General features: G+C 35.0%; 815 protein-coding genes, 18 tRNA genes and 6 pseudogenes (1 of these 839 only partly in view). 370 read left to right on the top strand and 469 right to left on the bottom strand.

Translation table 11 applies throughout. The features are described 5' to 3' along the window. The 15 genes from rpoB to rpsU all read right to left on the bottom strand — a co-directional run. Positions 1–1,899: the 5' portion of a DNA-directed RNA polymerase subunit beta gene (gene rpoB, locus E0F89_RS04135; RefSeq protein WP_131908568.1), read on the bottom strand. Its footprint begins 1,914 nt before the window's first position; only the first 1,899 of its 3,813 coding nucleotides appear in the window; its start codon is at positions 1,897–1,899; the stop codon falls past the left edge of the window. A gap of 273 nt (positions 1,900–2,172) precedes the next feature. After that, the gene (gene rplL / locus E0F89_RS04130) at positions 2,173–2,541 is read right to left on the bottom strand and encodes a 50S ribosomal protein L7/L12 (RefSeq protein WP_039109063.1); all 369 of its coding nucleotides are present in this window, start codon (positions 2,539–2,541) and stop codon (positions 2,173–2,175) included. A 90-nt stretch (positions 2,542–2,631) separates the two neighbouring features. After that, on the bottom strand, positions 2,632–3,144 hold the full coding sequence (gene rplJ, locus E0F89_RS04125; RefSeq protein ID WP_131908567.1) for a 50S ribosomal protein L10: 513 nt from the start codon (positions 3,142–3,144) through the stop codon (positions 2,632–2,634). 22 nt (positions 3,145–3,166) lie between these two features. Next, positions 3,167–3,856, bottom strand: a complete 690-nt coding sequence (gene rplA, locus E0F89_RS04120) for a 50S ribosomal protein L1 (RefSeq protein ID WP_091164772.1) — start codon at positions 3,854–3,856, stop codon at positions 3,167–3,169. Positions 3,857–3,869: 13 nt separating this feature from the next. Continuing rightward, positions 3,870–4,307, bottom strand: coding sequence for a 50S ribosomal protein L11 (gene rplK, locus E0F89_RS04115; protein WP_066082293.1), 438 nt, complete (start codon positions 4,305–4,307; stop codon positions 3,870–3,872). Between the two features lie 68 nt (positions 4,308–4,375). After that, positions 4,376–4,927 carry a transcription termination/antitermination protein NusG gene (gene nusG / locus E0F89_RS04110; RefSeq protein WP_131908566.1) on the bottom strand — a complete coding sequence of 184 codons (552 nt, stop codon included), beginning with the start codon at positions 4,925–4,927 and terminating at the stop codon, positions 4,376–4,378. A gap of 10 nt (positions 4,928–4,937) precedes the next feature. Beyond that, complete coding sequence (gene secE / locus E0F89_RS04105) at positions 4,938–5,135, bottom strand: preprotein translocase subunit SecE (RefSeq protein WP_131908565.1); 198 nt, start codon at positions 5,133–5,135, stop codon at positions 4,938–4,940. Positions 5,136–5,151: 16 nt separating this feature from the next. Then, positions 5,152–5,222, bottom strand: a tRNA-Trp gene (locus E0F89_RS04100). Positions 5,223–5,280: 58 nt separating this feature from the next. After that, positions 5,281–6,468 carry an elongation factor Tu gene (gene tuf, locus E0F89_RS04095; RefSeq protein ID WP_131908564.1) on the bottom strand — a complete coding sequence of 396 codons (1,188 nt, stop codon included), beginning with the start codon at positions 6,466–6,468 and terminating at the stop codon, positions 5,281–5,283. A 53-nt stretch (positions 6,469–6,521) separates the two neighbouring features. Then, positions 6,522–6,593, bottom strand: a tRNA-Thr gene (locus E0F89_RS04090). Positions 6,594–6,654: 61 nt separating this feature from the next. Continuing rightward, positions 6,655–6,735: transfer RNA gene (locus E0F89_RS04085), tRNA-Tyr, on the bottom strand. A gap of 33 nt (positions 6,736–6,768) precedes the next feature. Continuing rightward, positions 6,769–6,842: transfer RNA gene (locus E0F89_RS04080), tRNA-Thr, on the bottom strand. Between the two features lie 90 nt (positions 6,843–6,932). Further along, positions 6,933–7,235 (bottom strand): ribosome hibernation-promoting factor, HPF/YfiA family, encoded by a 303-nt coding sequence (gene hpf, locus E0F89_RS04075; protein ID WP_131908563.1) that lies wholly within the window; start codon positions 7,233–7,235, stop codon positions 6,933–6,935. Between the two features lie 35 nt (positions 7,236–7,270). Next, on the bottom strand, positions 7,271–8,167 hold the full coding sequence (locus E0F89_RS04070) for a tyrosine-type recombinase/integrase (RefSeq protein ID WP_131908562.1): 897 nt from the start codon (positions 8,165–8,167) through the stop codon (positions 7,271–7,273). Between the two features lie 69 nt (positions 8,168–8,236). Beyond that, positions 8,237–8,431: a 30S ribosomal protein S21 gene (rpsU, locus tag E0F89_RS04065; protein ID WP_035670421.1), complete on the bottom strand. Its 195-nt coding sequence runs from the start codon at positions 8,429–8,431 to the stop codon at positions 8,237–8,239. A 392-nt stretch (positions 8,432–8,823) separates the two neighbouring features. On the opposite strand from rpsU, the gene E0F89_RS04060 reads away from it, so the two are divergent. Next, complete coding sequence (locus E0F89_RS04060) at positions 8,824–9,603, top strand: endonuclease/exonuclease/phosphatase family protein (RefSeq protein ID WP_243699467.1); 780 nt, start codon at positions 8,824–8,826, stop codon at positions 9,601–9,603. A 159-nt stretch (positions 9,604–9,762) separates the two neighbouring features. On the opposite strand, the gene E0F89_RS04055 is transcribed toward E0F89_RS04060, so the two are convergent. Then, positions 9,763–10,932: an acyl-CoA dehydrogenase family protein gene (locus E0F89_RS04055; protein WP_131908560.1), complete on the bottom strand. Its 1,170-nt coding sequence runs from the start codon at positions 10,930–10,932 to the stop codon at positions 9,763–9,765. Between the two features lie 165 nt (positions 10,933–11,097). Further along, the gene (locus tag E0F89_RS04050) at positions 11,098–11,994 is read right to left on the bottom strand and encodes a ComEA family DNA-binding protein (RefSeq protein WP_131908559.1); all 897 of its coding nucleotides are present in this window, start codon (positions 11,992–11,994) and stop codon (positions 11,098–11,100) included. Between the two features lie 278 nt (positions 11,995–12,272). Between E0F89_RS04050 and E0F89_RS04045 the strand changes: the two genes are divergently transcribed. Continuing rightward, the gene (locus E0F89_RS04045; protein WP_131908558.1) at positions 12,273–13,724 is read left to right on the top strand and encodes an amino acid permease; all 1,452 of its coding nucleotides are present in this window, start codon (positions 12,273–12,275) and stop codon (positions 13,722–13,724) included. Positions 13,725–13,800: 76 nt separating this feature from the next. Here the strand turns inward: E0F89_RS04045 and E0F89_RS04040 are convergent, their stop codons facing one another. From E0F89_RS04040 to E0F89_RS04000, 9 genes are all read right to left on the bottom strand, one after another. Then, positions 13,801–14,028: a PspC domain-containing protein gene (locus tag E0F89_RS04040; protein WP_131908557.1), complete on the bottom strand. Its 228-nt coding sequence runs from the start codon at positions 14,026–14,028 to the stop codon at positions 13,801–13,803. 66 nt (positions 14,029–14,094) lie between these two features. Beyond that, entirely contained in the window at positions 14,095–15,363 is a 1,269-nt protein-coding gene (locus E0F89_RS04035) for a DUF2851 family protein (protein ID WP_131908556.1), read from the bottom strand. A 150-nt stretch (positions 15,364–15,513) separates the two neighbouring features. Continuing rightward, positions 15,514–15,996 carry a 3'-5' exonuclease gene (locus tag E0F89_RS04030; protein WP_131908555.1) on the bottom strand — a complete coding sequence of 161 codons (483 nt, stop codon included), beginning with the start codon at positions 15,994–15,996 and terminating at the stop codon, positions 15,514–15,516. Positions 15,997–16,234: 238 nt separating this feature from the next. Further along, a complete protein-coding gene (locus tag E0F89_RS04025) occupies positions 16,235–17,596 on the bottom strand; it encodes a pyridoxal-phosphate dependent enzyme (RefSeq protein WP_131908554.1) in 1,362 nt (453 codons plus the stop codon). A 263-nt stretch (positions 17,597–17,859) separates the two neighbouring features. Next, positions 17,860–19,782: a putative porin gene (locus E0F89_RS04020; RefSeq protein ID WP_131908553.1), complete on the bottom strand. Its 1,923-nt coding sequence runs from the start codon at positions 19,780–19,782 to the stop codon at positions 17,860–17,862. 327 nt (positions 19,783–20,109) lie between these two features. Further along, positions 20,110–21,654 carry a RagB/SusD family nutrient uptake outer membrane protein gene (locus E0F89_RS04015; protein ID WP_131908552.1) on the bottom strand — a complete coding sequence of 515 codons (1,545 nt, stop codon included), beginning with the start codon at positions 21,652–21,654 and terminating at the stop codon, positions 20,110–20,112. A gap of 12 nt (positions 21,655–21,666) precedes the next feature. Next, positions 21,667–24,714 carry a SusC/RagA family TonB-linked outer membrane protein gene (locus E0F89_RS04010; RefSeq protein ID WP_131908551.1) on the bottom strand — a complete coding sequence of 1,016 codons (3,048 nt, stop codon included), beginning with the start codon at positions 24,712–24,714 and terminating at the stop codon, positions 21,667–21,669. A gap of 462 nt (positions 24,715–25,176) precedes the next feature. Then, positions 25,177–26,730 (bottom strand): RagB/SusD family nutrient uptake outer membrane protein, encoded by a 1,554-nt coding sequence (locus E0F89_RS04005; protein ID WP_131908550.1) that lies wholly within the window; start codon positions 26,728–26,730, stop codon positions 25,177–25,179. A gap of 12 nt (positions 26,731–26,742) precedes the next feature. Next, entirely contained in the window at positions 26,743–29,814 is a 3,072-nt protein-coding gene (locus E0F89_RS04000; protein WP_131908549.1) for a SusC/RagA family TonB-linked outer membrane protein, read from the bottom strand. A 198-nt stretch (positions 29,815–30,012) separates the two neighbouring features. Between E0F89_RS04000 and E0F89_RS03995 the strand changes: the two genes are divergently transcribed. Further along, positions 30,013–30,672, top strand: a complete 660-nt coding sequence (locus E0F89_RS03995; protein WP_131908548.1) for a ribonuclease HII — start codon at positions 30,013–30,015, stop codon at positions 30,670–30,672. 57 nt (positions 30,673–30,729) lie between these two features. Here the strand turns inward: E0F89_RS03995 and lipB are convergent, their stop codons facing one another. From lipB to E0F89_RS03980, 3 genes are all read right to left on the bottom strand, one after another. Next, positions 30,730–31,434 carry a lipoyl(octanoyl) transferase LipB gene (lipB, locus tag E0F89_RS03990; protein WP_131908547.1) on the bottom strand — a complete coding sequence of 235 codons (705 nt, stop codon included), beginning with the start codon at positions 31,432–31,434 and terminating at the stop codon, positions 30,730–30,732. A 275-nt stretch (positions 31,435–31,709) separates the two neighbouring features. Next, a complete protein-coding gene (locus tag E0F89_RS03985) occupies positions 31,710–32,864 on the bottom strand; it encodes a glutathione-independent formaldehyde dehydrogenase (protein WP_131908546.1) in 1,155 nt (384 codons plus the stop codon). 517 nt (positions 32,865–33,381) lie between these two features. Beyond that, positions 33,382–34,164, bottom strand: a complete 783-nt coding sequence (locus E0F89_RS03980) for a hypothetical protein (RefSeq protein ID WP_243699466.1) — start codon at positions 34,162–34,164, stop codon at positions 33,382–33,384. Between the two features lie 192 nt (positions 34,165–34,356). Between E0F89_RS03980 and lysS the strand changes: the two genes are divergently transcribed. From lysS to E0F89_RS03965, 3 genes are all read left to right on the top strand, one after another. Further along, positions 34,357–36,066 carry a lysine--tRNA ligase gene (lysS, locus tag E0F89_RS03975; protein ID WP_131908544.1) on the top strand — a complete coding sequence of 570 codons (1,710 nt, stop codon included), beginning with the start codon at positions 34,357–34,359 and terminating at the stop codon, positions 36,064–36,066. Between the two features lie 113 nt (positions 36,067–36,179). After that, complete coding sequence (locus E0F89_RS03970) at positions 36,180–36,416, top strand: hypothetical protein (RefSeq protein WP_131908543.1); 237 nt, start codon at positions 36,180–36,182, stop codon at positions 36,414–36,416. Continuing rightward, a complete protein-coding gene (locus E0F89_RS03965) occupies positions 36,398–36,706 on the top strand; it encodes a type II toxin-antitoxin system RelE/ParE family toxin (RefSeq protein WP_131908542.1) in 309 nt (102 codons plus the stop codon). Before E0F89_RS03970 ends, E0F89_RS03965 begins: the two co-directional genes overlap by 19 nt. Before the next feature lie 60 nt (positions 36,707–36,766). Here E0F89_RS03965 and E0F89_RS03960 read toward each other — a convergent pair whose 3' ends face one another. From E0F89_RS03960 to E0F89_RS03945, 4 genes are all read right to left on the bottom strand, one after another. Next, positions 36,767–38,764, bottom strand: coding sequence for a TonB-copper family protein (locus E0F89_RS03960; protein ID WP_243699465.1), 1,998 nt, complete (start codon positions 38,762–38,764; stop codon positions 36,767–36,769). A gap of 87 nt (positions 38,765–38,851) precedes the next feature. Further along, positions 38,852–39,700, bottom strand: a complete 849-nt coding sequence (locus tag E0F89_RS03955) for a hypothetical protein (protein ID WP_131908540.1) — start codon at positions 39,698–39,700, stop codon at positions 38,852–38,854. Positions 39,701–39,834: 134 nt separating this feature from the next. Next, positions 39,835–40,209, bottom strand: a complete 375-nt coding sequence (locus E0F89_RS03950; protein ID WP_243699464.1) for a hypothetical protein — start codon at positions 40,207–40,209, stop codon at positions 39,835–39,837. Between the two features lie 95 nt (positions 40,210–40,304). After that, positions 40,305–42,119, bottom strand: coding sequence for a hypothetical protein (locus E0F89_RS03945; protein WP_131908539.1), 1,815 nt, complete (start codon positions 42,117–42,119; stop codon positions 40,305–40,307). A 230-nt stretch (positions 42,120–42,349) separates the two neighbouring features. On the opposite strand from E0F89_RS03945, the gene E0F89_RS03940 reads away from it, so the two are divergent. Continuing rightward, positions 42,350–42,814 (top strand): hypothetical protein, encoded by a 465-nt coding sequence (locus E0F89_RS03940; protein ID WP_131908538.1) that lies wholly within the window; start codon positions 42,350–42,352, stop codon positions 42,812–42,814. Positions 42,815–42,878: 64 nt separating this feature from the next. Here the strand turns inward: E0F89_RS03940 and hemL are convergent, their stop codons facing one another. The 5 genes from hemL to E0F89_RS03915 form a co-directional block, all read right to left on the bottom strand. Next, entirely contained in the window at positions 42,879–44,165 is a 1,287-nt protein-coding gene (gene hemL / locus E0F89_RS03935) for a glutamate-1-semialdehyde 2,1-aminomutase (RefSeq protein ID WP_131908537.1), read from the bottom strand. Between the two features lie 49 nt (positions 44,166–44,214). Beyond that, on the bottom strand, positions 44,215–45,141 hold the full coding sequence (locus E0F89_RS03930; protein WP_131908536.1) for a glucosaminidase domain-containing protein: 927 nt from the start codon (positions 45,139–45,141) through the stop codon (positions 44,215–44,217). Beyond that, entirely contained in the window at positions 45,134–46,048 is a 915-nt protein-coding gene (locus tag E0F89_RS03925) for a 1-aminocyclopropane-1-carboxylate deaminase/D-cysteine desulfhydrase (RefSeq protein WP_243699463.1), read from the bottom strand. Before E0F89_RS03925 ends, E0F89_RS03930 begins: the two co-directional genes overlap by 8 nt. A gap of 70 nt (positions 46,049–46,118) precedes the next feature. After that, complete coding sequence (locus E0F89_RS03920) at positions 46,119–47,957, bottom strand: T9SS type A sorting domain-containing protein (RefSeq protein WP_131908535.1); 1,839 nt, start codon at positions 47,955–47,957, stop codon at positions 46,119–46,121. Between the two features lie 461 nt (positions 47,958–48,418). Further along, positions 48,419–48,760 carry a hypothetical protein gene (locus E0F89_RS03915; RefSeq protein WP_131908534.1) on the bottom strand — a complete coding sequence of 114 codons (342 nt, stop codon included), beginning with the start codon at positions 48,758–48,760 and terminating at the stop codon, positions 48,419–48,421. Positions 48,761–49,296: 536 nt separating this feature from the next. Here E0F89_RS03915 and E0F89_RS03910 point away from each other — a divergent pair. The 8 genes from E0F89_RS03910 to E0F89_RS03875 all read left to right on the top strand — a co-directional run bounded on the left by E0F89_RS03910 (position 49,297) and on the right by E0F89_RS03875 (position 61,380). Continuing rightward, a complete protein-coding gene (locus E0F89_RS03910; RefSeq protein WP_131908533.1) occupies positions 49,297–53,973 on the top strand; it encodes a LamG-like jellyroll fold domain-containing protein in 4,677 nt (1,558 codons plus the stop codon). 241 nt (positions 53,974–54,214) lie between these two features. Further along, entirely contained in the window at positions 54,215–54,403 is a 189-nt protein-coding gene (locus tag E0F89_RS03905; RefSeq protein ID WP_131908532.1) for a DUF5522 domain-containing protein, read from the top strand. A gap of 17 nt (positions 54,404–54,420) precedes the next feature. Further along, complete coding sequence (locus E0F89_RS03900) at positions 54,421–56,457, top strand: urocanate hydratase (protein WP_131908531.1); 2,037 nt, start codon at positions 54,421–54,423, stop codon at positions 56,455–56,457. Between the two features lie 48 nt (positions 56,458–56,505). Continuing rightward, positions 56,506–57,042 carry a DUF4136 domain-containing protein gene (locus tag E0F89_RS03895; RefSeq protein WP_131908530.1) on the top strand — a complete coding sequence of 179 codons (537 nt, stop codon included), beginning with the start codon at positions 56,506–56,508 and terminating at the stop codon, positions 57,040–57,042. Positions 57,043–57,103: 61 nt separating this feature from the next. Next, entirely contained in the window at positions 57,104–57,505 is a 402-nt protein-coding gene (locus E0F89_RS03890; protein ID WP_131908529.1) for a group III truncated hemoglobin, read from the top strand. Positions 57,506–57,566: 61 nt separating this feature from the next. Then, positions 57,567–58,700 carry an esterase-like activity of phytase family protein gene (locus tag E0F89_RS03885; RefSeq protein WP_131908528.1) on the top strand — a complete coding sequence of 378 codons (1,134 nt, stop codon included), beginning with the start codon at positions 57,567–57,569 and terminating at the stop codon, positions 58,698–58,700. A gap of 102 nt (positions 58,701–58,802) precedes the next feature. Then, positions 58,803–59,300, top strand: coding sequence for a hypothetical protein (locus E0F89_RS03880; protein ID WP_131908527.1), 498 nt, complete (start codon positions 58,803–58,805; stop codon positions 59,298–59,300). Positions 59,301–59,622: 322 nt separating this feature from the next. After that, positions 59,623–61,380: an aromatic amino acid hydroxylase gene (locus E0F89_RS03875; RefSeq protein ID WP_131908526.1), complete on the top strand. Its 1,758-nt coding sequence runs from the start codon at positions 59,623–59,625 to the stop codon at positions 61,378–61,380. Between the two features lie 69 nt (positions 61,381–61,449). Here E0F89_RS03875 and E0F89_RS03870 read toward each other — a convergent pair whose 3' ends face one another. The 4 genes from E0F89_RS03870 to alaS form a co-directional block, all read right to left on the bottom strand. Then, complete coding sequence (locus E0F89_RS03870) at positions 61,450–62,070, bottom strand: DUF4230 domain-containing protein (protein ID WP_131908525.1); 621 nt, start codon at positions 62,068–62,070, stop codon at positions 61,450–61,452. A gap of 2 nt (positions 62,071–62,072) precedes the next feature. After that, complete coding sequence (locus tag E0F89_RS03865; protein WP_131908524.1) at positions 62,073–63,029, bottom strand: GSCFA domain-containing protein; 957 nt, start codon at positions 63,027–63,029, stop codon at positions 62,073–62,075. 131 nt (positions 63,030–63,160) lie between these two features. After that, the gene (locus E0F89_RS03860) at positions 63,161–63,940 is read right to left on the bottom strand and encodes a hypothetical protein (protein WP_131908523.1); all 780 of its coding nucleotides are present in this window, start codon (positions 63,938–63,940) and stop codon (positions 63,161–63,163) included. Between the two features lie 243 nt (positions 63,941–64,183). Next, positions 64,184–66,832 (bottom strand): alanine--tRNA ligase, encoded by a 2,649-nt coding sequence (alaS, locus tag E0F89_RS03855; RefSeq protein WP_131908522.1) that lies wholly within the window; start codon positions 66,830–66,832, stop codon positions 64,184–64,186. Positions 66,833–67,172: 340 nt separating this feature from the next. On the opposite strand from alaS, the gene E0F89_RS03850 reads away from it, so the two are divergent. From E0F89_RS03850 to E0F89_RS03820, 7 genes are all read left to right on the top strand, one after another. Continuing rightward, positions 67,173–68,150 (top strand): M23 family metallopeptidase, encoded by a 978-nt coding sequence (locus E0F89_RS03850; RefSeq protein ID WP_131908521.1) that lies wholly within the window; start codon positions 67,173–67,175, stop codon positions 68,148–68,150. 97 nt (positions 68,151–68,247) lie between these two features. Next, the gene (locus tag E0F89_RS03845; protein ID WP_091165014.1) at positions 68,248–68,580 is read left to right on the top strand and encodes a MerR family transcriptional regulator; all 333 of its coding nucleotides are present in this window, start codon (positions 68,248–68,250) and stop codon (positions 68,578–68,580) included. Positions 68,581–68,639: 59 nt separating this feature from the next. After that, complete coding sequence (locus E0F89_RS03840; RefSeq protein ID WP_131908520.1) at positions 68,640–69,227, top strand: LemA family protein; 588 nt, start codon at positions 68,640–68,642, stop codon at positions 69,225–69,227. A gap of 140 nt (positions 69,228–69,367) precedes the next feature. Continuing rightward, on the top strand, positions 69,368–69,805 hold the full coding sequence (locus E0F89_RS03835) for a TPM domain-containing protein (protein ID WP_131908519.1): 438 nt from the start codon (positions 69,368–69,370) through the stop codon (positions 69,803–69,805). Beyond that, positions 69,805–70,608, top strand: coding sequence for a TPM domain-containing protein (locus E0F89_RS03830; protein WP_131908518.1), 804 nt, complete (start codon positions 69,805–69,807; stop codon positions 70,606–70,608). Before E0F89_RS03835 ends, E0F89_RS03830 begins: the two co-directional genes overlap by 1 nt. Positions 70,609–70,689: 81 nt before the next feature. Beyond that, positions 70,690–71,433: a DUF2490 domain-containing protein gene (locus tag E0F89_RS03825; RefSeq protein WP_131908517.1), complete on the top strand. Its 744-nt coding sequence runs from the start codon at positions 70,690–70,692 to the stop codon at positions 71,431–71,433. A 104-nt stretch (positions 71,434–71,537) separates the two neighbouring features. After that, positions 71,538–71,774 (top strand): hypothetical protein, encoded by a 237-nt coding sequence (locus tag E0F89_RS03820; protein ID WP_131908516.1) that lies wholly within the window; start codon positions 71,538–71,540, stop codon positions 71,772–71,774. Positions 71,775–71,823: 49 nt separating this feature from the next. Here E0F89_RS03820 and der read toward each other — a convergent pair whose 3' ends face one another. The 4 genes and pseudogenes from der to E0F89_RS03800 form a co-directional block, all read right to left on the bottom strand. Then, positions 71,824–73,134, bottom strand: coding sequence for a ribosome biogenesis GTPase Der (gene der / locus E0F89_RS03815; protein ID WP_131908515.1), 1,311 nt, complete (start codon positions 73,132–73,134; stop codon positions 71,824–71,826). A gap of 171 nt (positions 73,135–73,305) precedes the next feature. Then, positions 73,306–73,515 carry a helix-turn-helix domain-containing protein gene (locus tag E0F89_RS03810; RefSeq protein WP_131908514.1) on the bottom strand — a complete coding sequence of 70 codons (210 nt, stop codon included), beginning with the start codon at positions 73,513–73,515 and terminating at the stop codon, positions 73,306–73,308. Between the two features lie 3 nt (positions 73,516–73,518). Then, positions 73,519–74,067, bottom strand: coding sequence for a DUF2975 domain-containing protein (locus tag E0F89_RS03805; RefSeq protein ID WP_131908513.1), 549 nt, complete (start codon positions 74,065–74,067; stop codon positions 73,519–73,521). A gap of 410 nt (positions 74,068–74,477) precedes the next feature. After that, a pseudogene (locus E0F89_RS03800) lies at positions 74,478–74,585 on the bottom strand (GTPase); the annotation flags it as partial. 40 nt (positions 74,586–74,625) lie between these two features. Between E0F89_RS03800 and E0F89_RS03795 the strand changes: the two are divergent. Then, positions 74,626–75,189: a hypothetical protein gene (locus tag E0F89_RS03795; protein ID WP_131908512.1), complete on the top strand. Its 564-nt coding sequence runs from the start codon at positions 74,626–74,628 to the stop codon at positions 75,187–75,189. 218 nt (positions 75,190–75,407) lie between these two features. Here E0F89_RS03795 and era read toward each other — a convergent pair whose 3' ends face one another. Continuing rightward, positions 75,408–76,289: a GTPase Era gene (gene era, locus E0F89_RS03790; protein ID WP_131908511.1), complete on the bottom strand. Its 882-nt coding sequence runs from the start codon at positions 76,287–76,289 to the stop codon at positions 75,408–75,410. A 117-nt stretch (positions 76,290–76,406) separates the two neighbouring features. On the opposite strand from era, the gene E0F89_RS03785 reads away from it, so the two are divergent. Both E0F89_RS03785 and E0F89_RS03780 read left to right on the top strand, forming a co-directional pair. Next, positions 76,407–76,479: transfer RNA gene (locus E0F89_RS03785), tRNA-Met, on the top strand. A 35-nt stretch (positions 76,480–76,514) separates the two neighbouring features. After that, a tRNA-Met gene (locus E0F89_RS03780) sits at positions 76,515–76,587 on the top strand. A gap of 426 nt (positions 76,588–77,013) precedes the next feature. Here E0F89_RS03780 and E0F89_RS03775 read toward each other — a convergent pair. Then, complete coding sequence (locus E0F89_RS03775) at positions 77,014–77,868, bottom strand: leucine-rich repeat domain-containing protein (RefSeq protein ID WP_131908510.1); 855 nt, start codon at positions 77,866–77,868, stop codon at positions 77,014–77,016. A 182-nt stretch (positions 77,869–78,050) separates the two neighbouring features. Between E0F89_RS03775 and E0F89_RS03770 the strand changes: the two genes are divergently transcribed. Then, on the top strand, positions 78,051–78,533 hold the full coding sequence (locus E0F89_RS03770; protein WP_131908509.1) for a DUF1761 domain-containing protein: 483 nt from the start codon (positions 78,051–78,053) through the stop codon (positions 78,531–78,533). Between the two features lie 63 nt (positions 78,534–78,596). On the opposite strand, the gene E0F89_RS03765 is transcribed toward E0F89_RS03770, so the two are convergent. Next, positions 78,597–78,872, bottom strand: a complete 276-nt coding sequence (locus tag E0F89_RS03765; RefSeq protein ID WP_131908508.1) for a 4a-hydroxytetrahydrobiopterin dehydratase — start codon at positions 78,870–78,872, stop codon at positions 78,597–78,599. Between the two features lie 97 nt (positions 78,873–78,969). On the opposite strand from E0F89_RS03765, the gene E0F89_RS03760 reads away from it, so the two are divergent. Continuing rightward, positions 78,970–80,118 carry a GNAT family N-acetyltransferase gene (locus tag E0F89_RS03760; protein ID WP_131908507.1) on the top strand — a complete coding sequence of 383 codons (1,149 nt, stop codon included), beginning with the start codon at positions 78,970–78,972 and terminating at the stop codon, positions 80,116–80,118. On the opposite strand, the gene E0F89_RS03755 is transcribed toward E0F89_RS03760, so the two are convergent. Next, positions 80,111–81,001, bottom strand: a complete 891-nt coding sequence (locus tag E0F89_RS03755; RefSeq protein ID WP_131908506.1) for a diacylglycerol/lipid kinase family protein — start codon at positions 80,999–81,001, stop codon at positions 80,111–80,113. The two genes, E0F89_RS03760 and E0F89_RS03755, sit on opposite strands and share 8 nt — an antisense overlap. A gap of 63 nt (positions 81,002–81,064) precedes the next feature. Between E0F89_RS03755 and E0F89_RS03750 the strand changes: the two genes are divergently transcribed. Continuing rightward, entirely contained in the window at positions 81,065–82,033 is a 969-nt protein-coding gene (locus E0F89_RS03750) for an App1 family protein (protein ID WP_131908505.1), read from the top strand. A 31-nt stretch (positions 82,034–82,064) separates the two neighbouring features. Here E0F89_RS03750 and E0F89_RS03745 read toward each other — a convergent pair whose 3' ends face one another. Next, positions 82,065–83,972, bottom strand: coding sequence for an ABC transporter ATP-binding protein (locus tag E0F89_RS03745; protein ID WP_131908504.1), 1,908 nt, complete (start codon positions 83,970–83,972; stop codon positions 82,065–82,067). A gap of 72 nt (positions 83,973–84,044) precedes the next feature. On the opposite strand from E0F89_RS03745, the gene E0F89_RS03740 reads away from it, so the two are divergent. Then, entirely contained in the window at positions 84,045–84,428 is a 384-nt protein-coding gene (locus E0F89_RS03740; protein WP_131908503.1) for a DUF983 domain-containing protein, read from the top strand. 2 nt (positions 84,429–84,430) lie between these two features. On the opposite strand, the gene E0F89_RS03735 is transcribed toward E0F89_RS03740, so the two are convergent. The 7 genes from E0F89_RS03735 to topA form a co-directional block, all read right to left on the bottom strand. Beyond that, the gene (locus tag E0F89_RS03735; protein WP_131908502.1) at positions 84,431–85,483 is read right to left on the bottom strand and encodes an NAD(P)/FAD-dependent oxidoreductase; all 1,053 of its coding nucleotides are present in this window, start codon (positions 85,481–85,483) and stop codon (positions 84,431–84,433) included. A 100-nt stretch (positions 85,484–85,583) separates the two neighbouring features. Beyond that, positions 85,584–86,474, bottom strand: a complete 891-nt coding sequence (porN, locus tag E0F89_RS03730; protein ID WP_131908501.1) for a type IX secretion system ring subunit PorN/GldN — start codon at positions 86,472–86,474, stop codon at positions 85,584–85,586. 52 nt (positions 86,475–86,526) lie between these two features. Next, positions 86,527–88,071: a type IX secretion system motor protein PorM/GldM gene (gene porM / locus E0F89_RS03725; RefSeq protein WP_131908500.1), complete on the bottom strand. Its 1,545-nt coding sequence runs from the start codon at positions 88,069–88,071 to the stop codon at positions 86,527–86,529. A 44-nt stretch (positions 88,072–88,115) separates the two neighbouring features. Continuing rightward, complete coding sequence (gene porL / locus E0F89_RS03720) at positions 88,116–88,763, bottom strand: type IX secretion system motor protein PorL/GldL (RefSeq protein ID WP_131908499.1); 648 nt, start codon at positions 88,761–88,763, stop codon at positions 88,116–88,118. A gap of 44 nt (positions 88,764–88,807) precedes the next feature. Then, entirely contained in the window at positions 88,808–90,211 is a 1,404-nt protein-coding gene (gene porK, locus E0F89_RS03715; RefSeq protein ID WP_131908498.1) for a T9SS ring complex lipoprotein PorK/GldK, read from the bottom strand. Between the two features lie 127 nt (positions 90,212–90,338). After that, positions 90,339–91,490 (bottom strand): formimidoylglutamase, encoded by a 1,152-nt coding sequence (locus tag E0F89_RS03710; RefSeq protein ID WP_131908497.1) that lies wholly within the window; start codon positions 91,488–91,490, stop codon positions 90,339–90,341. 3 nt (positions 91,491–91,493) lie between these two features. Then, complete coding sequence (gene topA, locus E0F89_RS03705) at positions 91,494–94,022, bottom strand: type I DNA topoisomerase (protein ID WP_131908496.1); 2,529 nt, start codon at positions 94,020–94,022, stop codon at positions 91,494–91,496. A gap of 230 nt (positions 94,023–94,252) precedes the next feature. Between topA and miaB the strand changes: the two genes are divergently transcribed. The 8 genes from miaB to E0F89_RS03665 all read left to right on the top strand — a co-directional run bounded on the left by miaB (position 94,253) and on the right by E0F89_RS03665 (position 103,578). Next, positions 94,253–95,698, top strand: a complete 1,446-nt coding sequence (gene miaB, locus E0F89_RS03700) for a tRNA (N6-isopentenyl adenosine(37)-C2)-methylthiotransferase MiaB (protein ID WP_131908495.1) — start codon at positions 94,253–94,255, stop codon at positions 95,696–95,698. Between the two features lie 84 nt (positions 95,699–95,782). Next, positions 95,783–97,039, top strand: coding sequence for a sigma-54 interaction domain-containing protein (locus E0F89_RS03695; protein ID WP_131908494.1), 1,257 nt, complete (start codon positions 95,783–95,785; stop codon positions 97,037–97,039). A gap of 96 nt (positions 97,040–97,135) precedes the next feature. After that, complete coding sequence (locus tag E0F89_RS03690; RefSeq protein WP_131908493.1) at positions 97,136–97,639, top strand: LptE family protein; 504 nt, start codon at positions 97,136–97,138, stop codon at positions 97,637–97,639. Between the two features lie 69 nt (positions 97,640–97,708). Next, positions 97,709–98,560 (top strand): tetratricopeptide repeat protein, encoded by an 852-nt coding sequence (locus E0F89_RS03685; protein ID WP_131908492.1) that lies wholly within the window; start codon positions 97,709–97,711, stop codon positions 98,558–98,560. Positions 98,561–98,563: 3 nt separating this feature from the next. Then, positions 98,564–98,908, top strand: coding sequence for a preprotein translocase subunit SecG (gene secG, locus E0F89_RS03680; protein ID WP_131908491.1), 345 nt, complete (start codon positions 98,564–98,566; stop codon positions 98,906–98,908). Between the two features lie 136 nt (positions 98,909–99,044). Further along, the gene (locus tag E0F89_RS03675; RefSeq protein ID WP_131908490.1) at positions 99,045–99,320 is read left to right on the top strand and encodes a co-chaperone GroES; all 276 of its coding nucleotides are present in this window, start codon (positions 99,045–99,047) and stop codon (positions 99,318–99,320) included. Between the two features lie 80 nt (positions 99,321–99,400). Next, entirely contained in the window at positions 99,401–101,029 is a 1,629-nt protein-coding gene (gene groL, locus E0F89_RS03670; protein ID WP_131908489.1) for a chaperonin GroEL, read from the top strand. Positions 101,030–101,202: 173 nt separating this feature from the next. Further along, a complete protein-coding gene (locus E0F89_RS03665; protein WP_131908488.1) occupies positions 101,203–103,578 on the top strand; it encodes a hypothetical protein in 2,376 nt (791 codons plus the stop codon). A 73-nt stretch (positions 103,579–103,651) separates the two neighbouring features. On the opposite strand, the gene E0F89_RS03660 is transcribed toward E0F89_RS03665, so the two are convergent. The 8 genes from E0F89_RS03660 to xrtF form a co-directional block, all read right to left on the bottom strand. Then, entirely contained in the window at positions 103,652–104,332 is a 681-nt protein-coding gene (locus E0F89_RS03660; RefSeq protein WP_131908487.1) for a DedA family protein, read from the bottom strand. A 228-nt stretch (positions 104,333–104,560) separates the two neighbouring features. Next, the gene (locus E0F89_RS03655; RefSeq protein WP_131908486.1) at positions 104,561–104,902 is read right to left on the bottom strand and encodes a heavy-metal-associated domain-containing protein; all 342 of its coding nucleotides are present in this window, start codon (positions 104,900–104,902) and stop codon (positions 104,561–104,563) included. 18 nt (positions 104,903–104,920) lie between these two features. Next, on the bottom strand, positions 104,921–106,933 hold the full coding sequence (locus tag E0F89_RS03650; protein ID WP_165929970.1) for a TonB-dependent receptor plug domain-containing protein: 2,013 nt from the start codon (positions 106,931–106,933) through the stop codon (positions 104,921–104,923). Between the two features lie 71 nt (positions 106,934–107,004). Further along, a complete protein-coding gene (locus E0F89_RS03645; protein ID WP_131908485.1) occupies positions 107,005–107,427 on the bottom strand; it encodes an HYC_CC_PP family protein in 423 nt (140 codons plus the stop codon). 52 nt (positions 107,428–107,479) lie between these two features. Further along, complete coding sequence (locus E0F89_RS03640) at positions 107,480–108,835, bottom strand: MBL fold metallo-hydrolase RNA specificity domain-containing protein (protein WP_131908484.1); 1,356 nt, start codon at positions 108,833–108,835, stop codon at positions 107,480–107,482. A gap of 43 nt (positions 108,836–108,878) precedes the next feature. Next, positions 108,879–109,709: an ATP cone domain-containing protein gene (locus E0F89_RS03635; RefSeq protein WP_131908483.1), complete on the bottom strand. Its 831-nt coding sequence runs from the start codon at positions 109,707–109,709 to the stop codon at positions 108,879–108,881. A gap of 52 nt (positions 109,710–109,761) precedes the next feature. After that, a complete protein-coding gene (locus E0F89_RS03630; RefSeq protein WP_131908482.1) occupies positions 109,762–110,202 on the bottom strand; it encodes an exosortase F system-associated membrane protein in 441 nt (146 codons plus the stop codon). Continuing rightward, positions 110,183–110,728 (bottom strand): exosortase family protein XrtF, encoded by a 546-nt coding sequence (gene xrtF / locus E0F89_RS03625; RefSeq protein WP_131908481.1) that lies wholly within the window; start codon positions 110,726–110,728, stop codon positions 110,183–110,185. The genes E0F89_RS03630 and xrtF overlap by 20 nt, the downstream gene beginning before the upstream one ends. Before the next feature lie 75 nt (positions 110,729–110,803). On the opposite strand from xrtF, the gene E0F89_RS03620 reads away from it, so the two are divergent. The 5 genes from E0F89_RS03620 (at position 110,804) to rpe (ending at position 116,335) form a co-directional block, all read left to right on the top strand. Then, complete coding sequence (locus E0F89_RS03620) at positions 110,804–111,259, top strand: GAF domain-containing protein (RefSeq protein ID WP_131908480.1); 456 nt, start codon at positions 110,804–110,806, stop codon at positions 111,257–111,259. 156 nt (positions 111,260–111,415) lie between these two features. Then, positions 111,416–111,682, top strand: a complete 267-nt coding sequence (gene rpsO, locus E0F89_RS03615; protein ID WP_091202563.1) for a 30S ribosomal protein S15 — start codon at positions 111,416–111,418, stop codon at positions 111,680–111,682. Between the two features lie 237 nt (positions 111,683–111,919). Then, positions 111,920–114,061: a polyribonucleotide nucleotidyltransferase gene (locus E0F89_RS03610; RefSeq protein ID WP_131908479.1), complete on the top strand. Its 2,142-nt coding sequence runs from the start codon at positions 111,920–111,922 to the stop codon at positions 114,059–114,061. 165 nt (positions 114,062–114,226) lie between these two features. Beyond that, entirely contained in the window at positions 114,227–115,090 is an 864-nt protein-coding gene (locus E0F89_RS03605; RefSeq protein ID WP_007137700.1) for a sigma-70 family RNA polymerase sigma factor, read from the top strand. A 582-nt stretch (positions 115,091–115,672) separates the two neighbouring features. Beyond that, positions 115,673–116,335 carry a ribulose-phosphate 3-epimerase gene (gene rpe, locus E0F89_RS03600; protein ID WP_131908478.1) on the top strand — a complete coding sequence of 221 codons (663 nt, stop codon included), beginning with the start codon at positions 115,673–115,675 and terminating at the stop codon, positions 116,333–116,335. A gap of 34 nt (positions 116,336–116,369) precedes the next feature. On the opposite strand, the gene E0F89_RS03595 is transcribed toward rpe, so the two are convergent. The 16 genes from E0F89_RS03595 to mraZ all read right to left on the bottom strand — a co-directional run bounded on the left by E0F89_RS03595 (position 116,370) and on the right by mraZ (position 133,900). After that, complete coding sequence (locus E0F89_RS03595) at positions 116,370–117,170, bottom strand: zinc-dependent peptidase (protein WP_131908477.1); 801 nt, start codon at positions 117,168–117,170, stop codon at positions 116,370–116,372. 82 nt (positions 117,171–117,252) lie between these two features. After that, a tRNA-Arg gene (locus E0F89_RS03590) sits at positions 117,253–117,326 on the bottom strand. A 53-nt stretch (positions 117,327–117,379) separates the two neighbouring features. Then, positions 117,380–117,829 carry a GatB/YqeY domain-containing protein gene (locus E0F89_RS03585; protein ID WP_131908476.1) on the bottom strand — a complete coding sequence of 150 codons (450 nt, stop codon included), beginning with the start codon at positions 117,827–117,829 and terminating at the stop codon, positions 117,380–117,382. 282 nt (positions 117,830–118,111) lie between these two features. Further along, positions 118,112–120,049 carry a cell division protein FtsZ gene (gene ftsZ / locus E0F89_RS03580; protein WP_131908475.1) on the bottom strand — a complete coding sequence of 646 codons (1,938 nt, stop codon included), beginning with the start codon at positions 120,047–120,049 and terminating at the stop codon, positions 118,112–118,114. Between the two features lie 55 nt (positions 120,050–120,104). Then, on the bottom strand, positions 120,105–121,487 hold the full coding sequence (gene ftsA / locus E0F89_RS03575; RefSeq protein ID WP_131908474.1) for a cell division protein FtsA: 1,383 nt from the start codon (positions 121,485–121,487) through the stop codon (positions 120,105–120,107). Positions 121,488–121,493: 6 nt separating this feature from the next. After that, a complete protein-coding gene (locus E0F89_RS03570; protein WP_131908473.1) occupies positions 121,494–122,216 on the bottom strand; it encodes a cell division protein FtsQ/DivIB in 723 nt (240 codons plus the stop codon). Further along, the gene (murC, locus tag E0F89_RS03565) at positions 122,203–123,552 is read right to left on the bottom strand and encodes a UDP-N-acetylmuramate--L-alanine ligase (protein ID WP_131908472.1); all 1,350 of its coding nucleotides are present in this window, start codon (positions 123,550–123,552) and stop codon (positions 122,203–122,205) included. Before murC ends, E0F89_RS03570 begins: the two co-directional genes overlap by 14 nt. Before the next feature lie 33 nt (positions 123,553–123,585). Beyond that, positions 123,586–124,674 (bottom strand): undecaprenyldiphospho-muramoylpentapeptide beta-N-acetylglucosaminyltransferase, encoded by a 1,089-nt coding sequence (gene murG, locus E0F89_RS03560; RefSeq protein WP_131908471.1) that lies wholly within the window; start codon positions 124,672–124,674, stop codon positions 123,586–123,588. Between the two features lie 30 nt (positions 124,675–124,704). After that, on the bottom strand, positions 124,705–125,991 hold the full coding sequence (locus E0F89_RS03555) for an FtsW/RodA/SpoVE family cell cycle protein (protein WP_131908470.1): 1,287 nt from the start codon (positions 125,989–125,991) through the stop codon (positions 124,705–124,707). 73 nt (positions 125,992–126,064) lie between these two features. Further along, positions 126,065–127,396, bottom strand: coding sequence for a UDP-N-acetylmuramoyl-L-alanine--D-glutamate ligase (murD, locus tag E0F89_RS03550; protein WP_131908469.1), 1,332 nt, complete (start codon positions 127,394–127,396; stop codon positions 126,065–126,067). A gap of 1 nt (position 127,397) precedes the next feature. Next, positions 127,398–128,627, bottom strand: a complete 1,230-nt coding sequence (gene mraY / locus E0F89_RS03545; protein WP_131908468.1) for a phospho-N-acetylmuramoyl-pentapeptide-transferase — start codon at positions 128,625–128,627, stop codon at positions 127,398–127,400. Between the two features lie 6 nt (positions 128,628–128,633). Continuing rightward, complete coding sequence (locus tag E0F89_RS03540) at positions 128,634–130,097, bottom strand: UDP-N-acetylmuramoyl-L-alanyl-D-glutamate--2,6-diaminopimelate ligase (protein WP_131908467.1); 1,464 nt, start codon at positions 130,095–130,097, stop codon at positions 128,634–128,636. Beyond that, positions 130,094–132,097: a penicillin-binding protein gene (locus tag E0F89_RS03535; protein WP_131908466.1), complete on the bottom strand. Its 2,004-nt coding sequence runs from the start codon at positions 132,095–132,097 to the stop codon at positions 130,094–130,096. The genes E0F89_RS03540 and E0F89_RS03535 overlap by 4 nt, the downstream gene beginning before the upstream one ends. After that, complete coding sequence (locus E0F89_RS03530; RefSeq protein ID WP_131908465.1) at positions 132,088–132,438, bottom strand: FtsL-like putative cell division protein; 351 nt, start codon at positions 132,436–132,438, stop codon at positions 132,088–132,090. The genes E0F89_RS03535 and E0F89_RS03530 overlap by 10 nt, the downstream gene beginning before the upstream one ends. Before the next feature lie 105 nt (positions 132,439–132,543). Continuing rightward, positions 132,544–133,452 carry a 16S rRNA (cytosine(1402)-N(4))-methyltransferase RsmH gene (rsmH, locus tag E0F89_RS03525; RefSeq protein WP_207915771.1) on the bottom strand — a complete coding sequence of 303 codons (909 nt, stop codon included), beginning with the start codon at positions 133,450–133,452 and terminating at the stop codon, positions 132,544–132,546. Continuing rightward, positions 133,427–133,900 carry a division/cell wall cluster transcriptional repressor MraZ gene (mraZ, locus tag E0F89_RS03520; RefSeq protein WP_131908463.1) on the bottom strand — a complete coding sequence of 158 codons (474 nt, stop codon included), beginning with the start codon at positions 133,898–133,900 and terminating at the stop codon, positions 133,427–133,429. The genes rsmH and mraZ overlap by 26 nt, the downstream gene beginning before the upstream one ends. Before the next feature lie 382 nt (positions 133,901–134,282). Here mraZ and E0F89_RS03515 point away from each other — a divergent pair, with 382 nt between their 5' ends. Both E0F89_RS03515 and yihA read left to right on the top strand, forming a co-directional pair. Continuing rightward, positions 134,283–135,062 carry an alpha/beta fold hydrolase gene (locus E0F89_RS03515; protein ID WP_131908462.1) on the top strand — a complete coding sequence of 260 codons (780 nt, stop codon included), beginning with the start codon at positions 134,283–134,285 and terminating at the stop codon, positions 135,060–135,062. 25 nt (positions 135,063–135,087) lie between these two features. Continuing rightward, positions 135,088–135,708 (top strand): ribosome biogenesis GTP-binding protein YihA/YsxC, encoded by a 621-nt coding sequence (yihA, locus tag E0F89_RS03510; protein WP_131908461.1) that lies wholly within the window; start codon positions 135,088–135,090, stop codon positions 135,706–135,708. 77 nt (positions 135,709–135,785) lie between these two features. Here yihA and gldC read toward each other — a convergent pair whose 3' ends face one another. After that, complete coding sequence (gene gldC, locus E0F89_RS03505; RefSeq protein ID WP_091165314.1) at positions 135,786–136,121, bottom strand: gliding motility protein GldC; 336 nt, start codon at positions 136,119–136,121, stop codon at positions 135,786–135,788. Then, on the bottom strand, positions 136,121–137,077 hold the full coding sequence (gene gldB / locus E0F89_RS03500; protein WP_131908460.1) for a gliding motility lipoprotein GldB: 957 nt from the start codon (positions 137,075–137,077) through the stop codon (positions 136,121–136,123). Before gldB ends, gldC begins: the two co-directional genes overlap by 1 nt. 100 nt (positions 137,078–137,177) lie before the next feature. Here gldB and nadE point away from each other — a divergent pair, with 100 nt between their 5' ends. Together nadE and E0F89_RS03490 are read left to right on the top strand one after the other, a co-directional pair. Beyond that, positions 137,178–137,975 carry an NAD(+) synthase gene (gene nadE / locus E0F89_RS03495; RefSeq protein ID WP_131908459.1) on the top strand — a complete coding sequence of 266 codons (798 nt, stop codon included), beginning with the start codon at positions 137,178–137,180 and terminating at the stop codon, positions 137,973–137,975. 97 nt (positions 137,976–138,072) lie between these two features. Then, positions 138,073–138,702 (top strand): response regulator transcription factor, encoded by a 630-nt coding sequence (locus tag E0F89_RS03490; protein ID WP_131908458.1) that lies wholly within the window; start codon positions 138,073–138,075, stop codon positions 138,700–138,702. 157 nt (positions 138,703–138,859) lie between these two features. Here E0F89_RS03490 and dnaG read toward each other — a convergent pair whose 3' ends face one another. The 6 genes from dnaG to rlmN form a co-directional block, all read right to left on the bottom strand. Beyond that, positions 138,860–140,842 carry a DNA primase gene (gene dnaG / locus E0F89_RS03485; RefSeq protein ID WP_131908457.1) on the bottom strand — a complete coding sequence of 661 codons (1,983 nt, stop codon included), beginning with the start codon at positions 140,840–140,842 and terminating at the stop codon, positions 138,860–138,862. A gap of 133 nt (positions 140,843–140,975) precedes the next feature. Beyond that, a complete protein-coding gene (locus tag E0F89_RS03480; protein ID WP_131908456.1) occupies positions 140,976–142,571 on the bottom strand; it encodes a hypothetical protein in 1,596 nt (531 codons plus the stop codon). Between the two features lie 34 nt (positions 142,572–142,605). Further along, entirely contained in the window at positions 142,606–143,331 is a 726-nt protein-coding gene (locus tag E0F89_RS03475; RefSeq protein WP_131908455.1) for a hypothetical protein, read from the bottom strand. Continuing rightward, positions 143,318–143,878 (bottom strand): RNA polymerase sigma factor, encoded by a 561-nt coding sequence (locus tag E0F89_RS03470; RefSeq protein ID WP_131908454.1) that lies wholly within the window; start codon positions 143,876–143,878, stop codon positions 143,318–143,320. Before E0F89_RS03470 ends, E0F89_RS03475 begins: the two co-directional genes overlap by 14 nt. Positions 143,879–144,086: 208 nt before the next feature. After that, the gene (locus E0F89_RS03465; protein WP_131908453.1) at positions 144,087–145,064 is read right to left on the bottom strand and encodes a polyprenyl synthetase family protein; all 978 of its coding nucleotides are present in this window, start codon (positions 145,062–145,064) and stop codon (positions 144,087–144,089) included. Between the two features lie 78 nt (positions 145,065–145,142). Next, positions 145,143–146,186, bottom strand: coding sequence for a 23S rRNA (adenine(2503)-C(2))-methyltransferase RlmN (rlmN, locus tag E0F89_RS03460; RefSeq protein ID WP_131908452.1), 1,044 nt, complete (start codon positions 146,184–146,186; stop codon positions 145,143–145,145). Between the two features lie 92 nt (positions 146,187–146,278). On the opposite strand from rlmN, the gene E0F89_RS03455 reads away from it, so the two are divergent. The 3 genes from E0F89_RS03455 to E0F89_RS03445 are packed head-to-tail and all read left to right on the top strand — an operon-like array spanning position 146,279 to position 147,463. Then, positions 146,279–146,530: a hypothetical protein gene (locus tag E0F89_RS03455; RefSeq protein ID WP_131908451.1), complete on the top strand. Its 252-nt coding sequence runs from the start codon at positions 146,279–146,281 to the stop codon at positions 146,528–146,530. Next, complete coding sequence (locus E0F89_RS03450) at positions 146,523–146,822, top strand: type II toxin-antitoxin system RelE/ParE family toxin (protein WP_131908450.1); 300 nt, start codon at positions 146,523–146,525, stop codon at positions 146,820–146,822. The genes E0F89_RS03455 and E0F89_RS03450 overlap by 8 nt, the downstream gene beginning before the upstream one ends. Further along, on the top strand, positions 146,822–147,463 hold the full coding sequence (locus tag E0F89_RS03445) for an O-methyltransferase (RefSeq protein WP_131908449.1): 642 nt from the start codon (positions 146,822–146,824) through the stop codon (positions 147,461–147,463). Before E0F89_RS03450 ends, E0F89_RS03445 begins: the two co-directional genes overlap by 1 nt. Positions 147,464–147,566: 103 nt before the next feature. Here E0F89_RS03445 and E0F89_RS03440 read toward each other — a convergent pair whose 3' ends face one another. From E0F89_RS03440 to E0F89_RS03410, 7 genes are all read right to left on the bottom strand, one after another. Beyond that, on the bottom strand, positions 147,567–148,136 hold the full coding sequence (locus E0F89_RS03440; protein WP_131908448.1) for a phosphatase PAP2 family protein: 570 nt from the start codon (positions 148,134–148,136) through the stop codon (positions 147,567–147,569). Beyond that, positions 148,136–148,537 carry a twin-arginine translocase TatA/TatE family subunit gene (locus E0F89_RS03435; protein ID WP_131908663.1) on the bottom strand — a complete coding sequence of 134 codons (402 nt, stop codon included), beginning with the start codon at positions 148,535–148,537 and terminating at the stop codon, positions 148,136–148,138. Before E0F89_RS03435 ends, E0F89_RS03440 begins: the two co-directional genes overlap by 1 nt. A 111-nt stretch (positions 148,538–148,648) precedes the next feature. Next, positions 148,649–150,892, bottom strand: a complete 2,244-nt coding sequence (locus E0F89_RS03430; protein WP_131908447.1) for a M1 family metallopeptidase — start codon at positions 150,890–150,892, stop codon at positions 148,649–148,651. A 64-nt stretch (positions 150,893–150,956) separates the two neighbouring features. Further along, positions 150,957–151,460 carry a DUF6702 family protein gene (locus tag E0F89_RS03425; protein ID WP_131908446.1) on the bottom strand — a complete coding sequence of 168 codons (504 nt, stop codon included), beginning with the start codon at positions 151,458–151,460 and terminating at the stop codon, positions 150,957–150,959. After that, positions 151,457–152,212: a hypothetical protein gene (locus tag E0F89_RS03420; protein ID WP_131908445.1), complete on the bottom strand. Its 756-nt coding sequence runs from the start codon at positions 152,210–152,212 to the stop codon at positions 151,457–151,459. The genes E0F89_RS03425 and E0F89_RS03420 overlap by 4 nt, the downstream gene beginning before the upstream one ends. Before the next feature lie 244 nt (positions 152,213–152,456). Then, positions 152,457–153,161 carry a carboxypeptidase-like regulatory domain-containing protein gene (locus E0F89_RS03415; RefSeq protein WP_131908444.1) on the bottom strand — a complete coding sequence of 235 codons (705 nt, stop codon included), beginning with the start codon at positions 153,159–153,161 and terminating at the stop codon, positions 152,457–152,459. A gap of 16 nt (positions 153,162–153,177) precedes the next feature. Next, positions 153,178–153,933 carry a hypothetical protein gene (locus E0F89_RS03410; protein WP_131908443.1) on the bottom strand — a complete coding sequence of 252 codons (756 nt, stop codon included), beginning with the start codon at positions 153,931–153,933 and terminating at the stop codon, positions 153,178–153,180. Positions 153,934–154,071: 138 nt separating this feature from the next. Between E0F89_RS03410 and pepE the strand changes: the two genes are divergently transcribed. Next, positions 154,072–154,779: a dipeptidase PepE gene (gene pepE, locus E0F89_RS03405; RefSeq protein ID WP_131908442.1), complete on the top strand. Its 708-nt coding sequence runs from the start codon at positions 154,072–154,074 to the stop codon at positions 154,777–154,779. Between the two features lie 38 nt (positions 154,780–154,817). Here the strand turns inward: pepE and E0F89_RS03400 are convergent. Both E0F89_RS03400 and E0F89_RS03395 read right to left on the bottom strand, forming a co-directional pair. Further along, a tRNA-Gly gene (locus E0F89_RS03400) sits at positions 154,818–154,893 on the bottom strand. A gap of 45 nt (positions 154,894–154,938) precedes the next feature. Then, a tRNA-Gly gene (locus tag E0F89_RS03395) sits at positions 154,939–155,011 on the bottom strand. 172 nt (positions 155,012–155,183) lie between these two features. On the opposite strand from E0F89_RS03395, the gene E0F89_RS03390 reads away from it, so the two are divergent. Together E0F89_RS03390 and E0F89_RS03385 are read left to right on the top strand one after the other, a co-directional pair. After that, complete coding sequence (locus E0F89_RS03390; protein WP_131908441.1) at positions 155,184–155,630, top strand: GNAT family N-acetyltransferase; 447 nt, start codon at positions 155,184–155,186, stop codon at positions 155,628–155,630. After that, positions 155,623–157,209 carry a L,D-transpeptidase family protein gene (locus tag E0F89_RS03385; protein ID WP_131908440.1) on the top strand — a complete coding sequence of 529 codons (1,587 nt, stop codon included), beginning with the start codon at positions 155,623–155,625 and terminating at the stop codon, positions 157,207–157,209. The genes E0F89_RS03390 and E0F89_RS03385 overlap by 8 nt, the downstream gene beginning before the upstream one ends. Here E0F89_RS03385 and E0F89_RS03380 read toward each other — a convergent pair. Beyond that, entirely contained in the window at positions 157,198–157,920 is a 723-nt protein-coding gene (locus tag E0F89_RS03380) for a murein L,D-transpeptidase catalytic domain family protein (protein ID WP_131908439.1), read from the bottom strand. The genes E0F89_RS03385 and E0F89_RS03380 overlap by 12 nt on opposite strands. Before the next feature lie 188 nt (positions 157,921–158,108). Between E0F89_RS03380 and E0F89_RS03375 the strand changes: the two genes are divergently transcribed. From E0F89_RS03375 to E0F89_RS03330, 10 genes are all read left to right on the top strand, one after another. Then, positions 158,109–160,502: a DUF5916 domain-containing protein gene (locus tag E0F89_RS03375; RefSeq protein ID WP_131908438.1), complete on the top strand. Its 2,394-nt coding sequence runs from the start codon at positions 158,109–158,111 to the stop codon at positions 160,500–160,502. 129 nt (positions 160,503–160,631) lie between these two features. Continuing rightward, complete coding sequence (locus tag E0F89_RS03370; protein WP_131908437.1) at positions 160,632–163,049, top strand: DUF5916 domain-containing protein; 2,418 nt, start codon at positions 160,632–160,634, stop codon at positions 163,047–163,049. Positions 163,050–163,189: 140 nt separating this feature from the next. Next, the gene (gene gpmI, locus E0F89_RS03365) at positions 163,190–164,707 is read left to right on the top strand and encodes a 2,3-bisphosphoglycerate-independent phosphoglycerate mutase (RefSeq protein WP_131908436.1); all 1,518 of its coding nucleotides are present in this window, start codon (positions 163,190–163,192) and stop codon (positions 164,705–164,707) included. A gap of 222 nt (positions 164,708–164,929) precedes the next feature. Next, on the top strand, positions 164,930–165,568 hold the full coding sequence (locus E0F89_RS03360) for a leucine-rich repeat domain-containing protein (RefSeq protein WP_131908435.1): 639 nt from the start codon (positions 164,930–164,932) through the stop codon (positions 165,566–165,568). 350 nt (positions 165,569–165,918) lie between these two features. Continuing rightward, positions 165,919–166,590 (top strand): TetR/AcrR family transcriptional regulator, encoded by a 672-nt coding sequence (locus E0F89_RS03355; protein ID WP_131908434.1) that lies wholly within the window; start codon positions 165,919–165,921, stop codon positions 166,588–166,590. Positions 166,591–166,607: 17 nt separating this feature from the next. Further along, positions 166,608–168,269, top strand: coding sequence for a peptidase domain-containing ABC transporter (locus E0F89_RS03350; protein ID WP_131908433.1), 1,662 nt, complete (start codon positions 166,608–166,610; stop codon positions 168,267–168,269). Positions 168,270–168,271: 2 nt separating this feature from the next. Then, positions 168,272–169,618, top strand: a complete 1,347-nt coding sequence (locus E0F89_RS03345; protein WP_131908432.1) for an HlyD family secretion protein — start codon at positions 168,272–168,274, stop codon at positions 169,616–169,618. Further along, on the top strand, positions 169,618–171,006 hold the full coding sequence (locus E0F89_RS03340) for a TolC family protein (RefSeq protein ID WP_131908431.1): 1,389 nt from the start codon (positions 169,618–169,620) through the stop codon (positions 171,004–171,006). The genes E0F89_RS03345 and E0F89_RS03340 overlap by 1 nt, the downstream gene beginning before the upstream one ends. Before the next feature lie 44 nt (positions 171,007–171,050). Then, the gene (gene map, locus E0F89_RS03335; RefSeq protein WP_131908430.1) at positions 171,051–171,869 is read left to right on the top strand and encodes a type I methionyl aminopeptidase; all 819 of its coding nucleotides are present in this window, start codon (positions 171,051–171,053) and stop codon (positions 171,867–171,869) included. Continuing rightward, positions 171,869–172,702, top strand: coding sequence for a class I SAM-dependent methyltransferase (locus E0F89_RS03330; protein ID WP_131908429.1), 834 nt, complete (start codon positions 171,869–171,871; stop codon positions 172,700–172,702). The genes map and E0F89_RS03330 overlap by 1 nt, the downstream gene beginning before the upstream one ends. Before the next feature lie 78 nt (positions 172,703–172,780). On the opposite strand, the gene E0F89_RS03325 is transcribed toward E0F89_RS03330, so the two are convergent. Continuing rightward, entirely contained in the window at positions 172,781–175,591 is a 2,811-nt protein-coding gene (locus tag E0F89_RS03325) for a M16 family metallopeptidase (protein ID WP_131908428.1), read from the bottom strand. Between the two features lie 168 nt (positions 175,592–175,759). Here E0F89_RS03325 and E0F89_RS03320 point away from each other — a divergent pair, with 168 nt between their 5' ends. From E0F89_RS03320 to pruA, 3 genes are all read left to right on the top strand, one after another. Next, on the top strand, positions 175,760–177,025 hold the full coding sequence (locus E0F89_RS03320; protein WP_131908427.1) for a type IX secretion system plug protein: 1,266 nt from the start codon (positions 175,760–175,762) through the stop codon (positions 177,023–177,025). Between the two features lie 80 nt (positions 177,026–177,105). Continuing rightward, positions 177,106–177,492, top strand: a complete 387-nt coding sequence (apaG, locus tag E0F89_RS03315; protein ID WP_131908426.1) for a Co2+/Mg2+ efflux protein ApaG — start codon at positions 177,106–177,108, stop codon at positions 177,490–177,492. Positions 177,493–177,786: 294 nt separating this feature from the next. Beyond that, entirely contained in the window at positions 177,787–179,415 is a 1,629-nt protein-coding gene (gene pruA / locus E0F89_RS03310) for an L-glutamate gamma-semialdehyde dehydrogenase (protein ID WP_131908425.1), read from the top strand. 163 nt (positions 179,416–179,578) lie between these two features. Here pruA and rsmG read toward each other — a convergent pair whose 3' ends face one another. Then, complete coding sequence (gene rsmG, locus E0F89_RS03305; protein ID WP_131908424.1) at positions 179,579–180,208, bottom strand: 16S rRNA (guanine(527)-N(7))-methyltransferase RsmG; 630 nt, start codon at positions 180,206–180,208, stop codon at positions 179,579–179,581. Between the two features lie 106 nt (positions 180,209–180,314). Here rsmG and E0F89_RS03300 point away from each other — a divergent pair, with 106 nt between their 5' ends. The 3 genes and pseudogenes from E0F89_RS03300 to purT form a co-directional block, all read left to right on the top strand. Continuing rightward, on the top strand, positions 180,315–181,409 hold the full coding sequence (locus E0F89_RS03300; protein WP_131908423.1) for a fatty acid desaturase family protein: 1,095 nt from the start codon (positions 180,315–180,317) through the stop codon (positions 181,407–181,409). Positions 181,410–181,478: 69 nt separating this feature from the next. Beyond that, entirely contained in the window at positions 181,479–182,666 is a 1,188-nt protein-coding gene (locus tag E0F89_RS03295) for a pyridoxal phosphate-dependent aminotransferase (RefSeq protein ID WP_131908422.1), read from the top strand. Positions 182,667–182,912: 246 nt separating this feature from the next. Then, positions 182,913–184,079: pseudogene (gene purT / locus E0F89_RS03290) on the top strand (formate-dependent phosphoribosylglycinamide formyltransferase); the annotation flags it as partial. Between the two features lie 106 nt (positions 184,080–184,185). On the opposite strand, the gene E0F89_RS03285 reads toward purT, so the two are convergent. Then, a complete protein-coding gene (locus tag E0F89_RS03285) occupies positions 184,186–185,049 on the bottom strand; it encodes an AraC family transcriptional regulator (RefSeq protein WP_131908420.1) in 864 nt (287 codons plus the stop codon). A gap of 92 nt (positions 185,050–185,141) precedes the next feature. On the opposite strand from E0F89_RS03285, the gene E0F89_RS03280 reads away from it, so the two are divergent. Together E0F89_RS03280 and E0F89_RS03275 are read left to right on the top strand one after the other, a co-directional pair. After that, the gene (locus E0F89_RS03280; RefSeq protein ID WP_131908419.1) at positions 185,142–185,504 is read left to right on the top strand and encodes a DUF983 domain-containing protein; all 363 of its coding nucleotides are present in this window, start codon (positions 185,142–185,144) and stop codon (positions 185,502–185,504) included. Between the two features lie 39 nt (positions 185,505–185,543). Further along, positions 185,544–185,861, top strand: coding sequence for a DUF6370 family protein (locus E0F89_RS03275; RefSeq protein ID WP_131908418.1), 318 nt, complete (start codon positions 185,544–185,546; stop codon positions 185,859–185,861). 39 nt (positions 185,862–185,900) lie between these two features. Here E0F89_RS03275 and E0F89_RS03270 read toward each other — a convergent pair whose 3' ends face one another. Further along, positions 185,901–187,544, bottom strand: a complete 1,644-nt coding sequence (locus tag E0F89_RS03270) for a hypothetical protein (RefSeq protein ID WP_131908417.1) — start codon at positions 187,542–187,544, stop codon at positions 185,901–185,903. Positions 187,545–187,769: 225 nt separating this feature from the next. Between E0F89_RS03270 and E0F89_RS03265 the strand changes: the two genes are divergently transcribed. The 5 genes from E0F89_RS03265 to fabD all read left to right on the top strand — a co-directional run bounded on the left by E0F89_RS03265 (position 187,770) and on the right by fabD (position 192,691). Beyond that, positions 187,770–188,444, top strand: coding sequence for a response regulator transcription factor (locus E0F89_RS03265; protein WP_131908416.1), 675 nt, complete (start codon positions 187,770–187,772; stop codon positions 188,442–188,444). Between the two features lie 2 nt (positions 188,445–188,446). Then, positions 188,447–189,835, top strand: coding sequence for a HAMP domain-containing sensor histidine kinase (locus tag E0F89_RS03260; protein WP_131908415.1), 1,389 nt, complete (start codon positions 188,447–188,449; stop codon positions 189,833–189,835). 80 nt (positions 189,836–189,915) lie between these two features. Continuing rightward, positions 189,916–190,623, top strand: a complete 708-nt coding sequence (locus E0F89_RS03255; protein ID WP_131908414.1) for a hypothetical protein — start codon at positions 189,916–189,918, stop codon at positions 190,621–190,623. Positions 190,624–190,662: 39 nt separating this feature from the next. Next, positions 190,663–191,613 carry a bestrophin family protein gene (locus E0F89_RS03250; protein ID WP_131908413.1) on the top strand — a complete coding sequence of 317 codons (951 nt, stop codon included), beginning with the start codon at positions 190,663–190,665 and terminating at the stop codon, positions 191,611–191,613. A gap of 202 nt (positions 191,614–191,815) precedes the next feature. Further along, entirely contained in the window at positions 191,816–192,691 is an 876-nt protein-coding gene (gene fabD / locus E0F89_RS03245) for an ACP S-malonyltransferase (RefSeq protein WP_131908412.1), read from the top strand. 113 nt (positions 192,692–192,804) lie between these two features. Here the strand turns inward: fabD and galE are convergent, their stop codons facing one another. Further along, the gene (gene galE / locus E0F89_RS03240) at positions 192,805–193,818 is read right to left on the bottom strand and encodes a UDP-glucose 4-epimerase GalE (protein WP_131908411.1); all 1,014 of its coding nucleotides are present in this window, start codon (positions 193,816–193,818) and stop codon (positions 192,805–192,807) included. 50 nt (positions 193,819–193,868) lie between these two features. Next, positions 193,869–194,999: a DegT/DnrJ/EryC1/StrS family aminotransferase gene (locus E0F89_RS03235; RefSeq protein ID WP_131908410.1), complete on the bottom strand. Its 1,131-nt coding sequence runs from the start codon at positions 194,997–194,999 to the stop codon at positions 193,869–193,871. 232 nt (positions 195,000–195,231) lie between these two features. On the opposite strand from E0F89_RS03235, the gene E0F89_RS03230 reads away from it, so the two are divergent. The 4 genes from E0F89_RS03230 to E0F89_RS03215 all read left to right on the top strand — a co-directional run bounded on the left by E0F89_RS03230 (position 195,232) and on the right by E0F89_RS03215 (position 199,489). Next, complete coding sequence (locus E0F89_RS03230; protein WP_131908662.1) at positions 195,232–196,467, top strand: 3-deoxy-D-manno-octulosonic acid transferase; 1,236 nt, start codon at positions 195,232–195,234, stop codon at positions 196,465–196,467. Next, on the top strand, positions 196,460–196,906 hold the full coding sequence (locus tag E0F89_RS03225; protein ID WP_131908409.1) for a GNAT family N-acetyltransferase: 447 nt from the start codon (positions 196,460–196,462) through the stop codon (positions 196,904–196,906). Before E0F89_RS03230 ends, E0F89_RS03225 begins: the two co-directional genes overlap by 8 nt. 23 nt (positions 196,907–196,929) lie before the next feature. Continuing rightward, positions 196,930–199,104, top strand: coding sequence for a S46 family peptidase (locus E0F89_RS03220; RefSeq protein WP_131908408.1), 2,175 nt, complete (start codon positions 196,930–196,932; stop codon positions 199,102–199,104). A gap of 193 nt (positions 199,105–199,297) precedes the next feature. Beyond that, positions 199,298–199,489 (top strand): hypothetical protein, encoded by a 192-nt coding sequence (locus E0F89_RS03215; protein ID WP_131908407.1) that lies wholly within the window; start codon positions 199,298–199,300, stop codon positions 199,487–199,489. Positions 199,490–199,678: 189 nt separating this feature from the next. Here the strand turns inward: E0F89_RS03215 and E0F89_RS03210 are convergent, their stop codons facing one another. From E0F89_RS03210 to mutS, 4 genes are all read right to left on the bottom strand, one after another. Further along, positions 199,679–200,026 carry a YegP family protein gene (locus E0F89_RS03210; protein ID WP_131908406.1) on the bottom strand — a complete coding sequence of 116 codons (348 nt, stop codon included), beginning with the start codon at positions 200,024–200,026 and terminating at the stop codon, positions 199,679–199,681. 138 nt (positions 200,027–200,164) lie between these two features. Continuing rightward, a tRNA-Leu gene (locus tag E0F89_RS03205) sits at positions 200,165–200,250 on the bottom strand. 12 nt (positions 200,251–200,262) lie between these two features. Beyond that, a tRNA-Gly gene (locus E0F89_RS03200) sits at positions 200,263–200,338 on the bottom strand. 148 nt (positions 200,339–200,486) lie between these two features. Next, on the bottom strand, positions 200,487–203,054 hold the full coding sequence (gene mutS / locus E0F89_RS03195; RefSeq protein WP_131908661.1) for a DNA mismatch repair protein MutS: 2,568 nt from the start codon (positions 203,052–203,054) through the stop codon (positions 200,487–200,489). 196 nt (positions 203,055–203,250) lie between these two features. Here mutS and E0F89_RS03190 point away from each other — a divergent pair, with 196 nt between their 5' ends. The 5 genes and pseudogenes from E0F89_RS03190 (at position 203,251) to E0F89_RS03170 (ending at position 208,407) form a co-directional block, all read left to right on the top strand. After that, entirely contained in the window at positions 203,251–203,697 is a 447-nt protein-coding gene (locus tag E0F89_RS03190; RefSeq protein ID WP_131908405.1) for a DUF1573 domain-containing protein, read from the top strand. A gap of 70 nt (positions 203,698–203,767) precedes the next feature. Continuing rightward, entirely contained in the window at positions 203,768–204,304 is a 537-nt protein-coding gene (locus E0F89_RS03185; protein ID WP_131908404.1) for an RNA methyltransferase, read from the top strand. A 53-nt stretch (positions 204,305–204,357) separates the two neighbouring features. Beyond that, positions 204,358–205,854 (top strand): T9SS type B sorting domain-containing protein, encoded by a 1,497-nt coding sequence (locus tag E0F89_RS03180; RefSeq protein WP_243699461.1) that lies wholly within the window; start codon positions 204,358–204,360, stop codon positions 205,852–205,854. Between the two features lie 50 nt (positions 205,855–205,904). Beyond that, positions 205,905–206,195 (top strand): annotated as a pseudogene (locus E0F89_RS03175) (TrmH family RNA methyltransferase); the annotation flags it as partial. Positions 206,196–206,226: 31 nt separating this feature from the next. Beyond that, the gene (locus E0F89_RS03170; RefSeq protein WP_131908402.1) at positions 206,227–208,407 is read left to right on the top strand and encodes an Ig-like domain-containing protein; all 2,181 of its coding nucleotides are present in this window, start codon (positions 206,227–206,229) and stop codon (positions 208,405–208,407) included. An 18-nt stretch (positions 208,408–208,425) separates the two neighbouring features. Here the strand turns inward: E0F89_RS03170 and folK are convergent, their stop codons facing one another. After that, positions 208,426–209,562, bottom strand: coding sequence for a 2-amino-4-hydroxy-6-hydroxymethyldihydropteridine diphosphokinase (gene folK / locus E0F89_RS03165; protein ID WP_131908401.1), 1,137 nt, complete (start codon positions 209,560–209,562; stop codon positions 208,426–208,428). Positions 209,563–209,700: 138 nt separating this feature from the next. On the opposite strand from folK, the gene sppA reads away from it, so the two are divergent. Both sppA and E0F89_RS03155 read left to right on the top strand, forming a co-directional pair. Then, complete coding sequence (gene sppA / locus E0F89_RS03160) at positions 209,701–211,461, top strand: signal peptide peptidase SppA (RefSeq protein ID WP_131908400.1); 1,761 nt, start codon at positions 209,701–209,703, stop codon at positions 211,459–211,461. 196 nt (positions 211,462–211,657) lie between these two features. Further along, positions 211,658–214,276 (top strand): AsmA family protein, encoded by a 2,619-nt coding sequence (locus E0F89_RS03155; protein WP_131908399.1) that lies wholly within the window; start codon positions 211,658–211,660, stop codon positions 214,274–214,276. 132 nt (positions 214,277–214,408) lie between these two features. Here E0F89_RS03155 and E0F89_RS03150 read toward each other — a convergent pair whose 3' ends face one another. Next, entirely contained in the window at positions 214,409–215,203 is a 795-nt protein-coding gene (locus tag E0F89_RS03150; RefSeq protein WP_131908398.1) for a DUF2797 domain-containing protein, read from the bottom strand. Between the two features lie 94 nt (positions 215,204–215,297). On the opposite strand from E0F89_RS03150, the gene E0F89_RS03145 reads away from it, so the two are divergent. Genes E0F89_RS03145 through E0F89_RS17055 form a run of 3 tightly spaced genes read left to right on the top strand, consistent with a single transcriptional unit; the run spans position 215,298 to position 217,273 of the window. Beyond that, a complete protein-coding gene (locus tag E0F89_RS03145) occupies positions 215,298–216,821 on the top strand; it encodes a GH3 auxin-responsive promoter family protein (RefSeq protein ID WP_131908397.1) in 1,524 nt (507 codons plus the stop codon). A gap of 11 nt (positions 216,822–216,832) precedes the next feature. After that, complete coding sequence (locus E0F89_RS03140; RefSeq protein WP_131908396.1) at positions 216,833–217,051, top strand: hypothetical protein; 219 nt, start codon at positions 216,833–216,835, stop codon at positions 217,049–217,051. Positions 217,052–217,099: 48 nt separating this feature from the next. Beyond that, the gene (locus tag E0F89_RS17055; protein ID WP_165929968.1) at positions 217,100–217,273 is read left to right on the top strand and encodes a hypothetical protein; all 174 of its coding nucleotides are present in this window, start codon (positions 217,100–217,102) and stop codon (positions 217,271–217,273) included. Between the two features lie 92 nt (positions 217,274–217,365). Here the strand turns inward: E0F89_RS17055 and serB are convergent, their stop codons facing one another. The 5 genes from serB to E0F89_RS17420 form a co-directional block, all read right to left on the bottom strand. Continuing rightward, positions 217,366–218,604, bottom strand: a complete 1,239-nt coding sequence (serB, locus tag E0F89_RS03135; protein ID WP_131908395.1) for a phosphoserine phosphatase SerB — start codon at positions 218,602–218,604, stop codon at positions 217,366–217,368. 162 nt (positions 218,605–218,766) lie between these two features. Then, positions 218,767–219,999: an ATP-dependent Clp protease ATP-binding subunit ClpX gene (gene clpX, locus E0F89_RS03130; protein ID WP_131908394.1), complete on the bottom strand. Its 1,233-nt coding sequence runs from the start codon at positions 219,997–219,999 to the stop codon at positions 218,767–218,769. 86 nt (positions 220,000–220,085) lie between these two features. Next, positions 220,086–220,760, bottom strand: a complete 675-nt coding sequence (clpP, locus tag E0F89_RS03125; RefSeq protein WP_131908393.1) for an ATP-dependent Clp endopeptidase proteolytic subunit ClpP — start codon at positions 220,758–220,760, stop codon at positions 220,086–220,088. A gap of 392 nt (positions 220,761–221,152) precedes the next feature. Then, the gene (locus E0F89_RS03120; protein ID WP_131908392.1) at positions 221,153–222,478 is read right to left on the bottom strand and encodes a trigger factor; all 1,326 of its coding nucleotides are present in this window, start codon (positions 222,476–222,478) and stop codon (positions 221,153–221,155) included. Between the two features lie 93 nt (positions 222,479–222,571). Then, positions 222,572–222,700, bottom strand: a complete 129-nt coding sequence (locus E0F89_RS17420) for a hypothetical protein (protein WP_262709509.1) — start codon at positions 222,698–222,700, stop codon at positions 222,572–222,574. Positions 222,701–222,930: 230 nt separating this feature from the next. Between E0F89_RS17420 and E0F89_RS03115 the strand changes: the two genes are divergently transcribed. The 4 genes from E0F89_RS03115 (at position 222,931) to E0F89_RS03100 (ending at position 224,778) form a co-directional block, all read left to right on the top strand. After that, on the top strand, positions 222,931–223,425 hold the full coding sequence (locus E0F89_RS03115) for a hypothetical protein (RefSeq protein WP_131908391.1): 495 nt from the start codon (positions 222,931–222,933) through the stop codon (positions 223,423–223,425). Position 223,426: 1 nt separating this feature from the next. After that, on the top strand, positions 223,427–223,618 hold the full coding sequence (locus E0F89_RS03110) for a hypothetical protein (RefSeq protein WP_131908390.1): 192 nt from the start codon (positions 223,427–223,429) through the stop codon (positions 223,616–223,618). Beyond that, complete coding sequence (locus tag E0F89_RS03105; protein WP_131908389.1) at positions 223,615–224,184, top strand: hypothetical protein; 570 nt, start codon at positions 223,615–223,617, stop codon at positions 224,182–224,184. Before E0F89_RS03110 ends, E0F89_RS03105 begins: the two co-directional genes overlap by 4 nt. Positions 224,185–224,343: 159 nt before the next feature. Further along, a complete protein-coding gene (locus E0F89_RS03100; protein WP_131908388.1) occupies positions 224,344–224,778 on the top strand; it encodes a hypothetical protein in 435 nt (144 codons plus the stop codon). 176 nt (positions 224,779–224,954) lie between these two features. Here E0F89_RS03100 and E0F89_RS03095 read toward each other — a convergent pair. Next, positions 224,955–225,026 (bottom strand) — tRNA-Glu (locus E0F89_RS03095). A gap of 267 nt (positions 225,027–225,293) precedes the next feature. Continuing rightward, positions 225,294–225,611 carry a hypothetical protein gene (locus tag E0F89_RS03090; protein ID WP_131908387.1) on the bottom strand — a complete coding sequence of 106 codons (318 nt, stop codon included), beginning with the start codon at positions 225,609–225,611 and terminating at the stop codon, positions 225,294–225,296. Between the two features lie 118 nt (positions 225,612–225,729). Between E0F89_RS03090 and E0F89_RS03085 the strand changes: the two genes are divergently transcribed. Beyond that, positions 225,730–225,936 carry a hypothetical protein gene (locus E0F89_RS03085; RefSeq protein WP_317126077.1) on the top strand — a complete coding sequence of 69 codons (207 nt, stop codon included), beginning with the start codon at positions 225,730–225,732 and terminating at the stop codon, positions 225,934–225,936. Between the two features lie 381 nt (positions 225,937–226,317). On the opposite strand, the gene E0F89_RS03080 is transcribed toward E0F89_RS03085, so the two are convergent. The 15 genes from E0F89_RS03080 to E0F89_RS03015 form a co-directional block, all read right to left on the bottom strand. Continuing rightward, complete coding sequence (locus E0F89_RS03080; RefSeq protein ID WP_131908386.1) at positions 226,318–228,960, bottom strand: multicopper oxidase domain-containing protein; 2,643 nt, start codon at positions 228,958–228,960, stop codon at positions 226,318–226,320. An 83-nt stretch (positions 228,961–229,043) separates the two neighbouring features. Continuing rightward, a complete protein-coding gene (locus E0F89_RS03075) occupies positions 229,044–229,652 on the bottom strand; it encodes a membrane or secreted protein (protein WP_131908385.1) in 609 nt (202 codons plus the stop codon). 114 nt (positions 229,653–229,766) lie between these two features. Beyond that, entirely contained in the window at positions 229,767–232,301 is a 2,535-nt protein-coding gene (locus tag E0F89_RS03070) for a heavy metal translocating P-type ATPase (RefSeq protein WP_131908384.1), read from the bottom strand. A gap of 77 nt (positions 232,302–232,378) precedes the next feature. Then, positions 232,379–232,537, bottom strand: a complete 159-nt coding sequence (locus tag E0F89_RS17050; RefSeq protein ID WP_165929967.1) for a hypothetical protein — start codon at positions 232,535–232,537, stop codon at positions 232,379–232,381. A gap of 110 nt (positions 232,538–232,647) precedes the next feature. After that, a complete protein-coding gene (locus E0F89_RS03065; RefSeq protein WP_131908383.1) occupies positions 232,648–232,968 on the bottom strand; it encodes a heavy-metal-associated domain-containing protein in 321 nt (106 codons plus the stop codon). 83 nt (positions 232,969–233,051) lie between these two features. Further along, positions 233,052–233,369, bottom strand: coding sequence for a heavy metal-binding domain-containing protein (locus E0F89_RS03060; RefSeq protein ID WP_131908382.1), 318 nt, complete (start codon positions 233,367–233,369; stop codon positions 233,052–233,054). 110 nt (positions 233,370–233,479) lie between these two features. Then, a complete protein-coding gene (locus E0F89_RS03055; protein WP_131908381.1) occupies positions 233,480–234,217 on the bottom strand; it encodes a DUF3347 domain-containing protein in 738 nt (245 codons plus the stop codon). A gap of 70 nt (positions 234,218–234,287) precedes the next feature. Next, positions 234,288–235,097 (bottom strand): hypothetical protein, encoded by an 810-nt coding sequence (locus E0F89_RS03050; protein ID WP_131908380.1) that lies wholly within the window; start codon positions 235,095–235,097, stop codon positions 234,288–234,290. After that, positions 235,097–235,627: a heavy-metal-associated domain-containing protein gene (locus E0F89_RS03045; RefSeq protein ID WP_131908379.1), complete on the bottom strand. Its 531-nt coding sequence runs from the start codon at positions 235,625–235,627 to the stop codon at positions 235,097–235,099. Before E0F89_RS03045 ends, E0F89_RS03050 begins: the two co-directional genes overlap by 1 nt. A 7-nt stretch (positions 235,628–235,634) precedes the next feature. Next, positions 235,635–236,117, bottom strand: coding sequence for a TlpA family protein disulfide reductase (locus E0F89_RS03040; protein WP_131908378.1), 483 nt, complete (start codon positions 236,115–236,117; stop codon positions 235,635–235,637). A gap of 8 nt (positions 236,118–236,125) precedes the next feature. After that, positions 236,126–237,001 carry a DUF3347 domain-containing protein gene (locus tag E0F89_RS03035; protein WP_131908377.1) on the bottom strand — a complete coding sequence of 292 codons (876 nt, stop codon included), beginning with the start codon at positions 236,999–237,001 and terminating at the stop codon, positions 236,126–236,128. A gap of 154 nt (positions 237,002–237,155) precedes the next feature. Next, positions 237,156–237,527 (bottom strand): hypothetical protein, encoded by a 372-nt coding sequence (locus E0F89_RS03030; protein WP_131908376.1) that lies wholly within the window; start codon positions 237,525–237,527, stop codon positions 237,156–237,158. Between the two features lie 86 nt (positions 237,528–237,613). Beyond that, positions 237,614–237,958, bottom strand: coding sequence for a phage holin family protein (locus E0F89_RS03025; RefSeq protein ID WP_131908375.1), 345 nt, complete (start codon positions 237,956–237,958; stop codon positions 237,614–237,616). 54 nt (positions 237,959–238,012) lie between these two features. Then, positions 238,013–238,771 carry an alpha/beta fold hydrolase gene (locus E0F89_RS03020; RefSeq protein ID WP_131908374.1) on the bottom strand — a complete coding sequence of 253 codons (759 nt, stop codon included), beginning with the start codon at positions 238,769–238,771 and terminating at the stop codon, positions 238,013–238,015. Between the two features lie 81 nt (positions 238,772–238,852). Further along, positions 238,853–239,566: a pyridoxine 5'-phosphate synthase gene (locus tag E0F89_RS03015; protein WP_131908373.1), complete on the bottom strand. Its 714-nt coding sequence runs from the start codon at positions 239,564–239,566 to the stop codon at positions 238,853–238,855. 114 nt (positions 239,567–239,680) lie between these two features. On the opposite strand from E0F89_RS03015, the gene E0F89_RS03010 reads away from it, so the two are divergent. The 8 genes from E0F89_RS03010 to murI all read left to right on the top strand — a co-directional run bounded on the left by E0F89_RS03010 (position 239,681) and on the right by murI (position 248,033). Further along, positions 239,681–240,340: a CBS domain-containing protein gene (locus E0F89_RS03010; protein ID WP_131908372.1), complete on the top strand. Its 660-nt coding sequence runs from the start codon at positions 239,681–239,683 to the stop codon at positions 240,338–240,340. A gap of 84 nt (positions 240,341–240,424) precedes the next feature. Next, positions 240,425–241,309, top strand: a complete 885-nt coding sequence (locus E0F89_RS03005) for an NAD kinase (RefSeq protein WP_131908371.1) — start codon at positions 240,425–240,427, stop codon at positions 241,307–241,309. Between the two features lie 168 nt (positions 241,310–241,477). After that, positions 241,478–242,137, top strand: a complete 660-nt coding sequence (gene porG, locus E0F89_RS03000) for a type IX secretion system protein PorG (RefSeq protein WP_131908370.1) — start codon at positions 241,478–241,480, stop codon at positions 242,135–242,137. A 3-nt stretch (positions 242,138–242,140) separates the two neighbouring features. Next, entirely contained in the window at positions 242,141–242,881 is a 741-nt protein-coding gene (locus E0F89_RS02995) for an isoprenyl transferase (protein WP_131908369.1), read from the top strand. After that, positions 242,814–245,564: a BamA/OMP85 family outer membrane protein gene (locus E0F89_RS02990; protein ID WP_131908368.1), complete on the top strand. Its 2,751-nt coding sequence runs from the start codon at positions 242,814–242,816 to the stop codon at positions 245,562–245,564. The genes E0F89_RS02995 and E0F89_RS02990 overlap by 68 nt, the downstream gene beginning before the upstream one ends. A 40-nt stretch (positions 245,565–245,604) precedes the next feature. Then, positions 245,605–246,624: an OmpH family outer membrane protein gene (locus E0F89_RS02985; RefSeq protein WP_131908367.1), complete on the top strand. Its 1,020-nt coding sequence runs from the start codon at positions 245,605–245,607 to the stop codon at positions 246,622–246,624. Positions 246,625–246,645: 21 nt separating this feature from the next. Further along, entirely contained in the window at positions 246,646–247,146 is a 501-nt protein-coding gene (locus E0F89_RS02980) for an OmpH family outer membrane protein (RefSeq protein ID WP_131908366.1), read from the top strand. Positions 247,147–247,253: 107 nt separating this feature from the next. Further along, positions 247,254–248,033 (top strand): glutamate racemase, encoded by a 780-nt coding sequence (murI, locus tag E0F89_RS02975; RefSeq protein ID WP_131908365.1) that lies wholly within the window; start codon positions 247,254–247,256, stop codon positions 248,031–248,033. Positions 248,034–248,044: 11 nt separating this feature from the next. On the opposite strand, the gene E0F89_RS02970 is transcribed toward murI, so the two are convergent. After that, on the bottom strand, positions 248,045–248,563 hold the full coding sequence (locus E0F89_RS02970) for a gamma carbonic anhydrase family protein (RefSeq protein WP_131908364.1): 519 nt from the start codon (positions 248,561–248,563) through the stop codon (positions 248,045–248,047). A gap of 18 nt (positions 248,564–248,581) precedes the next feature. After that, a complete protein-coding gene (locus E0F89_RS02965) occupies positions 248,582–249,580 on the bottom strand; it encodes a PorP/SprF family type IX secretion system membrane protein (RefSeq protein ID WP_131908363.1) in 999 nt (332 codons plus the stop codon). 170 nt (positions 249,581–249,750) lie between these two features. Here E0F89_RS02965 and E0F89_RS02960 point away from each other — a divergent pair, with 170 nt between their 5' ends. From E0F89_RS02960 to E0F89_RS02945, 4 genes are all read left to right on the top strand, one after another. Beyond that, entirely contained in the window at positions 249,751–250,650 is a 900-nt protein-coding gene (locus E0F89_RS02960; protein ID WP_131908362.1) for a NifU family protein, read from the top strand. A gap of 116 nt (positions 250,651–250,766) precedes the next feature. Then, the gene (locus E0F89_RS02955; RefSeq protein WP_131908361.1) at positions 250,767–250,967 is read left to right on the top strand and encodes a dodecin family protein; all 201 of its coding nucleotides are present in this window, start codon (positions 250,767–250,769) and stop codon (positions 250,965–250,967) included. Between the two features lie 367 nt (positions 250,968–251,334). Further along, a complete protein-coding gene (locus E0F89_RS02950; protein ID WP_131908360.1) occupies positions 251,335–252,330 on the top strand; it encodes a hypothetical protein in 996 nt (331 codons plus the stop codon). Positions 252,331–252,412: 82 nt separating this feature from the next. Next, positions 252,413–253,240, top strand: coding sequence for a mechanosensitive ion channel family protein (locus E0F89_RS02945; RefSeq protein ID WP_131908359.1), 828 nt, complete (start codon positions 252,413–252,415; stop codon positions 253,238–253,240). A gap of 9 nt (positions 253,241–253,249) precedes the next feature. On the opposite strand, the gene tsaB is transcribed toward E0F89_RS02945, so the two are convergent. The 3 genes from tsaB to E0F89_RS02930 all read right to left on the bottom strand — a co-directional run bounded on the left by tsaB (position 253,250) and on the right by E0F89_RS02930 (position 256,653). Further along, positions 253,250–253,918 carry a tRNA (adenosine(37)-N6)-threonylcarbamoyltransferase complex dimerization subunit type 1 TsaB gene (gene tsaB, locus E0F89_RS02940; protein ID WP_131908358.1) on the bottom strand — a complete coding sequence of 223 codons (669 nt, stop codon included), beginning with the start codon at positions 253,916–253,918 and terminating at the stop codon, positions 253,250–253,252. A 62-nt stretch (positions 253,919–253,980) separates the two neighbouring features. After that, complete coding sequence (locus tag E0F89_RS02935) at positions 253,981–255,276, bottom strand: efflux RND transporter periplasmic adaptor subunit (RefSeq protein WP_131908357.1); 1,296 nt, start codon at positions 255,274–255,276, stop codon at positions 253,981–253,983. Between the two features lie 6 nt (positions 255,277–255,282). After that, positions 255,283–256,653 carry a TolC family protein gene (locus E0F89_RS02930; protein WP_131908356.1) on the bottom strand — a complete coding sequence of 457 codons (1,371 nt, stop codon included), beginning with the start codon at positions 256,651–256,653 and terminating at the stop codon, positions 255,283–255,285. Positions 256,654–256,883: 230 nt separating this feature from the next. Between E0F89_RS02930 and E0F89_RS02925 the strand changes: the two genes are divergently transcribed. Then, the gene (locus E0F89_RS02925) at positions 256,884–258,284 is read left to right on the top strand and encodes a DUF4403 family protein (RefSeq protein WP_131908355.1); all 1,401 of its coding nucleotides are present in this window, start codon (positions 256,884–256,886) and stop codon (positions 258,282–258,284) included. An 85-nt stretch (positions 258,285–258,369) separates the two neighbouring features. Here the strand turns inward: E0F89_RS02925 and E0F89_RS02920 are convergent, their stop codons facing one another. The 20 genes from E0F89_RS02920 to E0F89_RS02825 form a co-directional block, all read right to left on the bottom strand. Beyond that, positions 258,370–258,636 (bottom strand): hypothetical protein, encoded by a 267-nt coding sequence (locus E0F89_RS02920; protein ID WP_394345961.1) that lies wholly within the window; start codon positions 258,634–258,636, stop codon positions 258,370–258,372. Then, positions 258,626–259,168: a DUF420 domain-containing protein gene (locus E0F89_RS02915; protein ID WP_131908354.1), complete on the bottom strand. Its 543-nt coding sequence runs from the start codon at positions 259,166–259,168 to the stop codon at positions 258,626–258,628. Before E0F89_RS02915 ends, E0F89_RS02920 begins: the two co-directional genes overlap by 11 nt. A gap of 2 nt (positions 259,169–259,170) precedes the next feature. Then, the gene (locus E0F89_RS02910; RefSeq protein WP_131908353.1) at positions 259,171–259,857 is read right to left on the bottom strand and encodes an SCO family protein; all 687 of its coding nucleotides are present in this window, start codon (positions 259,855–259,857) and stop codon (positions 259,171–259,173) included. A 12-nt stretch (positions 259,858–259,869) separates the two neighbouring features. Further along, a complete protein-coding gene (locus tag E0F89_RS02905) occupies positions 259,870–260,511 on the bottom strand; it encodes a thioredoxin domain-containing protein (protein ID WP_131908352.1) in 642 nt (213 codons plus the stop codon). A gap of 75 nt (positions 260,512–260,586) precedes the next feature. Continuing rightward, positions 260,587–260,937: a cytochrome C oxidase subunit IV family protein gene (locus tag E0F89_RS02900; RefSeq protein WP_131908351.1), complete on the bottom strand. Its 351-nt coding sequence runs from the start codon at positions 260,935–260,937 to the stop codon at positions 260,587–260,589. 18 nt (positions 260,938–260,955) lie between these two features. Then, a complete protein-coding gene (locus tag E0F89_RS02895; protein WP_131908350.1) occupies positions 260,956–261,933 on the bottom strand; it encodes a cytochrome c oxidase subunit 3 in 978 nt (325 codons plus the stop codon). Between the two features lie 42 nt (positions 261,934–261,975). After that, positions 261,976–262,563, bottom strand: a complete 588-nt coding sequence (locus E0F89_RS02890; RefSeq protein ID WP_131908349.1) for a cytochrome c oxidase subunit 3 — start codon at positions 262,561–262,563, stop codon at positions 261,976–261,978. Between the two features lie 2 nt (positions 262,564–262,565). After that, a complete protein-coding gene (gene cyoE, locus E0F89_RS02885; RefSeq protein WP_131908348.1) occupies positions 262,566–263,468 on the bottom strand; it encodes a heme o synthase in 903 nt (300 codons plus the stop codon). 102 nt (positions 263,469–263,570) lie between these two features. Continuing rightward, a complete protein-coding gene (locus E0F89_RS02880) occupies positions 263,571–265,694 on the bottom strand; it encodes an energy transducer TonB (protein ID WP_131908659.1) in 2,124 nt (707 codons plus the stop codon). A gap of 19 nt (positions 265,695–265,713) precedes the next feature. After that, the gene (gene deoC / locus E0F89_RS02875; RefSeq protein WP_131908347.1) at positions 265,714–266,457 is read right to left on the bottom strand and encodes a deoxyribose-phosphate aldolase; all 744 of its coding nucleotides are present in this window, start codon (positions 266,455–266,457) and stop codon (positions 265,714–265,716) included. 235 nt (positions 266,458–266,692) lie between these two features. Next, positions 266,693–266,983, bottom strand: a complete 291-nt coding sequence (locus tag E0F89_RS02870; RefSeq protein WP_243699459.1) for a VanZ family protein — start codon at positions 266,981–266,983, stop codon at positions 266,693–266,695. A 79-nt stretch (positions 266,984–267,062) separates the two neighbouring features. Next, on the bottom strand, positions 267,063–267,443 hold the full coding sequence (gene gcvH, locus E0F89_RS02865) for a glycine cleavage system protein GcvH (RefSeq protein ID WP_131908345.1): 381 nt from the start codon (positions 267,441–267,443) through the stop codon (positions 267,063–267,065). A gap of 94 nt (positions 267,444–267,537) precedes the next feature. After that, positions 267,538–274,680: a T9SS outer membrane translocon Sov/SprA gene (gene sov, locus E0F89_RS02860; protein WP_131908344.1), complete on the bottom strand. Its 7,143-nt coding sequence runs from the start codon at positions 274,678–274,680 to the stop codon at positions 267,538–267,540. A 20-nt stretch (positions 274,681–274,700) separates the two neighbouring features. Continuing rightward, a complete protein-coding gene (ruvA, locus tag E0F89_RS02855; RefSeq protein ID WP_131908343.1) occupies positions 274,701–275,282 on the bottom strand; it encodes a Holliday junction branch migration protein RuvA in 582 nt (193 codons plus the stop codon). 90 nt (positions 275,283–275,372) lie between these two features. Then, positions 275,373–277,661 (bottom strand): NADP-dependent malic enzyme, encoded by a 2,289-nt coding sequence (locus E0F89_RS02850; protein ID WP_131908342.1) that lies wholly within the window; start codon positions 277,659–277,661, stop codon positions 275,373–275,375. A gap of 161 nt (positions 277,662–277,822) precedes the next feature. Further along, positions 277,823–278,248 carry a CBS domain-containing protein gene (locus tag E0F89_RS02845; protein WP_131908341.1) on the bottom strand — a complete coding sequence of 142 codons (426 nt, stop codon included), beginning with the start codon at positions 278,246–278,248 and terminating at the stop codon, positions 277,823–277,825. 88 nt (positions 278,249–278,336) lie between these two features. Continuing rightward, positions 278,337–279,272 carry a carbohydrate kinase family protein gene (locus tag E0F89_RS02840; RefSeq protein WP_131908340.1) on the bottom strand — a complete coding sequence of 312 codons (936 nt, stop codon included), beginning with the start codon at positions 279,270–279,272 and terminating at the stop codon, positions 278,337–278,339. Between the two features lie 5 nt (positions 279,273–279,277). Beyond that, positions 279,278–280,456, bottom strand: coding sequence for a glycoside hydrolase 100 family protein (locus E0F89_RS02835; protein WP_243699458.1), 1,179 nt, complete (start codon positions 280,454–280,456; stop codon positions 279,278–279,280). Beyond that, positions 280,453–281,829 carry an MFS transporter gene (locus E0F89_RS02830; RefSeq protein ID WP_131908339.1) on the bottom strand — a complete coding sequence of 459 codons (1,377 nt, stop codon included), beginning with the start codon at positions 281,827–281,829 and terminating at the stop codon, positions 280,453–280,455. The genes E0F89_RS02835 and E0F89_RS02830 overlap by 4 nt, the downstream gene beginning before the upstream one ends. Before the next feature lie 91 nt (positions 281,830–281,920). Then, positions 281,921–284,545 carry a TonB-dependent receptor domain-containing protein gene (locus E0F89_RS02825; protein ID WP_131908338.1) on the bottom strand — a complete coding sequence of 875 codons (2,625 nt, stop codon included), beginning with the start codon at positions 284,543–284,545 and terminating at the stop codon, positions 281,921–281,923. 159 nt (positions 284,546–284,704) lie between these two features. On the opposite strand from E0F89_RS02825, the gene E0F89_RS02820 reads away from it, so the two are divergent. Beyond that, positions 284,705–285,736 carry a LacI family DNA-binding transcriptional regulator gene (locus tag E0F89_RS02820; RefSeq protein WP_131908337.1) on the top strand — a complete coding sequence of 344 codons (1,032 nt, stop codon included), beginning with the start codon at positions 284,705–284,707 and terminating at the stop codon, positions 285,734–285,736. 11 nt (positions 285,737–285,747) lie between these two features. Here E0F89_RS02820 and queG read toward each other — a convergent pair whose 3' ends face one another. The 10 genes from queG to E0F89_RS02770 all read right to left on the bottom strand — a co-directional run bounded on the left by queG (position 285,748) and on the right by E0F89_RS02770 (position 299,431). After that, the gene (gene queG / locus E0F89_RS02815; protein WP_131908336.1) at positions 285,748–286,671 is read right to left on the bottom strand and encodes a tRNA epoxyqueuosine(34) reductase QueG; all 924 of its coding nucleotides are present in this window, start codon (positions 286,669–286,671) and stop codon (positions 285,748–285,750) included. Between the two features lie 137 nt (positions 286,672–286,808). Then, on the bottom strand, positions 286,809–287,831 hold the full coding sequence (ruvB, locus tag E0F89_RS02810; RefSeq protein WP_131908335.1) for a Holliday junction branch migration DNA helicase RuvB: 1,023 nt from the start codon (positions 287,829–287,831) through the stop codon (positions 286,809–286,811). A gap of 156 nt (positions 287,832–287,987) precedes the next feature. After that, on the bottom strand, positions 287,988–289,784 hold the full coding sequence (locus E0F89_RS02805; RefSeq protein WP_131908334.1) for a cytochrome c oxidase subunit I: 1,797 nt from the start codon (positions 289,782–289,784) through the stop codon (positions 287,988–287,990). Between the two features lie 27 nt (positions 289,785–289,811). Next, positions 289,812–290,969 (bottom strand): cytochrome c oxidase subunit II, encoded by a 1,158-nt coding sequence (locus E0F89_RS02800; RefSeq protein ID WP_131908333.1) that lies wholly within the window; start codon positions 290,967–290,969, stop codon positions 289,812–289,814. Between the two features lie 19 nt (positions 290,970–290,988). Continuing rightward, the gene (locus E0F89_RS02795) at positions 290,989–292,470 is read right to left on the bottom strand and encodes a quinol:cytochrome C oxidoreductase (protein WP_131908332.1); all 1,482 of its coding nucleotides are present in this window, start codon (positions 292,468–292,470) and stop codon (positions 290,989–290,991) included. A gap of 27 nt (positions 292,471–292,497) precedes the next feature. Further along, positions 292,498–293,043: a c-type cytochrome gene (locus E0F89_RS02790; RefSeq protein WP_131908331.1), complete on the bottom strand. Its 546-nt coding sequence runs from the start codon at positions 293,041–293,043 to the stop codon at positions 292,498–292,500. Positions 293,044–293,051: 8 nt separating this feature from the next. Then, positions 293,052–293,576, bottom strand: coding sequence for a DUF3341 domain-containing protein (locus tag E0F89_RS02785; RefSeq protein ID WP_131908330.1), 525 nt, complete (start codon positions 293,574–293,576; stop codon positions 293,052–293,054). Next, positions 293,569–294,972 (bottom strand): NrfD/PsrC family molybdoenzyme membrane anchor subunit, encoded by a 1,404-nt coding sequence (nrfD, locus tag E0F89_RS02780; RefSeq protein WP_131908329.1) that lies wholly within the window; start codon positions 294,970–294,972, stop codon positions 293,569–293,571. The genes E0F89_RS02785 and nrfD overlap by 8 nt, the downstream gene beginning before the upstream one ends. 38 nt (positions 294,973–295,010) lie before the next feature. Next, the gene (locus E0F89_RS02775; protein ID WP_131908328.1) at positions 295,011–298,067 is read right to left on the bottom strand and encodes a TAT-variant-translocated molybdopterin oxidoreductase; all 3,057 of its coding nucleotides are present in this window, start codon (positions 298,065–298,067) and stop codon (positions 295,011–295,013) included. A gap of 29 nt (positions 298,068–298,096) precedes the next feature. Then, the gene (locus tag E0F89_RS02770; RefSeq protein ID WP_131908327.1) at positions 298,097–299,431 is read right to left on the bottom strand and encodes a c-type cytochrome; all 1,335 of its coding nucleotides are present in this window, start codon (positions 299,429–299,431) and stop codon (positions 298,097–298,099) included. Positions 299,432–299,646: 215 nt separating this feature from the next. Between E0F89_RS02770 and E0F89_RS02765 the strand changes: the two genes are divergently transcribed. Further along, entirely contained in the window at positions 299,647–300,036 is a 390-nt protein-coding gene (locus E0F89_RS02765; protein WP_131908326.1) for an SPOR domain-containing protein, read from the top strand. Between the two features lie 201 nt (positions 300,037–300,237). On the opposite strand, the gene E0F89_RS02760 is transcribed toward E0F89_RS02765, so the two are convergent. Next, positions 300,238–301,338, bottom strand: a complete 1,101-nt coding sequence (locus tag E0F89_RS02760; RefSeq protein ID WP_131908325.1) for a DUF6563 family protein — start codon at positions 301,336–301,338, stop codon at positions 300,238–300,240. Positions 301,339–301,816: 478 nt separating this feature from the next. On the opposite strand from E0F89_RS02760, the gene E0F89_RS02755 reads away from it, so the two are divergent. Beyond that, entirely contained in the window at positions 301,817–302,524 is a 708-nt protein-coding gene (locus E0F89_RS02755) for a PKD domain-containing protein (RefSeq protein ID WP_131908324.1), read from the top strand. A gap of 266 nt (positions 302,525–302,790) precedes the next feature. Here E0F89_RS02755 and infB read toward each other — a convergent pair whose 3' ends face one another. The 3 genes from infB to rimP form a co-directional block, all read right to left on the bottom strand. After that, positions 302,791–305,685, bottom strand: a complete 2,895-nt coding sequence (gene infB, locus E0F89_RS02750) for a translation initiation factor IF-2 (protein ID WP_131908323.1) — start codon at positions 305,683–305,685, stop codon at positions 302,791–302,793. A gap of 112 nt (positions 305,686–305,797) precedes the next feature. Next, a complete protein-coding gene (gene nusA, locus E0F89_RS02745) occupies positions 305,798–307,051 on the bottom strand; it encodes a transcription termination factor NusA (RefSeq protein ID WP_131908322.1) in 1,254 nt (417 codons plus the stop codon). A 13-nt stretch (positions 307,052–307,064) separates the two neighbouring features. Then, a complete protein-coding gene (gene rimP / locus E0F89_RS02740; protein ID WP_131908657.1) occupies positions 307,065–307,529 on the bottom strand; it encodes a ribosome assembly cofactor RimP in 465 nt (154 codons plus the stop codon). Between the two features lie 176 nt (positions 307,530–307,705). Between rimP and E0F89_RS02735 the strand changes: the two genes are divergently transcribed. Further along, the gene (locus E0F89_RS02735; protein ID WP_131908321.1) at positions 307,706–308,530 is read left to right on the top strand and encodes a universal stress protein; all 825 of its coding nucleotides are present in this window, start codon (positions 307,706–307,708) and stop codon (positions 308,528–308,530) included. A 225-nt stretch (positions 308,531–308,755) separates the two neighbouring features. On the opposite strand, the gene E0F89_RS02730 is transcribed toward E0F89_RS02735, so the two are convergent. From E0F89_RS02730 to E0F89_RS02715, 4 genes are all read right to left on the bottom strand, one after another. Further along, on the bottom strand, positions 308,756–310,339 hold the full coding sequence (locus tag E0F89_RS02730; RefSeq protein ID WP_131908320.1) for an efflux MFS transporter permease: 1,584 nt from the start codon (positions 310,337–310,339) through the stop codon (positions 308,756–308,758). Then, complete coding sequence (locus E0F89_RS02725; protein WP_207915769.1) at positions 310,339–311,493, bottom strand: HlyD family secretion protein; 1,155 nt, start codon at positions 311,491–311,493, stop codon at positions 310,339–310,341. The genes E0F89_RS02730 and E0F89_RS02725 overlap by 1 nt, the downstream gene beginning before the upstream one ends. Positions 311,494–311,510: 17 nt before the next feature. After that, the gene (locus E0F89_RS02720) at positions 311,511–312,821 is read right to left on the bottom strand and encodes a TolC family protein (protein WP_131908319.1); all 1,311 of its coding nucleotides are present in this window, start codon (positions 312,819–312,821) and stop codon (positions 311,511–311,513) included. A 90-nt stretch (positions 312,822–312,911) separates the two neighbouring features. After that, positions 312,912–313,745 carry a helix-turn-helix domain-containing protein gene (locus E0F89_RS02715; RefSeq protein WP_165929966.1) on the bottom strand — a complete coding sequence of 278 codons (834 nt, stop codon included), beginning with the start codon at positions 313,743–313,745 and terminating at the stop codon, positions 312,912–312,914. Positions 313,746–314,123: 378 nt separating this feature from the next. On the opposite strand from E0F89_RS02715, the gene E0F89_RS02710 reads away from it, so the two are divergent. Further along, on the top strand, positions 314,124–315,515 hold the full coding sequence (locus tag E0F89_RS02710; RefSeq protein ID WP_131908317.1) for a phage integrase SAM-like domain-containing protein: 1,392 nt from the start codon (positions 314,124–314,126) through the stop codon (positions 315,513–315,515). A gap of 801 nt (positions 315,516–316,316) precedes the next feature. Here E0F89_RS02710 and E0F89_RS02705 read toward each other — a convergent pair. Beyond that, positions 316,317–317,510: a hypothetical protein gene (locus E0F89_RS02705; protein WP_131908316.1), complete on the bottom strand. Its 1,194-nt coding sequence runs from the start codon at positions 317,508–317,510 to the stop codon at positions 316,317–316,319. A gap of 1,717 nt (positions 317,511–319,227) precedes the next feature. Here E0F89_RS02705 and E0F89_RS02700 point away from each other — a divergent pair. Genes E0F89_RS02700 through brxL form a run of 9 tightly spaced genes read left to right on the top strand, consistent with a single transcriptional unit; the run spans position 319,228 to position 335,941 of the window. Further along, positions 319,228–320,004 (top strand): BrxA family protein, encoded by a 777-nt coding sequence (locus tag E0F89_RS02700; RefSeq protein WP_165929965.1) that lies wholly within the window; start codon positions 319,228–319,230, stop codon positions 320,002–320,004. Beyond that, positions 319,982–320,539 carry a hypothetical protein gene (locus tag E0F89_RS02695; protein WP_131908314.1) on the top strand — a complete coding sequence of 186 codons (558 nt, stop codon included), beginning with the start codon at positions 319,982–319,984 and terminating at the stop codon, positions 320,537–320,539. Before E0F89_RS02700 ends, E0F89_RS02695 begins: the two co-directional genes overlap by 23 nt. Positions 320,540–320,549: 10 nt before the next feature. Further along, positions 320,550–324,161 (top strand): BREX system P-loop protein BrxC, encoded by a 3,612-nt coding sequence (gene brxC / locus E0F89_RS02690; protein ID WP_131908313.1) that lies wholly within the window; start codon positions 320,550–320,552, stop codon positions 324,159–324,161. A gap of 13 nt (positions 324,162–324,174) precedes the next feature. Then, complete coding sequence (gene pglX / locus E0F89_RS02685; RefSeq protein WP_131908312.1) at positions 324,175–327,864, top strand: BREX-1 system adenine-specific DNA-methyltransferase PglX; 3,690 nt, start codon at positions 324,175–324,177, stop codon at positions 327,862–327,864. After that, positions 327,864–329,945 (top strand): DUF262 domain-containing protein, encoded by a 2,082-nt coding sequence (locus tag E0F89_RS02680; protein WP_131908311.1) that lies wholly within the window; start codon positions 327,864–327,866, stop codon positions 329,943–329,945. The genes pglX and E0F89_RS02680 overlap by 1 nt, the downstream gene beginning before the upstream one ends. A gap of 34 nt (positions 329,946–329,979) precedes the next feature. Beyond that, on the top strand, positions 329,980–330,591 hold the full coding sequence (locus E0F89_RS02675; RefSeq protein WP_131908310.1) for a DUF6088 family protein: 612 nt from the start codon (positions 329,980–329,982) through the stop codon (positions 330,589–330,591). Further along, positions 330,584–331,609 (top strand): nucleotidyl transferase AbiEii/AbiGii toxin family protein, encoded by a 1,026-nt coding sequence (locus tag E0F89_RS02670; RefSeq protein WP_131908309.1) that lies wholly within the window; start codon positions 330,584–330,586, stop codon positions 331,607–331,609. Before E0F89_RS02675 ends, E0F89_RS02670 begins: the two co-directional genes overlap by 8 nt. 33 nt (positions 331,610–331,642) lie before the next feature. After that, positions 331,643–333,880, top strand: a complete 2,238-nt coding sequence (locus E0F89_RS02665) for a hypothetical protein (protein ID WP_131908308.1) — start codon at positions 331,643–331,645, stop codon at positions 333,878–333,880. Between the two features lie 12 nt (positions 333,881–333,892). Beyond that, a complete protein-coding gene (brxL, locus tag E0F89_RS02660; RefSeq protein WP_131908307.1) occupies positions 333,893–335,941 on the top strand; it encodes a protease Lon-related BREX system protein BrxL in 2,049 nt (682 codons plus the stop codon). A gap of 383 nt (positions 335,942–336,324) precedes the next feature. On the opposite strand, the gene E0F89_RS02655 is transcribed toward brxL, so the two are convergent. Next, on the bottom strand, positions 336,325–336,963 hold the full coding sequence (locus E0F89_RS02655; protein WP_131908306.1) for a hypothetical protein: 639 nt from the start codon (positions 336,961–336,963) through the stop codon (positions 336,325–336,327). 189 nt (positions 336,964–337,152) lie between these two features. Here E0F89_RS02655 and E0F89_RS02650 point away from each other — a divergent pair, with 189 nt between their 5' ends. The 3 genes from E0F89_RS02650 (at position 337,153) to E0F89_RS02645 (ending at position 338,645) form a co-directional block, all read left to right on the top strand. Further along, on the top strand, positions 337,153–337,392 hold the full coding sequence (locus tag E0F89_RS02650) for a hypothetical protein (protein WP_131908305.1): 240 nt from the start codon (positions 337,153–337,155) through the stop codon (positions 337,390–337,392). Between the two features lie 293 nt (positions 337,393–337,685). Further along, entirely contained in the window at positions 337,686–337,859 is a 174-nt protein-coding gene (locus E0F89_RS17045; protein WP_165929964.1) for a hypothetical protein, read from the top strand. A gap of 186 nt (positions 337,860–338,045) precedes the next feature. Beyond that, the gene (locus E0F89_RS02645) at positions 338,046–338,645 is read left to right on the top strand and encodes a recombinase family protein (protein WP_131908304.1); all 600 of its coding nucleotides are present in this window, start codon (positions 338,046–338,048) and stop codon (positions 338,643–338,645) included. A gap of 65 nt (positions 338,646–338,710) precedes the next feature. Here E0F89_RS02645 and E0F89_RS02640 read toward each other — a convergent pair whose 3' ends face one another. From E0F89_RS02640 to E0F89_RS02630, 3 genes are read right to left on the bottom strand one after another with little or no spacing between them, the layout of a single operon-like run. Further along, positions 338,711–339,325 (bottom strand): hypothetical protein, encoded by a 615-nt coding sequence (locus tag E0F89_RS02640; protein WP_131908303.1) that lies wholly within the window; start codon positions 339,323–339,325, stop codon positions 338,711–338,713. 49 nt (positions 339,326–339,374) lie between these two features. Beyond that, entirely contained in the window at positions 339,375–339,962 is a 588-nt protein-coding gene (locus tag E0F89_RS02635; RefSeq protein WP_131908302.1) for an ImmA/IrrE family metallo-endopeptidase, read from the bottom strand. A gap of 6 nt (positions 339,963–339,968) precedes the next feature. Further along, positions 339,969–340,304, bottom strand: a complete 336-nt coding sequence (locus E0F89_RS02630) for a helix-turn-helix domain-containing protein (protein WP_131908301.1) — start codon at positions 340,302–340,304, stop codon at positions 339,969–339,971. A gap of 135 nt (positions 340,305–340,439) precedes the next feature. Between E0F89_RS02630 and E0F89_RS02625 the strand changes: the two genes are divergently transcribed. The 4 genes from E0F89_RS02625 to E0F89_RS02610 are packed head-to-tail and all read left to right on the top strand — an operon-like array spanning position 340,440 to position 343,025. Further along, a complete protein-coding gene (locus E0F89_RS02625) occupies positions 340,440–340,664 on the top strand; it encodes a DUF2188 domain-containing protein (protein ID WP_131908300.1) in 225 nt (74 codons plus the stop codon). 5 nt (positions 340,665–340,669) lie between these two features. After that, the gene (locus tag E0F89_RS02620; RefSeq protein WP_131908299.1) at positions 340,670–341,476 is read left to right on the top strand and encodes an SMODS-associated NUDIX domain-containing protein; all 807 of its coding nucleotides are present in this window, start codon (positions 340,670–340,672) and stop codon (positions 341,474–341,476) included. Then, positions 341,473–342,609 (top strand): nucleotidyltransferase domain-containing protein, encoded by a 1,137-nt coding sequence (locus tag E0F89_RS02615; RefSeq protein ID WP_131908298.1) that lies wholly within the window; start codon positions 341,473–341,475, stop codon positions 342,607–342,609. The genes E0F89_RS02620 and E0F89_RS02615 overlap by 4 nt, the downstream gene beginning before the upstream one ends. Further along, a complete protein-coding gene (locus E0F89_RS02610; RefSeq protein ID WP_131908297.1) occupies positions 342,606–343,025 on the top strand; it encodes a hypothetical protein in 420 nt (139 codons plus the stop codon). Before E0F89_RS02615 ends, E0F89_RS02610 begins: the two co-directional genes overlap by 4 nt. Before the next feature lie 172 nt (positions 343,026–343,197). On the opposite strand, the gene E0F89_RS02605 is transcribed toward E0F89_RS02610, so the two are convergent. Continuing rightward, positions 343,198–343,268: transfer RNA gene (locus E0F89_RS02605), tRNA-Gln, on the bottom strand. A gap of 241 nt (positions 343,269–343,509) precedes the next feature. Between E0F89_RS02605 and E0F89_RS02600 the strand changes: the two genes are divergently transcribed. Both E0F89_RS02600 and E0F89_RS02595 read left to right on the top strand, forming a co-directional pair. Then, positions 343,510–346,791, top strand: a complete 3,282-nt coding sequence (locus E0F89_RS02600) for a glycosyltransferase family 117 protein (protein WP_131908296.1) — start codon at positions 343,510–343,512, stop codon at positions 346,789–346,791. A gap of 73 nt (positions 346,792–346,864) precedes the next feature. Further along, positions 346,865–347,506 (top strand): polysaccharide deacetylase family protein, encoded by a 642-nt coding sequence (locus E0F89_RS02595; protein WP_131908295.1) that lies wholly within the window; start codon positions 346,865–346,867, stop codon positions 347,504–347,506. A gap of 15 nt (positions 347,507–347,521) precedes the next feature. Here the strand turns inward: E0F89_RS02595 and E0F89_RS02590 are convergent, their stop codons facing one another. The 3 genes from E0F89_RS02590 to E0F89_RS02580 form a co-directional block, all read right to left on the bottom strand. After that, the gene (locus tag E0F89_RS02590; protein ID WP_131908294.1) at positions 347,522–347,818 is read right to left on the bottom strand and encodes a thioredoxin family protein; all 297 of its coding nucleotides are present in this window, start codon (positions 347,816–347,818) and stop codon (positions 347,522–347,524) included. 73 nt (positions 347,819–347,891) lie between these two features. Next, positions 347,892–349,127: a metallophosphoesterase gene (locus E0F89_RS02585; RefSeq protein WP_131908293.1), complete on the bottom strand. Its 1,236-nt coding sequence runs from the start codon at positions 349,125–349,127 to the stop codon at positions 347,892–347,894. A gap of 187 nt (positions 349,128–349,314) precedes the next feature. After that, a complete protein-coding gene (locus E0F89_RS02580) occupies positions 349,315–350,808 on the bottom strand; it encodes a hypothetical protein (protein WP_131908292.1) in 1,494 nt (497 codons plus the stop codon). Positions 350,809–351,154: 346 nt separating this feature from the next. Between E0F89_RS02580 and polA the strand changes: the two genes are divergently transcribed. Then, entirely contained in the window at positions 351,155–353,998 is a 2,844-nt protein-coding gene (gene polA / locus E0F89_RS02575) for a DNA polymerase I (RefSeq protein WP_131908291.1), read from the top strand. 83 nt (positions 353,999–354,081) lie between these two features. On the opposite strand, the gene E0F89_RS02570 is transcribed toward polA, so the two are convergent. Next, a complete protein-coding gene (locus tag E0F89_RS02570) occupies positions 354,082–355,104 on the bottom strand; it encodes a LacI family DNA-binding transcriptional regulator (protein WP_131908290.1) in 1,023 nt (340 codons plus the stop codon). A 231-nt stretch (positions 355,105–355,335) separates the two neighbouring features. On the opposite strand from E0F89_RS02570, the gene E0F89_RS02565 reads away from it, so the two are divergent. The 6 genes from E0F89_RS02565 (at position 355,336) to tsf (ending at position 359,957) form a co-directional block, all read left to right on the top strand. Continuing rightward, complete coding sequence (locus E0F89_RS02565; RefSeq protein WP_131908289.1) at positions 355,336–356,079, top strand: ferritin-like domain-containing protein; 744 nt, start codon at positions 355,336–355,338, stop codon at positions 356,077–356,079. Positions 356,080–356,098: 19 nt separating this feature from the next. Next, entirely contained in the window at positions 356,099–356,911 is an 813-nt protein-coding gene (locus E0F89_RS02560; RefSeq protein WP_131908288.1) for a ferritin-like domain-containing protein, read from the top strand. Positions 356,912–357,142: 231 nt separating this feature from the next. Beyond that, positions 357,143–357,598 carry a 50S ribosomal protein L13 gene (gene rplM / locus E0F89_RS02555; RefSeq protein ID WP_131908287.1) on the top strand — a complete coding sequence of 152 codons (456 nt, stop codon included), beginning with the start codon at positions 357,143–357,145 and terminating at the stop codon, positions 357,596–357,598. Then, on the top strand, positions 357,598–357,984 hold the full coding sequence (rpsI, locus tag E0F89_RS02550) for a 30S ribosomal protein S9 (protein WP_113634047.1): 387 nt from the start codon (positions 357,598–357,600) through the stop codon (positions 357,982–357,984). Before rplM ends, rpsI begins: the two co-directional genes overlap by 1 nt. A gap of 219 nt (positions 357,985–358,203) precedes the next feature. Then, positions 358,204–359,022, top strand: a complete 819-nt coding sequence (gene rpsB, locus E0F89_RS02545; protein ID WP_131908286.1) for a 30S ribosomal protein S2 — start codon at positions 358,204–358,206, stop codon at positions 359,020–359,022. Positions 359,023–359,132: 110 nt separating this feature from the next. Continuing rightward, positions 359,133–359,957: a translation elongation factor Ts gene (gene tsf, locus E0F89_RS02540; protein ID WP_131908285.1), complete on the top strand. Its 825-nt coding sequence runs from the start codon at positions 359,133–359,135 to the stop codon at positions 359,955–359,957. Between the two features lie 113 nt (positions 359,958–360,070). Here tsf and E0F89_RS02535 read toward each other — a convergent pair whose 3' ends face one another. From E0F89_RS02535 to E0F89_RS02520, 4 genes are read right to left on the bottom strand one after another with little or no spacing between them, the layout of a single operon-like run. Then, positions 360,071–362,650, bottom strand: a complete 2,580-nt coding sequence (locus tag E0F89_RS02535; RefSeq protein ID WP_131908284.1) for a carboxypeptidase-like regulatory domain-containing protein — start codon at positions 362,648–362,650, stop codon at positions 360,071–360,073. A 10-nt stretch (positions 362,651–362,660) separates the two neighbouring features. Further along, positions 362,661–363,308 (bottom strand): GLPGLI family protein, encoded by a 648-nt coding sequence (locus E0F89_RS02530; RefSeq protein ID WP_131908283.1) that lies wholly within the window; start codon positions 363,306–363,308, stop codon positions 362,661–362,663. 10 nt (positions 363,309–363,318) lie between these two features. Beyond that, entirely contained in the window at positions 363,319–364,089 is a 771-nt protein-coding gene (locus E0F89_RS02525; RefSeq protein ID WP_131908282.1) for a GLPGLI family protein, read from the bottom strand. 60 nt (positions 364,090–364,149) lie between these two features. Then, a complete protein-coding gene (locus E0F89_RS02520; RefSeq protein WP_131908281.1) occupies positions 364,150–364,404 on the bottom strand; it encodes a hypothetical protein in 255 nt (84 codons plus the stop codon). A gap of 385 nt (positions 364,405–364,789) precedes the next feature. Here E0F89_RS02520 and E0F89_RS02515 point away from each other — a divergent pair. The 4 genes and pseudogenes from E0F89_RS02515 to E0F89_RS02500 form a co-directional block, all read left to right on the top strand. Continuing rightward, a pseudogene (locus E0F89_RS02515) lies at positions 364,790–365,179 on the top strand (queuosine precursor transporter); the annotation flags it as partial. Positions 365,180–365,548: 369 nt separating this feature from the next. Next, complete coding sequence (locus tag E0F89_RS02510) at positions 365,549–366,922, top strand: S8 family peptidase (protein WP_131908279.1); 1,374 nt, start codon at positions 365,549–365,551, stop codon at positions 366,920–366,922. 387 nt (positions 366,923–367,309) lie between these two features. Continuing rightward, positions 367,310–367,963, top strand: coding sequence for a queuosine precursor transporter (locus E0F89_RS02505; RefSeq protein WP_131908278.1), 654 nt, complete (start codon positions 367,310–367,312; stop codon positions 367,961–367,963). Between the two features lie 4 nt (positions 367,964–367,967). Next, positions 367,968–368,528: a DNA-3-methyladenine glycosylase I gene (locus tag E0F89_RS02500; RefSeq protein WP_131908277.1), complete on the top strand. Its 561-nt coding sequence runs from the start codon at positions 367,968–367,970 to the stop codon at positions 368,526–368,528. A 62-nt stretch (positions 368,529–368,590) separates the two neighbouring features. Here E0F89_RS02500 and aat read toward each other — a convergent pair whose 3' ends face one another. The 3 genes from aat to E0F89_RS02485 form a co-directional block, all read right to left on the bottom strand. Then, the gene (aat, locus tag E0F89_RS02495) at positions 368,591–369,229 is read right to left on the bottom strand and encodes a leucyl/phenylalanyl-tRNA--protein transferase (protein WP_131908276.1); all 639 of its coding nucleotides are present in this window, start codon (positions 369,227–369,229) and stop codon (positions 368,591–368,593) included. Positions 369,230–369,481: 252 nt separating this feature from the next. Continuing rightward, a complete protein-coding gene (locus E0F89_RS02490) occupies positions 369,482–369,859 on the bottom strand; it encodes a DUF3127 domain-containing protein (protein WP_131908275.1) in 378 nt (125 codons plus the stop codon). Between the two features lie 30 nt (positions 369,860–369,889). Continuing rightward, positions 369,890–370,765: a flavin reductase family protein gene (locus tag E0F89_RS02485; protein WP_131908274.1), complete on the bottom strand. Its 876-nt coding sequence runs from the start codon at positions 370,763–370,765 to the stop codon at positions 369,890–369,892. A gap of 176 nt (positions 370,766–370,941) precedes the next feature. Between E0F89_RS02485 and E0F89_RS02480 the strand changes: the two genes are divergently transcribed. Next, a complete protein-coding gene (locus E0F89_RS02480; protein WP_131908273.1) occupies positions 370,942–372,090 on the top strand; it encodes a sensor histidine kinase in 1,149 nt (382 codons plus the stop codon). On the opposite strand, the gene E0F89_RS02475 is transcribed toward E0F89_RS02480, so the two are convergent. The 3 genes from E0F89_RS02475 to greA all read right to left on the bottom strand — a co-directional run bounded on the left by E0F89_RS02475 (position 372,087) and on the right by greA (position 374,292). Beyond that, positions 372,087–373,259 (bottom strand): transglutaminase domain-containing protein, encoded by a 1,173-nt coding sequence (locus E0F89_RS02475; RefSeq protein WP_131908272.1) that lies wholly within the window; start codon positions 373,257–373,259, stop codon positions 372,087–372,089. The two genes, E0F89_RS02480 and E0F89_RS02475, sit on opposite strands and share 4 nt — an antisense overlap. A gap of 96 nt (positions 373,260–373,355) precedes the next feature. Beyond that, positions 373,356–373,748 (bottom strand): HIT family protein, encoded by a 393-nt coding sequence (locus tag E0F89_RS02470; protein WP_131908271.1) that lies wholly within the window; start codon positions 373,746–373,748, stop codon positions 373,356–373,358. A gap of 67 nt (positions 373,749–373,815) precedes the next feature. Beyond that, the gene (greA, locus tag E0F89_RS02465; protein WP_131908270.1) at positions 373,816–374,292 is read right to left on the bottom strand and encodes a transcription elongation factor GreA; all 477 of its coding nucleotides are present in this window, start codon (positions 374,290–374,292) and stop codon (positions 373,816–373,818) included. A gap of 163 nt (positions 374,293–374,455) precedes the next feature. On the opposite strand from greA, the gene E0F89_RS02460 reads away from it, so the two are divergent. After that, the gene (locus E0F89_RS02460) at positions 374,456–374,869 is read left to right on the top strand and encodes a Rieske (2Fe-2S) protein (RefSeq protein WP_131908269.1); all 414 of its coding nucleotides are present in this window, start codon (positions 374,456–374,458) and stop codon (positions 374,867–374,869) included. A gap of 61 nt (positions 374,870–374,930) precedes the next feature. Here the strand turns inward: E0F89_RS02460 and E0F89_RS02455 are convergent, their stop codons facing one another. From E0F89_RS02455 to E0F89_RS02430, 6 genes are all read right to left on the bottom strand, one after another. Continuing rightward, a complete protein-coding gene (locus E0F89_RS02455; protein WP_131908268.1) occupies positions 374,931–377,090 on the bottom strand; it encodes a TonB-dependent receptor in 2,160 nt (719 codons plus the stop codon). A gap of 237 nt (positions 377,091–377,327) precedes the next feature. Continuing rightward, positions 377,328–377,729: an alternative ribosome rescue aminoacyl-tRNA hydrolase ArfB gene (gene arfB, locus E0F89_RS02450; protein ID WP_131908267.1), complete on the bottom strand. Its 402-nt coding sequence runs from the start codon at positions 377,727–377,729 to the stop codon at positions 377,328–377,330. Between the two features lie 15 nt (positions 377,730–377,744). After that, a complete protein-coding gene (locus E0F89_RS02445) occupies positions 377,745–379,865 on the bottom strand; it encodes a DUF4301 family protein (protein WP_131908266.1) in 2,121 nt (706 codons plus the stop codon). Then, the gene (gene pnuC / locus E0F89_RS02440; protein ID WP_131908265.1) at positions 379,820–380,449 is read right to left on the bottom strand and encodes a nicotinamide riboside transporter PnuC; all 630 of its coding nucleotides are present in this window, start codon (positions 380,447–380,449) and stop codon (positions 379,820–379,822) included. The genes E0F89_RS02445 and pnuC overlap by 46 nt, the downstream gene beginning before the upstream one ends. A 6-nt stretch (positions 380,450–380,455) precedes the next feature. Continuing rightward, a complete protein-coding gene (locus tag E0F89_RS02435; RefSeq protein WP_131908264.1) occupies positions 380,456–381,199 on the bottom strand; it encodes a geranylgeranylglyceryl/heptaprenylglyceryl phosphate synthase in 744 nt (247 codons plus the stop codon). Between the two features lie 38 nt (positions 381,200–381,237). Continuing rightward, positions 381,238–381,882 carry a 4'-phosphopantetheinyl transferase family protein gene (locus tag E0F89_RS02430; RefSeq protein ID WP_131908263.1) on the bottom strand — a complete coding sequence of 215 codons (645 nt, stop codon included), beginning with the start codon at positions 381,880–381,882 and terminating at the stop codon, positions 381,238–381,240. Between the two features lie 255 nt (positions 381,883–382,137). Here E0F89_RS02430 and ahcY point away from each other — a divergent pair, with 255 nt between their 5' ends. From ahcY to E0F89_RS02410, 4 genes are all read left to right on the top strand, one after another. Beyond that, complete coding sequence (gene ahcY, locus E0F89_RS02425; protein ID WP_131908262.1) at positions 382,138–383,454, top strand: adenosylhomocysteinase; 1,317 nt, start codon at positions 382,138–382,140, stop codon at positions 383,452–383,454. Positions 383,455–383,690: 236 nt separating this feature from the next. After that, positions 383,691–386,015 (top strand): patatin-like phospholipase family protein, encoded by a 2,325-nt coding sequence (locus E0F89_RS02420; protein WP_131908261.1) that lies wholly within the window; start codon positions 383,691–383,693, stop codon positions 386,013–386,015. 332 nt (positions 386,016–386,347) lie between these two features. Continuing rightward, positions 386,348–386,623: a DoxX family protein gene (locus tag E0F89_RS02415; RefSeq protein ID WP_131908260.1), complete on the top strand. Its 276-nt coding sequence runs from the start codon at positions 386,348–386,350 to the stop codon at positions 386,621–386,623. Positions 386,624–386,693: 70 nt separating this feature from the next. Next, entirely contained in the window at positions 386,694–387,032 is a 339-nt protein-coding gene (locus tag E0F89_RS02410) for a DoxX family protein (RefSeq protein WP_131908259.1), read from the top strand. Between the two features lie 323 nt (positions 387,033–387,355). Here E0F89_RS02410 and rpmA read toward each other — a convergent pair whose 3' ends face one another. Further along, entirely contained in the window at positions 387,356–387,622 is a 267-nt protein-coding gene (gene rpmA, locus E0F89_RS02405; RefSeq protein ID WP_086453627.1) for a 50S ribosomal protein L27, read from the bottom strand. Positions 387,623–387,655: 33 nt separating this feature from the next. Then, positions 387,656–388,291, bottom strand: a complete 636-nt coding sequence (rplU, locus tag E0F89_RS02400) for a 50S ribosomal protein L21 (protein WP_131908258.1) — start codon at positions 388,289–388,291, stop codon at positions 387,656–387,658. A gap of 238 nt (positions 388,292–388,529) precedes the next feature. Here rplU and E0F89_RS02395 point away from each other — a divergent pair, with 238 nt between their 5' ends. Both E0F89_RS02395 and E0F89_RS02390 read left to right on the top strand, forming a co-directional pair. Beyond that, positions 388,530–389,855, top strand: a complete 1,326-nt coding sequence (locus tag E0F89_RS02395; RefSeq protein WP_131908257.1) for a M16 family metallopeptidase — start codon at positions 388,530–388,532, stop codon at positions 389,853–389,855. An 11-nt stretch (positions 389,856–389,866) separates the two neighbouring features. Next, a complete protein-coding gene (locus E0F89_RS02390; RefSeq protein WP_243699456.1) occupies positions 389,867–391,915 on the top strand; it encodes a M16 family metallopeptidase in 2,049 nt (682 codons plus the stop codon). Between the two features lie 97 nt (positions 391,916–392,012). Here the strand turns inward: E0F89_RS02390 and E0F89_RS02385 are convergent, their stop codons facing one another. Beyond that, on the bottom strand, positions 392,013–392,879 hold the full coding sequence (locus E0F89_RS02385) for a DMT family transporter (protein WP_131908256.1): 867 nt from the start codon (positions 392,877–392,879) through the stop codon (positions 392,013–392,015). Positions 392,880–392,987: 108 nt separating this feature from the next. Between E0F89_RS02385 and E0F89_RS02380 the strand changes: the two genes are divergently transcribed. Next, positions 392,988–393,365 carry a heavy-metal-associated domain-containing protein gene (locus E0F89_RS02380; protein WP_131908255.1) on the top strand — a complete coding sequence of 126 codons (378 nt, stop codon included), beginning with the start codon at positions 392,988–392,990 and terminating at the stop codon, positions 393,363–393,365. Positions 393,366–393,429: 64 nt separating this feature from the next. On the opposite strand, the gene gldD is transcribed toward E0F89_RS02380, so the two are convergent. From gldD to mutY, 4 genes are all read right to left on the bottom strand, one after another. Further along, a complete protein-coding gene (gldD, locus tag E0F89_RS02375) occupies positions 393,430–393,993 on the bottom strand; it encodes a gliding motility lipoprotein GldD (protein WP_131908654.1) in 564 nt (187 codons plus the stop codon). Positions 393,994–394,083: 90 nt separating this feature from the next. Next, entirely contained in the window at positions 394,084–395,379 is a 1,296-nt protein-coding gene (locus E0F89_RS02370; protein ID WP_131908254.1) for a gliding motility-associated protein GldE, read from the bottom strand. A 23-nt stretch (positions 395,380–395,402) separates the two neighbouring features. Then, positions 395,403–395,843: a single-stranded DNA-binding protein gene (locus E0F89_RS02365; protein ID WP_131908253.1), complete on the bottom strand. Its 441-nt coding sequence runs from the start codon at positions 395,841–395,843 to the stop codon at positions 395,403–395,405. Between the two features lie 44 nt (positions 395,844–395,887). Continuing rightward, positions 395,888–396,925, bottom strand: a complete 1,038-nt coding sequence (gene mutY / locus E0F89_RS02360; protein WP_131908252.1) for an A/G-specific adenine glycosylase — start codon at positions 396,923–396,925, stop codon at positions 395,888–395,890. A 104-nt stretch (positions 396,926–397,029) separates the two neighbouring features. On the opposite strand from mutY, the gene E0F89_RS02355 reads away from it, so the two are divergent. Both E0F89_RS02355 and E0F89_RS02350 read left to right on the top strand, forming a co-directional pair. Then, entirely contained in the window at positions 397,030–397,350 is a 321-nt protein-coding gene (locus E0F89_RS02355) for an HU family DNA-binding protein (RefSeq protein WP_262709511.1), read from the top strand. Positions 397,351–397,671: 321 nt separating this feature from the next. Continuing rightward, entirely contained in the window at positions 397,672–399,216 is a 1,545-nt protein-coding gene (locus tag E0F89_RS02350) for an Rne/Rng family ribonuclease (RefSeq protein ID WP_131908251.1), read from the top strand. A gap of 165 nt (positions 399,217–399,381) precedes the next feature. Here E0F89_RS02350 and E0F89_RS02345 read toward each other — a convergent pair whose 3' ends face one another. Then, positions 399,382–399,825: a nucleoside deaminase gene (locus tag E0F89_RS02345; protein WP_131908250.1), complete on the bottom strand. Its 444-nt coding sequence runs from the start codon at positions 399,823–399,825 to the stop codon at positions 399,382–399,384. A 123-nt stretch (positions 399,826–399,948) separates the two neighbouring features. On the opposite strand from E0F89_RS02345, the gene E0F89_RS02340 reads away from it, so the two are divergent. After that, complete coding sequence (locus tag E0F89_RS02340; RefSeq protein WP_131908249.1) at positions 399,949–401,730, top strand: 1-deoxy-D-xylulose-5-phosphate synthase; 1,782 nt, start codon at positions 399,949–399,951, stop codon at positions 401,728–401,730. 37 nt (positions 401,731–401,767) lie between these two features. Further along, positions 401,768–402,796 carry a DUF3078 domain-containing protein gene (locus E0F89_RS02335; protein ID WP_131908248.1) on the top strand — a complete coding sequence of 343 codons (1,029 nt, stop codon included), beginning with the start codon at positions 401,768–401,770 and terminating at the stop codon, positions 402,794–402,796. A gap of 50 nt (positions 402,797–402,846) precedes the next feature. On the opposite strand, the gene E0F89_RS02330 is transcribed toward E0F89_RS02335, so the two are convergent. The 6 genes from E0F89_RS02330 to E0F89_RS02305 all read right to left on the bottom strand — a co-directional run bounded on the left by E0F89_RS02330 (position 402,847) and on the right by E0F89_RS02305 (position 412,713). Further along, the gene (locus tag E0F89_RS02330) at positions 402,847–405,507 is read right to left on the bottom strand and encodes a T9SS-dependent M36 family metallopeptidase (protein WP_131908247.1); all 2,661 of its coding nucleotides are present in this window, start codon (positions 405,505–405,507) and stop codon (positions 402,847–402,849) included. An 88-nt stretch (positions 405,508–405,595) separates the two neighbouring features. Beyond that, positions 405,596–406,939: a dGTP triphosphohydrolase gene (dgt, locus tag E0F89_RS02325; RefSeq protein ID WP_131908653.1), complete on the bottom strand. Its 1,344-nt coding sequence runs from the start codon at positions 406,937–406,939 to the stop codon at positions 405,596–405,598. Positions 406,940–407,043: 104 nt separating this feature from the next. Further along, positions 407,044–407,520: an RDD family protein gene (locus E0F89_RS02320; protein ID WP_131908246.1), complete on the bottom strand. Its 477-nt coding sequence runs from the start codon at positions 407,518–407,520 to the stop codon at positions 407,044–407,046. 679 nt (positions 407,521–408,199) lie between these two features. After that, a complete protein-coding gene (locus E0F89_RS02315; RefSeq protein WP_131908245.1) occupies positions 408,200–410,614 on the bottom strand; it encodes a ribonucleoside-diphosphate reductase subunit alpha in 2,415 nt (804 codons plus the stop codon). Positions 410,615–410,905: 291 nt separating this feature from the next. After that, the gene (locus tag E0F89_RS02310) at positions 410,906–411,883 is read right to left on the bottom strand and encodes a ribonucleotide-diphosphate reductase subunit beta (protein ID WP_131908244.1); all 978 of its coding nucleotides are present in this window, start codon (positions 411,881–411,883) and stop codon (positions 410,906–410,908) included. 263 nt (positions 411,884–412,146) lie between these two features. Continuing rightward, the gene (locus tag E0F89_RS02305; protein ID WP_131908243.1) at positions 412,147–412,713 is read right to left on the bottom strand and encodes a DUF3109 family protein; all 567 of its coding nucleotides are present in this window, start codon (positions 412,711–412,713) and stop codon (positions 412,147–412,149) included. A 267-nt stretch (positions 412,714–412,980) separates the two neighbouring features. Between E0F89_RS02305 and E0F89_RS02300 the strand changes: the two genes are divergently transcribed. The 3 genes from E0F89_RS02300 to E0F89_RS02290 all read left to right on the top strand — a co-directional run bounded on the left by E0F89_RS02300 (position 412,981) and on the right by E0F89_RS02290 (position 414,495). Beyond that, positions 412,981–413,559, top strand: coding sequence for a MarC family protein (locus E0F89_RS02300; RefSeq protein ID WP_131908242.1), 579 nt, complete (start codon positions 412,981–412,983; stop codon positions 413,557–413,559). Positions 413,560–413,683: 124 nt separating this feature from the next. After that, a complete protein-coding gene (locus E0F89_RS02295) occupies positions 413,684–413,878 on the top strand; it encodes a hypothetical protein (RefSeq protein ID WP_131908241.1) in 195 nt (64 codons plus the stop codon). A gap of 416 nt (positions 413,879–414,294) precedes the next feature. Next, positions 414,295–414,495 carry a hypothetical protein gene (locus E0F89_RS02290; RefSeq protein WP_131908240.1) on the top strand — a complete coding sequence of 67 codons (201 nt, stop codon included), beginning with the start codon at positions 414,295–414,297 and terminating at the stop codon, positions 414,493–414,495. Positions 414,496–414,546: 51 nt separating this feature from the next. Here E0F89_RS02290 and E0F89_RS02285 read toward each other — a convergent pair whose 3' ends face one another. From E0F89_RS02285 to E0F89_RS02275, 3 genes are read right to left on the bottom strand one after another with little or no spacing between them, the layout of a single operon-like run. Then, entirely contained in the window at positions 414,547–416,121 is a 1,575-nt protein-coding gene (locus E0F89_RS02285) for a S41 family peptidase (RefSeq protein WP_131908239.1), read from the bottom strand. Beyond that, entirely contained in the window at positions 416,122–416,553 is a 432-nt protein-coding gene (locus E0F89_RS02280) for a deoxycytidylate deaminase (protein ID WP_131908238.1), read from the bottom strand. It lies immediately after the preceding gene. A 2-nt stretch (positions 416,554–416,555) separates the two neighbouring features. Beyond that, a complete protein-coding gene (locus E0F89_RS02275) occupies positions 416,556–417,149 on the bottom strand; it encodes a HupE/UreJ family protein (protein WP_131908237.1) in 594 nt (197 codons plus the stop codon). Between the two features lie 178 nt (positions 417,150–417,327). Between E0F89_RS02275 and E0F89_RS02270 the strand changes: the two genes are divergently transcribed. Next, positions 417,328–417,759, top strand: coding sequence for a TerB family tellurite resistance protein (locus E0F89_RS02270; RefSeq protein ID WP_131908236.1), 432 nt, complete (start codon positions 417,328–417,330; stop codon positions 417,757–417,759). Positions 417,760–417,819: 60 nt separating this feature from the next. Here the strand turns inward: E0F89_RS02270 and fbp are convergent, their stop codons facing one another. Beyond that, positions 417,820–418,839, bottom strand: a complete 1,020-nt coding sequence (fbp, locus tag E0F89_RS02265) for a class 1 fructose-bisphosphatase (RefSeq protein WP_131908235.1) — start codon at positions 418,837–418,839, stop codon at positions 417,820–417,822. A 170-nt stretch (positions 418,840–419,009) separates the two neighbouring features. Between fbp and E0F89_RS02260 the strand changes: the two genes are divergently transcribed. From E0F89_RS02260 to E0F89_RS02245, 4 genes are all read left to right on the top strand, one after another. After that, a complete protein-coding gene (locus E0F89_RS02260; RefSeq protein WP_131908234.1) occupies positions 419,010–419,516 on the top strand; it encodes a GNAT family N-acetyltransferase in 507 nt (168 codons plus the stop codon). 27 nt (positions 419,517–419,543) lie between these two features. Then, positions 419,544–420,800: an aspartate kinase gene (locus E0F89_RS02255; protein WP_131908233.1), complete on the top strand. Its 1,257-nt coding sequence runs from the start codon at positions 419,544–419,546 to the stop codon at positions 420,798–420,800. Positions 420,801–420,994: 194 nt separating this feature from the next. After that, positions 420,995–424,438: a hypothetical protein gene (locus tag E0F89_RS02250; protein WP_131908232.1), complete on the top strand. Its 3,444-nt coding sequence runs from the start codon at positions 420,995–420,997 to the stop codon at positions 424,436–424,438. Positions 424,439–424,534: 96 nt separating this feature from the next. Then, entirely contained in the window at positions 424,535–425,605 is a 1,071-nt protein-coding gene (locus tag E0F89_RS02245; protein WP_131908231.1) for a glycosyltransferase, read from the top strand. A gap of 101 nt (positions 425,606–425,706) precedes the next feature. On the opposite strand, the gene E0F89_RS02240 is transcribed toward E0F89_RS02245, so the two are convergent. The 4 genes from E0F89_RS02240 to E0F89_RS02225 form a co-directional block, all read right to left on the bottom strand. Beyond that, a complete protein-coding gene (locus E0F89_RS02240; RefSeq protein ID WP_394345962.1) occupies positions 425,707–426,924 on the bottom strand; it encodes a porin in 1,218 nt (405 codons plus the stop codon). 475 nt (positions 426,925–427,399) lie between these two features. After that, positions 427,400–429,661 (bottom strand): inorganic phosphate transporter, encoded by a 2,262-nt coding sequence (locus E0F89_RS02235; RefSeq protein ID WP_131908230.1) that lies wholly within the window; start codon positions 429,659–429,661, stop codon positions 427,400–427,402. A 341-nt stretch (positions 429,662–430,002) separates the two neighbouring features. After that, a complete protein-coding gene (locus E0F89_RS02230; RefSeq protein ID WP_131908229.1) occupies positions 430,003–431,067 on the bottom strand; it encodes a sensor histidine kinase in 1,065 nt (354 codons plus the stop codon). Beyond that, positions 431,068–431,751, bottom strand: a complete 684-nt coding sequence (locus tag E0F89_RS02225; protein WP_131908228.1) for a response regulator transcription factor — start codon at positions 431,749–431,751, stop codon at positions 431,068–431,070. Between the two features lie 176 nt (positions 431,752–431,927). On the opposite strand from E0F89_RS02225, the gene E0F89_RS02220 reads away from it, so the two are divergent. The 5 genes from E0F89_RS02220 (at position 431,928) to E0F89_RS02200 (ending at position 438,483) form a co-directional block, all read left to right on the top strand. Further along, on the top strand, positions 431,928–434,732 hold the full coding sequence (locus tag E0F89_RS02220; protein WP_131908227.1) for a TonB-dependent receptor: 2,805 nt from the start codon (positions 431,928–431,930) through the stop codon (positions 434,730–434,732). A 32-nt stretch (positions 434,733–434,764) separates the two neighbouring features. Next, on the top strand, positions 434,765–436,165 hold the full coding sequence (locus tag E0F89_RS02215) for a hypothetical protein (RefSeq protein ID WP_131908226.1): 1,401 nt from the start codon (positions 434,765–434,767) through the stop codon (positions 436,163–436,165). Between the two features lie 80 nt (positions 436,166–436,245). After that, positions 436,246–436,809 carry a hypothetical protein gene (locus E0F89_RS02210; RefSeq protein ID WP_131908225.1) on the top strand — a complete coding sequence of 188 codons (564 nt, stop codon included), beginning with the start codon at positions 436,246–436,248 and terminating at the stop codon, positions 436,807–436,809. A gap of 208 nt (positions 436,810–437,017) precedes the next feature. After that, a complete protein-coding gene (locus tag E0F89_RS02205) occupies positions 437,018–437,356 on the top strand; it encodes a T9SS type A sorting domain-containing protein (RefSeq protein ID WP_131908224.1) in 339 nt (112 codons plus the stop codon). 146 nt (positions 437,357–437,502) lie between these two features. After that, positions 437,503–438,483: a LuxE/PaaK family acyltransferase gene (locus tag E0F89_RS02200; RefSeq protein ID WP_131908223.1), complete on the top strand. Its 981-nt coding sequence runs from the start codon at positions 437,503–437,505 to the stop codon at positions 438,481–438,483. On the opposite strand, the gene tyrS is transcribed toward E0F89_RS02200, so the two are convergent. Further along, positions 438,480–439,772 (bottom strand): tyrosine--tRNA ligase, encoded by a 1,293-nt coding sequence (gene tyrS, locus E0F89_RS02195; protein ID WP_131908222.1) that lies wholly within the window; start codon positions 439,770–439,772, stop codon positions 438,480–438,482. The two genes, E0F89_RS02200 and tyrS, sit on opposite strands and share 4 nt — an antisense overlap. 182 nt (positions 439,773–439,954) lie before the next feature. Here tyrS and E0F89_RS02190 point away from each other — a divergent pair, with 182 nt between their 5' ends. Beyond that, positions 439,955–440,956 (top strand): NAD-dependent epimerase/dehydratase family protein, encoded by a 1,002-nt coding sequence (locus E0F89_RS02190; RefSeq protein ID WP_131908221.1) that lies wholly within the window; start codon positions 439,955–439,957, stop codon positions 440,954–440,956. A gap of 13 nt (positions 440,957–440,969) precedes the next feature. Here the strand turns inward: E0F89_RS02190 and E0F89_RS02185 are convergent, their stop codons facing one another. Genes E0F89_RS02185 through E0F89_RS02175 form a run of 3 tightly spaced genes read right to left on the bottom strand, consistent with a single transcriptional unit; the run spans position 440,970 to position 443,483 of the window. After that, positions 440,970–441,395 carry a DUF4296 domain-containing protein gene (locus E0F89_RS02185; protein WP_131908220.1) on the bottom strand — a complete coding sequence of 142 codons (426 nt, stop codon included), beginning with the start codon at positions 441,393–441,395 and terminating at the stop codon, positions 440,970–440,972. A 9-nt stretch (positions 441,396–441,404) separates the two neighbouring features. Further along, on the bottom strand, positions 441,405–442,745 hold the full coding sequence (locus tag E0F89_RS02180; protein ID WP_131908219.1) for a dihydroorotase: 1,341 nt from the start codon (positions 442,743–442,745) through the stop codon (positions 441,405–441,407). Between the two features lie 12 nt (positions 442,746–442,757). Further along, complete coding sequence (locus E0F89_RS02175; protein WP_131908651.1) at positions 442,758–443,483, bottom strand: polyprenol monophosphomannose synthase; 726 nt, start codon at positions 443,481–443,483, stop codon at positions 442,758–442,760. Positions 443,484–443,587: 104 nt separating this feature from the next. Here E0F89_RS02175 and E0F89_RS02170 point away from each other — a divergent pair, with 104 nt between their 5' ends. The 3 genes from E0F89_RS02170 to E0F89_RS02160 all read left to right on the top strand — a co-directional run bounded on the left by E0F89_RS02170 (position 443,588) and on the right by E0F89_RS02160 (position 445,660). After that, positions 443,588–444,259, top strand: coding sequence for a DUF4271 domain-containing protein (locus E0F89_RS02170; RefSeq protein WP_131908218.1), 672 nt, complete (start codon positions 443,588–443,590; stop codon positions 444,257–444,259). Between the two features lie 13 nt (positions 444,260–444,272). Further along, positions 444,273–445,022 carry a uroporphyrinogen-III synthase gene (locus tag E0F89_RS02165; protein ID WP_131908217.1) on the top strand — a complete coding sequence of 250 codons (750 nt, stop codon included), beginning with the start codon at positions 444,273–444,275 and terminating at the stop codon, positions 445,020–445,022. Positions 445,023–445,189: 167 nt separating this feature from the next. Beyond that, positions 445,190–445,660 carry an Lrp/AsnC ligand binding domain-containing protein gene (locus E0F89_RS02160; protein ID WP_099714208.1) on the top strand — a complete coding sequence of 157 codons (471 nt, stop codon included), beginning with the start codon at positions 445,190–445,192 and terminating at the stop codon, positions 445,658–445,660. Positions 445,661–445,753: 93 nt separating this feature from the next. Here the strand turns inward: E0F89_RS02160 and E0F89_RS02155 are convergent, their stop codons facing one another. Both E0F89_RS02155 and E0F89_RS02150 read right to left on the bottom strand, forming a co-directional pair. Then, entirely contained in the window at positions 445,754–446,443 is a 690-nt protein-coding gene (locus tag E0F89_RS02155; protein ID WP_196852946.1) for a zinc metallopeptidase, read from the bottom strand. 238 nt (positions 446,444–446,681) lie between these two features. Next, positions 446,682–449,741 (bottom strand): leucine--tRNA ligase, encoded by a 3,060-nt coding sequence (locus E0F89_RS02150; RefSeq protein ID WP_131908216.1) that lies wholly within the window; start codon positions 449,739–449,741, stop codon positions 446,682–446,684. 217 nt (positions 449,742–449,958) lie between these two features. On the opposite strand from E0F89_RS02150, the gene E0F89_RS02145 reads away from it, so the two are divergent. The 5 genes from E0F89_RS02145 to E0F89_RS02125 all read left to right on the top strand — a co-directional run bounded on the left by E0F89_RS02145 (position 449,959) and on the right by E0F89_RS02125 (position 453,211). Next, positions 449,959–450,834 carry a cell division protein FtsX gene (locus tag E0F89_RS02145; RefSeq protein WP_131908215.1) on the top strand — a complete coding sequence of 292 codons (876 nt, stop codon included), beginning with the start codon at positions 449,959–449,961 and terminating at the stop codon, positions 450,832–450,834. Between the two features lie 69 nt (positions 450,835–450,903). After that, the gene (locus E0F89_RS02140) at positions 450,904–451,146 is read left to right on the top strand and encodes a DUF3098 domain-containing protein (protein ID WP_131908214.1); all 243 of its coding nucleotides are present in this window, start codon (positions 450,904–450,906) and stop codon (positions 451,144–451,146) included. Then, positions 451,147–451,968 (top strand): undecaprenyl-diphosphate phosphatase, encoded by an 822-nt coding sequence (locus tag E0F89_RS02135; protein WP_131908213.1) that lies wholly within the window; start codon positions 451,147–451,149, stop codon positions 451,966–451,968. Between the two features lie 6 nt (positions 451,969–451,974). Further along, positions 451,975–452,676: a tRNA pseudouridine(55) synthase TruB gene (truB, locus tag E0F89_RS02130; protein ID WP_131908212.1), complete on the top strand. Its 702-nt coding sequence runs from the start codon at positions 451,975–451,977 to the stop codon at positions 452,674–452,676. Positions 452,677–452,680: 4 nt separating this feature from the next. Next, positions 452,681–453,211, top strand: coding sequence for a hypothetical protein (locus E0F89_RS02125; protein WP_243699455.1), 531 nt, complete (start codon positions 452,681–452,683; stop codon positions 453,209–453,211). A gap of 422 nt (positions 453,212–453,633) precedes the next feature. On the opposite strand, the gene E0F89_RS02120 is transcribed toward E0F89_RS02125, so the two are convergent. After that, positions 453,634–454,233 carry a thioredoxin family protein gene (locus tag E0F89_RS02120; protein WP_131908211.1) on the bottom strand — a complete coding sequence of 200 codons (600 nt, stop codon included), beginning with the start codon at positions 454,231–454,233 and terminating at the stop codon, positions 453,634–453,636. Between the two features lie 105 nt (positions 454,234–454,338). Here E0F89_RS02120 and E0F89_RS02115 point away from each other — a divergent pair, with 105 nt between their 5' ends. The 13 genes and pseudogenes from E0F89_RS02115 to E0F89_RS02060 form a co-directional block, all read left to right on the top strand. Next, a complete protein-coding gene (locus tag E0F89_RS02115) occupies positions 454,339–455,118 on the top strand; it encodes a patatin-like phospholipase family protein (RefSeq protein ID WP_131908210.1) in 780 nt (259 codons plus the stop codon). A gap of 66 nt (positions 455,119–455,184) precedes the next feature. After that, positions 455,185–455,892, top strand: a complete 708-nt coding sequence (gene pyrH, locus E0F89_RS02110) for a UMP kinase (protein ID WP_131908209.1) — start codon at positions 455,185–455,187, stop codon at positions 455,890–455,892. A 135-nt stretch (positions 455,893–456,027) separates the two neighbouring features. Then, complete coding sequence (gene frr, locus E0F89_RS02105; RefSeq protein WP_131908208.1) at positions 456,028–456,591, top strand: ribosome recycling factor; 564 nt, start codon at positions 456,028–456,030, stop codon at positions 456,589–456,591. Positions 456,592–456,891: 300 nt separating this feature from the next. Beyond that, the gene (locus E0F89_RS17415; protein WP_262709508.1) at positions 456,892–457,026 is read left to right on the top strand and encodes a hypothetical protein; all 135 of its coding nucleotides are present in this window, start codon (positions 456,892–456,894) and stop codon (positions 457,024–457,026) included. Between the two features lie 35 nt (positions 457,027–457,061). Continuing rightward, positions 457,062–458,510 carry a hypothetical protein gene (locus E0F89_RS02100; RefSeq protein ID WP_131908207.1) on the top strand — a complete coding sequence of 483 codons (1,449 nt, stop codon included), beginning with the start codon at positions 457,062–457,064 and terminating at the stop codon, positions 458,508–458,510. Beyond that, positions 458,501–458,953 carry a hypothetical protein gene (locus E0F89_RS02095; RefSeq protein ID WP_131908206.1) on the top strand — a complete coding sequence of 151 codons (453 nt, stop codon included), beginning with the start codon at positions 458,501–458,503 and terminating at the stop codon, positions 458,951–458,953. The genes E0F89_RS02100 and E0F89_RS02095 overlap by 10 nt, the downstream gene beginning before the upstream one ends. A 26-nt stretch (positions 458,954–458,979) precedes the next feature. Further along, positions 458,980–459,417, top strand: coding sequence for a hypothetical protein (locus E0F89_RS02090; protein ID WP_131908205.1), 438 nt, complete (start codon positions 458,980–458,982; stop codon positions 459,415–459,417). A 207-nt stretch (positions 459,418–459,624) separates the two neighbouring features. Then, the gene (locus tag E0F89_RS02085) at positions 459,625–460,011 is read left to right on the top strand and encodes a hypothetical protein (RefSeq protein WP_131908204.1); all 387 of its coding nucleotides are present in this window, start codon (positions 459,625–459,627) and stop codon (positions 460,009–460,011) included. A gap of 6 nt (positions 460,012–460,017) precedes the next feature. Beyond that, positions 460,018–460,758 (top strand): hypothetical protein, encoded by a 741-nt coding sequence (locus E0F89_RS02080; protein ID WP_131908203.1) that lies wholly within the window; start codon positions 460,018–460,020, stop codon positions 460,756–460,758. A 2-nt stretch (positions 460,759–460,760) separates the two neighbouring features. Next, a complete protein-coding gene (locus E0F89_RS02075) occupies positions 460,761–461,213 on the top strand; it encodes a hypothetical protein (protein WP_131908202.1) in 453 nt (150 codons plus the stop codon). A gap of 394 nt (positions 461,214–461,607) precedes the next feature. Further along, positions 461,608–462,081: a hypothetical protein gene (locus E0F89_RS02070; protein WP_131908201.1), complete on the top strand. Its 474-nt coding sequence runs from the start codon at positions 461,608–461,610 to the stop codon at positions 462,079–462,081. A 73-nt stretch (positions 462,082–462,154) separates the two neighbouring features. Further along, positions 462,155–462,484 carry a hypothetical protein gene (locus E0F89_RS02065; protein WP_131908200.1) on the top strand — a complete coding sequence of 110 codons (330 nt, stop codon included), beginning with the start codon at positions 462,155–462,157 and terminating at the stop codon, positions 462,482–462,484. A gap of 193 nt (positions 462,485–462,677) precedes the next feature. Further along, positions 462,678–462,875 (top strand): annotated as a pseudogene (locus tag E0F89_RS02060) (ribosome recycling factor); the annotation flags it as partial. Positions 462,876–462,956: 81 nt separating this feature from the next. Here the strand turns inward: E0F89_RS02060 and E0F89_RS02055 are convergent. Together E0F89_RS02055 and E0F89_RS02050 are read right to left on the bottom strand one after the other, a co-directional pair. Continuing rightward, a complete protein-coding gene (locus E0F89_RS02055; protein ID WP_131908199.1) occupies positions 462,957–463,286 on the bottom strand; it encodes a DMT family transporter in 330 nt (109 codons plus the stop codon). Between the two features lies 1 nt (position 463,287). After that, the gene (locus E0F89_RS02050; protein WP_131908198.1) at positions 463,288–465,558 is read right to left on the bottom strand and encodes a cation:proton antiporter; all 2,271 of its coding nucleotides are present in this window, start codon (positions 465,556–465,558) and stop codon (positions 463,288–463,290) included. A 197-nt stretch (positions 465,559–465,755) separates the two neighbouring features. Here E0F89_RS02050 and E0F89_RS02045 point away from each other — a divergent pair, with 197 nt between their 5' ends. Beyond that, entirely contained in the window at positions 465,756–468,182 is a 2,427-nt protein-coding gene (locus tag E0F89_RS02045) for an efflux RND transporter permease subunit (protein WP_131908197.1), read from the top strand. A gap of 96 nt (positions 468,183–468,278) precedes the next feature. On the opposite strand, the gene E0F89_RS02040 is transcribed toward E0F89_RS02045, so the two are convergent. Further along, positions 468,279–468,737 (bottom strand): RNA methyltransferase, encoded by a 459-nt coding sequence (locus E0F89_RS02040; RefSeq protein WP_131908196.1) that lies wholly within the window; start codon positions 468,735–468,737, stop codon positions 468,279–468,281. A 329-nt stretch (positions 468,738–469,066) separates the two neighbouring features. Here E0F89_RS02040 and asnS point away from each other — a divergent pair, with 329 nt between their 5' ends. Both asnS and rpoN read left to right on the top strand, forming a co-directional pair. Then, entirely contained in the window at positions 469,067–470,503 is a 1,437-nt protein-coding gene (asnS, locus tag E0F89_RS02035; protein WP_131908195.1) for an asparagine--tRNA ligase, read from the top strand. Between the two features lie 83 nt (positions 470,504–470,586). Further along, the gene (gene rpoN / locus E0F89_RS02030; RefSeq protein ID WP_131908194.1) at positions 470,587–472,053 is read left to right on the top strand and encodes an RNA polymerase factor sigma-54; all 1,467 of its coding nucleotides are present in this window, start codon (positions 470,587–470,589) and stop codon (positions 472,051–472,053) included. A gap of 182 nt (positions 472,054–472,235) precedes the next feature. Here the strand turns inward: rpoN and E0F89_RS02025 are convergent, their stop codons facing one another. After that, positions 472,236–472,826 carry a thymidine kinase gene (locus E0F89_RS02025; protein ID WP_073352621.1) on the bottom strand — a complete coding sequence of 197 codons (591 nt, stop codon included), beginning with the start codon at positions 472,824–472,826 and terminating at the stop codon, positions 472,236–472,238. A 247-nt stretch (positions 472,827–473,073) separates the two neighbouring features. Between E0F89_RS02025 and E0F89_RS02020 the strand changes: the two genes are divergently transcribed. The 6 genes from E0F89_RS02020 (at position 473,074) to recJ (ending at position 479,419) form a co-directional block, all read left to right on the top strand. After that, a complete protein-coding gene (locus E0F89_RS02020; RefSeq protein WP_131908193.1) occupies positions 473,074–474,141 on the top strand; it encodes a hypothetical protein in 1,068 nt (355 codons plus the stop codon). 78 nt (positions 474,142–474,219) lie between these two features. Next, a complete protein-coding gene (rsmI, locus tag E0F89_RS02015) occupies positions 474,220–474,933 on the top strand; it encodes a 16S rRNA (cytidine(1402)-2'-O)-methyltransferase (RefSeq protein WP_131908192.1) in 714 nt (237 codons plus the stop codon). Positions 474,934–474,935: 2 nt separating this feature from the next. Beyond that, positions 474,936–475,988, top strand: a complete 1,053-nt coding sequence (locus E0F89_RS02010; RefSeq protein ID WP_131908191.1) for a flavin monoamine oxidase family protein — start codon at positions 474,936–474,938, stop codon at positions 475,986–475,988. A gap of 14 nt (positions 475,989–476,002) precedes the next feature. After that, positions 476,003–476,350 (top strand): HopJ type III effector protein, encoded by a 348-nt coding sequence (locus E0F89_RS02005; RefSeq protein ID WP_131908190.1) that lies wholly within the window; start codon positions 476,003–476,005, stop codon positions 476,348–476,350. 87 nt (positions 476,351–476,437) lie between these two features. Then, positions 476,438–477,628 carry an ATP-binding protein gene (locus E0F89_RS02000; protein ID WP_131908189.1) on the top strand — a complete coding sequence of 397 codons (1,191 nt, stop codon included), beginning with the start codon at positions 476,438–476,440 and terminating at the stop codon, positions 477,626–477,628. A 99-nt stretch (positions 477,629–477,727) separates the two neighbouring features. After that, positions 477,728–479,419, top strand: a complete 1,692-nt coding sequence (gene recJ, locus E0F89_RS01995; RefSeq protein ID WP_131908188.1) for a single-stranded-DNA-specific exonuclease RecJ — start codon at positions 477,728–477,730, stop codon at positions 479,417–479,419. Positions 479,420–479,698: 279 nt separating this feature from the next. Here the strand turns inward: recJ and E0F89_RS01990 are convergent, their stop codons facing one another. The 3 genes from E0F89_RS01990 to E0F89_RS01980 all read right to left on the bottom strand — a co-directional run bounded on the left by E0F89_RS01990 (position 479,699) and on the right by E0F89_RS01980 (position 482,004). Continuing rightward, on the bottom strand, positions 479,699–480,451 hold the full coding sequence (locus E0F89_RS01990) for a UDP-2,3-diacylglucosamine diphosphatase (RefSeq protein ID WP_131908187.1): 753 nt from the start codon (positions 480,449–480,451) through the stop codon (positions 479,699–479,701). 4 nt (positions 480,452–480,455) lie between these two features. Further along, positions 480,456–480,920, bottom strand: a complete 465-nt coding sequence (locus tag E0F89_RS01985; RefSeq protein ID WP_131908186.1) for a 6-pyruvoyl trahydropterin synthase family protein — start codon at positions 480,918–480,920, stop codon at positions 480,456–480,458. 316 nt (positions 480,921–481,236) lie between these two features. Continuing rightward, the gene (locus E0F89_RS01980; RefSeq protein ID WP_131908185.1) at positions 481,237–482,004 is read right to left on the bottom strand and encodes an enoyl-CoA hydratase/isomerase family protein; all 768 of its coding nucleotides are present in this window, start codon (positions 482,002–482,004) and stop codon (positions 481,237–481,239) included. Positions 482,005–482,217: 213 nt separating this feature from the next. On the opposite strand from E0F89_RS01980, the gene E0F89_RS01975 reads away from it, so the two are divergent. Together E0F89_RS01975 and E0F89_RS01970 are read left to right on the top strand one after the other, a co-directional pair. After that, positions 482,218–482,294 (top strand) — tRNA-Ala (locus E0F89_RS01975). 48 nt (positions 482,295–482,342) lie between these two features. Further along, complete coding sequence (locus E0F89_RS01970) at positions 482,343–482,597, top strand: GIY-YIG nuclease family protein (protein WP_131908184.1); 255 nt, start codon at positions 482,343–482,345, stop codon at positions 482,595–482,597. Positions 482,598–482,729: 132 nt separating this feature from the next. On the opposite strand, the gene mtgA is transcribed toward E0F89_RS01970, so the two are convergent. Both mtgA and E0F89_RS01960 read right to left on the bottom strand, forming a co-directional pair. Continuing rightward, positions 482,730–483,476, bottom strand: coding sequence for a monofunctional biosynthetic peptidoglycan transglycosylase (gene mtgA, locus E0F89_RS01965; protein WP_131908183.1), 747 nt, complete (start codon positions 483,474–483,476; stop codon positions 482,730–482,732). After that, positions 483,476–484,588 (bottom strand): NAD(P)/FAD-dependent oxidoreductase, encoded by a 1,113-nt coding sequence (locus E0F89_RS01960; protein ID WP_131908182.1) that lies wholly within the window; start codon positions 484,586–484,588, stop codon positions 483,476–483,478. Before E0F89_RS01960 ends, mtgA begins: the two co-directional genes overlap by 1 nt. A 236-nt stretch (positions 484,589–484,824) precedes the next feature. On the opposite strand from E0F89_RS01960, the gene E0F89_RS01955 reads away from it, so the two are divergent. Both E0F89_RS01955 and E0F89_RS01950 read left to right on the top strand, forming a co-directional pair. After that, positions 484,825–486,726 carry a S9 family peptidase gene (locus tag E0F89_RS01955; RefSeq protein ID WP_131908181.1) on the top strand — a complete coding sequence of 634 codons (1,902 nt, stop codon included), beginning with the start codon at positions 484,825–484,827 and terminating at the stop codon, positions 486,724–486,726. A 114-nt stretch (positions 486,727–486,840) separates the two neighbouring features. Then, entirely contained in the window at positions 486,841–489,273 is a 2,433-nt protein-coding gene (locus E0F89_RS01950) for an ATP-binding response regulator (RefSeq protein WP_131908180.1), read from the top strand. Here E0F89_RS01950 and E0F89_RS01945 read toward each other — a convergent pair. The 9 genes from E0F89_RS01945 to pdxA all read right to left on the bottom strand — a co-directional run bounded on the left by E0F89_RS01945 (position 489,270) and on the right by pdxA (position 496,617). Further along, entirely contained in the window at positions 489,270–490,613 is a 1,344-nt protein-coding gene (locus E0F89_RS01945; RefSeq protein ID WP_131908179.1) for a sigma-54-dependent transcriptional regulator, read from the bottom strand. The genes E0F89_RS01950 and E0F89_RS01945 overlap by 4 nt on opposite strands. Before the next feature lie 117 nt (positions 490,614–490,730). After that, entirely contained in the window at positions 490,731–491,021 is a 291-nt protein-coding gene (locus E0F89_RS01940) for a hypothetical protein (RefSeq protein WP_131908178.1), read from the bottom strand. 33 nt (positions 491,022–491,054) lie between these two features. Beyond that, on the bottom strand, positions 491,055–491,351 hold the full coding sequence (locus E0F89_RS01935) for a hypothetical protein (RefSeq protein WP_131908177.1): 297 nt from the start codon (positions 491,349–491,351) through the stop codon (positions 491,055–491,057). Positions 491,352–491,615: 264 nt separating this feature from the next. Next, positions 491,616–492,962 (bottom strand): acetyl-CoA carboxylase biotin carboxylase subunit, encoded by a 1,347-nt coding sequence (gene accC / locus E0F89_RS01930; RefSeq protein ID WP_131908176.1) that lies wholly within the window; start codon positions 492,960–492,962, stop codon positions 491,616–491,618. Between the two features lie 98 nt (positions 492,963–493,060). Next, positions 493,061–493,540: an acetyl-CoA carboxylase biotin carboxyl carrier protein gene (accB, locus tag E0F89_RS01925; protein WP_131908175.1), complete on the bottom strand. Its 480-nt coding sequence runs from the start codon at positions 493,538–493,540 to the stop codon at positions 493,061–493,063. A 23-nt stretch (positions 493,541–493,563) separates the two neighbouring features. Further along, the gene (locus E0F89_RS01920; protein WP_131908649.1) at positions 493,564–494,562 is read right to left on the bottom strand and encodes a beta-ketoacyl-ACP synthase III; all 999 of its coding nucleotides are present in this window, start codon (positions 494,560–494,562) and stop codon (positions 493,564–493,566) included. Positions 494,563–494,735: 173 nt separating this feature from the next. Next, on the bottom strand, positions 494,736–494,930 hold the full coding sequence (gene rpmF, locus E0F89_RS01915; RefSeq protein WP_007137315.1) for a 50S ribosomal protein L32: 195 nt from the start codon (positions 494,928–494,930) through the stop codon (positions 494,736–494,738). A 9-nt stretch (positions 494,931–494,939) separates the two neighbouring features. Beyond that, on the bottom strand, positions 494,940–495,482 hold the full coding sequence (locus tag E0F89_RS01910) for a YceD family protein (RefSeq protein WP_131908174.1): 543 nt from the start codon (positions 495,480–495,482) through the stop codon (positions 494,940–494,942). 85 nt (positions 495,483–495,567) lie between these two features. Continuing rightward, positions 495,568–496,617, bottom strand: a complete 1,050-nt coding sequence (pdxA, locus tag E0F89_RS01905) for a 4-hydroxythreonine-4-phosphate dehydrogenase PdxA (protein ID WP_131908173.1) — start codon at positions 496,615–496,617, stop codon at positions 495,568–495,570. Positions 496,618–496,675: 58 nt separating this feature from the next. Here pdxA and E0F89_RS01900 point away from each other — a divergent pair, with 58 nt between their 5' ends. Next, on the top strand, positions 496,676–497,266 hold the full coding sequence (locus E0F89_RS01900; RefSeq protein ID WP_131908172.1) for a riboflavin synthase: 591 nt from the start codon (positions 496,676–496,678) through the stop codon (positions 497,264–497,266). Positions 497,267–497,298: 32 nt separating this feature from the next. Here E0F89_RS01900 and E0F89_RS17040 read toward each other — a convergent pair whose 3' ends face one another. The 15 genes from E0F89_RS17040 to E0F89_RS01830 form a co-directional block, all read right to left on the bottom strand. Then, a complete protein-coding gene (locus E0F89_RS17040; RefSeq protein WP_165929963.1) occupies positions 497,299–497,436 on the bottom strand; it encodes a hypothetical protein in 138 nt (45 codons plus the stop codon). Positions 497,437–497,970: 534 nt separating this feature from the next. Beyond that, on the bottom strand, positions 497,971–500,832 hold the full coding sequence (locus E0F89_RS01895) for a type I restriction endonuclease subunit R (RefSeq protein WP_131908171.1): 2,862 nt from the start codon (positions 500,830–500,832) through the stop codon (positions 497,971–497,973). A gap of 1 nt (position 500,833) precedes the next feature. Continuing rightward, the gene (locus E0F89_RS01890) at positions 500,834–501,412 is read right to left on the bottom strand and encodes a hypothetical protein (protein ID WP_131908170.1); all 579 of its coding nucleotides are present in this window, start codon (positions 501,410–501,412) and stop codon (positions 500,834–500,836) included. A 3-nt stretch (positions 501,413–501,415) separates the two neighbouring features. Next, positions 501,416–501,832, bottom strand: coding sequence for a protein-export chaperone SecB (locus tag E0F89_RS01885; RefSeq protein ID WP_131908169.1), 417 nt, complete (start codon positions 501,830–501,832; stop codon positions 501,416–501,418). Positions 501,833–501,894: 62 nt separating this feature from the next. Next, on the bottom strand, positions 501,895–502,131 hold the full coding sequence (locus E0F89_RS01880) for a hypothetical protein (RefSeq protein WP_131908168.1): 237 nt from the start codon (positions 502,129–502,131) through the stop codon (positions 501,895–501,897). A gap of 120 nt (positions 502,132–502,251) precedes the next feature. Continuing rightward, complete coding sequence (locus E0F89_RS01875; RefSeq protein WP_131908167.1) at positions 502,252–503,436, bottom strand: restriction endonuclease subunit S; 1,185 nt, start codon at positions 503,434–503,436, stop codon at positions 502,252–502,254. Position 503,437: 1 nt separating this feature from the next. Beyond that, positions 503,438–505,009 carry a type I restriction-modification system subunit M gene (locus tag E0F89_RS01870; RefSeq protein WP_131908166.1) on the bottom strand — a complete coding sequence of 524 codons (1,572 nt, stop codon included), beginning with the start codon at positions 505,007–505,009 and terminating at the stop codon, positions 503,438–503,440. A 174-nt stretch (positions 505,010–505,183) separates the two neighbouring features. Beyond that, complete coding sequence (locus E0F89_RS01865) at positions 505,184–505,846, bottom strand: NUMOD1 domain-containing DNA-binding protein (RefSeq protein ID WP_131908165.1); 663 nt, start codon at positions 505,844–505,846, stop codon at positions 505,184–505,186. Between the two features lie 157 nt (positions 505,847–506,003). Further along, positions 506,004–507,119 (bottom strand): VapE domain-containing protein, encoded by a 1,116-nt coding sequence (locus tag E0F89_RS01860; protein ID WP_131908164.1) that lies wholly within the window; start codon positions 507,117–507,119, stop codon positions 506,004–506,006. 556 nt (positions 507,120–507,675) lie between these two features. Beyond that, positions 507,676–507,924, bottom strand: coding sequence for a hypothetical protein (locus E0F89_RS01855; protein WP_131908163.1), 249 nt, complete (start codon positions 507,922–507,924; stop codon positions 507,676–507,678). Between the two features lie 71 nt (positions 507,925–507,995). Next, on the bottom strand, positions 507,996–508,973 hold the full coding sequence (locus tag E0F89_RS01850; RefSeq protein ID WP_131908162.1) for a DUF3871 family protein: 978 nt from the start codon (positions 508,971–508,973) through the stop codon (positions 507,996–507,998). After that, entirely contained in the window at positions 508,954–509,847 is an 894-nt protein-coding gene (locus E0F89_RS01845) for an AAA family ATPase (RefSeq protein WP_131908161.1), read from the bottom strand. Before E0F89_RS01845 ends, E0F89_RS01850 begins: the two co-directional genes overlap by 20 nt. A gap of 101 nt (positions 509,848–509,948) precedes the next feature. Further along, the gene (locus tag E0F89_RS01840) at positions 509,949–510,293 is read right to left on the bottom strand and encodes a hypothetical protein (RefSeq protein ID WP_131908160.1); all 345 of its coding nucleotides are present in this window, start codon (positions 510,291–510,293) and stop codon (positions 509,949–509,951) included. A gap of 301 nt (positions 510,294–510,594) precedes the next feature. Continuing rightward, positions 510,595–510,795, bottom strand: coding sequence for a hypothetical protein (locus E0F89_RS01835; protein ID WP_131908159.1), 201 nt, complete (start codon positions 510,793–510,795; stop codon positions 510,595–510,597). 31 nt (positions 510,796–510,826) lie between these two features. Further along, a complete protein-coding gene (locus E0F89_RS01830) occupies positions 510,827–511,657 on the bottom strand; it encodes a zinc ribbon domain-containing protein (RefSeq protein WP_131908158.1) in 831 nt (276 codons plus the stop codon). A gap of 98 nt (positions 511,658–511,755) precedes the next feature. Between E0F89_RS01830 and E0F89_RS01825 the strand changes: the two genes are divergently transcribed. Beyond that, positions 511,756–511,992 carry a helix-turn-helix domain-containing protein gene (locus E0F89_RS01825; protein WP_165929962.1) on the top strand — a complete coding sequence of 79 codons (237 nt, stop codon included), beginning with the start codon at positions 511,756–511,758 and terminating at the stop codon, positions 511,990–511,992. Between the two features lie 177 nt (positions 511,993–512,169). Here the strand turns inward: E0F89_RS01825 and E0F89_RS01820 are convergent, their stop codons facing one another. The 3 genes from E0F89_RS01820 to mce form a co-directional block, all read right to left on the bottom strand. Then, entirely contained in the window at positions 512,170–513,396 is a 1,227-nt protein-coding gene (locus E0F89_RS01820) for a site-specific integrase (protein ID WP_131908156.1), read from the bottom strand. A 213-nt stretch (positions 513,397–513,609) separates the two neighbouring features. Next, positions 513,610–513,683: transfer RNA gene (locus tag E0F89_RS01815), tRNA-Ile, on the bottom strand. Between the two features lie 141 nt (positions 513,684–513,824). Beyond that, a complete protein-coding gene (gene mce, locus E0F89_RS01810; RefSeq protein ID WP_131908155.1) occupies positions 513,825–514,226 on the bottom strand; it encodes a methylmalonyl-CoA epimerase in 402 nt (133 codons plus the stop codon). 210 nt (positions 514,227–514,436) lie between these two features. Between mce and E0F89_RS01805 the strand changes: the two genes are divergently transcribed. Then, the gene (locus E0F89_RS01805) at positions 514,437–516,089 is read left to right on the top strand and encodes an Ig-like domain-containing protein (RefSeq protein ID WP_131908154.1); all 1,653 of its coding nucleotides are present in this window, start codon (positions 514,437–514,439) and stop codon (positions 516,087–516,089) included. A 4-nt stretch (positions 516,090–516,093) separates the two neighbouring features. Here E0F89_RS01805 and E0F89_RS01800 read toward each other — a convergent pair whose 3' ends face one another. Further along, positions 516,094–516,864 (bottom strand): nitrilase family protein, encoded by a 771-nt coding sequence (locus E0F89_RS01800; protein ID WP_131908153.1) that lies wholly within the window; start codon positions 516,862–516,864, stop codon positions 516,094–516,096. Between the two features lie 75 nt (positions 516,865–516,939). Here E0F89_RS01800 and E0F89_RS01795 point away from each other — a divergent pair, with 75 nt between their 5' ends. Beyond that, positions 516,940–517,503, top strand: a complete 564-nt coding sequence (locus E0F89_RS01795) for a hypothetical protein (RefSeq protein WP_131908152.1) — start codon at positions 516,940–516,942, stop codon at positions 517,501–517,503. A 119-nt stretch (positions 517,504–517,622) separates the two neighbouring features. Here the strand turns inward: E0F89_RS01795 and E0F89_RS01790 are convergent, their stop codons facing one another. The 4 genes from E0F89_RS01790 to E0F89_RS01775 form a co-directional block, all read right to left on the bottom strand. Further along, positions 517,623–518,369, bottom strand: a complete 747-nt coding sequence (locus E0F89_RS01790; protein WP_131908151.1) for a succinate dehydrogenase/fumarate reductase iron-sulfur subunit — start codon at positions 518,367–518,369, stop codon at positions 517,623–517,625. Positions 518,370–518,457: 88 nt separating this feature from the next. Continuing rightward, positions 518,458–520,458: a fumarate reductase/succinate dehydrogenase flavoprotein subunit gene (locus tag E0F89_RS01785; protein ID WP_131908150.1), complete on the bottom strand. Its 2,001-nt coding sequence runs from the start codon at positions 520,456–520,458 to the stop codon at positions 518,458–518,460. 13 nt (positions 520,459–520,471) lie between these two features. Then, positions 520,472–521,137: a succinate dehydrogenase cytochrome b subunit gene (locus E0F89_RS01780; RefSeq protein ID WP_131908149.1), complete on the bottom strand. Its 666-nt coding sequence runs from the start codon at positions 521,135–521,137 to the stop codon at positions 520,472–520,474. Between the two features lie 463 nt (positions 521,138–521,600). Then, on the bottom strand, positions 521,601–523,082 hold the full coding sequence (locus E0F89_RS01775; RefSeq protein ID WP_131908148.1) for a helix-turn-helix domain-containing protein: 1,482 nt from the start codon (positions 523,080–523,082) through the stop codon (positions 521,601–521,603). A 117-nt stretch (positions 523,083–523,199) separates the two neighbouring features. On the opposite strand from E0F89_RS01775, the gene aceB reads away from it, so the two are divergent. Both aceB and aceA read left to right on the top strand, forming a co-directional pair. After that, positions 523,200–524,801: a malate synthase A gene (gene aceB / locus E0F89_RS01770; RefSeq protein WP_131908147.1), complete on the top strand. Its 1,602-nt coding sequence runs from the start codon at positions 523,200–523,202 to the stop codon at positions 524,799–524,801. Positions 524,802–524,848: 47 nt separating this feature from the next. Then, on the top strand, positions 524,849–526,129 hold the full coding sequence (gene aceA / locus E0F89_RS01765; protein ID WP_131908146.1) for an isocitrate lyase: 1,281 nt from the start codon (positions 524,849–524,851) through the stop codon (positions 526,127–526,129). Between the two features lie 199 nt (positions 526,130–526,328). Here the strand turns inward: aceA and E0F89_RS01760 are convergent, their stop codons facing one another. Continuing rightward, entirely contained in the window at positions 526,329–529,166 is a 2,838-nt protein-coding gene (locus E0F89_RS01760; RefSeq protein WP_207915766.1) for a WD40/YVTN/BNR-like repeat-containing protein, read from the bottom strand. A 203-nt stretch (positions 529,167–529,369) separates the two neighbouring features. Here E0F89_RS01760 and E0F89_RS01755 point away from each other — a divergent pair, with 203 nt between their 5' ends. The 3 genes from E0F89_RS01755 (at position 529,370) to E0F89_RS01745 (ending at position 532,759) form a co-directional block, all read left to right on the top strand. Continuing rightward, entirely contained in the window at positions 529,370–530,662 is a 1,293-nt protein-coding gene (locus E0F89_RS01755) for an aminopeptidase P family protein (protein ID WP_131908145.1), read from the top strand. A gap of 261 nt (positions 530,663–530,923) precedes the next feature. Next, on the top strand, positions 530,924–531,724 hold the full coding sequence (locus E0F89_RS01750) for a TIGR00266 family protein (RefSeq protein ID WP_131908144.1): 801 nt from the start codon (positions 530,924–530,926) through the stop codon (positions 531,722–531,724). A 252-nt stretch (positions 531,725–531,976) separates the two neighbouring features. Then, on the top strand, positions 531,977–532,759 hold the full coding sequence (locus tag E0F89_RS01745) for an alpha/beta fold hydrolase (RefSeq protein WP_131908143.1): 783 nt from the start codon (positions 531,977–531,979) through the stop codon (positions 532,757–532,759). On the opposite strand, the gene E0F89_RS01740 is transcribed toward E0F89_RS01745, so the two are convergent. The 5 genes from E0F89_RS01740 to E0F89_RS01720 form a co-directional block, all read right to left on the bottom strand. Further along, the gene (locus E0F89_RS01740; RefSeq protein WP_131908142.1) at positions 532,756–533,427 is read right to left on the bottom strand and encodes an ATP-binding cassette domain-containing protein; all 672 of its coding nucleotides are present in this window, start codon (positions 533,425–533,427) and stop codon (positions 532,756–532,758) included. The genes E0F89_RS01745 and E0F89_RS01740 overlap by 4 nt on opposite strands. 302 nt (positions 533,428–533,729) lie before the next feature. Further along, complete coding sequence (locus tag E0F89_RS01735) at positions 533,730–536,507, bottom strand: PD-(D/E)XK nuclease family protein (protein WP_131908141.1); 2,778 nt, start codon at positions 536,505–536,507, stop codon at positions 533,730–533,732. A 64-nt stretch (positions 536,508–536,571) separates the two neighbouring features. Continuing rightward, positions 536,572–538,014, bottom strand: coding sequence for an OmpA family protein (locus E0F89_RS01730; protein ID WP_131908140.1), 1,443 nt, complete (start codon positions 538,012–538,014; stop codon positions 536,572–536,574). Positions 538,015–538,126: 112 nt separating this feature from the next. Next, the gene (kbl, locus tag E0F89_RS01725) at positions 538,127–539,320 is read right to left on the bottom strand and encodes a glycine C-acetyltransferase (RefSeq protein WP_131908139.1); all 1,194 of its coding nucleotides are present in this window, start codon (positions 539,318–539,320) and stop codon (positions 538,127–538,129) included. A gap of 48 nt (positions 539,321–539,368) precedes the next feature. Beyond that, positions 539,369–543,061, bottom strand: coding sequence for a UvrD-helicase domain-containing protein (locus tag E0F89_RS01720; protein ID WP_243699471.1), 3,693 nt, complete (start codon positions 543,059–543,061; stop codon positions 539,369–539,371). A 255-nt stretch (positions 543,062–543,316) separates the two neighbouring features. Between E0F89_RS01720 and rbfA the strand changes: the two genes are divergently transcribed. Then, on the top strand, positions 543,317–543,709 hold the full coding sequence (gene rbfA, locus E0F89_RS01715; protein WP_035669309.1) for a 30S ribosome-binding factor RbfA: 393 nt from the start codon (positions 543,317–543,319) through the stop codon (positions 543,707–543,709). Between the two features lie 3 nt (positions 543,710–543,712). Continuing rightward, complete coding sequence (locus E0F89_RS01710) at positions 543,713–544,912, top strand: ABC transporter permease (RefSeq protein ID WP_131908137.1); 1,200 nt, start codon at positions 543,713–543,715, stop codon at positions 544,910–544,912. 121 nt (positions 544,913–545,033) lie between these two features. On the opposite strand, the gene dusB is transcribed toward E0F89_RS01710, so the two are convergent. From dusB to E0F89_RS01690, 4 genes are all read right to left on the bottom strand, one after another. Continuing rightward, on the bottom strand, positions 545,034–546,029 hold the full coding sequence (gene dusB, locus E0F89_RS01705; RefSeq protein ID WP_131908136.1) for a tRNA dihydrouridine synthase DusB: 996 nt from the start codon (positions 546,027–546,029) through the stop codon (positions 545,034–545,036). Positions 546,030–546,068: 39 nt separating this feature from the next. Further along, complete coding sequence (locus E0F89_RS01700; protein WP_131908135.1) at positions 546,069–546,836, bottom strand: TIGR03915 family putative DNA repair protein; 768 nt, start codon at positions 546,834–546,836, stop codon at positions 546,069–546,071. After that, positions 546,814–548,094: a putative DNA modification/repair radical SAM protein gene (locus tag E0F89_RS01695; RefSeq protein WP_131908134.1), complete on the bottom strand. Its 1,281-nt coding sequence runs from the start codon at positions 548,092–548,094 to the stop codon at positions 546,814–546,816. Before E0F89_RS01695 ends, E0F89_RS01700 begins: the two co-directional genes overlap by 23 nt. A gap of 94 nt (positions 548,095–548,188) precedes the next feature. Beyond that, the gene (locus E0F89_RS01690) at positions 548,189–548,827 is read right to left on the bottom strand and encodes a pyridoxamine 5'-phosphate oxidase family protein (RefSeq protein WP_165929961.1); all 639 of its coding nucleotides are present in this window, start codon (positions 548,825–548,827) and stop codon (positions 548,189–548,191) included. 214 nt (positions 548,828–549,041) lie between these two features. On the opposite strand from E0F89_RS01690, the gene lepA reads away from it, so the two are divergent. Further along, positions 549,042–550,838: a translation elongation factor 4 gene (gene lepA / locus E0F89_RS01685; RefSeq protein ID WP_073209088.1), complete on the top strand. Its 1,797-nt coding sequence runs from the start codon at positions 549,042–549,044 to the stop codon at positions 550,836–550,838. Positions 550,839–551,013: 175 nt separating this feature from the next. Here lepA and E0F89_RS01680 read toward each other — a convergent pair whose 3' ends face one another. Beyond that, a complete protein-coding gene (locus E0F89_RS01680) occupies positions 551,014–551,946 on the bottom strand; it encodes a 1-phosphofructokinase family hexose kinase (RefSeq protein ID WP_131908132.1) in 933 nt (310 codons plus the stop codon). Between the two features lie 105 nt (positions 551,947–552,051). On the opposite strand from E0F89_RS01680, the gene thiL reads away from it, so the two are divergent. Beyond that, positions 552,052–553,098 (top strand): thiamine-phosphate kinase, encoded by a 1,047-nt coding sequence (gene thiL, locus E0F89_RS01675; RefSeq protein WP_131908131.1) that lies wholly within the window; start codon positions 552,052–552,054, stop codon positions 553,096–553,098. Positions 553,099–553,158: 60 nt separating this feature from the next. On the opposite strand, the gene E0F89_RS01670 is transcribed toward thiL, so the two are convergent. From E0F89_RS01670 to E0F89_RS01655, 4 genes are all read right to left on the bottom strand, one after another. Then, positions 553,159–553,854 (bottom strand): response regulator, encoded by a 696-nt coding sequence (locus E0F89_RS01670; RefSeq protein ID WP_131908130.1) that lies wholly within the window; start codon positions 553,852–553,854, stop codon positions 553,159–553,161. A gap of 2 nt (positions 553,855–553,856) precedes the next feature. After that, on the bottom strand, positions 553,857–555,842 hold the full coding sequence (locus tag E0F89_RS01665) for an ATP-binding protein (RefSeq protein WP_131908129.1): 1,986 nt from the start codon (positions 555,840–555,842) through the stop codon (positions 553,857–553,859). Positions 555,843–555,993: 151 nt separating this feature from the next. After that, positions 555,994–556,236, bottom strand: a complete 243-nt coding sequence (locus tag E0F89_RS01660; protein WP_131908128.1) for a 3-oxoacyl-ACP reductase — start codon at positions 556,234–556,236, stop codon at positions 555,994–555,996. A gap of 177 nt (positions 556,237–556,413) precedes the next feature. After that, entirely contained in the window at positions 556,414–557,226 is an 813-nt protein-coding gene (locus E0F89_RS01655) for a LytR/AlgR family response regulator transcription factor (RefSeq protein ID WP_131908127.1), read from the bottom strand. A 474-nt stretch (positions 557,227–557,700) separates the two neighbouring features. Between E0F89_RS01655 and E0F89_RS01650 the strand changes: the two genes are divergently transcribed. Beyond that, positions 557,701–558,234 carry a DUF3575 domain-containing protein gene (locus E0F89_RS01650; protein ID WP_131908126.1) on the top strand — a complete coding sequence of 178 codons (534 nt, stop codon included), beginning with the start codon at positions 557,701–557,703 and terminating at the stop codon, positions 558,232–558,234. A 53-nt stretch (positions 558,235–558,287) separates the two neighbouring features. On the opposite strand, the gene E0F89_RS01645 is transcribed toward E0F89_RS01650, so the two are convergent. Beyond that, positions 558,288–559,829 (bottom strand): glycine--tRNA ligase, encoded by a 1,542-nt coding sequence (locus E0F89_RS01645; protein ID WP_131908125.1) that lies wholly within the window; start codon positions 559,827–559,829, stop codon positions 558,288–558,290. A gap of 97 nt (positions 559,830–559,926) precedes the next feature. Between E0F89_RS01645 and E0F89_RS01640 the strand changes: the two genes are divergently transcribed. After that, positions 559,927–560,610, top strand: coding sequence for a ComF family protein (locus tag E0F89_RS01640; RefSeq protein ID WP_131908124.1), 684 nt, complete (start codon positions 559,927–559,929; stop codon positions 560,608–560,610). Between the two features lie 357 nt (positions 560,611–560,967). Next, positions 560,968–561,576 (top strand): superoxide dismutase, encoded by a 609-nt coding sequence (locus tag E0F89_RS01635; RefSeq protein ID WP_131908123.1) that lies wholly within the window; start codon positions 560,968–560,970, stop codon positions 561,574–561,576. 304 nt (positions 561,577–561,880) lie between these two features. Here E0F89_RS01635 and E0F89_RS01630 read toward each other — a convergent pair whose 3' ends face one another. The 4 genes from E0F89_RS01630 to purN form a co-directional block, all read right to left on the bottom strand. Then, entirely contained in the window at positions 561,881–563,779 is a 1,899-nt protein-coding gene (locus tag E0F89_RS01630; RefSeq protein ID WP_131908122.1) for an amidophosphoribosyltransferase, read from the bottom strand. Positions 563,780–563,914: 135 nt separating this feature from the next. Then, positions 563,915–564,838, bottom strand: coding sequence for a PfkB family carbohydrate kinase (locus E0F89_RS01625; protein ID WP_131908121.1), 924 nt, complete (start codon positions 564,836–564,838; stop codon positions 563,915–563,917). A 95-nt stretch (positions 564,839–564,933) separates the two neighbouring features. After that, on the bottom strand, positions 564,934–565,413 hold the full coding sequence (gene rnhA / locus E0F89_RS01620) for a ribonuclease HI (RefSeq protein ID WP_131908120.1): 480 nt from the start codon (positions 565,411–565,413) through the stop codon (positions 564,934–564,936). 7 nt (positions 565,414–565,420) lie between these two features. Then, positions 565,421–565,990, bottom strand: a complete 570-nt coding sequence (gene purN, locus E0F89_RS01615) for a phosphoribosylglycinamide formyltransferase (protein WP_131908119.1) — start codon at positions 565,988–565,990, stop codon at positions 565,421–565,423. Between the two features lie 176 nt (positions 565,991–566,166). On the opposite strand from purN, the gene E0F89_RS01610 reads away from it, so the two are divergent. From E0F89_RS01610 to E0F89_RS01585, 6 genes are all read left to right on the top strand, one after another. Beyond that, positions 566,167–566,403: an acyl carrier protein gene (locus tag E0F89_RS01610; RefSeq protein ID WP_007137004.1), complete on the top strand. Its 237-nt coding sequence runs from the start codon at positions 566,167–566,169 to the stop codon at positions 566,401–566,403. A 180-nt stretch (positions 566,404–566,583) separates the two neighbouring features. Further along, the gene (gene fabF / locus E0F89_RS01605) at positions 566,584–567,837 is read left to right on the top strand and encodes a beta-ketoacyl-ACP synthase II (protein WP_131908118.1); all 1,254 of its coding nucleotides are present in this window, start codon (positions 566,584–566,586) and stop codon (positions 567,835–567,837) included. 6 nt (positions 567,838–567,843) lie between these two features. Then, positions 567,844–568,584 carry a ribonuclease III family protein gene (locus E0F89_RS01600; protein ID WP_131908117.1) on the top strand — a complete coding sequence of 247 codons (741 nt, stop codon included), beginning with the start codon at positions 567,844–567,846 and terminating at the stop codon, positions 568,582–568,584. A 114-nt stretch (positions 568,585–568,698) separates the two neighbouring features. Continuing rightward, entirely contained in the window at positions 568,699–569,187 is a 489-nt protein-coding gene (locus E0F89_RS01595; protein WP_131908116.1) for an IPExxxVDY family protein, read from the top strand. Between the two features lie 5 nt (positions 569,188–569,192). Further along, entirely contained in the window at positions 569,193–570,623 is a 1,431-nt protein-coding gene (pyk, locus tag E0F89_RS01590; RefSeq protein ID WP_131908115.1) for a pyruvate kinase, read from the top strand. A 174-nt stretch (positions 570,624–570,797) separates the two neighbouring features. Then, positions 570,798–571,571 carry a Bax inhibitor-1/YccA family protein gene (locus E0F89_RS01585; RefSeq protein WP_131908114.1) on the top strand — a complete coding sequence of 258 codons (774 nt, stop codon included), beginning with the start codon at positions 570,798–570,800 and terminating at the stop codon, positions 571,569–571,571. Positions 571,572–571,625: 54 nt separating this feature from the next. Here E0F89_RS01585 and E0F89_RS01580 read toward each other — a convergent pair whose 3' ends face one another. From E0F89_RS01580 to E0F89_RS01570, 3 genes are all read right to left on the bottom strand, one after another. Next, positions 571,626–572,141 carry a PAS domain-containing protein gene (locus E0F89_RS01580; RefSeq protein WP_131908113.1) on the bottom strand — a complete coding sequence of 172 codons (516 nt, stop codon included), beginning with the start codon at positions 572,139–572,141 and terminating at the stop codon, positions 571,626–571,628. Positions 572,142–572,235: 94 nt separating this feature from the next. Further along, a complete protein-coding gene (gene dinB, locus E0F89_RS01575; protein WP_131908112.1) occupies positions 572,236–573,318 on the bottom strand; it encodes a DNA polymerase IV in 1,083 nt (360 codons plus the stop codon). 50 nt (positions 573,319–573,368) lie between these two features. Further along, the gene (locus tag E0F89_RS01570; RefSeq protein WP_131908111.1) at positions 573,369–575,459 is read right to left on the bottom strand and encodes a recombinase; all 2,091 of its coding nucleotides are present in this window, start codon (positions 575,457–575,459) and stop codon (positions 573,369–573,371) included. A gap of 397 nt (positions 575,460–575,856) precedes the next feature. Between E0F89_RS01570 and E0F89_RS01565 the strand changes: the two genes are divergently transcribed. Beyond that, the gene (locus tag E0F89_RS01565) at positions 575,857–576,324 is read left to right on the top strand and encodes a CYTH domain-containing protein (RefSeq protein ID WP_131908110.1); all 468 of its coding nucleotides are present in this window, start codon (positions 575,857–575,859) and stop codon (positions 576,322–576,324) included. Between the two features lie 2 nt (positions 576,325–576,326). Here the strand turns inward: E0F89_RS01565 and E0F89_RS01560 are convergent, their stop codons facing one another. From E0F89_RS01560 to uvrC, 12 genes are all read right to left on the bottom strand, one after another. After that, positions 576,327–576,824 carry a septal ring lytic transglycosylase RlpA family protein gene (locus E0F89_RS01560; RefSeq protein WP_131908109.1) on the bottom strand — a complete coding sequence of 166 codons (498 nt, stop codon included), beginning with the start codon at positions 576,822–576,824 and terminating at the stop codon, positions 576,327–576,329. An 82-nt stretch (positions 576,825–576,906) separates the two neighbouring features. Continuing rightward, positions 576,907–577,341, bottom strand: a complete 435-nt coding sequence (locus tag E0F89_RS01555) for a hypothetical protein (protein ID WP_131908108.1) — start codon at positions 577,339–577,341, stop codon at positions 576,907–576,909. A 96-nt stretch (positions 577,342–577,437) separates the two neighbouring features. After that, the gene (locus E0F89_RS01550; RefSeq protein WP_243699454.1) at positions 577,438–577,758 is read right to left on the bottom strand and encodes a hypothetical protein; all 321 of its coding nucleotides are present in this window, start codon (positions 577,756–577,758) and stop codon (positions 577,438–577,440) included. 82 nt (positions 577,759–577,840) lie between these two features. Then, positions 577,841–581,083 (bottom strand): TonB-dependent receptor, encoded by a 3,243-nt coding sequence (locus E0F89_RS01545; RefSeq protein ID WP_131908107.1) that lies wholly within the window; start codon positions 581,081–581,083, stop codon positions 577,841–577,843. A gap of 376 nt (positions 581,084–581,459) precedes the next feature. Continuing rightward, the gene (gene pgi / locus E0F89_RS01540; protein WP_131908106.1) at positions 581,460–583,103 is read right to left on the bottom strand and encodes a glucose-6-phosphate isomerase; all 1,644 of its coding nucleotides are present in this window, start codon (positions 583,101–583,103) and stop codon (positions 581,460–581,462) included. 182 nt (positions 583,104–583,285) lie between these two features. Further along, entirely contained in the window at positions 583,286–584,506 is a 1,221-nt protein-coding gene (locus E0F89_RS01535; RefSeq protein WP_131908105.1) for a M23 family metallopeptidase, read from the bottom strand. Positions 584,507–584,528: 22 nt separating this feature from the next. Continuing rightward, entirely contained in the window at positions 584,529–585,464 is a 936-nt protein-coding gene (locus tag E0F89_RS01530) for a tryptophan 2,3-dioxygenase family protein (RefSeq protein WP_131908104.1), read from the bottom strand. A gap of 2 nt (positions 585,465–585,466) precedes the next feature. Then, a complete protein-coding gene (locus E0F89_RS01525; protein ID WP_131908103.1) occupies positions 585,467–586,234 on the bottom strand; it encodes a DUF3108 domain-containing protein in 768 nt (255 codons plus the stop codon). A gap of 290 nt (positions 586,235–586,524) precedes the next feature. Next, a complete protein-coding gene (hppD, locus tag E0F89_RS01520; RefSeq protein WP_131908102.1) occupies positions 586,525–587,685 on the bottom strand; it encodes a 4-hydroxyphenylpyruvate dioxygenase in 1,161 nt (386 codons plus the stop codon). A 234-nt stretch (positions 587,686–587,919) separates the two neighbouring features. Next, a complete protein-coding gene (locus E0F89_RS01515) occupies positions 587,920–589,077 on the bottom strand; it encodes a homogentisate 1,2-dioxygenase (RefSeq protein ID WP_131908101.1) in 1,158 nt (385 codons plus the stop codon). Between the two features lie 188 nt (positions 589,078–589,265). Then, positions 589,266–591,461, bottom strand: coding sequence for a patatin-like phospholipase family protein (locus tag E0F89_RS01510; protein ID WP_131908100.1), 2,196 nt, complete (start codon positions 591,459–591,461; stop codon positions 589,266–589,268). Positions 591,462–591,535: 74 nt separating this feature from the next. Further along, positions 591,536–593,335, bottom strand: coding sequence for an excinuclease ABC subunit UvrC (uvrC, locus tag E0F89_RS01505; RefSeq protein WP_131908099.1), 1,800 nt, complete (start codon positions 593,333–593,335; stop codon positions 591,536–591,538). Between the two features lie 127 nt (positions 593,336–593,462). On the opposite strand from uvrC, the gene E0F89_RS01500 reads away from it, so the two are divergent. From E0F89_RS01500 to E0F89_RS01490, 3 genes are read left to right on the top strand one after another with little or no spacing between them, the layout of a single operon-like run. Further along, entirely contained in the window at positions 593,463–594,446 is a 984-nt protein-coding gene (locus E0F89_RS01500) for a succinylglutamate desuccinylase/aspartoacylase family protein (RefSeq protein ID WP_131908098.1), read from the top strand. 60 nt (positions 594,447–594,506) lie between these two features. Next, positions 594,507–595,070 (top strand): 5-formyltetrahydrofolate cyclo-ligase, encoded by a 564-nt coding sequence (locus tag E0F89_RS01495; RefSeq protein ID WP_131908097.1) that lies wholly within the window; start codon positions 594,507–594,509, stop codon positions 595,068–595,070. 42 nt (positions 595,071–595,112) lie between these two features. Further along, positions 595,113–595,316: a hypothetical protein gene (locus E0F89_RS01490; protein WP_131908096.1), complete on the top strand. Its 204-nt coding sequence runs from the start codon at positions 595,113–595,115 to the stop codon at positions 595,314–595,316. A 65-nt stretch (positions 595,317–595,381) separates the two neighbouring features. Here E0F89_RS01490 and E0F89_RS01485 read toward each other — a convergent pair whose 3' ends face one another. The 6 genes from E0F89_RS01485 to gdhA form a co-directional block, all read right to left on the bottom strand. Next, positions 595,382–595,978: a lipoprotein signal peptidase gene (locus E0F89_RS01485; RefSeq protein ID WP_131908095.1), complete on the bottom strand. Its 597-nt coding sequence runs from the start codon at positions 595,976–595,978 to the stop codon at positions 595,382–595,384. Between the two features lie 86 nt (positions 595,979–596,064). Then, entirely contained in the window at positions 596,065–596,445 is a 381-nt protein-coding gene (locus E0F89_RS01480) for a TraR/DksA family transcriptional regulator (RefSeq protein WP_131908094.1), read from the bottom strand. A gap of 7 nt (positions 596,446–596,452) precedes the next feature. After that, on the bottom strand, positions 596,453–599,911 hold the full coding sequence (ileS, locus tag E0F89_RS01475) for an isoleucine--tRNA ligase (RefSeq protein WP_131908093.1): 3,459 nt from the start codon (positions 599,909–599,911) through the stop codon (positions 596,453–596,455). A gap of 129 nt (positions 599,912–600,040) precedes the next feature. Then, positions 600,041–600,754, bottom strand: a complete 714-nt coding sequence (recO, locus tag E0F89_RS01470; protein ID WP_131908092.1) for a DNA repair protein RecO — start codon at positions 600,752–600,754, stop codon at positions 600,041–600,043. A 97-nt stretch (positions 600,755–600,851) separates the two neighbouring features. Next, the gene (gene porZ, locus E0F89_RS01465; RefSeq protein WP_131908091.1) at positions 600,852–603,140 is read right to left on the bottom strand and encodes a type IX secretion system anionic LPS delivery protein PorZ; all 2,289 of its coding nucleotides are present in this window, start codon (positions 603,138–603,140) and stop codon (positions 600,852–600,854) included. A 122-nt stretch (positions 603,141–603,262) separates the two neighbouring features. Next, on the bottom strand, positions 603,263–604,606 hold the full coding sequence (gene gdhA / locus E0F89_RS01460; RefSeq protein WP_131908090.1) for an NADP-specific glutamate dehydrogenase: 1,344 nt from the start codon (positions 604,604–604,606) through the stop codon (positions 603,263–603,265). A 275-nt stretch (positions 604,607–604,881) separates the two neighbouring features. Here gdhA and E0F89_RS01455 point away from each other — a divergent pair, with 275 nt between their 5' ends. Next, entirely contained in the window at positions 604,882–605,688 is an 807-nt protein-coding gene (locus E0F89_RS01455; RefSeq protein ID WP_131908089.1) for a THC0290_0291 family protein, read from the top strand. A gap of 91 nt (positions 605,689–605,779) precedes the next feature. Here the strand turns inward: E0F89_RS01455 and E0F89_RS01450 are convergent, their stop codons facing one another. Then, complete coding sequence (locus tag E0F89_RS01450; RefSeq protein WP_131908088.1) at positions 605,780–606,925, bottom strand: cystathionine gamma-synthase; 1,146 nt, start codon at positions 606,923–606,925, stop codon at positions 605,780–605,782. Between the two features lie 101 nt (positions 606,926–607,026). Between E0F89_RS01450 and E0F89_RS01445 the strand changes: the two genes are divergently transcribed. Continuing rightward, positions 607,027–607,770 carry a DUF3298 and DUF4163 domain-containing protein gene (locus E0F89_RS01445; protein WP_165929960.1) on the top strand — a complete coding sequence of 248 codons (744 nt, stop codon included), beginning with the start codon at positions 607,027–607,029 and terminating at the stop codon, positions 607,768–607,770. Positions 607,771–607,934: 164 nt separating this feature from the next. On the opposite strand, the gene E0F89_RS01440 is transcribed toward E0F89_RS01445, so the two are convergent. Next, positions 607,935–608,393 carry a DinB family protein gene (locus E0F89_RS01440; protein ID WP_131908087.1) on the bottom strand — a complete coding sequence of 153 codons (459 nt, stop codon included), beginning with the start codon at positions 608,391–608,393 and terminating at the stop codon, positions 607,935–607,937. A gap of 75 nt (positions 608,394–608,468) precedes the next feature. Between E0F89_RS01440 and E0F89_RS01435 the strand changes: the two genes are divergently transcribed. The 6 genes from E0F89_RS01435 to nadD all read left to right on the top strand — a co-directional run bounded on the left by E0F89_RS01435 (position 608,469) and on the right by nadD (position 612,459). Beyond that, positions 608,469–608,819: an arsenate reductase family protein gene (locus E0F89_RS01435; RefSeq protein ID WP_131908086.1), complete on the top strand. Its 351-nt coding sequence runs from the start codon at positions 608,469–608,471 to the stop codon at positions 608,817–608,819. Then, positions 608,819–609,706 (top strand): DMT family transporter, encoded by an 888-nt coding sequence (locus E0F89_RS01430; protein WP_131908085.1) that lies wholly within the window; start codon positions 608,819–608,821, stop codon positions 609,704–609,706. The genes E0F89_RS01435 and E0F89_RS01430 overlap by 1 nt, the downstream gene beginning before the upstream one ends. Positions 609,707–609,890: 184 nt before the next feature. After that, positions 609,891–610,751, top strand: a complete 861-nt coding sequence (locus tag E0F89_RS01425) for a YicC/YloC family endoribonuclease (RefSeq protein ID WP_131908084.1) — start codon at positions 609,891–609,893, stop codon at positions 610,749–610,751. 117 nt (positions 610,752–610,868) lie between these two features. Further along, positions 610,869–611,444: a guanylate kinase gene (gmk, locus tag E0F89_RS01420; protein WP_131908083.1), complete on the top strand. Its 576-nt coding sequence runs from the start codon at positions 610,869–610,871 to the stop codon at positions 611,442–611,444. Positions 611,445–611,479: 35 nt separating this feature from the next. After that, positions 611,480–611,845, top strand: coding sequence for a four helix bundle protein (locus E0F89_RS01415; RefSeq protein ID WP_131908082.1), 366 nt, complete (start codon positions 611,480–611,482; stop codon positions 611,843–611,845). A 32-nt stretch (positions 611,846–611,877) separates the two neighbouring features. Further along, a complete protein-coding gene (nadD, locus tag E0F89_RS01410) occupies positions 611,878–612,459 on the top strand; it encodes a nicotinate (nicotinamide) nucleotide adenylyltransferase (RefSeq protein ID WP_131908081.1) in 582 nt (193 codons plus the stop codon). Between the two features lie 169 nt (positions 612,460–612,628). On the opposite strand, the gene E0F89_RS01405 is transcribed toward nadD, so the two are convergent. Next, positions 612,629–613,525 (bottom strand): LysR family transcriptional regulator, encoded by an 897-nt coding sequence (locus E0F89_RS01405; protein ID WP_131908080.1) that lies wholly within the window; start codon positions 613,523–613,525, stop codon positions 612,629–612,631. Positions 613,526–613,611: 86 nt separating this feature from the next. Between E0F89_RS01405 and E0F89_RS01400 the strand changes: the two genes are divergently transcribed. The 4 genes from E0F89_RS01400 to E0F89_RS01385 all read left to right on the top strand — a co-directional run bounded on the left by E0F89_RS01400 (position 613,612) and on the right by E0F89_RS01385 (position 617,105). Next, complete coding sequence (locus E0F89_RS01400) at positions 613,612–614,376, top strand: type 1 glutamine amidotransferase domain-containing protein (protein WP_165929959.1); 765 nt, start codon at positions 613,612–613,614, stop codon at positions 614,374–614,376. Between the two features lie 4 nt (positions 614,377–614,380). Further along, the gene (locus E0F89_RS01395) at positions 614,381–615,544 is read left to right on the top strand and encodes an iron-containing alcohol dehydrogenase (RefSeq protein ID WP_131908079.1); all 1,164 of its coding nucleotides are present in this window, start codon (positions 614,381–614,383) and stop codon (positions 615,542–615,544) included. A 311-nt stretch (positions 615,545–615,855) separates the two neighbouring features. After that, positions 615,856–616,851, top strand: a complete 996-nt coding sequence (locus tag E0F89_RS01390) for an NAD(P)H-dependent glycerol-3-phosphate dehydrogenase (RefSeq protein WP_131908078.1) — start codon at positions 615,856–615,858, stop codon at positions 616,849–616,851. Between the two features lie 38 nt (positions 616,852–616,889). After that, positions 616,890–617,105 (top strand): hypothetical protein, encoded by a 216-nt coding sequence (locus E0F89_RS01385; RefSeq protein WP_131908077.1) that lies wholly within the window; start codon positions 616,890–616,892, stop codon positions 617,103–617,105. Position 617,106: 1 nt separating this feature from the next. On the opposite strand, the gene E0F89_RS01380 is transcribed toward E0F89_RS01385, so the two are convergent. The 3 genes from E0F89_RS01380 to E0F89_RS01370 all read right to left on the bottom strand — a co-directional run bounded on the left by E0F89_RS01380 (position 617,107) and on the right by E0F89_RS01370 (position 619,239). Beyond that, positions 617,107–617,514, bottom strand: a complete 408-nt coding sequence (locus E0F89_RS01380) for a hypothetical protein (RefSeq protein ID WP_131908076.1) — start codon at positions 617,512–617,514, stop codon at positions 617,107–617,109. Between the two features lie 238 nt (positions 617,515–617,752). Continuing rightward, positions 617,753–618,772, bottom strand: a complete 1,020-nt coding sequence (pheS, locus tag E0F89_RS01375; RefSeq protein WP_131908075.1) for a phenylalanine--tRNA ligase subunit alpha — start codon at positions 618,770–618,772, stop codon at positions 617,753–617,755. 110 nt (positions 618,773–618,882) lie between these two features. Next, on the bottom strand, positions 618,883–619,239 hold the full coding sequence (locus E0F89_RS01370) for a hypothetical protein (protein WP_131908074.1): 357 nt from the start codon (positions 619,237–619,239) through the stop codon (positions 618,883–618,885). A 143-nt stretch (positions 619,240–619,382) separates the two neighbouring features. Here E0F89_RS01370 and E0F89_RS01365 point away from each other — a divergent pair, with 143 nt between their 5' ends. After that, on the top strand, positions 619,383–619,886 hold the full coding sequence (locus E0F89_RS01365; protein ID WP_131908073.1) for a CvpA family protein: 504 nt from the start codon (positions 619,383–619,385) through the stop codon (positions 619,884–619,886). Positions 619,887–619,921: 35 nt separating this feature from the next. Here E0F89_RS01365 and E0F89_RS01360 read toward each other — a convergent pair whose 3' ends face one another. The 8 genes from E0F89_RS01360 to E0F89_RS01325 form a co-directional block, all read right to left on the bottom strand. After that, complete coding sequence (locus E0F89_RS01360; protein ID WP_131908072.1) at positions 619,922–620,665, bottom strand: tetratricopeptide repeat protein; 744 nt, start codon at positions 620,663–620,665, stop codon at positions 619,922–619,924. Positions 620,666–620,737: 72 nt separating this feature from the next. After that, positions 620,738–622,483 (bottom strand): BatD family protein, encoded by a 1,746-nt coding sequence (locus tag E0F89_RS01355; protein WP_131908071.1) that lies wholly within the window; start codon positions 622,481–622,483, stop codon positions 620,738–620,740. Positions 622,484–622,503: 20 nt separating this feature from the next. Continuing rightward, complete coding sequence (locus E0F89_RS01350) at positions 622,504–623,259, bottom strand: tetratricopeptide repeat protein (protein ID WP_131908070.1); 756 nt, start codon at positions 623,257–623,259, stop codon at positions 622,504–622,506. A 47-nt stretch (positions 623,260–623,306) separates the two neighbouring features. Further along, the gene (locus tag E0F89_RS01345; protein ID WP_131908069.1) at positions 623,307–624,338 is read right to left on the bottom strand and encodes a VWA domain-containing protein; all 1,032 of its coding nucleotides are present in this window, start codon (positions 624,336–624,338) and stop codon (positions 623,307–623,309) included. Positions 624,339–624,466: 128 nt separating this feature from the next. After that, the gene (locus E0F89_RS01340; RefSeq protein WP_113664824.1) at positions 624,467–625,468 is read right to left on the bottom strand and encodes a vWA domain-containing protein; all 1,002 of its coding nucleotides are present in this window, start codon (positions 625,466–625,468) and stop codon (positions 624,467–624,469) included. Then, the gene (locus tag E0F89_RS01335) at positions 625,468–627,099 is read right to left on the bottom strand and encodes a hypothetical protein (protein WP_131908068.1); all 1,632 of its coding nucleotides are present in this window, start codon (positions 627,097–627,099) and stop codon (positions 625,468–625,470) included. The genes E0F89_RS01340 and E0F89_RS01335 overlap by 1 nt, the downstream gene beginning before the upstream one ends. 133 nt (positions 627,100–627,232) lie before the next feature. Continuing rightward, positions 627,233–628,096, bottom strand: coding sequence for a DUF58 domain-containing protein (locus E0F89_RS01330; RefSeq protein ID WP_131908067.1), 864 nt, complete (start codon positions 628,094–628,096; stop codon positions 627,233–627,235). A gap of 79 nt (positions 628,097–628,175) precedes the next feature. Continuing rightward, complete coding sequence (locus E0F89_RS01325; protein ID WP_131908066.1) at positions 628,176–629,180, bottom strand: AAA family ATPase; 1,005 nt, start codon at positions 629,178–629,180, stop codon at positions 628,176–628,178. A gap of 212 nt (positions 629,181–629,392) precedes the next feature. Between E0F89_RS01325 and E0F89_RS01320 the strand changes: the two genes are divergently transcribed. The 5 genes from E0F89_RS01320 to E0F89_RS01300 all read left to right on the top strand — a co-directional run bounded on the left by E0F89_RS01320 (position 629,393) and on the right by E0F89_RS01300 (position 634,146). Next, complete coding sequence (locus E0F89_RS01320; protein ID WP_131908065.1) at positions 629,393–630,265, top strand: aldo/keto reductase; 873 nt, start codon at positions 629,393–629,395, stop codon at positions 630,263–630,265. Positions 630,266–630,363: 98 nt separating this feature from the next. Further along, positions 630,364–631,119 (top strand): SDR family NAD(P)-dependent oxidoreductase, encoded by a 756-nt coding sequence (locus E0F89_RS01315; protein ID WP_131908064.1) that lies wholly within the window; start codon positions 630,364–630,366, stop codon positions 631,117–631,119. Positions 631,120–631,203: 84 nt separating this feature from the next. Further along, positions 631,204–632,343, top strand: coding sequence for an ATP-binding protein (locus E0F89_RS01310; protein ID WP_131908063.1), 1,140 nt, complete (start codon positions 631,204–631,206; stop codon positions 632,341–632,343). Positions 632,344–632,791: 448 nt separating this feature from the next. Next, complete coding sequence (locus E0F89_RS01305) at positions 632,792–633,517, top strand: metallophosphoesterase family protein (RefSeq protein WP_131908062.1); 726 nt, start codon at positions 632,792–632,794, stop codon at positions 633,515–633,517. Positions 633,518–633,648: 131 nt separating this feature from the next. Further along, positions 633,649–634,146: a DUF6646 family protein gene (locus E0F89_RS01300; RefSeq protein WP_131908061.1), complete on the top strand. Its 498-nt coding sequence runs from the start codon at positions 633,649–633,651 to the stop codon at positions 634,144–634,146. Positions 634,147–634,239: 93 nt separating this feature from the next. On the opposite strand, the gene amaB is transcribed toward E0F89_RS01300, so the two are convergent. From amaB to E0F89_RS01285, 3 genes are all read right to left on the bottom strand, one after another. Continuing rightward, on the bottom strand, positions 634,240–635,787 hold the full coding sequence (amaB, locus tag E0F89_RS01295) for an L-piperidine-6-carboxylate dehydrogenase (protein WP_131908060.1): 1,548 nt from the start codon (positions 635,785–635,787) through the stop codon (positions 634,240–634,242). Between the two features lie 184 nt (positions 635,788–635,971). Further along, the gene (locus E0F89_RS01290; RefSeq protein WP_131908059.1) at positions 635,972–636,511 is read right to left on the bottom strand and encodes a 3-hydroxyanthranilate 3,4-dioxygenase; all 540 of its coding nucleotides are present in this window, start codon (positions 636,509–636,511) and stop codon (positions 635,972–635,974) included. Between the two features lie 40 nt (positions 636,512–636,551). Then, positions 636,552–637,661 carry an endonuclease/exonuclease/phosphatase family protein gene (locus tag E0F89_RS01285; RefSeq protein WP_131908058.1) on the bottom strand — a complete coding sequence of 370 codons (1,110 nt, stop codon included), beginning with the start codon at positions 637,659–637,661 and terminating at the stop codon, positions 636,552–636,554. 164 nt (positions 637,662–637,825) lie between these two features. On the opposite strand from E0F89_RS01285, the gene E0F89_RS01280 reads away from it, so the two are divergent. The 4 genes from E0F89_RS01280 to E0F89_RS01265 all read left to right on the top strand — a co-directional run bounded on the left by E0F89_RS01280 (position 637,826) and on the right by E0F89_RS01265 (position 640,697). Beyond that, a complete protein-coding gene (locus E0F89_RS01280; protein ID WP_131908057.1) occupies positions 637,826–638,827 on the top strand; it encodes a S66 peptidase family protein in 1,002 nt (333 codons plus the stop codon). 68 nt (positions 638,828–638,895) lie between these two features. Beyond that, positions 638,896–639,255: a YraN family protein gene (locus tag E0F89_RS01275; RefSeq protein WP_131908056.1), complete on the top strand. Its 360-nt coding sequence runs from the start codon at positions 638,896–638,898 to the stop codon at positions 639,253–639,255. A 108-nt stretch (positions 639,256–639,363) separates the two neighbouring features. Continuing rightward, a complete protein-coding gene (locus E0F89_RS01270) occupies positions 639,364–640,020 on the top strand; it encodes an aspartate kinase (RefSeq protein WP_131908055.1) in 657 nt (218 codons plus the stop codon). A gap of 68 nt (positions 640,021–640,088) precedes the next feature. Then, the gene (locus tag E0F89_RS01265) at positions 640,089–640,697 is read left to right on the top strand and encodes a transposase (protein ID WP_131908054.1); all 609 of its coding nucleotides are present in this window, start codon (positions 640,089–640,091) and stop codon (positions 640,695–640,697) included. Between the two features lie 63 nt (positions 640,698–640,760). On the opposite strand, the gene mfd is transcribed toward E0F89_RS01265, so the two are convergent. Beyond that, entirely contained in the window at positions 640,761–644,129 is a 3,369-nt protein-coding gene (gene mfd / locus E0F89_RS01260; protein WP_131908053.1) for a transcription-repair coupling factor, read from the bottom strand. Next, complete coding sequence (locus E0F89_RS01255) at positions 644,122–644,727, bottom strand: hypothetical protein (protein WP_131908052.1); 606 nt, start codon at positions 644,725–644,727, stop codon at positions 644,122–644,124. Before E0F89_RS01255 ends, mfd begins: the two co-directional genes overlap by 8 nt. Positions 644,728–644,951: 224 nt before the next feature. Between E0F89_RS01255 and E0F89_RS01250 the strand changes: the two genes are divergently transcribed. Further along, the gene (locus E0F89_RS01250; RefSeq protein WP_131908051.1) at positions 644,952–645,890 is read left to right on the top strand and encodes an L-threonine 3-dehydrogenase; all 939 of its coding nucleotides are present in this window, start codon (positions 644,952–644,954) and stop codon (positions 645,888–645,890) included. 148 nt (positions 645,891–646,038) lie between these two features. Here the strand turns inward: E0F89_RS01250 and E0F89_RS01245 are convergent, their stop codons facing one another. From E0F89_RS01245 to E0F89_RS01230, 5 genes are all read right to left on the bottom strand, one after another. Beyond that, positions 646,039–646,608, bottom strand: a complete 570-nt coding sequence (locus E0F89_RS01245) for a hypothetical protein (RefSeq protein WP_131908050.1) — start codon at positions 646,606–646,608, stop codon at positions 646,039–646,041. 483 nt (positions 646,609–647,091) lie between these two features. Beyond that, entirely contained in the window at positions 647,092–647,679 is a 588-nt protein-coding gene (locus tag E0F89_RS01240; protein ID WP_131908049.1) for a hypothetical protein, read from the bottom strand. Between the two features lie 266 nt (positions 647,680–647,945). After that, positions 647,946–648,545: a hypothetical protein gene (locus E0F89_RS01235; protein ID WP_131908048.1), complete on the bottom strand. Its 600-nt coding sequence runs from the start codon at positions 648,543–648,545 to the stop codon at positions 647,946–647,948. Between the two features lie 10 nt (positions 648,546–648,555). After that, positions 648,556–648,732 (bottom strand): hypothetical protein, encoded by a 177-nt coding sequence (locus E0F89_RS17035; RefSeq protein ID WP_165929958.1) that lies wholly within the window; start codon positions 648,730–648,732, stop codon positions 648,556–648,558. Between the two features lie 106 nt (positions 648,733–648,838). Continuing rightward, positions 648,839–649,540, bottom strand: a complete 702-nt coding sequence (locus E0F89_RS01230; protein WP_131908047.1) for a hypothetical protein — start codon at positions 649,538–649,540, stop codon at positions 648,839–648,841. A 776-nt stretch (positions 649,541–650,316) separates the two neighbouring features. Between E0F89_RS01230 and E0F89_RS01225 the strand changes: the two genes are divergently transcribed. Continuing rightward, entirely contained in the window at positions 650,317–651,522 is a 1,206-nt protein-coding gene (locus tag E0F89_RS01225) for an NAD(P)/FAD-dependent oxidoreductase (protein ID WP_131908046.1), read from the top strand. Positions 651,523–651,614: 92 nt separating this feature from the next. Here the strand turns inward: E0F89_RS01225 and E0F89_RS01220 are convergent, their stop codons facing one another. From E0F89_RS01220 to E0F89_RS01210, 3 genes are all read right to left on the bottom strand, one after another. Next, the gene (locus E0F89_RS01220; protein ID WP_131908045.1) at positions 651,615–653,489 is read right to left on the bottom strand and encodes a M1 family metallopeptidase; all 1,875 of its coding nucleotides are present in this window, start codon (positions 653,487–653,489) and stop codon (positions 651,615–651,617) included. Positions 653,490–653,549: 60 nt separating this feature from the next. Further along, positions 653,550–655,172, bottom strand: coding sequence for a S8 family peptidase (locus E0F89_RS01215; RefSeq protein WP_131908044.1), 1,623 nt, complete (start codon positions 655,170–655,172; stop codon positions 653,550–653,552). A gap of 75 nt (positions 655,173–655,247) precedes the next feature. After that, positions 655,248–656,108: an MBL fold metallo-hydrolase gene (locus tag E0F89_RS01210; protein WP_131908043.1), complete on the bottom strand. Its 861-nt coding sequence runs from the start codon at positions 656,106–656,108 to the stop codon at positions 655,248–655,250. A 169-nt stretch (positions 656,109–656,277) separates the two neighbouring features. Between E0F89_RS01210 and E0F89_RS01205 the strand changes: the two genes are divergently transcribed. From E0F89_RS01205 to sufD, 6 genes are all read left to right on the top strand, one after another. Next, entirely contained in the window at positions 656,278–656,607 is a 330-nt protein-coding gene (locus E0F89_RS01205; protein WP_131908042.1) for a HesB/IscA family protein, read from the top strand. Positions 656,608–656,678: 71 nt separating this feature from the next. Further along, positions 656,679–658,127, top strand: coding sequence for a Fe-S cluster assembly protein SufB (sufB, locus tag E0F89_RS01200; protein WP_113664807.1), 1,449 nt, complete (start codon positions 656,679–656,681; stop codon positions 658,125–658,127). Positions 658,128–658,147: 20 nt separating this feature from the next. Next, on the top strand, positions 658,148–658,351 hold the full coding sequence (locus E0F89_RS01195; protein WP_131908041.1) for a DUF2683 family protein: 204 nt from the start codon (positions 658,148–658,150) through the stop codon (positions 658,349–658,351). Further along, positions 658,342–658,614, top strand: a complete 273-nt coding sequence (locus E0F89_RS01190) for a Txe/YoeB family addiction module toxin (protein WP_131908040.1) — start codon at positions 658,342–658,344, stop codon at positions 658,612–658,614. The genes E0F89_RS01195 and E0F89_RS01190 overlap by 10 nt, the downstream gene beginning before the upstream one ends. Before the next feature lie 11 nt (positions 658,615–658,625). Beyond that, a complete protein-coding gene (sufC, locus tag E0F89_RS01185) occupies positions 658,626–659,378 on the top strand; it encodes a Fe-S cluster assembly ATPase SufC (RefSeq protein WP_131908039.1) in 753 nt (250 codons plus the stop codon). An 81-nt stretch (positions 659,379–659,459) separates the two neighbouring features. Continuing rightward, positions 659,460–660,776, top strand: coding sequence for a Fe-S cluster assembly protein SufD (gene sufD / locus E0F89_RS01180; RefSeq protein ID WP_131908038.1), 1,317 nt, complete (start codon positions 659,460–659,462; stop codon positions 660,774–660,776). A gap of 97 nt (positions 660,777–660,873) precedes the next feature. Here the strand turns inward: sufD and E0F89_RS01175 are convergent, their stop codons facing one another. Next, positions 660,874–662,223 (bottom strand): serine hydrolase domain-containing protein, encoded by a 1,350-nt coding sequence (locus tag E0F89_RS01175; protein WP_131908037.1) that lies wholly within the window; start codon positions 662,221–662,223, stop codon positions 660,874–660,876. A 425-nt stretch (positions 662,224–662,648) separates the two neighbouring features. On the opposite strand from E0F89_RS01175, the gene E0F89_RS01170 reads away from it, so the two are divergent. The 8 genes from E0F89_RS01170 (at position 662,649) to E0F89_RS01135 (ending at position 669,179) form a co-directional block, all read left to right on the top strand. After that, entirely contained in the window at positions 662,649–663,863 is a 1,215-nt protein-coding gene (locus tag E0F89_RS01170; protein ID WP_131908036.1) for an aminotransferase class V-fold PLP-dependent enzyme, read from the top strand. 19 nt (positions 663,864–663,882) lie between these two features. Beyond that, entirely contained in the window at positions 663,883–664,314 is a 432-nt protein-coding gene (locus tag E0F89_RS01165; protein ID WP_131908035.1) for a hypothetical protein, read from the top strand. Between the two features lie 23 nt (positions 664,315–664,337). After that, the gene (locus tag E0F89_RS01160) at positions 664,338–664,757 is read left to right on the top strand and encodes a SufE family protein (RefSeq protein ID WP_131908034.1); all 420 of its coding nucleotides are present in this window, start codon (positions 664,338–664,340) and stop codon (positions 664,755–664,757) included. A 134-nt stretch (positions 664,758–664,891) separates the two neighbouring features. Continuing rightward, a complete protein-coding gene (locus E0F89_RS01155) occupies positions 664,892–665,215 on the top strand; it encodes an SUF system Fe-S cluster assembly protein (RefSeq protein WP_131908033.1) in 324 nt (107 codons plus the stop codon). Between the two features lies 1 nt (position 665,216). Next, positions 665,217–667,049, top strand: a complete 1,833-nt coding sequence (locus E0F89_RS01150; RefSeq protein WP_131908032.1) for an ABC transporter ATP-binding protein — start codon at positions 665,217–665,219, stop codon at positions 667,047–667,049. Positions 667,050–667,058: 9 nt separating this feature from the next. Further along, a complete protein-coding gene (locus tag E0F89_RS01145) occupies positions 667,059–667,574 on the top strand; it encodes a DUF2480 family protein (RefSeq protein WP_131908031.1) in 516 nt (171 codons plus the stop codon). Positions 667,575–667,616: 42 nt separating this feature from the next. Then, complete coding sequence (locus tag E0F89_RS01140; RefSeq protein WP_131908030.1) at positions 667,617–668,462, top strand: DUF3078 domain-containing protein; 846 nt, start codon at positions 667,617–667,619, stop codon at positions 668,460–668,462. Positions 668,463–668,633: 171 nt separating this feature from the next. Further along, on the top strand, positions 668,634–669,179 hold the full coding sequence (locus E0F89_RS01135; protein ID WP_131908029.1) for a nuclear transport factor 2 family protein: 546 nt from the start codon (positions 668,634–668,636) through the stop codon (positions 669,177–669,179). Between the two features lie 165 nt (positions 669,180–669,344). On the opposite strand, the gene E0F89_RS01130 is transcribed toward E0F89_RS01135, so the two are convergent. From E0F89_RS01130 to hflX, 3 genes are all read right to left on the bottom strand, one after another. After that, positions 669,345–669,776, bottom strand: a complete 432-nt coding sequence (locus tag E0F89_RS01130; protein ID WP_165929957.1) for a hypothetical protein — start codon at positions 669,774–669,776, stop codon at positions 669,345–669,347. A 354-nt stretch (positions 669,777–670,130) separates the two neighbouring features. Next, the gene (gene nhaA / locus E0F89_RS01125; RefSeq protein WP_131908028.1) at positions 670,131–671,282 is read right to left on the bottom strand and encodes a Na+/H+ antiporter NhaA; all 1,152 of its coding nucleotides are present in this window, start codon (positions 671,280–671,282) and stop codon (positions 670,131–670,133) included. Positions 671,283–671,715: 433 nt separating this feature from the next. Continuing rightward, on the bottom strand, positions 671,716–672,966 hold the full coding sequence (gene hflX, locus E0F89_RS01120; RefSeq protein ID WP_131908027.1) for a GTPase HflX: 1,251 nt from the start codon (positions 672,964–672,966) through the stop codon (positions 671,716–671,718). Between the two features lie 753 nt (positions 672,967–673,719). On the opposite strand from hflX, the gene E0F89_RS01115 reads away from it, so the two are divergent. After that, complete coding sequence (locus E0F89_RS01115) at positions 673,720–675,837, top strand: glycoside hydrolase family 97 protein (RefSeq protein WP_131908026.1); 2,118 nt, start codon at positions 673,720–673,722, stop codon at positions 675,835–675,837. Between the two features lie 264 nt (positions 675,838–676,101). Here the strand turns inward: E0F89_RS01115 and E0F89_RS01110 are convergent, their stop codons facing one another. The 6 genes from E0F89_RS01110 to E0F89_RS01085 form a co-directional block, all read right to left on the bottom strand. Next, positions 676,102–676,563 carry an FKBP-type peptidyl-prolyl cis-trans isomerase gene (locus E0F89_RS01110; RefSeq protein ID WP_131908025.1) on the bottom strand — a complete coding sequence of 154 codons (462 nt, stop codon included), beginning with the start codon at positions 676,561–676,563 and terminating at the stop codon, positions 676,102–676,104. Positions 676,564–676,623: 60 nt separating this feature from the next. Beyond that, positions 676,624–677,979, bottom strand: a complete 1,356-nt coding sequence (locus E0F89_RS01105) for a DUF5689 domain-containing protein (RefSeq protein WP_131908024.1) — start codon at positions 677,977–677,979, stop codon at positions 676,624–676,626. A gap of 10 nt (positions 677,980–677,989) precedes the next feature. Beyond that, positions 677,990–680,827 carry a carboxypeptidase-like regulatory domain-containing protein gene (locus tag E0F89_RS01100; protein WP_131908023.1) on the bottom strand — a complete coding sequence of 946 codons (2,838 nt, stop codon included), beginning with the start codon at positions 680,825–680,827 and terminating at the stop codon, positions 677,990–677,992. 466 nt (positions 680,828–681,293) lie between these two features. Continuing rightward, positions 681,294–682,505 (bottom strand): MFS transporter, encoded by a 1,212-nt coding sequence (locus E0F89_RS01095; RefSeq protein ID WP_131908022.1) that lies wholly within the window; start codon positions 682,503–682,505, stop codon positions 681,294–681,296. 276 nt (positions 682,506–682,781) lie between these two features. Further along, positions 682,782–683,822, bottom strand: a complete 1,041-nt coding sequence (locus E0F89_RS01090; protein WP_131908021.1) for a Gfo/Idh/MocA family oxidoreductase — start codon at positions 683,820–683,822, stop codon at positions 682,782–682,784. 337 nt (positions 683,823–684,159) lie between these two features. Beyond that, the gene (locus E0F89_RS01085; protein ID WP_131908020.1) at positions 684,160–685,227 is read right to left on the bottom strand and encodes an NADH:flavin oxidoreductase/NADH oxidase; all 1,068 of its coding nucleotides are present in this window, start codon (positions 685,225–685,227) and stop codon (positions 684,160–684,162) included. A gap of 190 nt (positions 685,228–685,417) precedes the next feature. Between E0F89_RS01085 and rseP the strand changes: the two genes are divergently transcribed. Both rseP and E0F89_RS01075 read left to right on the top strand, forming a co-directional pair. Next, on the top strand, positions 685,418–686,761 hold the full coding sequence (gene rseP, locus E0F89_RS01080; protein WP_131908019.1) for an RIP metalloprotease RseP: 1,344 nt from the start codon (positions 685,418–685,420) through the stop codon (positions 686,759–686,761). Between the two features lie 138 nt (positions 686,762–686,899). Then, a tRNA-Asn gene (locus tag E0F89_RS01075) sits at positions 686,900–686,973 on the top strand. Between the two features lie 244 nt (positions 686,974–687,217). Here E0F89_RS01075 and E0F89_RS01070 read toward each other — a convergent pair. Beyond that, positions 687,218–687,625 carry a DUF2452 domain-containing protein gene (locus tag E0F89_RS01070; protein WP_131908018.1) on the bottom strand — a complete coding sequence of 136 codons (408 nt, stop codon included), beginning with the start codon at positions 687,623–687,625 and terminating at the stop codon, positions 687,218–687,220. Between the two features lie 479 nt (positions 687,626–688,104). On the opposite strand from E0F89_RS01070, the gene E0F89_RS01065 reads away from it, so the two are divergent. Beyond that, positions 688,105–689,229, top strand: coding sequence for a PQQ-dependent sugar dehydrogenase (locus tag E0F89_RS01065; protein WP_131908017.1), 1,125 nt, complete (start codon positions 688,105–688,107; stop codon positions 689,227–689,229). Between the two features lie 3 nt (positions 689,230–689,232). Beyond that, positions 689,233–689,676, top strand: coding sequence for a c-type cytochrome (locus E0F89_RS01060; protein ID WP_131908016.1), 444 nt, complete (start codon positions 689,233–689,235; stop codon positions 689,674–689,676). Between the two features lie 22 nt (positions 689,677–689,698). On the opposite strand, the gene E0F89_RS01055 is transcribed toward E0F89_RS01060, so the two are convergent. After that, entirely contained in the window at positions 689,699–691,777 is a 2,079-nt protein-coding gene (locus tag E0F89_RS01055) for a TonB-dependent receptor family protein (RefSeq protein WP_131908015.1), read from the bottom strand. A gap of 315 nt (positions 691,778–692,092) precedes the next feature. On the opposite strand from E0F89_RS01055, the gene E0F89_RS01050 reads away from it, so the two are divergent. Together E0F89_RS01050 and E0F89_RS01045 are read left to right on the top strand one after the other, a co-directional pair. Next, positions 692,093–693,118 (top strand): hypothetical protein, encoded by a 1,026-nt coding sequence (locus E0F89_RS01050; protein WP_131908014.1) that lies wholly within the window; start codon positions 692,093–692,095, stop codon positions 693,116–693,118. Positions 693,119–693,133: 15 nt separating this feature from the next. After that, positions 693,134–693,982, top strand: coding sequence for a polysaccharide deacetylase family protein (locus tag E0F89_RS01045; RefSeq protein WP_131908013.1), 849 nt, complete (start codon positions 693,134–693,136; stop codon positions 693,980–693,982). A 183-nt stretch (positions 693,983–694,165) separates the two neighbouring features. Here E0F89_RS01045 and E0F89_RS01040 read toward each other — a convergent pair whose 3' ends face one another. From E0F89_RS01040 to E0F89_RS00945, 20 genes are all read right to left on the bottom strand, one after another. Further along, positions 694,166–695,419 carry a murein hydrolase activator EnvC family protein gene (locus tag E0F89_RS01040; protein ID WP_131908012.1) on the bottom strand — a complete coding sequence of 418 codons (1,254 nt, stop codon included), beginning with the start codon at positions 695,417–695,419 and terminating at the stop codon, positions 694,166–694,168. A 23-nt stretch (positions 695,420–695,442) separates the two neighbouring features. Further along, the gene (locus E0F89_RS01035) at positions 695,443–696,228 is read right to left on the bottom strand and encodes a DUF4292 domain-containing protein (protein ID WP_131908011.1); all 786 of its coding nucleotides are present in this window, start codon (positions 696,226–696,228) and stop codon (positions 695,443–695,445) included. Then, entirely contained in the window at positions 696,228–697,577 is a 1,350-nt protein-coding gene (locus E0F89_RS01030; RefSeq protein ID WP_131908010.1) for a tetratricopeptide repeat protein, read from the bottom strand. Before E0F89_RS01030 ends, E0F89_RS01035 begins: the two co-directional genes overlap by 1 nt. A 108-nt stretch (positions 697,578–697,685) precedes the next feature. After that, the gene (locus E0F89_RS01025; protein ID WP_131908009.1) at positions 697,686–698,696 is read right to left on the bottom strand and encodes a sugar phosphate nucleotidyltransferase; all 1,011 of its coding nucleotides are present in this window, start codon (positions 698,694–698,696) and stop codon (positions 697,686–697,688) included. 93 nt (positions 698,697–698,789) lie between these two features. Next, positions 698,790–699,224 carry a dUTP diphosphatase gene (gene dut, locus E0F89_RS01020; protein WP_131908008.1) on the bottom strand — a complete coding sequence of 145 codons (435 nt, stop codon included), beginning with the start codon at positions 699,222–699,224 and terminating at the stop codon, positions 698,790–698,792. Positions 699,225–699,376: 152 nt separating this feature from the next. Then, positions 699,377–700,843 (bottom strand): lipopolysaccharide biosynthesis protein, encoded by a 1,467-nt coding sequence (locus E0F89_RS01015; RefSeq protein ID WP_131908007.1) that lies wholly within the window; start codon positions 700,841–700,843, stop codon positions 699,377–699,379. A gap of 120 nt (positions 700,844–700,963) precedes the next feature. Continuing rightward, positions 700,964–701,425, bottom strand: coding sequence for a hypothetical protein (locus E0F89_RS01010; protein ID WP_131908006.1), 462 nt, complete (start codon positions 701,423–701,425; stop codon positions 700,964–700,966). Positions 701,426–701,435: 10 nt separating this feature from the next. Next, on the bottom strand, positions 701,436–701,879 hold the full coding sequence (locus tag E0F89_RS01005; protein WP_131908005.1) for a GNAT family N-acetyltransferase: 444 nt from the start codon (positions 701,877–701,879) through the stop codon (positions 701,436–701,438). An 89-nt stretch (positions 701,880–701,968) separates the two neighbouring features. Then, on the bottom strand, positions 701,969–702,829 hold the full coding sequence (atpG, locus tag E0F89_RS01000) for an ATP synthase F1 subunit gamma (protein WP_131908004.1): 861 nt from the start codon (positions 702,827–702,829) through the stop codon (positions 701,969–701,971). Between the two features lie 98 nt (positions 702,830–702,927). Beyond that, positions 702,928–704,505, bottom strand: a complete 1,578-nt coding sequence (gene atpA, locus E0F89_RS00995; protein WP_131908003.1) for a F0F1 ATP synthase subunit alpha — start codon at positions 704,503–704,505, stop codon at positions 702,928–702,930. A 38-nt stretch (positions 704,506–704,543) separates the two neighbouring features. Then, positions 704,544–705,077: an ATP synthase F1 subunit delta gene (atpH, locus tag E0F89_RS00990; RefSeq protein ID WP_131908002.1), complete on the bottom strand. Its 534-nt coding sequence runs from the start codon at positions 705,075–705,077 to the stop codon at positions 704,544–704,546. A gap of 2 nt (positions 705,078–705,079) precedes the next feature. Next, a complete protein-coding gene (locus E0F89_RS00985; RefSeq protein ID WP_131908001.1) occupies positions 705,080–705,571 on the bottom strand; it encodes a F0F1 ATP synthase subunit B in 492 nt (163 codons plus the stop codon). Between the two features lie 77 nt (positions 705,572–705,648). Further along, positions 705,649–705,849: an ATP synthase F0 subunit C gene (gene atpE, locus E0F89_RS00980; protein ID WP_026708812.1), complete on the bottom strand. Its 201-nt coding sequence runs from the start codon at positions 705,847–705,849 to the stop codon at positions 705,649–705,651. Positions 705,850–705,890: 41 nt separating this feature from the next. Then, positions 705,891–707,042 (bottom strand): F0F1 ATP synthase subunit A, encoded by a 1,152-nt coding sequence (atpB, locus tag E0F89_RS00975; RefSeq protein ID WP_131908000.1) that lies wholly within the window; start codon positions 707,040–707,042, stop codon positions 705,891–705,893. 124 nt (positions 707,043–707,166) lie between these two features. Then, complete coding sequence (locus E0F89_RS00970) at positions 707,167–707,550, bottom strand: hypothetical protein (protein ID WP_131907999.1); 384 nt, start codon at positions 707,548–707,550, stop codon at positions 707,167–707,169. After that, positions 707,547–707,732, bottom strand: a complete 186-nt coding sequence (locus E0F89_RS00965; protein WP_317126079.1) for an AtpZ/AtpI family protein — start codon at positions 707,730–707,732, stop codon at positions 707,547–707,549. The genes E0F89_RS00970 and E0F89_RS00965 overlap by 4 nt, the downstream gene beginning before the upstream one ends. Before the next feature lie 28 nt (positions 707,733–707,760). Then, entirely contained in the window at positions 707,761–708,159 is a 399-nt protein-coding gene (locus tag E0F89_RS00960) for a bactofilin family protein (RefSeq protein ID WP_131907998.1), read from the bottom strand. Positions 708,160–708,161: 2 nt separating this feature from the next. Continuing rightward, the gene (porW, locus tag E0F89_RS00955; protein WP_131907997.1) at positions 708,162–710,825 is read right to left on the bottom strand and encodes a type IX secretion system periplasmic lipoprotein PorW/SprE; all 2,664 of its coding nucleotides are present in this window, start codon (positions 710,823–710,825) and stop codon (positions 708,162–708,164) included. 265 nt (positions 710,826–711,090) lie between these two features. Continuing rightward, complete coding sequence (locus tag E0F89_RS00950) at positions 711,091–711,786, bottom strand: ABC transporter ATP-binding protein (protein WP_131907996.1); 696 nt, start codon at positions 711,784–711,786, stop codon at positions 711,091–711,093. 193 nt (positions 711,787–711,979) lie between these two features. Beyond that, positions 711,980–713,449, bottom strand: coding sequence for a DUF5687 family protein (locus E0F89_RS00945; RefSeq protein WP_131907995.1), 1,470 nt, complete (start codon positions 713,447–713,449; stop codon positions 711,980–711,982). A gap of 124 nt (positions 713,450–713,573) precedes the next feature. Here E0F89_RS00945 and E0F89_RS00940 point away from each other — a divergent pair, with 124 nt between their 5' ends. From E0F89_RS00940 to E0F89_RS00920, 5 genes are all read left to right on the top strand, one after another. Beyond that, a complete protein-coding gene (locus E0F89_RS00940; protein WP_131907994.1) occupies positions 713,574–714,626 on the top strand; it encodes a ferredoxin--NADP reductase in 1,053 nt (350 codons plus the stop codon). A gap of 218 nt (positions 714,627–714,844) precedes the next feature. Continuing rightward, positions 714,845–715,207 (top strand): hypothetical protein, encoded by a 363-nt coding sequence (locus E0F89_RS00935; RefSeq protein ID WP_131907993.1) that lies wholly within the window; start codon positions 714,845–714,847, stop codon positions 715,205–715,207. 177 nt (positions 715,208–715,384) lie between these two features. Continuing rightward, positions 715,385–715,636, top strand: coding sequence for a type II toxin-antitoxin system ParD family antitoxin (locus E0F89_RS00930; RefSeq protein ID WP_131907992.1), 252 nt, complete (start codon positions 715,385–715,387; stop codon positions 715,634–715,636). Further along, positions 715,629–715,922 (top strand): type II toxin-antitoxin system RelE/ParE family toxin, encoded by a 294-nt coding sequence (locus E0F89_RS00925; protein ID WP_131907991.1) that lies wholly within the window; start codon positions 715,629–715,631, stop codon positions 715,920–715,922. The genes E0F89_RS00930 and E0F89_RS00925 overlap by 8 nt, the downstream gene beginning before the upstream one ends. Before the next feature lie 30 nt (positions 715,923–715,952). Beyond that, on the top strand, positions 715,953–716,261 hold the full coding sequence (locus E0F89_RS00920) for a hypothetical protein (RefSeq protein ID WP_131907990.1): 309 nt from the start codon (positions 715,953–715,955) through the stop codon (positions 716,259–716,261). Positions 716,262–716,322: 61 nt separating this feature from the next. Here E0F89_RS00920 and E0F89_RS00915 read toward each other — a convergent pair whose 3' ends face one another. The 4 genes from E0F89_RS00915 to E0F89_RS00900 form a co-directional block, all read right to left on the bottom strand. Next, positions 716,323–717,084 (bottom strand): GLPGLI family protein, encoded by a 762-nt coding sequence (locus E0F89_RS00915; RefSeq protein ID WP_131907989.1) that lies wholly within the window; start codon positions 717,082–717,084, stop codon positions 716,323–716,325. 87 nt (positions 717,085–717,171) lie between these two features. Continuing rightward, positions 717,172–719,955: an outer membrane beta-barrel family protein gene (locus E0F89_RS00910; RefSeq protein WP_165929956.1), complete on the bottom strand. Its 2,784-nt coding sequence runs from the start codon at positions 719,953–719,955 to the stop codon at positions 717,172–717,174. A gap of 243 nt (positions 719,956–720,198) precedes the next feature. Continuing rightward, positions 720,199–721,194 (bottom strand): glycosyltransferase family 9 protein, encoded by a 996-nt coding sequence (locus E0F89_RS00905; protein WP_131907987.1) that lies wholly within the window; start codon positions 721,192–721,194, stop codon positions 720,199–720,201. Between the two features lie 112 nt (positions 721,195–721,306). After that, entirely contained in the window at positions 721,307–721,912 is a 606-nt protein-coding gene (locus E0F89_RS00900) for a DUF4254 domain-containing protein (protein ID WP_131907986.1), read from the bottom strand. Positions 721,913–721,998: 86 nt separating this feature from the next. Here E0F89_RS00900 and upp point away from each other — a divergent pair, with 86 nt between their 5' ends. After that, on the top strand, positions 721,999–722,652 hold the full coding sequence (gene upp / locus E0F89_RS00895; protein ID WP_131907985.1) for a uracil phosphoribosyltransferase: 654 nt from the start codon (positions 721,999–722,001) through the stop codon (positions 722,650–722,652). On the opposite strand, the gene E0F89_RS00890 is transcribed toward upp, so the two are convergent. Beyond that, on the bottom strand, positions 722,647–723,576 hold the full coding sequence (locus E0F89_RS00890; protein WP_131907984.1) for a DUF6427 family protein: 930 nt from the start codon (positions 723,574–723,576) through the stop codon (positions 722,647–722,649). The genes upp and E0F89_RS00890 overlap by 6 nt on opposite strands. A 143-nt stretch (positions 723,577–723,719) precedes the next feature. Between E0F89_RS00890 and E0F89_RS00885 the strand changes: the two genes are divergently transcribed. Then, positions 723,720–723,950, top strand: a complete 231-nt coding sequence (locus E0F89_RS00885; protein WP_131907983.1) for a DUF6341 family protein — start codon at positions 723,720–723,722, stop codon at positions 723,948–723,950. A 30-nt stretch (positions 723,951–723,980) separates the two neighbouring features. On the opposite strand, the gene purD is transcribed toward E0F89_RS00885, so the two are convergent. Next, positions 723,981–725,255, bottom strand: coding sequence for a phosphoribosylamine--glycine ligase (gene purD / locus E0F89_RS00880; protein ID WP_131907982.1), 1,275 nt, complete (start codon positions 725,253–725,255; stop codon positions 723,981–723,983). Positions 725,256–725,387: 132 nt separating this feature from the next. Between purD and E0F89_RS00875 the strand changes: the two genes are divergently transcribed. Then, positions 725,388–726,698, top strand: coding sequence for a phenylacetate--CoA ligase family protein (locus E0F89_RS00875; protein ID WP_131907981.1), 1,311 nt, complete (start codon positions 725,388–725,390; stop codon positions 726,696–726,698). Here the strand turns inward: E0F89_RS00875 and E0F89_RS00870 are convergent. From E0F89_RS00870 to E0F89_RS00860, 3 genes are all read right to left on the bottom strand, one after another. Further along, on the bottom strand, positions 726,695–727,483 hold the full coding sequence (locus E0F89_RS00870) for a glycosyltransferase family 2 protein (RefSeq protein WP_243699452.1): 789 nt from the start codon (positions 727,481–727,483) through the stop codon (positions 726,695–726,697). The genes E0F89_RS00875 and E0F89_RS00870 overlap by 4 nt on opposite strands. Further along, positions 727,467–728,819: an exopolysaccharide biosynthesis polyprenyl glycosylphosphotransferase gene (locus E0F89_RS00865; protein WP_131907980.1), complete on the bottom strand. Its 1,353-nt coding sequence runs from the start codon at positions 728,817–728,819 to the stop codon at positions 727,467–727,469. Before E0F89_RS00865 ends, E0F89_RS00870 begins: the two co-directional genes overlap by 17 nt. A gap of 307 nt (positions 728,820–729,126) precedes the next feature. Next, the gene (locus E0F89_RS00860; RefSeq protein WP_131907979.1) at positions 729,127–730,110 is read right to left on the bottom strand and encodes a UDP-glucuronic acid decarboxylase family protein; all 984 of its coding nucleotides are present in this window, start codon (positions 730,108–730,110) and stop codon (positions 729,127–729,129) included. A 255-nt stretch (positions 730,111–730,365) separates the two neighbouring features. Here E0F89_RS00860 and E0F89_RS00855 point away from each other — a divergent pair, with 255 nt between their 5' ends. The 5 genes from E0F89_RS00855 (at position 730,366) to E0F89_RS00835 (ending at position 735,826) form a co-directional block, all read left to right on the top strand. Further along, positions 730,366–731,685: a lipopolysaccharide biosynthesis protein gene (locus E0F89_RS00855; protein WP_131907978.1), complete on the top strand. Its 1,320-nt coding sequence runs from the start codon at positions 730,366–730,368 to the stop codon at positions 731,683–731,685. Continuing rightward, positions 731,678–732,415 carry an FkbM family methyltransferase gene (locus E0F89_RS00850; RefSeq protein WP_131907977.1) on the top strand — a complete coding sequence of 246 codons (738 nt, stop codon included), beginning with the start codon at positions 731,678–731,680 and terminating at the stop codon, positions 732,413–732,415. The genes E0F89_RS00855 and E0F89_RS00850 overlap by 8 nt, the downstream gene beginning before the upstream one ends. Positions 732,416–732,551: 136 nt before the next feature. Further along, positions 732,552–733,091: a hypothetical protein gene (locus E0F89_RS00845; protein WP_131907976.1), complete on the top strand. Its 540-nt coding sequence runs from the start codon at positions 732,552–732,554 to the stop codon at positions 733,089–733,091. Between the two features lie 76 nt (positions 733,092–733,167). After that, on the top strand, positions 733,168–734,598 hold the full coding sequence (locus tag E0F89_RS00840) for an O-antigen polymerase (RefSeq protein WP_131907975.1): 1,431 nt from the start codon (positions 733,168–733,170) through the stop codon (positions 734,596–734,598). Next, positions 734,582–735,826, top strand: coding sequence for an O-antigen ligase family protein (locus E0F89_RS00835; RefSeq protein WP_131907974.1), 1,245 nt, complete (start codon positions 734,582–734,584; stop codon positions 735,824–735,826). The genes E0F89_RS00840 and E0F89_RS00835 overlap by 17 nt, the downstream gene beginning before the upstream one ends. Here E0F89_RS00835 and E0F89_RS00830 read toward each other — a convergent pair. After that, positions 735,799–736,899 carry a glycosyltransferase family 4 protein gene (locus E0F89_RS00830; RefSeq protein ID WP_131907973.1) on the bottom strand — a complete coding sequence of 367 codons (1,101 nt, stop codon included), beginning with the start codon at positions 736,897–736,899 and terminating at the stop codon, positions 735,799–735,801. The two genes, E0F89_RS00835 and E0F89_RS00830, sit on opposite strands and share 28 nt — an antisense overlap. A gap of 154 nt (positions 736,900–737,053) precedes the next feature. On the opposite strand from E0F89_RS00830, the gene E0F89_RS00825 reads away from it, so the two are divergent. Further along, positions 737,054–738,298 carry a glycosyltransferase family 4 protein gene (locus E0F89_RS00825; RefSeq protein ID WP_131907972.1) on the top strand — a complete coding sequence of 415 codons (1,245 nt, stop codon included), beginning with the start codon at positions 737,054–737,056 and terminating at the stop codon, positions 738,296–738,298. Between the two features lie 17 nt (positions 738,299–738,315). On the opposite strand, the gene rfbD is transcribed toward E0F89_RS00825, so the two are convergent. From rfbD to E0F89_RS00795, 6 genes are all read right to left on the bottom strand, one after another. Next, the gene (gene rfbD / locus E0F89_RS00820; protein ID WP_131907971.1) at positions 738,316–739,170 is read right to left on the bottom strand and encodes a dTDP-4-dehydrorhamnose reductase; all 855 of its coding nucleotides are present in this window, start codon (positions 739,168–739,170) and stop codon (positions 738,316–738,318) included. Next, entirely contained in the window at positions 739,164–739,715 is a 552-nt protein-coding gene (gene rfbC, locus E0F89_RS00815) for a dTDP-4-dehydrorhamnose 3,5-epimerase (protein WP_131907970.1), read from the bottom strand. The genes rfbD and rfbC overlap by 7 nt, the downstream gene beginning before the upstream one ends. Before the next feature lie 71 nt (positions 739,716–739,786). Beyond that, positions 739,787–740,632 (bottom strand): hypothetical protein, encoded by an 846-nt coding sequence (locus E0F89_RS00810; protein WP_243699451.1) that lies wholly within the window; start codon positions 740,630–740,632, stop codon positions 739,787–739,789. A 153-nt stretch (positions 740,633–740,785) separates the two neighbouring features. After that, a complete protein-coding gene (locus tag E0F89_RS00805; protein WP_131907968.1) occupies positions 740,786–742,465 on the bottom strand; it encodes a DUF6909 family protein in 1,680 nt (559 codons plus the stop codon). A gap of 36 nt (positions 742,466–742,501) precedes the next feature. Next, positions 742,502–743,989, bottom strand: coding sequence for a GH3 auxin-responsive promoter family protein (locus tag E0F89_RS00800; protein ID WP_131907967.1), 1,488 nt, complete (start codon positions 743,987–743,989; stop codon positions 742,502–742,504). A 66-nt stretch (positions 743,990–744,055) separates the two neighbouring features. Continuing rightward, entirely contained in the window at positions 744,056–744,571 is a 516-nt protein-coding gene (locus tag E0F89_RS00795) for a peptidase (RefSeq protein ID WP_131907966.1), read from the bottom strand. A gap of 212 nt (positions 744,572–744,783) precedes the next feature. Between E0F89_RS00795 and tatA the strand changes: the two genes are divergently transcribed. Continuing rightward, positions 744,784–744,957, top strand: a complete 174-nt coding sequence (tatA, locus tag E0F89_RS00790; RefSeq protein WP_131907965.1) for a twin-arginine translocase TatA/TatE family subunit — start codon at positions 744,784–744,786, stop codon at positions 744,955–744,957. A gap of 169 nt (positions 744,958–745,126) precedes the next feature. Further along, positions 745,127–745,732: a porin family protein gene (locus tag E0F89_RS00785; RefSeq protein ID WP_131907964.1), complete on the top strand. Its 606-nt coding sequence runs from the start codon at positions 745,127–745,129 to the stop codon at positions 745,730–745,732. 97 nt (positions 745,733–745,829) lie between these two features. On the opposite strand, the gene E0F89_RS17290 is transcribed toward E0F89_RS00785, so the two are convergent. The 3 genes from E0F89_RS17290 to E0F89_RS00775 form a co-directional block, all read right to left on the bottom strand. Beyond that, positions 745,830–746,420, bottom strand: coding sequence for a DUF4143 domain-containing protein (locus E0F89_RS17290; protein WP_243699450.1), 591 nt, complete (start codon positions 746,418–746,420; stop codon positions 745,830–745,832). Positions 746,421–746,708: 288 nt separating this feature from the next. After that, positions 746,709–746,918, bottom strand: coding sequence for an AAA family ATPase (locus E0F89_RS17285; RefSeq protein WP_243699449.1), 210 nt, complete (start codon positions 746,916–746,918; stop codon positions 746,709–746,711). 154 nt (positions 746,919–747,072) lie between these two features. Continuing rightward, positions 747,073–749,196, bottom strand: coding sequence for a Tex family protein (locus E0F89_RS00775; protein ID WP_131907963.1), 2,124 nt, complete (start codon positions 749,194–749,196; stop codon positions 747,073–747,075). Positions 749,197–749,260: 64 nt separating this feature from the next. On the opposite strand from E0F89_RS00775, the gene E0F89_RS00770 reads away from it, so the two are divergent. Then, on the top strand, positions 749,261–749,539 hold the full coding sequence (locus E0F89_RS00770; protein WP_131907962.1) for a DUF1294 domain-containing protein: 279 nt from the start codon (positions 749,261–749,263) through the stop codon (positions 749,537–749,539). Here E0F89_RS00770 and rpiB read toward each other — a convergent pair. Both rpiB and E0F89_RS00760 read right to left on the bottom strand, forming a co-directional pair. Further along, positions 749,536–749,964: a ribose 5-phosphate isomerase B gene (rpiB, locus tag E0F89_RS00765; protein ID WP_131907961.1), complete on the bottom strand. Its 429-nt coding sequence runs from the start codon at positions 749,962–749,964 to the stop codon at positions 749,536–749,538. The genes E0F89_RS00770 and rpiB overlap by 4 nt on opposite strands. A gap of 729 nt (positions 749,965–750,693) precedes the next feature. Beyond that, positions 750,694–750,927 (bottom strand): DUF2007 domain-containing protein, encoded by a 234-nt coding sequence (locus tag E0F89_RS00760; RefSeq protein WP_113635759.1) that lies wholly within the window; start codon positions 750,925–750,927, stop codon positions 750,694–750,696. Positions 750,928–751,047: 120 nt separating this feature from the next. On the opposite strand from E0F89_RS00760, the gene rnr reads away from it, so the two are divergent. Genes rnr through E0F89_RS00745 form a run of 3 tightly spaced genes read left to right on the top strand, consistent with a single transcriptional unit; the run spans position 751,048 to position 754,679 of the window. Beyond that, the gene (rnr, locus tag E0F89_RS00755; RefSeq protein ID WP_131907960.1) at positions 751,048–753,237 is read left to right on the top strand and encodes a ribonuclease R; all 2,190 of its coding nucleotides are present in this window, start codon (positions 751,048–751,050) and stop codon (positions 753,235–753,237) included. Between the two features lie 5 nt (positions 753,238–753,242). After that, positions 753,243–753,959: a head GIN domain-containing protein gene (locus E0F89_RS00750; RefSeq protein ID WP_243699448.1), complete on the top strand. Its 717-nt coding sequence runs from the start codon at positions 753,243–753,245 to the stop codon at positions 753,957–753,959. Between the two features lie 42 nt (positions 753,960–754,001). Beyond that, on the top strand, positions 754,002–754,679 hold the full coding sequence (locus tag E0F89_RS00745; RefSeq protein WP_131907959.1) for a LysE family translocator: 678 nt from the start codon (positions 754,002–754,004) through the stop codon (positions 754,677–754,679). Between the two features lie 621 nt (positions 754,680–755,300). On the opposite strand, the gene E0F89_RS00740 is transcribed toward E0F89_RS00745, so the two are convergent. Then, a tRNA-Cys gene (locus tag E0F89_RS00740) sits at positions 755,301–755,371 on the bottom strand. Positions 755,372–755,476: 105 nt separating this feature from the next. Beyond that, positions 755,477–755,836, bottom strand: coding sequence for a dihydroneopterin aldolase (folB, locus tag E0F89_RS00735; protein ID WP_131907958.1), 360 nt, complete (start codon positions 755,834–755,836; stop codon positions 755,477–755,479). Between the two features lie 126 nt (positions 755,837–755,962). Between folB and E0F89_RS00730 the strand changes: the two genes are divergently transcribed. The 4 genes from E0F89_RS00730 (at position 755,963) to E0F89_RS00715 (ending at position 759,424) form a co-directional block, all read left to right on the top strand. Further along, positions 755,963–758,065, top strand: coding sequence for a glutamine--tRNA ligase/YqeY domain fusion protein (locus E0F89_RS00730; protein ID WP_131907957.1), 2,103 nt, complete (start codon positions 755,963–755,965; stop codon positions 758,063–758,065). Between the two features lie 304 nt (positions 758,066–758,369). Then, positions 758,370–758,780: a YtxH domain-containing protein gene (locus E0F89_RS00725; RefSeq protein WP_131907956.1), complete on the top strand. Its 411-nt coding sequence runs from the start codon at positions 758,370–758,372 to the stop codon at positions 758,778–758,780. 17 nt (positions 758,781–758,797) lie between these two features. Continuing rightward, a complete protein-coding gene (locus E0F89_RS00720) occupies positions 758,798–759,148 on the top strand; it encodes a phage holin family protein (protein ID WP_131907955.1) in 351 nt (116 codons plus the stop codon). A 3-nt stretch (positions 759,149–759,151) separates the two neighbouring features. Further along, positions 759,152–759,424 (top strand): DUF6327 family protein, encoded by a 273-nt coding sequence (locus tag E0F89_RS00715; protein ID WP_131907954.1) that lies wholly within the window; start codon positions 759,152–759,154, stop codon positions 759,422–759,424. Between the two features lie 29 nt (positions 759,425–759,453). Here E0F89_RS00715 and E0F89_RS00710 read toward each other — a convergent pair whose 3' ends face one another. After that, complete coding sequence (locus E0F89_RS00710; protein WP_131907953.1) at positions 759,454–760,434, bottom strand: SPFH domain-containing protein; 981 nt, start codon at positions 760,432–760,434, stop codon at positions 759,454–759,456. 78 nt (positions 760,435–760,512) lie between these two features. On the opposite strand from E0F89_RS00710, the gene E0F89_RS00705 reads away from it, so the two are divergent. Continuing rightward, positions 760,513–761,154 (top strand): outer membrane beta-barrel protein, encoded by a 642-nt coding sequence (locus tag E0F89_RS00705; RefSeq protein WP_131907952.1) that lies wholly within the window; start codon positions 760,513–760,515, stop codon positions 761,152–761,154. A 70-nt stretch (positions 761,155–761,224) separates the two neighbouring features. On the opposite strand, the gene gltX is transcribed toward E0F89_RS00705, so the two are convergent. After that, positions 761,225–762,730 carry a glutamate--tRNA ligase gene (gene gltX / locus E0F89_RS00700; RefSeq protein WP_131907951.1) on the bottom strand — a complete coding sequence of 502 codons (1,506 nt, stop codon included), beginning with the start codon at positions 762,728–762,730 and terminating at the stop codon, positions 761,225–761,227. Between the two features lie 153 nt (positions 762,731–762,883). On the opposite strand from gltX, the gene E0F89_RS00695 reads away from it, so the two are divergent. The 6 genes from E0F89_RS00695 to E0F89_RS00670 all read left to right on the top strand — a co-directional run bounded on the left by E0F89_RS00695 (position 762,884) and on the right by E0F89_RS00670 (position 773,125). Next, entirely contained in the window at positions 762,884–766,186 is a 3,303-nt protein-coding gene (locus tag E0F89_RS00695) for a DUF4175 family protein (RefSeq protein ID WP_131907950.1), read from the top strand. Then, on the top strand, positions 766,183–766,602 hold the full coding sequence (gene ybeY, locus E0F89_RS00690) for an rRNA maturation RNase YbeY (RefSeq protein WP_131907949.1): 420 nt from the start codon (positions 766,183–766,185) through the stop codon (positions 766,600–766,602). Before E0F89_RS00695 ends, ybeY begins: the two co-directional genes overlap by 4 nt. Before the next feature lie 144 nt (positions 766,603–766,746). Further along, positions 766,747–768,618: a tRNA uridine-5-carboxymethylaminomethyl(34) synthesis enzyme MnmG gene (mnmG, locus tag E0F89_RS00685; protein ID WP_131907948.1), complete on the top strand. Its 1,872-nt coding sequence runs from the start codon at positions 766,747–766,749 to the stop codon at positions 768,616–768,618. Positions 768,619–768,827: 209 nt separating this feature from the next. After that, a complete protein-coding gene (locus E0F89_RS00680) occupies positions 768,828–769,676 on the top strand; it encodes a class I SAM-dependent methyltransferase (protein ID WP_131907947.1) in 849 nt (282 codons plus the stop codon). A 244-nt stretch (positions 769,677–769,920) separates the two neighbouring features. Next, entirely contained in the window at positions 769,921–770,487 is a 567-nt protein-coding gene (locus tag E0F89_RS00675) for an OmpH family outer membrane protein (protein ID WP_131907946.1), read from the top strand. Positions 770,488–770,857: 370 nt separating this feature from the next. Beyond that, on the top strand, positions 770,858–773,125 hold the full coding sequence (locus E0F89_RS00670) for a helix-turn-helix domain-containing protein (protein WP_131907945.1): 2,268 nt from the start codon (positions 770,858–770,860) through the stop codon (positions 773,123–773,125). Between the two features lie 330 nt (positions 773,126–773,455). Here E0F89_RS00670 and E0F89_RS00665 read toward each other — a convergent pair whose 3' ends face one another. Further along, positions 773,456–774,400 (bottom strand): HU domain-containing protein, encoded by a 945-nt coding sequence (locus tag E0F89_RS00665; protein WP_131907944.1) that lies wholly within the window; start codon positions 774,398–774,400, stop codon positions 773,456–773,458. A 202-nt stretch (positions 774,401–774,602) separates the two neighbouring features. On the opposite strand from E0F89_RS00665, the gene dprA reads away from it, so the two are divergent. Continuing rightward, positions 774,603–775,703, top strand: a complete 1,101-nt coding sequence (gene dprA, locus E0F89_RS00660; protein WP_131907943.1) for a DNA-processing protein DprA — start codon at positions 774,603–774,605, stop codon at positions 775,701–775,703. An 85-nt stretch (positions 775,704–775,788) separates the two neighbouring features. On the opposite strand, the gene trpS is transcribed toward dprA, so the two are convergent. After that, positions 775,789–776,763 carry a tryptophan--tRNA ligase gene (trpS, locus tag E0F89_RS00655; protein ID WP_131907942.1) on the bottom strand — a complete coding sequence of 325 codons (975 nt, stop codon included), beginning with the start codon at positions 776,761–776,763 and terminating at the stop codon, positions 775,789–775,791. A gap of 292 nt (positions 776,764–777,055) precedes the next feature. Between trpS and E0F89_RS00650 the strand changes: the two genes are divergently transcribed. Further along, the gene (locus E0F89_RS00650; RefSeq protein WP_131907941.1) at positions 777,056–777,823 is read left to right on the top strand and encodes a lysophospholipid acyltransferase family protein; all 768 of its coding nucleotides are present in this window, start codon (positions 777,056–777,058) and stop codon (positions 777,821–777,823) included. A gap of 49 nt (positions 777,824–777,872) precedes the next feature. Here E0F89_RS00650 and recA read toward each other — a convergent pair whose 3' ends face one another. The 4 genes from recA to E0F89_RS00630 all read right to left on the bottom strand — a co-directional run bounded on the left by recA (position 777,873) and on the right by E0F89_RS00630 (position 781,174). Beyond that, on the bottom strand, positions 777,873–778,880 hold the full coding sequence (gene recA / locus E0F89_RS00645) for a recombinase RecA (protein ID WP_131908642.1): 1,008 nt from the start codon (positions 778,878–778,880) through the stop codon (positions 777,873–777,875). Positions 778,881–779,083: 203 nt separating this feature from the next. After that, on the bottom strand, positions 779,084–779,593 hold the full coding sequence (locus E0F89_RS00640) for an acyl-CoA thioesterase (protein WP_131907940.1): 510 nt from the start codon (positions 779,591–779,593) through the stop codon (positions 779,084–779,086). A gap of 44 nt (positions 779,594–779,637) precedes the next feature. Next, positions 779,638–780,021, bottom strand: a complete 384-nt coding sequence (locus E0F89_RS00635; RefSeq protein ID WP_131907939.1) for a DoxX family membrane protein — start codon at positions 780,019–780,021, stop codon at positions 779,638–779,640. 4 nt (positions 780,022–780,025) lie between these two features. After that, the gene (locus E0F89_RS00630) at positions 780,026–781,174 is read right to left on the bottom strand and encodes a DNA polymerase III subunit (RefSeq protein WP_131907938.1); all 1,149 of its coding nucleotides are present in this window, start codon (positions 781,172–781,174) and stop codon (positions 780,026–780,028) included. A gap of 285 nt (positions 781,175–781,459) precedes the next feature. Between E0F89_RS00630 and E0F89_RS00625 the strand changes: the two genes are divergently transcribed. From E0F89_RS00625 to E0F89_RS00615, 3 genes are all read left to right on the top strand, one after another. Next, complete coding sequence (locus tag E0F89_RS00625; RefSeq protein WP_131907937.1) at positions 781,460–782,647, top strand: phosphoglycerate kinase; 1,188 nt, start codon at positions 781,460–781,462, stop codon at positions 782,645–782,647. Positions 782,648–782,827: 180 nt separating this feature from the next. Further along, complete coding sequence (locus E0F89_RS00620; protein WP_131907936.1) at positions 782,828–783,805, top strand: DUF4837 family protein; 978 nt, start codon at positions 782,828–782,830, stop codon at positions 783,803–783,805. Positions 783,806–783,854: 49 nt separating this feature from the next. After that, the gene (locus E0F89_RS00615) at positions 783,855–784,298 is read left to right on the top strand and encodes a GNAT family N-acetyltransferase (protein WP_131907935.1); all 444 of its coding nucleotides are present in this window, start codon (positions 783,855–783,857) and stop codon (positions 784,296–784,298) included. 2 nt (positions 784,299–784,300) lie between these two features. On the opposite strand, the gene E0F89_RS00610 is transcribed toward E0F89_RS00615, so the two are convergent. The 3 genes from E0F89_RS00610 to rnpA form a co-directional block, all read right to left on the bottom strand. Continuing rightward, positions 784,301–785,107 (bottom strand): OmpA family protein, encoded by an 807-nt coding sequence (locus E0F89_RS00610; RefSeq protein ID WP_131907934.1) that lies wholly within the window; start codon positions 785,105–785,107, stop codon positions 784,301–784,303. Continuing rightward, positions 785,107–786,744, bottom strand: a complete 1,638-nt coding sequence (locus E0F89_RS00605; protein WP_131907933.1) for a S41 family peptidase — start codon at positions 786,742–786,744, stop codon at positions 785,107–785,109. Before E0F89_RS00605 ends, E0F89_RS00610 begins: the two co-directional genes overlap by 1 nt. Positions 786,745–786,851: 107 nt before the next feature. Next, positions 786,852–787,265, bottom strand: coding sequence for a ribonuclease P protein component (gene rnpA, locus E0F89_RS00600; RefSeq protein WP_131907932.1), 414 nt, complete (start codon positions 787,263–787,265; stop codon positions 786,852–786,854). A 125-nt stretch (positions 787,266–787,390) separates the two neighbouring features. On the opposite strand from rnpA, the gene E0F89_RS00595 reads away from it, so the two are divergent. From E0F89_RS00595 to E0F89_RS00585, 3 genes are all read left to right on the top strand, one after another. After that, on the top strand, positions 787,391–788,125 hold the full coding sequence (locus E0F89_RS00595; protein WP_131907931.1) for a lysophospholipid acyltransferase family protein: 735 nt from the start codon (positions 787,391–787,393) through the stop codon (positions 788,123–788,125). Positions 788,126–788,135: 10 nt separating this feature from the next. Beyond that, complete coding sequence (locus E0F89_RS00590) at positions 788,136–789,122, top strand: acyl-ACP desaturase (protein WP_131907930.1); 987 nt, start codon at positions 788,136–788,138, stop codon at positions 789,120–789,122. A gap of 79 nt (positions 789,123–789,201) precedes the next feature. After that, positions 789,202–789,855: an HD domain-containing protein gene (locus tag E0F89_RS00585; protein WP_131907929.1), complete on the top strand. Its 654-nt coding sequence runs from the start codon at positions 789,202–789,204 to the stop codon at positions 789,853–789,855. A gap of 112 nt (positions 789,856–789,967) precedes the next feature. Here E0F89_RS00585 and E0F89_RS00580 read toward each other — a convergent pair whose 3' ends face one another. The 8 genes from E0F89_RS00580 to E0F89_RS00545 all read right to left on the bottom strand — a co-directional run bounded on the left by E0F89_RS00580 (position 789,968) and on the right by E0F89_RS00545 (position 798,365). Further along, positions 789,968–790,366, bottom strand: coding sequence for a hypothetical protein (locus E0F89_RS00580; RefSeq protein WP_131907928.1), 399 nt, complete (start codon positions 790,364–790,366; stop codon positions 789,968–789,970). Between the two features lie 65 nt (positions 790,367–790,431). Continuing rightward, positions 790,432–792,111, bottom strand: a complete 1,680-nt coding sequence (locus E0F89_RS00575; RefSeq protein WP_131907927.1) for a hypothetical protein — start codon at positions 792,109–792,111, stop codon at positions 790,432–790,434. 50 nt (positions 792,112–792,161) lie between these two features. Then, positions 792,162–792,944 (bottom strand): enoyl-CoA hydratase/isomerase family protein, encoded by a 783-nt coding sequence (locus tag E0F89_RS00570; RefSeq protein WP_131907926.1) that lies wholly within the window; start codon positions 792,942–792,944, stop codon positions 792,162–792,164. Positions 792,945–792,955: 11 nt separating this feature from the next. Further along, a complete protein-coding gene (locus E0F89_RS00565) occupies positions 792,956–794,428 on the bottom strand; it encodes a sensor histidine kinase (RefSeq protein WP_449404023.1) in 1,473 nt (490 codons plus the stop codon). A 3-nt stretch (positions 794,429–794,431) separates the two neighbouring features. After that, positions 794,432–794,986 carry a CopD family protein gene (locus E0F89_RS00560; RefSeq protein ID WP_131907925.1) on the bottom strand — a complete coding sequence of 185 codons (555 nt, stop codon included), beginning with the start codon at positions 794,984–794,986 and terminating at the stop codon, positions 794,432–794,434. Next, positions 794,973–796,328 (bottom strand): MATE family efflux transporter, encoded by a 1,356-nt coding sequence (locus E0F89_RS00555; RefSeq protein ID WP_131907924.1) that lies wholly within the window; start codon positions 796,326–796,328, stop codon positions 794,973–794,975. Before E0F89_RS00555 ends, E0F89_RS00560 begins: the two co-directional genes overlap by 14 nt. Next, entirely contained in the window at positions 796,329–797,390 is a 1,062-nt protein-coding gene (gene hemH, locus E0F89_RS00550; protein ID WP_131907923.1) for a ferrochelatase, read from the bottom strand. 99 nt (positions 797,391–797,489) lie between these two features. Continuing rightward, positions 797,490–798,365: a helix-turn-helix domain-containing protein gene (locus E0F89_RS00545; RefSeq protein WP_131907922.1), complete on the bottom strand. Its 876-nt coding sequence runs from the start codon at positions 798,363–798,365 to the stop codon at positions 797,490–797,492. Between the two features lie 228 nt (positions 798,366–798,593). On the opposite strand from E0F89_RS00545, the gene hemA reads away from it, so the two are divergent. From hemA to E0F89_RS00475, 14 genes are all read left to right on the top strand, one after another. Continuing rightward, positions 798,594–799,850, top strand: a complete 1,257-nt coding sequence (gene hemA / locus E0F89_RS00540; protein WP_131907921.1) for a glutamyl-tRNA reductase — start codon at positions 798,594–798,596, stop codon at positions 799,848–799,850. Next, positions 799,847–800,767, top strand: a complete 921-nt coding sequence (gene hemC / locus E0F89_RS00535; protein ID WP_131907920.1) for a hydroxymethylbilane synthase — start codon at positions 799,847–799,849, stop codon at positions 800,765–800,767. Before hemA ends, hemC begins: the two co-directional genes overlap by 4 nt. Beyond that, positions 800,767–801,450 carry a uroporphyrinogen-III synthase gene (locus tag E0F89_RS00530; protein ID WP_131907919.1) on the top strand — a complete coding sequence of 228 codons (684 nt, stop codon included), beginning with the start codon at positions 800,767–800,769 and terminating at the stop codon, positions 801,448–801,450. Before hemC ends, E0F89_RS00530 begins: the two co-directional genes overlap by 1 nt. Positions 801,451–801,472: 22 nt before the next feature. Next, the gene (gene hemE / locus E0F89_RS00525) at positions 801,473–802,498 is read left to right on the top strand and encodes a uroporphyrinogen decarboxylase (RefSeq protein ID WP_121364003.1); all 1,026 of its coding nucleotides are present in this window, start codon (positions 801,473–801,475) and stop codon (positions 802,496–802,498) included. A gap of 212 nt (positions 802,499–802,710) precedes the next feature. After that, entirely contained in the window at positions 802,711–803,262 is a 552-nt protein-coding gene (locus E0F89_RS00520; protein WP_131907918.1) for a transposase, read from the top strand. A gap of 159 nt (positions 803,263–803,421) precedes the next feature. Further along, positions 803,422–804,324 carry an oxygen-dependent coproporphyrinogen oxidase gene (gene hemF / locus E0F89_RS00515; protein ID WP_131907917.1) on the top strand — a complete coding sequence of 301 codons (903 nt, stop codon included), beginning with the start codon at positions 803,422–803,424 and terminating at the stop codon, positions 804,322–804,324. A gap of 80 nt (positions 804,325–804,404) precedes the next feature. Continuing rightward, positions 804,405–805,397, top strand: coding sequence for a porphobilinogen synthase (hemB, locus tag E0F89_RS00510; RefSeq protein WP_131907916.1), 993 nt, complete (start codon positions 804,405–804,407; stop codon positions 805,395–805,397). Between the two features lie 2 nt (positions 805,398–805,399). Further along, positions 805,400–805,909, top strand: a complete 510-nt coding sequence (locus E0F89_RS00505; RefSeq protein ID WP_131907915.1) for a DinB family protein — start codon at positions 805,400–805,402, stop codon at positions 805,907–805,909. A gap of 37 nt (positions 805,910–805,946) precedes the next feature. After that, a complete protein-coding gene (locus E0F89_RS00500; protein ID WP_131907914.1) occupies positions 805,947–806,333 on the top strand; it encodes a c-type cytochrome in 387 nt (128 codons plus the stop codon). Positions 806,334–806,503: 170 nt separating this feature from the next. Further along, positions 806,504–806,983, top strand: a complete 480-nt coding sequence (locus E0F89_RS00495; RefSeq protein WP_131907913.1) for a hypothetical protein — start codon at positions 806,504–806,506, stop codon at positions 806,981–806,983. After that, complete coding sequence (locus E0F89_RS00490; RefSeq protein WP_131907912.1) at positions 806,973–807,173, top strand: helix-turn-helix transcriptional regulator; 201 nt, start codon at positions 806,973–806,975, stop codon at positions 807,171–807,173. The genes E0F89_RS00495 and E0F89_RS00490 overlap by 11 nt, the downstream gene beginning before the upstream one ends. A gap of 8 nt (positions 807,174–807,181) precedes the next feature. Then, positions 807,182–807,652 (top strand): methylated-DNA--[protein]-cysteine S-methyltransferase, encoded by a 471-nt coding sequence (locus E0F89_RS00485; protein ID WP_131907911.1) that lies wholly within the window; start codon positions 807,182–807,184, stop codon positions 807,650–807,652. Positions 807,653–807,791: 139 nt separating this feature from the next. Further along, entirely contained in the window at positions 807,792–808,505 is a 714-nt protein-coding gene (locus E0F89_RS00480; protein WP_131907910.1) for a 3'-5' exonuclease, read from the top strand. Between the two features lie 70 nt (positions 808,506–808,575). Then, positions 808,576–810,261: an ABC transporter ATP-binding protein gene (locus E0F89_RS00475; RefSeq protein WP_131907909.1), complete on the top strand. Its 1,686-nt coding sequence runs from the start codon at positions 808,576–808,578 to the stop codon at positions 810,259–810,261. A gap of 78 nt (positions 810,262–810,339) precedes the next feature. Here the strand turns inward: E0F89_RS00475 and E0F89_RS00470 are convergent, their stop codons facing one another. The 14 genes from E0F89_RS00470 to E0F89_RS00405 all read right to left on the bottom strand — a co-directional run bounded on the left by E0F89_RS00470 (position 810,340) and on the right by E0F89_RS00405 (position 825,800). Continuing rightward, a complete protein-coding gene (locus E0F89_RS00470) occupies positions 810,340–810,999 on the bottom strand; it encodes a CoA transferase subunit B (RefSeq protein ID WP_131907908.1) in 660 nt (219 codons plus the stop codon). A 51-nt stretch (positions 811,000–811,050) separates the two neighbouring features. After that, positions 811,051–811,398, bottom strand: a complete 348-nt coding sequence (locus tag E0F89_RS00465) for a four helix bundle protein (RefSeq protein WP_131907907.1) — start codon at positions 811,396–811,398, stop codon at positions 811,051–811,053. Positions 811,399–811,436: 38 nt separating this feature from the next. Further along, positions 811,437–812,138, bottom strand: a complete 702-nt coding sequence (locus E0F89_RS00460) for a CoA transferase subunit A (RefSeq protein ID WP_131907906.1) — start codon at positions 812,136–812,138, stop codon at positions 811,437–811,439. A 162-nt stretch (positions 812,139–812,300) separates the two neighbouring features. Continuing rightward, positions 812,301–814,610: a penicillin-binding protein 1A gene (locus E0F89_RS00455; protein WP_131907905.1), complete on the bottom strand. Its 2,310-nt coding sequence runs from the start codon at positions 814,608–814,610 to the stop codon at positions 812,301–812,303. A 9-nt stretch (positions 814,611–814,619) separates the two neighbouring features. Beyond that, positions 814,620–815,099 carry a gliding motility lipoprotein GldH gene (locus E0F89_RS00450; protein ID WP_131907904.1) on the bottom strand — a complete coding sequence of 160 codons (480 nt, stop codon included), beginning with the start codon at positions 815,097–815,099 and terminating at the stop codon, positions 814,620–814,622. Then, on the bottom strand, positions 815,083–816,357 hold the full coding sequence (locus E0F89_RS00445; protein WP_131907903.1) for a PSP1 domain-containing protein: 1,275 nt from the start codon (positions 816,355–816,357) through the stop codon (positions 815,083–815,085). Before E0F89_RS00445 ends, E0F89_RS00450 begins: the two co-directional genes overlap by 17 nt. A gap of 187 nt (positions 816,358–816,544) precedes the next feature. Continuing rightward, positions 816,545–817,900 (bottom strand): oxygen-dependent tRNA uridine(34) hydroxylase TrhO, encoded by a 1,356-nt coding sequence (trhO, locus tag E0F89_RS00440; RefSeq protein WP_131907902.1) that lies wholly within the window; start codon positions 817,898–817,900, stop codon positions 816,545–816,547. Positions 817,901–818,206: 306 nt separating this feature from the next. Next, positions 818,207–819,958, bottom strand: coding sequence for a DUF2326 domain-containing protein (locus tag E0F89_RS00435; protein WP_131907901.1), 1,752 nt, complete (start codon positions 819,956–819,958; stop codon positions 818,207–818,209). Then, positions 819,948–820,199, bottom strand: coding sequence for an ABC-three component system middle component 8 (locus tag E0F89_RS00430; RefSeq protein WP_131907900.1), 252 nt, complete (start codon positions 820,197–820,199; stop codon positions 819,948–819,950). Before E0F89_RS00430 ends, E0F89_RS00435 begins: the two co-directional genes overlap by 11 nt. A gap of 3 nt (positions 820,200–820,202) precedes the next feature. After that, complete coding sequence (locus E0F89_RS00425; protein WP_131907899.1) at positions 820,203–821,114, bottom strand: ABC-three component system protein; 912 nt, start codon at positions 821,112–821,114, stop codon at positions 820,203–820,205. A 242-nt stretch (positions 821,115–821,356) separates the two neighbouring features. Beyond that, entirely contained in the window at positions 821,357–821,767 is a 411-nt protein-coding gene (locus E0F89_RS00420) for a BrxA/BrxB family bacilliredoxin (protein ID WP_131907898.1), read from the bottom strand. Positions 821,768–821,868: 101 nt separating this feature from the next. Continuing rightward, positions 821,869–823,020 (bottom strand): lycopene cyclase family protein, encoded by a 1,152-nt coding sequence (locus tag E0F89_RS00415; RefSeq protein WP_131907897.1) that lies wholly within the window; start codon positions 823,018–823,020, stop codon positions 821,869–821,871. A 36-nt stretch (positions 823,021–823,056) separates the two neighbouring features. Beyond that, positions 823,057–823,524 (bottom strand): thioredoxin family protein, encoded by a 468-nt coding sequence (locus E0F89_RS00410; protein WP_131907896.1) that lies wholly within the window; start codon positions 823,522–823,524, stop codon positions 823,057–823,059. After that, complete coding sequence (locus E0F89_RS00405) at positions 823,524–825,800, bottom strand: TonB-dependent receptor (protein ID WP_317126072.1); 2,277 nt, start codon at positions 825,798–825,800, stop codon at positions 823,524–823,526. The genes E0F89_RS00410 and E0F89_RS00405 overlap by 1 nt, the downstream gene beginning before the upstream one ends. Before the next feature lie 135 nt (positions 825,801–825,935). Between E0F89_RS00405 and E0F89_RS00400 the strand changes: the two genes are divergently transcribed. From E0F89_RS00400 to E0F89_RS00390, 3 genes are read left to right on the top strand one after another with little or no spacing between them, the layout of a single operon-like run. Then, positions 825,936–826,583 carry a metal-dependent transcriptional regulator gene (locus tag E0F89_RS00400; RefSeq protein ID WP_131907895.1) on the top strand — a complete coding sequence of 216 codons (648 nt, stop codon included), beginning with the start codon at positions 825,936–825,938 and terminating at the stop codon, positions 826,581–826,583. 2 nt (positions 826,584–826,585) lie between these two features. Then, positions 826,586–827,404: a ZIP family metal transporter gene (locus E0F89_RS00395; RefSeq protein WP_131907894.1), complete on the top strand. Its 819-nt coding sequence runs from the start codon at positions 826,586–826,588 to the stop codon at positions 827,402–827,404. Between the two features lie 47 nt (positions 827,405–827,451). Next, entirely contained in the window at positions 827,452–827,868 is a 417-nt protein-coding gene (locus tag E0F89_RS00390) for a hypothetical protein (protein WP_131907893.1), read from the top strand. Between the two features lie 2 nt (positions 827,869–827,870). Here E0F89_RS00390 and E0F89_RS00385 read toward each other — a convergent pair whose 3' ends face one another. The 5 genes from E0F89_RS00385 to E0F89_RS00365 form a co-directional block, all read right to left on the bottom strand. After that, positions 827,871–827,999 carry a FeoB-associated Cys-rich membrane protein gene (locus tag E0F89_RS00385; RefSeq protein WP_131907892.1) on the bottom strand — a complete coding sequence of 43 codons (129 nt, stop codon included), beginning with the start codon at positions 827,997–827,999 and terminating at the stop codon, positions 827,871–827,873. Positions 828,000–828,064: 65 nt separating this feature from the next. Further along, entirely contained in the window at positions 828,065–830,293 is a 2,229-nt protein-coding gene (locus tag E0F89_RS00380; RefSeq protein WP_131907891.1) for a TonB-dependent receptor family protein, read from the bottom strand. Positions 830,294–830,392: 99 nt separating this feature from the next. Next, entirely contained in the window at positions 830,393–832,495 is a 2,103-nt protein-coding gene (feoB, locus tag E0F89_RS00375) for a ferrous iron transport protein B (RefSeq protein ID WP_131907890.1), read from the bottom strand. Beyond that, complete coding sequence (locus E0F89_RS00370; protein ID WP_131907889.1) at positions 832,489–832,731, bottom strand: FeoA family protein; 243 nt, start codon at positions 832,729–832,731, stop codon at positions 832,489–832,491. Before E0F89_RS00370 ends, feoB begins: the two co-directional genes overlap by 7 nt. A gap of 158 nt (positions 832,732–832,889) precedes the next feature. Then, complete coding sequence (locus E0F89_RS00365; RefSeq protein ID WP_131907888.1) at positions 832,890–833,555, bottom strand: SCO family protein; 666 nt, start codon at positions 833,553–833,555, stop codon at positions 832,890–832,892. A 228-nt stretch (positions 833,556–833,783) separates the two neighbouring features. Between E0F89_RS00365 and E0F89_RS00360 the strand changes: the two genes are divergently transcribed. Then, on the top strand, positions 833,784–835,847 hold the full coding sequence (locus E0F89_RS00360) for a M13 family metallopeptidase (RefSeq protein ID WP_131907887.1): 2,064 nt from the start codon (positions 833,784–833,786) through the stop codon (positions 835,845–835,847). A gap of 54 nt (positions 835,848–835,901) precedes the next feature. Here E0F89_RS00360 and E0F89_RS00355 read toward each other — a convergent pair whose 3' ends face one another. The 7 genes from E0F89_RS00355 to E0F89_RS00330 all read right to left on the bottom strand — a co-directional run bounded on the left by E0F89_RS00355 (position 835,902) and on the right by E0F89_RS00330 (position 842,472). After that, on the bottom strand, positions 835,902–836,843 hold the full coding sequence (locus tag E0F89_RS00355; RefSeq protein WP_243699447.1) for a DMT family transporter: 942 nt from the start codon (positions 836,841–836,843) through the stop codon (positions 835,902–835,904). A 1-nt stretch (position 836,844) separates the two neighbouring features. Further along, positions 836,845–837,648: an NAD(P)H-binding protein gene (locus E0F89_RS00350; protein WP_131907886.1), complete on the bottom strand. Its 804-nt coding sequence runs from the start codon at positions 837,646–837,648 to the stop codon at positions 836,845–836,847. Next, entirely contained in the window at positions 837,635–837,838 is a 204-nt protein-coding gene (locus E0F89_RS17280; RefSeq protein WP_243699446.1) for a hypothetical protein, read from the bottom strand. Before E0F89_RS17280 ends, E0F89_RS00350 begins: the two co-directional genes overlap by 14 nt. A 35-nt stretch (positions 837,839–837,873) precedes the next feature. Next, on the bottom strand, positions 837,874–838,158 hold the full coding sequence (locus E0F89_RS17275) for an ORF6N domain-containing protein (RefSeq protein ID WP_243699445.1): 285 nt from the start codon (positions 838,156–838,158) through the stop codon (positions 837,874–837,876). Between the two features lie 23 nt (positions 838,159–838,181). Next, positions 838,182–840,491 carry a M28 family peptidase gene (locus E0F89_RS00340; RefSeq protein ID WP_131908638.1) on the bottom strand — a complete coding sequence of 770 codons (2,310 nt, stop codon included), beginning with the start codon at positions 840,489–840,491 and terminating at the stop codon, positions 838,182–838,184. A 104-nt stretch (positions 840,492–840,595) separates the two neighbouring features. Next, positions 840,596–840,946 carry a hypothetical protein gene (locus E0F89_RS00335; protein ID WP_131907885.1) on the bottom strand — a complete coding sequence of 117 codons (351 nt, stop codon included), beginning with the start codon at positions 840,944–840,946 and terminating at the stop codon, positions 840,596–840,598. Next, entirely contained in the window at positions 840,943–842,472 is a 1,530-nt protein-coding gene (locus E0F89_RS00330; RefSeq protein WP_131907884.1) for a bifunctional GNAT family N-acetyltransferase/carbon-nitrogen hydrolase family protein, read from the bottom strand. Before E0F89_RS00330 ends, E0F89_RS00335 begins: the two co-directional genes overlap by 4 nt. Positions 842,473–842,690: 218 nt before the next feature. Here E0F89_RS00330 and E0F89_RS00325 point away from each other — a divergent pair, with 218 nt between their 5' ends. Next, positions 842,691–843,023 (top strand): single-stranded DNA-binding protein, encoded by a 333-nt coding sequence (locus E0F89_RS00325; RefSeq protein WP_131907883.1) that lies wholly within the window; start codon positions 842,691–842,693, stop codon positions 843,021–843,023. Positions 843,024–843,188: 165 nt separating this feature from the next. On the opposite strand, the gene E0F89_RS00320 is transcribed toward E0F89_RS00325, so the two are convergent. From E0F89_RS00320 to E0F89_RS17410, 5 genes are all read right to left on the bottom strand, one after another. Beyond that, complete coding sequence (locus E0F89_RS00320) at positions 843,189–844,088, bottom strand: histone deacetylase family protein (protein ID WP_131907882.1); 900 nt, start codon at positions 844,086–844,088, stop codon at positions 843,189–843,191. A gap of 112 nt (positions 844,089–844,200) precedes the next feature. Further along, on the bottom strand, positions 844,201–844,830 hold the full coding sequence (locus E0F89_RS00315) for a chloramphenicol acetyltransferase (RefSeq protein ID WP_131907881.1): 630 nt from the start codon (positions 844,828–844,830) through the stop codon (positions 844,201–844,203). Next, positions 844,830–845,516 (bottom strand): HAD family hydrolase, encoded by a 687-nt coding sequence (locus E0F89_RS00310; RefSeq protein ID WP_131907880.1) that lies wholly within the window; start codon positions 845,514–845,516, stop codon positions 844,830–844,832. The genes E0F89_RS00315 and E0F89_RS00310 overlap by 1 nt, the downstream gene beginning before the upstream one ends. Positions 845,517–845,595: 79 nt before the next feature. Further along, positions 845,596–847,656 carry a methionine--tRNA ligase gene (metG, locus tag E0F89_RS00305; protein ID WP_131907879.1) on the bottom strand — a complete coding sequence of 687 codons (2,061 nt, stop codon included), beginning with the start codon at positions 847,654–847,656 and terminating at the stop codon, positions 845,596–845,598. Between the two features lie 243 nt (positions 847,657–847,899). Then, positions 847,900–848,028 carry a hypothetical protein gene (locus E0F89_RS17410; protein ID WP_262709507.1) on the bottom strand — a complete coding sequence of 43 codons (129 nt, stop codon included), beginning with the start codon at positions 848,026–848,028 and terminating at the stop codon, positions 847,900–847,902. Between the two features lie 96 nt (positions 848,029–848,124). On the opposite strand from E0F89_RS17410, the gene E0F89_RS00300 reads away from it, so the two are divergent. From E0F89_RS00300 to proC, 10 genes are all read left to right on the top strand, one after another. Next, positions 848,125–848,436, top strand: coding sequence for a hypothetical protein (locus tag E0F89_RS00300; RefSeq protein ID WP_131907878.1), 312 nt, complete (start codon positions 848,125–848,127; stop codon positions 848,434–848,436). A 130-nt stretch (positions 848,437–848,566) separates the two neighbouring features. Next, a complete protein-coding gene (locus tag E0F89_RS00295) occupies positions 848,567–848,938 on the top strand; it encodes a hypothetical protein (RefSeq protein WP_131907877.1) in 372 nt (123 codons plus the stop codon). 60 nt (positions 848,939–848,998) lie between these two features. Next, a complete protein-coding gene (locus E0F89_RS17030) occupies positions 848,999–849,169 on the top strand; it encodes a hypothetical protein (RefSeq protein ID WP_165929955.1) in 171 nt (56 codons plus the stop codon). A 68-nt stretch (positions 849,170–849,237) separates the two neighbouring features. After that, positions 849,238–849,777, top strand: a complete 540-nt coding sequence (locus E0F89_RS00290; RefSeq protein WP_131907876.1) for a DMP19 family protein — start codon at positions 849,238–849,240, stop codon at positions 849,775–849,777. 225 nt (positions 849,778–850,002) lie between these two features. Continuing rightward, entirely contained in the window at positions 850,003–851,274 is a 1,272-nt protein-coding gene (serS, locus tag E0F89_RS00285) for a serine--tRNA ligase (RefSeq protein WP_131907875.1), read from the top strand. 78 nt (positions 851,275–851,352) lie between these two features. Then, a complete protein-coding gene (locus E0F89_RS00280; RefSeq protein WP_131907874.1) occupies positions 851,353–853,128 on the top strand; it encodes a tetratricopeptide repeat protein in 1,776 nt (591 codons plus the stop codon). 71 nt (positions 853,129–853,199) lie between these two features. Next, the gene (locus tag E0F89_RS00275) at positions 853,200–853,511 is read left to right on the top strand and encodes a DUF4286 family protein (protein ID WP_121363961.1); all 312 of its coding nucleotides are present in this window, start codon (positions 853,200–853,202) and stop codon (positions 853,509–853,511) included. Positions 853,512–853,699: 188 nt separating this feature from the next. Further along, the gene (gene rsmA, locus E0F89_RS00270) at positions 853,700–854,479 is read left to right on the top strand and encodes a 16S rRNA (adenine(1518)-N(6)/adenine(1519)-N(6))-dimethyltransferase RsmA (protein WP_131907873.1); all 780 of its coding nucleotides are present in this window, start codon (positions 853,700–853,702) and stop codon (positions 854,477–854,479) included. Beyond that, on the top strand, positions 854,469–855,821 hold the full coding sequence (gene mgtE / locus E0F89_RS00265; protein ID WP_131907872.1) for a magnesium transporter: 1,353 nt from the start codon (positions 854,469–854,471) through the stop codon (positions 855,819–855,821). Before rsmA ends, mgtE begins: the two co-directional genes overlap by 11 nt. Before the next feature lie 179 nt (positions 855,822–856,000). Further along, a complete protein-coding gene (proC, locus tag E0F89_RS00260; RefSeq protein ID WP_131907871.1) occupies positions 856,001–856,777 on the top strand; it encodes a pyrroline-5-carboxylate reductase in 777 nt (258 codons plus the stop codon). A gap of 70 nt (positions 856,778–856,847) precedes the next feature. Here the strand turns inward: proC and nhaA (E0F89_RS00255) are convergent, their stop codons facing one another. After that, positions 856,848–858,017: a Na+/H+ antiporter NhaA gene (gene nhaA / locus E0F89_RS00255; RefSeq protein ID WP_131907870.1), complete on the bottom strand. Its 1,170-nt coding sequence runs from the start codon at positions 858,015–858,017 to the stop codon at positions 856,848–856,850. Between the two features lie 144 nt (positions 858,018–858,161). Here nhaA (E0F89_RS00255) and E0F89_RS00250 point away from each other — a divergent pair. Further along, positions 858,162–859,100: pseudogene (locus E0F89_RS00250) on the top strand (2-hydroxyacid dehydrogenase); the annotation flags it as partial. Positions 859,101–859,557: 457 nt separating this feature from the next. Continuing rightward, entirely contained in the window at positions 859,558–859,836 is a 279-nt protein-coding gene (locus E0F89_RS00245; protein WP_131907869.1) for a TM2 domain-containing protein, read from the top strand. Between the two features lie 102 nt (positions 859,837–859,938). On the opposite strand, the gene E0F89_RS00240 is transcribed toward E0F89_RS00245, so the two are convergent. After that, entirely contained in the window at positions 859,939–861,741 is a 1,803-nt protein-coding gene (locus tag E0F89_RS00240) for a GNAT family N-acyltransferase (protein ID WP_131907868.1), read from the bottom strand. A gap of 113 nt (positions 861,742–861,854) precedes the next feature. On the opposite strand from E0F89_RS00240, the gene E0F89_RS00235 reads away from it, so the two are divergent. The 3 genes from E0F89_RS00235 to E0F89_RS00225 all read left to right on the top strand — a co-directional run bounded on the left by E0F89_RS00235 (position 861,855) and on the right by E0F89_RS00225 (position 865,171). After that, positions 861,855–862,616: an exodeoxyribonuclease III gene (locus tag E0F89_RS00235; protein WP_131907867.1), complete on the top strand. Its 762-nt coding sequence runs from the start codon at positions 861,855–861,857 to the stop codon at positions 862,614–862,616. Positions 862,617–862,800: 184 nt separating this feature from the next. After that, on the top strand, positions 862,801–863,742 hold the full coding sequence (locus E0F89_RS00230; protein ID WP_131907866.1) for an OmpA family protein: 942 nt from the start codon (positions 862,801–862,803) through the stop codon (positions 863,740–863,742). Between the two features lie 391 nt (positions 863,743–864,133). Beyond that, positions 864,134–865,171 (top strand): aldo/keto reductase, encoded by a 1,038-nt coding sequence (locus E0F89_RS00225; protein ID WP_131907865.1) that lies wholly within the window; start codon positions 864,134–864,136, stop codon positions 865,169–865,171. 147 nt (positions 865,172–865,318) lie between these two features. Here E0F89_RS00225 and E0F89_RS00220 read toward each other — a convergent pair whose 3' ends face one another. From E0F89_RS00220 to panC, 7 genes are all read right to left on the bottom strand, one after another. After that, positions 865,319–867,286, bottom strand: coding sequence for a transglycosylase domain-containing protein (locus E0F89_RS00220; RefSeq protein WP_131907864.1), 1,968 nt, complete (start codon positions 867,284–867,286; stop codon positions 865,319–865,321). A gap of 229 nt (positions 867,287–867,515) precedes the next feature. Then, positions 867,516–867,926 carry a hypothetical protein gene (locus E0F89_RS00215; protein ID WP_131907863.1) on the bottom strand — a complete coding sequence of 137 codons (411 nt, stop codon included), beginning with the start codon at positions 867,924–867,926 and terminating at the stop codon, positions 867,516–867,518. Between the two features lie 43 nt (positions 867,927–867,969). Then, on the bottom strand, positions 867,970–868,374 hold the full coding sequence (locus tag E0F89_RS00210; RefSeq protein ID WP_243699444.1) for a hypothetical protein: 405 nt from the start codon (positions 868,372–868,374) through the stop codon (positions 867,970–867,972). Positions 868,375–868,790: 416 nt separating this feature from the next. Continuing rightward, a complete protein-coding gene (radA, locus tag E0F89_RS00205; RefSeq protein WP_131907862.1) occupies positions 868,791–870,152 on the bottom strand; it encodes a DNA repair protein RadA in 1,362 nt (453 codons plus the stop codon). Further along, the gene (locus E0F89_RS00200) at positions 870,152–871,300 is read right to left on the bottom strand and encodes an alpha/beta hydrolase-fold protein (RefSeq protein WP_131907861.1); all 1,149 of its coding nucleotides are present in this window, start codon (positions 871,298–871,300) and stop codon (positions 870,152–870,154) included. Before E0F89_RS00200 ends, radA begins: the two co-directional genes overlap by 1 nt. A gap of 248 nt (positions 871,301–871,548) precedes the next feature. Next, positions 871,549–871,899, bottom strand: coding sequence for an aspartate 1-decarboxylase (panD, locus tag E0F89_RS00195; RefSeq protein WP_131907860.1), 351 nt, complete (start codon positions 871,897–871,899; stop codon positions 871,549–871,551). 14 nt (positions 871,900–871,913) lie between these two features. Continuing rightward, positions 871,914–872,762, bottom strand: a complete 849-nt coding sequence (gene panC, locus E0F89_RS00190; RefSeq protein ID WP_131907859.1) for a pantoate--beta-alanine ligase — start codon at positions 872,760–872,762, stop codon at positions 871,914–871,916. 108 nt (positions 872,763–872,870) lie between these two features. Between panC and E0F89_RS00185 the strand changes: the two genes are divergently transcribed. From E0F89_RS00185 to E0F89_RS00130, 12 genes are all read left to right on the top strand, one after another. Beyond that, the gene (locus tag E0F89_RS00185) at positions 872,871–873,677 is read left to right on the top strand and encodes a glycogen/starch synthase (protein ID WP_131907858.1); all 807 of its coding nucleotides are present in this window, start codon (positions 872,871–872,873) and stop codon (positions 873,675–873,677) included. Between the two features lie 20 nt (positions 873,678–873,697). Next, positions 873,698–875,305 (top strand): DUF4270 domain-containing protein, encoded by a 1,608-nt coding sequence (locus tag E0F89_RS00180; protein WP_131907857.1) that lies wholly within the window; start codon positions 873,698–873,700, stop codon positions 875,303–875,305. Positions 875,306–875,312: 7 nt separating this feature from the next. After that, positions 875,313–877,160, top strand: a complete 1,848-nt coding sequence (gene glmS, locus E0F89_RS00175; protein ID WP_131907856.1) for a glutamine--fructose-6-phosphate transaminase (isomerizing) — start codon at positions 875,313–875,315, stop codon at positions 877,158–877,160. Between the two features lie 301 nt (positions 877,161–877,461). Further along, positions 877,462–880,269 carry a TonB-dependent receptor domain-containing protein gene (locus E0F89_RS00170; protein ID WP_131907855.1) on the top strand — a complete coding sequence of 936 codons (2,808 nt, stop codon included), beginning with the start codon at positions 877,462–877,464 and terminating at the stop codon, positions 880,267–880,269. Between the two features lie 28 nt (positions 880,270–880,297). Continuing rightward, positions 880,298–881,848, top strand: a complete 1,551-nt coding sequence (locus E0F89_RS00165; RefSeq protein ID WP_131907854.1) for an SGNH/GDSL hydrolase family protein — start codon at positions 880,298–880,300, stop codon at positions 881,846–881,848. Positions 881,849–882,106: 258 nt separating this feature from the next. After that, entirely contained in the window at positions 882,107–883,618 is a 1,512-nt protein-coding gene (gene atpD / locus E0F89_RS00160) for a F0F1 ATP synthase subunit beta (RefSeq protein WP_073204939.1), read from the top strand. Positions 883,619–883,695: 77 nt separating this feature from the next. Further along, the gene (locus tag E0F89_RS00155) at positions 883,696–883,977 is read left to right on the top strand and encodes a FoF1 ATP synthase subunit delta/epsilon (protein ID WP_131907853.1); all 282 of its coding nucleotides are present in this window, start codon (positions 883,696–883,698) and stop codon (positions 883,975–883,977) included. Positions 883,978–884,203: 226 nt separating this feature from the next. Further along, a complete protein-coding gene (locus E0F89_RS00150) occupies positions 884,204–885,355 on the top strand; it encodes an aminotransferase class I/II-fold pyridoxal phosphate-dependent enzyme (protein WP_131907852.1) in 1,152 nt (383 codons plus the stop codon). Between the two features lie 47 nt (positions 885,356–885,402). After that, a complete protein-coding gene (locus E0F89_RS00145; protein ID WP_131907851.1) occupies positions 885,403–885,795 on the top strand; it encodes a GxxExxY protein in 393 nt (130 codons plus the stop codon). Positions 885,796–885,850: 55 nt separating this feature from the next. Continuing rightward, positions 885,851–886,468, top strand: coding sequence for a dethiobiotin synthase (gene bioD / locus E0F89_RS00140; RefSeq protein ID WP_131907850.1), 618 nt, complete (start codon positions 885,851–885,853; stop codon positions 886,466–886,468). Between the two features lie 37 nt (positions 886,469–886,505). Continuing rightward, the gene (gene bioA, locus E0F89_RS00135; RefSeq protein WP_131907849.1) at positions 886,506–887,777 is read left to right on the top strand and encodes an adenosylmethionine--8-amino-7-oxononanoate transaminase; all 1,272 of its coding nucleotides are present in this window, start codon (positions 886,506–886,508) and stop codon (positions 887,775–887,777) included. Positions 887,778–888,007: 230 nt separating this feature from the next. Beyond that, the gene (locus tag E0F89_RS00130; protein WP_131907848.1) at positions 888,008–889,174 is read left to right on the top strand and encodes a beta-ketoacyl synthase N-terminal-like domain-containing protein; all 1,167 of its coding nucleotides are present in this window, start codon (positions 888,008–888,010) and stop codon (positions 889,172–889,174) included. 156 nt (positions 889,175–889,330) lie between these two features. Here E0F89_RS00130 and E0F89_RS00125 read toward each other — a convergent pair whose 3' ends face one another. Then, a complete protein-coding gene (locus E0F89_RS00125; protein ID WP_131907847.1) occupies positions 889,331–889,840 on the bottom strand; it encodes a regulatory protein RecX in 510 nt (169 codons plus the stop codon). A gap of 469 nt (positions 889,841–890,309) precedes the next feature. Here E0F89_RS00125 and E0F89_RS00120 point away from each other — a divergent pair, with 469 nt between their 5' ends. Next, positions 890,310–893,339, top strand: coding sequence for a T9SS sorting signal type C domain-containing protein (locus tag E0F89_RS00120; RefSeq protein ID WP_131907846.1), 3,030 nt, complete (start codon positions 890,310–890,312; stop codon positions 893,337–893,339). Between the two features lie 244 nt (positions 893,340–893,583). After that, positions 893,584–897,432, top strand: coding sequence for a T9SS sorting signal type C domain-containing protein (locus tag E0F89_RS00115; protein WP_243699443.1), 3,849 nt, complete (start codon positions 893,584–893,586; stop codon positions 897,430–897,432). A 139-nt stretch (positions 897,433–897,571) separates the two neighbouring features. On the opposite strand, the gene E0F89_RS00110 is transcribed toward E0F89_RS00115, so the two are convergent. From E0F89_RS00110 to E0F89_RS00075, 8 genes are all read right to left on the bottom strand, one after another. Further along, the gene (locus E0F89_RS00110) at positions 897,572–898,438 is read right to left on the bottom strand and encodes a cupin-like domain-containing protein (RefSeq protein ID WP_131907844.1); all 867 of its coding nucleotides are present in this window, start codon (positions 898,436–898,438) and stop codon (positions 897,572–897,574) included. Positions 898,439–898,540: 102 nt separating this feature from the next. After that, positions 898,541–899,626, bottom strand: coding sequence for a biotin synthase BioB (gene bioB / locus E0F89_RS00105; RefSeq protein WP_131907843.1), 1,086 nt, complete (start codon positions 899,624–899,626; stop codon positions 898,541–898,543). Positions 899,627–899,885: 259 nt separating this feature from the next. Then, positions 899,886–900,341, bottom strand: coding sequence for a hypothetical protein (locus E0F89_RS00100; protein WP_131907842.1), 456 nt, complete (start codon positions 900,339–900,341; stop codon positions 899,886–899,888). A gap of 94 nt (positions 900,342–900,435) precedes the next feature. Then, positions 900,436–901,365 (bottom strand): bifunctional riboflavin kinase/FAD synthetase, encoded by a 930-nt coding sequence (locus E0F89_RS00095; protein ID WP_131907841.1) that lies wholly within the window; start codon positions 901,363–901,365, stop codon positions 900,436–900,438. A 100-nt stretch (positions 901,366–901,465) separates the two neighbouring features. Beyond that, positions 901,466–903,502: a M43 family zinc metalloprotease gene (locus tag E0F89_RS00090; RefSeq protein ID WP_131907840.1), complete on the bottom strand. Its 2,037-nt coding sequence runs from the start codon at positions 903,500–903,502 to the stop codon at positions 901,466–901,468. A gap of 187 nt (positions 903,503–903,689) precedes the next feature. Beyond that, positions 903,690–904,364, bottom strand: coding sequence for an aminoacyl-tRNA hydrolase (gene pth / locus E0F89_RS00085; protein ID WP_131907839.1), 675 nt, complete (start codon positions 904,362–904,364; stop codon positions 903,690–903,692). Positions 904,365–904,693: 329 nt separating this feature from the next. After that, a complete protein-coding gene (locus E0F89_RS00080; RefSeq protein ID WP_073205004.1) occupies positions 904,694–905,305 on the bottom strand; it encodes a 50S ribosomal protein L25/general stress protein Ctc in 612 nt (203 codons plus the stop codon). A gap of 43 nt (positions 905,306–905,348) precedes the next feature. Further along, on the bottom strand, positions 905,349–906,290 hold the full coding sequence (locus E0F89_RS00075) for a ribose-phosphate pyrophosphokinase (protein ID WP_131907838.1): 942 nt from the start codon (positions 906,288–906,290) through the stop codon (positions 905,349–905,351). Between the two features lie 289 nt (positions 906,291–906,579). Between E0F89_RS00075 and E0F89_RS00070 the strand changes: the two genes are divergently transcribed. Continuing rightward, positions 906,580–906,659 (top strand) — tRNA-Leu (locus tag E0F89_RS00070). Positions 906,660–906,814: 155 nt separating this feature from the next. On the opposite strand, the gene E0F89_RS00065 is transcribed toward E0F89_RS00070, so the two are convergent. The 4 genes from E0F89_RS00065 to E0F89_RS00055 form a co-directional block, all read right to left on the bottom strand. Next, positions 906,815–907,426, bottom strand: coding sequence for a PAS domain-containing protein (locus tag E0F89_RS00065; RefSeq protein WP_131907837.1), 612 nt, complete (start codon positions 907,424–907,426; stop codon positions 906,815–906,817). A gap of 170 nt (positions 907,427–907,596) precedes the next feature. Further along, positions 907,597–907,923: a type II toxin-antitoxin system PemK/MazF family toxin gene (locus E0F89_RS00060; RefSeq protein WP_131907836.1), complete on the bottom strand. Its 327-nt coding sequence runs from the start codon at positions 907,921–907,923 to the stop codon at positions 907,597–907,599. Positions 907,924–908,002: 79 nt separating this feature from the next. Continuing rightward, positions 908,003–908,170 carry an AbrB/MazE/SpoVT family DNA-binding domain-containing protein gene (locus tag E0F89_RS17025; protein WP_165929954.1) on the bottom strand — a complete coding sequence of 56 codons (168 nt, stop codon included), beginning with the start codon at positions 908,168–908,170 and terminating at the stop codon, positions 908,003–908,005. Between the two features lie 89 nt (positions 908,171–908,259). Continuing rightward, positions 908,260–909,258: a GntR family transcriptional regulator gene (locus E0F89_RS00055; protein WP_131907835.1), complete on the bottom strand. Its 999-nt coding sequence runs from the start codon at positions 909,256–909,258 to the stop codon at positions 908,260–908,262. 102 nt (positions 909,259–909,360) lie between these two features. Here E0F89_RS00055 and E0F89_RS00050 point away from each other — a divergent pair, with 102 nt between their 5' ends. The 7 genes from E0F89_RS00050 (at position 909,361) to E0F89_RS00020 (ending at position 919,711) form a co-directional block, all read left to right on the top strand. Beyond that, positions 909,361–910,413: an aldose epimerase family protein gene (locus E0F89_RS00050; protein ID WP_131907834.1), complete on the top strand. Its 1,053-nt coding sequence runs from the start codon at positions 909,361–909,363 to the stop codon at positions 910,411–910,413. Position 910,414: 1 nt separating this feature from the next. Continuing rightward, positions 910,415–911,515 carry a glycoside hydrolase family 53 protein gene (locus tag E0F89_RS00045; protein WP_131907833.1) on the top strand — a complete coding sequence of 367 codons (1,101 nt, stop codon included), beginning with the start codon at positions 910,415–910,417 and terminating at the stop codon, positions 911,513–911,515. 6 nt (positions 911,516–911,521) lie between these two features. Beyond that, positions 911,522–912,568, top strand: a complete 1,047-nt coding sequence (locus E0F89_RS00040) for a glycoside hydrolase family 53 protein (protein WP_243699442.1) — start codon at positions 911,522–911,524, stop codon at positions 912,566–912,568. Positions 912,569–912,827: 259 nt separating this feature from the next. After that, positions 912,828–915,254 (top strand): DUF4982 domain-containing protein, encoded by a 2,427-nt coding sequence (locus E0F89_RS00035; RefSeq protein WP_131907832.1) that lies wholly within the window; start codon positions 912,828–912,830, stop codon positions 915,252–915,254. 314 nt (positions 915,255–915,568) lie between these two features. Further along, on the top strand, positions 915,569–916,735 hold the full coding sequence (gene galK, locus E0F89_RS00030; protein ID WP_131907831.1) for a galactokinase: 1,167 nt from the start codon (positions 915,569–915,571) through the stop codon (positions 916,733–916,735). Positions 916,736–916,737: 2 nt separating this feature from the next. Then, on the top strand, positions 916,738–917,790 hold the full coding sequence (locus E0F89_RS00025) for a UDP-glucose--hexose-1-phosphate uridylyltransferase (RefSeq protein ID WP_131907830.1): 1,053 nt from the start codon (positions 916,738–916,740) through the stop codon (positions 917,788–917,790). A gap of 256 nt (positions 917,791–918,046) precedes the next feature. Continuing rightward, positions 918,047–919,711, top strand: coding sequence for a sodium/sugar symporter (locus E0F89_RS00020; RefSeq protein ID WP_131907829.1), 1,665 nt, complete (start codon positions 918,047–918,049; stop codon positions 919,709–919,711). A 366-nt stretch (positions 919,712–920,077) separates the two neighbouring features. Here the strand turns inward: E0F89_RS00020 and E0F89_RS00015 are convergent, their stop codons facing one another. After that, positions 920,078–920,422 (bottom strand): toxin-antitoxin system YwqK family antitoxin, encoded by a 345-nt coding sequence (locus E0F89_RS00015; protein WP_131907828.1) that lies wholly within the window; start codon positions 920,420–920,422, stop codon positions 920,078–920,080. 227 nt (positions 920,423–920,649) lie between these two features. Between E0F89_RS00015 and aspS the strand changes: the two genes are divergently transcribed. Continuing rightward, the gene (gene aspS / locus E0F89_RS00010) at positions 920,650–922,395 is read left to right on the top strand and encodes an aspartate--tRNA ligase (protein ID WP_131907827.1); all 1,746 of its coding nucleotides are present in this window, start codon (positions 920,650–920,652) and stop codon (positions 922,393–922,395) included. Positions 922,396–922,527: 132 nt separating this feature from the next. Further along, positions 922,528–922,722, top strand: coding sequence for a cold-shock protein (locus E0F89_RS00005; protein ID WP_007137066.1), 195 nt, complete (start codon positions 922,528–922,530; stop codon positions 922,720–922,722). Positions 922,723–922,746: the final 24 nt, after the last annotated feature.

Genomic DNA, 922,746 nt, shown 5'->3' with positions numbered 1-922,746 from the left:
CAAGAATGGAATCAATGAAGCAGAGATAGAAGCAATTTGGTTAGGAGCAACATCCGTATAATCAACTTTTGTTGGTTCAATTACCGGGAAATCACCTTCTTGACGTGCAATAACGTCTTCGGCAGTAATTTTACCAGTAGTATCCATTTTTATGTTTGCCTGAGCAATTAACATTCCTTCTTCTTCTTCTGCACTTAAGTAAACTGGAGTAGATACTAAATCTACAACTCCGTTAGTTACCTTACGGTATGGTGTTTCAATGAAACCCATTCCATTTACTTTAGCATAAACACCAAGAGATGAAATCAAACCAATGTTTGGTCCCTCAGGAGTTTCAATTGGACATAAACGTCCGTAATGCGTATAGTGAACGTCACGTACCTCAAACCCTGCTCTCTCTCTCGAAAGTCCACCTGGTCCTAGTGCAGATAATCTTCTCTTGTGCGTAATCTCGGCAAGTGGATTCGTTTGATCCATAAACTGAGACAACTGGTTTGTTCCAAAGAAAGAGTTGATAACAGATGATAATGTTTTAGCATTAATCAAATCTATTGGTGTAAACACCTCGTTATCTCTAACGTTCATTCTCTCACGAATGGTTCTAGCCATACGCGCTAAACCAACACCGAATTGTTGAGACAATTGCTCTCCAACTGTTCTAACACGACGGTTTGATAAGTGATCAATATCATCAATCTCTGCTTTAGAGTTGATCAATTCGATCAAATATTTCACGATCGTTATGATATCTTCTTTGGTCAAGACTTGCTTTTCCATTGGAGTATCTAAACCTAACTTTTTATTTATTCTATAACGACCTACTTCACCTAGGTTATAACGTTGGTCAGAAAAGAATAATTTATCAATAATACCACGCGCCGTTTCTTCATCAGGCGGTTCAGCATTACGTAATTGTCTGTAAATATGCTCAACAGCCTCTTTTTCAGAGTTTGTTGGATCTTTTTGCAACGTATTATGAATGATCGCATAATCACCTTGATTAGCATCCTCTTTATGTAACAAAATAGATTTAACGTTAGAATCAATGATTTCTTCCACATTATCTTTGTCGATAATAGTATCTCTATCAAGGATTATTTCGTTACGTTCGATAGAAACTACCTCACCAGTATCTTCATCTACGAAATCTTCATGCCATGTATTCAATACACGTGCAGCTAATTTTCTACCGATATATTTTTTAAGTCCTGTTTTAGAAACCTTAATTTCTTCAGCAAGATCAAAAATTTCTAAAATATCTTTATCTCTTTCAAAACCAATTGCTCTAAAAAGAGTTGTAACCGGTAATTTTTTCTTTCTGTCGATATACGCATACATTACGCTGTTTATATCTGTAGAAAATTCTATCCAAGAACCTTTAAAAGGAATTACTCTGGCAGAATATAATTTTGTTCCATTTGCATGGAATGATTGACCAAAGAAAACACCTGGAGATCTATGTAATTGAGAAACAACTACACGCTCGGCACCGTTAATAACAAAGGTACCACTCGGTGTCATATAAGGAATTGTACCAAGATATACATCTTGAACAATAGTTTCAAAATCTTCATGTTCTGGATCTGTACAATACAGTTTCAACCTTGCTTTTAAAGGCACACTATAGGTAAGACCTCTTTCTATACATTCTTGAATTGTGTAACGAGGTGGATCCACAAAATAATCAAGGAATTCCAATACAAAGTTATTTCTAGTATCAGTAATTGGGAAATTCTCCATGAAGGTATTGTAAAGCCCTTCGTCGCCTCTTTCGTCAGATTTAGTTTCTAATTGAAAAAAATCTTTAAACGATTTAACCTGAACATCTAGAAAATCTGGATAGTCAGGAATATTTTTTGTTGAGGCAAAATTCAATCTTTCAGTCTGATTTGTTATCATCAATGGACAAAATTTTGATTAAAAAAGTAATTTTTTTGTACAAACAAGGATCTATTTATACTTTTCTTTTACAACCATTACATCTTTAAAAACCAATTTAAGATAACTACTTTCTTATTATCTGTTAATTTTTTTTCCTCGTAATGGGTAAAATGAATTTGATTTGAAAGACTATTATGTAATAATACAACGTAGACTTTTGTTATACGAAAAATGGTTTAGGTCATTGGAAGTGCATCCAAGACCTAAACCTAATTCTCAAAAAGAGTTAAACTATTTAAGTTCAACCTCAGCTCCAGCTTCTTCTAATGATTTTTTAAGCCCTTCAGCTTCTTCTTTAGAAACACCTTCTTTTACATTACTTGGTGCGCTGTCAACTACATCTTTAGCTTCTTTCAAACCTAAACCTGTAAGTTCTTTTACTAATTTTACAACTGCTAATTTAGAAGCACCTGCTGCTTTTAATACAACTGTAAATTCTGTTTGAACGTCTTCAGCAGCAGCTTCGCCACCACCTGATACTACTACAGCTGCAGCAGCTGGTTCGATTCCGTACTCATCTTTTAATATTGTTGCTAATTCGTTAACTTCTTTTACCGTTAGGTTAACCAATTGTTCTGCGAATTGTTTCAAATCTGCCATTTTTTCTATCGTTTTAAAATGATTTGTAAAAATATAATTTATTTATTGTGCGCTTTTTAAAATAAAACACTGACTAGAAAGTCGGTTTTATTATGCTTCCACTTCTTCGGTAGCCTCTTCGCTTTTTGCGAATTGGTTTTGAAGAGCAGAAATAACTCTTTGTGCTGGTGACTGCAATAATCCAATAAGTTCGCCGATAAGCTCTTCTTTAGATTTGATAGTTGCTAATGCATCTAATTGATCGTCTCCAATATAAATCTCAGAATTAATATAAGCTCCTTTCAATACAGGTTTAGCTGATTTTTTTCTGAAATCTTTAATGATCTTACCAGGAGCGTTTGCTATGTCAGAAATGAATATAGCGCTATTACCAGTCAAAACTGTAGGTAATTCTCCATAATCATTAGCTGAAGCTTCCATTGCTTTTGCAAGCAACGTGTTTTTAACAACTTCTAATTTTATACCTGCTTTGTAACAAGCTCTTCTCAAGTTTGAAGTAGTCTCTGCGTTCAGTCCAGAAATATCAGATACATAAACAATGTTTGTACCAGCTAACTGTGCAGTTAAAACTTCAATCGCGATTGATTTTTCTTCTCTAGTCATACTAAAAATTTTTAACTACCAATTATACTGCTTTAGGGTCCAAAGCAATTGCAGGACTCATAGTGCTAGTTAGGTAAATACTTTTGATGTATGTTCCTTTAGCAGCAGTTGGCTTAAGTTTGATTAATGTTTGAATAATTTCGTGTGCATTGTCAACGATTTGTTCGCTTCCAAAAGAAATTTTACCAATTCCTGCATGCACAATTCCAGTTTTGTCAACTTTAAAGTCAATTTTACCAGCTTTAACCTCTTGAACAGCTTTTGCAACATCCATAGTTACAGTACCTGTTTTAGGGTTTGGCATTAAACCTCTAGGTCCTAAAATACGACCTAATGGACCTAATTTACCCATAACAGAAGGCATAGTGATGATCACATCAACATCTGTCCAACCGTCTTTGATTTTTTGTAAATAATCGTCAAGACCTACATAGTCTGCACCAGCTGCCAAAGCTTCCGCTTCTTTGTCTGGAGTAACCAATGCTAATACTTTAACATCTTTACCAGTTCCATGAGGTAATGTTACCACACCTCTTACCATTTGATTCGCTTTTCTTGGATCTACACCCAAACGTACTGCGATATCAACAGACTCATCAAATTTTGCAGAAGCAACTAATTTTATCAATGCCGCAGCATCTTTAAGAGAATATAGTTTGTTCTTTTCAATTTTTGAAGCAGCCTCTTTTTGCTTTTTTGTCAATTTTGCCATGTCTTTCTCTTAATTAAAAAGGAGCGTCTCCTGATACAGTTATACCCATAGATCTAGCTGTTCCAGCAACCATACTCATTGCAGACTCCATAGTGAATGCATTTAAGTCTGGCATCTTGTCTTCAGCAATAGCTCTAATTTGTTCCCAAGTAACACTAGCTACTTTTTTACGATTAGGCTCACCAGAACCAGATTTTAGCTTTGCAGCTTCCATTAACTGAACTGCTGCTGGAGGAGTTTTTACGACAAAATCAAATGATTTGTCTTTATACACAGTAATTTGTACTGGGCATATTTTGCCGGGTTTATCTTGAGTTCTAGCATTAAATTGCTTACAGAATTCCATGATGTTTACCCCAGCAGCTCCTAAAGCAGGTCCAACCGGTGGCGACGGATTCGCAGCACCTCCCTTAACTTGTAGTTTAACTACCTTACTAATTTCTTTAGCCATTTTTTAAAAAATTTAACACTACAATCATTGGAAGCGATTGTAATGGATATTATAGATGTAACAAAAAATTATACTTTTTCAACTTGCATAAAACCTAACTCTAATGGTGTTTTTCTTCCGAAAATCTTAACCATTACTTCCAGTTTACGCTTTTCTTCATTAATTTTTTCAACAGTACCGTTAAACCCGTTAAAAGGTCCATCAACAACTTTAATTGTCTCGCCGATATTAAATGGAATGGAACGAGTATCTGTATTGACAGCCAACTCATCCACTTTACCTAACATTCTGTTTACTTCTGAAATTCTTAACGGAACAGGTTCACCACCTTTTATTTCACCTAGAAAACCAATAACACTTGTTATAGACTTAATAATATGAGGTATTTCTCCAATAAGATTTGCTTCAATCATGACATAACCAGGAAAATAAACTTTGTCTTTGATTATTTTTTTCCCTTCTTTTACAGTAACTACTTTTTCAGTAGGAACTAAAACTTGCGAAACATAATCACCCATCCCTAATCTTGCGATTTCGGTTTCGATGTATGCTTTCACTTTATTTTCTTGTCCGCTTACCGCTCTGACGACATACCACTTTTTAATATTATTATCTGCCATAACAAAAAAATTACGCTTTTATCCAGTTAAAAAATCCAGCTAAAGCTTTTGCGAAAATTTCATCTACTCCCCAAGTTGCCAAAGCGAATAGTACTGAAAAAACAGCAACAACAATCGTTAGACGTTGCACCTCAGGCCAAGCCGGCCAAGTTACATTTGACCTTAATTCCTCAAATGCTTCTGATATGTAATTAACAACTTTTGTCATTATGATTTATTTTTTGCACGGGCGGAGGGATTCGAACCCCCATCAACGGTTTTGGAGACCGCTATTCTACCCTTGAACTACGCCCGTTTGTTAAAAGCCAGTAACAACCTAAGCGGTTACTGGCTTCCTAATTTATCTAATAGGATTAAGCTACAATCTCAGTTACCTGACCTGCACCTACTGTTCTACCACCCTCACGGATAGCGAAACGTAAACCAACATTTAATGCAATTGCACTAAGCAATACAACATCAATAGTTAAGTTATCCCCAGGCATAACCATCTCTACACCTGTTGGCAAAGTAATGATACCTGTTACGTCAGTTGTACGTACGTAAAACTGTGGACGGTAGTTATTATGAAATGGTGTATGACGACCACCTTCTTCTTTTTTCAAGATATAAACCTCAGCTTTGAAAGTAGCGTGTGGTTTAACTGAACCTGGCTTACAAATAACCATTCCTCTTTTGATGTCTTCTTTTTGAATACCTCTTAAAAGAATACCTACGTTATCTCCAGCTTCTCCTCTATCAAGGATTTTACGGAACATCTCAACTCCAGTAATAGTAGAAGTTAATTTCTCAGCTCCCATACCAATGATTTCAACTGGATCTCCTGTATTAGCAACACCTGTTTCGATACGACCTGTAGCAACAGTTCCACGACCAGTGATTGAGAATACATCTTCAACAGGCATTAAGAAAGGTTTTGCAACGTCTCTTATTGGTTCTTCGATCCATGAATCAACAGCTTCCATTAATTCAAGAATTTTTGGTACCCAAACTGGATCATTATTTAATCCACCTAATGCAGATCCCTGAACAACAGGACCATTATCTCCATCATATTCGTAGAAAGATAATAAGTCTCTGATTTCCATCTCAACTAATTCAAGTAATTCCTCATCATCAACCATATCCACTTTATTCATGAATACAACCATTCTAGGAATACCTACTTGGCGACCCAATAGGATATGCTCACGTGTTTGTGGCATTGGTCCATCAGTTGCAGCTACAACAAGAATAGCACCATCCATTTGAGCAGCTCCTGTAACCATGTTCTTTACGTAATCCGCGTGACCTGGACAGTCAACGTGAGCGTAATGACGATTAGCAGTTTCATACTCAACGTGAGATGTATTAATTGTAATACCTCTTTCTTTTTCTTCTGGAGCATTATCAATTTGATCAAATGATTTTGCTTGACAGTAACCAGCATCAGACAATACTTTTGTAATTGCCGCAGTTAATGTTGTTTTTCCGTGATCCACGTGCCCAATTGTTCCAATGTTTAAGTGGGGCTTGTTACGGTTAAAATTTTCCTTTGCCATTTTACTTAATTTTTAATCTTGTTATATATTAATTTCTATTTCCTACTTACTTGAGCCAATGTCGGGAATTGAACCCGAGACCTCTTCCTTACCAAGGAAGCACTCTACCCCTGAGCTACACCGGCAGAGAATTAATTGTAATTATAAATGCTAATTTTAATTAATTCAACATTTAAACCATTAACGTGGGGAGAGCAGGATTCGAACCTGCGAAGTTTACACAGCAGATTTACAGTCTGCCCTCGTTGGCCGCTTGAGTATCTCCCCTACTTTATTTATTGCCAAACCTTTACAGTCTTGAGCCGGCGGAGGGACTCGAACCCACGACCTGCTGATTACAAATCAGCTGCTCTAGCCAACTGAGCTACGCTGGCGAATCAATAAAAAAAGTCCGCTATTTCTAACGGACTGCAAATGTATAGATTTTATCTCTGATTCAAAACATTTTTTAAAAAAAAATCATATTAAATGTGCGAACTTATTTTTTCTTTCCTTTTCAGCAACAGTCGTTCTAAAGATTCAGCAGAAAGTTCTAACGCTTCTTCAAAAGTTTTACACTGCTTTTTGACCATAAAATCATCTCCTGGCACATTAATTTTCACCTCCGCAACCTTATTTTCCTTCTCACTTGTCTTTTCAACTTTCAAAAAAACATCCGCTGATACTACTTTGTCATAATACTTTTCCAGCTTGTCCATTCTTTCTTGAACAAAATCTACTAGCTTTTTGTCAACAGTAAAGTTAACTGCATGAACACTTACCTTCATAATCATTTTTTTTAATAGTTAAACTTTTCTTCAAATTACTTCTGACCACGCGGGTGCGATTCTTTATACACGCTTTTCAATTCTGACAGGCTATTGTGCGTATATATTTGGGTCGATGCCAGACTAGAATGTCCTAATAATTCTTTGACTGAATTTAAATTCGCTCCGTTGTTTAATAAATGTGTTGCAAATGTATGCCTCAATATATGTGGACTTTTTTTTACTTTTTCGGAGACAGTACTAAAGTATGAATTTATTAATCGATAGACAAAGGAATCATTTAATTTTAACCCTTTTTTTGTGAGAAATAAATAATCATCATCCACTCTATTTTCAAGAGATAATCTCTCTTTTAAATACAACGAAAATTGATCGGTAATTATTGGCAAAACCGGAAGTATTCTCTCCTTATTTCTCTTTCCAAGAACTTTGATTGTATTGTCATACAAATTAACATTTACAATTTTAAGATGAATCAGTTCGGTCCTCCGGACTCCGGTGGTATAAAATAAATCGATGATAAGTTTGTTTCTTATTTCTTCAAAACCTACCGGGTTTTGAAGATGACTTAACACCTCCAGAACTTCTTTCTCAGAAAAAGGAATTTGAACTACTTTAGGAACTTTTAATGCTTTGTGTTTTAGAAATGGACTAATTTCTATTTGTTTTGTTTTCAACAGAAATTTGTAGAATGCTTTCAGGGACGCCATTTTTCTATTAACTGAAATATTTGAAATATTATCGTCAACGAGTGAAACTATCCAACTTCTAATTTGGTTGTAGTTTACCCGATCAATATTTTCTTGATCAAATTGAAAATTGTTAAATGTTTCGAAGGAACTCAAATCATTTAAATAAGCACTTACGGTATGGTGAGAATATTTTTTCTCCATTTGTAGATAATCTCGAAATGCATCTTTATTATTAGTCATAAAAAAACCGTTAGCATCAAAGTTATAAAACTTTTAATGACTAACGGTAGTTTATCTTATAGATATTTACTAACTCTCTAAGTTATCTCTCATATTTTGGATATAAGCTGCTTTTTGAATTTTGATTCTATTTGTTACTGATGGCTTAATAAAAGCAGTACGTGCTCTTAATTGACGAACAGTTCCTGTTTTATCAAATTTTCTTTTGTAACGTTTTAACGCTCTATCGATATTTTCTCCGTCTTTAATTGGTATAATTAACATAATATAGACACCCCCTTTCTTTAAGTGTGCAAAATTAGAATAATAATACGAACTGACAAGTATTTGGGTATTTTTATTTATTTTTACCTACAAAATTAAAACTTATGTGGTTCATTTCAATTTCAGTGCTGCTACTTTTATCTAGTATTTTACCCTATTTACCGCTTACACATTGGTTTTATAGGTTATTTGAGTTTGGGAAAATTCAAATATTAATCTTACAGATAGTAGTGTTTATTTTAAGCTTTATCCTAATAAAAGAATCCGCTATTGCGATCCGAATCCTTCAATTGCTAACATTTATTAGCATCGTATTTCATATTTCAACTCTTTATAAATATACATCGCTATACAGAACAGTCCAAAAAAACCACACCGATATTCCTTCAGAAATGATTACAGTACTTTCGGCAAATATATTTCAGGAGAATAAAGAATATGAAGCTTTCATAGCTTTGATTACTAAATACAATCCGGATATTTTTTTGACAATGGAATCTGATGAACATTGGGAGAAAGCGCTGTCTGTTTTAGATAAAAATTACAAATACAATGTCAAAGTGGCCTTGAGCAATACCTATGGCATGCATTTGTACTCTAAATTAAAGATAACGAAGCACACCGTTCATTATTTTGTTGCCGATGACCTGCCAAGCATCGAAGCAAAAATAGAAACTCCAGACAATTTTGAGTTTACTTTTTTTGCAGTTCACCCGCCGCCGCCGAGCCCAAGTGAGGAAGAAAATTCCAAAGAGCGCGATGGAGAGCTTTTAAGTATTGCAAAAAAAATAAAACAAAACGCCGATACCTGTGTTGTAGTAGGCGATTTTAATAATGTTGCCTGGGCAAAATCATCCATTTTATTTAGAAAAACCAGCGAAACATTAGACGGTAGAATAGGAAGAGGATTTATATCCAGTTTCCATACCAAATATTGGTTTCTAAGATTTCCTATTGATTTGATGTTTCATACACCAGATGTTTTTATCGAAGAATTAAAAACTTTAGAACATTTTGGATCCGATCATTTTCCAATCTTTACCAAATTCTTCATCAATAAGAAAACTTCAAAACAACAGCATTTAACCGAAAGTTTAGAGCAGGGAGAACATCAAGTTGTTGAAGAAATTATCTCAGAAGGTATAAATGAAAAAAGCGACAATCGTAACTGATTGTCGCTTTTTTTTTATAATTTTAAAGACACTTACGCTTTCAACAAATCTACAGAAATTACAATTTTTGGAATTTCCGCGATGCCTTCTCCAAAACAAATATTAGAGAAATACTTTAATACTCATTATCATTCGTCTCCATTAACTATCATTCAGTTATTATTTCACCGCTGGCTCATAATTCTGATTATCAATGATCATTTTTCCTAAAATCTCCTTAAGAATTTCTGAAGTTCCTCCACCAATCGGTCCTAAACGACTGTCTCTAAACAAACGCGCTAATGGATACTCCTCCATATAACCATAACCACCTAACATTTGTAAACAGCTGTAAATAGCATCATCTGCAACTTTAGTAGATTTAAGCTTAGCCATAGTCGCCTCTTTTACAACATATTCTCCTTTATCTAAACGAGATACTGCGGCATAGTTAAACACCTTACAATGTTCTACCTCTGTAGCATGCTCAACAATCGTATGTCTCAATGCTTGAAACTTACTGATTTTTTTTCCAAATGCTTCTCTCTGAGACATGTAATCTATTGTATAATCTATCGCATATTCTCCTCTGGCGTGTGCGTTTATCGCCATAATTAAACGCTCCAAAGCAAAATGCTGCATGATATAAGGAAATCCTTTCCCTTCTTCACCCATTAAGTTTTCTGCTGGAATCTCTACGTTATCAAAAGCAATTTCGGCTGTATCAGATGCTCTCCAACCTAATTTATCTAGCTTGACAGCCGATACACCTTTTAAACTAGTATCCATCAAAAAGATGCTAATCCCTTTATTCCCAAGTTCGGGATTAGTTTTTGCAGCAACAATATAATAGTCGGCATAAATCCCGTTTGTAATAAAAGTTTTAGAACCATTGATAATATATTTGTCTCCTTTTTTTACAGCATTAGTGCGCATCCCCGCAACATCACTACCTCCAAAAGGCTCTGAGATACATAAAGCACCTATTTTCTTTCCAGCTATACTTGGCACTAAATAGTCCTGCTTTATTCTTTCGTCACCCTCAGCATTCAAATGGGTCATTGCTAAATAAGAATGAGCCCACATTGCAGCAGCAAAACCTGAAGATTTAATTTTTTGTAATTCTTCAAGAAAAATAACAGTATAAAATAAATCGAGATTTAGACCACCATAAGCCTCTGGATATGCTATACCAAAGTACCCCATCTCGCCAAATTTCTCCCAAATAAAACGCTCTATTGTACCTGTTTTTTCCCACTTTTCAATATGCGGAACAACTTCTTTCTGCAAAAAATCTTTTAAACTTTGTCTAAATGCTTGGTGTTCTTCAGTGAAATAATTCGAATTCATATATTATATATTTTTTTAACAAATAGTATTAATTGAAACATAATAATCCATTGATGTTTCAGGTGTCGTTTTTCAACGGTTAAAATAATTAGTAAATAAAAAAGTAATACACCTATTTTAAAATGTAGTAAAAGACTACTTTTAACAGCTAAAAATTTGACACTTCTAATTAAAGTCCAAATATAGGCCAATTATATTTGCTTTATCAACAGGAAATCCCTTAATTTTTGTTAAATCCTCAATATTCTCGATATTTCCGTTCATACTTCTATACGTTATTATCTCCTTCGCCAGCGCATATCTGAAATAATGAAACTGCGTGAGTTCCTTTAACGAAGCGTTATTGATTTCAATTTTTTTAAATCGAGGTAAAGCCAAAACTTTAAAATGAGTATTTAAATTCTCAATTACTTCAGGCGACAATCCCCATACCTCTTTCAGTTGCTCCATGGAAACAAATCCTCCTAAAGTTTCTTTTTGTTTCAAAATTCGGACAGAGATCGCTTCTCCAATTCCGTAAATTTTTATTAAATCCTCTTTGGTTGCCTGATTAATATCCGTAATGACAATTTTTTCTTTTTTGGCGAAAGCCTGATTTTGATATGCTGTGTACGCTTTAAATTTTGTGTTCTGTTTTTTATTTTTAACCCAATCAGGAAATTTAAAGTAAGGCGAAATTACATTTAATAGGGAGTCCGAAATCTTAGTTACGTTCTGGAACTCCTTCGCAGAATTTACGTACCTGTTTTCTTTTCTAAAAGCCAGCAAGCGATCAATTTCTTCCAACGACATTCCTAATTTGTACCCTTTGTAATCCGTAATAAAATTAGGATTGAAAAGATATATTTGCGGCAAGTCCTTTCCACGTTGCATTTTCAGCGAATCCATTTCAGATTGAAGGGAAAGCCATTTTTGTTTCTCGGGATATTCTTTAGCTGCAGGACTAAAATCAACGAAGAAATAAACCAGTTGCAATACGATAATAATACCAAACAACAACAGAATACCAGTGCGTTGCTGCTGTGTGAAATTAAAATATGTGAGAATCGTTTTAAACCTCATTTGATGTCTCTGTGTTATTTTATTTAAATTGGAAACCTAAAATTATAAATAAAACTAAGACCAAAGACGTCACGACAAAAAAAAAATAAAACTAAATTAAAATGATTTCAAGACGCAATTTGACGCAAATACTGATTGCTCTAAAAGATTTTTCATCGGTTAAGATTAAATAGGACAATAAAATTTATTTTTTTATGAGTAAAATCATCATTTATATTTTTATTTTTTATAAAAAACAATACATTTGAACCTTAATAACAAACAAAACCATATAACCCATGTCTATTTGGAAAACTAAACCACTGTCGGTACTACTAAATGAAGCATCAGAATCCGAAAAAGGATTAAAAAGGACTTTGTCATCTCGTTCATTGGTAGCACTCGGAATTGGAGCAATTATTGGAGCAGGATTATTTTCATTAACAGGAATTGCAGCAGCGGAACACGCGGGTCCTGCAGTTACCTTATCATTTATTTTAGCCGCCGTTGGATGTGCTTTTGCAGGACTTTGCTATGCTGAGTTTGCATCTATGATACCCGTTGCAGGAAGTGCGTATACGTATTCCTACGCCACAATGGGAGAATTTATGGCTTGGATCATTGGATGGGATTTAGTTCTTGAATACGCATTAGGAGCCGCAACAGTTGGTGTGAGCTGGTCTCGATATTTACTGGAATTATTAAATAAATATGGCATTCATCTCCCACACAACTTTATCTGTTCTCCCTGGGAAACTTTAAAGTTAAGTGACGGAACTATTATAGAAGGAGGGATTATTAATCTACCTGCTATTTTGATCGTTTCTTTGTTATCCTTGTTATTGATTAGAGGAACCAAAGAGTCTGCATCGATAAATAACGTTCTGGTTATTGTAAAAATAATCGTAGTTATTATGTTTATTGTTTTAGGATGGAGTTTTATTGATACCGCAAATTACACACCTTACATTCCAGAAAACACTGGTATCAAAGGTCAATTTGGATGGTCAGGTATTGCTGCCGGAGCAGGAACAGTTTTCTTTGCTTTCATTGGTTTTGACGCTGTTTCTACAGCAGCGCAAGAAGCTAAAAATCCTCAAAAAGGAATGCCAATCGGTATTTTAGGATCTTTGGTTATTTGTACTATATTATATGTATTATTTGCTCACGTAATGACAGGTTTAGTTCCTTATTACGAATTTGCGGGAGATGCAAAACCAGCAGCTACAGCATTTGCAAAAACTGGATATAACTTTTTACAGACCGGTTTAATTGTCGCAATTTTGGCGGGTTATACTTCTGTAATGTTGGTAATGCTAATGGGTCAAAGTCGTGTGTTCTACACCATGAGTAAAGATGGTTTATTGCCTTCATTCTTTAGTGAAATTCACTCAAAATTTAGAACTCCTTGGAAAACAAATATTTTCTTCATGGTATTCGTAAGCCTTTTTGCTGGTTTCGTTCCAGTAAGTGATTTGGGTCACATGGTAAGCATCGGAACACTTTTAGCATTCGTTTTAGTATGTATCGGAGTTTTGGTAATGCGTAAAAAAATGCCGGATGCACCAAGATCATTTAAAACACCTTTTGTTCCTTATGTACCAATTGCGGGTGTTTTGATTTGTCTTTACTTGATGTACTCTCTTCCATACGAAAGCTGGATTAGACTTGTAATCTGGATGTTGTTAGGTGTCGTTATCTACTTTATCTATGGTAAGAAAAACAGTAAATTAAACAATCCTGATAAATAGATTTTTATCATAACTTAAAAAGGGATTATAGAGTACTTCAAATACTTTATAATCCCTTTTCCTTTATAAGACTGTTTTAAAAATCAAAAACTGAAGTGCGTTTGGATCGAATTAAATCCTTGAGACGCATCCAGAAAGCCAAAGTAAGATAAACCGCAAACCATAATCCTGCGGTAACAAACGATAAATAAATAAAAAACAGCCGGACACTACTTGCTCGCATGCCCAAACTATCTGCCAAACGAGATGAGACATGAAAACCGTGTTTTTCAAAAAAAAATTTGAGTTTGATTATCGCTGACATTTTTTGAGTTATGAGTTATGGCAAAATTACAAAAATATCCGTTTGCATTATTTTCTAATTTCCAATTTATTTTTTTAGGAGTTCCATTCCTATAGCACACTCTAAACACCTGCTTTTATTACAGTATTCATTTTTAAGCTGTAACATCGCCTGCGATTCAAAAGCATTCTTTGAATGTATACCAAAAGAATTAAACTTATCAATAACGGCATTTTTTTCTGAAGCGACTTCATTTAACAAACTAATCAAGTCCTCCAGAATTTCCTTTCCTTGACTTTTTGCGTAAGCAAATTGAAGTGGAATTATTGTATTTATGACAATCAAATCGATAAATGATTTCGAGAGCGTTTTCATTTTCTTCGGACTTTCTTTATCAAACTGATAATGATTCAGCCAATAGCGCGCCGCAGATATATTGAATACTTCATAAATATTTTTTAAAGACTTTACGGTACTGATTTTTGAAAATAAATTTTGCTGACTGTGGTATAAATTGGCTAATTGAGAAAGCCGAATCGTTGGAAAATTATCAGGCCGGTGTTTAAAAAACTGAACAGATTCGCTACAGTTTTTCTCCATTTGATATTTATGAATCAGATAAAAATACCTGAATTTTAAATCTTTGAAATAATTATCTTCTTTTTCGGAATCCAGCAATCCGGCAGCTCCAAAAATTAATGCTTCCAAATTTTCGACTTCAAAACTTTCTTTCCTGATTATTGCAAAAGGAATCGTTTGAACTGCCTTGAAAAAGATATCGCCATTGGTATTTAATCCAAAATTCTTAGCCAAAAGACAAAACAAAACGGCTTCCCAGTCCTGATTTGTTTGTTCCAGTAAATCAAAAATTACCGTCGATTTTCTTTCCAAACGCTCAAAAAACAAACGTTCCTGCCAGTTTTTGAATGTAAATTCGCTGACCTCTTTTAACTCCTTCTCACAGAAAATCCATGATTTTGGCGCCATTAAAGACTGATAGTTTTCTACATTGGCTTTTTCCACATAGTTTTTCAGTACCAAAACTGGAACTTCAGTATTATCGCTTCTGAAAATCTCGGTATCATGTTCCCAAACCACATGCAAAATTACGTTTTCATAGCTTTTATCCTCTTCATGATGATGGATGTACCAGTCTGAAGATTTGGAATGAATCTCAACATTTCCTGCCCATTTCTGATTATCTATGGTAATGTGGGCATTGAAAAAATCCGGGCCCGCCAGTTGAAGATACTGTCCAACGCTGACTATTGTAATTTTTTCACCGTTAAATGTTTTTAAATTCAAAGTATCAAACTTCTTGAATTTCCATAGGTAATGGAGGAAATCTTCTTTCATTTTTCAGCACTTAGATTAGAGTTAATTGACTTTTAGACAATCGATTAGAACTCTAAAGTAGTGAAAAAATAGCAACTTTCCTTACGTCTATAAAGAAACATTCCCCAAGTAGAATAAAGAAATGCTGTAAGAAAAGGAAATAGAATACAATTATCGCAACAAATATAATTTGGCGCAAGCCCGTGCATCCGATAAAGCTTCGTGATGATTCAACTGTATTTCCATTTCCCGACAACAATCGCTTAATTTAGTTGGTCTAAAGCCTTTGGCTTTGTAAATTTTCACGGTGCATTCCCAACGTGAACCAATATTTAAATCGTTGTAATTTAAATTGTAAAGCGCCATTGATTTCGCCAGAACATTTCTGTCAAAACTCTCATTATGTGCAACGATAACTCTATTTTGTAAACGCTTTCGTATTTCAGGGAACACTTGTGCAAATGATTTAGAATTGACCGTATCTCGAGGATAGATTCCATGGACTTGTATCGTAAAAGGCGAATATATATTATTCGGTGGCTTAATTAAACTGACAAATTCGTCGACAATTACTCCATTTTCGACGGTGACAATACCTACAGAGCATGGATGGTATCCCGTTGCGGTTTCAAAATCTATAGCGGTAAAAGTCATGTTGATTTCAGATATTTGAAATGTGATTTTTGATTTGAGAGCTGCAAAAATACATCAATTCTACAAGTTCAAAGCATTCAACAACTTTATTTCGTTTGCTTTCGTAAACTTGCAATTTTGCACCTATAGTATGTCATGAAAATCCTTCTCGTTTTACAACATCAAACCATTTTCTCAAAAAAACCTGCAAAGTTAAAAAAACATTGCAGGTCTATAAAAAATATATTTGTATCTAAATTTATTTTATCGAACCAATAATATCGTATTTGGTGATAATATGATGACTCCCATTTTCTAATTCAACCAAAACGGCTTCATTTTCTTTAGTGAATAATTTAGAGACTTCTTCGATAGGCGTTCCGTGTTTCACTATAGGAAAAGGTTTTCCCATCACGTCTTTAATAGGTTTGTCGGCTACATCTTTGTCAGCTACATAACTTTGAAACAAGTCACTTTCATCAACAGAACCTACAAAACCTGTGACGTCTATCACCGGAATCTGCGATATTTTGTATTTACGCATTCTTTCTATCGCGTGCGAAACTAATTCCTCTGTTCGCACCACAATTAACGGTTTATCAATATGGTCTTTAATTACATCTTCGGCTTTTGTAATTTCTTCTTCGAGAAAACCTCGCTCACGCATCCAGTCATCATTGTACATTTTACCTACATAACGGCTGCCTGAATCGTGAAAAAGAACCACTACGACGTCTTCTGGCTTGAAATGTTCTTTGAGTTGAAGCAATCCTTTTATTGCAGCACCAGCTGAATTTCCGACAAATATTCCTTCTTCAAGAGCTATTTTTCGGGTATAGACCGCCGCATCTTTATCAGTTACTTTTGTAAATCCGTCGATTAATGAAAAGTCCACATTTTTTGGTAAAATATCTTCTCCTATCCCTTCTGTGATGTAAGAATAGATTTCATTTTCGTCAAATATTCCTGTTTCATGGTACTTTTTAAATACAGAACCATAGGTATCAATTCCCCAAATTTTTATATTCGGATTTTTCTCTTTCAAGTATTTTCCCACTCCTGAAATCGTTCCTCCAGTACCGACGCCAGATACAAAATGGGTAATTTTCCCTTCTGTCTGTTCCCAGATTTCCGGTCCGGTTTGCTCGTAATGTGCTATGGAATTGGAAGGATTATCGTACTGATTTACGTACCAGGAATTCGCTGTTTCTTCTGACAATCTTTTCGAAACAGAATAATAGGATCTAGGGTCAGTTGGCTCCACATCTGTTGGACAAACTATCACTTTGGCTCCTACTGCACGAAGAATGTCCATCTTTTCTTTGGATTGTTTGTCTGAAATCACACAAATCAATTTATATCCTTTGATGATGGCTACTAAAGCCAATCCCATTCCTGTATTTCCCGAAGTTCCTTCAATGATGGTTCCGCCCGGTTTTAATCTACCGTCAGCTTCGGCATCTTCAATCATTTTTACGGCCATTCTGTCTTTTACTGAATTGCCTGGATTGAATGTTTCCACTTTAGCAAGCACCAATGCATCGACTTCCGAAGTTATTTTATTTAATTTAACTAGCGGCGTGTTGCCTATTGTTCCTAAGATATTTTCTGCGTAGCGCATTTAATTTTGAATTTTAGATTGTAAATACTGTGCAAAGATAGTATTTTGTTATAAATTAAACTTCTTTCTAGAATTTTGTGTTTGTGCTTACTCGACTGTCCTTCTATTATATCTGGAGCTCCGTGAATTTCACTTTAAGCGGCATCCTTTCCTTGCTTCCCAGAACCTGAATTCTTTCCAGGATTAAGCAACGAAGGGTACAGTGCATTGAACAATAAACCATCTAAAAAAAGACTCTTACATAGACTATTCTTTAGGAAACATTAGTTGAAGAAATTCCAGATTAACCCGAAACGGATTGTAAAATCACGAGATGGATTGTTGGGTGAAGCATAGAAATTGTTACCGGTAAGAAAGGAATTAAAGTGCTCCGCCTTGAAGAAAATTCGGGTTCGCTGAATCTTTGCATTAATAAAAAAGTCAAAATTTGGATGGTTCCCAATCTGTTTTTCGTTTTGCACAAAGAACTCTCCGATCACAGGATTATAATCATTGGCAAAATAGCTTGTGAAATAATTTAGTGATATTCCTGTCTGCAAAAACAAAGCTTGTTTGAATAAGTAATTGGAATAATAAAAAGTATTTCTGGTTACAATTTCAGGTACGTTTAAAATCGCCCTCAATTGATCTACCCTTTGGTATAAAATGGTGTTATCCAAAGCAAAGTGTCCAAAAGTTATTTCCCGACTTGCTTTCAGCGACAGATAACTTATAGTTCCTCCATATTGTGTTGGAGCCACAATTTGGGTTCTCGCCAGTGCCTGATCCACATCTGAAATAATATTGAAATACAAGTGGTCTTTCAAAACAGAGAATTGAACTGAAAGATCTACCCAACGCGATGTAGCATTAGCTGAAACAGAATTTATTTTTTCGTTTTTAAAATCATTCGACCAGTTGTATTGAACGTAGCTGCTCTGATGCAAATTATAGTTGTTATTCGGCAATTTATTTATATTCTGGTACTGAAAAGACAACTGTGTTTCTTCACTTAAATCATATACTAATTTAGCATCAAGATTTGATAATGACTGATTTGTAATGGATCTCGAATACAGGAATCTACCATTCCATTTATTTTTTTGATACTCATATTGACCGCCAACACTGTTTATTTCCTGACTCAAAGTACTGGGAATCGTTCTGTTGTCAAAAATAAGTATTTGCTTGTAATAAAAATTCGACCTGAAATCATCTATAAAAAACTGAAATTTCCCTAATGTTATATTTTCATAAATAAGTCCTGCCTTATTGTACATTTTATTGTAGCGGGTTTGATCATTGATATTTCTGTCTTTATACGATTCGCCAAACCGAAAAACAGTTGTATTGCCAACAGTTGATGGGACTGTCGCCTGATTATATTCGAAAAATTTATTTTCGTAATTGAATTGATGCGTGATATATAGGTTATTATCTCTCTTCTTTGGGTTAATTCTGAAATTGTGATCTACAAAAATTCGTTTACCCTTCAAAAATGATTTGGCATCATTAAAATAAACTTCAAATCGTTGTCGGTTATTGTAGTTGGGATCTTCACTTTCGAAATTATCAATAGTTGTAATTCCTCCATTTTCTTCATTCAGAATATCTTGAAAGGTATAATGTGCTTTGGCAGAATACCGTTTATTTTTCGTTTGATAATTGGTGGTAAACCTAAAATTTCCGGTGCTGGACAACTGATTGATATATTCTCCTTCGGAACGCAATCCTTTGTAAGCAATAGAAAAATTAAGATTTTCAGAAGTGTTTAATGTAATAAACGCATCAACAGATTGTCCTTTTTTAATGGTCGTTTTAAAATACAATTCGGTTACGGGAGTCGCAACTGAGCTGTATCGTATTTGATTTGCCTCCAGGAAATTAAAATGCTTGGCTTTAAAACCAAATTCCGGATAGGGAGTAAAATCGGTCAGACTGTATTGCAGCGTATTATAAGTTTGTCCATCATTTGCAAATGGTAATAGACCAAAAATATCTTTTCGCAAATAATTATGGCTGTACTCTTTTTGAATAGTTAGCGAAGTATCGATATAGGTGGTGTCATTTTCAAGAGTGATAAATCGGTAAAGGTCTATTGTAGCGATTTTTACAGTTGTTGTATCTTTTTTGGACTGGTTTTGCTGGGTTGAATTTTGAGCAATACAAATGTTTGCAAGTAAGAATAAAAATATCGCTTTTTTCATAAATAAATAATACAGGAATTAATTTCTAGGCAAAAATTCAATTTAGCAGAATAATGCGGCTTTATACATACATCAGAACAGAATCATACAGCTTTAAAAAACCGAAACAAAGGTAGTTAATTAAATAAAAAAACCGAGCGTAACGTAAGTCAAACTCGGTTTTTAGCATTGTAAATAAATGTTAATAAAAATTAGCACTTTGAGACCAGATAAACGAACATCGAAATATTAAATCAAAAAAAAACAGTTACAAGAAATACATCTTGTAACTGTTTATAATATTGTTTATTAATTAGTACTGTCTGTTTAGGACATTACTTTTTGTTATTAATAACCAGGATTTTGTTGAATACCAGAGTTAGCATTTAGCTCACTTTGCGGAATTGGCAAAGCAAATTTAAAGCTGTTCATCGGTAAATTAGCAGGGTTTCCAGCTGGGAAATTCCAAGCGCTTGACGCGTATTCAGAAGGATCTCTTTCTAAACTAGCACCAGCTAAAGTACCAAGACGTTTTAAATCGATAAATCTGAAACCTTCAAAAGATAATTCTTTTCTTCTTTCATCTAAGATTCCTTTCCAAGCTGCTTGAGCACTAGCAAAAACAGGCGCCGCTTGTGCAGTTGGGAAACGAGCGTCTAATACAGATTTTAATGCAAGACCAGCACCAACTAAGTCAGCTGCTTGAACTCTTGCCTCTGCTTTAATGAAATACATTTCAGAAAGTCTTGAAACCATAAAGTCTGGATTGAAACCATTTGTTGCAGTAGCTGCAGATTGACCTCCATGTTTGTGCAATACAATAATGTCTGAATTTCTAACATCATTTGAAGTAGCATAATCAGGATCAATTAAAGATGGACTTGTACCGGTTAAATGAACCGTTGTACTAAGTCTGTAATCTTCAGGTGTTGCAGCAAGTTTGTTGTACAAAGATCTGCTAACTTCATAGAAAGGAGAACCATTTCTTCTGTTTGCAACAGAAGCCCAACCATTGTGCAAGTTTGTCGCTTGAGCGTTTTGTTGTACAGTTCTTCTTAATCTAAAGATAACCTCAGTATTAGCAGGCTCATTGTGCGTATGAAAAACAGCATTATAAGTTGCTTGAGTATTTGCCAAAGTAATTCCTGAAGTAGTAATTACTAAATCAGCAGCAGCTTCAGCTTTTACATAATCTCCTTTAAGTGCATAAGCACGAGCTTTAAGCGCTTGAGCTAAAACTTTAGAAGGATAGTATGTTTTGTTAGCATAAGCAGGTGCAGTATTTGCATTAAAAATAGCAATTGCCGCATCTAAATCACTGTGAATCAATGTGTAAAATTCAGCGTTAGTCACTCTTTGAGGAGTTTCAGTTGCCAAAATAACTCTATCTGCTAAAACACCGGCCAAAGCAGCATCATCTTTAGGATTTGTACTAAAATAAGACAAGACCTTCATGTGAGCAAGAGCTCTCAAAACTAGCGCTTCCGCTTTTGATCTCTCAATTAACTGTGTATCTGCAGGAGATACAGGAACGATTCCATCAGCAAAACCAATAACACGGTTTATCCTTGCAAGACCAAAATATTGCGTGTTCCAAATTGCTTCAGCAGATGCATTTGATACATTCATCAAAAAGACATAGTCTCCATTGATTCCCTGACCACCATTATTAAATCCAGGAGCAGCCTCATCTGTAAAAATTGAACTAAATGCATACTCAGTTCTATTAGTCAAAATGTTCATAGACGAATTTACCAAACGGGATAAATCAGTACTATTTTGTATAGCTACGTCCTCAGTAAGAGAACCAGGAGTAAAAGGTTCCAATACCTCATCATCACACGAAACAAAAAGTGTTAATGATACCAGCAAAATTCCAAATATTTTCTTCATAATTTTTTTTAATTAAAATTTAACGTCTAAACCAAAAGTGAATAACCTTGGCGTTGGGTATTGATATACATCTGCAGTTCTGCTACTTTCAGGGTCAAAACCTTGCCATTTAGTTATATTAAATAAATTCTCTCCTTGAAGTGAAAGAGAAACTCCAGTCATGAACGTTTTTTGTAAAAACTTTTGTGGTACATTATAACCTACTTGTACGTTTCTCAAACGGATATAAGAAGCATCTTTAAGGAAACGGTCTGATTCATCAGATAATCCTAAGTTACCAGCAGTTAATGCAGGTACATTAGTATTAGTGTTAGTAGAAGTCCATGCGTTTAACATCTCATCCGACACAGTAAATTGACCAATGTTTCCTACAGCGTATAAGTTATCTAAATCATAATCAAATCTAGCAACATCAAACGCATAAGTAAATAAAGAAGATATAAAGAACCCTTTGTAATCAAAATCTAGACCAAAACCACCTTGATATACCGGTAGGTTATTGATTCCTGCTCTTCTTTTATCTGCTTGCACAGGGTTTTCCGTTGGATTACCACTAGCATCTTGAAATAATAGGTTACCATTTACAGGATTAACTCCTAAATATTTATATACAAAAGGCTCGTTGATAGATGCGCCATTCTCAGAAACATACAAACCACCACCAGCAAAAATTTGCCCGTTGTTAGCTTCGATTCCGCTTACTTTGTTGTCATTGTAAGAACCATTCGCTCTCACTGTTAAAGTAATCCCTTTTTCTTGGTTTTTGATTAAATCATAACCAAGATTCAATTCCACACCTTTATTAGTAACAACAACATCAGTATTTTGAGTTAAACCTGATGCTCCTGCTGTAGGAGTAATTGGTTTGAATAAAAACAAATCTGTCGTTTGTCTGTTGTAATAATCAAAAGCTCCTCTAAGTCTTCCTGTAAACATTTCGAAGTCTAAACCAGCATTCCATTGTGTTGTAGTTTCCCATTGTAAAGGTGGGTAACCAAGTGAAATTGCGTAACCAGTTCCTCCATTGTAAGTATTGTTCGCAACACTATAAATATCAGCAAAAGCCGGAGGTTGAATACCTGCAAAAACAGTTCCACCAATAATTCTTTGGTTACCTACTGTACCGTAAGAACCTCTTAATTTCAATACATTGATAAAAGATACATCATCCATAAATGCTTCTTCATCAATATTCCATCTACCACCTACAGACCAGAAATTACCCCACTGTAGATCTCCGATAAATCTTGAAGAACCGTCTCTTCTAAAAGAAGCTACTACACCGTATTTTTTCTGGAAATCGTAATCGAAAGATCCAAAATAAGAAACTAAGTCATTTCTAATATGACCTGCTGAAATTTGAGGAACATAGAAATCATTTGTACCAGTGTCCGCAGCATAACCAGCTCCAGTGTTAGGAACAAAAATTCCAGGAATCAAACCTCTTTGTCTAAAATTATTTGAATTTACACGAGAGTGATTGTACTCCATGTTAGCATTTAAATTGAAAGTATGATCTCCAATTTCTTTACCGTAATTCAACTGAAATAAATTATTGTAAAAGAATTCTCTTCTTTGGTTCACGTCTTCAAAACCTGTGAACGCTTGCCCAGCAGCTTGAAACAACAATGCGTTGAATGAACCCGGGAATTCAGCTTGGAAAAATCTATTTTCTAATACTTGACCATTAAGTCTCACACGAGCTACTAAATCTTTAGTGATGTCATAAGAGAAATCTGTAGCTACATCAACACGAATTTCTTCAGTTTGATTTTTGTAAGTTTGCAATTTATCAATCAACATAATAGGAGTAGCCAATAAACCTGGAGTATTATTGTAATAATCCAAAGCAGATTGAGATCCTTGATATACATCAGGTGATACGTAAGGAGCTCCAATAAAAGCACCTAAAACAAAGTTTCTGTTAATAGCACCTTCACCTAAGTTAGTTGCTTCTCTGTTTTTACTAAATCCAACCGCTGTATTCACTTGATATTTAAATCTGTCATTAGCTGATTTACCATTGATGTTGTTTCTTACAGTAAATCTTTGTAAACCTGTACTTTGAAGAATACCGTCTTGCTCAAAATATCCTAACGAGGTAAACGAAGTAATGTTTTTGTTGCTATTCTCAACACTAATGTTATGAGAAGTTGACGTTGATTGGTCAAAGAAATAATCAACCCAATCCGTATTGATATTGTATGCTGCAATTTCAGCATCACTCAATGTTGCACCTAAACCAGCTCCAAAATTTTGCTCAATTTTTAATAATTGTTTTGCATTCGCATAGCTGTATTTTGGTTTTTGTAGTTCACCAACACCATATTGAGTGCTGTATCTAAAAGTAGTTTTTGGATCACCAAATTTTCCTTTTTTAGTGTTAACAACAATTACACCATTTGAACCTCTATTACCGTATTCTGAAATTGCCGCAGCATCTTTCAAAACAGCCATAGTCTCAATGTCATTTGGATTTATTGAACGAAAGTTATCACTGTTTGAAGGGAAACCATCAATCACATATAAAGGATCAGAGTTACCAGTAATGGTACCTACACCTCTAATAACTACAGAAGATTTAGCGCCCGGCTGACCAGTGCTAGCTGTAATGTTAACCCCTGCTAACTGACCTTGAATTGTATTCACCGCATTTGCATTTGGTCTGTTTTCAATAGTCTTGCTCGAAACCTGAGCATCTGCGGTAACTGCAGCTTTTTTAGTTACTGTTCTATATCCCTGAACAACAACTTCTGCTAGTGCTCTAGCACCATCTTGCATCACTACGTTAATAGTATTAGATGCGCCTACTGTTCTTGTTGATTCTGACATACCAACAAAAGAGTAAATTAAAACATCTCCTGCTTTTGCTCTGATAGAATATTTTCCATCAAAGTCTGTTTGCGTACCTGCTTTAGAACCTTTGATAATTACATTTACACCAGGAACCGGTCCGGATGCATCTGAAACAACACCAGTAACAGTTTTCTCTTGTGCAAACACAAATTGCATTGACAAAGCCAATAGCAATGAAAAAATCCACTTAAATTTTGATCTCATATTATAATAGTTTGAATTAGTTATTTGACAAAAATCATAATAATTTCTTAAAGAAACAAGCTTTTTAAAACTTTAACACATTTTATTTTAACGTACTTTTTCCCAAATTAAGTAGCTATTACTTAAACAACTTCATCTAATCGTGAAATTATACCTTAACAATTAGCTCAAAAATTCTTTTTTTGCCAAAATTAAATTAATGTTAAGTTGCTACAATTTAACATCTTATTTAGGAACTCAAATTACAAATCAAATCAGCTTGATTTTAAAATTCCTACTACCCTTAACCACTTAATTTCTTGGTGCGTTACATATTAACTATTTTACTGTTTTACTATTTTAGGCTTTATCTTTTTTTATTTACAATCCCTTTATGCTTACAATCAAGTAAATAACAAAAAAAATAGCTGCAAGATAAATTTCTTGCAGCTATTAAAAAAAAAATGGTTTGGAATATTAAATTTACCAGCCCGGATTTTGTTGCGCTTTCAATGTTGGATTATTATTAGTCTCCTGAAGCGGTATAGGCCACAAAAATCTTCTGTCAGTTGACGGAATCGCTGCCGTTAAAGTTCCTGTAAACGGCGTACCTAAAGTATAAGAACCTACAGGAGGAAATCCATTTCTGAATTTACTAGGAATTCCGCTAGTAGGTGCAATATCATCATTTAATAACCTATGAATATCACCCCATCTTTTACCTTCACAAATAAATTCTATTCTTCTTTCTTTAAGAATACCACGAACTAAATCAGCTGGCGTACCAAATGTGGCGCTAGTGTAAGCTTGTGTAAGCGGAGCGGCTAAAGCACGATTACGAACACTGTTTAACAAAGTCAAAGCAACATCAGTGTTACTTAATCTCGCGTTTGCTTCAGCGGCGGCTAAAACCATTTCAGAATATCTAATTAATGGTGAACCATCTGAATAATTAGTAGCGTCTTTATATTTTCTAGTAAATACAGCATTATCAACTACAGCAGTTTCTTCTCTTCTTTTATCATCTACTAACCATGCTGCATCTCTCCAAATAATTGGCGAAATAGCTATTAAGTTACGTCTGTTGAACTGCGAAGCTAAAGCACCATTAACACCTGGATTGGTGTTGGCCGTATTGTAGATTGATAAAACAGATTCATTGTTACCATAGTTATTAGCAAAAACCGCCATTGGATTAGCCTCTAAAATATATTGAGATGGTAATTTTGCAAACTCTGTTAAGACAGAAGGCCACATTTTCATGTTTTGAAAAGCTATGATCTTAAGTGAAATAGCAGCTCCTTTAGTTACTTTAACAATTTTATCAATACCGGCTCTCTGAGCTTTTGTAGGCGCATTTTGCTCAGCAAAATCTAAATCTGCTAAAGCCAGAGTATAACATTCTGCAACAGTATTACGTCCTTTTGTCAAATTAGCATCAACATCTTGAGGCGTAATTATTGCTTCTGTTCTATATGGAATACCAGGGTGAGAGGCATTTGGCGTATGAAAGTAAGGCATTGAAAAATGCTTTAACAACTCTAAATGAGCATATGCTCGCCAAAATCTAATTTCAGCTCTATAGCCATTTGCAACTGCTTCTGTAATTGTCCCTTTTTCAACAGCTCCATCTAAACCTTTCAAAACAACATTTGCTTTGTTGATCAATTGATAGCCATCTGACCAATAGAAAACATTATTAGCTGTAGTGGCATCGTAGTTTGCTTCGTAAGTAATTTGGTAAAAGGCTTGCGTATTAACAACATCTTCACCTCTTGCCTCATTTTGCTGAAAATATGCGGCACCAAAAACATATCCTCTAGGAGCAGGACCTGCTTCAGTTCCGTTAAAAACCCCCATTTGCGCTGCGTTGTACACACCGTTGACAGCAGCAAGAACGAGCGTTGGGCTTGAAAATGCTGTTTCAGATTTAACGGTACCAAACGGTTCTAAATCCACAATTTCTTCTGAACAAGAATTCAAGAAAAATCCTGAAAAAATTGCTAAGGTTACTAAAAATTTATTTTTATTTTTCATATTATAATTTAATTATAGTCCAACATTTAATCCAACTGAAAACACTCGTGAACGAGGAACCACATTGTAATCAACTCCGCCGATTTCCATTTCTGGATCTTGACCTGAATATTTAGTGATAATGATAGCATTTTGCGCTAAAACATAAAGTCTAAAAGATTTAATATTTAACCTATCAGTCAAACTTGAAGGAAAACTGTATCCAACTGAAATATTATCAAACTTAATAAAATCACCATTTTCAATAAATCTTGAGTTAGCAACTGTAGGTCCATTCACTATAGGATCTGAACTTGAACGTAATCGCGGTGTCCAACCGTCTCCAGGATTATCAACACTTTGCCATCTACCTAAGATCTCAGTCGAATTGTTATTAAAGTTTTGACTAAGCATCTCTAATCTAGTCACGTTCATAATCTTGTTTCCACCACTGAAACGAACTAAAGTTCCAAAATCGAAGTTATGAAATTTCAACTTAAAATCAAAAGCACCAAAATAGGTAGGCAATGTATTACCCAACTCCATTAAATTTGGAGTTCCAGCAACTGTAGCGATATCAGCTGGGTTTTCTGGATTAAAAACACGATAGTTATTTGTAGCTAGATTTCCTTGAACCAAAGACCCATCGTTTTGTACGTAAACTGGATTACCATTAGCCGGGTTAACACCCCAATATTTAACTCCATACAATGAATTCAATGGACTCCCTTCTCTAATAATATTATATGTTGAAATCTGGTCAATCCCTTTTGACAATGAAATTACTTCATTCTTATTAAAAGATAAATTAGCATTAATATCAAAAGTAAGATTTTCTTTATTTATTACGTTATAATCAACACCAAATTCCCATCCAGAGTTTCTAATATTTCCAACATTTGCAGTATATTGATTATTTGGAACTCCTAATGACATAGGTGTTTGAAATCTTTCAACAAGCTTGTCAGCATCATTCACATAATAATCAACAATAAATTTAACTTTATTTCCCAATATTCCAAAGTCAACACCAATATTACGTTTTTCAATAACCTCCCATGTTAAATTAAGATTTTCCATGTTTGTAAAGGCAATACCGTTGTAATCTCCGTATTTTCTTGGTCTATAAGTACCTAAATATGGGAAATCACCACCTAACACGCTGAAGTTACCTGTTTTACCCCAAGAAGCTCTAACTTTAAAGTCATTAACATAAGAATTAATATTTTCAAAAAATTGCTCATTAGAAGCTGTCCATCCTAAAGAAACTCCAGGAAACACCTCAGATCTTAACTCAGGAGCAAATTTTGACATAATATCTTTACGTAAAGATGCTTGTATGTAATATCTTTTATCAAAGTTATAGCTTGCTTTACCCAAGTAAGATACAATAGCATTTGCTGATTTATAACCGCTTGAAAGTGGAGTACCATATGAACCCGTAATTACGTTACTTGAGAAAAATGCGTCAGCTAGGTCAGTACCACCAGCGATGTACCCATTCACTTCAGTTTTTTGGTATTCATTTACTGCTGATAAACCTAAACTGTGCTTGTCAAAGTCTTTATTGAATGACAAAATATTTTGCCAGTTGTATGACTGAGAAATATCAGTACTGTTTTCAATTCTACCTCTTGTACTCACACCATCACCATGAAATGGATCCCAGTAACGTAAACCATTAGCATTTGACTGATCAAAACTAGCTTGTGTTCTAAAGTTCAACCATGGTTTTATAGCGATTTCACCAAAAACACTAGCCAAAATTCTATTATTGGTTGTATTCTGAATATTTTTATCTAAAACATATCTAATGTTAGGCAGATTGTTTGCGATAAACTCAGTATTCTCACCACGACCAACGATTGTATTGGCGCCAGAAATAGCGATGTTATATCCTTGTGGACCGTTTGGATCAAAAACTGTAGTATTAGGTAATTGACGAATTACGTTAAACATTGCTCCTGAAAGTGAATTTGTCCCGGTATTCAATCCATTAGTCAACGTTCTAGATAATGCAATATTAGAACCTATTTTAACATTGTTTGCAATCTTTTGATCTACGTTAAATTTTACTGTAAAACGTTCAAGGTCATTAGCTCTAATAATACCATTTTGTTTTGCATAACCAACAGAAGCATAGTACGAACCTTTCCCAAAACCTCCTGACATATTAAAGTTATGTTCCAGCTGCAAAGCATTTCTTAACACTGCTTTCTGCCAGTCAGTATCAACAGTGTTTCCAACTGCCCAAACACCTAAATTTCTATTTGCTCTCTTTTCATTTGAAATAGTAATAAAATCATCCGTCTTAAGTAAATCTAAATATTTAGCAACTTGAGATATCCCCGTGTAAGTGCTATAACTAAAACTTGTTTTTCCTTCCTTACCTCTTTTTGTAGTAATTAATATTACCCCATTGGAAGCTCTTGAACCATATACAGCTGATGCTGCTCCGTCTTTCAAAATTTCAAAAGATTCAATATCATTTGGATTGATATCTGCTAAAGCATTGTTTGCCGCAAACCCTCCTACATCTCCAGTTGAAATAGGCAGACCGTCAACAACAATTAAAGGATAAGTACTAGAATTGATCGAATTCACACCTCTAATTCTTATTCTTGGCGCAGCTCCTAAAACACCAGAGTTTTGAGTAATTTGAACTCCTGAAGCTCTACCTGCTAATTGCTGATCAAAACTTTGCGTTACCAAACCTTTGATTGACTCTCCTTTGATTTGCGAGATCGAACCTGTTATCTCGCTCTTTTTCTGAGTTCCATAACCTACAACAACAACTTCTTCTAAAGTATTATCTGTTTGCTCCATCTTCACGTTAACAGTTGAAGATACTCCAACATTGGCTGTCATTTCTTTCATCCCCACAAAAGAGAACACTAAAACTTCACCTGCACTTGCTTTAATGGAATATTTACCATCAAAATCTGTTTGCGCACTTCTATTTGTTCCTTTAACAACAACATTTGCTCCGGGAATAGGTCCGGTGGCGTCTGAAACTGTACCTGTAACCGTTTTCTCTTGTGCAAACGCAAATTGCATTGACAACGCCAACAGCAACGAAAAAATCCATTTGAATTTTGATCTCATATTAATTTGTTTTGAATTAGTTATTCAGCAAAAATCATAATAATTTCTTAAAGAACCAATTATTTACAAGAATTAACGCATTTTATTTTTGTCACTATTCTTTACCAAAAAAAACATTAACCATCAAATTTTAATTTATATCATCAATTATAGCTAGTGAATTAGATATTTTACTATATTTTTGCCAAAATTAATTTAATGTTAAGTCCTTTCTTTTTAACACCAAATTTAGAATCGGGAACGGATGAAGCTGGCCGTGGTTGTCTGGCCGGACCTGTAACTGCTGCCGCGGTAATATTACCTTCTGATTTTCAAAATGAGTTATTAAATGACAGTAAGCAGTTATCTGAGAAAGCTAGGGAAAATTTAAGACCTATTATAGAACAAGAATGTATTGCTTTTGCAGTAACACATTTAGAGCCTTTAATTATTGATGAAATTAATATATTAAACGCCTCTATAAAAGCAATGCAGGAAAGTATTCTGAAACTTCATCCCAGACCGGAATATATTATCCTTGATGGAAATGCACCACTGATTCACAAAAAAGGAATAAAAAACCGTGGAGGGAAAATTTTTACCGATGCGGAAATTGAAATCCTAAATTCAATTCCGAATACCAGTATTGTAAAAGGAGATTCAAAATTCATGAGTATTGCCGCTGCTTCCGTGTTAGCAAAAACATATCGGGATGAATATATGAATACTATTCATGAGGAATTCCCAATGTACAATTGGAAACAAAATAAAGGCTATCCCACCAAAGAACACCGGGAAGCAATCCGGATCTACGGCGTTACAAAATACCACCGAATGACTTTTCGTTTATTGCCGGAACAATTAAAGTTGGAAATTTAGATTTTTAGACTTCTTAGATTTTTAGATTACACGAAGAATTTAAGAAAACTGACATTATCATTGTATAATAATCGAACATTCGAATAAATGGGAAAAATGTTTCAGTATTTTTTCTTTGACTTCTTCTTCATTAACTTTTTCTACGCCAAGTTCAACGTTTAAAGAGGTCACCGCTTTCCCGCGAATCCCACACGGAATAATATTGTCAAAATAACCCAAATCAGCATTTACGTTTAAAGCAAATCCGTGCATGGTTACCCAACGGGAAGCGCGAACGCCCATTGCACAAATTTTTCTGGCAAAGGGAGTCCCTGCACCCAACCAAACTCCGGTTTCACCTTCGCTTCTTCCGCAAACGATTCCATATTCCTGAAGGGTAAGAATTATAGCTTCTTCCAGAAAACGCAAATACTTATGAATGTCGGTGAAAAAATTTTCCAAATCAATAATTGGATAGCCCACAATTTGTCCTGGTCCGTGATACGTAATATCGCCGCCGCGATTGATTTTATAGAAAGTCGCTCCTTTGGCCGCTAATTGTTTTTCAGACAACAGTAAATTACTCAAATCACCACTTTTTCCTAAAGTATAAACGTGTGGATGCTCTACAAAAAGAAAATAATTTGGAGTGAGGAGTTCAAGTTCTTCTCTGCGATTTCGAATTTTCAAATCGACGATTCCTTTGAACAATTCTTCTTGGTATTCCCAAGTTTCCTTGTAATCTTTAATTCCTAAATCTTGAAGTTGGATGGTTTTATTCATGTGTCATTGAGAGGAACGAAGCAATCGTATTTCATTCCCTTATTTTTGAATGGCAAAGGTACAAAGGTTTGAAATATGAATGTTGAATAATGAATTTGGAATTTTGAAATAAATAAAATTAAACCAATAATCATATCTGGCGAGAATAAAAAATGGATAATAATAATCTACCCATATAGAATTATTATTATCCATTTAATTGTTGACCAACAGTGCACAAAATAACCACTTCAACCGACAGTTACGATGTGAAAAATCCTCAACTCATTTAAAGTTTATTTTTTAGCTGTAATCATCTCTGGTTTCAGTAGCACTTTCGTCCATCCTTTATCGCGGGCATCAAAATGCTTGTAGGCATTTGGAGCCTCGTCTAATGAAAGTTCATGCGAGACAATTAATGATGGTCTTGCTTTACCAGTAGAAATCAAGGTAGAAAGCTGACGGTTATAGGATTTTATATTTGCCTGTCCCGTTGCTATTCGCTGTCCTTTCATCCAGAATTGTCCAAAATCAAAATCCATGTGGCCTTCTTTTTGCAATTCCTCTTTTGATTTAGGATCTTTAGGAACAAAAACCCCTACAACCCCTATAGAACCCGTTGCTTTTACGGCCTGTACGAGTTCGTTCATTGTTATATTAGAATGTTCCTTACCATGTTTATCGCAACACTGGTACCCTACACATTCGCAACCTTTATCGGCACCCTTGCCGTTGGTGAGTTCCAATATTTGCTCTACAGCAGAACCTTTTGAAAAATCAATTGGAATAGCACCGAATTCTTCAGCAAGCTTCAATCGGTCTGGATGATTATCAACAACCATAATCTTACTGGCGCCTTTGATACTTGCCGAATGTGCTGCCATAAGCCCAACGGGACCTGCGCCATAAATCACCACGGAGTCACCAGGTTTTACATCAGCCAATTCCGTTGCATGATATCCTGTGGGGAAAACATCCGATAACATTACATAATCATTTTCCTTCTCTATCGCATCTTCAGGTAATTTTAGGCAGTTAAAATCACCATGAGGAACGCGCAAATATTCGGCCTGCCCGCCACTAAAAGGACCCATTCCGGCAAAACCATAGGCAGCACCTGCAAATCCAGGATTCAGTGTAAGACAAAAACCCGTTAAGCCGCTTTCACAATTTTGACAGTGGCCACAACCAATGTTAAAGGGAAGACAAACCATATCTCCCACTTTGATTTGTGTTACAGCTTTGCCCACTTCAACTACCCTACCCATATTTTCATGGCCTAAAATCTTTCCCGCTTCCATATCTGTTCTTCCTTCATACATGTGAAGGTCGGATCCGCAAATATTAGTTGTGGTTATTTTAACCAATACATCTGTCGACTGCTCAATTTTGGCATCCGGCATTTCTACGACCCTCACATCTCGGGGACCGAAATAAACAAGTGCTTTCATACTATCATTATTTAAATTAATATCTATTAATCAGATTTAAAGAATTACGATTTGTAAATTTCCTCTTAATCAAATGTAGATTATTTATTCGCCATCTTTTTTACAGAATTATTGATGATTTTTACATAATTATCACCAATACAATTAACTATGTCTTCAAACTCCATGGCGACTGGATGCAATGGCGATAGATTTCCTGTAGTTATGTACTATAGTTTTAGTTGGTCTAAATGTTTTTCACTCGTATGAGATCCAGATTCGTGCTGTCAGGATTCACCAAATAATTTGTTGCCAGAAATTGTAACTGCATTAATTTTGGTCTTCGCTAATTTTTGCCTTTGGATTTGAAACAGATTTTATTAGTTTGAATCTGAGATACTTCTTTGTAACTGAAAATAAATTTTAAAAACTTAAAACTATCATTATTTTTCAAATATTTTATTTTCAGATGTTTAAAAATAATTTGTGCTTTTTGATCTCTATAATCATATTAAAAAACAGAGAGGAACTTATGTAATTATTCTAAAATTACTTCCAGATTCGTACTCTCAGGATTTATCAAACAATCTGTTATCAGAAATTGTAACTGCATTGATTTTCGGTCTTCGCTAATTACTGCATTTGGATTTGAAACTGATTTTATTTTTCGGGAAAATTGATATTTTAACACAAAATCCTGAGTAACTTTAAATTTCGAGAAACGTGTTTTCAACTTTTCAATTTCCTCTTGTTGCTTTTTAAATTGAGCAGTATCAGTAATTCTTACTGTTCTTTTGAAAACACTTCCGTCAAAAGTAAAGTTGACACTGTAATAATGCTCTTCGGCAACCAAAGCATAATTATTTACAATATCATCCGCGTATTCTTCGGTTTTATACAAATCAGCAACCTGCTCAATTTTAGTAAAATTTTGAGTGATCGTTGTGTGGAATTCTTTCTCGATAGAACTTTTCTTGACATGAACTTGTACCGTATTGAATTTTTCGAAAATGGCTTTTTCAAATGCCGGCAATCTGGAAAATGTTTCGGAATGTTTTGTTATCAAATCTTTAAAAACATAAGTTGTATCCTTAAAAACATCTTCTTTGGAATATTCTTCCCCCATCAATTGCATGTAACTGTGCTCCTCACGAAGTTTACTGATTTCTATTTTTCCGGTTCCGTCTTGATTTAAATGAATGGTTTCTGTGACTTGGCAACTGGTTAAGAATAGTACTAGAAATAATGCAATATATTTTTTCATTGAGATATTTGCGAAATGAATTGATTTCAAATATACATTTTTTGTACTATTTTTCATGTTTTTATTAGGAATATAAGTAGTGAAATAGCCCCGATAGCAGCGGCATCCCGCGCTTTTGGGCGTGGATACAGCGAATAGCGGGACAAATCGTCTTGAAAAAACGAAATATTGTGCTTCAAAAAACGGTACATTTTAAACTTTAAATTTTAAAACTTATATAGTATATTTGCGCTCTTAAAACAGCTTACAATGGCATTATCCGAACAAGAAATATTACGCAGAGAAGCACTTACCGAATTACGCAATTTAGGCATTGAGCCTTATCCGGCAGCCGAGTTTATTACAACCGCATATTCCAGCGAAATCCTAGCCGATTTCGACAAGTACGAAGGAAAGGAAGTTGTTTTAGCAGGCCGATTGATGGGTAAACGTATTATGGGAAAGGCATCATTTGCAGAATTGAAAGATGCTGAAGGGCGTATTCAAATTTATGTTTCCAGGGATGATATTTCGACTGATGAGGAGAAAACAATGTACAACGTGGTTTTCAAAAAACTATTGGACATTGGCGATTTTATTGGTATTCGCGGAACGGTTTTCAAAACGCAAGTCGGTGAAATCTCAGTTCATGTTTATGGTTTGACGGTTTTGGCCAAAGCTTTGAAACCACTTCCTGTAGTAAAAACGGATGCTGACGGAAAAACGCACGATGCGTTTGCTGATCCGGAACAAAGATACCGTCGCCGTTACGTGGATTTGACCGTAAACGATCACGTGAAAGAAACGTTTATCAAAAGAACAAAATTGTTCAATGCGATGCGTTCTTTCTTTAATGACAAAGGGTATCTTGAAGTAGAAACGCCAGTTTTACAACCGATTCCCGGTGGTGCTGCAGCAAGACCTTTTATCACGCACCACAACTCGCTAGATATGCCGTTATACATGCGTATTGCGAATGAGTTGTACTTAAAAAGATTAATTGTTGGTGGTTTTGATGGTGTTTATGAGTTTTCGAAAAACTTTCGTAACGAAGGAATGGACCGAACGCACAACCCCGAATTTACCGCCATGGAAATATATGTAGCCTATAAAGACTACAACTGGATGATGAAATTCACCGAAAACTTATTGGAACATTGCGCTGTCAGCGTAAACGGGACTAGCGAAGCAACTTTTGGAGAACACACCGTGAACTTCAAAGCGCCTTACGCTCGCGTTACAATGACAGACTCTATTAAACAATTTACCGGTTTTGATATTTCAGGTAAAAATGAAGTGGAATTATTCGATGCAGCAACAGGAATGGGTATTATTGTGGATAAAACTATGGGTAAAGGAAAATTGATTGATGAAATTTTCGGCGCTAAATGCGAAGGGAATTATATTCAGCCAACATTTATCACGGATTATCCAAAAGAAATGTCTCCGTTATGTAAACAACACAGAGACAATCCTGAATTGACGGAGCGTTTTGAGTTAATGGTTTGTGGTAAAGAAGTGGCGAATGCATATTCTGAATTGAATGACCCAATTGACCAAAGAGAGCGTTTTGAAGAGCAAATGCGCTTGGCTGAAAAAGGTGATGATGAAGCTACCGGAATTATCGATGAAGATTTCCTTAGAGCGCTGGAATACGGAATGCCTCCAACTTCTGGATTAGGTATTGGAATGGACCGTTTGATGATGTTCCTGACCAATAATGCTTCGATACAAGAAGTATTGTTGTTTCCACAAATGAGACCAGAGAAAAAGCAAGTTCAAATTGAACTAGAAGACGATGAGAAACTGATTGTTGCAATCTTGAAAACGAATGACAACAAAATGGATTTTGGATTATTAAAGATCAAATCAGAATTGAGTGGTAAGAAATGGGATAAAGCCATGAAAAATTTATCTTCGCTAGGAATGACTGAAGTGGTTGTTGAAGGAGAAAGTAAAGCGTGTAGATTGAAAGAATAATTTTTTATTCAATTTATTTTAAATATAAAATCTGCTCTAAAGAGCAGATTTTTTTATTTTGAATTAATCTCATCTAAAAAATACATAACTTTGTTATCCAAAATCATCATGCTATGAGCACTTTAGACATAAAATTGGAAATATTTGACAAACTAAAAGAGGTTGAAGATATCGCTTTGCTCAACAGGATCATGAACTTACTCAAAAATACCGACCAAACAGAAGATTATCATTTAAATGAAGACGAGTTAAATATAATACGAAAAAGCGAAGATGACATAACAGCAGGAAATGTCATCTCACAGAAACAATTGGATAAAGAAGACTTAGAATGGCTATCAAAACTGTAGTTTGGACCGACACAGCCGCTCGTCAACGAAGAAAAATATTGAAATATTGGACCAAACGAAATAAATCTTCAGCTTATTCGATAAAATTAATCCACGAAATTTCAGCGAACATACAGTATATTCTTAAAAATCCGGAAGCCTCGACCGCTACAAATTTAATTGACATCAGAACTTCAACTTTAGGAAACTACAATATTTTTTATAAAACAACCAAAAAAAATTTGATTGTTGTTGCATTTTGGGATAATCGACAAAATCCAAAAAAACTTTTACAGCTTCTAAAAAAATAGTTTAAAAGGAGCTTCAATCGAAGCTACTTTTTTTATAACAAATCATCACTCTGATACTTACTAAAACCCAAAACTAATATTCAAAAAGAAATTTCTTCCTTTCCTAGGAATATTGTTCCAATCTGAAAAAGTGGAATAATACGTATCTAAAATATTCTCTACTCCTGCTTTTACATTCCAATTGCTTTTATCAATCTGAAACGAATAACTCGCTGCGAAGTTTAAAATAGCATAATCCGGCGTTCTGTCTTCTCCATAAAAAAGACTGTGTTGCGTTTGAACTGCATTTCCCTCAACCGCGATTTCAGAGGAAAATTTATTTAGTCTATAATGCAGCGAAGAAGTGTACCGCAACGGACTTATAAAAGGTAAATTCTCTTTTTTATAGTCCTGTCCGTAACTGTAAACCAATTGCCCAGACCATTTAAAATTCTTGTCAAATTGGTATTCGATGTTCAAATCCGTATTAAAAATGACAGCATAATCCAGTGCTGTGTAGATCTTAATCCCGGTTGCGCCAATGGTCATCGGAATCAAATTCTCAGCTGGTTTACCGACGATATAATTTGAAATATGAAAATAGGAAGACGAAATTTTAGTGCTGATTTTTTGGGTTTTGTAACCAATAAAAGCATTCGCTTCAGATGATTTTTCGTTTGTTAATTCCGGGTTTCCAATATAATCGAATCGGTCAAAACTATTGAATAAATAAAATCCATATCCCTCAGAAACCGACGGAGCGCGCTCACCAAAAGCAAGTCCAAAACCATACTGAAACCCATTTTTATCGACTGTATAATTCGACGAAATGCTTTTTAAAATTCTATTTTTACTGTCTTTCATATTTGGATAAAAAATCTGCAGACTTTCTAGTCCCAACTCATCGGCAACTTTATTAAAATGATTCGAAACACTTGCTGAAAATCGCAAACTGGATTGACTGTTTAAAATGATGTTGTCTTCCAGAAACAACGCATTATAAAGTGTTCGCACATCCGGCCAGGTAAACATAAACATCAGACTTTCATTTGGATCACTTGGATACATCGTCATTTCGGCAACGGAGCGGTTGTAAAACGAATTCAAATCCACCAGAAAATGATGGCTTTTAAAAACTCCTTTGGCTTTTGAATAAAATCCATACGTATCGCTCCAGCCGGGCATATCCATATGAATAGGCACAGATGGACGTTTAGTATCATCCATAATGTGCGTGATTGTGTTGTAATAAATTTTAGTTTCCAAATTTTCAATTTTGGAAGACTTTGGAACATATTCAAATTTCAATGAAGTGATTAAAGCTTCCGCCAAAGAAACATCCATCGGAAGTGCCGGATAACCCACATCAGTTGCTTTATCATAGATTAATGAAGCTTCCAACATTTTATTTCCATCAAAAGAAAAACCAGAAGTGGCAGAAATATTGAATTTTCTAAACTGTGAATACAAAACTTCTTGATTGTTTCCTGCCGAATAATTTTCGGCATCGCGATACATGAAATCAGTATCGATATAAAAACGATTGTTTGCGTAATTGACTGCCGATCCAATAATTTTTTGATTGCCATTGCTTTCAAAACCGGAGTGCAGTGAAACATCCCAACCGGAATTTATAAATCCGCTGCGATTTCTTTTTAAATCAATAGCTCCACCAATGGTTGCCCCATGAGAACCGCCCAACTGTCCTGATGTGATTGTAGCCTCCGATAAATTAGAAACCTCAACATAAGAAGTTATCGGGTCCATTTTGTCAGTACAGGCTCCAAAAACACGCATTCCGTCAATGGTTATCAACGTTCTTTCGGTAGCCATACTGTTAATGATTGGCTCCCACGCATAACCGCCTCTCTTGATCATTCCAACTTTTCCGGACTGCTGCAAATACTCCTCGACTGTAGCCAGAGGTTTGGTTTGTTTTTGATATAATTGTGTTTTTTTTCCAATGACAATCACTTCATTTAGTTTCTTTGGCACGACCGTATCTGTAACCTGGCCTTGTGCAAAAAGAGTTATTGAGGTGAAACATAAGAGTACAAAACCGTATAATTTCTTTTTCATCATAGAAAAATTAAAAAAAGGCCAAAAGAACAGCTGTCAATGCATTTGATTTTTTTGACCTTTTTTAGTTAAGAAAATGAAATAGATTTAGAATTCTATCTCAAAATAAATACTGCTCGCCGGAACTAAATCCGTAATAGTTTCGCCTTTCAAAACAACATCAGATGCATTTAAAAGCTGTAAGTTGATTTTCCATAAACCGGTCATGGTCAATGATAATTTTCCGTGATATAATTTGTCCAAAGCGGACTGTGTTAAATCAACATTGTTTGGCGAACCATGATTTCCCATGCTTGGCATTCTTGGATCAATTTTAACTTTAAAATGATCAACAACCGGAAAACTCATCATCGATTCCATTTTATAAACACCCACAATAATGTCGTTCAGTGCCACTTTTGGATGATGTGGTTCAACATAAGCCACAATATATTTTACATTATCAGAACCTGTAAAAGTAGTCACTCTTTGCTTAGCCGAAGCCGGAACATCAATTACTGAAGTTGCCGTATATGCAGTTCCATTAACCGTGTAATCTATTTTCAAATCCCAGTATTCCGTAGCGTTTTGAGGCATTTGAAAAACAATATTTCCTCTGTATAAAGCTCCAGCAGCCGCTACTTTTTCAACTTCCGATTTTGGACACGAATGCGTCATCATAGTCATGTGCATCAGTGGCATCCAACTAACAGTCGCATTATTTACGTAATCGCCGCTTGTTTTGTCTTTAATTCTTAAACTGATTTCGTTATAACCTTGTTCTAAAGCTCCAGTGTAAGAGTACATTTCGATAGTATGGGTGGTGTTTGTGATTTCTTTGAATTTGGTCAATTCTGCCAATTCATCAACGACAGGAGTGTCGTTATCTGAGGAACATGAAGAAAACGCGAATGCGATAGCCACTACAGCCAGTATGTTTTTTAATTGAAATTTCATTTCTTTAGATTTTATTTTAAATATTAGGTATTGATTCGCAGGCAATTTCTGGAGGATTTATTTCCAAAAAATGCAAACAGAATCTGATCCGTTGTATAAAACGGATTACTAAAAGCACACTATGTGCCTAAAATTTAAGAAATGAAAGTGGGTGGGTGAAATACAGAAGCACTATTCAAGTGAAAGTATAAATTAGAATAGTATGGGTTTAATTTTTCTGTGGTACCAAAACAAACGGGTACAATTTCGAAGGATTTAATTTCCTCAAATATAATTACGTCAAGTATTGAAGCAGTTCCTTTTTTATCTGAAGAAAGCGGCGTTTCAGCATCAGAAGCTTTGGCCAATTCTTTCATCAAATGACATTTTCCGTTACATTCCAATTTAGGCTTATCCTTGTTGATACAAAGCACTTTTGAAATGTATTCATAATTCACGACATACTCTAAAACCGGAAGAATTGGCTTTATAAGCATGATTAATACAATTATGAATATGATTTTTTTCACGGCGCAAATTTACAACATCATGGAGTATAAAAATAGTTTTGAATAGAATAATCTTCAATAAAATCATTCTATTCAAAACCTACTACTTCGAGGCTTTACGCCAATTTCAGTACGGGAATTTCGATCTCATTTAATTCCATTCTATACGAAATGAACTGACTGAAAATCTCTTTTTTAGTGCTTTCAAAAAAAGGAGTTGTTGAAAATAAATCTTCATAATATCCAATTCCGAGAAGCAAATTATTTTTAAACGAATTCCATTTTTTAATTTGTCCCACAGTGATTTCTTCAGTAACTGATGAAATTTCATTTTTCAGATAATCCAAATACATTTTTAACTCCTTCACAAACAAATTTGGTCGATCAGTAACTGACAATACAGTTGCGTTTCCGTAAATATGCTGCACCATTTTAGACAATGAAACCTCTTGGTCAAAATAAGCCATATTGGGTCCTGGACAAATGATTACACCCTGCGCCTGCCCTTTTATCGCAATGTCATTTTCAAGATACGAAGCATTGGCTAAACCCACACAAAGACAGGCTTTCTCCGTAATACTGTTTTTCTTTTTTTCGAAAATTTCAGCAGTTAAAATATGTTTTTCAAGAAGCAATTCTTCCAGTTTCAAGTCTTGGTATTTCTTGGAAGAGGTACAAATTCCTTTCGCATCGTATTCTTTGCTTAGCGCCAAAAATCGTTTTGGACATGAACTCCCCGCTTTGCTTTCCTCAATACGTTTCATTTTCAATTTTTCATTCGTTGTTCCTCGTAACGTATTGAAAGGAATTCCCAACGGCGAAATATGACTTAGATACAAATCATCTTCTTTGGCTCCAGCCAATAATGTTCTGGTGTGCTCGTCTACCGATGTAGCTTCAGGCACCAATAAAAAAGGCGAACCCCAACCCACAGAATCAACGTTGTATTCCTCGATTAAAAAATCGTGTTCTTTAGCAGTTCCTACGCCGCCTTGAACCGTGATTTTTAAATCCAAAGGTTGTTCTGGAACATGCATTTCTTTTTGTCCCAATGCTTTCACCATCAACTCATGCGCAGATTGAATCAATTGCTCTTTTTTCTGTTTGAATTCTTCCAAAATTGGTCCTAATAAATATCCTTCGGTGGCAAAAGCGTGACCGCCACAATTCAGTCCGGATTCGATTCGATATTCAGAAACCCAAAGACCTTTTTTAGCCAAAAAATTTCCTTGAATCATCGCCGAACGAAAGTCGCTAACTTTAAGTGTAATTTTCTTTTTCAGTGTATTATTCGCATCAGGAAAGAAAGCCGAAAAACTTTCGAAATAGCTGTATAATCTTGGATTCATCCCCGCCGATAAAACTACCGAAGATTCTAATGTACTGTTCACAAACCCACGAAGCGCGGCATGTGCATCATTAAAAATAATTGGCAATTGTTCGTCTTTGATAAAATTATCCTTATCCAATTTGGTCATAATATTGACGTCAATATCGCCCGGATAGAGATTTTTCTCCAAATAATTTTTGATGTTTTCTTTGAAAGCAAAACCGTCTTCCATCAAGTTTTGCAAACCCGCTTTAATTTCTGATTTGTTGGGCAAAATGGCGATGTAATTTTCCAAAGCTGATTTGCTTTCGGATAATTCCGTTTTGAAATTTTCGAATTTTTCCTTCACGATTTTGTCTACCAAATTCAAGTAGGAAGTAATACGTTCTGCTCGATAATCATGTATTTTTTGCGTAATTTCCTGATACGGTAAATCGAATTTCCTGCTGTAAAAAGCATTCATTTTTTCGATAAGTTCATCATCCATTATTGAAATCACGGACGAAATTCCATACTTCGCCACTCGTATCGGACTATCAATCGTATAAGCAAGTCCCATAACCGGGATATGAAAAGTATGAAGTGGTTTAACTGTTGTCATGCTAAATGATTTAAATAAATAAACCACAAAAATCCAGAAAGATTACGGAATAAAAACTGATAAATATCATGCTTTAGCTTGGAACAGAATTGTGGCAGCACTGTATTTTAAAAAACAAATTCAGTTTTAAAGTTTTATTCCATTTTAAAACCAAACAATAAACTTTTGTTAACGTTTAAACTTTTAAGGAATCTTCTTGTCTTATCATTATAAAACTTAAAACACTACAAATGAAAAAATTATTTATCGTTGCATTATTAGTTGTCGGATTGACAAGCTTTGCACAAGAAAGAAAAGCAAGACCGGAAAAAGCAAGAATGGAGCAAATGACGTCAGAGCAAAGAAACCAGCTGCACTTAAAAAAGATGGCTTTGGACTTAGACTTAAGTGCATCGCAGCAAAGAGAAATGAGTAAAATCATCGCTGAACAAAGCGCCACAAGAGACGCTAGAATGGCAGAGCGAAAAGCGAACAGAAATTCCGTTAAAAAACAACTTACTGCAAACGAACGATTTGCTAAGAAAAATCAAATGTTAGATGAGCAAATTGTGATGAAAGAAAGAATGAAGAAAATTCTTTCAGCTGACCAATACAAAAAATGGGAAAACATGAAAGGAAAAAGACATCAGGGAATGAAAAAAAGAATGATGCACAAAAAGGACAGGAAAGCAGCAAAAATGGGTGACAAAAAATAATCCATTCACTTGAAATATTTCATCTTATTTCATAAAAAAGCCCCAAATTGGGGCTTTTTTACGCTTAAAATGTTTTTGAAACTTTATCTATCGCTCGAATGGTAAAATCTAAATCTTCGTAGGTTAAGGCATCGGTAATAAACCACGTTTCATATGCTGATGGCGCAATATAAATTCCTTCCTGCAACAATCCGTGGAAGAATTTCTTGAAGGTATCGTTATCGCCGTTTGCGGCCGTTTGAAAATCTACAACCGGAGCAGCATCAAAATGAACCGAGATCATCGATCCAATGCTGTTGATGGTAAAAAGAATATTATTTGCTGTAAGCACTTTATCAATTCCTGCAGCCAAATAGGCTGTTTTCTCTTCTAATCTTTGAAAAATAGCACGATCACTGTCTAAAGCTTGTAACATTGCTAATCCTGCTGCCATTGCCAATGGATTCCCTGACAATGTTCCTGCCTGATAAACGGGACCCAAAGGAGCCAAATAATTCATAATTTCTTCACGCGCAGCAAAAGCACCAACAGGCAATCCTCCGCCAATTACTTTCCCAAAACAAACAATATCAGCCGCTACATTAGACAATTCCTGAACACCACCGGCGGCGAGTCTGAAACCAGTCATAACCTCATCAAAAATCAATAGAATTCCGTTATCAGTACACAATTGGCGCAAGCCTTCCAAAAAGCCTTTATTAGGCGGAATACAGCCCATATTCCCCGCAACAGGCTCTACGATGATGGCAGCGATTTCATTTTTATTTGCTTCGATTAAAGTGGCTACATTTTCTAAATCATTGTATCGTGCCAGCAAAGTATCTTTGGCCGTTCCTGCAGTAACTCCAGGACTGTTTGGTGAACCAAAAGTAATTGCTCCACTTCCGGCCTGAATTAAAAACGAATCCGAATGACCGTGATAACAACCTGCGAATTTTATTATTTTATCTTTTTTGGTAAATCCGCGAGCCAGTCTTACAGCGCTCATACAGGCTTCGGTACCGGAGTTTACAAATCTGATTTTATCGATATTTGGAACCATCGCTACCGCTAAAGCTGCAATTTGCGTTTCCAATTCTGTTGGCATTCCAAACGAGGTTCCCAACTTCGCTTTTTCTATCACGGCTTGTACAACCGGTTCGTAAGCGTGTCCTAAAATCATCGGTCCCCAAGAATTGATATAGTCTATCAAACGGTTTCCATCTTCATCATACAAATAAGCACCTTTGGCACTTTTGACAAAAATTGGAGTTCCACCCACGGCTTTAAAAGCTCTTACTGGTGAATTTACACCTCCCGGAATTACTTTTTCTGCTTCAGCAAAAAGCTGACTGCTTCTTTTATATAACATTTTAAAATTTGTATTTTTAATTGGTCATTTCAAAAATAGACAACTATTGTTAAATCTTCAACTGTTGTCCAATCGAAAGTCCGTTCTGTACCAGATTATTTTTTTTCTTTAACTCTTTAATATCTAAATTGAATTTTTTTGAAATAGAATATAGCGTGTCTCCTTTTTGAACCACATATGAAATCAAATCCCTATTTAAATTTATTTTTGAATTTTTTGGTTCAACTTTTAAGTCTTCAACCATTCGATTGGGTTTCGAAACATAATCTACCCCTAAAACCTGATTGTCAAATTGATCTAATTTATATCGCTGGATGTAGGAAATCAACTTATCCGGGTATTTGGGGTCTGTTGCATAGCCTGCGGCTCTAAGTCCTCTCGCCCATGCTTTATAATCGTCTTTTGAAAAAGCAAATAATTTAGAATACCTACTTCTTCCCGTTAGGAACAGTGCGTGATCTTTGAAGGATTCCGATACGTTATCATACTTCCTGAAACATTCCTGAGCTGCATCGTCATCGTGTTTTACACTTTCACCAGCCCAGCCTTCATGGCATTTTATACCAAAATGATTATTAGCTGTTATCGCTAAATCTCCTCTTCCCGCACCAGATTCTAATATTCCCTGAGCTAAAACAATACTGGCAGGAATACCATACATTTTCATGTTATCCATTGCAATATCTTTAAATTTAGCAATATAGTTAGCCACAACATCACTACTAACAACGGTTTGCGAAGTGGAAACTATCACTTCAGTTACCTGATTTTTATAGACTTCTTTGGGCGGATTGGCCGGCTTTTTTAAAGGGGTATTTGTAACTATTGTTTTAGTTGAGACTGGTTTTTTACCACCACGGACTATTTCCGTTTTTGGTTTTAAAGGTGCTTTTTTTGTCGTTATAATAACTGGTTTTGCGGCGTTACAGCCTACCATAATTATTGCTATTACAAGTAGTAGAATTTTTTTAACCATTGATATCGATTGTTGGTAATTGTTTGTTTCTTAATTTCATATTCATCCCCTGAATTCCTTGGATTCCACCTGTATGAATTAGTAAAATTTTTGAGTGTGCAGGGAAATAATTCTTCTTTATCAAGTCTATAACGCCAAAAACCATCTTTCCAGTATATATTGGATCCAAAGGAATTTGATTTTCCAGATTAAATTGATTGATGAACTCTATTAATGCCGCATTTACTTTCCCATATCCGCCAAAATGATAGTCCGTAACTAGCTCCCAATTCTCATTTTGGACAAAAATACGGATTTCCTTTTTTAAAAAATCACCTTTTAGAGCGGGAAATCCTAAAACTTTTTGATGAGGCAAAACACTGTTTATAATTCCCGAAATAGTACCTCCAGTACCTATTGAACAACAAATATAATCAAATTCAGCATCATCTTTAGTTAAAATTTCCTGACAGCCTTTGATTGCCAATTCATTGGTACCTCCTTCTGGAATCAGATAAAAATGACCAAACTTTTGTTTTAAATTTTCTAAAAAAGAAACCTCACTTTTCAAACGGTAGTCCACTCTTGAAATAAATTCAAGCTGCATGCCACATTTTTGAGCGAATGACAATGTTGGATTTTCCGATACTTTATCTTCTAATTCGTCTCCTCGAATCATACCGATAGTTTTGAAACCTTTCTCCTTCCCAGCAAAAGCTACAGCGGCAATATGATTGGAAAAAGCACCGCCAAAAGTAAGTAGTGTTTGGTGATTTTCTATTTTGGCCTGCAGCAAATTGTACTTCAGCTTTCTGAACTTATTCCCGGAAACAAAGGGATGAATCAAATCTTCCCTTTTAATATGAATTTCAATTGAATTCGGAAATTGTGTTTTTATCGGTTGATTCAAAATGAGTAAATTTGGCACAAAGATAAAATTTTTTACTACTAAAAATACAAACCCAATGGATTGCTTTAGTTTTCATCGGCATACCATATCAATTTTTAATGATGATTTTTTGCCCCATCTCAATCTTATCTGTCGTGATGACTTTTACGATGTAAATACCGCTACTAAGCCCCGAAGTTGAAAAAGTATAAGACGGGTTCACACCCAAATCTTTTTTATTAAAAATCAACTTCCCCGCCACATCGTACAAGCCGCAAGTAGAAATATCCATTAGCAAAGGGTTATCAATTGTTAGGCTTTTAGTGGTGTTATTTTGATAAACAATAAAACTTTGGCTTTTGATATCTTCAACATCTAAAGTTGTATTAGTTTTAAAAGTGATTTCAAATTGTGTATTATTCACGCCGGCCGGCAGCGTCAAATCGTAGAAATTGTTTTTAATATCATGAAATAAATCCGTCTTTTTATCATGTAAGTAAACTTGATTGACAGCGGCGCAGTTCACGATTTCATTTACCGTAATCTTATAATTAGCCTGTAACTTGTTTTTAAAACCAATTTGAATCTTTTTATCAATATCAAAATTCGTAGCGTTGATTACGTACTCACCGTTCTCTATAACAAAATAAACATCCGCAGGAGAATCGGCGCTTGGCGACATTGCATCCAATGCACGATCAACTCCATCAGTCGCTTCTGGAATAAATGCCAAAACAATTTGACGGATTCCTTCGTTGTTCATCAGCGTGTTAAACCTTATCTGCGGCGTTGGCTCGGTGCTTACAGTCCTGTAATCAAAACCGGATACGGATTGTATCGATGAAAGATATCCGGATTTACTCTTGTTTTTATCGAACACTACAATTTTTTCAAATTGAGAAGCATTTGCCGCGTTTTCCTTAACAAATACTCTATAATTATTTTTCATTGTAACGGTGCCGTTAGTTACACCATCAATCATGAAACCCTGCCCAATAGGACAAAAACGTCTTTGATAAATTGCTCCTTTTGTCCCTGAATCCGCTCCTGTATTTCCTGAATTATCATAGGTATAATAAGTCGCCGGAACATAGATCCCATTGCTTCCCATTGAGCCCGGTGAGAAAGCACCGTATCCTCCTTTATATTGGGCAATGTAGTGCGTATTTACTGTTTTATCATGTTCCCAGAAATAAGCAATTCCTGTGCAATTTACCTCATTAAGCAAAAAAGCAGATAAATCAATTGCTGATGGATAGGGATTCCCTGTTAAAGTAAATTTCCCGATTGCCACCGGTATAGAAATAGTCCCATCATTTGGTTTACCTCTAAAATCGTAGCGCTGTTTATTTCCAGGGTTATTTTGCACACCGTCTAAGGTAAAATAATTGGTTCCCGAAGTCCCTTTCATCGTAAATCCTTCACCGGGATTCAGATTTGCGCTCGAACCAACTTGAACCCAATCATAGTAACTAGACGACGCCGATAATTTATTGATCCAATGAGGCGCTATTGCTAATGGACTTGCAGTACCGTTATAGTTATTCATTGGTAATATAGTTGGCTCCTTAAAAGTGATTAATCCGTCAATATCCTTAAGTTGCTGAATCCCGAACTTCGAATTCCCTTCGGTATCAGTAGAACCTCCAACAGGAGAACACCAGTAATTAAATTGGAAATTATTTGTGGTTCCTTCTTGAAAAACAGATAAGTTACCGAGCCCTTTATTTGTTCCCAAAGTCGTGGAGCCCTGGATCAACTGCGCATCCTTCCTTAAGTAAAAATTGCTCGTGACTGCTTTAAGTTCCAATTGCTGTTTAATAAAAACAACTTCGTTATTTGCAAATAAATAACTATCAGGACTAACAAATATCTGGGCATGAATGCTGATTTGAAACAAAAATCCAACAATAATCAAAAGCGGTCTTTTAAGTTGTTTTGATTTCATAAGCGTTGTAGTAATTTAATTTTTTTGATACTTCCTTTCCTTATCCTTAAGCATTCAACAACATTTTTTGTTTTAAAATGAAATTTTCATTAGCTATAAAAAACTTGTCCAGCACATGGCAAAGTGGCATTTTTATAAAAGAAAAAATGATTTTGATGACACTATTGTTTAAAACTACAAAAAAACAATACGACTAGTCCTTATTATATCGATAAAAAGTACAAATCATCGTTTAAATACATTATTTTGTATTTTAAATATATACTTTCCTACAATTAAAAAAAAAGAAAAAGAAATGGAATTTTGAACTGAAATTTTCAAGAAAAATCTTTGAATGATTGGATTTAAATCTTTTACAGTATTTCTTTTGATCTATGAAACGTAAACGTTCCACCAATCGATAAAATAAGTCACCGCTCCCGAACCTGCTGATTAATCCATAAAGTAATCTAAAATAGAAGCTACTCCTTTTTTAAATACAAGTGATTCCAAAATTGTAAAAAAGATCGATTTTTCAAATAATCTAAATTTGATTCATTCCAATACGCTTCCCGCTCGAAACTAATATTTCTGTAAGCCAAATTTGCATTTTTATACTGAAACAAGCGAACAAGATATTCTAACAGATACCAAATAAAAAAAGGAAGTATTAATAATTCTGTCTGCTGGCGAAGATGAATTTTCTCGTGATTGACAAAAACTCTATTTTCTTTATCTTCTGGGAATTTTACAAATACAAAAGGAAATAGCGTTAACCCACGAAATCCTTTTGGAATTAAATATTTAGCAACAATCAGCAACATTGGGTAAAGAGTTTTATAAAAATTCTAATAATAAGTAAGCAAAGTACAAAAACATTTGGTATTCTAAGTATAGCCAAAGCAAAACAGCTCTTTTTTTTACTCTCGCAGGAACCGATAACAGTAAAAAAACGCAAATTAAAAATTTATTTTTTTTACTATTTGAATGCATAATCTGCTGTTTCTGTTACTGTTTAACATTTTTTTAAAAACTTCTGATCTTACAAATATTTGAATACAAAAATAATTCCACAACGAAATGCATTCTTTTATCGATGAAAAATGCCTTACAACGACTTTTTCTGCTTTTCGTCGGATTTTTTTGTCACATAAACGACAACAGGGTAAATTTCTCGCGATTATGACCAACCAATATTAAACCTAAACCTACCTTGAAACAAAAATACTTATTCGGAAATACTGATTATCTAAAACTTGCAGCAAATAATGATGCTAATTCTTCTTTAAAAAAGCAAAATAATTTCCACTCTATAATTTCCTTTTTCAGTTTGCTACTAATATTTTTAATATCAAACAGCATGACTGCGCAAACTAAGGTAGCCTACACCTCAAGTGGCACATGGACGTGCCCAGCAGGAGTTACTTCAATTACAGTAGAGGCATGGGGAGCCGGAGGCGGTGGAACCATTGGAGCAGCAGCAAAAGGATACACAGGCGGTGGTGGTGGTGGTGGTGCCTATGCTAAACTAAATACTGTTACTGTGACTCCTGGAACAGTGTACAATTTTACGGTGGGCGGAGCAAGTACTTACAACAATGATGGCGCAACTACAACAGGCGTTTTTGGTGGTCAAACTATCAAAGCAGTTGGAGGCTCAAAAGGTGGAACTGTAGGACTAATTTCAGTTGGTGGAGTAGGTGGCGACAGAATATTATGTTTAGGTGATGTAAGATTTAGCGGAGGAAATGGCGGAACAAGTAATGGAGATTCGAGTGGTCCAGGTGCAGGTGCAGGCGGTGGCGGCGGCGGCGGCGCAGGAAGTACGGCGAATGGGGCGAATGGTAATAGTGCTCTAAACACATCTACTGGAGGTGCCGCAGGCGCAGCAACTAACTTCAACGGTGGAGCAGGTGGCGATGGGGGAAATAGCAGAAATGCAGGTCAACCCGGATCAACTTCTGGCTTTGGTGGTGGTGGTGGTGGAAGCGGGGATCTAAATGGTGCTGGTTTTGTTACCCGAGCTGGTGGAGGTCAAAACGGAGCTATTATTATTACGTTAATTTTACCCTATGGTCCAGGTGGAGTTACCAGTAATTTACAACTTTGGTTGCGATCGGATTTATTAGACGGCACAACTTCTGTTGCTGATAACACAGCCGTTGGAACCTGGAAAACGCAAGCATTGGGTGATAACGCAATTAATCCTTTAACATTGAGTGCTCCGATATATCGTAACAATGTGAACTCTAATATTAATTTTAATTCCGTTGTTGATTTTACAAATACAACCACTAATCTCACAGCGGTATTCAATAATCCGGAAGACGGAAGGAAATACTTAAAAGGAGCTAAAGGTTTCTATAGCCAAGAGATGTTCGTTGTTACAATACCTAATAGCCCCGTATCTTCGGCAACAAGAAAAATGGATTTGTTTTGTGGCGATAATTCAGGGTTAAACGATTATGACGATACGGGTATCGGTTTCGGAAATTATACTCCTCGATGGACAAATGAGGCAATAACATATGCAACGGGAACTTCTTCAGGATATTCAGTAGTTACGGCCAACTCTCACAATGTCGCAGCTATCATCAGCGCAAGAAACAACAGTGCCGCAACTGCTCAAGAACTTTATTATAATGGAAGTGATCTTACTCCTTTATCCTCTGGAACATTTTCAAATGTAACCAATAGCCAGTACTGGATTGGACGTAGTAAAGCATACACTGGAAATTTAGATGCAAGAGTTGCTGAAGTAATTACATACGATTCTAGGGCGACCAATGCGGAACGAAGTAATATACGCAGCTATTTAGCAATAAAATATGGGATTACTTTGGGAGTCAATGGCACTTCCATGAACTACACGAACTCTTCAGGAACAGCTATTTGGGACGCTACAGCAACTGGATATAATTATGACATTACTGGGATTGGTAGAGATGATATCACAAAATTAACGCAAAGACAATCAAAAAGTATCAATACAACTGATGATATAACCATTGGTTTAGGAACGATTGCCGCAACAAATACGGCAAATACCAACAACTTTAATACCGATAAAACTTTCTTAGTTTGGGGAAATAACCAAGGGGCATTGACAGCTCAATCCGTTGTTGTCAATATTAGTTCTGGAATTACTTCACCAGCGGCACTAGTGACAGATGTAAGTTATAAAACAATTATCAGAAAATGGAAAGTCGTTGAAACAGGCGGTGACATTTCTACTTGTAAAATCTCAATTCCTACAAGTATGCTTGCTTCTACCAATACACCCGCAGTAACTCCAGGAGATTACATGATGTTCATATCAAACTCTCCTACTTTTGACTCTACTGCCGAAACTCGTATCATGACGGTAAATGGGTCAAATCTTGAAACTAACTATAACTTTGATGGCACAAAATACATCACTTTTGGTTTTGCACCAGAGAGAACTTTTGAAAGATGCATACAATTTGATGGTATTAATGATTATCTGGATTCCGGAAATGTATTGAATCTTAATAATTCATTTACAGTTTCGGCATGGATAAACAGCACTCGCACGAACCAAACCATACTTTCAAAAAGAAACAGTGCCTTTACTCAGGGATATGATTTAAGCATAAATAGCGCTGGAAAAGCAGAGATGAGCTGGTTTGTTGGTGGAGTGAAAAAAATCATCACTTCATACGCAGTAATTCCCTTAGGAATCTGGCATCATATAGGAGTAACTTTTGATGGTATTACTGCTAAAATGTATATAGATGGTGTAAACAGAATAAGTTTACCTTTAGACGGTACCCCAACAGCCACAACGAACTCTTTCCTTATAGGTGCAGCAGATGGAATATCTAAAACCTCTTTTTTTAAAGGATCTATTGATGAAGTGCGTATCTGGAAAGTAGCACTTACTGCTGCACAATTTCGCTATGTGATGAATCAGGAAATAGTAAGCAACGCTACCTTTACTAATGGAGTTGTTGTACCCAATACGATAACATTAAATGACATACGTCTCATTCCATGGGCAGACCTGAATGCTTATTATCCTATGTCTACCTATTCCTTTACAAATGCAAAAGATAATTCTAGTTATGGTTTAACAGCAGCATTGAGAAATATTAATACTGTTGATTTACAAACAGCTCCCCTACCTTACGAATCAGCAGGAACTGGAAATTGGGAAACTGTAGGAATCTGGAAAAATAGCACCTTCCAAGATTTACCTAACAGTGTTTCAATAGAAGACCCTACTCCATCTGGTGTACCACCACCTGGATTATCGTTTACTGTTGATTGGAATATAGTAAAAGTTAAAGATTCTCATAAGGTAACCTCAATAGGAAATAAAAAGTTTTTAGGTCTAATTGTTGAACCAACTGCAAAATTAATAGCAACAACCAGTGGAGAATCACAAACTGATGGTACAAAAATTGAGGTCTCCCATTACTTAAGATTAGACGGACAAATTGATTTGGTAGGAAGATCACAATTGGTACAAACCGAAGGAAGTGATTTGGAGGTAGCAAGTAATGGCTTTATAGAAAGAGACCAGCAAGGACAAAAAAGCATCTACAATTATAATTATTGGAGTTCTCCTGTGGGTGCAATTAACAATACGACTAATAATAATTCCTTTACCGTGAAAAGCGTTTTACGAGACGGCACGATTCCAGCTGCACCAGTTGCAATTAATTGGACTTCTGGATATAATGGAAAGCCAGGTCCTCCAATTAGTTTAGCGGGCTATTGGATTTTTAAATTTGACAATAAACCTAATGCTTATGCTAGCTGGACTCAATTAGGAGAAAACGGTTTGTTATCAACAGGTAAAGGATTTACATTAAAAGGAAGCGGAGCTACTACTGCAAATCAGAATTATACTTTTGTAGGCAAGCCAAATAATGGAACAATTACAATTTCGGTTGGAGCCGGCCAGACATCACTTATAGGAAACCCCTATTCTTCTGCCTTAGACGCTAATGCATTTTTAAACGCTAATAAGAATTATATAGATGGTGCGATTTATTTTTGGGAACATTTCGATACTAATACTTCTCATAATTTAGCTAGCTACCAAGGAGGTTATGCAACCAGAAATTATACTGGAGGAACTAAGGCTCTAGCGTTAGGTGGTTTAATTAGCACATCAGGGCAAACGTCTAAAGAATACCCTAACCAATTTATTCCTGTTGGCCAAGGCTTTTTTGTTACTGGGAGTGCTACAGGAGGTTCGGTCGCTTTTAATAATAGCCAAAGAGCGTTTTTTAAGGAAGATAATTCAGCAGCATCCCAAACAATGTACCGAATTCCAAAAAGACAAAAAGGTTTAGACCATTGGACAGATACTAGTGATGACCAGATAAAAAGAGACACGTATAAAAGAGTTCGTCTGGGTTATAATTTTACTAACGGTTACCATCGCCAGGTATTATTAGGTTTTATGGAAGATAAAGCTACAAGCGGTATCGACTATGGTTACGATGCATTAAATGCTGACAATTTTCCCAATGACATGTATTTATTGAATGGGGATAACCAACTAATAATTCAGGGAGAGGGCTACTTCGATGATAATGCTTCCTACCCGATTGGTGTTAAAACAGATGCACAAGGAAAAGTATCTTTTGTTATAGATGCCTTAGAAAATTTTGATGAAAACCAGCCTATTTTCATTTATGATAAAACAGATGACAGCTATCATAATATAAAAGATACTTTGTACGAAGTAGAACTGCCCGCAGGAACTTTTAACGATCGTTTCGCACTTCGTTTTACCAACAAGACATTAGGAACAAATACCTTTAATTTATCAAAAATTAATGAGGTAAATGTGATTGTCAATCAAAATGTCACTGTTCAATCTTTTAACCAATTGATAAAAAATATTACAGTATATGATTTACTAGGAAGAAAAATAGATAGTTATAAAAAGGTAAATGCTTTAAAATATACTTTGAATAATTTAAACAAAATGACTGCCGGATTGATTGTGAAAATCACATTAGAAGATAACGCCGAAGTTTCCAAAAAAATAATATATTAAAAAAAAAATCATAACAGTCAAAGCCACTTCTAACTGAGTGGCTTTTTTTTTGAAAAATTTGAAAGTATTCACGACAATTTGATTTTACTCAAAAATAGCAAAGGAATCATTCTAACTTAGATTTTAAAATTTATAAATTTGTAATGATAAAATAGTTCTATTTAATGAAAAACTTAATCGTTTGAGTTGACTATATCAGCTATTTAATCCAAATAAATTTTACAATTGAATAAGCCCAAATATGATTGACGAAAGTAATGAAAATAAATTGATAGAAGGGGAAGATTTCTATTATACACCTGAGGGCTACAAATGTTTTACTGAAAAACACCATTTAAAACGGGGTTATTGCTGTAAGAGTGGATGTCGTCATTGTCCGTATGAAAGCCCCTTAACCCCTAAAGGAGGGAAAAGAAGAGATTACGAATAATAAAAGCTTGCAATACTATGAATAATTCACCCCAAATAGCTACTAACGCGATTACCTCTTTGGGCGTTAAGGCGCATTTTCAAGAACAAATACAACAAGGAATCCCTTCGGTTTTACCAAAACCAAAACCGTACGAAACAGATATCAATCACGCACCAAAGCGCAAAGAAATCCTTTCTTCAGAAGAAAAAAAATTGGCTTTACGCAATGCCTTACGCTATTTTGAACAGCAACATCACCCTGAATTAATCAAAGAATTTTCAGAAGAATTGGAAACTTATGGCCGGATTTATATGTACCGTTTACGTCCGGATTATAAAATGTATGCGCGACCAATAACTGAATATCCAGGAAAATGCGAACAGGCGAAAGCGATTATGCTGATGATTCAAAACAATTTGGATAATGCCGTGGCACAACATCCCCATGAATTGATTACTTATGGTGGCAATGGAGCCGTTTTTCAAAACTGGGCACAGTATCTGTTGACGATGCAGTACTTATCTGAAATGACCGATGAGCAAACCTTAACCATGTATTCAGGGCATCCAATGGGATTATTTCCTTCCCATAAAGAAGCGCCACGAGTTGTAGTTACTAACGGAATGGTAATTCCTAATTATTCTAAACCGGACGACTGGGAAAAAATGAATGCATTGGGCGTTTCTCAATACGGACAAATGACGGCAGGAAGTTATATGTACATAGGTCCGCAAGGTATTGTACACGGAACAACCATTACGGTTTTGAATGGTTTTCGTAAAATAAAACGCAGTCCAAAAGGGGGTTTATTTGTCACCTCTGGATTGGGCGGAATGTCTGGTGCGCAACCAAAAGCGGGAAATATTGCCGGTTGCATCACTGTTTGTGCCGAAGTAAACTCAAAAATAACGCACATTCGCCACAGTCAGGGATGGATCAATGAAGTCATTGAAAACGTAGATGAGTTAGTGAAAAGAGTCGCTTTGGCGCAAGCCAATAATGAAATTGTTTCCATCGGATATCTCGGAAATGTGGTTGATGTTTGGGAAAAATTTGATAATGAAAACATCCATATCGATTTAGGTTCTGACCAAACTTCCTTGCATAATCCATGGGCGGGCGGTTATTATCCTGCTGATATTTCCTTTGAAGAAGCGAATATAATGATGGCTGAAAAACCTGATTTGTTTAAAATAAAAGTTCAAGAAACATTACGCCGTCATACGACCGCTATCAATAAACATACTGCCAAAGGAACGTATTTCTTTGATTACGGAAATGCTTTTTTACTGGAAGCTTCCCGCGCCGGTGCTGATGTTATGGCGGAAAATCATATCGATTTCAGGTATCCGAGTTATGTACAGGACATTATGGGACCCATGTGTTTTGATTACGGTTTTGGCCCTTTTCGATGGGTTTGTGCTTCGGGGAAACCAGAAGATTTAGCCAAAACAGATGTAATTGCCTGCCAGGTTTTAGAAGAAATGGTAAAGTCTGCTCCTAAAGAAATTCAACAGCAAATGCAGGATAATATTCACTGGATAAAAGGCGCTCAGGAAAACAAATTGGTTGTGGGTTCTCAAGCCAGAATACTTTATGCGGATGCTGAAGGACGTGTAAAAATTGCCGAAGCATTTAATCAGGCTATTGCCAAAGGCGAAATAGGAACTATCGTTTTAGGACGTGATCACCATGATGTTTCCGGCACCGATTCTCCATACAGAGAAACTTCAAATATCTACGACGGCTCCCGTTTTACAGCTGATATGGCGATTCAAAACGTCATTGGAGACAGTTTTCGCGGCGCCACTTGGGTTTCCATTCATAATGGCGGAGGAGTTGGCTGGGGAGAGGTAATTAACGGTGGATTTGGTATGGTTCTTGATGGATCTAAAGAAGCTTCAAAACGTTTAGCATCAATGCTTTTCTGGGATGTCAACAACGGAATTTCCCGAAGAAGCTGGGCTCGAAATGAAGGTGCTATCTTTGCTATTAAAAGAGCGATGGAGAACCAACCCTTATTGAAAGTGACTATCCCTAACGAAGTAGCCGACAATTTGTTGGATTTTTAAAAATTTGAACGTATCTTTAAGAACATTTAGTAATTTAATAATAAAACCATGAAAGCAATTAAACTCCTGCCAATACTTTTACTTTTCGTAGCTGCGTCTTGCAGTTCCGTAAGGGTATATTCCGATTATGATACTAATGTGGATTTTAGTCAATACAAAACATATGCTTTTCATAAAAAAGGCATTGACAAAGTTGAAATTTCAGAATTGGATAAAAAAAGAATACTTAACGCCATCGACAAAGAGTTAAGTCGAAAAGGAATGATCAAAAGCGAAAATCCAGATTTACTGATTAATATCATGACAAAAGAGAGAGAACGAATCGATGTAAATCAGTTCAATGCCGGATGGGGTTACGGTTGGGGATGGGGATGGAATCCGTTCATGTGGGGAGGAAACAACACTTTTGTATCATCTTCAACTGAAGGGACCTTATTTATTGATTTAATCGATGCCAAGAAAAAAGAATTAGTTTGGCAAGGCGAAGGTGTTGGTTATTTGACTGAAAACCGCAATGAAAAAGAAAAAAAAATAAATGAATTCGTTGCAAAAATTTTGGAGCAATTTCCGCCCAAAGCGAAATAATTGAATATTTAGATTCAAACATAAAAGCTTACCTTTGCGTAGGCTTTTTTTATACCCAATCATGACATTACAAACTGACATTACCACGCTAGAAGATATCAAATTACTGGTGGATACTTTTTATTCCACAGTTCAAAAAGACGAATTTATCGGTCCCATTTTCAACGGGAAAATAGGCAACCGCTGGCCGGAACATTTGGAAAAAATGTACCGTTTTTGGCAAACTATTTTACTCGAAGTGCATTCCTATTCCGGAAGTCCATTTCCGCCACACAAACAATTACCGGTTGCCAAAGAACATTTTGACCGCTGGATGGAAATTTTCACAGCAACTACTGATAGCTTGTTTGCAGGCCCATTAGCTGAAGAAGCAAAACTACGCGCTAAAAACATGGCTGAAATGTTCAATTACAAAATTGACTATTTCCGCAATCTTGAGAAAAATCAAACGAACAATTCGTAGTTTTTAAAATGTTTTTTAATCCAAGATCTGTTCCTTCTTGCAAACAGCAATAAATTCCTTTATGCGTAAATTATTATTTCTTGCGGTATTTCCAGCTTTTCTATTTTCTTGTTCCAATCTAAAACAAACCTTTGAAAACAAACCAACGCCAAGCTTGAAACTAATCAGTTCGATTGAAATTCCTTTCGAGGAAACGTTTCAGAATACAAAAGTGGGCGGTTTATCCGGAATCGATTATGATGTAAAAAATGATTTGTATTACCTGATCAGTGATGACAGATCGATGTTTAACGATTCGAGATTTTATACTGCAAAAATTCGCTTGTTCGAAAATAAATTAGAAGGTATCGATTTTCAAAGTGTCACTACTTTAAAAAATGAAATTGGAGAAGCGTATGGAAATTGGTACACCACGCCATCTACCTCAGCAGATCCTGAAGACATCCGATTCAATCCAAAAACAAACACTTTGGTTTGGAGCAGCGAAGGCGCTCGAATACTAACTGCAGGTAAAGAAGTTTTACAAGATCCTTCGTTGAACTTCATGGATTTAAAAGGTGATTTTCTTGGAAATGTTACACTTCCTGAAAATTTAAAAATGCAAAAACTGGAAAAAGGTCCGAGAAACAACGGTACTTTAGAAGGAATAACCTTTGACAAAAAATATAAAACTATCTATATCAACATTGAAGAACCACTTTTTGAAGATGGCGACCAAGCCAATACCAGCAAAGGAGGTTTGATTAGACTGTATCAATTTAATGCCAAAACAAAAAAGAACGTCGCTCAATTCGGCTACCAACTGGAACCTATTGCACATGAACCCAATCCTAAAGGAGCTTTTGCCGTGAATGGAGTTTCGGCGATTCAGTATTATGACAAAAAGCGGTTGCTGGTAGTGGAACGCTCTTACTCGACCGGAACGCAAGCCTGCACGGTAAAAGTATTTTTGTGTGATGTGAAAAAGGCAACTAATGTTAAAAATTATGCTTCCTTACAAAATCAAAAATTGGAATTAGCTTCAAAAAAACTGGTCCTAAACATGGATGATTTGGGGATTTTTATTGATAATATCGAAGGACTTACTTTTGGACCAAAAATGGCTAATGGTAATCCATCGATCATTTTTGTTTCGGATAATAATTTTTCAGACAAACAAAAAACGCAGGTTTTGGTGTTTGAAGTGGTGAAGTAGTAAATTCAAAAAAAAGATATCAATGTGGAATCCAGTTCGCCAAATAACATATTCAGCACCAACAAAAATGAGAATACAAAAAGTTTAATTTAGCGGAAGTCAATGAAACATAATTGGAGAATGTTTGAAATTATTCTATCAGGAATTCAGATTTGTATCGGGCTTTTGATTTTATTTTTTGTCTACTTAACTTGCAATCAATATTATACTTTTTTGTGGGAAAATCCATTAATGGACCATCAGAGCATTGTTCAAATGGCTGTCAGAAAAAATATAGCTTTAATAATTCTATCACTTATTGCTATTTCATCAGCAATACTTTTAATCAAAAACCTATCGAAAGGCTGGGTGACGAGTGTTATAACGTGGATTATGCTTACAACAACTTTGATAATTAACTCTTATCGATTAAACCAAAGCAATCCTGGTGAGTTAGATTTTATTTCTATCTTTATTTTAGGAATAATTACAGTTGTTTTTATAGCTATTGTATTCGCATTAAATAATATAGAATTCAAACGAAAATACAGCCCAACCATAAAAAACTGGATTTTCATAGCAATTTCTATTATTGTACTGACAGCTTTAAAATTTTTATAAGCTTAAACGAATGTGTGACGAACTGAGCAGACTTTGTACGTGGAATGTATTGATGAGATTGCTTCGTTCCTCGCAATGACTGAACGAAGCTGAATTATGTTGAATTATCTACTCTAAATTAAACCCCAACTCCCCTAGCCCTGATTGCAATGAAAAGCTTTTTGCGAAAGCCGTTTTGGTTTTTCTTGTTTATAAAAAGCGACCGGAGGAAGCTCTTTTATAAACTTTAGAAAAACAAACGGGTTTGCAAAAACTTGCAATGAAAAGCGGGAAATAGCTCCTGAAATTCGTACTTTTGCAGTAGAACTACAACGTTTTCGATATGAACACAACAATAGAAAGCAATCCGTTATTAGACCGATTGCCAAAGCACCTAAAACAATTCATTAAGCCTCAGGATTATAGCGATTACACGCCGATAAATCAAGCGGTTTGGCGTTATGTAATGCGCAAAAATGTAGATTACTTATCAAAAGTAGCACACAGTTCTTACTTGGAAGGATTGAAAAAAACGGGAATCGAAATTGACAATATTCCGAGCATGTACGGTATGAACCGCATTTTGACCGAAATAGGTTGGGCTGCAGTTGCAGTGGATGGATTTATTCCACCAAATGCTTTTATGGAATTTCAGGCCTATAATGTACTTGTAATTGCTTCTGACATTCGTCAGCTCGAACATATAGAATACACGCCTGCACCGGATATTATTCACGAAGGCGCCGGTCACGCTCCCATTATTGCCAATCCGGAATACGCAGAATATTTGCGTCGTTTTGGCGAAATAGGCTGTAAGGCGATTTCTTCGCACAAAGATTACCAAATGTATGAAGCGATCCGCCTTCTCTCTATCTTAAAAGAAGCCGAAGATACGCCGCAATCTGATATTGATGCTGCCGAAAAAGCGGTGGAAGATTTGCAGAATAATATGGGCGAATTATCGGAAATGGCGCAAATCAGGAACCTGCATTGGTGGACAGTGGAATATGGTTTGATAGGAACTATCGATAATCCAAAAATTTATGGTGCCGGATTGCTTTCCTCTATTGGTGAAAGTGCGTGGTGCATGACAGATAATGTAAAGAAAATCCCTTACGATATTTCAGCAGCTAACCAAAGTTTTGACATTACTAAACTGCAACCACAACTTTATGTTACTCCAGATTTTGCTTATTTGAGTATGGTTTTAGAAGAGTTTGCCAATAAAATGGCGTTGCGTACAGGAGGATTATCTGGAATTAATAAACTGATACATTCGAATGCTTTAGGAACGATCGAATTGAGCACCGGAATTCAGATTTCGGGAGTTTTTACTAATGTAATTGAAGAGGAAGGAAAACCCGTTTATATCCAAACAACTGGAAAAACGGCATTATCTTACAGAGAAAAAGAACTAGTGGGTCATGGAACGGCTAAACATGCGGAAGGTTTTGGAAGTCCTATTGGAAAACTTAAAGGAATAAATCTCGCGATTGAAGACATGAGTCCAAGAGATTTAAGCGCCTATTCGATCACTGAAAGTGAAACCGTGACACTTGAATTTGAAGGGGATATCACTGTAAAAGGAGAAATTATCACCGGATCCAGAAACCTGCATGGAGAGATTATTTTAATCAGTTTAAAGAATTGTACCGTGACTCACGGAGAAACTATTTTGTTTCAGCCAGAATGGGGGATTTACGATATGGCTGTTGGTAAAAAAGCAATTTCGGCTTTTTCAGGTCCTGCTGATGTAAATAGTTTTGATTTGATTTCACATCTTCCGTCCAGCAAAACCATTAAAGCGAAACATTCTGCGGAACGTGATGATTTAGAGGTTTTATACCAAACGATTCGGAACATAAGGGAAACAAAGGATATGCAAACTTCTTTGGCTCCAATTTTTAAAAAATTGCGTTTCAATCATCCAAACGACTGGTTACTGGCTGTTGAAATCACGGAACTTTTGAAAGACCGAAACGAACCGCAATTGCCACAGGAAATAATGGTTTATTTGGATCAATTGAAAGTAAAAAGACCCGAAGTAGCGCATTTGATTGCTGGTGGTTTAGATTTGATTTTAGAAAAAGAGAAGGTTTAAAAAACTAACCGCAAATTTACAACCTTTAGATTACTCTAATAATTTGCGAATCTGCGGTTGATTTTTTAATTACAATTTTATTTTTTGTCCAAAATCTTTTTCGCTTTCGATTACTTTTCCTTTGTATTGCAGTTTCCAACCCATTGTATTGGTCAGAATCAATATTTTGGATAGTTCACTTATCAATCGGTTTTGCGCATTAGTTTTCAAGGTAGATTTTTCAATTTTTTTGGCCAGATTCGCTTTTACCGATTTATTGATTTTATTGTAATCATCACCCGTAAAAGGATTCAGTTTGCTTTGTTCAACATCATAAAATTGTATGTCAGGACTGATTTTGATTTCTTCTTTTGGAATGCTTACAATCGTAATGGTTTTATTTTTCTCATCGATATCGTATTTTATTTTGTGCAAATCGTACGCGACAGTCACATCGGCATTGACAACGACCAAAGCTTTTTTCTCGAAAGAAAGCATGTCCATCATGTATTTTTGTTGATTTTTATAAGTTATCACTTCCGAAAAATGACCTTCGGTAACAACCAATTTACCAACATTTAAAATTTGTTGTTGAATAAGATTTGTATTGTAAGTGATATCTTCATCGTCGTTTTTCTTAAAATCACAGTATTTGAACAATAAAAATATTCCACCGATAACTGCTATTGCAATAAGTATTCTTTTAAGCATAATTAAAATTTCATGAATGAATATTGATTTTCCAATTTAGTGATTTTTTCTCTGACTTTGGTCTCAAATTTCAAATGACTTTCAGAATTTGGGTTAAAAGGCTTGTGCGAAATACTTTTTTGGATATTCTCCACTTCATCCATCACTGCAATAGCACTTTCAGAAATCGTAGTTTCTTTGAAACGTTTCCAAATATAATTGATTGCTACTTGATTGGGATGTAACATGTCTTCAGCATAAAAACGGTAATCCCGAAGTTCATCCATCATGATTTCGTAGCTGGGAAAGTATTCAGTGCTCAGTTTGCTGTGTTCAGTATTCAAAACACTGTGAATAGCCGAAATCAGGTTAGATTTGCTCCACTGATTTTCAATGAAACCGTCTTTGATGTGTCGCACGGGCGAAACCGTGAAAATAATGTTGCAATTAGGATTTATAAAATGAATTAATTTGATAGTATTTGCTATACTTTCTTCAATTTCACCAATAGAAAGTAATTCTTTCTTGAACTGCTTTTGTGGTACTTTATGACAATTCGCCACAATAGAATCGCTTTCTATATTTCGATAAACCCATGAGGTTCCGTAGGTAATAATGAAATGTGTTGATGCGGCTATGTGTTGATTTGTTGATTTGATTAGTTCATTTATTGACATTAATAAATCCTCTTTATTTGAATTACTCAAATCCGAATGCACATCAAAACAATGCCAGCGTTCATTATGAAAAAAAATGTCATTGTCTGTAAACTGCTTTCCGGAAACAGCAAAATCAATGAGCTTTTCAATCGCCAGCGGATGGAATAAAATTCCAAATGGATTACAATGATTTTGGAACTTAAAATAATCCAGTTTCTCAGACATATTTACAGAAAAACAGGAACCTACAGACATAATCTTAGAAGTATAATCGATAGAATAGTTACTCTCTGAAATGGGAATTGGGGTTCTGAATTGCATCTTTTTCTATTTGCTACAAATTTCAATTATTTTAGCGAATTAAATGAAGTTTAGTTCTTTTTTTCATTGGTATAAAAAAACCCTTTCACAGTTTTAAACTTTGAAAGGGCTGCTGTAAAATAAATATTAGTTTAGTACAGGTATTGTGTTTTTAGATAACCCTTATTTCCATTACCAAAAATGGCTGTTTCCGAAACCCGTTCCGTTGGATAATTCTCAGAATCATATTTATAAGAACTTTTATAATAATTGGCCACGGATAATACTTGATCCCCGCTTGTAGTTGTTGCAATTACAGTATTTATTAAACTGTTATTTAACGAAATAGCCTGCATGTGGTCTAATAATTTTTTATATCCTAAGATATTATGTAACGGATTGTGGTTTGAATCATAATCAAAACTTACGTTGTAATTCGAAGTTACTCCCACAGCCATATTGTCTAATATTCGGTTGTCTTTGATCAAATTTTCATTTTCAAAATACAATGTTCCGTGAAATTCTTTTACTTGCTGGTTGGCTGAACCAATCGTGAATCTTTCATAAGAAATAGTTTTATCTGAATTATGAATGTAGTTGATTTTGTAATTACCCAAAGATTCAACTTCGACCAACTTACTTTCAAGATACCGATATTCAATAGTCTCAAGAAGCTGATTTTTATTATTTAGCGTTACAGTTTTAGTAATTAAACCATCTGAATAGGTAAAATCAATTCGTTTCTGAGGTCCTTCAATACTAACTATTTCATTTCCATTATAAGTATACAAAGTTGTTTCTGAAGTGCCCTCTTCTGAAGTTTCAACAACTTTTCTTAACAATTTTACACAATTGTCATTATCAGTTGAACACGAAAAAAGTGCCATTATCAAAATTAACAATACCCAAAATATATTTTTTGTCTTTTTCATTATATTAAATAAACCGTATTGACCTTCCTAAAAACTTTTAACGCTACAGAATCCAAACCTAGAAAAATAAAATAAAAGCTACAATATTCATCGTTATAATCCCTATATTTCGGTTAAACTACTATTTTTAAATTTGATTAAAACGGTGTGTAAAGACAGCGAAGTGGGGTATCGCACAAAAAGACAAACCCTTTTAAAACATAAGTCCTAAAAGGGTTTTTAATTATAAATAATAAATTTTCTCTATTTTACATACTCAACTGCTTTTTCCAAAGCTTGTTGAATTCCTGCTACATTTTTCCCTCCTGCTGTAGCAAAGAACGGCTGTCCTCCGCCGCCGCCTTGGATAAATTTACCCAATTCTCGAACAACTTGTCCGGCATTCAATCCTTTTTCGGCAACTAATTCTTTTGAAACATAACAGGTTAACATAGGTTTATCTTCGTCGGCTGTAGCCAAAACTAAAAATAAGTTATTCCCTAAATTCCCTAATTCGTAAGCTAAATCCTTTGCTCCTTCAGGATTCAAATCGACTTGTTTTGCCAAAAATTGAACCCCATTTATTTCCTGAATTTCGGCAATCAAACTTACTTTCAAATTTTTTACTTTATCTTTTACCAAAGCCTCAATTTGTTTCGTCAATTTAGCATTTTCTTCTTGCATCGAATGAACGGCTTTCAAAATATCCTGAGGATTTTTCAAGGCTGTTTTTACGTCATTTAATGTGTTTTCATACGAAGCAAAATATGCTTTTACCGCATCACTTGTAATTGCTTCGATACGACGGATCCCTGCGGCAACTGCACCTTCAGAAACGATTTTGAAATGCCAGATTTCCGCCGTGTTTTTCACGTGGATTCCACCACATAATTCCATGCTTTCGCCAAATTTAATCGCACGAACTTCATCACCATATTTCTCTCCAAACAACGCCATTGCTCCTTCTTGAACTGCCTGCGCAAAAGGAATGTTCCTTCTTTCGATAAGTGGTAATTGCTCCTGGATTCTTGCATTTACAAAATCTTCCACTTGCTGCAATTCGGTTTCCGTCATTTTAGCAAAATGAGAAAAATCAAAACGCAAATAGTTTGGATTTACCAAGGAACCTTTTTGTTCCACATGTGTTCCCAAAATACTTCTCAAAGCTTGGTGCATCAAGTGCGTAGCGGAGTGATTTCTGGAAGACAAGCTTCTCAAATCCTGATTTACTTTGGCTACAAAACCTGCGTTTACATTCTCTGGCAATTGTTTTGCAAAATGCAAAATCAGGTTATTTTCTTTTTTGGTGTCGATGATTTCGATCGTTTCATTTGCCGAAACTAACATTCCTTTATCACCAACCTGCCCACCACCTTCAGGATAAAAAGGCGTGTTATCTAAAACGATTTGATATAAAATCCCGTCTTTTTTACTGTCGACTTTACGGATACGAGTAATTTTTACATCACTTTCTGATTTATCGTAGCCTACAAATGTTTCCACATTTCCGGGAATTAACACAGACCAGTCTTCGGTAGAAACTTCTGATGCGGCGCGGGAACGATTCTTTTGTTCTTGCATCGCAGCGTTAAAACCAGCTTCATCTAGTTCGAATCCTTTTTCTCTAAGAATCAATGCAGTTAAGTCAATTGGAAATCCGAAAGTATCGTATAATTCAAATGCTTTTGTTCCTGAAACAGTTGAACCTTTAGTTTCGGCAACTACGTTTTCTAATAATTGTAAACCTTGGTCTAAAGTTCTTAAGAAAGAAGCTTCTTCTTCACGAATCACATTTGTAACCAATTGTTGTTGCGATTTGATTTCTGGGAAAAATCCCCCCATTTGATTCGCCAAAACAGTCACCAATTGATTGATAAAAGGTTCTTTGGTGTTCAAGAATGTAAATCCGTAACGAATTGCACGACGCAAAATTCTACGAATTACATAACCAGCGCCTGTGTTTGATGGCAATTGTCCGTCAGCAATAGCAAAAGCTACCGCCCGAACGTGATCAACTACTACACGAATAGCAATATTGGTTTTGTTTTGTTCTTGAGATTCTTCACTATTGTTCAGAATGACATCATTGGTCGTGTATTTTAATCCTGTAATTTGCTCTACTTTTTCTATAAGTGGTGTAAAAACATCGGTGTCATAATTCGAAGTTTTTCCTTGTAAAGCCATACACAAACGCTCAAATCCCATTCCGGTATCAACGTGTTTTGCAGGCAATTTTTCTAGAGAACCATCTGCTTTACGATTGAATTCCATAAATACATTGTTCCAAATTTCCACTACTTGCGGATGGTCATTGTTCACCAAACTTTTTCCTGAAACTAAAGCTTTTTCTGCTGCAGAACGAATGTCAACGTGAATTTCTGAACACGGTCCACAAGGTCCTTGGTCGCCCATTTCCCAGAAGTTGTCTTTTTTGTTTCCAAGAATAATTCGGTCTTCGTCAATTAATTCTTTCCAAATATCCCAAGCTTCCTGATCAAAAGGTACGTTTTCTTCTGGATTTCCCTCGAAAACGGAAACGTATAAGTTTTCCTTTGGAATTTTATAGACTTCAGTCAAAAGTTCCCAAGCCCAGTTGATGGCTTCTTTTTTGAAATAATCTCCAAAAGACCAGTTTCCAAGCATTTCAAACATCGTGTGATGATAGGTATCAAAACCTACATCCTCTAAATCATTATGTTTTCCTGAAACACGAAGACATTTTTGCGTATCGGCAATTCTTGTACTTTTAGGAGTTCCGTTCCCCAGAAAATATTCTTTGAACTGCGCCATTCCTGAATTGTTGAACATCAGTGTTGGATCATCCTTAAGAACTATGGGTGCTGATGGAACAATTAAATGCCCTTTTGATGCGAAAAAATCCAGAAATTGTTTACGTACGTCTTGTGATGTCATTTTTTTAATTTAAATATTTAAAGATTCAAAAATTTAAAGATTATTTAGAATTGAATTTTTCAATCTTTTAATCATTAAATCTTTTAATTTCTTTTGCCCCAGATAGCAGTGAAAAGCTTCGATATTTATACCTTTATTTTTTCTTGAGGTGGCAGAGCGACCGGAGGAAGCTCCTGCTGGCTCAGTAGAAAAAAAGAGGTATAAACGAGAACTTGCAACAAATAGCTGGAATAGGCACATTATTTTATTTATTCCTGAAAAAAGGGTGTAACAAATGAAACATTTGTTAAATTTGTTCGTCTAACCTTTTACAGTGAGCAAAAATAGGGTATTTTAAAATATGTCGAAAGTAAAATATTATTACGATTCCGAAAATCTAGCCTATAGAAAAATAAAAACACGAAAAAGAAGAAAATTTGGTGTTATTATGCTGTTTTTATTGGCATCGGCATTGTTTGGTTTTTTGAGTTTTATAGTTTTATTGAATACTCCTTATTTTGAAACACCAAAAGATCGTTTGCAGGCGCGTGAAATTGAAAATTTGAGATTGAATTATGCTATTTTAAATAAAAAAATGGATCAGCTAATTGGCGTTGTTGATGCTATTGAAGATCGGGACAACAATTTGTATCGTGTGTATTTTAACAAATCGGCGATTCCGGATTCTATTCGGAAAGCAGGACTCGCGGGAAAAAACAGGTATCAATTATTAGAAGGTTATGACAATTCACAGTTGGTTATCAATACCACAAAAAGGATCGATGTACTGAGCAAGGAATTAGCGATACAGTCCAAATCACTGGATGTGATTTTGAAATTGGCAGAAGCTAAAAGTGATTTTTTGTCAGCTATTCCTGCCATTCAGCCAGTAAGAAATGAAAATTTAAAACAAATGGCTTCCGGTTTTGGTTACCGAACGGATCCTTTTACAAAAGCGAGGAAAATGCATGAAGGCATGGATTTTACGGCAAAAACAGGAACGCCCATTTATGCCACGGGAGACGGGGTTGTAGCAAAAGCAGACAATACTGCCTCTGGGTATGGAAATCATATTGTTATTCGGCATGGATTTGGATACGAAACTTTATACGCACATTTAAGCAAATATAAAGCCAGAGCGGGACAACGCGTAAAACGAGGTGACGTTATAGGATACGTGGGAAGCACAGGAAGATCCGAAGCGCCTCACTTGCATTATGAGGTTCACAAGGACAAGAAAGTGGTGAATCCACTTAATTTTTATTACGGAAATATTTCAGCAGTGGAATATGTTGTTATTGCACAGTTGGCGAACCAGGAGAATCAATCATTAGACTAATACTCAAAAAAGAGTGGTCAGTGATCAGTTTTAAGTGATCAGGTGTAGCAGAAAAAAAGTATACAGGTTGCAGAATTAAAAGTCAAATAAAAGAAACATGCATATTGAGCTTTCTAAAGATAAAAGATATTACAGCATTGGCGAAGTAGCCAAGGCATTTGACGTGAATGCATCGCTGATTCGTTTTTGGGACAATGAATTTGATATTCTGAAACCAAAAAAGAATGCGAAAGGCAATCGAATGTTTACTCCCGAGGATATCACTAATTTACAATTGATTTATCATTTAGTGAAAGAAAGAGGTTTTACGCTGGAAGGTGCCAAAACACATTTGAAAGAAGGACAAAAGAAAACGTTAGATAAGTTTGAAATTATTCGAAAGTTAGAAACGATACGTACACAATTAACAAACATTAAAAACGAGCTTTAGAAATATCAATTGCATTGTTAAAAATTAAAACTAAATATTAAACATTAAATTAAATAAACATGAGAAGATTTTTGCCTTGGATTATCGGAGCAGTTGTAATTTTTGTAATTTACAGCTGGGTTAAAGGAATTAACAATACTGCGGTAACGTTAAACCAAAATGTAGAACAATCTTGGGGTGATGTGCAAACCGCGTATCAAAGAAGAAATGACCTAATTGGAAACTTAGTAAATACCGTAAAAGGTGCCGCTGATTTCGAAAAAGGGACCTTGACAGCCGTTATCGAAGCGCGTTCGAAAGCAACAGCAGTAAATGTTGATCCTGCCAATATTACTCCGGAACAATTAGCGGAATTCAACAAAGCACAAAGTGGCGTTTCATCAGCATTGTCAAGATTATTAGTAACTGTTGAAGCGTATCCTGAATTGAAAGCAAATCAAAACTTCTTGAAATTACAGGATGAATTGGCAAGTACAGAAAATCAAATTTTAACGGCGAGAACACGTTTTAACGAAGCGGTAAAACCTTACAACAACCATGTCAAAACTTTTCCTAATTCATTGTTCGCAGGAATGTTCGGTTTCAAAGAAAAAGCATATTTCAATGCTGTTGAAGGTGCTGAAAGACCGGTTGAAGTTAAATTCTAAAGTTATATTTTTAGATTTCTAGAAGTCGATATAGATCAAATTTAAATTGTGGAAAGAACCTTTAAAAATTAACGATTTTTGATTGCAGATTTAATAATTCTGAAATCATAGATCGTTAATCTTAACTCAAAAATATTTCAATGTCAAAAGTAGAAGAATTTTTAACCAAAGCAGAAGAACAAGAAATTGTAGAAGCTATTCGCATGGCCGAAAAAAATACTTCTGGTGAGATTAGAGTTCATATTGAAAAAACAACTTCCATGGATGCGTATGATCGCGCCATGGAAGTTTTTCATGAACTGAAAATGGATGAAACTGAACTCAAAAACGGTGTTTTAATTTACTTAGCTGTAGAAGATAGACATTTCGTGATTTGTGGTGACAAAGGCATTAATGATGTCGTTCAACATGATTTTTGGAATTGTACCCGTGATATTATGGTAACTGAGTTCAAAAAGGGGGATTACAAGCAAGGACTTATTGATGGAATTGCCAGAGCTGGCGAGCAACTACACCATTATTTCCCTTGGAAACATGGAGATACTGATGAATTATCAAACGAAATATCTAGAGGATAATGCTATTACAAAAAAAGAATTCCCTAATTTTCCTAAACCTGTTTGTTTGTTTGTTCTTCACACAAATTGGCTTTGCACAATTTACCATTCCTGAAAAACCAACATTACAAACTGCTGTTTACGATTATGCGAATGTTTTAAGCGCAACAGAAAAAGCCCAATTGGAGGAAAAACTTATAAGATATTCCGACTCTACCACAACTCAGATTGTAATTGTTACCATAGAAACTCTTAAAGGGGAAGATGTTAGTCAATTAGCAACAAAATGGGCGCAGACATGGGGACTCGGTCAAGCAAAAGAAGACAATGGTGTACTTATCTTATTGTCAAAAGCCGAAAGAAAAATTGCTATAAACCCTGGTTATGGACTAGAAGACCGATTAACTGCTGGAATTGGTGGGGAAATAATAAGAAACGTAATTATCCCGGAATTCAAAGCCGGAAGTTATTTCAGAGGTCTTGATAAAGGAACTGATGTTTTAATTGATGTTTTTAAAGGCAAATACAAAGGCGTTCGCAAGCAAACTCAAAAAGATAAAGGATTTCCTATTTTGCCCTTAATTGTTATCGTAATTATAATACTAGTGCTGATTTCAAGAAATAAAGGCGGTGGGAATTCTGGCAATCGTGGTGGTGGCGGACCAAGTTTGTTGGATGTCATTATTTTAAGCAGTCTAGGAAGAAACAGTGGCGGAGGTGGTTTCGGCGGAGGTTCATCTGGCGGCGGATTTGGCGGAGGTGGTTTCGGCGGTGGATTTGGCGGCGGAGGTTTCTCCGGCGGTGGATCAAGTGGGGGCTGGTAAATTTAAATTATTGATTATTGAATACAAATACCCTATCTTCTTGATAGGGTATTTTTTTATATTTGGCTCAAAATAAAAACCATGAGATTTTACTATTTCTTATTATCTATTCTTCTTACAAGTGCAACAGTTATTGCTCAATCAGAAAAAAATATAGATCATCAAAGTATTCTTTGGACTCGTTACTACAATCAATTGCTGTTGAATGAAAAATGGTCTTTGCATTCTGAATTTGACAACCGGCTTTTTATCAAACCACTCCAAGAAAACTTATATGTTATTCGAATTCAGGGACGATATAAAATCAATGATCATTTAGAGGCTGGCGCTGGCTTTGCTTATTTTTCTGTTGACACTCAAGTCCCGGAAATATCAAATAATTTCACCATACCTGAATACAGAGGACAACAGGATATCACCTGGAAACTAAACGTTAATAAAGTAATATTGATGCAGCGATTTCAATTAGAAGAGCGATTTATTCACAATGCCAATATAGAAGAGTTGCTTCCAGGCAGTACATTTTTTTGGAGATTCAGATACAGACTACAAGGTGATTATACTTTTTGGAAAACAGAAAAACATTTATTAAAAGCTGTAGTATCCGATGAATTAATGTTCAATTTTGGAAAAAAAATCATCAAAAATACGTTTGATCAAAATAGAATTTATGCCGCCATACATTATGGCCTGAATACTAATTTAGCATTTGAACTCGGTTACTTAAACAGTTTTCAAAGAAGAAGCAATGGAATCGATTTTTTCAACAGAGATATTGTCCGCTTCAGTATTTTTCATAAAATTAAAATCTCAAAAAAGATATAAAGTGCATTTATAATTATAACCGATAAAAATTTTAAACATTGATTACCAATGTATTAACTAAATTTTTACAATTCGTGGCGTAACTTTATTCAAAAGATATAACCATGAAAAATTTTGCAATTAAACTCGTGTGGTTCACTACCATTTATGTTTTTGTATTTGCCGGTTTATGTCAAACTAATGTTGCTTTGCCGGTAATAATGACGCTATATTGCGTTGGCATACCGTTAATTCTCTTTATGGTTTACACCGTGCTAACTGATGATTATAAAACCACAAAAACATTCAAAGATTGGTACGGCGACCATCCAATGAAAACTTTGGAAAAAGAAGAAAGCTAACCGTTCGATTCCCTTTTAACCAAAAAATCCCGATTGCTCGGGATTTTTGTTATTTTTCTCTGATATAAATATCGATTGGCACTCCTGAAAAGTCCCAGTTTTCTCTAATTTTATTTTCCAGATAACGTTTGTATGGTTCTTTTACATATTGTGGCATATTAGCAAAAAATACAAACTGAGGTGTTGGCGTTGGCAATTGCATACAATATTTAATTTTCACATATTTCCCTTTTGTTGCTGGCGGCGGATATGCTTCAATCACTTTCAACATAAATTCATTGAATTTTGAAGTAGCGATACGTTGCTGTCTGTTTTCAAAAACTTTTACGGTTGCTTCTAATGCTTTCAACAAACGTTGTTTCGTTAATGCCGAAACAAAAAGAATAGGCACATCCGTAAACGGCATTAATTCTTCTCTGATTTTAGCTTCATAATCACGAGTTGACATCGTTTCTTTTTCCACCAAATCCCATTTGTTCACTAAGATTACAACACCTTTACGATTTTTTTCAGCCAACCAGAAAATACTTTGATCCTGACCTTCAAATCCACGTGTGGCATCAATAATCAAGATACAAATATCAGCATGTTCAATAGCACGAACGGAACGCATTACCGAGTAAAACTCTAAATCTTCCTTCACTTTTGCTTTACGACGGATTCCCGCAGTGTCCACTAAGTTAAATTCGAAACCAAAACGGTCAAATTTTGTATCAATAGAATCACGCGTAGTACCCGCAATGTCCGTCACCATAAAACGTTCTTTACCAATCAAGGCATTGATAAAACTTGATTTACCGGCATTTGGTCGTCCTACTACCGCAAAACGCGGCAACACCACTTCCTCTTGAACGGGTTCAGGTTTTACTGGGAAAGCTTCGATTAATGCATCCAATAAATCTCCTGTTCCACTACCTGATATACTGGCAAACGTATAGTATTCACCCAAACCTAAGTTGTAAAACTCCAAGGCATCTTTCTCACGCATGGCGTTGTCTACCTTGTTTACAGCTAGCAAAACCGGCTTTGTCACTTTACGCAACAAGCGCGCCACTACATCATCCATAGGCGTAATGCCTTCCTCAACATCAACCACAAAAATGATTACATCGGCCTCATCAATGGCCAGTTCTACTTGCTTGCGGATCTCGCCCTCAAACACATCATCAGAACCTTTTATGTAACCGCCGGTATCAATTACAGAAAATTCTTTTCCGTTCCACTCGCTTTTACCATAGTTTCTATCGCGGGTCACCCCAGATACTGAATCTACAATAGCTTCTCTTCTTTGTATCAGCCTATTAAAAAGGGTCGATTTCCCTACATTAGGTCTTCCTACTATCGCAACAATGTTATTCATAATATAATTTGAAAAATTCGTTTTTACGAAACCTTATTTTTCCGTTTCGGGTGGCAAAGGTAGTGTTTAAAAGCGTGATTATCAATTTTTTTCGAATATTAGCCAGATTAGCAAAGCCTAACAACCTCATCTTCAAAACAAAACTCACAGCCTAACCACTACCCTTTGTATTTATTCGTTCTTCGAATATTCTAAAATATCACCTGGCTGACAATCTAAAGCTTTACAAATAGCCTCCAAAGTACTAAAACGAACCGCCTTAGCCTTTCCTGTTTTTAAAATGGATAAATTAGACAAAGTCAAATCCACCCTCTCCGAAAGCTCGTTCAATGACATCTTGCGCTTAGCCATCATCACATCTAGGTTTACAATTATTGCCATAACTTAAATGGTTAGTTCGTTTTCTTGCTGTATTTCGATTCCTTTTTTTATAATTTGTCCAATTACTAATAAAATTACACTGGTAAACCACCACACATCACCACCACCAAAACTTAAATCGGCAATATTTGGCATCTGTAGTCCATCATCCATCAAATTCTTTGTAAAGCCTGCTCCCCACAAAGAAAACAACCCAATTCCAAAAGAAATAATAGCAACCAAATCAATAAATTTTTTTAAAAATTGATTAAAAGGCTGTGCCAAATTGATCTTATTACTGTGAAAAACGAGTACAACATTGTAAAACAATACTGCTTTCAACACCGTAACAATGCACATTAAAACAGTCAAAGTCACATAATGCGACTGGTTGAAATGATACAAAGCAGACAAATCAACTTCCGTCCAAAATTTACTTGCCCCAGCAGGATTGAGCAGCAGAGTAAAAACAGTGTTAAAAATAAAGCCACCCGCTTGGATGCAAAGACCCACAAAAATAATCCAAGATACCACTTGCAATACTTTAAAAACAAAATTGGTTTTTCTAGACATGATACAAAGTATTTAAAATTAAAATACAAATGTATAACTATTTATTGAAAAACAATAAAAATACATTATTTATCAAAAAATATCTATTGCTTATAAAATCATCAGGAGCTATTCCAGCGCTACAATACAACTCCTCGCGCCTCAAGGAGCTGTTGCAAAGCCCGTGCAGTAGCTTCCTTTGGTCGCTATTCACGAGCAGCAACACCTTCCTTTTTTCGCTACGGGTTTTCCTTTTCACTCTGGGCTAAAAAAAAACTGTAATTAAGACTAACTCTATCACTGATTTCAATGTTTAGACACTTGGCGAGGTTGAGAACCGAGTTTTTTAAACAAAGTAAAAATGAAGTTAAAAAAAACAAACAAAAAATGAATCGAAAACCAAGTCATGAGTTTTAATCAAATATCCCCATAATTGTCGATACTAAATCTACAATAGCCTCTCTTCTTTGTATCAGCCTATTAAAAAGGGTTGATTTCCCTACATTAGGTCTTTCTACTATCGCAACAATGTTATTCACAATATAAATTCAAATATTTGCAAGGGTAGCATTTAAAACCATGAATATCTATTTTTTTGATATATTAGCAAACCCTTATCCTTTTAATACCTACAAGTTTACTACTATGGATGCTAATAACGAGCTCAGACTTCGATTACGATTTTACAAAGATGTTCCGCAAAACATAGATGCTTTGCGTGTTAAATTTGCCAATTACACCCAAATCAAGTCCAAAAATTACTTCGTAAAAATTCGTGGTTATCACATATGGTTAAACATAAAAGGACCTAAAAAAGCGTATTGGTCGCCTCATTTACATATAGAAATGGAATCAAAAGACCAAAACGAAACTCATATTAGGGCATTATTTGGCCCTGACCCAACCTTATGGACACTTTTTATGTTCTTCCATTTTATTATTGCGGGAATCTTTTTGATTTTTTCGGGAATTGCTTATTCTGATTATATACTGAAAAATCCCGTAACATTCGATCTAGTCGTAATGGGATTAATGGTTTTCGCCTGGTTTTTACTTTATATTGTAGCCAAACAAATCCGAAGTAACGGCCACAACCAAATGAATGATTTGGAGAATTTATTTTTAGAAATTATAGAATCTTAGTTTTTATTTGGAGCAATTCCAGCTCTCCACTGCAACTCCTCGTTCGAAAAGCTTTTTTTCTAATGCGTTTTCAGGAGCTTCCTCTGGTCGCTCTGAAAACACAAGAAAAAATAGCATTCTCACTGCGGGGTTTTCATTTCGATCCGGGCTAAAAAAAAAAATCAATATCAGAAATTCAATTCCAATATTGATTTTAAAAATTTAAAGTTATTTAAGATCTACTGATTGTAACCAAAACGTTTCAGCATATTCGCGTTGCTTCTCCAGTTTTTATTTACTTTCACGTATAACTCAATATGAATTTGTTTCCCAAAAAATTTCTCTAAATCAGCACGGGCTTCCATTCCTACTTTTTTCAAAGCAGCACCTTTATGTCCGATGATGATTCCTTTTTGGGTATCGCGTTCCACCATAATCAAAGAACGGATTCTGATGATGTTTTCATCTTCAAAAAACTCTTCGGTTACAATTTCTACTGCGTATGGGATTTCTTTGCTGTAATTCAATAATATTTTCTCACGGATGGTTTCATTTACAAAGAAACGTTCCGGTTTATCTGTCAATTGATCTTTTGGGTAATATGCAGGTGATTCCGGCAACAATTCAATGATTCTTCCGAAAACTTCCGGCACATTAAAATTCTGCAAAGCTGATATTGGGAAAATTTCCGCATTAGGAACTTTTGCAGTCCAAAAAGCCACTTGTTCTTCGAGTTGCTCCTGATTAGAATTATCTATTTTGTTCAATAATAATAGAACCGGAATTTCAGCATGGATTATTTTATTAAAAAAAGCTTCATCTTTCAATTCTTGTTCTCCAATTTCCACCATATAAATCAATATGTCAGCATCTTCAAAAGCGGACTTAACGAAATTCATCATGGAAGCCTGCATTTCATAAGCTGGCTTAATGATTCCAGGAGTATCCGATAAGATTAATTGAAAATCTTCCCCGTTTACAATTCCCAGAATTCTATGACGTGTTGTTTGTGCTTTTGAAGTAATTATTGATAACCGTTCTCCAACAAAGGCATTCATTAGTGTTGATTTCCCAACATTAGGATTCCCGATGATGTTTACAAAACCTGCTTTATGTGACATTTCTATTATAATTTATTGTGCAAAGGTAGACATATCAAGTCAATAGACGAAATAAAACATTTTTAAAAATTTTTATTGGAAATACGGAAATTCGTCGTACATTTGCACCCGAAACAACGCGGGATAGAGCAGTAGGCAGCTCGTCGGGCTCATAACCCGAAGGTCACAGGTTCGAGTCCTGTTCCCGCTACTAAGGTAGCCTTATTGAGATTACAAAACGCACATCGCGGGATAGAGCAGTAGGCAGCTCGTCGGGCTCATAACCCGAAGGTCACAGGTTCGAGTCCTGTTCCCGCTACTAAGAACGACCCATCAACATTTTGATGGGTTTTTTCATTTTTACTACCTTCCTCAACCCCTACAAACACTGAGATTAAGTCAAAAATACCGTTTACTTTTTTGGTTAGATATTCTCTATTTTGTGCCCTAATGGTCATCACCTTTGGAAACACTAAATTTTAGATTTTTATTTTATTTCCAATAATCCCGTTTACTCCAGCCAAGAACTCCAAAACGATAAGCACTTTAAAAAACTTCATAATATCTGATGAGATAAATTAGATAAAGCACATAAAAACTACCTCATACTATTATTAAATCCACAAAAAAACCTGTGATGCAAAAATCATCACAGGTTTCTCTAACTACTAATTAAATCAACATATTCAAAAAAAAACTAAACTCATTTATTTTTAAGTAATGCTCCACGTTTCTGTTTCGTGGATTAATCTTCTGCGACCACTGACGAATTTTTATCAGTTGCTATGTCCAACAATACAGCAATTCCTTGATGATTTACCATTGTCATGTTTAAAGTATCCAAAGCTGCTAAGTCTTTAGAAACTATACCATTAAACATGTTATAAGAAATATTCATTTCTTTCAAATTATTCAATTTTTCCAGCTCAAACGGCACTTGACCATTCATTTTATTATCAAACAAACTAAGATTTTCAAGAGAAGTCATATTCACCACGTCACTGCTTAGCCCACCTGTTAACATATTGCTATTCAAAAGTAAAGTTTTTAGTGTTGTTATCTCGTATATAGAATTTGGTATTTGCCCAATAAATTCGTTATTAAATAAAGACAAAATTTCCAACTGTTTTAGTGCACCAATTTGCATTGGCAACTCACCGGAAAGCCCGTTCATATAGAGTTCTAAATCCTTCAAGTTACTTAGTTTACAAATTGAGCTAGGAATTATCCCTGCCAATTTGTTGAATGAAAGATTTAAAACTTTCAAAGCTTTTAAATTTCCGATAGCAGAAGGAATTGTGCCCGAAATTTTATTTCTGTGAGTATTTAGCTCTTGAAGATAAACCAAATTGCCAATCGCAGCTGGAATTTCACCGACTAAATTATTATTCGTTAGATTAATTGAAACTACTTTATCATCCTGCAGCTTAATTCCATACCAATTAGAAACTGGTGAAGATAAATCCCACTTTACTGTCCATTGACTTCCATTCGTAGATTCATAGAGTTTCACTAATGCATCTTTCTCTGCATTAGACACTTCTGCTAACATGGATAGCGAAAACAAAAAGGTTAAAAATAAAGTAGCTGTATTTTTCATAACTTAAAGTGTTTTGTTTTTAATAACACCTAAAACTACATTCCTTTCAGCTAATCTACAAATAAAACCGACAAAATACACTTCTTTATACTAATTATAAAGTTATGTCTTACAAAATATAAAAGATTGATGTTAAATTATAATGTTTTAGCTTTGATTTATTAACTTCAAAAATAAATGTTCTGGAAATAAATTTTATGGCCATTTTTTTGGCTGCTTTGTCTACACTTATAGTCGGATTTGTTTGGTATAATCCGAAAGTTTTTGGAACTATTTGGATGAAAGAATCAGGAGTTAATCCAGAAAAAATGATAGGAAGCAACATGTTTTTGCTATTTGGAGCCTCATTTTTTTATGCCATTTTAATCAGTTTGATCCTTCAAATGCTCACCATACATCAATTTGGTGCGTTGGGTATGATTGGTGGCGATCCTGCTATTGCGAAACCTTCCTACATTTCTTTTATGGCTGATTATGGAAATTCCTTCAGAACCTTCAAGCATGGCGCTTTACATGGTTTTATGGCAGGACTCTTTTTTGCATTGCCAGTAATAGGAACAAACGCGTTATATGAAAGGCGAAGCTTCAAATATACCCTCGTCAATGGTGGGTTTTGGATAGTTTGCTTAACCATAATGGGGGGAATTATTTGTGCGTGGAAATAAAATCGCCATGATTTAAAATAAATTTCGTCTGCTAATAAGAGAGACGAAATTTATTTATTTTCTTTAAATCTTTTCTATAGCTTTCGCCAAATCAATATCTTTATCAGTAACTCCATTAGCATCATGCGTTGTCAAACGTATTGTAACTTTATTGTACACATTAAATAATTCCGGGTGGTGACTTTCCTTTTCTGCCATCACTCCTACTTGTACTATAAAACCCAATGCTTGGGTGAAATCTAAAAACTTAAAATTTTTTTCTATTCCATTATTGATAAATTTCCAATTTTTTAAATCTTTTAACTCCGTTTTGACGGTTTCCTCTGTGTAGGTTTTCATAATTTGCTTTTTTATTTTTATAAAGTTACTTAATTTCGAGCCATTCAGTAATACTTTAACTTTATTAACTAATTTTGGAAAAACATTACCTTTCAATTTGAATACAGCTTATTCTTTTACAATTTATGATTCCACTGCACAACTTCCTGCAAGCTGGAATGATTTAGCGACTACAACCATTTTTTTATCCAAAAAATATCTGGAGGTTCTAGAGAAATCATCTCCTGACAACATGATTTGCCATTTCATCGGGATTTTCGAAAAAGAAACTTTAGTTGGTATTGGCCTCTCCCAATTTTTAGATCTTAATAAATTAGAATCCTTTGGGGAACGTGATAAATGCATCAAAACTGCTGTTCGGAATACTGTTTTTAGAAACTTCGGCTCTCATGTACTTGTCATTGGCAATAACATGTTAACTGGTCAAAATTCATTCACCTTATCAGACACAATCGATAAAAAGAAAGCATTACAGACATTGCACGCTGCTGCTACAGAATTAAAAAAAAGGTTTAAATCTAAGGGTATAAAAATTCACATCACTACCTACAAAGATTTTAGCGAAGACGAAATAAAGGACTTTGCCGTTCCCGAATTCAAAAAGGATTATCAGTTTTCCACGCAACCCAACATGGTTTTTTCTATTAATGAAAATTGGAAATCAGAACAAGATTATATCGATTCACTATCAAAAAAATACCGAGATCAATATAAAAGAGCGCGAAAGAAAGCATCTCTGATCGAGAAAAGAAAGTTGCATCTGGAGGACATCATTGCTTTAGAGGAGACAATTTATGATTTGTATTTCCATGTTGCTAAAAATGCTCCTTTCAATACATTCTTTCTGCCAAAAAATCATTTTAGAGTTTTCAAAGAAATATTAAAAGACAAGTTTCTATTTTACGGCTATTTTATCGATGAAAAACTAATTGGTTTTAACACATTAATAAAAAATGGTAAAATAATGGATACCTATTTTCTGGGCTATGATGAAAGTATTCAACGTGAAAAAATGCTGTATCTAAATATGTTGTACGACATGATCGCTTATTCCATAAATAAAGGCTTCAAGGAAATTGTCTTTGCGAGGACGGCTTTGGAAATTAAAAGTTCTGTTGGTGCCAAACCAGTGAAAATGTATGGTCTTATCGCCCATACCAATGAAATGGTGAATCCCCATATGCCAAAAATATTTAAGTATTTAGAACCTGAAACTCTTTGGCAGGAACGAAATCCGTTTAAATAATCTCGCCTATAGGCTTGGGAATCGCTAATTTCATTTGTTTTGGTAAAATTTCGATATTCAATTTCGTTTCAGTTCCACAATATTCACCATCTATTTGAAAACTTACCGGAATGTTGGTTGTGACAAATGCTTTATCAGTAGAGATAATTTCGACATCATTGCTATCTACAGGCATATTTCCAGTGATAATTTTACCCAGTACAATCAAATCCATATTTTTTAAAATAACCAATTCAAACTTGCCATCGTCCATTACTCCGTTTGGATTAATAGAAACTCCGGTGCCATATTTTTGAGAATTGGCGATGACAATCATTCTTGCCTCGCATTCAATAGTTGGAAAATCTCCTGTAATTGTTGCAATAAATGGATCGTCTAAGTCAATTAAAGTAGATACAGTTTGCAAAGCGTAACCCCATTTACCTCTTATGCTGCCGCCTTCATAGTTCTTAATTAATTCTGCATTTACACCTAAATCACTTAAATGAATACTTTTTTTACCATTAATGGAAATCATATCAATTTCCATATAATCATTATGGAAAGCAATTTCTAAATTTTCTTCGGTTGTTGCCGGCAAATTTAAATCCACTGCTAAACCATTAGCAGAACCAGCGGGTAAAATCCCAATAACGACATCATGCTTTTCCATAGCTTCTGCAACCATTTTTATGGTTCCGTCGCCACCGGCTACAATGATTCGCTTGGGTTGATAGGTATTATACAGTACTCTTATATTTTCAATATCTGATATCCCGGAAGTATTATAAACCACAAGATTCAAATCTTCCTTTTCAGCAAAAGCAGTCGTAGCGTCAATAAGTGCTGACTTATCAACATCTCCAGAAATAGGATTAACGATCAGGATAATATTATTTTTCAAACTTTATTCTCTTTTATTGGTTAAAAATAATTAATTTCAACATCTTCAAAAGTACTACAATATATGAAACCAATTTTAAAATTATACCGCGGATATGCTAACGAACAGGAATTAATTGTCATGGGGCATGTTTTCAAACCAACATCAATGGAAGAGTATAATTTTCAAAAAAAAAATCTAAAAAATGCAACTTCTGTTATTAAAATGTTTCAAATAAAAACGCAGGCAAATGCTGATGTTTATCTGAAACACAACAATTCCAAAATTCATACCAAAACCTTAATCGATGGTTATTTTAAATTTTGCGTTCCATTAGACCAAGACACAAATTATGGCTGGATTGATTATGAAGTAAGCATTATTTACAAAAACCAAACTATCACAACGAAAGACAGTTACATTCGACCACACAAAGGAAATTTAGGAATTATATCTGATATTGATGATACTTTTTTAGTTTCTCACACACTGAATCCCCTTAAAAAATTATATGTTTTGTTATTCAAAAACATCAATAAAAGAAAAATATATGATGATGTTGTACCCCATTATCAGGCACTGAGTACGGCGGGGAGAGAAAATAAAGAGGAATTCAATGCGTTTTTTTATGTTTCCAGCAGTGAATGGAATTTATACCGTTTTATCACAAAATTTACTGAACTTCATGAGCTCCCCAAAGCGGTGTTGCTATTGAAAGACATCAAAACGAGCCTGAGAGATTTTTTCCTGACAGGAAGAGGAGATCACAATCATAAATTTGAAAAAATAAAACATATATTAGAATTCTATCCCACTTTAGGATATGTCCTCATTGGTGATGATTCGCAACATGATCCTTTTTTATACGAAGCCATTTGCAAAATTTTTCCGGTAACTGTAAAAGCCGTTTATATCAGACAAACTGGGACAAGCAAAAAAGAAAAAGTAACAATTGTTTTAAAAAATTTAGAAACCCTAAAAGTATCCATTTGCTACTTCAAAGACAGTAGTGAAGCCATTGCGCACTCCAAATCCATAGGGATTATTGCATAAAAAAAGAGTTCCATTACGGAACTCTTTTTTTCTATAAATTATCTATTTCTTCCTGAACCACTTCCCAGTCCAGCAGCAGTTTATCTAACTCTGCTTTTTTCTTATTATACGCCATGAAAAACTTCGCGTCTTCAATATGCTTATCATAATTAGAAGCCAACATTTTATCATCTTGTTGAATGTCCTTTTCTAACTGTTTGATTTGGCTTTCAACTTTACTCAATTTGTTTTGTAAAGCTTTCCCTTTCTTTTGATCTTCGTAGGAAGCTTTGTTACTCTCCTTAGGTGCAGCGGCTTTTTCTGCATCTTTTTTCTCCACTTCACGCATGTTTTCCATATTGCGTTGTTCTAAGAAATAGTTGATATCACCTAAATATTCTTTTATTTTTTGGTCTTTAAATTCATAAACCAAATTTGACATTCCTTGCAAGAAATCTCTATCGTGAGAAACCAATAGTAAGGTTCCTCCAAATTTTTGAAGTGCGGCTTTCAAAACATTTTTAGATTTGATGTCCAAGTGATTGGTAGGTTCATCCATCAGCAAAACATTAATAGGCTGCAATAATAACTTACACAACGCTAAACGGTTTCTTTCGCCTCCTGAAAGAACTTTTACTTTTTTCTCTACATCATCGCCACGAAACAAGAAAGAACCCAGCATGTCACGTACTTTCATTCTGTTTGTATCCGCTGCGGCATCCTCCATGGTCTGCAACAATGTAATTTCGCCATCCAGATACTCGGCCTGATTTTGCGCAAAATACCCTAATTGAACATTATGACCTAATTTGATGTTCCCTTGATATTTAAACTCATCCACAATAGCTTTTATGAAAGTAGATTTCCCCTGACCGTTTTGTCCAACGAATGCAATCTTGCTTCCACGCTCTACCAAAAGACTAATGTCTTTCAATATTGTTTTATCTCCATAGCTTTTCGTCACATTTTCAGCTTCAATTACGACTCTTCCCGGTTCTTTCGAAACAGGAAAGGTAATGTTCATCACTGAATTGTCATCTTCATCTACTTCGATACGCTCTACTTTATCTAATTTTTTGATTAACGACTGCGCCATCGAAGCTTTGGAAGCTTTGGCACGGAATTTTTCAATTAATTTTTCGGTTTCTTCAATTTTTTTGGCCTGGTTTTTTTGCGTTGCCAATTGCTTCTCCCGAATTTCATGTCGCAATTCTAAATATTGAGAATAGGGTTTATTGAAATCATAGGCTTTGCCAAGGGAAATTTCGATGGTTCTGTTCGTCACATTGTCCAAAAACATCTTATCATGCGAAACAATCACAACAACTCCCGGATAATTACGAAGGAAACTTTCTAACCAAATAATACTTTCTATGTCCAAGTGATTTGTTGGCTCATCAAGTAACAAAACATCGTTAGCCTGTAATAATAATTTGGCTAGTTCGATACGCATTCTCCATCCACCTGAAAAAGTTTCGGTTTGATTATCGAAAACATCTCTTTTAAATCCTAAACCAAGTAAAATCTTTTCTGTATCACCTACATAATTATAACCGCCCAATAATTCAAAACGGTGTGTATACTCCGATAAGTCTTCTATAATTTGACTGTATTCGTCACTTTCATAATCTGTGCGGGTAACTAAAAGATGATTAATCTCCTCGAGTTTTTTTTCAACAATTTTAATTTCCGTAAAGGCTTCGTATGCCTCTTCCAGAACTGTTCTACCCTGCTCAAAATCGATATCCTGACGCAAGAACCCCATGCGAAGATCCTTCTCTTGAGAAATCACTCCTGAATCAGGAGCAAAATCTTTGGCCAACATTTTAAGCATCGTTGATTTTCCCGCTCCGTTCTTCCCAACAAGACCCACACGGTCTCCAGCACCTAATCGAAAGGTAACTTCTTCAAATAAATAGGAACCTCCGAATGAAACGGATAAATTATGTATGTTAAGCATGTATTATGATTTTATTCCTTTTCAAATGTGTAAATTTGTAACTCTAAAGAAGGAAAATTAAATTTTTTGCAAATGTTAAAAAAAGGATCCAAATTATATAGCATTTTAACAGGAACTTGTCCTAAATGTCAGAATGAGAGTATGTATTTGGACAAAAACCCTCTGCATTTCAATAAAATATTAAAAATGCATGAAAATTGCAGCCATTGTGGTTTGAGATATCAAATTGAACCCTCCTTTTTTTATGGAGCAATGTATGTCAGTTACGGACTGAATGTTGCTGTTGGAATTGCTGCCTTTATTATCTCTTTTGTAATCTTTGGCTCCAGCCTGAAAATAGCTTTTATCGCTATCATCACATCACTCATTGTCTTATTTCCATTTATCTTGCGATGGTCCAGAAACGTATATATCAATATGTTTGTTTCCTATGATCCAAAAGCGAACCAACAATAATGCTATATCTTACTTTTAGGCAAAAATCTACTAATATCAATTTCCTTATTTAAAGGTATCTGATTTTCTATATTGTCAAATAATGCTTTTGCCATCGCAGGGCCAAGCATTACTCCTCGTGTTCCTAAACCGTTGAGAATATGTAGTGATTCATAATTGCAATGAGTTCCCACTAATGGCCTTCTGTCTTTTACCGTTGGTCGAACACCGGCGAAATGCTCTACAATTTCAAAATCACAGGTTATAATTTCTTTGATTCTTGCCAATAATTCCATTTTTCCTTCCTCAGTGGGTAAGTCTGTTTTGTCTTTCCAGTTATACGTCGCTCCAACTTTGAATAAATCCTTCCCAAGAGGCAAAATAAACACACTGGTATTAACAATTACGTCCAAAACTAAAAGAGGAGCTTTTATGATAAAAAGTTCTCCTTTGGTACCGTCTAAAGGCAAATGATTAAAATATGGATTTGCATGCAGTCCAAAACCTTCAGCAAAGATAATATGCTTAGCTATTGCATCTTTATAACGAATGCCATCAGATTCAATTCGCAAAGAGTCATATTCAAATGACACTTCTTCAAAAAGGTTATTTTGTTTTAAATATTCTCTGTATTTGTTTACCAACAAAAACGTATCAACATAACCCGTTTGTAATACTTGGCCATAACCGTATGGGGAATCAATTCCTATATACTTTTTAGAAATCAAATCAGTTGATAAAAAAGGAGCTAGTCCAATTTTATCAGAAGCAGTGAACCAATTGTTCTGCTCTTCAATTGAAAAGAATTTTCGTAATATTGGTCTTTTAAAATCAAATTTACAATTTAGTTTTTTTTCTAAGAAAGAATAAAATTCATTCATCAATATTAATTGCTCTTTTGCCTGCCAAACTTCACTAAACCTCTTTAAAATTACCGGATTATATAATCCTCCGGCAATTTTAGTAGAATTTTGAGAATTATTATCCAAAACCAAAATTGATTTATCATTACGCAAAGCCATCTCTGCAAATGAAATGCCTGCTAAACCGGAACCAATAATTAAATAATCGATCATTTGAAATAACTCGTTTTAAATAAATACAAAGTAAACACATTAAAACAAAAAAACTCCTACCATTACAGTAAGAGTTTATTATTATGTTTTAAAATCCAAATTAATAATTCCACATATCCTGTTCGAAATTTCGAATTTTTTCTTTTACTCTTTCAGATTCTAACAACTGATTTTGAGCATTGTCTTTCATGTATTCATCAATAGATCTATCGCCATACACGTTTTCTTCTTTATAGATAACACTATTGAAGCGACGTGAATTCAAGATTTGATCAAAAGAAATCGGCATTGCTGAATTCTTGTCGTTAAACGCTTTTGCTTTGTGAAGAACATCTCTTGCATCAGGGAAAAACACCCAAAACAACTCGATATAATCCTTTTCTTCGCTGTTCATTGTATAAACATCCGGTGTCACCGGGCAAATTCCCAATAAACGATACTTCAATTCACTTTGACGCTTGTCAAAATACCAATATCCTTTAATCTTATATTGACTTACATCTTGAGCAGAAAGATCTTGTCTTAAAATATATTCGTCAGATATTTGAGTTCCTGCATTTATTTGCTCTCTTCCTGAATCGGTAGTATCAATTCGAGTTAATGAACCTTGTATATCCTGCAAAGATTTTTTAGTATTAAAATAGCTATCAGTATATACTTCTGTAATTTCACCACTTCTCATCGCTTTGGTCAGCACATCATACAAAGATCTCCTGTCGGAACCAATGTTTGCCGTATCTACAGGAAAGTACAGCGCAAAATTTATCTTTTCGCTTAGATCTATAATTTCCCATGTGGTCTTACCCATCAATACATCTCTATCATGCACATAACCATAAGCTAATGGCTTATCATTATCCGCATCGACTTGTCCGGCAGTCTTTTGTCCTATTTCATCAGGACTTTTCGCATTAAGCAAGTTTGACTGAGCACTAGAAGCAAAACTACCAGTAACAAGGACAATGGCTAATAAAAAATTTCTTACATTCATGATTTTATCTTTATAAGATATTGTAGTTAGTTTTTTTATAAAAACAAACGTATTATTGTATTTCAAAAATTACTGGAGCTGTTCTTGGTAATAAATAGCTACCTGCTCCTACAAGCTTAGTTTTAATTTCAGAAATAGTAACCTGATCACCCCTTCCAGCTTTTGAAAGTACCGCTTTACATTGCGCATTTAACTTGTTTCCAGAAACAACAACAGTAGGCTGACCGGTAACTTTTAAATTAAAACCAACCACATTTAAGCCAACTTCAAAATCAAAATCTAATAATTTTGCTCCGATTGTCGCAATTTCTAAATTTGATTTAGGGCCTTTTACCACTCCCATTTCACCTCTGATAGTTCCGGTTGGACCAGGAATACCTTTTATTCTAAATACTTTTTTATCATTAGCAACTTTTCCGTCAGACATTTTACCTGAAACACTAACAACCACTTCGCTACCGCCACCAGGATTCATAACGTATTTACCGTTGCCCACCTTTGATAAACCTGGAGCAGAGGCATTGACAGCATTATCTGGGATACCTGCAAATGAAATAGTCATAGGATTTGATACGCCTCTATAAACTACATTCATCTTATCTGCTGAAATTGTAGCAGAATTAGGTCTTGGTACAACAACATATTTTCCAGCAAATTTTAGAGGAATTGTTTTACCATCTTCAATAAACGTAAATTGCCCTGCAATATTTTGTTCACCTACACCACCAGCTGTTAAAGCAATCTTGGCTTGTCCAGTAGCCGGATCCAATCTTGCACCAGTAACATTTGTAGGTTTGGTATTCTCATCGTAACGACCTAAGACTACTTTACCAGTGACTTGTTCTCCTTGGAAATATGCATTTTTATCTAAAACTACAATAGCCTGATAGTTACTGTATGAAGCAGCTGCAACAGCCGCTTTACCTAATGCAGTACTGTAAACATCTGATTCTGCTTTTTTAACATCATTCTGCCACGCAGATAATTTAGCCAGAGAGGCTACAGCTGGAAAACCTTTAAAATGATAATCTAAATAAGGTATCGCTATACCGTCTTTATTCTTAACATCTGCCAAACTAAACTTAGTTTGAACTTCAGATAAAATCGGTGCTAATTTTTTATTGTCGCCTAAAGCCAACTTCATATCAGATTTATACTTTTCAATTGTAGCAACAACTTCTTTTCCTTTAGCCGAATAACCCGCTGGGCTAAACCATAAATTGTCGATATTATCACCTTTGTCCATTGCCTCATAAGGTAATTTTCCAGTTTCAGGATCAACTTCAGTCCCTACTAAAACTTCTGATTTGATATTGGCGATGTAATCATAAAAGTTTTTTGTAATCACTTCTACTTTGTGTGCCGTTGTCGCCGCTATTGCAAACTCTCCACCTGCTTCCGATGCTTTCGCATCTAAACCAGCTAACATTTGAGCGTTTGATTGCTCAGCTGAGGTATTTGAACCTTCAAATTTTTCATTCATCAATCCAAAAGCAGATAATACTTCTTTTGACATATTTAATGCTAACATTGCGATAAAAACCAAGTACATTAGGTTAATCATCTTCTGTCTAGGGGTTAGTTTTCCTCCTGCCATATTTTCTAATAATTAGTTTATTGTTTATTTTAGTTCGAAACTAATTATCCTTTGTTATTCATAGCAGATAGCATTCCACCGTATACATTGTTTAAAGAAGACAGGTTTGAAGTCAATGACTGCATTTGGTCTTTTAACTTCAAGTTGTTTTCAGCAACTTCTTCATTTATTTGAGCATTTCTAGAAGCACTTTGTAATTGAATTTTATATAAACTGTTTAGAGATTCCATTTGTGCCGCAGCCAAAGTTAATTCCTCACTGTATTTTTTTGTTGAATTCATAGAATCAACAGTTGGTGCGATTCCTTTTGCAGCTGATTCAAAGTTTTTGATGCTGTTTCCTAAACTCGCCATTAATTCTCCATCAATTTTTGCATCTTTCAACATTGCATCCAATTTTTGAGACAACATTCCCTGTGTGTCAGTAGGAGTTTCTACTTTTTTAGTCATTGGTTTTGCCTGTCCATTTGCTAGTTCTGGATAAACTAATGTCCAATCTAAATCTTTATCCACAGGTTCAAAAGCCGAAAGCGCAAAAATAGCAGCTTCAACAACAAGTCCGATCGTAAGCATCAGGTTTCCTGTTAAAATTCCAAATTCAATATGTGTAATTTTGAATAATGCTCCAATAATTACAACTGCCGCTCCCATTCCGTATGCGAAATTCATTGCTTTTTTGCTCAATAATGCCATAATAGTGTTTTTTTAAAATTTAATAGATTTGGTTTCTTTTTTATTTATTTCTTTTTTCCTGCTCCCGTAGTTTGAACTCCCATATAATCCTGAACGGTTCTAAATCCGACAAAACTTCTGGCTGAATCAGCGTATTCGTAATCTCTTGTGCTTACTTGTAGGAAATAAGCAACATCTTTCCACGAACCACCACGAACCACTTTTCGTTTATTAGATGCATCGTTAACATTTGGATTCATTGAGGAAACATATTCATAAGCATTTGGATCATAGGACGTATCGGTCCATTCTGAAACATTACCTGCCATGTTATATAAATTATAACCGTTTGGCTCATACGATTTTGCTTCCACAGTATACAAGGCTTCATCTGCTGCATAATCTCCTCGAACCGGTTTGAAATTTGCAAGAAAACAACCTCTGTCATTTTTAGTGTAAGGTCCTCCCCACGGGTATGTTGCAGATTCTAAACCACCTCTGGCCGCGTATTCCCATTCTGCCTCAATTGGCAATCTGAAAGAATTTATAAAATCACGTCCCTTCTTTTTAGATTTTATAATATTATTTTTGTTCAATGTTCTCCAAGCACAAAAAGCTTTTGCCTGGGTCCATTTTACCCCAACTACTGGATAATCGCCATAAGCTCTGTGCCAAAAATAATCATTGTGCATAGGCTCATTGTAAGAATAGGCAAAATCTTTAATCCAAACAGTGGTATCAGGATAAACGTTTACTTCTTCCGTTTTTATGAAATCTTTTCTAGTACCCACCTTAGCTTTGGCAGCAGCCTGAATATCCATCCATGAATAGCGGAATTTTAGTTTATTTACATCTATAGTTCGTAAACCATTATACGATTCTTCTATAGGCAAATACATCGAGTCCATTACCTCAGCATAGTCGGCATCAGGATACAATTTAGTATCTGTAATTAATTTTACTTTTCTATTAAGTCTCCTGCCGGCGTACTGGTCATCAGACGTACCAACACTATAATAATTATCGTACATATATTTATCATATGCAGTCATCTTCTCAGGATCTGTATCATTAAAAGCATAATCAGCTATACTACCTGCATTTTTACCTTTACCAGTAGAAGCTCCAGCTGTTAGACCGTTCATATCGGCAAGTATCGCCAAACGTACTCTCATGGTAGAATCTTTTACCCATTCTACAAACTGACGGTATTCACTATTGGTGATTTCAGTTTCATCCATGTAAAACGAACGAACGGTCACCGTTTTTGTAGGAGCATCTTCCACATTAGCTAAATCAGCATCTGACTTACCCATAATATAGGATCCGCCCGGAATTAAAGTCATCCCAAAAGGTTTCTCTGGATGCCATTTTTTTCCCTCAACTCCAACCAATTCTCCTTTGTCGCTTGATTTACCACAGCTAATTAAAAGGGTAAAAATTGCCGTAAATGCAATGAACTTCTTCATATAAATTTTGTTATCTATTCATTATTTTTAAGTATGTAAACCTATTTATTATTTTTTTAAAAAACAATTTTTTTATACTAAACAAATTGCTTTTTAAAATAAAATATCAAATCTTTTAAAAAAGATCCTAAATGATATTTTTTCGTTGCGCTTTCCACCATCTTTCAGGTAATTCTTGATTGCATGCCAATAAATATTCTTCATACGAACATGGTAATAACGTGTTTCTTTTCAATTTATTATTACCGTTAGAAATAAATGGTATTTCTATCCACCATCGGTCTGTTTTATCGCTTCTGTAGAAAATAAGTTCCTCAAATTCCAGAGGAACAATATATTTTAAATAGTTCTCTTTACTTCCAAAAGGATACTCATTCGAACGATAATGAAAACCTTCAATAAAATACCAAATTACTTGTGCAATAAGTACCGATTCTTGTTTCGAATTATTGTGATTGAATAGCCCAAATGAAGATACTTTATCACTTATTCCCGCATAGCGAGACAAAGAACAAATCTCTTTTCCATTGAAACCATTGGGTCGAAATGAAATAAAATTTCCAGAGTCAGAAGATTTAACGGAATTCAGATCGATACTAACCATATCAGCATCCCTAAAAACTGGCTCCGAAATTGCGATATTATTAGAAACTTCCCCTAACCTATAGCCGTCAAAAAATAATTTTTCTATCAAATCTACTTCCTCTTGCGAATTAAAATAAGTCTGATATCCTATGTTACAATAGTTAAAAAGATTATTGGGTTCGTCTACAATTATTTTTGTCAAATAAGACGCTGCCGAAAGTTCCTCTTCATCTTTACCAAAATCAAATTTGCTATCAATAGAAACTAAATTTACCATTTGTTCTAAATCATCGTAGGCTCTGTAAAGCGCATACGTTATATCTTGAGAACCACCGATTACAATTGGTATTATTTTTTTCTTGATTAATCCCGCAACAACTTTTTTTACTGCAAAATAAGTGTCCGCTACTGAATTCCCGGCAAGAATATCACCTAAATCCGCAATAGAAGCATCCCAATTACCTGGAAACAAACCATACAACTCTTTTCTAAGCGGTATTAAATCAACATCCGAAACCGCTTTTACATCTCCTCGATTTTCTAAAACGCCTATTACAGCAATTTTAATCTTGTTTAAATCCGGGAATTGTTCATTGGTGTGCAAAACAATTTTGCTTCCCAGTTGCTGTGAAGTCAATCCATTTATAAACTCTTGGATTTCATCATCTATTGGTTTAAGAAAATCAAATTCCATTTTTTACTTTTTTGCTACGGGTTTCTTAACTGCTGGTTTTTTTGTCACTGCTTTCTTTGCAGGTGCTTTTTTAGCAGCTACTTTTTTAGCAGGCGTTTTCTTGGCAATCATTTCTTGAACTTCTGCCAATGTCAATTTTGTAGCGTCAACATCCTTACTCAATTCAATTTTGATTTTGCCTTTGGTAATAACAGAGCGTCCCCAACGTGCTTTTTCTACTAAAATCCCTTCTTCTTCCCAATTATGCAAAACCTTATCAATATTTTTTTGCAATTTATCTTCAATCAACGCTTCAATATCCGATTGAGACAAATTATCAAAATTATATTTCTTACTCACATTTATAAACAAGCCGTCCCATTTGATAAAAGGACCAAAACGACCCACACCTTTTTGAACACCTTCACCTTTATAAACTGCAATCGGTGCATCGGCTATTGCTTTTTCATCAATTAATTCCTGTGCTCTTTCAAAATCTACGTCAAGTGGATTTTCGCCTTTTGGCAAAGAAACAAAAGCAGCACCGTGACGAATATAAGGACCATAACGGCCATTACTTACCTCAACCTCTTCTCCTTTATATTCTCCCAAATTTTTTGGTAACAAAAATAAATTCAACGTTTCTTCTAAAGTGATGTTTCCAATGTTTTGATCCGTCATTAAACTGGCGAATTTTTTCTCTTCATCATCAGCAGCTCCAATTTGAGCCATGGGTCCAAATTTCCCTAAACGAACCGAAACCGGTTTTCCTGTTTTAGGATCTGTTCCAAGAATTCGTTCACCACTTTCACGCTCTGCATTGGCTTCTACATCTTTCACTGTTGGGTGAAATGTATCGTAGAACTCCTGCATCATTTTTGTCCAAACGATATTTCCTTCTGCAATTTCATCAAAATCCTGTTCCACTTTTGCAGTGAAATTATAATCTAAAATGTTTCCGAAATTCTTAACCAAGAAATCCGTAACAATCGTTCCAATATCTGTAGGAACTAATTTCCCTTTATCAGAACCTGTATTTTCTTTCAGTAACTTCTCTCCTACTTTCCCGGATTGCAAAGTCAATTGAGTATAATTACGTTCTTGACCGTCAAGATTTCCTTTCTCAACATAATTTCTATTGATAATCGTAGAAATTGTTGGCGCATAAGTAGAAGGTCGACCAATACCCAATTCCTCTAATTTTTTCACCAAAGAAGCTTCAGTATATCGTGCAGGCGGTCTAGAATATCTTTCGGTTGCTGAGATATAATTATTTTGTAGTTTTTCGTTGACTTTCATCGCTGGTAACATTCCTTCTTGCTCTTCCTCGTCGTCATCATGACCTTCCAAGTACACTTTCAAGAAACCTTCAAAAAGTAAAACTTCTCCAGATGCCGTGAATATTTCACCGTGATTGTTTGCTTCAATTTTCACGTTAGTACGCTCTAATTGTGCGTCACTCATTTGCGAAGCCAACGTTCTTTTCCAAATCAAATCATACAAACGTGCTTGATCTCTGTCGATATCTACAGTATGTCGCGACATATCCGTAGGACGAATCGCCTCGTGCGCTTCCTGTGCGCCTTTACTTTTATTGACAAATGTTCGCGGTTTAGAGAACTCTTTTCCGTAGGATTTGATGATTTCAGCTTCAGCAGCTTCCATTGCATCTTTGGATAAATTCACACTATCTGTTCTCATATATGTGATAAGTCCAGCTTCGTACAAACGTTGTGCGAGCTGCATGGTAATTCCAACAGGCAAATATAATTTACGAGCCGCTTCTTGTTGCAAAGTTGAAGTTGTAAAAGGTCCAGTTGGTGTTTTTTTGGTAGGTTTTGTTTCTAAATCGGCTACTTTATATGTAGAACCTATATTTTTATTTAAAAAATCTTCGGCTTCTTTTTTAGTGTTGAAATTTTTTGGCAGTTTGGCTTTGAATGTTTTTCCAGATTCGTTAGTAAATTCTGCGACAACAGAATAAGTGGCAACAGCTTTGAAATTTTGAATTTCTCTTTCGCGTTCTACAATCAAACGAACAGAAACTGATTGTACACGTCCGGCAGAAAGTCCGCCTTTTATTTTTCTCCAAAGTACAGGCGATAATTCATACCCAACCAATCGATCTAATACACGTCGCGCTTGTTGTGCATTAACTAAATTATAATCGATTTCACGTGGATTATCGATTGCTTTTAGAATCGCAGTTTTAGTGATTTCGTGAAAAACAATACGTTTTGTTTTGGTTTTGTCTAATTTTAATTCTTCGGCTAAATGCCAAGAAATAGCCTCACCCTCGCGATCCTCATCACTTGCTAACCAAACCATTTCGGCTTTTTTCGCCAGTCCTTTTAATTTGGTGACCAATGCTTTTTTATCGGCAGAAACTTCATATTTAGGTTTGAAACCATTTTCCACATCTACTCCAATTTCTTTGGATGGTAAGTCAGCAATGTGTCCGTAACTTGACTCCACTTGGAAATCACTTCCCAGAAATTTTTCAATTGTTTTTGCCTTTGCAGGTGATTCCACTATAACTAAATTCTTTGCCATATTCCGATTGTTTATGTCGGCAAAAGTATATGATTTTTTTAAATTTTAAGTTTTTTAAATTTTAAAAGTCAATTTAATCGTTGAATTGCGGGTTTTAACACATTTAGATTCAATAAATTTTCTATCCGTTTATCCAATATTTAAAACACCTTAAAACATTGTTAATTCTTAATCTGACATCTTGTCATATTTATTTGAATTCCCTTATCTTTGCACTTTGAAAACACAGGATGGAAAAGATTATTGAAGAAAGTAAACAAGGAGAGAGCCTTGTTTTAGAAAATAAACCCGAGAATACGAAGAAACTTTTTATTGAGAGTTATGGTTGCGCGATGAATTTTTCAGACAGCGAAATTGTAGCTTCTATTTTATCTGGAAACGGATATAATACAACACAAGTTCTGGAAGAAGCCGATTTAGTTTTGGTCAATACTTGTTCTATTCGTGACAAAGCGGAGCAAACCATTCGCAAACGTTTGGAGAAATACAATGCGGTGAAACGCATTAATCCGAAGATGAAAGTGGGCGTTTTGGGCTGTATGGCCGAGCGTTTGAAAAGTCAATTCCTCGAAGAAGAAAAAATTGTAGACCTTGTTGTAGGTCCTGATGCATATAAAGATTTGCCAAACCTTTTGCAAGAAGTTGAAGAAGGACGCGATGCAATTAACGTGATTCTGTCGAAAGATGAAACCTATGGTGATATTTCACCGGTTCGATTGATGAGTAACGGCATTACCGCTCTAGTTTCTATTACACGTGGTTGTGATAATATGTGTACGTTTTGCGTGGTACCTTTTACCCGCGGACGCGAACGTAGCCGTGAACCACAAAGTATCATGAAAGAAATTCAAGATTTGTGGGACAAAGGATTTAAAGAAATTACGCTTTTGGGACAAAACGTGGATAGTTTCCTTTGGTACGGCGGCGGATTGAAAAAAGATTTTGAGAATGCTACCGAAATGCAAAAAGCTACTGCTGTTGACTTTGATCAATTACTTGAAATGGTAGCGGTTGGTTTTCCAAAAATGCGTATCCGGTTTTCGACATCAAATCCGCAAGACATGCACGAAAGTATTTTACATGTGATTGCAAAACATCCTAATATTTGCAAACACATTCACTTGCCGGTTCAATCAGGTAGCAACAGAATTTTGAAAGAAATGAATCGTTTGCATACGCGTGAAGAATACATGACTTTGATTGATAAAATCAGAACTATTATTCCGAATGGATCCATTTCGCAAGACATGATTGCTGGTTTCCCAACAGAAACCGAACAAGATCATCAAGACACAATGAGCTTGATGGAATATGTGAAGTATAATTTTGGTTATATGTATTCGTATTCGGAACGTCCGGGAACATTGGCAGGAAGAAAAATGGAAGATGACGTTACTGAACAAACAAAAGCTAGAAGATTGCAGGAAATTGTAGATTTACAACAAAAACACGCTTGGTTCCGCAGTGAAGAATTCATTGGTCAAACCGTAGAAGTTTTAGTTGAAAAAGTTTCGAAAAAATCGACAGAAGAATTTTCAGGAAGAAATTCACAAAGTATTACTGTTGTTTTCCCAAAAGCGAATTATAACATTGGAGATTTTGTAAATGTGAGAATTACTTCTTGCACCAGCGGAACTCTGAAAGGAGAAGCAGTTAGTTTGAGTGAGATGAATTAAAAAAAAGTTTGTTTCAGGTTTCAGGTTTAAAGTTCTCTCGATAACTTTAAACCTGAAACAAAGAAAACTTTAAACAAAAATAATATGGAATCAGTTCAAGCTATAAAACAGCGATTTGAGATTATTGGAAATGATCCAAAACTTAATCGTGCGATAGAAAAAGCCATTCAGGTTGCTCCTACTGATATTACGGTATTAGTGGCGGGAGAAAGTGGCGTTGGAAAAGAAAATATCCCCAGAATTATTCATTCGCTTTCGCATAGAAAACATGGAAAATACATTGCCGTAAACTGCGGAGCCATTCCAGAAGGAACGATTGACAGTGAGCTTTTCGGACATGAAAAAGGCGCTTTTACTGGAGCCACAGGCACTCGTGAGGGTTATTTTGAAGTCGCTGACGGCGGAACAATTTTTCTGGATGAAGTTGGTGAATTACCGCTTACCACTCAAGTTCGTTTATTACGTGTTCTCGAAAATGGTGAATTCATAAAAGTAGGTTCTTCACAAGTACAGAAAACAGATGTGCGAATTGTGGCAGCCACCAATGTGAATTTATTTGATGCCATCGAAAAAGGTAAATTCCGTGAGGATCTGTATTATCGTCTAAGTACCGTGGACATTACTTTGCCGCCTTTACGCGATCGAAAAGACGACATTCATTTGTTATTCCGGAAATTTGTTGCTGATTTTGCACACAAATATAAAATGCCTCCTTTAAAACTGGACGAAAATGCTATTCAACTATTGCAGAAATTTCGTTGGAGTGGAAACATTAGACAATTGCGCAATGTAGCCGAGCAAATCTCCGTTTTGGAAACTAATCGGGATATATCAGCCGTGACCTTACAATCTTATTTACCAGTTCAGGGAAGCAATTTACCTTCTGTAATTAAAGACAAAAAAAGCGAAAGTGATTTCAGTACCGAGAGAGAAATTTTGTACAAAGTACTTTTTGACATGAAAAGTGATTTGAATGATTTGAAAAAATTAACATTGGAACTGATTCAAAGCGGAAGTTCAAAAGTACAAGAGACGAATCAACATTTGATAAAAAAAATATACGGTTCAAAAGAAAATGATAGTGAAATAGATTTTGAAGAAGAACCTAGAGCTTCCTTAATAGCGGCTCAAAACAATGAGGATTTATATCAGGAACATGACGACAATTATCTTTTTGCAGAAACCGTTGAGGAAGAAGAAACTTTACGTTTAGAACAAAAAGAAATTGAAATGATTAAAAAATCATTAGAAAAAAATAAAGGAAAACGAAAAGCTGCCGCGGATGAATTAGGCATTTCTGAAAGAACTTTATATCGAAAAATTAAGCAATTTGATTTGTAGTTTTTTACAAAGGCACAAACGTAACTGGTTTGATTGAAAATGAATATATTTGACCAGAGTTTTAGGAAACAGACAAAGCAATTTTTAAAATATAAAATGAAACATATAAAACTTATTCTTCTTTCAATAATTACAGTAAGTATCAACAGTTGCTCGGTTTACAACTTTACAGGAACCGGTAAAATTGATGCCGAAACATTTCAAGTTGGCTTTTTTCAAAATAATTCTGAAATAATTGAGCCCGGAATTGATAGAACTTTTACAATAGAACTTCAAGATTTGATTCAGAACCAAACCAATTTGAACTTGGTCAAAAACGGTGCTGATTTGACATACGAAGGAGAGATTGTAGATTACAGAATAAGTCCGATGACAGCAACCGCGGATCAGCGAGCAGCTCAAAACCGTTTAACGATTCGAGTGAATGTTCGTTTTACCAATAAGAAAAAAGAAGCTGATGATTTTGAAAAACCATTCACTTTTTTCTATGATTATCCTGCAGAACAACAATTAACAGGCGCAACTTTAAATACTGCTTTAAAAGATATTTTTGAAAGAATAACACAAGATATTTTCAACGAGTCATTAGCTAAATGGTAAATTAAAGTTTAATTGTTGAACTGTTTAATCGATTAAACAGTTCAACAATTCCACGATTAAACACTAAAAATGAATGTAACCGACTATACCTACTTGATTAATAAACCCGATGCTATTCGTGAAAAGCAAACGGAAGCTTTGGAAAAAGTTTTGGAAGAGTTTCCATATTTTCAAAGCGCCAGAGCGATTCAACTAAAAGGACTTTACAATCAAAATAGTTTTAAATACAATGCAGCTTTAAAGATAGCAGCAGCTTATTCTACTGACAGATCTGTTTTATTTGATTTCATTACATCGGATACTTTTACTTCTATTCATAAAAGTCTGTATGATAGAAAAGCACTCGAAATTCTGGATATACAAGTAATCGATAGTGAGATCCTTATTTCTGAAGAAAAACCAGAATTTAAATTAAACAAATTAGAACAGTCTATTCTGACTTCAATAAAGGAAGCATCTCCAATTGAAATTGAGGATAGTACAACAACAGTTGAAGAAAAATTAGCTATTGGCACACCGTTGGATTTCTCCAAAAAAGAACAACATTCCTTCCAAGAATGGTTACAGCTTTCTCGTACCGAACCTATCAAAAGAGAAAGCGAGCAACCAAGAAACGAACTTACTCCTATTATAGATGCCGACAAAAGAAAAAAAATAGAACTTATTGATAAATTTATTGAAACGAGTCCGAAGATTTCGCCGGTAAAACATGGAGTGCCTTCCAGCGTTAGTTTCGACCTAAATGCCGCAGACAATTCTTCGCTGATGACTGAGACTTTAGCCCGAGTTTATTTGGAACAAAAAAAATATCAAAAAGCGATTCAAGCATATGAAATATTAATTTTGAAATATCCAGAAAAAAGTAGTTTCTTTGCAGACCGCATATCGGATATTAAGATTTTACAACATAATAATAATTAAACAATGAGCACATTTTCAATTTTTTTAGTTTTAATAACTATAGTTTGTTTTCTATTAATCGTAGTTATCATGGTTCAAAATCCTAAAGGTGGCGGATTATCCTCAACAATAGGTGGTTCTCAAATGTTAGGTGGAGTACAAAAAACCACTGATTTTTTAGACAAAAGTACTTGGACACTAGCAACTATATTAATTGCACTTATTTTACTTTCAAGCTTAAGCTTTACAGGAACATTAAGTGATACCGATTCTAAAATCATTGAAAACACAGGAAGTGCTGCACCAGCAACAAACACTCCAGTTGCTCCAGTTCAAAACACACCTGCTGCAACAAATCCAGCACAATAAATTATTACAACATATTCTAAATGCCAGCCTGTCAAAGCTGGCATTTTTTATAAGAAATTATGTCAGTTTTAGCAGGATGGCATAATTTCTGAAATCTTGAAACACGGTAAAATAATTAATATAAAAATATAAAATCATGGCTTTAAACATTAAACCACTTTCAGACAGAGTTCTAATCGAGCCCGTAGCTGCTGAAACAAAAACTGCATCCGGGATTTTTATTCCAGATACGGCTAAAGAAAAACCACAAAAAGGAACTGTTATGGCTGTTGGAAACGGAACAAAAGACCATACCATGACTGTAAAAATTGGTGATTCTGTCCTTTACGGAAAATACGCTGGTACTGAGTTAAAACTAGAAGGAAAAGATTATTTGATCATGCGTGAAGATGATATTTTAGCAATTATCTAAATAGTATTAAGTCCTAAGAATTAAGTATCAAGACAACTTGAAACTTTAAACAAATTAAACTTTAAACAAAAAGCAAAGAAATGGCAAAAGATATAAAATTTGATATTGAGGCACGTGACGGATTGAAACGTGGTGTTGATGCATTGGCAAATGCAGTAAAAGTAACTCTTGGACCAAAGGGTCGTAATGTAATTATTGGAAAAGCTTTTGGCGGACCAACCGTTACTAAAGATGGCGTTACCGTTGCAAAAGAAATTGAATTGAAAGATCCATTGGAAAATATGGGTGCTCAAATGGTAAAAGAAGTAGCGTCTAAAACAAATGATTTAGCTGGAGACGGAACTACAACTGCAACAGTTTTGGCACAAGCCATCGTAAAAGAAGGTTTGAAAAACGTTGCTGCAGGAGCTAATCCTATGGATTTGAAACGCGGTATTGACAAAGCGGTTGAAGCTATTGTGGCTGACCTAGCGAAACAAGCAAAAGTAGTAGGAAGTGATTCTGAGAAAATCAAACAAATTGCTTCAATTTCTGCTAACAATGACGAAGTAATTGGTGAGTTAATCGCTACTGCTTTTGCAAAAGTTGGAAAAGAAGGCGTTATCACTGTTGAAGAAGCTAAAGGAACAGATACTTATGTTGATGTTGTTGAAGGTATGCAATTTGACAGAGGATATCTTTCTCCTTATTTTGTGACTAATTCAGAGAAAATGGAAGTGGAATTGGAAAACCCTTACATCCTTTTGTATGACAAAAAAGTTTCTTCTTTAAAAGAATTATTACCAGTTTTGGAACCAGTTGCTCAATCTGGAAAACCATTATTGATTATTGCTGAAGATGTTGATGGTGAGGCATTATCTACATTGGTGGTAAATAAATTACGCGGAGCTTTAAAAATCGCTGCTGTAAAAGCACCTGGTTTTGGAGACAGAAGAAAAGCAATGTTGGAAGACATCGCTATCTTAACTGGAGGAACCGTAATTTCTGAAGAAAGAGGATATACTTTAGAGAACACTACTATCGAAATGTTAGGAACTGCTAAAAAAGTGACTATCGATAAAGACAATACAACTATTGTAAGTGGTGCTGGCGACGCTGATATGATCAAAAATCGTGTAAACCAAATTAAAGGTCAAATGGAAGCTACCACTTCTGATTATGACAAAGAAAAGTTGCAAGAACGTTTGGCTAAATTAGCTGGTGGAGTTGCTGTACTTTATGTTGGTGCTGCTTCTGAAGTGGAAATGAAAGAGAAAAAAGACAGAGTTGACGATGCACTTCACGCAACTCGTGCTGCTGTTGAAGAAGGAATTGTTGCTGGTGGTGGTGTTGCTTTGTTAAGAGCTAAAAATGCACTTAGCGCTATTAAAGCGGACAATGCGGACGAAGCAACAGGAATTCAAATTGTATCTCGTGCAGTAGAATCTCCTTTGAGAACTATTGTTGAAAACGCAGGCCTTGAAGGTTCAGTTGTTGTAGCAAAAGTTGCTGAAGGTACAGGTGATTTTGGATACAACGCAAAAACTGATGAATATGTTGACATGCTTACAGCAGGAATTATTGATCCTAAAAAAGTAACGCGTGTAGCATTAGAAAACGCAGCTTCGGTTGCCGGAATGATATTGACAACTGAATGTGCTTTGATTGATATCAAAGAAGATAATGGTGGCGGAAACCCAATGGGTGGCGGTATGCCAGGAATGATGTAACAATACATTTATTAGATTAAAATTTAAGATAAACCAAAATATTTACATTTTTTAAAGAAAATGAGCTCGATTATATTTCGGGCTCATTTTTTTTTGCATCTACAATTAAAGTTGGCTTAGTTATTGTAACTATTTTTCCTACTAAATTAACAACTAAAACCAACCTATTTATTATGATAAAATTAAGACATTTTTTTCTACTCATTATTTTTTTAGTTTCTTCAGCTATTTTTAGCCAGAATCATGAAGAAACCGCCAAATCAAAGATTGGTGTTGTTCTTGAAAATTATTTTAAATTAGATAGAGAAGCAATCCATATTCATCTAAATAAATCAACATTTTTAAGCGAAGAGACTATATGGTATCAAGGATACATAGTTACTAGAAAGACTACTAAACCATTTTACACTTCAAATGTTTTTGTACTATTATTTGACGAAAATGGAAAACAACTCTCTGAAAAATTAGTATTTGCTGATAATGGTGTTTTTTCGGGTCATATTAAACTTGACCCTAATCTGGACTCCGGAAACTATTACATCCAAGTATATACTAACTGGATGAACAACTTTACAGAAAATGAATCTAATTTGGTAAAAGTAAACATAATCAATCCAGACCAAGGCATTCAGAATACAAAAAAAATAGTTAAAGAAACACTAAAAGTTTACCTGAATCCAGAGGGGAAAAATCTTATTAGCGGAGTTTCAAATACGATCGGGATACAAGTAAAAGACTGCAATAATAATACACCTACAAATCTTGAAGCAACTATACAAAATAGCAAAGGAGAGGCTTTGCAAACCGTCAAATTAAATAATTTTGGCTTCGGGAAATTTTACACAATCCCAACTACAGAAGTGCTAAGAGTAGTAGTGAAATATGAAGACAAAATTATCGAAAATAATTTGCCCCCTGCTAATTTAATAGGCGTTGCTATTGAAGTAAGTTCCTTCATGCAAGACAACAAAACTACAATCAAAGTAAAAACAAATAAATCTAGTTTCAATAGCTTACAATTTCGTGGATTAAATTTAGTTATTCATCAAGACCAAAATTACATCGTTGAACCTTTAAACATTAATCCTAATAACTTAGAGCAAATAATTGTTGTCAATAGTACAGATCTAAATCCAGGAATTAATACTATCAGGATAATTGATAATGAATTAAAACAATGGTCTGAAAGACAAATATACATTAGTCCAATTGCAAAAAACAATTATGATGTTATAAAAAATAATCAACAGGAAAACAATATAAAACTTGCCGCATTCTCCAATTCAATTAATAATATGATTAGTATTTCTGTTTTGCCTGTAGAAACGAAAAGTATCGACGATAATAATTCTATCATTGCAGGATTGACTATCAACCCTTATTTAAAGACATCTCTTTTAAATTCTAATTATTATTTAAATGATGTAAATAGATTAAAATATTACGAATTAGATTTGGCTCTACTGAATCAAGAAAGCCCAAAATATGATTGGGATTACATGAAACTGCAACCACCTACTGCACATTATACTTTTGACATTGGAATTAATTTAAAAGGAACCGTAGCTAACCCACTTAAAAGCAAATCATTTCATAAAGTAAAACTAGTAAGCAGTAAAGAATTCATAACGGCATCAGCTGATGTCAATGAAAATGGCACTTTCGAATTCCAAAATCTGCTTTTAACAGATTCTACTTATGTTAATTTATCCTTGCATAAACAACCAAAATTTGAATATGTTGATGCAAAATTAGCGCTACAAGTTGTAAATAGAAAAAAACTATATAATAAAGTTTTTACCGGTCTTATTGAAAAGAACTGTAATTCAGAAAATGATACTATTAAAACCGTAAATCTTGATTTACCATACTTTAAGGAAAAAGCCATTCAACTTAAAGAAGTTGTGTCAAAAAACAAAAAAAAACAATTAACATATGGCAATATTCTTTCAAACAAAATGCTTCGTGGTCATAAAATTGATAGTCCCAACAACTCTTCACGTGTTTTAAATTTCATAGAACAAAATGGGTTCAAGGTAGATCGAACCATTGGCAAGATAAATATATATAGTAGATTGCCTCAATTTAATCCAGGACCACCACCCACACCTATTGTTTATATTGATGATAGTCAACTCTACTTTGATTATTATTTACTTGAATTTTTAACAATGGATGAAGTTGATGAAATCTATATTAATGCTCTAGCTGTAGTGCCAGGCATTAACAATAATCTTGGGATAATTAGAATTTACACCAAAAAACAACAAAATACTTACTCCAAAAAATCAAATCCAAATTCGTTTTTTGTAAAAGATGCATTTTCAAAAATTAGTACTTTTCAAAATTTAGAATATGAGAATGCTTCTAGTAACGGTTTTAATAATTTTGGCACAATTAATTGGTTTACAAAAACAATTTCAGATTCAAAAGGTAATTTCACATTTGATATTCTAGATTATAACAAAAAAAACTGCAAAATTATCATTGAGGGCATGACTACTGACGGACAAATTTTTCATGAAGAAAAGGTGCTTCAATTAAAGTAAATCGAAGAACTATTAAAAATGCCCCCAAATAGTATAGGACTATTTGGGGGCATTTTTAATTTTTAAATTAGATTTATTCTTGAGCTTTTGATTTTTTACTGAACTTGTAAATTACGGGTAAAACAGTAATTCCAACCAAAATCAATACTATTACTTCGATGTGTTCTTTTAAATCAATCTGGTAATTTTCAAGTAAGAAGCCATATAAATAATGTCCTGCAAAAATTAATGTGAACGACCAAATAAATGAACTAAGAACATTATAAAACATGAATTTTTGTTTATCCATAGATACAATTCCAGCTACTATCGGTGCAAAGGTTCTAAATATTGGAAGAAAACGGGCAAAGATGATTGCTTTTCCACCATATTTTTCAAAAAAGTCTTTAGATTGAACTAAGTATTTTTTCTTAAACCAAAAACTATCTTCCTTGTTGTACAAATAGTAACCACTTTTTGAACCAAACCAATATCCAACAATATTGCCCAAAATCCCCGCCAAAGCAACAAATGTTGCTAAAAGGAAAACATTCAGAAAGTCATTTTCAATGATTAGGATATTTTCAATTAATTCTCGACTGTAAATTCCTGCCAAAAACAATAAACTATCTCCTGGTAAAAAGAAACCTGCAAAGAGACCTGTTTCCGCAAACACAATAAATAAAACTATATAAATACCAAGCTTAATTCCATTAATATCAAAGTGAATATAAAAAAGCGGGTCAATTAAATTCTTCCAGTCAAAATCGTTCATTCTTATGTTTTTTATGCTTAAATTATTCGTGCGTGAAAGTACGGATAATAAATCTTAACCACAATTTATGGTTCTATTTTAAAGTTTTATTAACTATTGAAAGCCTTAAGATTTACAATTAAAGTATTTTTCTTGAGCTAAATTTAAAGAATTATCCCTTGTTAAAAAAACAATAGAATTCATTAAATTCTAAAAACTAAAATTAAAATTTTCAATTAGAGCTTAAAATTATTTTCTTTCATATTGACAACAACCATGAAGAGCATCGTAATCCTCTTTTGTTGCTTTTATTTCATTAGTATCGTGACCAACTTTTGCTATAGCTTTTTTAATAGTAAGAGCCGACGTTTTTTCTTCATTCACTATTAAATTCAATTTATGTGTTTCGGTACTCCAAGTTGCGGATTTCACCCCTGGAACTGAATATGCCGCTTTTTCTATGCGCTTTTTACACATTTCACAATTGCCGCTTACCTGAAATTCTACTTTGGCATTCTTGTTCTTTTTCTCCTGTGCTTGAGCTGAAAATCCCACTACACATATTAAGAGCATTACAATTAACTTTTTCATTTTATTATTTTTTAAAGGTTATTTAATTTTAAAACGCAAGCCGGCATAATACATTTGTCCAAAAACCGGCGCATAAATTATAGAGGTATCAAAAGTAGTTCCAAAAGGATCTTCGTTACCGAGAATCGCTTTTTCTTGTTTGTAATTTCCAATGTTTTCTCCACCAATATACATTTCGAAAGTGGAAGAAAAAACTCGCGTAACTTGTGCATTCATTATAGAAAATGAAGGAGAGAATTCAGGCAACCTGTCTTTTGAAGGATTTGATGCCGTATTTGGCAATTGTTGTTTTCCAAGCCAGTTTAACGTATAATCAAATTTCCACTGTTTCCCTTTTTCTAAAATATGCGTTTCATAACCTAAATTCCCAAAGAAACGATGTTTAGCTTGCAAGGGTCTTTGATAAGTTCCGGACAAATAATCCGTTTCAATATCGTAATATTTATAGGCTGTTCTCAAATTGAAATGTTTTGCCATTTCATAATTGAACTCAACTTGTAAACTATTCGCAAACGATTTTCCATTCAAATTATAAAATAAAACCTGTTGTGGACTTTCCATTACATCAACTACCGCCTGATTTTGAAAATCAGTTCTGTAAAAATCAAAACCAACATCGGCGTTTTTACCAAAAATTAAAAAGCCCTGCATAAAACTTAGTCCATAATTCCATGCAATTTCAGGATTCAGACCATAGATTTTTCCGTTGTTATCCAAAATATCAAAGGTTCTAGAGCTCGCAAAAAGTTGTTGATTTTCGGCAAAAATATTGGCGCTTCTTTTTCCTCTACCTGCGGAAAATCTCACGACTCCTTTATCCCATGGATTATATCTGGCGTGAAGTCTGGGCGTTATAAAAGTCCCCAAACGATTGTGACTGTCGATTCTTCCACCCAAAACCAAACTAAAATTATTGGTATTATCATAAGTATATTCAAAAAAAGCACCTGCAGAATTATCGATTCTGCTGTAATCATTCAAATTCACAAATTCATCATATTGATCATACGTAAAATTCAAACCCGTTGCGAATTTGTGCATCGTATTGTTGATAATCGAATTGAAAATAAGATTTGAATAATAACTTTTCTGTTTAATATTATATTGGTTCAAACCAAAATAAGAATCTTGATCATGGCTGTTAAAAGCATTTTGAAATCCGATACTTTGATACGGCATATCTGGAAAAACGTAACCCAATTTAGCTGAAACATCATAACGTTCCGTGTTGATTTCGGATCCCCAATAATTGGTGGTGCCTTTGTCTGTATCTGGATCAAAATTTAATTCTCCCGTTTGCTTTTTGTCATTCATGTACCTCAAATTGATGAAACTTACCCATCCTTTTTCAGCATTGGTATATTGCCAACGATTCAAAACATTGATTTGTTTTGCCAATGGATTATCCAGAAAACCATCGTCGTTCATATCATTTTTAGCAACTCTGGTATTCCCGTGCACAAACAAACTACTGCTCCACTTGTCAGAAATTCTTTTGTTAAAATGTGTATTTAACTCAAACCGGGAATCTGTAGAACCATAGAAATTTAGAAAAAATGGAATATCATTGATTGGTTTTATCAATTCTGTATTGATTTGTCCCGAAATACTCTCGAAGCCATTTACTACGGAGCCCGCTCCTTTTGTGATTTGGATACTTTCGACCCAAGTTCCTGGAGTAAAAGATAATCCATATGCTTGGGAAGCGCCACGAACCGACGGAATATTTTCTTCGGTAATCATCAAATAAGGACTGGTTAAGCCTAACATTCTAATCTGTTTGGTTCCAGTCAGCGCATCCGAAAAGTTGACATCAATGGAAGGGTTTGTTTCGAAACTTTCGGCAAGATTACAACAAGCCGCCTTGAGCAATTCTTTACTCGTCAAAATGGTGGTATTTGCAGTCAGGCTGTATGATTTTTTTAAACTTTTACTATTCCCTTTTACTTTTATCTCCTGCAAGGTGTCTTGCGAATAAGAATTAAAAGCGTAAAAGAAGAACAATATAAATATTGAAATTTGTTTTTGCATGATTGATTTTTAATGTTAGAAAAATGTAAAACCACAAAAATGTGATTCAAGTTTTATTAAAACATTAAAAGTCAGGCGTATAAAATATATTGATGGTATAATTTGAAAAACGGGGGCGCATTCACATCACAAAAATAAGAAGTCTCTTGTTTTTCATTAAAACTAAGAAATGAAGAATAGATAATTAGACTCCACTCTTCCTCTAAAAAAATAAAATCGGAGTTGAAAGAGAATGATTTTAAAATTAGATGATCCGATTTATCTTTTAGATCGACCAATTTATCGTCGCAACAGCTTTTGTGTTTCTTTGCTTTTTCCACACAACACTTTTTTCCGGCAGCCTGAACGGGCATTTCACAAGCTTCTTCTTTAGAAAAAACCGATGATATAGACGCTATACTTCCTTCACAAAAATGCACATTAAATGCTAATCCTGAATTGGAAACCAATAGGAAAAAAGCTAGAATGAAACTAATATGCTTTTTGAATTTCATTTTGCAAAATTACCATTTTAAGAAACTTTTCACCTCAAATCCTTGTTAAAATTTACAATTCAAACTCTTGCCCCATTAGCGGCACTTTGCAGTCAAAACCATATTTCTCATAAACTTTTATTCGGAGCTCATCCAAAGGCTCATTTTCGCCATGAACTAAAAAAACTTTTTTAGGTTTATTTTCCAATTCTGACAACCAATTGAGCAAATCTTTTTGATCCCCATGCGCAGACAAACCTTGTATCTCTAAAATTTTTGCTTTAACCGGATAATATTGTCCATGAATTTTAATTTCTTTTGCTCCTTCTAATAACTTTCTTCCACGTGTTCCTTCGGCTTGGTATCCCACTACAATAAGAGTAGTTTCCGGAAGACTAAGATAATGCTCGAGGTAACTCAAAACTCTTCCTCCGGTCACCATTCCGCTGGCAGCAATTACCACTTTGGGTTGTTCATCAAAGATAACTTCCAAGGTTTCCTGATAATCCGAAACTAATGAAAACATTTCACTCATTTCGGCACATTCTTCCAAGGACAACTTATGCCATTTTTGGTTATTGGAAAAAATATTCAGTGCATTAATTCCCATTGGCGTGTCAATGATGTAGGGAATATTAGGAATTCTTTCTTCTTCTCTGAGTTGCCACAATAAGTACATGATAGTTTGCGCACGTTCTACGGCAAAACTCGGTATTATAATCGTTCCGCCTTTCTCTACCGTATTATTGATGTACATTTCTAGTTCTAATTTGGTATCTGTTTTAGGATGGATCCGATTTCCATAGGTACTTTCGAGAAAAACATAATCGGCTTTTTTGGGTTTGGTCGGCGGATACATCAACACATCATCATCCCGACCAATATCCCCGGAAAAAACAAGTGTTTTATTTTCCAGAGTTAAAGCAATAGTGCAAGCACCCAGAATATGTCCTGCATTCGTGTATACTGCTTCAATTTGAGCATCCAACGGTATTGGCTCGTTGGTTTTGATTACTCTAAAAAACGGGAAAACTTTTTCGGCTTGTTCCACCGTGTATAGTGGCTCGGCAATTTCATGCTTCGAATATTTCCTTTCATTTGCATTTTTGGCTTCTTCCTCTTGAATTTTAGCACTATCCAGAAGAATAAGTTTCGTTATATCTTTTGTGGGACGGGTACAATAGATTTTTCCAGAAAATCCTTGATTGACTAATCTTGGTAACCAGCCGCAATGATCTAGATGACCGTGAGTCAGCAGTACAAAATCTATTGTGGAAGGCAAAACTGGCAGCGGATCCCAATTGAGCTCCCGCAAAGGTTTTAATCCTTGAAATAATCCGCAATCAATCAAAATCCGGATTCCATTGCTTTCAATTAATGTTTTAGAACCGGTCACAGTTCCCGCACCACCTATAAATTTAACTTTCATTTGATTTGAATTTAAAATTTAACAATCTCAGCGAACACTTCTTTTAAATATACTTACATAATTCTGATGCTTCTTTTAAAACGTGTTTCATCCGATTAGGACTCAATCCTATTCTGTTTAAACAATCTGAATTATTTATAATTTCTTTTACCAAAATAACATCCAAAATCAATAATTTATCTTTTTCAGCAATGGACAAGGTCGTTAAACAGGTTACCGGATAAAGAGAACTATTATCATTCTTTGTTTTTAAATTGTTATCCTCAGGATAATTCCAACTCAACAAATTCAATCCGGAGCATTTAGCAAAAGTGATTGCGTCTGCTGTAAACCGGTTATTGGTGACAATCCAACATTTAGAAACTATGTCTTTTCTATCAAAAATACCATGATTTCTTTCTTTAATATCATTAAAACGCGAAAGAATATACATTGGAACCTTCACATCCGAAGCAACGTCTCTACCAGCATGATACTTACATTCAACCATGGAGATAGTTTCATTTTTTTTGACTAAAACATCTATTTCATGCGAAACACATTTCCCTTGCAAAGTCAAATTGGTTATCGTTCTATAATTCTCGTATGAAAAAAGACGGGCTACATATTTTTCGAAAAAAAAACCTGCCGGACCTAACAATCGAATCGCTTCCCTTAAATTATAGCGCGCTGCATGTGCATTAGCTGATTTTTTGAGCAGTGAAAAAGCCATTTTATAGATTTGTTTGGTCGAAATACCTTCATACATATGCTCTTTGATGGCTAGCAGAATAGTATCAACTTCCACTGCAGTAGCGCCCGATTTTAATAGCGATTTTCTAAGTTTATTCAAATCAAATTCGACAATGTCCCCAGAATTTTTTACGATTTTCATACCATTAAGCTATTGAAAATTAATACCTTAAAGATAAAATAAAAAACACTACTTACTTTGATTTTAATAATAAAAATCCTGGCACAAATAATAAAACAAAAATGGGCTGAATCAAAAAGCGGCGGACATAAAAAAGAGCCCAATTGTGATTTTCTCTAGTAAAGTAAATGATAAAGAAAAAAGCGAGGATTAAAATTATAAAGAAGAAACCATATAAGATAGCGGCAAATTTTATCATTGCTATTTCTTCGAAAAGAACATAGATAATCCCCAAAGACAGGATGGAATTCAACCCATAGCGAAATAAAACTCCTAAAAATAATTGAAACGGATTTGTATTTGGCAGTGGTAAATTATTGAAATCTTTTTTGAAGAAATCCAAAAAAGGATCGTAAAATAACGCATTTTCAAAAGCACGAACAAGCGCTAGTAATACGACCAAAAAAATCAATTGTATTAAACGAACTTTATTATTAAGTATCTTTTGAAGCATATTTTGAAAATTTACGAACCCAAATTAACCACAAAATAAAAACCACACCATAAATATACAACGGAAAAATGACTCCATGTAAAAACGGTGCCTGTTTTGGAAAATTAAAGATCAGCGCACTTAAAATAGCTATCCTCGAGATATTCAACAGGTAAATAAGCAGGCTCCCGCCGAATATAAAAAACAGCGTAGTTTTAAATTTTCCTGAAAAAGCAATTACAAATGAAATGAAAAGAATAATCACGCTAATCGCATTGCATCCTTCAGTAATTATGGCAACATATTTCTGATTGTAAAACAATTTCACATAAGGATGCGTTTCACTTTCTTCAATCCAAGACCCATTACTAAAAAAGAGCAGAATTTGTTCAGTATTTTTACTTACCAGCCTTGTGATGGAATCTATTTTATTTGCTGCAAAACTATTTAGATAGTGCTGATACAAAAAAGTCATCACAATATAAGTCAAAAAAAAGGTTGCCAGAAAAAGCAAAAATGGTTTATAAAGAATAAAATATTTTTTCAAAATCTATTTTTTAACAAATTTATGTAATTTTTGAAACTGGCTTTAAATACTTTTGTACAAATTAAAATTAAAAATATGACATTTCAAGAATTACAACCAAAAGTAACCGAAATCACATTAAATACAAAGCAATCCAGAGACGAAAAACTGTTGTCGATTTGTCAATTGTTAAGCGACTCAGTTGATTATTATAATTGGGTTGGATTTTATTTTGCAAATCACGAATCAAAAACACTGCACTTAGGGCCTTATGTAGGAGCTGAGACAGATCATACTGTAATCCCTTTTGGAAAAGGAATTTGCGGACAAGTTGCCGTTTCTAATGAAAACTTTGTAGTCCCTGACGTAGCAGCGCAGGACAATTATATAGCCTGTAGTTTTACTGTAAAATCAGAAATTGTAGTCCCTCTTTTTGTTAACGGCAAAAACATTGGACAAATTGACATTGACAGCCATGTCTTGGATCCATTTACTAAAGAGGATGAAAAGTTCTTAGAGTTTGTGAATGAGGAAATTGCGAAGTTGTATTAAAATTTAAAACAAGTCATCATTAGCATTTCATAATTGATTCGACAATAAGCAAATAAAGAAAGGTTTATTTTGTTCGTGTCATAATTATTTTTTACTTTTGCACCCGTCATATAATCGATATATGACATACATAAAAATCATTAAACAAATATTGGAATGTATTTAACTAAAGAGATTAAAGAAGAAATCTTCGCTCAACACGGAGAAAAAACAAATACTGGAAAATCAGAAGCTCAAATTGCTTTATTCACTTTCAGAATTAGCCACTTGACTGAGCACTTGAAAAAAAATCGTCACGATTACAACACAGAGCGTTCATTAGTATTGCTAGTAGGTAAAAGAAGATCTTTGTTGGATTATTTGAAGAAAACAGAAATCAACAGATACCGTGAAATTATCAAAGTATTGAATATCAGAAAATAATCAATATAAAAGAGGTGCGAAAGTGCCTCTTTTTTTATTTTACAATTTAAAGTCTAAAGGTTCTATTTTGGTCCTGACACAAAAGGGATTAGAATCAAGACTACAGCACAAAGTCTTTACTAATTAGTATTGACAAATAAAAAAAAGTTTGGTTTTTCATTGGGTTTTAGGCATTAACTACGCAAAACAACAACTACAACACAACTAGAACCCATGTTTAACTAATAAATTAAATTTATGATTCCACAATTATTTGTAGAAAGTATCGATTTAGGTGATGGCAGAAACATCACAATCGAGACAGGTCGTTTAGCCAAGCAAGCGGATGGATCTGTAGTAGTAAGAATAGGTAAAACTGTTATTTTAGGAACAGTTGTATCTTCAAGAAAAGCAAGTCCAGGTATCGACTTTTTACCTCTTACGGTAGATTATCGTGAAAAATTTGCTGCAGCAGGACGTTTTCCTGGTGGTTTCTTCAAAAGAGAAGCGCGTCCAAGTGATAACGAAGTGTTAACAATGCGTTTAGTAGACCGTGTATTGCGTCCACTTTTCCCAGATGATTATCACGCAGAAGTGCAGGTAATGATTCAATTAATGTCTTATGACGAAGATGTAATGCCAGATGCATTAGCTGGTTTAGCCGCTTCAGCAGCATTAGCTTTATCTGACATTCCTTTCGAAACTTTAATTTCTGAGGCTAGAGTTGGAAGAATTGATGGTAAATTCATCATCAATCCAAGTCGCGCACAATTAGCATTATCTGACATTGACATGATGATTGGAGCTTCAATGGATTCTATCGCAATGGTAGAAGGTGAAATGAAAGAAATTTCAGAAGCAGAAATGTTAGAAGCAATTAAATTTGCACACGAACATATTAAAAATCAAATTGCTGCTCAACTACGTTTGCAAGCTGCTTTTGGAAAAAAAGAAGTTCGTACCTATGAAGGAGAAAGAGAAGATGAGGCTATTTACGCAAAAGTAAAAGACGCGTCCTACGATAAAATTTATGCTATTGCAAGCAAAGGTTCTTCAAAACAAGAGCGTACAGCTTCATTTGCAGAAGTAAAAGAAGAAGTAAAAGCCTTATTTACAGAAGAAGAATTAGCCGCAAATGGCGATTTAGTTTCTAAATATTTTTACAAAACAAACAAAGAAGCAGTTCGTAACGTAACCCTAGATTTAGGAACACGTTTAGACGGAAGAAAAACTACCGAAATCAGATCAATCTGGAGTGAAGTAGATTACTTACCATCTGTTCACGGATCAGCATTGTTTACCCGTGGAGAAACACAAGCATTGGCCACAGCAACTTTAGGAACCTCTAGAGAAGCAAACCAAATTGACTCTCCATCAGAACAAGGTGAAGAAAAATTCTACTTACATTATAACTTCCCTCCTTTCTCAACTGGTGAAGCTCGTCCTTTAAGAGGAACTTCAAGAAGAGAAGTAGGACACGGAAACTTAGCTCAAAGAGCATTAAAAAACATGATTCCTGCTGATTGTCCGTATACAATTCGTGTAGTATCTGAAGTTTTAGAATCTAACGGTTCTTCTTCTATGGCAACAGTTTGTGCTGGAACATTAGCACTTATGGATGCTGGTATCCAAATGATTCGTCCAGTTTCTGGAATTGCGATGGGATTAATTACTGACGGAGAACGTTTTGCTGTATTGTCTGACATTCTTGGTGATGAAGATCACTTAGGAGATATGGATTTTAAAGTAACTGGAACTTCTGTAGGAATTACTGCTTGTCAAATGGACATCAAAATTGACGGATTGAAATATGAGATTATGGAAGCTGCATTGGCGCAAGCTCGTGACGGTCGTTTGCATATTCTTGGAAAATTAATCGAAACTTTAGCAGCTCCAAAAGAAGATGTTAAGGCGTATGCTCCAAAAATCATTACAAGAAGAATTCCTAATGCGTTTATTGGAGCATTGATCGGACCTGGTGGAAAAGTGATTCAAGAATTACAAAAAACTACAGGAACTACAATTGTTATCAATGAAGATCCAACTACTGAAGAAGGGGTTATTGAAATTTTAGGAACAGATCCTGCTGGAATAGAAGCGGTATTAGCTAAAATTAAATCAATCACTTTTAAGCCTCAAATGAATGAGTCTTACGAAGTAAAAGTAATCAAAATGCTAGATTTTGGTGCAGTAGTAGAATATACTGCCGCTCCAGGAAACGAAGTTTTATTACACGTATCGGAACTTGCTTGGGAACGCACTGAAAACGTTGCTGACGTAGTAAAAATGGGCGATGTTTTTGAAGTGAAATACTTAGGTATGGATCCAAAAACAAGAAAAGAAAAAGTGTCAAGAAAAGCACTTTTGCCAAGACCTCCACGTGAGGAAAGAAAAGAGTAATCAGATCTTAGTTTACTAAAGGTTTATTTATAGAAAACCCCAATTCATGTATTTGAATTGGGGTTTTTCGCTTTTATTTACTTTATTTTAAAAACAATTGTAACTTTTCTGAAACTACATACGTATAATCATTTGTACACTTAAAATTTAGGAGACAAAAAAAACATGAGACAACTAAAAATCACCAAGCAGGTAACCAATCGTGAAACCGCTTCATTAGACAAGTATTTACAAGAAATTGGAAAAGTTGACCTTATTACCGCTGACGAAGAGGTAGAATTAGCACAGAAGATTAAAGCTGGTGACCAGAAAGCATTAGAAAAATTGACAAAAGCCAATTTACGTTTCGTGGTTTCGGTGGCAAAACAATATCAAAATCAAGGGTTAACACTTCCCGATTTGATTAACGAAGGAAATTTAGGATTGATAAAAGCAGCACAACGTTTTGATGAAACTCGTGGTTTCAAATTCATTTCGTATGCCGTTTGGTGGATTCGTCAATCAATTCTTCAAGCATTGGCAGAACAATCTCGAATCGTTCGTTTGCCTTTGAACAAAATTGGTTCTATTAATAAAATCAACAAAATGTACGCTTTATTAGAGCAATCTAACGAGCGTCCACCATCTGCTGAGGAAATTGCAAAAGAGCTTGACATGACCGTAAATGACGTAAAAGAGAGTATGAAAAACTCTGGTCGTCACTTATCAATGGATGCGCCTCTTGTAGAAGGAGAAGATTCTAACCTTTATGACGTTTTACGTTCAGGTGAATCACCAAATCCAGACAGAGAATTAATCCACGAATCATTGCGTACCGAAATCGAGCGTTCCTTAGAAACATTGACTCCAAGAGAGGCTGATGTAGTTCGTTTGTACTTTGGTCTTGGCGATCAACACCCAATGACACTAGAGGAAATTGGAGAAACTTTCGACTTAACTCGTGAGCGTGTACGTCAAATCAAGGAAAAAGCAATCCGAAGATTAAAACACACTTCAAGAAGTAAAATACTAAAAACATATTTAGGATAACACAGTCAAATGCTACAAAGTCAAAAATCATATCGTCCAACAACAGTATGATTTTTGACTTTCGGCTTTGGACTAATAAGTAACGACGGTCTGATTAACTGTTCGTTTTTTGATTGATGATTGAAACTCCGGCTGATTACCGGAGTTTTGCTTTTTTCAGCAAAACTCCAGTCAGTTCGAGCTCGGGTCTCCGGGGTCTTATTTTTTAATCTGAATTCTTTTCTCTTTTCTCTTTTCTCTTTTCTCTTTTCTCTTTTCTCTTTTCTCTTTTCTCTTTTCTCTTTTCTCTTTTCTCTTTTCTCTTTTCTCTAATTTAGCGTAACCCTCCGTAAAAACTTCGGGTCAGGCTTTCGGCTTTATCTCTCCGTTACACTTCGAGGATACCGCCTCAAATGAAATTCACTGAACACATATAAAAAACAAACACCCAGTGAAGTAATCCCTTACGCGACGTGGGGACAACTTGCAAGATAGCCCTTCTCTAAAAAAACTTTCTCCAATTGCTGCAAAAAAACTACTTTTGCACAAACAACACAAACTGTAAAGATGCACTGCAGTGCATCTCTACGTAATAACTACACAATGAAGAATACACTTATTGCACCATCTGTGCTTGCTGCCGATTTTGGAAATCTGCAACGCGACATCGAAATGATAAATAACAGTGAAGCCGATTGGTTTCATATTGACATCATGGACGGCGTTTTTGTTCCAAATATTTCTTACGGAATGCCCGTTTTGGAGGCCATTAACCGTCATGCAAAAAAAATAATTGACGTTCACTTGATGATTGTAGATCCTGATCGTTACATTAAAACTTTTGCCGAGTTAGGCGCTAATATTCTAAGCGTGCACTATGAAGCTTGTACACACCTTCACAGAACGCTACAAGCAATAAAAGCGGAAGGAATGAAAGCCGGAGTTGCCATCAATCCACATACAAATATTGACTTACTGGAAGATGTAATCAATGATATCGATTTGGTTTGTATTATGAGTGTGAACCCAGGTTTTGGAGGACAATCTTTTATCGAAAACACTTTTGCTAAAATTGAAAAGCTAAAAGCGTTGATCATTAAAAAAGGAGCATCTACAATTATTGAAGTTGATGGTGGCGTAACTAATAAGAACGCAAAACAATTAGTAGAAGCCGGAGCAGATGTTCTGGTAGCGGGAAGTTTTGTTTTTAAAGCAGAAAATCCTACCCAAACCATACAAGATTTAAAGAAGCTCACAAACTTCTAAAAAAATGGCGCCTTTTGCGCCATTTTTTATTCAATTATTCGTCTTTAAAATTAATCATAGCCGAAACATGCGCATACAATTCTGGATGAGACTTTTTAAAAATACGAGGCGTCTCAAAAAAATGCTCCAGAATTACCGATAAAAATTCAAATTGGTTTTCATATGCATATAATCTAAAGTAATTCTTTCGAATCAGCTCGATATTCAGAATGGGATCGCTGTAATATTTGATGACTTCATTAAATTTATCAAAAAAGACAATAGCGCTCGCATCATTACTCTTTAAACAATGAAAATGCAACACATGCGAAAATTCATGTAGACCAAGATTTACATTATCAGTTGTAGTTGCGTGCCCAAGCAAAAAATCTTCCCATGAAAAAACGATTGCTTTCATTTTAGGATTGAACTCTCCTTTGTGATACTCGCGATTTACAGTAGAAAAATAATTAGATGGATAAATAATTATTTTATTGAATAAATTTACGAGATATTTTCTCATTCCAAAAGTCAACATAACATAAGTTCCAGCAACAAGCATCTGCATTTGTTCCGTAATCACAATTTCTTTTCCTATAAATTGATAATTCGCAAAAAACTTACTTATCCGATGTTCAAAATATGTTTTCTTTTTTTGTGAAAGCCTATTGTAGAACGGAAATTCATTTACTAAAATTTGGCGCTGACCTGCATTTAATTTTTTAGAGAAAGGATACCAATGAATATAAAGAGGTTTGTTGAATAAAAACAAATATGCTGGTTCAACAACGTTGAAAATAATAAGGAGGAGAAATAATGTCCCAAACAAGATTAAAACAAAAATCTCTATTGCCATATTTTTAAAACCTTTTTAAAATGAAAATGCTTCAAAAAAATTAAAGAACTTGATTTTTTTGAAGCATTTTTGATTGTATTTGTGACCGCGGCAGGGTTCGAACCTGCAACCCTCAGAGTCGAAATCTGATATTCTATCCAGTTGAACTACGCAGTCATTTGATTTACCATTAAGGATTCTGAAATTCTAAATCGTAAATCATAAATAATTTATGTCAATAGTTTTTTAACTATCGTAGAAATCGTCTTTCCTTCGGCAGTTCCGCCTAGTTGTGCAGCAGCTAAGCCCATAACTTTTCCCATTGCTGCAATTCCTGACGCACCAGTTTCAGCGATGATTTTTGCAATCACAGCTTCTACTTCTGCTTCACTTAATTGTGCTGGTAAGAATTTTTCGATAACTGCAATTTGAGCCAATTCTGGTTCAGCTAAGTCTAAACGGTTTTGTTCCGTAAAAATCCTGGCACTTTCCTTGCGTGTTTTCACTAATCTTTGAAGCAATTTTACTTCCTCATCAGCAGAGATTTCTTCTTTTGATCCTGTTGCTGTTTGTGCTAATAAAATCTCAGATTTGATAGCTCTTAAAGCTTCTAATGCGACTGTATCTTTGGCTCTCATGGCGGTCTTTATTTCGTCCATGATGTGTACTGATAAACTCATACTACTATTTAATTTTAAATTTGGTATTCAATCTTAAATCGAATACTGCAAACTGATTATTTTTTTGAATGCCCCAGATGTTAGTGAAAAGCTCCCGCTTTCTTTTGCGGGACTAGTAAAGACAGTTAGATTAAGGCCCGACAAATTTAAAGAATTTTACTCGCATTTACAACAACTGTTTGCTTGCTCATAACAATAGTTATTGGAAACTACCCGCAATCACAAAAAATAACCCGAAAATTAAATTGAATTTTCGGGTTACCTCATTTTGATTTGAGTTAATTAATCTACGTTATCGTGTAGATATGAGTTGTTTGAACGCAATTGTAAATCGTTATTGCTGTCGGTTCCAACAGATATTCTTGAATTTGTAGTATTCAATTGATTGTTTGAAATGTCAATTCCTAATCTTTTGTAAGCAGGTTCTTTTTCATACTCATCAATTTTAGAAACATTATTATGAAACTTATAATTGAATTCTTTTAATTTTTTTCTTCTTTCGTCAGCTCTCATTCGCAACGATTCTTCGATTGTCATTTCGGTAGCAGAAATATCTTCAAAATCAACCGCTGCATTATCAAATCGTTCCACTTGTTTCATCGTGATATTTAACTCCGCCGGAACAACAACTTCTGGTGCTTTTGCAACTGGCTTAGTTATAAAATCAGGTTCCGCTTCCATGTATTCTTCCAAAGAATATTTAATGATTCCATTATCAGATAATTCGGTAACGGGAACAAACTGAACTGCTTCATTTACTTTGATGTCACGTGTTTCATTCGTTAGTTCAAACATCACTTTGTTTTCCTCAACTTGCGCTACCGGCTCCGTTTTAAAAAGTGGCAAATCAAACGAGAACGTCGTTTGCTCTTGTCTTTCAACTGCTTTTGGCTGTGCCGCTTTTACTTCAGCTACAGGAGATGAAATAGTGAAATCAATATCTGTAATTGGGGAAACGATTTCGAAAGTAACATCTAAATTTTTAATAAATTCAGACATAACAATTAATTCATTAGTATTGATTGTTGGTGCAGTAACAACTGGTTCCGGCGCAACAACTGTATCTTCAACTAAATCAAAAACGATTCTGTCATTTGAGTTAGAAACCCGTGATGATTCCATATTTAAATCAAATCCAGCAACCGTTTTGTTACTTAAATTGTGTACACTTCTTTGTTCATCCTCAAGTGTGTGAATTATTTTTTTTGGTTCCGTGTTTACGATTCCATTTTGTTGTTCAATGTCAAAACCCGTAGCGATTATAGTTACCGCAATTGAGTCTCCAAGAGATTCGTCTTCACCAACTCCCATAATAATATTGGCATTATGACCCGCTTCAATTTGAATATGATCATTAATTTCTCCAATTTCATCAATTGTGATTTCATTAGTTCCAGAAACGATAAGCAACAATACGTTTTTGGCACCTGTAATTTTATTATCATTTAATAACGGGGAATCTAAGGCTGCGACAATTGCTTCCTTAGCTCTGTTTTCGCCTGAAGAAATAGATGAACCCATGATAGCAGTTCCGCTGTTATACAATACTGTTTTAGCATCTCTTAAATCGATATTTTGAGTATAGTGATGCGTAATTACTTCTGCAATTCCTCTTGAGGCTGTCGCCAAAACTTCATCCGCTTTTGAAAACCCAGCTTTGAAACCAAGATTTCCATACACTTCTCTTAATTTATTGTTGTTGATTACAATTAATGAATCGACTTGTTTGCGTAATTTTTCGATACCAATTAAAGCTTGCTCCTGGCGAACTTTCCCTTCAAAAAGGAAAGGCAATGTCACAATCCCTACTGTAAGAATGTCTCTTTCTTTAGCCAATTGTGCAATTACTGGCGCAGCACCAGTTCCAGTTCCACCACCCATCCCGGCAGTAATGAAAACCATTTTAGTATTGCGGTCCAACATTTTTTCAATCTCGGAAATACTCTCAATAGCGGATTGCTGTCCTACATCAGGATTTGCTCCGGCACCAAGTCCTTCTGTCAAATGTACTCCTAACTGAATTTTATTAGGTACAGAACTGCTTTGTAAAGCCTGAGAATCTGTATTACACACGATAAAATCCACCCCTTTGATTCCTTGCTTGAACATGTGATTTATGGCATTACTTCCGCCTCCACCTACTCCTATAACTTTTATCACATTTGATTGGTTCTTTGGTAAATCAAATGAAATACTTCCAAATTCTGAGTCGCTCATCATTTTATTTGGTTTTTGAAATTGTTATATTAATTCTTATATTTTTTGGCCTAAGCCCTTATTCTGCATTATCTAAAAAGTCTTTAATTTTATCGACATAACGATCAAAGAAATTTCGTTGTATTCTGTTTACGGTGGAATTTTGTTTTTCACTCGCGTTTTGATCTTCAAGCTCTTCCAACTTTTCAGGAGTCTCATAAACCGGTGTCTGAACTACCGTCGGTCTGTAAGCTGGCGCTTTTGGCTGTTCCACAGCATCCATTCGGACTGCGCTTTGAGTTTTATTCTCAATGCTTTTCATCACTAATCCTACTGCAGTTGCATACAGAGGACTTGAAATCTCTTCATCTGAATTTCCAGCCAGATGTTCGTTTGGATATCCTATTCTTGTATCCATACCAGTAATATATTCCACTAATTGCTTGATGTGTTTCAATTGAGCGCCACCACCAGTTAGTACAATTCCTGCAATAAGTTTTTTGCGAGGATCCTCATGACCGTATGCTTTTACCTCGGTAAAAACTTGATCGACAATCTCCACAACACGAGCATGAATTATTTTAGAAAGGTTTTTTAACGAAATCTCTTTTGGCTCTCTGCCTCTTAATCCTGGAATAGAAACAATTTCATTGTCTTTATTTTCTCCTGGCCAAGCAGAACCAAATTTAACCTTTAATAATTCAGCTTGCTTTTCAATGATAGAGCAACCTTCTTTGATATCATCTGTAATCACATTTCCGCCAAAAGGAATTACTGCAGTATGACGAATAATACCATCTTTGAAAATAGCCAAATCCGTTGTTCCACCACCGATATCGATAAGCGCAACTCCTGCTTCTTTTTCTTCCTGACTTAAAACCGCATCAGCGGAGGCCAAAGGCTCTAATGTCAAACCTGACAATTCGATTCCAGAACTTTGAATACATCTGCCTACATTTCTGATTGAAGAAGCCTGTCCAACTACAACATGAAAACTGGACTCTAATCTTCCGCCATACATTCCTATCGGCTCTTTAATCTCGGATTGTCCGTCAATTTTAAATTCCTGCGGCAAAACATGGATTATTTCCTCACCAGGTAACATTGCCAATTTATTGACTTGGTCAATCAAAAGCTGGATGTCATTGCCGCCAATAACTTCTTCGGGATTATGTCTGCTGATGTAATCTGTATGTTGAATACTGCGGATATGTTGTCCTGCAATTCCAACTACAACATCTTTTATTTTATATCCTGAATTATTTTCGGCTTCTTGTATCGCCTGTTGTATGGATTGTATGGTTTGTGTAATGTTATTTACAACACCCCTAGCCACACCTAAACTCTTAGATTTTCCTACACCTAAAATTTCTAGCTTCCCATATTCATTCTTCTTGCCTATCATGGCAACTATTTTAGTCGTCCCAATATCTAGACCTACTGCAATGTTCTCTTTTTCCATTATCTATTATTTAGTGCAAACTACTTGTTCCGTAAATCGGAGATCAATTTTTTTATATTTATACAACGAACTGTCTAAAACCGCTTTTTGAAAAAAAGCTTTATAATTTTTAAATTTTCGCTCAACATTTATCATTCTACCAAAATCAATTTGATAATCAAAATTTCTGTTCAGCATTATTAAGCTTCCATTTGGCATAATTTCAATTCCAATGATATTTTTTTTCAAAAAAGCATCGTCGTAAATTGCGCGAAATAAGTGGGCCAAATCTTCGTTATTTTTTTTATTTATCTCCCCTGAAACAAGCGGAACTCTCGCTGTAAAATTAGTTGACAACGGCATTCTATTTCCTTCGTAATCAATATAAAAAGAACTATCTCCATTAAAAAATCTGGCGATAGGATTTCTTTGTTTCACTACAGCTTTTAACACACCATCAATCGTCACAAATACATCTGACTTTTCAATCATTTCCTGTGCATTTAAGATTCTTTCCAGTTTATTCAAATCTAATTTAACTTTTTGAATACTTGATGCATCCTTTTTATTTTCTATTAACAATTTATTAACCGTTTCTTGTTTAACAAAAGGAGCATTATCATCTACAAAAATAACCACGGATTTTATCAGTTTCCTGTTTTCGTTTCTATTTGACGTAAAAGAAAATAGAAATATCACCGATGCAAACATCAGTAATAATCGAATATTTGTCCATTTAAAGAGTTTCATCTATTGCTTTTTTAATTGACGGCACTAATTCTCCAATATCTCCCGCACCAATTGTAACGATCACTGTTGCGTCCGACGCAAGGATTACTGGAATCAAATTATCTTTCAAAACCAATTTTTTATTTGTATTGGTGATTTTATTCATCAACCATTGCGAATTTATACCTTCCATAGGTAATTCACGAGCCGGATAAATATCCAATAGTACAACTTCGTCAAAAGAAGACAAACTTTTTGCAAAATCATCAGCAAAATCCCTTGTTCTGCTGAACAAATGGGGTTGAAAAACGGCCAAAACTTTTTGGTTCGGATATAATTCACGCACCGCTTGAAAAACCGCATTTATCTCCGTTGGATGATGCGCATAATCATCTATATAAACTTTAGCTGCTGTTTTTACCTGATACGAAAATCTTCTTTTTATTCCTTTGAATGATGCTATGGCTTTTGCAATGGCATCGGTTGGGGTGCCGAATAAGTTTGCCATTGCGATAGCCATTAAAGCATTCATTAAATTATGTCTTCCCGGTAATCCAAAATGTAAATCTTTAATTATTTCGGTAGGCGTTTGCACATCAAAAACATAACTGCCATCTCCTACTCTAACATTAAAAGCTTTATAAACAGCCTCTTCATTTACGGCACATATCACGCCTTCTATTGGTAATTCTTTGGTTATAAAAAGATTATTTTTATTTTCCACTGTAGAAGCAAATTCTATAAAGGATTCTTCGATAGCTTCACTTGTCCCGTAAATATCTAAATGGTCGGCATCCATCGACGTGATACATGCAATGTTAGGGTGTAAATGAAGAAACGAACGATCAAATTCATCCGCTTCGACTACCGTTATGGTTTTTCCGCCTCCTATTAAATTGGAATTATAATTTTCTACAATTCCGCCAATAAAAGCAGTAACATCAGCACCACTGTCTTGTAAAATATGTCCTAATATACCTGATGTAGTAGTTTTTCCATGTGTTCCCGCCACTGCAAAACAAAATGTATCTTTAGTGATTATCCCTAAAACTTCGGCTCTTTTTTTAACGTGGTAGTCTCTCTCCAAGAAGTAATTCCACTCCGAATGCATTTTAGGAACTGCTGGTGTGATAATGACCAACGTGTTTTCACTATAAAAATTTTTTGGGATTGCATCAATATTGTCTTCAAAATGGATTGAAATCCCGCCTTCTATTAATTCAGTAGTAAGAGCCGAAGGTGTTTTATCATAGCCAGAAACATTTTTGCCAATGTTTTTGAAATAGCGAGCTAAAGCACTCATTCCGATGCCTCCAATACCTATAAAATAGACGTTATGTATTTGATTTAAGTTCATATATTTTAAGTCTTCGCTCTTGACACTTTTTCGTTATCTAATTAATTTCACAATTTCGTCTACAATTTTTTTTGTAGCCTCTGGCATCGCCAATTGTTTAATATTCTCTCTAAGCTGATCTTGCTTTCCTTTATCATTAAGCAACGCTTCAAAAACAAGCATAAATTCCGAATCTAGCTCGGTTTCTTTTAACATTATGGCGCCTTTTCTATCCACAACAGATTGCGCATTTTTAGTCTGATGATCTTCGGCGACATTAGGTGATGGAATAAAAATCACTGGCTTCCCTACAATACACAACTCCGAAACGGACGAAGCACCTGCACGTGAAATTATAATATCAGCCGCAGCATAAACTAAATCCATTCTTTCGATAAATGCCGAAACCTGAACATGTGCTGCTGCATCTTTTTTATAATCTTCCAAATATAATTTCCCACACTGCCAAATAACTTGAACATTCTGAGAAAGTATTTTCGGCAACTCTTTTTCAATTAATTGGTTCAATCTCCTTGCGCCCAGACTTCCTCCCAAAACCAACAGTGTTTTTTTATTTGGATCCAATTTAAAATATTGAATTGCTTCCGCTCTTTTACTCTCAATATCAATTAAATCCTGACGAACCGGATTACCAGTCAAAATCATTTTATCTCTAGGAAAAAATCGTTCCAAATTTTCATAAGCGACACAAATTTTCTTGGCTTTCTTGCTTAACAACTTATTTGTTATACCAGGATACGAATTTTGCTCCTGAATTACTGTTGGAATACCGGTGATTGCAGCTACTTGTAGAAGCGGACCGCTCGCAAAACCTCCAGTTCCGATCACCACATCCGGCTTAAACTCTCTAATTATTGTTCTGGACTTAAATAAACTCGTTATCAATTTTATTGGAAAAAGCGTATTATCAAAAGTTAGTCTTCGCTGTAAACCTGCAATCCAAAGTCCTTTAATTTTGTATCCTGCCTGAGGCACTTTTTGCATTTCCATTTTATCATTGGCTCCTACAAAAAGGAATTCTGCATCTGGAAAACGAGACTTTAATTCATTTGCAATAGCAATTGCCGGATAGATATGTCCACCCGTTCCGCCACCACTTAATATGAATCGATATTGTTTCATTGTTACTTATTTGTAATTTCCTTGAGCTAATTATTTATTTAAAACCGCATTCATCGGATTTTTAGCTTTGTCTTCAATTGAATATCCTTGAGCAACAGCACCATCTTCTTCTAATTCTCTGTCAATCAATTTTTGAAGCGCTTCCTCTCTTTTTGCAGCATCTTTCCTTTCCTGCGCAACTTCCTCATCCTTTTTGGTTACACTAATAATGATCCCAAGTGCAAAACATGTCATCCAGATTGAACTTCCTCCACTACTGATCAGAGGCAATGTTTGTCCGGTAACGGGCAATAATTCTACTGCAACCGCCATATTCACCATTGCCTGAAATATCATGGGAAAACCCAAACCGACCACTACTAATTTTCCAAAAAGTGAATTGGCTTTACGCGATGCTATTACAAATCGAAATAATAACAATAAATACAATGCAAGAACTAATAAACCGCCTAAAAGTCCATACTCTTCTATGATTATCGCAAAAATAAAATCCGAGGATGATTGAGGCAAGAAGTTCTTTTGAACACTTTTCCCTGGTCCTAATCCATATATTTTCCCAGACGCTATGGCGATTTTAGCTTTTTCAATCTGATAATCATCTTCACCTGGTTTATCACTTGTGAAATTATCAATTCGACTAATCCAAGTATCAACCCGGTTAGGAAAAGCCTCGGGAAAAGTTTTTGCAACAAGAATAAAAAAGGTAAGAAAGACTATTCCTGAACCTACTACAATTCCAATATAACGCAATGGATATTTTCCTATGAAAACCAACATCAATACCATCGAAAAAATCAATGCTGTCGTCGAAAAGTTAGCTGGTAAAATAAATAGTAACGTAACAAAAACTGGCACCCAAAGTTCCCAAACGGATGACTTAAAATTAATAGGAACTTCTCTAGTTTTTGACAAATAACGCGCAACAAAAATAAACAAAACCATTGACGCCAATGTGGAAGTTTGAAACGTAACACCAATAAACGGCAATTGAATCCAGCGGCTGGCATTGGCACCCGCAATTACTGTTCCCTTTATCAATGTGTAGGCCAATAATACCCAAACAATATACAGCGCCCCTTTAGAAACTGCCTTAAAATAGTGATAAGGCAATTTATGCACCATAAAAATAATTCCAAAACCTATACAAATATGCACTATATGTTTTACCAAATAGCCCAATGTATTTCCGTTTCCTTGGCCGATGTAAGCCAAATTACTGCTCGCACTAAAAACAGGCATAAACGAAAACAAAGCTAATAAGGCCACGAAAGACCAAATCCCTTTATCCCCTTTTAAATTGTTTATTAGTTGTTTCATTTTTTATTTGTTTAAACTTTTTGTGTTTGATGTTTACAGTTTTTTAACCTAAAACTTTAAACTTCTAACATTTCTATAAATTCTTAATTGCCTGTTTGAATTGATTTCCTCTATCCTCATAGTTTTCGAATAAATCAAAACTAGCGCAAGCAGGCGATAATAAAACAGTATCTCCCTTTTCTGATAATCGCTGCGCCATTTTCACAGCATCATTCATGTTGGAAACTTCGATCATCATGTCTACCACATTTCCAAAAACATCGATAATTTTTTTATTATCTACACCAAGGCAAATAATCGCTTTCACTTTTTCACGAACTAATGACATCAGTTCGTTATAATCATTTCCTTTATCAACACCACCAACAATCCAAACCGTTGGCGTGTTCATACTGTCTAAAGCAAAAAAAGTAGCGTTGACATTTGTTGCTTTTGAGTCATTTATATATTGAACATTTTGAATTTTTAAAACTTTTTCAAGACGGTGTTCTACTCCTTGAAAATTAGAAAGACTCTCTCTGATCGTAGCCTTTCTTATTTGCATTAATTTTGCCACAGAGGTTGCTGCCATTGCGTTTTTTATATTATGTTTTCCTTCTAAAGCAATGTGTTCTGTATCCATTTTAAACTCTTCTTGATTAATCTTTATTTCCATTTTATTGTTTTTTATATATGCCCCTTCATTGAAAATTTTAGTCAATGAAAAAGGAATTAATTTTGCTTTTGTTGTGTGCGTCATGAACCATTCGTTTATGGCTTCATCATCCGCATCATATATGAGATAATCATCCTCCGTTTGATTCATCGTTATTCTAAACTTTGCATCAATATAATTCTCATATTTATAATCGTATCGATCCAAATGATCCGGACTGATATTTGTAATAATGGCAATGTGCGGCTTAAACTTTTTAATTCCATCCAATTGAAAACTGCTTAACTCCAGCACGTAGGAATCATATTTATTATCGGCTATTTGCCAAGCAAAACTCTTACCGATATTTCCTCCCAATCCTACATTTAAACCTGCTGATTTCAGCAAATGATGAGTGAGCATCGTAGTGGTCGTTTTTCCATTGCTTCCCGTGATCCCTATTATTACTGCATCAGTAAAAGGAGCTGCAAACTCAATTTCAGAAACAACCGAAATTCCTTTATTTAAAAGCTTTTGAACTATTGGAGATTTATCGGGAATACCCGGGCTTTTCATCACCACATCAGCATTCAAAATCAAATCATCCGTATGCTTTCCCTCTTCCCAAGCAATTCCATTAATGAGAAGAACTTCTTTGTAATTTCCTTTTATCTTTCCAAAATCAGACACGAAAACTTCATATCCTTTTTTCTTACCCAGAATAGCAGTCCCAACGCCACTTTCACCGCCCCCTAAAATTACTAGCCTCATATTATCTTAATTTTAAAGTAACAATTGACAATATGGCCAGCATAATAGCAACAATCCAAAACCGGGTTACGATTTTACTTTCGTGATATCCTTTTTTCTGATAATGATGGTGTAAAGGAGACATTAAAAATATTCTTCGGCCTTCGCCAAAGCGTTTCTTTGTATACTTGAAATAACTTACCTGAAGAACTACGGAGAAATTTTCGACAAGAAAAATACCACAAAATAACGGGATCAGCATTTCTTTTCGAACTGCAATTGCCAGAACCGCAATAATTCCACCGATCGTCAAACTTCCTGTATCTCCCATAAAAACCGATGCCGGGTACGAGTTATACCAAAGAAATCCAATCAATGACCCCACGAATGCGGCAATAAAAACAGTCATTTCCCCTGAATTAGGAATATACATAATATTCAGATAGTTCGAAAAAATGATATTTCCGGAAACGAATGTAAATATTCCTAAAGCAAGCACTGAAATAGCTGACGTTCCCGCAGCCAAACCGTCAATTCCATCTGTTAAATTAGCGCCGTTGGAAACCGCGGTAATGATGAAAATCACCACCGGAATAAAAATTAACCAAGCCCATTTTTCATATCCTTCACCTGTCCATGCCAACAATTCGGCATAGTCAAATTCATTATTTTTAAAGAAAGGAATTGTTGTCGCAGTAGATTTTTCCTCAATTGGCCCGGGCAAAATCACCGTTTCTGTTGGCGCTCTAAAAATATCTGATGTAGAGGTATCAGTGCGAACGGTTACAGCAGGACTAAAATAAAGGACTGCACCAACTATTAAACCTAAACCTACCTGTCCAAAAACTTTAAATATTCCTTTTAAACCCGCTTTATCTTTCTTGAAAATTTTAATATAATCATCTATAAAACCAATTGTTCCCATCCAAAGTGTGGTAACTATTAATAAAACTATATAAATATTCTGCAATTTTGAAAATAATACAACTGGAACCAATGTTGCAAATATGATAATTAACCCTCCCATCGTTGGCGTTCCTGCTTTTTCATTTTGTCCAGCTAAACCAAGCTCTCGTACAGTTTCTCCTACTTGCTGTCTTTGCAAAAAGCTAATTATTCTCTTTCCATAAATCGTGGACAGAAGTAGCGAGAGCAAAAATGCAAGTGCAGATCTGAATGTTATGTACTGAAATACGCCTGTTCCAGGTACATCTAATGTTTTGTCTAAATATTCAAATAAGTAATACAGCATATTTCTCTATTTATGGAGTTGATCTAATATCTCTTTAACTATTTTCATATCATCAAAATCATGGCGAATTCCATTTATCTCCTGATATGTTTCATGTCCTTTTCCTGCAATTAAGATAATATCATTTGGCTGAGCCAATTGACATGCCGTTTTTATAGCTTGTTTTCTATCAGTAATGGTCAACACTTTTTTATAATTCTGAGGAGCAACCCCTTGTTCCATCTCCGTAATAATTACTTCCGGATCTTCATTTCTTGGATTATCCGAAGTAAAAATTGCTTTATCACTCAAGTCCGATGCAATACCAGCCATAATTGGTCGCTTAGTTTTGTCTCTATTTCCTCCGCAACCTACAACTGTAATTAGTTGCTCATTTTTAGTACGGATATCATTAATTGTTTTCAGCACATTTTCCAAAGCATCCGGTGTGTGCGCATAATCCACAATTGCCGTAATATTTGAAGCCGAAACAATATATTGGAACCGCCCCGAAACACTTTCTAAATCAGATAACAATCGAAGTACCTCAAGACTTTCCATCCCCAATTCAATCGCAGTTCCATATATAGCCAATAAATTATAGGCGTTAAATGTTCCGATTAGTTTTACCCAAACTTCATTTCCGTTTATTTTCAACAACAGACCTGACAATTGATTTTCCAAAATTTGAGCCTTGTAATCGGCATACGATTTTAAAGCGTAAGTCAATTTTTTGGCCGCAGTATTCTGCAACATTACCGTTCCATTTTTATCATCAATATTGGTCAATGCAAAGGCTGTTTTAGGCAAATGATCAAAGAATAATTTTTTTACATCTCTGTATTCTGCAAAAGTTGGATGATAATCCAAATGGTCGTGAGACAAATTGGTGAAAATTCCACCTACGAAATGCAATGCTTCCGTTCTTTTTTGGTGAATTCCATGCGAACTCACTTCCATAAAACAGTATTCAACACCGTTTTCGACCATTTCTTTCAGATAATGATTTATTGTAATCGAATCTGGCGTCGTATGTGTCGCTTTGTATTCTATTTCGTCAACTAATATTTTAACTGTCGAAAGCAATCCTACTTTAAAACCTGCTTTTTTAAACAATTGGTACAATAAAGAAGCAATTGTAGTTTTACCGTTTGTTCCTGTTATTCCAACCAATTTCAAGTTTTGTGAAGGATTTCCGAAATAATTTGCAGCCATAAATGCTAAGGCCGAATTCGTATCTTTCACCTGAACATAAGTAATTCCTTTGGCAATATTTTCAGGAAATGTGTCGCATACAATAGCAACTGCTCCCAGCTGAATTGCTTTTTCAATAAAATCATGACCATCTGAAATGGAACCACGAATAGCCACAAAAACATCATTTGACTCGATTTTTCTAGAATCAAAATCCATTTTGTTTACAGCAATATCCGTCGAACCTTTTACAGCTTCGATAGCTACTTTGTATAATATGTCTTTTAGTATACTCATGATAATTCCAATAGTATCGTTCTATTTTTTTCTAAAACTTGTCCCGCTTCTAACGACTGTTTTTTAACTTTTCCAATTCCTATTACCTTTACTTTGATACCCAAATTCCCTAATAAAGCTACAGCATCCATACCTGACATCCCTTTTAGATTTGGAATTAACTTTTGGTTCTTATTTGATTTAACAAAATAGGAATCGTAATTGCTTTCTTGTTTAGGAATTTTCTTGTCTAAGTTTTTAATCTCATTTGTCGATGGTGCATCAGTAAAAATCTTCTGAGCGATCCTCTTAAAAACTGGCCCTGCCACATCCGCACCATAATAATTATTCAGCGCTGTACTTGGTTTATGCACGACAACTATACAAGAATACATTGGTTTGTCTGCCGGGAAATAACCCACAAAAGAGGAAGCATAATATTTTCCTGCTCCTCCTGCCTTTCCGTAATTCACCTGTGCCGTTCCTGTTTTTCCCGCCATTGAAAAATCTTTAGAATATAATTTTGAACCTGTTCCCTTTTTTACAACATTTGCCAGAACTGCTCTTAATTTTGCAATAGTTTGTGGGGAACAAATTCTCGGATTCAAAACTTCTTTTTCGTATTTTTTGATGGTTCTGTTCCATTCTTTTATTTCAGAAACAAATTGAGGTTTAACCATTTCACCATTATTGGCAACTGCATTATAAAAAGCTAAAGTTTGCATAGGAGTGATAGAAACGCCATATCCAAAAGCCATCCACGGAAGCGAAATATTTGACCAATTTTTATCACTTGGCTGCGGAATATAAGGTCTTCCTTCGCCTTTAATCGATAGTCCTAATGGTTTATTTAATCCGAAATTGTTAAGATGGTTTACAAATTTTAAAGGCTCATCTTTATACGCATCATATACCGCCTGAACCATAACTGTATTTGAAGAAACTTCAAAGCCTCGCGCCAAAGAAATTTTTCCGTAACCACCTTCATGTGAATCGCGCACTTTTTTCCCGGAATACACCACGATTCCCCCTTTACTGTCGTAAACAGTACTGGTATCCGCTTTTTTATCCTCTAGCAGCGCCATTAAATCTGCTAATTTATAAGTAGAACCCGGCTCGTGTGATTCGGCTACCGCATAGTTAGTAGTTTCATAATAGGTTCCGTCTTTAGCTCTCCCCAGATTTGAAATTGCTTTTACATGACCCGTTTTAGTTTCCATAACCACCACACAACCATGTTCAGCCTGATACAATTCCAATTGTTTTAGCAAAGCGTGATGTGCTATATCCTGGACATAAACATCAATTGTCGATATGACATCATAGCCATCTTGAGGATCTACCTCATTAACGTCACGGATGGGTTTCCACTGTCCTTTTGCTATTTTTTGTTTTAAAATCTTACCGTCTTTTCCATTCAGATATTTTCTAAAAGCCCATTCAATTCCTTTTCCCTCGAGTGATTCACCATTTGAAGTTCGCTCGTAACCTACAGTGCGCTCGGCAATTTTCCCTATCGGATGTTCTCTTACGGTTTCCTGTTCAATTATAATTCCTCCTTTGTAAGCCCCCAAATTAAACAATGGAAACCCTTTGATTTTAAAATACTGCGTGTAGCTCAAATTACGGGCTAACAAATAATACCTGTTTTTATTCGCTCTCGCTTTTCGAAGTTCGTTTTCAAAAAAGCTGGCAGGCTTTCCTAAAACTGTAGATAAAGAATCGGATAATGACTTTACATTTTTTTCGAAGGATTCTGCCTTTGGAGCCAAAGCATCAAAACGTATTTCATAATTCGGAATTGATGTGGCCAAAAGGCTTCCATCCGCAGAATAAATATTTCCTTTATTGGCAGGAATCACAAAATTTCTAACTGTTCTTTCTTTGGCTAATTTTCTGTAATAATCACCTTCAACCCACTGAATATTTGTCAACTTAACAGCAATCGCAATGGCCATCAAAAAGATGAAAAAAGCTACCAGATAAATTCTGTAGGATATGTATTTATCTTCTACTGCCATATTTTTTGTAAAAAGTTTTTCTCTTTTTCTTCTTTTTTAACCTTTATTTTTACTGGAGGAACTGTCGAGGGGAAAATTTCTTTTTCGATCATTTTCTCAGAAACAGTGGATTCCATCTTCAATTTCATTAACTCTGAACGTCTGTCAACAAATTCTGAGCGCAATTCCTTAACTTTATTTGTCAGCTCAGCGATCATGAATACTTTTTGTTCAAATCGCTGGGTATTTGCAATCATAACAATAGCCAAAAGAATTATAAAAACGATGAAACGCCAGTTCTTCACAGCGTCATCATTTATCAGAAACTTCGCTTTTAATAGGCTGTAAACTCCGTTTTTCATTTGTCTTCTCCCCGGGCCTATCCAAAGGATAGGCGGCCGAGATGTTAAAAGTTAGTATTTGTTTTCCCTTGATAAAAACTCCAATACGGAGAGATAGGGTAGAAATTATTTCTTTTCAGCAATTCTTAATTTCGCACTTCTGGCTCTATTGTTTTCTTTTATTTCAGCGGCATCCGGAACAATTAATTTTCCAATAGTTTTAAATGGCACAGAAAAATTTCCAAAAAAGTCTCGTTCAGGTTCCCCTTCAAACATTCCGTTTTTGACAAACCTTTTTACTAACCTGTCCTCTAATGAGTGGTACGAAATAACACTAAGTCTTCCGCCCGGATTTAATATTTCTAACGACTGTTCCAAAAACTCTTTCAAAACATCCATTTCCTGATTTACTTCAATTCGGATCGCCTGATAGATTTGCGCCAAAATTTTATTTTTAACTCTTTCAGGTAAATAACGCGCCAAAACCTCTTTCAAGTCATCTGTTGTTTTTATGGTCTGCTGCTCTCGGGCCTCTATAATTGTTCTAGCTAAAGCAGGTGCATTTTTCAATTCACCATAATCCAAAAACACTCTTTTTAAATTCGTCTCATCATATTCATTCACTACTCGATATGCATTCAAATCGTTTTTCTGGCTCATTCGCATATCCAGTCCAGCATCAAAACGAGTAGAAAAACCTCTTTCCGGAACATCAAACTGATGGGACGAAACTCCTAAATCGGCTAAAATCCCGTCCACATTTTTTACCCCATAAAAACGTAAAAACCGTTTTATAAAACGGAAATTTTCATTAATCAGCGTAAATCTTTCGTCTTGCAGCGTATTCGCTAATGCGTCTTCATCCTGATCAAAAGCAAATAACTTTCCGTTTGGCCCAAGCCGTTTCAAAATCTCTTTTGAATGACCGCCTCCGCCGAAAGTTACATCTACATAAATGCCGTCAGGCTTTATATTTAAACCATTTACTGATGCCTGAAGCAAAACCGGATTATGATATTCCATTGTCGTCGTCATTTATGTTTCCCATTACTTCTTCGGCTAAATCTGCAAAATCTACATCTTCACCGCTTATTGATTTTTCGTATAAATCTTTATCCCAAATCTCAACAATATTTACAGCTGAAGAGAACACTACCTCTTTTGAAATTTTGGCAAAAACCACTAAATCTTTTGGCACTAATAATCGTCCCAAAGCATCAATTTCAACCACTTTTACTCCAGCAGTAAACCTGCGGATAAAGTCATTGTTTTTCTTCACGAATCGATTTAGTTTATTGATTCGCTGCATCATCAAATCCCATTCCTGCATCGGATATAATTCCAGACACGGCTGAAAAACGGAACGCTTCAAAACGAATCCGTTTTGAAGTGAAGTCGCCAGCTGCTTTTTTAAAGGGGCTGGCATAAGTAGCCTTCCTTTAGCATCGACTTTACATTCGTATGTTCCAACTATTGTCTCCAAACAAAATTTATTAAATGGTGTAGAGCAAAAATATAAAAAAAACTACCACAATTTACCACTATATACCACTTTGTTAATAAGTTTAACCACTTTTGACCTAAAACCCCTAATTTATGGACATTCAGAACTTTAGCTAACTTTTCCTTTATTTGTAAGAAAGGTAATGTTATAAGAAAAAGAGCGTAAAATACGTGTGATTTTAAGTTTTAAAAACTAACAATAAAACAAATAAAAGAAATGATATCTGCCATTTAAACCTTGATAAAAAAAAGCACCTTACAACATCTTTTAGCATATTTTACAATTAAAAAATGTTGTAAAAATTCATTTTTAATTGTAAAATCCTATATTTGTCAAAATTGAAAATCCGGATTTATAAAAAATGGAAAAACACTATAAAAAAGAAGGTAGATACAGCTATTACGAGGCAGGCGAAGGGACTCCAATTGTCATCTTACATGGACTTATGGGAGGACTTAGCAACTTTGACGCGGTTGCCAGTTACTTTTCTACTAAAGGGTATAAAATAATTATTCCAGATTTACCAATTTACACCCAGAATATTTTAAAAACGAATGTAAAAAGTTTTGCGAAATATGTTAAGGATTTCATCACTTTCAAAGGCTTAGACCGCGTTATACTTTTAGGAAATTCTTTAGGTGGACATATTGCTTTATACCATACTAAAATGTATCCTGAAAAAGTAGCCGGACTGGTAATTACGGGAAGTTCTGGTCTTTACGAAAGCGCGATGGGTGATAGTTACCCAAAAAGAGGTGATTATGAATATATTAGAAAAAAAGCGGAAGACGTATTTTACGACCCAAAAATAGCTACAAAAGAACTGATTGATGAAGTTTACGAATCCGTAAACGATAGAATAAAGTTGATCAAAACATTGACAATAGCCAAAAGTGCTATCCGTCATAATATGGCAAAAGATTTGCCGAAAATGCATGTTCAAACCTGCATTATTTGGGGGAAAAACGACAAAGTTACACCTCCGGATGTTGCCGAAGAGTTTCATAAATTATTACCCAATTCTACTCTATACTGGATTGACAAATGTGGCCATGCGGCCATGATGGAACGTCCAGACGAATTTAATCATTTGTTAGAAGACTGGTTAACCCATACGCATTTAGCCGTAAATCAGACTTAAAAAGAGAATTTTACACTTAGAAAAAATGAAAATTAATACCGCCGAATTTGTTATCAGCAACTCCGATGTAACCAAATGTCCCAAAGATTTTTTGCCGGAATACGCTTTTATAGGCCGATCAAACGTTGGGAAATCTTCCTTGATAAACATGCTGACCAATCATAAAAAGTTAGCTAAAACTTCGGGAAGACCCGGAAAAACACAATTGATAAACCATTTTCTTATTAACAATAATTGGTTCTTAGTCGATTTACCAGGATATGGATATGCCAAAGTTTCCAAAAAAACGAAATCTATTTTCCAGGAATTCATTACTGATTATTTCGAAACCAGAGAACAATTAGTGTGTGCATTTGTTTTGATTGACATTCGTCATGAGGCACAAACTATAGATATTGAATTCATGTCCTACATGGGCGAAAGCGAAATTCCATTTTGTATTGTTTTCACCAAAGCAGATAAGATAAGTAAAGTAAAAATCGATTCGCATATTGCGGCTTACAAAAAGAAAATGTTTGCAAACAATTGGGCCGAAATGCCGCATTATTTTGTAACCTCAGCGACAGAATCAACTGGGAAAGAAGAATTACTTTCCTATATCGATGAAGTAAATCAAGAAGTTTTCAAGAATAACAATCAGTTTTAGAACTTCATTATTAAAGCATAAAAATCCCAAAACTTAAAAATTTAAGTTTTGGGATTTTTTTTAGAACAGAATCTATTTTATTTTGTTAATTCTAATTTCTCCGCAAAATAGTCACAGAAATCTTTCATTGTATCGGCCATTTTTTCGTCATCTGTAGCACGTTTGAAAGTTTCGGACATTGCCACTAAAGTCTGGTGAAAGAAAATTTTCATTTCATCAACCGGCATATCTTTCGTCCATAAATCTATACGCATACTTTCTTTGGCCTTACTGTCCCAGATCGACAGCATAATTGCTTTTGCCTCCTCCTGTTCTACTCCGCCGTCTTTGGCAGACCACATTAATTTTTCCGGCACACGATTTTCATCTAACTCAATTAGAAACTTAATTTCTGATGTATTTTTATTTGACATTACTTTTTGGGTTTGTATTTTGATTTCACAAATATTTCTTTTGCACTTGTCTTCAGCAAGTCAGCAATAGGAACTTCATTATTTTTCATGTAGGAACGCACCATTTGCCATCCAATCCAGGCTCCAACTTGTCCCGGGGATTCATTATCAATTTCCAAATAAAATTTAGAAAACGGCGCCGGATTTATAAATCGAGGAATTAATTTTTGATCAGTGCTGTAAAGCATTTCTTTTTCAATTAAATAACGCCACATATAACTTTCATTTTCCTGACACCATACTATTTGTTCAGGCGTATATCCCATTTTTTCGGCATCAGTATATTCCGGTAAAAGTAAATCCTTTAAATACAATTGCTTTCCGTGATAAATCATTTGGTTCAGTAAATCTTTCTCTAAAACAGGAGGGATTTTTCGTGCCGCAAAACTCGAAACTACATCTGGGGCAATTTGTCTTTGCTCAAAATTTTGTTTTAAGTAATCAGGAAACTGATAAAACTTATGCCCTTTTCCTAAATAAAGTTCCAGCGAAATAATCACTAAACTATCTGCATAAATAGCTTTATTATTGTAATCCATTTCAGAGATTATGGTAATTACTTTTGGCGTTTTTGTTTGCGGAAAATAATATTTTATATGTTTAAAAAGCGTCTCTAATTCCAATTTGAAAGGTTCAAAATCAGCATATTTTTTTTGAACTTCCGTGTATAATTCTCTCCAGATTGGATCTTGCATTTTATTTAACCAAACGCTATTATCGTTACCTGCAGGAAAAAAAAACGGGAATTCCTTTTTTACTTTTTCTAAATCCTTTGGAGGCGTTTCAAAAAATATTTTATCAAATCGCTCCACTTTTAATTCCAAAGGAATCGCTGTAACGGCACTTTCAACTTTAGTTTTCTTATCACAAGAAAAAATAACGAGACATAAGACTACAAGAAACAGATATTTTTTCATATATATTAATTAAATTTGTTTCCAAAGAATCCTAGGAAACGAATGCATGACGAAATGATTTTGCAAATATACATTCCTGCTTTTTAAAACGTAAACTATTATGACTAAAAAAAGTGCAATCCAAGTTGAAAAAGTAAATACTCAAATTGTAAACTGGTTAAAAACATATGCTGAAAATGCAAAAGTAAATGGATTTGTAATAGGTATTTCCGGTGGAGTAGATTCGGCAGTGACCTCAACATTATGTGCACAAACAGGATTAAAGGTTTTATGTGTTGAAATGCCTATTCATCAAGCACCAAGTCACGTAACCCGAGGACGCAAACATATTGAACAACTAAAACAAAGATTTCCTAACGTTTCCAACACTGAAGCTGATTTAACCGGTGTTTTTGAGACGTTTAAAAAAGCAGTTCCTGATGATTCAGATACAGCCACAGTCCAACTTTCACTTGCAAATACCAGAGCAAGATTAAGAATGACCACACTTTACTACTTTGCAGGAATCCATGGTTTACTAGTTGCAGGAACAGGTAATAAAGTAGAGGATTTTGGCGTAGGTTTTTATACAAAATATGGTGACGGCGGAGTAGATTTAAGTCCAATCGCTGATTTAATGAAATCAGAAGTTTATCTATTAGGCCGTTATTTGAAAATTCCGGAGTCTATTTTAAACGCTTCTCCAACAGACGGATTATTTGGTGACGACAGAACTGATGAAGATCAATTAGGTGCCAGTTATGATGAATTAGAATGGGCAATGCTTGAAAATGAAGCTGGAAAGTCAGCTGAAGACTATTTTGGACGGGAAAAAATTGTTTTCGAAATTTATAAACGATTAAACACTATTAATCAACATAAAATGCTAGCAATTCCAGTATGTTTTATCACAAAATGATAAAGAAGTAATATTTTATATTGATTTACAATTAATTACAGAATTTATTTATTAATTTTACATTTCCAATTACAAACAATTCTAAAAATTTAAAATTATGATTAAAGTATGTATAGCCGATAATTATCCTGTTGTGCATTTTGGAGTAAAATCTTACTTTAAAGATCATGCAGACATTTCTATAGTTGCCAATGTAGGTAACTTTTTAATGGTAAGGGATATACTTTTAACAAAAGACATTGATGTGTTAATATTAGATTTGGAACTCGAAGGACTTGCCAGTATTTTTGAGGTTAAAGCAGTCTTGAAAAATTTTCCAAAAACTAAAATCATTATCTTCAGTGGTCTTTCAGAACAAATTTATGCGCCAAATGCCATAAAAGCTGGAGTTTCTGGCTTTGTGCATAAATCCGAAAAGTTAGAAACTTTAGGGATTTCGATTATTAAAGTCTCCCAAGGAAAGATAATCATGAACGAAACCGTGAAGAAAAATCTAGCCTTGATTGCCAAACAAACTAAAAGCGAACGTCTGTACCGCAAGCTTTCCAACCGAGAGGTTGAAGTATTACGTTACTTAAGTGGAGGTAAAAAGAATCATGAAATCGCTGATATTTTAAAACTCAACGAAAAAACGATCAGTACTTACAAATTGCGATTACTTACCAAACTAAACGTTACTAATCTGGTAGATTTAGTGGACAAAGCTAAAAAGTTAGAGATCGTTTAGTAGTATCAACATATTATTAGTGTTGATTTTTTAGAAAAAGTATGGATTAATTTAATTTTAATCAATAGTGTTCAAAGCTCTGTATTGTCTGAAATATGTTCAGACAATACAGAGCTTTCTATTTCCTCGATCTTGCGAGGTAAAAAAATTATGTTTTTTAATGGTAACGTACCACAACTCTTCCTAATTTTTTTGAAAATTTTCCTCTTAACTCGATATAATTCATCACTAAAGACAATGACTCCATATTATCCGAATCTGGCTCATTAGAGACTGAATTTTTCAACTCTTCAATGATTTCGCTAACCAAAAACCATCTTAAAGTAAGTAATGTATCCGAAACATCCTGATTTAACATTTCTTCTTTGGTTTTTGGAAAAATATTTTGGCCTATCCAATTATGCAAGACGTTTTTCTCATCCTCCATTATAATATTAGTCACTTCATCTGGAATTCCAGACTGAATATGATTTATATATTTTTCAAGTCCGGAATCCTCATTTTGCAAATAAAAATCTATTAAATTCTTATAAATATCTCTAAATATAGGACTTGCAAACTCTACTTCATCATCTTGTAAACTTAAATAAATTTTCTGAAAAACTTTCAATTCCTTGATTTCAGTGACATCTATAATTTCTCCATCACTATTTGACTTTAACAGGACTTCTTCAAATTTTTCTGTTTTATTGCCATAGAGTAAAAGTATTTCTATTATTTTGCGTTCAAAGCGATACAGAGAATCCACTTTGTCCGTCTCATCTGTCTGTTCATTTTTTACATAATCAAAAGCATTTTGCACTTGCTCTTGCTTCTGCTTTTTTCCTACTTCAATACCCTCTTTTTGTACTAATTGTGCTAAGGTACTTTGTAAAACCTGCTCCGAAATATCCATAATTCGAGAACATTCCTGAATATAAATTTCACGCTGAATTCTGTCCGGAATTTTCGAAATACTTACCACCATATCCCGAATTAAGTCGGCTTTTTTGATAGGATCATTCTTGGCTTCATTCATCAAAAGCGAGGCCTTGAACTGAATAAAATCTTTGGCGTTATTTTCCAGATATAAAACTAAATCCTCATACGATGTTTTTTTGGCAAAGCTGTCCGGATCTTCGCCATCAGGAAAAGTACAAACCTTTACATTCATCCCTTCCTCAAGAATCAAATCGATTCCTCGAACAGATGCCCGTAAACCTGCAGCATCTCCGTCAAAAAGTACCGTTATATTCTTTGTTAATCTATTTATTAATCGGATTTGGTCAGGTGTTAACGCCGTTCCAGAAGAAGAAACAACGTTCTCTATTCCAGATTGATTGAACTGAATTACATCCGTATATCCTTCAACCAAATAACAATTATTTAATTTTGCGATGGATTGTTTGGCTTGAAAAATACCATACAACACTTTGCTTTTATGATAAATTTCACTTTCAGGGGAATTCAGGTATTTTGCCGCCTTTTTATCATTGGTAAGAATACGACCTCCAAAACCCAGCACTCTTCCAGACATGCTTTCTATAGGAAACATTACACGCCCTTTGAACCTGTCAAACGGCCTGTCATCTCTGGGAATTGTAAGTCCTGTGCTTTCTAAGAATTCTAATTTATATCCTTTGCCTAAGGCTTCTTTCGTAAAAGCATCCCAACTTTCAGGCGAATATCCTAAACTAAACTTCTTAATAGTCTCACTCGTAAATCCTCTTTCTTTAAAATAAGAGTACCCAATTGCTTTTCCTTCTTCAGAGTTTAAAAGTGTGTTGTGGAAATAGGTTTTTGCAAATTCCGAAACCAAATACATACTTTCCCGAACATCGGTAATTGCTTTCTCTTGGTCTGTTTGTTCCGTTTCTTCAATCTCAATATTGTATTTTTTAGCTAAGTATCGAATGGCTTCCGGATACGTAAAATGGGAATGTTCCATTAAGAAAGCCACGGAGTTCCCGCCTTTTCCAGAACTAAAATCTTTCCAAATTCCTTTAGCTGGCGAAACCATAAACGAAGGAGAACGTTCTTCAGAAAAAGGACTTAATCCCTTGAAGTTACTTCCTGCACGCTTTAGGTTTACGAAATCACCAATAACCTCCTCAACTCGAGCAGTTTCGAAAACAGTATCAATAGTGGCTTTTGAAATCAAGTTGGATAAAATATTTAATAGTTGAAAAGTGTGCAAAAATACGCAAATCAAAGTTCATAATTCAATATCTAAAAACAAAAAAAGCACTTCTTTCAAAGTGCCTCTCAAAGTATAAAACTAACTAAAACAATTTCTAATTAAAATCAAAACGCAGTCCTAAAGAAACATTGTTTTGTTTCACTGTATTATCTTTAAATAAAGGATTCAAATCATATTTCAAGTACAAACTAGTCGATTTATATCCGATGTAAGTACTCAATCCGTATATAAAATTATCAACATTAAAATCACCTTTAGTTATTTCTCTTGACTTATAGCCATCAGTATCATAATTAATGAGTTGCTTCGATTTTAGATTTGTTCCAACATATCCACCTAAACCAAGTCGGAAACTATCGTGTGTTTTAAAATAGGTTTTACCATCTCTTTCTTTAGATTTTGTGAAGTCAAATTCTAAATGCATAGGAAATACCAAATTTACATTCTTGAAACGGGAATCATCTTGCGCCACCGCATTCAATTCTAGATTTGTTTGATTTCCATTTACTGCAAAAAACCTGTTATCTGTAGCTCGCAAATTATTATACATCACTGAAAGTCCGTACTTAGCATGCAATAAATTATAGTTTTTGAAAATTCGGGTATTATAAGTTACTCCCCATTCATAAAAATTAGAACCCAAATACCTAAAATCTGATTTTTCAACAGAGCCGTCAGTCACTACATTATTCAATCCAGTTGCTAATACAAATTGCGAAGTAGTTCTTTTGGATTGGCGCTCTTCCTTATCTTCCTGACCATTATAAACTTTCATCGAAGAAATGTTAAATTCCGTTTGATTTTGACCAAGTTCCTCAGAATTAGTCCCAAAAATAATCTTTCTACCGCCACTTCTATGATCCTTAGCGTCTTCAACTTTTCCATCCACTTTATCTTGTATAAGCTGGTTGAGTTTTTCTTCTTGAACACTAACTTTAGCATCGATATTTGCGGCGTGAACGGCTGCTTTTTTCAACTTTAAATCATCCGCTTGTTCTTTAGTAATTACACTATTTTCCAGATCGTTATCAATTTGTTCAATCTCTTTTTTTAACGCATTTTTTTCTGAGCCAGTTATTGATTTAATTTCATTACCAATTGCTTTGGCTTTGGTCTCAAATGGAATTGATTTATGATCTCTTCCTCTAGTAAATCCCGTTTCAGGTGTAGTTTCATCAACTATTTCTAGTGCAATGTCTTTAAACCAAACCTGACCTGTTTCATCTAATAAAACTCCGTATGAAATAGAAGTTGCATCTGCTGGTACGTGCAAGACAATCTCATATTTAGCCCAATCTTTTGTGCCTTTTATGGGATTTTTTTGCATGTTATCAAAAGCCAAAACAGCCACATCATAGTAATCCACACGCATCCATAAACCAGCCCAAGATTTAATATTTTCACATTTTAAATATCCTGACATTTTCACGGTTTTCCCTAAGTACAAGTCTGGTTTTATTGTTTTCATGATTGTACCAAAACCATTGATTTTGTTTTTAATCGATTTAATGGTTAAAATATCTTCATCTTTGAATTTGGGGTCCTTTTCAACACTCCTTTCATAATTTGGTGACACAGGCTGCCAATACGTCCAGTCTAAAATATTTTTATAATTGCCTTTTTCTTGCGCATTTACTTGTATTAAAACGGAAGATAAAAATAGTACAGTGATTAAAATAATTTTTTGCATGATTTTCGATTTTTGATTGATGATTGATTTTGATTTATTCTTCGTAATTTCTATTGACTAAAACTGTTTTTATAGCATTAAAATTCTTGTTGAATTTATCCAACGCCGATTCTCGAAATGATTGATTTAATTCTGTTTCAGCACTAGATAATAAACTATTTGGATTTACAGAAATAGCCTTTCTAGCTTTTGCAACTGATAGATCAGTAATTTTAGATTCAAACTTAGTATTACTAACTTCAGCTAATAATTTTTCTGCTGAAACGTATCTATTGCTGCTTATTGATTGGTAATTCTTATTTTCAGCTACAATAACCACAACTTCATTTTCTCGTGATCGATTGCCGTTTGAAAATTTCTCTTCTTTAGTATTTAGTTTTTTCGACTGTTTATTCACGTTATTATTTTCAGCAACAACTTTATATTCCTTAGTTATTGTTTTTTGAATCTGGCTAGATACAACGTCTTTATGTAGCATCTCTGGCTTTTCTAAATTATTCTCATCTGATTTTTCTTCTAAAACTATTGGAGCAGTCGGATCTATTTTTACAGTTTCATATCCATTAAAGAAAACTGTGCAAACAAGTAGAAAACCTACAAAACTCGCAGCAATGTAAATCCAATTAATATTGCGTTTGCTTTTTGTTTTTTCAGCTGAATCTAACATAGTCTCTAATCGATCCCAAGCTTGTGCAGAAGGCTGAATAATTCTTTGCTCCAGCTTTTGTTTTATTTCAAGATCTAATTTATTCAGTTCCATACTCGTAATTTTTTAAGGTATTAATCTGTGCTTGCAGCATTTTCCTGGCATGTGATAATTGCGATTTTGATGTTCCTTCCTTAATCCCTAACATATCAGCAATTTCATGATGCTTGAATCCTTCGATAGCATATAAATTGAACACCATTTTGTAACCATCCGGTAAACTGTCTATCAAAAATTGAATGTCGTCTATTGCGAATTGGCTTTCAGTATTATTGAAACTTTCTTCAAAATGGGTTTCGTCTTCAATATATTTTAGTTTTTTTTCAACTCGGATAAAAGAAATACATTCATTGACCATGATTCTTCTAATCCAGCCTTCGAAACTTCCTTTGTGTTGAAAATTTTTCAGATTAGTAAACACTTTCATAAAAGCAGTAATCATGATATCTTCGGCCTGATGAATGTCTTTTATGTATTGGCGGCAAACGCTTAACATTTTTGGAGAAAATTGAGTATAAATCTGCTGTTGTGCAGGCCGATTATTTTCGACAGCCAAATGGATTAATTCATTTTCCTCCTGATGTAAGTTGATTACTTTCATAAATAGTTTCAATGGCAAAAATCAATTCCAATATTTTTCATTGCTATTGCAACTGATTTTTAATATTGAACCTCATCTCTATTAACATAGACGATTGACAATGCAAAAAGGTTGCATCTTACATAGAAATTTTTTTGATTTTATAAATTGAAAATCAAAAAAATCAGTAAAATCAATAGGTAAGAAGAGAAAATATTTTAAAAAAGAATTATTTTTTTCTTTCAATGACATAATTGACCATCAAGACTAACGCATCTTTAAAGTCCGAATTTGGATAATTATCCAACAATAAAAGAGCTTCTTGCTGAAATTGAACCATTTTTTGTTCGGCATAAAGCAAACCGTTATTGTTTTTTACAAAAGCAATAACTTCTTTGACACGTTTTTTATCTTTATTATGGTTTTTAATGGAGTTAATCAACCATGTTTTCTCTTTTGAAGTACACGTATTCAAAACGTGAATAAGAGGCAACGTCATTTTTTGTTCTTTGATGTCAATCCCGGTTGGTTTCCCAATGGCTTCATCCGTATAATCGAATAAATCATCTTTTATTTGAAAAGCCATCCCAATGAGTTCTCCAAACTTGCGCATATTTTCTACTTGAACTTCATCTTCAATAACGGATTTTGCACCAAGAGCACAACAGGCAGCAATAAGTGTCGCTGTCTTTTTCCGAATTATTTCGTAGTAGATGTCTTCTGTGATGTCGAGTCTTCGGGCTTTTTCAATTTGAAGTAATTCGCCTTCGCTCATTTCGCGAACCGCGACAGAAATAATTCGGAGTAAATCAAAATCTCCATTATCTATGGAAAGCAATAAACCTTTGGATAATAAATAATCCCCAACTAAAACAGCAATTTTATTTTTCCATAGTGCATTGAGAGAGAAAAAACCTCTTCTGCGATTGCTGTCATCCACAACATCATCGTGAACTAATGTGGCGGTATGAATTAGCTCGATAACGCAAGCACCTCGATAGGTTCTTTCGTTTACAGTACCGGCAGAAACCATTTTAGCAGTCAGAAAAACAAACATCGGACGCATTTGTTTTCCTTTTCTGTTGACGATGTAATAGGTGATTCTATTTAACAAAGCCACTTGTGAAGTCATCGATTCGTAGAACTTTTTTTCAAAAAGTTCCATTTCGTCAAAGATGGGCTGTTTTATTTGTGAAGTAACATTCATTAGAATTCAAAGATACAATTTTAGCCTGCAATCTTACAAAAGCTTACATTCTTTTGAATGTTTTTAGAAAAGAAATTTTTATGCTTCTTTGTTGGCTAGCTGTCCGCAAGCAGCATCAATATCTTTTCCGCGGCTTCTTCGCACTTTTACCACAATGCCGCTTGCTTCCAATGCATTTATATACGCATTAATTGATTCTTCGGAAGCTTGCTGAAATTCCCCATCATCAATGGGATTGTATTCAATCAAATTCACTTTACAAGGAACATATTTACAAAATTTAACCAAAGCGTCAATTGAAGCTTTATTGTCATTGATATCTTTCCAAACTACATATTCGTAGGAGATTTTGCTTTTGGTTTTTCGGTACCAATATTCTAATGATTCCCGTAAATCTGCTAAAGGAAAATTAGCACTAAATGGCATAATTCGGGAGCGAATTTCATCGATTGCTGAATGCAAGGAAACTGCTAATTTGAATTTCACATCATCATCAGCTAATTTCTTAATCATTTTAGGAACTCCCGAAGTCGAAACCATAATACGTTTAGGCGACATTCCTAAACCTTCCGGAGACGTAATCATTTCGATTGCCTTCAGCACATTGTTGTAGTTCATAAGTGGTTCTCCCATTCCCATAAAAACTATGTTTGACAACGGATGATTGTGATACAAACGGCTTTCTTTATCAATGGCAATAACCTGATCGTAAATTTCGGCTGGTTCCAGATTTCGCATTCTTTTCAATCGCGCTGTTGCGCAAAAGTTACAATCTAAACTACAGCCTACCTGACTGGAAACACAAGCTGTAGTTCTGGTATTTGTAGGTATCAAAACCGATTCGACCACCAAACCATCATGCAAACGCACGGCATTTTTCACGGTCCCGTCTTCGCTGCGCTGCATCGTATCTACTTTGATATGATTGATAACAAAATGCGTTTCCAGCATAGTCCGTGTTCCTTTAGAAACATTAGTCATATCCTCAAAACTATGTGCGCCTTTGCTCCACAACCATTCGTAAACTTGATTACCACGAAAGGCTTTATCCCCATTAGCAACAAAAAAATCTCGTAATTGTTCTTTTGATAAAGATCGTATGTCTTTTTTCTCGATTTCCATGGTGCAAATTTAATGACAATTTTGAATTATATTGATTTTTTTTAACCCTCAAAATTATATTTTGTAACTTTGTTACTATAATAGTAATAGACATGGGAGTTCCAGAATTAAAACAGAAAATTCAAATGCAAATTGAAAATGCCGATGAACGTTTATTGCGTATCGTTTCTTCGGTTTTTGATAATTATTTGAAGGAAATTGTTTCATACGATGCAAAAGGAAATGCCTTAACACTCTCAGAATATCATAATAAGGTTGAAGAGGGGTTAGAAGATATTAAATATAATAGAGTAGTTTCTCAAGAAAATCTTATTGAAGAAATGAAAACCTGGAAAAATGAGTAATCCTAATTATGCGATTTTCTGGACTACAAATGCAAAACTTGATTTAAAAGATATTTATCTTTCGTTAGAACAAAACATTTCTGTTCTAGTTGCCACCAAAATAACTGATGAAATTTTCGGAAGTTTAAATTCAATAATTTTTCCTGATCAATTTCAAATTGATGAATACCGAATTGATTGCAGAAGAATCATTATCCGAAATTACAAAATACTTTACCAATTCCATAACAACACCATTTATGTTGTTAGAATATTCAATACTTTTCAAGACCCAATAAAAAGTTTAAGATAATGCATTTCATTTCCCAAGAATTAGAAGATTATATCGAACAACATTCCGAAAAAGAACCTGCTTTACTGGCCGCGCTGAACAAAGAAACTTACCAAAAAATTTTGCTGCCGCGAATGTTGAGCGGACATTTTCAAGGGCGGGTTTTGAGTATGTTGTCTAAATTAATTCGGCCTGTGAATATTCTGGAAATTGGAACGTATACTGGTTATTCCGCATTGTGTTTGTGCGAAGGAATGCAGGAAAACGGGCAGTTGCATACGATTGACATCAAAGAAGAATTAGTTGATTTTCAAAGAAAGCATTTTGACAAATCACCTTGGGGAGAACAAATTTTCCAGCATTTAGGAGAAGCAGTTGACATTATTCCGGCGCTTGACTTAAAATTCGATTTGGTTTTTATTGATGCCGATAAAGAAAATTACCTCAACTATTTTGAATTGATTGTTCCAAAAATGAATAAAGGCGGGATTATTTTATCGGACAATGTGTTGTGGAGCGGGAAAGTTCTGGAACCACTGAACCCTAAAGATTTGAGCACAAAAATATTGCTGGAATACAATCAGTTATTAGCAACGGATCCAAGAGTAGAAACGGTTTTACTGCCTATTCGTGATGGTTTGACAGTGAGTAGAGTCTTGTAAATTCAAATATTCCTTTCGAAAACAACTGCCTAGCCCTGATGGGAGCGGCATCCCACGCTTTTTTGCGTGGATACAGCGGACAGCAGGAAATTGCTCCTACTAACTATGTAGGTTGCGGAAAATATCTTTCTTGTGCTATTTTGTACACTTTCAAGAACACAAAACCAGAGGTAAATCCGAACAAATAGCCTGCTAAAATGTCTAAAGGATAATGCAAACCAAGATAAATTCTGCTGTAAGCAAATATAAGCGGCCACAAGAACAAGAAACCGAAATATTTGATTTTATCTTTGAAATTAAAATATAAAAATGCTGCAACCGCCATTGAATTTGTCGCATGGCCCGAGAAAAAACTAAATGAATTTCTGATTTGAACGATGCGTATAAAAGAATTGATTTCAGGATTATTACAAGGACGTAAGCGATGAAATTCTCGTTTGAACACATTTGCCGATTGATCTGTAAATGTTACCAAGACTGCTACAAACAGTAGCAAATACAGTGTTTGTTTTGCTCCTAGATTTTTAAAAATAACGTAGAGCAAAACTAAAAAAAGAGGAATCCAATTGCTTTGTTTGGTAATGAGTAACCAAAGTCCGTCATAGGTCTCCGACCCTAATCCATTTAAAAACACGAATATTTCCGCATCTAAAGACAATAATTTATCTAACATTACATCTGACGTTTTATTGGCCCTGTAATGTCTTCTATTACTTCTTTAGTGCTTTCTATTGGAGTTGTAGTATCTGACAGTAAACTGTCTTTGGCTTTATTAATTTCGGTGGTAATATTCTGGGACATATTGGTGAATTGAGAAGTATCACCCAATATATTATCCTTTGCTTTATTTATTTCAGAAGTAATATTCCCCGTGAAATCGGTCAAAGTTTTCGCATCGAACCCATTGGCCTCCGCTCCTTTTTGAATTTCACTTTTAATATCATTAGTAGCATTTTTCAATTGCGCCATTGCTTTACCCATGGTTCGGGCAATTTCAGGAACTTTATCTGACCCAAAAAGCATAAGCACTATAAACATGATAAAAATTAATTCGCCTCCACCTATACCAAACATATATTTTATTTTTGATTGTGACAAAGATATTAAATTTTGAACCTTTGACTTTTAATTTTTTCATAAAAAAAAGACTCTTTTCAGAGTCTTTTTTTTTAACTATTTGTTAGTCTAGTCGAATTTGGATTTTACTTCTTCTTTAGGCCAAGTATTATTGGTTACATCGATATCAGCAGTTTCTAACTTTGGATCGACTTGGATTTTTTTGATTGCTTTTTCAGTTGCATATACTTTCTTAGCGGTATCATTGTTTTTTCTCCAAATTTGAGCTGGATATTTAAATGTTTCTTTTGAATCATCATCGTACGTTAACTCAACAATAATTGGCATTAACATTCCTCCTGGTTTGTTGAATTCTACTTCGTAGAAATATTTAGGAGATTTTAATTTTGTTTTTTCATCAGCTGTAAAGTTTTTGTTTACATACTCCGATAATAAATTCACATCAGAAATAGCTAATGCTTTCTTCTCTTTAGCGGACAGTTCCTCGCTGGTTCCAGCAACTAAATACACGAAAGGTCCTTTTTCCTGACCAAAACGTCCTCTTCTAACGACAGCATCTTTTAATTCTTTAGTTGCAGCCTCAGATACGTAATATTGTTTTACCTCTTTCACACCAATATCCACAAAATCAGTTGAGTAAAACCATCCTCTGAAAAACCAGTCTAAATCCACCGCCGATGCATCTTCCATTGTTCTAAAAAAGTCTTCCGGAGTAGGATGTTTGAATTTCCATCTGTTTGCATATACTTTGAACGCATGATCAAATAACTCTCTGCCCATGATCGTTTCTCTAAGAATATTCAAACCTGTCGCCGGCTTGCCATAAGCGTTTGCACCAAACTGAACTATTGTTTCAGAGTTAGACATAATAGGCTCCAAGAATTTTTGATCACCACTCATGTAAGGAACAATTTTACTTGCTGGACCACGACTGGAAGGAAAGTTTGTTCCCATTTCCTGCTCAGCCATGTATTGCATGAAAGTGTTTAAACCTTCATCCATCCAAGACCACTGACGCTCATCAGAATTGACAATCATAGGAAAAAAATTGTGTCCTACTTCATGCACTACTACTCCAATCATACCGTTTTTAATACGTTCGCTGGTCACACCTTTTTCGTCAGGACGACCATAATTCCAGCAAATCATTGGATACTCCATACCTTGATCTTCTGCAGATACTGAAACTGCTTTTGGATAAGGATAATCGAATGTATGAGCGGAATAACTTTTTAAGGTATGTGCTACTGTTCTAGTTGATGTTTCTCCCCAAAGCGGATTTGCTTCTTTAGGATAAACTGAAATTGCCATAACTGTTTTCTCACTTAATTTAACGGCCATTGCATCATAAATGAATTTTCTGGAAGTGGCAATACCAAAATCTCTTACGTTTTTAGCGCTAAATTTCCATGTTTTTTTCTTGTCAGAAAATCCTTTTTCGTTTGCTTCCGCTTCCGCTTGCGTAACAATCACAACTGGATTATCGTATGATTTCATGGCTAATTCATATCTTTTCACTTGTTCCGGAGTGAACACTTCGCTTCTATTCATCAGCTCTCCTGTTGCTTCCATAACATGATCTGCAGGTACGGTGATATTTACATCAAAATTTCCAAAAGGCAAAGTAAACTCTCCCGTTCCCCAAAACTGCATATTCTGCCATCCTTCAACATCATTATAAACCGCCATTCTAGGGTAGAATTGAGCGATTACATATAATTTGTTGCCGTCTTTTTCGAATAATTCATATCCTGAACGACCGCCTTCCGCTCTATAGTTGTTGATATTGTAAGACCATTTGATTGCAAAAGAAAACTTCTCGCCAGGTTTCATTGGTGTTGCTAAGTTGATACGCATCATTGTTTGATTGATGGTATACGACAATGGATTTCCTTTGGCATCTTTAACAAACTCAATATTGAATCCGCGCTCTAATTCTTGTTTTAAAAATTTATTAGCAAAACCTCCCGCTGGAAAAACCTGCTCCATTCTTTGGCTTTCCGCCAATGGAGTTTGTGAGTTTTTAGCAGCTTGATTTTGATCTAACTGCACCCATAAATATTCTAAAGTATCAGGAGAATTATTATAATACGTAACGGTTTCTGAACCACTTAATTTAGAATTTTTATCATCAAGCTCAATATTGATTTTATAATCAGCTTGTTGTTGGTAATAAGCCGGGCCTGGAGCTCCTGAAGCGGTACGAAACATGTTAGGCGTGGCTAACAAATCATACATTTGACTAAACTTATTGGTGTCGTACTTTCCAGTTGGTTTTGGAGTGACTGGCGCCGTTTTTTCCTGTGCAAACAATAATGCAGGGAAAAATAATAGTAAAGATAATTTTTTCATAGGTAAAGAAATGGTTATTTCAGTGTGTGAAAATAATAATTTTAAGTAGATGTATCTAAATTAATTAATATTTTAACATTCCCTTGGATGTAGACTCTGTAAAAAGCAATGTATTTTTCGTGCCCAGTACATTAAAATGCATAATATTTTGTTGTTCTGAATTGCCTTCAATTATAATTGAATTAAAGATTTCCAGAGAATTAACTTTTGGGATATCTCTCATATTGAAGTAACAGATAAGTACATCGCCTTCCATTTCTTTACTTAAAAAATGTAGGGGTTTAGTTTGACCATTTACCTTTAGGTAAAATTTTTCACTAAAATATTTTTTCAGAAGATTCACATCTTCAATAGTTTCATTTTCGGAACCTAAATTGATTTTTTTACTGTACTTTTTTCCAACAGCACTATTCAAATCATCTACGAATATCCGGGCTGTGATTTGAAGCATCTTCTTTTCAGGAGCGTAATTCACCTGATACAACGCCACATAAAATTTATGTACACTAAAAGATGTTAGCGTTAAAAATAGTAACCCAAAAAAAGTAATTAAGATTGTTTTTTTCATTTTTGTAATGTAGTAATTCTTTTAAATTCTTCGTTCTTGGTGATTAAAAAATCAATAAGTAAAAATTCGTCTTCTTGTTTCAGAAGATTTTTTGATTTTGGATCATTTTCGCAATATTGCAAAAATAGTCCGATTTGTTCCTTTTTCAAATTCAAGGTATTGGTAAAAAAATAGCTGTCAATTCCTTTTGAAACCACTTCTGAGAAATTTGCTTCGGGACCTGAACTCGCTTTTTCTGCTGACTCACTCTTAAACAGTTTTGAAACCATTTTATACATTCTAACAAAATCCATTCCATTTTCTATGGTTCCGTCTGAAGGCATGGTTCTGTTAATCGGTGAGGATTTCTCATCATCAAAAAATTGCGTGTCTACAATTCGTTGTGAACTTCCAATTGCCGGTTTTATTTCTGTTTTTCGTTTCACGATCACTTCTTTTAATAGTGTCGTTTGTGTTTCTAAACTTACCACATACAATGGTTTTGAAAAATCATTGTCTTGAATCACAATTTTTTTTGACTTAAAAGAAGGACTTGAAACCAGTAGCGTGTCTTTGGCTTTCGCCAAAATATCAAAAAACCCCTGAGTACTTATAAAGGTTCTTTTTTTTGAATTTAAATTAACAACATAACCATTATCTACAACTGTGGCTTCATTTATAAATTGGCCATGTAATGACTTCCGATTTTCATTTTGACCAAAAGAAAATTGGCTAAAGAAAATTAAACATAGAATTATTATTTTAGTTTTCATTTTGAAGTTGTATTATAAATATTAGAAATTGAAAACATCAACTTTAACCATTTTCGGCACTTTTCGTTTAATACGCTATAAACCGTTTAGACCATTGGCTTTCGCTAAAGTAGAAGTGCTTTTTCAAGATATGCAAAAGGCGTTTTTAAATGTACTAAATTTAAGAAATTTATTCCATTTACAATTATAGAATGAAATCTAATTTTGCCTCATCTCCACATTTTATTTGTTGTTTAACAAAATTCTATTTGTTTTCAAGAGCTATTATTTCGTTAAATTTCTCGGCAAGTTGAACGATTAAATACATAATCAACGTTTTATTTTTGGATCGTACCGCAGCAGCAAAACTAGCATCATCAACACAATAATATTGAAATCCTTTAATGTAATCGAGGGGTATCTTTAGCGTTTCCAAGTAATACTTCTCTTCAAACAGCACATCAATTCTTGCCAACAATTGCTGTTTTTTTTCAATTACTATTTCTTTTTTCAGCATGGCTTTGCGTCCGGAAATGGTATTGAGCAATCCGTCAATTCCTCCACCCGAAGTAGCAGTGTACAATTTCCTTTCCGCAGGAGTGTATTTTTTTTGGCCATAAGGAATAATTCCTGCACTTTCCGCAGTAATAGTAGACTCACTCACAACCACTTCCTTCAGAACAATACTTTTTGGAGCCAAAATCACTTTTAATACAGATTCTATTAAATCCTCCGCAGTAATTTTCCTGCGCAGACTTTCCAGATTGACTGCACTGAATAGTAAAACATCCCCTTCTTTTACCGCTATTTCAAAAAATCCGTCGGCATCTGAAACAGTCGCTTTTTGTGTGGAGACATTTACAATATTAATGCGATCAACTGACACAGAGTCGGCAGTGTGGATTTGTCCCCGAATTTCCTTTACCTTTTCTATTTGCCCAAAAGCAATTTGCACTAATAAGATAAGCATTAACTGTAGTATAATTTTAATTTTCAATGGCTATTATTTCTTTGTATTTAGTCGCTAATTCTGTTATCAAAAAAGTGGTCATTGGGAGATTTTTAGACTTTAAAATCGAGACGAAATATTCATTTTCAACAACATAATACTCAAAGCCTTTGACATATTCCGTTGGGATTTTCAATTTATTGACAAAAAAATCAATTGTGTACATGTGTTCCAATTGTCTCAAATAAGTCTCTTTCTTTTCAACAGCAACTTCTTTTTTCAACATCTTTGTTCTCCCCGAAAACCAATTCAATAGTGGATCTGCAGATATAGAGCCTCCCATCATACTGCCGGCATTTGCGGAAGCATTAAGATTAGTAGCCGTATTTAATCTGCGCTCTGCCGGAGTATAAGATTTTTGTCCTTTTGGAATGATTCCCATTGAAACGGCATTGATTCCATTTCGAACAATCACTTCCCGCAATCTGTTTACTACCGGTGTCATTTTTACAATAAGGGTTTCTTGATCGAAATGGCCTTGGATTACAACAATTTTCACCTCCTCATACTGTCTTTCACTAAAAATCAATGTATCACCAACTTTGGCTAAAATAGAAAATTTTCCGTTTTTATCAGAAACTGAGGCTTGCGACGTTACTTTATTAATGACATAGATTCCCTCCAAAACTGCAACATCAGCTGTCAATTTACCTTTCAATTGTACCCTAGCCATTTCTTGCGAAAAAACATTCGATGCGACTAAAGCTAAAAATAAATAAACAACTCTAATCATCTCTTTGAAAGTATATATTTACACTCAGTAAAAGTATCTTAAGGCGTTCCAAATTATTTACTAATGAATTGGTAAAAAAATGTTAATTATAATTTAATAAAAAAGACTGATTCAATACCTTTAACACAAATTATTAAAATGAAAAACATACTAATAGCAAGTACTTCTACGCTTGCAAACGAGAATTACCTGCAGTATTTATTACCGGAACTTGAAATACATTTTCAAAACTGTTCTACAATTCTTTTTATTCCATACGCAAGACCAGGCGGTATATCTCATGAAGAATATACCGCTATAGTTGCACTGGCTTTTGCCAAAATGAACAAAGTAGTCAAGGGTATTCATGAATTTGACGATGCTGCACTAGCCATAAAAAATGCGGAAGCGATTTTTACCGGAGGCGGAAATACTTTTGTATTAGTGTCTCAATTGCACAAAAAAAATGTAATGGGCATCCTTTCAGAAGTAATAAAAAGCGGAACTCCGTATTTAGGCACCAGTGCTGGAAGTAATATTTGCGGCCTTACCATGCAAACTACTAATGATATGCCGATTGTGTATCCTCCGAGTTTTCAGACTCTGGGAGCAGTTCCATTTAATTTGAATCCCCATTATTTGGATCCCGATCTTACATCAAAACATATGGGCGAAACACGCGAAACCAGAATAATGGAATATCATGCTTTTAATTCCGTTCCTGTTTTAGGATTGAGAGAAGGAAGTTGGTTGGATGTAAAAGGCGATAAAATTACTTTAAAAGGCGATCTGACCGCGAGATTGTTTAGAAAAGATCAAACACCGGAAGAAATAGCGACTGGAACTGATTTAAGTTTCCTAAAATAATTAAATAAAAAAAACCTCAAACAAAAGTTTGAGGTTTTTGGAGCGAAAGACGAGGCTCGAACTCGCGACAACCAGCTTGGAAGGCTGGAGCTCTACCAACTGAGCTACTTTCGCATAATAACAGTAAAATAAAATTTCAACTAAACTTTTGAAATTTAGAGCGAAAGACGAGGCTCGAACTCGCGACAACCAGCTTGGAAGGCTGGAGCTCTACCAACTGAGCTACTTTCGCATTAACAACGGTGCAAATATAATTAATTAGTTTGCTTGAATGCAAGTTTTTTTATTAAAAAAGTCTCAAAGTTGCCCGAAGACCAGTTTCAGTAAAGGGTAATCAAATCATAAAGAATTTAATATGAAAATATTATACCTTTATAGTGCTGAAAAAATAATTAAAAAAATCAATGCAAAATATTAAACAAATAGCAGCTTTAGACACATTTATCGTGCGTCATCCTGTTCTTCGATCCGAAAAACCCATAGAGAGTTGTCATTTTGAAGGGGATACTTTAGAAACGACAGTTCATTTTGGCCTATTTGAAGCTAAAAATCTACTCGGAGTGATATCACTGTTTGAGGCTAAAAATGATTTATTCACCTCTAAAAAACAGTTTCAAATTCGCGGAATGGCAGTTTTAAAACAACATCAAAAGAAGGGTTTTGGCGAAAAACTTATTATGAATTCCGAAAAATATTGTCGTGATCAAAATGCGAATTTAATTTGGTTCAATGCCCGTGAAGCAGCTATTGGCTTTTATCAAAAAATGGGATATCAAGTTAAAGGATTGCCCTTTGAAATTAAAAATGTGGGGAAACATATCGTCATGTTTAAAGAAATTTCTAATGAATAACTTACTTATAATCTTGTTCTTATTAACTTTAATCAGCTGTAAAAAACAGGAGCTTGAAAGCGCGGTAATCTTGAGAAAAGAGATTTTAAAACCGCGTATCGAACCTGAAGGCAAACCAACTGCTATCGACTCTACATTATTAATTTCTTTCAACGACAAAATCCTTACTAGCTTTTACAAGTCAACTGAATATAGAACCGTTTGGCAATCCCAAAAAAAAAGAAAAATAATTCTGGAAGAACTTCTAAAATCCGATGAAGAGGGATTAAATCCCGAAGATTATAAAGTAAAAACATTGTTGGATTTAGAAAAAAAACTAAACACTCTTGACTCTTTGGCTCTGGCAAAATATGATGTATTATTGACCTCCAGCTTGCAGAAATACATTTCACATCTTACCAACGGAAAACTTGACCCACGGAAATTATATAAAAACTGGGATTTAAAAGAAAATCAAATTGATATAAATAAAACAGTTGCCCAATTATTAAGCACCGACTCGCTGTTATTTAAAATCGAACAATTAAAACCCAATCATATTGTTTACCAAAGATTAAAAAAAGCGCTTAAACTTATTAATACTTTCCCCAAAGACAACTTTAAAAATTTAAAATTTGGTCGGGAATTTTCCCCAAATGATTCCACAGCCGCTATAACTGAGATCAAAAAGCGATTAATCTTTTGGAAAGACTTACAACCCACTGACAGTTTGACCCCGGTGTATGACAAAGAAATGGTTCTTGCAGTGAAAAAGTTTCAAATTCGCCATGGTTTAGCCCCTGACGGGATTATCAGAGAAGGCACAATTGCTTCGCTAAATTTTTCAAAAGAACAGCGAATTCAGCAAATCATTGCCAATCTGGAACGCTGGAAATGGTATCCTAAAGAAATGGGAAATGAATATGTAATTATTAATATTCCTGATTACAAATTGACGCTGGTTAAGAATAAAGATACGCTGAGAACGCATAGAGTAATCGTTGGAAGAGCTAAAAGAAAAACACCAATACTAAGTTCAAAATTAACGCAAGTAGTGTTTAATCCAACATGGACGGTTCCTCCGACTATATTAAGAGAAGATGTGATACCCGCTATTTTAAAAAATCGACGTTATTTGAGTCAATCAAACATTAAGGTTTATGACAGCAATGGAAGAATAGTAAGTCCTTACGAATGGCAGTTATCGCAGGCAAAAACGTATCGATACGTGCAAAGTCCGGGTACTTTTAATTCGTTAGGAATGGTGAAAATCATTTTTCCGAACCGTTTCTCTGTATATCTACACGACACCAATCACAGGGATTATTTCGATAAAATAGACCGTTCGTTAAGTTCAGGTTGCGTCAGAGTAGACAACCCTTTAGAATTGACAGAATATGTACTAAACGATAGTGTAAATTGGAATTTGGAAAAAATCACAGAAACGTTACAAAATGAAAAAACAAAATTTGTCAAAATCAACAAAGACATTTCATTACATATCTTATATTGGACCGCTTGGAGCGAAAAGGACAAATTGATTTTTAGAGATGATATCTATAATCTCGATGCAAATCTTTACAGCAAACTAAGAAATTGATTTAGTTCCAAATTTCGAAGCTCTTGACGGATGATAAATAAAGAAGCACGATTTGTTTTTTATTGTATTGATAATTTCCTTTGATAATTCTGCTGGTACAGCTGGACAACCTTGACTTCTTCCCAGTCTGCTATGGTTTTTGATAAAAGAATTAGAAACATAATCAGCTGCATGCATCACTACACCTCTTGCTCTTGCATTGTCATTCACTCCTTTTTCTAAACCGTCCAGTCTTAGTGACATTCCATGTTTACCACTATAAATTTCACCTGTAGAATAAAATCCTAAACTACTTTTAAAGGATTCTGCTGAGTTTGAAAAATTACTAGCATATTCTTCGCCTGTATTTCTTCCGTGAGCAACAAGAGAATGAAATAATACATCACCTGTTACTAAATCAATAACCCACAGCCTTTTAGTATTAGAGGATAAACTGAAATCAACTAAAGTCAAGATATCCTTCTTAATTAAGCCTTTTTCTTTTAGCGAATAATAACCTTTAAGGGCGACAGCAAAGCTTTCAAGTTTTGGCAAAGCAAATTTGTCCGAATGTAGATTGCGATATGCCATGTTAATTTTGGCTTCAACGCTTGATTCTATCGTTTTGGCATAAACTGCTGATTTAATAATCTTTGGCTCAGAAAGACTTGCTTTATTTGGTGATAAAGAAGCAAGCATAAACAAAATGGTAGGAAGTATCGTATAAATCATTGGTTGTCTTTAAGTTATAGATTAAATCGGGTTGCAAACGTACACATTAAAGTACCGCGAAAACAAAAATTATGAAAACTTTAATTTTAATATAACAAAATATTTTACAAAAAATTGTTTAACTACATCAAAATAAAAATACATTATCTACTATTTTTGTTATTTTTGTCCATATACAATACTAATTCATGGCAAAACATATTCATTTATCATTACTTTTTTTAATTGTTTGCAGTATCAACACCTTTGGTCAAAAAAAGACATTACAAGCAAAATCCATTTCAGAAAACATAGTAATAGATGGAAAGATAAATGAGCAAATCTGGGAATCTGCTTCTGTTGCGACGGATTTTATCATGTTTGAACCTGATAATGGAAAACCCATCAGCAATGACAAAAAAACAGAAGTTAAAGTTTTGTACGACAATAATGCCATCTACATTTCAGCCATGCTGTACGATAACGAGCCAGAAAAAATTCAGAGAGAATTAACCAATCGGGACGTTTTTGGAGTTTCCGATCATTTTTCTGTTTATATTAACGGGTTTAATGATGGACAACAAGATTTTCGGTTTTTTGTAAGTGCCTCCGGGGTACAGATGGATTGTTTAGCGACGGAAGATTATGAAGATTTTAGTTGGGATGCTATTTGGGACAGTGAAGTAACGCTGACTGAATTTGGATGGGTTGTGGAAATGAAAATTCCTTATGCTGCTTTGCGATTTTCGAAAGCCGATAAACAAACTTGGGGCTTAAATTTCATGAGAGAAATAAAACGTGATGTACAAAAATATACGTGGAACAGAATTGACACTAAGATAGGCGCTGTAATTCCACAAGCAGGAATTCTTCAAGGAATTGAAAAAATACAAACTCCTACCCGACTTTTTATAATTCCATATACATCCGCCTACTATCAGCAAAGTGATATCGGCTCTGACAGAACTTTCAAAGCTGGATTAGATATAAAATACGGAATAAACGACTCCTTTACATTAGATGCTATTTTAGTACCTGATTTTGGACAGACAAAATTTGACAATGCTATTTTAAACCTATTGCCTTTTGAACAAAGATTTGAAGAAAACAGACCTTTTTTTACAGAAGGAACGGATTTGTTTAACAAAGGAGGTTTGTTTTATTCGCGAAGAATCGGCGGTGCTCCAAGCACGGAGCCGGCAACCGCAGCAAACGAAGAAATAACTAATTATCCTAGTACAGTCAATTTACTGAATGCAATAAAAATATCTGGTCGAACTCAAAAAGGTTTAGGAATTGGATTCTTGAATGCAGTTACTGAAAAAACTAAAGCTACTATTTTAAACAAAGACACCGGTGACACTAGACAAGAAGTCATTGAACCTTTGACAAATTACAATATGTTTGTCCTGGACCAACGCTTTAATCAAAACTCTTCTGTGACTTTTGTCAATGCAAATACTACCAGAAACGGAGATTTTAGAGATGCAAATGTTGCGGCAGTATTGTTTGATTTAAACACAAAATCAAATACCTATAATCTATACGGTGACTTTAAATACAGCTCCATCAATACCATTGAAGACTATGATGGATTTAAAACAGAAATTGGTTTTGAAAAAACAAGTGGGCAATATAGATACGGTTTTTCTGGAAAATATCTTTCTGAAAACTACGATGTGAATGATTTAGGCATCAATTTTTATTCTAATTATCACAATGCTTACGGACACGCAAGCTTTAGAATAGTAAATCCAACCAAAATTTTTAATACTTTCAGATTAAATGAATATATAAATTTTGAAGTGGACAATACGTCTAAAAAATTGCAAACTGGTGCTTTTGGGACAGAAATAAGGGCGACAACATTAGGGAATGATTCTTTAGAACTTTTATTCGAATTAACACCCGTCAAAACATTCGATTTTTACGAGCCACGTGAATATGGAAGATATGTATTTCTTCCAGAAAAAATGATTACTATTCTAAATTTCACCTCAAACGACAACAATCCTTTTACACTAATTATCCAACCTGCATTTACAAAATACAATGAGAGTGGTAGAAATAATTATGGCTTTTATTTAGGTTCAAAATACCGATTCAATGACAAATTTTCTTTAGCGTTCGCATCTGAATACACGAAAATGATTAATGATCGTGGATGGGTTGCCTTTGATGATACAGGAATTGTATTTGCAGAACGCAATCGAGAAATTCTTCAAAACGATCTTACTGGAAAATATTCCTTAAACAATAAAATGACTATTAACTTAACGGCTCGCTATTATTGGTCGTATTCTAAAAATCATGAATTCTTTACCTTGCAAAACAGCGGTTATTTAACTCCAAATACTAGCTACGCACAAAACAAAGACAGAAATTTCAATTCTTGGAACTTCGATTTATCGTATTCTTGGTGGTTTGCACCCGGAAGTGAAATATCCATTTTGTACCGTAACTATGGATTAGAAAGAGCCGCAGTAGTCGAAAAAGACCTATCTAAAAATCTAAAAAGCATTTTTAATAGCGACCTAACCAATGTACTCTCAGTGAGCATTCGCTATTTTATTGATTACAATGCCGTGAAAAATAAATTTTAATTTTAAATCAAACTGTAACATTCAATTAAAAAGGGAGTCTATTAATCCAAACTATTGTGTGGATTGGTGATTTGTCCCTTTGAAACTATTTTGGTTTTTCTAATTTTGCATCAATCAATCAAAAGTTTCATGAAAAATCATTTATTGCTTTGTTTCCTCTTCATAAGTGTCTTTGGCTACAGCCAAAAAAAGACATTACAAACAAAATTCATTTCCGACAAAATTGAAATTGATGGAAACTTAGATGAACCTACTTGGCAATCTGCTGCAGTAGCATCTGATTTCATCATGTTTGAACCTGATAATGGCAAGGCAATTCCTGAAAACAAAAGAACAGAAGTAAAAGTCTTATACGATAACGACGCCATATACATTGGAGCCATAATGTATGATGACAATCCAGATAAAATTTTAAGAGAAATCACTCCCCGCGATAATTTTGGTACTTCGGACCTTTTTGGTGTTTTTATCAATGGGTTCAATGACGGACAGCAAGATTTTCAGTTTTTTGTAAATGCGGCTGACGGTCAGGCAGACTGCATAACCACTGACACCAATGGCGAGGATTATTCCTGGGACGCCGTTTGGAAAAGCAAAGCCGTCATTACAGACAAAGGCTGGGTGGTAGAAATGCGGATTCCGTATGCTGCGCTACGTTTTTCAGCCGAAGACAAACAAACTTGGGGTCTTAATTTTTTTAGAGAAATAAGACGAGATCGTTATAAATACACTTGGAATTTTATTGATTCGAAACTGGGAACTTTCACCCAACAAACCGGAATTCTGGAAGGTATTGAAAACATAAAACCACCTACGCGACTTTTTCTTTTACCGTATTCCTCTTTTTATGTAAATGCTGATGCACGCCAAAAAACATACGGAACACTCAAAGGCGGATTGGATTTAAAATACGGAATAAACGATGCTTTTACACTGGATATGATTCTTATTCCTGATTTTGGACAAACAAAATACGACGATCAAATTCTGAATTTAGGACCATTCGAACAGCAATTCAACGAAAACAGACCTTTTTTTACGGAGGGAACGGATTTGTTTAGCAAAGGGAATTTAGTTTATTCAAGACGAATTGGAGGAAATCCAATCAATTATCCTACGGCAGCTGCAAACGAAGAAATCATTGATAATCCCGCAAGTGTAAATCTTATTAATGCTTTAAAAATATCTGGAAGAACCAAGAATGGATTGGGCGTTGGAATCTTAAACGCTGTTACTGAGAAAACCTCAGCAACCTTAAGAAATAGAGTTACTCAAGAGATCAGAAATGAGATTGTTGAGCCACTTGCCAATTACAATGTTTTGGTATTGGATCAGCGTTTTCGCAAAAATTCTTCAATTGCGTTTGTAAATACAAATGTAACTCGAAACGGAAGTTTTAGAGATGGAAATGTAACGGCATTAGTTTGGGATTTGAATACCAAGAAAAACACCTACAACCTCGCCGGTGATTTTAAGTACAGCTATATAAACAGCATTGAAGATAAAAAAGGGTTCAGTTCCCAACTGAATTTCTCCGAAACTAGCGGCAAATTTCGTTACGGTGTTGGGGGTGACATCACAACCAAAGATTTTGACAACAATGATTTAGGAATCAATTTTGAGACTAATTATTTCAGCTTGTACGGTAATACCAGTTATAGAATCCTCAATCCAACAAAGTATTTCAACTCTTTCAATGCCAGATTAAATGCTTATTCCCAGTTTCAAAAAGAAACCGGCAAAATTCAATCCAGCAGCATCAGCTTTCAAATTAACTCAAATAACAAAAAAAATCATTATTTTGGAATAGGTTTCGATGCAAATCCAATAGAAACATATGATTATTATGAACCGAGAACAGCCGACAGATTTGTAATAAGGCCTACAAAAATTGGTGGATTTATATACATTTCAACCAATTACAACAATAATTTTGCTATTGATTTTAATCCATCCTATGCTGTTTTTGATGAGGCAGGAAGAAATTCCTATGGTTTTTCATTGGGTCCAAGATATCGTTTTAATGACAAATTATCTATGAATTACAACTTCAGTTTTTTCAGACAAAACAATAATAAAGGCTACATTGATAGTATTAATGACGACCTGAATTCGGCTACGGCAAATACAATAGTTTTTGCTAATCGAAATGTAATTACGTATTCCAATACCGTTTTTGGAAAATATTCACTAAACAGTACGATGACATTTAATATTTCGCTGCGCCAATATTGGTCATATGCCGAAAATAAAAATACTTTATCATTGGAACAAAACGGAAGACTTGCTGATTTTACAGGATATACCACCAATAAAAACTCGAGTTTTTATTCCTGGAATGCTGACTTGTCCTATTCTTGGTGGTTTGCGCCGGGAAGTCAAGTTTCTGTTTTATATCGGAATAATGCCGGTGCATTTGAAAGAAACATCAACAAAGAGTTTACGGAAAATGTTACTAATTTATTGAATAACGATGCGCTTAGTCATGTTTTCTCGGTAAGTGTGCGTTACTTTATAGATTACAATCAGGTTAAGAATATATTCTAAATGAATTAATTTTAAAAAAGACAACTATCCGCAACAAAATAATCATTATTTGTTATTGTTAGCCTCCGAATGTATAATAGTGATTTCCATGCATTCGAACATTTTTAGAAATACTTTATCTTTGTATAAAATACAGTACAATGAACAAAAAAGTAATTCTTATGATTTTAGACGGTTGGGGAAAATCTCCTGACCCGAAAGTATCAGCAATTGACAATGCCAACGTCCCATTTATCAACAGTCTTTATAGAAATTTTCCAAGCGCCCAACTACGAACAGATGGTTTAAATGTTGGACTACCCGATGGTCAGATGGGAAATAGCGAGGTAGGACATATGAATCTCGGTGCCGGCAGAATTGTCTATCAAGATTTAGCCAAAATAAACCTTGCCGTTGCACATGACACTTTAGCAAAAGAGCAAGTTTTAGTTGATGCCTTTACATATGCCAAAATAAATAATAAAAAAGTACACTTTTTAGGTCTGCTTTCAGATGGTGGAGTTCATTCGCATACTTCGCATTTACGCGGTCTGATTGACGCTACACAGCAACACGGATTACAAAAAGTTTTCGTTCACGCCTTTACGGACGGCCGTGATGTGGACCCGAAATCCGGTAAACATTACATTCAGGATTTGCAGGATTATATCGCTACCACTACGGTGAAGCTTGCCTCAGTTGTAGGACGGTATTATGCAATGGATCGCGACAGACGATGGGAAAGAGTAAAACTCGCCTACGATTTATTGGTAAATGGAATTGGAACACATTCAACAAATGCAGTATCTTCCATTGAAGAAAGCTATGAAGTGAATGTAACCGATGAATTCATTCATCCAACGGTTATGGTTGATGATTACAACCGTCCAATCGCGACAATTGAAGAGGATGATGTGGTGATTTTCTTCAATTTCAGAACAGACAGAGGAAGAGAATTAACGGAAGTATTGACGCAAATGGATTGTCATGAGCAAAATATGCACAAACTGAATTTATATTATGTTACACTTACCAATTATGATGAAACGTACCAAAATATAAAAGTCGTTTATAACAAAGACAACATTACGGAAACTCTGGGTGAGGTTTTAGAAAAAGCACATAAAAAGCAAATTCGAATCGCAGAAACGGAAAAATATCCACACGTAACTTTCTTCTTTTCTGGCGGAAGAGAATTACCTTTTATCGGAGAAACTCGGATTTTGAAATATTCACCAAAAGTTGCCACTTATGATTTGCAGCCTGAAATGAGCGCCTTTGAATTAACGGATGCTTTGATTCCGGAACTGTATAAAAATGAAGTGGATTTTGTTTGCCTTAATTTTGCCAACGGCGATATGGTGGGACACACAGGCATTATGAGTGCAGCAATTAAGGCTTGTGAAGCGGTTGATAAATGTGTGGAAAGAGTAATAACTGCCGCTTTGGCAAATGATTACACCACTATTGTGATAGCAGATCATGGAAATTGTGAGACGATGATTAATCCTGACGGAAGTCCAAATACAGCCCATACCACAAATCCGGTCCCAATTATTTTAGTGGACAAAGAATTGAAAACAATCCATGATGGAGTTCTTGGCGATATTGCTCCAACAATTTTAGAGCTTATGGGAATCGAAAAACCAGAGGTAATGACTTGTCATTCTTTGCTTTAAATAAAATTACCTATAAATATTTGTATTAAAAGCTACTCGATACGAGTAGCTTTTTTTATAAATAAAAGTTAAATATTATAATTAGTAATAGTATTACTATTACATTTGCAAGTAAAATTTGGGCTTAGTAACAATTCTCAAAATTATTATTGAAAGCAATTATTAAAACAAGAAATAATAGATAGAAACGCTGCCTTAACAACAACAAACAGACTAAACAAAATGAAAACTCTATCAACCATCGTCTTTATTCTTATTTACCACTTGGGCTTCGGGCAAATATCTGATTCAAATAATGTTCAACAAGAGTTTACAGATATTGAATTAGCATTAAAGCAACCAGACAAAGTATTGCGTTTAAATTTAAGTAATCAAACATTAAAACTAGACGGAATTAATTGGTCAAAATTTGTTAATTTAGAATATCTGAGCTTAAAAAACGATCATTTAAGAGAACTTCCTAAAGAATTAAATGCTTTATCAAAACTTAAAACACTAGAATTAAGTGGGAATGATTTTTCAGTATTACCAGAAGATTTTTGGAAGTTAACAAGCTTAGAGGAAATATTTTTAAATGATGAAAAGAATTTAAATTTAGAGGCAAACATCAAAATTATGAGTAAAATGCCTTCTTTACGAATATTACACTTAGAAAACGACAATTTAAATAGTATACCAAATACTATTAGCAGTTTAAAATATCTGGAATTTTTATATTTAAACAATAATAAATTTATTGAGGTTCCAAAAGAAATTAAACAATTGGAGCATCTACAGTTTCTAGATATCCGTGATAATAAAATCGTGAATCCAGATCGTTCTGGAGAAAATTTGAATTTTGGATTTATGATTAAACTGTAAAGCGAAGTAAGGAGAATAAATTCAATAACAAGAACAAAACTTCATTATTTGTATTGTCTATTTCATTTAAAATAAAGATTAACAAACTTTTTTGGATCTCTTGAGGGTATGAATCAGTTTGAAAATAAATGCAGATAACTGTGGAAATTAAAATAGCATTATGAAGCTATTTATGTATACGTATACTGAATAGTCTTTTTGTTTGGCAGACATATTATTGGTTGGTAATTTACAATCGTTAATCCAATAGTTAAATTATGAAAACATTAGACACGCTAGTTATAATTGATTTAACAAAACAGTTTTATTAATACCCTATTGCAAAATCTTTTAATCAAAAACAGTAGATTATGAATCAAATATTAGCAAACTTAAAGATCCAAGTCAACGAAAAAATATATGTTAAAAATCCCGAGACATCTCCTTTAGGCCAAAAAATAATAGAGAATAGTATTATTTTAATAGACGAAATTGGATTTGATAATTTTACATTCAAAAAATTGGGTGAAAAAATTGGTTCTAATGAAAGCTCCATTTACAGATATTTTGAAAATAAACATAAATTATTAGTGTATTTATCATCGTGGTATTGGAGTTGGATGGAATACAAACTTCTTTTTGCTACTGTAAACATTATAGATCCAATTGAAAAACTGAATAAAGCGATAACTATTGTAACTGAAAAAGTTACCGATGACGCAAATTATGAACATATTAACGAAGCTATTTTAAATAAAATTATTATTGCCGAATTCACAAAAATATTTCAAACAAAAGAGATTGATCAAGAAAATAAAGAAGGTTTTTTTCTGATATACAAGAGAGTAATTAATAGCATTGTGGTGATGATAAATGAGGTAAATCCTGATTATCCCTTTGCAAAATCACTAGTTTCAACAATAGTTGAGGGTAACTTACACCAACATTTCTTGAAAGAGCACTTAAAAACAATAACTGATTGTAACGAATCTGTGACAACCACTCAATTTTACCTGAACCTTATTAATAATGTCTTACGATAAAACAAATTACAGCGAATATGACTCCTTTAAATCGTTTTTATAAACTACTTGCATTAGATAGAAAAGATGTCTATCAAATATTTTTTTATGCCATTTTTGCTGGATTAGTAAGTTTATCTTTACCGCTTGGTATCCAAGCGATCACCAATTTTATTCAATCTGGACGAGTAAGCGCTTCCTGGATAGTTTTAATTATTTTGGTTATTTTTGGCGTAGCGTTGGTTGGAGTTTTATCTTTTATGCAACTCCGAATTACCGAAAATTTACAACAAAAAATATTTGTCCGTTCTTCCTTTGAATTTGCAGCTCGATTGCCAAAAATAAAAATGGATCAATTGTACAATTCGTATCCACCAGAATTAGCCAATCGTTTTTTTGATACCATGACCATTCAAAAAGGAACTGCAAAGCTCTTAACTGATTTCTCAGCGGCGCTATTACAAATTGTTTTTGGAGTAATATTACTATCTTTATATCACCCTTATTTTATCATATTCGGTATATTATTATTTTTCCTTTTGTATATTATCTTCCGATTCTCTTTTAAATCAGGTCTGGAAACGAGTTTGAAAGAATCAAAATTCAAATATAAAGTAGCAGGCTGGTTACAAGAATTAGCTAGAAATAATTATAGTTTCAAAAATGACCTTCACTACAATTTTGGACTCCAAAAAAACAACAATATAGCGGCTGATTACTTGAATTATCGGGAAAAACATTTCAATGTTATCCAAAGACAATTTACTCAATTAATTATTTTTAAAATTTTAATAACTGGTGGATTATTGTCTATTGGAGGTTTTTTGGTATTGTCACAACAAATGAATATTGGCCAATTCGTAGCGGCAGAAATCATTATTTTATTAGTTATTACCTCTGTCGAAAAAATTATCATCGGACTTGAAACATTCTATGACGTACTGACTTCAATTGAAAAAATTGGCCAGGTCACTGACTTACAATTAGATGAAGAAAAGGCGTTCGATAGCGATATTTGTTATGCTAATATTTCTTTAGAGATAGAAAATCTTACTTTTAAATTTCCAGATTCAGAAAAGGAAATCTTGAGCAACATTTCATTAAAAATTGAGCAAGGAGAAAAAATAGCTATTGCAGGAGACAATGGTTCGGGAAAAACAACACTTATTCGTATATTGTCTGGCTTGTTGCAGCCTACATCCGGTACTTTTTACATTAATGATGACACCTTTAGAAAAATTAACTTGAAGCAATATCGTTCCCAAATTGGCGGTATTATTCATGGTGAAACACCATTTGAAGGAACCCTTTTAGAAAACATTACCTTTAATGACAAGTCCATAAGTAGCGAAAATCTTAAATGGGCTATTGAAGGCGTACAACTTTCAAGTTTTGTTAAAAGATTGCCCAAAGGTCTCGAAACCCATATTTTCCCAGAAGGTAAACAATTATCATCTTCCGATGCTGAAAAAGTACTATTAGCTAGAAGTATCATTCACAAACCAAAAATCCTTTTTTACGAAGATCCTACGGACATGATGGATATTGAAATTGCTAATGAAATTATCGATTTCCTTACGTCCGAGAAGAATAACTGGACAATAATAGTTTCCTCAAAAAACCCATATTGGAAAACCAAATGCAGTCGTATTATCACTATGGAAAATGGAACTATTCAACTTGATTTAAAAAATAAATAGTCATGCTAAACATATCCGACAATAAAATAAAACTGCCGCCATTAGATCGTTTTGCTACGGTGAAAAACCTGGTCAACAGACCTCATTATAAAATCTTAAATAGAATTATTGTAGTGGTTTCAATTATAGGTGTGATAGCACTTTTCCTACCATGGACACAAAACATTTCAGGCAGCGGAAGCGTAACCACACTAAGACCCGACCAAAGACCGCAGTCCATTCAAAGTGTGATTTCTGGTCGACTTGAAAAATGGTATGTTCAGGAAGGTGATTTTGTAAAGAAAGGTGACACAATCGTATTTATTTCAGAGATCAAAGAGGATTATATGGATCCAAATTTAGTTCAGAATACAAAAAATCAAATAGATGCAAAAAAACAATCTTTACAATCGTATGGTTCTAAAGTAAGTACGCTTACCGACCAAATACAAGCCATTGAAAGAGAAAAAGTTTTAAAATTGGAGCAAGCACAAAATAAAATCAAACAATCAGTTTTGAAAATAAAGAGCGACAGCATGGATTTAGTTGCCGTAAAAACCCAGCTAAAGATAGCCAATACACAGTACGATCGTTCTGTTCAGCTGAATAAAGAAGGACTAAAACCGCTTACTGATATTGAAGAAAAAAGGCTGAAATTACAGGAAGTAGAAGCCAAAATTATTACACAGGAAAACAAATACTTAACCAGTAAAAACGAGTTTATCAATGCCAAAGTGGAGATAAACAGAATAAGCGCGGAGTATGCAGAGAAAGTTTCGAAAGCCAACAGTGACAAATTCACAGCGCTCAGCAGTCAGTATGACACTGATGCGCAGGTGAACAAACTCGAAAATCAATATGCCAATTACAGCATTCGTAATGGCATGTATTATATCAAAGCCTCACAAAACGGCTACATCAACAGGGCCCTACAATCTGGTATTGGGGAAACCATAAAAGAAGGAACCCCGATTGCTAGTATAATGCCATCAAAGTATGACATTGCCGTAGAAACTTTTGTAAATCCAATTGACCTTCCGCTGTTAAGAAAAGGAGAAAAAGTTAGGGTGTGGTTTGATGGCTGGCCTACAATTGTGTTTTCCGGATGGCCCAACATGTCGTACGGAACCTTTGGCGGTGAAATTGTTGCTATTGAAAACTTCATTAGTGACAACGGCAAATATCGTGTTTTGATTTCACCTGATAAAAACGATGATAAATGGCCTTCACAGTTGAGTATTGGAGCGGGTGCGCAAACTATTGCTTTACTAAATAATGTGCCGGTTTGGTTTGAATTGTGGCGATCATTAAACGGATTTCCACCAAATTATTACAACCCAACGACCAAAACCACAAAAGAAAAGAAATAATGAAACACGTATTTTTAGCGCTTTTATTCTTTGGTTTTTCTGTAACTGCTCAAGAAATGGCATCAAAAGAATTTACTTATGATGAATTTCTTGGTTATGTCAAGAAATATCATCCGCTGGTCAGGAATGCCAACTTAGAAATCAATAAGGCACAAGCTAATTTGATGATGGCCCGTGGTGGTTTTGACCCGAAAATTGAGGTTGATTTCAGCAAAAAACAATTCAAAGACACTGAATATTATTCGATATTAAACAGCAGTTTCAAAATCCCAACTTGGTACGGAATCGAGATTAAAGCGGGTTTCGACAATAGTGACGGCATATACTTGAATCCGCAAAATACCCTTCCCAATCAAGGACTAACTTCTCTAGGAGTGACCGTCCCACTTGGACAAGGGCTGTTTATCAATCAAAGAATGGCGGATGTACGAAAAGCTAAAATGCAAATACAATTGAGTCAAGCAGAACGAAAACTTCAGGCTATTGCAGTTTTGTATGATGCTTCATTGGCGTATTTTAATTGGAAAAAAAACTTCAGCGAAGTGCAGTTATATGAAGAATATAATGAAAATGCTCAAATTAGATTTAAAGGAATTCAATCTTTAATAAGCCAAGGAGACAAACCTGCAATTGATAGTGTTGAGGCTGGAATTATTGTTAAAAACAGAAAATTAAGTTTGGAGGATTCAAATCTGAAATTGGCTAAAGCCAAATTAGAACTCGCAAATTTTCTTTGGTTGGAAAACAATATACCGCTAGAATTATCCGATGACTTAATTCCCGAAATCCAATTAGAATTCACGATTCAGGAAAGTCTAAAAACAAATGATTTATTAAATACAGATTTCTCTATCACCAATCATCCAAAAATCAACGCATTGCAAAGCAAGATTGATATGCTTAATGTAGAACGAAAACTGAAAGCTAACATGCTTTTGCCAAAAATTGATGTGGGTTACTCTTATATTTCAGAACCCAGCTATATTGATAATTATCAGTTTGAGGATTATAAAATTGGATTGGATTTTTATTTTCCTTTGTTTCTTCGAAAAGAGCGCGGAAGTTTAAAATTGGCCAAATTCAAAATTCAAGAAACAGAATTTACTTTGGACCTTGAAAAAGTACAATTGACTAATAAAATCAATGCCCAAAAAATAGAAATTGAATCATTGCTGAGACAAAAAGAGCTGATAAAAAGTTTGGTTCAAGATAATCTCACAATGTTAAATTCAGAGGAAAGATTATTTTCTTTTGGTGAAAGTTCCTTGTTTTTAATCAATACTAGAGAAAATAATTTAGTAAGCGCACAACTTTCGAAGATTACTTTAGAGAATCGTTTTTATATTTCGAATTCAGAGCTTTTTAAAATAATGGCCAATCCGGATTAAATAATTTATAAAATTGTACTTTTGCAAACTGAAAATTCGAAATTATGATTATTGTAAAATCACGTGAAGAAATAGAATTAATGCGCGAAAGTGCGTTGATCGTATCAAAAACATTAGGAATGATTGCTTCTGAAATCAAAGAAGGAGTCACCACTTTATACCTGGACAAATTAGCCGAAACATTCATTCGTGATCATGGCGCTGAACCAAGTTTTCTTGGATTATACGGTTTCCCAAATTCACTTTGCATGAGTCCAAACTCACAAGTGGTTCACGGAATTCCAAACAATAAACCATTAGAAAGTGGCGATGTGATCTCAGTAGATTGTGGCGCATTCAAAAACGGATATCATGGCGATCATGCGTATTCTTTTGAAATAGGTGAAGTTGCTGCTGAAACAAAAAAATTATTACAGGTAACCAAAGAATCTTTATATGTTGGAATCCGCGAATTAAAATTAGGAAACCGCGTTGAAGACGTAGGAAACGCTATTCAAAAATATACCGAATCACACGGTTACGGTGTAGTCAGAGAATTAGTAGGTCACGGCTTGGGCCAAAAAATGCATGAAGATCCTGAAATGCCTAATTATGGTAAAAAAGGCAGAGGAAAACTTTTTGTAGAAGGAATGGTTGTCGCCATTGAACCGATGATCAATATGGGAACCCGAAACATCAAGCAACACAAAGACGGCTGGACCATCACGACAGCTGACGGAAAACCAAGTGCACATTTTGAACATGACGTTGCGATTATTGATGGGAAACCGGAAATTTTATCCACGTTTGCTTACATCTACAAAGCACTAGGAATCGTGAGTAACGAGGAAGATGAGTTTAGACAAACACCTTTAGTGCTGTAATGAAGAAACTATTTAAATTAATACTCAATACCATTCCGCGTCCTTTACTTATTCGGTTAAGTTATGTGGCACGGCCAGTTCTTGCATTGGCCTTGAAAGGAACTACATTCACTGATCCTATTGACGGAAAAAGTTTCAAAATGTTCTTGCCGTACGGATACGGAACACAACGAAATAATGTGCTTTCGCCAAGTACACTTTCCTTGGAAAGGCACCGATTATTGTGGTTGTATTTAAATGAAAAAACCGATTTTTTTAAATCTAAATTAGTTTCAGATTCTTCTGTTACCAATACTAAAAGAATTAAATTAAGAAAGGCTGGATCAAATTCAGCATTGAAAGTATTGCATTTTGCGCCCGAACAAGCTTTTTATAAATTGTTTCGAAACCAAAAAAATCTGGATTACACAACCACTGATTTGTTTTCACCGTTAGCCGATGTGAAAGCGGATATTTGTAATTTGCCTTTTGAAGACAATCAATATGATGTCATTCTTTGTAATCATGTTTTAGAACATATTCCTGATGACACAAAAGCGATGCAGGAATTATATCGGGTTTTGAAACCGGGCGGAATGGCAATTTTACAAATTCCACAGGATTTATCCAGAGCAACCACTTTTGCTGATGATACCATTACGGATCAAAAAGAACGTGCTAAAATCTTTGGTCAATACGATCACGTTCGTATTTACGGTCGCGATTATTTTGACAAATTACGAAGTATTGGTTTTAAAGTAATTGAAGAAGATTACACCAATAAAATTGCACCTGAATTAGTAGAAAAATACTGTTTAGCCAAAGGGGAAATTATCCCGGTTTGTTTTAAATAATTCAAGACTTCAATTCACATTATAAAAAAACCTGCTAAAATTACTTTTAGCAGGTTTTTAGTTTAAAAACGAGTCGGCTTATTTTTTTTCCGGCATCAACATTCCAATTACTTTATCTTTGGTAAGATATTGTTTAGCAATGTTCTGAAGATCCTTAGCAGTTACTGCATTAACCATTTCCTCAAATTTCAAGGCTTCTTCAGCACTACTTCCATTGATGTAAGATCTAGTAAAATTAGACAACCAATATCTGTTTTCCTTACTGTCTTTTCTAAAATCAGCTAATTCACCTTCCTTGAATTTAGCTACATCTTTTTCGTCTGGCCCATTATCGATAATGTTTTGTAATTCTTTCAACGCAGAAGCAGTTAATTTCTCTGCATTGTCTGGTCCACAAGGGAAACCAATAGTAAAGTTGTACGATCCATTTGGAATTTTATTCATGCTTCCTCTTGCAGAAACACCATAAACACCGCTTTCGTTTTCACGTAATTGTTCGATCAATTTTATGGTCAAAACTTCCCCTAATGCTTGCATGCTCATTGCATCTTTAGCAGAATATTTGGCATCTCCGTAATACATGATGGTCACATTGCTTTTAGGATCTGTTCCTTTATTAACGACTTTTTTCAAGTCTCCTTTTAACATACGGTATCCTAAATCAACTGCTTTTTCTTTTTTATCGGAAGCAGGTAGAGACGCTAAATATTTAATGGCATAATCTTCTATGGCTTTATCATCAATGTTACCCACGAAGTAAAACTCAAAATCAGCTGCATTGGCAAAACGCTCTTTGTACTTATCGTACGCTAACTTGTAATCCGTTTCAGCCCATGATTTATCCGTTGGCATAATGCCGTTGAATCTTGGATTTTCTTTATTTAAATAAGTATAAAACTCTTGTTGAAAATAGTTTTGTGGTTGCGAAGCCATATTCTTAAAGAAGCTAGACTGTTTTTGTTTAAAGCCTTCAAAAGCTTCAGTATCATAGTTCAAATCAGTAAAATAAGCGTACGTCATTTGGAACAGATATTCTAAATCCTTAGGAGTTGCATTTCCTCTTAAACCTTCAGTAGTTCCTCCTATATATGGATTTACTCTAGCTATTTTACCCGTCATGAATTTATTGATATCATTAAGTTTTAGTCCTGAGAATCCGGCTTCCGCCAAAGCTCCATTCGCAAATTGAACTTTTTTCATATCCTCATTAGAATATAAATTAGATCCTCCAAGACTCACCGCTTCAAAAAGAACCTCATCATTCTTGAAATCCGTATTTTTATAAACTACTTTCACACCATTGGATAATATTAAAGTCTTGGCTCCAATTTTAGCATTGCTTTCGCGCTTAACAATAGAGCCCGGTTTCACTTCGTTTCTTAACAAACTTGTAGCAACGGCAGCGTCTTCATAAGGCTTAATATCATCCGTATTGATTTTCAATGCATCCAGAACTTGTTGCTCGGTCACTTTTTTCAAACCATCTTTTTCAGGACCAGTAAGAATAATAACACGGTTGTCTTCTTTTACGTAATCTTTAATTAGACCATTAACGTCTTTCAAATCAATCAAAGGCATCAATTGTTTCATCGTTTGATACGTCCACTCGATTCCGGGAACCGGTTCTTTTTCTAAGAAATTAGCTTGGTATTCTCCAACAAAATTCACTGAATTCGTTTTATCTCTGTCATTATATGCTTTTTCAATAGAAGCTAAAAATTCTGATTTTGAACGATCTAATTCTCCTTGTGTAAATCCAAATTTCTTAGCTCTCTCGTTTTCAGTTACCAATACTTTAAGAGCACTTAATTGTTTATCTTCAGCAGACATTGCCACAGATTGAAATGCTTTTTTATTACGGGCAAAAGTTCCACCATAGAAAGAATATCCAAATGTGAACGGTGGTGTTGAGGAGTTTGTCAATTCATCCAATCGCGTATTCAATAACGTAGAGAATAATCCCTCAACAATATAATTTTTGAAATCTCCAATGTTCACAAGTTTTTTTGGAGCACCATAATCTTTATACATTAATTGTACTTGTGCGCTTGGAGATTCCTTGTCACTTTCGACAGCAACAAAAGTTTCCTTGTGGTTAGGAACATCGTAAAACTTCCTTGGTTTTTCGTTTGCCGGATTTTTATATCCTGAAAAATGGGAAACTATTTTCTTCTCCATTTCGGCAACATCAATGTCACCCACAACAATTACGCTCATCAAGTTTGGTCGATACCAATCCTTATAAAAATTAATTAACGATTGGTGTTTAAACTTCTCTAAAACTTCTTTTTGTCCAATAGGCAAACGTTCCGCATAATGTGATTCATGCATCATTTTTGAAATGTAGCGACCCAACATTCTTTTTTGGGCACCTAAACCCAAACGATATTCTTCCAGAACAACTCCTCTTTCTTTATCGATTTCTTCTGGTGTCAAAACGGTATTAAAAGCCCAATCTTCGATAATTTGGAAACCTTTTTCTAATTTTTCAGGACTATCGGATGGTATCGGTAAAAAATAAACCGTTTCGTCAAAACTGGTGTATGCATTTAGATGTTGTCCAAATTTTACCCCAATACTTTGTAAATAATCGACTAATTCATTTTTTGGAAAACGCTTGGTTCCATTAAAGCACATGTGTTCCATAAAATGGGCCAATCCTTGCTGATCATCTGTCTCCAGAATAGATCCTGCATTTACAACTAAGCGAAGATCTACTTTGTTCTCCGGTTTGGCATTTTTCTTGATGTAATAGGTAAGCCCATTTTCAAGCTTTCCGGTTTTCACACTTGGATCAAAAGGAATGGCTTTTGAATAGTCCATTTGCTGGGCAAAAACAGCTACTGGGAATAGCAAAATCCCAAATACTAAATTGTTTATTTTTTTCATAGGGTTAGTTTATTTGACGTAAAACTAAATAGATAACTTTTAATAAATTAACGAATTAAGACAAAATTAACAGAAATTACATACAAAATATTTTTCAGGTCCGAATTGACTTTAACGGATAAAAACGAGGAGTATTCCTTATATTTACAAAATCTAAAGTACTGCAAAATGACAAAACTCTTTTTTAAAATAGTTGTATTTTTTCTTACCGTGTTTTCGGCAAATTACGGTTTTGCACAAGTAGAAAAAGAAATAGCTCCGCCCTACAATATTAAAACGATTTCTTTTGTACAAAGCGATCGGAATATGATTCCAATTTTTAAATTAGGAGAGGGATTTCAATTGCAGTTTGATGATCTTTTTGGAAATGAAGCCAATTATTATTACGAAATAATCCATTGCGATTACAACTGGAATCCGTCGCCGCTTCCCAAAAACGAATATCTACAAGGTTTTGACAATCAACGGATTCAAGATTACACCAATTCTTTTAATGCTTTGCAAATCTATTCACACTACAAATTGTCAATTCCAAATCAATTTACACAGCAGCTGCGAATTAGTGGAAATTATATTATTAAGATTTTAGACGAAAATAAAGAAGTCGTTTTTTCAAGAAAATTTATTCTGTACGAAGACCTTGTCACGGTTCCTATGCAGGTGAAGCGAGCAAGAACCGTAAATGCTGTAGAATCTAAACAAAACATCGAATTTTCAATAAGATCAAATATAATTACATTTCAGAATCCATTGAAAAACGTAAAAATTTTTCTGTTTCAAAACGGACAATTTAACAATGCCATAAAAAATATACCCCCGCAATACTCTATTGGAAACGAACTCATTTACAAATATGATACACAAACACAATTTTGGGCAGGAAATGAATTTTTGTTTTTTGAAAACAAAGACATTCGGTCCGCAAGCAATAATGTAGCGCGTCTGGATGCCAACACCGCGATTTACGGTTCTTATTTGTACACTAATGATGCTAGGACAAATTTCCCTTACTCATTTTCACAAGATGTTAATGGTGATTTTGCAGTGAATAATATAAATGCCGTTAACAGCGAAATTGAAGCCGATTATGCGTGGGTATATTTCAGTCTTTCTGCCCCGACTTTCAGGTTGAAAAAGAATATTTATGTGACCGGAAGTTTCAATAATTATAATGTAACGCCCGAATACAAAATGGATTATAATGCACAAAAGGGACTGTATGAAAAAGCCATTTTAATAAAACAGGGGTTCACAAACTACCAATACACTGTGGCGGACGAAAAAGGAGTGATTGATTATGAAAATGCGATTGACGGAAATTTTTATCAGACGGAAAACGATTATACCCTACTCGTTTATTACAGAGAAAACATCGACCGATATGACAGAGTTGTTGGGAAAGGAATTGCGAGTTCCATAAATATAATTAACTAAAAAAGTTTTCCGAATTTTAACAAAACGATACCGTTTTTTTGTAAATTTGTCAATAATAATCACATATTCATCCCTTTAACATGGTTTCTCAAATAACAAGAGGTATAAAAATTTCGGTATTGACAAGTTTTGAGGGTACTTACTTCAAAAACTATAAAATTCACTTTGCTTTTAGTTATGTCATCACAATTGAAAATCACAGTAAGGATTCCGTTCAATTGATTTCTCGTCATTGGGAAATTTCTGACTCGTTAAATGATACTGAAGTTGTAGACGGCGAAGGTGTAATTGGAAAAAAACCAGTTTTAAAACCTGGAGAATTTCACACCTACAGTTCCGGCTGTTTACTCTCCTCTCCTTATGGAGCCATGAAAGGACACTTCAACATGATTAACTTTACCTCAACCAGAAACTTTAAGGTGATTGTGCCTACTTTCAGGTTGTGCGCACCATTCGCGTTAAACTAGCTTTTTATTAGTTTCCTTTTGAGCCTATCCTGCTATCCATTTCAAGTTTTTGTCCTCTCCTTTATTTTTTTCTAAGTAAAATAAGGAGCTTCTAAAGTCGCTCTTATTTCACAAGAAAAAATATAATGAGACCACAAAAAGCTTTCCATTGTTATCAGGGCTACCACACGACTATTCCTTTTTATCGCCTTTAGTTTAGCTCGAAAATATCATTTCTTTAAAGAAACCTTCGTACTTTTGTGCTTTAGTTACCAAGACACAACACCCATTTTCTAATTTTATAATTTTAAAAATATGTTAAAAGGATTTTTTCACGTACCAAAAGCGGTAAACGAGCCTGTAAAGAGCTACGCACCTAACTCTCCTGAAAGAGCAGCTGTTGATGCAGCCTATGCAGCAATGTGGAATTCTAAAATTGACGTTCCTCTTTATATCGGAAACCAAGAAGTTAGAACAGGAGATACTAAAACAATGTCGGCACCACATGATCATAAACACATCGTTGGAACATACCACCAAGCTCAAAAATCACATATTGAAGACGCGATTGCAACAGCACTTCAAGCTAAAACCGCTTGGGCAAATATGGCATGGGAACAACGTGCTGGAATTTTCCTAAAAGCAGCTGAATTATTAGCAGGTCCTTACAGAGCAAAAATTAATGCTGCAACCATGATTGCGCAATCCAAAACAATTTATCAAGCAGAGATCGATGCTTCATGTGAATTAATTGACTTTTTACGTTTCAACGTACAATACATGACCCAAATTTACAGCGAGCAACCTAAGTCTACTTCAGACATGTGGAACCGTGTAGAGTACAGACCTTTAGAAGGATTTGTTTATGCGATTACTCCGTTCAACTTTACTGCCATTGCAGGAAACTTGCCAACAAGCGCTGCCTTAATGGGGAATGTAGTAGTTTGGAAACCAGCAGCAACACAAGTATACTCTGCAAATTTATTGATGCAAATTTTTAAAGAAGCAGGATTACCTGATGGTGTCATCAACATGGTTATGGGCGACTCTGGAATGATCACCGAAACCTTACTAGCAAGTCCAGATTTTGCAGGAGTGCACTTCACAGGATCTACTGGCGTTTTTAATGACATTTGGGCAAAAATTGGAACCAATATAAGCAAGTATAAAACGTACCCAAGAATCGTAGGAGAAACTGGTGGAAAAGATTTTATCATTGCACATCCTTCTGCTAATTCAAAACAAGTAAGTACAGGAATTGCTCGTGGTGCTTTTGAGTACCAAGGTCAAAAATGTAGTGCTGCTTCCCGTATTTATGTTCCACAAAGTTTATGGCCAGCAGTAAAAGAACAATTAGAAGCCGATTTAAAATCAATGAAAATGGGATCGCCAGAAGACATGAGTAACTTTATTACTGCTGTTATTTCTGAAACTTCATTCGATAAATTAGCTCGTTTTATTGACCAAGCTAAAAAAGATAATGATGCAGAGGTTATCATTGGTGGAAAGTATGATAAATCAAAAGGATATTTCATCGAACCAACAGTTATCTTGACTACAAACCCAAAATACACTACAATGGAAACCGAATTGTTCGGACCTGTAGTTACTATTTATGTATACGAAGATGCAAAATGGCATGAGACTTTAAAGTTAGTTGATACTACTTCTGAGTACGCTTTAACAGGTGCGGTATTTAGCCAAGATCGTTATGCGATTGAAGAAGCTACAATTGCGTTACAAAACGCAGCCGGTAACTTCTACATCAATGACAAACCTACAGGAGCAGTTGTTGGAATGCAACCCTTTGGTGGAGCAAGAGGGTCTGGAACCAATGACAAAGCAGGTTCTATGCAAAACTTATTGCGTTGGACTTCGGCAAGAACAATAAAAGAAACTTTTGTAACGCCTGTAGACTATAGATACCCGTTTTTAGGAGAATAAATCCCCTTAACCCCCAACAGGGGAACTAAAATAAAAACCCACAACATTCAAATTGATTTGAAATCTTGTGGGTTTTGTTTTTGAATATCATTGCATGCAACGAAACAATCGCATAACGAGAGCAATAAATGTGATTTCTGCGTTCCTCGTAATGAACTTAAGACTATAATTGAAACTTCATCGGCAAATGCACCACTTTCTTAGTTTCAAAGAATTCATCTTCGAAGAAATCAGCAAGATTGTATTCTGTAGCTTTTGGAAAATCCTTCAATTCTTCGGTTAAATCTCCTCCCTTCAAATAAAGAATTCCGTTTTTCAATTCGTGTTTGTTGTTCTTTTTGATTTTGGTTTTTACCCAAGAAACAAAATCCGGCATATTAGTTACGGCACGACTTACGATAAAATCGAAATCACCTTTCACATTTTCGGCACGCATTTGTTCGGCTTTTACATTCTTCAACTCTAAACCTTCGGCAACAGCTTGAACCACTTTTATTTTTTTGGCAATAATATCAATCAAATAAAAACGTGTTTCCGGAAAAAGAATCGCTAATGGAATTCCTGGAAATCCACCACCGGTACCCACATCAAGAACATAAGTACCCGGTTCAAAATTTATAATTTTGGCGATTCCCAATGAATGCAAAATATGTTTGGTGTACAAAGCATCTATATCTTTTCTCGAAATAACATTGATTTTTTCATTCCAATCATGGTATAAAAAATCCAGCTTTTCGAACTGCTCTCTCTGAATATCAGTTAAATTAGGAAAATACTTAAGAATCTCGTCCATCTATTATTTTTTTTAACAAAAGTAATACTTTACAGTTAAAATATTTATCCCAATTTTGTATATCGAAAAATTTATAATAATTACCTTTGAACTTTATTGAAAATATATGAATAATAATGCACCAACATTTGCCAAGCAAGACAGCTTAAAGTTTTTTAGAACACTTAACTCACGTGTTAACAACTACTTTAAAGAGAACAACATCCCAAAGACAGGCAACTGGAAACTGTATTTGAAAACTATAATTTTGTTTTCTGTTTTTCTTGCGCCTTATTTTTTAATTCTGACACTTGGTATGCCATTTTGGGCACATCTTCTGTTGACCATCGTTATGGGAATTGGAATGGCTGGAGTCGGAATGAATGTGATGCACGATGGAAATCATGGGTCGTATTCTAACAAAACTTGGGTCAACAAATTCATGGGCGGAACTATTTATGTTTTGGCAGGAAATGTATACAACTGGCAAGTTCAACACAATGTTTTACATCACACCTACACGAACATTCCCGGACATGATGAGGATTTAGATGCCGGACGTGTAATCCGTTTTACTAAAGAAGCAAAATGGTATAATTTTCACCGTTTTCAACAATATTATTCGGTTTTCCTATACGGATTATTAACATTCAACTGGGCTATCACAACTGACTTCAGACAGATGAGAAGCTACTTGAAAAGAAAATTATCATATGGCGAAGCAAAAAGCCCAAAAACATTGTGGACGACTTTAATAATTACAAAAGTAATCTACGTTTCTATATGGATTGTTTTACCAATCGTGATTGGAATCACGTGGTGGAAAGTGCTTATTGGTTTCTTCGTGATGCATTACACAGCTGGTTTAATACTAAGTGTTGTGTTCCAATTGGCGCACGTTGTGGAAGAAACTACCAACCCATCTCCAAATGAATTAGGCGAAATGGACAATACTTGGGCGATACACCAATTGTTTACCACTACGAATTTTGCTCCAAAAAACAAAATCGTAAACTGGTACACTGGCGGATTAAATCACCAGATTGAGCACCACATTTTCCCAAATATCAGTCACGTACATTACGGTAAAATTGCCAGTATCGTAAAAGAAACTGCGCAGGAATGCAATTTGCCTTATTACGAATACAAAACGATGCGAAGCGCCGTTGTTGCCCATTTCAAGCATCTGAAAGAATTAGGAATGAAACCGGAACTTACATAATCATATACCCCCTAGAGATGTACCGCAGTGCATCTCTACGACTGAACAAACTAACTACAACCTATTACAATGAATCCATTATCCGATAGAATTAACAATCTAGCAACATCACAGACACTAGCAATGGCGGCTTTGGCCAGAGAATTAAAAGCACAAGGAAAAGACATTATCAGCTTAAGTTTAGGCGAACCTGACTTTAATACGCCTGACTTTATCAAAGAAGCAGCGAAAAAAGCGATTGATGAAAATTACAGTACTTATTCTCCAGTAGAAGGGTATGCTGAATTAAAAGAAGCCATCTGCAGAAAATTCAAAAGAGACAATGATTTAGACTACAAACCGTCTCAAATTGTAGTTTCAACTGGAGCAAAACAATCTTTATACAATATTGCACAAGTAATGCTAAACGATGGTGACGAGGTAATTTTACCGGCACCTTACTGGGTTTCTTATTTCGAAATTGTAAAATTATCTGGTGGTGTTCCTGTAGAAGTTCCAACATCTGTAGATACTGATTTTAAAATCACACCAGAACAATTAGAAGCGGCAATCACGCCAAAAACAAAAATGATGTGGTTCAGTTCTCCTTGTAACCCAAGTGGATCTGTATATAATAGAGCAGAATTAACGGCTCTTGTTAAAGTCTTGGAAAAATACCCGCATGTATATGTTGTTGCTGACGAAATTTACGAACACATCAATTTCTCAGGGACTTTTTGCAGCATCGCCTCGATCCCGGGAATGTTAGAAAGAACAATCACTGTAAATGGAGTTGCTAAAGCTTTCGCCATGACAGGATGGAGAATTGGATATATTGGCGCGCCAGAATTCATCGCTAAAGCGTGTACAAAAATTCAAGGTCAAGTAACCTCAGGAGCAAATTCTATCGCACAACGCGCAACGATAACTGCTGTAGATGCTGATCCAAGTGTCTTAAAATACATGGTTGATGCTTTCCATAGCCGTAGAGATTTAGTGGTAGGATTATTAAAAGAAATTCCAGGAGTAAAAATCAACGTTCCCGAAGGAGCTTTTTACGTATTCCCGGACGTTTCTTCTTTCTTCGGAAAAACATTAAAAGGAACCGAAATCAAAAATGCAATGGATCTTTCAATGTACCTTTTGGCCGAAGCTAACATAGCAACGGTAACAGGTGACGCTTTTGGAAATCCTGACTGTATCCGTTTCTCATACGCAACCAGCGACGAGATCTTGAAAGAAGCATTAAAAAGAATCAAAGATGCTTTGGCACTATAGTCAAATCTCATAAAATCGAAAGTTGGAAAGTCAAAAATCCAACTTACAATACCATCAAAGCCTCAAGATATCCTTGGGGTTTTGTTGTTTTTGGGCGTGACCACAAGGGTCGGGCTTTCCGCTGCAATCTTTATATTTTTAAAGAAAAAATACAAAGGATTTCCGCTGCACTCCCTTACGCAAAAAAAACACTATTTTTACTTACAATTTTAATCGCTTTCATACAATCAAGCATCTTTAAACTTCAAAAAAATGAAAATACTACTGCTAGGCTCAGGCGAATTAGGAAAAGAATTTACAATCGCCGCACAACGCATCGGACAAATCGTAATCGCGGTGGACAGTTACGAAAATGCTCCAGCAATGCAAGTTGCCCATGATTTTGAAGTCATCAATATGTTGGACGGAAATGCGTTAGACAAAATCGTCGCCAAACACAAACCAGACTTCATCGTTCCTGAAATAGAAGCTATTAGAACCGAACGTTTTTATGATTACGAGAAACAAGGTATCACCGTAGTTCCCTCTGCGAAAGCGGCAAACTTCACGATGAATAGGAAAGCAATCCGGGATTTAGCATTCAAAGGATTAGGTTTAAAAACCGCCAAGTATCGCTACGCAACCACTGCCGAGGAATTGCAAAAAGGTGTTGAAGCCGTTGGAATGCCCTGCGTAGTAAAACCCTTAATGTCATCGTCCGGAAAAGGACAATCAACCATAAAAACCGAAGCGGATATAGAAAAAGCATGGAATTATGCCGTGGAAGGTTCACGTGGCGATGTGGTAGAAGTAATTGTAGAAGCTTTCGTCAAATTTAATTCGGAAATCACATTATTAACGGTGGTACAAAATAACAAACCAACACTTTTTTGTGCGCCAATTGGTCACCGTCAAGAACGTGGCGATTATCAGGAAAGCTGGCAACCCGCCAGAATATCAGACAAGGATTTGTATGAAGCGCAAGATATGGCCGAAAAAGTAACCGAAGCTTTGGGTGGCGCAGGACTTTTTGGAGTCGAATTTTTCTTGACTGATGATGGCGTTTATTTCTCGGAATTATCGCCTCGACCTCATGATACCGGAATGGTAACATTAGCCGGAACTCAAAACTTCAACGAATTCGAACTGCATTTAAGAGCTATTTTGAGTTTACCTATTTTCGAAATTACATTAGAAAAAGCGGGAGCGAGCGCTGTAATTTTAGCTTCGGAAAATTCAACAAATCCAACCTATTCCGGACTAGAAAACATTGCTTCCTTACCAAAAACGGATTTCAGAATCTTTGGCAAACCAACTTCAAGACCGTACCGAAGAATGGCTGTGGCTTTAGTAAGTGATACTTTAGAAACTCCAATTGAAGAAGTGGTAGAAAAAGCGAAGAAAGCAGCTAGTTTAGTTACCGTGCACTCGTAATTTATTATCGATAATATTGTCAAGTCGAGCGCAGTCGAAACTAAACGGTTAGTCTCGACTGCGATCGACTTGACACACGTCTTAAAGAAACGACATTCATCCCCCATTACTTTTTTAAAATGCGAAAGTTCGTCGGAGTCATTCCAGTATTTTTTTTGAACAAACGTGTAAAATACGAATAATCATCGAAGCCTAATCGAGTTGCAATTTCATTGACAGTAAACTTTTTATCCATCAGCATGCGTTTCGCTTCAAGGATAATTCTGTCTGTAATCACTTCAGTTGTGGTTTTTTGCAACATTTCATTGCAAATCCTGTTCAAGTGTTTCAAAGTAATATTGAGTTGTGAAGCGTAGAAAAAAGGTGCTTTTTCTGTTTTAAAGTTTTGTTCTAAAAGCACTTCAAAATTTTTAATTTTCACATTATACAAATGTGCTTCGTGCAAATGTGTTTCACTATATTTTCGGGCAATTTCAATGTGAATAATATCCAACAAATTCATTATTTTATCTTGCTTCAAAAGCTGATTCAATTGTGTTTCTGCAATCAGACTTTCAAAATAAGGCAGAATCATTTTTAATTCGGTTGAATCAAAAACCATTTCCGGTTTATTGTCCACCGAGGAATAAAATGGATAGTCGGCGATTGTTTTTTGTCCAAAATAAAGATTATACATTTCCTGCGAATAGAAAATTACAAATCCTTCCACGTCATCAGATAAATTCCAATGGTGCATTTGTCCGGGTTGCAGAAAAAAAATACTTCCCAGCTGAATCGTAAACACATCAAAATCAATTTCATGTGTTCCCGAACCTTTGGTAAAAAAGACCAAAACATACGAATTATGACGATGCGGTTCCTCAACAAAACTATGGTCAATCAAGTGATTTTTAAAGGTATTAATATACAAATCACTATTCACTGAAGTACAGTTAAACCGCTGAATATTATAAATAGGATATTTTTTCATTTTACTCTAAATGTCTTTATTGTGCTATAATTAGCGAATATAGAAAACATCCATGACATGAATAAGAAATACCTTTGATAAAAATAATAACGATGTCAAATTCAATTATCCATATCCTAAATAACGATTGTCCTCACTGTGAAAAGGGCAAAGTATTCAATGAAAAAAGTATATTTTTCAATTTTGGATTCCCTAAAATGAATGAATATTGCTCTCACTGCAACTATAAATTCGAAAAAGAACCCGGTTACTTTTTTGGAGCAATGTATGTCAACTATGGTTTAACAGTAGCACAAGCAATTGCTACCTATGTTATTGCCCAATTCTTCTTTACCGAAACTTTCGATTTACGAATCATTCCAATTATTGCTGTGGTGATTATTGCAATGGCTTCTATCAATATTCGTCTTTCGAGATTATTGTGGATTTACATGTTTAAAAATTATTCGATGTAAAAAAACGAGTATCTTAGCTACACTAAAATTTAAATCATTATGAAAAAGATACTATACTTAGCTATTTTGTTCTCCGCAACCCTTGCTAGTGCTCAGGAAAAAAAAGAAGAACCAAAACCTCAAATTGTCGAAGCCTCCTGTGGCCAATGCCAGTTTGGGATGGAAGGTCATGGTTGTGAGTTAGCCGTCCGCATTGACGGAAAATCTTATTTTGTTGATGGCAGTTCTATCGACTCTCATGGCGATGCGCATGCTAATGACGGTTTTTGTACAGTTATAAAAAAAGCGGAAGTTGTGGGTAAAGTAGTGGACAATCGATTCAAAGCTACTTCCTTTAAAGTATTGCCAAAAAAATAAAAAAAGGGCTTAAAGAAAAATTCTTTAAGCCCTTTGTCATTAATTGGATTTCATACTCAATTTGAGATTACTATTCTCAAAAGTTGATATATCTATGACTTCTTCTAAATCTACATCGAAAGAAATTGTGACACTGTCGCCCACCATGGTCACTGGCAATTGATTCGAGATTTGTGAAGAACCTACAAAAATATTAGGATAATCTTTAACCTTGAAATAATAAAAACTATTCCCGTTTTTTACATCATTCTGGATTCTAGTCACCACTGATTTCAGCGATTTTTTATTGGAAACACTGTCTGGATTTATTTTATTATCGGCCATATTATAGACGTTTTTAAACGAAGTCAAGGTTTCCCGCATTGTATTACCCACACCCACAATCGTATAATCTGAGATAGCAACCATCGCAAACATTTTAACTAATCCACCGGCGTCTTTGAGCGTCATTACATAAGTGGGAATGTTATTGATATTGTACGGAATAGGCAACGATGCTTTATACCCTTTCTCCTGAACTTTCCCTTGTGCCGAACTTTGAGCAGCATATTCCGTTGCGCCACTTTGTTTATAAAAAGTAGTTTCTTTAGTTCTGGTATCCACCAAAACAAAACCTACCGCAGATTCCTCTTTCCCAACGGAAGTCAATCCCGTATACCAATACGATTTATTATCTTTTCCGTAAACCAATGTCATTCCCTCCGTAATTTGAAGTTTATCCTGATTAGAAAAATTCCAATATCCGTGTACATATTCACCCCAATCATTCAATTGATCTTCGATGAAATCCAAAGGCTGAATTCGGTCCACCCACTTTGGTGTTTTAGCAATTGAATATTCATTTATAACACCAGATTGCGCATCAACCACAATAACTCCGATAGCTTCTTTTCCGGAGAAACCAATTTTTTTTCCATATTTCGTAACAATCCAAAACGGATTTCCAGCATCATCGATTTCAAAACTAAAATCTGCCAGACCAACCGTAGCATTTCCGTTAAAATAAACATGTCTGTGAATATCACTTTGAAAATAGGCGCCTTCCTGGTATTTAATCTTAATGTCTTTCCCTGCTACATTCTGAACTAATTTCACATCGCGTTCATTGGTTGCGGAAACCATAACATATCCCGCAGTTCCTTCTTGGTTGTTAAACCATTTTAAAAAACCCGAATGCAATAATGGCGCAACCCAGTATAGGTTGTTGTTTACTTTTTGGATACAAAAATCACCTAATTCTACCTGACTTCCTAAAGCTGGTTGTGAACCTAAAATTTTCTCTCCCAAAAGATGGGCTAGTTCCTCATCGACCACTCTGATTTTATCAATTGATATTGGAGCGATATGATTGGTTATTTTTTGTCCGTTTTTAACCTCGCCTATTAATTTTTGATACGCATCGCTGCGAAACATTTTTAGACTGGTAACAAAAGGCAGCAGAATACAGTACACTAAAAGTAATCCTACCAAAACAAATAAAATTTTGTTAGGCTTGGAAACCATCTTGACCTGTTTGGTTTGCTGCGAAACTGTGAGCCCCAGAGAAAAAACTATTCCAAGAATTACTAATAGCAGCAAAATAAACGCAAAGCCAACAAAACCGTAATTAACTACAGGCAAGTTGTTGTAAAACAAGAAAAAACCAAAAAGGAACAAGAAAACAATACCAACTATCTTTTTCATAACGCTATTTTTTATATTCCATTAGTAATGAAAAACAAAAAACGTTACAAAACAAAGTCTTAATAAATTATTACTGAACCCAAAAAATAACTTTCAAATTTGGATATAAAAGCCGAAAATAGAGCTTTAAACTAACTATAAGATTTTGTTAATATTGGTTTGGCGAAAGTATTTTGGAAAAAAAATAAAAGTTTAATTATTAGATTTGTAGAAATAGTAGTCATAATGAAGTTATTAATAGTTGAAGATGAGCCAAATCTTTCGTCAATTATCCGCAAAGGATTTACAGAAAACAATCACGATGTAAGTGTTGCTCTTGACGGAACAACTGCATTAGATTTGCTTTGGAACCACCATTTTGATGTGGTGGTATTAGACGTGATGTTGCCTGATATTAATGGAATTGAAATTTGCAGACGTTTGCGAGCCGCAAAAAACTTTGTGCCCATTTTGCTGTTAACCGCTTTAGGAAGCACTGAAAATATAATAAACGGATTGAATTCCGGAGCTGATGATTATCTATTAAAACCCTTTAAATTTCTGGAACTTGACGCAAGGGTCAACGCACTTTCCAGACGGGCGGGCCAAGTACAAAAACCGAATGAAATCATCACTATTGCTGATCTTCAAATCAATTCGAAAACAAAATCGGTAACCAGAAATGGAGACACTATTATACTGACGGCCAAAGAATTTAAGCTTTTACATTACCTGGCCATTAACTCTGAGACAATTTTATCCCGTGAACAACTATTAGACAATGTTTGGAATATTAATTTTGATATGAATACTAATGTGATTGATGTTTACATCAACTATTTGAGAAAAAAAATTGACAAACCATACGAAACTAAACTAATTCATACCATGAAAGGTTTAGGTTATGTATTGAAACTATAAAAATGCAGATTAAGAAAAAAATTACCTTTACCTACATTGCGCTTTCTACCCTCAGCACACTTTTATTAAGCTTGGTGGTTTTTTTCTTGTTCAAACAAAATAACCAATATCATTTTTTGAAAAGATTACAAGATCGGGCTAAAATTGTGGCGTCGATTCATTATCAAAATGATCCTATAAAAACCCGTTATTTCAAAGAATTCAAAGCCAACGGACTTGAAGAACTGATTGATGAGAATAATTATGTTTTAAAAGTCAGCGGAAAAAACACCTTTGAATACAACACTGATCTTGATTTACCGGCTGATTTTTATTCGAAAGTAATGGCAAATGGTTCGAATTGGATTGAGGATAATAATCGTTATTTTTATGCCCAAACTTTTACGGAATCCAATCAAAAATATATTGTAATCATTACTGCAATAGACCGCAGGGGAAATGTTAGCAGCATTTATATTATTCAAATTCTCTTTTTTGGAGGACTGGCTTTTATATTATTGGCGTATTTTCTAGGTAGATTTCTGGCCAGAAGAGTGATTAATCCAGTAGCACGAATTACAGATGAAGTAAAAATAATTAGTGCATCAAATCTTCACAATCGACTTCCTGAGACTAAAAGTTCGGATGAAATTGGCGATTTGACAAAGACTTTTAACAACATGTTAGACCGATTGGAAACCTCCTTTGAAATTCAGGCAAATTTCATCAATAATGCATCACATGAACTAAAAACTCCCGTGACTACCATAATTGCCGAAGCAGAAATCATGCTTTTGAAAGAACGAAATGTTGCGGATTACATCACTTCATTAGAAAACATTCACAGTCAGGCATCCCGACTTGGCGATCTTACGGAAAGTCTTTTGAAACTAACACAAACCGGTTATGACGGCAAAAAACAATTATTAGATACGGTTAGAATCGATGAACTTTTAATGGACGTAAAATCAGATATTGATAAAATTTATCCCAATAACAGAGTAACGATTAAAATCCAGAAAATTCCAAGTGACCCAAGCTTGCTGGAAATCCCATGTAACAAATCTTTATTAGAACTTTCGTTAAATAACATCATTGCCAATGGCGTAAAATATTCAGATAACGAAACGGTATTTGTTACTTTATCCGTCAACAATTCAACCATAAAAATTTCAATTACTGATATTGGAATCGGTATTCCCGCAGAAGATATTCCACATCTTTACGAGCCTTTCTTTCGAGGTAAAAAAGCCTCAAAATATAATGGTTATGGATTAGGACTGCCACTTGCGAAGAAAATTATCCGAATGCACAATGGCGAACTTCAAATACAATCTGAACCCGATAAAGGCACTGTTGTAAATATTACTTTTAAAACTGCCAACATTAGAAATTCTAATGTGAAATCTTAGAATATTCTAATTTTAATTTAAGGTTGCCATAAACTGGGTACTGTTATTTTGTATGTATAAAGAAATCAAATCTAATACATATGAAAAATATTCTTATCCCATCGACTTTACAAAACGACACCATCAATGCAGTAAAAACGGCTATAAATTCTGCTAATGGCAATCAATGTCAGCTCACACTAATGTTACTCGAAGATATTCCTGACACGTTTTCCTCTGCCAGTTTATTGCGAAACATCAATACAGGCTTAAACTCTACCCAAGAAAATGTTTTGGATGTGTGCCGCCAAATCATTTCGGAAACTAAAAATTGCAGTTTAAAAATCCATCATCAATACGGAATTTCTTCACCGGTTTTTAAAAATTTAGTAAGCCATTTCAACATTGGTTTAACCATTATAACTCCTTCTTTTAAAGCCTCGAAAAAGAAAATCAATTCCTTTTGCATCCAAATTATTTCTAACAGCAAATGTCCGATTCTGCACACTAATGCAAACTTTGACCAAGACATATTCAGCCAGGCTTTGTACATTAAAAATTCAGATTCACACCTTCATGCTGAAGATTTGCAAGCTTATGTCAATACACTTTTTTCTTTGAAAATTGTGAGTGAAAGCGAAACCAATGAAAGCCAACCTTTTTTGAGCGATACAATATCTAAAAACAACATCAACATCTTGATTGAAACCAGAAAGCCAAAGAAATTAAAACTATTAAAGAAAGAAAAAGCAGCACTTAACGAGTTACTTGGATTACCAATTCTTTCATTATACGAGGAGATTTACTAGGAAAATCAGATGATTGTTTAAAATTTTAATCCAAAGTATATGCTATTAAATAAAAAAATTCCAATGAAATATGTGTTGGGTAAAATAAAAACCGAATTGGCATTAGTCATTGTGTTTTGTATTTCCTTTCAAATGTTTCATTATTTCTTCGAGACTATATCAACCAATATTCCTATTGCGATTCCTACAATAATTGGAACCATTATTTCATTACTACTGGCATTCAAATCGAACCAAGCATATGACCGCTGGTGGGAAGCAAGAATAATCTGGGGTTCTATTGTCAACGATTCCAGGACGTTATTACGCCAAATCATTATTTTTTATGATGATCCAGATTTTTCAGTTCAGGCAAACAATTTTAAAGAAAAATTTGCAAAAAGACAAGCAGCATGGTGTTATAGTCTTGGACAATCACTTAGAGAAAAAGACCCTATAAAACCATTAAAAAATTTACTGGATGAAGATGAATTGCGATTTGTAAAAAAACACAAACATGTTCCCAACGCTATTTTACTATTACATGCCAAAGATTTAAAAAAAGCACTCAATACCGGTAAAATTAAAGTCTACCAACAGGTAGAGATAGATAATACATTATCGAGATTGTGTGATTCGATGGGTAAATGTGAGCGTATAAAAAACACAATTTTCCCAACAACTTACAGCATGTATATTAGGTTTGCGCTGTGTTTGTTTATAATTCTGCTGCCTTTTGGGTTGATAAATAACATTGGTTGGCTTCAAATTCCCCTAGTGACAACCATTGCTGCCGCTTTTTTCCTAATCGAAAAAATGGCCATTCATTTGCAGGATCCATTTGAAAACAGACCTACAGATACTCCTGTAAGTGCTATTTCGAATACAATTGAAAAAAACCTTATGCAAATGGTAAACGAATATAGAGATGAGTTTGAAGAAGAATATTATTCATTTCAAACAGCAAATCAACCGATTCAACCGTTAAAGAACACGTATTTCGTTCTTTAGTATTTTGATTTTAGTGCTAATCCACTCCATTAATTGGGGTGGATTTTTTTTGGCTTAAATATTTTTTTGAAAACCGAATGCTCTTTTTCGATAGCAAAACGACTTATAGCGATAGTTTTAAATACCGTAAAAAATAGTATTTTTGCATCCCGATTGAAATTGATTTTTCAATCCATACATTTTTCAATCTTAAATTAGACACATGAAAGCATACGTATTTCCAGGTCAAGGCGCACAATTCACAGGAATGGGTAAAGACTTATATGAAAATTCTGCACTTGCAAAAGAATTATTCGAAAAAGCCAATGAAATTTTGGGTTTCCGCATTACAGATATCATGTTTGAAGGAACTGCCGAAGAATTAAAAGAAACCAAAGTAACGCAACCGGCCGTTTTCTTACATTCGGTGATTTTAGCAAAAACATTAGGTGAAGATTTTAAACCAGAAATGGTAGCCGGACATTCATTAGGTGAATTCTCAGCTTTAGTGGCGAACGGCGCTTTATCCTTTGAAGACGGATTAAAATTAGTTTCACAAAGAGCTTTGGCAATGCAAAAAGCCTGCGAAATAAAACCTTCGACTATGGCAGCCGTTTTAGGATTGGCTGACAATATCGTTGAAGAAGTTTGCGCTTCAATTGACGGAATTGTAGTAGCTGCAAATTACAACTGCCCAGGGCAATTAGTGATTTCTGGAGAAACATCAGCAGTAGAAAAAGCATGTGAAGCAATGAAAACAGCCGGTGCAAAACGCGCTTTATTATTGCCCGTTGGAGGTGCTTTTCATTCTCCAATGATGGAACCTGCAAGAGAAGAATTGGCTGCAGCTATTGAAGCAACCACTTTCTCTACTCCTATTTGTCCGGTATATCAAAATGTAACGGCTACTGCAGTTTCAGATCCAAGCGAAATCAAGAAGAATTTAATTATCCAATTAACAGCACCTGTAAAATGGACACAATCGGTTCAACAAATGATTAAAGACGGAGCTTCTCTATTTACTGAAGTTGGTCCTGGAAAAGTATTAGCTGGATTGATTGGGAAAATTGATAAAGAAGCGGTTACTGCAAATGCATAGATTTTCGAATATCTTATAAAACTGCAAATCCCAAATTATCATTGTGATAATTCAGGATTCTGAATATATTTTTGTAGAGATGCACTGCAGTGCATCTCTACTATCGTGCATCTTTAGGAACGAATTTTCTGTTCCCATTTCCAGGCGCTTGCCATGGCTTGTTCGAGCGTAGATTGCGCTTTCCATCCCAAAACATCGTTCGCTTTATCAGTATTGGCGTAAGCTGAAGTGATGTCTCCTTCTCTACGACCTACAATTTTATATGGTAATTTTTTACCACTCACTTTTTCGAAAGTATGGATCACTTCTAAAACAGAGCTTCCGGTTCCGGTTCCCAAATTAAAGGTTTCTACTTTTTCCGTGTTTTTTTTGTTCAATAAGCGTTGTAAAGCGATTACATGGGCTTTCGCCAAATCGACTACGTGAATGTAATCACGAACTGCAGTTCCATCCGGTGTTGGATAATCGTCTCCATAAACAGCTAATTCTTTACGCAAGCCAAAACCGGTTTGCGTAATAAACGGCACTAAATTCTGAGGAACTCCAATAGGTAATTCCCCAATTTCCGCTGATGGATGAGATCCGATGGGATTGAAATAACGCAATAAAATGGCATTAATATTACTTACTTTGGTCACATCTGTGATGATTTCTTCACCTATTTTTTTGGTATTCCCGTAAGGAGAAATTGGCTGCTGTACTGGCGCGTTTTCGGTAATTGGCATTTTTTCGGCCTGACCATAAACTGTACAAGACGAGCTGAAAATGAAATTTGCCTCCGGTTTTTTCTGTAATTCCTGCAAAACATAAACTAACGCATTGATATTATTTTCATAATATAACAATGGATTTTCAACACTTTCGCCCACTGCTTTCGAAGCTGCAAAATGAATGACACCTGAAATATCAGCATGTCTTTTGAAGAAATCCTGCACTTTGTCCTTCTCCCTTAAGTCTAACTTTTCGAATGCAGGAACTATTCCTGTAATATTTTGAATTCCATCCAAAACATTCAATGAGGTGTTCAATAAATTATCTACCACTATGACTTCATAACCTTCTTTTTGCAATTCAACTACAGTATGAGATCCTATGAAACCCAAACCTCCTGTTACTAGTATTTTCATTTAATATTTATTTTTTATTTATAAATTCCGGCAATCCGGTTTTCAAACTATTATTTCAAAAATTCTAAAACACTGTCGGTAATGAATTTAATTTGCTCCTCATCTAATTCAGTATGCATCGGCAATGAAAGTACTTCCGTCACTAATTTATTGGTTACCGGAAAATCTTCTTCTTTGTAACGAGAATCAGCGTAGGCTTTTTGCGAATGCAATGGAATTGGGTAATAAATAGCGCAAGGAATTCCTTTGTCTAATAAATGCTGCATCAAGCCATTCCTGTCAGCATCAATGATTCGCAACGTATATTGATGAAAAACGTGACAGTCGCAAATATCACAAATACTTGGCGCAACGATATTTTTATGCCCTTCGAAAGCCGCTGAATATTTTCTGGCTGCATCTTGTCTGGCTCTTCCATATTGATCTAATAAAGGCAATTTAGCATTTAAAACCGCAGCCTGAATGCTGTCTAATCTTGAATTCACACCTACAACATCATGATGGTATCGCTCGTACATTCCGTGATTTACAATTCCGCGAAGTTTATGCGCCAAAGCATCATCATTCGTGAAAATCGCTCCTCCGTCTCCGTAACATCCAAGATTTTTGGAAGGAAAAAATGAAGTCGCTCCTACATGTCCAATCGTTCCCGCTTTCTTTTTAGTCCCATCCGAAAATTTACAGTTGGCGCCAATCGCTTGCGCATTATCTTCGATAACGTATAAGTTATATTCTTTGGCGATAGCCATGATAGCCTCCATATTGGCGGCACGACCAAACAAATGTACCGGCACAATTGCCTTTGTTTTTGGCGTAATCGCTTTTTTGATTCCTTCAATGGAAATATTCATATTGTATAAATCTACATCCACTAAAACGGGAGTCAATTGCAACAAAGCAATCACTTCCACTGTCGCAGCAAAAGTAAAATCGGCAGTGATTACCTCATCGCCGGGTTTTAAATCCAGTCCCATCATGGCAATTTGCAACGCATCGGTTCCATTTGCACAAGGAATTACGTGTTTTACATCCAGATATTCTTCTAATGATTTTTGAAATTGATGAACTTGAGGTCCATTAATGTAAGTGTTAGTGTCTAAAACTTCCTGAATAGAAATATTAACGGTATCTTTTATTTTTTCATATTGACTTTTTAAGTCAACCATTTGGATTTTTTTCATTGCAATTTTTTGTTTAATGTTCGAAAGATTTCCGTTATTAAAAACCAGAAATACTTTCTTAAAACGAAGAACAAAAATAGTTATTTATGAGTTGAAACCAATGCAACCCACAGTAAAAAAAGATAATATTCCAATGAAATAAAACAGGGAGTTCCTGACAACTAAAATTTAAATATTACTGCGGAAGAAATTCATATAAAGAAAACGTATTTTAGCCCCAAAAATTTTAATGATGCTTTTTCTATATAATTTAATGGTGCAATTTGCTGGATTTTTATTAAAAATCATAGCACTTTTCAGTCCAAAAATGAAACTTTTTGTAGATGGCAGGAAAGTAGTTTTCCCTCTTTTGGAACAAAAAATAAAACCTACTGACAAAACAATCTGGTTTCATGCCGCTTCTTTGGGTGAATACGAGCAAGGTTTACCGGTGATTGAAAAGATAAAAGAGCAATTTCCTTCTCACAAAATCGTGGTTACTTTTTTCTCTCCTTCGGGTTATGAAGTTCGTAAAAACAATACTGTTGCTGATGTTACGGTGTATTTGCCTTTGGATACTAAGAAAAATGCAAAACAATTTGTGAAACTCATTCACCCGGATTTAGTGTTTTTCATTAAATATGAATACTGGCCGAATTATTTGGCCGAACTCAAAAACTCAAATACCAAAACCTATCTAATTTCTGGAATTCTTAGAGAAAATCAGCTGTTTTTCAAATGGTACGGCGGTTTTTACAGAGACGCGCTGGATGCTTTCACTTACTTTTTTGTTCAAAATGAAACTTCCAAAAAGCTACTGCAGCAAATAGGCAAAACAAATGTTGCTGTTTCCGGAGACACGCGATTTGATCGAGTTGTTGCAATTTTAGAAAAGGACAATTCCCTGGATTTTATATCTGATTTCAAAGACAATACATTAACTATTGTGGTGGGAAGTTCATGGCCAAAAGATGAAGATTTGTTAGTGAATTTTATTAATTCGAATGCATTCAATGTCAAATTTATTATTGCGCCCCATAATATTAAGGACGAACAAATACAACAATTAAAAAACAGCATCACCAAAAAAACTGTTTTATTTTCTGAAAAAGAAGGAAAGCAATTGGCTGATTTCGATGTTTTCATAATTGACACCATTGGAATTTTGACAAAAATTTACAGTTATGCAGATATTGCTTATGTGGGCGGCGGTTTCGGGAATCCCGGAGTTCACAATATATTAGAACCTGCAACTTTTGGCGTTCCAATCGTTATTGGACCCAACTATTCGCATTTTGCAGAAGCAATTGCGCTAGCCAATTTGGAAGCCTGTGTCTCAGTTAACAATCAAAAAGAATTAAATGAAGCTCTTGAAAACTTAATACGCAATGATGACATACGACAAGAGAAAGGCCATATATCCAGCACTTTCGTACAAATGAATAAAGGCGCCACCGCCATCATTTTAAAAAATATTCTGAATGATTGAATTTAAAATCCTAACACTTTCAGATATAGAAACCGTCGTCTCCATGATGCAGGACTTCTATGCCATCGATAATTACCCCATTAAAAGCGACGTTTCTAAAGCTTTGTTTGAAGAATTTATTTCCAATGAAGACCTTGGCAAAGCTTGGCTCATTTCATCTGACAATGAAATTGTAGGCTATATTATTTTGACATTCGTTTTTAGTTTTGAATACCAAGGAAGAATTGCTTTTCTAGATGAATTGTACGTGACTGAAAAAGCACGTGGAAAAGGAATTGGCAGCAAAGCTATTGCGTTTATTAAAAACGAAACTCACAAATTATCGTTAAAATTGATTTACCTGGAAGTAGAACCGCACAATGAAAAAGCGCAAAAATTGTATATTGCCAACGGTTTTGAATTCCACAAAAGGCAATTGATGAAGTACAAAATCAAATAAAATTACACTCTAAATTTAATACCATGAAATTCTTAAAATTATTCTTATTACTATTTGTCATTCAGACGCAAGCCCAGCAAGGCGGCATGTGGATTCCTTCACTGTTGAAAGGAATGAATGAAACCGAAATGAAAAATCTGGGCATGAAAATGTCCGTAAAAGACATTTATGATGTAAATCAGTCGAGCATGAAAGATGCAGTTCCGCATTTTAACGGAGGTTGTACCGCTGAAGTTATTTCCCCAAAGGGACTGATCCTGACCAATCATCATTGCGGATTTTCACAAATTCAATCACATTCCACCGTTGACAATGATTACCTGACCGACGGATTTTGGGCTTACAAAATGGAAGAAGAACTGCCAAATGAAGGTTTGACTGTTACTTTTATGGTGAAAATTGAAGATGTAACCACTATGGTTCTGGAAGGAACGGCTACCATGAGCAACGAAGCCGAAAAGCAAAAGAAAATTCAAGAAAATATTTCAGCATTATCAAGTTCATTGCCAAAGGAAAGTTGGCAGGAAAACAAAATTCGCACCTTTTACGAAGGCAATCAATACATGCTATTTGTAACGGAAACCTTTACTGATGTACGTTTAGTAGGCGCTCCGCCTTCCTCTATTGGGAAATTCGGTTCTGATACTGACAACTGGGTTTGGCCGCGTCATACTGGAGATTTTTCTTTGTTTAGAATTTATGCTGACAAAAACAATCGTCCGGCTGCTTATTCAAAAGACAACGTGCCTTACACTCCGAAGCATTTCTTGCCGATTTCATTAGATGGAGTAGCCGAAGATGATTTTACATTGGTATTTGGATACCCGGGAAAGACAAATGAATATTTGCCTTCGATTGCGATTGAACAAATTGTAAACGAACTGAATCCTGCAAAAATTGAAATCAGAGACAAAGCATTGAAAGTTGCCGATGGGTTTATGCGTAAAGACAATGCGATTAAAATTCAATATGCTTCAAAATATGCTAGTATTGCAAATTATTGGAAAAAATGGATTGGCGAAACGCAAGGATTAAAAAAATCAAATGCTGTTGCCGTAAAAAGAGAAACTGAAAAAGCTTTTCAGCAAAAAATAATAAAAGCGGGCAAAGAAAAAGAGTATGGAACGCTGTTGGCTGATTTTGACAAAAACTATGAAGAAATCGCTCCCTATGCGGTAGCAAGAGAATATTTCACGGAAGTGGTGTTGCGCAATACCGAATTGCTTAGTACGGGTTACAAATTGTACCAATTGGAACAAGTTTATAAAACCAAAGGAGAACAGTCTTTCACCGACAGAAAAAACAATTTAATAACGGGATTGGCTGATTTTTATAAAAATTTCAATGCAACTGTTGATGAGAAAGTTTTTGAGCAACTGATTGAATTATATGCGACAAAAGCTCCAAAACAGTTTTTACCGAAAAGTTTGTCAAACGTAAACGCTAAAAATTTGGCTTCGGAAATATACACCAAATCCAAACTTCAGAATTATGCTGGCCTAAAACAATTGCTGTCAGGTGATACCCGAACTGTTTTAACGAATTTAAATAATGATCCGGGATTCATTTTGGTAAAAGAATTAGCCGATATATATTCGAAAGAAGTTGCGCCAAAATACGACGAAATCAACTTAAAGATAACTGCATTGCAGCGCACCTATATGAAAGCCCAATTGGAATTGAATACAGAAAGTCGCATATTTCCTGATGCCAACAGTACTTTGCGGGTAACGTACGGAAAAGTGCAAGGATACGAACCTAAAGATGCTACGATCTATTCTCCAATAACCTATTTAGACGGTGTTATGGAAAAATATATCCCGGGAGATTATGAATTTGATGTTCCTAAAAAATTAGTGGACTTATACAACGCCAAAGATTACGGACAGTATGGCGAAAATGGCAAAATGCCAGTTTGCTTTATTGGAACTAATCATACTACAGGAGGCAATTCCGGAAGTCCGGCAATTGACGCTAACGGAAACTTAATTGGACTTAATTTTGACAGAGTTTGGGAAGGAACAATGAGTGATATCTATTACGATCCAAGCATTTGCAGAAATATTATGGTAGATGTGCGCTATATTTTGTTTATTATGGATAAATATGCAGGCGCTACGAACCTGATAAATGAGCTAAAATTAGTTCATCCTAAGAAAAGTAAATCACTGAAAAAGAAAACATTAAAGCAAAAATAGCCCAAAACAAAGAACTTGACAATGACATCAGACATTAATTAACTCTTTGGCTTTACTGGCATAATAATTGTAATTTGTTTCGTCGTTGTCAAAAAATATTATTTTTTAAAAAAAAAATAAAAAAATATTTTACATATTAAAAAATTTATATCTTTGCCACGAATTAATAATTAACCTTTTATATTAAATTAAGATGAAAAAAGTATTTTTAAGTTTAGCTGCTGTTGCTGTATTAACTGTTGTATCATGTAAAAAAGCTGACGCTCCTGCTGAAGACACTGTATCTGTAGACACTACTGCTGTAGTTCTTGACACTGTTGCTGTAGTTACTGACTCTACAATTACTGTTACTGACACAACTGCTGTTACTCCAGAAGTTAAGTAATTTTTAAAATTACAGAAAAAAAACAAGCTACGCATTGCGTAGCTTTTTTTTTGTTTTTATTTTTTACGTCATTTCAATTAATTTGGGTTATTTACTGCAAAGCTATGTTGGCTTTATGTTATAAAACAAAAAAGAGATTCTCACCAATTAGCCGAGACTCTCTTTTTTATGTCTTCATTTATATAAAAATCAATCTATAAAAACAAAATCATTAACTGAAAAGTCTAATGTTTCCGATAGTACTCCAAAGCGTACAATTTCATCAATTCCTTTTTGCAAACGCAACGAAGTAGTATATTTTCTGCTTGTTGCAAAATGGTTGCCTGCTAACATTAATTTAAAATAGAACTTCCCACTAGAAGACTTGAATTTTAAAAAGCTAGCCGATTCCATATTTTCTTTGAACCTTTCAATATCGTCTTCACACTCAAACTTCAGTTCATAACTTAAGCTTGTAAAAACAACCTTTCCCTTTCTGGAAGTAAAAACAAATTTGTATTCGTCATTATATCTTTTACTAATTACAAAAGCACCCATGAAATTTTAGATTTTAGATTGCAGATTTTAGATTTTCAACGTGGAGTTTAGAATTCGCTTCTGTAAAAACCTCTTTATTATCAGATAAAAATTCCCGTAAATAAAAAAAGCTCCAAACATAGTTTGAAGCTTTTTTAGTACTCAGAGCGGGACTTGAACCCGCACGAACATTGCTGTTCACTGGATTTTAAGTCCAGCGTGTCTACCAATTTCACCATCCGAGCATTATGTGGTGTTGGAGCGAAAAACGGGGCTCGAACCCGCGACCTCGACCTTGGCAAGGTCGCGCTCTACCAACTGAGCTATTTTCGCATTTTCAATTCTTAGAAAGAACCGCGATACTTGTTCTGTATTGCGGATGCAAATTTAGGACATTTATTGAATAATACAAGCCTTTTTTATAAAAAAATCAAAGATTAAAGTTAATGTTCTGATAACCTCCGCTTTAAAACATAATAAATTATTTTCTGGTCAACATTCTTTTAATTTCATTCAATTTCATCAGTGCTTCCATAGGCGTAATGGTATTTATATCCAGATTCAAAATCTCTTCCTTGATTTCTTCCAATAATGGATCATCCAGATTAAAGAAGCTCATTTGCAATTCATCCTTTGCAGCTTTAATTCCGTTCAGCGCATCGCTAGAATGATTTTTTTCTAACTTCTTTAAAAGTTTCTGTGCTTTCAAAATTACAATCTGAGGCATTCCGGCCATTTTCGCTACGTGTATTCCAAAACTATGCGCACTTCCTCCTTTGACCAATTTTCGAATAAAAAGCACAGTATCTTTCAATTCTTTGACAGCCACATTGTAATTCTGAATTCTAGGCAACGATTGACTCATTTCATTGAGCTCATGATAATGCGTAGCGAACAATGTCTTCGGTTTTGAGGGATGTTCGTGCAAGAATTCTGCAATGGCCCATGCGATGGAGATTCCGTCATATGTGCTCGTTCCTCTTCCAATTTCGTCTAAAAGCACTAAACTTCTATCAGAAATATTATTTAATATAGATGCTGTTTCGTTCATTTCGACCATAAAAGTAGATTCGCCCATCGAAATATTATCACTTGCTCCTACTCTGGTGAATATTTTATCCACAATTCCCATTCTCACGCTGTCTGCCGGAACAAAACTTCCCATTTGACACAATAGCACAATCAAAGCTGTTTGACGCAAAATAGCTGACTTTCCGGACATATTTGGACCCGTAATCATAATTAATTGCTGCGTTTCTCTATCTAAGAAAACATCATTGGCAATATAAGGCATGCCAACCGGCAATTGTTTTTCGATAACAGGATGTCTTCCGTTTTTGATTTCCAGTTCGAATGTTTCGTCAAGTTCAGGACAAACGTATTTATTTTCGATAGCCAATTGAGTGAATGAACATAAACAATCCAGTTGCGCCACCAGATTAGCATTCATCTGAACCGGCTTGATATACGTAGAAATCCAACTGACTAATTGTTCGAACAATTCTACTTCTATTTTATGAATTTTCTCTTCAGCACCCAGGATTTTCGTTTCGTATTCTTTTAATTCTTCGGTAATATAACGTTCCGCATTTACCAAAGTTTGCTTCCGAATCCATTCCGTAGGAACTTTATCCTTGTGCAGGTTCCTAACTTCAATGTAATATCCAAAAACGTTATTAAAGGAAATTTTCAAAGAGGAGATCCCCGTTAGTTGTGATTCTCGTTTTTCGATTCCTTCCAAAAATTCTTTTCCAGAAGTTGATATTGCCCGTAATTCATCTAATTCGGCATTGATTCCCTTAGCAATCGCATTTCCTTTGGCAATAGCCACAGGCGCATCTTGATTTAAAACGGTTTTGATTTTCTCCCGCAGCAATTCGCAACTGTGTAAACTGTCTCCAATTACTTTTACGGCTTCTTGAGGACTTTCTAACGCCAAGGTTTTTATTGGAATAATAGCATCCAACGATTCTTTCAGATAAACTACTTCTCGAGGCGATACTTTTCCGGCTGCAATTTTCGAAATCAAGCGTTCCAAATCAGAAATTTGCTTGATTTGATTCTGAATATTTTTTAAAACACTTTGATTTTCTTTTAAATAAGAAACCACTTGGTGCCGACTTTGAATTTTATGGCTGTCTTTTAATGGTAACGCCAACCAACGTTTCAGCAAACGACCGCCCATTGGCGAAAGCGTTTTATCAATCACGTCCAGCAGCGTCACCGCGTTTGGATTATAACTGTGGTATAATTCAAGGTTGCGAATGGTGAATCGGTCCATCCATACGTAAGCATCTTCTGCAATGCGCTGAATCGCTGTGATATGCTGTACTTTATTATGCTGTGTTTCGGATAAATAATATAAAATGGCTCCCGAAGCGATAATTCCTTCTTTCAATTCTTCGATTCCAAAACCTTTCAGGGAAATTGTCTGAAAATGCTTGGTCAGGGTTTCAAATGCGTAATCTTCTTGGTAAATCCAATCTTCCAGATAAAAACTATGATAATCGTCCCCGAAAATTTCTCGGAAATCACTCTTATTATTTTTGGGAATCAGAACTTCACTTGGATTAAAATTCTGCAACAATTTATCAATATATTCGGCGTTTCCTTGTGCTGTTAAAAATTCTCCTGTAGAAACATCGAGAAAGGAAATTCCTATAGATTTATTGGCAAAATAAATGGAAGCCAAGAAATTATTAGTTTTAGAATTCAACACCTCATCATTCATAGAAACCCCCGGAGTTACTAGTTCCGTAACACCACGCTTTACGATGGTTTTAGTCATTTTTGGATCTTCAAGCTGGTCACAAATTGCCACACGAAGACCTGCTTTGACTAATTTAGGCAAATACGTATTCAAGGAATGATGCGGAAAACCGGCAAGGGCAGTTTCTGTCTCAGAACCCGCTCCACGCTTGGTTAACACAATTCCTAATATTTTAGAAGCACGAACAGCGTCTTCTCCAAATGTCTCATAAAAATCGCCAACACGAAACAACAAACAGGCATCCGGATACTTCCTTTTGATCTCATTGTATTGTTTCATTAACGGTGTCTCCTTAACTATTTTATCTGTAGATGCCAATGGTCTTATTATTAAAAAATGAAAAATATCAGCGAATTTATAGATTTTAAAATAAATAAGTACATACTTCAAAAAATTAAGCATTATTTAAGAAAATTTTCTAGACTAGTTTCTATTTTTTATATAAATTTGTAAACACATATAAATAGAAATAGACATGAAAAAAATAATTACTCTAGCTATGCTAGTTGTTTTGGGAGTTGCTACTTCTAATGCACAAGAAACTACAAAAAAAGTAAAAACTACAGCTAAACTAAGTACTGCAAAAGTAAATGGTGCTGGAATGATTTTTGTAACTGAAACAATTGATTATGGGACTGTTGCCTATAACTCTGATGGGAAACGTGAATTTGTTTTTACTAATAATGGAAATAAACCATTAATCATAACTAGTGCTCAAGGTTCATGCGGATGCACGGTTCCAACGTATCCTAAAGAACCAATTGCTCCAGGCGCAAAAGGGGTTATTGGAGTAAAATATGATACTTCAAGAGCAGGGCAAGCTTTCACAAAAACAGTGACTTTAACCACTAATGCAGCTACACCAAATAAAACATTGACAATAAAAGGAAATGTTTTAGCCGCTGAAGCTTCAAAAAGCTAGTTTTAAACTGATATAAGAAAAAAAGCTTCCATTCACTTTGGAAGCTTTTTTTTTGAACAATTAACAAAATATGAGAAAATTAGAAAACAGCGAACTAGAAAGAAAATCTATTGAGGACTTTAAAGAATCCAAAAAAACACCTCTTATTTTAGTTTTAGATGACATTCGCAGTTTACATAACATTGGTTCCGTATTCCGAACTGCAGATGCATTTTTGATTGAAAAAATATATTTATGTGGAATTACTGCGAGTCCGCCAAACAAGGAAATTCATAAGACAGCTCTTGGTGCTACTGAAACCGTAGCTTGGGAATATAGAAGTAATGTAATTGATGTAATTGAACAATTAAAAAAAGCAGATACAACTGTATTAGCTATCGAACAAGTAGAAAGTTCGATTTATCTTCAAGACTTTGAAGTTGAAAAGGGAAAAAAGTATGCTTTAATTTTTGGAAATGAAGTGCATGGAGTTTCTCAGGACGCAATTAGAATGTGTGATAATAGTATCGAAATTCCACAATTAGGCACAAAACATTCATTGAACATTTCAGTAAGCACAGGTATTGTAGTTTGGGATCTATTTCAAAAAATGAATTGGTCAAAATAATTTTTTTTAACTGAGAATAGTTATACTTTTATAGCATGAAAATTTATAATTTTTTGAAAATCATATTTCCGTTTTTATTGTTAGCTCAAACGGCATCTTATTCCGCAGTTTGTTTGAATTCAATACAAAAAAGTAATGATTTTGAATCAACAGTAAAAATAGCTTCTTTCAGCACTAATTTTGATACAGAAAATCCTCGATTATCACTTAATGAGGCTCCTCCTGTTATTATTGCCAGCGGCAATCAATATTACTGTCCGGGAACTTCAATGAAAATAGTAACCGATGTTACCATAACCGATCCTGACGATACTGGCATCGGCTCAATTTATATTCAAATCTCTTCCGGTTATGTGAATGGAGAAGATCAATTGAGACTGATGGGCACTCATCCCGCAATCACTTCAAATTGGAATGCAGATACAGGAAAACTAGAATTATCCAGTTCTGCATCAGGAACGAAAGCGTTATACACTGACTTGGTAAGTGCCATAAAAGACGTAGAATTTAGCAATTCTACAGCCGCACCATCAGGTAATCGAACTTTTTCAATCGTCATAGACGAGACTAACTATTTATCAAGTAATGGCCATCACTACGAATTTATCTCTGATTACCTAATAAATTGGACCGACGCAAAAATAGCTGCTGAAACAAAGACTTATTATGGAAGAAAAGGATACTTAGTAACTATAACGGATGCAGAGGAAGCCGCTATAGCGGGTAAACTCACATCGGGTGCCGGATGGATTGGCGGAAGTGATGAGGGAAATGAAGGAAAATGGTATTGGGTAACCGGACCAGAAAAAGGAACTCTTTTCTGGGATGGCCGTAGCAATGGCTCCACCCCTAACTTTGCTTTTTGGAACGCTGGGGAACCCAACAATGTTGATGGCAGTGAAAATTATGCCCATATAACAAAACCAGGACCTCTCGCTATTCTAGGTTCATGGAATGATTTGCCAAATACAGGAGGCGGTATAAATCCTGATTATCATCCACAGGGATATATTGTAGAGTATGGCGGAATGCCTGGAGATTCTCCAATTAATGTTGCCACAAGTACTTCTATGACAATAATTTCTTTCCCCGAAATCATCAATGTTGAGGTAAACACTAATAATATCATTATTAATGTTAAAAATCCACAGTCTTATTATGAATATTCTGTAGACGGTATTAATTATCAAAGTTCAAATATTTTTTTCAATGTTCGCGGAGGCCTACAAACTGCTTATGTACGAGGTTTTAATTCCTGCGGGACTGACAGCGAAATCTTTTTTTTCATAAAAATTCCACCGTTTTTCACCCCAAACAATGACTCGTATAATGATTTTTGGGAAATAGAAGGATTAATTGATATTTTTCCCGAAGCAGAGGTAACTATTTTTGACAGATATGGAAAATTTATAATCAAACTAGATGGCCGCAAGTTATCGTGGGACGGCACCTATAATAAAAAATTAATGCCAGCTACCGATTATTGGTATGTGTTAAAAATTGATGCGGTAAGTCCTGAAAGAAGAGGACATTTTTCTCTTAAAAGATAACTCAATCTAATTTTATTTACTAATCTTTTTCTGAATTTCATCTAAAATGTAAACATAATCTTCTTGAAGTTATCGAAAAATTAAAAGCAGAAAATGTAATGACACTTGCTATAGAACAAGTGGAAAGCGCTATTTTTCTTCAAAATTTTGAGGTTCAAAAGGGAGAAAAATATGCTTTGGTTTTTGGAAACGAAGTCTATGGTGTTTCGCAAGAAGCAGTTGCATTGTGCGATGGCTCCATCGAAATTCCACAATTAGGCACCAAACATTCTTTGAATATTTCGGTAAGTGCGGGAATTGTGGTTTGGGATTTATTTCAAAAGATGAAATGGCCAAAATAGAAAAAAAATAGACTTTGCAATACCGTATCGTATGAGAATTAATACTTTCTTGAAAATAACAATAGCTTTTTTATTATTTGTACCAATGGCTAACTATTCAGCCATTCCCATTTACACCCTAAAAAAAGACAGCGCTGTTATTCCTAGAAAAGTATTAAAATCATCTATCACGGCTGATGCCCCCAGAATTACAGCGACAGGCAATCAAATTTACTGTCCCGGAACTTCAGTAAACATAGTAACCGATGTTACCATAACTGGCTCAGATGCCACCGATATCGGAACCGAAGCTATTTATATCCAAATTTCCACAGGATATGTAAACGGACAGGATAAAGTTGAATTAGCTAATCCCACACTCCACTCAAATATCGTCACTGAATGGAGTCCTCTTGAAGGAAAACTGAAATTATTCAGTGCTAATTCACCCGAAAAAGTACTTTATGCCGACTTTGTAAATGCGATCAAAGATGTTGTTTTTACCAATTCCTCTACGACTCCGTCTGGAAGCAGGACTTTTTCTATTACCCTTGGAGCAGCCAATTATTTACCTAGAAATGGCCACTATTATGAATATTTCCGCAACATAGGCATTAGCTGGACAGCCGCAAAAGCAGCTGCGGAAACGAGGGAGTATTTTGGACTTAAAGGATATTTAGCAACAATCACCGCAGCTGATGAAGCGCAATTAGCAGGAGAACAGGCTAATGGAGCAGGATGGATTGGCGGTAGTGATGCCGAAACAGAAGGAGTATGGAAATGGGTAACAGGTCCCGAAGGCCTTGCAAATGGTGGTACCGGAACTGTTTTTTGGAATGGCGGAATCAGTGGCTCGGCATCACCTAATCAATTTGCGCTTTGGAATACTAATGAACCAAATAACAGTAACGGTATAGAACATTATGCTCACATAACTGCGCCAGGTATTGGAATATCCGGTTCCTGGAATGATTTACAAGTAAATGGTGACACAAGCGGAAATTACCAACCCAAAGGGTATGTTGTAGAATACGGCGGCATGCTTGGTGATCCAATTCTTGAAATTTCAACCAGTACCACGATGATAATTCCTAAAATTACAGCTACTGCTCCCGCTTCAAATTGCGGACCAGGAACTGTGACATTGCAAGCAACAGCGTCCGGCGGAACGATCAATTGGTATGATGCGGCAAGGTTTGGAAATTTAGTATACACCGGCAATACGTATAGAACCCCTTCTTTAAATACAACAACAACTTATTATGTAGAAGCAGGATGTTCAAATAACAGAACAGCTATTACCGCAACAATACATGCTATTCCTAACATAACATCAACGAACAATCCCGTTTCAAGATGTGGACCAGGAGCTGTAACTATTCAAGCAACTACCACTATTGGAACTGTAAATTGGTATTCGAACTTAACTAGCAGCGCTATCATAGGAACTGGAACAAGTCTGACTTTACCCAATATAACACAAAACACCACTTATTATGCCGAAGCGGTAAATAACGGATGTACAAACGGGAATCGGATTGCTGTTGACATCCTAATTTACGATACTCTCGTAGTTACGGACGAGGAATTAATACTTTGTGAATCCGGTAGTTTAATCCTTGATGCAGCAATCCCTGATATGACGTATTCATGGTCAACCGGCGAAACCACGAAGACAATTCAGGTTACTGCTCCAGGCATTTATAACGTAACGGTAACAAATAGCGCCAACTGTAGCAGCACCAAAAAGATCACTGTAATTGAACATGACACTCCAGAAATCGACCGAATTGATGTTAATGAAACCACTGTTGTAATTTATTTAAAAAACCCAAAAGATTATTTTGAATATTCTGTTGACGGGATTAATTATCAAAGCTCGAATGTATTTTTCAATGTGGTAAGCGGCTTACAAACAGCCTATGCTAGAGAAATAAATTCATGCGGAATTGACAGTGAATCTTTTATAGTATTGATTGCTCCGAAATTTTTCACCCCTAACAATGATTCCTATAATGACGTATGGGAAATAAAAGGATTAGTCAATTATCCTAAAGCTGAAGTGGGCATCTTTGATCGTTATGGTAAATTCATTACGAAACTAAACGCAGCTAAACCATCGTGGGACGGAACTTTTAATAAGAAGCTGTTACCCGCTTCCGATTATTGGTATGTATTAAAAATTGACAGAAACAGCCCTGAAAAAAGAGGTCATTTTTCCCTAAAAAGATAATTCACCAATCTTCAAATCCTAAACCTGAATCTTCTTTTGAATTTCATCTAAAATAAAAAGATAATCTTCTTGATTTTTTACAAAATCTCGATCCGAAACATCAATAATAAGAACATTCAAATCAGTTTGTGATTTAATATAATCCAGATAACCGCTATTGATTTTGTCTAAATATTCAGCTGGGATTTTTTGTTCGTAGCTTCTGCCGCGTTTCTTAATATTTTGCAGCAGCCTTTCTGAATTTTGGTACAAATAAATGTACAAATCCGGTTTTGGCATTTCTCTGTAAATGATATCAAAAAGATTACGATACAAACGATACTCATCTTCGGCAAGTGTTATTTTTGCAAAAATCAAAGACTTAAAAATATGATAATCTGCAACTAGAAAGTCTTTAAACAAATCAAATTGCGCTAAATCATCGGATAATTGTTGGTATCTATCCGCTAAAAAAGACATTTCAAGCGGAAACGCGTAACGGTTCTGATCTTTATAAAATTTGGGTAAAAAAGGATTATCAGCAAAACGTTCCAATACTGTTTTCGCATTAAAATCCTCGGAAATTTTTGTAGCCAACGTTGTTTTTCCTGCTCCAATATTTCCCTCGAAAGCTACATAATTAAATTGCTCCAACGGGATACTTTGCAGAGGATTAACCAAATTCTGAACTTCTGTACAAACACTCTCATCCGGTGACAAAACTAATAATTCCGAAATATTTTTTTGAAGAATCGGATGTTTCCAATCTAAATTCAAATCTTGAATGGGCAACAAAACAAAATTCCTATTTTGCATCAAAGGATGTGGAATTTGAAGTTTTTCCGTAGTAATAATTTCTGAGTCGAATGCAATCAAATCAATATCAATGGTACGCGATTGGTATTCTTGGGTTTTATTTCGCAAGCGCCCCAAACGTTTTTCGATTTTTAAAACCTGAGCCAAAATTTTATGAGCTGACGTAAAAGTGTGTAAAACCAACGCACAATTATAAAAAGCATCGCTTTCAAAACCCCAAGCCGGAGTCTCATACAATTTCGAAACTTTTATTACAGTCCCAATTTCTTGATGTATCAATTTCAAACAACGCTCGATGTTTTCCAAACGATTGCCTTGATTGCTTCCTATCGATAAAATGACCTGATGTTGTGATTTCATAATTGGGTGCAAATTAACTAAAAGAATTTTAGAATTAGCAATATATTTGCATCCTATGCCGATAATTAAACTTGGAAATTCTAACCAATCGTTTGTAACATTTCTATGTTTTTTGCGACATATTAAAAAAATATAATTATGAAATTTTTAGGGAATGTATTAGCGACCATTATCGGTATTTTTGTTTTTTTCATGTTGTCCTTTTTTGGAATCATCCTTATAGGAGCTATATTTGGTGGTGAATCTGAAGGCGTTAAGGTGAAAAATAATTCTGTTATCGAATTAAATTTGGAAGACATCAGAAACGACTATGCCGGAAAATACAAAGATCCATGGATGACTATTTTTTCAGAGAACAAAAAAGTAGGTTTATCAGATATCATTAATGCTATTGAAGAAGCCGAAACAGACAATGACATAAAAGGTATTTCTATATTGAACAATGCTTCATCATTGGGCATGGCACAAAGCAAAGCCTTAAGAGATGCTTTGGAAAGCTTCAAAAAATCAGGAAAATTCGTCATGGCTTATGCTAATTCGTATTCTCAAAAAGAATATTATCTAAATTCTGTTGCCAGTCCAATATACATAAATCCAGTTGGAGACATGGATTTCAAGGGATTGTCATCTGAGATTATGTTTTTTAAAGATTTTCAGGAAAAATCAGGATTAAAAATGGAAGTAATCCGTCACGGAAAATATAAAAGTGCTGTCGAGCCATTTTTAGAGAATAAAATGAGTGATGCCAACAGAGAGCAAACTACTGCACTATTAAATTCAGTTTGGAGTTCTATCACCGCTGACATTTCTAAAAGCAGAAATATATCAGTAGCTCAATTGAATCAAATTGCCACCGGACTACTTGCTCGAACTCCAGAAATGGCAAAATCCCAAAAATTAATTGACATTATTGCTTATGAAGATGTGTATCATAATGCTATAAAAAAAGCTCTTAAAGTGGGCAATGACGAAGATTACAACAAAGTATCTGTTGTAGATTATGCTCAAAAAATTGCTACTACATCTCAAACTTTCGACAGTAAAGACGAAATTGCCATAATTTACGCTCAAGGAGAAATTATGGGAGGCGAAGGTGATGTGAATGTGATTGGTGAAGGTTCAATGCGTCGCTCATTGCAAGAGGCTCGAAAAAACAAAAATGTAAAAGCAATTGTACTTCGTATTGACAGCCCAGGAGGAAGTGCTTTGACCTCAGATTTGATTTGGAGAGAAATTGAGTTGACAAAGAAAGTTAAACCGATCGTGGTTTCGATGGGGAATTATGCGGCTTCAGGCGGGTATTATATTGCGTGTAATGCCAACACTATATTTGCCGAAGAAAATACAATCACCGGTTCTATAGGCGTTTTTGGAATATTACCAAACTTTACACCATTGGCAACTAAAATAGGAATTTACACAGAACAAGTGAAAACTCATGAAAATTCGGCTAATTATAGCCCTTTTGTTCCAATAGATGAAAAATTCAAAGCCGTTACTTTAGAAGGCGTAGAGCACATTTATAAAACTTTTGTAACACACGTAGCTAAAGGTCGAAAAATGACATTCGCACAAGTAGATGCTATCGCACAAGGAAGAGTTTGGACTGGTTCAGAAGCATTGAAAATTGGACTTGTCGACAAAATTGGAGGCTTAGATGATGCAATTGCAAAAGCAGCTTCTTTGGCAAAAACAAAAAGTTACCGCACCCAAAACTATCCGGAATATGAGAAAAATTTCGATGATCTTTTAGCTAATCTTCCTTTCGCAAAATCAAAAGCTGATTTCATAAAAGAAGAAATTGGTGAAGAAAATTATCGTATGATGCAGGAAATAAAAAAACTGCAAGCACGAAAAGGAATTCAAGCCATCATGCCATTTGAAATCAACATCAACTAATTTATAAAAATATCCGATGAAAATCCGTTTAAATAATCATTTAAACGGATTTTTTTTTTAAATCTAAAATGCAAATTCTACTGATAGATCCTGCTATTTGTAAAATGAATACAGACTCCATAAATTATAATCCACTATTTTTGTGGAGAGCGGGCATCATTTTTGCTGAATATATAAATCTAAAGAGAATCGAATTATGCTAAAAACAATTTTAAAAATTATTGGAGTCCTGATTATCTTATTCTTAATCGCTTTATTTGCTATCCCATACTTTTTTGAAGATCAAATAAAAGCTAAAATTGCCGAGGCTATCAATGAAAAAGTAGATGCACGAGTTACTTTTTCGGATGTGGATTTAAGTTTAATCAAAAGTTTTCCAAATGCAAATGTTTCGCTGGAACAACTAGTGATTGTAAACAATGCTCCTTTTGAGGGCGATACATTAGTTTCATTAGGCGAAGTGGATTTGAAAATGTCCATCAAAGAATTATTCAAAGGCAAAGAGGAAGCCATTAATATTGACGGAGTAACTTCAAAAAATGGATTGATCAATATCATTTTTAATAAAGATGGAATCGGGAATTACGATATCGCATTAAAAAACAAAGAAAATGAAAAAGGCGGCAAAAGTGATCCGTTATCATTGAAGATTAAGAATTATTCTATTGCGAATTTCAAGTTTCGCTACTTTGATGAAAAATCTAAAATCAAAATGGTAATCGATAGTATTAATCATGAAGGTGTAGGAGATTTTGCAGCACAAAAATTAGATTTGGTTACTAAGTCAACTGCAAAAATCACTTTGGACATGGATAAAGTAAATTACATGAAAGATATTGCCTTGACACTGGACGCAGTTTTGGGAATTGATTTAGAAAAAAGTAAATACACCTTCAAAGAAAATAAAGCATTAATCAATCAATTACCGTTGGAATTTGATGGTTTTATTCAAATGGTGGAAGCCGGACAGGAATACGATTTGAAATTTAAAACGCCAACTTCTTCGTTCAAAAATTTCTTGGGAATTATCCCTGCAGCATATGCCGCAAGTTTAGACAACGTAAAAACAACCGGAGATTTTACGGTGACTGGTTCTGCTAAAGGTTTGTATTCTGATACTACGGTACCAAAATTTAATATCGAAATCGCTTCCAATAACGCCTCTTTTAAGTATCCTAACTTACCGAAAACAGTTCAAAACATCGTTATTGATACTAAAATCATCAACGAAACAGGGATTCTAAATGACACGTATATTAACTTGGATAAGCTCTCTTTCAAAATTGACCAGGATGTTTTTAATGCAAAAGCAAACATCCGAAACATCACTCAAAATGCAATCGTTGACGCCGCTTTAAAAGGAACTATTAATTTAGCCAATCTTTCTAAAGCATATCCTATAAAGCTGGATAAAGCATTATCAGGAATTTTAAACGCTGATGTAACTACAAAATTTGATATGCAATCTGTAGAGAAAAGTCAGTATCAAAATATAAATAATGCGGGAACCATGAGTTTGTCCGGTTTCAACTATGTAGATGAGAATGGCAAAACAATGAATATCAGCAATGCTTTGGTACAGTTTAATCCTAGTCAAGTCAATTTGAAAGAACTGAATGCGACTACAGGAAAAAGCGACATTAGTGTAACGGGAGTTTTAGAGAATTTTTACGGATTTATATTTAGAAATCAAGAATTGAAAGGAAACTTCAACATGAACTCTAAACAATTGGCCGTTGATGATTTTATGACAACCGCTGAAACTACAAAAACTTCCTCTAAAAAAGCAGAGGCAATGAAGATTCCTGCTTTCTTAAATTGTACGCTTACCGCAAAAGCGACTACGGTTTTATATGACAATTTGACTCTGAAAGATGTTTCGGGAAAACTGATTGTGAAAGATGAAAAAGTAACTTTAGAAAATGTAAAAACCTCAATTTTTGGAGGAACAATTGGCGTGAATGGAGCTGTTTCCACGAAAGGAAAAACGCCAGTTTTTAATATGGATTTAAAATTAAATCAAGTCGATATTGCGCAGTCGTTTACCCAACTGGATATGTTGAAAAAAATTGCGCCAATTGCTGGAATCATAAACGGAAAATTAAATTCAAGCATCAAATTGAACGGAAATCTTGATGCTACCGAATTTACTCCTGACTTGAAAACGCTGACTGGAGATTTATTGGGACAACTGCTTTCTACAACTGTGAATTCGAGTAATTCGACTTTGCTGACCGCTTTAGGTGCTAATTTGAAATTCATTGATGTGAGTAAAATTAATTTGAATGATTTGAAAGCAGCAATCACGTTCAAAGATGGAAAAGTGAATGTAAAACCATTTGACATCAAATACAAAGACATTAAGGCAACAATTGGAGGAACGCATGGCTTTGACCAAAGTATGAACTACAATCTGAAATTTGATGTTCCCGCTAAATATCTTGGTTCAGAAGCGAATGCATTAATAGCAAAATTATCTGCTGCTGATGCTGCGAAATTAGAAAGCTTTCCGATAAATGCCGTATTAGTGGGTAATTTTACAAATCCAAAAATCACAACCGATATCAACAGTGCGGTAACTAAATTGACTACTCAATTAGTAAACCAACAAAAAGACAGACTGGTAAAACAAGGAACCTCGGCTTTGACGGATTATATCAATAAAAATAAAAAACCAAGTGACACTACAAAAACGGCTACTCCTGCAACTCCCGCAACAAAAGAAGAGGTAAAAGCTAAGGCCGCAGCATTACTAAATGGATTATTTAATAAAAAGAAAAAAACGGAAGAGCCGGTTGCACCAGAAGTTCAATAAGAATAGTCGGTTCAAAAATATGTTACAGAAACAATTTATATTAGGAATTTAACCATTAAGGAATTAAGAAAAATTAAGCGCTAAATCTTAATGAAACTTAATTCCTTAATGGTTTAAAAAAGCTATATTTTTTTATACATTAATAGTTACTACATAGCCTTCTGAACCACGGATATTAAAAACCGTTCCATCTTCAAAAAGCAAGTATTGTCCTTTTATTCCGGTAAGTTTTCCTTGAAACTGTGGTATTTTATCTAAGCTTAAACTGTTTACTTTAGTTGGATAATGCAATACAGGATAATGCATCTCATATAAATCATTCTTCTGCGAATAGAAATAATCCTGAACTTCCGTTGGAATCAAATTCTCAACCTTCAATCGTTCCGCGATTAAGTCGATTTGTTCGACATTATTCGAGAGCATTTTTCTCCAATTCGTTTTATCGGCATAATGATTCTTCAGCGCCACCTCCGTAATTCCTGCTAAATAGCGATTCGGAACTTCCACAATCGAAATCGCTTGGGTTGCGCCCTGATCAATCCATCGAGTTGGCATTTGCGTTTTTCTGGTCACTCCTACTTTGACTTCACTAGACAAAGCTAGATAAACAATATGCGGTTTCAACTGCACTTTCTCTTCATACGCCAAATCCCTATCTTCAATTCCAAGATGCGCGGTACTCAATTCCGGTTTCATAATCCAATCTCCAACAGCTGCGCTGGAATAAAAGCAATCATAACAAAATCCCTGACGAAAAATTTTTTTCTTCTTCCCGCAATTCAAACATTGGTACCCCACAAAATTGATTTCCAGCTCTTTATTTAACAACTGATTCACATTCAAAAAACTATTCTCAAAAACCAAGTAATATTGAATTGGGTTTGCAAATTCGGTCTGCATTTTTGTAAGTACGCCTTCGTATGTCATTGTGATTAAAGTTTCGGGTTTAACGCAACAGTTAAACAAATTTTGTTATTTTTGGTAAAGTTATAACTCACAATTCATAATTCATAATTTAAAAATGCCGCTAACCATAATCAATTCGTTTGCCTCTTGGGTTCTTAAACAAAGAATTCATCAGATCGAACTCTTCCTAAAATATCCAAATGAGGTTCAGGAAGAATTGCTTATGAATTTAATTAAGTCCTCTAAAAACACTGCATTAGGCAAAGAATATGAGTATGCATCGATACATTCCTACGCGACATTTGCCGAAAGAATTCCTATTTCGACCTACGAAGATTTACAACCGCTTATTGAACGAACCCGCAAAGGAGAACAAAATGTTTTTTGGGAAACACCAATAAAATGGTTCGCCAAATCAAGCGGTACAACCAATGCCAAAAGTAAATTTATTCCAGTAAGCAATGAAGCCTTAGAAGATTGTCATTACAAAGGCAGTAAGGATTTGCTATGCATGTACTTAAACAACAACGAAGATTCCGAACTTTTTCTTGGAAAAAGTCTGCGTCTTGGCGGAAGTTCTCAAATCTATGAAGACAACAATACATTTTTTGGAGATTTATCCGCAATTTTAATTGAAAACATGCCTATTTGGGCGGAGTTCAGCAGTACGCCGAGCAACAAAATTTCCTTAATGAGCGAATGGGAAACGAAAATTGCTGCGATTATAAACGAAACAAAAAACGAAAATGTAACCAGTTTCGCCGGAGTTCCTTCTTGGATGTTGGTTTTAATGAACAAAATGCTGGAAGAAACCGGAAAAGGAAATTTATTAGAACTTTGGCCAAACTTAGAAGTCTACTTTCACGGAGGCGTAAATTTCGAACCATACCGAGAACAATACAAAAAAATACTCCCTAAAAAAGAGTTTAAATATTACGAAATATACAATGCTTCTGAAGGCTTTTTTGCCATTCAGGATTTAAATAATTCCAGTGATCTATTGTTAATGTTGGACTACGGAATTTTCTATGAGTTCATTCCAATGGATACTTTTGGGACACCGGAACAAAAAGTAATTCGATTGGCAGATGTGGAATTGTTCAAAAATTATGCTTTGGTGATTACTACCAATTCTGGTTTGTGGCGCTATTTGATAGGCGATACCGTTCGTTTCACCTCGTTGAATCCGTACCGAATTCGGGTAACGGGAAGAACCAAGCATCACATTAATGTTTTTGGAGAAGAATTGATGGTCGAAAATACCGATCAGGCTATTGCCAAAGCGTGTAAAATGACCCAAACGGAAGTAGTTGATTACACCGTTGCTCCAATATTTATGGAGGGCAAAGAAAAAGGCGCCCATGAATGGATGATTGAATTTAAAAACCCTCCTGCTGATGTATCGCAATTCCAAAAAGCATTAGATGAATCCATACAATCTTTAAATTCAGATTATGAAGCGAAACGCTACAACAACATGACATTAAATCCGTTAGTAATCAATGTAGCGCGGAAAAATTTGTTTTATGATTGGTTAAAAGACCGTGACAAATTGGGCGGACAACATAAGATCCCAAGACTTTCTAACCAAAGAGATTATTTGGAACAACTGAAAAGTATGCAGTTTCATACTGTATAAAAATTGAAAAGATGAAAAACACCTTCTACATCTTGATTACACTTTTTATAATAAGTTCATGTGGACCGCACAGAATGCGTTGTGGAGCCAGAGGAATTTGTAAATCTCCCGAAAAACAAACATTTGAACAGCCTCAAAAAATAAAGCATAAAATTACTGTAGCGTTTTATACCTTACCAAATAAGTATTCTAAATATAAAAGTTATTCTCTTAAACAAACACTCACTTAATGTGCAGTTTTTATTTGCATATCCAGATCAAAAAATTAAATTAACATCATGATAGAAAACATCGCCTATTTTGTTGCAGCACTTTTAATTTTAATTATTTTGATTGATTTGTATTTATTAGTTCGAAAAACACTTGTACTTAAAATAAAATATTATTCAGAACTAGCGAATAGAATTAAACCTAAGGAATCTGAAAATCTCCCGACCAGCAAACATGACTAAAACCTGAAAAAGCGTTTACCGTTAAAGCCTAAAAAAAGGCTATCCAAAAATGATTGCGGAACAGCCCTTTTTATTATTTTATAATTATATAATTACTCCTCCTCCATCATATCAATATGCCTGTCGTGGTAGCCTAAAAGATACAAAACACCGTCCAGACCTAAGCTGGAAATAGAACTTTCTGCTTTTTCTTTTACCGTAGGTTTGGCATGAAAAGCAATTCCTAAACCTGCCAAATTCAACATTGGCAAATCATTAGCGCCATCACCTACCGCAATAGTTTGATTGATGTGAATGCCTTCTTTATCAGCAATGGCTTGAAGGTATTCTGCTTTCTTTTTACCATCAACAATTTCGCCTAAATAATTACCCGTCAATTTTCCGTCTTTGATTTCCAATTCATTGGCGTGAACATAATCAATCCCTAATTCCTTTTGCAGGTATTTTCCAAAAAAGGTAAACCCTCCGGATAAAATAGCGGTTTTATAGCCGTAATATTTTAAGGCTTTCATTAAGCGATGCGCTCCTTTTGTTATAGGCAGATTTTCAGCAACTGTTTGCAGCACATCCTCGCTCAAACCTTCCAACAACGCCATACGTTGCTTGAAGCTTTCGCTAAAATCAATTTCGCCATTCATCGCTGCTTCTGTGATAGCTCGTACTTGCTCACCCACTCCAGCCAATTCAGCCAGTTCATCAATCACTTCGGTTTGAATTAATGTCGAATCCATATCAAAACATACTAAGCGACGGTTTCTTCGGTACATATTGTCTTCCTGAAAAGAAATATCCACATCCAATGTTCTGGAAATTTCCATAAAACTCGCCGTCATAAACGTTTTATCTACAATGGTTCCCGTTACCGATAATTGTATGCAGGAACGCGGAAATTCATCTTTCTCCAAAATAGAAACCCTGCCGGTTAATCTTTTGATTGCGTCAATATTCAAATTTTGGTTGGATAGTATTTTGGTTACCGCTGCCAGTTGTACAGCAGTTAATGTCTCACCCAAAACATTAATGCTATAGCGTTGCTTGCGTTGCCCTTTGACCCATATTTCGTAATCCGCAATAGAAATCGGTATGAACTTTACCTTCACACCCAATTCATAGGCTTTAAACAATAAATCTTTCAGAACAGGAGCGGAAGAAGAACCCGCTTTTATTTCAAATAAAATACCTAAAGAGAGTGTATCATGAATATCTGCTTGACCGATGTCTAAAATAATAGCATCATAATTCGCCAAGATGGATGTCAAACCAGCGGTTACTCCGGGTTTGTCCTGACCTGAAACTTTTAGTAAAATTACCTCTACATCTTCTATTTGCATTTTGTATATATTTGATTTAGAATGGACAAAAATCGACAATCTGACGTTGATAAAAAAAAATATTGCTCCTTTTTTCAAACAATAGCAAATAGTGTAATTTCCCCATAAAAAAACCTGTCCAAATGAATGAACAGGTTTGTATTTTTAAGAAAAATGCATTTTTTATGATGCAATCTCCAAACGTTTCAATAAATTTTTATTCAACGTTTCTTTAGCGTAATCCACATCAATTTCTAATATTTTATCCTCAGAACTTGGTAATTCATACATCGCATCGGTTAAGATAGCTTCACATAATGAACGTAATCCACGAGCTCCTAATTTGTATTCTAATGCTTTATCCACAATAAAATCTAAGGCTTCATCTGTAATGGTAAAAGTTACTTCATCCATCAAAAACAATTTCTCGTATTGTTTGATTAATGCATTTTTAGGTTGTGTCAAAATCGCACGCAAGGTTTCTCTGTCTAAAGGATCCATGTGTGTCAAAACTGGTAAACGACCAATAATCTCCGGAATCAATCCAAAATCTTTGATGTCTTTTGGAATAATGTATTGCAACAAATTGTCTTTATCGATATTATCCACATTTTTTGAAGTCGAATAACCAACGGCCTGACGATTCAATCGTTTCGAAATAATTCTTTCGATTCCATCAAAAGCACCACCGGCGATAAACAAAATGTTTTGTGTATTTACCTCAACAAATTTTTGGTCCGGGTGCTTGCGTCCTCCTTTTGGTGGCACATTCACAACGGTTCCTTCCAATAATTTCAATAATGCTTGTTGCACCCCTTCACCGGAAACGTCACGCGTAATAGACGGATTGTCACTTTTACGTGCAATTTTATCTATCTCGTCAATGAATACAATTCCGCGTTCTGCTTTGGCAACATCATAATCCGCAGCTTGAAGTAGACGCGTCAAAATACTTTCAACATCTTCCCCAACATAACCTGCTTCAGTTAATACTGTCGCATCGACAATAGCCAGAGGCACATCCAACATTTTTGCAATGGTTTTAGCCACCAATGTTTTTCCTGTTCCTGTTTGTCCCACCATGATGATGTTACTTTTTTCAATCTCAACCTCATCGTCTAATTGCTGTTGCATCAAACGTTTGTAGTGATTGTAAACCGCAACCGACATTACTTTTTTAGTTTGGTCCTGTCCAATTACATATTGATCCAAGAACGCTCTGATTTCTTTTGGTTTTTTCAAAATCAAATCTCCAACCAGTTTGGAACTTCCGCTGGATTTTAATTCCTCTAAAACGATTCCGTGAGCTTGTTCGATACATTTATCACAAATATGTGCATTTATACCAGCAATCAACAATTGGGTTTCTGGCTTCTTTCTTCCACAAAACGAACACTCTAATACTACTTTTGCCATTCTTTTTTTGTTTAAAGTTTAAAAAGTTTAAAGTTTAAAGTTCCCGCGGCAACCTTAAACCTTAAACCTTAAACTTGTAACTATTTTTATCCTCTTATTAAAACCTCATCAATCATTCCGTATGCTTTTGCTTCATCTGCTTTCATCCAGTAGTCACGTTCACTATCCGTATGAACTTTATCGAAAGTTTGCCCCGAGTGCTGAGATATAATTTTGTACAACTCATCTTTCAGTTTCAACATTTCGCGTAAGTTGATTTCCATATCAGTGGCAACTCCTTGCGCTCCGCCTGATGGCTGGTGAATCATTACTCTTGAATGTGGCAATGCCGAACGTTTTCCAGCTGCTCCTGCACATAATAACACTGCTCCCATAGAAGCTGCCATTCCTGTACAAATTGTTGCTACATCTGGTTTGATGTATTGCATTGTGTCATAAATCCCCAATCCTGCGTAAACGCTTCCTCCTGGAGAGTTCAAATAAATCTGAATATCCTTAGAAGCATCGGCGCTTTCAAGGAACAATAACTGTGCTTGAACGATGTTTGCAATTTGGTCGTCAATTCCTGTTCCCAAGAATATAATTCTATCCATCATCAATCTGGAGAAAACGTCTAATTGTGAAATATTCAACTGACGTTCTTCAATAATATATGGAGTCATGTTTTTAGGAGTCATTGCGCCTACGATTTTATCGTAATACATAGAGTTTACGCCGTGGTCCTTTGTAGCAAATTTTTTAAATTCTTTACCGTAGTTCATCTTTTTATAAGTTATGAGTTATGAATTATGAGTTATGAATTCTTGACAGAACCTATAACTCTTCTCTTTTTTGTTTAGCCCAGATAGCAGTGAAAAGCTTTTTGAAATCACGTTACAATTTTTTCTTGCAGGAAAAGAGCGACCAAAGGAAGCTCCTTTTCTTGTTTAGAAAAAAGTAAACGAGATGAAAAAACTTGCAACGAATAGCTGGATTTGCTCCTAAAATCAATTCAGGATAAATTCAAATAAAAGAGCGCCAAAAAATATTTTTTCTGACGCTCAAATATAACTATTTTTTATTGTTTCGTATCTGTAATCAAATCATAAAATTTTAATAATCTCTCGCTCTTAGGGCTTTTGACTTTCGACTTTACGACAGTACAAACTCTGATTTATTCTCCGTAAGAAGCAGCGATAAATTCATCGTAAGTCACTTCTTTAGTAGTAGGATTTGCTTTCTCTTTGAACAATTCCAATAATTTCTCAGCAACAACTTGGTCCGAAAGTCTTTTTACTTCGTCTTGGTTAGACAAAACTCTAGCTACAATTCCTTGAACTTCTTCGTCAGTAGGATTTGTTTGCCCGAACTGCGCCATTTGCTGACGGATATTTTTTGTAGTGAATGTTTTCAAGTCTTCAAAAGTGATTTTGATGTCAGATTGAGCCATTGCTCTACCTTCGATCAATTGAAAACGCAATCCTTTTTCAGAACGTGCATATTCTACTTCAGCTTCCTCAGGAGATAATTTTTTCTCACCAACAGTTTGCAACCATTTTTTAAGGAATTCAACAGGTAAATCAAATTTTGTGCTTTCGATTAAAAACTCAGTAACATCACCTAATAATTTTTGGTCCGCTTGCTGTGCAAATTGATTTTCAGCATCTTCTTTGATTTTAGCTTTCAATTCTTCTAGTGAAGAAACAGTTCCAGCTCCAAACAATTTGTCGAACAATTCTTGGTTCAATTCAGCTAATTCAGCAGTGTTGATTGCTTCGATTGTGAAGTTTACATCAACCTCTAAACCGTGAACATCATCATGACTTACTTTCATCACGTCCATCAATTGGTGGTCGTCTTCAAATAAACCTTTCGTATTTACAGTCACTACATCACCTACTTTTTTACCTATGAACAAGTCAAAAGTCGCTTTGTCTTTGAAAAGATCAGCAGCAATAGTGGTAGCATTATTAATTCCTTTTTCTTCGTTTGTGAATGTTCCCGTTACATCTGAATCTGCAGCAACAACTTCTTGAGGAATTGCAGTTCCAAATTGTTTTTGGATTCTTTCCACTTGACCGTCGATTAATTTATCGTCAGCAGTAACCACATATTTTACGATGTCGTTTTTAGCTTCAAGATCCAATTCGAAATTAGGAACCAATCCTATTTCATATTCAAAAACCAATTCTTCAGCACTCCAATCAAAGTCTTCGTTTACGTTAGCAAGTGGCGTTCCAAGAAGGTTTAATCTTTCTGATTGTACGAAACGCTCTAGAGCCAAATCAACAACTTTCTGAACTTCTTCTTGTTTAATCCCTTTACCGTATTGTTTTTCAACAAGATCTTTAGGCACAGCCCCTTTTCTAAATCCCTTAACAGTTGCCAAAGGCATTTTTTCGTTTATTCTTTTTGCAACTTGTCCTTTGTAATCCATGTGAACAACAGTCATTACAATTGTTTCCGTCACAGCGTCTATTGCTACTCTTTTGATATCCATCTTCTTCTTTAATTTACATAATAAAATTGGACTGCAAAATTATAAAATTTTTGCAACCCAAACAAGCTTTTTACCATTTTGAATTTTAGACAGTTATTTGACAAAATCACAGGCTGGAAAAGGAAAATAATTTGGGCGTGTCCCTGCAGATTGCTTCGTCGTTCCTCCTGGCAACTTTGGGTCAGGCTGTTCGTTATAATCTTTTATTGCGCTACGCTTCATAAAAGGATTTTCACTGCCATCCTTCACGCGGGCCGTGGTTTTCAAGAATAAAAAGTTGCTTTGAAATTTTGTAATAATTTATTTATATATTTGAAGAAAGATAAAACAAAACAAGGTAGCGCAAAGCCAACCACAATCGGATGTATAAGCGCTAATTTGTATCTGCTACTTGAAAGTTAGCGGTCAGGCAAAACCGAACTCAAAAATCACCATTTAATCAAGTAACATCTATGGGGCAATACAAAGCAAACTCGATAAATTCTCAAAATTTCAATTTAACATTTGACAATCAAAAAATTGGGGAACTAATTTATGAAAAATGGTATTCTTTCAACGCTGAAATTATAATGTCTGACGGTGCAAAATATCAACTTGAACCAAAAGGTTTTTGGGACTCTAAAATTGAGTTGAAAGACGGCACAAAAGCTTTATTAGAATTTAAAATGGGTTGGAAAGGAATAATTATCAAAACCTTTTTTGATAACAAAGAAGATACTTTTTTACTAAAACTTAACGGACTTTTGAGTAGTAAGTTTGTTTTAATTGACACAGACAAAAGAGAGTTAATGGTTGCTGAAACCGATTTTAAATGGAATAAACTTAACTATGACTATAATATTGAAACAACCCAAAACTTCGACAAGTTTGACAATAAGGAATTATTAATACTAACAATATTGCACTGCATAAATTACTATATGACAATTATTATATCAGCAGGATAAAATGACAAAAGAAGCACAAAAAATGCCCGAACCGCTAACAGCCGTTTGGCGTGATTGGGGTTTTGGGCTGAATTTAAGGATAGATTTGTGTTTGGAAAATTTGTGTTTAACAGATAAATCCCGCATCTTGAATCCCCAATCTCGCCAAGCGCCAGAATGTTGTATATCATTTAATAAAAAATTTAAAAAATGAAAATTCTTAAATATTACCCTCTAATTATAATATTTTTTTTATCGTCTTGTTCTACTCAAAAGAAAACTGATGATAAAGTAAACAGTAAGATTAACACTAAAATAAACAAAGATTACATTGCGAGTAGAAAAACTTTCTATGGAAAGTTAAATGAGGTTGAATACAAAGAAATTCGAAAAAGTATTATTGCAGAATTGAAAACAGTAATTCCTGATAAAAATTCAATATTAATTAATTACCATCAAAACGGCAATAATTGTCATGAATATGGATTAAAAGAAAATTCTGCCAAAACGGAAATTGATAATAGCATTAGAATTTCTGCTAGAATGTCGAAAAATTATAATGCTACAGATTTTTTTATTTATTCGACAGATTACCCAAATAAAAGAAATGTTGAAAATAGTAAAATTTTTATTTTAGATAGTGGATTTTTTAATAAAAATATTTTTACAATAAAAGAAAATTGCAGAGCTTTTTTTATACTTAAGCCTACTGGAGAATTTATGAAATATTATGGTTCTGACTATTATAGTGAAGTGAGCAAATTTCTTGAAATAAATTAAAAAATCCTACAAAGTTTAGCAAGATTGCGAGACTTTGCCAGCGGTTGATTTCAAACCCATATGCAAGTTAGGCTACCTAACTCCAAAAATCTGAATCATACAGAAAATCCTTAAATAATTGTGAAAATAAAAACTAATAAACGTTTTAAAACATTTGAAGTGAAAAATATTATTTACATATTATTTTTGCTTTTTAGTCTATCTATAATTGGGCAAACTGAAAACATAAAAAAGGACTTCAGAGTTGATTTATTAACTATTGAGAAAAACACTAGAGACACTTTAATTGGAACATTTACTGAAATATACTCCGGCAGTAAAAGAATCGAAGCAAAATGTTGTACTGATTTTGATGGAATTGACATTTTTTATATTAATCCTAAAGACATTGTCGATAATAGAATTTACATGAAATTTTATGGAAGGAAATGTAAACCATATAAAAAGAAATTTATAATAAGAGGTGACTTAAAAACAACAATTTACCTCAAATACGGAAAAACAAAATATAATAATAAAATACAGGACTTCGAAATGATGTTTAAAAAATTAAATATAGAACATGACAATTTTAGATGTGGAACTGTTAATTAATACTGTACTCCACAAAGTGTTCTTTCAAAGAATAAATTTGTCGTAAAAGCAGAGAAAATCTCTCTGACTTTGCGCCCACATTAATGAAGAAATAATACAAGAACAACAGCCAAAACCAATAAAAAAAGCCTCGAAAATTATTTTCGAGGCTTTTTAAGATAATTGTTTATGAATTGTAGCCCGTAGCGGAATCGAACCGCTCTTACATGGATGAAAACCATGCGTCCTAACCGATAGACGAACGGGCCTTGTTTTGTATTGCGGGTGCAAAAATAGTGCTATTTTTGAGATGCACAAAGCCAAACCTAAAAACCTTCAAATAAAAATAGTCTCTACTGCATTCGGTAATTGTAATCAATTCAGAACTAACACTTATCAATAATACGATTGTTTCTTAACAAGCTGATTTTTCAAAAAACAAATCTAAAGTCCAATGCGAAGGTGCCACTTGTGACCACAAAAAATAAAAAACAGTCCTTAATTCACCGTTACTTTTGTACTTTTGAAAGCAATAATTAAAATAAATAGATTGACAAAATATTTAAAATATCTCCTTTCACTTTTTCTTGCTTTTGGCATGATGGTGAATGATGGTGCTTTAAATTCTCCATCAAATTCAGCGGATTATTACCAATTCTCGAACGTAGTTCTGAGAAAGGAATTAAACGGTAATTATTCGAAATTATTCCTGTTTCAGCAGGTAAATCAGTTTGAAAAAACGGGATTCTTATTTCACTTAGCTTATCTCCAATTTCAAGATAGTTATAGTCTTCAAATTCCGGTGTTACTAAAATTACAAACGCTGCTTTATCAAAAAGTACGCTTATTTGCAATGCAACACATCTTCATAAACGAGATGATTACTTCCCGAAACTCCTATACAAGTTTATACACAGCTTAGAAATTTCTTTCTACGCATTTATGCAATTCCAAGCATAAAGATGATACCAAATGTCTAAATCATTTATCATTTACAACATGTATAAACACAACAATAAAGCACGTTTAGAGCAACCTAAACGCCCTATTCTTTGGGCAAAAAGAAAAATCATGCTGATCATTACTGCCTTTATGATAGGAATGTCAAACGGAATGAATGTGGGAGACCATACGATTCACGGAAATCAAAATCACACGGAACAACATAAAAAAGATTGATTTGATTGTGTCTTACTGTTATACAATAGTAAGACACATTAAAATATTTAGGATAACTTTTCCAGTTCCTACACCCACACTTTCAACCAAAACAATAGGTTATTTTACATTTTTAAATTGAAAATGTCCCGTTCAAAATCATTTTTTTCTTCTGTACTTATGAGCTGCTGCCAATAATAACAGCCCTAACACTATTATTGAAAACCACCAAAAAATATGTATCCCCATAAACATGTAGGATCCCATGTGCATTTCTCCATTATCGTTATTCAACATAATTTCTAATTTAAATGTTAGAGGGTGTCTTAATGACTCCACAGGATGATTTATAGTTTACACCGACATCAGTACTTCACGAGATAAACGTTTCACTCTGTGAATTTAATAATTCAAACTCAATCCAAAACCCATTCCCATATCGCTGTCATAATGCGTGGTGATTCCAAAATTTCTTTTGACAATATATCGCAAACCGGCCATATATTCGTAATCCGTATTCCACATTAAATTCATGCGTAATCTTTTGGAAACTGGGATATCCATACGTTCAAATTGTAACCTGAAATTCCCGTCGGTATACACTTCGGCTTGTGCTTTGATGAGCATGGGTAACGTATACTCGACTCCGGCACTGAAAACAGCACGATTGTCTTTGGTATTGGTTTGACCAAAAAGATTCTCTTCTGTTTCTCCCATTTCCATTTTTCGGTACCTCCAGTCAAAACCAATGAACGGCATCAACCATTGCATTTTCCCAATGTATCGCCCAATGTGCGTTTCGGTTTCGTACCCGTGATGATTGGTATAGCCCAAACGCCATTCGGTACCAATACTCCAACGCGTGTTTTGAATCATCAACATTCCATCGTTTCCATTGGTAGCAAAATCATTTTCGGCCATCACATGGAAAGCTCTGTCATCAGCAAATAATTTGCGTTGCGCCAATTTCGGATTTGGAATTAAAGGATTTGGCTCTTGATTTTCATAACTAAAAACCCTTCCCATTCCGGCCATCATGTGATAAAGAATGTGACAATGAAAAAACCAATCGCCTTCAACATTCGCATTAAACTCAAGCGTGTCTGTCTCCATCGGCATAATATCGATAATGTTTTTCATCGGCGCGTATTCTTCTTTTCCGTTCAGCACTCTAAAATCGTGTCCGTGTAAATGCATCGGGTGACGCATCATGGAACCGTTGAAAAGTACTATTCGAACATTCTCGCCTTTTTTAATTAGAATTTTATCGGCTTCCGAAACTACTTTATTATCCAGACTCCAGACATAGCGATTCATGTTTCCTGATAATTCAAACCGCAATTCTTTTACCGGTGCGTCTTTGGGTAATGTTGTTTTAGTTGGTGATTTTAGCATCGCATAATTCAAGGTCGTGATTTCTGAAAGTTCATTACTGTTATAATCAGCTTCGGTCATTTTCATACCTTCTTTTTTTGGAGAAGAGTCATCCATTTTCATTTTTCCCATGTCATGCGAAGAATGATCCATTTCACCTTCTTTTTGAACTCCTCCTTTAATTGCTGCAGGACCAGTAATCTCTGGATACATCACCACGTTCATGTCCATTTGATTCAGTGACATTTTCATACCCATATCATCTAAATCGCCATTCATTTTCATCATCCCGTTCATCATCTTCATACCTTCAAAATACTTTAATTTTGGCAAAGGCGAAACCAATTGCTTGATGCCATCTCCCAAATAAAGCGAAGCCGATTTTGTTCGATCCTCAGCAGTCACTAAAAACTCATACGATGTTTTATCCGCAGGAATAGTTACAACAACATCATAGGTTTCAGAAACGGCTACGATTAATCGATCGACTTCAACAGGTTCTACATCATTCCCGTCACTGGCAACCACGGTAATTTTTCCTCCGGCATAATTCAACCAAAAATAGGTAGAAGCACCACCATTGGAAATTCTTAAACGTACTTTATCGCCAGCCTTAAATTGCGAAAGCTGACTTTCACTTTTACCATTAATCAGGAATTTATTGTAATATACATCACTGACATCCATGGCGTTCATTCGTTTCCATTCGTTTGCGACTTTGGTTTTAAAATGTCCTGCTTTTATAGCCTCTGAATAACTCTGCGTAGTTCCTTTTTGAATCGCAAACCAATCCGTGGCATTGTGTAACATCCGATGTACATTTTCCGGTTTCAAATCGGTCCATTCACTCAGAATAATGGGAACGGTTGGCAAATCATCAATTCCTGCTCTAAAAGTCGGGTCTTCGTTTCTTTTATTCATCACAAAAGAACCGTACATCCCAATTTGCTCCTGCAAACCTGTGTGACTGTGATACCAATGCGTTCCGTGCTGAATAATAGGGAACGTATATTTATGCGTCGTTTTCGGCTTGATTGGCATTTGAGTCAAATTCGGCACACCATCTTCTTTATTTGGTAAAAACAATCCGTGCCAGTGCAACGAAGTATCTTCATTTAATTCGTTATGCACGTAAATTTCGGCAATATCGCCTTCGGTAAACGTGAGTGTTGGCATCGGAATTTGTCCGTTTACGGCAATGGCTCTTTTGGGTGTATCACCAAAAGTGACAATCGTATCTCGAACATATAAATCATAGCGAACGGTTCTCGAAGGAGCATTTTTAACAATCTTTCTTACTGGCTCTTCTATAACTTTAGCATTTTCTGTGAGAACGCTTGTGTGATTTTTATGCAAATCATCAGTTGTTGTTTTAGATTCATTAACGGTTGTTTTTACAGGTACTGCTTTTTTTACAACTGCTTTTGGCACTTGCTTTTTTGACACAGATTTTTTTACAGGTTTTCTTTTTTCCTTGATCAAATCCATGCCACATTTGGGACATTTTCCCGGTTTGTTGGCATGAATTTCAGGATGCATTACACAGGTGTAAGTTGTAGGCTGTACCTGAAGAATCTCTATTTTTTTTGAAATACTTCTTTCATTCTTATTTTCCGCTTGCACAAAAGGACAGATAGAAAGTATGAATGCTATTGTTATTATTATTCTCATTTTTAAAATTCTAAATTTTGATTGAATTATTTTATTCTCCTAATTCTATTCACGATATTTAATATAAAAGGACTAAATAATCATTAATGATGCGCTTTATGATCTTCTTTCTTTTTCGTTTTTTTATCCATTGTTTTCATCTTACTGCTGTCCATTTTTTCTTTCTTCATTTTTTCCATCATATCCATCATTTTTTCATTTTTCATCATCTCTTTACACATTCCGGACATCATAGCATCGTCTTCTTTTGATGATTCCATCATTTTTGACATCATGCTATTCATCATTTCTGGATTATCTTTCATCATTTTCATCATATCTTTCATCATATTTTGCATCATTTCCGGTTTCTCTTTCATCATCGCCATCATATTAGCATGGTTTTCTTTCATCATTTCCGGATTATCTTTCATCATTTCTGACATCATGCTTTTTCTCATTTCAGGATCTTTTTTCATCATTCCCATCATTTTAGCATGATGTTCTTTCATCATTTCCTCCATCATCGCTTTTCCATTTTCGCTTTTCATCATGACATCCATCATCTCTTTTGACATACTTTTGCTGTCAGCGATCGTGTTCATGATTTCCATTTTTTTATCGGATTGCGAAAGAACCTGTTTACTGGACTGACAGGAATAAATCAAAGTACTTAAAGTCAGTACGAATGCAATTTTTTTTAGTGTTTTCATGACTGTGAATTTTAATTGTTATACTTAAAGTGAATTTATTATCTCAACCTAAAATAAAAACTATTTAAACGAAAATATTCTTTGATTTGACATTAACCTTTCATTACTAAACATTTAAAGCTTTAAATTTCTCAATCGCAACGCATTTGCAATAACTGAAACCGAACTGAAACTCATTGCCAAAGCCGCAATCATTGGCGAAAGCAAAACTCCAAAAAACGGATACAAAACACCCGCGGCAATTGGAATTCCCAATACATTATAGAAAAAGGCAAAGAATAAATTTTGCTTGATATTTCGCATCACCGCATGACTTAAGTTTTTCGCTTTTACGATTCCTTGTAAATCACCTTTCACTAACGTAATTTTAGCACTTTCAATAGCCACATCAGTTCCGGTTCCCATCGCAATTCCAACATCGGCTTGCGCCAAAGCCGGAGCATCGTTGATTCCGTCGCCAGCCATAGCTACAATTTTTCCTTCAGCTTGCAGTCGTTTAATTTCTTTCAGCTTGTCTTCAGGCAAACAACTTGCTTTAAACGAACTTAAATTCAACTGTGTCGCCACTGCTTTTGCGGTATTTTCATTATCTCCGGTAAGCATGATTACCTCAACTCCCTGACGCATCAGTTCTTTTATCGCTTCGACGCTTGTTGCTTTTATGGCATCTGTAATTGATACAAATCCCACCGCAATTTCGTCCAATGAAATGTAAGAAACCGTTTTTCCTTGTTTTTGTTCAGCTATAATTTGATTTTCTAATTCATCCGAAACAGTGGCATTCACTTGCTCCATCAATTTTTTATTCCCAAGCGCTACTTTTTTATTGGTTACCGTTCCAATGACTCCTTTGCCGGAAATCGCTTCAAAATCCTTTACTTCGATTAATGTAACTTCTTTTGCTTTCGCAAAATTGACTACGGCTTGCGCCAAAGGGTGTTCACTGTACTGATTTAATGAAGCGATGCTTTGTAATAAAACATCTTCCTGATTATTCGACGAATAAATTTTCTCCACTGAAGGTTTTCCCTCGGTAATTGTTCCTGTTTTATCCGTTATCAGAACATTTACTTTATTCATGTTTTCCAGTGCTTCGGCATTTTTTATCAAAACTCCCGATTGAGCTCCTTTTCCAACACCGACCATTACTGACATTGGCGTAGCCAATCCCAAAGCACACGGACAGGCAATTATCAATACGGCAATCGCATTAATAAATCCATAAACCAGTGCGGGTTCCGGTCCGAATTTTGCCCAAACAAAAAATGTAACTACAGAAACAATTACCACTATCGGCACGAAATATTTAGCGATTCTATCCGCTAATTTTTGGATTGGTGCTCTAGAACGACTGGCGTCATTTACCATTTGTACAATTTGCGAAAGCAAGGTTTCCGAACCTACTTTCTCGGCAACCATGACAAAAGATTTATTTCCGTTTATTGTTCCTGCTATAACGGCATCTTCTATTTTTTTATCAACGGGGATAGGTTCCCCTGAAATCATTGATTCGTCAATTGTACTTTCTCCATCTGTAATTTTACCATCAACCGGAATTTTATCTCCCGGTTTTACACGCAACAAATCTCCTTTTTTGATGTCGTGAATTGAAATCACTTTATCAGCTCCTTCGATAATCAAAGTGGCTTCGGTTGGTGCTAATTTCAAAAGCTCTTTTATCGCGCCACTAGTTTGACTATGTGCTCTGGCTTCTAATAACTGCCCCAGTAAAACCAACGTTAATATCACAGTTGTCGCTTCAAAATAAAGATGAACGGCGCCATTATGTGTTTTAAATTCGTCCGGGAAAATCGTTGGAAAAAATAATCCAACCAAACTAAACAGAAAAGCTACTCCAGAACCAATTCCGATAAGGGTAAACATATTGAGATTCCAAGTAACAATGGATTTCCATGCACGCTCAAAAAACATCCAACAGGCATAAAAAACGACCGGAAGCGACAAAATTAGTTGCACCCAATTCCATTTCGTAGTATCCATAATTTTCATTAATGGATTATTTGGAATCATATCCGACATGGCAATAATAAAAATAGGAACCGTAAAAATTACCGCTATTTTCATTTTGCGTACCAAGTCATCATACACCTTATTTTCTTCGGCATCGGTAGGCTCCATAGGCACTAAATCCATTCCGCAAATAGGACATGAACCAGGGCCTTCATTGATAACTTCGGGATGCATGGGACAGGTATACATTATTTTACTGCTTACCGTCGCAGCTTCTTTAACCAAATCCATTCCACAAACCGGGCAATCTCCAGGTTTATCATACACTTTTTCACCTTCACAATGCATCGGGCAATAGTATTTACCTTTTGCATTTTTGGGTAAAAGCACGGTTGCTTTTTCTTGTGGTTTATTCGAACTGCAGCACGATTTTTCGACTGTTTTATCAATGTTCCCTTGAGAATCGACAGCAGTATTCATTTCAATGGTATAGTTCCCCGCGGCAGTTAAAGTCTCTTGTAATTGCTTAGTGGGAATGTGTTTATCCATTGTTATAGTCGCTATTGGCGGAACTAAAGTAACAACAGCTTGAATCCCATCGAGACCGTTTAATGTTTTTTCCACTTTGGTGCGACAACCATCACATGACATTCCGGTAATAGTATAGGTATGCTTCATTTTAGTGTATTTTTAATCAACCTTACCGTTATATCTAAAATAAGGTTGATTAGAATTAAATAAGATAAATTCTTATTTTATTTGTTGCTTTTTAGAGTATTTTCTGCAACAGACTCCGTTAATCTCATTTCATATTTGGGACATTCATCATTCAACTTGCCTTGCATTTCAGGATGCATAAGATAGGCATATATCGCCGAACTGCTTACTAATGCTAATTCTTGTGCCAAATCCATTTAGTAAACTGGGAAATCTCTTGGTTTACAGAAACCTTTTTACCTACACAATCTATCGAAAAGTAGTATTTAACCTGAGCGGCTGTAAGCAACGTTATTTTTGTTTTAACTTATGAATCAGTAGCGCTACAACATGATTTCTGTACTGTTTTATCTTCTTGTTTTACAGCATTACAACATGATTTTTCGATTGGTTCTTCAATAGTTCCGCGAGCATCAGCTTGTTCATTAAATGCAATTGTATAGTTCCCCTCAGCAGTTAATGCCTCTTGTAATTGAGTGGTGGCAATATGCTGATCCATCGTTATTGTTGCCATTGGAGGAATCAAAGAAACAATAGCTGCAACACCTGCAATAGAATTCAAGGTTTTTTCGACCTTGGAGCGACAACCATCGCAGGACATCCCTTCAATACTATAAGTATGTTTCATCTCAGTTTGTTTTAAACCAACCTTATTAATTTTTGAATAATAAAGCTGGTTCGGTTTTCAAATATAATCTGTATATTATAAATTTATTTGTTGCTTTTTACAGCAGCATCAGAAACGGGTTCAGTTAATTTCATACCGCACTTTGGACATTTGTCATTCAATTTACCCTGAACTTCAGGATGCATCGGACAAGCGTAAACTGTTGCGTTGTTGTTCATCATTTCATTGTCATTGCTCATCATCGTAGAATCATTATCCATCATGTTAGTGGAGTCAGAATTCATCATAGTCGAGTTATCATTCATCAGATGAGAATCATCTGTTGAGTTTTCCTTGTTCTTTTGGTTACAGGAAACCATTACAGTAGCCATCATTAAGGCTGCAAAAGCTATTTTTTTCATCGTATTTATTTATTAATTATAGAATAATTTCTATATGTAAAAGGTACCAAAAATTATGGACAAACAGTTGTGCTTTTATTATTCTTAATTACATAATTCACACGTAGTAATTAGAGAAACGTTTGCACAATATTGCCACAATTCAGCATCTCAGAACCATAATATGGGTTAATCACATCTTTAGTTTCACTGATCCAATACCCAGTTTTTCCGTCGCCATACATTGGACAGTAATCCTGATAAACCGTTTGTTTTGTTCCAAATGCTTTTATTAAACTAAAAACATCCTGGCTCAATAAGGAGAAATATTCTCTTTGGTGCTCCATTTTCCCTGCATTTTCGCCAATGTGTTTGACATGCACTTTGGCATCGCCGACAAAAGCGTTGTATTTGTTTTTTAATTTGGTATCCAAAGAGCTGGAATTGCTGTTATTCAAAGCAGCGATTAATTCTTTTGCTGCAGCAGCTGCTCCTTTTGAATCGTCTTTGGTCAATGCATTTTTAATTTTGAGATACTTGGAAACAATCGCATCAGTTGGAAAAGTTGCTTTGTCAGCGTTCCTTATTTTAATTATGGTGCTTGGTTCTTCCGTTACGTCAGCGACAGTAACTGGAGTTTCTTCTTTTTCAGTTGAGGTTGTTGGAATAACTTTTTCAGTCAACTCCATTCCGCATTCTGGACATTCGCTTCCTGCAACACCAGTAACTTCAGAATGCATCGGACAAGAGTATAGTTCAGCCATTTTTTCAGTTTTCTCAGAATTCAAAGTCGTTTCTTCTTTCTCTTTTTGGTTGCACGAAACCGTCAAAAAAGTAGCTATCAGAGACAAAAACAGTATTTTCTTCATGGTGTTTTTATGATTATATTGACTTCTATTTAAATCAGCTATTCACTGCTATCAATTTAAGTCGTCTAATTTATTTTATGATATTAAAAAAGTTGTATTCTAAATTTAGATAAAATCCATTTGGCGCAGACCGCAACATAGAACTGTATAATTCGTGCCTGTAAGCAACATCAATTCGTGCTTGGCTGTTGATGATAAATTGAATGGAAGGCACAATATCCAAATACGATTTTCCATTTTCGTTTAATGTTTGTCCTACAAACTCCAACATTGTATTAATATTTGTTTGCTTAAAACTGGTGTATTTTTTTGGATACATCAACCTTCCGAACGACAATGTATAATTAGTGGCGTTATCACTTTGCGCTGCGGGAAATTTGTAATCCGGCTTGTTATCAAATGCTTTTTCGAAACTAACCGAAGCACTAATTGCCACTTTTTTTATAAGCTGCGTAGCCACGATTCCAGTTTCAAAACCAGTATTATGCCCCATAATTTCTATTTGTTCCTGATGAATATCCGCATTATTAAAACTATATCTTCCAAATGCTGCCATCCTAAAATGACTTTGAAGATCATCGGTAGAAAGGAAACGATATTTAGCGTAAAAACTGGCGCCTTCAGTTACCAATTGATTACTTCTATTACTGACAAATAGGGATGTTCTCACCATCAAATTCTTATTGATTCCCAAAGTAACTTCAGGCATGAGGTGATAACTATATCCTGATTTCATTTGTTCTTTAAAAATAGATTGTGCCAAACGAATTCCTAATGAACCCGCAGGAACGTTGCTTGCCGGATCAGTGACCACAAAAAGCTCCTGCGCCGATATTCCCTGAATAAGAAAAAACGTAAATACGATTAAAAATTTTCTCATTACAGCACAGATTTGATATGATAATCATCTTCGCTATCTAATGGATAAGAAGCTATTTTTGAAAAGGTCTTAAGGAGTTTTTTATATTCTTTTTGAGTGACATACCCTTTATCAAAAACCCTCACTTTTGTTTCTCCTGCACTGTTTTTAGGTTCCTCATTCAATAATACGAAAGTAGAACCGTTGACTAAAATGGTTTTATTACCTTCAGTTTTTAAGTGTTCTGAAGGCATTGTAATTACCAGTGAACCAATGAAAAAGCCTGCTTTTTCTACACCTTCTTTTAGCATTTTTGGCATTATTTTACTTTCTTTTTTAAAATAAACAGTGAAGGTATTTGTATTCAAATCAGTACTCACGCTATCCACACCATCCATCGCTTTCAGTTGTTTGTTTATAGCATTGGAACACATGGAACACGTTAAACCGGTCGCCATAATTTCTGCTTTTGAAATTTGAGAATAGGATTGTATGCTTGTCATCAAAACCAAACAAGCGATACTTATGGATTTTAAATTTAGATTTTTCATTTTTGTTTTAATTTTTTATTTGCATTAAAATTTGTTCTTCAGTAGGATTGATAGCAACCAGTTTTCCTGATGCATCAAAAAGATAAGCACTTGGCAACTGTTCAACTCCAAAAAGTAATGCTGATTTCGAATCAAAACCTTTAGTATCGATTAATTGTTCGTAAGCTAATTTATCTTTTTGAATAGCAGCCATCCATTTCATTTTGTCCGTATCCAGCGAAATCCCGACAATTTCGAAATTGTCATCTTTATACTCATTGTATAAAGGAGCTAGTTTTTTATTAGCCAGTCTACAAGGCGCGCACCAAGATGCCCAAAAATCAACTAAAATGGTTTTTCCTTTAAGAGAAACCAAATTTACTAGTACTTCCTTATTGTTTTTAAGTTGAAAATTAGGCAAGCTGTCTCCAATTTTCATTTGGGCATTTGCAGCTGACATACTGATTATCAAACTGAATAACAGCATTATTTTTTTTATTTTGAATTCCATCTAATCACTTATTGAATCGTTTCGACAGTTTTTCCGCAAGTCATCATTTGAGAACCGTAATAAGGATTTTTAACTGCATTCTCTTTGCTTAACCAGTTTGCACCTTTACCATCATTTGCCATAGGACAAAACTGAAGATAAACCGGAGTTTCGTATTTAGCCACTTTTATCAATTCGTACATCGATTTTGAAAAAGGAATAAAAAATTCTCTTTGACGTTTGATGTCTTGAGTCTCCGAAATATTCTTGGCACCAGTCATTAAACCTTTCATTTCTTTCATCCAAATCATGTGAGCATCCATCGCAAGCTCGTCCATTTTTACTGCATTTAATGCTGTAAGAACGTCTTTAGCTAAAGTAGCAGCAGCTTTTCCGTCAGTTTTCACCAAAGCATCTTTCAAAAGAAAATAGCTATCAAAAACAACTTTTAATTTAGTATCCACTTGTTGTTTTGCAACTAGAGCATCAGAATGATTGGCGTGGTTTGCATGATTTTCTGCAGTAGTAGTTTCCATTTTCATCTCTGTAGAAACGATAACTTTTGCTTCTCTATCATATTGACAACATCCATGTAATGCCTCATAAGTAGCATCCGGAGCAAGAAATTTATCGCTGTCGTATCCGGCTAAAGCAATACGTTTCAAAATTTCGTCTTGGCTCGTTTTGGTCGAATCATATATAAGAGTTGCCATTTTGGAATCTTTATTCCACTCGACTTTTGCTACTTTTTTCAGATTTCCGGCAGTTTCTATTTTGCTTTTACACATTTCACAGTTTCCGTATATTTTAACGGTTTCTGTCTTGCTATTTTTAATTTGCGCGCTTGCAATTGTAACTGAAAGCAATAGGATTATTGCCATCAATATTTTTTTTATTGAGTTCATTGTATGAATAATTTTGAGGTGAATTAGTCGTAAAAAACATTGAAAAAAATAGCACATTTAGCTACATTTCAAATTGTATCCGACTGAAATTTAATGATTGTTAAAGCATAATTTGCTTTGAAAAAGACAGTTTCCAGGCTGTCGCAGAAGGAATTTAGCTTATTTTAGGTGGAAGCCAAATAGAACGAAAATGAGAAGAAATAAACATTTCCGAGTAATAATAATTTTGTTTTTCAGTAGAAAAACTAAAAACTTGCTTGTTTAGTTCGGTATAAAACACCGAAGTTAAACCCAAATGAAAAGCTGAACTACCGCAAGAAACATTCTTACAAGCGCCATTACAGCCGTCATGCGAACTTTCATTCGATTTTTTTTCTTTCTTGCAACAGTCTTTCTGCTCCTTCTTTGAAGGAGATTCTTTTTTGCAACAAGACTTGTCTGCTTTTGTTCCACATGCAAAAGCTACGCTTGGTGTCATAAAGAAACCAAGCATAACCAATAACAATATGTAAAACTTTTTAGACATAATATTCTATTAATAGAGTACAAAGGTATTAATTGGACACAAATAAAACCGGAATTCAATCATAAATACGTGTTAAAAACAACGTTTTATTTTCCTTCGCCTAATATTCCATTCATTATAGACTGCAAAACTGACAATATAATACTAAAAAACAAGGCGGTCCAAAACGTATCCACGCTGAATCCACCCACAATTTTGGTACATAACAAAATCATCAGCGCATTAATGACCAATAAAAACAATCCTAAAGTAAGAATGGTAACCGGTAAAGTTAGTATTACTAATATTGGTTTGATAAATATATTAAGCAACCCTAGAACAATGGCTACAATTAATGCGGTAGTAAATCCAGCCACATGAACTCCCGGCATAAAGTTCGCAATAAGCAAGACCAAGCCTGAAGTAATAAGAATTTTGATCAGTAAATTCATGATTTTATTTTTTAAAGATTTAATAAATGTAAGAAAAAATTAAATCTGATTAATTTATTTTAAAAAAGAAGTTGCCTTTTGATAGAAATCGGCTGGGTTTTCGGCATGAAGCCAATGTCCTGCATTCGGGATTGTTTCAATGCTTGAATCCGGAAAATGCTTTTTTATGTTTTCGAAATCGCTATCCAAAATATATCTGGAATTTCCTCCACGAATGAACAAGGTTGGTTTTTCGAAAATGGAATTTTCCGGTAACGGAATCCCTATTTCTTCTATCTTACGATCGAAAACTGCCAAATTAAATCGGAACGCCAATTGTCCCGGCTCTTGCCAAAATAAATTTTTCATTAAGAATTGTCTGGTCCCAAAATCAGGAATATACTTCTCCATAATTTCTTCGACATCACTTCGGCTTGGTTTTATGGAAAAATCTACGGCGTTCAAACCCGCCAAAATATCCTGATGGTGTTGCGGATAAAATTTTGGTCCAATATCAGCCACAATTAACTTATCCACTAATTCCGAATGAGTAGTAGCTAAAAGCATTGCCACTTTTCCGCCCATCGAATGCCCTATAATATTGATGTTTTCTAAATTATGAGCCTGACAATACTCGTAAACATCCTGCGCCATGATTTCATAACTGAACTCTTCTGAATGCAAACTTCGTCCGTGGTTGCGTAAATCGAGAATATGAACTTGAAAATCAGTCGCGAACTGCGTCCCGAGTGTTTTCCAATTATCAGACATTCCCAAGAATCCATGCAGAATTAAAAGCGGTTTACCGGATCCTTCTATTTTTGAATATAACATTTTTTACTTTTTTTTAGCCACGAATTACACCAATTTCCACCACTCAAATTCGTGAAAATTGGTATAATTCGTGGCGAAATTTTATTTTAATTTTTGCAAATACATATTTACCACATTATCCAAGCCTAAATAAATGGCTTCGGAAATTAATGCGTGACCTATAGAAACTTCCAATAATCCCGGAATATTTTGTTTGAAAAACTGAATATTATCCAAACTCAAATCATGACCTGCGTTGATTCCTAATCCAAGCTCATTGGCCAAAATTGCCGATTGGGTATACGGCAAAATTCCGTTTTGATTCCCTAAACTATATTGATGTGCAAATGCCTCGGTGTACAATTCGATTCTTTCGGTTCCAATTTTCTTTGCGCCTTCAATCATATCGAGAACAGGATCTACAAAAATAGAAGTTCTGATTCCGTTGCGTTGAAATTCCTGAACGATTTCGGTTAAATAAGAAGCGTGTTTTATAGTATCCCAACCTGCATTAGACGTGATGGCATCAATTGCATCTGGCACCAAAGTCACTTGAGTGGGTTTTATTTCGAGAACAAGATCGATAAATGTTTGTTCTGGATTTCCTTCAATATTATACTCGGTGTAAACGACAGACTTTAAATCTCGGGCATCCTGATACCGAATGTGACGCTCATCCGGACGCGGATGAATCGTGATTCCTTCGGCACCGAACTTTTGAATGTCAGCTGCTACTTTTAATAAATCGGGAACATTTCCTCCGCGCGCATTACGTAAAGTGGCTATTTTATTGATATTTACACTTAATTTTGTCATTGAAACGTATTTTTATTTTGATACTAGTATTTACTTGGAACAAAAATACAAAGTAAAACTTAGGAGATTTTGCTTATTTTTGATTATTTTGCATGAAATATTGCCGATTGATTTATGACAGAAATAACAGAATATATCACTAATGACTTTAAAGCGATTGACAGCCAAGATTCTATTGCGGCTATTCAAGAATTTTTTAGTGAATTACACTTTTCACATTTTCCAATTGTCGAAGAGGGCGTTTACATTGGCAGTATTGCATCCGAGGATATTGAGACTTTTGAAAGTGATAAAAAAGCATCTGATTATCGTTTTACACTGGAAGGATTTTTTACCAGAACAAATACGATGTGGCTGGATGTTTTAGAAGTCTTCGCAAAAAATCACACTAATTTAGTTCCTGTTTTGGATGAAAACAACACCTACGTAGGCTATTATGAAATTGAAGATATCATGAAATTTTTTCATGAAACACCTTTTTTAAAAGAACCGGGCGGAATCATTGTGGTTAGAAAACCAATTTTAGACTACTCGATGAGTCAGATTACCCAAATTGTCGAAAGCAATAACGGCAAGCTTTTAGGATTGTTCATTTCTGAAGCAGATGTTGAAAGCGTGGAAGTGACCATGAAAATAACTTTGGGCGCAATGAACGAAATTATCCAGACTTTCAGAAGGTACAATTACGAAATCATTTCTGAGCATCAAGAAGACAATTACATCAATAACTTAAAGGAACGTTCTGATTATTTAGAAAAATACCTTAACATCTAACCACTTATTTGGAAATTTGTTGATTCGGTTATTCGTAACCATTCTCTCAATTAACCAAATAACCAAATTAACGATTAAAGAAAGATGAAAGTAGCTATTTACGGCCAATATTATCAAAACAGCACAGAACCAATCATCAACGACATCTTTGTTTTTTTTAACAGAAATAATGTAGAAATGATTATTGAATCTCATTTTTTGTTGATGCTTAATGAACGGAAGATTGTAGAAAAAAAATATAAAACCTTTACCTCTCACACCGAACTTGACTCCAGTTTTGATATGCTGATCAGTATTGGTGGTGATGGAACAATCCTGAGAGCAGCAACATTAGTAAGAGATTCCGGCATTCCTATTTTAGGGATAAATGCTGGCAGATTAGGGTTCTTAGCTTCTGTACAAAAAGAAAATATATCCACTTTCATGCAATTTGTGATCGACAAAAAATATACAATTTCTAAAAGGGCTTTACTGAGTTTAACGTGTTCCCCGCCCAACGAATCAATAGAAGAAATCAATTTTGCGATGAATGAAATTACGGTTAGCCGAAAAGACACCACATCAATGATTACTATTGATACCTACCTGAATGATGAATTTTTGAATTCGTATTGGGCCGATGGTTTAATTATTTCAACGCCAACGGGATCCACCGGATATTCCTTGAGTTGCGGCGGTCCAATCTTGACACCTGATGTTAAAAGCTTGGTAATTACTCCTATTGCTCCTCATAATCTTACCGCCAGACCGCTTGTTGTACCTGACGAAACCGAAATTAGACTGAAAGTTTCCGGAAGAGAAGAAAACTACTTAGTTTCGTTAGATTCAAGAGTTACCTCAATTAAAAACGAATCAATTCTTATTTTAAAGAAAACTCCATTTCAAATTTATATGGTTGAAATTCCAGAAGAAACCTTTTTGAAAACGCTTCGTAACAAATTACTTTGGGGAGAAGACAAAAGGAATTAAATCATTTAAATAAAAAAGCTATACGATTTTATCATTTTTCCCCGTTTAAAGTAAACAACACTCATTTAAAGTAGGCCTAGTGGACATTTATTAAAAAAGAACACATTTAGCTGATTGAGTATTGAAATGAAGTGATAATTATTATATTTGCACGCAATTTTTGATTAAATGAACAAGATTTTTTATTTATTTTTTTTCTTTCTACCTCTCATGAATATCCAAGCTCAAATACATGAGATTGGTGTCTTCTTAGGTGGCAGTAACTTTATAGGAGATGTTGGACCCACTACTTATATATCCCCTAATGAACCTGCTTTCGGTATATTATATAAATGGAATAAAAGCTCCAGACATGCCTATAGATTTTCTTACACACAATCCAAAATTACTTCAAATGATTTTGATTCTAAAGAAGGTGGCAGAAACCAAAGAGGCAATCAAATTGAAAACCGTTTGAGAGAAGCCTCTTTCGGTTTGGAATTCAACTTTTTTGATTTCGATCTTCATAAGACAAATACTAAAGTCACCCCTTATATTTTCTCTGGTGCAAATTATTTTCTGAGTAACTATAAATTTAATAACCCTTTAACTGGGGAGTCATACGAAAGTAGAACAGAAAGAAGAAAATCAATAGCAATTCCAATGATTTTAGGAATAAAGTCTAATATTACCCCTCATCTATTGCTTGCAGTGGAAACCGGAGCACGATATACGTTGACCGATAATATGGATGGAAGCGGAGATACAAATAATAATGATTGGTATGTTTTTTCAGGCGTAACTGTAACATATACCTTTGGGAACAAACCCTGTTATTGCGCAGAATAAAAAATGGATTTACAACAAAATATTGACAAAACAAACTTACCCAAACACCTAGCCATAATAATGGACGGGAATGGGCGGTGGGCAAAACAGAAAGGTCTCTTGCGGGCTTTAGGTCATGAAAGCGGGACAAAGTCCGTAAAAGTGATCATAGAAGCGAGTGCGAAACTGGGCATAGAATTCCTTACTTTATATGCTTTTTCCACGGAAAATTGGAACAGGCCAAAACTGGAGGTTGAAACCTTAATGAAAGTGCTTATTAATTCTTTAAAAAAAGAGCTTACAACACTGCAAAAAAATAACATCAAACTAGGCGCCATCGGTAATTTAGAAAAATTACCAAAATCAGCACAGAAAGAACTTCTTGATGTAATTGAAAAGACCAAAGACAACACCAAGATGACTTTGACCCTTGCCTTGAGCTACGGTTCTAGAGAGGAATTAGTTAGTGCAGTAAGAAACATCTGCAGTAAAGTTAAAAATAATATAATTTCAATAGACGCTATTGACGATTCCATTATTAATGAGCATCTTTACACGCAAAATTTACCGGACGTAGATTTACTAATACGAACAAGTGGAGAACACAGGATAAGTAACTTTTTGTTGTGGCAAATTGCCTATGCAGAATTGTATTTTACGGACATATTGTGGCCGGACTTTAAAGAACAAGATTTATATGAGGCTATCATTAGTTATCAAAAAAGAGAACGCAGATTTGGAAAAACAAGTGAACAAATTAAATAATTTTTTAGTGTTAAATAAAAGCATAAAATTAGTCATTACCGTTTTGATTTTTGGAAGTTTTACACAAATTAAAGCTCAAGAAAGAGTTCCTTTTGATCAAGGAAAAAAATACATTTTAGCTGATGTGGCAGTGGTTGGAGAAATCAGTTTTAATACCCAAACTGTAGTTACTTTTTCAGGATTGCAAAAAGGGCAAGAAATAACCGTTCCAGGTGAGGAAATAAGCACTGCTATTAAAAAATTGGGAAAATTAGGTTTGTTTGATGAGATATCTTTTTACATAAATAGAATTGAAAATGATAGTATTTATCTTGATTTAAATATTGTAGAATTACCGAAATTGAATGAAGTTAAATTTGTTGGTGTTAAGAAAAGTAAAACCGAGACCTTAATTAAAGACAATAGCCTGAATAAAGGGAAAGTAGTCAATGAAAATCTGATTACCACAACAAAAAATTATATTGAAAACAAATACAAAAAAGATGGTTATTTCAATACAAAAGTAAACATCAATACTGTTAAAGATACCGCACTGGTCAATCAGGTAAACATGGTTGTTACTGTAGATACTGGTGATAAAGTAAAAATCCAAAATATTGATTTTGTAGGAAACGACAAAATTTCCGACAATGTGTTGAAAAAAGCGATGAAGGATACGAAACAAAAAAATATTCTTCGTGTTTTAAAAGCATCTAAATTTATAAAAGAAAAATACAAAACTGATTTAGAAAAAGTAGTTGCAGCCTATAAAGAAAAGGGATACAGAGATGCAAGAATACTTTCGGATTCTGTTTATTTTGACAAAAATAAAAATGCGTTAAACATCAAAATTAATGTTGAAGAAGGAAATAAATATTATTTTGGAGACATCAAGTTTTTAGGGAATACTGTTTACACTGATCAAGGATTGAGCCGAGCATTAGGTGTTAAAAAAGGAGACACATACAATGGTGTGCTTTTACAAAAAAGAATTGCTGATGCTTCAAAACCTGACGGAGAAGATATCGATAATTTATATAAAAATAACGGTTATTTATTTTCTAATATAAATGCAGTTGAGGTACGAACCGCAAATGATACCATTGATTTTGAAATACGAATCACTGAAGGACCCATTGCTTATTTTAACAAAATTACTGTAGTTGGAAATGATAAAACAAATGACCGTGTAATTTACCGGGAATTAAGAACAAAACCGGGAGAAAAATATAGTAAAGAAGAATTAGTTAGAACCATTCGTGAAATTGGACAATTAGGATTTTTTGATCCGGAAGCTATCGATCCAAAATTCAAGAATGTAGATTCAGGATCAGGAACGGTAGACATTGAATACAATCTAGTAGAAAAAGGTTCTAGCCAAATTGAACTGCAAGGAGGTTATGGAGGCGGTGGTTTCATTGGAACACTAGGATTGTCTTTCAATAACTTTTCCGCAAGAAACATGTTCAACAAAGACGCATACCGACCTCTTCCGATGGGAGACGGACAAAAAGTGTCTTTACGTTTGCAGGCCAGTACATTCTTTCAAACCTACAGTGTTTCCTTTTCAGAACCATGGTTTGGTGGTAAAAAACCAGTACAATTCAGTTCTTCAATATCGTATAGCAAGCAATTTTTAAATAATTTTATAACACAGAGAGCGGACAAAACAAAAAGTTTCAATATTTTAACTTTGTCTGTTGGTTTGGCTAAAAGACTTACAGTACCAGATGACTTTTTTGTGTTATCTCAATCTTTAAGTTATCAACATTATGCTTTAAATAATTACAATACTGGGTTATTTACTTTTGGAGACGGTACTTCCAGAAATTTTGCCTACACAATTGGACTCACAAGAAGCAGCAAAGGAAACAACCCGATTTTTCCAACTTATGGCTCTGAATTCAGTCTTTCGGCAAAAGTGACACCTCCTTATTCATTGTTTAATGGAATTGATTATTCAACATTAGGGGATCAGGAAGAGTATAAATTCAAATATACTGGCGACGCTTACACTGGCACAGATGGAAAAATAGTAAACGAAGGCGATTATGTTGAGGCTATTCCAAGTCAGATTAATCCAACTCCAAATAAAGTGACATTGGATAATATTGCTGCTGCTGCTGCTGACCCTTCAAAAGTGGATCAAAAGAAATTTAATTGGTTAGAATATTATAAAATAAAGTTCAAAGCAGACTGGTACACAAAAATTTATGGTAAATTAGTACTCAGAACTTTAACTGAATTTGGATTTCTTGGTGCATACAATCAAGAAAGAGGTGTCGTTCCTTTTGAACGATTCTATTTAGGAGGTGATGGATTGGCAAATTTTTCGATGGATGGTAGAGAAACAATTCAATTAAGAGGATATCCAAACAATTCTTTGACTCCGGTAAACAATACTGGAGAACAAATTGGGGCAACGGTTTTCAATAAATTCTCAATGGAGTTGCGCTATCCGATAACGCTAAAACAATCGGCATCAATCTATGCGTTAGCCTTCATGGAAGCAGGATCTTCCTTTGGTGATTTTAAGAGTTACAACCCTTTTGCGCTAAGTCGTTCAGCAGGAGTCGGATTACGTGTATTTATGCCAGCATTTGGACTGTTAGGAATTGATTTCGGTCACGGTTTTGACGCATTACCTGGACAAGCGAAAGCGAATGGATGGGAAACCCATTTTATAATTGGACAACAGTTCTAAAAAAAAAAATTGATTTTAAATTTTCTAATACAATACAGCTATGAGAAAACAATTTTTATATCTATTTTTAGCGGTCGTTGCAACGCAAACAATTATTGCGCAGACCAGAGGAACTAAATTAGGCTACATTGATATGGAATACATTTTGCAAAATGTACCCGATTATAATGAAGCAAGGGCACAGTTAGAGCAAAAAACCCAAAAATGGAAGTTGGAGATTGATACTAAGAAAATTGCAATTAACACTTTAAAAGAGGCATTAAAAGCAGAAAGAGCGTTATTGACAAAAGAGTTAATTGATGAGCGGGAAACAGAGATTAGTTTTCTTGAAAACGAAAATTTAGAATATCAGCAAAAAAGATTTGGTGCCAACGGAGATTTGATTATTCAAAAAGCCATTTTGATAAAACCAATACAGGATCAAGTTTTCACGGCAGTTCAAGATATTGCAGAACGGTTAAAATATGATTTTATTTTTGACAAAACTTCTGACCTGACGATGTTATTCGCAGCAAAAAGGTTTGACGTTAGCGAGCAGGTTCTTCGGATCTTGAATAGAACAGAAAAAAGAGAGCAGTTAACTAAAAAACAACTCAAAGAAGAGGAAGCTCGGGAAAGTAAGGAAGATGCGATCGATGTTAATCCAGCCTTAGCGGAAAGAAAAAAACTCTTGGAAGATAAAAAAGCAGTACAAGAAAAAACCCTCGCTGACAGGAAATTGATTCAGGAGCAAAAGAGATTAGAATTTGAAGAAAAAAGAAAACAAATATTAGCCGACAGAGAAGCTAAAAAAAATGGCACGGTTTCTGCAAATGTTAAAATAGACGGCACTGACACTGCGGTTAGTAATGACCCAAAGAAAGACATTGCAAAACTAGCACTGGAAGAAGCTAAACAAAAACAAGCAGACGCAAGAGCAAGAATTTTAGAAGAGCGTAAGAAAGTTCTGGAAGACCGACAAAGAGCTTTAGACGAAAAAAGAAAAAAAATACTTGAAGATCGCGAAGCTGCTAAAAAAGCAAGGGAAGAAAAATTAAAAGAAAATACAAACAATAATTAATTACTAAATATTTTAAAAACGATGAAACAATTCAAAACTCTATTAATTGCTGCAATTTTTATCTTAGGAGCAAATCAAACAATTAGTGCACAAGCAAAGACAGCTCATGTTGATGTAAGTGAAATTATGACAAAGATGCCAGCGGTGTTAGATGGTCAAAAACAATTGGATAAATTGAGTACTACGTATGATGCTGAGTATAAAAAAATGGTTGAAGAATATCAAGCAAAAATAACAAAATACAAAGCTGAAGCTGTTACTGTTACTGAAGCTGTAAACGAAGGACGTTCTAAGGAAGTTCAAGATATGGAAAAAAGAATCGTTGATTACAGAGATAAAGCGCAAAAAGAATTGCAACAAAAAGAATCTGATATCATGAAACCATTAATGGAAAAAGTTAGAGCTTCTATCCAAAAAGTGGGTAAAGCTAAAGGATTCCAGTACGTTCTTGATGGTTCATCTCTTTTACTTGCTGATGGTCCTAATTTGACTATGGATGTAAAAAAAGATTTAGGTTTCTAAAAAACCATTGATAATACAAAAAGCTGCTCGCCTTTAAAAGGATCGAGCAGTTTTTTTGTTTTAGCAAATCATTGGAATTTCAAACTGTAGCACGTAACTTTGTTTTCATGGACAGCAATAATCAACCCATTGGCATTTTTGATTCAGGTATTGGCGGAACTTCGATTTGGAAGGAAATTCATCAGTTGTTGCCTAATGAAACAACAATATACCTCGCAGATAGCAAAAATGCGCCTTACGGTCAGAAATCGAAAGAAGAAATTGTTGCCTTAAGCATTAAAAACACAGAATTATTACTGCAAATGAATTGCAAATTAATTGTGGTGGCTTGCAATACGGCAACTACAAATGCAATCGATGAACTACGGGCGAAATATGACATTCCGTTTGTGGGGATAGAACCAGCGATAAAACCGGCAGCATCGCATTCGAAAACACAAATTATAGGGATTTTGGCAACACAAGGCACGTTAAATAGCGAGCTTTTCAGTAAAACCACAAAGAAGTTCCAGGAAACGAAAATAATCGAACAGGTAGGACATGGATTAGTCCAGCTTATTGAAAATGGGGAAATCGATTCCGAAAAAATGACACAATTACTTCACTCCTATTTAAATCCAATGATAGCCGCCAATATCGATTATTTAGTTTTAGGGTGTAGTCATTATCCCTATCTAATCCCACAGATAAAGAAAATCCTGCCAGAACACATTCAAATTATTGATTCTGGTCAAGCGGTAGCAAAGCAAACTCAAAATATATTACGGGAAAAAGTAGGTTTTTCGTCTGCTAAAAAAAGTGAGCAGCTCTTCTACACCAATAATGATCCAAAAGTATTAGCTAAAATTTTAGGGAATCAATATACTGTTGAGCAGAAAAATTTCTAAAAGAATTTCATTTATTCACCATCTTTAAGCCAACCCGAATACATCACATAATTATTCGAAATGCGTTCAATTTCACCGGCAAAAGCTGATTGATCAATATCTTTCACTTTTTTTGCAGGAACTCCTGCAAAAATACTTCCGGAAGGCACCACTGTGTTTTGAGTAACAACGGCCCCGGCAGCAATAATTGAATTAGTTTCGATAACACAATTATCCATTACAATTGATCCCATCCCAATCAACACATTATCGTGAATAGTGCAGCCATGAACAATGGCATTATGGCCTATTGATACATTATTTCCTATAATAGTTGGATGTTTCTGATATGTACAATGTATTACAGCTCCGTCTTGTATGTTTACCTTATTACCAATTCTAATAAAATTCACATCTCCTCTTATTACGGCATTGAACCAAACACTGCAATCGCTACCAAAAATCACATCACCAATTACAGTTGCATTTTCGGCAACATAACAGTCATCAGGAATCGAAGGCGATTTGCCATTGACAGATTTAATTAGCATAATTGTAATTGATAGTGATTAATTAACTGATGGGCAATAGCAGTCATATTTAACAGGTTTACAAAATAAGTCAATACCTAATGTGATTTGGTGATAACCACCATTATCAAACTTAACAGCGCCTGATAACTGAGAGTATGTGTAAGCCAGCATAAAATTTTTATAATTAACACCCACAATTGGTGTTATATATTGCAAATTTTGTTTAGAAACGGTCGTGCCATCAAGATATTCAGCTCCATCAAAACTTCTTCGATACGATAATCCTGCCCAAAGCCTTCCAAAATCTAAATTTTTATAGGCTTTAAAATTTATGTCAATTGATTTCTCAGTAGTTTTTTCAACCATCTGAAATAAAAGAGAAGGTTCAAATAGTATTTTCTCTCTATTTCCAAACACATATCCGGCACTCAATAAATATTTTCTTAAATTATCACTTTCGTACTCTGTATATATTTCTCTTCGGGTTTCAATTGCGTTTTTGACTGTCGCGTGCGCATAAAAATTCAAAAAATTATACGAAGCGCCTACATCTACATTGAAATACGCGTCTTTTTGAACCACAGTCCCATCAATGATTGGATCGAAATCGCCAGATTGAAGAAATTCGGTTTCGTCTAATTGACTTTGGATTAAACCGGCACTGATACCAAAAGACAACTGATTCAAATCGATCTCATCTCTTGAAAACATTAAATGATACGCGTAAGTCAGTTTGACTCCTTTTTGGGAATGATACCCATTTTTATCATTAAAAAGAATAATCCCCGCTCCTGCCTTTTCACCTATTCTGCCGTTGAAACTTAATGTCTGCAACTCCGGCGCATCCTCCTGATCAAACCATTGCTTTCGACCAGTCACCCTAAGTTTTGCACAATTAGCCGCACCAGCCATCGAGGGATGAATTAAATAATAATTATCTGATAAATAATCCGAATAAACAGGGATTCCTTCTTGTGAAAAAGAATAGTGAGAAATAAATAAAAGAGCAGCTAAAATCTTAATTTTATTATACATTTAAATACTTTTTTAGTAAAATAAATAATTCTTAATCAATACGAAGTATCATAAAACATGGCCAAATTCTTAATCAAAAAATTAAACTAAAGTTAATTTATTCATTAAAAAACCAAATATAGGTATTCGTAGAAAATAACTTTACTAAATTTGTAAAAATTTCAAAAGTCATGAGCAAAGTTACCATAAAAGAAACACAAAACCCAACCATATTAAAGTTCGAATTCGAGGATTTTATTACTCAAAATGCAAGTTATGAATTCAAAAACATAGATGAAGCGAAAACTTCTCCACTTGCCCAGCAGCTCTTCTATTTACCGTTTGTGAAAACTGTTTATATTTCGGGAAATTTTATTGCAATCGAGAAATATAATATTGTTGAATGGAATGATGTTAAAGATGCTGTAGCAGAGCAAATGGAAACGTTTGTAAACGATGGCGGAACCATTATCGAAATAGACGAAAACAAAAGCAAAATACAACCCGTGACAGTTTATGGCGAAACCACTCCAAATCCCTCAGCCTTAAAATTTGTGGTGAGCAGAATGCTGACCAAAAACGCTATTGAATTCAAAAATATCGATCAAACTGCTGCTTCACCGTTAGCCAAAGAACTTTTTAAATTTCCTTATGTAAAAGAAATTTTTATTGATGAAAACTATATTTCGGTAACCAAATATGAAATCAGTGAGTGGCAGGAAATAACCCTAGAATTAAGAAGTTTTATCAAACAATATATTGAAAACGGCGGAACTGTATTAGATGAAAATTATGTCGCTACGGTAACAGCTGAAGAAAGTACAAAAGCTAAAGATTTTGATAATCTGGACGTGACCTCTCAGCAGATCATCAACATATTAGAAGAATACGTAAAACCTGCCGTGCAAGCTGACGGAGGTAACATTGCTTTTGATTCTTACAATGAAAGTGAAAAAACAGTAAAGGTGATTTTACAAGGAGCTTGCAGCGGCTGTCCTTCTTCGACTTTCACACTCAAAAGCGGTATTGAAAACATGTTAAAAAGCATGCTGAACGATGAGGGTATCAAAGTTGAAGCAGTCAATGCATAAGAAGTAGAAAATTTATTTGCCTGATATTGTTATAGTTAAGCGAAAATTTTTAGTTTTTTGGATGGAATTATTAAATAAATTCGGTAAATTTATATTTCACTTAATAAATAGAAATCATGTCAGTATTAAAAGTAATCGAAATACTTTCCAACTCAGAGATAAGTTGGGAAGATGCTACTCGCAAAGGCGTTGCTAAAGCCTCAAAATCTGTAAAACACATCCGTTCAGTTTATGTTCATGAACAAAGTGCGAAAGTTAGCGACGGAATTATCACAGAATTTAGAGTGAATCTAAAATTAACTTTCGAACTCGAATAGATTAATTAAAAAAAAGACAATTTAAAGCGTTTCCTTGGAGACGCTTTTTTTATTTTCAAACCATTTAATGGCTTTAAATAATTACCATTTTGACCCTAAATTTGCTTTTTATTTTAAAAATGTTCTATTTAATAATTAGGACGAAAGCTATAGTTTTTTAAGGCAAATATTTAAAAGATTTTCAAAAATCCCAAAATAATTAATGCTCCCCTCTTTAGATTCTCGAAACCAACAAAACTGTGGTTCCCCCAGAAAAACTGCATGTGTTAGATCTCAAATACTGATTATCAACAAATTATTAATGAATTAATAAAGAAACCGAAGAAAAATTTGATTAATATTGTATGACTAATCAAACAAAAAAACCATGGGACTTACTTCATTTTTTAAAAAATTATTTGGCTCAGCCAAAGAAACTGCCAACGAATTAGCAGAAAAAGCGGAAACAACTTTTGATAAAGCAAAAGAAACCGCAACACCTTATCTGGAAAAAGCAGAAACTTTTGCAGAAGAAACTTTTGAAAAAGCCAAAGACACCGCAACACCTTATCTGGAAAAAGCAGAAACTTTTGCAGAAGAAACTTTTGAAAAAGTAAAAGAAGCAGCTGCTCCAATTATTGAGAAAGTGGAAGATTTTACCGGGCACAATAAAGAAAAAATTAGTACAAAGACGGAGCCAGTAGCCAATAAAGCGGAAGATTTAACTAATGAAGCACAAACTGCTGTTTCAAATACTATCGAAACCGTAAAAGAAAAAGCACATACAACTTCTGAAAAAGCAGCAGATTTACCAAATGATGCACAAACTGCTGTTGCAAACACTACAGGAACCGTAAAAGAAAAAGTGGATTCAATCGCTGATCAAGCAGAAGAATTGATTGATGATGCTAAAACTGATGTTTCAAATACTATCGAAACCGTAAAAGAAAAAGCACATACAACTTCTGAAAAAGCAGAAGATTTACCAAATGATGCACAAACTGCTGTTGCAAACACTGTAGAAACCGTACAAGAAAATGCGAATCCAATTGCCGATAAAGCAGAAGATTTAATTACTGAAACTAAAACAGCTGTTTCAGATACTATTGAAACCGTAAAAGATAATGCGGATGCAACTGCTGATAAAGCAGAAGATTTAACTAAAGATGCTAAAACAGCTGTTTCAGATACCATTGAAAACGTAAAAGAAAATGCGGATACAACTGCTGAAAAAGTTGAAGATTTAACCAATGAAGGCATAACCGCAGTTTCAAACACAGCTGAGGCTACAAGTAAAAAAGCAAGTTTGTTGAAAGAAGCTGAAGAGGAAGAAGAAAAGTTTCCGAGAAAAAACATAAATAAAACAGAAGAAGACAGCGATTAATTTACTGAAAAAGAATTTATTCGTATTTTTGTCTTTCAAATTTAACCTTCTCCTTCTGAGAAGGTTTTTTATTATATATAAAATGAATTTAAATCCGGATCAAATTACTAATTACGCCAACACTTTTATAAAAGTATTAATTGACTATTCCCCAAAATTAATTTCTGCATTTATAATATTATTTGCCGGACTTTATATCATCAGGCTTATCAATCGATTCATCAGAAGCATAATGGTGAAAAGGAATTTAGATCCTACACTGACGCGATTTCTTGCCGATATCTTACTTTGGGTATTGAGAGTAGTATTGTTTGTGTCTTTCATCTCAAAATTAGGTATTGAAACCTCGTCTTTTGTCGCCATTTTGGGTGCTATGGGACTTGCGGTTGGTTTATCTCTACAAGGTTCCTTATCGAATTTCGCAGGCGGAATGTTGATTATTCTTTTCAAACCATTTCAAGTAGGAAATACTATTGAAGCACAAGGAGTAACTGGAACCGTTTGTGAAATACAAATTTTTGTAACTAAATTAATAACGGCTAACAATCAGACGATTTTTATACCAAACGGCTCCTTGTCAAACGGGAACATAATCAACTATTCACTACAAAATTTTAGGAGAGCAGATTTAACCATTGCTATTTCTTATGAAACCGATATTAAAAAAGTAAAAGAAATAATAACAGCCGTTCTAGCTAATAATCCAAAAGTTCTTAAAATTCCCGCAGCTGAAGTTTCCGTTAAGAACTTAACCGACAGTGCTATTCAACTTGCTGTGAGACCTTGGGCAACAAATGAAGATTTTTGGGGAGTCTATGCTGACACTCTTGAAAATTGTAAACAAGCTTTTGATGCGCAGGGAATTGTCATTCAGCCCTATGTAAGGGAATCTTCCAAGAGCAGTTCTTAAGTAAAAATATTATTTCTTTGGAGCGGTTATCAGAAAATCTTTCAGATAAAATGGCTCAAAATAAGCTACATCAACCGTTTCATTTCTTTTGTATTTTTCATAGCTTAACAGACTCATTTCATGAGCAGAAGGGTATTTTATGTTCTCCAAGAAAATATGATTTTTAGCAGTCAAAACCGACTTGCATTTTTCAGCGCAATCACCAACAAAATAAAGTGTTTCCTGCAGATCTTCAAACGAATTTTCAGTAATTATTTCGGCAAGAACTTCTCGTTTGCGTTGAAAATCTGACGTATGAATAGCGCTGTACACTTCCATTCTTTTGGCATCAATCATTGGAATAATCAAACCGTCTGAAATAATAACTTTCGATGCCAAAACCTGTAATGTATCAACGGCAATCAACGGTATATCCAGTGCAAAACAAAGCCCTTTAGCAGCCGAAACTCCAATTCGAAGTCCCGTGTAAGAACCAGGACCCTGACTAACGGCTATAGCTGACAAATCGTTAAGCGTAATCCCCGCTAATTTTATAATCTCTTCAATGAAAACATGAAGTCGTTCGGCATGGGAGTACCCTTCTTCTGCAATTTCTTTGCAAAAAACTGTTTTTCCTTCTTTTGCAAGAGCAACAGAACAGTTTTTAGTAGCAGTTTCAATATTTAATATATACGACAAAATAATTTAATATATTAGGTTTAAAGTTAAGGTGACCACTTGAAATTTATAATCTGAAGCAACTACTTCTTAACTTCTGTATTTGTTTTTAACGTTACTTTATCCCCTGAATTCAAATCTTTGGACACAGTAGAATATGGCCCGGTAATTACCACGTCGCCTTTTTTAAGACCTGTCAACACTTCAATATTCGTATCGTCCTGAATTCCTGTTTTAATAATTCGGATTTTAGCCTTATCCCCTACTTTTACAAATACACATTCGAATTTTTTATCGCTTTTTGACGCGGTTCCTTTTTGTTCTTCATTAGGATCTAAAACTTTAATATCTTTTACGGCAGCAGTATCTGATTTGATTACAACAGCGCTTATTGGCACTGCTAAAACATTGCTTTTCGTTTGTGTAATGATATCCACTGTTGCAGTCATTCCAGGTCTAAAAGGTGAATATGTATCTGGCTTGCCTTCTAGTAAATCTTCGTATGATTCTTTGACAATTCTGACCTTGACTTTAAAATTGGTAACTTGATCTGCCGTCAATGCAGAACTCGCCGAGTTAGAAATACTGGTTACAACACCTTTAAATTGTTTTTTCAAATAAGCATCTACTTCAACATTCGCTTCATCTCCTACCTTAATTTTTACAATATCGTTTTCATTTACATCAACTTCAACTTCCATGTTGTTTAGGTTCGCAACTCTCAAAATTTCCGTTCCGGTCATTTGTTGTGTTCCAAGAACACGTTCACCTAATTCTACATTCAGCATAGAAATAGTTCCATCTGCAGGAGCATAAATAGTAGTACGCCCTAAATTGTCTTTGGCCTCATTTACCGTTGCAGAAGCACTTTGAACATTAAAATAAGCACTTTGTTTCGCTGCTTTTGCCACCTCATACGATGCAAGAGCTTTATCCCAGTCTGCTCTCGAGATAATTCCTTTTTCGAATAGCGTTTTGTTTCGGTCGTAATTGGATTTCGATTCCTTAAACGAAGCATCCGCTTGGCCTAAATTTGCTTTGGTTCCAGATAAATTTGACACTGAACGTCTATAACCCGAGGTATATAAGTCTGGATTTATCTTGACTAGTAAATCTCCTTTTTTCACGACTTGACCTTCTTTTACATTTAAAGAAATAATTTCACCGGAAACTTCTGAGGAAATTTTAACTTCGATTTCGGGCTGAATTTTCCCTGTCGCCGAAACTGTTTCGACAATAGTGATGGGCGTAACTTGGGCAATTTCAATTTCAGTCCCTTTATCCTTATTTCCGATTACTCCCGTTTTTGAAAGGGTGATCAATGTAGCAATGATTATTATTGCTCCGCCTATTAGAATATAAATTGTTTTCTTTGACATGGTAAATTAGTTTTTGATAAGAGGAATTCCAAAATAAAATTCCACTATTTTTATTTTAAATATATAATCGTATTTCGTTCTGATAACTTCTGATTGGGCATTAGTCAATAAGGTCTGCGATTGGTTGAAATCAAAAGAATTCATCAAACCTACATCGTACCTTTCCTTGGCATAATTATAAGCTCCCTGTCTTGCCTCAAGCGCAGTCACTGCCGATTCGTAGGCTTTCAAAGCGCCTTTAGCATCCGTAAATGCCGTAAAAACATTTCTTTGCAAATCTAATTCTTGTTGCTCAACTGCAATTTTTGATCTTTCAAAATTTACTTTAGATCGCTCCACATTATTTCGAACCGAAAACCCATTGAAAATTGGTACGGATAGCTGTGCTCCAAAAGATTGCCCTTTATTGTCGCCAAACTGGGTGAAAAATGGTGCTGCTTTTTTTGTGCCAATTATATTTCCCACGTTGTTAAATTCAGGAACATCGGCATACGAAACTCTGCTGTTAAAACTATAAAAACCTTGTAAAGTAGGTTGATAAGCTCCTTTTGCAATTTCTATATTTTTTTGGGCAATTTCTAAATTGGTTTTGGCAATTTTCAACTCGGTTCGATTTTCTACCGCTTGCCCATAAATGGAAGCCGGAGTTTGTGCCAGCATATTATTTTCATCTGTCAGAGTTGATTCATCCATCACATCAAAATTTTCAAAATCTTTCAACTGTAACAATTGAGCCAAACTCAATTTAGAAATCAAAACTGCATTATCCGCTGCAATGACATTTTGATTGTTTAATGCAACCGTCGCTTTTACATCTAACAAATCACCACGAGGAATCGAACCAGCATTAACTAATTCTTCGGAACGGAGATATTGTTTTTCATTGATTCCCAATTGCGCTTGTTGCACTTTTAAATTTTCTTTGTTAAAAAGAACTTGTAAAAAAGCATTGGCAACATTTAAGGCAATATCTTCCTGCATTTTCAATAACTGATATTTCGCTGCTACTATCGAAAGATTGGCTTTGCGCAACGCATTTTGGTTTTGCAGTCCTTTATAGATATCGACTCCCATAGTAGCTCCAGCAGACGTAAATTGGGTAGTTTGATTGCGTAAAAGTCCTGTGGTTATGTCTTGGTTTAAACCAATATTCCAAGAATGAGAAGCACTGGCGTTTAATGACGGAAGGAAATTCCCAAATGCATCTTTTTTATCGATGAGCGCTGTCTTTGAATCCAACTCTGATTGCTTGATCGAAATGTTATTTTGTATAGCATACTTTACGCACTCTTCCAGTGTCCATTTTTTTGATTGTCCCTGAACAGACAAACCAAATAGCATGATAAAAATGAAACTGATCCAACTATTTTTTTTCATATTCTCTGAATGAAAGAGTAGCAAAGGTACTACACATATTTAATATTTTAAAAAACAAAAATCCTTTCCTCCCTTATTTTTTTGCAATCTTTTTGGCTGAAGAATTTAAATCATAAAAGCTACAGCCTTACGGGAATTTACTCATAAGACATGAATGACATGAAAATGTTACAGTTTGTTCTAAAAAAAGAATTGTTTTGTTAATTTTGTTCCGTTAATTAAAAATAAAAATGTTGAAACTACCTTCCACTATACTTATAATTTGCTTTATTTTATTGGTCTCAAGTTGTGCTGTAACTAATAAAATAGACGCTTTGAAACCAGAACCTGATGATGCTGTTCCTTTAGTTTATGAAAATACTCCCTCATTTATAAATATGCCGGTTAGTGTAAAACTAAAAGATATCGAGAACCAAACCAACTCTCTCTTGAACGGACTAATTTATGAAGATAACATTATTGACGACGACGACATCGAAATGAAAGTTTGGAAACTGGCTCCAATAACAATCAAAAATGAAACTGGCGGCAAAATAAGAACCGTTTTACCTTTAAAAGCAATCGTGAAATATAGAATAGGCGCCAAAAAAATGGGAGTCGAAATGTACGATATTCGTGAATTTAATCTTGATGGCGTTGTGACTTTAGTGAGCGATGTGGCTTTAGTAAATTGGAAACTAAATACAAAAACAGAACTAAAATCATTGGAATGGAATGAAAGTCCTACGATGACTATCTTAGGAAAAAATGTTCCTGTTACTTATTTAATTAATCCAGGTGTAAAACTTTTTAAATCGAAAATAGAAAAGAAAATTGATGACGCTATTGCAAAAGCCATGGATTTTAAACCAAATGTTTTGGCTGCATTGGAAAAAATTTGCATTCCTTTTTTAATGAATGACACCTATGAAAGTTGGCTACGGATTGTACCTATTGAAATATACTCGACTAGTGCCAAAATGAAAAATGACTCCTTTGTCCTGGAGATGGGAATGAAATCCAGTATAGAAACAATAATTGGAAAACAACCAGAATCTAAATTTAATGCCTCCAAAATTATTTTAAAATCCGTTACCAAAATTCCGGAAAACATTACCGCAAACATTGTGGCCATGTCCACATATCAAGAAGCGTCAAAAATCATGACAAAGAATTTTGCGGGACAGGAATTTGGGTCTGGTTCTAAGAAAGTAAAAGTTCAAAATGTTGCGATTTGGCACAAAAAAGGAAAAATGATAATTGCTTTAGATGTAATAGGATCTGTAAACGGAACTATTTATTTAGCCGGTTTTCCACAATATAATGACAAGACTAAGGAAATATATTTCGATCAACTGGATTATGCTTTGGATACAAAAAATAAATTGATGCGAACTGCAAATTGGCTGGCGCAAGGATTAGTACTCAAAAAAATTGAACAAAGTTGTCGCTACTCCATAAAACCAAACCTCGATGAAGCTCAAAAAAGCATGATGATGTACTTAAAAAACTATTCCCCTTTGCAAGGTGTTTTTGTAAATGGAAAAATGGAAGAGATTCAGTTCCAAAAAATTCAACTGACGAATCAGGCCATCATTGCATTTATAAAAGTAAAAGGAATTATGAATATTTCCGTTGATGGATTGAAGTAAAAACACCTTACTCAAACCTCCCCAAGGAAGATGAAGCAATTGTAATATAATGGAATTGAAGGTTTGCTTGTGAATTTTTTTAACGTTAAGATTTATTCTTTTTCATTCGATAAATCGCATAACCAATTCCTGCAACCAAAATATAGGGAATTACCATTAAATAAACGATTCCGTCATTTACAGCAGCTGCTTGCGTTGTGTTTCCTTCACTTGTCAATGCAGCGCGGCACATAGCACATTGCGCATTTGCAGACATCGAAAAAAAAGTGAAAATAAGAAGAAACATATAAACATTCAACTTCTTGATTCTATTCTTGGCTCCTAACTCTTTATTCTTGGATTTAATAGACATAATAGGGTGAGATCATTAGATAAACAACTACTCCGGTAACGGCAACATACAACCAGATTGGAAAAGTAATTTTGGCAATCTTTTTATGTCTGTCAAAATTTTCTGCCAATGCTCTAACGTAAGTAATCAAAACCATCGGAATAATGGCGATTGATAAAATAATATGGGTGATCAATATAAAAAAATATACATACTTAATAGTTTCTTCGCCGCCAAATTTAGTGGAATCGGAAGTCATATGATATGCAACATACATCACCAGAAAAGCAACAGACAAGGCGATTGCGGATGTCATCAGTCTTTCGTGCAGCTTTCTCTTTCCGTTCTTAATTGCAATTACTGCAGCAATTAATAAAACAGCTGTAATTCCGTTAGTAGTAGCATAAATAGGGGGTAAAAATGAAAGGGGTTCCACATTATAGCCAAAATCTTTTAATTTAACTCCAAAAAGAATGGCAACCGCAACCGGTATTATGATAGATACCGCTATTATTAACTTATTGAATTTTTTTTCCAAAGAATTATCTTCCATTTTTATTCCTGTAATAAAATATTAATATCTTGTTGAATGTTTCTTACTCCCATTTTATCTAATCCATCGTAATATAAAATTGGGTTTCCAAAATCATCTTTTCTACAACGAATATTCCCGTTTTTATCAACCAATGCAAATAATCCCGAGTGTTCAAATCCACCGGCTACCTTTTTATTTTCTCCCGCATAAAGATTAAATCCTTTATTAGCTAAACTAAAAATATAAGCTTTGTCCCCTGTTAAAAAATTCCAATTAGAGGATTTCACCCCTAATAATTTTGCATGTTCTTTTAATACTTGCGGAGTGTCATGCTCCGGATCAATAGTAATAGAAACAATTCCAAAATTAGGATTACCAAAAAACTTTTTTTCAATAAGAAGCATGCTTTCATTCATTTTCGGACAAATCGTCGGGCATGTTGTAAAGAAAAATTCTAATACATACACTTTGCCGTTGTAGGTTTCATTAGTAATTTTCTTATTGTCCTGATTTATTAATTCGAATTTAGGAGCGGGTCCTATTTTTATTAATTTATCTTCATCTGTTGTTTTTGGTATCACTCTGTCTAGACGATCTCCTTGAACCACATTATTGTTTTTAATTCTTTCCACAATTTTTGGCACGGCATAAATCCCGAAAATCAAAATAATGAATGAGATCCCTATGTAAGATTTATTTTTAAACATAAAATATTAAAATTAAATTTTTCTGGTGGCGTTATTGTTCTTTTTGAGAGCTGCACGATATTCATACAGTATTACTTTAAAATCATCAAGCATTTCATTACTCAACTGTGCCGGGTGAAATGTATTATAACCTTCTTTAGTATTCTTCACCAATTTTCGTCCGCGAAGATTTCTCTTTTTATCAATGATATACACTTTAGGCGTTCCTAACTTATCATCCAGTTCCTCCGCCAGTTTTAATTGAGCATAATAGGTTTTGATTTCTTCCGGTGAGGCAAAGACAAAGCGCCACTGCGCGACATCAGTAAAAGCTCCTAACGCATCGACAACTTTTTTCGCGTCCTCTTCAGTTTCCGTTGGACAAATCATCACAAACTGAACATCTTTGAATTCATGATACCTTTGATAAATTTTCTGATTTAGATTGAACAGGTTTCCCCTGTTTTTTAAAAGTTCAGTACCCATAAAACCAAGAATGGTGACTTTACCGTCCAAAGTAACCGTTTTACCGTCTAAGGATTGCCAATTTCCAAAATCAGCTGTATTTGCAGTAATAACAGGCAACTTTGTGAAACTATTTACACCTGACGCAAAAAATAGATACGCCACGATAGGTAAAATAAAAAGAACAAATAGAACAATATTTTTTTTCATTGTAATTTTACTAATTAAAGTACAAAAATAAAAAAAGGTACGCAAAGCGTACCCTCTTATTGAATTAATATGTTGTTAAAAATTCCATTTTATGGTAGAATTTTTAAAAACCTCATATACATAATTACCTTCGGTTAATAAAATGAAGAGTAAATATAATATCAGAAAAATTACTGGAAAAACTACGGCACTTCTTAAAGAACTTTTTTCCCCTTCTATATGCATAAAGGCCCAAACAATGTAATAGGCTTTAAAAATAGTAAGAATATAGAATATCCAATTAAGTAAATTCATACTTAAAAAATCATTCATGAAAAGAAAATCTGGTTTCAAAATCCCCAAATAAACTTCTACTATTGTAACGGCAGATAATATTCCGAAAACTTTCCAGATTCTACCAGTATTTGATACGTGTTCGTGTGACATGATAATTGCTTTTTGAAATTAAACTAGATAGAAAACTGTAAATACAAATACCCAAACTAAATCGACAAAGTGCCAATAAAGACCCACTTTTTCTACCATTTCATAACTTCCTCTTTTTTCATAAGTTCCAATTAATACATTGAAAAATATGATGATGTTAATAATAACTCCGGAAAAAACGTGAAATCCGTGAAATCCAGTGATGAAGAAAAAGAAGTCAGCAAATAATTTACTTCCGTATTCATTTCTTTGCAAATTTGCTCCTTCAACAACATAACTAGCCTGACTCAACCTAAGCTCAGATTCTTGGCGGGAGAGGATCGTTTTCTGCTTTTCATTGGTAATTACCTCTGTTCTGATCAAAAGTTCAGGATGCGCTTTGAAACCAGCTTGGACTTCAGCAACAGAATAAGTAGGTAAGCTTGGTTCATCCATGAACCATTTGCCTTTACTTCTTGTAAGTTGTTCTCTATCTTCAGGCAAAGTTGCAGCAAATTCAGCTAAAGCTACACGCTTACCGTCTTTGTCCACAAACTGAAGTAAACTCCCTCCTTTTGTTTCAATAGCACCATATTCCCCTTTGATGAAATTTTTCCATTCCCAAGCTTGAGATCCTACGAAAATCAAACCTCCGATAATGGTTAAGAACATGTAAAGAACTACTTTGTTTTTTTTCATTTGATGCCCTGCATCAACAGCCAAAACCATTGTTACAGATGAGAAAATCAAAATAAAAGTCATTAATGCCACATAATACATCGGAGCAGATACTCCGTGCATGAATGGAAAGTGCGTAAACACTTCATCAGCTAATGGCCATGTTTCAATAAATTTAAATCGAGAAAAACCATACGCCGCCAGAAATCCAGAGAACGTTAAAGCATCTGATACGATAAAAAACCACATCATCAATTTGCCATAACTTGCTCCCATTGGCTCATTGCCGCCTCCCCAAGTTTTTTCTTCACTATTTGCAGTAGTAACTGTCGCTTCCATAAAAGTTATTCGTTAAAAAGTTCCCAAATTTACGTTTTTTTCTTATTTAAAGAAATATAAAAACAAAAACAAATAAACCCACAATAAGTCAAGAAAGTGCCAGTACATTGCACCTAGTTCTATTCCAAGGGTTTGAGATGAATTGTATTTTTGTTTAAAATGATTATAAATTATAATTAGTAGTGAAATCACGCCACCAGCAAGATGAATCAAGTGCACGACAGTAACAACGTATAAAAAAGTTGTGGTTATTGAGCTTCCACTTCCGGTGAAATAATACCCATTTTCCACAATTTGCCCAAATCCTACGAACTGTAAAATTACAAACAATATTCCTAGAACTAATGTAGTCAAAAGAAAAATTGTGGTTTTACTTTGATTGTTTTTTTGAATGGCTTTTTTTGCCAAATGAAACGTCACACTGCATGCTATAATTGCTATAGTACTGTAATAAAATGCCGGCGGTAATTGAAAATCTTTCAACCAATCGGCTCTAGATTTACTCACTACAAAAGCACTCGTTAGTCCCGCAAACATCATCGTCATACTTACCATTGCGAACAACAAAATCAATTTGTATGATCTGTCCGTTCTGGATTTTTGTTCCTCCTTTGTCATTATCATCTCCATAACTATCTTAAAAATTTATCAAATATATAAACCAATTGTAACAATGTAATATAAGAAACACTAACTAACATTAATGTTCTTGCTGCTTTAGCGGTTCTTAATTTGTAGAGTCGAACCGCGTAAAAAAGCATCCATAATCCCAGTAAAAATACAATAATTGCAGCAATCGGCGTTATGTATAATCGACCTGTATAGCCTAAAACCGGCAAAAGTGACGCTAAAATTAGCCAAACTGTATATAAAATAACCTGCAAGGCTGTTCCTTTGTCTTTTTTACCTGTAGGCAACATAAAAAAACCTGCTTTTTCATAATCTTCATACAAAAACCATCCAATAGCCCAAAAATGCGGGAATTGCCAAAAAAATTGAATTAAAAACAAAGTCCCCGCCTCTATTCCAAATTCTCCTGTTGCAGCAACCCAACCCAACATAAAAGGAATTGCTCCAGGAAAAGCTCCAACAAAAACAGATAACGATGTCATCGTTTTTAGAGGAGTGTAAACACTTGTATATAGAAAAATCGAAATGGCACCAAACATAGCCGTTTTCGGATTAATTGTATACAGCAACGCAATTCCAACAACGGTAAGAAGACTCGCAATAATTAAAGCCGTAGTTCGAGTCATTCTGCCTGCTGGCACAGGACGATTTTTCGTTCTGTCCATCAAAGCGTCTAGGTCTTTTTCGATCACTTGATTAAAAGCATTTGATGCACCTACCATGCAATAGCCACCAACTGCCAATTTCAACAAAACCATCCAATCCAAAGAATGCAAATCATAAATCCCAAGCATAAATCCTGCAATAGACGAAAACACAACACTAATGGCTAAACGTGCCTTAGTGATTTCTCGGAAATCAATATAGATGGATTTTAATGAAAAGGTACCGGATGTTGCGTTCAATACTAGAGTTTGTTTGTTTCTAAAAACTTCTGCAAAAGTAAGGTATCAAAAGTGATTTGACAAAGAACAATTGATAAAAAAACGCTAACGCAGCAAAAAAAACTAATAATCAAAATACCAATTAAAAATATCCGTTCTCAGACCAATAGTAAACCAGTTAGTGCTTTTGTTAAAAGTAGTAGCGGTGTTTTCTAAAGGGTCAAAACTCCTGTAAATATAACTTGTAAATAGCTTTAAGTTAGTAGCCGAATTCACCAAATAACCTGCCTGAACATCAGCGATAAAAACAGCAGTTCTATTTCCTTGTCCTACTTTTACATCGCTATCGAAAGGTCGGTTTTCATCGTACGGCTTATAAATATTCCCTCCGTAATTAAAACTGTCTTCAACGGAGTCAAAATCCAATCCTCGTGTTCCCAATGTTACTTTGGCATCAGCAAAATATCTTCCTTTGTGATAACGCGCAATAGCAATTAATTCCTTAAAATTTCCACCCCATTGATGGCCAATATTCTGATTGTTATGACCGTAATTTGTGATTGGCGTGCTATGCGAATAAACATAAGGACGCACATGATTGTATTCTAATTGTAAAAGTAAATTATCAATTTTGAAAGCATTGTAATACTTCATCCCTAACTGATATCCGTATTTATTTTTCCAGCTGTTATTCCCTGCTTTTACATCGCCCAGCGAAAATTCATCCAGAATAAATTGACCATAAATGTTGATTTGATTATTCCATTTAAATTTAGAAGTTAATCCCAAAAGTGCATTCCCTGTTTTGGCCGATGAGGCGAATTCAACAGAACGGTAAAAAATTATCGGATTGACAAAGCTCATATCAAACCCTCGATCATTGGTATTGGTCCAAATCACAGATTCAAACAAACCGATATTTAATCTATTGGAAACATTCCAACTCAAATAATGGTTTGCCATGAACTTGGTCGCATACGTTCTTTCAAGTGTAACTTCCGGACGAACATCTTTGAGCCACAGGTACGTGTTGGTGTATTTTATTTTCCAAAAATTTGTATTCAATTTAAAATAAGGATACGGACTGGCACCATCACTTTCCAACAAAGAGCGATATCCATCTCCTATAAAATTTCTTCCGTAACCCAATTGCAAATCGATAAATTTGCTGGGCGCCAAAGTCAAATTAGCTTCCGCCAAAGGAAAATCATACGAATCCTCTTTAAAATCTTTCGTAATCCCCATTCCCGGAATAATAGCAGAACTTCCACCCGACGGCTTTATTGATTCCGCATAGCGATTGTAATAATCCGCAAAACGTCCCTGACTTTCAAAAACAGTTGTCGTAAAATTCAGCATTTTACCCAAACCTCCACGGAAGTTCACTCCTCTTGTATTTATATAGGTATACGCTGCTTCAGTTTGTGACGCTTTACCAATTTGCAAATCAAATATAGGATTCAGTGTAAACCAATAGTCTTCACCCTGAATTTCTACCATATTTTCATTCCATAATTTTCTCGCCCACCAACTCGAAGCTTTCTTTTTTAGCTTCTCACTCGCTGCTTTCAGATCATAATATTTCGAAACTTCAGCATACGTATACGGCTTTGAAGCTGTATGATTGTTACTTCCCATTTGGTTTAGCGCAGCATCAAATTGCGCATAATAACTGTGCGAAAAAGGAACGTTCAAATGACTTTCGAACTCAGGATTATTAAACTTTTTATAGACAATGCTATCCAGCTCTGTTAGTATTTTTGTTTTATTAGAAACAGTTTCGGTTTTCGCCAAAGGTACAGCAACTGCTTCTTCTCTGCTTTTTAACGGGATTGCAATAGTCATTGTAAACTTAGCATACGTTGGTTTTCCGTTGTATGTTGATGGTTGAATTTTTGGGAATTTGCCAAATACTTTTTTTGTTTCTTTTATTAATTGCTCATCCACTGCATCAATATAAATCGCTTTGAAAGCGCCATTGCTGTCCACTTCGAAAAGCACTTTTACATTTCCTTCAAAATTGCTTTGTTTCAATTGCTCAGGTACTTCAAAATTTAGAAAAACAAAATCATGTACTTGATTGTAGAAACAGGTTTCCAGTTTTTTAGATTCTAACGCTACACATTCTGGAAAAACAGGAAAACGCTCCGCTGAATTGCCGGATTGAACTGTAACGCTACTAATTTCCTGAGCGAAAATTAAAAATGACTGCAATAATAAAAGTAAGGTCAACAATCCTTTGTTCATTCTTATTTTCTTTTTCAATTTAATATTCATTATTTGAATTTTGGCCATTAACTATCATTTTTGCTCCTGACGTTCCTATTCGCTTTACTCCGAGTTCAATCATTGCAACAGCCTCGTCATACGTTCTGACACCGCCCGCGGATTTTACCGGAAGTGGTGCTGCGTTTTCCAGCATCATCGTTATCGCAGGAATAGTGGCGCCATTTGGCAAGTTATTTCCTGTTTTGTAAAATCCAGTAGAGGATTTCACAAAAACCTTAGGAAATAGCTCTTGTTCGAAATTAGAAACAATTACATTTTTTATCAGACTTGACAACTGAATAATTTCTTTATCGCTGAGTGCTGCCACTTCAATAATCCATTTTACAACTTTATTGTGAGCTAATCCTAATTGCGTGCATTGTAAGATTTCTTCCTTAACCAGATCTGTTTCCCCATTTTTAAAAGCTTCATAATTGCATACAAAATCCAAATCATCGGCACCATCGTGTATCGCCTGAACTGCTTCCTTTAGTTTATCTTCGAGTGAAGATTTACCTTCCGGAAAATCAATGACAGTTCCAATTTGCACTACCGAATTCGCATTTTTAATCATCTTTTTGGCTAAAGAAACCATATTAGGACGAATCATAATAAGTTTAAAATGCTCATCGATGGCCTCCTGAATAAATCCCTGAACCACAAGAGTATTCTCTGTTTTATTCAGTCCGGCTTGCGCTGGGGTCTTTAAATAGGTAGAATCTAAATATTGCTTAATATCCATAGCGTTTTTTATTTCTTAATATTAACAAATGCGAACTCACAAAAATACATTTTATCTAGATAAAAGTTTCGTATAAAGCTTTTCTCTTTATTTTTTTTTTAATCCTAAACCTCATTTACCGAACATTTATAAAAAATAAATCAATATTATTAACGACGAAAAAGGTGAAAACAGGTTTTAAAATTGTACAAAAATGAAAAATCCCACCGAAGTGGGACTTTATCTATTTAAAAATTTATTTTATTTTAGTATTTAAACCAAATAAAAAAATAAGTGCTACTGCTAAAGTTGCTCCAGAAACATTTGCTAAAACATCAAATACTTCTGCATGTCTTGAGGTCGTTAATAACTCCTGCGCTATTTCAATTCCTATTCCAAAAAAGACAGAAAACATAAATGATACAACTATGGATTTTATAGTACTAACAGTGTTAGCCCGACTTTTTAAATACAAGAAACAAAGAAAAGTGAGTACAAAATGAAAAAAAGCATGAACAATTTTATCCATATTTGAAACATTTCCCATTGGGACACTGTTAAATTTTGCCAAACAAAAAAATGCAATTATTCCAGTCCAGAGAAAAGCAGCCCAAAAATAAAGCTGTTTACGCACCTATCAATTCTTTGTATGAATCGCTAGAAAGTAGTCCTTCAACTTCAGCCATATTTGCTATTTTTACTTTGATCATCCAGCCAGCGCCATAAGGGTCTGAATTCACGCTTTCCGGTGTGCTTTCTAAAGCATCATTGAAAGCAATGATTTCTCCCGACAATGGAAGAAACAAATCAGAAACCGTTTTTACCGCTTCCACTGTTCCAAAAACTTCGTCTTTCTCTAAAGCTTGGTCTAACGTTTCGACCTCAACATAAACGATATCTCCTAATTCTTTTTGAGCAAAATCAGTGATTCCTACTGTTGCGATGTCTCCTTCAACACTAATCCATTCGTGATCTTTTGTGTACTTTAAATTTGCTGGTATGTTCATCTAAATTGTAATTGATAATTATTAATTGATAATTGAAATTTTCCTTGACAAATGTAACACTCTTCTATTCAAATCTGGTTTAGATTTTTAAAAATTAATTTCCAAAATTATAACGTAACGTAAATCCGGAACGAACATTCGTCAGTGGAAAAGAAGTCGAGATTACAGCTTTGGAAAAAGAATGATCGTAATAGAATATAGCCGTAAGGTTTTTGCTGAAAGCATAATCTGCCGTTAATCTGATAGACCATATATTTTGGCCGCCCGCCAATTGATTGTTGTCATAATCTAAATACCGAACAATCGTTTGATTGTTGCGATAAGACAAATCCCCCTTCAAATTGATGTCGCTTTTTATTATTCCTGTTGGATTATCAGCAAGTTTAGAGGAAATAATCACATCTTTAAAGCGATATCCCAATCCTACTACATATTCAATCCCTTTGACTTCGGTCAATAAGTTATTGTCAAAGCTCATTGACAATGCTCTGTCTTTTTTAATCTCTGTAAGTACTTTTAACGAATTTTTAAGCTCAAAATCCATTCTGACAAGCGGGCTGAATTGTTCTACCAAGTTAATGTTTGACATAATCGTACGATTGAAAAAATTTCCGCTGGCATCTAATCCATCTGGAGCTTTGTCATATTCAAAATTTGATCTAAAGGCATTAATAGTGTACGAAGCTCTGTAATTATGCTGCAAAGAAAAGCGTTTGAAATTCTCTTTAAAAATCCCAAAACGCATTAATCCATTGTATTTAACAGCCCAATTTGGTACCGGAAAATTTCTGAAAATTCCAAGTGAAACATTTGACGCATCACTGCCGGAATATGCTGCTAAAAAGGATGGCAATAATACGGCTTGATTATTTTTTCCATAACCCAAGGGAAACCCATCTGTATCTAAATTGCCCGGATTGTTTATATCAATTCCTCTTTGCGTTGCCAATCTGTTGGCCACTGTGAGTCTGTTTAATCTAAATTCATCAAAAGCAATTGATGAATTTTCATTACTTTCTAAGAATGATGTCCCAATTAAAACCGTTGAAATGGAAAAAATACCATAACTATAAGGAGATCTCGGATTATATTGCCCATCTGTTACATCATATTGTTCTGAAAAATTTTCAGAATAAGCTCTGTCCAGTGCTAAATCAATTTTTAAATCCGGCAGCAAATCCATGTTTGCCGTCGCTTTGAATAATTTGTTGGTTACCTGAGAGAAATTTTGGTTAAAATCCTGATAATTGGTAAGCCAACCATTTTTTGCTGCTTCATACCTCACGTCATCCTGACTTCCAAAAATGAATCCAAGAGTAGGCTTTGATGAACCAAAAAATCCTACACCTGGAATGTAACCCGGCAGAACTGTTCCGCTGTTGTGCGTATAATTAATTTGAATATTCTTCACACTGGTCAAAACCCCAATCAAACCATCAACAAATTCATTGTTTTTTGGAATTTGGTTCGCATTGGTATTCACTATTTTTTCGCCTGGTTTCGGAATAGTTGGCTTAGGTTTTGGCGCTACTTTGGCGGCGTTTTTTGTTAATCGCAAATACTTATACAACAGATCCATATTCAATGCGGCATTCAAATTATGAGAGCTTGCGTTTTGTATTGTATTTCCTAAATTATAACTAATACCGTCAATCTGGATTTCAGACAAAGCGTTAGAAGTGCGTTGCCAATTATAATCGCCCGTATAAGAATAATTTGCTTTGACGAAGCTGAATAATGGAATTTTGCTAAGTGGTATTTCATAATTCAAAACCAATTGCTGCATGTGCTGATTTGGATCTCCAATATCCCAATAACTATCCCAAATTGTAAAACTGTCGATAGGCTCATTATCTGCATTCAAATAGTTTTTTACGATATTATTCGACGATGCTGTATAATTTAATTTCAAAGATTTAGTCAAATTATAATTGAATCCATATTGATAATTGAATCCGAAATTTCTTCGGTACAAAGGGTCAAGGCCAATACCTTGTACTTCTACCTGTCTAAACTGCTGACGATTATACTGTCTGATAATATTAGTGTTGAATGAAATATTAGATGGCAAATAATTAAAATTAAAATCACTAAAGAGCTTCCAGTACCCGCTTTTTTTCATAAATTTCGTCTTTTTGAATGGCTCTATTGACTTAGGCTTAAAAGTATATCCGTAATCAACTGCCGAATTTGCCTGTTGATCCACATAATCTTCTATTTCAAAATCATGCCTTTCTACTTCATTAAAAGACTGAGAAAAAGTAAAGTTTTCGATATCGTAGAGGCGTTGTTTTTGCTCAGGACTACGATCTTTTCTAACCCCGATAAAATTTATACTTTTACGTTTTGTGTAATCTATCGCTCTATTGGCAATATTATCTCTCTCGTTCTGGTCTGTCGTATTTTCAAGTAACTGTTTTAGTTTTACATCCTGGTTGAACGGGTCATATTCCGGAGTTATTGTCTCTTCTCCAACAGCATAATTAAACGGCACATTAATAAACCATTTTTGAGGTAATAATTTTCCCAAATTCACATTGGTAACTATACTATACTGCTCAATATCTTCTCTGCTTCTCTCGTTTGGACCTTGTTCTAATGCTCCAAAACCGATGGTGCTTTTTCTACCGGAGGCAGAAACAGTGGCGAAATCCGCTAAATTTGAATCTACATTTAACACCGCGGCCATACCGCCTTGGTTATCCATATCAGCAAGACGGAGCTCATTAAACCAAACTTCCCCTTTTATATCATTTCTGGATTCATTATTTTTCACTCCCACCATAAGCGTGCGAACTAATCCAAAATTAGGATTTCCTTTGATACCCAATTTTAGTTTTTCGCTGCCGTCACCATCGGGATTAGCGGGATCATTGTCTGGATAATAAATTCCATCTAGGGGCAGCGAGCTTGGATTGATACTCATCGCCATAATTTTTAGCTTGGTCAACAATGCCAACGACAGGTCAATTTCATTTTCTTCTGGCCAAACCTCTTCAGCGCTTAAGGAAGAACAGTCGGAATTGGATGAAGATGAAGGAGTAGTAACTTTTAAAGGAATTTCAATTTGATAAAAATTTTGAGTGAAATCGTTTCCAAACCGGATAAAGCCCGCCATTTGATTGTCTTGCAGAACAATTTCATTTGGTAATGATTCTGCGTGCAAAAACATTTTTAGTTTTTTAAATTGGCGCATATCAATACTTACATTTTTAAAAACTGCTCTGGAATCTTCTGGCTCTAATCCCTCTCCAGAAACTCTTATTGCTAATGATTGTTCATTTTGATTGATAACCGTGTTATTATTATACAATTGTTCCCGCTGTACACCTGGAGGAGTGATGTAATTTATAGGACATCTTTCGTTATTTTCCTGAACGTTAACAGCCAAAACATCTAAAGTTGTGTTATCATCTGCGGTGTTTGTGTCATTAAAATCAAGAGTGTTCGTATACCTTCTCCATTCTCCACGAACCAAATCCAAAGCTCCAAAACGAACGGTTACTGCGTCATCAAAACCCGTCATAAACATTCTCATGAAACGTATGGATCTAAAATCTGAAATATTTCCTATCGTATTCTCAGGTTGTGACACCGGGATTTTAAACTGCAACCATCTGGCTTCGGTGGTAGAACCATCTGCGAGGGTAACTTGCGTATTTCTTATATCAGTAATATAATTTTGCCCTACATTCATATTTGGCTGAACATCAATACTGTATTCATAATATGCATTAATGGTATTCATCGTGTTATCTCTGTTGATGTCTTCCACATCCGGAACTGTTGATGACCCTCGGTTTGGATCATTGATGTCTACTACAGAATTTCCATCTGTTCCGTTGTACATTTTATAACGTTCTAAAATCCCTCCCGAAGCATTCAAATAAAAGGTATAATCATCAGCCGCCGGATCTGGTTCAGAGGCAAAATTATTGTAAACAGTTCCTTCATTGGCATTAGCCAAACCATCTAAACCAATATCTTGATTCTTTCTGTTTTCAATATTGGTATCAAAAGCATAAATCAACGACTGTGAAGCGGGAACATCTCCCCACAATGGCCGAGGATTTGCCAATATCTGATCTGGCCCAAGTCCGTTTTCATATTGCTTTCTTCCATCTTTCAAGACATCCTCTGATATTTCGCCTAAGTTGAAATAAATTTTTCCTGTATTGGACTGCGTAATCTGACCCTTTCCTACATAAGGATCCAACACCCAAAACTGAATATATTCCACATTTCCTTGTTCAAAATTAGTTGAATTTAATGAACGCATAATACCTCCAAAATTATCTCTTGGATTCAAAGCATAATTCAAACTGTTGTTATATGGCCCTCTATCAGATGGATAATAACTTAAATCTAAGGTATTGACAACCTGAGATTGACCTTGCGCAATGTCGGTGAGCGGATATAGTTCTTCGCTAAAAATTCTTCTAGTACTGTTGAACGACAAATCTTCATTTGATATTCCTACTGGTTTTTGAGCGTAAAAAATCGGATCAATCGAATACCAATTTAGTTTGGCTCTTTTAAAACCGTAGCTTAAATCATTGGCACTAGCATTAAAATCGTACGTGCTTGTAGCATTTTTCTCTGGTGTGGATGCCAGACTCCAGGAATACGGAGAGCGCAAATCAATAGTCGATTGAGAACCCTCAAAATCATCCACATATATGGTAGATTCACCCTGAAATCGATCCGCTTTTGGTGAATCTGGTCTTAAGAATGCCACTTCTCCTCGCACCGAGAGATTGGAAGGTACATCAGTATCAATATTTGGTAATTTATTTACCATTCTGGTTAAGAAAGGGATTTCGGTTGAATAATTAGTATTTAATCCAAAAATAGTATTGTTAACGGATTCCTGACCAAAACTGGATTTTTGTGTAAAAGGTCTTTCGGACATCTTTAAAAAAGTTCCTCCAACCAGGAAATTCTCTAAAATCTTATGTTCGACATTCACACCCATGAATCTTCTGGTTTGTTGACCAAAAACGGAGTTGTTTTCCAACGATACTTCAATAGGCGTATTCGAAGCTTGCAAGGATGGATCTAAAATCTGCACTCGTCCGAATTGATAATTCACGCTATAATCAATCCCTTCGACCAGAACTCGTCCCGCTGCAGTAACCACAACTGATCCTTGAGGAACATTAAATGCCCCAATTGGTATTCCATCAGTACCGCTTGATTTGTATTTTCCTCTTAATAAAAATTTATTTTTCTCACTATCCTGTAACGCCGCTGCCTGCGTATTGCTGTACATACTACTAAATACATATTTTTTTTGATTAGCGTTGTATGAATTCGGGTCTTTATAATTTTCAGCTGAGCCTGTTGATAATTTGTTAAACAGCAACTCTCCAAAAGGTTCTTTGGTCGTAAAAATAATTCTTCCGTTTTGAGCATCGATTGTCAAACCGGGTAAAAAATCAAAAAAACCATCACCACCCGCTTGCGGGTCATTATTATAATTTAACTTATCTAAATTAAATACTTTAAGCAACGGCGTTTCGGCGACCTCATTTTCTCTTGAAGGATTGGCTGGGAAAGGACTTCCGGGAACTTCCGTAATGTAATTTAAAGGAGAAGGGTCTGTATAAAGAATATTAAATCTAAAATCTTCTTGTTTTAATTGATAACCGCCTTGAATCTGATAAATATTTTTCATCATCAGGTTCCAAACCGGATTTCTAACATTTGTTAAATTACTTTTTAACATCTTCAAAATTAAACTTTGCGAAATAATGGCTTGAGTAGATTGTGTGTTCCCTGTAACAACTGTTGCATCCACGCCATCATTTCCAAATTCGCCAACTTGATAAACCTGATCTCCAATGGTATATTGATAAGCAACAGCCAGCACTTCATCATTAGCCAATCTTTGTTGTAATGAAATATAACCTAACTGCGGATTGTAAGTATATTCATTAGGATTCAATTTTCGGGCATTCTCTAGTTTGGAATAATCTTGTCCTTCACTTACCGTAACATTAAAACCTGAATTTGAAGTTACAATTTCACGAATATTTGAATTTAGCAAACCGCTTCCTGTCGAAATTTGTGCGGGATCATAATCATTATTTGAATTATCCGCGGGAGAATCAATTGGATTATTAAAAATGCCAATTGAAGGATCCAAAACAACCAGTTCAGTATCTGCCAAACCCGTTAATTGTCCTTCCCCTAAATCCTGAAGTGCAATGATATTTCTGAGGTTATTATTGGTTGTGGTTACTCGATTTTGCTTATTGGTTACCCAAATTTCAAGTCTGGAAATTTGAACTCTACTATCTATCAATGGATAATTTGCCAATGATTTATCGTATCTATTTCTAAAATATTGGGATAAGAAAAAATGCCTGTCACTATCATAATCCAATGCAAACAATTCAAAATCTTCAATTGTTCCACCGCCCTCAGCAATTAAACTTTTGGTTTGGGATTTTTGCTCTGAAAAAACACCCGTTATGGTAGTTTTTCCAAATTGTAATTGTGTTTTTACTCCAAATAAACTTTGTGTACCTCGAATCAAAGAGCTGTTCAGCGGCATGCTTACATTTCCGACTTCGATTTTTTGAATAATATCATCTTCCGAAGGAGCGTATTCTAATTTAATTAAATTTTGAAAAGCAAATGTGGATTGTGTATCATAATTCGCATTTACCTGCAATCTCGTTCCTACTTTCCCCATTAAACTCATACTAATCCTTTGATCGAAATCGAAAGTAAGATTAGACCTGTTTCTTGGTGAAAAGGATGGATTGTCTTGTTTTGTGTACCGCATTCCCAAATCAATTTCAATTGATCCGGTAGGCTTTACATCGATGGTATTGCTTCCAAAAATAGTTTCAAAAAGCCCCGACTTTACATAATATCTTGGCAGTAAATCTCTTTTTGCATTTTCACTTCCTTCTTTTATACCCTCCATCGCATCCACTTTTTTCTTGAAATAATCGCGCATCGACTCTTTCAGCATCAAGTTTTCATACTCTTTGGGAGTTAATATAATGGGATAATTAATGGAAAACCCGTTTATAGAATTGGTGTAAATGTACCTGTCTGTCACAGGATCGTAAGTATATGCTGAAAGAATACTTTGAGGATCTTTTAATTGGACTTTGCCTTTTGAGAAACCTGTCTTAGAGGTATCTTGAGTAGCTGGTGTTACTTGAGCTTGCGATACATAACCACAAAATATGACTAGCAAAAAAATACAAATTTTATGCATATAATCCGTGTTTTGAGTATCTATAAGTTTTTTAAAGCTTGTTTAATAATCGATTCAACAGAAGCCTCTGGATCCTCTTTTACAATTTTTTCGATGATTCGTTCTGAAGTTTTCCTAACGAAACCTAACACCTCCAAAGCAGATAACGCTTCATCTCGATTTGTATTGCTTTGTGACATAGAAACTTCATCTAAATCATACAATTTCAATACCTTATCTTTTAAATCAAGAATTACTCTTTGAGCGGTTTTGCTACCAATGCCTTTTATGGATTGTATGGTAATGACATCCCCTGATCCAATTGCATTTGTAATTTGTTTTGGGTCTAATGAGGACAACATCGTTCTGGCGATACTTGCCCCAATTCCAGAAACTGACAGCAACAGTTTAAAAATCTCTCTTTCTGATTTTTCCACAAAACCAAATAAGGTATGCGCATCTTCTTTAATTTGAAGATGCGCGTATAATTTTACAAAATCAGTAGGAGGCAGTAACGAATAGGTATGCAGGGATATGTTTACGTGATATCCTACTCCTGCACAATCGATAACGACATGTGTTGGACTTTTTTCTACTAATTTCCCTTGTATATGTGCGATCATTTTTTAAAATATATGTTACCAAATATAATAAAATTAGCACATATTTTCAATAAATTCATGTATTTAAATGGACTTTTTTACAAAGAGCGATTAACCGATTTTTATTTTTTTCTTTTGCTTTTCCTGAGCATCAATTACAGCAATAGCTGCCATATTTACCATTTCTTCAACACTTGCTCCTAACTGAAATATGTGAACCGGTTTTCCCATGCCAAGCATAATTGGTCCTATGGAATCAACTTTATTCAACTCTTTTAAAAGTTTGTAGGTAATGTTTGCAGATTCCAGATTTGGAAAAATTAGGGTATTGACTTTTTTTCCTGCAAGTTTGGAAAACGGGAATTTTGCTTTCAGCATTTCTGGGTTTAATGCGAAATCCGCTTGAAGTTCTCCATCAATAATCATATCAGGATGATTTTTATGCAAATAAGACACCGCCTCTCTGACCTTCCCGGCACTATCACTTGTTGAAGATCCGAAATTTGAAAATGATATCATAGCAATGACCGGCTCGACTCCAAACATTCTGGCGGTTTTGGCGGTCATAATTGCAATTTTAGCTAAATCGTCAGCTGAGGGATTTATATTTATGGCAGTATCTGATAAAAACATTGGTCCCCGTGCGGTCATCATCAAATTTGTCGTGGCAATGATTGAGGCTCCCGGAGCTTTTTCAATCAGTTGCAGCATTGGTTTAACCACAGAAGGATAGCTTCTGGAATGCCCTGTAACTAGTGCATCTGCGTGACCTTCATTGACCATCATTGCGGCAAAATAGTTTCTTTCGCGCATCAATTTTTGTGCATCCAGAAGGGAAATACCGCGTCTTTGTCTTGCAGACCAGTATGTGGTAGCAAATTGATTTCTTCTGCCTTCCTCTTCTTTAATTTTGGGATCGATAATTTCAACATCGGCATCAAAGCCTATTTCTTCTTTTAACTCTAAAATAATTTCTTTATTTCCCAACAAAATCGGAAAACCTATTCCATCTTCCAATACGATTTGAGCCGCTTTTAGAACATCCAAATGATCTGCTTCGGCAAAAACAATTTTCTTTGGATCCATTTTAGCTCTATTTGTAATCAAACGGACCATTTTGTTGTCATTTCCTAAGCGGTCCAAAAGCTCTTCTTCATACTTATTCCAATCCGAAATTGGGTTTAAAGCAACACCCGATTCCATAGCCGCTTTTGCAACAGCAGGAGCAACAACAGTAATCAATCTTGGATCAAAAGGTTTTGGAATAATATATTCTCTACCAAAATTTAATTTGGTAGCTCCATAGGCTACATTCACTTGTTCCGGAACCGATTCTTTAGCTAAAGCAGCTAGTGATTTAACTGCAGCCATTTTCATGGCTTCATTTATTTTAGTGGCTCGAACATCAAGTGCCCCTCTAAAAATATACGGAAATCCAAGAACATTGTTTACCTGATTCGGAAAATCTGAACGTCCTGTAGCCATAATGACATCTTTACGAGTTGCAATTGCCAAATTATAATCAATTTCGGGATCTGGATTCGCCATTGCAAAAACGATAGGATTTTCAGCCATTCCTAGCAACATTTGTGCAGACATAATATCTCCTGTTGACAATCCCAAGAACACATCCGCATCAACTAATGCTTCTTGCAAGTCCATTGAAGGAATATCTTTTGCATATTTCAATTGCAATTCAGACAATTTTAAATCGCCTTTTGTTAACAATCCTTTACTATTGAACATGAAAATATTTTCGATTCTCACACCTAACAAAACATACAAATTAGCACAGGCAAGAGCGGCTGAACCGGCTCCTGAAACTACCAATTTTACATCCTCGGCTTTTTTACCTGCTAATTCTAACGCATTCAATAATGCCGCAGAGGATATGATGGCCGTCCCATGTTGATCATCATGCATTACGGGAATATTCAGTTCTTCAACCAATCTTCTTTCAATTTCAAAAGACTCTGGTGCTTTAATATCTTCTAAATTAATTCCTCCAAAAGTAGGCGCTATATTTTTGACTGTCTGAATAAATTCCTCTATATCTTTTGTTCCAATTTCGATGTCAAATACATCAATGTCAGCAAAAATTTTAAATAGCAATGCTTTACCTTCCATCACTGGCTTTGATGCTTCAGGACCAATATCGCCTAATCCCAAAACGGCTGTTCCATTAGTGATTACGGCAACTAAATTACCTTTTGCTGTATATTTATAAACATTATTTACATCTTTTGCAATTTCTAAACACGGCTCTGCTACGCCAGGTGAATACGCCAAAGACAAGTCTCTTTGCGTTGCATATTTCTTGGTTGGAACTACTTGAATTTTACCAGGAGTTGGTTTGGCGTGGTATAATAATGCTTCTCTTCTTTTGCTATTTTTTTCCATTTTTTTAGATTTCATTCTAGTCCACAAAGATAGAAGACTTGCTTTAAAAAGTTAGCTTTTATCCTATTCTTTTAAAAAATAAATCGACTGCTGTTACTTACTGCCAATAAAAAAAGCCGCAAAAAAATGTGGCTATTTTCAGATATATGTTTTTTTAATTTTTATTGCGTGATATATGAATTCAAATGCTGTATGGTTTCTTTTTGAATTTCTATAATCGCTTTTACCACGTCTCCTATAGATATAATGCCAATTACCACATCTTGCTCAATTACAGGTAAATGCCTCACTCTATTGACACTCATTAATTCCATGCAATAGTCTAAATTATCAGACTGCTTTACTGTTACAAGATTCTTTTCCATGATCTCATGAACAAAAACTTTCTTTGAAGATTTTGCTTTTAAAACAATTTTTCGAGCATAATCTCTTTCAGATAAAATTCCCTTCAAACCATTGTCTTCTATGATAAGAATTGCTCCTATGTTTTTTTCACTCATTACTGCTAAGGCTTCGAATACAGTGTACGTCGAAAGTATGGAATAAACTTGGTTCCCTTTGCTGCTTAAAATCTGATTGACTGTCATAATGAATTCATTTAGTGGATTATAAATTTAGAAAATAAATTTTATAAAAAAGAAATAAATTCTATTTAAAATAAATTTCGACAGTTTATTACTCCACTTCTAAAAAAGAACTGATGTCAATATCAGTAGGAAGCCTTCCAACATTTTGTAATTTCAACACTGCTAATTTCTGCGCTAGATGAATCGTATCAGTAAAATTTTTATTCAAAAGTTGCGCATACAAAAATCCAGTCCAAAAAGCATCACCAGCACCCGTAGCGTCTTTTATTTCGGAAACTGCCATTGCTTTTTGATGAAAAAGACCAAATGTCTTATCTGATAAAACTACTCCTTCCTTCCCTTTTGTCAGGCAAATAGTTGAAGCGCCTAAGCCATGGAAATATTCAAAAATAAAATCCTCCGTTTTAGATTCTGCAAAAAGTCTGTAGCAGTCGTCTTCACTTAATTTCACTAAAGGATCCGTTGCTAAGTACTCCTTTAAAACTAATTTTGCTTCCTCTCTATCATTCCATATTCGTTCCGAAAAATTGATATCAATACTTGTTTTCAGTCCTAACTGCTTCGCTCTTTTGGCACTTTCAAGAATTGTCGTGCGAGCAGGATCCTTACTTAGGGCAAAACAAGTGGTATGAAAAATTTTAGCTTTTTCAAGTAAATCATCTGAAATTTGACTCGGGTCAATTTGAGCGTCAGCTTCTCTAAATGGGATAAAATCGGGAGTTCCCGTAGATTTAGAAACAAATATTACCGAAGTTGGCTTGTAATCAATTTTCTTTATCTGAGAAGTAATAACATTATTTGCTTTCAATTTACGAACAATATAATCTCCTAATCCATCTTGACCGCACGTAGCGACCAAAACTGATTTCAAGCCTAATCTTGTTGCATTTACAGCGACATTTGTAGGAGACCCACCTAAAAATCGGTGAAAATCTTTAGTTCTATTTATTGAAGTATCAATTTGATGACCAATAAAATCAATTAAAACTTCCCCAATGCAAATTATATCAATAGATTTTTTCATTTTTTTTAAACTAAATATTTAAAATCATTATAAATACTTTGATGCAACATTACGGTTGCAGCTGCGCTCCATGCACAATGTAAAACACCATTTGGCATTTGGGTTTTACTGTTGAAATTTTCATAAAAACTATAATTCTCAAGTTTATTAATAGCATTTATAGCTTTCAGTATTTCAATAGCTTCTTCTTTTTTTGTTGAATTCAACAAAGCAATACCGTAAAATCCATTAACCATTGACCAACTGCCGCCATTATGAAATTCATTTGGAAAGTTCCTGAATTCGTATTTATAATTATTCTTAAGTAAGTTCCAGTCTACATCATTTTCTTTTATTGGCGGCCAGAAAGCGGGCAATAACTTTAATGGCATTTTGTTTTTTAAACCTATAGAATAGGATAAAATATTTTCTTGAAATAGAGGTTTTCCTATATTTAAAAGTATAGCTAAGGAATTTGCAAAAGCATCAAATTGCATTTTATAACCCGCTGGCGAAAACGAACAAGGCATGAAATTTTGAATATTAGCTTCCTTGTATGCCCTTTCATGGTATTTCTCTCCTTCTGAATCAGGACCAAAATTAATTGCTAACTGTTGCGTTATTTGTTCGATTTTATCTGCTATCGAATCACTTTTACAAAAATAATTATAACTTTTTAAAGCCCACACTCTCAATAATTGATCATACAATACATAACCATCTGTTATGTATTCATCCGCCCAATTTCCTGAAAGAGGAACATAAAGAAGATGTTTATTATTAAATTCCCATGCTTCTAAGAGCTGTAAACACTTTTGAATATTACTATCGTATTTTTGAATAAAGGCCTCATCCTTTTTATAAAAAGCGTATTGACATATACCAATAACAAACCAAGTAACAGCATCAACCCTTCCGGCTAAACCTCCATAACTCACTTCAACAACATCTCCATCAGTCATTACATTTGAAGGAATTGTACCATTGTGATGCTGATTTTTTGCTAATGTTTCTAATGTGTTACCAAAGGTCTCAATCAATTTTTCATCAGCTGAAGCTAGGGCAGCTAAACCACAAATCACTCCATCTCGAGCCCAAACTCTTCTGTAATTTGAAATATTTTGAGCGCTTGCTAAGAACCCTTCTTTTGACGAAGCATTCTGCAATAATTCAATTGCTTTATTGTAATCTATATTTTTCATCATGCTTTAGTTTCTTTTCTATTTTTAACAGTTATAAAAAGAGTGAAAATTGCCCCCAAAATTAAAAAAACACCTGCTAATTTAATTACATTCAGCGGATTCCTTCCTAATAAATCATAGACGAAATATTGCATCGTCAGCACTTGAATCGCCATTGGTATTACAATAAACATATTGAAAATCCCCATGTAAGTACCTGTTTTATCTTTTGGAATAGAACCAGCCAAAAGCTGATAAGGCATCGCCATCATAGAAGCCCACGAGATACCTAATCCAAATGAATATAAAAAGATGGTAGTCACTGCTACGTTTTCACCAAAGGGATTGTGCAGTATAAACAGAACATCAGTATTATTTAAAAACGGAATGCTCAGTAAGCCTATTCCACCTAATAATAAAGCAAAAAAGTGAACTCCTTTTGCTCCAATTTTAATTGCTAAAGGAACCAGTAAAAAAGCAACCATAAAACAAATTATATTATAGGTCCCATTTAAACTACCTGTCAACAATTGTGCTTTAGAAAATCCTTGTGATGCCTGATCTGTGGTATTGTAAATAGATATTGAAAGTGTGGATGTAATATATTGCCAATAACAAAACATAGCATACCAAGTAAAGAATTTAACAGGTATTAATTGTTTCATTGTTGATGGCATTGTTTTGAATGCCTGTACAATGTCAACTAAAACTGTATTAAAAATATTTTGCTTTTTCTTTTCATTAATCAATGCTAACTCCTCTTCCGTTGGCGGATATTCATTTGTTGTGAAAACTGAAATCAGAACCGATGTAATAGAAGCAAATGCACCAATGAAAAAAGCCCAATAAGTATACGTTGGAATCCCATTTGATAATTTATCCGTAATTGCCAAAATCCCAAATGCCACTAAAATAGCAGGAGTAAAATTAGCCAAAGTAATACCTAAACCGGTAAAGAAACTTTGCATTAAAAAACCTAGTGATTGTTGTTTTTGATCTAGTTTATCGGCAACAAAAGCACGATACGGCTCCATTGCTAAATTATTTGCAGCATCTAAAATCCATAGTAAACTCGCAGCCATAAAAATAGAATTCGAAAAAGGCATCACCAGCAACGCAAAACTTGATATTAAAGCTCCGATTAGGAAAAATGGTTTTCTCCGACCAAATTTTGGTGACCAGGTGCCATCACTAACCGCTCCAACAATAGGTTGAATTATTAAACCTGTAATAGGCCCTGCAAGCCATAACATAGGCAAACTACCTTCATCAGCTCCTAAATATTTATAAATCGCACTCATGTTACTTTGCTGTAACCCAAAACTGAATTGAATTCCGAAAAATCCAAAATTCATATTCCATATTTGCCAAAAATTGAGTTTTACCTTTTTAAACATTCTCCTATTCTTTTTTTAATTTTAAAAAAACAACTCCTGTACTTAAAAATACAGGAATTGTCTAACAATTAACTAATCATGAAACATTATTTTAAAATCTGTAGGACAAGGCCATAGAAATTGATCTTCCGGTCAATGATCTTGCTCTTACATAGTTTACCGTATTCTCAGTTATACTTCCTTCTTCTGACTCCGTAATTGCTAATGTATTCAGTATGTTATTACCAGAAAGATTTACTGATAATCCTTTTGTCAAACCAACTTCAACAAAACCATTTACAATTACAAAACCATCCATTACCAGTTGATTTGAATCTTGAGCAAAAGCTTTAGTCTGCCCAATAAAACTTAATCCTAATGTGTTTTTTCTATCCATAAATTTAAATGTTGGCATTACACCATACATTAATTTAGGCTGTCTTCTTGGTTCATTTCCTTCATCAGCACCTGATGTAATTTCTGCTTTAGTATACGTCATAGACCCTCTGATGTTTAGATTATCTGACAAATCATATGCTGACTCTAATTCTAATCCCAAAGATTTGTAATTGTTTTGTCTAATTATATTTGCTCCAGCCTCATAACCGGCCTGCTCATCCGTTTTAGAACTAAAGGCAGTCGCGTAAAAGTATCCTTTATCGAATTTTTGTTTATAGCCAATTTCTGTCTGCATTAAAAAATCTAAAGCATTAATTTTATTTCCGTCTAAATAATTCAGCCCACTAAATAAAATTCTATCAGCCTTCGCAGCAGCTCCTTTACTAACTCTAGCAAACAAAGATTGTTTCGCAGTTAATAAATAGTTCCCTCCTAATGTATATGAAAAATAGTCGTAAGTGTAATTAACAGGAGTTTCATTAGCAGTATTCACAGCAAACACATTGTTTTCTGGTGCCGATAGTACTCCATCATTATTGATATCATATTGTGTCGCTGTCCCCCCGGCAAAAGAACCTGTAACTGTTCCATTATCATATCGTAATCCACCTTCAAAAGAAAGGTTTTCAGTAGCATCAAATGAAACATTTACGTAAGGTGCAGACACGTTATACTGGGTGTCGTAATTTCTAGCTAAGTTACCCCAAGCCGGAGTACCATAAGCATAGAGTCCATTCTCTGACAATGGATTACCGCTAACATCCGTAACATTGATTAAACGAGGATTAGTATCAGACACTTCTTGTAAATAAGAGTTCCACAACCAAGACATCGAAACATTTTGCATTGATTTGAAAAATCCAAAAGTAACCCCTACATTATCTATTTTTTTTGTCAATCTCAGATCATTCATAAAATTACTCATGTCGTTCAACTGAGTATCAAACATATGAATTCTAGCAACTAAACCATTAGGACTATTAAAAGCAGTCCCATCATTTGCATAACTTAGTGTTGAACCCGCGCCAAAAGAAGTTGCGATAGCAGAAGCAGTTCCTAATTCAGCAGGAAAAGGCGCTATGAAACCGCCACTGTTTGCAGAGTAACGAAAATTATCTGAAACTTTCCAGTTGTTGTCTAAATCAAAAGAAGCATTTGCTCCTATAGATTTTGAAATAGGGTGCATTCCATTAGCAACTTTTTCTCTTCTTACGTTTCCTTCGGTTCCAAGTCCTACATTATGGTTTAAGTAAATAGACTGTAACGCCCCTTTTGTAGCATTATAACCATCTACACTCGTCCAAATTGGATTTTCATTGGTTCCAGAAACTTGCACAGGCATTGGCATATATGCTACGGCTCTATCATTTAAAAATTTGGCGTAAACTGTTACTGATCCTTTTTCGAATTCTTTTGTAATATTGAATTTTACTTGACCACCATTATTGCTATTAAAACCTGTTTTTCTAACTCCCTCACCTGATCTGTAAAAACCACCCACGTGAAAATATAATCCATCACCGATTTTAGTCCCATAATCTAAATCAGTTCTAAAATTTTCATGATCTACACCAAAAGTAGTACTCAAAGTTCCGCCTTCAGTTTTTCCTGTTTTACTTATGAAATTAATAATTCCACCAGGAGCATTTGAAGACAATGTAGATGCTGAACCTCCACGAATAGCTTCAATCCTTGCTACATTACCATCAAATCGTGTAAAGATATCAGCTGTTGCAAAAGCAATATCCCCAAACAATAATACAGGAAGCCCATCTTCTTGAATTTGTAAATATTTTGAACCTCCGGATGATATTGGCACACCACGAACAGAAATATTGGAATTCCCTTCTCCTCCTGATGATTCTGAACGAATACCTGGGATAGTTCTAAAAATCTCAGCTGTTGACCGTGGTGCAGATTGCTCAATTTCCCTTGTATTTATAGATGTAATAGAAACACTCGATTTAATTTTTGTTTTTGGATTAATTACACCCGTTATTACAACATCATCAAGAACATTAGCATCTTCCATCATGGTAATATTTTTAATAATATTTCCAGCTACATCAATTTTAAATTCAACATTTTTATATCCGATGTATGAAGCAACAAAATTGAAAGTACCATTTTGAAGATTTAAAAAATTATATTTCCCATCAATATCCGTCACAGTTGACTTTGACGAATCTTTTATTAAAATATTAACACCTGGCAGCGGCGCTCCATTACTATCGGTTACTACTCCTGTTACGGTAGCATTTTGTGCAAAAGAAAGATTAAAGAACAATAAAACTACAATGGTGCCTATTTGTCTGATTAATGAATTTGGTTTTTTCATAGTTATTTAAATAATTTTGTTTGTAAAATTTGTTTATTTTTTTTATCAAATGTATATTTATTAAGGAAATTAAAAACGAATTATATAATCGAAAACGTTTTCGAAGTACCGAAAACGTTTTCGATTTGATTTGAAAAATTATTTTATCATATTTGTCTAATGAAAGAAGCTACTCTCAAGGAAATTGCAGAAAAATTGGGCATATCAATTACTACTGTATCGAAAGCGCTAAAAAATTATCCTGATGTCAGTTTAAAAACTAAAGATGCTGTTATTTCATTAGCTAAAAAACTCAACTACAGCCCTAACTCTTTTGCTGTTAATCTAAGAACTAAAGAATCCAAAACTATTGGTTTAATTATTCCGGAAATTGTTCATCACTTCTTTTCAAACGTAATAAATGGAATTGTTGATGAGGCTGAAAAAAACGGTTATTTAGTGATCATATTACAATCCAACGAAACTCTTGCTTTAGAAAAAAAACAAGTCGAATTACTGATTAACAAAAGAGTAGACGGTATTATAATGTCTTTATCGAATGAGTCTAATAATGATGACCACATAAAAGAAATAATCAATCGGAAAATTCCTTTTGTAATGTTTGACAAAATTGCCAAGCTTTCAAAATGCTCAAAAGTAATTATTAATGATCAAAAAGCTGCTTTTAATGCGGTGCAACATTTGATTGATAACGGATGCAAAAAAATAGCACATATTCGAGGCCCATTGAATCCTCAAAATTCAATTGACAGATTCATTGGATACAAAAAAGCATTAGAAAAAAATAATATCCCTTTTGATGCGAAATTGGTTTATACTTGTGAACACGTAACTTTTGAAGAAGGAAGAGCTTTCGCTGAACAAATTATTAAAGAACACAGCGATATTGACGGGATATTTGCTATTACAGACCTCGTTGCCGTAGGAGTGCTTTCCTATTTTAATGACGCAGGAATTAAAATTCCAGAACAAGTTTCCGTGATTGGCTTTAGTAATTGGTTTATGTCTCAAGTAATTACACCAAAACTAAGTACAGTTGATCAACCGAGTCATGCTATGGGGGTTGAATCTTTCAATTTATTACTGGAAGAAATGAATTGCCATAGAGAAGGAATTCCCTTTACTCCTAGAACAGTGGAGTTAGATACCCATGTTATTATCAGAGAATCTTCTATTAGAGTAAATAGTTAGCATTTAAAGTCCTATTCCAGAAAATCAATATTTCTTTTTATCCCTTGAAACTTTGCTCTCTTTAATGGCGAATTTTTAAAAACGGCTCTAAATGTTTCTTCAGTTATTTCAATCCAATCCTTTTTTGACATCGAAAGTAATTCTGGATTTGGGTTAAAAAGGGGTTCATTATGGGGTTTGGAAAATTTGTTCCAAGGACAAACATCCTGACAAACATCACATCCAAAAGCCCAATCATCAAACTTGCCTTTCACTTCCTGAGGAATATTTTCTTTTAATTCAATGGTGAAATAGGAAATACATTTGCTGCCATCGACCACATAAGGTGCAACTATTGCCTCAGTAGGACAGGCGTCTATGCAAGCGGTGCAAGTGCCACAATGATCCGTTGTGGGATTATCGTAGTCTAAATCTAAATCAATAATGAGTTCCGCAATAAAGTAAAAAGAACCTACTTTTTGGGTCAATAAATTACTGTTTTTGCCTATCCAGCCTAAACCGCTTTTGGCAGCCCAAGCTTTATCAAGTACTGGCGCCGAATCTACAAAGGCACGTCCGGAAACTTCTCCAATTGTTGATTGAATGGAGAATAAAAATTCTTTGAGTTTTTCCTTGATTACAAAATGATAATCCTGCCCGTACGCATATTTTGAAATTTTATACGAGTCCGAGATTTGCAGTTCTTCAGGATAATAATTTAGCAACAGTGAGACAACACTTTTAGAATCATCGACTAGTAAAGTTGGATTTAAACGCTTGTCAAAATGGTTTTCCATATAGGACATTTGACCGTTTCTATTTTTGTTTAACCAATTCTCTAAACGAGGCGCTTCTTGTTCCAAAAAACCAGCTTTGGATATTCCACAAGACATGAAGCCGAGACGTTTTGCTTCGGTTTTGATAAATTGCGTGTATGAAGACTTAAGGTTGATAATTAAGAAATTGATGTTAATAAACGGAATACGTTAGCCCTGATAGAAGCGGCATCTCCCTATTTAGAAAAACAAGGCTTTTTTGCAGTAGTTTTTATTAATGGGGAATACAGCGGATAGCAGGAAACAGCTCCTAAAAATTAGAATAAACCGCCTTGAATATTTGTATTTAATTTGCCCAAGTGCTTGTATGCTTTATCGGTGACTTCCCTACCACGAGGAGTTCTCATGATAAATCCTTCCTGAATTAAAAACGGTTCATAGACTTCCTCGATTGTCTCGCTGCTTTCGGAAACGGCTGTAGCCAAAGTTGTCAATCCAACGGGTCCGCCCTTGAATTTATCGATAATTGTCGTTAAAATTTTATTATCCATCTCATCCAGACCATGAGCGTCAACGTTAAGGGCTTTTAAAGCATAACGAGCAATCTCAATGTCAATTGTACCATTTCCTTTTATTTGAGCAAAATCACGTACCCGACGCAATAATGCGTTAGCAATACGAGGAGTTCCCCTGCTTCGGCCTGCAATTTCTATGGCTGCTTCCATGGATATTGGCATTTTAAAAATGGTAGCACTTCTTTCCACGATTGTGGTTAGTAACTCTGTGGTGTAATATTGTAAACGGGAGGAAATTCCAAAACGAGCTCTCATAGGAGCGGTCAATAAACCCGAACGTGTCGTAGCTCCAATTAAAGTGAATGGATTTAGATTAATTTGAACTGTTCGTGCATTTGGTCCTGATTCAATCATGATATCAATTTTAAAATCCTCCATTGCTGAATACAAATATTCTTCTACGATCGGACTCAAACGATGAATTTCATCAATAAATAGAACGTCCCTTTCTTCTAGATTCGTCAATAAACCAGCTAAATCGCCAGGTTTGTCTAAAACTGGACCAGAGGTAATTTTGATACCAACTTGTAATTCATTAGCAAGAATATTGGCTAATGTTGTTTTTCCTAAACCGGGAGGCCCGTGAAACAGGGTATGATCAAGCGCTTCATTTCGTTGATTTGCCGCTTGAACAAAAACTTTAAGGTTTTCTAAAATTTGCTCTTGTCCTGCAAAATCATCAAAAGAAAGTGGCCTTAATTTTTTTTCAAGATCAAGTTCTTCCGAATTGTAACCGTTTGATGTTGGATCTAAATTTTCATTCATCTAACAAAGATAGCAAAGCAATTTCGAATTTTAAATTTTAAATTTTAAATGCTGAAAAAATTAAAAAACTGCTATAAGTATCGGTAGCACTTTGGTAAACAGAAATAAAGAGCACAAAAAAAGCCTCTACTTTCGCAGAGGCTTATCATTATATTTTTAATGGTGTAAAACTTCTTCACCTTCTTTCATTGGAACGTTTTGAGGTACAAAATCCACATCATGAGCTGGATTACTGTAGTCATAAGGCCAACGATACACCTCAGGAATTTCACCTGGCCAGTTACCGTGTATGTGTTCCACAGGAGCAGTCCACTCAAGTGTATTCGATTTCCATGGATTCATTACAGATTTTTTACCGTAGAAAATACTAACGAAAAAGTTATATAAGAAAACCAATTGAAATGCCCCACCAATTAATGCAAATGTTGTAATCAAAACGTTTACGTTTTGCAAATCATCAAATAACGGGAAGTTTGTGTTTGTATAATAACGTCTTGGTAAACCAGCTAATCCAATAAAGTGCATTGGGAAGAAAACTCCATAAGCACAGATAGCGGTTACCCAAAAGTGTACATATCCAAGATTTTTGTTTAACATTCTTCCGAACATTCTTGGAAACCAGTGATAGATTCCAGCAAACATACCGTAAAGAGCAGAAATACCCATTACAAGGTGAAAGTGAGCAACTACAAAATAAGTATCGTGCACATTGATATCAAGTGTACTGTCTCCCAGTATAATTCCTGTTAAACCACCTGTGATAAACGTTGAAACTAAACCAATTGAAAACAACATAGCAGGATTCAATTGCAAGTTACCTTTCCATAATGTTGTAATGTAATTAAACGCTTTAACGGCAGAAGGAATAGCAATCAGTAATGTTGTAAAGGTAAATACGGATCCTAAAAATGGATTCATACCCGAGATAAACATGTGGTGACCCCAAACAATAGTTGATAAGAATGCAATTGCAATAATAGACATAATCATCGCTCTGTAACCAAAAATTGGTTTACGAGAATTTGTTGCAATAACTTCAGAAGTAATTCCTAAAGCAGGAAGTAAAACTATATAAACCTCAGGGTGACCTAAGAACCAAAATAAGTGCTCGAACAATACTGGTGAACCTCCTTGGTAATGTAAAACTTCACCGGCAATGTATATATCAGACAAGAAGAATGATGTTCCAAAACTTCTATCAAAAATCAACAGCAATGCTGCAGATAAAAGAACCGGGAAAGAAACGATACCAATAATAGCCGTTACAAAGAAAGCCCAAATTGTCAACGGTAGTCTTGTCATAGACATTCCTTTAGTTCTTAAGTTAATTACCGTAACTACATAATTTAAAGACCCCATTAAAGAAGATGCAATAAAAATAGCCATAGAAACTAACCATAATGTCATACCCATACCAGAACCAGGAATAGCTTGTGGTAAAGCACTCAAAGGAGGATAAATTGTCCAACCTGAGGAAGCTGGTCCAGCTTCAACAAAAAGTGAACCGATCATGATAACACTGGACAAGAAGAATAGCCAATAAGAAACCATATTCATAAAACCGGATGCCATATCTCTAGCACCAATCTGAAGCGGTATAAGCAAATTACTAAAGGTACCACTTAGCGCTGCTGTTAATACAAAAAATACCATTATAGTTCCATGTATGGTAACCAATGCCAGATAAATATCATTTGCCATTACGCCATTAGGAGCAAATTTATCACCAAGTAATATGTTGAAAATTCTAAAAGACTCTTCTGGCCATGCCAATTGCATTCTAAAAAGCAAAGACATTCCAACTCCAATAATCCCCATAAAAATACCAGTAATAAGATATTGTTTGGCAATCATTTTATGATCAATACTAAAAATATATTTAGTAATAAAAGTGTCTTTATGGTGGTGTTCGTGTTCGTGATCTATTGCGTGATCGTGACCTTCTGCTGACATATATATTTCTTTAAATTTCCTAATTAATTATTTCATTACAACTGCAGCAACTGCTGAGGTATCTTTTGTTTTTGTAGAATCTTTACCCATCGCCCCATTAACAGGTGCCGGCTCAGCCAATGAAGCTTTTACTTCATTTACAATAGTAGCTTTATCTTTTAACCAAGCTTTATAATCTTCTGGTGTATCAACTATTATTTTCATTTGCATATTGTAATGAGAAGCACCACATATTTTATTACAAAGCAATAAATAATCAAATGTGTAAGGGTCTAAAGCCGATTCACCCTTAGCTACTAACGCTACACTTTTTTTAGCTCTCAGTGCATTTATATTAGCTACTTTTTCTACCATAAATGGCAACTCTCTATATTCTGCAGTGGTGTAGACTGGCTCGAAAGCAAATTCAGTAACCATCCCTGGAACACAGTTCATTTGAGCTCTAAAGTGCGGCATGTACGCAGAGTGCAATACATCCTGAGAGCGCATTTTGAAATGTATCTTTTTACCTTTTGGAATGTGTAACTCTGTGACAACAATATCATCCTGAGCATATGGATCGGATAAATCAACACCAACTGCGTTAGCACCTTCAATATATCGAACATTCGCTTTACCTAGAACATTATCTTCACCAGAATACCTAGCTTTCCAATTAAATTGCTGTGCATATAATTCGATAACTACAGTATCTTCATCCTCGTCGATAAACATGATATTTGTCCACGCATAAAGACCATATAGAATCAAACCAGCTAATACAACCGCTGGTATAACACTCCAAATAGCTTCTAATTTATTATTATCGGCAAAATAAAGCGCTTTCTGATCTTTCTTACCTCTGTATTTGAAAGCAAAATAGTGCAATAATACTTGTGTAACCGCCTGCACTATAAAAATAAGTGCCCACGTTATGTTCATCAAATTATCCACTTCTGCTCCATGAGCCGAAGCTGGTGTATGAAGAACAAGAGGACCCCATTTAAACAATCCGTAAATTGAGAAAATATAAATAAAAGCTAAAAACCCAAACATCAAATAACCTTGCACGTTATTGTCATCATCCGTAGCTATTTCTGAACTATCTGAATTGGATCCGACTTGCGTCAGGTCGAATATTTTAGTCAATTGCCATAAAGCAACAGCTAATAAAACTAAAACTATAATTACCAACAAACTTGTCATCTGTTTTTTTCTTTAAATATTAATAATGAAAATGTTTACTTTCTTCGATGAAAGGATTTCTTTTTGCCAATAAAGGAACTTTAGTCATTGCATTGAAAACAACGAAAATAAATAATCCAAGGAAGAAAAGAACAGAAGCTATTTCTGAAATTCCAATAAACCATCTGTCACCTACAGTTCCCGGCATAATCATATTAAAGAAATCAATATAATGTCCGCCAAGTATCACAACTCCAGCCATAACTAATACCCAGCTAATTCTTTTGAAATCTGTATTAATTAATATCAATAATGGAAAGACAAAATTCATCACTACAGCTCCAAAAAATGGAAGGTTATATAATTCGATTCTTGTAATGTAATAAGTAACTTCCTCTGGAATATTAGCATACCATATCAACATGTATTGTGAGAACCATAAATAGGTCCAAAATATACTAAAACCAAACATAAATTTAGCTAAATCATGAATATGACTTGTATTAACATGTTCTAACGCCCCTTTTGACTTTAAATACAAAGTAACTAAAGCAATAGTAGTGATAGCACTTACAAAGAAACTTGCAAAAACATACCATCCAAACAAAGTACTAAACCAGTGTGGATCAATAGACATAATCCAGTCCCAAGACATTATAGACTCAGTCACAATAAAAAACACAAGGAACATTGCTGAAAGCTTAAAGTTCTTTTTGTAATAAAGATTATCATTTGCTTCATCTTGAGCCAAACAGTTTTTTCTCGAATAATACTGATATAGACTCCAACCAGTCAAAAATATAGCAGCTCTAATGATCCAAAAAGGAAAATTAAGGTAACCAGCTTTATTAGCGATTAATTTATCATTAGCTACAACTTCCGGATCTAACCAAATAAAAAGGTGATTAAAATGTAATCCGGATAATATTAAAATAACAAAAAAGATAACAGAACCAACAGGTAAATAAGCCGTTATACCTTGCATAACTCTGAATAAAACAGGAGACCATCCCGCCTGTGCCACTTGTTGGATAGCATAAAACACTAACACACCCAATGAAACTAGCATAAAGAAGATACAAGCAACATATAAAGCCGACCACGGTTTGTTTTGAAGCTGGTGTAAAACATGATTCAAATGCTCATTATGCTCCTCTTCGGCGCTAAGTTCATGAGCACCTTCTTTTTTTACCACTGGCACAACTTGCGCTTCTTCAACAACCACTGTGGTATCAACTTTTGTTGAATCAGAAGTTGGGATAACTACTGCTGTAGTTTCGTCTATTTGTTTGACTTCATTAGCCTCGCTATGATTAGCAGACGGTTCATGCGAAGGTTTTTCAGAAGCAACGGTCGCTTCATGTTTTGCTTCGCCATGTCCACCGTGACTTTCGGCAGCAAGAAGTTTTTCAACGTCTTGAATATCTTTTGGTGCAGTTAAAAAACCATATCCAATTCCTAATATACCTACGGCCATTAAGATGAAAGAAAGAGTTTTTAATTTACTTGAAAATGTATACATATCTATTACGATCAGTTTGTTCAACAATTATAATTCACTTTTTAATTTCAGAACGTAATCGGCGACAATCCAACGTTCTTGGGCACTCAATTGATTAGCATGCGATCCCATTGAGTTTATACCATACGTTACAATGTGAAAAATACTTCCTTCAGTAATGACTCTGTCTTTGTAACTAGGAACACCCAAAAATTTTTCTCTTTCTACAAGTTTACCTTTACCGTTACCAGTATTACCATGACAAGTAGCACAATAAATTTCAAAAAGTTCTTTTCCTTTTTCAAGGTCCTTGCCTATCGAATCTAATGGGGACTTCAAATTGGCTTTAGCCGATTCATACCCTGCAGTAGAATTTTCGTATTCATACGGCTCAGTACCTCTATCTAAGCTTCCTTCAGCAGGAAGTTGCCCCTCTTTACCATTTTTGAATGCATTCGATTCAGCATAAGTTTCGTACCCTACTGATTCGTACATATTTGGAAAATACTGATAGTTTGGTGCCGCATTATTATGGCATGATGAAACTAAAATAGTTATACCAAATAAAAGTGTTATTTTATATACGCTTTTCATATCTATAATTAATGCTTATCGATTACTTTAACTTCTACAGCTCCCGTACTTTGGAAAAAAGAAATCAATTCTTCTTCATTATCATGTACAGCTACTTCCATTAAAAAATGGTCATCTGTAGTTCTTACATCTGGATTTTCTGCTTCTTTGAAAGGCCATAATTTACTTCTCATGTAAAAAGTAATAACCATTAAGTGAGCTGCAAAAAATACAGTTAGTTCAAACATAATTGGCACGAAAGCCGGCATGTTTTCAATGTAACTAAAACTTGGCTTTCCGCCAATGTCTTGTGGCCAATCCTGAATCATAATATAATTCATCATCGCTGTTGCTACAGCAATTCCCACACAACCATAAAGAAAAGCACAAATCGCTAATCTTGTAGGTGCAATTCCCATAGCTTTATCCAAACCGTGAACCGGGAATGGAGTAAAAACTTCTTCGATATGATGATGAGCTGCTCTGGTTTTTTTAACCGCATCCATCAATATATCATCGTCATTATAAATGGCGTATATTACTTTATTACTCATGATGTGAATCTTTATTTGCTTCTCTTGCTCTTTTGTAATTATCTCCAGTTCCTTTCAAAATTGTTTTTACCTCTGCCTGCGCAATTACAGGGAATGTTCTTGAATACAATAAGAAAAGTACAAAGAAGAAACCTATTGTTCCAATGAAAATTCCAATATCAACGAATGTAGGTGAAAACATTGTCCAAGAAGATGGTAAATAATCTCTATGTAACGAAGTTACGATAATTACAAATCTCTCAAACCACATACCAATATTTACAACGATCGAAATAATAAATGAAAACATGATACTTGTTCTTAATTTTTTGAACCACATAAATTGTGGAGAAAAAACATTACATGTCATCATCGACCAATATGCCCACCAGTATGGTCCAGTAGCTCTATTCAAGAAAGCATACTGTTCGTACTCTACACCAGAATACCAAGCAACAAATAATTCAGTTATGTAGGCTACCCCAACAATAGAACCTGTAATCATAATAACGATATTCATCAACTCAATGTGCTGAACCGTAATATACGCTTCTAGATTCGAAACTTTTCTCATAATTATAAGCAAAGTATTTACCATTGCAAATCCTGAGAAAACCGCTCCAGCTACAAAGTACGGAGGGAAGATTGTTGTATGCCATCCTGGAATCACAGACGTAGCAAAATCCATCGATACAATAGTATGCACAGAAAGTACAAGTGGAGTGGCTAAACCTGCAAGTACCAAAGATACTTCTTCAAAACGTTGCCAGTCTTTTGCTCTACCGCTCCATCCAAAACTTAATATAGAATATACTCTTTTGTTAAAAGGAGTTATAGCTCTATCACGCAACATTGCAAAATCAGGTAATAAACCAGTCCACCAGAAAACTAATGAAACCGAAAGATATGTTGAAATTGCAAATACATCCCAAAGTAATGGCGAGTTAAAGTTTACCCAAAGAGAACCAAATTGATTCGGAATTGGTAAAACCCAATATGCTAACCATGGACGACCCATGTGTATAATTGGAAATAAACCTGCTTGAATAACGGAGAAAATTGTCATTGCTTCAGCAGAACGGTTAATCGCCATTCTCCAACGCTGACGGAAAAGTAATAATACTGCCGAAATAAGAGTTCCAGCGTGACCAATACCAACCCACCAAACAAAGTTCGTGATATCCCAAGCCCATCCAACAGTTTTATTTAAACCCCATGTTCCAATACCTGTAGATACGGTGTAAATGATACAGCCAAGTCCCCAAAGGAAGGCTATTAATGCGATTGAAAACACAATCCACCAATGTTTGTTTGCTTTACCTTCAACAGGCGCAGCTACATCTACAGTTACATCGTGATAAGATTTATCACCTATAACTAAGGGTTTTCTAATGGTTGCTTCGTAGTGAGACGACATAATCCTTTATATTGATTCTTAATTAATTATTTTTTGTACTAGGTATTTCTAACTTTAACATGATAAATCACATTTGGTTTTGTTCCAACATGCTCCAATAAATGATACATTCTTTCGTCAGTAGCTAATTTAGATACTTCTCCTTCTTTATCATTTATATCTCCAAATTTCATTGCTCCATTAGAACAAGCGTTTGAACAAGCCGTTTGAAATTCACCATCAACAATTGCACGTCCGTCATTTTTCGCCTTCAGGATTGTTGCTTGTGTCATTTGAATACACATTGAACATTTCTCCATAACTCCACGAGAACGTACATTAACATCTGGGTTCAATACCATACGCCCTAAATCGTCATTCATGTGATAATCGAATTCACTGTTTTTGTTGTACAAGAACCAGTTAAAACGACGCACTTTATAAGGGCAGTTATTAGCGCAATAACGTGTTCCTACACATCTGTTATAAGCCATGTGATTTTGACCTTGACGAGAGTGTGAAGTTGCAGCAACTGGACAAACCGTTTCACAAGGTGCGTGGTTACAATGTTGACACATTACAGGTTGAAAAGATACTTGTGGGTTATCACCCGCTTTTTCCATTTCGTTAAATGTAGACAATGAACTTGATAATCCTGCAATATTTTCTTTTCTTTCGTTATCACCTTCAAAAGTACTTTCAGAAGAATAATATCTGTCAATACGCAACCAGTGCATATCACGACTTCTTCTAACTTCTGATTTTCCAACAACAGGAACGTTGTTTTCAGCGTGACAGGCAATTACACAAGCACCACAACCGGTACAAGCATTCAAATCAATAGAAAGATTAAAATGGTGACCCGTTGAGCGATCAAATGAATCCCATAAATCTACTTTAGTTGCTTCCACTTCTTTGTGATCCAATGACACCATTGGTTGTGGATTCCAAAGCTTTGCATCTTTTGTATTGAAAATTTCTAAAGAAGTTTCTTTAATGATATCTCCTCTTCCCATCAACGTTTTCTGACCTTGAACACAAGCAAACTCGTGCTCTCCTCCAGTTTTCGCCAAAGTTACAGACTGTACATTATTAAAACCTTTATATAAAGAGTAAGCGTTCAAACCTACCATCATTTCTTCTTTCAAAGCCGCTTTACGACCGTAACCTAATGCTAAACCAATTGTACCAACTGCTTGACCTGGTTGAACGATTACCGGAACGTTTTCTAATTTAACTCCATCAGATGTAGTAATAGTGGCGTAACTTCCGTTCAAACCACCGTTTGCCACGATTTCATTAAAAAGCTCATATTTCTTTGCATCTGCATTCGAAACAGTAACATAGTTATCCCATGAAACTCTTGTAATTGGATCCGGAAACTCTTGTAACCAAGGGTTATTCGCTTGTTGTCCGTCTCCCATCCCTGTTTTAGTATATAAAACAAGTTCTAGTCCTTGAGCAACTTTTGATTGTGCTAAAGCATTGGCAGCAGCACTAAAATCAGCAGAACCACCAGTGGCAGCAGGAATAGCTCCAACATATACTCCATCGTGTAATACTTTGTTCCATGAAGAACCAGCTATTACTGTTGATGCATTAGCCTTAATATAATCATAGAATGTACCTGTTGAACCATTTAAGGACAACAATACATCTTGAAATTGTTTTGTATTAAAAAGTGGACGAATTGTTGGCTGAGTAATTCCATAAGTACCTTTTGTGATACTTACATCATTCCATGATTCCAAATAATGTGGAACAGCTGCCGCAATAGTACTTACTAAAGCAGTTTCATCCTCTTTCAAAGAAAACGACACTGACGTTTTTACCTTTTTAAGTCCTTCAACAAAAGAAGCGCTATCCGCTAAAGTATAAACCGGGTTAACACCGCTCATCACTAATGTATGAACGCTTCCCGCTTTCATATCGCTTATTAATTGAGCCACTTTTGCACTAGATCCTTTTCTAATTTGTCTTGTACCAGAAGTACTAAACGCTTCACTAGCCAAAGCTTGGTTGATAGCCAACACTAATAATTGCGCATTCTTATCTTGAATACCGGATACTAAAACTCCTTTTGAACCAGCAGCTTTTAACTGTTGACCCGCTTTTGTAACTTCTGCTTTAAATTTATCTTCTAAACTTACAGCAACCGAAGATCCAGTTACAATATTATATATATGAACTAATGCTTGTTTTTGGTTCGCAGTAGACATTGGCAAACGCTTATCAGCAGCAGCACCAGACAAAGTCATGTTTGCTTCTAACTGAAAATGACGAGACATTTTCCCTGCTTTTGGAATTCTTCCTTTAGTATAACCTGAATCATAACTTCCACCCTGCCAATCCCCAAGGATATCAGCTCCAACAGAAATTATAAGTGAGGCTTTAGAAAAATCATAATCAACCAAAGCTCTTTCTCCATAAACCGTTTCGAAAGCATCTAATGCTTCAGATTCAGATACAGCATCATAAACAACATGTTTAGCATTTGGATTTTTACCAATAAACTCAGCAATCAACTTCTCAGTTGACGGACTGGCTAATGTGTTTGTCAAAAGTACAACTTGACCACCTTTCGCAGCAGCATCAGTTAAACTTGATTTAATTTTAGAATCAACAGCAGACCAAGTTGAATTTTTACCTTCAACCTTAGGCTCTTTCAAACGCATGCTATCATACAAAGAAAGAATCGATGCGTGAATTCTTGCATTAGCACTAAATTTAGCTCCGGCAATAGTGTTATTATCTATTTTAATAGGACGCCCTTCACGAGTTTTTATCAAAAGATTAGCAAAATCAAATCCATCAAAAACAGAAGTAGCATAATAATCTGCCACTCCAGGAATGATTTGTTCCGGCTGAAGAACATAAGGTATAGACTTGTTCACAGGACCTTCGCAAGCTGCAAGCGTAGCTGCCGCAGTACTAAAACCAACGTACTTTAAAAAATCACGACGTGATGTTGACGAAGATGACAAAGCATCATTATTTCCTAAAAATTCATCAGTAGGAATTTCTTCAACAAATTCGTTATTTCTAAGCGCCTCAACAATAGAACTATTTTTGTCTAGTTCTTCAACACTTTTCCAGTATTTTTTGTTTGATGACATATATAAATATTAAAATCTTAATAATTTGATTAATAGTGGCATTTTCCACATTCTAAACCTCCCATTTGTGCCGCAGTCAACTTGTCTACACCGTACTTCTTAGAAAGTTCATCATGAATTTTGGTGTAATACTCGTTGCCTTCCATTTTAACATCCGTTTTTCTGTGGCAATCAATACACCAACCCATTGTTAATGGAGCAAATTGTTTTTGAATTTCATATTCTTGAACTGGACCGTGACATGTTTGACATTCAATTCCGGCAACAGTAACGTGTTGCGAGTGGTTGAAATAAACGAAGTCAGGTAAATTATGAATACGAACCCATTTTACAGGCTGCGTTTTTCCTGTGTAAGTTTGCGTTGTTTTGTCCCAACCCACCGCAGTATATAATTTTTGGATTTGCTCATCGTAAAATGCTTTACTGTATTCCGGAGTAGCAGTAGTTTCGGCAACTTCAGCAATGTTTTTATGACAGTTCATACAAACATTTAAAGAAGGTATTCCTCCATTTTTACTTACTCGTGCAGCAGAGTGACAATATTTACAGTTAATCTCATTGTCTCCAGCGTGTATTCTGTGAGAGTAATGGATTGGCTGAATTGGTGCGTAATCTTGATCAACACCTATTTGCATAAAAAATCCGTACACAAAATATGCACTCGCCAAAAGCAAAAATACCACACTAACTAATATTAAAAATTGATTTCTAGCAAATGCTTTCCAAATAGAAGTTGTAGGTGTTTTTGGCGCTATTACTATGCCATTTGCTTTTGCAACTTTTGACAAAACTTGATTTACCAAAAACAACATCACCACTAAAATAACCATTACAAGTGCCAAAGCACCTAGTATGATATTATTTGAAACTCCACTATCTGATGTGGCAGTACCAGGAACACCTTCAGCACCACCAGCTGCAGGAGCAGGAGCTTCCACTTTCGGTTCTGATGTGTAGGCAATGATATCATCAATATCAGCATTAGATAATTGAGGAAAAGCTGACATTACTGCCTTATTGTTTTCTTCAAAAACTTTGACAGCCAGAGGATCTCCAGACTTTATCAAATCAGAACTGTTTTTAATCCACTTGTATAGCCATGGCATATCGTACTTACCAGCTACGCCTCTAAGGGCAGGGCCAGTAGCTTTACCATCTAATTTGTGACATGCAGCACAATTTGCATTAAACAATTCTTTACCTTTTACAGCATCTCCACCCGTTACTACAGCAGGAGCTGCAGCTGCATCAGTAACTGCAGGAGCAGCTTCTTGAGCAAATGAAGTTAAAGAGAAAATTAACGATGAGGCTAAGCCTAAAAATAATTTCCTTGTGATCGAATTATGGTTACCCACCTTTTTCATATAGTATAAAGATTATCTACTAAAATTTGGCACAGTTTTTTCTAATTGATTTAGGAAAACCGCTCCTTTATTTTAAAACTTGGACAAAAATACGACTTAAGAACTATTCTCAAAACCTTAAAATAGCCTTAATTTCAATTTATATCTATTCTAAATAACATTTGCTATTTGGTATCAATCTTTAAATATTACTTTTGCACAAAAACAATCACATTATGAGAATTTTAGCCCCTCAAAAAGCATTTTTCATCTCTCTTACCTTATTTTTTTCTTGCTTTAACGCAACTGCTCAAGGTGGAAATATTATCGTAAATCAAGACGCCAAATTTGAACAACTGTTAAATGAAAAGAGAAAAATTAATATCTCTAATAGCATAAACGACGGTTATAAAATTCAGATTTTTAGCGGAGAAAGCGAAAAAGCAAAAAACACCTTAAATGAATTCAGACAAGAATTTAGAGATATAGATGGTACAATTATTTTTTTTACGCCAAATTATAAAGTATTGGTGGGGAATTTCAGGACCCGAATTGAGGCAGAAAAAAATTTGATCGAAGTCCGAAAAAGGTACAATAACGTTCATCTAATAAAACCTGAAAATTAAAATTTATCTTTTTTATAAATAACAATTTTCAAAGCATATATGCGAAGACAAGTAAATAAGAAAGCAACTCGTGAAGAGTTGCTTTCTTAGTTTTTTTTAAAAGTGTTTCGGCTGGTAAGTCAAAATATTTACGCAACATTCACAGATAAATTGACAGAATTTACAACTTCTAAATGCAGTCTAAATCGGGCACCTTTTTTATTATTGAACTATCGTTTCTTGGTAATATCTTTTCAAAATAGCTTTTATATCCTCACTGCTTTTCTTACTGTTTTTGTAGTCTTTGGAAAGCACTGGATATGGCAACAACATCGCTTTCATTTCACTATTTGATAAAAAGGAAGGCTGACCAGAATAACAATCAATAAGCATTGGCGCCGATGAACTGCTAGTCGCGGAAGCAACGGCTACACCAATTAGCCCGAACATCGCACCCATAGCAATGGCATTATTAGGATTATAAACTACATTTTCGATATAATATTTACTCCCGATTATTTCGGTTTTAGCATAATATTTTGCATCAGCATACTTTGAAACATTTATATAAAAAACTTCTCCATCGCTGAATCCATAATAATTCAACTCTTTCGATTGAGTAACTTTATTAAGCAAATGAAATCTTTCATTTTTGTTTGACATTTCAAAATTACTATCATCTACAGGACTATTATTTAAAACATCAACATAGGTTAAATAAATACCCTTAGAAGGGATGGCAGTTATCGTTTTACTTTTAATATTCTGATCAGCATCAAAAACGATAGAAGTTTTATCATTATCGGTTGTTTTCATGTAATTCGTTAAACATTCGTGCAAAACCTTTTTCAATCTTTCATCGTGTTTATTAGTAACATCCATACCATTACTTTCTGCCGAAGCAGTATACGTTCCTACGATAAAATCAATCCCGTCTTTTGGCTCAATAATATCAACCACTAAAGTCGCATATCCTGTTTCAGACATTGCACGAGTAAGCTCAGAAACATATAAATCATTAATACGAATAGAAATTTTAGATTTGTTTTCTTGTTTTGGACAAATAATAGCGAGGTAATTCGAAAATTCCTCTACTAATGGATTTTCAAAATTTGCTAAGACTTTTCTATTGAATCCTCCTTTTTGAACGGTTCCAATATTCTCTTTAAACTGTCTTCCATCGTAAACATTTTCGACATAGAAATTAAATTCTGCAGCTTTATCATTTTTATCCTTTAAAGATATTTTATGATATTCCGTTTTATTCTGAGAAAACATAACAGTACTCGCTGCTATAAAAAATAATGTAAGTAATTTATTCATAGTTCCATTTTTTAGTAAGCTATAAAAATAAAAAAAATCCTGATTGTTCATTATTTTAATTTTAAAATATTGAAATTTTATCTCAATATCTTTTGAACCACTTCCTCATGTTTATATAAAACAATAAATGAAAACATATAGAAGTAATAGTCCTAAAAAATGAGTAGTTTTAAAAAAAACAGTGATTTAAAGTGTTACAGGCTGTTTGCTGGGACTCTTCTATTTTGGGACCGTAGTAGGGAATTTAATTTACTTTTAAGATTGCTCCAATAAATATTCCGTAAATTTAATGTATTATATTTTTATTATAATTGCTAAATTTATAGCTATTTAAAAAAATTAACATGCTTATAAGATCAGCAAATAAAAAACCTAACATTTGAGCTAAATGAAATAAATCAGTATCGAAAACCCCAACTTTGGTAACCTACATTTAATAGAAATTAGAACTGTAATCACAAATCTAAATCATATTATCATGAGAAATACTAATTTTTACGGGCTTTTTATTTTTAGTGCAGCAATGCTCATTAACAGCGGCTGCACAGAAGACACTCTTGCTACAGGCTCTTCTACTAGTAAACCTCCCACTGTAACAGAACCATCATACCCAGCACCAAATGCATCTGCTGGCTATGACATTCAAGTAATATTACCTCATGATTATTGTTGGTTAGAAGGCGGCTATTATTACTTCAACGCTTCTAATAATACTATAACTAACAATAAAGTAGCATGGGAAAAAATATCCGGCTCTTCAACCTGTAAGTTGGAAAGTCCTGATTCACTTAAAACAAAGGTGAGTAAACTGGAAAAAGGGGTGTACGAATTTGAATTAACAGTTACTAACAATATGGGCTTAACCGGCAAAGACAGAGTCACGGTCACTGTTGGTGAAATGTCCGCAAACACAAAGGAGAAAATTTTCAATGATTTGATCTGGGACGACTGGAACGGCTGGGATAAACTACATGTTGAAATTAATAATTTTTATAGTCATGTACCTTCTGACAGTTTCTTTAAAGTTTATATACAAAGAGATAATTCAGCGAATTGGATAGAAGTATTACCCTGGTCTGAGAATGCCCAATACTACTACATAGTCTATTCTGACACGTTATTTGTTTATCCTAAAAGCATTAATCCATTTGATTATGATACACCTAATGTAAAAATCATATACTGAAAAATAGATTTTAAAGCGCAGTACAAAAAAAAATCTGAATTGTTGAACACAGTAATAACGTTGTAACTCATGGATTCTTGTTAGGTAACGGCAAATAACAAACACTAAATATCACAGCTGCCTTTGACACTTTTCTGATTGGACATTAATGATAAAAGCAAAAAACTGAAATAAAAATTAGCCAAAAAAAAGAACGAGTCTTAAAAAATATGTAAGCAAAAAAAAATCCCGATTGCTCGGGATTTTAGTTTTAAAATATTGAAATTTTATTTCAATTTCTTTTTGATTGCTACTTCATGGTAAGATTCAATAACATCTCTTTCTTCAATGTCGTTGTATCCTTTTACTTGAATTCCACAATCGTATCCTTTAGCTACTTCTTTTACATCGTCTTTGAAACGTTTCAACGCTAACAATTCTCCTGTAAAAACCACAACTCCTTCTCTAATGATTCTCATTTTGGCATTTTTGGAAATTTTACCATCCATTACCATACAACCTGCAATTGAACCCACTTTAGAGATTTTGAATATCTCTCTGATCTCAGCCGTACCCAGAATTTCTTCTTTCATTTCCGGAGCTAACATTCCTTCCATCGCATCTTTCAAGTCATCGATAGCAGCGTAAATGATCGAGTAATAACGGATATCGATTTCCTCTTTGTCTGCCAGTTGTCTCGCATTTCCAGCAGGACGAACATTAAATCCTATAATAATCGCATCTGAAGCAGAAGCCAACATTACATCAGTTTCAGTAATTGCCCCAACACCTTTATGGATAATATTGATTTGAATTTCTTCAGTAGATAATTTAGAGAACGAATCAGACAATGCTTCAACAGAACCATCCACATCTCCTTTAAGGATAATGTTCAATTCTTTAAATTGACCCAATGCAATTCTACGTCCAATTTCATCCAATGTAATATGACGTTGAGTACGAACTGACTGCTCACGCATCAATTGAGAACGTTTTGAAGCAATTTGTTTCGCTTCTTTTTCGTCTTCGAAAATATTAAACTTATCACCCGCAGTTGCTGCTCCATCAAGACCAAGAACTGAAACCGGAGTCGAAGGACCCGCAACAGTTACAATGTTCCCTCTTTCATCATGCATGGCTTTAATTTTACCATGATGCTTACCCGCCAACATATAATCTCCAATTCTCAAAGTTCCGTTTTGAACTAATATCGTAGAAACATATCCTTTTCCTTTATCAAGGAAAGCTTCAACAACAGTTCCAGAAGCCGCTTTATTTGGATTTGCCTTCAAATCTAATAGTTCTGCTTCTAATAATACTTTTTCTAATAATTCTTTTACACCTGTACCTACTTTAGCAGAAATATCATGTGATTGAATTTTTCCACCCCAATCTTCAACAAGTAAATTCATACCTGCTAATCTTTCTTTTACTTTCTCAGGATTAGCATTTGGCTTGTCAATTTTATTGATAGCAAATATAATAGGAACTCCAGCTGCTTGAGCATGGCTAATTGCTTCTTTAGTTTGTGGCATGATATCATCATCCGCAGCAATCACAATAATAGCAATATCTGTCACCTGAGCACCACGCGCACGCATCGCAGTAAACGCTTCGTGACCCGGTGTATCTAAGAATGCAATTTTTTGTCCGTTATCCAAAGTTACTCCGTAGGCACCAATATGTTGCGTAATTCCTCCAGACTCACCTGCAATTACGTTTTCTTTACGAATGTAATCCAGTAACGATGTTTTACCATGATCGACGTGACCCATTACCGTTACAATTGGCGCTCTGAAAACTAAATCTTCTTCTCTGTCTTCAACAACCTGAATTGCTTCCTCGATATCAACAGTAATAAATTCAACTTCATAGCCAAATTCATCAGCAACGATAGTCAATGTTTCTGCATCAAGGCGTTGGTTCATGGTAACCATGATTCCAAGTGACATACACGTACCAATAACTTTAGTAATTGGCACATCCATCATGATAGCAATTTCCCCAACTGTTACGAATTCAGTAACCTTAATAGTTTTACTTCCTTCGTCAATAGCTCTTTGCTCATCATCAGATTTCTGACGGTGCGTATCTCTTTTATCTCTTCTATATTTAGCTGCCTTAGATTTACCACCTTTTCCTTGTAGTTTCTCTAAAGTCTCTCTAATTTGATTTTTAACTTCTTCTTCTGTAGGCTCAACTTTTGCGACAATTGCAGGTCTGTTTCCTTTTACAAATCCAGGTCTTGAACTTCTGTTAGCATTGAATCCTCCGCCACCTACATTAGGTGTAATCTTGTTAGGATTTGGCGCACCTGGAACTCCAGGTGTTGCAGGCGGTCTAGGAGCACCTGGTTTAGGAACAATTCTTTTACGCTTATTTTTATTTGCATTGGATGCAGCTGAACCTGGAGCACCCGGTTTATTCGGAGTGATTTTTGGCTCTTCTTTTTTCTTCTTCGGTTTGTTGAATTGAGATAAATCAATTATTTGACCCGTTAAAGTAGTTCCCGATAGTTTTTGATACTGCGTGGTGATGGTTTCATCAACAGACTCCTCTGATTTAACTTCTTCGGTTTTTGCAACCACTTTAGGTTCAACAGCGACTTCTTTAACAGCCTCTGGTTTAACTTCTTTAATCCCAACTACAGGTTTCACCTCTTTTTTGTCTGAAACAACTTTTTCTTGCAAAGGTTTTTCTGTTGACGGTTTTTCTGCTGAAACTTCTTTTTGAACAACTTTTACTTCTGGTACTTTAGCAACTGGAGTTTCTACTTTTTCAACAGCTTTTACAGGAGGAACTATTGAAGGCTTCTTAGGATTCAGATCAATTTTACCTACTTGAACAGGTCCTGCTATAACCGCTCTCGCTTTTATAACTTCTTGCTGCTTAAGACGCTCTTCTTCCAACCTACGTTTGTCTTCGATTTCTTTCTCTCGTTCTAAACGTAAAGCTTCTTTTTCTTTTCTCTTCTCTTCTCCTACTTCTTTAGAAGCTTCTTTATTCCCTTTGTCACCTGCAAACTGACCGCACAAGACATTGTACACCTCATTAGAAATTTTTGTGTTTGGATTTGCCTCAATAGCAATCCCTTTATCTTTCAGATAATCCACAGCTCTTTCCAAAGAAATATTCAATTCCCTTAAAACTTTGTTTATTCTAATAATTCTCTCTTCAGACATACAACCTTTTTATTATTACCTTTTTTGTTATTCCTCACTTTACTCCCAACTCGATACCTACCGAGCAAGAATTAATTGTAAAGTGGCATGTTTATCGTTGAAGAAATAGTGACTAACTGTCAAATTCCTCTTTCAATATTCTCATTACATCCAGAATCGTTTCCTCTTCCAGGTCTGTTCTTCTTACTAAATCTGCAACTTCTTGTTTTAAGATACTTTTTGCGGTATCCAAGCCAATTTTCGCAAATTCTTCAATAACCCAGCTTTCAATTTCATCTGAAAACTCAGTTAGTTCAACATCATCTTCATCAGCTGTAGCGCCAGCAACATCACCTTCACGAATAACGTCTAGCTCATAACCAGTCAATAATCCCGCTAATTTTATGTTGTGTCCTCCACGACCAATTGCTTTCGAAACTTCTTCAAGCTTCAAGAAAACTTCTGCTCTTTTTGTATCCTCATTGATTTTAATCGATGAAACTTTAGCAGGACTCAATGCTCTTGTGATAAATAATTGGATGTTACTTGTGTAATTGATAACATCTATATTTTCATTTCCTAATTCACGAACAATTCCGTGAATACGAGAACCTTTCATACCTACACAGGCGCCTACCGGATCAATCCTGTCGTCATAAGAATCTACGGCTACTTTTGCTTTTTCACCTGGAATTCTTACCACTTTTTTAACCATAATTAGTCCGTCAAATACCTCCGGGATCTCTTGTTCAAATAATTTTTCTAAAAACTTTTCTGAAGTTCTAGACATAATAATTTGAGGTTTATTTCCTTTTAATTCAACGCTTTCAATTATTCCTCTGACATTATCTCCTTTTCGGAAAAAATCAGAAGGTATTTGTTTTTCTTTTGGCAAAATAATTTCATTCCCTTCATCATCAACTAAAATTACAACTCTTGGACGTACGTGATGTACTTCAGCGGTGTAAATATCTCCAATTAAATCTTTAAATTGCTTGTATAGATTCGTATTATCGTGTTCATGAATTTTAGAAATTAAATTTTGGCGTAAAGCTAAAATAGCTCTTCTTCCTAAATCAATTAATTTCACTTCTTCAGAAACTTCTTCGCCAATTTCAAAATCGGCTTCAATTTTTCTTGCTTCTGTTAAAGTAATCTCTTCGTTTTCAAAATCTAAATCCTCGTCAGCAACGATTACTCTTCTTCTCCAAATTTCCATATCTCCCTTATCAGGATTTATAATAATATCGAAATTATCATCTGAACCGTATTTTTTCTTCAATGCATTTCTAAATACATCTTCTAAAATTGCCATAAGCGTTACACGATCAATAAGTTTATCATCTTTAAACTCTGAGAATGAATCGATCAATGCTAAATTTTCCATGCGAATTCTTTAATTAAAATGTTACTGTAACGATTGCTTCTTTTATATCTTCGTAAGGCAGTTGCAGTTCTTTTTGAACGGTCTCTTTTCCTTTTCCTAACTTTTTAGGCTCTCTTGCTTTCCACGACAAAATTACAAAATCATCATTAGCATCCACTAATTCTGCTTCAATTATTTCTGTCCCGGTCTTCACAATCAATGTGCGCCCTATATTTTTCTTGTATTGTCTTTTTAATTTTAATGGTGACCCAACACCAACCGAAGCGACTTCTAATGAGTAATCCTGTTCCTCGCGATCCAGTTCATTATCTATAAAACGACTCACATCGATGCAGTCCTGAAGCGCTACTCCATTATCTCCGTCTAAAGTTACAATAACCTTGAAAGCATCAGTGACTACAAGGTCTATCAAAAAAATTGAAGGCTTTTCTAAAAGGCATTCTGCCAACAAAGTATTTACTTTTTCTTTAAATGTCATATTTTTATAAAAAGAGGGGACATTTAGTCCCCTCATTATCTAGATTTTAATAAATAACGGTGCAAATATAGTGTTTTTTTTTATAAATTAAAATAATCGATTGCTGTAAAATAATTTCTTACCTTTAAAGGTATCTATTAATAACCAATTTTACCATAATTTAACACATTCTAATAATGAAAAGAATTTTAGTTCCAACCGATTTCTCCGAACATGCTGAACACGCTTTAAAAGCCGCGGCCATCATAGCAAAAAAAAATAACGGTGAGATATTTTTACTACATCTATTAGAACTGCCCAGCCAAATGAGCGATGCAGTAACAGGCGGAGGGAGTATCCCGGAAGTGATGTTATTCATTAAAAAAGCGAATGAAACACTCCAGAAAATCCAAAATCAACCGTATCTGGATGGAATTTCTGTTAGTGCATCGGTGCAATTTGAAAAAGCCTTTAATGGAGTTTTATCATTTAATAAAAAAAACAAAATCGACTTAATCGTTATGGGATCTCACGGAACTTCCGGCATTGAAGAAATACTCATAGGTTCTAATACCGAAAAAGTGGTTCGACTCTCCGATGTACCGGTTTTAGTGATAAAAAAAGATGTGGGTGAATTAAAATTCAAGAACTTTGTTTTTGCTTCTGATTTTTCAAAAGAAATAAAAAAACCGTTCAAAAAAATGGTTGAATTTGCTGAAATTTTTGATGCAAATTTATTTTTAGTTATGATCTGTACTCCTAACAGCTTTAAAACTACCATAAATGCCGAAAAAACAATGAAAGAATTTGTTGAAAAATATGATATAAAAAATTACTCTTTACACATCTTTAATGATGCCAATATTGAAAACGGAATCACTAATTTTTCAAAAACAATTGATGCTGATTTAATCGGAATGAGCACTCATGGCAGGACTGGATTATCTCATTTTTTTAACGGTAGCATCAGCGAGGACTTGGTAAACCACACCACAAAACCAATTATCACTTTTAAGATTTAATCTTTCAAGAGATAAAATTTAATATATTTCCACAGTAAAGCCTCTCAAAAAACGAGAGGCTTTACTGTATTCAAAAAAAATATTTGAAGGATTAATCAATACAATCCTTCTGGAAAGCTCAAGGAGAAGTGAAATAAAAGAAAAACAATTATCAGAATAGATTCAGCAATACTTGAAGTTAATTTTGCTTCACTATTAAAATGGTGCTCCTGCAGCATCTTCTATTTATTCCACTCTTTCACGTAGTATTTTTGCTTCGCTGGCTTTTCTCTTTCTTGTCGCAGCGGTAAACCTGACTTCTTTCCATCTCAAAGTTGAAAACCTTACTTTCCCGAAGTGATGCTGTAGCACATAAATCATCATCCCGATGGATGCGATACAAATAAGACCATATATTTTTTTGTTGGCGGCTAAAATGGCGTTGAGCTGTAAGCTTTTGTAGCCGGATAATGCAGCTTGGGTTGACATTAAATTTCCGTCCAGATATATTGCGAAATTATTTACACTTTCCCACTGGAACTGATACTGCAACCAAGAAAAAAAGGACGAAAACACGGCAGTGACCACAAAACTCCGGAACACCAGAATAAGTCCTATCGCCTGAAGCATTTGTACCATTTCAAGTTTGTCGAGGATATAAAACCAAACCGCAATATATATTGCACTTAATCCATAACCTTTCAGAAACATGGGCAGCAGCCAACTCTCGTAATTGATTTCAGGAACCATAATGAAATACATCATCACGGAATTTAGAAAAAACGCCGCAAAACCAGAGAAGATGAACATCTTTAAGGGCCATTCATTTTTAAACCAGAAATAGGCAACCACTCCTGCCAGAATCACACCCGGAATCATCATCAGGTTCAGCGATGCATTGGTCACCATATCGTATCCCAAAATTCCGACCGTAAAGGTATTCTGCAAGGAACTTGACCCCAGAAAAACCCCCATAAAAAGCAACATCAGTAAACCGCTCTGTACATTATTTTTTTTAAAAATACTGAAGGAAACGTAACTCCTCTTCAACTGCAACTGCCGCAAAGCAAGCAGAATAAAACTCACCAAAGTTCCCCAAAAGGAAATACGGATATTGCTTGCGTCAAACCAGTTCAGCGTCTTACCAAAAGACAGAAAATAAGACATAAAAAGGAAAGTAGCGGCAAAAAAAACGATGCTCAGCCAGTCAATCTGAGAAAACGGCATTTTGCGCGCAAACCTCTGATTGTGCTGGAACAGTATTGTAATCATGATCATCAACAAACAGAGCCCAGCAGTAAGTAATTGCGGATATTGCCATGTCGTTTGGTAGGCCAGTCTTGCCAGATAATATCCCGCAATATTTCCGCTAACAATAGAAAAAGGATAAAAAACCGCATAAAATTTTCCTCTTTTTCCGTCAGGACTTAAAATAAACATCATCGGCAGGATGACTTCCATCATCATCAACATTTTGAAAAATCCCATCAAAAATGAGCTGGCAATTATGAGTTCAGGAAAATTAGTGGTACCAATAACAAAAGAAAGAAACGCTATTACAGCAAGCGAAAGTACCATAATCTCTTTGGAGCGGAATCTCAACTTTGTCCTTAAAATCAGCGGCATTGAAGTTGCCATTCCAATAAAAGAGGCGAAATTAGCCATTATAAGGTAATCTGGCATGGTTCCTAAATCGCCTACCATCATACCAATGTTTCCCGCATTTACAGGATTGATTGCCAAAATCAAAAAGGTAAATACCACAATGAGTAAAAGCTGCACCGACTTGGGTACCCAGCTCTTGTATAGTCCTTGATTGTATTCAGCCATTATTCCGGTTTATTTAAAGTTACATTTACATTCATTCCGGCACGGAGCTGTTTCAAATCTTCCTCTTTATTTTCTGGAGTGAATTCAATCCGTACAGGAATTCTCTGTTGTACTTTGACAAAGTTTCCTGTGGAATTATCAACTGGAACATTCGAATATTTTGATCCCGTTGCGGCAGAGATGGCAGTCACCTCGCCTACGAATTTTTGTCCGCCCAAAGCGTCTACGGTCACATTTAACTTTTCACCAACTTTCACGCGAGACATTTGGCTTTCCAAAAAGTTAGCAGTAATCCACTTTTGACCGTTTAGCACAATGGTGCCCAATTGCTGACCAGCTTGCAAAAGTTGCCCTTCGTTAACAACCCTTCTACCCATGATTCCGTCATAGGGAGCGGTAATCACTGTATAAGAAACATTAATTTTAGCCATTTCGAGCATGGCTGCAGTCCTTTTAATTTCGGCATCGTTTACACCAAGTCGACTTCTGGTTTCACCGGTGGCGAGGCTCGCCGTATTTTTTTGGCTGATCAGGGTTTCATAGGCTGCTTTGGTCGCATCGTACTCCGTTTGTACCTGATCGTATTGCTGTCTGGTCACAGCTTCAGAAGCCAAAAGGTTTTTGTATCGGTTTTTATTCTGCTCCGCATTCCATAGTCTTGCTTTTGCACCCGCAATGTTGGCATTGGCTACATTAACGTTATTCGAAACCGTATTGACCGCCGAAGACGTAACATTTCTGGAGGCCAACGCATTTTGATAAGCCGCTTCTGCTTGTGCCAACTGGGTTAGAAGTTCACGCTCATCGAGAACAACCAGTGTGTCGCCTTTTTTTACAGCCTCATGTTCTCTGTATTTAATCTCTTTGATGTAGCCCGGAACTCTGGTGTTTACGGGATTAATAAATTCATCTACTTGGGCAGAGTTGGTGAAATTTTCGTCGTTTAAATGAAAATAATTGGTGACAAGCCAATAAAATCCCACAACCGCGATCGCAAAAATGACCAAGTTGATTACTGTTGTTTTTGTGTTGCTGGGGTGTTTCTTATGTTTTTTGAGAACTGCAGGTTCTGTTACTTCTGCCTTTTGATCTGAAAGTTTTACTTCAGTTACAGCCTGATTTGTATTCATTGCATCTCGAGTTTGATCTGACATATCGGTATATTTTATTTTTATAGAGTTCCTGTTGTTTTCATTAAATTGTAATATTGGTAGCGCACGTTAATCTCGCTGCTCGCATAAAGAAGCTCCGCTTCCAGCTTGGCGTTCGTCGCATCGGTCATATCAGCTAACAATGCGAGTTGGTTCAGATATTTGGCTTCGACGATTTTATAGTTTTCGTCGGCAAGCGCTTCACTTTCTTTATAAAGTACCGCTTGTTTCAACGCTTCCTGCCATTTCAGGTATGCAGCATTAGTCTGTACATCTAGTTGCTGTAGCTGCAAATCCAGTACGGCCTTGGCCTGATTGAGCTGAAATTTACCTAACTGTACTTTCTCTTTGGTTTTATAAAGATTGTCGATGCTGTAGCTTATCGAAAGTCCGGTTTGCCAAGTATTGGTGTATAAATCCTGAACTGGCAGGTTGGCTGTGATCGGTCTTGCCATATTGTACCCAGCAAATGCTGCAACGGTGGGCATTCTTTCCGTGCCAATTATCTCAATATTTTTACCGGCCATCTTGATTCCGGTTTGAGCAGATTTCAAAACGGGATGATTTTGATGTGCCAATTCCAGATAATACTGTAGATTTTGTGTTTCTGCGCTACCATTGAAAGAATCGGTCGGTTTGACAAGGATATCCGGTGAAATTCCGATAGCGGTAGTCAATTGATAGTTTATGCTAGCACGGTTGTTATCCAGAACCAAGATTCCCTGCTGAAGATTCTTGAGCAAAAGTTCTCCCCGGATGATTTCGTTTCTGGTCACCATCCCTTGTTTGTAAAATTTCCTCACGTTCTCCAGCCGTTCTGTAGCTAGTTTTTGGTTGTTCAGAAACACATTTTTTTGGTTGATGATTTTGTAAATGTCCAGATAATTCGAAATGACCAGAAACTTTATGTTTTGTTGATCCTTCTCAAGATCCAGTTCCGCCAACTGTTCTCTCAGTTCCGCTATTTCTATAGATTTATTTACGACACCTCCTTTAAAGATCAGTTCAGACGCCTGAACGCCATAGGTATTTCCAAAATGAGGCATGTTCAAAGTCGCCAGTTTAGAAAAGTTCTTATCCAAAATTAAGGCATCACCAAGATAGAATGCATTGGCTGAAGCATTTATTGTGGGCAGTTTCTGCAATTCCACAATCTTGATCTGCTGCTTTGCAATCTGTATGTTTTGGTTCGACAATTTCAGTTGTAAGTGATTTTCCAAAGCCAGTTGCACTACTTCCTCCAGTGCTATTTTACGTTCCGAAGTTTGGGCGTTGGCTGTGAAAAAAAACAGCCCCAGCACTAAAAGAGTCATTCTGTTTTTCAGTTTCATATTTTCCGTTGTTTTGAGAAAGCAAAGGTAGAAGCATCCTGAGCCTCAAGAAATGACGGAAACAATGAATGAAATGTTCGAAAGTAAGATTTAGCTTTTGAAACGCTTGCGATAAGCGTTTGGGCTTTCACCGGAATTCTTCTTGAAAAAATGACCAAAGGAGTATTGGTCGCTGAACTTTAAATCCATAGAAATCTCATATAGCGATTTCTCAGACGAAGATAGCTGCGCTTTGGCTTCCTTCATTATAAAAGCAGCAATAACCTGCCCTGCTGTATTCCCTGTTACTTCCTTCAACACAGCAGAAAGATGTCTGGAAGTAATAAATTGCTGTTTGGCATAAAAGTCAACCTGCTTTTCTTCCAGAAAATGTTCGCCTACGTTTTTAAGAAAATGAAGAACTAATTCCTGTTTTCTGGAAATTTTCTGTTTAGAAAAATCTGAATTTTTAGAAACGGTTTCTCCGAACTGATAGACTACAGAGGAAAATAGATGTCGGATAATTTCGTCATGATGCGTAGTAAAATCTTCACTTTCTAAAATGTTTTTTAGAAGATCTACATTTTTCCAGATTTTTTCGAACTGCGAGTTTGTTAACTGAAAATGGCGGATCAGTTCATTCCGGAAGTAAATAAAGGCATTAAGACGGTTGATCTTGAGTGGAAGCTTTTCTGTATATTCTCTGTCAAAAGCAACCAGAAATATTTCCAAATCGTTACTAATTTCCAGAATTTCGTACACCTTCCGCGAATCGATCAGGGCAACATAATTCTCGGCGAGTTCTATTCTGTTCAAGTTTTCGGTAAAAATTACTTTCCCTTTCTTCAGAATTAAAAATGCGGGATTCTTTGGATGATACGGGTGCTTGATTTCGATAAAATCAAAAATATTGTGAGCATCAAAAATCTGGATAGGTTTTTCCAAAGTAACATTTTGAGCAAAGTTAACTAAAGAACCAGCCACATACTCATTGGATTGATAAAAAGAGTTTGCAATTTTAATAGTTCTTTCTCTTTAATGACTTTACAGACAGCTATCATTAATATCACTTCATATTAGAAAATTGCTACCTTAAAAAAAGAAAACCCCGTAAACGTAATGTTTACGGGGTTTTTCATAAATACTTGTTGGTCTACAAGGACTCAAACCTTAACACACCAATAAACGCCAAAACCTTTCAATCCCTTTCAAATTATAGGTTAGTTATGAATTACAATAAAAAATATATTTCATATTATACCATTAAATATCATATTAAACCATACTTTTACTACGTGATTTACTACGCTATTTTTCTAACCTATGACTGAACCTAAATTTTCTTTTTTTCTGGAATCGAAACCAAACAAAAGTGAAAACCATTTAATTTTACTGAATATTTCTTATGGAATTCGAGAATACGATGTAAAAACAGAAAAATACAAATACTTACCCTTAAAATTGTCAACTGGATTTACAATTAGAAAAGAGGACTGGGACAATAAAAATTACTGTGGTAATCCAACCTATGTTCGAAAAAAAGGATCTGCATTAAACATTGCGTTGGACAAAATAAAAACTACAAGCACAGAACAGCTTCAGCTTTTTGAAAATGAGCACAACAGAAAACCATCACAAAATGAATTAAAAACTATAATTCTTGAAAAACTAGGAAAAAGCAAAGACACAAGTAAAGACATTAGTATCACCAAATACATTTCCGACGAAGTCACAAGAAGAACTACAATTGAAATAACATCCAACCAAAGATGGTCAAAAGCTACCGGAAAACAATATACCAATCTATCACAACATATTAAAAATTACGAATCAAATAAAAAAACACTTTTGACCTTCGGTAAATTAAATGACGAAATATTTTTAGATTTTTTCAAAGTAATAAATGATTTATATAAAATTAAAAATGGCGAATATTATGCTCATAATACTATAGTCAAAGAAAACACACATTTCAGAGCCGTTCTCAATTCCGCTTATAAAAATAATATTAAAATTGGCTTTAACCACCTTCATGAAAATTACGAAATAAAAGAGAGAGAAATAAAAAATGATATAGTTTTGACTATCGAACAACTTATCACCATCATTAATACCGATGTAAGTTCTTCAAAAGAATTCACCCATGCACGAAACTACATCTTACTATCATGTTTTACGGGATTACGAATCGGCGATATGGTTTGTTTGCATGAGCTACAACCAGAAAACCTTAAATATAATTCAGTAAATTACTTTTGCTTCACAACTAAGATTAGAAAGAACAAAGAAAACAAGGATGAGTTAACAGCTGTAATTCCTATTCTCAATCCAATTAAAATTTTTCTAAAACAAAACAACAATACTTTTCCTAAGTTTCCTGCCCAGGTAAACATCAGAAAAGATATTACTAAGTTCCTTAAGCATTTGAAATTTGAAAATCTAGTTGATATCAAAAAATATTATTACAGAGTTGACAATGCTGTTGTTAGCAAGGAAAGACTATGCGATGTTTTCAGTCCTCATGATTGCCGTAGCACATTTATTACCAATCTAAAGGACCTAGGCATTATTGACGATGAAATTGAACCAATAACTCATCCAAAAAACAAAAACAAATCAATTGTCCAGACCTACGACAAAAGAAAACTGGTAGGTAAGGCTGTAAATTTGATTAAAATTTTAAATAGCAAGAATTGTGATCTGTATAAATATTAAACAAATTATAATTCAAAAGAGCTATAACTGAATAAAATTTTGAACTCTGAAACTCACGATTTGATTATTCTACATATAGTCTCTATAATATTTTATAAATTACTTTAACTTCATGGGATCTGCCAACTTCAATAAAAAGTTGCATAATCAGTCGATTAATACTGTCCCACTAACTGGATATACACACCCTAATAACCCTGAAATAGTTAGCTCATATAAAATGCTCATTTTATAACTATCATGCATATTTTTTCAGGACTTTACATTTTATGTTAACGTGATGAAATTATTTAGGATAGACAATTCCATACTTTCTTTTTTTTAAAACGAATGATGATATAACTGTACAAAATGATATATGTAATCTAATTTTTTAAATAACATAATTGGTTGTATACATAAATTTATATGCTTCAAATTTCTGATGACATCACCATAAAGGGACATTAGTTATATTCTTAGAATGTGTGGTAGAATTAAAACAATAGCCAAGTTTGTTTTTTTATTAATAATCGACACGTCTACAATGAGTTTATTGCCTAAACTTGTGGTTGATAACTATGTAAAAATAATTATGATACATTTATAGTGATTTAATTATTGATGTTATTGCTTGCATTCAAGATGTTTTGGCGAGCTCGCGACCTCTTTTTCATACCATTCATTAGATCTATTGACAAAAACTTTTAATCCTAAATGCAATCAGTCACCTCATCCATTTTCGAATCGGTCGAAATTCTTCTTTCGACAAGATTCAATCATCAATTTCACCTACCGTTATTTCATTCGCTTTTTTCATTTCTAAAGTTTACTTGATTCTATTTTTGGTTCTATTCCTATTTTGCTAAATTCTGATCTGACAATTTTTTCGATAATGTGGATGCTTTCTTTGGTTGATACGATTTCATCGTGGATCGTTGTAATAGGGGTATTATCACCAAGTTCTTCTGCACCGATGCGCACACATTCGAATATAAATGATGCTTCTAATCGTTGTAGTTGTTGTGCCAATACCTTATGGTCCTTTTCTTTAATTCTTCTACACTCTGCTAAAATAGTAGGAAATGATGATTGGAATATCAATTCCCATTCTGATAGTTTTAACTGCGGTTTGTTATATAAACACCCGGCGAATATCATTTTTTTAAATTGACTTCTTACCGTATGGTTTTTTAAATCGATATCTAGACCAGCTGCTTTAGCTAAATATTCGTACAATGTACCATTACAAACCACATTCATATATTTTTCATACTCGACTGCCTCTATATTACTATTATTTTTTAGTAGTATCCCAAGGAATAAGGGTTGCGATGAAGTGATGTCAACACCATGAAGTTCTTGGCCGTCTACTGTTATAAATTGTCTTAATCCTCTTTTTATACAATTCAGATTTGTGTATAGTCTGGCTGTTTTACCGTAGGTCAGGAAAAATACAGACTTCGTTAATGCTAAGATCGATGATTTAGCTTGTTGTATTTGGTGTTCTGACAAATTGTTCTTTGGATTATTGACAAAAGACAGTGCATTTCTTTTATTGATTGTTATTTTATTTGACCAATATGCTGCTGTTCTATATCCATCTGAACTTTCGAATGCCAAATTTAATTTCATTTCTGTTATTCTCATGATTTTGCCTACCAATTCTGTATCCGTTACTGCTATATATTTCCACTTTTGAGCCATGAATTCCCGTGTTATTCTATATCCGTATGCTTTACTTCCAATTATTGCCACGCCATCACATTCAATTATATTTTGTTCAATCAATGTCCTAATTATGATGGGGGTTTGCTCTTTAGATATGGTTGTTTCGAGAAAATCATAGCATAGCCGGATGTACGTCTCTGATGTGTTATCAGTATTTAAAATCTGAGCATGTCTTATTTTGTTTACTATGTACAAATAATGAAAAGTGAAGTCTTTTTTTATTTTTGTTTGTTTGATAACTGTTGATATTACTAATAATAGTTTATTGGTTACTAAGAATTTCATTTGTTATTCCTTTTTTTTTGCGCTTATGAATTCATAGAGGTCAAGCAGTCAGCCGTCGCTAAACGATTGGAAAGCTCTCTAGTAGTTATAGTCATATTAGAACAAGAAGTTTAGTTCCAGTTCATTATAATTTCCCACATCCTATATATTTCTATTTAAATGTGGCTTTTCACAAGTGCGGTTGGTGTAAGCGAATGTTGCTAAAAGAAAAAACCCTCGCCTTTTGGTGGCGGGGTTACCTGGTTTGTAAACAAAATACCAGCCATTGGTTGGCTGGTTAACGGCAATGTCATTTTTTGGTAAAACTAAAAATGTTTAAAGTGGTGGTAATAATACCTTTAGCTCAATGAAAGTAAGGGTTAACACTTCTTTGACTACCTATATTTACAGATTCAAATAGGGGACATTAAGTATTATAATAATATATAAATCTAATTATTATAATATTATCTAGAATTCGCCTTTTAGAAATTTTATAGAATTAAAGCTTTAATAACCAAGTATTTATATATAAATAATAATGAAAAGCATTTCGGACTTCGCCCTCATAATTACTCGCCCCCGAAGACCCACGTAGGGGCAGGTAGCAAATCCATCGATAAATAACGTAACCTTTTGTTCATACTACATCCTTCGACCCACCAAAGTGTCTAACAGTGAACAGTCCAAATCAACCAGACATTACCGATATGAGGTAAAAAACGGAAGATCTAAGTAGAGTATCACTAACTGTCCATTAGGTTATTTATCACTGCTATTCTTTTTTGTGTAATATAGTCTGAGTCGAACAATAAAAGATAATGGTTTTTGTACTTTCTTAATTCCATTTCGTTCACCTTGTACAGATTAAACATCCCCCCAGAACAGTGGCGACTCACGAAATTAAATTCTTCTCGACTTAATAAATCAAAATCCTTGCAGAGAAGTTCCTCAATATTTTTCCCAAACAAAGAATAATCAACTTTAATCACCTCGGTGGTTCGCTCAAACCTGAAATTCCGATCGACCCGTCTTATTTTACGCTTTAATATTAGAAGTTTGTACCTAAACTTCCTCTCGAAATCACTATCAGTTCCATATGTATGCATTACGGCCTGACTATACTAATTTGCAATGTAATACTCATCAAATAAATGAATTCTTCTCATAGTATATATATTAATACTTAATGGTGCGATTCACATATGAATCAGCTTTATTAAAATCCGGGGCTAAAGCAATATTTATGAAATTAATTTTAAAAAACAATAAACTTTTCCTTTCTAAATAGATAGAAGTAATGTACCAGCAAAGAAGTTGAGTACATTAATAACTAACACGATGGAATACGGCGAATTTGTTAATCGAAAAGATGCAATGTTGATACTTGGTATAAAAAGCACTACAACAATGGGGAAATATGAAAAAGATGGAAAGATAAAAGTATATAGACCTTTCAGTAATCGGACACGGTATAAAGTCAGTGAATTGATCGCAATGCAAAATAAAAGGTAGTCTATGCTACCCTTTACATTTATTAAAACACAAACGACCTAAAAGCAACTCTTTTATACATATTGAGGACATGCCAAAAAAGGCACTTCATCATAATATTATTATTCCTTTTCTTATATTTAATAATAACAATTCATCCTTTTGCGGTTTCCCACAATGTAATTTGGGTTACTTTTTCATACATTTACATTCAAGTGCACAAGGTACTTTTAAACGAATATTAATGCAATACAATACGGATATAAACATCATTGGAAGCATCCCTGATTATCACCTGATATACAGGTCGTTGCCTTTGCTTATAAACAACCCTGCAGAATTAGAAAATATATTAGTTACTAACAATGAGTTTGATTTTAGAACAGAGAAATCACGCAAAAGATTTCTATCACTATTAAATTCCGCCTTTGTTAGTAAGAGTGAAGCTATTGATGAACTAGCCTCTAGTTTAATGTTGAGTTTTAAAAATGACGAAAATGCCCAAGCACTACTGTTATTTTGGTTGTTTAGCATTAATAACAAACTGTTTTTTGAGCTAAATAGAGACATTTTTCTTAAGTACTACCTGCAAGGCCGCGCCGAATTGCCAAAAGAAGCTGTCGTAGCATACATAAAAGATTTAATCAGTACGAATGAAGACCTTAAAGGAAAGTGGTCAGAAATCACTATTGAAACCATTGCTTCCAAGTACCTCACGGTATTAAAAAAACTAAAATTAGTGGAAGGAACCAAAAAAAAGAAGTTCACTTTAGTAAGGGTTTCTGATGAACTGCTAGCTGTATTTGTCCACATAATAAGCTTGTTGGATAATAAAAAAGCAAATTTCCTAGAAGATGATTTCCTCAGTTTCACTTTCATTTCTAAAGAAAACATCTTAGCACGATTAAAACAAATTGGTAAAAAAGAATGGATCAAATTAAACTTCAACGGGGTATCGCTGCAAGTGGAACCAGTTTTCAATAACAACAATATTATAGATGGCATATTTAGACGAGCATAGAGCAAAATTTGACAATTTAAAAGCTGTCCTAGACAAAAAGAATAGAACTCAGTTAAGTTTGATAGCCAATGGCGGCTATTCAATTCTCTTCACATATCCACCAAAAGAAGAAAGCTTGTACTTAGACAAAGCAATGGCTACTTTAGATATGGAAAAGTTCGAAATAATAGACATAAGCAACTTGTTTGTTGAGTTTGTAGAGGAATATGAAATAGATTCATTTGTTGAAGTGTATAATGATTTAAAACCCAATTCCTATAAAATATTTATGGATGCTGCTGGCTCAGATACAGACTTATTTGACATGGTGATGAACGCAATAAAAGAAACTGCAAAAAAAGGATTGATTCCAGTTTTACTTAGAACTGGCGTTTTTTACGGAACGGGAATCGAAAACATTAATATCACTCAGAATAGTGAAATCGACGAATTGAATATTCCCTTACTCATATTTTACCCTGGTGAAATAGAAGGCGAACACCACCATTTTTTAAACGCAAAACAATCATCTAATTATAGATGTACAATAATATAAGCAGTAAACTATGATTACAATTAAAGATATTCTGAAATTAGACCTTAATGAAGATATTAAAAACGTTATTGACCTTGAAGATCAATCAGAAAATGAAATACAATCAGAATTGGAATCCTACATCGTTACAGATGGATTAGGGGAACATCTTTCCACTTTTATAAAACAATACACTAGTAATATTAAGGAAACTGGTGTATGGCTTTCTGGTTTTTATGGATCGGGAAAATCCTATTTTGGTAAAATGCTTGGCTACCTTATTGCTAATCCAAATATAAACGGAACATCCGCAAGAGACCGATTTATGCCAAGACTAGCTGGGGTAAAAAACGAGAATTTCATAAAGAATGATATTCTAAGCCTAGATTCGATAAAGAGTACCGTTGTATTTCTGGACATCGCAAAGCAAAATACGGAGAATGGTCTAGCCTTTACTTTATTTTCAAATTTCCTTAAAAAACTAGGCTTACGTGACGATGTATATGGATACATGGAATATGATTTCTTGATAGAAGGAAAGTTAGACTTGATACATGAAAAAGCAAATGAATTATTTGGGAAAGACTGGAATGAATTAAAGAAAAGTAACAAAGAAATTGCAAAAGCAATGCGCCGCATATATATGGCGATGGACTATTCTGAAGCGGAATATGAAGATACTAAAAATGTGTACCGAGATAGTATTTTAGCTTTTGATTCTGATCAATTTAAAAATGAATTAGAAAAATACATAAAGAAGAACCCCGATCAAAATATAGTTTTCATTTTTGACGAAACCAGTGAAGCTATCAGCCAAGGGAAATTCAAAATAGTAGACCTGCAAGCTTTAAGCGAAAGCCTTTCGAGTATCAGTAAAAAGGTTTGGACAATTGCTATTGCACAGGAAAAATTAGACAATGTCATTGTAAATGCCAATATAAACAGGAGTCAGCTTACAAAAGTAACTGATCGTTTCAAAACAAAAATGCACCTCGAATCTACCGAGGTGGATGTTATCATGAAGAATCGATTACTTCTTAAAAAGGACGATGCTTATGCAGACTTAGTTAGCTATTACAAGAAAAACGAAGGTTTAATCAGTGATGCCACCAACTTAAAATCATCTTTTCCAACTAAAACAGGAACGGCTGATCAGTTTGCAACCTATTATCCTTTTCACAAGTATCAATTTGATTTACTTCAAAAATTCCTGTTTAGTTCCAATGCTTTGGTAACAACGCAAGTCGGTGCGCGAGGAATGATTATTACTACTTTTGATGTGTTGAAAAAAGGATTGGCCGATCTTGAATTGTACAAATTCACGACGGCCCATGATTTATGCACACAAGCACAAACAGCACCACCCGCTGATTTAGATAATAAATACAAAAATGCTACTCGAATACTCGATAATGAGAATGTGGCTATTAACGGCGAAAAGCTATTAAAAACAATCCATTTCATCAATGAAGCAGAGTTAATTGCTTCACCAACAATTGAAAACATCACTAAATGTTATAATCAAGAAATTGAAAAGTATTATGATGTAAAGCCATTTATTGAAGTAGCATTAAACTTATTAGTTGAAGCAAAAATCCTTTTGGTATCCAACAACAATTATAAGATAACTTCAAATCTGGAAGGGAAGTTGTTAGAGGAAATGAAAGATTTTGATGTGGAACTTTTTATCAAAAAAAGAGAACTAGTTAACTATCTTAAAAAGAGTAATTTGTTTCGTCCAGTGGCAACAATTAATGACAGTTCAGTAGCCTACAACTTTAATGTTTTAACTGATTTAGAGGATGAAATCATTAGCTCTAATAATAAAAAACTAAAGCTTACTGCTTACAGCCTTTTCAATATAAATGGTGAAAGAGAAGACTTTATAGAAGCACTAAAATTAGACACCCAGTACACCAAAGATGCCATAACGCTTGTTCCGGACAATACTTCATTTAATGCCATCGACAAGTTACTGGAAGAAGTAAAAAGGTATGGTTTCATGGAAGAAAAATACAGCGGAACAGATGATGAAAAAATCAAACCAATAATCCGTGAATTCTCAATCATTAAGGATGAAAAAGAAAAAGATTTAATCAACCTCATCAGTGATGCTTATGAAGAAGGTGCTTTGATCTATATGTTTGATGAAAATCTATTAAATAAAGACAATTTCAAAAGCACCATTAATGAGGTTCAAAAGAAGCTCATTAAAAACATTTACACCCAAAGACTGGCTGCACAACTTCAAGAATCGATTGGTGAAAAAGTAGTAAAAGAAGCCACTGCCGACAAATTACACCGTTATTTCTCTGGCGACGAATTTAAATTTTTTGATACAAACGGTAATTTTGTTGGTGATCATCTTAAAATTGTTGAACAATTAAGAACTAAAATAAACACCAGATACATTGACGGTAAAAGCCTTGAAGAAGCCTTTGCTTTAGACCCGTGGGGCTACTCGTACGGAACGCTTTCCACAACCTTGGCTGTATTGTTTAGAGCAGGAAAATTAGTTATTAGAACTAACGATACGGACTATTTTTCATATACTGATAAACCAGCCCAAGAGGTCTTTGTTTCAGGAAGTAAATTCAAATCGGCAAGCTATAAATCCATTTCCAAAACACTTTCTACACAACAAAAAAGTGATATCATCAATCAGTTGATTGGACTAGAGTTTGAAAAACATACTAATAGAAAAATTACAGATACATCAAGTGATTTTGATGTGGCTGATGGTGTTTCCGTTCTGGCTGAGCAATTTGTCATCACCGTTAAAACGATGGAAAATACGGTACACGATTTCAATAAATCATTTAAAAAATGCCTCGAGCAGAAGCAAGCGTTACAAGCATTTATTTCAAAAACAACCGAAGCCAATTACATTGAAAAAGCAGAAGATTTCCTTAAAGAAGCTGCCAATTATGCAGTGGCTATAAAAACGATTATCAAAACAGAAAACTTTGTTAAGAAGAACTTAGATAAAATAAAAGGTTTTTCAAGCTTTACAAAATCTGTAGAAGATGAACTGAAAAAAGCACATATAAACAATATTATAATAGCGTCGCAAACTGAAGATTTTGAAGCTGCAATCCACCAAGATGTTATTGAAAAATTTGGAGACATTCAGAATAGTGCGCAAGCAATAAAAGACGAGTATTATAATCTAATGAGCGCTAATGCTAAGATAATGGCTACCGCATATATAAATTTAAAAGGAGCAATCGAAAATGCACAATCCGACTTAGCTACTAATTTCCCCGTGGAACTTAATCGTGACAATCAAAACAAATTGAAAAGCTTGTTAGACAATTGCAGCAATAAAGTTTCGGACGACATCAATTTAGTATATAAAATCCATTGTCAAAACACCAAGTTTTCCCTTTCGGATATACTGAATTATATTGATCTCGTACCCACCAGAGAAACCGAATTGCAAATCGCAATAAGTAATTTCATCAAAGAAGTACCGAAACAAGCAGAACCAGGAAAACCTAAGCAACCCAAAAAAGTTCAGTTTACAATCGATAAAAGTGTAATGACGACAAAAGAATATCGTGCTATACTGGCGGCTCAATTACAAGCATTAGCAGGTATTGACAATGAAGAAATGATTGAAGTTACAGTTACACAAAACTAATCCAACCCAATAAATGAAATTATCAGATCACGTTGATATCATTCGCGAACGCATATATAAGTCATTCAACAACCAGTTTTCTCGTTTGGGTATTGGCCAAAATAAGTTGATGGAACTTGACAAAATTCCTGCCGACCTACATACCAAGAGAAGTAAAATTGAAACCTTGATAGCCAGCCACGAAGGCGAAACAGGTACTTACGAAGAAGCCCGAGAAAAAGCATTGGATGAACTAACCTTTACCCTCTTCAACCGTTTGGCAGCCGTTAAAGTAATGGAAGCCCATCAATTGTTTTCACCAATAGTGACTAAGCAAGCTACACACGGTGGCCGTTCTTTTGGACATAAAATTTGGCTAGAAAATAATCCTGAGAAACGCAATGATGATCTCGAAGGCTTACGTGACTATTTTAAATACGAATTTAACAAACTGGGCGATGCCATCCCTTTATTTCATAAAAACTATCCCTACGCCTTATTACCGTATGTAATTGAGCTGAATGAAATTGTCGACGCATTCAATGGTGTAGAACAAGATGCTCAAATAGAGGATAACATATGGCAAAGCGACGATATTTTGGGCTGGTTGTATGAAAGCTACAACAATGTTAAGAAACAAACTCACAAAGACTCAGGTGCTAAAACAGAATACGATAAGGTAAGCCTTCAATCTCAGGTGTACACACCACGCTGGGTGGTAGAATTCTTAGTACACAATTCACTAGGCAAACTATATCTGGAAATGCACCCCGATTCTGAGATTAAGGATTTATACAAAATTGCTAATGCACCCAAAATAAGAGTACGTGAAGTGAAACCATTACACGAACTGAAACTAATTGATCCAGCCGCAGGGTCCGGAAATTTTCTATTGTATGCTTTTACGTTTTTCTATGCTTTATACAAAGACCAAATAGATAATTATGGTGCTGATTATGAGGATGACGATATCCCGAAACTAATCATCGAGAATAACTTGCACGGAATTGACCTTGACGACCGAGCAGCACAGTTAGCGCAACTGGGACTTTGGATCAAAGCCAAACAAAAAAATCGAAATATTGGAGCATTACATTTTAATGTGGTTTCCTCTGATTTCTATTTGCCTGATTTTGATTTTGTATATCCTATTTTCAAAGCGGGAGTTACTGATGCCAAACAATTAAGCATCGTTGAAGAAATCTGGACCGACCTGCAACAAGCTTACAAATTTGGTAGTTTGGTGAAGATTGAAGAAAAATTATCTATAAAATTACACGGACTGGTAAACCAAAAAGGAATCACCCTTTTTGGAGAACAGGACATTGTAGAATACGACCGTTTCAAAAAAGAATTTTTCACTAACCTGGAAACGGCAATAAACCGTTTTGCCCAAGGGCAAGGCTCTTCCTTCCTGACGGATAAAACCAAAGATGCCATAACATTCTTGAAACTCATTACCCAAAAATATGATGTGGCAACGGCTAATCCGCCTTATACGGATAGTGCTAATTTTGGACCTGAACTTCGTAAATACATCGAATGCAATTATAAAAAACCTTATGCTTTTCACACCAATTTATATGCAACATTTATAAAACGCTGTTTTGAATTAACCAATGAAAAAGGTAAAGTGGCAATGATTCATCCTCATACTTTTATGTTTATTAAAACATTTGAAGACGTAAGAAGGTTTATGATTGATAATTCTCATATCGATGTCATGGTTGATTTTGGATTGGATAGAGTAAATCTTTTTGGACCAGGGATTCTCTTAGATGCTACTTTTTATGTATTGAGCAAAGAAAAATCAAAAGATAAAAACTTGTATTTCAACATAACTACAAATCTGCAAGAAAAAGCAAAAAAGCAAAAATTCGTTGACGCTTTAGACGATTATATTCATGGAAGCGATAATGAACGTGTTTATCAATTAGAGCAGTCTAAACTCAAAGTCATCAAATCCTATCCTTTTATTTATTGGATAAGTGATGAGTTTAGAGAGAAATTCGAAGTGGGTGTTTTAGATGATTATGTCGCAGTTTGTTCAGGACTTGCTACTTGTAACAATAATATGTTTTTAAGGTTTTGGTGGGAAGTTGATAATGGCAGTGAAAACAGTATATCAAATGACCAAAAGTGGTATTATTACTCTAAAGGCGGACCTTTTAACAAATGGTTTGGAAACTTATGGTGTACTGTAAACTGGGGAGATGATGGAACTGATATTCACGAGTATAATAATATTCCTTTAGATTATAATGGAGCCCCAGTTAGGAACAAAAAGTTTTATTTTAAAGAAGGTGTGACTTATTCTGCATCTGGTTCTAAAGGAGCTTCATTCAGGTATTTGCCGAAAGGATGTGTTTTCGATGTTGGCGGAGCAAGTATTTTTTTGACTAAAAAATATAAAAACAACCAATATCTTTTAGCATTACTAAACTCTAAATTAAGTAGTTACATTATAAATTGTCTTAATCCAACAGTTAATACACAGGTAGGTGATCTAAGAAGATTACCTTTTATTGTTCCTGAAAAAGTGTATGAAAAAAATATTGATAATTTAAGCAATACAAATATTGAAATAAAAAAATACTTAACTAATTTTTCATTATTTGAATATGGTGCTAATAATTTAATTGGTGCTGATCTCAATAACATTAGAAATTTTTTAAATCTAGAAAATAGTTTAACCAGTCAGCTAATAATAAATGAAGCTAAAATAAATCAAGAAATCTTCAAAGTCTATAGTTTATCTGCATCAGATCAACAAATGGTATTGGAAAAAGAAGGAAAAAGTATTGGAATAATGCCTATTACGGCAGCAGCCAAACAAGGGTATTTACAAGAAGAAATAACAGAATTCCCTTTAGACAATATCAAAGAATTTATAGAAAATTTACCCGAAATAGAATTTACTGATCAGCAACGGGAAACCATAGAGCAAGAGTTTCCAAGCTTATATCAAAGTAATAATGACCTGGAAGAGTTTTGTATTCGCCATCAAGTAAATCCTATCAATGTTTGGCATTGGTTCAAAGAAAGCAATGTCATTCCAAAACAAAGAATGAACACTTTGGCAATGGAGTTTTTGGCAGATATGATTCGTGAAATCCTGATGGAAGACGAAGACGGTATTATTCCGTTAGTGCCTAATGCGGGTGAAAAAGTACTATTAGACCGTATTGAAGAAAAATTTATTGAGAAAGGATTCTCAATGGCACAATATTCTGCTTTTGATGGTGTGTTGGGTCGTAATATCAAGGAATACCTCAACGATCATTTCTTCAAGGCATTGTCAGACCATTTAAACTTGTTTATGTACTTGCCCAAAACACCTTTTATTTGGCACCTAACCTCTGGTCCGGAACAAGGTTTTGATTGCTATATAATTATTTATAAATGGGATCGCGATAAATTGCTACGCATCCGTTCGGTCTACATCGAAAACCGAGAACGTGCGTTAATCAACCGCCAGACAGATTTAAGAAATAAAGCAGTTTTAACAGCTTCAGAACAAAACGAAGCTGATAAAATATACAAACAGCTAAAAGAGATTGAAAGCTTCAAAACTAAAATAGATGAGTTATTGCAAGAGGGATACGCCCCTATTCTTGATAATGGTGTAGGTAAAAACATTGCACCACTACAGAAGAAAGGAATGTTGTCATATGAGGTACTCAACGCAGGACAATTAAAAAAATATTTAAACGCAGATTGGTAATGGATTTAAAATCAATACATGAGATTTTCACGAATAGAATTCTTAGAATTCCTGCTTACCAACGTGGTTTTGCATGGACTAATAACAAAACGGTAGATATAAATTCTAAAGAACCTTTAAAAAATGTAAAAGGACAGTTAAAAGACTTATGGGACGATTTAATTAATATTCCACAAGGGAAATGGCACTACACAGGTTTATTGACCTTAGTAGAAACTAAACCTTGCGAGTATAGTTGGTTACCTAACTTTAAACAATATGCTATTGTAGATGGCCAGCAGCGTATAACTTCCATTTTAATATTGTTAAGTGTTCTTATTGAAAAGGCAAAAGAGCAGAATATTGTATTAGGGATTAGAGAAGGTGATGTAGAGATGCAATACTTGTATCTAAACAAAGGGGTTAATGCTTATGTTTTTGGATATGAGAAAGATAATCCAAGTGATAAGTTTTTCAGAAAACATATCTTATGTCTGGATGAAGTGGAAGACGATAGCCAAGAGAGTACATACACTGAAAATCTTTTAAAAGCAAAAAACTTCTTCAAAGCGATGGTAACCTTGTTTTTACAAGATCCTAATAATACCATTCCAAAGCTTTTTAATAAAGTGACTAGTCAGTTAAAGCTAAACGAATATGTTTTGCCAGAAGAACTGGATGAGTATGTCGTGTTTGAAACAATGAATAACAGAGGAAAACCTTTGTCTCAACTAGAAAAACTCAAGAATAGATTATTGTACTTAAATGATAAGTATCATTCTTCTGAAGAAATGTCAAAAGAAGAAGTATTACTAAACCAAGCTAAAAAAGAGCAGTTAGAAATAGCTGTAAATAAAGCATGGATAACCATTTACAAATCATTAGGTCAAAATAAAACACATCCACTAAGTGATGAAGATTTTATTAAAAACCATTGGATTGTGTACTTCAATAAATATAGTCGTGATGAAGCTAATGTTTATGCTAATTTTTTGTTTGATGAATATTTTACATTAGAGCGTGTTTACAATCAAAGTTTAACTAGAGAAGAAATTGAAAAGTATATAAAGTCGCTTCAACTTTGTTCGATTTGGTGGAATAAACTTCACAACATTAAGTATTTCAGTGAGGAAGAAAAGATTGTTAGAAACGCCATCCAAGGCATTCATCAAGTAGGTTTAAAAGCCTCGTTCAAGCCATTACTTTTAGCAATTTTAAGTAGAAGCGATAGAAATGTATTCGTAGATTCAATAAAAACACTCGAGAAGTATAGCTTCAAACTATTTGATCTTTCAGACAAAAGAGGAAATACGGGAGATAGTAAAATTTACAGTCTTGCTCATGAAGTATACAGGAATAAAAGAGATAACAATGTAACGAAAACAGAATTAGAATTATATACATCTTGGTACTACCGTTTTAATTTATTTGTAAACCAAAGTTATGAGCTTTTTGAATTAGGGAACAAAACAGGTTTCTATAAGTGGTCCGGTAGATTTTATTTATTGTATCAATATGACAAATATTTAAGGAAGGAAAACAAAACATCTACTCAAAGTAGTAGTATTATTTGGAGCGATTTCGTTAAAAATGACAGCATAGAACATATATATCCTCAAAGTGCAACCGTAAGTTTAGCAACCTATGCGAGCCATAAAGAAAAAGAAGAATCAGAAGTAGAGGAAAGCTATAATAAAATTCAAAGCAACTGGAGTAGTTTTACTAAATATTCCCCTTCACAAAGAAAAAAACTAGCAAATAGCTTAGGGAACTTATTAGCTATATCTTCAAGTGATAATTCATCATTACAAAATGATAAGTTTTTATTTAAAGTAGATCAAAGTAACAAAGGAGAAAGTTACCCGAAACGAGGTTATAAATACGACTCTATGAGCGCAATGATAGTGTCTAATGAAGAAGATTGGACACCAGAGAAAGTATTAGGTAGAGGTTTAGATATGTTGAGTTTTTTATGTAAATACATTGGTGAGGATTATAACAGTTTGACTGACGAAACAAAGTACAAAGTGTTAGGATTAGATTTTATGCTTAAAAAAGAAGATGAAGCATCAAAAAACATTCTAATTTTGTCGCAAAAATAGCCTATATTTGCGACAAAATAAAAAACAAAGTACCATGCAGAGTATTGATGACAAGGTAATTGCTAAAATAAATAAAGCCAAGAGGGGTTCGCTTTTTTTTACCGAAGATTTCCTATCCTTTGGCTCAGCTAAAGCCGTAGCAAAAGCACTGGAAAGAATGGTAGAAAAAGAAGAAGTTTTCCGTGTGGCACGTGGCATTTATGCGCGACTGGAAAAAGACCCCATTTTGGGTCTGCTAAAACCAAGTACTGAAGCCATTGCAGAAGCGATTAGTAAGCGAGACAAAGCACGTATTGCACCAACAGGTATATTGGCACTTAACGCCTTGGGCTTGTCAACACAAGTACCAATGAATGTAGTGTATCTAACCGATGGTGCAGCAAGAAAAATTGATTTGGGTAAAAGAAAAATTTTATTCAAAAAATCAGCACCAAAAAACCTATCAGCTATTGGTAAAATAAGCAGCCTAGTCATTCAAGCATTAAAAGAAATAGGAAAAGACAATTGCACCGAAAACGAAATACAAATAATATTAAAGCAATTAGGTAAAGAAGAACCATACCGCCTGGAACACGACATCAAGTTGGCACCAGAATGGATTAGAATAATAATGCGTCAAGCACTAAACACAAATAAAAATGGATAAATGGTTTGCAATTCCTGACAGCACAAAAAGAAATGCCTACATTCAAATATCGGAGAGAACAGGAATGGCTGCTTTTGCTGTCGAAAAAGATTGGTGGGTAGTACAAACCTTAGCTATCATCTTTGAAATGGAAGTTGCAAAACATTTAGTTTTCAAAGGAGGAACTTCTTTAAGCAAAGCCTGGAAACTTATTGACCGCTTTTCAGAAGATATAGATCTAGCCATTGACAGAAAGTTTTTAAAGTTTGAGGGAGAGTTGTCAAAAAAGCAGCGAACAGCATTAAGAAAAGCAGCTAGCACCTATATCGAAGAAACCTTTTTCATTGAAATACAAGCAAAGTTCCAAGAGAAAGGCTTGTTTGGAATAACATTCGAATTGGTCGAAACCAAAGACAGCGACCAAGACCCAAGGATCATAGAGATCTACTATCCCAATGTAATAGAGACACCTGGCTATATTCAACCAAGAATTCTAGTGGAAATTGGTTGTCGTTCCTTAAAAGAACCTTTCTCGGCACAAACATTTGCATCACTAATAGATGAAGGATATCCCGACAGCGATTTTGTGCAAGCCCCTATAACCGTCCCTACAGTAAATCCAGAGCGTACTTTTCTTGAAAAAATATTCTTATTACACGAAGAATTCCACAAACCGCCAGAGAAAATCAGAGTAGATCGATTAAGCCGTCATTTGTACGATGTGTTTCAATTAGCCAAAACTGATTTTGCAATAACAGCATTAAATGATGCTGCCCTGTATGGAACCATAGTAAATCACCGCTACAAATTTACTCGTGTTGGAGGTGTTGACTATAATGGCCATCAACCACAAACTATCAATCCTATTCCAATTCCCGAAGTAATGGAAGCCTGGAAAGCAGATTATAAAACGATGTTGGAACAAATGATTTATGAAGAAAATGCACCTTCATTTGAAGAAATGATTGGTGAGTTAACCAACTTAAAAAATAAAATCAACGCATTAGATTGGACGTTTGAAACTGAGTTCCCGCTTTAAATTAACTAACCACCAACCACCACCAAAAAAGTTATGATCGATACTTGGTTTAAAAAAGATTTAGAAAAAATATTCAATACCCATCCAATAGTAGTTATTATTGATGAGTCAAAAGAAGCTACTTTTCTGTTAGAGGAGGTAAAAGAGAAATACCAAATATTCAATGCATCCAATGAAATTGATGAACTCAAGGTAAAATATGAAATTGAAAAAAAGGGTGCAGATGGCACAAAATATTTAATTTATACCAACACCCCAAAAGAGCAACTTAAATTCATTAGAGAATATTGTGAAACCAATGGCAGTGTAGAGATTAAACACTTGGACAGGTACATCAAAGAAAAAGTAGTAGCACATTTAAACATTAATCTTCATTTAGAGAAAGAAGAACTGATCGCTGCTGCAAAAGTAAGTTTGGGTAAAGACCAAACTTATTGGATGAACCTTAGCCATAACGGTGCTTCTGAAATCTTTAATTTAGAAAAAGAAATACTTCCTTTTTTACATAGCCCAAAAACTTACCTCAACAAATATGACAAGGCAGTTCAGGAACTCTTCTTTAAAAAGGTAAATGAATTAATTGGTCAGGTATATATCAGTAAATCATCCGAAGTTCTTGCTACTGAAGTAGTGTTCTACTTACTGGATGGTTTGGCTAACAATAATCCAAACAAAGTTCTATTGGACGTATATAATAATTGGTTAGACAGTAAGACTTATCAAAAATCGTTTGATGTTTATCTGAAAAAATACAAACTGGAACCAAAAACAGAAATTTTCAATTATCATCCTGCACATCCTTTCCTTGCCATAGATGAACTTTGGCTGGAAGAATTAGGTAAAAACATAAGCAACAAAAGTTATTGCATCAATTTCTTACCTAGAATAAACCAACGTATTTCCAATAAAGCAGTCCATCATTTGGGGATTAATTTTTGGAAACAAATCAAAATACTATTAGAATTTGATGAAAAAAACATCAATCAAATTGCCTCATATGATGAAGCTGTTGCTTTCTATACGTCTCATTTTTATAAACTAGACAAGGCAATTCGTGCTCTTTATGCGACCTTTCTAGACCGTGAAAATTTGATGGAGCCACTACAGAGCTACTATAAAAATTATGCAGTCATTTTTTTAGATAAATGGTTCAAATATATCGAAGAATACAAATCAAACCAAACGGGTAAATTACAAGAAATCATTGATAATAATGCGTCTAAAACGGCTATCGTTGTGGGTGATGGAGTCTCATATGAATTTGCTCAGGACATTATTGAAAAAGTATCCAAAGAATACATATTGAGTAAAGACCACCAATATATTTTTGCAGGTTTACCATCAGAGACCGAACACAATATGAGCCAGCTTTATATTGATACTGGTAAAGTAGTGGCAAAAAAACAAGATAGAGAAGCCTACATTTTAAATCAAAACAAGGACAAATCTATTGGTTTTATTGATTTAGAAATGGTTAATGAAAATACGGATAAGGAACACTATTTAATTTGTAGTTATAAAGACCCTGATAAATTAGGGGAAACATACCAGCAAAAGGCACTTAAATATTTTGACCAAGTGGCTGAAATCTTTGCTACCAAAATAGAGCAATTATTAAAAAACGGATACCAAAATGTCTATTTATTGACCGACCATGGGTATGTCCTTACTGGTATTTTGGATAATTCTGATAAAATAGAAGTCGCCTTTAATGGCAATGTTAAAAAGAGTGAACGCTTCATAAGAACAGAAGACAAACAAACTATTGACACCGATTTACTTATTGAAAAAGAGGTGGTTTATGGTAACTTCAATTATTGTTATTTTACCAAAAGAGTCGGACCATTCATAACACCAGGAGTGTACGGTTTCGCTCATGGTGGTTTATCACCACAAGAAACAATTATTCCTTTTTTAAAATGGTCAAACGATAAAAACCAGCAGGACCAGCTTCAGGTAATGATTGCCAACAAAAAGGATTTGAACGATGTAACTGGCGGTTTGTTTTCAATTGTATTAAAAGCAAGTTCAACAGCTTCAGATTTGTTTTCCTCTGAAAGAAAAGTAACGATGCTCTTTTTTGCAGATAATAAAAATATTAATGAAAGTGATATACTTACAATTGAAAAGGATCGCGAAATCAAAAAAGAATTCCGTTTTGGTTCAAATGCAACAATTGAAGTAAAAATAGTAGATGCAGTTACAAAAGAACAACTAGACAAGGTAATAGTCAAACAAAATAAAGTTAGGGATTTAGGCGGTTTACTTTAAAACAGATATAGCATGATAATCTTAGACGATTTAGACAAGAAAGTATTAGAACATTTCAGAGGGTTTGTGGTGAAAAAGGATTTGGTGGGCATAATCAAAGGTGGCGCAAATGTGCCTGCATTTGTATTGGAATATTTACTAGCCAACACTTGCAGTACCGAAGATGAAGATAAATTGAAAGAAGGAATGGAAAATGTAAAAACCATTTTGAGAAATCACTACATTAATCCGGAAGAGAGTTCCTTGATCCAATCCAAACTACGTGAAAAGGGAAGTTATAAAATAATTGATAAAATTTCTGTTGAACTAGATTCTCAAAAAGATAAGTATTGGGCTAACATCAGCAATAGTAATATCAAGAAAGCAAATATTAGTGATGAATTAGTAACTAATCACGAAAAGTTGTTGCTCGGCGGTATCTGGGCAATCATTGACATGGAGTATGATCCTTTAATTACTATTGGAACTACTGTTTTTCCTTTTGTAGTGAAGGAAATCAGACCAATTCAACTATCCTCATTTGACAACAACAAAGTTTCACAAAAGAGGAATGAATTTTCAAAAGAGGAATGGAAAAAATTACTACTTCGTAGCGCTGGATACGAGCCCTATAGTGAAGGATTAGACGAAAGAAAGCTGAATCTATTACTATGCCGTTTGATTCCTTTGGTCGAAGCCAATTTCAACATGGTTGAACTGGGACCAAGATCATCAGGAAAGTCATATATCTACAAAGAAATCACGCCTTATGCTATTCTAATTTCGGGTGGTCAGGGTTCCGTAGCTCAATTGTTTGTAAATAACACTTCGGGGCGCGTAGGTGCTGTTGGACTTTGGGACACCATTTGTTTTGACGAAAGCACAGACAAACTGTTCAAAGATAGGGATGCAATCCCGTTGATGAAAGATTATATGGAAAGTGGTTCATTCTCTAGAGCAAAAGGCGGTGAAATATCTGGTTCGGCATCCATAATCTTAAATGGGAATATAAATCAGCCCGTGGAAACGGTCTTGCAAACATCACATTTATTCAGTCCATTATCAGATGAAGTAAACCATGATACCGCATTTTTAGATCGTATCAATTTGTTTTTACCAGGTTGGGAAATAACTAAATTCAGTCCTCAGAATTTCACCAATCATTTTGGTTTTAGCACCGATTTCTTTTCGGAAGTATTGAAGTCACAAAGAAAAATAACCTATTATGATGCATTGGATAAATATTTCTCTCTAGGATCTCATTTGAAACAACGAGACAGTAAATCAGTGAGAAGAATCATCTCTGGATTCATAAAATTACTACATCCAAATGGCGAGTATTCTAAAGAAGACATCAGGGAGTATCTTATCATTGCAATGGAAATGCGCCGTAGAGTAAAAGAGCAGCTTAAACGTATTGGTGGTATGGAATTTTGGGACACCAACTTCTCATACATCGATAAAGAAACACAAGAGGAAATATTCGTTGGATTACCCGAGGAAAAAGGATCATCTTTAATAGAAGCAAATCCATTGGCCCCAGGTGTATGCTATACAGCTACAAGTGATGGTGACAATAACACGTTAGTAAAAATCGAAGTGGTTGCATTGAAAGGTTCCGGGAAACTAAATGTAACAGGAACCAGTTCAACTGAAGTAAAAGAAAACATCAAGAACACATTCAATTACATTAGAGCAAATGAGAAAACAATATTAAACGAGCAACATTCATTATCCAGCTACGACTTAAATATTCAGGTTAGTAATATAATGGGGGCTGCGATACATGGGGGCATCGGTAGCGCTGTGTATGTCGCTATCATTTCAGCTATATATAAAAAGAACCTCAAAGCAGGCTTAGCAGTTCTAGGAAATGTTTCGATTGGTGGAGCCATCGAAAGAGCACAAAATTTCGCAGACAAAGTTACATTACTTTCGGAAAACGGAGCAAAAACAGTCATTGTACCAATGGATAATCTTTCAGAAATACCCACCTTACCAACTACTATTTTAGGAAAAACTGATGTGCCATTCTATGGAAATAGTCAAATGCTATTACAAAAATCAGTATTGGGTGAATAGTAAGGTGAACGATTGATATTGAATGAGGATTTTGGCAATTACTAAAAGTTAACTAAGACACTATTTAAAGGATATAGAAGAAGGGATGTTTTACGAAAAGATAGAAAATTACATGGGTACTCATCGGGATGGTTTTAAAATGCTATCCCCATAAATACATTTTTTTTAAAATACACCACTGCGCGGTAGAAAGACCTTTGATCCCATGAATAAAATATTTCGAGGCTTTAAGGATGATTGGGCGACATCGTTATAATTAAAATACGTAATTGTTTGAAGGCGGAAAGTTTAAAAACACGATTCGCCGAAGTACACTCGCAAAATTTAGAAGAGATGAATATCAAATATAGCCCGGTTGTAAATGATAGATGTTTTCTGTTTTTTTATCGCAACCCTTCCTCTATTTCCTCGATTAAAATATCAAAATTTTCTCTATTAAAACTGAAGTCATCATTCCAGATATAAAAGTATCGCTGGTACTTTAAAATTAGCTTAAGGTGTCTTAGATTTTGTAAGATTTCCATAGGTAATTTTCGGGTGTTTAATCGATTGTAATGTGTCTCACTTAAAAAAAATTCCCCATCATATTCTATATCATCGTCACCACAATAGGTAGACAATAAATTATCATTGAAAGAAAAATCGCCCCCTATTTTGACAGAGCATCCCATCAAATTTGCTAAACAACTATTGCCAGAGATATAATAACTTCCTACAATCTCTGCTGCAGAACCATGTAACGAGGTCAATTTATTGTTGTACGCAAAGAAATCACCGCCAATCCACTTTGGACCACCTAAAAAATTATTAAGAAGATTGTTGTAACAATTAAAGTTACCGCCTACTCCTACCGGTGAACCTTCCAAAGTACTTAAAAAATTATCTTGTATGTTAAAATGCCCCATAACCCTTCCAAATTGCAGAGGCAGAACGGTTAAACCATTAGACGATAAGTTTACATTCCCATCGACATCAATTGATCCGTCTTGATTAATGGAATAACGTGATATCCCATATTTCATACAAGTATCAACTATGCTTTTTTCTGTTCTCATATTGGTATATATCTGTTAACTAACGAATAATTCTTAGTGAAATTGTTCAAACAGGAAGATTTTTATCACTAAAGAAAACAAAAAAAGTAAAAAAAGTAAAAATTTTTCAAACTAATTCTTTACTATTTGGTATGATAATATAAATAAAAATATATTATGAAAAAGAATAAAGAAAAGTACTGGAATTACGACTACAATTTTGAAACAATGTACGCAGAATTAAAAAGGTTGTCCAACATATATCAAGAATTTGATGTAGATAGCTTTATTGAAGTATTTCGAGAGTTGATGGGTGAAGAATTTAATACCGCCGAACCTCATCCTCGATTGCTGAATGACTGCTTTAGACAGATTGAATATTGGGAAAAATTTAAAAAAGATTGTCAAGCTAGATAATACTAATTAGACGTATAATTAAAAAGGGCTATCAAATTCAGATGGCCTTTTTTAATTATATCCAAAATTCCGATATTGATAAACTTCCAACATTTTTATAAAAACTTCCCACTTCGGAATAACGAATATAGAAAAACATTAAAAATAAACACATTATGTCACTAATTGTCAGATTCTTATATTCTGCATTTTATATTAAAAAATAAATTTTAAAAATTACTAAACAAAATACATTGACACAGATATAAAGGAAGCAACGGCAACGAAGCTGATTGCATTTAAAAACATATAAAATGGCATACGAAGAATACGTAAGCTCAAAGGAAGCAATGCTAATTTTGGGGATTAAAAGCGAAACTACATTGATAAAATACGAAAAACTGAAAAAAGTAAAGGCATACCGTCCTTTCGGAAATCGGAAGCGATATAAGGTGGTTGAATTACTTAACATCCAATCCAAGAGGTAGGTTTCGCTACCTCTTTTTACTCTCACTACAAGTAGAACTAAAAAAAGCAAGTTTTCAGATTGATTTGTATATAATTAGGGCATACTAAAAAAGGACACACAATTCCGGCTCAAAAACATTGTTTTTTGATGTATATTTTTGCCAGTCTAAATATATACACTATATTAGCTCTATAAAAGAATACTTATGACAAAAGTAAAATACATCAGGATCTCAAGCATAGACCAAAATACGGGTCGCCAAGAAGTGAATGCGAAAGATTTTTCAAAAATATATGTCGATAGAATATCGGGGACAATTCCATTCCAGGATCGAAAAGAAGGTAAAAAGCTTCTTGCTGATATCGAAAATAACTCAATCACGGAAGTACACGTAAATTCAATTGATCGATTGGGCAGAAATATTATAGAGCTATTAACAATGATTGAATTTCTAAATCAAAATTCTGTGAATCTATTTGTCGAGAACATAGGCATGTACTCACTGATTGAAAACAAGCCAAATCCAAGCTTCAAAATGATCATAAGCGTTCTCGGCAACGTAGCCGAAATGGAACGCTCTAATATGTTAGAAAGACAACGACAAGGAATAGAGCTTGCCAAAGCCAAAAAATTATATACTGGACGTCTATACGGAACCAGAATGGCCGATGATGAAGTCCTTAACAAATACAAAATTGTGGTCAAAGAACTAAAGAATGGTGAATCTTTAAGAAGAGCTGCTAAGATTGGCGGATGTAGCTTAGGAACAGCTCAGAAGGTTCAAAGGTTAATAACGAAGCTTTAAAAAGATTCAATGAATATTATGTGATCGTTGCAAAATCTAATCTTGTATGCCTTGCCACTAGATTTTTATCTTTCACAATTTAAAACTATTCTTCTCATTTTTGTCCTGAAATTGTCCCAAGTTTCACTGTCCCACTTTTCTGTTTTTAATTTACCGGAATAGTCTTCTAAAGATTTCTCAAGTTCTTTAGCGAAAACAATACTATCTACAACGTGATTTGTGCTGTTAAATAAATTTGTGCCCTCACGATTTATTTTCCAACCACCCGTTGTTTCGCCTTGATGCAAAATACCGCATCTTATATTTATATAAAATTCCTTTTCTTTATTTCTAAATACTGCAAAGTTTGTTTCAGTTGATAGGAATTGTTTAAAAGCTAAAGCGGATTTGTTACTACTATCTTCCCAACCATTTTTAAATGATTGAAGTGTTTCTATTAGTAAGCAGCAATTTGCCATTATTGAAAACCCATTCTTAAACTGCTCAATAAAATCTTTGTCACCAAATTGAAACGGTTTTAAATACCTGCTATGAAGTCGATGGAAAATAAAGAGGGCAATTGAATTTTGATCCTTGTTGGCGACATAACCATTGTAGTCGGCAACTGTAACTATTTGCAATTGCCCAGAGGCATCAAAATATCTTGCAAGCTCAATATTTGTATCAAGTGTCGTCATCATTACTTCTAATTTAAAAATACTACCGTAGACGCGTCTACTGACTACCTAACTAAACATTTTTCTTGAAAAATGGTTTATTTAAACCCGTCATACCCATACGGAAATTTACCATTTCAACACTAGCGTTAAAGTGAATTGCGATTTGTTCATTCGTCAAATTCCTTTTTCTCGCCCATAAAAGGCAAGGTTTTGATAATTGTAACGTTGCGCCCAAGCATATAGCTTCTTCTTCTTGAAGCTTATCAAAATCTCTCATACCAAATGGCAAATTGACCCCTACAGGAAATTCTTTTACTTTATGTTGACATAAAATATGAGCAATTTCATGCATAATATTACTTTGTTGACGGTATGAATTATGAAAATTGTTATGAATTATGATACGATTACCACTTTTCGTATCCATAGTTAAGGCACTCCATCCATACTCTTCAGCTTCAATACCTTGCAGTTTTCTTATTTCATAATCATCTTTCAAAAACTCTGTTGCATTGTAAACGCTAATATTTAAAAACTGCGCTAACTTAAATGCACATAAAGGCGCGCAAGGATGAATATTGAGATTTACTCTACATTCAGTTGCTTTTTTTTCTGCCTTTGCTTTAAAACCTCGTTTAAGAATACTTGTTGATGCCAAAAGGAATTATTTTGTTTCGTATGCCATATCTATCATTTTAATAAGCATACTTACAGTGTCCTGAGTCAATTCCTTATCCGCCCTTAAGTGAGCAACGACCTGATCTTTATTAGTAACAGGTTTAGAATCTGTATTACCAACTATAAAAGTATCAGTTGATACTTTTAACCAATTACAAATGTTAATAAATGTATCAACATCTGGAATTTTTCCTTGCTCAATTCTTGATAAAGTAGCCGCACTTACATTGCCAATTTCCTCAGCAATAGCTCTTAGTCCTTTACTTGCCCTTTTACTTTTTAACATCCCTGCTAAAAGGTCTGTATTAAGTGTTGATTGCATGTTAATAAGTTTTACGTGTTAAACACTGTCTCACTTGTGCAACAATAAGATATTTACGTATCTTTGATGCAACAGATTTGAGTTTTGTTTTATATATGAGACAAATATATCATTAATTTCTAAATTTTCATCATTATGAGTAAAAAAAACCAGCATGTAGTACCAAGAGGAAATGATTGGGCAGTGCAAGGCGCAGGAAACGAAAAAGCAATAAGGATTGTTTCCACACAAGCTGAGGCTATCAAAATCGCTAAAGAGATTGCAATCAATCAAAGATCTGAAATGTTTATTCACCGATCTAATGGACAGATTAGAGAAAGGAATACTTATGGAAAAGACAATTTTCCACCTAAAGGATAATCTGAATGAGTAATAGAGGTAAAATCAGCTTCAGTTTTGGGATATTAGGATTGGTATCAAGTTTTTTTCTAAAGAAGAGTGAAATTCAGGATGCCATATTCAATATCTCGCTTGGATTCATTGTAGCATGTCTTATGGAATTAGTTATCTTCTTGTTAGATAATAAGGAAAGATGGAAGTTAATAAAGCCACAATTTTGGAAATATAATTTGCCTGTAAGAGTGACTGTTGCATATTTATTCCGAATTGAATTTAATGGCAAATACATGTTAATCAAAAGACACAAAAATGATTTTGTTGGATATCAACCAATAGGCGGTGCCTATAAATATTTTAAGGAAGAAAACCGAGAAATATTTGACAACTTAGGGATAGTGCCATGTAACCATGTTCCAAGAGACGAAGACACTGAAAATGATTTACGAATTGTAATTAATAAAAGAAAAAAATTAAGTGCCTTTTTTAAATGGTTTGAAAACAGAAAAAATAGAGAAATTGATCCTTGGCGTGAATTTTATGAAGAATTAATTGAACCTGGTTTTCTTCCCGAGAAGCTATTCAAACATATTAAATATGCTTACGTTGGGAAACATGAAGAAGGCGTGCTAAGGACAGAGGATTATCCAATTGAACAATTTCGTTACGCCGATATTTTCGAACTAAGACTTGAAACAGATGCACAAAAAGAGGCAATAAAATCACTTGTTAATAATGACAATATAGCATTTGTAACCGCTGAGGAAATTAGAAAGGGACATACTAACGGCGGTATAAGAATACTACCACACACATTTAAAATATTACCAAAATGATGACACTTTTTCAAAACAAGAACGTCCAGTTAGACGATCTATTAGACAGAATGGCGGAAGCTCTTCAATTAGACAAAACTCGTTATGAGCTAATGATTCAACACTATGAAGCAATAAAAAAATGGATAGAAACAGACGAAACCTTTTTCAAGCCATTTAAATATGACCTTTATCCTCACGGGTCGGTAAGGACTAGAACAACCGTAAAACCAATTGGAAAAGATGAATTTGACCTAGACATAGCATTACATATTAAAACAAATTTCAACAATCATACCCCTGAAAAAATCTATAATGAATTAAGACGTAGATTAGAAGAACATGCTTTATATAGCGGAAAGATGGAATTGAAAAATAGATGTATTAGACTAAACTACGCTGGTGAATTTCACATTGATATTTTACCTGGAATCCAAGAAAACGAATGGGACGAAAATAAACTAAGAGTCCCTGACCGTGCATTAAAAACTTGGGTAAGTAGCAACCCAAAAGGATATGCAAAATGGTTTTTGGAAAAAACTAATATCCTGAACTTTAGTTTGCTAGAAAAATCAATGCGCGCAGAAAACTTACCTTCAAATGACTATGAGAATAAAAAACCATTACAAAGGGGTGTACAATTGATTAAGAGATACAGAGATGTCTATTTTCAAAAAGATGATACGTATAAAACTTCAAGTGTTGTACTAACAACCATAGCAGGGCAATTTTACAATGGGGAAGAAAGTATCTATTTGACCGTTGAAAGCATTGTAAACAGGATATTACTTCACACAAGGAATATGTCTGGAAGAATCAAAGTTGTCAATCCTGTAAATGCTGATGAAGATTTTACAGATAAATGGGAAGATGAACCAGGATATTACTACGCATTTAAAGATTTTAGCGAACATTTATACAAAGAGTGGCAAGAGCTGAAAAAAGAAAATGGTGTTGTTCCGGAAGGAAACATCTTAAAGGGTTTGTTTGGGGATGAATTATACTTCGGAGCGCAGACTTCACAGGCAAATGTTATTGAAAAAGCAAGAACTAATAACCAATTAGGAATAGATAGAGCCACTGGTTCATTAACATCCGTAGGTATGCTTTCCACATCAGCTGTAAAAGCGAACACTTTTTATGGAAGCAAATGATAATCAAAAATTTATTAAGAAATAAAACGATAGCTCAGCAAGCTAGTGCATTAAAATTCAAATTTCCAGAATGGAATGTGAATTTCAATGCGATTAGTTTAATTGCTATAGGAAAAATAAAACCAACTTCAAGAAGTGAAGCATATACAGTTGAAATAAAATACTTCATTATCAAAAAGAAGCCCTTAGTTCAAGTAAAGATTTTAGATCCAATTTTAATAAAAAATGAAAAAGAAGAAGAAATACCACATATGTACTCACAAGAAAGCTTATGTCTCTTTATGCCTAAGTATAACGAATTCAAAAAAACAGATCTAATTTGTGATACAATAATTCCTTGGACTTCACTATGGCTTTACTACTATGAAATTTGGCATACAACAGGAACATGGCTGGGTGGTGGCTTACACGTTTAAATTCATTTTAAAAACAATAACCGTCAAGTCATCACTAAAACATAGAGCTGTAACAGAAAACAGACACCAATTCACTACATTTCATATCACAAAATTACTACGTGAATTACTACGTGCTAAAAAAGAAAACCCCGTAAACGTTAATGTTTACGGGGTTCTTAAAAAATGCTAGTTGGTCTACAAGGACTCGAACCTTGAAAGACTGCACCAAAAACAGTTGTGTTACCATTACACCATAGACCAGTAGTATTGCTGTTAAGCGAGTGCAAATTTAAAATAAATTTTAGTTTGCACAAACTTTTTTCAGCTTTTTATCAAAAAAAAATTGCCTGAAATTGAATTTAATTTAAAAAACAAACGAAAAAGATTCATAGTCAACACGTTATTCAATTGCAATACTTTTCCAGAAAATAGTGTTAATGCTATGGAGGTTAAACAAAAAAACATTTTCTTTGTGACTTACAATTAAATTAAACTTTAATACATGGATAAAGCAGCATTCAATTTTAATAAATGGAATACAATTATTGGTTGGCTTACATTTGGAATCGCATTATTAACCTACACATTGACAGTTGAGCCCACCATGAGTTTCTGGGATTGCGGCGAATATATTGCCACAGCGGCCAAATTAGAAGTTGGTCACCCACCGGGAGCTCCTTTATACCAGATGATTGGTGCTTTTTTCGCCATGTTCGCCACAGATGAAACAAAAATTGCCCTGATGGTCAATATGATGTCTGTGTTTTCAAGTGCTTTTACCATTTTATTCCTCTTTTGGTCTTCCTCGATGATATTAAGAAAATTAGTTTCGCGATTTGCGGAATTAAACAGAAACAATGAAATTGTAATATTAGGAAGCTCACTTGTAGGCGCTTTAGCTTACACTTTCTCTGATAGTTTTTGGTATAACGCGGTCGAAGCAGAAGTTTACGCTATGGCTTCGTTACTTATTTCTTTATTATTTTGGCTCGGATTACGCTGGGAACAAGACATGAATAAACCAAGAGGCAATAAATGGCTATTAATCATTTCACTTGTTATTGGACTCTCTTTTGGAGTTCACTTCATGGCTTTATTAACAATTCCAGCCATAGGGTTTCTTTATTTTTTCAAAAACTACAAAGTTGTCACGGTCAAAAGCTTTGTTATTGCGAACGTGGTAGTAATCGCTATTTTACTTTTTATATTCAAATTACTTCTTCCTATGACCATGGGATTCTTTGGTAAAACTGAAGTTTTTATGGTGAACAGCTTAGGATTACCATTTGACTCCGGAACTATATTCGTCACAATTTTGCTCGCTGCCTTGTTTTATTTTGGGTTAAAATATACTAACAACAGAGGTCTTGCAACCTACAACACCTTAATTTTATGTGTTCTTTTTATTCTAATTGGGTTTTCTACCTGGACAATGTTGCCAATTCGCGCCAATGCCAACACCGTTATTAACGAAAACAAACCATCTGACGCAAGGGAAGTTCTTGCTTACTACAACAGAGAGCAATATGGTGTAAATCCATTGTTTTACGGTCCCCAATACACGGAAGCCTTCGCAGGTTTAGATCCAGAAAAACCTTATTTGGACAAAGCTCCCAATTACGAAAGAGATTACAAAACAGGAAAATATGTTATTGTAAATAATTTCAAAAATGCGGAGCAAAATTCGGATGACAAGCACAAAACGATTTTGCCAAGAATGTGGAGTGGTGATCATATCGAAAATTATATAAATTTTACAAATCCGCCTGAGTTTAGATTAAATCCTAATTATCCGTACGAACAGGATCTGGCCAAATACGGCATTGATCCAAGTCAGTTAAGTGAAGAAGATTATGGTAAAGCGATAGCGCAACTGAAAAATGAAACTGAAAAAATCGTAAACGAGTTCAGACAGGCCTATGCGCAACAGCAAATTGACAGTGAAGGTTATGTTAAGTTCCTAAAAAGTTATGGCGATTATTTAGTAGTTGACAAACCTACAACTGCTGATAATTTAAGCTTTATGGTTGAATACCAGTTTGGTTATATGTACTGGAGGTATTTGATGTGGAATTTTGTAGGTCGTCAAAGTGATAATCAAGGAAGATACGATTACCTTGATGGGAACTGGCTCAGCGGAATATCCTTTATTGACGAACTGCATTTAGGAAGTCAAGAAAACCTTCCTTCGGATGTAGTCAATAATAAAGGACGAAATGTCTATTTCTTTTTGCCATTTATTCTTGGCTTAATTGGTTTAATGTACCATGCGAATAAAGATTTAAAAAGTTTCTATGTTCTTCTGGCTTTATTTCTTTTTACAGGAATAGCACTAAAAATATATTTAAACGAGCGACCTTTTGAACCACGAGAAAGGGATTACGCGTTGGTCGGCTCCTTTTATGTATTTGCCATCTGGATTGGTTTTGGAGTTTATGCTTTGTATGAAAGCATACAAAAATATTTATCGCCAAAAATTGCCGGTCCAGTAATTATTGCAGCAAGTTTGTTAGCAGCTCCAGTGCTTATGGCTGCTCAAAACTGGGATGATCATGATCGTTCAGGGAAATACACGGCTATAGCCATGGCAAAAGCCTACCTTACTTCTTGTGATCCTAATGCAATTTTATTTACCATTGGTGATAACGATACCTTCCCGCTTTGGTACGCCCAAGAAATAGAAAAAATCAGAACGGATGTCAAAATTGTAAATACTAGTTTATTCATGACAGATTGGTATATCGATCAAATGAAAACTAAAACATACGAATCTGACCCATTACCTATTTCATTTACACACGATCAATATGTGGGAGATAAACTGGATTATGTAGCGCACATCCCTAAAGTGGAAACCCGTTGGGATATAAAAGATTTAATTGATTTTATTAAAAATCCAAAAGCCACGGTGGAAATGCAAAACGGACAAACCATCCATTTTTATCCTACCAATAAAATTAGGATTCCAGTTGACAAAAACTTAATTATTCAAAATAAAGTTGTTTCTGCTAAATACCATGATTCTATCGTTCCCTACATTGATTTGGATATAAGTACAAATGCGTTGTATAAAAACAGATTAATGATGCTCGATATTGTTGCCAATAATAATTGGAAACGACCAATTTATTTCAGCGGAGGTGCATTTGACAATGAAGATTATATCTGGATGAAAGAGTATCTTCAATTAGAAGGAATGGTTTACAAATTAGTGCCTGTTAGAACAAAAATCCCGAAAGACGGAGGTCCGCTCGAAATGGGTCAAGTAGACGCAGATAAAATGTACGCCAAAGTCATGAAATGGGACTGGGGAAACAGCGAAAGCGAGAAAATATATCACGATCCTGAAACCAGAAGAAATAGTATAACATACAGAACAAATCTTTCGAGGTTAATGAATCAACTCATTCTTGAGGGCAAAAATGATAAGGCAAAAATCATAATTGATTTAGCGATGACAAAAATGCCTTTGGAATATTTCGGATATTACTCTCTTTTAGAACCTTTTGCTGGAGGCTATTACAAAATTGGGGCAAAAGTAAAAGCACAGCAATTGCTGGAACAACTAATCGGGAAGTATCAGGAAAACCTCAACTATTATGGCAAACTTAAATCTTCAGAGCAAAGCAGTATTGCGACTCCTATCATAATCGATATTGAGCGTTACAGAAGCCTTCTGCAAGTCATGAAAGAAAACGGAGATCTAGATTTTTACAACAAGCATAAAATCACTTTTAATACCTACATCAAAATGTTTGAACGTTTTGGGCGTGACAAAGAGTAATTTTACATACAATTAGAAAAGATAGCGATGTTGAAAAATGTCGCTATTTTTTTTTTAATTTTAAAACTAAAAAATGAAGTTCTACTGGATAAAAACGAATTGGATCATCAAAAAAATATTCTCAAATTATATTTGGGATGTTTCCAAGAATACAAACACGGTCTATCTCACTTTCGATGACGGCCCTATTCCGGAAGTTACAGATTGGGTTTTGGAGCAACTGAAAAAATACAACTTGAAAGCTACCTTTTTTTGCATCGGAGAAAATATTGAAAAACATCCCGAAATATTCAGAAAAGTAATCAGCCAAGGTCACAGTATAGGAAATCACACTTTCAATCATCTCAATGGCTGGAAAACATCCACTGAAGCTTACATTGAAAATATTAGAATGTGCGAACAGGAGATCGTAAAAACTGTAGATTACAATTCAAATTCTAAAATCTTTCGTCCACCTTACGGCAAATTAAAAACTGCTCAGTCAAAAGCAATACAGAAATTAGGCTACAAAATAATCATGTGGGATGTGCTTAGCGCTGATTTTGATACAACAATCACCAAAGAAAAATGTTTGGATAATGTGTTATCAAATGTAAAACCGGGAAGTATTATTATTTTTCACGATAGTGTAAAAGCGTTCAAAAATCTTGAATATGTGCTACCTAAAACACTCGCTTTTTTAAAAGAAAATAATTTCAATTGTGATGTTTTGTAAAATCAAAAAACAATATTAGAATTGTTCCTGCACGATTCCAATAAGGGTATTGGCGTCTAATTCACCGGACTGTCTCCAGATCATTTGACCTTTTTTGTAAATCATTAATGTAGGCAAACCCTTGATGCGCAAAGCATCTGCTAATTCTTGATTTTTATCCACATCAATTTTTATCACTTTTGCTTTATCGCCAAGAGCAGCAGCCACATCTCTGATAACAGGATGCATTGAAACTGAAGATTCGTTCCATTCTGTGTAAAAATCAATTAACACAGGTACTTGCGTATTTATAAGTTCTCCAAATTTTGACATAAAACCAAAAATTTAATTTTTAAAATTCACTAAAAAGAGATATTTATTTTACAAATGTAGCATTTTAAACGAATTACGCCACACTAACCCCTTTTTTTAGTTCAATAACTGTAATTTCGGGCATAATACCTACTCTGCCCGGATAAGCATGAAAACCAAATCCTCTATTAACGTAAACGTATCTTCCTAAGTTTTCATATAATCCCGCCCATTGTTTGTAAACATATTGAGCCAAACTCCATTTGAAATAACCGGGAATTTCAATTCCAAATTGCATTCCGTGTGTGTGACCCGAAAGCGTAAGGTGATAATGTTTCTCATCATGCTGCACGACGTGCTCCCAATGCGAAGGATCGTGACTCATCAAAATCTTAAAATCTTCTTTTGTTAAAGGTCCCGCAGCTTTATTCAAATCTCCGGCCTGCTTGAAATTATGACCCCAGTTTTCGACACCGACTAAAGCAATTTTAGAATCGCCCTTTTGAATAAAAGTATGTTCATTCAACATTAAATTGAAACCTATTTCCCCGTATAAACTTTTAATGGCTTTGAAATTATCCTCTTTTGCTGCTTCTGTTGGCCACGTTATATATTCTCCGTAATCGTGATTCCCCAGCACGGAATATTTTCCGTATTCGTGTTTTTTAATCCTGTTGAATGTTTCTATCCAAGGATGCATTTCCTTGGCATCCGTATTCACGATGTCACCCGTAAACAAAATCAAATCTGAATTTTGTTCATTAACTAAATCAATCGCGTAATTAATTTTTTCAGGATTATCAAAACTTCCGCTGTGAACATCTGATATATGAGTAATTGTAAAACCATCAAAAGCTTCCGGTAAATCAGGAAAAAAAATGCGTTGTTTGATTACTTTATAATTATATTTCCCAACGGTCACGCCATAAATTAAAGATAAAAACGGCACTGCCGCTAATCCTAACCCTATTTGACTGATAAACTTTCGTCTGGAATTAAGGAAATCGGCGCTCTTGTCATAATCCACAAAATAATTTACGGTTCCAGCACCCAATCTAAAGATATCTTCTCCCATGAGTACAAGAGTCAAAATCAATTTTGGAACATAGACAATAAGCATCAAACCCATGATAACCATCATTTGTCTCGTTTGGCCTACGCTTCGATCAAATTGCATCACAGAATAAACTATATATATTAAAACCAATATGCTTATACCCTGGATTGAAAACAATACTGGCTTCGATTTTATCAAGGTTTTTAAAACTTGAAAAGTATAAAGCTCAATAATAAGAAGAATTAAACACAAGAATACAATACGAAAGATCATTTTAATCAAATTTTAGACAAAATAACAAAAGAATTAATTAAAATAGATTGGTATTAGTTAAAATTTAACTGTTGATTAAAGCCAAAGAAAGCACGTGCACTCGGAAAATTTAACTCGGAAATAAATAACCGCATTATTTTAATAACTAAATAATGTGGTTATTTATAAATTTTAGAATGATGTTATTTTAGTCTACTACAAGATTCATAGAAACAGTCAGCATATTTCCGGTGCCTGAAAACCGCTCGGCCCATACTTCAATGTAATCATTTGTCGACAATTCTACAATTGCGTTTAATGGAATAGCCAAAACATCATTTGTTGAGTTAGACCTGGTATACACCTTTGATTGATTAATGACTGTACCATTTTTAGCAACATAAAGTATGTAGGTAGAAGCATCTGTCGAGGATTGAAAAGAAAGTGATCCACTAGCGTTAAAATAGCGTTTCTTTTTACCTAAATATTTTAATCTGTTGTTGGTTGCATCAATTGAAAACCTTAATAAATTATTGGAAGTCGTGACTCCTGCTACTTTCGTTTTTACTCCGCTACCTGAGAAACCTGTAAGTACTCCTGATCCAACTGCATAGTCAAAGTTTATATCCCCTACTGCTACAGCATCACCTTCAGTTGGAATTCCTGCACAACGAACATCCCAACTGTTATTAAAATTATAACCAGAGTAAATCGCAGGACTATATCCATTCACATATTTACCGGTGGTCAATGCTCCTGAAAAAACTACTGATTCGATTGTAGCACTGGCGTTTATAATAGGATTAGCTGACACATCAAAACCAATACTGCTTCCTATAACTTCACTAAATCCACCTTGTTTGGCCACTTGACCAAATTCCCCTACAATTTTTTCATAAGTTCCAGAATTACCCAGAGGTAAAGAACCCCCAAACCACCCAGCATTATTAATCAACAATTTTTTAATGTTTTCGTAAACAATACCGTTTGTATTACCTACATATTGTACAATACTCACAAATACTAATGAAAAACCTTTGAGCAAGCCAACATTAGCTGAATTTGCTATTATACAATCTCTTAAAATTAAATTTGTGTTTCCATCTCCTGAAATATTAAATACATTCCCACCAGATGCCACTAAAGTTACCACCCTAATTGACCCGCCGGATGTTCCTGTAAAAAGATCTCCACTAACTTTAACTAATTTATCCTCTCCAGAATCCTGTCCTGCGATGTAAGCATTATTCAATTCAATGGGAAGATCTAATAAAATTTGTCCATTTATTTCATATAAGGTTCCCGCATCTAAAAGATATTTAGTTCCTCCACCAGCCGTTTTCTCAGCATTTAGAACAGTTGCCAGAACATCTGTAGATTTAATACGCTTAAATTTAAGTCGGCCGTTAGTTCCGCTATTAATTACATTCCATGAGGTAATCGATGAATTGTAGTGAAATAAAGATTTTAGATCTGTATCGTACACCATCAAACCATCGGCCGGAGAAACAATTGCAGTTCGTTGGGCAGTAGTCATTCGGGGCGCTAGCATCCCTTGAGTGGTGGAAGATACATCCAACACAGAACTTGCGTGAGGCGTAATAGTCCCAATTCCGACTTGAGCAGAAATGGTTGAAGTAATTGTCATTAATAATAACATAAAGGCACACGATACCTTTTTAGCAAAGTACTGTTTTTTCATAACAATAGAATTAGAGAATTTAAAACTAGGAACAAATAGTACCATCAGAGCAACACTCAAAACTACACATTTTAACGTTCAAATACATATATAATCGTTTAAATACACTTTTTTTAATTTTATATATTTAAAAACCTACATTTATAAATATTCGGAAAAACTTCGATAAATCATTTGTAATTATTTTCCTGTTTTACATGTAACCGCAAAAAAAATTATACCAAATCATGATAACAAACGATTTTGACTTTCAATCCAAGTTTAATTTGCTCCAAGAAATATTTATTCCTGCACTCCTTTATCTGACAAGTTTTGTACTTTTGAAAACTTTACAAAATCACAATTCATGTCACAACAAAAACGCCTCTTCCTCCTGGATGCCTACGCTTTAATCTTTCGAGGCTATTATGCCTTCATAAAAAATCCAAGAATCAACTCTAAAGGACTGGACACATCAGCCATTATGGGTTTCATGAACTCATTAATGGATGTTATCAAAAGAGAAAAACCAGACCATTTAGCCGTAGCTTTTGATAATGGCGGAAGCCAATTGCGAAATGACATATTTCCGGAATACAAAGCGCATCGGGACGCCACTCCCGAAGCCATAAAAATTGCCATTCCGTACATACAAGAACTATTGAAAGCCATGCATATTCCTATCGTAGAAGTAAAAGGATATGAAGCTGATGATTTAATCGGGACTATTGCAAAACAAGCTGAAAAACAGAATTATAAAGTCTTTATGGTTACGCCGGATAAGGATTTTGCACAATTAGTTTCCGAGAATATTTTCATGTACAAACCTGCTCGAATGGGTAATGGAATTGAAATTTGGGGAATTCCTGAAGTTTTGGCGAAATTCGAAATCGAACGACCAGATCAAGTAATCGACTTTCTTGGAATGATGGGCGACGCTGCCGACAATATCCCGGGACTTCCCGGCGTAGGTGAAGTAACGGCTAAAAAACTGTTGAAGGAATTTGGAACTATGGAAAACCTTTTAGCCAACACTGACAAGCTGAAAGGAAAAATGAAAGAGAACATTGAAGCTAACAAGGAAAAAGGATTATTGTCCAAAACCTTGGCAACCATTTTACTGGATTGTCCCGTTATTTTTGATGAAACCGATTATGAATTATCAACTCCAGATGTAGAAAAAACAGATGCGCTATTCAATGAATTAGAGTTCAGAAGAATGGCAGAGCAATTTGATGCCATATTCAAAATCCCATCCCAGCCTTCCCAAAGGGAAGGAGCCGAAACGGATGCGAAACTATACAAAAAACCACAACCAAAAAACGAAGAACAGTTCGACCTTTTTGGAAGTGCCATCCAAGATTATTCTTCGGAAGAAACACGCCATCAATATTACAGCTCATTAGCAAATACAGAACATTCATATCAGATAATTCAAGGAGATTTAGGCTTGCGTTTGCTTTTGCAAAATTTACAAAAACAAACTTCAGTGTGTTTTGACACAGAAACCACCGGGCTTGATGCTTTGCACGCGGAATTAGTCGGCATATCATTTTCGTATGAAAAAGGAAAAGGATTCTATGTTCCGTTTCCGGAAAATCAAGAGGAAGCAAACGTTTTAATCGAGAAATTCATTCCTTTTTTCGAAAATGAAAACATCGAGAAAATTGGACAGAATTTAAAGTACGATTTGAAGATTCTTTCTAATTACAATGTTACCGTAAAAGGAAAATTATTTGATACCATGATTGCACATTATCTGATTAATCCGGATATGCGTCATAATATGGATATTTTATCGGAAACGTATTTAAAATATTCGCCTCAATCCATTGAAACTTTAATTGGTAAAAAGGGAAAAAACCAAAAATCAATGCGGGACGTTGCATTGGAAGAAATCAAAGAATATGCCGTTGAGGATGCCGATGTAACTTTGCAACTAAAGGAAATATTCACTTTGGAATTAGACAAAACCGGAACCAAAAAACTTTTTGAGGAAATCGAAATTCCGTTGGTACAAGTCTTGGCTGATATGGAAAAAGAAGGAATTCGTGTTGATGTGGATTTCCTGAAATCACTGTCGGAAACATTAGGCGATGACATTAAAATTTTAGAAGCCAACATATTTGAAACTGCAGGAGAAAAATTCAATCTGGCTTCCCCGAAACAGTTGGGCGATGTTTTATTCGATAAATTGAAAATTGGAGGCGTAAAACAAAAGAAAACCAAAACTGGCCAATATGCAACCGGAGAGGAAATTTTGAGTTATTTAGCCGCCGAAAACCCGATTGTAAAAGACATTTTGGATTGGAGACAATTAGTAAAACTTCAAAACACATATGTCGAGGCTTTGCCAAACCAAGTAGATAAAATCACAAATCGCATTCACACCGATTATATGCAAACCGTCGCAGCAACAGGTCGTTTGAGTTCGAATAATCCCAACTTGCAAAACATCCCGATTCGCACTGAACGCGGAAGACAGATTAGAAAAGCATTTGTGGCCAGAGACGAAAATTATACTTTGGTTTCTGCGGATTATTCTCAAATAGAATTGCGTGTAATTGCGGCATTAAGCGGGGAAGAAAACATGATTAAGGCATTCCAAAATCATGAAGACATTCACAAATCTACCGCTTCAAAAGTATTTAATGTACCGCTAGAAGAAGTGACTCGCGAGCAACGAAGCCATGCCAAAACGGTAAATTTTGGAATCATATATGGTGTTTCGGCTTTTGGATTGAGCAATCAAACTAACTTATCTCGCAAAGAGAGCGCTGATTTAATTGAGGCGTATTATCAAACCTATCCAAGATTAAAATCCTACATTCAGGAACAAATAGAATTTGCCAGAGAGAACGGTTATGTGCAAACAATCTTGGGTCGTCGTCGCTATTTGAAAGACATCAACTCGCAAAACGCCATTGTTCGTGGTGGTGCAGAACGAAATGCGGTAAATGCGCCGATACAAGGAAGTGCTGCCGATATCATCAAAATTGCGATGATTAATATTCATGAAAAACTAACGTCTGAAAACTGGAAAAGTAAAATGTTATTGCAGGTTCACGATGAGCTTGTGTTTGATGTGCATAATGATGAACTCGAAAAAATCAAACCGATGATTAAACATGAAATGGAACATGCTTTCAAGTTAGATGTTCCATTAGATGTTGATTTAGGTGCGGGAAAAGATTGGCTGGAAGCGCATTAAAATTATCTTTTATTGTATTCAAAAAAAAATCTCTAATCATTCAAAAACGATTAGAGATTTTTTTTGTTTTGTAAAATGAGTTGCTACAATTTTCTTGTTGATTCTCTTTCTTTCAATTTTGTTTTAATGACCACCGTTTCATAAGGAACATGCTCTTCTTTAGATTCTAATCTGTCAATAAGTAATTTAGCAGCTACCTCTCCTATTTCTATTCCGTGCTGACTTACGGTTGTTAAACTAGGAGACAATCTACGGGAAGCAAGAATTCCGTCAGCGAAACCAATAATAGAAATGTCTTCCGGAACTTTAAACCCTTTTCTGAGTGCGATACGCAAAGCCGCAACAGAATCATTTTCATCTAAAGCAAAAATTCCGTCTATTTTGTTTTCAAGAACTCTCTCGATTTTATCTTTTAAATCGTCTTCTGAATCCGTTCTTAAGATGATATCATTGTTTACCGAAATACTATTATTTTCCAATGCTTTCAAATATCCTTCGGCTCTTAATTTCCCTACACTCAAATTATCAATAGAGGACAACAAAGCGATATTCTTACACCCTAAATCAATTAAATGTTGGGTCGAATTTAAAGCCGAATCAAAATCATCTACAATTACTTTATCACAATCAACGTCTTCTGCAATTCGGTCAAACATAACAATTGGCGTTCCATCATTGATGATTGCAGAGAAATGCTCATAATCCTGGTTTTTTTGAGCTTCTTCAGAAACGGAAACAATAAATCCATCAATGGTTCCATTGCTTAACATTTCGAGCGTATGCGCTTCTTTTTCTGCTGATTCGTTAGAGATACACATAATAACATTGTATCCTTTTTCATCAGCTATTTTCTCAATACCACTGAATACTTTGGCAAAAAAGGAATTCAGAATATTTGGAATAATAACACCAATAGTTTTGGTTTTTCTGTTTTTAAGGTTCAGACCAATCACATTGGGTTTGTAATTTTTAAGCTTTGCGTATTCTTTAATTTTTATTTTAGTTAAATCACTAATCTCTGGACTATCGTTCAGCGCTTTTGAAACGGTAGAAACAGAGACATTCAGTTCTTTGGCGATTTGTTTTAATGTTGCTTTGGCTTTCATAATTTAAGGTGTTAACGGGAGACCGTATATGGGAATTACACAAACATTTGTACTAATTTTATAATTAACTCAATTAAAATTATATCAATTTTACATTAATTATTTGAATATCAACAAAATAAAATACAGTTTGATGCTAATGATTTTAGTAAAACAGTCCTTATTCGCAAATATACATATTAAATCATCAATCAGAAAGAATACAACTATTAACCTTTAAATGTTTAAATTATGAAAAATGTAGTTAAAGATCAAGAAGTAAAACCTTCGTTCACAAACAGAAGGAACTTCCTGAAAATTAGTGGTCTCACGGTTGTGGGCACGGGTTTGCTATTAGCAGGCTGTAGCGACGATGACAACCCAGACGATTCAAAAAGTCAATTACCCGGAGTAAGAAATGGAGTATTTGATTTAGGAGGTGGCGATTTCGGGGTATTAACCTACGCCTATGCGCTAGAGCAGTTAGAAGCTGATTTTTATACTAAAGTGGTAAACGCTTCAGGATTCACAACCACCTTTAATGCGCAAGAACAAGTTTTGCTTACAGATTTGTATCGTCATGAAGTAATTCATAGAGAATTTTTCAAGACGGCATTAACAGCTGCTTTGCCAAATCCATCTACCCAATTATTACCCAATTTAGCTTTTGATTATGGCGCTTTAAATTTCAGCAACCGCAGCCAAGTCCTTGCAACGGCAAAAGCACTGGAAGATACTGGAGTAGCGGCCTACAATGGTGCTGGAAAATTGATCACCAATCCTGATTATTTATTATTAGCAGGAAAAATAGTTTCTGTTGAAGCAAGACATGCTTCTGCGATCAGAAGTTTACTTAATCCGAATTCAAAAGATTTTGCAGGAGATGATGTTGTAAATGTTACTACGGGATTAGATGTTGCTAAAAAACCATCTGAAATTCTTGTCGTTGCTGGCGGATTTATTACAACAAACTTTACTGCTAAATATTTACCTTAACCATTTAAATTTAGAAATTATGAATATATTAAAATTTTTAGAGTCTTTTGCTAATGAAGATTTGATGCAAAGTAAAGGCTCCAGAAGAGATAGTTTTGGTCAATTCGGTCAACTTGGAAAAAAATTAGCTTTGGCAGCTGTGCCGTTTGGATTAGCATCATTATCAACTTCCGCGTATGCAGCAGATATTTCACCTACACCAAGCACGCCAATAGGCGCTTTACAACTAGCCTTAGTACTGGAATATCTTGAAAAAGAGTTTTATCAGAAAGCATTAGATTCGGGGGTGATTCCTGCTAGTGAAAATGGAGGACGCGATTTAAAAGTATTTCAACAAATATCTCAACACGAGAATAGCCATGTAAGTTTTTTAATCGCAGGATTAGGAGGTACAGCCAGCGCAAATTTTGTACCCAAACCCACTTTCGATTTTACAGTTGGTGGTGCTTTTAGCCCATTCACAGATTACCCAACCTTTCTTGCCTTGGCGCAAGCCTTTGAAGATACAGGAGTAAGAGCATATAAAGGACAAGCTGGAAATCTGATCTCAACTCCAGATTTACTAACAGCCGCATTACAAATTCACTCTGTGGAAGCAAGACATGCTTCAGAAGTACGAAGATTAAGAGGCCTAAAAGGCTGGATCACCGGAAGTGAAAGAGGAGCAGGAATGCCTGCAGCAACACAAGCAGTATATGATGGTGAAGAGCTTACGTTGCAAGCCGGTTACAACACTGCCGCATTATTTGGCGCAGCGGCAGGTTCTGAGTCTTACGATGAACCTCTGACCACAGCTCAGGCTGTAGCAATAGCAAATTTATTTATTGTCTAAAAGGCAAGATACTCATTATCAAAACCATCTGAAATCAAATTCAGATGGTTTTTGTCAATACAACAATATTTTTAAAGTCATATTCGTAAAATAAATATTTTTGTTTTCTCAAAACATAAATCTGCAGATTCACCCTTAAAATTATCTTTTACAGGTGTTTGTATTTAAAATAATTAATTGTACTTTTGCAACCCCTTTATTGGGGATGGAATGTTTAATTAAAATAATATTATGGACGCATTAAGCTACAAGACACAATCAGCAAGCAAAGCCACCGTTACAAAAGAGTGGATTGTTGTAGATGCTGATGGGCATAACTTAGGTCGTATGGCTTCGAAGATCGCAATGATCTTAAGAGGTAAATACAAGGCTAGTTATACGCCGCACGTTGACTGTGGAGATAACGTAATTGTTATCAACTCAGAAAAAATCAACCTTACAGGAAACAAAATGGACGAGAAGACTTACATTCGTCACACGGGTTATCCAGGAGGTCAAAGAACTTTAACTGCTAAAGTATTGCAAGCAAAAAACCCTGCATTATTAGTAGAAAAAGCAGTAAAAGGGATGTTACCTAAAAACAAATTAGGAGCTGAGCTTTTTAGAAATTTAAATGTTGTTGTAGGATCAGAGCACAAACAAGGCGCTCAAAAACCTAGAACAGTTAACCTTAACGATCTTAAGTAATGGGAGTTATTCACAAAATCGGTAGAAGAAAAACCGCTGTTGCACGTGTTTATGTTTCGGAAGGAACAGGAGTAATCGTTGTAAACAAAAAACCATTCGAAACTTATTTCCCAACTGCAACTTTACAGTACAAAGTATTACAACCGATGTCTATGACAGAAAATGTAAGCAACTTTGACGTAAAAGTGAATGTTTACGGAGGTGGTTCAACTGGACAGGCAGAAGCTGTAAGAATGGCATTAGCACGTGTTATGTGTGAAGTAAATGCTGAAAACAGAGGAATATTGAAACCACAAGGTTTATTGACAAGAGATCCAAGAATGGTTGAACGTAAGAAATTCGGTCAGAAGAAAGCTCGTAAGAGATTCCAATTCTCTAAACGTTAATATTCAATCGGAAATTGTTTCAGATTCTCAAGTTTATGAGCTGGTTTTATTATCAGCCTAAACTGAAAGATGCTGAAATAAATTCAGTATAAAAATTTTAAAAAAAACAGTTGTTGTTGCTCTCCTACTGAGGTAGGAAATAGTTTAGCATCTAAATGTTTAAAGCCGAGAAATCGCCATTTAATCATTGCTAATCAACAGAACGTAAACTAGAACAAAATGGCAAACAAAGTAGAAGTAAAAGACTTACTAGAAGCAGGTGTTCATTTCGGACACATGACTAGAAAATGGGATCCAAACATGGCTCCTTACATTTATATGGAACGTAATGGTATTCACATTATCAATCTATATAAAACCGCAGCAAAAATTGAAGAAGCTAATGAAGCTTTGAAAAAAATCGCTGCATCAGGTAGAAAAATATTATTCGTTGCTACCAAAAAACAAGCAAAAGATATCGTTGCTGAAAAAGCAAAAGCTGCAAACATGCCTTACATTACTGAAAGATGGCCTGGTGGAATGCTAACTAACTTCGTAACTATCCGTAAAGCTGTTAAAAAAATGGCTACTATTGATAAAATGAAGAAAGATGGTACTTTCATGACCCTTTCTAAAAAAGAGCGTTTACAAGTTGATCGTCTTCGTGCTAAATTAGAGAAAAACTTAGGTTCAATCGCTGACATGTCTAGACTACCGGCTGCATTGTTCGTAGTTGATATCAAAGCGGAACATATCGCAATAAAAGAAGCACAAAAATTAAACATTCCAGTTTTCGCAATGGTGGATACTAATTCTGACCCAAGAGAGGTTGAATTCGTAATCCCATCTAACGATGATGCTTCTAAATCAATTGATAAAATTTTAACTTTAGTTACCGCTGCAATTGTTGAAGGACTTTCTGATAGAGGTTCTGACAAAGAAGGTGAAGCTACTGCTGAAGTTGCGGCTCCTGCTGCTGAAGCAGTGAAAGCGGCTCCTGCTGCAGAAGCTGTTGAAGTTGCTCCTGCTACTGAAGCAGCTGCTCCTACTGAAGAATAAATAAAATAAATTTAAAGATTGAAGGATTTAAAGATTAAAAATTATTGATTGCAGAATTAATAATAAGATCCTTGAATTTTTCAATCTTTTAATCTTTAAATAAAAAAATTATGGCAACAATAACTGCTGCAGACGTAAATAAATTAAGAACAATCACTGGTGCAGGTATGATGGACTGCAAAAAAGCATTGGTTGAAGCTGAAGGAGATTTTGATTTAGCAATCGAAAACTTACGTAAAAAAGGACAAAAAGTAGCTGCAAACCGTTCTGATAGAGAATCTACAGAAGGTGCTGCAATTGCTGTTGTAAACGCTGACAAAACTGCTGGTGTTGTTATCACATTAAACTGTGAGACTGACTTCGTAGGGATGAATGAAAACTTTGTAAAAATGGCTACTGAAATGGCTAATTCAGCATTGAACTTCAATACTAAAGAAGAATTTTTAGCAAGTGATTTCAACGGAATGACTGTTGCTGATAAATTGATTGAGCAAACTGGAGTTATTGGTGAAAAATTAGAAATCAGAACTTTCGAGAAATTAGAAGGTGCTTTTATCGGTTCTTACATTCACTCTGGAAACAAAATCGCTACATTAGTAGCACTATCTGCAAATATAGAAGGTGCTGATGAAGTAGCAAGAAACATCGCTATGCAAGCTGCAGCTATGTCTCCTATCGCTTTAGACGAAACTGGTGTTGACGCTGAAACTATCGCTAAAGAAATAGAAATTGCTAAGGACATCCTACGTCAAGAAGGAAAACCAGAAGCAATGTTAGACAATATTGCTAAAGGTAAATTGGCTCGTTTCTTTAAAGACAATACTTTAGTAAACCAAGATTATATCAAAGACAACAAATTAAGCGTTGCTGCTTATGCTAAATCTTTAGACAAAGATCTTATCGTTACAGGTTTCAAAAGAGCTGCGTTAGGATAAAGTCATTGCGAGGAACGAAACTATCACACTAGTGAATTTCGCTATCCCCAATATTATAAAAAACCCATTTCAATTAATTTGAAATGGGTTTTTTTATTATGCTAAACTCACTACTACAGTGAATAATTAATCCCTAGCATCATATATCCCGGTCTGATTGAAATTATTGATTCTGTGAAAAAGCTTTGATTAAATGAAGTAGAAATAATTTGGCTCTTATTTAGGTTTAACATATTGTTTCCATTAAAAATAATCTTGAAATCTTTGGCAAAAACATACTGGATATTAGCATTAAGAAAGAAAGTCTTATTCCTGCTAAAACCAGAATCCTGATTATCCATTATTAAACCCAAATCCCATTTCAATTTAGTACTGTTTTTGCCACGCAATGAAAGCGTAAGCTGATGGTTTTGAGTTGTATTAGTAAAATCAGCGATGCTTTGTTCTAGAGTTTTTCGAGTAAAATTATAATCAACACCAAACTGAACAGCAGATTTTCTAAAATTAGATATCAATTGCAAACGATTCGTAAGGTTTTGAATTTCGACCTGATTATCAACACTATCAAATTGTGAAAACCCTATCGATTTTAAATAAAACAAAGTCGTTTTAATTGAAAAGGGTAAGCGCCTGAATTTCAAGTCATACAATGCTAATCCCTTTATACTTTTTCTGTTTCTTGTAGTAATGGCGGTGGTTTCTATAAAATCTGCATTATATTCAGTATTATTTGAAACAGCATTTTGCTCTAGATCATAGGATAAAGTGGAGAAAAGCACACTTTGATTCTTTGGATTTACACCAAAATATTGCAGCGAAAAAGTGTTTTTCGGGATAATTTGATTAAAACCGACTAAACTAGGCTTGACAAAAGTTTGAAAATCAAATACAAGATCCGTTTGCTGAACCTGATTCAATGCAGGTAATTGATGATCTAGTGCATAACTAAACGATATTTTATTTAAACCTGATAAAGTGTAAGTCAAACTCAAGTTGGGTTCATATCTAATAAATGCATTTTCCGTCTCTTGAAATTGACTGTTTACAGCCGTAGAAGTAAAACCTAGAATTGAATATACTTTAGTGTGCCACTTTTTTGTCCACGAAAAATTAGTTTGGATAGATTGTCGCTCTAAGTTTACAGCATAATCATTATTATCGTCCTGAAATACAGTATTATTAAATCTGGACTGCTGCGACAAAAGGTTTATTTTTAAAGAAAAAATATTTGATTTTTTGGTGATTGTAAATGCATTGTTCAAACTAATATTGACCTCTTGATTCTTTTGATTTTGATTGATTGTATCATGTGTGCTATCGAACAAGTTTTGTTGAGAAAACAAATCAACTTTCTGAAGATTATCATTTATAGAATGCCGAGCTGTAAACTTATAATTAATAGTCTTGAGAAGCGTAGATTGCACTTTTGCGACATGAGCAAAACTAAAATTAGTATTGCTTTTACTATACTGTAATTCGTTTGCTGAGCGCAGTAAATCCTGATTGTCCTCATCACCGTTTGGTGTAAATCCGACAACATAGGATATAAATGTGGTTTTAGATTTATTAAACTCCCATTTTAGAGAACTATTATTGAGACTGTAGGTTGCAGCTTTATTTTCTAAAAACGAATACTGGCTTTGAGTTTCTCCAATATTAGTTTGAAGTCTTGCATTTTCCTCAGCAATATTAGTTTTGTTAAAAATATTTGACACCGTAATTTTAGAACGTTTACCCAACAGGCTGGTGTAATTCAGCCCAATAAACGCATTTCTTTTGTCTTTAATAAAAGCGTTTGGGTTTAGAAAAGTAGGCGTTTCAACGGCTTTAAATTCGCCATTTTCACTATCCACTTCAGACACTATCCTCATTTCATTGTAATCTTCCCTAGAAATTGGTGTTTTAGCAATAGTGTTGTAATCCGAAATAATAGCAACATTTCCCTTTTTGAAAAATTTAAAGGAATTAGAATGAAAGCGAAAAGAGGTATTCAAACCTGCGGCCAGTTCAAGATCCGTAATCCACTTATTCTTATAACTATCTTTTGTTTTAAGGTTTAGAGCAATACCTTTTTGTCCTCCACTCGCTTTTGCAAAACCAGTATAACCAGTTAACAAATCAATGCCTTCAATCATATCGGCATCAATATTTTGGGTAGCCATTTGATGCTTGTTCCCAAAAAACTCATTTCCGTCAACCAGAATGTTATCAATTTGTTGCCCTTTGTAAAGCACCTTTCCATCTTGGTCAATATCCAGACCGGGAAGTTTTTTTATGACATCCTCAATTTTATTCTCCGTACCATCAACCACTGCTTTCAAGTTATACGAGATGGTATCTTCCTTGATTCGCATAATTTTAGGTCTGCTTGTGATCACTACATCCTTAAGTTTATTTATTTCTTCTTTTAGAATAAATTCAAAATTTTGTTCTTTCTCAACCAATACAGTATTGTTAAGAGTTGTAAAACCAAGTTTACTTATCTTGCAATCATATTGGCCTGAAGAAATATCTTGCACTAAAATTCCATTTTCATTTGTTGTACCAAAACGTATTTGATTGTTGTTTTGACTTACGATAACAATCGCTCTGGAAATAGGCAAATTATTTTCATCGACTACTTTAAAACGAATAGAATGTTGAGAAAAGAGTAAGACTGGAAATAGAAGTAAAAGGAAGTACTTAATATTCAATTTTAATGAATTATAAAAAATTAGTGATTTCAGGTTGCTGAAGTTCAACTTTAAGCGCCGTGGTTGTACTATTTCCGTGTTTGTATGCCAACACGACTCCATCAATAAAAGGCAAATTACTAGGACTGGCAGAAACTTTTAAATCCTTCGTAAAATACACCGTTAACAATTTATTTTTAAATTCAGTTGTTGCTTCATAACAGGAATATCCTAAAACTTTGATCTGTTTTTTTGTAAATTTCCAATTTACTGAAATTAATTTTTCAGTTGTCAGCGTATCTTTTGTTTTGGTTACAATGGTTTTCGTTTTGAAATCCTTTATTAGTTTAACAGCTGGATAGGAGCCTGATAAAGACAAATCTTTTGCGAATAAAACATTGGATGATTTATCTGTAGAATTTATAGCACCATTTTGTTTTTTGTCAATTTTCTGTGATTTGATTTCAAAATAAACTTTATTACCTTGAACGGTCATGAACGATTCTTTTTTTATGCTGTTCAACTGTTGTAAAGCTGCAGCTCTAATGAGAACAGGCATACTTTTCAATGATTCCTCTTTATAGGCTGTTTGCGTTTGAAACATAACTTTGATGGCTGTTTGAGAATAAGTAGCGCTAGACATTAACGCTAATAGGATAAATAAAAATATTTGTTTCATACTACAAAATTTAATTTTCCGATTTTATAATTACCGTGTTAGACTCGTGTTTTCCTCCAAATTCATCAGTGTACGACTTTGGCTTTCTGGATTCTTGAATTTTATTTTGTAATTCAATTTCTGTAATAAATGGCGTCTTTTTATTAACACCATCGATTACTAATTTTTTATCAAAAAATTCAATTTTGGTCACATACAACACTTTTTTCTTAGACTCAACACTTAAAACCAAACCTGGTATCGTTGTAATTAAAAAAGGTCCATCTATAATAGGAATTTCCTGAGTGTACCAGTATTGTATAGTATCATTTGCTTCATTAATTGAATAAGCTGACAAGCATTTGTATCCATCTATTAATTTGACTCGTTTATCATACTTTAACTCTTCTATTGTAAATGGTTGCTCTAAATAATACTCCTGCCCTACCACCTCAGCACTTTTGATAAATGATTGTTTGGTGAAATCTTTTAAAATCCAAACATTAAAAGGCTTTATTATTGTGCCGTTATTAACAGTAGTACTTGTGCTAATTTCGCTAGAAGGTATGACTTTTTCTTTTTCATTAACACTTTTGAACAACGAATAATCGCCATTATGAGTCAGCTCAAAACCTTTGGGTTTTCTGAAGGCAGCTATAAATTCCTCGCTAGCCCCTCCTGGAACTTGACTAAAAAAAGCGTCGCTATAAAAAATTTTTTGTTCGTAGGTGATTTTTATGCTTTTCTGAGCATATAGACAATTACAAAAGACAAGTAAGAAATAAAATTGAAAATATTTCATAATATTTAATTACATAAGGAGTAAAACCGAAAACCTTATTGGTTAATTTTAAATTTATTGTTAAATAATAATAATTATATCTGAACAGATTTCGAATTTAATGCTGTGAAATGTTAATATCATTCCTACTTCACCATCACTTTCTCCTTCTGCCCATCTATATACAAAAGTTTCGCAACCATCATCCACCTTCTTGGTAAGTGCAATATCAGATTCAATGCTCGCATTTAGTACAATGATGAACTCTTTTTCAGCAGCAAACGAAGTTAAAGAAAAGGCGACTAATAAAGTTGCACTCAGTAAGAATTTTTTCATAGTTTTAAAATAATTTGGTTAAATAGCTACTGATTTTTTCAGCAAGTGGTTTTGGACGTCCGGGATCAAAGCAAAAAAGAAAAAACAATATAACCTAATAAATATACTACAATTAAATAAAATAATACCAAAATATTCTTACAATACTGAAAACACTGGGATTTATAACGATTTTGTAATTAGCAACTTATACGATAACGTTTCTTAAAACGATAAAAACACCAGACTCCTAAAACCAAGAAGTACTTCCAGCTAAAAAACCATAGCTAAATTTATACGACTCGCATTATTTTAAAAAAATTAAAACACTAAATTTTACTCTAAAATTCCTTTCTTTTTAAAAGCAAAAAAATATCTTGTTTTTGTCATTCTAGCCGGAATCTTTATCACTAATGCTGTTACTGCAGAAGTCATCGCTGAGAAACTGATACAAATAGGTCCGTTTTTAATGAGCATTGGTATTTTACCTTGGCCTATTGTTTTCCTGACTACCGATTTAATCATTGAATACTTTGGAGAAAAAGGAGTAAAGAAATTGTCTCTAATCACAGCTGATTTGATCGCCTATTCCTTCCTTATTTTACTTTTGGCTACAAGTATTCCGGCAGCGAAGGGTATTAGTCCAGTAAATGATGCGCAATTTACTGCTGTTTTTGGTCAAAGCATGTGGATCGTAGGGGGAAGTATTATTGCGTTCTTGGTTTTTCAATTTATGGACGTAACGGTTTTTTGGTTTTTCAAAAACTGTATAGGAAACAACAAAATCTTGCTCAGAGCTGGTTTCAAAAGAGCTGCGTTAGGATAAATTGATATTTGGATTTCAGATTACAAATTTGGAACTCAGATTTATATACAACCTATTTCAAAAAGATTTGAAATGGGTTTTTATATCGTATTCATTAAAAAAAACTTTTAAACATATTAGATTATAAAAAACTGAACTTCATGCGGTGTCTATTAACCGCAAACAATTAAAATTAAATAGCTTAAAAATACCAAACGAAAATTCCTATCTCAAAACACGTAACATAAAAATGCAACATATAAGGACTAGCACCTAAAATTATTTATACTTTTACCAGAAAAATTATAATTAACATATTTTTTTAATACTTTTAACGTTTTAAACCAAAAACTTAAATTTATGAAAAAATTATTTATTGCCTCTTTAGTCTTGTTCGCATTTTCCTCTTGTTCTGATGAAAATTTAAACCCAACAGAAGTAGTACAAAATAAGGTAAAACCAAGTTATGTTGCGAACCAACTACTTATTAAATTCAAACCTGCAGAAACTGGAGCTAAAACATCAACAAACATTTTATCTCTAATTGGAGGAACTACAGTAGAAGTTATTAACACCAATTCTATGAAAATTTCCAATGCTAAAACAAACACTACAGGTGGAAAACTTTTATTGGTAAATTCAAAGCTAAGCACAATGGAAGCTATTGAACTTATTAAAGATTTACAAGAAGTAGAGTATGCAGAGCCAAACTGGATATACAATCATTTTGCAGTTTCAAATGACACTTATTATACTAATGGTTCACTTTGGGGCATGTATGGATCCACAACTTCTCCATCGAATCAGTTTGGTTCGCAAGCCTCAACTGCTTGGGCAAACAATAAGTTAGGATCAGCTACTGTGTATATCGGTATTATTGACGAAGGTTACATGTATGCTCATGATGATTTAGCAGCAAATGCAGGTAAAAACCCAGGAGAAATAGATGCTAATGGCATAGATGATGATGGTAATGGCCTTGTTGATGATGTGTATGGCTGGGATTTTGCAGGAAACAACAATACTGTTTTTGACGGAGTTGACGATGACCACGGAACACATGTTGCCGGAACTATTGGCGCTGTAGGTGGGAATGGAAAAGGTGTTGCTGGTGTTGTATGGAATGTAAAAATGATAAATGCTAAATTTTTAAGCGGAACAGGCGGAACATTAGCAAATGCAATTAAAGCAATTGACTATTTCACTGATTTAAAAACAAGACATGGCTTAAACATTGTGGCTACTAATAACTCTTGGGGAGGAGGAGGATTCTCACAAGGTCTTCAGGATGCAATTGAGAGAGCCAATACTGCTGGAATACTTTTCATTGCTGCTGCAGGAAATAGTGGAACTAACAATGATGCCACACCAAGCTATCCTGCAAGTTATCCTAACGCAAATGTAATCGCCGTTGCTTCAATTACAAATACAGGTGCCTTATCAAGTTTCTCTCAATTTGGCGCTACCTCTGTTGATTTAGGAGCTCCTGGTTCAGGAATATGGTCAACAGTACCTACAAGATCTAAGGGTAAGGTTATCTCTAGCTATGCTAGTTATAACGGAACTTCAATGGCAACTCCGCATGTGTCAGGAGCGGCTGCTTTATACGCATCTTTGAATCCTGGAGCAACAGCTGCACAAATTAAAGCTGCACTTTTGAACAGCGCTACTCCTACTTCATCACTTTCTGGAAAATGTGCAACAGGTGGTAGATTGAATGTAAGCGGATTTTAATCCAATTAAAACTAATTAAACAAAGGAGTCCACAAGTTGGACTCTTTTTTTTTATAGTCATATTTTTTTTCAACATCGTGCAAAAAATCCAAATTGTTAAAATATCCTAAGTAAAGAATAAATAACGAAAGCTATGTTAGATAAGATTGCCAAGCAAAAATTGCCTTATTTAATGCAAAATTTTAAATTAATAATCGAAAAACTGTCTCTAATAAAAATACTAAACTTGCACGATTCTTCTTTTTTACCAATGTGATTAGAAATCAATCAAACGATTTTATTCAATAAAAAAAAAGAATCATGTTTAAAATAAATCTACAATGGAAACAACTATACAAATTAATACTTTTCAAATAAAATATTAATTTTGATTACAAATCGTAAATCATGTTTAAAACGAAAAAAGAACTTGTTTTTATAATCCTGGCTGGGATATTTATTACTAATGCTGTTACGGCCGAACTCATCGGTGGAAAACTGATACAAATAGGTCCGTTTGTAATGAGCATTGGTATTTTGCCTTGGCCTATTGTTTTCCTGACTACTGATTTGATCAATGAATATTTTGGAGAAAAAGGAGTAAAAAAACTTTCCTTAATTACAGCTGGTTTAATAGCCTATTCCTTTCTAGTGTTACTTTTCGCCATCAATATTCCCGCCGCAAAAGGAATAAGCCCGGTAAATGACGAACAATTTTTTGCGGTTTTTGGACAAAGCATGTGGATTATTGTGGGGAGCATTATTGCGTTCCTGGTTTCTCAATTGATAGACGTAACGGTTTTTTGGTTCTTCAAAAACCGCACAGGAAACAAAAAAATATGGCTCAGAGCCACGGGTTCCACTATTATTTCTCAATTATTCGATTCTTTTATTGTACTAGGAATCGCTTTTTGGTTACCCGGAAAAATAAATTTTGATACTTTTATCACATCTGCATTAACGGGTTATACTTTTAAACTCGGAATTGCCATCCTTCTGACTCCTTTAATTTACTTGGGTCACTACATTATAAAAAACTACTTAGCCTCAGAAAAAGAATAAAAACATGGAAGAAAAAATAAGATGTAAATGGTGCGTTGGAATTGATATTTACGAAAAATACCATGACGAAGAATGGGGCGTTCCAGTTTATGAGGACCAAAAATTATTTGAATTCTTAATCTTGGAGACTTTCCAAGCGGGACTAAGTTGGATTACAATTCTTAAAAAAAGAGAAAACTTCAAATTAGCTTTTGATGATTTTGACTATAAAAAAGTAGCCCTTTATACCGAAGATAAAATTCAGGAATTACTGCAAGACGCCGGAATCATCCGCAATAAATTGAAGGTTCGCGCTGCCGTTTCGAATGCCGCAGCCTTTATGAAAATACAAGAAGAATTTGGAAGTTTCTCAAAATACATTTGGCAATTTACTGATGGAAAACCCATTCAAAACAACCGACAATCCTTGCAAGAGGTCCCTGCTACCACACCACTTTCTGATGTGATTAGTAAAGATTTAAAAAAACGCGGATTCAAATTTGTGGGTTCCACAGTGATTTATGCCCATATGCAAGCCACCGGAATGGTTGATGATCATGTAGCAGATTGCTGGAAGAGTAAATAGTTTTTCAGTTTACAGTCTCAGTTTACAGGAAGAAAAAACTATAAAAAATCGGAATCTGAAGATTATTTGCTTTTCAGAATTTTCATAAAATCACTTCTTTCTATTTCCCTACAACCCAAACTTTCAAGATGCGGGTTGTACACTTGGCAATCCAATAGTTTGTAATTTTCTAATTTTAATTGGTTGACCAAAGCAATAAAAGCCACTTTGGAAGCATTCGAAACTTTTGAAAACATACTTTCACCACAAAATATATTTCCCAAATCGATTCCGTACAAACCGCCAACCAAAACCTCATCTTGCCAAACTTCGACTGATTTTGCTATTCCTGATTCATGCAGTTTACAATAGGCTTCAATCATATCATTTGTAATCCAAGTACCGTTTTGACCGTCACGTTCTATATTTTGACAGTTTGAAATTACATCCCTGAAATTCTGATTGAAAGTTACCTTGAAAACATTTCGATTCAGAATGTTTCGCATACTTTTTGAAACAATCAATTCATCCAGAAATAAAACCATTCTGGGGTTTGGTGACCACCACATAATAGGTTCGCCATCTTCAAACCATGGAAAGATGCCGCTTTTATAAGCAAGCTGCAATCGTTCCGATGATAAATCACCGCCAATGGCTAAAATTCCGTCCCAACTAGCTTCGGAAACGGGCGGGAAAAATAAATCTGGAGATAAATAATACATTTTTGAATTTCAAAAATTAATGGCAATGCTGATTTCAAAAAATAAACAATCATGAACTGCAAATTCATAATTTTGATCGACAGAGTTAAAATCTTCACGATTGTAGCACTTATTTATTTGCCACGAATTTCTAGCTATTAAAAGATAAATGCAGTAAAATACATAATTTTAACTAGATCCATGACCAATAAAAAAGTCAGAAATTCAAGTAAAACTCAAACTTCTGACTTCTAACTTTTAACTATTTATGTCTTAGAATGGTAAATCGTCTGCTTCGTCTTCGTTTAGGTTTGTTGCTGGTGCAAATGCTTCTGCAGCCGGCATTGGAGGCATTTGTGCAGAAGTTGCTTCAGCAGCTACTCTATCAACTCTCCAACCTTGGATGGCGTTAAAATATTTAGTCACTCCTTGTGGATCAACCCATTCACGCCCTCTTAAATTGATAGAAACTTTTACCGCTTCACCCACTTTGAAACTGTTCAATAAATCACATTTATCTTGTACAAATTCTACCAAAATATGTTGTGGATATTGCTCCTCAGTAGTTACAACTAATTCTCTTTTCAAGAAACTTCCGCTTCCCACATTTTTTGCATCCCCAAGCATTTTAATTTTTCCTGTAACTTCCATCTTCGTTATTTTTTAATGTTATTTATACTATTATTTTTTTGCCAAAAGTACTTTCCAAGCCGATAAAACATCATTATCATCCAGATATTTTTTTGCCGCCAAGTGTACTTTTTGCTGATCATCAGCGCTTAAAACTCCTTTTACTGCAAAATTCTGTTGCACAAATATACTAACTTCTTCCAATGTAGGCAAGGCTTCTACATTCCCCAACATACCTAAATCATTTCCGTTAAAAACCGAACTTTCTTTTATAAAATTTGGAATGGCATCCACTCCAATTCCTAAAGTAGACAATGGTTTTGGTACTTCAAAAAGCCCTTGGTTTGATCTCGAATACCAATTACCGCCTAATCTCGAAACCAAGTCAATTTTGTATTGATCAATTGAACCATTTTCGTCTAAAACTGATTCGTCAATATGAATGCGAACGACTTCACAAAGCACTAAATTCCCCGCTCCACCTTCTGTTCCAAGCGGAATAATCTGAGTTACTTTGCATTCAAATTGAACAGGAGATTCTTTTACTCGAAAGGGTTTCACCACCTCCGAAGCAATCGGAGTCAAACCTGATTTTAGAAACTCATCCACACCATCCGCATACTCCGTGCTGGCCAGAGAAATCTGTTGTACCATATCATAATTCACCACATTTATGACCACTTCTCCAGTTGCTTCAGCATTGATTAAAGTGTGTTTTATTGAATTGTCGCGAACGCGTCTTGCTGGTGAGAAAATAAGAATTGGCGGATTCGCGCTGAACACGTTAAAGAAACTAAAAGGCGATACATTAGGATTCCCCTCTGCATCCATCGTACTGGCAAAAGCAATAGGTCTTGGTCCCACTGAACTTTGCAAATACCCTTGCAGTTTTGCAGTTTCAATAGTTTTTGGATCAATTGTAATCATACTTTTTTAATTTTTAGCTGAAAGATACAAAAATAGGTAAATGAATTAAGTTTAAAGAGTTTGATAGCAGATTTAGAACGAAAATAATATGTATTTTTATTCTAAAAAATACTTTGACCAAAACTAAAATACAAGCCTGTTTATTTCGTTATATTTATAAATAAAAAAAATTGTCTATGCCGTTTTCTGAAAGAAAAAACACAACCCGTTGGATTATAATTTTTGCTTCTTTTTTAATCATTTCACTAATTCTTTGGAATACGTATACTTTTTTTCAAATCTTCAAAAATGAAGAACGCCTGAAAATGAATCTTTGGGCCAATGCCCAAAAAACACTCATCAATGCCGGAGAAAATACAGATGTGGAACTTCCACTTCAAATTTTCAGCAACAACACTTCCATTCCTATTATCCTAACAGAGAATGACAGTATTATAAATAATGTCAATATTGATGCAGAAATTATAAAAGATAGTGAAAAGGCCGCGGCTTTTTTATCGGATTTAAAAAGTGAAAATGAACCTATAGTAATTGAATATGTTCCCGGAAAATTTCAAAAATTATATTACGGAAATTCGGCTTTGTTGAACAAACTCAAATACTATCCGGTTGCTTTAGTGCTAATAATCGTACTTTTTGGAGGTTTAGTTTATAATTTTTATCGAAGCACCAAAATGGCAACCCAAAACAAACTTTGGGCCGGAATGGCCAAGGAAACAGCGCACCAGATAGGAACTCCGCTTTCGTCACTGATTGGCTGGGTCGAACTCTTAAAATCTGAAAATGTGGACGAAAGCACTACATTTGAAATTGAAAAAGATATCGAGCGTTTGCAAACCATTACAGATCGTTTTTCAAAAATTGGATCAGAACCCAAATTAGAAAATAAAGATATCGTAGCTGAAACACAGCAGTCCTACGACTATCTGCAATCCAGATTTTCCAAACAAATTGAGTTTTCGTTCAACGCGCCAAAGTATCCTATTATGGTATCTCTTAACCCTACTCTTCATAGTTGGACCATTGAGAATTTAGTGAAAAACGCTATCGATGCCATGAAAGGAAGAGGAAAATTAGCTTTAGAAATTCAGCAAGAAGGTGATTCAGTAAAAATAAACGTTTCAGATACAGGAAGCGGAATTCAAAAAAAACAATTCAAAAGCATTTTTGAACCTGGTTTCACCACCAAAAAAAGAGGTTGGGGTTTGGGTCTTTCATTGACTAAAAGAATTGTGGAAGAATACCATAAAGGAAACATAAAAGTTCTGAATTCCGAAATTGGAAAAGGGACAACCATGCAGGTCACTTTTAAAAAAGTGATTTAGTTTAATGGAACGCCATACCATGACACTTTAGAAAACATTGTTTTTCGGACCATTTTAGACCTGCTCAAATAATTTTTTACAAATAAAGAATGTTCTTCAGCTTGCGCCAATGCAGCACTAATCGATTTCCTTATTGAATTCACATTAGCGGCATTCGCATTACCAACCGAACCAATTTTATATATTTCGTCCTGACATTTGGCTAGTTTCTCTCTTGGTGTTTCAATCATGTTGCTAATATCAGCATCTGATAAAGCAGGATTAAACTTCATGTTGCGGTACTGAATAAAATCATTCAATAAGACAACGGCATGATTCATGTCATCCACAACTGCATTTAATTTCTCGATATTTGAATTGTGTCGCAAATAAGTCAACTGTTGCTTTTTTCCTTCGTAACGCTCGAGAATCATAGCGTTTTTCAATCCATTTTTCTCTATTCTTTCCGCTGAAGCAAATAGTTGATCTGCTTCAGACAAAGCATTATATTTGGTAATCTCCTTCTCAAAATCAAAATATTTCTTAGTTTTATTTATTTGAATTTTCCCTTCATAAAACTCACCATTGGTAAAAGGATAATTCGAAAATTGCCATAAATAATCAAATGGAATGTGGGATGCAATTATTTTAGAAGGATCTGCTTTGAAATAAACGTTGTTCAGCTTTTTTGAATATTTCCCGTTATTTACATATCCTGCACCCCATGTTGGATCAAAAACATACCATCTTTTATCAATTTTTACTGCTGTCCAAGCATGAGCTAAGTCGCTTACTTTTCCGTTTTGCTTAGTGTATCCTTCAATTTTATAGGATTGGATTCCGATTTTTTGCGAAAGCTCATTAAAAACAACAGCATAATGAATGCAAACGCCTCTTTTAGTTGTTAGCGTCTTTGCGATTTTTTGCTGCACCGTTTCATTAAAATTTACGGCAAACATATTTGCTACATCATAACTAATGTTAGATGCAGTCCAATAAAAAGCAGCTCGGATTTTATCCGTTTCTGTTTTAAAATTAGCATTGATATAGTTGGCAATCGCTTCGGTAGAGGTTGTTGAAGAAGCAGGAATAGCCGCCATTTTGGCATCAACCGCAGCATATTCGGAATTCACTTGTCCAAAACTTAAAAAGGAGAAAAAGAAAAAAAGCAACAAAAAAATGTTTTTCATGGTACAGAATGTAGTCTTAACAAATTAGAAAAGGGAACAGGTTTTCACCTATTCCCTTTTTAACGAAAATCATACCAAAATATTTTATCTATGCAACTATTCTAAATTGGTTTTTATGCTTTCTGCCAAAGCTTCAAATTCATCTTTAGATAGTGCTACTTTATTTTGAAAACGCATTTCATCCATTTCATTCAACGGAATCAAATGAACGTGCGCGTGAGGAACTTCAAGTCCCACAACTGCCATCCCAATTCTTTTGCAAGGAACTGTTTTCTCTAGAGCCACTGCAATTTTCTTGGAAAACTGCATTAACCCTATATACAAATCATCATTCATCTCAAAAATCTTATTGACTTCTTGTTTTGGAATACAAAGCGTGTGTCCTTTTGCATTTGGATTTACATCCAAAAAAGCGAGGAAATTTTCATCCTCTACAATTTTGTAACACGGAATTTCTCCTTTTATAATTTTTGTAAATATACTTGACATTATGCAATTGGTTAATTGTTCTATCGATTAATCGGTTAAACAATTAACCGAGTAAACTTTTAACTATTTAGTCGCGTGTGATTTCTAAAATTTCAAATTTCAAAACACCGTTTGGCACCGTGATTTCAGCGAATTCACCTACTGCTTTGCCTAATAAACCTTTACCAATTGGTGATGTTACAGAGATTTTCCCTGTTTTTAGATCCGCTTCACTTTCCGCTACCAACGTGTAGGTCATTTCCGTCCCGTCGGTTTGGTTTTTGATTTTTACATTGGACAACACCAATGCTTTCGAAAGATCTAAATGAGATTCATCAATTAATCTGGCGTTAGAATGTACTTCTTCCAGTTTAGCAATGCGCATTTCGAGCATGCCTTGCGCTTCCTTAGCCGCATCATATTCGGCATTTTCGGACAGGTCGCCTTTGTCTCTTGCTTCCGCTATATCAGCGGATGCTTTTGGACGCATAACACTTTTTAAGTGATCCAATTCCTCTCTTAATTTCTTTAAACCTTCTGCTGTGTAATACGATACTGTGCTCATAACTTCCTCATTTATATAAATAGAAAAAATCCCATCAGGACGGGATTTCTTTCCACAAAGATACTTTTATTTTTTTTTTCGTCTATAAATATATGTTAATCATATATAATTCAAAGTTAAATAAATTAAATTTGTTTCGCTAATACTTTGACACTATTTTAAAATGAAAAAATACGCACTTCTTTTTCTTATTATTCCTTTCTTTTTTTCATGTAGTGATTCAGGTTTTGATAACACCAATCCTTTTGTCCCTAATTATACTTTTACAGTAGATATTAATATGAATTTGCCCGCGTATTCGAATCTTAAATATGTAAGTAATGCCGTTTTTTATCCGGGAGTAGGCGCACGTGGAATCATTGTTTTCAATACCGGTAGCGGCTACAATGCTTTTGATGCTGCTTGTCCCAACCAAGCGTTAAGCAGTTGTTCTACGATGACCATAAATGGTATAAATGCCCTTTGCGGATGTGATAATTCAGAATATAGTTTGTTTACCGGACAGGGGAAATTGCAATACCCGCTGAAGCAATATCGTGTTCAGGTAAATGGTAATGTGTTGCGCGTTTATAATTAAACCATAAAAATCCTGACAGCGAACCATCAGGATTTCATCCAATAACAAACAATTCAATTCTCTAAAACTTCAGCGTCAGTCCGGCAAGGAAATTAATTCCTGCTTGTGGGTAATAGTAAGGATAGATATCATACATGTATCCATTAGAAACGTATCTCTTATCTAAAAAATTATTCACTAAACCGGTCAATACAATTTCTTTGAAGATGGATTTAGGTTTAAAAGTGTAGGCAACATTTAAGTCATTGACAAAATAATCAGCCAATTTTGCTGCCGGTAATTCGATGTTGTTCATGTATTGTTCTCCAACGAATTTCTGTAACCATGAAATATGAAGATTTTCAATTGGCGTATAGACCATAATGTTTCCTGCAATAATTGAAGGTGAATACGCAATATCAGTAGTCCCATAATTCTGGCCTTCTACTGCTAAATCAATATTTTTATTAGCACTCAACGTAAAATTAGGACGAATAATCAATTGGTCTGTCAACGCTATTGTAGCATCAACTTCCAATCCTAAACGGTAACTTTTTTCGCTGTTGGAACGTATCGGAGCGCCTACATCATCTAAATTTCCTGTCAGAATCAATTGGTCTTTGTAGGCCATATAATACACATTCGTATTGAATTGTACTTTTTTCGCAACATATCGCCAACCCAATTCAAAGTCATTCAGCTTTTCCGGCTTTACATTTCCGCCTTCGTAATCACTCCTATTTGGTTCGCGATTGGCTCTGGCATAGGATAAATACACAGAATTTCCAGAATTGATCGTATAGGTTAATCCCGTTTTGGGATTAAAAAAATTAAAAGTGTCATCCACAAGTGTTGGTTGAACACCATTGGCTTTGTAATTCACTGATCGATATTGCAAATCTCCAAATAAACTTAATTGTTCCGTGATTTGGTAATTGGCTTTCGCAAAAATATTCCCGTCGGTTTTATTGGCATAATCATCGTAATAGCGATTTCCTAACTCACTCTGAGAAGCAAATCGTGCCCAAATCACTTTTCCGAAATGGTCGCCTTCATATTTGTTCCAACCACCTCCAAAAATCACATCCAGTTTTTCATCCTTATAATTAGCAGAAAAAGTAGTTCCGTAGAAATCATTTTCCAACCATTTCTGACGCACTAAATCCGTTGTTGAAACTGCACCAACGGGCTGTAATCCATAATCGGCAAAATCAGCATCTTCTTTATAGTTTTCATAAAATCCTTTGCCTTTTGTGTAATGCAAAGCAAAATTCGTACTCCAGTTGTCAGATATTTTTTCATTCCAAAGCAATTGTGAGTGATCTTGCTGGTAATTATCGGTTTCATTGTCATAAAAACGAGCATTTCCTTGTTCGTCCGTGAAGGCACCTGCTGAATTAAAGGTTCGGTCATTTTGTAACGTTTCGCCGTCTATTCCATTCCAAGACTGGTACGTTTTTTCGGTCCCACCGAAAACCAATGCTTTTATCAAAGTAGTTTTGCCCACATAGGTTCCCTGCAGAAAATACGATTTCAAATCAGAAGCTCCACGATTTACAAACCCATCTGACTTGATCGCCGATAATCGTCCTGCAATTTCGAAGTGATCGTTCATCAAACCCGTACTGAATTTTACCGTGTGTTTTCTGGTATTGAAACTTCCAAAAGAGTTGGAGATTTCGCCCGAACTTTCTTTGGCAAAATTATCGGTAAGCATATTTAAACTGGCACCAAAAGCGCCCGCTCCATTAGTAGAAGTTCCTACACCGCGCTGCAATTGCAAACTCTCCACTGAAGATGCAAAATCAGGCATGTTCACCCAAAAAGTTCCATGACTTTCGGAATCATTGTATGGAATTCCATTGATGGTAACATTCACTCTTGTCGCATCGCTACCACGAACCCGAATTCCGGTATATCCCACGCCATTTCCGGCATCAGATGTCGTAACGACTGACGGTAAATAATTCATCAGAATTGGAATATCCTGCCCTAAATTTCGGAATTTGATTTCCTTTTTACCTAAATTACTAAAACTAACCGGCGTTTTTGTAGTGACCCGAACGGCCGAAACCAAGACTTCATCAAGTGGATTGACTTGTATAGTGTCTTTGACTTGTGAAAAGGATACTAAAGAAAATAGAGAAAAGAAAATAGAAGTACAAGGAGTTAGAACCTTGTATTTTAAAACTTTGCAACTTTGCGACTTTGCAATTTTGCGACTAATAATAATAGTATTCATCCGTAAAAAGATTACGAATAAAAGGGGGAATTATTCTTTTTGTTAAATTAAAAAATGATTGTTTCCTATGACAAATAAAGTAGTGTGCACGCTATTTTTTTGTCATTTTTTCCCTTAACAGCATTACCTGTTCAGGTTCGTTGGGTATAATCTCAGCTCGTTATTTAGAGCACCCCTTTGAGACAGCGCAAAACTAATTATAAATTGTGAATTATAAATTATGAATTGGAATAAATTTTAAAAATCAGGTTTTCTGCGTGTCTTTTTAATTTCAGAAATGTTCTTTTTATCCTTTATACGCTTTCTAATGACAGATTTAGGAATTCTGGTAGGCTTTCTTTCTTTTGGAATAAACAATGCATTTTTTATCAGTTCCAAAAATCGTTTGATCACAATTTCTTTGTTTCTAAATTGACTTCGATCTTCATCACAATTCAATATCAAAATAGCATCAGTAGTCAATCTGGAAGATAATTTGGTTTCAACCAAAAGTTTTTCCTCTTCGGTTAAAGCCTGAGAATTTTTCAAATCAAAAGTCAATACCACTTTCGAGGAAACTTTATTTACGTTCTGACCACCGGCTCCACTACTGCGGACGGCTTTAAAAGTTAATTCGGATATGATTTTATCAATTTCCATCTATGTGTTTTTATTTTAGGATTGATGTGCCGGTTTCAACAAATCATTCACTGTTTTTACCGGATTAAAAGTAATCAACGGCACCTGAACAAATACAGTCAGCCAATTTTCCATTGCGCCATTCCACAAACCCGGCAACTCATATGCTTTGATACTTTTGCCTGCTACATTTTTCTCTACAATAAAACCACTATTATTATCAACAAACTGAGTCAGATCAAATTTCTCATTTTTATAATTTTTAATGCCACAAACTAAATCCACCGGATTGAAATGTGTAGCGGCATTCAAAATTGCCTTTTGATTGTCATTGTCTAAATCGACTTGAGAACTTTCAACAATTTGCAATGAAATTCCTCCTTGATTATCTTGCACCCAAAATGGGCCACCGCCAGGTTCTCCTTCGTTTTTTACCATTCCACATACACGTATCGGTCTGTTTAAAACAGTTTGCAATTCAGGGATTATCTTTTCCAAACCAGCAGAATAAAAATCACCCTTCAATGAAATATTTAAATTAGCCTTTAAAAAAAGAATCATTTCATCTATCAACTCGGGTTCAATTGATGCAGCATCCAACGTGTTTAGATAACTAAAAACCTGTTGCTGAATTCCCAGTAATATTCCCGCCAAACCTTTTTTGTACAAAGATATTTTCTGTAAATTATTTTGAATGACGTTGTCAATATTTTTAATAAAAACGATATCAGCATCCAAATTATTCAAATTTTCAATCAAAGCGCCATGACCTCCGGGTCTGAAAACTAATTGTCCATTTTCATCGCGGAACGGCTTATTTTTTATAGTAACCGCAAGGGTGTCAGTACTCTTATTTTGATAGGAAAAGCTAACATTTATTGCCACATTTGATTCCTTTTCAATTTTAGATTTAATCGCATCTATAATTTTTTCAAAATGTTTCTGATGTGATTCTGATACTGTGAAATGTAAATTAGAACTGTTATTAGCACTGGAATAATTCGTGCATTCCAGTAAATGCTCTTCAACGGGAGTTGCTGTATGGGTATCGTATTTATGAAACGGAAGAATCCCTTTTGGTTTATTAGCAAAATCAAAAAAGTCCGCTGACAAAAGCAATTTTATGAAATAGTAATTTTTAAAACTTCGATCCAAAGTATCAAAATCAGTAAATTCAGCTTTCAATTGCTTATGTATTGTTTCGAAAAAAGGAAACTTCTCCATTCCTACAATAAAAATGGAAAGTTTATTCGCTTTTTTTCGATTGATGTAAGCGTTTATCGATTCGTTTTCAACATCAAATTCATTGATAAATTCCATCAAAAACTTAAACATTCTGCTGGCTGCTCCAGATGCGGGAACAAATTTATTTAATTTGAGACCTGATTTTTGCGCATCAAAAAAATCGGCTTTTTCCTGAAAATCTTTTTCAGATAATTTTAAAATACCGTTTGACAATGTTGCCGGACTGATTAAATTCGCTTTTGGTATTCCCTGTTTAAAAAAATTCAGTTGCGTTTGAATAGTTGCAATTGAAATTCCATATTGCTGAATATACACAAAATCAGCCGATGAAAACCCCAATTCTTTGGCCAGAGTCAAATCATCAATAATAGCAATTGCCTTTTTAAGGCGTAAATCCTTGTCTCCGGAAAGTGTTATAAATGGCTTATTATTATCGATTAAAGATTGCTTAAAAACCGCAAAAATAGATTCTCTTCCCTCCGCTTTGTCTCTCAAATCATCTCTTTCCCAAGGAACATCAATATCGGTCAGAAAAAACAAATCGTACTCGTGTTGGCTAGCAGCTTCATTCAACAAAGGATCACAATAGTTATAATACACCTCCGAGAAAACTTTGGTCACCATTAAATTAGTATCACAAAAAAGGTATTTATTGGCAATCAGCGTCTGCTCATTTTCTAATTTGGTCTGACCATAAGCAATAGGCAGCATGTCATCGACAGAACAAATTTGCTGACTTGCATCCCATTTTTCTTGCAGATAATCACGAGCAAATTCAGGAACCCATTCCGTTAAATAATATTCCGCAAGCTGTCTGGCTAAAGTTGTTTTGCCGGTGCTTTCGGGGCCAAATAGAGCTATTTTAATTAATTTTGTAGCTCCGCTTGAGAGCTGTCTGAGATTTTCTTCCATTCTAAATAGCCAAAAATGGCAACTACTGTAAATACTATATATTGAAAACTGGTAAAAGTGTATCCTTTTGCAAAATACAGCGGAATTGAAAGTACATCTCCAATGATCCAAAATATCCAGTTCTCTACTTTTCTTTTAGCCATGAGCCACATTCCCACAAAGAAAATCCCTGTAATAAACGTGTCTACATACGCATACCATGTAGTGAATTTACCAAAATAGTGATAAACCGAAACCACAAAGGCGACGGTAAATATAAAAAGAATTATCGCAATTCTTTTTTCTGATGTAGAAATTTTTGAAATTGGGAACTCTTCAGTATCACCTTTTTTCCGAGTCCAATGGTACCAACCATAAATACTCATCACAAAATAATAGCCGTTGATCATCATATCACCCCACAAAGTCCATTTCCAGAGTAAATACACAAATATGGAGGTACTTACTAAACCGGTTGGAAAAACCAAAATATTGTCTTTTTTGGCGTACCAAACGCTCAACAAACCAAAAATAACAGCTACAATTTCTAAGATAATATCTAATGTTGGGTATTCGTTGTATTGAGAAAAAAAATAATCTATCATTTGATTTTAGATTGCTGAATAACGATTTTTGTTTTCAGAATTAAAAAAATTAATATTGTTTTCAAAAGCGGTTCCTATAATTACTAAATCAGCTCCGGAATCATAAGCGTTTTGAATTCCCTGCAAATCTACAATTCCACCACCAACAAGTAAAGGAATTCCAATATTTTGGGAAACTACTGCAATCATTTCCAGCGGAACGGCTTGTTTCGCACCGCTTCCAGCTTCCAGATAAATCAACTTATTGCCTAACATTTCGCCGGCTTGTGCGGTTGCCAATACTAAATCCAGATTATTTCGTTCTAAAGGTTTGGTTTTACTGATGCGTTCTACCGCGGTTTCCGTGCCACTTTCAATCAAGAGATATCCCGTGGAAATAATTTCGAGTTGGGTTTTCTTTAAAACTGGAGCCGCATTTACCTGATGTTCAATTAAAAAATCAGCATTGCGACCAGAGATCAGTGACAAAAATAAAATCGCGTCGGCTTTATCTGAAATCTGAGATGGGTTTCCGGGAAAAAGAACGATTGGTAAATTGCAGTTTTGTTTAATTTTCACGATTAGTTCATCGATAATGTTGTTTTCAACAAGGCTTCCGCCAATGAAAATATGAGTTGCCGGTGAACAATTAATTTTTGAAATTAAAAGTTCAAGGTTTTCCAAAACTAATTTATCGGGATCAAGAAGAATAGCCAGTAATTTTTGGTTATTCGTTTTGGATTTTATTATTTGATTGTATAGGTTCTCCATATGTTTTTACCGCTAATTCGCTAATTTGCGGTTAGTTTTTAATTTTCGAAAGCATAAACTAAAGTGAAATCATCTATTTCTTCAAAATGGACAGCAAAGTCTTGTATTTTATTTTCGAAATGCAATTGCGATTTATTTTGTTTAACGTTTAGGTTAAAATCATAAACAGTTATATGTTCTTTGAAACTAATTCCTTTTTCATTTCTAATTTTGAAAATAGCTTCTTTTGCGCCCCAAATAACCGTTAATTTTCGAATGTACTGCTGTTTATTTTCGTTAGCGGAATCTTCAGCTAAGAACTGAAATTCCGAATTACAGAATTTATGCGCTATTTTCATTATTTTAACACGTTGCAGTTCGATGTCGATTCCTACGGTTTCGTCGCTGATTATGATGGCGGAAAATTCATGGGAATGTGTGATGGAAATGTGCTTCCCATCGTATAAATGTGGTTTCCCAAAGGTGTCATAATAGACATCCAAATCTTCATAACCTGCCTTTTGCAATAACTTACGGACACTTAAAAAGGCGCGTTGATGCATTTCAGACTTCATTCCTTTTAGCCGAACCTGATTACTTTCATTGAGGACAATTTGCTGGTTTAATTCGGAAAAAGGTTCGGTGATTTTCCAAATTAAAATTTGAGTAGTGGAATTAAAATTTATGGTTTTAAAAAGAGGCATAGTCGTATTTTATGATTTTTAGCCCTGATGGAAACGGCATCCTTTTGTTCTGGTGTTCAGAACAAAAGATACAGTGTACAGCAGGATTAGCTTCAAATGTAAATTATTTATCTAAAGCTCGTAAGATTAGCAAATTAAACAATTCACAATTATTTTGGAATTTAGTTAAATTATAAACTTATTGCGTAAATTTGCAAAAAATTTTACGCCCGAGCCGAAAGGCGAACGGACGAAGTAATTACAAATATACTATAAATGAGTACAGCAACTATGCCTTTCGTGGCTTTCAAAGTTAAAGACATTTCCCTGGCGGCGTGGGGAAGAAAAGAAATTGAATTAGCAGAAGCTGAAATGCCAGGTTTAATGGCGCTTCGTGCGGAATACAAAAACGAACAACCTCTTGCGGGTGCTCGTGTTGCAGGATGCTTGCACATGACAATCCAAACCGCGGTTTTGATCGAGACTTTAATCGCGCTTGGCGCTGAAGTTACTTGGTCTTCTTGTAACATATTCTCAACTCAGGATCAGGCTGCTGCTGCGATTGCTGCTGCAGGAATTCAGGTTTACGCTTGGAAAGGTTTGAACGAGGAAGATTTTGACTGGTGTATTGAGCAAACTTTATTCTTTGGCGAAGACAGAAAGCCATTGAATATGATTCTTGATGACGGTGGAGATTTGACCAACATGGTTATTGACCGTTACCCGGAATTGATTGCGGGAATCAAAGGATTGTCTGAAGAAACTACAACTGGAGTTCACAGATTATACGAAAGAGTAAAAGCGGGAACATTGCCTATGCCGGCAATCAACGTGAATGACTCGGTTACTAAATCGAAATTTGACAACAAATACGGTTGTAAAGAATCTGCAGTTGATGCGGTTCGTCGTGCAACAGATATTATGCTTGCTGCAAAAAGAGTAATTGTTTGTGGTTACGGCGACGTAGGTAAAGGAACAGCTGCTTCTTTTAGAGGTGCTGGTTCTATTGTTACGGTTACTGAAATTGACCCAATTTGCGCGCTTCAAGCTGCAATGGACGGTTTTGAAGTAAAGAAATTAGACACGGTTATTGGTACCGCTGATATTATCATTACCACTACCGGAAATAAAGATATCGTTTTGGGTTCTCATTTCGAAAAAATGAAAGACAAAACTATCGTTTGTAACATCGGGCATTTTGATAACGAAATTGATATGGCTTGGTTGAATACAAACCATGGTGCATCAAAAATCGAAATTAAACCACAAGTTGACAAATATACTATTGCTGGAAATGACATTATCATTTTAGCTGAAGGTCGTTTGGTAAACCTTGGTTGTGCTACAGGTCACCCAAGTTTTGTAATGAGTAACTCATTTACAAACCAAACTTTGGCGCAAATCGAATTATGGAAAAACAGCGCGGCATACAACAACGACGTGTACATGTTACCAAAACACTTAGATGAGAAAGTAGCCATGTTGCACTTAGCTAAATTAGGTGTTGAATTAGAGACTTTACGTACTGATCAAGCTGATTATATTGGTGTCCCAGTTGAAGGTCCATTCAAACCGGAATATTACAGATATTAGTCTAAAATTAGATTTTTAGACTATTGGATTTTTAGAACCCTTGCAGTCCCGAATTTTCGGGAGCAAGGGTTTTTTACTTTTCATACTTAAAAACAATACCAATAGGTAATTCTTCAGAAATGCAGCGTTATCAAATACTTACGTTGCACAAAAATAGAGTATGTTTGTAAATCTATTAACACACACAATTAGCAAAATACTTCCCCAAACTTAAATATTATATAATTCTTATACTTTTGAAAAAAACAGCTTATCTATTCGTCCTATTGTTTTCTCTTTTACTCAGCCAATTTATTTTTGCTCAGGAGAAAAAACCTAAAGTAGTTTTGGTTCTAAGTGGCGGCGGAGCCAAAGGAATAGCACACATTCCACTTTTACAAGCTTTAGACTCTTTGAATATTGTTCCGGATCTAATTGTAGGAAACAGTATGGGAAGTGTAATCGGAGGTATGTATGCCATGGGATATTCTGGCGACAGTATCGAAAAAATAACCAGAGATATCGATTGGGACAAACTCCTTGGAGGAAACGTGTCTTTAAAAAGCGTGAGTGTGGAAGAAAAAAGCGAGTTTCAACGATATTTGGCCGGAATAGGAATTAAAGACGGAAAACCAACAAGTGTAAGTTCATTATTAAATGATCAATATTTAAGAGAATTTCTTACAGAATTAACTTTCCCTGTCTACAATATCAAAGACTTTGACAATCTTTCCATTCCTTTCAGAGCAATGGCTACAGATGTTGTATATGGTAAAGAAGTTGTACTTAGCAAAGGTAATTTAGCATTTGCGATGAGAGCGAGCATGTCACTTCCCGCTGTTTTTAAAACTATGCCTTATGAAAAAACTCTTTTGGTTGATGGCGGTGTCATGAATAATTTCCCCTCCGATGTTGCCAAAAAAATGGGTGCCGACATCATCATTGGCAGTGATGTAGGCGGAGGACTGGAACCTATAGATAAATTAGATAATTTTATAGCTGTACTGATGCAAACCAGCATGTTTCCCAGCAATATCAAAGATCCCGATAATCGTAAACTATGTGACATTTTAGTAGATCACTTGCCTAACTTGAGATTTTCTACCGCTGATTTTACAAAAAGTAACGAAATCTACAAAGATGGTAAAATTGCAACCAATCTTAATCTAGAAGCATTAGCAGCATTAGCAGAAAAATTAAAAGGATTTAAACAACGAACTCACGAACTGCCAAAGGTTTCAAGCGAATTTGTCATTGACACCATCATTTATAAAAATATCACTAAGGAAAATCTTCCGCTAGTTATTGCTCGAACAAATATCAAAACGCAAACAAAATATTCGACCAAAGATTTAACAAAAGGCATCCAAAGCGCCATGGGTACGAATCTTTTTAATCAGATCACGTACAGTTATTTCGTAAAAGACGATGACAAATTAGGACTAATCTTAAACGGATCTGAATATTCTAAAAATCAAGTTAATGCATCGCTGCATTACGATACCTACAGAGGAGCTGGACTAATTCTTAATTATAATGCCAGAAACGTTCTTGCCGAATCTTCTCGCCTTGTTGTTACTGCAGATATTGCAGAACAACCAAAAGCACGGATAGATTTTCAGAAAAATTTTGGAAAAAACAAAGACTGGTGGTGGGGAACGGAACTTTATGGCGCATTTTTAAAACAAGAAATTTTCATCGATGGAAAATCCGCCGATAACATGCTGTATAATGCGTTCGAATTTAATAATCAGGTAAACCACAACTTGAATTCTTTACAAAGTTATGTGGGATTTGGATTAAATTATAGCTACACCGAAGTAAAACCTAAAAATGATCCCGATATAAATGATAACGTCCTATCTCTTAAGAACTATAACTTTAATAACATAGAAGTAAGCGCACATTATTCATACAACGACATGGATAAAGTTTTTTTTGCTACAACTGGAACAATTTTAAAAGCGAATATAAAGCGATCACTGTTTAATGACATTAGCATCGCTTTCACAGAAACAGATTCAACTGATTTTTCGGGTTCCACAAATGGTTTCTCTAAAGTAGGGTTCGCATTCGAAAAAAGAATACAAATAAAAAAGAAAATTACTGGCATAATGGGACTTGATGCTAACTTTATTTTTCAAGACAAGCCAAGAGACAATCAAGGTTCTTTTTCCAATTATGGCTATGCTGCAAAATATTTCATTGGAGGTTTTTTACCAAGTTCAGGCAGTAATCGGATTGTGTTTCCGGGCCTTTATGAGGACGAGTTAAATGTTACCCATTTTACGGCGATTAAACTTGGCGTACAATTAAATCCCGTGGGTAAAATTTACCTGACACCACATTTCGACATTGCATCTGTTGGCTTTGGCAATTTTAAGGAATATATAGGAGGCACATTTAATAACAAGGGAAATTGGGACGACAATAAAGAAACCAGTGTTTTGATGTCTGCCGGAGCAGCAATCGCCTATCAATCCATTTTAGGACCCTTTCATTTTGATACCTCATGGATTAACGATCTAAACAAAGTGCGACTATTTTTTAGCGTGGGGTATTCATTCAATCCTTCTAATTAAATTCCTTACCAAACTTATGCTATTCACTCTGCAAAAAAAATGAGCCAAAAGACCTTAATTAAATTGGGGAAAATCCCAAATAACTATTAAGGGTTTGCTGCTAAATTAATATCATTCTAAATCTTAATTTATTTTCAAAGTGCCGGCGCTCCATCTGTCTACAAAAGATCAAAACAGACTTGTCAGCCGTTACTTAGTAATAAATCACAATAATAATACTGTAATAGTGCAGGTTTATGGTATCTTTGATTGCATTATATTTCTTTCGAGAATGAGATAAAGTAACACCGTTTGCGTCAGAATTAAAGAAAAAAACCTTTAACCATATTATTATGAATATTTATTCCATTATCGCCCAAGTTGTAATCGCGCTTTCTGTAGGTTACGTATGGATTTTCAGATTCGACAACATTGTAAAAGAATTCAAACAATACGGTTTGTCTGATTTGACCAGAAATATGGTAGGTGCTTCAAAGATAGCATTAGCAACATTATTAATTACGGGAATATGGTTTCCAACATTAGTTTTAATACCGGCGCTTTCGATGGCCTTTTTAATGATTTGCGCACAATATTTTCATTTCAAAGCCAAAAATCCTTGGTTTTAACATCTTCCTTCTCTATTACTTTTAGCATTATCTCTTTTTGTAGCAGTATTAGCGGCCAAATAATCAAAACATGAATTTTTTAAACGTACTTATTTTCTTTTCGGCAACCTCCTTTCTTATTTATGGAATAGCTTATTTTGTCTCGTCGAATATGAAAAATGAATTCAAACGTTTTGGGCTTGAAAAATTTGGACCATTAACTGCTGTTTTAGAATTAGCAGGAGCTATCGGTTTATTTATAGGCCTTCAAAATCACACTGTTTTGGTTCTTGCTTCCGGAGGCTTAACGATACTAATGCTTCTTGGTACAGGCGTTAGAATAAAGATGAGAGATTCTTTACTAGTTTCTTTACCGGCTTTTTTTTACTTTCTTTTAAATGCCTTTATTTTGTATCAGGTCTTGGCTTAAATTAATTATACGCGATACTATTTTCATAAATACTGTACACGATCTAAGTAATTAAATTTCCATTTTTACCTTTTACAAAATTTAAAGTATAGATCTACCCTAATCGATTTCTGCTAATATACAAATCCATGGCAACTGTCTAGGAAGTGTAATTATGTCTTCTATGAGTATTTTACGTATAAGAGGATATTAGGAACCCAAGTGATTTCATCGTTACGAGCTGTAACAAAAATTATACTTACCTTTTTATTATATTTCAATTAATACGAAAAAACCCGTCCTGATAAAATCAGGACGGGTTTTTAATAATTGAGAAAAATCAATTATGCTTCAACTTCAAATGGAAGGATAGAAACGTATGATTTGTTATCTCTTTTCTTTTGGAAGAAAACAACTCCATCTACTCTTGCGTGTAGTGTGTGATCTTTACTAATGTAAACATTTGCACCTGGATTATGTTTTGAACCTCTTTGTCTTACGATGATGTTCCCAGCAATAGCAGCTTGACCACCAAAAATCTTAACACCTAAACGTTTTGATTCTGATTCTCTACCATTCTTAGAACTACCGACACCTTTCTTGTGAGCCATGACGTATTAGTTTTATATTTGTTAATAAATTAATTAAACAGCTTTACCACCGTTTAATTCATCTTGTAGTTTTTTTAATTCATCCATTTTACCATCTGCAGCTAATTGTGCTTGTTGAGCCCAAGTCGTTGGATCTAAATGCGATAATTGAGATTCTGATGCTACTAAAATTGCTTTTACCGCATCAGCACTTGTTTTTGCTAATTTAGAGAATGTAGTAATACCAGCCTCAACTAATGCTTCTGCTGCTTTAGGACCAACTCCTTCAATTAATTTCAAATCATCAGCTTTTTTTGCTGCTTTTGGAGCTTTTGCTTCAGTAACTTTTTCAGCCTTTGGAGCTGCTTTTTTATCACCTGATGCAGAAATACCTTCAATTACAATTTGAGTAAGATATTGTCTATGACCATTTCTCTTTTTGTATCCTTTTCTTCTTTTCTTTTTGAAAACGATAACTTTATCTCCTTTTAAGTGTTGTAACACTTTAGCTTCTACTGAAGCACCTTCTATAGCTGGGGCGCCTAAAGTGATTGCTCCATTGTCGTCTAATAAAAGAACTTTGTCAAAAGAAACTTTTGAACCTTCTTCATTAGTCAAACGATGAACATAAACCTTTAAGTCTTTGCTTACTTTAAATTGTTGCCCTGCTATCTCTACGATTGCATACATACCGAATTGATTTATTGATTTTTAAGGATGCAAATATACAATTAAATATTTACCTCGCAATCTGTTGAAGAAAAAAAATATTTTTTACCTCAGAATTCCTTATTTTACAAGCTATTGCAGCATTTTTATGAAGCAGCATGATGAACTAGTGTTAAATTTCCCACACTGAATTATTTTCATTGTAACAAAAGATTTAAAACCTCTACTAACTTCACATATTAACAAAATTATTAACCTTATGAAAAATTCATTAATGGCTTTAGGTGCTTTGTTTATGCTAGGAGGAGTCGCTTCAGCGCAGAAAGTAGCTTTTGAGGAATACAAATTAGACAATGGCTTGCATGTGATTTTGCACAACGACCCATCTGCTCCTACTGTTATTACGTCAGTAATGTACCACGTGGGTGCCAAAGACGAAAATCCGGAGAGAACTGGTTTTGCTCACTTTTTTGAACATTTACTATTTGAAGGAACCGAAAATATCAAACGCGGTGAGTGGTTTAAGATTGTAACTGGAAACGGTGGTGTAAATAATGCTAACACTACTGATGACAGAACGTATTATTATGAGGTTTTCCCCTCTAACAACCTGGAATTAGGTTTATGGATGGAAGCAGAAAGAATGTTACACCCCGTAATAAATCAAATTGGTGTTGATACTCAAAACGAAGTGGTAAAGGAAGAAAAAAGACTTCGTGTTGACAATCAGCCTTACGGAAACTTTTTAGCGGAAGTAAAAAAGAATATTTTCACAAAACACCCGTACCGCTGGGCAACTATTGGTTCTATGAGCCATTTAGACGCTGCAACATTAGAAGAATTCCAAGCTTTCAACAAGAAATTTTACATTCCAAACAATGCTGTTTTAATTGTTGCCGGTGATTTCAAAAGTGAACAAGCCAAAGAATGGATTCAAAAATATTTTGGACCTATCAAAAAAGGAGCGGCTATCCAAAGAGAAAAATTTGTTGAAGAACCAATTACTCAAACCATAAAAGCAAAATTTGAAGATGCTAATATCCAAATCCCTGCAATTGTAGCAGCGTACAGAACGCCTTCTATGAAAACCAGAGACGCAAGAGTACTGGACATGATTTCTTCTATTTTAAGTGATGGGAAAAGCTCAAGATTATACAAGAAAATAGTAGACGACAAGAAAATGGCCTTGCAGATTGGTGCTTTTAGCAACAACCAAGAAGATTATGGAAGCTACATCATTTACGGTTTACCACAAGCTCCAAACACTGCTGAGAATATTCTTGCCGAAATTGACTTGGAAATTGTGAGACTTCAAACAGAATTACTTTCTGAAAAAGATTTACAAAAATTACAAAACAAATTCGAAAACCAATACGTAAACAGCAACTCAACTATTGACGGTATTGCTGACAACTTGGCTTCTTATCATTTGTTGTACGGTGATGTAAACTTAATCAACACTGAAATCGAAATCTACCACTCTATCACTCGTGAGGAGATCAGAGATGTTGCCAAGAAATATTTAAATCCAAACCAAAGATTAGTTTTGGATTATGTTCCATCTAAAGATAAAGCTCAAAACTAAGATATATCATTATGAAAAAATCAATATTAATTTTATCAAGCTTGTTCTTAACAGTAATCATGCAAGGACAAATCATCCCTCAGCCAAAACCTGGCGTAGCTCCAACTATAAAAATTGGAAAACCGGTAACCTTTGAATTAAAAAATGGTTTGAAAGTTATGGTAGTTGAAAACCATAAATTGCCAAGAGTATCATTCAGTCTTACTTTAGACAATGATCCGTACGCTGAAGGCGACAAAAAAGGAGTTGCTGACATGACCAGTACTTTAATTGGAAGCGGAACAACTAAAATTTCTAAAACAGCTTTCAATGAAGAAGTAGATTTTCTGGGAGCCAACATCAATTTTAGTTCGAACGGTGCTTCAGCAAGCGCATTATCTAAATATTCTGGAAGAGTTTTAGAGTTAATGGCTGATGGTGCATTAAACCCAAATTTCACCCAAGAGGAATTTGACAAAGAAAAAACAAAACTTATTGAAGGCTTAAAAGCAAATGAAAAAAGCGTTTCAGCAGTAGCAGCAAGAGTTGTAGATGTTTTGACTTATGGAAAAAACCATCCTGCAGGCGAATATGTTAGTGAAGCTACATTGAAAAATGTAACACTTGCTGATGTGAAAGCGAATTACAATACTTATTTTGTTCCAAGTAACGCTTACCTAATTATTGTAGGTGATGTGAAATTCAAGGAAACAAAAAAAATGGTAGAGAAGTTCTTTGGTTCATGGAAAAAAGCAGCTGCTCCATCGCTAACTTATAGTGATCCAAAAGATGTTTCGGCTTCACAAATCAACTTTATTGACATGCCAAATGCTGTTCAGTCAGAAGTTGCAGTAGTAAACATGTCAAATCTTAAAATGACTGATCCTGATTATTTTGCTGTTTTGATAGCAAACCAAATCCTTGGAGGTGATTTCAACAGTTACATTAATATGAATTTAAGAGAAGCTCACGGATGGACGTATGGTGCTAGAACTAGCATTTACGGAGACAAACGCGTTTCTACTTTCAATGCTTCTACGCAAGTTCGTAATGCCGTAACAGATAGTACAATTGTTGAGATTTTCAAAGAATTTAAGAAAATCAGAACAGAGAAAGTGACTGACGAAATGTTAGCCAGCGTAAAAGCAGGATACATTGGACGATTTGTAATGCAAATTGAAAAACCCCAAACAATAGCGGGATATGCTTTGAGAATTCAAACACAAAGCTTGCCGTCTGATTTTTACGAAAACTACATCAAAAACATCAGTGCTGTAACAGCAGATGACATTTTGAGAGTTGCCAATAAATACTTCTTAGCGGACAACAGCAGAATTGTAATTGTAGGAAAAGCAGCTGATGTCGCTCCTAGTTTAGAAAAATTAAAATTCCCGGTATCATATTTTGATAAATACGGAAACCCAACGGCTAAACCTGAATTCAAAAAACCGGTTCCAGCTGGAGTTACTGCAAAAAGCGTTATTGACAATTACATCAAAGCTATTGGTGGCGAAAAAGCGGCTTTGGCAGTAAAAACAATTGTAATGAACGGAACTACTACAATTCCGCAAGCGCCTTCTCCACTAAATTTTACATCTAAAATTGATGCTAAAGGAAAACTTATGGTTGAATTGGCTATGGGAACAATGAGCATCATGAAACAAGTAGTAAATGAAAAAGGAGCTTACGTAATGCAACAAGGACAACGTCAAAACATCGAAGGAACGATGCTAACAGACATGAGAGCGGCTGCAACACCTTTTGAAGAATTAACTCTTTCTAAAAAACAAGGGTTAACTTTAGAAACAATCGAGTCTATAAATGGAAAAGACGCTTACGCTGTCAAAAACGGAAAAACTACTCTATATTATGATGTAGTTTCTGGTTTGAAGTTAGCTGAATCTAAAGTAATAGAACAAGGTGGTCAAAGCATCACTCAAACTATGAATTATGCAGATTACAAAGAAGTAAAAGGAGTTAAAGTTCCTTTTAATATTATACAAAATGTAGGTTTTGAATTGGATATAAAAATGTCTGATGTAAAAATCAATGAAGGTGTTTCAGATGCTGATTTTCAATAATCAAAATTTGAATTAACAAATAAAGGCTGTCCATTTGGGCAGCCTTTATTGTTTTATACTAACTAAACTTTTTAAACAAAACACAAAATACTCAACACTACTTCCTGGCTGATAAATACACTCCTATTAAAATGATAAAAGCACCAAAAAACTGAACTGGTGTCAGCATTTCATTGTCTAATAATCCCCAACAAAAAGCGACTACAGGAATCAAATACGTTACTGAAGTAGCAAAAACAGGTGAAGACATTTGGATCAGTTTAAAAAATAAAATATTCGCAATTCCAGTTCCTACAACGCCAAGAATCATTATAAATATAATCGATTCCTGCACTTTTACATCATGTACTACTTCAAAGAAACCGGAGAAAAACAAGATGATGAATGCCGGAAAAAACAACACCATAAAATTCCCAGTCGTAATACTTAGCGGACTCAAATCATGCAAATATTTTTTGATCAAATTGACGTTGACTGCGTAACAGATGGATGCTATTAAAACCAAAATAGCATAATAATAGTTTTGTTCCGGATGATGAATAGCGCCGTTCAAAATCAACAAAGCACTTCCTATTAAACCAATTAGAATTCCAAAAATCTGATTTCTTTTGAATTGCAATCCAAAAACTAAAGCGCCCAGAATTAATGTATTCAAAGGTGTCAGAGAATTCAAAATAGAACTCACCGAACTGTCAATTTCGGTTTGTGCAATCGCGAATAAGTAAGCAGGAATAAATGTCCCAAAAAGAGAAGTTAAAGCAATGTATTTCCATTTATATGCCGGGATTTTGGGCAGACTTTTAAATCCTATCAATACTAAAAAAACAGCTGCAAAAATGATTCGCAATGATCCCAATTGTAAAGCTGTTAAACCTATTAATCCCTTTTTTATCAGTATAAATGAACTTCCCCAAACTAAGGCAAGAACCATCAAGTACACCCATTTTAACTGCTTTGATTCCATAAAAATAATTTTGCCCCAAAATTGTAATTATTTTATGAATTAGTCCTCCTTTTTTTAATTAATTTTGCGAAAGATAAACACCCTTTTAATCTTTTAAATTTCAACATAATGAACTTCAAAAAATCAATCGTGACGCTAGTACTTACAAGTATTTTATTTTTAGGCTGTAAAGAAAAAGAGGCTGAAATAGTTGCAAAAGAAACCACAACTACAGCAGCTCCAAAAGTTAAAAAGGAAATTGCAGCTGCAAATCTTCAAACAGCGAGTTTCTCTGTAGAAGGAATGTCATGCGCCATAGGTTGTGCCAAAACAATTCAGGAAGATTTGAACGGACTGGAAGGTGTTCAGAAAGCAACGGTAGATTTTGATACAAAATTAGGAACAGTAACTTTTGACAAAACGGTTCAAACTCCAGAGAAATTGACTAAAGTTGTCGAAGCCGCTGCTGATGGCAAAACATACAAAGTTTCGAATATGAAGTCGTAATCCAGACTTTTAAATTGTATAAAAAAAGCATTCGTTACTGGCGAATGCTTTTTTTTATGAAATATTATTTCCATTTCAGGGTTTCCATTAGTCGCTGCATGTCATTTTTGATATAACTTGCCGCTGGCATAATAGAATCATAATTGGGTTTTGCATAAAAATACACAGAACCTGTCACAAAATGTCGCGTGCTGTCCGTAGCATAAAACTGCGAATTCGTTGCCGCATTTCCATCTACCTGATAAAACATTCCGTAGACTTTTTTATCAGGATTCAAATACGGTTGTTCCAGAATATCATCTGCTTTAATCACGTGTTCAAAAGTCAATTTTTGTGCGTCGCGCAACAGTTCATTAATGTTTTTAGTGACTGGTTTATACGTCAGATAAATAGTTGCTTTCATTTTTGGATACGTAATGGTAAACCCGCAATCAGTTTCTTTTTTGATAATTGCGTCTGAATTCATTTCGAAAGCAAAAGGACATTCATTTTCAAAATTTACATATTTAGCTTCCGGATAATCCAATCGCAAATAGCTTGATGGTTTTGGCAAGACATCATCTTTACAACTAAAACTCAACAATGACAGTATTACAATGGCCGAAAAAGTGATTGTTTTTTTAAACATTTCCATCCTAAATTTATTTAATCTTTTATTTTTCAAAAGCAACACATTTCACAACAATTCCCCTTCCTTCGAATGAGGTCAGGGAGAGGATTATTCAATCGTTACTTTTATTTGCTTCACTCGTTTTTGATCCACTGCTTCTATGGTAAACAGATAGTTTTCGAATGAAATTTTCTGATTTTTTTTCGGAAAATTTCCCAAAATTTCAAGGATAAAACCGGCTAGCGTTTCGGCTTCTCCTTTTTTGCTTTCGAATAATTCCTCGTCTACATCAATTATTCTGTAAAAATCCTTGAGGTTTATTTTTCCTTCAAAAAGATAATTTTTATCATCAATTTGAGAAAAATTAATATTTTCATCGTCAAATTCATCGCTAATATCTCCCACAATCTCTTCAATAACATCTTCCAAAGATACTAAACCCGAAGTTCCTCCATATTCATCGACCACAATCGCGAGATGACTTTTCATACTCTGAAAATCTTTCAGCAAATTGTCCAGTTTCTTATTTTCAGGAACAAAGAAAGGTTCCCTCAACAACGATTTCCAGTCAAATTCATTGGTATTAATATGCGGAAGCAAATCTTTGACAAACAAAACGCCTTCTATCTGGTCTATATTGTCTCGATACACCGGAATTCTGGAAAATCCTTTTTCTATGATTTTGGGACAAATATCAGCAAAAGATTCGTCTATTTCTAAAGCAAAAATATCGATTCGCGGACTCATCACTTGTCTTGTATCGGTGTTTCCAAAACTTACAATTCCTTCTAAAATTTTTTGTTCTTCGGTAGAAGTTTCATCCGAAGCGGTTAATTCTAAAGCTTGTGACAATTGGTCGACTGAGAAATTTGTTTTTTGTTTTGCTAATTTGTGGTGCAAATAAAGTGTAGCAGCGCGCATGGGCAAACTTATTGGCGAAAGCAATTTATCCAAAAAAGCAACTGGATACACAATTCCTTTTGCAAACTTTTTATTGTTTCTGCTGGCATACACTTTTGGTAAAACCTCGCCAAACAACAAAATCAAGAAGGTAACTGTCAGCACTTCAAGAGTAAATTTTAAAAGTGGTGTTGGTACAGCTGAAAAAAATGCTTTTCCAACGTAGGAGAACGATAGTATTATGGAAATAGTAATAAAACTATTGGCTACAAGAAGTGTCGCTAACAGTTTTTTCGGCTTTTCTAAAAGTGCAGCAATAATTTTTCCTTTCGAATTATTTTCTTGCATGGTTTCTTCGATGTCCTTTTGTGACAACGAAAACAAGGCTACTTCAGCACCTGAGATTATCGCCGAACAAAACAGCAAAATAATTATTCCTGATATGCCAAATGCTAGATTCGTATCGATAGCGTAGGCAAAAAATAAACTGGGCTCTGGGTCCAAATTAGTTAAGATTAATTAAACAATCAAAATGGCAAGTCATTAATAGGCAAGACATTATTTTCCGGATCAAAATTAGTGTTTTTCACAACATCAGCTACAGGAATTTGTTTGTTGTTTTCACTGTCTTTTTTAGTGGACAGGAAAGTGAATTCAGTTACCTGAATTTCGGTGGTGTGCTTTGTAGTTCCATCCTCTGACTGCCATTGGCGGGACTTAATACGCCCTTCCACATATATTTTATCTCCTTTAGAAAGATATTTTTCACAAAGTTCAGCCGCTTTATTGCGTACTACCAAATTATGCCACTCTGTAGAAGTGATTTTTTCATTTGTAGTTTTGTTGATATACACTTCGTTTGTTGCCAACTGAAACCTTCCGATACAGTTGCCTCCGTCAAAATAATGCATTTTGATGTCGTCGCCAAGAAAACCGATAAGCATAACTTTATTTAATGTTCCGTTCATTTTAGAATATAGTATTTAATCAAAGATACATTATTTTAGAAACTCTATAAATCCTTTTCAATAAAATTATGAATCACAATTGGGAACGGAAAAGTTTTCAATGTTTCTGCATCAATTCCGTTTTCAATTGTTCCTTTTAGTTTTACTTTCCAAAACTTGATATGTAAATGCTGGTGTGACAATTTATGAATGATACTTTTTTCGTTATATTCTAACATACTTTCGACAGTATTATCTTTAAAATACTCCGCTTGGACAGCTTCGCTAACACAATCAAAATCTTCCTCTTTTTCGGTTTCCATCAAAGGGAATTCATATAAGTTGTGCCAAATCCCTTTCTCCGTTCTTTTTTGAATTATGGTGTTGTCATTTTCATCTGCAACAACCATATAATTAAAGTATCGGTTTCTAACTTTTAGTTTTTTGGATTTAACAGGCAACTGATCGACTTTGTTTTTTTGCAAAGCGGCGCAACTTTCGTTGAAAACACAAATACCGCAATTCGGACTTTTAGGAACGCATTGCAAAGCGCCAAACTCCATAATGGCTTGATTGAAAGTTGCCGGATTATCCTTTGGCATCAGTTCGAAAGCCAAAGCAGCGAATTCTTTTTTGGCGGAAGCCTGAGCAATATCCGTATCCAGATCGAAATAACGGGACAAAACCCGAAATACGTTCCCATCAACTACCGGAACAACTTCATTATAAGAGAAAGAAGCAATTGCAGCGGCGGTGTATTCTCCTACTCCTTTCAGTTTCAATAAGTCACTATAAGTTGCCGGAAAAATTCCCGATAAATCAAAAGCGATATGCTGTGCTGTTTTGTGTAAGTTTCGGGCACGAGAATAATATCCTAATCCCTGCCAAAGTTTCAAAACCTGTTCTTCATTGGCTTTCGCCAAATCAAAAACAGTTGGAAAAGCGCTTGTAAAAGACAAAAAATAAGGCATTCCTTGCGCCACGCGCGTTTGTTGCAACATGATTTCAGAGAGCCAAATGGGATACGGATCAGTGGTATTTCTCCAAGGCAAATCACGTTTATTTTGTAAATACCATTGTATTAACAAGTTAGAAAAAATCATGTTTTAATTATTTGTTAGCAAAAGTAAAAGTTTATGTGATTAAAATTTAATGAATTAGCTTGAATAATTGTTTTTTAAATTCATATATTTGCAAACTCAAAAAAATAGTACAACATTATAAAATAGGAAAGAAAATGACGAAAGCAGATATCGTAGCAAAAATTTCAGAAAAATTAGGTCTTGAAAAAGGAGATGTTCAGGCAACTGTAGAGACTTTTATGAATGAAGTGAAAAATTCATTAGAAACTGGAGACAATGTTTATTTAAGAGGTTTTGGAAGTTTCATAGTGAAGACTAGAGCAGAGAAAACAGGAAGAAATATTTCTAAAAATACAACAATAAAAATTCCTGCACACAACATTCCTGCATTTAAACCTGCAAAAGTTTTTGTAGAAGGAGTGAAAACAAATAACGAAGCAAAATAATAATATTAATCATAAAATCGACAAGACATGCCAAGTGGTAAAAAAAGAAAGAGACATAAGGTAGCAACGCACAAACGTAAGAAAAGAGCGAGAGCTAACCGTCACAAAAAGAAAAAGTAGTTTTAAACTACTTTTTTCTTTTTAAACGTTCATTGAAATTGAGAAAAAGAAAACTAGAACAAAGAAGAAAGAAATAAGACTTATAAATCTTGCTTCTTGTCTCTTTGATTTTCTAAGTCTTTTCCTCCCCGGGTTCAATACCTGTTAAAATATTGTTTAATCCATTTGTTCGCTTTGGCGAATAGATAAAAAATTTACAGTGTGAATAAAGAATTAATCATTAGATCTAGTTCTGAAGCCGTAGATTTTGCCTTATTAAAAGATGGAAAACTAATTGAATTACACAAAGAAGAAGAAAAAAGCAACTTCCAGGTTGGTGATATATTTATTGCCAAAATCAGGAAACCAGTTGCCGGACTTAACGCTGCTTTTGTAAATGTAGGCTTCGAAAAAGATGCTTTTTTACATTATCATGATTTAGGACCTAATTTAGCTTCCCAACTGAAATTCATAAAACTTGTAAGCGCAGGTAAATTAAAAGATTTCTCCCTAAAAACCTTTCAGTTTGAAAAAGAAATAGACAAAGATGGTACCATTACTGATGTTTTGAGTTCCAATCAATCTGTTTTAGTACAAGTCGTCAAAGAACCTATATCTACAAAAGGACCAAGAATTAGCGCTGAGCTTTCTCTTGCCGGAAGATTTATAGTTTTGGTTCCGTTTTCTGACCGTGTTTCTATTTCTCAAAAAATAGAAGACAAAAAAGAAAAAGAACGCTTGAAACGATTAGTACAATCCATCAAACCAAAAGGATTTGGTGTTATTGTTCGCACAGTAGCCGAAGGCAAAAATACAGCCGAATTAGAAAAAGATTTGCAGAACCTGCTCAGCAGATGGACTGCAATGTGTAAAAAATTACCAACTGCTCATCATCCGTCAAAAGTATTAGGAGAACTCAACAGAGCCTCTTCGATATTAAGAGACGTATTCAACGATACCTTCAGCGGTATTCAGATAGATGACGAAGAGTTGTACAACCAAACAAAGGATTATTTGCAAGAAATTGCACCATCCAAACAATCAATCGTTAAGTTTTATCAATCAAAAGACACACCTATCTTCGAGAAATACAACATAGAGAGACAAATCAAAACTTCTTTTGGAAAAACAGTATCCATGAGTAAAGGAGCTTATCTTATTATCGAACATACTGAAGCTTTGCACGTTATTGACGTAAACAGCGGAAACCGTTCTAATAAAGCCACCAACCAGGAAGATACAGCCATGGAAGTCAATATGATTGCTGCTGCCGAAATCGCAAGACAATTACGTCTTCGTGATATGGGCGGAATCATCGTAATCGATTTTATCGATATGTCAAATCCTGAAAATCGCAAAGTGTTGTTCGATTTCTTGAAAGAAGAAATGAGCGACGATAAAGCAAAACATAAGATCTTACCTCCGAGCAAATTTGGATTAGTTCAAATTACAAGACAAAGAGTAAGACCAGAAGTTAATATTAAAACTAGAGAAGAAGATCCAAACAATGAAAGCGGCGAAATTGAAGCGCCAATACAAATCATTGATAAAATCGCTTTTGATCTGGAAAGAGTATTAAAAAACCACAAAGATGTTGTGCTTAATGTACACCCTTTTGTGGCCGCATACCTTACCAAAGGTTTTCCATCATTACGTTCAAAATGGTTTCTTGAACATAAAAAATGGGTGAAAATTATACCTCGTGATGCTTACACGTATTTAGAATATCATTTCTACGACAAAAAAGAAAATGCTGTCATAGAATAAATTACAAACTCCTCAAGAAATTGGGGAGTTTTTTTTTGCCCTTTTTTCAGGAGCTATTTCCAGCTATCCGCTATATCTTTTTCAAAGCTGCCAGCCTTTTGAAGGCTGGCAGCTTTGAAAAAGGATACCGCTTCTATCTGGGCTAAAGTATTTAGGATAAGAATATCACTTTCTTCTCTCCACAAAAAATCGCTTCATCAACTCCGAAGCTTCATTTGCCATAATTCCTTTCACAACAGTAGTTTTAGGATGCAATTGCGTTCCCATTTTTACAAAACCCCGATGTTCATCAGTAGCTCCGTACACAATTTTCGAAATCTGACTCCAATACAAAGCGCCGGCACACATCTGGCAAGGTTCCAGTGTAACGTAAAGTGTACAACCAATCAAATATTTCCCGCCAAGATAATTCGCAGCAGCAGTAATGGATTGCATTTCGGCGTGAGCCGTAACATCATTCAGTAATTCGGTTAAATTATGACTTCTGGCAATGACTTTATTATCAATGACAACAATAGCGCCAACAGGAATTTCGCCTTTTTCAAAAGCCATTTCAGCTTCCTGCAAAGCCTTTTTCATGAAATATTCGTCGGTGAAAGGATTTATCATAGTATAGACCGCGAATTCGCAAATTTAAATTCTTTGTGAATCTTCGCTTTATTTTGTAATTCTTTGTGAAACAACTTTTTTTATCGACTGCAAAAATACAATTTCAAATCGTACCTTTGCTTTATGTCAGATAATTTACTTTCAAACATCAATAACCCAACCGATTTACGCTTGCTTGACGAAGCCCAACTTCCTCAAGTTGCCCAAGAATTACGCGATTTTATTATCGACATTGTGGCTGTAAAAGAAGGCCATCTTGGCGCAAGCTTAGGAGTCATCGAATTGACAATTGCCTTGCATTATGTTTTTGACACCCCAAAAGATTTATTGATTTGGGACGTCGGCCATCAAGCCTATGGACATAAAATACTGACCGGTCGAAGAGAAAATTTTCATACTAATAGGCAACTCGGCGGTATTTCCGGTTTCCCAAAAAGAAGCGAGAGTATTTACGATGCTTTTGGCGTAGGCCACTCCTCTACTTCTATTTCGGCAGCCTTAGGAATGGCAATTGCTTCTAATTTAAAAGGCGAGTTCAACAAACAGCATATTGCGGTAATTGGCGACGCTTCCATCGCTTCAGGGATGGCTTTTGAAGGATTAAATCACGCCGGAGTTACTGATGCTAATTTATTGGTGATTCTGAACGATAACGCCATCGGGATTGATCCAAGTGTAGGTGCCTTAAAACAATACCTCACTGCCGTAAAAGAGGGGAAAAATCCGAGGCAAAACAACATGATCAAATCTTTGAATTTTGATTATTCAGGTCCAATAGACGGTCATGATCTTTTTGCGGTTATCAAAGAACTGAGACGCTTACAAAAAATAAAAGGACCAAAATTTCTTCATATCATTACCACAAAAGGAAAAGGACTGCAACAAGCCGAAGACGACCAGGTAAAATACCATGCTCCCGGCAAATTTGATGCTTTAACGGGAGAAATTCACATTAAATCCGAAGAAAATTTACCTCCAAAATATCAGGATGTTTTTGGCTTGACCATATTAGATTTGGCTAGAAAAAATGAAAAAATTATAGGAATCACACCTGCAATGCCGTCCGGAAGTTCGTTGAAATTCATGATGGATGCATTTCCAAAACGCGCTTTTGACGTTGGAATTGCCGAACAGCATGCGGTGACTTTAGCTGCCGGAATGGCAACTCAAGGCATGGTCGTTTATTGCAATATTTACTCGACATTTTTACAAAGAGCATACGACCAAATAATTCATGATGTGGCTTTACAAAATCTTCCGGTAATTTTTTGTTTGGACAGAGCTGGTTTGGTGGGAGAAGACGGCGCAACGCATCACGGTGTTTTCGATTTGGCTTATTTGCGATGCATTCCTGACATGATTGTTTATGCACCGATGAATGAAATAGCGTTACAAAATATTTTATATACAGCACAATTGGGATTAAATCATCCTATCTCAATTCGTTATCCACGTGGTCGCGGTGTTATTGCAGATTGGCAAACGCAACATCTAGGAAACTATAAAAAAACAGAAATTGGAAAAAGTATTTGCATCAAAGATGGCTCGAAAGTCGCTGTTTTATCCAATGGAACTATTGGCAATAATGTCACTTCGGCTATAACCAAAATGAAACATCCAGAAACCATTGCGCATTATGACTTTCCGTTTGTTAAACCATTAGACGAAAATGCTTTACACAACATTTTTACTGAATTTCCAATTGTTGTTACTATAGAAGATGGTGCTGTAAAAGGCGGTTTTGGAAGTGGCATTCTCGAGTTTGCCTCAGAGAATAATTATACTTCAAATGTAACCGTTTTAGGTATTCCGGATGAATTCATTGAACATGGAACCGTTGCCGAATTGCAACAATACTGCAAAATTGACGTTAAAAGTCTTGAAATACTTTTTTCAAGTTATTAAAATATTTATTTTGCACGTTTAAATTAATTCCCCGTTAATGAAATTATTATCCTACACTTTACTTTTACTTACATTCACAATCTCTTTTAATTGTTTATCTCAGGAATCAAATTTAACAGCGTTACCATTATCAGCTAAACCTACTGTAATTAAAGCCGTTAAACCTTTATTTGTAACGGTTAAAATACAAAACAATCGGCATTACGTTCCTTTATCCTATTGGACTATTAAAAATAGTTTAGGCTTTGACATCTCTGAAGTTGCTTTTGTGAATTGGAGTGCGGGAGGAACCAGTTCGATTTCAGGATTAATAAAAGGTAAATTTCACAGGGTTTATAATAGAAGTAATTACAATTGGTCAAATGAACTTCTAATACGATACGGATTGAACAAGCAAGAACGGACTGAAGTAAGAAAGACAGATGATGCCATACAATTAAATTCCACATTTGGCTACAGGCAAGACACGTTATCCAATTGGTATCATTCTGCAAAATTTAATTTCAACACCCAGTTCACCAACGGGTATGCCTACCCAAATACCGAAAAAGCGATATCTAAACTCTTTGCGCCTGCTTATATTTTTATGGGAATTGGCGCCGAAAATGTCAACAAAAAAGAGAAAAGAACCTTTTACATTTCCCCTTTTACCTTTAAAACAACTCTGGTTTTAGATCAAAGATTAGCCAATCAGGGTGCCTTTGGAGTACCTAAAGCTACTTACGACCTAGATGGAAATTTGCTTACACAAGGTGAAAAAGCTAAAATGGAACTTGGTTTTTTGGTCTCAGGTCACATTAAAAAAGAAATTTTCAAGAATATTACTTTAGAAAATCGTCTAAGTTTATATTCTGATTATGTGAATCGTTTTGGGAACATAGATGTGGATTACGACCTTCAAGTGCAACTTGTTGTCAATCAGTATGTAAAAGCTAATGTTGGGGCACATGTGATTTATGACGACGACATCAAATCAAAAAAGCAAATCGCAGGAATACAAGTTACTCAAGGTCCTAAAACGCAAATAAGACAAGCCATCGGTGTTGGAATCGAATATATATTTTAAAAAAAAATCCTGAAATTAATTTCAGGATTTTTTTAAACACTTATGGATTCCTAATTAATAATGATTTTTTCGGTATACTTCAATTCCTCCCCTGTAATTTCCATAATGTAAATGCCGGAATTTAGTTGGCTTAAATTAAAAGTTTTTTCGTTATTGAATAACACATTCTTAGCTGTATAAACAATTCTTCCAGTAAGATCTATTATTTTGATAGCGACGTTCCCATCGTAGTTATTGATTCTTACTGCAATTTCGCCATTGGATGGGTTTGGAAAAACTTTCATTATATTTTCCGCATCAATATCAAGAACGGCTAATGAGCAACTAGCTCCATTTGCTGGTCTGGTAAAATCCTCTATCTGATCATTCCCCTTATTTTTATCACCTGCTGAAGCATTAACACCCAAACCTCTAGCTGCAAACACTTCCCAAATCATGCAATAATCCTTACCACCTGTGATGGCTAGATCTGCCGCAATAATTGCGTCTCTTGCATCTACAAAAGTTGGACTACAGGGTTGCAACTTTATTCCGTCTAATACAATTCGCATTAGTTTATTGTTTCCGCCTTGACCCGAATATTTATTATTGTCAAACCCATACTTGTTTATGTACGCCCAAGTTAAATCCCACAGCATGGTAGCCCAAACGGTACCTACACCGTGTACGGATGTTTTTTCACCACCTTCTGCATCTATAGTTTGGTAATTATTGGTAAAATTATAGGTCATAGGATTAATAGCTCTGTCGGTTGAGTAGGCGTAATCCCTAATGCCTAAGCCACTTGTGGATTCAGACGATACAAAAGTTCCAATTCCTCTTTTAGCACCACCAAAATCACCCGGTTTTAATTGCATCATCAATGCAAACCAATCAGACCAGCCCTCGCCCATTTGATCCGTGTTTTGAAGGCAACTTGAATTATTTGGTCCACCAGCCAAACGAGTCGAAATCCCATGGCCATACTCATGTGCAATGATTCCGTTGTCAAAATCCCCGTCTGCATTTACAAATGGAGATGACTGTGTTTGTATTTTAACATTTACAGCTTGTATCTTCATTTGGTCTATAATCGTTTCCCCAACAGATTGACTAACGCTGATTGCTGGAATTGTGATTGATTCATCAGCCCCGGACATGATTATTTCACCTTCGATATTATTTACAACTACAACAGCTATCGCACCTGCATTTTGAGCGTATTTTACTTTTACGGAAAAAGCACAATTTCCTCTTCGTAAAATAACTATTTTTCCACTCATAGCGGCACCATTAGACGGAGACACGCATGCCTCTGATTTGCCACCTGAACTATCCAAATATAAAACTAAATCTGATTGTAAAAAATTAGGTGCTATTGGCAATGCTACCTGTCCCGGGTTAAACCCATTCTGTTTTGCTACGTAACTTCCTGCAATACCTGAAGGTGAATTGACAATAAGTGGCTTGATTTCAGGACTTCTGTTCCATAAAAACATTTGCATCCTCCCTTTCGTTCCATCTACCGGAGTAGAAAAGTTAGCATTGTTCAGACTCATTGGTGTAATTGACGACCCATCTTGCGCATCTGCATTGACAAAATCAGTTTCTTTTCCACCACGTCCATAATTATTTTCCTGGAAATTTCCATTGGCCTCATCAAAACCATATTGATACCAGACATCATGCATTACATTATTCATATAGAATAAATTAGTGATTGAAGCATCGATATATGAGATCGCTGCAGCACTTGTTCCTTTGTACGGAAAATCAAAAATTAATGAAGACCCTCCGTCAGGACTGCGACCTTGATTGGAGTTGTCACCCAAAACATCATCTTTAGCCCACACATTATTACCTCGGGTTATCGTGTAATCCGCACCCGCAATACCATCAATATCGTGCCAGCCAAAAGGAGATGCTTTAACATCTGATGGATCTGAAATAAGTTGAAAAGGACTATGATTAGGGCTTTCGTAATTAAATGGTATAACGCGATAAGATCCCCCAAGTGCAGCGGTAGAAGATCCTGAATAGATTTGTTTGTAAGCAGGTCCGGAATGTATTTCGATTGCATTAGGCGTCAGTGAATGCGCTTTCCCTTGATCAAAACTACATGAAATTACAATATCATTTTTTTCTAATATTTTGCCCGTGACAGCATCAATTCTTACACTCCAAATATGATCATGGCTACTCGTATGAATTGTGAAATCCCATGCCAAAATCAATTTACCTGATATTGCCTGATGATATACTAAGTTTGCACTAACAGGCTCATCAGTCCCTAATCCGTTGCTTATTTTGTACTTGTTTACTTCCAAATGTTCCAAAACAGTAAACTGATTTTTAACCGCAATTCCCAATTGAAAATACGCTCTCGTTAATGCATCTGTTACTGATAAAGAAGGAGAAGTTGCGTTTACTTTATCTGAAACACCGTCAACTATTCTTTTTTGAACATCAATCACTTTGCTGTTCTTTATAGAAAAATTTGACACTGCCCTAAATATTTCAATTCCCTGATAACGCTGTATCACGTAGCAATTTTTGATTCCAGTACTTGTAGATCCGCCTTCACTTTGAATTACCCAATCGTTAAAATCACGATTTGATATGCTCGTTTTAGCAGTCGGCGTGCTTAGATAATTTTGAATTATTTCCTTGTTAGACTGAGAAAAAACAAATAATGGTAGTAAATAAAGTATAGAAAGTATTATTTTTTTCATAAAAATCTATTAATTAGTATGTACTTTGTTAAAAGCACAAACCTAATCGTTTTTATTTAATATAACAACGCAATTAACAAACGTTTACTTAAGTTTTTGAGGCAGTTATCGTCTTATAGTACAATAACGCATTCCCGTCCGTAAGCAAGGAGATAAAATGACAAATATGCAGTAATCGTCCATACAGATTTTCTTTCTCCAAATGGTGTTTTTCAGGTAACATTTTCAGAATCAAAGAATCGTAATTAGACGCATTCCCATCGAATTTGTTATTAAATGCCGTTATGAATTTATCCAATAACGTTTGAATAATCTGATAACCGACGATTTCTTTCTCAATTACTTCACGGCTTTGGTAAATATTATCGACACTAATCTTGATAATATCATCCATCTGGGCTTTGTACTTGCTTTTGTCCATTATGGCAAAAGGGAATTTTCCGTTCAGAATCAAGGCTTCATTTTCGACAAATACTTTTACGGCATCATTGATTAAACTTCCAATTGCCAAAGCTCGTAAATAACTAATTCGGTCTTCTTTGGTTTCTAAAGTCTTGTATTTTGAAGTATCAATGCTGTCTTTCACCAATTTTATTAAATATTCCAACGCAAAATCTTCAGAAACTAATCCTAAATTGATTCCGTCTTCAAAATCAATAATGGTGTAACAAATATCATCTGCAGCTTCTACTAAATATGCCAAAGGATGCCTTTCAAAACCAATATTGTCTCCGGATTTATTTGGAATCAAACCCATATCCAAAGCTACATCTTGAAAAAAAGCTTTATCGGTTTGAAAGAAACCATATTTTTTGTCGGCAATATCTTTGGTTGGTTTTTTTGGTAAACTTTCTTTAGGGTACTTCATAAAAGCACCAAGAGTCGCATACGAAATTCGAAGTCCGCCTTCAATTCCGGGACGACTAGCCGTCAATACCGAAAAACCGTTCGCATTTCCTTCAAAATCAATTAAATCCTGCCATTCTTTTGGCGTAAGCTGGTCTTTGTATTGTTGTCCTTTTCCAATGGAAAAATATTCTCCAATCGCTTTTTCACCGGAATGTCCAAATGGTGGATTCCCAATATCATGAGCCAAAGATGCCGCAGCAACAATAGCACCAAAATCATTCATGTGATAGCCATGAACTTCTTTCAAATGTGGATATTTTTCGATGATTTTCTTACCTACCAATCGTCCCATAGAACGCCCCACAACCGAAACTTCTAAACTGTGCGTCAATCGGGTGTGTACAAAATCAGTTTTTGATAACGGAATAACTTGTGTTTTATCCTGTAAACTTCTAAAAGCGGCTGAGAAGATGATACGGTCATAATCAACCTCAAAACCCAAACGGGTATCGTCTTGTTCTACACGTAATCTTTTGCCTTTGTCGCCTTGTCGTTTTAGTGATAAAAGTTGTTCCCAGTTCATCATTTTATTTTTGGTATTTAGAAGGAGCGAATATAAAGAAAAGGATGTGTTTAGAAACAAAAAAGCAGCCTAAAATGACTGCTATTTTTATCTTTTCTATTTCTTTATTCTTCAGAAAACAATTTCTTTTTGGCTATAAAATCATGCTTTTTCACCACATACGTAACCGATAATGTATCATGCCATCCTCGATCAGCAGTTAAAAAAGAAAAAGGTTCCAAGGGAATTAATCTAGAAAGTGTTCGTATAATTACATTTTTCATAATGGGTCTTGAACCATCGTGCTTTACCACCATTGTTTTAGTGAAATACTTCCCGAAGGTTCTAGAAAAATACATTTCAGTTATTAAATAATAAAAAAACAAGGTAACAAGTCCAAAAAAGAAACTTTCAATAATGCTTAATGAGGAAACCCAATTTGATGCTGCATCACTTTTCGTTAAATCTCCAATTAGAATTATGGTCGTACCAATACTTATTTCGATAACATAAATTATAAATAAATCAATAACGAAATTCAGGAAACGTTGGCCTTTGGAAGCTAATAAATCATCGGTAACAGTAAATTTTTTATTTTCCATGGCATTTAGTATAAAAGGATTGTTTATAATGTGAATTATCTCAAATATAGTGAATTATTTACAAATTTAAACTGTTAGCTCTAGGTAATTAGCCCCGATTGAAGTGAAAATCCTTTTTGTTCGCCTTTTCGGCGAATAAAAAGATTGTAACGAAAAGCGGGAAATAGCTCCAAAAAAAAGCAGCTATCATTACAATAGCTGCTTTTCAAATTTAAATACTTTTTTTAATTCGAATTTTAAAACAACTTCCGTCAGTTTTACAAATTCTTCTTCCATTTCTGGTCGTGATACATTTTCTAAAAATGTAGTAAAAATCATTATTTGATGGATTTTCCATTTTATTTATTTTGTTAACAACTCTTTAATCTCTTATGTCATAAGAGTTGTAGATTAATAATATCAACATTGATATTATCTTAAAAAATAATTTTGGAAAGAAGATTCGAATTATATACTTTTGAAATATATAAAAAGTAGGTGAGGTAACCTTTTCCTTCTTAAATAACTTAAAATTTTAGGGGTCGGATCCAAAATTATTTAAGTTCTCCAAAATAGGGATATCAAAGATGTCCCTTTTTTTATGCGCATTATTTTTTTTTCTTTACCTCATCGATAGATTTAAAGTTAGTATTCTTATAAAAGGCTTCAATTAAGAAGCCTTTATTATTTTCCTGAGTCATTAGCTCCCACACATTTCACATTCGTCTGGACCAGCATTTTTTGACAATTCTAGCATCGCTCTGTATTCATCGGCAGTCATTTCTACTGCTTCTGCAACTGCAGGAACAGCGATTGATTGCTCTTTGATTTCGATTGGCTCTGCTTTTTTATCATTGTTCAATGTAAATTTAATTGCATCCACCGCAGCTTTTGTTCTTAGATAATACATTCCCGTTTTCAATCCGGATTGCCAAGCGTAGAAGTGCATCGATGTCAATTTAGAATAATTGGCATTTTGCATAAACAAATTCAACGATTGTGATTGATCTACAAAATAACCACGTTGACGTGACATATCGATAATGTCTTTCATAGACATTTCCCAAACTGTTTTGTACAATTCTTTCAAGTCTTGCGGAATATTAAGTGCTTGAACCGAACCGTTATTTCGCATTAATTCTTGTTTTAAGTTTTCGTTCCACAAACCACGTTCCACTAAATCGTGCAACAAGTGTTTGTTTACGACAATAAATTCGCCCGAAAGTACTCTTCTCGTGTAAATATTAGAAGTATATGGTTCGAATGCTTCATTGTTCCCCAAAATTTGAGAAGTCGAAGCCGTTGGCATTGGCGCAACCAACAATGAGTTTCTCACTCCGTGTTCCATCACCTCTTTTCGCAAGGAAGCCCAGTCCCAACGACCGGATAACTCCTCATCTTTCATTCCCCACAAATTGTATTGGAATTCTCCCTGAGAAATTGGTGAACCTTCAAAACTAGAATATGGACCTTCTTCTTTGGCCATTTCCATCGATGCGGTTACGGCTGCAAAATATAAGGTTTCAAAAATTTCCTGATTCAGTTTTTTCGCTTCGTCGCTCGTAAACGGCAAACGCAACATGATGAAAGCATCAGCTAATCCTTGCACTCCAAGACCAATTGGTCTGTGGCGTTTATTAGAATTTTCTCCTTCAATTACCGGATAATAATTCCTGTCAATTACTTTATTTAAGTTTCTGGTTACACGTTTGGTAACGGTATACAACAATTCATGATTGAATTTTTTGTTTTCCACAAACATTGGCAACGAAAGTGAAGCCAAGTTACAAACCGCAATTTCATCTTTAGAAGTGAATTCCATAATCTCCGTACACAAATTCGAAGAACGAATCGTACCCAGATTTTTTTGGTTTGATTTTCTGTTCGCCGCATCTTTGTATAACATGTAAGGTGTTCCAGTTTCAATTTGCGATTCTAGGATTTTCTCCCACAATTCATGCGCTTTGATGGTTTTTCTACCTTTTCCACGTTTCTCGTAATCAATGTACATTGCTTCAAATTCTTCGCCATACACATCATACAATCCCGGACATTCATTAGGACACATCAACGTCCAATAACTGTCTTCCTGCACACGTTTCATGAATAAATCCGAAGTCCACATCGCGAAGAACAAATCTCTCGCACGCATTTCTTCTTTTCCAGTATTCTTTTTCAAATCCAAAAATTCAAAGATATCCGCATGCCAAGTTTCGATATAAATAGCAAAACTTCCTTTACGTTTACCTCCACCTTGATCTACATATCTTGCAGTATCATTGAAAACTCTTAACATAGGAACAATTCCGTTAGACGTTCCGTTTGTTCCACGAATATAAGAACCAGTCGCTCTCACATTGTGAATAGAAAGTCCAATTCCACCAGCTGATTGCGAGATTTTAGCCGTTTGTTTCAACGTATCATAAATCCCGTCAATACTATCGTCTTGCATTGCCAAAAGGAAACAAGAAGACATTTGAGGTTTTGGTGTTCCTGCATTGAACAATGTAGGTGTTGCATGCGTAAAGAACTTTTTCGACATTAAGTCGTAGGTTTCTATTACTGATTTTAAATCATCTAAGTGGATTCCAACGGAAACACGCATCAACATGTGTTGCGGACGCTCCACAATTTTACCGTTTATTTTTAGTAAATACGATCTTTCTAAGGTTTTAAAACCAAAATAATCGTAGTTGAAATCTCTGTTGTATATAATATGGGAATCTAAAAATTCCGCGTTATCCATTATCACTTTATGCACTTCCTCAGAAAGTAACGGTGCATATTGACCATTTCTTGGGTTTACATAATTGAACATATCATTCATCGTTTCCGAAAATGATTTTTTTGTATTCGAATGTAAATTTGAGATTGCAATACGAGCTGCTAACTGTGCATAATCCGGATGCGCAATAGTCATTGACGCAGCAGTTTCGGCAGCAAGATTATCCAACTCAGATGTCGACACACCGTCATAAAGCCCTTCAATTACGCGCATTGCCACTTTCACGGCATCAACCAAATCATTCAAACCATAGCATAGTTTTTTAATTCTATCCGTGATTTTGTCGAACATTACCGGCTCTTTGTGGCCATCTCTCTTAATTACATACATACTTTTGTTGGTTTTTTTAAAACAGAAAATCCCTTCACTGTTTTTCGTTATTTGTAAATTATACTGAACTTGTTTCAGCATCTTTTTTTGGAGCTTTTCCAGCTATCCATTGCAATCTTTTTATTTTTTAAAGAAAAAAATAAAAAGGATTTTCATTACTATCTGGGCTAATCAGCATCTGAAACATAAAAAATCAGTAAATCATTTAAGATTTAAAAGATTTCTTTAACATCAACATATTTAGATAAATTAAAACTTGGTAAACCTTAATTCCTTAATGGTTTAAAAAAATCAAAAATCAGCGTCAAAAGATATTTTCTGAGCATCTTCATCGGTATTCATAACACCCGCTTTTTGATATTCGGCTACTTTCTTTTCAAAGAAGTTTGTTTTTCCTTGAAGTGAAATCATATCCATAAAATCAAACGGATTTGTAGTATTGTATTCTCTTTCGCAACCTAATTCAACCAATAACCTATCGGCAACAAATTCTAGATATTGCGTCATCAAAACTGCATTCATACCTATCAAACTCACTGGAAGCGATTCGGTGATAAATTCTCTTTCAATATTCAATGCATCTACAATGATACTTCTGATTCTTTCTTTTGGCACTTTATTCACCAAGTGGTGGTTGTGTAAATGCACCGCAAAATCACAGTGAACCCCTTCATCACGCGAAATCAATTCGTTAGAAAATGTCAATCCTGGCATTAATCCACGTTTTTTCAACCAGTAAATAGAACAAAATGCTCCCGAAAAGAAAATTCCTTCCACCGCTGCAAAAGCAATCAAACGTTCTGCAAACGAATCTGATTCTATCCATTTCAAAGCCCAGTCCGCTTTTTTCTTAATTGCTGGAAAAACTTCTAAAGCATTGAACAATTCATCTTTCTCCGCTTCATCTTTTACATAAGTGTCAATCAATAACGAATACGTTTCGCTGTGAATGTTTTCCATCATGATTTGGAACCCGTAAAAGAATTTTGCTTCTGCGTATTGCACTTCGTTCACAAAATTTTCTGCCAGATTTTCATTTACGATTCCATCTGAAGCAGCAAAAAATGCCAAAATGTGTTTTACAAAATAACGTTCATCTTCCGAAAGTTTATTATTCCAGTCATTTAAATCTTGTGACAAATCGATTTCTTCAGCAGTCCAGAAACTGGCTTCCATACTTTTATAAAATTCCCAAATATCATGGTGTTTGATAGGAAAAATCACGAAACGATTTTTATTTTCTTGTAAAATTGGTTCAACTTGCGCCATTATAAGTGTGTGTATTTTTGAGATTTTAACGAAATTTTGTGCTTTATGTAGATTACAAAGATTGTAAAATATTGCGACTAATAAAAGCCAAACTTATTCACAATCGGCTTTAGTTTTTAACAAATGAAAAAAAATGAAATAATTTTGCTTAATTTTTTAAAATACTGAAAAACAGTATATTGAAAAACAAAAAAAGGAGGTAAAGTACCGTAAAATATAGGGTTATAAAATTAAAAAACAAGAATTTTTTTTTTATTTTGAAATTATTTTTTCATGTCCAAAGCGACTTTTTCAAGCTCTGCATACCAGTCTTCGCCAAATTTTCTAACTAACGCTTCTTTGACAAATTTATATACCGGCACTTCGAGTTCCTGACCTAACGAACAGGCTGGATCACAAATATCCCATTTATCATAATTGACAGCGGCAAACTCGGTAAAGTCTTTTACGCGAATTGGGTACAGATGACAGGAAACAGGTTTTTTCCAATCAATTATTCCTTGATTATAGGCTTGTTCAATACCGCATAAAGCAGTTTTACCATCAAAAATAACGTACGCACAATCTTTATTATCAATTAACGGTGTTTCAAGATCACCATCGGTACCATTTACCCAAGTTCCTTGCGCTTCGATAGCGGCAATTCCCTGTTTGCGTAAAAACGGTTTAACTTTAGGATAGATTTCCTCCAATATCTTTGTTTCTTCAAGACTCAATGGAGCACCGGCATCACCATCTACACAACAAGCTCCCTTACAAGCGGTCAAATTGCAAACAAAATCATTTCCGAGTATGTCTTCTGAGACAATTGTTTTTCCTAATTGAAACATTATTTTGGGGTACTGATTATAAAATGCAAAGGTAGTTAAAGTATAGTGTAATTTTTTAGTTAAAACCCAACTTTAACTTTGTTTAAAAGCCTCTGGGATTTTAGATTTTAATGTCTTTTTAACAATATGAAAATGAGTAATTTGCAAACTAAAAAAGTGTGAAACAGCGGAATAGTAAACAATTTATTAAAACGGCAAAGATGTTGTAATAAAATCTTATTTTAATGAAAGAAATATATCGAAAAGATTAACTTTACCAATAAAAACATGTTTGAAATCGATTTCAGAGAAATAATTACGGTTGGAATGGTACTTTTTGCCGTAATTGATATCGTGGGAACCATCCCGATTATAGTTGATTTAAGATCAAAACACGGACATATTGAATCCGAAAAAGCTTCAATCGTTGCAGGTATAATTATGATTGTTTTTCTTTTTGTTGGAGAAGAATTATTGAAATTAATAGGGATTGATGTAAATTCTTTTGCTGTTGCCGGTTCGTTTGTTTTATTTTTTCTTGCGTTAGAAATGATTTTAGGAATTCGCCTTTATCGGGACGAAGAAGCCAGTTCAGCATCAATTGTTCCTTTGGCATTTCCTCTTATCGCAGGCGCGGGAACAATGACCACATTACTCTCTTTGCGCTCACAGTTTTCCACTGTAAATATTGTGATAGCAATCGTTTTGAATATTATTCTGGTTTATATTGTCTTGAAATCATCTGCAAGAATCGAAAAATTGCTAGGCGAGAATGGACTTGGCGTGATTCGAAAGACTTTTGGCGTTGTTCTTCTTGCTATTGCTGTTAAATTATTCGCTGCGAATGTTAAAGGTTTGTTTGTGTAAATTAAATTTACCTAAATTTACCCCGTAAGACATCTGTAAAGGTTACCGCGATTTTTTTGAGAACTTTTTTTTCTTTTCCATAATCCGCATAAATCTTTCTTTTATATCAAAAACAAAAAGTATTATGAAAATTTTCACTAACATATTGGTGTTTTTAGCCATAGCGCTAATCATATTCAATATTACTTTATTGGATTTCAGAGATCCATTTCAAGGAGATAGCGTGGTTGCCTTTATTGGAATTGCCGCTTCTTTTTGCGCCGTGTTGATACTTCTGATTTTTAGAATGTCTAAAAAAATAGAAGAAAAATCAAACTAACGGTGTAAATTATGTTTAAGGTATCGTTATTGGCGGCAGCGTTTGCGGAGTTACAATATCTTTAATTTTGATTCCGAAAAATTCAAATACTCTGCCGCTGATAAAAAAATTAGGGCTTTAACTCCTCAAAAAATATCTTCACTTCAAGAAGCTATATTCAATATTGCCTTTGGAATTCCTTTCGGAAATTAGGCGCTCAATTATCGGTAAAAAGCATTGATATCTTTCACAAGGCCTTCCAAACGTGGTTTAGATTCTTAATGAAAAAGTAACTAGCACTGAAGCCACTATTCCTGAATTTATTCGGGATTACAAACAAAAATTTTGTGTCTTAGAAAAATAATTGCCTTAGGCATCGACACGGCAAACACTATCGCAATTGAAGGCTTAGTGCATAATGTAGAAACGCATCAAAAATGACTTCAGGAAAACAAAGAATACAACGGAAGAATGAAGTTGCCGAACGAATTTATATGATAGGGACTTTGCTAGGTAGGAGAAGTCAATGGGCAATTGCTCCCGAGAGTTCAGCAGCTGTTTCAACAGATATTCTCATTTTATGGAATGATGGGCTTCAAATTAATGCCCATGATAGGATTAAGCAGCTCTTTTTGTAAATACTGATTTATTTAAGATGCAAATTGGAATTGAATCCATATGAATTCTTTTTATTGCTGATTTAAAACTTTTTTTATCATTGCATCTTCTTTCAATACAATTTCATAATAATAATTTTCACCATACAGTTGACGGGCAAATTCAGCCGAAAGATATCTTTTTACCAATAACTTGCTTTTTCCAAAATTCAAATCCAAACCATTTCCGAAAACAAATTTTTGAAAAGAATTGACATAAAAGTCGGTTTCGTTCATTTTAATTTTGAATTTTTCAAAAGAAAGACCTTTGAAATTGTTTCTGCTTTTATCTAATTGTTCGAATACATAATTACCTACAATCCCTGATTCCATTAAATAGGCAGTCCCTTCATTTCCATGTTCGACTTCGATTGGCACAAAAACATCCGGCACAATTCCGCCGCCGCCGTATACAATTTTACCTTTTTTAGTTTTAAATTTGATAGTGTCCGAAACTTTTATACTGTCTTTTTCATAAAGCTCTCCATTTCCAAGACGAGCCTCTGATTCATTGAAATACGCTTCCTTTCCCTTCGAGTATGGTTTTTGAATCGAACGACCTGCTGGTGTATAATATCTGGCAATTGTCAAACGGACAGCTGAACCATCTGCAAAATCCATTTCGCGTTGTACCAATCCTTTTCCAAAAGAACGACGCCCTACAATAGTTCCTCTGTCATTATCCTGAACTGCTCCAGCCAGAATTTCACTTGCTGAGGCAGTATTTTCATTAATTAAAATAAATATATTGCCTTTTTCGAAGCTCCCTTTTTTTGTTGCAAACGTTTTAGCAATATTTCCATTTTTATTCTTGGTAAAAACAATGAGTTGCTTATCCGCCAATAATTCATCAGCGATCGCGACTGCCTCTTCCATGTAGCCGCCACCATTATCCCGAACATCAATGATTAGCGATGTTGCACCTTCTTTTTTGAGCTTGGAAACGCCTGCCATGAATTCGGCATAAGTTGTCTCGGCAAAACGATTGATCTTAATGAAGCCGGTTTTATTGCTCAGCATTAATGCCACATCAACACTTTTTAAAGGAATAACATCTCTTTTTATTTTTAGTTTTAGCTTTTTCCCTTCTGATTTTCTGTAAATTGTTAATTCAATATCAGAACCTACTTCCCCTTTTAATTTGGAAAACAAACTGTCATTTGGCAATTTACGTCCGTATAATTTAGTTTTATCTGCGTATAAAATACGATCTCCGGCTTTTATACCCGCTTTCGCAGAAGGGCCATTTTCCAAAGGTTTTATTACTGCAACAGAATCTTTATACATGTAAAAATTGACACCTATACCCACGAAATTTCCCTTCATGCTTTCGAGTGCAGCCAGCTGATCACTGGGCGGAATGTAAACTGAGTGCGGATCGAGTTGTGCCAAAATATTATCTACGGTGAGATTTACGATAGAGTCTGTATTGATCTCATCGACGTACTCATTATCAATAAAATCAATCAGTTTGTTTAGCTTGCTTTTCGAATTATTTTTAACTAAATAATCTGCTGCATTAGGAAAATTCAACATTCCGCCCAGTACAACACCCAAAGCAAGTGTTGAGAACATAAGAATGGGCAAATATTTAGTATTAAAGTTCATTTATTCTTCTAAAATTGAAATCTGCTCTACCTCTATTCCAGCTTTTATCAAAAACTGAATTCCTGAATCATCACGGTATCCGTTATGATACACGACTCTTTTTATTCCGGATTGATGAATCAATTTGCTGCACTCTTTACATGGCGACAGCGTTATATACAATGTCGCACCTTCACAAGATTGTGTAGACCTTGCCACTTTCAGAATTGCATTTGCTTCAGCATGTAAAACATCCCATCGCGTTAAGCCTTCTTCATCTTCGCAACAGTTTTCAAAACCAGACGGAGTGCCATTATATCCGTCAGAGATTATCATTCGATCACGCACAATAATCGCACCAACTTGCTTGCGTTTACAATAAGAAAGCTGACCCCATTCTTTGGCAATCCTAAGGTACGCTTTATCGTATTTATTTAATTTCTTTTCGTTCATTTTTATTTAATCCAGATTTCACTTTCAACAATCATTGGTATCACTACTCCTATTATAAACCCCGACATTACCAGTATCCAATCGCGTTTCGAGAATCTCAAAACGGTTTGAACAATATACGACAAAATTAAAACCATAAATACCACAACCACTTGAGCCACTTCTATTCCCATTGCAAATTCTGACAATGGTATAACTTTAGATGCACCATCACCACCCAGAATCGACTTAAAATAATTTGAAAATCCCAGTCCGTGAATAATTCCAAAGAAAAGCGTGATAAATAAAACAACATTTATACTTTCTTTCTTGTTTGATTTTCCTGCCGTAAAAAGATTAAACAAAGCCGTTATGAGTATCGTAATTGGAATTAATAATTCGACAACATTTACTTTTATGACAATTATTTCAAAAACCGAAAGCATTAAAGCCATCGTATGTCCAATGGTAAAAAGCGTTACTAACAGCAAAACTCGCTTCCAATCCTTGAAAGAGAATGGAATTGCCAGTGCTATTAAAAATAAAACATGATCATAAGCATGAATATCTAAAACATGTTTTAATCCTATTTGAAAGTAAATCCAAAACTCTGACATGGGTATTTTATTAGGTTGATTGGGGCTGTAAACTTACGATTAATTTTGAAAATGTTTGATTTGATGCTCTAAATAAATGCAAAACGAAAGCGATCAAATAGATAGAAAAAATATAAAAAAAATTAAAATCATTAATTTAAAAATAGATTTATCTTTGTAAGATATAAAACCAAAAATTATGTCATTTTCAGATTTATTTGATAGCGAATTCAAGCAAAGAAACAAAGGTCATTTTGCATCAATTGTACGTGTAGCCCTTACTGACGGGAAGTTTTCCCCTGAAGAAAAAGCATTTTTAGACAAACTGGCAATTCGATTAGAAATTTCTCCAGCAGAATATGAGGAAATTTTAGAGAATTCTTCAAATTACCCAATCAATCCTCCTTATTTGTACGAACAAAGAATGGAGCGGTTGTATGATTTAGCCCGAATTGTTCACGTTGACCATCATTTAGGTGACAAACAAGAGGTAATGCTAAGAAAAATTGGAGTAGGTTTAGGCTTTAACATTGAAAACGTGAATTACATCGTAGATAAAGCACTGAAATTAGTAGACAAAGAAGTTGATTTAGATACTTTCCTTTTCGAAATGAAAAACATGAACAAGTAATTACAAAGCATACGAAAAAAGCTCCCAGAAATCTGGGAGCTTTTTTTATAAACCTGAATTTTAATATTTGCTTAATTTAGCTTTATGCATAAATTCTTCGGCTTTTTCTACCATGTTGTAACTTCCGCAGAAAAAAGGAGCGCGTTCATGCAAAGCTGTTGGTTCAATTTCCATGATTCTATTAAATCCGTCAGAAGCTTTTCCTCCGGCTTGTTCCGCAATAAAAGCTAACGGATTGCATTCGTACAACAATCGTAATTTCCCTTTAGGTGCTTTAGAACTTGTAGGATATAAATATATTCCCCCTTTGATCATATTCCTGTGAATATCTGAAACCAGACTTCCGATATATCTTGATGTATACGGACGGTCGCCTTCTTCTAACTGGCAATATTTGATGTAATCTTTTACTCCTTGCGGAAAATGAACATAATTCCCTTCATTGATCGAATAAATAGTACCATCTGTTGGAAACTGCATTTTTGGATGCGATAAATAAAAGGTTCCAATGGCCGGATTCAATGTAAATCCATTTACTCCGTGTCCTGTTGTGTACACCAACATCGTCGATGTTCCGTAAATCACATATCCCGCCGCGACCTGATTGATTCCCGGCTGCAAAAAATCTTCAAGCGTAACTGGAGTTCCTATTGGAGTAACTCTTCTATACACTGAAAATATCGTTCCAACAGAAACATTAACATCAATATTTGACGAACCGTCAAGCGGATCCATCAACACCACGTACTTATTATTATGACTATTGTCACTTCCTTCCACAGTGATAAAATCATCATTTTCTTCAGAGGCAATACCACAAACAATTTCACGATTGATTAAAGTTTGAATAAAAACTTCATTTGCATAAACATCTAGTTTTTGCTGATCTTCGCCTTGTATGTTCTGTTCTCCGGCAGCCCCCACGATATCAACTAACCCCGCTTTGTTTACTTTATAATTCACCACTTTGGCAGCCAATCGGATGGAGTTGATAATTCGGGATAATTCGCCGGATGAATATTGAAAGGCATTTTGGTTTTCAATGATAAATTCTCCTAGTGTTTTGTTGCGTTCTTCCATTACGAAATCGATGTAGTTAATTTGAAGTCACAAATATCGTTTTTTTTGTGAAAATGATTTGAATAAAATTTACTTAGTTTATCAGTATTGTATATTTGCTGAATAAAACACAAAATTAATACGTAAAAATGCAATTTTATTGCGTTTTTAAATCATTAAAATAAAAATTTATGAATATTCGAAGAGGAAACCCGCAAGATATGCAAGCTGTTTTAGGTCTTATCCAAGAGTTGGCTGAATTTGAAAAGGAGCCAGATGCTGTAGTTGTGACTGTTGAGGATTTGATTCGGGATGGTTTTGGCACTGTTCCTTTATTTCATGTTTTTGTTGCCGAAATAGATGACGACTCCAACGATAATGAACAGTCAAAGCAAATTGTAGGTATCGCATTGTGGTATTACCGCTATTCAACTTGGAAAGGAAAAACAATTCATTTAGAAGATTTAGTGGTAAAAGACAAAATGCGTGGAACCGGACTTGGATATGCTTTGTATTCTGAAATTTTAAAACAGGCAAAAATAGATCAGGTTCGAAGAGTGGAATGGAATGTTCTCGACTGGAATGCCCCTGCAATCGAATTCTATGAAAAGTCTGGTGCAAAAGTATTAAAAGATTGGCATGTGGTACAAATGAACGAGCTGGGAATTACCAATTTTGTGGAGAATAAATTGAAATAAAGTAAAGAATAATTTTTGTTTAAAAATATGAGAGTATTCAAATTTGGAGGAGCTTCTGTAAAAGATGCCGCAGGAATCAAAAACGTATATGACGTTTTACAAAAAGTGGGTTATGAAGACGTGTTGTTGGTGGTTTCTGCAATGGGAAAAACGACAAATGCACTGGAACTAGTCATAAAAAACTATTTTGACAAATCGGCTGAATTGAAATCATCCGTTCAAGAAGTAAAAAAATACCACAATCAAATTTTGATGGATTTATTTGACGATGAAAAAAACGGAGTTTTTGTCGCAGTAAATACACAATTTGCTGATTTAGAATATTTTTTGACACACAATAAATCTCCTAATTATAATTTTGTTTACGACCAAATTGTAAGTTACGGTGAATTAATCTCAACTACAATTCTGAGCCATTTCATGAATTTCATGGGAATAAAAACACAATGGCTGGACGTTCGTAATTTCATAAAAACAGACGCAACTTATAGAGATGCGGAAGTAGATTGGGAATTGACACAGAAAAATATTGCCAAAAACGTAAAACGCAAAATCTTAAATATTACACAAGGTTTCTTGGGTTCAGATGAGAACAATTTCACAACCACTTTAGGCCGTGAAGGATCTGATTACACAGCTGCAATTTTTGCCTATTGCCTAAATGCTGAAAGTGTTACCATCTGGAAAGATGTTCCCGGAGTTATGAATGCCGATCCAAGATATTTTGAAAACGCCAGTTTGTTAAATCAGATTTCGTATCGTGAAGCCATTGAATTAGCTTTTTACGGCGCAACAGTTATTCACCCAAAAACACTGCAACCTTTACAGAAAAAAGAAATCCCTTTGTATGTAAAATCATTTATAAATCCATTATTAAAGGGAACAAGTGTTTCTAAAGGTGTCGATTTAGAACCTTATTTACCTTGTTTTATTGTCAAAAGAAACCAACTTTTGATTTCTCTTTCCTCCATAGATTTCTCTTTTATCATGGAAGAAAACATCAGCGAAATTTTTGCGCTGTTTCACCAATTTAAAATAAAAGTAAACTTAATCCAGAATTCAGCGATTAGTTTTTCTGTATGTGTAGAAGATAAATTTGACAATTTTAAAGCGCTGAATGCTATTTTATCCAAAAAATTTAAAGTTGAATTTAACGAAAATGTCACTTTATACACCATCAGACATTTCGATGACAAAGCATCACAAACTGTCGAAGAAAACAAAATTGTCTTATTGAAACAAGTCAGTCGTGAAACGATGCAAGTTGTGACAAAAGAAGTTTAAAAACTGTTTCAAACATAATAAAAATGGGAATCGAAATTAAATTTTTGATTCCCATTTTTTATTGTTTTAAAATATAAAAATAAGACCTGTCCCGGAGAATATCTTTATTTATGTATCGCTGATTTTCTAATTGTCACATGTTCTAATTATCGAATTATAAATACTACTTTTGATACTTTCGAGTTATAGTATTTATGTTGAAAAAATTACTTTTTTGGATTGTAATAAGCTGTTTTTCTGGGCTCCATGCTCAGGAAATAAATTCGCTGTACAAGACAAAAAAAATCCTTCCTTCGCGCGACACGATTTACATTGAAAAAGAAAGTATTAATTCCAGTTTTTTCAAATTGCTGGACGCCAATGGCAAACGGATTGACAGCACTTTATTTAAAGTAAATTTTGAAAAAGGAACGCTACTTTTACAAGAAAACAGCATTTTTAGCTCCGATTCGCTTACCATACAATACCTGAAATTTCCTGAAATACTCACCCAAGAATACCGTATTTATGATTCCAGCCGAGTCGTCAGTAATGAAGCCGGAACTGGAAATTTGTATAATATTGAAGAGAAAAAAATAAACAAAAATGTGCCTTTTGACGGATTGAATACTTCCGGTAGCATTACGCGTGGCTTAACAATAGGAAACAATCAAAATGCCGTTTTGAATTCCAATTTAGATTTACAAATCACAGGGAAAATTTCCGAAAAAGTAAGTTTGAGAGCCTCCATTCAAGACAGTAATATTCCGTTGCAAGATGGCGGTTATTCTCAGAGACTAGATCAGTTTGACAATGTTTTCATGGAGTTATTCAGCGAGGACTGGAATATTCGTGCTGGCGATATCTTTCTGGAAAACAGGAACACCCAATTCCTGAATTTCACTAAAAAAGTGCAGGGACTGGCGACAAATTTCAACTTTGGAACCGAAGAAAACAAAACGAATGTATTTGCGTCGGCGGCATTAGTCCGTGGTCAATATGCCAAAAGTGATATTGTGGGACAAGAGGGCAATCAGGGTCCGTACAAATTAAAAGGGCAAAATGGTGAATTATATGTCTTGGTGATTTCAGGTTCAGAGCGGGTTTATGTCAATGGGATTTTACTGAAACGCGGCGAAAACAACGATTATACAATAGATTATAATGCGGGTGAAATTGTATTTACGCCACTATTTACCATCACTTCTGAAATGCGGATTGCTATAGAATACCAATATTCCGACAGGAATTATACCCGTTTTGTAACCTACGCCGGAGCCACGCATAACAATAAGAAATGGAGTTTTGGAGGCTATTTATATTCGGAAAACGACTTAAAAAACCAACCGTTGCAACAAAATTTGTCACAGGAACAAGCCCAAATATTAGTCAATGCCGGAGATAATCCAAGTTTGATGACTGCTCCTTCCGCCTATTCCGACACGTACTCCGAAAATAAAGTACTGTATCGAAAAACGCTCTTTAATGCCATAGAAATTTTCGAATATTCAAACGACGCACAACAGGAATTATTCAATGTGAAATTCACTTTAGTAGGAACCAATAACGGGAATTATATTTTGACCAATGCTGCAACAATCACCAGAGTTTATGAATACATTGCTCCTATAAATGGGATTTCTCAAGGGAATTATGAACCCATAATTCAACTTATTGCCCCAACAAAAGTGCAAGTTGCCACCTTTTTAGGAAAATACAAACCCACTGATAAAACCGCTGTTGATTTTGAAATTGGCATCAGCAACAATGATAAAAATTTGTTTTCGACCATTGATGACGCGAATAACAAAGGTTTGGCCGGAAAAATAAATGCCAAACAGCGTATTTTTTCAAAAAGATGGCAGATGGACGCTTTCGCCAATTATCAATTTATTCAGAACAATTTCAGATCTGTGGAACGTATTTACAACATCGAATTTGATAGGGATTGGAATTTAGGAACCGCAGGTATTGGAAATCAAAGTCTATTAGTTTCCGGATTGCAATTGGATTTAAACCCAAAACCAAAATCCATTAATAAAGGATTAGTATTGTATCAATTTGAAAAATTAGATTTCTCCGAAAATTTTTCGGGTAGCAGGCATGTTTTAAATGGTTTGTTTCGAATAAAAAATTGGACTTTTCAAAACCAAGGCAGTTTCCTAAATAGTGACGGTACTACTTTATCATCCAAATTTTTAAGAAACCAATCTCAAATGCGATTTCATTTCGATAAAAATTGGGTTGGTTCCAGCCTGCGTTTAGAAGATAATCAGGAAAAAAATAAAACGACAAATCAGTTTACGGCTTTGAGCCAAAAATTTACAGAGTACGGTTTATATGCCGGAAGAGGCGACAGCACGAAGGTTTTTGTAGAATTAGGTTATCTTAGAAGGACCAATGACAGCTTACAGTCTCGAAGTGTCGGGAGTTTAATTCAGCGGGTGAATTCGTCCCAAACTTTTATGCTGAAATCGAAGTTAATTCAAACCAATAAAAGTGATTTGTCCCTATTTGCCAATTATAGAGTCTTAGAATTTGAGGATGATACACGAAAAAAAGAACCCACATTAAATTCCAGAATCGTGTACACGGATCGTTTTTTTAATCAATTAATTCAAAGCACAACGGTTTACGAGACTAATTCCGGAACCATTCCGCAACAGGAATTTACCTATCTGGAAGTACCCGCCGGACAAGGCGTTTACACTTGGAACGATTACAACAACAATGGAATTCAGGAATTACAGGAATTTGAAGTCGCTCCGTTTATTGATCAGGCAACATTTATTCGGGTATTTTTACCGAATCGGATTTACATCAAAACACATCAAAATAAATTCTCACAATCCGTGACTTTAAACCCAAATCAATGGCAAAATGAAAAAGGATTAAAAAAATTACTTTCTTATTTCTATAATCAAACCGCCTTTATAATTGACCGGAAAACGAAAAATGACGGAGATAATTTTGAATTAAATCCGTTCAGCGGTTCCAACGAAAATGTGCTGGGACTGAATTCCAGTTTAAGAAACAGTTTGTTCTACAATCGAGGAAAGCAAAACCATTCGATTACCTATTCTTATCTTCAAAATAAAACAAAAAACTTATTGTCGATAGGTTCGCAGGAAGCGACCAACAGTTCCCATCAAATGCAATACAATCATTTGTACCAGAAAAGCTGGTTGTTTGGTTTTTTTGCCAAAACAATTCAAACCGCCATTCAATCGGAGAATTTCCCGGAGAAAAACTTCGACATCAGCGGGTATCAATTGGCTCCAAAAATCAGTTATTTGTTTTCCAAAAGTACCAGTTGGGATCTTTTTTATGAATTACAAAAGAAAGAAAATCAAAGTGGTATTGCCGAAACCTTACTACAAAACCGTTTTGGGACTGCCTTTTCTTATGCCGGAACTAAAAAATTTACGATGAACGGCGAAGTTTCTTTTTACCAAAATAAATTTGATGGAAATGAATTTTCCTCGGTAGGATTTCAAATGCTAGAAGGCTTGCAAACAGGTCAAAATTTGACATGGAGATTGCTTTTGCAAAAAAATATCACACAGTTTTTAGACATAAACTTTAATTACCAAGGTCGAAAAAGCGAAACAAGCCAAGCCATTCATACTGGAAACGTCCAATTAAGAGCTTATTTTTAATGAAATAATTTAATGGTTTGGTAATGCCTTAGCAATATGCGAAACGGGTACATTGCCTAACTTTCAAATTAAAAATAACGAACCTATTTATCGCACATGGATTTGAAATCGGAACAAAAGACTATTTTAATTGCGCCTTTAAATTGGGGATTAGGTCACGCTACACGATGCGTTCCAATCATTAAAGCGCTACTAGAAAACAACTATATCCCTATAATTGCTTCTGATGGGATTGCATTGGCTTTACTAAAAAAAGAATTTCCTGATTTACAAACACTAGAACTTCCCTCCTACCAAATAGAATATGCAAAAAACGGCGCTAATTTCAAATGGAAATTATTAAAAAATAGTTTAAAAACCCTAAGAGCGGTTCGGCAAGAAAAAAAAATAACTGAAAACTGGATTGAAAAATATGCCATTAACGGTATTATATCAGATAACAGATTGGGTGTTTTCAGCAGGAAAGTTCCCTCGGTCTATATCACGCACCAATTGAATGTATTAACGGGGAACACGACTTGGTTTACCAGTAAAATCCATCAATATATTATGAATAAATACAAAGAATGTTGGGTTCCAGATCATCCCGGCAATCTAAATCTGACGGGGAAACTGGGACATCTTGACAGTTTGAATCCTAAAATCAAATACATTGGACCGGTTAGCAGACTGCAAAAGAAACTGTTGCCTAAAAAGTACGACTTGTTGGTGATTCTCTCAGGACCGGAACCTCAACGAGGATTATTGGAAAAACATTTGAAAAAAGAAATCGTTCAGTTTAAAGGAAATGTGATTTTTATTGAAGGAAACGTTGAATTGGAGCAGAAAATTGTTGTAAAAGGAAATGTAACTTATTATAATTTCATGAATTCAACAGCGCTGGAACAGGCTTTTAACGAAAGTGAAATGGTGCTTTGTCGCTCCGGTTATACCACAATAATGGATCTTGCCATCCTAAGAAAAAAGGCTTTTTTGATTCCGACACCAGGACAATATGAACAGGAATATTTGGCTATAAAATTGAAGCAGGAAGGCTTGCTTCCATACTCAAATCAAGACGATTTCAAGATCGAAAACATTGAACAAATAAAAGATTATAGGGGACTACCTCGATTTGACAACTCGATAGAATGGCTAAAATTATTTCAAATTTTCGAAAAAAAATAAAAAATATCAAAACAAAAAACGAGACGGTTTTTGACTTAAAATACATTAAATGACCATCAATCTGAAGTCCTTTAAAAGAAGAAACTAATGTGAATGATTTATTAAAAATTAAACTGCGCTTGTAATCGCAACAAATTTCCTCGTTGCCTGTTGTTTGGAAGAGCGCTGTCCTCGAATGTTCTATCTGCAATAACCCATTCTGCTACAAACTCAAATGCTTTCCAAGGTTGCCATTCAAATCCAAACTCATAATCTCTTACAATATAACTTCTTGCATCTTTTTCAAACTTCTTACCTCCATCGTAGTATTGGAATTTAGCGAACGGATAAATCAATTGATGTTTGGGCAAATCTAATTTATAATTTAGCGTTACATAACCCCCTTCCAAAGCAGAGACATCAACAGTGTTAGTCACTTTATTATAACGAGGACCTCTCCCTATATTATATTCAGCCTGTATTCCAAATGGCTTTGGATAAAGCACAAAAGTTGCCGCAACTCGTTGGTCCGTTGTATATTGCTTGTTTGCTGTAGTAACTCCTGGCGAAAGTTCATTGGTAAAAGCCCATTTACCGGTATAACCTTGTATACCTGGCTCGATAATTTGGTTTCCAATTGTCAAAGGATAACTTACTCGCGCCACCACATGCAGGTTTCTATTTGCTTCCGATCTATTTGCGGTTTGTCCGTTATATACACCAAATCCAAATACACCATAATCTCCGCTTCCTTTAAAACCATCTCTTATTAGCATAGCGAAACGCTCTCTGATTTTGCTTGGAGCCCAATAAAAAAAGATACCTAAATCCCTTTCGTTTGCCACAGCGCTGTTCAACGCATCATTACGATCTAAAACCAATCGGTTTTGACTTGATTGCATATTCTCAAATCCAAAAGGAACTTTACTTTGTCCAATTCTTACTCTATATTCCTTCTTTGCATCAAATGAAACATCGACGTAAGCATCTCTAATCTGTGTAAAGTGATTTACTCCTGATGACGGTGAGCTCGCAAAATCTGGCTGAACATAAAAATATACATTTGGATGTACTTGTCCTGAGAATACGATTCGAGCTCGTCTTATAAAGAACCCATTATTGGATCTTGCATCCTCTGCTGTAGAAGTTGTTCCCCAAGATTTATCACATTGATCACAAGACACTTTATCATTTGAAGAAAACAATCCATTGTATCTAACCTGTACATAGCCTCTTATACTGATTTTATCGTACCATCGTTCTTTATTTTCCTTTATCTCTTCTTGTATGACACTTACTTTTTTGATTGAGTCCAATACATAGATTATAGATTGAGTCAGTTCTTCTTTGCTTCTAGTTCTTTGCGTAAGTACTTCCTTCGTTTTGGAACTATCTGCGACAGGATCCACCTGCGCAAATGTTATATTCACAACAAATAAAGTTGTGATAATTACCCCTATTCTTTTCAAGATCAAATGTTGTTTGTTAAAAACAACAAAGGTCACAGCGCAATGTTAACTTAACGTTACGCTATCGTTAAGTTAAACGCCAATGTTAAGAAATTGTTATTGACGCCTATAGCAATAGGTTTTTTATTCTAATTTTTTCCTCATATATTTTACACTCAAAAAATGCAACATTTACAATCACTTAGAATTCGTAATGCCATAGCGCCGTAAAATCAATTCTGTTTTTGTTTGTTTATATTGAGTTTCCCAAAACAAATACAAGATATTTGTACGCCAAAAAAAGTTTGGTAATTACAAAACAGCCCCAGTTTTACCAACCATTTGGAAAGAAAATAACTTTTGAAAATTAAAATTTATTACCTTTTATGTTAGCATGAGTATTGAATTCTTTGAACAACTCTAATAGATTCATTGCTGCCTTTATCAGATCATTCGTTTCTAATAGCAGCGAAAAGTACAATTTGCTATTTTTCGGGCTAGTTTCAACCGTTCTTATTCTCTCAATTTGCTTTTTGATTAAAAGCGACACTTTATCGAAAATTTCAATTTTAGCTTTTAAAATACTATCAATTTTATCAAAGGAACCTTCTTCGAAAATAACAATAATATCTGCAAATAATTTTTCAAGTTCATTTGCTAGACTTTTTAAATCACGGATTTGATTGAACTTTAACTGTTTGTGATTGTTATTAATATGTGAGTAGCTATTTTGTGTGATGAAACCAAGAGACTGGATCATATCTTGCAGGTACCCTAAAATCATTACATAAAACATACTGCCTTCTGCGGAGGTTTCGTCAAGATTCTTTATGAAATAATACACATTGCTCTTTAGTTCGTCAACTTCTTTTTCCAGTTTTCTAAGTTCTTTTCTATTTTCTTTTAACTGTCCTAAATCCTGAAGACCTAAATTTTCAATGACACCGCTGTAAATCACATTTGAACCATTAACCACACGGGATATTTGGATAGAACATTCACTTATTACTTCATTAATAGTTACAATATCCTCCCTTTTTAATAGCAATTGTTCTTGCTGAATCTTTACAATTTCCTTATGTTTTCGCGAACTACGATATAGCAAAATCCCTAAACCTACGAGCAATCCAATAAAAGCATACACTTCCCCTACTTTGAGGAAATATGCAAAAATAAAAGCCGAAAAAAATGCTACAATTGCCGTAACAAACCATCCTCCAATGACATTAAAAACACCTGCAATACGATACACCGCACTTTCTCGATCCCAAGCACGATCCGCAAATGAAGTACCCATTGCCACCATAAATGTGACATAGGTTGTGGAAAGTGGCAGCTTCAACGAAGTTCCTATTGAAATTAAAATACTGGCCACCATCAGGTTTACAGCAGCACGCACCATATCAAAGGCAGGCTCGTCCTTTCGTTTTTTTCCTTTTATTTCTGTTTTTTCAAATTGCTTATCAATTTTAATTTGGATTGATTTTGGCAAAAAATAATTTACTCCGCGCCCCATAAAAACACCAAAACGCACAATGTATCGCGATAACATATTGGGCGAAAATCGCTCAACACCATCACCTTGTCTAGATAAATTTAAACCGGTTTCAATAACATTTTTTGCCTTTTTTGAGGTCCATAAAGTTATAACCATTACAACACCCGCAAGTAATAAAAAATAAAATGGCGCTACTATATTTTCATCTGCTAAAGCCCCCATCATAAACTGATCCCCTGCAACGCCTGAACCGTCAAATATTTTATACGAATTATAGGCTGCAATTGGAACCCCTATAAAGTTTACCAGATCATTCCCTGCAAAGGCTAGAGCCAAGGCAAAAGTGCCAATAATTATAATTAGGCGGAGAATATTAACTTTAAAAAAAGTCATCAGAACCTGCGACAACAAGGTGAAAAACACAAAATTTACTGCTATTATTAGTGTCTGATTCGCTTTTATCCATTCATGAGTCTCTTCCTGAATAAAAGACACTCCTTTTAGACCTTTAATTAAAATAAAAAAAGTTATTGCTGTTATTGCAATTCCACCAAAGATTGCACCTATGTAAGCAACTCTTTTTTCATATTGAAATGTAAATATTAACCGTGAAATATACTGCACAAAACTTCCAAGGGTAAAAGATAAAACAACGGAAAGAAGAATACTAAATACAATTTGAGAGGCTTTTTCCGTATTTATATAATCCGCTAAATTTGCAAAGTTGTTGTCTGAAATGTAAATTTTATAAATTGCTAAACATAACGCTGCTCCTAAGAGTTCGAAAATAATAGATACTGTTGTTGATGTTGGTAATCCTATTGAATTGAACACATCTAATAATATGATATCTGAGATCATAACAGCCAGAAAAATAATCATCACATCATCAAAACTGAACATGCTCGGAATAAATATTCCGCTGCGCGCTATCTCCATCATTCCGCTAGAAAATAGAGCTCCGACTAAAATACCTAAGCTAGCAACAATCATAATAGTTCGAAAGGAGACCGCCTTAGAACCAATCGCTGAATTCAAGAAATTCACAGCATCATTACTAACCCCAACTACTAGGTCAATAATTGCCAAAACACCCAACACCACGAGCATTACTATGTATATTTGTTCCATGCCTATTTAAAAAAAATATTTACACTACTTTACGTAGTAGTTGTTAATGTTAAAAAACAATCCATATCAACTTTTTTGATCCTCGTCGATGATGCATCAAAACTTATATCAATGTCTTTTTGAGTAATGAACTATCAATCCAAAAGACCAATAAATTATTATTTTTAATCCTATATCATATTGCATTACAAAAACTCGAATCAAGTATAATTTGTCTACTATAAAGTTACATTTTATTACTATTTGCACTGAATAAAAACTCTTAAAGAACTTATTTATAATATGACATCTAAATCCAGCTCAATACTTAATAAATAATCAGAAACGAAACCCAAGTAATCCTATAACTGTTTATATATAATTGACTTAGCTTTTTCCAATGTAAAAGAAAATTCAGAACCGACGCCAAATGTACTGTCTATATAAATTTTCTCGTTATGAGCTTCAATAATGTGTTTTACAATTGATAATCCCAAGCCGGAACCACCCTCAGTTCTTGCACCGCTTTTATCCACTCGGTAAAAACGCTCAAAAAGTCTGGAAATGTTCTTTTTTTCTATTCCTTCACCGTTATCGGTTACTCTAACGATTACTTTTTCATCTGTTAAGTCTTCAATACTGACTTCGGTTGATCCTTTTAACTTTCCGTATTTAATGGAGTTTACAATCAAGTTCATCACCACTTGCTGGATTTTTTCCTGATCACCAACAACCATAATCGGCTTGTTGTATTTCATGTCAAACATTAACAAAATGTCCTTCTTGGAAGCTTTCATTTCGAGCAAATCAAATACATTTTGAACAAGCTTAACAATATCAAATTCCGCTATTTCTAAATTTAGGTCACCTATTTCTAACTTGGATATCATGTCCAAATCCTGAACAATATAGATGAGTCTTTCCACTCCTTTTTCGGCTCGCTCTAAGTATTTTTTCCGAATCGTTTTATCATTCATCGCTCCATCGAGTAGTGTTGACAGATAGCCCTGAACCATGAAAAGAGGTGTTTTGAGTTCGTGAGAAACATTGCCCAGAAATTCTCTCCGGTATTCTTCACGGACTTTTAAAGTTTCTATTTCTAGCTTTTTATCGGTAGCAAACTTTTTGACTTCACGAGTAAGCGTGGCCATATCAGTAGTTATGGGTTGGTTCCTAAAGGTGCTTGATTCTAATAAAGAAACGTCATCGTATATTTTTTTTACCTTCTTATAAATGAAACGCTCCACACGATATTGAATTACGACAAATGAAAATGTAGCAATTGAAAAGGCAAAAATAAGAGAAAACTGATACGAAAAAGTAAAAAACAAGTAGGTAAGAAAACTAACTAATCCTGTAGAAAAAAGAGTAATATACAAAGCCGACTTTACGGCAAAACGATATGTTTTTTTAAAATTTATTGTCATTTATACCTCAAACTTATACCCAACTCCTTTGATTGTCTTGAAAAAATCCTCTCCAATTTTTTCCCGTAATTTTCGGATGTGGACGTCAATTGTTCTTCCGCCAACCACTACTTCATTTCCCCAAACTTTGTCCAAAATTTCATCGCGCTTGAAGACTTTCCCAGGTTTTGAAGCTAAAAGATAAAACAATTCAAACTCTTTTCTGGGTAATGCAATTTCGATATTATCTTTTACAATTTTGTATTCTTCGCGGTTGATTTCGATTCCGCCTACGTTTAATGTCTCGCTGTTTTGCTCTTTTTCTTTTAATCGGCGCAATAGGGCTTTTACTTTGCTGACTAATAATTTAGGTTTTATGGGTTTTGTAATATAATCATCGGCACCGGCATCAAGACCTGCAACTTGGGAGTAATCTTCGCTTCTGGCTGTCAAGAAAGCAATCAGGACACTGCTGAGTTCTGGGATTTTACGAATGTTTTCACAAGCCTCCATTCCGTCCATTTCTGGCATCATAACATCCATTATAATAAGGTCTGGAATTTCCTTTTTAGCTACAGCTACAGCTTCTTTCCCGTTGGCCGCCGTAAAGATTTGATATCCTTCCTGAGAGAGGTTGTACCCCACAATTTCTAAGATATCCGGTTCGTCGTCCACTAATAGAATCTTGGTGTGTTTTTTCTTCATAAAGCGCCAAAAATTGTTTTTGAATTGTAAATGTAATAATAAAAGGGGTATTGAAAAGCTGTTAACCGTAATTTAATATTGGGAAAGTTTTAGCACCTAAAACAAAACATAACCGTAACAAGCCAGTAACTTACATTTTACATTTCAGGCGTTACTTTGCAAAAAAATTAAACCAAATGAAATTCAAATTAATATTTTTAACGTTATTTATAACTGCTTTTACTTATTCACAGAATAAAGGAACAATAGCTGGAATCTTGACAGATAAAAATGCTAACAATCAATCATTGCCATTTGCGAACGTTCTTATTAAAGGTACAACAAATGGAACAAATACTGATATTGACGGAAAATACTCAATCTCTGCGGCAGCTGGTAATTACATTTTACAATTCAGTTTTGTAGGTTACGAATCAGTAGAGGTTCCAGTAACTGTGATTGCAAACGAAACTGTTACAGTTAATCAGGTATTAGGCTCCGCTGGCTTTACGTTGCAAGATGTTGTGATAAAAAGCACCAGGAAAAAGAATACAGAAACAGCCGTTATGTTAGAAATTAAAGAGGCTAAACAAGTAGTTAGTGCGATTTCTGCAGAACAAATTTCTAAAGGAACTGACAATAACGCTGCTCAGGCAATTCAAAGAGTTCCAGGAGTTACTATTGTAGACGGTAAGTTTATAATGATTAGAGGGTTAAGTGAACGCTACAACAATGTACTTATCAATAATTCTGTAGCTCCAAGTACAGAGGTTGATAAAAGAACATTTGCTTTTGATTTAATTCCATCGAATGCTATTGACAAAATGGTAATTTACAAAACCGGATCTGCTGATAAACCTGGCGATTTTTCCGGAGGAATTATAAATATTACCACATCCGAAAACATCACTGACTTTAACAGAGCAACTCTAGGATTTGGATACCGTGTCGACACCTCTTTAAAAGATCAGTTTCAAAGTGAAGGCTCAAAAACAGACTTTCTAGGTTTTGATTATGAGTTTAGAACATTACCAAGTACATTCCCTTCAGCAGCACTAATTAACACCTATCCTCAAGTAGGTGTGGTTGCATCAAATACTAAATTACAAAACAATTTTAATCCGACTAAAAATACTGCGTTTTTGGATAACAGTGTTGGCTTTGCTTTTGGAAGAAACAAAAAATTCAAAAATGGCATGAGTTTACAGTCCTTAAACTCTCTAAATTATTCTAATAGTTTTCAAACCTATCAAAGACAATTTACGCGTTACACAACGCTTAACGAAGGAGAAAGCAGACCACCGCTTTGGTTGAACTATTTAGACGATACGTACCAAAATGAATCAAGAATAACATTCCTTTCTAACTGGATTCTGAAGTTAAACAGCAATAACACTTTAAAATTTAAAAACCTTTTAAACCAAATAGGTGAAAATGAAACGATCATCCGAAATGGGAACAATTTTCTGCAAAGAGGTGATGATTTATTCAGAAATTATTTGTTAGGGTACAAATCACGTTCCATATACATAGGTCAATTAGAGGGAATTCACAAGTTGAATGATAAAAATCAAATTGACTGGGTTACAGGTTACAATTACATGTATGAATCTGAGCCAGATTTAAGAAGATTTAGAACTATAAAAGATTCTTCTAATCCAGATGCTCCTTATGAAATGATAGATCCATCATCTACTAATTTATTTGATACAGGAAGATATTTTGGAACACTGAGTGAATATTCCGTAAATAACGGTGCTAATTATACGCATACTATTGACAGAGTTAAGAACGATGAAGAATTAGGAAGCATTAAACTAAAAACGGGGTATTACGTAGACTACAGAAAAAGAGAATTTGATTCCAGATATGTTTCTTATTACCTACCTGATTTAGGTATTGATCGTGTAAATGAGCTGAAACAACTTCCGCTAACCACAATCTTTAATTCAGATAATGTGAATGCAACTAACGGTTGGATAATGAGAGAAGGAACGCGTACTATTGACTCTTATAGTGCCGACAATTTATTAACAGCTGGATATATTTATGGCGAATTGCCTTTGAAAAAGTTTGATATAAACGGTGGTTTACGTATCGAACACAACATTTTGTCCTTACAAAGTGTTACGGATTTTGGACCGGAAAACATTAAAAATCCGGTAACATCTGTATTACCATCTCTTAACATTGGATACAACATCAGCGAAAGATCTTTACTTAGACTGGCATATAGCAAAACCGTCAATCGTCCTGAATTTAGAGAAATTGCTCCTTTCTTATTTTATGACTATGAGAATGAAGCTGCAAGAGTTGGTAATTCACAACTGAAAACCGCAAAAATCGACAACCTTGATTTTAGGTACGAGTTTTACCCAACTAAAGGAGAAACAGTAAGCTTAGGTGCTTTTTACAAAAGGTTTGATCAACCGATAGAAAACGTAACCCAAATTACAACAGAGCAACCTCAATTCAACTATGCAAACGCAGATAATGCGTATAATTATGGATTAGAATTAGAAATTAGAAAATCATTCAAAGAAATGACCGATAATTTATATTTAGGTCGAATTTCAGCAAACGTCAATGCATCTTATATCGTATCAAAAGTTGATTTAGGTGCTTCAGTTACTTCTCAGGCGCAGGTACGTGCGCTACAAGGACAATCACCATATATTGTAAACGTTGCTTTAGGGTATGCTGATGAAACGGGTTTCTCAACTAACTTAACCTACAACCGTTTTGGAAACCGAATCTTCTCTGTTGGTGACAGAAACTTCCCAACAATCTATGAACTTTCGAGAAACAATTTAGATTTAACGATTGCAAAAACATATAAGCAAACTACATTTAAATTTGGAATTCAAGATTTACTAAATGCAAAGTATCAATTTTTTGAAGATTCAAACAGAGATGAAAAAATCAACAAAAATATTGATAACGCTACATCCGTTTTTAAAAGGGGAACTCTGTTTTCTCTTAACATATCACATAACTTCTAAACAACTATAAATTAATTATTAAAACAAACACAATGAAAAAAAACCTTATTTTGATGGCTAGTTTACTATCGGCAGTCATTACATTAAATTCATGTAGCAATGATGACAATCCAATTGTAGTAGATGTTACTCCACCTACAGTTACTCCTAGCGGACCAGTTGAATTAACTGGTGATCTTACAACCAGAACGCTAACAAAAGACAAAAAATACCTTATAAAAGGTCAAGTGTTTGTAAGAAGCGGCGCTGTTCTGACAATTGAGCCAGGCACAACAATTTATGGTGATAAAGCAACCAAGGGAACTTTGGTAATTGACAGAGGCGGAAAAATAATAGCTGAAGGAACTGCAACCGCACCTATTGTATTTACATCTGCGCTTGCTGCCGGAACACGTGATAGAGGAGATTGGGGAGGTTTAGTAATCTTAGGTAACGCACCAGTTAATCAACCAGACCCAGCAATTGAAGGAATCACTCCAGCTGTAATTTTTGGAGGTACAAATAATGCAGATAATTCTGGTATTTTAAAATATGTAAGAGTAGAATTTGCAGGTATTGAATTGACACCAAACAATGAAACTAATTCTATCACACTTGGTGGTGTAGGTAGCGGAACTCAAATGGATTATTGCCAAGTATCTTTTGGTGGTGACGATGGATTTGAGTGGTTTGGAGGATCTATAAATTCTAAATACCTTGTTGCTTTTGCGATGTGGGACGACTGTTTCGATGTTGACTACGGTTTTACAGGAAAAGTTCAATTTGGTGTATCAGTACGTTACGGTAGCTATGCCGATCAATCAGGATCCAATATTTTTGAAACAGATAATGGACCTAATGATAACCTAACAACATTGATTACTACTGGAGTTTTCTCAAACATTACAGGAGTTGGACCAAGAATTACCAATACTCAATCTGTAAATGGAAATTACCAACACGCCTTAGATTTGAGAAGAAGAACTGCATTAACAATTGCTAACTCTGCCTTTGTAGGTATGCCAAGAGGATTACGTATGAATCAACAATCAGTAGTTGATAATTATGTTGCTGGAACAGGTGCTTTACTAAACAACATCATGGTTGCTCCAACTACTACATTCTCTGTTGGTACAGGAATGGTTGCTACAGCTACAACAGTTGAGGCACTTTGGAATACAACAAATGAAACCATCGTTAACACTGATTTAGCGGCCGTTTATTTGACTCTAGGTTTGAATACTAATATTTTCTTTGGTACAAATACTAGTACTGGTTATGCTTCAAATCCTGATTTTAGAGTAACTACTGGTACATTAACAACTGGTGCCTCATTTACTAACCCAAAACTTGCAGATGCATTCTTTACCAAAATTGCATACAGAGGTGCTTTTGGAACTACTGACTGGACTGATGGTTGGGCTGAATTTAACCCAGTAACAAAAGTGTATTAAATAAACACGATTAAAAAAATACCTAAAGGGCTTAATCTTTGTTTAGATTAAGCTCTTTAATTATTCTAAACAATTTCAAAATGAAAAATTTCTTATTCTTAGGTGTGTTTTTTATTCTAAACGGATGTGTGACAGAGCAAAAAAACACAAATCCTAACGATTACTTAACAAATGAAGAGCAAACAAAGTTCAAATATTCTATTGTTCGCTATTATGACGATTTGGCCCCAAAAGCAACGCATGAAACGAAATTCGATACTATTTTTGATTCCTATTACAAGAAAAAAAGCGATGCAAGCGATTTATTATTTTATTATTTTGACAAAGAAAAGGAAACGGCTTATTTCGCAATAACAAAAATTGCCCCAAGCCTTCAGGTGAAAAAAGTAGCCACAGTAGGATCTGTGACATATAAAGACGGGGAGACAATTCAAACTTATGAAGAAAAGTTCAGGACATGGAAAATGCCCGTTCCAGAACTCCAAAAAAAAACAACAATGTTGTTTACTAAATACATCGAAGGCGATGATCTAAGCCCATATTATACTAAAAATTCAAATGGAGATTTTATTATTGAATTTCCAGACGAAGTAACCCAATATGATACAAAATCAAGGAAATGGGTTACTACACAGAGTGAATAGATCGATCTTAAAGGTTAATTAAACAATCGAATTCCAGCAAGATCTGCAAAAAGATAAGAGTAAACACCGTTCTGATTTCATCATGTTACTAAAGACAACAGTTAAGTAATCTTTTTTAATATGCGCTATCTTTTAATTTTGAGCAAAATTATTAGTGGTATGCTTTTTGAAATATATTTTGTATATTTACTATTCAATTGAAAATCAAATGGCTAAAAACTACTTTTATATTATCCTCTTATTGGTTTTTTTATTCTCTATGAGTGTTACTGCTCAGGAAACTAAACAACAACCAAGATCACAAGAAACCGCCAAAATTGAAGGTTTGAGCTTGTATCCGAATCCTGTGAGTAATGGAAAAGTCTATATTTCTACAAAAAATGACTTAGATAAAGAAATAATTATCTTTGATGTTTTAGGAAAAAAAATACTTCAAACCATGCTAAGCTCAAGAGAACTTAACGTTTCTAATTTGCCTTCAGGTGTTTACATTATAAAAATTAATGAAAATGAAGCAACGGCAACAAGAAAATTAATTATCCGATAATTCTTCGCAATTTTAACACAAAAGCTCCAATTCCAATTGGAGCTTTTTTTGTATACTGTTCAGATAGATACTATCCTCAGCGTTCTATTTTTTCAATTCCGTTATCGTTTTGCCTTTAAAATTTTGTTTACTTTTGCAAAAAAAACTTGATCACTTCCTCCGATATATTTGCCATTTCCAGTCAAAAACAGTTTGAAAAAATTGCCTTGAAAGTGTTTCGTTACCAATACGAAAACAATAAAGTGTATCAGGAATTTTGTAATTTTTTAAAAACAGATCCTCACAAAGTAAAATCGCTGCAACAAATTCCTTTTTTACCAATTCAGTTCTTCAAAAGTCATCAAGTTGTTTCTAATATCAATCCAATTCAGGAAACCTTTACCAGCAGCGGAACAACAGGAATGATAACCAGCAAACACTTGGTTACGGATGTTAACTTATACGAAGAAAGTTACCGCAAAGGATTTTCTGAATTTTATGGCAATATCGAAGATTATGTCGTTTTGGCTTTACTTCCCTCCTATCTGGAAAGAGAAGGCTCTTCATTAATTTACATGGTTAAGGATTTAATTGAACTTTCCACTCATCCTGAAAGTGGTTTTTACCTGCACAATCACGACGAATTGATTGCCAAACTCATCGCTTTAGATGAGGCTGGTCAAAATGTCATTCTGATTGGAGTGACATTTGCTTTATTGGATTTAATAGAACAGCATAAGTTTCAATTGAAGCATACCATTATCATGGAAACGGGCGGCATGAAAGGCAAGCGTAAAGAAATGATTCGGGAAGAATTGCACGAACAATTGTGTCAAGGATTTGGCGTTTCAGCCATACATTCTGAATATGGGATGACCGAATTGCTTTCGCAAGCCTATTCATTAGGAAACGGTGTATTTGAATGCCCTTCTTGGATACAAATCCTAGTTCGCGATACCGAAGATGCTTTAACCTATATCCAAGACGGAAAAACGGGCGGTATCAACGTGATTGATTTGGCTAATATCAATTCCTGTTCGTTTATTGCTACGCAAGATTTGGGCAAAAAAAATCCCAACAACTCTTTCGAAGTATTGGGACGTTTTGATAATTCTGATATTCGAGGTTGTAATTTGATGGTCCTTTAAACCACTCTCACCACAAAATAGTTTTTCTTTCCACTTTGCAACAATACAAACTGATTGTTGATTAAATCTTTGCTAGAAAGTATAAATTCTTCAGTAACTTTTTCACGGTTTAAAGAAATAGAATTAGCTGTTAGAGCGCGTCTTGCTTCACCATTCGATTTTAGAAATCCTGTCTTCTCGTTTAAAACGTCAACAATATTGATTCCGGCCTCGATTTCATTTCTGCTGATTTCCGCTTGAGGAACACCATCAAAAACATCTAAAAAAGTTGCTTCGTCCAACTGTTTCAAATCATCTGAAGTAGAATTCCCAAACAAAATATTCGATGCTTTTATTGCATTTTCTAAATCTTCCGCTGAATGCACCATCACCGTAGTTTCTTCGGCCAAACGTTTTTGCAACAGACGTAAATGTGGTGCTTCTTTATGTTTTTCAGTTAAAACTTCGATTTCTTCTTTGGATAAAAAAGTAAAAATCTTAATGTACTTTTCTGCATCCACATCAGATGTATTCAACCAATATTGGTAAAACTTATACGGAGAAGTTCTAGCCGAGTCCAACCAGATATTTCCACCTTCTGATTTTCCAAACTTGGTTCCGTCTGCTTTTGTAATCAACGGACAAGTCAATGCATACGCTTTTCCACTGGCAATTCTACGAACTAATTCGGTTCCAGTGGTGATATTTCCCCATTGGTCACTTCCGCCCATTTGCAACGTACAATGTTTTTCTCTGTACAAATGCAAAAAGTCATATCCTTGAACCAATTGGTACGTGAACTCTGTAAATGACATTCCTTCGGCGGCTTCAGAAGACAAACGTTTCTTCACAGAATCTTTTGCCATCATATAATTGACCGTGATATGTTTTCCTACATCTCGAATGAAATCAAGAAAAGAAAAGTTTTTCATCCAGTCGTAATTATTCACTAATTCTGCTGCATTTGCTGCATCAGAAGTAAAATCCAGAAAACGGGATAATTGTCCTTTTATAGCTTCTTGATTATGACGCAATGTTGGTTCGTCCAATAAATTTCTTTCATTCGATTTTCCGGATGGATCACCAATCATTCCTGTTGCACCACCCACTAACGCTAATGGCTTGTGTCCCGATAGTTGAAAATGTTTCAACAACATCACGCCAACTAAGTGTCCTATATGCAATGAATCGGCAGTTGGGTCAATTCCCACATACGCCACACGCATTTGTTCCATCAAATGTTCTTCTGTGCCGGGCATAACATCGTGGAGCATTCCTCTCCAAGTTACTTCTTCAATAAAATTCTTCATCTTTTTAATCAATTTTCACAAAGATAATAATATCAGTGGCAAAAATCAATTTCAATTACAATAACAATTTTTTGGGAAAACTTAATTTGAATGTGTAAAATTGAGGTTGTTATTGAAAATGTTATTCGATTGAAATTGCTATTGTTTTTGCCGTTGAAATTGATTTCATTACATTTGTAACTATGATTTTAGTCACAGGAGGAACAGGTTTAGTAGGCGCACATTTATTGCTTCATTTAATTGAATCCCGAAGTATCGGAACAGAAAAAGTACGCGCTATATATCGAAGTCTCGCTTCGATGGAGAAAACCAAATCCCTATTTGCTATCTATAAAAAGGAATCGTTATTCGATCAAATTGAATGGATTTCCGCAGATATTACCGAAGTTCCTTCGTTAGAAATCGCCTTTCAAAATATTGACACCGTGTATCATTGTGCCGCTTTAATTTCTTTTGATCCAAAGGATGAAGATTTATTGCGAAAAACAAATATTGAAGGCACCGCGAATATTGTGAATTTCTGTATTGCCTATCAAATAAAAAAACTGTGTTTTGTAAGTTCTATTGCCACTTTGGGCGATTTGCTGCCTCATGAAAAATTCATTACCGAAGAAACCGAATGGAATCCGGAAAAGTACCATAATGATTATGCCATTTCTAAATATGGTGCCGAAATGGAAATTTGGCGCGGACAGCAAGAAGGTTTAGAGGTAATAATTGTAAATCCGGGCGTTATTCTTGGTCCTGGTTTTAGAGAGCAAGGAAGTGGACAACTTTTTACGAAAGTAAAAAACGGGTTGAAATTTTACACGCTGGGTTCAACCGGATTTGTTGCTGTTACTGACGTTGTTCGAATTGCGCATCAATTAATGCAAAACGAAATCAAAAATGAACGCTTTACTTTGATTGCAGAAAACAGTGTTTTCCGTGACATTCTTAACTCTATGGCTGATGCATTGGGTGTGCAACGACCCAAAACTCACGCCAAACCTTTTTTAATGGAAATTCTTTGGAGATTGGATTGGTTGGCTTCGAATGTTTTTCGTCAAAAGAGAAAATTATCCAAAGCCACTGCAAGAGCTTCTTACTCGGAAAGTACTTATTCCAATCAAAAGATCAAAGACCTACTGAAAACCGATTTCGTCGACATTCGACATTACATAAAAGAAATTTCGAAATTTTAAAAACTTAAATTTTTTATTTCAATTTTGTAGTGTCACCAATAGCCGGAGCTGGTTTTTTGTTGTTTTTAAGAAGTGGTTTCTTTTTCTTTTTTTCCAAATTTACTAAGGAATCGGCACTTTTTTTATTGGCATCCAGTCGTTTTGTGATTTGTTCAAACATCAATTTATAATCCTCATAATCTGATGCGTAATACACATTACTTTTGGCAAACTGAAGACTGTCAATTTTATATTTTTTATAAATATAGTCTCTTGAATTTATTTTAAAAGTATCCAAAGAAGCAGGATTTTGATATTTTATTGCTTCCAAAACAGCTAAATCATACATCACATCAATCATAACCTCTTTATCGATAAGACGCTCCGGTTTTTTGACTACTTCGTCTTTACAGCTTACATAAAGAGTCAATATCGCTAAAAATGTTATAATTTTCCTCATCTGATAATTTTATCTTTCAAATAATAAACGTTTTCCTGCACGAATATCTTTCACTTTAAAAGCGGTGTAGACTAACTGTCCGTTGACAAAAGTATGGGTGATTCTGGATTTGAAAGTAAAACCTTCAAACGGCGACCAGCCACATTTAGCCAAAATATTTTCTTTTTTTACGCTCCAAGGTAAACCTGAATTTACGATAACCAAATCAGCATAGTAACCTTCTTTGATAAAACCACGCTTTTCAATTTTGAAGATTTTAGCCGGATTGTGGCACATCTTTTCTACAATTTTTTCAACACTTATTTTCCCTTGATGGTGCGCTTCAAACATTGCCACGACAGCATGCTGGACCAATGGCCCTCCGGAAGGCGCGTTCAGATAGGATTGTTTTTTCTCTTCTAAAGTGTGTGGCGCATGATCTGTAGCAATAACATCAATTCGGTCATCCAATAATGCTTCCCAAAGCACTTTTCTGTCATTAGCCGTTTTTACTGCAGGATTCCATTTTATTAGATTGCCTTTCGTAGCATAATCATCATTGGTAAACCACAAGTGATGCACGCAAACTTCGGCAGTGATTTTCTTTTCTTCCAATGGAATTTTATTGGTAAACAAATCCATTTCTTTGGCAGTCGAAAGATGAAAAATATGCAAACGAGCACCGGTTTTCTTGGCCAAAGCAACCGCTTTGGAAGACGAAATATAACACGCTTCCTCGCTTCGGATCAGGTGATGTACGGTAACGGGAACATCCTCGCCAAACTCTTCTTTGTATTTCGCTAAATTCTTTTGAATGGTTGTTTCATCTTCACAATGCACCGCAATAAGCATGGGTGTACTTGAAAATATTTTCTCTAATGTCGCTTCATTATCTACCAACATATTTCCTGTTGAAGAACCTAAAAAGATTTTAATTCCGGCAACATTCTTTGGATTTGTTTTTAGAACTTCTTCCAAATTATCATTAGTAGCGCCCATCATAAACGAATAATTCGCATAGGATTTTTGAGCAGCTAATTCATATTTTTGCTCTAATATTTCTTGGGTAACCGCATTTGGAACCGTATTTGGCTGTTCGATATAGGAGGTAATTCCGCCTGCAACTGCCGCTCTGGATTCGGATTCAATATCGCCTTTATGCGTCAAACCAGGCTCTCTAAAATGCACCTGATCATCAATTGCACCCGGAATCAAATAATTTCCTTCGGCATCAATAATTTTACATTGAGAGGATTTGGCACTAATACTTTCTGAAATCTCAACAATTAAGTCATTTTCAATTAATACATCGCCTTCAAAAATCTTTCCCTCGTTTACTATTTTGGCATTCTTAATTAAAACCCTGTTCATCGTATCTTTTTCTTATAATGTGTTGACTAATCTTTTTAATCTGAGGGCAATAACTCCAAAAACAGCTTCGACTATTATCGAGTTACTCATTTTGGACTGTCCTTTCGTTCTGTCGGTAAAAATGATGGGAACTTCAACAATTTGAAATTTTTTACAGTAAGTTCTGTATTTCATTTCAATTTGGAAAGCGTAACCCACAAATTTTATCTTATCTAAATTGATCTCTTCTAATACTTTTCTCTTATAACAAACAAAACCTGCTGTGGCATCATGAATTTTCATTCCAGTAATTAATTTGACATAAACCGATGCGAAATAAGACATTAACACACGGCTTAACGGCCAATTCACAACATTTACTCCGGTAACATATCGAGAACCAATTGCCAAATCGGCATCGCCAAAATGACACGCATTGTATAGTTTTTCTAAGTCATTTGGATTATGTGAAAAATCAGCATCCATTTCAAAAATGAAATCGTACTTATGCAGTAATGCCCATCTAAAACCATGAACATAAGCTGTTCCCAGACCTGATTTTTTTTCTCTCTTTTCCAAAAATAATCTACCTCCAAATTCTGATTGAAGCAAAACAACCTTATCAGCAGTATGATCGGGTGAATTATCATCAATAACAAGAACATGAAAAGATTTGTGCTGCGAAAACACGGATCGAATAATGCTTTCTATATTTTCAATTTCGTTATAGGTAGGAATTATAACAATACAATCATTCATATTTTTGACTAATTTCCCCGCAAAAGTAAACTTTTTATGCCATTTCATCCTTAATAAAATTATAATAAAAAGAATGAAATAAAAATTAGTAATTTTGCAATGTTATGATCGAAACTATACTTCATCCCAGAATAACTGACAGCCGAGACTGGGCTACCGTGCTTTTTGTTCTGTCATTTGCTATCATTGCTGTTACAAAATCTGTTTTCGAAAATAGGTTTGGTGATTTTGCCAATTTAATTTTTTCGAATAAATACAATAAAGTCTACAAAGACAGCAGTCATTTAAAGAGTGGTTTTACCATTGCGTTGTTTCTTGTCCAAGTGATTTCACTTGCGTTTTTTATTCAAATCTCGCTCAGTTATTTTGGTCTTGGTTCAAAAACGGATTGGATTTTTTACATACAAATATTTACGTTTTTGGTTTTCTTTATTTTATCGAAATATTTGATCGAAAAAATAATTGCCACATCGTTCAATATTGAAGAATTTATGGAGCAGTTTAATCTTCAAAAGGTTACTTACAGAACCTATATTTGGTTATTTATACTACCAATCAACATTATTTTGTTTTATTCCGACTACGTTTCAAGAAATATTTTGTTGGCTATTATGGCTACAGCACTAACTTTCAATGTTTTAACGTATTTGATTTCAATAAAAAATCATCAAAATATAATAATCGGTAAGTTGTTTTATTTTATTTTATATCTTTGCGCTCTCGAAATAGCTCCCTATTATTTTATGTATTATTGGTTTACAAAAGGGAGTGCTTAGAAAACATTAATATATGAAAGTGAAAACAATTTTGGTGTCACAGCCCGAGCCTAAGGTGGAAAATTCGCCTTACTTTGAACTTCAACAAAAGCATAAGGTAAAAATTGATTTCAGGTCTTTTATTCATGTAGAAGGAGTTAATGCAAAGGAGATTAGACTTCAAAAAATTGATCTCAATCATTACACCGCAATTATTTTAACTAGCAAAAACGCTGTTGATCACTTTTTCAGAGTAGCTGACGAAATGCGTTTTAAAGTTCCGGAAGGATTAAAATACTTCTGCCAATCCGAAGCCATTGCTTTTTACCTGCAAAAATACGTAGTGTATAGAAAACGCAAAATTTATGTTGGACCAAAAGATTTTGCTGATTTATCTCCACTGATAAAAAAATACAAAGACGAAAAATTCTTATTGCCTGCTTCAGACCAATTGAATGCCGATGCGCCAATCACGCTCAACGCATTAAAAGTGGACTGGACTCCAGCTGTTTTTTACAGAACTGTAATGAGCGATTTATCCGATTTGGCCGATGTATATTATGATGTTTTGGCTTTCTTTAGCCCAACAGGAATAAAATCATTGTTCAAAAACTTCCCGGACTTCGAACAAAACAACACTCGAATTGCCGTTTTTGGGAGTACAACTCAGAAAGAAGCATTGGATCACGGTTTAAGAGTCGATATTCTTGCACCAACACCAGCAACACCTTCGATGACAATGGCTTTGGAAAAATACATTATTGAAGCCAATAAAGGAAAATAAAAAAACTTTTGAAATACAGTTAAAAAAGCCATTCGAAAATCTGAATGGCTTTTTTTTGTGACGTGAATTTTTAAAACAGTTTACATTTATTTTTATTAATCGTTTTTTACTTAAATTTGATTTTAAATTAAAACTAAATCCTAAATTTTGGTTTAAAATCACAACTTATGAAAATCAATTCCTTGATAGTAGAAATTGACGGCATCGATAAAGAAATTTTACGCGACCTGATGGAAGATGCCCGAAAACCAATTCTGCAAATCGCCAATAAAATAGGGATTTCAGGAGCGGCAATTCATCAACGCTTGCGAAAACTGGAACAATCCGGCGTAATTTCGGGATCAAAGTTTACGGTAAACAATAAAATTTTGGGCTATAATACGATGGCTTTTGTTGGGATTTATCTGGACAAAGCAGCCCGAAATCCAGAAGCAGTTCGTGATTTAAAGAAAATTCCGGAAGTATTAGAGTGTCATTACACTACTGGAAACTGGTCGATTCTGATCAAAATTATTTGTCGCGATAACGAACATTTAATGCATTTACTCAACACCAAAATCCAAGCGATAGAAGGCGTTTCCAGAACAGAAACCTTCATTTCTTTAGACCAACAAATCGACAGACAAATTCAACTTTAGATATTTAGATAATTGGACTTTTAGATTAAACGAAAAAAAAATGCCGTTTGGAGTACAAACGGCTTTTGTCTAATTATCTAAAAATCCAATTATTTAGTCTCTTCTGCTTCCTCCCATATAAATGGAAACGTAATACAACAGCGTAGCAATTGACCCCAAAGCAGCCACGACATACGTTCTGGCAGCCCATTTAAGCGAATCTTTAGCTCCTGCTTGTTCTTGTTGCGTCAGCATTCTTTTATTTTCTAACCAAGCCAATGCACGATTACTTGCATCATATTCGACTGGCAAAGTAACAATCGAAAACAAAGTGGTTGCCGCAAAAATGATAATTCCTACCAATAATAACTGTGGAAAAGTTTTCATCATTAAGATTCCGGCAAGCAAAATCCATTGCATATACGTTGATGCCACATTCACAACAGGCACTAATTTAGAACGCATCGTAAGCCATTGATATCCCACAGCGTGTTGTACGGCGTGACCACATTCGTGCGCCGCAACAGCCGCTGCAGCCGCATTGCGTTGGTTATAAACAGCCTCACTTAGATTTACCGTTTTATCTACCGGATTGTAATGATCCGTCAATCGTCCAGGCGTAGAGATCACTCGCACATCGCGAATTCCATTATCGGCAAGCATTTTTTCGGCGATTTCAGCGCCTGACATTCCGTTTTGTAATTGTAATTTAGAATAATGTTCAAATTTGCTTTTTAGTCTTGAACTAACTAACCAGCTGAAAAGCATAATTGCTCCGGCAAGAATCAAATAACCCATTCCCATATTTTTGTTTTTTAATTGTATTGTTAAAGTTATAAAAGAATCATCAAAATCTGAACCAATTTTTTATTGTGTCAATTTGGCATTGGTGAAATGGAACGCGGATAACGCAGATGAAACGGGTTTGCGCGGATTTTTTGATTGTTAAGATTGTGATTGTAGAGACGCACTGCAGTGCGTCTCTACGGTGCGTCTCTACAGTGCGTCTCTACGGTGCGTCTCTACAAAATCATTAAAAAATTTATCCCACCAAATTGATAATTTTTCCCGGAACAATTATCACCTTATTTGGCGTTCTGCCCTCTAATTGTTTGATGGTTCTTTCATCTTTCATTACGATTTCCTCGATTTGTTCCTTGTTTAAATCCAAAGGTAAAACCATCGTGAAACGCATTTTTCCGTTAAAAGAAACTGGATATTCCTTTTCGCTCTCCACTAAATATTTAGCTTCAAAAGCAGGAAAAGCAACTGTCGCAATCGAACCTGTATTTCCTAATAACGACCATAATTCTTCGGCGATGTGCGGTGCATACGGTGAAATTGTAATCGCTAATGGCTCTAGAATAGCACGAGAATGACAGTTTTGAGTGGACAATTCATTTACACAAATCATAAACTGAGAAACTGATGTATTGAAAGAGAAACCTTCAATATCTTCCGCTACTTTTTTGATGGTTTTGTGCAATGATTTTAGGTTGTCTTTGGTTGGCTCGTCATTGGTAACAATCAAACCATTGTCATCAAAATACAAACGACACAGTTTTTTCAAGAAACCAAAAACTCCCGAAATTCCAGCCGTATTCCAAGGTTTTGCTTGTTCCAATGGCCCTAAAAACATTTCGTACAAACGCAAGGTGTCCGCTCCGTATTCATTACAAATATCATCCGGTGTTACGACATTGTATTTGGATTTCGACATTTTTTCGATTTCGCGACCAACAATGTATTTTCCGTTTTCTTCAGTGACAAATTCTGCATCTTTATAATCAGAATATAATGGATGGTTCTTAAAAGTTTCAATGTCTAATTCATTAGTTATTTCATTGATTACTTTTAAATCAACATGTATTCCACTAATAAAAGGAACTAAATTATTTAAAAATTCATCTGACAATTGAGTCCTCTTCTTTACAATACTAATAACCTCATCCTTTAACTTAATTGTTGACAACAACCCATTTAAAACTTGATCATTTTTCTTTAACTTTTCATGTGAAATAAAAACGGTTGGAATCTTCTTAAGTGTTTCAACCACCTCATTATTGCCCTCAGATGCAATTCCATAAGTAAACGATATTCTATACACAAACGCACTCATCCCTAAAATCATTCCCTGATTAATCAGTTTTTTAAATGGTTCTTCGGTCGGTGCAAAACCTTTGTCTTTCAAAAATTTGTTCCAAAAACGGGAATATAATAAATGTCCGGTTGCGTGTTCGCTTCCGCCAATGTATAAATCCACACTTTCCCAATACGCCATTGCGTCCTTGCTGGCAAATTCATTTTCATTGTGCGCATCCATATAACGCATCCAGTACCATGAACTTCCCGCCCAACCTGGCATCGTATTTAGTTCCAATGGAAAAACGGTTACATTATCTACTAACTGAGTACTAACCACTGAACACTGAACACTGTCCCAAGCCCAAACCGTAGCGTTTCCTAAAGGTGGTAAACCTTCTTCGGTTGGCAAGTATTTCTCTACTTCCGGCAAGATGATAGGCAAATGTTGCGCATCAATCATTTGCGGCAAGCCATTCACATAATAAACCGGAAACGGTTCTCCCCAATACCGCTGACGAGAGAAAACGGCATCACGCAAACGGTAATTTATTTTTCCTTTCCCTTGGTTTATTTTTTCTAATTCTTCAATTACTTTTTGAGTCCCTTTTTTATAATCTAATCCATTTAGAAAATCAGAATCTACCAATTGAAAACCTTCTTTGGCTCCAAAAGCAGCCTCAGAAATATCTTTATCAAAAATATTTTTAATGGCTGACATACCTTGTTGACCTTTGAAGAAATTCGCAAAAGCATAATCTCTTTCATCGCCACAAGGAACCGCCATAACAGCGCCTGTCCCGTAACCTGCCAAAACATAATCTCCAATCCAAACTGGAATTGGTTCTTTCGTAAACGGATGTTCAGCATACGCACCGGTAAATACCCCAGAAATAGTTTTTACATCGGCCATACGCTCTCTTTCGGAACGTTTTGACGTTTTTTCTATATAGGCATCCACTTCTGCTTTTTGTTCTGCAGTTGTAATTTGAGAAACTAATTCGTGTTCCGGAGCCAATGTCATGAACGTAACTCCAAAAATGGTATCAGGTCTTGTAGTAAAAACATCTATATATTGTTGATCACTTTCGACTTTCGACTTTTGACTTTCGACTTTAAAAGAAACAGTCGCTCCAACGGATTTTCCAATCCAGTTTCTTTGACTTTCCTTGATGCTTTCGCTCCAATCGATTTCGTTCAAACCTTGTAACAAACGTTCTGCATAAGCCGAAATTCGCATGCTCCATTGCGTCATTTTTTTACGAACAACCGTAAAACCGCCACGTTCTGAAACGCCATTTACGATTTCGTCATTTGCCAAAACCGTTCCTAATCCTGGACACCAGTTAACCTCAGTCTCTGCCAAATAGGTCAATCTGTATTGCAGCAAAATTTTCTCCTGCTGTTCTTTTGCGAAAGCGTTCCATTCATTTGCTGTAAAACCTTCAATATTTTCATCACAAACGGCGTTGACATTTACATTTCCTTCTGTCGAAAAAATGGAAACCAGAGTCGAAATATCTTCGGCTTTATCGCTGTTTTTATTGTACCAAGAATTAAATAATTGGATGAAAATCCATTGTGTATGCTTGTAATAATCAGGATTTGAAGTGCGCACTTCTCGGCTCCAATCAAAGGAGAATCCAATTTTGTCTAATTGTTTTCTGTAACCCGCAATTTTATTTCCTTCCTTATCCGTTCCTCCGTCAATATTTACCGAAGTCGTATCCTCCGGACGTTGACCAGTTTGTATGGCATATTGTTCCGCAGGCAATCCAAAACTGTCGTAGCCCATTGGGTGCAACACATTAAAACCTTGGTGTCTTTTGTATCTTGAATACACGTCAGAGGCAATATATCCCAGCGGATGCCCAACATGCAATCCCGCTCCAGATGGATAAGGAAACATATCAAGTACGTAATATTTAGGTTTTTCTGAGTTGTTTTCGGCTTTAAACGTTGCGTTGTCTAACCAATATTTCTGCCATTTGGCCTCTATTTCGTTCGGATTGTATTTCATTCCTCTTTTTTATTTTTATTTTAATGGAGTTATGCTTTCACATACTCAAGTCATTTAGCGCTTTATTTTAACCCATTAAGGGTTTTGAACCCTGAATAGGTTACGAAAATTTCAGGTCGCAAATTTACGTTTATTGTACGAAAGTTGAAACTTTGAGCGTTATTAACTTTAAATAAAGAAATTCTTTATTATTTTTACCCAATAATTTCAATAAACTATGAGTTCTTCATTTGATAATTTTCAAAAACGCCGGTTAATTTCCTCTTATTTTTCAGTAGTGCTAAGTGTATTCTTAGTTTTATTTCTATTGGGAATATTGGGACTTTTCATTATAAATTCTAAAAAATTAGCAAACGATTTCAAAGAAAATATTGCCATGACGGTTTTTTTCAAGAATGAAGCCAATGACAGTATTGTGAAAGCTTTTGGAACCCAAATAAAAGCAAGTCCATTTGTAAAAACATATACTTATGTGACCAAAGAAGCTGCCGCTAAAGAACATACTGATATTATTGGTGAGGATTTTATGGAATTTCTTGGTGAAAACCCACTGCAGAACTCCTACGATATTCACTTGAAAGGCGATTATGTAGTGAAAGACAGTATCACAAAAATCGAAGCAGGCTTGCGTAAAAATACTATGATTTCAGATATTGTTTATGACAAACAATTAGTGAATTTAGTGAACGACAACATCAAAAAAGTGAGTATGTGGATTTTAATAATCAGCGGATTCCTTGCTGTTATTGCCGTATTACTGATTAATAGCTCGTTGCGTTTATCGATACATTCCAACCGATTTATCATCAAAACCATGCAAATGGTAGGTGCAACTAAAGCGTTTATCAGAAAACCTTTTGTAATGCGAAGCATAAAACTAGGAATGATAGGAGCGGTTTTGGCCGTTTTAGCATTAATTGGTGTTTTAATTTATGTTGAAACCAGTTTTCCAAATCTTGGTATTTTAGAAGATAAAGCTATGATTGGCTTGGTATTATTGGCCGTTTTAGGAATTGGCATTTTAATTACTTGGTTAAGCACGTATTTTGCAACACAACGTTTCTTGAATTTAAGAACAGACGATCTTTATTAGTATTCAGTGTACAGTAAAAAAAATTGAAAAATAACAGTTAGTAGTGATACTGAACTAAATTCAGCATAAATGGAAAATAACGATCAGAAACCAGAATTTCTTTTTGATAAGATAAACTATCAGATTCTATTAATTGGGATAGTAGTAATTGCCTTAGGATTTATTCTAATGGCAGGAGGAGGAAGTGATGATCCTAATGTGTTTAGTGAAGATATCTTCAACTTCAGAAGAATTCGATTGGCACCAACAACTGTTTTAATTGGTTTTGGAATTACCATTTATGCCATTCTTAAGAATCCCAAAAAAGCATAAATGAACACATTACAAGCATTTTTAATTGCGATTATAGAAGGATTAACAGAATATCTGCCTGTTTCCTCGACCGCTCACATGATTTTTATGAGTTCTTATTTTGGAATTCAAGAGGATGATTTCGTGAAGCTTTTCCAGGTTTCTATCCAATTTGGAGCTATTTTGGCGGTTGTAGCTTTATATTGGAAGAAGTTTTTCGATTTCTCTTCAAAAAGTGTTGCCATCAGTTTTTATCTTAAACTTGTTTATGCCGTAATTCCAGCTTTAGTTTTAGGAAAATTATTCGATGATAAAATTGAAGCAGTTCTTGGAAATCCAATTCCTATTGCGATTGTATTAATTTTAGGTGGCGTAATTTTACTTTTTATCGACAGTCGTTTTCAAAGTCCAACTATTATCAAAGAAGAAGATATCACGGTAAAGAAGGCCGTAATCATTGGTTTTTGGCAATGTTTAGCAATGATGCCGGGAACAAGTCGTTCTGCTGCCTCAATCATTGGAGGAATGCAACAAGGATTGACGCGTCATGCGGCAGCGGAATTCTCTTTCTTCTTGGCGGTGCCAACGATGATGGCCGTTACCTGTTATTCTGTATTCTTGAAAACCTACGAGTCTTCACAAATGAAAGGTTATGAATTGATTTTAAAATCAAACGAAAACATACAATTGTTCTTGATAGGAAACGTAGTTGCTTTTATCGTTGCCATTATAGCTATTAAATTTTTCATAGAAATCATCAAAAAATACGGTTTCAAACCTTGGGGTTGGTACCGAATAATCGTCGGATTCTTTTTATTGATTTACTTTTCATACTTTAAATAAATTTCCTTGAAGACAGCCGAAAATTTCCAAGAGGGACAAATTTTATTGATTGACAAACCATTAAATTGGACTTCTTTTCAGGCAGTAAACAAATTGAAATGGGCATTAATTACCAAACTAAATCTGCCAAAAAAATTCAAGATTGGTCACGCCGGAACTTTGGATCCTTTGGCAACCGGATTGTTGTTAGTTTGTACCGGAAAATTTACCAAAAGAATCACAGAACTTCAAGGCCAAGCCAAAGAGTATACCGGAACTTTTCACATTGGAGCCACAACGCCTTCGTATGATTTAGAAACGGAAATTGACCAAACTTTCCCAACGGAACATATTGACGAAGCTTTAATTCATGAAACTGTCAAACAATTTCTTGGCGAAATCGATCAAAAACCACCTATTTATTCGGCGATAAAAAAAGATGGCGTTCGCTTATACGAGCATGCAAGAGCAGGAGAAACCATTGAAATTGCCACCAGAAAAACAACCATTCACGAATTTGAAATTACCAGAATTGCACTTCCTGAAGTTGATTTCAGAGTCGTTTGCAGCAAAGGAACATACATTCGCTCCCTGGCTTTTGATTTTGGACAAGCGATGAATTCCGGTTCGCACTTAACCGCTTTGCGCCGAACCAAAATTGGAGATTATGACGTAAATGAAGCTATAGTCCTCGAAACATTCGAGGAAAACTTAGTTATAAATAATTAATACTTTGAGGCTTTTTCGAATCTCAGTTATTTTCTTGCTTTTCACTTTTTCAGCTTTTTCTCAAAATAAAAAATTTACTTATATACAATTTGATATAGCTTTTTCTATCAAAGGAAATCCGGATCGTGGCGAAACAGATCTAAATGGTAATACTAACAATTTATGGTTTTTACCCGATGGTTTGAGCAGTAAAATAGGATATGGAATACATCATAACAAATGGATCGGTTTAGGAATTCACTCTGGTGTAGACTGGAGGTGGACAGACAAACTAGTTGTGGTTCCTGTTTTTGCAAATTTAAAGTTAAGTCCCAAAATTGGTGACGAAACAAGAATTACACTCCAAATGGGTCTAGGTAAAGCGATCGCTTTGGGTCGAGGGGATTTAATTGGAGATTATAAAAAAATCAGTTTGGGTTTACAAACGGCTGATGATGTTATATTATTTCTTGAAGTAAATCACTATGCGATTCCTATTAATAATCAAAAAGATACTGGAAGCGTCAGTTTAGGAGTTTCTTTGGTCACTTTTTAAATTAAAATGTTTTAGACCTTTAAAAATTAGCATTGTAAAACTTTTCAGACCCTCAATTGCATTCAAAAAGCAAAAACACATGACAAATACATAAAAGAATTTGCGATGTGTTTTTTCTAAAATTAAAAGTAATTTTGATCCATACTTTTTTCTCTACTTGGTTACGAGATGTTTTAATAATGAGTTACGTCTTTATCTCCAAACAGCAAATAGGACAAATAATCATAAATTCTATCAAATAGCTTTTTCATAACGATGTTATTTAAATTGTTAAACAATGTTTAAACACCAATAGAAAAGTAAACTAAAGTACGGTAGAGTTGGTTGAAGCGACTAATTTACGCTTTTTTTTCGATACTTAATAAAAAAATATATCTAACCATCTGAAAAATAGAATTTTATAACGGTAAATAGTTGTTCCTTTAAAGATTCAGCATCAAGTTGACCAATTCATTTTGCGTTGATATTCCTTTATCATGCAAATACCAAAGTTGCAAATTGGTTTTTATAGTCTCGTCAATAACTCCAAATTCTTTTTTATAATCATTCACTAAATCAGCCGCGGCTTGAGGTCTAGGCCCCCAATTTCCCAGCACACTGCCCGTTTCCTTATCGACAATAATTAATATTGGAATAGACTTCTTTTTATTGGTCAAAAACAACTTCATCAATTCTTCATTTTCATCACGGAGAACAATTCTCAAATCAATTTTACCGGATTCCACTGCCATTTTATTGATAACTGGCAATAGTTGCGCAGCATCACCGCACCAGCCTTCCGAAATTACTAACCAAATATATTCGTTCTTTAAAGATTTTAATGCGCTGCTATTTTCCTCAGTGATTTTGATTGTTTTATCCAGACGATTCATTCTGGTTTCATTCAATTCGCTATAATGTGTTAAATCTTCGGATTGTTCGTTCCCGGTCGATTTTTTTTCGATTAACAAATCTGTGATAAGTTTTCTGTACTCTATATATGAATGGCTATTAAATAATGCTTTGGCTACTGGAATTTTCATAATGAATTATTTATTTTCGCAAAGTTACCATAAAATTGGAGCATAAATATGATATCTGTCACTTTCAATTCTACAAAAAGAGTAATTTTATAACAAATAGTTAAGATGGATTTAAAAACAAAATCAATTGGATTGGTTCTTTCGGGCGGAGGTACAAAAGGACTTGCACACGCAGGAGTAATAAAGTTTTTAGAAGAAAAAGAAATATATCCTACCCGAATGGCCGGAACTAGTGCTGGTTCTGTAGTTGCTGCAATGTATGCCTGGGGCAAAACGCCTGAGGAAATTTTGGAATTTTTCAAATCCATCTATCTTTTTCATTGGAGACATTTAACCCTCAAAAAAGCAGGTTTAATAGATTCAGAGTCCTTTAAAAGTTATTTTCACTCGATTTTTAAAGATGCAGTCCTTGGGGATTTGAAAATTCCAATTCAAATTACTGCAACAGATATGATTCGAGGAAAATTAAAAATATTTGGAACCGAAACGAAAATCACTGATGCTATTTTAGCATCTTCGGCATTTCCCGGAGTTCTTTCACCATATGAAATCAACGGAAGCATTTACAGTGACGGCGGAATCTTAAATCACTTCCCAACTGATATCATGCAAGGACAATGCGATACTGTAATTGGTGTTTATGTAAGTCCTATCCAAAAAATTGAAGCTAAAGATTTGCGGTCTATCAAAGCAGTGACTACTCGGGCTTTTGATATTCTTTCGGCAAATTCAAATATGCACAAATTTAATGTTTGTGACTGGGTGATTGAGCCAAAGGATTTATGCCTGTTCAGCACATTTGAAAGCAATAAAGCAAAGATGGACTCCGTTTTCAACATTGGCTATGAAGCCGCGAAAAAATCCTACGAAAAACTTGCTTTATAAAATTTAGGCAACATTATTTTAAAAAAAATAATATTCTATATTTGCACCAAACAACTCAACACACACATGAAATACAAAAGAATCCTTCTGAAACTAAGTGGCGAAGCTTTAATGGGCGACTTGCAATACGGAATTGACCCAAAAAGACTTGCTGAATATGCTGATGAGATCAAGCAAATTCATGAAAAAGGAGTAGAAATAGCAATTGTAATAGGCGGTGGGAATATTTTTAGAGGAGTTGCCGGCGCGAGTGCAGGGATGGATAGAGTACAAGGCGATTATATGGGAATGCTGGCAACGGTAATCAACGGAATGGCATTACAAGGCGCGCTGGAAGAAAAAGGAATGAAAACCCGTTTACAAACGGCGTTGAAAATGGAATCTATAGCAGAACCATATATTAAAAGAAGAGCAGATCGTCACCTTGAGAAAGGAAGAATTGTAATTTTTGGAGCCGGAACCGGAAATCCATATTTCACAACTGATACTGCAGCAGTTTTACGTGGTATTGAAATTAATGCCAATGTGATTCTAAAAGGAACTCGAGTGGATGGCGTATATGATTGTGATCCGGAAAAAAATGCTTCTGCCGTGAAATTCGATTTTATTTCCTTTGATGATGTCCTCAAAAAAGGATTGAATGTAATGGATACAACTGCATTTACGCTAAGTCAGGAAAATAAATTGCCGATCGTAGTTTTTGACATGAATAAAGTCGGAAACTTATTGAAAATCTGCGAGGGAGAAAATATAGGAACTGTAGTAAATATATAATAGACTGTTAGATTATTAGACTAGTTAGATTGTTAGATAGATACACTCGATGATTAGCAAAGCTAACATCTAATAAATCTAAAAACGTAATAAATCTAAGAAGTCTAACGATCTAAAAATCTAAAAATCTAAATTATGACTGAAGAAATTGAATTTATATTAGATAGTACGAAGGAATCCATGACGGGTTCTATTGCGCATTTAGAAAAAGAATTTTTGAATATCCGTGCCGGAAAAGCATCTCCGGCCATGCTTGGAAGTGTTTTTGTCGATTATTACGGATCAGCAACACCACTTTCGCAGGTGTCAAAAATCAGTGTTCCTGATGCCAGAACTATTACATTGCAACCTTTTGAAAAAAATATGCTGCACGTAATTGAAAAAGCGATTATGGTGGCTAATATTGGTTTTAACCCAATGAACAACGGTGATGTAATTATCATTAGTGTTCCTGCATTGACCGAGGAAAGAAGACGTGATCTTGCCAAACAAGCCAAAGTTGAAGCTGAAGACGCTAAAGTTGGAATTCGAAATGCCCGTAAAGATGCCAATACAGATATCAAAAAATTAGAAAAAGAAGGAACCTCAGAAGACATTTGCAAAAGTGCTGAGGATGAAGTGCAAAACTTAACCAACGCTTTCATCCGTAAAATAGATGAACTTTTAGTGGTGAAAGAAGCTGAGATTATGAAGGTGTAATTGCTTTTCAACTCATATTTAAAACCCGTCCCGTTATTGTAACAGGACGGGTTTTTTGTTTTTTGTAAATATCACTCCAATTGGGTATTATAATTTATAAAATATTTCTTATTTTTATGAAATATTAACATTTAAAAATTTTATGAAAACAAACAAACAAACAAACAAACAAACAAACAGCTAAAAAACTATTTATGCAGGACAACTATCCTTGGCTTAGTTTTAATTTTACTTAGTTGTAGTGAAGATTTATATGAGGAAAATATTGATGCTTCAATTGGCAAAGCAACTATTACTGAAATGAAATTTGAAGAGCTTTTGGCAAAAGATTCTAAATTTAAAGACTTAGTTGAAAAAGTAGGTGGAAATTTGATTACAAAAAAAAAAATGCATTCAAAATACAAAACGATTTTATCATCACTAACGACAATGTAAAAAAAATTAAATTAAATAATATTATTTCTTATACAATGGCAATAAAAAGAAACAATGTTAGTGATAATTTAAGTTTTGAAAATTTAGTTATACAAGAAGAAATTAATACTAATCCAAGCGCATACATTTTAAAATATATATCTAATAATATTATATTATCAGAAGGTCAATTATTGAATTTTGAAGGTAAAATTCAAATGAATCGTTTAGAAAAAGCCCCTAAATTTAATAACAACAAACCACAGAACCGAACCACAGAATCAGAATGTTTCGTATATGTGGAACAATTATGGTGTTCAGAACCTTATCAAGGTAGTACACAACATCATTTACCCGGTGCGTCGTGTAAAGTTTCAACCCTCTATATAAGAACAGTACAAGTATTAACACCTGATGCATGTGGTAGTACTGGTGGTGGTGGAACAAGTGGTTCAACAGGAAGTGATGGTGGTTTTGGCGATCCCTACGGTACAGGAGGTGGTGGCGGCTACGACAATAGTGATTATCCAACAGAGGATACATATACGGAGAATTATCAACAATATATTACAGTCCCTATATTGAGTGCAGAAAATAGTTTTGATATAAAGAATACTTTGATTTTTTATAACATTCTTTCTTTTCAGCAGCAACAATGGGCTATTGACAACCCTAATTCATACAATCAAATTATCCAATATCAAATAGAACAAAAATGGTCTGTATTTTCTCGTGAAAATTCTATTTGGGCAATAGATGTTTTTCAAGAATACCCAGAAAAAACAATAGATGATGTTAAAGATCTTGTTTATAGAGTAATAGTAGACCCGTCATTTAAAAACAACCCATGTTTAAATGGAGTATATCAAAAATTAGGTCAAGCGCCTACTTTTGACAATTATTTGAAAGAATATGATACGGATTTTTCCGTAGTTGACTTAAAGTTAAGTGTAGGAGTTGAGTCTAAATATCCTTTGGCAAGTGCCGTTACTTATGAACCAATAAATTCATTAATTGAAATTAAATTTAATCCTAATTATTTAAATACACCTCCATTAAACATAGCAAGAACTTTTATTCATGAAATGATTCATGCTGAAACCTATAGAAAGTTGTTAATTCTCTCGGGAAAAGGAGAAATCCCGTGGTCATCTGATTTTATTGAAAGTATTAAGAATGATGAAGAAAAAATTGCTCATTATTATATGATGTATAAATATGAAATACCACTAGGAGGGTCTCCTTCAGAGCCACAGCATGAATACATGGCACAACTGTCGCGTAACATAATAACAGAAGTTATGAAACAATACGACAGTTCACAAAGTGAGGATGTTTACAACGCTTTGGCCTGGATTGGACTTATGGGTGGAGGAGAACCTGATGAAACAACAGGATTACCTCCGCAACCAACAGCAGCATGGGTAGCTACTCCTCAAGCAGAAAGAGTGAGAATTTTAGAAATTTATAGAAACTTTATAAAAAACAATATAAAATGTCAATAGCACTAAAAAAAATAAAAAGTATATTACTATTATTATTTACTGTTTCATGTTCATCACAAAACGGGGTAGAAAAAAAGGAAATTAATGTTTTTTTTGATTTAAAAGATAAAGCAATAAACAAAATATACGTTAATAGGGATTCAACAGAGGCCCGCTTCAGTATTTATGTCGAAAAATACCAAACAAAAGTAGCAAGAGACAAAGCAACGAATGATTATTATAATGACCCACGAGACCGTAATAGTGCGGGAATACCTAGTTTTACTGCAAGCTTTATTAGTTTTAATAAACCAATGAAAATAAATTCATTAGAAGGTATTGATATTTTGACCTTGAAACAATTTCGAGATAAATTATTTCCTCATGGCTATCCTATGTATTTTATATACAAGTCCGAGGAAGGATGCTATTTAAAATGGGAAGTAATTCATATAACTTATTAATTATATCTTTAAATTATCTATTCGGAATGTCAGTAAAAATAACTCTTCTATTATTAAGCTTCTGCTGTATTTCTTTTGCACAAGAATCAAAACAACAGAAAATAACGATTTTTTTAGATTTTAATGATAAGTTATCGGTAGAATATTCTATAAACAAAGATACAACATCTACTTCTTTTGGTATTTTTTTTGAAAAATATCAAACCAAAGAAGCTAGAGATAAGGCTACTAAAGATCATTACAATGACATTAGAGATAGAAACAGTGCTGGATTACCAGATTTTTCAGTAAATCTATATGTATTCAGTTTAAAACCAGAGAAATTAAATTCCTTAGATTGTATTGACTACATTACGGTTAAACAATTTAGAGAAAATAACTACAAAACAACTTCTCCAACATATATAATTCATAAATTAAAAGATGGTACATATTTAAAATGGAAAACGTTCACTATGAATTGAGAGAATATTTACTCAAACAATTCTGATTCCTCCGCTGGCGCAAGGGTCCCACTCGTGATGCTTGTAATTGATTAATATGACTTCGGTTTGTGGTAGTGTTTAAAAATTAAAGTATATTACAATATAGATTGTGTTCACGAGCGGGAAAGAAGCCGAAATCCCCTGCTGGAGCGAGCGTCCCAATCGTGATGCCTGTTATGGATTAATATGACTTTGGTTTGTGGTAGTGTAAAAATTAAAGTATGTTACAAAATAGTTTGTGTTCACGAGCGGGACGCTCCCGCGAGCTGGGGCTACGACAATAGTGATTATCCAACAGAGGATACATATACGGAGAATTATCAACAATATATTACAGTCCCTATATTGAGTGCAGAAAATAGTTTTGATGTAAAAAATACTTTGATTTTTTATAACAGTCTTTCTTTTCAGCAGCAACAATGGGCTATTGACAACCCTAATTCATACAATCAAATTATCCAATATCAAATAGACAACAAATGGAGCGATGAAAGTAAAGAATTTTCCAATCAAATAATAACACCATTAAGTGGAGACTCTTCATTAAAAATCGATATTGAGTCTTCTTTTTAATCACCTATGAATATTGATAAATCATCAATAAAAGATGTCACCGAAGCGGATAAAAAATTTAATTCAGTATATAAGGCTTTGACTGATTCCCCCGCATTTAAAAACTTATTTTTAGATTTATTTGATAATAACAACAAGCGATTCAATGTGAAATTTGAAATCATTGAAAATCTAGATAACAACACAAGGAAAATAGATGGATTTACAATACCGCCAGACCTTAAAGGCGGACCAACTCTCATTCAAATTAACAAACAAATATTGACCTCTACGGGATTAAGACCTAAGACAAATATTGAAATTGCTAAAACCATATTACACGAGTGTATACATGCTTATTTAGCAATCAAAGGCAAATATCCTGATGCTGGCGGCAGCACTATACCAGGTATAGAAAACATGACATTTGCGGAGGTATTGAAAGCCACAAGGCCTAGCACTGGCGCTCAACACGATTTTATGTTCAAAAACATGGTGCCAACTATGCAAAAAATTCTTGCTGAAATCAAAGATTTAGTTACATCTAGCACTACCAGAGCAACTGTAGAGTCTATAAGGCTACAACCTAATTTTTATACTAACCCAAAAAACACAACACTTTGGAACTGGGACGACTATTTCTATTATCTAAGTTTAATCGGTCTACAAGATACCGAAGCTTTTAAAATAAGCTTTCCTGCTAATACAGATAAATTTGAATTACTTCTTGAGTATACCGCTTTTGGCCACAAACACCTTAAAAATTAATTATGAAAGTCACATTATTATTCTTTTTCTTATTTGTAAATTTATTACACGGACAAGAGATTGAGGAAATCCGAAAACTAGATACGGTATATATCCTGTTTAAAGCAGACAAAAATCAAACAAAATATTTTGAAAATGAATGTATCACTTGTCAAGGATATTATTTTTTGGAGGGATTTTTTCTACAAAAAGATACTTTAGGGATTTTTACATACGATAAAGATAGTAACAGAATATATAGACCTGCTAATGACAGATATGAAAAAAAGTCTTTTTTAAAAAAGCATAAAAAAGAAATTATTCATATTAATTTTTTCAAGAAATTAAAAAAAAATATGGAGGAATTCGGGGAGTCTTACAAACCCCAAATTTACTACATCATTGACATGGCTGATTTCAGAAAAAATAAGATTAAATTAACCGAGGTTAATTCTTTAGTTTATGTAATGGAATAAGCTATTAAACATTTACCCCCGCTAGCGCGAGCGTCCCGCTCTTGATGCCTGTTGTAGATTAATATAATTTTAGTTTGTGGTAGTGTTTAAAAATTAAAGTATGTGACAATATAGATTGTGTTCACGAGCGGGACGCTCGCGCGAGCTGGGGAAGTAAGAGATTTAGTAACGACTATACCAAAAAGAACTATCCTTGAAGCGTATACAATGTATCCGACAACAAATCCATTAACTTCTACACCATTTAATTGGCTAGACTTTTATAAATATATAAGTTTAAGTGCACTAAATGAAACAAGTAGTTTTAAAGTTGATTTTCCTAAAGACACCGATGCACGTTCGCTCTTAAATCAATATATTAACGCAGGAAAAATAGAATTAGATAGATAGAAATATGAAAAACTTATACATAATGCTTTTGTTCGTTTCTGGTATTACTTATTGTCAAAACATTTCTTTAATCAAAAACTTAGATACAATATATGTAGACTTCAAAGAAAGTGCTACGCAAATTAAGACCGTTCTACCTAAAGATAATCCCGGGTTTAAAAGATGGTATGTGATAAAATTTAACGAAAAAAACAAGGATGAATATTTACAATTTTATGTAAGTGAGTACCCCTCAACTACAAGAAGAGAAATAGGTAACAAATCAGATTTTAGATTTATCAAAAAATCGTATTTAAGGAAAAACAAGAAAAGGATAATTTCAGTAAATTTTTTTAAAAAATATGGCGTTTTCATGAGCTATTATGAAGCTTTTGAAAAATGTAAAGTTATATACATAATTGACAGATCAGAGAAGAAAAATGGACAAATTCCTATTTATGAAGTATCAATATCAAGTTCATATATGATGGGAGAGTAAAATTAGTACTATTGTTACTAAAGCAAAACACTGACTGCAAAAGAACCTTGCTCATAAACCAAATCATCATATCATGAGACTTTACTTATTGCTATTGCTCCTCTTTTCTATAAAAGTGTTTAGCCAAAACTATAATTCTCTCAAAGAGTCCGACACTATTTATATTGAATTCAAAGGAAAAAACAACGAAAAAAAACACTCTATTGATACTAGAATTCAACCAAATAATTTTGATGAGAGGGCTTACAATTTTGTTTTACCCGGAAAGTTCGGTCTTTACTTTCAACACCAAAAGTTTAAAAATTGGGAAAAAAAAGAAGCAAATATTGTCTCTGAAGTGAGGAAAGTAAATAAATCATTTTTAAAAAAAAATAAAAAACATATAATTGGAATAAATTTTTAAAAAAAATATGAGCAGAATGACATTATATGTCAGTTGTTTACACAATTGAAAGTATTTTATATTATTGATTTTACCGAAAAGAAAAAAGGCAATGTTCTGTTATATGAAGTTAATTCGATGAATTTTTGTCCGGTGTCGGAATAATAAAATGCGTTGATGCAAAACTTTTTCCCGCTGCTAGAGCGAGCTGGGGGAAGCTGAAGACGCTAAAGTTGGAATTCGAAATGCCCGTAAAGATGCCAATACAGATATCAAAAAATTAGAAAAAGAAGGAACATCAGAAGACATTTGCAAAAGTGCAGAGGATGAAGTGCAAAACTTAACCAACGCTTTCATCCGTAAAATAGATGAACTTTTAGTGGTGAAAGAAGCCGAAATCATGAAGGTGTAATTGCTTTTCAATTAGATTGAAAATGCGTCGTGTTAGTTTAACGCGACGCATTTTTTATTCAAAAATTTGAAAAACTTCCTTTTAATGACTCGAAACAAATTTCAGTCCAATAATAGAACTGATTAAAGTGGTAATAAAAAATATTCGCCAGAAATCAGCAGGTTCTTTAAAAACGAAAATCCCAACCAAAACCGTTCCTACCGCTCCAATTCCGGTCCAAACCGCGTACGCAGTTCCAATAGGAAGTGTTTGTGCAGCTTTGTAAAGCAAAACCATACTTATAGTCAAACAAACCAAAAATCCGCCCAGCCATAATGTTGACGTCATTCCGGTGCTTTCTTTGGCTTTGCCTAAACAAGTGGCAAAACCCACTTCAAAAAGACCTCCGATAATCAATAATATCCAGTTCATCTTAATGTTTTAAAATTAATACTGACGGAACTCCGCTTAACCAATCACTTCTGGAATCTACGAGTGCTTTCCAACTTTCGAGACTGATCAGCATTAAATCCTGCTGCGCCAAAAATTCCTGTGTAATTATTTTATCGGTTATCAGACTTATATTGTTTGGGTATTTTTGTTCCAAAGAATCAATAGCGCTGTTCATTACAAAATTAGTTGTAAGATGTCCATTCACATCCAAAATAACAATTTTAGCGTTATTATTGTAAACTAATTTCTGAATATAATCAATCACAAAAGAATCTTCCGTGCTGAAAATTGGAATAAAAACATGATTTACGTGCTGTAAATCTTTATCAATCAAAATCCCGATTGGCATTTTAGTTTTAGAAATAATCTGTCTTGTTCTTTCGTCAAAAGGAGAGTTTTCAAACAAGCCTTCTTTCCCTGTAAACTTATCAATCAAACGATCCGGATTGATTATTCGGGTTGTAAAACCAATTACTTTTCCAAGAATGGTCCCTTCAAATATTGATTTTCCAAGACCTATCAATAACAAATCATAATCTCCTTGATTCGCTACATCAGCAATCTCCGTTTCAATATCCATCGTTGCTTTAAAAATGGTAGTGATATCCTGTTTCAGCAATTGGGATTCTTCAACAATTGGATAAAAACTATTTTTTTCTTTGTCTTCCAAGTTAAAAGTATGCACCTCATCGCTTAGCGACAAATGCATCACGGTGATACTCGAGGTACTTTTCTGTTTTTTTATCAAACTACTCGCCAATCGCAACAAGGATTTTCCTTTTTCATTGTTACCAAATGAAATTAGAATTCGGTATTTATTATGGTTTGTAGGTACCAAAACTTCAACACCATCTTTCGTTTTAAAGATATAATTGATTAAGTCCAAAGCCGGTCCCGTCATAAAAGTAGTAACCAGCGCCATAATTACCATCATGGTAAAAACTTCGGGAGTCAACACTTTAAGCTCTAATCCTATGTTCAAGACAATCAATTCCATCAAACCTCTGGTGTTCATCAGGGCACCAATGGTTAAACTGTCACGCCAACTCTGACCAACAAATCTGGCTGCCAAGGCACTTCCTAAAAATTTCCCCACCACGGCCACCAAAATAATAAAACCGGTCACTTTCCATAAGTACGGATCGTTAAGAAGACCAATTTCAGTTTTCAAACCCGTGAATACAAAGAACAAAGGCAGTAAAAGAATCAACGCCACATCCTCTACTTTTTCGATGAATATAGTTCTGAATTTTGGAACATCAGGCATAATTGCTCCAGCCATAAATGCGCCGAATAAGGCATGAATCCCAATCACTTCGGTAGCATAAGACGAAATTATAAGTACCAGAAAAAAGATGGCCACAACCGGTTTGATAATAGTATCTTTTGAACCATACAAATCACCAATTCTTTTCAAAAATGGTTTTACAATATAAATCATGGCAATAACATAAAGCACTGCCAACATTATAATGTACAGCGAACTTACAAAACTTCCCGCCTTGACAATGGCAATTACCACCGCCAAAATACACCAAGCCGTAATGTCATCTGCAGCTGCGCATGTGATAACGATGGAACCTAATTTGGTTTTATGAATCCCTCGTTCCTGTACAATTCTGGCCAAAACCGGAAAAGCGGTTATGCTCAACGCAATGCCCATAAACAAACTAAAAGAAAGGAACTTGACGCCTTCGGGAGCAAATCGATTGTACACAAAATATGCTAGCCCTATTCCAAGAGCAAACGGAATTACGATACTCGCATGACTGATTACCACCGCTTCATTGGCTTTATTTTTCAGCACTTTTAAATCGAGTTCCATTCCTATGACGAACATAAAAAGTATCAATCCAATCTGGCTCAAAAATTTCAAATTTCCTAAAGATTCGACAGGAAATAAAGCTCCTGAAAATTCAGGAAAATACAAACCCAACAACGATGGCCCGAGTACAATTCCCGCAATTATCTCCCCGATTACTGAGGGCTGCCCAATTTTCTTGAAAATCCATCCAAAAACTCGGGCAACAAGTATTATGGTTATTATTTGCGCCAAAAGAATAGCCAAAGGATCTTGAAAATTGTGTTGCATCGAAGTTAGAAAATCGCCCCAAGAACCATTTCCGCTTTCAGGTGTCACTATCGTTTCTGCAACTTCTAAATGTTTTCCCTTGGTTATAATCCAATACATTAAAGCAGTAAAACCGCCTGTAATGACCAAATAAAAAACTGTGTTTTTATAATTCTTCATATACTATTTTATGTCATCTGTCTTAACGATGAACCATGACGATGAGCATTCAAATGTATCATTTATATCTCAAAAATCTATTTAATTACAAATAAAAAAAAGACGCCTGAATCATGGGATAAACCAATAAAAAGTTTTAGTCAAAACCAATGATTTATAGCGGTTTTAACTACCTTTGCAAGCGTTAAACACGAAATATGATCAAGTGGTTCAGTTTAGGATTTTGGGAGTTAATAGCCCGAATTGTCCTTAGAAATAGAATTTTAATGTTATCCATTATTGTTGCGATAACAGCGCTTTTAGCACTACAATGGAAAAATATCCACTTCACTTTTACCGAAGCCAATTTATTGCCGGATGACAATATTGTAAATATTGAGTACAACGCCTTTTTGAATAAATTTGGTGAAGAAGGAAATTTGGTCATCATCGGTGTGAAAGACAACGCCATATTTACCCCCAAAGCCTATGCTTCCTGGAGTAAAATGATGAATACGCTGAAAGGCGATAAAGCGGTTGATTTAGTTGTTTCACTAAATGACTTGAAGAAATTACAAAAAAATGATTCGCTGGAAACCTTTGAACTGGTTCCTTTTGTGGAACAAAGCAAGACCGTTGACCCAGCGTACCTTCAGAAAATAAAAAAGGAACTGTTCAATGATTTGCCTTTTTACGAAGGATTGCTTTTCAACAAAAGGTCTGGAAGCATACGTTCTGCAGTTTACATGGATAAAAAAATTGTAAACACGGCGGCCCGAAAAGATTTCGTTCTGGATAAACTTGTTCCCGCAGTCGAAACATTCGAAAAAGAAACCGGAATCGACCTGCGTGTTTCGGGAATGCCTTACATCCGAACATTAAATGCAAAAACCATTACAGATGAAATCAGCATCTTTATTGGAGCCTCATTATTAGTCACTTCTCTTCTTTTCTTTTTCTTTTTTAGAAGTTTTAGGGCGACATTAATATCACTAATCATTGTGATTATTGGGGTAATGTGGTCTTTCGGATTTTTAGGATTATTAAACTACGAAATCACGGTTTTAACGGCGTTGGTTCCATCTTTAGTTATTGTTATCGGGATTCCGAATTGTATTTTCCTGACCAATAAATACCATCAGGAGTACAAAATTCACCACAATAAAGCCAAAGCATTACAGCGCGTCACCACCAAAGTAGGAATGGCAACATTAATGACAAACCTTACCACAGCCATTGGTTTTGCTACATTTATCGCCTCAAATAATAAGTTACTTCTGGAGTTTGGTGTGGTTACTTCTATCAATATCATGGCGCTTTTCTTTTTGTGTATTATTGTCATCCCCATTTTTCACAGTTTCATTCCTGCGCCATCAGAGCGACATATTAAGCATTTAGACCGCAATTACGTCAAGGCTTTTATGGATTGGATTCTGAGAAACATAAAAAACAATCGGTTTACCATTTATGTTGTATCCATAGTTTTACTTGTCATCAGCATTGTAGGAATCTATGAAATGCGCATTTCCGGCAGTTTGATTGAAGATATGCCTAAAAAAGAAGCCTTTTTTGAAGATATTGTTTTCTTCGAAAAAGAGTTTGACGGCGTGATGCCACTCGAGATAATGATTGACACAAAGCGCAAAAAAGGAGTCATGAAATTGTCTACGCTGAGGCGAATGGAGGAATTGGAGGAAACCATTGACGAAATTCCGGAATTATCAAAACCTATTTCTATTGTTAATCTCGTGAAATATTCCAAGCAAGCGTATTACAATGGAAACCCCGATTATTACGAATTGCCAAGCTCGCAGGAACAATCGTTTATTTTGTCGTACGCTAAAAATGCTACCAAAAATTCGAAAGACAATCTGATGAAAAGTTACGTGGATTCCACGGGACAATTTGCCCGCATCACAACTTTTATGCGTGATGAAAACGGCGATAATATCGCCAAAATTGAATCTGAAATTCGCAAAAAAGCCGATAAAATTTTCCCTCCCGATCAGTACAAAGTTACTATCACCGGAAAAGCACTGGTTTTCCAAAAAGGAACCGGATACCTGCTGGATAATTTACTTTCGTCGTTGGCTTTTGCTTTTTTCCTGACCGCGCTTCTGATGGCTTTCATGTTCCGTTCGTTCAAAATGGTGTTGGTTTCTATCATTCCTAATTTATTACCGTTGATGCTAACCGCAGGAATAATGGGCTTTCTAGACATTCCGCTAAAACCATCTACGATTTTAGTTTTCGGAATTGCGTTTGGACTTTCGGTGGATGACACCGTACGATTTCTGTCTCAATACCGCGAGGAATTAAAGAAAAATAACTGGAAAATCCGCAAATCCGTTTACGCCACATTTACGGATGCCGGCTTGAGCATGTTCTATACTTCTATCGTATTGTTCTTTGGATTTTCAGTATTTATGTTGTCCAGTTTCGGAGGAACAATCGCGCTTGGCGGATTAATTTCGTTGACATTGCTGTTCGGAATGCTGTCGAATTTAATGTTGCTGCCGGCTTTGGTACTGACCTTGAATAAAACACTGGCCAATGAACAGGATTTCATTGAACCCAAAATAGATATCATCGAACCAAGTGATGCCGAAATTGATGATTTAGAGAAAAAAAAATTGGATAATTAAGCGCTTTACACTGTATCTTTTTCAATCCTGTCAAGGTCTTAAACTCTGACAGGGTTAGTTATAGCAGATACAAAATAGGATATAAAAACGATTATTTTATGATCTGGGTTTATTAAGTCCTCGATCATAAAGAACAATACTTCCGGCAACAGAAACATTCAAACTTTTTTCAGATTTGAATTTTACCAGGTAATGACATTTCGCAATGGCCTTTTTTGTAAGTCCATTATCTTCCGCACCTAATAGATATACACAACGTCTTGGATGTTCAAAAATTTCTAAATCACTTGCGTTTTCATCTAACTCGACACCTACCAATCGGGCACCTTTTGGCAAGTTCTTATAGAAGTCGTCGAACGATTCATAATGGAAATAAGGAATTGAATTTACAACATTATGCGTATCGCAAGCCTGTTTAGCATAGCGATTACCAATAGTAAAAATGAAACTTGCACCGAGGTTTTGTGCTGTTCGCCATAATACACCCAAGTTCTCAGGAGTTTTACCGTTTTGAATCCCGATACCAAAATACTCTGCAATAAAATTATCATTCATGGCGCAAAAATACGAACTGTTACTAGGTTTTTCACGTTTTTAAAATATTTATGAATGCAGTCTTTCGCTCATCGTGCTGTTTTTTATTGGGCCAGCTTCTACTTTTGCTTGAAAACCTAAAATTCCACTCTTCCCTAGCCCCGATAGCAGCTGCATCCTTTTACTTTTTTCTTTAAAAAGTAAAAGATATAGCGAATAGCGGGAAATAGCTTCAAAAAATCACAATGACAGTTAGATTGCTTCGTTTCTCACCATGACAATTACAAACAAATCATTTATATTTGCAGTTCAGTCAAGAGACAATTTTTAATATCAATTATATACGTAAAATGAGACATACAAAAGTTAAAGACTTACTAAACAGTACCACGACGCTTCACGAAGTAAATGCAAAAGGATGGGTGAGAACTTTTAGAAACAATCAATTTATTGCTTTAAACGATGGTTCGACCATTGATAATATACAATGTGTTGTCGATTTTGAAAACACGCCAGACGAAACTTTGAAGAGAATTACGACTGGAGCAGCGATATCTGTAACAGGGACTTTGGTAGAAAGTAAAGGTGCCGGACAGAAATTTGAAATTCAGGTAGCTAAACTGGAAATCCTTGGAGATTCGGATGCAGAGAAATTTCCGATACAACCAAAAAACAAACCGAGCTTGGATTTCTTGCGTGAAAATGCGCATTTAAGAGTTCGTACGAATATGTTTGGAGCCATTATGAGAGTACGTTCGGTATTATCATACGCGGTTCACAGCTATTTTCAGGAGAAAGGTTTTGTGTATGTGAATACGCCAATCATAACAGGTTCGGATGCTGAAGGTGCCGGTGAAATGTTTAAAGTTACTGCTTTACCATTTGACGGAACGCCAAGAACCGAAGACGGAAAAGTGAATTACAAGGAAGATTTCTTTGGGAAAGAAACGAACTTAACGGTTTCGGGACAACTGGAAGGAGAGACTTTTGCAATGGCTTTGGGCCAAATTTATACTTTTGGACCAACATTTAGAGCCGAAAACTCGAATACTTCGCGTCACCTTGCGGAATTTTGGATGATTGAGCCAGAAGTGGCGTTCAATGATTTGAATGACAATATGGATTTGGCTGAAGATTTTATTCAATATGTAATCAAATACACTTTGGACAAATGTCCGGAGGATTTGAAATTCTTAGAAACACGATTATTGGATGAAGAGAAATCAAAACCAGTTGCTGAAAGAAGCGAAATGGCTTTGCTTGACAAACTAAACTTTGTTTTGGAAAACAATTTCAAACGTGTTTCATACACCGAAGCAATTGACATTTTAAGAGAATGTACACCAAATAAAAAGAAAAAATTCAACTATATTATTAACGAATGGGGTGCTGATTTACAGTCAGAACACGAGCGATACTTGGTAGAAAAACACTTTAAATGTCCGGTAATCTTGTTTGATTACCCGGCAAATATCAAAGCATTTTACATGCGTTTGAACGAAGACGGAAAAACGGTTCGCGCAATGGATATCCTTTTCCCAGGAATTGGAGAAATTGTGGGAGGTTCTCAAAGAGAAGAGCGTTTTGATGTTTTGGTTGAAAAAATGAAAGCCTTAGGAATTGATGAAGAAGAATTGTGGTGGTATCTTGATACCCGAAGATTTGGTTCAGCGGTTCACTCTGGTTTTGGACTTGGGTTCGAAAGATTGGTATTATTTGTAACAGGAATGACAAACATTCGCGACGTAATTCCTTTCCCAAGAACGCCAATGAATGCGGAGTTTTAAAAATTCGTTTCAAGTTTAAAGTTTAAGGTTGTTGAAAGTTCAGCAACCTTAAACTTTAAACCTTAAACTTTTAAACAATAAAAATGCTAAAGCAATTCTTAAATTTAAAATTATCACAGAAATTATCTCCACAGCAAATTCAGCTGATGAAGTTAATTCAATTGCCTACGCAAGCTTTCGAACAACGTTTATTGGAAGAAATGAACGAAAATCCAGCTTTGGAAGCCGGAAAAGAAGAAGATGAGTATGAAAAGGACGAGTTCGAAAACGAAGATTATGACGATTATGATGATGCCGAATCAGAGCGCATTGATGCCGAAGACATCAACATTGACGAATATCTAAGCAACGATGAAACTCCTGATTATAAAACACAGGCCAACAATTACAGTGACGACGATGAAGATCGCGAAACACCTTTTGCCGCGCCGGTGAGTTTTCATCAGGATTTAATCAATCAGTTAAACACTTTTATCCTAAATGACGAAGAGCGCGAAATTGCAGAATTCTTGGTAGGAAGCATTGATGATATGGGTTATATCCGTCGCAGTGTTGCTGATATGGTGGACGATATGGCATTCACACAAGGTATTTACACCGATGAAAAGATGGTGGAAAAAATGTTGCAGGTGATTCACGAACTGGAACCATCTGGCGTAGGCGCACAAGATTTACAGGAATGTTTGTTGTTGCAATTAAAACACAAAACACCATCTGAATCTGTAGAACTGGCAACCGACATTATCGAAAATCAGTTTGATGCTTTTACCAAAAAACATTACGATAAGCTGTTACAGAAATATAATGTTTCGAACGATCAACTGAAAAAAGCCATACACGAAATAGAAAAACTGAATCCAAAACCAGGCGGATCATTTACCGGAAACAACAAAGTGACGGAAAATGTGGTTCCTGATTTTGCCATTAGAATTGTGGAAGGCGAGTTGGAACTGACCTTAAACGGACGAAATGCTCCTTCCCTGCACGTTTCCAAAGATTATCAGGAAATGATGCAAACCTACAAAGATTCCCGTGATAAATCAGCCCAACAAAAAGATGCTGTGCAGTTTATCAAACAAAAACTGGATTCGGCTAAGTGGTTTATCGATGCGATTCGCCAACGTCAGGAAACACTTTTTGTAACCATGAATGCGATTATGCATTACCAGCAAGAATATTTTCTTGAAGGCGATGAAACTAAACTGAAACCGATGATTCTAAAAGACATTGCCGATATGGTAGGTCTTGATATTTCAACGATTTCACGTGTGGCTAACAGCAAGTATGTGGAAACGCCTTATGGCACGAAACTGATTAAGGAATTCTTCTCGGAATCGATGAAAAACGACCAAGGAGAAGACGTTTCTACATTAGAAATCAAGAAAATCCTTCAGAACACCATTGAGGAAGAAGATAAAAAGAAACCACTTCCGGACGATCAATTAGCTGAAATCCTTAAAGAAAAAGGTTATCCAATCGCAAGAAGAACGATTGCTAAGTACAGAGAACAACTCGATATTCCGGTAGCGAGAATGAGGAAGAAAATGTAGGATTGTTGATTTTAGATTGCTGATTAACGATTTGAGATTTAGTGTTCCTAAAAAAAATGATTTTATAAAAAGACAAACCCTTTCCGAGTTTAGAACTCCGAAAGGGTTTTATATTTTCAATACTTTTATATTTCAATCCCATTCCGGCTCCCTCTCCTTCGGAGAGGGTTGGGGAGAGGATTTTACTTCTCCTGATCTTTCCGCATCGCATGATAATACGCGGCACGACTCAAAGGTTCGTATTCTTCGGTTTCGCCCAACATGACGAGTTTATCATTATCGGTTTTACGGAAACTGTAATTCGCTAGATTTCCGGTGCGGGTGCATACGGCGTGAACTTTCGTCACATATTCGGCAGTTGCCATTAATGCGGGCATCGGACCAAAAGGATTTCCCTTAAAATCCATATCCAATCCGGCAACAATTACACGGATTCCCTGATTAGCCAAATCATTGCAAATTTTGACAATTTCATCATCAAAAAACTGTGCTTCGTCAATGCCTACCACATCGCAACCTTGAGCCAAAATAGCAATATTTGCGGCAGCAGGAACAGGTGTGGAACGAATTTCGTTAGCATCATGTGACACCACCATTTCATCATCATAGCGCGTATCGATTGCCGGTTTGAAAATTTCGACTTTTTGCTTGGCAAATTGCGCTCTTTTCAAACGACGGATCAATTCTTCGGTTTTACCCGAAAACATGGAGCCGCAAATGACTTCGATCCAACCAAATTGTTCTTTATGATTTACTGTATTTTCGAGAAACATTTTGTATTTTTCTGACTTAAAAAATGAATAGTTTTTATTACTTTGTAATAGACAAACCGACTTAAAAATTTTATACTTTTACGTCGTTTCAAAAGTATAAAATTTATATCAAATCGGAGATTCGCGAGCACTTATTTAAAAAAATAAAAAATGCGATACAAAGAATCCCTTTTCTTGGGGCGATATAAAAGCTAATACAAAAACAAATCAAAAAAGACCTGCCTAACACCCTATAATTTCAACAGTCATGAAAAAAAAATTGGAAGCCGATTTAATCAGCATTGCACACAGAATATTACAGCTAAAAAATAAATCTGACATCAATCAATTATATTTAGAAACGCAGAAGCTATATGAAAAACTTGCTGTTTTACGATTTGTGGACGAACATTTTAGTGAAGCAAAACCAACTATTGGCATTACAGAAATCAGCAAAGAAATAGAATCCATTTTTGATATAACTGAGTCAGTTCAACCGGTAACAGAAGTTGTTATTGAAGAAACAGTTGTTGAAAAAACAACTGAAACGACTTTGGAACAGACTGAAGAAAAAACTCCTTCAGGAGAACAAGAACCGGTTACCACAGAAGAAGAAAGTGCTGTTGAAGAGGAAGAAACAATAACCGAAGAAACAGCTTTGGAAGAAACAGTTGTTGAGGAAATCATTGCTGAAGAAACTGTCGAAACGGCTTTGGAATCATCTGAAGAAATACTTGATGAAACCGACAAAGAAGAAGTAACAGTTGTGGAACGGGAAATAGTCGACGCTACAGAAGTGGAAATAGAGGATGAAACATCGGAACCGGAAGCACCTTTTGAACCTGCTTTTGAATTATCACAAGAGAAAGAAGTACAAGCCGAGCCGGAAATGCCAAAAAAAGCGGAAGCGGTACAAATCTCTTTTGAAGATTTATTAGGAAGCAATTACCACGACACACTTTTTGTGAAAAAACAGCAAATAGAAAATATACCAACTGCGATAGTTATTGAAACTCCCAAAGTAGTCGTTGTGGAAGAAGAAAAAGTATTAGCTGTTAAAGAAGAAGCTGTTGATACAAAAATAGTTTCTTTGAACGATAAATTAGCCAAGGGAATCAACATCGATTTGAATGACCGTTTAGCGTTTATAAAACATCTTTTTGGCAACAGCAGCGAAGATTACAACCGTGTTTTAAGTCAACTTATCACCTTTGATACCTTCTATGAAACCCGCGATTTTGTTCAGGAAATGGTAAAACCAGACTACAACAATTGGCAAGGAAAACAAGATTATGAAGATCGTTTCATGGATATTATAGAGAAAAAATTCCTGTAACTTTCGTTGATTTTTTTCTCAATCTACATTTGAACAAATACAGACTTTCTTAAAATTTTGTATTTAATTACTTTATCTATGTCAAAATTATACATCGTTCCTACGCCTATCGGCAATCTTGAAGACATGACTTTTCGGGCGATTCGGATTCTTAAAGAAGTCGATTTGATTCTCGCAGAGGACACACGTACGAGCGGAAAATTGTTAAAGCATTTCGAAATTGGTACCCACATGTATAGCCATCACATGCATAACGAGCACAAAACAATCGAGAATTTAATTTCGAGGTTGAAAGCCGGAGAAAACATCGCTTTGATCTCAGATGCTGGAACACCTGCCATTTCGGATCCTGGTTTTTTACTGACTCGCGCTTGTGTTGAAAATGGCGTAGAAGTAGAATGTTTGCCCGGCGCAACGGCTTTTGTTCCGGCATTAGTCAATAGTGGTTTACCAAATGATAAATTTGTTTTCGAAGGATTTTTGCCTGACAAAAAAGGGAAACAAACCCGTTATTTGGCTTTAGCCGAAGAAACCAGAACGATAATTTTATATGTTTCACCGCATAAATTACTAAAAACTTTAGCGGAATTTATTATTTATTTTGGTGAAGAAAGACCGATTTGTGTTTGTAGAGAATTATCAAAATTACACGAAGAAAATATTCGAGGTACGGTTCGCGAAGTTTTGACTCATTTTGAAAAAATAGCTCCAAGAGGAGAAATTGTTGTGGTTGTAGGTGGAAAACCAATAACTAAAGAACCCAAAAAATCAAAATTCTCAGCTGACGAATAATCATGAAAAAAGAAATAGTTATTCTGATTGGAGCTGGACTTTGTGGGCTTTATACTGCTTTTTTACTTCAAAAAAAAGGAATAGAAGTTCTGATATTGGAAGCTAATACCAGAATTGGAGGCCGCATAAAAACCATAACCGGAACAACAGCTGTCACGATGGAAATGGGTGCGACTTGGTTTGGAAATCAACACCGGCATCTTCTGGAGGTACTTCAAACTTTAGAACTCCCTTATTTTAGACAATATACAAAGGGCATTTCATTATTTGAAACGATGTCTTTTGTACCGCCACAGAAATTTGAAATATCAGATTCCGAAGAACCTTCTTTTCGCATTGAGGGCGGAACAGCAACACTAATTGAAAAATTAGTTTCTGAGATAGGCATGCAACATATTAAAACACAAACTAAAATAGTCGCAATAAAAGAACAAAATAATAAATTAATAGTAACGGATTCAAGCGGAAATAGTTATTCAGCCGATAAAGTAATTAGTACAATTCCACCCAATTTGCTTGTAAACTCGGTGATTTTCGAACCCAAATTACCTGATAATTTCACACAATTAGCTAAGAAAACGCACACTTGGATGGGCGAATCCATTAAATTCGCTGTAGAATATAAAACTCCTTTTTGGAAACAGAATAACTATTCTGGGACTTTATTCAGCCAAGCCAGTATCATTCAGGAAATGTATGATCATAGCAACGCCGATAACTCCGGTTTTGCATTGAAAGGTTTCCTAAACGGCGGAACCGCAGTCCTGTCTTTTGAAGAACGCAAAGAAAAAGTAATAGCGCAACTAACGACATTCTTTGGGCCAGAAGCTTCGGATTATGTAGCCTATTATGAGAACATTTGGAGGGAAGAACCGCTTACATTTCAGCCGTATGAACAACTCGTATTAGCGCACCAAAACAACGGACATTCGCTTTTCAAAACACCATTATTAAACGATAAATTATATGTTTCCGGAGCAGAAACAGCCACTCAAAACCCTGGTTATATGGATGGCGCTATTTTTGCCGCGAAAACAATTTCTTCTCAATTCTAACAATTAAAATTAATATGACTATAGCTGCTTTTTTAGAAAAATTAACACAAACTCCTGAAGCAATCGCATTTTCGGAAACCATTGCTACTATCGAAGAAAACTACGACTTTACACCCACAGCATTTGAGAACGGCTTGCAACACAATGCGGCTGGAGAAAATTCAGGATCTTGTAAATTATTTGCTTTCGCCGAAATTCAAAACTTATCGGAAGCAGAAACACTAGCCTGTTTTGGATCGTATTATTATGAAGATGTTTTGAAAAATCCAAACGGAACGGATCATCAAAACATTCGTAATTTTATGAAAACCGGTTGGGACGGAATTGCCTTCTATGGAAGTGCTTTAGTATTAAAAGTCTAAAATTGTTATTTCCACATAACAAAATATTGCAAAATCGTTATTTACATATAACATTTTTAAGTATATTTGTTATCTAAAATAAACAAAATGGAAGATTTACTATTGGAGTTTCAACAGAAAATTAATCGAATCTCTTTAGATTTTCAGCGGTATTTGATTAAAGAAGTTGACTGGAATAACCAATTAATCTCCATAAAAGGGGCAAGAGGTTCCGGAAAGACTACTTTGTTGTTGCAATACGCAAAGCAACATTTGAACCTCAAAACAAGTTTATTTGTGAGCTTGGACCATTTATTTTTCACTGAAAATACTTTAGTAGATTTAGCCAAAGATTTTTCTAAAATGGGAGGAAGTCATCTGCTTTTAGACGAAGTTCATAAATACCCCAACTGGTCGAGAGAGTTAAAGCTAATTTATGATGATGTTCCTGAATTGAAAGTGATATTCACCTCATCCTCGATGCTGGAAATATATAAATTTGAATCTGATTTGAGCAGACGTGCCGTAAGTTATAATTTGAAAGAGATGTCTTTTAGAGAATTTATTGTTTTTGAAACGGGTCTGGTTTTGAAATCGTATCCGTTAGAAGATATATTAGAAAATCATACTGAAATTACTAATTCACTTTTGCACCACTTAAAACCTATCCCGTTATTTATAAAATACCTCGAGTTTGGAGCGTATCCTTACTACAAAGAAAACAGTAAATTATATCATCAAAAATTAATAAACACCATTAATTTAATAATTGAAATCGACATTAATGCTGTAGATCATATTAGTTATGATTTGATTATAAAACTCAAAAAGCTCTTATTTGCTATTGCTACTAGCGCGCCTTTTACACCAAATATTACCAAATTGAGTGAGCGAATAGGCGCCTCCAGAGCAGTTTTGATTCAAGCTATAAAACAATTGGAAAGAGCGGGGTTAGTAAACGAACTGTATCGCCCTGCCAAAGGAATTGGCGTATTAACGAAACCCGAGAAATTGTTCTTAAACAACACTAATTTGATGTTTGCTATAGCAAAAAACAATACAAATGTGGGTAATTTAAGAGAGACTTTTTTTGTAAATCAATTCAAAAATATAGCAACAATACACTTGGCAGATTACGGTGATTTTTTGATCAATGAAAAATATACTTTTGAAATTGGAGGGAAGAACAAAACCCAAATACAAATTCACAACGTAAAAAACAGTTACATTGCTAAGGACAATATCGAAGTTGGAATTGGAAATATAATTCCTATTTGGCTCTTTGGTTTCCTATATTAATTATTCTAGACCCTTTAAAAAAAGTTTTTATCTTTATATAGCCGTTCGTGATTGATCCCATAAAAGAACTCTTTGTTACATCCCTAAACCAAAAACACTATGCGCTGGACCTTAAAACCAAAACCTTCCAAGGAGACTGTACAACATTTAGCGAAAGCATTAAATGTAGAAGATTTTGTGGCCACTTTATTAGTGCAGCGCGGTATTGAAACATTTGAGGATGCCAGACGTTTTTTTCGTCCGAGTTTAGAGGATTTGCACGATCCATACTTGATGAAAGATATGGAAAAGGCAGTGTTACGAATTGAAAAAGCGATAGAAAATGAAGAAAATATTCTTGTATTTGGAGATTATGATGTCGATGGAACCACTGCAGTTTCACTCGTTTCTTCCTATTTAAAAACCTATTATCCAAACGTGGCGACCTACATTCCGGATCGTTATGCCGAAGGTTATGGAATATCTTTTAAGGGAATTGACTTTGCTGATGATAATGGATTTACACTTATCATTGCTTTGGATTGCGGTATAAAATCCATCGATCATGTGGCTTACGCCAAAGCACGAAACATCGATTTCATCATTTGTGACCACCACAGACCAGGAGAATTCTTACCCGAAGCCATTGCCGTTCTCGACCCAAAACGTGACGATTGTACCTATCCCTATGATGAATTGTGCGGTTGCGGAATAGGTTTCAAATTGATTCAGGCTTTGGGCCAAAACCGAAATGAAACTATTGATGATTTAATTCCATATCTGGATTTAGTTTCGGCTGCGATTGCTGCTGATATCGTCCCGATGACCGGAGAAAATCGAGTGCTGGCTTATTTTGGATTGCAAGTCATCAATACTGATCCAAGACCGGGAATCAAAGCCATCATTCACCAAATAAAAAAACAAACATTAGATATTACCGATGTTGTTTTCATCATCGCACCGAGAATAAACGCTGCCGGACGTATCAAACATGGGAATCATGCGGTGGAATTATTAACCGAATTTAATTTTGAGCAAGCCCAGCAATTCGCCTCAGAAATTGAATCCTATAATTCGGAACGAAAGGATCTAGACAAATTAATCACCAAAGAAGCGTTACAACAAATTGAGGAAAATAATGAAAAAGAACGTTTTACCTCAGTTGTCTTTCAAGAAGATTGGCACAAAGGCGTCATTGGAATTGTCGCTTCCCGATTGATCGAAACCTATTATCGTCCGACGCTTGTTTTTACCAAAAGTGGCGATAAATATGCCGCATCGGCACGTTCCGTAAAAGGATTTGATGTCTATAATGCTCTCGAAGCCTGTACCGAACATTTGGAGCAATTTGGAGGTCACATGTATGCCGCAGGAATGACTTTAAAGGAAGAAAACTACCAAATCTTCAAAGATGCGTTCGAAAAAGAAGTCGAAAGAACGATTCATCCTGATATGCTAACTCCCGAAATTGCAGTTGATGCCGAAATTGACTTTGCAGATATTACTCCAAAATTAATCCGAATCCTGAAACAATTTGAACCTTTTGGACCACAAAATATGACTCCAATTTTCCTGACCAAAAACATCAAAGACACCGGTTATGGAAAACCTCTTGGACAGGATGAAGAACATTTAAAACTTTTTGTCAAACAAAATAACTCCCAAGGCCTTGCTGCGATTGGTTTTAATTTGGGAAACAAAATCGAGCTGATTACTCATCAAAAACCTTTTCAAGCCTTGTATTGCATCGATGAAAATGAATGGAAAGGCACATTAAGTTTGCAATTGCGACTGCGGGATATCAAGTTTTGATTGCGCTGCTATGAAAAATAGACGCGTACATGGCAGTACTTGTTCACACGAATTTTCTTTTTTGGCGTTGATTGTCCTTAAAAAGGAATATCAGTGCTATGGAGTAGAGCAATTCCGTATGGCAAACAAGCTCGATTTTAAGTCGTGTAGTAAAGACTTTTTCGTTATTGAATTGGCATTTACTAATCAAATCTCATTTTTTTTTGAGATGTTCGCTTTTTGCTATAAACGCTTAACTGGATTTGCAAAAGGATATACAGGAACATGAAAAGCGAATAATTAATACTCTTTAATTTCGAAATTATCGCCATCAAAAACGCCATAGGTAAAATATGAAATCCAGTCCCCAAGATTGACATATTCAGCATTTTCTCCTACGCTTACTTTCATGGGCAAATGTCGGTGACCAAAAATAAGGTAATTGTAGTGTTTGGTTTCCAGTTTTCTTTTGGAATAAAGAATCAGCCATTCATTGTCTTCGCCAAGAAAAGTCACATCTTCATCGCCAGAAATCAGTTTATTTTTTACGGAAAGATATTGCGCCAGTTTCACGCCAATATCGGGATGAAGCCATCTAAAAAGCCACTTAAAAAACGGATTTGTAAATATCTTTTTCATGCGTTTATATCCTAAATCGCCAGGACCTTTTCCGTCACCGTGGCCAATAAGAAATGTTTTGTCCCCAAAAGTGTATTCTTGATTGTCATGAAAAACAGGAATATTCAGCTCTTTCTGAAAATAGTCTTCCATCCATAAATCGTGGTTTCCCACGAAGAAATAAATAGGGATGCCGCTATCTCGGATTTCAGCGAGTTTGCCTAAAACACGAATAAACCCTTTTGGGACTACGGTTTTGTATTCGAACCAAAAATCGAATAAATCACCCAACAAAAAAATAGCTTCGGCATCGCATTTTACCTCATCAAGCCAAGCAACGAATTTCTGTTCTCTCGGAAAACTCAGTTCGGGTGTTGGTGCACCAAAATGCTGATCGGAGGCGAAATATATTTTTTTATTATTGGGTAATTGCATGAAGTTACAGTATGGATTTCATGTTATCACTGGCAAACCATTCTGCAAAAGAAGATTCGGTTTCCTGTAATTTTAGAGAAAAAAGAGTGATTCCTTGCGGTAATCTGTTGATGATTCTTTGCGAAAAATCTACTACCATATTTTCACTCGTTGGTTGGTAGTCTACCAATATAACGTGGTGTCCACGAGATATTAATTCATTTGCCAATTCGATATGCGGCGTTGTTCCGTTGAAAACGGTCGCATGGTCAAATTGATCTACAATTTCTTCTTTTACAATATGCTTTAAATCCGTGAAGTCAATTACCATTCCGAATTTCACATTGGAACGATCCGTAATTGGAGTTCCAATTACCGTTACTGACAATTTATAACTATGTCCGTGAACATTTTTACATTTCCCGTCATAGCCATATAAGGCGTGTCCGGTTTCGAAACTAAATTGTTTTGTAATTCTGATATTGCTCATCGGAGTATAATTTTGATGCAAATTTAGCAAATTGATATGAGAAATGGGATGTAAATTTGGGACAAACGATTTTCAGGGATTAACAACTGAGGAAGCGCAAAAAATGTAATAATTAAACCATTAAGAAAAATTAAGTTAAGGTCTGAATGAACCTTAATTTCATAATGGTAAAAAAAATAATTTGGATTACGCGGAGTTCTAGCCCTGATGGAAACGGCATCCTTTTTATAAGGTGATTTTTCTTCACCTTATAAAAAGATATAGTGAACAGCAGGAAATAGCTCCTGAAATAAATTCAGAATAAATCCTGAAAAAATTACTTTTTGAATTGAGACAACGCTTTTCTGGTAAAATCGGACAGCACCAATTTGCCCGAAATTGCGGCACGTTCCAACAGCAATGTGTCCCAATGTTGTGTTCCTTCCCACAAAACCTTTTTCATCTCCAGTAAAGCTTCGGGATTATAACTGGATAACTTAGCGCTGAAATCAGCTATTGCGGCATCCAATTCTTCGACGGTTTCGAAAGTATTGGCGTACAATCCTTTGGCTGCGGCCCAATCAGCTGTTTTCCATTCGTGAGCTGCTAAAGTCATTTCGGCCATAGCGGTCTTTCCGATTTTCTTAGAAACTGCGGGTTCTATCACAAATGGACCTATCCCAATAGCCAATTCTGAAAGTTTTATTGATGCGTTATTTGTCGCTAATGTATAATCACAGGCAGAAGCAATTCCTACGCCGCCGCCAACTGCTTTTCCGTGAATGCGACCCACAATAAGCTTGGAGCACGAACGCATGGCGTTGATTAAATGTGCAAAACCCGAGAAAAAATGGGCTCCTGCGGCTTCATCCGAAACGGCCAAAAGTTCATCAAAAGATGCGCCGGCACAAAAAGCACCCGAGCCTTCACTTTGAATAACGATCACCGAAACAGTTGGATTGGCACTTAAATTATTAATCTCAGTTGTGAGTCGGTCTAACAATTTTCTAGGAAAAGAATTACTTGAAGGATGACCAAATGTAACGGTTGCAATTTTATTTTCGATAGTTGTAACGAGCGAACCTATTGGGTTTTCTGATGGCATAGTGGTGATTTTGATGTAAAGTTAAAAAAAGTAAAGGAGGATTTAACTTTTTTTGAAATAGAATAGATTTGTATTTTGAAATTTGCTTTTTGGAAAATTTATATGTTATATTTGCGAACACGTTTGGGGGATTAGCTCATTTGGCTAGAGTATCCCGAAAGCTTTCGAGAAGGTGATTGGTTCGAAGTTCTTAGTTACTTATAAAATGATATTGGGGGATTAGCTCATTTGGCTAGAGTGCTTGCCTGGCAGGCAAGAGGTGACCGGTTCGAATCCGGTATTCTCCACCAGTAAAATCAAGCCTTACAGCAATGTGAGGCTTTTTTATTTTAAAGCCTATGTTTTATACGTATATCATTTTCTCTAATACTTTAGACAAATATTACACTGGTTCCTGTGAAAATATTGAAAATAGACTTAATGACCATTTAAATAGCAGAAGTGCTTACACAAAAGTGGCTAAAGATTGGATAATGGTTTATTTTGAAAGTTTTGATTCACGCTCATTGGCAGTACAAAGAGAAATGGAAATCAAAAAGAAGAAAAGTAGAAAATATATTGAATATTTAATATCAAAAGAATCATCTGAATAGAGTGTCCCGAAAGCGTTCGGGAAGGTGACCGGTTCGAATATCGTATTCTCCACAAACAAAAACCGTAAAATCTTTTAATTAAGATTTTACGGTTTTTTTATTTTACAATTGACATTTAGAATCAAAGAAATACTATTTCGAATAATCTATTTTACCAACAGTTCGCATTATACGCACAATTTTAGCTTTTCGTCTGTTGATATAAGAGGAAGAACTGGTCGCCGAATATTTTCTAGGATTGGGTAAAATTGCTGCAATTCCTGCAGCTTGCATCGGCGTGAGACTGGAAGCTCCTTTTCGATACCAATGTTCTGCGGCTGCCTGCGCTCCATAAACACCATTCCCCATTTCGATACTATTCAAGTACACTTCCATGATGCGTTCCTTTCCCCAAATGAGTTCAATCAGGACAGTAAAATAGGCTTCAAGTCCTTTTCTCAAATAACTTCGGCCTTGCCAAAGAAATACATTCTTGGCCGTTTGTTGTGATATGGTGCTTCCGCCTTTTATTCTTCGACCTCTTTCATTGCTTTTATACGCTTTTTGCATGGCGACAAAATCAAAACCATTGTGTTTCAGGAACGTTCCATCTTCACTGGCGATTACCGCTTTTTGAAGATTCATCGATATATTTTCAATTGGTTCCCAGTCGTGGCTGAAAAAAACTTCTTTACCTGCAGCTTTGTTTTCAATCGCGCGAATCACCATTAATGGTGTAAACGGAACCGGTACAAATTTAAAAAATATCACAAAAAATAGAGAGAGTCCGAAGAACCATAAAATGATTTTTAATAAAAAACGGGATAATTTACTCATAAAAGACCTTGATTGTTTTTTAACGGGTTGTCTTGATTTTCTTGGTGTTATTTTTGTTGCCATTATACTAAATCTGCTAATTCTGTTCCAATTAAACTGCCTATTGCCACTCCCATTCCGCCCAATCGTACTCCACAATAAACATTGTCAGACAGTTGCGAAACAATTGGATTTTTGCTGTTGCCAATGCCCATGATTCCGCTCCAGCGGTGTGCAATTTGGAAATCTTGCTGAGGCAAAATTACTTCTTTTAATAGTTGTTCCAATTTATTTTGTACAATTTCTGTTTGTCCAAATTCGGTCGTATTTTCCGCATCAAAATCCAGGTTTCTTCCACCGCCCAGTAGTATTCGGTCGCCAATATTCCTAAAATAATAATACCCTCTATCTAGGTGAAAAGTTCCTTTTATATCTAAATTTTTAATAGGTTCTGTAATTAAAACTTGCGCTCTGGCAGGCTTAACAGCACCATTTGTAATTGCGTTTGCAAAACCGTTCGTAGCAAACAGTATTTTTTTGGTATTGAAACTAAATTCACCAAGTGCCACTTCTACTCCATCTCCTTTGTCGAAATATGAGGTCACAGTTTGTTGGTTTAAAATTAAAATATTTTTAGATACCGCTTCTTTCAACAACGCCTGCATCATATTTCCGGTATCAATCTGTGCCTCAAAAGGATTAAAAACTAAATATTCCTGTATACCACCGAACCCAAATCGGTCAACTTCCTTGGCAAAAACATCCGCTTTAAAAAGTGGTCTTAAAATTTCATTGATAAACGGTAATTTTCCAACACACTCACTATAAAAACTTTCATCATCTTTTAAAAACAACTCATAACCCCCATATGGTTTGAAATCTATCGTTTCATCACTGAGTCTTTTTCGCAGCAATTGCAAACCTTTCCACCGTTTTTGCACCAGTTGAATCACTTCTTCCTCCGAGTGGGATTTTAAATCGTCAATGATTTCTGAAAGGCTACCAAAACATGCAAAACCGGCATTTTTAGTACTCGCACCTTGCGGCAGCATTCCTTTTTCCAAGACTAGAATTTTGCTTTCCGGGAATCTTTCGCTCAAGCGCAATGCAGCATGCAAGCCCACAATACCGCTTCCTACTATGGTATAATCGACATCAGTAAACCAATTTTTTACTTCCCAATAGCTCAAATCCATATCTAAATATTTTTTATAAAAATAATAATTTTTTGGATTTATTATGGATTTATTTCAGGAGCTAATCCCGCTATCCGTTGCAATCTTTCTAGTCCTAAACTTGTTTCAAGATCTTGAAACAAGTTTAGGACTAGAAAGGATTTCCACTTTTATCGGGGCTAAAAGCAAGTGTTAAAAACGAAAAAACATCAATTTAAATTGGCTAATTTTAGCATTCGAAAAAATCAATAATCACAATGAAAAAAATACTGTTTATACCCTTATTAATGATGAGTTTAACTGCAATGGCACAAAATGTAATGACTCCGGAACTGCTCTGGAAACTAGGAAGAGTAACTCCTTTAGGCATTTCCAAAGATGGGAAAAATGTAGTTTATAAAGTGACCACTCCTTCGGTGAAAGAAAACAAATCCGACTCAAAATTCTACATTTTACCCGTAAACGGAGGAAATCCAACTGAAGTAAAAGATACTAAAGAATTATTAAAAGATAAAAATGTTTCTCCAGACGGGAAATATATTGTGTACAATGAAGAAGTAAAAATCGAAAAAGTTCACGGAAAAGATTTTTATCCGGAACTGGAAAAATCAGACGTTCAAATCTACGACGGCTTGAATTACCGCCATTGGGACACTTGGAACGAAGGCAAATACAATCATGTTTTTTACAAAGAAAACAAAGAAGGCGCAACGGGAATTGACATTCTTAAAGGCGAAAATTTCGACAGTCCACAAAAACCTTTTGGTGGAGACGAAGATTACATTTGGTCGCCAGACAGCAAAAGCGTCTTGTACGTTAGCAAGAAAAAAGCAGGAACCGATTATGCTGTTTCTACCAACACCAATATTTTCGAATACAATCTGGAAACTGGAAAAACTAGCAATAGAACCGAAGAAAATCTAGGATATGATACGGCTCCACAATTTTCTCCAACCGGAAATTTGACTTGGTTGCAAATGAAACGTGACGGTTATGAAGCCGATAAAAATGACCTTATCGTGAGTTTCAAAGGAATGAAAATGAACTTAACGGCAAATTGGGACGGAACAGTTGACCATTTCATTTGGAGTCCTGACGGGAAAAAAATCTATTTTGTGGCGCCGATAGACGGAACCAAACAATTGTTTGAAGTTAATTTTCCAGGTCTGACCAAAATAGCAATCACTGTTCGCCAAATCACGACTGGAGAATTTGATGTCAATGATTTAGTTGGTTTTTCCGGTGATAACATTATCGTAACGAGAACCGATATGAATCATGCGGCGGAAATTTTTTCTTATAATTTAAAGAAAAACACATGGAAACAACTTTCGAATGTCAATTCGGCAATCTATAATTCTTTAGCGTTGAGCAAAACCGAAAGAAGATATGTAACGACGACGGACGGCAAAAAAATGTTAGTTTGGGTTGTTCTTCCGCCTAATTTTGATGCCACAAAAAAATACCCAACGCTTTTATATTGTCAAGGTGGACCACAATCTGCATTGACACAATTTTATTCCTACCGATGGAATTTACAGTTGATGGCTGCTAACGGGTATATTGTTGTGGCTCCAAACCGACGCGGAATGCCGGGTCACGGTGTAGAATGGAATGAGCAAATCAGCAAAGACTGGGGCGGACAAGTGATTGACGATTACCTCTCAGCGATTGATGATGTAGCGAAGGAAAAATATGTTGATGCAAATCGTTTAGGATGCGTTGGTGCCAGTTACGGCGGATATTCCGTTTTCTATTTAGCGGGAATTCACAACAACCGATTCAAAACGTTCATTGCCCACGATGGCGTTTTTAATACCCAAAGCATGTTTGGAACTACTGAGGAAGTTTTCTTTAGCAACTGGGATTTTGGTGGTGCGTATTGGGAGAAAGATAATGCTGTAGCTCAAAAAACGTACACGACATTCAACCCAATGACTTTGGTGGAAAAATGGAACAAACCTATTTTAATTATTCAAGGCGGAAAAGATTTTCGTGTACCAATAGGACAAGGTCAAGAAGCTTTTCAAGCAGCACAATTGCGTGGTATAAAAAGCAGATTCCTGTACTTTCCTGAAGAAAATCATTGGGTGCTGAAACCGCAAAATGCTCAGGTTTGGCAAGGTGAATTTTTCAGATGGCTGAAAGAAACCTTGTAATTTAGAACTTTTAAAAAAAACCAAACCTCACTCACCGGTGAGGTTTTTTTGTTACTGACAAAATATTTGGAATATCTTAACTTTAAAGCCTTTTCTAATTTTTATCTTTGAAAAATGGACAATAAAAAAAGCTACATTCCAATAAAAGTTTTCATCAGTTACCTAGTTTTAGTGCTGCTTTTTGGAAGCATCGGCTGGTTTCTATATTCTGAAAACAAGAGTTTTTCTCCAACTGAAAGAAGTTTTATAGAAAAAAACGGCTCCATTTTGAAAGTCAGCAATGTCTTATCAGATTTATACAAAACAGAAAGTCTGGCCAGAATCGCTATTCAGTCGGAATCCGAGAAAGATTTCAAAAATTATGTTGCAAAGACTACAGCGCTGAAAGTTGACATTGATTCCTTGAAAGCGGCGGTTTCTACTCCATATCAAATCACATTATTGGACAGTGTACAGGTTTTATTATCCAAAAAAATCCAGAACATTCAGCAATTAAAAGCTATAAAAAACAAAACCGAAGATGAAATTGCAGTCAGTAATGCCATCTCCGATCTGACAAAAATGGAATCTTCGATGCGGAAACTTCAATTAGAAGATTTTGTAAAAAACCCTGCAATGATGGGCGACTATGAGCGTAATGTACTCAAGAAATATGTTGCCTATCTCAATCAAAATATCCCTGATGACAGCACCAACACGTTAAGCAAAAAGGCATCTGATTCTATTTTATCAGTTTCAAAAATGTTGCTGAATGAAGTACAAAAAGAGACTGCGAATAAGAAAAAACTATTGAGCCTTGAGGAAAATAAATTGCTTCAAAACGAACTTTCAATCGCGGACCAATTGAGAAAAGTTCTAGGAATTATAGAACGGGAAATTATTCTTAACACCACCAAAAGCTATTTAGGAAGAGAAAAATCTTTAAAAAAAACCAATCAAATTGTTACTACAGCAGCAATAATTGGGTTACTGTTGACATTATTTTTTCTGATTTTAATATTGAATGATTTTTCTAAGACACAATCGTATAAGAAACAATTGGAAGCTGCAAATCTTAAGGCTAAAAAATTACTTACCAGCAGAGAGCAACTTATTTCAACGGTAAGCCATGATTTAAAGACTCCATTAAGTACTATTATTGGGTATACTGAACTGCTTGGTAATTCAGATTTAAACACCAAACAATTGCATTTTACCAAGAATATTAAAGGTTCCTCCGATTATATTTCAAAACTGGTTCAGGACTTATTGGACTTCACACAAATCGAAGCCGGGAAAATTTCTATTGAAAAATTTGCGTTCTCTTTACCCGATATCATCACCGAAGTAAGCAACAGTATTCAATCTGTTTACATTCAAAAACCGATACAACTCGTCACTGAAATTGATCATAAACTACACCAAAAAATAATTGGTGATCCGTTTCGCTTAAGACAAATATTGTCTAATATCATAGGGAATGCTTTCAAATTTACCGAAGAAGGATTTATAAAAATTGAAGCTAAAGTTCATTCAGAAACCAATACAATTATTATATTAATAGAAGATTCCGGTATTGGAATTGCAGAAAAGAACCAACAATTAATTTTCGAAGAATTTACACAAGCCGATGAAAAAATAGAAAAAAAATATGGTGGAACAGGTTTGGGTCTTACGATTTCTAAAAAAATGGTCGGTATTTTAGGCGGTGAATTGCATTTGAAAAGTAAACTGGGAACAGGAAGTATTTTTGAAATCCAAATTCCGTTACTATTTGATACGCAATTATCTCGTGATGAAACAGGAATCGAAATCTCAAAAAAGAAATACACCGCTATTATTATTGATGACGATCAAAGTTTATTGCAGTTGACCACAGAAGTATTGCGCCAGCAGCAGTATCTTGTTTTCCATTTTGACAAGGCACAGGATGCGCTTTCTTGGATAAAAAACAACGCTTTCGACTTCATCATTACTGATATACAAATGCCAGTTATGGATGGTTTTTCATTTTTGAAAGAATTACAAAATAAAACCATCTCCAATTATGACAACCAACCGGTCATTGCGGTAACCGGAAGAAATGATATCGATTTAGAACACTACAAAAATTCTGGATTTACAACCGTTATCAGGAAACCTTATACTCCAAAAACTGTTTTGGCAACCATCAAAGCTATACTCGATAATAGTGAAATTCCAGTTGTTTTACCTGCGATGAATCATCCTAAAAACACAGCAAAAACATATACATTGAAATCGCTGAAATCATTTTTATCTGATGATAAAGAAGCTTTGAAAGAAATTTTAGAATCGTTTATAAAAAATACAATAGAAAGTTTAAATGAATTAGAACAAGCTTCGACTGACAGCAATTTTGAGGAAATAAAAAATATAGCCCATAAAATGAATCCAATGTTTAAGCAGATAAAAGCATTGGATGTTAGTACTATTTTAGACCAATTGGAACTTGAAGATCTTTCCTTGGATGAAATTAAAAAAGCTGTTTCCAATTTAAAAAATAAAATAACAGCTCTTTTTGTATATCTGGAAAAGGAAAAAAATTAATTAATATTGTACAATTTCAATTTATTGTACAACGTTTTTCTGTTGATTCTAAGCAATTTTGCCGCCTCCGTTTTATTATTATTCGTTTTATTTAAAGCTTCCATTATCGTTTCTTTTTCATTTTCTGACAAAGAAAAATCAGTGGTTATTTTTTCTTCATTTTGAAAAAATTCTGCTGGAAGCGCCGCTTTTTCAACAAAATCTCCTTGTGTCAAAAGTGTCGCTCTTTTGATAGAGTTTTGAAGTTCCCTAAGATTTCCCGGCCATCTGTAATTTTGAAAAATAGCCATCACTTCAGATGAAAATCCGAGGACATTTTTGTTTAATTCCTGATTTGATTTTTCCAAAAAAAAATCTGAAAAGAGCATTAAATCTTCATTCCTTTCTGTTAACGAAGGCGAATGAATAGAGAATTCGTTGATTCTGTGATACAAATCTTCGCGGAAATCACCTCTTTTTACTGCTTCGCGCAAATCTTCATTTGTTGCGGTAATAATCCTGATATCGACATCGATTTCTTTATTACTGCCCACGGGTTTAATTTTTCTTTCCTGTAAAGCGCGTAGCAGTTGAATTTGGTTTTCATAAGAAAGATTTCCTATTTCATCCAAGAATATGGTTCCTCCATTTGCTGCTTCAAAAAAACCGATTTTATCCTGAATTGCACCGGTAAAAGATCCTTTTACATGTCCAAAAAATTCACTCGCAGCCAACTCTTTTGGAATGGAACCGCAATCAACCGCAATGAAATTAGTGTTTTTTCTCGAGCTGTTTTCATGAATACTTTTGGCAATCACTTCTTTTCCCGTTCCGCTTTCGCCGATAATTAAAACCGACATATTTGTTGGACTGACCAATTGGATGTATTCAGTAAGTTTTTGGGAAGCTTTAGAAATTCCCTTAACAAATTTATTTTCTGTTTTTTTTGTTGCTTGCTTTGTACTTTTAGAAATTGAAGCAACTTTATTTGGTTCTTTATTATCCAAATGCAAGGCATTATTGATAACCAAAAGCACTTCTTCTGGATTGAAAGGCTTGGAGATATAATCTGCCGCGCCATTTTTTATCGCTTTTACTGCAGTACTCACATCCGAATATCCTGTCATTAACAACACTGGAATAGCAGGGTGAGTAGCTTTTATTTCGGTCATAAGTAAGATTCCATCATAATCAGGAAGCCTTAAATCCGTGATAATTAGATCAAATTCAGTACTTTTTATTTTAGATTTCGCTTCTGCAGCTGAAAATGCTGTCGTCACCTCAAAGGATTTTTTTATCAGAAATTTTTCTAATAATTTACAAAAAGCTACATCATCTTCAATCAATAAAATTTTAGTCATTACTTTTTAACTTTAATGCTAAAATAAAGTTATTTAAATTGTATTCTCATAATTTTTTGCAAAAAAAAGAGAGACTGTTAAAACAATCTCTCTTTTAAAAATAAAAATTTCCCCAAATTATTTATTTATCCAGTTTCCAGCAGCATCCGCGTAAACAGTAGCTTTTTGGTCTTTAACTGTGATTTCTAGGTTATATTCTTTTTTTTCATTGATGTATGCTTTCCCTAGAACTGCTCCAGGATAGGCAGTTTCCAAAGCTTTTTTTACTGCATCAGGAACTGTTTCAACTTCAATATATCCTTCTTGAAAAACTGAAAGTTGATTTTGTACCTGCTCTGTTGGAACTTCTCCCGCATAACTTGATAAACTTCCTAAAACGATTGCTGCTGATAAGAGTAACTTTTTCATACTATTTTATTTTAATTGCTATTATTTAATCTTTTATTTCTGAATCCATTTTCCTGTTTCATCTGCAAACAGATTTCCTTTTTTGTCTCCAACAGTAATATCTAATTTGTACTCTTTTTGGGCATTGATATATGCTTTGTCTAAAATCGCACTAGGATAAGCTGCTTTCAAAGCCTCAGTTATAGCCACTGGAACTTCTTCAAGTTTCACTTCGGTGTATTCTTCTTGAATTGTTACCGTTTTTGTAACCTCATTGGTATTTGGAACTGAAGTTGCATAAGTTGATAAACTCCCTAAAACGATTGCTGCGGATAAAAGTAATTTTTTCATGATATGTGTTTTAAATTATTTACTTGTTATTGTTGTCTAGTATAATAGAATAATCATACCATTCTTAAAACGCTACCCAAAAAAGCCATAACCTCTTTAAAAACAACGCTTTTTAAAATTCAATCATTTTTTTATTTGGGAAAAGTGAGTATTCAAATGAGTAACATGTATAATTTTTACACAAAAACAGGTCGCATCTGAAACTGTTTTAAACAAAAAAAACCTTGCAGTGATGCAAGGTTCTTTAACGTAATTGTATAATTTCTATTCTGGATCGTTCATTTTGAAAGTATCCATAAATGCAGTTGTATAATCTCCTGATATGTAACGAGGATCATCCATTAACTGTCTGTGAAAAGGAATGGTTGTTTTTATACCTTCGATTACAAATTCATCTAAAGCTCTTCTCATCTTGCTAATTGCCTCTTCACGAGATTGAGCTGTTGTGATAAGTTTTGCAATCATTGAATCATAATTTGGCGGAATAGTATAACCGGAATACACATGTGTATCTAAACGTACACCGTGTCCTCCTGGCATATGCAACGTAGTGATTTTTCCTGGAGAAGGACGGAAATCATTGTAAGGATCTTCCGCGTTAATACGACATTCAATTGCATGTAATTGAGGCAAATAATTTCTTCCTGAAATCGCTACTCCAGCTGCAACAAGAATTTGCTCACGAATTAAATCATAATCAATAACCTGCTCTGTAATAGGATGCTCAACTTGGATACGCGTATTCATTTCCATGAAGTAGAAATTACGGTGTTTATCCACCAAAAATTCTACCGTTCCTGCACCTTCATACTTAATATATTCCGCCGCTTTAACCGCTGCTTCCCCCATTTTATGACGCAATTCTTCGGTCATAAACGGAGATGGAGTTTCTTCAGTTAATTTTTGATGACGTCTTTGTACAGAGCAGTCTCTTTCAGAAAGGTGACATGCTTTACCGTAGGCATCACCAACAACTTGGATTTCGATATGACGAGGCTCTTCGATTAATTTCTCCAAATACATTCCGTCATTTCCAAAAGCTGCAGCAGATTCCTGACGTGCACTTTCCCAAGCTTTCAATAATTCGTCTTCTTTCCAAACCGCACGCATTCCTTTTCCTCCACCACCAGCAGTCGCTTTAAGCATTACCGGAAAACCAAAATCTTTTGATAATTGTAAGGCTTGGTCATACGATTCTAAAATTCCAACAGAACCAGGAACACAAGGAACGCCTGCTTCAATCATAGTTGCTTTTGCGGAAGCTTTGTCTCCCATTCGATCAATCATTTCAGGAGAAGCTCCAATGAATTTGATTCCATGTTCTTGACAAATTTTAGAAAATTTAGAATTTTCAGAAAGAAATCCGTATCCTGGATGTATTGCATCTGCATTTGTAATTTCGGCAGCGGCAATTATATTCGACATCTTCAAATAGGACAAGTTGCTTGGAGGTGGTCCTATACAAACCGCTTCATCAGCAAACTTAACATGTAGACTTTCGGCATCAGCAGTAGAATAAACAGCAACTGTTTTGATACCCATTTCCTTGCACGTTCTAATTACTCGTAACGCAATTTCCCCTCTATTTGCAATTAATATTTTTTTAAACATCTTATTTTGAAATTTTAAATGTTGAATTTTAAATTTTAAATTATTTCAAATAACGAAAACTCATCATTCAAAATTTATAATTTATAATTTATAATTTCTTATGATGGATCTACTAAGAATAAAGGTTGGTCAAATTCAACTGGCGACATATCGTCAACCAATATTTTTACAATTTTACCAGAAACTTCAGATTCAATTTCATTAAATAATTTCATGGCTTCGATTACACAAAGTACGTCACCTTTAGAAATTGTTTTACCTACTTCAACAAACATTGGTTTATCCGGAGATGGTTTTCTATAAAAAGTTCCAATGATTGGTGATTTTATAGTGATATAATGAGCGTTTTCTACTACAGGAACTTCTGGAGCAGCTGCTACCGGAGCAATTTGCTGAGGAACTGCCGCTTGCTGAAGTGGTGCTTGAGCAGGCATTTGCTGAACATACGTGGTTTCTGTTACATTTCCTTCTAAAGTTGTTCTGATAGTGATTTTTACATCATCCATCTCTAACTTAACTTCTGCAACTCCTGAATTTGCTACAAACTTGATAAGATTTTGAATTTCTTTTAAATCCATAATTATTTGTTTTTAGTTTAAATTTATTTTTTATCGTAGGCCCATTTTAGATAAATGGATCCCCATGTGAATCCACCTCCAAAAGCAGCAAAAATTATCGTATCTCCTTTTTTGAATACATGCTCAAAATCGCTAAGTACTAGTGGTAAAGTAGCCGAAGTGGTGTTTCCGTATTTTTCGATATTCATTAGCACTTTAGAATCTTCTAAATTCATTCTGTTTGCCGTGGCATCAATAATACGTTTGTTAGCCTGATGAGGAACTAACCAATCTACGTCTTCATTTGTCAAATTATTTCTTTTCAGAAGTAATTCGCTAGAATCAGCCATATTAGTTACTGCATACTTAAACACTGTTTTGCCATCCTGGATAATATTATGTTTGTTTTCTTTTACCGTATCATAAGATGTAGGATTAAGTGAACCTCCCGCGTCGATTTTCAAAAAATCCCTGCCAATTCCGTCACTGCGAAGGTATTCATCTTGCAATCCCAATCCTTCATAGTTAGGTTCAAATAAGACCGCACCAGCGCCATCCCCAAAAATAATGCAGGTTGATCTATCGGTATAATCGACAATAGAAGACATTTTATCAGCACCAATTAAGAGTACCTTCTTATATCTGCCGGATTCTATATAAGCCGCAGCGGTTGACATTCCGAATAAGAAACTGGAACATGCAGCCTGTAAATCATAAGCAAAAGCATTTGTCGCTCCAAGTTGCGTTGCAACATATACTCCTGTAGAAGCTACCGGCATATCTGGTGTGGCAGTTGCCATTATCAACAAATCTATCTCCAGAGGATCAATATTAGCTTTAGCTAATAAATCTTGTGCGGCTTTTATTGCTAAAAAAGAAGTTCCTTTATCTTGGTCTTTAAGGATTCTTCTTTCTTTTATTCCTGTCCGAGAGGTTATCCACTCGTCATTGGTATCCACCATTGTTTCAAGCGCTTTGTTTGTCAAAACAAAATCTGGTACATAGGCTCCAACAGCGGTTATTGCGGCAGTGATTGTATTCATTTTATGCGATTGTTTTTTGTCAAATGTTGCCATTTGAAAAATTTTTAAAAGACGTGAAAATTACAAAAAAAATTCCATTCTCTTTGTTTTGAAACTTCTTATTTAATTTAAATTATAAACAACAAAAAAACTCTCACGATGTGAGAGTTCGAATATCATTTACAAAAAATGTATTAAGCAACAGCTACAGACTTATCTATAACAACTTGCCCTCTGTAGTACATTTTCCCTTCATGCCAATAAGCTCTGTGGTACAAATGTGCTTCTCCAGTGATTGGACAAGTAGCAATCTGTGCTACAGTTGCTTTGTAATGTGTTCTTCTTTTATCTCTTCTTGTTTTGGAGATTTTTCTCTTAGGATGCGCCATTTTACTATATTATTTATCCGTTAATAGTTGCTTTAATTTGTCCCAACGCGGGTCAATATTTTCTTCTTCTTTAATTACTTTTTTTTCTTCTTTTACTGCCAATTCATTAAGCTTTGTTAAGGCTTCCGTCTTTAAACTTCCGTCTTTTATGCCTGGATGAACTCGTCTTAGAGGGACTGATAGAACAATCATTTCATAGATATATTGTGCAACATCTATTTCAAATTCGCCATGAGGTAAAATTAACAATTCCTCATTTTCATTATTGAACTCTTCTCCAAAACGAACGATTAATTTCATTTTACCTTTAATTGGCAAATCAAAATCTTCGCTGGTAAGATCACAAGGTACATTTACAGTACCTTTATGTTTAAAACTCAGCTCTAACAGCGTACTTTTTTTCTCTAAAACTACATTTACTTTGATATTTGAATCATGATATTCATTATAATCAAAGATTTCAAAGAACGCATTACTGATTTGATACTCAAAATGATGTTTCCCTAGCTTTAATCCTATAAAAGGAATTAAATATTCTTTTGTGTTCTTCATTTCAACAACAATTTGCCCCTAAACTTCGGGAGTGCAAAGATATAAAATTATTGCAAATCTAATAATGTTATTCACTTTTTTTTGTTCACAACTGTTTTTCTTTTGTTTTCAATGGTCTGGCACTAATTTCTGTGTGTTGACTTCTGGAATGATAAATGTCTATCGCCAGATATACCGCCTCTTTAAACGAGTTGAAATCGGCAATTCCCTTGCCTGCGATATCATAAGCTGTACCATGATCCGGTGAGGTTCTTATTTTATTTAAACCCGCAGTATAATTGACTCCTTTACCGAATGACAGTGTTTTAAAAGGAATCAATCCCTGATCGTGATAGGTCGCAATAATAGCATCAAATTTCTCATATTGATTGCTTCCAAAAAACCCATCAGCAGCAAAAGGCCCAAAAACTAAGGTCCCTTTATCAAATATTTTCTTCAATGCTGGCTTTAGTATCGTATCATCCTCCTTACCGATAACTCCTCCATCACCGCAATGCGGATTCAGTCCTAACACCGCAATTTTAGGTTTGTTAATACTAAAGTCCTGTATTAATGATTGTTTGACTGTTTGAATTTTTCTTATAATCAACTCCTCCGTAAGATGCGAAGCTACCTCGTTTATCGGAATATGATCCGTCAATAATCCTACCCTCAAATTATCCTGAACCATCAGCATTAAGGCATTTCCTTCCAACTCTTGATCTAAATAATCAGTATGCCCAGGAAACTTAAATTCTTCGGACTGAATATTGTATTTATTTATTGGAGCCGTTACTAGCACATCCACGTGACCTTCTTTCAAAGCTTTGGTGGCAGCAACAAATGACTTTATAGCATATTCTCCCGCTTTAGGATCATTTGTCCCAAGATTTAAATCTACACCTTCTTTCCAAAGATTCAAAACATTAATCTTCCCAGCTACAATTTGGTCTAGTTTGTCGATTCCATGCAACAAAGAGGCAGATGGAAAACTTTTTTTCACAAAAGACAACAACTTAACATTAGCAAAGATGACAGGAGTACACAATTCCAACATTCGAGCATCCTCAAATGTTTTTAGAACAACTTCGCTTCCAATACCGTTCAAATCTCCTATAGAAATTCCGACGATTATATTTTCTGCTTTTTTCATCATGACATACCGTTATTTATTGCTAATTTTGAAGTGCAAATTTAGTAAAATAAAACAAGAAATGTTTACAGGAATCATAGAAACCCTTGGAACTATCCAAGAAATAAAAAAAGAGAAGGCTAATGCGCATATCACCATTAATTCATCGATTACCGGCGAACTTCAAATAGACCAAAGTGTCGCCCATAACGGAATATGCCTCACGGTTGTCGCCATAAACGACACCTCCTACACTGTAACCGCAATAGATGAAACCATAAAAAAAACAAACCTAGCAGACTGGAAAGTGGGCGACAGCGTCAATCTTGAAAGAGCAATGAAATTGGGCGACAGACTTGACGGACACATTGTCCAAGGACATGTGGACCAAACAGGAACCTGCATCACCGCCGAAGAGACAAACGGCAGCTGGTTTTACACTTTTGAATATGATGAAATGTCAAACAACATTACCATCGAAAAAGGATCTATTACAGTCAACGGAGTGAGTTTAACAGTCGTGAACTCAAAGAAAAATCAGTTTAGTGTAGCTATAATACCATATACTCATGAACACACTAATTTCAAAAATTTTGAAGTGGGCACGATAATAAACCTGGAATTTGATGTCATCGGAAAATATGTTTCCCGATTATACGGCAACAGTAAATAATTCAATCTTATTTAAAAAAGAAAAACTACAATTTAGGTTGTAGTTTTTTCTTTTAGTTTATGTTTATAAATGATATAAATCCCAAATAGTATTGCAATTGTCATTAATATAAAAATATTTTCATTAATAGGTAATCCTGGCGGCGGAGCCGGATTAAGTTCTTTTGCCATTGGCGGTGGCGGATGAGACTTAGGCTGAGACAACGCACTAAATAAGCTTAATACGCATGTGAGAAAAATAAAAAAAATCTTAACAAGTTTCATTAGTAAAAAATAAACGATCAAAACAAGATTATTTGGATATAAACTAATTTTTTGAAAAATTAAATAGTGGTTCTCAAAAAACAATAGTATTATTCACAAAAGTATGTATTTTTTTCTATAAACAGAACTTTAAAAAGTTATAAAAAAAAGCCTTCCAAAAAATTGAAAGGCTTTTTAAACTTAAAAAGTGGTCCCACCTGGGCTCGCCCATGGCCAGACATATAACCTATACTCAAGTCTTTGTGTATGCTGTTATTTTTTAGGTATCCGAACGGTATGCCTATTTCATTAATTTGATATTCGTTTGCAAAGATAGTTATGAATCTTTAATAAAAAATATTATCTGAATATTATGAAGCCATTCAATTAAAATTAATAAAGTGGTTGTGACTTACCTTTCTTCCAAAGATTTATTCTGAGCAAATCTCAACTTTTAACACTTCACCCCACCTTAGCAAACCCACTGACAAAAGTCTCCACAAACCCAATAATTTTGCTCAATATTCTGTCACCAGTTTTCTTGCGTTCCAACACTTTGGGTTTTTCACCTTCAATTAAATCTAAAAGTTCGTCTCGAAGTGGTTCTCGTTCTGCAAATAGGTAATTTTCAATAAGCTGTTCCGTTTTTTCCTCGGATAGGTTTTCTTCCTGAACCAATTGCTTGAAGGCTATTATTTGTTCATCGTTCCAGTATTTTTCAAACTGTTCTGGTAAGTCTTCGGTTTCTTCTATGTTGGGAAGATTTTCTAGGATGAAACGTTCAATAAGCTCTCGTTTGCTACGCAAGTTGGCTTCTCCTGTAAGTAAATCAATGATTTCTTTTTGCTTCTTAGCTTTCTCTTTTGGATCAGCATTTTTTAATCCTGCCAACAGGTTTAGAATATAGGAAACATTGATTTCGTCACGGTGTATTAATTCCAATTCAAAATCGACGTCTTCCAGTATAGAAACTTTTTCTTTGGTGTGCTCGCCTTTAACTTTATCGTATAAATCAAGATATTTGCTTTTATAATCTTCAAAAAGTTGCTCGTCTATATCCAAATCTTCCATCGTGAAATCAGAGAAAGTTGTCAATACATTTTTAAGTCGCATCAACTCTCGGAATGCTTTTACAAATTCCAACTCTTCCTTTTCACTTTGCAAATCGTTTACGCTGTTTACCGTTGGTACGATCTTTAAAAGTGCCGCAACTGCTTCACTGAATTGTTGCACATAATCTTCATACGGTTGCATAATAATTACGTCTATGGCATCTTTGTTCGAGAACAGTGCAATAGCATCATCGGTTGCTTTTTTGAGGTTACGAAAAACTATAATATTTCCCTGTGATTTCTGTTCGTTGAGGATTCTATTCGTTCTAGAATAGGCTTGAATCAATCCGTGATGTTTCAAGTTTTTGTCCACGTACATCGTGTTCAGGTTTGGACTGTCAAAACCAGTTAAAAACATATTGACTACCAAAAGAATATCAATCTTTTTATTCTTGACATTTTTAGAAATATCATTGTAATAGTTGTAGAACAAAACGCTGTCTTTGGTTGAGAATTTAGTGCCAAACATGGTGTTATAATCCACAATAAACGAATCAAGTTTTTCTCTGGAATGCGAGTTTAAACCGTAATTTTCAATTGGTTCTGCTGCTATATCTAATTCTTCAGGAATGAAACCATTAGCATCTGCATCATCTTCATTAGCAGCATAACTAAAAATAGTTGCAATTTTTAAATTGTGCTTTCCTTCAACTTTTTTGGTTTGAAGGATTTCATAATATTTAATCAGGGTTTCCACGCTACTCACACAAAACATTGCGGTGAATTCCCTGCTGTGCGTTTTACGATTATGATTGTCTATAATGTAATCCGCAATTTTGTTCAAACGCAAAGGAGATTCCATTAATTCCTTGGTATCAATATCTTCTACCTCAATATCAATATTGGTTTTGCTGTCGTCTTTTTGTTTGTAACGTCCAACATATTCCACGGAGAACTTCAAAACGTTCTCGTCTTTGATGGCATCTGTAATGACATATTTGTGCAGACATTCTCCAAATAATTCTTTAGTCGTGCGTTTCCCTAATTCGTTTTTAACGGCATTGTCTGCAAAAATAGGTGTTCCTGTGAAACCAAATAACTGGATATTATTGAAAAAGGATTTGATGCGGTTATGGGTTTCTCCAAACTGAGAACGGTGGCATTCATCAAAAATAAATACAATGCGTTCGTCTTTGAGTTTTGCCATTTTGTCTAAATACTGCTTTTTGCTGATGGCCGTATTGAGTTTTTGGATGGTGGTAACAATCAGTTTGGTATCATCTGTGAACTGATTTACCAATGCTTTCGTATTGTCGGTTCCATCGATGCTTCCTTTACTGAAACTATTAAATTCTTTGGTGGTTTGGTAATCTAAATCTTTCCTGTCCACGACAAAAACCACTTTCTTGACTTGTGGTAAATTCATCAAAATCTGACTGGCTTTAAACGAAGTCAAGGTTTTCCCTGAACCTGTTGTGTGCCAGATATAAGCATTTTTGTTGGTATTCTTTACCGTTTCAACCAATGCTTCTACGGCATAATATTGATAAGGGCGAAGCACCATAAGTATTTTATAGGCTTCACTCAACACAATGTATTTACATATCATTTTGGAGATATGACACGGATCTAAAAAGTCCGTGGTAAAACCGTTTAATATATTTGTGAGGCGATTATTGGCCACATCCGTCCAATAAAACGTTTGTTTGAATGACTGGTTTCTGTTATTGGCGTAATATTTTGTATTTACTCCGTTACTGATAACGAAAATTTGAACGTACTGAAACAAGGCTGAATTGGCTCCAAATGAATGGCGTTGATAGCGATTAATTTGGTTAAAAGCTTCTTTGAGTTCCAGTCCACGGCGTTTCAATTCAATTTGCACCAATGGTAAACCATTAATCAGTAAGGTAACGTCATATCTATTTTTATAGACGCCATCGATAGCAATTTGGTGTGTAACCTGAAATTGGTTCTGACACCAATGCTCCGTATTTATAAATTCAAAATATAAATCCTCTCCGTTATCTTTTAGGATATGTTGTCTTTCTCGAAGCGTTTTGGCTTTTTCAAAAACAGATCCTTTACTCAAAATATTAAGTACCCGCTCAAATTCTTTGGGTGAGAACTCTTTCTTGTTGTGCTTCTCTAGTTGTGACTTTAGATTGGTAAGCAGGTCTTTTTCGTCAACAATAGTAACTAAACCATATCCCATATTTTGCAATTGGGCTACTAATTGTTCTTCAAGTATTTGTTCAGGTTGTTTGGCCATTTTACGCTAAATATTCATCATTATACTCGTATGGAAATATTAAGTTATAATCTCGAAGATTTAGGCCAAATTTTTTAAAAATACATATTTGAATTGCTGGTTTATAGTCTAAATATTGAGGTTTCCCAATTTCAAAAACTAATTTAAAATTAAATTCTTCGTATTCTGGTTTGCTTCTAGAAATCGAATGTATTCCATAAGCTCTTACCGACTCGTGTTTCAATACTTTGACGGTATGTTTCATATAATTCAAAATACGAGAAACCGTTGTTTTATTATTAACTAAACCTTTAGATTTCATCAAATCTATCACACCTGAAAATTGCAACAAATGTTCTGTTGTACCTACTAAATCAAAGCATTTGTCAGTATCATAATCACAATAAGCCTCACAGATAAAGTATTTGTCATTATGTCTGTTTACCCCCCACCAATGCGCGTTTTCTATAAACGTATCCCAATAATAATATCCTTCACCAAGCCATGAATTTTCCCAATTACATGAATATGGACCATCTCTTTTTACAATATCTGGATTCCCCTTATCTTTAAGGGTTTGGTACAATAATTTTCTAGCCATCGTTTAGGCTTGAATTTCGATAGTGTTTTCTTTTAAGGGCTCTTCTAATGAAGTTAAATTCATAGTGGGCAACATTATTGGTTTTATGTTTGCCTGAACCGTAACAATACTAACAAAAGCTCTAAGAAACGGAAATAATATAGCAATACTATTTTTAAAGAAAAAGCTAGGAATTTCAGCTAAGGCACTAACATTCTCAAACTTAAATATTCCGACACATTGTATTTCAACGAAAGGATCTGTACTTTCCTGGCTATCTAGAGCTGTAAAATTAAAAGTTAATTCATAAGTACTGTCATTACTATTAAAAACACCATGTGGTTTAAAATCCACAAATATATCATTGGTTTTTTGTTTTGTTAAGTCAATCATGACTTTGTCAAACTTATAATTTTCTATTGAGAATGATGCTTTATTCATTTTTTTCTATTGTTTTTTATAACAGGTATTATTCGTGGATAAATATAAATAAAATTTTGAGTTTAATGCAAAGAAAAACCCGAAGAGTACTTCGGGTTTTTGATATTGTCAAGAAAATTTGGTTGCGATAGCAGCAATTTTTCCTCTTCCAGTTTAAAATACAACTTTGTTTTTGTTAAAAACTCTTCAATTGATGGGCCGACTTTGTCAAACTTTTCAGTTTCTGCCCAATCTTTCATGATTTGTTCTTGAGGTGTATCTTGGAAGTATTTCTTCAAGTCCTCTAAAATATTGTTCATGATTTCTTTAATTTATATCCCATACTAAAAAATGGGTATCTGTTACATACTGCGAAATTATAACTAAAAAACTTCTAAAAAAAATATTACCCCTTAATAATGTGTTAAGAGAAGTAAATATCACACAAACATTCCCTGCAACAATCCTTTTTTCCAAACCTCCGTACTGGTTATTTGTGCCTGACAATGATTGATTTTTTCATCAATAGTTGATAGAAAATTTGCGATTTTGGTCTGTTCTTCAATTGATGTCGGAATTGAAATTGAAATCTCTGCCATAACATTGTTCATCAACTTAGGGTTTCCAACATAGGAGACATACTTTCTAGATATTGAATTTAATATTTCCGCAACAAAAACATTTGCATAACCTTTGTCACTTTTAAGTACACCACATACATTTGTACAGTAGAATTTTCCTTTTCTAAAATTTACATCTCCAGCACCTGCACCATCTGTTGTCCAAGTTATACAGTCCTCAAACAAAAATGTATTGTAATATCCCGATAATCCATTCTTCTTGGTTTGTGAAGAATAAACGGGATAAAAATTATTGTTGTCCTGATTTTCAGAAACCAGAGTCATAGAAAGCACATTTCCCCTAGTGACAACAAAAATATCTTTAACTTTTTTCTCCTCCCACTCCGCAAAAGCATTCCCATTATCATCTTTAAACCTCAATTCCTGTGAGAATATTTGTTGCATCACGCCTTTTTTGTATTGCTCCAGAAAGCTTTTCTTTTGCTTCAAGGCTTGTAGTTTTTCATCTACTGCCTTAAGGAATGTGGCGATTTTTTGTTGTTCTGGAAGGGTTGGTAAAGTAATCAATATGTTTTTTATGATTTCACCGCTCAAATTTTCTTGTCCCCCTTGGTTGCTTAAATCTCTTATCTCATCATATCTACCAGCTAAATTTTGGAACAAGAACAACTCATTTAATTTGTCATTATTCGGAGTTATTGCGCCACAAGCTTGATTTGTTGTTGCTTCAATTCCTAGTATAGCAACTTTTCCTCTCGTTTTTCCTTGTCCATACATCGCCATTAATAAAGTCCCTTTAGGAAAAAGTTTAGCGGATGAATTAGCAAGACCATCATTTGTAATTAACTCATTAGATTCCAAAATTGTATTAAAATCAATTAACGTAGTTGAAACCCACGGGATATCGCCATCCCAATAACTTGGTTTGGCTCTGCTAGGTGTTCCACCAGAAGAAACTTTTGCAATTTTACCTAATTTCTTCAATTCCCATTCCTCTTTAAATTCAGGGAAACGCAAAGTGGGTGTGTTCTTTAGTTTTTCCATCTTAAAAAGGGGTAGCTATATTTAGTTGTTTACAAAAATCAGCTATCGTTTTGTTTGTTGTGACAATTTGTAAATCCATTTTTTTGATTTCATTAGCAATGGCATTAATGTCAATACTGTCTTCTGTTTCAAATGTATCTACATAACGGGGAATGTTCAGGTTGTAATCGTTGGTGGCAATTTCAGCCAAGGTAGCTCGCTTGCTATATTTATCTTCTTCTAAACGGTTGCGGTAGGTTTCAATGATTTTGTCAATATGTTCCTCACGCAAAACGTTTTGTGTTTTTACTTTTTCAAAATGCTGGCTTGCATCTATAAATAAAACATCTTCTGGGTTTTCTCTACATTTTTTGTACACCATAATACAGGTAGGAATGCTCGTGCCGTAAAAAATATTGGCAGGTAACCCAATCACTGCATCCAGATAATTGCGGTCTTGAATCAGGTATTTACGAATGTGCTGTTCTGCTCCACCACGAAACAAAGCTCCGTGTGGTAATACCAATGCCATCGTACCGTTTTCAGCCAAATGGTGAATCATATGTTGTACAAATGCAAAATCCGCTTTACTACTTGGGGCTAATTTACCGTATTGAGAAAAACGATCATCACTGGTAAACAAAGGATTTGCACTCCAGTTAGCAGAGAATGGAGGATTTGCTACAATTGCTTCAAAAGTCATTCCCAGATGTTGGGGATGTTCCAGCGTGTCTTCTTGTTTAATATTAAATTTACGGTAATGCACACCGTGCAAAATCATGTTCATCCTGCAAAGATTGTAAGTAGTACGGTTCATTTCCTGACCGTAAAAATTACTCACTTCCTTAACCTGTCTGGCAATGCGAAGTAGCAAAGAACCGCTACCCGATGTTGGGTCATAAGCTGATTTGAGCTTAGTTTTTCCAGTAGTTACAATTTTTGCTAATATGGTACTTACTTCCTGTGGCGTATAAAATTCTCCTGCTTTTTTTCCTGCACCACTGGCAAATTGTCCAATGAGGTATTCGTAAGCATCGCCTAGAACATCCAATTCAGTATCCTCAAGTTTGAAATCAATTTTATCTAAATGCGAAAGAACTTTGGATATAATCTCGTTCCTTGCTTCTGGAGTTTTGCCCAGTTTGGTACTGTTTAGATCCATATCCTCAAAGAGATTGTCAAAATCATCTTCACTTTCTGTACCCATCGTACTTTGCTGGATATTAATCAGGATTTTTTGCAAGTCTTCAATAATAAAATTGCTTATGCCTTCCATATCGCTATTTCCACGCTTAGCAATTTCACTAAAAAGTTCGTTGGGTTTCAGGAAGTAGCCTAATTTATCTAATGATTCTTCTCTAATGGCTTCTATGTATTCCTTTCCTTCAAGAGTGGTCTCATCAATAGTTCTGAATTTTAACCCGTCTTGTTCCAAAATAGAATTGGCGTAAAGCTCCATTTTTTCAGCGAGATACTTAAAGAAAATAAATCCTAGTATGTAATCTCGAAATTCATCTGCGTTCATTTTCCCACGAAGGGTATTTGCTATATTCCAAAGTTGTTGTTCAAGCTGCTTTTTCTGGTCTTCTGACATTATAAATTATTGTATTATTTCTTTGCGCTAATGTATTGAATATTTAAGGAAAAATTATTGAGGAAAACCGTAAAAGGATATATTTTCCTTGAAAAATAATAGGAATAAAAGGGATTATTATGTTTTCACGTTTTAATTAAAACAAAAAAAGACGGTTTTTACACCGCCTTAGTTTTAAGAGTACTTCCAAAGAAATCCTCCACTATTTTCTCTTTCTTGTCGACAGCACCTAGCAATACAGGTTTTTGAAAGTCCTGATTTTCTGCTGGCTTCTGCAACGGAAATGTATTGAGCTAATAAATTACCATTTAAAGAATATTGCATTACCTTCTTTTTCCTGTTATCGGACTGAGGAATAAATTTTTCTTTATATTCATAGCTCCACAAGTAACCTTTTAAAGTATGATTAACATTCCAACATGCTTTGCTTATTCCCTTTTTTGTTGCATTTACTGCTGTTGCTGCAGAAGTTAAATCTTTAAATGAATTAATTGGTGTGCCATCTAAATTATATTGATAAACGGTTTTACTAAAACCTCCCCCTTTATCTGAGTTGTACCCATTTTCAAGAGTATCGTATTCCGAAATGTATTTTATTTCTTTAGATGCTAACTCGTTATTATTTGATGCAGTATCTATTTGCTCCCAAGCGAAAGCTTTAGGACCATAAGTCGCGATTGCTTCTTGAAAATAACTGCCGCCTTTTTTATTGGCTTTTTGTAGGTGGTCAGCTTTTCTTTCTTCAATTGAATTTCTAGTTGCTCCAATGTATATTTCATTGGTTTCTGTATTAATTACCTTGTAAATAATACCTTGATTATTTTCTATTTTTTTCATGTTAAATATCATTTTTTAATAGAAAGGGTGGGTGGGTAAGCATATTTTTCAAAAACATTTGCAAACGATATGCATAAAAGTAGCATAGTTACACCATGCAACTGTAATGAATAATGGACTAAAAAGAGTTGAAATATACCTACCCTCCTTACCCTTCCTACCCATTATTTTTTATTATCATATACTTCCAACTTCCTTTTATCTTCTTTCTAGGAAAATCTTTTGAAGTCATTATTTTTCCTATCTGTTGGACATCAATTTTTAAATAAAGCCCCTTGTTTAATTTTATATAATCCGCAATTTCTGTTGCATTCATATATTCCACATTTTCATTCTCATTAGGAATAATAAATAATTCTTCAATCCAACCCACTTCTTCTGATGACTGGATGAACATTTTATTATTTTCTTCTAATCGTAATACATCCTCTTTATCAAAATGGTATTTAAAATCTTTGCTTTTTAGTAAATGAATAGCTTGGCTATACACTAAATCCAGATCTATTTGATGTTGATAGTCAATTTCTGTCGCTTCAAAACACAGAAATCTTCTATTACCAGTTACATCCATTAAAATTTCATTGTGATTGGAGCTTCCAACAAATGAAGCTCTACGGATATAATCCTCAGTAAAATGTGCATATGCTCTTCTTTCAGTAATAGTGTTTTTTGTAATCATTTCTTTAAAAGCTTCTATTTGCTTTTTATTGAAAGCAGCTAACTCGTCAAGGTTTATGATAAATTTCTCCGACATCAATAATGTGGTGTCTTTGTTAGCAGGATTAATCATCCCACTATAAAAATAATCTTTCAAATCGTCTGGCATTAATTTTTGAAACCATGAAGTTTTTCCGATTCCTTGTTTACCAGTAAAAATTAAAACGGTTTGATTTGTAGTGTCATCTTCAATAGAACATGCAACTGTTGCAACTAACCACTTTTTAAATGCCCAATAAAAATCTTCATTATTGGTCGTTTTTACTGTATTGCATAATTCTAATATGTAATCTTTTTTCATATCCCATTTAGGTAGGTTATTGAAATAATCCTTAAAAGGATTTTGATTCGCTACATAATCAGATTCCAACAAACATTTTAGATCGGATTTAGTTGCGGGTATAGAATTATTATTTAATTCTCTTTTTATGGAATTAAGTTTGTAATCTTTTAATAATAGAAATTTTTCTTTGGTTTCATTACCCTTGTAATATGTTCTATTCAAGATTTCATTAAATTTGAAAGTATATCTTTCGTTTAAGTATTGTTCTAACATTATATTAATTTTTTTATATTCTCATTGTTCTCATTTCATCAGTCGTTCTTCCATTAGGTAGAGATATAACCGCACTTTGTTCAATGTCTTTTATTGAGCAGGGAGATTTAATACTATTCGATTAACAATCGAGTATTGAAATTGGAAATATTTGGATTTATTTTATTTCATAGGCGTGTATATTTAAAATTGAACAATCTTTTAAAACTTTTTAAGGGAATTTTTAGCTCCAAAGAAGTGGAGGAGCTTTAGAAATGATGAGGACCACCATTTTTGATTTACCCCAATATACAACAATTGGGCCCAAAAGTCAATAGTAAAACCGATAAAAAATGTGATTGGGGCGATTTTTCTATAGCTTTTATGCAATATTTTCAAACCCATCATTTTACCTTATTAAACCCATTTTAGATTAAATATCAACCTACTCAACACGATATATTTTAATATCGCGTTGGTAAATTGAACTTAGCTAATACTTTTTCAGGGGTTTTTGTTATAGCAGACCGTCTCAAAAGTTTGGTTATACGAAATACAGAATACTGCTTTGCCTTTTTTACATCATAATATTAAAATGATAGTAATAGTAGGCGTCATTATCGATGATATACACCGTTTTTAATTCAAGTGTTACCTTGATTTCTTGAACCAAAACTATTTGCCCTCTCTTCAACACTCCAATTTCTTGTAAAACGGTTACTCGAAAAGGGCAAAAGACTTGTTTCAGCACATTATAATGTGTAATTACATAAATTTCACGAGGAGAACTGTATTTTAACAACTCTGCCAACTCTTTTTTTGTCATTTTTTACTACGATTAACTCTATTTATAGACGTTGTTTGGTACTTTAAAGTAGCCAAAAAAGCTATTATATATTAATGGAGGAAATAGTTTGGAATTTGATTTTCAATCGAATTTAGCAAGTTTTGTATAAATCCATACGCATTAACATTCCGTTCCAGATTACTATCGATATATGTGCTCTTGTTGGCTTCCGTGAAAAGATTGTAAAGATTCCAGAAGTTGATCGTACTGTCATTTGATTTGCAAAAATTAGCATCAGTATGATAATCCCTTACGACAATATTTAATTGTGTATCATTAATAGCCAAAGGAAAAAGTTTCTGTTTTTCGTCTTTGCTTAAGTAAGGATACAATTTCATCTTCCCAATTAAATGAGCAAACTGAATTTCCGTTAAGGAATATTGAAACATTTTCACCATGTTTAATAGATGTTCTCTCTTTTTGTAGTTGTTAATCAGCTCGTAAATCTTGGCTTTTAATTCCATAATTGAACTGACACGAAGATCTTCTTTAAGTCCATCGGTAGAAATACAAAGGTTTGTGCATACGACATTCTGAAACCCAATAAAAATTTTAAATTTCTCCATTGATTTTTTAGAGAATAGGTTTTCCTGATTATACGATCGTACACCTCCGATAGTTAAATTGAGCTTGTTTCCATTAATTACTTCACTAATTTCAGGCACTTCAATTAAGAACATGCAGCGCTCATAATAAATGGTCTTCTCGTGCTCTAGGAGTTCTTTAGCGGGTTTCCCAATTGCTGTAGGAATTCTACCTTTGATTACGTGAGAAACACAAATGTCGGGCTTTAAAATGCCTTTATAATCAAGGATGTCCTCTACCACTTCTTGTACACTGTTGATAAACTCATAATGACTTATCGTGCACTCATTATCCTTTGCAAAAACTGGAATTGTGCATTCATTTTTTAAATGGTTCAATGAGACTTCCGTTGTATTTGCTTCGATAAAATTTCGTTTTGGAAATACGATTATTTCATTTTCATCAATAATTTGGTGTTCTGGATTATTTAATACTAAATTCATTTTCTTTAGGGTTCAGGTTTTGAATAATTTCTTCATCATAGATTAATTGTGCTGAAAGATTGTCAAGCACTTCTTTTCTAGCTATCACTATAGGATACAGTTCTGTGCTTAGATTGGGATATTTCCCATAAACTAATTTTAAAGCATCAGGTGTTTCACAAGAGTTGATTTCTTCCGTTATTCTCTCAATAGACACGCCTTGATTGCACCATTTGATCAGTTTTTTACCAGTCGAAGAATTAATTATAAATTCAGGTTTCCCTGAAAATAATTCTGTTCTATCTTTAGATGTGGACACGAGGTGATTGTCGTTTAGAAGTTCAAAGTTGACAGTAAGCTCATATTCAAACCCTTCCCGCGTAATTGACTTTGTGCCCAATTTCATCACTTTTGTTTTTCCATTTCCATCTTTATCAAGACTGTAATCCACTTTACTTCTTGAAGTAGTGATTATATGACATTTGGACAATATGATAGCATCTATAAAAGATTGGTGACGAGGAGTTACACGTGCCCAATCTTGGAATCTTCCTCCTAATTGTTCGTGGATTTCCAAACAACCGCCTTTTCCCTGCCATTCGTGGCTGATAGAATCAATAATGATAATTTCCATGTCTGATTCTTCACACAGCTTAATCGCCTTTAAATAGCGTTCTGGAGCAAAAGGTTCTTCCAATGATAGTACATTAAAATCTCCTAAATGGGAATAAAGACTTGCGGACTTATTTTCTGTGTCGATCAATGCAATTTTGCTCCAATCGTTTGTTATTCCGTAGGCTAATAATAATGCGGAATAAGTTTTTCCGAACCCACTAGGACCACTTAGTCCGATTCTTAACTTCACCTGATGGCGTTCTGCTTTTTGTAATTTCATAATTTTTGAATTAAATTGTTCTTGAATTGAAACTGAAAATGTCAAAACAAAAAAGGCCTCCGTGTTAGGGAGACCTTATCATGTATAATTTTCAAATGTTTTTAGTGAACTAAATCACTGTTTACAACTTGTTCTTTTAGAATTGCATCAACGCCCGTTAAAAACTCGTAACGATGATTAATTGTTACGATTTCTCCTGTTTCCTTGATGGTGTATTCATAGGGCTCGCTTGGAACTTTGGCAATTGTTCCTTCAAATTGAGATCCAATTAAACTTTTACACGTTTCTTCATCGAATGTTGCTGGAACTTTAACGGTTCTGGCAGTAAAATACATTTTACCTGTTGCCTGACTTTTTACTGGTTCTACACCTCCTTGCAATACTAACATAAGGAATTCTTCGCCGTTTTCTTTTTCTACTGATTGATAATTAATTACACGTACCATAGTTTTTTGTGATTTAAGATTAAATATTAAATTATGGGCGATTCCAAAAGGCGAAGTAGATAGAATGTCAATTCACTAGTTCAACCCTTGGAGCACATCCCAAAACTTGAGAAGAGTCGGGGCATGATCTTGGGTTAATCAGTGCATTCGAGGATAAAAAAATAAAAATTTTATAAAAAATTCCAAATTCTAGGTGCTTATTTGCGTCTAATAAAAAAGGACTCCTGTAATGGAAGCCCTTGATTTGGTTAAAAAATAGAATCTGTTTGCTTCAAAAATATTTTTAGCTATTTCTCTATTTTTATTCTAGGAAAACTTTATAGATTCCGAAGCCAATAATTGCGATAACTAATAGAAAAATTAGAGCTGCAATGTTTTCAATAATACCGTTTATAAACCCATCTCCGCGAATTAGACTTGGTATACCCCAAGAAAGTGAGAAAAAAACTGCTATTGCGATAGCGCTAGAAAAATCTTTTTTCCCTTTCGAATTATTTTCCATGATTATAGTTTTTTAAAATTTGATTGAGTTTTTATACGTTTTTATGAAAATAATAACCGTTTTTCAAAAAATTCATTAAACTAGCTGTAAAAATATCCCAATCATAAGTAATTTCAATAGTAGTGTTTTTGTTAGCAAAATCATACCATTTGATATTATTGTTTTTTACGATGAATGAATAAGGGTCAAACGAAGATGACCTATAGCCACTATGGCTCGACAACCATGTAAGTTCATTATTCTCATACTGTTCTTTGAAATTAGCTTTAATCACATTGTCGATTTCTAGATTTCCATTTTTATGAAATTTATATTTGTTTTTATACAAAAGATAACCCGTTTCATTTAGTTCCAATGCGTATTTAATGACTCTGGAATTGAAAGTTAGTTTCTCAATTAGTCCTTTCATAAACGTCAATTGTTCTTTAATTTTTTTATCAGAATTGTGGCTAATAATTCCTTTTTCATAAATACCATTACTTATAATTAAAACTCGTTCAATTTGATTCTCAGAATTTTTAAAATGTAAGGCAAATGTCATAGATGTTGTTGTACTAAAATTGACTGTTGTTACTAAACAGCTGTATTCAATATTTGTAATTTCAGTATAAAATAATTTAGTTTCATTTATAGTTAAACTATCTTCATAAAAAATTAAGCCATCGATAATCATTGGATTTTTATCAGTCGGTAAAAATAGATGTTTCGTTTTATTTTCTTTAATTGCGTCTATTTTTTCTTTAACTAAAGTTTTAGTTTTGTTAAATAAATCATTTTCTTTTTTATTTAACCACTCTCCACAGTGCTTACACTTTATTGCTTCTTCTTGGATTAATTCGAAACATGAGGGACATTTTTTCATAGTTCTTTCTTAAGTTTTAGGGGTTATTGGTGGTCTATTTTCCAAATGTAAGCAAATATGCCTACTTTAAAATTAATTTATTCATCGAATTTTATCTCGTGGATAATCAAGATAAAAAAAGCATATTAATTAGTTTTGGCGGAAATCTTCGACAACTTCGTTTAGCAAAAGGTTTCACTCAAGAGCAACTTGCAAATGAACTAGGTATTGAAATTTCCCAAATCAGCAGAATTGAACGTGGTGTTATTAATACTTCTGTTACGACTTTATATGCGATTGCCAATACTTTAAAAATTGATGTTTCTCAGTTATTCATTTTTGAAAAAATCTCTTAATTTTTTATTCACAACAAACCTAAACTACTTTTTCGAGTCTATTTTACGGGTTTCCGTAAAAACGCTGTTTATTTTCATTTAGGCTTAGCATGAATGTACTGATTTTCATAAAGATGCCTTTTCTGCATTCAGAGGAACAGATATTGCCTTATATTCGCAATACCCACTTTTAATGATTTATTGCTCAGATTTCTTAGTTCTATCAATTTTTAATTTTAATTTCTTCATTTCCTCACTAACTTTTTTCTGCACTACTTTCCCGTAACTTTCTTGTGTAATCACCATGTTAGAATGACCTAATAGCTCTGATACAATTTCCATTGGAACATCGTTGTAAAGTAATACGGTAGAGGCAAATGTTTTTCGAGCAATATGATGGGTAAGACGTTTTTCAATTCCTGTTACCTCCGCAATCTCTTTCAGATAAGAGTTGAATTTCTGATTACTTATAGATGGGAACACGAGATTATCAACATTTGAATATTTATCAATGATTTCTTGTGCTTTAGGGAGGATTGGAATGGAGATTTGACGTTGTGTTTTTTCACGTTTCATCTGAATCCAATTACTTCCATCGAAACCTACCTGAATATTCTGTTTTTGAAGATTTGCCATTTCATTGTATGCCAAACCTGTGTAACAGCAAAAAATGAATAGGTCTTTTACTAAACTTAATCTTGGCTGTGATATCTGTGCTTTTTCAACCGTTTCTAATTCCTCATGAGTTAGAAAAACAATTTCCTTTTTCACTTTTTTTGCAGTGTATAGTACAAAAGGATCTTTATCTAGAAATCCTTCAGCTATTGCGATTTTAATAAGTCTTCTGAATCGCTGTATTGCTTTGTTAATCGTAGACTGACATTGATTCTGCTCCGTTTTAAGATAATATTCAAATTCTGTTAAAAACTGTAAATTGATTTTATCAAGTGAGATGTCATTTTTTTTATATTTGAATTTAATAAAAGCAATAATTTGAATGGAGGCATAATTATATTTTTTCCAAGTCGCTAATTTTAAATCTTTGCCAATTAATTTAAAGATCTTGTCTAAATATTTTTGAAAATATTTGACTACAAATTCACTTTCTTTTAGAGGTTTACCCAAGTATTTAAGGTAAATGTCATTTGCTTCAAAATCATCAGTTTCTAGCAGAATTGACAGATAAGAGTTTTTTATCTTCTGTTTTATTAATTCTAAGTGAGCATTAGTATTTAAAGCATCCGATGTTTTTGAAATGATTAATTGCCGTTTTGAATCCCAAAGCTTTGGTTGAACAAAATAACCTGTTGCGTTTTCTCTTCTTGCTCCTTGATAAGTAATCCGTACATTGATTGGACATACTCCTTTGTTGTTTAGTTTGTGGGATTTAATGACAAACAAAATCTTAAAATTTTCTTTTTTCATAGCTAATTGTTTTAGAGTTAATTAGCATACGTTTTGGACTTGAAAATAGGTACCCTAGTAAATTGAGATAGTCACCCGAATAGCACCTCTTTTTTGAGTTAAAAAGTTGGCAAGTTGACTATTTTTATAAATCTAAGATTAAATAAAATCACTGTTTATATTGAGTTTATTCAATAAAAAAAGCCCTCCAAAAAATTGAAAGGCTTTTTAAAGTGGTCCCACCTGGGCTCGAACCAGGGACCACCTGATTATGAGTCAGGTGCTCTAACCAGCTGAGCTATAGGACCGGTTAAGAGTCTGCAATATTACCACTATTTTTCATTTGCTCCAAATATTTTTGACTTAGATTTTAATATAGTGCAATTATTAATTTGTTTCAAGCAGAAACCAACTGACTATTAGAATGCTACCCGTTTATCTACAATAAATTATTTTATTTCCTGACACAATTCAATTAAAACACCATTAGTGCTTTTTGGGTGTAAAAAGGCAACCAACTTATTATCAGCGCCTTTTTTTGGAGTTTCATTCAAAATTATAAATCCTTCTTTCTTCAAACGTGCAATCTCTGAAATAATATCTTCAACGTCAAAAGCAATATGATGGATTCCTTCTCCCCTTTTTTCTAAAAACTTAGCAATCGGGCTTTCTGGATGAGTTGCTGCCAAAAGTTCTATCTTATTGGGTCCATTCATAAAGAACGAAGTTGTTACTCCTTCGCTTTCTACCGCTTCAAATTTGTAGGCTGGAGCACCAAATAATTTTTCGAAGACTAAGTTTGACACTTCTAAATCTTTAACAGCAATCCCAATATGTTCTATTTTTCTCATTATCTGTAGTATCAATTCAACTTTTATTTTAAATTTAAGCAGCAATCAAACCGCAATAATATTTGTATGATGTAAAATTAAACATTAAAAACAAAAAAAGTGAACTGTTTCAAAAAGTAAACTGATTTAAATCAGTCATAATAATTCTAAAAAAGATTTCGATTGCATGAATTATAATTGTTATTTTGTAAATTATAACTATAATTCAATATGTTGAAAAACAATTTAAAATACGCCTTCCTATTATTGCTTTTTATTCTTCTAGGCTGCGCCAAAAGAGGCACGATAACCGGAGGCTTGAAAGACACTATTGCCCCGGTTTTAAAAATGAGTACTCCAAAAAACTTCAGTACTAACTTCAAAGGAGACCAAATAAAATTGATTTTTGACGAAAATATAAAGCTGAAAAATTTAAACAAGCAGTTGATCATTTCTCCGCCAATGAAAAACGAGCCATTGATATTACCAACGACAGCAAGTAAAATTATAACGATCAAAATAAAAGATACGCTGCAACCCAATACTACGTATAGCTTTAACTTCGGGCAAAGCATTGCCGACAATAACGAAGGAAATACTTTCGATCAATTCAAATATGTGTTTTCTACCGGAGATTACATTGACTCTTTAAGCCTTGGCGGAACAGTAAAAAGTGCCTATGACAAAGAAGTAGAATCATTCGTCACGGTGATGCTGTATGAAGTAAACAACGCTTTTGAAGATTCGATAGTTTATAAGGAAAACCCGAGATACATAACCAGCACTTTAGATAGTTTAAAATCATTTCGCTTAGATAATTTAAAAGCCGGGAAATACCTTCTTGTAGCCATGAAAGACTACAATAGCAACAACAAATACAATCCAAAAACAGACAAAATTGGATTCAGCAAAGAGTTTATTACCATTCCAAACGATACGCTTTACGAGTTAGAATTGTTCAAGGAAACACTGCCTTTCAAAACTTTTAAACCAAGTCAAGCATCTGGAAACCGATTGCTATTAGGCTATGAAGGCAAAGTTAATTCAGCAGCTACAAGTCCCAAAATAGCCTTAAAAAACAACAATGATATCTTAGCTACAATCATTACTAAATTCCCAAAAAAGGATTCCCTACAGATTTGGTACAAACCCATCAAAGTAGATTCATTAAATCTGGCTGTGACCAAAGACAAATACGAAGCCAATTTCAACATTAAGATAAAAGACCAAAAAAAGGACACATTAAATATCTCAGCATTGCAGTCCGGCAACTTGAAGTTTAGAGACCGTTTCACATTAGAAAGTTCGACTCCTTTAATCCGTTTCGATAATTCTAAAATAAGCTTGACCAACAATGCAAAGACCACAGTGCCTTTTACCACTGAATACGACGAATTTAATCAGAAATTGTACTTTGACTTTAAAAAAGAACCATTAGAAAATTACACTGTCAATATTCTTCCTGGTGCTTTAACAGATTTTTTTGAAAAATCAAATGATTCACTAAGTTACAAATTGACGACTAAGAGTATGGCTGATTACGGAAATCTTACTGTGACTTTACAAAATGTAAAACAATTTCCTGTAATTATAGAACTGACTAATGAAAAAGGCGATGTTTTGGCTTCGGAATACACTGAAGAGACGACCTCTTTAGACTTTAATTTAATTGAGCCCGCCATATATTCTCTTCGAGCAATTTATGATCTGAATAAAAATAAGGAATGGGATTCCGGCAATTATTTAGAAAAACGTCAAGCAGAAGAAGTAATTTATTTTTCCAAAGAAATCGATGTTCGTGCAAATTGGGACGTAAACGAAACATTTGATTTGAGTATTCCCTATATTCCGGAACCTAAAAAGAAAATCGAAAAGAAGAATTAAAAAACTATCTGTTTTCTATTTCAAAAGAATCTCTGTCATTCAAAAAACCCAATTTTTGTCGGGTTTCCAGCATTTTTTCTTTCTCTAATTCCACTAAAAACAAACCTTCTGTTTCTAGTGGAACTTGAATATAATTGCCAAGAAAATCGACTGCTTGTGAGTGACCAATATATTCGTAACCATTTGCATCAGCACCTATTCTATTGACCCCAATCGTATAACTCATATTTTCTATTGCTCGCGCTTTCAATAAAGCATCCCAAGCATTTGTTCGTGTTTTTGGCCAACTCGCCACATAAATCAGTACGTCATAATTCTCTATATTTCTGGAAAAAGCAGGAAAACGCAAATCATAACAAATCAATGGGCAAATTTTCCAACCCAAATAATCGACCACTATTTTTTGATTCCCACTAGTATAGACTTTGTCTTCGCCAGCCAAAGTAAACAAATGCCTTTTATTATAAAACTGAATTTCTCCGGACGGAAATACAAACACCAATCGATTATAGAAATTTCCACTTTCCTGCACCACTAAACTTCCAGTAATAGCGCAGTTTTTCGTTTTAGTCAAAGCTGTAAGCCAGGTTATCGTTTCGCCTTGCATTGTTTCAGCGACATTTTCAGGATTCATCGTAAAACCCGATGTAAACATTTCCGGCAATACAATTAAATCAACTGCTGAATTGATTTCATTGATTTTTGTCTCAAAATAATTTCGGTTGGCTTTTGGGTTTTCCCAAATTAGAGGAGCTTGAATCAGGATGACTTGCATTTTTTTATTTTTTTATAAAAATAAGAAATATCACAACGCAATAAGTTCATTATATTAGCAAAAAAAAAGAACTTTATGAAAAAGATACTTCTTGTGTGTACATTGTTATGCACAATTTTGATTTATGGCCAAGAAAAATCAGGAGCGAAACAATTTTGGGAAAACCTGCAAAAACAATGCGGCAAGTCTTTTGAAGGAGAAGTAACAGAAGGCGCTGCCAATGATACTTTTCGCGATAAAAAACTGGTAATGCACGTTCGCAATTGTGACAAAAAAACGATTCGGATTCCGTTTTTTGTAGGAGATGATAAATCGAGAACATGGGTTCTGACCTACAAAAAAGACCGTATTCAATTGAAACACGACCACCGTCACGAAGACGGTTCCGAAGATAAGGTAACGCAATATGGTGGGAAAACAACTAATTCTGGTTCATCGACGCTTCAGTTTTTTCCGGCAGATCAAGAGACCCGAGAATTAATTCCGAATGCTGCTGCAAATGTATGGTGGATTACTTTAGACGAAACTTCTTTTACATACAACTTAAGACGCATCGGCTCTGATCGACTGTTTACCGTGAAATTTGACTTAACAAAAACCGTAGCAACCCCTTCAGCTCCTTGGGGATGGAAAGACTAAACTCAATCCTGAAATCTAACTTTTAACCATAAAAAAACGCATCCAACTTTGACATTGAATGCGTTTTAAATTATTATTTAATCTTTAGACCTTTGACTTTGGAATTTAAGACCAAGTGATTATCCTTTTAAACTTGCAGATAAATATTCTCTGTTCATTCTGGCAATATTTTCAAGAGAAATTCCTTTTGGACATTCTACCTCACAAGCTCCAGTATTGGTACAATTACCAAAACCTTCAGCATCCATTTGAGCGACCATATTCAGTACACGATCAGCAGCTTCTACTTTTCCTTGTGGTAATAAAGCAAACTGAGACACTTTAGCAGATACAAATAACATAGCCGAAGAGTTCTTGCAACTCGCTACACAAGCACCGCAACCAATACATGTTGCAGCATCAAAAGCTCTGTCCGCATCATGTTTAGGAATAGGAATTGTATTGGCATCAATAGTGTTCCCAGAAGTGTTTACAGAGATAAAACCACCAGATTGCTGGATTCTGTCAAATGCACCTCTATCAACTACTAAATCTTTAATTACCGGAAAAGCTTTTGCTCTAAATGGCTCAATAAAAATAGTATCCCCATCTTTAAATTTACGCATGTGTAATTGACAAGTTGTAACCAAACGGTCAGGTCCATGCGCTTCACCATTAATAAACAAAGAACACATCCCGCAAATTCCTTCGCGGCAATCATGGTCAAAAGCAACAGTATCTTCTCCTTTTACGATTAATTTATCGTTCAAAATGTCAAGCATTTCAAGAAAAGACATATCTGGCTCAATTCCATCTATTGGATATTCAACTATTTTTCCTTCTGCAGCGGCATTTTTCTGACGCCATATTTTTAATGTAAGTTTCATATTTTAAGTTTGAAAGTCATAAAGCCGAAAGTCGAAAGTCGATTGACATGGAGCCGTTTGACTTTAAGACGTTAGACTTTAGACTAAATTATTTATAACTTCTTTGAACTAGTTTAACATTTTCGAATTTCAACTCCTCTTTGTGCAACACTGCATCGCTTGGATTACCTTTGTATTCCCATGCTGCAACGTATGCAAAGTTTTCGTCGTCACGTTGTGCTTCTCCTTCAGGCGTTTGGTACTCTTCACGGAAGTGACCTCCACAAGATTCATTTCTATGCAACGCATCTTTGGCAAACAACTCTCCTAGTTCAAGGAAATCTGCAATACGAAGTGCTTTAGCTAGTTCAGTATTAAAACTATTAGCTGTTCCAGGAATTTTTACCTCTTTATAAAATTCTTCTCTAATTGCTGCAATTTCACTTTGTGCTTCGGTTAAACCTTCCGCATTACGCGCCATTCCAACTTTATCCCACATGATTTTTCCTAATTTCTTATGGAAATAATCCGCTGGTTTAGAACCTCCGTTATTCATTAAAGCTTCAATCTGTTGCTTAACATTATTCTCCGCTTGTTCAAATTCCGGAGAATCTGTAGAGATAGTACCCATTTTAATATCCGGTGCCAAATAATCTCCAATGGTGTATGGAAGAACAAAATATCCATCAGCTAAACCTTGCATCAGTGCAGAAGCTCCCAATCTATTCGCTCCGTGATCTGAAAAGTTAGATTCTCCAATAGAGAAACAACCAGGAATTGTAGTTTGTAAGTTATAATCAACCCAAGTTCCTCCCATTGTGTAGTGTACAGCTGGGTAAATCATCATAGGAGTTGAATATGGATTCTCATCCACAATTTTCTCATACATTTGGAACAAGTTACCGTATTTATTAGCCACAACCTCTGTTCCTAATTTTATAACCAAAGCTTTATCATTCTCATCTAAATGCTTCAATCTCGCTTGATCCACTCCGTATCTTTCAATTGCAGCGGCAAAATCAAGGTAAACAGCTTCTCCTGTTTTATTAACACCAAAACCTGCATCACATCTTTCTTTAGCAGCACGAGAAGCAATATCTCTGGGTACTAAATTTCCAAAAGCAGGATATCTTCTTTCTAAATAATAATCTCTGTCCGCTTCTGCAATTTGAGTTGGTTTCAATTTCCCTTCACGAATCGCCTTAGCATCTTCTAGTTTTGCTGGAACCCAAATACGTCCGTCATTACGCAACGATTCTGACATTAAAGTCAATTTTGCTTGGTGCTCTCCAGATACTGGAATACAAGTTGGGTGAATTTGTGTGTAACAAGGATTTGCAAAATACGCTCCTCTTTTGTGGATTTTCCAAGCTGCAGTTACGTTACTTCCCATCGCGTTAGTTGATAGGAAAAATACGTTTCCGTATCCTCCTGAAGCAATAACTACGGCATGAGCAGAATGTCTTTCGATTTCTCCTGTAACCAAGTTACGCGCTATAATTCCTCTTGCTTTACCATTTACGATTACTAAATCCAGCATCTCGTGACGGTTGTGCATTTTTATTTTTCCACGACCTATTTGGCGATTCATTGCTGAATACGCTCCTAATAATAATTGCTGTCCTGTTTGTCCTTTAGCATAAAAAGTTCTAGAAACTAAAGTACCTCCAAAAGAACGGTTATCCAGTAATCCGCCATATTCACGGGCAAAAGGAACACCTTGAGCCACACACTGGTCAATAATATTAGTAGAAACCTCAGCAAGACGGTGAACGTTTGCTTCACGGGCGCGATAATCACCCCCTTTTACAGTATCATAAAATAAACGGAACGTTGAATCTCCGTCTCCTTGATAATTTTTTGCAGCGTTAATTCCACCTTGTGCAGCAATCGAATGCGCACGACGCGGTGAATCTTGAAAACAAAATGCCTTTACGTTATATCCTAACTCTGCTAAAGTTGCAGCAGCCGAACCTCCAGCAAGACCGGTACCAACTACGATAATATCTAAATTACGTTTGTTAGCAGGGTTTACTAAATTAATATGATCTTTATAATTTGTCCATTTGTCCGAAATTGAACCTCCTGGAATTTTTGAATCTAATGCCATTTATAATTTAATATTAATGATTAAAATGATGAAATAATGCAATGAAAATGAAACCAAAAGGAACTACAATTGCAAAAGCATATCCTAATGTATGCAAAGATTTTGAATACTTATTATTAAAACCTACCGATTGAAATGACGAATTGAAACCGTGCCACAAGTGCAATGACAACAACAAAAATGAAAGGCTGTATAATCCTGTACGAACCGGACTTTCAAATTTTGCAACCAGTTCATGGAAATATCTTGTTTCATCCAACGGACTAACATCTACATATTTATAGACCATTTCAGGAACCCAAAAATCGTAAAAATGCAATCCTAAAAATGCCAACACAACTAAACCGGTAACAATCATATTTCTTGACGCCCAAGAAGAATTAGCAGCGCCATTGTTCTTCGCATAAGAAATTGGTCGGGCACTTCTGTTTTTAATTTCCAAAACCATACCCATAATAAAGTGAAAAATCACTCCTACAATCAATATTGGCTGTATTACGAATTGAACTAATGGATTATTTCCCATAAAATGAGAAATTGAATTAAAAATATCGGCACTGAAAACCGATGTCATATTGATAAAAAAATGCTGTGCTAGAAACAACAGTAAAAAAAGTCCTGAAAGTGCCATAGCTACTTTTTTTGCTATCGACGATTTCAATAATGCAGATTTTGCCATAAGATTTAAATAAATTGTTTTAAAAAATTATACAAAAATAGAGCAATTGGACAGTAACTACAACCTTTTCGCTGTTATTTATAATGATTTTAAAGTGTTTTACATAAAAAACCAAGGAATCCTTAAATATCAAACATAAACGCAAAAACCATCATAAAAACAGTTAAACAAAAAAAGAAAACAGTCTGGAATTTGATGCTGCGAAATTGACTGAAAACAAACCTATAAACAGCCAAAAATTAGAAATTCAATAATTTTTACCAGTAATTATTTCTAAATCATCAGAAACACCTAACGTTTCCATATTTCAGCACCAAAACAACAGTATTTGTCCATCGTTTTAAATTTTATGCGTTCAATTGAAAACTAAAAACAGGTATTAACGACATCGGTTTTTATAGGGTAATCTTAAAGTTCTCGTTTTTACTTTCGAAACCTTCTTTATTTAAATACTGAATTGCGTCTAACTGAATTTTGCCATGTATTGTTGCACAATTAAATCCGTGTTTTCGTTGCGCATTTTTTGCTCTAATTGTATTGGCGGAGAAGCGCGTTCCAAACAATTTTTTACGGCACAGGTTTCACAGGTAACCCCAACAATCTGTTTCTTAAGCGAATCATTCTCGATGAACTTAAATTTTTTCTTCATTCCCGGCGTAATCAATATCCCTACCGAAATACTACGGATACAATCTACCTTAAACGGATCCGGTGTTGCGGATGAAAAAACAAGATATTCATTTTTGCTGTTTTCATAACTGGAGATTTGAGCATCAAAAAAATGATTTTTATTTTGTTTCAAAGACTCTTCAATCGTACGTATCGAAACCCATCTTCGGCAGTAATGCTCATTCATTTCATTCGCGTGCGGCTCCTGCTGGTTCGTGATATGCAATTCCTTTTTTATTTGATACGTATCGGTTCCTATTTGATGAGACAATCGCAGAAAGAAAAGATTCTTTAACTGAAAGTCTTTTGGTAAAATATTAGTCAACCTTTGATAAAACGATTCTGGAGAAACATTAAATCCGCTCATCAAAGCAATCATTTCCCCAGGTTTTGGATCTGTTTTGGACAAAAATAAATTCAGTTCATCTATAAGTTTCTGTCTTGGTATAAGTAATGCTCCGGCAAAATAGGAAGCATAAAAGTTGTTCAGGACCTGGTCAAAATTATCAAACTTAATCCAACTGAACGTGTATAATCTTTCGGTGATTTCAAGGTAATTATACGCAATTTCTTTGGCTAAGATAAATGCTTTTTGAGGTTCGTCAATGTCTAATGAAAGAAGTAACGTCTTGCTTTTTGGAACAAAAATCGATCTCAAATCCCCCAATTGTTCTTGCTCCGAAAAAACGAGTTCTTTTATCGTATAACCATATTCTTCAATTAGTATTGCCGTAAGTTCTTCAATCGAAATCTTGGTCTCAATATTCACGTGAAACGCTTTGGAAAACTGCAACACTTTCTGCTCTAAATCTTCAAAATAGTTCGTATGTGCTTCTTGGTACGAACGCAACGACGCCAAAAAGAAACTCTCTCTTGTCAAATTATAATGCTGTGCGATCTCAATAATCGTACTTATAAACGCATTGACTTTTGCAGGAGCATTGGCAATAATATCGATAAGATCGTTTTCTTGAATCCCAAAAATCTCCAGAGGTATCTCTTTTAGAATACCCGATTTTAGGATTTCTCCAATGGGCGCCAGATTATTATCCAGTTTCAACGAAACCATATTATCATAGGAAATATCGAGTTTTTCGGCTAACAGAATAATTTTATCCGTTTTTGGATACTTTTTCCCTTTTTCAATTTCGTTCAAATACGATTTTGAAAGGTCCGTGATTTTTGCCAAACCAAATAGTGACAGATTCTTATTGGTGCGAGCCTGCTTGAGTTTTAACCCAAAAATCAACTTGATATAATCCTTTTCTATGTTCATATTTCAAAGATAAGCTAAAAAATATTTACGCCAAAAAAAATATTTTTCATTTTTAGCGTACGTTCGCTTGTTTTGTAAAAAACTTTTCGTAACATTGTCATGTAAAACACATTAACCATGAAAGCAAATACCGAAACAACGGAAAAATCGTTACAGTTTTCCAATGAAACGAAAGAGTATTGTCCAGAAATTTTGACGGATGAAGCCATTACTTTTATTACAGAACTCCACGAGCGATTCAATGACAAAAGACTTTTGTTATTAGACGAAAGAAAAAAACAACAGGATTTATTTGATCAAGGTGTTTTGCCAACTTTTCCTACTGAGACCAAAAGTATCAGAGAAAGTAATTGGGAAGCAGCGAAAACGCCAGACGATTTATTAGACCGAAGAGTCGAAATAACGGGTCCGGTCGACAGAAAAATGGTCATCAATGCATTGAATTCGGGAGCAACAACGTTCATGGCTGATTTTGAAGACAGTACTTCTCCTACTTGGAGCAATTTAATAACGGGACAACAAAACCTGAAAGATGCGGTGAACAAAACCATTGCTCTTGAAGATACTATAAAGAATAAAAAATACAGTCTGAACGACAAAACTGCCGTGTTGCTTGTTCGTCCAAGAGGATTGCATTTGCCGGAAAAAAATATTTTGATTAACGGAGAACAAACTTCAGGATCACTAATTGACTTCGGATTATATGCTTTTCACAATCATAAGCAACTTATTGAAGATGGAACGGCACCGTATTTTTACATTCCAAAACTGGAACATTATCTGGAAGCAAGATGGTGGAATGAAGTTTTCGAATTCACGCAGGAATATTTAGGCGTAAAAAGCGGAACGTTTAAAGCAACAGTTTTAATCGAAACAATAACGGCAAGTTTTCAGTTGGACGAAATTATTTTTGAACTGAAAGATCATATTGTTGGCCTTAACTGCGGACGATGGGATTACATTTTTTCGTACATCAAAAAATTAAGAAAAAACCCAGCTTTCATAGTTCCAAACAGAGATCAGGTGACGATGACTTCTCCATTTATGAGTGCGTATTCCCAATTAGTTATTCAAAGATGCCACAAACGAAATATTCACGCAATTGGTGGAATGGCGGCACAAATTCCAATAAAAAACAACGAAGAAGCAAATAAAATTGCTTTCGACAAAGTAATAGCCGACAAAGAACGGGAAGTAAAAAATGGTCATGACGGCACTTGGGTCGCACATCCGGATTTGGTTTCACTTGCTATGACCGTTTTCGATAAATACATGCCAACCAAAAATCAGATTCATGCAAAAAGAGAAGACATACACGTTACCGAAAGTGATTTGCTCGAAACTCCAAAAGGAACCATTACCGAGGAAGGCGTTCGAAAAAACATTAGTATTTCCGTTCTATACATCGCTTCATGGCTCAACGGACAAGGCGCCGCAGCGTTGCACAATTTGATGGAAGATGCTGCTACTGCTGAAATTTCGAGATCACAATTGTGGCAATGGTTACAAAACGAAGTCGTTTTGGACAATAAAAAAACATTAAATACAAATTATTATCATCGTATAGCGATGGAGGAATTTGAAAAAATCAGAAAGCTTGTTGGAGATGAAAATCATGAAAAACAAAAATACAGATTAGCGGAACAATTATTAGATATTCTAGTCGTGAACGACAATTTTATCGAATTTTTGACCATTCCTGGATACAAATACATTTAAAAAATCAATTACAATCCCTATTAACAAACAACCAAAAAAAAAGAAAAATGAAAACTACAGAAACAAGAATTCAAGAATTAGTTACGGACTGGATTACAAACCCAAGATGGAATGGTATTGAGCGCCCCTATACTGCTGAAGAAGTTGTAAAATTGCAAGGTTCGTATCAAATAGAACATAGTGTTGCCAGAATTGGAGCGAATACTTTATGGAATAAACTAAATTCTCAGGATTTTGTAGCCGGACTTGGCGCGCTAACCGGAAATCAAGCCATTCAAGAGGTAGAAGCAGGATTAGATGCTATTTATTTGAGCGGTTGGCAAGTTGCTGCTGATGCAAATGTAGCCGGAGAAATGTATCCTGACCAATCTTTATATCCTGCTAACAGCGTTCCATTGGTAGTAAAACGAATCAATAATGCGCTTTTGAGAGCGGATCAAATACAAGTGGTTAACGGAACAGCTGACAAAAAAGAATACTTAGTTCCTATTGTGGCTGATGCCGAAGCTGGTTTTGGTGGAAACCTGAACGCTTTCGAATTAATGAAAGCGATGATTGAAGCGGGAGCTGCGGGAGTTCACTTTGAAGATCAATTGAGTTCTGCTAAAAAATGCGGTCACTTAGGTGGAAAAGTATTGGTTCCTACTCAAGAAGCCATCAACAAATTGATTGCAGCACGTTTAGCAGCTGACGTAATGGGAACACCAACAATTGTCGTTGCTCGAACTGATGCAGATGCAGCCAACTTATTAACTAGCGATATTGACCCAAGAGATGCTAAATTCATAACGGGAGAAAAAACGGGAGAAGGCTTTTTCTATGTTAATTGTGGTGTGGAACAAGGAATTGACAGGGGATTGAGTTACGCGCCTTACGCTGATTTAATTTGGATGGAAACTAGCAATCCAGATCTGGATTACGCAAGAAAATTTGCCGAAGGAATTCACGCAAAATTCCCTGGAAAAATGTTGGCGTACAATTGTTCGCCTTCTTTCAACTGGGCTGCAAAATTATCCGTTGCTGAAATGGAAACATTCCGCGAAGATCTTGCAGCAATGGGATACAAATTCCAATTCATCACATTGGCAGGATTCCACGCATTGAATACGAGTATGTTCGAATTGTCTAAAGCGTACAAAGAAAGAGGAATGGCAGGATATTCTGAATTACAGGAAAGAGAATTTGCTTTGCAAAAACATGGTTTCAAAGCGGTTAAACACCAAGGTTTCGTAGGAACTTCTTATTTTGACGCGGTACAAAATACTGTGACAATCGGAAAATCTTCTACCACTGCGATGAAAGACTCTACTGAAACAGCTCAGTTTTAAAAAAAGCAACAACCATAAAAAAACACGATTTCAGATGGAATCGTGTTTTTTATTTTTAAAAATTTATCGCCACAAATTTCACGAATTCTCACTAATTAATTCGTGCCAATTCGTGAAATTCGTGGCAAATATTTTTTTTTGCAATTATGCATAATTTAAGTCTGTCAACCAATTCTACAAACTGAAAGTCCAAAGTGATTTACTTCGATTCAATAATCTCAAGATCAGTAACCACTTTCTCTTTTCCTTTTTGAATACTGATTTTATTTATTGAAACCGGAAGGTAATATTTGCCGTTTTTAGCTACTTCAAGTTTTAGTTTTTTGTCTTTATTTTTCCAATTATCAGCAGTTGCTTTCGTTATGGAAAAATCGTAAACATGCTTGTTTAATCCTTTTGACGCTTTCACTTTCTGAGAATAAAAGACTTCTTTCAAGCTGTTTTCAATTTGTAAAAGCACTTCTGAATCCGTATTGGAATAGAACCAAATCTCTGCTTTTGCCTCAGAAGCTTTAGCCCAAGAACTCCAGCTGCTTCCCCATTCTCTTGATTTTTTGATTTTTTTAAGTTCAAAAACATGAAGATTTTCAGCTACCACTTTATCGCTCAATTGTTGCACTTGATCCACATTGACTTTATAAATTGAACGACCATGAGTTCCCACGACTAAATCTTTTGCTTTCTTTTGAATCACTAGATCGTGAACCGCAACGTTTGGAATTCCGTTAGAAAAATCATCCCAAGATGTTCCTTTATTTAACGAAACATACAATCCGTTATCCGTTCCCAGATATAAAACATTCTCATTTACATTATCCTCCACGATTACATTCACTGGACTTGAAGGCAAATTAGCAGAGATGTTTTTCCATGTTTGTCCAAAATCATCCGACATATACACATAACTGGTAAAATCATCATTTCGATATCCGTTCAAAGTCGCATACACTCTATCTTTCTTGTGTGCGGAAGCCACGACTCTGGAAACCCAACGATTTTGAGGTAAATTCCCCGAAATTTTATTCCAAGTTGCCCCACCGTCTTTCGAAACATGAATCAATCCATCATCACTTCCGGTGTAGAGTAAACCAAACTGCAAAGTGCTTTCGCTGATAGCAGCGATGGTTCCAAAAGCTACATTTCCTTCTTTCGCTCCTTGTGTCAAATCAGGCGAAATCGCAGTCCAAGTTTGTCCTTGATTCATCGATCGATGCAAGAAATTAGATCCCATGTATAAAATATCCTGATTGTGCGAAGACAATAAAATAGGTGTCTGCCAATTGAATCGGAATGGTTTTTCATCCTTTTGGGGCTTTGGTGAAATATACTCTCGCTTGTTATTCGCACGATCAATTCTATAATAATTCCCGAATTGGAAACCAGTAAAAACAATATTTGAATTTCTTTTGTCGATTTGAGTTTGCATTCCGTCGCCTCCCATCAAATTTTCATACGGGTATTTTCCGGTTTGGTACCATTCTGAGGAGTATTTGTAAGTGCTTGGCCCAACCCAAACCCCATTATCCTGCATCCCTCCATAAATATTATATGGTTCTTGCTCATCTACATTTACCGCATAAAATTGACTGACACTATGCGAATTGCCTTTGAACCAATGCGCTCCATCATCATACGAAATATTTAAACCGCCGTCATTTCCATTAATTAAATGTCCGGATTTATTTGGGTTCACCCAAACTACATGATGATCTGCGTGAACATTTTCTTCGCTTATGGAAGTAAATGTTTTTCCACCATCATTTGATTTTATAATGGGTACGCCTGACAAATAAATTTTATTCAAATCGTTTGGATCAACAGAAATGACACTGAAATAATAGCCGTACGAATAAAAGAAATCATCAATGAAATCCTTATGGGTCTTCGTCCAACTTTTTCCTCCGTTACTTGATTTGTAAACTTCGGCTCCGATAACTTCTGTTTCGGCTAAACTACTTATCGCATCTAAAACCACTTTTGCAGCTTCGTTAGGTTGCAAATACCCGTTTTGAACCCAGTGTTTGATGTTTTCGGCTCTGTATTTTTCGGTTAAACCGTAATTTTTTAAAATAGAATTCAAACTTTTATTAGGCAATTTCAGGAATTCGTCTCCCGGCATTGAAAACGCAATTGGTAACGAATTGCTTTTTTGGGATCCCAGCGGTCTTTTGAATTGGTTATCCAATACAGCATACACGTTATTGTCATCAAACACCGCTAAACCAATTCTTCCAACGCCTTCACCAACAGGAAATCCACTTTCAGCATTCGTGAAAAGTTTCCATGTCATTCCCGCGTCTTCACTTTTATAAATTCCCGAAGTAGCGCCACTTCCTATAAAATCCCAAGCTTTCCTGTCTTTGCTCCAAGAAGCCGCATATTGAACCTTGAAATTTTTTGGAGAAACAGCCACATCTATAATCCCCGTTTCATCGTCGATATAAAGAGTTTTACTCCACGTTTTACCGCCATTTGTTGTTTTATAAATTCCTCTTTCTTCATTTTTTGAATACAAATGCCCCACTGCACCCACAACAACTTCATCTGGATTTGATGGATTAATCAGGATTCGGCTGATGTGATGGCTGTCATGCAATCCCATATTTTGCCAAGTCTTTCCTTTATCTTCTGATTTTAAAATTCCAATTCCGGCGTAAGAAGATCGGGACGAATTGACTTCGCCAGTTCCTACCCAAATCGTTCCTCGTTTCCAGTCTATCGCGATATCACCCACATTTTGCGTAGGCGCCGCATCCATAACCGGTGAAAAACTCATTCCGTTATTATTCGTGTACCAAAGTCCGCCCGTAGCGTATCCCACGTAAAATTCGGTTGGATTTTCCGGATTTACATCCACATCCACCACTCTGCCGCTCATCACCGTTGGCCCAACATTTTCGAAAGTAATCTGCTGAAAAAGCGATTGATTTTCCATTTGTTTTTTGGCTTCCAATGCTTGCTGAATTGCTTCAGTAGAAACTTGTCCCCAAGAGACACTTTGTAGAATAAGGGCTGAGAAGAATACTATTTTTTTCATGTAAACTGATTTGAATTGGAAAATTAATCATAAAAATAGTAATCTGAAAATTTTATACTGTAATTAACAACCGTTTCTCTCAAAGTTAGTATTTTTGAATAATCAATATAAAAAACAAGGATTGAATAATGTTATTTGTATTTATCCATAAAAACACCCATTAAGATTGCATTTTGCTGCAATAAAACAATAAAAATCAACAAATGAAATACCACCAAATTGACCGAGATTTATTTATAAAAAACAGAGCAAAGTTCATGGCTCAGATGAAGCCAAAAAGCGTTGCTGTTTTCAATTCTAATGATATTTACCCCGTTTCTGCAGATAGTACGTTGCCATTTGCACAACACCGCGACATCTTTTACTTGAGCGGAGTCGATCAGGAAGAAAGTATTTTATTACTTTTTCCGGATGCGCCTTACGAGCACCAACGAGAAATGGTATTCTTGAAAGAAACCAGTGAACACATTGCCATTTGGGAAGGTGAAAAACTGACCAAGGAGCGTGCTTTTGAAGTAACAGGAATCAGAACTGTATATTGGTTACAGGAATTTGAGAAAGTATTATTCGAAATGATGACTCATGCTGAAACAATTTACATCAACACAAATGAGCATTACCGCGCTACTGTAGAAACTGAAACGCGCGAAGCCCGTTTTGTAAAATGGTGGAAAGAGAAATATCCGGCACATGCTGTTGCAAAAAGTAACCCGATATTGCAGCGTCTGCGTTCTGTAAAAGAAATAGAAGAATTGGATTTAATCCAAAAAGCCTGTAACATTACGGAACTTGGTTTTAGAAGATTATTGCCTTTCGTGAAACCAAATATTACCGAATACGAAATCGAAGCTGAGTTAATTCACGAATTCATTCGCAACCGTTCCCGTGGTTTTGCCTACACGCCAATAATCGCTTCCGGAAACAATGCCAATGTATTGCATTACATCGAAAACAATCAACAATGCAAAGCTGGTGATTTGATTTTACTGGATGTTGCGGCTGAATATGCTAATTATTCAAGTGATATGACGCGTACGATTCCAGTTTCAGGAAAGTACACTAAAAGACAAAAAGAAGTATACAATGCTGTTTTAAATGTAAAAAACGAAGCGACAAAAATGCTGACAAAAGGTACACTTTGGAAACAATACCATATCGAAGTAGGGAAATTAATGACTTCGGAACTGCTAGGTTTGGGTCTTATTGACACAGCCGATGTGCAAAACGAAAATCCGGAATGGCCAGCTTACAAAAAATATTTCATGCACGGAACATCGCACCACATGGGATTAGACACGCACGATTACGGAATCCTGACCGAACCGATGCAAGCCAATATGGTGTTTACCGTAGAGCCCGGAATTTACATTCCTGCCGAAGGTTTCGGAATCCGTCTGGAGGATAACATCATCGTTCAGGAAAGCGGCGAACCATTCAACATGATGCGCAACATCCCAATTGAAGTGGACGAAATCGAAGAATTAATGAATAGTTAATTCCTTAAATACACACAACCAAATCGGTTTACAGCAATGTGAACCGGTTTTTTTTTGGGCGCAACCCAGCCTCCGTAAACTCCAGCTGCGTCAGGCTATTCGCTACAAGTCCTCGTCTCGTCCAAAAGGACAAGACTGTGGGCTTTCCGCTGCTATCCCTTGCGCTTCAGCGAGAAAATCTGTAATTTCAAAATTCATCTTAAAGCTGTAACTTTATAATCACGCTTCCGACTTATTTAAAAAACTTAAAACTCAGAAATCATGCAAGCACACGAAATAGACTACCACATTTACGGCGAGGAAATGCAATATGTGGAAATAGAACTGGACCCACAGGAAATTGTAATTGCCGAAGCGGGAAGTTTTATGATGATGGACAATAATATCCAAATGGAAACCATTTTTGGAGACGGCTCTGGACAGGAAAACGGATTATTTGGTAAACTTTTAAGCGCCGGAAAAAGAGTGCTGACAGGCGAAAGTCTTTTTATGACTGCGTTCATCAATCAAAACAATACCAAAAGCAAAGTTTCATTCGCTTCGCCTTATCCCGGGAAAATAATCCCAATTGACTTGACACAATTTGGCGGAAAATTCATTTGCCAGAAAGATTCTTTCCTTTGCGCGGCCAAAGGCGTTTCTGTGGGGATTGAATTCTCTAAAAAACTCGGTCGCGGATTGTTTGGTGGAGAAGGTTTCATCATGCAAAAAATAGAAGGCGACGGTCTGGCATTTGTACATACCGGCGGAACATTAGCCAAAAAAGAACTAGCCGCAGGCGAAATACTAAAAGTCGACACGGGTTGCATCGTAGGTTTTACCAAAGATGTTGATTATGACATTGAGTTTATTGGCGGCATCAAGAATTCTATTTTTGGTGGTGAAGGTCTGTTTTACGCCACACTTCGTGGTCCGGGAACAGTTTATGTACAATCCTTGCCTTTCAGCCGACTTGCGGACAGAATCATTGCATCTGCACCAAGAACTGGCGGAAACAGTCGAGATGAAGGCAGTTTATTAGGCGGATTAGGAAGTTTGCTCGATGGGGATAGACGATTTTAAATTTTAATAATTACAAACGGCTTTCAGAAATGGGAGCCGTTTTTCAACCATATAAGTCATGTAAGCAAATAGAGGTAATGCTTAAATGAACTTAAATTCCTTATATGGTTAAAAAACAGTTTTTGTTTAAACATTTTTTCAATTTCACTTTGTACTTTTTGGTATAATTCACCATAACAATTTTAAAACTTATATGCCTTATATGGTTTAAAAAGATTAAAGCCCTAATTTTGCAGACTCTAAAAACTAAAAGTGAAACAAATTCTCTTTAAAAACACCAACATATCCTATTCCGATACCGGGAAAGGAACCGCTATTGTCTTACTTCATGGTTTCTTGGAAAGCAAAGGCATGTGGGATTTTTATATTCCGGAGTTTGCTAAAAAAAATCGCGTCATCGCGATTGATTTATTGGGACACGGTGAAACGGAATGTTTGAGTTACGTGCAAACGATGGAAGATAATGCCGATGCAGTCCACGCAGTTTTATCGGAATTGCGTATCCGGAGAGCCATTTTTGTCGGGCATTCTATGGGCGGTTATGTTGCTTTGGCTTTCGCCGAATTATATCCTGACACTATTAAAGGATTGGTACTACTAAACTCAACCGCTAGAGCCGACAGCGAGGAACGAAAAACAAATCGGGATCGAGCTATTAAAGCGGTAAAACAATCTTTTATGAATTTTGTTTCACTTTCTATTGCAAACTTATTCAGCGAATCTAACAGAGAACGACTTTCATTAGAAATTGAAACCGTAAAAAAAGAAGCTTTAAAAACACCGCTGCAAGGAATCGTTGCGTCATTGGAAGGCATGAAAATACGACAAGATCGGGAAGTGTTATTGCACCTTACGCCATATCCTAAATTATTAATTCTAGGCGAAAAAGATCCTGTCCTGAATTACGAGGAAACCAAAGAACAAATCGAAAACACTACGGTAAAATTAGTGACTTTTCCCGACGGACACATGAGTCATATTGAGAATCAAGACCAGTTATTGATTGTATTGTTGGCTTTTTTCAAAAGCATTTAGATCATTCCGGATTTCAAATATCCTTTTTCCACCAATTCGATTTTATATTTCAAGTGGTGCATTTTTCCTTCTTTCATCAACGCCAGTTTTGTGGAGACTTTTATCACATTTTCATAGTTATGATCCGTTATAATGATGCCTTTTACACTGGACATTACAGTGATTAATTCATTAATTTTTTCAATCATTATGGGCGACAAACCATTGTAAGGCTCGTCTAACAGAACAAATTTCGACGCATTATTCAGGATTAATTTAATTTCTAAATACCGTAATTCTCCGCCGGACAAATGCTTTATTTTTTTGTTCAGCATCGATTGAATCATTTCGTCGGCATAAAAATCCTGCAATTTATCTTTGGCTATAGACAAATGAATGGTCTTTTGTATCGAGAATGAATTTGGAATAAAATTATCTTGGGGCAAATAACTGAAATCATTTAGCAACTCGCTAGTTTTTGATTTCACAACGCCATCAACTCGAACAAATTTAAAATCAGCAGTTACAATTCCGAAAATGATTTTCAACAAAGTAGATTTTCCAGAACCATTTCTTCCCAGAATGCCAATAATATCAGCTGTTTCACATTTCAAATACACATCGGAAACTATGATTTTTCCATCATATTGTTTTTGAACACTGTCTACTTCTAAAATACTCTTTGTCATACGAATTTCAATACTACATTAATGAGTAATATCAGCGCCAAGGAAAAAACAAAATTCAGTAAAAAACCATACACAAACAATTGCGTTTTTGAAATTCCGTTATTGTAATAAAACAAATATTCATTTTTAGCATTCACTTCTTTTATCAAAAGGCTAATGAAGAAACCAAAAATAATAAATACGTATTTGAAGGTTTCAAATCCTCCAAAAACCCATGCCAAAGCACTTATTGACACGTTAATCGTCAAAGTGCTTTTATAAAACTCGAAGATGTTGGCTAATTTTCTGACTGGAAATTATGTTTAAATTATTTTCTCTTCAAAAGGAATATTTTGATCTAAAATCTCGCTTAATAAAAGAACCATTTGTTCTAAATAATTACTTAAAATTTCTTCATTTATAATCGAATTTACTTCTTTGTCTTCTTTAAAATTAAACGGAAGAAAACCAGCTTTTAAATTCTTGAAAGAGATAATTCCGGCTTCAATTGGTTTTCCTTTCGCGTCATGCTCATACATGAAAGCATACGCCAGAACCTGAATGATTTTATCGCTTTTAATATCTTCCGTTAATCTGTTCCAGGATTTCAGAGTGACACTCGCTTTTTCAACTTTTCCGGTTTTGTAATCGATAATTCGAATGACTCCGTTGCGCTCTTCAATTCTATCTACATTTCCTTTTATCAATACAGGAAAAGGCAAATTAGGATGATTAAAAGTTCTTCCAAAAGTTTGTTCCAAAGCAATTATTTTTATCGCATCGCCGTTTTTAATACTTTCCAGTTCCACTTTTAGGAAATTAGAAACATTTCGTTTAGCGACTTCAAACGCCAATAAATTTCGCCCTTTTTTGATTTCGCCTTCTTTGTAAACTAATTTGAATTGTTTCAAAACCTCAGCGTCTATTTGTTTGAAACAATTTAGAATATCACTTTCTGAAATAAATTTACCAATAAATGGCTCATACAAAACTTTTAGAGTTTCGTGGATAATGGTTCCCAAGGTATTCAATGCAATGTTCTCCTCGACTTCTTCGACTTCGCTGATGCGTAAAATCTTCTGGAAATAGAATTGAATCGGATTCCGAATATAACTCGTCAATGCCGATGGGGAAAAACCTTTTTCAGCAATTTCTTTCAATCGCAACATCACACTTTCCGATTTTGGAATTACCATCGGTTGATAGGCTGTTTCGGGTAAAACTGCGTTGTAAATTTCGTGCGTTAACGTATGATTATTTTGCTTTTCGACTTCCAGTTGGGTTATGAATCGGCTTTTTTCACCCGCATCCAGACCTTCACTTTCGGTATTATACAGCAAGTAAATATTTTTGGCGCGTTGCAACAAATGATAGAAATGATAGGTGTAAATCGCATCTTTTTCTTTGAACGTCGGCAAACCCAGTTCGCGTTTCACATCATACGGAATAAATGAGTTTTGTGATTTTCCCGCCGGAAATTTCCCTTCATTCATCGAAGTGACAATAACGGTGTCAAAATCCAAAACACGGCTTTCTAACACTCCCATAATCTGCAAACCATTCAACGGTTCTCCTTCAAAGGAAACTTCCGCCAAATCAATTACTTGTTTGTAAATGGCATAAAGCGTTTCTATTTTATCGATATGTTCGTGTTTGGAATAGTAATTAATCAGTTTATTGATGACTTTGAAAATGGCAAAAACAAAAGCTTTAGTGATTTTTTCTTCTTCGTTATCGTTACTTAAATTTTCTTTTATCGTTTGTAATAATTTTGAAATCGTCTCTAATACCGGAATCGATCCCTTTTCCCATTTTTGGAATAATAAGAGAAACAATTCGCTCGGAATTGCATTCAACTCCATCAATTTATGATGCGTAATAAAAGTATAATTATTTTGATTGATGGTATGGACAAGCGCGCTGGTTTTTGCATACGGTTCCACCAAAGGATGCGTCAAAATATCCAGTACATCTTTGTAATACAACACATAATTTTTAGCATTTCTGGATAATGCATTCGTGTGCATTTTAAATAATTTAGCAATCAAAATCTGCGCTGGATTGTTCTTACTCGAATATCCCATTGTAATATTTAAAGCACCAACAGTGGATGGCAAAGAATATAAAAGCGGTACCAAAAGATTTTCCTCACCCAGAACCACAGCCACTTTATCTAGCCTGCCTTCAGTTCCTAGACTTCGGGATTCATTGATAACATTCTCGATAATGCTTCCGGCTATTTTGGCTTGACCTATTGTTTTGGGTGTACCAATCACCTGAATATTTTTTGTCTGTGAAAAATCATTTACAATCCATTCAAACGGATGTTGCTTGTAATGTTTCCAATTTTCTTTAAAACGTCTTACAAAGAGTCCTGCATCATGATACGAATCATTGAGAAAGATTTGGTCTACATCCCAATATATTTTGGCCTGATCAGAGGCGATAAGGTGCTGGATTATTTTTTCTTCGGCGGCATTCAATGCGTTAAAACCCGCAAAGACAAATTGTTTCTCTTGCACCGAATTCGAAAAATGATTTAGATTATTAACCGCTTCACGATAAATCAAACCTTGATATCCGATTCCTTTGTTTAGCAAATGTGTATAAAGTGATTGATAGTAATTGGGTAATAATTTCCAAAAATCAATATATTTTTCTAATAATGCCGTTTTGTTTTCGACTTCAATTCCCCACTTTTTAATATCCTCGATATCTTTCAGATAGGAAAGAACATGCGATGGCTCTAATAAATAGCGGTCAATTTCATTGAAGTCTTGTAGTAATGTTTTCGCCCAATTGGCAAATAACTCAAAGGATTGTTGGTTTGCTTTATCGGTAATAGATAAGTAGACTTCGTAGAATTCAAATAATAGCTCAATAGGATCTATGGTGCGGATACCGGCAATGTTTTGCACAAAATCCTCGATACTTATAATTTCAGGAGAAAGTATATTGGTTGTGACTTGATTTTTTAACGCTTCAATCAGGAAAATTTTAGCTCGTTTGTTTGGTAATACAACAATCGTATTGGAAAGATTGTCTAAATAATTTTCAATTAAAACGGTAGCAATTTTGTCAAGAAAGGAAGTATTTGTCATTTTATAAAAATAAAAAAAACGCCCCGATAAATCGAGGCGTTTTCTAAAAATATTTTGAAGAAAATTATTTTTGTAAAATAACTTCCGTTCTTCTGTTTTTAGCTTTACCAGCTCCAGTTTTGTTTGTTTCAACCGGAGTACCTTCACCAAAACCAACAGCATTTAAGTTTTCAGCTTTAATACCTCTTTCGATTAAAGCGTCTCTCAATACATTAGCTCTATCTTCAGAAAGTTTTTGGTTGAATTCATCAGAACCATCGCTATCAGTGTGTCCTTGAATACTGAATTTAGCATTAGGATAGTTTTTAAGGATTTCTGCAATTGCATCTAATCTTCCTGGAACGTCTGCTGTTTTGAAAGTAGCTTTACCTGAATGGAAATAAACCGATCTAGCCTGAACTTTAAGATTATCTAAAGCCTCTGAAGTTACTTCTGGACATCCTCTGTTACTAGCTGGACCAGCTACAGTAGGACAGTCATCATCTTTGTCTAAAACACCATCTCCATCAGTATCTGGCCATGGACATCCACCATTTTCTTTAGGACCTGCAACTGTAGGACATTTGTCATCTTTATCAGCAACACCATCTCCGTCAGCATCTGGACAACCTCTTAAGGCAGCTAAACCAGCAACTTCTGGACAATCATCATCTTTGTCAGCAACTCCATCACCGTCAGTATCAGGACAACCGTTTAATGCAGCTAAACCAAATACGTCTGGACAAGCATCAGCACTATCTTGAATTCCATCTCCATCTGTGTCAGGACATCCGTTAAATTCTTTTAAACCAGCAACTTCTGGACAAGCATCATCTTTGTCATAAATTCCATCACCATCAGTATCTTTTCCACCAAATTTGAAAATAATACCAGCTGAATGTTGGAAATGAGATGGAGCATCTGGTGTTGCAAAATCAACATCACCTTCAGTTCTGTCTCCGAAAGATTTTTTGTATTTTGTAGCAAGTTCTAAACCGATATTATCAGTAAACCAAAATGTTAAACCAGCACCTGGATTAACCGTTCCGTAACTACTATCACCAAAGAATGTGTATCCACCACCAATAGATAAAGACGGATCAATTATTTTAGAATTAATAAGGTTCATGAAGCTATATCTGATGATACCATCAGCTCCATAATACATTAAATCACCTGGGTTCGTCACATGATAACCACGAGAATCATGACCTGGAGTTTCCGGAGAAAATGTCACAAACTTATTGATTTTGTTTACAGATCCAGTAACTCCGAAAGAGAAATTATCTCCAATAAATCTAGATACAGTTAAATAAGACACAGAAGGAAGGATATTCCAGTTCTTTTTTACAGCAAATGGAGTTGTAACATGGCGGTCTAGCCAGTTTTTCCCACCATCAGCACTTGCCTTAGTGTCAACGGCATTAGCCCCAAAAGAGATAGCCCAAGGATTGTTACTGTCTTGTGCGTGGGAGCTTAAGCCCACCACCATCATCACAGCAACTAAAATTTTGTTAAGATGTTTCATACTTAATATTTTTAATTACAATTTAGTTAATTACAGGCAAAAGTAGGACGGAAATTTTTAATAACAAAATGTTATGTTAAAAAAAACCTACAAACATGATGAAAAATAGGAATTATATAACTTTTAGCATTTTACCAACTTCAATAAAAGCGCTAATTGCCTTATCTAAATGCGCCGTTGTGTGTGCGGCGGACAGCTGCACTCTAATTCTTGCTTTGTCTTTAGGAACTACCGGAAAAAAGAACCCAATTACGTAAATCCCCTTTTTTAATAATTCATCTGCCATTTTTTGTGAAAGTTTTGCGTCATATAACATTACGGGAACGATAGCAGAATCGCCGTTTATGATGTCAAAGCCCGCTTTTATCATTCCTTGTTTGAAATAATTTGTATTCCATTCCAATTTATCACGTAATAAAGTATCTTTTTCTAATAATTCAAAAACTTTTATGGATGCTCCAACAATTGCAGGTGCCAACGAATTAGAAAACAAATACGGTCGGGAACGTTGTCGTAATAATTCGATAATTTCTTTTTTTGCAGTCGTATAACCTCCCATTGCTCCGCCAAGTGCTTTCCCTAAAGTTCCTGTAATGATGTCTACTCTTCCCATTACACCTTTTGCCTCGAGCGTTCCTTTTCCTGTTGCTCCTATAAATCCAGCAGCATGGCATTCATCTACCATAACCATTGCGTCATATTTATCGGCTAAATCACAAATTTTATCTAATGGCGCTACCACACCATCCATAGAGAAAACTCCATCGGTAACAATCAATTTGAAACGAGTTCCTGCTTCAGTAGCTTTGATTAATTGTTGTTCCAAATCTTCCATATTGCTATTTTCATAACGATAACGAGCCGCCTTACACAAGCGAACACCGTCTATAATAGAAGCGTGATTCAAACTATCTGAAATTATCGCATCATTTTCTCCTAATAAAGGTTCAAAAACTCCACCATTAGCATCAAAAGCGGCAGCGTAAAGAATAGTATCTTCTGTTCCGTAAAATTCAGAAATTTTTCGTTCCAATGTTTTGTGAATATCTTGAGTTCCGCATATAAAACGAACTGATGACATTCCGAAACCATGCGTATCCAAAGCATCTTTAGCAGCCTGAATAACTTCCGGATGTGATGATAATCCAAGATAATTATTGGAACAAAAATTCAAAACAGTTTCTCCTGTAGATATTGTAATTTCTGCTCCTTGAGGTGAAGTTATAATGCGTTCTTTTTTGAAAATTCCATTATCTTCAATAGTTTGTAATTCTGCCTGAAGATGTTCTTTTATTTTTCCGTACATTTTAATATGTTTTTAAAGTTCAATTTTGCGAATTATTCACTTTTTAGGCTACAAATTTACTACATCGATTTCTTTTCCGATGTAAATAAGTGCTTTTTTTGTCACTTTATAACCCATTAATTCAATTGCTGTTTGATAATTTTCTAATTGCTGTTGGTATTTCACATTATGTGTTCCTGTTTTATAATCCAGTAATAACACTTCTTTGTTTTTTGTCAAAACCATTCGGTCCGGCTTTATGGTTCTACCCTCTTTTTGAATAATAGTTTGCTCATTCAAAACTTCATTTCCCTCAGCAAAACAAATTTCTAATTCACTGTGATTAACAATTTCCTGAATTGTATTAAAAACTATTTCTTTCTGAGCAAAAGTGATCAATCCATTTTCTATAGACTTTGTAATTGCCAAATCAACATCCTTTTTTGTTTTTACAAAAGATAGAATTTCGTGAATCACATTACCATATTCAATAGCTTCCTGCTGATGTGTTCCCCACATTAATGCTTCTCGTTGCGCAATTTTTATATTCTTTGGATTTAGAATTTCACTAACCAAAGGAATCGTTTTTGAAGTATCGACATGTTGTTTTGCAGAAGATAATTTCATCGAATTACCAAATTCATATTCCAATTGATTTTCATCAAACCCAACTTTGTTATCTAAATAATTAATGAAAAATGAACACATATTATTCTTTGGCAATTCGCCTTTATTGGATAAATTCATGTTCGAAATAACATACAATTGTTCTTCAGCACGCGTTAAAGCAACATATAAAACATTGATATTATCCAATAATTCTTCCTGCTTTTTTTGATTGTAAACCTCAGCCGCTTCTTCTCCAAATCCTTCAACCGCACTGCTGTTATCAATCAAAACCTTTGGCAAACCAAAATCCTGTTCTTCCGCATTCAGCCATAATTTATCTTTTGGTTTTCTGGTGTAATCTTCTTCGGCAAAAGGGAAAATTACAACCGGGAATTCTAATCCTTTCGATTTATGGATCGTCATAATCCGAACGGCATTAGTTCCTTCTGGAGATGGAATACTGAATTTCTCCGCGTTTTTATCCCAGAAATTCAAGAAATCTGAAATTCCTGCTTGGTTGCGAATATCGCGCTCCAGAACAATGTCTAGAAAATATTGAACGTAGGCATTCCCCTCCCCAACCCTCCCCGAAGGGGAGGGAGCCGAAACTGGAGCAATGGAATCTAGAAAAATTTCTTGAATCGCTAAACCCTTTTTGATTTCTTTTAAGACTTCTGAAATACTCTTTACTACTTGTTCATTTGTAAATCGGATCACTTTATAGCCTAATTTATTTAAAGTAATTGTTCTATAGTTATCCAACTGCATTTGTTCTTCTGTAAAATGGTATTCACCGTCTACTTCAACAACCAGTTTTTTTGACAAGCATACAAAGTCAACAATAAAATTATCTATCAAATGTTGTTGCCTGAATTTATGATCTTCTAGTGATTTAGATTTAAGCTCCATCCAAAGAACTTTCTCAGCAGGCGTTGGCTCTTTTCTCATTTCTTTTGCTTTTTCAATTGAAAGATGAGAATAATTTCCGCCTGTCATGTATCCTAATTTATTTGAATCAGTTACACCATTTTTATCCACACGATTAACCACTTCGTCACCCCCTCCTTCGGAGGGGGCTGGGGGGAGGAACTTTGTTATTATAGTTTCCACCGCTTCATATAATGATTTTTTTCGAATGTTTTGAAACGAAAGCGAAACATCGAAACTCATTAACCAATTTTCGAAATCAGCTTCTTGAAATAACGCCATTCCTTGAGCAATAAAATCGTGAATCGGTAATTTATCTTGACTGTTTTGTGCTAAATATTGAAGAAAATTTGCTTTGGATTCCAAATCAGAACTGTTTTTCAAGTATTTCAATAAATGAATAATTAATCGAACTTCGGTGGCATTTTGAATCATCAAGGTTTCGGATGACAAAAGTGGAATTCCTTGCTCGGTTAGATAATTCGCAATCGCAATTCCCTGACTTCGTTTTCTGGTCAGAATTACGATGTCTTTGTATTGAAAGCCCTGCTTTAACGTTTTTTGAATCGTGTTTAAAGTGGCTAAAACATACAAATCGGTTTTGTCCAAAGTTTCTTCGTCATCTTCCAAAATTTCTATTTTTGGAATGAAAGAAATATTTACATAACCACCCGTTTTATCATTCGTTTTTTGATGGCTGTGATTTTCATACAAATCTTTATAATCCAAATGCTCAAATTCATTGGATAACAATTTGAAAAAATCATTGTTGAATTCGATTATCTGCGAATAAGACCGATAATTTTTATCTAAATGTTCGAGTCTTTTATCGGGATTGTTGAACGGATTTTGGTCTTTACTTAATTCAATAAATTGTTCCGCTTTTCCGCCACGCCATCTGTAGATAGACTGTTTTGGATCGCCAACAATCATCAAAGTTCCTTTTACTCCAAAATCATCCTGACCTGAAAGCGCATTATCAATCAGCGGAATTAAATTCTGCCATTGCATTTCAGAAGTATCCTGAAATTCGTCAATAAAAAAATGACGGTAGCGCTCGCCCAATCGTTCGTATATAAAAGGAGCGGGTTGGTTTTGAATTTCCCGATGAATAATGGCGTTAAATTCGGAAATGGAAAGCACATTTTGTTCTTCCTGAATTTTGGCTAATTCATTACTAACCGTATTCAGCAATGACAAAGGCGTAATATTTTTCAGGAAGGCTTTATAGAAATTTATCTTTTCGAAAGCTGTGTAAACTTTAGTCAGAATTTGCAAAAATTCAGGTATAAGGTTTTCAATAATCGCTCGGTCTTTTGCTGTTTTATTGATTGCAATATCATCAAACTCATGAAACATTTTATTCTTAGGATTGAATTTCCCTTGTTGAATGCTATTAATATGATTTGGAAAAGTACCTCTGGAAAAAGATTTTACATCAATACCGTTTTTATCAATTAAGGTCAACGCTTCTTCGGCAAAAACAATCGTTTGCTTTTCTAAGTCTTTGCAGGCTTCGGAAAGTTTGGTTTTGATTTCGACAAACTCAGCGATGGATTTATCTTGAAAATGCGTGATTTCGTTTCTATTATTTTCATTTAAAACCAAACGACCCGTTTCGAGAATTTCACGAGAAATGTCCCAAGACTTGTCATCATCTGTTTTTTCCATCGTAAAATCGATGAGCAGTTTTGTTAATGTTTCATCTTCTCCGGCTTGGGCAATGATGGCGTCGACGGCTTCTATCAATAAATTTTCGGTGTCCAAAGTAACTTCAAAAGTCATTGGTAAATTCAAATCGTGCGCAAAGGCACGAATCACTTTATGCGTGAATTTATCAATGGTCGAAATATCAAAAGCCGCATAATTATGAATAATATGCTTGATGATTTGTTGTGATTTCGTTTTGATTTGAATGCTGGACAATTTCGTATCTATAACCAAATCCTGCATTAAATCCTGCGCTTTTGCACTTGGTTCGTCCTTGGCAAATTCGGATAAACTGCCTACGATTCGGCTTTTCATTTCGTGAACCGCTTTGTTGGTAAACGTAATGGCGAGAATGTTGCGATAGGCATCGTTTTTTGGCGCAACAAGGATAATTTTCAGGTATTCTTTGACAAGCGCATAGGTTTTTCCGGAACCGGCCGATGCGTCGTATATAGAGAATGAAGGTCTCCCCTCCCCAACCCTCCCCGAAGGAGAGGGAGCCGAAACTGGATTTATTTTATGTTCCAAATTGATGTTGTTTATACATTACGATTTCTGATTTAGAATTAACGTTCTAATTTACCAAATCCCTAGCCCTGATAGAAGTGGAAATCCTTTTATAAAGCTGGAAGCCTTCAAAAGGCTTCCAGCTTTATAAAAGATTGCAACGGATAGCAGGAAATAGCTCCTAAAAATACACGTATTAATAGGTTGTTTTTAAAAATTGTCTCGAAACTTCGGGATAAAACTTAAAAGTAGTATTTTTGCAGCATGGAAACAAATAGACAGAAAAAAATAGGTGGGGTAATCCAAAAAGATTTGGTTGACATTCTGCAAGGTGAAGTGAGAAAAAACGGAGTGGCAAACTTAGTCATTTCGGTATCCAAGGTTACGGTTACTACAGATTTATCAGTAGCTACAGTGCATTTAAGTGTTTTCCCTCAGGACAAAGCAAAAGAAATTTTAGAGGCGGTTAAGTCCAACGCTAAAAATATAAAACATGATTTATCGCAACGAGTTCGTTTGCAATTGAGAAAAGTTCCAAATTTGGTTTTCTTTATTGATGACTCTTTGGATTACATTGAAAAGATTGACAATGCGTTAGCGAATAGAGATAATCCTATAGAAAACAGAGATCTTTTGGACAAACGTAGATTTCAATAAAATTTGAATTTTCCCCTTTACATAGCCAAACGCTACATTCTTAGCAATAGTAAAAATAATGCTATCAATATCATCAATCGTATTGCCAGTTTGGGAATTATTGTTGGTGCCATGGCCTTGTTTGTGGTTTTATCTGTTTTTAGCGGGTTGAAAGTTTTTAGTCTTTCGTTTACAAATGATATTGATCCCGATTTAAAAATAAGCAGCACTTTAGGGAAATCCTTTTTGATTTCTCCAAATCAGGAAAGCCAAATTAAGAAAATTGACGGCTTGGTTTCGTATACTAAAATTATTGAGGAGCGCGTTTTATTCACTTTTGACGGTAAACAGGAAGTTACGTACTTAAAAGGTGTTGATTCTAATTTTAGTACAGTAAATGCAATAAAAACGAAAATCTTCAACGGACAATGGCTTAATCCGGATACGTATCAAGTGGTTGTGGGTTATGGAATTTCGCAAAAATTCTCGATGGGATTATTGGATTTTAATAATCATTTGGAGGTTTTAGTTCCAAAACCAGGAAAAGGCGCTATCGAAAATCCGGAACAAGCTTTCAATAAAACGGATCTTATTCCGGTTGGGATTTATGCCATCAGCGAAGATTTAGATTCAAAATATGTTTTTGCTGATTTAGGTTTAGCCCAAGAATTATTGGAATACAAAAACAATCAGGTTTCCGGGATTGAAATTAAAACGAAAGCTGACGCTGACGAAAGTGCAATCACAGAGCAACTTCAAACCATTTTCAATAACAAAATCACCGTAAAAAACAGGGCTCAACTCAACGAATCACTTTATAAAATGTTGAACACCGAGAATATTGCGGTGTATTTAATATTTACTTTAGTTATTGTTGTAGCACTTTTCAACTTGATTGGCGCTTTAATTATGATGATTTTAGACAAAAAAGGAAACCTAAAAACTCTTTTTAATTTGGGAACAGAAATCAAAGATTTGCGAAAAATATTCTTGCTTCAAGGCACTTTATTGAGTGTTTTTGGCGGAATTATTGGGCTAACTTTAGGAATTATAATTGTTCTATTGCAAGAACATTTTCAATTAGTTATGATTACTCCTACACTGGCGTATCCCGTAATTTTCTCTCTCGAAAATGTTCTGATTGTTATGGGCACTATTGTTACACTTGGCTTTATTGCTTCACTAATTGCGAGCAGTCGCGTAAGTAAGAAGTTGTTGGAATGAGATTTTTGATTTCAGATTAACGATTTTTGATTTCAGATTTAAAAAAAATCAAACACAAATTCCACTTATTAACACGAAATCATCTCTGTAAATAAGTGGAATTTGTATTTAAAATATTTAGTTAAACAACCTCATAACCAGCATAAGCTTCTTCAATCTCATTCAAAGCGGCGAACAATTCTTCAGGACGATCTAGCGTTACTAATTTTTGTTTGTGTGTTTTAAAAGAATGGATTCCTTTGAAATAATTCGTATAATGTGGTCTAGTTTCAACAATTCCTAATCGTTCCCCTTTCCATTCCATGGCCCAAGTCAGATGATTTCTCACTGCTTCTACTCTATCTATAACAGTTGGTTTTGCCAAATGTTCTCCTGTTTTGAAGTAATGTTTGATTTCATCAAAAATCCAAGGATAACCAATCGCGGCGCGACCAATCATGATTCCGTCGATGCCGTATTCATTTTTGTATTGCAATGCTTTTTCTGGAGAATCGATATCACCGTTACCGAAAATAGGCATCGTGATTCTAGGGTTGTTCTTTACTCGAGCAATGTGGGACCAATCCGAATGACCTTTATACATTTGGGCACGAGTTCTGGCGTGTATGCTCAAAGCGGCTACGCCAATGTCTTGCAATCGTTCTGCGACCTCATCAATATTAATAGAAGTGTCATCCCAACCCAAACGGGTTTTTACGGTTACCGGCAAATGTGTGCTATCGATAACAGCCTTTGTTAACCGAATCATTAAATCAACATCTTTCAACACTCCGGCACCAGCGCCTTTACAAACCACTTTTTTGACAGGACATCCAAAATTTATGTCAATAATGTCCGGGTTTACCGCAGAAACGATTTTTGATGACATGGCCATAGCTTCTTCGTCTCCGCCAAAAATTTGGATTCCAACGGGACGTTCATAATCAAAAATGTCTAATTTCATTCGGCTTTTGATGGCGTCACGAATTAAACCTTCTGAAGATATAAATTCAGAATACATCATATCTGCACCGTGCATTTTGCACAATCTACGAAACGGTGGATCACTCACATCTTCCATGGGTGCAAGAAGTAAGGGAAAGTCCGGTAAAACAATATTGTTGCCTATTTTAATCAAGGTAATTTTTTTTGCAAAAATACGGAAATGTTAGCAAGTCTAAAACATTTTCTTTTCGGTTAGGTATTTCCAGTAGCGTTTGGGAACATGTTGAACGTGCAGCTTGGTGTTTTTTCGTTCTTTTATATTGGTATGATCAAAATATTCCCACCATAGTTTTTGATAATTGATTTCGGTATCCGAGAAGACTTGATTGTTTTTATCTTCCAATGATTTAATATCTAAGTCCATCATCACAATTTCGGCATCATTCAAATCGTAATACACACCATATTTGCGTCGTAAGTCATAAATAATCCACTTTTGATCTTGATACCGGTTTTTAAAATGTCTAATAATCAAAGTTAACACATCGAAATCAGGATCAATTTTAGCAAAATAAATACCGTCTTTCAATTGTTCGAACCGAATAAAAGCTTCCATTCGATGCTTTTCGCGACCAACATTTTTAGTAAGTTGAGAAATTTGCAAGACACTATCATTCGAAAAATCCTTCATGATATTAATAGTAGGATTTTGAATAGCGTAATTAATTACATCAAAAATCACATCTTCGACACCTGGTTTTTCGGAGAGAAAAGCCCAAATAATGCAACGAACACCATCACTTCCAATTTGTGCATTGAGTTTTTTAATCACCCGATCCGATTTAGAAACATCAGTAGTGATTTCTATTTTTTCGGCGAATAAATTCTGCTGAAGATCATCTTTTTTTATGATTTTGGGTTCTGGATATTTGTATTCATAAATTTCGAAAACCGCAGTCAATAAGCCTTCAAAAGTATTATCGTAAGAAAGTTGTGTCATTGAGTAATGATAATTGATTATCAAACGGTTTCTCAAACTTGGATTTCATGTCACCCAAAATAATTTCCTTTAAATTCAGGGCGTTCAAGAATTTTAAATGGGTATTTTCATTGCTTACGGATATAAAATATTTAGCTCTGTTGACCGAAACACCAATTTTCTTTAGGTGTTCCATGTTTAGATTTTGAAAACGGCGGGCATATACAATTTTATGTGCCGATTTTACTCCGATTCCTGGAACACGCAAAATCATTTCTAGCGGAGCATTCTGGATAATTACCGGAAATTGAGTGATGTTTCGCAACGCCCAACCCATTTTTGGATCGACTTCTAAATCGAGAAACGGATTATTTTTTTCTAGAATTTCATTGGCTTTAAAGCCATAAAAACGCATCAGCCAATCGGCTTGGTAAAGTCTATTTTCGCGAACCAATGGAACTTGAGCACCAATTGCCGGCAAACGAGCATCATTAGAAACCGGTACATAACCCGAATAATAGACTCGTTTTAGATTAAAATTATTATAAAAATGATCTGCAACCTGTATGATTTGAAAATCATTTTCCTGTGTTGCACCTACAATTACTTGGGTACTTTGTCCCGCTGGAGCAAATTTGGGTGTGCTTTTAAATTTTTTCTTTTCTTCTTTATATTGAATCAATTCGTTTTTTACAAAACGCATCGGCTTAATCATGTCCTGATGATTTTTATCTGGAGCCAATAATTTTAGTCCGGATTCAGTCGGGATTTCTAAATTCATACTCAACCTATCTGCGTATAATCCCGCTTCGCGCATTAATTCATCACTAGCACCCGGAATACTTTTCAAATGAATGTATCCGTTAAAATTATGTTCTAACCGTAATTTTTTGGCTACACGAACTAAACGTTCCATGGTATAATCGGCATTCTTGAAAATTCCAGAACTTAAAAAAAGCCCTTCTATATAATTTCTTCGGTAAAAATTAATAGTCAAATCAACTACTTCTTCTACGGTAAAAGCGGCTCGTTGAATGTCGTTGCTTTTTCGAGTAACGCAATATGCACAATCATAAATACAAAAATTTGTCAAAAGAATTTTCAATAACGAAACGCAACGTCCATCTTCTGTGTACGTATGACAAATCCCCGAACTAGATGAATCGCCAAGTCCTTTATTAGTGTTTTTACGATTGCCGCCACTAGAAGAGCAGGACACATCATATTTTGCTGCGTCGGCTAGAATTTCTAATTTTTCTTTGATTTTATCGAAGTTCAAATGAAGTATATTTTAATTTTAAAGGAAGGCAAAGTTAGTTATAAAAACACTTGTTATAGTTTTATTTTGAGTTAATTAACATTATAAAAATAAGTTATGGAACTGTCCAAAAGCCATCTTTTAAGACATTGTTTTCATAATAAAAATTTGCTTTTCTATTGCCCGTAAAGTCAAGGTATAAAAATTCAAGTTCATAAACGACACAAGCAACTACAGCAAAATTTTCTTGAAACACGTCACTTTCACTATCTGTGGGCTTTATTGTTGAAAATCGTTCTTCATATCCTAATGTTGGTTTTTCTGATTTTGTGTTGGGTGGTTCAAGAGTCATATAACCCAGCCGGGCTTGAGGACTGGTAGCCTTCCATCGGTCCAGTTTTAAAACATCGTTTGTATGCAAGGTTGCATATGCTTTTACAACAATTTGAACCCGTTGACGCGCATCGTAAAACAACAGTGAAATCTGATTGTCTTTTTGTAAATCATAAAATTTACGAGATCGATTATCTGTGTTGAAATAAATTATTTTTTGAATTTCATCTACTTTTCTATTCACAACAATTCGCAAAGCAGCAGTTTTTTTTTCACTGATGGTGCCTACACACATGGTCCTAAAACCGTTTTTTTTCTTAACCGATCCATTTACTAATTTTTTCCAAGCCAATGATTCTACGTCAAGTAATGTGTATGAAGTATCATTAATAGTAATATGATCATGTTGCGAATTATTCATAAATACATGGTGTAAAAAGTTGAAATGTAATTGCAACATTCTGATGCAGACACACGCAAAAATACAATAAGAAAGAACCCAAAAGAGCACTGCTAAAAAATTAAATTTCAGTTGCCTTAACATTAGGTATTGTTGAATCTCACATAAAAAACTTTTAGACTATATTTGCATCATATTTGCTTTGGCAATTTGAACTTGATACTAGAATTACAGCATGAAACACATTAGAAATTTTTGCATTATTGCACATATTGATCACGGAAAAAGTACGCTTGCTGACCGTTTACTGGGAGCCACGCAAACCGTTACTGCCCGTGAAGAAAAAGCGCAATTGCTTGACAACATGGACTTGGAACGCGAACGTGGGATTACCATAAAAAGTCACGCGATTCAGATGGAATACACTTACAAAGGGCAAGAATACATCTTGAATTTGATTGACACTCCGGGACATGTCGATTTCTCGTATGAAGTTTCACGATCTATTGCAGCTTGTGAAGGCGCACTTTTGATTGTAGATGCAGCACAAAGTATCCAGGCACAAACGATTTCGAATTTATATTTAGCTTTAGAAAATGACTTGGAAATTATTCCGGTTTTGAATAAAGTAGATTTACCAAGTGCCAATCCAGAAGAAGTAAGCGATGACATTATTGATTTATTAGGTTGTAAATTGGAAGATATTATTCACGCTTCAGGTAAAACTGGTTTTGGTGTCGAAAATATTTTGGCAGCAATTATCGAAAAAATTCCGCCTCCGTCAGGAAATGTGGATGAGCCGTTACAAGCTTTAATTTTTGACTCGCATTACAATCCTTTTCGAGGAATTGAAGTTATTTTTCGTGTAAAAAACGGACAGATTAAAAAAGGTCAGAAGATTAAATTCATGGCTACCGGAAATGAATATTTTGCAGATGAAATTGGGACTTTAAAATTAAACCAAGTTCCTAAACAAGTAATTTCAGCAGGAGATGTTGGATATTTAATTTCTGGGATTAAAGAGGCTAAAGAAGTAAAAGTGGGTGATACGTTGACGGATGCGAAAACGCCAACAACAAATATAATTAAAGGTTTTGAAGATGTGAAACCAATGGTTTTTGCGGGGATTTATCCTGTAGATACTGAAGATTATGAAGAGTTGAGAAACTCTATGGAAAAATTGCAGTTGAATGATGCTTCGCTGGTGTTTTTACCGGAAAGTTCAGCAGCTTTGGGATTTGGTTTCCGTTGCGGATTCTTAGGAATGTTGCACATGGAAATTATCCAAGAGCGTTTGGAGAGAGAGTTTAACATGACAGTTATCACTACCGTTCCCAACGTTTCGTATTTGGCTTACACCAAAAAAGATCCTACAACACCACTTATAGTAAATAATCCTTCGGACTTGCCTGAGCCTTCTCGTTTAGACCATGTTGAAGAACCTTTTATTAAGGCAACCATCATAACTAAATCTGATTATGTTGGAAATGTAATGAGTTTGTGTATCGAAAAACGTGGATTGATAACCAATCAAACGTATTTGACTACAGAACGAGTTGAATTGACTTTTGATATGCCATTGGCAGAGATTGTATTTGACTTTTACGACCGTTTGAAAACCGTTTCTAAAGGATATGCTTCTTTTGATTACACGCCAATTGGAATGCGAACTTCTAATTTGGTTAAAGTAGATATCTTATTGAACGCTACGATAGTTGATGCTTTATCTTCTTTGATGCACGCCGACAATGCGTATTCGATTGGGAAAAAAATGTGTGAAAAACTAAAAGAGTTAATACCACGTCAGCAATTTGACATTCCTGTTCAAGCCGCAATCGGGGTAAAAGTGATATCACGTGAAACGATAAAAGCATTGCGTAAAGACGTTACCGCCAAATGTTATGGTGGTGATATTTCGCGTAAACGTAAATTATTGGAAAAACAGAAAAAAGGTAAAAAACGTATGAGATTGGTGGGAAATGTTGAAATTCCACAAGAAGCGTTTATGGCTGTTTTGAAGTTGAATGATTAGATTTTTTTTAGAAGACAGAATAGAGAGAATAGAATATAGAGAAAACCTGACAGTGTAAAAATTGTCAGGTTTTTTTGTTTTTTTTCAATATCGTAGAGACGCACTGCAGTGCGTCTCTACAGCGTGCGTATGTACAGCGTGCGTCTCTAAAATACAATGAGCAACCACAATACATTTATTTATTGTTCAACCATTCAAACAATCGTTTAGCATCTTCAAATTTAAACAATTGGGTTCCTTCATTCATGGTTGCTGCTGAACCGCAAGCGACTCCCCAACGGATTACTTCTTTCAGACTTTTATTTTGCGAAAGTGCCCAAACCATTCCGCCCACCATACTATCTCCGGCACCTACAGTACTTTTTTTGGCGACATTAGGAGCCGGAACAAATTCGTAAACATCCTTTGTGACTAATACTGCGCCTTGTGGACCAAGGGAAACAACTACGATTTCGGCGCCACCTTTAGCAATGATTTCTTTTGCGGCTTCGTTTACTTCCTCCAGTTCCAATCGCTCTTCCCCTATTAATTTTGCGAGTTCACCAACATTAGGTTTGATCATATAAACACCAACTTCCAGCGCTTTTTTTAATGCTTCACCTGAGGTATCTATAATTAATTTAGCATTTGATTTCTTTGCGATTTCTGCAATTTTTGAATAAAAATCAATAGATAAACCTTCATTCAAACTGCCACTGGCTACTAAAAATTTTGGTTTTAAAGCAGCTATAGTTTCTAATATTCTGTCGCTTTCTTTTTCGGAAATTTTTCCTCCGGTAAATCCAAAACGGTATTGAGAATTCGTATTGTCATCCACAGCAACAAAACTTTCTCTGGTCCAACTCTGAACAGCAACAGCTTCACAGGCAATCGATTCCTTTGCAACCAATTCTTCAAGCATTTTACCTGTTGGCCCGCCAGATGTAAAAACCGCCAATGAAGTTCCCCCTAAACGAGAAATTGCCTTAGAAACATTAATTCCGCCTCCACCGGCATCAAAGCGCGGTTCCTCACAACGTATTTTCTGTTCCGGAACTAAGCCTTTAAAATGGGTGCTTTTATCCAAAGCCGAGTTAACTGTTATAGTAACGATATCAAATGATTCCATTGTTGATGATTTTAATTACTGAAAGATGCGAAAAAATGGCGAAAATTGATGCAATTCGAGGCAAATATTTCTTTGTATATTTGCAACCTCAAAACAATTAAAATAATGATCGAAGATAAAAACCCACAACGCACAAGTATTGCCCAATTAGGAGAATTTGGATTGATAGACCATTTGACAAAAAACTTTGAAATCAACCAACCTTCAACTTTAAAAGGAATTGGCGATGATGCTGCCGTTTTGGATTTCAAAGATAAAAAAGTAGTTGTTTCTACTGATTTATTGATTGAAGGTGTACATTTTGATTTGGCTTACATGCCCTTAAAACATTTGGGTTACAAAGCGGTTGTGGTCAATGTTTCTGATATTTGCGCGATGAATGCAAAGCCAACACAAATTACGGTTTCTGTAGCGGTTTCCAATCGCTTTCCTTTGGAAGCATTAGATGAATTATTTGCAGGAATAACGCATGCCGCCCGTGAATATAATGTCGATGTTATAGGTGGCGACACCACTTCTTCCCAAAAAGGATTAATCATTAGCATTACAGCTCTTGGCGAAGCGGACGAAAATGAAATCGTATATCGAAATGGCGCGAAACAAACTGATTTATTAGTGGTTACCGGAGATATTGGAGCTGCTTACATGGGATTGCAAGTTTTAGAAAGAGAAAAGCAAGTTTTTCAAGTTAATCCAAATTCACAACCGGATTTAGACGCCTATACGTATTTAATAGAACGTCAATTGAAGCCGGAAGCTAGAAAAGATGTTCGCACTTTATTGCACGCTTTAGAAATAAAACCAACGTCGATGATTGATATTTCGGATGGATTGTCCTCTGAAATTATGCATTTGTGCAAGCAATCTAAAGTGGGTTGTAATTTATATGAGGACAAATTGCCTATCGACCCCCAGTTTATTAATGTTTGTGAAGAATTCAATATTGACAGTACAACCGTTGCGATTAATGGTGGCGAAGATTACGAATTACTTTTCACCATTGCCATGGAAGACTTTGAAAAAATTAAAGGAAATCCAAATTTCACTATTATTGGTCACATGACACAAGAAAGCGAAGGAATTCATTTAGTGACCCGAGCCAATACAAAAATTGCTTTGAAAGCTCGTGGTTGGGATGCTCTGACGCAATAAATTTATTTGAACAAAACAAAAAAACGACACTCAATAGTGTCGTTTTTTTGTTTAACAAATTTAAAAAAGTAATCCTCTGTTTTTGGCTTCTCGAATTAATTCAATATCACTACCTCCCTCAACTTTCAAAAGTTCTTTTAAATTTATTTTTCTTCTTTCAATTGCACCTAATGATATTGGAATGTATTGTGGAATATCATTAAGCTTGGTTCCTTTAGATATATGAAACAATATTTGTTTATCAATTTGATCAATTTCGATAGCATCTTCTTCAGATAAATTGAGCATTTTTAAAACTGATTCACTATAGTACGTTTCATCTTTTATAACTTTATCAATGGCAAAAAGTAATTCATCAAAAGTTAAATCATTTTTTATCACCAGACCGCTAGGGTTAATAGTGTTGATAATGGTTTTAATCTTCAACAATTCAGTATACATAGTAAGCAAAATAATTTTGCAGTTTGGCATGTATTCAGAAATCAATTTTGCTAAATCCTCTCCATTATAAATGCCTTTTTCTTCGTATGGCGGCATGCTAATATCTAAAAAAGCAATATCAAAAGCCTTAGTTTCGGGGTTTGTTATAGTTATATAAGCCGATTCACAATCTTTGGCCTGACTAATCACAAACTCAAATTCATCTGGATTATATCTGGTAATCGCATTTTTGTAACCTTCAATAATAAAAGGATGGTCATCAACGATTAGTATATTGTTTTTAGTTATTGTATTTACATTTGAGGCAATTGTCATTTCTAGGTAAGTATTTGTTTTATTTCAAGTGGAACTGAAATTGTAATCATTGTTCCGTCTCCTTTTTTTGATTTTATATCCACAGTTCCGTTGCATTCTGAGGTTCGCGATTGTATATTTTGCAAACCGATACCCTTTTTTGATTTATTTATATCAAATCCATTCCCATCATCACTTATGATTAACAATAAATCTTCATCATTTTTTTTGAGTTCTATTTTAATAGTTTTTGCGTTAGCGTACTTATTAATATTTTGCAGCGATTCTTGGATAATACGGTATAAATTTATTTTAACGGAATTGCTTAACAATTCCCATTTTATAGTTCGGTCAATACTGGCAACTAATTTGGGATGGAAAGTCTTTTTTTGCTCTTCCAATAAATTATCTACAATGGCAACGAAGTTATTAATTAATTCCGATTTTTCTCTATTCAAATCATGCGAAATTTCACGAATATCCTGCTCTATATTTTTTAATTCAGTTAAGTAATTAGTTCTTTTTTCAATAGTGGTTCCGTCGTGCATTTTATTCAAACTGTCTAAATTCATTCGAATTCCAAACATTCTGCCCAAAACTCCATCATGTAATTCTTGCGCCACTCTTTTTTTCTCTTTTACCCTATTCGTTTCTATAGTGTTCTGTTGCGAAATCATCAGATTATAAATTTCCTCATTAACCTTTTGTTGTTCTTGTTTGAATAACAGTTCTCTATTTTTTGCTTTTTGGGATTTGATTACAAATAATAGCAGACCTAACATCATAAAAGCACTAAACCCAAATAATAGATTTCGATTTTTCGTTTCCAAATTGATATTTTCATCTATTATTTGATCCGTTTCATATTCAATACGAGAAAATTTCTCTCCCATTTTTCGCTCTGCTTTTTGGAGACTGTCGTTGATATGGATATATTCTTTGTTATAAGTAGCCGCTTTTTTAGGCTCTAATATGGCCAACTGTTTTAAAGGTATTAAAGCATTTCTATCATTCTTAGAACTCCTTGCTGTTTTCAGTGCTTCATTTGAGAACTGAAGTCCTTTTAGAGTATCGCCATTAGATGCGTAATATTCAGCTAAATGAATTTTATTTGCAATAATACCCGTCATAAAATTTAGACTATCCCTTATTTTTAATGATTTGTAGAATAGTTCAGGAACATTTGCTGATTCATTATTTTTAAATCTAGAATAAGCTAAATTATCTAACAACATCGTATAAAGTGCTACTTTATCAGTAATAAGGTTTGGTTGCTCTAAACCTCTATTAAAATAATTAATAGCCTTTTTGTACATGCCCATATTTTGATAAACAATTCCCATATTATTAAAAGAGGTTGCTTTTGATTGGTTCCACGAAGGAATTACCTCATCATCAATACTTTTCAAAGCCTTGTTATGATATTCTAAAGCTTTGTCATATTCACCTAATTCATTATTAAGAATTCCTAAAAGGTTATTCGATTCATAGACTAAATCATTTGCATCCTTTCCTTTTATCACTCTAAGAGCGTTAAAAACTGTCACTTCACTTCCTAAAAAATCATTCTCTGCATATTGTAAATTAGCTTTATTCAAACGCGTTTTTGCTAAATTATAAGTGTCATTAAGTCTCAAAAATATCTTTTCTGCTTTAAAATAGCACATAAAAGCACTATCAGAAATTGATTGACTCCCATAATATTCTCCCAAATAACTATATGCTTTAGCCGTATTTGCAGTATCTTGAGCATTTAAAGATTTATATAAAAGTACACGTACTGTCTCTCCGTATGACCGCCAGTCATTCATATTATAGTATCGATTGGCAACTTTAAACAAGTTAAGTCTATTTAAGGAATCGTTAGATTGATTCATTAAAATCGTAAAAGCCTTTTGGTTAAAATATTGTTTTTTTTTAAAAAACAAATCATCTGTGTTTGCCAAATTCAGATAGATTGCAAGGCTATCTTCAGTTGAATTAGTATTTGTTTTTTCTTTATGCTTCATTTCACAACTAAAAAAAACGAATAACAACAACGATATGTAGAGGTATAATTTCAATTGTCTATTTTGATTTCATTCAAAAATACTAAAACTATTGACATAAAAAAAAAGCTATCAATAATTTGATAGCTTTAATTAAAAATTCAAAAGTCTTTTAGTCAACTTTTTTATTTCCTCCTGTTGACTGTGTTCCTACTAAGTCAACTTTTTTATTTCCTCCCGTAGACTGAGTTCCTACTAGATCAACTTTTTTATTTCCTCCTGTTGACTGTGTTCCAACTAATTCTACATTACCGTAATTATCTACTGTTATAATAGGATCAGTTTCTGGCGTTGTAAAAGAAGTTAATACCATTACTAAAGAGAATAATCCGATTGTTAAGATTGATTTTTTCATAATTTGGGTTTTTTTATATTGTTGTTTTGTTTTATCTAATTTGGAAGCACAACTGATATGTGATTCTTTTGTAAAACTACACAGACAACTTGAAAAATTCCTACAAAAAAAGGCGTTTATGGTAAACGATAGCCATTTGATAGTGAATGACCATCAAATTAAAGTGAATGACTCTTTTTATATTTCCAGATAATTCTCGTTGGAAAATTCGGAGATAATAAGGTCTATATTTACCTTATAAGACTTAGAAAAAGGAAGTTTTACACTGCTATTTTTAATGTAACAAACAGAATTCCCATTATGAATCCTGGAAATATAATTTCTGTTCACAATATAGCTATTGTGTATTCTGATAAATGGATAAGACAATACCCCTTCAAAATGTTTTAATGTTTTAAAAGCCGTAATCATATCCCCATTATTTAAATGTATGTCTGTAGAATTATTATCGGCACGAAGATAGCAGATGTCTTTTGCATCAATATAGCGGTAATCACCGTAAGACTTTATACATAAGGTCAATGGTTTCTGATGATAAACACTTTCAGGTTGCGGAAGAAAAGTTGGTTTTTCATCAAAAGTTATAGGTTCGTTCAAATCGACTTCAGTTTCGATTTTTGCCTTATTTAATTTTAAAATCAACTTTACTAAATCGATTTTTAATAGTGGTTTAATGAAATAATCGGCAACTTCATATTTTATAGCATCAAAAGCCAAATCTTTTTTTCTGGTTGTAACGATAATTTTAGGGATAACATTCAAATACCTGTGCAGCTCATTAATAAGTAATAATGACAAATTACTGGCTTTATCAGTTGGGTCGATTTCGAGAAAAACCAAATGTGGCTTGTGTTCTAATACGAGATTCAAACCATCACCGTAATTATTTGCCGATGCTACAAAATCAAGTTCTGAAAAACTGTCAGCAATAGCTTTTGTTTTCAAAACACTTTCTTGATTGTCGTCAATAATAATGTACGAATAATTCATCAATGGCTTTTCCTGGAATTGTTAGGCATTACATAAGGTGTACGTAGATAAATACACTTCAAATGATTCACTTATTATACTATTTTTAGGAAATTATTAAACAAAAGCATAAAAAATTCAATAAAAAACTCTTATTTAACATTTTAAAAATAAGCAATTAACCATTTTTTTAAGGATGTTGTTCATATGTTTCCAACAAATGTTGATACATTAAGACGAAATGCAAATATATCCGATAAAGAACATTATTTACTATTTTAAAAGATTTTAAAACTTACAAATTGCCCAGCAATTGTGGCTTCGAAAACATTTTTTATGGATGTTAAAACCTAAAAATTTTTAGGAACCCTTTAGTTTTTAAATAAAGGGAAAGATGGTGGATTTTTATTCACACTTAAAAAATAATCCATCATTAAATATAAAATTTAAAAAATACATGTACATTTATCCTACTTTTATAAAAAAACTACTACTATGAAAAAACTATTTATTCTAATGTGCCTATCCTCTTTCTTATCTGGTTTTAGCCAGGAAAAAGACACTGTTGATTTTAAAAGAAATGAATTAAAAGGAAATGCACTTTTTTTAGTTCTGGGTGCAGGGGAATTCACTTACGAGCGATTACTTAACGAAGAATCCGGAATTGGAGTGTCATTATTTTTCAATTATGATGATCAATTTGATACCAAATTTAGCCTGACTCCCTACTATCGCTTTTATTTCGGTAAAAAACCGGCGGCTGGTTTTTTTGTGGAAGGTTTTGGAATGTTAAATTCATATCAATACACGGACTACACCCAGTATGGCAATTTTGACCCCAGCTTCACTTCAAAGGAAATAAAAAATACTGATTTTGCTCTAGGTTTTGGTTTAGGTGCAAAATGGATAACCAAAAAAGGTTTTTTGTTTGAAATAAATGGAGGAATCGGTAGAAATTTATTTAATAGCAATGATAACGATTATGAAATCGTTGGCCGAGGCGGAATAACATTAGGATATAGGTTTTAAACAAAAAAAGCTTCTCAATCGAGAAGCTTTTTTTTTATATAGTCCTAAACTAATTACATTTTCATCAACCAGTTTTTCATTGAAACCTCATTCTCAATAATTGATTTTAAGTCAGTAATGTTTACACGGTCTTGTTTCATGGTATCTCTATGACGAATCGTTACGGTTTGATCTTCGATAGTTTGATGATCCACTGTTATACAAAACGGAGTTCCCAATGCATCTTGTCTTCTGTAACGTCTTCCAACCGCATCTTTTTCATCATAAGAAACATTGAAATCCCAACGTAAATCGTCAATGATTTTGTGTGCAATTTCCGGTAATCCGTCTTTTTTTACCAATGGTAAAATGGCTGCTTTTGTTGGAGCCAGAACCGAAGGCAATTTTAGAACTGTTCTTGTAGAACCATCTTCCAACGTTTCTTCTTTCAAAGAGGTCGCAAAAACCGCCAAAAACATCCTGTCTAATCCTACTGAAGTTTCTACCACATAAGGAACGTAATTCTGGTTCAATTCAGCATCAAAATACTGTAATTTTCGACCAGAGAATTGTTCGTGCGCTTTCAAATCGAAATCAGTTCTGGAGTGAATTCCTTCTAGCTCTTTGAATCCAAAAGGGAAATTAAATTCAATATCAGCCGCAGCATTCGCATAATGCGCTAATTTTTCGTGATCGTGGAAACGATAATTTTCTCTTCCTAAACCAAGAGATAAATGCCATTTCAAACGAGCTTCTTTCCAGAATTCATAATGCTTCATTTCTTCGCCTGGACGTACAAAAAATTGCATTTCCATTTGTTCAAACTCCCGCATGCGGAAAATAAATTGTCTTGCAACGATTTCATTTCTAAATGCTTTTCCGGTTTGGGCAATTCCAAAAGGAACTTTCATTCGTCCTGATTTTTGTACATTCAGGAAGTTAACAAAAATACCCTGAGCTGTTTCCGGACGCAAATATAAATCCATTGCTGAATCGGCTGAAGCTCCAAGTTTTGTTCCAAACATCAAGTTAAATTGACGCACTTCGGTCCAATTTCTTGAACCTGACTCCGGACAAGCAATTTCTAATTCTTCGATTAATGCTTTTACATCTTCCAGATCTTCGTTTCCAAGAGAACGCGCCATTCTTTCCAGAATTTCTCTTTCTTTGGCTTTGTACTCCATTACACGGGCATTTGTAGTAACAAATTCCTGTTCGTTGAAAGCATCACCAAAACGAGCACGTGCTTTTTCGATTTCTTTGATTGCTTTTTGATTTAGCTTTTCGGCATAATCTTCAATCAAAACATCGGCTCTATATCTTCTTTTCGAATCTTTGTTATCAATCAATGGATCGTTGAACGCATCTACGTGACCCGATGCTTTCCAAGTGGTTGGATGCATCAAAATTGAAGCGTCAAGGCCAACAATATTATCGTTCATTTGAACCATCGCTTTCCACCAATATTCGCGTATGTTCTTTTTTAATTCTACTCCGTTTTGTGCATAATCATAGACTGCACTTAAACCATCGTATATTTCGCTTGACGGAAAAATAAATCCGTATTCTTTTGCGTGCGAAACTACATTCTTAAATAAATCTTCTTGTTTTGCCATAATGATGCAAAAATATAAAAAGTGAACTTAAAAAAAAGAAAATTGTTAAAGATTGAAGCGTTGATTTGTCTATTTTTATAAATAAATCCCTGATTATATGTTTGAAAGCATTATAAATCTCTTTTTTCCAAAAGTCTGTTCTGGTTGCAGCTCCTTTTTATTGTCTAATGAAAACGTGATTTGTACGGTTTGCCGACACGATATTCCGCTGACGAATCATCACTTAAATCCAGAAAATGACGCTTTCAAAAAATTTTATGGGCGAATTCCCGTAATTTATACTTCGGCCTTATTTTATTTTCATAAAAAGGGAATCGTTCAAGAACTTATTCATAATTTAAAATACAAAGGACATGAAGAAATAGGAACAATACTTGGCGAATGGTACGCCGAAGATTTAAAAACTATCCAATTACTAAAATTCGCAGATGAAATTATTCCGGTTCCATTGCACCGAAGAAAACTCAAAGAAAGAGGATACAATCAAGTCACTGCTTTTGGAAAAGCACTTTCTTCGGGTTTAAATATCGATTATAATGATTCCATTTTGGTTCGAAATGTGTACTCGAAAACACAATCTAAGAAAAATTTATTAGGAAGGACGGAAGGAATCGAAAGCACTTTTGATGTGGTTTTTACTGAAAAAGACCACAACAAACATTTCCTTTTAATTGATGACGTCATCACAACAGGATCAACACTGGAAGCTTGTTCAAGAGCGTTACTAAAAATTCCCGGCGCAAAAATCAGTATTGTTTGTATGGCGATGGCGCAATCATAATTTGGTAATTTATATTCTAAAATGGGTATGTAAAACAGAATGGCAATTTAAAGCACTGTCGTTTTTTAGCCCTGATTACTTCACCTAACTTTTACACTCATGGGAGTTCAGTGAACTTCGTTTGAAGTGAAAATGCTTTTTATGAGCCTTTTCGGCGAATAAAAAGATTGTAGCGGAAAGCAGAACACGAGCGGAGCGAACTGACGAAGTAAATATCTCCTGAAAATAAGTCTGTTACAACCTCAAAGAACACACTTTCAATTAATTTAATGAAATTATAACGAAATAGAATTTCCGTTTCCAAAGTTTAATGTTTAAATTTGAATAAATATTTATAAATCATTAAACAATCATATTATGGCTTTTGAATTACCACAATTACCTTATGCGTATGACGCATTAGAACCTTATATTGATGCGCGCACGATGGAAATTCATCACACGAAACATCACAACGCTTACATTACCAACGTGAATGCTGCTATTGCAGGTACGGATATGGAAGGTAAGACTATCGAAAATATTTTGATTAATCTTGATATGAAAAACATGCCAGTTCGTAACAATGGCGGTGGTTTTTACAATCACAACTTGTTTTGGACGGTTATGACACCGGACGGTGGCGGACTTCCAACTGGAGATTTATTGGATGCAATTGAAGCTGCCTTTGGAACTTTTGAAGAATTTAAAGCATCGTTCAGCAAAGCTGGAGCAACACAATTTGGTTCTGGATGGGCTTGGCTTTGCGTTCATAAAGGTGGAAAATTAGATGTTTGCGGTACTCCAAACCAAGACAATCCATTAATGCCGGGTGTAGGTTGCGGCGGAACTCCAATTTTAGCAATGGATGTTTGGGAACATGCTTACTATTTGCATTATCAAAACAGAAGACCAGATTATATCGAAGCTTTTTTCAATGTAATTAACTGGACGGAAGTAGCAAGAAGATATGCTTTAGAGAAATAAAAACAAATTCAAGAGGAAAGAATAAAGACTTCAAAAATTACTGTTGTCTTTTTTCTTGTTTCTTTAATCTTAAAATAAAAGGCGCCGATTTCAAAATTTGAAATCGGCGCCTTTTATTTTATCATTTTCTTGACTTTATTCCAATAAAAAAGGTGGAATCTCTTCCACCTTTTTTGCCCCAAATCTACCATAAACTTAACCTACTAATGTTATGGTGAGTCAAAATTATAGTAGTTCTTGGTTGCCACCAAATAAATTAGATGAACAACTTAGAAAACCGATTAAAACCCCATCAGGCCAAATATTAATATGCTCTGGCGTCTTTTCCTTCATAAAAGTTCATGAATGCTCGGTTTACTACTCGGTTTCCTCCTGGTGTAGGATAGTCTCCAGTGAAATACCAATCTCCTAAATTTTTAGGACAGGCAATATGTAAATCTTCTACGGTTTGAAAAATAATTTTCACTTCGGCTTTTATCTCTGGTGAACTCAACATTTCAGCAATTTTATCCGAAACCTCTTGTGCTTCAAAAGGTGCATAAATTGCTGTCACATAATTGACCACTTCACTGTCCTTGAAATTTTCCTGCGCTTTACATTTCGCATACACTTCATCCACGATATGATACAAGTTTCTTTCTTTTAGCAATTCTAAAGCTGCTTTGAAAGCCACTAAACCTTCCAGTTTTGCCATATCAATTCCGTAACAATCCGGGTAGCGAATTTGTGGTGCCGATGAAACGACAACAATTCGCTTTGGATTCAAACGATCCATCATTTTGATAATACTCATTTTCAAGGTCGTTCCTCGAACAATACTATCATCTATTATTACCAGATTATCCGTTGGTTTTATAACACCATACGTAACATCATATACGTGCGCAACTAAATCATCACGACTGCTATCCTCTGTGATAAAAGTTCTAAGTTTAGCATCTTTAATCGCTACCTTTTCGGTACGAATTTTTACTGCCAATAATTCTTGCAACGATTCCTTAGTTAAGGTATTTCTGTTTTGCAGAATATAGTTGTTCTTTCTTTGATTCAAGAAATCCTGTGCTGCTTCTACCAATCCGTAGAAAGAAGTTTCAGCCGTATTTGGAATATAAGAAAAAACAGTATTGTCTGTATCTTGATCAATTGATTTCAAAACCGCCGGAAGAATAAGTCTTCCCAGTGTTTTTCTTTCCTGATATATTTCGGCATCACTCCCTCTGGAGAAATAAATTCGTTCAAAAGAACACGCTTTTTTAACCGTTGGCGGAAGAATTTCCTGCATAGAAACCGTTCCGTTTTTCTTGATGATTAATGCGTTTCCTGGTTCAATTTCCTGAACTTTTTCGAAAGGAACATTGAAAACAGTTTGAATTACCGGTCTTTCTGAAGCCACAACAACGATCTCATCATCTTGATAAAAATAAGCGGGACGAATTCCTGCCGGATCTCTAAAAACGAATGAATCCCCATGACCTAAAAGTCCTGCCATTGCATAACCGCCATCTAAATTTTTAGAAGCTCGGGTCAAAATCTTGGCAACATCCAGTTTCTCCGCGATTACTGGCGAAGCTTCTCTTTTCGTTAAGCCATTATTTTTACATTCTTGGTACAAATCAGTTACTTCATCATCCAGAAAGTGACCTATTTTTTCCATGACCGTAACAGTATCCGCCATTTCTTTTGGATGCTGACCCAGTTCCACTAAACTTTGAAAAAGTTCTTTAACATTCGTCATGTTAAAATTTCCGGCCAAAATCAAGTTTCTGTGCATCCAGTTATTCTGACGTAAAAATGGGTGAACGCTCTCAATACTATTTTTCCCAAAAGTTCCATAACGAACGTGTCCCAAAAACAATTCTCCTAAATAAGGAATTTTGTGTTTTTGAAGCGCCACATCATCTGCATATTCCGGATGAGCGGCCATTTCCTCATTTATTCTGTCATTAATTTGAGCAAAAACATCTTGAATTGGTTGTGCATGATTGGAACGAACTCGACTGATGTAACGCTCTCCTGGTTCCACATCTAATTTAATACTTGCAAAACCAGCACCATCCTGCCCGCGATTATGCTGCTTTTCCATCAAAAGATACATTTTTTGGATTCCGTAGAACGCCGTACCGTATTTCTCTTTGTAAAATTCAAGCGGTTTTAGTAATCTAATTAAGGCTATACCACACTCGTGTTTTAAAGCATCGCTCATTGTAAGGTTGTTTGTGTTGTTGTTGTTGTTGTGTTATTCTAAAAATAAATTACACTGATTAAAAAAGATAAATCAGATGAATTTCCCTGCTAATTTTATTTAACAAAAAAACCCCGTTTCCGAGGTTTCAATATATTATAATTCTATTTCAAATTGTGTCAGTGATTTGAATTGTTGCAATCTTGACACTACTTCGGTTTTATCTAAATCAACCATTCTTTCGGTTCCAAATTTCTCCACACAAAAGGAAGCCAAATTTGATCCCTGAATAATTGCATTTTTCATGTTTTCGAATGAAATATTTTCGCTCTGCGTTAAATATCCTGCAAATCCTCCTGCAAAAGTATCTCCTGCTCCAGTTGGATCAAAAACTTCTTCAAGTGGTAAAGCCGGTGCGAAGAAAACTTCTTTATTATGAAAGATCAGTGCTCCGTGTTCCCCTTTTTTAATTACAACATATTTAGGTCCCATGGTGTGAATTTTTGCAGCCGCTTTCACTAAAGAATATTCTCCGGAAAGTTGTCTTGCTTCCTCATCATTGATGGTGATTACATCGACACGTTTTATTACGTCCAATAATTCCGGTAAAGCACAATCCATCCAAAAATTCATAGTATCCAATACTGTCAATTTAGGTTGCGTTTCCATCTGGTCCAAAACACTGCTTTGTACTAAAGGATGCAAGTTTCCTAACATTACTATGTCGGAATTTTTATAGTCTTGGGGTACTTTTGGTTGAAAATCAGCCAAAACGTTTAACTGAGTATCCAGCGTGTCTCTTGAATTCAAGTCATTGTGATAACGACCACTCCAAAAGAAAGTTTTCCCTCCTTTAACTACTTCAAGACCAGAAATATCAATGTTTCTTGAAGTCAATAAATTTAAATATTCTTGTGGAAAATCGTCACCAACTACAGAAACTATAGCTGATTGTACATTAAAAAAAGAAGCGGATAGACCGATATAAGTTGCTGCACCACCTAAAATTTTGTCCGTTTTTCCAAATGGAGTTTCAATTGCGTCGAAAGCTACTGTTCCAACAATCAATAATTTATTCATTATATACGTTTCGAATTAAGGCGCAAAGATAGTTTATAAGTTGTAAAGTTGCAATGAGTGTAAAGCGTAAAGTTTTGCCAATTTACACTGTTAAATCATAACAACTTTGCCTCTTCTTTTTCGTAAAAAGCATCTACAGAAAGTTGTTTTTGCATCGATGCCATAACGGCTAATTCATCGCACCTTTCGTTTTGAACATGATTGTTATGCCCTTTGATCCATTTGAAATCGACTTTGTGTTTTCTATAAACAACCAGAAATCGTTTCCATAAATCAGAATTTTTCCTGTCAACAAATCCTTTTTTTTCCCAACCTAAAACCCATTTTTTAACCACCGAATCAACTACATATTTAGAATCTGAAACTACTAATACTCTTGTTTTTGGATTTTTTAATTTTTCAAGACCCACAATAACGGCCAATAATTCCATTCTATTATTGGTAGTTCGGCGAAAACCTTCATAGAATTCTTTTTTATATGGTTTTCCTACCCATTCCATGACTACACCATAACCGCCATTTCCGGGATTACCTTTGGCAGCGCCGTCTGTATATATGTGTACGTCGTGTTCCATTTATGAATTAGGATTTTAGATTTAGGATTTCCTCAAGCACCGTTGGGAAATATTTTTGTTCCAATTCATGAATTTTATGAGCCACTTCCTCCGGAGTTTCATCGCCTGTTAAAACAACATTTTGTTGAAAAACAATATTGCCTTCATCATAATTTTCATTGACATAATGAATCGTAATTCCGGTTTCTTTTTCTTTATTGGCCACAACCGCGTTATGAATGTGCATACCATACATTCCTTTTCCACCATATTTTGGCAATAGAGCAGGATGAATATTTACAATCTTATCCGGATAGGCTGCTATGATATTTTCAGGGAATTTCAATAGAAATCCTGCTAAAACAATCAAATCTGGTTTAATTTTATTTAATTTACGTAGTACTTCACTTTCAAAAAGTTGTTCTTTTGAGAAAACTTCTGTTGGTAATTCATAGTTTTTAGCTCTTTCAAGCACACGTGCATTTGGATTATTTGTAAAGACTGCCACAACAGTTCCCGTTTTTGTTTTTGCAAAATACTTTATGATGTTTTCAGCATTAGTACCCGATCCAGAAGCAAAAACCACAATTTTTTTCATAATACAGCTTATTTTTATGGTACAAAAAAAGGCATAAAAATTGAAATTAAATAACATTGTCTTCGGTTTGTCAAAATAAATTTCATAAATTAGATGACACATTTATTAACTAAATAGTTGTTTTAAAATAAAGTTTTTTATTTTTGCCAACAAATTAAATTCTAAAATTAAAGATTATGTCAGACATTGCATCAAGAGTAAAAGCGATTATCGTAGACAAATTAGGCGTTGACGAAAACGAAGTTGTAACAGAAGCAAGCTTCACTAATGATTTAGGAGCTGACTCATTAGACACTGTTGAGCTTATTATGGAATTCGAAAAAGAATTTGACATTCAAATTCCAGACGATCAAGCAGAAAACATCGCTACTGTAGGTCAAGCGATCTCTTACATCGAGGAAGCTAAAAAATAATAAAGGACACACCCGTTTGCATTCTTGTAAACGGGTGTTATTATTTTTTTTAAATTAAATTCGAGATTGAATTTCAATCAAAAATATATTTATTGTAATACCCATGGCTCTTTTGTAATAGTAATACAGTAAAGAAAGCATGGGTTTTATTTGTTTAAAGATAACAAAAATAAAGAATTTATGGTATTAAGACGAGTTGTTGTAACAGGTTTAGGCGCTCTTACACCTATTGGAAATAACATTGAAGACTATTGGAACGGACTTATTAACGGCGTTAGTGGCGCTGCTCCAATTACCTATTTTGATGCTTCAAAATTTAAGACGCAGTTTGCCTGCGAATTGAAAAATTTTAATGCTGAAGATTTTTTAGACAGAAAAGAAGCCCGAAAAATGGACCGCTATGCTCAATATGCCATGGTTTCATCTGATGAAGCGGTACTTGATGCTGGTTTTAATTTCGAAAAATTAGACAAAGACAGAGTTGGAGTTATTTGGGGTTCAGGTATTGGTGGCTTGGAAACATTTCAAATTGAAATGTTAAACTTTGCAGCCGGAGATGGCACACCAAAATTCAATCCTTTCTTTATACCAAAAATGATTTCGGACATTGCCGGTGGTCATATTTCTATAAAATACGGATTCAGAGGTCCAAACTTTACCACTGTTTCAGCTTGCGCTTCTTCTACAAATGCTATTATCGACGCTTTCAATTACATAAGATTAGGTCATGCTGATGCTATGATAACCGGTGGTTCTGAAGCTGCTGTGACCATAGCCGGGATGGGAGGTTTTAATGCCATGCATGCTTTATCAACCAGAAACGATGATCCTAAAACTGCTTCAAGACCAATGGATAAAGACCGAGATGGTTTTATCTTAGGCGAAGGAGCTGGTGCATTAGTACTAGAAGAATACGAACATGCCGTTGCCCGTGGAGCAAAAATTTATTGCGAAATAGGCGGTGGCGGAATGTCAGCTGATGCGTATCACATTACTGCACCGCATCCTGAAGGATTAGGCGCTAAAAACGTAATGCTAAACTGCTTGAGAGATGCTGGTTTACAGGCAACTGATGTTGATGGTGTAAACATGCACGGAACTTCAACACCACTTGGTGACATGGCAGAATCTAAAGCGATTTTACATGTTTTTGGTGAACATGCGTACACGATGAATTTAAATTCGACTAAATCCATGACAGGTCATTTACTTGGAGCAGCCGGAGCAATTGAAACGATTTCCTCGATTCTTTCGTTGAAACATGGAATAGTACCACCTACAATCAATCATTTTACGGATGATGAAAACATAGATTCTAAACTGAACTTTACCTTTAATAAAGCTCAGAAAAGAGAAATGAATGTTGTTATGAGTAATACTTTCGGTTTTGGAGGTCACAATGCTTGTGTATTAGTAAAAAAATTAGAAATCTAATTATATATGCGTATAATCAGAAAAATATTTTCAAAATCCCGTTCTCCAGAAGACGGGATTTTTTTTGATTCTATTCAGAAAATTTTAGGATTTGCACCCGTAAATCTTGATTTTTATAAAAAAGCATTCACCCATCGCTCCTCAAATCGCCTCGATATTTTAGGAAATCCAATCAATTACGAACGTTTAGAATTTTTGGGTGACGCTATGTTAAGCTCTGTTATTGCTGCTCATTTATTCAACAAAGCACCTGCAGGAGATGAAGGTTATTTGACTAAAATGCGCTCTAAAATTGTGAGCCGAGAGCACTTGAACGAATTAGGTAAAGATCTAAACTTAGTACAATATATAGAAAGCAAAGTTCCACTTCAGCATTTTGGAGAAAATATCCATGGTAATATTTTCGAATCACTGGTTGGAGCCATTTATTTAGACCGAGGCTATGTCTATTGCGAAAAATTCATTCAAAAGAGAGTAATAGTTCCTTACGTAGACATTGCAAGACTCGAAGGAAAAGTAATCAGCTATAAAAGTCTGGTTATCGAATGGTGTCAAAAGGAGAAAAAAATATTTCATTATGATATTTTTGAGGACAATGCCATTGATGGACAAAGGCTGTTTGGTGTAAAGCTTAGCATTGACGATAAGGTAATTGCAAAAGCAAGAGCAACATCCAAAAAGAAAGCAGAAGAAAAAGCTTCCCAACGCGCTTATTTTGCGTTTCAAGAAAAAATGGATAGAAAATAATCTGAATATTCCTAAAACTATATCGTTTTCGTTCATAAATTAACAAAAACATCCGGTTTTGAGGCACTTATACTTCATTAGAAATACTATATTTACATCTTATTTTTTCATGAAATGGCTATTCATAAACTGGATCTTGGCGAATTTGACGAAATAGATTACTATCTTATTGCAATTCATACTTCCTTAGAAGACTATCGATTGGCATTTTTTATTAATCAAAAGCTTCCTGTAATCCTAAGTAAAAGTGAGAACGAAATTCAAATCAACATAAAAGAAGGAGAGACAAATTTTTCCAGATTTTATTACATTGATAAAGAAAGCACCATTACCTGGAATTTGATTCAAAATAAAAACGAGGTTATCCAATATAAAAAAGGTAACACTCCAAATCTATTTTCAGGTGTAACCATGGAAGTGGCAACAAAAGTCTTTTTACTTCCTGAATTTAAAAAAGTAGATTATTTTTTGAAAATAGAAAATAACGACGATACCATGAATGTATCCAATATCCAACTTCTATTAAATACCATAGACAGTATATCAACTGTTTATTTAGTAGATACAAATAAAATAAAATCTAAAAACAATTTAATTTTTTAATACCAATGCTTACAAACAAAAAAACTAAAATTGTAGCCACACTCGGGCCTGCATGTAGTACAAGAGAAATCATAAAAGACATGATTGACGCAGGCGTAAATGTGTTCCGAGTAAATTTTTCGCATGCTGATTACGAAGATGTAAAAGAAAAAATAAACCTGATACGGGGATTAAACGAAGAATTTGGATATACCACAGCAATTCTAGGCGATTTGCAAGGTCCAAAACTTCGTGTAGGAGTTATGGAAGAGGGTGTAGTTGTGCATGATGGTGATCTGATTACATTTACTACCGCCGAAGATATCCTTGGAACAGCAAAGAAAGTATTCATGAAATACCAAAACTTTCCAAATGATGTAAATCCAGGAGAAAGAATTTTGCTTGATGATGGTAAACTTATTTTCGAAATTGTTGAAACGGATAAAAAATCAGAAGTTATTGCAAGAGTAATTCAAGGTGGTGAATTGAAATCTAAAAAAGGAGTTAATTTACCAAATACTAAAATATCGCTTCCGGCAATGACCGAAAAAGATATTGCTGATGCTATTTTTGCGATCGGACAAAATGTAGACTGGATTGCATTATCGTTTGTAAAAACACCAAGAGATTTACAAGATCTGCAGGAATTAATTGCAGAACACTCTGAATATAAAATTCCGATTATTGCCAAAATAGAAATGCCGGAAGCATTAGAAAATATCGACAAAATTGTTGCGTATTGTGATGCTTTGATGGTTGCTCGTGGAGATTTAGGAGTTGAACTTCCTGCTCATGAAGTACCTTTAGTTCAAAAAGAATTAATTCGTAGAGCTAAAACAGCTCGCATTCCAGTTATCGTTGCTACGCAAATGATGGAAACTATGATTACTTCTCTTACGCCAACTCGTGCAGAGGTAAATGATGTTGCAAACTCAGTTATGGATGGTGCAGATGCAGTGATGCTTTCTGGAGAAACAGCAACTGGTAACTATCCTGTTCAGGTAATTCAAAAAATGACTCAAATCATTGAAGCGGTAGAAGATTCTCCGCTAATTCAAGTGCCGCAAAATACTCCACAAATAAAAACTAAACGCTTTATCACCAAAACCATTTGTCACCACGCAGCTTCTATGGCAAATGTGATCAAAGCAAAAGCAATTTGTACGTTGACAAATAGTGGCTACACCGCTTTTCAAATATCTGCTTGGAGACCAAATGCACATATTTTAGTATTTACATCCAACAAAAGAATTCTTACGCAACTCAATTTATTGTGGGGTGTAAAATCATTCTTCTATGAAAAAACCGTAAGTACTGATGATACGGTTACAGATATAAATGAAATTGTAAAACAGAAAGGTTTTGTTCAAAAAGGAGATTTTCTTATCAATTTAGCAGCAATGCCTATAAAAGATAAAGGAATGGTAAATACCCTAAGAGTATCAGAAATAGAATAGTTTAAAACTACTCAAATATTTATCCGTCTTGTCTCGTTTTAAAACGAAATAAGACGGATTTTTTTTATAAAATACTAAATGTGATATACTTTGCGTTTAAAAAAATTTAAGAATAATTACACCTTCTTCTGCAAAATAAAATTTATATTTGAAAAACAAATAACGCTACAAATTATGAGTTTAAATTCTAAAAATCCATTTTTAAACAATAAAACTTTTTCGTCAACGGCCGTTTCAAAAAGAGATGAAGTACATCATGCAAGCATCATAGATTATAATGACGAGATGACTTTGTCTGGCACTATCAATAAAAGTTTAATCTTATTTTTACTTCTTACCGCATCGGCAACCGTGATCTGGTGGCTGACTTTTAACGGAATGAATCCGCTTGTTCCTGCTATTGGCGGAGCAGTCGTTGGATTAGTTTTAGTGCTTATTGCTGCTTTCAAACCACAATATTCTCCGTATTTAGCTCCGGGATATGCGCTGTTTGAGGGATTATTTATCGGTGGGATTTCGGCAATATTCGAAGCCAAATATCCTGGAATTGTAGTCCAGGCTGTCGGAGCAACTTTTGTAACGTTTATGGTTTGCTTAGGGTTGTATAAATACAAAATTGTAAAAGTAACGGAGCAATTTAAATCAGTTGTCGTGGCTGCTACATTAGCAATTGCCACTTATTATCTTATATCTTGGGTATTCTCCATGTTTACCAGTTTTGTTCCCGTTCATTATGGAAACTCTATGATGAGCATTGGAATCAGTGTTTTTGTGATTGTGATCGCAGCGCTAAACTTATTCTTAGATTTTGACCGCATTGAAAAAGGAGCGGAACAAAAAATGCCAAAATATATGGAATGGTATGGCGCCATGGGATTAATGATTACACTGGTTTGGTTGTATATTGAGTTTTTAAGATTACTTTCTAAATTGAACAGTAAAAACTAATTGTAACATTTATTAAAAAGAGAAAACCTTTCCAGACTGGAAAGGTTTTCTCTTTTATGCAGCTTTCTCAAAAGCGATATAATGACTCAATTCGCCCTTTATATTGAAAACAGGATATCCTTTGATCAAACAAGCGTAAACGTCTCCGTTCTTTTTATAATTCATTACCACTTTCTCAAAAGGTTGCTGCTCTAATATTGCTATTCGTATTTCATTTGAAGTAATGTGATTGGTTGCTTCACCTTGAAACATTTTTGGGCTTTTACCTAATATTTCATGCTCAACATAGCCATTCATTTTCTCGATGTTGTGAGAAGCAAAAACAATCCTTAATTTATTATCCGTAACAATTATTACTTCCTCCTTAAGACTGTTTTTAAAATCCCAGTCGTTTTGAATCCACCTGTTCTTTGAGGCAATTGAATTCAATTTGTTAATATCCAAAAATAATTTCTTTACTGCCGTCAAAAAATTATTATGAAAATCCCAGCTATAAACGGGAACCGTTTTGATATTTAAGCTATTGTGATACAACGCAATAGCATCTTCATATTGTCTTAGATTATTCATGATATTTAAATTAAAGAGCAAATGTAATTTTATTTTCAGTGATAAAATTACATTTATCATACTTTAACCATTGTTGAACGCAACGGATGACAAATCAAAAATCAAATTTCAGCTGAACTACCACAAACTTCTTCTCCTCCGTATTTAAATTACTAATTGAAATACCCAATAAGCGCACGGAATCTTTCAGGCGCTCCTGATATAATAATTCCTTGACGATTTCTAAAATCATCCCTCTATCTGAAGTAAAATAAGGCAGCGTTTTACTTCGGGTCTTCTGTGTGAAGTCACTGTACTTTATTTTTAATGTGATTGTTTTGCCGGCAACCTTGTATCGTTTCAACCTTTTTTCCAATGCAATTGCAATGTTTTCCAATTTCTCTATCATGAAAATTTCGGAAGAAAGATTAACATCAAAAGTGTGTTCCGCGGCTACTGATTTTGTGATCCTATCTGATTTCACTTCACTGCTGTGAATTCCTCTAACTACATTATAATAGAAGTTTCCGGCTTTTCCAAAGTGCTTCTGCAAAAACTCTATTGATTTACTTTTTAATTCCAGTCCGGTAAAAATGCCCAATTGATACATTTTTTCAGTAGTCACTTTTCCAATACCATGAAATTTTCGAATGGCCAGCTGTTCCAAGAATGAAATTACTTCATCTGGATTTATCGTTTTTTGTCCGTTGGGTTTATTGTAATCACTGGCAATTTTAGCTACAAACTTATTGACCGATATTCCAGCCGATGCTGTTAAACCCACTTCATTAAAAATTCGTTGTCTTATTTCCTGTGCCAATAAAGTTGCGCTCGGATTCCCTTTTTTATTGTTGGTGACATCTAAATATGCTTCATCAAGCGACAATGGCTCCACCATATCGGTATAATCATAAAATATTTTCTGAATTTTACTCGAAATTTCCTTGTAGCGGTCAAAACGTGGTTTTACAAAAATAAGATCCGGACAGTTTTTTTTGGCCAAAACTCCACTTAAAGCACTTCGGACACCAAATTTCCTGGCCTCATAACTTGCGGCTGCCACCACACCACGATTTTCCGATCCTCCAACCGCAATAGGTTTGCCACGCAACAATGGATTATCCATCTGCTCGACCGACGCATAGAACGCATCCATATCAACGTGTATAATTTTTCTATGGGAAATTATTTCCTGCATCTTAAAATAAATTGCATCTGCCTGCTAATTTTCACAACGTTCAAACCAAATTACAGTTTTTCCGGTTTCTCTTCAACGTGCAGATAATTTTCAACTACAACTGATTTACTTTTCTTTTCTGTTGGAAAAAAGAAACTAATCGGTCTTGATTTGAAATGATTCCATATCGAGCTGGTAACGAATCGCAATTCAAATAAAGAAATAGCTCGGGAGCGAAATGCCAGTCCTAGTGAAAGACTAAAACTCACCATAAAGTTAACCAATCCTATGACCCCAACTCCAAAAATACCCCAAAACAACATTGAATTACTCACCATGTAATTTGCTCCATACAATGCTAAAGCCAAATTTCCGCTTCCAAAAGTGATGTGTCGGATATCGAGATTTAATCCCAAAAACAACCCAATCGATGCCGTACTACCCATGAAAATCCCGAACCAAAAATTTGAAATAATACCAGCCCATCTTTTATCATACAATTTTGCCAGTTTCAAAGTTTTAGATTTTCCTAAATTCCTTTTTAGAAAAGGATGCTCGGTGATTCTAAAATAAACCTGGTTGTGTTTATCTCTGTTGGCAACACTCCCGGAAATTATTCCTGATAAAAACAGAAAAACCCCTGCAATAGCCGCGTGAAAAATTGCCAATGAATGAATAGGACTAAGATCTATAAGTAATTTTTCCCAGTTGGTTGCGGTAATATTGTATTGAAAAAAATAATCAATAAGCCAAATTCCAAGTAATGAAACCGGAAAGGCCATAATCACATTGCCAACAAAGGCGATAAATTGAGAACGAAATACACGCGCAAAAAGAATAGCAAAAGCTTTGTATTTTTCGGCCTCCTTGCCTTGTTTTATTACTCCTTCTTCCAATGCTTTTATCAAAGCCGAAGCCGTCATAGCAGGTTGTTTCGTCGCAAGCGTAAAACCGAGCAGATAAATAGTAATAAAACCAATAGCGTAGTTCATACTGTAAAGGAAAGCATGTCCAAAAAAACTGGTGTCAGCCTTAGATAGCAAAACTTTAATAACACACAAAATCCCTACGATAAAGCCACCACCCAATGCGGTTTTAAACATTTTAAAATATTCACTGCGGCCTTCTGTAATATATTGTTCTCCCGTTTTAGCCGTATGTTGCGTGATTTCGTACGAAATCAATTGTGTACTTTCACTAATAAATTTTCTAACATTATTTTTGTAGCAATTGTACTTGATCAACTGCAGCGCCAATATAATAACATTGCTTTTCTTTTGGCTTTCTTTATCTACAATCAATAACGGAATTAAGTGTTTTAACCGTTCTAACTGCTGCCTGATTTTCAATAAATTTTGATTTACCCGAAGTGAAATTCCATACTTTGAACTGTTATGAAATGCTTGATCCACAAAATCTTCACATTGCTTGTACAAAACTAATAACTGCGAATAGGACAGATCATCTGAAGTAATAAAATGAGTATTAGAGCCTTTTATTTTTTCTTCAATTTGGTATAGTTCTTTTTCAAAAGCTGAAAATGGACTTTCATAATCATCAAATTCCGGCACCATTTTGATCACGTCGGTTTCCATGGCTCGTCCACTAATACGTTGGGTGATTAAATACATTGCAAACAATAATTCTGACAAAGCAGAATTATATTCGGTACTTTCATAAATAGATGCAAATTTCAGTAGACTGTGTAATTCCTGCAATTGATGGAATGGAATCTTGTTGATCCATATCGTATCAGTTGCTAAATAGAAAACCTGGTTAAGCACATATTCTAATGTATCTATTTGTGGCTGGTAGGGTAAAAACTTGGCGAAAATTCTTTTTTTTACTTCAAAAATAAAATCCACATCCTGCATAATGGCGGCATCGGAAAGGATTTTATTAAATTTTCTGTCTTTTAAAATTTCTTTAAGATAAATCGAAAGCTGCTTCCGACAGGCATAATTCTCTTTCAAAAAAGAAATAATTTCCTGTAAGTCCACTGTTTCCACCTTAGCGTTTTTCAAAGGTCTGATCAATCGAATTAATTCAACTAATGGCTCTAAACTATCATTTGCTTCTCGCCACGATTGCGCTTCACCAAAAAACTCGTTTATAAGTCCGGCTGCGGTCGGTTTTGGTTTTGCTTTATAAAATAACTTCATTACCTTACTTTCAATTTCTGTAAAAATACAACTCGGTCAAACAACATGCTATAACTTATTAATAAAATAATTGTTTTCAAAAGCAAAAACACTGGTATAACTGGATTGCTGCTTCTTATGCAACTTCATTTCCTATTGCGAACAATATTAATTGATAAAAATTGCTTTCGAAACCCTATTGAAAAGATACGAAATCCCATTGGTAAAATAGTGATATCTTTGGAATTCGGACTAGCCCAGATAGCAGTGGAAATCTTCGCCGGAGTAGAACTATTTTTTCTATTAAAAAAGAGCGACCCAAGAAGCTCCTTTTTTAAAATAGAAAAAAAGTTTTACGAGGGAGAAATTGAAACGTATAGCTGGAGATGGCTCCATAAATTTATTAAATGAACTGCAAATGATTGAAATAGAAAGAAAATTTTTGGTTAAAGATGATTCGTTCAAGAAAGAAGCATTTGCAAAAAACCATATTGCGCAGGGCTACTTATGCTCCCTGGCAGAACGATCGGTTCGAATTCGCATCAAAGGAGACAAAGGATTTATTACCGTAAAAGGGATTTCAGATGATGCCGGAATGTCCCGATTTGAGTGGGAGAAAGAAATTCCTGTTGCTGAAGCCGAATCACTTTTGCATTTGTGCGAAAAAGGAATGATCGATAAAATGCGTTTTGAGGTCAAAAGCGGTCCTCACGTATTTGAAGTCGATGAGTTTTATGGCGATAATGAAGGATTGATTGTTGCCGAAATAGAGCTACACTCGGAAACGGAACCTTTTGAAAAACCGCAATGGCTTGGCGAAGAAGTAACTGGCGACACAAGGTATTACAACGCGAGTTTGAACATTACTCCTTTCAAAAAATGGTAGCTTTACTTTTCCATTATCTCGATGGTGACAGTCATCCCTCCGCTTCCTTTATTAGAGGTAATGTCCATATACGCTCGTTTTGAAAGGTCAATTTCTCTGGATTTAACAAAAGGTCCTCGGTCATTAATTTCAACAATTACCCATTTTCCATTTCGTTCGTTGGTCACTCTTACTTTTGTTCCGAAAGGAAGTTTTTTATGCGCAGCTGTATATTTATTGTTGTAAAATTTTACGCCACTTGTTGTTCTTCTTCCGTTAAATTTATCTGCATAATACGAAGCGTGCGCCTCTTTTTTATATGGTTTGAAAACTGCAAGTGTTCCAACCAAAGAATCTATCTTTTTTTCCTGAATTTGGGCTAGGATTTTACTCTTTTTGATGGAATCCTTTTGCATTAAAACCTTTTGGGCGGAAGCTTTTTGTCTGGCAGTACTTGAAATTTGACTACTGACTAAGCCAATAATTGCCAACAAAAAAAATATAGTAAGTGATCTTTTCATAAATATTGTATTAGTTGAATTTATTTCTCAAAAACCATACCTAGATAGAAAAAGCTCTATTTCTAGAGCTTTTTTTGATTTTTTAAAACCAAATTTTCCATGGAATTCTACTTAATATCAGTACTAATCCTAAACCATAAAAGATCGAAAAGGTTTTAAATTTAGATTCACCGGAAACTAATTTTTTATGCTTAGACCAACCTATAGTTATTAAAACTATAGCTATAATATTTATCAGCGGATGCTCTAATGCCAACAACCTACTCTCAGTTGTTAATCCACCCATTCCTACGGCTTTTATCATATTTAATCCATTTGGCGAGATAAAATATAAAATAATACCAACTAATAATTGAATGTGAATAGCGATTAAAGCAAACAATGCAATCTTTCTGTCTTTTGATGTAAATTCTTTTTTGGAGGACAGTCCTATTAAGGAATTAACGACTGCAACCACTAATACTAAAAGCGCTAAATAAGCCCAACCGGAATGAAATTTTTGAATAAATTCGTACATAATTGATGTTTTTGTTTGACAAATATAAGAAAAAAAGGCATAAAAAAAACCACGTTTTTCAACGTGGTTTTAAATATCCAAATACTTAAAATACTCTTATTTACCAAAAATATATCTAAGTGTAAATTGCGCTTGCCAAACATCAAAAGTGGAAGTATTTTTCTGGAAAGTATCTTTAATTAAAACTCTACTTCCGTCAGCCTCTACTTGAGTTGCTAATTGGAAAAACGGCACATTCGTAGTTGTTGTTCTGTAATTCAAAACATTCGCATTTGTAACTCTTTGTGTAACACCCCAATCTTTATTGATGAAATTTGTAAAATTTAAGATATCAGCTCTGAATTGGAAATTGCTCTTTTTACCAGCTGTAATTAGATAAAAATCTCGAGTTGCGGATAAATCTAATCTATGTAACATAGGCAAAACGCCACCAATTCTTTCAGCATAAAAAAACCCTCATTTCAAATTGAAATGAGGGTTTGCAATATTTTAAGCTAAACTAGTTGAACGTGTAACGAACACCAGTTTGCATTTGCCATCTTGATGAGTTCAAACCTACATCATCAATTTGGTTAACACTATTAGCTACAGCAGGATTAAATCTAAATGTTGGAGTTGTTCCATCAGCTAAGAAGTTAACTTGTTGAAGCAATTGAACTTGGTCGTTTCCAGTGAAATATCTTTTTCCCCAATCTTTATTCAAAAGATTTGTGAAGTTAAAAATATCTGCAGTAAATTCAAGTGTATGTTTCTTATTACCAACATTGATAATAAATTCTTGAGCGAATTTTAAATCTACAATATGAGTAGTTTTTAAACGATCTCCGTTACGCTCAGCATAATCACCTTTTCTGCTTCTTAAGTATTCATTACTGTCAATGAATGCACTCAATGCGTCCCATTGCTGATCAGCAGTTAAACCATTAGGAGTACTTACTAAATTAATTTCAGATTTAGCAGCAGGAACATAGATTAAAGCTGAATTTTGAAAAGTATCCTGTAACAAACGACCAGCGTCATTGTATACATAACTGATAGGAGTACCTTCAGCACCTTCGTAGAAAAATCCAATTCTAGATTTTGTGAATTTGTTCCATTTCAAAGTAACATTACCGTTAGAGATAATTCTTTGTCCTTGATCAAAATCAGATCTTGAAAGTGAAGGGCGATTTGCTCCGTTTACTGTTTCAGTGAAATTCCACTGAGAACTGTTTTGTGATGAAGTAGCATCTACTAAAACAGTAGATTTACCATAAGAGTACGTTCCAGAAATGTTAGCATCAATAAACTCAGATCTGTAGTTTTTAGCTAAGGTGAAAGCAACATTATATGCTTTCCCTTCATCTGTGTTAGATGCTAAATAAACTCCTAAATACGAATTATCAACTCTTGCGTTTCCATTATAACGAGGTCTTGTATCAGCTCCTGTTAAATTAGTTGTTGAATTACGAATGTTTAAGTTTTCATATTTGATTGCACTGATATTGTCATTATAAGTAATCTCAGATGTCAAAACAAAACCTAAAGGTAATTTTTGATCCACTGCAAAACTTGCTTTGAATACTTGTGGCAATTTGAAATCTTTAGCAAACAAGTCAATATTACCACCAGTACGTCCTGAACCTGGTCTTGGGAATGTAGCAGGCAATGGCTCCAGTTGACTATCAACACTTGGATTAGGGTTAAATACAGGCATTTGAGCCGCAGATGTAATTTGAATTGCACCTTGTGTTACTCCATTATTATTGTAAGTACCACCTGGCCATACTAATGGCAATCTAGAGGTAAACACTCCTAAACCACCTCTCATTTGAGTAGATTTTTTACCGTTTACATCATAATTGAATCCTAAACGTGGTGCAAAATGAGCATAATTTGAGATACCTTCACCAACTCTTGCTCCTTTTAAATCTTTACCTGCAGCTTCTAACAAGCCAATAGTTCTTACATTAAAGTCAGCATTGGTAAGACCATCTTCCCAAATTGGCATGTCCATTCTAAGTCCATAAGTGATTTTGAAATTATCAGTTAATCTCATGTCATTTTGAACATAAAAACCAAACTGTTTTGTACCAAATTCAGCAGCTCCTTGAGACTCATCTCCACTTCCACCTACTAACGAGTAGTTCAATAGGTATCGGTTAGGTTTTCCATCATTTAAGAAAGCATCTAAGTTAGCATATCTGTAAGACCCAAAATTGTTTCCAAAAAACACATTTAAAGATTGTGAAAACTCATTATGTGTACCAATAGTAATTTTGTTTCTACCTAAGTTGATTTCAAAATTATCAGAAATTGTCAATACTTTTTGATCCAAAAGATTTGCTGTTGAAAATGCTTCTGCTCCAAAGAAAATACTTTGATTTGCACCATCAAAAATCTGCACTGATGGAAAAGGATCTCCTGATGCATCTCTGTCATCAACTACACTTGTGTAAGCAACAACTAAATTATTTGAAAATTTATTTCCAAATCTTGAATTCAACTCCAATGCAGTTGAATTAGTTGTAGAATTAAACAATTGACTACCATTGATGAAACTGATTGCAGTTGCAGAAGAACGACTCGGTGAAAAGTTCGCTGCTTCCACGTAACTGTGTTTCAAAGATAATTTATGATTATCGTTGATATTCCAGTCAATTTTACCAATTAATTTATCACTCACCAAAGTTCTTACGTTATTATTAAAAGAACCTGGATCATATCCATAAGTGGCTAATTTAGCTCTTAAAGCATCTATTTGAGCTGCTGTAGAAGTTCCTGTGTAATTAGCAAAATCAAACGGTTGTGGTGTTTCATTATCTTGTTTTTCATAGTTAATGAAATAGAACAACTTGTCTTTTATTATTGATCCACCTGCACGAACTCCATAAGTTTGTGCCGTGAAATCAGCTAACTTTTGTCTCCCGTTTGCACCTGCTAAAGAAGGAGGTGTTTTGGCAGCCAAATTTTCGTCTCTATATAAAAAATAAGCAGATCCTTCAAAATTATTTGTTCCTGAACGTGTAATTGCACTAATTGCACCACCAGCAAAACCGGATAGTTTTACATCATAAGGCGCAACACTCACTTGAAATTGCTCAATAGCGTCAATAGAGATAGGACTTACTCCTGTTTGACCTCCATTTGTTCCGTTTGCAGCTAATCCAAAAACGTCATTACTCACAGCACCATCAATATAGATTGCATTGAATCTGTTGTTTTGTCCACCAATAGATAATTGATCATCTCCTCTAATTTGTGCTTGAGGTGTTAATCTGGCAAAGTCAGAAATGTTTCTGGACAAAGATGGCAATGCTTGTATTTTTTCAGAATTAATTACCGTTTGAGCTCCAGTTCTTTGAGAATTGAAAGTGTTGTCTCTTGAAGTTGTCACTACAACTTCTTGTAATAAATTTGACTCCTCAGCCAAAGTAACCTTGAAAGTTTTGTTTTCCCCTAATTGAAGATAAATACCATTTTCTTCATAATTTGAAAAACCAACATAAGTTATGGTGACTTTGTATGGCCCACCAACTCTCATATTTGAAACACTAAAACTACCAGTACCATCTGTAGATGCAGAATAACGAGTACCTGATGGAGTGTGTACAGCAAGAATAGACGCCCCTGGTAAGGTTTGAGAATCCTTATCATAAACAGTTCCGCTGATAGAAGAAGTAGTGTTACCCTGCGCATAAATGTCAGAGTTAGCGTAGAATAATACCGCTAGTACAAAAATCAACTTTAATAATTTTTTCATATTGTTTAGTTTATTAATATTTGGCAAAAATATAACATTTTTGTTTTAGAAAGTTAACACAACATTAAGAATAGCAAATATTTTATTACGGAAATTTTCCCTAAAATAATTCCTTTCTTTTATTTATTAAAATTCAGCGTTTTTCACAACAAAAAACACTTTTTGCTGATTTATTCGTATTTTTTACTTAATTATCAATCTAAAGAAATTAATATTAATTTAAAATTAGTTCTATAAATGAGCAAATTACACGAAAAAAAGGCCTGATTTAAATAAAATCAGGCCTTTTCAATTATACATAGTTCTAAAAAATGGCGCCAAAAATACCAATTACATGAAACTTATAAAATAATAAAAATTAGTTTCATAATTGACACTACTTATTCATTAGATAATGATTCAATAAAAAGGTTGTAGAGCTGTCATGATTTTTGACTGTTTTAGTATCAATTTCCTCTAAAATAGAATTTGCCAATTGTTTTCCTAACTCTACACCCCATTGATCGAAACTGAAAATATTCCAGATCACTCCTTGTACGAAAATCTTATGCTCATACAGCGCAATCAATGAACCCAAGGTTTTTGGTATCAGTTTTTGGATTAAAATAGTATTAGTAGGTTTATTTCCCGTAAAGACTTTAAAAGGTAAAAGGAATGCTGCTTTCTCGCCCGCAAGTCCTTGCTTATCAAATTCCGCCTGAACCTGTTGTTTGGATTTTCCGTGCATTAACGCTTCGGTTTGTGCAAAAAAATTGGACATTAATTTATCATGATGATCATTATCCCCAAATAAAGGATTGACAAACCCAATAAAATCAGCCGGAATCAATTTCGTCCCTTGATGCATCAATTGAAAAAAAGCATGTTGCGCATTACTTCCTGGCTCACCCCATATAATAGTTCCTGTTTGGTAGTTCACTGGTTTCCCGTCACGGCCCACGCTTTTACCGTTGCTTTCCATAATTCCTTGCTGCAGGTAAGGTGCTAGTTTTTGTAGATATTGTGTATAGGGTATCAAAGCTTCGCTCTCGGCACCAAAAAAATTATTGTACCAGATACTTAACAATGCCAAAACTACAGGCATATTTTTATCGAAGTCAGCTGTTTTAAAATGGTCATCCATTTCATTTGCCCCTTTCAGCAACTCATCAAAATTATCGTATCCAACGGCCAAACTTATCGTAAGTCCAACAGCGCTCCACAAAGAAAATCTTCCACCAACCCAATCCCACATTGGAAAAACATTATCTGGATTTATCCCAAACTCTGTAACTTTTTGAATATTGGTAGAAACTGCAACAAAATGTTTGGCAACATCTTCTTGAGTTGCTGATTCTAAAAACCATTTTCTGATGGTCTCGGAATTAGTCAGCGTTTCCTGAGTAGTAAATGTTTTGGAAACAATTACAAAAAGGGTAGTTTCAGGATTTAATTTATTGATGATTTCATTCACATGATCTCCATCCACATTGGAAACAAAATGAACTTTCAAATGATTTTTGTAAAATTGCAAAGCCTCCACAACCATAGCCGGACCTAAATCAGAGCCTCCGATACCTATATTAACAATATCTGTAAATTTTTTTCCTGTAAAACCTTTTCTTTCGCCAGTAACAACTTCGTTTGTGAATATTTTAATTTTCTGCTTTACATCATAAATTTCAGGCACAACATTTATTCCGCCAACAGTAACTGTTGCTGATTCCTTGGCACGCAGCGCCGTATGCAATACGGCCCTGTTTTCGGTTTGATTGATAATTACACCGTCAAAATAATCAGTAATAGCACTTTTCAACCCAACTTCATCCGCCAATTCTATCAGTAATTCAATCGTTTCCTTATTAATAATATTTTTAGAATAATCAATTAAGAAATCATTCCATTTAAAATTGAATTTGACAGTTCTTTCACTATCCATTTGAAATAGCTCTGGCATAGACGCTTTTTGCATTTCGTTGTAATGTGTTTCGAGTTTCTTCCAAGCGTTTGTTTGTGTTGGGTTTATAGTATTTAAAGCCATATAAGAATTTGTTGTATCGTTAAAATTTGGGCAAAAATACTCAAATTAGTTTTAATGGAAAATGAGTTTTGATGCATATCATAATTTATCGATAACACCAAGAAAATGTGAAGCCCTGAAAAGGACATATAGATGTTCCATTCTTTCAATAATAAACGGCAGCTCAACCTACAATTGTTGGTTTATAAATTAGCGATACTGTCTAATTCAAATTTTAATGGCGTAATAATTTTCAAAAAGCGACTTTTATTATTGCCACTCATTGATTCTCCGTAAGGCAACTTTAGTCGCAAAGCATCTACTTGTCTACCGTTTTTCCAAAATCTATAGCAAACATGTGGTCCCGTTGCTAAGCCGGTGCTTCCAACACGACCAATAACTTGTCCCTGATTGACACGTTGTCCGCGTCTTACCAATATTTTTGACATGTGCAGGTACTGTGTGGAATAAGTTCCATTGTGTTTCACTTTTACAAAATTTCCATTTCCTGCGGTAAAACCACTTTGCTCTACAACTCCTCCTGCCGTGGCGGTGATAGGTGTTCCACGTGGCGCTGCATAATCAGTGCCTTTGTGCGCTTTCCATCTGTGTTGGACGGGATGAAATCGGCTGGAGGAAAACCGGGATGAAATTCTGCTAAATTTTATCGGTGATTTAAGAAAGAAATTTTTAAGAGTTTTTCCTTGTTCATCATAATATTCGATTTTATCTGACGATGGATTTTGTGCAAAAGGAAATGCATAAATAATTTTCCCTTTGTATTCAAAAAAAGCAGCTTCCAGATCTTCCACACCGTCATAAACCGTGTCATTTATATAGCGTTCTGTAAATGAAATGGCAAAACGGTCCCCTTTTTTGAGTTTCATAAAATCTATAGAATAGGCATAGATTTTTGATATTTTGCTTGCCAGTGCTCCTTCTATCTTAGCGTTTCCTAAGGTTTCGGATAACGATCCTTTTAAAACTCCGCCAATAGTTCGTCTTTTGATTGTAAGCGGTTTGGTTTTTTTATAAACAACCACAGCTGTATCACGCATATCAATTACATAATAATTCAATGCATCCGGCTGGTAAATGAAAACCTCTAAATCGTGCTTTTTGTTTTTAGAACGAAGCAGCGTGTACGGTTTGTTGAGTCTAATAGTTCTGACGTCAAAAGAATCTTTTACCTTAGCAATTATGTCAAATACTTTTCGCTTTCCAATACTTTGATGATCAATGATGGTTCCAAAAGTGTCTCCTTTTTTTATCGTGTCATGTACAACATTAAAATCAGCATAAATAAACCCAAATTCACTTTTTTTAGGAACAAGTTTCACTACTTTTTCCTCAACTATTTTCTCCTTTTTGGTACAGGAAACCAAAGAAAAAATTACTATTAAAACTAAAAATATTTGTTTCAAACCTTATTTTTTTTTTTTCAATCTACATTTCTACGCCCCAATTTTCTAACTCATGACTACTCCATAATTCCGGGAAGAAAATTCTTCTTTGGTATTTTGGGTGCATGTATTTTTTCCAGTCACTTCCGCCTGTAGCTTCGCCGTCGCCTTTTCCGCTTTGGTCTATATATTTTTTTGCGGTATTCAAATGTTGCATTACCCATGTAATATTCACAGTATAATCATAATGACGCATCGCTTGAATGAGTTCTGGATTTTTTTGATCTGAATCCGGCAATTGTTTAAATTTTTGCCAAATATTAATCGTATTGTACTCTTCCATATGATTGAGGAACAATTTCTTATATTTTTTTTCAAACTCATCCAGTAAAAATGATTTTTCGCCAGTGTGATAATCTTTTCCGGCTGCTTGCCAATATAGATGTTCCAAGGCAAAATCATAAGAAGTATTTCTATCAATCGTATCCCTGTAACGGTGATCAATTAGATTGATCAGATCCGTCGAAGAGAATTCAATTAAGCGATATTGCGCGCTTTGGAAACCGCTTGCAGGAGTCAATGTATTTCTAAACTTCATGTACTGCTCCACTTCCATTCCATCTCCCATAATACTGAAAGACGTGGTCAACATATCAAAATAGCGACTGATTCTCATTAACCTTTCCGTGAAAAATACCGTATTTATATCTTCACGATAGGAAATTTGCTTCATTTCCCATAATATCATTTTAAAAAGCAGTTCGTTTACCTGATGGTACATGATAAAAACCATTTCATCCGGAAGCGTAGTTCTTTGTATTTGCAGATTTAGTAACGCGTCTGTCTGTATATAATCCCAATAGGTGATTGGCTTTGACCATAACAAGCCTTCTAACTGGGTCTCTGTTTTTTGATTTATGGCTTGGTATTTAAGCTCAATTTCTTTTAAAATAGTTTCTGACCTGTCGTTATTACTCATTATTATTTTGTTTTAAAAGGATTTTTTAAACCCCTGTAGGCATCTAAATCGGCCTTGATTGATCCAACTGCCAAACTGGCTTTTATCCGCAGAGGCAATTTATTGCCATCATCCGAAATCCATACCGTTAGGCTTTCTTGTTCTTTAAAAACTCGTCCCGATTGCACCAAAGGTCTAAAAATCATTGCTGAAACAACGCCAAATTTAGTAGTAATATTTTCTCGCCCAATGAATTTTAGCTTGAATTTAGTAGTTTCATCATCAAAAAACATATCAATTGCCACAGATTCGCCAATTTTTAACTTATCAATATTAGGATGATTCCTTAAATAGTAAAATGCGGATAAAATATCTTGCGTGTTTTTTGGAATGTATAATGTTTTTTCCGTCTTGTGTTTATAATCCTTTACAACAACTCGGTTTGTTGCTTGATTAAAGAAACCTTCTTGATTTTTGGTGTAACCGCCTTCGTTAATTTTACGCACGAACTGGTATGGATTTCCGGTATCCTTATCAATGTAGCTTTCGTATAAATCATCTACTTTAAAGAAAAAACGGGACATTCCTACCGTATATCCTTTTCCCACCACATGAAAGCTTTTTTTATTATTTAGAACGGCATCTTTGACTTCGAGTGTAGCATAACCCGCATTGACAATGCCGTAATGAATCCTGAATTTGAACCATTCTCCCACACCGTAAGAATCCTCGTTAGGGGAATCAAAACTTACTGTTGTGATGAATAATAGTAGTAAAAGTATTTTTTTCATTGCTTATTTGTCATTTTATTGACCGTAAGTACAAAATTTGTTCCAAATATATTAAAACAAAAAAACTCAGTCAAATAATGACTGAGTTTTTATGCTATTAACTAACCAAAAACTATAAACTATGAAATTTATATAAATCCAGAAAGGAAACCACCCCTTTCTGTTTTGCGAGTGCAAAGGTAGTCAACAAACCCAGTATTTTTTACAAAAGATACACTTTAACACAAATTACGCAAAAAAATAGGTAGTTCGTTGGTTAAAATTTCACATAACATAAAAATATGACTTTTTTACAGCGTTCCTCGCAATGCCTGCTCTCTTTCAATTGACTCAAATAGCGCTTTAAAATTACCCGCACCAAAACCTTTTGCGCCCATTCTTTGAATAATTTCAAAAAATAAGGTTGGTCTGTCTTGCACTGGCTTTGTGAAGATCTGTAACAAATATCCTTCTTCATCAGCATCAACCATAATGGCTAGTTTCTCGATTTCATTCAAATCCTCTTTCATCATTTTCATGTGATCGCCCAATCGCTCTGGTATAGCTTCATAATACGTATGCGGAGGTGCAGATAAAAACTCGATTCCTCTAGCTTTGAGTTGCGATACCGTTTTGATAATATCATCGGTTGCTATCGCGATATGCTGAATTCCTGGTCCGCCATAAAAGTCCAGATATTCCTCGATTTGTGATTTTTTCTTTCCTTCAGCAGGCTCGTTGATTGGGAATTTGATTCTTCCGTTTCCATTCGACATCACTTTACTCATCAAGGCTGAATATTCTGTATTGATTTGTTTGTCATCAAAAGAAAGGAAATTCACAAATCCCATGACTTCTTCGTAGAACTTAACCCAAGTATTCATTTCGTTCCAACCTACATTCCCCACCATGTGATCGATGTATTTTAATCCTGTCGGCTCCGGATTGTAATCGGATTTCCATTCTTTATATCCTGGTAAGAATACACCACTATAATTTTTTCGTTCTACAAAAATATGAACTGTTTCCCCGTAGGTGTAAATTCCGGAACGTACTACTTCTCCAAATTCATCTTTCTCTACTGTTGGTTCCATAAAAGAGCGCGCCCCACGTTTCATGGTTTCTTCGTAAGCGCTTGTAGCATCTTCAACCCAAAGTGCAGCCACTTTCACCCCGTCACCGTGTTTTCTCAAATGTTCGTGTATTGGCGAATCCTGCGTTAATGGCGTGGTCAATACAATTCGAATCTTATCTTGTTTCAACACATATGACGTTCTGTCTCTAACACCTGTTTCTAATCCTGCATACGCCAATGATTGGTAACCAAAGGCCGTTTTATAATAATGTGCGGATTGTTTTGCGTTTCCTACGTAAAATTCTACATAATCGGTTCCTAATAAAGGAAGGAAATCTTGCGCTCCTTCAAATATTTTTTCTAGGCCGTATTCTACTGATTTAAGTTCTTTTGACATGGTATTTATTTTTTGATTCGGTACTTCTAGTTTTGGAACGCGGATGAAGCGGATAAAACTGATTTACACGGATTTATTAATTTAAAATATGTTGTTGTTTACTCTAAAGCATTAGCCCTGATGAAAGCGGCATCCTTTTTCTGGCTTCTTTAGCCAGGAAAAGATATAGCGCACAGCAGGAAATAGCTCCTTATTATTCTAGATAAGTGCGATTGCTTCGTTCTTCGCAATGACTTATTCTACCCAAGATTTATAGTACTGACCATCATCCAACCCCATGGCTTCTTCGGTGACCATTAACGGGCGAAAGGTATCGACCATAACCGCCAATTCGTGTGTTTCAGTATGACCAATGCTGCGTTCCATCGCACCTGGCGCCGGTCCGTGTGGAATACCTTTTGGGTGCAATGTAATGTGACCTTGCTCGATATTATTGCGGCTCATAAAATCCCCGTCTACATAATACAAAACCTCATCACTATCAATATTACTGTGATTGTATGGCGCCGGTATGGATTTTGGGTGATAATCGTACAACCTTGGAACGAAAGAACAAACGACAAAAGTCGAAGTTTCAAAAGTTTGATGCACTGGTGGCGGTTGATGAACGCGGCCTGTAATGGGCTCAAAATTGTGAATGCTAAACCCATAAGGAAAATTGTAACCGTCCCAACCTACTATATCAAAAGGGTGCGTAGCATAAACGATCTCATGCATCATTCCTTCTTTTTTGATTTTGATCAGGAAATCGCCTTTTTCATCGTGAGTTTCTAGTTCGTTTGGCAAAATAAAGTCGCGCTCGCAAAATGGTGAATGTTCTAAATGTTGACCTGATTCGTTTTTATAGCGTTTTGGAGTATAAAAAGGCGCAAATGATTCGACATAGAAAAGTCTGTTTTCTGATGTTTCAAAATCAATTTGGTAAATCATTCCACGTGGAATAATCAAATAATCACCATATTCGAAAGGAATATTTCCCATCATGGTACGCAGTTTTCCTTTTCCTTTATGGATGAAGATCATTTCATCAGCATCGGCATTTTTATAGAAATAATTGCGTAAAGATTGACGTGGCGCAGCGAGTCCTATGATACAATCTTTATTGACCAACATGGCTTTGCGGCTGTCCAAGAAATCATCTTCGGGTTTTAACTCAAAACCTTTCAATAACAAAGATTTTATATTTTTCCCAATGGCAATTTTTGGTTCAACCGAATACGATTTGGTTATCTCTTTTATTTGGGTTGGTCTATGAACATGATACAGCAATGAGGAATGGCCATTAAAACCTTCAGTTCCGAATAGTTGTTCGTAATATAAACCGCCATTTGGCTTTTCGAATTGTGTGTGTCTTTTTTGGGGAAAATTTCCCAATTTATGATATAAAGGCATGATTTTTTTGCTTAAAAGTTAACGTTATAAAGTTTAAAGTTTTACAGAACTAAACTTATTTAATTAAATCAAAAAAATGCAATCTATTCCGGATTTCTTTTAATAAGAAATTGCAGATATCCTAATAAACCGCTCCAAGTTGTTTTCATAATAACAAATATCGGAATTATTATTGAAATAAATTATAATTAAAATATAAACCCAACACTAAACCAAGTATGTCCTTTGGGAGTTTCCGGCGACCAGGAATATTTTATTTCTATGGGTCCAATTACCGTTTCCATGCCATATCCTACTGCGTAACCTGAATATTTAGGTATTGAAATCCAGTCCAATGTTTGAAAAATATCATCTCCTATATTGGCAAAATTTGCTGAAAAATTGAGGTGGTTCTTCTTGTAAAACTCATAATCAAGAGTTGCTGTAGATTTTATGTAACTGTTGGCACCGATGCTTAGAAAGTCATAACCGTAGAAATATTTGAAATTATTAATGGGATTAAACCCATAACCTCCCAAAATAAAATTAAAGAACGGCACACTTTTATTTCCAAATGAAAAGCCCGCATCGGTTTGAACTTTTATCGTAGCGTTTTTAAACAATGATGCGGCAATACCAAAATCACCTTTGGCTATTGAGAATGGTTTAAAATCTCCTGTATAATTTGATGACAGCAGATACGACTGAATATCCCCAGAGAAATACCAGCCTTTTTTTGGGAAATATTTATTATCAAAAGAGTCAAATTTCATGTAACCAAAAAGACTCGTATAATTACTTTTGTCAATTACTGGGTCTGCATTGGCTAAAGTTTCCGATTTTATTTTTAAAAATTTTAATTCCACACCTCCACCTATTAAAAATTTCTGTACAAATAAAGACTGGAAATAAGCCTGATTCGTCATGTCGCTAAAGTCAACATTAAATGTATTTATGCCAGGACTTAATTGCAAACTGCTTATTTCTTTAGAAACATTTCTATTAAATTGATTGAATTGAGATTTGAAACCAAAACTCAAATTAAATCCATTCTCTATGTAATAATCTAAATTGTACCTAATATTATCTCCTAAAACGATATCCAGTGAAGCAATGTCGTTTTTAAACAACGTTTTTTTACGGGTGAGATTTATTAAAACGCCACTTTTAAACAAGTTGTCATAATGTAATCCGAATTTCAAATACGTTTTTATCGGGTTTTCTTTTAAACTAATATTTAGGTCAACCTCCTCTTCATTTGGTTCAAACGAATAGGAAATGGTACTAAAATTTTCAGTTGCAGTTAGGTTATTTATCCCTTTAAGTAAATCACTGTACGATGTTTTTGTCCCGGGTTTGAATCTTAATTTACTGATAACATAATCTCTGGTGTAATTAGTCAGTTCATTGTTGTTTATATTTCTGATTTGCAAACTGTCACTTACAACCTTTAATTTAGGTTTTCGATAGGGAGCGGATTGATCTGCGAGCACTTTTACTTTTTCATATACAGCAAATGTCGCCTCTTCCCCTTTTCTGATAATTTCATTTCCTTTATCAAATGATATAACACCATAGTTTCTCACATCCGGTTTTATATAAACGTCGGTGTTTTCTATGTTTTGCTTCATTAACTCCCTTGATTTAAGATTAGTGATTTGCACCAAAATCCTAGTTGCGTCTTTTAGCTTGGTTCTGTCCAATAAATCATTTTGGACGTCAACTCCTATTATAATATCTGCGCCCAATTTTCGCACCTCTTCAATAGGATAATTATTAACAACACCACCATCAACAAGGAGTTTCCCATCAATTTCGACAGGGGCAAATAATGAAGGAAATGCGGAACTGGCAATGATAGCCTGAGCCAGATTTCCTTTGTTCAAGAGTACTTCTTTACCCGTTTCAATATTGGTACCAATACATAAAAATGGAATTGGGAGCTCGTTAAAATCTTTGATATGTCTGACGTTTCTGGTTAGCCTGCTTAACAAATTGTAATTGTATATTCCGGAGGATAAGGCTTCCGGAATACCTATTTTAAATTTATTAAACGGTAAAACTAACGCATATAATTCGTCATTTCTTTTTTCGTAAAAATTCTTGGAAGTCCTGGGAATAAAATCATTTAATAACTGATTAAAATCTGTAGACTGAAAAATTGAATCAATTTGCGCAGCATTATATCCTGAGGCATAAAGACCTCCGACAACTGCTCCCATGCTGGTTCCGCCTATAAAATCAATTTTTACACCTGCTTCCTCCAGCACTTTCAAAACACCGATATGCGCAAATCCTTTTGCTCCGCCTCCACTTAGCACCAACCCGATTTTAGGTTTTTTTTGCTCTTGCGAAAAAACTGTCAGACTAGCCAAAATAATGAGTAATAGTGATATTTTCTTCATAATCAGCAGTTTGATAATACTAGAATTTAGCGCGAGCAACTATTGTTTGCCTAAATTTCTCTAATCTAAATTAGTCATTCTTTTATTGCTTTGTAAAATTCGGTAATTTTTTTGGCTTTAGAGATCCCTATAACATCCGAAATTTCCTTTTCTGACGCTAATTTTAATCTTTTAACACTTTTAAAATGCTGAATCAAGGTCAACATGGTTTTTTCTCCAATCCCGGGAATGCTTTCGATGGAGGAATTCAGCGCCGCTTTGCTCCTTTGATCTCTATGATGCGTAATTCCAAAACGATGCGCTTCATTTCGCAATTGCTGGATTACTTTTAAGGTTTCCGATTTTTTATCTAAATATAGCGGAATCGAATCTCCCGGATAAAACAGCTCTTCCAGTCTTTTGGCAATGCCAATTATTGCTATTTTTCCACGCAGATCTAATTCATCGAGACTTTTAAGTGCCGCTGATAACTGTCCTTTTCCACCATCAATTATAATTAAATTCGGTAGCGGTTCGTTTTCGTCCAGCAATCGTTTGTATCTTCTGTAAACCACTTCGGTCATCGAGGCAAAATCATCCGGACCTTCAACCGTTTTTATATTAAAATGTCGGTAATCTTTTTTGCTTGGCTTGCCGTCTTTAAAAACAACACAAGCCGCAACAGGATTTGTCCCTTGGATATTCGAATTATCAAAACATTCGATATGTCGCGGTTCAACCGGCAATCGAAGATCTTTTTGCATTTGCGCCATGATTCTTTTGCTGTGGCGCTCCGGATCAACAATTTGCAATTGTTTAAGCTGTTCAATTCTGTAAAATTTAGCGTTCCGAATCGATAGATCTAAAATCTGCTTTTTGTCTCCAAGCTGCGGTATGGTAATTTTGATGTTTTCGCCCAGATCCACATGAAAAGGAACGATAACTTCTCGAGACAACAATTGAAAACGCTCTCTCATTTCGATAATCGCCAATTCTAATAATTCTTCATCAGTTTCGTCCAATTTCTTTTTGATTTCCATCGTGTGCGAACGAATAATGGAACCGTGAGAAATTTGGAGGAAGTTTACAAACGCAGCCGTTTCATCAGAAACGATCGAAAATACGTCAATATTTGTAATCTTTGGGTTTACAATTGTGGATCGTGATTGGTAATTCTCCAAAACTTCTATTTTCTCTTTGATTTTTTGCGCTTCTTCAAAATGCATATCAGCGGCAAGATTCGTCATCACCCGTTTGAAATCTTTCATGCTCTCCTTGAAATTCCCTTTCAAAATTTCGCGAATGGCATCAACTTGCTTTTGGTAATTTTCTAAGGTTTCGTGACCTTCACAAGGTCCCATGCAGTTGCCAATATGATATTCGAGACAAACCTTGAATTTGCCGCTTTCAATATTGCTTTTACTTAAATCATAATTGCAGGTTCTCAGGGGATATAACTCTTTGATGAGTTCTAAAATAGTACTCACCGTTTTGAAACTGGTGTATGGCCCAAAATATTCAGAGCCGTCTTTTACCATTCTTCGAGTCGCAAAAATGCGTGAAAAAGGTTCTTTCTTAATACAGATCCAAGGATAAGTTTTATCATCCCGCAACAATACATTGTAACGCGGCTGCAAGGTTTTAATCAGATTATTTTCCAGCAAGAGGGCATCTGTTTCAGTAGGAACCACAATGTGCCTTATGGTCACAATTTTCTTAACCAGCACATTGGTTTTAGCCGTATCGTGAATTTTATTAAAATAAGAAGCAACCCTTTTTTTTAAATTTTTGGCTTTACCCACATATAAAATTTTCCCTTCTTTATCGTAATACTGATAGACGCCGGGGCCATCTGGCAAAGTTTGTATTTGTAGTACTAAAGTGGTTGGATTCATGTAACAAAGTTAATCTGTAAAATCCCGAAATACAAATCTATACTCTTGAAATATTTCTGGTGAAAGTTTTATCAAAATTGCAAGCTTCTAATTCGTTATTATATTATTTTTATCGTTTTAAGAACTTATGACAAAACATGATACTATACCAATAGTAATTTTTGGCGAAAGCATTTTTCCTGGTGAAAGTAAAACCATTAATGTGGAAATTGCGCGATTACACACCACCACAAAATTAAACATTCCTGTAATTATAAAACGGTCAAAAATAGAGGGTCCAATTGTACTTTTCTGTGCAGGAATCCATGGCGATGAAATTAATGGTGTCGAAATCGTTCGGCAGATTATCCGCAAAAAAATAAACACACCAAAAAGAGGAACCATTATTTGCATTCCCATAATAAACGTATACGGATTTGTTAATAAATCCAGAGAATTTCCTGATGGGCGGGATTTAAACCGCGTTTTTCCGGGAAGCAAAACAGGTTCCCTGGCCAGCAGATTCGCTTTTCATATTTTAACTGAAATCATGCCACTTGTACAATATGCAGTGGATTTTCATGCTGGAGGGGCGAGCCGTTTCAACGCAGCACAAATTCGTATTGCACACAACAATGAGGAATTAAAGATTTTGGCCGATGTGTTCAATGCACCATTTACTTTGTATTCCAAAAATATTTTGGGTTCTTTTAGAAATTCAAGTGAAAAGATGAATGTGAAAATGCTGCTTTTTGAAGGAGGTAAATCACTTAACATCAATAACGCAATCGCGGAGGAAGGAGTAAACGGAGTAAAACGTTTGCTTTCACATCTTGATATGTTGGATCCGACACACAATGTAATTCAACAAAAAACACCAACAATTTATATTGAAAAATCCGGCTGGGTCAGAGCCAAATGTTCTGGCTTGTTGCACGATTATAACACCATTGGCACATTTCTGAAAAAAGGTTCGGTCCTCGCCACTATAACAGATCCTTATGGGAAATTTGAGCGAAAAATCAAAGCCCCGAATGATGGTTACGTCATAAATGCCAATCTTTCCCCTATAGTTTATGAAGGCGATGCCATTTATCATATGTCAAATACTGTCGGAGAGGAATCGGAATAAAATAAAATACCCATACAATTAAACTTCCATTTTCTGAGCATTCGAATTAAAACCGTTGAAATGAAAAAAACAGAATTAAGAACCAAATATAAAGCGCTACGAAATTCTCTTTCCGAAACTGAAATTGACGAAATGAGTTTGGCTATTGCCAATAAAATACTGACACTTCCTATTTGGGAGAAAACCTATTTCCATATTTTTCTTCCCATCACCGAACATAAAGAAGTCAATACTGAATTTATTCTTCACATTTTATCTGGCAAAGACAAGGACATTATTATTTCCAAAGTCGATTTTATGACTCAAAAAATGACTCATTTCCTGTTGACTGATAACACTGTAATCAAGAAAAATAAGTATAACATTCCGGAACCTGTAGACGGTATCGAAGTGCCCTCCAATAAAATTGATGTTGTTGTTGTTCCGCTTTTAACTTTTGACAAAAAGGGGCATCGTGTTGGTTATGGAAAAGGATTTTACGATGATTTTCTGACACAATGCAAACCGGATGTAGTCAAAATTGGGCTTTCTTTCTTTGAACCCGAAGAATTGATCACTGATATTTTTGAAGGGGATGTAAAACTGGATTTTTGCGTGACACCTGATTCAGTTCACTCTTTTTAATTTGGAATTCGTACTTTCGCGACGGAATAAATCTAATTAGTTATGACAACATTTAAAAATTCAAGATTCGTGGTATCTGTCATGGTCATTCTTTTTGCCATTTCACTATCGAATTGTAGTGTAGGTGTGGGAACGAGTTCGAACAGAACAACCTATAAGGCTAAAAAACTCCCGCCCGGACAAGCAAAAAAAATATATGGTGGAAAAAGTGCCAAACGCTATGCACCAGGACACAATAAAAAATAATAAAATAAAAAGACCTGTTCAAAATCATGAACAGGTCTTTTTTTATATTGTGAAAAACTTTGAATCTAATCCTGATGAAATGCTTTTTTATTGAAAAAAATCAAGATTCCAACTCCTGTAGAAATCGCCATATCAGCAACGTTGAATATTGCGTTGAAAAAAGTAAATTCATTTCCGCCCCAAATTGGTAACCAACTTGGTAGATTTCCGTGCCAAAAAGGAAAGTATAACATATCGACTACTTTTCCGTGAAACCAAGTTCCATAAGGTTGATCCGAAAACAAAGTAGCTAAGTGCTGCTGACTGTCGTCAAAAATAACGCCGTAAAAAACAGAATCTATGATGTTCCCAAAAGCGCCGACAAGAATTAATGAAATCGCAACAATCAAGTAGTTTGAACTGTTTTTTCTAACGGAATCCCACAACCAGTAGCCAATTCCGCCAACGGCAACAATTCTGAAAAGAGTCAAAATCAATTTTCCATAAGCTCCGGGAATTTGAACTCCCCAAGCCATTCCCTCATTTTCAATGAACAGAATTTTAAACCATTTGAACACTTCAACTTCTTCTCCTAAAATGAAATTAGTTTTAATGTATATTTTCGAAGCCTGATCGATGATTAATAGGATAAAAATAAGGAGATATGCTTTTCGTAATGACATTTTATAAATTTTAGTGGCGCAAAAATAACAATTTAATCAAAAAAAACGCTCCCAATGGAGCGTTAAATCTTGTTTAACAAGAGGTTTTATCGTTGCAAGTTTTTAGCTTCAATACTCATTGTTGCATGAGGAACGATTTTTAATCTTTCTTTCCCAATTAATTTGCCTGTAACTTTACACACACCGTACGTTTTATTTTCTACTCGGAAGAGTGCATTTTTCAAATCACGAATAAACTTCTCCTGACGTATTGCCAGTTGAGAGTTTGCTTCTTTAGACATGCTTTCGCTTCCCTCTTCGAATGCTTTGAAGGTTGGTGACGTGTCATCAGTTCCGTTATTCAAATCATTCATGTACGCACTTTTAATCAAATCTAAATCGGCTTGCGCTTTATGAATTTTATTAAGTATTATCTCTTTGAACTCTGCTAAATCTGCGTCAGAGTATCTTGTGGCTTCATTTACCATATTTATATTATTTTGAAATTAATAGCATTGTTTTTATTTCGTCAAATTCAATTTCTGTCCCGTTTTCCATATCATCTACAAAAATCAAATCGCTGGTTAACGTTTCCGATTTAATATAGTCCACGTTTTTAAGAATTGCCTCCTCTAAAATTCCATTTCTTTTTAATTGAACTTTTATTTTATCAGTAACTTCAAATCCCGAATCTTTACGGATATTCTGAATTCTGTTCACTAATTCTCTGGCAATTCCTTCTTGTTTTAATGCTGGTGAAATTGTAATATCCAGCGCAACCGTTACTCCGTTTGAATTGGCTACTAACCAACCTTCGATATCCTGCGATGTTATTTCTACATCTTCTAATGTTAAAGTTACGTTTTTTCCTGCAATAACAATATTCAGACTTCCTTCCTTGTCCATTTGACTGATCTGCTCTTTCGAAAAGCCTTGTATTTCCTTAGAAATCAATCCCATATCCTTTCCAAAACGGGGTCCGAGCGCCTTAAAATTAGGCTTAATTTGTTTCACCAAAACACCGGAAGCATCGTCTAAAAGTACTATTTCTTTCACGTTTACCTCTGCCTTTATGAGGTCAGAAACAGCCTCAATTTCAGCTCTTTGATTGTCGTCAAGTACTGGAATCATTACCTTTTGCAACGGTTGGCGTACCTTTATCATTTCCTTCTTTCGGAGGGATAAAACCAACGATGAAATGGTCTGTGCTTTCTCCATTTTGCTCTCTAACATTTTATTAACATAGTTGTCAACCGAAATTGGAAACTCCGCCAAATGTACACTGTCATACTTTTCTGACTGTGTTGTTGATGTTAAGTCTCTGTAAAGTTTATCCATAAAGAACGGAGCGATTGGCGCACCTAGTTTACTTATGGTTAACAAACAGGTATATAAAGTTTGATAAGCAGCGATTTTGTCCTGCGCATATTCCCCTTTCCAGAAGCGTCTTCTGCACAAACGAACGTACCAGTTACTCAAGTTTTCCTGTACAAATTCAGAGATTGCACGAGCTGCTTTCGTTGGTTCGTAATCGGCATAAAAACTATCTACTTCTTTAATTAAAGTGTTCAATTCCGACATGATCCATTGGTCAATTTCCAGTCTTTCGTTTACCGGAATCTCCGCTTCTTCAAATTTAAAACCATCAATATTCGCATATAAACTAAAGAACGAATACGTATTGTATAAAGTTCCAAAGAATTTTCTTCGCACCTCAGCAATTCCTTCTAAGTCAAATTTCAAGTTGTCCCATGGATTCGCATTCGATATCATATACCAACGTGTTGCATCCGGACCATATTCTTTTAATGTTTCAAAAGGATCTGCGGCATTCCCTAAACGTTTGGACATTTTTTGTCCGTTTTTGTCTAAAACTAATCCATTAGAAACTACATTTTTGTACGCTACTTTATCGAAAACTAATGTTCCAATGGCGTGCAAGGTGTAAAACCAACCACGCGTTTGATCCACTCCTTCCGCGATAAAGTCAGCAGGGAAATCTTTATTTTCGTCTATTTTTTCTTTGTTTTCAAAAGGATAATGCCATTGTGCATACGGCATGGAACCCGAATCAAACCAAACGTCAATCAAGTCCGCTTCACGCGTCATTGGTTTGCCCGAAGCAGAAACCAAGGTGATTTCATCGACTACATTTTTATGCAAATCAACCAAATCATAATTGGATTCCGCCATATTTCCAATTTCAAAACCTTTAAAAGGATTTTCTTTTTGGAAACCTGCAGCGATAGATTTTTCAATTTCGTTGTATAATTCTTCAACAGAACCAATTAAGATTTCTTCTTGTTTGTCTTCGGTTCTCCAGATTGGCAATGGAATTCCCCAGAATCTTGAACGCGATAAATTCCAGTCGTTGGCATTTTTCAACCAATTTCCAAAACGTCCTTCTCCAGTCGCTTTTGGCTTCCAGTTGATGGTTTCGTTCAAGTCAAACATTCTGTCTTTAACTTCAGAAATTTTTATAAACCAAGAATCCAATGGATAATATAAAATAGGCTTGTCTGTTCTCCAGCAATGTGGGTAACTGTGGACGTATTTCTCTACTTTAAACGCTCTATTTTCTTCTTTTAATCGGATGGCGATTTCAACATCTACCGAACGTTCCGGCGCTTCGCCTTCGTTATAATATTCGTTTTTTACATATTTACCGGCATATTCTCCCACATGCGAGGTGAATTTTCCTTGTAAATCTACTAACGGAACCGGAGTTCCATTTTCGTCAAGAACCAACATCGGCGGAACTTCAGGCGTAGCTTCTTTGGCTACTTTTGCATCATCAGCACCAAAAGTAGGCGATGTATGCACAATTCCTGTTCCGTCTTCAGTAGTTACAAAATCCCCTGAAATTACTCTGAAAGCATTTTCAGCATTTTGATACGGAAGAACTAAAGGAATTAATTGTTCGTAACGAATGTCAACTAAATCAGCTCCTTTGCATTCCGCTAAAACCTGATATGGAATTTTCTTATCGCCTTCTTTGAAATTTTCAAAATCAGCAGGCTCTTTACTTTCGAAGAACCCTTTTCCGAATTGTTTTCCAACTAAATTCTTAGCCAAAATCAATGTTGCCGGACGAAACGTATATTGATTGAATGTTTTTACTAAAGCATATTCAATTTTTGGACCTACAGTCAAAGCCGTATTACTTGGCAATGTCCAAGGCGTTGTGGTCCAAGCAAGGATAAAGATTTCGTCTAAATCCAACGCTTCTAACTTATAATGCAGTAAATTGTTTGAACTGATGTAATCGTAAAACTTTGAGAACAACAACTCTTTGTGCGCGTCAATCACTTTAAATTGCGCCACAACTGTAGTGTCCGTTACATCACGGTAACTTCCCGGTTGGTTCACTTCATGCGACGATAATCCTGTTCCTGCTTTAGGAGAATACGGTTGAATGGTGTAGCCTTTGTACATCAAATCCTTGTTGTAGATTTGTTTCAAAATCCACCAAACCGTTTCCATATATTTGGATTTGTAGGTCACATACGGATCTTCCATATCGACCCAATACCCCATTTTTTCGGTCAAATCATTCCAAACATCCGTATAACGCATCACTGTTTTTTTACACGCTTCGTTATATTCTTCGATGGAAATGGTTTTTCCAATATCTTCTTTGGTGATTCCTAATTCTTTTTCGGTACCTAATTCCACCGGTAAACCGTGGGTATCCCAGCCCGCTTTACGCTTTACTTGGAACCCTTTTTGAGTTTTATATCTGCAAAAAATATCTTTAATGGCACGCGCCATTACGTGGTGAATCCCCGGCAGTCCATTTGCCGAAGGTGGCCCTTCAAAAAATACGAATGGTGGGTTTCCTTCACGAGTGGTTACGCTTTTCTCGAATATATTTTCTTTCTTCCAAAAATCCAGAACTTCTGACGCCACAGTTGGTAAGTCAAGTCCTTTGTATTCAGTAAATTTTGTGCTCATTTTATCCTTTTCTAAATCGAGGTGCGAAAGTAAGGAATTTTGAATAAAAGAAAGAAAAGATGAGAGAAAATAGACAAATTTGATTAGAGAATTCGATAAAACACTATATAAAACCGACCACAGAACTTTCTACGAAAAAACTTCTTTCAAAACGTCCAGCGATTTTGGTTTTTTAAAGCCGTCCAAGTGAAAACTGTAGTAATCAATTAGAATTCTCAAAACAATTTGTCTTTCAATGACATGAAATGTTTTTTGATCGGTATCAAATCTCAAATCGATCAGTTTTTTGAACAAATTACTCTCATGTTCCGTAAGTGAACTGATGGCATTAAAAGGCGTGAAAATTCCTTCGTTCATTTCGAAAAAAGGCATATCCATGTCCGAAGTATCAGGATAAAAGCCTAAATATTTTGTAGTTTCCAATAATAAAATCAAGTGAAAATTAGCAATTTCATCGTTATTGTCCAACCAATGCAAAGCCGTTTCCAAAAAAGTAAAAAGATGCTCATTCGTTTCTTCTTCATGGATGGAATGGTGCAGCATTTCTGAAATAAACATCACAATCGTACTCTTGTAAATATCTGAATGAATCGAATGAAAAGGAGTTGCGATTTTTATCTCTTTGAAATTTTCCAAAGTCCCTTTATTTTTATGAACCGCTTCAATTTCGAGTATCGTCAAAGGCTGAAAATAAGCGATTTTCTGATTCGCTTTTCGGCTCGAAAAAGCATCCCGAACGAAGTACGATTTCAAGCCATGAGACAACGTGAAGCATTTGACAATCAAGCTTTTTTCTTGGAATTTCAAAGATGAAAGGACGATGGCTTTGGTTTTTACTAACAAGTTTAGATTTTTAGATTATTAGACTTCTTAGATTATTAGATTTTAGAGAACTGACCACTATCCTTAAGCTTCGGGACTGATCACTGAACACTGAACACTATCTAATTATCATCACTTTTTTAACTTTAGTTTCTACTCCGTCTTGTGCCGAAATAAAAATCATGTACACACCGGAAGCGACTTTATATTTTCCAAAAGCAGTGGTATCCCATTCTATTGTTCCGCCCGCTGCAGTGGTTTCGTAGACCAGATTTCCTTCAATATCGGTGATTTTAATATTGGCTCTATCCAGTAAACCTGCAATTTTAACGGTTCCCTGATATTCAGGACGCACGGGATTTGGATACACATAAGCGCTGCTTAAATCATCATTGGCAGCAGTCGAAACTCCTTTAAAAGAAACCAATCCTTTGGCCGTAGCAATAAAAACTTCGCCCGTAGCGCTATTGATATCAATATCATTTATAACATTGCTGGGTAACGGAGAATTATTGATTGTAAAATGATATTTGGTTTCCTGACCGTTTGGCGAAATCAAAAACAAACCCGAATCAGCGGTGCCAATCCATTTGTTATTAGCACCATCCACAGCAATATCTGTGATGAATTGTTCGTACAATAATTCCTGTGGCAAGTTATCTTCTACAATAATTATAGGATTAGCTTTCATTTGGTCGTCAGTTTGAAAATTCCCTACGTTTGACAAAACGCGCAATCCTTTTGTAGTTCCTATCCAAAGTTGGTTTCTGGTGTCTAACGCCACGGTACGTACATCAGAAACCGGCAGATTCCCCGTATCAGGACCTATTGTTATTTTTTTGAATTTATTGGCAATCTCATTAAACCCAACAACGCCATCTCCGCTCGTGGAAAGCCATTTCGTCCCGTTTTTATCGATGGCAATTGTTCCGAAATTGTTATCATTTGGTGACTTCAAAATATTATCCATAGCATAACTTTGCCATTGCCCGTTAGATCTCAGCACTTTCAGTCCGTTTTTTATTCGGCTATTGGTAATCCAAAGATTTCCGGATTTGTCAAATGCGGCTCCATTAATCCTGATATCGATATAATCAGGACCTACAAAGTTCAGCGACTCTAAACTGCTATTGGTTTGATTGTACAAAATTTTAGGTTCGTCATTTTCAATTTTCAGTAATCCTGAAAAAAAAGAACTAGCATACACTTCCTTTTCATTACTGGGGTTTACCGTGATTCGGGTCATTGATTTTGCTCCTAAAACTTTCTCATACGGAATATTTAACCATCCGCTTTCGGTCAATTTACTCACGCCATAACTGTCTAAAGCATACGGATTATAATCAGACGTGTAATCGCCATAAACGGTCCAAAGCGAATTTGGTGTCGCTTGAAGCGAAAATATATTATTTCTTGAAGGGCCAATTGGTGTTAAATTTTCAAAAGCTACTGCCGAAGAAAGCGAAGACGTTAATAGTCCATGTTCTTTTGTTCCAATAAAAACAGTTTCCTCTATTATTGTTGCACATGTAAAAGAAGCAGTAATATCGGGGATTTGACTTGCATTTATTTGGCGAACTAATGCCATTTGTCTGTTATAGATATAAATCGTGTTTAAAGTAGAAACTATTAAATAATTGGCTTTTGCTCTCATGTCTACTGCTGGTTGCGCAAGGGTAATCAGACCTGTAAATGAATTCGAAACGGAATTATATTTATGAATAGTTCCTGATCCATTAATGGCAAACAAATCTGTTTCAAAAGTTTCAATGCTAGACCAATTTCCTTGGGCAATTGTTTCCCACTGGCGATAATCTATTAAATTTTTATTGGAAACGCCGGCTCTTTTTATGCCACTATTAGTCGCAGCATAAATATACCCATTAAACAGTGCGGTTTGATTCACTATTATTTCTGCTCCATTGTCTCCTATAAAATAAGTGTCCCCAAATTGCATAGTGGCTAAATTGAATTGGACAATCCCAAAATCGCACGATACATAAACAATGCCTTCAAATTCCATGAAGTGATTTATTTTCTTGATATTCGACGGAAGTTGTTTACTGATAATATCGACCACATTAAGCATACTTCCATCGGTTTCATTGATTGCTATAATCAATCCGTTTTCATAGCCTACAATTGTTTTATTGAATGTTGCACTGTGATACAGCGATGAAATAGTTTGCCCGGAAAGTCCGTCAATAGTATTTATAGTTTTTATGAGGCCCGTTGTTCTGTTTTGAGAAAACAATGCATTTTCAGAAGCTGCATAAATCGCAGTAGTAGATTCTGATACATCTTTAATTTCATTATAAGAAAAATAACCGCGCCATGACAAATCACTTTGGGCAAAACCCATTTGCGTAAAAAGCGCAACTAAAAAATATAAAAAATTCTTTTTCATTATTTGTATCACTATTGATTTACAAATATAGAACAAACGGAAGTATTAGAATTTTGTTACACAAAAAAAAGCCTTCCGTCCGAAAGATCGGCAGAAGGCTTTTAAACTATATTTATTCTTATTTACACCACTCCTTGAGCCACCATAGCATCAGCTACTTTTACAAATCCGGCAATATTTGCTCCTTTTACATAGTTCACATAGCCTTCTTCATCAGTTCCATATTTCTTACATTGATTATGGATTCCTACCATAATTTCTTTCAACCTAGAATCAACCTCTTCGCTTGTCCAGTTTAATCGAATAGAATTTTGTGTCATTTCTAATCCTGAAGCTGCCACACCTCCTGCATTTGCTGCTTTACCTGGAGCAAAAAGCACTTTAGCTTTCAAGAACAATTTGATTGCTTCCAAAGTACATGGCATATTCGCCGCTTCAGTAACACAAATTACACCGTTAGCGATTAAGTTTCTGGCATCTTCTTCATTTAACTCATTTTGAGTTGCACAAGGAATAGCAACATCAACCTTTACTTCCCACACACTTCTCCCTTTGTGAAAAACTGCTCTCGGATACTTTTCAAGGTATGCCTCAGATCTATTATCTCCTCTCGCTCTTAATTCAAGCATAAAGTCAATTTTATCACCGGAAATTCCTTCTTCGTCATATATGTAGCCATCAGGTCCTGAAATAGTAACTACTTTTCCGCCAAGATCATTTACTTTCAAAGCAACTCCCCAAGCCACATTTCCAAATCCCGAAATAGCGACAGTTTTACCTCTTATTTCATGACCAATAGTTCTCAACATCTGTTCGGTAAAGTAAACAACCCCGTAACCCGTTGCTTCTGGTCGAATTAAAGAACCTCCATACGCTAATCCTTTACCAGTTAACACTCCGGTAAACTCATTTTTTATTCTTTTGTATTGACCAAATAAAAATCCAATTTCTCTGGCTCCTACACCAATATCTCCTGCTGGAACGTCTAATTGCGGCCCGATGTGTCTGCACAATTCAGTCATGAAAGACTGACAAAAACGCATTACTTCAGATTCAGATTTTCCTTGCGGATCAAAATCAGATCCTCCTTTTCCTCCGCCCATTGGCAAGGTGGTTAAACTATTTTTGAATACTTGTTCAAAAGCTAAAAATTTAAGTACTGATAAATTTACCGTATGGTGAAAACGAATTCCTCCTTTGTAAGGTCCAATGGCAGAATTCATCTGAATTCTAAATCCTCTATTTACTTGAATTTCTCCTTTATCGTCTACCCAGGGAACACGAAATATAATGGAGCGCTCCGGCTCAGCCATTCTGAGAAGCAAATTTTTTCCATCGTACTTTTTTTGCTCTGCAATAAATGGAATTACAGTTTCTGCAAATTCCCTAACAGCTTGAATAAATTCAGGTTCATTTGGATTTTTGGCTTCGACTTGAGCCATAAAATCATTTATTTTTAGTAACATAGATTATCAATAATTAATTAAGAAAACGATTTCGTTATAATTTACAAATATACATTTTATAAAAATATTCGGACTCTGTTTTTTTGATTTATAAATAGAATTATCTTTTTATTAAGCATTTCTAGACAATTGTGTTTAATTTATTCCGTTATAAAGGAAATCATTAAGACTTTCGTAAGTAAATATGAATATGTATGCTTATTTTTAATTTTGATTTTATATCCATAAATGTATGATGTTTTTATATATTTGTCCGTATTTGAAATTTAAATGTAATGATCAAACAAATAGTCCTCTTTCTACTTATTTCACTTGGATTTTCAAATAATTCAGGTGCACAATTCGGCGGATTTTCGCATGAAATAGGAGTTATTGCAGGACCTGTTGCTTTTCAATCAGACTATGGGCAGCGCAGTGATTTGTCTACTAACGCGGGAAATACAGGTTTAGGAATAGGGATTATTCATTATTTAAATTTTTCTTACAAAGCAGAATGTAACTGCTATACGCGTGATACTTACTTTAATGACCATTTTAAAATAAGAACCGAACTATCGTACAACAAAACCAACTTAGAACATTTAGGAAAATATGTAGCTCCTGACAGAACTTCACTTGGCGCAAATCAACTGCGAGCAATGACGGGAAGCTCTGCAATTACTAACGTTGGTATGCAACTTGAATATTTCCCTTTTAGTATTCGCCGTTTTTCAGCAACTAGCGGTAGTTTGGGCCCGTTTATAAGTTTGGGAGGCCAATTTAGTTATTACAATACCGAATCGTCTTCAACATTAGGTCCCTTAGGAACTCCTTTAACTACATTTCCCAAATATTTAAGCCCGTCAGAAGGGCGTCCTTATGGTTTTTCTACCGAGAGCGAATCCGTTTGGTCCGTTGTTTCCAGTGTAGGAACCCGTTATAAATTAGCGCCTTTATCGGATTTAATGGTCGACTTAAGATTTCAATATTTCTTTTCGAACTGGGTTGATGGTCTAAATCCGAATCCCGAAATTTATAAAGAGAATAAAGCAAACGACTGGTTAGTTTGGTTTAATGTGGGTTATATTTATTATTTACAATAACAGCTAAACAATAGATATAAAAAGAAAAACTCCAATCCTAATACCGACACTTCGGGATTAGAATTGGAGTTTTTCTTTTAAAGATATTCCGTTACGCTAATGCTTGTTTCAAATCTTCGATCAAATCTTCAGCATCTTCAATACCTACGCTTAATCGGACCAAATCATCCGTAATTCCAATTTCCTTACGTTTTTCTTCCGGAATGGATGCGTGCGTCATCAAAGCCGGATGATTTGCTAATGACTCTACTCCGCCTAAAGATTCAGCCAGTGTGAAAACTTTTACTTTCTCCAGAAAGTCAATTGCATCTTCTTTTTTGCCCGACACAAAAGTAAAAGACACCATTCCACCAAAACCACTCATTTGTTTTTTGGCAATTTCATGATACGGATGGCTGGGTAATCCGGGATAATAAACTGTTTTCACTTTTGGATGATTGTTTAAAAACTCCACCACTTTTCCTCCATTTTCACAATGTCTTTCCACGCGCAAATGCAAGGTTTTAATTCCTCTTAATACCAAAAAACTATCCATTGGTCCCAAGGTTGCTCCTGTCGCAAATTGTTGAAAATGCAATTGTTCTCCAAGCGCTTCGTCTTTTACAATTAAAGCTCCGGCAATAACATCAGAATGTCCTCCTAAATATTTAGTCGCCGAATGCATCACGATATCTGCGCCTAAATCCAATGGTTTTTGCAAATAAGGCGTTGCAAAAGTATTGTCAACCGCAAAAAGGATTTTCTTCGCTTTTGTGATTTTGGCAATTTCCTGAATATCGGCTAGTTTCATCAAAGGATTCGTTGGCGTTTCTACCCAAACCAATTTCGTGTTTTCATTGATTAATGACTTGAATTTCTCAATATCATTCATATCCACAAAATGGAATTTTATACCGGAATCTTTATAAATTCGGGTAAACATTCTATAGGTTCCGCCATACAAATCGTCCATGGCAATGATTTCATCACCAGCTTTAAAAGAACGCAAAACACAATCCGTCGCTGCCAATCCTGACGAAAATGCCAATCCGCGGGTTCCGTTTTCAATACTTGCCAAGGCATTTTCAAGTGCGCTTCTAGTAGGATTTGCAGCTCTACTGTACTCATAATCCGGATTTAAAGGTTGTCCCGGACTGGTTTGTACAAAGGTTGATGTTTGATATACCGGCGGCATAACCGCTCCTGTGCTTGGGTCGTGGTGCTGTCCACCGTGAATAACTTTAGTATTGAATTTCATAAGTTGAATTTTTAATGCAAAATTGTTTCACAAATTTACCTTTTAATTTATTTTAACCAAGCCACAAGATGATACCTTTGTATATAATTAACAATTTTGAGATGAAACACTTTATTATTTATACTTTACTCCTTTTTTCCGCTGCGCAATGTTCTAACGAATTGATTTTTGAAGAGGAATCTTTTCAGAAAAAAACAACGATGCCCTGCAAAGAAAATTGTCCGTCAATTAGTGTAAAAATACCCGTTGCCAATGCCGTCCCGATTGTTGCGGACAGCATCAATAAAAAAGTGTTTTCAGTAATGAAAGAGATTGTGTATTTTGGCGAAAAGCCATATCCGGCAATCGATTACAATGGTTTAGTAACTTCATTTATTGATTCTTATGAAAAACTTCAGAAAGAATTTCCCAATGACAAATTTGGCTGGGAAGCTGAGATTGAAGGAAACGTAAAATATCAATCAGATGCGGTATTGAATATTGAAATCAAACATTATACCTATACTGGCGGTGCTCACGGATACCAAGGATTGCGCTCCCTGCTTTTTGATCCAAATACTGGAAAATCAATCTCGAATGCGGAACTGTTTCATGACAAAGAGGGTTTCAAAGCTTTCGCCGAAAAAAAATTTAGATCTAAATATAAAATCCCGGCTAACAAATCAATCAATGCAACCGGTTTGATGTTTGAGAAAGAAAAATTCCAGTTGCCCCAAAATATCTTTTATACCGATAAAGGATTACTGCTTTATTACAATTCGTATGAAGTATCATCATATGCTGACGGACCAAAAGAAATATTATTGCCGTACTCTGAAGTGAATGATTATTTGGCTGTTAAATAAAAAATGGTCTTTAAAAAATACTTCATTTTTTAAAGACCATTTTTTATTTTATTAACAATCCCCTAGCCCCGATAGAAGCGGATATCCTTTTCCTTTTTTCTTTAAAAAGGAAAAGATATAAGCGAATAGCGGGATTAAGCTCCCAATATTCATAAGTGTAAACCCTAAATAAACTTCCTAATACTCATCATATTCCCAATGTGAAGCCCTTCATGAAAATTACTGAAAGCCATGGCATCCTCGGCATTTCTTAAAACATGATCACCTGTTGAGGTGGTATATTCCGTGTAATTTTTGAAAATTTTATTGTCATAATCCACTTTGGTGTGTTGGATGGTTTCAAATAATAATGATTTGATTTTATCCACTTCGGCTTGAGTTACGATGTGTTCGGGCTTGGTTCCCTTTTTGTATTTCTCGACTAATTCATCTGAAATCATCATCGGCAAACCCGAAAGCTTGTACACTAAAAGTTGTTGCGACACAATGATATGGCCGATGTTCCAAATCAAATTATTGCTGAATCCTTCCGGAATCGTGTTGAGTTGGTCAAGAGTGTATCCCGACAGGAATTTTGAAACCATATTTCTGCTTGTAGCGCTGACGTCGAATAATTGATTCATTTTTTATTTTTTTGATAAAAATAATCATTTTCCGTGTCAAATGAATTTTCTTTGCACAAAGAAATCGCTATTTACATGGACATAATATACTATCTCGCTTCTTGCGACACCTGCAGAAAAATCATAAAATCATTACCGAAAGAACATGATTTTAAATTTCACGACATTAAACAAGATCCAATTACTGTTGCCGAATTAGAAAAAATGCGCGAACTAGCCGGAAGTTACGAAGCGCTTTTCAGCAAAAAAGCAGTACTTTATAAATCGATGGATTTGAAGAATAAATCCTTGACCGAAGAGGATTATAAAAAATACATTTTGGAACATTACACGTTTTTAAGTCGTCCCGTTTTTATCATCAAAGACAAAATTTATATTGGCAATACCCAACAAAACATGTTGCAGGTAATGAAAGCGTTGGCATAATGTCCAAAAGAAATCTCGCACTTATTGGCGCCACAATTGTTTCCATAATTTACGGCGTCACTTTTACCATTGCCAAAGATGTCATGCCTTTGTACATTGACGCCTTTGGTTTCATCTTGTTGCGCGTAGGCGGCTCCGTGGTTTTGTTTTGGCTGGTTTGGCTTTTTATGCCAAAGGAGAAAATTACTCTCACTGATTTTCCCCGAATTATTGCAGCGGCTTTCTTTGGCGTGGCCCTTAATATGCTTACGTTTTTCAAAGGATTAAGCCTTACTTCCCCCATTAGCGCGGCGGTAATCATGGTTTCCACACCAATGATTGTTTTGACACTTTCAGCCATTCTCATGAAGGAGCGCATGCAAAAAAGAATGGTTTTTGGAATTATCCTTGGTCTGATAGGAACTGCTTTTCTCATTTTGTACGGAAAATCCATTGGCAGCGCCACAAATGCGGGATTGGGAAATTTTCTGGTTTTGGTCAACGCCATTTCTTACGGATTTTACCTGATTATCGTCAAGAAATTAATGGATAAATACAATGCGTTTACGTTTGTAAAATGGATTTATTTATTCGGTTTTATTATGGTTTTGCCTTTTGGCTGGAGCCAATTTCAAACTGTGAACTGGGCTTTAGTCCCAACGGATATTTGCTGGAAAATAGGATTTGTAGTTATTTTTTCGACTTTCCTGACCTATTTGCTAAATTTGCTTTCGATGAAAGAATTGAAACCAACTACGGTTGCTGTTTTTATTTATTTACAACCGCTATTCGCCACTATTTTTGCGATAAGCTTGGGCAAAGACGAATTGAGTTTGGTTAAAATTGGTTCGGCAGTTTTGATATTTGTGGGCGTTTATTTGGTGACACAGAAGAAGAGTGTTCAGTAATCAGCTAGTAGTGTTCAGTGCGCAAATCACAGGTTATTGTCTTTTAAAATGTTCATGAGGGTATTTATATCAACTCAAAAAATAAAATCTGATTCCTAAACATTTACTTATACCGAATCACTGCATACTAAAAACTGACCACTGACCACTTTTTTATTATCTTTGACCTCTTTTATACAACTATATGATACAATCAATGACGGGTTTTGGTAAAGCGACTTTGCAATTACCAACCAAAAAAATCACAGTAGAAGTAAAATCTTTAAACAGTAAAGGTTTGGATTTGAATGTGAGAATGCCTTCGCTGTACCGCGAAATGGAATTGGGTTTACGCAACCAAATTGCACTTAAATTGGAAAGAGGAAAAGTGGATTTTTCTATTTTTATCGAAAGTACCGCGGAACAAACTTCTACGAAAGTGAACGTGCCGATTGTGAAAGCGTATATGAATCAACTCAAAGAAATTTGTAACGAAGGATACGAAACCGAATTAATGAAAATGGCAATTAGAATGCCAGACGCATTAAAAATAGAACGGGAAGAAATCGATGAAAATGACTGGGTACAAATACAAACCGTTATCGAAGAAGCGTTGCAAAACATCTTGAACTTTAGAAAAGATGAAGGAATGTCTCTTGAAAAAGAATTTCAATTGCGAATTGGCAACATTCGTCAATACATGACCGAAGCTTTGGCACTTGATCCAGAACGAGTTCAGGCGATAAAAGACCGTTTGCAAACTGCGATCTCAGAATTGAAAGTGAATGTAGATGAAAATCGTTTCGAGCAGGAATTGATTTATTATTTAGAAAAATTAGACATCACCGAAGAAAAAGTACGTTTGACGAATCACCTGGATTATTTCTTGGAAACCATCAACGGAACCGAAGCTAACGGTAGAAAATTAGGTTTCATCACCCAGGAGATGGGACGTGAAATCAACACGATGGGTTCTAAATCCAATCACGCACAAATGCAAAAATTAGTCGTTCAAATGAAAGACGAATTGGAAAAAATCAAGGAACAAGTATTAAACGTATTGTAATTATTAACCTGCAAAGTTATTTAACCTTGCAGGTTAATTAATATTATAACATACCTACAAGGTTTTAGAAACCTTGCAGGAAAAGATAAACAAATACTGAAATAAATTCAGCATAAAATGAGCACAGGAGGAAAATTAATCGTTTTTTCGGCACCATCAGGATCAGGGAAAACTACTATCGTTAGACATTTATTAAGCAAAGAAGATTTGAATCTTGAATTTTCTATTTCGGCAGCTTCCCGCGAATCAAGAGGCGAAGAAGTAAATGGAAAAGACTATTATTTCATGTCTACCGAAGACTTTAAAAAGCACATCAAAAATGAAGACTTTCTGGAATGGGAAGAAGTGTACCGCGATAATTTTTACGGAACTTTAAAAAGTGAGGTGGAACGCATTTGGGCCAAAGGAAAAAATGTAATTTTTGATATTGATGTATCTGGTGGATTGCGTATCAAGCATAAATTTCCTGAAGAAACTTTAGCTGTTTTCGTAAAACCACCAAGCGTAGATGAACTAAAAAGAAGACTGAAAGAACGTTCCACCGAAAGTGACGACAAAATCAATATGCGCATCGCTAAAGCTTCTGTAGAATTAGCAACAGCGCCACAATTTGATACTATAATAAAAAACTACGATTTAGATATTGCGTTAGAAGAAGCGTATCAATTGGTAAAGGATTTTGTGAAAAAATAGTAATTAGTAAAAAGTTACTAGTAATTAGCTTAAAAATGGGTGAGATAAAATCATACAAAGATTTATTGATTTGGCAAAAAGGGATTAAAATAGTCTGTTTAGTTTATCAATTAGTAAAATCATTTCCTCAAGAAGAATTATATGCTCTATCAAGTCAGCTAAAAAGAGCTTCAGTATCTATTCCTTCGAATATTGCTGAAGGCTATGGAAGAAATACGGATAAATCATTCAGTCATTTTTTAGATATTTCAAGAGGCTCATTATTCGAAATTGAAACTCAGTTAGTAATTGCTAATGAACTTGGTTTTATAACAAGTAAGACTTTGTATACAGAAATCTTAAGTCAAATTGAGGAAGAATCCAAAATGATTAATGCTTTCTCAAAAACCCTCAAAAATTAATTACTTTTTACTAATCACTAGTCACTAAGTCAATGAAAATAGGACTTTATTTCGGAACATTTAATCCCATTCATGTTGGGCATCTCATTATTGCCAATCACATGGCGGAGCATTCTGATTTAGACCAAATCTGGATGGTGGTTACGCCACACAATCCTTTGAAGAAAAAAAGCACATTACTCGATGATTACCATCGGTTGCAAATGGTACATCTTGCCACCGAGGATTTTCCAAAAATAAAACCTTCGGATATTGAATTTAAATTGTCGCAACCCAATTATACCGTCAATACTTTAGTTCATTTAGAAGAAAAATATCCAAATTACCAGTTCTCTTTAATCATGGGCGAAGACAATTTAAAATCTTTGCACAAATGGAAAAACTACGAAGTGATTCTCGAAAACCATGATATTTATGTATATCCAAGAATTTCAATTGAAACAGAGAATATACTGTTTAAAGATCATCCAAAAATCCACCTAATTGATGCTCCCGTTGTCGAAATATCGTCTACATTTATTCGGGATAATATCAAGAAAGGGAAAAATGTGCAGCCGTTAGTGCCTGCGAAAGTTTGGGAATACATCGATCACAATAATTTTTACAAGAAGTAATATAAGAGTTAGTAACTTTTACCTAGTTACACCTCATTAATAAAATTTATCTGTTTTGTCATTTCGACAAAGGAGAAATCACATAACGAAAGTATCTACTGAGATTTCTCCTTTGTCGAAATGACAAATAGAATAGCATTCTTTTAGCAAAGAACTTACTGAAAATTAATCACCCCAAAACCTTCTTTAATTCCAGTTGAATATTATCAAAAACAGCACTCAAATTATCGTTTTTACCTGATAATACAAACACTTCCGTACTTGGCATTTGCTTGCTGTTCCACAACAATTGAATTTTATTTTCTTCGATTAAACTTTTCGCATTACAATCCCATACAACAGCTATTCCGGTGTTTTTTGAAATTATTTCCAGCATTTCATATTCGGACGGAATAATGTAATTGGGAATCATTGACGGTCTTTTTTTGTTAAAGACATGCAACCAAAACAACTTTATGTGCGGAATTTGCGCATTGTGACTGAACCATTTTTGGTCGTTTAACCAATGTTCAATTGCCGTGAAATCCTTTGCTTTTATATGTGATTTTAATTCGGTCGCATCAATAGTGTTTGAACCAACTATGACTTGTTTAATTTCGCCGACCTTTTTCTGAATGGTGTCAAACGTGTCATATTGTTTGGTTACAACCGCAAAATCTAATTTTTTAGAATTTACCAATTCAAAAAGCGCATCATTTTCATGAAAGCTGAAATCGATAAAATCAAATTTGGAAACCAAAGCGCTTCCCAAACTTCGCATCAAATGCTTTGAGATTCCGATTGGAATTAACCGATTGGAATTGAACGCTTTGGCACGAAAACCATTTTCCACATTTTCCAAGCGGTCTAACGCCTCGATGATTAAATTATTGAGTAACTTAGCATATTCGGTTGGTTCGACGCCTTTAGACTTTCGATTAAAAAGTTTATAACCTACATGTTCTTCCAACATGGATATTTGCTGACTAACTGCGGGCTGACTGATGAATAATTCTTTGGCAGCCAATGAAAATTTACCGTTTTTATAAACAGATTTAAACGTTCGATACCATTCCAGATTAACCATGATATAAATATATTTATCACAAACATAATTTAAATTATTTTTACTAATAACATATTAGCCTTAAATTTGTATAAATAAAATCAAAAATGAAGAAAATCGCATTATTTGCCATTATAGCATTAACCGCAAGTTGTATTACAGCAACTGCACAAAATAAAAAAGGTATGAAAAAAGTATTATTTGTTCTAACTAGTCATAGTGAATTAGGGAACACAGGAGAAAAAACAGGATTTTGGATTGAAGAATTTGCTGCTCCTTATTATGAGTTAGCAGATAAAGGAGTGATTATTGATATTGCATCGCCCTTAGGAGGACAGCCACCAATTGATCCAAAAAGTTCTGATCCATCTGCTGCTACTGAAGACACTAAAAGATTTGACAAAGATGTTGAATTACAAGCTAAACTAAGTACAACGCACAAATTAAGCGATGTAAATGAGTCTGATTATGATGCAGTTTTTTATCCTGGAGGTCACGGACCGTTATGGGATTTAGCCGAAGACAAAAACTCAATTGCTCTTATTGAAGCTTTTTACAACAGTAAAAAACCGGTAGCTTTTGTATGTCATTCACCAGCAGCGTTGAAAAACGTAAAAGTGAACGGAGAATTTTTAGTAAAAGGTAAAAAATTAACCGGATTTTCTAATACCGAAGAAGAAGCAGTGGGATTAACGAATGTAGTTCCATTTTTATTGGAAGATGCATTACAAACCAATGGAGCAACCTATTCTAAAGTAGGCGATTGGCAGCCCTATGCCGTGGAAGATGGTTTATTGATTACAGGTCAAAACCCAGCTTCGTCTAAATTAGTGGCTGAAAAATTATTAATTCAATTGAATTCAAAAAAATAAAAGCATGTTAAATTTCGAATTATATAATCCTACCAATTTAGTTTTTGGAAAAGGACAAATTGAAAAACTTTCCACATTAGTACCAGAAGGAGCCAAAATTCTATTGGCTTATGGCGGTGGAAGTATTTTCAAAAATGGAATTCATGAGCAAGTAATCAGCAATTTAAAAGGTTTTGAAATTGTGGAATTTGGAGGAATTGAGCCAAATCCGCATTTTGAAACATTGATGAAAGCAGTTGCGATTATCAAAGAACAAAAAATAGATTTTATCCTTGCCGTAGGTGGAGGTTCTGTAATTGATGGGGTAAAATTCATTTCGGCAGCAGCTCATTTTGACGGAAATCCGATTGACATTTTACAAAAAAAGCTACTAATTAAGGATTTATCAAAAGTAATTCCTTTCGGAACAATCTTAACACTTCCTGCTACTGGAAGCGAGATGAATTCAGGCGCCGTTGTTACCATCAAAGCTACGCAAGAAAAGTTAGCGTTTGGTGGAAGCGCATTGTTTCCTAAATTTTCAATTTGCGATCCAACCGTAATTCAATCTTTACCAAAAAGACAATTGCAAAACGGAGTTGTAGATGCATACACCCATGTTTTGGAACAATATTTAACGTATCCGCATGAGGGCTATCTTCAAGATCGTATTGCTGAAGGAATTCTACAAACTTTAATTCAAGTAGGTCCTGAAGTAGTAAAAAATCCTAAAGATTATGCTTTGGCTTCAAACTTTATGTGGAGTTGCACGATGGCTTTAAATGGATTGATCCAAAAAGGAGTTCCGTCGGATTGGGCAACGCATATGATTGGTCACGAATTGACTGCTTTATATGGAATCGACCACGCCAGAACGTTGGCGGTAGTGGGTCCAAATTTATACCGAGTAATGTTTGAAACCAAAAAAGGAAAATTGGCACAATACGGAAAACGTATTTTCAACTTGACAGGAACTGAGGATGAAATCGCAAACGAGGCCATTATCAAAACCGTTGGGTTTTTTCACACAATGGGAATGGACACTAAATTATCTGATTACACTAAAGACTTTGATAAAACGGCAGATTTTATAGTGGATCGTTTTAAAGAAAGAGGTTGGTTAGGATTAGGTGAGAAGCAAAATATCACTTTAGAAAAAGTAAAAACTATTGTCGAAATGAGTTATTAATTCAAATAATTAAATACCGTTTTGAAGTAGTCTAAATAAAAAGGCGTTCTCATTTTTTTGGGAACGCCTTTTAAAATTCTAAAATATAACTAACTAACTCAATATGAATTTTTGTTAAATTCTTACGCAATAATCAAAAATAACGAAATAGTAATAGTTATATTGTGTCATAAAGTAAAAAAAATTAAATTATTTTTTGTTCGCTATAATCGCAGTACTTTTTATCACGTTTAAAAATTGAGCTTCTTGTTCTAATTTTATTTGTATAATCAGTACTTTTTTAAGTACTTTTGGTTAAATTCAATAAAAAAATGGCTGAAAATATAAAATTCGCAGTAATAGGTGGTGGAAGTTGGGCGACAGCAATAGCAAAGATGTTATGTGTGAATCTTACCGAAATTTCGTGGTACATGCGTAATGAAGCTGCTATAGAGCATATTAAAACGTACAAGCACAATCCAAATTATTTAAGTTCGGTTGAATTTGACATCAAGAAACTGAAATTAACCAGCGATATTAATGAAGCTGTAGCATACGCGGATTACATTATTTTTGCCATTCCATCTGCTTTTTTGGATGCTGAATTAGAAAAACTAACCGTTTCTTTAAAAGATAAAATTATTTTCTCGGCAATCAAAGGGATTGTTCCGGAAACAAGCCTGATCGTAGGCGAACATTTCCATGTGAAATATGATATTCCGTATTACAACATTGGTGTAATCACTGGTCCTTGTCACGCTGAAGAAGTAGCCATGGAGCGTCTTTCCTATCTTACAATTGCGTGTGGCGATCCTGACAAAGCTATGGTTGTTGCTAAAAATTTATCTGGAAATTACATCAAGACTAAAATTACAGACGATATTATAGGAACGGAGTATGCAGCGATGCTAAAAAATATTTACGCTATTGCAGCAGGAATGGCGCACGGTTTGGGTTATGGCGATAATTTCCAGTCCGTTTTGATGAGTAACGGGATTCGCGAGATGAAAAAATTCATCAAAAAAGTCCATAAAATGAAACGTAACATCAATGATTCCGCATATTTAGGTGATTTATTAGTTACGGGATATTCTGTATTTTCAAGAAATAGAATGTTCGGAAATATGATTGGTAAAGGCTATACCGTAAAAGCGGCGATGATGGAAATGAGTATGGTTGCTGAAGGATATTACGCCGTAAAAAGCGCTTACAAACTCAATCAGGCGTATGGTGCAAAAACGCCAATTATAGATGCCGTTTACAGTATTCTTTATGAAGGGCAAGATGCCAAAGCTGTATTTAAAAAATTAACGGACAAACTGGATTAATTCAACTGCAGATTTAATACCCAAAACAGAAACACGTTATGAGCGAAAGATGGAAATATCAGATTAAAACTGGCGGGATTTGGGGTGTATTTATGACCGTTTTCAATGTTTTGTTTGACATTAAAGAAATCCCTTTTTCGGAACAAGTTGCCACGCCTAATTTTTATATTCGTGCAGCTGCTTACATTTTAGTAGGAATATTTGTTTTAGGTTACTTTACATGGAAATCCAAAAACAAAAAAATTAATCAATAAATTATCTCACGATAACGCCGTCAACGAATAAAATTGGCACTTCTTCCACTTCAATTTCGTTAATGAAATTTGCTTTGAAAATAAACTTTTTATCGTACAATTTGTCTCCAATAAAAAATGTCAGCATGAACTCATTGTTCAGTGCCAAAACACTTTTTTCAATCATTTCAATTTTCATAACTGAAACTGCCGGCACTTCTACAAAAGCATGACGCAAAAGTGATGTTTTTTTCATTTCACCGTCTATGGTACCGAAAGCTTTGGAAACCACCATGACACTTTCGATTAAAAAATCGCTGTCATTTATTAAATAGGCATACCAAACTTTTTCCATAAAATCGTCGCTCCATTCTTGGACTGCAGCAAGGAATACATTTTCTACTTCGGGAATGATGATGTCTTTTTTCATGTCATTGCGAAGAATGAAGCAATAACTTCATTCATTATAAATTATTATTTAAAATTTTATTTCTTAAAAAAACTGAATGCCCTAGCCCAGATGGAAACGGCATCCTTTCTTGTCTTGAACTTGTTTCAGCATTCTGAAACAAGTTCAAGACAAGAAAGATATAGTGTACAGCTGGAAATAGCTCCTAAAAGCACAAAGCTCCAAAATGGTTATGAGATTGCTTCGTCCCTGGCAATGACTAAATACTCGATTTAAATTGCTCCAAGAAACGAACGTCATTCTCATAAAACATACGAATGTCACCGATTTGATACAACAACATGGCGATTCTTTCTATTCCCATTCCGAATGCAAAACCGTTGTATTCATCAGGGTTGATGCCACAGTTTTTCAAAACGTTTGGATCTACCATTCCGCAACCCATAATTTCCAGCCAACCGGTCCCTTTGGTGATTCGATAATCGGTTTCTGTTTTTAGACCCCAATAAATATCAACCTCAGCGCTTGGTTCGGTAAATGGGAAATAAGAAGGACGCAAACGGATTTTTGATTTCCCGAACATTTCTTTGGTGAAATACAAAAGCGTTTGCTTTAAATCAGCAAAAGATACGTCCTTGTCAATGTACAATCCTTCCACTTGGTGAAAAATACAGTGCGAACGGGACGAAACGGCTTCATTACGAAAAACCCTTCCCGGAGAAATCGTTCTAATAGGGGGTTTGTTATTTTCCATATACCGAACTTGCACGGATGAGGTGTGCGTACGCAGCAAAATATCGGGGTTCGTTTGTATGAAAAACGTGTCCTGCATATCGCGTGCCGGGTGGTATTCCGGTAAGTTCAATGCAGTAAAATTATGCCAGTCGTCTTCGATTTCTGGACCTTCGGAAACGTTGAAACCTATCGTAGAAAAAATATCTATAATTTGGTTTTTTACCAATGAAATAGGATGACGAGAGCCAATAATAACTGGTTCAGCTGAACGAGTCAAATCCCCGTAAAATCCTTTACTTTCTTCTTTGCTTTCCAGCGCTTCCTGTATCGATTTTACTTTTTCTTCGGCAGAAGTTTTAAGCAGGTTAATTACCTGTCCAAATTCCTTTTTTTGATCGTTTGGAACATTTTTGAATTCAGCAAAAAGCGCTTTCAAAAGTCCTTTGCTTCCTAAAAATTTGATTCGGAACGTTTCTAATTCTGCTGTGTTTTGCGTTGAAAAAGCCTGCGCTTCACCAATATATTCTTTTATCTTATCTATCATTTTCCGTCCGTAATTGAGAGTGCAAATTTAAGAAATTTGTTCCAAGTTTCACGTTTAAAGTTTCAAGTTTGTTGCATTACATTTAAAACTAACTATGTTGCTTAAATTAGCTATTCTATTACTTCCCGTTCCAAGAAGTAATTTACAATGGCTTCTTTCATCAAAACCGATTGTTCTCCTGCTTTTAGCGGCGGTAATTCCTCTTTTACTTTGTAATGCGGCCACCCTTCTTCATCAAAAAATTCGAATTCATAAAAGCCATACGGTTCTAATAAACGGCAAATGGCGATGTGCATCAGGTTTAACTTCTCGTCTTTTTTAAATTCTTTATGTACTTTCCCAAGTTCCTGCACCCCGATTAAATAAATAATGGCGTCTAAATCTAAATCCTCACCTTGAGAAAATTGGTTGGAAAGTATGTTTACAAGCTGTTCCCAGCGTTCTTTAAGTTGTGTGTCTCTTGACATTTTTTTTAATTATGAATTATGAGTTATGAATTATTGATTTATAACTCATAAAATTATTTTGAGCAAAGATAAGAACTTGAAAATTGGCAATCGATAGTCAACAATTCTTTTATATTTGCCTTTCTATTTATTATTGAATTACGATGGGATTTTTGGATATCATTTTGGGCGTGCTACTTGCTTTTGCTTTTTATAAAGGATTGCAAAACGGTCTTTTTGTAGAATTAGCATCTTTGGTTTCGCTATTGGCGGGAATTTATTTTGCTGTCAAATTTTCCGCTTATATGAGGGATGTTTTGGCTGGCTTTGTCAAATGGAATCCCAATACTATCCGAGTCGTGGCTTTTATCCTTACTTTTATGATTGTGGTTGTTGTGGTCTCCATAATTGGGAAGTTCCTCACTGGAATAGCTGATTTTGCTTTTTTAGGTTGGTTGAATAAATTAGGTGGCGGTTTTTTTAGAGTGCTAAAAACGATTTTGATCATCAGTATCGTCTTTGCAATTTTCGAAAAAATAAACTATAATCATATTTTAACCAAAAAAGAAACCTTGGATAACTCTCTTTTTTACAATCCAATCCAAAAAACAGCGGGATATATGTATCCGTCATTACGGCAGTGGTACGATAGCTTGAAGAAAAAGTAAGCAAAGTTCAAACGGAATGTAATAACTGAATACTTTTACTTCACTTCCTTAATCGCACTGCTTTCAATCCAGCCTGTGGTTCCATCAGTCAGTTGTATTTTTTTCCATTTTCCAATAGTTTCAAATACATACACTTTGGTTCCTTCGTGAAGTACAAATAACGGTTTTCCGCCATCTCCGGGTTCCGGTTTTACAGTAGCCATTTCAGCAAAAATTATCGCTGGTTTTTCAGTATCAAAATCACTTTTCTCAATAATTGCTGCGGATAACGTGATAAGCATTATGAAAACTACGACAAACATTCCAAAGAAGAAAATCCTTTTCGCAAGCGTTTTTTGTGAAAAATAGTACCCAATAAAAAACAATAAAAAAAATGACGCCAGTCCTACAGAAACCCATCCCCAAGTATTGTAATGGTAAATTCCTGTGAAATCCCGAAGTAATTTTCCAAAACCTACTTTTGGAATTACTTTAATTTCATCAATAGTCCTTTTTTGAGCGAATTTCAAGTTGTTTATACTTTCCTTATCGTTTGAGTTCAGCACTAATGCTTTTTCATAATAGTAAATCGAAGGCGCTACCTGATTCAATTTATAATACGCATTTCCCAAATTAAAATACAATTCCGAGGACTGTTTATTGTCTTTTAAAACACTTTCATATGCTGCCACAGCTTCGGTGTACTTTCCTTTTGCATAGTACGCATTCCCTTTTTCGAAGCCGTTTTGGGCAAAGAAAACCTGGGTTGAAAGTAATAGTATGTATAGAATGTTTTTCATCATTATGGTTTTTGCCACGAAGGCACAAAGTCGCAAAGATTATTTACTCAAAAATTAATTTTTATACTTTTATTAAGCAATTTGTTTTTCTAATTCAGAGATTATAAATACCGCTTTATCAAAATCCTGCTGTATCATAACACTTGACGAAGGCGCATAACGAGCCACTTCACAATTTTCAGTAAGGGCAATAAAATCATTTACAGCTTCTGGTTTTGCATTTCGGGACAACAATAATTCCTGAATATTATCCTTGCTCATTTCTGAAGTTTCAATGTGTAATTTCGCTTTCAGGAAATTATGCATCGCTTTTTCCAGCGCAATATAAAACAGTTCTTTGTTGTTGATTTGTTTCTTCGCTTCTGATAAATATTTCTTGGCCAGTTTATTATTCATTCGGATTCTGTTTCCGGAAATGTCACCATCCATAGCTTCCTTCTTCTTTTTGAATAATACAATTATTGGTACCAGTAAAAAAGGAAGCAATAACAATCCAATAAACAAATTCGATCCAAAGAAATCCTCCTTGTAAATGGTAACAAGATTGGTTTTAGACTTGATTGTTTTAAATTCCTCTACTGCTGCAATTTTATTCTTATTACCACCTGCTACAGTAGAATCAGCTGGTGTCGGACCATCCAGAACATTAATCATAATCTGCGGAGAACGTAACGTTTTATAGGTTCCGGAACTCAAGTCAAAATAAGAAAACCGCATTGGTTTTACCGGATAATTCCCTCTGTATTGTGGAATAATGGTATAACTATCCGAAGATTTTCCAGCCATTCCAGAAAGTGGAGTACTAATATCTTCGCTGTGCACCGCATCGTACATTTCCAGTGCATTTGGCACTACAGGTTTTGGCAAACTGAATAGTTTTAAATTTCCTTTTCCGGTTACACTTACAACCAAATCCAGGCTTTCTCCATGTTTCAAATTAGTCTTTGATGGTGTAACTTTAAAATCAAAATCTCCAACTGCTCCGCTAAAATCATCTGGTTTTCCTGCCTCGGGTAATGATTTAACGTTGATGGTTTTCGCTCCAGTCGAAACTCGTTTAGTGGTTTCCGTGATCATCATTTGACCAAACATATCCCTGCGATTTGTCGGTAATTGCACATCTACCGATAATGACAACGGCTCAATTTTAAGTCTGCCTGATTTTTGCGGATACAGCACTACTTTTTTAAGAACTATATAGCGGTAATTTTGACCTTTAAAAATGCCTTCTTCGGCTGTAAGTTGTTTTATTTCAATATTCTGACTCCAAAAATCATTGTATTTGGGTTTACTAGATTCTCCTAGATTTGAAATCCCAATATTAGCAAAATACAATTTGTAAACTACCGTAATGGGTTCGTTGATGTATGGATTTGTTTTGGAAACATCAGCAACCAGATATAGGTTTTCATCCCCAGATATTTGAGTATCGTTTGGGTCTCTAGGCTGTTCCGTGGCGGCGGTCACAATAATCCTGATTGGTGCCGTTTTATAAATTTGACCGTTGTACTCAATAGCCGCCGGCTTAATTATAAATGTCCCTTTTTGATTGGGTGTCAGAAAATAAGAATATGCTTTTTCAAAAGAGCTTCTTCCGTTTACCCACGACTGACTTACCTGCTGGCTTGGTCCGGCTATAATTCGGAAACCATCAAAAGACGGCTGCACAAAATTATCGCCATCAACATTCATCATAAAATCAATACGCAGTCTCTCATTTAAGCCCAGCGTAGTTTTGCTCACTCTGGCCTCAAATTGAACCTGAGCGCTGAGTGTGCTGCACACCAATAAAACAATCGCAGCTATATATTTTTTCATTTTCAAACTCTCTAATTGAACTACCAATCCTTCTCCGTTTTAACTGGTTTTCCTTTTACTTTTTGGGCATTCACTTTGTCCTGAATCTTCTTTTCTTCTTTATTTACGGCATTTAAAAGATTTTCTAATCGTTCCTTAGAAATTCCTCCAGGAGCAGGTTTTGGCTCTCCTTTATCGTTGGGTTTCGGATCTTTGTTTTGTTTGTCCTGATCGCCTTTATCGTCTTTTTTGTCTTTGTCTTTTTCTTTGTCGCCGTCTTTCTTGTCGTCCTTTTTATCGTCTTTCTTTTCCTGATCTTTTTTCTCGTCTTTCTTCTTATCGTCCTTTGGCGGATTGTCTTTCAGCATTTTTTTGGCCAAAGCATAATTGTAACGCGTTTCCTCATCAGTCGGATCATTTCTCAGGGCATTTTTATACGCTTCTACCGCCTGCGTATAATCTTTTTCATTCATGAACACATTTCCAAGATTATGAAAAGCACGGTGTTTCTGCGGCCTTGTTTTCGAATTTTTTAACGCTTTTGCGTATGCAAACTTTGCTTCGGAAGATTGTTTTTGCTTGTAAATACTATTTCCAAGATTAAAAGGTGCAGCTGCTTTATTAGGGAATTTCGAATCTGAAATTCGGTAATTAGCCTCCGCATCCACAAATTTATTGTCCGCATAATCTTGGTTTGCTTTGGGCAAAATTCGATCTTTTTGTTGCGCATGCAATCCGGCTGTCCCGGAGAAAGCAACGATTAAAAAGGCAATTATGATAATTTTAAATCTTTTCATTTATTGTATCTATAAATCCAGAAGGGTTCGAAACCTTTTAGAAATAATTATTTATTCTCGTTAAATAAATCCAACTTTTTAACCCAACTTGTTTTTCTTTCCAATAGAAAAACGTCTACAAATAATAGCAAAAAGGCAAAACCCAAGAACCATTGAAATTGCGATTGAAAATCTGCCATTTCGGTCGCTTCAAATTCGGTTTTTTGAATATTATTCAAAGCATTCTTAACATATTCCAAAACTTCTTTAGTGTTATTGCCATTTACATAACCCCCTTTTGTGGCTTTTGCAATGGCTGTCAGACTTTCTGGAACCAATTTTGTTATCACTACTTCGTTATTATTGTCTTTCTTAAAACCTTCAACAACTCCATTTCTTTTTAATGGAATCGTACCTCCTTTTTCAGTTCCAACACCAATTGTAATAATTTTAATTCCAAGTTTATTTGCTTCTTCGGCGGCTTCATCAGCACCTTCGTTATGGTCCTCACCATCCGAAATCATAATCAAAAGCTTACTCGTTTTTTTATCATCAAAATACGTTGACGATAATTTGATAGCCTCGTTGAATGATGTTCCTACGGAGGAAACCATATCAGTATTCATGCTTTGCAAAAACATTTTAGCGACACTATAATCCGTAGTTATGGGCAATACTGGGAAAGCGCTTCCTGCATACGCCACAATTCCTATTCTGTCACTACCTAACTGATTGATAATTTGCGAAACAATTTGCTTGCTTTTATCCAATCGGTTTGGCGCTACGTCTTCGGCCAGCATACTTTTGGAGACATCAATAGCAAAAACAATGTCGATTCCTTCTCGTTTTACGGTTTCCATTTTGGTTCCAATCTTTGGGTTTACCAAACCAAGAATGAGTCCAAGTAAAGCCAAAATCAAAACTGTTACTTTCAAAACGGGTTTAAAAACTGAACTTTCCGGACTCAGTTTTTTCACCATTTCTAAATCGCCAAACTCGCGCTGTTTTTTTCTTTTCCAATATAAATTGAAAAGAAAAACCAACACCACCAAAGGCAGTATAAAGAGAAGATATAAATATTTTTTTTCGTCTAATTCCATTTCTATTTTTAGATTTATGAACTTTAATCTTAGATTTTCAATCTAAATCAAAATTCTAAACTTGGTCATTTTATTCCAATATTCCAGTTCGTGCTCCCTTCCCTTCGGGGAGGGCTGGGGTGGGGATTTTATATAAAGCTTTTAAAGACCGTATTCCTTAAGCCTACTTCTACCAATAATAAAAAACCAGCGAACCATATAAAAGGTCTGAATTTTTCATCGTAATCATAGAATTTTAATTCTTCGATTTCAGTTGTTTCCAGTTTATTGATGGAAGCGTAAATCTCCGCTAATTTGCTGTTGCTTGTAGCTCTGAAATATTTACCGTCTGTTTTTCTGGCGATATTTTTCATCAACTGCTCGTCAATTTCCACTTTCATCATTTGGAACAAAAACTTCCCATTTGGCGCGATAGCATACGGAAACATGGCCATTCCATTAGTTCCAATTCCAACAGTATACACTTTGATTCCGTATTGTTTGGCAATATCCGATGCTGTTTCCGGCTCGATAAATCCAGCATTATTCACACCATCAGTCAAAAGAATAATCACCTTGCTTTTTGCCTGACTGTCTTTCAATCTATTCACAGCAGTAGCTAATCCCATTCCTATTCCGGTTCCATCCTGTAAAACATTATCGTATTTAATGCTGTTGATAGCATCCAGAATTACCGCTTTATCACTGGTTACTGGTGTTTTTGTGTACGCTTCAGAGGCATAAACCACAAGTCCAATTCTGTCATTTGGTCGTTCTTCAACAAAATCAGCGGCCACTCTTTTGAGGGCTTCCATTCTGTTCGGTTTCAAATCTTTGGCCAGCATACTTCCGGAAACGTCTATCGCCATGACTATATCAATCCCTTTCGTAGTTTTAGTTTTATTACTCACATCGACCGTTCTTGGCCTTGCCATAGCTACAATCAAAGAGCATAAAGCCAAAACCCGAAGCACATTCAACATCGGTTTTAACTTGGTTAAATACGATCCTGTTCCTTTAAATCCTTCTAACGAGCTTATTTTTAACGTGGCTGATTGATGGTTCTTTTTTCGCATGAACCAGACAATTACAACTGGAATCAGCAGAAACAACCAAAAAAATTCTGGGTTTAAAAATGTTATTTTGTCCATTATTTACTTGCTTGTTTTAATTCCACAGCATTCAAAACGCGTTCTGATATTTCGTTCCCATACTTATCTCCTTCTTCATGAAAAATTAAAATCTGTTGCAATCCGCCTTCCTGGCTAAACAATATTGCTTCATAATACATTTTTGCAGTAGTCTTATTGTCACTATCAATTTGGGAGAACGTTCCGTAGGCTTTCAATCCTTTGACTCCTTCATTAGTTTCAAAATCTTCTTGTTTTACAATCATGTTTTGAGCTCCCTGCGCTTCAAGTGACTGCAATGCGCCGTCCATAGATTTTGCCAAATCAATTTGCGTTTCTGCTTTGAATTTTAGCGTAGAAACCATTACATAAAAACGATCTAAAACACTTCCATACGCAAAAGACTGCATTTCTTTGATCAAAGCCATTCCGTTTTTAGGGAGTGTTTTTGTCAAATCTACTCTCTTAAGCACTTTTGGTGTTTCTATGATAATTCCTGGATTTCCGTACTCACTTTTTACCCATTCACCTTCCAATAATTCTTTTGTAGGATGACCAATAATATTGTCTTTCACATAATCAAACCCTTTGGTAACAATGAAAAAAGTCGTGGTCGCTGCCAATAAAAAAACAACCGAAGCCACCGCAGTTACGATACGTTTGTTCCTTTGTTTGCGCAATTGAATTTGGATTTGTTTTTGTCTTTGCGCTTCATTCAACAACATGTCTTCCTCTACCGGAATTTCCACAGGAATTGAATTGTCTAATGTCAGAATTGCTTTTTGAATCTTATTTCGGTCTTCTGTGATTTCAAAATCCAGTGGTTTTGACTTAGCAAATTTCACTAAATCGGCCTGTTTTAAAACACGCTCCAGATTTTCGATAATTTCCTGAGAAAGCGTCATTTTCTTTTTTACAGAAGCTGCTCTAAGACCCTGAATCAGTTCCGAAGTCGTGCTTTCCATAGCCGGAATTTCTATTGCTTCTTCGATATAATTTCTTGCGATATCAGTCAATTCACTATAATAGGCTTTTACTTCTCCTTTTTGCCAAAGTTCCTTTTTCTCTAAAGTATCCAGCAAAGTAGTCGCTTTCTCGATTGGGGTTTTATAAATTTCTTCCTGTAGTTTCTTTTCTTGGCGTTTTTTAATAAACCAATAAATAAACGCTCCAATACCTACAATCAAAGCAATAATCAACAGGTATTTCCACCAGTCGCCAATTGGGTTATCAGCTGGAGCAATATCCTTGATGTCGAACATTTTTTGTTTCAAAGTATCCACTTGAACATTCGCCACTTCTACCAAAAGCGAATCCGTCAAAAAAGGCTTGCTGTTGATAAAAATCTTGATACTTGGAACAACATATCTACCAGAATCAAATTGGGTTAAACCGTATTTTTTAATTAATTCATAACGTCCGTCCATTTTGACAGTATCAATAGGATACGACTGAATCACCTCTAAAGCTCCAAAGTTTTTCAATTTCGGGAAAATCACTTTAGACGAAGTATCAACAGTAGTTTTTATGGACAGTTTAAATTCCGCACCAATTTTATTTTTAGTCGTGTCAATACTTGTGACTACTTGCTTTTGTTGTGCAAAAACCGCAGTCGAAAGCATTAATAGTAGTAGGTATAATTGTTTTTTCATCTTTTATTATTGAACCTCTTTCGATTTTTGATTGAAGATTAACGATTTTTGATTTGCTTCGCCAGTTCACTAACGTTCGTGTCAGATTTGACCAAGAAACTTAGATTGGCTTTTCATCAAAAATCTGAAATTATCATCTCGATTTAAAGTAACTTAATAATTTCGTCACATAACTTTCATCAACTCTCGTATTTACAACACCTGAACCTGATTTGCTAAATGTTTCTTTAAAATAGTTGACTTTGTCGCGATATTGTTTTTCATAATTCATCCGCACTGCTTTCGAACCGGTATTTATCAATTCGACTGCTCCGGTTTCGGCATCAAGCATAGAAACCATACCTAAATCCGGCATTTTTTCTTCTCGAATGTCGTACACGCGAATCCCAGTTATGTCGTGTTTTTTTGCAGCAATTTTTAATGTTTGCTCATAATCTTCCGACATGAAATCAGAAATCACAAACACAATCGCTTTCTTTTTTTGAGTTCCCGATAAAAATTTTAAGGCTTGAGCAATATCTGTTTTACGGCTTTTAGGCTGAAATTCTATCAATTCCCGAATGATTCGAAGTACGTGTGATCTTCCTTTTTTTGGCGGAATGTACAATTCAATTTCATCCGAAAACAAAATCAAACCTATTTTATCATTGTTTTGAGTTGCTGAAAAAGCCATCGTTGCAGCAATTTCCGTAACAATATCTTTCTTGAATTGATTTTTTGAACCAAAACTTTCTGAACCAGAAATATCAACCATTAACATCATGGTCAATTCGCGTTCTTCCTCAAAAACCTTTACATGCGCTTCGTTGTAACGTGCGGTAACGTTCCAATCAATAGCACGAATATCATCTCCGTACTGGTATTGACGCACTTCACTGAACGTCATTCCACGTCCTTTGAAAGACGTATGATACTCTCCCGAAAAGATGTGATCGCTCAATCTTCGGGTTTTAATTTCTATTTTTCGGACTTTTTTTAAGAGGTCTTTTGTATCCATTTTTAATTTGTTTAAAGTTTAAAAGTTTAACGTTCCAAGTTCTATCCAACAACTTGAAACTTTAAACCTTAAACAAACTTTAAGGTACTTCTACTTCGTTTACGATTTTGTTGATGATGTCTACTGAAGTAATATTTTCGGCTTCCGCTTCATAGGTAACTCCAATTCTGTGACGCAATACATCATGAACTACAGCACGAACATCCTCTGGAATTACATAACCACGACGTTTGATAAAAGCGTAACATTTTGCGGCAGTAGCCAAATTGATACTTCCACGTGGTGAGGCTCCAAAACTGATTAATGGTTTCAAATCAGCTAATTTATATTTCTCTGGATAACGCGTGGCAAAAATGATATCAAGTATATATTTTTCTATTTTTTCATCCATGTAAACCTCACGAACAGCTTCTTGAGCGCGTAAAATTTGTTCCACAGAAACTACAGCATTTACTTTTTCATAACTCCCTTTTAGGTTTTGACGAATTACTAAACGCTCGTCTTCCATTTTTGGATAATCAATAACTGTTTTCAACATGAAACGATCGACCTGAGCTTCAGGTAATTGATACGTTCCTTCTTGCTCAATTGGATTTTGAGTCGCTAACACCAAGAATGGACGATCTAGTTTGAAAGTAGTGTCACCAATAGTCACTTGCTTTTCCTGCATCGCTTCCAATAATGCCGATTGCACTTTGGCTGGCGCACGGTTAATCTCATCGGCAAGGACGAAATTAGCAAAAATCGGTCCTTTTTTTATCGAAAATTCATTGGCTTTAATGTTATAAATCATAGTTCCCACAACATCGGCAGGCAATAAATCTGGAGTAAATTGAATTCTGCTGAAAGATCCCTGAACGGCTTGCGAAAGTGTATTAATTGCTAGAGTTTTTGCTAATCCGGGAACACCTTCCAACAAAATATGTCCCTGACCTAAAAGTCCAATCAACAAACGCTCCACCATGTGCTTTTGACCTACGATAACCTTGTTCATTTCCATTGTCAGAAGATCTATAAAAGCACTCTCTCTTTCAATTTTTTCATTAATTGCCCTGATATCTAAAGTCGATGTATTTTCTTCCATTTTATTATTTTTAAAACCTTGAGTTTAATGCCTTCGTTTTGAAGGTGCAAATTGAATTTTTTTTTAGAAGTAAGATGTTAATAAATGGTTAAAACTTCGACAAAAGCCCTAAATTTAAGGACGAATTATGATACAATTTTTATATTTTTAAGAACTTTGAAAAATATACTTTGAAATAGCATAATTATGAATTTCATTAAAAAATAAAAACCATGAATAAAACAAAATTATCCCCTATTGTAGCGGGTGTCATGAATTGGGGAATTTGGGATAAAAATCTCAATACCAAAGAAATGGAAAACATGATTAATGTGTGTTTAGAGAACAAAATTACTACTTTCGATCATGCCGATATATATGGAGATTACACCACTGAAGCTGATTTTGGAAAAGCGTTTACTGCAAGTAAAATAGCGAGAGAAAAAATGCAATTAATATCTAAATGCGGCATCCAAATGGTAACGGAAAACCGCAACAACACTATAAAACATTACGAATATTCAAAAGAATATATTATCTGGTCTGTTGAAAATTCCTTAAAAAATCTACAAACGGATTATCTCGATGTTCTTTTATTACACAGGCCAAGTCCTTTAATGCAGGCTGATGAAATTGCCGAAGCGGTTTTGAAACTAAAATCAGACGGTAAAATTAATGATTTCGGACTTTCTAATTTTACGTCTTCGCAAACCGAATTGATTCGCCAGAAAACAGAAGTTTTATACAATCAAGTGCAATTTTCGGCAACAAGTTTTGAACCAATGGTCGACGGAAGTTTTGATTATATGCAAACCAACAAAATTCGTCCTATGTCCTGGAATCCGCTGGGATCCGTTTTTAGAGAAGATATTCCACAAACCAGACGATTGAAAAAATTACTGGCGACATTGGTTTCAAAATACCATTTGGGGTCAGACTCCATTTTACTTTCATGGATTTTAAAACATCCGGCGCAAGTAATTCCCATTGCAGGAACGGTAAATGTGGCCCGAATTCAGTCACTGATGAAAGCCGTTGAATTAGAGTTAGACAACGAAGATTGGTTTGCCATTTGGACCGCAAGCATGGGCGATGATGTGGCCTAAAAATTTTATATTTTTTCCAATTTATCTTTAGTATCGCAAAAAAACAGTACACAAAATGAAATCTATGATTCACGATTTCAAAAACAGAAAAAAAACTCATGATTAAAACAGCCTTAGTGACTGGCGCAACCAGTGGAATTGGTAAAGCAACAGCGCAAATATTAGCTAAAAATAACTACAAAATCATTCTTTGCGGACGCCGTGAAGACCGATTAAAAGATCTTGAAAAAGAACTTTCGGAATTTACCGAAGTACATACTTTGTCCTTTGATGTTCGGGACAAAAAAGCGGTTTTTGATAGTATCAATTCCATCCCGGAAGCTTTTTCCACGATTGATGTTTTGATTAATAATGCCGGAAATGCGCATGGTTTAGATCCCATTCAAAACGGAGATTTAGATGATTGGGACGCCATGATTGACATCAATGTCAAAGGACTTTTATATGTTTCTAAAGCCATAATTCCGCAAATGATCGAACGAAAATCAGGTCATATCATCAACATTGGTTCCGTCGCCGGAAAAGAAGTATATCCAAACGGAAACGTTTATTGCGCCTCCAAACATGCCGTTGATGCCTTAAACCAAGGCATGCGAATGGATTTGAGTCCTTACGGTATTCGGGTGGGAGCCATTAATCCCGGTGCTGTAGAAACGGAATTTAGCGAAGTGCGTTTTAAAGGAGACACAGACAGAGCCGCCAATGTATATCAAGGTTTTACGCCGTTACTTCCGGAGGATATCGCTGATATTATTCATTTTGTAGTTTCCAGACCGTATCATGTAAATATTGCCGATTTGCTTGTTTTTCCTACGGCACAAGCCGCTGCGACTATTTTAAAAAGAGATATTTAAATTTGATTTTTAGATTGTTGGATTTTTAGATTATTTATAGAATTTAAAAATCCAATTGTCTAAGAAATCTAAAAATCTAATTGTATGATCAACAAACGCATTCTTATCAAGAACCTGCTTGCTCACAATGATGAGAGTAGTTTTTATGATAAAAAGCGTCAGTTGAATTTGCATACGCGAGAGGGAAAAGCAAAGTTTCTCAAGCACATTTGCGCATTATCCAATTCAAATCCTGCAAATAATTCCTATATAGTGGTGGGAGTTGAAGATTATGACAATATTATTGTGGGCGACGACTTTTTTGACGACAGCAGGATTCAGAATTTAGTGAATGCTTATCTGGAAAATCCCCCGAAAATTCAATACGAAAATGTCCCATTCCCAAACTTGCCAAAAGATAAAGTTATCGGACTGGTAACGGTCAAGCCAAAAAGTAAGACTTCCCATTTCAAAAAAGGAATTCACACGATTCCTGCCAACAGTATTTTTATACGGCGAGGCAGTAACACAATGCCGGTTGAAGGTGAAATTGAGAAGAATTACCAGAACACAGAAACCGTAATTGGCATCGAAAACAACTCCCGAAACAGCATCGAAAACACACTCGACGGCGTGATTGATTTCATGAATTTTCGCCACAAGGATATGGCGCCAAAATATAAAGTTTTCAAAGAATTATTTGTGATTTGCTGGGCGGGTGTTGCCAAAAAATCGCGTGACAAAACCTATTTATCACGTGTTGATATTGAATTGATCAACGAGCAAATTAAGCTGTTTTATTCGGCTCAAGATGTGGTCGAAATTACTTTCGATGAAGATACTTTTACCATTATTGAATATGTTCCTTTGGGTTTGAATGATAAAACGAGCTATTATCCTTTAGAAAAACAAACGATTCATTTTCATGATAATGGCTATTATAAAATTGAAAGAGAAATGCTGTTTCAGCCACCGGAATTCAACAAAAAAATGTTATTCCATATTTACAATGCTAATATTGCTTTGCTGAAAAAACTTCAAAAAGGGCTTTCGTTATCTGAAAGAGAGCATAAAGATTTAGAAAATTTACCTTCCACTTTTATGATTTGTTACCTCAACGGTTTTGAAGAAGCCAAACAAAAACTGATTGACGCCAAAGTACTTTTAAAACCTTTTAATCAGGTGTATTTATCGTTTAAAGAAGCGCTGCGAATTTTGAGAAAAATGAAATATGATGTGCAGTGATTCTGAGAAATTATTTTTCTGGATTAGAACCAATATCATTTTCTAATGATTCATTCTAATTATTATCCAACTTTAATTGAAACAAATAGTCGTAGGATATAAAATTAAAATCAGCAGCAATAAAGCTTTTTAGTTTTCATACATTCTAAATAAAAGCCAACAATTCTTTTACGACTTGACAAATCATTTTAGCCAACAGCAACGATAACGAAACAAGTGCACTCATTTGAAAAAAGTTTAATTTTTTGTAAAACTAATCCGAAAAATTAAATAAAACAATCACCTAAAACAGTGATATTTCAATTTCACGCTAAAACACGAATTCTTTAATTTTTAAAAAATAATAAACTAAAAAAGCTTGGTTCATCACACTTTTAGTTAATTTTATGACTTGAAAAATAGTGCTTATTTTCTGCTGTTTTTGCATTAATAAAAAGAAATAGAGTACATGAGAACACTTGTTATAGGCGACATTCACGGTGGTTTGCGAGCGCTGCACCAAATTATGGAAAGAGCCAAAGTTACTAAAAAAGATACCCTAATTTTTTTGGGAGATTACGTTGATGGCTGGAGCCAATCTCCTCAGGTACTTGATTTTATCATTGATTTAAAAACCAAACAAAATTGCATTTGCATTCGCGGAAACCACGACGACTTATTGCTGGAATGGCTCGATGAAAGCAAAGACAATCTGTTGTGGTACAAACATGGCGGAGAAGCAACTGTTTTAGCCTACGAATCTGTCAGCGCAGAAACGAAGCAAAAACATATTGAATTCCTGAAATCTTTGGATAATTATCATCTGGACGAGCAGCGTCGTTTGTATGTTCATGCCGGTTTTACCAATATGAATGGAGTAGATTTTGAATATTTTCCCGGGCTTTTTTATTGGGACAGAACCCTGTGGGAAACGGCATTGGCATTAGACACAACAATGAAATCCGATCATCCTTTTTATCCAAAACGCTTTACTTTATACGATGAAATCTATATTGGTCACACGCCCGTTACCCGAATTGGTGAAACCACTCCCGTACAAAAGGCAAATGTTTGGAACGTAGATACCGGAGCGGCTTTCAAAGGACCATTAACCATTATGGATGTTGACAGCAAGGAATTTTGGCAAAGCGAACCTTTGAGCCAATTGTATTTTGACGAGAAAGGAAGAAATTAGATTTTATTGAACTACTTTTGCTCCCACTTTAAAAATTAAGAGTATGGAATAAGCATAACCGAAAATTGGTTGCAAACACCAATGAAGCTATGCGAATTCCATATGCCAATAAAAACAAATATTATCTTCATATGAAAAAGATTACCACATTAGTATTGCTATTGACTATTGGTTTGGTCAATGCACAGGCTTTCAAAGGAAAAGGAGACGTTAAATTTGATGTTGGAGCCAACTTTCAAAACGGAGGTTCTGGAATTCGTGTTTCTTCTGATTTTGGACTTGGAGAAAACATGTCATTCGGATTTGTTACTTCTTATTTGTTGTCCGTTTCTAAAGATGACTTAGGCAACAAACCAGATTTTGGAGACAGAGTGGATGTTAAAGGACGTTTCAATGCAAACTTGGGAAATGTTTTTGAATTAGATCCAAAAATGGACATTTACCCAGGATTAAATTTAGGTTTACGAAATTTTGGTGCGCATGTAGGTTTCCGTTATTTCTTCACCGAAGGTTTCGGTATGTTCACCGAAGCTGGAATTCCAATTGCCAGTTACAAAACAGATCCAATAGGTTTTGATAAATTAAACAACCAATTTACATTCAACATTGGTGCGTCATTCAATTTATAGATAGATTATCCTAAAAGTTCACGAAGAATTTTTAATGAAAAAAGGCAATCTGAAAATTTCAAATTGCCTTTTTTAGTTTGTTATAATTTATTACTACAAATCAAATTTGATTCCTTGTGCCAATGGCAATTGGGTTCCGTAATTGATTGTGTTGGTTTGTCTTCTCATGTAGGCTTTCCAAGCATCAGAACCGGACTCACGCCCGCCGCCCGTTTCTTTTTCCCCACCAAAAGCACCACCAATCTCTGCTCCAGATGTACCAATATTTACATTCGCAATTCCGCAATCAGAGCCGGATTGAGACAGGAACAATTCCATTTCTCTCATGCTATTGGTAAAAATAGAAGAGGAAAGTCCTTGTGGAACTCCGTTTTGTAACGCAATCGCTTCTTCAATCGTGCTGTATTTCATTACATATAAAATAGGGGCAAAAGTTTCTGTTTGAACGATGTCAAAATGATTTTCAGCCTCAATGATACATGGTCTCACATAACAACCACTTTCATATCCTGCACCTTCAACCAATCCGCCCTCAACGATGATTTTTCCACCTTCTTTTTTGGCGCTTTCAATAGCATTCAAATACTCCTGAACAGCTCCTTTGTCAATTAGTGGCCCGACGTGATTATTCTCGTCTAATGGATTTCCAATTTGCAATTGACCGTATGCATTTTTTAAAACACTGATGGTTTTGTCATACACACTTTCGTGAATAATTAAACGTCTGGTTGACGTACAACGTTGACCTGCAGTTCCCACTGCTCCAAAAACAGCTCCGACCAATACCATACTGATATCCGCATGTTCCGAAACGATAATCGCATTGTTTCCTCCTAATTCCAGTATCGTATTTCCAAAACGTTCTGCAACGGTTTTTGATACGTGACGTCCTATTCTTGTTGATCCTGTAAAAGAAACCAACGAAATTCTTTTGTCATTATTGATTAAATCTCCTGATTCGTTTCCAGTCACTAAACAACTAACACCTTCGGGAACGTTATTTCTTTTTAAAACTGTTTTGATAATATTCTGACACGCAATTCCACATAAAGGTACTTTTGAACTTGGTTTCCAAATAGCGACATCACCACAAACCCAGGCAATCATTGCGTTCCAACTCCAAACTGCTACCGGAAAGTTAAACGCTGAGATAATTCCAACCGTTCCTATTGGGTGGTATTGCTCATACATTCGGTGCAAAGGTCTTTCAGAGTGCATTGTCAACCCATACAACTGACGGGATAATCCCACCGCAAAGTCGCAGATATCAATCATTTCCTGCACTTCACCATATCCTTCTTGTAAACTTTTTCCCATTTCATAAGAAACCAATTTCCCAAGTGGTTCTTTGAATTTTCTTAATTCATCTCCCATTTGTCGGACGATGTCACCTCTTTTTGGAGCTGGAATCATGCGCCATTCCAGGAACGCTTCAGAAGCTTTTTGCATTGCTTTTTCATAATCTTCTTTAGAAGAAGTTTTCACTTTTCCAATTAAAGTCCCATCGGCCGGCGAATAACTTTCGATGATTTTTCCATTCGCAAAATTGATTGCTCCGGTTGATGTTCCTTCATTTATTTCCTCAATCCCTAATTGCTTAAGGGCTTCTTTAATTCCGAATTGATCTGCGATTGTTATCATTGTAACTTTTTTATTAAAAATTGTTATATTTTTTTACAAATATATTGATTTAACGTGAAATAGGAAAAATTGGCACTTTTATTTTACGATTTTTTGCCCCGAAAGCACTGGCATCGTAAGCTTACGGATGTGGGTAGAACGGATAGCTGGAGTAGCCCTAAACTGAAATAAATTCAACATTGAATTATTTTTTGGCAATAAACCTCGGGTCTGTTTCCATTATGGTTCCGCATTTTCCGCAGGTTCTCAAGTGCTCTGAATTGTAGAAATGTTCGAAATGGGGCAGGAAATCTTTCTCGATATTATGCAGTTCAAAATAGACTTCGTGCAGCTTGTGATTACAATTATCGCAAAACCAAAGCAATCCGTCCGTAAATCCTTGTCCAGCTCTTTTTCGTTCGATGACAAGTCCTATGGAACCTTCGGAACGAACCGGAGAATGTGGAGTTTTAGCGGGATGCAGGTACATATCGCCGGGATGTAATTCCATTTCTTTGCGCTCCCCGTCGTCTTGAACAATTACTTTTATGGAGCCTTCAAGTTGGTAAAACAATTCCTCGGTTTCATTGTAATGATAGTCTTTTCGGGCATTTGGGCCAGCAACTACCATAACGATATAATCACCGGATTCGGTGTATAAATTCTTGTTTCCAACGGGTGGTTTGAGCAGATGACGGTTTTCGTCGATCCATTTATTGAGATTGAAAGGTTTTGCTATTGCCATGATTTTTAATTTAAATGTAAATTTATGAAATAATAAATTGTTATTTTTTTTCCTTTATTAAATAAATATATACGGGAAAATGGTCGCTGAAACCAATTTCGGTGGTGGAATGTCGCAACGGATAGCCTTTATATTGTCCGCTGGTTTGTATCAAGAATGCCTTATTGTAAATTCCTGCTTTCCAATAACGGAAACTCGTATAATCGGTTTGTATTAAGGTTTCGGAAACCATTATTTGGTCAAAAACATCCCAAGCATCCCGATATGCGATGGTTCCAAATCCTTTTTTAGCCATTTCTTCGAATGGATTATAAATCCCTAACGGAAGCACATCAGACTTTTTTGCTTTGGCGCCAAGCCCAATTTTGACACTTTTATTATACGGACCATCATTCAAATCACCCAACGTAATCACTTTTGCATTTGGATTGATTCGTTGTAACGAATCTATTATTTTTCTATTTAAAGCTGCTGCGGCTTCCCGAAACGGACTTGATTTTTTCTCTCCCCCAGAACGCGACGGCCAGTGATTGACGATGATATTGATTTCCTCGCCATCAAGAAATCCGGTTACCAAAAGCTGATCTCTCGTGTAAACCCGATAGCTTTTGGTGCTTATTTGCAATTCGTCATCTGTTTTTTCTTCAAAACTGGCTTTGGAATTTTCATTTGTAATAGCTCCTTCTTTGTAAATGTATAAAGGAATATTATTGTAACTCGTAGGCTGAAATTTTGCTTTTTGATACAACAGTGCCACATCGATTCCTCTTTTGTCCGGCGAATCATAATGGATGATTCCGTAATCTTTCTCGATTAATTTGGGCTGTTTGACTAAATCTTCTAAAACGCCTCGGTTTTCTATTTCGCAGCCACCAATAAATGTGGGCGAATCGCTATTTTCAGCAGAACCAATTTCAGATAGTACTCGGGCTAAGTTTCCTAGTTTCTTTTCATATTTATCGTACGTCCAGCGTTGCAACCCTTTTGGAGTCCACTCTTCATCAAAAGTATCGGGATCATTTATGGTATCAAAAAGGTTTTCGAAATTATAAAACGCAACGGTGTGAATGACGTATTTTTTCTGTTGTGCAGTAGATTTTACTATTGGAAAAAATATAAAAAGAACAGGAATCCAGTGCATAATTCTCATATAAATCATTTATTTCCAGTCGTTAATTAGATTCCTTCTTTGAATCTGTCTATTGTAAAAATAGTCATTTGAACCTGAACTTAGAATTATTTTCTAATTGTCTATCTTTGTTTTTATCATTTAAAGACCTTACCACTAAAAATTTTTCAGAAAAGCATTCAAGCATGAACAAAAACCGATTAAATTTTACAACACGCCGTCCTCTATTATATCAATTTCTATTGCTTATTTTTATTTTACAATCTTTCAACAGCCAAGCTCAATACAATATGATTACACCCCCAAGTTTACAAAAAGGAGATACCGTTGCAATTTTGGCAACAGCCAGAAAAAATACAGATGACAACTTGAAGCCCGCTATTGCTTTATTAAAAAGTTGGGGTTTAGAAGTAGTCATTGGAAATACAATAGGTTTAGACAACGACCAATTAGCCGGAACCGACGAACAACGCGCCGCTGATTTTCAGCAGCAACTGGATAATCCAAACATCAAAGCAATTTGGTGTGTAAAAGGTGGGTATGGAACCGTCCGAATGATTGATTTATTGGATTTTACTGCGTTCAAAAAAAATCCAAAATGGATTGTTGGTTTCAGTGATGTAACCGTTTTACACAATCATCTGAATACAATGGGCTACAAATCCATTCACGGAATCATGCCGATAACCGCTCCAAGAGCAACTCCACAGGCCATAGAAACCATGCGAATTGCGTTGTTTGGTGAAAAACTGTCGTACGAAATAGATCCTTTCCTGATGAACAGACCTGGAAAAGCTACCGGAGAATTAGTAGGCGGAAATTTATCGATTCTGTACAGTTTGTTTGGTTCACCATCAGCGATTGACTGTGCTGACAAAATCTTGTTTATCGAAGATTTAGACGAATATTTATACCATATTGACCGCATGATGATCAACTTGAAACGAAATGGTTGCCTCGAAAGTATCAAGGGAATTGTTGTGGGTTCGATGACAAAAATGAAGGATAATGATATTCCATGGGGGAAAAACGCCATCGAAATTATCGAAGATGTTACCAAAAAATACAATATTCCTATTTTATATAATTTCCCTGCTGGTCATATTCAAGATAATAGAGCCTTGATTTTAGGAAATAATGTGACTATAAATGTAAATGAGAAGTGCAGCACGCTAGTTTTTGAATAAAGACAATTCGATTTAAGATTGCAGAAGTTTAAAAACTTGAAACCTTAAACTTAAAACAAAAATTTTGAATGGCTGAACACAACGAACTCGGAAAACTTGGAGAAGAAATGGCGGTCGAATTTCTGCGGCAAGACGGCTACACGATTTTGCAAACCAACTGGATGTTCCAGAAAGCAGAGATAGATATCATTGCTCAAAAAGGAAACACACTTGCCATAGTTGAAGTCAAAACACGTTCCTCATTAGAATTTGGCCTGCCGCAAGATTTTGTAAAACCAAAAAAAATCCAGCTTCTTGTAAAGGCTGTCGATGCTTTTGTCAACGAAAGAAATTTGGAAATTGAAGTCCGTTTTGATATTATTGCTGTTCACAAAGAAGGTAAATCGTTTGTAATTGAGCATCTTATTGATGCTTTTTATCACTTTTAATACTTTTTTCTTGATGTTATATTTGTAACAAATTGTTTTTTATTTATATTTGCGTCCTATTTACACACTAACTACGCGTATAATAACAACCAACTAAAAATTCACATCATGAAAACTGTTTCTTCCATTGTAGAAAACTACATCAAAACAAAGCCTTTTTTACTAAATGCATTATCATTAGGCATCATTAATTTGACCTCATTATCCCGAAACATAATGACCGAATTAGAAAGTGAATTTGGCAAGGAAGTAAAACAAGGAGCCGTTGTAATGGCTTTAAAAAGATTAACAGAAGAACTGGATTTCAGGTTAAATCATAAGATTAATAAAGTCATCAAGAATATTGGAGAAATCACCGTTCGTTCAGCTTTGACCGATTACACTTTTGCTGCATCCGACACTGTTTTGAATAAACAAGCCGATTTAATTACAGATATTAATATGCTACCCGATATTTTTTACACTTCCTCCAGAGGTGTTAATGAAACCAACATTGTGGTTAGTAACAGTATCAATCACTTGGTAGACAAGCATTTTTCTACTGAAAAACTGATTCAAAAACTAGATAACCTGGCTTCGATTACCGTTAAATTACCTAAAGAAAACATTGTCGTTCCTGGGATTTACTATTTCATTTTTCAACGCTTGGCTTGGGAAGGAATCATCATCAATGAAGTAATTTCAACTTCTAATGAATTCACCATTTTAGTGAGCGAAGACCAAGTGGATGTTGCTTTTAAAGTAATTAAGGATTTGAAGAATTAGAAAATTCCGTTATCAACAAAGCTTCCAGCCTTTTGGAGGCTGGAAGCTTTTAAACTAAAAAAAACATTATGAATCCAATTCCTCTAGAAAACGGTAAATACTATCATATTTATAATAGAGGCAATAATGGAATTGATTTGTTTTATGAAATTGAGAACTATAAACATTTTTTGAGGTTATATGAGAAATACATTGACCCCGTGGCAGAAACTTATGCTTGGTGTTTGATGAAAAATCATTTTCATATTCTGGTGTACATCAAAGAAACTGAAGAAATTGATAGTACAAAATTAGAATACTCTTCAACTGATAAACCAAAAATAGTTAGTGCCTCAAAACAGTTTTCAAATTTATTCAATGCTTATACTTTAGCGATGAATAAACGATATAAAAGGACAGGTAGTTTATTTGAGAAAAACTTTAGGCGAAAAGTGGTTAATTCGGATACTTACTTTCAAAAACTTGTTTTTTATATCCATAATAATCCTGTTCATCATAAGTTTACAGAACACATCATAGAATATCCTTGGACTTCTTATGGAACAGTTATCTCAAACAAGAAGACAAAATTACAAAGAGAAAAGGTTATAGAATATTTTCATGATTTAAAAAACTTCAAAAACTACCATTCTAGTAATCCAAATTTGGATGAAATTGAAGCATTGATTATGGAGTAAGTTTAAAACAAAGCTTCCAACAAAGCTTCCAGCCTTCAAAAGGCTGGAAGCTTTAAAAATGTCTTATTCCCCACCCAACATCTCCATCAATTCCAAAGCAGTTCTGGTATTCTTCACATTGTCAAAAGTCAATAGCAATCGCAAACCAGCCGGCGTTTGCTTCTCTTTCATCTTACAAATAGAACTATGTTTTTGCACAAACTGTAACACATCCTGAAAACGTTTCGATTGATAATAATCTGATTGTTGATCTGAAATAAAATATCCAATCATCTTACCTTGTTTCATCACTAATTTTTCGATTCCAATGCGGGTGGCAATCCATTTGATTCGAATACTATTCATCAACGCTTTCGCACGTGGCGGCATTGGACCAAAACGGTCAATCAATTTATTTTGGAAAATGATGAGTTCTTCTTCATTTTTTACGGCACCTAATTCATTATACAAACTCAATCGCTCCGAAACATTATTGATGTATTCATCCGAAAACAACAATTCAAAATCAGTGTCGATTTGCAGGTCTTTTACGTATTCTTTGGTTTCTAAATTGTTTTCCTCCGGATACAGATCCTTGAATTCATTTTCTTTCAATTCATCGATAGCTTCGTTCATGATTTTTTGGTACGTATCAAAACCAATTTCGTTAATGAAACCACTTTGCTCGCCTCCCAATAAATCTCCGGCACCTCGAATCTCTAAATCTTTCATCGCAATATTGAATCCACTTCCCAAGTCACTGAACTGTTCCAAAGCCTGAATTCGTTTTCTGGCATCATCAGTCATGGCTGAATACGGCGGACAAATAAAATAACAAAATGCTTTCTTATTGCTACGTCCTACTCGACCGCGCATTTGATGCAAATCAGACAATCCAAAATTATTTGCATTATTAATGAAAATCGTATTCGCATTGGGCACGTCTAATCCGCTTTCGATAATCGTGGTCGCGACTAAAACATCAAATTCTCCATTCATGAAAGCCAACATTAATTCTTCCAGTTTCTTGCCCTCCATTTGGCCGTGACCAATTCCAACTCTGGCATTTGGGACCAAGCGCTGAATCATTCCGGCCACTTCCTTGATATTTTCTATTCGGTTATTGATGAAGAAAACTTGTCCGTTTCGCTGAATCTCATACGAAATCGCATCCCGAATCATCTCTTCACTAAAACCAACTACATTCGTTTCTATAGGATATCTATTTGGTGGAGGCGTTGTAATTACGGATAAATCACGTGCTGCCATCAACGAAAATTGTAAGGTTCTCGGAATTGGCGTCGCCGTTAAAGTTAGCGTATCCACATTCGCCGCAATGGTTTTGAGTTTGTCTTTAACGTTGACACCAAATTTTTGTTCCTCATCCACAATCAGCAATCCAAGGTCTTTGAAAACTACATTTTTGTTGACCAATTGATGGGTTCCTATCACAATATCGAGTTTTCCTTCGGCCAATTGTTTTAGCGTTTCCGCTTTTTGCTTCGCCGTTCTAAAACGGTTTAAATAACCCACGGAAACGGGCATATCTTTCAATCGTTCCGTAAAAGTTCTATAATGTTGGTATGCCAAAATGGTTGTGGGAACCAATATCGCAACTTGTTTACTATTATCCACAGCTTTGAAAGCCGCACGAATGGCAACTTCGGTTTTCCCGAAACCTACATCTCCACAAACCAAACGATCCATTGGTCGGTCGCTTTCCATATCGGCTTTGACTTCTGCTGTTGATTTGGTTTGGTCCGGTGTATCTTCGTAAATAAACGAGCTTTCCAGTTCATTTTGCAAATAACTGTCAGGCGCAAACTGGAATCCTTTTTCCAGTCTTCTTTTGGCATACAACTGAATCAAATTGAATGCAATATGTTTGACACGCGCCTTCGTTTTTTGTTTTAAAATCTTCCAGGCATTCGAACCCAATTTGTAAATTTTAGGTGGCGTGCCGTCTTTTCCGTTGTATTTTGAAATTTTGTGCAGCGAATGAATACTCACATACACTATATCATTATCGGCATAAACGAGCTTAATGGCTTCTTGCGTTTTGCTCTCGACTTGTATTTTTTGCAACCCTCCAAAACGTCCGATTCCGTGATCAATGTGCGTCACATAATCCCCAACCGAAAGTGTCGTGAGTTCTTTTAAAGTAATATTCTGTTTTTTCGAATAGCCGTTTTTAATATTGAATTTATGGTAGCGTTCAAAAATCTGATGGTCAGTGTAACAGGTTATTTGATTTTCTTCGTCAATAAATCCTTGATACAAAGGCAAAACAACGGTATGATATTGCTTGCGGATATTCTCAGAATTCGCCTCGTCTAATGTTTCAAAAATATCATGAAATCGTTTCGCCTGAGCTTCATTGGAACAAAACAAATAGTTTTTGTAGCCGTTAAAATGATTTTCGTTCAGATTATTCAATAACAAATCAAATTGTTTATTGAATGACGGTTGTGGCTGAATGTGAAATTCGAATTTTTTGGTGGTTCTAAAAATAGCTTTTGAACTCAATTCAACAATCGAAAAATCCAACGCTCTTTTTATAAATTCTGCTTGATTCAAAAACAATTGTTCAGGCGAAGACCGCTTTATTTCCTGCGACAATTTTGCGAAAGCTTCTTCGGCTTTGCCAAATTGTTTGTCCAATTGCAATAAAAAATCTTCGGTATTCTGAATGAAAATTACTGTTTTTTCCGAAATATAATCCAAGAAACTTTCTCGGTTTTCCTGAAAAACTTTGTTTTCCACATTTGGGATTATTGTAATCTTTTTTTGCGTTTCAATAGACAATTGCGTGGCCACATCAAAGGTACGAATGCTTTCTACTTCATCTCCAAAAAACTCAATTCGGTATGGATTATCATTCGAAAATGAAAATACATCGACGATTCCTCCACGAACCGAAAATTCTCCGGGTTCCGTAATGAAATCAACTCTTTTGAATTCGTATTCGAACAAAACTTCATTGATAAAGTCGATGGAAATCTTATCCCCAACAGCAACTTTCAACGTGTTTTTGTCCAATTCTTTTCGGGTTACTACTTTCTCGAAAAGCGCTTCGGGATAGGTGACAATAACGGCTGGTTTCTTGCGGGAATTGATTCGGTTTAACACCTCGGCGCGAAGCAAAACGTTCGCGTTATCCGTATCTTCTATTTCGTACGGGCGACGAAATGAACCGGGATAAAAGAGCACATCTTGCTCCCCAATCATCTGTTCCAAATCGTTCAAGTAATACGCCGCTTCTTCTTTATTGTTTAAAATAACTAAAAAAGGAAGTTCAGATTTCTTAAAAATCGACCGAATTACAAATGAAAGTGCAGAACCCAAAAGTCCCGACAGCTGCATTTTTACTTGATTGTTTTCTAATAAACGAGCAACAATTTGCTGAGTTTTTGGTGAATTATCGTAGGTATGGTATAAGATTTTTTTACTCAACGCGTGGGATATTTGGATCTATGATCGGTGTATTGGGAATGGCTCTTGAGGGGTCCATCATTCTCCTTAATTCAGATTCACCTTCTTCAATAGGAATTTTACTTTTCTCGACAATTTTATCCATTTGTCTTTGAAGTGAAACCAATTCCAAGTTGATTTCCGACACTAATAAAGTGACTTTTTTATCTGGAATATTATCCAAATGAATGAATAAATCCAACAAACGTACTTTGGTGATTAAAGTAGAAATCCTGCTTTTTATTTGAGGTTTGTTATATTCATACGGAATGTTGTCGTTCAAAGCCATCACTTTTTTCGAAAGCGCTCTTGATTTTTGCTGAAAAGCTCCAATCGTTTTTTTAGGTTTTTGTGCCAATTCAGCCAAAAACATACGCCATTCGTTCCAAGATGCAATACTTTTTTCACCCGCTTCTGTGACTGGCTCATCGTATAAAACCCAACCTTTCTGTATGTTTGCGAATATGATTTCTCTTTTTTGTATCTCTTTTTTGTTTTCCGCAATGCGTTTTTCATTGTCATTTTTACAGGATAACAAAAGAAAAATCAGCGAAAAGAACACGGCTAAATTGTATTTCATTTTTAATTTCATTAAAGCACAAAGTTACAAAGTAAATTTACAATAATGAATTCCAGTATTGGAATAACAATCTAATATTGCTTCACTGATTTTTAGGTTTAAAAACATGAAAATTTAAGAAAATAAACATGTTTTTAAATACTATTTTAAGATTTTTATAATCATTTTCATCAAAGTTATGTTATTTGCGAAAACGTTATCTTTGTTTTTCAAAACAGACAAAAATGAGTACAAAAATATTGATTATTGGCGCTTGCGGCCAGATAGGAACGGAGCTTACGCAAAAGTTGCGGCAACTATACGGAACCGAAAATGTAATTGCTTCGGATATCCGAAAGCTAAATATTGATGTGGTGAATTCCGGTCCATTTGAAGTCGTGAACGCTTTAGATTTTAATCAAATTGAACATTTGGTAGAAGTACACCAAATCGACGAAGTATATTTGATGGCTGCATTGTTATCGGCAACAGCGGAAAAAAATCCTGCATTTGCTTGGGATTTAAATATGAATTCGTTGTTTCACGTTTTGAATTTGGCGAAAGCCGGAAAAATAAAAAAAATATTCTGGCCTTCGAGTATTGCGGTTTTTGGACCAACAACTCCGAAAGAAAACACGCCACAATACACGGTTATGGAGCCATCAACGGTATATGGAATCAGTAAACAAGCGGGCGAAAGATGGTGTGAGTACTACCATAATGTATTTGGTGTTGATGTGCGCAGCATTCGTTATCCTGGTTTGATCAGCTGGTCATCGCCTCCTGGTGGTGGAACTACAGATTATGCTGTAGATATTTATCACAAAGCACTAGCCGATCAAAAATACGAGTGTTTTTTATCTTCGGAAACTAAAATGCCAATGATGTACATGGATGATGCTATTGCGGCAACCATCAAAATCATGCAAGCGCCTGTTGAAGAAATTAAGATTCGTTCCTCATACAATTTGGCCGCTATGAGCTTTACGCCAACAGAAATTGCTGCTGAAATCAAAAAACATATTCCTGAATTTACCATCACATACGAACCAGATTTCCGTCAGAAAATTGCCGACAGCTGGCCAGCCAGTATTGATGACAGCAGCGCTCGCGAAGACTGGAACTGGAATCATGAGTTTGATTTAGCAACCATGACAGTGGATATGCTAGAGCATTTGAAGTAAACTTTTTGAACATAAATAAAACGCCGCAAAATTGAAGTTTTGCGGCGTTTTTTCATTTGTAAAACTTGTCAACCTATTTTAGGACTACTTATGGCAATCATCACAAGCGGGACGTTCGCTCAAGTCGAAGACGTAAAGGTATTTAAGACTAATTATAGATGTAATCACCTATTTCCTTTTCAACTTTCCAATGATTTTTCTCCCTTTTCATAATTACGATTCTTGCATTTCCGCCTCCAAAAAGAAATGCTTTTTGATAATAAAATAAAACATATTTTTTATTCCAATAATAAAGTGGTTCAGAAAGAAAAAGTATTTCATAGTTGCCTGTTCCCATTGCTATATTTTGGGTAAATGCTTCACCAAAGAGCACTTTCTTACTTTCATATAAAAACTTGAAATCATTGAAATCGCTTTTTTTCCATTCTTGTGGTAATGTATCATTTTTATATTCCAGATACATTTTTTTCCAATGCTTTAAATTGAAATACTCATGAGTATCTGTTTGCGGTAGTACATGATTTGAACCTTCACTTCCATTAAAAATACGAAGAACTTGTTTGTTGCTAATTTTTTCCTGTTGAAGAATGTATGTCTTGTTTAATTGTTGTGATATTAAGTATGTTTTGATTGGCTCATATTGTTTTGAAGATTTTAAACCTTTGCACGACAAAAATACGAACACGAACAATAACATAAATTGCTTTAAGTGTTTCATATGATAATTATTTATTACAAGAATTGCCTACTATAATAATCTCACCAACATTCTGACCAATACGTCCCCGATCGCTCGGAAATGCACTAAATTCCTCTCTAACGATAGCGCAGAATTGCATTCTGTGCCCACTCCAATTGGCAAACTTTAACAAAGCTAATTGAAAAAAAATGTTATTTCAAACAAATAAGCTACAACTTTTTACAGAATGTAGCTCTTTAACTTGTTTTGTTTGCTCAACTTTGTGGGCACAGAATGCAAATCTGCGCTATCTTACAGTAAGTCATATCCGCGCTATCGGGGCATTTGAAATAAACTTTTCGATCGTAAAAAAAGCGGCAAAATGGATGTTTCGCGGCTTTTTTATGTTTGAGTCGAATCTTTTTTAAGATTACTGCTAGTACAAAACAAGATTAAAAATAGGAACAAACGTGCTGTAGTCTTTATTTGACTACTTAAAATTATTTACAGAGGTTTTTGAGACTAATTATAAATATAATCAGCCATTACCCTTACCACTTTCCATTGGTTTTTCTCTTTTTTCATAATCACAAGATTTGAAGATCCACCACCGCTCGAATAACCTTGTAAAAAGGAAAACAAGATATATTTTCTCTTAAAATAAAACATAGGCTCTGAAATTGTGAACCACTCATGAATTCCGGTTCCGGCATATTTATCAATAACTATTCTTGTTAACATTAAACCAGTACCTTTCTCTAGAATAAAATTGTAATTAGGAAAGTCTTCTTTTTTCCAATGTCGCCTTAAGGTATCATTTACATACTCCTTGTACAATTTTTTCCAATGTTTTTTTACATATAAACCGTCAGTATAATCAGTGGGGTCTGTGGGATCTATATAATGTTCGGCTCCCTCTCCACCATTAAAGATTCGTAATGCCTGTCGATTTTCTTCTTTATCACTTTGTAGAATATGAACTTTGTTTTTATCAATTTTTTGAGTTTCTAAAAACACATTTATAGGCTCATAACTAGCGAGATATTTACTGCTGTTACAAGACAAGATGAAAAACGGGATTAACAGTACTACTTTTTTTATGTGTTTCATATTTACTAATTTTTACATGGAGTTTCTACAGAAGAATTGACGCCATATTGATAGCCTATTAACAAGGTTATTCGGTCTTTGCTGGAGGAAATTTTTCGAGGCTATATGGCAATTAAACGAAAAAGAAAAACCGCAGACTCACAGATTTTTGTGCTCTGTTAATCTACGGTTTTATTTTTCTATAAAAAATCGATTGAAGTATTGCAATATCTATTTTTTTAGTTCATTTAACATAGCATTTGGCAGCCATTGATATATTTACCTTGCTAATGTAATTTAAGTGAATATAAATTGAAGGCTTCATGGGTTCTGATCCATTTGCCCTTTATTTTTTGCATAATAACAACAAATGAACTCCCACCGGCTATACAGATTTTGTAATTTGTGAAAACTAAATACTTTTTGTTTTGATAATAAATCGGTTCAGAAAAACTGTACACACAAATGTTAGATTTATCGTATTTTTCGATTATTGACTCAATACCTATTTTTGTGTTCATACTTTCAAAAATAATTTTATCCTGTTTAAAATTATTTTTGTTCCAATATTTATTGGTGGCCCAAATTCTCTCATCTTGGATTGGTGGATCCGGATTTTCACATTTTAATTTTTCAAAATCTTTTTCTTTAAATAGCTTCGTATCTATTGTTATATTTCCTTTTGAATCAAAAGCTTGAATTTCATTTAGTTTAAATATTTCTAAAGTGTAGTTAGAATTAATTTTTTCTCGAGCAACATATATTTCTTTATTACTATCTTTTTCAATTGTTTCAAAATAGTCATTTAAGGCATTATACTTGGCCTTTGTTACCGAACAACTGCTAAACAGAAGTGCAATAAAACCATAAAGTAAATAATTTCTCATGTCTTGTTTTTTAATTGCAGGGTTCTCCAACAGGATTTTGTTGTTTTGTTGTACCAGTTTCTACTGATTGGCCAGTAGATTCGGTTCTGTACCGATTAAGGATTCTTTCTTTTGCTGGATCACCGTCTTTATATTTTTCCGATAGCGCGGATTTGTAATCCGTGCCGAATGTAATTGTCAGTCCCAATATATTTTCTCATTCTTTTTTTCTCCTGTTTTCTATGTACTATGTGGGCAAGGATTGCAAATCCGCGCTATCTTACAGTAAGTCATATCCGCGCTATCGGGTTTCATTAACTAATCCAATTAGGTATTGCTATATGCGTTTGAACCCATTTGCCGTTTTTCTTTTTATATATTATAATTTCGGAACTACCGCTCAAACCATCAATATATCCTTTATGAAAAGTAAAAATCATACATTCTCTATTTTCATAATATATAGGCTCCGAAAAAGAATAAAAATCATAATTAAGCGTGCCGAAAATATTCTTCTCAATATCTGTTATTTTGGAAGACATATACTTTTCAATAAAAGCTGTTGAGCCAATACGTAATTCTTCAAAGATTACATTTTTATAATTAAAATTATCTGCGACCCAGCAACATGCTCCTCCTCTATCAGTAGCATTTTCTATTTCTGTTACAGAGTTTTTGCTGTATTTTTTCCTTGCTATTTCCCAGTCTGCTTCTTTATAGAATGTTTTATCTTCATAATTTTTTTTGCTGTCTATTGAATCCAAAGCGTAAATCTCATTTAATCTAAGAATTCTCAAGGTCATATTAGTATTTATTTTTTGACTCATTATCATAATTTTTTTAGAACGATCTTTAATTTTTGTGTCTAGAAAATCACTGACAACTGCATATTTTTCACTGAGTGTGTCATTAATCTTACTGAGTGGATTAGTGGGTACACCTATGCTTTTGTCAGATCTAGAAGCACAACCTACCATAAGGATTACAACAATGATTATAAAATGTAGATGTTTCATTTGATTTGTATTTATTTGTTATATGGTCGAAAATGAGTATAATATCTCTAAGTATTCCAGTTTTATTTAATTACAAGGTTTCCCAACCGCATATTATCCTTGATCGTAAACTTAATTTCAACTTATCCAATTAGGCATTCCTATATGCGTTTGAACCCATTTGCCGTTTTTCTTTTTATATATTATAATTTTTGAGCTACCACTCAAACCGCCAATTATTTTTCCATCATAAACAGTAAAAATAAGATATTCGTTTTGGATGTTTTGTTACCACTAACTTTTAGAGGATTTTGTTGTAAAAACTGAATCGCCTGCTCTCTCGACACGGTTTGAATATTTGATTCATTTTGTAACAACGCCTCTTCTATGCTACAAGACTGCATAAGACAAAGGGTAAAACTCATAAAAAAGAAAACGATTTTCCGCCTTATTTCATTTGTTTGGTTGTTTGTTTGTTTGTTTGTTTATTTTCATGTTTTTTTGGTTAGTTTATATTTTACGAAAATAAGCAATGTTTTAAAAAATGCAATACCCACTATTAGTGATATTTAAAAAAATTACACTAAGAAAAATACAAGACTGGAAGTGGAATCATAAGTTCAAACTAGCAACAATGACTAGCGATATGCCTGAGCATTTGAGTGCCGAAAAAGCATAATACTTTTATTTACATAGAATTCGGGTTTTAAAAAATTAGGGTGAAAATCTAATTTTTTGAAACCCGAATTTTTTTTAAAAATTATTTTTTAACTAAATTTGATTAAAACCTCATCAGTATGAAACTAAAATCAAGTGAACCTTTTTGGTTGGTAAAAAACGGAATCATCAACTCCTATCCGTCATTAAGAGAAAATTTGGATACTGAAATTCTAATCGTTGGCGGTGGAATAACCGGCAGTCTGATAGCGCATCAATGTATGGAAGACGGTTACAAAACCATGCTGATCGATCGCAGAGAAATTGGTAACGGGAGTACATCGGCTACGACATCCATGTTGCAATATGAGATTGACGTTCCTTTATACCAACTTATTGATTTGATTGGCGAAAAAACCGCCGTTGATAGTTACTGGGCATGTTATAAATCGATCGATGATTTAAAGAAAATAGCAAAACAAGTAAAATCTGATTGTGGTTTCAAGAAAAAAGAATCGCTCTATTTTGCCGCATTAAAGAAAGATGTTACTTGGTTAAAAAAAGAATTCGAAGCTCGAAAAAAGATTGGAATGCCTGTAAAATGGCTCGAAGCCGATGAAATTGATAAAAAATTTCATATTAAACATTCTCATGGCGGAATCTTATCGGAACAAGGCGGTAGCATAGATGCTTTCCACTTAGCTCACGATATTCTAGCATACAATCATGAAAAAGGATTGCAGATTTTTGATAAAACCGATATCAAAAAAGTCACTTATAAACAAAATGGCGTTACCGTTCTAACCGAACATGGAACTACCATTACCGCTAAAAAAATAATCTACTGCAACGGTTTTGAAAGTACCGAAATCATTAAAGACAAATTTGTAAAATTACTTTCTACTTATGCAATTGTGGGCGAACGTTTTGAAGACGACCAATCATATCTTAACGACACTCTTTTTTGGAATACGGCGGAACCCTACATGTATATGAGAACGACGGATGATAACCGATTGCTTATTGGCGGCGAAGATGAAGATTTTGTAGACGCTGCAAAAAGAGATTCCTTACTCAACGAAAAATCCGATAAATTGACCAAATATCTGAATAAAATTTTACCTGATTATGATTTCAGAATGGATTTTGTTTGGGCGGGTACTTTTGGCGAGACCAAAGACGGCCTACCTTACATTGGAAAACATCCCAATTTTCCAAGCGCGTATTTTGTATTGGGTTTTGGTGGAAACGGCATCACATTTTCAGTTATTGGAATGGAACTTGTTTCTGAAATGTTGAAAAACAAGAGACATCCTTTAGCCGAATATTTTAAATTCAGAAGATAATTTTCAAATCAAAGACTTAATTTAATTGCATAAAAAATGCCCCAAATAGTGTCTAACTTTTTGGGGCATGTTCATTTCAGTGCTTTTAAATATTACTTTAATTCGTAGCTATTGTTTTCCTTCTTGATGTCAGCCATTAATCCACTTGGATCGATGGTGATTTTCTTGATGGAAGCTTTCGACTTAGCAATGTTAAATTCAAAAGTTGGATGCGCCCAAGCCCAATCATTCAAAATCGTTCTTTTTACAGTTGGATTTGGGTTTTCTTTTTCGAAACTCATCATTCGCAATGGAATGTAGAAACTTTCCATTGTACCATCGTTATATTCTACTGTTAAATCGATTGGCATTGGCATTCTACCAATTCTTTCTAAAATAACCGTTGTTTTATCAGCATTTTCGTTTACATTCTTGATGCCATAATCAATCGTATTTGTGGTTTGTGTCCAATCCGTCAAATACCAATCGAGATTTGCTCCGGAAACTCTTTCGGCAGATCTTTTGATATCATTTGGCGTAGGATGCTTAAATTTGAAATCGCTGTAGTATTTTTTCAAGGTTTTCATTAGGTTATCTTTCCCTATCAAATACATCAATTGTGTCAGGAAAAGTTCTCCTTTACTATATGAAGTGATGCTGTAAACCCTGTTTTCGTCAAAACGATCGGCATGTGTCGCTTGCGGCAGTTCTTTCCCTGAATTTACCATCGAAAAATAACCCGCATAACCTCCCGCAAATGGGTTTTCTACTTTTTTATCTGCAATTTCATTCAGTCCAAAATCTTCCAAGAATGAAGTAAAACCTTCATCCATCCATCCGTGTTTTGATTCATTGGAAGCCAAAACATGCTGGAACCAAGAGTGCGCCATTTCGTGAGCAGTTACTCCTAATAATCCTTCAAAACTGCCTTGACCCAAAATCAAAGTACACATAGCGTATTCCATTCCGCCATCGCCACCTTGAATTACTGAGTATTGTTTGTATGGATAATCTCCAACAGTTTTGTTGTAAATCTCCATCAGCTGAACCGTTTTTGGTTGCAGGTTTTTCCAGTTTTGGATGTATTTTGGATTGTTTTTATACAAGAAATGCAAGTCAACATTATTAGGTCCTTTCACCACATCGTGAATGTAATTCTTATCCGCAGCCCAAGTAAAATCATGAACCATTGGCGCATTAAAATGCCACGTTAATGTTTTTGTTTTCTTTGGAACAGAGACAACAACACCTTGGTCTTGATAACCGTGACCAATTTCGTTGTTGTTTTGCAAATAACCGGTACCTCCTAAAACGTACTCTTTATCAATAGTGATTTTTACGTCAAAATTTCCCCAAACACCATGAAATTCTCTGGCAATATAAGGATCCGCATGCCAACCTTCAAAATCAAATTCGGCAAGTTTCGGATACCATTGCGCCATTGATAATTCTACACCTTCAGCATTGTTTCTTCCGGAACGGCGAATCTGAATGGGAACCTGACCATTAAAATTTAATGTGAATGTGGTTTTTGAATTTGGCAAAATTGGCTTAGCCAAAGTCACTTCAAGAATAGTCCCAACCTCTTTTGTAGAAGCAGTTGTTCCGTCTTGTTTGAAATTAGAAATTCGCAAATAACCAATTTCGTTTGGTTTCAAATTTTTAATGCGGCTTTCTTTGACTTCGGTATCACCCACTTTTATTTTGGTCACCATTCTGCCATCCGGATCTTTGATGCTTTGGATTCTGGCATCCATTTCGCTCCCGGGCTGAAAGGCATTATTGAATAGGTGATAATATACTTTTCTCAAAGTATCCGGCGAATTATTGGTGTAAACCAATTCCTGTTTTCCCTTGTATTGATAGGTTTTTACATCCATGGAAACATCCATTTTGTAATCAACATGCTGTTGCCAATAGGAAGTGTTTTGGGCAAAGACATTGCCAAATCCAAATGCAACAAAAGAAAATAAAAGTAGTTTTTTCATATTGGTTAAAATAAAAATGGAAGGACAAAATGTCCTTCCATATAGTGAATTGTTAAAATATTATTTAGACATTTTTTCAGCCATCAGTAAAGCATTGTAAGCATTTACAATTTTTCCTGATTTTGATAAAGTTGTAAAAGAACGCGTGTCATTTGGTTTTCCGCCCACGATAACATCTGTTGAAATAGCAACTCCTGAATCCATCAAAATGTATTTTACCTGCTTAGCAGTTAATTTTGGATAATACGAACGAATTAATGCGGCTACTCCGGCAACATTAGGCGCAGCCATTGAAGTTCCTTGTAAATATTGGTACGAATTGTTTGGTGTTGTCGCGTAAATTTTTACTCCAGGAGCAAAAACATCTACATTTATCTTACCAATATTAGAAAAACGTGCTACAACTTTATTTCCGTATTCAAAATTCAAAGCTCCAATTGTGATTAAATTATCCGCAAATTCAGTTACTTTATCATCTGAATCATTTGGAAAATTATCATTATAATCGATATCCTTTGCATCATTACCAGCGGCATGAACAATCAGTACATCTTTTTTTTCAGCATATTTTATAGCGTCATAAACCCATTGTTTTTGTGGAGAGAAACTCTTTCCAAAACTTCCATTAATTACTTTGGCCCCATTGTCCACTGCATAACGAATTCCAAGGGCAATATCTTTGTCGTATTCGTCTCCGTCCGGCACTGCGCGAACCGTAAGAATCTGTACATTGTTTGCAACACCATCGCCTCCTAACATATTGGCTCTCGTTTGGGCAACAATTCCGGCAACATGCGTTCCGTGAAGGATTTCGTTCTTATCTGGACCCATCACATTGTTATTTCCGTATTTCGTGTCGTTGATATCATTTGGATTATCTCCTACTACTTTACGATAATCTGTTTTAAGATGATCCCCGTTTATAAGTGCAACCTGATCGTCTAATTGTTTTTGAACCGCAATTTTCAACTCAGCTATTGGCAATCCATAAGAAAGCAATTGTTGCATAGCCGCTTTACTCTTTTGTGTTTGTGGTTCTTGCGAAACAATTGCGTTTACCTCTTCAATCGTATATACTGGTTTTCCAAAATACTTCACTAATGCAGCGTCACCTTCATTTAAAGCAGTTAACATTTGCTCAAAACGTGCTTTAGCCGCAGCTGCTTCAGCAACCTTTTTATCATTTAATGCTTTGGCCGCTTGATACGTTTTCTCATCAACTAAGCTTTTGTTTTTGATAATTCTCTCGTATTCCAGATTCTCTTTAGTACTATTTCCAAGAAAATTCCAACCATAGATATCATCAATATATCCGTTTTTATCATCGTCTATTCCGTTTCCGGCAATTTCTCTTTTATTAATCCAAAGCACTGCTTTTAAATCCTCATGTTCAATATCTACACCTGAATCTACAATTCCTACAATTACTGGAATTCCTTTTTTACCTTTCAGTAATTCCGCATACGCTTTATCAACGCTCATTCCTGGTATAGTATCCGTTACGATGTCTAAATGACTCCATCGCTGTAATTCATTTTCAGTTAATGCTGCATTTTTTTTAATATTCAAAGGGGCGCTTATAGCCACAAGACCGGAGGTATTTGAAACTTGTTTAGAAGCACCACATCCTACTAATGTCAATAAAGCAAAAGCAGAAATGTAAATGGGTTTAATGGTATTCATCGAATGTTTTTGTTTAAGTTTTGAAATATTTGTCTAAAATAATTTTTTTTGTTACAAAAGGAGTTGGGATTAACACTACGTTAAGATTTCACCACACGTAAAAACTTCCTTCAATCGAACCCCTTTTTCCGTCTTTTGTACGGTTATGATTTCATTGTGCGCATCGTGTTCTAAAAACAAATAATAATTATTCTCAGCAGCCGCTTTCATGAATTTTTCTTTTTCGGGCATCGTTAGTAAAGGTCTGGTGTCATAACCCATAACATAAGGAATAGGAATATGCCCGGCTGTTGCCAATAAATCAGCGCAAAAAACGATTGTCTTATCCTTATACTGAATGTGCGGAATCATTTGCTTTTCGGTATGTCCATCAGCAAAGAAGATGCCAAAACCCAATTCCGATTTTTCTAAAAAATCTCCTTCCGGCCTTTGGATGAATTGCAACTGCCCGCTTTCCTGCATCGGCAAAATATTTTCCGACAAGAACGATGCTTTTTCTCTTGGATTAGGTTTTGTTGCCCATTCCCAGTGATTTTCATTAGACCAGAATGTAGCATTTTTAAAAGCCGGTTCGTATCCTGTTTTGTCAGCGTTCCATTGTACGCTTCCACCGCAATGGTCAAAATGCAGATGCGTCATAAAAATATCCGTAATATCATCACGATGAAAACTGTATTTTGCCAACGATTTGTCCATGGAATGTGTTCCCCATAGCGAATAATAGCCAAAAAATTTCTCGGACTGCTTATTTCCCATCCCGGTATCAATCAGAATTAATCGGTTGCCATCTTCAATTAATAAACAGCGCGCCGCAATATCTATCAAATTGTTTTCATCAGCCGGATTGGTTTTGTTCCAAATGGTTTTTGGCACAACACCAAACATCGCTCCTCCATCCAATTTAAAATTTCCGGTTTCTATAGGATATAATTTCATGTCGTTTTGTGTTTTTTGAGAGTTCCCAAAGTTAAGGAATTCAAATGCTTTTGGTGGTTCCAAATAGCTTTTTTCTATTTTTGAATTGGTTATAAAAATGTTATCAATTATGGAAAAAGCATTTTATACACTATCTTTGTGCTTAATTTAGACAAAATCAATATAAGCTATGATAAAAGTTTCTGACACAGCAAGAAAAAAAATCATCGATTTAATGCAAGATGATGGTTTTGATCCTGCAATCGACTACGTAAGAGTAGGTGTAAAAAGCGGCGGATGTTCTGGATTGTCTTATGATTTAAAATTTGATAAAACAAAAAGCGAAGACGATAAAATTTTTGTAGACAATGATATTACTATCGCTGTTGAAAAAAAATCTTTTCTGTACTTAGCCGGAACAATATTAGAATTCTCAGGAGGAATTAATGGTAAAGGGTTTGTTTTCAATAATCCTAATGCCAATAGAACATGTGGTTGTGGAGAGAGTTTCTCTCTTTAATATTTAGACATCAATAATAAAGTTTAATATTCAATTTTTGAATCTTTAAATCTTTAAATCTTTAAATCAGAATGAGCAAATATACAGAAGACGACTTAAAAATCGAACTCGAAACTAAAGAATACGAATACGGATTTTACACCGAATTAGAATCGGAAACGTTTCCAATTGGTTTAAATGAAGATATCGTTCGCGCTATTTCGCACAAAAAAGGAGAGCCACAATGGATGACCGATTGGCGTCTGGAGGCTTTTCGTGCTTGGGAGCAAATGACAGAGCCAGAATGGGCTAATGTACATTATACGAAACCTGATTTTCAGGCGATTTCCTATTATTCAGCTCCAAAAGCAGTAGATCCCAATAAAACATTGGACGATGTAGATCCGGAACTTTTAGAAATGTACAAAAAGTTAGGTATCTCTGTCGATGAGCAAAAAATGATGAATAATGTAGCAATGGATATCGTTGTTGATTCGGTTTCAGTAGCGACTACTTTCAAGAAAACATTAGGCGAAAAAGGAATCATTTTCATGAGTATTTCCGAAGCCATCAAAGAGCATCCAGAATTAGTTCGTAAATATTTAGGAACAGTTGTACCGCAAAAAGACAACTTTTATGCGGCACTAAACTCAGCAGTTTTCTCTGATGGATCGTTCTGTTATATTCCAAAAGGCGTTCGTTGCCCAATGGAACTTTCAACTTATTTTAGAATCAATCAAGCAGGAACAGGACAATTCGAAAGAACATTGTTAGTTGCTGACGAAGGTAGTTATGTGTCTTATTTAGAAGGATGTACCGCTCCAAGTCGTGATGAAAATCAATTGCACGCTGCTGTAGTGGAACTAATCGCTTTGGACGATGCAGAAATCAAATATTCAACCGTACAAAACTGGTATCCTGGAAATAAAGAAGGAAAAGGTGGTGTTTTCAACTTTGTGACCAAAAGAGGAATCTGCGAGAAAAACGCAAAAATTTCATGGACACAAGTGGAAACAGGTTCTGCGATAACTTGGAAATATCCTTCGGTTATTTTAAAAGGGGACAATTCAACAGGCGAATTTTATTCAATTGCTGTAACTAATAATTTCCAACAGGCCGATACAGGAACCAAAATGATTCATTTAGGTAAAAACACTAAATCGACTATTATTTCTAAAGGAATTTCTGCTGGAAGATCACAAAACAGTTACCGTGGTTTGGTACGGATTTCTCCAAATGCAGACAATGCCAGAAACTTTTCGCAGTGTGATTCCTTATTAATGGGGAACAATTGCGGCGCACATACTTTCCCTTACATCGAAAGCAAAAATCCATCGGCAAAAATTGAACATGAAGCTACTACAAGTAAAATTGGCGAAGACCAAGTTTTCTATTGCAACCAACGTGGAATTCCAACCGAAAAAGCCATTGCCTTAATCGTAAATGGTTTCAGCAAAGATGTCTTAAATAAATTACCAATGGAATTTGCTGTAGAAGCACAAAAATTATTGGAAATTTCGCTGGAAGGTTCTGTAGGTTAATTTTTTAAATCTAAACAGCTATGGACATTATTTTAAAAAATGTAAAGAAAAAAGATTTTCCAGTGTTAAAATCACTGGCAAAATCGCTTGGTTTTGAAATTGTAAAAGAAGAAAAACCATATAATCCAGAATTTGTAAAAGAAATTTTAGATGCCGCAAAAGAAGTTAGAGAGGGAAAAGGAATTAGAATTACGATGGAGGAATTGAAAGAATTATGCAAATAGATTTTTCAAGTAAAGCCAAAGCGGATTTAAATTTTTGGATAAAATCGGGGAATAAATCGATATTGAAAAAAATATATTCTTTGATTGAAGATATTCAACTGCATCCATTTGAAGGACTTGGAAAACCAGAACCTTTGAAACATCATTTAATAGGATATTGGTCAAGAAGAATAAACCAAGAGCATCGAATTATTTATGAAGTTATAGACGACAATAACATAAATATTATAAGTATTATATCACTGAAAGGTCATTACGAATAAACAAAGACAACATGTTAAGTATAAAAAATTTACACGCCTCAATTGGGGATAAAGAAATATTAAAAGGAATCAACCTTGAAGTAAAAGCGGGAGAAATTCACGCGATAATGGGACCAAATGGTGCTGGAAAAAGTACATTGGCGTCCATCATTGCAGGGAACGAAAACTACGAAGTAACCGAAGGTGAAATCTCTTTAGACGGAGAAGACCTTTCGGAATTGGCACCAGAAGAAAGAGCACACAAAGGTGTTTTTCTTTCGTTCCAATATCCAGTGGAGATTCCGGGAGTTTCAGTTACCAACTTCATGAGAACTGCTATTAACGAAACGCGTAAAGCAAACGGTCAGGAAGAAATGCCTGCAAACGTAATGCTAAAAGTGATTCGTGAAAAGTCAGAACTACTAGAAATTGACAGAAAATTTTTGTCTCGTTCTCTAAACGAAGGTTTTTCTGGTGGAGAGAAAAAACGTAACGAAATTTTCCAAATGGCAATGTTGGAACCAAAATTGGCAATTCTTGATGAAACTGATTCTGGACTGGATATTGATGCGTTGCGAATTGTTGCCAATGGGGTTAACAAACTAAAAAGTGACAAAAACGCCATCGTAGTAATTACGCATTACCAAAGATTATTAGATTATATCGTTCCTGATTTTGTTCACGTGCTTTACAACGGAAAAATTGTAAAATCCGGTGGAAAAGAACTAGCGCACGAACTGGAAGAAAAAGGATATGATTGGATTAAACAAGAACAAGAAGCTTAAAATTTTGTTTGAAGTTTAAAGTTTAAAGTTGCCTCGAAATAACTTTAAACTTTTAAACCTTAAACTTTAAACAATATAAAAATGGAATTAAAAGAAAAATTACTATCGTCTTTTATGGCTTTCGAAGAGCGCGTCGATGTTCACTCTGAACTACATGACGTGAGAACTGCCGCCATAAAAAACTTTGAAAATAAAGGTTTCCCAACTAAAAAAGACGAAGCTTGGAAATATACTTCGCTAAATGCCATCTTAAAAAATGACTTTACCGTTTTTCCAAAACAAGAAAATGCAGTTGAATTCAACCACGTAAAAAAATACTTTTTACACGAAATAGACACCTATAAAGTGGTGTTTATTGATGGCGTTTTCAGTTCGCATTTATCGTCAACCACACACGAAGGAATTGATGTTTGCTTGATGTCATCAGCATTGACCAAACCAAAATACAAAATGGTTATTGACGCTTATTTTAACCAAATTGCCAACAAAGACGAAAGTCTGACTTCCTTGAATACAGCTTTCGCCATTGAAGGAGCATATATCAACATTCCAAAAAGTAAAGTGGCCGACAAACCTATTGAGATTATGTATTTCTCAACAGGAAATGAAGCAGCTCTTTTGGTTCAGCCGAGAAACTTGGTGATTGTTGGGGAGAATTCACATGTTCAAATTATCGAGCGTCACCAGAGTTTAAACGATAATCCAGTGTTAACGAATTCTGTTACCGAGATTTTTGCTCAAAAACGTGCTATCGTTGATTATTACAAAATTCAGAACGATACGCTTGAAGCAAATTTAATTGACAATACATTCGTGTCTCAACAAAAAGAAAGTCACGTTTCGGTTCATACGTTCTCTTTTGGAGGAAACTTAACAAGAAATAATTTGAATTTCTATCACTTTGGGGAACGATTGACAAGTACGTTAAACGGAATCACGATTATTGGTGAAAAACAACATGTAGATCATTATACTTTAGTGAAACATTCGGCTCCAAATTGCGAAAGTTTCCAGGATTATAAAGGAATCTATGCTGATCGTTCTACAGGCGTTTTCAACGGAAAAGTGTACGTGGAGAAAGATGCTCAAAAAACCAATGCATTCCAAAAAAGCAACAATATTTTATTGAGCGACAAAGCGACAATCAACGCAAAACCGCAATTGGAAATTTTTGCTGATGATGTAAAATGTTCTCACGGTTGCACCGTTGGACAATTGGACGAAACGGCAATGTTCTACATGCAACAACGCGGAATTCCTAAAAAAGAGGCCAAAGCATTATTGATGTATGCATTCTCGAATGCTGTTATACAAAATATAAAAATACCGGAATTAAAACAACGGATTACCAATATTATCGCCACAAAATTAGGCGTGAAATTGGGATTTGATTTGTAGTTTTTAAACACTAGGTTCGCAAAGATTTACACAAAGGGCACAAGGTTTTTTACTAAACTTTGTGCCTTTTGCGGTTTTTGCTTTGTGTCCTTTGCGATTAATTTTTCCGCAAACTGCCAATTATCCCTTTCAACATCCCATTGAAATCAAACTCAGGATTTTCAGTCAACCCCATTCTTACAATAACTAAATCAAGTGAAGGAATAATCGCCACCATCTGGCCTTGAAAACCGCTGCAGTAATACATATCCTTAGGAACATCAGGGAAATATCCGCCGGAATTGAGCCAAAAGTGCCCGCCGTATCTTCCGTTTGAAGTATTTGTTGGAGTTGCAGTGTATTTAGCCCAACTTTCATCAAAAATTTGTTCGCCGTTCCAATTGCCTTTGTGCAAATACAGCAACCCAAATTTCGACCAGTCTCTTGTAGTAGCCCAACCGTAGGAGGAACCTACGTAATTTCCCGCCATATCTGTTTCGATTACCATCGAGTTCATTCCTATTTTATCAATCAAAGCTGCATACCAAAAATCTAAATATTGCTGATGCGTTTTGAACTGCTTCCGCAAAATTCCGGAAAGCAAATTTGTCGTCCCCGAAGAATAATTCCAGCTCATATTTGGCTTGAATACCGCCGGTTTTTCCAATTGGACGCGTGACATATCTCCTGCTTGAAAAAGCATTTCAGTGGCATCGCAAATTTTATCGTATTTCTCTTCCCATTCCAAACCGGAATTCATGTGTAATAAATCATTGGTCGTAATTATTTTGCGTTCGTCGTTTTTCCATTCTGAAATTGGAGCGGGTTCATAAATGTCATATTTCCCCTGTTTTTGAAGAATTCCAAACATGGCGCTGGTAATACTTTTGGTCATAGACCAACCCAATAATTTGCTGTTTTTATCGAATCCGGAATCGTACTTTTCAGCAATGATTTTGTCTTTATAAATCACTAAAAGGGAACGTGTTCTTTTTTTGATTTCGTTCTTATCATCAAAAGCATTGGCCACAGCAACATTCAATTTAGAATAATCAACGTTACTAAAAACGGTGTCTCTGGGTTCGTTATTTCCATATGGAAAAGGTAAATTATTATTCAACTTTGTTCTTTTGGGAACCAAATACGGCTTTGAAACATCAAAATCATCGTTGATCAAAGTGGCACCTAAACCTTCGCGGTAAATTGCTTTTCGTTCTTTTAAACCGTAAACCGAAGCAGCGGCAAACTTTCCGACATCTTCAATTTTATTTTTGGCCAGATCAATCATATCGATATCATTGTCGCCTTTCTCAATCATTTCCTGCGAACGGTTATCAATAAAATGTCCCGAGGCGATACTTTTGGCTGAAAAGCCTGAAATTAAATCCAGTTTTGGATAAGTAGTGAACCCCAAATAAAAGATTCCGATAAAAGAAGCAAAACCAACGAGCTTGAAGAATTTTTTCATAGAGAATTAATTTGAAGCAATTTAATAAAAAAGAACCACATTTTTGAAACACTTGGTAATACCGAAAAATGATTTTTCTGTGAGCAAATATTTTTTATTTAAACCATTAAGAAATTAAGTTTCATTAAGAATTAACACTTAATTTTTCTTAATTTCTTAATAGTTAAATTTTCAAGGAGAAATTATTTCCTAAAATATTCCGAGTTACCAAAAAAGCAAGGTTTACAGTCGTGTTTTATTTTTCATAATCCTTATTAATAACAACTTTTATTAACAAGTGTTTGCCAAAAATTAATTCCAATTTCACTACTTTTGTATTTAGAAAAATTCTAAATAATGCAAGGCTAATTTCAAATTAGTCCATCTAAAAATGTTGAATATTGGTGTTCTATCTAACCAATAAAAACATTAAAAAAAACATACCTATGTTAGACATAAATAAAATTAGAGCCGACTTTCCTATCCTTTCTCAGAAAGTAAACGGAAAACCATTGGTTTATTTTGACAACGGAGCCACTTCGCAAAAACCACAAGTTGTGATTGATGCGATATCAAAATACTATCAGGAAATCAATGCTAATATACATCGGGGTGTTCACACCCTAAGTCAATTGGCTACTGATGCTTACGAAGCTTCTCGAGGGAAAATTCAAAATCACATCAATGCTAAGTTTGCTTATGAAGTGCTTTTTACTTCAGGAACAACGCATGGAATCAATTTAGTGACCAATGGATTTGCTTCAATTTTGAGACCGGGCGATGAAGTTTTAGTATCGGCAATGGAACACCACAGTAACATTGTGCCTTGGCAGATGTTATGTGAGAAAACGGGAGCGACTTTGCGCGTGATTCCAATGAATGAAGATGGCGAATTGATTATGTCCGAATATGATAAACTACTTTCAGATAAAACTAAAGTTGTTACCGTAAATCATATTTCGAATGCATTAGGAACGGTCAATCCAATTAAATACATGATTGACAAAGCGCATGAAGTTGGCGCGGCAATTTTGATTGACGGAGCACAAGCCGTTCCACATTTAAAACCAGATGTTCAGGAATTAGACTGCGATTTTTATGTTTTTTCAGGACACAAAATATGTGGTCCAACAGGAACCGGGATTTTGTATGGAAAAGAAGCGTGGTTGAATAAATTACCGCCCTATCAAGGTGGAGGTGAAATGATCAAGGAAGTGACTTTCGAGAAAACTACCTACGCAGAATTACCTCATAAATTTGAGGCAGGAACACCAAATATTGCCGGCGGAATTGTTCTGGGAACTGCCGTTGATTATATGAACGAAGTTGGTTTTGACAACATTCAACAACAAGAAAAGGAATTACTCGAATACGGAACCAAACGATTATTGGAAATTGAAGGTTTGAAAATTTTTGGCACCGCCAAAGAAAAAACTTCCGTAATTTCGTTTAATATTGAAGGCATTCATCCGTACGACATTGGCACTATAATTGACAAATTGGGAATAGCTGTAAGAACCGGCCACCATTGTGCGCAACCCATTATGGATTTCTTCAAGATTCCGGGAACGATTCGAGCTTCATTCGCCTTTTATAATACCAAAGAAGAAATAGATGTTATGGTCGAAGCAATTAAAAAAGCGCAACTCATGTTGTCTTAAAACATAAAATGAACTACACATGAAAATTCTAACAATAGTATTCCTGACTATTTTTATGAGCAATGGTTGCGATAGCGCCAGCGCTCAAGATATTGAAACAGCTATTGTTGAATACACAGTCAACACCAGAGGTTTTTATCAGAAAATAACGGTCAAAAATCACATGATGACCGTTTCAAAAGACAGAGAAGGAAACGACAATCCGGTACCAACGAAAATTTCTGATGCAGATTGGAAAGAATTAGTAGACTATTTTAAAACGATTGAACTCGATAGTTTATCCAAATTAAAAGCACCAACCGAAAAACGATTTCATGACGGCGCGGCTATTGCTAATTTGAAAGTCACATTTAAAGATAAACCGTATGAAACAACTGATTTTGACAATGGTTTTCCACCAAAAGAGATTAAGAAATTTGTAAATAAAATAACCTCACTAGCTAAAGAATAACACTGAAATAAATTCAGCTTACTATGAAAATCAAAGAAATACAAGACGAAATCGTTGATGAATTCTCCATGTTTGATGACTGGATGGAGCGTTATGAATATATCATCGAATTAGGGAAAAAACTCCCCTTAATAAAAGAAGAATTTAAAACCGAAAACAACATTATCAAAGGTTGCCAGTCAAAAGTGTGGTTGCAAGGGGAACAAACGGATGACAAAATTGTTTTCACTGCTGACAGCGATGCTATTTTGACAAAAGGAATTATTGCGATATTAATCCGAACTTTTTCCAATCAAAAAGCTTCAGATATTCTTGAAGCTGACATGGATTTTATTGATGAAATAGGCTTGAAAGAACATTTATCGCCAACGCGCGCCAATGGATTGGTATCGATGATAAAAAACATTAAAATGTATGCTTTGGCGTTCAACGCAAAGAATTGATTTAGGCTTTTAAACCATAAAAGTAATTTTATAAAATATAAGAGGTATTTTTCAAGATGCATTTCTTGAATATTAATAAACGAATTTTGAAGTGCATTTTGCAACTTTAAACTTTAAACTTTAAACTAAAAATAATGGAACAAGAAATAGACACCACAGAGTTAGGAGAATCAATCGTAAAAATATTAAAGACTATTTACGATCCGGAGATTCCTGTAGATATTTACGAATTAGGATTGATTTATGACGTGATGGTCAATACAGATTATGAAGTAAAAATCCTGATGACACTTACCTCTCCAAACTGCCCTGTTGCAGAAAGTTTACCTAGAGAAGTAGAAGAAAAAGTAAAATCGATTGCTAATGTAAAAGACGCTGAAGTAGAAATCACTTTTGATCCGCCTTGGAGTAAAGATTTAATGAGCGAGGAAGCAAAATTAGAATTGGGAATGCTTTAAAATGGCGCGGACTCAACCCAAATCTTTAAACGATCAAAAAATTGGACTAAAATCTTCTTTTGATTCGCTTTTTTTTATACCCCGCTTTTTCAAAGAAATTTGGCGTACTAACAAAACGTTATTCTTAACATCCGCTTTTTGCAGAATCGTTGCGGCTTTGTTGCCAGTTGCAATTTTATGGGTTGGGAAACTCATTTTTGATGCCATCATCCAAATTACAACACACGGCGAAAAGGATTATTCTGCGCTATGGCATTCTGTAGCAATAGAGTTTATACTCGTCGTGTTATCTGATTTGGTAGGTCGCGCAATTTCACTTACTGATGGAATTCTTGGAGATCAGTACAATATCAATAGTTCGATTAAAATTATCAAAAAGACTAATGAAATCGATATTAGTCTGCTGGAAAATTCTGAATTTTACGACAAGCTTGACCGAGCTAGAACGCAAACGGCAGGTCGTGTCGATTTAATGTCGAATGTTTTAGGTCAGGCGCAAACTACTATTTCTATCTTTTCGCTTGTAATAGGATTGATTTATTTTGAACCTTATTTAATTGTCTTATTGATTTTAAGCATTTTTCCGTCTTTTATTAACGAAGTACGTTTCAGTCAACAACAATATTCGCTCGCTAGAAGCTGGACCTCCGAAAGAAGGGAATTGGATTACCTTAGATTTATTGGCGCCAATGATAAAACGGCAAAGGAAATTAAGCTTTTTGGATTAACTAGCTTTCTGGTCGAAAGATTTGAAACCCTTGCAACGCGCTATTTTAAATTAAATAAAGCGCTCGTTGTAAAACGTTCCAGTTATGGGTTTTTATTTAATGTTTTAGGATCAATTAGTTATTATGCAGCATATGTTTTTATAATTTACAGAGTTCTTTCGGGCGGAATTACACTTGGTGAATTAACTTTTTTATCCGGGAGTTTCAATCGTTTAATGAGTAGTCTGCGAGATTTTTTTTCGAAATTTACTCGGATATCCGAAAGCTCTTTATATCTGAAAGATTATTTTGATTTTCTTGACATTCCGTCCGAATATAAAAATGAAAAGGAGGTTCCGTTGCCAGAAAAGATCAAAATCGGATTTGAATTTAAAAACGTCTATTTTGCTTATCCGGAATCTGATAATCAAATAGTAAAAGACATTAGTTTTGTTATAAAAGCTGGAGAAAAAATAGCATTCGTTGGGCAGAATGGTGCTGGAAAAACAACACTTACTAAATTATTGCTTCGGTTTTACGAGCCAACATCGGGTGAAATTTTGCTTGATGGCATCAATATAAATCGATATAACAAGGCCGATTACCAGGAATATTTTGGAGTCCTTTTTCAGGATTTTTTCAAGTATGAATTTTCAGTGAAAGAAAATATCGCCATCGGCAAAATTGATGAAATTAATGATTACGAACGAATACAAAAAGCGGCTGAATTGAGTTTGGCCGACGAAGTTGTCTCTGAATTAAAGTATGGCTACGATCAACAACTAGGAAAACGATTTGCCAAAGGTCAGGAACTATCCGGAGGACAATGGCAAAAAATTGCATTGGCGCGGGCTTACATGAAAAACGCTGAGGTTATGATTCTAGACGAGCCCACATCGGCATTGGATGCCAAAGCTGAAAGCGAAGTTTTTGAACGATTTATAGGATTAATAAAAGATAAAACCAGTGTAATAATCTCTCATAGATTCAGCACTGTGAGACAGGCAGACCGTATTTTAGTCTTACAAGAAGGTAAGATCTTAGAATCAGGAACGCATAATGAGTTAATGGAAAATAAAAAATTATATGCCCAACTGTTCACGCTGCAGGCTGAAGGCTATCTATAAAAAAATGGTATGGAAGATGAAATAATAAATAAAGTTGCGAATAGTGTATTGGTAGTTTTTGATCTAGAAGATTATTATCCAACGGGGATTCGTACGCAAATCGATATTTCACAATGGCTTTTAGAAGGCTTTTTATTGAAAGAAAAAGACTTTCGGGAGGAGTTGAAAAATCACGATTGGTCACAATATCAAGATCAATATGTAGCTATTCATTGCAGCACCGATGCTATTGTTCCGGCTTGGGCTTCTATTTTGGTTGCAATTCAATTAGCGCCATTTGCAAAGAAAATCATCAATGGAACTTTGGAAGATTTAGACGCCTCACTCTATGAAGAGTTACTTTCTAAAATCGACTACTCAATTTATAAAAATAAGCCTGTTATCATAAAAGGATGCTCCAGAAAACCCGTTCCAATGCGGGCTTATGTATTAGCGGCGCATTACTTACAACCTTTTGCAAGAAGTATTATGTACGGAGAGGCTTGTTCAGCCGTTCCTTTATACAAAGTGCCTCAAAATAAATAACTTATCTCATTTTTTCTTATTTTTAATAAAAAAATAGATGTTATGAAAAAAACTATACTTTCATTCTTTTTTATTTTGGTCATAATATCTGTAACTGCACAGGAAACTGCAAATGATACCGTAAAACTCTGGACCAAAAACGGGAACATTTCTTTGCTTTTTAATCAGACTGCTTTTAATAATGATTGGCTTGGCGGCGGAACTTCGAACCTTGCCGGAAATCTTGGTCTGAATTATGATTTCAATTATAAAAAAGGAAATGTGGTGTGGGACAATAAAATTATCGCTGCATACGGTTTAACCAAAATAAAAGGTTCGGAAACTTCAAAAACAGATGACCGGTTGGAATTGAATTCTCTTTGGGGAAAAAAAGCCAAGGGAGACTGGTATTACTCCCTGTTTTTTAATTTCAAAACACAAATGGATGTGGGTTACGATAAAGACGGCAATAACATTTCCCATTTCTTTTCACCTGCCTATTTTCAATTTGGACCTGGAATGTGGTGGAAAAAAAGCGATAATTTGAGCGTCAATTTTTCTCCCGCGACAGCAAAATTAATTGTTGTTCATCCTCATTATACTGAATTCGGCCCTTCTTTTGGAGTACTACAAGGCGATTCTTCCCGATTTGAATTTGGAGCCAGTATTTCCGGATATTACAAATTCAATGTAATGGCAAATGTATCTGTGGAAAACAGATTGAATTTATATTCGAATTATTTAGACAATCCACAAAACGTCGACATCGATTACCAAATGAATGTATTCTTAAAAATAAACAAATACTTATCGGCAAATGTAGCTTTACAGGCCATTTATGATGACAATTCCGTAAAAGCCGTTCAGGTGCGAGAAGTATTTGGATTAGGCGTTAATTACGGTTTCTGAAAAAACCACTTTTTATCACTATTTATTGAAAATCAAACACTTGTGTGAAATATTTATTGCCAAAAACGGCAAAAAAACCATCTTTTTCACTACATTTATTCTCCTATTTAACCTACTAAGACATAATGGTAAGCATTTTAAAATAATAATCTTTTTTTAAAACTTCGCCTTATGAAAAAATTACTTTTATTCGTCCTGTGTGCGACCCTTTTTGTAGCGTGCAAAAAAGAAGCAACACCAAAAACAATGTCAACTTCTGACACATCTGAAACACCAACTCCTCCAACAGAATTTGCCGACAGCAAATATTCCGATACGGGAAAAAAAATGTTAGCGGATTTATCCAAAAACAACATGGATTCCTGGACAGACAGCTTTGCAGAGGATGCCAAGTATTACTGGAATAATGGAGACAGTCTGGTAGGCAAACCAGCCATAGACAAATACTGGAGAGACCGCAGAGCTAACGTTATTGAAACCATCACTTTTGAAGATCAAATTTGGATGCCGATTAAAGTAAATGAGAAAGGCAACATTCCAATGGATGGCATCTGGCTTCTAGGCTGGTACAAAACCACCGCAAAATACAAAGGCGGCAGGAGCATGACACAATGGATTCATTCTACCTACCATTTTAATTCGAAGGATAAAATTGATAGGGTTCACCAATATCTAGATCAAGTGCCTATTAGGCAAGCAATGCCACCGAAGAAATAGTTTTTAAAGTCCCAGTTTACAACATTCAGAATGTATCCAATAAAAAACGGCGCTCTTTTGAGTGCCGTTTTCATTTATTACGAGTTTTAGTGAATCGCATTGGAAAAACTATAATTTGTGTTTTAATTTAACCCGGTACTCTTAGTAAATAAGCAGTAATGAATTTTACTCCTTCAATTTATATCTAATTCCAATGAATCCGCGTATAAATAGATCATTTAAATCTATCTCATACAACGGATTAATTTCGATATTTATTGAAATATTTTTTAAATTTTCAAATGGTTTAATTGCAATTCCAATTGGAATAACCACTCCGTTTATATTATTTAAAATTACTCCAGCTCCAAAATATGTTTCATAATTTTCTTTTCGTAAATAATTATAATTCACTATTATTTCCGGTGTCAAATTGTCAATATTGGTACCCGAATAAATTCTTAAATCACTCCACAATTTATCATTAAATTGATAACCGACTGCAAATTTAGAGTTAGAGTCATTCGCGTAAAATGAAGTAGATATTTGTGAATAACCATTTGAATAAATTACAACAAGAATTAAAAAGAGAATTAGTTTTAAAAGTTTTGGATTCATAATGTTAATTTAAAATAGTAAAAAAATTGATTAAGAAAAGAAATTTTATCTGCTTTATTTTTTTAAATCACAGTTAACCTGTGAGGATGTATTATAAATATTAGCTCATAAATATTTTCAAATATATTCAATTTTTCTTACAAATTCACAAGGAATACCATTAAAGAAATTAGGACCACCAAAGCCCACATGAAGAATGGCAGTAGATTCTCATAAAGTTCCATATTTAAAGTGCCCAAAACCTTACTATCTTCTTCAAAATTACTGTAAACTTACACTTGTTCCGTTCAATACTGGCTTTAACTTTCTAGTTGCACATGCAATAATTCTGACTAATACCTGCTAGAATTTTTTTTAGATTTCGTCAGTTGTTTCAGTTTTTAATGTCATTTTCAAGGTTAAAAATCCTAGTAATCCTGCTATCAATGAGGAAATTAAGATTACTAATTTTGAATTGTTAATGATCGTATCGCTTTCAAATGCCAGTAATGTTATAAAAATGGACATCGTAAATCCAATACCTCCTAATAATCCAATACCAAAAATCGATTTCCAATTCAGACCAGTAGGAAGTTTACACAATCCAACTGACACCGCTAAAAAAGTCAAAAGAAATATCCCTACCGGTTTGCCAACAACAAGTCCAAGTGCAATTCCAAGACTATAGTTTTCGGTAAGTGTTTGCGAAAGGTCACCACTAAAAATAATTATCGTGTTAGCCAAAGCAAAAATCGGCAAAATGATAAAAGCTACTGGCTTATGTAAGATGTGCTGTAAAATATAGGAAGAAGATTTTTCATTTCCGTTACCAAACGGAATAGCAAATGCTAATAAAACTCCTGTAATTGTAGCATGAACACCGGACTGCAGCATAAAATACCACATAACAACTCCGCCAATTAAGTACGGGATCAAATTCCTAACTTTAATTCTATTAAAAACCAACAGCAAGGCAAAAATTCCTAACGCAATAAAAAGATTTGTAAAAATTAATGTCTTTGTATAAAACACTGCAATAAATAGCATTGCAAATAAATCATCGATAACAGCTAAGGCGGTCAAAAATATTTTCAGAGAAAGCGGAACTTTATTATCCAAGAGCGATAAAATACCCAATGCGAAGGCAATATCTGTTGCCATTGGAATTCCAATGCCCGCTTGCGTATCGGTTCCATAATTGAACACCAAATAAATTCCGGCGGGTACCAACAAACCACCAATCGCTCCAAAGGCTGGAAACAATGCATTTTTTATATTTGAAAGCTCGCCTTTATAAATTTCTCTTTCTAATTCTAAACCTATAAGCAAAAAAAAGATTGCCATGAGTCCATCGTTTATCCAATGCTCTAACGTCAAGCCTACTACTTTGGTTTGAAAAAAGTCCCGATAATCTGTTCCAAAAATGGAGTTCGCAAGAACTAATGATACAATTGTACAAGCTATTAATACAAGCCCGCCTGCTTTTTCACTGTCAAAAAATTCTTTAAATAGTTTAGTTGCTTTCATTTATTTACTCTAATTGTTAATTGTTTAATCGGTTATTTTTAGTGGAATGAACACGTGCTTCAGTTCCTGTTTTTCTTTAAAACTTGTTTATAACTAGTCTCTAAAGCTTTTATAAACGAAGTATCGTTTTTCCAAAACCCCTAATATAAAAACAATTTATTAAAGGTTTGGTATTTACTGTATAAAAAACAGACTTTTTTTTCATGAAAAAATGGTTTGGGCTTCCACAGTATAATACTATATTTAATTAGTACATACCTTCGTTGACGATCGTTTGCAACGTATATCTATTTGATTTTGTATCATAAATAGAGCGTTTGCAACGTGATTATTTAAAGCTGGAAGAAGATATAACATCATTTAAGCTAAGGCATAAAAAAATCCCTCGTGAAAATTTCAAAAGGGATTGGTATATTTTATGTCTCAAAGAAAATTATTCAATTTCATCTTCGTCTATATCTTCTTTCTCCACCGCGTCTTTATAATCCGGATACAAAAACTTATTATACGGAAAACGGGTAATATGAATATGTCGGACCGCTTCATAAACGCGTTCTCTGAATTCCTCGAAATTTTCTTTGTTTGTAGCCGAAATAAACAATGCATTTTGCTCGCCTACTCTGCTCATCCAAGTCGATTTCCATTCTTCCAGCGTATTATGTCTTGGCGTTTTTTCGGTCATTAAATCATCCTCATCAATAGTCAAATGCTTGTAGGCATCAATTTTATTGAAAACCATAATTACCGGTTTATCATTGGCTTTAATGTCCAGTAAAGTTTGGTTTACCGATGCAATATGATCTTCGAATTCCGGATGCGAAATATCAACTACGTGCAATAACAAATCGGCTTCGCGAACCTCATCGAGCGTACTTTTAAAAGAATCCACCAGTTGTGTCGGCAGTTTCCTGATAAATCCTACGGTATCCGAAAGCAAGAAAGGCAGATTTTTAATGACTACTTTCCGAACGGTGGTGTCCAAAGTTGCAAAAAGTTTATTTTCTACAAAAACGTCACTTTTCCCAACGGCATTCATCAAGGTTGATTTCCCAACATTGGTATATCCCACCAAAGCCACACGAACCATAGCGCCACGATTGCCGCGCTGAGTTCCCATTTGTTTGTCGATGCTTTTTATTTTTTCTTTCAATAATGCGATTCGGTCACGAACAATACGTCTGTCAGTTTCAATCTCGGTTTCACCAGGTCCACGCATTCCGATTCCTCCTTTTTGGCGTTCAAGGTGAGTCCACATTCCGGAAAGTCTTGGTAATAAATATTGACATTGCGCTAATTCTACTTGCGTCCTGGCGTACGAAGTTTCGGCACGTTGCGCAAAAATATCCAAGATAAGGTGCGTTCTGTCCAGAATTTTACATTCCGTAATGATTTTAGAAATGTTTTTTTGCTGTGAAGGCGACAATTCATCATCAAATACCAAAGTCGAGATATCATTTTCTTTTACAAATTGATGAATCTCTTCTATTTTTCCAGTTCCAACGAATGTTTTAGGATTAGGACGTTCCATTTTTTGAGAAAAACGTTTAACCACTTGGCCTCCTGCGGTAAAAGTCAAAAACTCTAATTCGTCAAGATATTCACGGAGTTTTTCTTCACTTTGGTTTTGAGTTACAATACCAACTATTGCCGTTTTTTCGAAATTTATTACTTCTTTTTCTAACATGTCTTTGAATAAGCTACAAATTTAATGATTTGCTTTGTACTTATGAAGTTATGGCTTTATAAAAAATTAGAAGCCGTAAATAATGAAAGTTTTTTGGTCGAGCCAAATAGTAATTTTATGAAAAATTTTGTCTCAATTAAAATAAATCCGGGCACAGATTTCTACAGTTGAAAGAGCTTTTGTACTTTAAAAAAGAAAAAATTAGCCACAGATTCTAACAGATGAAACGGATTTTCACAAGTTGCACAAGAGATAAATTGTAGTATTTGTAAAAAAGAGTTTATGCCACCTTTAGAAAAGATTAAAAGATTTTCAAGGCTACATGACGAATTAATCTGTGCTAATCTGTGAAATCTGTGGCAAAGAAATTTAGATTTTTAATAATTCTGGGAATTCGTGGCTAAAAAATTCATGCAACAGAATTTGGTGAATTTGCGGTTATTTAGAAAACTGATGCTTTTGAAGCACTCACCTTAAAACAAATTTTATTTTGATAAATTACATCATTTGAAATCAATTTTCGACTGTAATTTCGAGTCATTTATAGTAAAATTAAACAAAACAGTACATTATTTCAAATTTTATTCGATAAAAAAGAGTGTGAAATAAACAATAAAGAGATTACTTTTGCTTTTACACTATCGGAATTTGGATTAAAACTTTGTGTTTATTAACAAATCGATTTTTTGAATAACATATTATCCGCATGCTTTTACCAAACCTGGAATTAATTATTAATTTATATTTAAAAAAATGAAGCAATTTCTTTTTACAGCCGTACTTTGGCTCGCTTTTTTTAACACTGCGAAATCACAGCAGTTAAAATCCCCCAACGGAAAATTTGTAATGGAATTCTCCTTGCAAAATGACGGAACTCCAAGTTACAGTTTAAATTACAAAAATAAAGCAGTTGTAAAACCAAGTAAATTGGGTCTTGAGTTAAAAAATGATAAAAAATCGTTGCTAAATGACTTTACTGTTATTGATACCAAAGCAACAACTTTTGATGAAAACTGGAAACCAGTTTGGGGAGAAGTAGCCTCCATTCGCAATCATTATAACGAATTGGCAGTAACCTTAAATCAAAAAGAAACCGACAGACAAATTGTGATTCGTTTCCGTTTGTTTGACGATGGTCTAGGATTTCGTTATGAATTCCCTTCGCAAAAAAACCTAACTTATTTTGTAATCAAAGAAGAAAGAACACAGTTTGCCATGACAGGCGATCATACGGCGTTTTGGATTCCTGGTGATTATGATACCCAAGAATACGATTATACGACCTCAAAATTATCAGAAATCAGAGGATTGGCTGAAAAAGCAAAAACGGCAAATGTATCCCAAACTTCTTTTTCTTTGACAGGAGTTCAAACTTCGTTAATGCTAAAAACCGCGGATGGATTGTATATCAATTTACACGAAGCGGCATTAATTGACTATTCATGCATGCATTTGAATTTGGATGATAAAACTATGATTTTCGAATCTTGGTTGACACCCGATGCAAAAGGAGACAAAGGATACATGCAGGCTCCAAATCATTCGCCTTGGCGTACCATAATTGTTAGTGATGATGCCAGAGAAATTCTGGCTTCAAAAATGACCTTAAACTTAAATGACCCTAACAAAATTGAAGATACGTCTTGGATAAAACCGGTTAAATATGTGGGCGTTTGGTGGGAAATGATTACTGGAAAAAGCTCTTGGGCATATACGGATGAATTTCCTACGGTACAACTTGGCGTTACTGATTTTTCAAAAGCAAAACCTAATGGAAAACACGGTGCCAATAACGCCAATGTAAAAAAATACATTGATTTTGCGGCTAAGCACGGTTTTGATGCGGTTTTAGTCGAAGGCTGGAACGAAGGTTGGGAAGACTGGTTTGGTCATTCCAAAGATTATGTTTTTGATTTTCTGACTCCATACCCTGATTTTGATGTCAAAGGGTTACATGAATATGCAAAATCTAAGGGAGTTAAAATGATGATGCATCACGAAACTTCGGGTTCAGTGCGCAATTACGAGCGTCACATGGATAAAGCGTATCAATTTATGAACGACAATGGATACAATTCTGTCAAAAGTGGTTATGTTGGTTCTATCATTGAAAACGGTGGAAATCATTATAACCAATTCATGATTAACCACTATCAATACGCGATAGAAAAAGCAGCAGATTATAAAATCATGGTGAATGCGCACGAGGCGGTTCGTCCAACTGGAATTTCCAGAACCTATCCAAACTTAATAGGTAACGAAGCGGCAAGAGGAACAGAATATCAGTCTTTTGGCGGTTCTAAACCTAATCACGTAACGGTATTGCCTTTTACACGTTTAGTGGGAGGACCGATGGATTACACGCCGGGTATTTTCGAAATGGATTTAAGTAAATTGAATCCCGATAATAATTCGCATGTGAATAGTACAATTGCGAACCAACTGGCATTGTATGTAACGATGTACAGCCCGTTGCAAATGGCAGCAGATTTACCGGAAAATTACGATCGCTTTCCGGATGCTTTCCAATTTATCAAAGATGTCGCGATAGATTGGTCAGACAGTAAATACCTTGAAGCAGAACCTGGTCAATATGTTACCGTTGCACGTAAAGCAAAAGTGACTAAAAATTGGTTCATCGGTAATGTAAATGGCGATACTTCTCGTACCTCAACAATCAAATTTGATTTCTTGGAAAAAGGAAAAAAATATATAGCTACGATTTATGCTGATGCAAAAGATGCTCATTATAAAACCAATCCGCAAGCGTATACGATTCGTAAAATAACGGTAACCAACAAATCAAAACTTTCACAACTCAGTGCTCCCGGTGGAGGTTATGCAATAAGCATCGTTGAAATCAAAAAGTAAATAACTAAAAAAGGCTGTCCAATCGGACAGCCTTTTTATTTTGGTATTATAATCCTGCAAGGTTTTGGAAACCTTGTAGGTATAATTTTTTATTAGATTAATAGACCTACAAGGTCAAAAAAAAACCTTGCAGGAAAACCAGTTTATCTCAAATTAATGAAATCGATTTAATTAAAAAATAGTAATCGAATTCAGCTAAAAAGTAAATTAATAAAAAAGGCTGTCCGAAAAGACAGCCTTTTTTGATTTTATAATAGTCTTAAACTAATTAACTTTAATCAGTTTTACATCGAAAATAAGAACAGAACCTCCCGGAATTGGTCCGCTACCATTGCTTCCATAACCTAAATGAGCAGGAACTAAAAGAATCCCGCTTCCGCCTTCTTTAAAATAAGGAATCCCTTCTGTCCAACCTTTTATAACTTGATTTAATCCAAACGAAATACCGGAAGCATTACTTTGATCAAAAATATTTCCATTGGTAAAATACCCTTTGTATGCTACTGTTACATTGGATGAAGCTTTTGGTCTAGCGCCAGTTCCCGCTTCATTAACCACATAGTACAATCCTGAATCGGTTTTTATGGCCGTCAATTTATTTTTGGCAATGTAATCCACAATTTCTTTTTCGTTTTGAACCGTGTAATCAACAGATTTAGATGGCTCGTTATCCGATAAACAAGAAACAAATAATAAAGAAACTAATGCTAATAAAGTAGATTTCATAATTTAATTTAAAGGTTAAGACTGCAAATATAGCAATTCAAGTAGAACCTTTTATAAAAATCATTTCTCACCAAAAATCTGAACATCATCTACTTGAAAAGCACCATCCAAAGCCAGATTTTTCCCGGAACCGGTATATTTAAAAGCAATATTGATTTTACCTTTATACGAAGATAAATCCACTGCGCCACTTCCCACAAATTGATACCAAGGCGTTGCTTGTTTAGGTAAGTTAACAAGCAAAGGAGTCCAATTTGCTGTAGCAAAATTCAACCCGTCAAAATTTGTGGAAACATACACTTCCAGAGAATTTAATGGCGAATCAACATCCAGATGATGCTGAGCGCTCCTAAAAGTCAGGACTTCTTTCGTATGAACATCCATGTCAATTTTTGGCGAAATTAACCAGGCAATATTCGAAACGACTTTGGTTCCGCTAATGGCAAACTCGGCATAACCATTTCCGGAATAAACAGTTCCTTTCCAGAAAAGTGATCCTTTTTGAACCATATTTGCCCATCCCGGGAGACTCAATTTAGACTTATCGACTACTTTTTCAAAATCTTCTGAGAAAAAAGGAACTGCTCTTGATTCGGTCATCACCACATCTTTTTCGGAACGGGGCAACAATTGGTAATCACTTCCATATTTCGTCAAAATCCCCCTTACTTTTCCGCTTCCATTAGGAACTAATTTTGTCGCAAAATCAGAAAAACTACTCGTTCTAAAATAGACTTGATTGCCCAATTTATCTACCAACCCCCAATTTGTAGCACCGCCCACATTATTTGCTTCTTCAAAATAATGACGTCCCACTGACAAAGCTGAAAATTGAACATCGGACAATTCGACCAACGTATTTAAATTGGAATCATTCAATAACTCTGACATTGTCAACGACCGAACCAAAACCTCTTCCTTTACGTTTGTGCAAGAAGCGTTCAACACATTTTTATAGTCATTTTGCGAAAGTCGCCCTACTCCGCCGTCATTGTAAGAATTTACAAAAATGCTTCCGATACGCATCCCGCCAAACGAAATATCCGTGTATTGATCTTTCAACTTTATATATACTTTATTCCCAAACCTGTAATCAATATACAAGTTCGTAGCATCAACGGGAACACTAAATCCAATGGCTGGCGTTGTGGCTGTTGCCAAAGTCTGAAAGGAAATCGACTTGAAAAAATTCCCCGATTCATCGCTGGAAACCACATACGCCTCGATGATATCGTCATATTTGTATTGCGTTACAATGGCATTAGCACCAATATGAACTTCGTTGACAGTTTTATTAGTCACTAAATCCGGCTGTGTACAAACTAGTTTTGGAGCCACAACTTCATCTGTCACGCAACTGGCAAATATGATTGTCAATAGCAACAATAAAAACGATTTGTAAAATGTTGATTTCATATACTTTAATTTAGAGATTGATATAAAGGTTCACGAAATACGTTCTTCCGTATCCGTAGAAATATTTTGGTCCAAAAGAAGGCGTGCCGCTGGAAAAATCTTGATTAATTTGTCTGAAATTAGCATTTCGGGCTTGTTGGTAACCACCGGTTTTATAAGTTACATTAAGCACGTTATTGATGCTGGCAAAAATCCCGACATTCTTTCCATAAATACGCCATGATTTTCCACCCACAAGATTGAGCAACATCGTAGGGTTAAATTTTTCCTGTTTTAATAATTCTGCGGCTCTTTCTTCAGTCGCCTCTGGAAAATTGAAACCGCTTGCAGGATTTTTATAAAATATTTCGGTTCTTGAAATGGGTGAAATATCAATATAACTATTGGTGAGATAATTTACATTGGCGCTGATCCACCAATATTTTGGATCTCGATACTCAATTCCTATGGAATATGCGCGTTGTGGCATTCCGGCTTGCTTGTAATTTTTAAGGGAAGCCGTTCCAAAATCAAAAACTGGACTGGTATTTTCTGGAGTTGCTTCGGCATCGTTTGTCAACGTCACTTTTGGATTACTGTCATAGGTAAATTCTCCAAAAGCTGCCGAAAAAGTGGTTTTAAATGTTTGCGTCAATTGGTATTCCAAACTGAATTCGGCACCAATATTTTTCTTATTCAATTTTGTTAATGTTTGACTCACAAAAGCATCGGTGTTTAAATATCCCGCTCCATCATCAAAAATCCCTTCGGCATAAAAGAAGGAAATTTGAGTCGCATTTTTAATTAGGGAGTAATAAGCTGTCAGCCGGGCTTTGAGTTTTGGAGACCGATACACATAACTCGCATCCAAACTGCTGATGTTCTCACTTTCTATTCCGTTTACAATTGCATTACTCAATCGGGAATTTGCAAAAGTATTTTTCAAAGAAGGTGCTTTAGTCAAGTGTGCCGCATTGAAAGTCACCAACTGTTTCCCGGAAATTTTCAAATTGAATCCGGCTTTGAATCCAAAATTTTCAAACACCACTTTTTCACTTTTTCCGAAGGAATTGCTTTCATAGATTCCGTTTTTATACAAACCTTCCCTTTGATAATCTGCTCTTGAAAAATTTTGCGCCAGATAGAAATCCACTTTGCTATACGTGAATTTGAATTGGGTAAACGCTTCTACAGTATTAGCTAAAAAATTAAAGTTGTAGCCGTAAGTATCGCCAACAACTACTTGTCGGTCCGGATTATTAAGATCAGACTGGGATTGATTTCCGCCGTAAAAAGCATCGATATCGTCAAAATAAGAACCGCCAAGCAAGTCCAATAATTTTTGTGAATTATGCGATTTTAGTTTTTTGAACGATGCTCCGGCATTCATGAAAATATTTTCTGAGAGTTGCGCACTCAAATTAGTTGTGGCCACCGCCGTTTCATCTTCTACTTGATCTTCATACAAAACGTACTTGCTTTTTGTGGGTTCGTAGCCCGTTATTGTACCATTAGCATCCAAAACTGGATTTTGATTCGCTTGGTATAATGCCGTCCAATCAATTTGAGGATTGGCTAAAAACTGAGCTTTGCTTTTCTCCGCATTTTCATAATCTGGAGTAAATGCTCCCGAAAATTCTCCGTTATCCGGTGCATATAGCGAGCTGTAATAACTGGGCATCTTTCTGTAATAAGTTGGATCTGGACTATTCGCATTTTGATAATCGATGTTGCTGTTGGCAATTGTTCCAAATTGATACATCAAACTTGAATTCAGGTTGGTTTTATCGTTGATTTTAAAATAGTGATTCAGCATAAATGTGGGTTCTTCAATGGTTTTAATACGAGCGTTTCTCTTTTCACCGTCTTGAAAACCCCAATATGAATTGTATTTTACGTTTGTCAATTGTGTAACTTCGGCAGTATTTGGTGAATTTTTGGCTCTGGAATTCGGCGTGTACAGAGCCGTCAGATTTAATGAATGCTTCTCGCCCAACTTTTTTTCGAGGCTTATAAAAAAGGAATTTGCATCATAATTGGTCCCTTCAAAATAACCTTCCTGTGCCCAGCGTTTTCCTGCCGATACGACAAAAGCCCAGCCAGAGGAATTCATACCGGAAGCATGTGTTGCCATCGTGCGCCAACTGTAATTGGTATTGGTTGATGAAAATGTGATTCGGGAACCGGGTCTGTAAATAGAAGCCCGCGTATTGATTTCCTGCGTTCCTAAAATCCCGCCAAACGTATAATCCGACGGAGCAGTTCCCAATGTGAATTCCTGATTGCGGAGCGCATCATTCAATCCGCCCCATTCGCCCCATTGCGGTCTTCCATCATAAATTTTGTTCATGGAAACGCCATTAATCATCATCGTGGAATGTTCGCTGTCTAATCCGCGAACTCTAAAACGAGCTTGTCCCCAATTGAAGGCTGCGGCTTGCAAGAAAGCATCTCGGGAAGATTGAAGGAGTCCGGAAGTACTTTCGGAACTGCTGTTGTCTTCACCAAAATCACTTTCAATGAGTGTGATGATACTGTTTTGTTGTTCTGTGGATTGATCTTCTTCTAAAGTTATGATTCCTAAATCCAGCATTTGTCCTTCGGTAATTTCAACGGGATACAAGCCATCTTTGAAACCCTGACTATGTACCAAAAGCAATATATTTCCTGTGGGAACAGAATCAAAACTGAAATTACCATCATCTTTTGTGAGTTGCATCAAGGTAGTATTTTGAATACTGACGACGACAAAACCTAATGGATTTTGCGTTTTTGAGTCCACGATTTTTCCAAAAAATCCTGTGTTGTTTTGTGCCGTAACACATCCTTGTTGAATGATAAAAAAGAAAGCAACGTAAAATTTATTCATCGATGCAACGGATTATGGTTTATATTTTTAAAAGCTGGAAATCAATAAGAAATTCAACCGCTACAATCAAATGCAACGGTTGAACTAAAAGCATAGCAAACGTTATCCGAAGTGGAATAACTACACTGAATAATTAAAAGTGAATTTTGGAAAAGTGGTATATACTTTTAATGATTTACTGCTGAAATAAGTGGTATTTAAAATTCAGCATAAAATCGAAATACTGCTTAAAAGAATTCGTGGACTAAATATAACCAAAAAAATTATAACTATCTGATATTCAGCTAAAAATATTTTTTATAATCAGTTTTTTCAGCTGTATTTTTGGAAAAGCTCTTAGATAACACTAACGAATTTAGTAGCCCCGATGGCAGCAAGTATCCCACGCTTTTGGGCGTGGATACTGTGAACAGCGGGAGAAAATGTTTTTATGGAAACGAAATATAGTGCTCCTAAGAATTTATAGTTACTCGATTGCCTTGATTCGGGACACCATTATTGCGATGAGAATCCCAAAAACGCCGATGAATGCGAATGAAAATCTGAGGCTTGACAACTCCGCTATGTAACCGATAATTGGCGGCCCCATCAGAAATCCCAGAAAACTGACGCTGGAAACTGTTGTTAAGGCTTCGCTGGGCGACACATTTGGGTTTTTTCCAGCCACACTGTAAACTGTGGGAACTATCGTGGAAACTCCCAAACCAACAAACATAAATGCGATGGTTGCGGGAATGACGAAAGGGAAGAATACGGCTGTAAAAAGCCCTGCTGATATCATGATTCCGCTGATTTGCATTACTGTTTTTCGCCCAAATTTACGGATCAGACCGTCTCCTAAGAAACGTCCGCCGGCCATCATAATCATAAAAGAAGTATATCCCAAAATAACTAATGGTCCGGGCGCTTTGATGACTTCTTTGAAATAAACACCGCTCCAGTCGAACATTACGCCTTCGCTGGCCATGCAACAAAACCCGATTATTCCCAACCAAATCAAGGCACTGTCCGGTTTTGTGAACAATTTTTTCTTCTCGGTTCGGATAGTTTCTTTGGCTTTTATTAAAAATTTATAGTTGAAAGCCATCATCAAAAATACGATTCCGGCGACAATGAGAAAGTGAATGTAAGGTGATAATTCAAAAGCCAGCATTCCTAATCCTAGTATTGCTCCCATGAATCCTGCAAAACTCCACATCCCATGAAAGGAGGACATGATCGTCTTTTTGAACAGTACTTCGGTGTAGACGCCTTGCGTGTTTACGGCGATATTAGATAAATTTCCAAAGATTCCAAACACAAATAATCCCAATGACAATTGCCAAGCGGCAATAGCCAATCCTAAATTTGTCATGCTAAAAACATATAATGAAAGGGCGAATATCAAGATTCTGTGGCTGCCAAAACGGGTCACTAATTTTCCGGAAAAAGGCATTATCACTAATTGTCCTAACGGCAAAGCGAATAAAATACTTCCTAAATCGCCTTCGCTGAGGTGCAAAGCGGTTTTAATATCCGGGATTCGGCTTGCCCAAGTGGCGAAACACAAACCCATCCCAAAATAGAACATCGAAACCGCCCAACGGATTCGGTTCAAATAAGAAACCTTAGCTTGTGTGTATGTTTTCTTGAGTTTGGCTTTCGTTTTTGACCTTCCTAAAAAGTTTAAATCTATCAAAGTGATTTATTTTAGCATTTAACGGGTCAAAATTACAAAAAGCAATCATTGTTTGTATTCAAGCAATATAAGTGAGGAAAAATACAACGTTATTGTTTATAAAAAGTGATTACCGCGAATTCGCTAATTTTTAAAAAGTATAGAAATTAGCGAATTCGTGGTAGATTTTATAAATCTAACAATTGGTTTTTAAATAAAAAGGCCACAGATTCACTGATTTCATATAGGTTAAAATCTGTGAATCTGTGGCTAAATTTCTATTTTGACAAAAACTTGTTACAAATCAATTGCTTTTTTCTGCGCGCTGCTTTGAATCGCAGCTTCAATAATTTGCATAACCTGAACGCCCTCTTGTGCCGTCACCGGTTCTATAACGTCATTTATAATCGAATGATAAACTCCGTCAAAAAATTCGTAGTAATTACCTTGAAGTGTGGGGATAATTTCCTGAACAATTTCTCCATTAATTTCAGTGTGCAAAAGTCCCCGTTTTTCAATGGATTCCGTTCCCCACGTTTCTAAATTTGGTTTATTTCCTAGTTTTAATTCGTCTTCCTGAACATCACCACGGGGTTTCAGGAACGAACCTTTCTTGCCATGAATAACAAAGGCTGGAATCGCTTCCCGAACAAAAAACCCAGCTTTGAGTCGGACACGGAAATTGGAATAATACAGTAAAATATCAATATTATCATCTACCAAAGAATGTTCCCGTGTGATACGTATATCCGCGAAAACGGATTGTGGCAACCCAAATAAACACAACGCCTGATCGATTAAATGTGGTCCCAAATCCTTCAGAATTCCTGCACCCGAATTAACGGTTTCCTTGTGTTGCTTCGGACTTAAAATAGGATTGTAGCGATCAAAGTGGAATTCGGCTTCCACGATGTCACCTAATACTTTCTCTGAAATAATTTTCTGGACGGTTTTGAAATCGCTGTCCCATCTTCTGTTTTGGAAGACGGCCAGTTTCAATCCTTTTTCTTTGGCTATAGCCGCTAATTCCTGCGCTTGGGCAACGGTTGTGGTAAAAGCTTTTTCGACAATGGTATGTTTTCCGGCAAGAAGCAGTTGTTTTGCATATTCATAATGTGTTTCCACCGGAGTATTTACGATGACTAAATCTACATCCTCTTCTAACAACTCTTCCAGCGTGGCGTAACTTTTTACAGCAGGAAAATCCTGGTGGATTAATTTTTTACTTCGTTCCCAAGAACCAAGGAGTTCAAATCCCGGGTGAAAATTTAAAAAAGGAGCATGAAATACTTTCCCGGACATGCCGTAGGAAAGTAAAGCAGTTTTTATTTTTTGCATGGTATTATTTTTCAAATTATTGGCGTGTATTTTTTAAACATATAAGCCATATAAGTTTTTTAAAATCAAATAATTAGTGAAATTTTTGTCATTTATTTTCTTTCAAAGCAGAGACTGCAACCTGTTTTTTTTTAACATATAAGTCATATAAGTTTTTTAAAATTAATTATGCCGTGAGGTTCTTGTCATTTCTTTTATTTCAAAAATACAGACTGAAACCTATTTTTTAACATATAAGGCATATAAGTTCATATAACAATTGCAATATTTTTATACAGTTATTTTATAATTTTTAAAAGTAAAACTTAAATGACTTATATATTTCAAAATCAAAAACTTACTTTTTAGCTCTTTCGTATTGTTTAGGCCATTCGATATCCGCATTTAAATCATGTGCGAATGTCAATCCCAGACTAGGATTCCTAAGGGATTCTCTGGCAAAAAGTACTAAATCCGCTTTTCCTGAAGCTACTATTTCCTCGGCTTGAGCAGCTTCGGTAATCAAACCTACGGCGCCAGTCAGAATTCCGGTTTCATTTTTTATGCTTTCCGCAAAAGGAACTTGGTAATTCGGACCTAACGGAATTTGTTGGTGTGACACTAATCCTCCTGAAGAAACATCGATTAAATCGACGCCTTTTTCTTTTAGTATTTTCGAAAGCTTTACAGATTCATCAGCATTCCAACCGCCTTCTGCCCAGTCTGTAGCCGAAATTCTAACGAATAAAGGCAGGTTTTCCGGCCATTCTGATTGAACTGCATCCAGTACTTCGAGTGTTAAACGGATTCGGTTTTCGAAACTTCCACCATATTCGTCGGTTCTAAAATTAGACAAAGGAGAAAGAAACTGATGCAACAAATACCCGTGCGCCGCATGAATTTCCATTACCTGAAAACCTGCTTGAAAGGCTCTTTTTGTAGCTGATTTGAAGTCGGAAACTACTTTTTTAATTCCCGCTTCATCTAATGCAACAGGAGCGTTTTCAGTATAATGATACGCAACTGCACTTGGCGCCACGGTATCCCAGCCGCCTTGTGTTGCGTCTAGTTTTCGGCCTCCGTTCCACGGTGATGCGGCACTTGCTTTTCTTCCGGCATGCGCCAATTGGATTCCGGGAACCGATTTCTGAGCAATAATAAATTCATTAATCTGCTGCATTTTTTCGATTTGCTCGTCTTTCCAAAGTCCTAGATCCTCTGGAGAAATTCGGCCTTCGGGAGAAACTGAAGTCGCTTCCTGAATGATTAGTCCTGCTCCACCGCTGGCGCGACTGCCAAGATGTACAAGATGCCAATCATTGGCAAAGCCATCTTGAGCCGAATACTGGCACATTGGTGAAATAGCAATTCTGTTTTTTAACGTGATATTTTTTATTGGAAGAGGAGAAAATAATTTTGAAGACATATTTTAATTTTAAAAGTGAAAGAAACAAGAAATACTCATTTCAAAAAAGTAAAGTTAAGATTCACAGACCAAAGTAAGAATTGAATTTCTATTAATTAACAAACTTTTAAAATGGTATGGAACAATTATTGTAAAATAAACAAATAGAAAACCTTACTTTTGTCAGTTGTAAAAGAACTAAAATTAAAAAATGGATATATTTATCAAGCTTTCTCAATTTTTATTGAGCTTATCATTACTGATTATACTTCACGAATTAGGACATTTCATTCCTGCAAAATTGTTTAAAACCAGAGTCGAAAAATTCTACTTATTTTTTGATGTTAAATATTCCCTTATTAAAAAGAAAATTGGTGAAACTGAATACGGTATCGGTTGGTTGCCTTTGGGTGGTTATGTGAAAATTTCCGGAATGATTGACGAAAGTATGGACAAGGAACAAATGGCTTTACCACCACAACCATGGGAATTTCGTTCTAAACCAGCTTGGCAACGTTTGATTATTATGTTGGGAGGAGTTACCGTGAATTTCATTTTGGCTTTCATTATATATATCGGAATGGCATTTGCCTACGGCGATACCTATATTGCTAATGAAGATTTGAAAGATGGTTTATTAGTTGAAAACAAGGCTATGCAAAACGTAGGCTTTAAAACTGGTGATCGCGTTGTTTCTGTTGACGGGGAAAAAATAGTCAAATTTGACAATGACCTTACTATGAAAGTCATTATGGCAAAAGAGGTAATTATCGAAAGAAATGGAACGGAGCAAGCGATAAAAATGCCAAATGATTTTGTAGATCAATTGTCCAAACAGGAAAAAAGCACTTTGTTGGATATTAGAATGCCGTTTGTAGTTGGAGGTGTCACGCCCGGATCTAAAAATACCGCTTTGCAACCGAAAGATATCGTACTTGCACTAAACAATCAACCAACAAAATATTTTGACCAGGCAAAAACAGTTTTGGAAAGCAACAAAAACAAAACGATTACTGCCACTGTTTTAAGAGACGAGAAAGAAATAAAAGTACCCGTTATCGTTTCTAATGACGGTAAACTAGGAATTGGTGTTGGAGGATTAGGTATGGCGTCACTAGAGAAATTAGGTTATTATAAAATCAGCAAACAGGAATTTAGTTTGATGGAATCAATCCCGGTAGGAATTACGAAAGGGAAAGATCAACTAGTAGGATACGGAAAACAGCTGAAAATGATCTTCAGTCCAAGTACCGGTGCTTACAAACAAGTAGGTGGTTTTAAAGCGATATTCGATATTTTTCCTAATACATGGAGTTGGGAAGTTTTCTGGAACATCACCGCTTTATTATCAATCATGCTTGGAGTAATGAACTTATTGCCTATTCCTGCACTAGATGGTGGACATGTAATGTTTTTATTATATGAAATCATCAGCGGTAAAAAACCAAGTGATAAATTCTTAGAGAACGCTCAAATGGTTGGTTTCGTATTACTTATAACACTGTTACTATTCGCTAACGGAAACGACATTTACAAGGCAATTGTAGGGAAGTAAAAAAAATTGAAAAAAGTTTTAATTTTGTTTGCAAAAAACAAATTAAGCCCTATATTTGCACCGCTTTAGAAGTGAAACACACCTCACTAATAAGCACTCAAAAACGTTCATTCAGTATCAGAATAAAAATATATAGTTTCCTTCTTAGCTCAGTTGGTTAGAGCATCTGACTGTTAATCAGAGGGTCCTTGGTTCGAGCCCAAGAGAGGGAGCTTTTTAAAAAGACTTTACAGCAATGTAAGGTCTTTTTTGTTTTAAAGCTGTAGTGAAAGCGGGACTTCATGGCGATTCAGTAGAGAATAGAAATTTTATTATTTCCACTATTCAGAGTTGCATGAAAAAAAAGGTATTCCAAAATGTCATTTTGGAATACCTTTTTTATTCAATCCATTTACTTATCTAACAATAGATTTCTCTTAATTTTAATTTGCAACCGTTCTCAACTTACTACAACTGCTAATCTTGGGCATTCAGGAGAATCCATTTTTTATCACTATTCAGTTTAAAGGTACCAATATGTTCCTTATTCCATTCATCAGGTCCTATCAACGATAGAAAATTTACGCCTTCAGCATCTCTGTACAAATGATAGATTTCGCCAATAACGGGTTCAAATGAAAATTTAGCGCTATACACCAATTCGTTCCATTCGTATTCTTGCATCAACTTTTCATATTGAAGCTTGAGTTCATTAAATTTATTCCCCAGCTCCTTATTCACATTGTCAATTCCTCTGCTTTTCCAAGAAACCACATCATCAACTCTAATCACCGGTGCTCCAACTCCAGTTCCGTAAGGTAGAACATTGGCATTATATCCTGCTTCGACTGTGTATACAACATTATCTGGTTTTTTATTTTTCATCTAAGTTTAATTTATATTTTCCAATTACTTTTAAGCAATAAATTAATGTTTTTCAATTTACAAATTTAAAGTGTGCATTTAAAAACAACTATTTTGTTTAATTTTTTAGTCGCAAAGTTAAACAAAAAATATAAAAATCCCACCTTCAAATAAAAGAGAGAAAGTAAAAAAGATAATCGCAAGAGTGGCTAAGTTTTATAATCTTTCCAAAAAGGCAACAAAAGACTACAGATAATAATATTTTTTCTTTAAAACTCTTGTTCATAGAATTGAACAGAAGCCTTTTAAACTTTTGATTTAGTTTCTACTACACGCTACTTAAAACACCAAATTACAGTTTGACCAATAATCTTCTATCACTAGACTGTGTTTTTTATCTGTTAATTTAAAGCAAAATTATATACTGAATTGAATATTTAAATCCTCTTTTACTATCTTTAAAAAGATTTATGTCTTACAAAGACTCAAAAACCAAACTCATGAAAAAAATCACATTAGTTTCACTTTCAATTATATCTTTTCTTTCTTTCAGTTGCGATGCGCAGGTAAAATCCAATGACATTGCGATTACAGATGAAGTAAAAAACTACACGCTCGAAACCGTAGCATCAGATATTGCTATTCCTTGGGGCATGACTTGGTTAACAGACAGCAGCATGTTAGTGACCGAAAAAAGTGGTGTTTTATATCAAGTCAAAAACGGTACAAAAACAGAAATCAAAAATGTTCCTAAAGTATATTCTCGCGGACAAGGCGGATTGTTAGATATTGCTTTACATCCTGATTATGCTAAAAATGGCTGGATCTACATGACTTTCGCTTCAGATGAAGGCGAAGGAACTGGCGGTCACACAAAACTTATTCGAGCAAAATTATTGGACGGAAGTCTGACACAAATCGAATCGCTTTACAAAGCCACTCCGAATACTACAAAAGGACAGCATTTTGGTTCCCGAATTGTATTTGATAACGAAGGGTATTTGTATTTCTCTATAGGTGAACGTGGCGAGCATTTTGTAAATCCACAAGACATCAAGCGCGATGGCGGAAAAATATACCGATTAAATGATGACGGAAGCATTCCTAAAGACAATCCATTTGTAGGTCAGACCGGAGCAAAAGAAGCGATTTACACATACGGGAATCGCAATCCGCAAGGAATGGCGAAAAATCCCGTAACAGGAGCAATTTGGACACATGAACATGGTCCAAAAGGTGGAGATGAGATCAACATTATCAAAAAAGCGGCTAATTATGGATGGCCGGTGGTAACCTACGGCATCGATTATGACGGAACAACCATCAGCAAACAAAACGAAAAACCAGGCATTGAAAAACCTATTTATTATTGGCTGCCATCCATCGCTCCAAGCGGAATGACTTTTGTAACTGGTGATAAATATCCAGATTGGAAAGGCCATTTACTAGTAGGCTCTTTAAAATTCCAATACCTAGAATTGCTAAAGTTGAAAGGCAATGAAGTTATCGGCAGACAAAAAATCGCAACTGATATTGGTCGTGTCCGTAATGTGGCGCAAGGTCCGGATGGTTTTATTTATATGGGCGTGGAAGGAAAAGGAATTGTAAAAATTATACCGAATTAAATTATGTTGACAACGAAATTATTTCTGGGATTTGCAATATTTGTATTGGGAAGCTTCTCTTTCGAAAACCCATTTCACCAAGAAAACTACATTGACTTGAATAGTGAAACCGCAGTTGTTTCAAAATTTCAGTCACCCGGAAAAGAAATTTATGCTGATTTTTGCATGCAATGTCATGGTGCAAATGGCAAGGGAGACAGTAAGAACTTCCCTCCTCTTGACGGCTCTGACTGGCTGAAAACCAAGAGAAATCAAAGTATCGCTGCCGTAAAATTTGGACAAAGTGGCGAAATTGTTGTCAATAAAATCAAGTACAATAGCAGCATGCCGGCGATGGGACTTACGGATCAGGAAGTTGCCGATGTGATGAATTACATCATGACTTCTTGGAGCAATAAACAAACCAAAATTGTTACCGAGAAAGAAGTCGCTGCCATTAAAAAATAAAATTTGGACTTGGGATTTCTATCTAAAAAATGTACGCTACCGAAAATCCACCATAATAATTGACGGGATTTCCCGGATAAAAATAACGTGGAGCTGCAGAGCCAAAACCAACAGCATTGGGCAAGATATTGGCTGCATATTTAGTATCCAATACGTTATTGACTCCGGCATTCAACTCTGTTTTAAGGATTTTAAGAATCGTAAAAACATAGGTTGTTTTAATATCAAGCAACGAATACCGCTCACTGTATTTGGTATTGGAATCGTTTAACGGAATTTTACCCATCGTTCGGAAAGACGTGTTGACACTAAATCCGTTTTTTGTGTTTAAATCCACTCCAAAATTGAATTGCTTTTCGGGAACGCCCGTCAATTGGTTTCCCGAATAGTCGGCGTTACCATCCAAAAATTCTTTGAATTTAAAATTATTCACCGCTCCCGAAAAATAAGGTGTGATTTGAAATTGGGTCAGTTCCAAAAGTTTGTAATTAACCAAAAATTCCAATCCCGAATGTGAACTACTGCCTGCATTAATCCCTACAAATTGATCATCGGCAGTGCGTCGTGCCACCAATAAATTTTTGATTTGTGTGGTGTAAAATGTTACTTCAGTATATACTTTATTTTTAAGCCAATTCCCTTTGAAACCCAATTCATAATTCCAACCTATTTCTGGTTTCAAATCGGTGTTTATTTGACCTTCGGGAGTCAAAGTTTCAGCAACTGACGGAACCGAAAATCCTTTGCTGACGGATGTAAATATGTTTTTTCCTTTGCTTACTTTATAGGACAGGCCAACTCTCGGCGACCACACATTTCCAAAAGTAAACGGCATCTTTTGACCGCCAGAATTATTTTTGAAAATGTCTTCTAACGAATACTTGGTTGTGTTTAATGCCATTCCGGTTTCCAGATGCAGTTTTTCTGAAATCCATAGTTCCATTTGTAAAAAGTAGTTGCTGTAATTTCTATTTTGTTTGATGGCGCTGAACTCGTCGCCTTCAATGCTTCCCTGACCCGGTTGTGATTGATACAAATTTTCAAAAAGAGAATAATCATACTTTTCAGTTAATAATTCGGTTCCCAAACTCAGTTCAAATGGTAACGAAAACAGTCGGTCTTTATAATTCACATTGGAACGAAAACCTGCCGAACTAATATCTTCGTCCAAAATATCAAAAGGTCTGGGTTCGTAAGCGTCTTTAAAATTAGAAAAAATACTGGTTTGTATAGACCATTTTTCAGAAAACTGATGGTCGTATCCCAACCCAATCATGAATTTATCATAAGACTCAAAACCTTGCGCCGCTGCCCAGGTAGCAGCTGCCTTCTCCGGATTGTTTTTTAAATCAGTCTCATTGATAGAACTCGGAATAAAAGCTTTCAATCGGGTAAACGTTCCTAAAAATGACAAACTTCCATTAGAACTGATTTTTTGCTTGCCATGCAGATTGAATGATTTTCTGTTATAGGAACTGTTAGCTCTGAATCCGTCACTTTGTAAATCCGTAAAACTTGTGAATACATTCGTATTGGAATCACTGTACCCTGCTGAAAGCCGGTTTTGCAGCAATCCAAAACTCCCAAAAGTGACCGTTGATTTCCCGAACGATTCCAATAATGGAGTTTCTCTTGAAAACAGCTGAATCACTCCGCCCAAACCAGAACCAAAACTAGTGGAATTTGGTCCTTTTATGATTTCTATTTTTTCAATTGCTGCCAAATCAATGTCGTCAATCGTAGTTTCGCCTTCGCCAGAAGTTAGTGGAATCCCGTCAAAATAGGCTTTTATTTTATTGGTTCCGTATTGAGATCTCGCGCCAATGCCTCGAATCGTAATCCTGTTGGTATTCAAAGCGCCTTGTTGCATCGTAACGCCAGGAATTTTGTTTAAAACCGGAGTCAATATAATTCCGTCACTTTTACTAATGTCGGCAGTAGTAATAACTGAAACGGAAGAAGCCGTATTCTGCAGTACATTTTTGATAGGTGAACCCTTTAATGTGATTTCTGAAAGGGCAATAGTATCTTTTTTTATTTGTCCAAAAACAGCAGTAGCACTGCATAAAAAAAGGAGGATAGGAAAGGAATTTTTGAACAATTTGCTTGAATATTTAAATGAGTTATAAACGTTTATAAAGTTAGGTTTTTCTTTTTATCTTCAAAAATCTATTGCAAATTAGATTTGTGTTAAGAACCGTGATTGTTTCCGTTTTTGTGAATCAAAATCCTTTCCGCAATGCAAAAATTACTAAAATGCCTTGTTAAACCGTAAATTATATAAAAAATAGCGCTCCCAAACACTACTTCAAAAGAAAAGGCGTTCTTTAAAAAACATACCTTTGTGATGTATTTAAATAAAAATTATGTTTAAATTGCCTTGTACCATTTACATCTAAAATAACATCATCTACTTATGAAAAAATTATCAATTGCATTTATCACACTTCCACTACTGCTTTTAAATATTTCTTGTGAAAAAGGAAAAGCAGCTGATGCTGTAAATGGCGCAGAGAAATCAGAAACCGGAAAAGCGGATTCTATCGAAAAAAAGACGGTTCTTACCATTGACACGCTTGATTTCAACAAAAGAATGATTGCTTTAAGCAACAATGATACTACGGGAAGATGGCCTGTAAAAGCTCCTTATCCACTGCCAGGTGCACTTTTGCCTTATAATAGAATTATTGCGTTTTATGGAAATTTATATTCTACCAGAATGGGAATTCTTGGTGAAATTCCTAGAAAAGAAATGTTGGCAAAACTGCAAGGGGAAGTCGCCAATTGGCAGGCAGCCGATTCTACCACTACAGCAATTCCAGCTTTGCACTACATTGCTGTAACCGCTCAGGGCGAACCAGGGAAAAACAATATGCATCGCCTCCGCATGCCCTTTAAACAAATTGACACTATCATCAGTTGGGCAAAACCCATCAATGCATTGGTGTTTTTGGATATTCAAGTAGGGCATAGCACGGTGAAAGCTGAGGTCGCGGAATTGGAAAAATACCTTTCCATGCCTAACGTGCATCTTGGACTTGATCCGGAATTTTCGATGAAAAACGGTGAACGTCCAGGTTCTAAAATTGGTCATTTTACGGCAGCGGATATTAACGACGCGATTACTATTTTGGCAGATATTGTACGCAAAAACAAACTGACTCCAAAAGTATTGGTGATACATCGTTTTACTCAAGGAATGGTGAAAAATTATAAAGAAATCAAGACCGTTCCTGAAGTTCAAATTGTAATGGATATGGATGGTTTTGGTAGTAAGGTATTAAAAAAAGATTCTTACGTGAGTTATATTTACAGAGAACCTGTACAGTTTGCCGGTTTTAAATTATTTTATAAAAATGACAATAAAAAGGATTGGAAAATGTACAGTCCGGAAGAGTTAGTGAAATTCACTCCAAAACCGATTTACATCCAATACCAATAATTTACCATTGTATTCATGAAAAATATTCTTTATTCCGTTTTCGTTGGACTTTTGTTATTGGTGGGCTGCCAATCAGAACCGCGTAAAATAGTTCCTGAGGTGCCGCTTGTTGCTGCTCCAGCAAAAATTATTGCTCCAAAAAAAGTAGCTGCTAATGCCGCGACTATTCTTTCCAAAAAAGAAGTGCCCATTTTATGTTATCATAATATTAAAGAATTGAAAGCGGGTGATGGTGAAATGACAAAAACATATACGGTTTCACCAGCAAACTTCGCACAGCAAATGAAAGCCTTATCTGATGCCGGTTATCATAGTATTTTACCGAAACAATTGAACGACTATCTCTTATATGATGTACCGTTACCATCAAATCCAGTAATGATTACCTTTGATGATACAAGGGAAGAACAATTCAGTATTGGCGCAACCGAGATGAAAAAATATGGTTTCAAAGGCGTGTTTTTTATAATGACAGTATCCATTAACCGTCCTGGATATATGAGCAGAGAGCAAATCAAAACCTTATCTGATGACGGGCATGTGGTAGGTGCACATACTTGGGATCACCATATGGTAACTAAATACAGTGGCGACGACTGGAATACACAGTTAGTAAAACCAAAAGCAAAACTTGAGGAAATCATAGGTAAGCCGGTTACAGATTTTGCGTATCCTTTTGGTTTATGGAATACGGCAGCAATTCCTGAAATTAAGAAAAGTGGTTATGAAATGGCTTATATTTTAGCAACCAAAAGAGACGCTGTAGATCCATTATATACCATCAGACGTATTATTGTTTCCGGAACTTGGTCTACTGAAGGAATGATGAAATCTATCAATTCGTCTTTTACTAAAACAGAATAACATATATATTTAGTTAATCTGTGAAATTTAAAGCTAAATCAGTTTTAATGAGTTGACAAAATCAATAGTAATGTTTATCTCTTACTTTAAAAACCTTTCTTAGCTAAAATATCTTTTATAAAAAAAGCACTATTATATTCCATTGAATATAATAGTGCTTTTTTATTTGTAAAAGAATACTTCTTAACGAGGGGACAACCAACCCTGAGGATTATTATAAGTAGTATTCTGGAGGATTAAGAATTTAATGATTGTTTTTCCTGTTTCCCCATTGGTTCTTACTTTCCCCAAACTTTGCTTTATACTTACTTTATCCCCTTTGCTCACATTCACGGAGCTTAAATTCTGATACACCGTGAAGTAATCTCCGTGTTGTATCATTACCGCTTTGTTTACGGGTGACAATACGATAACACTGGTTACTTCTCCGCCAAAAACGGCTCTGGCATTTGCTCCTTTATCAGTGGTGATTTCCACACCGCTGTTATGCACCGTAATCGTGTTGAACAAAGGATGCGTTTGGTTTCCGTATCCTAGTGATACATATCCTTTTTCCACAGGATACGGCAATCTTCCTCTGTTGGCTCTAAAATTATCTGCAATAATTTTAGATTCAGGCGTCAGCTCAATTTTTGAGGATGACACGGCTGCTCTAGAAACCGGTGCACTCGGATTAGCTTTAGCTCTTTCTAAGGCAGCTTTTCTATTAGCTGCAGCAATTGCTTCCCGAATCAATTTATTGATTTGTCTGTCAATTTTCTTGAATTCTTGTTGTCTTTTTCTAATCTCCTGAGCAATCTTATTTTTATCTTTTTGGAGAACGCTTACTAACTTCAGTTGTTCTTGTTTCTCTTTTTCAAGTGAAAGACGCTCTTTTTCATTTTCAGCAATCAGTTTTTGTTTTGCTGTTTTTTGTACATTCAATTTTTGATTGAAATCAGTAAGCTTATTGGACTTCGTTTTTATTTCTTCACCCTGCATTTTTCTGTAGCTGGTGTACTGCTTCATGTACTGTGCTCTTTTGTATGCCTGTAAAAAGTTTTCAGATGACAATAAAAACATCGCTCTACTTTCCGATGAACGGCTTTTATAGGATTTGACAATCATTTCGGCATAATCCTCCTTAAGTTCTGCCAATTCTTTTTTCAATTTATTAATCTGAACTTGATTAATATACATGTCATTACTCAGCAATTTGGTTTGCTTTTCAGTTGTGTTTATTAATTTTTCTTTAAGCTTTATTTTAGTGCTTTGAATGATTACTACGTTGACAGCAGATTTTTCTTTTTTCTTTACAGATTGTAATAACTTTTCATTTTCTCGAATTTCTTTTTGAATTTGAGCTTTACGTTCTTCTAATTTTTCTTGTTGTGATTCCTGACTCCACAGTAATGAAGTCATACAGATAAAAATTAGGCTTAGGAGAAATTTTGGCATATTGAAAAAATATTTTTGCTAATTTACTTAATTATAATTCTTTTGTACCCATTTGGAACACTATATGGAAAAGAAAGTTCTTCATTGAAAGTTACAGAGTTGTATTCCAGATTGATTTCGGTGTTTCCTTTCTTCTGAAAAGTATTGATTAATACACTTGTTGGCAATGTTGCCTGATTGTACACTTTATTGTCAGAATACGCTACTTTGATCATTCGCTCTTCAGCAGTTTGTGTAATTTCTTGTTTTTGAACTAAAAATTTATCGGCATCCAAAAAGAACGATTTTTTCGTGTTTTTATTCGAAGTATCATCCAATCGATACGTTTGTTCCAATAACGTTTCCAAATATTTCCCTTTGGTCAAATCATCAATTGCCTGGCCTAGCAACATATTCTGAATTTTATTAAAATCCAAATCAGTTCCCAACCATTGGCTTAAACTACTGAAATCTCCCTCAAAGTACTTACCGTTTAATTTTTCATAATAGCTAACCGTGGTTGGAGTAATCAATGCCTTAGCCATTGTGATTCCCAAAAAACGAATGCTCACCAAAATTTGTTCATCCTTTTTAATTTTAATTTCAGCAGTAACATTTTGCGTCTGCTTATCATCGGCGTATCGTGCACTGGACTTAATATATAATGTAGAAAATTCGCTTTTATTGTTATAATGTTTTTCTATTATTTTTTTAGCCGACATATATCCTGCCTCCGCAACTGGCTCATTGCTGGCTGCAACGGCAATGGCTTTGGACTTACAAGACACCATAAAAACAGTAAGTAATACTAATATTGCAATTTTTTTCATTATTTTTTTTGTTTTAATAATTGATTGGCTTTAGCAAAAAACAAGTCTTTTTTCTTGAATTCTCCCAAGCCATTGAACGCTTCTCCAAGCTGGATATTGAAATTTATTTCCAATTCCTTGTTCTCCACTACATAATCCATGCCTATTTCTAAAAATTCTTTCGCTTTTTTAAATTGTTGCAGCTGATTGTTAGCCAAACCTGCATAATAATAAAACTGCGGTTGAGTTGGAAAAGTCTCTACCAACTCCATGGCTTTCTTAGCTACTGCATCAAATTGATTCAGCTCTGTATGCGCTTGAAGCAACAGCAAATTCGTTTCGACAGTATCGCCTAATCCCTTGCTAACCGACTTTTCATAATAAATGATGGCTTTGTCCCATTGTTTTTTAGTATGGAAAAACTTCCCTATTTCTTTGGCTACATCCACGGAAGTATCATTGTCGAAATAGCTGACAGCTTTCTCTAAATCAGCAGAATATTGCGGATTCTTGTCTGTAAAAATCAGAAACTCATTCAGAATTCTGTGTTTAATTTTAGAATCTATTTTGGCACTGGCCAAAACAATATTCATTGCTTTTATCGCTTTTGGTGCGTCATTAGCATCCAAATAGTTCTTAAATAAACTCACTTGCGCCCACTCTGAATTTGGGATTGCTTTCTCCAGTTTTTTGACTATTTCAAAAGCTTTTGCGTCTTCATTATTTTTAGAATATAAAAATATCAAACTAATATAATTGGATTCTTCTTGTGGATTTTTAACAATCAGCTCTTCCAGGTTTGTAATCTCCATATTCTGGAATTTCCCTCCTGATAAAATCTGGCTTTTGTATAACTCTCTTCGGTCTGTTTTTCCGAAAGTTTCATTGAGCTCCTGTATTAACGCTAGTGCTTTCTCATATTCATTTGTCGCCATGTAAAGTGATGTCAAATCTTCTTTGTATTTTGGATCAAATTCAATCAATTTGTTGATCACGATAATTCCCTGACTGAAATTTTTGGTTTCATAACTCACATCATACATTCCCACCCAGAACCATTTGTTTCTAGGATCAATTTTAGTGGCGCTTTCAAAGGAATTATAGGCGTTTTTATACTCTTTTAATGCTAAATAATTCTTTCCCAGTTCATAGTAAACGGTTGGTTCATTGGGTTTAATCTTCATGGCTTTATCCAAAGCCACTATTGCTTTATCATAATTCTCAATCCCTTTTTGAAGCAACGATTCATAAAAAAGCTCTTGAAACTGATTCGTTTCAAGTTTGATTTCCTCCGGTTCCGTTTGTGCCCACAGCAAAACAGGGAATAATATAATTCCCAGAATAAACAGTAAGAAAGCCTTATTTTTCATGTTTTTATTTAAACCCAATTCTGTAGAATTTTGATAAAAGCTTTTTAATTTTTAGCCACCGATTCACAGATTAAAAAAACTGCAAATCTGTGAATCGGTGGCAGAATATTATTCTAAAACTGAATAATCTCCAATACTAATGCTGGTAAAATTACCATCGAAACTCGCATGATTTCCTATCATCGCATTGTCTAGTTTTGCATTTTTTATATGAGAATGGGTTTGTACTAAACTGTTTTTTACGGTGCTGTCTTTCACATGACATCCATCTCCTAAAGATACATTTGGGCCGACAGTTGCGTTTGTCAATACCACATCTTTACCAATATAACAAGGCGGAATTATAGTCGAATTATCTAACTTAACGTCAACGTCTACTAAATGTGCTCCGTCATTATGCAAGAAACCTAACATTCTGGAATTGGTTTCCACAGTTACATTTTTGTTGCCGCAATCCATCCATTCGTCCACTTTACCGGGAACAAATTTCATGCCTTTTGCCATCATTTGCTTAATTCCGTCATTTATTTGATATTCCCCACCATGGATAATGTTGTTGTCTAACACTAACTGTAGTTCGTTTTTTAGCACTTCCACCTCTTTAAAATAGTAAATTCCAATTACGGCAAGGTCTGAAACAAATGTTGCTGGTTTCTCAACCAGTTCGACAATTTCATTCTTGTCATTTAATTTGATTACTCCAAAAGCTTCCGGTTGATCAACTTGTTTTACCCAGATTACGCTGTCGGCATTTTTATCTAAATCGAAATCCGCACGAATTAATGTATCTGCATACGCGATAACTGCGGGTCCGCTCAAAGAATCTTTGGCACACATAATCGCGTGGCCTGTTCCTAAAGCTTCGTTTTGATAATAAATAGTTCCTTTGGCACCTAATTTTTGTGCGATAGCAATTAATTCCTCTTCTACTTTTTTACCAAAACTTTCGTGGATAATAAAAGCTACTTCTTCGATATCTTGGTTCAAAACACCCGCAATATCTTCCACCAAACGATGCACGATTGGTTTTCCCGCGATAGGAATTAATGGTTTAGGAATAGTTAACGTATGTGGGCGAAGGCGTGATCCACGGCCGGCCATTGGGACAATTATTTTCATGTTTTTTTTTATTAAAGGATTGAAAAATTAAAAGATTGAAAAATTAGAATCAAAAATCTTTCAATTATTTAATCTTTGAATTGTTAAATTAATTTATTTTACTCCGGTACTTCCAAAACCGCCTTCGCCTCTGGAGGTTTCTGTCAGTTCCTGCACTTGAATCCACTCTGCGCGTTCGTGTTTTGCGATGATAAGCTGAGCAATGCGTTCTCCGTTTTGGATAACGAAATCTTCATTTGATAAATTTACTAAAATAACTCCAATTTCGCCACGATAATCGGCATCTACTGTTCCGGGAGCATTCAGGACCGTGATACCGTTTTTGGCAGCCAGACCGCTTCTTGGACGCACTTGCGCTTCGAAACCTATGGGTAATTCGATGAAAAGACCTGTTTTTACGATGGCTCTTCCCAGTGGTTTTAGTGTTATGGATTCCGATAAGTTGGCTCGTAAGTCCATTCCTGCCGAGGCTATGGTTTCATAGTTAGGCAAGGCATGCTGTGATTTGTTGATTATGTTTATTGTCATTGTTTCTTTATTTAAAATATGGATATAGAAGGGACAAGTCGCGACTTCTCCGTACTGTTTTTAGCCCTGATTGAAGCGGCATCCTTTTCTTTTTTTCTTTAAAAAAGAAAAGATACAGCAAAAAGCAGGAAATAGCTCCTGAAAATTATAATCTAATTCTTTTTTCGGTTTAGCATTTTAGTTAGTAATTCTTTTTCGTTGTGGTATATAAAATACATAAAGACGAGTAATAAAGAGATTCCAACGTAATAATTCTCTCTGAAACCATAAAAGGAAATCGCCGAAAATCCTACTGAAATCAATAGATACATCATGATTTTATTGAAATCGTACGGAATTGGATAGTATTTATTCCCGAAATAATAGGAAATGGTCATCATGCTTCCATACGCTGCAATGGTGGCAATTGCCGACCCGTAATAACTCATCGTTGGGATTAGCAGGAAATTTAACGCGAGTGTGATTATGGCTCCCACAATGGAAATATAGGCGCCAATATATGTTTTGTCTATTAGTTTGTACCAAACGGAAAGATTAGTGTAAATTCCTAAGAAAAAGTTGGCCAGGATAATCAACGGCACTACTTTCATAGCTTCCCAGTAAGACTCATCCCGAATCATGATGACTTTCAACACATCAGCAAAAACGATGACAGACAGTAATATAAAAGACCCAAAAATGATAAAATATTTGGTAATTGTAGCATACGTTTGTGGTGCATCTTGACTATCCGAGTGACTAAAAAAGAAAGGTTCTATTCCCAATGTGTACGCCGTACGATACAAAACCATAAACAAACCAAGCTTGTAACAGGCGTTATATACACCTACTTCAGCGTCGGCAATATCAGGAGGCAATAAACGGCTCAAAAGTATTTTATCGAATTGTTCGTTAATGGCAAAAGCGATTCCGGCAACCATTATGGGCATACCATACTGCATCATTCGTTTGAATAATTGGTAATCAAAATGCCATTTCAATTTGAAATAATTGGGTGACAGCACTATAAACGTAAATAAGCTCGCAACAATATTGGACACAAAAATATAACCTATTTGAAAATCTTCCAGGTAAATAGAGCGTAAAATACTGTCTGGATTTGATTCTGCAATAGCGGGTAAATAACTTAAAAAGAAAAGATTCAGAAACAGATTGACGACGACATTTCCTATTTTGATTATTGCGTATTTTACGGGTTGCTGATTGACCCTTAATTTAGAGAACGGAACAATCACCAAAGCATCGAGCACCAAAATCCAAATGGCGTAGCTGATGTATTGTTCGTCTATTCCGGACCAAAGAGATAAGGTGTTTCGAAACAATAACGATATAAACAAGAATGTTATGGAAGTCCAAAAAATCGAAATCGAGGTGGTTTCTACCACTGACTTCTTATTAGTTTCCTTATTATAGAATCTAAAAAAAGCAGTTTCCATTCCGTATGCAAGAATGACGTTGAAAAAAATCATGTACGCAAAAATGATGGAAACTTTTCCGTATTCTGCTTTTGGGAGTAAATCCGTGTATAAAGGCACCAATAAAAAACTGAACATTCGCGGGACAACCGTTGCTAATCCGTAAATGGCGGTCTGTTTAAAAAGATTTTTATATAATCCCAAAATGGTGTCTTTATTAAAATTAAGGAAGCAAAAATAACTAATTCTTTGGATTATTCCGATGAAGTGAATGTTTGTTTTGGAACAGTACGATCACAATAAAAGCAATTCATTTCACTAAAATTATCGCAATGGCTTTTCCTTCACATTCGTTATTTTATAAAAAGCAGTTTTATTGTCTTTTTTGTACTCCAAAATTGCTTCATTGGATTTTAAATCAAATTTAGATTTTTGAATGACCGGTGCTTTGTTGCCGTATTCCTTAGCAGGATTACTATCCATGATGACATCTTCCTTTGTAATACTTTGAAAAAAATGTGCCACAAAGGTATTTTTAGTGATTTCTTCAACAGGAGATTCTTGATTATGAAAATAGATTTTCTCCAATTTTAGGTTTGCCGCAAGAGGTTTTTTGAATTCCATGTAAAAATGAGTTCCGCTGCTTTCGGCTCCATTTTTCTCTTTTTGGTAAAATAAGGATTGGATTTCTTGAGGAAATTCCTTCTGAAGTTCTTGTTTCATGGCACAAAAAGTAAGGCTGATAGCGGTAATCAATAAGAAACCAATTATTTTATATTTTTTCATAATTTTCATTTTAACTTAATCCTTCTTCGTTTAAAATCTTGAGAAAGTGAAATCCTTTTGGAACATATCCTTGATTGTAATAAAAGCGATGCGCGGTAAAATTTCCGGTAAAAGCATCCAAAACAATCATCGTACAGCCCAATTCTTTTGCTTTAGCATCGACATAATCCGTCATCATTTTACCAATGCCTTTTTTACGGTGCTTCGGATGCACAATAAAGTTGTCAATTTCCATATATTTACCAGACCATAATTTAGTCCCGGACCATAATCCTGAAAGTCCAACACAAAGCTCATTTTCAAAAACTGCTACCTGTTTGTAATTATGCGGAATCATTTCTGTAAGATACGATTCGTATTTTTCTTTAGTGAAATTGGTGTATAAATGTTGCATGACTTCGTATTGAGCAAGCATTTCTTGTATTGTTGTCAGCTCTCTAATTTCTAAATTCATTCTTCGTGGAATTATTTTAAACGATAAAATTAAACAAAAAAAGAGTCACGCTATGCGTGACTCTTTATATATTTCGAATCATTACTATATTACCCGTTCAATGCTTCTGCTCCACCAACAATCTCTAGGATTTCATTAGTAATAGAAGCCTGACGCGCTTTATTATAAGTCAATTTCAATTGATTTCTCAATTCTGTAGCATTATCAGTTGCTTTGTGCATGGCAGTCATACGCGCTCCGTGCTCTGAAGCGAATGAATCACGAATCCCTTTATACAACTGTGTTTTCAAAGATTTAGGAATTAATGTCAACACGATTTCTTCTTTAGATGGCTCAAAAATATAATCACCAGGTGTTACTGTAAGATCAGATTTTATAGGTGCTAAAGGCAAAAATTGTTCGGTTTGAACGATTTGTGTAGCTGCATTTTTAAATTGATTGTAGATCAACTCAATTTTATCGTACTCACCAGCAATGAATTTCTCCATTAGTGAATCTGCAATTTTAGCCACATTATCAAAAGTCAAATCATCAAAAACAGCGCTTTCATTAGCTATAATCGGCAATGTTTTGCTCAAAACATCGTTTCCTTTTTTACCAATGGCAAAAACATCCACTTGTTTACCTGCATAAAATTCAGCACGGCTTTTAGCCCCTTTGATTGCATTTGTATTAAAAGCACCTGCCAAACCTCTGTTAGAAGTAACTACAACAAGTAATACTTTCTTGATTTCGCGTTGCGTTGTAAACTCTCCACCAGCATCACCTTCCAGTGTAGCAGAAAGATTTTGCAATAATTCCGTTAATTTTTCGGCATAAGGGCGCATTGCTGTGATTGCATCTTGTGCTTTCTTTAGCTTTGCTGCAGAAACCATTTTCATCGCTGATGTAATTTGCATCGTAGATGAAACGGAAGTAATTCTATTACGGATTTCCTTTAAATTTGCCATTTTATATTAGTCTAACGTCGTAAAGTCGTAAAGTCTAAAGTCCTCGAAAGCAGATTAACTGACTTTAAGACTTTCGACTTTACAACTTTTGACTAGTTTTAGTTATATTTTGCTGATAATTCTTTTGCTACAGTTTCGATTACATCTGTAATTTCATCTGTTAATTTTCCTGCTTTCAACGCATCAAGAGTAGCTCTGTGTTTGTTGTTCAAGAATTCCAAGAAATCTTTCTCAAATTCTCTTACTTTGTTCACAGGAACCTTTCTCAATAAGTTTTTAGAACCAGCATAGATAATCGCAACTTGATCTTCAACAGTATACGGATCGTTCAAACCTTGTTTCAAGATTTCAACGTTTCTTTTTCCTTTTTCAATTACGTTTAAAGTTACTGCATCTAAATCAGAACCAAATTTAGCAAACGCTTCCAATTCACGGAATTGTGCTTGATCCAGTTTCAAAGTACCTGCTACTTTTTTCATTGATTTAATTTGTGCATTTCCTCCAACACGAGATACCGAAATACCTACGTTAATTGCAGGACGAACTCCAGAGTTAAACAAATCTCCATCAAGGAAAATTTGACCATCTGTAATCGAAATTACGTTTGTTGGGATATATGCAGAAACGTCACCAGCTTGAGTTTCAATAATTGGTAAAGCAGTCAATGAACCACCACCTTTTACAATTGACTTCAATGAATCTGGTAAGTCATTCATGTTTCTAGCAATTCCATCATCAGCAATAACTTTACAAGCACGCTCTAATAAACGACTATGTAAGTAGAAAACGTCTCCAGGATATGCTTCACGTCCCGGTGGTCTTCTTAATAAAAGAGAAACCTCCCGATAAGCTACAGCTTGTTTAGATAAATCATCATAAACAATTAAAGCCGGACGACCTGAATCTCTAAAATACTCTCCAATTGCAGCACCTGCGAAAGGAGCATATACTTGCATTGGAGCTGGATCAGAAGCATTAGCAGCAACAATAATGGTATAAGCCATTGCTCCTTTTTCTTCTAACATTTTAGCAATTCCTGCTACAGTAGACGCTTTTTGTCCAATTGCAACATATATACAGAATACTGGTTTCCCAGCATCATAAAATTCTTTTTGATTTAAGATCGTATCGATACAAACAGTTGATTTACCTGTTTGACGGTCACCAATAACTAGCTCACGTTGTCCACGACCTACTGGAATCATAGCATCTACTGCTTTGATACCTGTTTGTAATGGTTCAGTAACGGGTTGACGGAAGATAACTCCAGGAGCTTTTCTTTCCAAAGGCATCTCGTATAAATCTCCACCAATTGGTCCTTTTCCATCAATTGGAAAACCAAGTGTGTTTACTACACGACCTACCATTTGTTCTCCTACTTTAAGAGAAGCAATACGTTGTGTTCTTTTTGCAGTTGAACCTTCTTTGATTCCTGTAGATGGTCCTAAAAGTACCACACCTACATTGTCTTCTTCAAGATTCAAAACAATAGCTTCTAATCCATTGTCAAATTCAACTAACTCTCCATATTGAACATTAGAAAGCCCGTAAATACGAGCAATACCATCTCCAACTTGAAGTACGGTTCCTACTTCTTCTAGTGTAGCACCAGATTCAAAACCTTCTACTTGCTTTCTTAATATTGCTGAAATTTCAGCAGGTTTGATTTCCGCCATCTTAATTTATAATTTAAACACTTAAATGTGCAATAAAACTAATTACTTAACTCTCTTTTTAATACTTGTAATCTGTTGGCAACTGAAGCGTTGTATTGCTTATCACCTATTCTCAAAATAAAACCTCCAATAATTGCAGGGTCTACTATGTTTTCAATTGTTATTTTCTTATCTGAAAGTGTTGCCACTTTCGCTAAAACTTGTGCTTCTAAAGCTGCATCCATAGGAATAGCAGTAGTCACTTGTGCCAGCTCAATACCATTTTCTAAGTCAGATAATTTACCATATTCAGTAGCAATAGCTCCTAATATTTCGAATCTTTTGTTTTCAAATAACAAATGAAACAACCCTTGAGTTACACCATTGATACCTGCAAAAACTTCTAACAATGCATTTTCTTTCACCGCAACTTTAATAGTAGGGTTTTGAATAAAAGTGCTCAATTCTAAATTTCCATTAATAGTGGTAGCAATAGTATTCATATCGCTGCTTACTGCTTCGGCAACATTTTTTGAGTTTGCTAAGTCCAAAATTGCTTTTGCATAACGAATTGCTGCTCTTGTACTTGCCATAATTAGTTCAATTTAACGTCACCTAACATATTCTCAATCAATTTTGTTTGAGCTTCTTTGTTAGATAATTCATCTTTTAATACTTTTTCAGCAATACTCAATGACAATGATGAAACTTGTGATTTCAATTCAGCCATAGCCGCATTTTTTTCTGCTAAGATAGCTGTTTTAGCTTGTTCGATCATTCTTGCGCCTTCTGCTTGTGCATCAGCTTTAGAATCAGCGATCATTTTTTCTCTCATTTCACGTGCTTCTTTCAATAGAGAATCACGCTCTAATCTTGCTTCCTGAAGAATACGTTCGTTTTCTGCAGTAAGATTTTGCATTTCTCTGCGAGCAGTTTCCGCTGAAGATAAAGCGTCATTGATTGAATCTTCTCTACCTTTTACTGCGCCAAGAATTGGTTTCCAAGCAAATTTTCTTAAAAGGATAAAGAAAACTATAAAGATGATCGAGGTCCAAAAAATTAAACTCTCTGGTGCTGTTAAATTCATATTTTTATATTTAAAAAGTTTGTTTTAGAAATAAAAACTCCCTGATACCAACCGTATCAGGAAGTTTTAGATTTTAATTATTGTGCGATCAACGCAACAACTACTGCGAAAAGTGCAACACCTTCAATAAGTGCAGCAGCAATAATCATAGCAGTCTGGATTTTTCCAGCAGCCTCAGGTTGACGAGCAATAGCGTCCATTGCAGAACCACCAATTTTTCCAATACCTAGACCTGCACCAATAACAGCTAATCCAGCTCCGATTCCAGCTAATACCATAATACTAAATTTAATATAGTTAATAATTAATAAAACACATTTTAATGATGATCATGCTCTGCTACGGCCTGACCAATAAACAACGCTGTCAACAACGTGAAGACATAAGCCTGCAACGCCGCAACCAACATTTCAAGTACACTCATGAACAATACGAAAGCTCCAGAAATAGGCGCAACGGCTACTGTTTTGAATATAAAAATCAACGAGACTAAACTCAAGATGATAATATGCCCTGCAGTAATATTCGCGAACAAACGAATCATTAATGCAAAAGGTTTTGTCAACATTCCGATAATTTCAACAGGAATCATAATAGGATATAATGCTTTAGGAACTGGAGGCATAAAAATATGTTTCCAATACTCTTTGTTGGCACTTAAAGAAGTTACAAGAAAAGTAATAAATGCTAATACAAATGTAAAGAAGATATTTCCGGTAAGGTTTGAACTGAAAGGGAAAAAAGGAATCAATCCAATAAGGTTGTTAATCCAGATAAAGAAAAATATAGTCAATAAATACGGCATGTATTTCGCGTATTTTTTGGTTCCAATATTAGGTATAGCGATTTCATCTCTAACGAATATCACTAACGGCTCCAGAAATCCAGCGATTCCTTTTGGCGCTAATTTGTTTTTATTGTAAGAACGAGCTACTGCAAGGAACAAAAAGAACAATATAAGAGCTGACATCAACATCGAGAATACATTCTTAGTGATTGAAAAATCAAGTGGTCTGGCATCAAACGCAAAAGCACCGTTTTTTCTTTCATCTTCCGTTAAGGTTTCAAATTTATCTGCGTAAAAAATAACTTCATTGAAACGAACTAATTTTTGACCGTTCACATCAACAACATGATGTCCTTCATTATCATGGTGAAATTGTTCAGAAGAAAAAATTTCCAATCCGTTGTTTGTCCATAAAATCACAGGAAGGTAAAACGTAATAGGATGACCATCATAATCCGCAATGTGAAATTCATGAGAATCACCAATGTGATCATTGATCAGCTCCGTAGCATTGAATTCTTTTTCAGCAGAATGACCTGTTTCTCCGTGTGCTTCTGCAACAGGAGCAGCGTTTTCAGTGTGATTTTGAAGACTATCCGCGGTTGGATTAGCGAAAGTAACCAACGGCATACACGATAGAAAAGTAACTAACAGGAATTGAAGTGATTTTTTAGAAATTACCATTATTAATTGTGTATCTGATTTTACGTTTTTAAAATTTTTTGCAAAGGTACATATTTAATTGAAAATTATAATGATGATTTTAAAAAATGAATTTTACAATCATATTGCATTATTTTCAAGCAACTTATCTTTTATTTATTAATCGTACTGCAAAAATGGTTTCAAAAAGCAAAAATAGGAAATAAGGGATGAAAAAAGCTGCTATATCTAAATTAGTTTCTCTTCCTTCTGATTGAATCAATGGAATCAAAAAAACCACTGCCGCCATCATTTTCACGAAAGTGGTGCCCAGAAATGCAAAACCGGTAAAATCCGGAAAATTTAGATTTACAAAAAGCAACAGCAAATAGATTAAAAATGTGGAAACAAACAGGAAAAGATAAATGCTCCAAGTAGCATTAAAGAAATCATGATGTGCGCTCCAGGTTGCAGTCCCATAATACTGCGCAGCAAATAAAAGCAATGTGAAGGGTATCAAATACTTCAAAAAAGATAAAATTTTAATCATTCGTTATTTTTATTAATATTTTTGACTTGGCGAATTACGTTATAAAGTGCTATAAAAACTGATAATAGTGACAATATAATAGTGTAAAAGGAAGACGATTCTCCCGAATATTTTTCATCCAGCCAAATACCTAGATAAGTGAACGCGAAAATGACAATTCCCATTTGAAACGGAATTCCCATAAATACCAACCATTTATTAAAATTGTTTTTATTTGGTGTTTCGTTGGCCATCATTCAACAGTATGTTTTTTGTGTTAATCTTCATTACGCAAGATGCACTGAAATCAGCTCCTGGCTCCACGGATAATTTCCCCACTGTAACTTCGCCATGAATACTGGCCTTTGACTTTACATTCAGAAATTCGGTAATTTGCATTTTCCCGTCAAATTTTCCTTCAATGTCAGCGTTTTTACATGTGATATCGCCGGTAACGCTTCCTGCAGGTCCAATAACTATTTTTCCGCCAGACTCAAAATTACCAATCAAGTTCCCGTCTAATCTAAAATCAGCCTGCGAAATAATATCGCCTTTTATAGAAGTTCCTTCAACAATCCTGTTGGTTTTTCCTAAAAGATCGGTATATGATTTTTGCTTCTTATCAAACATATTTATGGGTTTTTTGGCGTTAAATACACCTCAAGATTCTTCTTAATTTGAATCACTTTATAGTTTTCACCTGAAACTACAATAGCAGGATCTACAATTTTATATTTCATATTTTCTTTCAACAGCGATGCAATATCTTTTGCGTACGCTTCTGATTTTATTCCGTGAATAGTGAGGAAATTTTCTTTTTCAGTGTAAATGTCATATGAATAATATAGTTTCTGTAGGTTTTCAGCAGCGATAAACATTTTAATTTTTTCCACTATTGCTTTTGTATTTTTATCCTCTCGTGAACCTACTCGATATAATATTTTCCAGTTATTTGAATTTCCAGAACTGAACTCCATTTTCTCTAAAAACGGAATTTGATTCGTCAGGATTTCTTGGGCATTTTTCCCCTCTTCGGTGCTCGGGTAATTATCGGCAACACTTTGCAGAGCATTTTTATAAGCCGTTACTCCTGCTAGTTTCCCAATGGTATTTGCCTTAAGTAATTCAAATTTTGAAGCAATTTCATCTCCGGAGAACTGAGTAATCAAAGCATCTAAATTGGATAATACTGTAACAAATTCCTCTTGCTGGTATAATTTATACCATTTATTATAAACATTTTCAGGCGTTTCGCTTAGCGCAACCGAATTTCCGTTTGTGTTGTTTATGATTTGCACATAACGAGAATCCGGATATTGAGCCGTTATACTTTTTTTCATCGCTTCTGCTTTATTTGCATCGGTGATTTGATATAATTTATACAAATTATACATTGCAGGAAGAACCAGTTTTTCCTCAGGATTGTTTTTTAATAATTGCTCGAGTTTAGCAATGGCCAAATTATTTTCTTTGAATTTTTCTTTATAAATAATTCCCAGTTGATAATAGGCAAAATTGCGTTCTACACCAAGGTTATCTATTTCTATTTGCGTTGCCGGCAGCTGTTTCAAATAATATTCGGTAGTGTATTCTTTGACCATTTGCTCCACTGCTGCGCCATTTTGAAAAGCTGATTTATCTGTATTTAAAGTGTCTGCTGAAGCTGAAATTGCTGTAGTAGATGATAATCTCCAATTACCGCCCAGAGTTCTGTCGCCCCATACTTTTTTGAATTCTAATTTCCCAAAAGATACTGTATTTGGATTATAAAAATAAAAAGTATTGGATGACTGCGACGAAGCACTCGGAATGCCGGGAGGATTCATCAAAGCTTTCTTTGCAGGCATTCCCGAATCTTGGTTAGATGCAGGATCTAACGTGGTAATTGCGCTATTTCTTTCAATATTTTCCTGTTTCTCTCTGCGCTTTTCCTCTAAAATTCTTTTGGTTTCGTCAGCCTCTTTTAATTTAACAATATAATTTTCAAAATAGGAAATTCTACCATTCTCACTTAGCGAAACTACATTCAGAATACTATCATTTCTCTTTGCAATATCCTCATATAATATTACCTCATCCAAATTATTTCTGATTTTTTGAATTTTACTGAACTCTCTTGTTTTAGTATTCAATTTCACCAATGTACTATCATAATACTTCGCCGCCGAAGGATATTCCGCAGTTCTAAAATACATATTTCCTAGATTTCGATAATTTGAAGCTACTAAATAAGTATCTTTTGAATTTGTTCTCAGCGATTCATTATAAAAATCCAGCGCTTTTTTTGGCTCTTTTTGATTGTCATAAAATAAAGCCATTTGGTGATAAATCAAATCTTTATAAGGTCTGTTTTCTCTGTCTTTTACGAGTTTATCAAAGGTTTTGACAAAAGAATCTGAATCGCCATTTTTATAATCAAACAATTCAGCTTTTTTAGCATGCGCCTGAATAACAAATTTTCGCTCCGCTTTTCTTTTCATGTCAATCACCGATTGATAGGCTGAAGTGGCGCTGTCCTTATATCCTAATTCTTGGTACAATTGTCCCAAAATAAAACGATATCGGGCTTTTTCCTGATTTACTTTTGTGAATTCAATTGCTGTTTTTAGTTTAGCAACTGCACTATCTTTCTCTTCTAAATTTAAAAAGGAAGCCGCTAAAAGTGCATTTGCATCAGCAAAAACCTGATTTTTAACATCCTGTTCTTTCAATAATTTAGAGATGTTTTTTACAACCTGAGCATCATTTCCTAAACGCATATTGGTTTTTTCCCGCCAAATTTTGGCTTCGTAAATTCGGCTGCTGTTGGGGTATTTGTATAAAATATAATTGAAAGCATCAAGAGCCGGAACAAATCGTTGATCGTAATAACGGGATTTACCAAGCATGAGATACGCTTCGTCTATTTGAGTGTTTTTCTCCCTTCCACCAATATTCATGGAGTGTTTTTGAATCGCTTTCGTGGCTTTAGCTTCAGACAATTCAAAATCGGCGTTTATTGGTTTTGTAGTACTGTTAATATCGTCCAGGATTTGCATTTTTTCTGGTGGTAATAATTTCCAGAAATCATCCTCATTATTTGATTTAATTTGCTTAACCCCTTTGTCCAAGCCTACCTGACCGTTGTATAAAATATTATACTTTGTGCTCAGGGCGTGGGAATTTCTAGCCAAGAAAGTATCTTTCTTAGTAGAACATGCCACTAAGAAAACTAAAAACGAAAAGAAAAATATCGGCTTAAATGTATTGGCTTTCACTTTAAAAACGTTTTTATCAATTAACTGTAAAATAGACATTTTAGTATACTGACTTGTAAAAGTACGTTTCTTTTTGCTATCGTGAAAATTATGACGTCATATTTCGGTTTTCCGTTCGTGCGTAAGGGATGGAAGCGGCATCCCATGCTTTTTAGCGTGGATACAGCGCACAGCCCGACCCGGAGTTTTTACGAAGGGTTACGCCCAAACTAAAACGCTAATTCACAAACTGAACACTGCTGTTAATAAATGCAATTCGCAAATTAGCGGTAAAAAGTTTTGTCCTGGACTGCTGCGTTGAATTTTAAACAGCAAAAAACAGCTCTAATTCTTTCAATGTTTCCTCAGAAGTTTGAATGTCTTTGACCACTTCGCCTTTGTTTAAAGCGACAATCCTGTTGCTTACCTCAACGGTGTGCAACAAATCGTGGCTGGAAACCAATACCGTTACATCCGGATTATCGGCTAAATTCTTGATGATTTTCTTTAATCGGAATTGTGTGGTTGGGTCTAAATTAGCAAAAGGTTCATCCAGAATAATGACTTCCGGATTCCCAATTAAAGTAGCAATGATGCCCACTTTTTTCTGGTTTCCTTTGGATAAATCGCGCAAATATTTCTTGTTTTTAAGGATTTCTCCATTAAAAAATTCTTCATGTGTGGCCAATAAAGCATCAACATCGGCTTTGTTTTGTCCGCGTAAATCACCAATGAAATAAAAATATTCTTCAGGAGTTAAGTAGCCAATTAAGAAACTCTCGTCCAAGAAAGAAGCGGTGAACGGTTTCCAATTTTCACTGGTGTTTACCTGAATGTCATTGTTGATAATATTTCCCGTGGATGGCTGGATTAAATCCAATAAGAGACTGAAAAAAGTGGTTTTACCGGCGCCGTTATTGCCAACTAATCCAAAGCTTTCGCCTTTTTTTATTTCTAAAGTATCTATTTTTAATACGGTTGTTCCGTTGTATGTTTTCGAAAGGTTGTTTACTTGTATCATTTTTTGAAGTTTAATCGGTTGACTGGTTATTTGAGGCAAAAGCTTTTGAAAATTAAAAAATTTTTTTTTTAAAAACCATTAAGTTATTAAGTAAAATTAAGGCTTGATGCATCGTTCTATTTTAATCGTTTCCCTTCTGCAAGTCTAAAATAGGACTTAAAGCGTTTGTCGCGTTGGTTACTCTAATTGTTACTTATCCTTTTTGTTTGTAAGCCGCGATAGTTGCGTATTTTTCTGATTTATAGATTTTTTCAATTACCGAAAAAACTTTGTCTTTCAGCGCAAAACCAATCACTCCTGCCCCTGCCACCAGCGCTAAGCCTAACGTTGGATTCGCATATTTAGAACCCAACCAATATAGTAAAACGGGTAATCCTAATTGCGGAAGTGAAATCAGCATGGTTTTTACATTGAACGCTTTTTTGTCGCCAAAAGCGCCTTTTCCGGAACTTAAATCAATTGGTGTTTTCGTGTACGCACCGCCCAGCAATACCAAATGAGAATTGACTCCAATATTATAAATGGCGCCTACAACTATTGTCAAATATACCTGCCATCCAAAATACAGATAGAACGAGGCAATTGTCGTGGTCACTATTGTAGCAATCACCATCAGCCACCATTTTGAACTCAAATAGCCCTTGTACGGAATATTTTGCGTCATCATTAACTGGTAATACGCGCTGTCCCAGCTGGGCACAAATTGTCCGAAAGTAATCAGAAATCCGCCGGAAACGAAAATTCCGGCAAAAATGTGCATTACAGGATTGTTATACACTTCAATTGCATTAGTAAAGAAAAGAAAGCCATAAAAAAGGAACATCACGCTTAATCCCACGGTAGTTTTTGACCGTTTGTTTCTTTTGATTAATTTAATGTCGTTTTTCAAAAAGGTTCCTATAGTTCCAAATTGGTTTAACCAAGTCAGCTCTTCCGTTTTTGCAACATCGTGTTTGTTAGACAATCCCGCATCCAAATATAAATTCTTTTTGAAATATTGAAAAGTAACATAATATATAACGATCAAACACAACAGCGGAATGGCAAAAGCCCAATAGGTATTAAAAATTGCATTGAAAAATGGCGCTGTATAATCTGTGATATCAAAGAGTTCGTAATAATGCAATCCTCCTAAAACGGCAGCTATTCCTAAGAAAATAGCAAATAAATTATCCTTATTGCTCAGTAAAATATTTAGAAAATTGTTGATGAATAGTAAAGAGTAGAGCGCAATAAACCAAAGCACTACGGAAAGTACATTATAGCCTTCGATCATTAAAACAATACTAAACGGAATCAGGAAAAAACCATGTACCAAATTGAAGAAGGACAAAACTGTTTTTCCCAAAGAAAAGTGAACAATTGTGGACTTTTTTATCGGGAAAATCAACATGGGACGAATGTTCATCACTGGGATTTTTTGCAACAGCAATCGGACCGTTAAGTCCATTAATATGTAATAAATAATGAATTTATTTACCGTCACGATTGGGTCAAAGTTCATTTTTTTTAGAAGATAAAAAATCCCGACTCCTAATGCTAAGAATATTAAAATGAAGTAAATAGCAACAAAACCCATAAGGATTTTCAAAGCCAAATTAGTAGCGAAGGAAGCTGACCTAAAAAATGCTTTCCATTCGAGATAAAGGAATTTTTGAATCATAGTTTGGTTATTTTGGTTTAACTGTAGGTACATGAAAATAAGAAAACGTTACATCAAATATAAAAAAACACTTATTTTTAATCTCCATTTATTTGCCATTTCCTACTTTTGCAAAAAAAATATCATGTCATCCTTTTTGAAATTAATCATAAAAGAAGTAAAACGCGAAACCAAAGACGCTGTTTCCATACTTTTTAACGTACCTGAGGAATTAAAAGCGAATTATACTTTTGTCGCCGGTCAATATATCAATCTGAAATTAACCTTGGACGGTGAAGAAATTCGTCGTGCGTATTCTATATGCTCAGCTCCTGACAGCGGGGAATTACGCATTGCTGTGAAAGCGGTCGCAAACGGCGCTTTCTCTCAGTTTTCCAACACAAAACTGAAAGCTGGTGATGTTCTTGAAGTAGGAAAACCGGAAGGAAAATTCACTTTTGAACCACAAGCGGACCGACAAAAAAACTACGTGGCTTTTGCTGCCGGAAGCGGAATCACTCCCGTGATGTCTATCTTAAAATCAGTATTGAAAAACGAACCGAAGAGTTCTTTTGTATTGGTTTACGGGAACAAAACGCCTGAAGAAACCATCTTTCACCAAGAATTACACGATTTGCAACTGCAATATGTAGGACGACTTTTTGTACATTATGTCTACAGTCAAGCCAAAGTGGAACCTGCTTTTTTTGGACGAATAGAGAAATCGACAGTGAATTTTGTTCTGAATAACAAGCACAAGGAATTAGAATTTGATAAGTTCTATTTGTGTGGACCGGAAGAAATGATCAACATTGTTTCTGGAGTTTTGAAGGAACACAACGTAAAAGAATCGAATATTAAATTTGAATTATTTGCTTCTTCAACGAAAGAAAATAAAATAGAAAAATCGTTAGGCGGTCATTCAAAAATTACCATCATGGTGGATGACGAGGAAACAACTTTCGAAATGTCACAAAAACAAACCGTTCTTGATGCCGCTTTAAAGCAAGGCATTGATGCTCCGTATTCGTGCCAAGGCGGAATATGCAGTAGCTGTCTGGCTCGAGTTACCTCAGGAACTGCCGAAATGACTAAAAATTCTATTCTTACCAATAAAGAAATCGCCGATGGACTTATTCTTACCTGTCAAGCTCATCCAACATCAGAAACTATCTATGTAGATTATGATGATGTTTAAAAAATAAATTACTTATAAATGAAACTTCTCTGAAAAGGGAAGTTTTTTTGTTTTTGAGAGGTTGGGATTTTTAGTATATTAGTAAAATAATAGTACAATCAAGATATACGCAGTTTTTGGGTTAGTTTCATAGATTCATACTTATATCGCTAAGTTTGTTAGATTTGAATCTATCATAAATGCAAACGAGTTGTGAGCAATTTAAAAAAAGTAATAATATGAAAAAGACAACAGCAATTACAATAATTCTTATCCTCATATTTATTTTAGGTTTTGGATTGCGTGGAAAAGTGTCTGGCGAAAAATTTAATTCTCAAAAGTGGAAAACGACAGATATGAATTCTGAGAATGACTTTTCTCTAAGATGGGATATGATGAATAGTTTGCGAAATAATTATAAATTAAATGGAATGAAAAAAAGCGAAATTATTAATTTACTTGGAAAACCAGACAGTACCTTTTCTACTCCCAAAACATTCAGATATTTTTTGGGATATGCTCATTCGGGAATAGACACTGGCAGCTTAATTATAAAATTTAATGATGAAACTGTAGAAAAACACCTAGTTACTAAAGGATAAAACACTAACAACAAAGACTTTGCGCTTTTACATATAGTGCTTAATTTAATGTGACAATACATAACAACAATCTTAACATAATCTCAGAACCCTAGCGAAGAGGAAAGAACGTTAATTTTTTATAAAAAATATTTAAATTGTTACCAATTTTTGGTACTTTAGTAAAAAATTAAAATCATGGGAAAGAACACGTCAATCTCTTTAGGAAATCATTTTGAAACTTTTGTAGAAAAAAGTATTTCAAAAGGTCGGTTTCAAAATGCTAGTGAGGTAATTCGAGCCGGACTCCGCATGCTAGAAGAGGAAGAAGATAAAGTTTTACTATTAAAAAATGCCATTCAGGAAGGTATTGATAGTGGATTTGCAAAAGACTTTGATCCAAAAAAACACTTAGAAACGTTACAAGCAAAGAAAAAAGCAAATGGCTAAATATTATTTAACCAATTTAGCTGTTAACGATTTAGCTGAAATCTGGGAATACACTTATGAGGAATGGTCAGAAAAACAAGCCAATAAGTATTATAAACTCCTATTAGAATCTTGTCAGGAATTAGCAAATTATCCCAACTTTGGGAAAAATTATGAGCTAATTCAGCCTAATCTTTTAGGATTTAAAACCAATCATCACATTATTTTTTATAGAATTATTTCGGTTAAAGAAATAGAAATAATAAGAATTCTTCACGAAAGAATGGATTTGAAATCTAAGCTTTAAACTAAAATGAGACTTTAAACTATTTTTTATATGAAATCCATTCGAGAAATATTCAAAAACAACGCTTCCCTTCTTGACGAACCAGAAGTAGCACAACTTTTGGAATATTGTGAGCAATTGCAAGATGAAATCGTGGAATTCAAATTTCAAAAAACAAACAACAAAGAATTAGCAATGCTTGATATGCTTAAAGAAGTCATAAAAGGCTGTGATGCTATCGAAAAAGAACAAGCCGAACACGAGCGTTTTGGGTATGATGTGCCAAATTATCAGGAAACTATTTCGAATTTAAAAAGATATATTTTGAAGCGTTGTCAAGACGAGAAAATTTGGCTTTAATTGCAATCTTTTTTTAAAACTGAATTTTCAACAATCAGTAATTTGATTTACAGTCAGAGTATTACAAAAAAGCATTCCACAAAAACATATTTTTTTGTCTTTTATTCTCTTCCTTGTCCTCTCCGTACGTAAACCAATCCTTTGTTTTTTCTTCTATTAATGTTTTTAGTTCTTTAAAATCATAAGTTTTTTTAGCTGTACTAGGTTTAATCACTGTGTTATCTTTGATTTTTAAATCTACTTTAGTTGCTATATATGACGTATACAATCTAGGTATCGAAAGTCCTAAAATCATACCTGGCAAACCATTTATACTACATGGACCGCCGGTAATGGTTATGTCGTCTGTATAAAAAGCAAACACATAAACATCATCAAATATTTTTCCAACCGCTTTTCGGCAATTATAGCCCGCTATTTCTCTGCGCTCGTTTGTGATTTTCCATTCAATGTTCGGAATACTATCTGCAATAACAAAATTAGTACCCACAATTTGTTTTTGTAGGTTCATTTTTCTGGTTGTAAAATCAAAGAACCAAGTGTTTTCTTCGTCAGCTTCTTTCTCATGTTTTGGTATTCTTGTTTTTGGACTCCATCTGTCGAACATATATACACTTTTATTGTCTTCAAAAGTATAGGTGTAATACGATATTTTTAAATCAGATAAGTTTTCTTTCATCATTTCATCCCAACTGTCATTGCTCATTGTTTTTTTGAGATTGGTATTGACTTCATACTCAATTACAGCCTTATCTACAAATTGCTGTGCATAGGATCCTGTAGTAAAAACAAATAATGTGATATAAAAATATATTGATTTCATTGGGTTGTATTTTAAAGTAGTGAGATGGTTTATTTTAAAAATATTGACATTTTTCGATGCTGAATTACAATTCCTATATGGGCTTATTTATTTTTTTTCGATGCCGTTTTTATTTTTAAAATTCCACGTAAAACCTATCATAGCATAGCGTCGGAGTCTGTCATTTCGCTCTTCGCCAATTGTGTTTTCATAAACAAATCTGCTAATACCTATGTTTTGATTCAAAATGTCGCGCACCATTACATAAGCGGTAAACTCATCGTTCTTAAAGGTACGTTGGAACCTGGCATTCCACAATTGATTGGTAAGATTGGTTTGAAAATCAACTGTTTTTTGGCGAGAATACAAATTATAATCCGTTGATAATTTCCATTTTTCTCTAAAATAAACGGCAAGATCTAAACCAAGGTTATTGGTATTAAATGATTTTACTTCATTGTTTTGAGAGGTACTGTTACGGCTGTTTGAGAAAGTATTACTTAGATTGATATCGTATTTCTTTTCTTTGGATTTATTCAAGTAAACAGAAAAATTAGAACTTAAAATATTCGAGTTATTGATTTGCTTATTAATGCTATTGACCGATTTATTGTAATTTATAGATGGACTAAGATTAACATACATATTCATTTTTTTGACTTTAAACCCGTAACCCATATACAAGTTGGCTGATAAATTACCATTTGTATTTATAGGTGTACTAATTGTTTTTGCGCTTTCTGGGTCAATATCTCTATTGAAAGTAATCAAATTTGAGGTTGTTCTAAAAGAGAGGCTTTGATAAAAATTAGTCTCGGTCAAAATGCTGTAACTATTGTTAGAAACATTTATGCTATTTGTAAAAGATTGTTTTAAATCCGGGTTTCCCAGCACTTGGTTAAAAAAATCTTGATTGTTTCGTAAAGGCTGTAATTGGTCAATAGTAGGCTGTCTCGTTGCACCTTGATAATTTACACGCAAATTGCTGTTGCTTTTGTACTTGTATGAAAAATTTGCGCTTGGGAAAAAATTAGTAAAACTGCGTTTGTATTCCTTATTTAAAGTTTGATCTTGTAAATCAAATGAGGTAAAACCAAAACCACTACCAAAACTATAATTGATTTTTTTGGCATTATAACTTAATTTTAGAACGGGTTTATTTGTTGTAATGCTTTGCTTGAATTGGTTTGATAGTGAATCGACTATTACATCATACTTGCCTGTTAGGTCTGAAAAGTCATAAGTCACAAAGTTACTATTACCTGTATTGTGGGTAATTTGATAGGATAATTGCAAGGCAAGTTTCTTTCCTATAGGCTCTGTATAGGCTACATTAAGAGCCAGATTTTGATTGCTTTTATCTCCAATTTTATTTTGATCTACCTCATTACCAAAGGCAAAAATGCCTCCTTCATAACTCTCATTAGCCGATTTTAAAAAATTATTAGCATTTGAATTCAACGTACTCCAACTCGTATTTACTGATAGTGTTCTACGTGGTTTAACAAATTTATGTTTAAACAAAGCACTCGCAGACAAGGATTCTTTATCTGATTTTGTGGTAAATAATCGTTCTTGTTTGTTCCTTAACAATCCATCGCTTCCAGTGGTATTTCCGGTCGTGAATTCATCACTTTCAGTATTGTAAAAATTAGTTTTAGCCGTAAATTTAAGGGTGTTTACGGAGTCCATTTTTACATCATAAACCGCATTAAGCTTAAAATTATCTCTATTTACATGACTTGCAGTTGCTCTATTTTCATTCAATTGAGTCGCTCCTACTTGTGTTTGTGTACTCCTAGTGCTATTATTTTGATAACTTTGACTGTTGTATTTTGGTGATAAATTTAAGGAATGTTTGTCATTCCATTTGTTGTTGTATTGCAATCCTGCATTAGTGTTTTTTATAAAACCATTTTGAGTGTCTACATAAGGTTCGCCATCATTATCGCCGCCGGTCCATTCGTAATTTACATTTCCGTCATCATCCATACTCATGCTGACATTTCCGTCTCCTCCACCAAATTTGTCACTGTCTTGCCAGCTTAATCCATCTTGACCCGTATTTCCGTTTAACAAAAATGCCGAAAGCTTTCTTTTTCCTTTGAAACTACTCACCATGATATTGCTATTGTATCTAGAATCTGACCCGGTAAAGGGTTGGTTTGCTCCATCTACTTTACCAAAATAGCCTTTCTTTTTATCCTCCTTTAATCTAAGATTAATTGTTTTTTTTGAATCGCCATCATCTATTCCTGTAAACTCAGCTTGATCGCTTTTCTTATCAAAAACCTGTACTTCTTTTATAGCATCTGCACGTAGGTTTTTTACAGCCATGCCAGGATCATCACCAAAAAATTCTTCGCCATCTACCAGTACTCTTTCTACTGTTTCGCCCATAGCTTTGATGGTTCCATTTTTATCAACTTGTATTCCCGGCAATTTTTTTAGCAATTCTTCAACATTGGCATTGGCATCAACTTTAAAATCACTAGCCCTGTAACTAGTTGTATCGCCTTTAATCTTGATGGATCCCGTTTTTATTACCACCTCTCGCAATAGCTCCATTTTGCTCATCAAAGCAATGGCTCCTAAATCCTTATCAGTACTAGTTACGGTAATTTCGTCTAAATAATCTGCATATTGACTGTGCGAAGTCATTACGATGTAATTCCCCGGTTTTACATTATTAAGGACAAATTTACCTTCTTTGTTGGAGCGGGTAAATTGGTATAAAACAGAATCTACCGGAGTTAATAAAGCAACAACTGAATTGTAAATGGGGGTTTTTTCACTTCCAGCGGTCAAAATACCTGAAAGTTTATTTTTTTGAGAAAACGCAGAAAAGGAGAAAATCAACAAAATTGCAATTGTTACCGTAATTTTTGACATAAATAGTTTCATATTTTTGTTAATGGAATGTTTCAAAGTATTTCCAAAAAGCTGAACTAACAAATAAACATTTTTATTTAGTCTTAACTTTACGGTTTAAGCTGAAAATATCAAAATCAAAAATAGTATTTTTCTCACTACACAATTAGGTGTTTATGTTATAAATGTGTTAAAATTCTCATGACATGAAAATTACTTCAAAAATAAAAAATGTGTAATAAGTTCTAAATGTATACTTTACCGCTAGAGTGTCTTAAGAATTGTATCAACCGTAATCGTTCGCATGGCATCTTCATAACCTTCCACTTTTTTATTTCCATACACCGAAGTTGGTAATTTAGGATATTGATTCCTATCGGAAACCAAAGCATTTTTTAAGGGTTGATTAAACGGTAAAAATCCTGCATACGGATGCGTCGCGCCCCAAAGCGTGATGACTTTTACACCAAGCATGGCCGCAATATGCGCATTCCCGGAATCCATGGAAAGCATGACATCAAGATTGCTAATGAGCTCTAATTCCTGCTGAAACTTAATTTTACCCGCAACAACAATCACATTTTCTTTATTAGCAGCAAGTGAATTTAAGAGTTCTATTTCCTTTTTTCCACCGCCAAAAAGCAAAATGGTAGTGGTTGTCTCCAAAGCTAATTTGTCGATCACTTGTTGCATTAAATCCAACGGATATACTTTAGAATCGTATTGTGCAAAAGGTGCGATTCCAATTAGTTTTTGATTTTTTTCTCCAATTATCGTTAAAATTTCAGGGCTTAAAATAGCCTTTTCAGGAAATTCGGATTGGGATAAATCAACCGTAAAACCAAATTGTTCAAATACTTTGACGTGTCTTTCGAACATCGTAGGTAGTTGCTGGAACACTTTATTTTCGGGTTGGGTCAATGCTTTTTTCTCTGCTCTACCTTTATCCACCGAAGCCACTTTTTTTCCGCTTAAAGCAAAAAGGTTTCGGATGATTTTAGAACGCAGTACATTGTGTAAGTCAGCAAAGGCATCAATATTTAAACCTTTCAAATCTTGGTACAAACGCAACAATCCAAGAAATCCTTTGTGCCGTTCTTTTTCATCGAAAGCAAAAAAAGTAAGATTGGGAATTCCTTCAAAAAAAGGTTTGAAAAAAGGTCTGGAAATGACCGTGATTTTAACTTGTGGATGCTGGTTTACAAAAGCGCGTAAAACAGGAACCGTCATGGCGACATCTCCCATTGCGGAAAGTCTCATGACGGCTAAATGTTTGATAATATTTGACAATTAATTATTGTTTAAAAACCATTAAGGTATAAAGAAAAACTTAATGGATCTTAACACATTAATGGTTCAAAAAATATTTTTTTTACTTCTTGTTTTGGTACAAAACAGGATTCAAATCATCATCGTTGTACATTTTCATTTGTTTGTACACTTTCATGAATTTATCTCCGTTTGCAATGTCAGTCAACAAATCATCAATAGCAGTTGACAAGTCCGTTCTTTGTTCCAATAAAATATTCAACTTTGCCTGACATTTATCTCTGTGCTCTTGTGAAGCCTCAGCACGTGTAGCTTCTTCTTGCATGTGGTAAATTTTCAATGCTAAAATTGACAATCGGTCAAATGCCCAAGCCGGACTTTCTGAGTTGATTCTTGCATCGTCTTTTACCACAACATGACTGTATTTTTGGAGAAAATAACTGTCAATATATTCCACCATATCCGTGCGTTCCTGATTAGAAGCATCGATTCTTCTTTTCAAAGTCAAAGCTGCAACAGGATCAATATTTGGATCACGGATAATATCTTCAAAATGCCATTGAACGGTGTCAATCCAGTTTTTGTGATACAATAAATGTTCAAATTTATCCTTCTGGAAAGGATTATTTATCGGTTGATCAACATTATCAAATTGATGATAATCTTTGATGCTTTGTTCGAAAACGGAATACGCTAATTTTGAAAACATATTTTTATATATTAAAAGACAAAGATACTTTTTATACTTTTATACCATATAAAAATAACTATAAGTTTAATTACAAAAATAAAAACATGCAGATTCATTATTTATCAGAAGGAAACAGTGTCCTAAATCATTTTTTGGGACAAATACGGAATGTGAATGTTCATAACGACAGCATGCGTTTCCGAAGAAATATTGAACGTATTGGCGAAATAATGGCGTATGAATTAAGCAAAAAACTGCATTACGCACCCTTAGAAATCCAAACGCCGCTGGGTATAAAAAAGACCACCGCGATAAAGGATCAATTGGTGTTATGTTCTGTTTTAAGAGCTGGATTACCATTGCATTTGGGTTTCTTGAATTATTTTGACAATGCCGAAAATGGTTTCGTTTCTGCTTACAGACATCATCCCAACAATGATGATTACTTTGATATAGTGGTGCAATACCAAGCTATTGCTGACATCAACAACAAAAATCTGATATTAGTTGATCCGATGCTTGCCACGGGACAATCAATTGTGGCCGTTTACAATAAATTGATGGAAAGAGGTACACCAAAAGAAATTCACATTGCTGTAGTCATTGCTACACCCGAAGGAATTGCGCATCTAGAGCAGCATTTGCCGGAAAACTGTCATCTTTGGGTCGCCTCTTTGGACGAAAAACTCAATGAGCACAGTTATATCGTTCCCGGACTGGGCGATGCCGGAGATTTAGCCTATGGCGAAAAATTATAATTGGGAGAAAAAAGCAAACAAACTGCAGGCAATCAATACAAAAAGCACCATTTCCTGTTTCAATTTTAGCTGCGGCACTTCGATGTGGCTGGTTGTCATAATTGCCAAAGGTGCAAAAGTAAAAACCAATAAGTCATTACTTTTATTTGATGATATTAAGAAAATTACAGCTCCAATAAAAAAGGAAGCAATGATTATCTGGAATGAAGTATGCAAAATTTGTGGTCTGCTTGATAGTGTCGAAAACATGGAAACTACGAAAAACAGGGCTATTGTAGCGTAAATGGACAAAGCGCCGTTTTGGTAATTATTGGTAAAATAATTGATTTCAAAAGTGGTTTTTACACCTGCATTAATATATTCGGTCACATTTATATTGAAAAGTGTTGCGTATAACATAAACAATATTCCTGCGATAAAAAACGCAATAAACGGCAGAATCCAGTTTCTGTAATCCCTCGAGACATGGAAAATAATGGATATAAACACCAAAACAATAAAAATTATACTCCAAAAATGAAATAGTGCCGCCAGAAAAATCCATAATGACGCATCAAATATTTTTTCTTTGGACGCCTTTAAGGATTGCATCGAAATCAATCGACGCAGGGCTAAAAGGACAAAGAAATTCGCAACAATCAAGTTTAGATTATCTAATACCGACGGGAAAAATAACAGAAATAAAAAATAAAAAAAGACCGTGTAGGCACTGTCTTTACTCATTCCATTTTTCTTTACAATAAAATTTGCTGTAAATACAGAAGCGATTACAATGCAGAACAAAATAATTTTTTTTATGATTAAAAAAAGAGAATTAGTCCAGGATAAGTCTTGAATTTGATAGATAAAAAAGAAAAACAGCATTAAAATTAATACCAACGAAAAATTTAATGGTGTAGATTTTCTAAAAACACTTGATATCATACGGATATTTTATACTTTTGTGATTGTAAATATAATACTTGTTTAAAAAGTAAACCCTGCAAGTTCAAAAAGATTCATTCAAATATGAACTTTTAACATCCAGAGTTGCTCAAAAACAATTAATAAAATTAATTATAAACATTATGAAAGACTTTTTCGAAGGAATTCAATATTTATTTGTTGACATTCTATTTGCTCCGTTAGATTTTTTACGTTCATTAGAATTAAGTTCTTGGTTTGTTGCAAATACAATCAACTGGATTTTCATGATCATTTGTGCTGCCGCAATGGTTTATTGGATCCTGCAATTGAAAATTTTTGAAGACGCAGGGACAGAAAAACAAGACACAACAGCACACTCTTTTTTAAAGTAATTTTTTAAAAATTGTAGCAGCTACTGGAAACTATTTTAAGTCGTTTCCAATATCTTTTCTAAAATACATCTTATCAAAATGTAGTTTATCTATATTTTGATAAGATTTTTTTATGGCTTCTTCAAAATCATTTCCATACGAAGTAACCGCTAGAACCCTGCCTCCATTTGAAACAACTTTCCCGTCTTCTAATTTAGTTCCTGCATGAAAAACAATGGAATCTTCAATGGTTTCCAATCCTGCAATCACTTTTCCTTTTTCGAAATTTTCTGGATATCCGCCTGAAACAACCATAATTGTAGTGGCGCTTCTCTCGTCAATTTCCAGATTAATTTGATCCAGCTTTTCATTGGCTACCGCCAAAAACAACTCCATTAAATCCGTTTTTAATCTCGGGATAACCACTTCGGTTTCCGGATCGCCCATTCTCACATTGTATTCGATAACGATTGGTTCGTTATTGACATTGATTAATCCTATAAAAACAAAACCCTTGTATGGAATTCCGTCTTTTTGAAAACCGTCAATAGTCGGTTTTACAATGCGAGTTTCGATTTTTTCCATCAAAACAGCATCAACATAAGGAACCGGAGAAACCGCTCCCATTCCGCCTGTGTTTAAACCTGTATCGCCTTCGCCAATTCGTTTATAATCTTTGGCAGTTGGTAATATTTTATAATTTTTTCCGTCAGTCAGAACGAAACAGCTTAATTCAATTCCGTCCAAAAACTCTTCGATAACGACTTTAGAACTGGCTTCTCCAAATTTTTGGTGAACCAGCATGTTTCTTAATTCTTCCTTGGCTTCTGCCAAATCCTGAATAATCAAAACTCCTTTTCCGGCAGCTAAGCCATCGGCTTTCAAAACATAAGGAGGTTGCAATGTTTCCAAAAATTCACATCCTTTTTCGACAGTTTCAGCGGTAAAACTGTCGTAAGCGGCAGTAGGAATGTTATGTCTGATTAGAAATTCTTTGGCAAATTCTTTACTTCCTTCCAGTTGCGCGCCCTTTTTTGAAGGACCGATAACTGGAATCTGACTTAATGCAGTATCGTTTAAAAAGAAATCATAAATTCCTTTTACTAAAGGATCTTCCGGTCCTACCACAACCATTTCTATTTTTTCCTGAATAACAAAGGCTTTTATAGCTTCAAAATCAGTTGGACTGATCGCAACATTTGTAGCTATGGAAGCCGTTCCGGCATTTCCCGGCGCAACAAAAAGCGTGTCACAAAAGGGACTTTGAATCATTTTCCATGCAAAAGCATGTTCTCTTCCGCCCGAACCCAGTAGTAAAATTGTCATGTGTAGTAGTGTTTAGTTGTGCTGCAAAAATAATTGCTTTTAAACTCAAAAAATAATTATTTTTTAAAAAGTTGTTGGTTCTTCATTATTAGTTGTTGGTAAATATTATTTTTGATGAAATATTTCTGTAAAATGTTCCCACTATTCGATTTATCTTTGCAACTAAGTGGTTTCCCAATTCGGGAAGCCCAAGCCGAATTGCGAAAAATCGTAGCTTTTTCAGAAAAAGAACATGGAGTTTTTATTGCAAATAAAAAACAAGAAATTGTCAATTTTCATTTGCAAAACAATCCTTTTTATCAAGAATTAGTCGGCTCAAAAAACTATAAAAACTGGGGAGATTTACCTGTTTTAAACAAACAAAATTTACAAAAACCTTTACAGGAAAGGCTTTCGAAAGGGTATTCAACAAAAAACAGTTACATAAACAAAACATCCGGTTCCAGCGGAACTCCGTTTATTTTTGCCAAGGACAAATACTGTCATGCGTTGACTTGGGCTTCCAATATATACCGTTTTGGTTGGTATGGAATTAATTTTAATACTTCCTACCAAGCACGCTTTTATGGCATTCCAATGGATTTTATTGGCAACAAAAAAGAACGTTTCAAGGACTTTTTGAGCCATCGGTTTCGCTTCTCCATTTTCGATTTGTCGGATGTTGTTTTAGAAAAAATTCTGAAAAAATTTCAAAATAAAAAATTCGATTACATCAATGGGTATACAAGTTCGATAGTTTTGTTTGCCAAATTTTTACAAAAGAAAAACATCGTATTATCAACAATTTGTCCAAGTTTGAAAGTATGCATGGTAACTTCTGAAATGCTTTTTGAAGACGACAAACTCCTTTTAGAAAAACAATTTGGAGTACCAATCGTCAATGAATACGGCGCTTCGGAATTGGATTTAATTGCTTTTCAGAATAAGGAAGGAGAATGGCAAGTGAATTCAGAAACGTTATTTGTAGAGATTTTGGACGAAAATAATAGAGCAGTTCCAAATGGTACTTCGGGCCGAATCGTCATTACCTCCTTGTTCAATAAAGCGCATCCTTTTATACGCTATGACATTGGCGATATTGGAATTTTGGATGAAAAAAGCACGTTACAAAAAACCATTCTCAAGAAATTAATAGGACGAACAAATGATGTTGCGGTTTTGCCAAGTGGGAAAAAATCACCCGGTTTGACGTTTTATTACGTGACAAAAAGCATTATTGAGGACGACGGAAACGTAAAAGAATTTGTTATCAAACAAACCAAAATAGATTCCTTTGAAATTGAATATGTCAGCGAAACTGAATTGAATTTGGAACAAATAAAAAAGATTAAAAAGGCGATTGAATTATATCTCGAACCGGATTTGAATTTTATATTTACCCGAAAAAAAGTTCTAAAACGTAGCGTTAGCGGCAAACTGAAGCAGTTTAAATCAACAATTTAAAGCTTTTTACTATAATGAGGTTTAATGATTAATTGGGTTGCTAAAAACCCAATCATACATATCAGCGAAACTGCTACATTGTATCGGTGAAAAGTTCTATAAACCGCAAAATTATGTTTCAACAAATCGAATTTTGAAGCTGAAATTGAGTTTTTCCTTATTCTGTAATACGCTAAACTTTCAGCAACAGGACCTGCACTTTTAATTTTTTTCAGAATAGTTAGCCAAAGAACCCAATCTTGACGTTTTCTTATTGAAGTAACAGCTATTTTTCCGAAGTAATCTGCGTCATAAATTCCTGTTAGATTCCCAACATAATTACAAAAGAATAATTGAACGTATGAGAGATTTTTTGGCGCTTCTACCCTTTTGTTGAGCGATTCCCCTTCCTCGTTAATGCATTCATAGAATGAAAAAGTAAATGGCAGATTATGCTGTGTAAGATAATCAATTTGTTTATCCAGCTTTTGCGGTTTCCACAAATCGTCTGCATCTAAAAATGCGATATATTTTCCTTTTGCTTCATTTAAAGCGGTATTTCTGGCAATTCCGGTTCCGGAATTTTTATCGAGCTGAATAAACCGTATCTTCTTATCTCCAGCGGCAATTTCCTTTATAATTGAAGAAGTTTTATCAGTAGAAGCATCATCTACGATAATCATTTCCCAATTTTGATAGGTTTGATCCTGCACAGACTGAATGGTTTGTATGATAAATTTTTCAGAATTAAAAGAAGGAGTAATTATTGACACAAGCGGTTTTTCCATTTTAATACGCTTTTTCATCACCTTTTATGGTATTGTATATGGTGTTAAAAATAATCTTTATATCCAATAAAATAGACCAGTTTTCTAAATAAAAAATATCGAATTTGACCCTGTTTATAATATCATCATCTGTTTCAACTTCACCACGAAATCCTTTAGTCTGAGCAAGTCCTGTAATTCCAGGTTTTATAAAGTGTCTTACCATAAATTTATCAACTTTTAAGGCATACATTTCGGTATGACTTACCATGTGTGGTCTGGGTCCTACAACGGACATATCGCCCAAAAATACATTAAAAAACTGTGGCAACTCATCGATACTGGTCTTTCGAATAAACCGCCCGGTCTTAGTAATACGCTTATCATTTTTAGAAACCTGATTTAAATGCGCTTGATCATTTAGCTCCATCGATCTAAATTTGTAACAATTAAATTCTTTGTAATTTAATCCGTTTCTTTTCTGCACGAAAAACAGTGGTCCTTTAGACTCTCTTTTTATAATAAGTGCTAAAATCGGTGTGAGCCAAGACAATACTGCCAGAATTATTACCGCCGAAAATAAAATGTCAAAAACACGTTTGACAACCTTATTTGCCGTAACGTCCAATACAATGTTTCTTAATGAAATTACCGGAATATAATCATAATATTCGAAGACGAAATTTCGCGATAGAATTTGTTTTTCATCAGGGATGAATTTCAAAGTTTTCAAATTATTATCGGCAAAATAAGTAATGTCACTGATTTGTTGGTGCGTTAAATCACTCATTGAACAGTAAATTTCATCAATTTCATTTTGCAAAACGAAGTCGAAGCTCTCTAAAAGATGACTTTTCTTGTCATGTCCTAAATCAAATACCTTTTCTAATTTGTATCCGTAATCCGGGTTTTCTGTGAAAAAATGTTGCAATGGAGCAATATTCTTCGCATTTCCTAAAAGCACCACCGTTCTGAAATTCCCTCCAAACAGCACTCTGTATTTTTTAAGGAAGTAATAAATAAATAATTTAAAAATCAGGATAATGGCAAGACTAACGCAAGTGAATAGAACGATTTCTTTTGAATCGAATTTATCAGAATAAAAAAAAGCGATTGCGAGACAAAACAGTAAAAAAACCACTCCTTGTTTGAAAGCACAATTTAAAATAGAAATTACTTTTGTATATCTGTACACTTCATAAAAACCAAGATTTGCAGCGATTAAAAACCAAACACAACTAATAAGTAAGGGGTAAATTAAGGAATGAGTATCTAAATCCATCAAATAAACAGATACGACATTGATGATTATTAAGTCTAAAATAAAAGAAAAAGGGCGAATATAGCCTGAATATCTTCCTGTTTTTGTCTTCACTACTATATATACTTAACGAAATTGTATTATCTTAATTTATGATTTAGTTCTAAAGTCGAAGCAATTTCAGCACTGCATTTATGTTTTTTAAAAACGTGCTGATAATTTGCTCTACTGCAATCGCGCGCAAATGCTGCAAGTATCTTGTGATCGCTAAACTAATTACAAAAGTGAGTTAATTTATTTGCATTTAAAATTATTAACGGCATAAAAAAACTATACAACCGCGATAAAAAACAAAATGTATTGCAATAAGAGTTAAAAAAGCATAAAAAAAGGAAGTCTTCGTAAAGTACTTCCTAATTATTTAAAAGATGTATTTCGAAAAATCTTTGTGCTCTTCTTTAGAAAGCTCTTCTTTAGATAACGATTTGAAATAATCATATGTAATTTTCATTCCTTCGGCGCGGCCTACTTTCGCTTCCCATCCCAACAAGTTTTTAGCCTTTGTGATATCAGGTTGACGCTGTAAAGGATCATTGATAGGCAGAGGATGATAAACTACTTTCTGATTCGTTCCGGTCAATTTTATAATTTCATCTGCAAAATCCTTGATGGTGATTTCGTCCGGATTTCCAATATTTACCGGATAAACATAATCCGAATGCAGTAATCTGAAAATTCCTTCTACCTGATCATCCACATAGCAGAACGAACGCGTTTGCATTCCGTCACCAAAAATGGTTAAATCCTCGCCGCGAATTGCCTGGCCAATAAATGCAGGAATTACGCGACCGTCGTTTAATCTCATTCTGGGACCATACGTATTAAAAATTCGAACAATTCTGGTTTCAACGCCATGAAAAGTATGATACGCCATGGTAATAGATTCCTGAAAACGTTTCGCTTCGTCATATACACCTCTTGGTCCTATCGTGTTTACATTGCCATAATATTCTTCCGTTTGCGGATGAACTAAAGGATCTCCATATACTTCTGAAGTGGATGCAATAAGAATTCGTGCTTTTTTTACTCTGGCTAAACCTAAAAGATTATGGGTTCCCAATGAACCTACTTTCAAGGTTTGAATTGGTATTTTCAAATAATCGATTGGACTTGCCGGTGAAGCAAAATGCAAGATATAATCTAAATTACCGGGAACATGGACAAACTTAGTGATGTCATGATGATAAAATTCAAAGTGCTCCAGTTTAAATAAATGTTCGATATTTTTTAAATCTCCCGTGATGAGATTATCCATTCCAATGACAAAATAACCTTCTTTAATAAAACGGTCGCAAAGGTGTGATCCTAAAAATCCGGCTGCTCCAGTGATAAGTATTCTTTTCATAAATTAATTTTATATTTGCAATATATAAAAACAAATGACAATTTCTTTACTGTAAAGACGGATTTGCTCGATATAAAATTATATTTGTAGGTATAGTATAATTTTAAAACGATCAAAAAAAATTTGTTTATGATGTCCTTTTTAGTAAACAGCTACTGTTGAGGAGCTGATTTTTAAAATCTACAGACAGCAAGAACATAAAATTTGAAAATCTGTTCTCCTTAAAATCAAAATTCATAATTCCTCTAAAGTCACATGTCCCGATTAAAGCCTTTGCTAAACAATCATCTTTTTATGAGTGCTTTTTATAAAGCCATCTCTGGACTGTCTCTATTTGTCTCCATTCCGCTGCTGATCCAATATCTGGGGAGTACCAATTATGGTGTTTGGGTTTTAGTATTTACACTTTTTCAGTGGGTTTTAATGATGGATTTTGGATTATCCAGCGTTTTAAAAACTAAAATTCCAGAACTGCAACATTCAGGAAATGTCAACTTAATAGGCGCGTACATCAAAGCAGCATATGTCAGTTGCTGTTATATCGCAATTGCAATATTCTTTTTATTTAGTGCTTTTGTAGTCTTTTTTGATATTCAGTCCGTACTGAATATTCCTTTTGAAAACACTTTTGTTACCAAACTCTTTCTTCTAAACATATTCTTTTTCTGTGTCAATTTTATATTAAATACCCATAAAGCATTGTATGTTGGCGTTCATAGAGGAAAGTTTGCTGAACAATCAATCGCAGTAAACCAAATTGTTTTTTTAGTATTTTTACTCATTCCGTTATTCTTCTTTCCTTCACTAAAAGAAGAATCAAAACTGTATCTCATAAGTTGCATTAACGGAATTATTTGTTTTATAGTCAATTTTATTTACACTTTTTATTTTTTTAGAACAGAAAAAATCAGCCTGTTTAATACCATAAAAATACCAAAGAACAACCTGAATGAAATGTATCGTTTAGGTTTTAAATACATGGTGATACAAGTATTCACATTCTTTTTATTTGCATCCGATAATTATATTCTCGCCTATTTTTTCGGACCAAAAGAAGTAGTTCCTTACGATATTACAACAAAATATTTTCATTTTCCTTTAATGATTCTTATGGCAGGAATGGCGCCGTTGTGGTCATCGTTTTCAAAAAATTACCTAGAAAAAAACAGTGACTGGTTCAAAATGAGTTTTAAAAAATTTAATTATTTTTACGCTTTAATTTTAATTGGAATGTTACTTTGTGCAATAATTGCTCCTGCCATTATGAAAATTTGGATTTCTGAAGATTTCAGTGTTCCTCCTTTTCTAATAATTACCGTTGCTATACTGACATCATTGCGAATTTACACCACTTTTTACAGTTACTTTTTTAACGGAATAGGAAATTTGAGAAGTATTTTAGTACTTTTAATGATGAGTGTAACTTTAAAAATTCCGCTTTCGTATTTGTTTATAAAGTTAGATTTTGGGATTTCAAGCGTCGTATTATCCTCAGCTGTTTGTCTTGCAATCTGGGCAATTGTCCAACCTATTGAAGCATACAAAATTGTTGCAAATTTGAAAAAAAATGAATAAATTTTTATATAAAAATAAAAGCACTCTTCTCCGAATTAAACGTTTTTTAAATGCCTTAACCGGATTTGAAATCACGAAGTATCCCACAGAGTTGCTGTCCAGAAGAATGGCACTAATCAATCATCATCACATTGATGTAATTATTGATGTTGGCGCTAACATTGGGCAATATGGTGGCGAAATGAGAAATCTTGGCTTCAAAGGTCAAATCATTTCATACGAACCGATGAAGGAAGCTTTCCTGAAATTAAAAAAAATTGCAGCAAAAGATTCCAATTGGCAGGTTTATAATTTTTCGCTTGGAGAAAGAGATGGTGAAACCACAATAAATGTCGCCAAAAATTCCGTAAGCAGTTCTCTTTTAGAAAACCTGCCGCAGCTCACCGAAAGTGCTCATGAAGCGCGTTTTGTCCAAAAAGAAAGTATCGAAATTCGGAAATTAGACAGTGTTTTTGATCAATTAAATTTAAAAGACAAAAATATTTATCTCAAAATCGATACACAGGGATATGAGGAAATGGTGTTGCTGGGCGCAGAAAAATCATTGCAATATGTATCAGGAATTCAAATAGAGATGGCTTTTATTCCTTCCTACGAAGGCGCAATGACTTTTCATGACATGAAAGCAAAACTGAAAAATATGGGATTCCGTTTACACGCCTTAGAAAATGGATTTTACAATAAAAAAACCGGGGAACAGCTTGAAGTAGATGGGATTTTTTTTAAATAAAAACATTTTAAATTAATATCCGAAGTCTCTCGTTTTATTTTTATGACTTAAAATCTAAAAGGATTCGTCACTTTTTCATCATTATAAATTTTATCTTCATATGGAATTATTTTATCTAAATTTACCAAAAAAATTCATGAGAAATATAAACGTTTTTTCAGTGCTGCTTCCTTTTATTATGCTTATCTCCTGTAACTCTGCCCAGAAGGATGAAGTTACATTAGAAAAAAAACCCAGCACTGATGAAGTTACATTAACTCTTGAAGCTTCTTTTTTACAAAATGATAAATTTCAAATTTATTACACCGAAGAACCTAATGTTGAATTAAGTGGAGACCTTGTAATCGATAAATATGTGTATGGAAATGACCAAATGCAAAAAATTGACTTTAAATTTCCAAAAGGGGTTATTCCTTTTAAAATTAGACTCGATTTAGGTGAAAATATGGAACAAAAAAACATCTCTGTCAAAAACATTTCCATACAGTATAACGATCATGTAATTAATGGTGATGATGGTCAGTTTATGAAGTCATGGACAACAAATGAATCGCTTGTTTATGACACTTCTAAATTTATTTATAACATTGAACTGATAAACGGACTTCATGATCCATTATTTATTTCAAGTGTCGATATTGAAAAAAAGCTACTTAAATTCAGAAAAGACGATTAAGGATTTTAGAATCAATTGATTTTTTAGTTACATGTAAAAACAGCTTCTCTTTTTAACTCTTTTATTTATCTGAAGCATGCGCTCAAAGTCCAGTTTTTTTATATTTTTTACTTTATTTTTTATAGCGCTATTTCTATATTTTAAAATTCCACCGGTATTAAAACTTTCCTTTTTCGCTAATTTTTTAGTTCTTTGGGGAATTACTTATTATTCCATCTTTTTAGAGAAGAAATTCTCTCCATTTCTCAGTGTTTTTGTAGTTTTCAACTTATTGTTTTTTATTGTTGCCCCGATTGTTCAAATAGATTACATTGTCAAAGATTCCCTTGAAGGCGGCCGTTTCATTCAGAAATTTCCTTTTACAGAAGCCACATGTTTGCGAGCAAATGCTTATCTCTTTATATTCAACCTGATTTTCTTTATTTCCTATCTGAAAATCAACAACAATCTCCGTGTAAAACCTTTCGAAGTTTCAATAGAAGAGGTTGAAAAATACAAGAACATTCCTGTCGTTTTAACGGCATTAGCACTATTGACTATTGCAATTATCCTTATTAATTTCAGTACAATTCTGTTTCAGTTTCAGAATGAATTTTATAAAGAAGTTGAAGCCACAAGCACTTCGAAATATTTAATCGTTCAAAAATTTCTGTTTTTTATTCCCATAAGCGGCGTGGTTTTAGCGTACAGCTACTTGAAAAAAAGTAAGACAAAAACAACCAATTATTACTTCGTTGTATTCTATTTAATCTTTTTTATCGCAGTTGTTTTTTTCTTGAAAAATCCGCTGACAGAAAAACGAAACGCATTAGGACCTATCTACATTTCGCTGATTTTCCTTTTTTTCAAAAAAATACTCGATACAAACTTCAAAACAATGCGATTTGTGTTTTTGTCAATGATACTGTTATTTCCGGTCTTGACTATTTTGACACATTCAAGATATTCGCTAAGCCAAATGATCGCGAAACCCAATGTTTTGGTTACCAATTTTGAATATCTTCATGTCACTGATGCCTTTAATTCATTACATTATGATGCCTATCCGAATTTTTTAGCGACAATTGATTATTTCGACAAAAAAAAGGTGGTTTATGGAGAACCTTTGCTGGGCAGTCTTTTATTCTTTGTTCCCCGGAGTATTTGGCATTCAAAACCCGAAACAACCGGTTTTAAAATTGGAAATTATCTGGTAGAAAAATATAAATTTAACTTTAATAATTTATCAAATCCCTATATTTCAGAAGGTTATCTGAATTTTGGATTCTTGGGGATATTGCTTTATCCAGTTGTATTGGCACTGTTTTTTAGAAAAATGATAATCTGGTTAAAAGGCAACGATATTCTGAAATCGATTTTCGCTTTTTATGTGGCAATTTACCTCATGTATTTTTTACGCGGTGATTTTACAAACGGTTTCGCTTATCTGGTCGCTACTTATCTTGCGATAGTTTTCGTTCCAAAAGCAATACACTCCATACTCCAGTATTATGTCAGATATAAATAATATTTTAAAAAAAGGAATCCCGTTTTTGCTTGCATTCAATGCGTGTATACTGCTTATTCCTAATAAAATGAAGGCGATTCCCGTTGTATTACTGGGTTTATTCGTGTTGGCTTACTATATTAAGAGCCGTTCTGGCCAATTTAATTATCGATTTTTATTGATAAATAGCATGCTGTTTTGGATTTTCATTTTCAGCTGTACTTATTCTGAAAATATAAATCACGCCTTTAGAAAGATAGAAACAACAGCATCTTTGATCGTCTTTCCAATTATTTTCACCTTGTTGTTGCAGTCCAATTTTATACTCACCAAAAAAATAAAAGATAGAATTCTGCTCAGTTTCTGTCTCTCCGTCGTGATTTTTTTGTGTTGCAGCTTTCTCTACTTTTGGAACCAGGAATTTACTTTTTCAGAAACGATTGTTCATTATTCCAATTTAATTGACATCCGTTTGGGTCTTTTTAGTATCCATCCGATCTATTTGTCTATTTATATCGGAGTAAGTGTGCTGTTTGTAATTCACCTTTGGGACAGCAATAAAAAAATGAAAATAGTATTTCTGTGCATGGCAATACTGTACGTGCTATTTTTGGCTGTTTTGGCCAGAAGAGGCCCTGTAATTTCGCTGTTTTTAATTGGAGTACTTTATCTTATCTTCCGCTTTCATTTTAAAAAAATGCTATGGAGTGTTATTGCAATGGCGCTTTTTTCAGTAATTATGCTTTCAATTCCAAAATATCAAAATCACAATCGATTCAAAGATTTATATGATGGCACTGTTATAAAAGATTCGTCTTCGTCACTTTACATTCGCTATAATGTCTATAAATGTGCATTGGAATCTATAAAAGAAAGGCCTATTCTAGGTTATGGTTTGGGTGATGTACAAAAAAAATTGACAGATTGCTATACTTCTAAAGATATTGGATTTACCAATAATCCCTACAATTCTCACAATCAATATATGGGATTATTGCTTATTGCTGGTTTTGCCGGAATATTTTTATATTTATACACGCTCTTTTTGAACATTAAAAAAAGTTTGAAATTTGAATCTTACCTCACAGCAAGCTTTATACTCTACTTTATATTTAATTTTTTTACAGAAAACGTTCTTGAAAGAGAAGCTGGCGTTATACTCTACTCCTTTTTTGGCTGTTTATTTTTATATGTATTGGAGAAAAAAAAGATGCAGTCCACTTATAATTCAGACGCTATTTCTTTATAAAAATTATGGGTTTCCTGACAACATTTCTCCCAACTGAAGGGCTTTGAATGTTCGATTCCTTTGCCAATTATTTCTGCTCTGAAAGAGGCATTATCTTGCAAATTTTCGATATTTTCCTTGAATTCTGCAATCTCCAATTGCTTCAAGAGTATCCCTGCATTACCAGCCACTTCACTAATCGAAGAATTATCAAGAGCAATAACGGGACAACCGGCCCTCATGGCTTCCAGTATTGGGATTCCAAATCCTTCGTAACTTGACGGATAAACCAATGCAATGGCATTACTATAAAGTAGATTCAATTCGACATTAGTGATTCCTGTAAAAATTACAGTTCTTCTCAATAAATCATCGCTAAACAGCTTCCGTTCCGCAGCGGTTAACTGATTTCCAACAACAACTAACTTTATGTTTTTGCTTACTTTTAATAATTCGAAGACGAAATTAAAGTTTTTATAATTTGTTCTCGTACCGACGTAAATAACGTAATTTTCTTCCAGTTTATTTTCTCTAAAAAATTCTAATTCTAAATCAGAATAGTTTTTAATTGGGAAATAGTCATCACTGACGCCATTATGAATAATTTCAATTTTCTGATCAGAACGCACGGGACAAAACTTTCTCAAATCATTATAGGTATTTTGTGATACACATATTAGCCCTTTTGACCGTTTAATGGCCGAAAATTTCAGTTGATTGTGCACAAATCTTTTGTGCGGCGGCGAAAAATAATTATGCGTAAAATCATGAATCGTTGTCACTTCTCTGTGATTAGGTACTCCTTTTAAAGCTCGGTAATAACTGGAATGGTATAGAAAAAAATCCTCGCTTTCATATTTTATTGGCTTTACCCTCGACAGAATAGAAAATTTACCTTTAGCATTCGAAAGAAAAGCGTCAGTAGGAATTTCTAATTGTTGTCTGTGAAAATTGTCGAAAACATTTGATTCTTCATGGAAAAAAACTTCGTCTTCGGATTGATGCAGTAAATATTTAGAAAGTTCAAACCAGTAATTAGAAACGCCGCCCTGATTCACTTTTGAATAAATAATATTATCTAGAATAATTTTCATTTGCGATATACCGAATTTTTGTGAAAATTATAAAACTTAATCGTATTGAAGAAATTTCATCACGGTTTAATTTTTTAATTAATTTTTTCGAAAACTGCTACTTAATAAATAATGAATTACATTTGATTTTTTATATTTTGTCCCTTAAATTACCATGGATAGTCCTAAAAAAATTACAATAATTACTGCTAACTATTATCCTGAAGATACTGCTATTGGGCTATATACAACTCAATTTGCAAATTATCTGAAAAGTGAAGGGTATGCAATTCAAATCCTTACGGGATTTCCATATTATCCTCAATGGAAAATCAAAGACAGTTATTCAGATCGAACTACATTTTTCTCTGAAACTGTTGACGGCATCGAAATCATCCGTTTCAAACAATTCATACCTCAAAAAGTCACTCTGAGTTCCAGGATCCTGATGATGTTAAGTTTGTTTTTTGGAACATTAATAAACCTGCGAAAAATAAAAAAAACAGATTTAGTAATTTGTATTGTTCCCTTTACTATTTCTATTATTCCCGCATTTTTTCTGGCTAAAATAAAAAAGGCTAAATTATGGATTCACATACAGGATTTTGAATTTGATCTGGCTTTAGAATCGGGAATTATCAAAAGAAACAATTATGGCACCTCTTTATTGAAAAAATATATTTTTTGCCTTGAAACGGCCTTATTCAATATTGCAGACCTAGTCAGTAGCATAAGTTATACGATGTTAGAAAAAATTAAAGAAAAATCAAGGCACTCCAATCCCTATTTTTTTCCAAATTGGATATCCGCCGAAAAAATTAATCCAAAAACCAGCTCTCAACATTCGTTAATCGATTCCAATAAATTTACGTTGTTATATTCGGGAAATATCGGCGAAAAACAAGATTGGCAACTGCTGCAAAAATTATGTTTCCTGCTGAAAAAAGAAGATCTTATCGAAATTGTTATTGTCGGGGATGGCAGTTTTAAAAATACTTTAAAAGAGAATTTAGCCGCTTTTAAGTTTGTTAAATTCTATAATCCAGTCCCTTATGACGAGCTGAATGATCTATTATGCTCTGCTGATGCACATTTCTTATTTCAAAAAATAACTGTTTTAGATACAATAATGCCATCCAAAATCCTGGCGATGATGGCCAGCGGGAAACCTTCCGTTATAAGCGGACATGCAATTTCTGAAGTAAATACCATCATTAGGGAATCAAACGGCGGGTTTTATTTCGTAGGACATAATGCAGCGAATGAAATTTACTCCGCTTTACTTGAAATAAAAAATAAGACTTCTAAAACCAATATGGGTGAAGACGCGAGAACTTATATCACAGAGAAGTTTTCTGAAAAATTGATTTTATCAAATGTTGCATTAAAAATTAAGTCTCTAATTTATGGCACTGCTTAAGTCAGGAATTGAATTATTTATTCTATTATCTTTAAACTCTCCTCCCAGTTTTTGACCTCAACTCCAAATACCCTTTTAATCTTATTTTTGTCCAGAACACTATATTTTGGCCTTTCTGCGGGAGTTGGGTAATCACTGCTTGGAATCGGTTTTAAATCGATTTTTATATTATTTATTTGGAATATTTTCTTTGCAAAATCAAACCAACTGCATTGTCCTTCGTTACTGAAATTGTAGATCCCGTATGTCTTACGTTCTGGATTTTGGACAGTATTTGAAATAATTTTCATCAATACATGCGCTAAATCCACAGCATTAGTTGGGGTTCCTATCTGGTCATTGACAATAGACAAAGTTTCTCTTTCCTTACTTAATCGCAGCATTGATTTCATGAAGTTATTCCCAAATTGCGAATAAACCCATGAAGTTCTGATAATAAAATAACGCTCAAAAATGGATTGAATGGCTTTTTCGCCGTCTAATTTGGTCTGACCGTAGACACTTTTAGGATTGGTACGATCATCCTCGGTATAAGGCGTTTTCTGGTTACCATCAAAAATAAAATCAGTTGAAATGTGAATTAATTTGGCTCCAATTTCTTTGCAAACTTCAGCCAGATTTCCTGCGCCGGTCACATTGATTTCATACGCTTTTTCTGGTTCACTTTCGGCTTTATCGACAGCGGTGTAGGCAGCGGCATTTATGCAGAATTCAGGTTTTATGGTATTAAAAATTGTTTCGATTCCTTTTTTTTGTGTAATATCTAATTCTTGCGAATTATAAAATCTAAAATCTATTTGAGGGTACTCAGCAGCAATAAACTGCAAGGATTGTCCTAACTGGCCATTGGCTCCGGTAACAAGAACTACCATGCTTTTTTGGCATTTTGTAACGTTGGTAATCCTTTATCTTTTTCAGAAATAATCAGATCTTGATCTGAAAATTGCCAATCAATATTGATTTCCATATCATTAAAAATAATTCCTCCCTCGGATTCTTTATTGTAATAATTATCACATTTATAAAAGAACGTTGCTGTTTCGCTCAAAACTAAAAATCCATGCGCAAAACCTCTTGGGATAAAAAACTGTTTCTGATTTTCACCGGAAAGCACTATGGAAATATGTTGACCATATGTTGCTGAATTAGGGCGAATATCAACTGCAATATCCAGTACTTCACCCTGCAAAACTCTAACGAGCTTGGCTTGAGCATGAATTCCTGTTTGATAATGCAATCCTCGAAGCACTCCTTTTGTTGAAAAAGATTGATTATCCTGCACAAAGTGTATCGGTTCTGCCAGCCCTTTTTGAAAGGTGCCTTCGTTATAGCTTTCCATAAAATAACCCCTTTCGTCTTTGATAACTTTAGGCTCAATAATGTAACAACCCGATAAATTGGTGGTAATGAAATTCATTTTTATATTTTTAAAACACTGCAAATGGTGTCTTTATTTAAATTAGTTTAAAACTTTAAAATCGATTTTTTTTAAGTGCTCTGTAAAGATAATTTTTTTTGCTTATTATAGAATCTTTGAAAGAGTTTAATCAAAATGAAACCAAAAATTAACAACAGCGGAATAATAAATTTGAGTTTACCATTCACTGAAGAAGTGTTTTCAATATTTGTTATCGCGCTGTTGTCTTTTACGATTTTATCGTAACCAACGGAATCAATTCTGTGCTTTCCTTGTTCATTTATCAAAACATCCTTGGTCTTTATGACCTCATTTAACTGCGTATTTTCGTTAAAATAAATTAATTTATTGCTGGTTTGACTGCCATTTACTCTATTCGAGAATCCGTTTAAAACGCCGTTAATCTGTGAAATAATAGAATCATTTTCAGTCATCTTAATTTGCAGGTTTTTTAAAACTACTTGTTGAATTTTTCGATAATATTCTGAATCGTTTAAAAAATCTAATAACGGTTGCACGGTCTCTTTATCATAGGTCAATCGATTTGTTTTGAAGAAAACAGTGTGGGATGTATAATTTTTACTGGTTAAATTGTCTTCCAGAATCTTTTTTACATCCCCATCTTCTGCCATCAACTTAATTAATTCAAAGTTTTCTGCTTTATTATCGATGAATTTATACACATCGGCAATAGGCTTAATCTCTATTTTTATTATTTCTTTAGGTTTTTTTATACCGACTATATTTTTCAAAAAAACGGTGTCTCCTTCTTTAATTTTAGCCGATATCAGATCAATTTTTGAATATAAATAGTCGGTACTTCCAAAGTTTGGTGATACAATAATTTGATGATCGTATGTTTTTTTTGTTTTATCCAAATAAACTCCTACTCCAACTCCAACTATAAATAATATCATAATTACAATCCCATTTTTAAAAAAAAACTGGATACATTGAAAGAAAAAGCTGTTAATTCCTCGAAAAAAATCTCCGATATTTCTAGAAATTTGCATTAAATCAATTTCCCGATCGTCTTGATTATTGGGCACGTTTGTACTCATTTATATTTTTTATTTTACGTTGAAAATTTGTTCCAATATCTTAATCGTAATCAAATACGTTGGTTTTACACCGGTAGTTCCCAGTCCGCCTGAAGCCAATGTACTTCCTGTTTCCAGAGGATTATCTGATGCGTAATATGCGTATCTTACTTTGACATCATGAGGAACACTCTTTCTGATTTTAGAAGCGGATTGGATCGCTTTTTGATAATACGAACCTTCCATTTCCAATCCGATAACTCCCCAGGTTGATTCATAGAAAAACTTCAATAAATCTCTATTTTGTAAGGAAGTTCCAAGTACGGTTACCATCGGCCCGGCAAAAACGGCAATGCCATTTCCTTCAAACATTTCAGCCTTTAATTCATTTTCAAAATAATAATTATCTGCCGTTCCTTCATTAATGTGAGCGTTTGGAATCATAATATCCCCTTTTCCACCTTCCAGAATTCCCGCTTTTCCCATGATTGAAACCGATTCTACATTCAACAAAGTGTCTTTTTTGAACGGTTTCAACAACTCATCAATGGTTTCATAAGCCTGTTCTCCAAACGCGTAATCCATAACGATCAATACTGGTTGTTTGTCGCCAATATTTGCTTTAGGAAAAGATGTTTTTGCCCAATCAATTTTGGCGGTATCAAAAATCTGTACGTCGATATTAGTTCCTGAGGTATCCGGCAACGAAATCATTCCGCATTTCAAGGCTACTTCCTCCACTTGGTTTCGAACCGCATTGGCACCTGACTTACTCAATTCCTCATAAATAAAGAAATCTGATTTGTCTTTGAACTTAGTTTTTAAAACTTTCGTTGCAAAAATAGAATTCATCACACTATGCATATTGGCACTAATCACATGAATCGGGCGGTCTAAAAGTTGGTTTTCTTTCAAAACCTCCTTGATGTTAGTAGCCCAAATTTCCCCGTGAATGTGGTGTCCCAAACGTTCTCTCAAAATAGGACTAAACGTAATCGTTCTCTTATTATCGTCGACAATTTCTTCAATGGCAAGTTTTCCCAACCAAAAGATGACATGCAAGAAACGATCTGGCGCAGCAGCTGAACCAAAAGAGTCATAAATATCCAATACTTCCTCAAATGTTCTTCCCAGAATATTGGCAGCATGTGAAATAGCTTTCTCTTTTTCTATCTGAGTCAGTTTCTTCTTTTGAGAAACCGCTTGTTCCAATTTGAACCAATCGCGGGAAACCTCACCGGCATCATCCAGTAAAACCCTGTTTCTAATTTTGTGTGATTCAATGAAAATAAACGTCAAATGCGTCAAAATATCATAAATATCCGAACGTCCTCTTGTAATCTCCACATTCATTTGTTCCTCATCGATTCGGTAACAATTACGGCGTCTTTTTGGTGGTACAATCGCCTGAAAATGCGATTTAGAATACCCTTCATCTGATGTTAAATTGATAAATCTACATTCTTCAATTCCTACTGGAAGACGTTCTATAACATATAAAAGTCCGTTCAATTCTACTTTTTCTTCGGCTATATTTCCATAAATTTCTGGTCGTAATGCTAATAATGCTTCGCGCAACGTATCACCTGAAATTCCCATCGGTTTGTAAAAGCCCCTGTTAAAAAGGTGACGCATCGTAATGTACATTTTTTCAATTGCTGCCGATGATTCCTGCGCTCTGGAGCGTGATATGTTTTTTGTTTCTTTCATTTTCTACTTATTTTCTAACCTGCAAAGGTAAGACATTTATTTACTTTTTAACAAATCCACTATGTTTCTATCATTGGAAAGCCTCGGAATTTTATTTTGACCGCCTAGTTTACCAATCGATTTCATATAGTCCTGAAAACCGTTTTTAACGACTTTGGTGACAACTAATCTTCTTAAAACACTTCCTTTTATTAAGTCATCATAATATATATTACGTATTCGCATTTCATAGTCCAATTGTTGCGCAAAATCTTCTAGATTTTCAGGTTCATTCTCAAATTCTATAAACCATTCATGGTACGGTAAGCCTTCTTTTGGATTAATCTGCGGGGCAACCGTAAATTCATTTACTTTAACATTGGTATTAACCATTGATTCACTCAGAGCTTGCTCAACTTCAAAGCCAATCACGTGTTCGCCAAAAGCCGAAATATAATGTTTGATTCTTCCCGAGACAATTATTCGGTACGGTTTTAAACTGGTAAACTGAACCGTATCACCAATATTATAGCCCCAAAGTCCTGCATTAGTAGAAATTATCAAAACATAATTCACACCCAATTCCACTTCGCCAATCGTATAACGTTTTGGATTTTGACTATAAAATTCATCAGATTTTATAAATTCATAAAAAATACCGGAGTTCAAAAGCAGTAACATTCCTTTTTCCTTTTGCGAATCCTGATATGCAAAAAATCCTTCCGAAGCCGGAAATAACTCAATACTGTCTACTTTTCGTCCAATAAGATTTTCAAATTTGGCGCGATACGGTTCATAATTCACGCCGCCATAAATAAACAAATTGAAATTTTTGAAGATTTCACCCACTGGCTTCTCTCCTTTTTGATGCAATTTTTCAAAATACATTTGTACCCAAGAAGGAATCCCGGAAATCACAGCCATATTTTCGTTGAATGTTTCCTCGACAATTGCATTCACTTTCGTTTCCCAATCTTCGATACAATTGGTTTCCCAAGAAGGCATTCTGTTTTTTTGAAGGTATTTTGGAACAAAATGCGCCACAATTCCAGACAATCGACCTAGTTTAACGCCATTTTTCTCTTCTAATATGGGACTTCCTTGCAGGAAAATCATTTTCCCGTCAACAAAATCAGCTCTTCCGGTTTCATGAATATAATGCAGAATCGCATTGCGAGCAGCCTCAATATGATACGGCATCGATTCCTTAGTCAACGGAATGTATTTGGCCCCGGAAGTCGTTCCGGAAGTCTTGGCAAAATAGAGCGGTTTTCCTTTCCAAAGGATGTTTTCCTCCCCTTTTACCACCTTATCCACATACGGTTTTAACGCTTCATAATCCCGAACTGGAACTTGCTTGGCAAAATCCTTCTCATTTTTTATTTGCTCAAAATGATGGTCGATACCAAATTGTGTTTGTTTCGCATCTTTGATTAATTTTTGTAAAACCTTCTTTTGCGTTTCAATAGGATTATTGGCCCAAAGTTGTGTTTTCTTGTATATTTTTTGTGCAAATAATTTGGCTGCAATTGATTTTATTGACATTTCTTACTATTGATTTTAATGTTTTTTATCACGAAGACTCTAGGTTATTTAAGCTGAAAACTGTTTTTACTTTTTTGAGTTTCGGCTCCCTTCCCTTTGGGGAGGGTTGGGGTGGGGATTCTCCTCTTTCGCTACTTGTTCCCGCAGTTCCAGTTCTGGTTTTGATGGTGATAAATCAACTGGTGTACTAATTTCATCTGCTGCTTCCAGTATCGAGTCTTTATTGAATTTAGCATATTCTAATTCTCCCGTCAATACTTTCTGGATCGATTTGATATAGGCTTCATTTCTTTTTAAAGCCTTGGATAAAGAATCTGATTTCAAGGCTAATTCCGTTGCGTCTCGCTTTAATTTTGACGAAGAATAGCCTGGTATGAATTCCCGTAAAGGAGTGAAAGCGATTATAAAGGTAGTAACGAAAATGATAATTATTGCTCCTAAAGATGCTACCACAAAAACGTTCATTAAAGTAAGTTTCAATGAAAAAGTTTCTTCAAATGTATCTTCGTTTAGTATGATTAAACGTCGTTTATTGAATAGTTTTTCTTTGATTTTTTTTCGTTTTTGTCTTTTCTTGGACATGTAAATTGATTATTGAACAAATATAACAATTATTGTCGTTGCTTGTATTCCGTTGTTTTTCTTGATTATTACAAATCTAAATTAATTTTTAATAAATTTTTAACGCTTTTGAAACCAAATAAATGCGGTTAAATGAATTTCCGTAAACTAATTCTATATACCTTTGCTTTCAGGTTTATTACAAATTTGCTTCGGCTATAAATTATACTATCATGGGAAGATTAGGTGTTACAGAAATCCTTATTATATTGGCGGTTGTTTTATTACTTTTTGGTGGTAAAAAAATCCCGGAGCTTATGAAAGGTTTAGGAAGCGGAATCAAAGAATTCAAAAACGCGTCTAAAGACGGTCAGCCAGCTGATAAAAAAGAAGAAGAAACAAAATAAAAAAAGTCCCTAGATCTAGGGACTTTTTTATGCTTATAAATAATTTATAATAAGTATACTATTTAATATTTACTTTAAAAATAGTTAATGCAAATTTTATTTTTCATTTTTCTTTTTATATAAGAATTTACTTATTACTTTTGTGGTAAATAATTTAAATACTTAAAAAATGAAAAGAGTTTTACTTTCATTATTTGCTTTAGCTTCTTTTGGATTGGCTAATGCTCAAATAAAAGAAAAAGGTACCGTGGAAATTACCCCAAAAATTGGTGTTTCCAGTTTTGCAGAGTTCTCTAATAGAGATAATACCAATTACAATTCCGGTGTTGAATTAGGAGCAACTGTTGATTACTATTTTAATAACAGATGGAGTTTACGTTCAGGATTAATTGCTGATAAAATGGGCTCAAGAATTGAAGATGCTGGAAATGTATATGAAGACGAATTGAAATATTTAAGCATTCCAGTTAATGCGAACTGGCATTTCGGAAGCACTCGTAAATGGAATTTAAATTTCGGGTTAAGTCCTTCATTTTTAACTAGTTCTACATTTATTGAAAACGGAAACAAAACTACTATTCCTGAAAGCGCTATAGAATCTTTCCAATTAGGTTTAACGTATGGAATTGGATATAAAATTGGAATTAATGATAAATTTGGGATTCTAATTGACGCTCAATTTTTCAGTGGGATGACTAATATAAATAAAGCTACACAAGAACGAATTACAAATAATGGTTACAGCTTAAATGTAGGAGGAGTTATTCAACTATAAAAAATACAATACTTTTAAAAAGCCAGTTTTTCTTTTAGTGATTTGAAACTGGCTTTTTTTTTGTCTTTTACAACCCCATCTTCAGCTGGATTCGTTTTCAAAGTACATAATCTAAATAATTCTCCTTATTGATGATTTCGAAGCTTGCTTCTGGATACGACTTTGCAAATTCAGTTGGAATTTTTGATTTTGCTTTTCTGTATTTATATTCAAAAGCCGATAACCGCTGGTCTTTTTCTTCAATTCGATCTATTTCTTGTTTGGTATGGTTACGCCAAAAATAATCGTGAACAAAATTTTGGGTATAACTCATTTTTTTTATTCTTTCGGAATTCAAGTAATTTTCCCAAAGCTTGCCAACATCTTCTCTACTATTTAATGGATTAAACGAATTGATAATGGCATTTCGATTACCATTATCCACAAAATACCATTGTTTTATTTTAGTGATTTCGTTATCCCTATTTCTACTAAATCCTGATACACTGTAAATTATAAAGACTTTGCTAAATAAATCCAAATACTTTTCGACCGTGTTTTTGCTAATTTGCAAATCACGACCCACACTTTCGAGTGACAATTCGCTACCGGTTTTAATAGCAACAATTTGAAGTAAAGCAATAATTTTATCTCTTTTTTTGATGCCTTCAAAAGCAAAAATATCTCGTAACAATTGGGTGTTTACCAACTCTTTTAAATAACTTATTTTATCTTCTCGATTACTAATATGGCTCTATTCAGGATAACTCCCCAATATTAATCAATCTTCTAAATTATTTCGGGTTTCGAGTAAATTTTCATTTTTGCCATATTCTATATGTGAAATCGGATATAAATTAACTGTTTTCATTCATCCAACCAATGGTTCTCCTAATTGATTATTTATTTCAAATGCTGTAGAACCCTTTACCAAAATTTTCAAATCTTCGATAGTGTCCACCATCAATTTTAGTTTTTTGCCAGTTTCAGGTATTTCTTATGCCTCATCTATTATTAACAATTTCCTGTCTCCAAGCAATCTTTTAAAATTTGCCGTACTCTGAATTTCTAATAAATTAGGTGATTTTATGTCGTCTCCGTTTAGAAAAAGAACTTTCTCAAGTACTTTTCCCATAAGTTTCTTAATCGATTCGGTCTTGCCTACAAGCCTTGCGCCCAATAGTACAATTACTTTGTTGGCTTGCATTTTTTGCAAAACTGAATCAAGTGCCAATCTATCTATTTCCTTAAAATTTAGATTTTAAAACAGCACAAGGATAACTTATTTATTGATTACCGTCAGCAAGGTGACGGTATTTTATTAATTTCCGTCAATTAATTGACGGAAATATATATATATATTATAAAATCATCGTCAACTGAATTCTCTTTCTATCTTCGTCAACTTCCGTTACTTTAACCTGAACATGCTGGTGTAATTTTACCACTTCATTTACGTCACTTACAAAACCCGCTTTGAGTTGGGAAATGTGAACCAAACCGCTTTCTTTAACTCCAATATCCACAAAACAACCAAAATTGGTAATGTTATTGACAATTCCCGGTAAAACCATTCCTGTTTTTAAATCTTTAATAGTTTTCACATTCGGGTCAAATTCAAAAACTTTAGCTGATTTTCTTGGGTCTAATCCTGGTTTTTCGAGTTCTTTGATAATGTCTTTCAATCCCAATAAACCTATTTCTGATGTAATGTAATTTTCTGGTTTTATCAAAGCTGTTTTTTCTTTATTGGCAATCAAATCATGCACTGTCAATTTCAAGTCTTTTGCCATTTTTTCGACAATTCCATAGGCTTCGGGATGAACCGCGGAATTATCCAAAGGGTTTTTGGAATTCGAAATTCGGATAAAAGCAACGCCTTGCTGGTATGCTTTTTCGCCCAAACGAGGCACTTTTTTCAGTTGTTTTCGATCAGTAAATGGACCATTTTCTGAGCGATAATTAACAATATTTTCAGCCAGCTTCTCTCCTATTCCACTCACATAACTCAGTAAATGTTTACTCGCCGTATTAATGTTTATCCCAACTGAATTCACGCAACGTATCACCGTATTGTCTAATTCTTCTTTGAGTTTGGTTTGGTCTACATCGTGTTGGTATTGGCCTACGCCAATGGCTTTCGGGTCAATTTTAACCAATTCAGCCAACGGATCACTCAATCGTCTTCCGATAGAAACCGAACCTCGAACCGTAACATCATAATTAGGAAATTCTTCTCTAGCAATTTTCGAAGCAGAATACACAGATGCTCCCGCTTCGGAAACGATAAAAACCTGAACTGGCTTATCAAAAGCAATTTTCTTAATAAAGAATTCGGTTTCTCTCGAAGCCGTTCCGTTTCCTATGGAAATCGCATCTATTTTATAAGAATTCACCATCGAACGAATTTTTTTCATCGCCATCGCTTCCTCTTTTTGAGGTGCATGCGGATAAATGGTTTCGTTATATAATAAATCTCCTTTTTCGTCCAAGCAAACAATTTTACATCCGCTTCTAAAACCTGGATCAATCGCAAGAATTCGTTTTTCACCCAAAGGCGGTGCTAACAATAATTGTCCCAAATTATTCGCAAAAACCTGAATAGAATTGGCGTCAGCCTTGGCTTTAGCTTCTTGCAAAGCTTCGTTTGAAATGGCAGGATTCAGCAATCTTTTATAACTGTCTTCGATAGCCAGTTGAACGTGTGGCGTGGTTTTATTTTGAGCTTTTAAAATTAAAGTATCAATAATATCATACGCTTCATCAATATCAACTTCTACTTTAAACTTGATAAAGCCTTCATTTTCGGCACGAAGCATCGCTAATAATCTGTGCGAAGGTGCTTTAGTCAGCGGCTCTGACCATTCAAAATATTGACTGAATTTCTGCGCCGCTTCGTCGTCTTTTTTCGTTTTTACAACTTTAGTAGTGATGGTGGCTTTGCGTTCGTACAATCTTCGGAGTTGCTTTCGAACATAAATATTTTCATTAATCCACTCCGCAATAATATCTCTGGCGCCTTGCAATGCTGCATCCTCGTTGATGACATTTTCGTTCAAATATTTTGTCGAAATAAAATCGACATCATCATTATTTTGCGCCATGATGATTTTGGCTAATGGCTCTAATCCGTTTTCTCGGGCAGTATCGGCTTTTGTTTTTTTCTTCTTTTTAAAAGGCAGATAAAAATCTTCCAATTCCTGTAAATCGAAACTTTGCTGGATTTTTTTTTCTAATTCTGGGCTAAGCGCATTTTGTTCTTGAATCGATTTTAAAATCGCTTCTTTGCGTTTTACTACCGCTTCATATTCCTTTTGAAATTTGGCAATTTGCTCAATAAAAACCTCGTCCAAATTACCGGTTTTATCTTTCCGATAACGCGAAATAAAAGGAATGGTGCAATCTTCCTGTAATAATTGAACGGTATTTTGAATGTTTATTGCTGCTGTTTGAACAGACTTAGCTATGAATTGTATGTTAGTCATTTTAAATTTAAGATTATAAAATCATATTGCTAAAATAGTATCTTTGAGTCAAAACTCCTTTTTTATGTCTTTTTTATTCTGGTATTTTCCGCTTATTAATTTAGTTGCTTTTTCAACAACAGGACTAGACAAATGGCTCGCCATACAGCAAAAATGGAGAATTTCAGAACGTAATTTATTGTTTACAAGTATTCTGGGCGGAACAATTGGTTCCGGGTTAGCCATGCTTTTCTTTAGACATAAAACCTCAAAAGAAAGCTTCCTTTTGAGGTTTTACGGAATTATAGTAATACAAATTTTAATCCTTTTTGTACTTTTTTATTTTGGAATAATAGAGTACTAACAAGAAATTTTATCCACTCTATTTTGGTGTCTTCCACCTTCAAATTCAGTGTTTAAAAAGGCTTCTACCATTTCTACCGCTTGTGGAATCGAAGTAAAACGAGCAGGAATACTAATAATATTGGCATCGTTATGCTGACGGGCTAAAACTGCAATTTCCTTCATCCAGCATAGAGCAGCACGAACTTTAGATTGTTTATTAGCTGTCATTGAAATTCCGTTTCCGCTTCCGCAAATAATAATTCCAAAATCAACTTTTCCTTCAGCAACATCTGTGGCAACAGGACGTCCAAAATCAGGATAATCCACGCTTTCTGTTGAATCGGTTCCGTAATTCGTTACTTCATGTCCTTTTGCCTGAAGCATTTCAACAATTGCTTTTTTGTAATCCGGTCCTGCGTGATCGTTTCCTATGGAGATTTTCATAATATATGTTTTAAGTTGTGTGTGGCAAATTTAAATAAAGAAATCTATTCTAATGAATTAAATAAAGCTTCTTTATTTGATAATTTCAATTCAAAAGCAGTATGCAAATTACATTCAATATTTAGTTTTGTAACTATCAGATTATGATTTATTTAGCAGTTATCAACAATTCTATTAAATGTATAATTAGCTGTCAATCAATGAAAACTTTATATTATAAATGTTAAAAATTTGCATTGTTAATAGCAAAACGCAATTGCTTGATATTCAGTTAACTTTAAATTAACATACTATGTTCATAACTTTGGATAGAAAATAAGAACTATTTTTTGGTTGTATCGAAAAAAAAAGTAATCCAAAACCCAGTTTTTAAATCCTAATTTAGTTTGATGAATTTTTAGAATAGTTATCAATATTAAAAAGTAGGTTATCAACAAAAAACCGTGGTGTGAGTTATTTACAAAACCAATAGTTTTTCTGTTATCAACCATTGTTAATTAAAATCTAAAAACACTTTAAAACTAATACTTTATCCTAAAATAAGTATGTTGATAACTCCCGATAACATCTTTTAACTTGATTTCAATACATTTTAAAATAAATTTATTGCCACTATTAACAAGCTATAATAACAACCAAAAAATAATTTAAATTTAATTTTTCTTTTTTATTATATTAATATATGTTGACAACTTTCAAAAATTTAAAGTCAAAAAATTGATTTCAGATCTAAACGATTTTCAATTTGTTGTTTAAGTTGTCTAATAATTCCTGAACTTTTTCAAAATCGTTGAAATGAATTTTGAGTTTAATTCCACCGTAAGCGAAACTTCCAAACGGATCAATAGAAACCAATGTTTCATTTTCAAAAAAATAGTTAATCTCTTCCTGCTCCAGCAAATGCTTTATAACTACAATTTCATGCGAATAATTAAAAATTGCAATTGTTTGAAATTCTTCCATTTTTTGATACTTTTTATAAAGATACAACTATTCTGTAAAGTTATATTTTCTTTAAAACTGTGTACTCTGTACTGATAACAGTTTAGTATTTTGTAATTTTAGACTTTTAAGAACACATTTATGAGTAAAAGATTAAGAAAGCCGATAAAAAAAGGGAAAGATTTCTCTGAAAAAATTATAAAAATATTATCGCAAAGTGCTAATAAAGCATTCAACTACAAACAAATAGGAGCAAAGCTAGAGCTTGACGATACCGAAAGCAGAAATCAAATTATCAAAGATTTGAAGATTTTGGCTTCTCAAAATAAAATTATAGAATCAGAACCAGGTAAGTACTTAGTTAAAGCTGAAAGTAAAGAGTATTACGAAGGTAAGATTGACATGACAGGACGTAAAACAGCTTATTTTGTTTGTCCTGATATGGAAGAAGATGTCTTTATTCCTACAAATAACTTAAACCATGCTTTAGACAAAGACATTGTCAAGGTTTATGTTTACAATCGCAGAAAAGGAAAAAGACCGGAAGGTGAAGTAATTGAAGTTGTAGAAAGACATAAAACTGATTTTGTTGGTGTAATTGACATTCAAGCTAATTTTGCTTTTGTATCCACTGCAAATCCAAAAATGTACACTGATATTTTTATTCCAAAGGATAAAATAGGCGAGGCTGAGCAAGGAGATGTAGTTTTGGTTCATATCGAAGATTGGCCAGCCAGAGCTGATAGTCCTTTTGGTTCCGTAATAAAAGTTTTAGGGAAACCAGGAGAACACGATACAGAAATCCATGCAATTCTTGCTGAATACGGTTTGCCGTCAGAATTTCCTATTGAAGTGGAAACGTTTGCACAAAAAATTGATACTTCGATAGAAGAAAGTGAAATTGCCAAACGACGCGACATGCGTGATACGTTGACTTTTACCATTGATCCAAAAGATGCTAAGGATTTTGATGATGCACTTTCATTCAAAAAATTAGAAAATGGTAATTACGAAATTGGTATTCACATTGCTGATGTTTCGCATTATCTTCAAGAAGGAACAATCTTAGATGATGAAGCGTATCAAAGAGCAACTTCGGTTTACTTAGTGGATAGAGTAGTGCCAATGTTACCCGAAGTATTATCAAATTTTGCGTGTTCGTTACGTCCAAATGAAGAAAAATATACGTTTTCGGCTATATTCGAAATTACCGAAACATCTCAAGTAGTGAATCAATGGTTTGGAAGAACAGTAATTTATTCTGATCAGCGTTTTGCTTACGAAGAAGCGCAGTACATCATAGAAACCAAAGATGATTTGATTCCGGAAGAAATTTCGATTACAGGAAGTTCATATCAAGTTTCAGCAGAAATTGTTGCTGCGACGCTAAAAATGGATGAATTAGCTAAAATTTTTAGAAAAAGAAGAATGGCCGAAGGAGCGATTTCTTTTGATAAAGTAGAAGTGAAGTTCAATCTTGATGAAGCCGGTGAACCTCAAGGCGTTTATTTTAAAGTTTCAAAAGATGCGAATCATCTGATTGAAGAATTCATGCTTTTAGCCAATAAAAAAGTAGCGGAATACATTGGAAAACAAAAAAAGACTTTCATTTACAGAATTCACGATGAGCCAAATGAGGATAAACTTTTTGCGATGCAAGCCGTTATTGCCAAGTTTGGACATAAAATTGATTTTAAGCAAGGTTCTATTTCACAAGCTTTGAATAAATTAATGGAAGATGTAAATGGTAAAAAAGAGCAAAATCTTATTGATACTCTTGCGATTAGAAGTATGAGTAAAGCCAAATATTCTACTGATAACATAGGACATTATGGTCTGGCTTTTGATTATTATTCGCATTTTACCTCACCAATTCGTCGTTATCCCGATGTCATGGTGCATCGATTGTTGCAGCATTATCTGGACGGAGGAAAATCAGTTGATGAAGAAACATATGAAACAAAATGTTTGCATTCGTCAACAATGGAAGGTTTGGCAACCAATGCGGAACGCGATTCGATCAAATATATGCAGGTAAAATACATGCAGGATCATCAGGATCAGGAATTTTTAGGAGTAATTTCTGGTGTGACAGAGTGGGGAATTTATGTTGAAATCATCGAAAATAAATGTGAAGGAATGTGCAGAATTCGGGATATAAAAGACGACTACTACACCTTTGACGAAAAACAATATGCACTAACCGGCGCAACTTCTGGTAAATTATTACAATTAGGAGATGAAATTTACGTTAAAGTAAAAAATGCCGATTTAGTTAAAAAACAACTGGATTTTAATTTTATAAGAAGAATTGAAGAACCGTTAAAATAAAAAAAATGAAATCAAAGATTCACGATTACCAAAAAAGAAATATTAGAAATATGAGTAAAAAATTAGTGATTATTGCTTTTGTATTTTTAAGTCAATTTACAAATGCTCAAGTAACCAGAAACTTAGGAGATTTTGATGAAGTTAAAGTTTTTGATAAAATAAATGTCAAATTAATTGAAGCTTCAGAAAACAAAATTGTAGTAACCGGAGCACGCGCTGAAGAAGTGGAAACGGTAAATAAAAACGGAGAATTAAAAATCAGAATGCCATTTCCTCAATTATTATCCGGCGAAGATATTATGGTTAAATTATATTTTAAAAGTCTGGAAAGTATTGCAGTCAGTGAGGGAAGTTATATTTCAAGTGAAAAAAATTTCAAACAAACAATCTTGAAATTGGATGCGAAATCAGGAGGAGAAATAAACTTGGATATAAATGTTGACAAAGTAAATATCAAAGCAAATGCTGGCGGAATTATTACTTTATCAGGAAAAGCGAAAAATCAAGATGTTGTAATTACTTCGGGCGGCATTCTAAACGCAAAGGATTTAGAGACTTCACAAACTACAATAAGTGTTGCTGCTGGCGGAAAATCAGAAATCCATGCGTCTACATTAGTTGATGCGAAAGTTCGTGCTGGAGGTTCTATTTTTATCTACGGGAAACCAAAACAGATTAACAAGGAAGTATTCATTGGCGGTACGATTTTAGAAAAAAATTAGTACTTTGGTTTAGATTTTAGGGGTAACAAATTTAAATTTTTAATGATAAACGATATTATAGCTGGTATTCCTTGGGGAATTTTCTTGAGTTTTATGATTGGTCCTGTTTTTTTTATTTTACTGGAAACAAGTATTATAAAAGGATTTAGAGCGGCTTTAGTATTTGATTTAGGGGTGATTTTAGGGGATATTGTTTTCATTGGAATTGCGTATTTAGGAAGTTACCGATTGATTCAAAGTTTAAAAGATCAACCTGCTCTTTTCATATTTGGTGGAGTATTAATGTTGGCTTATGGTATAATTTCTTTCATACAGTTAAAAAAAGAACAGAAAATCAATACTGATATTATCGACAAAGAAATTGTCAAAAAAAACTATTTAAGTCTTTTTATTAAAGGTTTTTTGTTGAACATTATCAATGTTGGCGTACTTGGCTTTTGGTTGGCAATTATTATTTCGGTTGGACCAAAACTAGAAATGCAAACACCCAGAATGATCACTTTTTTTGTTGCAGTTATTGGAACATATTTGTTTGTTGACTGCATCAAAATTCTGTTGGCGAAGCAATTAAAAACAAAGCTAACACCGGTAAATATTCTAAAGATTAAAAAAGTAATCAGTATAGTAATGATGGTTTTCGGAATGGTTTTAATCACACAAGGTTGGTTCCCGGAAGAAAAAGAAATGGTAAAAGAGGCATTCGATAGAATTGATAATTAATATATTTTAAATTTTTATAAAATAGTAAAAGCCTTGAATCTAAATAATAAGATTCAAGGCTTTTTTATTTAAACAATTAAGTTATTTATGTTTTTTTAACCATTAAGAAATTAAAAAAAATTAAGTCTAAAGCTTGATGGAATTTAATTTCTTAATTGTTAAAAATTTAAACACAGCTAAAACCCTCTGTTTTTAGAAATATTTTAGAGTCATCACATGAATTTCCCGAAAAGATTGGAACCCTATTTATACTTAATTTTTCCTAAAAATTTGACATAAAAAAAGAGACACATTTCTGTATCTCTTTTAGAGGCATCTCCCGAAGCTTCGGGACGGATTCGAACTATAACTTTACTTAATTTTTCCTAAAAATTTGACCTAAAAAAAAGAGACACATTTCTGTATCTCTTTCAGAGGCATCTCCCGAAGCTTCGGGACGGATTCGAACTATGACTTTACTTAATTTTTCCTAAAAATTTGACCTAAAAAAAAGAGACACAATTCTGTATCTCTTTTAGAGGCATCTCCCGAAGCTTCGGGACGGATTTGAACTATAATTTTATTTAATTTTTCCTAAAAATTTGACATAAAAAAACCTCCAAATTGCTTTGAAGGTTTTAGAGGCATCGTCCGGATTCGAACCGGAGTAGGAGCTTTTGCAGAGCCCAGCCTAGCCACTCGGCCACGACGCCAATTATTTATTGGTTTGCAAATATACTAAAAAAGTTAAAAAAGGAAAGCCAATAACCACAAAGTTTCAAAAATTATTAACTGCTAATTTATAGTTCATAATTGAGTTAACTTCTGTATTCTTCCATTTCAATAGTAACTGCTTCAACATCACCGCCAATAGGAGGGTTTAGTTTAGAAACAGCAACAATAATTCTGGAAATTTCAGGAATTTCTTCAAATATTCTCGTCAAAATACGGTGTGCGACATGTTCTAATAAGTCCGAACGAATCGCCATTTCTTCTACAACAATACGATTCAACAGCACGTAATCAACAGTATCTTTCAAATTATCCGTAATACTGGATTTTCTGAAATCTGTCTTAACCTCTAAATTTACGGTATAATCAGAGCCAATTTTTCCCTCTTCGATTAAGCAACCGTGGTAGGAGTAGGTTCTGATATTTTGAAGTTTTATAATTCCCATTATTTTATTTTTTTGTTTAAAATTGTAAAGTCTATAGAGAAATTGCTAACTTTTCATAGGTTTCTATGGAAACATTAAACTTTTAACCTCAAACTTTTTTTATCTTTGCTAAAATAAAACAAAAAAATGTCAACTGAAGAAAAATCGCTCCATTTTATAGAACAAATCATTGAAGACAGTTTATCAAACGGTTTTCACCAGGATAAATTACGTTTTCGTTTTCCGCCCGAGCCTAACGGGTATTTACATATTGGTCATGCAAAATCAATTTGCTTGAATTTTGGAATGGGTTTAAAATACAATGCGCCGGTTAACTTGCGTTTTGATGATACAAATCCAGCGAAAGAAGAGCAAGAATATGTAGATGCAATCAAAGAAGATTTGCAGTGGTTGGGTTTCAGTTGGGCCGAAGAACGATATGCATCGGATTACTTCCAACAATTATACGATTGGGCTGTAAAAATGATTAAAAACGGTAAGGCTTACATTGACAGTCAATCATCAGAAGAGATGGCCGCGCAAAAAGGTACGCCCACACAATCGGGTGTTGACGGACCTTTCAGAAACCGTTCTGTTGAAGAAAATATGACTTTATTCGAGGCAATGAAAAATGGTGATTTTCCGGAAGGAAGTCATGTTTTACGCGCTAAAATTGATATGGCTTCGACGAATATGTTGATGCGCGATCCATTGATGTATCGTGTTTTACACCGCCATCATCACAGAACCGGAAACGATTGGAAAGTTTATCCAATGTATGATTTTGCACATGGCGAAAGTGATTATATTGAACAAATTTCGCATTCTGTTTGTACGCTGGAATTTGTAATGCATAGAGAATTATACAATTGGTTTTTAGACCAAATTTATGATGACTCAAAAGTAAGACCACATCAATATGAATTTGCACGTTTGAACTTGAATTACACGGTAATGAGCAAGCGAAAATTGTTGCAATTGGTACAGGAAAACATAGTAAATGGTTGGGATGATCCCAGAATGCCTACGATTTCAGGACTGAGAAGAAGAGGATATACAGCAAATTCTATTCGTAAGTTTTGTGATATAATTGGCGTTGCCAAAAGAGAAAATATAATCGATTTTTCACTTTTAGAATTTTGCTTGCGCGAAGATTTAAATAAAACTGCTCCAAGGGTTATGGCGGTTTTAGATCCGATAAAATTAGTAATCACAAATTATCCGGAAGATAAAGAAGAATGGCTGGAAGCCGAAAACAATCAGGAAGATGAAAGCGCAGGATTTAGAAAAGTTCCTTTTTCAAAAGAATTATTTATAGAACGAGAAGACTTTCTTGAAGATGCTCCTGCGAAGTTTTTCCGATTGAGTTTAGGCAGAGAAGTACGTCTAAAAAACGCTTATATCATTAAAGGAGAAAGTGTGGTAAAAGATGCTGCAGGGAATATCACTGAAATTCATGTAACTTATGATGAAGACAGCAGAAGCGGAAGTGGGAGCGAAGCCAGTCAACGAAAAGTCGCTGGAACCTTGCATTGGGTTTCGATACAACATGCTTTAGAAGCAGAAGTTCGTCTGTACGATCGCTTGTTTATCGATGAAGCACCAGACAGTCATAAGGAGAAAAATTTCTTAGAATTTATGAATCCTAGTTCGTTACAAATTGTAAAAGGATTTGTAGAACCAAGTTTGGCAACGGTTCAGTCTGGGGAGAAATTTCAGTTTCAACGTTTGGGTTATTTCAATGTGGATAAAGATTCCACCGAAGGTAAAATTGTCTTCAATAAAACCGTTGGATTGAAAGATGCTTGGGAAGAAAAAGGCAAAAAAGAAGAAAATTTATTGATGAATACTCAAAAAGAAATCAATAAATATGTAAAAGAAAAAGACGAAAACAATGCCAATTTGATTCTTAGCAACATTGTTGAAAATATAAAAAGTATTGATAACTACAGTTTAATTATTCAGACTATTGTCAAAAATATCAAGAATGATAATAACTCGTTGTTGTTTTCAAATCTGATTTTACATCATTCAGATAGTGTTCAAGTAAAAGATATCGAAGAAGAAGCTTTAACAAAATTGTACACGATGTCTTTAAAAAGTCAAATGGCAGCCGTTAGAATTTTAGCTATCGAAAATTTGCAAAATGATTTGAGTAATTTTAGTCTTTTTCAAACACAACTTTCAGAATTAAAAACGAACGAGAAAAACGAAAAAGTGCTGGAATTATTAAAGGATCTTAAAATATAAGATTTATTTTTTAGATAGATTTTACCAATTCAAAGTCCTCTTTTTAGAGGGCTTTTTTTATTATTGTAATTTCTTATAAAAATTTGTTTTATTATAACTATTTCCAATTAAAAGTGACTTTTATTAACTGATTTTAAGACGTTTTTTTTGGAAAGACATGAGTTAGTATAAAATTTTAAATTAAGTGCAGTAGCGGTCTTTATTTGTTTTTTATCTTATATAATTTACAGATTAACGAGTTGTTAACGAGGATCTGTTAATAAATCAGTATCTTTATAATAGAAACTTTTTAAAATTAAGAATTATGTCAAGTAGTACAGGAAATACAATGTTAGCTGTTTTAACAGGAGCGGCTATTGGAGCTGGAATTGGAATTTTGTTCGCACCTGATAAAGGTTCGAATACTAGATTAAAAATTAGGGAAGGTTTGGACGATGCAACAAATGGAATAAAAAATAAATTAGATAAAGCTTCATTACAATTGGGTGACAATTTTGCCATAGCTAAATTTGACCTGGAGGGTGCATATCAAGATTTACTTTCCAATATAAGTTTTAAAACTGAAGAGGTGATTTCATTTTTGGAAGAAAAGTTAGCCGAAGCTAAGAAGCAAAACGCAAAGCTTCATAAAAATGTGGATTCGAACATTTATGAAGTACCTAAGAGTGACGCCCCTAATTTTACTTCAACTAATGTTGATTCACCTATTTATTAAATCCTTAAAACTGATACATGGCTTTTGATGAATTAAAAGAAAATAAAGAGGAAATACAAGACCAGATACATGCGTACATAAAAAGTAATGTGGCGTATTATAAATTATTGGGTTTCAAAGTAGCGATGAAATCTACTACCATGATTTTTAAGTTTACACTGATTTTCATGTGCTTTAGTATGGTTTTATTGTTTTGTTCGATAGCAGGGGCACTAGCAATAGGCAATTATTTGAATAATTATCCATTGGGATTTTTAATAATAGGGGGAATATATCTTGTGGTAACCGGTCTTCTGTTTTTAATTAAAGAAAGAATTTTTGAGGGTTCAATAATGGAGAAATTTTCAGAAAAATTTTTTAAAGACTAAATTATGGAAAAAAAAATATATTCTTCTTACGCTCAAATTGATAGAGAGCTGGAGATTTTAAAGATTGAAAAAGAAATCAGTTATCAAAAATTGGTTTTTGGAGTAAAGAAAACTAAGGAAAGCTTTTCGCCCCAACATATTGTAGGTGACTTAATCGGAAAGTATAGTGCTGCTATTCCTTATGGAGCGATCGTTTCAACGGCGGCTCCTTTTATATTAAATAAAGCAGTTCCATTTATCAAAAATTGGTTTGCAAAAAGAAAAAGAGGCGTTTAAGCCTCTTTTTTTATAATGTTTAAATATTTTTATTCTTCTGTTTCGGAAGTATCCGATTCTTCCTGTATTTCAGCAGCACTTTCCCTTCTTGAATTCACTTTTTCACTTCTTCTTTTCATTAATTCACCTACTTGATTGGAAGCGCTGAATGAAGCAATCATGTTGTTAAGCATGTCGCTTCCAGCTTGTGGAGAATTTGGTAGTAAAATCAGATTTGAATTTGCGTCAGCACCAATAGCTTGCAGTGTATCATAATGTTGTGTTACCACAATCAATGCCGAAGCTTCCTGAGAATTGATTCCAACTCTGTTTAAGACATCTACACTTTCTACTAAACCTTTTGCAATTTCTCTTCTTTGGTTTGCAATACCTTGTCCTTGTAAACGCTTGCTTTCTGCTTCTGCTTCCGCTTTGGCCACAATTCTAATTCTGGATGCTTCAGCTTCAAATTCAGCTACTGTTTTTTCCCTGTCGGCTGCATTGATTCTGTTCATCGCATTTTTCACTTGAATATCCGGATCAATATCCGTTACCAAAGTATTGATAATGGTGTAACCATAAGTAGTCATGGCTTCATTCAATTCTCTTTTTACAGCAATGGCAATATCATCTTTTCTTTCAAAAACATCATCCAGTTTCAGTTTTGGAACTTCGGCACGAACAACATCAAATACATAAGAAGTAATTTGATCGTGCGGATATTCCAGTTTATAAAAAGCGTCATAAACAGTCTCCTTGATAACCATAAACTGAACCGAAACTTTAAGTTTCACAAAAACGTTGTCTTTGGTTTTTGTTTCAATGATAACATCTAATTGTTGAATTTTTAGATTCACACGTCCTGCAATTCTGTCAATTAATGGAATCTTTAAATGCAGACCGGATTGTCTGATACTTAAAAATTTTCCAAATCGCTCTACAACAACAGCTGTTTGCTGTTTGACTGTAAAAAATGAAGAAAGTAAAATGAAAAACCCGAAGACGAGTAGGATAATTAAAGCAATGTTCATAATGTTTTTATTTTTAGTTAAAAATTATCTCACAATTTACAAAAAAACTTTAGGTTTGTCTTTGTAAATTCTAATTATATGAGAAAAATATCACTTAGTTTAGTTTTTGTCTTCTGTACAGTGGCTGCTTTTTCCCAATATAAATACAGGGATTCTAACAGGATAGGAATCAGTTTTGGTGTTAACCAATTTACGTTAAACACGAACAATTTCCAAACAAAACCTGAATTAGGATGGAATGCAGGACTTTCCATGCGAGGAAATTTCTATAATAATTGGGATATGGTTTATGCCATTCAGTTTAGTGAAAATAACTTTTCTGTTGCAACGAACACTTTGACTTTGGCAAAAGAAGATGTAAATTATAAATTAGCTTCCGCTCAAATATCTCTTCAAGCCAGTTATAAAATTATAGAAAGTCGTTTGAGTATCGAGATCGGACCCATTGTCCAAATTAATGGAAAATTAAATTTGGATAACAAAGAGGAGAATAATATTATTACAGGAACGACATTATTCGCTAAAGATATTAGAGCTATTTCTACTTTTAATTTTTATCCAACCGTGGGAATCACGTTTGGAGTTCGTCATTTCAGAGCTAATATTTCCTATCAATATGGAGTTAATAACATGCTCGAAAACCTAAACAACAAGAATTTAGGAGTCAATTTCAAAGGAAATCCTGGAATACTAAACGGAAATTTGATTATTTATTTGTAAAATTTATAACTTTTGAAGTTTATAAAGTAAAAAGCTTCTAGCCTTCAAAAGGTTAGAAGCTTTATTAGTTTTAAAGAGTTGCTATTGCTTTTTGAATTCTGTTAATCGTTTCGTCTTTTCCAATTACTTCAACGATATCAAATAGGTGAGGACCTTTTAGCGCTCCAACTAAACTTAAACGAAATGGTTGCATTACTTTTCCCATTCCAATTTCATTTTTCGTCATCCATTCTTTCACAATCGTTTCGATATTCATAGAAGTGAAATCAGTTATTTCTTCTACAACAGAAATTAATTCCTGCATTAGTGCCGGTGTTTCTTCCTTCCAGTTTTTGCTTGCTTTTTCATCATAGGCAGTTGGAGCTACAAAAAAGAAATCACTCATTTCCCAAAATTCAGAAACAAAATGCGCGCGTTCCTTGATTAAAGAAACCACTTTAGTTAGAACAGTATCATTTACAGAAAATCCTTTTTCTATTAAAATAGGAGCATAGGCTTTCGCCAAAGTTGCATCTTCCTGTTTGATTAAATATTGGTGATTGAACCATTTGTTTTTTTCAGGATCAAATTTAGCTCCGGATTTATGAACTCTGTTCAAGTCAAATGCTGTAACTAATTCTTCCAGCGAGAATAATTCTTTATCGGTTCCGTCGTTCCAACCTAATAATGCTAAAAAGTTAATTACGGCTTCCGGGAAAAATCCTTTTTCTCTGTAACCGGATGAAACGCCTTCTTCAGTTTTCCAATCCAATGGAAATACAGGAAATCCCATTTTGTCACCATCACGTTTGGATAATTTTCCGTTTCCAACAGGTTTCATAATCAAAGGTAAATGGGCAAATTCCGGTGCTTCCCAACCAAATGCTCTGTACAATAAAACGTGTAAAGGCATTGATGGTAACCATTCTTCACCACGAATTACGTGAGACGTTTCCATTAAATGATCATCTACAATATTAGCCAAATGATACGTTGGCATACCGTCACTTTTGAACAATACTTTATCGTCTAAAAGATTTGTTTCAAATTTTACTTCACCACGAATAATGTCATGTAAATGCAACGTTTCATTCACCGGAGTTTTAAAACGTATTACATAATGTTCTCCAGCAGCAATTCTTTTAGCAGTTTCATCTGCAGAAATCACTAACGACGTGTCCAGTTTTTCTCTGTTGGTATGATTGTATATAAACGTTTTTCCTTGTTCTTCTTCTAATTTTCGTGCTGCATCCAAAGCTTCAGCTGTATCAAAAGCATAATACGCATTTCCGGAATTGATTAATTCAGCAGCATATTGTTGGTACAAATCTTTTCTTTCGCTTTGACGGTATGGACCAAATTTTTCATTTTTACCAATAGTTTCATCGGGCGCAATTCCTAACCATTCCAGCGCTTCCATGATATATGCTTCGGCACCCGGAACAAAACGGTTTTGGTCCGTATCTTCAATTCTCAGGAAGAAAACGCCATTGTTTTTTTTGGCAAACAAATAATTGAATAATGCGGTACGAACTCCGCCAATATGTAAAGGTCCAGTTGGACTTGGTGCAAAACGCACCCGAACTTGTTTAGACATTGCTGTAAATTTTTGGCGAAGATACAAATTCGATTTCTCATGTTATTATCTGAAAATGAGATAATGGAAGTTTAATTAGTTTGATGATTTTTAACATTTCTTTATTCATATAAATTATTATATTTATTGGTTACAAAAAGCAAAGTATAAATTTTGGAAAATCAGCAATTTATTTATCAGAAATTAGAAGCTTTCATCAGGAAGTTTTACACCAATGAATTGATACGGGGAACTATTTTCTTTATCGGTTTAGGATTGTTGTATTTGCTTTTTACGCTTTTTGTTGAATATTTTCTTTGGCTCAAGCCAATGGGAAGAACGATTTTATTTTGGACTTTCGTTGGAGTAGAAGTGTATTTGTTGTTCCGTTTTATTTTGTTTCCAATTTTCAAATTATTCAAACTTCAAAAAGGAATCGATTACAATCAGGCTTCGGTAATTATTGGAAATCATTTTACTGAGGTGAAGGATAAGCTAACTAACTTTTTACAATTATCAAATCCAAATGAACATCAGAATAAATCGGAATTATTGGTCGCCTCGATTGAACAAAAAGCCAATGCGTTGCAACCAATTCCTTTTGGGAATGCCATAAATTATAATGGAAACAAAAAGTATTTTCCTTTGGCTTTAATTCCAATTTTGCTATTTGCTTTCTTCTATTTCTCCGGAAACAGCAGTATGATTTCTCAAAGTTTGAATAGAGTAGTGAATTTTAATTCGGCTTTTTTGCCGCCTGCTCCTTTTAAATTCGTGGTTTTAAATTCGAATTTGCAAACCGAACAAGGAAAAGATTTTATACTTCGCATTAAAACAGAGGGGAAAGTAGTTCCAGAGAATGCGATGATTTTTATTGATGACGAAAGTTATTTCATGGAATCGACTAAAGCAGGAGAATTTCAATTTAAAATGGCAAAACCTTCAGAGAATATTTTGTTTCACGTGGAGGGAAATGCTATTTCTTCTCCGGATTATGAATTAAAAGTGATAACTGTTCCATCGATTGCTAATTTTGAAATGCAGTTAAACTTTCCTTTTTATTTGAATAAAAAATCAGAAACTATCAAAGGAACAGGAAATGCTGTTATTCCGGAAGGAACACGTGTGACTTGGAAAATGATCACACAAGCCACACAAAATGTAGTGTGGATGGATGGAATCTCGAAAGCTACTTTTTCAAAAACAGAAAACACCTTTGTTTTATCAAAAAATATAGTTCAAAACACAGATTATCAAATTCTTACTTCAAATGAGAAGGTAAAAAACTATGAAAAACTCAATTATCAGCTTACAATTGTCAAAGATCAGTTCCCAACGATTAATGTGAACAATGCGCCTGACAGTTTGAAGGTTTCTAAGAATTTTGTTTTAGGTCAAATATCGGATGATTACGGTTTGTCTAAACTTCAGATTGTTTATTACGAAAGAGAGAAGCCACAAACTGCCAAACGTGGAACAATTGCTATTAAAAAAAGTGCTGTCGATCAATTTGTATTTTCATTTCCAAGCAATCTTCCGGTGGTGCAAGGTGTGTCCTATGATTATTATTTTGAAGTTTTTGATAATGATGCAATACATAATTTTAAAAGCACGAAGTCTTCCGTTTTCTCTAATCGTGTCGCTACAGATGTAGAAAAGGAAGATCAAATTTTGCAACAACAAAATGACAACATTAATAGTTTAGAGAAGTCGTTAAAAAATCAGGACAAACAAATTTCTGAAATGGAGAAGTTGCAAAAAACGGGAAAAGAAAAAGAAAATCTGGATTTTAAAGATCAGCAAAAAGTAAATGATTTCATCAAACGCCAAATGAAACAGGATGAGATGATGAAAGAATTTACTAAAAAAATGAACGATAATTTGGAGCAATTTAAATCCGATAAAAAAGACGAATTAAAAGAAGAGCTTCAAAAACGTATGGACAAAGCCGAAAAGGAATTGGAAAAAAACCAGAAGCTTTTAGACGAATTGAAAGAGCTGAACGATAAGATTCAGAATGAAGAATTGTTGTCAAAGTTGGATAAATTTAAACAGAACAGTAAAAATCAAACTAAGAATTTGGAACAATTGGTGGAGTTGACTAAGAGGTTTTACGTAGAAAAGAAAGCGGTACAATTAGGAGACAAACTGGATAAGCTTTCTGATAAACAAGATAAACTATCCAATGATGACAAGGAAAATAAACTGGACAAACAGGAAGATATCAATGCTGAGTTTGACAAAATTCAAGAAGAATTAAATGATTTAGATAAAGAAAACAAGGAATTAAAATCACCGTTGGATTTACCTAAAGACGATGCGAAAGAAAAAAGCATTGACGAAGATTTAAAGAAAGCTTCTGAGGAATTGAAGAATGACAAGAAAGAAAAGGCAAAGCCAAATCAAAAAAATGCTGCTAAGAAAATGAAAGAGATGTCGCAAAAAATGACAGAATCGTTAGGGGAAGGAGAGATGGAACAGTTGCAGGAAGATGTTGCCATGTTGCGACAAATTTTGGATAATTTATTAGCGTTTTCTTTGTCACAGGAAGATCTGATGGACCAGTTTAAAAAGCATAAATCAGGGTCTCCTGCTTTTAATAAAAACATTAAAATCCAACAAGATTTAAAACAACAATTCAAGCATGTTGACGACAGTTTATTTGCGATGTCATTACGTAATCCAAAAATTGCGGAGGATATTACCAAAGAAATTGGTAATGTAATCTATAATGTAGATAAATCGTTGATCAGTTTGACAGATGCTCAGGTTTCCAAAGGTCTGTCGCATCAACAATACACCATTTCAGCGGCTAACAAATTAGCAGATTTTTTAAGCGACATGCTAAACAATATGCAAATGCAAATGTCAGGAATGGGAATCGGTAAACCTAAGCCTGGTCAAGGACAAGGAATGCAGTTGCCAGACATTATTAAAAAGCAAGAAGGTCTTGGCGAAAAAATGAAGGACGGAATCAAAAAGGGAGACAAACCCGGAGATGGCGAAAAGGGAAAAGATGGTAAGCAAGGAAAACATGGAGAATCGGGTCAAGAAGGAGATGAAGGCGAAGGTGATGCTCAAGCGATAATGGAAATTTATAAAGAGCAAAAACAGCTGCGGGAAGCGTTGCAAAACGAGCTCAATAAGCGAGGATTAGGTGGTAATGGCCAAAGCGCTTTGGAACAGATGAAACAAATTGAAAAGCAATTATTAAACAAAGGATTTAAGAATGAAACGCTTCAAAAGATATTGAATGTCAAACAGGAATTATTAAAATTAAACTCGGCTATACAACAACAAGGCGAAGAAAATAAGCGCCAATCTGAAACCAATAAAAAGGAGTATAATAATCAATCTAATGCGCTGCCAGCTGCTTTATTAGATTATTTGAATAGCATAGAAATATTAAATAGACAATCGTTACCTTTGCGCTCGAATTTTAATCAAAAGGTTCAAGAATATTTTAATAAAAAATGATCAATTTTAATTACGAAACTGACTTCAGTTTAGACAACGAGGAAGCTACTGCCGCTTGGCTGGGAAATGTTATCACCTCGGAAAACAAGAAAGAAGGAGAGATAAATTATATCTTTTGTGATGATGAATATCTTCATAAAATTAATGTGGAGTATCTGGATCATGATACATTAACGGATATCATCAGCTTTGATTATTCTATGGGTAATGAATTGCATGGAGACATTTTTGTTTCTATCGAAAGAGTAAAAGATAATGCTGCTGATTTCAATGTTTCTTTTGAAGAGGAATTAAAGCGTGTATTGGTTCATGGAATACTACACTATTGCGGCTACAAAGACAAAGGAGAATCTGAGGAGATCGTAATGCGTTCTAAAGAAGATGAAAAAATCGCTATGTTTCACGTGGAACAATAGTGTCGTTTTTAATTCCGGAATTAAAGTGTTTCACGTGGAACAAGTAGTATTGGTTTTAAAAATAAGGTTACGATGTTTCACGTGGAACAAAATATACAGATTTCAAAATTACAATCCTGAAGAAGGATTAAATTATAAAAGAAGATGTTTTTAAATGAATATGATGTGATAGTGGTGGGCGCTGGCCATGCCGGTTCAGAAGCTGCTGCCGCTGCCGCAAATTTGGGTTCAAAAACCTTATTGGTTACAATGAGCTTGCAGAACATTGCCCAGATGTCATGCAATCCAGCGATGGGCGGAATTGCTAAAGGACAAATTGTGCGTGAGATTGATGCGCTCGGAGGATACTCGGGAATTGTTTCGGATAGAACTGCAATCCAGTTCAAGATGCTGAACAAATCCAAAGGTCCTGCAATGTGGTCACCACGCGTTCAAAGTGACCGTATGCGTTTTGCTGAAGAATGGAGAATGATGTTAGAAGGAACTCCCAATCTTGATTTTTATCAAGAAATGGTTAAGGGTTTGATTATTGAAAACGGGAAAATAAAAGGAATCCGAACTTCACTTGGAGTAGAGATTCGTTCTAAATCTGTTGTGTTGACCAATGGGACTTTCTTAAATGGTTTGATTCATATTGGAGAAAAACAATTTGGAGGAGGAAGAGCAGGCGAGAGTGCTGCCCACGGAATTACCGAGGATTTAGTTGCCGCAGGTTTTGAATCGGGTCGAATGAAAACGGGAACGCCTCCAAGAGTAGATGGACGTTCTTTGGATTATTCGAAAATGAATGAGGAAAAAGGAGATGCGAAACCAGATAAATTTTCGTATTCCGATGTAACTTCTCCGTTGGTTCATCAGAGATCTTGTCATATGACGTACACGTCTCTGGATGTTCATGATATTTTGAGAGAAGGCTTTGATCGTTCACCAATGTTCAATGGGAGAATAAAAAGTCTTGGACCCAGATATTGTCCGTCCATTGAAGATAAAATAAATCGTTTTGCAGATAAAGAAAGACACCAATTATTTGTGGAGCCGGAAGGATGGAATACGTGCGAGGTTTATGTAAATGGATTCTCTACATCGCTTCCTGAGGATATTCAATTTAAAGCGTTGAGTTCTGTTGCGGGTTTTGAGAAAGTGAAATTCTTTCGTCCGGGTTATGCTATCGAGTATGATTATTTTCCGCCGACACAATTGAAACATACGTTGGAAACAAAACTTATTGAAGGATTGTACTTTGCTGGACAAATAAACGGAACTACAGGATATGAAGAAGCGGCTTCTCAAGGATTGATGGCCGGAATAAACGCGCATTTAAAAGTGCATGAAAAAGCGCCGTTAATTTTAAAAAGAGACCAAGCATATATCGGAGTTCTTATTGATGATTTAATCACTAAAGGAACAGAAGAGCCATACAGAATGTTTACTTCCCGTGCAGAATACAGAACGCTGTTGCGTCAGGATAATGCCGATTTTAGATTAACGCCTATGTCGCATGAAATTGGTTTGGCTTCCGAAGCGCGTTTGCGTAGAATGGAACACAAATTAAATGAATCTGAAAAAATGGTGGCTTTCTTCAAAGAAACAAGTGTCTCAGTTGCGGAAGCAAATCCTATTTTAGAATCAAAAGATACGGCGCTCATTACACAAGGAGATAAAATGTTCAAAGTATTCTCTCGTCCGCAGATTGATTTGGAGGATATGATCAAGTTTGAAAAGGTAGCTGCTTATGTTGCGGCAAATGATGTGGATCAGGAAATCTTGGAACAAGCAGAAATCCAAGTGAAGTATTCTGGATATATTGACAAAGAAAGAAACAACGCGGATAAACTGCTTCGATTGGAAGATGTGAAAATCCCTGAGAATTTTGACTATGAGAAAATTAAATCAATGTCGATTGAAGCAAAACAAAAATTAAGTAAGATTCGTCCGGTTACCATTTCTCAAGCATCAAGAATCAGTGGTGTTTCGCCAAGTGATGTTTCGGTGTTGTTGATTTATATGGGGCGTTGAGAAAGTAATCAGTAATCAGTTTACAGTGGTCAGATTAATACTGAATACTGCAGCTGAACACTGAACACTAAAACTTGTTCCACGTGAAACTACGCTGTGAAGCGTTGCTATACTTGAATAATCACAAAAATAAATAATTAAGCCCTGATAGCATTTATTGGTGTTTTCAGGATTTAGTTTAAATTAAAATATATAAGCACTATTAATTAATGGATATTTCAAACCAACAGCCTTTTTTAACCGTTAAAGATTATTCTGTTTCTCAGGAAATTTTCGACTTATTCCATGACGAAAATTTAGACATGCTGATTACCTCTCCGCAACCCAACTTAGAAAATTTAGGGAATTACTATGAAAGCGTTGATTATATTTCGCACACGGATAGTAAACGGTCTTTATTTGAAAAAGCATATCATTTTGTAAAAACCATTGCGCTGAAAAACAAACTGAATTTAATCAATTCATTGCAACCGAACAAAGGAAGCATTCTAGACATTGGTGCGGGAACTGGAGATTTTTTATCTGTGGCCAAAGAAAACGGTTGGCACACGATAGGAGTGGAGCCAAGTGAAAAAGCAAAAGCAATTGCAAAAAAGAAAGGAGTTTCTTTTGTTGGACAAACCAGCGAATTAGACAATCATTCTTTTGATGTGATTTCGATGTGGCATGTTTTGGAACACGTTCCTAATTTGGAAAACCAAATCAAAGAATTGAAACGATTGTTAAAACCAGATGGAACTTTAATAATTGCTGTTCCAAATTTCAAATCTTTCGATGCAAAACATTATGGGAAGTTTTGGGCTGCTTATGATGTACCAATTCATTTTTGGCATTTCTCTAAAACGGCAATAAAAATGCTTTTCGAAAAAGAAGGAATGAAATTGGAAAAAGTGCTTCCTATGAAATTCGATTCTTTTTACGTCAGCTTACTTTCAGAAAAATACAAAACTGGTAAAATGAATTATATAAAAGCTTTTTTTGTTGGATTGCAGTCAAATTGGGAAGCGAAGAAGAATTTCGAATATTCGTCACACATTTATATCATAAAAAATAACTAAAAATCATTTTAAGCTCATTTAAGCTTGTTTTTTAATGTTCCCGAGGGTGAATGTCGAATTTTTAAACTAATCCGTTTATTTAAAAGATGTACAACTCACTTTTAATAGTCATAAATTATACATTCATAAATCACAATAATAAAATCTTATATCATAAAAAAGTAGCATTTTGTAAACTTTATGTCAATGCTACCTATTTTTTTATATTTTTGTCACCAATACTCAAAACTAGAAATTCATCAAAATGAAAAAAGCATTAGTAATTATCGCATTATCAATTTCAATTGTTGCTTGTAACAAACCAGCGGAAGCAGTTAAGGAAGTAAAAACAGCTTATGTTGACACTTCGGAATTAATGAAAGAATACACAGAGGCGAAAGACCTTGAAGCGAAATATAAAACAAAAGCAGAGGAAAAAGGAAGACAGTTAGATGCTGAAATCGCAAGATTTAAACAAGAGGCAGCTAGTTTTCAAGCTCAAGCACAAGCAAATGGCCAAGCATGGGCACAACAAAAAGGTGCTGAATTGCAAAAGAAAGAGCAGCAATTGAGCTATGCGCAACAAGCGTTGTCTCAAGAATTGCAGCAAGAAAGCGGAAAAGAAATGGATTCTTTAGTAAGTGGCGTGAAAAAATTCATCAAAGCCTACGGTAAGGAAAAAGGATATGCATACATCTACGGTACAGGCGATGCAGCTTCAATTCTTTACGCTGAGGACAAATTTGATATCACAAAAGAAATCATCAAAGGTTTGAACGACAAATACAAAGCACCTGCTAAAACGGAAGAAAAAGCAGAAGCTAAAAAATAATTTTTTTACTATTAATTCAAAAAATTGCCTTCGTCTATAATTAGATTGGAGGCATTTTTTTTGAAGCTATTTACTTCGTCAGTTCGCTTCGCTCGTGTCGCGCTATCCGCTGTAAACGAAGTTCACTGAACTCCAATTAAAATATAAGTATAGTGAAGTAATCTCTCGTTTAGCAAGTGTTTTTTCTTACCAATAAAAGTAGCTTCCGTTGGTCGCTCTTTTCGGGCTAGAAAAAAATCATTTTCTAAACTACGAGGATTTCCGCTGCTATCGGGGCTAATATGCAGTCGAATTATAAGCGTAATTATTTTTCAGTTATTCCAATAATGTTGCTAATTTTCAATACTTTAGCTTTATATATACACGCCTCATGCAAACAATTTCAGAAGCCGCCGCTTATACCTTACGATTCATCAACCAAACCCAAAGATCCGTTTTCCTTACCGGGAAAGCAGGAACGGGTAAAACCACCCTTTTACGGGAAATTATTCAAACTACGCACAAGAATACTGTTGTGGTCGCACCCACGGGAATTGCGGCGCTTAATGCCGGTGGAGTTACGATTCACTCCATGTTTCAGTTGCCGTTTGGAGGATTTATTCCGGATAATTCCTCGCCACAATTTTCTGAAAGCACCAAATTTGAAACCAAAGCTACGTTGCGCAGGCATTTTAAAATGAGCGGTTTGAAGAAATCCGTGATTCGCAATATGGAATTGTTGATTATCGATGAAGTGAGTATGCTTCGCGCAGATTTGCTGGACGCAATGGATTATATGATGCAATCGGTACGTAAAAGAAATACTCCTTTTGGCGGTGTTCAAGTTTTGTATATTGGCGATTTATTGCAACTGCCACCGGTAATCCGAGACGAAGAATGGCGAACACTCAAAACGTATTACAAAGGAAAGTTTTTTTTCCATTCGCACGTTGTGCAGCAAAATCCACCGCTATACATTGAATTATCCAAGATTTTTCGCCAGACGGACGACACGTTTATTTCGGTTTTGAATAATCTTCGGAATAATGAGATTTCGCAGCAAGATATTCTAACCTTAAACCAATACGTAAAACCCGATTTTGATTTAAAAGCAAATAAAGGGTATATCACATTAACCACCCATAACAACAAAGCCGATTCTATGAATGCGCAGGCTTTGGAAGATCTGGAAGGAAAGCTAGTGGTTTATAAACCAGAGATTACTGGGGATTTTCCGGACAAGATATTTCCCGTGGAACAACAATTAAAATTGAAAATCGGCGCGCAAATCATGTTTGTAAAAAATGATTTGTCATTTGATAAAAACTATTTCAACGGTAAAATGGGCATTATCAAATCGCTTTCGGACAAGGAAATCTTGGTTCATTTTCCGGAAGAAAACAAAACCATAGAAGTTGAAAAATACGAATGGCAAAACATCCGCTACAAAGTAGATCAAACCACCAAGGAAATTGAAGAAGAAGTTTTGGGAACTTTTGTGCATTATCCCATCAAATTGGCGTGGGCGATTACGGTTCATAAAAGCCAGGGATTGACTTTTGATAAAGCTGCGCTCGATGTTTCGCAAGTTTTTCTTCCGGGACAGGCTTATGTCGCATTATCGCGTTTGCGTTCTTTAGAAGGGCTAATTTTGCTCTCTCCATTGCGTATGAATGGCATTTCAAACGATCAGGATGTGATGGATTATTCATTAAACAAAGCCTCGGATTCGTTTTTAGAGAATGCCTTGCATTTTGAAACCAAGAATTTCATACATAACTATTTAATAAACACATTCGATTGGAGTGATTTGGCTCAGGAATGGCGGAATCATAAATTCAGTTACAACGAAAAATCAGAAATTTCAGAAAAAGCCAAACATGCGGTTTGGGCCAAAAAACAAACGGAAATAATCGAACAGCTTTTGGATCCATCCAAAAAATTCATATCGCAATTGAATAAGCTTTTTGGTCAGGAAACAGTCGATTTGAATCATGTTTCGGAACGCATTCAAGCGGCTCTCAGTTATTTTTATAAGCCAATGGATGATTTGGTTTTTGAAATACTTTGGAAAATTGAAGAAGTAAAACGCATCAAAAAAGTAAAAGCGTTTTATGATGAATTAATCGTGCTGGAGGAATTGCAAACCAAAGCCGTTTTGCGCTTAATGAAGGCCAAATTATTGATAGAAACTGTTGTTGCGGGCGAAACCATTTCTAAAGAGAAATTGACATCTTCAGATATAAAAAATTACATCATACGAAAAACAGAAGCCATACAAAGTCAATTTAAGCAGTTAAATATAACCTTGATTGATGATGATAATGATATTGAACGCTACACTTCAAAAAAATCAAAAACAGCGGCACCTAAGAAATCAACGATTCAGGAAACCTATGAATTGTGGGTAGAAAAGAAATCAATCACGGATATTGCGACCATCAGAGTGCTGACGAAACAAACGATTTACTCGCATTTTGTGAAATTGATTCAGACGAAAGCAGTATCCATTTCAGAAGTTTTACCTGAGGATAAAATACAGGATTTAGCAACTGCTTTTGCCGGATACAAAGAAGAATCACTCAATGCCTTGATGGAAAAAAACGGTCGTAAATTCTCGTGGGAAGAAGCTAGGATGTACAAAGCCAGTTTGAATTAGAAATTTTAAAAATTACATGATTATTTTTTTGTCATAAACAATGAGGTTTAGAGGCTAAGAGTTTTTGTTTTAAAAATAATCATTAATTACCCAAATCAATTTAGATGCCTTTATTCTTAAATTTTACAAAAGAAATTAAAATATTTAAATAGATCAAAGCGAATTCTCTTAGCCTCTAAAACTCATTGTTTACGTATTAAATCGTTTTGTTAGTTAAAATAATTTTTGTGATTTCGAATTTTATATAGAAATATTTAGTCTTATTTTAGTTTTATTAATAAGGTGTTGTGAACTAAAAAACCCTATTCGGTAAGAATAGGGTTTCTGTTATTATAGTGATTGAATCAATATCCAAGCCTCGGGATTGTGTTTTTTCTGAATTTCTTCTTTTGCTTTTTCTGCTTCTGCGATTGTTGCGTAACTGCCATAGATCACCGGTAAAAAACCATTTTTGTTGGGAGCAATTCGTTTAGCATCATATCCTAAACGAGTTAGGATTCGAAGTGTTTTATTAGCATTTTTTTCTTCTCGGTACACTCCAGCCATAATGTGGTATGGCATTTTCATTTCCTTATCGGATTTTACAGAAAGTGTAACAGCAGGAATCGGACTTTCGATGAAGAAAGTGGCTTGCTGAATTTTATTTTGTACTTGTTTTTGAACGGCAGTTTCAACAAGAATCGTTTCTGAGGCGATTTGGTTTTGGTACATTGGATAACCAACACTTCCTGCAATTCCCAATCCTAATACAAAAATAGCGGCATATTTTAAATATGGATTCGCTGTTCTTGTTTCAGGAACCATTGTGATAGTTGCTTTTTCTTCGATTGCTTCTATTTCTTTTTCGAAGATTTCTCTTTTTACAAGTGGTGAAACAAAAGGAGCCAACCCAAAAGAACTGGTTAAATAATTCGTTTGGTCGTATGGAGTGAAAACGATGTTTTTATCTGCGTTCAAGCGAAGATCACCTATATTTTTTATAGAAAAAAGTTCATTTTCTTCCAATGCTTTTTTCCAAGTAAAAACTTCATATTGAATCGCACTTACAGCATATTCATAAGAAGTTTTCTCTGCTAACGCAATATGATTGGCTAATAAACCATCATTGTTTTTCAAATTAGCATTGAAGGAAATCATTTTCTTTGGAGGAGAAAATGAATTCGAGCTTTCGTTTAGTTTAGCCGATTGAATTTCGGTCAAAAAAGCTCCAAAACCCGGAACGGTTACACATTGGTAACGGTATAATAGCTGCGCGATGTAAAGTTCGATTTTCATATTTACAAAGTTATACAACCAAAATAGTTATCAAAATTTTATCCACAATTTTTATTAACAATCCGCTTAAAATTTTATACATTTCAGTTTCAAAGAGTTACTTTTTCGAATGCAGATCAAAAATTGTACTCAAAAGAGTGATTTAATCATTCAATGCAAGAAGATTTTTTTAAAAAAAGAATTACTAATACATCAATTTAGTATGAAAGAACAGGATTTATTATATTTATTGGCATTGCAAAGAATAGAGGGAGTTGGCGATATTATGGCCAAAAAACTCCTCGCACATTTTGGATCTGCAGAAGCTGTTTTTAATACAAAAGCATCACAAGTCGCTGCCATTGATGGAGTAGGATCTGTTTTGTTAAAAAATTTGAAAGACAAATCGGTTTTCGAAAAAGCAACTCAGGAACTGGAATTTATAAAAGCGAATGAAATTAATGTAGTTTATTTTCAGGACGAAGGTTATCCGGAACGGTTGAAACACTGTATTGACGGACCACTTTTATTATTCACAGCTGGTAATATCAATTTAAAAAATAGAAAAATTATCAGCATTGTAGGAACGCGCCAAATTACCTCGTACGGAACGGAATTTTGCAGAAAACTGATTGAAGATTTGGCTCCACTTGATCCCATAATCGTAAGCGGTTTTGCGTATGGTGTCGATATTGTGGCGCATCAATTGGCAATGGAAAATAATTTACAGACTATAGGCGTCCTCGCTCATGGACTCAACCAAATATACCCCAAAACCCATAAGAAATATGTGGCCAAAGTCGAGCAGAACGGTGGTTTCATGACCGAATTTTGGAGTTCCTCAAATCCGGATAAAGAAAATTTCGTTCGTAGAAATAGAATCGTTGCCGGAATGTCTGAAGCGACAATCGTAATTGAATCAGCAGATAGAGGCGGATCGTTGATTACTGCAAATATGGCCAATGATTATAACCGTGATGTTTTTGCAGTTCCGGGACGCGTTACGGATAAGTTCAGCCAGGGTTGCAACAATCTGATAAAAACCCAAAAAGCAAATGTCCTGACCAGTGCCGCAGATTTGATTTATATTTTGAATTGGGATATTCAGAAGGAATCCAAATCCGTACAGAAACAATTGTTTGTAAGCTTAGATGATGACGAACAAAAAGTGTATGACTACCTGCTGAAAACCGGGAAAGAACTGATGGATATTATTGCCCTTCGTTGTGATTTTCCTATTTATAGAATCTCAGGAATGCTGTTAAATATGGAACTGAAAGGCGTGATTCGGCCTTTGCCGGGGAAATTGTTTGAGGCGATTTGATTTTTACCATATAAGTCATATAAGTTTTCGTGAAGTATTAAACTTAAAAAATATTACATGACTTATATGTTTTAAAAATAGATTTTTACACCTCAAATCCTAATTTTTCTCTCACTCTTGCCAAAACACCATTAGCAACAACTCCTGCTTTTTCGGCTCCTTTCTTGAGTAAAGCATCAACTTCAGGAAGGTTGTTCATGTAATAATTGTATTTCTCTCTCTCTGTTTTGAAGGTTTCGGTTATCAATTCAAACAGGGCTTGTTTGGCGTGACCGTAACCGTAATTTCCACCCAGATAATTGGCAGTCATTGTGGCTATTTGTTCTTCATTTGCCAGTAATTTATAAATAGCAAACGCATTACAGGTTTCAGGATTTTTAGGATCTTCCAGTGGCGTGCTGTCGGTTTCTATGCTCATAACCTGTTTGCGTAAGGCTTTGTCCTCCAGAAAAATATTGATAATGTTATTCGCAGATTTACTCATTTTTCCGCCATTTGTTCCCGGAATCAGCATACTGTCTTCCTGAATTTTGGCTTCGGGAAGTACAAACGTTTCTCCCATCTGATGGTTGAAACGGGACGCTACATCACGAGTGATTTCAACGTGTTGCAATTGGTCTTTTCCAACAGGAACGAATTGGGCATCGTATAATAAAATATCGGCAGCCATCAGCATTGGATACGAAAACAAACCAGCGTTTACGTCTTCCAGCCTGTCTGCTTTATCTTTGAATGAATGCGCTAAGGTCAAGCGTTGAAAAGGAAAAAAACAGCTTAAATACCATGATAATTCCGCTGTTTGCGGCACGTCCGATTGTCTGTAGAAAACTACTTTATCTACATTCAAACCACAGGCAAGCCAAGCCGCTGCGGTGCTGTAAGTATTTGTTCGTAAGGTTTCACCGTTTTTTATTTGCGTTATCGAGTGCAAATCGGCAATGAAAAGAAACGATTCGTTTTCAGGTTTATTTGATAAGGCTATTGCGGGAATGATTGCGCCAAGTAAGTTTCCTAAATGTGGTGTTCCGGTACTTTGAACGCCTGTAAGTATTTTTGCCATTATTATTTTTAACTTTTAACTTTTTACCGCAAAGGTTGCGAAGTTTTTCGCAAAGTTCGCAAAGTTTTTTATTTTTCACCGCAAATTCGAAAATTTTAAGAACCAATTTGTTCGAAAATGCATCAGCAAAGTTTATTATAACCTGATAAGTCATTTAAGTCAATAAAGCTTTGATGATTAAAAGGAGAAGTTATAATTGAGTAGTAACTTAAAAACTTATATGACTTATATGTTGAAAAACGCAAGAATATTTTTTACTCATCATAACTTATGATTTCTTACTTTTGGACTTATGAGAGGATTAAAAATTATATTTTGGACACTTTGGCGCGTATGGTTTTATATTTTGATGGCCATTCCCATACTGGTTATGTTTCCTTTTTTAGTGCTTTCCATTTTGACTGAAAGCGGCTATCCTTATTTTTTTAAGATGGCTCGAATTTGGGCGAAATTCATTCTTTTCGGAATGGGGTTTTATTATAAAATAGAAAAAAACCAAGAAATGGAAGGCCAAAAAAGTTATATGATTGTGGCCAATCATACTTCTATGGCCGATATTATGCTGATGCTTGCCCTGACCAGAAATCCGTTTGTTTTTGTGGGTAAAAAAGAATTGTCAAAGATTCCGTTGTTTGGGTTTTTCTATAAAAGAACCTGTATTTTAGTCGACAGAAGTTCTTCAAAAAGCAGAATGGAAGTCTTTAATCGTGCTCAAAAAAGAATTAATCAAGGGTTGAGCATTTGTATTTTCCCCGAGGGCGGAGTTCCAAATGATGAAGCGGTATTATTAGATACTTTTAAAGATGGTGCTTTTCGTTTGGCAATAGATCATGAAATACCGATTGTTCCCATCACTTTTGCAGACAATAAAAAAAGATTTTCTTATACTTTTTTCAGTGGTAGCCCGGGTTTGATGAGGGTCAAAATGCATACTCATGTGGAAACAATGGGAAAAAAAGGGGAAGACAGAAAAGAAATACGGGAAGAAGTACGAGACATCATTTATTGTCAATTACAGGAATTTGAAAGTACTAAGGATGAAAATAAGTTTGCTTTTTAATACTCTATTATAAAAAAAAGAGTTCACCGCGGTGAACTCTTTTTTCGTTTTATGCTTCTGCTAATTCTTTTATTCTGGCTTTAATTTTTTGTTCAAGCTCATCGGCTAATTCAGGATTGTCTTTTATTAAAGATTTCACAGCATCACGTCCTTGTCCTAATTTGGTTTCACCATAACTAAACCAAGATCCCGCTTTTTTGATGATTTCAAATTCTACGGCAAGATCTAAAATCTCTCCGGTTTTTGAAATACCTTCCCCGTACATGATGTCAAATTCAGCGATTTTGAAAGGCGGAGCCACTTTGTTTTTCACCACTTTTACTTTGGTTCTGTTTCCAAGTACGTTATCACCATCTTTAATTTGTGTAGAACGACGAATGTCTAAACGTACCGAAGCGTAAAATTTCAGTGCATTTCCCCCAGTTGTAGTTTCCGGATTTCCAAACATTACTCCAATTTTTTCTCTCAATTGATTGATAAAGAAAACCGTACAATGAGTTTTGCTGATTGTTCCTGTCAATTTACGCAATGCCTGAGACATTAAACGAGCATGTAATCCCATTTTAGAATCTCCCATTTCACCTTCGATCTCACTTTTTGGAGTCAGAGCAGCAACTGAGTCAATTACAACAATATCAATTGCACCTGAACGAATCAAGTTTTCAGCAATTTCTAATGCTTGCTCCCCGTTATCAGGTTGAGAAATGATTAGATTTTCAATATCTACACCCAATTTCTCAGCATAATTTCTGTCGAAAGCATGTTCAGCATCAATAAATGCTGCAATTCCGCCTGCTTTTTGAGCTTCAGCAATTGCATGAAGTGTCAAAGTTGTTTTACCGGATGATTCCGGACCGTATATTTCAATAATCCTTCCTCTTGGATACCCACCAACTCCCAAGGCTAAATCGATTCCCAAAGATCCGGAAGATATAGTTTCTACTTCCTCAATGGCTTTGTCACCCATTTTCATCACAGTACCTTTTCCGTAGGTTTTATCTAATTTGTCTAGCGTAAGTTGTAACGCTTTTAATTTAGCTTCTTTCTCTGTACTCATCTTTTCTTTTACCTTTTCTTTCATCTATTTGTATTATTTTTTATAATTGTAAAAAACTGACAGGATGAATAATTTCCCTGAAAATTTTAATTAAAGTAATATATCTTTTCGTAAAAATACTTCTTTTTTTGATGTGAATTTTCTCTTTCGAAAATATTTTCAACTCTTATTTTGTAGTCAAAGCCAATAAAATATTTTCATTTTTACAGAAACAAAGCTTTCAATTCAGTAGCGTCATGAGGATTCATTTTCCCGGCCAAAACCAAACTCAGTTGCTTGCGGCGTAGCGCGGCATCAAAACGCTGTTGTTCGAGTTCTGTTTCCGGAACAATTTGCGGAACTTCCACAGGTCTTCCGGTGTCATCTACCGCTACAAAAGTATAAATAGCTTCATTAGCTTTAGTTTTATTGCCAGATTCACGGTCTTCAACCCAGATGTCTATAAATATTTCCATAGAGCTCTTGAAAGCTCTGGAAACTTTAGCTTCTACAGTAACCACACTTCCCAGAGGAATAGCTCTGTTAAAAGCCACGTGATTTACAGATGCCGTAACTACAATTCTTCTGGAGTGTCTTCTTGCCGCGATGCTTGCCGCGCGATCCATGCGGGCTAATAATTCACCGCCAAAAAGATTATTCAAAGGATTAGTTTCGCTTGGCAAAACCAAATCGGTTAGTGTCGTTAAAGATTCGGAAGGATGTTTTGGAGTCATTTTTTATATAAAAGTAAGTTCTGTTTTTTAATGTGGATTGTATTTTAGTTTAACCAATAAACGGCCAATATCGCTGGTATAAAATAAATAACAATAGTTCTGGCACCATCATAATCTTTGGCCATTCGTTGTCCGAAAAGCAACATCAATAGAGTTACGCAAGAAAAAACTGCGCCGTAAAAACCAAAAATTCTTCCGTTGTTTACAATTAATTCGATACAGCCAACAACGCACAAAATACCAGATATTAATTCTAAAATTAAAATATTGAGCAAAGCTAATGGGACTTGGTTTTTTAATGGGGTTTGTGAAAAATGTCCTTTTAACCAATCGACATTGTCTTTCCAATGAAACAGTTTGTCGTAACCGGATTGAAGAAAAGTGATGGCCAGAAAAATCAATATTAAAATAGAAGTAATGTTGTTCATGTTTTTATTTTTTGTGAATTAAACGGGTAAGTTTGATTGATAAATCGGTTAAAATTATTTTAGCATTTCCATTGCGTTCAATGTGATACATCGCGTCCGAAAGCTCCTTAAAGATATCATTTATATTATTGCCATTGACAAAGGGCGCAAAATTCTCGAGTTTGAATTTCTCCACTTGTGGTTCGATATAAACTAAACTTGGACTTTGATAATTCAGCAACAATGCCTGACGGAACATATCAATACAAAAATGTAAAAACTTCTTTTGAGTTTCTCTTCCCAAACCGGCTATTTGCTCGCTCCATTGGATCAAATCTTGAATTGCCGCGGCATTTCCTTTGGCTCTAAAAGCGGCACGAACCCAATCGACAAACCATTTTTCAAAAAAAACAGATTCGCTGTCCGGCTGCAATAGCTGCAGTGCTTTATTATAATTTCCTTGTGCCTGGTGCGCTATTTTTACCGCTGTTTTAGATTCAATATTTTCTCTTGAGACCAAAGCCTCGGCAATAATTTTTTCGGGTAAAGCATTAAAATGTAAAACCTGACAACGGGAACGAATCGTTTGAATGATATCTTCCTCGTTTTCAGAAATCAGGATAAAGACGGTTTTATCAGTGGGCTCTTCCAGTAACTTCAATAGTTTATTGGAAGCGGCAGTGTTTAATTTATCCGCCATCCAAATGATCATTACTTTATATCCGCCTTCAAAGGATTTTAAAGACAAAGATTTTAGGATTTCCTGCGCATCGTCGACTCTGATTTCGCCCTGTTTGTTCTTAACGCCAAGCATTTGATACCATTCAAACAAGCTTCCGTAAAGGTTTTCGCTTAAAAACTGTCTCCATTCTGTGATGAAATCAATGCTTTTTGGCTTTGTCTTTACCTCTTCAGTGCTTACGGTCGGGTAAATAAAATGCAAATCCGGATGCGAAATTTTATTAAATTTAAGGTTACACGCTTCGTTTGAACCGGAGTTCTCGGCGTTTTGATTGCTGCAAATAATATATTGTGCATAAGCAATCGCCATTGGTAAAGTACCGCTACCTTCGGGACCAACGAACAATTGTGCGTGAGGAATTCGGCCCAGATTAGCACTTTTTGTCAAATGACTTTTGATATATTCCTGACCTAAAATTTCTGAAAATTGCATAAAGCAAAGATAGAAGAAAATGGTTGAGTCTAAAATTTTCAGTTGCAAAGTTTTGCAGTATGAATCTTCAAATTGACAGCGGGATTAAGATGATTTTTCACCATTTAATTTAACATTTTTCAGAATTGGATGCAGTAATACTTATAAAATGACAGCATTTTTTATTAATTTACATCGATTTCGGTGCTAAAAACGGGATTTATTTGATTTGATCAAATTTATTAATAATCTAAAAGTTCTATATTTGTTATCATTTCGAAAATAAACAAACTAAAAATAGACCTAATGAAAACTTTAAACGATTTTGATTTCAAAAATAAAAAAGCCATAATCCGCGTAGATTTCAACGTGCCTTTAGATGAAAATTTTAACGTAACGGATGCCACTCGAATCGAAGCGGCAAAACCTACCATTGACGCGATTCTTGCTCAAGGTGGAAGCGTAATTTTGATGTCACATCTAGGCAGACCAAAAGGAGTTGAAAGCAACTACTCACTGAAACATATCTTAGAAACTACTTCGGAAGTACTTGGAAAACCAGTTCAATTTGCAGCAGATTCTATCGGTTCAGAAGCTAAAGAAGCGGCTGAAAAATTAAAACCTGGAGAAATTTTATTGTTAGAAAATTTACGTTTTCACAGCGAGGAAGAAGCGGGAGATGTTGCTTTTGCAAAAGAACTGGCGTCACTTGGCGATATTTATGTGAATGACGCATTTGGAACGGCGCACAGAGCACATGCTTCAACGACAATTATTGCTCAGTTTTTTCCAACTGAAAAATGTTTCGGATTGTTATTGGCTAAAGAAATTGAAAGCTTGAATAAAGTATTAAAAAACAGTGAAAAACCGGTAACAGCCGTTCTTGGCGGATCTAAAGTTTCTTCTAAAATCACGGTTATCGAGAATATTCTGGACAAAGTGGATCACATGATTATTGGAGGCGGAATGACATTTACTTTCGTGAAAGCATTAGGCGGGAAAATTGGGGATTCTATATGTGAAGATGACAAACAAGAATTGGCTTTAGAAATCTTGAAATTGGCTAAAGAAAAAGGAGTTCAAATCCACATTCCTGTCGATGTTGTCGCGGCTAATGCATTTTCAAATGATGCTGAAACGCAAATTGTTGATGTTAATAAAATTCCAGACGGATGGCAAGGTTTGGACGCAGGTCCAAAATCATTGGCAAATTTTGAAAAAGTAATTATGGAGTCTAAAACGATTCTTTGGAACGGACCGTTAGGCGTTTTTGAAATGGAAAATTTTGCAAACGGAACAATTTCTTTGGGTAAATATATTGCAGCTTCTACAGAAAACGGCGCATTCTCTCTTGTAGGTGGCGGTGATTCCGTTGCTGCGGTAAAACAATTTGGTCTGGAAGACAAAATGAGTTACGTTTCAACCGGTGGAGGTGCCATGCTGGAAATGCTTGAAGGAAAAGTATTGCCGGGAATTGCAGCCATCTTGGAATAATTACAGTTTACAAACTTCAGCTGATTTAAAACAACGAAATAATTTATATGTTCGCAATTTCAAACCTTAAAAATGGAATGATATTCGCGGGTGGAATAGTAAACCCGGAATGAAGCTAAAAATACACAGATAATACAATAAACTTCTATAAATTTGGGTTTTAATTCATAATTAAATATAATGAATAAAGCCCATTTTTTATTTCTTTTCATTTCCTTCGTATTCTTTTCATGTGAAAAGAAAAGTGACAATTCACCTCGAAAAACAGCTGGAAAAATTAATACAATCTCCGTTATTATTGATGATCAGTTGTGGAATGGCGAAGTGGGAGACAGCGTTCGAAATAAGTTTGCTTCACCAGTTATCGGTTTACCTCAGGAGGAACCTCTTTTTACCATAAATCAATATCCGACTAAGCTTTTGGAAGGTTTCATGACCGATAACAGAACAATTGTTGTAATAAAAAAAGGAGTTGAAAATAAGTTCGAAATCAAGAAAAATCAATATGCATCACCACAAAATGTGTTTCATATTTCTGGAAAAACAGGCGCCGATATTATAAAAAGTTTCGAGGAAAATGCTCCTGAAATGATTCAGATAATCAAAAAGATGGAATTAGCCGAAAGCCAGAGGATTAACAGCCAATCGCTGCTGAATCCAAAAGTTATTGCCAACAAATTTCGTATTTCATTAAAAATTCCTTCGTCTTATGCTTTCGTACTTCAAAAGAGTAAATTCATCTGGCTGAAAAAGGAAATAAGTGGCGGAAACACAAGTCTGTTAATTTATGAAGTTCCAATAAGTTCGGTCAAAATGGATTCAAATTTGATTACCAGCATTACTAAAATGCGAGATTCAATAGGTGATTTATATATTAGCGGTAGGGAACCAAATTCTAAAATGATTACTGAAGAGGCTTATGCGCCGTATCTTTTCAAAATCAAATTGAACGAGAAAGAAACCTATGAAACTAAAGGAACTTGGGAGTTGAAAAATGATTTTATGACAGGACCTTTTATTAATTATGCTATTGTAGATAAGGAAAATAAAAGAATTCTGGTTTTGGAGGGTTTTTGTTATGCGCCTTCAAAAGAAAAACGAGATCTTATGCATGAATTAGAATCCATTATAAAATCTGTAATAGTTTTGAAAAACTGATTTTTATTTTCTTTAATTTGCATTCTATAAATAGTATAAAAACCGCACGATGTTAAAATGGAGTATAAAGCCTTTTGAGGCACTTTCTGTTCATGAACTATATGATTTGTTACGATTACGAAGTGAAATATTTGTAGTGGAGCAAAACTGTGTTTATCTTGATCTTGACGGCAAGGATAAAGTGGCTCTGCATCTTTTTGGAGAATTTGAAGGTAAAATTGTCGCTCATGCCAGACTATTTAAAGCTGGAATTAGTTTTGATAATTCGTCTATTGGCAGGGTGGTAGTTGATGCGAATTACCGTGATAAAAAATGGGGTCATGAATTAATGCGTGAAGCTATTGCTGGTGTTTTGCTTCATTTTGGCGAAAGCCAAATAACCATTGGAGCCCAATTGTATTTAAAAAAGTTCTATGAAAGCCATGGTTTTGTTCAAATAAGCGAAATGTATTTAGAGGATGATATCCCGCATATTGAGATGAAACGTGAATAAAACTATAATTTAGTTATCAGAAATTCAACTCGCCGGTCTAATTCTTCCCCTAGACCTGAAGGGAATTTGTTCCCGCATCCTACATATTTCATCCGTAAGCTGCTTATTCCTTTAGAAACCAAGTATTTATAGGTGTTTTTGGCGCGATTTACAGAGAGTTTTCGTTCCCGGGAATCTTTGTCTATGGCATCGTCATAATAACTCGGAGTACAGCAGACATGGCCTTTAATCTCGAATTCTAACGATTTCTGTTTCTGCAAAAGAACCACAATCTTGTCTAATTCTTGCTTCGATTTTTCAGTTAATTTGCTGCTTCCAAGGGGAAACAGGATTTTTTCAAGGTAAATACGATCGCCTACCTTATGATTATCCTGAAATGAATTGTAAATGCCGTTACCAAAACTATTTTTCTTAACAAGAAACAAATCAACACGTCTGTTTTTGGAACGGGTTTCAGATAAACCTTCTACAGCGTCATTTTTCAAAATCACACGACCTTTACCCTCGACGATGACAATTTTGTTTTGATTGAATCCATTCGACACAAGTATGTTTTGAACTGTTTTTACGCGATTTTTTGATAGTGTGTAATTGTATTCATTGTCGCCTCGATCATCACAATACCCGTAAATCTGAATGGATTCGAATTTTGTTGTATCCGCATTCTTGATGAAATCAACTATAGTTTTTATTTGATTTTCATAAAGAGTGAATTTGTCAAATTCAAAATATACCGTTTCCACAGGTTTTCCCTGAGCAAATAAGCAGCTCGAAAAAACAAGCAGTAACAGATGAAAAGATTTTTTCATTATATTTTCAAAATAGTTTTATACTCATTACTATTTTCTAGAATATTGACCGATTTCTTAACTTCTAAATTGTTTTTTATATAATAGCGATATAATCCTTCCTGATATTGATACCGTTTAATAATTTCGTCCAAAATAAGATTCTTGATTTCTTTCTGGCTTTTATCCAATAATGAATTTTCACTTTTTTGAAGAGCTGAAAGAAGCTGTTGATATTCTGCCACGATAGATTCGTCAATTTTTTCTTTTTTGGCGATAACCAAAGTGTTTTTCAAAGCCAGTTCTGTTTCAGTATCAAATGAGAATTTTTGGACTTTCAAAAATTGTTTGAAATCTTGAAAATCAGCATCAGTAATAGTTGGGATGCGGTCACCTAAATCTGGATTTTTATAATAATAAGTGGTAACATAATTAAAAATGCCATCATTTCTGATCAGAGCGTTAGTTATAGCGCTTGATTTTGTTTCTTCAAGCTCCACATCAGGTTGAATTCCTCCGCCGTCATAAACGGTTCTTCCTTTTCTGGTTTTAAAGGCAGTGTAATTCTTCTCGTCCGTTTTTACAGCTTTTCCGTTGCTGTCTTTTTTGCTGTAATCTAACGCTTGGATACACCTTCCGGAAGGTGTATAGTATCTGGAAATGGTTACTTTTAGTTGCGTTCCATAAGTTAAATCGACAGGTCTTTGTACCAGGCCTTTTCCAAAACTTCTGCTTCCCACTACAATTGCACGGTCTAAGTCCTGCAGCGCTCCTGCCACAATTTCTGAAGCCGAAGCACTTCTTCCGTTTACAATAATAATTAACGGAATGGTTGTGTCAATAGGATCTCTGGTTGTTTTATAAGTGTTATTGTGTTTTTCTATCTTTGATTTTGTGGTCACTATAATTTCATTTTTAGGAACAAAGAGATTGCAAATATTGACGGCTTCATTCAAAAGCCCGCCCGGATTGTCTCTTAAATCTAATATAATTCGTTCAGCACCTTCTTTTTTTAATTGTTCCAAAGCTTCTTTGGTTTCTAAAGCTGCTTTTTTATTAAATTGGGACAAAACAATGTATCCGGTTTTGTCATCAACTTTTGCGAAAAAGGGAACCGATTTGATTTCGACTTCATCAAGAGTGATTTGCGTAGTTCTAACTTTTCCCTGGCGAAGGAATTTAATGTCAATTTTAGTGTTTTTTACCCCTTTGAAAAGTTGTGAAGCCTCTTCTCTGAAATCAGATAAAACCACATCACCTATTTGAGTAATTTCGTCGCCCGCTTTGAGACCGGCTTTGTCTGCAGGAAAATTTTTGTAGGCTTCCTTGACTATCAATTTGTCTTCTTTGCGAGTCAATAAGGCTCCTATTCCGGTATATTCTCCGGTGTTATTTATCTTGAATCGCACCACATCCTGCTCATTAAAATAAACAGTGTAAGGATCTAAACTGACTAACATTCCCTTGATGGCTTTATCCATTAAGTCACCCGGATTCGTTTCATCAACATAATTTTTATTTAATTCTTTAAAAAGTGTTGTGAAAATTTCTATTTGCTTTGCAATTTCAAAAAAATCGTCTTTGAAGCTAACCCCAATAAAGAGAAATGCCGATGCGGCAATGGGTAGTATAAATTTTTTTTTGAAAAAAGATTTCATTGTTTTAATTAACTAGATTTTAGGCCACTAAAATAAGAATAAATAGTCAATAATAATTAAACTAATGCTTATAAAGGCGGTACCGTATTATTTGCTTAAAGGAAAAACTACCTATTTTTTAAATCGACATTGTTTTCTGGTAAACTGTTTTTAATGTTTTGTTGCAAAAATTTCTCAAATAATTGAATGGTTTTGGTATTAATTTCTTCGTATGACAATCGATCCTTCGTCTGGTAAAAAAACATAAAAGCATAAGGTCGATCTAAATTGTCAATCAACAGGTGTTTGTTCAGACGATAAGTTTCACGCAGTACACGTTTGAAATAATTGCGGTCTACGGCTTTCTTGAAATTCTTTTTGGAAACCGAAACTCCCATTTTTATTTTTTCACTTTCGTCAAAAGAACCGGCTTTATAAACCAATCGCAATGGATATTTGGATACTGATTTCCCTTCGGTAAACAATAATCCAATGGTTATTTTACTTTTTAGCTTTTCGTTTTTTGGGTATTTAAAGTTCATTTTAATAGAAAAAAGACATATATTTTGACTTGCAAAGTTACGATTAAACGTTGAGCCTGTATATTGTTTCGGATTTAAATACCGCTAAAAATATTATTCTTACTTTTGTGACAAATTTTTAAAGCATGCAAAAACTGATTTCGTATCCCATTTCCGTAATTTATTATTTATTTTTCGGTCTTACATTGCTTATTTTTCATCCAATTCAATGGGTTTGTTTCCATGTTTTTGGCTATCAAGCCCATAAAATAAGTGTCGACTATTTGAATTTTTTCTTATTGAAATGCACGAATCTTTTGGGAACAACGTACAAATTTGAAAACATAGAAAGCATTCCTAAAAACGTGCCTTTAATTTTTGTTTCGAATCATCAAAGTATGTACGATATTATTGCAATGATTTGGTTTTTCCGCCGATTTCATTGTAAATTTGTTAGTAAAATAGAGCTAGGAAGCGGTATTCCAAGTGTTTCTTTTAATTTACGTCATGGAGGATCTGTTCTTATTGACCGAAAAGATCCCAAGCAGGCTATTCCGGCCATCAAAGGTTTAGGAGAATATATTGAAAAACACAATCGTGCGGCAGTTATTTTTCCGGAAGGAACACGAAGCAAGACCGGAAAGCCAAAAGAGTTCTCCCAAACGGGACTTAAAATCTTATGTAAGAACGCACCTTCGGCATATGTGGTTCCAGTAAGTATAAACAACTCTTGGAAAATAGTTAAATACGGGTTTTTCCCGCTAGGTTTAGGAAATCGCCTTACCTTTGTAGTACATAAACCGTTCGCGGTTAAGGATACTGATTTTGCTGATTTAATGGAAAAAACAGAAGCAGCAGTAGTTCAAGGAATAAAAATTTAATTTATATATAATGTCAATAAAAAACATTCGATTAGAAGTAATGCAGTTTTTGGAAAAAAACGTAGATAGCTTTGTCGATCAGTATCTAATTCCAGTAGAAAAAATATGGCAACCAACAGATTTTTTGCCGAATTCTCAAAGCGATACTTTTTTTGATGAGGTGAAAGAATTACGTGAAATTGCAAAAGATTTACCATACGATTTCTGGGTAACTTTAGTGGGGGATACCATCACCGAGGAAGCTTTACCAACTTACGAATCCTGGTTAATGGACGTAGAAGGAATTGATAATATTGAGCGAAACGGCTGGTCTAAATGGATCAGACAATGGACTGGTGAGGAAAATCGTCATGGTGATTTACTGAACAAATATTTGTATTTGTCCGGTCGTGTAAACATGCGCGAAGTAGAAATCACAACCCAACACCTGATCAACGACGGTTTTGATATTGGGACCGGAAGAGATCCATACAAAAACTTTGTGTACACCAGTTTTCAGGAATTAGCAACCTATGTTTCTCACAACAGAGTAGCGCAGATGGCTAAAAAATATGGTGACAACAAATTATCTAAAATGTGCAAAATGATTGCTGGTGACGAGATGCGTCATCATCATGCGTACAGTGAATTTGTAAATCGTATTTTTCAAATTGATCCAAGCGAAATGATGCTTGCTTTCCAATACATGATGAAAGCAAAAATTGTTATGCCGGCGCATTTCCTTAGAGAATCAGGTGAAAAAATAAGCACTGCTTTCGAACAGTTTTCTGATTCTGCACAACGAATTGGAGTTTACACTGCGGCCGATTACGTGGATATCATACAAAAATTAAATGACAAATGGGAAATTGACAAAATTTCGGGTTTGACTGATGAAGCAGAAAAAGCGCGTGATTACTTGATGAAATTACCGGGTAGAATGGCAAAAATTTCAGAAAGAATGGTGATTCCGCAAGAATCACATATCTTCAAATGGGTAGAGCCGGCCAGAATTTAAATTTTTGATGTAAGAATATAAAATGTTGATTTTTGAAGTTAGTCTTTGAAAATCAACATTTTTTTTAGAAAATATAATTATGAATAATCCTGATTTAATAAACAAAACAATCCTTTTTGTAAAAGAAAAACTAGAAAATGCCGAAGGCGGACACGACTGGTTTCATATCGAAAGAGTGTTTAAAAATTCCATTCTGATTTCAAAGAATGAAGTTTGTAACCCTGTTATAGTTCAATTAGGTGCTTTGCTTCACGATATTGCCGACAGTAAGTTTCATGATGGTGACGAAACAGTGGGACCAAGAATTGCCCGTGAATTTTTAGAATCGGAAAATGTTGATGAGGAGATTATCACTCATGTAATAAATATCATTGAAAACATCTCTTTTAAGGGAGGCAACTTCGAAAAGAAATTCTCATCAATAGAATTAGATGTGGTTCAGGACGCAGATCGTTTAGACGCGATTGGCGCCATTGGAATAGCAAGAACGTTCAATTATGGCGGATTTAAAAATAGAGCGCTATATGACCCTAATATCGCTCCTAATTCCAGTATGACAAAAGAAGAATACAAGAAGAACGATTCTCCAACGCTCAATCATTTTTATGAAAAGTTATTGCTTTTGAAAGATAAGATGAATACCCAGACCGGAAAACAAATTGCACAAGAAAGACACCGTTATATGGAAGGATTTCTGTCGCAGTTTTATGCAGAATGGGAAGGGGAAAAATAGGTTTTTGTGTTGTATAGAGGCACGATACGGTATAGAGGCACACGATACACGTTATAGAGGCACGATACGTTAGAGACGCACTGCAGTGCGTCTCTACAATGCAAATTGTTTTTTAAATCCCTTTCGCTTTCATTTCCAGAATCACATCCGAAGCGTTTTTAAAAGTGGGCGCTTGCTCAATAATGGTTCCCACTCTTTTTTTATTGAGTTTAAAAGTGATATCATTCTCTGTTGTAAACAGCAAAGCGGTCAAAAACGGGTTGTTCATATAAGGAGCCAGTACAATAAAAGCTTCATCAAGGGTATGGAAACTTTCTACTTCTTCAGTTTTGTAGCGCGCCGTAACCGAAAGACTGAAAACGTCATTCTCCAGCAAAACGGGACGCACATAGATATTTTTCAGTTCCGTATCACCGATGGTTTTGGCCAGTGTTAATTTGGCGTAGGTATGGTTTTCGATACTTTCTTTTACCTTTTCCCAGAAAAGTGCAAATACAGGTTGGAAGGACATAAGTTGATTTTTTTTTGATATATTATTTTCAGAAATAAGTTTTCATAAACATAATGATTTGATATTTATATACTAACTTTTAAAAGCTGTTTTTTGGTTCCTTTTTTTCCCAAAAAGAAAACGGAATTTCCAAATTTAATTCCGTTCGAAACCATAAAAGGCACTTCGTTTTCTTCGTCATCGAGAATTTCTTGATAATCGAAATCGCCATTTGGATTAATTCGGATAAGATTTAGATTGTACTTGTTTTTTCTGGTGTCTCTAAATTCTATTCTATTATTCTCTAAATTTTTTATTTTTTCACTTGCGTTGATGAAGAAATAAACGTCATTGTTTATTAGAGTTGAAGTATAGGAAACAAAAGAACCTAACTCGTCTCCAGTTTGACGCTTATTGATATTTCTAGACCAAAGTAAATTGCCTTCTTCATCAATTTTAATACTTACCACATCATCATAATTGTAGTAGGTGCGTCCGCCGGAATAACCTCCAGAAGTACTGTAATTTCCTGCTGTAGATGTAATATAAGACTCTTCGGCATTAAAAATTAACTCGTTGTTTTCTGTAGTAAACAGATTTTTAAAAGTCAGATATTTTAATTCTTTATTTTTGATTTTGCCATATTTATCAAGAATAAATTGTTCAGAAAAGACATTAAATTTTGATGTTTTTACTTGAAGGGTTAATGAGTCTAGCTCAAAATAACTAATTCCTTTGTATCTTTTATCGTATTGGTCTGAATAAAATCCAATACAAATTAGTTTTTCGTCTTTAACTATAGTTTTCAAAGATCCAATAAAGTGTTCTTTCGTATCAAAAATTTGGGATTCAACTTTGTCTTGAGTGAATTTTGTAATTTCGAATTGGTATTTAACTTCATTTTCTTTTTCTTTCATTTCTTTTGGATACGATTTGCTTAAAAGGTAAATCGAATTCCCATCTTTAGATAATTCAATGTTTTGTAAAATATATTTTCTATCGTTAGTATCTTTTGTAAAATCTCGTTCAATCTTTTTATTCAGTTGATTGTCGAATAAATAAATTTTTAAGATATCTGAATGGTCCTTTTTATTAAAGTTTAATACAATAGAAAAGGTGTTTTGTTCTTTATTCACCACCAAAGCCATTTTTGTATTTCCACTTGAAGAAGAGTTTTTTTCTGATTTTCCACTCAACGAAAAATTAAATAAAAATGGACTCTCTTCTGATGGAGCACCGAAAGAACCATTAATCAGAGATTTCATATTTGCATTTTGATAAAAAGTTTCACTTAAAGAAAGACCGCCATATTCTTTTATTTCATCGCGTGTAAATCGAAATAATTCTTTTTTCTCCAAAGCAAAGTCGCTAACACTGATGGAATTTGCTATACAGATATACGATTTTTCATTAAGATCGTAAAACATTTCAATAATTCTAATTTTGTTTTCTATTCTAAAAATCCCTAATACAACTGGCGTTTTTTGGGAAACCGGATGTTTAATTTGAAAATCATATTCATTAAGAAGTTTTAGATTCCCATCATAATGTTCAAAATAATAGCCGGAATTTGGAGAAATTCCGCTGCTTTTATAGGAACGGACAATTAAAATTCCACCTCTTCCATCTTCTTCTGAAAGTACAATTTGCGATTCTCCGTATTCATCTTTAAAGACTTCGCTTTTTTGAATTTTAAAAGGAATATTTTGTGCAAAACTTGATATTGACAGTAATGTAATTAAGAACAAATAAATAATTTTCTTCATAAAGATAATAGAATGATTTTTTAGATTTCCAACTGCAACTAAACACCATTTTATTTCCCAGTAAACACTGCTTTTCTTTTCTCCAAGAAAGCTGTTGTTCCTTCCTTAAAATCTTCGGTTCCAAAGCATTTTCCAAAGGCTTTTATTTCGGTTTCATAGCCATTTTTGCCTTCCTTGAAATTAGCATTGACTGCTTTTATCGCTTTGCCAACGGCATACGGAGAATTCTTGATTATTTTATTCGCCACACTCACACAGTAGTCTAAAAGTTCAGCTTCAGGTACCACGTGATTTACCAGTCCGGTTCTATAGGCATCTTGTGCCGTTACCATTCCTGCGGTCATAATCATTTCCATTGCACGACCTTTTCCTATCAATTGTGGCAAGCGTTGTGTTCCTCCGTAACCCGGAATTACACCCAATGAAACTTCAGGTAATCCCATTTTTGCATTTTCTGAAGCGACTCTGAAATGACATGCCATCGCTAATTCTAATCCGCCACCCAATGCAAAACCATTGACGGCCGCAATTACCGGAGTTTTTAAATTTTCTATGAAATCAAATAATTTTTCTTGACCTTCTGCGGCCAATTGCGTTCCTTCTTCAATCGAAAAATGAGCAAATTCAGAGATATCAGCTCCGGCCACAAATGCTTTTTCACCGCTTCCCGTTAAAATAATAACTCGAATTTCATTATTTTTTCCTAATGTTTTGAACGCTTTATTCAAATCAGAAATCGTGGCAACATTCAATGCATTTAGTTTGGTCGGACGATTTATGGTAATGGTTGCAATGTTATTTTCGGTTGCAATTAAAATATTTTCGTAATTCATAATTGTAATTTTTACGGGTTAATAATTGGTAGCGAAACAATAAAAGTAGTTCCTTTTCCAAATTCAGTTTCAAAGGTAATCGTTCCTTTATAATTTTCGATAATGTTTTTAATAATTCCAAGACCAAGCCCCATTCCGCTGCTTTTGGTGGTGAATTTTGGTTCAAATATACGACTGATGTCTTTTGGTTGAATTCCAATCCCATTATCTGCAACGGTTATCAAAACGTTATTTTGGTCTTTTTTAATTTTTACAATTACGGATTTAGTTACTTGGTTTTCGGGAATGGCTTGAATCGCATTTTTTACCAGATTTGTAATGATTCGAATGAGCTGCGTTCTATCAATTTTCGAAATAATTTCAGGAGAGTCACTTACAAACACTATATAATCCTCATTGAAAATATCCATTGCCAGATCAACCACATTCACCACATTTAAGGTTTCATTTTGCTGTGCCGGCATCGATGCAAAATTTGAAAAGGCAGATGCAACGGCGCTCATCGTGTCAATTTGTTGAATCAATGTCTCGGAGTAATCCTTCATCTTTTGTCTTACATCGGGATCAGAAGGGTCAAATTTTCGTTGAAAACTTTGCACGGTCAATCGCATTGGAGTTAACGGATTCTTGATCTCATGGGCCACTTGTTTTGCCATTTCGCGCCAAGCCTCTTCACGTTCGCTTTGGGCTAGTTTTACCGCGCTTTTCTCCAGTTTGTCCACCATTCCGTTGTATGCTTTGATCAAAAGATTAATTTCTTTACTGCTGGCTTCCAAGACAATTTTTTTGTTTTTTTGATTCAAACTGGTTTCGCTCAACTTATCTGAGATCGTTTTTAGTGATTTTGTAATGTAAGTCGAAAGAAAATAGGCCAAGGCAAAAGCTACGATCAGCATAAAAGAATAGACCTGACCCAAACGGATCAAGAAACTGTGTAATTCATTTTTATAAAAACCATCATCTTCCACATAAGGAAGATTCAAAATTCCTAGAGTTTTGAATTTATCGTCTTTTATCTGACTGTAGGACGCTCGATTCTTTACTCCATTAATCGTTTTAATGTCAACATATCTTTTTTCGATGGAGGAACGAACTAATTTTAGAATGTATTCGGGAATCGGCGGTGCTACTTTGTCTACAGAAAATGATTCTTTCGATGATTTCAGCAGTTTTCCGTCTAGACTGTAGATGTTAATTTCAATACTGTGAATTTGAGCTAGTTCGTGAATTTTATCTTTGAAAATTAAACTTAAATTCTGATTAGTCAAAGGATAAGTCGTGGTAGAAAGCACATAATTGATGTGCTCTTTTATTGCATCTTCTTTTCGTTCTAAACGCTCTTGATGGTATTCTTTTGCTTCATTTTTGAACTGAATGATCGAAATAGAAGCTAACAAAACGGAGGCCATAATTATCAGTACGATCATAGACAGGAAAATCCTGATTCGCAACGAAAGCATCGACATTTTGAAGTTTTTGAACATAAATTAAGATTGATTTCTTTCTCTTATTTTTTTGTAAAATTTAAATCCAAGCATAATTAAAAGTGAAAAAAGAAAAATTCCAACTACACCGTAAATCCAGTTGACTGCATTTTTTAAGATTACTAAAAAAACTACTGCAAAAAGGATTATTGTTGCTCCTTCATTCCACAATCGCATGAAAGTTGTTGAGTATTTTACCTCATCATTCTGCAATTGATTGAATATTTGTTGGCATTTTGCATGGTATAAATATAACGCAAATACAAAGCCAAGTTTTACGTGCATCCACGGCATTTTTAACCACGCTTGACCTAAATCCGTAAAAAACAACATCCAAAAAGCAAAAATACTAGCCAAAACTGCCGATGGCCAAGTGATAATATACCACAAACGATAGGTCATAATTTTGTATTGTTTTTGAAGAATTTCTTTCTCTGGCGAAGTTTTTTGAGATGCCTCAATTTGGTAAACGAACAACCTAACAATGTAAAACAATCCAGCAAACCATGTGATGACAAAGATGAGGTGTAAAGATTTAAGGTAATTATAGTATTCCATCGTTAATTTGAATCAGTTTTGTGTTCATTTCTTTTTTTAGAAAATAACCGGTGAGTATAGTTGAGAGTACATCAGCAATTGGGAATGCAATCCACACTCCAAAAATACCTAAAAAATTTGGTAGTATCAGCACCAATGGAATTAGGAAGAATCCTTGTTTGCTCAAAGTCAATAATAGTGCTTTTTTTGCTTTTCCCGCCGCTTGAAAATAAGCTGCACCAATTAACTGAACAGCAATAATCGGTGAGGCCGCAAAAACCCAGCGCAGCGCTTCAGGAGTTTGGGCAATGATAAGTGGATCTGTGGTAAAAACAGCGACTATCGGTTTGGCAAATATTAGAATAACCACAAAAATCAGTGAGGCTAAAAAGGCGGCATACTTTATCGAAAGCAGAACGCTTTCTTTGACTCTTTCATAATTTTCTGCTCCATAATTAAAGCCTGCAATTGGAAGAAAACCTTGTGTAATTCCCAGAATTGGAAATAAGGCAAACATCAACATTCGGCTTATAATTCCATAAATCGCTACGGAATGTTCGCCGCCATAAGTATATAAGGTGTGATTCAGGATTATTGCCAAAATGCTTACGACTCCTTGTCTTGAAAAAGTTACAAAGCTCAATTCAGAGATTTCTTTTACAAGTGGCATTTTAAATTTAAAATGCTTCATTTTTAGTTGGAGTTCACTTTTTAAAACAAAAAACCAAAGCACAAACAAGAAACACATAAAATAGGATATGGCTGAAGCCAAAGCTGCGCCAAACATTCCTAATTCTAAGTATTTGATAAAGAGAATGTCTAATGCAATATTGACAAATGCGGGAATAATCATGGCAACCATCGCAAATTTTGCCTTTCCTTCTGCGCGGATAACATTGTTTCCCATCATGCAGAGTGCCAAAAACGGAACGCTAATAATAATAGGAATGAAAAATTCCTTTGCGGGTTCCATTATGGCTCCTTTCGCACCAAAAAGCATCAGCATTTCATCACTGAAAAAAAGACCAAATACGACAAAAACAGAAGCTAATAAAAAAGTCATCATGATTTGATTCCCAAAAATATGCAATGCTTTTTCCTTTTGATTGGCTCCTAATGCTCTGGAAAGTACGGAACCTCCGCCCACACCAATCGCCATTCCCAAAGAAGAAATCAAAAAGGTGATGGGCAAAACTACAGTTACTGCCGCAATGGCCAATGATCCTATCCATTGACCAACAAAAATGGTATCAATTAAAATATTAACCGACATGAATAAAATCCCAATAGATGAGGGAACTGCTTGTTTTATCAAGAGTTTTTTGATGTCTTGAGTTCCTAACTCATCGGCGGTAACAGCCATTTAGGCGGTTGTTTTTTCAGAAGTAACTTCTTTTTTGATGGATGAGGAGGTATTTGACCAATTTGAAATCCAGTTGCTCACGGTTTTACACCAATCATCACTGTCATTCAAACATGGAATTGCTTTAAAGTTTTCTCCTCCGTGATGTAAGAATTCTTCTTTAGCCTCCATGGCAATTTCTTCCAGCGTCTCTAAACAATCAGATACAAAAGCAGGTGTAACAACAGCAAGATTTTTAATTCCTTTTTCAGGCATTTTGTTCACTTCAACATCCGTGTAAGGCGTCAACCACTTGTCACCCGCTAATCGAGATTGAAAAGTCTGGCTGTATTTTCCTTCTGGAATTCCCAATAATTTCACCACTTGTTTGGTCGTTTCGTAACATTGGTGGCGGTAACAAAATTCATGTGCCGGTGAAGGCGTGTTGCAGCAAGAACCATCAATTTTACAATGTGATTTAGTAATATCCGTTTTGCGAATGTGACGCTCCGGAATTCCGTGATACGAGAATAATAAATGATCGTAATCAAAACCTTCTAAATGTCCTTTGATAGAATCAGCCAGGTTTTGTAAATAATCAGGTTTGTTATAAAAAGCAGGAACAATCGTAAATTTCATTTCTGGGAAATATTTTTTACGGTGTTCTTCAGCTAATTCTAGTATAGTAGTCGTAGACGCCATCGCATGTTGCGGATACAAAGGAAAAAGCAGCACTTCGGTCACGCCTTTATCATGCAGTTCTTGTAAACCAGACAATAACGACGGATTTCCGTAACGCATGGCTAAGGAAACGGGAACGTCAACTAATTTTTGAACTTTTTTGTGCATTCTTTTGGAAATAACAACCAATGGAGAACCTTCGTCCCACCATATTTTTGCGTAAGCGGCAGCCGATTTTTTAGGTCTTGTTTGCAAAATTATTCCACGAACTAATAAGGCTCGCAACAAAAACGGAACGTCAATTACGTATTTGTCCATTAAAAATTCATCTAAATATGGTTTTACATCTTTAGCAGTTGGACTTTCCGGAGAACCTAAATTAACTAATAATACACCTTTCATGTTGTCTTTTTTTGTTGGTACAAAAGTAATTAAACTTACTTTTTTATAAATTGCGATTAACTATTTTTTATTTATTGTTTAATATAAGAAATCAATTGTTTACGGCATATTTGGGTTGATTGACATCAAATATTTTTTGGGCGTAGTGGCAAATTTCTTTTTGAATGCCGCTATGAAATGACTTCCGGTGCTGTAGCCAATTTTCAATCCTACTTCGTTCACGTTATAGGAACCGCTGTCGAGTAATTTTCGTGCAAAATCCATTTTATAGTCAAATAAGAAACCATAAACCGTGTCGCCGTAAATTTGTTTGAAACCCATTTTTAGTTTCTTTAAATTCAAGCCTATTTCATCGGCTAATTCTTGTAATCCGGGCGGTTCAGCCATATTGGCAATGATGATTTCTTTGGCTTTTCTAATTTTCATTACATTGTCTTCGTCTATCAAAAACGGACATTGTTCTGCATTTGGATCTTCGGTTCTGTTGAAATACAGGCTCAGTAATTCGTAACCTTTTCCTTTATAATACAGGTTTTTTATCGACGGATGCAAATTATAATGAAACAATTGAGACAATACAATTGCCATCGAAGGACTTATATTTCCCTCGTCATAATATTTTTTGTCTTTATTATCGGTACTTAAAAAGGTAATGTAATCCGCTTCAGTCGAAAACAAAGCATGAAATTTTTTGATGGAAATAATCACTGATATCACCCAAGAATTTGGAGCTAACTCTAAATTTAAAGGTAATTCTTTTTGTGGATTATATAAAAGCAGTGATTTTTCCTCTTTCATTTCTAAAGCATAATTACCTTGATTAAAGATAAATTTCGCATTTCCTTTTAATCCAAAATGAAACTGAATCAATCCGCTGCTTACTTCGCGTTGGGCTTGAAAGGTTTCGGGGCTGTCATTCTGAAAGCGAATGAGCGTAAAGTCATCTTCAATTTTTATGATTTCTTGAGAACCCATAGCGATATTTTTTTAATATGAAAATGATAATTATCAAGTCTATTTATTTAGAAACGTTATGAATAAGGCGCTTAAAAGAGCGCGTTTCTTCTACAAAAATAAGGGTTTTTATAATAAAATAACGATTTAAAACTAAAAAATCATTAAGCGATACAAAAAGAACTTCTAGCGTTACTTTTATAAATACTATAGTTCTAATTTTGTTTCACTTTTTGGAAAAGTGCAAATATGGAAAACAATAACACATCAAAGCATCAGTATTTTTACTCCGTTGGATTAAGCTACAAAAAAGCAGATGCTGAGATTAGAGGGAAATTTAGTTTAGATGCTGCTGCAAAATTGCGTTTGCTGGAACAAGCCAAGAATGAAGGAATAGAGAGTTTAATAGTCACTTCTACCTGTAACCGTACCGAAATTTACGGTTTCGCGGAACACCCATTTCAACTAATCAAATTAATTTGCGAGAATAGTCAAGGATCCGTTGAATCATTTCAAAAAGTTGGTTTTGTCTATAAAAACCAAGAAGCCATTGGCCACATGTTTCGTGTAGGAACTGGTTTAGATAGTCAAATATTGGGTGATTTTGAAATTATAGCACAAATAAGAAATTCCTTCTCACAGTCAAAATCGTTAGGTTTAGCCAATACTTTTATGGAACGATTGGTGAATGCTGTGATTCAAGCCAGCAAAAAAATAAAAACAGATACAGAGATTAGCTCTGGCGCCACTTCGGTTTCTTTTGCTGCGGTTCACTATATTTTTAAAAATGTAGAAGACATTGGAAACAAAAACATTCTCTTGTTTGGTACTGGGAAAATTGGTAGAAATACGTGTGAAAATTTAGTAAAACATACTAAAAACGAACATATTACTTTAATTAATAGAACCAAAGAGAAAGCAGAAAAATTAGCCGGAAAATTAAACTTAATTGTAAAAGATTATTCTGAACTGCATTTAGAACTACAAAAAGCAGATGTTGTTGTGGTAGCAACCGGCGCACAAAATCCAACTATTGACAAAGCGATTCTGAATTTGAAGAAGCCATTGTTGATCTTGGATTTATCAATTCCGAAAAATGTAGACAAAAATGTGGAAGAATTGGAGGGCGTTACCTTAATTCATATGGATTATTTGTCTCAACTAACAGACGAGACTTTAGAAAACAGAAAAAAACACATTCCTGCTGCTGAAGCCATCATTGAAGAAATAAAAGAGGAATTTATTACTTGGACTAAAGGCAGAAAATTTGCACCGACAATCAATGCGTTAAAAGCCAAATTGAATGCGATAAAAACATCCGAATTGGATTTTCAAAGCAGAAAAATTTCAAACTTCAATGAAGAGCAAGCCGAAATAATTAGCAACAGAATTATCCAAAAAATTACGACTCATTTCGCTAATCATTTAAAACATGACGATACCATGGTGGATGAAAGTATTGAATGGATTGAGAAAGTTTTCAAAATAGGAGCTACTACAAAATAATGAATAAAATTATACGCATAGGAACTCGCGATAGCGAACTCGCGCTTTGGCAAGCCCATACCGTCGAAAAAAAGCTAAATGATTTAGGCTATAAAACCGAAATTTTAGCGGTAAAATCACAAGGAGATATCATCCTTGACAAACCACTTTACGAATTAGGAATCACAGGAATTTTTACTAAAACACTTGATATCGCCATGATAAATGGTGATGTTGATATCGCGGTGCATTCCATGAAAGATGTTCCTACAGCTTTGCCAATAGGAATTGTTCAGGCAGCTGTTCTGGAAAGAGCGAATACGTTGGACATTTTGGTACACAAAGGAAACCTTGATTTTCTTAATGGCGACGGTACAATTGCCACAGGAAGTTTACGTCGCCAAGCACAATGGTTGAACAAATATCCCAATCACAAAGTAGTGGATTTGCGTGGAAACGTCAATACGAGAATGCAGAAATTGCAGGATAGCGATTGGAACGGAGCTGTTTTTGCGGCAGCAGGATTGGAGAGAATCAACTTGAAACCTTCTAATTATATCGATTTGGATTGGATGATTCCAGCGCCGGCTCAAGGTGCTATGGTTGTTGTTGCAATGGCAAAAGATGAATTTTGCAGACAAGCGCTAAACGAACTCAACGATATTGATACCGAAGTATGTACACATATTGAAAGACAGTTTTTAAAAACACTCGAAGGCGGTTGTACAGCACCAATTGGCGCTTTAGCAGTTTTTGTAGAAGATGATATTTTGTTTAAAGGCGTTTTGTTTTCTATCGATGGAAAGCAAAAAATCGAAATTGAGAAAACCGTTCCGATGCAAGAATGGAAGAAATTAGGGTTTTATTGTGCCAAAGAAATTTTAGAAAATGGCGGAGCAGAATTGATGACAGAAATTAAAATTAATTTTAAAAAATAATGAGCCAAACAAGCATTTTATCCACAAAAACATTGTCGGCAGAACAAAGGCAAGTATTTATTGATGCTAATTTTGATCTTTTAGAACAAGATTTCATCGAAATAAAAAACAACCTTTTTGATCTGAAGACAATCAATAGCAACTTGATTTTTAGCAGCCAAAATGCTGTTTTAAGTTTGATAGAACAAAACGGTTGGGAAGTTTTAAAGATTAAACCTGTTTTTTGTGTAGGTGTTAAAACCAAGGATTTACTGGAATCGCATGGATTTACTGTTGATGTTTATTTAGATTACGCCTCTGAATTAGCTGAAATAATCACTTTAATTTACAATAAGGAAAGCTATACTTTTTTGAGCGGAAATTTGCGTAAAGAAACATTGCCAGAAGCATTAAAAAGTGCAGGAATAACTTTTAATGAAATCGAAGTGTATCAAACAACACTTGCGCCTTTTAAAATATCAGACCAGGAAAATTTTGACGGAATTCTATTTTTTAGCCCATCTGCCGTTGAAAGTTATTTGACAAACAATAAAATCAAGAATGAAGTTTGTTTTTGCATAGGCACCACTACAGCATCAGCATTAGAAACAAAGAAAATTAAAAACATAGTAATTGCTGAAACACCAACTATCGAAGAGGTGATTGAGGAAGTTATTGAATATTATAAAACGGAAAGCATCTAGCAATCTGCTAAAATTTAAATCCATGATTAAGAACGACCTATTTTTAAGAGCGCTAAAAGGAGAAACAGTACAACGTCCGCCAGTTTGGATGATGCGTCAAGCTGGAAGATATTTACCGGAATTCATCGCTTTGCGTGATAAATATGATTTTTTCACCCGTTGTCAAACTCCGGAATTAGCTGCAGAAATTACAGTTCAGCCGATAAGAAGAATTGCTCCAGATGCTGCAATTTTGTTTTCGGATATCTTGGTAATTCCACAAGCAATGGGAATTGAGGTAGAGATGAAACCTAATTTTGGTCCGTATTTACCAAATCCAATTCGTACGATTCAAGATGTGGAAAAGGTAATTGTTCCAGACGTTCACGAAACTTTGGGGTATGTTTTTGAAGCTATCAAATTGACTAAGGAAATGTTGAATGATGAGGTGCCGTTAATTGGTTTTGCAGGTTCTCCTTGGACAATTATGTGTTATGCAGTGGAAGGAAAAGGTTCTAAAAGTTTTGATATGGCCAAGGGATTTTGTTTCCAACATCCAGAAGCAGCGCATGTTTTATTGCAAAAAATTACTGATACCACTATTTTATACCTAAAAGAAAAAGTAAAAGCCGGAGTAAATGCCGTTCAAATTTTTGACTCTTGGGGCGGAATGCTTTCACCCGTTGATTATCAGGAATTCTCTTGGAAATACATCAACCAAATTATTGAAGCATTGGCTGATGATGCACCGGTAATTGTTTTCGGAAAAGGTTGTTGGTTTGCGTTGGGAGAAATGGGGAAAAGTAGAGCTTCTGCACTTGGAGTGGATTGGACTTGTTCTCCAAGAAATGCAAGATACTTGTCTGGTGGAAATATCACGTTACAAGGAAATTTTGATCCGTCAAGATTGTTATCTCCAATTCCGGTTATCAAGAAAATGGTTCATGAAATGATTGACGAATTTGGAAAAGACAAATATATCGTGAATTTAGGTCACGGAATTTTACCAAATATTCCTGTGGATCACGCAAAAGCGTTTATTGATGCAGTGAAGGAGTATAATCAGTAGTATTTATTTACGATATCTCCTGCAAGGTTTCTTTTGAACCTTGTAGGTGTTTTTTAAAATTTTGTTGACATGGTTTATACCTAAATATTTATTTTACTATATTTCCTGCAAGGTTTCTTTTGAACCTTGTTAGTATTTTTTAAAATTTTGCTGACATGGTTTATACCTACAAGGTTAAAAAAACCTTGCAGGATCAACTTAAAATGTATAATATGAAATTAGAAGTTTTAGAAAAAGATTGCTATTATCATATTTACAATAAAGGAATTAATGGGGCTCCTATTTTCGAAAATGATGAAAACAAAATTTTCTTTTTAAAACAACTTTCAAAATATTTATTGGGTAAAATCTCCATATTTGGATATTGTTTAATGGATAATCATTTTCATTTGATTATCCGATTAAATGAAGATGAGAAAATAGTGAAGCAGGCATTTTCTAATTTTTTTAACTCTTATGCTAAAGCTTTTAATAAGCAAACAGAGAGAACAGGAAGTCTTTTTGAAAAACATTTCAAAAGAATAAGATTGAAAGGGGATGATTACTTGAAACAATTGATACTATATGTGCATTTGAATCCGAAGCATCATTTAGATTTAAAATTTCATGATTATAAGTATTCTTCCTATCAAGCTTTTATTTCAAATAAAGAAACAAAAATAGAGAAAGAAGAAGTGTTGAAGCTGTTTGGAGGTATAGAAAATTTCGTTTTTTGTCACAATCAAAAAAATGATTTTTTAACTGAAAAACACACATTTGAGTAATATTTTTGCAATCTTGTAAGGTTTTTTTAACCTTACAGCTAAGTTAGATTAGAAATATCATCACTAGTTATACCTACAAGGTTTTGGAAACCTTGCAGGAAAGCAAGACGTTTTCGTTTGAAATATTTAATAAGTTAGTTGCTGCAAAGCAAATTCATAATGAAAGAACAATTCTATCAATACATACAAAACCTTCAAGACCAAATCTGTAAAGGATTGGAAGCAGTTGAAGGTCAGGCCAAATTCCGTGAAGACCTTTGGGAACGTCCGGAAGGTGGAGGCGGAAGAACCCGCGTAATTGAGAACGGACAAGTTTTCGAAAAAGGCGGTGTCAACATATCGGCAGTCCACGGGAAATTGCCGGAAGCCATGCAGAAAATGTTCAACGTGGGTGAAGCTGATTTTTTTGCCTGCGGATTGAGTTTGGTATTGCATCCGAAAAACCCAATGGTGCCAACTGTTCATGCGAACTGGCGTTATTTCGAAATGTACGATGACAACGGAAATGTAATCCAGCAATGGTTTGGCGGTGGGCAAGATTTAACGCCATATTATCTGTTTGAAGAAGATGCAATTCATTTTCACCGAACCTGTAAAACCGCTTGCGATAAACACAATCCGGAGTTTTATCCAAAATACAAGAAACAATGCGATGCCTATTTTTGGAACGCTCACCGAAATGAAGCTCGTGGAATTGGCGGATTGTTTTTCGATTATTGCAAAGCAAGCGTTGACATGAGCATGCAAGATTGGTACAGCTTTGTAACCGAAGTTGGGAATAGTTTCCTTGATGCATACGTTCCAATTGTTGAAAAAAGAAAAGATTTACCGTATACCCCAGAACAAAGAACATGGCAGGAAATCCGTCGTGGTCGCTATGTGGAGTTTAATTTAGTTCACGACAAAGGCACTTTATTTGGACTAAAAACCAACGGAAGAATCGAAAGTATCCTAATGAGTTTACCGCCGCATGTGCAATGGGTATATGACCATCATGCAGAAGCCGGAAGCGAAGAAGAAAAATTAGTAAACGTATTAGAGAATCCAAGAAATTGGCTTTAGGTTTATTTTAAATTCTGAATTTTAAATTTTAAATGGGTTTAACTTTAAACTTTTAAACCTGAAACTTTAAACGAAAATATATGTTCCCATTACACAGAGGCAGAAGATTACGCGTTAATGAATCCATTCGTTCTTTAGTTCGTGAAACCAGTTTGAGTCCATCGGATTTTATGTTTCCGATGTTTATTGCTGAAGGTGAAAATTACAAAGTAGAAATTCCTTCCATGCCAGGCATATTTCGTCGTTCGATAGATTTAACCGTAGAAGAAGTCAAAGAAATATTTGCATTGGGAATTCGTGCCGTGAATATTTATGTAAAAGTCAGTGAGAATTTAAAAGACAACGCAGGAAATGAAGCCTGGAATCCAAACGGATTAATGCAGAACGCCATTCGTGCCATCAAAGCCGCTTGTCCGGAGATGATCGTAATGCCCGATGTGGCTTTAGACCCATATTCTATTTATGGCCATGACGGAATCATTACAAACGGTGATGTTGCTAATGATGCAACGAACGACGCTTTGGTGAAAATGGCCATTTCTCATGCGCGAGCGGGTGCCGATTTCGTAGCGCCTTCGGACATGATGGACGGACGCGTATTGCGTTTGCGTGAAGGTCTTGATGCTGCCGGTTTTCATAACGTGGGTATCATGAGTTATTCTGCAAAGTATGCTTCTGCATTTTACGGGCCATTTCGTGATGCGTTAGACAGTGCGCCTGTTGACGCTACTGAAATTCCAAAAGACAAAAAAACATACCAAATGGATTATGCCAATCGTATCGAAGCCATCAAAGAAGCGTTGTGGGACGTGGAAGAAGGCGCTGATATGGTTATGGTAAAACCAGGAATTGCCTATTTAGACATCGTTCGTGAAGTTAAAAACGCGGTAAATGTTCCGGTGACCGTTTATCATGTTTCGGGAGAATATGCAATGATTAAAGCTGCCGCCGAAAGAGGTTGGTTAGATCACGATAAAATTATGATGGAACAATTAATGTGCATCAAAAGAGCAGGAGCAAGCTTAATTTCAACTTATTTTGCCAAAGAAGCCGCGATACTTTTAAATAAATAGAAATGAAAAAATGTTTAATAATAGCCGTTTTATTGCTTTCTAATAGCATTTTTGCACAAGTTAAGGTAGTTTCCACTTTCATCGAGAAATGGGATAATTCCAAAGATTATTTAGTAGCCGTTGCAGAAGCTATGCCGGAAGATAAATATGATTACAAGCCTGCTGATCGTGAAATGTCGTTTAGAGAACAGTTATTTCACATACAAGAGAATATGAATTGGTTGAGTACAACGCATTTTTCAGAAGTAAAATATGTGAAAAAAGAAGCCGTAAAAGAACTTTCTAAAGCGCAAATCATTCAAGAAATAAAAGTCTCTTTTGATAAAGCAAAGGCATTTGTACAAAAAACCAATGATGCTGAATTATCCCAAAAAGTAGCTTTTTTTGCGGGTCCAAAATCAAAATTACAGATACTTAACCTTATGCAAGATCACGTTACCCATCACAGAGCACAAATCTTAGTATATTTGAATCTGAATCAAATTCAGCCACCAAAGTATGTGGGATGGTAATCCTGCAATTTAGACACTTAAAATTAAAGAAATTAATATGAGAAAGACGTTATTTTTATTTGCCGTTTTAGCCTTTGCTTCTTGTAAAAAAGAAGAAGTCAAAAAAGAACCTTTATACCCAACCACTACCGAAGAAGTTGCCCAAACTCCAGAGGAATTAGGGGAGGAAATTTTCAAAGGAAAAGGGAATTGTGTTGCTTGCCATCAAGTAGAAAAGAAAGTTATTGGACCAAGCCTGCAGGATATTGCTAAGATTTACAAAGATAAAAATGCAGATATGGTCGTGTTTCTCAAAGGTGAAGGCGAGCCTATTGTTGATCCTAGCCAATATGAAGTGATGAAAACAAATTTTGCGGTCACCAAAGCGATGTCTGATGACGAATTGAAGGCTTTGGAAGCTTATGTATTTTCAACGCTGAAATAATTGTCATTTTTAGCTTGTCAAAGTGAAAAGCTCATAAAAACAAAAACCATCTCGACCGAGATGGTTTTTTTGTGCAATTTTTTATATGCTTTATTTGACAAAATGTAAAATAAACTTGTCTTATTGGAAAATAAAATTTACATTTGACTTGAATTTCAAATTTCACATATATGAAAACGAATTATTTATTTCCGAATGCTTTCAAAAAGCCTAGTCTTATTGTATTTATTCTTGCCAGTATCTGCATGATTATCATTTCGAATTTTAACGATAGTTTAAATTTGCAACTTATGGTCAAAATATTTGCATTTATTAGTGATCAACCTTTTAGGGAACCTCTTTATTTCAGATGGTTTGAAGATGATATTTTCCCAGAATTATTGGGAATCATATTAATTCTAAGTGGACTTATGTTTGCTTTTTCAAAAGAGAAAACAGAAGACGAAATGATTTCTAAAATTCGTATAGAAAGCCTAGTTTGGGCAACCTACATCAATTATGTGGTGTTGTTATTTTGCATTCTTTTTATATATGGATTAGCTTTTTTTAATGTAATGATATACAATATGTTTACCCTTTTGTTCTTTTTCATCGTTCGATTTCATTGGATGTTATATAAAAATAGTCAAATTTGCAAGCATGAAGAATAGTGTAAAAATCCAACGTGCCATTGCCAATATTACTCAAGCCGAATTGGCAGACAAAATTGGGGTAAGCAGACAAACCATCAATGCGATTGAAGCTGGAAAATATGCTCCGTCAACGGTTTTAGCATTGAAAATATCAAAACTATTCGACAAGTCAGTAAATGATATTTTCGAATTAGAACCAACAGATTAATTACATATATGGAAACAGCCTACATCAAAACACCTTTAGGAATTGCAAAAATACTGGGCGATGAAAGCGGCATTTCCGTAATTTCCGTTTTGGATGAAGGAGAAATTTCAGCTACAATTCCAATTGTATTACAAGAAGCCGTTTCCCAATTCAACGACTATTTCGAAGGAAAAAGAACCGATTTTACTTTTAAATTAAATCCATTGGGAACAGATTTCCAACAAAAAGTATGGAAAGGTCTTCTCGAAATTCCTTTTGGAAAAACGATATCTTATCTTGAATTGTCCAAGAAATTAGGCGATGTCAAAGCCATTCGAGCCGTTGCTTCTGCCAATGGGAAAAACCCGCTTTGGATTGTCGTCCCCTGTCATAGGGTCATCGGAACAGATGGTTCATTGACTGGATATGCAGGAGGTTTGTGGCGTAAAAAATGGTTGTTAGAACATGAGAATCCAACTACGCAACAAAGTCTATTTTAAAAACAGACTTCTTAGATTTCTTTGATTGTTAGAAATTTAGATTGTCTCAGATTAAAAAAAATCGATCAAGTTTAGTAATTTAGGTTTTTGTATTTAATCTAAAAATCTAAGAAGTCAAAAAATCTAACCAATCTAGCTGATGATAGAAAAAATAAACCTCAATAACATTCTGTTTCTAGATATAGAAACCGTTCCGGAAGCCGAAGATTTCAATGCATTAGATGCCGAAATGAAAGATCTTTGGGAACACAAAACGCAATACCAGCGCAAAGACGAATACACACCCGAGGATTTCTACGATCGTGCGGGAATTTGGGCCGAGTTTGGTAAAATTGTCTGTATTTCCGTGGGTTATTTTACTGTCAAAGGCGATATTCGGAATTTTAGGGTGACTTCTTTCTTTGGGGAAGAAAAGAAAATATTGTTGGATTTTAATAATTTGTTGAACAATCATTTCAATCAACCACAACATGTTTTGTGTGGGCATAATGCTAAGGAATTCGATATTCCATTCCTTGCCCGACGAATGATTATCAATCAAATTGCCATTCCTGACAAGCTGAATTTATTTGGAAAAAAACCATGGGAAATTCCACATTTAGATACGTTGGAATTATGGAAATTTGGTGACTACAAGCATTATACCTCATTGAAATTAATGTGCAAAGTCCTTGGAATCCCTTCTCCAAAGGGCGATATTGACGGTAGTCAGGTAGGACATGTTTTTTATGTAGATAAAGACATTGACCGCATTGTGACTTATTGTGAGAAAGATACGATTGCAGTAGCTCAAATTTTCCTTCGCTTGCGCCGTGAAGAATTGTTGGTAGACGAGGAGATTATTCACGTGTAAAGACTACCAACGCTCTAGTGTTTTTAAATTCTAAAACGGTTTTTCCTAAAAAACGATTACTTTTATAGCTATGAATAAGCCTCTACTTTCCATACAGAATCTTGAAATTTCTTTTAAAAAAGAAGGAAATTACAACGCGGTAATCAAAAATATCAGTTATGATTTGTATCCAAATGAAATTCTTGGAATCGTTGGAGAAAGCGGTTCTGGGAAATCGGTTTCTTCTTTGGCGATTATGGGATTGTTGCCGGCGCATATTTCTAAGATAACTCAGGGAGAGATAATTTTTGACGGAAAAAATGTTGCGCATTCAACACAGCAGGAGTTGCAAAATCTTCGTGGGGATGATATCGCTATGATTTTTCAAGAGCCTATGAGTTCACTGAATCCATCGCTCAAATGTGGATTCCAAGTGCAGGAAATTCTGTTACAGCATACAAAACTTTCTAAAACGGCAACAAAAGCAGAGACTCTTTCTCTTTTTGAAAAAGTAAAACTACCTAATCCCGAGCTAATGTTCGAGAAATATCCGCACGAGATTTCCGGGGGGCAAAAACAACGAGTGATGATTGCGATGGCGATTGCCTGCAAACCTCAATTGCTGATTGCTGACGAGCCAACAACGGCGCTAGATGTTACGGTGCAAAAAGAAATTATTCAGTTATTAAAAGATATCCAGCAGGAAACAGGCATGAGCATTATTTTTATTTCTCATGACTTGTCTTTGGTTTCTGAGATTGCACATCGGGTTTTGGTAATGTACAAAGGCGAAATTGTGGAACAGGGTTTGGTCGAAACAGTTTTTCATCAGCCTGACCATAATTACACCAAAGCGTTGATTGCGTCGCGGCCTTCGCTGGACGTGCGTTTAAAACGATTACCTACCATTCAGGATTTCCTGAATAAAACCGTGAGTGCCGCTGTAGTCACATCAGCAAACAGGGCTGAATTTCATGATAAATTATACCAGCAGAAACCTATTTTAGAAGTAATTAATGTGGAGAAAGAGTATTTCTCTTCAGCAGGATTATTCGGAAAAGAAACGGGTTTCAAAGCAGTTAATGATGTAAGTTTTAAATTGTACGAAGGAGAAACGTTAGGATTAGTTGGTGAATCCGGTTGTGGGAAATCAACTCTTGGAAATGCCATTTTACAATTGGATAAAGCTACGGCGGGACAAATTTTATATCGCGGACAAGATATTAACAAGTTGTCCACGGCAGAATTAAAAAAACTGCGTAAAGAAATTCAAATTATTTTTCAGGATCCGTATTCTTCTTTAAATCCCAGGATTCCTGTGGGAAAAGCCATTATGGAGCCTATGAAAGTTCATGGAATGTATCAAAATGATGCCGCAAGAAAGGCAAAAACGATGGACATTTTAGAACGAGTAGGTTTAGGCGAAGAATATTTTTATCGCTATCCGCATGAATTTTCCGGCGGTCAGCGCCAGCGCATTGGGATTGCGAGAACCATAGCTTTACAGCCTAAATTGATCGTTTGTGACGAATCAGTTTCTGCTTTAGATATTTCAGTTCAGGCTCAGGTACTGAATTTACTTAATGAACTGAAAGAAAATTTTGGATTTACTTATATTTTTATTTCACATGATTTGGCGGTTGTAAAGTACATGTCTGATCAGGTTTTAGTAATGAATCATGGCAAAATAGAAGAGATTGGCGACGCTGATGAATTGTATGCGCATCCTAAAAAAGAATATACAAAGAAGCTTATTGATGCAATACCTAAGGGGTAATCTTTACTTTTTATAAAACGAAAACCACAATCTTAATACTATTTAAGATTGTGGTTTTATATAATTTGATCGAAATTATTAATCCATTACCATTTCTGGAATGTCACCTTCAATAATTAAATCAGCTTCTGTAGAAGCGATGATGTGCTCTACGGTAACACCCGGTGCGCGTTCCAATAATTTGAAACCGTGGGGTGTCACTTCTAAAACCGCTAATTCAGTAACTACTTTTTTGACGCAACCTACACCCGTTAACGGTAAGGTACATTTTTTAAGAATTTTTGATTCTCCGGCTTTGTTAACGTGCATCATGGCAACAATAATATTCTCGGCCGAAGCCACTAAATCCATTGCGCCTCCCATTCCTTTGACCATTTTTCCTGGGATTTTCCAGTTAGCAATATCACCATTTTCGGCCACTTCCATCGCTCCAAGAATTGTTAAATCAACATGTTGTCCACGGATCATTCCAAAACTGAAAGCAGAATCAAAGAAACTTGCTCCGGGCAAAGTAGTTATGGTTTGTTTCCCTGCGTTGATTAAATCCGCGTCTTCATCGCCTTCAAAAGGAAAAGGACCCATACCAAGAATTCCGTTTTCACTTTGAAATTCAACGTCAATTCCTTCCGGAATATAATTAGCCACAAGTGTAGGAATTCCGATTCCGAGATTCACGTAATAATTGTGTTTTAATTCTTTTGCAATTCGTTTTGCAATTTGATTTTTATCTAAAGCCATTTCTTAATGTATCAATTTATGAATTTAACAATATATCAATTTTGACAATTGTTACTTATTGTTTTTACTAGTGCTTAGGATTTTGTAAACTATTAATCCTAATTCATTAATTTGAATTTTTAAGCTTTGGTCAAAAGGATATGAGGATGCATTTTCACAAAGCAAAAGCCAGTATTTTGTTTCCTCTAGTTCTTTGGCTGCAATTTTAATTTTATGAATAAAATCCGCTCTGCTTTCGGCATTTTGTGCTTCATGAATATTAGCGCCTATACTTGTTCCTGACTTTAATAGTTGATTGGCAATAATAAATTTGCGTTTATTTTCTAATATTTCACAAAAAGCTATAATACCTAATGCGAGATCAATGGATTTAGTAACAACAATATTCTCTTTATCCATTTTTTATTAATTGTTATATTGAAAAATTGCTAAATTGTTTAATTTTTTGCACGAACCGTTCTTTGTTCAATTCTTTTTTCATATTTCTCGCCTTGAAAAATTCTATTGACAAGTATTCCAGGAATATGAATTTCATTTGGATCTAAACTTCCTGCAGGCAGCAATTCTTCTACTTCGGCGATGGTAATTTTTGCAGCTCCAGCCATACAAGGATTAAAATTTCTTGCGGTTCCTTTGAAAACAAGGTTTCCGGCTTCGTCACCTTTCCATGCTTTTACGATGGCAAAATCAGCATTGAATGCGTGTTCCATAACATGCATTTTTCCGTTGAATTCGCGCACTTCTTTACCTTCAGCTACTTCAGTTCCGTAACCGGCTGGTGTGAAAAAAGCAGGAATTCCTGCTTGTGCCGCACGACAACGTTCTGCTAAAGTTCCCTGAGGAATAAGATCTACTTCAAGTTCTCCAGAAAGCATTTGGCGTTCAAATTCGGCATTTTCCCCTACGTAAGAAGAAATCATTTTCTTGACTTGACGCTTTTGTAAAAGCAGTCCAAGACCAAAATCATCGACACCCGCATTGTTTGAAATACAGGTTAAATCCTTAGTTGCTTTTTTTACTAATTCGGCTATGGAATTTTCTGGAATACCACATAATCCGAAACCGCCAAGCATGATAGTCATCCCATTTTCAATTCCTTGAAGGGCGTCCTGAACGTTATTTACTTTTTTGTTAATCATATAAGTGATTTGCTGTTTGTCGAATATTAATCTGATGATGAATTGTGCTTTAAGGACGAATACCTTAACCCAGTTAGTCCCGAAGTTTAGGGAGAAATCATGTTATTGTGAGGAACGAAGAAATCTCTCAATATGCGATTGCTTCGTTCCTCGCAATGACTTTTATAATTCAAATTCTTCGGTATCTTGTTCTACGGCAGTTGTGTCTACTACTTTTCTAGGTACGTAACAGTCTACTTTTATAGAAAGATTTGAGGGTCTTTCAAAGCTTTCCTTAGAAACTTTTAGGGCCGGATCAGCATAACACAGCTTCATGAAATAACCCCAAACTGGTAGTGCTGCTGTGGCACCTTGTCCGTAAGTAAGGCTTTTGAAACGTGCTGAACGATCCTCGCAACCGACCCAAACACCGGTTACAAGATTAGGAACCATTCCCATGAACCATCCATCGGACTGGTTTTGTGTGGTACCAGTTTTTCCTGCGATAGGATTTTTAAACTGATAAGGATAACCTGTCCAACGATTGTCACCGCTTCCTCCATAGGTGTTTCGTAAACGATCTCCGGATCCACCTTCTGTTACACCTTCGAGTAATTTGATAACCGCATATGCGATATCTTTATTTAATACATCATGAGACTCCGGAATTGGCTCGTAAATTATCACGCCGCTTTTGTCTTCAATTTTTGATATAAATTGTGGTTTCATGTAAACTCCTTGGTTTGCAAAGGTACTATAAGCAGCAACCATATCTTCAACGGTAATTTCAACTGCTCCCAAAGCAATGGAAGGCTGCAATGGAATTTCGGATTTTACTCCTAATTTATGTGCTAAATCGACAACTGCTTCCGGTCCTACTTTGTCCATTAATTTTGCTGACACGGTATTTATCGAATTGGCCAAACCTCTTTTCAAGGTAACCATTCCGCGGTATCGGTTGTCTGAGTTTTTAGGTTCCCAGTCTTCGGTAACATTATGGCGCCCTTTGCGAATCATAAATGGTCCATCAATGATCGAGTCACAAGGAGACATATTGAGCTGTTCTATGGCGGTTGCGTAAACAAAAGGTTTGAATGTTGATCCTACTTGTCTGGCGCCTTGCCCTACGTGATCGTACTGAAAATATTTGTAATTAATACCACCAACCCAGGCTTTTATATTACCGGTTTGCGGTTCCATCGCCATCAATCCGGATTGCAAAAAGTGTTTGTAATAACGAATGGAATCCAATGGTGTCATGATCGTATCTTTTTCTCCTTTCCAGGAAAAGACAGTCATTTTTGTTTTTTCGTTAAAGGATTTTATAATTTCTTCATCACTTTTATTCAACGATTTCATGACAGCCCAGCGATTGGATGATTTCATCGCCTGGTTTAATATTTTTTGGGTTTCTGCATTTGATAAATTTACAAAAGGGGCATTTTTATTGCCTTTAGCTTGAATGAAAAACTCTTCCTGAAGATTTGCCATGTGCGCGGCAACTGCTTCTTCGGCATGTATTTGCATTCTGGAATCAATGGTAGTGTAGATTTTTAGACCGTCCTTGTAAATGTCATAATCAGAACCATCTGGTTTTTTATTTTCTTCCGCCCATTTTTTCATGTAATCCCGTAAATATTCTCTAAAATAAGTTGCCGTTCCTTCTTTATGGGTCTCTAATTTGAAATTTAATTTGATAGGCAAACTTTGTAATTTTTCTTTTTGAGCTTCTGTAATGATTTTTCCTTTTTCCATTTGAGAAAGCACTACATTTCTACGATTTGTTACTCCTTCAGGGTTTCTGATAGGATTGTACAAGCCGGAGTTTTTAAACATTCCCACAAGTATCGCCGATTCACTGATGGTCAAATCCTTTGGTTCTTTCGAGAAATAGGTTTTTGCCGCGGAACTAACTCCAACAGAATTGTTTCCAAAATCATATACGTTGCAATACATGGCAATGATTTCATTTTTAGTGTATTGTCTCTCTAATCGAATAGCGATAATCCATTCTTTTATTTTTTGTACAATTCTAAAAGGCAAGAATTTAGATCCTTCTCCGTGGAACAATTGTTTTGCTAATTGCTGTGTCAATGTACTCGCTCCACCGCTAGTTCCAAAACTGGAAATCGCTCTCAAAGTTCCTCTTCCGTCGATACCGGAATGTTCGTAAAAACGAGCGTCTTCCGTAGCGATTAATGCATCGATTAAATTTTTTGGTAAATCAGCGTATTTTAGCTGAGACCTGTTTTTCTCAAAATATTTTCCTAAAACAACTCCGTCAGCAGAGATGATTTCGGTAGCTAAATTAGAATCAGGATTTTCTAAGTCTTCAAAAGATGGCATCGAACCGAAGATTCCCCATGATGCAAATATGAAAAACAAACCAACACTGCCTAGCGCAATAAAGAATATTTTCCAAAATTTTCTTTGATAGTGTTCAATTCCTTTTTCAGTATTTCTAGTCGAATTGTTATTTTTTTTGATAGCCATAATACTATTTTATTCTTTTTTTTCTATTCTAAAACCTACTTCTGTAATCCCGTCTAAAACTGTTACACCTGGAACTTTACCATTTTCTCTAACAGCCTGTTTAATATAAACTTTATATTTTCCTCTAAATTTGACATTTTCTTTATAATAGAGTTTGCTTTCTTTCAAATCTGAAAACCCGTTGCCAAGCATCGTTCCGTCAGGACTTGTCATTTCATATTCAAGCGTGTCTACTTTTGTGAAGCCGTTGGGCAATTCCATAGCTACAATTAAAAAAAGATTATTGTATTTATAAGCGTTGTTAGCCCTCAAATTTACAAATAAGTCATATCGTTTTGTAGAGTCTAATTGCGGCAAATTGAATGTTACAATGCTGTCTTTATGCCAAGCACGACCCACCGATTTATATTCATCAAAAACTCTTTTTTTATCACATGAAGAAAAGAGAATCACAACCAAAAGAAGTAAAGCGCTATTTTTTATCCACATTTTTAGTAATAATTATTGGTTTTCTTGGCTCTGCAGGTTTTTTTTCTGCGGGACCTTGACGGTTATTGTTTGCAGGTTTATTGTTGTTAGTGGGCTTGTTATTATTTGCCACAATTGCATTTTCACCAGCCGGTTTGCGTTTTTTATTCGGTTTTTTCTTTGCTTTGGGTTGGTCAAAACGAGTTAGACTTTCCTGCCCCATTGCATTATTAAAGTTTTTCTCTGGCTCAACAATTAGCTCGATCGCATAATCTTCCAGTGAAGAAACTTTGTTTTTTAATTTGTTTTCAGCAACAATTTCTTTGACCTGATCAATTTTTAGAACATGCCAGTTGGCGAAATTATTAGTGTAAGCAAACCACATCAAACCTTTGAAAATATCTTGTTTCTGGCAAATGGCATCTCCTTTTTCGGTTACCAATTTTGTTTCGAAATCCGGAAAATCTTTCAACGCATCCATGTAGGTATCCAACTCATAGTTCAAGCAGCATTTTAATTTTCCGCATTGTCCTGCCAGTTTTTGTGGATTCAAAGACAGTTGTTGGTAACGTGCCGCAGAAGTATTTACACTTCTAAAATCCGTCAACCAAGTAGAACAACACAATTCTCTTCCACAAGAACCTATTCCGCCTAAACGAGCTGCTTCCTGACGGAAACCTACTTGCTTCATCTCGATACGAGTGCTGAATTCTTTAGCGAAATCCTTAATTAAAGCTCTAAAGTCAATACGGTCATTTGCAGTGTAATAAAACGTAGCTTTTGATCCGTCACCTTGAAATTCAATATCTGAAATTTTCATTTCCAGTTTTTGAGCAATCGCCAGTTCACGTGCGCGAACCTTCATCGGCTCTTCACGATCTCTTGCGGTGGACCAAATATCAATATCTTTTTGGGATGCTTTTCTATATATTTTTGGAATTTCATTACCCAAGTAATTGGCTCCTTTTTTCTTCATTTGAATTTTAACTAATTCTCCTGTCAAAGTAACAATTCCTATATCATGACCCGGAGAAGCAACGGTAGCAACAATGTCGCCCATGCTTAAAGTTAGTTTTTCGGTATTGCGGTAAAATTCTTTTCTTCCGTTTTTGAAACGTACTTCAACACAGTCAAAAGGGGCGTCACCATTGGGTAAACTCATATTAGAAAGCCAATCGAAAACCGTTAATTTGTTGCAGCTATCGGTGCCGCAAGTCCCATTATTTTTACAACCCTTAGGTGCGCCACCATCAGAAGTTGAACAACTTGTACATGCCATAATCTTATATGTAGTGTTGCGACGAGCACAACTTAAGTTCTTAAAACGTTTAATGTGTAAAGATAGTATTTTTTAATTTTACGGCACAACGCCTATTTGTGCCAATACATCATAAATTTTTAATAAAAAAACCCATTACAAATCAGCTTGTAATGGGTTAATTTCGTAGGATTTTATCCTAAATTATTTATTCTATGATTTTATATAATTTATCAGATAATCTAATTCGGAATGGTAGTTTAAACGTGCAAGTGTCTCCAGAAACTGCTTTTTCTTGTGTCAAATCGTTAACAAGCATTTCTTCGATTACTAGTTTTTGTTCTCCGGTTGTGGAACCTTTGATTAAAATCGTATCGCCAATTTTAATTTCATTTTCTTCAATTAAAAACTGACCGATACTTGGTTTTGGAAAAAAATGAGTTCCTTTTCCGATATAGACTTTCTTGACTTTTGGTTCTTTTTTGACTGCTGTTTTTGGTTTCTCTGCAACAAAAACACCATGCGTTTCTTCGTTGTTTTTGAAAGTCAAAACATCTGATTTTCCTTTTTTGAAAATCTTATTTCCATTTTTAATTCCTCTTCGAATTGCTTTTTGCTCTTCTTCCGGCAAATGAATCACACTCACACATTCAGTAGAACAGCAACCTTCCATTTTTTCCTTGCAAGAATCACATTGGATAAAAAGCAAATGACAGCCTTCGTTCACGCAATTCGTATGCACGTCACAGGGTTCGCCACATTGATGGCATTGCGAAACAATATCGTCTGTGATTCTTTCGCCCAAGCGGTGATCAAACACGAAGTTTTTTCCAATGAATTTACTTTCTAATCCTTCGGCTTTTACCTGACGGGTGTATTCTATAATCCCGCCTTCCAGTTGGTATACGTTTTCAAAACCTTTGTGTTTGAAATAAGCACTGGCTTTCTCGCAACGGATTCCTCCGGTGCAATACATTAATAGTTTTTTGTCTTGCTTATGTTCAGCAAGTTGTTCTTCTATGATTGGTAAACTTTCACGGAATGTGTCAACATCTGGTTTTATAGCTTTGGTAAAATGTCCAATTTCACTTTCGTAATGATTTCTCATATCGACCACAATCGTGTTTGGGTCTTCCAGAATTTCATTGAATTCCGCCGCTTTTAAGTGAATTCCAATATTGGTCACATCAAAAGAAGCATCTTCTAAACCATCAGCCACAATTTTGTCACGGACTTTTACGGTCAGTTTCAGGAATGAGTGATCGTCTTGTTCTACGGCGATATTCAATCGGATTCCTTTCATGAAATCATAGACCTCGATGGAATCTTTGAACGCATAGAAATTATCGGCAGGCAATGATAATTGGGCGTTGATTCCCTCACTGGCTACATAAATTCTGCCCAGAACTTCAAGAGAGTTCCACGCCAGAAATAATTCGTTACGAAATTGTGTTGGATTTGAGATTTGCGCATAAGCATAGAAAGACAGCGTAAGACGTTGTTTTCCGGCATCATCAATCATGATGGCTCTTTCCTCTGCGCTTAATGTGTTATACAGTTGCATGCTATAAACAGTTTTAAGTTGAGAAATATATTTTTTGCAAAAGTAGGTAAAAAGGTTTAGTGGAGCAAAGTTTTGGAGGAACTAAGGTTCGTAATTATTAAAAATAGACGCTTAATTTTCCTTAATACCTTAATGGTTTATTTTTTTAGGAGCTATTTCCAGCTTTTCGCTATATCTCTTGTTTCCGCTATCGCTATAACTAGAGGATGCCGCTGCAATCTGGGCTAGTCATAGGTGTTAATTATAACTAGCAAAAAATTGCAGTATATAGGTGCGATTGGAGTAGGATGAAAAAGTTTATTTCTTTTAGAAACTATTTAAAAACAATTTCCCATTATTATCTTTATCATTTAATCTTAGGCAAATATCATTTTCTTCAATTAAATTAGGCATATCTTTAGGTAAATCAGAATCAATTAGGGTAATAATATATTGTAAATCGTATTTCTCGCAAAACTCTTTTGCGAGTTTGATATATCTTATTTTTATTCTATCATCAAGACCTTCTAATACGCCATCGTGATACACAAATTTATAAAATGATCTATCTGAAAAATTAACTAACAATGACAAGTCAAATGCAACACAAAGCAATTTTTTATAAGTTGTACCTTGTGATTCAGAAGTTTTTAATAAATCTATTTTATTTTGATAATCAGCGTTAAACTCAACATTTCCTTGATTGTTTAATTTCAAAGAAATCAAAGCATTAGTATCTATTATTTCCTTTATTATTGAATTAAATATCTTATTAATACTTGAATGCTTTCTTTGAGATAAAGCTTCTTTTAATGTTAAAATATAATTTGTTATTGATTCTTTCTTTTCTATAATATCATTTTCTATGATTAAAGAACTATCAATTGCTTTAATTTTATCTTTGATTCTTTCGACCTCAACTTCTAATCCAATTACTTTTTTTTGATATTCTTTAAACTTGTAATAACTATCTTTTTGAGTTAACAGTGATAATAAATCTCCTTTTTGATATTCAATTTCTTTAATGTTTAAGTTTAAATCTGTGTATTCTGTTTTTAATTCAGTGAGAGTTTCCAAAAGATATTTTTTACGCTCAATGGTTAATGATTTTTGAAAATTGATTAAATCATTATACTCTTTTTTTAATTGTTGCGGATAATACAAATTTACTTCTTCAAATAAACTATTAATTGCTTTGTCATCAACATCATCATTTATATCAGATAATGATAATTCTATTTTATTGATTTCGTAAGAAATCCTATATCTTTCAGTATTAAATGCTTGAAGTCTTACGTCTATTTCTTCAACAAGTTGCTTGTTTGTTTGAATATCTTCTTTAAAAAAATTAAACTTATCTATTTGGTTTTTAATTTCAGAAAGTTCATTTTTTTTAATGTCGTAAAGTCCTTCAAGTCTATCTTTTTCAGAAGTATCAATTTGTGCTTCTAATTTTAAAGTTTGTAATTTTTCCTTTAGGTTTTTAATCTCTATTTCGACTTCAAATTTATTTAAAATAAGATTACCATTAAATCCAAGTAAATCAAAAACAAAAGGCTTCCAATCTTTATCTTTTCCTTTAAATTTATTTAACTTAAAAACGTCTAAATAATCTTGTTGACTTCTTAAAAAGTAAGTTATTGATTTTCTATAATCCCAATTAGGTAAGATGTTAAAGTCTAAGTGATCATTTAATCTTGCCTTTGCTTTTTTTAATGGTAGCTCTTCATCCCAATCAATATCTAGTTTAAAATTATCTAGTTTTGAATCGTTTAGTTTAAAAGATATCTTAGTGGGTGTATTGATGGAACGTTTTATTATCAAATATTTGCCGTTATTTAATTTTAATTCTCCATAAAACTCTTGTCCAATGAAAATATTATTTCCAAGTAATTTATCTGTATTTTTGTCAAAACTTGATAAAAGTAAAAAATCAATGACTCTTATTAAAGAAGTCTTTCCTAAATTATGGGTATCTTCTTTTTTGTCACTTTCTATGAATGCAACAACTGCATTGAATTTTTCATTAAACTCAATGTTTTTAAAATTTTTATTAGAATAAATTTTACTAATCTTCATCGTTGTTGCTTAATAGTTTTATAGCATCAATATTTTTTAAATATTCTATTTTGCCAATTGAAAATAAAAAAGTTAAAGCGAAATCAACATTGTTTTTTGATTTAACTCCAATTTCGTGAATTAACATTTCTTTTAAATCGTCATATTTAATTATAGTTTCTTTTGTTAGAAACGATAATATCTTTCCCGCAATATATATTACAGAAAATTTGACGTTTGTATGTTTTGTTGGTTTTAGCATAGATTATTCATTAATACCAATATCACAATTATAATACATATAATGAAGAAAAAGGCGAACTAAACTGCGGTTGCTTTTTAATTCTGTGTTGTTTTCAATTATAAACTTATATAAATAGTTGAAAATCAAATCAAATTTATCAAATTCACCTCTGTGTACAATGATTTCTTCATTTATATCATCAATTGTATTTTCATATTTATTCAAATATTCCCAATTAATAGGATCCATTAAAAAATTCCTGATTTGATCTAAATAAATGAGATTTTTTTTAATGACATTGTTGAAATACTCTTTACTTAAATTATTTATTTCATTTTTCTTTTCAATATCTCTTTTTGGAATTTTTGGTAAATCCCCTTTCTTCTTATCTATTTTACTGAAAGAATTAATTATCTCTTTTAAATCATTTTCATCAAAACTAAGAGGTAGTAAAAGTTTATTTAGATTTAAAGCTTTTGCGATAGATGGGTATTGTTTTAGCCAAAGTTCAATTGTTTCTAATCCAATTAATCTATTCTCTATTCCAGTATTTTCTTCAAAAACATCTTCAATTTTCGCATCTTGAATACCAGAAAGCTTTCTGTTTGTAAACAGTAAATAATATTCAATCTTTTTATCAGTTTTTAGTTTGTTTATTGCTGGTAATACACTGTTTTTTAAAATTGTTTGGAAAGGACTGTCAGAACAACTGGCATTTATTTTATCCGTATGTTTAGCTTGTATAACAATTTTTCCATCCCATGGTTTAGATTTGCTTGGAAAAGTATTTGCTTTCCCATAAAATTTAGCATCTCTTCCTCCATCTTTTCCATCAGTAAAAATCACAGTACCTATTCCTAAAATCTCACTACATATTAATGCTACATGGTTTTCAAATTCAGTATCTGTTAATTGTTCTAAAGGATATTTCATATTGATTGCGAAGTTATTAAAATTTATCTTTTGTTACATTTTTTTAATTTGCTATATCTATTTAATTAAATCAAATATATAAATCTTTTTCTACCTAAATTTTTTTTAGCCCAGATAGCAGTGGAAATCCTTTTTTATCCGCTTTTTTAGCGGGAAAAAAGATTGAAACGAATAGCTGGAAATAGCTCCAAATAAAAAAACCACGCCGAGACGTGGTTTTAAATTTTATTCATTGTCAGGTATTAGCAATATTCGTTGAAAGCGTCTTTCAAGTTTTCAGCAATTAGTTCCGCTGGGCGACCTTCAATGTGGTGACGCTCTAGCATGTGTACTAATTCTCCGTTTTTGAACAAAGCCATACTTGGCGATGATGGAGGAAAAGGGAACATGTGTTGTCTTGCTGCATCAACTGCATCTTTGTCAACTCCTGCGAAAACAGTGATTAAATGGTCTGGTTTTTTAGCGCCATCTAAACTCATTTTTGCTCCTGGACGTGCGTTTCTAGCAGCACAACCACAAACCGAATTTACAACTACAAGCGTTGTTCCTTCTAATTTCATTGCGTTTTCTACTGCTTCAGCACTATGTAAATCTTGAAAACCTGCAGTTGTTAATTCCGCTTGCATTGGTTTTACCATTTCTTCTGGATACATATCTTTTTATTTTAAATCAATATTAATTTTGAGTTGCAAAGTTACAAAGTTTACAATCAAGAACAGGAGTTGAATTATAAAGTTTTGTTATAGTTTGATTGTTATTTTATTGCCTTGAAAGCCACATGAAAAATAGCTTTTATAAATAGCATTTTTGGACATTTTAAAATCACTTGAATATCTTCGTATAAAGTAGTTTCCTCGTCCAGAAATTTAAAAATCAAGGTTGGATTTCCTTTTTTAAACATTGAAGAAAAGATGTGGGAGCCCAACTCGTTTTTTCGGTCTAAAATGTCTAACAAAAGCAAATCGTAAAACCAGAATTTGGTCTTTCTATGAAATTTTGTGAAGTCGGTTTCCCTTTGCAGAAAGGTAACCAATTCACTTGATTTTTTATCAGAATTTTTGAAAGTGTAACCCGTGCTCGCTTTCGTCCAACCGCCGGAAGTTCCTATATTGAGTACGTTTTTAGTATTTGCTTTCCAAAAAGGGTAACACGTCATCGGGATGCTGCCTTGCTCTTTTTCGACAATTTCATAATTCGTTATCCCAAGTTTTTTGATGTATTGCTGGATTTCGTTTTCGTATTCTTCCTTTTTTAAATGCTGGTGCGAAAACAAGGTGTATTCCAGTAAAGCTTCAGTTTTTGATGTGGGTAACACGTACATAAAGCGCGTATTTCCTTTTTGTTCCACTGAAAAATCCATGAAAGTTGCTTGCTCTGAATTGAAAACGGGCTGTTCGCTTTTGATAAACCAACCAATAAAATGCTGTTGTAAAACTGGATATTTTGTCTGACTTTCTGCTTTGTGTTTGTTGTAAATACTGTTGAATAATTTCGAGCACGAAAAAGATTCACTTTCGGTTTGTACCAGAATTATTGTTTCAGATTCTTCGATTTCCAAGACTTTCTGGTTCACGAATGTGATATTTTCTTGTTTCGAAAGCAAATCAAATACCTGGTTGTAAAAATCTAGTCCTTTGACCATATTATAGTGATACGGTTGCAAGTCTAAATCTCTGCGAAAGTTTTCATTGGCAAACAACGCCGAATCCCATTTCTTGTAAATAGATTGTTCCCAAACCGAATCAGTGGTTTTCCAAAAACACCACGTTCTGTCGTTGGTTTTTTTAGTGTTTTCATCCAATAACAAAATACTTTTATTCTTAAATTTTCCAGATTGCACCATTTTATACACGGTCATCAAAGCCGATAATCCAGCGCCGGTAAAAATATAATCGTAGTGTTTCATTTGGAAATTTGACATTTGCCCCAAAAATAGACAATTTTATTCTTTTAGTTTGGCTAAAATCAGCTTTAATTCTTTTGGTTTTAAGTAGCCGTTGTGCTGAAAAACAATCTCGTTTTCACTATTCAAAACACATAAAACAGGAAAATTCAGTTGCTTATTTATTGTTCCTAATGCGATGGCCAGTTCATGTATTCCGGAGTTATTTCCCGTAGGTTTGAATTTAAAAGTGGTTTTGTTGAAGATTACCATTCGTTTTTCTTCGGCATTGAAATCAACAAAATAAAAAGTTTTGTTGAGCTCCTTGATGATTTCCTCGTTTTTGAAAGTGGTGTTTTTCATCGCATGACAAAATTGGCACCAATCGGTTTGAATGAAAACAATCGTTTTTCTCTTTTCGATTGTTTGTAAACTGTCTATTTCTTCGAATGAAACCGAATGCAGCTGTGCAAATCCAGCAGGAATTGCGCAGCATAAAAGTAACAGTAAATAAAGATTTTTTTTCATTATCTTAAGGTATAACGAAGTCCGAAAAAGCTTCTGATTCCTTGGTTCGGTCCATAAACATAAGTCGTATCAAACGTCAGTCCATAAGGATTTTGAGGCGTTGCCAGCACTTGACCGTTCGTGTCATAAGTCACATTTTTATCAAAAGGATCATTGGCTCTTGCAATCAAAAATGGATTGTTTTGTTTGGGTAAAAAGTTCAATAGGTTTTTAATTCCAGCATAGAATTCAAAGTTCTTTAAACCAGAATACGTGAATTGAATGTTTTGTAAACTGTACCAAGGGGATTCCGGAGTGCGAGGATCTAAAGCACTTAAAAGAGGCAGTCGCATGGGGCTATACATATTTCCGGTATAATCTACATTCAGATCTATAGCTTGGAATTTATACGAAACACTCCAGGTTGCCGTAAATTTTTCGGTTAGAAAAGGTGTTTCTTTTTGGCCATTTTCAACGTTTTTATTGTCAAGCAAAGAAGCGCCAGTGATAATCTTTAATCCATTCGGAAAATTGAAATCGACATTCGTACTGATTCCTTGGCTTATCGCGTAGCCATTGATGTTGTCATAAATAATTTGGTTGGGATTGGTATCATAATCCGAAACAATTTTATTACTGAATCGCGTATGAAAAAACGAAGTTTCAATTCCAATAAAGGTTCCGTTGTCGAAATTTATCTTCTTGATATAATTTAAATTGGCATTTATGGATTGTTCCGGTTTCAAATTATTTGCGATGATAATTTCACGAGCGCCTGTCAGAGCAGCGTGATCTTCTGTAAATAAATTCACGACTCTAAAACCCGTTCCTGCATTCAAACGAATGATATTATTGTCGTTCAATTTCCATTTGTAGGCGATTCTTGGTGTCAAGATGCTTCCGTGAAACGAGTTGTAATCGTAACGCATTCCCAGCAATAGCTTATGTTTTTCAGTAAACGTAATTTCGTCTTGAACAAAAATTCCCGGCAGCCACGTTTTTTCCGGGTTATTGTTTTCCAATTGTGAAGTTGCCGGTGTATTGTCATCGTAGTAATTATATCGCGTGGCGATTCCGGTGAGCAAATCATGACTTCCTATTTTCTTGTCCCAAGTCAATTGTAGAAATCCAATTTTTTGATTCGCAATGTAACTCGTTGTACCGTAACGGCTGTCTTGAAAATGAACGTTTCCTGAAAAAGACAGCATCAGTTTTTCCTGAAAAGGCAATTGGTAACTTCCAATTAATTCTGCTCGTTTGGTATAAATGCTTTCGCCATAGATTTCGTTTCCGCCGCGGTGTTTTTTCTCCCAGCGCACATCGCCACCAAAACGATCCTCATAAACTCCCCGCGCGGCAATGGTAAACAATCGATTTTCTTTTCTGTCGAACGTCCATTTTTGAAAAAGGGAAATTCGATCCGAAAGAGTGACATCGGTAAAATTATCGCCGTCGTTGTCTATTTTTTGATTGTATCTGAAATAATTTAAACCTATAAGTGCCGTTGCTTTCTTGCCAACATTGAGTTTTACTCCTAAATCAACATTGGTTTCCAACCAAGAAGTGGAAAATACATCAGCGGAGAATAAAGGAGCGTTTGTTGGATTTTTAGTAATGATATTGATCAAACCGCCAACGGCTTCACTGCCGTATAAAGAGGAAGCGGGACCTTTTACGATTTCAATTCGTTCTACCAGCGAATTTGGAATTCCTGATAATCCATACACCGTGGATAAACTGCTCACGATAGGCATTCCGTCGATTAAAACTAAAGTATACGGACCTTCCAACCCATTAATGTGGATATCGCCTGTATTGCAAACACCACAATTTAGTTGCGGTCGTACGCCATTTACATTTTGTAAGGCTTCATAAATGCTTGCTGTTGGGTTTTTCTTGAAAAATACTGGAGAATAAACTTCGACTGGAACAGCACTTTCTAATCTTTTTACTGCTTTTAAAGTTCCCGAAACCACGACTTCGTTGAGTTGATTTTCAGTACTTGCAAGTTCAAAATCCAGAATATTATTTTCATTACTTAGGACCGTTATATTCTTTTTTAAAGTTTGAAAACCTTCTGCAACAATTTGTAATTTGTAACTTCCTTCAGCAATTGTATCGATGCTGTACTTTCCTAAACTATCGGTTTGGGTAGCGTATTTTGTTCCAATTAAAAAAACACGAGCTTCCGAAACTCTTTTTTTTCCTGATGAAACAAACCCCGAAAGACTTGTTTTTTCTTGGCCGTAGCCAAACTGAAACATCAGAAAAATAAATAACACATATAATTTTTTCACTTTACGTAAATTAAATTTAGGCAAATCTAAAAATTATATTTTGCAAAACAAATTTTTTAATTACATTTGTATCAATAACTTAATTGATGTTAGAAATCTGAAATCAAAAAACGTTAATCTTCAATCTTAAATTAAATGACCTTTTCAGAAGAAAATTATCTCAAGACCATTTACCACCTTACTTGGGTTTCGGATGCTGATATCAGCACCAATGCCATTGCTGAAAAAATGGAAACCAAAGCATCTTCCGTTACTGATATGCTTAAGAAACTCTCCGAAAAAGACTTGGTGAACTACATAAAATACCAAGGCGTTTCCCTTACCGATAAAGGAAAACTAGCAGCGAAGATGATTGTTAGAAAACACCGTCTTTGGGAATGTTTTCTCGTGGAGAAATTGGAGTTTTCCTGGGATGAGGTACACGATATTGCGGAACAATTGGAACACATAAAATCTGAAAAACTTATTAATAAGTTAGATGATTTTCTGGGGAATCCTACTGAAGATCCGCACGGAGATCCCATTCCGGATGCGAATGGAAGAATTATAAAAGTAGAAAAACAATTGCTTTCGGAATTTGAAAAAAACCAAATAGGAATTTGTGTGGGTGTCAAGGATACTTCTTCTGATTTTTTAAAATATTTAGACAAACAGGAAATCGCTTTGGGTTCCCAAATTGAAATTATAGAGAAGGAAAGTTTTGATTCCTCTTTCCGAATTCGGGTTGGGACCAAAGAATTAACGGTTTCAAATAAAATAGCCAGTAATATTTATATCAAATAATTATGTTTCAATCTATAGTAGATTATTTCACGAGCATCGACCCAATATTAGCCGCATTGTATGCGAGTTTGTTCACTTGGTTTCTAACCGCGTTAGGAGCTTCTTTCGTTTTTATGTTTAAAACCATGAATCGGACGGTGCTTGACGGAATGCTCGGGTTCACCGGAGGTGTGATGGTTGCGGCCAGTTTTTGGAGTTTATTGGCTCCAGCCATAGAAATGACGGGCGGAGAAGGTTTTGAAAAAGTCATTCCTGCAGCTATTGGTTTTTTCCTTGGCGCACTTTTCATTTTTGGTATTGATAAAGTGTTGCCTCATTTGCATATCAATTTTAAAGTTACCGAAGGAATCAAATCGCCTTGGCAACGCACGACTTTGCTGGTTTCGGCAATTACACTGCACAATATTCCGGAAGGATTGGCCGTTGGAGTTCTTTTTGGGGGAGTAGCCGCCGGGATTCCGGAAGCTTCCATCGCGGGCGCCGTTACTTTAGCCATTGGTATTGGAATTCAGAATTTTCCTGAAGGAATAGCTGTTGCCATGCCGCTGCGACGCATGGGAATGAGCAGACGAAAAAGTTTTTTTTACGGCCAATCTTCAGCATTAGTGGAGCCGGTTGCCGCAGTTTTAGGGGCTTTTGCAGTCACGTTTTTCACCCCAATTTTGCCTTATGCTTTGGCTTTTGCCGCAGGCGCCATGATTTTTGTAGTAGTGGAAGAAGTAATTCCGGAAACGCAACAGGATAAAAATACGGATATCGCCACGCTGGGATTCGTCGGAGGATTTATTGTAATGATGGTTTTGGACGTTGCGTTGGGTTAGCAATTTTGTGGTCTTTCAATAATATTTTAACCCTTTAAACATAACGTGTGAAAAAGTCAGTTTTATTCCTTTTTATGATGATTAGCAGTTTAGCTTTGGCGCAAAGCCCAGAATCACAAAAAGTTAAATACACAACTATAAAGCAGAAAGTCTGTCCTAATCAAAGAGGATTTCAACTGGTTTTAAAAGCGATTGTTACTGATTCCCGATGTCCGGAAGGCGTGACCTGTATTTGGGAGGGAGAAGTTACAGCCGTTGTTTCAGTGTATAAAGATTCAAAATTGATTGAAGATACGACTTTGGTGTTTTCGATGGAAAATGAAGAAGACAATAAAAAGTGGTTCTCTAAATATCTGCCTGAAAAACAAAAGAAGATAAAAAGCATTGGTGTGGTGCCGTATCCAAAAGAAGGAAGCAAGATTGATCCGGAAGATTATTACCTGAAAATTGGTTATTTGAGATAGGATTAGTTGCAGCCACAATCGCCGCTGCCACAATCTTTATCCGATTTTTTCTTTTTGAAGAAGAATTTTTTAATCAAAAAAGCCAGTGCTATTCCGAGCGCTACAAAAGCTAAAATTTCTTGAATATCCATATTGTAAAAATAAGAAAAAGCAACCCGAAAAGGTTGCTTTTTTGCGTTAAACTAATGACAAAGTTTTACAACTGCGCCATTATTCCAAAGTTAATTCCAAAAGGTTGTCCTGGTCTTAAACCTGCTGGAACTCTCGAAACTGCGTATTCTTTGTCTAATAAATTTATGATATTTCCCATCAAACTGATGTTGTTAGTTAGGTGGTATTTAGCAGAGAAATCTATAATAAAATTCGAAGCGACTCTATTATTTGCCGGAATCGTTCCAACGCCAGCTTCAGTTCTAAAAGCATCTACGTATTTACCGCTAAGGGCAAAATTGAATTTTTCAGTTTCAAATGCTGTTGTGATTGCCAACTGATTTTTGGCGATGTATGGAATTTCGTCTCCACTTTCTACAGTTCCCCAAATGGTGCTGTTGAAATTATTTTTCAATTCGGTATTTGTTAAAGTATACGAAACGGTAACCGGTATTTTGAATCCTTTTGCTTGGTTGTTGATAACCTCATAGGTTGCCAGAACTTCAATTCCTTTTACGATAGCTTCTCCCGCATTGAATAAGTCACCAGTCCCGGCTCCTCCACCTGACATCGAATCTGAACCTTGAAGATTAGAAAAGTTGTTGTAATAACCTATGATTTCCCCTTGTAAAGCATTTTTATGAAAACGGAAACCCATTTCTGTATTCAAACTGCTTTCTGCATCTTCACCTGCTTTTACTCCAGGAGGAGAGAAACCTTTATGAACGCTTGTAAAAATGTTGTAATCGTCATTTATTTTATATAGAATTCCCATTCCAGGAATCCAAACATTTGTTTTATTATTGGCTGTCGCCAAAGTTGTACCTGCTCTGGCTACATCCTTTGTTCCATAATTCAATGAATTCAATTTGATGTCTTCGTAGCGAATTCCGGGTGTGAAAGTGAATTTATCAATATTCAGATTGTAAAGAATATGAGCAGCAATGGCTTCTGCCTTTACGATAGCATTGGCGTCAGTTCCGGGAGTTCCGTTGCTGGTTCTGTTCATCACTCCGTTTTGAATTGCATATCCGTCAACCCATTGGAAACGATCTTCAAAATCTTCGTGGTAACGGATACCAAAATCAATATCGTGTTTTGCTTTGCCCGTTTCAAAAGTGTAGTTCGCCACCGTTTGAATTCCTTTAGCTTCATAAACACGGTTATTCGCTTTTACCAATAATGCGTTATCGCTTGTGTTATCGGCAGCAGTTACAGCGCGGTATTCTGCATTGTAAATGGTAGGATTTGTCAATATATTATTGATACTAACCTTTGAAGCTCCAAGTTTCAAAGCATCCAATTTATACCAGTTTCTGGCAAAATCATTTTTGTAGGCTTTTGTAGTGATACTGAAGTTTTGAAAAGGTTTTATCAAGTGCGTCAGCATAATTTGTTTATGCTCCGTTTCAATATAATCTTCACTTGAACCAATGTATCGTCGGAACGGATTTTCAGCATAATCGGCATCGGTCAAGCCAAGATACGTTTCGTTTGCCAAATCCTCGCTATACTGAATTTTTGCGGTTAACGATTGGTAAATTTTTGCATCAGCATCTGTATTAATTCTGAATTTTGCTACATAATCATTTCCTTGAAAACCGGTGTTTTTTGAGCTGTTGTCAATTTTTTTGAATCCATCAGAATTTCGGTTGTTGTATTCTAAAACATAACCAAAATTTTTATGCTCGTCTCCGATATTCACGTAGGTTTTTTTGGTGTTAAAACTTCCAATGCTGGCGATTACACGACCTGAAAAACGATTTGGAATTTGAGTCGAAACCATATTCATCGCTCCTCCAGTGGTGTAGGGTCCGTATTGGATTTGGCTTCCGCCTTTCAATATTTCGAAAGACTGCATTCTGTTTACTGTTGGAAAATAATAAGCCGCAGGAGCGGAGTAAGGAGCTGGAGCAATAAGAATTCCATCTTCCATCAAAGTGATTTTTTCACTTCGGTTGGGACTTGTTCCTCGCATTCCGATATTTGGACGTAAACCAAAACCATCTTCTTCCTGAATAGTAACTCCGGGAACTGTTCTCAGAATTCGGGAAACGTCGTCGTAATTGAAGGTTTTTAATTCTTTTGGAGAAATAAAATAAGTAGAACCGGCTTTGTTTTTAGCTTTGAATTTACTGCCGATAATAGCATCGGTAGTAATGATGACTTCATTTAAACTTTCAATACTGTCCTTTTGAGTTTTTGAAAGTTCTTTTTGTTGTGCAAACAATAATGATGTAACAAGGAGTGATCCGGTAATTATAATATTCTTCATTTTTATTTAGATTAATTCTACGCGGCAAATGTAGAATGTAATTCTTATTTAGACAAGATAAAAATAAATAAATTGTCAAATTTAACTTTTGTTCAATATTTATTTCAGAATTTGATATGCAAGTAACGCTACAACATATGCAAATCCAGACATGAAGATCAATTGTCCTGCCGGCCATTTCCAGGAATTGGTTTCTTTTTTAGTAACCGCTAGTGTGCTGGCACATTGCATGGCAAAAGCATAAAATAATAGCAATGATATTCCGGAGGCAAAGTTGAAGATTTTTTCTCCGGTAACGGGATTGATTTCGGCAGCCATTTTGTTTTTGATGGTAACTTCATTATCGCTTCCGCCAACGCTGTAAATCGTTGCTAATGTTCCCACAAAAACTTCTCTGGCCGCAAAGGAACTGATAATCGCAATGCCTATTTTCCAGTCGTAGCCTAATGGCGAAATGGCAGGTTCAATGGCTTTTCCCATAATTCCAATATAGGAATTTTCCAATTTTTGAGAAGCGACAGCATTTTCAAATTCATCTTCCTGCAACGGATTTTGCTTCGTGTTTTCAATAACAATTTTTTCCGCATTATTGAATTTTTCTCCTGGTCCGTAAGAAGCTAAAAACCACAATACGATGGAAATGGCCAAAATTATTTTTCCGGCGCCATAAATAAAAGCCTTTGTTTTTTCGATTACATTGATTCCTACGTTCTTGAAAAGTGGTAATTTATAATTGGGCATTTCTACGACGAAATAGGTTTTTCCTTTTATTTTTAGGATTTTATTTAAAATATAAGCTGAAAAAATAGCCATTCCAAAACCCAAAAGATACAACAACATCAAGGTCATTCCCTGCATGTTCAGAAATCCGAAAACACGATTGTCCGGGATTACCAACGCAATAATAATGGCATAAACCGGTAATCTGGCAGAACAAGTTGTGAATGGAGTTACCAGAATAGTAATCAGTCTTTCTTTCCAGTTTTCGATATTTCTGGTGGCCATAATAGCAGGAATGGCACAGGCTGTTCCAGAAATTAACGGCACCACACTTTTGCCCGATAAACCAAATTTTCGCATGATTTTGTCCATCAGGAAAACCACGCGGCTCATATAACCGCTTTCTTCCAAAATGGAAATAAACATAAAAAGAAATGCAATTTGTGGAATAAATATCAAAATACCTCCAATTCCCGGGATGATTCCCTGCGAAATTAAATTCGTTAAAACTCCGGCTGGTAATTCTTCCGCAGCAAGCGTACTCAACGAAGCAAAAGAGGCATCGATGAAATCCATTGGAATTTTAGACCATTCGAAAATAGATTGGAAAATAACAAACAAAATCAGAAAGAAGATGACGTATCCCCAAATTTTATGGGTCAGCACGCGGTCTAGCCTGCTGCGATAATCTCTTGCAACGGAGGAATCAATTTTTAATCCGACCTTCAAAACATCATTGATGAATTGGTAGCGTTTTATAGTTTCTTTTTGTTGCAGGCGTTTTAAATCAGAGTGTGATTTCGTAAACGAACTTCGGATTTCATTTCGTTCTAAATTCAGGAAATTAACGTCTTGTGTAATCACCAGCCATAATTTATACAACAGTTGGTTGGGGAAAGCTTTACGTAAATTATTGAAATAGTCGGGATCAATACTCGAGGCATTTAAACATGGTTCAGTAGAAATGGTACGATAGCTGACAATCAAGTTTTTCAACTCATCAATTCCATATCCTTTTCTGGAACTGATTAAAGCAATTTTAGTTTTCAAGTGTTCCTCGAGATACGGAATATCCAGTGAAATCCCTTTGAACTTCATTCTGTCAGCCATGTTGATGACTAATATTGTTGGAATTTCAAGGTCTTTTATTTGGGTAAAAAGGAGTAAGTTTCGTTTTAAATTTTCCACATCAGTGACTACTAAAGCCACGTCAGGATATAATTTGTCGTTTTTGTTCAGTAATAATTCAATCACCACATTTTCATCAATCGAACTGGCATTCAGGCTGTAGGTCCCGGGTAAATCCAGAATATTAGCCTTAATATTATTGGGTAATTTGCAGAAACCTATCTTTTTTTCAACAGTAATTCCGGGATAATTCCCTACTTGTTGATTCAGGCCGGTGAGCTGATTAAAAACGGAAGTTTTGCCCACATTCGGATTCCCGATTAAAGCAACATTGATGTTTTGTTTGCTTACCATAAGTTGGTTTTTATAATGTCAACCTCAATTTCTTTTGCAGTTTCTACCCGAATTGCTACATGCGAACCATTAATATTCAAATACAAAGGATCTCCAAAAGGAGCAATTTGAAGTAATTCTACCAGATTGCCGGGTAAGCAACCCATTTCCAATAATTTTAATGGAACGGTGTCGATGTCAAAGTCTTTTATAATGGCTTGTTCGCCTTTTTTGAGAGAATGTATCGTTGTTTGCAAAACTTATTTAGATTGAATTAAGATTGCAAAAATACACATTTAAATATAAACACAAATGATAATTATCACATTTATACGGCAATTATAACAAAGAAAGACAGCGATTGTATTTTGTAAAAACGAGCTTTTTTAAAGAAGAAATTCGTTTTTAAAACTCCCTATTCATTGGCTAAAAAAGTGATGTCTTCGATTAATCGTTTCATGTCATCTTTATTAGTACCGTCATAAAAACCGCGAACTCTTTTTTTGGTGTCGACCAAAACAAAATTTTCGGTGTGAACCATGTCGTAAAGTTCACTTGGTTTTCCAAGTTTCACGGCCAAATACGATTTTCTGGCCATCGTATAAATTTCTTTTTTATCTCCGGTCACTAAGTTCCATTTGTTTTCGTCAACATTATATTTTTTGGCGTAAGCCTTCAAAACAGGAACACTGTCAGTCTCTGGAAAAACGGTGAAGGAAAGCAATTTTACCTTTGGGTTACTGGCAAAAGCTTTTTGAATATCGGATAAATTGGTAGTCATCTTTGGACAAATGGAGCCGCAAGTAGTAAAGAAGAAATCGGCGACATATATTTTGCCTTCGTAATCTTTTTGGGTAATGGTTTTTCCGTTTTGATTAATGAATGAAAAATCAGCAATCGTGTGATATTTGCTTTTGTACTGAACGGTGCTGTCCACTAATTCCGGATTTACATCAGCGGGATTGAAAATGGGAAGTGTTTTTTTTGGCTTTAAAGCCGAATAAAATAAGGATAAAATAATTGCCGAAAGAACAAAGAAAACTCCAAAAAAGAGACGGTATTTTTTTAAAAACTCTAACATAGTGCTATTTTGATGCAAAAATACAAAAACGGGATTTGTTTTTAATTCAAATTAACAGAGTTTTATTTTTAGTGGAAGTTAGTTCATACACCAAAAAAATGAGTGCAGTATTTAAACCTTTTTCTATTTTTTGTGTCAAATAAAAATGTTTTGTGATAATTATAGAGAACTTAAATTATCAGTAAAATTATTAATAGCTTTGTTAACATAACTAAAAAACTAAAAAAAATGAAAAAAAACAGCAATAAGCAATTGCTTTTTGTGATTCCTGCAATTATGGGTTTTGCGGTGAGTCAAGCACAGAACGCTCCGGCAGCTAAAGAGCCGGGAATCAATGTGAATTACATGGATAAAAATGTAAAACCAAGCAATGATTTCTTTCGCTATGTGAATGGAACTTGGTTGGACAATACCGAGATTCCAGCTGATAGAACCCGTTGGGGTAGTTTTGATGAATTGCGTCAAAAAACGGACGCTGATGCATTGGCCATTTTAAAAGAAGCCACTACAAATCCAAGCTACAAATCGAATACGGATCAAGGGAAAGCCATTAATTTGTACAAGTCGATTTTAGACACTGTAGGAAGAAATAAATTAGGTATAAAACCGTTAAAACCTTATTTAAAGAAAATTAATGCCGTTAAAAACGCCAAAGATTTAGAAGCATTAATGATTGAAATGGAACCGTTCGGCGGCATAGGATTTATGGGTGCTGGCGTAGGAACTGATGCAAAGAACAGCAGCAGAAACGTTATTAATTTAGGTCCTGGAAGCGTAGGTTTACCAGACAGAGATTATTATGTTTCTGAAGATGCCGATTCTAAAGAGAAGCGTGCGAAATATGTTTTACACGTTGCTAAAATGTTGCAATACCTTGGTGATAAACCAGCAGTTGCTAAAATGAATGCTGAAAAAATTCTGGCTCTTGAAATTGCCATGTCTACACCAAGATTAGACAGAGTAGAACGCAGAGACCGTCGTAAGTCTTACAATCCTATGACATTGAGTGAATTGAGTAAGTTAACTCCTTCTGTCAATTGGAATAATTACTTTACAAAAATTGGATTGGCAAAAGCTGATACCGTTATTGTATCGCAGCCGAAATACATGACGGCGCTGGAAACTATTTTTAAAGAAAATAAGGTAGAAGACTGGAAAGCATACATGCGTTGGAGTTTGTTGAACAGAGCTTCCAGCCAATTGTCAACTGAGATTGAAAATGCAAACTTTGAGTTTTACGGAAAAACCTTGACTGGTGCAGTAAGCCAAAGACCACGTGATGAAAGAGCACTTCAAACGATCAATGGAGCAGTTGGAGAAGCGTTAGGAAAATTATATGTTGAGAAAAAATTTCCGGCTGAAGCCAAAGTAAAAGCGGAGAAAATGATCAAAAACATCTTTTTGGCTTTCGAAAACAGAATCAATAATTTGTCTTGGATGTCAGCAGAAACAAAGGTGAGCGCGCTCGCTAAATTGCATAAATCAAGAATTAAAATTGGTTATCCTGACAAATGGAAAGATTATTCAGCCTTGACAATTAAAAGTCCAGAAGAAGGCGGAACCTATTTTGAAAACGCTAAAAACATGTCTCAATGGCGTTTCAATGAGAATATTGCTGAGTTGAACAAACCGGTTGATAAAGATAAATGGGGAATGTCGCCGCAAACGGTAAATGCGTATTATAATCCATCAAATAATGAGATTGTATTCCCAGCGGCGATTTTACAACCGCCTTTTTACAATTACCAAGCAGATGAAGCAGTAAATTATGGTGGAATCGGTGGGGTTATTGGTCATGAAATTTCACATGGCTTTGATGATTCAGGTTCGCGTTACAACGCTGACGGAAACTTAGTAGACTGGTGGACCGCAGAAGATTTGAAACAATTCTCAGCTTTAACAGGAGCACTTGCGGCTCAATACAGCGCTTTGCAACCTATTCCGGGAACTTTTGTAGATGGTAAATTTACGCTCGGTGAAAACATTGGAGACTTAGGTGGAGTAAATGCTGCTTATGATGGTTTACAATTGTATTTGAAAGAAAACGGAAATCCGGGATTAATCGACGGATATACTCCAGAACAACGTTTCTTCATTTCTTGGTCGACTATCTGGCGTTCAAAAATGCGTGATGAAGCGTTGAAAAACCAAGTAAAAACAGACCCGCATTCTCCAGGAATGTACCGAGCTTATGTTCCTTTGCAAAATATAGATACGTTCTATAAAGCATTCGATATTCAAGCAAATGACGGCATGTACATTGCACCTGAAAAGCGTGTAAGAATTTGGTAATTAATTTGTAAAATTCATAAAAATCCCATTCGTTCAATCGAATGGGATTTTTTTTTATATGATTTCGCTACTATTTTTACGTGATTTTCTCAAGGAATAATTTACCATGTACAATCCAAACAACGTAACACCGCCACCTATGGCAATAGCTGCATTAAGGACTTCTCCAAAAATCACAGCACCTAGAATTACTGCTATAATTGGGTTTATATATGCATAAACACTACTTATTTCAGCAGGAAGATTTTGCAGTGCATAGATAAAGGCAATGAAAGTCAGTACTGAACCGAAGACAACTAGATACGCAATCGACCACCACGAAATTGCCGGAATTGCACTCAAGCTAACCGAAGTTCCTGTTGCTCCATTGTACGCAAAAAGTAAAATACTAGATATAAACATTTGCAGTCCTAAACTAAAATACGGATTAAAGCTGGCAGCTTTTTTCTTAGTATACAATGTACCAAAGGCCCATGTTAACGTAGCAATCAAGGATAAAAAAATACCCAACCTAAAATCAGCCTCCATAAAATCACTCAAATGATCGTAAAATATAACGCAAACGCCACCAAAACTGATAATTAAACCAATAACCGTCAGTCTCGCCAATCGCTCTCCCCTAAAAAAAGTAATGATTACAATCCATAAAGGAACAATTGCGCCAATGATTGCTCCCAGTCCGCTGCTGATGTATTTTATGCCCCAAGTGCTTAATCCGTTACTCAAAACAAAATTAAGGATGCTCAAAATGATAATGGTTTTCCATTGTTTTCCTTTTGGCCAAGGCGTTTTTTTGAACAAGAAAAAGGAAATATACAGCAATCCACCGATGAATTGTCTAATGGCAGCAAGTTGCAAAGCCGGCATGTGTTTTACGCCCTCTTTTGAAGCAATCCAGGTAGTTCCCCAAAAAAAACTGACCCAGCATAAAGCCAAGATTGGCAATCCAATGGCATTAACTTTTGACGAAAAAGCATTTTTAATTTTAGTTCTCACGTTATAAATTTGGTTTCGTAAAAGTATAATTTAAAACGGCTTCTATTTTAGCACTCAAAATTGTTTTTCCAATGGATGGGTTTTTATGATTAAACTTTGGAATAGCCAAATCTAAATCCGATGCTTTTTGAGTGTAATATAGTTCTCGCGAAGGATGAGATGGAGCCACCGCATTGAAGGTTTCGGTCCAAGAATCCGTTTCAATAATTTTGAGAATTATTCCCAAACAATCTTCCTGATGAATTAAATTAATCGGTACGTCCGGATTATCTAAATTTTCTCGACCAGCAAGAAATTTTATCGGATGACGGTCTTCGCCAATTAAGCCACCAAAACGTAAAACCGTTGTTTTGAAATGGCTGTTATTTTGCAAAAGCTGTTCAGTTTCCAATAATTGTTTGCCACTTTCAGTATCCGGTTTTGGGATAGTTTCTTCAGTAACAAAAGCATCTTCATCATTATAAACCGATGTTGAACTGATGAAAAGCACATTTTTAATTGATGATTTTTCTATAAACGGAATTACATTTCTAATCTTCGAAACAAAGTTTTCTGTCCCTAAACCGCGAAGTTTCGGCGGAACGTCGATGATTAAAATTTCAGAATTCTCCAGAAAATCGGTTATGTTTCCAGTGGCTTTATTTTCTGAAAGCGCAATTAAAAAAGGTTCAATTCCTGCATTTTCTAATATGGCTAATTTCTCTTCGGAAGTTGTTGAGCCTTTTACTGAAAACCTATTTGAAAGTAAGGCTTTCGCCAAAGGCAAACCCAACCAGCCACAACCTAGTATACTAATTTTTATCATTTTTATTTTTGTAGCCAATTTGTTTGCGGTCTTTTTGTGTGTTGTCTTTCTCGTCTTTTTTGATGAGGTAATTCAATGCTTCATACACATCACTGAATTTCTTATCGTATTTGGTTTCTATTTCAAGCAATTTCTCGCTGAATTCTTTGTGTTCCAAAGCATATTTTCGAATTATTACAAAAGTACGCATGATGGCAATATTTACATGAATTGCTACATCTGAATTTAAAATACCACAATCATTGCTATTCCTTGTTCTGTAAAGGCAAAAGGCGTTGCTGTTACATTTCGTTTATTTTGGTATGCGGTCACAATTTGTGACCGCATACTTTCCCATTCTTCAGTAGTTAGTCGAAACATAAAGTCACTTGGAAATCTTTTGATGTTTCTTTTTACGGCTTGATTTAGGACTTTGGTTTCTACTTCATATAATGCAGCAAGGTCAAAATCAAGTATCACTTTTTGTCCCCGAAAATCATGTATTTTAGATTGAAATGTTTGTATCTGCATGTAACTTTTAGTGATTTAGTTTTTTATAAACTGTCTTTCAAAACTGTTAAACTCTCTTTTATTACAGGATTAGTAACACTTTGTAAATCATTTGCAACCACAACTGCTGTCGGTTTTATTTTTTGTTTGATGACCACCACATCATTCAATACAAAAGGTGTTGGCATCATCCAGTTTTCTCTTTTTGTTATTTGAAATAAAGGATTAGTCATTAAATCAAAAGAGCTTTCCATCAGTTCCATATCAAAAACCGTTGAGGAATTTACGCTGAACTGCATTTCCAGAGGTGCGTTTCTTACGACATAGTAACTCAATATTTTCTTTCCTTTTCGTTGGTAAAGAGAATTTTTCTGACCTAATGTAGTTACGCCATTTGCTCTGAAATTGTGAATAGCCATTTTTTCATTGGCAAAAATATCGTAGCGATTAACGTTTCGATTCGGGGAAATTTTTATTTTCAAAAACCTCTGATTACCTACTATTCTGTCTTCCAAAAATTCTATACTTGGTTTCAGAAGTTCTTTTTTAGGCGCTTGGGCAGCATAGGTAAATCCAGAATTGTACTTACTAAACAATGGTGTTTCGTTTAAAGTTGTCGCTTCTTTCGGGTTTTCACCCAAATAGGCTTTGGTCCAGGAATCAAGATTTTTGTCGTAAGTTGCCCAGTTGGATTTGCCCGTATCGGCATTATAGATATACAATAAACTATTTGATTTGGCTTTGCCAGCTTCGTAACCAGATTCAGAATGTGCTTTCGCAAAAAAGCCGATGGAAAGCACAAAAAATACTAAAGTCCAGATTCCCTTTTTGGCGAAAGCCCCAAAAACAGGTAGCAATAATCCAAAAGTCAGTACCGTAAGTATAGCACTTCCAAACAGCACTTTCAATCCCAAACCAATAGGAAACATCTGGATGAAAGGCGCTATAATTATCAAAGCAGGAATGCTTAAAAGAAGATTTAAAATTTTATTTGATTTTTGAGTTACAATGAAAACACCAAAAACAATCAGACCAAAGTAAACTGGAATAATCAAAAATCCGGCTCCTTGTAAACTAAAAGCAAGAGCTCCATTAATCACAATCCAAATAAATAATGGTGCTACAAAATGATTGATAGTTACTTTTCGTTCTGAAAATAAATGATAAAATAGCAAGCTTATCGCTAAAGCCAAAAGTACGAAAGCGGCAATGTAAGCGTGTCCGTTGTACGTAAATCCGTTAAGTAAATCATTGTATTGCGGATACAGTTTTAGCAATGCTTTCCAACCAAAAAAAGAAATTAATCCAGTAACAATCAGCGAGCCAAAAAACGGAATAAATCCTCTTCCAATTTCGCGGAATGATAAAATACGTTTGGCTTTTCCTAAGAATAATAGGAAAATAAATAGTGCCAATGCAATTATCACCATTGGTAAAACCCAACTAAAGGGATAACTGATGAAAGTATACGGAATGGTAAAATAGACGTAATCTTCGCTAGCTTTTGTGGTATTTAAATCGGAATTTGAAAAATAATTTAATAACGGCATCAAATAAGAACCCTGATGTGCTAACGTATTTTTATTCAAATGATGGATGTCATCCTGGGCGGTATGATAGTTGAAATGGTCATCGATGAAAGCAAAATTATAACCTTGAATATTGCCTTGTTCCCTGAAAACGGTCAAATCCGTGTCGTTAGGTAACATTTTATAAATGCTGTACATCAACGAATTTGAAACTGGAAAAGTCGCTTTTGCGGAAGCGAACCCTTTCACTAATCCTGCATTTCCTTTGTTGGTTTCCATCAACATATAACTAGGTCCTGAAGAACCGCGAGCTTCAAAATTAAGCACTAAACCTATTTCTTTTGCCCATTGATGTTGGGTTACAAAAAGTGCAGCGCCATTTAATCCTAATTCTTCGGCATCTGAAAAGAGAATAATAATGTCATTTTTATGCGGACTTTTATTGTACAAAAAAGCACGAACACTTTCTAATATCGTTGCTACACCGGAACCTGCATCGCTGGCGCCAGGAGAATAGGAGTGAGGCGCGCTGTCATAATGGGAAAGCAATAACAATGCTTTGGAATTATTGGAACCTTTGATTCGGGCCAAGATATTTTTTGATTGTACCAGATTTCCCCAATCGCTAAGCGTATATCCCTCCTGAATTGAAGTCTCCAGTCCTAACTTGTTTAGCTCTTTTACTAGATAATTTGCGACTACTTCATGATTTGCGGAACCTACAAAATGAGGTTGCTTCGAAATTGCTTCTACTTGGGCCAAAGCTCTTTTTGTCGAAAAATCAGCCAGAGAACCTTCATCGTCCGAAGTCCATTGCGGCATCATCGTAATGAAAATTATCCCCAGAATTGCTACGAGGAATAAGCCGGCAAAAATAGAAAAACAGTCTTTTTTCATGATAGGTTAGGTAGATTTGGGGATTTACGGTATTAAATGTCTTTTTTGACCAACATATAAAAATCATTTTCCAAAACCATATAGCCTTGGTCGTACAGGAAGTAGTAGGTGTTTCCAGTTTTGGTATGGAGGATATTGGTGAAAAATTCAAAATCAAAACCTTTGCTTAACAATTTTGCCCTTGTGGTTTTTGATTTTCCTTCGGTGTTGAGCTCAGAGAGAATGCGGTAATTTTTGCGCAACTTGTTATTGATGTTGCGCATGAAATTAGTACTGTCCTTGTTTATTTTATTGTTGAAAGCGTTCCGGCAACCGTCGCTACAAAACTTTTTGTCTTCCCGTCCTACAATCTTTTCTCCACATTCTAAGCAGGTTTTGTTCATGGATTGATTTTTTTGATGTCGTATAAGTCAGTTCTACGATCTTTCAGAATTCGAACACTTCCATGCTCGTGAAGTTCTTTCAGTAAATCTAAATCAACATCGACTATCAGTGTCATTTCCGTATTTGGAGTTGCTTCGGCTTTAATTCCGTTACTTGGAAAAGCAAAATCAGAAGGTGTAAATACGGCGGATTGCGCATATTGAATATCCATGTTATTTACCTTTGGAAGATTTCCCACACAACCGGCTATCGCCACATAACATTCGTTTTCAATTGCTCTGGCCTGCGCGCAATGCTTGACTCTGGTGTAGGCATTTTGAGTATCAGTCAAAAACGGAACAAATAAAATGTTCATTCCTTCATCTGCCAGTAATCTGGATAGTTCTGGAAATTCAACGTCATAACAAATCATAATTCCTATTTTGCCACAATCTGTATCAAAAGTCTTAATTTGTGACCCGCCTGTCATTCCCCAATGCTGAACTTCGTTTGGAGTAACATGAATTTTAGCATACATTTCAGAAGTTCCGTCTCTTTTGCAAAGAAAGCCAACGTTATATAAGGTACCATTTTCTAGATGAGGCATGCTTCCGGTAATGATATTGATGTTATAAGAAATGGCTAATTCTTGAAAGCGTTTGCGAATGGGTTCCGAGTATTTTGCTAGTTCTCTAATCGCTTCTGCCTCAGACAAATGATTGTAATCCGCCATTAAAGGAGCGGTAAACAGTTCTGGGAACAAGGCAAAATCACTTCCGTATCCCGAAACAACATCAACAAAAAACTCACATTGTTCGTATAAAGCTTCCAGATTGTTTAGTTGACGCATTTGCCATTGAACAAGCCCCAAACGAATGACGCTTTTCTTAAGGTTTATCAGTTTTGGACTTTCGTCGTAATAAATATTGTTCCATTCCAGTAAAACCGCAAATTCTTTAGAATCAGAGTCGCCTTCTAAGTAGTTTTTCATTACACGAATCACGTGAAAATCATTACTCAACTGAAAAGAAAGAACTGGGTCGTGCAATTCTTTTCTTTTTACTTTTTCAATATAATTTTTTGGAGTGAGTGTTTTCGCATGTTGTCCGTAATTAGGAATTCTTCCTGCAAAAACAATAGCTTTCAAATTCAATTGTTCACACAATTCTTTTCGAGCGTCGTATAATCGTCTTCCAAGGCGCAGTCCTCTATAACTAGGATGAATAAAAACATCTATTCCGTATAAAACATCTCCTTTTGGATTGTGGGTAGAGAAGGTGTATTTCCCAGTTATGTCAGAGTAATTGTGGTTTTTATCTACTAAACTTTCGTCAATAATTAGAGACAAAGCAGACCCAACTACTTTTCCATCTACTAAAATCACCAATTGACCTTCGGGAAAAAGGCTTAATAATTTTTCAATATGATGTTCTCTCCAGTAGGAACCTACCATTTCCGGATACGATTCTACCATTGAGTTTTTCAATTCTTTGTAGTCATCAATCTTCAGATTTCGTAATTCTACTTTGTTTATTTTGGCTTGCATAAAAAATTTATTTTTATCAAATATAACTAAATTTTCCCATTTACAAACGCTTACAAATAGTTACAACCGAAAGTAAATAGTTAGCAACCGAATACTTTTTGACAGTCATCGCATCTTTGCAATGTTGATTTGAAAGAAAAACAAATTCAATGATATTATCCATAACAAAAAAAGAATCTGAAACGAGTTCAGATTAAAACATTTAAATTTTACAAGCCATGAACACATTAAGAAACAAAGTACAGTTAATTGGACACGTTGGGAATGATCCGGAAATCAAATCATTTGACGGAGGAAAAAAGTTGGCCAATTTTACATTAGCAACAAATGAAAGCTACAAAAACGACAAAGGAGAAAAAGTAGAAGATACGCAGTGGCACAAATTAGTGGCTTGGGGGAAAACTGCTGAAATTATAGAAAAATACGTCACCAAAGGTAAAGAAATTGCTGTTGAAGGAAAGTTAACCCACAGAAGTTACGACGATAAAAACGGTGAAAAAAGATATATAACCGAGGTAGTGGTTAATGAGGTTATGCTTTTAGGGAAATAAAGTAAAAATTAAAGTAGAAATAAAAGGCACGGTTTTCTTAAAAAGATACCGTGCTTTTTTTTTGATTTTACTGGAAAAATTAAATGATACGGCATATTCCAAATTGCTTATTTTTTAATTGAAACTAGGTTTTAATATAATGGTATTGTTGTTATCCTTATTTTTTTAAAAAATACTTTTGGCGGCTCTGTAGGTATTGGCGTGAGCTTCAATAATTGTTTTTATATCTGGAGAGTAGCCACCACCCATGGAAACTTGCACAGGAATTTGATATTTTAAACAAAGTTCAAAAACTAATTCGTCTCTTTTTTTGCAACCATCCAATGAGCATTCCAATTTGCCCAATTTATCAGAAGATAAAATATCTACTCCCGCCAAATAAAAAATGAAATCGGGCTTTTGAGTTTCAATTAATTTAGGAATTACCTTTGCAATTGTTTGGAGGAATTCATCATCTTTTGTGCCATCGTTAAAACTGATGTCTAAGTCTGAAATTTCTTTTTTGAAAGGATAGTTTGTCTTGCCATGTGTGGAAAAGGTAAATACGTTTGGATTACTTTGAAAAATTTCTGCGGTACCATTTCCCTGATGCACATCTAAGTCTATGATCAGAATCTTTTTAGATAATTTGTGATCTAATAAAAACTGAGAAGCTATCGCCTGGTCATTTAATAAACAAAAGGCCTCTCCGTGAGAAGAATAAGCATGATGGGTTCCACCCGCGATATTAAAAGATACTTTTGTGTCAAATGATTTCTGAGCGCCAACGATGGTTCCTTGTGCTATAATTAATTCGCGCATGACAAGCTCTTTAGAAAGCGGAAATCCAATTTTTCTCGCCGCTTTTGCATTCAAAGTAAGCTGAAGCAAATCATCCACATATGTTTGCTTATGAACTGCCAAAACGTGACTTAAATCGCAAATTTCAGGTTCAAAGAAATCAGACAGTGATGCGGTTCCTTCATGCACCAATTGTTGGGGGAGCAATTCATATTTCAGCATTGGAAAACGGTGCCCGTCAGGTAAAGGATGCTGATATATAGGATGAAAAGCTATTGGAAACATGGAGAATTTTTAAGGTGATAAAATTTTTAACACAGATACAATAGACAAAAAAGCTAACCTATTTTTTTAATAAAGGCAACATCTTAGCATATTAATAATACTGAAAATGTATTTATTGATTCATTAATTCTTGAAAACAATCCACAAATTGTCCCAGGTGAAAACCATCCATTAGTCCGTGATGAACATGAATTGACATTGCCATCGTTCTCTTTCCATTGTCCGCAATTTTCATTTTGCCAAACGAAATTTTAGGGCAACTATCCGGGAAAGTATAACTTCTGGCGTGGGATAATGAAGTAAAATCCAGCCATGGAATCGCCGAAAAGTGAATGACATTATCATCATCAAAAGATCGGGTAAAAAGTCCAGTTGTAGTTTGAATACGTTCGATTTCTTTGGAAGTGTTTGTTGCAAAAACTGAAAAATCAGAATTGTATTCAATCAAAGAAAAACCAAAAGTCCCGTCTTCCCGACCAATAGTCGCCGAAGCATTAATTTGGTCACAAACATATATTTTATCGTCTAAAATTCGATAGCGAAACGATTCAATTGTATTCACCGCTACCAATGTCTGATGTAAATAGTAACTGAAAAATGAGATTTTCAATGCTTTTGCAGCTGTGTAAGCTTTGGTGCAATCAATTTGGACAGTGGCGCCAAAGAATGGCTCTTCAAATTGTCTAAAAAAATGGAAGTGTTCTTTCCGTGGCCAATTTTCTATATCTAAAAGGGTTCTCACTATTTTAATCTTTTTAAAACCTCCGTAATTCTTTCATAAGCGCTGAAATTTTCATGTTCTACCTTATGGTCGATTTTTTCATGTGCCCAAGTCGTATGAAACGGTATATGAACAGCGTGCCCGCCAATGGCTAATACCGGTAAAACATCCGACTTCAAGGAATTTCCGATCATAAAAAATTCTTCAGGCTGTATTTCCAATCGTTTGATCAAATCAGAATAATCAATTTCCTGCTTGTCTGACATCACTTCGATATGATGGAAATAATGACCCAAACCCGAATTGTGTAATTTTCTTCGTTGGTCTAATAAATCGCCTTTGGTGGCAACCACTAATTTATATTTTCCGTGTAAAGCCGCTAAAGTTTCTTCGACACCTTCCAATAAAACAATGGGTTTCTCCAATAATTCTTTTCCATATTGAATGATTTTTTCAATGATTTCAATAGGAATAGTATTATTCGAAATATTCATTGCGGCTTCAATCATCGAAAGAATGTAACCTTTGATTCCGTATCCGTATAATTTCAGATTATCAATTTCGACCTTAAAAAGTTCTTTAGAAATTCCTTGATGCGACAAATAATCTTCCATCAAACCACAGAATTTTTTCTCGGTTTCATCAAAATACGTTTCATTGATCCATAAGGTATCATCGGCGTCGAAAGCAATTACTTTTAGATTCATGGTTTTATGTTTTACCGCGAATTCGCAAATTTTAATTTAAAACTAAATAAATAAGTTGCTAATCCGCGGTTGATTTTTATTAATTTATCGTCTCTCCATTGGCAACGCCATCGGTATCCGGATTTACAAAAACCAATTTCCCTTCCGCATTGGTAGTCATCAAAATCATTCCTTGACTTTCTACTCCACGAAGGTTTCTTGGAGCCAAATTCACTAAAACAGTCACTCGTTTCCCAACGATATCTTCAGGTTTAAAACTCTCGGCAATTCCTGAAACTATCGTGCGAACATCAATTCCGGTATCCACTTTCAAAATCAAAAGCTTGTTTGCTTTTGGCATTTTTTCGGCTTCCAAGATTGTTCCTGTACGAATATCCATTTTGGCAAAATCCTCGAATTGAATCGCTTCTTTCTGTGGTTCCGCTTTTTTGTTTTCTGCAGTATTAGCAGTTTTTGTCGCTTCCAGTTTTTCTATTTGTTTTTGGATTTCCTCGTCTTCAATTTTAGCAAACAATAATTCAGCTTCTCCAATTTGGTGTCCAGCCGGAATTAAATCAGAATTTTGAGCAATAGAATTCCAGTTCAACGGACTTTCGATTTTTAGAATTCTTGATAATTTTTTTGCTGTAAATGGTAAGAACGGTTCGCAAAGTGAACTTAAAGCTGCCGCAATTTGCAACGCCACATACATTTGTGTTTGAACGCGTTCCGGATTGTCTTTGATGACTTTCCACGGCTCTTCATCAGCCAAATATTTATTTCCTAAACGCGCTACATTCATTAGTTCACTCAACGCTTCACGGAATCTGTAACGCTCCAATGAACTTGAAATTACCGCAGGATACGCTTTTAATTCGGTTAAAGTTGCTTCGTCCACTTCCGAAAGTTCGTTCGGTTGCGGAACAATTCCGTTGTAATATTTATTAATTAAAACCACAACACGATTAATAAAATTCCCGTAAATCGCTACCAATTCATTATTATTTCTCGCCTGAAAATCTTTCCAGGTAAAATCATTATCCTTCGTTTCCGGCGCATTTGAGGTCAACGCATAGCGCAAAACATCTTGCTGATTCGGAAATTCTTCTAAATATTCATGCAACCAAACTGCCCAGTTTTTAGAAGTCGAAAGTTTGTTTCCTTCCAAATTCAAGAATTCATTTGCTGGCACATTATCTGGCAAAATATAACTTCCTTCAGCTTTCAACATCGCTGGGAAAATGATACAATGAAAAACAATATTGTCTTTCCCAATGAAGTGAACAAGTTTAGTGTCCTGATCTTTCCAGTACGGCTCCCAATCTTTTCCTTCGCGCAAAGCCCATTCTTTCGTAGATGAAATGTAGCCAATTGGTGCATCAAACCACACATATAATTTTTTCCCTTCAGCACCTTCAACAGGAACATCAATTCCCCAATCCAAGTCACGAGTTACCGCACGAGGCTCTAATCCGCCGTCAATCCAAGATTTTACTTGTCCGTAAACATTGGGTTTCCAGTCATTTTTATGGCCAACGAGAATCCATTCTTTCAAGAAATCTTCATAACGATCCAAAGGTAAGAACCAGTGTTTTGTCGATTTCATAATTGGCGTTTCGCCGGTAATAGTCGATTTTGGATTAATTAAATCTGTAGCATTCAGCGTCGAACCACATTTTTCGCATTGATCACCATAGGCTTCTTCGTTGCCACATTTTGGGCAAGTCCCCACCACAAAACGGTCTGCCAAGAATTGGTCTGCTTTTGCATCATATAATTGTTCCGTCACTTCTTCGATAAAATCACCTTGCTCATACAGTTTTCTGAAAAATTCCGAAGCCGTATCATGATGAATTTTAGCCGAAGTTCTGGAATAGTTATCAAACGAAATCCCAAAATCAGAGAACGATTTACGAATGATTCCATCGTATTTATCGATTACTTCCTGTGGCGTAATGCCTTCTTTTTTGGCTTTCATCGAAATTGCCACGCCGTGTTCGTCACTTCCGCAAACAAACAAAACGTCTCTTCCCTGTAATCTTAAATATCTGGAATATATGTCCGAAGGCACGTAAACACCCGCCAAATGGCCGATGTGAATCGGTCCGTTCGTATACGGCAATGCCGCTGTAATGGTATATCTTTTTGGATTCTGTATCATAAAATTATTTTTAGATTCTGAAATTAATTCAGAACGAAGTGCAAAAATAAGCAATAGAATTTTTATTTGAAGCTATTTCCCGCTGTCGGGTACAAATATAATCAGTGAAAATTTTTAAAAATAGAATTTAACTGGTGTAATTCAGGCTTATAAATTGAAATTCTTATACGGGCTAAGTCGTTATTTCTGCATACTGAGATTTAAAATTTTGTCATTTTAATTTAAAAATGTGTGCCTTATATCTTAACTCAGTTTTTTACTAACATCGGAGTAATGAACATAAATGGGTAATTTTCCATAACTTTGGTTTTTGAAAAAAGCAGGTAAAACTTTTTTTTCTCCTCTAATTACGGAATCGGTTGTCGTATCCATTCAGAAGTATTTCGGTACTAATTCTCATAAATATTAACTTCAGTAAAATGGATTTGTCTTTAAAAAAATCAAGAATTACGGTTAAAAAAAAGTCTGATGAGTAAATCGTATATAAAATGTTTAGCGTGTAACACTATCAACGTAGACAGAGATTATTGCAGTAATTGCGGTGAGATTATCAATATAGTTTTAAAGCGTCAATTAGAAAGTGAAAATGCAATTAAAGAGAAAGTAGAAGAGGAAAAAACCAAAACTCCAAGTAAAATTGAAGTGTTCTTTGACAAAGGTTTAGAACACTCAAATAGTGTGGTGCGATTTTTTTTTCAAGCTGTTTATTCCGTCTGGCTTTTCTTTGCGGTTATAATTGGAGGAATTATTGCAGCAGTTACTGCAGCTGCAGCTGGATAAACAATACATTAAACTTACAGAACTCCAGTAATTTTTCTAAATAAAGGGAGGAAGAGAATTGGTAACTAAGGCAGTATTTTGGTTAATAGTGATTTATTAGTGAATTCAACTTGAAAAGCTGGTGGTTTTTATGTTTAGAAGATTAATTTATAGTATCTTATTTTTTATCGCTTTGACAATTTACAGCATGCAACGATTTCACCTACCATTGCCTGCATTAGTCAATAATTATGTCAATGATTTTCTGTATCTTCCACTGGTACTCGGCGCAATTGAATTTATAATCCGACGATTAAAAAGAGATAGTTCGTTTAAAGTACCAATTGCTTTTGTTGTTTTTTTAGCTAGCTGTTATTCTTTTTATTTTGAATATTATCTCCCTAGATTAAATCCAAGATATACGGCAGATTGGATTGATGTAATTCTCTATTTTTCAGGAGCATTTGCTTATTTTTTTTGCGGAAAGATAGAAAGCAGAAGGTTTTCTAAAGAGCGTTTTTAATTTTATAGCGGACACTAATCGTTTTTATATTTGTAACCTTAATCGAAGAAGATTGTAATCATGCCAAAAGGACCCGAAAAAAACACCAAAAATAAAGCTTTACATACCAAATTGCTCAATCGGAAAAAGGCTAAACTTCAAGAAGAAAAAAAAGAAAAAGCAGCACGTTTGAAAGCTTTGATTACCAAAATGAATCAGAAAAAGAGAGATGATGAATCTGATAGCATATAAATCAAATTGTATTTCGTTTCTGTTTTTATTTACCCGAAATTTGCAGCACATATTCAAATACAAAACAAATGGAATTCGGTAGAATAATTATTTCAGAAACTGCAATGAACAGTGAAAATCTCCAAGATGTAATTCACTCTAATATTTCGGTAATCAACTTAATGCGCGAGGAAGGCGTAAACGATGATTTGATTCACGAAGATGCTATAATGAGTTATTATTTAGATTATTACACCTCACAATATACTGAAGGAAATTTTGCTCAATTTGTATACAATTCAGGTTGGGACAAAGAACTGAATGAATTAATAGAAGAAGGTTTGGCATTAATTGGAGCCGAAAAGCATTTGGAGTTGTTCCAACAACAATCCAAAAAAGTAAAATTAATGAGCAGTGTCAAGCTTAATAAATTCTTGAAAGGGAAACTCGAAGGCGTAAATCCTATTCGAGATTTGCTTAACAACGACACTTTTTTCGAAATTGAAGAAAATCTGGTTACTTTGAATGCTACTTTCCTTAAAACACACCCCGATTTTGAAGTCCTTTCTATAGACGATATGTTTGCTGCCTTGGAAGAATTTGTGGGTCATGAGATTAAAAGAGCCTAAACTAAGTCAAAAGTCGTGAGTCATAAAGTTTTTAAAGTCCTGTTTTTATTTGTTTTTTTGAAGTTCTGTTGTCAATGTAAATTAAACATTAGTGCATTTGAATCATACATTAATCTTGGACTTTATGACTTTCGACTTTTGACTAATTTTTTCCCCCATTTCTATCAAACATTTCCTTAAATTTGCTTCCATTATTATAAAAGTTAGCGTTAAAAAAATCAAGCTATGTTACAAATCGCATTTATTAGAGAGAATCAAGAAAAAGTAATCACCGCTTTGGCAAAGAGAAACATCGATGCTACAAGTGTTGTTGAACAAGTGGTACAACTGGACGAAAAACGTCGCGCTACGCAAGTGGAGCTAGATAATATTTTATCCGAATCTAATAAATTATCCAAAGACATTGGCGAATTGATGAAAGCGGGTGAGAAATCGAAAGCTGCAATTCTTAAAGAAAAAACAGTTTTAAACAAAGAGAAAAGCAAAGCTTTAGCGGAAACTGCTGATGCACTTGCCGCTGAACTTTTAGAAAAATTATATACCTTACCCAATCTTCCTGCTGATATTGTTCCTGTTGGGAAAACGCCGGAGGAAAACCTAAACGTTTTTGAAGAAGGACAGATTCCAGTTTTGCACGAAGGAGCGCAACCACATTGGGAATTGGTAAAAAAATACGACATCATTGATTTTGAATTGGGTGTAAAAATCACAGGTGCAGGATTTCCGGTTTATAAAGGAAAAGGGGCGAAGTTACAACGCGCCTTAATCAATTATTTCTTAGATAAAAATGCCGCTGCAGGTTACAATGAAGTTCAGGTTCCGCACATGGTCAATGAAGCATCAGCTTATGGAACGGGACAATTACCGGATAAAGAAGGGCAAATGTACCATGATAAAACAGATGATTTATACTTGATTCCAACGGCTGAGGTTCCGGTAACGAATTTGTTCCGTGATGTAATCTTAAACGAAAATGAATTACCAGTTTTAACTACGGCTTATACGCCATGTTTCCGTCGTGAAGCAGGTTCTTATGGTGCGCACGTACGTGGATTGAACCGTTTGCATCAATTTGACAAAGTAGAGATCGTACGTGTAGAACATCCGGATAAGTCATACGAAGCCTTAGATGGAATGGTAGAACATGTAAAAGGAATTCTTCAGGAATTGAAATTACCATATAGAATATTGCGTCTTTGTGGCGGTGATATGGGATTCACATCAGCTTTGACGTATGATTTCGAAGTGTTTTCTACTGCACAAGACCGTTGGTTAGAAATCAGTTCGGTTTCTAATTTTGAAACTTTTCAAGCCAATCGTTTGAAATTGCGTTTCAAAGACAAAGACGGAAAAAACCAATTGGCACACACGTTAAACGGAAGTGCATTGGCTTTGCCAAGAGTTTTGGCAGGGATTTTAGAAAATTACCAAACTCCGGAAGGAATCGTAATCCCAGAAGTATTGCGTCCGTATTGCGGATTTGATATTATAGATTAATTAGTTTGCGGTTATCAGTCACAGTTTACAGCGCTGTGACTGAAAAACTGTGATTGCGACTAAAAACGAATATTGAAAATGAAAAAGTTCTTTCTTTTTATCAGTTTGTCATTCTCGCTATTTGCGTTTTCTCAAAACGAACAATTAGCGCAGTATTATTATGACAAAGGCGATTTTGAAAAAGCAAAAATCAGCTATGAAGAATTGCTGAAAGAGATTCCATTAAACTCACAATATTTTTTAAGAATAATAGATTGTTCTCAGCAATTGCAACAATTTGAAAGCGCCGAAAAAGCCATTCAAGAAAGACTTGAAAAGTACAATCAAGGTAATCTTCTGGTGGAATTAGGCTATAATTTTCAGTTGCAGAAGAATGATGTCAAAGCCAAGATATACTACGAACAGGCTTTGGAACGAATCAAAAAAAACCCAAATGAAGTCTATGGAATTTCAAATGCTTTTGAGCGAAAAGTGTTGCTCGATTACGCGTTGAAATCCTACCAAACCGCCACACAATTAGAGCCTAATTTCAATTTCAATTATCAAATAGGATTGCTTTACGGTCAATTGTCTAATATGGAAATGATGATTTCCACTTTTCTGGATGAAGCGTTTGCGAATCCTCAAAACTCTATCAGAATCCAAAATCAGCTGGTTCGTTTTATGGTTGATGAAGGCGATGCAAATTTCAATGAACTGTTGCGGAAAGCATTAATAATAAGAACCCAAAAAAACCAAGATCTTTTTTGGAACCATTATTTGAGTTGGTTTTATGTACAACAAAAAGAATTCGCGAAAGCATTTATTCAGGAAAAAGCCATTTACAAACGCAATCCGGAATCGCTTGCTAATATCGTGAATTTAGGACAACTCGCCATAGATGAGGAGAATGAGGAAGCAGCTAAAGAAATTTTGGGATTTGTATTGGAAAACACACAGGATTTAGAATTGCTGATTCAAGCGAATTCCTATTTAATAAACATGAAAATTGAAAAAGCATCCGAAAAAGACTTTGCAGCCATCAGCACAGAACTAGACGCTTTGTTGAAACAATTTGAAATAAGTCCTTTTACCTTATCTTTGCAGCTGATTCAGGCTCATTTCACAGCTTTTAATTTAAAAAAACCAGAAGAAGGAAAGGCAATAGTTAAGAGAGCTCTGGAGTTGCAATTGAATGATTATGATGTGGCTAATGCCAAAATGGAACTGGCAGATATTCTGCTTTTCGAAGAAAAATTCAATCAGGCTTTGATCTATTATTCACAGATAGAATTGGACTTGAAGAATGATGTAATGGCGCATGAGGCCAGTTTGAAAGCTGCAAAAACGAGTTATTTCAAAACTGATTTTGCGTGGGCATTGAAACAATTTAAGGAATTGAAATCAGCCAATACGCAGTTAATTGCAAATGATGCTTTGGAATATTTTCTGTTAATAAATGACAATACCGTAGCCGATTCAACACAAACGGCTTTGAAGCAATTTGCAAAAGGTGATTATCTGTTGTATCAAAACCGGAATCAGGAAGCGATAACGCAGTTTCATTCTATTTTAAAAAATCATAAAGGTCAGGAAATAGAGGCTGTTACCTTGTTGCGATTAGGAAAAATATATGAGAAGAAAGGTGATTTTGCGTTGGCGTTAAGCCAATACCAGACGATTATCGATCAGCATAGCGACGGGATTTACATAGACGAAGCGCTGTATTTTTCGGCAGAAATTTATAACAAGCAATTGTTGCCTGAAAAAGCAAAGCCACTATATGAAAAGGTATTGTTCAATCATCAGGACAGTATTTATTTTGTGGAAGCAAGAAAGAAATTCAGGCAATTGCGTGGAGATACTAATTTATAAAAACAGATTATTTAGATTTTTGGATTTTTTGAAAAAGTCTATTAATCTAAAAATCTAACAATCTAAAAAAAATGATACTATACAACGTTACCACAAACATACACGAAAGCGTTCACGATCAATGGATGATTTGGATGCAACACAAGCACATTCCTGAAATTTTGGCTACGGGAAAATTCTCTTCGGCAAGAATGGTAAGAGTTTTAATTGAAGAGGAAATGGGCGGAGTTACGTATTCCGTTCAATATACTACTGACAGCAAAGAAACTTTGGAGAAATATTATCAGGAAGACGCCCCTGGTTTTCGTGAAGAAGGAGCGAAATTATTTGGAGATAAAATGCTGGCTTTTAGAACGGAATTAGAGCTGATTGCAGATTATTAGATTAATTACGAGGAACGAAGCAATCACATTCAGGCTGTCGTTTTGAACTACAATCTTAAAGTCGCAATCTGCGACTTCAAGTTGGAAAGAAAACAAATATAATTGGAGCTCACAATTTGTGATCTCCAATTTAAATAAAAATATAATTAGGCTTTGCGCCTTAGTGCCTTCGTGGAAAAACAAAAAACATGGAAAAAGTAACAGCCAAAAAACACCTCGGACAACACTTCTTGAAAGACGAAAGCATTGCAAAAGACATTGCTGACACGTTGAACTTAGAAGGATATGATGATGTATTAGAGATAGGTCCGGGAATGGGAGTTTTGACAAAATATTTGTTAGATAAACCCGTGAACACTTATGTTATTGAAATCGACACGGAATCAGTGACATATTTGGACCAAAATTATCCAAAATTAAAAGACAGAATTATTTCAAAAGATTTTTTGAAGTATGATATTAATGAAACTTTTGAAGGGAAACAATTCGCAATTATTGGCAATTTCCCGTATAATATTTCGACACAGATTGTGTTTAGAACTTTGGAATACCGCGATCAGATTCCGGAATTTGCAGGGATGTTCCAGAAAGAAGTAGCGCAACGTATTTGTGAAAAAAAGGGAACAAAGGCGTATGGAATTTTGTCGGTTTTGGTTCAGGCTTTTTATGATGCCGAATATTTATTCACAGTTGATGAAAATGTATTTATTCCGCCACCAAAAGTGAAATCAGGAGTTTTACGTTTGCGCAGAAAGAAAGATTACAGTTTGCCTTGCGGTGAAAAATTGTTTTTTACCGTAGTGAAAACGGCTTTTCAGCAGCGACGCAAAACATTACGAAATAGTTTGAAAACCTTAAATTTGTCGGACAGTTTGAGAGAAGATGAAATTTTCAATCTTCGACCAGAACAATTAAATGTAGAACAGTTCATAGAACTCACCCAAAAAATAGAAGCCGATGGAGTTTAAAATCAGCAAAGATTTAATTCAGGAATTAGAGCAACTCATTCAAAATAAAAACGACCAACAACTGGAAGTATTATTGAATGATATGCACCACGCTGATATTGCCGAAATTCTGGATGAGCTTGATTTTAATGAGGCAACTTACATTTTTAAAGTATTAGACAGTGAAAAAACCGCTGAAATTCTTCTGGAATTGGAAGATGATTTGCGAGAGAATATATTAAGCAGACTTTCGGCAAAAGAGATTGCGGAAGAATTAGATGAGCTGGAAACCAATGATGCAGCCGATATTATTGCGGAGCTTTCACAAGATTTGAAAGCTGAGGTAATATCAGAACTTCAGGATGTGGAGCACGCCAAAGATATTGTTGACTTGTTGCGTTATGATGAAGATACTGCTGGTGGAATCATGCACAAGGAATTGGTTAAAGTCAATGAAAATTGGAATGTACTGACGTGTGTAAAAGAAATGCGCATTCAGGCCGAAAATATTTCCAGAGTCCATTCGATTTATGTGGTGGATGATGAAGACCGATTAAAAGGGCGTTTGTCCCTGAAGGATTTGTTGACCACTTCTTCGAGAACTCCAATTAATGATGTTTACATCCGAAAATTAAACTCGGTAAAAGTAGATACCGAAGATGTTGAGGTGGCCAGAATCATGCAAAAATACGATTTAGAAGCCATTCCTGTTGTGGATGAATTAGGTCGGTTAGTAGGCCGAATTACAATTGATGACATTGTGGATGTAATCAAGGACGAAGCTGATGAGGATTACCAATTGGCAGCAGGTATTTCGCAGGACGTTGAAGCGGATGACAGCATATTTGAGCATACAAAAGCAAGATTACCTTGGCTGGTTTTGGCTCTTTTGGGTGGTTTTATCTCCGTAAAAGTGCTCGGATTATTTGAAGGAGCGATGCTTCTGCACGGAAATTTATTCTTTTTCACACCACTTATTGCCGCCATGGCAGGAAATGTTGGGGTGCAATCTTCGGCAATTATAGTGCAGGGTTTGGCAAATAATACGTTGAGCGGATCGTTATTTAATAGATTGGTCAAAGAAGTATCTCTGAGCTTATTAAACGGACTTATTTTGGCTACGATATTATTTTTAGGAAGTCATTTTCTGTTGAATGTTGAAATTATAATCGGGATTATTGTTACCGTAGCATTGATGTCTGTAATTATTATTGCTTCGTTAATAGGAACTTTTGTACCGTTATTGCTAGATAAATTTGGTGTTGACCCCGCTTTAGCCACAGGGCCGTTCATCACAACGAGCAATGATATTTGCGGAATTCTGATTTACTTTTCAATAGCAAGACTGATTTTAGGGTTTTAAAATAGAATAAAGAGAATAGAATAAAGAGAATAGAGAATAGAACAAAGAAGAAAGAGGATAGAATATTTAGAGGGAACTCAATGACGAACTAATACAACTATAACTACACAACCAACACTTTCCCATATTGGCTCCCTTTCCTTTGGAGAGGGATGGGGAGAGGAAAAACCACAACCAGCATGAAAATACACATCATTGGCGGCGGAAACTTAGGTGTTTCTATAGCAATAGGGATTTCAAAATTTTCAAAAAATAATCAGGTTACGTTAACCAGGAGAAACACTGCCAGTATTCTGGACTTGGAACAATTAAAAATCAGCGTTTCTTCGGATAACACCCATATGATTCAGCAAGCCGATGTTATCATTCTGACGATTAAACCCTATCAGGTAGATGTTGTTTTAGATGAGATTCTCCCTGTAATATCCAATAAAATTATTGCTTCTGCAGTAAGCGGCTTAAACATTGAAGCGCTACAAAGCAAGATCGGAGATACAAACCACGCCATTCGAATCATGCCTAATATTGCCGCACAATTTGGCGAATCGGCTACTTGTATTTCTTTCGAAGAAAAAGACAGGGAACAGGCTCAACATGTAATTTCTCTTTTTCAAGATATAGGGACGGCTTCAATAATCGACGAAAAATTAATGGATGCGGCAACAGTTCTTGGCGCTTGTGGTACTGCTTATGCACTGCGGTACATTCGAGCATCAATGCAGGCGGGAATCGAAATAGGATTTGATGCTCAGACGGCTTTGGCAATTGCGGCGCAAACCGTAAAAGGAGCCGCTCAGATGCTATTGGAAGAAAAGGTGCATCCGGAACAATTAATAGACCGGGTTACAACTCCTCAAGGCTGTACTATTGTGGGATTAAATGAAATGGAGCATCATGGTTTTAGTTCCTCTTTGATTAAAGGAATTAAGACTTCTTTGAAACAAATCAAAGGATAAAGTTGATAATAACACAAAAAAAGGATGCTTGGTTTTAAAACGAAGCACCCTTTTTTTATGGACAGATCAGTTACACTGTAACTTTAATCTTGTTTTTTTTTGGTTTTTTTAAGATGTATTTCAACCAGAAAAAACCAATAGTTCCCGCAATAAAAGAAGCTATTAAAATCGCAATTTTGGAATAGGTAATGACTTCTTCGCCACCGTCTTTAAAAGCTAAAAGCGTGATGAAAATAGACATCGTAAATCCTATTCCGCCCAGCATTCCTGCTCCTAAAATACTGCTCCATTTTAGATCTCTTGGTAGGGTGCAAATCCCTAAACTTACGGCAAGGAACACAAACAACAATATTCCCAGCGGCTTTCCTACCACAAGACCCAGCATAATTCCAATTGTATTGGGATGATTTAATCCTTCGTGCCAATCTGAATTTATGGCTATACAAGTATTGGCTACGGCAAATAAAGGAAGAATAAAAAACGCTACCGGTTTGTGTAAAAAATGCTGTAAACGATACGAAGAAGTTTTTTTGCCACCATTTCCAAACGGAATTACAAATGCTAATAATACTCCGGTTATTGTAGCGTGAACTCCTGAATTTAGCATAAAATACCACATCGCAGCACCACCAATCAAATAAGGAGTCAGGCTGTGAACTTTTCTTCGGTTCAATATAAATAAGCCTCCCATAATAGTAAAAGCAATCAACAGATTTAAATAAGCGATCGTGTCCGTATAAAATATGGCAATTACCATAATGGCACCCAGATCATCGATTACGGCAAGCGCGGTCAAGAATACTTTGAGTGATATAGGTACTCGATTTCCTAAAAGGGACAAAATACCAATTGCAAAAGCAATATCTGTCGCCATTGGAATTCCGGCTCCATTTTGTGTGACGGTTCCAAAATTTAATAATAAAAAGATTCCTGCCGGAACAATCATTCCGCCGAAGGCGCCAAAAATAGGTAATGCAGCGTTTTTTATACTGGATAATTCTCCTTGATATATTTCACGCTCTAATTCTAATCCAATAAGAAGAAAGAAAATAGTCATTAAGCCGTCATTGATCCAATGCGTAATTGAATGACTTCCGATATTGGTTCCCCAAAAAGCAATGTATTCGGTTTGAAAAGAGGAATTGGCTAATAAAAGAGAGAGTATTGTTACAAAAAGTAATAAGAGCCCGCCGGATTTTTCGCTTTCAAAAAAAGCTTTGAAGGTTTTCGTTAATTTCATTTTTGGATTTTCATTTATTATAAGTTTAAGATTTATAATAAAAAATTAAAAACGCTAATTTACAATTTTAAGCGCTAATTCCATCCGATAAAACAATAAACCGTATTTTTTTTGTTAATTTGAAGTATCAAAAATCGAATAATTATGGATATTAAAATCCTTCACATAGACAGCAATAATCCCTTACTTTGGGATCAGCTACAGCAGTCCGGATTTATAAATCACAGTGATTTTACCTCTTCAAAAGAAGAAATTGAATCTAAAATCCAAGAGTATCATGGAATTGTAATCAGAAGTCGTTTCAAGATTGATAAAGAGTTTTTGGACAAAGCCACGAATCTGCAGTTCATTGCGCGAGTGGGAGCTGGTTTAGAGAGCATTGATTGCGAATATGCATTGTCAAAAAATATTACGCTGATTGCTTCTCCGGAAGGGAATCGAAATGCAGTTGCAGAACATGCATTGGGAATGATTTTGTCTCTTTTTAATAAACTGAACCAAGCTGATAGCGAGATACGATCAGGACACTGGAACCGGGAAAGCAATCGCGGTTGCGAGTTGGACGGAAAAACAGTGGGGATTATTGGTTACGGAAACATGGGAAAATCATTCGCGAAAAAACTGCGTGGTTTTGATGTGGAAGTACTTTGTTATGATATTCAGGAAAATGTGGGCGACAGTAATGCGAAGCAGGTTTCCTTTGCCGAATTTCAACAAAAAGTGGATGTAGTAAGTTTACATATTCCGTGGACTCCCGAAACGGATAAAATGGTTGACAGTGATTTTATCAACGGATTTGCAAAATCATTTTGGATCATAAATACCTCACGCGGCAAGAATATTGTCACTGACCATTTGGTTATGGCTATGCAATCTGGTAAAATTCTTGGTGCTGGTCTAGATGTTTTGGAATATGAGCAATTGTCTTTCGAAACACTATTTCACGATAAAAATACGCCAGAGGCATTTCAATATTTGCTGAAAGCCAAGAATGTGATTTTGAGTCCGCATATTGCCGGCTGGACAGTCGAAAGCCATGAGCGATTAGCGCAAGTGATTGTAGATAAGATTAAAGCAAAATATTTTGGTCAAGCCAAAGTTGAAGCGCCGGAACAACGCGTTATTGGAATTGGCGGTTTCTTTTTTAAATCAAAAAACCCTAAAGAATTGGTGGCTTGGTACGGAAAATATTTGGGTTTAATAACCGATGATTATGGTTCTACTTTTTGGTGGAAAGACAAAGAAGGAAATGACTGTTCTACCCAATGGTCGCCATTTGCGGAGGACACCACTTATTTTGCGCCAACCGAAAAACAGTTCATGCAAAATTTCCGAGTGCGTGATTTAGAGGGTTTGTTAAAAAAATTATCGGATGAAGGTGTAACGATTGTAGGTGATGTGAAGTCCTATGAGTATGGAAAATTCGGTTGGATTCTTGATGTAGAGGGAAATAAGATAGAACTTTGGGAACCAATCGATGAAGCATTTCAATAATTTTTATATTTTTAATAACTGAAAAATAATCCTTTAAAATAAATCTATGGAAAATCAAAAAATTGAACACTGGAATAACACACCGGTTAACAGGCCGGAAAATAAAAAAATTGTTGCAGGAGTGCTGGCAATCCTTTTAGGATATTTGGGAATTCATAAGTTTATTTTGGGATATACTCAAGAGGGAATTATACAACTGATTATAAGTATTGTGACATGCGGTCTGGGAGGTGTAATTGGTCTTATCGAAGGGATTATTTATCTTACTAAAACAGACGAAGAGTTTTATCAAACCTATCAAGTAGGTAAAAGAGGCTGGTTCTAAAATATGAGCATTTCCCTTCTAAATTTTTTTTGCCACGAATTTCACAAATTAGTTTAAGTTTATTTGTGAAAATCGTGGCTACTATTTAATATGATTTGGAAATCAATCTTCTTTCTCGCTCAATTTGCGTTCCAGTTCGGCCTGAAATTCTTCCATAACGGGTTTCATCGTGCTTTCCGGAATATCTGCAATTCGGATGTACATTAATCCGTCAACGGCATTGTTAAATAGCGGATCGACATTAAAAGCGACCACTTTTGCATTTTGTTTGATGTATTTTTTAATCAAAACTGGTAAACGCAGACTTCCCGGTTCCAGCTCATCGATGATTTTATCAAACTTGTTCAGATCGGATTCGGCTTCGTCAAAAATGAAATCTTTATCGGCATCTTTCAGTTTTACCTTATACGCTTTCTTCGGATGGATGTATTGTGCAATATACGGATCGTAATAATTGGATTTCATGAATTCAATCATCAGCGATTTTGAGAAATCTGAAAATTGATTGCTGATGCTCACGCCTCCCAGCAAAAATTTATGCTCCGGGTAACGCAAAGTTGTGTGCATAATTCCTTTCCAAAGCAGGAAAAGCGGCATTGGTTTTTGTTGGTATTCTTTGATAACGAAAGCGCGTCCCATTTCAATGGATTTACTCATCATGTCATAAAGTTCCGGTTCAAATCGAAAAAGGTCGTTGAGGTAAAACCCGTTAATCCCAAATTGCGGATAAATTTGGGAACCTAAACCCATCCGATAGGCGCCGGCAATTTTATTAGCATCGCTATCCCATAAAAACAGGTGGTGATAATATTGGTCATGCTTATCTAAATCAATGGATTCATTTGTTCCTTCGCCTACTTCCCGAAAAGTAATTTCTCGCAGTCGCCCGATTTCATGCAAAATACCTGGAATTTTGGTCGCTTCCGCAAAGAAAACTTCATAGTTTTTACTTTGCAAAAGACGACAGTCGGTATTTCTCAGTGCATCAACCTCGGCAATAATTTCATCTCCATTTGCAGCAGTAACAATTTTTTTTGGACTTTTTGGAAGTTTTAGAGTCGAAGGAGTCAATAATTTGCTTTCTTTTTCAAAAGGATTAGCAAGCATATACGTTTTTTTTCTCAAAAATTCCGAATAGTCCTCCAGCGTTGTAAACTCATTTTGTTCACTCACTGAAATGGGTTTTCCAATGCGTACTTTTATCACGCGATGCTTTTGGCTAAACACTTCCGAAGGTAATTTGGCGGTTCTTAAAGTACCGCTTAGCTTGGAAAGTAAATAAAATAATCGGCTGTTTTTAGCATGAAAATAGATGGGTACAACGGGAACCTGAGCTTTTCGGATTACTTTAATCGCGCCTTCTTCCCATGGTTTGTCCACCATTAATTGCCCGTCTTTATAGGTAGACACTTCTCCTGCTGGAAACATGCCTAATGGTTTTCCATCGCTGAGATGGCGTAATGTTTCCTTGATTCCAACCACACTCGATTTAGCATCCTTATGATTTTCAAAAGGATTCACCGGCATGATATATTTTTTTAATGGCTCGATTCTGTGCAATAGGAAATTGGCAATGATTTTGAAATTAGGTTCTCTTTCGAGCATTAATTTCAATAATAAAACCCCGTCAATTCCTCCTAACGGATGATTAGAAATCGTAATGTAAGCTCCTTCTTTTGGCAAGCGTTTTAAATCTTCTTCGGGGATTTCGAACTTTATTTGTAAATCATCCAATATTCCATTGAGAAAGGCAACCTCAGTCAGATGTTTGTTTCTATTGTATACTTTGTTTAATGTAGAGATTTTTAGCACCTTCATCAACATCCATCCGGAAAAAGTTCCAAAAACTCCGTACTTATCAACATTTATCGCTTTTGCAACTTCTTTGGCGGTTACTAAACCCATGTATTATTTGTTTTAGAGCAAGAGACAAAGGTAGCAAAAAACTCCATTTTCTTCCCTTTTTAGGAACCAAACTTCTACTTTTTTATTACATTTGAAACACTAAAAAAACATTAATGAAAATCATTTCATACAACGTCAACGGACTCAGAGCTGCCATTGCAAAAGGCTTTATTGAGTGGTTGCAGCACGCAAATCCGGATATTATTTGTCTGCAGGAAATTAAAGCTACCGAAGACCAAATACCAGTTGACGACATTACCAAAGCGGGTTATCCGTATCAGTATTATTATTCGGCGACAAAAAAAGGCTACAGCGGAGTGGCTATTCTTTCAAAAATCAAACCCACTGCTGTAGTTCCCGGAACCGGAATCCACCACATGGATTTTGAGGGGAGAAACCTTCGAGCTGATTTTGAAGGTTTTTCTGTTATGAGTTTGTACCTGCCATCGGGAACCAATATCGAGCGGCTGGATCATAAATTCATGTTCATGGATGATTTTCAGAACTACATCAATGATCTAAAAAAGGAAATTCCAAACCTGATTATCTGTGGCGATTATAACATTTGCCACGAAGCGATTGATATCCATGATCCTGTGAGGAACAAAACCGTTTCAGGTTTTTTACCGCAAGAAAGGGCTTGGCTCGACGGATTTATGAACTCCGGATTTGTCGATAGTTTTCGCCAGTTCAACAGTGAACCGCACCAATACACGTGGTGGAGTTACCGCGCCGGAGCCCGAGCAAACAACAAAGGCTGGCGTATCGATTACACTTTGGTCAGTGATTCCCTGAAACATAAACTCAAGAGAGCCGTTATTCTTGCTGACGCAATACATTCAGACCATTGCCCTATTCTGGTGGAAATCGAGTAATCTCCGAAGCCCATTCGAAAGAGGAGCTATTTCCCGCTATTCGTTGCAATCTTTCCAGTCCTTAACTTGTTTCTAGAATCCTGAAACAAGTACAGGACTGGAAAGGATTTTCACTTCTATCGGGGCTAGGGCATTTGAATACATTTTGAATTTTTGATTTATAAACAACATAAAAACAGATAAAATGATAAAAAGAATTTCCGTCGGATTACTGATATTGTCACTTTCAACATCCTGTGTGTCCAAGAAAATATACAATGATTTAGAAAGTAAATACGCCGATTCCAAAAAAGAAAACAGAAGTTTAGCAGATGAAAACGCTGATTTGTTAAAAGCTAAAAATCAATTAGAATTAGACCGTGATGGTTTGAAAACTGATTTGAGTAAATCCAACGGAGAATTGGATAAATTGAAAGCAGATTACGCCGCAGCTCAAAATAAATTCGAAGTCTTACAGGATTCTTACGTGGCTTTAGAAAAAAACAGCGGAGATGCTTTGCAAAGCAACATGAAGAAAAACCGTGATTTGCTGGAGCAATTAGACGAAAAAGGAAAAGCATTGGCATTAGAACAAGACCGATTGAGCAAAAGCGCACAACGTTTGCAAGAACTAGAAGATTTGATTGCTGCCAAAGAAGCCAGTATGAAAAAACTAAAAGAAACTTTATCCAAAGCCTTGAATAGTTTTGAAGGAAAAGGCTTGACAGTAGAACAGAAAAACGGTAAAGTATATGTGTCCATGGAGAACAAATTGCTTTTTAATTCCGGAAGTTGGGCTGTAGGTTCCGAAGGGAAAAAGGCAGTTGTAGAATTGGCAAAAGTTTTGGGTGACAACCCGGATATATCCGTACTTATTGAAGGTCACACCGATGATGATGCATTCACGGCTTCAGGTCCAATTGCCGACAACTGGGATTTATCAACCAAGAGAGCTACAGCAATTGTTGCTATTTTGAGTGAGAACAAAAAAATCAACAAGCAAAATCTTACTGCGGCTGGAAGAGGAGAATTCTCTCCATTAGGAAGCAATGCAACAGCCGAAGGAAAAGCGAAGAACCGTAGAATCGAAATCATTCTAACGCCAAGATTAGACGAAATCGCCGAAATGTTGAATGAGATAAATTAAGGTTAAAGCATCGAGTAATTATAAATTTTTACCAGTAAGAAATTAAAAAAATTTAGCATTGGTCTTAAGTGAAGCTCAATGTCTTAATGGTTTAAAAAAGAATTTTTTCACAGAATATTTGTAATTATAAGTTTCGGCATTAAGGAATTAAGATAATTCAGCGTTGATTCGTAATAAAACTTAATCTCTTAATGGTTAAAAAAAAGGACTTTTTCTTAACCGCTAATTCGCTAATTTTATCCTTCGTTTGAGGGGTTTTTAATTCGCTAATTAGCGGTTATATTTTTTTAACATGCTGTAAACTTTTCTCAATTTACTGTTAACACTAAATCGTAATGACAAACTAATTTTATCTTTGTTTTCGAAAAATAAAATACAATTTCCTTAAAATATGAAATACACTACTTTGCCCAATACTGATGTAAAAGTCAGCAAAATTTGCCTTGGAACCATGACTTTTGGACAACAAAACACAGAAGCTGACGGTCATGCCCAAATGGATTATGCCTTAGAAAATGGAGTCAATTTTTTTGACACTGCAGAAATGTATTCTGTTCCCGCGCGTGAGGAAACGTACGGCAGCACCGAGAAAATCCTTGGAACCTGGTTTAAAAAAACAGGAAAAAGAGAGGAAATAGTTTTGGCATCTAAAATTGCCGGGCCCAATCCAAATTTTGAATACATGAGAGAAAAATTAGATTTCTCCCCAGCCAGCATCAAATTTGCATTGGATAATAGTTTACAACGCTTACAAACGGATTATATTGATGTGTACCAATTGCATTGGCCGGAACGCAAAACCAACTATTTTGGACAACGAGGTTTCAAAGTGCAGGATGATGCTTGGGAAGATAATATTCACACCGTTCTCGAGACATTAGACGGTTTTATTAAAGAAGGAAAAATCAAATATATCGGACTTTCAAACGAAAATCCTTGGGGGATTATGCGTTTTCTGGAAGAAAGTAAATACAGCAATCTGCCAAGAGTAAAAACGATTCAAAATCCATATTCTTTATTAAACCGACTTTTTGAAAACGGTTCGGCTGAAATTTGTCTGCGAGAAAAAGTTGGTTTATTGGCGTATTCGCCGATGGCTTTTGGAGTTTTGTCCGGTAAATTCCTTACTGGCGAAAATCATCCAAACGCCAGAATCAAATTGTTTCCGCAGTATTCTAGATACAACAGCGCACAAAGTACCGAAGCTACTCGTTTGTATAAGGAAATAGCCAACAAAAACGGACTGACTTTAACGGAATTGTCTTTGGCGTTTATCGAACAACAGCAGTTTGTTACCAGCACAATTATTGGCGCGACAACATTGGATCAACTTAAAGAGAATATTGATACGATTCAAGTGTCGCTCTCGGATGAAATTCTAAAAGCGATTGATGAAGTGCAGGCTGTGATTCCTGATCCGGCACCATAAATTAAAAAATCATTTTTTGTCATTCCGACAAAGGAGGAATCTACCATGATGGGATTCCTCCTTTGTCGGAATGACAATATAATAGTAAATTTAAACCTTCGTGAACTTGGCGCTTTCTTCGTGAAATTTGTGGTTAAATCTTCAGCATTAAAGATCAAATTCATCATCAACGGCTAAAGAATCCACTTTTATTTGTGTTGAATCTTGTACCTTAAATTTGATAAAAGATTTTGCAGGCCCCGAAATCAATATCGGTAAGGACTTATAAATCGTATCTTCAGCAGTCAAAAGTCCTCTTCGGAGCATAATATTGGTTAAGAACGATTCTTGTTTCACGGCAAAATCTTTCAACATGCCTTGATCGTTAAATTGATACATGAATTTTTTAGGACTTGGAATAATTCGGGCGAGATACAAGCATTCATTTAATGATAATTCCGAAGGCGTTTTTTGGAAATAAAACTGACTCGCTTCGCCAATTCCATATACATTTGGACCCCATTCGATGATATTAAAATACACTTCAAGCATGCGTTCTTTGCTTACAATTCGGTTGTTTTCCAGAATATAAACCAATAAAATCTCTTCCAGTTTACGGGATACAGTTTTCTCCCGACTCAGAAAAGCATTTTTTACTAATTGCATGCTGATAGTACTGGCGCCGCGTGAGAATTTTTTGGTTTTTATGTTTTTGATGATGGATTGTTTGAATGCTTCGTTGATAAAACCATGGTGCGAAAAGAAAGAAGGATCTTCTGTAGTCAAAACCGACTTTCTTAAGTATGGCGAAATTTGGTCCAGCGGTGTGTAATTTGGATTGGCCGAACCGACTAAAACCGGACGTTGCAGGACGTTTTTTATAAGTGCGCGATAGACAAATTCGCCATTGAGTTTATTGAGGTTGGCTTCGCCATATTTGGTGATTTTTAGATTTTCTTTTTTCAGTTTACTGTCAAAAACTAGTTGATTGGGTTTGTTTTTATTAAAGGCAAAATTTAGTTTATAATCAAAAGTACCTGTGGCTTTCATACCTTGAAAATTGGTAAATAAACCGTCAGGAAGCGAAGAGATGAAATCCTGCGCATTCATTTTTGGGATGCTTATTTTGAGTTTATAAATGGTGTCTTTTTCGGTTTCATAAGCTGCATAAGGATGAAATTTTATTTTATTTAACTCAACCGTTGAGCTGCTGTCAATCGAAATAAATTCAGAACCCAATAAGAATCGGTAATCGAATCTGGCATTTCTAAGAATGACATCTTTGCTGGCAATTTTCGGATGGTTGATTTTTAAATTGGCAATAGCCATGAAGCCATCAATATGCAATTCCTCACCGTCTTTATCTATGTTTTGAATATTTAATCGAATGGAATCAAAACTCGATTTCAGGTTGAAGCGCTCGTCTAAATAGGGCATTTTTATTGCGCCAGAGTCCATATTTACGAAACGGATATCGGCTTTTTTATTCCTTGGATCAGCAAAACCTTTAATTTTCCAGCGTTGAGAAAGAGTGTTGGTTTGAACTTTTATCGAAGTTTCCAATTGCTTGTTGACCAATCGCAATTTTTGAAAATTGATAGTTGCTTTTTTCCCATTATCATTAATTCGGAAAGAAAGATTGTCCAGAATCATATCCGTCGGGACTAAATTCAGTGCTTTTGAAATGAGTCTGTAGGTAGACCGAGCGTAATGTTTTTTCTCGTCGCTTGTTACTTCCTGATTGTCTTTTTTTAGAAAAGCATCATAGTTTGTCACTTTTCCTTTTTTGACAAGTTGGACAAAACCATTTTTTATTTCTAAAGTTCCCAATTGAAGATCACCAGTAATCAAGCGCCATAAATTAATACTCGTTTTTAGTTTTTGTATTTTAAAAAGAGTATCAGCATTTTTTGGAATTATTGATATATCGGTAAGGCTTAATCCGGATAATCCATCGAATGCTGCTTTTTTTACCAAAAATGTACTATTGTATTCTGTTTCCATTTCGTGGGAAACCTTGGCGACGGTTTGCTTTAAAACGGCATCGCGAAATACATAAAAAGTAATAATTACGACTGCAAATAATACAAAAATTGTATTTACGGCAAGAATTATTTTTTGTTTTCCGGTTCTCATAAACAGTCTGTCATCTTATGGAATTCAATATATGCATTTATCCGTAAAGTAAAGGAAAAACTAGTATAGATCTTGACTTCTCTTTGTATTTAGTACTTTTTTGTGCTTTTTAATTATTAATAACATAAAAAAAACTACAACATTTTTGATGTTGTAGTTTCGTGAATTATATTGTAGTGAAAGTACCGTAAGTAGAGCTTTTATTTAAAAATTCAGTTATTGTAGTAATTTATGAAACGTAAAATTTCTTAACCTTAGCCACGATTTCGTTTACTGTCATTTTATCGGCGGTTTCAACAGCTTTTAACTTATTGACAAAAAGTTTTTCGTCCTGAATTTTTTTTTCCAGCCGAATCTTGGTTTCAGCCGGGCCAAAAACAAAGAGTTCATCTGCTCCTTTGACATAGGCCAGAACTTCTTTTATAAAGAAATCAATTTGTTCTTTTTTTCGATTTTCAAATTTTGACTCGCTGTTACCATGGTGACCTCCGGAAAAAGTTCCTTTGTTGCCTTCCTTATCGTGATACACGCTGTTTTCAATAGCAGAGTCTATTTCGGAAATTTTTTCTTCTTTACCACCTTCAAGAGTGACGATAATTGCCTTTGAGGTGTCTATCCAGATGCCAGTTTGTCTTTTCATTTCGTTACTATTTTAAATTAAAGTACATTGTTTTTTTACTATTTTATTGGAAAAGAATCACGCTCAGTTGACTTATTAAAACGTGTTCTGATTTATTTTTTCCTGAAAATGAGGAAGCTATTGCATTTGCCGTTTTTAGAATCAAGGTATTAATTTCTGGAGTAAACAAGTGTTGGTGTTCCGCTCTGAAAATTTTAAAGTCAGGAATTACTTGGTCGAATACCCATTCGTTTTCTACTAACCAGTCAAAAACAATTTCAATTTGATAAGCGGTGTCATCGCCAAATTCATTAAAACTGTTTTCCAGCGGAAGCCATTCCGTCCTGATTATTTGTTTTAGTTTCTCAATTTCTTCCGTACGAACGGTTTTGTCTATGGCCGCAATAGAATAGAACACTTTGCCTAAGTGTTCGTAAAAATGAGTCATAGTTTGGTGTGCAGGTTTCATTTTGTTTCCGTAACGAATTGTTAAACATAAAGTTACGAAAAATAATGAGTCTCATTCCTGATTTATTATTTTTATTTAAAATAAGAGATATTGAATGTGAATTAAGGAATAGGAAAAGTATCAAATGACTTTCCGTTGCTCATACCAATGTATTTAATTTTGTCATTTAGACGAAGGAGAAATCTCATTAGTTGCTCTCGTTATGTGATTTTTTTCATCTGTTCACTTCATTCGAGTCTTTACAGCTTTTTAGGTTTCCTATTGTAGCGGGCAGGGATTGCAAATCCTCGCTATTGTTGCGTTGACATTACCCCGCCTTCGAATGCTATAAACCCTAGTTAATCCATCAAGTCAGCGTAATTTCTTATAAAACTACTTGTGTAAGAGAATTGCTATTTTAGGGTTGCCAACAAATTTTACCCAAACAATTCACTAGCCACATCTTCAATTTTCGCTACCAATCGAATTTTTATTCCGGTATTTTTCAACGCAATTTTATTGTATTTGGATACAAAAATGGTCGAAAAACCTAATTTTTCTGCTTCTTGAATGCGTTGGTCCACTCGGTTTACGGGACGTATTTCGCCTGAAAGTCCGACTTCGCCGGCAAAGCAAAAATCTTTATTGACTGCAATATCTTCATTCGAGGATAAAATGGCGGCTACAACCGCTAAATCTATCGCCGGATCATCTACTGAAATTCCTCCTGTTATGTTCAGAAAAACGTCTTTGGCACCAAGCCTAAAACCCGCTCTTTTCTCTAAAACGGCCAGAATCATATTGAGTCTTTTGGCATTATAACCCGTGGTGCTGCGTTGCGGTGTCCCGTAAACTGCGGTGCTTACCAAGGCTTGGATTTCAATCATCAACGGACGCATGCCTTCTAATGTGGACGCAATTGCGGTTCCGGACAATTCCTCGTCTTTGTGTGAAATTAATATCTCCGAAGGATTCGAAACTTCTCGCAAACCGTTGCCCAGCATTTCATAAATACCAATTTCGGCAGTGGAACCAAAACGATTTTTTAACGAACGTAAAATTCGGTATACGTGATTTCTGTCGCCTTCAAACTGTAAAACGGTGTCGACCATGTGTTCCAGGATTTTTGGTCCTGCAATGTTTCCGTCTTTGGTAATATGACCAATCAGAATTACTGGAATATTGGTTTCTTTGGCAAATTTAATTAGTTCGGCGGTGGTTTCCCGTATTTGAGAAATGCTTCCTGGAGTGGATTCAATATAATCCGTATGCAAGGTTTGAATGGAATCGATAATCACGATTTCCGGTTCAATGGCTTCAATTTGCTTGAAGATATTTTGGGTTTTGGTTTCGGTAAGAATATAGCAATTGTCACCGCTTGGCGTGATTCTTTCGGCGCGCATTTTTATTTGTTTCTGACTTTCTTCACCCGAAACATATAAAGTTTTGTAAGGTAATTTTAAAGAAATCTGCAGCAAAAGCGTACTTTTTCCAATGCCGGGTTCACCACCCAAAAGTATCAAGGAACCGGGAACGATTCCGCCACCAAGTACGCGATTCAATTCGCCATCTGTGGTGTCCATTCGGATTTCTTGTGCCGAATCAATTTCGTTTATTCGTAATGGTTTTGGCGCTTTATTAGTAGCAACAGACTCACTCTTCCAAGCCGATTTTTCCTGTTTTTGGATAATTTCTTCGGCTATGGTATTCCATTCCTTGCAGGAATTGCATTGTCCTTGCCATTTAGAATATTGGGCTCCGCAATTCTGGCAAAAAAACGTTGTTTTTACTTTTGACATTATTTTTTTGCTGTTTGGCTTTTCATATCATCATATTTTTCCATCATCATATCCTTTGTCAAATTTCCAATTTCGTCTAATTGCGATGCTTTTTGATAGGATTTCAAGGCTTTTTTCAAGTCGCCCATTTTTTCATACATTAAGCCCAATTCATAGTCGGCAAGCATTGATTTTGGATAATTTTTCTTGGCAAGCTCCGCCAATTTGTCCAATTCCGGATAAGCTTTATTTTTTAGAATTGCGGCTTCGATTGCTATAAAATCATTTATGCGAATTGGGATATTTATTCCTAAATTTTTCGATAAATTATCATATCTGTTGACCAGATAGTCAACATATCCGGATTGCAGCACAGCAATTTTTTCGGAGTATTCCGCTGACGAAATTGGTTTGTAAGAATCAAATATTTGATAAAGCGCATTTGGTATAGAATGCAGTACCAATGAATAATGTGACGCCCCTTTAAAATCATCAAATTTGTAATTAACTAATGGATTTTTCAAAAGTTTAATGTTAGTGTCTAATTTCTTAATCGCCTCCTGAAGTTTTTTTATATCTCCGTCTCCGTTGGACTGGTAATAATAAACAGACTGTTTGATTGCTGCAAGTTTTTCCGGGATTCGCGTTTCCATGTCGGTGGCGAATTCAGGACTCATAGAGATATAACCTCTAAATATAGGGTTTTCTTTGTACAGAAAAAAGTTAAGAAAACCGGCTGTTACATCGTGTCCCGCTATAATACTAAAAGGCGCAATACGGTATTTTTTTTCAATAAAAGGAATCAGTTCACTGCCGATAAATTCGAAAAAATTAGCGCCGGTCTCGGAGGGTAAGCCGTTTTCAGACTTGAATCCGCTATCAGTGGCTCTTTCATTTTTTTTGTTTTGGCTAATGGCAACAATTATAGTTTCCGGCAAATCATCCCAATATGCGCCATAGTTTAAAGCACCATAAAAGGGATCAAAAAGATACTCGCCATCGAGCAAAATGAGTAACGGATATTTTTTATTAGGGTTTTTTTCGAAAGAAGGAGGAAGGCCAATTGTAATTTCACGACTTTCACCTAGTGCATTTGAATCGAAAGACATCGTGGTTTTCTGTGAAAAAACAGAAAGGGGAATAAGTAAAAAAAGTATTAGTTTTTTCATGATTTGGTTTGTTTAGAAATTATAGCTCACCCAAAATAACAGCAAGCAATATAAACATTATTACTTTTAACCGGAAACTAATAGCAGTAAATGTTAAAAGGGCACTTCGATTTGAAGGTGTAAAAGAAAGTTGATTCGTTACAAAAGAAAACGTTTAAACAAATAGCCGCTTATTCTGTGGTTTTAAAATGTAAAATCATAGAATAAGCGGTTAATAAACAGTTGTTAGTGTATTATTCGAAAGGAAATTAAGTCAACGAATTGTTATTTTCGTTAGGGAAAATAATCCAAGGCTTAAAGGTTTTGGCTTCCTCGAATTCCATAGTTGCATAGGAAATGATAATGATTATGTCGTCTTTTTGGACTTTTCTGGCCGCCGGTCCGTTTAGGGTTATGGTACCGGAATTTCGTTCGCCTTTGATGGCGTAAGTGTCAAAACGTTCTCCATTATTGATGTTTACAATTGAAACTTTTTCGCCCTCAATAATATTAGAGGCGTCTAGTAATGACTCGTCAATGGTGATTGACCCGATATAATTTAGATCAGCGCCCGTTACTTTAACGCGGTGAATTTTTGATTTTAATACTTGAATTTGCATGCTACAAAAGTAAATTAATTTAATGAAATGGTGTCAATCAAACGAATATTGTTGACTAATACGGCGATGAACGCGCGATATTTTTTGTTTTTATTTTTTCTAATACAGGGTAAAAGCGTTGCTTCATCAGCAATCACGAAATATTCCAGTTCAAAGTTAGGATTCTGGCTGAATGATTTTTGAACCCATTCTGAAATGCTTGTAACGCTCTGGGTTTCAAATTTTCCGTTTACTTCTTTTAGTGTTTTGTAAATAAATGAAGCCTGCTCTCTTTCCTGCGCTGAAAGCCGTTCGTTTCTTGAACTCATCGCAAGGTGATTCGCTTCTCTATAAATTGGGCAACCAATGATGTTGATTTTTAAGTGGTTTTTGGCTACCATTTTTTTGACAATTTGTAATTGCTGAAAATCTTTTTCTCCAAAGTAGGCGTTTGTTGGTTCCACTATCTCAAAAAGACGCTTCACAATTGTACCGACACCATTAAAATGTCCAGGTCTGAATTTGCCTTCCATTTGGTTTTCAAGTCCATCGAAATCGAAAGGTTGTGCAACTGGTTTTCCGTCATAAATATCTTCAACAGAGGGTGCGTACAGAATTATATTGGAATTTAGGGCAGTAAGTTTATTTATGTCTTCTTGCAATGTTCTCGGGTATTTTTCTAAATCTTCAGGGTTATTGAACTGAGTTGGATTTACAAAAATACTCACAACAGTATTGTCATTTTCTTGTAATGATTTCTGTATTAATGCCAAATGGCCGTCATGTAAAGCGCCCATTGTGGGAACAAACCCAATAGAGGAATGCGCCAATTTTATAGATTTCAAATGGTCCCTTAAAGATGCTTTTCCGTAGAAAATATGCATGGCGGTATTATTAAAATTAAATGCAAACTTACTATTTTAGTTAATAACTGCATAAATTTTTGTAATTTTGCATGGTTTTTATTGCCAACAAATAAAGTAAATTACAATATGAAAGATAAGAGGATATTATATGTATCATCTGAAGTGGTGCCTTATCTCGCTGAAAATGAGGTCTCTTTAATGTCTTACGACGTTCCGAAAATGATCAACGATCAGGGAGGGCAGATCCGAATTTTTATGCCAAGGTATGGTAATATTAACGAGAGAAGACACCAATTGCACGAAGTAATAAGACTTTCTGGGATGAATTTGGTAGTGAATGACTTAGATATGCCGCTGATAATTAAGGTCGCATCAATACCTAAAGAAAGGATTCAGGTTTACTTTATTGATAATGATGAATATTTCAAAAGGAAAGCGACATTTGCTGACGAGGAAGGTGTAATGTATCCTGATAATGACGAGCGCGCTATTTTCTTTGCAAAAGGAGTGGTAGAAACCGTTAAGAAACTCAACTGGGTTCCTGACATTATTCATGTTCATGGATGGATGGCGGCTATGTTGCCGATTTACCTGAAACATTTTTATAAAAACGAAGCATTGTTTTCAGAAACAAAGATTGTTACTTCGGTTTACAGTCAGTCTTTTGAGGGAACATTAGACGCTGAGATGATCAATAAAGTTAAATTTGACGGAATCCCGGATGAGGCGATTGCTGATTTGGAAGTTCCGGATTATGAAAATATTATAAAAGCTACTCTAAAGCATTCAGATGCAGTCATTATAGCTTCGGAAAACCTGTCTCCAAGTTTAACAAAATTTATAGAATCTTCGGGAAAACCTTTTTTACCTTTCGCCGCGAAAGATGTATTCGCGGAAGCGTACACAAATTTCTATAGAGATGTGGTTCTTTAAATTAAACTTTTTTAATAAATATGTACAATAATTCTTTTCTTAAGAAAATTCTGGTTGTTTTAAGTATCGTTTTTTTATATTCCTGTGATAAAGATTATAATGAAATTGGTGGTGATCTAATTGGTGAAAACAATTTTGATTTCAATAAAGTAACATACGATGTATTAGGTTACAATCAAAAAACAGGACCTATACAATCAAATAATCTTGAAGTTAATCCTTTAGGTATATTGAACGATCCTAATTTTGGTGAAACAACAGCTAATTTTGGTGCTCAAGTAAATTTGCCCGCGACTGTAACAACTATTAGCACAAATCCTCATGTGGAAAGTGTAGTTTTGACAATTCCCTACTATTACGATGCATCAAAAACAGTAACAAAAGCTGATGGAAGCAATGTATATATTCTGGATTCAATATATGGGCCTGAGAAGGCGCAGATGAAATTAAGTGTTTATGAGTCGGGTTATTATATGAGAGATACGGATCCTGTAAGTGGTTTTCAACAGCCGCAAAAATATTTTACAGATCAAAACACCGATTTTAATAATGTTAAAGTTTCCAATCGTTTGAATGACGATTCAAATGCGTCACAAAATGATGCTTTTTTCTTCGATCCTGCGGAACACGTTGTGACTTCAACAGATTCTATCACTAAAGTAGTTAGCACTGTAAGAACGCCTCCGGGAATGCAATTGAATTTAAATAAAGGTTACTTCAAGACCAGAATAATTGATGGAGCTATTGCTGGAAAATTGGCGACAAATGATATTTTTAAAGAGTACTTCCGAGGACTTTATTTTAAGATGGAAAAATCAGGAAACAATCCTGGGAATTTAGCAATGATCAATTTTAAAGCAGGGAAAATTACCATAAAATATAATGAGGACCTTTCGACAACCACAGGAACTACAACTGTAATTACAAGGGTCAAAAAAACTATTGTTCTTAATATGACTGGAAATACAGTGAGTTTATTGAGCAATAATTTTTCAACTAGCGGTCTTGCTTATAATGCTTTGCCAATCACAGGAAATACGACCGATGGTGACGATAAGTTGTACCTAAAAGGTGGTGAAGGATCGGTTGCTGTACTGAGTCTTTTTAATACGCCAGGTCAGTTACAAATAATAAGAAATAGTGGGTGGTTAATTAATGAAGCAAATCTCGTTTTTCATATTGATGCTGCTGCTATGGCAAATAGTGCTGCACCCCAACGAATTTATCTGTATGATTTTAATAATAACCGACCCATAGTAGATTATTATTTAGATGGAACTTCGAATACTGCTAATCCTAAAAAGTCAAAATTAGTTTTTGATGGTAATTTGAACACGGATGCAGTTACCAAAAAAGGAACTACCTATAAATTCAGAATAACAAATCATATTAGAAATCTTTTAAAATACGCAGATTCAACAAATGTCAAATTGGGTCTGGTAGTTGCAGAGGATATTAATGTTAATAGCGTTGCATCTTACAAGCTGAAAACCCCAAACGCGTTTATTTCCCAGGCTCCAAAAGCTTCGGTTATGAATCCTTTAGGAACGGTTTTATTTAGCGGAACATCGATCGTAGCTGAGGATAAAAGATTAAAATTGGAAATTTATTATACAAAACCTAATTAAATAAGATATGTGTGGAATAGTTGGATATATTGGATACAGAGAAGCTTATCCTATTGTAATTAAAGGATTAAAAAGGCTCGAGTACAGAGGATATGATAGCGCAGGCGTTATGATATATGATGGCGAAAATGTGAAAGTTTGTAAAACTAAAGGAAAAGTCGTTGACCTTGAAGAGAAATCTTCAAAGGAAATGACAACTAACGGATCAATAGGAATAGGCCATACGCGTTGGGCAACTCATGGGGTGCCAAACGATGTAAACTCGCATCCTCACATTTCAAATTCAGGCGATTTAGTTATAATTCACAATGGAATCATTGAGAATTATGCACCGCTCAAGGCAGAGTTAATGAAAAGAGGTTATGTTTTTCAATCGGATACTGACACAGAGGTTTTGGTTAATCTTATTGAAGAAGTACAGAAAAAAGAAAAGTTAAAACTAGGAAAAGCTGTTCAGGTAGCGTTAAATCAAGTTGTTGGTGCGTATGCCATTGCAGTATTTGATATTAAAAACCCAAATGAAATTGTTGCTGCAAGATTAGGAAGTCCTTTAGCTATAGGTGTAGGAGAAGGAGAATATTTTATTGCATCAGATGCTTCACCATTTATAGAATACACTTCGAATGCGATCTATCTTGAAGATGGTGAAATGGCAAATATTAGATTGCATAAGGCAATGAAAGTTAGAAAAATTAAAGATGATTCTTTAGTTGACCCTTATATTCAGGAACTGCAAATGAATCTGGAGCAAATTGAAAAAGGGGGTTACGATCACTTTATGCTTAAAGAAATTTATGAGCAACCGAGTGTAATCAAGGATACCTATCGTGGTAGATTGCATGCAAATGAAGGACTTATCCAAATGTCGGGTGTGGAGGATAATTTAGAAAAATTTCTGAATGCTGACAGGATTATTATTGTTGCTTGTGGTACATCTTGGCATGCAGGGTTAGTTGCAGAATATATATTTGAAGAATTTGCCCGAATTCCGGTTGAAGTAGAATATGCTTCTGAATTTAGATATAGAAATCCAATTATAAACAGTAAGGATGTTGTAATTGCGATATCCCAATCGGGTGAAACCGCAGATACTATGGCAGCTATAAAGTTAGCTAAAGAACACGGTGCTTTTGTATTTGGTGTTTGTAATGTTGTAGGGTCTTCAATTTCAAGAGAAACTCATGCTGGTGCTTACACCCATGCCGGACCTGAAATTGGTGTTGCATCCACAAAAGCATTTACTACACAAATTACGGTCTTGACGATGATGGCGTTGCGTTTGGCTAAAGCCAAAGGTACCATGTCAAATTCTGATTTCCACAGGTATTTACAAGAATTGGAAATCATTCCTGAAAAAGTTAAAGAAGCTTTGGAAACAAATGAAAGAGCTAAAGAAATAGCAGCTACTTTTATAAATGCTCCAAATTGTTTGTATTTAGGAAGAGGATATAATTTTCCGGTTGCATTAGAAGGTGCTTTGAAATTAAAAGAAATATCGTATATCCATGCAGAAGGATATCCTGCGGCAGAAATGAAGCACGGTCCAATTGCATTGATAGATGAGCATATGCCAGTTGTTGTAATTGCGCCAAAGCAAGGGCATTATGATAAAATTGTAAGTAATATTCAAGAAATTAAGTCCAGAAGCGGAAGAATTATTGCAATTGTGACTAAAGGCGATACTCAGGTTCGTGAATTAGCGGACTATGTGATCGAAATTCCTGAAACTTCAGATGCCTTATCTCCATTGATTACTACAATACCATTGCAGCTTTTGTCTTATCATATTGCTGTCATGAGAGAATGTAATGTAGATCAACCACGTAATCTGGCAAAATCAGTTACGGTAGAATAAGTCATTATTCGATACTATTTTAAAAAAAAAGCGAGATTTTTGATCTCGCTTTTTTTTTGGATAAAAATATATGAAGAAAATCATTTTTATGATAAAATTAAATATATCTTAAAATTAGTATGTATGCATAGTAATTTGCAATAATTTAACACTTTAACAGAGATTAGTATAAAGATCATATTGTTGTAAATGTGTTAAAATGTCGACAATACATTAACAGTATTGAATTATTTTTAACGTTTTTTTATTAATATCAAAAATATTTGTACTTTGGCTACATAAACCAACAAATTATAACCCAATGAGAGTGTATTTACTTTTTTTGTCATTGTTTTTTTGTAGCCTAACTTTTGCTCAAAACTCAATTTCAGGTACTGTTACAGACAGTAACAACCAGCCAATTCCTGGAGCCAACATTAAAATTGTTGGAGACGCTTCAGCTACCATTACTGATTTAGATGGCTCATTTACATTACAAACTTCTAAAAATCCTCCTTTCGTAATTGAAATTACAAGTGTAGGGTTTGGAACTCAAAAAATCAACGTTTCCTCAACTAATCAAAGAATTTCGGTTAAGCTCTTAGATGAGGAAAACAAGCTGGATGAAATTGTAGTTTCTGCATCAAGAACTCCTGAAAGAGTTTTGGAGTCGCCTGTAACTATCGAAAGAATGGGAATCGCTGAAATAAAAAAAACTGCCTCTCCTTCGTTTTATGATGGTTTAGAAAACTTAAAAGAAGTTCAAATGAATACTTCGAGTATGTCTTTTAAATCTATCAATACTCGTGGATTCGCATCTGTTGCAAATACTCGTTTTATGCAACTAGTTGATGGGATGGATAATTCTTCGCCATTGTTGAACTTTGTACTTGGAAATTTAATTGGTGTTTCTGAAATTGATGTTCAAAGTGTGGAATTATTACCAGGTGCTTCTTCAGCTTTATATGGTGCAAACGCCTTTAATGGTATTTTATTTATGACTAGTAAAAGCCCTTTTACAAGCCAAGGAATTAGAGCGTATGCTAAGTTTGGACAAACTACTCAAAAAGCGGCTGGTACTAATGACTATGTTGACTACGGTGTTCGTATGGCAAAAGCATTCAACAAGTATATTGCAGGTAAAGCTAACTTTGCTTACATGAGAGGTACAGAATGGCATGCTGTGAATTATGATGATAAAACCCGTGTAGGTGTTGATAGAAATTCAATCGATTATGATGGTATAAATGTTTATGGTGATGAGGTGGCAACAAATATAAAAGGAGTTGGTCAAGCACTAGCCTCTCAAGGTTTGATACCAGCTTCGGCGGTGAATTTATTACCTAATACTAATGTTAGTAGAACAGGATACAATGAAGTTGATTTGACAGATAACAAAGTTTCTAATACAAAAATTGATTTTTCATTACATATCCGTCCATTTGGAGATGAAAAATTAGAAGTAATTTGGCAAAGTAAATTTGGTTATGGTAATACTGTTTATCAAGGAGCCAATCGTTATTATTTGAATAACTTTTTTATGCAACAACATAAAATTGAGTTCAAAGGGAAAAACTTCTTTTTAAGAGGGTATACTACTACGGAAGATGGCGGTCAGTCTTATGATATGTTGTTTACAGGTATTAATGTCAACAGAAAATGGAAAGATGATAGAACATGGTTTGGGCAATATGCCGGTGCTTATGTACAATCAACTTTAGCAGGTTTGACTCCTGAACAAGCACATTCCAGAGCTAGATCAACTGCGGACACTGGTAGATTGATACCAGGAACTGAAGCATTTAACAATGCGTTTAACCAGGTTATTAATGATCCAAGTGTATTGACAGGTTCTAAATTAGTTGATAATTCTAGAATCTACCATTCAGATGTGAATTATAATTTTAAGGATTTGGTAAAATTTGCAGAAATTCAAGTTGGAGGTTCTTACAGACAATATGAGTTAAATTCTTTTGGTCGTATTTATACGGATGCGGACGGACCTATCACTTATGATGAATACGGAGCTTACACTCAGGTGATGAAAAAGTTTATAGATGATCGTTTGAAGTTCACGGGTTCTATGCGTTACGATAAAGCACAGAATTTCAAAGGCAATATTTCACCAAGGGTTTCCTTAGTGTATTCTGGAGGTGCAAATAAAAATCATAATTTTAGAGGATCTTTCCAAACTGGTTTCAGAAACCCTTCTACTCAAGATCAGTATATTGGTTTTAATGTTGGAAGTGCTATCTTGTTGGGATCAGCTCCAGACAACTTAACTAGATTTACAGAAATTTTACCAATTGCTACTGCTGTAGGTCAGGGATTTGCAGGAGGTAATTCAGTTACTATTAATGGTTTAAACGCATACAATAACTCATATACTGCTAGTTCAGTTAGAGCATTTGCAGCAGCTGGTAATCCTGCGTTATTGCAAAAAACCAATGTTGATCTTGTGAAACCTGAAGAAGTAAAAGCAATTGAATTAGGATATCGCTCTTTCATAAATAGAACATCTATTGATATTAATGGGTATTATAATGTATATAATAATTTCATTGGTAATTTAAATGTTCTTACTCCTTTATATGGTTCTGCATTAGATGGAGGGGGATTAGCCAATCCTGAAGGCCAGAAAGCTCTACATGCATTGCAAAACGGGAATAGTAGAGCATTTCAATTGTATACAAATACTCCTTTAGAGATCGAATCATTAGGTTTTGGTGTAGGACTTTCTCGCAAAGTATACAAAGACTTTGAAATAGGTGCAAACTATAATTTTGCTGAATTTAAATTTGATCAATCAAAAGATCCAAGTTTTGAGGCCGGATTCAATACACCAAAACATCGTATTAAGGCCTCTATTGGTAATGAAAGCTTATTTCCAAATTTTGGATTTAATGTAAGTGGTAGATGGAATAGCGAGTATTTATGGCAATCATCTTTTGCAGATGGAACTATAGCGGCAGCAACAGTTATAGATGCACAATTAAACTATAATTTCCCAGCGTTGAAATCTACATTAAAAGTAGGAGCTTCAAATATCGGAGGAAAAGAATATGGACAAGTTTTGGGAGCAGGTCTAATTGGTCAACAATATTTTGCATCTTGGACAATCAACCCGTAACATTTATTAAATCTAAAATCAAAGAACAATGATAAAAAATTTCAAATGGTTGCTATTTGCTTCTTTAGCATTTGTAGCATGTAATAATGATGATGAACTAACGATTGATGCAAATTCGTCTGACGGGAAGGCTTTGACTTCCGGTACGGCAGTCGTGTCAAAATATATAGCATTAGGAGATTCATACTCGGCTGGCTATAGTGATGATGCTTTGTTTATTGAAGGACAAAAAGGCTCTTTTGCTAACATTATCGCACAACAATTTGCATTAGCTGGAGGTGGGGAGTTTAAAACGCCTTTTATGGCTGATAATGTTGGAGGATTGTTGTTAGGTGGCAATGTGATTTTTATGCAGCGATTATTTTTTAATGGAACAGCGCCTGTGCTAGTGAGCGGAAGGCCATCAACTGAAGCAACAACAAAATTAACAGGACCTTTCAATAACCTGGGGGTGCCTGGTGCTAAAAGTTATCATTTGGTTACACCTGGCTATGGAAACGTTGCTGGAGTAGCTACTGGTCAGAGCAATCCTTACTTTGTTAGATTTTCATCTTCAGCGACAACAACCATAGTTGCAGATGCTTTGGCGCAAGATCCTACTTTCTTTTCTTTGTGGATAGGTGGTAATGATATATTAGGCTATGCTACTTCTGGTGGCTCAGGTACGAATCAAACAGGGAATTTAAATCCGGCTACTTATGCGAGTAATGATATAACTGATCCTACTGTTTTTGCAAGCGCTTATTCAAATATCGTGAATGCTATGACAGCAAAGGGTGCAAAAGGTGTTGTTGCAAATTTACCTTATGTTACAGCATTGCCATATTTTACAACTGTTCCTTTTAATCCGTTAACAGTATCGATTTTAGGAGGTGGTAATGTTGCAGTGGGTCAAGCAACGGTAACTGCTTTGAATACACAATTGTATGGTCCCTTAAAGCAAGTTTTGACAGCCTTTAATGCTGGGGACCGTATTAATTTACTGTCAAGTACTACTCCAAATCCTTTGTTGATAGTTGATGAAAGTTTGCCAAATCTATCTGCTCAACTAACCGCAGCGTTTACGCCGAGTTTAGGATTGGCAACGGCAACTTTTTATGGACAAGTTTTTGGTCAGGCGCGACAAGCAACTAAAGACGACTTGGTGGTTTTGAAAGCGCAGTCTGTTATTGGTGCTGAGCCAACAGGAATTCCTGCTCCTTTGAATAAATTCGGAATTACTTACCCTATGCAAGACAAGGATGTATTAACTAAAGCTGAAATCGCAGAGGTAAAAGTTGCAACCGATGCTTATAATACTACGATTAAATCTGTAGCTGATTCAAAAGGGTTGGCATTTGTAGAATTGAAAGCAGTGACAGACCAATTAGCCAGTGGTGGAATAGTATATAACGGCTTTACAACAACGTCTTCTTTTATAACTGGGGGTATGTTCTCTTCAGATGGTGTTCATCCAAGTCCAAGAGGTTATGCCATTATAGCAAATTTATTCACGGATGCTATAAATGCAAAGTATGGCTCTAACTTCAAAAATGTAAACGTAGGTTCATACCGTATTTTATTCCCTGGATCGCTATAATAATCTACATTCTGAATTATAAAAATAACCACCCGTTTCTTGACGTGGTGGTTATTTGTTTTTGAGGATATTGCTATCTTTTGTCTGTTTTTAAGTCATTTCTCTAGTATCAATTAAAAATATCCTTTTTTTATAAAAATTTTATTGATTTTATATTTTAAAAAATTATCTTTGCGCACTGAAAAAAGCATTTAATCGATACGTTTCGGCTGGTACTATTTCATAAACCTAAATAGCTATTTAATAAATACATAAGTAATGTCAAAAGTAATAGGAAAAGTTGCGCAGATCATTGGACCAGTAGTTGACGTAGTTTTCAACGGTAAAGATGTTGAACTTCCAAAAATTTATGATTCGTTAGAAATCACAAAAAAAGATGGTACTTTATTAGTACTTGAAGTACAATCTCACATTGGTGAAAACACAGTACGTACCATTTCGATGGACTCAACCGATGGTTTGAGTAGAGGTTATGAAGTAGTTGGAACAGGGAATCCTATCCAAATGCCAATTGGTGCTGATGTTTACGGTCGTTTATTCAACGTAATTGGTGATGCAATCGACGGTTTAGGTAATTTACCAAAAACAGGAGAAAACGGTATGTCTATTCACAGGCAAGCACCAAAATTCGAAGATTTATCTACTTCTTCTGAAGTTTTATTCACAGGTATTAAAGTAATTGATTTAATTGAGCCTTACTCAAAAGGAGGTAAAATTGGATTGTTCGGTGGTGCTGGAGTTGGTAAAACAGTATTAATTCAGGAGTTGATTAACAATATTGCAAAAGGTCACGGTGGACTTTCAGTATTCGCAGGAGTAGGAGAAAGAACACGTGAAGGGAATGACTTGCTTCGTGAGATGCTAGAGTCAGGAATTATAAAATACGGGGATGAATTCATGCACTCTATGGAAAATGGAGGATGGGATTTGTCTAAAGTAGATATGCCAGGAATGAGAGAGTCAAAAGCTACTTTCGTTTTCGGACAGATGAATGAGCCTCCAGGAGCTCGTGCTCGTGTAGCACTTTCTGGATTATCTATCGCTGAATATTTCCGTGATGGAGCAGGAACTGATCAAGGTAAAGATGTATTGTTCTTTGTGGATAATATCTTCCGTTTTACACAAGCAGGTTCTGAGGTTTCGGCACTTTTAGGTCGTATGCCATCTGCGGTGGGATACCAACCAACATTGGCTACTGAAATGGGTGCAATGCAAGAACGTATTACATCAACAAACAAAGGTTCTATTACATCTGTACAAGCGGTTTACGTACCTGCGGATGATTTAACAGATCCAGCTCCGGCTACTACTTTTGCTCACTTAGATGCAACAACAGTATTGTCACGTAAAATCGCTGAGTTAGGTATTTATCCTGCAGTTGATCCATTGGACTCAACTTCAAGAATACTTACACCTCAAATTTTAGGAGATGAGCATTATGATTGTGCACAAAGAGTAAAAGAGATTTTACAAAAATACAAACAACTACAAGATATCATTGCGATCCTTGGTATGGAAGAATTATCCGAAGAAGATAAATTAGCCGTTTCAAGAGCGCGTCGTGTTCAACGTTTCTTATCTCAACCTTTCCACGTTGCAGAGCAATTTACAGGATTAAAAGGGGTGTTAGTTGATATCAAAGATACTATCAAAGGATTTAATATGATTATTGACGGTGAATTAGATCACTTACCTGAATCAGCTTTTAACCTTAAAGGTACTATTGAAGAAGCTATCGAAGCAGGAGAAAAAATGTTAGCGGAAGCTTAAAAACAGTTGTAAGTTAGGAATTATGTGTTTCATATAAATTCATAATTCATAATTTATAATTCATAACTCAAAAAAGTATGTTATTAGAAATAGTTTCACCAGAAGCAAAATTGTTTTCAGCAGAAGTAACTTCGGTAACACTGCCTGGAGTTGATGGAAGCTTTCAAATTTTGAATAATCACGCACCAATTGTTTCTATTTTAGAAAAAGGAGTAGTGAAAATTACAGCGTCAAACTTTGCTTTTGCAAAAGATGTAGCAAGTAAATTCACAAAGCTGGATGCCCAAAATTACACACTTGCTATCAATTCTGGAACAATTGAAATGAAAGACAACAAAGTTATTGTTTTAGTTGACTAAGACAATTCAGAATATAAATAGAGCCTAACGTAACTGTTAGGCTTTTTTTTTGGAGCTATTTCCCGCTTTCCATTACAAGCTCTTGAAGGAAACATTTTTTTTGTTATAACCGCCACGAGCTTCCTTTGGTCGCTGTGTCAATTCTACAAAAAATAGTGTTTCCTTCTACGAGGCTTTCCATTGCAATCTGGGCTAAATTCATCCAACTTTAGTATTTTTGTTAACTATGAAACGATTTCCACCTTCTCTTTCCGCTAAATTGGAGACTCGAAAGCAAAATAATGCTTTGCGACAATTGTCTTTGTCAAGTAAAATGTTTGATTTCTCGTCGAATGATTATTTAGGATTGTCTAAATCAGAAACTGTTTTTAAGGAAACGCATCAGTATTTAATAGATAATAATTTTATTCAAAACGGTGCAACAGGTTCGCGATTATTGTCTGGAAACCACAAACTATATCAAGAAACGGAAGATTTTATTGCTAATTTTCATCAGTCAGAAACAGCGCTGATTTTTAATTCGGGTTACGATGCTAATGTTGGATTCTTTGGCTCGGTTCCACAAAAAGGAGATTTAATTTTATACGATGAATTGTGTCACGCTTCCATTCGGGACGGAATTCAACTGTCGAATGCCAAAGCCTATAAATTCAATCACAATGATTTTGAAGACTTAGAAAAATTAATTTTAAGGAATCCAGACACCATTATTTATATCGTTACTGAATCTGTTTTTTCTATGGATGGCGATTGCCCAAATCTTGAAGAATTGGTTTCGCTTTCGGATAAACACCATAGCTATCTAGTTGTTGATGAAGCGCATGCTTTGGGAGTTTTTGGTTCAAAAGGCGAAGGGTTTGTTCAAATGCTGGGCTTGCAAGACCATGTTTTTGCCCGAATTATGACTTTCGGAAAAGGGTTAGGATGCCATGGAGCCGCGATTTTAGGTTCGGTTGATTTGAAGGATTATTTAGTGAATTTTGCGAGAAGCTTTATTTATACAACAGGGCTTTCGCCGCATGCTGTTGCTACTATTTTGATTGCGTACCAACATTTAGAAACGGATTCAGATTCAATCTTAAAACTTCGGGAAAACATCGTTCATTTCAATCAGGAAAAGAATATGATGAGTTTAAAACCACTTTTCGTCCGAAGCAAATCAGCGATACAATCGGCTATTATTCCGGGAAATGAAAAAGTAAAAACTATCGCCAACCAACTGCAGGAAAAAGGGTTTGATGTGAAAGCGATACTTTCGCCAACCGTTCCAGAAGGCCAAGAGCGCTTGCGTTTATGTTTGCACAGTTATAATTCGCCAGAGGAAATCGCGGAAGTGTTGCGATTGTTGAGTACTTTTGTTTTTATGGCACGCGGATAATACGGATTTAACTGATTAACACGGGTTTTATTTTTAAAATAAAGACAATGGGTGATTTATTGTATAAGAATTTGAGCGATACTATTTTGAAAATCTATTTTGAAGTTTACAACGAACTTGGATATGGGTTTCTTGAAAAAGTGTATCAAAATGCCATGTATTTAGAGTTAAAATCCCAAGGGTACAAAGTAGAAGCTCAAAAACAAATTAAAGTATATTATAAAAGTCAATTGGTAGGGGACTATTTTGCGGACTTATTGATTGAAGACTCTATTATTCTTGAACTTAAAGCGTGTGGATGTTTGTTAGACGAGCATAAAGCCCAACTTTTAAACTATCTAAAGGCAACTGATGTAGAAATTGGATTATTACTGAACTTTGGAACCACTCCAGAATTCAAAAGGTCTATTTACACCAACGACAGAAAAAAGCTAAAATAAATTTTTAAAAATCCGTGACAATCAGTTAACTCTGTGTCATCCGTGTGCTAATTATATGAAACTATTTATAACAGGAATTGGAACCGATGTAGGCAAAACTATCGCATCAGCCATTATAACAGAAGCTTTAGAAGCTGATTATTGGAAACCCATTCAAGCGGGTGATTTACTAAACTCCGACAGCCATAAAATCAAATCGTTTTTGTCCAATAAAAAGACGGTGATTCATCCCAATAGTTATGCTTTGAATACACCAGCCAGTCCGCATTTTGCTGCTGAATTGGACCAAATTACTATCGACTTAAAGAATTTTATCGAACCCAAAACAGAAAATCATTTGGTTGTTGAAGGAGCAGGAGGTGTTTTCGTACCATTAAATGATACCGATTGTGTGATTGATTTAATCCAAAATGATTATAAAGTGATTGTGGTCTCTCGGCATTATTTAGGAAGTATCAATCACACTTTGCTGACGATTGAAGCCTTGAAAAACAGAAAAATCGCAGTTGCGGGAATAGTGTTCTCCGGAGATGAAAATAAAGCTACAGAAGAAATAATTCTGAGTAAAACGGGAGTAAATTACATTGGACGAATAGAACAAGAACCGTATTTTGACCAAAATGTAGTCAAAGAGTATGCAGATTTACTTCGAGAAAACTTGCTAAAACTATAATAGCAATTTCAATGGCAATTGCAAAATCAAAAATCAAATGACTTTAACTGAACGAGACGGCCAGTATCTTTGGCATCCATATACCCAACATAAAACTGCAGCATTACCTATTGCTATAAAAAAGGGAAAAGGCGCTTTGCTTTGGGACGAAAACAACAAAGAATATATTGATGCAATCGCTTCGTGGTGGGTAAATCCGTACGGACATTCCAATACGTTTATTGCCGATGCCATTTATAAACAACTTACAACATTAGAGCATGTTTTGTTTGGTGGATTTACACATGAACCCGCTATTTTGGTTGCCGAGAAATTGATGGAAATTTTACCAAAAAATCAACAAAAAATATTCTTTTCGGATAATGGTTCTACGGCTGTTGAAGTGGCAATTAAAGTGACTCTGCAATATTTTTTCAATAAAAATGAAAAGAAAACGACGATAATTGCTTTCGAAAATGCTTTTCACGGTGACACTTTTGGTGCTATGGCAGCAAGTGGAATCTCGTTTTTTATGGAAGCATTTGAAGGGATGTTTATTGATGTGGTTCGGATTCCGGTTCCGGTTAAAGGAATGGAACAAGTAAGTTACGATGCTTTACAGAATGTTATAGAAAATAATAATTGTGCGGGCTTTATTTTTGAGCCATTGGTTCAAGGAGCCGCAGGGATGGTGATGTATGAAGCGGAAGCTTTAGATAAATTGATGCGAATTTGTCAGCAGAATAATGTGCTTACTATTGCGGATGAAGTGATGACAGGTTTTGGAAAAACCGGAAAAACCTTTGCAACGGATTATTTGATTGAAAAACCAGATATGATGTGCCTGTCTAAAGCGTTGACCGGAGGAACGATTCCTATGGCGATTACGACTTTTACGCAGGATTTATTCGATGCTTTTTATGATGACGATATCAATAAAGCGTTGTTTCACGGACACACCTTTACAGCAAATCCAACAGGTTGTGCTGCAGCTTTGGCTAGTTTAGAATTGTTGCAGACTGATGAAATGCAAGCGAATATTGTTCGAGTAAATAAAAGTCATTTGGACTTTCAAGAACATATAAAAAATCATCCAAAAGTAGTTACAACACGAGTACTGGGAGTCATTTTTGCTTTAGAAATAAAAACCGAAAGTGCTGCCAGCTATTATGGAAGTTTACGCAACAAACTCTATGGTTTCTTTATCGAAAACGGCGTGATTCTGCGTCCGGTTGGTAATATTGTGTACATTTTGCCTCCGTACATTATTACAGATGAGCAATTACAAAAAGTATATCAAGTGGTCGAAAATGCGTTAGAAATAGTGTAATTTTTGGCCACGGATTCAGCGGATTAAACGGATTCTCACAGAATTAAAAAATCCGTTTTTATCGGTTTAGATCCGTGTCATCCGTGTGCTTTTTTTTAGCCACAGATTTAACGGATTAAACGGATTTTCACAGATTAAAAAAATGCGTTTTTGTCAGTAGCATCGGTGCTATTCGTGTGCCAATTTTAAGAAAAACTTTGCGATCTTTGTCGCTAATTAATAGTACTATCTTGTCAATAACAATCTCCATAACCGCCATAGCTTCCATTTCTCCATTGGGTACTGACTCAAAAGTTATTTGGGAAAACTATCTCAAGGAAGACCATTGTTTTACGGAACATGTTTTAGATCATAAGAAAACTTTTGTTGCTAAATTAGACAGTGATTCAAAACAAGTAGTTGCTGAATTAAGAGCGTCAGACAGTAAATATAAATCATTGGATAAATCAGTTTTGTATGCAATGGCAGCTGCACGAAAAGCGATGCGCAACGCGGGTTGGACGCAGAATGACGTTTTTGGAATCAATATCGGTTCCTCTCGCGGTGCCACGGATTTATTCGAAAAACATTATCAAGAGTATTTACAAACCGGGAAAGTACAAACTTTGGCTTCACCAACGACGACTTTGGGGAATATTTCTTCTTGGGTTGCCCATGATTTACAAAGTTCGGGACCGGAAATATCGCATTCTATTACCTGTTCTACAGCGTTGCATGCCGTGTTAAACGGTGTTGCATGGTTACGAGCGGGAATGGCGGATAAATTTTTAGTGGGTGGTACTGAAGCGCCTTTAACTGATTTTACGATCGCCCAAATGCGCGCGTTGAAAATTTATTCGAACAGTATCGAAGAATATCCCAATCGGGCACTTGATTTAGAAAAAAAGAAGAATACCATGATCCTTGGCGAAGGTGCCGGCGTGTGTTGTCTCGAAATAGGGAAAAAGGAAAATGCCTTGGCATACATCGAAGGAATTGGTTATGCTACGGAGATTCTGGAACATAATATTTCTATTTCGGCAGAGGCGACTTGTTTCCAAAAATCAATGAAAATGGCATTGCAAAACACCAGTTTGTCCGAAGTTGATGTTATTGTCATGCACGCTCCGGGAACCATAAAAGGAGATTTGACGGAATACAAAGCCATAAAAAAAGTTTTTGGCGAAACCATTCCTTTATTAACCACTAATAAATGGAAAATTGGACACACTTTTGGAGCATCGGGGATTTTGAGTATGGAACTTGCGATATTGATGATGCAACATAACAAAGTCATCGCAGTACCTTTTGCAAATTCCCCAGTCAAGATTCAAAACCCTGACAGCGTAATAAAGAAAGTTTTAGTCAATGCCGTTGGTTTTGGTGGTAATGCGGTGAGCGTGCTTTTGAGTTTATAGCGATTCAATTTACAGATGTCGACGCATAAAAAAGGTAGCCGCGAATTACTCTAATTTTCACTAATTTTTTAAAAAAGAAAAAAGGAATTCGTGCAAATTGGTGTAATTCGTGGCTGAAATAATTAAGCAGTAGCAGTTACGAAGCGTCTGGAATATTTAAATTGGGTACTGATCCACTGCATTCGTGTCATCTGTGTTCGAATTTTCCAATTCTCTAACTTTTTCGTAAATTAAATTACTTTCGAAGCCTTTTCGAAGTAAATAGTCGCAGAATTTTTTGCGCTTTTTCAGATTGTTGGTTTCTAAAATCGATTCCCAATTCCTTTCTGCAACGGTGTCAAAATTGGATAAATATTCCTGAGGATCGATTTCTTTTAGTGCCAAATTTATATTGTACTGCGTAATTTTCCGAAATTTTAATTCATTGACAATTCTGATTTTTCCCCAAAATTTAATGCGGTGTTTTCCTCTGGCAAAACTGCAGGCAAATCGTTCTTCATTTAAAAAATTAGCACTGATCAGATGCACCATGATGGTATCAGTTTCTTCAGAATCCATTTTCATGCTGCGCAATTTTTGCACCACTTCGTCATGACAGCGTTCCTGATAAGCACAGTAATTTTCAATCTTATTTATGGCTTCTTTTATGGAGTAAACGGGATTCATGGGTTGTTTTTTAAAGGTCTGAAATTAACGATTTATTTGTTGAAAATGACACTTTTTTTTATTCTAATTTACTGTTAAAAAACAGGAATGGTCGAGGGTGTATAAAATATAATTTTATTTTTTTTTAAATAAATTAATAAATAATCCTTGCAAAATGGTAGTGTAACGGATATAAATGCACTTTATCGACTTAATTGTATTATGGTACAATATTTTTTAATATTTGTATGCCAAAAATCTATTAATTATATAACCTACGTACTACAATGTTAATGAAAAATTACTTCCATTTTTCTTTCGTGAATATTCAAAACGGGGACAACCACAATTATAGTTTTGTGCCTAAAATCTAAACAGCATTATCCTTTCAAAAACTAACTGAATGTAAGAACAGTTTAACGGATTTAATGATGGTTACGGATTTTTTCAAAATAATTTGGGTTTAAATGATATTTCAAAAATATACAATATGATAAAAAAATTACTCTTCACTCTTTTTTTAGTTTTTGTTCAAACAGTGAGTTTTGCTCAAGCTACAGGAGATTATCGTTCTCAAGGAAGCGGAGATTGGTTAAATAAAGCAAATTGGCAGTATTATAATGGCTCTTCGTGGGTTACTCCCTCTGGAACAGCACCACAAGGTTATCCAGGACAGTTTACTGGCACCGGTTCTGTTCTGGTTCAGGCAGGGCATGCCATCAACATTGGGAGTGCTGGTATAACAACTAATGCAATTGGTACAATTACAATTAGCGGTTCGTTATTGTTAAATGGGCTTAGTAATTCAATAATTAATTATAATATTGTTACGCAGAATATTATCGTCAATGCGACTGGATATATTGGATTCTTCGACAAAGTGAACTTGAAATTGCCTTCAGGCGCAAGTATTCAATTAGTTACTGGCGAAAGCGGGCTTAGAGGAGATTGTAGTAATAATCAATCTATTTATATGGGACCTTTAGAATTTGCTGCCTGTAAAGGTAATTCTGAAGCAGGATTTACATTTCAGACCTTGATTCAAAGTGGAGGGACTCTTAATGCAATTGTAACCGCTGCATCGCCTGTTTGCGCAGGAAATACTATTAATTTGACTGGAAGTATGTCTGGTCCAATAGGCACTGGTCTTATTTATACGTGGTCAATAAAAGACCCCAACAATATTACTACAACTGTATTTGGAAAGAATACAAATATTGTTAGTAGCATAGCAGGGAATTATGTTGTTACTCTTACTTGCACGACAAGTTATGACGGAAATTCTTTTTCTAATTCAGAATCTATTCCTGTTAGAGTAAATCCTTTACCAACAGCAGCTGGCACAATTACCGGACCAGCAACTGTTTGTCAAGGGCAATCAGGAGTAAGTTATTCTGTTCCTGCAATAACCAATGCCACTAGTTATAGTTGGGCGTATTCTGGAGCAGGTGCAACAATTACAGGGGCTACAAGAACTCCGACAATAACATTTGCAGCGAATGCTACTTCAGGAAATCTTACAGTTTATGGCGTAAATGCATGTGGTAACGGAACTGTTTCTGCAAATTATGCGGTAACGGTAAATGCAGTACCAACCGCACCAGCAACATCGGTAACCCAACCGATTTGTACTATTTCTACAGGAACAATAACTGTAGCCGCACAAGCTGGTCTGAATTATAGTATTGATGGAATAAATTATACAAACACAACAGGTATTTTTTATAATGTGGCAGTGGGAACTTATAATGTATCGGCAAAGAATGCCTCCGGATGCATTTCTCGCAGTACACCGGTATCGATAATAGCTCCAGTAACGGCAACATGGAATGTTGTTTCCGGTGTAGGAGCTTGGACTAATGGGCCGCCAACAAGTGCAAAAGCCCTTATTTTTAGCGGAAATTACAATTCAGAAACAGATACTGTAGCTACCGTTGTAGAAGGATGCTCCTGTAAAGTGAACTCGGGAGCAGCTGTTGTTTTTACTGACGGAAAGACTTTAAAAATAAGTAATGAAGTTAAGGTTTTAGGTTCGGGAACTTTAACTTTCGAGAACAATGCCAGCTTGGTTCAGATCAATGATGTTGTTAATACGGGAGATATAATTTATAAAAGAGAAACAAGAACAACCGTAAATAAATTTGATTTCACCTATTGGTCTTCGCCTGTGTCTAAGCAAACCTTATACCAATTGTCTCCAGAAACATTGTGGGATAAGTACTTTTCTTATAACGCTGCAGACAATAAATGGGTACAGGAAAATTCGTCAAAAGAAATGCAACCAGGGATTGGGTATATTATTCGAGGTCCACAAAGTCATATTGCGCCAAATCCAATTAATACGTATCGTGCTACTTTTATTGGAGTGCCACACAATGGAACTATTGTAGGTCCTGAAGTGACAAAAGGGGAAGCTTACTATCTTGTAGGGAATCCTTATCCATCGGCTTTAGATGCAGATAAATTTTTAATGGCCAATAGTTCCGTTTTAACGGGTACGCTTTATTTCTGGACGCATAAAACTCCAATTGGGACTAATGTTAGTAATCCGGGATCAGGAGTATATGCGTATTCTTCGGATGATTATGCTACCTATAATCTTACCGGAGGAATTGGAACTAATGGTGCGCGTTATGATAAAGGAGGTGCCGAATCTCTAAGCGGCAGTGTAAAACCAACTGGTGAAATAGCGGCAGGTCAATCTTTTTTCACAATTAGCGTTCCTGCTCCAGTAAAGGTTCCTATTGTATTTAAAAACAATATGAGATTAGGAAATGAAGATAAAATAATGGATAACTCGCAGTTTTTTAAAGTTAAAAACAAAACGAAAAAAACAAATGCATTGGAAAGACACCGTTTTTGGTTAAACCTTACAAATAGTCAAGGCGCTTTCAAGCAAATGTTAGTTGGGTATATAACCGGTGCTACCAATGGATATGACACTTCTTTTGACGGGCAAAGTTTTAATGGAAATCAGTTCGTTAATTTTTACAGTGTTAATGAAGATAAAAATCTAACGATACAAGGCAGGGCTTTACCATTTGATAAAAATGATATCATTCCATTGGGGTATAGTTCTACGATACAAGGTGGTTTTTCAATTAGTATCGATGAGGTTGACGGATTATTTATAAATCAAAACATAATTGTCGAAGATAAGGTTCTTAATGTAACTCACGATTTGAAAAACGGTCCGTACAACTTCACTACTGAAAAAGGTACTTTCGATGAACGCTTTGTATTGCGTTACACCAATAAAACGTTAGCGACAGCTGATTTTGAATTAGATGAAGAAAGTGTTCTAATTTCTAAGGATAATAGTGAATTAAAGATAAAATCTCAAGGTGAGAACATAAATCAAATTACTGTTTTTGATTTGCTGGGACGAAAAGTGTTTGATAAAACCGGAATAAATGCTAATGAGTTTCAAACTTCTAATGTTAAACTTACCAATCAGGTTGTTTTAGTGAAAGTGTCTTTAACAAATGGAAAAGTAATCACTAAAAAAGTCCTTTATTAAATACAGTAGAACAACTTTAAAATGTATTAGATAATCCCATTCTGTTTGTTCAGAATGGGATTTTTTTTGTGTTTTAAAATGGGTTTAAAAATAAAATAAATGGACTTTATTTTTATGTAAATATCACTAAATGTGGGTATTGTGAAAAACATTCTTTCTTTTTACTTTTATATAGGCAAACAAAGAAAGTTAAAATTAGGAGTCGTCTTGCGATTCATAATTGAATCCAAAATCCACATAAATTTTGAAAACAACACTCCTTTATCTCGTTATTATTGTTAGTTTTTCGTCACTCAATGATGTTTATCCCCAACAAGGAAAGTTAGACCATACATTCAATACCTTCGATGACGGTTTACAGGGAGATGGTTTTGACGCTACCGTAAGAACAGTTTCTTTACAAACGGATGGGAAACTAATTGTGGGAGGTGATTTTCTGAATTTTAATGGCGCGTCGACTCCTTATGTATGCCGCTTATTTCCCGATGGATCAAAAGATACTTCTTTTAATTTGGGCTCCGGAATTAATGGGAAGGTATATTGTTCCCTAGTGCTTCCCGATGGGAAGATCATTCTGGGAGGTTCTTTTACAGCGTTTAATGGGAAAGTTGCTTACCAATTAGTTCGATTAAATATAGATGGTTCTCTGGACGTTAGTTTTAATACTCCAATAGCCGTAAATCCCGGGATTGTATATGGAGTAGCGTTGCAAACTGATGGAAGCGTAGTTATTGCAGGTAGTTTTACGAAGTACAACGCCATCACTGCTAATCGGGTGGCGAGGATTTTAACGAACGGAAATTTAGACACATCATTCGCAATTGGAGTTGGTGCAAGTTCGTTGGTAGAAGAAGTTCACATTCAGAAAGATGGGAGAATAATTTTGGGAGGATCATTTACTTCATTTAACGGAACTGCGTGCGGCAAAATAATTCGATTAAATACTAATGGAACTGTAGATGCTACTTTTGTGCAAGGAACAGGTTTTGACGATAATGTAGCAGCTATTACAACACAATCCGATGGAAAAATTATTGTGGGTGGTGAGTTTTTAAATTTCAATGGAGCACCTGCCAATAAAATAATCAGGTTGCATCCCGATGGAAGCAGGGATGCCTCTTTTGTTTCCGGATCAGGATTCAGTAACGGAGTCGTTGAAATTATAAAAGTAAATGCTGCAGGTTCTATTATGGTTGGAGGTTCGTTTACCGGAACTTATAATGGTACCGATGTAAATAGAGTAATTCTTCTGGATAGCAATGGGGTTATTGTTCCGGGATTTGATATCGGATCCGGACCAGGAGGCGGTATAGTCTATGCGCTGACAGAGGATTCATCAAACTCGTGGTATGTTGGTGGTTCATTTTCTGTTTTCGATTCCCAGAATCAAGGAAGGCTTGCTAAAATTGATGTGACAGGATCTTTAGATATCGGGTATCTTACCGCCGGAGTTGGTTTTGATAGCTCTGTTTTGAAAGTGATTGCCTTAGCCGATAACAAAACGATGGCTTTTGGAAATTTCACCAAATTTAACGGTATAAGTTGTAACAGAATCGCGCGATTGTTCGATGACGGAGCCATTGATTCTTCTTTTAATCTTTCCGGTGCAGGAGCGAATAATAGCATTAAAAGTGCGATTGTCCAAAAGGATGGTAAGATTGTCATCGCAGGGGCTTTTACAAGCTACAACGGTGTGACTGCAAACAGAATAAAGCGAATTTTAGCCGATGGATCCGCTGATGCGACCTTCTCCGTTGGGACAGGGTTTAATAATCAGGTTTACGCTCTAGCCTTACAGCCTGATGGTAAAATAATTGTCGCGGGGAATTTCACAAGCTATAATGGCATTTTGATAAACAGAATTGCTCGTTTGCTGTCCGACGGAACTTTGGATTCTAGCTTTAATGTTGGTGCAGGGGCGGATGCTATAATCGAAATTGTTGTGTTGCAACCGGATGGCAAAATACTTTTGGGTGGGCAGTTTTCTTTCTTTAATGGTTTGTCCTACAACAGAGTGGTTCGTTTACATACAAATGGCAGTATCGATTATGGATTTTCCACTGGTGTCGGTTTCGATAAAAATGTGTATTCAATCGCATTACAATCCGACAATAAGTTGGTTGTCGGCGGGACATTCCTGAATTATAAAGGCATTTCCGCAAAAAAAATTGTAAGATTGAATACGGATGGGAGTTTAGATTCAACTTTTTCAACAGGATTAGGGTTTAGCAGCGGGGAGATACGTACTATTTTGGTTCAACCCGATGACCGACTTTTAATTGGAGGAACCTTTGCAGCAACGTACAATGGGACTGCGGTAAAACGGATGGTAAGACTGCTTTCAAACGGGATTTATGACACTACTTTCTCGGTAAATTTAAACAACACATTGTATAGTATTTGTTTCACTCCAAGTAATAAGGTGATGATTGGTGGGAATTTCAATTCGGTTTCCGGTGTAACGAAGCATCGTGTGGCTCGTATTAAATTGTGCACCAATAGTTCCAATTGGAATGGAAATTCTTGGAGCAATGGGATCCCGTCGGTGGAAAGAACATTGGTTTTTAATGGGAATTATAGTGTATCGGAAACAATTAATTCCTGTTCTTGCTCGATCAGCTCGGGGAATACAGTTACAATTTCGGATGGAAAAACTCTGGGTGTAGTTTTCGAATATTCCGGTGCCGGCACATTAATTTTAGAAAACAATGCAGCCCTATATCAATCCGAAGAGCAGGTGCATAATTCAGGAATAATTCATTTAAAAAGAAAAACCACTCCTATTATTAAAATGGATTATACCTACTGGTCTTCCCCGGTTTCTAATCAAAAATTATTCGATGTATCACCCGAAACGCTCTCCGATAAGTTTTATTCGTATCACGCGATAAATGATTCCTGGTGGAATGAGAGTCCGGCAAATGCTATGATAGCGGGGAAAGGCTATATTATTCGCGGTCCGCAGAGTTTTTCAACAACTGCCAAAACGGTTTATGAGGCTGTTTTTAAAGGCATTCCAAACAATGGACGGGTGCTGGCTCCAATAGCTGTAGCTAAAACCTATAATTTGATTGGAAATCCATATCCTTCAGCAATTAATGCTGATTCTTTTATCATCGCTAATAAAGGAATTATAGACGGCAGTATTTATTTATGGACACATAATACCGCGATTACAAATAATCAGTATACCTCGGATGATTATGCGGTTTATAATTTATTGGGAGGAGTGGGAACGAGCCCTGCTTTAAAATCGGGAGTAAATAATTCAAAACCGGATGGCAAAATTGCTTCTGGGCAAGCATTCTTTGTAACTGGTGTTAATAATGGCGGGAATGCTATTTTTGATAATAATATGCGAGTAGTGGGACAAAATTTTAATTTTTTCAAAGCTGATACACCTAAAAAATTAAATCAGGTGGAGAAACATCGCATCTGGCTGAATTTATCCAACAGTCAAGGCGCTTTCAAGCAGATCTTAATTGGTTATATTGATGGAGCTAATAATGATTATGATACGGGTTTTAATAGTGAAAGTTTAAATGGCAATCAGTATTTAAATTTCTATAGTATTATTCAAGACAAGAAATTAGTGATTCAAGGAAAAGCTTTGCCGTTTGAAGCAGATGAAATTAAATTAGGGTTCTCAACAGTGTCAGCAGGAAGTTTTGTCATTAAAATTGATGAAGTTGATGGATTGCTTTCTGGCCAGGATGTCTTTATCGAAGATAAATTAAACAATACACTTTTTGATTTAAAAACGGGGGAGTTCAGTTTCAATACTGAAGTAGGAACGTTTAATGATCGTTTTGTTTTGCGTTATACTGATAAAGCTTTAGGGACAGCGGCTTTTGGTGCAAATGAAAATTCGATAACAATTGCCAAAGACAACATGCAATTAAAAATAGAATCACCTCTTGAAAATATTAAACGAATTACGGTTTTTGATTTGCAAGGCAGAAAAGTGTTCGAGAAAGAAGCTGTAAATAATACCGTATTCCGTACTTCAAATATCGCTTTGATTAATCAAATAGTAGTAGTAAAAGTAATTTTAACAAGTGGTAAGGTAATTTCTAAAAAGCTCATTTTTTAGAAAGAAATAACTAATTTAAAAATCATATTAGATTCCGTTCTGTTAAGCAGAATGGATTTTTTTATGGAATCTAAAGGCGATATCCATAAAAGAATTCTCTATTTTTTTATATTAATACAATATTTACACAATCAAAATGTTACTTGGTCAAATTCTTATTGGTCGTGCTTATTGCTTTGTCGTTTTTATAATCAATCCATTTCTGGCCTTTTCTTTTTTTCATAAAATTATCGATGTGTCTCATGATAAATACATTATAGGCCGCTTTCGATAATTTAACGATGCTTCTGGGAAAAGCTCTTAGACTCATAGAAAAACCGGGAGTGAGGTATTTCATGTAATGCCAATAGCCTTCCGGCATATAAAGCATTTCTCCGTGTTTTAATTCGGTAACATAACCTTTAGCTTGTTTCAAAGCAGGAAATTTATTGAAATCAGGAGTGTCAAAATTAATATCTTCCCGGGAAATTAAGGAGAAAGGGACTTTGTACAGATAAGGCGTTTGCTCCGGCGCAAATAAAACACATCGCTTGGTTCCGTGAAAATGAAAATGCAGAATGTTGGAATAATCAATATCAAAATGCATAAAAACTTTTGAATTTTCGCCTCCGAAGAACAACATAGGGAGTTGCTTGATAAGTCGCAAACCGATGTCAGGCCAGAGGAAGTCTTTTTTTAATACAGGTACTTCCTGCATTAAATTATACAGAAAAATTCGAAAGTTAGTAGGCTTTGAATTAAGAAGATCAACATAATCAGCCATTTTCATATTGGCATGCGCTTCATTAAATCCATCTTTATAAGAAACAGGACGGTCGTCATATAGTGGAACTATTTTGTCACCGGCAATTTCTTTGATATAGTTTAAATTCCATTTTTTATAAGCAGGCCAATCAGCTGTTAGCTGCTCAACCACAACTGGTTTTTGCTTTTTTACAAAATTGGTGTAAAAATCTTCTTTCGAAATGGTTTTTACGCGCTCAATTTCAGTCAGTTGTAATGGCATAGTAAAATCTTTAAATTTATAAAAAAACTCCTAGTGTTAACTAGGAGTGAAATCATTAGTGTTGTGTAAAGGTAAACGAATATTTATTGATAATATTTCAAATTAACTTTCCTTTTTGGATGCTTCAAGATTTTTCTCAATGGAATGTCCGGGTCTTGACCATTTTGGTTTTTCTCCTAGTGGAGCAAATTGAGAGTCATGAGCTTCTATGGTTTGAGGCTGAGAAACTTTGGTAAATGGTTTTTGAGGATTTAATCCTAGCATTTCAAACATTTTCATGTCTTCGTTCACGTCAGGATTAGGTGTGGTAAGTAATTTGTCTCCGGCAAAAATAGAATTAGCGCCCGCAAAAAAGCACATGGCTTGACCTTCACGGCTCATGTTCATTCTACCTGCGGAAAGGCGAACTTGGGTTTCCGGCATGATGATTCTCGTTGTTGCTACCATTCGAATCATTTCCCATATTTCAACTGGTTTTTCCTTTTCCATTGGAGTTCCTTCAACGGCAACCAACGCATTTATTGGCACTGATTCCGGTTGTGGATTTAAGGTAGAAAGTGCTACAAGCATTCCTGCACGGTCGTCAATACTCTCTCCCATCCCAATTATTCCGCCGCTACAAACAGTAACATTTGTTTTACGAACATTTTCTATGGTTTGCAAACGGTCTTCAAATCCGCGTGTGGAAATAACTTCTTTATAATATTCTTCGGAGGTGTCTAAATTGTGGTTGTAGGCGTATAAGCCAGCTTCTGCCAGTCGATGTGCTTGATTTTCCGTAATCATTCCAAGGGTACAGCAAACTTCCATGTCTAGTTTATTAATGGTACGCACCATTTCAAGAACTTGGTCAAATTCAGGACCGTCTTTTACATTTCTCCAGGCCGCTCCCATACAAACACGAGACGAACCGCTTGATTTAGCGCGTAATGCTTGTGCTTTTACCTGGCTAACAGACATCAAATCGTTGCCTTCAATTTCGGTATGATACCGTGCCGCTTGCGGACAATATCCGCAATCTTCCGGACATCCACCTGTTTTTATGGAGAGTAAAGTCGAAACCTGTACCACGTTAGGATCATGATGTTCTCTATGGATAGAAGCTGCTTCATAAAGCAAGTCCATCATAGGTTTGTTATATATTGCGATAATTTCGTCTTTGGTCCAATTGTGTCTTGTAATGCTCATTGATACGATTTTTTGATGCATCAAAAGTAGTCAAATTGTTGTTAAGAACAAACGCAAAAGCTTTGAAAAGCCTATCTATAAGTAAATCAAAGAAAAAATAGTTTTCAGTTGTATTAAGGATACTTTTATTTTTTCATGATGCCGAGGAATTCCAATTTGGAAGCGGTATAATTGATAAATAGCAGAAAAGTGAAACGCCGCAAAGACAGTCTAATTACTGATTTGCGGCGTTTATTTGAATGAAAAAAGCAAATTAAATTTAAGATTCGGCACCATGTTTATCCGAGGAATAACGGGTGTCCCAATACAACATCAGCATAAACGTAACAATCACGGCCGATACGATTCCTTCAAACAATAAAGAGATGGAATACGTCATTACGGACGGCTCACCCCCAAATAAAAAAGTTTTTGATAATGATCCTACATATGCGTCTCCACCTTTTGCGTAACTGTAAACAATCAAACCAATGATGCTCAAGAATATTCCTGTAAGGGCAGTTAGCAGTGCAGAAACAGCATTAGAAACTAATATGGTCTTGCCTTCAGCGAAATTAGATTTAAGGGTTCGGGAAGTTCCATAAAATACAAATAGGACATTAAATAGTCGTAAAAAATAAATATCTGCCAGACCCAAAAGTTCCATTAATAAGAAATAGAGCCCAATTCCTGTGAAAATAATGAATCCGTTTATTAATTCTTTTGGAAGTTTCATACAACTAGTTTTAAAAGTTAGAAAGTATATCTTATTTATAAACAGGATATTATTTTCAAATTTACAGAAAAAATAGGAACATTTTACAAAAAAATTAAAATTTCTTCAAGTAGTCGAGTGCTGTTTTTGTGTCTTTCTCCAATTGTTCTTTCAGTAAATTTATAGACGCAAACTTTTGCTCTGAACGAATTTTTTGGAGTATTGAAACACGTATTTCTCGATTGTACAAATCAGCATTAAAATTAAAATAATGAATTTCAATTGACTGGTTTTTTCCCTCAACGGTTGGATTGAATCCAATATTCATCATTCCGAAAACGGTATTCTTGTCGATGATGCTTTGTACAATGTAAACTCCGTTTTGAGGAATCAGTTTGTAATTTTCTTCAATTTTTAAGTTTGCTGTTGGGAAATTGATGGTTCTTCCCAATTGTTTTCCTCGAATAACAGTCCCTGTCAGAAAATAATCATACCCTAAATATTTATTGGCCAAAGCCATATTTCCCTCTAAAAGCGCGTTTCTGATTTTAGTGGAACTTACCGATATAGCATTGATTTCCTGAACTGATATTTGTTCTACTTCAAAATCATATTGTTTCCCAAAAGCGATTAGATCATCAATATTGGCTGTTCGATTTCTGCCAAATCTATGATCGTGACCAATAATAATTTTTTTTATGCGTAATTGATCAACTAGAACGGTACGTACAAATTCTTCTGCGGTCAATCTTGAAAATTTCTCATCAAAAGGATGGATTACAAGATTTTCAATGCCAATTTTCTCTAATAATTCAATTTTTTCATTGATCGTGTTGAGCAGTTTTATATCAGAATGTTCCTGTAGAACCATTCTGGGATGAGGAAAAAAAGTAAGCACTACACTTTCATATTTCTCGTTCTCCGTGTTTTGCGTTATTTTTTTTAGGATTTTTTTATGACCTATGTGTACCCCGTCAAATGTACCTAAGGTTAGAATCGTTTTTTTCGTAGAACTGAAATCGTTTATGGAATGAAAAATCTTCAAAGCAAGTGTTTTATAATGGGCAAATTTAATCTATCCAATTGATATAATTAAAAAAGGATTGAAATCTTCAATCCTTTTTTAATTAATTACATGATTTTATTTATTTTTTAATGAATTGTAGCGTGGCTGTTTCCAATTGGCTTTTTGATAATTTTAGAAAATAAATACCGTTTGATAAATAGGAAACGGGAACGATCAAATCCTCTTCTGTTTGGATTTTCTTTGTTTTTATGATTTGCCCCAAAGTATTAATTATACTATATTCAGTCGGCATTTCCAATTTGTTGTCAATGACGATATTTACGGTGTTTGAAGCAGGATTTGGATACAAATAAACTGAATTCAGGTAATCTACGTCATTAGTTGAAAGCAAATTGATGCTAAAATCTTTGGACTCCATCGCTCTGAAAGATCCGCCGGTAGCTATGACTTCATCTGAAGGAGTTCGCAGAATATAAGACCCGTTTCCGTAATCGCAACAAATCCCATCATCCTCGCTGTCAAATATGGTAAATGTATAACACTCGTTGCTAGGAAGGTTAAATGAAGTGTTGATTTGCGGCGGGAGAGGTGCGGTTTCTGCAGTATCCGTATAGGGCCCGCCTTGATACAGTGTGATTCCTTTAGAGTTGGTAACTTTCCACGTAGTTTCTGAGCCGTAGTGGTCTAGTTGCAATGAGAAATTTACGGTGTTTGTGGCGTAATTTTTTGTAATAAAGAAACTCGCTGTGGTGTTATTATTAGTCGCATTTTGGTCAGTAGTTGAATTTACACTAATGATTGTAGCACTGAAATTATGATTTCCTCCGGTTGTTGTTAAATTACTTAAAGTAATATCTTGTGATTCATTGTTAGCCAAATTGCCAGTCCAGTTATAGGTTTGCAGGTTTTGGTTGTCAATGCCGTACCGGATTGTTGCTTTTGTTAATGGCGAACTTCCCTTATTTACAATTTTTATCTTAGGCGCGAAAGTTCGGCTACAGGAAATAAGGTTTAAATCCACAATCATTAGCGCCGCATCATTGGCATAAATAACTCCAGGGACAAGCGCATTTGACGTTTTTAATGAGGCCCTTCTGGTTGAATTATTCATCACGGTGATCATGCGGTTTTTTTGTTCGGCGGTAAAAATGTTCATACAGGCATCATTAGTATAATCCATGTAGTTTTCAACCATATCAAAACCAGGCGAAGCTGGACAACTATCAACTCCAAAAGGACAGCCAGTATTCTCCTGCCCTGCATTAGGAGTATCCGTGCAAAAATCATCAACATCACATCCACCATCGCCCCAAATGTGTCTTAACCCAAGATAATGACCAATTTCGTGGGTTGTGGTTCTTCCTTGATCATAATCATTGATATAAGTTCCTCCGGGAAAGTAACTAGAAGATCCAAAAAAGGTATAACCAATAACTACCCCGTCTGTGATTGCCGAACCACTATCAGCATTGAGTCCGGAAAGACCCGAGGCACTTGGAAATTGTGCGTATCCTAGAAGTTTAGTAGTGGAGAATTTTACAACCCAAATATTAAGGTATTTGTCAGGATCCCACTGTGTTTGAGGTTTTACAAAATCATCAATTTCATCAGTTGACCAACTTTCTTGCCCCAAGTTTACCCGATTTATCCCATTTGATAAAACGCCTGAAGGATCTCGTTTAGCAAGAGCGAATTCAATCTCTACATCGGCTCCTACAGGATTAGAGTTAAAACCAGGGCTGTCCGCTTTTCTTCTGAAATCCTCGTTGAGCACTTGAATTTGTGACAGCACCTGTTGATCAAATATGTTTTCATTAGCTCCCAAGAGGTCTCCGTTATGAATCACATGAACTACTACAGGAATCGTTATAACTGCATTTTGTTTGAATCCTTTGGATACATTGTCTTTTTTATTTTTTTCGATTTTAATCTTTGGTGCGATCCACAGTTCAAATTCCGCGGTCGATAATCGTTCAGGATTTTTGGATTTCAAATATTCTTCATATTCTGTGGTGGCGCAACGAATAAAAGAGCCTTCGGTGACACTCTTTTTTTTACCAAAGAGTGTAACTTCACTTAAATTGCTCACTTGCGCAAATGCTCCATTGATTATGAAAAAAAGTGATGTAAAGAGAAAAAAAGTAATTTTTTTCATGATATGTGTTTTGTCTAAAATGAGCAATTCGTATTTGTTTTTCGCCGAGTAAATGTTACGTTTAGTCAGCGTTTATTTTTTAATATTTTTGCAAAAAAAAATAAAGTTTATTAAAATTAATTATTATTTATCTCTAATACAAATTAATTGGCATTCCATTGCTTAACTCTTTGGAGAAGTGTGATCTTTATTTCCCGTTAAAGGTGGTCATGGTGATATCCAAGCCGGCAGTTCCAAAAGATTTTATGATTTCAGAAGCTACTTCGAGACGTTCCGGAAGCGCTGTTTTTTCAGCATCATCCCAGTCTCCAAGGACGTAATCAACTTGTTTTCCTTTTTTGAATTCGTCGCTGATCCCAAAACGGAATCGGGCGTAGTTTTGTGTATTCAGCACCAGATTGATGTTTTTAAGTCCGTTGTGTCCGCCGTCGCTTCCTTTTTGGCGGATGCGGATGGTTCCAAAGGAAAGATTTAAATCATCGGTGATTACCAAGATGTTTTCCAAAGGAATTTTCTCTTTTTCCATCCAATACTGAACGGCTTTCCCGCTCAAATTCATATAGGTGTTGGGTTTCAAAAGCAGAAAAGTTCTTCCTTTGAATTTATATTGTGCCAATGCGCCCAGTTTTACGGTTTCGAAAGAAACGGCTTCTTTGCGGGCCAGGAAATCCACGATTTTAAAACCAATGTTGTGTCTTGTGTTTACGTATTCGGCGCCAATATTGCCGAGTCCTACTATCAAAAATTTATTACTCACGCTTTCTGTATTGTTTTTTTGGTGTTCGTGAACCTCTGGTTTCGTATAATCTGTATTGTTCTCTTTTTTTGTGGACGAGAATAAATTTGAAATCCATTTTATCATAGTGCAAAAATAGACTTAATTAGAATATTGGACTATTAGATTTTTAGAAAATCGTTATTGAGGGCAAATTAGTTCTGAATAGCCCTGATGGAAGTGGCATCCCACGCTTTTTTGCGTGGATACAACGGACAGCAGGAGCAGAGTTGTTGTGAAAATGAGTAGTGGTGCTCCTAAATATAAAATGAGAAACGAGTTCAGAAACAGAATGTGAAACAAGTTCAGAATCAGAATCTTAAACGATTTTAGAAACAGAATCTGAAACGAGTTCAGATTAAATAAAAAAAGCACCAGTTTTACAACTGATGCTTTCTTGAATGATTGAAAAAATATTATTTTTTCTTTCCTTTTGCAGGAGCTTTCGCTGCTTTTGCTGCTTCTTGAGCTGCTTTCATAGCCGCACGAGAAATTCTTACTTGAGCAACAACAGTGTTGTCAGGGTGAATCAATTTGTAGTTTTCGTTAACTAATTTAGTAACGTACAATTTGTTCCCCATTTCAAGTGGAGTAATGTCAGCTTCAATAAAATCTGGAAGATTTTTTGGTAAAGCTTTAACTTTAAGTTTACGCGTGTTCAAACGTAAAACACCACCAGCAAGAACTCCTTTAGATGTTCCAACTACTTTTACAGGAACTTCCATAGTGATTTCTTTGTCATCAAATAATTGAAAGAAGTCAATGTGTAAAATCTTGTCAGATACCGGGTGAACCTGGATATCTTGTAAAATAGCGTTAAATGATTTTCCTTTTCCAAGATCGATCTCAACTGTGTGAGCGTTTGGAGTGTAAACCAAGTTTTTGAAAGCCATAACTTCTGCTGAGAAATGAACTGCCTGATTTCCTCCGTATAATACGCAAGGAACCAATCCAGCATTACGTAGGGCTTTAGTCGCAACTTTACCCACGCTTTCTCTTTCTGATCCTTTAATTGTAATCGATTTCATTGTAAAAAAAATATAGTTATTAAATAATATTACTTGTTTGGGGTTACATTATGAACTTTCCACTAATGGAATTGTTATGATGTACCATGTGCATAACTTCAGCAAAAAGTGGCGCACAACTCAACACTCTTATTTTGTTTGATTCTTTCTTTAACGGAATAGAATCGGTAACGATTAATTCTAATAATTTAGAATTCTCTATTTTTTCGTAAGCATCACCAGATAAAATCGCGTGGGTACAAATTGCTCTTACGCTCAATGCTCCTTTTTCGATCATTAAATCTGCGGCTTTCGCCAAAGTGCCTCCGGTATCAATCATGTCATCTACTAAGATTACATTTCTACCTCTTACTTCACCAATTAATTCCATGGTGTCGATAATGTTGGCTTCTTTTCTTTGTTTGTAACAAATTACCACATCCGATTCTAAAAATTTAGAATAAGCATAGGCTCTTTTTGAACCTCCCATATCCGGAGAAGCAATAGTCAGATTGTCTAAACCTAAGCTTTTCACGTAAGGCAAAAAGATGGTTGATGCAAAAAGGTGATCTACCGGTTTTTCAAAAAATCCTTGAATTTGATCAGCGTGCAAATCCATGGTCATTACTCTTGTTGCGCCTGCAGCATCTAATAAATTGGCTACTAGTTTAGCTCCTATCGGAACTCTTGGCTTATCTTTTCTATCTTGTCTTGCCCAACCAAAGTAAGGAATTACTGCTGTAATGTGTCTTGCCGACGCCCGTTTTGCAGCATCAATCATCAGTAACATTTCCATCAAATTATCCGCCGTAGGAAACGTTGAACATACGATAAATACGCGTAATCCTCTGATAGACTCTTCATAAGAAGGTTGAAATTCACCGTCGCTGTATTTTGACATGGTGATTTTCCCTAATGGGATTCCGTATTCCTTTGCTATTTTCTCAGCAAGATAGACACTTTGTGAACAAGCAAAAATTTTAGCTTCTGGTTCTAGGTGTGACATTTAATTTGTTGTTTTTATTCCGCTGCGCTGCATACAGTTTGGCTTTGAATTTCTATAAAGCCTTATGTGTGTATTTGTCTCGGGTGTAGTTAGTTGTGTGTTGTGTTTTTAACGAGGTGCAAATTTATAAAATTTATTCAACTCTGAAAGGAAAAAATTAAGTATTTTTAGTTGAACATTTAATATTATTTTTTACATTTGCACCGTGTTAAAGGAATTGATGGTTGATTTAAACACAATCACATCTTTTATTGCGTTGAAATAACTGTCGTTATTTCATGTCTGCTAAGCCCGGATGGCGGAATTGGTAGACGCGCTGGTCTCAAACACCTGTGGGAAACCGTGCCGGTTCGACTCCGGCTCCGGGTACTTAAAAGTCCGTAATTTCTTGAATTTTCAAGTGTTACGGGCTTTTTTCGTTAGTGAGTGTCCATATTTTATAAGCAAGGATAAAAATTGTTTCGTTTGGTCAATATCTGCCGAAGGGATAATTTCTCCAAAGCGGAAATAATCAAAATTTTAGTTCAGGTTCTAGCAGTAGTATCAATGCTTCTAATAATTTCATCAAGTTGCTTAGAGCTTTCTACTATCATGTCGCAAATGTTGCTTGTATCACTATCCAGTATTTTTTTGTCTAAAATACTGGCGAGGCCAATTATATTGCTTAATGGGGCACGTACAAGATGTGATTGTTGAAAAATAATGTTTTTTAAGGTATTGTTATTTTTTTCAATCTTTTCATTTGCCTTTTGTAACAGTAATTCTTCCCCAACAAATTTGGTTATATTGTATCCCAGACAGAATATTCCAGCAGGATTCTTTTCATCATCAAACATTGCTCTATATTCCCATTGCGTATATACATAGTCGCCCTTGCCATCGTGTTTTCTAATTGTTGCCGGAAATAATTTAGTGGGATTCTCAAAACATTTGGTAGAAACTTCGATGCAAGTTTTCATATCATCTGTGTGCATAGTTATATAATATGGCTTTCCAACTAAATTGGTGTGTACATGTGAAAATTCTTTTGCATAATGTTTATTGATATACGAATATTTGCCATCCATATCAGCGGTTATGATGTAAAATAAAGCAGAATCATCAAATAATCTTTTAGTTTCTTCAAAATAGTTCATGTTAGTTGTGTTAAAATTAGTCAAATATCACCTATATAAATTCTTGCCATATAAGTTTTTATAATGATGTTTTTTAATTTTTGTGTTGTAAAATATTTAAACCAAAAATAGACTCTTAATAATTATCCACTTTGAGGTTTCCCGTAAAAGACAAAGATTTTTAATTAATTTTACTCATTAAAAAACTCAAATAACAAATTATTTTTAGCTGTTCGCAACGTTTTTGCAATGGTGCCGTCAGTTTTTACAATGCGGCTATTGTCAAAACTTTTGATGTGGTCAAAACACAATTCGCCTTCACTGTTTTTGTGATTTGTCAATATTCTAAAAGGGTATCCTCTGGGTTTTGAGGTAAACGGGACTACAATAATAGTGTTCAAGTATGTATTGATACTATTGGGCGAAACCACTAAACACGGTCTTGTTTTTGATATTTCACTTCCTTTGGTTGGGTTCAAAACCACCATTACAATATCCCACTTTTTATAATTTGTCAATACCACCTGCTAGGGTGGTATCAAAATCGTTTAAATCGTCTTCTCGGACTATTTTCATTTTTGCCAAAATGTTTCCCCACTAGCTGCGCTGCGGCATGGTTACTTTTATAAGCGTAATAATCATAGTGTTATTTGTGAGTTCCAAGACAACTTCTTTGGTGCCCAATGCACTTAGAAAGTCTTTAGGAATTCTAATCCCGTTAGAATTGCCTATTTTTATAATTTGCGTTTGGCGGACTTTTAACATGTAACAAATGTAATTACTTTCGTGCTTACTTTTTATACTTTATATTTTTTTAACTTATTGTATAATAGGGGTTTATTTATTTTAATATGTCACAGCGAATTCCTAATAATCAAATCACTTGTATTCTCAATTTGTTCTTTCTTGCCTTTTAAAATCATCTCTGCCAGTAACTTTCCCATTACTTCAAAATTGGTTGAAATCGTTGTAATTCCGTTTTCGACTACTTTTTTAAGCGGGGTTTCATTGTACGAAATGATGCCGTAATCACTGCCTAATTGCAACTTCTGAATTTTAGCTTTTTGGATAACACTCACTAAATCCCTGTCACTCGGAATAATATACACTTCGCCTTTTTTTATTTCCCGATTCCTGAATTCAGTGATGATTTCATAATCGAATGTGAAATCTTTACAGAAATTCTCAAAACCGATTTTCATACCTATGGGCTCTCGGAATCCAGGGAAAATCATAATCAGTTTTTTGTATTTGTTCAATTTAGATTTTCCTTTCAGTAAGCCGTCGTAAATATCTTTTACGAAATTCTGGTATACAGCAGGAAAGGATTTTAGTTCAGGATTGGTTTGATCTAAAATATAAACGTCGTTAACTGGTAGGGTTTTTATCGCCGCGGCGGCCTCGGCTAAATTTGTCGGCATAATGATGTATTTAGTGTAATTGCCGTAGCTGTCATTAATCAGTTTTTGGAAAACGGGAACATTAAAATGATGAAAGAAAATATCTACCTGAGCATTACTGCCAATGTTTTCCAGAAACGAATTGTACAAGTCTTCCTTAAAAATATTCAACTCGTCAAAAAGTAAAAATATCCTTTGTTTTATGGTGACTTCAACGCTTTTCACATAATAGCCTTTGCCTGGAATGGCATAAATAATACCTCTTTTTTTCAATTCTTCATAGGCCTGTAAAACCGTATCGCGGGACAAGGAGAATTCCAGACAGACTTTGTTTACCGACGGAAGTTTGTCGCCTTTTTTCAGATTTACGTCTTTTATTGCCTTTTCTATCGAACTAATTATTTGTCGGTATTTGGGAATTCCAAGATTGTTTTGAATCGAAATTATTTTCATGCAGCAGTGGATTTCTTGGCAATATACAAAAACTGGTAGGTACTGGTATGTCAATGATAACAATTATTTTACTTTTGGTTTTTCACATTTCATAATTAAACCATGAAAATTAAACACATATCACATTTTAAAACCAATTCTGTAATAGAATCATTTGGTTTGATACCGGATGGGGAAGAGGTTTTTGTTTGTGAAGTAACGAATAAGAATGGCATGCAAATGAAAGTGATGGGTTATGGTGCTGCGCTTACCTCTTTAAAAGTTCCATTAAAAAATGGAGCATTGGTAGATGTGGTTTTAGGTTTTGATACTTTGGAGGCCTATTTACAGTCATTTAATTTAGAAAGTGCGCCTTATCTTGGAGCAACGGTGGGACGATTTGCCGGAAGAATAAATGAAGGCGAATTTAAACTGAACGGAAAAACAGTTTGCCTCAACAAAAACAACAACGGAAATTCGTTGCATGGCGGTACCATTGGCTTGAGCCATAAAAACTGGAAAATAAAAAAAAGTAGTGAAGGTGAAAATCCCTCTGTGACTTTTACATGCGTCAGTGCGGATAATGAAGAACATTTTCCGGGTGAATTATCAGTTGATTTGACTTACATGCTCTCTGACGACAATGAATTAATTATAGAATATATCGCCAGCACAACTGAAGATACAATTGTAAATTTAACGCATCACAGTTATTTCAATTTGGACGGTCATCAATCCAGTGTTGCTGCTCAGGAAATGCGTGTAAATTCTCAACGAATATTAGAAACTACAAAGTCGGGAATTCCTACCGGACGGTTTCTAAATGTTGCTAATTGTCCTTTTGATTTTACCGCCGCGAGAACCTGTCCGTCAAAAATTGACACCACTTTTGTTTTAAACAAGGAAAAAGAATACGCAGCGTCTCTTTATAATAGTGATAAAACTTTGAAAATGTCTGTTTACACGAATCAGCCCGCGGTTCATATTTATGTTGGCGGAAATTGCTTTAATGCAATAAAAGGGAAAGAAAACACTAATTATCATCCCACAAGCGGCATTTGTTTTGAAACCCAGAATTTCCCTGATGCGCCTAATCACGAACATTTTCCTTCTTCTGTTTTGAGAAAAGGAGAATTATATTATCATAAAACTATTTATAAATTTCAATCTTTTTAAGATGAAAAAAAATATTCGAATTTTAGGGTTCTTAACCCTTTTTGTACTTCTTTTTTCCTGTTCTAATAGTAATGATACAGCGGAAACTCCGGCAGTTGAACCGCCAGTTGCAGTTGATTCTTTTATTAGAGCTGCGGACATTTCTTTTTTACCGGAAATAGAAACATCGGGTGCGGCTTTATACAACAGCAGCAACCAAGCGGAAGATATGATTACAACTCTGAAAAATGCTGGTTGTAACACGGTTCGAATTCGTCTTTGGAAAAACCCAGCGAATGGACGTTCCGGAATGACAGAAGTTAAAGCGCTGTCAAAACGAGTGAAACAAGCAGGAATGAAAGTTTGGTTAACGGTACATTATTCGGATACTTGGGCTGATCCTGCGGTTCAAACTACGCCAGCGGAATGGAAAAATTTATCATTTACCGATTTAAAAACGGCTGTCGCCAATTATACTTCGACAATTCTCACTGAAATTAATCCAGATATTATCCAGATTGGGAACGAAATTAACAGCGGATTGCTTTGGCCACAAGGAAATTTAATCAATCAGGAAGTACAAAGTATTTCTTTATTGGCAACTGCCAGCGCAACGATTCGAGCTAAAGCGCCAAATATCAAAATCATGATTCATTATGCAGGCGTGAAAGCTTCGGATACAAATTGGTTTTTTAACAAAATTAAAAGTGTAGATTACGATTACATTGGGTTGTCGTATTATCCACTTTGGCACGGAAAGGATTTAGAAGTTGTAAAAACCGCCATCAATACGTTAGGAAAAGCATACAATAAAAAAGTTATTATTGCTGAAACCGCTTATCCTTTTACGTTAGGATATAATGACTGGACAAATAATATAGTGGGTTTAGATTCGCAACTCGTTTCTGGTTATCCTGCTACTCCTGATGGTCAAAAAAACTTTGTGTTGGCAATAAAAACCATCGTGAAAGAGTCTGAATATGGTTTGGGATTTGCCTATTGGGGTGGAGAATGGATTTCTTTTAAAGGGAATCAGGCCGCAAATGGATCTACTTTTGAAAACCAGGCTTTTTATGATTTTAATAATAGAGCATTACCTGTTTTGCAGGCGTTTAATAAATAAGAAAACATGAAAAATTTACCAATGTATTTTCGATTCGTTTTGATGTCTTTAATGGTTTCAATACTTTTTTCTTGCAGTACATCCAAAAATGTGCAATCAACATCCAAAAATTCTTTTGCAAAAGGAGCTGATGTGGGATGGTTGCCGCAGATGGAAGCCACTGGATATAAATTTTACGATACCGATGGCGCTGAAAAAGATTGTTTGCAACTCCTAAAGGACAGAGGGATGAATACCATTCGCCTGCGTGTTTGGGTAAATCCAAATGATGATAAAGCCAGTGGACACTGCAGTAAAGAAGAAACCGTTGTGATGGCTTTGCGTGCCCAAAAAATGGGAATGCGTATCATGATCAATTTTCATTACAGCGATTCGTGGGCCGATCCTGCTAAACAATTCAAGCCAAAAGCTTGGGAAAATCATACTTTTCCGGAATTAATGACGGATGTGTATGATCATACTTTTGGTGTTTTGAGCGCACTGAAATCTGTAGGAGTTACTCCGGAATGGGTTCAAATTGGGAATGAAATTCCAGGCGGTATGATGTGGCCGGAAGGAAGTACCAAAAATTGGAATCAATTGGCACAATTACTCAACAAAGGCTATGAGGCAACAAAAGCTATTGATTCTAAAATCAAAGTAATTGTTCATCTTGACGAAGGAAATAATAATGAAAAATTCCGCTGGTTTTTTGATAATGCTACAGCAAATAATGTAAAGTACGATGTAATTGGATTGTCCTATTACCCTTTTTGGATCAAGAAAGATTACACAGAAACTATTGCGGATTTAGCGTATAATCTAAACGATATGGTTGCCAGATACAACAAAGAAGTGATGGTTGTGGAAGTAGGTGGGGAATATGATAAAGTACAAAACACCTATGAAATGTTGGTGGCAACAATCAAAGCGGTAAAAGCTGTTCCTAATAACAAAGGACTTGGCGTGATATATTGGGAACCGCAGGGAGAAAAAAGTTGGAGCGGTTATTCCCTGAGCGCTTGGCAATCTGACGGGAAACCATCAATGGCTTTAGATGCGTTTAAGGAATAGTTTTAATCAGCGGAATTAAAAACTGCATTTAATTATATAAATGACAGCGTTTTGTCGAAAAAATTGTTGAAACATTTAAGTCATAGAAGCTTTTAATTTGAATAAAATTAATTGAAAACTCAGAATTCATTTAGTAAAGTTATTAATCATGTAAAGAATATTTTAACTGATATTCACTTTAAATAGTTAATTGACAAACTAACTTTTTCAAACTTACATGACTTACATGTTTAAAAAAAAATTAAAATTTGTTATAAAAATGAAGAAATTGATTTGTTTTCTTGTTGTGATTTTATCATGTACACAAGTTGCCTTGTCTCAATCACGAGAAGTTAAAGTACTAAAGGCCAATTGGAAATTTCAAAAAGGTGATTTTGACGCGGCGTATAAAATAAATTTTAATGATTACAAATGGGAATCCGTAACCGTTCCACATGACTGGGCTATTTACGGACCTTTTGATAAAAATGTAGACATACAAAAAGTTGCTATTGTTCAAAACGGAGAAACCGTAGCTACCGAAAAAACAGGAAGAACAGGTGCTTTGCCGCATATTGGAACTGCTTGGTACCGCAATACATTCAACTTGCCTAAAGATTCAAAAGGAAAAAAAATAATTTTGCTTTTTGAAGGCGCGATGAGCGAACCTCAAGTGTATTTAAACGGAAAAAAAGTAGGAGAGTGGAAGTATGGTTATAGTTATTTTTATTTTGATGTTTCCCAATTTATTCAAGAAGGAGCCAATACATTATCAGTAAAACTAACCAATAAAGAATTTGCATCTCGTTGGTATCCGGGTGCAGGTTTGTATCGAAATGTAAGTATTATTATAAAAAACAACGAAAGTATTGACCAATGGGGACAGTTTATAACGACACCTTTTATCAGTGAGGAAGTTGCGAAAGTTAATATCAAGACTAAAGTCTCCGGCGAAAATACTCGTTTAGTCACCACTATTTTTGATGACGAAGGACGTAAATTAAGTTCAGAGGAATCGACTACGCAGTTCGGAAAAGAGTTTGACCAAAACATAAAAGTAGATAATCCAAAATTATGGAGTCCCGAAACTCCATATTTATACAAAGCGGTTTCCCAATTGTATATAGGAAACGAACTTAAAGATGAAATTTCAACCCGTTTTGGAATTCGGGAAATAAAATACGAGCCGAATAAAGGCTTCAGTCTTAATGGAAAGGTAACCAAATTTAAAGGAGTTTGTTTGCATCACGATTTAGGTCCGCTTGGAGTTGCGGTAGATAAAGCGGCGCTGCGCAGACAAATGACCATATTGAAAGACATGGGTTGCAATGCGATTCGCAGCTCGCATAACATGCCTTCTTTCGAGCAATTGGAGTTGGCGGATGAAATGGGTTTTCTATTTTTAGCAGAGAGTTTTGATGAATGGGCAAAGCCAAAAGTAGAAAATGGGTATCATCGTTTTTTTGAGGAATATGCTGAAAAAGATATCGTCAATTTAGTGCAAGCCACACGAAATCATCCTTCGATTGTGATGTGGAGTTCTGGAAACGAAGTGCCGGATCAATGGGGTGAAGAAGGAGTGAAACGCGCCAAATGGTTGCAGGAAATCTTTCATCGGGAAGACCCAACACGTCCGGTAACTGTTGGTATGGATCAGGTAAAAGCAACTATTGAATCTGGTTTTGGCGCTTTGCTGGATATTCCGGGACTGAATTATCGTGTGCATTTATATGAGGAAGCTTATAAAAAATTTCCCCAAGGTTTTGTTTTAGGATCAGAAACCGCTTCAACGGTTAGCTCTAGAGGGATTTATAAATTCCCCGTGGTTCAAGAAAAAAATAAACAATATCCTGATTTTCAATCATCCTCTTATGATTTGGAAGCCTGCAGCTGGTCGAATGTGCCGGATGAAGATTTTGTACTTCAAGATGATAAACCATGGGTAATTGGCGAATTTGTCTGGACTGGTTTTGATTATTTGGGTGAGCCTACTCCTTACGATGAAAGCTGGCCGTCTCGCAGTTCTTATTTTGGAATTAACGATTTAGCCGGTTTGCCTAAAGACCGTTATTATTTATACCGAAGCCGTTGGAATACAAAAGAATCTACGCTACATATTTTACCGCATTGGAACTGGGAAGGCCGTGAAGGAGAAATAACTCCTGTTTTTGTATACACGAGTTACAACAGCGCCGAACTTTTTGTCAATGGAAAAAGTATGGGCGTGCAGACAAAAAACAAAAACACTCCACAAAATCGCTATCGCTTGATGTGGATGGATGTAAAATATGAGCCGGGAACGGTAAAAGTGGTGGCTTTTGATGACAATGGAAAAGCTGTTGCTGAAGAAGAAATACGTACTGCGGGGAAACCTTACCAAATTGTTTTAAACGCAGACAGGAAAACAATCACTGCCGATGGCGAGGATATCTCTTTCGTAACGGTATCGGTAGTGGATAAAAATGGAATTCCTTGTCCTACGGCGACGAACCAATTGAAATTTAAGGTTACGGGAGCGGGTACTTACAGAGCGGCTTGCAATGGCGATGCCACTTCACTCGAAATGTTTCATAAAGATACCATGAAACTTTTTAGCGGAAAATTGGTAGTGCTTGTTAAATCGAAAACAACTGAAGGAGATATAAAACTTGAAGTAAATGGAGCCGGACTCAAGAGCGGTAAATTAACCTTGGAGGCGACGAAATAAGTGAAAAATTTATATAATTTTTCATTATTGTTCGATTACAATAAGGTTTAGTCCCTACGGGACAAATTTTATATTTCGTACTATCTTACTACCAATATATAACCTCTACGAGGTTCGCTCCGTTAGGAGCAAAATATGTGTAGTAAATTAAATAGGCACTCCGCTAAAAAATGTCCCGCAGGGAATATGCCTATTCCGTTTTATCAATTTAAAAAAGTTTTTATCAGACAACAATGATAATTTTTACATATTACTTTAAAAAAATAACAACAACAGCGAGTTTTTAAAAAAAGGGATTGGATAATATTTAAATTATGAATGAGATTTTAATACACAAAACAACTGATTTTTTTCAGCAGACTTTTGGTTCAGAACCATCAAAAATAGTTCTTTCGCCAGGAAGAATTAATGTTATAGGGGAACATATTGATTACAATGACGGCTATGTTTTACCGGCAGCCATCGATAAAATTATTTGTTTTGCTTTTGAAAAAAACAATTCGGATACAGTTAAAATTGTGGCCATAGATTTGAATGATGAGTTTGAAGTTGGTATAAATGACGATCAAAAGCAGACGGATAGCGTTTGGACAAATTACCTGCGTGGTGTTCTGAATCAGTTGAAAATGAACGGCTATTCCGTGGAGGGTTTTAATTGTGTTTTTAGCAGTAATATCCCGGTTGGTTCCGGTTTGTCATCTTCTGCGGCTTTAGAATGTGGCTTTTTGTTTGGTTTAAATGAACTATTCAATTTGAAAATTAAACCCATTGATATTGCACTTATGGGACAAAAATCGGAACATTGGGTGGGAATCAATTGTGGTATTATGGACCAGTTTTCCAGTGTGATGGGTTTAGAAAATAAAGTCATAAAAATTGATTGCAAAACATTGGATTTCGAATATCACGACGCTAATTTTAGTGATTATTCCTTAGTTTTATTCGATAGTAATGTAAAACATTCCTTAATGACATCGGCTTATAATGAGAGAAGACAACAATGTGAAGAAGGTATTGCTATTATTAAAAATAATTATCCTGAGATAACAAGTTTTAGAGATTGTAATGAGCAACATGTTTTAGAATTGCAACATGTAATGAGTACCAATGTTTTCAAAAGGTGTCTTTATGTGGTGAAAGAAATTCGAAGAGTAACTCAGGCTTGTGATGCTTTGGATAAAGGAGATATCGAAACCTTGGGTAAATTAATGTTCGAAACGCATCAAGGATTATCGGTTGATTATGAAGTAAGTTGTGTCGAATTAGATTTTTTAGTAAACACAGTTAAAGAAGTTAAATCAGTCATAGGCTCACGATTAATGGGAGGCGGTTTTGGGGGTTGCACTATTAATTTGATCAAAAAAGGACAAGAAGAAAATGTGAAAAATAAATTATCAGGGTTGTACCAAGACGAATTTGGAATAGAATTAAAAATTTATGATGTCAAAATTGGGAATGGAACATCACTTTATATCGCATAATAATGAAAAAATTTGATATCAACGAAGATCCGCACAGACGTTATAATCCGTTAATCAACGAATGGGTTCTGGTATCTCCACACCGTTCGAAACGTCCGTGGCAAGGACAAAATGAAACAATAACTTCGGATACATTGCCCGAATATGACCCGACTTGTTATTTGTGTCCGGGAAATGTTCGAGCGAATGGAATGGTAAATCCGGATTATGAAAGTTCTTTTGTTTTTGAGAATGATTTTGCTGCTTTAAAGCAAGAAGAAATTGCTTTTGAAGAAAATAAAAACGAGACTTTTTTTAAAGCTAAACCGGAAAGAGGAATTTCTCGAGTAGTTTGTTTTTCGCCAAAACACAATTTGACATTGCCAGAAATGTCAGCCGATGCGATTGAAAATATCATTCATACTTGGCAAAAAGAATATACGAATTTGGGCAACGTGGATTATATCAACCATGTTCAGATTTTTGAAAATAAAGGAAGCGTTATGGGTTGCAGTAATCCACATCCACACGGACAAATTTGGGCGCAATCGTCTTTACCAACAGAAGTGGAGAAAACGCAAAGTAATCTAAAGGCCTATTTTGACAAACACAACAAAACACTTTTAGAAGATTATGTAAAAGAAGAGTTGAAGTTAGGTGAACGCATTGTGATTGAGAATGATTATTTTGTGGCATTAGTGCCTTTTTGGGCAATTTGGCCGTATGAAACGATGATTGTCAGCAAGCGTAATGTGAGTAAAATAACTGATTTCACGGAAACGGAAGTAACTGATTTTGCTATTATTTTAAAACAATTGACGACCAAATATGATAACCTTTTTGAAACGTCTTTTCCGTATTCATCAGGGATTCATCAGTCGCCAACAGATGGAAAGTTGCATCCGGAATGGCATTTTCACATGCATTTTTACCCGCCATTATTGCGTTCTGCAACTGTAAAGAAATTTATGGTAGGTTATGAAATGATGGGCGAATCACAAAGAGATATCACACCAGAGAAAAGTGCTGAGATTTTAAGGGAGCTATCAATTACACATTATAAAAGTAAGTCATAAAATACTAGTCACGAAGGGTGATTTACGTTTTTGAAAAAGTCAGCCTACAAAAGTTAGCATACAGCATTGGTGAAAGAATTGAAGTTGAATTTGTTTTGGCTTATGCCAATGCAGCTAAAGTCAATACGGTTCTTGGATAAATAAAATACAATCAATACTGGAAGAAATGATTTCGAGAGCTTGGAAATGGGAGCAGAAGGTAAGGAGTTAGCCTGATTATTAATTTGAAATATTTAATTAACATTAATACTATACTATGACAACAGAATTCGGGTTTATAGATTACTTAGTTTTTGCTGCTTACGCAGTGCTTATTCTAGGTGTTGGATTATGGGTTTCTCGTGAAAAAGACGGGCATCAAAAAAATGCTGAGGATTATTTTCTTGCCAGTAAATCATTGCCCTGGTGGGCCATTGGCTCTTCATTGATTGCAGCCAATATTTCCGCAGAACAATTTATCGGAATGTCCGGTTCTGGATTTGCATTAGGATTAGCGATTGCCTCTTATGAGTGGATGGCTGCTTTTACGCTAATTATTGTAGGAAAATATTTTTTACCCATTTTCATTGAAAAAGGGATTTATACCATTCCTGAATTTGTAGAGAAACGATTTTCAACTAATCTTAAAACTATTTTAGCTGTTTTTTGGATTGCTTTATATGTTTTTGTTAATCTTACTACGGTTTTGTATCTGGGAGGTTTAGCGATAGAGGCCATTTTAGGGATTGACATGATGTATGCAATTGTAGGATTAGCACTTTTTGCTGCAGCTTATTCCTTGTATGGAGGCCTTTCTGCCGTGGCTTGGACAGATGTTATCCAAGTTATATTCTTGGTGTTAGGTGGTTTGGTTACAACATACATAGCATTAAACACGGTTTCTGATGGTGCTGGAGTTTGGGAGGGAATGAAAACGGTTTATTATGCTGCTCCGGATCGTTTTGTGATGATTTTAGATGAATCTAATCCAGAATATATGAACCTGCCAGGTATTGGAGTTTTGGTTGGTGGACTTTGGGTCGCTAATATTTACTATTGGGGATTCAATCAATATATTATTCAAAGAACATTAGCGGCTAAGTCATTAGGCGAAGCTCAAAAAGGGATATTATTAGCTGCATTTTTAAAGATGCTTATTCCTTTCATTGTTGTAATTCCGGGAATTGCAGCTTACGTAATGGTCAATGATCCTGCAATAATGGCTCGATTAGGAGCTGCAGCGGCAGATAATATACCTGGTTTTGGCACTGCTGATAAAGCCTACCCTTGGTTGTTGCATTTTTTACCTACAGGTTTCAAAGGTTTGGCATTTGCTGCCTTGGCTGCTGCTATTGTATCTTCTTTGGCATCGATGTTAAACTCAACTTCGACCATTTTCACAATGGATATTTACAAACAGTATATTGATAAAAATGCCAACGATAAAAAGACAGTTAATGTAGGGCGTATCTCTGGAGGGATTGCACTATTAATAGCAGTAATCATGGCGCCACTTTTAGGTGGAATTGATCAGGCATTCCAGTTTATACAAGAATATACTGGCGTGGTAAGTCCCGGTATTTTAGCCGTGTTTATATTAGGGTTGTTTTGGAAAAAAACGACTAATAAAGCAGCTATTTGGGGTGCATTAGCTTCTATACCAATTGCTATGTTTTTCAAAGTGGGACCAAAATCATGGGCAGCGGGAAGTGGTTTAGAATCTGTTTTTCCAACATTGCCATGGATGGACCAAATGGGTTATACCGCTATTTTAACTATGTTGTTAATTATTGCGATTAGTTTAATTCAGAATAAAGGTAATAATGATGCTAAAGGAATTCCATTAACTAAAGAATTATTCAAAACGAGTCCTCTTTTCAATATCTGTTCATTTGCATTAATGATTATATTGGTGGTTGTTTACGCAGTTTTCTGGAAATAAAACGAATGTATATTAATAAAATAAAAGTGAAATTAAATTTGTTTAGTTTCACTTTTTTTCTGAAATAATGTAGCCATTTGTTCATTAGATTATACTATGAAGGGCCGGTAAAGCTTAAATGATTTTATAATACACTTGTGTGTTTCTTAATCGTAAAGGTTTCTTTTGAGTTACAAGTACTGCATTTTTTTTGGCAGAGACTACCGCAAATTCTTCTAAGAATAATTTTTTGATTCGCAGCTTATCTTTGATTTGAATTCTTTTTTTGGAAGCAATAATCTTCTAAAGTATAGTTTAACCAAAAAACATAAGGCATAAAAAAAGCTTTCGAGTCAACGAAAGCTTTTTATAATATTTGAATTTTGTTTAGTTATTCACTAATGCGTCTTGTTTCCAAGTTTTTACAGAAGCTATTCTGCTATTAGAATATTCTACTTCGTTCAGTTTGTTACCATTCCAAAACAACCATTTTCCAGTTTTTTCTCCGTCTTTATAAGTGGCAACAGATTGTTTGTTTCCATTTGTATCGTATGAAATCCAAACTCCTTCCAGTTTTCCATTTTTAAAGAAACCTTCTTGTTGTACTTTTCCGTTTTCAAAGTAGTAAGTGGTTTTAACTAACTCACCTACAGCTTCTAATTTTGGATTGTTTTCTTGAGCGAATACAATTCCTGAAAAAAGTAATGCGGTTAATATTATATATTTTTTCATGTCGTGTGTGTTTTTAAATTCATATTAGCTTAACAAATGTATAAAACATTTTACAATAAAAAAACTTTTAGTTAACAATTTCGTAACATTGAAGTAAAGCTTAACATTGAAAATAAAGTTTGCCATAAAACCAATCACTAAAATTTCTTATTTCTCAATTCATTATTCATAATTAGTCCTAAATTTGCAGCTGTGTCCGAAGGGCAAAATAATCTAAAATTTAGAACATGTATAGAAGTCATAACTGTGGCGAATTAAACGCCTCACATATCAACACTGAAGTTACACTTGCGGGATGGGTTCAAAAATCTCGCGATAAAGGTTTTATGAATTGGGTCGATTTACGCGACCGTTATGGAATTACACAATTAATTTTTGACGAAGGACGTTCTGAAAAATCTGTTTTTGAGTTGGCAAAAACACTTGGTCGTGAATTTGTAATTCAGGTAAAAGGAACTGTTATTGAGCGTGAAGCCAAAAATAAAAATATGGCAACTGGTGAAATCGAAATTTTAGTTACAGAACTTACTATTCTAAACGCTTCACTTACGCCTCCATTTACAATTGAAGATGAAACAGATGGTGGTGAAGATATCCGAATGAAATACCGTTATCTTGACATTCGAAGAAATCCAGTGAAAAATAGTTTGATGTTTCGTCATAAAGTAGCGATGGAAGTGCGTAAATATCTTTCTGATTTGGATTTCTGTGAAGTAGAAACACCGTATTTGATCAAATCTACTCCCGAAGGAGCCAGAGATTTTGTCGTACCTTCCAGAATGAACGAAGGTCAGTTTTATGCATTGCCACAATCTCCGCAAACGTTCAAGCAATTATTGATGGTGGGCGGAATGGATAAGTATTTCCAAATCGTGAAATGTTTCCGTGACGAAGATTTACGTGCGGACAGACAACCGGAATTTACACAAATCGATTGCGAAATGGCCTTTGTGGAACAAGAAGATATTTTGAATGTTTTTGAAGGATTGACAAGACATTTATTAAAAGAAATAAAAGGCATCGAAGTAGAGAAGTTCCCAAGAATCACCTACGAATATGCGATGAAAACCTATGGAAATGACAAACCGGATATCCGTTTCGGAATGGAATTTGGGGAATTAAATGAAGTAACACAACACAAAGAATTTCCGGTTTTTAATGCTGCGGAATTTGTGGTTGGAATTGCAGTTCCTGGAGTTGGAAATTATACCCGTAAGGAAATTGATGGATTAATTGACTGGGTGAAGCGTCCTCAAGTAGGTGCTTCTGGAATGGTTTATGTAAAATGCAATGAAGACGGAACCTATAAATCATCCGTTGATAAATTCTACGATCAAGATGATTTAGCACAATGGGCAAAAATCACCGGCGCGAAACCTGGAGATATGATTTTTGTGCTTTCGGGTCCTACGGATAAAACACGAACGCAGTTAAGTGCATTGCGAATGGAGTTAGCAACTCGTTTAGGATTGAGAAATCCAGCCGAATTTGCTCCGCTTTGGGTAGTTGATTTTCCTTTATTGGAGTTTGATGAAGAAAGTGGTCGTTACCATGCCATGCACCATCCGTTTACTTCTCCAAAACCGGAAGACATGCACTTACTGGAAACTGATCCCGGGAAAGTTCGCGCTAATGCCTACGATATGGTTTTGAATGGAAATGAAATTGGCGGAGGTTCAATTCGTATTCACGATAAAGCGACACAACAATTAATGTTTAAATATTTAGGCTTTACAGAGGAAGATGCGAAAGCGCAATTCGGATTCTTGATGGATGCATTCCAGTTTGGTGCGCCACCTCATGGAGGTTTGGCTTTTGGATTGGATAGATTGGTTGCTATTCTTGGAGGGCAAGAAACTATTCGGGACTTTATTGCTTTTCCAAAAAACAATTCCGGAAGGGATGTTATGATAGATGCGCCGTCTGTAATTGATAAATTACAGCTAAAAGAGTTGCATATAAAATTAGCTTAGTTGCAGTTGGTCGGAATTATTTGTTAGAAAACGTTGAATATCAATATTTTTACAAAATAAAAACAGAAGATAGCATTTCGTATTATATTAAATATTACATTTGCTTCATTATAAATTATTATTACAATTACAATGCGTACAGGTACAGTTAAATTTTTCAATGAGTCTAAAGGTTACGGATTCATTACAGACGAAGAAACAGGAAAAGACATTTTTGTTCATGCATCAGGAATCAACGCGGAAGAATTACGCGAAGGTGACAGAGTTAGCTATGAAGAAGAAGAAGGAAGAAAAGGAAAAGTTGCTGCGAAAGTAGCAGTTATCTAAGCATAAAAAATTAATTTTTTTTTT

The organism is Flavobacterium caseinilyticum (assembly GCF_004349085.1).
GTDB lineage: Bacteria > Bacteroidota > Bacteroidia > Flavobacteriales > Flavobacteriaceae > Flavobacterium > Flavobacterium caseinilyticum.
Note: the sequence above shows the minus strand (reverse complement) of the source record. Positions and strands in the feature narration are given on the sequence as shown.

Coding starts and splice junctions, on each gene's coding strand:
- E0F89_RS01430 (WP_131908085.1), top strand. CDS start 608,819: ATGTCCAAAAGAAATCTCGCACTTATTGGCGCCACAATTGTTTCCATA.
- E0F89_RS02235 (WP_131908230.1), bottom strand. CDS start 429,661: ATGGAACAAATATACATAGTAATGCTCGTGGTGTTGGGTGTTTTGGCA.
- E0F89_RS02935 (WP_131908357.1), bottom strand. CDS start 255,276: ATGTCAAAGAAAACAATTTATATTCTAATAGGCGGAGCAATAATAATC.
- hppD (WP_131908102.1), bottom strand. CDS start 587,685: ATGTCAAAAGAACTTAAATCAGTAGAATACGGCCTAGAAAAAATATTT.
- kbl (WP_131908139.1), bottom strand. CDS start 539,320: ATGTACGGAAAAATAAAAGAACATCTTCAGGCAGAATTACAAACTATT.
- E0F89_RS00025 (WP_131907830.1), top strand. CDS start 916,738: ATGAAAAAATTTGATATCAACGAAGATCCGCACAGACGTTATAATCCG.
- ileS (WP_131908093.1), bottom strand. CDS start 599,911: ATGAGCACAAAATTTACTGAATACAAAGGACTTGACTTACCAACTGTG.
- E0F89_RS04015 (WP_131908552.1), bottom strand. CDS start 21,654: ATGAAGAAAATATTTGGAATTTTGCTGGTATCATTAACACTTTTTGTT.
- E0F89_RS02995 (WP_131908369.1), top strand. CDS start 242,141: ATGGATTTACAACAAAATATTGACAAAACAAACTTACCCAAACACCTA.
- E0F89_RS02485 (WP_131908274.1), bottom strand. CDS start 370,765: ATGATTACAATTGATCCAAAAACTATTGAAACTGCAAAACTGCAAGGG.
- E0F89_RS00720 (WP_131907955.1), top strand. CDS start 758,798: ATGGCTTTTGATGAATTAAAAGAAAATAAAGAGGAAATACAAGACCAG.
- E0F89_RS02020 (WP_131908193.1), top strand. CDS start 473,074: ATGAAAAAAAAATTGGAAGCCGATTTAATCAGCATTGCACACAGAATA.
- E0F89_RS00350 (WP_131907886.1), bottom strand. CDS start 837,648: ATGATAAAAATTAGTATACTAGGTTGTGGCTGGTTGGGTTTGCCTTTG.
- E0F89_RS17025 (WP_165929954.1), bottom strand. CDS start 908,170: ATGTTAAAAGTCCGCCAAACGCAAATTATAAAAATAGGCAATTCTAAC.
- rseP (WP_131908019.1), top strand. CDS start 685,418: ATGGATATATTTATCAAGCTTTCTCAATTTTTATTGAGCTTATCATTA.
- pruA (WP_131908425.1), top strand. CDS start 177,787: ATGTTAAAAGGATTTTTTCACGTACCAAAAGCGGTAAACGAGCCTGTA.
- E0F89_RS01510 (WP_131908100.1), bottom strand. CDS start 591,461: ATGAAGAAAATATCACTATTACTCATTATTTTGGCTAGTCTGACAGTT.
- E0F89_RS00015 (WP_131907828.1), bottom strand. CDS start 920,422: ATGAAAAAATATATAATATTAACCGCATTACTTTTTTCAGGAATTGTA.
- E0F89_RS04050 (WP_131908559.1), bottom strand. CDS start 11,994: ATGAGGTTTAAAACGATTCTCACATATTTTAATTTCACACAGCAGCAA.
- E0F89_RS03435 (WP_131908663.1), bottom strand. CDS start 148,537: ATGTTTGGTATAGGTGGAGGCGAATTAATTTTTATCATGTTTATAGTG.
- rplL (WP_039109063.1), bottom strand. CDS start 2,541: ATGGCAGATTTGAAACAATTCGCAGAACAATTGGTTAACCTAACGGTA.
- E0F89_RS02390 (WP_243699456.1), top strand. CDS start 389,867: ATGAAAAAATCAATATTAATTTTATCAAGCTTGTTCTTAACAGTAATC.
- E0F89_RS03105 (WP_131908389.1), top strand. CDS start 223,615: ATGAAAATTCTTAAATATTACCCTCTAATTATAATATTTTTTTTATCG.
- E0F89_RS03660 (WP_131908487.1), bottom strand. CDS start 104,332: ATGAACGATTTTGACTGGAAGAATTTAATTGACCCGCTTTTTTATATT.
- pyk (WP_131908115.1), top strand. CDS start 569,193: ATGCTTACAAACAAAAAAACTAAAATTGTAGCCACACTCGGGCCTGCA.
- E0F89_RS02480 (WP_131908273.1), top strand. CDS start 370,942: ATGCCGTTTTCTGAAAGAAAAAACACAACCCGTTGGATTATAATTTTT.
- nrfD (WP_131908329.1), bottom strand. CDS start 294,972: ATGTCGTCTCACTACGAAGCAACCATTAGAAAACCCTTAGTTATAGGT.
- E0F89_RS01700 (WP_131908135.1), bottom strand. CDS start 546,836: ATGACACAACTTTCTTACGATAATACTTTTGAAGGCTTATTGACTGCG.
- E0F89_RS01395 (WP_131908079.1), top strand. CDS start 614,381: ATGTTAAATTTCGAATTATATAATCCTACCAATTTAGTTTTTGGAAAA.
- E0F89_RS00555 (WP_131907924.1), bottom strand. CDS start 796,328: ATGGCTGTTACCGCCGATGAGTTAGGAACTCAAGACATCAAAAAACTC.
- E0F89_RS01025 (WP_131908009.1), bottom strand. CDS start 698,696: ATGAAAATAATTGTCCCAATGGCCGGCCGTGGATCACGCCTTCGCCCA.
- E0F89_RS03870 (WP_131908525.1), bottom strand. CDS start 62,070: ATGCTTAAAAGAATACTTATTGCAATAGCAGTTATCGGTGGAATATTT.
- E0F89_RS02385 (WP_131908256.1), bottom strand. CDS start 392,879: ATGGAATCAAAGCAGTTAAAATGGGTGTACTTGATGGTTCTTGCCTTA.
- E0F89_RS02680 (WP_131908311.1), top strand. CDS start 327,864: ATGGATTTAAAATCAATACATGAGATTTTCACGAATAGAATTCTTAGA.
- E0F89_RS02155 (WP_196852946.1), bottom strand. CDS start 446,443: ATGGGAATGGGTTATTTGATTCTTGCCGGAGCAATTATGCTTTTCAGC.
- E0F89_RS02165 (WP_131908217.1), top strand. CDS start 444,273: ATGAAAGTGAAAACAATTTTGGTGTCACAGCCCGAGCCTAAGGTGGAA.
- E0F89_RS03020 (WP_131908374.1), bottom strand. CDS start 238,771: ATGTTATATTCAAAAATAGAAGGATCCGGTAAACCGCTTTTAATTCTG.
- E0F89_RS00775 (WP_131907963.1), bottom strand. CDS start 749,196: ATGACTAACATACAATTCATAGCTAAGTCTGTTCAAACAGCAGCAATA.
- dinB (WP_131908112.1), bottom strand. CDS start 573,318: ATGCAGGAAATAATTTCCCATAGAAAAATTATACACGTTGATATGGAT.
- E0F89_RS01875 (WP_131908167.1), bottom strand. CDS start 503,436: ATGGAAAAACTAAAGAACACACCCACTTTGCGTTTCCCTGAATTTAAA.
- E0F89_RS03045 (WP_131908379.1), bottom strand. CDS start 235,627: ATGAAAAATCTAAATTTAAAATCCATAAGTATCGCTTGTTTGGTTTTG.
- E0F89_RS03350 (WP_131908433.1), top strand. CDS start 166,608: ATGACTCCTTTAAATCGTTTTTATAAACTACTTGCATTAGATAGAAAA.
- E0F89_RS02310 (WP_131908244.1), bottom strand. CDS start 411,883: ATGGCGCAAGTTGAACCAATTTTACAAGAAAATAAAAATCGTTTCGTG.
- ybeY (WP_131907949.1), top strand. CDS start 766,183: ATGATCAATTTTAATTACGAAACTGACTTCAGTTTAGACAACGAGGAA.
- gmk (WP_131908083.1), top strand. CDS start 610,869: ATGAGCACAGGAGGAAAATTAATCGTTTTTTCGGCACCATCAGGATCA.
- trpS (WP_131907942.1), bottom strand. CDS start 776,763: ATGGCAAAAATACTTACAGGCGTTCAAAGTACCGGAACACCACATTTA.
- rplA (WP_091164772.1), bottom strand. CDS start 3,856: ATGGCAAAATTGACAAAAAAGCAAAAAGAGGCTGCTTCAAAAATTGAA.
- E0F89_RS00120 (WP_131907846.1), top strand. CDS start 890,310: ATGATAAAAAAATTACTCTTCACTCTTTTTTTAGTTTTTGTTCAAACA.
- E0F89_RS01560 (WP_131908109.1), bottom strand. CDS start 576,824: ATGAAAAGATCACTTACTATATTTTTTTTGTTGGCAATTATTGGCTTA.
- E0F89_RS01415 (WP_131908082.1), top strand. CDS start 611,480: ATGGGTGAGATAAAATCATACAAAGATTTATTGATTTGGCAAAAAGGG.
- rpoN (WP_131908194.1), top strand. CDS start 470,587: ATGCTAAAGCAATTCTTAAATTTAAAATTATCACAGAAATTATCTCCA.
- E0F89_RS01400 (WP_165929959.1), top strand. CDS start 613,612: ATGAAGAAAATCGCATTATTTGCCATTATAGCATTAACCGCAAGTTGT.
- E0F89_RS02380 (WP_131908255.1), top strand. CDS start 392,988: ATGAACTTCAAAAAATCAATCGTGACGCTAGTACTTACAAGTATTTTA.
- E0F89_RS00745 (WP_131907959.1), top strand. CDS start 754,002: ATGATAAACGATATTATAGCTGGTATTCCTTGGGGAATTTTCTTGAGT.
- E0F89_RS03710 (WP_131908497.1), bottom strand. CDS start 91,490: ATGGAATTTGATTTTCTTAAACCAATAGATGATGAAATCCAAGAGTTT.
- E0F89_RS00035 (WP_131907832.1), top strand. CDS start 912,828: ATGAAGAAATTGATTTGTTTTCTTGTTGTGATTTTATCATGTACACAA.
- E0F89_RS00090 (WP_131907840.1), bottom strand. CDS start 903,502: ATGAAAAAAATTACTTTTTTTCTCTTTACATCACTTTTTTTCATAATC.
- upp (WP_131907985.1), top strand. CDS start 721,999: ATGCAGATTCATTATTTATCAGAAGGAAACAGTGTCCTAAATCATTTT.
- E0F89_RS03745 (WP_131908504.1), bottom strand. CDS start 83,972: ATGCTTAACATACATAATTTATCCGTTTCATTCGGAGGTTCCTATTTA.
- pdxA (WP_131908173.1), bottom strand. CDS start 496,617: ATGATGAAAAAAGCAGAAAATATAATCGTCGGAATTTCTATAGGAGAT.
- gpmI (WP_131908436.1), top strand. CDS start 163,190: ATGAACAAAAAAGTAATTCTTATGATTTTAGACGGTTGGGGAAAATCT.
- E0F89_RS03450 (WP_131908450.1), top strand. CDS start 146,523: ATGAGTAATCCTAATTATGCGATTTTCTGGACTACAAATGCAAAACTT.
- E0F89_RS01030 (WP_131908010.1), bottom strand. CDS start 697,577: ATGAAAAATAAGGCTTTCTTACTGTTTATTCTGGGAATTATATTATTC.
- E0F89_RS00065 (WP_131907837.1), bottom strand. CDS start 907,426: ATGAACTATTTTGAAGAAACTAAAAGATTATTTGATGATTCTGCTTTA.
- E0F89_RS03665 (WP_131908488.1), top strand. CDS start 101,203: ATGATAAAATTAAGACATTTTTTTCTACTCATTATTTTTTTAGTTTCT.
- E0F89_RS03190 (WP_131908405.1), top strand. CDS start 203,251: ATGAAAAAAATAATTACTCTAGCTATGCTAGTTGTTTTGGGAGTTGCT.
- E0F89_RS01265 (WP_131908054.1), top strand. CDS start 640,089: ATGAATCCAATTCCTCTAGAAAACGGTAAATACTATCATATTTATAAT.
- E0F89_RS02720 (WP_131908319.1), bottom strand. CDS start 312,821: ATGAAACTGAAAAACAGAATGACTCTTTTAGTGCTGGGGCTGTTTTTT.
- E0F89_RS03620 (WP_131908480.1), top strand. CDS start 110,804: ATGACATTTCAAGAATTACAACCAAAAGTAACCGAAATCACATTAAAT.
- E0F89_RS02615 (WP_131908298.1), top strand. CDS start 341,473: ATGATGACACTTTTTCAAAACAAGAACGTCCAGTTAGACGATCTATTA.
- E0F89_RS01530 (WP_131908104.1), bottom strand. CDS start 585,464: ATGAGTAATAACGACAGGTCAGAAACTATTTTAAAAGAAATTGAGCTT.
- greA (WP_131908270.1), bottom strand. CDS start 374,292: ATGAGCACAGTATCGTATTACACAGCAGAAGGTTTAAAGAAATTAAGA.
- E0F89_RS02330 (WP_131908247.1), bottom strand. CDS start 405,507: ATGAAAAAAATAATACTTTCTATACTTTATTTACTACCATTATTTGTT.
- E0F89_RS02645 (WP_131908304.1), top strand. CDS start 338,046: ATGACAAAAGTAAAATACATCAGGATCTCAAGCATAGACCAAAATACG.
- E0F89_RS03740 (WP_131908503.1), top strand. CDS start 84,045: ATGTTAAAAAAAGGATCCAAATTATATAGCATTTTAACAGGAACTTGT.
- E0F89_RS00725 (WP_131907956.1), top strand. CDS start 758,370: ATGTCAAGTAGTACAGGAAATACAATGTTAGCTGTTTTAACAGGAGCG.
- E0F89_RS01045 (WP_131908013.1), top strand. CDS start 693,134: ATGAAAAATATTCTTTATTCCGTTTTCGTTGGACTTTTGTTATTGGTG.
- E0F89_RS00910 (WP_165929956.1), bottom strand. CDS start 719,955: ATGTCAAAAATTACGGTAACAATTGCAATTTTGTTGATTTTCTCCTTT.
- E0F89_RS01790 (WP_131908151.1), bottom strand. CDS start 518,369: ATGAAACTTACATTAAAAATATGGCGTCAGAAAAATGCCGCTGCAGAA.
- E0F89_RS01935 (WP_131908177.1), bottom strand. CDS start 491,351: ATGAAAAAATTACTTTTATCCGCAGCAATCGTTTTAGGGAGTTTATCA.
- E0F89_RS02735 (WP_131908321.1), top strand. CDS start 307,706: ATGAAAAGAATTTTAGTTCCAACCGATTTCTCCGAACATGCTGAACAC.
- E0F89_RS02315 (WP_131908245.1), bottom strand. CDS start 410,614: ATGTATGTAATTAAGAGAGATGGCCACAAAGAGCCGGTAATGTTCGAC.
- E0F89_RS02100 (WP_131908207.1), top strand. CDS start 457,062: ATGGCAATAAAAAGAAACAATGTTAGTGATAATTTAAGTTTTGAAAAT.
- E0F89_RS02845 (WP_131908341.1), bottom strand. CDS start 278,248: ATGACAGTCAATCAGATTTTAAGCAGCAAAGGGAACCAAGTTTATTCC.
- E0F89_RS02580 (WP_131908292.1), bottom strand. CDS start 350,808: ATGAAAAAACAGTACTTTGCTAAAAAGGTATCGTGTGCCTTTATGTTA.
- E0F89_RS00560 (WP_131907925.1), bottom strand. CDS start 794,986: ATGGAATACTATAATTACCTTAAATCTTTACACCTCATCTTTGTCATC.
- miaB (WP_131908495.1), top strand. CDS start 94,253: ATGGAAAAGATTATTGAAGAAAGTAAACAAGGAGAGAGCCTTGTTTTA.
- E0F89_RS03355 (WP_131908434.1), top strand. CDS start 165,919: ATGAATCAAATATTAGCAAACTTAAAGATCCAAGTCAACGAAAAAATA.
- apaG (WP_131908426.1), top strand. CDS start 177,106: ATGGTTTCTCAAATAACAAGAGGTATAAAAATTTCGGTATTGACAAGT.
- E0F89_RS02075 (WP_131908202.1), top strand. CDS start 460,761: ATGAAAGTCACATTATTATTCTTTTTCTTATTTGTAAATTTATTACAC.
- E0F89_RS00380 (WP_131907891.1), bottom strand. CDS start 830,293: ATGAAGAATATTATAATTACCGGATCACTCCTTGTTACATCATTATTG.
- E0F89_RS02570 (WP_131908290.1), bottom strand. CDS start 355,104: ATGAAAGCCAAAGCAACATTAAAACAAATCGCCAAAGAACTGAATGTC.
- porL (WP_131908499.1), bottom strand. CDS start 88,763: ATGGCATTATTGAGCAAAAAAGCAATGAATTTCGCATACGGAATGGGA.
- E0F89_RS02505 (WP_131908278.1), top strand. CDS start 367,310: ATGTTTAAAACGAAAAAAGAACTTGTTTTTATAATCCTGGCTGGGATA.
- E0F89_RS02520 (WP_131908281.1), bottom strand. CDS start 364,404: ATGAAAAAATTCTTACTGAGTGCAACTTTATTAGTCGCCTTTTCTTTA.
- rpsO (WP_091202563.1), top strand. CDS start 111,416: ATGTATTTAACTAAAGAGATTAAAGAAGAAATCTTCGCTCAACACGGA.
- E0F89_RS01880 (WP_131908168.1), bottom strand. CDS start 502,131: ATGAACAATATTTTAGAGGACTTGAAGAAATACTTCCAAGATACACCT.
- E0F89_RS02220 (WP_131908227.1), top strand. CDS start 431,928: ATGAAATTCAAATTAATATTTTTAACGTTATTTATAACTGCTTTTACT.
- E0F89_RS03535 (WP_131908466.1), bottom strand. CDS start 132,097: ATGGCAGTAGAAGATAAATACATATCCTACAGAATTTATCTGGTAGCT.
- E0F89_RS00650 (WP_131907941.1), top strand. CDS start 777,056: ATGAGAGGATTAAAAATTATATTTTGGACACTTTGGCGCGTATGGTTT.
- E0F89_RS00020 (WP_131907829.1), top strand. CDS start 918,047: ATGACAACAGAATTCGGGTTTATAGATTACTTAGTTTTTGCTGCTTAC.
- E0F89_RS01655 (WP_131908127.1), bottom strand. CDS start 557,226: ATGAATTATTCGTACATTATTATTGACGACAATCAAGAAAGTGTTTTG.
- E0F89_RS02045 (WP_131908197.1), top strand. CDS start 465,756: ATGATCAAGTGGTTCAGTTTAGGATTTTGGGAGTTAATAGCCCGAATT.
- murD (WP_131908469.1), bottom strand. CDS start 127,396: ATGAGGCTAGTAATTTTAGGGGGCGGTGAAAGTGGCGTTGGGACTGCT.
- E0F89_RS01940 (WP_131908178.1), bottom strand. CDS start 491,021: ATGAAAAAGTTACTCTTATCAGCAGCAATCGTTTTAGGAAGTTTATCA.
- E0F89_RS03250 (WP_131908413.1), top strand. CDS start 190,663: ATGCTATTAAATAAAAAAATTCCAATGAAATATGTGTTGGGTAAAATA.
- E0F89_RS02345 (WP_131908250.1), bottom strand. CDS start 399,825: ATGATAAATCCTTTCACCGACGAATATTTCATGAAAAAGGCTTTGCAG.
- E0F89_RS00960 (WP_131907998.1), bottom strand. CDS start 708,159: ATGTTTGATAAGAAGCAAAAATCATATACCGATCTTTTAGGAAAAACC.
- E0F89_RS02510 (WP_131908279.1), top strand. CDS start 365,549: ATGAAAAAATTATTTATTGCCTCTTTAGTCTTGTTCGCATTTTCCTCT.
- mnmG (WP_131907948.1), top strand. CDS start 766,747: ATGTTTTTAAATGAATATGATGTGATAGTGGTGGGCGCTGGCCATGCC.
- E0F89_RS00890 (WP_131907984.1), bottom strand. CDS start 723,576: ATGATATCAAGTGTTTTTAGAAAATCTACACCATTAAATTTTTCGTTG.
- E0F89_RS00875 (WP_131907981.1), top strand. CDS start 725,388: ATGTTCCCACTATTCGATTTATCTTTGCAACTAAGTGGTTTCCCAATT.
- E0F89_RS02760 (WP_131908325.1), bottom strand. CDS start 301,338: ATGAATAAATTACTTACATTATTTTTTATAGCAGCGAGTACTGTTATG.
- E0F89_RS03885 (WP_131908528.1), top strand. CDS start 57,567: ATGCGTAAATTATTATTTCTTGCGGTATTTCCAGCTTTTCTATTTTCT.
- pyrH (WP_131908209.1), top strand. CDS start 455,185: ATGAAATACAAAAGAATCCTTCTGAAACTAAGTGGCGAAGCTTTAATG.
- E0F89_RS17275 (WP_243699445.1), bottom strand. CDS start 838,158: ATGCAGATACAAACATTTCAATCTAAAATACATGATTTTCGGGGACAA.
- E0F89_RS03275 (WP_131908418.1), top strand. CDS start 185,544: ATGAAAAAGATACTATACTTAGCTATTTTGTTCTCCGCAACCCTTGCT.
- E0F89_RS00275 (WP_121363961.1), top strand. CDS start 853,200: ATGATACTATACAACGTTACCACAAACATACACGAAAGCGTTCACGAT.
- E0F89_RS02915 (WP_131908354.1), bottom strand. CDS start 259,168: ATGGAAGATAATTCTTTGGAAAAAAAATTCAATAAGTTAATAATAGCG.
- E0F89_RS01110 (WP_131908025.1), bottom strand. CDS start 676,563: ATGAAATCTACTTTATTAGCATTAGTTTCTTTATTATTTGTTTCTTGT.
- E0F89_RS00230 (WP_131907866.1), top strand. CDS start 862,801: ATGATAAAAAGAATTTCCGTCGGATTACTGATATTGTCACTTTCAACA.
- E0F89_RS01300 (WP_131908061.1), top strand. CDS start 633,649: ATGAAAAAGATTACCACATTAGTATTGCTATTGACTATTGGTTTGGTC.
- E0F89_RS03070 (WP_131908384.1), bottom strand. CDS start 232,301: ATGAAGCATACCTATACTATTACCGGAATGTCATGTGATGGTTGTCGC.
- der (WP_131908515.1), bottom strand. CDS start 73,134: ATGAATAACATTGTTGCGATAGTAGGAAGACCTAATGTAGGGAAATCG.
- E0F89_RS02460 (WP_131908269.1), top strand. CDS start 374,456: ATGAAAAAATACGCACTTCTTTTTCTTATTATTCCTTTCTTTTTTTCA.
- E0F89_RS01280 (WP_131908057.1), top strand. CDS start 637,826: ATGAACAAAAACCGATTAAATTTTACAACACGCCGTCCTCTATTATAT.
- E0F89_RS02170 (WP_131908218.1), top strand. CDS start 443,588: ATGATCGAAACTATACTTCATCCCAGAATAACTGACAGCCGAGACTGG.
- E0F89_RS03515 (WP_131908462.1), top strand. CDS start 134,283: ATGGAAAAACACTATAAAAAAGAAGGTAGATACAGCTATTACGAGGCA.
- E0F89_RS01970 (WP_131908184.1), top strand. CDS start 482,343: ATGTTTTATACGTATATCATTTTCTCTAATACTTTAGACAAATATTAC.
- brxC (WP_131908313.1), top strand. CDS start 320,550: ATGATTACAATTAAAGATATTCTGAAATTAGACCTTAATGAAGATATT.
- E0F89_RS01380 (WP_131908076.1), bottom strand. CDS start 617,514: ATGAAAAAAGACATCATCATTCCCGAAGTAGAAAATGTATTCCTTGCT.
- E0F89_RS02210 (WP_131908225.1), top strand. CDS start 436,246: ATGAAAAATTTCTTATTCTTAGGTGTGTTTTTTATTCTAAACGGATGT.
- E0F89_RS02955 (WP_131908361.1), top strand. CDS start 250,767: ATGTCAGTATTAAAAGTAATCGAAATACTTTCCAACTCAGAGATAAGT.
- era (WP_131908511.1), bottom strand. CDS start 76,289: ATGTCACATAAAGCAGGTTTTGTAAACATCATCGGGAATCCTAATGTT.
- tatA (WP_131907965.1), top strand. CDS start 744,784: ATGGGAAGATTAGGTGTTACAGAAATCCTTATTATATTGGCGGTTGTT.
- E0F89_RS03340 (WP_131908431.1), top strand. CDS start 169,618: ATGAAACACGTATTTTTAGCGCTTTTATTCTTTGGTTTTTCTGTAACT.
- bioA (WP_131907849.1), top strand. CDS start 886,506: ATGACTTTAACTGAACGAGACGGCCAGTATCTTTGGCATCCATATACC.
- E0F89_RS03210 (WP_131908406.1), bottom strand. CDS start 200,026: ATGGGTGCTTTTGTAATTAGTAAAAGATATAATGACGAATACAAATTT.
- E0F89_RS02585 (WP_131908293.1), bottom strand. CDS start 349,127: ATGATCTTTCGTATTGTATTCTTGTGTTTAATTCTTCTTATTATTGAG.
- E0F89_RS01160 (WP_131908034.1), top strand. CDS start 664,338: ATGAAAATCAAAGAAATACAAGACGAAATCGTTGATGAATTCTCCATG.
- purN (WP_131908119.1), bottom strand. CDS start 565,990: ATGAAAAAAATTGTGGTTTTTGCTTCTGGATCGGGTACTAATGCTGAA.
- E0F89_RS01900 (WP_131908172.1), top strand. CDS start 496,676: ATGTTTACAGGAATCATAGAAACCCTTGGAACTATCCAAGAAATAAAA.
- E0F89_RS04010 (WP_131908551.1), bottom strand. CDS start 24,714: ATGAGATCAAAATTTAAGTGGATTTTTTCATTGCTATTGGCTTTGTCA.
- E0F89_RS03370 (WP_131908437.1), top strand. CDS start 160,632: ATGAAAAATCATTTATTGCTTTGTTTCCTCTTCATAAGTGTCTTTGGC.
- E0F89_RS02445 (WP_131908266.1), bottom strand. CDS start 379,865: ATGGAAGAAAATCTCAGACAGCTCTCAAGCGGAGCTACAAAATTAATT.
- accB (WP_131908175.1), bottom strand. CDS start 493,540: ATGGATTTAAAAGAAATTCAAAATCTTATCAAGTTTGTAGCAAATTCA.
- E0F89_RS03465 (WP_131908453.1), bottom strand. CDS start 145,064: ATGAATGTTACTTCACAAATAAAACAGCCCATCTTTGACGAAATGGAA.
- gdhA (WP_131908090.1), bottom strand. CDS start 604,606: ATGTTACTAAAAATAAATGATTTTATGGCTCAAGTCGAAGCCAAAAAT.
- E0F89_RS00180 (WP_131907857.1), top strand. CDS start 873,698: ATGTACAATAATTCTTTTCTTAAGAAAATTCTGGTTGTTTTAAGTATC.
- E0F89_RS00930 (WP_131907992.1), top strand. CDS start 715,385: ATGGGAAAGAACACGTCAATCTCTTTAGGAAATCATTTTGAAACTTTT.
- E0F89_RS17280 (WP_243699446.1), bottom strand. CDS start 837,838: ATGCGTACTTTTGTAATAATTCGAAAATATGCTTTGGAACACAAAGAA.
- E0F89_RS00985 (WP_131908001.1), bottom strand. CDS start 705,571: ATGAATTTAACAGCACCAGAGAGTTTAATTTTTTGGACCTCGATCATC.
- mutS (WP_131908661.1), bottom strand. CDS start 203,054: ATGAAACAATACAATGAGATCAAAAGGAAGTATCCGGATGCCTGTTTG.
- gldD (WP_131908654.1), bottom strand. CDS start 393,993: ATGTTTAAAAAAACAATCACTTTTTCGGCCATTGTAATACTGTCATTG.
- proC (WP_131907871.1), top strand. CDS start 856,001: ATGAAAATACACATCATTGGCGGCGGAAACTTAGGTGTTTCTATAGCA.
- E0F89_RS03170 (WP_131908402.1), top strand. CDS start 206,227: ATGAGAATTAATACTTTCTTGAAAATAACAATAGCTTTTTTATTATTT.
- E0F89_RS00730 (WP_131907957.1), top strand. CDS start 755,963: ATGTCAACTGAAGAAAAATCGCTCCATTTTATAGAACAAATCATTGAA.
- E0F89_RS00455 (WP_131907905.1), bottom strand. CDS start 814,610: ATGGCTATCAAAAAAAATAACAATTCGACTAGAAATACTGAAAAAGGA.
- E0F89_RS01325 (WP_131908066.1), bottom strand. CDS start 629,180: ATGGAAGAAAATACATCGACTTTAGATATCAGGGCAATTAATGAAAAA.
- hflX (WP_131908027.1), bottom strand. CDS start 672,966: ATGTTAGAAAAAGAAGTAATAAATTTCGAAAAAACGGCAATAGTTGGT.
- E0F89_RS03675 (WP_131908490.1), top strand. CDS start 99,045: ATGGCTTTAAACATTAAACCACTTTCAGACAGAGTTCTAATCGAGCCC.
- E0F89_RS02895 (WP_131908350.1), bottom strand. CDS start 261,933: ATGGAAGCGACAGTTACTACTGCAAATAGTGAAGAAAAAACTTGGGGA.
- E0F89_RS00900 (WP_131907986.1), bottom strand. CDS start 721,912: ATGTTTTCAAAATTAGCGTATTCCGTTTTCGAACAAAGCATCAAAGAT.
- E0F89_RS00430 (WP_131907900.1), bottom strand. CDS start 820,199: ATGCTAAAACCAACAAAACATACAAACGTCAAATTTTCTGTAATATAT.
- E0F89_RS01865 (WP_131908165.1), bottom strand. CDS start 505,846: ATGAAAAAAATAGAAAATAATCAAGGTATTATTTACAAGGTAATTAAT.
- E0F89_RS01340 (WP_113664824.1), bottom strand. CDS start 625,468: ATGGACAAAATAACATTTTTAAACCCAGAATTTTTTTGGTTGTTTCTG.
- E0F89_RS03060 (WP_131908382.1), bottom strand. CDS start 233,369: ATGAAAAAAATAGCTTTTGCAGCCTTAATGATGGCTACTGTAATGGTT.
- nusG (WP_131908566.1), bottom strand. CDS start 4,927: ATGGCAGATAATAATATTAAAAAGTGGTATGTCGTCAGAGCGGTAAGC.
- nadE (WP_131908459.1), top strand. CDS start 137,178: ATGACTAAAAAAAGTGCAATCCAAGTTGAAAAAGTAAATACTCAAATT.
- E0F89_RS02830 (WP_131908339.1), bottom strand. CDS start 281,829: ATGTTTAAAAAGGTAAAACTCAATTTTTGGCAAATATGGAATATGAAT.
- E0F89_RS01595 (WP_131908116.1), top strand. CDS start 568,699: ATGGCTATTCATAAACTGGATCTTGGCGAATTTGACGAAATAGATTAC.
- E0F89_RS01370 (WP_131908074.1), bottom strand. CDS start 619,239: ATGTCAAGAGACACACAACTTAAAGAACGCTGGGAACAGCTTGTAAAC.
- E0F89_RS00830 (WP_131907973.1), bottom strand. CDS start 736,899: ATGAAAATTATTCTAGATAATATTATTTATTCAAAAGTGAATCAGGGC.
- E0F89_RS04005 (WP_131908550.1), bottom strand. CDS start 26,730: ATGAAAAATAAAAATAAATTTTTAGTAACCTTAGCAATTTTTTCAGGA.
- thiL (WP_131908131.1), top strand. CDS start 552,052: ATGATCGAAGATAAAAACCCACAACGCACAAGTATTGCCCAATTAGGA.
- E0F89_RS03220 (WP_131908408.1), top strand. CDS start 196,930: ATGAAATTCTTAAAATTATTCTTATTACTATTTGTCATTCAGACGCAA.
- E0F89_RS02960 (WP_131908362.1), top strand. CDS start 249,751: ATGAGCAAAGTTACCATAAAAGAAACACAAAACCCAACCATATTAAAG.
- E0F89_RS03230 (WP_131908662.1), top strand. CDS start 195,232: ATGCTTTTTCTATATAATTTAATGGTGCAATTTGCTGGATTTTTATTA.
- E0F89_RS02365 (WP_131908253.1), bottom strand. CDS start 395,843: ATGAACGGAACATTAAATAAAGTTATGCTTATCGGTTTTCTTGGCGAC.
- E0F89_RS03270 (WP_131908417.1), bottom strand. CDS start 187,544: ATGAAAAAGATAGTTGGTATTGTTTTCTTGTTCCTTTTTGGTTTTTTC.
- rsmI (WP_131908192.1), top strand. CDS start 474,220: ATGTCAAAATTATACATCGTTCCTACGCCTATCGGCAATCTTGAAGAC.
- E0F89_RS00670 (WP_131907945.1), top strand. CDS start 770,858: ATGCAAACAATTTCAGAAGCCGCCGCTTATACCTTACGATTCATCAAC.
- E0F89_RS03900 (WP_131908531.1), top strand. CDS start 54,421: ATGAATAATTCACCCCAAATAGCTACTAACGCGATTACCTCTTTGGGC.
- E0F89_RS01950 (WP_131908180.1), top strand. CDS start 486,841: ATGGACAATAAAAAAAGCTACATTCCAATAAAAGTTTTCATCAGTTAC.
- E0F89_RS01140 (WP_131908030.1), top strand. CDS start 667,617: ATGAAAAAAACTATACTTTCATTCTTTTTTATTTTGGTCATAATATCT.
- E0F89_RS02725 (WP_207915769.1), bottom strand. CDS start 311,493: ATGTCAGATCAAACTCGAGATGCAATGAATACAAATCAGGCTGTAACT.
- E0F89_RS00395 (WP_131907894.1), top strand. CDS start 826,586: ATGTTTCAATCTATAGTAGATTATTTCACGAGCATCGACCCAATATTA.
- E0F89_RS17415 (WP_262709508.1), top strand. CDS start 456,892: ATGAAATTTGAAGAGCTTTTGGCAAAAGATTCTAAATTTAAAGACTTA.
- E0F89_RS01785 (WP_131908150.1), bottom strand. CDS start 520,458: ATGGCATTAGATTCAAAAATTCCAGGAGGTTCAATTTCGGACAAATGG.
- E0F89_RS00705 (WP_131907952.1), top strand. CDS start 760,513: ATGAGAAAAATATCACTTAGTTTAGTTTTTGTCTTCTGTACAGTGGCT.
- rnhA (WP_131908120.1), bottom strand. CDS start 565,413: ATGGAACACGACGTACACATATATACAGACGGCGCTGCCAAAGGTAAT.
- E0F89_RS03845 (WP_091165014.1), top strand. CDS start 68,248: ATGCATATTGAGCTTTCTAAAGATAAAAGATATTACAGCATTGGCGAA.
- porN (WP_131908501.1), bottom strand. CDS start 86,474: ATGAATGTAAGAAATTTTTTATTAGCCATTGTCCTTGTTACTGGTAGT.
- E0F89_RS17040 (WP_165929963.1), bottom strand. CDS start 497,436: ATGGCAAAAGAACTTAATCCGGCTCCGCCGCCAGGATTACCTATTAAT.
- E0F89_RS03645 (WP_131908485.1), bottom strand. CDS start 107,427: ATGAAATTCAAAAAGCATATTAGTTTCATTCTAGCTTTTTTCCTATTG.
- E0F89_RS02870 (WP_243699459.1), bottom strand. CDS start 266,983: ATGGGAAATGTTTCAAATATGGATAAAATTGTTCATGCTTTTTTTCAT.
- nusA (WP_131908322.1), bottom strand. CDS start 307,051: ATGGAAAATTTAGCATTGATCGATTCATTCTCAGAGTTTAAAGATGAT.
- E0F89_RS03255 (WP_131908414.1), top strand. CDS start 189,916: ATGAAAAATATTCTTATCCCATCGACTTTACAAAACGACACCATCAAT.
- E0F89_RS00480 (WP_131907910.1), top strand. CDS start 807,792: ATGATAGAAAAAATAAACCTCAATAACATTCTGTTTCTAGATATAGAA.
- E0F89_RS03390 (WP_131908441.1), top strand. CDS start 155,184: ATGCAAAATATTAAACAAATAGCAGCTTTAGACACATTTATCGTGCGT.
- E0F89_RS00805 (WP_131907968.1), bottom strand. CDS start 742,465: ATGAAAGAAACAAAAAACATATCACGCTCCAGAGCGCAGGAATCATCG.
- E0F89_RS01165 (WP_131908035.1), top strand. CDS start 663,883: ATGAAAATTCTAACAATAGTATTCCTGACTATTTTTATGAGCAATGGT.
- E0F89_RS00295 (WP_131907877.1), top strand. CDS start 848,567: ATGTTTAGAAGATTAATTTATAGTATCTTATTTTTTATCGCTTTGACA.
- E0F89_RS02295 (WP_131908241.1), top strand. CDS start 413,684: ATGAAAATTTTCACTAACATATTGGTGTTTTTAGCCATAGCGCTAATC.
- E0F89_RS03050 (WP_131908380.1), bottom strand. CDS start 235,097: ATGAGAAAATTTTTAATCGTATTTACGTTTTTTCTTATTCAGGGAATA.
- E0F89_RS01150 (WP_131908032.1), top strand. CDS start 665,217: ATGGCGCGGACTCAACCCAAATCTTTAAACGATCAAAAAATTGGACTA.
- porG (WP_131908370.1), top strand. CDS start 241,478: ATGAACAAGATTTTTTATTTATTTTTTTTCTTTCTACCTCTCATGAAT.
- secE (WP_131908565.1), bottom strand. CDS start 5,135: ATGACAAAAGTTGTTAATTACATATCAGAAGCATTTGAGGAATTAAGG.
- E0F89_RS03910 (WP_131908533.1), top strand. CDS start 49,297: ATGACTGCGCAAACTAAGGTAGCCTACACCTCAAGTGGCACATGGACG.
- E0F89_RS03410 (WP_131908443.1), bottom strand. CDS start 153,933: ATGATTAGAGTTGTTTATTTATTTTTAGCTTTAGTCGCATCGAATGTT.
- E0F89_RS03555 (WP_131908470.1), bottom strand. CDS start 125,991: ATGAAACAACTAATAAACAATTTAAAAGGGGATAAAGGGATTTGGTCT.
- ahcY (WP_131908262.1), top strand. CDS start 382,138: ATGAGTACAGCAACTATGCCTTTCGTGGCTTTCAAAGTTAAAGACATT.
- E0F89_RS02160 (WP_099714208.1), top strand. CDS start 445,190: ATGAAAATCAATTCCTTGATAGTAGAAATTGACGGCATCGATAAAGAA.
- E0F89_RS02675 (WP_131908310.1), top strand. CDS start 329,980: ATGCAGAGTATTGATGACAAGGTAATTGCTAAAATAAATAAAGCCAAG.
- E0F89_RS01960 (WP_131908182.1), bottom strand. CDS start 484,588: ATGGATTTGAGCTATTGGGAAGTAAAAAATTGGTTTACTGATGTCGAT.
- glmS (WP_131907856.1), top strand. CDS start 875,313: ATGTGTGGAATAGTTGGATATATTGGATACAGAGAAGCTTATCCTATT.
- E0F89_RS03605 (WP_007137700.1), top strand. CDS start 114,227: ATGAGACAACTAAAAATCACCAAGCAGGTAACCAATCGTGAAACCGCT.
- E0F89_RS00280 (WP_131907874.1), top strand. CDS start 851,353: ATGAAAAAGTTCTTTCTTTTTATCAGTTTGTCATTCTCGCTATTTGCG.
- E0F89_RS03360 (WP_131908435.1), top strand. CDS start 164,930: ATGAAAACTCTATCAACCATCGTCTTTATTCTTATTTACCACTTGGGC.
- E0F89_RS02090 (WP_131908205.1), top strand. CDS start 458,980: ATGTCAGTAAAAATAACTCTTCTATTATTAAGCTTCTGCTGTATTTCT.
- E0F89_RS03425 (WP_131908446.1), bottom strand. CDS start 151,460: ATGAAAAAAACAATCTTAATTACTTTTTTTGGGTTACTATTTTTAACG.
- E0F89_RS01210 (WP_131908043.1), bottom strand. CDS start 656,108: ATGAAATTATATCCTATAGAAACCGGAAATTTTAAATTGGATGGAGGA.
- rimP (WP_131908657.1), bottom strand. CDS start 307,529: ATGACATTTAAAGAAAAAGTAAATACTTTGTTGGCAGAATGCCTTTTA.
- E0F89_RS02145 (WP_131908215.1), top strand. CDS start 449,959: ATGAGTTCTTCATTTGATAATTTTCAAAAACGCCGGTTAATTTCCTCT.
- E0F89_RS02600 (WP_131908296.1), top strand. CDS start 343,510: ATGGATAAAGCAGCATTCAATTTTAATAAATGGAATACAATTATTGGT.
- E0F89_RS02670 (WP_131908309.1), top strand. CDS start 330,584: ATGGATAAATGGTTTGCAATTCCTGACAGCACAAAAAGAAATGCCTAC.
- E0F89_RS01840 (WP_131908160.1), bottom strand. CDS start 510,293: ATGGTACGTGTAATTAATTATCAATCAGTAGAAAAAGAAAACGGCGAA.
- E0F89_RS01310 (WP_131908063.1), top strand. CDS start 631,204: ATGATCAACAAACGCATTCTTATCAAGAACCTGCTTGCTCACAATGAT.
- E0F89_RS02005 (WP_131908190.1), top strand. CDS start 476,003: ATGACTATAGCTGCTTTTTTAGAAAAATTAACACAAACTCCTGAAGCA.
- E0F89_RS00850 (WP_131907977.1), top strand. CDS start 731,678: ATGAATAAATTTTTATATAAAAATAAAAGCACTCTTCTCCGAATTAAA.
- sufC (WP_131908039.1), top strand. CDS start 658,626: ATGTTAAGTATAAAAAATTTACACGCCTCAATTGGGGATAAAGAAATA.
- polA (WP_131908291.1), top strand. CDS start 351,155: ATGTCACAACAAAAACGCCTCTTCCTCCTGGATGCCTACGCTTTAATC.
- E0F89_RS00435 (WP_131907901.1), bottom strand. CDS start 819,958: ATGAAGATTAGTAAAATTTATTCTAATAAAAATTTTAAAAACATTGAG.
- infB (WP_131908323.1), bottom strand. CDS start 305,685: ATGTCTGAAGAGAGAATTATTAGAATAAACAAAGTTTTAAGGGAATTG.
- E0F89_RS03225 (WP_131908409.1), top strand. CDS start 196,460: ATGATTGAATTTAAAATCCTAACACTTTCAGATATAGAAACCGTCGTC.
- aat (WP_131908276.1), bottom strand. CDS start 369,229: ATGTATTATTTATCTCCAGATTTATTTTTCCCGCCCGTTTCCGAAGCT.
- E0F89_RS03420 (WP_131908445.1), bottom strand. CDS start 152,212: ATGAAAACTAAAATAATAATTCTATGTTTAATTTTCTTTAGCCAATTT.
- E0F89_RS03840 (WP_131908520.1), top strand. CDS start 68,640: ATGAGAAGATTTTTGCCTTGGATTATCGGAGCAGTTGTAATTTTTGTA.
- E0F89_RS01275 (WP_131908056.1), top strand. CDS start 638,896: ATGGCTGAACACAACGAACTCGGAAAACTTGGAGAAGAAATGGCGGTC.
- E0F89_RS03140 (WP_131908396.1), top strand. CDS start 216,833: ATGAAAAACACCTTCTACATCTTGATTACACTTTTTATAATAAGTTCA.
- mraY (WP_131908468.1), bottom strand. CDS start 128,627: ATGCTGTATTACTTATTTGAATATTTAGACAAAACATTAGATGTACCT.
- E0F89_RS03765 (WP_131908508.1), bottom strand. CDS start 78,872: ATGAAAACCTACACAGAGGAAACCGTCAAAACGGAGTTAAAAGATTTA.
- E0F89_RS04045 (WP_131908558.1), top strand. CDS start 12,273: ATGTCTATTTGGAAAACTAAACCACTGTCGGTACTACTAAATGAAGCA.
- rsmG (WP_131908424.1), bottom strand. CDS start 180,208: ATGGACGAGATTCTTAAGTATTTTCCTAATTTAACTGATATTCAGAGA.
- E0F89_RS03825 (WP_131908517.1), top strand. CDS start 70,690: ATGAGATTTTACTATTTCTTATTATCTATTCTTCTTACAAGTGCAACA.
- rpmA (WP_086453627.1), bottom strand. CDS start 387,622: ATGGCTCACAAGAAAGGTGTCGGTAGTTCTAAGAATGGTAGAGAATCA.
- folK (WP_131908401.1), bottom strand. CDS start 209,562: ATGAAATCACAACATCAGGTCATTTTATCGATAGGAAGCAATCAAGGC.
- E0F89_RS02765 (WP_131908326.1), top strand. CDS start 299,647: ATGAGAATTTTAGCCCCTCAAAAAGCATTTTTCATCTCTCTTACCTTA.
- E0F89_RS04070 (WP_131908562.1), bottom strand. CDS start 8,167: ATGACTAATAATAAAGATGCATTTCGAGATTATCTACAAATGGAGAAA.
- atpB (WP_131908000.1), bottom strand. CDS start 707,042: ATGGTAATTTCTAAAAAATCACTTCAATTCCTGTTAGTTACTTTTCTA.
- E0F89_RS03260 (WP_131908415.1), top strand. CDS start 188,447: ATGCAGATTAAGAAAAAAATTACCTTTACCTACATTGCGCTTTCTACC.
- panC (WP_131907859.1), bottom strand. CDS start 872,762: ATGCATATTTTCTACGGAAAAGCATCTTTAAGGGACCATTTGAAATCT.
- E0F89_RS01515 (WP_131908101.1), bottom strand. CDS start 589,077: ATGCCTTTATATCATAAATTGGGAAATTTTCCCCAAAAAAGACACACA.
- E0F89_RS02500 (WP_131908277.1), top strand. CDS start 367,968: ATGGAAGAAAAAATAAGATGTAAATGGTGCGTTGGAATTGATATTTAC.
- E0F89_RS01270 (WP_131908055.1), top strand. CDS start 639,364: ATGAAAACTGTTTCTTCCATTGTAGAAAACTACATCAAAACAAAGCCT.
- E0F89_RS03010 (WP_131908372.1), top strand. CDS start 239,681: ATGACAGAAATAACAGAATATATCACTAATGACTTTAAAGCGATTGAC.
- E0F89_RS03595 (WP_131908477.1), bottom strand. CDS start 117,170: ATGGCAATAGAGATTTTTGTTTTAATCTTGTTTGGGACATTATTTCTC.
- tuf (WP_131908564.1), bottom strand. CDS start 6,468: ATGGCAAAGGAAAATTTTAACCGTAACAAGCCCCACTTAAACATTGGA.
- E0F89_RS00710 (WP_131907953.1), bottom strand. CDS start 760,434: ATGAACATTGCTTTAATTATCCTACTCGTCTTCGGGTTTTTCATTTTA.
- E0F89_RS00595 (WP_131907931.1), top strand. CDS start 787,391: ATGCAAAAACTGATTTCGTATCCCATTTCCGTAATTTATTATTTATTT.
- E0F89_RS03875 (WP_131908526.1), top strand. CDS start 59,623: ATGAACACAACAATAGAAAGCAATCCGTTATTAGACCGATTGCCAAAG.
- porM (WP_131908500.1), bottom strand. CDS start 88,071: ATGGCAGGAGGAAAACTAACCCCTAGACAGAAGATGATTAACCTAATG.
- E0F89_RS00365 (WP_131907888.1), bottom strand. CDS start 833,555: ATGTTAGAGTTTTTAAAAAAATACCGTCTCTTTTTTGGAGTTTTCTTT.
- E0F89_RS01525 (WP_131908103.1), bottom strand. CDS start 586,234: ATGAAAAAAATACTTTTACTACTATTATTCATCACAACAGTAAGTTTT.
- E0F89_RS01440 (WP_131908087.1), bottom strand. CDS start 608,393: ATGAATCAATTATTCGACGTCAGCGCTACAAGCAGAAATATGGTTTCA.
- E0F89_RS02655 (WP_131908306.1), bottom strand. CDS start 336,963: ATGAAATATGGGATATCACGTTATTCCATTAATCAAGACGGATCAATT.
- tsf (WP_131908285.1), top strand. CDS start 359,133: ATGGCAACAATAACTGCTGCAGACGTAAATAAATTAAGAACAATCACT.
- E0F89_RS01365 (WP_131908073.1), top strand. CDS start 619,383: ATGGGATTTTTGGATATCATTTTGGGCGTGCTACTTGCTTTTGCTTTT.
- E0F89_RS01320 (WP_131908065.1), top strand. CDS start 629,393: ATGAATAAAACAAAATTATCCCCTATTGTAGCGGGTGTCATGAATTGG.
- E0F89_RS03650 (WP_165929970.1), bottom strand. CDS start 106,933: ATGCAAAAACAAATTTCAATATTTATATTGTTCTTCTTTTACGCTTTT.
- E0F89_RS01290 (WP_131908059.1), bottom strand. CDS start 636,511: ATGGCAATAGCAAAACCTTTCAATCTCAATAAATGGATCGACGAAAAC.
- E0F89_RS00915 (WP_131907989.1), bottom strand. CDS start 717,084: ATGAAATCAATATATTTTTATATCACATTATTTGTTTTTACTACAGGA.
- E0F89_RS01630 (WP_131908122.1), bottom strand. CDS start 563,779: ATGAGCGATGCTTTAAAACACGAGTGTGGTATAGCCTTAATTAGATTA.
- E0F89_RS03940 (WP_131908538.1), top strand. CDS start 42,350: ATGAAAAAATTATTTATCGTTGCATTATTAGTTGTCGGATTGACAAGC.
- E0F89_RS03445 (WP_131908449.1), top strand. CDS start 146,822: ATGCATTTCATTTCCCAAGAATTAGAAGATTATATCGAACAACATTCC.
- E0F89_RS04030 (WP_131908555.1), bottom strand. CDS start 15,996: ATGACTTTTACCGCTATAGATTTTGAAACCGCAACGGGATACCATCCA.
- E0F89_RS01885 (WP_131908169.1), bottom strand. CDS start 501,832: ATGAATAAAGCATCATTCTCAATAGAAAATTATAAGTTTGACAAAGTC.
- E0F89_RS03735 (WP_131908502.1), bottom strand. CDS start 85,483: ATGATCGATTATTTAATTATTGGTTCCGGTTTAGCAGGCATTTCATTT.
- E0F89_RS02300 (WP_131908242.1), top strand. CDS start 412,981: ATGTTTGAAATCGATTTCAGAGAAATAATTACGGTTGGAATGGTACTT.
- E0F89_RS02800 (WP_131908333.1), bottom strand. CDS start 290,969: ATGACAAGTTTGTTGGTAATTATAGTTTTAGTTTTATTAGCTGTTGCT.
- E0F89_RS01855 (WP_131908163.1), bottom strand. CDS start 507,924: ATGACAAAAAAAGAGTTGGCAGAGTTGTTAAAATACAGTTCTCCTCGT.
- E0F89_RS00100 (WP_131907842.1), bottom strand. CDS start 900,341: ATGAAACTTCCAAAAGAATTAATAAACGGATTCATTATTTTCACAGGA.
- E0F89_RS02120 (WP_131908211.1), bottom strand. CDS start 454,233: ATGAAAATTCCAGTAGCCAAAGCATTATTTAATAGCCATTCATATATA.
- E0F89_RS00200 (WP_131907861.1), bottom strand. CDS start 871,300: ATGAAAAAACTAATACTTTTTTTACTTATTCCCCTTTCTGTTTTTTCA.
- E0F89_RS00425 (WP_131907899.1), bottom strand. CDS start 821,114: ATGAAATATCCTTTAGAACAATTAACAGATACTGAATTTGAAAACCAT.
- E0F89_RS03920 (WP_131908535.1), bottom strand. CDS start 47,957: ATGAAATCAAAACAACTTAAAAGACCGCTTTTGATTATTGTTGGATTT.
- E0F89_RS01005 (WP_131908005.1), bottom strand. CDS start 701,879: ATGAATTTAGAAATTAGAGAGCTGACAACAATACAAGAAATGCTTGCT.
- E0F89_RS02290 (WP_131908240.1), top strand. CDS start 414,295: ATGACTTCAGGAAAACAAAGAATACAACGGAAGAATGAAGTTGCCGAA.
- E0F89_RS00585 (WP_131907929.1), top strand. CDS start 789,202: ATGAATAATCCTGATTTAATAAACAAAACAATCCTTTTTGTAAAAGAA.
- rpsB (WP_131908286.1), top strand. CDS start 358,204: ATGGCAAACAAAGTAGAAGTAAAAGACTTACTAGAAGCAGGTGTTCAT.
- E0F89_RS02085 (WP_131908204.1), top strand. CDS start 459,625: ATGACTTTGGTTTGTGGTAGTGTAAAAATTAAAGTATGTTACAAAATA.
- E0F89_RS00495 (WP_131907913.1), top strand. CDS start 806,504: ATGAAAACGAATTATTTATTTCCGAATGCTTTCAAAAAGCCTAGTCTT.
- E0F89_RS00490 (WP_131907912.1), top strand. CDS start 806,973: ATGAAGAATAGTGTAAAAATCCAACGTGCCATTGCCAATATTACTCAA.
- E0F89_RS01895 (WP_131908171.1), bottom strand. CDS start 500,832: ATGGCCAAACAACCTGAACAAATACTTGAAGAACAATTAGTAGCCCAA.
- E0F89_RS17050 (WP_165929967.1), bottom strand. CDS start 232,537: ATGGATTTGGCACAAGAATTAGCATTAGTAAGCAGTTCGGCGATATAT.
- E0F89_RS02920 (WP_394345961.1), bottom strand. CDS start 258,636: ATGTCTATTAAATCCAAGAATAAAGAGTTAGGAGCCAAGAATAGAATC.
- E0F89_RS01245 (WP_131908050.1), bottom strand. CDS start 646,608: ATGAAACACTTAAAGCAATTTATGTTATTGTTCGTGTTCGTATTTTTG.
- E0F89_RS00750 (WP_243699448.1), top strand. CDS start 753,243: ATGAAATCAAAGATTCACGATTACCAAAAAAGAAATATTAGAAATATG.
- E0F89_RS03635 (WP_131908483.1), bottom strand. CDS start 109,709: ATGAAAATCGTAAAAAATTCTGGGGACATTGTCGAATTTGATTTGAAT.
- E0F89_RS02880 (WP_131908659.1), bottom strand. CDS start 265,694: ATGAACAAAGGATTGTTGACCTTACTTTTATTATTGCAGTCATTTTTA.
- E0F89_RS03035 (WP_131908377.1), bottom strand. CDS start 237,001: ATGAACTCAATAAAAAAAATATTGATGGCAATAATCCTATTGCTTTCA.
- E0F89_RS01315 (WP_131908064.1), top strand. CDS start 630,364: ATGATTAAAACAGCCTTAGTGACTGGCGCAACCAGTGGAATTGGTAAA.
- E0F89_RS03945 (WP_131908539.1), bottom strand. CDS start 42,119: ATGACAACAGTTAAACCACTTCATACTTTTCATATCCCGGTTATGGGA.
- E0F89_RS03690 (WP_131908493.1), top strand. CDS start 97,136: ATGAAACATATAAAACTTATTCTTCTTTCAATAATTACAGTAAGTATC.
- E0F89_RS01500 (WP_131908098.1), top strand. CDS start 593,463: ATGACAAAACATGATACTATACCAATAGTAATTTTTGGCGAAAGCATT.
- E0F89_RS03330 (WP_131908429.1), top strand. CDS start 171,869: ATGAAGAAACTATTTAAATTAATACTCAATACCATTCCGCGTCCTTTA.
- E0F89_RS00170 (WP_131907855.1), top strand. CDS start 877,462: ATGAGAGTGTATTTACTTTTTTTGTCATTGTTTTTTTGTAGCCTAACT.
- E0F89_RS03890 (WP_131908529.1), top strand. CDS start 57,104: ATGACATTACAAACTGACATTACCACGCTAGAAGATATCAAATTACTG.
- rpmF (WP_007137315.1), bottom strand. CDS start 494,930: ATGGCGCATCCTAAGAGAAAAATCTCCAAAACAAGAAGAGATAAAAGA.
- E0F89_RS02980 (WP_131908366.1), top strand. CDS start 246,646: ATGAAACAATTCAAAACTCTATTAATTGCTGCAATTTTTATCTTAGGA.
- ftsZ (WP_131908475.1), bottom strand. CDS start 120,049: ATGATGAGCGACTCAGAATTTGGAAGTATTTCATTTGATTTACCAAAG.
- E0F89_RS03235 (WP_131908410.1), bottom strand. CDS start 194,999: ATGAAAAAAATCCAAATGGTTGACTTAAAAAGTCAATATGAAAAAATA.
- pepE (WP_131908442.1), top strand. CDS start 154,072: ATGAAAAACATACTAATAGCAAGTACTTCTACGCTTGCAAACGAGAAT.
- E0F89_RS00680 (WP_131907947.1), top strand. CDS start 768,828: ATGGATATTTCAAACCAACAGCCTTTTTTAACCGTTAAAGATTATTCT.
- E0F89_RS02245 (WP_131908231.1), top strand. CDS start 424,535: ATGGATTTGAAATCGGAACAAAAGACTATTTTAATTGCGCCTTTAAAT.
- E0F89_RS03795 (WP_131908512.1), top strand. CDS start 74,626: ATGAATATCTATTTTTTTGATATATTAGCAAACCCTTATCCTTTTAAT.
- brxL (WP_131908307.1), top strand. CDS start 333,893: ATGATAATCTTAGACGATTTAGACAAGAAAGTATTAGAACATTTCAGA.
- E0F89_RS00245 (WP_131907869.1), top strand. CDS start 859,558: ATGGAAAATCAAAAAATTGAACACTGGAATAACACACCGGTTAACAGG.
- aceA (WP_131908146.1), top strand. CDS start 524,849: ATGAAAACTACAGAAACAAGAATTCAAGAATTAGTTACGGACTGGATT.
- mtgA (WP_131908183.1), bottom strand. CDS start 483,476: ATGGCAACAAAAATAACACCAAGAAAATCAAGACAACCCGTTAAAAAA.
- pth (WP_131907839.1), bottom strand. CDS start 904,364: ATGATAAAATGGATTTCAAATTTATTCTCGTCCACAAAAAAAGAGAAC.
- E0F89_RS00470 (WP_131907908.1), bottom strand. CDS start 810,999: ATGGCTTTAGATAAAAATCAAATTGCAAAACGAATTGCAAAAGAATTA.
- E0F89_RS01130 (WP_165929957.1), bottom strand. CDS start 669,776: ATGAATCCAAAACTTTTAAAACTAATTCTCTTTTTAATTCTTGTTGTA.
- E0F89_RS01580 (WP_131908113.1), bottom strand. CDS start 572,141: ATGAATAATCTAAGACAATATGAAGATGCTATTGCGTTGTATCACAAT.
- E0F89_RS02590 (WP_131908294.1), bottom strand. CDS start 347,818: ATGTCAAAATTTGGAGAACTTATAAATACGCAAGTACCTGTGTTAATT.
- E0F89_RS01680 (WP_131908132.1), bottom strand. CDS start 551,946: ATGGAATCATTTGATATCGTTACTATAACAGTTAACTCGGCTTTGGAT.
- purD (WP_131907982.1), bottom strand. CDS start 725,255: ATGACAATTTTACTACTGGGTTCGGGCGGAAGAGAACATGCTTTTGCA.
- E0F89_RS03585 (WP_131908476.1), bottom strand. CDS start 117,829: ATGAGTTTATCAGTACACATCATGGACGAAATAAAGACCGCCATGAGA.
- bioB (WP_131907843.1), bottom strand. CDS start 899,626: ATGAGCATTACAAGACACAATTGGACCAAAGACGAAATTATCGCAATA.
- E0F89_RS00340 (WP_131908638.1), bottom strand. CDS start 840,491: ATGATGCCGCAATGGACTTCGGACGATGAAGGTTCTCTGGCTGATTTT.
- E0F89_RS03280 (WP_131908419.1), top strand. CDS start 185,142: ATGTCAAATTCAATTATCCATATCCTAAATAACGATTGTCCTCACTGT.
- E0F89_RS00460 (WP_131907906.1), bottom strand. CDS start 812,138: ATGATTAACAAAAAAGTAAATAACGTTCAGGACGCCCTTCAAGGAATT.
- gldB (WP_131908460.1), bottom strand. CDS start 137,077: ATGAAAAAATATCTGTTTCTTGTAGTCTTATGTCTCGTTATTTTTTCT.
- E0F89_RS03300 (WP_131908423.1), top strand. CDS start 180,315: ATGAATAATAATGCACCAACATTTGCCAAGCAAGACAGCTTAAAGTTT.
- E0F89_RS03995 (WP_131908548.1), top strand. CDS start 30,013: ATGTTAAGTCCTTTCTTTTTAACACCAAATTTAGAATCGGGAACGGAT.
- aspS (WP_131907827.1), top strand. CDS start 920,650: ATGTATAGAAGTCATAACTGTGGCGAATTAAACGCCTCACATATCAAC.
- E0F89_RS00235 (WP_131907867.1), top strand. CDS start 861,855: ATGAAAATCATTTCATACAACGTCAACGGACTCAGAGCTGCCATTGCA.
- E0F89_RS01735 (WP_131908141.1), bottom strand. CDS start 536,507: ATGACAAATACTTCCTTTCTTGACAAAATTGCTACCGTTTTAATTGAA.
- E0F89_RS03040 (WP_131908378.1), bottom strand. CDS start 236,117: ATGGAATTCAAAATAAAAAAAATAATGCTGTTATTCAGTTTGATAATC.
- E0F89_RS03145 (WP_131908397.1), top strand. CDS start 215,298: ATGCCGCTAACCATAATCAATTCGTTTGCCTCTTGGGTTCTTAAACAA.
- E0F89_RS01565 (WP_131908110.1), top strand. CDS start 575,857: ATGATTGAAATAGAAAGAAAATTTTTGGTTAAAGATGATTCGTTCAAG.
- E0F89_RS01755 (WP_131908145.1), top strand. CDS start 529,370: ATGAAATACCACCAAATTGACCGAGATTTATTTATAAAAAACAGAGCA.
- E0F89_RS01910 (WP_131908174.1), bottom strand. CDS start 495,482: ATGAAGAACACAAAAGAATATTTAATTCCTTTTATAGGATTAAAGCTA.
- ftsA (WP_131908474.1), bottom strand. CDS start 121,487: ATGGAAAAAGAGAACATTGCAGTAGGTCTAGATATTGGGACGACTAAA.
- E0F89_RS02050 (WP_131908198.1), bottom strand. CDS start 465,558: ATGAAGAATTATAAAAACACAGTTTTTTATTTGGTCATTACAGGCGGT.
- E0F89_RS02990 (WP_131908368.1), top strand. CDS start 242,814: ATGAGGCTATCATTAGTTATCAAAAAAGAGAACGCAGATTTGGAAAAA.
- galE (WP_131908411.1), bottom strand. CDS start 193,818: ATGAAAATACTAGTAACAGGAGGTTTGGGTTTCATAGGATCTCATACT.
- E0F89_RS01645 (WP_131908125.1), bottom strand. CDS start 559,829: ATGGCAAAACAAGAAGATTTATTTAAGAATGTAGTTTCGCACGCAAAA.
- E0F89_RS03820 (WP_131908516.1), top strand. CDS start 71,538: ATGAAAAATTTTGCAATTAAACTCGTGTGGTTCACTACCATTTATGTT.
- E0F89_RS01860 (WP_131908164.1), bottom strand. CDS start 507,119: ATGTTAGAACAATACTTAAACGAAAGATATACTTTCAAATTTAATGAA.
- E0F89_RS17055 (WP_165929968.1), top strand. CDS start 217,100: ATGATAGAAAACATCGCCTATTTTGTTGCAGCACTTTTAATTTTAATT.
- lepA (WP_073209088.1), top strand. CDS start 549,042: ATGAAACACATTAGAAATTTTTGCATTATTGCACATATTGATCACGGA.
- E0F89_RS03850 (WP_131908521.1), top strand. CDS start 67,173: ATGTCGAAAGTAAAATATTATTACGATTCCGAAAATCTAGCCTATAGA.
- E0F89_RS03345 (WP_131908432.1), top strand. CDS start 168,272: ATGCTAAACATATCCGACAATAAAATAAAACTGCCGCCATTAGATCGT.
- arfB (WP_131908267.1), bottom strand. CDS start 377,729: ATGGAAATTGATAAAATCATATCCGAATTAACTTTTAAAGCCGTCCGC.
- E0F89_RS00050 (WP_131907834.1), top strand. CDS start 909,361: ATGAAAATTAAACACATATCACATTTTAAAACCAATTCTGTAATAGAA.
- rnpA (WP_131907932.1), bottom strand. CDS start 787,265: ATGAACTTTAAATACCCAAAAAACGAAAAGCTAAAAAGTAAAATAACC.
- E0F89_RS01830 (WP_131908158.1), bottom strand. CDS start 511,657: ATGAAAAAATGTCCCTCATGTTTCGAATTAATCCAAGAAGAAGCAATA.
- E0F89_RS02150 (WP_131908216.1), bottom strand. CDS start 449,741: ATGAAATACAATCCGAACGAAATAGAGGCCAAATGGCAGAAATATTGG.
- E0F89_RS00905 (WP_131907987.1), bottom strand. CDS start 721,194: ATGAGACTTTCCGCAATGGGAGATGTCGCCATGACGGTTCCTGTTTTA.
- E0F89_RS03065 (WP_131908383.1), bottom strand. CDS start 232,968: ATGAAACATACTTATAGTATTGAAGGGATGTCCTGCGATGGTTGTCGC.
- E0F89_RS03930 (WP_131908536.1), bottom strand. CDS start 45,141: ATGGTTAAAAAAATTCTACTACTTGTAATAGCAATAATTATGGTAGGC.
- porK (WP_131908498.1), bottom strand. CDS start 90,211: ATGAAGAAGTTCATTGCATTTACGGCAATTTTTACCCTTTTAATTAGC.
- E0F89_RS02640 (WP_131908303.1), bottom strand. CDS start 339,325: ATGATGACGACACTTGATACAAATATTGAGCTTGCAAGATATTTTGAT.
- E0F89_RS00855 (WP_131907978.1), top strand. CDS start 730,366: ATGTCCCGATTAAAGCCTTTGCTAAACAATCATCTTTTTATGAGTGCT.
- E0F89_RS00410 (WP_131907896.1), bottom strand. CDS start 823,524: ATGAAAAAAAATCTTTATTTACTGTTACTTTTATGCTGCGCAATTCCT.
- E0F89_RS01585 (WP_131908114.1), top strand. CDS start 570,798: ATGAGTTTAAATTCTAAAAATCCATTTTTAAACAATAAAACTTTTTCG.
- E0F89_RS00925 (WP_131907991.1), top strand. CDS start 715,629: ATGGCTAAATATTATTTAACCAATTTAGCTGTTAACGATTTAGCTGAA.
- E0F89_RS01040 (WP_131908012.1), bottom strand. CDS start 695,419: ATGCCAAAATTTCTCCTAAGCCTAATTTTTATCTGTATGACTTCATTA.
- hpf (WP_131908563.1), bottom strand. CDS start 7,235: ATGAAGGTAAGTGTTCATGCAGTTAACTTTACTGTTGACAAAAAGCTA.
- E0F89_RS03955 (WP_131908540.1), bottom strand. CDS start 39,700: ATGAAATTTCAATTAAAAAACATACTGGCTGTAGTGGCTATCGCATTC.
- E0F89_RS02115 (WP_131908210.1), top strand. CDS start 454,339: ATGGATTTAAAAACAAAATCAATTGGATTGGTTCTTTCGGGCGGAGGT.
- E0F89_RS03835 (WP_131908519.1), top strand. CDS start 69,368: ATGTCAAAAGTAGAAGAATTTTTAACCAAAGCAGAAGAACAAGAAATT.
- E0F89_RS00940 (WP_131907994.1), top strand. CDS start 713,574: ATGTCATCCTTTTTGAAATTAATCATAAAAGAAGTAAAACGCGAAACC.
- uvrC (WP_131908099.1), bottom strand. CDS start 593,335: ATGAATCCAACCACTTTAGTACTACAAATACAAACTTTGCCAGATGGC.
- E0F89_RS03325 (WP_131908428.1), bottom strand. CDS start 175,591: ATGAAAAAAATAAACAATTTAGTATTTGGGATTTTGCTATTCCCAGTA.
- hemE (WP_121364003.1), top strand. CDS start 801,473: ATGATTAAGAACGACCTATTTTTAAGAGCGCTAAAAGGAGAAACAGTA.
- E0F89_RS00320 (WP_131907882.1), bottom strand. CDS start 844,088: ATGTTTCCAATAGCTTTTCATCCTATATATCAGCATCCTTTACCTGAC.
- E0F89_RS00415 (WP_131907897.1), bottom strand. CDS start 823,020: ATGAAACACTACGATTATATTTTTACCGGCGCTGGATTATCGGCTTTG.
- E0F89_RS03655 (WP_131908486.1), bottom strand. CDS start 104,902: ATGAAAAAGTTAATTGTAATGCTCTTAATATGTGTAGTGGGATTTTCA.
- E0F89_RS03970 (WP_131908543.1), top strand. CDS start 36,180: ATGAGCACTTTAGACATAAAATTGGAAATATTTGACAAACTAAAAGAG.
- E0F89_RS02025 (WP_073352621.1), bottom strand. CDS start 472,826: ATGTTTCTCGAAAATACAGTAAATCATAAAGAACAATTTGGTTGGATC.
- E0F89_RS01670 (WP_131908130.1), bottom strand. CDS start 553,854: ATGACAATTGCCTCAAATGTAAATACAATAACTAAAAACAATATACTA.
- E0F89_RS04055 (WP_131908560.1), bottom strand. CDS start 10,932: ATGAATTCGAATTATTTCACTGAAGAACACCAAGCATTTAGACAAAGT.
- serS (WP_131907875.1), top strand. CDS start 850,003: ATGTTACAAATCGCATTTATTAGAGAGAATCAAGAAAAAGTAATCACC.
- E0F89_RS03610 (WP_131908479.1), top strand. CDS start 111,920: ATGATTCCACAATTATTTGTAGAAAGTATCGATTTAGGTGATGGCAGA.
- E0F89_RS00505 (WP_131907915.1), top strand. CDS start 805,400: ATGAAAAAATGTTTAATAATAGCCGTTTTATTGCTTTCTAATAGCATT.
- E0F89_RS00610 (WP_131907934.1), bottom strand. CDS start 785,107: ATGAAAAAATCTTTTCATCTGTTACTGCTTGTTTTTTCGAGCTGCTTA.
- E0F89_RS01480 (WP_131908094.1), bottom strand. CDS start 596,445: ATGGTAAATGAAGCCACAAGATACTCTGACGCAGATTTAGCAGAGTTC.
- E0F89_RS03015 (WP_131908373.1), bottom strand. CDS start 239,566: ATGACAAAATTAAGTGTAAATATCAATAAAATAGCCACTTTACGTAAT.
- E0F89_RS02930 (WP_131908356.1), bottom strand. CDS start 256,653: ATGAAAAAAAATAGTTGGATCAGTTTCATTTTTATCATGCTATTTGGT.
- alaS (WP_131908522.1), bottom strand. CDS start 66,832: ATGACATCACAAGACGTACGTAAACAATTTCTGGATTTTTTCGCATCA.
- E0F89_RS02205 (WP_131908224.1), top strand. CDS start 437,018: ATGGCTAAAAACTACTTTTATATTATCCTCTTATTGGTTTTTTTATTC.
- E0F89_RS02925 (WP_131908355.1), top strand. CDS start 256,884: ATGTTGAAACTACCTTCCACTATACTTATAATTTGCTTTATTTTATTG.
- E0F89_RS17410 (WP_262709507.1), bottom strand. CDS start 848,028: ATGGATACGACAACCGATTCCGTAATTAGAGGAGAAAAAAAAGTTTTA.
- E0F89_RS03805 (WP_131908513.1), bottom strand. CDS start 74,067: ATGTCTAGAAAAACCAATTTTGTTTTTAAAGTATTGCAAGTGGTATCT.
- E0F89_RS02475 (WP_131908272.1), bottom strand. CDS start 373,259: ATGAAAAACATTTTTTTGTTGCTTTTTTTCTTTTTCTCCTTTTTAAGT.
- bioD (WP_131907850.1), top strand. CDS start 885,851: ATGAAACTATTTATAACAGGAATTGGAACCGATGTAGGCAAAACTATC.
- E0F89_RS02010 (WP_131908191.1), top strand. CDS start 474,936: ATGAAAAAAGAAATAGTTATTCTGATTGGAGCTGGACTTTGTGGGCTT.
- E0F89_RS00330 (WP_131907884.1), bottom strand. CDS start 842,472: ATGCAAGCCAAAATAAACAAAGTAGAATTACGAAATCTGAAGATTGAT.
- E0F89_RS00625 (WP_131907937.1), top strand. CDS start 781,460: ATGAAAACTTTAAACGATTTTGATTTCAAAAATAAAAAAGCCATAATC.
- E0F89_RS03985 (WP_131908546.1), bottom strand. CDS start 32,864: ATGAAAGCACTTGTTTATTTCGGTCCCCGAGATGTGAGGGTCGTAGAA.
- E0F89_RS02805 (WP_131908334.1), bottom strand. CDS start 289,784: ATGTCAGCAGAAGGTCACGATCACGCAATAGATCACGAACACGAACAC.
- E0F89_RS02040 (WP_131908196.1), bottom strand. CDS start 468,737: ATGAATGATAATTTTATTGCAGAGTATTTTGGTATCGGGATTCAAAAC.
- tyrS (WP_131908222.1), bottom strand. CDS start 439,772: ATGAAGAATTTTATTGAAGAAGTAACTTGGAGAGGAATGCTCCACGAT.
- E0F89_RS00125 (WP_131907847.1), bottom strand. CDS start 889,840: ATGAATCCCGTTTACTCCATAAAAGAAGCCATAAATAAGATTGAAAAT.
- E0F89_RS03055 (WP_131908381.1), bottom strand. CDS start 234,217: ATGAAGAAAATACTGTTTTTGTCTCTGATAGCTACTTTTTTGACGGTT.
- E0F89_RS00545 (WP_131907922.1), bottom strand. CDS start 798,365: ATGGGTTCTCAAGAAATCATAAAAATTGAAGATGACTTTACGCTCATT.
- E0F89_RS03810 (WP_131908514.1), bottom strand. CDS start 73,515: ATGGCAATAATTGTAAACCTAGATGTGATGATGGCTAAGCGCAAGATG.
- E0F89_RS02140 (WP_131908214.1), top strand. CDS start 450,904: ATGGAAAATAACGATCAGAAACCAGAATTTCTTTTTGATAAGATAAAC.
- E0F89_RS00420 (WP_131907898.1), bottom strand. CDS start 821,767: ATGTATCCAGAAGAAATGGTAAAACCAATGCAAGCGGAATTAACAACT.
- E0F89_RS00945 (WP_131907995.1), bottom strand. CDS start 713,449: ATGATTCAAAAATTCCTTTATCTCGAATGGAAAGCATTTTTTAGGTCA.
- E0F89_RS03320 (WP_131908427.1), top strand. CDS start 175,760: ATGACAAAACTCTTTTTTAAAATAGTTGTATTTTTTCTTACCGTGTTT.
- E0F89_RS03980 (WP_243699466.1), bottom strand. CDS start 34,164: ATGAAAAATAGTACAAAAAATGTATATTTGAAATCAATTCATTTCGCA.
- E0F89_RS03150 (WP_131908398.1), bottom strand. CDS start 215,203: ATGACATACGAAGGCGTACTTACAAAAATGCAGACCGAATTTGCAAAC.
- trhO (WP_131907902.1), bottom strand. CDS start 817,900: ATGCAACTGTATAACACATTAAGCGCAGAGGAAAGAGCCATCATGATT.
- E0F89_RS01220 (WP_131908045.1), bottom strand. CDS start 653,489: ATGAAAAAACTACTTTTATTTTCTTTTGTTGCATTTGGATTTGGCAAT.
- E0F89_RS02700 (WP_165929965.1), top strand. CDS start 319,228: ATGCAATACAATACGGATATAAACATCATTGGAAGCATCCCTGATTAT.
- E0F89_RS02840 (WP_131908340.1), bottom strand. CDS start 279,272: ATGAAAAAATCTATTGATATAATTTGCATTGGGGAAGTTTTAATTGAT.
- E0F89_RS02850 (WP_131908342.1), bottom strand. CDS start 277,661: ATGGAAAAAAATAGCAAAAGAAGAGAAGCATTATTATACCACGCCAAA.
- rfbC (WP_131907970.1), bottom strand. CDS start 739,715: ATGAATTTCATTACCACCAATTTATCGGGTTGTTACATTATTGAGCCT.
- E0F89_RS03915 (WP_131908534.1), bottom strand. CDS start 48,760: ATGTTGCTGATTGTTGCTAAATATTTAATTCCAAAAGGATTTCGTGGG.
- E0F89_RS02905 (WP_131908352.1), bottom strand. CDS start 260,511: ATGAAAAAAAATATTGTTCTATTTGTTCTTTTTATTTTACCTATCGTG.
- E0F89_RS01730 (WP_131908140.1), bottom strand. CDS start 538,014: ATGAAACATCTTAACAAAATTTTAGTTGCTGTGATGATGGTGGTGGGC.
- hemB (WP_131907916.1), top strand. CDS start 804,405: ATGTTCCCATTACACAGAGGCAGAAGATTACGCGTTAATGAATCCATT.
- E0F89_RS00110 (WP_131907844.1), bottom strand. CDS start 898,438: ATGCCATTACAACTGACTGAAATTGAGCGCGTAAAAACCATTTCGAAA.
- E0F89_RS02080 (WP_131908203.1), top strand. CDS start 460,018: ATGAATATTGATAAATCATCAATAAAAGATGTCACCGAAGCGGATAAA.
- E0F89_RS01360 (WP_131908072.1), bottom strand. CDS start 620,665: ATGAAAAACATTCTATACATACTATTACTTTCAACCCAGGTTTTCTTT.
- E0F89_RS02180 (WP_131908219.1), bottom strand. CDS start 442,745: ATGAACAGGGTTTTAATTAAGAATGCCAAAATAGTAAACGAGGGAAAG.
- E0F89_RS02435 (WP_131908264.1), bottom strand. CDS start 381,199: ATGGAGAACCTATACAATCAAATAATAAAATCCAAAACGAATAACCAA.
- E0F89_RS00165 (WP_131907854.1), top strand. CDS start 880,298: ATGATAAAAAATTTCAAATGGTTGCTATTTGCTTCTTTAGCATTTGTA.
- E0F89_RS02650 (WP_131908305.1), top strand. CDS start 337,153: ATGAAAAAGAATAAAGAAAAGTACTGGAATTACGACTACAATTTTGAA.
- E0F89_RS02900 (WP_131908351.1), bottom strand. CDS start 260,937: ATGTCACACGAACACGTATCAAATACTGGTAGAATCTGGAAAGTTTTC.
- E0F89_RS01330 (WP_131908067.1), bottom strand. CDS start 628,096: ATGGATACAAAAGACCTCTTAAAAAAAGTCCGAAAAATAGAAATTAAA.
- E0F89_RS02340 (WP_131908249.1), top strand. CDS start 399,949: ATGTCAGATAATTTACTTTCAAACATCAATAACCCAACCGATTTACGC.
- E0F89_RS02665 (WP_131908308.1), top strand. CDS start 331,643: ATGATCGATACTTGGTTTAAAAAAGATTTAGAAAAAATATTCAATACC.
- E0F89_RS03630 (WP_131908482.1), bottom strand. CDS start 110,202: ATGCTTCAAAAGATACTTAATAATAAAGTTCGTTTAATACAATTGATT.
- E0F89_RS02820 (WP_131908337.1), top strand. CDS start 284,705: ATGAAAGAAGCTACTCTCAAGGAAATTGCAGAAAAATTGGGCATATCA.
- porW (WP_131907997.1), bottom strand. CDS start 710,825: ATGTCTATTTTACAGTTAATTGATAAAAACGTTTTTAAAGTGAAAGCC.
- E0F89_RS02275 (WP_131908237.1), bottom strand. CDS start 417,149: ATGTCAGAGTTTTGGATTTACTTTCAAATAGGATTAAAACATGTTTTA.
- E0F89_RS02560 (WP_131908288.1), top strand. CDS start 356,099: ATGAATATATTAAAATTTTTAGAGTCTTTTGCTAATGAAGATTTGATG.
- E0F89_RS01105 (WP_131908024.1), bottom strand. CDS start 677,979: ATGAAATCAACATTTTACAAATCGTTTTTATTGTTGCTATTGACAATC.
- mce (WP_131908155.1), bottom strand. CDS start 514,226: ATGAGAAAAATAGAACATATTGGGATTGCTGTTAAAGATTTAGAAGTG.
- frr (WP_131908208.1), top strand. CDS start 456,028: ATGACTGAAGAAATTGAATTTATATTAGATAGTACGAAGGAATCCATG.
- E0F89_RS01145 (WP_131908031.1), top strand. CDS start 667,059: ATGGAAGATGAAATAATAAATAAAGTTGCGAATAGTGTATTGGTAGTT.
- E0F89_RS02000 (WP_131908189.1), top strand. CDS start 476,438: ATGGAAGATTTACTATTGGAGTTTCAACAGAAAATTAATCGAATCTCT.
- E0F89_RS01390 (WP_131908078.1), top strand. CDS start 615,856: ATGGCTGAAAATATAAAATTCGCAGTAATAGGTGGTGGAAGTTGGGCG.
- E0F89_RS00665 (WP_131907944.1), bottom strand. CDS start 774,400: ATGAAAATCGAACTTTACATCGCGCAGCTATTATACCGTTACCAATGT.
- rlmN (WP_131908452.1), bottom strand. CDS start 146,186: ATGGAAATCGAGAAAAAAGACATACGATCTTTATCAAAAGAACAATTA.
- E0F89_RS01490 (WP_131908096.1), top strand. CDS start 595,113: ATGACAACATTTAAAAATTCAAGATTCGTGGTATCTGTCATGGTCATT.
- E0F89_RS01795 (WP_131908152.1), top strand. CDS start 516,940: ATGAAAAAGATACTTCTTGTGTGTACATTGTTATGCACAATTTTGATT.
- map (WP_131908430.1), top strand. CDS start 171,051: ATGATTATTGTAAAATCACGTGAAGAAATAGAATTAATGCGCGAAAGT.
- E0F89_RS00920 (WP_131907990.1), top strand. CDS start 715,953: ATGAAATCCATTCGAGAAATATTCAAAAACAACGCTTCCCTTCTTGAC.
- E0F89_RS03025 (WP_131908375.1), bottom strand. CDS start 237,958: ATGAATTTACTGATCAAAATTCTTATTACTTCAGGCTTGGTCTTGCTT.
- hemL (WP_131908537.1), bottom strand. CDS start 44,165: ATGTTATATAAAAGAAGCAGTCAGCTTTTTGCTGAAGCAGAAAAAGTA.
- E0F89_RS00760 (WP_113635759.1), bottom strand. CDS start 750,927: ATGGAAGAATTTCAAACAATTGCAATTTTTAATTATTCGCATGAAATT.
- E0F89_RS02795 (WP_131908332.1), bottom strand. CDS start 292,470: ATGTATACATTTTCAAGTAAATTAAAAACTCTTTCTTTCATCTTAATG.
- E0F89_RS02710 (WP_131908317.1), top strand. CDS start 314,124: ATGACTGAACCTAAATTTTCTTTTTTTCTGGAATCGAAACCAAACAAA.
- E0F89_RS01170 (WP_131908036.1), top strand. CDS start 662,649: ATGTTAGACATAAATAAAATTAGAGCCGACTTTCCTATCCTTTCTCAG.
- E0F89_RS02705 (WP_131908316.1), bottom strand. CDS start 317,510: ATGAAATTCTTAGTAACCAATAAACTATTATTAGTAATATCAACAGTT.
- nhaA (WP_131908028.1), bottom strand. CDS start 671,282: ATGAAAGCAACTAAACTATTTAAAGAATTTTTTGACAGTGAAAAAGCA.
- E0F89_RS01405 (WP_131908080.1), bottom strand. CDS start 613,525: ATGGTTAATCTGGAATGGTATCGAACGTTTAAATCTGTTTATAAAAAC.
- gcvH (WP_131908345.1), bottom strand. CDS start 267,443: ATGAACATACCAGCAAATTTAAAGTACACAAAAGATCACGAATGGATT.
- E0F89_RS01890 (WP_131908170.1), bottom strand. CDS start 501,412: ATGGCTAGAAAATTATTGTACCAAACCCTTAAAGATAAGGGGAATCCA.
- E0F89_RS01050 (WP_131908014.1), top strand. CDS start 692,093: ATGAAAAAATTATCAATTGCATTTATCACACTTCCACTACTGCTTTTA.
- E0F89_RS01435 (WP_131908086.1), top strand. CDS start 608,469: ATGGACATAATATACTATCTCGCTTCTTGCGACACCTGCAGAAAAATC.
- E0F89_RS02215 (WP_131908226.1), top strand. CDS start 434,765: ATGAAAAAAAACCTTATTTTGATGGCTAGTTTACTATCGGCAGTCATT.
- E0F89_RS02185 (WP_131908220.1), bottom strand. CDS start 441,395: ATGAGGAAAATTATAACATTTTTAGCGATATTGACTCTTTATGTAAGC.
- E0F89_RS00635 (WP_131907939.1), bottom strand. CDS start 780,021: ATGAACAACATTACTTCTATTTTAATATTGATTTTTCTGGCCATCACT.
- E0F89_RS00485 (WP_131907911.1), top strand. CDS start 807,182: ATGGAAACAGCCTACATCAAAACACCTTTAGGAATTGCAAAAATACTG.
- E0F89_RS03455 (WP_131908451.1), top strand. CDS start 146,279: ATGGGAGTTCCAGAATTAAAACAGAAAATTCAAATGCAAATTGAAAAT.
- E0F89_RS00615 (WP_131907935.1), top strand. CDS start 783,855: ATGTTAAAATGGAGTATAAAGCCTTTTGAGGCACTTTCTGTTCATGAA.
- E0F89_RS01225 (WP_131908046.1), top strand. CDS start 650,317: ATGAAACTAAAATCAAGTGAACCTTTTTGGTTGGTAAAAAACGGAATC.
- porZ (WP_131908091.1), bottom strand. CDS start 603,140: ATGAAAAAGAATTTTTTATATTTTTTAGTTGCGCTTTTTACGCAAATG.
- sppA (WP_131908400.1), top strand. CDS start 209,701: ATGAAATTTTTAGGGAATGTATTAGCGACCATTATCGGTATTTTTGTT.
- E0F89_RS01665 (WP_131908129.1), bottom strand. CDS start 555,842: ATGAAGCATAAAGAAAAAACAAATACTAATTCAACTGAAGATAGCCTT.
- E0F89_RS01065 (WP_131908017.1), top strand. CDS start 688,105: ATGAAAAAAATCACATTAGTTTCACTTTCAATTATATCTTTTCTTTCT.
- lysS (WP_131908544.1), top strand. CDS start 34,357: ATGGCATTATCCGAACAAGAAATATTACGCAGAGAAGCACTTACCGAA.
- aceB (WP_131908147.1), top strand. CDS start 523,200: ATGAAAGCAAATACCGAAACAACGGAAAAATCGTTACAGTTTTCCAAT.
- dut (WP_131908008.1), bottom strand. CDS start 699,224: ATGACAATAAACATAATCAACAAATCACAGCATGCCTTGCCTAACTAT.
- E0F89_RS02965 (WP_131908363.1), bottom strand. CDS start 249,580: ATGTATAATAAAATTAAGATTTTAGCTGCTCTTTTATTTATTTCTCAC.
- E0F89_RS01335 (WP_131908068.1), bottom strand. CDS start 627,099: ATGAAAAAACAATTATACCTACTACTATTAATGCTTTCGACTGCGGTT.
- E0F89_RS02225 (WP_131908228.1), bottom strand. CDS start 431,751: ATGAAGAAAAAACACACCAAGATTCTATTAGTGGACGACGAACCGGAT.
- E0F89_RS02430 (WP_131908263.1), bottom strand. CDS start 381,882: ATGCCTCTTTTTAAAACCATAAATTTTAATTCCACTACTCAAATTTTA.
- E0F89_RS02695 (WP_131908314.1), top strand. CDS start 319,982: ATGGCATATTTAGACGAGCATAGAGCAAAATTTGACAATTTAAAAGCT.
- mutY (WP_131908252.1), bottom strand. CDS start 396,925: ATGATTTTTTCTAACTTGTTAATACAATGGTATTTACAAAATAAACGT.
- E0F89_RS00825 (WP_131907972.1), top strand. CDS start 737,054: ATGGATAGTCCTAAAAAAATTACAATAATTACTGCTAACTATTATCCT.
- E0F89_RS00715 (WP_131907954.1), top strand. CDS start 759,152: ATGGAAAAAAAAATATATTCTTCTTACGCTCAAATTGATAGAGAGCTG.
- nhaA (WP_131907870.1), bottom strand. CDS start 858,017: ATGAAATTAACGAAAACCTTCAAAGCTTTTTTTGAAAGCGAAAAATCC.
- E0F89_RS00385 (WP_131907892.1), bottom strand. CDS start 827,999: ATGGATATTCAAGAAATTTTAGCTTTTGTAGCGCTCGGAATAGCACTG.
- E0F89_RS00970 (WP_131907999.1), bottom strand. CDS start 707,550: ATGATTAAAATTTTATCTTTTTTGAAGTATTTGATACCCTTCACATTG.
- E0F89_RS00005 (WP_007137066.1), top strand. CDS start 922,528: ATGCGTACAGGTACAGTTAAATTTTTCAATGAGTCTAAAGGTTACGGA.
- E0F89_RS02565 (WP_131908289.1), top strand. CDS start 355,336: ATGAAAAATGTAGTTAAAGATCAAGAAGTAAAACCTTCGTTCACAAAC.
- E0F89_RS00450 (WP_131907904.1), bottom strand. CDS start 815,099: ATGTGGATAAAAAATAGCGCTTTACTTCTTTTGGTTGTGATTCTCTTT.
- rplK (WP_066082293.1), bottom strand. CDS start 4,307: ATGGCTAAAGAAATTAGTAAGGTAGTTAAACTACAAGTTAAGGGAGGT.
- E0F89_RS02285 (WP_131908239.1), bottom strand. CDS start 416,121: ATGAACTTTAATACTAAATATTTGCCCATTCTTATGTTCTCAACACTT.
- E0F89_RS04060 (WP_243699467.1), top strand. CDS start 8,824: ATGATTACAGTACTTTCGGCAAATATATTTCAGGAGAATAAAGAATAT.
- ruvB (WP_131908335.1), bottom strand. CDS start 287,831: ATGAATGAAAATTTAGATCCAACATCAAACGGTTACAATTCGGAAGAA.
- E0F89_RS04035 (WP_131908556.1), bottom strand. CDS start 15,363: ATGAAAGAAGATTTCCTCCATTACCTATGGAAATTCAAGAAGTTTGAT.
- E0F89_RS01445 (WP_165929960.1), top strand. CDS start 607,027: ATGAAACACTTTATTATTTATACTTTACTCCTTTTTTCCGCTGCGCAA.
- E0F89_RS03120 (WP_131908392.1), bottom strand. CDS start 222,478: ATGGATATCAAAAGAGTAGCAATAGACGCTGTGACGGAAACAATTGTA.
- E0F89_RS00225 (WP_131907865.1), top strand. CDS start 864,134: ATGAAATACACTACTTTGCCCAATACTGATGTAAAAGTCAGCAAAATT.
- E0F89_RS00145 (WP_131907851.1), top strand. CDS start 885,403: ATGGGTGATTTATTGTATAAGAATTTGAGCGATACTATTTTGAAAATC.
- E0F89_RS00620 (WP_131907936.1), top strand. CDS start 782,828: ATGAATAAAGCCCATTTTTTATTTCTTTTCATTTCCTTCGTATTCTTT.
- E0F89_RS03115 (WP_131908391.1), top strand. CDS start 222,931: ATGGGGCAATACAAAGCAAACTCGATAAATTCTCAAAATTTCAATTTA.
- E0F89_RS00300 (WP_131907878.1), top strand. CDS start 848,125: ATGAGTAAATCGTATATAAAATGTTTAGCGTGTAACACTATCAACGTA.
- E0F89_RS00055 (WP_131907835.1), bottom strand. CDS start 909,258: ATGAAAATAATTTCGATTCAAAACAATCTTGGAATTCCCAAATACCGA.
- E0F89_RS01850 (WP_131908162.1), bottom strand. CDS start 508,973: ATGAATTTAGTATTAAATAATCCAGAACACCAAATTATTGATGAAAAT.
- rsmH (WP_207915771.1), bottom strand. CDS start 133,452: ATGACGACGACAATGGAATATCATAATCCGGTTTTGCTTCAGGCATCA.
- serB (WP_131908395.1), bottom strand. CDS start 218,604: ATGCAAATAGAAGATGTAGAGGTAATTTTACTAAAAGTTTCAGGTCAG.
- E0F89_RS02065 (WP_131908200.1), top strand. CDS start 462,155: ATGAGACTTTACTTATTGCTATTGCTCCTCTTTTCTATAAAAGTGTTT.
- rpsU (WP_035670421.1), bottom strand. CDS start 8,431: ATGTTAATTATACCAATTAAAGACGGAGAAAATATCGATAGAGCGTTA.
- E0F89_RS02945 (WP_131908359.1), top strand. CDS start 252,413: ATGAATTTAAATCCGGATCAAATTACTAATTACGCCAACACTTTTATA.
- E0F89_RS01750 (WP_131908144.1), top strand. CDS start 530,924: ATGCAAGCACACGAAATAGACTACCACATTTACGGCGAGGAAATGCAA.
- E0F89_RS02335 (WP_131908248.1), top strand. CDS start 401,768: ATGAAATTATTATCCTACACTTTACTTTTACTTACATTCACAATCTCT.
- E0F89_RS01570 (WP_131908111.1), bottom strand. CDS start 575,459: ATGAAGTTATTTTATAAAGCAAAACCAAAACCGACCGCAGCCGGACTT.
- E0F89_RS00215 (WP_131907863.1), bottom strand. CDS start 867,926: ATGAAAAGACAAACTGGCATCTGGATAGACACCTCAAAGGCAATTATC.
- rpiB (WP_131907961.1), bottom strand. CDS start 749,964: ATGAAAATCTCCATAGGAAACGATCACGCAGGACCGGATTACAAAAAA.
- sov (WP_131908344.1), bottom strand. CDS start 274,680: ATGCATAAAATTTGTATTTTTTTGCTAGTCATATTTTGTGGTTATGTA.
- E0F89_RS01920 (WP_131908649.1), bottom strand. CDS start 494,562: ATGAATACAATCACTGCCGCAATAACCGCTGTTGGAGCCTATGTACCA.
- fabD (WP_131908412.1), top strand. CDS start 191,816: ATGAAAGCATACGTATTTCCAGGTCAAGGCGCACAATTCACAGGAATG.
- atpH (WP_131908002.1), bottom strand. CDS start 705,077: ATGGCAAGTACAAGAGCAGCAATTCGTTATGCAAAAGCAATTTTGGAC.
- sufB (WP_113664807.1), top strand. CDS start 656,679: ATGAGCAAATATACAGAAGACGACTTAAAAATCGAACTCGAAACTAAA.
- E0F89_RS03880 (WP_131908527.1), top strand. CDS start 58,803: ATGAAACATAATTGGAGAATGTTTGAAATTATTCTATCAGGAATTCAG.
- E0F89_RS01545 (WP_131908107.1), bottom strand. CDS start 581,083: ATGAAAAAATTATTAAAGTTGATTTTTGTACTAGCGGTATTATTCTAC.
- E0F89_RS02250 (WP_131908232.1), top strand. CDS start 420,995: ATGTTGAAAAAATTACTTTTTTGGATTGTAATAAGCTGTTTTTCTGGG.
- E0F89_RS02775 (WP_131908328.1), bottom strand. CDS start 298,067: ATGTCATCAAACAAAAAATACTGGAAAAGTGTTGAAGAACTAGACAAA.
- E0F89_RS03895 (WP_131908530.1), top strand. CDS start 56,506: ATGAAAGCAATTAAACTCCTGCCAATACTTTTACTTTTCGTAGCTGCG.
- E0F89_RS00605 (WP_131907933.1), bottom strand. CDS start 786,744: ATGAAATCTTTTTTCAAAAAAAAATTTATACTACCCATTGCCGCATCG.
- E0F89_RS17420 (WP_262709509.1), bottom strand. CDS start 222,700: ATGAAGCGTAGCGCAATAAAAGATTATAACGAACAGCCTGACCCAAAG.
- E0F89_RS02525 (WP_131908282.1), bottom strand. CDS start 364,089: ATGAAATATTTTCAATTTTATTTCTTACTTGTCTTTTGTAATTGTCTA.
- E0F89_RS00590 (WP_131907930.1), top strand. CDS start 788,136: ATGTCAATAAAAAACATTCGATTAGAAGTAATGCAGTTTTTGGAAAAA.
- E0F89_RS01650 (WP_131908126.1), top strand. CDS start 557,701: ATGAAAAAACTATTTATTCTAATGTGCCTATCCTCTTTCTTATCTGGT.
- E0F89_RS00580 (WP_131907928.1), bottom strand. CDS start 790,366: ATGTCCTTCCAACCTGTATTTGCACTTTTCTGGGAAAAGGTAAAAGAA.
- E0F89_RS02320 (WP_131908246.1), bottom strand. CDS start 407,520: ATGGAAAATAAAAAATTTACTGTTACCGATGATTTATTAGCTTCCAAA.
- E0F89_RS03530 (WP_131908465.1), bottom strand. CDS start 132,438: ATGAAAAACGGAGTTTACAGCCTATTAAAAGCGAAGTTTCTGATAAAT.
- E0F89_RS04040 (WP_131908557.1), bottom strand. CDS start 14,028: ATGTCAGCGATAATCAAACTCAAATTTTTTTTTGAAAAACACGGTTTT.
- E0F89_RS01555 (WP_131908108.1), bottom strand. CDS start 577,341: ATGTACGAATTTATTCAAAAATTTCATTCCGGTTGGGCTTATTTAGCG.
- E0F89_RS00075 (WP_131907838.1), bottom strand. CDS start 906,290: ATGTCACACCTAGAACCAGAAGCTAAAATTTTTGCTTGTTCACAAAGT.
- E0F89_RS00500 (WP_131907914.1), top strand. CDS start 805,947: ATGAGAAAGACGTTATTTTTATTTGCCGTTTTAGCCTTTGCTTCTTGT.
- E0F89_RS00770 (WP_131907962.1), top strand. CDS start 749,261: ATGTCTTTTTTATTCTGGTATTTTCCGCTTATTAATTTAGTTGCTTTT.
- E0F89_RS02190 (WP_131908221.1), top strand. CDS start 439,955: ATGATTTTAGTCACAGGAGGAACAGGTTTAGTAGGCGCACATTTATTG.
- E0F89_RS02825 (WP_131908338.1), bottom strand. CDS start 284,545: ATGAAAAAACCAAATTCATTAATCAGACAAATAGGCACCATTGTAGTT.
- E0F89_RS02610 (WP_131908297.1), top strand. CDS start 342,606: ATGATAATCAAAAATTTATTAAGAAATAAAACGATAGCTCAGCAAGCT.
- E0F89_RS00565 (WP_449404023.1), bottom strand. CDS start 794,428: ATGTTCAAAAACTTCAAAATGTCGATGCTTTCGTTGCGAATCAGGATT.
- clpX (WP_131908394.1), bottom strand. CDS start 219,999: ATGGCAAAAGTAGTATTAGAGTGTTCGTTTTGTGGAAGAAAGAAGCCA.
- rsmA (WP_131907873.1), top strand. CDS start 853,700: ATGGAAAAAGTAACAGCCAAAAAACACCTCGGACAACACTTCTTGAAA.
- E0F89_RS00640 (WP_131907940.1), bottom strand. CDS start 779,593: ATGACTCCAAAACATCCTTCCGAATCTTTAACGACACTAACCGATTTG.
- E0F89_RS03860 (WP_131908523.1), bottom strand. CDS start 63,940: ATGAAAAAGACAAAAAATATATTTTGGGTATTGTTAATTTTGATAATG.
- dgt (WP_131908653.1), bottom strand. CDS start 406,939: ATGAACTGGGAACAACTTTTATCACTAAAACGACAAGGCGACAAAGGC.
- E0F89_RS02530 (WP_131908283.1), bottom strand. CDS start 363,308: ATGAAACAAATATTTTTATTTATCCTATTAGCGTTAATGTCTAGCGCT.
- E0F89_RS01550 (WP_243699454.1), bottom strand. CDS start 577,758: ATGTTACATAGATTAGATTTATCCGCAACTCGAGATTTTTATCTAATT.
- E0F89_RS02410 (WP_131908259.1), top strand. CDS start 386,694: ATGAATTTTTTAAACGTACTTATTTTCTTTTCGGCAACCTCCTTTCTT.
- rpe (WP_131908478.1), top strand. CDS start 115,673: ATGAAGAATACACTTATTGCACCATCTGTGCTTGCTGCCGATTTTGGA.
- hemH (WP_131907923.1), bottom strand. CDS start 797,390: ATGAAAGGTGTATTATTAGTTAATTTAGGTTCTCCGGAAAGTCCAACT.
- E0F89_RS03005 (WP_131908371.1), top strand. CDS start 240,425: ATGAAAGTAGCTATTTACGGCCAATATTATCAAAACAGCACAGAACCA.
- E0F89_RS02135 (WP_131908213.1), top strand. CDS start 451,147: ATGAACACATTACAAGCATTTTTAATTGCGATTATAGAAGGATTAACA.
- E0F89_RS01425 (WP_131908084.1), top strand. CDS start 609,891: ATGATACAATCAATGACGGGTTTTGGTAAAGCGACTTTGCAATTACCA.
- pnuC (WP_131908265.1), bottom strand. CDS start 380,449: ATGATAGATTATTTTTTTTCTCAATACAACGAATACCCAACATTAGAT.
- E0F89_RS00675 (WP_131907946.1), top strand. CDS start 769,921: ATGAAAAAAGCATTAGTAATTATCGCATTATCAATTTCAATTGTTGCT.
- E0F89_RS03380 (WP_131908439.1), bottom strand. CDS start 157,920: ATGATTTATACGATACTTCCTACCATTTTGTTTATGCTTGCTTCTTTA.
- atpE (WP_026708812.1), bottom strand. CDS start 705,849: ATGGTATTAGCTGGAATCGGAGCTGGATTAGCTGTTATTGGTGCAGGT.
- E0F89_RS02785 (WP_131908330.1), bottom strand. CDS start 293,576: ATGAGTAATAAAGTAATATACGCCATTTATAATGACGATGATATATTG.
- E0F89_RS03695 (WP_131908494.1), top strand. CDS start 95,783: ATGGAATCAGTTCAAGCTATAAAACAGCGATTTGAGATTATTGGAAAT.
- E0F89_RS01090 (WP_131908021.1), bottom strand. CDS start 683,822: ATGCAAAAAATAAAAACTGCTTTACTTTCCTACGGCATGTCCGGGAAA.
- E0F89_RS00325 (WP_131907883.1), top strand. CDS start 842,691: ATGAACACATTAAGAAACAAAGTACAGTTAATTGGACACGTTGGGAAT.
- accC (WP_131908176.1), bottom strand. CDS start 492,962: ATGTTTAAAAAAATATTAATTGCAAATAGAGGGGAAATTGCGTTACGA.
- murG (WP_131908471.1), bottom strand. CDS start 124,674: ATGAAACAATATCGATTCATATTAAGTGGTGGCGGAACGGGTGGACAT.
- E0F89_RS01205 (WP_131908042.1), top strand. CDS start 656,278: ATGATAAAAGTTTCTGACACAGCAAGAAAAAAAATCATCGATTTAATG.
- dprA (WP_131907943.1), top strand. CDS start 774,603: ATGAAAGAACAGGATTTATTATATTTATTGGCATTGCAAAGAATAGAG.
- E0F89_RS00530 (WP_131907919.1), top strand. CDS start 800,767: ATGAGCCAAACAAGCATTTTATCCACAAAAACATTGTCGGCAGAACAA.
- E0F89_RS03540 (WP_131908467.1), bottom strand. CDS start 130,097: ATGAGTATACTAAAAGACATATTATACAAAGTAGCTATCGAAGCTGTA.
- E0F89_RS03865 (WP_131908524.1), bottom strand. CDS start 63,029: ATGCAATTCAGAACCCCAATTCCCATTTCAGAGAGTAACTATTCTATC.
- E0F89_RS00335 (WP_131907885.1), bottom strand. CDS start 840,946: ATGAACAAAACCTGCTTAGAATGTGGAGAAAAGATTGTAGGACGGGAA.
- ruvA (WP_131908343.1), bottom strand. CDS start 275,282: ATGATCGCACATATACAAGGGAAATTAGTAGAAAAAAGTCCAACACAT.
- E0F89_RS01980 (WP_131908185.1), bottom strand. CDS start 482,004: ATGCCATCAGAAAACCCAATAGGTTCGCTCGTTACAACTATCGAAAAT.
- E0F89_RS01600 (WP_131908117.1), top strand. CDS start 567,844: ATGCGTATAATCAGAAAAATATTTTCAAAATCCCGTTCTCCAGAAGAC.
- groL (WP_131908489.1), top strand. CDS start 99,401: ATGGCAAAAGATATAAAATTTGATATTGAGGCACGTGACGGATTGAAA.
- E0F89_RS01085 (WP_131908020.1), bottom strand. CDS start 685,227: ATGTCTTCAAAATTATTTTCTCCTCTTCCAATAAAAAATATCACGTTA.
- E0F89_RS00465 (WP_131907907.1), bottom strand. CDS start 811,398: ATGGATAAAGAGAATATTGTTGTTACTAAATCCATTGATCTCGCATTA.
- fabF (WP_131908118.1), top strand. CDS start 566,584: ATGGTATTAAGACGAGTTGTTGTAACAGGTTTAGGCGCTCTTACACCT.
- E0F89_RS00310 (WP_131907880.1), bottom strand. CDS start 845,516: ATGAATCTAAAAGTAATTGCTTTCGACGCCGATGATACCTTATGGATC.
- E0F89_RS02270 (WP_131908236.1), top strand. CDS start 417,328: ATGTCATTTTCAGATTTATTTGATAGCGAATTCAAGCAAAGAAACAAA.
- E0F89_RS00155 (WP_131907853.1), top strand. CDS start 883,696: ATGTTATTAGAAATAGTTTCACCAGAAGCAAAATTGTTTTCAGCAGAA.
- E0F89_RS17045 (WP_165929964.1), top strand. CDS start 337,686: ATGGCATACGAAGAATACGTAAGCTCAAAGGAAGCAATGCTAATTTTG.
- E0F89_RS02630 (WP_131908301.1), bottom strand. CDS start 340,304: ATGCAATCAACACTTAATACAGACCTTTTAGCAGGGATGTTAAAAAGT.
- E0F89_RS03085 (WP_317126077.1), top strand. CDS start 225,730: ATGTCTAAATCATTTATCATTTACAACATGTATAAACACAACAATAAA.
- E0F89_RS03185 (WP_131908404.1), top strand. CDS start 203,768: ATGAGAAAATTAGAAAACAGCGAACTAGAAAGAAAATCTATTGAGGAC.
- E0F89_RS00575 (WP_131907927.1), bottom strand. CDS start 792,111: ATGAAGAAAATTATTTATTTGTTCTTAATTACATTACTGTCAATATCA.
- E0F89_RS03960 (WP_243699465.1), bottom strand. CDS start 38,764: ATGAAAAAGAAATTATACGGTTTTGTACTCTTATGTTTCACCTCAATA.
- E0F89_RS02415 (WP_131908260.1), top strand. CDS start 386,348: ATGAATATTTATTCCATTATCGCCCAAGTTGTAATCGCGCTTTCTGTA.
- E0F89_RS02175 (WP_131908651.1), bottom strand. CDS start 443,483: ATGAATGATTGTATTGTTATAATTCCTACCTATAACGAAATTGAAAAT.
- E0F89_RS02985 (WP_131908367.1), top strand. CDS start 245,605: ATGAGAAAACAATTTTTATATCTATTTTTAGCGGTCGTTGCAACGCAA.
- E0F89_RS00840 (WP_131907975.1), top strand. CDS start 733,168: ATGCGCTCAAAGTCCAGTTTTTTTATATTTTTTACTTTATTTTTTATA.
- E0F89_RS01230 (WP_131908047.1), bottom strand. CDS start 649,540: ATGAAACATCTACATTTTATAATCATTGTTGTAATCCTTATGGTAGGT.
- pgi (WP_131908106.1), bottom strand. CDS start 583,103: ATGGCTTTAAATACTATAAACCCAACACAAACAAACGCTTGGAAGAAA.
- nadD (WP_131908081.1), top strand. CDS start 611,878: ATGAAAATAGGACTTTATTTCGGAACATTTAATCCCATTCATGTTGGG.
- lipB (WP_131908547.1), bottom strand. CDS start 31,434: ATGAATAAAACCATCCAACTTCAAGATTTAGGAATTAAAGATTACAAG.
- E0F89_RS02280 (WP_131908238.1), bottom strand. CDS start 416,553: ATGAACGAAAAGAAATTAAATAAATACGATAAAGCGTACCTTAGGATT.
- E0F89_RS02395 (WP_131908257.1), top strand. CDS start 388,530: ATGAAAAATTCATTAATGGCTTTAGGTGCTTTGTTTATGCTAGGAGGA.
- E0F89_RS02790 (WP_131908331.1), bottom strand. CDS start 293,043: ATGAAAAGCGTATATAAAATAACACTTTTATTTGGTATAACTATTTTA.
- metG (WP_131907879.1), bottom strand. CDS start 847,656: ATGATACAGAATCCAAAAAGATATACCATTACAGCGGCATTGCCGTAT.
- gldC (WP_091165314.1), bottom strand. CDS start 136,121: ATGTCAAATAAAAATACATCAGAAATTAAGTTTCTAATTGAGTTAGAT.
- E0F89_RS00785 (WP_131907964.1), top strand. CDS start 745,127: ATGAAAAGAGTTTTACTTTCATTATTTGCTTTAGCTTCTTTTGGATTG.
- E0F89_RS01135 (WP_131908029.1), top strand. CDS start 668,634: ATGAAAAAATTACTTTTATTCGTCCTGTGTGCGACCCTTTTTGTAGCG.
- E0F89_RS00845 (WP_131907976.1), top strand. CDS start 732,552: ATGAGAAATATAAACGTTTTTTCAGTGCTGCTTCCTTTTATTATGCTT.
- mgtE (WP_131907872.1), top strand. CDS start 854,469: ATGGAGTTTAAAATCAGCAAAGATTTAATTCAGGAATTAGAGCAACTC.
- E0F89_RS01800 (WP_131908153.1), bottom strand. CDS start 516,864: ATGCAAGTCATCCTGATTCAAGCTCCTCTAATTTGGGAAAACCCAAAA.
- E0F89_RS01640 (WP_131908124.1), top strand. CDS start 559,927: ATGTTTGAAAGCATTATAAATCTCTTTTTTCCAAAAGTCTGTTCTGGT.
- E0F89_RS03775 (WP_131908510.1), bottom strand. CDS start 77,868: ATGAAAAATACAGCTACTTTATTTTTAACCTTTTTGTTTTCGCTATCC.
- E0F89_RS01635 (WP_131908123.1), top strand. CDS start 560,968: ATGGCTTTTGAATTACCACAATTACCTTATGCGTATGACGCATTAGAA.
- E0F89_RS00240 (WP_131907868.1), bottom strand. CDS start 861,741: ATGGGTTTAGTAACCGCCAAAGAAGTTGCAAAAGCGATAAATGTTGAT.
- rnr (WP_131907960.1), top strand. CDS start 751,048: ATGAGTAAAAGATTAAGAAAGCCGATAAAAAAAGGGAAAGATTTCTCT.
- E0F89_RS01215 (WP_131908044.1), bottom strand. CDS start 655,172: ATGAATACCATTAAACCCATTTACATTTCTGCTTTTGCTTTATTGACA.
- E0F89_RS00520 (WP_131907918.1), top strand. CDS start 802,711: ATGAAATTAGAAGTTTTAGAAAAAGATTGCTATTATCATATTTACAAT.
- E0F89_RS01345 (WP_131908069.1), bottom strand. CDS start 624,338: ATGGAATTAGACGAAAAAAAATATTTATATCTTCTCTTTATACTGCCT.
- E0F89_RS02305 (WP_131908243.1), bottom strand. CDS start 412,713: ATGTTTCAATTAGGAAAAACAATTGTCTCAGAAGACATACTCGGAAAT.
- E0F89_RS01195 (WP_131908041.1), top strand. CDS start 658,148: ATGGACATTATTTTAAAAAATGTAAAGAAAAAAGATTTTCCAGTGTTA.
- E0F89_RS01690 (WP_165929961.1), bottom strand. CDS start 548,827: ATGAATAATTCGCAACATGATCATATTACTATTAATGATACTTCATAC.
- E0F89_RS02730 (WP_131908320.1), bottom strand. CDS start 310,339: ATGGCTGAATACAATCAAGGACTATACAAGAGCTGGGTACCCAAGTCG.
- E0F89_RS00935 (WP_131907993.1), top strand. CDS start 714,845: ATGAAAAAGACAACAGCAATTACAATAATTCTTATCCTCATATTTATT.
- E0F89_RS01115 (WP_131908026.1), top strand. CDS start 673,720: ATGAAGCAATTTCTTTTTACAGCCGTACTTTGGCTCGCTTTTTTTAAC.
- E0F89_RS00445 (WP_131907903.1), bottom strand. CDS start 816,357: ATGGCATGTACAAGTTGTTCAACTTCTGATGGTGGCGCACCTAAGGGT.
- E0F89_RS01255 (WP_131908052.1), bottom strand. CDS start 644,727: ATGAAATACAATTTAGCCGTGTTCTTTTCGCTGATTTTTCTTTTGTTA.
- topA (WP_131908496.1), bottom strand. CDS start 94,022: ATGGCAAAGAATTTAGTTATAGTGGAATCACCTGCAAAGGCAAAAACA.
- E0F89_RS01740 (WP_131908142.1), bottom strand. CDS start 533,427: ATGACAAAGAGTATTTTAGAAGTAGACAGTGTTCAAAAACAATATGAT.
- E0F89_RS01235 (WP_131908048.1), bottom strand. CDS start 648,545: ATGAGAAATTATTTACTTTATGGTTTTATTGCACTTCTGTTTAGCAGT.
- E0F89_RS01355 (WP_131908071.1), bottom strand. CDS start 622,483: ATGAAAAAATATATAGCTGCGATTGTTTTATTGGTGTGCAGCACACTC.
- E0F89_RS03415 (WP_131908444.1), bottom strand. CDS start 153,161: ATGCTTATCTTATTAGTGCAAATTGCTTTTGGGCAAATAGAAAAGGTA.
- E0F89_RS01070 (WP_131908018.1), bottom strand. CDS start 687,625: ATGAAAAATAAAAAACCAGATAATGTTGTATACACAGTCGAAGCAGGA.
- secG (WP_131908491.1), top strand. CDS start 98,564: ATGAGCACATTTTCAATTTTTTTAGTTTTAATAACTATAGTTTGTTTT.
- E0F89_RS03475 (WP_131908455.1), bottom strand. CDS start 143,331: ATGGAACTGAATAAATTAGATCTTGAAATAAAACAAAAGCTGGAGCAA.
- E0F89_RS01155 (WP_131908033.1), top strand. CDS start 664,892: ATGGAACAAGAAATAGACACCACAGAGTTAGGAGAATCAATCGTAAAA.
- E0F89_RS02095 (WP_131908206.1), top strand. CDS start 458,501: ATGTCAATAGCACTAAAAAAAATAAAAAGTATATTACTATTATTATTT.
- E0F89_RS02835 (WP_243699458.1), bottom strand. CDS start 280,456: ATGATGAAAAATATAGATTACAATAAAGCAATTGAATTATTGCAGAAT.
- E0F89_RS00360 (WP_131907887.1), top strand. CDS start 833,784: ATGAAAAAAAACAGCAATAAGCAATTGCTTTTTGTGATTCCTGCAATT.
- E0F89_RS02455 (WP_131908268.1), bottom strand. CDS start 377,090: ATGAATACTATTATTATTAGTCGCAAAATTGCAAAGTCGCAAAGTTGC.
- E0F89_RS00290 (WP_131907876.1), top strand. CDS start 849,238: ATGGAATTCGGTAGAATAATTATTTCAGAAACTGCAATGAACAGTGAA.
- pglX (WP_131908312.1), top strand. CDS start 324,175: ATGAAATTATCAGATCACGTTGATATCATTCGCGAACGCATATATAAG.
- E0F89_RS00885 (WP_131907983.1), top strand. CDS start 723,720: ATGAAAGACTTTTTCGAAGGAATTCAATATTTATTTGTTGACATTCTA.
- E0F89_RS00950 (WP_131907996.1), bottom strand. CDS start 711,786: ATGATACAAGTAAACAACCTTTCGAAAACATACAACGGAACAACCGTA.
- E0F89_RS01450 (WP_131908088.1), bottom strand. CDS start 606,925: ATGAAATTCAATACTAAAGTTATTCACGGTGGACAGCACCACGACCCA.
- E0F89_RS00870 (WP_243699452.1), bottom strand. CDS start 727,483: ATGAAAAAGCGTATTAAAATGGAAAAACCGCTTGTGTCAATAATTACT.
- E0F89_RS03440 (WP_131908448.1), bottom strand. CDS start 148,136: ATGTTAGATAAATTATTGTCTTTAGATGCGGAAATATTCGTGTTTTTA.
- recJ (WP_131908188.1), top strand. CDS start 477,728: ATGCGCTGGACCTTAAAACCAAAACCTTCCAAGGAGACTGTACAACAT.
- E0F89_RS02770 (WP_131908327.1), bottom strand. CDS start 299,431: ATGAAAAAGGTGGGTAACCATAATTCGATCACAAGGAAATTATTTTTA.
- E0F89_RS02620 (WP_131908299.1), top strand. CDS start 340,670: ATGAGTAATAGAGGTAAAATCAGCTTCAGTTTTGGGATATTAGGATTG.
- fbp (WP_131908235.1), bottom strand. CDS start 418,839: ATGGAAGAACGCAACAAAACACTAGGAGAATTTATCATTGAAAACCAA.
- E0F89_RS02230 (WP_131908229.1), bottom strand. CDS start 431,067: ATGACAATAAATTTTAAAAAAACATATCGTTTTGCCGTAAAGTCGGCT.
- E0F89_RS00630 (WP_131907938.1), bottom strand. CDS start 781,174: ATGCAATTTTCAGAAATTTTAGGTCAGGAATATATCAAAAGTCATTTG.
- E0F89_RS03470 (WP_131908454.1), bottom strand. CDS start 143,878: ATGAAAGTAATCAACTTACATCAGGAGGAAAATGAATTAATCCATTTG.
- rfbD (WP_131907971.1), bottom strand. CDS start 739,170: ATGGTAGTTCTTGTTACCGGAGCCAATGGCCAGTTAGGACAATCCTTG.
- E0F89_RS02755 (WP_131908324.1), top strand. CDS start 301,817: ATGAGAAATACTAATTTTTACGGGCTTTTTATTTTTAGTGCAGCAATG.
- E0F89_RS01805 (WP_131908154.1), top strand. CDS start 514,437: ATGTTGAAAAACAATTTAAAATACGCCTTCCTATTATTGCTTTTTATT.
- E0F89_RS02890 (WP_131908349.1), bottom strand. CDS start 262,563: ATGGAGATGATAATGACAAAGGAGGAACAAAAATCCAGAACGGACAGA.
- E0F89_RS02260 (WP_131908234.1), top strand. CDS start 419,010: ATGAATATTCGAAGAGGAAACCCGCAAGATATGCAAGCTGTTTTAGGT.
- E0F89_RS03430 (WP_131908447.1), bottom strand. CDS start 150,892: ATGAAAAAATTATCTTTACTATTATTTTTCCCTGCATTATTGTTTGCA.
- E0F89_RS01625 (WP_131908121.1), bottom strand. CDS start 564,838: ATGAATAAATTATTGATTGTTGGAACAGTAGCTTTCGACGCAATTGAA.
- amaB (WP_131908060.1), bottom strand. CDS start 635,787: ATGATAACAATCGCAGATCAATTCGGAATTAAAGAAGCCCTTAAGCAA.
- E0F89_RS01775 (WP_131908148.1), bottom strand. CDS start 523,082: ATGAACATAGAAAAGGATTATATCAAGTTGATTTTTGGGTTAAAACTC.
- E0F89_RS02625 (WP_131908300.1), top strand. CDS start 340,440: ATGAGTAAAAAAAACCAGCATGTAGTACCAAGAGGAAATGATTGGGCA.
- E0F89_RS01060 (WP_131908016.1), top strand. CDS start 689,233: ATGTTGACAACGAAATTATTTCTGGGATTTGCAATATTTGTATTGGGA.
- E0F89_RS02055 (WP_131908199.1), bottom strand. CDS start 463,286: ATGAACTGGATATTATTGATTATCGGAGGTCTTTTTGAAGTGGGTTTT.
- E0F89_RS01985 (WP_131908186.1), bottom strand. CDS start 480,920: ATGAGCAATATCAGAATTACAAAACAATTTAGTTTCGAAACCGGACAC.
- E0F89_RS02595 (WP_131908295.1), top strand. CDS start 346,865: ATGAAGTTCTACTGGATAAAAACGAATTGGATCATCAAAAAAATATTC.
- E0F89_RS01175 (WP_131908037.1), bottom strand. CDS start 662,223: ATGAAAAAATTCTTCAAGCTCGTTGGTTTTGCTTCTTTTATCGGAATC.
- E0F89_RS01240 (WP_131908049.1), bottom strand. CDS start 647,679: ATGAAACACATAAAAAAAGTAGTACTGTTAATCCCGTTTTTCATCTTG.
- rplU (WP_131908258.1), bottom strand. CDS start 388,291: ATGTATGCAATCGTAGAGATAGCAGGGCAACAATTTAAAGTAAGCAAA.
- sufD (WP_131908038.1), top strand. CDS start 659,460: ATGGAATTAAAAGAAAAATTACTATCGTCTTTTATGGCTTTCGAAGAG.
- E0F89_RS03375 (WP_131908438.1), top strand. CDS start 158,109: ATGGCAAAACATATTCATTTATCATTACTTTTTTTAATTGTTTGCAGT.
- E0F89_RS00965 (WP_317126079.1), bottom strand. CDS start 707,732: ATGGGAATTCCGTTTCAAATGGGAATTGTCATTTTCGCGTTCACTTAT.
- E0F89_RS03570 (WP_131908473.1), bottom strand. CDS start 122,216: ATGAAACTCTTTAAATGGACAAATATTCGATTATTACTGATGTTTGCA.
- E0F89_RS00835 (WP_131907974.1), top strand. CDS start 734,582: ATGTCAGATATAAATAATATTTTAAAAAAAGGAATCCCGTTTTTGCTT.
- pheS (WP_131908075.1), bottom strand. CDS start 618,772: ATGATAGATAAGATAAAAGAATATATTGGTGAAGCGCAGGCTTTTTCA.
- hemF (WP_131907917.1), top strand. CDS start 803,422: ATGAAAGAACAATTCTATCAATACATACAAAACCTTCAAGACCAAATC.
- E0F89_RS01780 (WP_131908149.1), bottom strand. CDS start 521,137: ATGGCAAAATCTGCATTATTGAAATCGTCGATAGCAAAAAAAGTAGCT.
- folB (WP_131907958.1), bottom strand. CDS start 755,836: ATGGGAATTATAAAACTTCAAAATATCAGAACCTACTCCTACCACGGT.
- E0F89_RS04000 (WP_131908549.1), bottom strand. CDS start 29,814: ATGAGATCAAAATTCAAATGGATTTTTTCGTTGCTGTTGGCGTTGTCA.
- E0F89_RS03965 (WP_131908542.1), top strand. CDS start 36,398: ATGGCTATCAAAACTGTAGTTTGGACCGACACAGCCGCTCGTCAACGA.
- E0F89_RS00400 (WP_131907895.1), top strand. CDS start 825,936: ATGACCTTTTCAGAAGAAAATTATCTCAAGACCATTTACCACCTTACT.
- E0F89_RS01100 (WP_131908023.1), bottom strand. CDS start 680,827: ATGAATAAATTTTACGTTGCTTTCTTTTTTATCATTCAACAAGGATGT.
- E0F89_RS03285 (WP_131908420.1), bottom strand. CDS start 185,049: ATGAAAAAATATCCTATTTATAATATTCAGCGGTTTAACTGTACTTCA.
- E0F89_RS01610 (WP_007137004.1), top strand. CDS start 566,167: ATGTCAGACATTGCATCAAGAGTAAAAGCGATTATCGTAGACAAATTA.
- E0F89_RS00080 (WP_073205004.1), bottom strand. CDS start 905,305: ATGAAATCGATTACAATTAAAGGATCAGAAAGAGAAAGCGTGGGTAAA.
- deoC (WP_131908347.1), bottom strand. CDS start 266,457: ATGGATATTAAGCAATATTTAGATTCTACCTATTTAAAGACCCCAGCG.
- E0F89_RS00860 (WP_131907979.1), bottom strand. CDS start 730,110: ATGAAAAGAATACTTATCACTGGAGCAGCCGGATTTTTAGGATCACAC.
- E0F89_RS02255 (WP_131908233.1), top strand. CDS start 419,544: ATGAGAGTATTCAAATTTGGAGGAGCTTCTGTAAAAGATGCCGCAGGA.
- yihA (WP_131908461.1), top strand. CDS start 135,088: ATGAAAATTAATACCGCCGAATTTGTTATCAGCAACTCCGATGTAACC.
- E0F89_RS03155 (WP_131908399.1), top strand. CDS start 211,658: ATGCTAAAAACAATTTTAAAAATTATTGGAGTCCTGATTATCTTATTC.
- E0F89_RS17030 (WP_165929955.1), top strand. CDS start 848,999: ATGCCAAAAGGACCCGAAAAAAACACCAAAAATAAAGCTTTACATACC.
- E0F89_RS01835 (WP_131908159.1), bottom strand. CDS start 510,795: ATGGAAAATAATTCGAAAGGGAAAAAAGATTTTTCTAGCGCTATCGCA.
- rbfA (WP_035669309.1), top strand. CDS start 543,317: ATGGAAACAAATAGACAGAAAAAAATAGGTGGGGTAATCCAAAAAGAT.
- E0F89_RS01870 (WP_131908166.1), bottom strand. CDS start 505,009: ATGTCAGAAGACCAGAAAAAGCAGCTTGAACAACAACTTTGGAATATA.
- E0F89_RS00800 (WP_131907967.1), bottom strand. CDS start 743,989: ATGTCAATAAAATCAATTGCAGCCAAATTATTTGCACAAAAAATATAC.
- radA (WP_131907862.1), bottom strand. CDS start 870,152: ATGTCAAAAGTAAAAACAACGTTTTTTTGCCAGAATTGCGGAGCCCAA.
- E0F89_RS01385 (WP_131908077.1), top strand. CDS start 616,890: ATGAGCGAAAGATGGAAATATCAGATTAAAACTGGCGGGATTTGGGGT.
- asnS (WP_131908195.1), top strand. CDS start 469,067: ATGAGACATACAAAAGTTAAAGACTTACTAAACAGTACCACGACGCTT.
- E0F89_RS01845 (WP_131908161.1), bottom strand. CDS start 509,847: ATGAAATTACAAAAAGCAGAACGCCATCAGGTGAAGTTAAGAATCGGA.
- E0F89_RS00810 (WP_243699451.1), bottom strand. CDS start 740,632: ATGATATTATTTATAGTTGGAGTTGGAGTAGGAGTTTATTTGGATAAA.
- E0F89_RS01990 (WP_131908187.1), bottom strand. CDS start 480,451: ATGCAATTACCCAATAATAAAAAAATATATTTCGCCTCCGATCAGCAT.
- E0F89_RS01250 (WP_131908051.1), top strand. CDS start 644,952: ATGAGTACAAAAATATTGATTATTGGCGCTTGCGGCCAGATAGGAACG.
- E0F89_RS01010 (WP_131908006.1), bottom strand. CDS start 701,425: ATGAAAAAATATAAAATAATTGGTTTCTTATTGATTACCGCTATCAGC.
- E0F89_RS01495 (WP_131908097.1), top strand. CDS start 594,507: ATGAAAAAAACAGAATTAAGAACCAAATATAAAGCGCTACGAAATTCT.
- E0F89_RS02070 (WP_131908201.1), top strand. CDS start 461,608: ATGAAAAACTTATACATAATGCTTTTGTTCGTTTCTGGTATTACTTAT.
- atpA (WP_131908003.1), bottom strand. CDS start 704,505: ATGGCGGAAATCAAACCTGCTGAAATTTCAGCAATATTAAGAAAGCAA.
- E0F89_RS03080 (WP_131908386.1), bottom strand. CDS start 228,960: ATGAGAATAATAATAACAATAGCATTCATACTTTCTATCTGTCCTTTT.
- murI (WP_131908365.1), top strand. CDS start 247,254: ATGGACAGCAATAATCAACCCATTGGCATTTTTGATTCAGGTATTGGC.
- E0F89_RS01760 (WP_207915766.1), bottom strand. CDS start 529,166: ATGAAAAAAATAGTATTCTTCTCAGCCCTTATTCTACAAAGTGTCTCT.
- E0F89_RS01190 (WP_131908040.1), top strand. CDS start 658,342: ATGCAAATAGATTTTTCAAGTAAAGCCAAAGCGGATTTAAATTTTTGG.
- E0F89_RS01035 (WP_131908011.1), bottom strand. CDS start 696,228: ATGAAAAAAATTGCAATATTAGTATTACTTACTGTTTTTATGGTGTCT.
- E0F89_RS03685 (WP_131908492.1), top strand. CDS start 97,709: ATGAATGTAACCGACTATACCTACTTGATTAATAAACCCGATGCTATT.
- clpP (WP_131908393.1), bottom strand. CDS start 220,760: ATGAACTACGGTAAAGAATTTAAAAAATTTGCTACAAAGGACCACGGC.
- panD (WP_131907860.1), bottom strand. CDS start 871,899: ATGCAAATTCAAGTATTAAAATCAAAAATTCACCGCGTTAAAGTAACG.
- rplJ (WP_131908567.1), bottom strand. CDS start 3,144: ATGACTAGAGAAGAAAAATCAATCGCGATTGAAGTTTTAACTGCACAG.
- E0F89_RS03385 (WP_131908440.1), top strand. CDS start 155,623: ATGAATAACTTACTTATAATCTTGTTCTTATTAACTTTAATCAGCTGT.
- E0F89_RS01485 (WP_131908095.1), bottom strand. CDS start 595,978: ATGTCATTACGAAAAGCATATCTCCTTATTTTTATCCTATTAATCATC.
- E0F89_RS03075 (WP_131908385.1), bottom strand. CDS start 229,652: ATGAAAACACTAAAAAAAATTGCATTCGTACTGACTTTAAGTACTTTG.
- rplM (WP_131908287.1), top strand. CDS start 357,143: ATGGACGCATTAAGCTACAAGACACAATCAGCAAGCAAAGCCACCGTT.
- E0F89_RS02490 (WP_131908275.1), bottom strand. CDS start 369,859: ATGGAAGTTACAGGAAAAATTAAAATGCTTGGGGATGCAAAAAATGTG.
- E0F89_RS04020 (WP_131908553.1), bottom strand. CDS start 19,782: ATGAAAAAAGCGATATTTTTATTCTTACTTGCAAACATTTGTATTGCT.
- E0F89_RS00040 (WP_243699442.1), top strand. CDS start 911,522: ATGAAAAATTTACCAATGTATTTTCGATTCGTTTTGATGTCTTTAATG.
- E0F89_RS01285 (WP_131908058.1), bottom strand. CDS start 637,661: ATGAGAATTATGCACTGGATTCCTGTTCTTTTTATATTTTTTCCAATA.
- E0F89_RS00795 (WP_131907966.1), bottom strand. CDS start 744,571: ATGTCCAAGAAAAGACAAAAACGAAAAAAAATCAAAGAAAAACTATTC.
- recA (WP_131908642.1), bottom strand. CDS start 778,880: ATGAGTACAGAGAAAGAAGCTAAATTAAAAGCGTTACAACTTACGCTA.
- E0F89_RS03295 (WP_131908422.1), top strand. CDS start 181,479: ATGAATCCATTATCCGATAGAATTAACAATCTAGCAACATCACAGACA.
- E0F89_RS00220 (WP_131907864.1), bottom strand. CDS start 867,286: ATGAGAACCGGAAAACAAAAAATAATTCTTGCCGTAAATACAATTTTT.
- murC (WP_131908472.1), bottom strand. CDS start 123,552: ATGAACTTAAATCAAATACATAACGTCTATTTTATAGGTATTGGAGGC.
- E0F89_RS03265 (WP_131908416.1), top strand. CDS start 187,770: ATGAAGTTATTAATAGTTGAAGATGAGCCAAATCTTTCGTCAATTATC.
- E0F89_RS03110 (WP_131908390.1), top strand. CDS start 223,427: ATGACAAAAGAAGCACAAAAAATGCCCGAACCGCTAACAGCCGTTTGG.
- E0F89_RS04025 (WP_131908554.1), bottom strand. CDS start 17,596: ATGCGCTACGCAGAAAATATCTTAGGAACAATAGGCAACACGCCGCTA.
- E0F89_RS02950 (WP_131908360.1), top strand. CDS start 251,335: ATGGGACTTACTTCATTTTTTAAAAAATTATTTGGCTCAGCCAAAGAA.
- E0F89_RS01660 (WP_131908128.1), bottom strand. CDS start 556,236: ATGAAAAAATCAATCTTAACAATCGGATTATTCTCTTTAGTAATGGTA.
- E0F89_RS03750 (WP_131908505.1), top strand. CDS start 81,065: ATGAAACCAATTTTAAAATTATACCGCGGATATGCTAACGAACAGGAA.
- E0F89_RS01350 (WP_131908070.1), bottom strand. CDS start 623,259: ATGAAAAGATTTAAAATTATCATAATTGCCTTTTTAATCGTTGCTTTC.
- E0F89_RS01305 (WP_131908062.1), top strand. CDS start 632,792: ATGAGAACACTTGTTATAGGCGACATTCACGGTGGTTTGCGAGCGCTG.
- E0F89_RS03830 (WP_131908518.1), top strand. CDS start 69,805: ATGCTATTACAAAAAAAGAATTCCCTAATTTTCCTAAACCTGTTTGTT.
- E0F89_RS00475 (WP_131907909.1), top strand. CDS start 808,576: ATGAATAAGCCTCTACTTTCCATACAGAATCTTGAAATTTCTTTTAAA.
- E0F89_RS03215 (WP_131908407.1), top strand. CDS start 199,298: ATGAAAAAAGTATTTTTAAGTTTAGCTGCTGTTGCTGTATTAACTGTT.
- rpsI (WP_113634047.1), top strand. CDS start 357,598: ATGGGAGTTATTCACAAAATCGGTAGAAGAAAAACCGCTGTTGCACGT.
- E0F89_RS00570 (WP_131907926.1), bottom strand. CDS start 792,944: ATGAATTACGAAAATATTTTAATTGCAACCGAAAATAACATTGCAACC.
- E0F89_RS02910 (WP_131908353.1), bottom strand. CDS start 259,857: ATGTTTAAAAATAAATCTTACATAGGGATCTCATTCATTATTTTGATT.
- E0F89_RS03480 (WP_131908456.1), bottom strand. CDS start 142,571: ATGCAAAAAATTATTTTAATCACTGTACTATTTTTATCTTCCGTTTTA.
- atpG (WP_131908004.1), bottom strand. CDS start 702,829: ATGGCAAATTTAAAGGAAATCCGTAATAGAATTACTTCCGTTTCATCT.
- E0F89_RS17285 (WP_243699449.1), bottom strand. CDS start 746,918: ATGCAAGCCAACAAAGTAATTGTACTATTGGGCGCAAGGCTTGTAGGC.
- galK (WP_131907831.1), top strand. CDS start 915,569: ATGAATGAGATTTTAATACACAAAACAACTGATTTTTTTCAGCAGACT.
- E0F89_RS03490 (WP_131908458.1), top strand. CDS start 138,073: ATGATTAAAGTATGTATAGCCGATAATTATCCTGTTGTGCATTTTGGA.
- E0F89_RS02470 (WP_131908271.1), bottom strand. CDS start 373,748: ATGTCAAGTATATTTACAAAAATTATAAAAGGAGAAATTCCGTGTTAC.
- E0F89_RS01955 (WP_131908181.1), top strand. CDS start 484,825: ATGAAAAAAATACTGTTTATACCCTTATTAATGATGAGTTTAACTGCA.
- E0F89_RS01455 (WP_131908089.1), top strand. CDS start 604,882: ATGATCAAACAAATAGTCCTCTTTCTACTTATTTCACTTGGATTTTCA.
- feoB (WP_131907890.1), bottom strand. CDS start 832,495: ATGGTAAGCAAACAAAACATCAATGTTGCTTTAATCGGGAATCCGAAT.
- E0F89_RS00210 (WP_243699444.1), bottom strand. CDS start 868,374: ATGAAACCTGCACACCAAACTATGACTCATTTTTACGAACACTTAGGC.
- E0F89_RS00150 (WP_131907852.1), top strand. CDS start 884,204: ATGAAACGATTTCCACCTTCTCTTTCCGCTAAATTGGAGACTCGAAAG.
- E0F89_RS00185 (WP_131907858.1), top strand. CDS start 872,871: ATGAAAGATAAGAGGATATTATATGTATCATCTGAAGTGGTGCCTTAT.
- E0F89_RS03030 (WP_131908376.1), bottom strand. CDS start 237,527: ATGTCTAAAAAGTTTTACATATTGTTATTGGTTATGCTTGGTTTCTTT.
- gltX (WP_131907951.1), bottom strand. CDS start 762,730: ATGTCTAAACAAGTTCGGGTGCGTTTTGCACCAAGTCCAACTGGACCT.
- hemA (WP_131907921.1), top strand. CDS start 798,594: ATGGAAAACAATAACACATCAAAGCATCAGTATTTTTACTCCGTTGGA.
- E0F89_RS02970 (WP_131908364.1), bottom strand. CDS start 248,563: ATGCTAATTAAATCTGTCAATGGCAAATCGCCTTCGATTCCTGATGAC.
- E0F89_RS01945 (WP_131908179.1), bottom strand. CDS start 490,613: ATGACTAAAATTTTATTGATTGAAGATGATGTAGCTTTTTGTAAATTA.
- E0F89_RS01820 (WP_131908156.1), bottom strand. CDS start 513,396: ATGAAAAAAGAAAATTTTAAGATTTTGTTTGTCATTAAATCCCACAAA.
- E0F89_RS00045 (WP_131907833.1), top strand. CDS start 910,415: ATGAAAAAAAATATTCGAATTTTAGGGTTCTTAACCCTTTTTGTACTT.
- E0F89_RS03905 (WP_131908532.1), top strand. CDS start 54,215: ATGATTGACGAAAGTAATGAAAATAAATTGATAGAAGGGGAAGATTTC.
- atpD (WP_073204939.1), top strand. CDS start 882,107: ATGTCAAAAGTAATAGGAAAAGTTGCGCAGATCATTGGACCAGTAGTT.
- E0F89_RS03640 (WP_131908484.1), bottom strand. CDS start 108,835: ATGAAAGTTAAATTTATAGGTGGTGCGGGAACTGTGACCGGTTCTAAA.